820 protein-coding genes, 13 tRNA genes, 2 other RNA genes, 8 pseudogenes and 2 riboswitches (2 of these 845 running past the window's edge) are annotated in these 922,746 nt (G+C 62.4%); of the genes and pseudogenes, 503 read left to right on the top strand and 340 right to left on the bottom strand.

Annotated features, from left to right (window positions below; genetic code table 11):
• A protein-coding gene (locus art_RS07965) for a DUF6541 family protein (RefSeq protein ID WP_038463819.1) crosses the window boundary here: on the top strand, nt 1-455 show its 3' portion. Its footprint begins 1,519 nt before the window's first position; only the last 455 of its 1,974 coding nucleotides appear in the window; its start codon lies off the left edge, out of view; its stop codon occupies nt 453-455.
• 210 nt (nt 456-665) lie between these two features.
• Here art_RS07965 and rfbA read toward each other — a convergent pair whose 3' ends face one another.
• Nucleotides 666-1,529, bottom strand: a complete 864-nt coding sequence (gene rfbA, locus art_RS07960; protein ID WP_038463816.1) for a glucose-1-phosphate thymidylyltransferase RfbA — start codon at nt 1,527-1,529, stop codon at nt 666-668.
• Between the two features lie 182 nt (nt 1,530-1,711).
• On the opposite strand from rfbA, the gene art_RS07955 reads away from it, so the two are divergent.
• Both art_RS07955 and art_RS07950 read left to right on the top strand, forming a co-directional pair.
• On the top strand, nt 1,712-2,809 hold the full coding sequence (locus tag art_RS07955; RefSeq protein WP_052136126.1) for an acyltransferase: 1,098 nt from the start codon (nt 1,712-1,714) through the stop codon (nt 2,807-2,809).
• Between the two features lie 102 nt (nt 2,810-2,911).
• A complete protein-coding gene (locus art_RS07950; protein ID WP_082000182.1) occupies nt 2,912-4,999 on the top strand; it encodes an acyltransferase family protein in 2,088 nt (695 codons plus the stop codon).
• A 111-nt stretch (nt 5,000-5,110) separates the two neighbouring features.
• Here art_RS07950 and art_RS07945 read toward each other — a convergent pair whose 3' ends face one another.
• From art_RS07945 to art_RS07915, 7 genes are all read right to left on the bottom strand, one after another.
• The gene (locus art_RS07945) at nt 5,111-6,199 is read right to left on the bottom strand and encodes an NAD(P)-dependent oxidoreductase (RefSeq protein ID WP_038463813.1); all 1,089 of its coding nucleotides are present in this window, start codon (nt 6,197-6,199) and stop codon (nt 5,111-5,113) included.
• Between the two features lie 48 nt (nt 6,200-6,247).
• Complete coding sequence (locus art_RS07940) at nt 6,248-7,135, bottom strand: glycosyltransferase (RefSeq protein ID WP_038463810.1); 888 nt, start codon at nt 7,133-7,135, stop codon at nt 6,248-6,250.
• 49 nt (nt 7,136-7,184) lie between these two features.
• Complete coding sequence (locus art_RS07935; protein WP_038463807.1) at nt 7,185-7,589, bottom strand: DUF2304 domain-containing protein; 405 nt, start codon at nt 7,587-7,589, stop codon at nt 7,185-7,187.
• 8 nt (nt 7,590-7,597) lie between these two features.
• Complete coding sequence (locus art_RS07930) at nt 7,598-8,341, bottom strand: glycosyltransferase family 2 protein (RefSeq protein WP_038463804.1); 744 nt, start codon at nt 8,339-8,341, stop codon at nt 7,598-7,600.
• A 77-nt stretch (nt 8,342-8,418) separates the two neighbouring features.
• Nucleotides 8,419-9,414, bottom strand: coding sequence for a glycosyltransferase family 2 protein (locus art_RS20955; protein WP_052136124.1), 996 nt, complete (start codon nt 9,412-9,414; stop codon nt 8,419-8,421).
• Nucleotides 9,407-10,684, bottom strand: coding sequence for a hypothetical protein (locus art_RS07920; protein WP_157875210.1), 1,278 nt, complete (start codon nt 10,682-10,684; stop codon nt 9,407-9,409). Before art_RS07920 ends, art_RS20955 begins: the two co-directional genes overlap by 8 nt.
• Before the next feature lie 2 nt (nt 10,685-10,686).
• Nucleotides 10,687-11,172 carry a hypothetical protein gene (locus art_RS07915; RefSeq protein ID WP_038463798.1) on the bottom strand — a complete coding sequence of 162 codons (486 nt, stop codon included), beginning with the start codon at nt 11,170-11,172 and terminating at the stop codon, nt 10,687-10,689.
• A 135-nt stretch (nt 11,173-11,307) separates the two neighbouring features.
• Between art_RS07915 and rfbB the strand changes: the two genes are divergently transcribed.
• The 12 genes from rfbB (at nt 11,308) to art_RS07855 (ending at nt 26,044) form a co-directional block, all read left to right on the top strand.
• Nucleotides 11,308-12,306 (top strand): dTDP-glucose 4,6-dehydratase, encoded by a 999-nt coding sequence (gene rfbB, locus art_RS07910; RefSeq protein ID WP_038463795.1) that lies wholly within the window; start codon nt 11,308-11,310, stop codon nt 12,304-12,306.
• Nucleotides 12,307-12,309: 3 nt separating this feature from the next.
• Nucleotides 12,310-13,719 (top strand): bifunctional dTDP-4-dehydrorhamnose 3,5-epimerase family protein/NAD(P)-dependent oxidoreductase, encoded by a 1,410-nt coding sequence (locus tag art_RS07905; protein ID WP_038463791.1) that lies wholly within the window; start codon nt 12,310-12,312, stop codon nt 13,717-13,719.
• Nucleotides 13,720-13,730: 11 nt separating this feature from the next.
• Nucleotides 13,731-14,747: a UDP-glucose 4-epimerase GalE gene (galE, locus tag art_RS07900; RefSeq protein WP_038469248.1), complete on the top strand. Its 1,017-nt coding sequence runs from the start codon at nt 13,731-13,733 to the stop codon at nt 14,745-14,747.
• A 30-nt stretch (nt 14,748-14,777) separates the two neighbouring features.
• Nucleotides 14,778-16,805: a DUF6541 family protein gene (locus tag art_RS07895; RefSeq protein ID WP_038463788.1), complete on the top strand. Its 2,028-nt coding sequence runs from the start codon at nt 14,778-14,780 to the stop codon at nt 16,803-16,805.
• Between the two features lie 147 nt (nt 16,806-16,952).
• On the top strand, nt 16,953-18,242 hold the full coding sequence (locus art_RS07890) for a nucleotide sugar dehydrogenase (protein WP_038463785.1): 1,290 nt from the start codon (nt 16,953-16,955) through the stop codon (nt 18,240-18,242).
• A 36-nt stretch (nt 18,243-18,278) separates the two neighbouring features.
• A complete protein-coding gene (locus art_RS07885; RefSeq protein ID WP_038463782.1) occupies nt 18,279-18,890 on the top strand; it encodes an acyltransferase in 612 nt (203 codons plus the stop codon).
• Entirely contained in the window at nt 18,887-19,978 is a 1,092-nt protein-coding gene (locus tag art_RS07880) for a DegT/DnrJ/EryC1/StrS aminotransferase family protein (protein WP_038463780.1), read from the top strand. Before art_RS07885 ends, art_RS07880 begins: the two co-directional genes overlap by 4 nt.
• A gap of 3 nt (nt 19,979-19,981) precedes the next feature.
• Entirely contained in the window at nt 19,982-20,974 is a 993-nt protein-coding gene (locus art_RS07875; RefSeq protein ID WP_038463777.1) for a Gfo/Idh/MocA family protein, read from the top strand.
• A complete protein-coding gene (locus art_RS07870; protein ID WP_038463774.1) occupies nt 20,974-22,134 on the top strand; it encodes a glycosyltransferase family 4 protein in 1,161 nt (386 codons plus the stop codon). Before art_RS07875 ends, art_RS07870 begins: the two co-directional genes overlap by 1 nt.
• A 197-nt stretch (nt 22,135-22,331) precedes the next feature.
• The gene (locus art_RS07865) at nt 22,332-23,174 is read left to right on the top strand and encodes a D-glucuronyl C5-epimerase family protein (protein WP_157875209.1); all 843 of its coding nucleotides are present in this window, start codon (nt 22,332-22,334) and stop codon (nt 23,172-23,174) included.
• A 150-nt stretch (nt 23,175-23,324) separates the two neighbouring features.
• On the top strand, nt 23,325-23,762 hold the full coding sequence (locus art_RS07860) for a hypothetical protein (RefSeq protein ID WP_038463768.1): 438 nt from the start codon (nt 23,325-23,327) through the stop codon (nt 23,760-23,762).
• A gap of 5 nt (nt 23,763-23,767) precedes the next feature.
• Nucleotides 23,768-26,044: a hypothetical protein gene (locus tag art_RS07855; RefSeq protein WP_038463765.1), complete on the top strand. Its 2,277-nt coding sequence runs from the start codon at nt 23,768-23,770 to the stop codon at nt 26,042-26,044.
• 81 nt (nt 26,045-26,125) lie between these two features.
• On the opposite strand, the gene wecB (art_RS07850) is transcribed toward art_RS07855, so the two are convergent.
• The gene (gene wecB, locus art_RS07850; protein ID WP_038463762.1) at nt 26,126-27,205 is read right to left on the bottom strand and encodes a non-hydrolyzing UDP-N-acetylglucosamine 2-epimerase; all 1,080 of its coding nucleotides are present in this window, start codon (nt 27,203-27,205) and stop codon (nt 26,126-26,128) included.
• 102 nt (nt 27,206-27,307) lie between these two features.
• Between wecB (art_RS07850) and art_RS20950 the strand changes: the two genes are divergently transcribed.
• From art_RS20950 to art_RS07835, 3 genes are read left to right on the top strand one after another with little or no spacing between them, the layout of a single operon-like run.
• Nucleotides 27,308-28,423, top strand: coding sequence for a glycosyltransferase family 2 protein (locus art_RS20950; RefSeq protein ID WP_082000178.1), 1,116 nt, complete (start codon nt 27,308-27,310; stop codon nt 28,421-28,423).
• Between the two features lie 32 nt (nt 28,424-28,455).
• Nucleotides 28,456-29,577: a glycosyltransferase gene (locus art_RS07840; protein WP_052136122.1), complete on the top strand. Its 1,122-nt coding sequence runs from the start codon at nt 28,456-28,458 to the stop codon at nt 29,575-29,577.
• Nucleotides 29,578-29,623: 46 nt separating this feature from the next.
• On the top strand, nt 29,624-30,622 hold the full coding sequence (locus tag art_RS07835) for a hypothetical protein (protein WP_038463759.1): 999 nt from the start codon (nt 29,624-29,626) through the stop codon (nt 30,620-30,622).
• Here the strand turns inward: art_RS07835 and art_RS07830 are convergent, their stop codons facing one another.
• Nucleotides 30,623-32,266: an ABC transporter ATP-binding protein gene (locus art_RS07830; RefSeq protein WP_253901517.1), complete on the bottom strand. Its 1,644-nt coding sequence runs from the start codon at nt 32,264-32,266 to the stop codon at nt 30,623-30,625. It abuts the gene before it with no gap.
• A gap of 362 nt (nt 32,267-32,628) precedes the next feature.
• Between art_RS07830 and art_RS20945 the strand changes: the two genes are divergently transcribed.
• From art_RS20945 to art_RS07790, 8 genes are all read left to right on the top strand, one after another.
• Complete coding sequence (locus art_RS20945) at nt 32,629-33,591, top strand: glycosyltransferase (protein WP_052136121.1); 963 nt, start codon at nt 32,629-32,631, stop codon at nt 33,589-33,591.
• Nucleotides 33,591-34,937 carry a glycosyltransferase gene (locus tag art_RS07820; RefSeq protein ID WP_052136120.1) on the top strand — a complete coding sequence of 449 codons (1,347 nt, stop codon included), beginning with the start codon at nt 33,591-33,593 and terminating at the stop codon, nt 34,935-34,937. The genes art_RS20945 and art_RS07820 overlap by 1 nt, the downstream gene beginning before the upstream one ends.
• Entirely contained in the window at nt 34,934-35,425 is a 492-nt protein-coding gene (locus tag art_RS07815; RefSeq protein ID WP_038463754.1) for a hypothetical protein, read from the top strand. The genes art_RS07820 and art_RS07815 overlap by 4 nt, the downstream gene beginning before the upstream one ends.
• A 12-nt stretch (nt 35,426-35,437) precedes the next feature.
• Nucleotides 35,438-36,559 carry a glycosyltransferase gene (locus tag art_RS07810; protein ID WP_038463751.1) on the top strand — a complete coding sequence of 374 codons (1,122 nt, stop codon included), beginning with the start codon at nt 35,438-35,440 and terminating at the stop codon, nt 36,557-36,559.
• A 77-nt stretch (nt 36,560-36,636) separates the two neighbouring features.
• Nucleotides 36,637-37,302 (top strand): glycosyltransferase family 2 protein, encoded by a 666-nt coding sequence (locus tag art_RS07805; RefSeq protein WP_253901516.1) that lies wholly within the window; start codon nt 36,637-36,639, stop codon nt 37,300-37,302.
• A 4-nt stretch (nt 37,303-37,306) separates the two neighbouring features.
• Nucleotides 37,307-37,744, top strand: a complete 438-nt coding sequence (locus art_RS07800) for a DUF2304 domain-containing protein (protein ID WP_082000176.1) — start codon at nt 37,307-37,309, stop codon at nt 37,742-37,744.
• Between the two features lie 2 nt (nt 37,745-37,746).
• A complete protein-coding gene (locus art_RS07795) occupies nt 37,747-38,835 on the top strand; it encodes an acyltransferase (protein ID WP_038463745.1) in 1,089 nt (362 codons plus the stop codon).
• Nucleotides 38,836-38,865: 30 nt separating this feature from the next.
• Nucleotides 38,866-39,993, top strand: a complete 1,128-nt coding sequence (locus art_RS07790) for a glycosyltransferase (RefSeq protein WP_052136119.1) — start codon at nt 38,866-38,868, stop codon at nt 39,991-39,993.
• Nucleotides 39,994-40,414: 421 nt separating this feature from the next.
• On the opposite strand, the gene art_RS07785 is transcribed toward art_RS07790, so the two are convergent.
• Nucleotides 40,415-41,053, bottom strand: a complete 639-nt coding sequence (locus art_RS07785; protein WP_157875207.1) for a hypothetical protein — start codon at nt 41,051-41,053, stop codon at nt 40,415-40,417.
• Between the two features lie 64 nt (nt 41,054-41,117).
• Nucleotides 41,118-43,346 (bottom strand): cell wall-binding repeat-containing protein, encoded by a 2,229-nt coding sequence (locus art_RS20940; protein WP_052136118.1) that lies wholly within the window; start codon nt 43,344-43,346, stop codon nt 41,118-41,120.
• Nucleotides 43,347-43,655: 309 nt separating this feature from the next.
• Between art_RS20940 and art_RS07775 the strand changes: the two genes are divergently transcribed.
• The 12 genes from art_RS07775 (at nt 43,656) to smpB (ending at nt 54,230) form a co-directional block, all read left to right on the top strand.
• Nucleotides 43,656-44,879 (top strand): CpaF family protein, encoded by a 1,224-nt coding sequence (locus tag art_RS07775; RefSeq protein ID WP_038463739.1) that lies wholly within the window; start codon nt 43,656-43,658, stop codon nt 44,877-44,879.
• A complete protein-coding gene (locus art_RS07770) occupies nt 44,879-45,733 on the top strand; it encodes a type II secretion system F family protein (RefSeq protein ID WP_038463735.1) in 855 nt (284 codons plus the stop codon). The genes art_RS07775 and art_RS07770 overlap by 1 nt, the downstream gene beginning before the upstream one ends.
• On the top strand, nt 45,730-46,668 hold the full coding sequence (locus tag art_RS07765; protein ID WP_367643770.1) for a type II secretion system F family protein: 939 nt from the start codon (nt 45,730-45,732) through the stop codon (nt 46,666-46,668). The genes art_RS07770 and art_RS07765 overlap by 4 nt, the downstream gene beginning before the upstream one ends.
• A 157-nt stretch (nt 46,669-46,825) precedes the next feature.
• Entirely contained in the window at nt 46,826-47,014 is a 189-nt protein-coding gene (locus art_RS22205; protein ID WP_038469223.1) for a hypothetical protein, read from the top strand.
• 35 nt (nt 47,015-47,049) lie between these two features.
• Nucleotides 47,050-47,409: a TadE family protein gene (locus tag art_RS22200; RefSeq protein ID WP_038463733.1), complete on the top strand. Its 360-nt coding sequence runs from the start codon at nt 47,050-47,052 to the stop codon at nt 47,407-47,409.
• On the top strand, nt 47,390-47,857 hold the full coding sequence (locus tag art_RS07750; RefSeq protein ID WP_038463731.1) for a hypothetical protein: 468 nt from the start codon (nt 47,390-47,392) through the stop codon (nt 47,855-47,857). Before art_RS22200 ends, art_RS07750 begins: the two co-directional genes overlap by 20 nt.
• Nucleotides 47,854-48,303 carry a pilus assembly protein TadG-related protein gene (locus art_RS07745; RefSeq protein WP_038463728.1) on the top strand — a complete coding sequence of 150 codons (450 nt, stop codon included), beginning with the start codon at nt 47,854-47,856 and terminating at the stop codon, nt 48,301-48,303. Before art_RS07750 ends, art_RS07745 begins: the two co-directional genes overlap by 4 nt.
• Nucleotides 48,304-48,314: 11 nt before the next feature.
• A complete protein-coding gene (gene prfB / locus art_RS07740; RefSeq protein WP_038463725.1) occupies nt 48,315-49,433 on the top strand; it encodes a peptide chain release factor 2 in 1,119 nt (372 codons plus the stop codon).
• 673 nt (nt 49,434-50,106) lie between these two features.
• On the top strand, nt 50,107-51,045 hold the full coding sequence (gene ftsE / locus art_RS07735; RefSeq protein WP_082000172.1) for a cell division ATP-binding protein FtsE: 939 nt from the start codon (nt 50,107-50,109) through the stop codon (nt 51,043-51,045).
• Entirely contained in the window at nt 51,042-51,956 is a 915-nt protein-coding gene (gene ftsX / locus art_RS07730) for a permease-like cell division protein FtsX (RefSeq protein ID WP_038463722.1), read from the top strand. The genes ftsE and ftsX overlap by 4 nt, the downstream gene beginning before the upstream one ends.
• A gap of 180 nt (nt 51,957-52,136) precedes the next feature.
• On the top strand, nt 52,137-53,624 hold the full coding sequence (locus art_RS07725) for a M23 family metallopeptidase (protein ID WP_253901582.1): 1,488 nt from the start codon (nt 52,137-52,139) through the stop codon (nt 53,622-53,624).
• Between the two features lie 129 nt (nt 53,625-53,753).
• Nucleotides 53,754-54,230: an SsrA-binding protein SmpB gene (gene smpB / locus art_RS07720; RefSeq protein ID WP_038463716.1), complete on the top strand. Its 477-nt coding sequence runs from the start codon at nt 53,754-53,756 to the stop codon at nt 54,228-54,230.
• Nucleotides 54,231-54,410: 180 nt separating this feature from the next.
• Here the strand turns inward: smpB and art_RS22920 are convergent, their stop codons facing one another.
• Nucleotides 54,411-54,626 carry a hypothetical protein gene (locus tag art_RS22920; protein ID WP_038463713.1) on the bottom strand — a complete coding sequence of 72 codons (216 nt, stop codon included), beginning with the start codon at nt 54,624-54,626 and terminating at the stop codon, nt 54,411-54,413.
• Between art_RS22920 and art_RS07710 the strand changes: the two genes are divergently transcribed.
• From art_RS07710 to art_RS07705, 3 genes are all read left to right on the top strand, one after another.
• Nucleotides 54,625-55,644, top strand: a complete 1,020-nt coding sequence (locus art_RS07710; RefSeq protein ID WP_253901514.1) for a glycoside hydrolase family 3 N-terminal domain-containing protein — start codon at nt 54,625-54,627, stop codon at nt 55,642-55,644. The genes art_RS22920 and art_RS07710 overlap by 2 nt on opposite strands.
• A gap of 141 nt (nt 55,645-55,785) precedes the next feature.
• Nucleotides 55,786-56,151, top strand: a transfer-messenger RNA (tmRNA) gene (gene ssrA / locus art_RS21590).
• A 91-nt stretch (nt 56,152-56,242) separates the two neighbouring features.
• The gene (locus art_RS07705) at nt 56,243-57,373 is read left to right on the top strand and encodes a site-specific integrase (RefSeq protein WP_038463710.1); all 1,131 of its coding nucleotides are present in this window, start codon (nt 56,243-56,245) and stop codon (nt 57,371-57,373) included.
• A 315-nt stretch (nt 57,374-57,688) separates the two neighbouring features.
• Here art_RS07705 and art_RS07700 read toward each other — a convergent pair whose 3' ends face one another.
• The 8 genes from art_RS07700 to art_RS22195 all read right to left on the bottom strand — a co-directional run bounded on the left by art_RS07700 (nt 57,689) and on the right by art_RS22195 (nt 62,165).
• Nucleotides 57,689-57,988 carry a hypothetical protein gene (locus art_RS07700; RefSeq protein WP_157875205.1) on the bottom strand — a complete coding sequence of 100 codons (300 nt, stop codon included), beginning with the start codon at nt 57,986-57,988 and terminating at the stop codon, nt 57,689-57,691.
• An 11-nt stretch (nt 57,989-57,999) separates the two neighbouring features.
• Nucleotides 58,000-58,731, bottom strand: a complete 732-nt coding sequence (locus art_RS07695; protein ID WP_038463703.1) for a hypothetical protein — start codon at nt 58,729-58,731, stop codon at nt 58,000-58,002.
• Between the two features lie 39 nt (nt 58,732-58,770).
• Nucleotides 58,771-59,064: a hypothetical protein gene (locus art_RS07690; RefSeq protein WP_038463700.1), complete on the bottom strand. Its 294-nt coding sequence runs from the start codon at nt 59,062-59,064 to the stop codon at nt 58,771-58,773.
• 6 nt (nt 59,065-59,070) lie between these two features.
• On the bottom strand, nt 59,071-59,493 hold the full coding sequence (locus art_RS07685; RefSeq protein ID WP_038463697.1) for a hypothetical protein: 423 nt from the start codon (nt 59,491-59,493) through the stop codon (nt 59,071-59,073).
• A 10-nt stretch (nt 59,494-59,503) separates the two neighbouring features.
• Nucleotides 59,504-60,127 carry a hypothetical protein gene (locus art_RS07680; protein WP_038463694.1) on the bottom strand — a complete coding sequence of 208 codons (624 nt, stop codon included), beginning with the start codon at nt 60,125-60,127 and terminating at the stop codon, nt 59,504-59,506.
• A 10-nt stretch (nt 60,128-60,137) separates the two neighbouring features.
• The gene (locus art_RS07675) at nt 60,138-61,430 is read right to left on the bottom strand and encodes a hypothetical protein (protein ID WP_157875204.1); all 1,293 of its coding nucleotides are present in this window, start codon (nt 61,428-61,430) and stop codon (nt 60,138-60,140) included.
• 4 nt (nt 61,431-61,434) lie between these two features.
• Nucleotides 61,435-61,926, bottom strand: a complete 492-nt coding sequence (locus art_RS07670; RefSeq protein ID WP_038463689.1) for a hypothetical protein — start codon at nt 61,924-61,926, stop codon at nt 61,435-61,437.
• Nucleotides 61,927-61,994: 68 nt separating this feature from the next.
• On the bottom strand, nt 61,995-62,165 hold the full coding sequence (locus art_RS22195; protein WP_157875203.1) for a hypothetical protein: 171 nt from the start codon (nt 62,163-62,165) through the stop codon (nt 61,995-61,997).
• 43 nt (nt 62,166-62,208) lie between these two features.
• Between art_RS22195 and art_RS07665 the strand changes: the two genes are divergently transcribed.
• Nucleotides 62,209-62,481: a hypothetical protein gene (locus tag art_RS07665; protein WP_157875202.1), complete on the top strand. Its 273-nt coding sequence runs from the start codon at nt 62,209-62,211 to the stop codon at nt 62,479-62,481.
• 1 nt (nt 62,482) lies between these two features.
• On the opposite strand, the gene art_RS20935 is transcribed toward art_RS07665, so the two are convergent.
• The 19 genes from art_RS20935 to art_RS23300 form a co-directional block, all read right to left on the bottom strand.
• Nucleotides 62,483-63,319, bottom strand: coding sequence for a hypothetical protein (locus tag art_RS20935; RefSeq protein WP_052136117.1), 837 nt, complete (start codon nt 63,317-63,319; stop codon nt 62,483-62,485).
• Between the two features lies 1 nt (nt 63,320).
• A complete protein-coding gene (locus art_RS07655; protein ID WP_038463683.1) occupies nt 63,321-64,436 on the bottom strand; it encodes a hypothetical protein in 1,116 nt (371 codons plus the stop codon).
• A gap of 8 nt (nt 64,437-64,444) precedes the next feature.
• Nucleotides 64,445-65,227 (bottom strand): hypothetical protein, encoded by a 783-nt coding sequence (locus tag art_RS07650; RefSeq protein ID WP_038463680.1) that lies wholly within the window; start codon nt 65,225-65,227, stop codon nt 64,445-64,447.
• Nucleotides 65,228-65,241: 14 nt separating this feature from the next.
• Nucleotides 65,242-68,037, bottom strand: a complete 2,796-nt coding sequence (locus art_RS07645) for a tape measure protein (protein ID WP_038463678.1) — start codon at nt 68,035-68,037, stop codon at nt 65,242-65,244.
• 514 nt (nt 68,038-68,551) lie between these two features.
• Nucleotides 68,552-68,863 (bottom strand): hypothetical protein, encoded by a 312-nt coding sequence (locus art_RS07635; RefSeq protein WP_038463672.1) that lies wholly within the window; start codon nt 68,861-68,863, stop codon nt 68,552-68,554.
• Nucleotides 68,864-68,954: 91 nt separating this feature from the next.
• Nucleotides 68,955-69,491 carry a hypothetical protein gene (locus art_RS07630; protein ID WP_052136116.1) on the bottom strand — a complete coding sequence of 179 codons (537 nt, stop codon included), beginning with the start codon at nt 69,489-69,491 and terminating at the stop codon, nt 68,955-68,957.
• Nucleotides 69,492-69,561: 70 nt separating this feature from the next.
• Complete coding sequence (locus tag art_RS22190; protein ID WP_157875201.1) at nt 69,562-69,969, bottom strand: hypothetical protein; 408 nt, start codon at nt 69,967-69,969, stop codon at nt 69,562-69,564.
• A gap of 277 nt (nt 69,970-70,246) precedes the next feature.
• Complete coding sequence (locus tag art_RS07620) at nt 70,247-70,585, bottom strand: hypothetical protein (protein ID WP_038463667.1); 339 nt, start codon at nt 70,583-70,585, stop codon at nt 70,247-70,249.
• Nucleotides 70,582-70,965: a Gp19/Gp15/Gp42 family protein gene (locus art_RS07615; RefSeq protein ID WP_038463664.1), complete on the bottom strand. Its 384-nt coding sequence runs from the start codon at nt 70,963-70,965 to the stop codon at nt 70,582-70,584. The genes art_RS07620 and art_RS07615 overlap by 4 nt, the downstream gene beginning before the upstream one ends.
• 9 nt (nt 70,966-70,974) lie before the next feature.
• Nucleotides 70,975-71,136, bottom strand: coding sequence for a hypothetical protein (locus tag art_RS22185; protein WP_157875200.1), 162 nt, complete (start codon nt 71,134-71,136; stop codon nt 70,975-70,977).
• Nucleotides 71,137-71,146: 10 nt separating this feature from the next.
• Complete coding sequence (locus art_RS07610) at nt 71,147-72,049, bottom strand: phage major capsid protein (protein ID WP_038463661.1); 903 nt, start codon at nt 72,047-72,049, stop codon at nt 71,147-71,149.
• 35 nt (nt 72,050-72,084) lie between these two features.
• Nucleotides 72,085-72,564 carry a hypothetical protein gene (locus art_RS07605; RefSeq protein WP_038463658.1) on the bottom strand — a complete coding sequence of 160 codons (480 nt, stop codon included), beginning with the start codon at nt 72,562-72,564 and terminating at the stop codon, nt 72,085-72,087.
• A 99-nt stretch (nt 72,565-72,663) separates the two neighbouring features.
• The gene (locus art_RS23305; protein WP_052136115.1) at nt 72,664-72,873 is read right to left on the bottom strand and encodes an HNH endonuclease; all 210 of its coding nucleotides are present in this window, start codon (nt 72,871-72,873) and stop codon (nt 72,664-72,666) included.
• Nucleotides 72,874-73,314: 441 nt separating this feature from the next.
• Complete coding sequence (locus tag art_RS07595) at nt 73,315-74,211, bottom strand: hypothetical protein (RefSeq protein WP_038463655.1); 897 nt, start codon at nt 74,209-74,211, stop codon at nt 73,315-73,317.
• Nucleotides 74,208-75,611 carry a phage portal protein gene (locus tag art_RS07590; protein WP_157875198.1) on the bottom strand — a complete coding sequence of 468 codons (1,404 nt, stop codon included), beginning with the start codon at nt 75,609-75,611 and terminating at the stop codon, nt 74,208-74,210. Before art_RS07590 ends, art_RS07595 begins: the two co-directional genes overlap by 4 nt.
• Nucleotides 75,605-77,110, bottom strand: a complete 1,506-nt coding sequence (locus art_RS07585; protein WP_038463649.1) for a hypothetical protein — start codon at nt 77,108-77,110, stop codon at nt 75,605-75,607. The genes art_RS07590 and art_RS07585 overlap by 7 nt, the downstream gene beginning before the upstream one ends.
• 10 nt (nt 77,111-77,120) lie before the next feature.
• Complete coding sequence (locus art_RS07580) at nt 77,121-77,513, bottom strand: hypothetical protein (protein WP_052136114.1); 393 nt, start codon at nt 77,511-77,513, stop codon at nt 77,121-77,123.
• A gap of 11 nt (nt 77,514-77,524) precedes the next feature.
• Nucleotides 77,525-77,866 (bottom strand): hypothetical protein, encoded by a 342-nt coding sequence (locus tag art_RS07575; RefSeq protein WP_038463646.1) that lies wholly within the window; start codon nt 77,864-77,866, stop codon nt 77,525-77,527.
• 115 nt (nt 77,867-77,981) lie between these two features.
• Nucleotides 77,982-78,275 (bottom strand): HNH endonuclease signature motif containing protein, encoded by a 294-nt coding sequence (locus tag art_RS23300; RefSeq protein ID WP_038463642.1) that lies wholly within the window; start codon nt 78,273-78,275, stop codon nt 77,982-77,984.
• A gap of 44 nt (nt 78,276-78,319) precedes the next feature.
• Here art_RS23300 and art_RS07565 point away from each other — a divergent pair, with 44 nt between their 5' ends.
• Nucleotides 78,320-78,673, top strand: coding sequence for a hypothetical protein (locus tag art_RS07565; RefSeq protein WP_157875197.1), 354 nt, complete (start codon nt 78,320-78,322; stop codon nt 78,671-78,673).
• A gap of 341 nt (nt 78,674-79,014) precedes the next feature.
• On the opposite strand, the gene art_RS07560 is transcribed toward art_RS07565, so the two are convergent.
• The 28 genes from art_RS07560 to art_RS22660 all read right to left on the bottom strand — a co-directional run bounded on the left by art_RS07560 (nt 79,015) and on the right by art_RS22660 (nt 91,858).
• On the bottom strand, nt 79,015-79,602 hold the full coding sequence (locus art_RS07560; protein WP_038463639.1) for a hypothetical protein: 588 nt from the start codon (nt 79,600-79,602) through the stop codon (nt 79,015-79,017).
• A gap of 8 nt (nt 79,603-79,610) precedes the next feature.
• Nucleotides 79,611-79,991 (bottom strand): hypothetical protein, encoded by a 381-nt coding sequence (locus art_RS07555; protein ID WP_038463636.1) that lies wholly within the window; start codon nt 79,989-79,991, stop codon nt 79,611-79,613.
• Nucleotides 79,992-80,130: 139 nt separating this feature from the next.
• Nucleotides 80,131-80,487, bottom strand: coding sequence for a hypothetical protein (locus tag art_RS07550; RefSeq protein WP_157875196.1), 357 nt, complete (start codon nt 80,485-80,487; stop codon nt 80,131-80,133).
• Nucleotides 80,484-80,690: a hypothetical protein gene (locus tag art_RS07545; protein WP_038463630.1), complete on the bottom strand. Its 207-nt coding sequence runs from the start codon at nt 80,688-80,690 to the stop codon at nt 80,484-80,486. The genes art_RS07550 and art_RS07545 overlap by 4 nt, the downstream gene beginning before the upstream one ends.
• Nucleotides 80,691-80,904: 214 nt before the next feature.
• The gene (locus art_RS07540) at nt 80,905-81,117 is read right to left on the bottom strand and encodes a hypothetical protein (RefSeq protein ID WP_038463627.1); all 213 of its coding nucleotides are present in this window, start codon (nt 81,115-81,117) and stop codon (nt 80,905-80,907) included.
• A 130-nt stretch (nt 81,118-81,247) separates the two neighbouring features.
• A complete protein-coding gene (locus art_RS07535) occupies nt 81,248-81,460 on the bottom strand; it encodes a hypothetical protein (RefSeq protein WP_038463624.1) in 213 nt (70 codons plus the stop codon).
• Nucleotides 81,457-81,717, bottom strand: a complete 261-nt coding sequence (locus tag art_RS22500) for a hypothetical protein (RefSeq protein WP_038463621.1) — start codon at nt 81,715-81,717, stop codon at nt 81,457-81,459. The genes art_RS07535 and art_RS22500 overlap by 4 nt, the downstream gene beginning before the upstream one ends.
• Complete coding sequence (locus tag art_RS21580; RefSeq protein ID WP_038463618.1) at nt 81,714-81,908, bottom strand: hypothetical protein; 195 nt, start codon at nt 81,906-81,908, stop codon at nt 81,714-81,716. Before art_RS21580 ends, art_RS22500 begins: the two co-directional genes overlap by 4 nt.
• On the bottom strand, nt 81,905-82,201 hold the full coding sequence (locus tag art_RS07520; RefSeq protein ID WP_038463615.1) for a hypothetical protein: 297 nt from the start codon (nt 82,199-82,201) through the stop codon (nt 81,905-81,907). The genes art_RS21580 and art_RS07520 overlap by 4 nt, the downstream gene beginning before the upstream one ends.
• Nucleotides 82,198-82,398, bottom strand: a complete 201-nt coding sequence (locus tag art_RS07515; RefSeq protein ID WP_038463612.1) for a hypothetical protein — start codon at nt 82,396-82,398, stop codon at nt 82,198-82,200. The genes art_RS07520 and art_RS07515 overlap by 4 nt, the downstream gene beginning before the upstream one ends.
• Nucleotides 82,395-82,757 (bottom strand): hypothetical protein, encoded by a 363-nt coding sequence (locus tag art_RS07510; protein ID WP_038463609.1) that lies wholly within the window; start codon nt 82,755-82,757, stop codon nt 82,395-82,397. The genes art_RS07515 and art_RS07510 overlap by 4 nt, the downstream gene beginning before the upstream one ends.
• On the bottom strand, nt 82,754-83,143 hold the full coding sequence (locus tag art_RS07505) for a RusA family crossover junction endodeoxyribonuclease (protein WP_052136112.1): 390 nt from the start codon (nt 83,141-83,143) through the stop codon (nt 82,754-82,756). The genes art_RS07510 and art_RS07505 overlap by 4 nt, the downstream gene beginning before the upstream one ends.
• 98 nt (nt 83,144-83,241) lie before the next feature.
• Complete coding sequence (locus art_RS22665) at nt 83,242-83,874, bottom strand: DUF3310 domain-containing protein (protein WP_216699588.1); 633 nt, start codon at nt 83,872-83,874, stop codon at nt 83,242-83,244.
• Nucleotides 83,871-84,113, bottom strand: coding sequence for a glutaredoxin domain-containing protein (locus tag art_RS07495; protein ID WP_038463607.1), 243 nt, complete (start codon nt 84,111-84,113; stop codon nt 83,871-83,873). Before art_RS07495 ends, art_RS22665 begins: the two co-directional genes overlap by 4 nt.
• A gap of 20 nt (nt 84,114-84,133) precedes the next feature.
• Nucleotides 84,134-84,457 (bottom strand): hypothetical protein, encoded by a 324-nt coding sequence (locus art_RS07490; RefSeq protein WP_038463604.1) that lies wholly within the window; start codon nt 84,455-84,457, stop codon nt 84,134-84,136.
• 64 nt (nt 84,458-84,521) lie between these two features.
• Nucleotides 84,522-84,956 (bottom strand): hypothetical protein, encoded by a 435-nt coding sequence (locus art_RS07485; protein WP_038463601.1) that lies wholly within the window; start codon nt 84,954-84,956, stop codon nt 84,522-84,524.
• Nucleotides 84,953-85,912 carry a hypothetical protein gene (locus art_RS07480; RefSeq protein WP_038463598.1) on the bottom strand — a complete coding sequence of 320 codons (960 nt, stop codon included), beginning with the start codon at nt 85,910-85,912 and terminating at the stop codon, nt 84,953-84,955. The genes art_RS07485 and art_RS07480 overlap by 4 nt, the downstream gene beginning before the upstream one ends.
• Before the next feature lie 460 nt (nt 85,913-86,372).
• Nucleotides 86,373-86,798, bottom strand: a complete 426-nt coding sequence (locus art_RS07470) for a hypothetical protein (protein WP_038463592.1) — start codon at nt 86,796-86,798, stop codon at nt 86,373-86,375.
• A 75-nt stretch (nt 86,799-86,873) separates the two neighbouring features.
• Nucleotides 86,874-87,083 carry a hypothetical protein gene (locus art_RS07465; RefSeq protein ID WP_038463588.1) on the bottom strand — a complete coding sequence of 70 codons (210 nt, stop codon included), beginning with the start codon at nt 87,081-87,083 and terminating at the stop codon, nt 86,874-86,876.
• A gap of 71 nt (nt 87,084-87,154) precedes the next feature.
• The gene (locus art_RS07460; RefSeq protein WP_038463585.1) at nt 87,155-87,694 is read right to left on the bottom strand and encodes a single-stranded DNA-binding protein; all 540 of its coding nucleotides are present in this window, start codon (nt 87,692-87,694) and stop codon (nt 87,155-87,157) included.
• Nucleotides 87,695-88,219 carry a hypothetical protein gene (locus art_RS07455; RefSeq protein ID WP_052136111.1) on the bottom strand — a complete coding sequence of 175 codons (525 nt, stop codon included), beginning with the start codon at nt 88,217-88,219 and terminating at the stop codon, nt 87,695-87,697. It abuts the gene before it with no gap.
• Complete coding sequence (locus tag art_RS07450; RefSeq protein ID WP_038463584.1) at nt 88,219-89,040, bottom strand: YqaJ viral recombinase family protein; 822 nt, start codon at nt 89,038-89,040, stop codon at nt 88,219-88,221. Before art_RS07450 ends, art_RS07455 begins: the two co-directional genes overlap by 1 nt.
• A complete protein-coding gene (locus tag art_RS07445; RefSeq protein WP_038463581.1) occupies nt 89,037-89,462 on the bottom strand; it encodes a hypothetical protein in 426 nt (141 codons plus the stop codon). Before art_RS07445 ends, art_RS07450 begins: the two co-directional genes overlap by 4 nt.
• Entirely contained in the window at nt 89,459-89,599 is a 141-nt protein-coding gene (locus art_RS22495) for a hypothetical protein (protein ID WP_162182043.1), read from the bottom strand. Before art_RS22495 ends, art_RS07445 begins: the two co-directional genes overlap by 4 nt.
• Nucleotides 89,596-89,736 (bottom strand): hypothetical protein, encoded by a 141-nt coding sequence (locus tag art_RS22175; RefSeq protein WP_157875195.1) that lies wholly within the window; start codon nt 89,734-89,736, stop codon nt 89,596-89,598. The genes art_RS22495 and art_RS22175 overlap by 4 nt, the downstream gene beginning before the upstream one ends.
• A gap of 376 nt (nt 89,737-90,112) precedes the next feature.
• On the bottom strand, nt 90,113-90,763 hold the full coding sequence (locus art_RS07435) for a site-specific DNA-methyltransferase (RefSeq protein WP_038463578.1): 651 nt from the start codon (nt 90,761-90,763) through the stop codon (nt 90,113-90,115).
• A gap of 106 nt (nt 90,764-90,869) precedes the next feature.
• Complete coding sequence (locus art_RS07430; protein WP_038463576.1) at nt 90,870-91,064, bottom strand: hypothetical protein; 195 nt, start codon at nt 91,062-91,064, stop codon at nt 90,870-90,872.
• On the bottom strand, nt 91,061-91,858 hold the full coding sequence (locus tag art_RS22660) for a Rha family transcriptional regulator (protein WP_052136110.1): 798 nt from the start codon (nt 91,856-91,858) through the stop codon (nt 91,061-91,063). The genes art_RS07430 and art_RS22660 overlap by 4 nt, the downstream gene beginning before the upstream one ends.
• Before the next feature lie 71 nt (nt 91,859-91,929).
• Here art_RS22660 and art_RS07420 point away from each other — a divergent pair, with 71 nt between their 5' ends.
• Nucleotides 91,930-92,469, top strand: a complete 540-nt coding sequence (locus tag art_RS07420) for a hypothetical protein (protein WP_157875194.1) — start codon at nt 91,930-91,932, stop codon at nt 92,467-92,469.
• Nucleotides 92,470-92,544: 75 nt separating this feature from the next.
• Here the strand turns inward: art_RS07420 and art_RS07415 are convergent, their stop codons facing one another.
• The 5 genes from art_RS07415 to art_RS07395 form a co-directional block, all read right to left on the bottom strand.
• A complete protein-coding gene (locus art_RS07415) occupies nt 92,545-92,766 on the bottom strand; it encodes a hypothetical protein (protein ID WP_038463570.1) in 222 nt (73 codons plus the stop codon).
• 118 nt (nt 92,767-92,884) lie between these two features.
• On the bottom strand, nt 92,885-93,148 hold the full coding sequence (locus art_RS07410) for a hypothetical protein (RefSeq protein ID WP_038463568.1): 264 nt from the start codon (nt 93,146-93,148) through the stop codon (nt 92,885-92,887).
• Nucleotides 93,145-93,399 carry a hypothetical protein gene (locus art_RS07405; RefSeq protein ID WP_038463565.1) on the bottom strand — a complete coding sequence of 85 codons (255 nt, stop codon included), beginning with the start codon at nt 93,397-93,399 and terminating at the stop codon, nt 93,145-93,147. The genes art_RS07410 and art_RS07405 overlap by 4 nt, the downstream gene beginning before the upstream one ends.
• Nucleotides 93,400-93,420: 21 nt before the next feature.
• Nucleotides 93,421-93,816 (bottom strand): Rha family transcriptional regulator, encoded by a 396-nt coding sequence (locus art_RS07400; RefSeq protein WP_052136109.1) that lies wholly within the window; start codon nt 93,814-93,816, stop codon nt 93,421-93,423.
• A 73-nt stretch (nt 93,817-93,889) separates the two neighbouring features.
• Nucleotides 93,890-94,138: a hypothetical protein gene (locus art_RS07395; protein WP_038463561.1), complete on the bottom strand. Its 249-nt coding sequence runs from the start codon at nt 94,136-94,138 to the stop codon at nt 93,890-93,892.
• 115 nt (nt 94,139-94,253) lie between these two features.
• Between art_RS07395 and art_RS07390 the strand changes: the two genes are divergently transcribed.
• Together art_RS07390 and art_RS07385 are read left to right on the top strand one after the other, a co-directional pair.
• A complete protein-coding gene (locus art_RS07390) occupies nt 94,254-94,511 on the top strand; it encodes a helix-turn-helix domain-containing protein (protein ID WP_038463558.1) in 258 nt (85 codons plus the stop codon).
• 308 nt (nt 94,512-94,819) lie between these two features.
• Nucleotides 94,820-95,524 (top strand): hypothetical protein, encoded by a 705-nt coding sequence (locus tag art_RS07385; RefSeq protein ID WP_038463555.1) that lies wholly within the window; start codon nt 94,820-94,822, stop codon nt 95,522-95,524.
• Between the two features lie 423 nt (nt 95,525-95,947).
• On the opposite strand, the pseudogene art_RS23295 reads toward art_RS07385, so the two are convergent.
• Nucleotides 95,948-97,355: pseudogene (locus art_RS23295) on the bottom strand (L-serine ammonia-lyase).
• A 344-nt stretch (nt 97,356-97,699) separates the two neighbouring features.
• Between art_RS23295 and art_RS07375 the strand changes: the two are divergent.
• Nucleotides 97,700-101,791, top strand: coding sequence for an SdrD B-like domain-containing protein (locus tag art_RS07375; RefSeq protein ID WP_162182042.1), 4,092 nt, complete (start codon nt 97,700-97,702; stop codon nt 101,789-101,791).
• An 86-nt stretch (nt 101,792-101,877) separates the two neighbouring features.
• Here the strand turns inward: art_RS07375 and art_RS22915 are convergent, their stop codons facing one another.
• The 4 genes from art_RS22915 to art_RS07355 all read right to left on the bottom strand — a co-directional run bounded on the left by art_RS22915 (nt 101,878) and on the right by art_RS07355 (nt 106,916).
• Nucleotides 101,878-104,316, bottom strand: a complete 2,439-nt coding sequence (locus art_RS22915; protein WP_038463550.1) for a LuxR C-terminal-related transcriptional regulator — start codon at nt 104,314-104,316, stop codon at nt 101,878-101,880.
• A 705-nt stretch (nt 104,317-105,021) separates the two neighbouring features.
• A complete protein-coding gene (locus art_RS07365) occupies nt 105,022-105,618 on the bottom strand; it encodes a hypothetical protein (RefSeq protein ID WP_157875191.1) in 597 nt (198 codons plus the stop codon).
• Nucleotides 105,619-105,725: 107 nt separating this feature from the next.
• On the bottom strand, nt 105,726-106,460 hold the full coding sequence (locus tag art_RS07360; protein ID WP_038463544.1) for a hypothetical protein: 735 nt from the start codon (nt 106,458-106,460) through the stop codon (nt 105,726-105,728).
• A gap of 63 nt (nt 106,461-106,523) precedes the next feature.
• Nucleotides 106,524-106,916, bottom strand: a complete 393-nt coding sequence (locus art_RS07355; RefSeq protein WP_038463541.1) for a hypothetical protein — start codon at nt 106,914-106,916, stop codon at nt 106,524-106,526.
• 291 nt (nt 106,917-107,207) lie between these two features.
• Between art_RS07355 and art_RS07350 the strand changes: the two genes are divergently transcribed.
• Both art_RS07350 and art_RS07345 read left to right on the top strand, forming a co-directional pair.
• A complete protein-coding gene (locus tag art_RS07350) occupies nt 107,208-107,507 on the top strand; it encodes a DUF4193 domain-containing protein (RefSeq protein ID WP_038463539.1) in 300 nt (99 codons plus the stop codon).
• A 15-nt stretch (nt 107,508-107,522) separates the two neighbouring features.
• Nucleotides 107,523-109,244: an AMP-binding protein gene (locus art_RS07345; protein ID WP_052136108.1), complete on the top strand. Its 1,722-nt coding sequence runs from the start codon at nt 107,523-107,525 to the stop codon at nt 109,242-109,244.
• On the opposite strand, the gene art_RS07340 is transcribed toward art_RS07345, so the two are convergent.
• From art_RS07340 to art_RS07300, 9 genes are all read right to left on the bottom strand, one after another.
• The gene (locus tag art_RS07340; RefSeq protein WP_038463537.1) at nt 109,189-109,533 is read right to left on the bottom strand and encodes a hypothetical protein; all 345 of its coding nucleotides are present in this window, start codon (nt 109,531-109,533) and stop codon (nt 109,189-109,191) included. The genes art_RS07345 and art_RS07340 overlap by 56 nt on opposite strands.
• Before the next feature lie 112 nt (nt 109,534-109,645).
• Nucleotides 109,646-110,410, bottom strand: a complete 765-nt coding sequence (locus art_RS07335) for a metal-dependent transcriptional regulator (RefSeq protein ID WP_038463535.1) — start codon at nt 110,408-110,410, stop codon at nt 109,646-109,648.
• 17 nt (nt 110,411-110,427) lie between these two features.
• Complete coding sequence (locus art_RS07330; RefSeq protein WP_253901513.1) at nt 110,428-111,678, bottom strand: Nramp family divalent metal transporter; 1,251 nt, start codon at nt 111,676-111,678, stop codon at nt 110,428-110,430.
• Nucleotides 111,679-111,776: 98 nt separating this feature from the next.
• A complete protein-coding gene (locus art_RS07325; protein ID WP_038463533.1) occupies nt 111,777-112,559 on the bottom strand; it encodes a class I SAM-dependent methyltransferase in 783 nt (260 codons plus the stop codon).
• 291 nt (nt 112,560-112,850) lie between these two features.
• The gene (locus tag art_RS07320) at nt 112,851-114,281 is read right to left on the bottom strand and encodes an aminotransferase class V-fold PLP-dependent enzyme (protein ID WP_038463531.1); all 1,431 of its coding nucleotides are present in this window, start codon (nt 114,279-114,281) and stop codon (nt 112,851-112,853) included.
• A gap of 39 nt (nt 114,282-114,320) precedes the next feature.
• Nucleotides 114,321-114,434: riboswitch (SAM riboswitch) on the bottom strand.
• Between the two features lie 173 nt (nt 114,435-114,607).
• A complete protein-coding gene (hisN, locus tag art_RS07315; protein ID WP_038463529.1) occupies nt 114,608-115,423 on the bottom strand; it encodes a histidinol-phosphatase in 816 nt (271 codons plus the stop codon).
• 379 nt (nt 115,424-115,802) lie between these two features.
• The gene (rsgA, locus tag art_RS07310; protein WP_038463527.1) at nt 115,803-116,921 is read right to left on the bottom strand and encodes a ribosome small subunit-dependent GTPase A; all 1,119 of its coding nucleotides are present in this window, start codon (nt 116,919-116,921) and stop codon (nt 115,803-115,805) included.
• Between the two features lie 4 nt (nt 116,922-116,925).
• Nucleotides 116,926-118,275, bottom strand: coding sequence for a 3-phosphoshikimate 1-carboxyvinyltransferase (gene aroA, locus art_RS07305; protein WP_038463525.1), 1,350 nt, complete (start codon nt 118,273-118,275; stop codon nt 116,926-116,928).
• 6 nt (nt 118,276-118,281) lie between these two features.
• The gene (locus tag art_RS07300; RefSeq protein WP_038463523.1) at nt 118,282-118,797 is read right to left on the bottom strand and encodes a DoxX family protein; all 516 of its coding nucleotides are present in this window, start codon (nt 118,795-118,797) and stop codon (nt 118,282-118,284) included.
• A gap of 194 nt (nt 118,798-118,991) precedes the next feature.
• On the opposite strand from art_RS07300, the gene art_RS07295 reads away from it, so the two are divergent.
• Together art_RS07295 and rsrA are read left to right on the top strand one after the other, a co-directional pair.
• Nucleotides 118,992-119,741 (top strand): sigma-70 family RNA polymerase sigma factor, encoded by a 750-nt coding sequence (locus tag art_RS07295; protein WP_052136107.1) that lies wholly within the window; start codon nt 118,992-118,994, stop codon nt 119,739-119,741.
• 2 nt (nt 119,742-119,743) lie between these two features.
• Nucleotides 119,744-120,004 carry a mycothiol system anti-sigma-R factor gene (gene rsrA, locus art_RS07290; RefSeq protein ID WP_038463519.1) on the top strand — a complete coding sequence of 87 codons (261 nt, stop codon included), beginning with the start codon at nt 119,744-119,746 and terminating at the stop codon, nt 120,002-120,004.
• Between the two features lie 23 nt (nt 120,005-120,027).
• Here the strand turns inward: rsrA and art_RS07285 are convergent, their stop codons facing one another.
• The 6 genes from art_RS07285 to art_RS07260 all read right to left on the bottom strand — a co-directional run bounded on the left by art_RS07285 (nt 120,028) and on the right by art_RS07260 (nt 127,900).
• The gene (locus art_RS07285; protein WP_216699587.1) at nt 120,028-120,624 is read right to left on the bottom strand and encodes a group III truncated hemoglobin; all 597 of its coding nucleotides are present in this window, start codon (nt 120,622-120,624) and stop codon (nt 120,028-120,030) included.
• Between the two features lie 4 nt (nt 120,625-120,628).
• Entirely contained in the window at nt 120,629-121,096 is a 468-nt protein-coding gene (locus art_RS07280; RefSeq protein ID WP_038463517.1) for a hypothetical protein, read from the bottom strand.
• A gap of 629 nt (nt 121,097-121,725) precedes the next feature.
• Entirely contained in the window at nt 121,726-122,334 is a 609-nt protein-coding gene (locus tag art_RS07275) for a PadR family transcriptional regulator (RefSeq protein WP_038463515.1), read from the bottom strand.
• Complete coding sequence (locus art_RS07270; protein ID WP_052136106.1) at nt 122,334-123,158, bottom strand: DUF4097 family beta strand repeat-containing protein; 825 nt, start codon at nt 123,156-123,158, stop codon at nt 122,334-122,336. Before art_RS07270 ends, art_RS07275 begins: the two co-directional genes overlap by 1 nt.
• 265 nt (nt 123,159-123,423) lie before the next feature.
• Entirely contained in the window at nt 123,424-124,023 is a 600-nt protein-coding gene (locus tag art_RS07265; RefSeq protein WP_038463513.1) for a GDSL-type esterase/lipase family protein, read from the bottom strand.
• Nucleotides 124,024-124,105: 82 nt separating this feature from the next.
• The gene (locus tag art_RS07260; protein WP_038463511.1) at nt 124,106-127,900 is read right to left on the bottom strand and encodes a multifunctional oxoglutarate decarboxylase/oxoglutarate dehydrogenase thiamine pyrophosphate-binding subunit/dihydrolipoyllysine-residue succinyltransferase subunit; all 3,795 of its coding nucleotides are present in this window, start codon (nt 127,898-127,900) and stop codon (nt 124,106-124,108) included.
• 313 nt (nt 127,901-128,213) lie between these two features.
• Here art_RS07260 and art_RS07255 point away from each other — a divergent pair, with 313 nt between their 5' ends.
• The gene (locus art_RS07255; RefSeq protein ID WP_038463509.1) at nt 128,214-129,713 is read left to right on the top strand and encodes a GuaB1 family IMP dehydrogenase-related protein; all 1,500 of its coding nucleotides are present in this window, start codon (nt 128,214-128,216) and stop codon (nt 129,711-129,713) included.
• Between the two features lie 485 nt (nt 129,714-130,198).
• On the opposite strand, the gene art_RS07250 is transcribed toward art_RS07255, so the two are convergent.
• From art_RS07250 to art_RS07240, 3 genes are all read right to left on the bottom strand, one after another.
• Nucleotides 130,199-131,032 carry a carbohydrate ABC transporter permease gene (locus art_RS07250; protein WP_253901581.1) on the bottom strand — a complete coding sequence of 278 codons (834 nt, stop codon included), beginning with the start codon at nt 131,030-131,032 and terminating at the stop codon, nt 130,199-130,201.
• An 80-nt stretch (nt 131,033-131,112) separates the two neighbouring features.
• On the bottom strand, nt 131,113-132,090 hold the full coding sequence (locus art_RS07245) for a carbohydrate ABC transporter permease (protein WP_038463505.1): 978 nt from the start codon (nt 132,088-132,090) through the stop codon (nt 131,113-131,115).
• A 22-nt stretch (nt 132,091-132,112) separates the two neighbouring features.
• Nucleotides 132,113-133,477 (bottom strand): ABC transporter substrate-binding protein, encoded by a 1,365-nt coding sequence (locus tag art_RS07240; protein WP_157875190.1) that lies wholly within the window; start codon nt 133,475-133,477, stop codon nt 132,113-132,115.
• Nucleotides 133,478-133,652: 175 nt separating this feature from the next.
• Between art_RS07240 and art_RS07235 the strand changes: the two genes are divergently transcribed.
• Nucleotides 133,653-134,672: a LacI family DNA-binding transcriptional regulator gene (locus art_RS07235; protein WP_038463503.1), complete on the top strand. Its 1,020-nt coding sequence runs from the start codon at nt 133,653-133,655 to the stop codon at nt 134,670-134,672.
• 68 nt (nt 134,673-134,740) lie between these two features.
• Here the strand turns inward: art_RS07235 and art_RS07230 are convergent, their stop codons facing one another.
• Nucleotides 134,741-135,787, bottom strand: a complete 1,047-nt coding sequence (locus tag art_RS07230; RefSeq protein WP_038463501.1) for a LacI family DNA-binding transcriptional regulator — start codon at nt 135,785-135,787, stop codon at nt 134,741-134,743.
• 262 nt (nt 135,788-136,049) lie between these two features.
• On the opposite strand from art_RS07230, the gene art_RS07225 reads away from it, so the two are divergent.
• The 9 genes from art_RS07225 to art_RS07185 all read left to right on the top strand — a co-directional run bounded on the left by art_RS07225 (nt 136,050) and on the right by art_RS07185 (nt 146,121).
• Nucleotides 136,050-136,898, top strand: coding sequence for a sugar phosphate isomerase/epimerase (locus tag art_RS07225; RefSeq protein ID WP_038463499.1), 849 nt, complete (start codon nt 136,050-136,052; stop codon nt 136,896-136,898).
• Between the two features lie 48 nt (nt 136,899-136,946).
• Complete coding sequence (locus tag art_RS07220) at nt 136,947-137,954, top strand: Gfo/Idh/MocA family protein (protein ID WP_038463497.1); 1,008 nt, start codon at nt 136,947-136,949, stop codon at nt 137,952-137,954.
• Nucleotides 137,955-137,983: 29 nt separating this feature from the next.
• Nucleotides 137,984-138,901 (top strand): sugar phosphate isomerase/epimerase, encoded by a 918-nt coding sequence (locus art_RS07215; protein ID WP_253901511.1) that lies wholly within the window; start codon nt 137,984-137,986, stop codon nt 138,899-138,901.
• Nucleotides 138,902-138,960: 59 nt separating this feature from the next.
• The gene (locus art_RS07210; RefSeq protein WP_038463495.1) at nt 138,961-140,127 is read left to right on the top strand and encodes a Gfo/Idh/MocA family protein; all 1,167 of its coding nucleotides are present in this window, start codon (nt 138,961-138,963) and stop codon (nt 140,125-140,127) included.
• A 140-nt stretch (nt 140,128-140,267) separates the two neighbouring features.
• Nucleotides 140,268-141,311 carry a LacI family DNA-binding transcriptional regulator gene (locus art_RS07205; protein ID WP_082000533.1) on the top strand — a complete coding sequence of 348 codons (1,044 nt, stop codon included), beginning with the start codon at nt 140,268-140,270 and terminating at the stop codon, nt 141,309-141,311.
• Between the two features lie 63 nt (nt 141,312-141,374).
• Entirely contained in the window at nt 141,375-142,832 is a 1,458-nt protein-coding gene (uxaC, locus tag art_RS07200; protein WP_052136104.1) for a glucuronate isomerase, read from the top strand.
• On the top strand, nt 142,829-144,262 hold the full coding sequence (locus art_RS07195) for a mannitol dehydrogenase family protein (protein WP_253901509.1): 1,434 nt from the start codon (nt 142,829-142,831) through the stop codon (nt 144,260-144,262). Before uxaC ends, art_RS07195 begins: the two co-directional genes overlap by 4 nt.
• Nucleotides 144,263-144,373: 111 nt before the next feature.
• On the top strand, nt 144,374-145,603 hold the full coding sequence (manD, locus tag art_RS07190; protein ID WP_038463491.1) for a D-mannonate dehydratase ManD: 1,230 nt from the start codon (nt 144,374-144,376) through the stop codon (nt 145,601-145,603).
• Nucleotides 145,600-146,121 (top strand): gluconokinase, encoded by a 522-nt coding sequence (locus art_RS07185; protein WP_253901508.1) that lies wholly within the window; start codon nt 145,600-145,602, stop codon nt 146,119-146,121. The genes manD (art_RS07190) and art_RS07185 overlap by 4 nt, the downstream gene beginning before the upstream one ends.
• Before the next feature lie 72 nt (nt 146,122-146,193).
• Here art_RS07185 and manD (art_RS07180) read toward each other — a convergent pair whose 3' ends face one another.
• The 5 genes from manD (art_RS07180) to art_RS07160 form a co-directional block, all read right to left on the bottom strand.
• A complete protein-coding gene (gene manD / locus art_RS07180) occupies nt 146,194-147,420 on the bottom strand; it encodes a D-mannonate dehydratase ManD (RefSeq protein WP_038463489.1) in 1,227 nt (408 codons plus the stop codon).
• A gap of 89 nt (nt 147,421-147,509) precedes the next feature.
• On the bottom strand, nt 147,510-148,331 hold the full coding sequence (locus tag art_RS07175) for a carbohydrate ABC transporter permease (protein ID WP_052136103.1): 822 nt from the start codon (nt 148,329-148,331) through the stop codon (nt 147,510-147,512).
• Entirely contained in the window at nt 148,331-149,185 is an 855-nt protein-coding gene (locus tag art_RS07170) for a carbohydrate ABC transporter permease (protein WP_052136102.1), read from the bottom strand. The genes art_RS07175 and art_RS07170 overlap by 1 nt, the downstream gene beginning before the upstream one ends.
• Nucleotides 149,186-149,282: 97 nt before the next feature.
• Nucleotides 149,283-150,656, bottom strand: a complete 1,374-nt coding sequence (locus art_RS07165; protein WP_038463487.1) for an ABC transporter substrate-binding protein — start codon at nt 150,654-150,656, stop codon at nt 149,283-149,285.
• Nucleotides 150,657-150,695: 39 nt separating this feature from the next.
• The gene (locus art_RS07160) at nt 150,696-151,742 is read right to left on the bottom strand and encodes a zinc-binding dehydrogenase (protein WP_052136101.1); all 1,047 of its coding nucleotides are present in this window, start codon (nt 151,740-151,742) and stop codon (nt 150,696-150,698) included.
• Between the two features lie 138 nt (nt 151,743-151,880).
• Between art_RS07160 and art_RS07155 the strand changes: the two genes are divergently transcribed.
• From art_RS07155 to art_RS07110, 10 genes are all read left to right on the top strand, one after another.
• Complete coding sequence (locus art_RS07155) at nt 151,881-152,612, top strand: FadR/GntR family transcriptional regulator (protein WP_157875189.1); 732 nt, start codon at nt 151,881-151,883, stop codon at nt 152,610-152,612.
• Between the two features lie 59 nt (nt 152,613-152,671).
• Complete coding sequence (locus art_RS07150) at nt 152,672-153,199, top strand: gluconokinase (protein WP_253901507.1); 528 nt, start codon at nt 152,672-152,674, stop codon at nt 153,197-153,199.
• Nucleotides 153,189-153,677, top strand: a complete 489-nt coding sequence (soxR, locus tag art_RS07145; RefSeq protein ID WP_301537955.1) for a redox-sensitive transcriptional activator SoxR — start codon at nt 153,189-153,191, stop codon at nt 153,675-153,677. The genes art_RS07150 and soxR overlap by 11 nt, the downstream gene beginning before the upstream one ends.
• Before the next feature lie 270 nt (nt 153,678-153,947).
• Nucleotides 153,948-154,604: a flavin reductase family protein gene (locus art_RS07140; RefSeq protein WP_082000163.1), complete on the top strand. Its 657-nt coding sequence runs from the start codon at nt 153,948-153,950 to the stop codon at nt 154,602-154,604.
• A gap of 317 nt (nt 154,605-154,921) precedes the next feature.
• Nucleotides 154,922-156,268 carry a hemolysin family protein gene (locus tag art_RS07135; RefSeq protein ID WP_038463482.1) on the top strand — a complete coding sequence of 449 codons (1,347 nt, stop codon included), beginning with the start codon at nt 154,922-154,924 and terminating at the stop codon, nt 156,266-156,268.
• The gene (locus tag art_RS07130) at nt 156,265-157,323 is read left to right on the top strand and encodes a hemolysin family protein (RefSeq protein ID WP_038463480.1); all 1,059 of its coding nucleotides are present in this window, start codon (nt 156,265-156,267) and stop codon (nt 157,321-157,323) included. The genes art_RS07135 and art_RS07130 overlap by 4 nt, the downstream gene beginning before the upstream one ends.
• Before the next feature lie 128 nt (nt 157,324-157,451).
• A complete protein-coding gene (locus art_RS07125) occupies nt 157,452-158,357 on the top strand; it encodes a zinc ABC transporter substrate-binding protein (protein ID WP_038463478.1) in 906 nt (301 codons plus the stop codon).
• On the top strand, nt 158,354-159,163 hold the full coding sequence (locus art_RS07120) for a metal ABC transporter ATP-binding protein (RefSeq protein ID WP_253901506.1): 810 nt from the start codon (nt 158,354-158,356) through the stop codon (nt 159,161-159,163). Before art_RS07125 ends, art_RS07120 begins: the two co-directional genes overlap by 4 nt.
• Nucleotides 159,160-160,035, top strand: coding sequence for a metal ABC transporter permease (locus tag art_RS07115; RefSeq protein ID WP_038463476.1), 876 nt, complete (start codon nt 159,160-159,162; stop codon nt 160,033-160,035). The genes art_RS07120 and art_RS07115 overlap by 4 nt, the downstream gene beginning before the upstream one ends.
• Before the next feature lie 191 nt (nt 160,036-160,226).
• Complete coding sequence (locus art_RS07110) at nt 160,227-161,723, top strand: lipase maturation factor family protein (RefSeq protein WP_052136099.1); 1,497 nt, start codon at nt 160,227-160,229, stop codon at nt 161,721-161,723.
• Here art_RS07110 and art_RS07105 read toward each other — a convergent pair.
• Complete coding sequence (locus art_RS07105; protein ID WP_038463475.1) at nt 161,712-162,119, bottom strand: Fur family transcriptional regulator; 408 nt, start codon at nt 162,117-162,119, stop codon at nt 161,712-161,714. The two genes, art_RS07110 and art_RS07105, sit on opposite strands and share 12 nt — an antisense overlap.
• A 122-nt stretch (nt 162,120-162,241) precedes the next feature.
• Here art_RS07105 and art_RS07100 point away from each other — a divergent pair, with 122 nt between their 5' ends.
• Nucleotides 162,242-162,898 carry an MBL fold metallo-hydrolase gene (locus art_RS07100; RefSeq protein ID WP_038463473.1) on the top strand — a complete coding sequence of 219 codons (657 nt, stop codon included), beginning with the start codon at nt 162,242-162,244 and terminating at the stop codon, nt 162,896-162,898.
• 54 nt (nt 162,899-162,952) lie between these two features.
• On the opposite strand, the gene art_RS07095 is transcribed toward art_RS07100, so the two are convergent.
• On the bottom strand, nt 162,953-164,062 hold the full coding sequence (locus tag art_RS07095) for a PLP-dependent cysteine synthase family protein (RefSeq protein WP_038463472.1): 1,110 nt from the start codon (nt 164,060-164,062) through the stop codon (nt 162,953-162,955).
• Nucleotides 164,063-164,127: 65 nt separating this feature from the next.
• Between art_RS07095 and art_RS07090 the strand changes: the two genes are divergently transcribed.
• From art_RS07090 to art_RS07060, 8 genes are all read left to right on the top strand, one after another.
• Nucleotides 164,128-164,988, top strand: coding sequence for a sulfurtransferase (locus art_RS07090; protein ID WP_038463470.1), 861 nt, complete (start codon nt 164,128-164,130; stop codon nt 164,986-164,988).
• Entirely contained in the window at nt 164,985-166,034 is a 1,050-nt protein-coding gene (locus tag art_RS07085) for an NAD(P)-dependent alcohol dehydrogenase (RefSeq protein WP_038463468.1), read from the top strand. Before art_RS07090 ends, art_RS07085 begins: the two co-directional genes overlap by 4 nt.
• Before the next feature lie 53 nt (nt 166,035-166,087).
• A complete protein-coding gene (locus tag art_RS07080; protein WP_038463466.1) occupies nt 166,088-166,516 on the top strand; it encodes an HIT family protein in 429 nt (142 codons plus the stop codon).
• A gap of 373 nt (nt 166,517-166,889) precedes the next feature.
• On the top strand, nt 166,890-167,225 hold the full coding sequence (locus art_RS23290) for a helix-turn-helix domain-containing protein (protein WP_082000162.1): 336 nt from the start codon (nt 166,890-166,892) through the stop codon (nt 167,223-167,225).
• Nucleotides 167,201-167,590, top strand: coding sequence for an SDR family oxidoreductase (locus art_RS07075; protein WP_367643769.1), 390 nt, complete (start codon nt 167,201-167,203; stop codon nt 167,588-167,590). Before art_RS23290 ends, art_RS07075 begins: the two co-directional genes overlap by 25 nt.
• A 410-nt stretch (nt 167,591-168,000) precedes the next feature.
• Nucleotides 168,001-168,180, top strand: a complete 180-nt coding sequence (locus art_RS07070) for a hypothetical protein (RefSeq protein WP_038463464.1) — start codon at nt 168,001-168,003, stop codon at nt 168,178-168,180.
• A 190-nt stretch (nt 168,181-168,370) separates the two neighbouring features.
• Nucleotides 168,371-168,931: a helix-turn-helix domain-containing protein gene (locus art_RS07065; RefSeq protein WP_052136098.1), complete on the top strand. Its 561-nt coding sequence runs from the start codon at nt 168,371-168,373 to the stop codon at nt 168,929-168,931.
• A complete protein-coding gene (locus tag art_RS07060; protein WP_038463462.1) occupies nt 168,928-170,184 on the top strand; it encodes an MFS transporter in 1,257 nt (418 codons plus the stop codon). The genes art_RS07065 and art_RS07060 overlap by 4 nt, the downstream gene beginning before the upstream one ends.
• Here the strand turns inward: art_RS07060 and art_RS07055 are convergent.
• From art_RS07055 to art_RS07035, 5 genes are all read right to left on the bottom strand, one after another.
• Nucleotides 170,135-170,392: a Txe/YoeB family addiction module toxin gene (locus art_RS07055; protein WP_038463460.1), complete on the bottom strand. Its 258-nt coding sequence runs from the start codon at nt 170,390-170,392 to the stop codon at nt 170,135-170,137. The genes art_RS07060 and art_RS07055 overlap by 50 nt on opposite strands.
• Nucleotides 170,389-170,640 (bottom strand): type II toxin-antitoxin system Phd/YefM family antitoxin, encoded by a 252-nt coding sequence (locus art_RS07050; protein WP_038463458.1) that lies wholly within the window; start codon nt 170,638-170,640, stop codon nt 170,389-170,391. Before art_RS07050 ends, art_RS07055 begins: the two co-directional genes overlap by 4 nt.
• Before the next feature lie 138 nt (nt 170,641-170,778).
• Entirely contained in the window at nt 170,779-174,837 is a 4,059-nt protein-coding gene (gene hrpA / locus art_RS07045; protein WP_038463456.1) for an ATP-dependent RNA helicase HrpA, read from the bottom strand.
• Nucleotides 174,838-174,850: 13 nt separating this feature from the next.
• Nucleotides 174,851-175,711: a hypothetical protein gene (locus tag art_RS07040; RefSeq protein WP_038463454.1), complete on the bottom strand. Its 861-nt coding sequence runs from the start codon at nt 175,709-175,711 to the stop codon at nt 174,851-174,853.
• A 107-nt stretch (nt 175,712-175,818) separates the two neighbouring features.
• Nucleotides 175,819-176,304, bottom strand: coding sequence for a MarR family winged helix-turn-helix transcriptional regulator (locus tag art_RS07035; protein ID WP_038463452.1), 486 nt, complete (start codon nt 176,302-176,304; stop codon nt 175,819-175,821).
• A gap of 63 nt (nt 176,305-176,367) precedes the next feature.
• On the opposite strand from art_RS07035, the gene art_RS07030 reads away from it, so the two are divergent.
• Together art_RS07030 and art_RS07025 are read left to right on the top strand one after the other, a co-directional pair.
• Nucleotides 176,368-177,342 carry an EamA family transporter gene (locus art_RS07030; protein WP_216699586.1) on the top strand — a complete coding sequence of 325 codons (975 nt, stop codon included), beginning with the start codon at nt 176,368-176,370 and terminating at the stop codon, nt 177,340-177,342.
• Nucleotides 177,266-177,751 (top strand): GNAT family N-acetyltransferase, encoded by a 486-nt coding sequence (locus tag art_RS07025; protein ID WP_253901505.1) that lies wholly within the window; start codon nt 177,266-177,268, stop codon nt 177,749-177,751. The genes art_RS07030 and art_RS07025 overlap by 77 nt, the downstream gene beginning before the upstream one ends.
• A 106-nt stretch (nt 177,752-177,857) precedes the next feature.
• On the opposite strand, the gene purU is transcribed toward art_RS07025, so the two are convergent.
• Genes purU through glyA form a run of 7 tightly spaced genes read right to left on the bottom strand, consistent with a single transcriptional unit; the run spans nt 177,858 to nt 186,660 of the window.
• Nucleotides 177,858-178,769, bottom strand: coding sequence for a formyltetrahydrofolate deformylase (gene purU, locus art_RS07020; RefSeq protein WP_038463448.1), 912 nt, complete (start codon nt 178,767-178,769; stop codon nt 177,858-177,860).
• A 1-nt stretch (nt 178,770) separates the two neighbouring features.
• Nucleotides 178,771-180,144 carry an L-serine ammonia-lyase gene (locus art_RS07015; RefSeq protein WP_038463446.1) on the bottom strand — a complete coding sequence of 458 codons (1,374 nt, stop codon included), beginning with the start codon at nt 180,142-180,144 and terminating at the stop codon, nt 178,771-178,773.
• Nucleotides 180,135-180,782: a sarcosine oxidase subunit gamma gene (locus art_RS07010; RefSeq protein ID WP_038463444.1), complete on the bottom strand. Its 648-nt coding sequence runs from the start codon at nt 180,780-180,782 to the stop codon at nt 180,135-180,137. Before art_RS07010 ends, art_RS07015 begins: the two co-directional genes overlap by 10 nt.
• Nucleotides 180,775-183,723 carry a 2Fe-2S iron-sulfur cluster-binding protein gene (locus art_RS07005; RefSeq protein ID WP_038463442.1) on the bottom strand — a complete coding sequence of 983 codons (2,949 nt, stop codon included), beginning with the start codon at nt 183,721-183,723 and terminating at the stop codon, nt 180,775-180,777. Before art_RS07005 ends, art_RS07010 begins: the two co-directional genes overlap by 8 nt.
• Before the next feature lie 2 nt (nt 183,724-183,725).
• Nucleotides 183,726-184,085: a sarcosine oxidase subunit delta gene (locus art_RS07000; protein WP_082000159.1), complete on the bottom strand. Its 360-nt coding sequence runs from the start codon at nt 184,083-184,085 to the stop codon at nt 183,726-183,728.
• A gap of 32 nt (nt 184,086-184,117) precedes the next feature.
• Complete coding sequence (locus tag art_RS06995; RefSeq protein ID WP_038463440.1) at nt 184,118-185,338, bottom strand: sarcosine oxidase subunit beta family protein; 1,221 nt, start codon at nt 185,336-185,338, stop codon at nt 184,118-184,120.
• A complete protein-coding gene (glyA, locus tag art_RS06990) occupies nt 185,335-186,660 on the bottom strand; it encodes a serine hydroxymethyltransferase (RefSeq protein ID WP_038463438.1) in 1,326 nt (441 codons plus the stop codon). The genes art_RS06995 and glyA overlap by 4 nt, the downstream gene beginning before the upstream one ends.
• A 272-nt stretch (nt 186,661-186,932) precedes the next feature.
• Between glyA and art_RS06985 the strand changes: the two genes are divergently transcribed.
• From art_RS06985 to art_RS06975, 3 genes are all read left to right on the top strand, one after another.
• A complete protein-coding gene (locus art_RS06985; RefSeq protein ID WP_253901580.1) occupies nt 186,933-188,267 on the top strand; it encodes an MFS transporter in 1,335 nt (444 codons plus the stop codon).
• 64 nt (nt 188,268-188,331) lie between these two features.
• A complete protein-coding gene (locus art_RS06980) occupies nt 188,332-189,588 on the top strand; it encodes an aminopeptidase P family protein (protein WP_038463434.1) in 1,257 nt (418 codons plus the stop codon).
• 78 nt (nt 189,589-189,666) lie between these two features.
• Nucleotides 189,667-190,467: an IclR family transcriptional regulator gene (locus art_RS06975; RefSeq protein WP_157875188.1), complete on the top strand. Its 801-nt coding sequence runs from the start codon at nt 189,667-189,669 to the stop codon at nt 190,465-190,467.
• A 239-nt stretch (nt 190,468-190,706) separates the two neighbouring features.
• Here the strand turns inward: art_RS06975 and art_RS06970 are convergent, their stop codons facing one another.
• Nucleotides 190,707-191,363 carry a bifunctional 2-polyprenyl-6-hydroxyphenol methylase/3-demethylubiquinol 3-O-methyltransferase UbiG gene (locus art_RS06970; RefSeq protein ID WP_038463430.1) on the bottom strand — a complete coding sequence of 219 codons (657 nt, stop codon included), beginning with the start codon at nt 191,361-191,363 and terminating at the stop codon, nt 190,707-190,709.
• A gap of 269 nt (nt 191,364-191,632) precedes the next feature.
• Between art_RS06970 and art_RS06965 the strand changes: the two genes are divergently transcribed.
• Nucleotides 191,633-194,968, top strand: coding sequence for an AAA family ATPase (locus art_RS06965; protein ID WP_038463428.1), 3,336 nt, complete (start codon nt 191,633-191,635; stop codon nt 194,966-194,968).
• Nucleotides 194,969-195,025: 57 nt separating this feature from the next.
• Here the strand turns inward: art_RS06965 and art_RS06960 are convergent, their stop codons facing one another.
• Together art_RS06960 and art_RS06955 are read right to left on the bottom strand one after the other, a co-directional pair.
• Nucleotides 195,026-196,495 carry a carboxylesterase/lipase family protein gene (locus art_RS06960; protein ID WP_038463426.1) on the bottom strand — a complete coding sequence of 490 codons (1,470 nt, stop codon included), beginning with the start codon at nt 196,493-196,495 and terminating at the stop codon, nt 195,026-195,028.
• A gap of 58 nt (nt 196,496-196,553) precedes the next feature.
• Nucleotides 196,554-197,015 carry a carboxymuconolactone decarboxylase family protein gene (locus art_RS06955; protein WP_038463424.1) on the bottom strand — a complete coding sequence of 154 codons (462 nt, stop codon included), beginning with the start codon at nt 197,013-197,015 and terminating at the stop codon, nt 196,554-196,556.
• A gap of 187 nt (nt 197,016-197,202) precedes the next feature.
• Here art_RS06955 and art_RS06950 point away from each other — a divergent pair, with 187 nt between their 5' ends.
• Together art_RS06950 and art_RS06945 are read left to right on the top strand one after the other, a co-directional pair.
• Nucleotides 197,203-198,477 carry an MFS transporter gene (locus tag art_RS06950; protein WP_052136095.1) on the top strand — a complete coding sequence of 425 codons (1,275 nt, stop codon included), beginning with the start codon at nt 197,203-197,205 and terminating at the stop codon, nt 198,475-198,477.
• Between the two features lie 95 nt (nt 198,478-198,572).
• On the top strand, nt 198,573-200,372 hold the full coding sequence (locus art_RS06945) for a sulfatase (protein ID WP_038463422.1): 1,800 nt from the start codon (nt 198,573-198,575) through the stop codon (nt 200,370-200,372).
• A gap of 3 nt (nt 200,373-200,375) precedes the next feature.
• On the opposite strand, the gene art_RS06940 is transcribed toward art_RS06945, so the two are convergent.
• The 4 genes from art_RS06940 to art_RS06925 all read right to left on the bottom strand — a co-directional run bounded on the left by art_RS06940 (nt 200,376) and on the right by art_RS06925 (nt 205,184).
• On the bottom strand, nt 200,376-201,752 hold the full coding sequence (locus tag art_RS06940; protein ID WP_038463420.1) for a GH1 family beta-glucosidase: 1,377 nt from the start codon (nt 201,750-201,752) through the stop codon (nt 200,376-200,378).
• A gap of 120 nt (nt 201,753-201,872) precedes the next feature.
• On the bottom strand, nt 201,873-202,835 hold the full coding sequence (locus art_RS06935; RefSeq protein ID WP_052136094.1) for an endonuclease/exonuclease/phosphatase family protein: 963 nt from the start codon (nt 202,833-202,835) through the stop codon (nt 201,873-201,875).
• A gap of 61 nt (nt 202,836-202,896) precedes the next feature.
• On the bottom strand, nt 202,897-203,742 hold the full coding sequence (locus art_RS06930) for a nitrilase family protein (protein WP_038463418.1): 846 nt from the start codon (nt 203,740-203,742) through the stop codon (nt 202,897-202,899).
• Complete coding sequence (locus art_RS06925; RefSeq protein ID WP_052136093.1) at nt 203,742-205,184, bottom strand: cytosine permease; 1,443 nt, start codon at nt 205,182-205,184, stop codon at nt 203,742-203,744. Before art_RS06925 ends, art_RS06930 begins: the two co-directional genes overlap by 1 nt.
• 357 nt (nt 205,185-205,541) lie before the next feature.
• Here art_RS06925 and art_RS06920 point away from each other — a divergent pair, with 357 nt between their 5' ends.
• From art_RS06920 to art_RS06910, 3 genes are read left to right on the top strand one after another with little or no spacing between them, the layout of a single operon-like run.
• The gene (locus art_RS06920; RefSeq protein WP_038463416.1) at nt 205,542-206,153 is read left to right on the top strand and encodes a PadR family transcriptional regulator; all 612 of its coding nucleotides are present in this window, start codon (nt 205,542-205,544) and stop codon (nt 206,151-206,153) included.
• On the top strand, nt 206,150-206,881 hold the full coding sequence (locus art_RS06915) for an ABC transporter ATP-binding protein (protein ID WP_038463413.1): 732 nt from the start codon (nt 206,150-206,152) through the stop codon (nt 206,879-206,881). Before art_RS06920 ends, art_RS06915 begins: the two co-directional genes overlap by 4 nt.
• On the top strand, nt 206,878-209,829 hold the full coding sequence (locus art_RS06910) for an FtsX-like permease family protein (RefSeq protein ID WP_052136092.1): 2,952 nt from the start codon (nt 206,878-206,880) through the stop codon (nt 209,827-209,829). The genes art_RS06915 and art_RS06910 overlap by 4 nt, the downstream gene beginning before the upstream one ends.
• 45 nt (nt 209,830-209,874) lie before the next feature.
• Here the strand turns inward: art_RS06910 and art_RS06905 are convergent, their stop codons facing one another.
• Nucleotides 209,875-210,129: a hypothetical protein gene (locus tag art_RS06905; RefSeq protein ID WP_038463411.1), complete on the bottom strand. Its 255-nt coding sequence runs from the start codon at nt 210,127-210,129 to the stop codon at nt 209,875-209,877.
• Between the two features lie 364 nt (nt 210,130-210,493).
• A tRNA-Arg gene (locus art_RS06895) sits at nt 210,494-210,566 on the bottom strand.
• A gap of 180 nt (nt 210,567-210,746) precedes the next feature.
• Between art_RS06895 and art_RS06890 the strand changes: the two genes are divergently transcribed.
• From art_RS06890 to art_RS22910, 10 genes and pseudogenes are all read left to right on the top strand, one after another.
• Nucleotides 210,747-212,030: a CynX/NimT family MFS transporter gene (locus art_RS06890; RefSeq protein ID WP_162182041.1), complete on the top strand. Its 1,284-nt coding sequence runs from the start codon at nt 210,747-210,749 to the stop codon at nt 212,028-212,030.
• 346 nt (nt 212,031-212,376) lie between these two features.
• On the top strand, nt 212,377-214,029 hold the full coding sequence (gene argS, locus art_RS06885; protein WP_038463409.1) for an arginine--tRNA ligase: 1,653 nt from the start codon (nt 212,377-212,379) through the stop codon (nt 214,027-214,029).
• A gap of 2 nt (nt 214,030-214,031) precedes the next feature.
• A complete protein-coding gene (gene lysA / locus art_RS06880) occupies nt 214,032-215,495 on the top strand; it encodes a diaminopimelate decarboxylase (RefSeq protein ID WP_253901504.1) in 1,464 nt (487 codons plus the stop codon).
• Nucleotides 215,496-215,543: 48 nt separating this feature from the next.
• On the top strand, nt 215,544-216,869 hold the full coding sequence (locus art_RS06875) for a homoserine dehydrogenase (RefSeq protein ID WP_038469113.1): 1,326 nt from the start codon (nt 215,544-215,546) through the stop codon (nt 216,867-216,869).
• Entirely contained in the window at nt 216,869-217,972 is a 1,104-nt protein-coding gene (thrC, locus tag art_RS06870; RefSeq protein ID WP_038463408.1) for a threonine synthase, read from the top strand. Before art_RS06875 ends, thrC begins: the two co-directional genes overlap by 1 nt.
• Nucleotides 217,973-217,999: 27 nt before the next feature.
• Nucleotides 218,000-218,968, top strand: a complete 969-nt coding sequence (gene thrB, locus art_RS06865) for a homoserine kinase (RefSeq protein ID WP_038469110.1) — start codon at nt 218,000-218,002, stop codon at nt 218,966-218,968.
• A 355-nt stretch (nt 218,969-219,323) separates the two neighbouring features.
• Nucleotides 219,324-221,558 carry a transcription termination factor Rho gene (rho, locus tag art_RS06860; RefSeq protein ID WP_253901503.1) on the top strand — a complete coding sequence of 745 codons (2,235 nt, stop codon included), beginning with the start codon at nt 219,324-219,326 and terminating at the stop codon, nt 221,556-221,558.
• 191 nt (nt 221,559-221,749) lie between these two features.
• Entirely contained in the window at nt 221,750-222,823 is a 1,074-nt protein-coding gene (prfA, locus tag art_RS06855; protein ID WP_038463405.1) for a peptide chain release factor 1, read from the top strand.
• Entirely contained in the window at nt 222,789-223,820 is a 1,032-nt protein-coding gene (gene prmC, locus art_RS06850; protein WP_082000157.1) for a peptide chain release factor N(5)-glutamine methyltransferase, read from the top strand. Before prfA ends, prmC begins: the two co-directional genes overlap by 35 nt.
• 73 nt (nt 223,821-223,893) lie before the next feature.
• A pseudogene (locus art_RS22910) lies at nt 223,894-224,547 on the top strand (L-threonylcarbamoyladenylate synthase); the annotation flags it as partial.
• A gap of 661 nt (nt 224,548-225,208) precedes the next feature.
• Here the strand turns inward: art_RS22910 and art_RS06840 are convergent.
• From art_RS06840 to art_RS06830, 3 genes are read right to left on the bottom strand one after another with little or no spacing between them, the layout of a single operon-like run.
• Nucleotides 225,209-226,177 carry an NAD(P)-dependent oxidoreductase gene (locus art_RS06840; RefSeq protein WP_038463403.1) on the bottom strand — a complete coding sequence of 323 codons (969 nt, stop codon included), beginning with the start codon at nt 226,175-226,177 and terminating at the stop codon, nt 225,209-225,211.
• A gap of 1 nt (nt 226,178) precedes the next feature.
• Complete coding sequence (locus tag art_RS06835; protein ID WP_038463401.1) at nt 226,179-227,150, bottom strand: glycosyltransferase; 972 nt, start codon at nt 227,148-227,150, stop codon at nt 226,179-226,181.
• Nucleotides 227,147-228,046 (bottom strand): glycosyltransferase family 2 protein, encoded by a 900-nt coding sequence (locus tag art_RS06830; RefSeq protein ID WP_038463399.1) that lies wholly within the window; start codon nt 228,044-228,046, stop codon nt 227,147-227,149. Before art_RS06830 ends, art_RS06835 begins: the two co-directional genes overlap by 4 nt.
• A 197-nt stretch (nt 228,047-228,243) precedes the next feature.
• Here art_RS06830 and art_RS06825 point away from each other — a divergent pair, with 197 nt between their 5' ends.
• The 15 genes from art_RS06825 (at nt 228,244) to art_RS06755 (ending at nt 243,660) form a co-directional block, all read left to right on the top strand.
• On the top strand, nt 228,244-230,127 hold the full coding sequence (locus tag art_RS06825; RefSeq protein WP_253901502.1) for a nucleoside-diphosphate sugar epimerase/dehydratase: 1,884 nt from the start codon (nt 228,244-228,246) through the stop codon (nt 230,125-230,127).
• Complete coding sequence (locus art_RS06820; protein ID WP_082000153.1) at nt 230,127-231,221, top strand: glycosyltransferase family 4 protein; 1,095 nt, start codon at nt 230,127-230,129, stop codon at nt 231,219-231,221. The genes art_RS06825 and art_RS06820 overlap by 1 nt, the downstream gene beginning before the upstream one ends.
• Nucleotides 231,222-231,353: 132 nt before the next feature.
• A complete protein-coding gene (locus tag art_RS06815) occupies nt 231,354-231,854 on the top strand; it encodes a hypothetical protein (RefSeq protein WP_038463397.1) in 501 nt (166 codons plus the stop codon).
• Between the two features lie 2 nt (nt 231,855-231,856).
• Nucleotides 231,857-232,111 (top strand): hypothetical protein, encoded by a 255-nt coding sequence (locus art_RS06810; RefSeq protein WP_157875186.1) that lies wholly within the window; start codon nt 231,857-231,859, stop codon nt 232,109-232,111.
• Between the two features lie 91 nt (nt 232,112-232,202).
• On the top strand, nt 232,203-233,015 hold the full coding sequence (gene atpB / locus art_RS06805) for a F0F1 ATP synthase subunit A (protein WP_038463393.1): 813 nt from the start codon (nt 232,203-232,205) through the stop codon (nt 233,013-233,015).
• A gap of 89 nt (nt 233,016-233,104) precedes the next feature.
• Nucleotides 233,105-233,320, top strand: a complete 216-nt coding sequence (locus art_RS06800; RefSeq protein ID WP_038463392.1) for an ATP synthase F0 subunit C — start codon at nt 233,105-233,107, stop codon at nt 233,318-233,320.
• A 78-nt stretch (nt 233,321-233,398) separates the two neighbouring features.
• Complete coding sequence (locus art_RS06795) at nt 233,399-233,950, top strand: F0F1 ATP synthase subunit B (protein WP_157875415.1); 552 nt, start codon at nt 233,399-233,401, stop codon at nt 233,948-233,950.
• A complete protein-coding gene (locus tag art_RS06790; protein WP_038463386.1) occupies nt 233,950-234,765 on the top strand; it encodes a F0F1 ATP synthase subunit delta in 816 nt (271 codons plus the stop codon). Before art_RS06795 ends, art_RS06790 begins: the two co-directional genes overlap by 1 nt.
• A 113-nt stretch (nt 234,766-234,878) precedes the next feature.
• The gene (atpA, locus tag art_RS06785; protein ID WP_038463384.1) at nt 234,879-236,516 is read left to right on the top strand and encodes a F0F1 ATP synthase subunit alpha; all 1,638 of its coding nucleotides are present in this window, start codon (nt 234,879-234,881) and stop codon (nt 236,514-236,516) included.
• 71 nt (nt 236,517-236,587) lie between these two features.
• Entirely contained in the window at nt 236,588-237,481 is an 894-nt protein-coding gene (locus art_RS06780) for a F0F1 ATP synthase subunit gamma (protein WP_038463382.1), read from the top strand.
• A gap of 51 nt (nt 237,482-237,532) precedes the next feature.
• Nucleotides 237,533-238,990: a F0F1 ATP synthase subunit beta gene (gene atpD / locus art_RS06775; RefSeq protein WP_038463380.1), complete on the top strand. Its 1,458-nt coding sequence runs from the start codon at nt 237,533-237,535 to the stop codon at nt 238,988-238,990.
• Nucleotides 238,991-238,992: 2 nt separating this feature from the next.
• Nucleotides 238,993-239,283 carry a F0F1 ATP synthase subunit epsilon gene (locus art_RS06770; RefSeq protein ID WP_038463379.1) on the top strand — a complete coding sequence of 97 codons (291 nt, stop codon included), beginning with the start codon at nt 238,993-238,995 and terminating at the stop codon, nt 239,281-239,283.
• 10 nt (nt 239,284-239,293) lie between these two features.
• Nucleotides 239,294-239,725 carry a DUF2550 domain-containing protein gene (locus tag art_RS06765; protein ID WP_038463377.1) on the top strand — a complete coding sequence of 144 codons (432 nt, stop codon included), beginning with the start codon at nt 239,294-239,296 and terminating at the stop codon, nt 239,723-239,725.
• A gap of 108 nt (nt 239,726-239,833) precedes the next feature.
• Complete coding sequence (locus tag art_RS06760; RefSeq protein ID WP_038463375.1) at nt 239,834-241,213, top strand: alpha/beta hydrolase family protein; 1,380 nt, start codon at nt 239,834-239,836, stop codon at nt 241,211-241,213.
• Nucleotides 241,210-243,660, top strand: a complete 2,451-nt coding sequence (locus tag art_RS06755; protein WP_038463373.1) for a DUF2156 domain-containing protein — start codon at nt 241,210-241,212, stop codon at nt 243,658-243,660. The genes art_RS06760 and art_RS06755 overlap by 4 nt, the downstream gene beginning before the upstream one ends.
• Before the next feature lie 441 nt (nt 243,661-244,101).
• Here art_RS06755 and art_RS06750 read toward each other — a convergent pair whose 3' ends face one another.
• Both art_RS06750 and nucS read right to left on the bottom strand, forming a co-directional pair.
• Nucleotides 244,102-245,346: an N-acetylglucosamine-6-phosphate deacetylase gene (locus art_RS06750; protein ID WP_038463371.1), complete on the bottom strand. Its 1,245-nt coding sequence runs from the start codon at nt 245,344-245,346 to the stop codon at nt 244,102-244,104.
• A 34-nt stretch (nt 245,347-245,380) separates the two neighbouring features.
• Nucleotides 245,381-246,076 (bottom strand): endonuclease NucS, encoded by a 696-nt coding sequence (gene nucS / locus art_RS06745; protein WP_038463369.1) that lies wholly within the window; start codon nt 246,074-246,076, stop codon nt 245,381-245,383.
• A gap of 281 nt (nt 246,077-246,357) precedes the next feature.
• Here nucS and art_RS06740 point away from each other — a divergent pair, with 281 nt between their 5' ends.
• Both art_RS06740 and art_RS06735 read left to right on the top strand, forming a co-directional pair.
• A complete protein-coding gene (locus art_RS06740; protein WP_038463367.1) occupies nt 246,358-246,693 on the top strand; it encodes a hypothetical protein in 336 nt (111 codons plus the stop codon).
• 52 nt (nt 246,694-246,745) lie between these two features.
• Nucleotides 246,746-247,537 carry an alpha/beta hydrolase gene (locus tag art_RS06735; RefSeq protein ID WP_038463365.1) on the top strand — a complete coding sequence of 264 codons (792 nt, stop codon included), beginning with the start codon at nt 246,746-246,748 and terminating at the stop codon, nt 247,535-247,537.
• 102 nt (nt 247,538-247,639) lie between these two features.
• Here the strand turns inward: art_RS06735 and art_RS06730 are convergent, their stop codons facing one another.
• Nucleotides 247,640-248,800, bottom strand: coding sequence for an AI-2E family transporter (locus art_RS06730; RefSeq protein WP_253901579.1), 1,161 nt, complete (start codon nt 248,798-248,800; stop codon nt 247,640-247,642).
• Nucleotides 248,801-249,254: 454 nt separating this feature from the next.
• On the opposite strand from art_RS06730, the gene art_RS20925 reads away from it, so the two are divergent.
• The 7 genes from art_RS20925 to art_RS06690 all read left to right on the top strand — a co-directional run bounded on the left by art_RS20925 (nt 249,255) and on the right by art_RS06690 (nt 258,411).
• Nucleotides 249,255-251,498 (top strand): hypothetical protein, encoded by a 2,244-nt coding sequence (locus art_RS20925; protein WP_157875184.1) that lies wholly within the window; start codon nt 249,255-249,257, stop codon nt 251,496-251,498.
• 105 nt (nt 251,499-251,603) lie between these two features.
• A complete protein-coding gene (locus tag art_RS06715) occupies nt 251,604-252,554 on the top strand; it encodes a tetratricopeptide repeat protein (protein ID WP_038463363.1) in 951 nt (316 codons plus the stop codon).
• Between the two features lie 180 nt (nt 252,555-252,734).
• On the top strand, nt 252,735-253,526 hold the full coding sequence (locus tag art_RS06710; RefSeq protein WP_052136087.1) for an ABC transporter ATP-binding protein: 792 nt from the start codon (nt 252,735-252,737) through the stop codon (nt 253,524-253,526).
• A gap of 17 nt (nt 253,527-253,543) precedes the next feature.
• Entirely contained in the window at nt 253,544-255,091 is a 1,548-nt protein-coding gene (locus art_RS06705; RefSeq protein ID WP_367643768.1) for a transporter, read from the top strand.
• A 178-nt stretch (nt 255,092-255,269) separates the two neighbouring features.
• Complete coding sequence (nagB, locus tag art_RS06700) at nt 255,270-256,049, top strand: glucosamine-6-phosphate deaminase (RefSeq protein WP_038463359.1); 780 nt, start codon at nt 255,270-255,272, stop codon at nt 256,047-256,049.
• Between the two features lie 166 nt (nt 256,050-256,215).
• Entirely contained in the window at nt 256,216-256,539 is a 324-nt protein-coding gene (locus tag art_RS06695; RefSeq protein ID WP_038463357.1) for a DUF3039 domain-containing protein, read from the top strand.
• A 105-nt stretch (nt 256,540-256,644) separates the two neighbouring features.
• On the top strand, nt 256,645-258,411 hold the full coding sequence (locus art_RS06690) for a DEAD/DEAH box helicase (protein WP_038463355.1): 1,767 nt from the start codon (nt 256,645-256,647) through the stop codon (nt 258,409-258,411).
• 153 nt (nt 258,412-258,564) lie between these two features.
• Here the strand turns inward: art_RS06690 and art_RS06685 are convergent, their stop codons facing one another.
• Entirely contained in the window at nt 258,565-259,182 is a 618-nt protein-coding gene (locus tag art_RS06685; protein WP_038463353.1) for an isochorismatase family protein, read from the bottom strand.
• Nucleotides 259,183-259,193: 11 nt separating this feature from the next.
• On the bottom strand, nt 259,194-260,537 hold the full coding sequence (locus art_RS06680) for a nicotinate phosphoribosyltransferase (RefSeq protein ID WP_038469089.1): 1,344 nt from the start codon (nt 260,535-260,537) through the stop codon (nt 259,194-259,196).
• 37 nt (nt 260,538-260,574) lie between these two features.
• Here art_RS06680 and clpS point away from each other — a divergent pair, with 37 nt between their 5' ends.
• The 7 genes from clpS to rdgB all read left to right on the top strand — a co-directional run bounded on the left by clpS (nt 260,575) and on the right by rdgB (nt 265,651).
• Nucleotides 260,575-260,880, top strand: coding sequence for an ATP-dependent Clp protease adapter ClpS (gene clpS / locus art_RS06675; RefSeq protein ID WP_038463351.1), 306 nt, complete (start codon nt 260,575-260,577; stop codon nt 260,878-260,880).
• Nucleotides 260,873-261,439, top strand: coding sequence for a DUF2017 domain-containing protein (locus tag art_RS06670; protein WP_038463349.1), 567 nt, complete (start codon nt 260,873-260,875; stop codon nt 261,437-261,439). The genes clpS and art_RS06670 overlap by 8 nt, the downstream gene beginning before the upstream one ends.
• An 84-nt stretch (nt 261,440-261,523) precedes the next feature.
• Nucleotides 261,524-262,543: a glutamate racemase gene (gene murI, locus art_RS06665; protein ID WP_157875414.1), complete on the top strand. Its 1,020-nt coding sequence runs from the start codon at nt 261,524-261,526 to the stop codon at nt 262,541-262,543.
• Entirely contained in the window at nt 262,540-263,337 is a 798-nt protein-coding gene (locus art_RS06660) for an MBL fold metallo-hydrolase (RefSeq protein ID WP_038463344.1), read from the top strand. The genes murI and art_RS06660 overlap by 4 nt, the downstream gene beginning before the upstream one ends.
• A 79-nt stretch (nt 263,338-263,416) precedes the next feature.
• Complete coding sequence (locus art_RS06655; protein ID WP_038463342.1) at nt 263,417-263,965, top strand: hypothetical protein; 549 nt, start codon at nt 263,417-263,419, stop codon at nt 263,963-263,965.
• 325 nt (nt 263,966-264,290) lie between these two features.
• The gene (gene rph / locus art_RS06650; RefSeq protein ID WP_038463340.1) at nt 264,291-265,031 is read left to right on the top strand and encodes a ribonuclease PH; all 741 of its coding nucleotides are present in this window, start codon (nt 264,291-264,293) and stop codon (nt 265,029-265,031) included.
• Nucleotides 265,031-265,651, top strand: a complete 621-nt coding sequence (rdgB, locus tag art_RS06645; RefSeq protein ID WP_038463338.1) for an RdgB/HAM1 family non-canonical purine NTP pyrophosphatase — start codon at nt 265,031-265,033, stop codon at nt 265,649-265,651. Before rph ends, rdgB begins: the two co-directional genes overlap by 1 nt.
• A 198-nt stretch (nt 265,652-265,849) precedes the next feature.
• On the opposite strand, the gene art_RS06640 is transcribed toward rdgB, so the two are convergent.
• Nucleotides 265,850-266,575, bottom strand: a complete 726-nt coding sequence (locus art_RS06640; protein ID WP_052136085.1) for a DedA family protein — start codon at nt 266,573-266,575, stop codon at nt 265,850-265,852.
• A 199-nt stretch (nt 266,576-266,774) separates the two neighbouring features.
• Here art_RS06640 and art_RS06635 point away from each other — a divergent pair, with 199 nt between their 5' ends.
• The 6 genes from art_RS06635 to art_RS06610 all read left to right on the top strand — a co-directional run bounded on the left by art_RS06635 (nt 266,775) and on the right by art_RS06610 (nt 271,435).
• A complete protein-coding gene (locus tag art_RS06635; RefSeq protein WP_052136084.1) occupies nt 266,775-267,191 on the top strand; it encodes a GntR family transcriptional regulator in 417 nt (138 codons plus the stop codon).
• An 8-nt stretch (nt 267,192-267,199) separates the two neighbouring features.
• Nucleotides 267,200-268,168, top strand: a complete 969-nt coding sequence (locus art_RS06630) for an ABC transporter ATP-binding protein (RefSeq protein ID WP_082000152.1) — start codon at nt 267,200-267,202, stop codon at nt 268,166-268,168.
• Nucleotides 268,165-268,905 (top strand): hypothetical protein, encoded by a 741-nt coding sequence (locus art_RS06625; RefSeq protein WP_253901501.1) that lies wholly within the window; start codon nt 268,165-268,167, stop codon nt 268,903-268,905. The genes art_RS06630 and art_RS06625 overlap by 4 nt, the downstream gene beginning before the upstream one ends.
• Nucleotides 268,906-269,145: 240 nt before the next feature.
• On the top strand, nt 269,146-270,144 hold the full coding sequence (locus tag art_RS06620; protein WP_038463336.1) for an exonuclease domain-containing protein: 999 nt from the start codon (nt 269,146-269,148) through the stop codon (nt 270,142-270,144).
• A gap of 127 nt (nt 270,145-270,271) precedes the next feature.
• Nucleotides 270,272-270,679: an MmcQ/YjbR family DNA-binding protein gene (locus tag art_RS06615; protein WP_038463335.1), complete on the top strand. Its 408-nt coding sequence runs from the start codon at nt 270,272-270,274 to the stop codon at nt 270,677-270,679.
• A gap of 138 nt (nt 270,680-270,817) precedes the next feature.
• Nucleotides 270,818-271,435 carry a DUF4395 domain-containing protein gene (locus art_RS06610; RefSeq protein ID WP_367643767.1) on the top strand — a complete coding sequence of 206 codons (618 nt, stop codon included), beginning with the start codon at nt 270,818-270,820 and terminating at the stop codon, nt 271,433-271,435.
• A 420-nt stretch (nt 271,436-271,855) separates the two neighbouring features.
• On the opposite strand, the gene art_RS06605 is transcribed toward art_RS06610, so the two are convergent.
• Nucleotides 271,856-272,941 (bottom strand): ADP-ribosylglycohydrolase family protein, encoded by a 1,086-nt coding sequence (locus art_RS06605; RefSeq protein WP_038463333.1) that lies wholly within the window; start codon nt 272,939-272,941, stop codon nt 271,856-271,858.
• A gap of 128 nt (nt 272,942-273,069) precedes the next feature.
• Here art_RS06605 and art_RS06600 point away from each other — a divergent pair, with 128 nt between their 5' ends.
• The 7 genes from art_RS06600 (at nt 273,070) to art_RS06570 (ending at nt 281,214) form a co-directional block, all read left to right on the top strand.
• Complete coding sequence (locus art_RS06600; protein ID WP_052136083.1) at nt 273,070-273,426, top strand: YidH family protein; 357 nt, start codon at nt 273,070-273,072, stop codon at nt 273,424-273,426.
• A gap of 1 nt (nt 273,427) precedes the next feature.
• Nucleotides 273,428-273,859, top strand: a complete 432-nt coding sequence (locus tag art_RS06595; protein ID WP_038463330.1) for a DUF202 domain-containing protein — start codon at nt 273,428-273,430, stop codon at nt 273,857-273,859.
• A gap of 103 nt (nt 273,860-273,962) precedes the next feature.
• On the top strand, nt 273,963-274,931 hold the full coding sequence (locus tag art_RS06590; RefSeq protein WP_052136082.1) for an aquaporin: 969 nt from the start codon (nt 273,963-273,965) through the stop codon (nt 274,929-274,931).
• A gap of 122 nt (nt 274,932-275,053) precedes the next feature.
• On the top strand, nt 275,054-275,416 hold the full coding sequence (locus tag art_RS06585) for an SdpI family protein (RefSeq protein WP_038463328.1): 363 nt from the start codon (nt 275,054-275,056) through the stop codon (nt 275,414-275,416).
• A gap of 133 nt (nt 275,417-275,549) precedes the next feature.
• On the top strand, nt 275,550-276,716 hold the full coding sequence (locus tag art_RS06580) for an exonuclease SbcCD subunit D C-terminal domain-containing protein (RefSeq protein ID WP_038463326.1): 1,167 nt from the start codon (nt 275,550-275,552) through the stop codon (nt 276,714-276,716).
• Entirely contained in the window at nt 276,713-279,811 is a 3,099-nt protein-coding gene (locus tag art_RS06575; protein ID WP_038463324.1) for an AAA family ATPase, read from the top strand. The genes art_RS06580 and art_RS06575 overlap by 4 nt, the downstream gene beginning before the upstream one ends.
• A 101-nt stretch (nt 279,812-279,912) precedes the next feature.
• A complete protein-coding gene (locus art_RS06570; RefSeq protein ID WP_038463322.1) occupies nt 279,913-281,214 on the top strand; it encodes an MFS transporter in 1,302 nt (433 codons plus the stop codon).
• Here the strand turns inward: art_RS06570 and art_RS06565 are convergent.
• Both art_RS06565 and art_RS06560 read right to left on the bottom strand, forming a co-directional pair.
• Nucleotides 281,198-282,016: an alpha/beta fold hydrolase gene (locus art_RS06565; RefSeq protein WP_038463321.1), complete on the bottom strand. Its 819-nt coding sequence runs from the start codon at nt 282,014-282,016 to the stop codon at nt 281,198-281,200. The genes art_RS06570 and art_RS06565 overlap by 17 nt on opposite strands.
• Nucleotides 282,017-282,088: 72 nt before the next feature.
• The gene (locus art_RS06560) at nt 282,089-283,501 is read right to left on the bottom strand and encodes an amino acid permease (RefSeq protein ID WP_038463320.1); all 1,413 of its coding nucleotides are present in this window, start codon (nt 283,499-283,501) and stop codon (nt 282,089-282,091) included.
• A gap of 737 nt (nt 283,502-284,238) precedes the next feature.
• Between art_RS06560 and art_RS06555 the strand changes: the two genes are divergently transcribed.
• The 5 genes from art_RS06555 to art_RS06535 all read left to right on the top strand — a co-directional run bounded on the left by art_RS06555 (nt 284,239) and on the right by art_RS06535 (nt 290,448).
• Complete coding sequence (locus art_RS06555; protein WP_052136914.1) at nt 284,239-285,000, top strand: NUDIX domain-containing protein; 762 nt, start codon at nt 284,239-284,241, stop codon at nt 284,998-285,000.
• A gap of 135 nt (nt 285,001-285,135) precedes the next feature.
• Nucleotides 285,136-286,497 carry a quinolinate synthase NadA gene (gene nadA, locus art_RS06550; protein ID WP_038463319.1) on the top strand — a complete coding sequence of 454 codons (1,362 nt, stop codon included), beginning with the start codon at nt 285,136-285,138 and terminating at the stop codon, nt 286,495-286,497.
• Complete coding sequence (gene nadB, locus art_RS06545) at nt 286,494-288,341, top strand: L-aspartate oxidase (protein ID WP_082000151.1); 1,848 nt, start codon at nt 286,494-286,496, stop codon at nt 288,339-288,341. The genes nadA and nadB overlap by 4 nt, the downstream gene beginning before the upstream one ends.
• A gap of 5 nt (nt 288,342-288,346) precedes the next feature.
• A complete protein-coding gene (nadC, locus tag art_RS06540; RefSeq protein WP_253901500.1) occupies nt 288,347-289,270 on the top strand; it encodes a carboxylating nicotinate-nucleotide diphosphorylase in 924 nt (307 codons plus the stop codon).
• Nucleotides 289,267-290,448 carry a cysteine desulfurase family protein gene (locus tag art_RS06535; RefSeq protein ID WP_038463317.1) on the top strand — a complete coding sequence of 394 codons (1,182 nt, stop codon included), beginning with the start codon at nt 289,267-289,269 and terminating at the stop codon, nt 290,446-290,448. The genes nadC and art_RS06535 overlap by 4 nt, the downstream gene beginning before the upstream one ends.
• Nucleotides 290,449-290,485: 37 nt before the next feature.
• Here the strand turns inward: art_RS06535 and art_RS06530 are convergent, their stop codons facing one another.
• The 5 genes from art_RS06530 to art_RS06510 form a co-directional block, all read right to left on the bottom strand.
• Nucleotides 290,486-291,331 carry a polyphosphate polymerase domain-containing protein gene (locus tag art_RS06530; protein ID WP_038463315.1) on the bottom strand — a complete coding sequence of 282 codons (846 nt, stop codon included), beginning with the start codon at nt 291,329-291,331 and terminating at the stop codon, nt 290,486-290,488.
• Nucleotides 291,328-292,035, bottom strand: a complete 708-nt coding sequence (locus art_RS06525; RefSeq protein ID WP_082000150.1) for a DUF4956 domain-containing protein — start codon at nt 292,033-292,035, stop codon at nt 291,328-291,330. Before art_RS06525 ends, art_RS06530 begins: the two co-directional genes overlap by 4 nt.
• 167 nt (nt 292,036-292,202) lie before the next feature.
• A complete protein-coding gene (locus tag art_RS06520) occupies nt 292,203-292,865 on the bottom strand; it encodes a response regulator transcription factor (RefSeq protein ID WP_038463314.1) in 663 nt (220 codons plus the stop codon).
• Complete coding sequence (locus art_RS06515; protein ID WP_082000149.1) at nt 292,862-294,340, bottom strand: sensor histidine kinase; 1,479 nt, start codon at nt 294,338-294,340, stop codon at nt 292,862-292,864. The genes art_RS06520 and art_RS06515 overlap by 4 nt, the downstream gene beginning before the upstream one ends.
• Nucleotides 294,330-294,674 carry a hypothetical protein gene (locus art_RS06510; RefSeq protein ID WP_038463313.1) on the bottom strand — a complete coding sequence of 115 codons (345 nt, stop codon included), beginning with the start codon at nt 294,672-294,674 and terminating at the stop codon, nt 294,330-294,332. Before art_RS06510 ends, art_RS06515 begins: the two co-directional genes overlap by 11 nt.
• A 179-nt stretch (nt 294,675-294,853) precedes the next feature.
• Here art_RS06510 and art_RS06505 point away from each other — a divergent pair, with 179 nt between their 5' ends.
• Nucleotides 294,854-295,147: a DUF1540 domain-containing protein gene (locus art_RS06505; RefSeq protein WP_038463312.1), complete on the top strand. Its 294-nt coding sequence runs from the start codon at nt 294,854-294,856 to the stop codon at nt 295,145-295,147.
• Nucleotides 295,148-295,174: 27 nt separating this feature from the next.
• On the opposite strand, the gene art_RS06500 is transcribed toward art_RS06505, so the two are convergent.
• Nucleotides 295,175-295,699, bottom strand: a complete 525-nt coding sequence (locus tag art_RS06500) for a GtrA family protein (RefSeq protein ID WP_052136080.1) — start codon at nt 295,697-295,699, stop codon at nt 295,175-295,177.
• 170 nt (nt 295,700-295,869) lie between these two features.
• Nucleotides 295,870-296,715, bottom strand: coding sequence for a fumarylacetoacetate hydrolase family protein (locus art_RS06495; RefSeq protein WP_038463311.1), 846 nt, complete (start codon nt 296,713-296,715; stop codon nt 295,870-295,872).
• Nucleotides 296,716-296,777: 62 nt separating this feature from the next.
• Here art_RS06495 and art_RS06490 point away from each other — a divergent pair, with 62 nt between their 5' ends.
• Nucleotides 296,778-298,277 carry a M20/M25/M40 family metallo-hydrolase gene (locus tag art_RS06490; protein WP_082000148.1) on the top strand — a complete coding sequence of 500 codons (1,500 nt, stop codon included), beginning with the start codon at nt 296,778-296,780 and terminating at the stop codon, nt 298,275-298,277.
• Between the two features lie 83 nt (nt 298,278-298,360).
• Here the strand turns inward: art_RS06490 and art_RS06485 are convergent, their stop codons facing one another.
• Nucleotides 298,361-299,005: a hypothetical protein gene (locus tag art_RS06485; RefSeq protein ID WP_253901499.1), complete on the bottom strand. Its 645-nt coding sequence runs from the start codon at nt 299,003-299,005 to the stop codon at nt 298,361-298,363.
• Between the two features lie 287 nt (nt 299,006-299,292).
• A complete protein-coding gene (locus tag art_RS20920; protein WP_052136078.1) occupies nt 299,293-299,928 on the bottom strand; it encodes a DUF6318 family protein in 636 nt (211 codons plus the stop codon).
• 397 nt (nt 299,929-300,325) lie between these two features.
• Between art_RS20920 and art_RS06475 the strand changes: the two genes are divergently transcribed.
• The gene (locus art_RS06475; protein WP_157875182.1) at nt 300,326-301,114 is read left to right on the top strand and encodes a hypothetical protein; all 789 of its coding nucleotides are present in this window, start codon (nt 300,326-300,328) and stop codon (nt 301,112-301,114) included.
• Nucleotides 301,115-301,125: 11 nt separating this feature from the next.
• Here the strand turns inward: art_RS06475 and art_RS06470 are convergent, their stop codons facing one another.
• Both art_RS06470 and art_RS06465 read right to left on the bottom strand, forming a co-directional pair.
• Nucleotides 301,126-301,578, bottom strand: a complete 453-nt coding sequence (locus tag art_RS06470) for a MarR family winged helix-turn-helix transcriptional regulator (RefSeq protein ID WP_038463309.1) — start codon at nt 301,576-301,578, stop codon at nt 301,126-301,128.
• Nucleotide 301,579: 1 nt separating this feature from the next.
• Complete coding sequence (locus tag art_RS06465) at nt 301,580-302,701, bottom strand: LLM class flavin-dependent oxidoreductase (protein ID WP_038463307.1); 1,122 nt, start codon at nt 302,699-302,701, stop codon at nt 301,580-301,582.
• 238 nt (nt 302,702-302,939) lie between these two features.
• Here art_RS06465 and art_RS06460 point away from each other — a divergent pair, with 238 nt between their 5' ends.
• Nucleotides 302,940-304,376: an MFS transporter gene (locus art_RS06460; protein WP_038469037.1), complete on the top strand. Its 1,437-nt coding sequence runs from the start codon at nt 302,940-302,942 to the stop codon at nt 304,374-304,376.
• Between the two features lie 132 nt (nt 304,377-304,508).
• On the opposite strand, the gene art_RS22905 is transcribed toward art_RS06460, so the two are convergent.
• From art_RS22905 to art_RS06440, 4 genes are all read right to left on the bottom strand, one after another.
• Entirely contained in the window at nt 304,509-305,027 is a 519-nt protein-coding gene (locus art_RS22905; protein WP_253901498.1) for a hypothetical protein, read from the bottom strand.
• Between the two features lie 625 nt (nt 305,028-305,652).
• On the bottom strand, nt 305,653-309,069 hold the full coding sequence (locus tag art_RS06450; RefSeq protein ID WP_038463303.1) for an efflux RND transporter permease subunit: 3,417 nt from the start codon (nt 309,067-309,069) through the stop codon (nt 305,653-305,655).
• A gap of 51 nt (nt 309,070-309,120) precedes the next feature.
• The gene (locus art_RS06445; protein WP_038469035.1) at nt 309,121-310,620 is read right to left on the bottom strand and encodes a malate:quinone oxidoreductase; all 1,500 of its coding nucleotides are present in this window, start codon (nt 310,618-310,620) and stop codon (nt 309,121-309,123) included.
• A gap of 167 nt (nt 310,621-310,787) precedes the next feature.
• Nucleotides 310,788-312,467: an ABC transporter substrate-binding protein gene (locus tag art_RS06440; RefSeq protein WP_367643766.1), complete on the bottom strand. Its 1,680-nt coding sequence runs from the start codon at nt 312,465-312,467 to the stop codon at nt 310,788-310,790.
• A 140-nt stretch (nt 312,468-312,607) separates the two neighbouring features.
• Here art_RS06440 and art_RS06435 point away from each other — a divergent pair.
• Together art_RS06435 and art_RS22165 are read left to right on the top strand one after the other, a co-directional pair.
• Nucleotides 312,608-312,689 (top strand) — tRNA-Leu (locus tag art_RS06435).
• Nucleotides 312,690-312,734: 45 nt separating this feature from the next.
• Nucleotides 312,735-312,872 (top strand): hypothetical protein, encoded by a 138-nt coding sequence (locus art_RS22165; RefSeq protein ID WP_157875181.1) that lies wholly within the window; start codon nt 312,735-312,737, stop codon nt 312,870-312,872.
• On the opposite strand, the gene bcp is transcribed toward art_RS22165, so the two are convergent.
• The 4 genes from bcp to art_RS06410 all read right to left on the bottom strand — a co-directional run bounded on the left by bcp (nt 312,869) and on the right by art_RS06410 (nt 314,846).
• Nucleotides 312,869-313,345, bottom strand: a complete 477-nt coding sequence (gene bcp / locus art_RS06430) for a thioredoxin-dependent thiol peroxidase (RefSeq protein WP_038463301.1) — start codon at nt 313,343-313,345, stop codon at nt 312,869-312,871. The two genes, art_RS22165 and bcp, sit on opposite strands and share 4 nt — an antisense overlap.
• Before the next feature lie 324 nt (nt 313,346-313,669).
• Nucleotides 313,670-314,416 carry a potassium channel family protein gene (locus art_RS06420; RefSeq protein ID WP_052136076.1) on the bottom strand — a complete coding sequence of 249 codons (747 nt, stop codon included), beginning with the start codon at nt 314,414-314,416 and terminating at the stop codon, nt 313,670-313,672.
• A gap of 215 nt (nt 314,417-314,631) precedes the next feature.
• Nucleotides 314,632-314,704: transfer RNA gene (locus art_RS06415), tRNA-Lys, on the bottom strand.
• A 69-nt stretch (nt 314,705-314,773) separates the two neighbouring features.
• Nucleotides 314,774-314,846 (bottom strand) — tRNA-Lys (locus tag art_RS06410).
• A gap of 283 nt (nt 314,847-315,129) precedes the next feature.
• Here art_RS06410 and ilvD point away from each other — a divergent pair.
• The 5 genes from ilvD (at nt 315,130) to art_RS23285 (ending at nt 321,646) form a co-directional block, all read left to right on the top strand.
• On the top strand, nt 315,130-316,872 hold the full coding sequence (gene ilvD, locus art_RS06405; RefSeq protein ID WP_052136075.1) for a dihydroxy-acid dehydratase: 1,743 nt from the start codon (nt 315,130-315,132) through the stop codon (nt 316,870-316,872).
• A 353-nt stretch (nt 316,873-317,225) separates the two neighbouring features.
• A complete protein-coding gene (locus art_RS06400) occupies nt 317,226-319,115 on the top strand; it encodes an acetolactate synthase large subunit (RefSeq protein WP_038463297.1) in 1,890 nt (629 codons plus the stop codon).
• 2 nt (nt 319,116-319,117) lie between these two features.
• On the top strand, nt 319,118-319,630 hold the full coding sequence (gene ilvN / locus art_RS06395) for an acetolactate synthase small subunit (RefSeq protein ID WP_038463295.1): 513 nt from the start codon (nt 319,118-319,120) through the stop codon (nt 319,628-319,630).
• A 177-nt stretch (nt 319,631-319,807) separates the two neighbouring features.
• The gene (gene ilvC, locus art_RS06390) at nt 319,808-320,833 is read left to right on the top strand and encodes a ketol-acid reductoisomerase (protein WP_038463293.1); all 1,026 of its coding nucleotides are present in this window, start codon (nt 319,808-319,810) and stop codon (nt 320,831-320,833) included.
• Nucleotides 320,834-321,292: 459 nt separating this feature from the next.
• Nucleotides 321,293-321,646, top strand: a complete 354-nt coding sequence (locus art_RS23285) for an amidohydrolase family protein (protein WP_162182040.1) — start codon at nt 321,293-321,295, stop codon at nt 321,644-321,646.
• Nucleotides 321,647-321,822: 176 nt separating this feature from the next.
• On the opposite strand, the gene art_RS22160 is transcribed toward art_RS23285, so the two are convergent.
• Entirely contained in the window at nt 321,823-321,963 is a 141-nt protein-coding gene (locus art_RS22160; protein ID WP_157875179.1) for a hypothetical protein, read from the bottom strand.
• A gap of 155 nt (nt 321,964-322,118) precedes the next feature.
• Here art_RS22160 and art_RS20910 point away from each other — a divergent pair, with 155 nt between their 5' ends.
• Nucleotides 322,119-322,736, top strand: coding sequence for an alpha-L-fucosidase (locus art_RS20910; RefSeq protein ID WP_052136073.1), 618 nt, complete (start codon nt 322,119-322,121; stop codon nt 322,734-322,736).
• A gap of 207 nt (nt 322,737-322,943) precedes the next feature.
• Here art_RS20910 and art_RS06380 read toward each other — a convergent pair whose 3' ends face one another.
• The gene (locus art_RS06380; protein WP_301537963.1) at nt 322,944-324,086 is read right to left on the bottom strand and encodes an ROK family transcriptional regulator; all 1,143 of its coding nucleotides are present in this window, start codon (nt 324,084-324,086) and stop codon (nt 322,944-322,946) included.
• Nucleotides 324,087-324,282: 196 nt separating this feature from the next.
• Here art_RS06380 and art_RS20905 point away from each other — a divergent pair, with 196 nt between their 5' ends.
• The 9 genes from art_RS20905 to serA all read left to right on the top strand — a co-directional run bounded on the left by art_RS20905 (nt 324,283) and on the right by serA (nt 335,592).
• Nucleotides 324,283-325,572, top strand: coding sequence for an ABC transporter substrate-binding protein (locus art_RS20905; RefSeq protein WP_052136072.1), 1,290 nt, complete (start codon nt 324,283-324,285; stop codon nt 325,570-325,572).
• Between the two features lie 49 nt (nt 325,573-325,621).
• Entirely contained in the window at nt 325,622-326,554 is a 933-nt protein-coding gene (locus tag art_RS06370; protein ID WP_157875178.1) for a carbohydrate ABC transporter permease, read from the top strand.
• Entirely contained in the window at nt 326,547-327,437 is an 891-nt protein-coding gene (locus art_RS06365) for a carbohydrate ABC transporter permease (protein WP_038463289.1), read from the top strand. The genes art_RS06370 and art_RS06365 overlap by 8 nt, the downstream gene beginning before the upstream one ends.
• Nucleotides 327,438-327,470: 33 nt before the next feature.
• Nucleotides 327,471-328,814: an alpha-L-fucosidase gene (locus art_RS06360; protein WP_038463287.1), complete on the top strand. Its 1,344-nt coding sequence runs from the start codon at nt 327,471-327,473 to the stop codon at nt 328,812-328,814.
• Nucleotides 328,811-329,689 (top strand): ROK family protein, encoded by an 879-nt coding sequence (locus art_RS06355; RefSeq protein ID WP_052136071.1) that lies wholly within the window; start codon nt 328,811-328,813, stop codon nt 329,687-329,689. The genes art_RS06360 and art_RS06355 overlap by 4 nt, the downstream gene beginning before the upstream one ends.
• 21 nt (nt 329,690-329,710) lie before the next feature.
• Entirely contained in the window at nt 329,711-331,150 is a 1,440-nt protein-coding gene (locus tag art_RS06350; protein WP_082000143.1) for an arylsulfatase, read from the top strand.
• Nucleotides 331,147-332,721, top strand: coding sequence for a M81 family metallopeptidase (locus art_RS06345; protein WP_038463285.1), 1,575 nt, complete (start codon nt 331,147-331,149; stop codon nt 332,719-332,721). The genes art_RS06350 and art_RS06345 overlap by 4 nt, the downstream gene beginning before the upstream one ends.
• An 18-nt stretch (nt 332,722-332,739) precedes the next feature.
• Nucleotides 332,740-333,540 carry a copper homeostasis protein CutC gene (locus art_RS06340; protein WP_082000142.1) on the top strand — a complete coding sequence of 267 codons (801 nt, stop codon included), beginning with the start codon at nt 332,740-332,742 and terminating at the stop codon, nt 333,538-333,540.
• Nucleotides 333,541-333,996: 456 nt separating this feature from the next.
• Nucleotides 333,997-335,592 carry a phosphoglycerate dehydrogenase gene (gene serA / locus art_RS06335; RefSeq protein WP_038463283.1) on the top strand — a complete coding sequence of 532 codons (1,596 nt, stop codon included), beginning with the start codon at nt 333,997-333,999 and terminating at the stop codon, nt 335,590-335,592.
• Between the two features lie 704 nt (nt 335,593-336,296).
• Here the strand turns inward: serA and art_RS06330 are convergent.
• On the bottom strand, nt 336,297-337,010 hold the full coding sequence (locus art_RS06330) for a FadR/GntR family transcriptional regulator (RefSeq protein ID WP_038463281.1): 714 nt from the start codon (nt 337,008-337,010) through the stop codon (nt 336,297-336,299).
• Nucleotides 337,011-337,230: 220 nt separating this feature from the next.
• On the opposite strand from art_RS06330, the gene art_RS06325 reads away from it, so the two are divergent.
• The 7 genes from art_RS06325 to metG all read left to right on the top strand — a co-directional run bounded on the left by art_RS06325 (nt 337,231) and on the right by metG (nt 345,210).
• Nucleotides 337,231-338,235, top strand: a complete 1,005-nt coding sequence (locus art_RS06325) for a TRAP transporter substrate-binding protein (protein WP_038463279.1) — start codon at nt 337,231-337,233, stop codon at nt 338,233-338,235.
• Complete coding sequence (locus tag art_RS06320) at nt 338,232-338,879, top strand: TRAP transporter small permease (protein WP_052136069.1); 648 nt, start codon at nt 338,232-338,234, stop codon at nt 338,877-338,879. The genes art_RS06325 and art_RS06320 overlap by 4 nt, the downstream gene beginning before the upstream one ends.
• Nucleotides 338,876-340,159, top strand: a complete 1,284-nt coding sequence (locus art_RS06315; RefSeq protein ID WP_157875177.1) for a TRAP transporter large permease — start codon at nt 338,876-338,878, stop codon at nt 340,157-340,159. The genes art_RS06320 and art_RS06315 overlap by 4 nt, the downstream gene beginning before the upstream one ends.
• 38 nt (nt 340,160-340,197) lie before the next feature.
• The gene (locus art_RS06310) at nt 340,198-340,992 is read left to right on the top strand and encodes a 5-deoxy-glucuronate isomerase (protein ID WP_038463277.1); all 795 of its coding nucleotides are present in this window, start codon (nt 340,198-340,200) and stop codon (nt 340,990-340,992) included.
• A gap of 2 nt (nt 340,993-340,994) precedes the next feature.
• Nucleotides 340,995-341,972 (top strand): C-terminal binding protein, encoded by a 978-nt coding sequence (locus tag art_RS06305; protein WP_038463276.1) that lies wholly within the window; start codon nt 340,995-340,997, stop codon nt 341,970-341,972.
• A gap of 8 nt (nt 341,973-341,980) precedes the next feature.
• Entirely contained in the window at nt 341,981-342,760 is a 780-nt protein-coding gene (locus art_RS06300) for an SDR family oxidoreductase (RefSeq protein ID WP_216699585.1), read from the top strand.
• Nucleotides 342,761-343,629: 869 nt separating this feature from the next.
• Nucleotides 343,630-345,210: a methionine--tRNA ligase gene (metG, locus tag art_RS06295; protein ID WP_038463273.1), complete on the top strand. Its 1,581-nt coding sequence runs from the start codon at nt 343,630-343,632 to the stop codon at nt 345,208-345,210.
• Between the two features lie 107 nt (nt 345,211-345,317).
• Here the strand turns inward: metG and art_RS06290 are convergent, their stop codons facing one another.
• The 3 genes from art_RS06290 to art_RS06280 all read right to left on the bottom strand — a co-directional run bounded on the left by art_RS06290 (nt 345,318) and on the right by art_RS06280 (nt 349,819).
• Nucleotides 345,318-346,322 (bottom strand): type IV toxin-antitoxin system AbiEi family antitoxin domain-containing protein, encoded by a 1,005-nt coding sequence (locus tag art_RS06290; protein ID WP_038463271.1) that lies wholly within the window; start codon nt 346,320-346,322, stop codon nt 345,318-345,320.
• Nucleotides 346,323-346,543: 221 nt separating this feature from the next.
• The gene (locus art_RS06285) at nt 346,544-349,063 is read right to left on the bottom strand and encodes an ABC transporter permease (protein WP_038463268.1); all 2,520 of its coding nucleotides are present in this window, start codon (nt 349,061-349,063) and stop codon (nt 346,544-346,546) included.
• A 3-nt stretch (nt 349,064-349,066) separates the two neighbouring features.
• Nucleotides 349,067-349,819: an ABC transporter ATP-binding protein gene (locus art_RS06280; RefSeq protein ID WP_038463266.1), complete on the bottom strand. Its 753-nt coding sequence runs from the start codon at nt 349,817-349,819 to the stop codon at nt 349,067-349,069.
• 181 nt (nt 349,820-350,000) lie between these two features.
• Between art_RS06280 and art_RS06275 the strand changes: the two genes are divergently transcribed.
• Entirely contained in the window at nt 350,001-351,173 is a 1,173-nt protein-coding gene (locus art_RS06275) for a trans-aconitate 2-methyltransferase (protein ID WP_038463264.1), read from the top strand.
• Nucleotides 351,174-351,408: 235 nt separating this feature from the next.
• On the opposite strand, the gene art_RS06270 is transcribed toward art_RS06275, so the two are convergent.
• Nucleotides 351,409-351,591, bottom strand: a complete 183-nt coding sequence (locus art_RS06270; RefSeq protein WP_038463263.1) for a hypothetical protein — start codon at nt 351,589-351,591, stop codon at nt 351,409-351,411.
• Nucleotides 351,592-351,689: 98 nt separating this feature from the next.
• Between art_RS06270 and art_RS06265 the strand changes: the two genes are divergently transcribed.
• Nucleotides 351,690-351,947 carry a metal-sensitive transcriptional regulator gene (locus art_RS06265; RefSeq protein ID WP_038463261.1) on the top strand — a complete coding sequence of 86 codons (258 nt, stop codon included), beginning with the start codon at nt 351,690-351,692 and terminating at the stop codon, nt 351,945-351,947.
• 65 nt (nt 351,948-352,012) lie between these two features.
• Here the strand turns inward: art_RS06265 and art_RS06260 are convergent, their stop codons facing one another.
• Nucleotides 352,013-352,732, bottom strand: a complete 720-nt coding sequence (locus art_RS06260) for a FadR/GntR family transcriptional regulator (RefSeq protein WP_038463259.1) — start codon at nt 352,730-352,732, stop codon at nt 352,013-352,015.
• A 293-nt stretch (nt 352,733-353,025) separates the two neighbouring features.
• Between art_RS06260 and art_RS06255 the strand changes: the two genes are divergently transcribed.
• The 4 genes from art_RS06255 to art_RS06240 all read left to right on the top strand — a co-directional run bounded on the left by art_RS06255 (nt 353,026) and on the right by art_RS06240 (nt 357,350).
• On the top strand, nt 353,026-354,174 hold the full coding sequence (locus tag art_RS06255) for an aminotransferase class V-fold PLP-dependent enzyme (protein WP_253901497.1): 1,149 nt from the start codon (nt 353,026-353,028) through the stop codon (nt 354,172-354,174).
• A 63-nt stretch (nt 354,175-354,237) separates the two neighbouring features.
• Nucleotides 354,238-355,539 carry a sugar ABC transporter substrate-binding protein gene (locus art_RS06250; protein WP_038463257.1) on the top strand — a complete coding sequence of 434 codons (1,302 nt, stop codon included), beginning with the start codon at nt 354,238-354,240 and terminating at the stop codon, nt 355,537-355,539.
• A 6-nt stretch (nt 355,540-355,545) separates the two neighbouring features.
• Complete coding sequence (locus tag art_RS06245) at nt 355,546-356,517, top strand: carbohydrate ABC transporter permease (RefSeq protein WP_253901496.1); 972 nt, start codon at nt 355,546-355,548, stop codon at nt 356,515-356,517.
• Nucleotides 356,514-357,350 carry a carbohydrate ABC transporter permease gene (locus art_RS06240; RefSeq protein WP_038463255.1) on the top strand — a complete coding sequence of 279 codons (837 nt, stop codon included), beginning with the start codon at nt 356,514-356,516 and terminating at the stop codon, nt 357,348-357,350. The genes art_RS06245 and art_RS06240 overlap by 4 nt, the downstream gene beginning before the upstream one ends.
• A gap of 272 nt (nt 357,351-357,622) precedes the next feature.
• Here the strand turns inward: art_RS06240 and art_RS06235 are convergent, their stop codons facing one another.
• Both art_RS06235 and art_RS06230 read right to left on the bottom strand, forming a co-directional pair.
• Nucleotides 357,623-358,330 (bottom strand): response regulator transcription factor, encoded by a 708-nt coding sequence (locus art_RS06235; protein ID WP_038463253.1) that lies wholly within the window; start codon nt 358,328-358,330, stop codon nt 357,623-357,625.
• Between the two features lie 3 nt (nt 358,331-358,333).
• Complete coding sequence (locus tag art_RS06230) at nt 358,334-359,731, bottom strand: sensor histidine kinase (protein ID WP_253901495.1); 1,398 nt, start codon at nt 359,729-359,731, stop codon at nt 358,334-358,336.
• 598 nt (nt 359,732-360,329) lie between these two features.
• On the opposite strand from art_RS06230, the gene art_RS06225 reads away from it, so the two are divergent.
• Nucleotides 360,330-361,397 carry a 3-isopropylmalate dehydrogenase gene (locus tag art_RS06225; protein ID WP_038463251.1) on the top strand — a complete coding sequence of 356 codons (1,068 nt, stop codon included), beginning with the start codon at nt 360,330-360,332 and terminating at the stop codon, nt 361,395-361,397.
• 77 nt (nt 361,398-361,474) lie between these two features.
• On the opposite strand, the gene art_RS06220 is transcribed toward art_RS06225, so the two are convergent.
• Nucleotides 361,475-362,902, bottom strand: coding sequence for an MFS transporter (locus tag art_RS06220; RefSeq protein WP_082000139.1), 1,428 nt, complete (start codon nt 362,900-362,902; stop codon nt 361,475-361,477).
• Between the two features lie 65 nt (nt 362,903-362,967).
• On the opposite strand from art_RS06220, the gene art_RS06215 reads away from it, so the two are divergent.
• Together art_RS06215 and art_RS06210 are read left to right on the top strand one after the other, a co-directional pair.
• Entirely contained in the window at nt 362,968-363,579 is a 612-nt protein-coding gene (locus art_RS06215; protein ID WP_038463248.1) for a TetR-like C-terminal domain-containing protein, read from the top strand.
• A 169-nt stretch (nt 363,580-363,748) separates the two neighbouring features.
• Nucleotides 363,749-364,861 (top strand): branched-chain amino acid aminotransferase, encoded by a 1,113-nt coding sequence (locus art_RS06210; protein WP_038463246.1) that lies wholly within the window; start codon nt 363,749-363,751, stop codon nt 364,859-364,861.
• Nucleotides 364,862-365,078: 217 nt separating this feature from the next.
• Here art_RS06210 and art_RS06205 read toward each other — a convergent pair whose 3' ends face one another.
• Nucleotides 365,079-366,161 (bottom strand): mechanosensitive ion channel family protein, encoded by a 1,083-nt coding sequence (locus art_RS06205; RefSeq protein WP_052136911.1) that lies wholly within the window; start codon nt 366,159-366,161, stop codon nt 365,079-365,081.
• Nucleotides 366,162-366,325: 164 nt separating this feature from the next.
• Between art_RS06205 and art_RS06200 the strand changes: the two genes are divergently transcribed.
• The 5 genes from art_RS06200 to art_RS06180 all read left to right on the top strand — a co-directional run bounded on the left by art_RS06200 (nt 366,326) and on the right by art_RS06180 (nt 370,404).
• The gene (locus tag art_RS06200; RefSeq protein ID WP_038463244.1) at nt 366,326-367,159 is read left to right on the top strand and encodes a formate/nitrite transporter family protein; all 834 of its coding nucleotides are present in this window, start codon (nt 366,326-366,328) and stop codon (nt 367,157-367,159) included.
• 86 nt (nt 367,160-367,245) lie between these two features.
• The gene (locus art_RS06195; protein ID WP_038463242.1) at nt 367,246-368,022 is read left to right on the top strand and encodes a fumarylacetoacetate hydrolase family protein; all 777 of its coding nucleotides are present in this window, start codon (nt 367,246-367,248) and stop codon (nt 368,020-368,022) included.
• A 48-nt stretch (nt 368,023-368,070) separates the two neighbouring features.
• A complete protein-coding gene (locus tag art_RS06190; RefSeq protein ID WP_038463239.1) occupies nt 368,071-368,337 on the top strand; it encodes a hypothetical protein in 267 nt (88 codons plus the stop codon).
• A 100-nt stretch (nt 368,338-368,437) separates the two neighbouring features.
• The gene (locus tag art_RS06185; protein WP_082000138.1) at nt 368,438-369,751 is read left to right on the top strand and encodes a sensor histidine kinase; all 1,314 of its coding nucleotides are present in this window, start codon (nt 368,438-368,440) and stop codon (nt 369,749-369,751) included.
• Entirely contained in the window at nt 369,748-370,404 is a 657-nt protein-coding gene (locus art_RS06180; protein WP_038463236.1) for a response regulator transcription factor, read from the top strand. Before art_RS06185 ends, art_RS06180 begins: the two co-directional genes overlap by 4 nt.
• 101 nt (nt 370,405-370,505) lie before the next feature.
• Here art_RS06180 and art_RS06175 read toward each other — a convergent pair whose 3' ends face one another.
• Nucleotides 370,506-371,924, bottom strand: a complete 1,419-nt coding sequence (locus art_RS06175; RefSeq protein WP_038463233.1) for an MFS transporter — start codon at nt 371,922-371,924, stop codon at nt 370,506-370,508.
• Nucleotides 371,925-372,002: 78 nt separating this feature from the next.
• Between art_RS06175 and art_RS20900 the strand changes: the two genes are divergently transcribed.
• The gene (locus art_RS20900) at nt 372,003-372,650 is read left to right on the top strand and encodes a helix-turn-helix domain-containing protein (RefSeq protein ID WP_082000137.1); all 648 of its coding nucleotides are present in this window, start codon (nt 372,003-372,005) and stop codon (nt 372,648-372,650) included.
• A gap of 267 nt (nt 372,651-372,917) precedes the next feature.
• Nucleotides 372,918-374,303, top strand: coding sequence for an amino acid permease (locus art_RS06165; protein ID WP_038468986.1), 1,386 nt, complete (start codon nt 372,918-372,920; stop codon nt 374,301-374,303).
• 113 nt (nt 374,304-374,416) lie between these two features.
• On the opposite strand, the gene art_RS06160 is transcribed toward art_RS06165, so the two are convergent.
• From art_RS06160 to art_RS06145, 4 genes and pseudogenes are all read right to left on the bottom strand, one after another.
• Nucleotides 374,417-376,576, bottom strand: a complete 2,160-nt coding sequence (locus tag art_RS06160; protein WP_038463230.1) for a hypothetical protein — start codon at nt 376,574-376,576, stop codon at nt 374,417-374,419.
• Between the two features lie 231 nt (nt 376,577-376,807).
• Nucleotides 376,808-377,257 (bottom strand): annotated as a pseudogene (locus art_RS06155) (serine hydrolase); the annotation flags it as partial.
• Nucleotides 377,258-377,688: 431 nt separating this feature from the next.
• Nucleotides 377,689-378,174, bottom strand: coding sequence for an SRPBCC domain-containing protein (locus tag art_RS06150; RefSeq protein ID WP_038463223.1), 486 nt, complete (start codon nt 378,172-378,174; stop codon nt 377,689-377,691).
• Complete coding sequence (locus art_RS06145) at nt 378,171-378,530, bottom strand: helix-turn-helix domain-containing protein (protein WP_038468984.1); 360 nt, start codon at nt 378,528-378,530, stop codon at nt 378,171-378,173. The genes art_RS06150 and art_RS06145 overlap by 4 nt, the downstream gene beginning before the upstream one ends.
• A 169-nt stretch (nt 378,531-378,699) precedes the next feature.
• On the opposite strand from art_RS06145, the gene gltX reads away from it, so the two are divergent.
• The 10 genes from gltX to art_RS06100 all read left to right on the top strand — a co-directional run bounded on the left by gltX (nt 378,700) and on the right by art_RS06100 (nt 387,569).
• Nucleotides 378,700-380,199 (top strand): glutamate--tRNA ligase, encoded by a 1,500-nt coding sequence (gene gltX / locus art_RS06140; protein WP_038463220.1) that lies wholly within the window; start codon nt 378,700-378,702, stop codon nt 380,197-380,199.
• A gap of 5 nt (nt 380,200-380,204) precedes the next feature.
• Nucleotides 380,205-380,993, top strand: coding sequence for an HAD family hydrolase (locus tag art_RS06135; RefSeq protein WP_052136063.1), 789 nt, complete (start codon nt 380,205-380,207; stop codon nt 380,991-380,993).
• 129 nt (nt 380,994-381,122) lie between these two features.
• Nucleotides 381,123-381,194 (top strand) — tRNA-Gln (locus art_RS06130).
• Between the two features lie 90 nt (nt 381,195-381,284).
• Nucleotides 381,285-381,357, top strand: a tRNA-Glu gene (locus art_RS06125).
• A 190-nt stretch (nt 381,358-381,547) separates the two neighbouring features.
• Entirely contained in the window at nt 381,548-382,012 is a 465-nt protein-coding gene (locus art_RS21555; RefSeq protein WP_038463217.1) for an Ltp family lipoprotein, read from the top strand.
• A 1,081-nt stretch (nt 382,013-383,093) separates the two neighbouring features.
• Nucleotides 383,094-383,339, top strand: a complete 246-nt coding sequence (locus tag art_RS06115; RefSeq protein WP_038463214.1) for a hypothetical protein — start codon at nt 383,094-383,096, stop codon at nt 383,337-383,339.
• Nucleotides 383,340-383,413: 74 nt separating this feature from the next.
• Nucleotides 383,414-383,563: a hypothetical protein gene (locus art_RS22150; RefSeq protein WP_157875175.1), complete on the top strand. Its 150-nt coding sequence runs from the start codon at nt 383,414-383,416 to the stop codon at nt 383,561-383,563.
• A 75-nt stretch (nt 383,564-383,638) separates the two neighbouring features.
• On the top strand, nt 383,639-383,824 hold the full coding sequence (locus tag art_RS06110; RefSeq protein ID WP_038463211.1) for a CsbD family protein: 186 nt from the start codon (nt 383,639-383,641) through the stop codon (nt 383,822-383,824).
• Nucleotides 383,825-384,165: 341 nt separating this feature from the next.
• The gene (locus art_RS06105) at nt 384,166-385,962 is read left to right on the top strand and encodes a dynamin family protein (RefSeq protein ID WP_082000135.1); all 1,797 of its coding nucleotides are present in this window, start codon (nt 384,166-384,168) and stop codon (nt 385,960-385,962) included.
• Complete coding sequence (locus art_RS06100; RefSeq protein WP_038463207.1) at nt 385,959-387,569, top strand: GTPase; 1,611 nt, start codon at nt 385,959-385,961, stop codon at nt 387,567-387,569. The genes art_RS06105 and art_RS06100 overlap by 4 nt, the downstream gene beginning before the upstream one ends.
• A gap of 198 nt (nt 387,570-387,767) precedes the next feature.
• On the opposite strand, the gene art_RS06095 is transcribed toward art_RS06100, so the two are convergent.
• A complete protein-coding gene (locus art_RS06095; RefSeq protein WP_038463204.1) occupies nt 387,768-388,307 on the bottom strand; it encodes a DUF1697 domain-containing protein in 540 nt (179 codons plus the stop codon).
• A 61-nt stretch (nt 388,308-388,368) separates the two neighbouring features.
• Between art_RS06095 and art_RS20895 the strand changes: the two genes are divergently transcribed.
• The gene (locus tag art_RS20895) at nt 388,369-389,679 is read left to right on the top strand and encodes a CAP domain-containing protein (protein ID WP_052136060.1); all 1,311 of its coding nucleotides are present in this window, start codon (nt 388,369-388,371) and stop codon (nt 389,677-389,679) included.
• A gap of 109 nt (nt 389,680-389,788) precedes the next feature.
• Here art_RS20895 and art_RS06085 read toward each other — a convergent pair whose 3' ends face one another.
• Entirely contained in the window at nt 389,789-390,505 is a 717-nt protein-coding gene (locus art_RS06085) for an IclR family transcriptional regulator (protein ID WP_038463201.1), read from the bottom strand.
• 204 nt (nt 390,506-390,709) lie between these two features.
• Between art_RS06085 and leuC the strand changes: the two genes are divergently transcribed.
• From leuC to art_RS06030, 11 genes are all read left to right on the top strand, one after another.
• Nucleotides 390,710-392,179, top strand: coding sequence for a 3-isopropylmalate dehydratase large subunit (gene leuC, locus art_RS06080; protein WP_038468974.1), 1,470 nt, complete (start codon nt 390,710-390,712; stop codon nt 392,177-392,179).
• A 10-nt stretch (nt 392,180-392,189) separates the two neighbouring features.
• Entirely contained in the window at nt 392,190-392,789 is a 600-nt protein-coding gene (gene leuD, locus art_RS06075) for a 3-isopropylmalate dehydratase small subunit (protein ID WP_038463199.1), read from the top strand.
• A gap of 528 nt (nt 392,790-393,317) precedes the next feature.
• Nucleotides 393,318-396,290 (top strand): CshA/CshB family fibrillar adhesin-related protein, encoded by a 2,973-nt coding sequence (locus art_RS06070; protein WP_157875174.1) that lies wholly within the window; start codon nt 393,318-393,320, stop codon nt 396,288-396,290.
• Between the two features lie 81 nt (nt 396,291-396,371).
• The gene (locus art_RS06065) at nt 396,372-397,778 is read left to right on the top strand and encodes a SpaH/EbpB family LPXTG-anchored major pilin (protein ID WP_038463193.1); all 1,407 of its coding nucleotides are present in this window, start codon (nt 396,372-396,374) and stop codon (nt 397,776-397,778) included.
• Between the two features lie 53 nt (nt 397,779-397,831).
• Nucleotides 397,832-398,704 (top strand): class C sortase, encoded by an 873-nt coding sequence (locus tag art_RS06060; RefSeq protein ID WP_052136059.1) that lies wholly within the window; start codon nt 397,832-397,834, stop codon nt 398,702-398,704.
• A 453-nt stretch (nt 398,705-399,157) separates the two neighbouring features.
• Nucleotides 399,158-399,529 (top strand): helix-turn-helix domain-containing protein, encoded by a 372-nt coding sequence (locus tag art_RS06055; RefSeq protein ID WP_038463190.1) that lies wholly within the window; start codon nt 399,158-399,160, stop codon nt 399,527-399,529.
• Between the two features lie 533 nt (nt 399,530-400,062).
• Complete coding sequence (gene murA / locus art_RS06050) at nt 400,063-401,388, top strand: UDP-N-acetylglucosamine 1-carboxyvinyltransferase (protein ID WP_038463187.1); 1,326 nt, start codon at nt 400,063-400,065, stop codon at nt 401,386-401,388.
• Between the two features lie 65 nt (nt 401,389-401,453).
• Nucleotides 401,454-402,257 carry a 1-acyl-sn-glycerol-3-phosphate acyltransferase gene (locus art_RS06045; RefSeq protein ID WP_082000527.1) on the top strand — a complete coding sequence of 268 codons (804 nt, stop codon included), beginning with the start codon at nt 401,454-401,456 and terminating at the stop codon, nt 402,255-402,257.
• A complete protein-coding gene (locus tag art_RS06040; protein ID WP_052136058.1) occupies nt 402,254-403,291 on the top strand; it encodes an NAD(P)H-dependent glycerol-3-phosphate dehydrogenase in 1,038 nt (345 codons plus the stop codon). The genes art_RS06045 and art_RS06040 overlap by 4 nt, the downstream gene beginning before the upstream one ends.
• Before the next feature lie 3 nt (nt 403,292-403,294).
• Nucleotides 403,295-404,431 carry a D-alanine--D-alanine ligase family protein gene (locus art_RS06035; protein WP_038463184.1) on the top strand — a complete coding sequence of 379 codons (1,137 nt, stop codon included), beginning with the start codon at nt 403,295-403,297 and terminating at the stop codon, nt 404,429-404,431.
• A gap of 167 nt (nt 404,432-404,598) precedes the next feature.
• Nucleotides 404,599-406,437 carry a hypothetical protein gene (locus art_RS06030; RefSeq protein WP_162182038.1) on the top strand — a complete coding sequence of 613 codons (1,839 nt, stop codon included), beginning with the start codon at nt 404,599-404,601 and terminating at the stop codon, nt 406,435-406,437.
• A gap of 383 nt (nt 406,438-406,820) precedes the next feature.
• Here art_RS06030 and art_RS22145 read toward each other — a convergent pair.
• A pseudogene (locus art_RS22145) lies at nt 406,821-407,458 on the bottom strand (transposase); the annotation flags it as partial.
• Nucleotides 407,459-407,591: 133 nt separating this feature from the next.
• On the opposite strand from art_RS22145, the gene art_RS23280 reads away from it, so the two are divergent.
• The 3 genes from art_RS23280 (at nt 407,592) to art_RS06015 (ending at nt 409,634) form a co-directional block, all read left to right on the top strand.
• On the top strand, nt 407,592-407,810 hold the full coding sequence (locus art_RS23280) for a type II toxin-antitoxin system HicA family toxin (RefSeq protein ID WP_367643765.1): 219 nt from the start codon (nt 407,592-407,594) through the stop codon (nt 407,808-407,810).
• The gene (locus tag art_RS06020; protein WP_038463179.1) at nt 407,807-408,208 is read left to right on the top strand and encodes a hypothetical protein; all 402 of its coding nucleotides are present in this window, start codon (nt 407,807-407,809) and stop codon (nt 408,206-408,208) included. The genes art_RS23280 and art_RS06020 overlap by 4 nt, the downstream gene beginning before the upstream one ends.
• A gap of 280 nt (nt 408,209-408,488) precedes the next feature.
• Nucleotides 408,489-409,634 (top strand): class I SAM-dependent methyltransferase, encoded by a 1,146-nt coding sequence (locus art_RS06015; RefSeq protein ID WP_038463176.1) that lies wholly within the window; start codon nt 408,489-408,491, stop codon nt 409,632-409,634.
• A gap of 68 nt (nt 409,635-409,702) precedes the next feature.
• Here art_RS06015 and art_RS06010 read toward each other — a convergent pair whose 3' ends face one another.
• The gene (locus art_RS06010) at nt 409,703-410,884 is read right to left on the bottom strand and encodes a hypothetical protein (protein WP_157875172.1); all 1,182 of its coding nucleotides are present in this window, start codon (nt 410,882-410,884) and stop codon (nt 409,703-409,705) included.
• Nucleotides 410,885-410,981: 97 nt separating this feature from the next.
• The gene (wecB, locus tag art_RS06005) at nt 410,982-412,124 is read right to left on the bottom strand and encodes a non-hydrolyzing UDP-N-acetylglucosamine 2-epimerase (protein ID WP_038463171.1); all 1,143 of its coding nucleotides are present in this window, start codon (nt 412,122-412,124) and stop codon (nt 410,982-410,984) included.
• A gap of 290 nt (nt 412,125-412,414) precedes the next feature.
• Between wecB (art_RS06005) and art_RS06000 the strand changes: the two genes are divergently transcribed.
• From art_RS06000 to art_RS05940, 13 genes are all read left to right on the top strand, one after another.
• Nucleotides 412,415-414,364, top strand: a complete 1,950-nt coding sequence (locus art_RS06000) for a glycosyltransferase (protein WP_052136056.1) — start codon at nt 412,415-412,417, stop codon at nt 414,362-414,364.
• Between the two features lie 12 nt (nt 414,365-414,376).
• Nucleotides 414,377-415,630, top strand: a complete 1,254-nt coding sequence (gene wecC, locus art_RS05995) for a UDP-N-acetyl-D-mannosamine dehydrogenase (RefSeq protein ID WP_038463169.1) — start codon at nt 414,377-414,379, stop codon at nt 415,628-415,630.
• Nucleotides 415,627-416,394, top strand: a complete 768-nt coding sequence (locus tag art_RS05990) for a hypothetical protein (RefSeq protein ID WP_038463167.1) — start codon at nt 415,627-415,629, stop codon at nt 416,392-416,394. Before wecC (art_RS05995) ends, art_RS05990 begins: the two co-directional genes overlap by 4 nt.
• Before the next feature lie 20 nt (nt 416,395-416,414).
• Nucleotides 416,415-418,649: a glycosyltransferase gene (locus tag art_RS20890; protein WP_052136055.1), complete on the top strand. Its 2,235-nt coding sequence runs from the start codon at nt 416,415-416,417 to the stop codon at nt 418,647-418,649.
• Nucleotides 418,650-419,798 carry a hypothetical protein gene (locus art_RS05980; protein WP_157875171.1) on the top strand — a complete coding sequence of 383 codons (1,149 nt, stop codon included), beginning with the start codon at nt 418,650-418,652 and terminating at the stop codon, nt 419,796-419,798. It begins immediately after the preceding gene.
• Between the two features lie 175 nt (nt 419,799-419,973).
• Complete coding sequence (locus art_RS05975; RefSeq protein ID WP_162182037.1) at nt 419,974-420,432, top strand: hypothetical protein; 459 nt, start codon at nt 419,974-419,976, stop codon at nt 420,430-420,432.
• Nucleotides 420,433-421,000: 568 nt separating this feature from the next.
• Nucleotides 421,001-422,563, top strand: a complete 1,563-nt coding sequence (locus art_RS05970) for a sodium:solute symporter family protein (RefSeq protein WP_038463160.1) — start codon at nt 421,001-421,003, stop codon at nt 422,561-422,563.
• A complete protein-coding gene (locus art_RS21540) occupies nt 422,560-423,867 on the top strand; it encodes an AGE family epimerase/isomerase (protein WP_082000130.1) in 1,308 nt (435 codons plus the stop codon). Before art_RS05970 ends, art_RS21540 begins: the two co-directional genes overlap by 4 nt.
• The gene (locus art_RS05960; protein WP_038463158.1) at nt 423,867-424,616 is read left to right on the top strand and encodes a 6-phosphogluconolactonase; all 750 of its coding nucleotides are present in this window, start codon (nt 423,867-423,869) and stop codon (nt 424,614-424,616) included. The genes art_RS21540 and art_RS05960 overlap by 1 nt, the downstream gene beginning before the upstream one ends.
• Entirely contained in the window at nt 424,613-425,377 is a 765-nt protein-coding gene (locus tag art_RS05955; RefSeq protein ID WP_052136052.1) for a sugar isomerase domain-containing protein, read from the top strand. Before art_RS05960 ends, art_RS05955 begins: the two co-directional genes overlap by 4 nt.
• Nucleotides 425,378-425,418: 41 nt before the next feature.
• Entirely contained in the window at nt 425,419-426,522 is a 1,104-nt protein-coding gene (locus art_RS05950; protein ID WP_157875169.1) for an N-acetylglucosamine-6-phosphate deacetylase, read from the top strand.
• 3 nt (nt 426,523-426,525) lie between these two features.
• Nucleotides 426,526-427,800 (top strand): alkaline ceramidase, encoded by a 1,275-nt coding sequence (locus art_RS22140; RefSeq protein WP_157875168.1) that lies wholly within the window; start codon nt 426,526-426,528, stop codon nt 427,798-427,800.
• On the top strand, nt 427,797-428,771 hold the full coding sequence (locus tag art_RS05940; protein WP_038463155.1) for a LacI family DNA-binding transcriptional regulator: 975 nt from the start codon (nt 427,797-427,799) through the stop codon (nt 428,769-428,771). Before art_RS22140 ends, art_RS05940 begins: the two co-directional genes overlap by 4 nt.
• Nucleotides 428,772-429,280: 509 nt before the next feature.
• Here art_RS05940 and art_RS05935 read toward each other — a convergent pair.
• Nucleotides 429,281-429,736, bottom strand: a complete 456-nt coding sequence (locus tag art_RS05935) for a DUF3515 family protein (RefSeq protein WP_038463153.1) — start codon at nt 429,734-429,736, stop codon at nt 429,281-429,283.
• 98 nt (nt 429,737-429,834) lie between these two features.
• Here art_RS05935 and art_RS05930 point away from each other — a divergent pair, with 98 nt between their 5' ends.
• The 11 genes from art_RS05930 to art_RS22130 all read left to right on the top strand — a co-directional run bounded on the left by art_RS05930 (nt 429,835) and on the right by art_RS22130 (nt 444,919).
• Nucleotides 429,835-430,863, top strand: a complete 1,029-nt coding sequence (locus art_RS05930; protein WP_038468948.1) for an LCP family protein — start codon at nt 429,835-429,837, stop codon at nt 430,861-430,863.
• Nucleotides 430,864-430,945: 82 nt separating this feature from the next.
• The gene (locus art_RS05925) at nt 430,946-431,644 is read left to right on the top strand and encodes a hypothetical protein (RefSeq protein WP_157875167.1); all 699 of its coding nucleotides are present in this window, start codon (nt 430,946-430,948) and stop codon (nt 431,642-431,644) included.
• A complete protein-coding gene (locus art_RS05920; RefSeq protein ID WP_253901493.1) occupies nt 431,619-432,920 on the top strand; it encodes a glycosyltransferase family 4 protein in 1,302 nt (433 codons plus the stop codon). Before art_RS05925 ends, art_RS05920 begins: the two co-directional genes overlap by 26 nt.
• Complete coding sequence (locus tag art_RS05915) at nt 432,920-434,680, top strand: glycosyltransferase family 4 protein (protein WP_253901492.1); 1,761 nt, start codon at nt 432,920-432,922, stop codon at nt 434,678-434,680. The genes art_RS05920 and art_RS05915 overlap by 1 nt, the downstream gene beginning before the upstream one ends.
• Entirely contained in the window at nt 434,673-435,560 is an 888-nt protein-coding gene (locus tag art_RS05910; protein ID WP_038468943.1) for an ABC transporter permease, read from the top strand. The genes art_RS05915 and art_RS05910 overlap by 8 nt, the downstream gene beginning before the upstream one ends.
• A 34-nt stretch (nt 435,561-435,594) precedes the next feature.
• Nucleotides 435,595-436,443 carry an ABC transporter ATP-binding protein gene (locus art_RS05905; RefSeq protein ID WP_253901491.1) on the top strand — a complete coding sequence of 283 codons (849 nt, stop codon included), beginning with the start codon at nt 435,595-435,597 and terminating at the stop codon, nt 436,441-436,443.
• Nucleotides 436,443-438,344: a glycosyltransferase gene (locus art_RS05900; protein ID WP_038463147.1), complete on the top strand. Its 1,902-nt coding sequence runs from the start codon at nt 436,443-436,445 to the stop codon at nt 438,342-438,344. The genes art_RS05905 and art_RS05900 overlap by 1 nt, the downstream gene beginning before the upstream one ends.
• Nucleotides 438,325-439,626, top strand: a complete 1,302-nt coding sequence (gene wecC, locus art_RS05895) for a UDP-N-acetyl-D-mannosamine dehydrogenase (protein WP_052136049.1) — start codon at nt 438,325-438,327, stop codon at nt 439,624-439,626. Before art_RS05900 ends, wecC (art_RS05895) begins: the two co-directional genes overlap by 20 nt.
• Nucleotides 439,627-439,634: 8 nt before the next feature.
• Nucleotides 439,635-442,790 carry a CDP-glycerol glycerophosphotransferase family protein gene (locus tag art_RS05890; RefSeq protein WP_038463145.1) on the top strand — a complete coding sequence of 1,052 codons (3,156 nt, stop codon included), beginning with the start codon at nt 439,635-439,637 and terminating at the stop codon, nt 442,788-442,790.
• A gap of 451 nt (nt 442,791-443,241) precedes the next feature.
• Nucleotides 443,242-444,306: an XcbB/CpsF family capsular polysaccharide biosynthesis protein gene (locus art_RS22135; protein ID WP_157875165.1), complete on the top strand. Its 1,065-nt coding sequence runs from the start codon at nt 443,242-443,244 to the stop codon at nt 444,304-444,306.
• 445 nt (nt 444,307-444,751) lie between these two features.
• Nucleotides 444,752-444,919, top strand: a complete 168-nt coding sequence (locus art_RS22130) for a hypothetical protein (protein WP_157875164.1) — start codon at nt 444,752-444,754, stop codon at nt 444,917-444,919.
• 1,289 nt (nt 444,920-446,208) lie between these two features.
• Here art_RS22130 and art_RS21535 read toward each other — a convergent pair.
• Nucleotides 446,209-450,009 carry a CDP-glycerol glycerophosphotransferase family protein gene (locus tag art_RS21535; RefSeq protein WP_082000128.1) on the bottom strand — a complete coding sequence of 1,267 codons (3,801 nt, stop codon included), beginning with the start codon at nt 450,007-450,009 and terminating at the stop codon, nt 446,209-446,211.
• A 464-nt stretch (nt 450,010-450,473) separates the two neighbouring features.
• Entirely contained in the window at nt 450,474-451,172 is a 699-nt protein-coding gene (locus art_RS05870; protein WP_038463136.1) for an NTP transferase domain-containing protein, read from the bottom strand.
• Between the two features lie 602 nt (nt 451,173-451,774).
• On the opposite strand from art_RS05870, the gene art_RS22490 reads away from it, so the two are divergent.
• On the top strand, nt 451,775-451,999 hold the full coding sequence (locus tag art_RS22490; protein ID WP_038463133.1) for a hypothetical protein: 225 nt from the start codon (nt 451,775-451,777) through the stop codon (nt 451,997-451,999).
• A 49-nt stretch (nt 452,000-452,048) separates the two neighbouring features.
• Here the strand turns inward: art_RS22490 and wecB (art_RS05860) are convergent, their stop codons facing one another.
• The 8 genes from wecB (art_RS05860) to art_RS05825 all read right to left on the bottom strand — a co-directional run bounded on the left by wecB (art_RS05860) (nt 452,049) and on the right by art_RS05825 (nt 464,423).
• Nucleotides 452,049-453,191 carry a non-hydrolyzing UDP-N-acetylglucosamine 2-epimerase gene (gene wecB / locus art_RS05860; protein ID WP_038463130.1) on the bottom strand — a complete coding sequence of 381 codons (1,143 nt, stop codon included), beginning with the start codon at nt 453,189-453,191 and terminating at the stop codon, nt 452,049-452,051.
• A gap of 97 nt (nt 453,192-453,288) precedes the next feature.
• Nucleotides 453,289-453,963, bottom strand: coding sequence for an acyltransferase (locus art_RS05855; RefSeq protein ID WP_052136048.1), 675 nt, complete (start codon nt 453,961-453,963; stop codon nt 453,289-453,291).
• Between the two features lie 157 nt (nt 453,964-454,120).
• The gene (locus art_RS05850; RefSeq protein WP_052136047.1) at nt 454,121-454,711 is read right to left on the bottom strand and encodes a YdcF family protein; all 591 of its coding nucleotides are present in this window, start codon (nt 454,709-454,711) and stop codon (nt 454,121-454,123) included.
• Nucleotides 454,712-454,842: 131 nt separating this feature from the next.
• Nucleotides 454,843-455,139 (bottom strand): hypothetical protein, encoded by a 297-nt coding sequence (locus art_RS05845; protein ID WP_157875163.1) that lies wholly within the window; start codon nt 455,137-455,139, stop codon nt 454,843-454,845.
• Nucleotides 455,140-455,269: 130 nt separating this feature from the next.
• The gene (locus art_RS05840) at nt 455,270-457,117 is read right to left on the bottom strand and encodes a glycosyltransferase (RefSeq protein WP_038463125.1); all 1,848 of its coding nucleotides are present in this window, start codon (nt 457,115-457,117) and stop codon (nt 455,270-455,272) included.
• Nucleotides 457,118-460,747, bottom strand: a complete 3,630-nt coding sequence (locus art_RS05835; protein WP_157875162.1) for a CDP-glycerol glycerophosphotransferase family protein — start codon at nt 460,745-460,747, stop codon at nt 457,118-457,120.
• A gap of 118 nt (nt 460,748-460,865) precedes the next feature.
• Nucleotides 460,866-461,564, bottom strand: coding sequence for an NTP transferase domain-containing protein (locus art_RS05830; RefSeq protein ID WP_038463121.1), 699 nt, complete (start codon nt 461,562-461,564; stop codon nt 460,866-460,868).
• Between the two features lie 1,098 nt (nt 461,565-462,662).
• A complete protein-coding gene (locus tag art_RS05825; protein WP_038463119.1) occupies nt 462,663-464,423 on the bottom strand; it encodes a hypothetical protein in 1,761 nt (586 codons plus the stop codon).
• 1,413 nt (nt 464,424-465,836) lie between these two features.
• Between art_RS05825 and art_RS05820 the strand changes: the two genes are divergently transcribed.
• Nucleotides 465,837-468,095 (top strand): hypothetical protein, encoded by a 2,259-nt coding sequence (locus art_RS05820; RefSeq protein ID WP_038463117.1) that lies wholly within the window; start codon nt 465,837-465,839, stop codon nt 468,093-468,095.
• Nucleotides 468,096-468,178: 83 nt separating this feature from the next.
• On the top strand, nt 468,179-470,908 hold the full coding sequence (locus art_RS05815; RefSeq protein WP_038463114.1) for a CDP-glycerol glycerophosphotransferase family protein: 2,730 nt from the start codon (nt 468,179-468,181) through the stop codon (nt 470,906-470,908).
• 295 nt (nt 470,909-471,203) lie between these two features.
• Here the strand turns inward: art_RS05815 and art_RS05810 are convergent, their stop codons facing one another.
• Nucleotides 471,204-472,955 (bottom strand): IS1634 family transposase, encoded by a 1,752-nt coding sequence (locus art_RS05810; protein ID WP_052136046.1) that lies wholly within the window; start codon nt 472,953-472,955, stop codon nt 471,204-471,206.
• Between the two features lie 300 nt (nt 472,956-473,255).
• On the opposite strand from art_RS05810, the gene art_RS21530 reads away from it, so the two are divergent.
• Complete coding sequence (locus tag art_RS21530; protein ID WP_082000127.1) at nt 473,256-474,752, top strand: glycosyltransferase; 1,497 nt, start codon at nt 473,256-473,258, stop codon at nt 474,750-474,752.
• Nucleotides 474,753-474,893: 141 nt separating this feature from the next.
• Here art_RS21530 and art_RS23135 read toward each other — a convergent pair whose 3' ends face one another.
• From art_RS23135 to art_RS20865, 7 genes and pseudogenes are all read right to left on the bottom strand, one after another.
• Nucleotides 474,894-475,025, bottom strand: coding sequence for a hypothetical protein (locus art_RS23135; RefSeq protein ID WP_301537954.1), 132 nt, complete (start codon nt 475,023-475,025; stop codon nt 474,894-474,896).
• A gap of 163 nt (nt 475,026-475,188) precedes the next feature.
• Nucleotides 475,189-475,755, bottom strand: a pseudogene (locus art_RS22900) (transposase).
• A gap of 32 nt (nt 475,756-475,787) precedes the next feature.
• Nucleotides 475,788-476,489 carry a transposase family protein gene (locus art_RS22895; RefSeq protein WP_253901490.1) on the bottom strand — a complete coding sequence of 234 codons (702 nt, stop codon included), beginning with the start codon at nt 476,487-476,489 and terminating at the stop codon, nt 475,788-475,790.
• Nucleotides 476,490-477,176: 687 nt separating this feature from the next.
• Nucleotides 477,177-478,799 carry an accessory Sec system protein Asp2 gene (locus tag art_RS22125; protein WP_157875161.1) on the bottom strand — a complete coding sequence of 541 codons (1,623 nt, stop codon included), beginning with the start codon at nt 478,797-478,799 and terminating at the stop codon, nt 477,177-477,179.
• 285 nt (nt 478,800-479,084) lie between these two features.
• On the bottom strand, nt 479,085-479,216 hold the full coding sequence (locus art_RS23130) for a hypothetical protein (RefSeq protein WP_301537954.1): 132 nt from the start codon (nt 479,214-479,216) through the stop codon (nt 479,085-479,087).
• 110 nt (nt 479,217-479,326) lie between these two features.
• The gene (locus tag art_RS22485) at nt 479,327-479,680 is read right to left on the bottom strand and encodes a hypothetical protein (protein ID WP_162182035.1); all 354 of its coding nucleotides are present in this window, start codon (nt 479,678-479,680) and stop codon (nt 479,327-479,329) included.
• Between the two features lie 29 nt (nt 479,681-479,709).
• Entirely contained in the window at nt 479,710-480,225 is a 516-nt protein-coding gene (locus art_RS20865) for a transposase family protein (RefSeq protein WP_082000126.1), read from the bottom strand.
• A gap of 853 nt (nt 480,226-481,078) precedes the next feature.
• Between art_RS20865 and art_RS05790 the strand changes: the two genes are divergently transcribed.
• Together art_RS05790 and art_RS05785 are read left to right on the top strand one after the other, a co-directional pair.
• Nucleotides 481,079-481,615, top strand: coding sequence for a PadR family transcriptional regulator (locus art_RS05790; protein WP_038463112.1), 537 nt, complete (start codon nt 481,079-481,081; stop codon nt 481,613-481,615).
• Nucleotides 481,616-481,620: 5 nt separating this feature from the next.
• On the top strand, nt 481,621-483,330 hold the full coding sequence (locus art_RS05785; RefSeq protein WP_038463110.1) for an AarF/ABC1/UbiB kinase family protein: 1,710 nt from the start codon (nt 481,621-481,623) through the stop codon (nt 483,328-483,330).
• A gap of 39 nt (nt 483,331-483,369) precedes the next feature.
• Here art_RS05785 and art_RS05780 read toward each other — a convergent pair whose 3' ends face one another.
• Nucleotides 483,370-484,572 carry a CaiB/BaiF CoA-transferase family protein gene (locus art_RS05780; protein ID WP_052136043.1) on the bottom strand — a complete coding sequence of 401 codons (1,203 nt, stop codon included), beginning with the start codon at nt 484,570-484,572 and terminating at the stop codon, nt 483,370-483,372.
• A 142-nt stretch (nt 484,573-484,714) separates the two neighbouring features.
• Between art_RS05780 and art_RS05775 the strand changes: the two genes are divergently transcribed.
• Nucleotides 484,715-485,554, top strand: a complete 840-nt coding sequence (locus tag art_RS05775) for an IclR family transcriptional regulator (protein WP_157875160.1) — start codon at nt 484,715-484,717, stop codon at nt 485,552-485,554.
• Nucleotides 485,555-485,582: 28 nt separating this feature from the next.
• On the opposite strand, the gene art_RS05770 is transcribed toward art_RS05775, so the two are convergent.
• Both art_RS05770 and art_RS05765 read right to left on the bottom strand, forming a co-directional pair.
• Nucleotides 485,583-486,692: a histidinol-phosphate transaminase gene (locus art_RS05770; protein ID WP_052136042.1), complete on the bottom strand. Its 1,110-nt coding sequence runs from the start codon at nt 486,690-486,692 to the stop codon at nt 485,583-485,585.
• Nucleotides 486,689-488,167 (bottom strand): cytosine permease, encoded by a 1,479-nt coding sequence (locus art_RS05765; protein WP_052136041.1) that lies wholly within the window; start codon nt 488,165-488,167, stop codon nt 486,689-486,691. Before art_RS05765 ends, art_RS05770 begins: the two co-directional genes overlap by 4 nt.
• 280 nt (nt 488,168-488,447) lie before the next feature.
• On the opposite strand from art_RS05765, the gene art_RS05760 reads away from it, so the two are divergent.
• The gene (locus art_RS05760) at nt 488,448-489,668 is read left to right on the top strand and encodes an acyl-CoA dehydrogenase family protein (RefSeq protein ID WP_173425227.1); all 1,221 of its coding nucleotides are present in this window, start codon (nt 488,448-488,450) and stop codon (nt 489,666-489,668) included.
• Nucleotides 489,669-489,911: 243 nt separating this feature from the next.
• Here art_RS05760 and art_RS05755 read toward each other — a convergent pair whose 3' ends face one another.
• The gene (locus tag art_RS05755; RefSeq protein ID WP_038463107.1) at nt 489,912-490,235 is read right to left on the bottom strand and encodes a type II toxin-antitoxin system PemK/MazF family toxin; all 324 of its coding nucleotides are present in this window, start codon (nt 490,233-490,235) and stop codon (nt 489,912-489,914) included.
• A complete protein-coding gene (locus tag art_RS05750; protein ID WP_253901489.1) occupies nt 490,232-490,498 on the bottom strand; it encodes an antitoxin MazE family protein in 267 nt (88 codons plus the stop codon). The genes art_RS05755 and art_RS05750 overlap by 4 nt, the downstream gene beginning before the upstream one ends.
• A 205-nt stretch (nt 490,499-490,703) precedes the next feature.
• Between art_RS05750 and hutU the strand changes: the two genes are divergently transcribed.
• Nucleotides 490,704-492,383 (top strand): urocanate hydratase, encoded by a 1,680-nt coding sequence (hutU, locus tag art_RS05745; RefSeq protein ID WP_038463102.1) that lies wholly within the window; start codon nt 490,704-490,706, stop codon nt 492,381-492,383.
• Between the two features lie 1,090 nt (nt 492,384-493,473).
• Here hutU and art_RS23125 read toward each other — a convergent pair.
• The gene (locus art_RS23125) at nt 493,474-495,303 is read right to left on the bottom strand and encodes a DUF11 domain-containing protein (RefSeq protein ID WP_162182034.1); all 1,830 of its coding nucleotides are present in this window, start codon (nt 495,301-495,303) and stop codon (nt 493,474-493,476) included.
• 1,407 nt (nt 495,304-496,710) lie between these two features.
• Here art_RS23125 and art_RS20855 point away from each other — a divergent pair.
• Together art_RS20855 and art_RS05725 are read left to right on the top strand one after the other, a co-directional pair.
• Complete coding sequence (locus art_RS20855) at nt 496,711-497,661, top strand: SRPBCC domain-containing protein (RefSeq protein ID WP_157875159.1); 951 nt, start codon at nt 496,711-496,713, stop codon at nt 497,659-497,661.
• 333 nt (nt 497,662-497,994) lie between these two features.
• Nucleotides 497,995-498,396, top strand: a complete 402-nt coding sequence (locus art_RS05725) for a hypothetical protein (protein ID WP_038463100.1) — start codon at nt 497,995-497,997, stop codon at nt 498,394-498,396.
• On the opposite strand, the gene art_RS05720 is transcribed toward art_RS05725, so the two are convergent.
• Both art_RS05720 and art_RS05715 read right to left on the bottom strand, forming a co-directional pair.
• A complete protein-coding gene (locus art_RS05720; protein WP_038463096.1) occupies nt 498,393-498,824 on the bottom strand; it encodes a low molecular weight phosphatase family protein in 432 nt (143 codons plus the stop codon). The two genes, art_RS05725 and art_RS05720, sit on opposite strands and share 4 nt — an antisense overlap.
• 2 nt (nt 498,825-498,826) lie before the next feature.
• Complete coding sequence (locus art_RS05715) at nt 498,827-499,201, bottom strand: metalloregulator ArsR/SmtB family transcription factor (RefSeq protein ID WP_052136037.1); 375 nt, start codon at nt 499,199-499,201, stop codon at nt 498,827-498,829.
• 115 nt (nt 499,202-499,316) lie between these two features.
• On the opposite strand from art_RS05715, the gene arsB reads away from it, so the two are divergent.
• From arsB to art_RS05700, 3 genes are read left to right on the top strand one after another with little or no spacing between them, the layout of a single operon-like run.
• Complete coding sequence (arsB, locus tag art_RS05710) at nt 499,317-500,408, top strand: ACR3 family arsenite efflux transporter (protein ID WP_038463094.1); 1,092 nt, start codon at nt 499,317-499,319, stop codon at nt 500,406-500,408.
• Entirely contained in the window at nt 500,405-500,818 is a 414-nt protein-coding gene (locus tag art_RS05705; protein WP_038463092.1) for an arsenate reductase ArsC, read from the top strand. The genes arsB and art_RS05705 overlap by 4 nt, the downstream gene beginning before the upstream one ends.
• Before the next feature lie 30 nt (nt 500,819-500,848).
• The gene (locus tag art_RS05700) at nt 500,849-502,357 is read left to right on the top strand and encodes an FAD-dependent oxidoreductase (protein WP_038463090.1); all 1,509 of its coding nucleotides are present in this window, start codon (nt 500,849-500,851) and stop codon (nt 502,355-502,357) included.
• Nucleotides 502,358-502,453: 96 nt separating this feature from the next.
• Here art_RS05700 and art_RS05695 read toward each other — a convergent pair whose 3' ends face one another.
• The 3 genes from art_RS05695 to art_RS05685 form a co-directional block, all read right to left on the bottom strand.
• Nucleotides 502,454-502,822 carry a hypothetical protein gene (locus art_RS05695; RefSeq protein ID WP_038463087.1) on the bottom strand — a complete coding sequence of 123 codons (369 nt, stop codon included), beginning with the start codon at nt 502,820-502,822 and terminating at the stop codon, nt 502,454-502,456.
• Nucleotides 502,823-502,841: 19 nt separating this feature from the next.
• Complete coding sequence (locus tag art_RS05690; RefSeq protein WP_038463085.1) at nt 502,842-503,630, bottom strand: GNAT family N-acetyltransferase; 789 nt, start codon at nt 503,628-503,630, stop codon at nt 502,842-502,844.
• Between the two features lie 246 nt (nt 503,631-503,876).
• Entirely contained in the window at nt 503,877-504,290 is a 414-nt protein-coding gene (locus art_RS05685) for a phage holin family protein (protein WP_038463083.1), read from the bottom strand.
• 382 nt (nt 504,291-504,672) lie between these two features.
• Between art_RS05685 and thiL the strand changes: the two genes are divergently transcribed.
• The 6 genes from thiL to art_RS05655 all read left to right on the top strand — a co-directional run bounded on the left by thiL (nt 504,673) and on the right by art_RS05655 (nt 511,950).
• Nucleotides 504,673-505,689 (top strand): thiamine-phosphate kinase, encoded by a 1,017-nt coding sequence (gene thiL, locus art_RS05680; protein WP_038463081.1) that lies wholly within the window; start codon nt 504,673-504,675, stop codon nt 505,687-505,689.
• Nucleotides 505,690-505,729: 40 nt separating this feature from the next.
• Nucleotides 505,730-506,668: a DAK2 domain-containing protein gene (locus tag art_RS05675; protein WP_038468901.1), complete on the top strand. Its 939-nt coding sequence runs from the start codon at nt 505,730-505,732 to the stop codon at nt 506,666-506,668.
• A complete protein-coding gene (locus art_RS05670; protein WP_052136036.1) occupies nt 506,655-508,976 on the top strand; it encodes an ATP-dependent DNA helicase RecG in 2,322 nt (773 codons plus the stop codon). Before art_RS05675 ends, art_RS05670 begins: the two co-directional genes overlap by 14 nt.
• Before the next feature lie 33 nt (nt 508,977-509,009).
• Entirely contained in the window at nt 509,010-509,591 is a 582-nt protein-coding gene (gene rsmD, locus art_RS05665) for a 16S rRNA (guanine(966)-N(2))-methyltransferase RsmD (protein WP_038463079.1), read from the top strand.
• 103 nt (nt 509,592-509,694) lie between these two features.
• On the top strand, nt 509,695-510,939 hold the full coding sequence (locus art_RS05660) for a Gfo/Idh/MocA family protein (protein ID WP_162182033.1): 1,245 nt from the start codon (nt 509,695-509,697) through the stop codon (nt 510,937-510,939).
• Nucleotides 510,940-511,044: 105 nt separating this feature from the next.
• Nucleotides 511,045-511,950, top strand: a complete 906-nt coding sequence (locus tag art_RS05655) for a hypothetical protein (protein ID WP_038463073.1) — start codon at nt 511,045-511,047, stop codon at nt 511,948-511,950.
• Nucleotides 511,951-512,132: 182 nt separating this feature from the next.
• Here the strand turns inward: art_RS05655 and art_RS05650 are convergent, their stop codons facing one another.
• Both art_RS05650 and art_RS05645 read right to left on the bottom strand, forming a co-directional pair.
• Nucleotides 512,133-512,906, bottom strand: coding sequence for a spermidine synthase (locus tag art_RS05650; RefSeq protein WP_173425226.1), 774 nt, complete (start codon nt 512,904-512,906; stop codon nt 512,133-512,135).
• Entirely contained in the window at nt 512,906-514,102 is a 1,197-nt protein-coding gene (locus art_RS05645) for an aminotransferase class I/II-fold pyridoxal phosphate-dependent enzyme (RefSeq protein WP_038463071.1), read from the bottom strand. Before art_RS05645 ends, art_RS05650 begins: the two co-directional genes overlap by 1 nt.
• Nucleotides 514,103-514,252: 150 nt before the next feature.
• On the opposite strand from art_RS05645, the gene coaD reads away from it, so the two are divergent.
• On the top strand, nt 514,253-514,768 hold the full coding sequence (gene coaD / locus art_RS05640) for a pantetheine-phosphate adenylyltransferase (protein ID WP_038463069.1): 516 nt from the start codon (nt 514,253-514,255) through the stop codon (nt 514,766-514,768).
• 246 nt (nt 514,769-515,014) lie between these two features.
• Here coaD and art_RS05635 read toward each other — a convergent pair whose 3' ends face one another.
• Complete coding sequence (locus art_RS05635; protein WP_038463067.1) at nt 515,015-515,401, bottom strand: hypothetical protein; 387 nt, start codon at nt 515,399-515,401, stop codon at nt 515,015-515,017.
• Nucleotides 515,402-515,673: 272 nt separating this feature from the next.
• Here art_RS05635 and art_RS05630 point away from each other — a divergent pair, with 272 nt between their 5' ends.
• The 5 genes from art_RS05630 (at nt 515,674) to art_RS21515 (ending at nt 519,375) form a co-directional block, all read left to right on the top strand.
• Nucleotides 515,674-516,375 carry a DUF177 domain-containing protein gene (locus art_RS05630; RefSeq protein ID WP_367643764.1) on the top strand — a complete coding sequence of 234 codons (702 nt, stop codon included), beginning with the start codon at nt 515,674-515,676 and terminating at the stop codon, nt 516,373-516,375.
• A gap of 58 nt (nt 516,376-516,433) precedes the next feature.
• Nucleotides 516,434-516,637, top strand: a complete 204-nt coding sequence (gene rpmF / locus art_RS05625; RefSeq protein ID WP_038463062.1) for a 50S ribosomal protein L32 — start codon at nt 516,434-516,436, stop codon at nt 516,635-516,637.
• 67 nt (nt 516,638-516,704) lie between these two features.
• Entirely contained in the window at nt 516,705-517,523 is an 819-nt protein-coding gene (gene rnc / locus art_RS05620) for a ribonuclease III (protein WP_052136034.1), read from the top strand.
• Nucleotides 517,523-518,452 carry a bifunctional DNA-formamidopyrimidine glycosylase/DNA-(apurinic or apyrimidinic site) lyase gene (gene mutM, locus art_RS05615; RefSeq protein WP_038463060.1) on the top strand — a complete coding sequence of 310 codons (930 nt, stop codon included), beginning with the start codon at nt 517,523-517,525 and terminating at the stop codon, nt 518,450-518,452. Before rnc ends, mutM begins: the two co-directional genes overlap by 1 nt.
• A 452-nt stretch (nt 518,453-518,904) precedes the next feature.
• On the top strand, nt 518,905-519,375 hold the full coding sequence (locus art_RS21515) for a hypothetical protein (protein ID WP_157875157.1): 471 nt from the start codon (nt 518,905-518,907) through the stop codon (nt 519,373-519,375).
• A 77-nt stretch (nt 519,376-519,452) separates the two neighbouring features.
• Here the strand turns inward: art_RS21515 and art_RS05605 are convergent, their stop codons facing one another.
• From art_RS05605 to art_RS05575, 7 genes are all read right to left on the bottom strand, one after another.
• Entirely contained in the window at nt 519,453-521,318 is a 1,866-nt protein-coding gene (locus art_RS05605) for a glycerophosphoryl diester phosphodiesterase membrane domain-containing protein (RefSeq protein WP_162182032.1), read from the bottom strand.
• A complete protein-coding gene (locus art_RS05600) occupies nt 521,315-522,154 on the bottom strand; it encodes an oxygenase MpaB family protein (protein WP_038463058.1) in 840 nt (279 codons plus the stop codon). Before art_RS05600 ends, art_RS05605 begins: the two co-directional genes overlap by 4 nt.
• A 174-nt stretch (nt 522,155-522,328) precedes the next feature.
• The gene (locus art_RS22650; RefSeq protein WP_038463056.1) at nt 522,329-523,873 is read right to left on the bottom strand and encodes an LPXTG cell wall anchor domain-containing protein; all 1,545 of its coding nucleotides are present in this window, start codon (nt 523,871-523,873) and stop codon (nt 522,329-522,331) included.
• 185 nt (nt 523,874-524,058) lie between these two features.
• The gene (locus art_RS05590) at nt 524,059-526,662 is read right to left on the bottom strand and encodes a LuxR C-terminal-related transcriptional regulator (RefSeq protein WP_162182031.1); all 2,604 of its coding nucleotides are present in this window, start codon (nt 526,660-526,662) and stop codon (nt 524,059-524,061) included.
• Nucleotides 526,663-526,754: 92 nt separating this feature from the next.
• Nucleotides 526,755-527,780, bottom strand: a complete 1,026-nt coding sequence (locus art_RS05585) for an NAD(P)-dependent oxidoreductase (protein ID WP_301537953.1) — start codon at nt 527,778-527,780, stop codon at nt 526,755-526,757.
• A complete protein-coding gene (locus art_RS05580) occupies nt 527,777-530,455 on the bottom strand; it encodes an alpha/beta fold hydrolase (protein ID WP_253901488.1) in 2,679 nt (892 codons plus the stop codon). The genes art_RS05585 and art_RS05580 overlap by 4 nt, the downstream gene beginning before the upstream one ends.
• Nucleotides 530,449-531,474: a 3-oxoacyl-ACP synthase III gene (locus art_RS05575; RefSeq protein ID WP_038463052.1), complete on the bottom strand. Its 1,026-nt coding sequence runs from the start codon at nt 531,472-531,474 to the stop codon at nt 530,449-530,451. Before art_RS05575 ends, art_RS05580 begins: the two co-directional genes overlap by 7 nt.
• Nucleotides 531,475-531,724: 250 nt before the next feature.
• Here art_RS05575 and smc point away from each other — a divergent pair, with 250 nt between their 5' ends.
• Nucleotides 531,725-535,405: a chromosome segregation protein SMC gene (gene smc, locus art_RS05570; RefSeq protein ID WP_173425224.1), complete on the top strand. Its 3,681-nt coding sequence runs from the start codon at nt 531,725-531,727 to the stop codon at nt 535,403-535,405.
• A gap of 436 nt (nt 535,406-535,841) precedes the next feature.
• On the opposite strand, the gene art_RS05565 is transcribed toward smc, so the two are convergent.
• Nucleotides 535,842-537,218: a sugar porter family MFS transporter gene (locus tag art_RS05565; RefSeq protein WP_052136032.1), complete on the bottom strand. Its 1,377-nt coding sequence runs from the start codon at nt 537,216-537,218 to the stop codon at nt 535,842-535,844.
• Between the two features lie 434 nt (nt 537,219-537,652).
• The gene (locus tag art_RS05560; protein ID WP_157875155.1) at nt 537,653-538,966 is read right to left on the bottom strand and encodes an MFS transporter; all 1,314 of its coding nucleotides are present in this window, start codon (nt 538,964-538,966) and stop codon (nt 537,653-537,655) included.
• 14 nt (nt 538,967-538,980) lie between these two features.
• On the opposite strand from art_RS05560, the gene ftsY reads away from it, so the two are divergent.
• The 4 genes from ftsY (at nt 538,981) to art_RS05540 (ending at nt 543,266) form a co-directional block, all read left to right on the top strand.
• Entirely contained in the window at nt 538,981-540,168 is a 1,188-nt protein-coding gene (gene ftsY, locus art_RS05555; protein WP_038463046.1) for a signal recognition particle-docking protein FtsY, read from the top strand.
• A 507-nt stretch (nt 540,169-540,675) separates the two neighbouring features.
• The gene (locus art_RS20850) at nt 540,676-541,341 is read left to right on the top strand and encodes a response regulator transcription factor (protein WP_052136031.1); all 666 of its coding nucleotides are present in this window, start codon (nt 540,676-540,678) and stop codon (nt 541,339-541,341) included.
• 231 nt (nt 541,342-541,572) lie between these two features.
• A complete protein-coding gene (locus art_RS05545) occupies nt 541,573-542,931 on the top strand; it encodes an ammonium transporter (RefSeq protein WP_038463044.1) in 1,359 nt (452 codons plus the stop codon).
• Complete coding sequence (locus tag art_RS05540; RefSeq protein WP_038463042.1) at nt 542,928-543,266, top strand: P-II family nitrogen regulator; 339 nt, start codon at nt 542,928-542,930, stop codon at nt 543,264-543,266. The genes art_RS05545 and art_RS05540 overlap by 4 nt, the downstream gene beginning before the upstream one ends.
• A 237-nt stretch (nt 543,267-543,503) precedes the next feature.
• Here art_RS05540 and art_RS05535 read toward each other — a convergent pair whose 3' ends face one another.
• The gene (locus art_RS05535) at nt 543,504-544,961 is read right to left on the bottom strand and encodes a glucose-6-phosphate dehydrogenase (RefSeq protein WP_052136903.1); all 1,458 of its coding nucleotides are present in this window, start codon (nt 544,959-544,961) and stop codon (nt 543,504-543,506) included.
• A 366-nt stretch (nt 544,962-545,327) separates the two neighbouring features.
• On the opposite strand from art_RS05535, the gene ffh reads away from it, so the two are divergent.
• The 20 genes from ffh (at nt 545,328) to art_RS05435 (ending at nt 562,337) form a co-directional block, all read left to right on the top strand.
• Nucleotides 545,328-546,902, top strand: a complete 1,575-nt coding sequence (gene ffh, locus art_RS05530; RefSeq protein ID WP_038463038.1) for a signal recognition particle protein — start codon at nt 545,328-545,330, stop codon at nt 546,900-546,902.
• A 278-nt stretch (nt 546,903-547,180) separates the two neighbouring features.
• Nucleotides 547,181-547,900: an alpha/beta fold hydrolase gene (locus tag art_RS05525; protein ID WP_038463036.1), complete on the top strand. Its 720-nt coding sequence runs from the start codon at nt 547,181-547,183 to the stop codon at nt 547,898-547,900.
• A gap of 128 nt (nt 547,901-548,028) precedes the next feature.
• A complete protein-coding gene (locus art_RS05520) occupies nt 548,029-548,553 on the top strand; it encodes a GNAT family N-acetyltransferase (protein ID WP_038463033.1) in 525 nt (174 codons plus the stop codon).
• A gap of 104 nt (nt 548,554-548,657) precedes the next feature.
• Nucleotides 548,658-549,542, top strand: a complete 885-nt coding sequence (locus tag art_RS05515) for a VOC family protein (RefSeq protein ID WP_038463030.1) — start codon at nt 548,658-548,660, stop codon at nt 549,540-549,542.
• Nucleotides 549,543-549,599: 57 nt separating this feature from the next.
• Entirely contained in the window at nt 549,600-550,052 is a 453-nt protein-coding gene (locus art_RS05510; RefSeq protein WP_038463028.1) for a hypothetical protein, read from the top strand.
• A gap of 607 nt (nt 550,053-550,659) precedes the next feature.
• Nucleotides 550,660-551,067 (top strand): 30S ribosomal protein S16, encoded by a 408-nt coding sequence (gene rpsP / locus art_RS05505; RefSeq protein WP_038463027.1) that lies wholly within the window; start codon nt 550,660-550,662, stop codon nt 551,065-551,067.
• Between the two features lies 1 nt (nt 551,068).
• Nucleotides 551,069-551,311 carry an RNA-binding protein gene (locus tag art_RS05500; protein WP_038463025.1) on the top strand — a complete coding sequence of 81 codons (243 nt, stop codon included), beginning with the start codon at nt 551,069-551,071 and terminating at the stop codon, nt 551,309-551,311.
• A gap of 134 nt (nt 551,312-551,445) precedes the next feature.
• Nucleotides 551,446-552,048 carry a ribosome maturation factor RimM gene (gene rimM, locus art_RS05495; RefSeq protein ID WP_038463023.1) on the top strand — a complete coding sequence of 201 codons (603 nt, stop codon included), beginning with the start codon at nt 551,446-551,448 and terminating at the stop codon, nt 552,046-552,048.
• A complete protein-coding gene (gene trmD / locus art_RS05490) occupies nt 552,048-552,854 on the top strand; it encodes a tRNA (guanosine(37)-N1)-methyltransferase TrmD (RefSeq protein ID WP_038463021.1) in 807 nt (268 codons plus the stop codon). Before rimM ends, trmD begins: the two co-directional genes overlap by 1 nt.
• A gap of 211 nt (nt 552,855-553,065) precedes the next feature.
• Nucleotides 553,066-553,425 carry a 50S ribosomal protein L19 gene (gene rplS, locus art_RS05485; protein ID WP_038463019.1) on the top strand — a complete coding sequence of 120 codons (360 nt, stop codon included), beginning with the start codon at nt 553,066-553,068 and terminating at the stop codon, nt 553,423-553,425.
• A 13-nt stretch (nt 553,426-553,438) separates the two neighbouring features.
• Nucleotides 553,439-554,089: a signal peptidase I gene (gene lepB, locus art_RS05480; RefSeq protein WP_038463017.1), complete on the top strand. Its 651-nt coding sequence runs from the start codon at nt 553,439-553,441 to the stop codon at nt 554,087-554,089.
• A gap of 254 nt (nt 554,090-554,343) precedes the next feature.
• Nucleotides 554,344-555,051, top strand: coding sequence for a signal peptidase I (gene lepB / locus art_RS05475; RefSeq protein WP_038468869.1), 708 nt, complete (start codon nt 554,344-554,346; stop codon nt 555,049-555,051).
• Nucleotides 555,051-555,719 carry a ribonuclease HII gene (locus art_RS05470; protein WP_038463015.1) on the top strand — a complete coding sequence of 223 codons (669 nt, stop codon included), beginning with the start codon at nt 555,051-555,053 and terminating at the stop codon, nt 555,717-555,719. The genes lepB (art_RS05475) and art_RS05470 overlap by 1 nt, the downstream gene beginning before the upstream one ends.
• 56 nt (nt 555,720-555,775) lie before the next feature.
• Entirely contained in the window at nt 555,776-556,108 is a 333-nt protein-coding gene (locus art_RS05465) for a DUF2469 domain-containing protein (protein ID WP_038463012.1), read from the top strand.
• A gap of 243 nt (nt 556,109-556,351) precedes the next feature.
• On the top strand, nt 556,352-556,708 hold the full coding sequence (locus art_RS05460) for a YraN family protein (RefSeq protein ID WP_038468866.1): 357 nt from the start codon (nt 556,352-556,354) through the stop codon (nt 556,706-556,708).
• Nucleotides 556,708-558,261 (top strand): YifB family Mg chelatase-like AAA ATPase, encoded by a 1,554-nt coding sequence (locus art_RS05455; RefSeq protein WP_038463010.1) that lies wholly within the window; start codon nt 556,708-556,710, stop codon nt 558,259-558,261. The genes art_RS05460 and art_RS05455 overlap by 1 nt, the downstream gene beginning before the upstream one ends.
• Complete coding sequence (dprA, locus tag art_RS05450) at nt 558,258-559,448, top strand: DNA-processing protein DprA (RefSeq protein ID WP_038463008.1); 1,191 nt, start codon at nt 558,258-558,260, stop codon at nt 559,446-559,448. Before art_RS05455 ends, dprA begins: the two co-directional genes overlap by 4 nt.
• 101 nt (nt 559,449-559,549) lie before the next feature.
• A complete protein-coding gene (locus art_RS05445; RefSeq protein WP_038463005.1) occupies nt 559,550-560,584 on the top strand; it encodes an LCP family protein in 1,035 nt (344 codons plus the stop codon).
• A gap of 99 nt (nt 560,585-560,683) precedes the next feature.
• A complete protein-coding gene (locus art_RS05440) occupies nt 560,684-561,619 on the top strand; it encodes a tyrosine recombinase XerC (RefSeq protein WP_038463003.1) in 936 nt (311 codons plus the stop codon).
• A gap of 214 nt (nt 561,620-561,833) precedes the next feature.
• Complete coding sequence (locus art_RS05435; RefSeq protein ID WP_038463001.1) at nt 561,834-562,337, top strand: DUF3145 domain-containing protein; 504 nt, start codon at nt 561,834-561,836, stop codon at nt 562,335-562,337.
• Between the two features lie 291 nt (nt 562,338-562,628).
• On the opposite strand, the gene fabF is transcribed toward art_RS05435, so the two are convergent.
• From fabF to aceE, 6 genes are all read right to left on the bottom strand, one after another.
• Nucleotides 562,629-563,888: a beta-ketoacyl-ACP synthase II gene (fabF, locus tag art_RS05430; RefSeq protein WP_038462999.1), complete on the bottom strand. Its 1,260-nt coding sequence runs from the start codon at nt 563,886-563,888 to the stop codon at nt 562,629-562,631.
• 151 nt (nt 563,889-564,039) lie between these two features.
• Entirely contained in the window at nt 564,040-564,285 is a 246-nt protein-coding gene (locus tag art_RS05425; RefSeq protein WP_038462997.1) for an acyl carrier protein, read from the bottom strand.
• Between the two features lie 91 nt (nt 564,286-564,376).
• The gene (locus art_RS05420) at nt 564,377-565,438 is read right to left on the bottom strand and encodes a beta-ketoacyl-ACP synthase III (protein WP_038462995.1); all 1,062 of its coding nucleotides are present in this window, start codon (nt 565,436-565,438) and stop codon (nt 564,377-564,379) included.
• On the bottom strand, nt 565,435-566,379 hold the full coding sequence (locus tag art_RS05415; RefSeq protein WP_038462992.1) for an ACP S-malonyltransferase: 945 nt from the start codon (nt 566,377-566,379) through the stop codon (nt 565,435-565,437). Before art_RS05415 ends, art_RS05420 begins: the two co-directional genes overlap by 4 nt.
• A gap of 143 nt (nt 566,380-566,522) precedes the next feature.
• A complete protein-coding gene (locus art_RS05410; RefSeq protein WP_052136030.1) occupies nt 566,523-567,776 on the bottom strand; it encodes a CdaR family transcriptional regulator in 1,254 nt (417 codons plus the stop codon).
• A gap of 185 nt (nt 567,777-567,961) precedes the next feature.
• Nucleotides 567,962-570,703 carry a pyruvate dehydrogenase (acetyl-transferring), homodimeric type gene (gene aceE, locus art_RS05405; RefSeq protein ID WP_038468861.1) on the bottom strand — a complete coding sequence of 914 codons (2,742 nt, stop codon included), beginning with the start codon at nt 570,701-570,703 and terminating at the stop codon, nt 567,962-567,964.
• A 297-nt stretch (nt 570,704-571,000) separates the two neighbouring features.
• On the opposite strand from aceE, the gene art_RS05400 reads away from it, so the two are divergent.
• The 8 genes from art_RS05400 to art_RS05365 all read left to right on the top strand — a co-directional run bounded on the left by art_RS05400 (nt 571,001) and on the right by art_RS05365 (nt 577,278).
• Nucleotides 571,001-571,420 carry a DUF3052 domain-containing protein gene (locus art_RS05400; protein WP_038462990.1) on the top strand — a complete coding sequence of 140 codons (420 nt, stop codon included), beginning with the start codon at nt 571,001-571,003 and terminating at the stop codon, nt 571,418-571,420.
• Between the two features lie 16 nt (nt 571,421-571,436).
• Complete coding sequence (locus art_RS05395) at nt 571,437-571,913, top strand: peroxiredoxin (protein ID WP_038462987.1); 477 nt, start codon at nt 571,437-571,439, stop codon at nt 571,911-571,913.
• A gap of 77 nt (nt 571,914-571,990) precedes the next feature.
• On the top strand, nt 571,991-572,890 hold the full coding sequence (locus art_RS05390) for an NAD-dependent protein deacetylase (protein ID WP_038468858.1): 900 nt from the start codon (nt 571,991-571,993) through the stop codon (nt 572,888-572,890).
• Between the two features lie 70 nt (nt 572,891-572,960).
• A tRNA-Val gene (locus art_RS05385) sits at nt 572,961-573,036 on the top strand.
• A gap of 105 nt (nt 573,037-573,141) precedes the next feature.
• Complete coding sequence (locus art_RS05380) at nt 573,142-574,038, top strand: exonuclease domain-containing protein (RefSeq protein ID WP_038462985.1); 897 nt, start codon at nt 573,142-573,144, stop codon at nt 574,036-574,038.
• Between the two features lie 160 nt (nt 574,039-574,198).
• Entirely contained in the window at nt 574,199-574,486 is a 288-nt protein-coding gene (locus art_RS05375) for a hypothetical protein (RefSeq protein ID WP_253901487.1), read from the top strand.
• A 515-nt stretch (nt 574,487-575,001) separates the two neighbouring features.
• Nucleotides 575,002-575,787, top strand: coding sequence for an IclR family transcriptional regulator (locus art_RS05370; protein ID WP_038468851.1), 786 nt, complete (start codon nt 575,002-575,004; stop codon nt 575,785-575,787).
• 132 nt (nt 575,788-575,919) lie between these two features.
• Nucleotides 575,920-577,278, top strand: coding sequence for an MFS transporter (locus art_RS05365; protein ID WP_052136029.1), 1,359 nt, complete (start codon nt 575,920-575,922; stop codon nt 577,276-577,278).
• A 311-nt stretch (nt 577,279-577,589) separates the two neighbouring features.
• Here the strand turns inward: art_RS05365 and art_RS05360 are convergent, their stop codons facing one another.
• Complete coding sequence (locus art_RS05360; RefSeq protein ID WP_038462983.1) at nt 577,590-578,654, bottom strand: D-2-hydroxyacid dehydrogenase; 1,065 nt, start codon at nt 578,652-578,654, stop codon at nt 577,590-577,592.
• 85 nt (nt 578,655-578,739) lie between these two features.
• Here art_RS05360 and art_RS05355 point away from each other — a divergent pair, with 85 nt between their 5' ends.
• The 5 genes from art_RS05355 to art_RS22115 all read left to right on the top strand — a co-directional run bounded on the left by art_RS05355 (nt 578,740) and on the right by art_RS22115 (nt 584,563).
• Nucleotides 578,740-579,663 carry an NAD(P)-dependent oxidoreductase gene (locus tag art_RS05355; RefSeq protein WP_052136028.1) on the top strand — a complete coding sequence of 308 codons (924 nt, stop codon included), beginning with the start codon at nt 578,740-578,742 and terminating at the stop codon, nt 579,661-579,663.
• Between the two features lie 72 nt (nt 579,664-579,735).
• Nucleotides 579,736-580,506 carry an SDR family oxidoreductase gene (locus art_RS05350; RefSeq protein ID WP_038462980.1) on the top strand — a complete coding sequence of 257 codons (771 nt, stop codon included), beginning with the start codon at nt 579,736-579,738 and terminating at the stop codon, nt 580,504-580,506.
• Between the two features lie 4 nt (nt 580,507-580,510).
• Nucleotides 580,511-581,584, top strand: a complete 1,074-nt coding sequence (locus tag art_RS05345) for an L-idonate 5-dehydrogenase (protein WP_038462978.1) — start codon at nt 580,511-580,513, stop codon at nt 581,582-581,584.
• A gap of 138 nt (nt 581,585-581,722) precedes the next feature.
• The gene (gene gndA, locus art_RS05340) at nt 581,723-583,174 is read left to right on the top strand and encodes an NADP-dependent phosphogluconate dehydrogenase (RefSeq protein WP_038462976.1); all 1,452 of its coding nucleotides are present in this window, start codon (nt 581,723-581,725) and stop codon (nt 583,172-583,174) included.
• A 654-nt stretch (nt 583,175-583,828) separates the two neighbouring features.
• Nucleotides 583,829-584,563 carry a hypothetical protein gene (locus art_RS22115; protein ID WP_157875154.1) on the top strand — a complete coding sequence of 245 codons (735 nt, stop codon included), beginning with the start codon at nt 583,829-583,831 and terminating at the stop codon, nt 584,561-584,563.
• Nucleotides 584,564-585,024: 461 nt separating this feature from the next.
• Here art_RS22115 and art_RS22110 read toward each other — a convergent pair whose 3' ends face one another.
• The 4 genes from art_RS22110 to msrA form a co-directional block, all read right to left on the bottom strand.
• Nucleotides 585,025-585,306 carry a hypothetical protein gene (locus art_RS22110; RefSeq protein WP_162182030.1) on the bottom strand — a complete coding sequence of 94 codons (282 nt, stop codon included), beginning with the start codon at nt 585,304-585,306 and terminating at the stop codon, nt 585,025-585,027.
• A 246-nt stretch (nt 585,307-585,552) separates the two neighbouring features.
• The gene (gene epsC, locus art_RS05330) at nt 585,553-586,140 is read right to left on the bottom strand and encodes a serine O-acetyltransferase EpsC (protein ID WP_038462972.1); all 588 of its coding nucleotides are present in this window, start codon (nt 586,138-586,140) and stop codon (nt 585,553-585,555) included.
• A 170-nt stretch (nt 586,141-586,310) separates the two neighbouring features.
• Entirely contained in the window at nt 586,311-587,246 is a 936-nt protein-coding gene (gene cysK, locus art_RS05325; protein WP_038462970.1) for a cysteine synthase A, read from the bottom strand.
• Between the two features lie 113 nt (nt 587,247-587,359).
• A complete protein-coding gene (msrA, locus tag art_RS05320) occupies nt 587,360-587,884 on the bottom strand; it encodes a peptide-methionine (S)-S-oxide reductase MsrA (protein WP_038462968.1) in 525 nt (174 codons plus the stop codon).
• A 278-nt stretch (nt 587,885-588,162) separates the two neighbouring features.
• Here msrA and art_RS05315 point away from each other — a divergent pair, with 278 nt between their 5' ends.
• From art_RS05315 to art_RS05305, 3 genes are all read left to right on the top strand, one after another.
• Nucleotides 588,163-589,083 (top strand): Nif3-like dinuclear metal center hexameric protein, encoded by a 921-nt coding sequence (locus tag art_RS05315; protein WP_038468843.1) that lies wholly within the window; start codon nt 588,163-588,165, stop codon nt 589,081-589,083.
• A gap of 211 nt (nt 589,084-589,294) precedes the next feature.
• Nucleotides 589,295-590,032 carry a zinc ribbon domain-containing protein gene (locus tag art_RS05310; protein ID WP_038462966.1) on the top strand — a complete coding sequence of 246 codons (738 nt, stop codon included), beginning with the start codon at nt 589,295-589,297 and terminating at the stop codon, nt 590,030-590,032.
• A gap of 2 nt (nt 590,033-590,034) precedes the next feature.
• Nucleotides 590,035-590,463 carry a VOC family protein gene (locus art_RS05305; RefSeq protein ID WP_038462964.1) on the top strand — a complete coding sequence of 143 codons (429 nt, stop codon included), beginning with the start codon at nt 590,035-590,037 and terminating at the stop codon, nt 590,461-590,463.
• 121 nt (nt 590,464-590,584) lie between these two features.
• Here the strand turns inward: art_RS05305 and yaaA are convergent, their stop codons facing one another.
• Entirely contained in the window at nt 590,585-591,349 is a 765-nt protein-coding gene (gene yaaA / locus art_RS05300) for a YaaA family protein (protein ID WP_038462962.1), read from the bottom strand.
• 302 nt (nt 591,350-591,651) lie between these two features.
• On the opposite strand from yaaA, the gene art_RS05295 reads away from it, so the two are divergent.
• Together art_RS05295 and rnpB are read left to right on the top strand one after the other, a co-directional pair.
• Complete coding sequence (locus art_RS05295; protein WP_082000523.1) at nt 591,652-593,118, top strand: glyceraldehyde-3-phosphate dehydrogenase; 1,467 nt, start codon at nt 591,652-591,654, stop codon at nt 593,116-593,118.
• 178 nt (nt 593,119-593,296) lie between these two features.
• An RNA gene (gene rnpB, locus art_RS21385) (RNase P RNA component class A) lies at nt 593,297-593,678 on the top strand.
• Between the two features lie 545 nt (nt 593,679-594,223).
• On the opposite strand, the gene art_RS20845 is transcribed toward rnpB, so the two are convergent.
• Nucleotides 594,224-594,973 (bottom strand): hypothetical protein, encoded by a 750-nt coding sequence (locus art_RS20845; protein ID WP_052136027.1) that lies wholly within the window; start codon nt 594,971-594,973, stop codon nt 594,224-594,226.
• 371 nt (nt 594,974-595,344) lie between these two features.
• Between art_RS20845 and art_RS05280 the strand changes: the two genes are divergently transcribed.
• Complete coding sequence (locus tag art_RS05280) at nt 595,345-596,148, top strand: HNH endonuclease family protein (RefSeq protein WP_052136026.1); 804 nt, start codon at nt 595,345-595,347, stop codon at nt 596,146-596,148.
• A 25-nt stretch (nt 596,149-596,173) separates the two neighbouring features.
• Here the strand turns inward: art_RS05280 and art_RS05275 are convergent, their stop codons facing one another.
• The 8 genes from art_RS05275 to art_RS05240 form a co-directional block, all read right to left on the bottom strand.
• Entirely contained in the window at nt 596,174-596,905 is a 732-nt protein-coding gene (locus art_RS05275) for an alpha/beta fold hydrolase (RefSeq protein WP_038462958.1), read from the bottom strand.
• 51 nt (nt 596,906-596,956) lie between these two features.
• The gene (locus art_RS05270; protein WP_038462956.1) at nt 596,957-598,567 is read right to left on the bottom strand and encodes a peptide chain release factor 3; all 1,611 of its coding nucleotides are present in this window, start codon (nt 598,565-598,567) and stop codon (nt 596,957-596,959) included.
• Between the two features lie 176 nt (nt 598,568-598,743).
• The gene (locus art_RS05265; RefSeq protein ID WP_038462954.1) at nt 598,744-599,604 is read right to left on the bottom strand and encodes an acyltransferase domain-containing protein; all 861 of its coding nucleotides are present in this window, start codon (nt 599,602-599,604) and stop codon (nt 598,744-598,746) included.
• Nucleotides 599,605-600,138: 534 nt separating this feature from the next.
• Nucleotides 600,139-601,590 carry a sugar porter family MFS transporter gene (locus art_RS05260; protein ID WP_038462952.1) on the bottom strand — a complete coding sequence of 484 codons (1,452 nt, stop codon included), beginning with the start codon at nt 601,588-601,590 and terminating at the stop codon, nt 600,139-600,141.
• Nucleotides 601,591-601,857: 267 nt separating this feature from the next.
• The gene (gene def, locus art_RS05255; RefSeq protein WP_038462950.1) at nt 601,858-602,430 is read right to left on the bottom strand and encodes a peptide deformylase; all 573 of its coding nucleotides are present in this window, start codon (nt 602,428-602,430) and stop codon (nt 601,858-601,860) included.
• 104 nt (nt 602,431-602,534) lie between these two features.
• Nucleotides 602,535-602,610: transfer RNA gene (locus art_RS05250), tRNA-His, on the bottom strand.
• Between the two features lie 165 nt (nt 602,611-602,775).
• On the bottom strand, nt 602,776-603,378 hold the full coding sequence (gene orn / locus art_RS05245) for an oligoribonuclease (RefSeq protein ID WP_082000115.1): 603 nt from the start codon (nt 603,376-603,378) through the stop codon (nt 602,776-602,778).
• A 150-nt stretch (nt 603,379-603,528) separates the two neighbouring features.
• Nucleotides 603,529-604,863, bottom strand: a complete 1,335-nt coding sequence (locus art_RS05240; protein ID WP_038468829.1) for a glycosyltransferase family 87 protein — start codon at nt 604,861-604,863, stop codon at nt 603,529-603,531.
• Nucleotides 604,864-605,103: 240 nt separating this feature from the next.
• Here art_RS05240 and mptB point away from each other — a divergent pair, with 240 nt between their 5' ends.
• Entirely contained in the window at nt 605,104-606,699 is a 1,596-nt protein-coding gene (gene mptB, locus art_RS05235; RefSeq protein WP_052136025.1) for a polyprenol phosphomannose-dependent alpha 1,6 mannosyltransferase MptB, read from the top strand.
• Nucleotides 606,700-606,960: 261 nt separating this feature from the next.
• Here the strand turns inward: mptB and art_RS05230 are convergent, their stop codons facing one another.
• A complete protein-coding gene (locus tag art_RS05230; RefSeq protein WP_052136024.1) occupies nt 606,961-607,665 on the bottom strand; it encodes a DNA alkylation repair protein in 705 nt (234 codons plus the stop codon).
• Between the two features lie 37 nt (nt 607,666-607,702).
• Here art_RS05230 and art_RS05225 point away from each other — a divergent pair, with 37 nt between their 5' ends.
• From art_RS05225 to art_RS05215, 3 genes are all read left to right on the top strand, one after another.
• The gene (locus art_RS05225) at nt 607,703-608,587 is read left to right on the top strand and encodes a putative protein N(5)-glutamine methyltransferase (protein WP_038462945.1); all 885 of its coding nucleotides are present in this window, start codon (nt 607,703-607,705) and stop codon (nt 608,585-608,587) included.
• Nucleotides 608,588-608,697: 110 nt separating this feature from the next.
• Nucleotides 608,698-610,065: a glutamate decarboxylase gene (locus tag art_RS05220; RefSeq protein ID WP_038462942.1), complete on the top strand. Its 1,368-nt coding sequence runs from the start codon at nt 608,698-608,700 to the stop codon at nt 610,063-610,065.
• A gap of 160 nt (nt 610,066-610,225) precedes the next feature.
• Nucleotides 610,226-610,726, top strand: coding sequence for a universal stress protein (locus tag art_RS05215; RefSeq protein WP_038462940.1), 501 nt, complete (start codon nt 610,226-610,228; stop codon nt 610,724-610,726).
• A 129-nt stretch (nt 610,727-610,855) separates the two neighbouring features.
• On the opposite strand, the gene art_RS05210 is transcribed toward art_RS05215, so the two are convergent.
• A complete protein-coding gene (locus tag art_RS05210) occupies nt 610,856-611,491 on the bottom strand; it encodes a TetR/AcrR family transcriptional regulator (RefSeq protein WP_038462937.1) in 636 nt (211 codons plus the stop codon).
• 77 nt (nt 611,492-611,568) lie between these two features.
• Here art_RS05210 and art_RS05205 point away from each other — a divergent pair, with 77 nt between their 5' ends.
• Entirely contained in the window at nt 611,569-612,717 is a 1,149-nt protein-coding gene (locus tag art_RS05205) for an NAD(P)/FAD-dependent oxidoreductase (protein WP_038462934.1), read from the top strand.
• Here the strand turns inward: art_RS05205 and art_RS05200 are convergent.
• The 3 genes from art_RS05200 to art_RS05190 all read right to left on the bottom strand — a co-directional run bounded on the left by art_RS05200 (nt 612,684) and on the right by art_RS05190 (nt 614,269).
• Nucleotides 612,684-613,148: an SRPBCC family protein gene (locus art_RS05200; protein WP_038462932.1), complete on the bottom strand. Its 465-nt coding sequence runs from the start codon at nt 613,146-613,148 to the stop codon at nt 612,684-612,686. The two genes, art_RS05205 and art_RS05200, sit on opposite strands and share 34 nt — an antisense overlap.
• A 127-nt stretch (nt 613,149-613,275) precedes the next feature.
• Complete coding sequence (locus tag art_RS05195) at nt 613,276-613,500, bottom strand: hypothetical protein (protein WP_038462930.1); 225 nt, start codon at nt 613,498-613,500, stop codon at nt 613,276-613,278.
• 34 nt (nt 613,501-613,534) lie between these two features.
• Entirely contained in the window at nt 613,535-614,269 is a 735-nt protein-coding gene (locus art_RS05190; protein WP_038462928.1) for a hypothetical protein, read from the bottom strand.
• A 152-nt stretch (nt 614,270-614,421) separates the two neighbouring features.
• On the opposite strand from art_RS05190, the gene art_RS20840 reads away from it, so the two are divergent.
• From art_RS20840 to art_RS05170, 4 genes are read left to right on the top strand one after another with little or no spacing between them, the layout of a single operon-like run.
• Nucleotides 614,422-616,413: a sensor histidine kinase gene (locus tag art_RS20840; RefSeq protein WP_052136022.1), complete on the top strand. Its 1,992-nt coding sequence runs from the start codon at nt 614,422-614,424 to the stop codon at nt 616,411-616,413.
• The gene (locus art_RS05180; RefSeq protein WP_038462926.1) at nt 616,404-617,060 is read left to right on the top strand and encodes a response regulator transcription factor; all 657 of its coding nucleotides are present in this window, start codon (nt 616,404-616,406) and stop codon (nt 617,058-617,060) included. The genes art_RS20840 and art_RS05180 overlap by 10 nt, the downstream gene beginning before the upstream one ends.
• A gap of 18 nt (nt 617,061-617,078) precedes the next feature.
• A complete protein-coding gene (locus art_RS05175) occupies nt 617,079-618,002 on the top strand; it encodes an oxygenase MpaB family protein (RefSeq protein WP_038462924.1) in 924 nt (307 codons plus the stop codon).
• Nucleotides 618,003-618,060: 58 nt separating this feature from the next.
• Nucleotides 618,061-618,522: a DUF3817 domain-containing protein gene (locus tag art_RS05170; protein WP_038462922.1), complete on the top strand. Its 462-nt coding sequence runs from the start codon at nt 618,061-618,063 to the stop codon at nt 618,520-618,522.
• A gap of 102 nt (nt 618,523-618,624) precedes the next feature.
• Here the strand turns inward: art_RS05170 and art_RS05165 are convergent, their stop codons facing one another.
• Together art_RS05165 and art_RS05160 are read right to left on the bottom strand one after the other, a co-directional pair.
• Complete coding sequence (locus art_RS05165; protein ID WP_038462920.1) at nt 618,625-619,410, bottom strand: isocitrate lyase/phosphoenolpyruvate mutase family protein; 786 nt, start codon at nt 619,408-619,410, stop codon at nt 618,625-618,627.
• 132 nt (nt 619,411-619,542) lie between these two features.
• Nucleotides 619,543-620,517: a hypothetical protein gene (locus art_RS05160; RefSeq protein ID WP_038462918.1), complete on the bottom strand. Its 975-nt coding sequence runs from the start codon at nt 620,515-620,517 to the stop codon at nt 619,543-619,545.
• A gap of 130 nt (nt 620,518-620,647) precedes the next feature.
• On the opposite strand from art_RS05160, the gene art_RS05155 reads away from it, so the two are divergent.
• Nucleotides 620,648-621,766 carry an FAD-dependent monooxygenase gene (locus tag art_RS05155; protein ID WP_038468820.1) on the top strand — a complete coding sequence of 373 codons (1,119 nt, stop codon included), beginning with the start codon at nt 620,648-620,650 and terminating at the stop codon, nt 621,764-621,766.
• A gap of 12 nt (nt 621,767-621,778) precedes the next feature.
• Here art_RS05155 and art_RS05150 read toward each other — a convergent pair whose 3' ends face one another.
• Nucleotides 621,779-622,774, bottom strand: coding sequence for an alpha/beta fold hydrolase (locus art_RS05150; RefSeq protein ID WP_038462915.1), 996 nt, complete (start codon nt 622,772-622,774; stop codon nt 621,779-621,781).
• Between the two features lie 88 nt (nt 622,775-622,862).
• On the opposite strand from art_RS05150, the gene art_RS05145 reads away from it, so the two are divergent.
• The 3 genes from art_RS05145 (at nt 622,863) to art_RS05135 (ending at nt 625,295) form a co-directional block, all read left to right on the top strand.
• Nucleotides 622,863-623,408, top strand: coding sequence for a GNAT family N-acetyltransferase (locus tag art_RS05145; protein WP_052136021.1), 546 nt, complete (start codon nt 622,863-622,865; stop codon nt 623,406-623,408).
• Nucleotides 623,409-623,466: 58 nt separating this feature from the next.
• On the top strand, nt 623,467-623,994 hold the full coding sequence (locus art_RS05140) for a hypothetical protein (protein WP_038462913.1): 528 nt from the start codon (nt 623,467-623,469) through the stop codon (nt 623,992-623,994).
• A 557-nt stretch (nt 623,995-624,551) separates the two neighbouring features.
• Nucleotides 624,552-625,295 (top strand): SDR family NAD(P)-dependent oxidoreductase, encoded by a 744-nt coding sequence (locus art_RS05135; protein WP_038462911.1) that lies wholly within the window; start codon nt 624,552-624,554, stop codon nt 625,293-625,295.
• A gap of 580 nt (nt 625,296-625,875) precedes the next feature.
• On the opposite strand, the gene art_RS05130 is transcribed toward art_RS05135, so the two are convergent.
• The 3 genes from art_RS05130 to art_RS05120 all read right to left on the bottom strand — a co-directional run bounded on the left by art_RS05130 (nt 625,876) and on the right by art_RS05120 (nt 628,961).
• Nucleotides 625,876-626,577 carry a type 1 glutamine amidotransferase domain-containing protein gene (locus art_RS05130; RefSeq protein ID WP_038462909.1) on the bottom strand — a complete coding sequence of 234 codons (702 nt, stop codon included), beginning with the start codon at nt 626,575-626,577 and terminating at the stop codon, nt 625,876-625,878.
• Nucleotides 626,578-626,874: 297 nt separating this feature from the next.
• Nucleotides 626,875-627,915, bottom strand: coding sequence for an NAD(P)-dependent alcohol dehydrogenase (locus art_RS05125; RefSeq protein ID WP_038462907.1), 1,041 nt, complete (start codon nt 627,913-627,915; stop codon nt 626,875-626,877).
• A gap of 140 nt (nt 627,916-628,055) precedes the next feature.
• Nucleotides 628,056-628,961, bottom strand: a complete 906-nt coding sequence (locus art_RS05120) for a helix-turn-helix domain-containing protein (protein ID WP_038468815.1) — start codon at nt 628,959-628,961, stop codon at nt 628,056-628,058.
• 255 nt (nt 628,962-629,216) lie between these two features.
• Between art_RS05120 and art_RS05115 the strand changes: the two genes are divergently transcribed.
• The 4 genes from art_RS05115 to art_RS05100 all read left to right on the top strand — a co-directional run bounded on the left by art_RS05115 (nt 629,217) and on the right by art_RS05100 (nt 632,312).
• The gene (locus art_RS05115; RefSeq protein ID WP_253901485.1) at nt 629,217-629,711 is read left to right on the top strand and encodes a MarR family winged helix-turn-helix transcriptional regulator; all 495 of its coding nucleotides are present in this window, start codon (nt 629,217-629,219) and stop codon (nt 629,709-629,711) included.
• The gene (locus tag art_RS05110; RefSeq protein ID WP_038462905.1) at nt 629,708-630,130 is read left to right on the top strand and encodes an organic hydroperoxide resistance protein; all 423 of its coding nucleotides are present in this window, start codon (nt 629,708-629,710) and stop codon (nt 630,128-630,130) included. Before art_RS05115 ends, art_RS05110 begins: the two co-directional genes overlap by 4 nt.
• Before the next feature lie 71 nt (nt 630,131-630,201).
• Complete coding sequence (locus art_RS05105; protein ID WP_253901484.1) at nt 630,202-630,603, top strand: hypothetical protein; 402 nt, start codon at nt 630,202-630,204, stop codon at nt 630,601-630,603.
• Between the two features lie 1,187 nt (nt 630,604-631,790).
• Entirely contained in the window at nt 631,791-632,312 is a 522-nt protein-coding gene (locus art_RS05100) for a hypothetical protein (protein ID WP_157875151.1), read from the top strand.
• Between the two features lie 592 nt (nt 632,313-632,904).
• Here the strand turns inward: art_RS05100 and art_RS05095 are convergent.
• The 3 genes from art_RS05095 to art_RS05085 all read right to left on the bottom strand — a co-directional run bounded on the left by art_RS05095 (nt 632,905) and on the right by art_RS05085 (nt 634,716).
• The gene (locus art_RS05095) at nt 632,905-633,186 is read right to left on the bottom strand and encodes a transcriptional regulator (protein WP_253901483.1); all 282 of its coding nucleotides are present in this window, start codon (nt 633,184-633,186) and stop codon (nt 632,905-632,907) included.
• Nucleotides 633,187-633,214: 28 nt separating this feature from the next.
• On the bottom strand, nt 633,215-634,099 hold the full coding sequence (locus art_RS05090) for a hypothetical protein (protein ID WP_038462899.1): 885 nt from the start codon (nt 634,097-634,099) through the stop codon (nt 633,215-633,217).
• Nucleotides 634,100-634,643: 544 nt separating this feature from the next.
• Nucleotides 634,644-634,716 (bottom strand) — tRNA-Arg (locus art_RS05085).
• Between the two features lie 185 nt (nt 634,717-634,901).
• Between art_RS05085 and art_RS20835 the strand changes: the two genes are divergently transcribed.
• From art_RS20835 to art_RS05065, 4 genes are all read left to right on the top strand, one after another.
• Nucleotides 634,902-635,546, top strand: coding sequence for a single-stranded DNA-binding protein (locus tag art_RS20835; RefSeq protein WP_052136019.1), 645 nt, complete (start codon nt 634,902-634,904; stop codon nt 635,544-635,546).
• Nucleotides 635,547-635,599: 53 nt separating this feature from the next.
• Nucleotides 635,600-636,106: a hypothetical protein gene (locus art_RS22880; RefSeq protein ID WP_253901482.1), complete on the top strand. Its 507-nt coding sequence runs from the start codon at nt 635,600-635,602 to the stop codon at nt 636,104-636,106.
• An 82-nt stretch (nt 636,107-636,188) separates the two neighbouring features.
• Entirely contained in the window at nt 636,189-637,871 is a 1,683-nt protein-coding gene (gene ettA / locus art_RS05070) for an energy-dependent translational throttle protein EttA (protein WP_038462896.1), read from the top strand.
• Nucleotides 637,872-637,934: 63 nt separating this feature from the next.
• Nucleotides 637,935-639,746 (top strand): BCCT family transporter, encoded by a 1,812-nt coding sequence (locus art_RS05065; protein WP_052136018.1) that lies wholly within the window; start codon nt 637,935-637,937, stop codon nt 639,744-639,746.
• Between the two features lie 30 nt (nt 639,747-639,776).
• Here art_RS05065 and art_RS05060 read toward each other — a convergent pair whose 3' ends face one another.
• Nucleotides 639,777-640,682 carry an acyl-CoA thioesterase II gene (locus art_RS05060; protein ID WP_038462894.1) on the bottom strand — a complete coding sequence of 302 codons (906 nt, stop codon included), beginning with the start codon at nt 640,680-640,682 and terminating at the stop codon, nt 639,777-639,779.
• Nucleotides 640,683-640,808: 126 nt separating this feature from the next.
• Here art_RS05060 and art_RS05055 point away from each other — a divergent pair, with 126 nt between their 5' ends.
• Complete coding sequence (locus art_RS05055; RefSeq protein ID WP_038462891.1) at nt 640,809-641,291, top strand: thioesterase family protein; 483 nt, start codon at nt 640,809-640,811, stop codon at nt 641,289-641,291.
• Nucleotides 641,291-641,959: a hypothetical protein gene (locus art_RS05050; protein ID WP_052136017.1), complete on the top strand. Its 669-nt coding sequence runs from the start codon at nt 641,291-641,293 to the stop codon at nt 641,957-641,959. The genes art_RS05055 and art_RS05050 overlap by 1 nt, the downstream gene beginning before the upstream one ends.
• 268 nt (nt 641,960-642,227) lie before the next feature.
• Here art_RS05050 and art_RS05045 read toward each other — a convergent pair whose 3' ends face one another.
• The 4 genes from art_RS05045 to pepN all read right to left on the bottom strand — a co-directional run bounded on the left by art_RS05045 (nt 642,228) and on the right by pepN (nt 646,775).
• Entirely contained in the window at nt 642,228-642,812 is a 585-nt protein-coding gene (locus art_RS05045) for a globin (protein WP_082000113.1), read from the bottom strand.
• Nucleotides 642,813-642,854: 42 nt separating this feature from the next.
• On the bottom strand, nt 642,855-643,559 hold the full coding sequence (locus tag art_RS05040) for a mechanosensitive ion channel family protein (RefSeq protein ID WP_253901481.1): 705 nt from the start codon (nt 643,557-643,559) through the stop codon (nt 642,855-642,857).
• A 124-nt stretch (nt 643,560-643,683) separates the two neighbouring features.
• Nucleotides 643,684-644,166 carry an OsmC family protein gene (locus tag art_RS05035; RefSeq protein ID WP_038462890.1) on the bottom strand — a complete coding sequence of 161 codons (483 nt, stop codon included), beginning with the start codon at nt 644,164-644,166 and terminating at the stop codon, nt 643,684-643,686.
• 59 nt (nt 644,167-644,225) lie between these two features.
• Complete coding sequence (gene pepN / locus art_RS05030; protein ID WP_038462888.1) at nt 644,226-646,775, bottom strand: aminopeptidase N; 2,550 nt, start codon at nt 646,773-646,775, stop codon at nt 644,226-644,228.
• Between the two features lie 311 nt (nt 646,776-647,086).
• Between pepN and art_RS05025 the strand changes: the two genes are divergently transcribed.
• From art_RS05025 to art_RS04975, 11 genes are all read left to right on the top strand, one after another.
• On the top strand, nt 647,087-648,112 hold the full coding sequence (locus art_RS05025; RefSeq protein WP_157875150.1) for a DUF1648 domain-containing protein: 1,026 nt from the start codon (nt 647,087-647,089) through the stop codon (nt 648,110-648,112).
• Between the two features lie 4 nt (nt 648,113-648,116).
• Nucleotides 648,117-649,112 carry a hypothetical protein gene (locus art_RS05020; protein WP_052136015.1) on the top strand — a complete coding sequence of 332 codons (996 nt, stop codon included), beginning with the start codon at nt 648,117-648,119 and terminating at the stop codon, nt 649,110-649,112.
• 73 nt (nt 649,113-649,185) lie between these two features.
• Nucleotides 649,186-649,659 carry a ribose-5-phosphate isomerase gene (locus tag art_RS05015; RefSeq protein ID WP_038462883.1) on the top strand — a complete coding sequence of 158 codons (474 nt, stop codon included), beginning with the start codon at nt 649,186-649,188 and terminating at the stop codon, nt 649,657-649,659.
• Between the two features lie 12 nt (nt 649,660-649,671).
• Nucleotides 649,672-650,658: an Fpg/Nei family DNA glycosylase gene (locus art_RS05010; protein WP_038462881.1), complete on the top strand. Its 987-nt coding sequence runs from the start codon at nt 649,672-649,674 to the stop codon at nt 650,656-650,658.
• A 170-nt stretch (nt 650,659-650,828) separates the two neighbouring features.
• Nucleotides 650,829-650,902: transfer RNA gene (locus art_RS05005), tRNA-Gly, on the top strand.
• A gap of 263 nt (nt 650,903-651,165) precedes the next feature.
• Nucleotides 651,166-651,238: transfer RNA gene (locus tag art_RS05000), tRNA-Pro, on the top strand.
• An 89-nt stretch (nt 651,239-651,327) separates the two neighbouring features.
• Nucleotides 651,328-652,692: a trigger factor gene (gene tig / locus art_RS04995; RefSeq protein ID WP_038462880.1), complete on the top strand. Its 1,365-nt coding sequence runs from the start codon at nt 651,328-651,330 to the stop codon at nt 652,690-652,692.
• Nucleotides 652,693-652,978: 286 nt separating this feature from the next.
• Nucleotides 652,979-653,599, top strand: a complete 621-nt coding sequence (locus tag art_RS04990) for an ATP-dependent Clp protease proteolytic subunit (protein WP_082000111.1) — start codon at nt 652,979-652,981, stop codon at nt 653,597-653,599.
• Between the two features lie 36 nt (nt 653,600-653,635).
• Complete coding sequence (locus art_RS04985) at nt 653,636-654,310, top strand: ATP-dependent Clp protease proteolytic subunit (RefSeq protein WP_038462878.1); 675 nt, start codon at nt 653,636-653,638, stop codon at nt 654,308-654,310.
• Between the two features lie 186 nt (nt 654,311-654,496).
• On the top strand, nt 654,497-655,783 hold the full coding sequence (clpX, locus tag art_RS04980) for an ATP-dependent Clp protease ATP-binding subunit ClpX (protein WP_038462877.1): 1,287 nt from the start codon (nt 654,497-654,499) through the stop codon (nt 655,781-655,783).
• Nucleotides 655,784-655,920: 137 nt separating this feature from the next.
• Nucleotides 655,921-656,547 carry a DsbA family protein gene (locus art_RS04975; RefSeq protein ID WP_038462875.1) on the top strand — a complete coding sequence of 209 codons (627 nt, stop codon included), beginning with the start codon at nt 655,921-655,923 and terminating at the stop codon, nt 656,545-656,547.
• A gap of 388 nt (nt 656,548-656,935) precedes the next feature.
• On the opposite strand, the gene art_RS04970 is transcribed toward art_RS04975, so the two are convergent.
• Together art_RS04970 and art_RS04965 are read right to left on the bottom strand one after the other, a co-directional pair.
• On the bottom strand, nt 656,936-657,298 hold the full coding sequence (locus tag art_RS04970; RefSeq protein ID WP_173425223.1) for a DoxX family protein: 363 nt from the start codon (nt 657,296-657,298) through the stop codon (nt 656,936-656,938).
• A gap of 1 nt (nt 657,299) precedes the next feature.
• Complete coding sequence (locus tag art_RS04965) at nt 657,300-657,908, bottom strand: TetR/AcrR family transcriptional regulator (protein WP_038468780.1); 609 nt, start codon at nt 657,906-657,908, stop codon at nt 657,300-657,302.
• 113 nt (nt 657,909-658,021) lie between these two features.
• On the opposite strand from art_RS04965, the gene art_RS04960 reads away from it, so the two are divergent.
• From art_RS04960 to art_RS04950, 3 genes are read left to right on the top strand one after another with little or no spacing between them, the layout of a single operon-like run.
• Nucleotides 658,022-659,182 (top strand): glycosyltransferase family 1 protein, encoded by a 1,161-nt coding sequence (locus art_RS04960; protein WP_038462874.1) that lies wholly within the window; start codon nt 658,022-658,024, stop codon nt 659,180-659,182.
• On the top strand, nt 659,179-660,549 hold the full coding sequence (locus art_RS04955) for a UDP-glucose/GDP-mannose dehydrogenase family protein (RefSeq protein WP_367643763.1): 1,371 nt from the start codon (nt 659,179-659,181) through the stop codon (nt 660,547-660,549). Before art_RS04960 ends, art_RS04955 begins: the two co-directional genes overlap by 4 nt.
• Nucleotides 660,550-660,572: 23 nt before the next feature.
• Nucleotides 660,573-661,409 (top strand): SGNH/GDSL hydrolase family protein, encoded by an 837-nt coding sequence (locus tag art_RS04950; protein ID WP_253901480.1) that lies wholly within the window; start codon nt 660,573-660,575, stop codon nt 661,407-661,409.
• Between the two features lie 184 nt (nt 661,410-661,593).
• Here art_RS04950 and valS read toward each other — a convergent pair whose 3' ends face one another.
• The gene (gene valS / locus art_RS04945; RefSeq protein ID WP_038468775.1) at nt 661,594-664,215 is read right to left on the bottom strand and encodes a valine--tRNA ligase; all 2,622 of its coding nucleotides are present in this window, start codon (nt 664,213-664,215) and stop codon (nt 661,594-661,596) included.
• Between the two features lie 53 nt (nt 664,216-664,268).
• On the opposite strand from valS, the gene art_RS04940 reads away from it, so the two are divergent.
• The 7 genes from art_RS04940 to ndk all read left to right on the top strand — a co-directional run bounded on the left by art_RS04940 (nt 664,269) and on the right by ndk (nt 672,079).
• A complete protein-coding gene (locus tag art_RS04940) occupies nt 664,269-664,739 on the top strand; it encodes a MepB family protein (RefSeq protein WP_038462871.1) in 471 nt (156 codons plus the stop codon).
• 360 nt (nt 664,740-665,099) lie between these two features.
• Complete coding sequence (locus art_RS04935; RefSeq protein WP_038462868.1) at nt 665,100-665,444, top strand: DUF488 domain-containing protein; 345 nt, start codon at nt 665,100-665,102, stop codon at nt 665,442-665,444.
• 16 nt (nt 665,445-665,460) lie between these two features.
• Nucleotides 665,461-666,228, top strand: a complete 768-nt coding sequence (locus art_RS04930; protein ID WP_038462867.1) for an SDR family oxidoreductase — start codon at nt 665,461-665,463, stop codon at nt 666,226-666,228.
• 264 nt (nt 666,229-666,492) lie between these two features.
• Entirely contained in the window at nt 666,493-669,783 is a 3,291-nt protein-coding gene (gene ileS, locus art_RS04925; protein ID WP_038462865.1) for an isoleucine--tRNA ligase, read from the top strand.
• Nucleotide 669,784: 1 nt separating this feature from the next.
• Nucleotides 669,785-671,167 (top strand): folylpolyglutamate synthase/dihydrofolate synthase family protein, encoded by a 1,383-nt coding sequence (locus art_RS04920; protein ID WP_038462862.1) that lies wholly within the window; start codon nt 669,785-669,787, stop codon nt 671,165-671,167.
• Nucleotide 671,168: 1 nt separating this feature from the next.
• Nucleotides 671,169-671,624 carry a DUF4233 domain-containing protein gene (locus tag art_RS04915; protein ID WP_038462860.1) on the top strand — a complete coding sequence of 152 codons (456 nt, stop codon included), beginning with the start codon at nt 671,169-671,171 and terminating at the stop codon, nt 671,622-671,624.
• Nucleotides 671,625-671,662: 38 nt separating this feature from the next.
• Entirely contained in the window at nt 671,663-672,079 is a 417-nt protein-coding gene (gene ndk, locus art_RS04910) for a nucleoside-diphosphate kinase (protein WP_038462858.1), read from the top strand.
• 215 nt (nt 672,080-672,294) lie between these two features.
• On the opposite strand, the gene art_RS04905 is transcribed toward ndk, so the two are convergent.
• The gene (locus tag art_RS04905; RefSeq protein ID WP_038462854.1) at nt 672,295-672,930 is read right to left on the bottom strand and encodes a vitamin K epoxide reductase family protein; all 636 of its coding nucleotides are present in this window, start codon (nt 672,928-672,930) and stop codon (nt 672,295-672,297) included.
• A 371-nt stretch (nt 672,931-673,301) separates the two neighbouring features.
• On the opposite strand from art_RS04905, the gene art_RS04900 reads away from it, so the two are divergent.
• From art_RS04900 to proB, 6 genes are all read left to right on the top strand, one after another.
• Nucleotides 673,302-676,772: an Rne/Rng family ribonuclease gene (locus art_RS04900; RefSeq protein ID WP_082000110.1), complete on the top strand. Its 3,471-nt coding sequence runs from the start codon at nt 673,302-673,304 to the stop codon at nt 676,770-676,772.
• 119 nt (nt 676,773-676,891) lie between these two features.
• Nucleotides 676,892-676,990: riboswitch (TPP riboswitch) on the top strand.
• On the top strand, nt 676,980-678,569 hold the full coding sequence (thiD, locus tag art_RS04895; RefSeq protein WP_052136012.1) for a bifunctional hydroxymethylpyrimidine kinase/phosphomethylpyrimidine kinase: 1,590 nt from the start codon (nt 676,980-676,982) through the stop codon (nt 678,567-678,569). Its footprint overlaps the riboswitch before it by 11 nt.
• A 398-nt stretch (nt 678,570-678,967) precedes the next feature.
• The gene (gene rplU / locus art_RS04890) at nt 678,968-679,276 is read left to right on the top strand and encodes a 50S ribosomal protein L21 (protein ID WP_038462852.1); all 309 of its coding nucleotides are present in this window, start codon (nt 678,968-678,970) and stop codon (nt 679,274-679,276) included.
• A 59-nt stretch (nt 679,277-679,335) separates the two neighbouring features.
• Nucleotides 679,336-679,593: a 50S ribosomal protein L27 gene (gene rpmA / locus art_RS04885; protein WP_038462850.1), complete on the top strand. Its 258-nt coding sequence runs from the start codon at nt 679,336-679,338 to the stop codon at nt 679,591-679,593.
• 135 nt (nt 679,594-679,728) lie between these two features.
• Nucleotides 679,729-681,345, top strand: coding sequence for a GTPase ObgE (gene obgE, locus art_RS04880; RefSeq protein WP_038462848.1), 1,617 nt, complete (start codon nt 679,729-679,731; stop codon nt 681,343-681,345).
• Nucleotides 681,345-682,496 (top strand): glutamate 5-kinase, encoded by a 1,152-nt coding sequence (gene proB / locus art_RS04875; protein WP_038462845.1) that lies wholly within the window; start codon nt 681,345-681,347, stop codon nt 682,494-682,496. The genes obgE and proB overlap by 1 nt, the downstream gene beginning before the upstream one ends.
• A gap of 309 nt (nt 682,497-682,805) precedes the next feature.
• On the opposite strand, the gene art_RS04870 is transcribed toward proB, so the two are convergent.
• On the bottom strand, nt 682,806-683,621 hold the full coding sequence (locus art_RS04870) for a hypothetical protein (protein WP_162182029.1): 816 nt from the start codon (nt 683,619-683,621) through the stop codon (nt 682,806-682,808).
• Between the two features lie 45 nt (nt 683,622-683,666).
• Between art_RS04870 and art_RS04865 the strand changes: the two genes are divergently transcribed.
• Complete coding sequence (locus art_RS04865) at nt 683,667-684,071, top strand: hypothetical protein (RefSeq protein ID WP_052136010.1); 405 nt, start codon at nt 683,667-683,669, stop codon at nt 684,069-684,071.
• Here art_RS04865 and art_RS21505 read toward each other — a convergent pair.
• On the bottom strand, nt 684,056-684,310 hold the full coding sequence (locus art_RS21505; RefSeq protein ID WP_157875147.1) for a hypothetical protein: 255 nt from the start codon (nt 684,308-684,310) through the stop codon (nt 684,056-684,058). The genes art_RS04865 and art_RS21505 overlap by 16 nt on opposite strands.
• Here art_RS21505 and art_RS04860 point away from each other — a divergent pair.
• Nucleotides 684,302-685,099, top strand: coding sequence for a DDE-type integrase/transposase/recombinase (locus art_RS04860; protein ID WP_082000108.1), 798 nt, complete (start codon nt 684,302-684,304; stop codon nt 685,097-685,099). The genes art_RS21505 and art_RS04860 overlap by 9 nt on opposite strands.
• Here art_RS04860 and art_RS23275 read toward each other — a convergent pair.
• Nucleotides 685,059-685,295 carry a type IV toxin-antitoxin system AbiEi family antitoxin domain-containing protein gene (locus art_RS23275; RefSeq protein ID WP_367643762.1) on the bottom strand — a complete coding sequence of 79 codons (237 nt, stop codon included), beginning with the start codon at nt 685,293-685,295 and terminating at the stop codon, nt 685,059-685,061. The two genes, art_RS04860 and art_RS23275, sit on opposite strands and share 41 nt — an antisense overlap.
• Before the next feature lie 523 nt (nt 685,296-685,818).
• Between art_RS23275 and art_RS04855 the strand changes: the two genes are divergently transcribed.
• From art_RS04855 to art_RS04805, 11 genes are all read left to right on the top strand, one after another.
• Complete coding sequence (locus tag art_RS04855) at nt 685,819-687,099, top strand: glutamate-5-semialdehyde dehydrogenase (RefSeq protein ID WP_038462837.1); 1,281 nt, start codon at nt 685,819-685,821, stop codon at nt 687,097-687,099.
• A gap of 133 nt (nt 687,100-687,232) precedes the next feature.
• Nucleotides 687,233-687,478 carry a hypothetical protein gene (locus tag art_RS04850; RefSeq protein WP_038462835.1) on the top strand — a complete coding sequence of 82 codons (246 nt, stop codon included), beginning with the start codon at nt 687,233-687,235 and terminating at the stop codon, nt 687,476-687,478.
• 49 nt (nt 687,479-687,527) lie between these two features.
• On the top strand, nt 687,528-688,145 hold the full coding sequence (gene nadD / locus art_RS04845; protein WP_301537962.1) for a nicotinate-nucleotide adenylyltransferase: 618 nt from the start codon (nt 687,528-687,530) through the stop codon (nt 688,143-688,145).
• Nucleotides 688,146-688,152: 7 nt separating this feature from the next.
• Entirely contained in the window at nt 688,153-689,892 is a 1,740-nt protein-coding gene (locus tag art_RS04840; RefSeq protein ID WP_038462830.1) for a hypothetical protein, read from the top strand.
• 27 nt (nt 689,893-689,919) lie between these two features.
• Nucleotides 689,920-690,339 (top strand): ribosome silencing factor, encoded by a 420-nt coding sequence (rsfS, locus tag art_RS04835; protein ID WP_038462828.1) that lies wholly within the window; start codon nt 689,920-689,922, stop codon nt 690,337-690,339.
• 38 nt (nt 690,340-690,377) lie between these two features.
• A complete protein-coding gene (locus art_RS04830; protein WP_052136009.1) occupies nt 690,378-691,127 on the top strand; it encodes a histidine phosphatase family protein in 750 nt (249 codons plus the stop codon).
• A 103-nt stretch (nt 691,128-691,230) separates the two neighbouring features.
• Nucleotides 691,231-691,306, top strand: a tRNA-Ala gene (locus art_RS04825).
• Nucleotides 691,307-691,348: 42 nt separating this feature from the next.
• Nucleotides 691,349-691,424, top strand: a tRNA-Ala gene (locus art_RS04820).
• Nucleotides 691,425-691,988: 564 nt separating this feature from the next.
• Complete coding sequence (locus tag art_RS04815) at nt 691,989-692,336, top strand: hypothetical protein (RefSeq protein WP_157875146.1); 348 nt, start codon at nt 691,989-691,991, stop codon at nt 692,334-692,336.
• Between the two features lie 255 nt (nt 692,337-692,591).
• A complete protein-coding gene (locus tag art_RS04810) occupies nt 692,592-693,392 on the top strand; it encodes a FadR/GntR family transcriptional regulator (protein WP_253901479.1) in 801 nt (266 codons plus the stop codon).
• Nucleotides 693,393-693,402: 10 nt separating this feature from the next.
• Nucleotides 693,403-693,804: a YchJ family protein gene (locus art_RS04805; protein WP_038462824.1), complete on the top strand. Its 402-nt coding sequence runs from the start codon at nt 693,403-693,405 to the stop codon at nt 693,802-693,804.
• Nucleotides 693,805-693,904: 100 nt separating this feature from the next.
• On the opposite strand, the gene art_RS04800 is transcribed toward art_RS04805, so the two are convergent.
• Nucleotides 693,905-694,903 (bottom strand): MIP/aquaporin family protein, encoded by a 999-nt coding sequence (locus art_RS04800; RefSeq protein ID WP_082000105.1) that lies wholly within the window; start codon nt 694,901-694,903, stop codon nt 693,905-693,907.
• Between the two features lie 141 nt (nt 694,904-695,044).
• Between art_RS04800 and art_RS04795 the strand changes: the two genes are divergently transcribed.
• Complete coding sequence (locus art_RS04795) at nt 695,045-696,199, top strand: methyltransferase (protein ID WP_253901478.1); 1,155 nt, start codon at nt 695,045-695,047, stop codon at nt 696,197-696,199.
• 174 nt (nt 696,200-696,373) lie between these two features.
• Complete coding sequence (locus tag art_RS04790) at nt 696,374-697,579, top strand: ROK family protein (protein WP_038468753.1); 1,206 nt, start codon at nt 696,374-696,376, stop codon at nt 697,577-697,579.
• A gap of 97 nt (nt 697,580-697,676) precedes the next feature.
• Here art_RS04790 and art_RS04785 read toward each other — a convergent pair whose 3' ends face one another.
• Nucleotides 697,677-697,874, bottom strand: coding sequence for a hypothetical protein (locus art_RS04785; protein ID WP_038462823.1), 198 nt, complete (start codon nt 697,872-697,874; stop codon nt 697,677-697,679).
• A 458-nt stretch (nt 697,875-698,332) separates the two neighbouring features.
• Here art_RS04785 and art_RS04780 point away from each other — a divergent pair, with 458 nt between their 5' ends.
• From art_RS04780 to art_RS04770, 3 genes are all read left to right on the top strand, one after another.
• Complete coding sequence (locus tag art_RS04780; RefSeq protein WP_038462821.1) at nt 698,333-699,301, top strand: methylenetetrahydrofolate reductase; 969 nt, start codon at nt 698,333-698,335, stop codon at nt 699,299-699,301.
• Nucleotides 699,302-699,352: 51 nt separating this feature from the next.
• Nucleotides 699,353-701,668 (top strand): 5-methyltetrahydropteroyltriglutamate--homocysteine S-methyltransferase, encoded by a 2,316-nt coding sequence (gene metE, locus art_RS04775; RefSeq protein ID WP_038462818.1) that lies wholly within the window; start codon nt 699,353-699,355, stop codon nt 701,666-701,668.
• Nucleotides 701,669-701,886: 218 nt separating this feature from the next.
• Nucleotides 701,887-703,320, top strand: a complete 1,434-nt coding sequence (locus tag art_RS04770; RefSeq protein WP_052136008.1) for an aldehyde dehydrogenase family protein — start codon at nt 701,887-701,889, stop codon at nt 703,318-703,320.
• 27 nt (nt 703,321-703,347) lie between these two features.
• Here art_RS04770 and art_RS04765 read toward each other — a convergent pair whose 3' ends face one another.
• The gene (locus art_RS04765; RefSeq protein ID WP_038462816.1) at nt 703,348-704,280 is read right to left on the bottom strand and encodes a LysR family transcriptional regulator; all 933 of its coding nucleotides are present in this window, start codon (nt 704,278-704,280) and stop codon (nt 703,348-703,350) included.
• A 244-nt stretch (nt 704,281-704,524) separates the two neighbouring features.
• Between art_RS04765 and art_RS04760 the strand changes: the two genes are divergently transcribed.
• From art_RS04760 to art_RS04720, 9 genes are all read left to right on the top strand, one after another.
• Complete coding sequence (locus tag art_RS04760) at nt 704,525-705,106, top strand: sugar O-acetyltransferase (RefSeq protein WP_038462813.1); 582 nt, start codon at nt 704,525-704,527, stop codon at nt 705,104-705,106.
• Nucleotides 705,107-705,108: 2 nt separating this feature from the next.
• Nucleotides 705,109-705,693 (top strand): TetR/AcrR family transcriptional regulator, encoded by a 585-nt coding sequence (locus tag art_RS04755; RefSeq protein ID WP_052136007.1) that lies wholly within the window; start codon nt 705,109-705,111, stop codon nt 705,691-705,693.
• Complete coding sequence (locus art_RS04750) at nt 705,693-706,916, top strand: MFS transporter (RefSeq protein ID WP_038468746.1); 1,224 nt, start codon at nt 705,693-705,695, stop codon at nt 706,914-706,916. The genes art_RS04755 and art_RS04750 overlap by 1 nt, the downstream gene beginning before the upstream one ends.
• Nucleotides 706,917-707,630: 714 nt before the next feature.
• Nucleotides 707,631-707,879, top strand: coding sequence for a glutaredoxin-like protein NrdH (nrdH, locus tag art_RS04745; protein WP_038462811.1), 249 nt, complete (start codon nt 707,631-707,633; stop codon nt 707,877-707,879).
• 123 nt (nt 707,880-708,002) lie between these two features.
• Entirely contained in the window at nt 708,003-708,479 is a 477-nt protein-coding gene (gene nrdI / locus art_RS04740) for a class Ib ribonucleoside-diphosphate reductase assembly flavoprotein NrdI (protein WP_038462808.1), read from the top strand.
• A 14-nt stretch (nt 708,480-708,493) separates the two neighbouring features.
• Nucleotides 708,494-710,614, top strand: coding sequence for a class 1b ribonucleoside-diphosphate reductase subunit alpha (nrdE, locus tag art_RS04735; protein ID WP_038468744.1), 2,121 nt, complete (start codon nt 708,494-708,496; stop codon nt 710,612-710,614).
• 150 nt (nt 710,615-710,764) lie between these two features.
• Nucleotides 710,765-711,742 (top strand): class 1b ribonucleoside-diphosphate reductase subunit beta, encoded by a 978-nt coding sequence (gene nrdF / locus art_RS04730; protein WP_038462806.1) that lies wholly within the window; start codon nt 710,765-710,767, stop codon nt 711,740-711,742.
• 149 nt (nt 711,743-711,891) lie between these two features.
• Complete coding sequence (yiaA, locus tag art_RS04725) at nt 711,892-712,356, top strand: inner membrane protein YiaA (protein ID WP_038468742.1); 465 nt, start codon at nt 711,892-711,894, stop codon at nt 712,354-712,356.
• 171 nt (nt 712,357-712,527) lie between these two features.
• Entirely contained in the window at nt 712,528-712,977 is a 450-nt protein-coding gene (locus art_RS04720; protein WP_052136895.1) for an NUDIX domain-containing protein, read from the top strand.
• A 163-nt stretch (nt 712,978-713,140) separates the two neighbouring features.
• Here art_RS04720 and art_RS04715 read toward each other — a convergent pair whose 3' ends face one another.
• Nucleotides 713,141-714,772 (bottom strand): AMP-binding protein, encoded by a 1,632-nt coding sequence (locus art_RS04715; RefSeq protein ID WP_038462804.1) that lies wholly within the window; start codon nt 714,770-714,772, stop codon nt 713,141-713,143.
• A 62-nt stretch (nt 714,773-714,834) separates the two neighbouring features.
• On the opposite strand from art_RS04715, the gene art_RS04710 reads away from it, so the two are divergent.
• The 4 genes from art_RS04710 (at nt 714,835) to art_RS04695 (ending at nt 717,802) form a co-directional block, all read left to right on the top strand.
• Nucleotides 714,835-715,512 (top strand): DUF6226 family protein, encoded by a 678-nt coding sequence (locus art_RS04710; protein WP_038462801.1) that lies wholly within the window; start codon nt 714,835-714,837, stop codon nt 715,510-715,512.
• Between the two features lie 95 nt (nt 715,513-715,607).
• Complete coding sequence (locus art_RS04705) at nt 715,608-716,150, top strand: DedA family protein (RefSeq protein ID WP_253901477.1); 543 nt, start codon at nt 715,608-715,610, stop codon at nt 716,148-716,150.
• A gap of 126 nt (nt 716,151-716,276) precedes the next feature.
• Nucleotides 716,277-717,098 (top strand): thioesterase family protein, encoded by an 822-nt coding sequence (locus art_RS04700; RefSeq protein WP_038462799.1) that lies wholly within the window; start codon nt 716,277-716,279, stop codon nt 717,096-717,098.
• A 5-nt stretch (nt 717,099-717,103) separates the two neighbouring features.
• On the top strand, nt 717,104-717,802 hold the full coding sequence (locus art_RS04695; RefSeq protein ID WP_038462797.1) for a lipoate--protein ligase: 699 nt from the start codon (nt 717,104-717,106) through the stop codon (nt 717,800-717,802).
• Nucleotides 717,803-717,945: 143 nt separating this feature from the next.
• Here art_RS04695 and art_RS04690 read toward each other — a convergent pair whose 3' ends face one another.
• The 3 genes from art_RS04690 to art_RS04680 all read right to left on the bottom strand — a co-directional run bounded on the left by art_RS04690 (nt 717,946) and on the right by art_RS04680 (nt 720,059).
• Nucleotides 717,946-718,566, bottom strand: a complete 621-nt coding sequence (locus tag art_RS04690) for an MBL fold metallo-hydrolase (protein ID WP_038462795.1) — start codon at nt 718,564-718,566, stop codon at nt 717,946-717,948.
• Nucleotides 718,563-719,663 carry an S-(hydroxymethyl)mycothiol dehydrogenase gene (locus art_RS04685; RefSeq protein WP_038462794.1) on the bottom strand — a complete coding sequence of 367 codons (1,101 nt, stop codon included), beginning with the start codon at nt 719,661-719,663 and terminating at the stop codon, nt 718,563-718,565. The genes art_RS04690 and art_RS04685 overlap by 4 nt, the downstream gene beginning before the upstream one ends.
• A 138-nt stretch (nt 719,664-719,801) precedes the next feature.
• Nucleotides 719,802-720,059, bottom strand: coding sequence for a mycoredoxin (locus art_RS04680; RefSeq protein WP_038462792.1), 258 nt, complete (start codon nt 720,057-720,059; stop codon nt 719,802-719,804).
• A 371-nt stretch (nt 720,060-720,430) separates the two neighbouring features.
• Between art_RS04680 and trpS the strand changes: the two genes are divergently transcribed.
• Nucleotides 720,431-721,483, top strand: coding sequence for a tryptophan--tRNA ligase (gene trpS, locus art_RS04675; RefSeq protein WP_052136894.1), 1,053 nt, complete (start codon nt 720,431-720,433; stop codon nt 721,481-721,483).
• Between the two features lie 45 nt (nt 721,484-721,528).
• Complete coding sequence (locus tag art_RS04670) at nt 721,529-722,254, top strand: SOS response-associated peptidase (protein WP_082000104.1); 726 nt, start codon at nt 721,529-721,531, stop codon at nt 722,252-722,254.
• A gap of 42 nt (nt 722,255-722,296) precedes the next feature.
• Here the strand turns inward: art_RS04670 and art_RS04665 are convergent, their stop codons facing one another.
• On the bottom strand, nt 722,297-722,719 hold the full coding sequence (locus tag art_RS04665) for a VOC family protein (protein WP_038462780.1): 423 nt from the start codon (nt 722,717-722,719) through the stop codon (nt 722,297-722,299).
• Between the two features lie 25 nt (nt 722,720-722,744).
• On the bottom strand, nt 722,745-723,251 hold the full coding sequence (locus art_RS04660) for a GNAT family N-acetyltransferase (RefSeq protein ID WP_038462778.1): 507 nt from the start codon (nt 723,249-723,251) through the stop codon (nt 722,745-722,747).
• Between the two features lie 281 nt (nt 723,252-723,532).
• Here art_RS04660 and art_RS20825 point away from each other — a divergent pair, with 281 nt between their 5' ends.
• The 7 genes from art_RS20825 (at nt 723,533) to art_RS20820 (ending at nt 732,846) form a co-directional block, all read left to right on the top strand.
• The gene (locus tag art_RS20825) at nt 723,533-723,925 is read left to right on the top strand and encodes a hypothetical protein (RefSeq protein ID WP_253901476.1); all 393 of its coding nucleotides are present in this window, start codon (nt 723,533-723,535) and stop codon (nt 723,923-723,925) included.
• Nucleotides 723,918-727,403: a DNA polymerase III subunit alpha gene (locus art_RS04650; protein ID WP_253901475.1), complete on the top strand. Its 3,486-nt coding sequence runs from the start codon at nt 723,918-723,920 to the stop codon at nt 727,401-727,403. Before art_RS20825 ends, art_RS04650 begins: the two co-directional genes overlap by 8 nt.
• Nucleotides 727,404-727,528: 125 nt before the next feature.
• Nucleotides 727,529-729,535 (top strand): threonine--tRNA ligase, encoded by a 2,007-nt coding sequence (gene thrS / locus art_RS04645; protein ID WP_038462776.1) that lies wholly within the window; start codon nt 727,529-727,531, stop codon nt 729,533-729,535.
• Nucleotides 729,532-730,134 carry an HIT domain-containing protein gene (locus art_RS04640; protein WP_052136003.1) on the top strand — a complete coding sequence of 201 codons (603 nt, stop codon included), beginning with the start codon at nt 729,532-729,534 and terminating at the stop codon, nt 730,132-730,134. The genes thrS and art_RS04640 overlap by 4 nt, the downstream gene beginning before the upstream one ends.
• Nucleotides 730,127-730,756, top strand: a complete 630-nt coding sequence (gene pgsA / locus art_RS04635; protein WP_038462774.1) for a phosphatidylinositol phosphate synthase — start codon at nt 730,127-730,129, stop codon at nt 730,754-730,756. The genes art_RS04640 and pgsA overlap by 8 nt, the downstream gene beginning before the upstream one ends.
• Before the next feature lie 115 nt (nt 730,757-730,871).
• On the top strand, nt 730,872-731,774 hold the full coding sequence (pdxS, locus tag art_RS04630) for a pyridoxal 5'-phosphate synthase lyase subunit PdxS (protein WP_038462771.1): 903 nt from the start codon (nt 730,872-730,874) through the stop codon (nt 731,772-731,774).
• A 166-nt stretch (nt 731,775-731,940) separates the two neighbouring features.
• On the top strand, nt 731,941-732,846 hold the full coding sequence (locus art_RS20820; RefSeq protein ID WP_052136002.1) for a dihydrodipicolinate synthase family protein: 906 nt from the start codon (nt 731,941-731,943) through the stop codon (nt 732,844-732,846).
• Between the two features lie 106 nt (nt 732,847-732,952).
• On the opposite strand, the gene art_RS20815 is transcribed toward art_RS20820, so the two are convergent.
• Complete coding sequence (locus tag art_RS20815; RefSeq protein ID WP_052136001.1) at nt 732,953-733,636, bottom strand: N-acetyltransferase; 684 nt, start codon at nt 733,634-733,636, stop codon at nt 732,953-732,955.
• Between the two features lie 89 nt (nt 733,637-733,725).
• Nucleotides 733,726-736,410: an asparagine synthase (glutamine-hydrolyzing) gene (gene asnB / locus art_RS04615; protein ID WP_038462768.1), complete on the bottom strand. Its 2,685-nt coding sequence runs from the start codon at nt 736,408-736,410 to the stop codon at nt 733,726-733,728.
• A gap of 131 nt (nt 736,411-736,541) precedes the next feature.
• On the opposite strand from asnB, the gene pdxT reads away from it, so the two are divergent.
• The 9 genes from pdxT (at nt 736,542) to art_RS04570 (ending at nt 746,591) form a co-directional block, all read left to right on the top strand.
• Entirely contained in the window at nt 736,542-737,252 is a 711-nt protein-coding gene (pdxT, locus tag art_RS04610; RefSeq protein WP_038462766.1) for a pyridoxal 5'-phosphate synthase glutaminase subunit PdxT, read from the top strand.
• A gap of 2 nt (nt 737,253-737,254) precedes the next feature.
• On the top strand, nt 737,255-738,010 hold the full coding sequence (locus art_RS04605; protein ID WP_038462764.1) for a YebC/PmpR family DNA-binding transcriptional regulator: 756 nt from the start codon (nt 737,255-737,257) through the stop codon (nt 738,008-738,010).
• A gap of 3 nt (nt 738,011-738,013) precedes the next feature.
• Nucleotides 738,014-738,601, top strand: coding sequence for a crossover junction endodeoxyribonuclease RuvC (gene ruvC / locus art_RS04600; protein ID WP_038462762.1), 588 nt, complete (start codon nt 738,014-738,016; stop codon nt 738,599-738,601).
• 77 nt (nt 738,602-738,678) lie between these two features.
• Entirely contained in the window at nt 738,679-739,311 is a 633-nt protein-coding gene (ruvA, locus tag art_RS04595; RefSeq protein WP_038462760.1) for a Holliday junction branch migration protein RuvA, read from the top strand.
• An 11-nt stretch (nt 739,312-739,322) separates the two neighbouring features.
• On the top strand, nt 739,323-740,474 hold the full coding sequence (ruvB, locus tag art_RS04590) for a Holliday junction branch migration DNA helicase RuvB (protein ID WP_253901474.1): 1,152 nt from the start codon (nt 739,323-739,325) through the stop codon (nt 740,472-740,474).
• A 282-nt stretch (nt 740,475-740,756) separates the two neighbouring features.
• Nucleotides 740,757-741,200: a preprotein translocase subunit YajC gene (gene yajC, locus art_RS04585; RefSeq protein WP_367643761.1), complete on the top strand. Its 444-nt coding sequence runs from the start codon at nt 740,757-740,759 to the stop codon at nt 741,198-741,200.
• A gap of 92 nt (nt 741,201-741,292) precedes the next feature.
• A complete protein-coding gene (gene secD, locus art_RS04580; protein WP_038462757.1) occupies nt 741,293-743,068 on the top strand; it encodes a protein translocase subunit SecD in 1,776 nt (591 codons plus the stop codon).
• A complete protein-coding gene (gene secF / locus art_RS04575) occupies nt 743,068-744,063 on the top strand; it encodes a protein translocase subunit SecF (protein ID WP_038462755.1) in 996 nt (331 codons plus the stop codon). Before secD ends, secF begins: the two co-directional genes overlap by 1 nt.
• A 215-nt stretch (nt 744,064-744,278) precedes the next feature.
• The gene (locus art_RS04570; RefSeq protein ID WP_038462752.1) at nt 744,279-746,591 is read left to right on the top strand and encodes a bifunctional (p)ppGpp synthetase/guanosine-3',5'-bis(diphosphate) 3'-pyrophosphohydrolase; all 2,313 of its coding nucleotides are present in this window, start codon (nt 744,279-744,281) and stop codon (nt 746,589-746,591) included.
• An 88-nt stretch (nt 746,592-746,679) separates the two neighbouring features.
• On the opposite strand, the gene art_RS20810 is transcribed toward art_RS04570, so the two are convergent.
• From art_RS20810 to art_RS04555, 3 genes are all read right to left on the bottom strand, one after another.
• The gene (locus art_RS20810) at nt 746,680-747,273 is read right to left on the bottom strand and encodes a hypothetical protein (RefSeq protein WP_052136000.1); all 594 of its coding nucleotides are present in this window, start codon (nt 747,271-747,273) and stop codon (nt 746,680-746,682) included.
• A gap of 228 nt (nt 747,274-747,501) precedes the next feature.
• Nucleotides 747,502-749,031, bottom strand: coding sequence for a DUF349 domain-containing protein (locus art_RS04560; RefSeq protein ID WP_038462750.1), 1,530 nt, complete (start codon nt 749,029-749,031; stop codon nt 747,502-747,504).
• Between the two features lie 120 nt (nt 749,032-749,151).
• Nucleotides 749,152-749,931, bottom strand: coding sequence for a peptidylprolyl isomerase (locus tag art_RS04555; RefSeq protein WP_038462747.1), 780 nt, complete (start codon nt 749,929-749,931; stop codon nt 749,152-749,154).
• A gap of 230 nt (nt 749,932-750,161) precedes the next feature.
• Between art_RS04555 and hisS the strand changes: the two genes are divergently transcribed.
• On the top strand, nt 750,162-751,508 hold the full coding sequence (hisS, locus tag art_RS04550) for a histidine--tRNA ligase (RefSeq protein ID WP_038462745.1): 1,347 nt from the start codon (nt 750,162-750,164) through the stop codon (nt 751,506-751,508).
• Nucleotides 751,509-751,622: 114 nt separating this feature from the next.
• Nucleotides 751,623-753,404, top strand: a complete 1,782-nt coding sequence (gene aspS, locus art_RS04545) for an aspartate--tRNA ligase (RefSeq protein WP_038462742.1) — start codon at nt 751,623-751,625, stop codon at nt 753,402-753,404.
• A gap of 94 nt (nt 753,405-753,498) precedes the next feature.
• Here aspS and art_RS04540 read toward each other — a convergent pair whose 3' ends face one another.
• Nucleotides 753,499-754,800, bottom strand: coding sequence for a hypothetical protein (locus tag art_RS04540; RefSeq protein WP_052135999.1), 1,302 nt, complete (start codon nt 754,798-754,800; stop codon nt 753,499-753,501).
• 149 nt (nt 754,801-754,949) lie between these two features.
• Here art_RS04540 and art_RS04535 point away from each other — a divergent pair, with 149 nt between their 5' ends.
• On the top strand, nt 754,950-755,759 hold the full coding sequence (locus art_RS04535; protein WP_082000101.1) for an N-acetyltransferase: 810 nt from the start codon (nt 754,950-754,952) through the stop codon (nt 755,757-755,759).
• A 126-nt stretch (nt 755,760-755,885) separates the two neighbouring features.
• Here art_RS04535 and art_RS04530 read toward each other — a convergent pair whose 3' ends face one another.
• Nucleotides 755,886-756,485, bottom strand: a complete 600-nt coding sequence (locus art_RS04530; RefSeq protein WP_038462740.1) for an acVLRF1 family peptidyl-tRNA hydrolase — start codon at nt 756,483-756,485, stop codon at nt 755,886-755,888.
• Nucleotides 756,486-756,537: 52 nt separating this feature from the next.
• Here art_RS04530 and art_RS04525 point away from each other — a divergent pair, with 52 nt between their 5' ends.
• From art_RS04525 to nusB, 14 genes are all read left to right on the top strand, one after another.
• The gene (locus art_RS04525) at nt 756,538-757,968 is read left to right on the top strand and encodes a replication-associated recombination protein A (protein WP_038462738.1); all 1,431 of its coding nucleotides are present in this window, start codon (nt 756,538-756,540) and stop codon (nt 757,966-757,968) included.
• Between the two features lie 707 nt (nt 757,969-758,675).
• On the top strand, nt 758,676-759,302 hold the full coding sequence (gene rpsD / locus art_RS04520; RefSeq protein ID WP_038462736.1) for a 30S ribosomal protein S4: 627 nt from the start codon (nt 758,676-758,678) through the stop codon (nt 759,300-759,302).
• Between the two features lie 170 nt (nt 759,303-759,472).
• Complete coding sequence (locus tag art_RS04515; protein WP_038462734.1) at nt 759,473-759,847, top strand: DUF948 domain-containing protein; 375 nt, start codon at nt 759,473-759,475, stop codon at nt 759,845-759,847.
• A 26-nt stretch (nt 759,848-759,873) separates the two neighbouring features.
• A complete protein-coding gene (locus art_RS04510; protein WP_038462732.1) occupies nt 759,874-760,107 on the top strand; it encodes a hypothetical protein in 234 nt (77 codons plus the stop codon).
• A gap of 68 nt (nt 760,108-760,175) precedes the next feature.
• Nucleotides 760,176-762,857, top strand: coding sequence for an alanine--tRNA ligase (gene alaS / locus art_RS04505; protein ID WP_038462730.1), 2,682 nt, complete (start codon nt 760,176-760,178; stop codon nt 762,855-762,857).
• 7 nt (nt 762,858-762,864) lie between these two features.
• Entirely contained in the window at nt 762,865-763,455 is a 591-nt protein-coding gene (gene ruvX / locus art_RS04500) for a Holliday junction resolvase RuvX (protein WP_052135998.1), read from the top strand.
• Nucleotides 763,452-764,876, top strand: a complete 1,425-nt coding sequence (mltG, locus tag art_RS04495; protein ID WP_082000100.1) for an endolytic transglycosylase MltG — start codon at nt 763,452-763,454, stop codon at nt 764,874-764,876. The genes ruvX and mltG overlap by 4 nt, the downstream gene beginning before the upstream one ends.
• A complete protein-coding gene (locus art_RS04490) occupies nt 764,877-765,788 on the top strand; it encodes a shikimate dehydrogenase (RefSeq protein WP_038462728.1) in 912 nt (303 codons plus the stop codon).
• Between the two features lie 5 nt (nt 765,789-765,793).
• Nucleotides 765,794-766,993, top strand: coding sequence for a chorismate synthase (aroC, locus tag art_RS04485; RefSeq protein ID WP_038462726.1), 1,200 nt, complete (start codon nt 765,794-765,796; stop codon nt 766,991-766,993).
• Nucleotides 766,993-767,571, top strand: a complete 579-nt coding sequence (locus art_RS04480; protein WP_052135997.1) for a shikimate kinase — start codon at nt 766,993-766,995, stop codon at nt 767,569-767,571. The genes aroC and art_RS04480 overlap by 1 nt, the downstream gene beginning before the upstream one ends.
• Nucleotides 767,568-768,668 (top strand): 3-dehydroquinate synthase, encoded by a 1,101-nt coding sequence (gene aroB, locus art_RS04475; RefSeq protein ID WP_038462724.1) that lies wholly within the window; start codon nt 767,568-767,570, stop codon nt 768,666-768,668. The genes art_RS04480 and aroB overlap by 4 nt, the downstream gene beginning before the upstream one ends.
• Nucleotide 768,669: 1 nt before the next feature.
• The gene (locus tag art_RS04470; protein ID WP_038462722.1) at nt 768,670-769,170 is read left to right on the top strand and encodes a lipopolysaccharide assembly protein LapB; all 501 of its coding nucleotides are present in this window, start codon (nt 768,670-768,672) and stop codon (nt 769,168-769,170) included.
• Nucleotides 769,171-769,479: 309 nt separating this feature from the next.
• On the top strand, nt 769,480-770,043 hold the full coding sequence (gene efp, locus art_RS04465; RefSeq protein ID WP_038462720.1) for an elongation factor P: 564 nt from the start codon (nt 769,480-769,482) through the stop codon (nt 770,041-770,043).
• Nucleotides 770,044-770,057: 14 nt separating this feature from the next.
• Nucleotides 770,058-770,489 (top strand): transcription antitermination factor NusB, encoded by a 432-nt coding sequence (nusB, locus tag art_RS04460; RefSeq protein WP_038468700.1) that lies wholly within the window; start codon nt 770,058-770,060, stop codon nt 770,487-770,489.
• 125 nt (nt 770,490-770,614) lie between these two features.
• Here the strand turns inward: nusB and art_RS04455 are convergent, their stop codons facing one another.
• Nucleotides 770,615-771,904 carry a PrsW family intramembrane metalloprotease gene (locus tag art_RS04455; protein WP_038462718.1) on the bottom strand — a complete coding sequence of 430 codons (1,290 nt, stop codon included), beginning with the start codon at nt 771,902-771,904 and terminating at the stop codon, nt 770,615-770,617.
• Nucleotides 771,905-772,110: 206 nt separating this feature from the next.
• Between art_RS04455 and pyrR the strand changes: the two genes are divergently transcribed.
• The 14 genes from pyrR to art_RS04385 all read left to right on the top strand — a co-directional run bounded on the left by pyrR (nt 772,111) and on the right by art_RS04385 (nt 790,512).
• Nucleotides 772,111-772,722: a bifunctional pyr operon transcriptional regulator/uracil phosphoribosyltransferase PyrR gene (gene pyrR / locus art_RS04450; RefSeq protein ID WP_052135996.1), complete on the top strand. Its 612-nt coding sequence runs from the start codon at nt 772,111-772,113 to the stop codon at nt 772,720-772,722.
• Nucleotides 772,719-773,777 carry an aspartate carbamoyltransferase catalytic subunit gene (locus art_RS04445; RefSeq protein ID WP_052135995.1) on the top strand — a complete coding sequence of 353 codons (1,059 nt, stop codon included), beginning with the start codon at nt 772,719-772,721 and terminating at the stop codon, nt 773,775-773,777. Before pyrR ends, art_RS04445 begins: the two co-directional genes overlap by 4 nt.
• Nucleotides 773,774-775,102 (top strand): dihydroorotase, encoded by a 1,329-nt coding sequence (locus tag art_RS04440; RefSeq protein ID WP_038462715.1) that lies wholly within the window; start codon nt 773,774-773,776, stop codon nt 775,100-775,102. Before art_RS04445 ends, art_RS04440 begins: the two co-directional genes overlap by 4 nt.
• Nucleotides 775,099-775,623, top strand: a complete 525-nt coding sequence (locus tag art_RS04435) for a hypothetical protein (RefSeq protein ID WP_038462713.1) — start codon at nt 775,099-775,101, stop codon at nt 775,621-775,623. The genes art_RS04440 and art_RS04435 overlap by 4 nt, the downstream gene beginning before the upstream one ends.
• A gap of 2 nt (nt 775,624-775,625) precedes the next feature.
• On the top strand, nt 775,626-776,837 hold the full coding sequence (carA, locus tag art_RS04430) for a glutamine-hydrolyzing carbamoyl-phosphate synthase small subunit (protein WP_052135994.1): 1,212 nt from the start codon (nt 775,626-775,628) through the stop codon (nt 776,835-776,837).
• Nucleotides 776,837-780,145, top strand: a complete 3,309-nt coding sequence (gene carB, locus art_RS04425) for a carbamoyl-phosphate synthase large subunit (RefSeq protein ID WP_038462708.1) — start codon at nt 776,837-776,839, stop codon at nt 780,143-780,145. Before carA ends, carB begins: the two co-directional genes overlap by 1 nt.
• Complete coding sequence (pyrF, locus tag art_RS04420; RefSeq protein WP_038462706.1) at nt 780,138-781,016, top strand: orotidine-5'-phosphate decarboxylase; 879 nt, start codon at nt 780,138-780,140, stop codon at nt 781,014-781,016. The genes carB and pyrF overlap by 8 nt, the downstream gene beginning before the upstream one ends.
• Nucleotides 780,982-781,461 (top strand): integration host factor, actinobacterial type, encoded by a 480-nt coding sequence (gene mihF, locus art_RS04415; protein ID WP_367643760.1) that lies wholly within the window; start codon nt 780,982-780,984, stop codon nt 781,459-781,461. The genes pyrF and mihF overlap by 35 nt, the downstream gene beginning before the upstream one ends.
• Nucleotides 781,458-782,072, top strand: coding sequence for a guanylate kinase (gene gmk, locus art_RS04410; RefSeq protein ID WP_253901473.1), 615 nt, complete (start codon nt 781,458-781,460; stop codon nt 782,070-782,072). The genes mihF and gmk overlap by 4 nt, the downstream gene beginning before the upstream one ends.
• Nucleotides 782,073-782,107: 35 nt before the next feature.
• The gene (gene rpoZ / locus art_RS04405; RefSeq protein WP_038462701.1) at nt 782,108-782,365 is read left to right on the top strand and encodes a DNA-directed RNA polymerase subunit omega; all 258 of its coding nucleotides are present in this window, start codon (nt 782,108-782,110) and stop codon (nt 782,363-782,365) included.
• 31 nt (nt 782,366-782,396) lie between these two features.
• Nucleotides 782,397-783,848 carry a phosphopantothenate--cysteine ligase family flavoprotein gene (locus art_RS04400; protein WP_038468688.1) on the top strand — a complete coding sequence of 484 codons (1,452 nt, stop codon included), beginning with the start codon at nt 782,397-782,399 and terminating at the stop codon, nt 783,846-783,848.
• Nucleotides 783,849-783,934: 86 nt separating this feature from the next.
• Nucleotides 783,935-785,137, top strand: a complete 1,203-nt coding sequence (gene metK / locus art_RS04395; RefSeq protein WP_038462699.1) for a methionine adenosyltransferase — start codon at nt 783,935-783,937, stop codon at nt 785,135-785,137.
• A gap of 140 nt (nt 785,138-785,277) precedes the next feature.
• Nucleotides 785,278-787,629: a primosomal protein N' gene (locus art_RS04390; protein ID WP_253901472.1), complete on the top strand. Its 2,352-nt coding sequence runs from the start codon at nt 785,278-785,280 to the stop codon at nt 787,627-787,629.
• Nucleotides 787,630-787,848: 219 nt separating this feature from the next.
• Nucleotides 787,849-790,512, top strand: coding sequence for an HNH endonuclease signature motif containing protein (locus tag art_RS04385; RefSeq protein ID WP_157875145.1), 2,664 nt, complete (start codon nt 787,849-787,851; stop codon nt 790,510-790,512).
• Nucleotides 790,513-790,662: 150 nt separating this feature from the next.
• On the opposite strand, the gene art_RS04380 is transcribed toward art_RS04385, so the two are convergent.
• The 5 genes from art_RS04380 to art_RS04360 all read right to left on the bottom strand — a co-directional run bounded on the left by art_RS04380 (nt 790,663) and on the right by art_RS04360 (nt 797,024).
• Complete coding sequence (locus tag art_RS04380; RefSeq protein WP_038462695.1) at nt 790,663-793,167, bottom strand: DUF5129 domain-containing protein; 2,505 nt, start codon at nt 793,165-793,167, stop codon at nt 790,663-790,665.
• Nucleotides 793,164-794,222: a glycosyltransferase family 1 protein gene (locus art_RS04375; protein WP_038468682.1), complete on the bottom strand. Its 1,059-nt coding sequence runs from the start codon at nt 794,220-794,222 to the stop codon at nt 793,164-793,166. The genes art_RS04380 and art_RS04375 overlap by 4 nt, the downstream gene beginning before the upstream one ends.
• 65 nt (nt 794,223-794,287) lie before the next feature.
• Nucleotides 794,288-795,166, bottom strand: a complete 879-nt coding sequence (locus tag art_RS04370) for an alpha/beta fold hydrolase (protein WP_253901573.1) — start codon at nt 795,164-795,166, stop codon at nt 794,288-794,290.
• A gap of 68 nt (nt 795,167-795,234) precedes the next feature.
• Entirely contained in the window at nt 795,235-796,068 is an 834-nt protein-coding gene (locus art_RS04365; RefSeq protein WP_038462693.1) for an aldo/keto reductase, read from the bottom strand.
• A 17-nt stretch (nt 796,069-796,085) separates the two neighbouring features.
• Nucleotides 796,086-797,024 (bottom strand): sugar-binding domain-containing protein, encoded by a 939-nt coding sequence (locus art_RS04360; protein WP_253901471.1) that lies wholly within the window; start codon nt 797,022-797,024, stop codon nt 796,086-796,088.
• 236 nt (nt 797,025-797,260) lie between these two features.
• Between art_RS04360 and art_RS04355 the strand changes: the two genes are divergently transcribed.
• From art_RS04355 to art_RS23120, 10 genes and pseudogenes are all read left to right on the top strand, one after another.
• Nucleotides 797,261-798,991, top strand: a complete 1,731-nt coding sequence (locus art_RS04355; RefSeq protein ID WP_038468675.1) for a glycerol-3-phosphate dehydrogenase/oxidase — start codon at nt 797,261-797,263, stop codon at nt 798,989-798,991.
• An 84-nt stretch (nt 798,992-799,075) separates the two neighbouring features.
• Complete coding sequence (locus art_RS04350; RefSeq protein WP_038462691.1) at nt 799,076-799,816, top strand: MIP/aquaporin family protein; 741 nt, start codon at nt 799,076-799,078, stop codon at nt 799,814-799,816.
• Nucleotides 799,817-799,866: 50 nt separating this feature from the next.
• A complete protein-coding gene (glpK, locus tag art_RS04345) occupies nt 799,867-801,381 on the top strand; it encodes a glycerol kinase GlpK (RefSeq protein WP_038462689.1) in 1,515 nt (504 codons plus the stop codon).
• Between the two features lie 205 nt (nt 801,382-801,586).
• Nucleotides 801,587-804,112 carry a leucine--tRNA ligase gene (gene leuS, locus art_RS04340; protein ID WP_052136888.1) on the top strand — a complete coding sequence of 842 codons (2,526 nt, stop codon included), beginning with the start codon at nt 801,587-801,589 and terminating at the stop codon, nt 804,110-804,112.
• Between the two features lie 112 nt (nt 804,113-804,224).
• On the top strand, nt 804,225-805,229 hold the full coding sequence (locus art_RS04335) for a DegV family protein (RefSeq protein ID WP_038468669.1): 1,005 nt from the start codon (nt 804,225-804,227) through the stop codon (nt 805,227-805,229).
• A gap of 57 nt (nt 805,230-805,286) precedes the next feature.
• On the top strand, nt 805,287-806,135 hold the full coding sequence (locus art_RS20805) for a helix-hairpin-helix domain-containing protein (RefSeq protein ID WP_082000098.1): 849 nt from the start codon (nt 805,287-805,289) through the stop codon (nt 806,133-806,135).
• 10 nt (nt 806,136-806,145) lie between these two features.
• Nucleotides 806,146-807,993, top strand: a complete 1,848-nt coding sequence (locus art_RS04325) for a ComEC/Rec2 family competence protein (RefSeq protein WP_157875144.1) — start codon at nt 806,146-806,148, stop codon at nt 807,991-807,993.
• Between the two features lie 68 nt (nt 807,994-808,061).
• Nucleotides 808,062-809,087 carry a DNA polymerase III subunit delta gene (holA, locus tag art_RS04320; RefSeq protein WP_082000097.1) on the top strand — a complete coding sequence of 342 codons (1,026 nt, stop codon included), beginning with the start codon at nt 808,062-808,064 and terminating at the stop codon, nt 809,085-809,087.
• 745 nt (nt 809,088-809,832) lie between these two features.
• Nucleotides 809,833-810,009, top strand: coding sequence for a CsbD family protein (locus art_RS21500; RefSeq protein ID WP_082000096.1), 177 nt, complete (start codon nt 809,833-809,835; stop codon nt 810,007-810,009).
• 906 nt (nt 810,010-810,915) lie between these two features.
• Nucleotides 810,916-811,116, top strand: a pseudogene (locus art_RS23120) (cold shock domain-containing protein).
• A gap of 72 nt (nt 811,117-811,188) precedes the next feature.
• Here art_RS23120 and art_RS04310 read toward each other — a convergent pair.
• The 3 genes and pseudogenes from art_RS04310 to art_RS23270 form a co-directional block, all read right to left on the bottom strand.
• Nucleotides 811,189-812,037, bottom strand: coding sequence for a DUF1206 domain-containing protein (locus tag art_RS04310; protein WP_038462685.1), 849 nt, complete (start codon nt 812,035-812,037; stop codon nt 811,189-811,191).
• Nucleotides 812,038-812,440: 403 nt separating this feature from the next.
• A complete protein-coding gene (locus art_RS22875) occupies nt 812,441-812,638 on the bottom strand; it encodes a hypothetical protein (protein WP_052135990.1) in 198 nt (65 codons plus the stop codon).
• A gap of 35 nt (nt 812,639-812,673) precedes the next feature.
• A pseudogene (locus art_RS23270) lies at nt 812,674-812,904 on the bottom strand (DUF4232 domain-containing protein); the annotation flags it as partial.
• Nucleotides 812,905-813,171: 267 nt separating this feature from the next.
• On the opposite strand from art_RS23270, the gene art_RS22645 reads away from it, so the two are divergent.
• Nucleotides 813,172-813,600 carry a hypothetical protein gene (locus art_RS22645; protein ID WP_216699584.1) on the top strand — a complete coding sequence of 143 codons (429 nt, stop codon included), beginning with the start codon at nt 813,172-813,174 and terminating at the stop codon, nt 813,598-813,600.
• An 850-nt stretch (nt 813,601-814,450) separates the two neighbouring features.
• Here the strand turns inward: art_RS22645 and art_RS04290 are convergent.
• From art_RS04290 to art_RS04255, 7 genes are all read right to left on the bottom strand, one after another.
• On the bottom strand, nt 814,451-815,101 hold the full coding sequence (locus art_RS04290; RefSeq protein WP_038462681.1) for a DUF1345 domain-containing protein: 651 nt from the start codon (nt 815,099-815,101) through the stop codon (nt 814,451-814,453).
• Nucleotides 815,102-815,203: 102 nt separating this feature from the next.
• Nucleotides 815,204-815,467 (bottom strand): hypothetical protein, encoded by a 264-nt coding sequence (locus art_RS04285; RefSeq protein WP_038462678.1) that lies wholly within the window; start codon nt 815,465-815,467, stop codon nt 815,204-815,206.
• 568 nt (nt 815,468-816,035) lie between these two features.
• Complete coding sequence (locus tag art_RS04275) at nt 816,036-817,139, bottom strand: enolase C-terminal domain-like protein (protein WP_052135988.1); 1,104 nt, start codon at nt 817,137-817,139, stop codon at nt 816,036-816,038.
• Between the two features lie 2 nt (nt 817,140-817,141).
• The gene (locus art_RS04270) at nt 817,142-818,935 is read right to left on the bottom strand and encodes a thiamine pyrophosphate-requiring protein (protein ID WP_038468657.1); all 1,794 of its coding nucleotides are present in this window, start codon (nt 818,933-818,935) and stop codon (nt 817,142-817,144) included.
• A gap of 76 nt (nt 818,936-819,011) precedes the next feature.
• Nucleotides 819,012-820,646, bottom strand: coding sequence for a GMC family oxidoreductase (locus art_RS04265; protein WP_038462674.1), 1,635 nt, complete (start codon nt 820,644-820,646; stop codon nt 819,012-819,014).
• The gene (locus art_RS04260; RefSeq protein WP_038462671.1) at nt 820,643-821,290 is read right to left on the bottom strand and encodes a gluconate 2-dehydrogenase subunit 3 family protein; all 648 of its coding nucleotides are present in this window, start codon (nt 821,288-821,290) and stop codon (nt 820,643-820,645) included. Before art_RS04260 ends, art_RS04265 begins: the two co-directional genes overlap by 4 nt.
• Nucleotides 821,287-821,772, bottom strand: coding sequence for a hypothetical protein (locus art_RS04255; protein ID WP_052135987.1), 486 nt, complete (start codon nt 821,770-821,772; stop codon nt 821,287-821,289). The genes art_RS04260 and art_RS04255 overlap by 4 nt, the downstream gene beginning before the upstream one ends.
• Nucleotides 821,773-821,916: 144 nt before the next feature.
• Between art_RS04255 and art_RS04250 the strand changes: the two genes are divergently transcribed.
• Complete coding sequence (locus art_RS04250) at nt 821,917-822,474, top strand: MarR family winged helix-turn-helix transcriptional regulator (RefSeq protein WP_253901470.1); 558 nt, start codon at nt 821,917-821,919, stop codon at nt 822,472-822,474.
• Nucleotide 822,475: 1 nt separating this feature from the next.
• Here art_RS04250 and art_RS04245 read toward each other — a convergent pair whose 3' ends face one another.
• From art_RS04245 to art_RS04235, 3 genes are read right to left on the bottom strand one after another with little or no spacing between them, the layout of a single operon-like run.
• Nucleotides 822,476-822,811: a hypothetical protein gene (locus art_RS04245; RefSeq protein WP_052135986.1), complete on the bottom strand. Its 336-nt coding sequence runs from the start codon at nt 822,809-822,811 to the stop codon at nt 822,476-822,478.
• Nucleotides 822,808-823,830: an SDR family oxidoreductase gene (locus tag art_RS04240; RefSeq protein WP_038462670.1), complete on the bottom strand. Its 1,023-nt coding sequence runs from the start codon at nt 823,828-823,830 to the stop codon at nt 822,808-822,810. The genes art_RS04245 and art_RS04240 overlap by 4 nt, the downstream gene beginning before the upstream one ends.
• A 9-nt stretch (nt 823,831-823,839) precedes the next feature.
• Nucleotides 823,840-825,609: a glycoside hydrolase family 15 protein gene (locus tag art_RS04235; RefSeq protein ID WP_038462668.1), complete on the bottom strand. Its 1,770-nt coding sequence runs from the start codon at nt 825,607-825,609 to the stop codon at nt 823,840-823,842.
• 334 nt (nt 825,610-825,943) lie between these two features.
• Between art_RS04235 and art_RS04230 the strand changes: the two genes are divergently transcribed.
• Complete coding sequence (locus tag art_RS04230; RefSeq protein ID WP_038462666.1) at nt 825,944-826,165, top strand: hypothetical protein; 222 nt, start codon at nt 825,944-825,946, stop codon at nt 826,163-826,165.
• Between the two features lie 245 nt (nt 826,166-826,410).
• On the opposite strand, the gene rpsT is transcribed toward art_RS04230, so the two are convergent.
• Together rpsT and art_RS04220 are read right to left on the bottom strand one after the other, a co-directional pair.
• Nucleotides 826,411-826,671 (bottom strand): 30S ribosomal protein S20, encoded by a 261-nt coding sequence (rpsT, locus tag art_RS04225; RefSeq protein ID WP_038462664.1) that lies wholly within the window; start codon nt 826,669-826,671, stop codon nt 826,411-826,413.
• 187 nt (nt 826,672-826,858) lie between these two features.
• The gene (locus art_RS04220; protein WP_082000095.1) at nt 826,859-827,461 is read right to left on the bottom strand and encodes a type II toxin-antitoxin system PemK/MazF family toxin; all 603 of its coding nucleotides are present in this window, start codon (nt 827,459-827,461) and stop codon (nt 826,859-826,861) included.
• 160 nt (nt 827,462-827,621) lie between these two features.
• Here art_RS04220 and lepA point away from each other — a divergent pair, with 160 nt between their 5' ends.
• Nucleotides 827,622-829,478 carry a translation elongation factor 4 gene (gene lepA, locus art_RS04215; RefSeq protein WP_173425221.1) on the top strand — a complete coding sequence of 619 codons (1,857 nt, stop codon included), beginning with the start codon at nt 827,622-827,624 and terminating at the stop codon, nt 829,476-829,478.
• A complete protein-coding gene (gene hemW, locus art_RS04210; protein WP_038462659.1) occupies nt 829,475-830,707 on the top strand; it encodes a radical SAM family heme chaperone HemW in 1,233 nt (410 codons plus the stop codon). The genes lepA and hemW overlap by 4 nt, the downstream gene beginning before the upstream one ends.
• Before the next feature lie 105 nt (nt 830,708-830,812).
• Here hemW and art_RS04205 read toward each other — a convergent pair whose 3' ends face one another.
• Together art_RS04205 and art_RS04200 are read right to left on the bottom strand one after the other, a co-directional pair.
• Nucleotides 830,813-831,205 (bottom strand): DUF4870 domain-containing protein, encoded by a 393-nt coding sequence (locus art_RS04205; protein WP_253901469.1) that lies wholly within the window; start codon nt 831,203-831,205, stop codon nt 830,813-830,815.
• 66 nt (nt 831,206-831,271) lie between these two features.
• A complete protein-coding gene (locus art_RS04200) occupies nt 831,272-832,120 on the bottom strand; it encodes a DUF3097 domain-containing protein (protein ID WP_038462657.1) in 849 nt (282 codons plus the stop codon).
• Between the two features lie 204 nt (nt 832,121-832,324).
• On the opposite strand from art_RS04200, the gene hrcA reads away from it, so the two are divergent.
• The 3 genes from hrcA to art_RS04185 are packed head-to-tail and all read left to right on the top strand — an operon-like array spanning nt 832,325 to nt 835,298.
• Nucleotides 832,325-833,338, top strand: a complete 1,014-nt coding sequence (gene hrcA, locus art_RS04195) for a heat-inducible transcriptional repressor HrcA (protein ID WP_038462655.1) — start codon at nt 832,325-832,327, stop codon at nt 833,336-833,338.
• Nucleotides 833,339-833,375: 37 nt separating this feature from the next.
• Complete coding sequence (gene dnaJ / locus art_RS04190) at nt 833,376-834,521, top strand: molecular chaperone DnaJ (protein WP_038462652.1); 1,146 nt, start codon at nt 833,376-833,378, stop codon at nt 834,519-834,521.
• A gap of 6 nt (nt 834,522-834,527) precedes the next feature.
• Nucleotides 834,528-835,298 carry a 16S rRNA (uracil(1498)-N(3))-methyltransferase gene (locus art_RS04185; protein WP_038462650.1) on the top strand — a complete coding sequence of 257 codons (771 nt, stop codon included), beginning with the start codon at nt 834,528-834,530 and terminating at the stop codon, nt 835,296-835,298.
• Nucleotides 835,299-835,325: 27 nt separating this feature from the next.
• Here art_RS04185 and art_RS04180 read toward each other — a convergent pair whose 3' ends face one another.
• The gene (locus tag art_RS04180; protein WP_082000094.1) at nt 835,326-836,333 is read right to left on the bottom strand and encodes a GerMN domain-containing protein; all 1,008 of its coding nucleotides are present in this window, start codon (nt 836,331-836,333) and stop codon (nt 835,326-835,328) included.
• A gap of 349 nt (nt 836,334-836,682) precedes the next feature.
• On the opposite strand from art_RS04180, the gene art_RS04175 reads away from it, so the two are divergent.
• From art_RS04175 to art_RS04155, 5 genes are all read left to right on the top strand, one after another.
• A complete protein-coding gene (locus art_RS04175; RefSeq protein ID WP_052135984.1) occupies nt 836,683-837,756 on the top strand; it encodes a PhoH family protein in 1,074 nt (357 codons plus the stop codon).
• Nucleotides 837,753-838,226 (top strand): rRNA maturation RNase YbeY, encoded by a 474-nt coding sequence (gene ybeY, locus art_RS04170; RefSeq protein WP_038462645.1) that lies wholly within the window; start codon nt 837,753-837,755, stop codon nt 838,224-838,226. Before art_RS04175 ends, ybeY begins: the two co-directional genes overlap by 4 nt.
• Nucleotides 838,223-839,542, top strand: coding sequence for a hemolysin family protein (locus art_RS04165; protein WP_082000093.1), 1,320 nt, complete (start codon nt 838,223-838,225; stop codon nt 839,540-839,542). The genes ybeY and art_RS04165 overlap by 4 nt, the downstream gene beginning before the upstream one ends.
• Nucleotides 839,535-840,500, top strand: a complete 966-nt coding sequence (era, locus tag art_RS04160) for a GTPase Era (protein WP_052135982.1) — start codon at nt 839,535-839,537, stop codon at nt 840,498-840,500. Before art_RS04165 ends, era begins: the two co-directional genes overlap by 8 nt.
• A gap of 95 nt (nt 840,501-840,595) precedes the next feature.
• Nucleotides 840,596-842,173, top strand: coding sequence for an LCP family protein (locus art_RS04155; protein WP_038462643.1), 1,578 nt, complete (start codon nt 840,596-840,598; stop codon nt 842,171-842,173).
• 86 nt (nt 842,174-842,259) lie between these two features.
• Here the strand turns inward: art_RS04155 and art_RS04150 are convergent, their stop codons facing one another.
• The gene (locus art_RS04150; RefSeq protein WP_038462640.1) at nt 842,260-844,221 is read right to left on the bottom strand and encodes a M13 family metallopeptidase; all 1,962 of its coding nucleotides are present in this window, start codon (nt 844,219-844,221) and stop codon (nt 842,260-842,262) included.
• A gap of 256 nt (nt 844,222-844,477) precedes the next feature.
• Here art_RS04150 and leuA point away from each other — a divergent pair, with 256 nt between their 5' ends.
• The 3 genes from leuA (at nt 844,478) to art_RS04135 (ending at nt 847,965) form a co-directional block, all read left to right on the top strand.
• Nucleotides 844,478-846,220: a 2-isopropylmalate synthase gene (gene leuA / locus art_RS04145; RefSeq protein WP_038462638.1), complete on the top strand. Its 1,743-nt coding sequence runs from the start codon at nt 844,478-844,480 to the stop codon at nt 846,218-846,220.
• A gap of 170 nt (nt 846,221-846,390) precedes the next feature.
• Nucleotides 846,391-847,143 carry a DNA repair protein RecO gene (recO, locus tag art_RS04140; protein WP_038462636.1) on the top strand — a complete coding sequence of 251 codons (753 nt, stop codon included), beginning with the start codon at nt 846,391-846,393 and terminating at the stop codon, nt 847,141-847,143.
• Nucleotides 847,144-847,149: 6 nt separating this feature from the next.
• Nucleotides 847,150-847,965, top strand: a complete 816-nt coding sequence (locus tag art_RS04135; protein ID WP_038462634.1) for an isoprenyl transferase — start codon at nt 847,150-847,152, stop codon at nt 847,963-847,965.
• A gap of 59 nt (nt 847,966-848,024) precedes the next feature.
• Here art_RS04135 and art_RS04130 read toward each other — a convergent pair whose 3' ends face one another.
• The gene (locus tag art_RS04130; RefSeq protein WP_038462631.1) at nt 848,025-849,080 is read right to left on the bottom strand and encodes an alpha/beta hydrolase; all 1,056 of its coding nucleotides are present in this window, start codon (nt 849,078-849,080) and stop codon (nt 848,025-848,027) included.
• A complete protein-coding gene (locus tag art_RS04125; protein WP_038462629.1) occupies nt 849,077-850,750 on the bottom strand; it encodes an FAD-binding dehydrogenase in 1,674 nt (557 codons plus the stop codon). The genes art_RS04130 and art_RS04125 overlap by 4 nt, the downstream gene beginning before the upstream one ends.
• Nucleotides 850,751-850,845: 95 nt before the next feature.
• Here art_RS04125 and art_RS04120 point away from each other — a divergent pair, with 95 nt between their 5' ends.
• The gene (locus art_RS04120) at nt 850,846-851,913 is read left to right on the top strand and encodes a quinone-dependent dihydroorotate dehydrogenase (protein ID WP_038462627.1); all 1,068 of its coding nucleotides are present in this window, start codon (nt 850,846-850,848) and stop codon (nt 851,911-851,913) included.
• A 127-nt stretch (nt 851,914-852,040) separates the two neighbouring features.
• On the opposite strand, the gene art_RS04115 is transcribed toward art_RS04120, so the two are convergent.
• Both art_RS04115 and art_RS04110 read right to left on the bottom strand, forming a co-directional pair.
• On the bottom strand, nt 852,041-853,045 hold the full coding sequence (locus art_RS04115; protein WP_038462625.1) for an aldo/keto reductase family protein: 1,005 nt from the start codon (nt 853,043-853,045) through the stop codon (nt 852,041-852,043).
• 93 nt (nt 853,046-853,138) lie between these two features.
• Entirely contained in the window at nt 853,139-853,759 is a 621-nt protein-coding gene (locus art_RS04110) for a DUF3043 domain-containing protein (RefSeq protein ID WP_038468635.1), read from the bottom strand.
• A 70-nt stretch (nt 853,760-853,829) separates the two neighbouring features.
• Here art_RS04110 and art_RS04105 point away from each other — a divergent pair, with 70 nt between their 5' ends.
• From art_RS04105 to art_RS04085, 5 genes are all read left to right on the top strand, one after another.
• The gene (locus art_RS04105) at nt 853,830-855,272 is read left to right on the top strand and encodes a dipeptidase (RefSeq protein WP_052135981.1); all 1,443 of its coding nucleotides are present in this window, start codon (nt 853,830-853,832) and stop codon (nt 855,270-855,272) included.
• A 77-nt stretch (nt 855,273-855,349) separates the two neighbouring features.
• Nucleotides 855,350-855,736, top strand: a complete 387-nt coding sequence (locus art_RS04100) for an iron-sulfur cluster assembly accessory protein (protein ID WP_038462623.1) — start codon at nt 855,350-855,352, stop codon at nt 855,734-855,736.
• A gap of 301 nt (nt 855,737-856,037) precedes the next feature.
• Nucleotides 856,038-856,802 (top strand): cytochrome c oxidase subunit II, encoded by a 765-nt coding sequence (coxB, locus tag art_RS04095; RefSeq protein ID WP_253901468.1) that lies wholly within the window; start codon nt 856,038-856,040, stop codon nt 856,800-856,802.
• 14 nt (nt 856,803-856,816) lie between these two features.
• Nucleotides 856,817-858,523, top strand: coding sequence for a cytochrome c oxidase subunit I (gene ctaD, locus art_RS04090; RefSeq protein ID WP_052135980.1), 1,707 nt, complete (start codon nt 856,817-856,819; stop codon nt 858,521-858,523).
• The gene (locus art_RS04085; RefSeq protein WP_038462617.1) at nt 858,520-858,921 is read left to right on the top strand and encodes a cytochrome c oxidase subunit 4; all 402 of its coding nucleotides are present in this window, start codon (nt 858,520-858,522) and stop codon (nt 858,919-858,921) included. Before ctaD ends, art_RS04085 begins: the two co-directional genes overlap by 4 nt.
• A gap of 803 nt (nt 858,922-859,724) precedes the next feature.
• Here the strand turns inward: art_RS04085 and art_RS04080 are convergent.
• Nucleotides 859,725-860,012, bottom strand: coding sequence for an HPr family phosphocarrier protein (locus art_RS04080; RefSeq protein ID WP_038462615.1), 288 nt, complete (start codon nt 860,010-860,012; stop codon nt 859,725-859,727).
• Nucleotides 860,013-860,099: 87 nt separating this feature from the next.
• On the opposite strand from art_RS04080, the gene art_RS04075 reads away from it, so the two are divergent.
• On the top strand, nt 860,100-860,879 hold the full coding sequence (locus art_RS04075; RefSeq protein ID WP_173425220.1) for a GntR family transcriptional regulator: 780 nt from the start codon (nt 860,100-860,102) through the stop codon (nt 860,877-860,879).
• A gap of 200 nt (nt 860,880-861,079) precedes the next feature.
• Here art_RS04075 and art_RS04070 read toward each other — a convergent pair whose 3' ends face one another.
• The 4 genes from art_RS04070 to art_RS04055 form a co-directional block, all read right to left on the bottom strand.
• A complete protein-coding gene (locus art_RS04070; RefSeq protein ID WP_038462612.1) occupies nt 861,080-862,750 on the bottom strand; it encodes a ubiquinol-cytochrome c reductase cytochrome b subunit in 1,671 nt (556 codons plus the stop codon).
• Between the two features lie 2 nt (nt 862,751-862,752).
• Nucleotides 862,753-863,781: a ubiquinol-cytochrome c reductase iron-sulfur subunit gene (locus art_RS04065; protein WP_038462610.1), complete on the bottom strand. Its 1,029-nt coding sequence runs from the start codon at nt 863,779-863,781 to the stop codon at nt 862,753-862,755.
• A 101-nt stretch (nt 863,782-863,882) separates the two neighbouring features.
• Nucleotides 863,883-864,671 (bottom strand): cytochrome c, encoded by a 789-nt coding sequence (locus art_RS04060; protein WP_038462608.1) that lies wholly within the window; start codon nt 864,669-864,671, stop codon nt 863,883-863,885.
• Between the two features lie 91 nt (nt 864,672-864,762).
• On the bottom strand, nt 864,763-865,401 hold the full coding sequence (locus art_RS04055) for a heme-copper oxidase subunit III (protein WP_173425219.1): 639 nt from the start codon (nt 865,399-865,401) through the stop codon (nt 864,763-864,765).
• Between the two features lie 187 nt (nt 865,402-865,588).
• Between art_RS04055 and trpD the strand changes: the two genes are divergently transcribed.
• The 20 genes from trpD to art_RS03955 all read left to right on the top strand — a co-directional run bounded on the left by trpD (nt 865,589) and on the right by art_RS03955 (nt 894,678).
• Nucleotides 865,589-866,653, top strand: a complete 1,065-nt coding sequence (gene trpD / locus art_RS04050) for an anthranilate phosphoribosyltransferase (protein WP_052135979.1) — start codon at nt 865,589-865,591, stop codon at nt 866,651-866,653.
• A 929-nt stretch (nt 866,654-867,582) separates the two neighbouring features.
• The gene (locus art_RS04045) at nt 867,583-869,880 is read left to right on the top strand and encodes a PQQ-binding-like beta-propeller repeat protein (RefSeq protein ID WP_082000091.1); all 2,298 of its coding nucleotides are present in this window, start codon (nt 867,583-867,585) and stop codon (nt 869,878-869,880) included.
• 404 nt (nt 869,881-870,284) lie between these two features.
• Complete coding sequence (locus art_RS04040; RefSeq protein WP_216699583.1) at nt 870,285-872,585, top strand: PQQ-binding-like beta-propeller repeat protein; 2,301 nt, start codon at nt 870,285-870,287, stop codon at nt 872,583-872,585.
• A 395-nt stretch (nt 872,586-872,980) separates the two neighbouring features.
• Nucleotides 872,981-875,281: a PQQ-binding-like beta-propeller repeat protein gene (locus tag art_RS04035; RefSeq protein ID WP_082000090.1), complete on the top strand. Its 2,301-nt coding sequence runs from the start codon at nt 872,981-872,983 to the stop codon at nt 875,279-875,281.
• A 29-nt stretch (nt 875,282-875,310) separates the two neighbouring features.
• The gene (locus tag art_RS04030; RefSeq protein WP_038462604.1) at nt 875,311-875,937 is read left to right on the top strand and encodes a hypothetical protein; all 627 of its coding nucleotides are present in this window, start codon (nt 875,311-875,313) and stop codon (nt 875,935-875,937) included.
• A 10-nt stretch (nt 875,938-875,947) separates the two neighbouring features.
• Nucleotides 875,948-878,248, top strand: coding sequence for a PQQ-binding-like beta-propeller repeat protein (locus tag art_RS04025; RefSeq protein ID WP_082000089.1), 2,301 nt, complete (start codon nt 875,948-875,950; stop codon nt 878,246-878,248).
• Nucleotides 878,249-878,349: 101 nt separating this feature from the next.
• The gene (locus art_RS04020; protein ID WP_038462601.1) at nt 878,350-880,611 is read left to right on the top strand and encodes a PQQ-binding-like beta-propeller repeat protein; all 2,262 of its coding nucleotides are present in this window, start codon (nt 878,350-878,352) and stop codon (nt 880,609-880,611) included.
• Between the two features lie 49 nt (nt 880,612-880,660).
• On the top strand, nt 880,661-881,734 hold the full coding sequence (locus art_RS04015) for a hypothetical protein (protein WP_038462598.1): 1,074 nt from the start codon (nt 880,661-880,663) through the stop codon (nt 881,732-881,734).
• Between the two features lie 118 nt (nt 881,735-881,852).
• Nucleotides 881,853-883,025 (top strand): substrate-binding domain-containing protein, encoded by a 1,173-nt coding sequence (locus tag art_RS04010; protein ID WP_038462596.1) that lies wholly within the window; start codon nt 881,853-881,855, stop codon nt 883,023-883,025.
• Nucleotides 883,026-883,204: 179 nt separating this feature from the next.
• A complete protein-coding gene (locus art_RS04005; protein ID WP_038462593.1) occupies nt 883,205-884,530 on the top strand; it encodes a sugar ABC transporter substrate-binding protein in 1,326 nt (441 codons plus the stop codon).
• 79 nt (nt 884,531-884,609) lie between these two features.
• Complete coding sequence (locus art_RS04000; RefSeq protein ID WP_038462591.1) at nt 884,610-885,539, top strand: carbohydrate ABC transporter permease; 930 nt, start codon at nt 884,610-884,612, stop codon at nt 885,537-885,539.
• On the top strand, nt 885,536-886,465 hold the full coding sequence (locus art_RS03995; protein ID WP_082000087.1) for a carbohydrate ABC transporter permease: 930 nt from the start codon (nt 885,536-885,538) through the stop codon (nt 886,463-886,465). The genes art_RS04000 and art_RS03995 overlap by 4 nt, the downstream gene beginning before the upstream one ends.
• Nucleotides 886,462-887,481 (top strand): hydroxyacid dehydrogenase, encoded by a 1,020-nt coding sequence (locus tag art_RS03990; protein ID WP_253901467.1) that lies wholly within the window; start codon nt 886,462-886,464, stop codon nt 887,479-887,481. Before art_RS03995 ends, art_RS03990 begins: the two co-directional genes overlap by 4 nt.
• A 65-nt stretch (nt 887,482-887,546) precedes the next feature.
• The gene (locus tag art_RS03985; RefSeq protein ID WP_038462587.1) at nt 887,547-888,977 is read left to right on the top strand and encodes a sulfatase; all 1,431 of its coding nucleotides are present in this window, start codon (nt 887,547-887,549) and stop codon (nt 888,975-888,977) included.
• An 81-nt stretch (nt 888,978-889,058) separates the two neighbouring features.
• Nucleotides 889,059-890,591 carry a DUF3604 domain-containing protein gene (locus tag art_RS03980; protein ID WP_052135977.1) on the top strand — a complete coding sequence of 511 codons (1,533 nt, stop codon included), beginning with the start codon at nt 889,059-889,061 and terminating at the stop codon, nt 890,589-890,591.
• 194 nt (nt 890,592-890,785) lie between these two features.
• Nucleotides 890,786-891,493 (top strand): DedA family protein, encoded by a 708-nt coding sequence (locus tag art_RS03975; protein WP_082000086.1) that lies wholly within the window; start codon nt 890,786-890,788, stop codon nt 891,491-891,493.
• A 132-nt stretch (nt 891,494-891,625) separates the two neighbouring features.
• A complete protein-coding gene (locus art_RS03970; protein ID WP_038462586.1) occupies nt 891,626-892,585 on the top strand; it encodes a metal ABC transporter substrate-binding protein in 960 nt (319 codons plus the stop codon).
• Nucleotides 892,582-893,379: a metal ABC transporter ATP-binding protein gene (locus art_RS03965; RefSeq protein WP_082000085.1), complete on the top strand. Its 798-nt coding sequence runs from the start codon at nt 892,582-892,584 to the stop codon at nt 893,377-893,379. The genes art_RS03970 and art_RS03965 overlap by 4 nt, the downstream gene beginning before the upstream one ends.
• Nucleotides 893,376-894,245, top strand: coding sequence for a metal ABC transporter permease (locus art_RS03960; protein WP_038462584.1), 870 nt, complete (start codon nt 893,376-893,378; stop codon nt 894,243-894,245). Before art_RS03965 ends, art_RS03960 begins: the two co-directional genes overlap by 4 nt.
• Nucleotides 894,246-894,279: 34 nt before the next feature.
• Nucleotides 894,280-894,678 (top strand): MauE/DoxX family redox-associated membrane protein, encoded by a 399-nt coding sequence (locus art_RS03955; protein WP_038462583.1) that lies wholly within the window; start codon nt 894,280-894,282, stop codon nt 894,676-894,678.
• A 368-nt stretch (nt 894,679-895,046) separates the two neighbouring features.
• Here art_RS03955 and art_RS03950 read toward each other — a convergent pair whose 3' ends face one another.
• The 9 genes from art_RS03950 to art_RS03910 all read right to left on the bottom strand — a co-directional run bounded on the left by art_RS03950 (nt 895,047) and on the right by art_RS03910 (nt 906,350).
• Nucleotides 895,047-896,525, bottom strand: coding sequence for an MDR family MFS transporter (locus tag art_RS03950; RefSeq protein ID WP_038462581.1), 1,479 nt, complete (start codon nt 896,523-896,525; stop codon nt 895,047-895,049).
• A 196-nt stretch (nt 896,526-896,721) separates the two neighbouring features.
• On the bottom strand, nt 896,722-898,419 hold the full coding sequence (locus art_RS03945) for a sodium:proton antiporter (RefSeq protein ID WP_038462580.1): 1,698 nt from the start codon (nt 898,417-898,419) through the stop codon (nt 896,722-896,724).
• Between the two features lie 200 nt (nt 898,420-898,619).
• The gene (locus art_RS03940) at nt 898,620-899,612 is read right to left on the bottom strand and encodes a DUF559 domain-containing protein (protein WP_157875142.1); all 993 of its coding nucleotides are present in this window, start codon (nt 899,610-899,612) and stop codon (nt 898,620-898,622) included.
• Nucleotides 899,613-899,923: 311 nt separating this feature from the next.
• Nucleotides 899,924-901,438, bottom strand: a complete 1,515-nt coding sequence (locus art_RS03935; protein WP_253901466.1) for a sulfatase-like hydrolase/transferase — start codon at nt 901,436-901,438, stop codon at nt 899,924-899,926.
• Between the two features lie 6 nt (nt 901,439-901,444).
• Nucleotides 901,445-902,467: an aliphatic sulfonate ABC transporter substrate-binding protein gene (locus art_RS03930; protein ID WP_038462577.1), complete on the bottom strand. Its 1,023-nt coding sequence runs from the start codon at nt 902,465-902,467 to the stop codon at nt 901,445-901,447.
• Nucleotides 902,468-902,538: 71 nt separating this feature from the next.
• Entirely contained in the window at nt 902,539-903,336 is a 798-nt protein-coding gene (locus art_RS03925; protein WP_038462576.1) for an ABC transporter ATP-binding protein, read from the bottom strand.
• A 10-nt stretch (nt 903,337-903,346) separates the two neighbouring features.
• Nucleotides 903,347-904,237: an ABC transporter permease gene (locus art_RS03920; protein WP_082000084.1), complete on the bottom strand. Its 891-nt coding sequence runs from the start codon at nt 904,235-904,237 to the stop codon at nt 903,347-903,349.
• Nucleotides 904,238-904,344: 107 nt separating this feature from the next.
• On the bottom strand, nt 904,345-905,511 hold the full coding sequence (locus art_RS03915; protein WP_052135974.1) for an ROK family protein: 1,167 nt from the start codon (nt 905,509-905,511) through the stop codon (nt 904,345-904,347).
• A 224-nt stretch (nt 905,512-905,735) separates the two neighbouring features.
• The gene (locus art_RS03910; protein ID WP_038462574.1) at nt 905,736-906,350 is read right to left on the bottom strand and encodes a phosphoribosylanthranilate isomerase; all 615 of its coding nucleotides are present in this window, start codon (nt 906,348-906,350) and stop codon (nt 905,736-905,738) included.
• Nucleotides 906,351-906,560: 210 nt separating this feature from the next.
• Between art_RS03910 and art_RS03905 the strand changes: the two genes are divergently transcribed.
• The gene (locus art_RS03905) at nt 906,561-909,161 is read left to right on the top strand and encodes an AAA family ATPase (RefSeq protein ID WP_216699582.1); all 2,601 of its coding nucleotides are present in this window, start codon (nt 906,561-906,563) and stop codon (nt 909,159-909,161) included.
• Between the two features lie 116 nt (nt 909,162-909,277).
• Here art_RS03905 and art_RS03900 read toward each other — a convergent pair whose 3' ends face one another.
• Nucleotides 909,278-910,087, bottom strand: a complete 810-nt coding sequence (locus art_RS03900; protein ID WP_038462573.1) for a metal-dependent hydrolase — start codon at nt 910,085-910,087, stop codon at nt 909,278-909,280.
• Between the two features lie 166 nt (nt 910,088-910,253).
• Between art_RS03900 and art_RS03895 the strand changes: the two genes are divergently transcribed.
• Complete coding sequence (locus tag art_RS03895) at nt 910,254-910,469, top strand: hypothetical protein (protein ID WP_038462572.1); 216 nt, start codon at nt 910,254-910,256, stop codon at nt 910,467-910,469.
• A gap of 35 nt (nt 910,470-910,504) precedes the next feature.
• Here art_RS03895 and art_RS03890 read toward each other — a convergent pair whose 3' ends face one another.
• Nucleotides 910,505-911,197, bottom strand: a complete 693-nt coding sequence (locus art_RS03890) for a YceI family protein (RefSeq protein WP_038462571.1) — start codon at nt 911,195-911,197, stop codon at nt 910,505-910,507.
• 160 nt (nt 911,198-911,357) lie between these two features.
• On the opposite strand from art_RS03890, the gene art_RS22100 reads away from it, so the two are divergent.
• Nucleotides 911,358-911,522, top strand: a complete 165-nt coding sequence (locus art_RS22100) for a hypothetical protein (protein WP_157875141.1) — start codon at nt 911,358-911,360, stop codon at nt 911,520-911,522.
• 302 nt (nt 911,523-911,824) lie between these two features.
• On the opposite strand, the gene art_RS03885 is transcribed toward art_RS22100, so the two are convergent.
• The gene (locus art_RS03885) at nt 911,825-912,265 is read right to left on the bottom strand and encodes an SRPBCC domain-containing protein (protein WP_038462569.1); all 441 of its coding nucleotides are present in this window, start codon (nt 912,263-912,265) and stop codon (nt 911,825-911,827) included.
• A gap of 417 nt (nt 912,266-912,682) precedes the next feature.
• On the opposite strand from art_RS03885, the gene art_RS03880 reads away from it, so the two are divergent.
• The 3 genes from art_RS03880 (at nt 912,683) to art_RS23115 (ending at nt 915,502) form a co-directional block, all read left to right on the top strand.
• Entirely contained in the window at nt 912,683-913,447 is a 765-nt protein-coding gene (locus art_RS03880) for a hypothetical protein (RefSeq protein ID WP_216699581.1), read from the top strand.
• A gap of 226 nt (nt 913,448-913,673) precedes the next feature.
• A complete protein-coding gene (locus art_RS22870; protein ID WP_253901464.1) occupies nt 913,674-913,814 on the top strand; it encodes a hypothetical protein in 141 nt (46 codons plus the stop codon).
• 59 nt (nt 913,815-913,873) lie between these two features.
• Nucleotides 913,874-915,502: an HD domain-containing phosphohydrolase gene (locus art_RS23115; protein WP_301537952.1), complete on the top strand. Its 1,629-nt coding sequence runs from the start codon at nt 913,874-913,876 to the stop codon at nt 915,500-915,502.
• Here art_RS23115 and art_RS03865 read toward each other — a convergent pair.
• The 10 genes and pseudogenes from art_RS03865 to art_RS03815 all read right to left on the bottom strand — a co-directional run.
• Nucleotides 915,444-915,803: a hypothetical protein gene (locus art_RS03865; RefSeq protein ID WP_052135973.1), complete on the bottom strand. Its 360-nt coding sequence runs from the start codon at nt 915,801-915,803 to the stop codon at nt 915,444-915,446. The two genes, art_RS23115 and art_RS03865, sit on opposite strands and share 59 nt — an antisense overlap.
• 57 nt (nt 915,804-915,860) lie before the next feature.
• Nucleotides 915,861-916,625: a DUF427 domain-containing protein gene (locus art_RS03860; RefSeq protein ID WP_038462568.1), complete on the bottom strand. Its 765-nt coding sequence runs from the start codon at nt 916,623-916,625 to the stop codon at nt 915,861-915,863.
• A gap of 111 nt (nt 916,626-916,736) precedes the next feature.
• Complete coding sequence (locus tag art_RS03855; RefSeq protein ID WP_157875140.1) at nt 916,737-918,866, bottom strand: UvrD-helicase domain-containing protein; 2,130 nt, start codon at nt 918,864-918,866, stop codon at nt 916,737-916,739.
• 111 nt (nt 918,867-918,977) lie between these two features.
• Nucleotides 918,978-919,271 (bottom strand): multicopper oxidase domain-containing protein, encoded by a 294-nt coding sequence (locus art_RS03850; RefSeq protein WP_038462567.1) that lies wholly within the window; start codon nt 919,269-919,271, stop codon nt 918,978-918,980.
• A gap of 215 nt (nt 919,272-919,486) precedes the next feature.
• A complete protein-coding gene (locus art_RS23265; protein ID WP_082000083.1) occupies nt 919,487-919,693 on the bottom strand; it encodes a multicopper oxidase domain-containing protein in 207 nt (68 codons plus the stop codon).
• The gene (locus tag art_RS23260) at nt 919,693-919,899 is read right to left on the bottom strand and encodes a hypothetical protein (RefSeq protein ID WP_082000082.1); all 207 of its coding nucleotides are present in this window, start codon (nt 919,897-919,899) and stop codon (nt 919,693-919,695) included. The genes art_RS23265 and art_RS23260 overlap by 1 nt, the downstream gene beginning before the upstream one ends.
• A gap of 210 nt (nt 919,900-920,109) precedes the next feature.
• Nucleotides 920,110-920,580 (bottom strand): hypothetical protein, encoded by a 471-nt coding sequence (locus art_RS03840; protein WP_157875138.1) that lies wholly within the window; start codon nt 920,578-920,580, stop codon nt 920,110-920,112.
• 153 nt (nt 920,581-920,733) lie between these two features.
• Nucleotides 920,734-921,295, bottom strand: a pseudogene (locus art_RS21480) (HAD family hydrolase); the annotation flags it as partial.
• Nucleotides 921,296-921,775: 480 nt separating this feature from the next.
• On the bottom strand, nt 921,776-922,513 hold the full coding sequence (locus tag art_RS03820) for an ABC transporter permease (protein ID WP_162182027.1): 738 nt from the start codon (nt 922,511-922,513) through the stop codon (nt 921,776-921,778).
• A protein-coding gene (locus tag art_RS03815) for an ABC transporter permease (protein WP_038462559.1) crosses the window boundary here: on the bottom strand, nt 922,506-922,746 show its 3' portion. 557 nt of this gene lie beyond the right edge of the window; only the last 241 of its 798 coding nucleotides appear in the window; its start codon lies beyond the right edge, outside the window; it ends in the stop codon at nt 922,506-922,508. The genes art_RS03820 and art_RS03815 overlap by 8 nt, the downstream gene beginning before the upstream one ends.

The following is a 922,746-nucleotide window of genomic DNA, read 5'->3' as shown; positions in this document are numbered from 1 at the left end:
TCGGTGTCATGACCTGGGCCGTGAACCAGGCGCACTTCGCCTATGTTGCATCGCCGGTGTCCGGACTGTTAAGCCCGGATGAGCGGGCCCTGCTCGACCGCCTGGACACGCATGTGGAGCCCGGCGCCGTCATTGCCGGCCTGCCCAGCAGCGGTGCAGCCCTGGCCTACGCCATTTCCGGCCGGGAGGTCATGCAGCCGCACATCCTGACCACGCACGGGGACAATGTCGACATCGTCAACGCCGGGCTCAAGAGCGCCGGGCAGTTCCCGTGGGTGTGCGACGCGGTGAAGGAGCTGGACGTGAAGTACGCGCTGGACTTCGGCACCAGGACCGTCACCGGAACCATGACCGGATTCGGCGGCCTCATGGACCTGGGCTCATCCACGTCACTGGAGCTCATCGACCAGCAGGGCTCCGAGGCAAAGCTGTACAAGGTCACCGCCTGCTGGTAGCCCCTCCCGTCGAGGTCTGAGTTCACGCCCTGTCCCTCCCGTCGAGATATGAGATGACGCCCTGTCCGAAGAGTTCGGGAGGGCGTCATCTCACATCTCGCGGAGTTTTGAGGCCAAAGTGCGACGGCGGGACCGCTGCGGCGTTTTGCCCAGCATGTGTGAAGCCCCCGGTCTTGGACCGGGGGCTTCAGCCGTGCATAAACAGTGTGCTTAGAACTCCAACAGCGACAACAGGTATGCGCCGTAGCCGCTCTTCATGAGTGGTTCTGCGCGTTGGCGCAGCTCGTCATCGCTGAGGAAGCCCTGGCGCCAGGCAATTTCCTCCGGCGCACCAATCTTCAGGCCCTGGCGGCTTTCCACCGTCCGGATGAAGTTGGAGGCGTTGTTCAGGTCCTCGAAGGTGCCGGTGTCCAACCAGGCAGTGCCGCGCGGCAGGATCTCCACTTGCAGCTTGCCGCGCTCCAGGTAGGTCCGGTTGACGTCGGTGATTTCCAGTTCGCCGCGGGGAGACGGTTTGAGTGCCTTGGAGATCTCCACGACGTCGTTGTCATAAAAGTACAGTCCAGGAACGGCGTAGTGACTCTTGGGAATCTCCGGTTTTTCCTCCAGGGAGATGGCGGTTCCGGCGTCGTCAAACTCAACGACACCGTAGGATTTCGCATCCTTGACCCAGTAGCCAAACACCGCGCCGCCGTCGATGTCGGCGTGCCGGCGCAGCTGAGTTCCCATACCCGGGCCGTAAAAGATATTGTCGCCGAGGACCAGTGCAACAGTTTCGGAGCCAATATGATCTTCGCCGAGGATAAATGCCTGGGCCAAGCCGTCCGGGGATTCCTGTTTCACGTACGTGATGGAGACACCAAATTGGGAGCCGTCACCTAAAAGGCGCTTAAACTGCTCCGCATCGTGGGGTGTGGTGACAACTAAAATATCCCGGATTCCAGCCAGAATCAGCGTGGACAACGGGTAATAAATCATGGGTTTGTCATAGACGGGCACCAGCTGCTTGCTGATACCATGGGTGATTGGATGCAGTCTCGAGCCAGTTCCGCCCGCAAGGATAATTCCGCGCATACAGTAATCATGGCCGCAAGCGTTGGAATAACGCAAACGGAGGCTCGAGTTTCCTTTCGCAATATCAGCGGCAAGGCTGGCGACAGGAGCAGTGACGAATACCTGACTGTCATCCACATTACAAGGTAGAAGACTAGGTAATCTTGAGTCGTGCAAAATTGGCAAGCAATGGTGCTCCAAGTATGTGGTTCGGTTCTGCTCTGGACGTACGCAACAACAGCCTGAACCTGATCCGACTGATTTTGGCGTTTGCCGTGCTTGTCCATCACAGCTGGCCCCTGGCAGGCCAGGGTGAAACCAAATTTGCCGGTTACTCATTGGGTGGCTGGGCTGTCGCCGGGTTCTTCGGCATCAGCGGATACCTGATCACTTCCAGCCGCTGGTCCAATGCCCTGGGGCACTACCTGGTCAATCGCATTGCACGCATCATGCCGGCGTTTTGGGTCTGCCTGCTCATGATGGCACTCGTGTTTGCGCCGATTGGTTATCGAGTTGCCAATGGCAGCCTGGAGGACTATTTTACGGCTGTGCACTCTCCCTTGAACTACGTGTTTTCCAATGCCCTGTTGGACATGCAGTTCCATGACATCTCGGCAACGCCTGCCAACGTGCCCTACCCGGGGGCCTGGAACGGGTCTTTGTGGAGCCTGTACTATGAATTCCTCTGTTACCTGTTCATCGCCGCACTTGGCTGCTTTGCCCTTGTGAGGCGTTCACGGTGGCCCATGACCATCGCCTTCGTCCTCTCTGTTGTGGCCCAAGCCAACATCGAAACCATCAGCAGGCTAAGCAACGACAACTTCGACGTCGTCCTGATGCTCCAGCTGCTCCCGTTCTTCCTCGCCGGATCTGTGCTCTTCATGTGGAGAGACATGATCGGCTTCCACTGGCTGCCCGGATCCCTGTCATTGATAGTGGCCTTCACTATTTCCTCCACCGTCCCGGGCTGGGGTGTGCAGGCGTCGGCACTCTTTGTCGCCTACAGCCTCATCTGGCTCTCGACCGTGGTGCGGCAGCCGAAACTTATCGCCAAGAACGACATTTCCTACGGGGTCTACATCTACGCTTTTGCCGTCCAGCAGCTGCTGGCAGTCTTCGGCATTCACGAATTGGGCTTGTTCTGGTTTAGTGTCATCGCCGCCATCATCACAGTGCCGCTGGCCGCCGGAAGCTGGGTGTTCGTGGAACGGCCCGTGATGCGCAAGGTCCGTGGAGCAAGGGGCAAATCGCAGCCCAAGAGTGCACCTGCGGCTGCTGTGCAGCTTGTGCCCGGAGTGTGACATGCAACTCATTGTGCAGCCGCCAGGCGGCGAAACGGTAGACTGACGGTTGGGGATCCGTGCCGTACAAGCGGTCGCGTCATCATCTAGAGGTACCACTTTATGACTCACGGCATCACACTGCCGCCACAAGCCGGGCAACGAGCCGCCGATGGGCCGCCGCCGGTGCCACAAAACACAGAACGCAAATACCTTCCGGAAGTACAGGGCCTGAGAGCCCTTGCCGTACTCATGGTTGTGGCTTACCACGTCTGGTTTGGCCGCATTTCCGGCGGCGTGGACATTTTCCTGCTCATTTCTGCCTTCCTGCTGACAGGCCAGTTCACCCGAAAATTGGAGGCTGGACGCGCACTTGAGTTGTTGAAGTACTGGGTGCACCTGTTCAAGCGCCTGCTGCCCATGATCACGGTGACGTTGCTCGCCACGCTCGGGGCAACCCGGCTGTTCCTACCGGAATTGCGGTGGGAGGGCATCTTTAGCCAAAGTTGGGCCTCGCTCTTTTACTACCAGAACTGGTTCCTTGCCGGCGAATCGGTGGACTACTACGCTGCGCAGCACAGCGTGGCCAGTCCCTTGCAGCACTTCTGGTCACTGTCCATCCAGGGCCAGATCTTCATTTTGTGGCCGCTCCTCTTTGCCTTCGCCGCCCTGGTCGCCCGAGTGGCCCGGTTGCGAATCCGTACCGTGCTGATCGCCTTGTTTGGCTCGTTGTTTGCCGTGTCCTTCACGTTCTCTGTCATCACCACTGCGAACAACCAGGCATTTGCCTACTTTGACACCCGCACACGCCTGTGGGAGTTTGCGCTGGGCTCCCTCCTTGCCTTGCTGCTGCCCTACCTGAAGTTTGGTCGTGGCCTCCGCATCGTCCTGGGCTGGCTGGGGCTTGTTGCGATGCTCGCCTGCGGCATCGTACTCCAAGTGGACCAGCAATTTCCCGGCTACATGGCCTTGTGGCCCACGCTGGCCGCAGCCGCGATCATAGTTGCAGGCTTTACCGGCAGCCGCATTGGCGCGGACCGGTTGCTGAGCTGGCAGCCGCTGGTCAAGCTTGGCGACAGTTCCTACGCCCTGTACCTGTTCCACTGGCCCGTTCTGGTTGTCTATCTTGTGGCATCCGGCAACGAGCAGGCGGGGCTTGTCCCCGGGCTGCTGATTGTGTTGGGCTCCGTCGCCGCTGCCGCGATTGCCACGAAATACATCGACACGCCGATCCGGCGCAGCCCTTGGATTGAAGTGAAGCGGCGCAGGGCCCTGGGCGTGATTCTTGTGTGCGTCACGCTCGTCGCCGTGCCCCTGGCAGGCTGGCAGACCCAGGTCAAGAACGCGAATGAGGCTGCCATGACGCTGGCAGCTCAGAACAGCCCGGGGGCGGCTTCACTGCTGCCGGGGTATGTGGACGGCGCCGATCCCAGGGCGCCCCTGATGCCCACCCAGGCGTCCCTGCCTGATGACTGGCCGGTGTTCGTTGGCGGGAAGTGCCGCTCGGACGGCAAGGAACTGCTGAACATTTGCCGCAACAGCATCGAGGACGGCGACAAGCATGTGGTGGTCCTGGGCAGCTCCCACGCCCATGTACTGAACACGCCCATTCTTGACATGGCGGAGCGCAACCATTGGAGCGTCACGTCCATCACGAAGGGTTACTGCCCGCTTGGTGACGACCTTGAAACGGGCATCTCTGAGAGCTGCGCGGACTTCAACCGGGACACCATGGCCGAGGTCCTGGCGATGGCGCCAGACCTTGTGGTGACGACCAGCACCCGCACCAACGTGTTGTGGGAGGAGCCCGAGCTGCTTGACGATTCATGGCTCAATGCCATGGTTACACTTAACTCGGCCGGGATTGATGTAGTCGCCGTGCGGGACACCCCGAGGATTCCACAAAAGGTGCCCGAGTGCCTGGTGGAAACCCCAGGCAATTACCTTGCCTGTGGTGCCAAGCGCATCGACTTGTACAGTGAAGTCCCACCCACGGATGAGATCGCCTGGATGTTGCCCCGCACCACGTTCCTGGACTTCACCGACTACTTTTGCGATGACACCAACTGCCCGGCGGTCATCGGCAACGTCATTGTGTACAAGGATGACAACCACGTGACCCGCAGCTACATGAACACCCTCACACCCATGTTTGAACGCGAGTTTCAGGACGCCACCGGCTGGGACATGTTGCTGGCTCCCATGCGGTGACGGCCCGCCTCGACAATCTGCCGTGACGGCCCTTCCCGACAGCTCATGACAACAGCGAAGGGCCCGTTCACCAGGATAGGTGAACGGGCCCTTCGCTGTGCAGGATGGCGCCTATGCGGGCTTTACGTCGGGCTGGACATCAATCCAGTCAGCCAGCAGTGCGATTCCCTGTGCGAGGTTGTAGCGCGGCTCCCAGCCCAGAACATCGCGTGCTGCCGAGATGTCGGCCCAGGCGTGGCGGACATCGCCTTGGCGGTACTGTCCGGTGACATGCGGGGCAGGGGCACCGTATCGGGCGGCAATGGTCTGCGCTGCCGTGCCGATGGTTTGGAATTCCCCTGAGCCGATGTCAAGGGGGGTGGAGGGTGTCTTTTCCGAGGTGGCTGCCGCCACCACGGCCGATGCGATGTCGTCGATCAAGATGAAGTCGCGGCGAACCTGGCCGTCTTCGTACAGTGGGATGGAGCGTCCGCCCATGGCCATGCGGCAGAACAGGCTCATGATGCCCGTGTACGGGTTGATGAGGGACTGGCCGGGGCCATATACGTTCTGCAGGCGCAGGATGGCGCTCTCGACGCCGTAGGACTTTGCCCACGCCAGCAGAATGTTCTCCTGAGCCAATTTCGTTGCGCCGTAGACGCTCACCGGCGCCGGGAACACCTCGGCAGCGTTCATGGCTGTCGGTTCGGCGCCGGGAAAGTCCCACTCGGAGCGGTCAAGGGTTTCACTGGTCCGCTGGCCTGGGTAGAACAGCGCGCCGTCCGTGGTGCGCCACGCGCCCTCACCATACACCGCACGGCTCGAGGTCAAGACAATGCGCCGGGGGAGGGCCTTGTTGCGGATGAAGCCGTCAAGAAGCTGCGAAGTGCCCACAACATTGACGTGCGTATGGCGGGTTGCTTCCTCCAGGGACTGGCCGGTACCCGTTTCGGCGGCCAGGTGGATCACCACATCCGGCTTGACCTCCGGGAGGACGCGGTCCCAGGTTGCGGCGTCAGTGATGTCGCCGACGATTAATTCAACGCCTTCTGCCAGAGCGGCCGGCCGTTCACCAGATTCGTGAATCTGCGGGTGCAGATTGTCAACCACCACAACCCTCTTGAAGGATTCGAGCAGGGACTCAGATATGGCGCATCCGATGAATCCTGCACCGCCGGTGATGAGGACCGTTTCGGTCCGTGATTCGGGGGAGTTCTGCATGGTGGGTTACTTTCTTGAATGGATGATGAAGCCAGTGGGGTTTCGGGGCTAGGACCCGAAGACGTGGCGGGTCAGGGTCTTGGCTGCCTTGCCGTCACGAGCCAGGAGCGCCTTGGGCACCAGTGCCAGGGCGTGGGCACGCGAGGTGATGCGCAGCTTCGCGGCACGTTCGGCCTTGGTCCATCCCAGCTCACGTGCCTGGGCAGCGGCGACGGCGAAATAGTCACGTTCGCCAACAAAGCGTGAGCCGTCGATCAACTTCGACGACGAGGCGCTTTCAGAATGACGGCGGTAGGAGAAGCACACGGTCGGCTCAATCAGGAGCTGGTCGCCGGCATAAATCATGTCCATGATCAGTGCCAGGTCCTGGATGATGGGGAAGCCGTCACGGAAGTCCACCGCCTGCATGCGGTCGGTGCGGAAAGCCAAGGCAGGCCAGTACAACCAGTCGCCATGCATCAGGTTGGCGGCAATCGACTCCCCGGACACCAGCTGCGCGCCGTTGCCGTGAGGACGCACGACCTTCTGCTTGACCACGTCAACAAACGTCTTGACCACGGTGCTGTTCTCATCGATGACCTGGACGCCAGGCTGGATGATGGCCGCTGAAGGGAAACGATTATGCGCTGCCGAAATCGTCTCAACATAGTTGGGCAGCAGGACATCGTCACAGCCCAGAATAACCATGACTTCTTCGGTGGCCAGTGAGACGCACGTGCGGTAGTTCGCGGTAATACCGCCGTTGGTCTCCTTTCGAATGTACTTGATGCGCTCATCGTCGAGGCCTGCAATGAAGCGTTGAATCTCTAGATCATGGTAGGCGTCATCCACGACCGTCAGGCGCCAGTCGTCGCTGGTCTGTGCCAGAACGCTGTTGACGGTTTCCTTCATATAACCGGGATCTCCCCAGTATGGAATGAAAATGTCCAAGGGCATTGTGAAGGTGTCACTTTCTCCCCTGAATCAGGGGCTGGGCCGGTGGGGCCTATTCGTCGTTGGGTGGCGTTTGCTCGGCCCGTGAGGGGCGGGGTTCACTGGTCAGGGCATCAAGTCTAGTTTCAAGCGTGGCAAGCTGTGCCCGTAAGATGGCGGATTCCTCAGCCAGAATCCGGGTTTCATCCTCAACGACTGAGATTTCCCAGGACAGGTGAAGGCAAACACCCAAGGCCAGGACAATGCTGAGCGCGAACAGGAGGTTTGAAGGCACTTGCACGTTGAGCGTGTGGGCGATTATTTCCAGCAGGCGCGGGAATGCAGCCAGCACCAGCATGGAAACGCCGACAAGCAGCCACAAGGCGGCGTACTTCTCCCGAATTTTCTTCCGGCGAAGCATATCGAAGACAAGGAACAGGATTACGAGGGAAAGGATAAACGCAGCAAGAACCGACATGTCCTAGTTCACCCCACTTCAGTTTCGGCATGGACCAAGGTGGATGGTTTCCTTGTCAGTGCAAAGAGGAAGGCGAAGATGCTCCTGCCCAAGTACAGGGCAGCCTTTGCAGGATTGTGGCTGGGTGTGCCAGCCTGGCGGACACGCATTTCAACGGGGACCTGGGTCACCGTGCAGCCGGAACGGATGGCCACCACGAGGGAGTCGATGGTGTCGCCAAGGTACTCGGCGGGGTAATGGTCAAGGTATTGGGCGATGCCGCGGGTGTTGGCGGCACGAAATCCCGAGGTCACGTCGGTCAGACGGGTGCCGGCAAGCCTTGAGATGGTCTTCGCCAGGAAAACCATGGCCCACTTTCGGGGGCCGCTGACGGTGTAATTTCCCTTGTCGGCGAAGCGGGCGCCGATGGAGATGTCCGCATCGGCAAGCCCGCCCAAAACAACCGCAATGTCCTTAGGATCATGCTGGCCGTCCGCATCAACCTGAATGGCGGCGTCGTAGTTGTGGCGGCTGGCATATTTGAACCCGGCGCGCATGGCGCCGCCAACACCTAGATTGAATGGCAGGTGCAAAACGGTTGCGCCGGCATCAGCAGCGACGGTGGCGGTGTTGTCGGAGGAGCCGTCGTTGACGACCAAAATGTCGTATCCTTCAGGCCGGGCCAGGACTTCCCGCACGGTATTGCCGACAGCTAGACCCTCGTTCCACGCCGGCATGATGACGAGAACGCGTTGTGGGAGTGGTGGGGTCATGGTCTCTAATCTATACCAATCATGCTCAGGGGGATGGGTTATTGGGTGCGCCGTAGCTCACGTGCGCAAGGCGCCGCCTACTCCAAACCGTAGCTTGCGGCTGAGTACTTCAGGTAAACCTTGGCGAAGGTGGCCGGAGCAGCTTTCAGCAATAGTGCGGCGGCGGCAAACTTTGGCTTGACGAAGGTGGCAGCAAATATCCAGGAGAACTTCAAGGACTTTCGGCAATCATCGACTGTTGCTTGGGCCGCGGGCTGGTTCTTGAGCTTCATGATGGCGCTCTGGGCAACGATCAGGGTGATCAGCAGCCGCATGGTGGCATATGGCTTCGCAAACTTTCCCGCACGAAGCCCCTCCGGCAGGTGTTCATGAAGGTCGGCCAGGGCCAGATCTGAGTCGCTGCGGGAAGGAATTCTCCCCCACGTCAAGGAACCGGAAGAAATATAGTAGCGGTTCAGCGGGGTGGGGGAGCTTGTCACCAGGCGTGCCCTGGAGTCCAACAAAATGTTGATGGTCATGTCTTCGAAGCGGGTGGAACCTTCGGGGAAGCTGATGTCTTCAAACAAGGTCCGCCGGTAAACCTTGTCCCATGCAAAAGGCAGGATGTTGTCCAGCATGGCCTCACGCATGGCCTCCAGCCCTGTGGACTGGCCGATGAACTGGCTGTGCCTGGTGGTTTCGCTGCCGTCGGGGCGAATGACAAAGTGGCCCGCCATCGAGATATCGAATCCATCGGGCAAAGCGGAGACATGGTGGTGCAGGAACTCGGGCAGGAACTCGTCATCTGAGTCGAGGAACGCAACAAATGTTCCCAAGGCGCCGCGCAGCGCCTCGTTGCGGACGCCGGACGGCCCAAGGTTTTCCTGCAGGTCAATGAGCTTCAGCCGGGCATCGCCGGTGCCGGCCATAAGAGCGGTGATGATCTCCACCGTGTTGTCGGTGGAGGCGTCGTTGACGATGATCAGCTCAAAGTCGGTGAATGTCTGGGCCAGGACACTGTTGATGGCCCGTTCCACGGTGGCGGCGGCATTGAAGCACGGCATGATGATCGAGACGCGGGGGGCGTTAGCCATCGAGGGAGTCCTTTGACGTTGACGGTGCAGGGGCGGCAAGGCGGTTGCTGCGGAGCACTCCCGCAGCATGTACCAGGGCACCAATGATGGGGCCGGCGAAAAGGCTGGTGACGACTGTTTGTACCAGCGGGCCCGGAACAAACAGCAGTGAGACTGAAACGACGGTCGCCACGACCCAGCCGGCCAGGTAGAGGCGGTGCCGGCCAAGGGCCATTGCGGCCGTGCCGGTCAGTGTCAGGATGGCCAGGAAGGCGGCTGCGAGTGTCAGGGCGCCCAACAGCCAGCCGTCAACTGAGTAGTCCGGGCCGAAGATGAGCATGATCCAGGGCCCCACAAGTGCGGCGGCAACTGCTCCCACTACACCCAGGGCGACAATGGCGGCAAACGGTTTTGCCAGGACGCGGTGGGAGGGCTGGTCGGAGTGGATCAGCGCTGTCATGACAACGCCCTGGAACGCCTGAAGGGGGATCATGATGGGTGCCCGCGTGAGCGAAACAGCCAGCAGAAGGGGGGCTGCCAGGGCAAAGTCCGCCGGGTCGGCGGCAATCTTGATGACAGCTGGCAGGCCGGTGACCAGGATGGCTGTTGCAGCGGCGGTTGCCATGGCCAGGCCGCAGCGAACCAGGTACGGGAGCACGCCTACGTCTGCCCGTGCCCGCATACCGGCCCGGCCGCCCGCGGAAAAGATGGCAAAGTACAGCCACACGAGTGTGCCGCTTAAGGCGCCAAATTCAAGACCTGCCAGGCTGCCGCCCACGAACGCGGCCAGCGCCATGAGGAGCAGCCGGAAGATCGCCTCCGTAGCGGCCAAACCGGAATAGCTGCCCCAGCGTTCCAGCCCGGCGGTTGCCCCTGCGAGCCCAATATGGCCGGCGTATAGCAGGACGGACAGGGCGATGCCCAGCCACAGTAGGGGAGGCGCGTTGGGAATCAGCGTCGGCATCCAGAACGGACTGCTGGCAGCAACCAGAAGTGCTGTCGCGGCGCCAATCAACAGGGAAACGGGAAGTACGGGGGCGCCGTGGTGCGGCTCCATATTTTTCATCATGCGCCGCGACTTCACAGCCCGGGTGCCCTCGGTCATCAGCCCTGTCAGCACACCAAACAAGCCGAGCAGGACACCCCAGAAAGCCAGGAAATTGGCGTTATCGGCCGGGGTCAGGCTGCGTGAGGCGACAATGAGGACAAGGTAGCCGCACGCTGCAGCAACCAGGGACGACAACCCGACCGAAGAGAGGGTCTTACCCTTGCCTGGGGTGGGGGATGACACCGTTAGCCGAGTCCAATGAGGGGTGACACGGCGTCCCAGACCTTGGTATTGCACAAGTTATTCCGCTGGAATGACACACGGATGTGCTTGCCCTTGGACTCACCAAAGACATCGGCCACTACCTGGTTTCCGGTGTCGGTGCACTTCTTGCTATCCGTGGGCACCGGCTCTTTGCTGAACAGCTTGTCCGAGCCCGCAATGAGGGCGCATGCCGCGTCGGCATCGACAATGGTGGTGGGGACAACGGCCTGGGTCCCGACACAGTTCAATTCGCGAGTGCTGACGCCCAGGCTGTTGCCCTGCAGCAAGGTAATAACAAGTTTGGTGTCCACGGTGCCGGTGGCGGTTGGATAGTCCGTGACCAGCGGTGGGGCAGTGGCTTCCGGCGGTGACATCGGCGCGGGGGCCGGTTCGTCGACAATGGTACATCCGGAAACCGTGGTCACCAATGCTGCTGCCAGGGCAAATGCGGCCCAGAGTTTCTTCAAGATGCTCCTCCATAAGTTGCGTAGCAAGCCTACCTTACGGGTGCAGGGCAAAAATATTGTCAACTAGTGGGCTGCGCAACTGCCAAGCCGCAGCCGTTCCGATGGATGCACGGGGCGTTCCCGTATGCTGGCCTAATGCGAAATCTCCTTGTAACCGGTGGTGCCGGGTTCATTGGTTCCAACTTTGTTCATTATGTTCTGGAAAATACTGACATGCATGTCACGGTGTTGGACAAGCTCACCTATGCCGGTAATTTGGCGTCGTTGGAGGGTTTGCCTGCGGATCGCTACACCTTTGTGAAGGGTGATATTTGCGACGCCGGACTCGTGGACGGGCTCGTTGCGGCAACGGATGCTGTGGTCCATTACGCGGCTGAATCGCACAATGACAATTCTTTGCATGATCCGCGCCCGTTCCTGGATACGAACATCATTGGCACGTACACGTTGATTGAGGCGGCGCGGAAGCACGATACGCGGTTCCACCACATCTCCACGGATGAGGTGTACGGGGACCTGGAACTGGATGATCCGCAGCGGTTCACCGCGGAGACCCCCTACGCACCCTCAAGCCCCTACTCGGCGACGAAGGCCGGTTCGGACATGCTGGTCCGTGCCTGGGTGCGATCGTTCGGCCTGCGGGCCACGATCAGCAACTGCTCGAACAACTATGGCCCGTACCAGCATGTGGAGAAGTTCATCCCGCGCCAGATCACGAACGTGATCGACGGGATCCGGCCCAAGCTCTATGGCAAGGGCGAGAATGTGCGGGACTGGATCCACGCCAATGATCATTCCTCGGCCGTGCTGGCGATCCTGGACAAGGGCCGCATGGGTGAGACGTACCTGATCGGCGCTGATGGTGAGAAGAACAACAAGGACGTTGTAGAGCACATCCTCTCCCTCATGGGCCAGGCCCCGGACGCCTATGACCACGTCATTGACCGTCCCGGCCATGACCTGCGCTACGCGATCGAATCGGAGAAGCTGCGCACGGAGCTGGGCTGGGCTCCGTCGTTCGCGAACTTCGATGCCGGCCTGGCAGACACCATCGCCTGGTACCAGGAACACCAGGACTGGTGGCGTCCGCAGAAGGCCGCGACCGAGGCGAAGTACAAGGAACAGGGCCAGTAATCCATGAGCATTGAATTTTCCAAGCAACTTTCGGCAACCCAAACACCCATTCCCGGTGTCATCCTGTATGAGCTGCCGGTCCATGGTGACAACCGGGGCTGGTTCAAGGAGAACTGGCAGCGGGAGAAGATGCTGGCGATGGGCCTGCCGGACTTCGCCCCGGTGCAGAACAATATTTCGTTCAATGAAAAGGCTGGCACCACCCGCGGGATCCATGCCGAGCCGTGGGACAAGTTCATCTCCGTGGCCACGGGCAAGATCTTCGGTGCCTGGGTGGACCTGCGCGAGGGGCCGTCCTTCGGCGCCGTGTTCACTACCGTGATGGACCCCTCCCAGGCGATCTTCATCCCGCGCGGTGTGGGCAACGCCTTTCAAACCTTGGAGGACACCACCGCGTACACCTACCTCGTCAACGACCACTGGTCCGCGGACGCGCAGGGACAGTACACCTTCTTGAACCTGGCCGATGAGACCGCCGCCATTCCCTGGCCCATCCCGCTGGAGCAGGCCGAACTGTCCGAGAAGGACAAGGGCCACCCGCGCCTGGCCGATGTCACCCCGATGGCGGGCAAGAAGACCCTGGTGCTCGGTGCCGACGGCCAGCTCGGGACGGCGTTGCGGAAAATGTACGACGGCGTTCCAAGCGTTGAGTTTGCCACGAGGGACGGCTTTGACCTCACCGATCCGGTCTCGTACACGGGGCGGAACTGGAGGAATTACTCCACCATCATCAACGCCGCCGCGTACACGGCCGTGGACACGGCCGAAACCCCCGAAGGGCGCACCACAGCGTGGGCGATCAACGCCACCGCCGTCGCCAACCTGGCAAAGGTCGCCACGGCGCACGGCATCACCCTGGTCCATGTCTCCAGTGACTACGTCTTCGACGGCACGGCGGAACTCCACGGCGAGGACGAGGCCTTGTCCCCGCTGGGCGTGTACGGCCAATCCAAGGCCGCCGGCGACACCGTCGCCGCGACAGTCCCGCGGCACTACATCATCCGCACCAGCTGGGTCATCGGCGAGGGCAGCAACTTCGTCGCCACCATGGCCAACCTGGCCGCCCGCGGCATCAAACCTGCAGTGGTCAATGACCAGGTGGGCCGGCTGAGCTTCACCACAGACATCGCCGCCGCCATCAAACACCTTCTGGACACCAGCCCCGGGTACGGCACCTACAACCTCAGCAACGACGGCGAACCCCAGACCTGGGCCGAGATCGCCGCCGACGTGTACGGACTCACCGGCCACAACCGCGACGCCGTCACCGGCATCAGCACCGAGGAATATTTCAAGGGCAAGGCCGCCGCCCCCCGTCCCCTGACCAGCACCCTAAACCTGGACAAGATCAAGGCCACAGGCTTCACACCCACCAACGCCCAGCAGCGCCTGCGCGAATACTTGGCTCAATAGAAATGGAAACCATGAAAGTTTTGGTCACAGGCGGTGCCGGATACATCGGTTCACATATGGTCCTTTGCCTGCTCGAAGCCGGGCATGACGTCGTCGTGCTCGACAACCTGGCGAACTCCTCGGCTGAGTCCCTGCGCCGGGTTGAGGAACTCACCGGGCGGCACCCGGAGTTTGTGGAGCTTGACCTGCTCGACGCCGCAGGAGTGGACGCACTGTTTGCCTCCTCAGGCTTTGACTCGGTCATACACTTTGCCGGCCTGAAGGCTGTGGGGGAGTCCGTGGCCGAGCCACTGCGGTACTACCAAAACAACATTGTGGGCACCCTGAACCTGCTGGCCTCCATGGACAAGCACGGCGTGCGCTCACTCGTGTTCAGCTCCTCCGCAACCGTCTACGGTGCCAGCGAGGAAGTGCCGCTGATCGAGAAAATGCCCCTGGACGCCACCAACCCCTACGGCCGCACCAAGGAACAGATCGAGGACATCCTCACCGACCTTGGCGCCGCCGACCCCACCTGGCGGGTGGCCCTGCTGCGCTACTTCAACCCCGTGGGCGCACACGAATCCGGCCGCATCGGCGAAGACCCCACAGGCATCCCCAACAACCTGCTGCCCTTCGTGGCGCAGGTTGCCGTGGGCCGCCGCGAAAAGGTCATGGTGTTCGGCAACGACTACCCCACGCCGGACGGCACCGGTGTGCGCGACTACATCCACGTCATGGACCTCGCCGCCGGCCACCTTGCCGCCTTGTCGTACCTGACCAGCCACGAGGGCGTCTTCACCTGGAACCTGGGCACCGGCAACGGCTCCTCGGTCCTGGAAGTCATCGCCGCCTTTGGTGATGCGGCAGGGGCGCCCATTCCCTTTGAATTTGCCGCGCGCCGTCCCGGCGATGCCGCCGTCAGCTATGCTGATCCTTCAGCCGCCCTGGCCGATTTGGGCTGGTCCGCGCACCGCAACCTGGCCCAAATGTGTGCCGACCACTGGCGCTGGCAGAAGCACAACCCGAACGGCTACGCGCAGCCATAGCCTTGTGGCCTGCAGAATTACGGTACATACATGACTTGGCTTGAGACGGTTCCAACCATTGCGGTTGCCGCTTTGGTCGTGATCATGCCCGGCGCCATCCTCGGACGGGCGCTGGGCGCGCGAGGCCTGGCTTGGCTGGCCGCAGCAGCGCCTCTCACGGTCAGCCTGGTGGCCGTGGGCACCATTGCTGCCGGTGCCATCGGGCTGAGATGGAACCCCGTGGTGCTGGGCATTTTCACGCTCGCTTCTGCCGGCATCGTTTGGGGTGTGCGCAAGCTCGTTGCCACCCGCATGGCCATGGTCAACAGGGCAACACAGCGTCCGGCTACCAAGCCAGCAGGGCGCCCGTCGGAGCTGCACCGGGCTGAACTGCGTCCCGCGGCGCAGCAGCGGACAACGCCCGCCATGGTCCTGGCAGGGATTGGCGGGCTCGCCTTTGGTGTGGCCGCCATCTGGTCCAACCTGACGAGAACATTCATCGCGCCGGAGAACATCTCCCAGACGTATGACAACGTTCACCATCTCAGCGCCATCCGCGCCATTGTCGAATCCGGGAACGGTTCCGCGTTTTCGGTGGGCGCCATGATCCACAACGGGCCCTCGGGCGTGTATCCCTTTGCCTGGCACAACCTGGTGGCACTGACGGTCGAGCTGAGTAATGTGCCCTTGCCCGTTGCCGTGAATAGCGTGAACATTGTCATCGGCGCCCTGGTGTGGACTCTTGCCTGCATGTATTTGGCCACCTGTGTGGCGGGCAACCGTCCGGCTGTGTTGCTCCTTTCTGGCGCCTTGGCCGGCAGCTTCGGCGCGTTCCCCTTTCTGGCGCTCGGCTGGGGCGTGCTGTATCCAAACTTCCTGGCGATCGCACTGCTGCCGGTGTTTATCGGCCTGGTTGCCGACCTGCTCAAACTCTCCGTAAAACCCAGGAACGGCCCCGTCGTGAGCCTGGCCTTTCTGGTCATTGGCGCTCCCGGTCTGGCGCTGGCACATCCCAACGTTGTCATGGCGCTGGCCGCCTTCACGATCCCACTGCTGCTCTTTTGGCTGGGCCGGCTCATTGGTGCCCGCAAGTTCCCATTGGGTGCCATGGGTGCCGCAACGCTGGGTGTGGCGCTGTATCTGGTGGTGTTTGTTGCCGCCTGGGACAGGATCCGGCCCAGTGCGGCAGGTTCGCACTGGCCGCCAACGCTCACCCTCCCGGTGGCCGCGGGCGAAGCCTTGGCAACGTCACCGCTGCAGGTGTTGTTCTCCTGGCCGGTGTTCCTGCTGACGCTGCTGGGAATCGCGGCAGTTTGCGCCCAGTGGCGACGCCTCTGGGTGCTGGGCCCCTTCCTCGTGGGCGTCATGTTCTTCGTGGTGGTATCCGGTTTCCCCGACAATGAGCTGCGGCACTCCATCACGGGCGTCTTTTTCAACGACAGCAACAGGTTGGCGGCACTGCTGCCCGTCATGGCATTGCCGGTCATGGTCATGGGTGCCTTCTGGTGCTTTGACCTCGCGGTCAAGGCGATCCCCGCCAACGTGCTGGCGGCAGCACCCCGCGCCGCAGCCGTGGCGGGCGTAGGCGTCGTGGCCGCACTGGTGCTGGGCCTGTCAACACAGAACAATTCGGTGGCCACCACGGTGGTGGAAACCAGCGACTACTACGCCTCGACACCGGACTCGTGGCTGCTCTCCAGTGACGAGGCAGCCCTGATCAAGCGGGCGCCGGAACACATCCCGGCCGACGCCACCGTGATCGGTCACCCGGCCAACGGCGGCTCACTCATCTATGCCCTGGACGGCTACAAGACGATCATGCCGTCCCTCGCGTCCGTGCAGAGCCCCGAGATCCAAACGATTTGGTCCCACCTTCCTGAGCTCAACGAGAACCCTGCCGTCTGCGAGGCAATCCGCACGCTGGATGCCTACTATTACCTGGACTTTGGCAGCGGACGCCAGGTCAGCGACATGCGCATGACCATCCCCAGTTCGGAGGACCTGGCGCTTACACCGGGCCTGACCCTTCTGGATGAGCAGGGCGCGGCACGGCTCTACCGGATCGACGCCTGCCAGTAGCGCGCTGCTGCGCGGAACGCAGAAAACTGTGGGCTGGCTCTCAGCTGACACCGCAGGGCCGCAAAGCTCGATATTCTAATAGTCAAGGCAACGGCCCGGACAGCATTGTCCGAGGCCCGCCAACACGAGAGATAAGGTTACTCCAACGTGAAGATTGCAGTTATTGCACTCGGCAAGATCGGCCTGCCGCTGGCTGTCCAGTTTGCCTCCAAGGGCCACGATGTGGTGGGCGTTGACGTCAACCAGACCGTTGTGAACCTGATCAATGCCGGCACCGAGCCCTTCCCCGGCGAAGCCCACCTGCAGGAAATGCTCTCCGAACTGGTCCCCGCAGGAAAATTGCGTGCGACGACGAACTACGCCGACGCTGTCCCCGGCGCCGACGCCGTGGTGCTGGTGGTGCCGTTGTTTGTTGACGCCGAGGCCAAGCCCGACTTTGGTTGGATGGACACGGCCACCGCCGAACTGGCCCGCCACCTGACCCCCAACACCCTGGTCGCCTACGAGACAACACTGCCCGTTGGCACCACCCGCACCCGCTGGAAGCCGGCCCTCGAAGCAGGCTCCGGCCTGGTTGAGGGCAAAGACTTCCACCTCGTGTTCTCACCCGAGCGCGTCCTGACCGGGCGTGTCTTTGAAGACCTGCGCAAATACCCGAAGCTGGTGGGCGGGCTCTCCGACGCCGGCGCCGCCAAGGCCATCGAATTTTACGAGGCAGTGCTCGACTTTGACGAGCGCCCCGACCTGAACCGGGCCAACGGCGTCTGGGACCTTGGCTCCGCCGAGGCCTCGGAGCTGGCCAAGCTGGCCGAGACCACCTACCGCGACGTCAACATCGGCCTGGCCAACCAGTTCGCCCGCTTCGCTGCCAAGACCGGCATTGACATCTACCAGGTCATCGCCGCCTCCAACTCGCAGCCGTTCAGCCACATCCACCAGCCCGGCATCGCCGTGGGCGGGCACTGCATCCCGGTCTACCCGCGCCTCTACCTGTGGAACGATCCGGACGCCACTGTCGTCCGCGCCGCCCGTGCCGCCAACGCCGAGATGCCCGATTACACCATCGGCCTCCTGGAAGGTGCCTTTGGGGACCTGACCGGGGCACGCGTCGTCGTCCTTGGTGCGGCCTACCGTGGCGGGGTGAAGGAGACGGCATTTTCGGGCGTGTTCGACGCCGTTGAGGCCATCACCCGCCGTGGCGGCACCGCCCTGGTCCACGACCCCCTGTATACGGATGCGGAACTGGCCAAGCTTGGCTTTGCCGCTTACCATCTTGGCGAGCCGGTGGATGCGGCAGTGGTCCAGGCCGACCATGCCGAATATCGTGAGCTTTCCCCGGCCGAGCTGCCCGGCGTGAAGGCCTTCATTGACGGGCGCCGGGTAAGCTCGGCAGAGAAGTGGCCGGGCGTCACCTACCGCGTCATTGGCAAGGCCTAAGGGAATCCCCAGCCGGATCCGATCAGGAGAATCAGCATGACTTACATTGCCCCCAGCGCAGATGTTGCGGACCAGGCCATTCTTGGCGAAGGCACCAAGGTTTGGCACCTTGCCCAGGTCCGTGAGGACGCAGTCCTTGGCGAAAACTGCATTGTAGGCCGCGGCGCCTATGTTGGCACCGGTGTAAAAATCGGAGCCAATTCCAAGATCCAAAACTACGCGCTGGTGTATGAACCGGCTGTGCTGGGCCACGGGGTCTTCATCGGACCGGCCGTGGTGCTCACCAACGACACCTACCCGCGCGCAGTCAGCCCCGACGGCTCGCTCAAGAGCGCCCATGACTGGACGCCGGTCGGGGTCACGATTGAGGACGGCGCCTCCATTGGCGCCCGTGCCGTGTGCATCGCACCGCTGACGATCGGGCGCTGGGCCACGATCGCCGCCGGTTCCGTGGTGACCAAGGATGTGCCCGCGTTTGCCCTCATGGCAGGCGTCCCCGCCCGCCGCCTGGGCTGGGTCGGCAAGGCTGGCTTTCCCCTCGCCGAGGACGGCGGTTTTTGGGTGTGTCCGGAAACCGGGGCAAAATACATTGAAGATGGAAATCTCCTGAACGAGGTCTCCCCGAATCCCGTAGAGGACAACGCATGAGCCAGGACTTCATTCCCGCAGCAAAACCGATCATCGGCGAGGAGGAGCGGGCAGCGGTCGACGCCGTCATGTTGACAGGAATGTTGGCGCAGGGTCCGGAGGTGGCAGCCTTCGAGACGGAGTTCTCCGATGTCCTGCTTGACGGCCGGGCCAGCGTCGCCGTGAACTCCGGCACCTCCGGCCTGCACCTGGGCCTGCTGGCTTCCGGCGTTGGCCCGGGCGATGAGGTCATCGTCCCGTCCTTCACCTTTGCCGCGACCGGCAACTCGGTGGCGCTGACGGGTGCAACCCCTGTCTTTGCCGATATTGAGCTGGACTACTACACCCTTGACGTCTCGCATGTTGAATCGCTCATCACGGACAAAACCAAGGGCATCATGCCGGTGCACCTGTACGGGCACCCCTTCGCCGCCGATGCTTTCACCGCCTTGGCGGAGAAGCACGGGCTCGACCTGTACGAGGACGCAGCCCAAGCCCACGGCGCCGCAGTCAACGGCAAAAAGGTCGGCACGTTCGGTAAGTTCGGCATGTTCAGCCTGTACCCCACGAAGAACATGACCTCCGGCGAGGGCGGCATGGTCTCCACCTCGGATGCCACAGTTGAGCGCAACCTGCGCTTGCTGCGCAACCAAGGCATGGAAACCCAGTACGAAAACGAGCTGGTGGGCTTCAACAACCGCATGACCGACCTGCACGCAGCCATCGGCCGCGTCCAGCTGACTAAGGTCATGGGTTGGACGAAGCAGCGCCAGGACAATGCTGCGTTCCTCACCGCCAACCTCAAAGGCGTGGGCACCCCCAAGGTGGCCCCCGGCGCAGAGCATGTGTACCACCAGTACACGATCCGTGTTTCCGAAGGACGCGACGAGCTGCACGCCCGCCTGCGCTCCGAGTTCAACATTGGCTCCGGCGTGTACTACCCGGTGCCCAACCACCGACTGCCGTCCTTCAACCGCACGGAAGACCTGCCCAACACGGAAATCGCGGCCAAGGAAGTTCTCTCTTTGCCCGTGCACCCGTCGCTGACGGCGAACGACCTCGAACGCATCGTGGCCGCCGTGAACACCATCGTCAAGGCAGGTGCCTAGACCATGGCAAATCTGCGCGTTGGCCTGATTGGCCTTGGCATGATGGGGCGCCACCACGCACGGGTCATCCGCGAGGTTGAGGGCATCGACCTGGTGGCCGTGGCCGACGCCTACGGCGACCCGCACGGCGTCGCAAAGGACCTGCCGGTCCTGCACAGCGTTGAGGAACTCATCGCCGCCGGCATCGATATGGCCGTTGCCGCCGTGCCCACCGGCATGCACGAGGAAGTGGGGCTGGCCCTCGCAGCGGCCGGGGTCCACACTCTCGTGGAGAAGCCCATCGCGGCCAGCACCGCTGCCGGCAAACGCCTCATGGACGCCTTCACAGCGAAAGGCTTGGTGGGCGCCGTCGGACACATTGAGAGGTTCAACCCGGCACTGCAGTCGCTGCGCAAGCGCATTGCCGACGGTGAACTCGGTGCCGTGTACCAGATCGCCACGCGCCGGCAGGGTCCGTTCCCGTCCCGGATTGCTGACGTCGGAGTGGTCAAGGACCTGGGGACGCACGACATCGACCTGACGGCGTGGCTGGCCCAGAGCCACTACGAGTCGATCTTTGCCCAGACCACCACCCGCAGCGGCCGCCCCCACGAGGACATGGTTTCCGCCACCGGCAAGCTGGAAAACGGCATCATCACCAACCACCTGGTGAACTGGCTCTCTCCCATGAAGGAACGCCTCACGGTTGTCACCGGTGAAAAGGGCGCATTTTTGGCCGACACCGTCACGGCGGACCTGACGTTTTACGAAAACGGCACGGTGGCCACCGAGTGGGACTCCATCGGCGCGTTCCGGGGCGTGTCCGAGGGCAACGTCACCCGGCTGGCCATCCCCAAGCCGGAACCGCTGCGCACCGAACACGAGGCGTTCCGGGATGCCGTCCTGGGACTCTACAGCGACGTGGTGACCATGGCCGAAGGCCTTGAAACGTTAGTTGTTGCAGAAGCCGTACTGGAATCAGCCCGCACCGGCCAAAGCGTGAGGATCACGATTTAGTGACTGAGCAAAAACCGTTGAAGGTCGTCGTCGCCACCAGGCTGTATGTGCCTGAAGTGGGGGCGGCGGCCTTCCGCTTGAAAGCACTTGTCGACGGTCTCGTGGAGCAGGGCGCCGAGGTGACGGTCCTGACCACCAAGCTGCCGGCCGGCAGCCCCGTGTTCAAACCGTCCTACAAGCTCAAGCGCTGGCCCGTGCTGCGCGACGCCGGCGGGTACGTGCGCGGCTACGTCCAGTACCTGAGCTTCGACATCCCCGCCTTCTTCCGTCTGCTGGGCACCCCGGCCGATGTGGTGGTCTCCGAACCGCCGCCCACCACAGGCGTTGTCGTGGCACTGTCGTCACTGATCCGCCGTCGTCCGTATGTTTACTATGCGGCCGACATCTGGAGCGAGGCACTGTCCGCCATGGACGTCTCACCCATCGTGAAAAAGGTGCTCGGCGCGGTGGAAGGGTTTGTGCTGCGCCGCGCCGCCCAGGTGATCGCGGTGTCCGAACCCGTGGCCGAGCAGGTGGCGAAGTTTGGTGTGCCGGCTTCGCGTATTGCGGTGGCCGGCAACGGTGTGGACACCAACATCTTCACCCCGATCGGTGAACGCGCCGCCGCCGCGGCACCGTATTTCATTTACACCGGAACCATGAGCGAGTGGCAGGGCGCCGACATCTTCATCAAGGCCCTGGTGCTTGTTCGCAAGCAGTTCCCGGATGTTGACATTAGGTTCTTTGGCCAAGGCACGGACGAGGACCACCTGAAGGACACAGCCAATGAGCTGGTTCCCGGCGGAGTGCACTTTGGCGGGGTCGTGGCGCCTGCCGAGGCCGCCCAGTGGATCCGCGGTGCTGCCGGTGCACTTGTCAGCATCAAGCCCGGACAGGGTTACGACTTTGCCAAGCCCACCAAGATCTACGCCGCCGCCGGCTGCGGTGTGCCGGTGGTTTTTGCTGGGCAGGGCGCCGGAGCCGAGATTGTTGAAGAGGGCGGCCTCGGCATTGCCGCCGGTTACGATCCGCAGGGTGTTGCCGCGGCCATGATTGAGCTGCTGTCATCGACGTCATCTGCTCTGGACCAGCAGCGCCGCGTGGACTGGGTCATGGAGAATGCCTCATTGGCCGCCGCAGGGCGCAAGGCCGCGGCTGTTGTGATTGGGACGGACGTTTGAGCCTCATTGAGGTGGGGGAGCAGCCTGCTGCCACTGAAGTGCCGATACCCAGACGCATGGCACGCCGGCGGCAGATCATGAGGCGCCGCCGGTTACTTGTGGCCGTTGCTATTCTCGCGATCGTGGCCATCTGCGGTGGGCTGTTTGTTTTTCGTGATGCCATTTGGGGGCCCAAGTTCATTCACTCAGGTTACGAAGTGTCCAGGGAGGGTCACTCGCCATACATCGGTGACTACGCAGTCCCGTTGGAGGATGAAACGTGGGGCGTGACAGGGCCGGACAATGTCCTGGTCACCAGGCTCCATGACGAAGTTGTTTACCACCCTGTGAATTCTTCCTGGTACATCAGCCAGATGGTCTCCTCGTACCGGCACTCGCACGTCCAGGAATACCTGGATAGGGCCCTTGCCACCGCCCAGTATCTGGTCGACGGTGCGGAAATCGATGGGCAGGGTGCGCTGTGGTTCCCCTACCACTTTGGCCACGATGTAGGGACGCTTCGCATGGGCGCTCCGTGGTATTCAGGCATGGCCCAGGGAATGATGGGTTCGGTCTTCGTGAACCTGTATGAAACCACGGGGGATGCGAAATGGAAGGATTTGGCGGCAAAAACAATCAAGTCATTTGACCAGCCCAAAACTGACGAGGGGCCGTGGTTCCACAACGTCAAGGTGCTGGACAACAAAAAGTTTACGTATTACGAGGAATACCCGGCACTGGCGGATGAACAAAACGCACATGTGGTCAACGGCGATATTTACGCCTTGTACGGGCTGTACGACTATTACCGGATAACGGGCGACGAGCACGTGCTCTGGTTGTTCGACGTCGGAGCCACAAGTGTCCGGGATTCTTTTGGTTCCTACCGGAACCCAGGGAAGGCCAGCTGGTACGCCATGACGTACTACGGGCGTTCCGTGTGGGAAAACCCCGAGAGCTACCACAAGGGCGTCACGAAACAGCTGAGGATGCTGGCGGAGATGACAGGCGATGCCGAATTCACCCGCCAGGCGGATCTGCTGTACACAGACTTCCACTGAACCGTCGGCTGCTGAAAGGCAACTGTCGCGATATTTCGGTCGCGCACAACTTAACATTTTTGCTTTTTCAAAATTGGCTCCATCGAATGGAACACTGCCTGCTACGCTCATCTCACTCCACTTGGGGGGTGAGTAGCGATTGGGACGCTCATGAAAAGACAGTTTCTGGCCATCTTGCTGGGGACGGGGCTGGCCTTGACAGCCTGCACCGGCGTGCCTGACAGTGGGGTGGAATCCTCGAACCCGCCGCCAGCCACCAGCGAACAGCCCCAGCCGGGTGATAAACCAACAGCGGCCGAACCAACTCTTTCACCCGCCCCGGGCCGCGAAATGCTGCTGCGCGACGTAAAGTGCACGGCGGATGAATCCGGTTCATGGTCCTTTGACGGCTACCTCGTCAACGACCAGGAACAACAACGAACTTTCACCATCGCCATCGCCGTGACAGTCGGCATGGAAGTCAAAGGCCATGACATGGTCATTCAGGAAGTCCCCGGCAAGGGTGAATTCCATGTCACCCGCAACTATTTCGCACAGGCAGCAGACGAAGGCGCCGTCTGCGAACCAGTCGTTTCGGTTGAAGGATGAGTAACATGCGTAGAAACATTGTTGCCGGCGGTATTTTGACAGCCCTTATCGGGGCGATGCTCTCAGTTTCGCCCGCCATGGCTGAAGAGTCGCCGACGCCGCCTGCCGAACTCGCCTACGTGACGATGACAGATGACCCTACGGGGAAGGATCTTGAGTTCGTCACAGCGGACCCCTCGGCCCCGTCAAACGTCCCGACACAGAATCCACCAGTTCCAGACCCTGTTGCCGACGAGATTCCGGCCGCCGAGGAAACGACAGACCAGCTACCTCCGGCCGAAGACGAACCAGTCGAACCGGAGGTTCCTGCCGAAAAGCCTGTTCCGGATCCCACATCGGCGCCTGCTGAAACGCCGGCACCCGCTCCGGCAACACCGGTTGAGAAGCCGGCTCCGGTCGTTCCGGTCCCGGCTCCAGTCGTACCAGTCCCTGTGCCAGCGCCCAAGGCCCCTGCAAAGACTACTCCCAAGTCCACAACCCCGCCGGCCAAGCCAGCCCCGGCGCCGCCGACGAAGGCAGCCAAGCCCGCGATCGCCGTCACGGGTGCCATTGCCACCCACTGGAAGTCGTTGAAGGGTGTGGCCGGGGCACTGGGTGCCCCCACCTCAGCCCAGAAAACTACGGGCAGCTACGTTTCCCAGCAGTTTGTCGGGGGCACTATTTTTGCCACTACGAAAAACGGTGTCCAGCACATCTTGAAGTCCAGCCCGATCGGCAAGATCTGGTTCGCTAAGGGCGAGTCCGTGTACGGCTTCCCTGTTTCAGGGGAAACCGCCACGGCCCAGGGAACCTATCAAAAGTTCTCAACGAACCACTGGATCTTCACCAACGGTAACGTCCTGCTCACCACCAATGGGATCGGCAGCAGATGGGTCGCAAATGGTGGGCTGAAGGTCTTGGGTGCGCCGACGTCCATGGAAAGCTGCGGCCTGCGAAACAACGGCTGCTCCCAGTCATTCGCCAAGGCCGTGGTCTACTGGTCGAAAGCGACGGGCGCACAGGCTGTTTGGGGAGGAATCCTCGGCAGGTACAAGGCGAATGGTGCAACAGCGAACTACATCGGCTACCCGACGTCCAAGGAGTCCTGCACTCTCATCAACAACGGCTGCTACCAGAACTTTGAACGCGGGCTCATTATGTGGAGCGCGCCAACAGGGGCCTACGCAGTTCCGTCGGGGGCGATCCGCAACCATTATGGCAGCACAGGTACCGCCTACGGATTCCTCGGCTATCCCAATGCAAATGAAACTTGTGACAAACTCGGTTGCACGCAGCGCTTCCAAGGCGGCACCGTCTATTGGTCGGGTCTTACGGGTGCGCAGTCCGTCAAGAATGGCAAGCTCCACAACGCCTATAAGGACCGCAACTCCTACAAAGGGGTTCTTGGCTTCCCCCGGGCAGGAGAAGTTTGTGGCCAGCTGCCAAAGAGCGGCTGCTACCAGGATTTTAGCAACGGCCGTCTGTGGTCCAACACAGGCCAGACATATCCTTTTAGGACAAATGGAGGCATTGGAGCCGCCTACTACGCAAAGGGAGGCCCGAACAGCAATCTGGGCTACCCGTTGTCCGATGAAAAATGTTCAGGCGGTCAGTGCGCACAGACCTTCCAAGGCGGCGCCATAGGCTGGGGTGTTGGTGCCAGTGGCACCTATGGCCTGTCCGAATGTCAGAATCTCAATGATGGCCGCAGCCGGTATTCGGGACAAGGTTCGAAGCACGTCCTGCTGACCTTCACCGAGACCTACCGCCAGGCGTACGCAACCAACGTGTACTGCAAGAGTATTGCCGGCGTGTACGTCACCGAATGGCGCACCGACGGATACGTTGGTGCGTCCGGCTTCAAGGGCCCGGGTGAGGCATCAGGGCCCACCCGCAACCTATACTCACCCACCGGTTCATTCACCGTAACTGAAGCATTTGGACTCGGGAATCCCGGCACGGCGCTGTCATACCGCACACTGAACCCCAACTCCCGGTGGGGCGGAAACCCTTGGACACCCACGTACAACAAGTACCACGAGTCCAGCAAGTGGGAAGGGTGGGATGAGAACATGTGGTACTTCGCCAAGCGCTCCACCCGCGATTATGAACAAGGCGCTGTCATCAACTACAACCGTCCCAATATTACTCAGGATGCAGGCTTTGCCATCTTCCTGCATCAGAACAAGGTGCCCACGGCAGGCTGTATCTCCATAGATAACTGGGCGATGGTGGACTATCTCCGGAAATCAGTACCCGGTGACCGAATCATCATGGGCGTTCGGTCGGCCATCTTCAAATAGGCACCCGCAGACGCTATGCACTGAAAATAAGATAGCCAGTCTTCACCTGAAGACTGGCTATTTTATTGAGTTGTCTTGTTCTTATTGAATCGGTTGGACAGAGGCGAACGTGTCCAGCAGCGCATCAATGGTGCGCACCGCGGCATGCCCGTCACCGTACGGCGCAGCGTCCGTGGGGCCCGGGGCCGGACGCTCAACAGCACCCGCAAGCCGGCCAAGATCGTCGTTGACGAGCACGTTCCAGCCCAGCTGGACGGTTTCCACCCATTCGGTTTCCGGGCGGATCGTGGTGCAGGGTACGCGAAGCAGGAACGCTTCCTTCTGCAGGCCGCCGGAGTCGGTCACGACGCCGGCACTGTTGGCCACGGCGTTGACGAGCTGCGGATAGGCCAGCGGCTCACTGAGCACCAGCGAACCTGCCGCCAGGTTGATCCCGTGGCTTTCCGCCAGTGCCTTCAACCGCGGATGTGCCAGCAGCAGCACCGGTTTGTTGAGCGCGGCGAGCGAGTCCACAATGGCCTTGAGCCGGGCGGGGTCATCCGTGTTGTCCGGGCGGTGGATCGTGCAGACATAGTAACCGCCGGCGTCCAGGCCGGACGGGAGTGGCTCATTGGCGGCCGACAGCTGTTCGCGGACGCGGAACAGGACATCGGTCATGACGTCGCCCACCAAGAGCGCGCGCTCAGCCAGGCCCTCATTGGCAAGATGGTCCATGCCCACCTGCGTGGGGGAGAGCAGCAGATCCGCGGCGTGATCGGTCAGGACCCGGTTGTGTTCCTCCGGCATGCGCCGGTTGAAGGAGCGCAAGCCCGCCTCAAGGTGTGCCACGGGAATGTGCATTTTCACGGCAGCCAGGGCCGCTGCCAGTGTTGAGTTCGTGTCGCCATAGACCAGGACCACGTCGGGCTTGGCCCGCTCGAAAACACCCTCCAGGCCGGCCAGCATGGTCCCGGTCTGCTCGCCGTGCTTGCCGGAACCCACCCCCAGGTTGTAATCGGGCGCGGGAATGTCAAGGTCCTGAAAAAACACGTCTGACATCAGCTCGTCGTAGTGCTGGCCCGTGTGCACAATGATGTGCTCCGCCCGGCCCTCCATGGCCCGCGCAATCGGGGCAAGCTTTACAAACTGGGGGCGCGCGCCCACGACACTCAAGATTCGCATGCGTCAAGCCTAACGGAGGCAGAAGGTTGAAGAATCTGCGGTGGTCCAGCGGTGGGCTTCCGGGCACAGCCCCGGCTCAAGGATCCGCGATAACCTTACTAGGTGGACAATAATTCTCAAGGCTCTGTGCTGGTCGACGTGATCATTGCCGTACATACACCGGAGCGGCCCATTGAACGGGCGGTGGCATCCCTTGTCGCCGGAGGCCTGCCCACGCAGCCGGACCTCCCGGACAGGCTGCGCATCAATGTTGTCTGCCACAACACCGATGTGGAACCGGTCCGTCAACGAGTGCTGCCGCAACACCGTAGTCTGGTTCGTTTCCTGCACTGCACGGACGGGATTATGAGCCCGGCAGGGCCCTTCAACCTCGGCATCGCCGAAGCGACGGGCACCTGGGTCGCCATCATGGGCAGCGACGACTCGGTTGAGCCCGGCGCGTTGGCTGCCTGGCTGGGGGCTGCCACTTCAGGTGCTGTTGCGGCTGACGTGCTGCTGGCACCCATGGCCCATGCCCGCGGGGGCAGCATCCATACCCCTGTGGTTCGCCGGACCCGACGGACAAATCTTGATCCAGTGGCAGATCGGCTCACCTATCGCACCGCACCGCTGGGACTGATGCGCCTGTCCCTCGTGCGCACGTTGGGACTGATTTTCCCAACCCGCTATGCCACGGGCGAAGACCAATCCTTTTCTGCAAAGCTGTGGTTTTCCGGCGCACGTATCAGCTATGGACGGGGGTTGCCGCGCTACTTGGTGCACGACGACGCCGTGTCCCGGGTGACCGCCACACGGCGTAGCGTTACCGAGGACTTGGCCTTTGCCACGGACCTGGTTGAATCAGACTGGTTTGCCGGGCTTGGCGCGGCACAGCGATCAGCCATTGTTACCAAAATTATCCGGGTCCATGTGTTTGCCCATGTAATGGTGCGCGCTGAATCGGGCGATTGGGCTGATTCGGAGGCTGCAGAAATGGCCGGGGCTGTGCGCAGGCTGCTTTTCGCCGCCCCCAGGGCTGCCAGGCCGCTCTCTATCGCGGACCGGGCCTTGTTGGACGCGGTGTCCCGCAAGGAAGCCAACCCCGCCACCATGAAGAAACTAACTGCGCTTCGACGCACATTTTCCAATCCACGAACGTGGTTCCCACGCGACCTTTCCCAGATATTGCATCCAGAGGCGCCGTTGCGCTTCATGAGCGCCTCAGCACTTGTCAGCTAAACACAATTCCACTCACGCAATCCAAGGAACGCATGAAAATTTTGGTCATAGCCACGTGGTATCCGCACGACGAGAACCCGGCAGAGGCCCCGTTCAATGCTGAACATGTTGAAGCCATCCGCGGCCAGGGCCACGAAGTCCGGGTGCTGCATGTGCGTCTCGGCACCGACCAGGCCATGCCACAGACCGGGAGCGACACCTGGGACGGGGTTCCTGTGCGGCGGGTCGCGGCCGATCCAAAGCGTCCCGCAACCCTGCTCAAATCCCAGCGGACGATCGCACGCGAACTGGCCTGGGCCGACGTCGTACATACAATGGCATTCTCTTCCATCCTGGCCACACTGCCCGCGTGGGCGCTTGGAAAACTGAGCGGCCGGGGCCGGCCCTGGGTCCATACGGAGCATTGGAATGGTGTGGTCAACCCGGCCAGCGTTTCCCCGGCATGGCAAAAGCTGGCTTGGCTGCGCCGTGTCTTGGTCTTTCCACACGTGGTGACGGGTGTGACCGGCCAGCTGGCAGCACAAATGCAGCTTTTTGCCCGCCCGGGTGCAGCCAGAGTGGTGCCGTGTGTCGTGAAGGGACCCGGCACGGTGACTGATTCCGACTTCAGCGGCCCGCTCAGGCTCGTTGCCGTTGGCGGGCTCATCGCCAGAAAACGGCCATTGCCGGCGATTGAAACAATTGCCTGGCTCAAGGAGCAGGGAGTTCAAGCAAGGTTGACCTGGGTGGGCGACGGCCCGCAACGCCACAAATGTGAAGAACTGATAGCCAAACTTGGTTTGGCCGACAGGGTCACCCTGGTGGGGGCTGTACGTCCCGATGAAGTCTCGGGATACCTGAGTGAGGCAAACTTGTTCTTCCTGCCCACTGAGCAAGAAAACTTCTTCACCTCCGCCGCAGAAGCACTGGCCGCCGGGCGTGCAGTCGTTGCCACGAGGGTGGGCGGTTTTAGCGACTACGCGGACAATACCAACAGTCGGCTGGTGGAGGATGTCACGCCGGAGTGCTTGGGCCTGGCCGTGATTGAAGCGGCAGAGGCGTTCCGGCATGTGCCTGCCGCCGAGCTGGCCACCCCCATTCGCAACCGGTTCTCCCCAGCTGCAGTGGGGGCGCTCATGGATGACGCTTACGCCGCGGCCCTGTCCCGGGCCTAAGAACACTGTCCGAAACCACAAAAACCGTTAACCCAAGGAGCTGTTCATGTCGCCGGAGCCCAAAGTCCTGCAATTCAACGACTGTGCCTTCGTTGCCAGGTCCATGGTGAGCGCTGCACAGCGGGCAGGACTTGACTGGGACTATTTGCCGCCCGAACTGGTACGGCCCATGACGGCCGCCCCGCACAATGCCCTTCTGGCCAAGGCCCGCTTTGTCCCTTTTGTTGCGCGCAGGATGCTCCGGCTCCGTCATGCAGAAATTGTCCATGTCCACTACGGGACAAGCGTCCGGCTCATCAAGGAGCGTGCCATGCCGCAGCGGCCTTATGTCTTGACCCTGCATGGGACTGACATCCGGAAGCAGTGGAAGGATCCCCAATTTCACGGCGAAATCCAGCGTGCCATCGACGGTGCAGCCCATGTCTTTTACGCCAACACCGACAACCAGGGTGACGCGACCTCGGCCAGGCCGGACGCGGAATTCCTGCCTTCCCTGGTCGACACAGCCAGGCTTCCGAGGTGGCAGCCAGCCGGGCGTCCCCAAGTCATGTTCATCTCCCGCTGGGACGACGACAAGGGAGTGGGGCGACAATTGACGTTGGCAGGCGAGCTGGCCAAGGCCTTGGTCGGGAAGGCGGACTTGGTGGGACTGAATTGGGGGCCCGGGGCGGCTCAGGCAGAAACCCTGGGGATTCGCCTCCTGGAAAAGATGCCCCAAGACGCCTACCACCAACAGCTGAGCCGCTCTGTTGTGGGCATTGGACAGGCATCCAACTACTTTTCCACGAGTGAGTTTGAGGCACTTTGCATGGGGCTGCCTGTTGCCGCCTTGGGCACCCGGCTACCGCGCCCTGACGACGGGACCACCCCGCCCGTTATGGAAGGGGATATTTCTGAAGTGGTGCAGCAGGTTGTTGACGCAGTTTCAGATCCCTTGGCGGCGAGTTCGCGTCTGGCCGGACAGAACTGGGCCATCCCGCGATACAGTGCAGACAACTACGTTCCCCGGTTACAGGAACTTTACCGTCGCGTGGCCCTCGGCTAATCAGCCCTGAATTGAAATGGGGTCGGTGCCCCTGTCATGGAGGCCTGCCAAGGCGGCCTGCTCCGCAAAATCGGAGTTTGCGGCAACGACCTCGTCAAAGGTTCCGCGGGACATGATGGTCCCATGCTTCATGAAGCACACCTGATCGTTGTTGCGGATGGTCGAGAGCCTGTGGGCCACAGAGATGACTGTCATTTCGCCGTGGAGGCTGTTGATTGCAAAAGCCACTGCTGCTTCCGTTGCTGTATCCAGGGCGCTCGTTGCTTCATCCATGACAAGGATCAAGGGGTCTGAATATAGTGCCCGGGCAATGCCCAGGCGTTGGCGCTGGCCACCCGACAAGGCAAGGCCGCGCTCTCCCACACGGCCGTGGATGCCATCGTTGCGGGCCTCAATGGTCTCCAGAAGTTGGGCACGTTCCAAGGCGGCACGCACACGTACTTCATCGACTTCATCGCCCCAGGATAAGGCAACATTCTGGGCCACCGTGCCATCAAAAATGGCAACATCCTGGGGGACATAACCAACGTTTTTTCGCCAGTCATAAAGTACATCTTCAAGCGGTACACCATCGAGTGTCATGCTGCCCTCGGACGGGGTGAGTAGTCCCAGGAAGATGTCGATCAAGGTGGACTTCCCTGCACCGGACTGGCCCACGACACCGAGCGAGGAACCCAAAGGGACGGACAAATTGATGCCTTGAATCGCTGGTTGTGCGGAGCCGGGATATGTGAAGGCAACATTTGTCAGCTCCAAGACCTTGGGCGTTCCAACAATGGGCTGCCTGCCCAATTTCTCGGCATTTTCACGGAAGGATTGTGCATCGCGAATATCGCGGATGACTGTCTCCGTGTAAGCCAGTGTGGACTGGACGGTGGTCAAGGAGGACTGCATGGCAGTCAACGCCGGAACCATCTTGAAACCGGCCATGCCAAAGATGGCCACGGATGAAAGGGCGCCCGTCATCCCACCTACCAGGTAGCCGGCGGTGCCGATCAGCAGGAACCCCCCGATGAGGGCCATGTCAATGACGAACTTGGGTACAGCGCCCATGAATCGAATGTTGGATCGAGACCTTGCCGTTCTTTCGCGGCTGATCATCACAACGTCTGCAACTTCGTCGGCCTTGTCCCGTAGCGTGATTTCCTTCAGCGCTGCGAGCATCTCCGTTACGAGCTTTGCCATTTTGCTGCTGGCATCACGGTTGACTCGGCCGGCGACGTAGGATTTTTTCGTGAGCCACAGGTACAAGAAGGCTGCAATGAGGCCCAAGTAGATGAGGGTGACCAGGGCTGTTTGCCAGGAAGCAGCCACAAGGACCAGGAGGACCGAGAAGAAGGTAAGCACTTGTGCGGGCAGTGCAACCGCAGGAAAGAGAACACCCGAGACTGTGTTGGCAATACCTACATCGATCATGCGAACGAGTTCAGATGATGACCGCTTCATGCGTTCCGTCCACGGAGCCCGAATATAGCTCTGGAACAGAACAGTGCCGATCTCGAGCTCGTAATCTGCAAACTTGCGGGTGGAAACCCACTGGAGCCAAATATTGAGGAATGATTTTAGGATCATGACCAACGCTGATGCCACCAAAACGTACACCCCCATCTGCTGGGAGAAGGTTCCCAGAACGGGCAGCGTCATGTCCCCACCGGATGTTGTTTGGAGAATTTGATTCAGGACTAGTGCGAACACTCCAAGTGCGGCCGAGTCCAGAAGTGCGAGTCCGGAGGAAGCAACAGCAAAAATCATCAGAAAACGCCGCGCATTGGAAGGCAACAGCGGCAGCAACTCACGCATGGTACGTCTCAGGTGATTCAAAAAATGCTCCAGTACAGGCAAGAGGGGGACTTCCACATTCTACGTGGTGCAGGCTCCGCGCCACGAACCTGCCGCGGACCGGTGCCCGCTGACGGAGGAAACGGGCCGCTGCGGCAGTGCGGGCTGACAGCTGAAACGTCAGCCTGGTCCTCGCCCCTGCTCCGTAAAATGAGAGGATATGAGTCATGACTGAGAATATTCGCGCAACCCAGCTCTTCGACTGTGCCGATGTTGGCAAGGCACTTGTCGCAGCGGGTCGCGAGCAAGGTGAACCATGGAAACAGATCCAAGGTCCATGGACACGGGGCGGAACCAAACTCGCCTACTACCGCTTCAGGTTGGAACAGGCAGCCGTGTTCCCTTGGACGCAGCTCTGGCACGTAAACATGGGTGGACGGGCCAAGTGGGCCAGGGGGGCGTTCAGTCGGCCCTACGCGTTGTCACTGCACGGGACAGACATTCGCGAGAACTATTGGGAGGCCTCGAATCATGCAGCCATCAAGGCTGACATCGACGGCGCCGGGCATGTTTGGTACATGACACCCGATCTTCGGCAGAAGGCTCAGGAGGTGAGGCCCGATGCCGAGTATTTGCCGATTCCCCTGAATATGGCTGAACTCCCGGCTTGGGCCCCTGCGGCCAGGCCGCGGGTGTTCTTCTCATCCCGGTGGGACAAGTCCAAGGGAGGTGACGCCTGGCTGGAAGCGGCTGCCGATGTGGTTGCCGCATTGGCCGGCAAGGACATTGACATAGTTGGCTTGGACTGGGGAGACCGGGCGCCGGAAGCGGCCGCGCTGGGTGTTCAGCTGATGCCGCGAATGCCCAAAATGCAGTTCCTCCAGGAACTGGCGTCGGCCCACGTTGTCGTCGGACAGGTCTCCGGTATTCTCGCCACGAGCGAGTTGGAATCAATCGCCATTGGCGTGCCCACCATTTTTGCCGACCAGGTCCCGGGCTATCCGGATGACCTTGCAACAGTCAGCGTCGGCCGCGCAGATGTGGGGCAGGCTGTCCGGGACTCATTGTCAGACCCTGTGGCCCTGTCCCGCACCCTCGATGGGCCGAGCTACATCGCCAGAAACCATGCAGCAGCCGTACTCCTTCCAAAATTGCGGGCCGGGTATGCCAAGGTATTGGCGGCGGGCTGATGGCCAAACCGCATCTGTTGTACATTGCTTTTTCCTTCCCGCCCAGCACGGCCTCATCGGTCTACCGGTGCATGGCGGTTGCAAACGGGTTTGTGGAACAAGGCTGGGACGTCACCGTTGTGACGTTGTCTGACGATATTTGGTCGGAAATATCCGGTACGGACTCGGGGCTGGTCCAGTCCATTGACCCGCGCGTCAAGGTGGTTCATGTGGACGACGGCGGTGCGGAGGAACCGAACAGACGTGACCTCAGGCGCTACTCACGTCTGAGGATCGAGGCACCGTACCTGTGGAAGGAACTGTTCCGCCGCCGCCATCGCAACGATTTCCCGGAAGACATCCACCACCTTTGGTTTGAACCGGCAATGGCAGCTGCGCGTGCCATCCATACCCAACGTCCGGCGGACCTGGTCATGGCCTCGGCCAGCCCCTATATTTCCTTCAAGGTGGCCAGGAGCTTGGGGGAGGTCCCCTACATCCTCGACTATCGAGATGCCTGGGCGTTCAACACGTTTACCGGGGCCCAGAATTATGCCGTCGATTCTCCGCATGGCCTTCTGGAAGCCGATTATCTGCGGAATGCGCATCAAATTTGGTATGTCAATGAACCCATCAGGGCAGAATACGCGCGCAGGCACCCGGACGCCGCAGCGTTGATGCGGGTAGTTCCCAATGGTTATGACCAGAGAAATGGTGGCCCGAAGATGCCTCTCGGGGAGCCCTCCACTGGGCTTCGCTTCGGCTACCTTGGCACGTTGCAGTACACGGTGGTGCCACTTGACGAGTTCCTTGGCGGCTGGGACTTGGCGACAGGGATGTGGGATGGTGCCGCGCCGGAAGCCGTCTTTCGCGGAAAACTGAGCCCCACGGGTCTGGTGCCCGCCGAAGTGCTGGAAATGTTCAATTCAGGCCGACACCAGGGCCTGCGATATGACGGCCCGATCTCCAAGAGAGAGGTGGGAACTTTTTACGATTCCGTTGATGCCCTGCTTCTGATTCTTCCGCCTGGAAAGTACGTGACCGGTGGAAAAACTGCCGAGTACCTCGCCACGGGTCTGCCGATCATCTCCATCCACGACCTAGGCAGTGCGGCAACCGAGATGCTCAAAGATTATCCGTTGTGGTTCCCGGCCAAGGACCTCACCGCGGAGGGCGTTGCAGAAGCCATTCGCAGATGTGCAGAGACCATTGGGCGCGCTGATGCCGACCTTTGGAGGGCCGCATGGGATTACGGACAGGACTTTGCCCGCAACACGGTGCTCATCCCGGTGATCAACGAATTGGGAGCCCAATTTGCCGTCGAGAAACTTCCCCAGGACCATAAAACGGGAGAGGCAACAGCATGATCGATGAGACAGATGTGAAGTTGGGCATGATGCTAGGCACGGCATCCCACCCCCAAACGGTCATTGATGACCTGTGGACCCACGCTCAAACTGCCCTTGGCGGGACGGCTGGCCGATTGAGCGCCGTCGTGGTGTATGTCGACGATGGGACACACCATGTGGTGCCGAGGGGCATGCCAATGGAGATGGTCGGCTTGCGACCAAAAACGCAGGGGGCGCTTGCCTCAATGGCGCAAAAGCTCAGCACCAAGGCTTCGGTTGCAGGAATAATCGGACGGCTGCTCAGGGACAATCTCCACTCCAGGAGGGTTGCAAATGCATTGTCTGTCCACCCTGAAGGACGTGCTCTTTTGTGCGGCTCGGACGTCGTGGTGTCTGCTGACCCCGCCGCGGACCGGGCTGTATGGCAACTGCGGAATCTTACCTCGGCACAACTCATGCACGGACCCTTTGCCATGATGAACGCGCTGCGGAAAACCATCAAATAAGGACCCAAACCAGTGAATTTCATTTCCGAACCACATGATGTGGACATCGTTATTGCCGTCCACCAACTAACCAGGCCCATTGAACGCGCTGTTCTGTCGGCACTGGCTGCGGGAAGCCCCGGACAGGTCCGGGTCATAGTGGTTGGCCACGGCCTGGAGAGCGATGACCTCTGGAGTGTTCTTGGCGGATGCCCCTCAGACCATGTTCACGTGGTGAAGCACGTGGACGGCATTCGTTCCGCAGCGGGACCGTTCAACGCCGGACTCCAGGCCGCAACCGCTGAGTTCGTTGGCGTTATGGGTTCCGACGACTTGTTGGAGCCTGGCTCCATCAGTTCCTGGGTTGCCCAAGCCCGCCAGGATTCTGCTGATGCCATAGTGGCACCGTTGCGTTTTCAAAGCGGCCCGATGGTGCGAACCCCGCGGTTGCGGGCATTGCGCAGGAGCAAGCTGGATCCCGTGCGTGACCGGCTTGCCTATCGGACAGCGCCGTTGGGCATTATCCGAATGGCTGTAGTACAGACCCAAACGTTGGCCTTCACTGAGGGCATGGCCACAGGCGAGGACGTCTCGTTCTCCTTGCGTCTGTGGTTCGGCGGGGCACGGATCGCCATGGGATACCCGGGAAAGAGCTACATCATTGGTGAGGATGCGCAGGACCGCGTCACACAGCGGCGCCTGCCCCTGGATGAAGAGTTCGCCGCCTTCTCTGCTGTCCTCGAGGAGCGCTGGTTCCACGAGCTCTCAGCATCTGGAAGGCGCTCGATTGCCGTGAAGATTGCGCGGATCCACGTCATCCCCGCAGTAAGCGGCCGGGGTGCGGAGTGGGACTGGACCGGGTCGGACGGAATGGCGGTGCATCATTTGTTGGCGGAGCTGGATGCTGCCGCCGCAGGATATGCAGCACCGTTGAGCAGGGCCGATCGCGCCCTGCTGGAGGCCGCGGCAAAATTGCCGGCGAACGCTCGGAGCATGGGCGAAGCACTCAACAACTATGGCCGGGCAAGCAGGAGTGACCGATTGCTGACACAAAAACTTGCCGGAAACTTCCTGGTCGAAAGCAATGCCCGCTATTTCTTCGACCTAAAATTGGCGCATGGTCTTGCGCGGTGGACGCCAAGGTGGGCAGCGTAGGCAGTGCGTGCGGGATTCGGCGATGCTGCACCGACGGCGATGGCACTGCCTTGGCAGGCATATGGGAGACTTGTTTAGTGAGTCGAACTTGGATAGTCATCCCCATGTATAACGAGGCGTCGGTTGTTGGCACCGTTATTTCGGGGCTGCGAGAGGTTTTCCCCTTCGTGGTGTGCGTCGACGACGGCAGCACCGACGGCTCCCAGCAAGCGGCACGTGAGGCGGGCGCCGTCGTCATTCAACACCCAGTGAACTTGGGCCAGGGAGCATCCCTGCAGACCGGCATCGAGTATGCCCTGAACGATCCTGAACTGGACTGCATCGTCACCTTTGACGCTGACGGCCAGCACAGGGTGGTGGATGCCCAGGCGATGGCCGAGCGCATCAAGTCGGGAGAAGCTGAGGTGGTTCTCGGCTCGCGCTTCCTGGACAAGCGGACCAAGATGTCCCTGGCCAAGCGAACGGTGCTGCGCACTGCTGCGATCCAATCCCGGATGGCCACCGGTATGGCGTTGACCGATGCACACAACGGGCTCCGCGCGTTTAGCCCGCAGGTGGCCCGTAGCATCCACCTGACCCAGAACCGGATGGCCCATGCATCAGAACTCGTCCACCAGCTGTCCGAAATAAAACCCAACTGGGTGGAGCACCCGGTTGAAATCATTTACACCGATTATTCAAAGGCCAAAGGACAGTCATTGCTGAATTCCGTCAACATTCTTGCAGATCTGCTGTTCCGGTAAATCCATGCAAATAGTCGTTCAAATTGCCCTGGTGCTCGCCGTCGTCCTAGTGTCACTGACGCTCATGCGCGGCGGATCCAACGCTCGTCACTTGGCGATCCGGCGCATCATGTTGGTGCTCTTCGCATGCATCGCGGCACTATCCATTTTCTTCCCGGGCATGCTGAGCCACGTGGCCCGCTTCTTTGGCATCGGCCGCGGCACGGACCTTGTCCTTTACGGTCTCATCGTCAGTTTCCTGGTGTACATGGCCACGACCTACCAACGCTTCAGACAGATGGAAACCACTCTCACAAAACTCTCTCGACGAATAGCAATCGACGATGTTAACCGAGCCCAGTCACCGACTGCGGTAGCCCTTGCGATTGCGGAGAACCACCAAGCTGATGGTGGCTCTCCTGAAGAAACCGATTCGGTGCAGGACCGTCGGGACAGCGACTGATTGTGGAGCCGGTGAAGGCGGAGTGCGTCAAAGAAGCACTTCCCAAGCAACGCAACCATGGCCTGGATCTGTTACGGATTCTGAGTATCAGTGGCGTTGTGGCTATTCACGTATTTGGCCTTCGCGTTGGTGCGGAGCCGAAGGGTGACAGATCTTGGTGGATTGCCACGATCATCGATATTGGTTTTATCTGGGTGGTGCCCGTATTCATTATGATCTCGGGTGCCCTCCTGCTCGGCTCATCTCAGCTGCATTCGAATCCTGCCGGGTTTTACAAGAAGCGTGCGCTGCGAATTGTTCCGGCGCTCATCGCATGGAATTTCGTGTATTTGGTCGGTGTGCGCATCTGGCTGCGTGATGAGGTCCTGTCCACCGGCAGAATCCTGCAACTCTTGTACGACAGCTCAGTATTCACACAGCTGTATTTTTTGTGGATCGTTGTTGGCCTCTACGCCGTAGCGCCACTGATCGCCACATTCCTGCGCCAGGGTGGGCACAGTCGTGCCGCAATCACTGCCGCTGTCCTTCTAGGTACGTCGTTGGTGGCCTACATGCTCCCTGGAATCTTGGCGCACTTCAACGTAATACGCCCCATCAGCCTGAACTTCCTGACCATGTGGGTCCCGTACGTTGGTTACTTTGTTGCCGGGTACGCGCTTCGAAACGTCCGCCTCAAGGGCTTTTCGTTGGTGGCCGCGGTGCCGGTTGTAGCAGCCATGATGGCTTTCACGATTTGGCATTATGGCAATCGGGGAGTTCTACCGCGTGTGGATATTTTCATCAATGAATCATATTTTGGGGTCCTGGTTGCAGCCGTCTCCCTGGGTGTTTTTGTGGTGGGGCTGTCCCTGGCTGATGGTTTGAAACTGCCAAAGAAGGTGGCCGCTGCAACCGTGGCCTTGTCGAATGCTTCCTTCGGGGTGTTTTTGGTCCACTTCGTGATCTTTGAATTGATCCGGCTGAATGTGGCGGCTGTGTCCACTCAACACTCGTTGTGGGCCCTGGCCGTGACTTACGTGGTGACTCTGGCAGGCAGCTTCGCTGTCTCACTCATCGGACTGAGGGTGCCGGGGCTGCGGCGCATTTTCTGACAATTCACCGCGTCGAGCATAATGGAGTCCATGCCTTCCCTTCCTTCACTGCTCATCCTCACGTTTTCGCCGATCCGTTCCGATCCCCGTGTGTTGAAGCAGGTGGAGCTTTTCAAAGGCAAATATCGGGTGAGCACCTGCGCCTACGGTGATGCCCCTGATGGCGTCGAGGAGCATTACCCGCTGCCGTCCGATGCTAGGGGATGGTCGTCGGACAAGCTTGGACTCATCACCCGGCAATACGAGCGTGTGTACGGCGGAATGACGGCGGTTCAGGAAGCCCGGAAAATTCTTCCGCGCGGCCAGTTCGACATCATCTTGGCCAATGATTTGAACACGCTGCCACTTGCCCTGGAGCTGCAGCCACGGTTGGGGGTCCATGCCGACCTGCACGAGTACGCGCCCAGTGAAAAGGAATCAGACGCGAAGTGGCGTGTCTTTGTGGCACCGTTCATGCGGTGGATGTGTCGGAAGTACCTACCATTGGCAGCTTCTGTGACGACTGTTTCCCAAGGCATCGCCGACGAGTACCGCAACAGGTTCGGCGTGCAGGTTGGTGTTGTCACCAACGCTGCCCCGTTCCTTGAAGCGGAACCTACGCCGACCGCTGGGCCGCTGAAAGTCATCTACAGCGGTGCGGGGCAGCGGTACCGAAAGATCGAGTTGATCATTGACGCCATGAAAGGTGTCGACGACAAAGTCCAGCTGGACTTTGTCGTCATGCCGAACGAGCCCGACTACGTCGATGAATTGAAGCGATCGGCAGTGGACCTGCCCAACGTCCGCTTTATTGACCCGGTGCCGTATGAAGAACTGGTCTCTCTCATTCGCAACTATGACGTTGCCATGTGTTTCCTGCCGAACTCAACTTTCAACCTCCAAAATGCCTTGCCCAACAAGTTCTTTGAGGCCGTGCAGGCAAGAATTGGTGTAATTACCGGACCGTCACCGGCAATGGTTGCTTTGGTTGAAAGTTATGGCCTGGGTGCGGTCACGACAGATTTCTCGGTTGAAGCATTGCGCGCCGCACTGAATGGGTTGACTGAAAATGAAACCGCCCAATGGAAATCGGCGGCTAACGATGCCGCATGGACACTGTCCGCCGAGTCACAGGTTGCCTTGTGGGAATCGGCAATTGCAGAAATTGCCGCCCCATAGCGGCAGAGATCTCGTCGGCGTCTCGAGTCGCACGTGGTGAGAAACAGGTGCAGGGGCTGCTACACATCATAGGTGCCTGACCACCGTGCCCCGTCGCATTCTGCGGGTAAAGGCCACATTTAAATCCGCAATCAAGCCCAACCTCGGACCCAAACTCAATACGTTTACCGGATTCGCCGACCACGGCCCTGCCATCGTCAGAAAGTTTCGTTCCGGCAGGCCAGCGCGCTTTTACTTTGTCTCGGCCCGTAATAATCGAGGCGTGGGCGGCCCCTTGCAGCTTCTCGGCTTGCTGCGTAGGGTGCTGCATGTTTGCGGCCCGTAAGTATCTGAATGGTTATGAAGCCCCTGCAACATAACGGCTTCGTCACCGGAATATCGGGCGGCTACTTAGCATAGCCAGCCCTGATGAGCATTGACCTCACTCGGCCAGGAAAGAAATGGAGAACAAGTCGTTTATCCCGCCAGCCGTCAGGGAAGGTTTGACCACAACGTCATTCCCCAGCAGCTTCCGGGCCAGTTCGGCCTTTGCCTCCGTGTAATCACCGAGAGATATCCAGACGGTGTTGTGGACTTCATCGGGGCCCCACTCCATGAGAACGAGACCCTGCTTCGCGAGGCTGTCAATCTGTGCCGATATTGAGTCTCGCCGCGCCACGAGATCCTTATAGGAGTGCTTGACCTCGACCACCACGACTTCACCTTTGAAACGTTCGCCCAAATGTCCCTCGATTTCATCGGAGTACCCCTGTTGCACGGCGAGGTGGACCAAACTGTTGTCGTCCACCCAGCACCCCGCAAACCCATCCAACCCTGACATGATTTCCCCAATTTCCCCCGAAACCTTGTTGGCCTTGGCTTCATCAGGACTGAAAGGGTTAGGCGCGTCAACCTGGGGTTCGCGCGGCAATTTTGTTTCCCGACTTGGAAGTACATCAGAACTGGTCGCTTGAGTGGCTACTGTCATCGATGAAGCAACAGAGGAAACCCCCGATGAAGCAGGCGGCACGAAAGACACGCTGAGCACCACAGCAGCAACCAAGCTTCGACTGATGTCCATGCCACCAACGTACTACTCCGTGCGGGAATGGTACATAGTACTTAGCAGCTCCTTGAGCTTGGTGTCAGCGCGCGTAGTTCTGCAGCTCACGCAGCACTTCGTCGCTGACGGTGCCGGTGCCGCCAAGGATGACAATCCGTTGCGGCTTCAAACGCTGGAGTTCCGCCTTGACCGAGTCGGGCAGGACGTTGGGGGCCGTCAGCAAAACCGGACTGCCATTGTGCGCGGCCACAGCAGAGCCGGACAACGCATCGGAATACACCGCGCCGCTGGCAATGTAGGCGGTGATTGTGCCAACCCAATAGGTGGATCTGGATATGGACGCGGAGACCTCGTACCGGTCAGCTCCGCTAATCCGGTTGACTGAGGGGCTGTACCGCTTCAATAAGTTCATGACACTGTCACTGACGCTTCCGGAGCCGCCAAGAATCACGATCCGTTTCGGCTTGAGCCGGGTCAGCTCTGCCCGAATGGGATCGGGAAGGACATGGGGTGCGGTAAGCAACACGGGACCTCCCTGGTGGCCGGCCAATGCCGAGCCTGACAGGGCATCCGTATAGATTGCGCCGCTGGCGATGTAGGCTGTGTCCGTCCCTGACTGGAACGTAGATTTGGAAACACCGGCAGACACGACATAGCGGTCCTTGCCGCTGATCCGGCTAACTGAAGGACTGTATTTCTTCAGCAGTCCCATGACGCTGTTGCTGACGGTTCCGGAACCGCCGAGGATAACGATCCGTTTCGGCTTGAGCCGGGTGAGCTCGGCCCGGATGACGTCCGGCAGCACGCCCGTCCCGGTCAACAGCACTGGGCTATCGTTGTATCCCGCCGCAGCTGAGCCGGAGAGAGCATCGGTGTAAACAGCACCGCTGGCAATGTAGGCGGTCTTGACGCCTGGCCGGAATGCGGTCTTGGAAGCGGCGGCCGAGACTTCATAGCGGTCCTTGCCGTTGATTCTCGTCACTGTCGTGCCCGTGGCAAACTTTTTCAGGCTGGCCTCTGTCCCATTCCAGACGTTGGAATCACCCTCGTTGGGCTTAAGGGGGGTCGTGCCATAGGGGCCGGTGGAGCTGAACTGCCACATGCTGTAGGTCGGCCATCCGCCGGGGATTTCTAGAGCTGCGCCCCCGGTGTAGGCGGCGATGTGCAGGGGCTGGTTTGTGAAGGCCTTTGAGTTGCCCGTGCAAGAAACCCACCAACCCTTGTTGGTGTAGATCATGGGCAGTCGTCCGGTCTTCGACTGCACCCGGGCGGAGAATGTCTTGATCCAGCTGACCATGGCACTTTGCCCCAAGCCATAGCAGTTGGCGCCGTAGGGGTTGTTTTCAATATCGAGCAGAGGGGGAAGCGTTTTTCCATCCGCTTTCCACGCACCGCCATTGCGAACGAAATGGTCTGCCTGCGCTGTGGCGGTGGACTGTCCGGGTAATGCAAAGTGGTACGCGCCGTGGAGCATGCCTACCTTCGATGAGCCGGCCAGATGCGAGGCGCGGGACTGATCGATGAAGCCGCTTCCCTCGGTGGCTTTGACGTAGACAAAGCGCGCACCCAATGACCACTCGCCGGCCCAATTGATTCTGCTATTGGTGTGCCCCTGGTCTGCCTGCCAGCCGCTGACATCCATGCCGCGAACACCGGTTGGAATCCACGGAGCACTTGCAGCCTGCGGCATGGCCCGTGCCATCATTGGGACGTTGGCTGCTGACTCGTCCATGGCCAAGCCCTGGCCCATGTGTGCGCCAGGCGTCTCCTCGGGTGTGGTCGCTTCCGGTTCTGAGGCTGCCGGGGCGTCTGGAGTGGGTGTCGGCGCCGGTGCTTCCGTTGTTGTTTCTGGGGCTGTGGCCGGTTGTGCAGAAGGTGACTCGGAGGCCACAGTGGCACTGGGCGAGGACGACGGGGAAAGACTGTCTGGCGCCGGGTCCACCGTCAGGGAGGGAGCGGGGACTGGCGATTTCTGGGGTGTTGGTTTCGCGTCGGAGTTGGCGTCTGCGGCTTGCTCGGCCGTTGGCTCCGGTGTGCCGGCCGGTTGTTCAACGGCAGGCTCAGCCGTTGAGGCCGTCTCCTGTTCTGTAACCAGGTCCGGAGACGTCCCGTCCACGAGTAATTGTTCACTTGCGGGCAGGACGGCCTGTTCCGTGGCTGCTGGTGCGTCAGATTCTTGGGCATTGACCGGAACGGCACCGACAGTAAATACGAGTGCGAATCCCAGTGCACCGGCAAGAACCGTTCGCGGAACCGTGGACAGGAATCGTCCGGTGGATTGTGAACGTGTAGCGGGCACTGAAAAACGCATTGTTCTATACTCCGAAGTCATCTGCGGCCGGGCGCCGCGCGTGAGGTCCTGCCAGCTTATATGGCGGGCGGGAAACCTGCAGAGGCTCCGGGGGAAAGTCGCAATTTATTCAATGATTCCCATAGGGGGGGCGACTGCTTGTGGCGTTCAGGCGAAGGCACGGACGCAATGTCAATTATTTGTCCAAGCCGCGGTCTTAGGGGAAGTTATCCACAGAAGCCACCATCGCTCTGGCGCGTCCGCCTCCATCAGGTCTAGGCTCCTGAACTACACAGTGATAGGTCTCCGCACCGGGCGGAAGTGATCTGATTGGATGCATTTGCGTTGCTGGAGGATGAGGTTAGGGAGCTCATCCGCCGCAAGGGCCTTGACCCGCTACGTCAAGGCACAGAGGTACGTGCCTTGGTTGACGCCGCCGTCAACGATTATGGCGAGCGGGCACTGCTCGGCGCAGTCCCGGCCCTCACCCAAGGCGACGACATCAATCGGCACGTGTACAACGCCGTCGCCGGTTTCGGTGCATTGCAGCCCTTCCTCGACGACCCGGACATAGAGGAAATCTGGCTTAACGCACCGGATCAGGTATTTGTTGCCCGGTACGGCGAATCGGAACTCACGGGGGTGGTGTTTACCGCCCAGCAGGTTCGGGACCTGGTGGAGCGGATGCTCAAGAGTTCGGGGCGCCGGCTGGATCTGAGCAGCCCGTTCGTGGATGCTGCGCTGCCCGACGGCAGCCGCCTGCATGTGGTTATCCCGGACATCACGCAGAACCACTGGGCCGTGAACATCCGCAAATTCACGGCCAGGGCAAGCCGCCTGGACCATCTGGTGGAACTGGGCTCGCTCACCCCGCAGGCGGCCCGCTTCTTGGGCGCCGCCGTCAGCAGCGGGCTGAACATTCTTGTCTCAGGGGCCACACAGGCAGGCAAGACCACCATGCTGAACTGCCTGGCCGCTGGCATTGGCTCCCGTGAGCGGGTCGTGACGGTGGAGGAAATCTTTGAGCTCAGGCTGCCGCTGCGCGATGTGGTGGGGCTGCAATGCCGCCAGCCGAACCTTGAGGGCAAGGGAGAAATTCCGTTGCGCCGTCTCGTCAAGGAGGCCCTGCGCATGCGACCCGACAGGCTCATTGTGGGTGAGGTGCGCGAGGCCGAAAGCCTTGACATGTTGATCGCCCTGAATAGTGGACTTCCAGGGATGGCTTCAGTTCATGCGAATTCGGCACACGACGCTGTTGTCAAGATCTGCACGCTGCCCCTTCTCGCGGGCGAAAACATCAGTGCAGCCTTCGTGGTGCCAACAGTGGCTGCCTGCATCGACCTCGTGGTCCATTGCGTCAGGGCAACCAACGGCAAACGCAGCGTGGGCGAAATCCTGGCACTGGGCCGCCGGGTCGAGAACGGCATCATTGAATCGGGGCTCGTCTTCAGCACAGTCAACGGGCGCCTCACAGCCTCGGAAACAGCCATGCCGGCCCCCGAAAAATTTGCCGTCGCCGGCTACAACGTTGCCGCCCTAATGGGGGATGACTGATGTCAGCCGTTGTGGGGTTGCTTGCCGGCATGGGCCTGTTCCTGATCTGGAACGCCTGCTGGAACACGCCCGCACGCACACCGCATCCCGGCCACCGCAGCAAACTCGAGACCCTCCTACAACAGGCCGGCGTTGCCCAGGTGACACCAACCTCCCTCGTGCTCAGCTCCGTGGGCCTGGCCATGCTCATGGCGCTGATCGTCTTCGTGCTCACCGGCGCCCCCGCGATCGCCCTGTGCATCGCCTTGTTCACCGGATACCTGCCCTTCGCACTGCTCAAAATGCGGGCACGACGCCGGGCGGCAGTCATGCGCGAACTCTGGCCCGACGTCGTGGACAACTTGCGCTCAGCCATTCGAGCCGGCTTGTCCTTGCCCGAAGCCCTGGTGCAGCTGGGGCAAAAGGGGCCCGTCCAGCTCCGGGATGATTTCCGAAATTTCGGTGCCGACTACAGGGCCACGGGCCACTTTGAAGGTGCACTGCAAAAGCTCAAGGCCACCCTGGCCGACCCCGTCTCCGACAGGATCATCGAGGCGCTGCGCCTGACCAGGGATGTGGGCGGCTCGGATCTGGGCAAATTGTTGGGCACACTCTCCGAGTTTCTCCGTGACCACGCCCGCACCCGCAGCGAGCTGGAAGCCAGACAGTCCTGGACCGTCAACGCTGCCAGGCTTGCCGTGGCAGCGCCGTGGATTGTTCTGATGCTCATGTCCACAAGGGCAGAGGCGGTTGCCGCCTACAACACCACGGCCGGCTGGGCTGTGCTGGGCGGCGGCCTGGCGATCTCGGTTATCTGCTATCGGATCATGCTGCGCATCGGTGCCCTGCCTGAGGAACAACGGGTGTTAAAGTGAGCCCGCACCTGGCCGCCATGATCGCCGTCGGACTTCTTCTGGGGACGGGACTGTGGCTGTGTTTCGTCAGGCTCCCCATCATGCGCCAGCCAAGCTTTACCCAGCGGGTGGAACCACAGCTGAGATCGCTGGACAGCCGCTCACGGTTGCTGGACGGCGACGGTCCCGGCACGCTGTTTGGGCCGCTTGAGCGGATCTTCCGGCTGGTCCTCTCTGACTCGGTGCAGAGGCTGGGCAGGTTCAACATCAGTGTGCACGGCCTGGGCGCGCGGCTGGAACAAGCCGGCAGGAGTGAAAGTGCCTTGGAATTCCGGGCTGTCCAGTTCCTATGTGCGGCGGGCGGGCTCGCGGTGGGCGCGCTGGTGTCGGTGCTGTTGCTCTGGCAGGGGAGCATCAACTTCATGGGAGCGGTGACACTGACCCTGGGGCCCATGGTGGCTGGCTACCTGCTGTATGACTATCTGCTGGGAGCCCGGATCAAGCGGCGGCAGGGCCGGATGCTCACCGAGTTTCCGGCGCTCGCCGAACTTATGGCGTTGGCGGTTGGTGCGGGAGAGAGCGCGGGCAGTGCGCTGGACAGGGTGGCCCGGTCCTCACAGGGGGTGCTGTCGGAGGAGTTCGGCAAGGTGCTGGCACAGACCCGCACCGGCATGCCGCTGGTTGAGGCGTTGAACCAGTTTTCCGCCCGCGTCAACGTCCCGGCGCTGTCCCGGTTTGTTGACGGCATCGGCGTGGCAGTCAACCGGGGGACGCCGCTGGCCGAGGTGCTCCGCGCCCAAGCCCAGGACGTGCGTGACGTGGCAAAACGGGAGCTCATGGAATCCGCGGGGCGGAAAGAAATTGGCATGATGGTGCCGCTGATATTCGGAGTCCTGCCGCTCACCGTCGTCTTCGCCGTGTTCCCCGGACTTGCCCTGCTGCAGTTTGGTTTCTAAATGGCAGCTACCCAGGACAACCACGGCACAGCATCACAGCAAGCAGGAAATTATCAGGTGGAGGGAAAACAACATGGATGTCAGGAACAAATTACTGGGCATGGGGGTGGCCTTGCTGATCCTTGCGAGGCACTGCGCGGGGCGGATCATGCAGGGGATGGACTGGCTCCTTCAGACGTTGCACCTGCCGGCCCTTCGTCCGGCAATGGACAAGAGCCGCGGCGACGTGCCCGGCTGGGTTCTCATCACATTGATGAGTGCCGTGCTGGTGGCAGGGCTGCTGGCCATCGCCGGGCCCGCCCTGGAAAAACTGTTCAACCAGGCCATGGAGCAAGTCACGCCGTAAAGGCGCGAACCGGACACGTCCGGGCAGACCATCAGGTGGGGGCCGCCGTCGTTGATTTTGTGCTCGTCGGCGCCCTCGTCACGGTGATCTTCGTGGCCCTGCTGCAGCTGACCTTGGCCCTGCACGTGCGCAACACCGTGGCCGACGCCGCATCCACAGCCGCACGCTACGGGGCACTGGGGGACAGGACACCGGATGACGCCAGGGACAGGGCAACCACGCTGGTGGCCGGTGCGCTAGGGGAGGGTTATCTGCAAGAGGTGAGCGTCGGGGTGGAATCGCTCAACGGCCTCGAAGTCCTTCACGTGACCATCAGCGCCCCGCTGCCGGTCCTCGGGCTGATTGGGCCCTCGCGCTCTCTGGAGGTGAGCGGCCATGCCGTCATCACCCGGTGACAGCGTGCGGCCGGACCCGCCTGGTGCCTGCGGGAACGGTACGGAAACAGGCAGCGCCATTGTGGAATTCATCTTCCTGGCGGTCCTGCTCATGGTGCCGGTGGTGTACCTGATCCTGACGGTGGGCCAGGTGCAGGGCGGAGCGTACGCCGTCGTGGGAGCAGCCGACCAGGCGGCAAAGGTGTTCGTGCTGCACGATGACCTGCCCACCGCCCAAGCCTCGGCGGAACAAGCCATGCACATGGCTGTCACGGACCTGGGCTTCGACCCGGCCGACGCTCAATTGACCATAGCGTGCGACGGCGGCTGCCTCACCCCCGGCACCATAGTCACCGCCTACGTGCAGTTGCGGATTGAACTGCCCGTGGTCGGCTCTCTGCCGGGAGTCACCGCCAATGCCGCAACGGTGGATTCCCGGGCCACCCAAAAAGTGGGGCGCTTCAAATGACTCCGCAGCCGCTCGAAGCCGAGGAAGACGGGCACGTCATGGTCCTGTTGATTGGCTACGTCCTGCTCGTGTTGCTGCTGATCACGGTTGTTGCCGCGGCCGGCAGCCTCTACGTGGGCCACAAGAAACTGTTCTCCCTCGCCGATGGCGCCGCGCTCGCAGCCGCCGACACCTTTGAACTCAGCGGCGGCAGCACCGACAGCGATCCCGGCACCTTGCTGACCAACCAAGGCGTACTTGCCGCGGCACAGGACTACCTGGCAGGGAACGAAGTCCCCGAGGGACTGGGCGGCATTGTCCTTGACTCGGCCACCGGGGCCGGGGACGGGAGAACAGCGCAAGTGAGCCTGAGCGCCGTCGTGCATCCAATGTTCATCAACTTTTTGGTGCCCGGCGGCATCGGCATTACCGTCACGAGTACGGCGCGCGCCAATCTGCTGCTGTAGGCTTGAATATCATGGCAGAGATCGACTTTCCCGCAGAACTCCGCGCCCTTCGCGCTACGTACACCTCTATTGAACAGGTTTCCGAGGTGGAGAAGCTTTTGGAGGACATCGAGGATTTGTCCGACCAGGCCGGCTCACCCAATCTTTGGGACGACCCCGCCGCCGCGCAAAAGGTGACATCCAAGCTCAGCCATGCCCAGTCAAAGCTGGAGAAGCTGCGCAGGCTGGAAGCTCGGATCGATGATCTTGAGGTGCTGGTGGAGCTTGCGCAGGAAGAGGGCGACGCCGATTCCCTCGCCGAGGCCGCCAAGGACCTGCCGGGGTTGCAAAAGTCCCTGAGCGATCTGGAAATCGTGACGCTGCTGGCCGGCGAGTACGACGAACGCGAAGCCGTCATCACCATTCGCTCCGGCGCCGGTGGCGTGGATGCCGCCGACTTTGCCCAGATGCTGCTGCGCATGTACCTGCGCTGGGCCGAACGCCACGGCTACCCCACGGCGGTGCTGGACACGTCCTATGCGGAAGAAGCCGGGCTGAAGTCGGCCACGTTCGAGGTCAAGGCGCCGTACGCGTTTGGCACGCTGAGTGTCGAGGCCGGCACGCACCGTCTGGTGCGCATCAGCCCCTTCGACAACCAGGGCCGCCGCCAGACCTCCTTCGCCGCTGTCGAGGTCATCCCGCTGATCGAGTCCACGGACAGCATCGAGATCCCGGAGAACGAAATCCGTGTTGACGTGTTCCGTTCCTCGGGCCCCGGCGGACAGTCCGTGAATACCACCGACTCAGCCGTGCGCATGACGCACATTCCTACCGGCACCGTGGTGTCGATGCAGAATGAGAAGTCGCAGATCCAGAACCGTGCGGCTGCCCTGCGCGTGCTGCAGTCGCGCCTGCTGCTGCTGAAGAAGGCCGAAGAGGACGCCACAAAGAAGGCCATGGCCGGTGATGTCAAGGCTTCGTGGGGCGACCAAATGCGCTCCTACGTGCTGAACCCGTACCAAATGGTCAAGGACCTGCGCACCGAACACGAAGTGGGCAACGCCGCCTCCGTGCTGGACGGGGAGATTGACGACTTCATCGACGCCGGAATCCGGTGGCGTGCGGACCAGAGGAACGCTGCGAAGGACTAAAGGCTTTCCCCGCGGTGTCTGGGCCGTGATCGGAATCGGTCGGAACTTTCTCTGCGGTGCTGGGTGATTCCTGGTGGGTTTGGCCCATTCTCGGGGATTCGTTCCTCGAGAATGAACAGGGCCCGCGACATGCCGCCAAGGTTGCGCCCTCTTCGCGAGGCGGAGTCATTTTCGCGAAAGACTGCTTGGAAACCAGCCGTTTTGGCCCATTTTCGCAGCTGGTGGGGCGTTGGCACGCAAGTTTCGCCTCGCCGCCTGGCCGCGTTGGTAATCAGCAGCGCGGTCTGCAAATGAATGAATAGCGCCCTTCCAAGGCTAGCGTCACAAGACGTCCTGAATTAGGAGGGGGCAGTTTTCTGGGCCGCAGCAGCGCTCAGCCGGAAACATGGACCGCCCCACCTCACTGAAACGATGCCCGCCCCGCATTGGCCCACCGCCCGCGCCAGCCCGCCCGTGGCAACGCCCACCGCCCGCGCCAGCCCGCCCGCAGTGGCCCACCGCCCGCGCCAGCCCGCCCCGCATTCACAGCAACGCCACGCCTCGACACACCGCCGTGGAACCGGTAAACACGTAGACGCCCGCCTACAGTAGTAAGGCTGGCGGTTTCTTCCCCCAAACCATGCCCGGCCGTCAGCATGCCAGCACATCCGGCTGGACGGGCAATGAAAAAGTCATGATTCGTTTTGAAAATGTGAGCATTGCTTACGACCGCAAATCCAAGCCGGCGCTCGATGATGTTTCACTTGATATCCAGCGCGGCGAGTTTGTGTTCCTTGTCGGCTCCTCAGGTTCCGGCAAGTCGACGCTGCTGCGCCTGGTGCTGCGCGAGCACAGGACTCCGCACGGGCAGATCTATGTGGCCGGCCAGAATGTGGCCAACGTGCCCAGCTGGCGCGTGCCCAAGTTCCGCCGCGGCATTGGCGTGGTGTTCCAGGACTTCCGCCTCATCCAGACGAAGACGGTTTTCGCCAACGTTGCCTACGCCATGCAGGTGCTGGGCAAATCCCGCGCCGCCATCCGTGCCGAAGTTCCGCGCGTGCTGGAACTCGTTGGCCTGGAGGACAAGGGGCGCCGCTTGCCCACCGAACTTTCCGGCGGTGAGCAGCAGCGCGTGGCCATCGCCCGTGCCATCGTGAACCAGCCCGGCATCCTCTTGGCCGATGAGCCCACCGGAAACCTTGACCCCACCACGAGCGCGGGCATCATGGAAGTCCTGGACAAGATCAACCAGAACGGCACCACAGTGGTCATGGCCACGCACGACGACGACATCGTCAACTCCATGCGTAAGCGCGTCATCGAGCTCAAGCACGGCAAGGTGGTCCGCGACGAGAACGCCGCCCAATACACGTCCATGATTCCCATTGTGCCGGCGGCCGGGCTTGGCTCCGATCCCGCCATGAAGCACGACGCCGAACCCCAGACCCGCCGTCAGCGGATAGTGAGTGCCGCAGCAGTACGGGACGCCGCCGACGACTCCCTGCCACCACGGCTGGAGCGCAGGCGAGGACCTGACGCCGCCGAGGGGAACGCGGCTGAGGGGCCCGCTGATGGGAACACCGCCGGCGAGAAGACTGCCGGCGCGAAGAACACGAATGAGGACCAAAAGTGAGACTTGCTTTCATCATGAGCGAGTTGGGCAGCGGCCTGCGCCGCAACCTGACAATGGTCATCTCGGTGATCCTGGTGACCTTTGTGTCGCTGACCTTTGTTGGTGCGGCAGGGGTGCTGCAGATGCAGATCGGCCAACTCAAGGGGTTCTGGTATGACAAGGTTCAGGTGACCATCTACCTGTGCAACGACGTGCCTGCCAACACCAACTGCCTTGCCGGTCCGGTCTCCGACGAACAAAAGAAGACCATCGAGGGCATGCTGGAATCGGCTGCCGTGAAGCCCTACATCGAGACGTGGAGCTTTGAATCCCAAGACGAGGCACTGCTCCACTTCCAGGAACAGTTCGCCAACTCTCCCATGGTCGATTCGGTGGAGGCCGCCAACCTGCCATCGTCGTTCCGCATCAAGCTGACCGACCCGGAAAAGTACCAGATCATCAACGAGACGTTCTCCGCCACCCCCGGCGTGGATTCGGTGGTGGACCAGCGCAAGGTCCTTGAAAAACTGTTCTCGTGGATGAACATCGCCACGTACGTGGCCATTGGCGTGGCGGTGCTCATGATTGTGTGCGCGGCCCTTCTGATCGCCACCACCATCAGACTTTCCGCGCAGTCGCGCACCAGGGAGATTGAGATCATGCGCTTGGTGGGCGCCTCCCGAACCGTCATCCAGTTGCCCTTTGTGTTGGAAGGGGTGATCGCGGCAACTATCGGGGCGCTGCTGGCTTCCGGCGCTGTTTGGGCGATCGTGCACTTCTTCATGGGCGGCTACCTGGCTGAGTCAAACTCGGGAACGCCGTTCATTTCCGCTACGGATGCCTTCGTGATCTACCCCGTGCTGATCCTGCTAGGAGTGGTGTTGGCCGGTGTTGCCTCGGCTGTTTCCTTGCGGAAAAACCTGAAAGTGTAAGGTTAGTGGGGGTAGTGTTACTGAAGGTACTAGTGTGACTGAAGTTATGCGAGTGTTTAATTGCAACTTATGAAGGAGCCAGCAGGCATGAATTTTGAATCAAGCGGGGGAATAGGGCGCGTGAAATCCCCCCGACTTGGGCGAACCATGCCCAGCGCTCGGCCGGCAATGCGCCGTGCCATGGTTGGCGTGACTGCGCTTCTTGCCCTGGGAATGCTGGGACTGGTGCCTGTGGCCCAGGCCGACAACGCGAGCGACAAAGCCGCCGCGCTTCAACAGCAGGCTGCACTTGAACAGCAGGCCAACGAAGTGCAGTCGTCCCTGGAGTTCGTCGACGCCGGCATTGCCAAGTCCGCTGCCGACCTCGTCACCTTCCAGGGACAGCTTCCCGGAGCCCAGACCGCACTGTCGCAGGCTGAAGGGCGGGTCAGTGTAGCCACCGGCGAGGTCAATTCTCTGACTGCCCGGATTGACCTTGCCCAGCAGAGCAAGGACAAGATCACGGCCCAGATTGCCACCGATGCAACGAAGACAACGGAGACGAAGGCCATGATTGGCCAGATCGCCGCCCAGTCGTACAAGGCCGGGGGACTGCCCGTGAACCTGACCTTAATCCTGGGTGCAGATTCCCCGAACGACCTGGCAAATTCCATCGACCTGGCCGAGCAGGCAATGCGCAGCCAAACAGCAGCACTTGAAGCATTGACTGCGCAAAAGGCCACGAATGAGAATGCCCAGGTCCGCCTTGCCGCCGTGGAGGCGGAGATCAAGGACCTGAAGCTGCAGGCCGAAGTCGCGCTTGCCGCGGAGCAGAGCGCCCGCGATGCCGCCGCCACACAAAAAGCCAAGGTGGACAAGCTGATCAGCGACTCCGCAGTCTTGAACGCCCAGCTGGAAGCCGAGAAGCCGCGGATCCAGACCAAGCTCAAGGAAGTGCAGGGCGAGAAAGACGCGGTGGCGTTCCAGATCTCCGAGATCCAGCGCAAGGAACGTGAAGCTGCCGAGGCTGCCGCACGCGCCGAGGCCGCACGGCTAGCTAAGATTGAGGAAGATCGCCGCGTAGAGGCAGCCCGCGTTGCCTACGATCAGGAACAGCAGCGCCTTGCCCGTGAGAAGGCCGCCGCCGATGCTCAGGCAAACCTTGGCGGAGGCGCCAGCACCCCCTATGAACCGGAACCGTTCGTCCCGCCCGTCTACGTCCCGCCGGCCTACGTTCCGCCCGCACCCGGCAACCCTTCGGCCTTTGGGCTGCAGCACCCGTTTGCCGGCAACATCCCGATCACCTCGGGATTCGGCTGGCGCCAGACCCCGGCCGGGACCATCGACTTTAACGGCACTGGTTCCTACCTGCACTCCGGCATTGACTTTGGTGCCACGTGCGGTACGCCCGTCTATGCTCCGGCAGATGGTGTCGTGCAGATCGCCGGCCAGACAAACGTGGTCTATGGTGGCGGCAACGTCCTGTACATCAGCCACGGCGTGGTGCAGGGCAACGCGTTGATGACCGTTTTCTACCATAACTCCTCCGTCATCGTCTCGGCCGGACAGTCCGTCACGCAGGGCCAGCTCGTGGCCTATTCGGGCAACACCGGCAACTCCACGGGCTGCCACGCGCACTTTGAAACGTGGCTCAACGGCAGCCCGGTTGATCCGATGGGCCTGCTCTAGGATCGACAGGTCCGCTGATGAGCCCGCGGTCCCAGGCCGTTGGCCGCGCGGCATGGCGTGAGTTGCTAAACTAAGGTTCCGGCCGCATTGGCGCACCGGAAGTCATGATGAACATAAAAGGAGTCAGCTGTGCCTAAGGAAAGTGGCCTGAAGGTAGTGGCCACCAATCGCAAGGCCCGGCATGATTACCTCATCATGGACACCTTCGAGGCCGGCCTGGTCTTGATGGGGACCGAGGTCAAGTCGCTGCGTGAAGGCCGGGCCTCCCTGGTGGACGGTTTTGCCACGTTCTACAACGACGAGCTGTGGCTTGAGGGCGTCTACATCCCCGAATACCTCAACGGCAGCTGGACCAACCACACGGCCCGCCGCCGCCGCAAGCTCCTGCTGCACCGCGAAGAGCTCGAGAAGATCGACCGCAAGACCCGCGAATCCGGCTTCACCATTGTGCCGCTGCAGCTGTATTTCAAGGACAGCCGCGCCAAGGTTGAGATCGCCATTGCACGCGGCAAGAAGGACTACGATAAACGCCACGCGCTGCGCGAGCAGCAGGACAACCGCGAGGCATTGCGTGCCATGCGTGAGAAGAACCGCGGCAGCGCGTAACTCCCGCACGGCAGGGGTCCCTTTCGAACTGACGGCGCTTTGTGCGGCCCCGTGATCTAGGCTGGCTGGTACGGCATCTGTGATTGAGAGGCAGGCTGTGGTGGTGAGTGGCTCCAAACGCTGGTTGATGCTCGGCGCCGGCATCGTTGTTGTGGCCCTGGTAGTGGTCTTTGGCATGCTCTATGCAAGCGGCAATGCACCATCGCCCGGCCCGGCAAGCTCAACGCCGCCACCATCGCCAAGTGCGACGGCGGCACCGTCCTCAAGCGCGAAACCATCCCCAAGTGCCCCGTCCCCTTCGCCAAGCACGACGGCGGCACCGCCTCCCAGCGCAAGCCAGGCTCCGCCGTCGTCCGCGCCGGCATCGAGCAAGGCCGCCACGGCATTGGCCGCCATGACGCTGGAGCAAAAGGTGGGGCAAATCCTCATGGTGTCCTCGCCGGTGACAGGTGCCGATGCGGACTCACTGTACGCGCTGGACACCCTCTTCGTGGGCAATGTTTTCATGAAGGGGCGCAGCACTGCGGGGCAGGCCGGGATAGCGGATGAGGTTTCCGCCATCACGGCGCACGTTTCCGGCGACCGGACGCAGGGGGTGCGGGCGTTTGTCGCCACCGACCAGGAAGGCGGGTTTGTGCAGATCATGCAGGGGCCCGGCTTCGCTGTGATGCCGCAGGCGATCGTGCAAGGGGAGCTTTCGGTGGGAGAGCTGCTCGCCGAGGCTACGGCCTGGGGCGAACAGCTGGCCGCGGTGGGCGTCAATGTGAATCTGGCGCCCGTCATGGACACCGTGCCGAGCGCCGAATTTGCGCCGCAGAATGCCCCGATCGGCGCCTTTGGCCGCGAATACGGTTACACACCGGAGACGGTGTCCAGCCATGGCATTGCCTTCGCCCAAGGCATGCGCGCGGCGGCCATTGACGCGACCGTGAAGCATTTCCCAGGACTGGGCCGCGTCACCGCGAACACCGACGTCAGCGCGAATGTGGTGGACGACATTACGGTGCGCAACGACCCGTATGTGCAGCCGTTCAAGGATGCTGTGGCGGCAGGTGTGCCGTGGCTGATGATGTCCAACGCGTCGTACCCGAAGATTGACCCGACGGCCATGGCGCCTTTTTCCAGGGTGCTGGTGCACGACATGGTGCGCGGGGACCTGGGCTTTACGGGCATCATTGTCAGCGATGACATTTGCGACGCCGTCCAGGTCTCGGCCGTGCCGGTGGGGCAGCGCGGGGTTGAGTTCATCCGGGCCGGCGGCACCCTGGCCCTGTGCACGAACCAATCGCTGCTGCCCGCCATGTACGAAGGCATGCTGGCCACGGCGCAGTCCGATCCGGCGTTTGCAACCCAGGTGGATGCGGCGGCGCTGCTGGTGCTGCAGGCGAAGGCCGACAGAGGACTGATTGGGTAGCGTGCGCGGTCTTCGGTCCGGCGGCGGTACCGGTTGGGCAGGTGGCGGGACGTGCGCGGAATATTTTCCCCGCTGAATGCGCTAGCATGGATAGACCACAACGGTTCCTTGCGGACCCTGCGTGGTTTTGAAAAAACAATAGGGGATGATCGGTTTCGACGGTGTTAGTCGAGACAGGTGAAGCGGGTCGAGGATACAGGGTTATCTCGTAAACGATCTCTGTAAAACACAAGTGCTGACTCAAATCGCACTGACTTCGCTCTTGCTGCCTAAGCAGTAAGACAGTCCGTCAGCCCGGGAATGCTCTCGTCCCGGATCCTGGCGTCATTTAGAGGGCCACTGCTCTAAGTTCTTGTTGTAGGCACTTAGGGGACTCTTATACAACTGGGCCTGGCAGCTGCTTGTTTGCGAGACAGCTGGGGCCGAGAAAAACCGCCGCAAACTACACCCGTAGAAGCCCTGACAACACAACATCGGACGGGAGTTCAATTCTCCCCATCTCCACTAGACTGGCCCCTATTGACGGGGCCAGTTCTAGTTAAGTTGCGCTAGACCCCCATTTTGTTGCTTTAGAACAGATAAGGACGGGTTAGCGAACATGGCATCGATTCAGCATAACGTCAGCGCGAAAGGCGTTGAGTCTTGGCGCGTAGTCTGGCGGGAGCCAGGCGGGAAGATCGACGGCCGAACCTTCGATGATGAAGAAAAAGCCGAAATGACCAAGAAGTTCCTGGACGCCAATGGCAACACCTTCAAGCTGGCCAACGAAGCCAAGCGCATCCATGACCAGAAGGTGAAGAAGGTCCACGAGGTTTTGGAGACCCACATTGCTCAGCTGACCAAGCCGCAGCCGGGGACCATCAGGCGCTACCGCAATCTGGCGCGGGACCACATCGCCAGCAGCCCACTCGGGAATATGGGCATCGACATGGTGGAGAAGAAGCACGTCATCAAGTGGATGGATAACCTTGTGAGCGCGCCGGGGTCCAATGTTGCGCCAGGCTCCGAGCTGAACCCGCGCACCAAGAAGAACATCCAAGCGTTGCTATCGTCAGCGTTCGCGACGGCCATAGATATGGATCTCATGTCAAGGAACCCAGCCAAAGGTATTGGTGACCCAGACTTGGGTGAATCCCGCGAGCCGGTCTACTTGAGCCCGGAGGACTTGGAATTGCTGGAAGAGAGCATGCCGGAGCGGTACAAGCTTTTCATCCGGACGCTGAGTAAGACGGGGCTGCGCTACAACGAGGCCACAGCGCTGCGTAAGCGTGATGTGCGCGTAGAGGGGGAGCGGTGCATCATCAGGGTCACGAGGGCATGGAAGGACACAGGTGACGGCGAAGAGATCGGCCCGCCCAAGACGCCCATGGCCAAGCGCAACGTCACATGCAACTTGGAGCTGTCCGCCAAGCTGATTGATCGCATGAAGGACTTGAAGCCGGGGGACTTACTGTTCACCCGCCCCAACGGCCTCTACCTGAGGAACGCCTACTTCCACAAGGTGGCATGGCAGCCTGTCGTGAAGGAGCTCGTCAAGGAAGGCCACTTGGATGACCATCCGTGGATTCACGAGATTCGGAAGGCGCACACCACCCACCTGCTTCAGAAGGGTGTGCCGGTCAACGTGGTGCAGGCGAGGCTTGGTCACGAGGACCCGCAAACTACGCTCAAGATTTACGCCACGCTGACCAACGGCGACGACTTGAAGGCGGCTGACTTGCTCGACTAAGTAGCTCCCCCATCGCCCCGTCCGCACAAGCGGGCGGGGCTTTGTGCTGCCCGTAGCGAGTTGGTTCAGGACTCAGCGTTTTGTCGCGGATCGTTTGTGCCGTGAACTTTTCTGCGGCGTAACATTCTGACTTTTACTAGGTCTACCATGCGTGTCAAGCCTTATACTTCCTCTCGCACGGGTTTGGCCACCGTTCACGGCGCACGACATTTTGTAACATCCCCGTGTTTCCGGCGCTCGCAGGCCGGGTGTGAGCGCAACGAGTTTTGGGCACAAAAAAGGGGCGGCACCCGGTTAGGGGTGCCGCCGTCGTGCTTAGGGTGTTGCGTGGTTGCGGGTTGCCTCGTGGTATTCATCAGTGAGGGCAGGGTCCGCGGGTTCCGGCAGTGGCTTGGGTGCTTTGCGGAGGCGTTGCAGGTAGCTGGCAAACGCGACCAGCACGGACTTGATGATGAGCACGCCGAACGCGCCCCAGAACACGGGGCTCAGCACGTCGCCGCCGTCGAGCAGCAGCAACAGGCCAGCACCGATAGCCGCCACAGCATCGAAGCCGAACCCCTGCCAGAGCGTGCGCAGGGCCCGCTGAACCGCGTCAGCCTTGTCAACGGTCGCCACACGCTGCCCCGTCACTTGAGCTTGTCCGTCTTGGTCTTGATGGCGCGAACGTCCGGGCCAAGGTTCGCCAGGATGTCCACGACGCGTGCTTTGGTCTTGCCGTCGAACGAGGTCAACACCTCGGTGCGCTTGATCGTGTCGCCAAACAGGTTGACCAGATGCGTTTCCAAGCTGGCCTTCGTGCCGTCGCGCAGGGTAAGCGGGTGCCCCATGAGCGCGGTTACTACTTCGGATGGTGTTGCCATGTCGATATCCATTTCTGTGAATGAAGGGATGGGTGTGATGGTGTTGGCTTGTGGCGTGGCGCCTGCGATGCCCCAGCTGGACGTGTCGTTGTAGATGTGGGCCGGGAGTGAGCAGTAGCCGCCCCAGTAGCCGTCCCACACGCTCAGGTGTGGGTGGTCCCAGTGCTCCCAGCCAGACCCAGCGAACTCGTATCCGGTGGATGGTGAGGCGATCTGCCCGGCGTAGATCACGTAGGCGACGCGGGGGTCTCCCGCCCGGCCTCGTGCCGCCAAATGGTCGGCTGCCCAACGGTTCTGCGCTTGGGTCATGAAGATGTCCACGCCGTGCGTGATGCCATCGGAATCCGGGTTGTGGCCGGACACATTGCCAGCATCTTTCCAGCCCGTCACAAACTCATACGGCCGGGCAGGATAACCGAACCGGGCCGTGAGTTCATTCGTCACGCTGCGAGTAGCGCCGTCCGGACCAACGTAGGCAACACTTGGGTTGTAAGCCATGCGGCCTCCTTAAAGTAGAGAGCCACCCGGTGGGGTGGCTTAGGGTTTGGGTGGGGCGGTTGGCCAGGGGCCGAGGGTTTCCTCGGGTACGCCATGCTCGATGGCGATGCGTCGCCATTTCGCTGCTTTCTCCATGACCAGGCGCCGGTATTCGTCGGACCAGTCCCGCAGGGCCACGGCCCGGTCGGCAATGGTTTTGAGGTCGTTGTTTTCGAGGCGTTCTTCTTCAGCGGCACCGGTGCGCCACTTGCGGAACTCCTGCACGCTTACGGTGAGGAATCCGCCAGCACCACAGACGATGCCGATAACAGGCCAGATTTGAGACCAATCCAAGGTCGCCTACTTTCCGGGCTGGTAAGAGAACGGCCTGATGCGGGCGTACCGGGACGTGAGGTAGAGCAGTGTCATGACGACGAAGCAGAGTTGAGGGATACGGTTCCCTGTTTCTTGGATGTGCAGGGTCAGGATGATCCCGGCGTAGATCAGGGTGGCGGTGGCGCACAGGATGATCGCGGGTTTCTCGATCAGCCATTTACCGAACGGGCACGCGATGGCCCCGGCCACCCCGCCAAGGATCGCAAACCAGCCCCACACGAGCGTGACCGTCAGACCGAATTGCCCCTCAATGGAAGACGGTGGGGCGAGGACCGTGGCAATCCCCGCCCAGGCGCACAACCCGTAGATGAGGGTCTGCATGATCGTGATGAAACGCGGCTCCTGGATGCGGAGCCAGACCGCGATGGTCCAGTGATTTTTAGTCATGGCCGCGTCCTTAGTAGATTTCGATGGCCATGGTGTCCAGTGCGAACCCTGCGGTAGCGCTGCCAGCGGCTATGCGAGCGAACCCGTTCGGAGTAACCGCGCTGGTGACTGCTTCTGCCACCGCAACACCGTTCACAAAAGCGCTAAGCAACCCTCCAACCCAGCGAACACCGACGCGATCTCCCGCAGAAAACGCAAAGTTCCCACTAAGAGGTGTGCCAACGCCGGATACTCGCTGGTTCAAACTTGCGGACCCAGTGCCAAGAGCGATTCGGTAAACGTCAGGAGAGCCGTTAACTGTTGAAGCGAAAAGGTCCAAGTACAATGGTGCGGCTTGCGGAAGCGACACAACGTCCCAAGACATCATCGCGCCAGCACCAAGCAAGGGCAGGCCAACACTGATAGCCCCGGACACACTGCCGCGGACTACGGTTGAGTTTTGAACCGAGAAATGGTTTGTGTCGCCCTGCCACGTTCCAGTAACGAGGCCAACATCAGTTGCGGTCAACTCGCCCGCGAGGCTGGCCTTGTTTCCGTCGTTGAAGTTTGCCCGGTACAGCTGCCGGCCAGGCGCGTACTTAGCCACCATGGGCGGGATCGTCATGAGCTGGTCAGATCGGATAATTGTTGACATGCGGGGCTCCTTAGTACCAGCCGAGGGCTGAAAGCTTTTTGCGGATGAGTGCCGAAACTGCTGTGTAACCGGCAGCGTTCAGGTGCCCACTGTCGTGGGAGATACTGTCCGGCTTGATGCCGTTGCCCTGCTGGACCAGGTCGTTACTGGTCGGTGTGATTCCGGTGTCTGTCCAGAGTTGCGGGGACGAAAGGTAGGCGTCAACGTCAAGGAACAGATCGCCGTAGCGTGCAGCGAGTGCGGCGTTGACCGTGCGAACGTTTGTCCATTGTGTTGAACCTGACGATTGGGCGGTGTCCACGAAATGGCCTAGAACGAGCACCCGTTTGACCATGGGCGAAAGATAGTCGAAAGCCTTGTTGGTCTGCTCGATGACTAATGGTGCAGAGCCTGAACCGGAAAGGTTGTTTTTGCCCATCCACAGGAACGTCACATGCTGGCGTGACGCGGTCCCAATGGTAGGGATGAACGCGGTTCCTGCAACAACCGAGGTAGTCTCGCCAGGGGTGGACCGGGTGAATGTGAACACCGTAGAAGTGCTGGTCAGCTGCCCCTTGACGCCGTTCAGTGCCCCAACAAAAGGCTTCATTTCAGCACTGTTGCCCATGTTTGATGCGGTGACGGTGACCGGGCCGCTAGCGGGGATTGACCCGCCAGCAACAGTGAGCAAGGCCGGAACAGACCCTAACCGTGCACTAATGTGCTGGGACGTTTCGGCGCCCTTGCCTTCGTTGTGGAACGTTGCGCCCGTGCTTGCTAGTGCTGATGACAGTGCAGCGCCGATCCTCTCAGCACTCGACGAACCCCAGATAGTAATGTTCTTCACGTCAGGGAATACCGGGGACAGTGAGCCGTCAGAAGTAATGTACCGGTCCCCAGTCGCCAGCCCGCTACCCGTCGCAGCACCCATGCGGGAAGCCCAGCGCTGAAGGACCGCATCGGGCACGTTTCCCTCATTGTCCAGGCGCATCTCCGTGTACCGCCATGCAGCATCCGTGACAGCCCAGCTAACGGACGCGTCCGGGTGCTGATGGACGCCAAGCCGGTTCTGCATGTGCCATAGCGCAGTGTCAGTAGGCCCGCCATCCTCGCCACGAGCACCAAGCCACGTCTCTTTCGAGTTCCGGTCAGTGGCAACAAAGATGGGACCCTTGCCCCCGATGATGGGTGCGCGCTTATCCCAGCCCGTCAGGAAATCAAAGTTTTTCACCATGAAGTCCGCGCCGGCCTGATTCAGCGGGTCGCCAGGAACACCTTGGTGTCCGCGAGGGCCGCGCACGTTACCAATAGTTACCCAAGGCATCGGGTTACCTCCATTCTCGGACGTCGCCCGTGTTCGCCGGGTCGTCGGTGTTGTCAGGGTTGGTGTGGAGCCAGAGGAAGGAGCGGTTGGGTGGTGCGCTCAAACCGACCCACCAAACCTTTCGATTCGGGATACTGCCACCGCCGCCGCCGCCGTAGGCTGGGCCGAAGGAGATCATGTCCACGATGGAGCCAGGCCCGGTGACACGCACCTGCCAGTCCGGGAAATCGGCCAGCGCCGCACCCGCACCAACGTCCTGCCAGCGAATCCGAATCGTGTACCACATGTCATTTAGGAACGTTGAGGTGTCCGCCAAGTCCGCACTGAAATCACCATTGGGCTCAATCGTCGCCGCACCCTCGGAAGTCGGCATGATCTGCCCCGGATTCCCTGTGTATCGGATGCCCGGCCCGCTAGGGATGAAGTGAATCTCTCCTTGGCGGGATGCGTAGTTGCGTCCTAGCAGGTCTTTGAGGTTGCCAGTTACAAGCGCCATGCCTGCCCCCTTTCAGGGAGTAGAAAGCCACCACGTGAACCGTGATGGCTAGAAAGAAATGGGGTGGACTATTCGCCCGGGTCAGTCGCGGTTTCGAGCAGTGCGGTCAGCTCGGAAATCCGGGCGTCCTTGACCGTGCCGCGTGCCTGCTCCTGCAGTAGCTCCCACCGCAGCGAGTCAACGTCACTGCGGTTGGCGGCGTGGATGTGCTCGTGGAAAATCTGTTCGTCAGCGTCCAAGGCGGGCTCCTATCGTGTGGGTGGTGTCCGGTAGACTCCGGGCATGAGAAAACTTGGGGGAATACTCGCCATTGGGTTGCTGGCACTCACGGCATGCGGGTCTCCCGCAGATGAGCAAGCCCAGTTCAGGGAGGCCATCAAGCAGTCCGCAACGACATATGCGAACATGCCTGACGCAGACCTTGATGAGATGGCAAAGCAGATCTGTGAACACTACGCGGACGGGTTCACCACCCAAGACCTGCGTGACGCCAACGGTGAGCGGCTTGCGGTGGCCGGGGAAGCGGCATTGTCCACGGTCTGCAAAACGCCTTAGCCTAAGACTTGACGTAAATTCGCCCGCTCGCGTCCATGTAGAGATTCGCGGCTTGAGTAGTTGTCGGAATGCCGTTCATGAATACCCCCGAGCCGGTCGCTATCACTTCGCCGCCGCCCGCTATGCCAACACTTGCTGATGAGCTACCGGCAACGACAGCGCCGCCGCCAGATGTGGCTATCTGGATCCCGTTCGGAGTTGCCGACAGGGACGTGCCGTTGGTGAAACGAACAGAACCCGACAGGTAGCTAGGGTCAATTGACACGGCACCCGCGGTGATCTTTCCGCCCGTGGTCACGTTGAGGTCGGCTTTGAGCGTGGTTACGCCTTCCACGGACAGCGTGCCTTTGGTGGCCATGGCGCCGGTGACGTCCAGCTTTCCGGACACTGTGGTGTTGCCGCCAAGCTTGGTGTCATTGGTGACGTTCAGCTTGCCCGTGATATCCGTGTCGCCGCCGAGCTTCGTTACCCCCGTGACGGTGAACGCGCCGCCAACATCAGTCACACCGTTGAGCTGGGTCGGCCCAGTGACTGTGAACGGTCCAGTAACGTCCGTAGAGCCTTGCACCGTGAGCGAGCCCGTGACGCCTGTAGGCCCGGCCAGGGTTGTTGAGCCACTGAACGTGGTGTTTCCGGCTTGGCTAAATGATCCCTGCCAGCTGAACGTACCAGCGCCAATGATGTTGCCGTTACTCACGTTGATCGTGCCCTGGTCATACACCTCGAACCCTGACCGGCCGACGCCAGCGTTGTTCATTGGGGCGCCGGACTCAACTTGGCTCACCCGCCGCTCCAGCTTCGGAACACTCGGTGTGTTCAGGTTGTTGATATTCGCCATCTCACGCCCCTGTCGGCTGGAATTGAAGAGTCACCATCGGGTCACCCATGGAACCTGAGAACTCGATGATCTGGTGGCTTGTTGCGCCGGTCGGCAGGAATTCGTCCGTGTCGTTGAGCGTCAAAATGGTGTCGCCAAGCCGCAGCTGGTCCACCGTCGGCAACCCGATGACCTGCTCCCCATTCGGGCCCGGTTCGCCGTCCTTGCGGATTGACGCCTCAAACTGCTCGGTAGGAACAGCCTGGGTGCGGATACGCTCCTGCGCCAAAGCATCCAATTGGGTGGCAACGGAGATGTCCTTATGCGATTCGGTCTTCTCAATGGCAGGCAACGAGCCGGACAAGTCAGGGTGGGACCGGACCAGCATGTTCTTCTCGCTACCCTCACCCAAGCTGTAAGCGTTGGTCGTGATCGACTCCGCATCCTCAGTCGCAGCGACGTCGTAAATGCCAGGGTCCGGGGCGTCTAGGTTGTACTCCCACACGTTCCCGCCCAAGGATCCCGTGCGCAGTGTCAGGCGTAGAAACTCACCAGACCACGACGGCACAAAATCAACGTTCGGACCACCACTCGTCGCCATAAGATCACTGATAGCGTCCGCAATAGTCGCGAAGTTGTACCCGTAATACTTCCGCGAATGAACACCAGAAACATCGGCAGGGAAAACAATGGGCAGCGCATACCAAGGACGCGCCGGCCACACAGCCTCCTGAATCAGCTTCTTGATGATCGTCCCCAGCGACAGGCCGGACCATGTGAGGATCGTTTCCGCAGCAGCGTTCGTCCCATGCTCAACGGCCATACGCTTACCAAGAATCCACCACACATCTTTCAGCTCAAGAGCAAGTTCACCCGTAGCCTTCACGTACTTTCGGCGCGTGATAATCCCCGCATACACCGGCTTGAAGTTCGCCTCATACACGAGCATGTACCGCAACGGCTTCGTGTAGAAGCGGACGTTCAAGCCATGGTTCCGCGAGTCACCCCTACGCACCGTTGCGGACCCAGGGCCCATGCCGTTGATGACCCGCTTGTACGAGAAGTCCGTGACCGCAAGCTCAGCCATCTTCTGCCCCGTGATCGTATCCACCACATAGACGCGCTCATTTTGAAGCAAAGCGCCTCCTAAATGTAGGTGTCAAAAGTGGAGACAGTCATGACCGGTGAACCCGTCGTGAGCGGCTGGATGCGCACGGAAATTGACCGACCCTGCCACACCCTGAAAATCCCGGAATAGGTCACCTGCCCGGCCACAAACTGATTCCCAACCATCAGCCGGCCAGTGCGCATATCAATGGTGTGCGGCGTACCAGACACCAGCGGGCGCGTCACTTGGTACGTCGTCCCCCCAGGAGTACGCATCGTGTAACCACCGGGCGCACTGCCAGAGACAACCACCACCGGATACGCCACCGTGTTCCCACGATGGAAAATATCCGTGTACGACGTCGATGCCGGGATGACAACTTTCTGCACATCCCCAAACTTCTGAGGACGCGGAGACTTCAACGGGATCGTGAAGTTCAGCCGCATATCGTCGCCCTGGCCCGCATAGTCATCCTGCAACTCGCCGTCCCATTTCACCGGGGCCCAGCGCGTGGAATGATGCCAGCCAACCTGCAACCGACCACCCGCCAACTGGTCACCCGCCACCGTCCCATCGCCCTGCAGCAGCCCGCCAAGACGATCCAAGAACTCCTGCAACTGCGCCGGTTGCGATGGAATAAGAGTCCCAGAAATAGTGACGTTCCGTGCCGCGTTATGCGCCGGCAGATCAACGTCACCGTCACTGTTGGGTGCGGACACGTCCTGGCTTTTCACACCAGGACGCCCCCGCCACCCAACAAGATCCGTGACAATGCACTCGCCGTACCGGTTCATGCCGTTCAGCTCAAGGCCGTCAAGCATCACGCTTCCATGACTCAAGCCGTCACCCCCGCATTCCGTAGCCTGTGCAGCACCCTGTCCTCAACCTTCCGCGCAAGCCCTTCCGGATCGAGCGCAGAGAACGTAGCCCCAGAGAAATTGAGGCCACCACCCGCACCAGCACCAGAACTTGAACCGGCAGCAGACCCGGCAAACTCGGGCGCTGCTGGCACATTCACGCCGGACTGGATTGTTGCCGACACATCACCCAACGTGGACTTGATCGACGGAATACCCGCCTGCAAACCCTTATCCAAACCGGTCATGATCCAACCACCAGCAGGCACAAGGAGCGCGAGGTCATACGGCTTCGGACCCTTGTTGTCAGCGATCCATTTACCGATGCCACCAACGAAACCCTTGACCTTTTCGAACCCAGCCGTGAGGCCGGAAAGGAAGCCGGTCAGGATGTTTTTACCAGCATCGACAAGAAGCGCCCCAGTGTTGCCGAGGGCGGACACGATCTGGCCCGGCAAGGTGATAACCCAAACGACGAGTTCAGTGAACTTGCCGATCGCCGCGTCCTTCATCTCACCAATCCACTGCCCGAACTGGACGTAGAGAGTAGCCAAACTGATGATGGCGTTGACGATCCGGCCCGGGATGGACTGGAAGAATCCGATGATGGACTCCCATACGGTGGTTGCCGTCGTTGTGATCGACGTCCAAGCGCCTGACAAGAGATCCACGATGCCTGTTACAGCGCCAAAGAAAAGGCCCTTGATGCTCTCCCAAGCGCCTGCCACGATCACGCCAATGGCAGTGAACGCGCCAGAAAACAGCCCCGTGATTTTCAGCCACGCAGACGCGAGCAGAACAACGATCTGATCAAAGTTGCCAGTAAAAACGGCGATGATGATCGACAGGGCCGTAGCGATGATCGTCTTGATTACTTCCCACGCGGTGGAGAAAACGACCTTTATCGTTTCCCACACTGCCTGAATGACTGTCAGGACGATGTTGATGTACGTCGTCACGACGGTCACGATCACAGCCCATGCCACCTGAAAGATACTCACGATGCGATCCCAGATCGGGGTAACGAATCCTAGGAACCCATCCCAGACGCCGCCCCACCAGCCAAGGAAACCGTCCATGATGCCGGTGAACCAGCCCACGAAACCATCCCAAGCACCCTTGAAGAAGCCGATGACCGTGTCCCAGTTCATGACCAGCAGAACGATTCCAGCCACGAGTAAAGCAATGGCGGCGATGATCAGGAATATAGGGTTGATCGCCATGACAGCGTTCAAGATGCCCTGAGCAATAGCCCATCCCTTGGTCACGGCAGCAATGGTCCCCATGACCAGTTTGTAGGCGACGATGCCGCCCACAAGCACACCAATACCCGTTGCCAATGCAGTGGCCCCAGCCTCCGTGCTAGTCAGGTTTGACAGGAACACGGCCAAGCCGCCAAGGACAGTTTCGATAATGGGGGCCAAGAACTCCATGGCGCCAGCCAGCATGTCACCGACCACGACAGCCAGGGAGCCCAAAGCAAGGGACAGCCCAGGCAGGACCGGCAATAGCGCGTCGAGGATGATCAGCAACGGTGAGAACGACGTGGCAAGAGTAAGTAGCTTGGGCCCAAGGTTGGTCACAGTGGGTCCGATTGCGTCCCAGAGGTTACCGAAGACAAGGCCCAAAGTTTCCAGCACCCCAGCAAAGCCACTCGAAGTGATGTCGGTGCCACCATCCTTGAATGCTGCGCCGAATGCTGTTAAACCGCCCTTCACCTCGTCAGCGGCACCCCGCAACTTCCAGCCGACGCCCTCAAGGACGCCATTGAAGCCAGATGAGGTAATCCCATCGGCGCCAGACTCGAACCCGAACACCAGGGCGCTGATTGAACTAGCAGCCTCCTTCGATCCGGATGCGAGCTTGCCCGCGAATCCGTCAATGATCGGGCCGGCCTTAGCTTGGAACGCTTCACCGAACGCCGTGGAGAATGGTTTCAGGATGCTAGTCAGCGCATCCATCCCCTTGTTGACAGCGCCAAACACGTTCTTCATGAGCGGCATAAACCAGCCAGTCAAGACCATGCCGAAGTTAGAGAAGCTTGCCTTCATGTTGGCAAATGCACCGCGTGTGGTGTCGCCAGACTTGAGCGCCGCCCCGCCAAGACCCTTCTCCATTGCATTTGCGAACGTCTCAAAATCAACCTTGCCAGCGGAGGCCATCTTTGATGCCTCGCCAGCCGTTACACCCATCTCCTTGGCGACGAACTGAAGCACCGGCACGCCAGCATCCTGCAGCTGCGCGATCACATCGCCCTGCAACTTGCCCGATGCGGCGACCTTGTTGAAGATGGATCCCATGGAGCCCATGTCAGTTCCCGCAATGGTCGCTGCGTCAGCCGTCAGCTTCAGGACGCGGGTAAGTTCCTTGCCGGGCGCAATGCCAGCAGCAACAGCACCAGCAGACACGCCAGCAGCCTCGCCAAGCCCAAAGGCAGTACCCTTCACGGAGGCAAGTGCATTGTCCATGATGGTTTGCACGTTCTCAGTAGAGTGCCCCAAGCCCGTTAGCTTCGCTTGTGCATCCTCGATAGCCAAGGCCTTAGAGATGCCGCCCTTGACCGCGAGCCCACCAATGATCCCGCCAATGACGCCAACAGCCCCAGCAGCGATACCAACTGTTTTGCCTACAAGGCCGACCGTATTGGACAGGAACCCGCGCTGTGCCGCAGCCCCACCAGCGGAACCTGCTTGGCCCATCTGGTTACTGATCTGCTGCGAGATGCCACGAGCGGAAACGCTCAAGGTCGCGTACAGTGTCCCGACTTCCGCCATTCGGACCCCCTAAGGTGTGTAGTGCGCCGCGCAGAGGTCGCTATGAAATTTGTGTGCTGCACCCACCGCATGGGTGGGTGCAGCATTTAGGCAGGGCGCTTAGCGAACCGCCCATCGGGCCCGCGATATGGGCCCGCCTTACGCAGTGGGCTAATCGACTGCAGAAGTTTTATAGCGTCCGCCGTTGCCAGCTGCGTCTTGCCAACCCGTTTAGTTGGCGCCTTCTTCGACTTCGGGCGCGGGTAAGGCTTCGGATTACGCTTCGCCTTCGACATGTGCTGCAGGTCGTACAAGTCCGCGAGGATCAACCACTCAGCGGACTTTGGCCCATCCCAGCCCGCCATTGCCGCACCAATCTGCGACGACGGATCACTGGCCAGGATCCCCACCAAATTCCACGCTTCCCGAAACGACATGAGCCCCGTGAGAACGTCCGAGAATGACCGATGGAAACGAACCCGCCAGTCATACTCGAACGCCTCCAAGTGCTCATTAGCCGCGTCGAGAAGCGCGATTATTTGGGGAGTTCAGCACCGGTCGCTTCCTGCCAGTCCCGCGTGACTTCGCCAAAGCGCTCCACGCTAAGAGCATCCAACGACTCCAGTTGGGCATCATCAGCCAAAGCCTCAATGATGATGTATAGAAGCTCAAGCTCGTTGTTGCGGTTCTTCCGCAAGTCGCCAGAGGTCAGGCCTGCAGCGGTAGGTGAGAAGAACGGGAGAGTCTTAGTCTCACCATCTGCTCCAACATATTCGAACGGGGCCTTGAGCGCGTCTGCCTCAGCGGCTTTGAGTTTGCGGTCTTGGGGTTGCTTGGGCGCAGCCATGTCAATCTCCTAAAAAGTTTTTGGGTGTTATGCGCAGTTGGTGGTGCCCCTTGCCCGGTAGCCTGCGCGCCACCGGGCAAGGGATTCTTGATTACTCGATCAGCGAGGTGTAGTACTTCGTGACCTTGCCGATAACGTTCACGGTCACGCCGTAGCCGATCAGCTCACCGGATGCGTAGGTGATCGCCTCGGTCTCGCCAACCTCGCCAGTGAACACGGCACGGATAACGTCCGTGCCGTCAATGACGTCGATAACAAACGGGAGCGGGCCGGACGTGGCGCCGGGGTCGATAACAACCTTGCCCGTCGCAGTGTCAACAGTGGTCGAGTAGAACAGGCCAACCGTGTCAGCCGTTTCCTCGATCATGATGAACTTGTACGACAGGGCGGCCTCGGTCACAACAGTGCGGACAACAGCCGCGTTCTGCCACGCCTTGAGCTTGTCAACGGAACGGTCAAGGGTTTCCTCAACACCGTCCTCGTTGATGTACCCAAGGCCCTTATGCCCGGTGACAGCGGCTGTTGCGGATGTGGGGGCGGTTGCTCCGGACTCGCCAACATAGACGGCGCCGGTAACGCCAACACGAGTGTTCTGCGCGTCCAGTTCGGGCGCAATGGGGTCAGCCATGATGTGATTCCTATCTGCCCGCAGGCAATAAAAAAGAGCCCATAGGCTCGGAAGGTTTAGTGCGCAGGGGTTACAGGTTTCGACCCTTGACGATCAGCTCAAAAGTCGCGTAGAAGAACGGTTGCGCATCCTCGACAAACACGGGCCGCAGAGTGCATTTGATCTTCTTGATAGGCCCCGTGCCAGCCATGGAATTGAATAACGCTCGCCCAAGCTCGGCAAGGTCCTTCGCGTCCTCACGAGTCGGCCCCCAAAACTGGACACCCACCCGGACAAGGTCACGCACAACATCGAGCTGGTTGCCTGAATCATCACGGATAATCACCATGCGATCCTTGCGAATCGGCGTACCATTCGGCAGTGTCGGCATCTTGTTGGAGACGTGAACACCAGCCGCATAAGGCTCAGTCCGGGCCGCAAACAGTGGCTTAGCAGCAGAGATAAGCAAAGCCTCAATATCAGGCCACACAACCGCCATCAGTCACCACCAGCCGCAAGAGCCCGCGCCAACGTCCCACGCTTAGCCTCATCACGCAAAGCCTTAGGCGATGGCACACTCTCCGGATAACCAACACGCACACGAGCACGCGCCGGAACAGCACCGCCGCCAGAACTGACCCCAGCCTCAGCCACCAACTTTCCACCGCCCGCAGCAACCACACGGTCAGCCTTCGACTGCAATGCCGCAGCCACCGGGGCAGACGTCAAAAACTCGCCCAACCCCGCACGATTCAACTCAAAACGAGCCCTTGCCATCAACCCACCTCAGCCTTCACGTAGACGGTTGCGCCCGGCTGCCAGTTAGTGAACAGCCCTTGCCACTCAAAATGCGGCTTCACGACTTTGCAGGACTGCCCGCGAACGGTCAGGAGATCCGCGGGTAGGACCGTTTGGTCAGGCTCCAAATACAGGGCATAGTCGAAATCCATTTCCATCCGACCGGGCGAAAACTGGATCTCGGTAGCCTTATCCGAAACGCCGGCGCGGATCGGTGCTGCGTCGATCCACGAACTGACAGGATCGCCATAACGGTCAACCTCGCCAGTCTCCGCATAACGGCTAACCGGGATGACCTCAGCGTTCGGGAAACTCACGAGTCTCCCATAAGATCAACCGTGAAAGCCTGCGCCGCACCAATGCCCAGAATCCGCTTGTCGAGCTTCGACAGGTACAGATTGCCGTCCGGGTTGGTGTAGGTGAATGACTGGCTGAACGGGCCCGCCGTCTGCTGCTGAGTGCCAATACCCTCACCAGCATCAGGTGTTTTCAGTGCACGCTTCACCATCCCGCAGACAACCATTTTCGGCAGGTCCGGGTCCATGAGCTCAACGAGGATCAGCGCATCAATATCAGGTTTCAGGGCCCTAATGATCAGCGATGCTTCAACAAGCTTCTGCGGGGCATCCTCACGCTGAGATTCATTGATCGCTGGCCAAGACACTTCAAGGTCCTGCAGGGTTGCGAACGGTTCCACAGATCCCCCTTAGGACTTCTTGGTTCGTCCGCGCTTAACGGGCTGAGGCTTTTCCGGTGCCGCCTCGACATGCTGGGTATCAGCGTCAGCATCAACCCAGCCCTGGGACTGGTAGCGCGCCGCGAGGTCGTCCCCGCAGTGCACCACCAGTCCCGATGCCGGATGCTTCAAGCGAGGCACCTTAGGCGACGGCGTCCGTCAGCTTCACGAAGCTTTCGACGTCGTCAACCATCCAGCCGTATTCAGCCTCGGCGCGGACCGCGACCAGGTTGTTCTCCCACAGCGACACCAGCTCACCGTTGAGAGTGACCGTTGCCTGCGTCGAAACGTCGTAGGAGATGCCGCCGACAGCACCCCAGACGGCCTTGGACCAGTCGCCGCCATAGCCGACGATGCCAGCCGCGGTGCCGACGTCCTGAGCGTAGAACGACGGGCGGCGCAGCAAGCGACCACCGGACAGTGCGGAGTCCTCATAGACGGCGTCCACGAACAACGGGCGCCCCTGCAAGTCAACCGCGGCGTTCAAGGTCGGCTCAGCCACGTCATCGAACGCCCAGCCGGTCAGCTTCTTCTTGTCATCGACAAGCAGCTTGAGGGCGCCGTTCAGGTCGGCGTACGTTCCGCCAGCGGCGGGCAGTGCGGTGCCCAGCTCGATTGCCTTGGTCGTGGCGTCAATGAAGTTGCCGGCGCCGAACGGGGTGTTCGTGCCGTGCAAGGTCGCGGCGTCGAACGCGATGGCGAATGCCTCCGCGATCTGGTCACGAAACATATTCACGTAGTTGCCCGGATTGGCTCGAACCACTTCGGCCGAAACCACGGTGATAGCCGCGATCTTCTTCGGCGAGATGGTCTTGAGCGCGATGCCTCCGGACGTGGACGGCTTCTGGCCAGCCTCAGCAACCCAGCCCGCGGTGGGCTTGGAGGTAACGTAAGGGATCTCCTGGCCATTGATGCCCAGCGGGATGCGGCGAGTCAGGGACTGGACAACAGACTGACGTGCAGCCTGCTTGAAGTAGTCCTCAGCCAGTTCGGGCTTGAGAAAGCCAGCAAACTCACTGGTCTTTGTTGCGGCGGTCTGCGCCATGTGATGCTCCTAAAAGAGTAGGTAGGACCAGCTAGTTAGCTGATACCCAAAGCGTTTTTCAGTGCCAGCTCGATGCCGTCACCGTTCAGGGCCAGGGTTTCCGAACCGTCGCCGTCAAGGTTCACGTATGACACCTTGTTGCCCGGTCGCTCCTGTGCGGAACCGATGAGCTCCTTCACTGCCGCCGCGGACTCTGCCAGCGCCTCGGGAGTGCTGCCATGAACGAGCCCGTGGTACTTCTTCGGGATACCCTCGTCCGCGATCACCTTGAGCCGCGCATTCTCACGCTGCGTCTCGGTCGATGTTGCTGTAGCTGCGTCAAGCTGGGACTGCAGTCGCTGCGTTTCCGTCAGCTTCTCCGCTTCCAACTCATTCAGTCGCCGTGCGGCTTCCTCGTTGGACTTGGCGGATACAAGGTTGTCCTTCGCTCGCGTTTCCCACTTCCGCGCCTGAGCCTTCCAGTCAACGTCAGTCTCGTTCGCGGCAACTTCGATTGCGGCAGTTTCGTCACTCATTGGTTCTCCCATGCGGGTTGCCCTAGCCATGCGGCATCGGTATTTTGATAAAAGAGCCCATGCGGGCATACCCCGCCATCTAGTGGCGGGAAGAATTATTTAGGCGAGCATCTCGGGGCTATATGTGCCTAGAATCTCGAGGGCCCATTTGACTTTGTCCTCTACGCGCTGCCCGGCAGGTTGCGACTTCGACCAGAGCTCAAGGTTGCCGATCTGATTATCAAGCCGGTCACCATTCACATGATGGACATTCTCATGGTCAAGGAGCGGTCGCCCGATGTGCCCTGACATGACCAGCCGGTGCTCCATTACGGCGCCAGCACTATTGGCCATCGGATTGTCCGGAAGATACACGACTCGGTAACCGTATTGGGTTACCCACGTAGTAGGCTCTGACGGCTCTTTTTCTGGCAGGTCAAGAGTGCCGTATTTTCGAAGCCGCCAATAGTGGGATGCGCACACGCCTTTGGCAAGCCTTGGTTTCGGGCAACCATCCGCGGTACAGGCGCCGGGAGGAAGGACGTTGACGATTGGAACATCCGCACGAACATCACCGTGCTTTATCAGCCTCTGGTAATGGGCTCCGCAAAGAGTTTTCTTCTCAATTTTTCGGTGGCAATTAGTAACTTCACAGGACGACAAGGCAACCCTAAATAATTAGAATGCCCGTGTCGTCTCGGACTAGATTACCGACGTGAAACCCACCTTGCGGAGTACTCCCATTCTACCAGAATTTGGCGCATTCGGACGTTATTTGACGCCGAGATCCTGCCGCATAGCAGCGAGGATCATCTTCGTTTGCTGCTTGGATGACTTCGGCGCACCAGACGCCGAATCAACCCACGCATACTGGTTCTTCTGCGTGCCATCTTTGAGCGTCGTCGTGGTCGATTCCAGAACGAGCCCATCATTGACCTTGTCGGCAGAGTCGCGGTACGAGTCGTAGTACTTGTCAGCGTCCTCTTGCATCTGCACGTAATTGCTCTCAAATACAGGCACCGATGAGCACTTGCAGAAGTCATGAAAGTCTTGGCCGATAGCGCGAGTGCCACGGGGGCGAATACCCTTGCCTTGCCCGCCACGCTTGCCCCGCGTCTGCTCCACAGGAACGCCGCGGCCCATGACCTGCAGCCCGCCGCCGCCGGATACTCCGCGGGACGCCAGAAGGCCACAGAACGCACAGCAGCCAGGCGAAGGTACCCGCTGATAACCAACAAGCACGTCCTCCTGCTGCGCGTTGCCAACAATCGTGTCCGCCGACATCTCAGTGAGGATCTTCGTTAGACCACCAGAGAGGACTTGAAACATGAGCGCACCCGCGGACTGCTCAAACGATGCCGGCGCCGTGCCGAAACCAACAAGAGCATTCCAGCGCTTCGGCGGAACGGTCTTGATCGTCTGCGCGTCGAACGTTGCCTTAACGCCCGACAGCGCCCGGATCTCTTCGTAGAACGTCGCGGACACATCCGACACCGTTGCGGCGTAGGGGTCGAAGATGTCCGGGAACGCCTCGAACAGGATCCTCTTGGACTTCTCCGGCTCCATCCCCTCAACAGCAGCAACAAGCGCCTGCAGGTCAGCCAACGCCGCACCAGACAACGCGCCCAGCGTCGTTGACAAGCCCTGCACCGTAGCCAGCGGGATCACTGGACATTCCCAGCGCCCCGAGCCGCCTGCGTGTCAGCCAACGCCTGAGCATCCAACCTGCCAGCAATACCAGCAACCAAATCAGACACGCTCGACCGGCGCCGCTCAGCCTGGAACCGCACAATCTGCTCACGAGACAACCCGCCATACTCAAGCCCAACCTCAGACTCGGCAAAACCAGGAACCGAAGCCGACAACTTGCTAAACGCATCGGCACGCGAACCAGGCGAAACCGTCTCGGGACTCGTGAAGTTCGCAGACAACGTTTTCATGGCATCCGGCAAAACACCGTCACGCCACTCAACCGCCATGCGCATGGCGGTCTCAGCTCCAGCACCCCACGAGTCATTGGCGTTCTTCGTGTTCGTGATCAGATCTTCCTTGGCCGCATAAATAGCCTCGGCCGACGACGGATTATCCTGCACAACGCCAAGGCTCGAAACGGACAGGCCCTGATCGCCAGCAAACAATGTTGCCCACATGCGCAAGTGGGAGATATGCGCCTCGGGAGACGCACCCTCGAACCGCTTCACATCCGGAAGCCTGTCGTCATCCTCGCCCTGCTCCAAGCCGAACACACGACCCATGACAGCCTTGAACCGGTTGTTACCCGCGAACGCTTCCGCATCCGAGCCAAGCAACCAGTACTGCGGGCCAGCGAACGCCTCGCCCTGCACCTCAGAGCGCACAATGGTACGCAGGCCCGAGTCAGTGAATGAGATCGCCGCACGCGAGATCCTAGAGTGCCCAAATGGACGCTTCAACGACGGCTTGAGCGGCAACGGGGCAACAGACACGCGGCCCAATGGATTGCGGAACCGGTCGATCGTGATCTTGCCAGTCGTCGCCGAAACCTCAATGCGCACAACGGCCTCGTGCAGGTGCATCATCATCTCAACCGGGATGCCATCGCGCAGCTTCGTGATCGCCAAGTAGGCGCCCACCTCGTGCCGTTCAAAGTCCCAAATCGCCGCCGACATATCAGCAGAACGGGCCCGGACGCGCAGCTCCCCAATGGAATCATCCACCGTCAGGAACGCGCACGAATGAATTGCAGACGACAATGTGGCCTGAGGGAAAATGCGCATGAATGAATTCTGATAAATCAGATCATTCACGCCGAACGGATCATCGTCCTTTGAATCAGCAGAAACGAACCCCTCAAGCTTCGACCGGTCAGTCAATGCCCGAACGCCCGTTTCGACCCATCCGAGGACCGGGTCAATCTTGTTCAAGATCTGGGGCGGGATCGCAACACCGAAGTCCTTGAATGCTTGCTTGCCCTCGAAGTAGATATCCCGCATGACATTGCGGGGAACCTTCGCCCGCCACACGTTCATTAACTTCGTCAGAACAAACAGTTCCTCAGCGGTCAGTGCCGTGCTGGACTGAATCAACAAATCGACACCTTCGCTTTCCTGCGTTCCCCAGGCTCACGCCTCTTGCCAAACTTCACGGCACCAAAGTGGGCACACGTAGCCGCCATTGTCGGCGTCAGATCAACTTCCAAGTTCTTGCGGTTCCACTTCCATGCGCCGCCGTCGCCAAACTTCTGCTTCACGGCACCATCCAATGACTTATCTAGCGCCTCTTGGGCAAAGTGAGTAACCGAACCGTCACGCATCGCAGCGTCATGGAGACCGCCGCACGCCTGAGACAGCTCAGAGGCAGACAGGACACGCACAAGGCACTTCCGCTTGCGCAGCTCGGGCTCAATCGAGCGGATCGGGCTAAACGCATCCAGCACCACCGGGATACGTCGGCCGGCGCGCTTCACAATCCACTCCACAAGCGCGTCAGTTCCGTTCTCTGTGAAAGGCGCGTCCTCCGCAAGCTCAAGGTGAATACCATCCGGCGCAAACGCAGCAACACCAATCGTCACCCGCGTACGCTCGTGATTCATGTCGAGGCCGATAGCAGCGAGCGGCCAATCCTCAGGTGGATTCTCGATTGCAAGATCCGACCACGTCGCGGAGTCAATCGCAGACTTGCCGGCAGCGGAAGGTGTTGGCCACATGTTCAAGCGCTCACGGGCAAAGGACCGCGGCGAATACCTGAACTGTTCACCCTCGACCGTGCGCACCTTGATACGCCCACCGAGCGCCGGATTACCAGCCGCCCAATTCTGACGATCAGCAGTGAACACCCGAAGCGCCGCATCATCCATCTTGTCCACGTCACCAGAGGCCGAATGCTCAACCCATGCCGAACGCTTATCAGCACCCGTGATCGCAGCATTGCGGACACGCACAAACGGTTCGCCACGCTCCGAAATGTCAGCAGGCGGGGTGCCCATGTAAATTACCACCGGGTCACCACCAGGCGCCGCAGAAGTTGTTGGCTCGAGCGCTTCCTGCTCGTCTTCCTCAAACTCCTGCGCCTCGTCCACCACAAGGATGTCGAACGAGGAACCACGGCCAGCGCCAGACGTTCGAGCGCCAAGCTCAATCAAGCCGCCATTACGCAGCTCGATAGCCTCCTGCCCGTTCGTCTTGCGGATCTCAATCACCAGAGCATTGAGCTCCGGAAACTTTGCGTGCGGGTCATCAACCTTCGTGCCAAAGAAATGCATCAGACGCTTGAACGCCTTGCGCGCCGAACCAAGCAAGTGCGAGGTGTGCAGGATCTTTAGGCCCAACGCCACCATGCAATACAGCTCGACAATCTCAAGCGCACCATTCTTGCCATTCTGACGAGCAACAGACACGCCCCACGTAGAAGCGCACCACGAACCATCGCGGCTCTGACGCATCCACGCCTGAACAACCGCAGCCTGCCAAGGATCCGCGTTGAAGTTGTAACCAGCCGCGAACTCAAGTGCCTGCTCAGCATGAGCCAAGCTGTAGCCGCGAGGGGAAGGTGCCGTGTTGAAGCGTGCAATCTGAGAACCGACCAGCACGCCACATCACCTACCCGTTCAGCTTGCTTTGCAACTTCTGCAGAGGGGAAACATTCGAAGGAAGATCAGCCGGCACCGATTGCCGGACTGGCTTGGCCGATGCCTCAGCCGGTGCGAGCTTCGTCAAGATCCCAGCCAACGCCGTAGCCTGCTGACGAGCCTCAGCAAGCGGGGAGGCAAACGATACGGTTACTGACATCTCTTGTGAGTCATAGTCAATGTCATCCAGACGGAACTGCATCAGATTCAAAACGCCCTTGCCCTGAATGATGCTGTCCAATTCGTCCAGTCGATCAGCCAGCCGCGAAGCCTCAAGAACCAAGGCATTCCGCGGCACATCAGCAGTAGCCATCGAGGACCAAAGAGCCGATCCGCGCACACCAAGACCAGCGGGGACATCCATTAGGTGGCCTCCTATAGGTAACCGATGAACATTGGATTCTGCGACGTCGCAAGGCACGCCTCAATTTCAAGCGCCACATCCTCGTCTGCCAACGCCGCCGGAACATACACGCGGTCTAATGCCATCCCGCGGCCTCCTTTGGATCTGATACTCAGGAAATGTATCGAACCACCAGCGCGAGTCCTGATTGACTCATTGCCATTCGTTCTCCGGATCTCGCAACCATCCGGAGCTAACGCATCAGCAGCCTTGAACGCTGCGCGGGCATCGTCATGTGTGGCGCCAAAGAACGCCACATGAGACCCTTCAAGCGCTGCCGCCATGGCGGTAATTGAGTGCTCTTTAATGCTCACGTGGGCTCCTGACTGCTCGGGGGGATATTTTTCGCTAAGCCAGGGGTGCTCCCGTACGTGGGGCAAGGGGGTGTCCCGGCCTATCCTCTGCGCGCTTCATCCAGCGCCGGGGTGGTTACCATCGTCGCGAGGTTTTTACGGGCTTGTATGCCGTCTTTGGGGCTTGATTGTCGCCTTTTGATTGATTGCAGCGACGGCAAATTGTGATCAGGTTTTCGAGTACGTCTTGTCCGCCGAGTGAGTGCGCGAGGATGTGGTCAGGTTCGGCACTGTTGGGTCTGAGCCCTACCTTGTAGTCGAGCTGACACCAGCAGTATCGGCATTGTGTTACGCCGTTGTGCTCGTCGCGTCTTAGTGCTTGTGCGCGAACTTTCTTCCATGCTGTTGTTCCTGTGCGGGAGGATGCCATTGTTCACCGCCCGGTTGTCTTGCCGTTCAAGTAGAGTCGCCTCCATGGGACTAAAGGAGTGGGCCGCTAAGGCCCCTGTGGCAATGTATGGGGACTTCATTTTGAGGAAGGGGGGCATTGAGAAGGTAGGGGGTGGGCTCAGGAAGGACGCTCGGGGTCTTGCTGGGGTGACTGCCGTTGTGGATTCGGGGGAGGCTTTGTCTCAGCGTGTGACTTTGACTCGCCTTGTTGCGGTCGGCATCTTCGCGTTCGCCATTCCGAAGAAGTCTGGCGGCGGGTCGTTCTTGCTGATTGAGGGGCCGGACTTCGCTTGGCAGGTTGAGGTTGATCGTGGAGGCCAGGCTAAGGCGCGTGACTTCGCGATGAAGGTCAACACTCAGGCCCGCATAGCAAGTTAGTGCCAGCCTGGTCAGCGTTGTGACGGTCTTGACCAGCCGTCACGCTGGGTAGCTAAGCCCCGCGCTCGGCCGCTGCATTGCTGCGCAATAGTGTGTCGGCGGCGCGGGAAGTGTGCATCATCTGTGAGTGCCGGATGATGAGCGGCATTGCGCACTGGGGGTTGCGCCACTCGTGGGATGCTCCGGTCGTGATCCGGTGGAGACATACTCGGCACCCCTGCCTGCCCAGTCTGTGGAGTTTTGGGCATAAAAATAAGGACCAGCTTTGTGAGCCGATCCTTGGGTTGTGAGACTTCTGCCGCACAAGTGTCAGGATATTCTATTTTGGAAGCACGTGCAAGTTAATTACTTGCCCCGTGCCGGAGGTGTGCGAGTACGGCGGCAGGTGAGTAGGTTGCGTGGCCTTTCTCGTTGGTGCGGGTGATGTGTCCGCGTTCTGCCCATTTCCAGATGCGTGCTGGGTGGAGTTTGATTCCGTGGGTGACGGTGAGCCAGTGGAGCAGCTTTGGCACGGTGAGGCTGTCGGGTACTTCCCGGATCATTCGTTGTCTGATCTCGGCCGTGTCCCGTGGTGTTTCTGCTTCGGGTCCACTAATCAGCACCTCGGCTTTCTTGCACCATTCACCTAAGAGCCATGCCATGCCTGCGACTCGGGGGTCGTGGGCGTACTCAGCTGCGGTTTGGGTGACGGCTTCCATGTTGAGTTTCAACTGCAGTGCGTCCATGTTCGCCGGTGCCGCGGATCCGGCGACGTTGGTGGTCCGTGTTTCTGGGTTCCCGGGCCGTGTGACATCGAGCCTGGCAATGGTCACGTCAAGGTCAGGCAGGAGCCGGTGCGCGTACTCAATGGATGCTTGCAGGTCGGACACGCATTGGTTGCACAGGTAGAGGTCCGTGGGCTGGTTGCAGTCGCTCGTGGTGCAGGTCAAGCTTCCTCCTAGTGTGCGTCAGGGTGTTTTTGGAATGAGTGGAGCCATAGCGCTGATGTGTCTACGCTGACGGTGGCTATTTGCGCGCCGGGTTCGCCCGTGATTTCCACGTCGCCGTAGATGGGCATTTTGTCGCCGCAGTAGCATTCGATGTGGCCGATGGGTTCGGGGCTTTTGCGGGTGGTCTTGGCGGTCCGCTGCCCGCTTTTGTTGGCCCGCATGTTTCGGATTGTTTGGCAGGCTCCGGAGATTCCGGACAGGACGAATGCCATGCTCATGAATCCATATGCGGCGGGGTAGGCGTCATGTCTTCCGGCGAGCCCGGCCATAATGACGGCGGGCAGCGCCAAGGTTGCAGCGATTAGCGCGATGATTTGGAGGGCTCTCAAAACTTCTCCTTGTACTTTGCGCCTATTCGCGGGCCGCAGATGGGGCAGCTGTTCATGTGTTCGCTGGTGAGGATGTCGTATTTGTCGGTGGGTAGTGGGCATCCTTTGCCGGTCCATTCGGTTCCTGCTGGCACAGTACTCAAAACTTCTCCTTGTATCGGTTGTTCCGTCCACGCACCCGCAGCGACTCCACGGCGGGTCCGTTGCCGCGCTGTTCCTTGGCCCAGAGTGCACGGGCGCGTGGGTCGGTGGGCGGGTTGGGTTTGGTATCCCAGTCGCCGCCGATGGACATGTGCACGTGGCCAACGTCCGGGCAGTCTTTGACGAAGCGCATAAGCAGATCTGCCGCGTACTGGTAGGGCCAGCCGGAAACCTTGGCAACGTCGGTTACGGCCCTATTGAATGCGTGATGGTCAAACGGAATTAGGGCATCCTTGGGCTTGGCTGGCATCGGTATCCGCCCCTCCAGCAGGTCCCGGAATAGCTGGTTCGTCATTTGGCGCCGGCCCAGTCGCAGGAGAGTCCGCCCGCATATCCGGATTTGTAGCGGAGGCAGGTGATTTCCCGTCCGTCATTGAGCGTGACGTGGCGTTCTTCGATGTTTGTTTTGGCGCCGGTTGTCTCGTCTGGCTTTCCGACGTCGCATCCGGTGAGCGCAAGCACAGCGATGATGGCGAGTGTGGCGAGGGTCTTCTTCATGTCGTCTCCTTGGTTTCGGGCAAAAGAAAAGCCCCTGCGTGTTCGCAGTGAGCTGAGTGTTTTTCGAATCCGCCGTATTGGCCGGGTCTGCCGCGGGTGAGCTTCACGGTGGCGCCGCAACATGGCAGGTAGGCGAGTGGCACGGGTGGGTCTGGTCGTGCGGCACGGATCTGCTGACAGCGACCGCAGGGGCACAACGGAAAATGTTGGTCGCTCATTCTGCTGCCGGTTCCCACGTGCCGGATGTGCACTCGATCCGGTATTCATTCGGCAGTTGGTTGTATCGCTCGGCCTCGTTGCGCAGCCTCGTCCTCTTGGCTTTGGCTGCCCCGATTGTGGCGTAGGGGCCGTGGTAGGTGGGCCGGAATTTCCCGGTCACTACCAATCGGTAGGCGTGCGCGTGGTCGTTGTCTGATTCTCGGCTCATGTTCGTTTCCTTCTCCTGGTTCGTTTTCTGCGTGGCGTGACGGGCACCCATCCAAGCTGCACGTCACCGGGCCCGGGTAGTGGCGGGAGTTGGGCTGGTGGGGGCGGGTTCGTCACCATCACAGTCGCGGTCATCCCAGCGCCTCCAATTCTCTGTTGACCAACCACTCTCGGTACTCGGCCACGTCTGCTGAGTAGTTGGCATGTGCGCTATCGGCTACGGCAGTCCGCTCACGAAGCCGGGAGGCCTGTGCGGCCCATTCGTCCCGCTCGCGCCTTGCTGTGTCGATGTACCGACGGATGGTTTCCGTCGGCATGTTGTCGGGCGCTTTATCGCGGCTCATCCCAGCGCCTCCCGGATCGTAGTGATCGTCGGGCAGGGCCAGTCGTGGTCACCTTCGCAGTACAGGCAGTTGTCGCGGCACCCTGAGCAGTCACCGTCACTGTTCGGCACATGCACCGCCTCCACAGCCTTCACTGCGGCCAGTAGTTTGGCGCGGTCTTTGTGCATTTCGGATGGTCTGCGGCAAGCGTCCCCAGAAAGCCACGCATCCTCCTGCCGATGCCGTGCCTGGATCTCGTCAAGCGGGTTCGTGGTCATGGCTTCTCTTTCGGTTCGTATTCGACTTCCCATGTGGGGTGGCATCGTGAGGTGATCTTTTCGCCGTCGAAGCGGACGCCGATGTACTGGCCGGGGAATGAGACGATCACCCCGGGGCGCCCTTCAACGGTTACGCGCATCCCTCGCTTGGCTGATACGCCGTAGCAGCGGCGCACATACTCCGCGCTCATTCGACACGCTCCCACGGGAGGGTTACACGCGTTATGACATGCGAGCATGTTTCCTGGGCCTCTTCCTCAGCCCCACGCCGAGAGCCGTGATGGTTTTCCATGAAGCTGTCACTGAGCTGCACGCCCCATTCGACCGCCCCGGCTTCACCCAGCGCGGCCAGCACAGCACGGGCCATCTCGTCGGGCGTAAGTGTGGATGCTGTCAGTTCGCCGTACTCGGGATGCTCGTGGATCACGACACTGTTGTCAGCAATCGCCGCCGCGATGATGCTCACCATGTCCGGGGCCGTCACGGGGTCACCTCGGGTATCAGCTTGAGGAAGTCCGTCCGAACGGTCAGGATCTCGCCGTCTTGGAATGGCAACCTTGCTCCCGGTTTGGCTGAGAGTAGGTTCTGATCGCCCTTGAGTTGGATCTGTGTCCAGATCGCGTCCTCGGCGACGATCTCGCCTTCGATCAAGCCCTTGCGTGAGTGCAGCCACTTGCTCATTCGCTTTTCCATTCGATGGTTGCGGCACGGGCACGGAGCCATTCGATGGGCACACCTACGCAATCAATGTTGTTGCCCACTTCTTTGTCCATTCCGTCGGCGGTGAAGTCCCATGCGGCGTAGTCGAATGCGTCCGCAGCGTCACGCAATGCTTGTGCGGCGATGAGCGGGATGGCTGTTACGAATGCCGTGAGTCGCGCCAGATCGTCGGCGTAGAGGCCGTTCGACTGGTTCACGTTCACTGAGTCAACAAATCCGGCAGCGCAACCATACTTCGCAGCAAAGTCAGCGAGATAGGCGTTCACTCGCGCTGCGGCTTGGATAGCTCCGATTGCTTCGGGGGTTGGGGTGTGGGTCATGTCGCTCTCATTTCTGTGATGGTGATGGTTGCGCCTGCTGGGCCCCATACTTTGGCGGCGTCCCAGTGGACTATGCGGCTGTCATTGGTGAGTAATCCGGCTTGCTCTAGCGCATCACCGGTGGATCTCAGGAGCTTGTCGAGGTCCGCTGGTCCTGCTGGGTAGTCCCGGAATTTGGTGGTGGGCGGCTTGTTGATGCGGAAGGTGACTTGCACGCTCACGGGGGCGTCAAGTGCTGGACGGTTCCATGTGCGCATTGCCGCGTCTTTGACTGCTTTGCGCCAGGCTGGGAGGTTCTTTGACATCTCGACTAGGACGCCTTTGCCAACATGTTTCTTGGAACCTTGGGGTGCTGCGGTTCCGTTGACGTGGAAGGTGAAGTCCACAGGAGGCGATTTAACGGGCTGGTTTGTATCGGGGCTAACATCTCCCCACTCAGCCTCTCCGGACGCGCTGGTGACGTCACCGGGCTTTAATGGCGGGGTCACTGTGCGGCCTCGGCTCGGTCAATTTCCCATTGCAGGTATTGGGCCGCCTTTTTCAGGTCCTCGATCTCGCTGCCCTTGTACGGTGCGCGCAACACGTACTTCAACACGTTGCCGCGCAAGAATGACTCATGCTTCGTGATGGTGATTGTCTCGATGCCGGACGGGTGGCTTCGGTAATGGCTCGGCGCGCTCACCGGGTCAGGTTCCAGATCGTTGTCGAACGGAGCGGAGGGCATGTGAGGGCTGGTCAGCTCTTCCCCCGAGAATGGCATCGTGACCGGATTTCCATCAAGCCGAACGAGCCATTGGGTCGTGCTGTCAACCTCTCGTCCATGAATCATGCCGAACCGTCCGCCGTAACTTCCAACGTGACCGCGAACCATGACTCGCTCGCCAACCTTGAACGCAGCGGGCGCACTTTCCGCGTCCATCTGGTCCAGGACCGTGTGCACATCAGGATCAGCGAGGGTGAGCGTCGACTCAACGCATCCCCACAACGCGCCATTGAAATCTACGATCCACCGGGAATGATCCCCACTGTGCAGGCGGCAGATCACACCAACCTGATCGGACACGTAGGACTTGGGATCAGTCACCCGTACGTGGTCGCCTACTTTGAACTTGCTCATGCTGGGATCTCCTTGGGGAAGTGTTTGTCCAGTTCGATCGGGTTGAATCCTGACCAGTGCGTGTCTGCGTCGATCCACATCACGGGCGCTTGTTGGTAGCCGAGGCTGAGCGCGAACTCCAACGCGGCAGGATCGGCTTCCATGTCCACGACTGGCAGGCTCACGCCGCGCTTGCCAAGCCACCGGTCAGTCGCATTGCACTGCACACAGGCAGGTTTGGCGTTGGGCTTGCTGAACATCGTGGGCTGAGTCGGGGCGGTCACTTGGCGGCTCCTTCGATGGGTTGGGTGCGGTCGTTTGGTTCGTACGGGACGGTGTGGCCAAGTGAATGGGCGAGTTGGCGGCGAGCCTCCATGTGCCCCTGCCAGCGGGCGTAGTCGTAGCTGCCCACGCCTCCCTGTCGGGCTGCGTGCACATATCCAGATCGCTCGTTGATGAAGTCCAGAACTTTGGCCGCCGCATCGACGGGTGACGGGCTTGGGCTGGTGTCTGGATTTTCAAACAAGATCGCCCGGATCTCCTTTTTGGTAATTGCTCCGGGCCTGTCGATGGCGGCTTGTAGGCCTGCGCGTAATTGGCTCATGTTTCCTCCGTGGAAATAGTGGAGGCCCCAGCAAGTGCTAGGGCCTCGGGTGGTTCGGTTGGGTCTAGTTGGGCATGGAAAAGGCCGACCGTTGCGGGTCGGCCCGATGGCTGGGGCAAGTTTCGTTGTGGGGCGTGATGCCGCGTGCCCGGAGTTTCTGCCGGTGTTCCTCGGCGCCTTGACTGACGAGCATTTCCCACCGGTCCGGGTCCGACTGCTTGAAACCATTCGGGTTCACCACCGTGGGACCGGCCGTGAGTGCGGACTGTTTCGCAGCGGCCCGGTCCCGGATCTCATAAGCAATCTTCCGAATCGCGTTTGGTGAGGGCTTCTTGTCATCACTGATCCGGTAAAACTCCAACGCAGCATCCTTGACGTTCTGCGTCGGGATGACGGATAGCGTGTATTGCCAGATCTCCACCTCAGCATCCGTGACTTGGATGCGTGCGTCATGCTGGGAAAGCCAGGTCAGAAACGCGACAGTGTCGGGCAGGTTCATGGTCCTCCTTCGAGGGCGAGTTGGTTTTGTTCTTCGATGGCCGAGTACTTGGCATGCATGGCGGCGCCCGCGTCAAGCTTCCGTTCCGCTGCGGTCTTGAATTGCTGCGGGCGGGTTTCGGCGCGCTCTTGATCACCGAGCAGCCATGACTGCCATGCAGATTCCCAATCAGTTTTGAATTGGGCTGGACCGGCAGCACTGTTGTAGTGGGCTTTGAATTTCTTGGTAGAAGATTGCCAATTGATATTGGGGGTATTTTCCAAAGCCCAGGCGATCATCTGCGCGGTCGCTGCGAATCCTTTGGGGATGCGTGTCCCGGTCCTGCCAGCTTCACGCTCAACCTCGCCAGAAGCGGATACCCCCGTAAGGGGGTATGTAGCTGTAGTAGTAGCTGTAGTAGTAGGCAGGGCCTGGGCTTGACTCAGCTTTGGGGTAAAGGCAGGGGTAACGTCAAGGGTAAAGCTAGGGGTAAACCCTTGGGTAAAGTCCTCCATCGGGCGGGCCGGATGCTTCAATAGAGCAAGCACCTTAGGATTCTCAAAAGCTTTAGTTTCCGGCGCCTCTTTATGCAACCGGGCGAGCTCATAAACAATCACTTCGCGGATATTATTTGAAGCCACCGCGGCGTAAGCGTTCACCATTGATACGGTCAATTTCGGCTGCTTCAAGATCCCGTCATGGCGCAGGAAGGACCGGATCAGAACTTCTTCCGTGTCCTCATCAATGAGGATGAACCGCTCAGCCTGTAGCTCAGCGCCGATTCGCTCGATCTCCTGCCGTGACGTGCCAGCAGAGAACTGCATGAGACGACCAGGGCGCCAATCGGACACTCCGGCATAGGACAGCTCCGGGTGAGTCAGGATCAGCTTGTACAGCCACTGCTGATCACGTGTTAGTTGTCGCCAGTGCGTGTCCGTCCAGATATTCGTGTTGATGTTCGCTCTGTCGCGTGCCAAGAGTCAGCCTCCTTTCTTGGGTTTTCCGTATCGTTCTTGCATGAGTGTTTGGTACAGGCTTGGGTCAGCCTTAGCCCGATCAGGCGCAAGTGAGGCTGCATACTCCCGTGCACTGTTTTCGATGCGGTTGGCGTGGTTATGTGCACGTCGGATGATTGCGGCTGCTTGGTGTTCGGATTGGGTGATGATGCCTGCCGCTTCGACTCGGGAGTTCGACACGATCACTTCGGCAGCACGGGCACGCGACTCGCCATGCGCGTACCCGCTCACCGCCGCCTCCCACGAGTCCTACGGCGGCGGGTCACGTTGTTGATGGCTTGGCGGCTGGTCGGGTCATGGTAGAGGCGCAGGCTGCGGTCATCACGGTCTTCTGTGGCCTGCTTCTTGATGTGATGGGCACAGTCACGCTTGACACACAGGCCGAGCGGACCGCGGCAGGAGTGGCAACACAAATCGCGGGTCACTGGGCAGGCTCGTACAGGACGGTGAGGACCGCGCCCCAGTTGGCCATGCCGAGCCAATGCCGCTTGTCAGCGAGGCCGTAGCCACGGGAACTTGCCCCGCCCTCAGCGCACCTCATCATCGTGTAGTCCGGTTGCGACCCGTCCACCCAATGCGCCAGGACAACGGATCGCACCGGCAGCACGTCAAGCTCGTACACGGTGGTGATGGTGCGAGGCTTGGTTGCTTCGGCGTCAACGCAGCATTGATGGACGATGCTGTTCGTGTATCCGAGCGAGTGCAGGCCACGGGCGATGTAGCGGGCGTAACCTCGGTCTGCGGCAAGTGCGTTGTCCCATTCCTTCTCCGGGTCCGCGGCGTTGCTGTTGTCACTGATAAAAACGTCCTTCGCGATCTGCTCAATCGCTGCGTCGTTGTCGCTCATGTAAGTCTCCTTAGAAGTGGTGGGCCCTGCGCAGCTGGTCGGCTGCGCAGGGCTGGGGTTGGTGTCACTTGGGGGCTAGCTGACGGTGACGTACTTGGTTGCGACTCGCAGCAGGTTGTTGTAGTCGCCGTCCATTGATTCGATTCGGTACTCAGCCACGTCAGCGCCGTGTCCCGCCTCCCTGAGTGCGCGGGAAACTCGGCCCATGATCGCGAATGCGTTTCCGTCATTGCCGGTCAACCGGACGTGAACCTCTGGATACTTGGGGGCAGTGGTGTCGCTCATGCTTGCTCCTGTTTTTGGGTACAAAAAAGGCCCGCGGGTGACGGGCCTAGGTGGATGGGTGGTGGTGCTGGCTAGAAGGGCGGGTCAGACGGCCCATTGCCCCAGCCGCCGTTATTCGCGGGCGGCTGGTTGTCCCAGTTGCCGCCGTTGCCCTGTGGTGCGGGCTGCTGGGCGTGTTGCTGGCCTTGCTGGTTGCTGTACGTACCCTGCTCGTGCTGGCCCGACTGCGGCCCGCCCTGGCCGCTGCGTTGGGTGCGGTTGACCTTGGCGTTTGCGTACCGGAGCGAGGGACCGATCTCGTCCACTTCCAATTCCATGACGGTGCGAGTCTGCCCGTCCTTTTCATAGGACCGCTGAGTCAGTCGCCCGGTGACGATGACGCGCATTCCCTTCTGGTCCATCGTTTCGGCAATGTTCTCTGCCATGTCGCGCCAAGCTGAGCAGCGCATGAAAAGCGTTGTCCCGTCCTTCCATTCGTTGCTGTTCTTGTCGAACGTCCGCGGAGTACTCGCGATGGTGAAGTTCGCAACCGCCGAACCAGACGGGGTGAATCGCAATTCTGGATCCCCAGTCAGATTGCCAATTACCGTGATGGTAGTTTCGCCAGCCATTTACTGCGCCTCTTTCAGTTGTGCTGCTCGGGCTTTCATTGCGTCTTGATACTGCGCGGGCGCTTCGGTCCACAACCGGTTCAGCGTGTCCGTGTCAGGGGCCATGCTGATCTCCTGCTGCCAGTCGCGCTGTGTGGGCATTGCGAGGGGCTGGACGGTGAACACTGCCTTTTGTCCACGCTTGGACGTCAGGGGCAGGCTCAGCGGCTTGTCAATGTGGGACATGGCCGCGATCTCAATACCGCCAACAGCTTTCCCGCCATAGCTGACCTTCGAGTTGCCAAACAAGGTGAGTCCGCGGCCAACCCATACGCCAGACTCCGGGCCCCATGCTTTCGCAAGTACGCGGCGCATGCTCTTGTTGGGCTTGTATGGTCGGCCCGGGTACTCGGCCAGCTCGATATGCACCGGCTGGTCACCGCCAGGAACGTGCACCGCCGTGATTGTCACGGTGCGCGGGCCGAGCAGGTAATCGTCGTAGTTCTGCTGGTCCGACTTAGCGGCCAACGTCTCTGAAATGTCCATCAGAAAATGTCCTGCTCTTCCCAGTGATCTATGCGTTCCGTTGGCGGGTTGCCCTCGGTCGCGGCCAGGTAGCGGTCAAGAATGTTCGTGGCATTGGTTTCGAGGGTGGCTGCGGCATCTTGGATCACGTCGAACCATTCCGGGTCCGGGTAGACGCGATCGACGTACAGTGGCATGCCACCCGTGTAGCTGACGTAATCCAGCCACTCACGCCCAGACACCAACAGTCCTGTTTGGATCTGCGCCATGTTCTCAGCAGGAACCACGCCATCCAGGAACGTGTTGAGCTGGATGCGCTGTTTCCGTGACTTGATCTCGATCAGGCCAGCATCACCAACTAGCCCGTCCGGTGAGTAGCCGATCTTGTACGCGCCAAAGTCACGCACCATGAACCCAAGCTCAGTAGCGGACGCGTGACGCCTGCTGTACTCATCACGGGCGTACGGCTCATCCAACGTGCCGCGCTCCATATCGCGGGACATGGGCATCGGCTCCACAAAGCTCGTGATCCGCTCAGCCGAAAGGGACATGGTGAGGCCTTGTGAGCCGAGGTTGTCAGCCACTCGGTACACGGGCGGCAGGTCAGCAGCAGTGGCCGAGCGCTCACCATGAATGGTCTTGATCGGTGCTGGAACCTTCCGCGCCAGACTCATGCACGGATCACCAGCAAGCGAGCCACAGTTAGGGCAATCGATCGTCATCGCATCAGGTGAGCCCGCCGTAATCAAGTGGTGCATGACTGATGCCGTAACGATGCCGGCACGAGCCGCGAACCACTCCGGCGTGCCCTGGTCGATGCCTTCGTAAACGTGCAGGCTCATGATTCGTCCTCTTCTGGGCTATCGAATTCGTTGGAGTGCCAGCGCGCCAGTTCTGCCTTGATGTAGTCAGGCTGGCCAAACTCTTCTTCGTACTGGTCAAATGCCATGGATGATCCGCTCGTCCAGCATTTGCCACCCCAGACGTGCGCGCAGTATCCGGGGTTCTGCTTCTGATTTGCATATAGCGGCTTGGGTGAATGGATCTCAACGCCACCCATGTGGCCGGTGCTGCTCCACGAGAGTCCGCCAGTCTCAGGTCGTCGCCAAAGTTCAACAGCGCCGTCTGGTGTGGAGTAGATGTAGGACTCGCGCTCAACGACGCCTTCAAGTTCGCGGGTGATGTGCCGAAACTTTGGGGCCCGGTTGTATGCCGTGAACTTCGCTTCGTGCTCAGCCTTCGCAGCTTCTTCTTCTACGGTCATGATTCGCCCTTTCTTTCTTGGTCTGCGCGGTCTATGAGGCGGTCCTCTGCCTCGGCCGCGATGGTGTCGTAGTCGCGCTCATCATCGAAAGCGCGGTCTACGAGTTGTTCGAACGCTGCGGAATGTCGGCGGCTCATGACAGCCCCAGAGTCGCCTTAAGTAGTTCGGCGTCGGGTTCCTGTTCAACGCGGCGGGCAACTACTTCCCGGTCCTCATCGTTGGTTGGTATTGGCCCCATGAGGCGTTGGGACCTCGCGCTGATAAACGTGTTCATGGCTTCTCTTTCTTCGCGGCTTCCCATTCGCGGGCTTCGTCGCGGTTAGCTTTCTTGCATGGGGCGCAGGGTTCCTCGTTGTGGTAGAGGTGGCGCGCATAGGCGGCTTTCGTGCCGCATGGTTTCAGTGGCGTCTGTTTTTGACGCGGCTTGTAGCTGGCACGTTTCGTGGCCGCTGCTGCGTCACGGCACTCTTGGCAGGTGGGGTCACCTTGGCGGAGGTGATGCCGGTACGCTCGCAACGTGCCGCACACGTAAGGCTGAACAGTGCGCGTCTCCTTGGGCCTCGGCGCCTGGATAGGTGCGTGTGGCGGGGCTGGTTTCTCAGGCTCCTTCCCAACCACCAGCGGCCGGTCACCCCGATAGACGTACGCCATCAGATCGCCCCGAAGTCGAACACGTCTTGGGCGCATCGTTTGGCGATGATCTCGCAGTAGTGTTCTTCCAGTTCCACGCCAATCACCTTGCGGCCCAAGTTCTTTGCGGCTACCAAAGTCGAGCCACTGCCCGCGAAAGGGTCGGCAATCACACCGGGCGGGCACTTGGCTATCAGGTCACGCATGAGCGGAATAGGCTTTTGATGCGGGTGCTCGCGGCCATTCCGACTCATGGACTGAACCGGCGCATAGGTCAGGACGTCCGTGGTCCGCTTACCGGTGAATCCGGAGCCGATCACGTAAACCTCTTGGTGCGCGGGCTTCCACGGCAGATCCATGGCCCCCATTCCAAGCGCCCCCTTGGTGTCCCAAACGAGGACCTGTCGAGTGCCCAATGGTCGAGGGATGCGCCAAGTCCCAAAGATCAGCGCAGGCTTTCCGGCAAACGCAGACAGGGCATCGTCGCGAGCGCCAGTGTCCTTGTCGCCTGCGATGGACCGGGCCAGCGTGTCCCTCCGTGCGCCGCTGTTGTAATCGACGCCATACGGAACGTCTGACACCATCACGTCAGCAGCTAACCATTCGCGACTATCCTTCAAGCAGTCGCCGTGGTACAGCGTCACGTGATCATCTTGGTAGTAGAGGCTCATGAGTCTTCACCGCCGAACAGCCAGGCATCCATGCCGCGCAACACGTCCACGAACGCCCAGCCGACAGCCACGATTGCGAGCAGGATCAGCGGCCCACCCAACGCGGTCACTTGGACACCGCGTACTTGGTGAGTTCCGCCGCCCACTGAGCCGCCTCAGCCGGTGACAGGAACACTGTCAACGGCTCAAACGACGAACCCACCGACCGCACCGTGAACTGGGCCTTATCCGACGGGGTAGACGTCAACCGACGCTCCAGCACACCACCAGTCAAGGATGCGAAAAACACTGTGGCGCTCATGCCGCGCCGTCCATGTCCGTGCGGGCAACAAGCCGTGCAATAGCTTCTGCACCGGCCGGGGTTACCTTCAACGTGTGCATCACATCGCCGCCACGGAACCGGGGAGCGTCATGGACAAGCACGTTCTGGAAGTAGGCCTTCTTATCGGAGTACGCGGAGTAGCGTGTACGGCGCACAAGTTCCTGCCGCTTCTCAGACCAGCGTTCTTCCTGCTCGGCGTAGATCCAGCCCTTGCGCACCAGCAACGCCCGCAACTCCTGCTCCGGCGTGCCAAGATTCCCCGCCAGCGTACGAATCGTAATCCGGTCATCAGCGGCGACAAACGTCTGCACGTACGCAACCTTCGGCGCATCCTCAGAGATCCTGGCAGTCAGCTCGTTGTTCTTGCGCTCCATCTCCATGGACAGCTGCTCAGCATCCAACGCCATCTGCAGGATCTGCATGCGCGACAACTCAGCCGGCGCGGCCTGCAGTTCCTTCGCCATCTGGAAGAACGTGCGGACCAAGGCCATCTTGAAGAGGCGAACCTGTGCGGTGTTCTGCTGGTAAGTCATGACCAGGGTGGACTGCTGCTCGTTCAACAGGGCCACTCGGCGAGTTTGTGTGCCGCCCGCAGTTTCAAAGGGTCGCATTTCAAATGCGACCCCTCCGAACTCTTCGAGGTCATCGATGTTGTTGTTCACAAGCTGCAAGACGGCGCGGTGCTCAACACCCGCGCCCTCCGCGATGGTCAGTGAGGAAACGATCAGTGCGCCATCCTCGGCGCGTTCAATTGGTACAATCTGGGTATTCAACTTGTTTCCTTTCAGGGAACAGAAAAGGCACCCATGGCAGTGGGTGCCTTACTTTTATGTGGGGGTTTGTTGTGTTCTTTGAGTTGGTAGATGCCACGACGGCACCTGTAGAAGGGGCAGTGAATCAAGGGCTCAGCACTGAAACATGGATCAATCTCGCATTCACAGCAGCCGCACTGATCTTTGCTATCTGGTCCTGGTGGTCATCGAACCGATCAAAAACGGCAAGGGTCGCAGCTGAGAAGGCCGAGCGGAACGCAGACCGCCGAGTTGAAGCGGCAGAGACAAGTGCCAGCGAGCTACGAAAACTAGTGGAGAACCTCAAACTACCGCCACTAGTAGCCACATCAAACAAGATCAATAGCGGCAGAGTCATCATGCTTCAAAACACGACAAGTGAACCTATCGAGCTGCTGGAGATCCTGAACAACGAACAGTTCTACCAAATAAGAGTTGACCAGGACATGCCGTTCATGATTCATGATCACGCTCAGGCAAGGATTCACGTTTACTACGCGGGCGGGATGGTAGCCGGTCAGAATCTTCACCTTCTGATTCGCGAATCCGGCGTAGAGCGTCGCGTGCACGTTCCGATTCCGTACGCGAGTTGAGTGCAGAGTTCGCCGCAACAACCATGAACACGAATGACGCCACCAAGCAGAGACTGGTAAACGCCTCATCCGGAGTCACGCCGTCACCGTCTCCAAGTTGCGGACAGCATCACGGGCTGTTGTGTCACTGACAAGCCCTAGAATGCGTAGTGACTCGTAGAAGTCGAACTCTTCCTGCATACGATCAGCGCGCCGCTTGATGCGGTTGGCGCAACGTGCAGCGAAGTTGTGGTTGACTCCGGGTACAGCTTCGATGATGCGGTTCTTGAATCCAGTTGCCGTGTCGTTTTCGGGCATGACAATATCCTTCGTTTCTGCGTCGGGACCGAGGTCCACGAACGGATGTGATGCGGGGGTGTGGTGCCCGAGGTGGGCGAAGGTGGCCGGCTGGTAGCTGCGGCGGGTGGTGCGAGTGTTACTTGAAGTAGTCGATTTCGCCGGCGTCGTTCATGACGGGCTCAGCGTTCTTGGCTTTGACCCAGGCGATGATGTCTCTCGCGTTGCCTTGGTCGAGCATGATCTTTTGGCGTGTGATGCGGGTGTGGAATCCGGATTCGATGCAGTAGCGGCGCAGTTCTTTTTCCTTGAATCCGGTGAGTGGCGCGACTTGTGCGGGCGTGTACAGCGCATCGGGATCAAGGTCCGACAGCTTCATGGGCTGGGGGAGCGTGATGGTCATGATGTGATCTCCTTTGCGGTGTGGCGGATGTAGAGGGTGTTGTCTCGGATGGCGGTGTCGTACTGGCCTCGGGGGAAACTGGTGCGTTTGCCGTAGCGGATTCCGTAGCCGAGCTGTACGTGCTGCTTGTCGGTGAACCCGTCGATGGTGACGGGCACCCATGCGCCGTTCGCCGCTTTCACGATGGCGGCTAGGCGGTCGTTGCGTTCCTGGCTGGGGTTGACCCAGTGACGGCCATTCTTGGTGGGCATGGCGGGGAGCTGGTGGACTGGCTATCCGAGCATGAACCCGTCGTGGTCCATTCCGAAGAGTGCTTCCTGAACGATGGGCGATTCAATGAGGTTGCGCATCTGGTAGAACGCTGTGACGAGTGCGAGCTTGAACGCGACAACCTGCGCCGTGTTCCGCATGAACATCATCAGGAGGCTGGACTGCGGTTCATTCAGGAGAGCGGTGCGAACTGGACGCCCGGTACCACCCTGATTGCGGATCTCACCAGAGCGCATTTCAAATGCGGTCTGGCCAAGCGTGTCGATTTCATCCCTGTACTTGTCTACCAGCTGCAAGACTGCGCGGTGCTCAACTCCTGCACCCTGTGCGATGGTCTCACTGGTGACGATCAGGCCGTTGGTGTGGTTCTCGATGGTTGGTACGATTGCGGTAGTCATGATGACCTTCATTTCTGTTTGGTTTGGTTGTTGTGACTGGCCCTCAGCTACTCGATATAGTTGGGGGCTTTTCTTATGCGGCGAAGGAGTGAACTTCCGCCGCGTCCTCTGGCATGAGCGCGAGGGGGCTAGTTCGAAGAATCCCGGCGATAGCCCAAAGCTCTTCGACACTGAATGGGATTTCGCTACTCATGCGCTTGCGGAACCGTTCGTAGCCCATATTGAGGCCGTCCTTGAGTTCCTTGCGAGTGATTCCTTTGGCAGCCATGTGGTTCTCAATCTTCTGGACCACTGCGGCCTGCACTATCTTTGTGTTGTTCATATGGATACCGTAGTACACCTTTTGAGCACCTGTCAACACGCAAGTTGCCCACTTGGATAATGTTTTATGCTCTGCGGTGTTGCAAATATCCGTATTGGATACTAAAGTTACCAGTATGGAAGATGAAGCGAACCCTTTAGAAGTTGCACTGTCCAAGCAGATCCGCGTGGAGCTGGCTGAACGCGAGTGGAGTCAAGACCACCTGGCCGGGAAGATAGGCATAACAAAAGCGGCACTGAACCGGTACCTGAAAGGTCACCGCTCAATGCCGCTTCCGACGCTATATGAAGTAGCCAAGGCGTTCGGTATGTCACTTCGAGACATAGTAGCCAAGGCCGAAGATAGGATTAGTCCAGAAGATCGCTGGTTCTAATTCCAAGCAATGCACAAAGCGCCCCCACCTCTCGCAAGGTAAGGGGGCGCTTTCCTGCTTTCCTGGCTCGTGTTGCGGCAGGGCTGGTTCCCCATGCGGCGCGCAGTTCAGAGTCGGGGGTCTCGCGTACCAGCGCGTTGAGACGGTTGTTTGTCAAAAGGCAGTCCTCCAAAGTTAGAACAAGTGTTCTAGAAATTTTAGGATACACCGAGGGTAAGACAATCAAGCAGCGGGTTGGTAACGATTCACTCATTGCCTCAACTGCTGGCTAGAATCAGCGCATCATCACCGCGCCATTTAGGGGAATCATGGAAACCACAGTCAAGAAGAAAATGCCGAAGCTGGCCAAGGTAGCGATCTGGATTGGCTCGGTGATCGTCGGGCTTTTCGTCATCTTCATTGTCGCCGCCATAATTACCGCCATCGTGTCGCCGCCAGTCAACAAGGACAAGGTGTCAGCAGTGGATGAAACCACGGTCCAAGCTGTGGATACTGCAAAGGCGGATGCCGAGAAGGCAGAACAGACAAGAGCGGATGAGGCCTCCAAGTTGGCGGAAGAGGCCAAGGTGAAGGCCGAAGCCGAGAAGGCCGTAGCCGAAAAGGCGGCAGCTGATGAGGCGTCGGCTAAAGCTGCGGAAGATGCCAAGGCAAAAGAAGCTGAGGCGGCGGCGGCTGAGAAAGCTGCCGAGGTTGACTATGGACAGCAGGTCTATGACGCATGGCTGGAATCGCGAGGCGTAACTAGTAGTACAGAACTTCTTATGGCCAACCCCGAGAACATCCAGGGCTACTTGGTTAGCGCTGAATCCCCGTCGCCCGGCACGGTTGTGTTTACTGCGCAAGTTACCAAGGGTGAGGTTACCAAGGCGGAGTTGGAGCAGGGCGCTATGGCTGTTTTGCAGCTCGTTGGGTTTGACGACGAGACTCTGGACCGTGTTGAGATCAAGACGGCCGACAGCTTGGTTCGCGGAGTCGCCAACCGCCATGACTCATTGCTGCTGAACCTCGGGTAAGAATACCCCGCCCGCGTATAATTCATACCCCCTCCCCGTATAGCTCATACGGGGAGGGGGTATGCCTGTTTTTGGGGTCATTTGGGGGTAAAATTGTGTTGCGGAGCGCAACAACCATAGGGGAGGATGCGCTTAGGTCGGGTCAACTTCCGCTTGTTTTAGCGCCCCAGTGGCACATGAGGTGATACAGATTAGGGCCTTAGGGGTTTTCAATTCTCCCCATCTCCACATCCCTATTGGGGCCTGTTCCTTGCCATTGCGGCAGGGAACGGGCCCTTTTTTGTGCCCTTTTTGTTCGGTTCCGCCGAGATGTGCGATGACGCCCTCTCCGAGCGGGCGTGATCTCACATCTCCCGACCGAATTGAGTGGCTGGTTGCTGGACGTTTTTCATTGACAAGCCACTCTTGGGTGGATTCAGCGGCTCAGCACTCCACCACGTTCACGGCGAGCCGCCCATGGCTGATTCCTTGTATTTGGAGGACATGTCGCGCCCGGTCTCGCGCATGGTGATGATCACTTCATCGAGTGTGACATGGTGGTGGCCGTCGCCCCACAACGCCATCTTCGCCGCATTGATCGCCTTGGCTGTGGCGATGGCATTGCGTTCGATGCAGGGGATAAGCACCAGCCCGCCAATGGGATCGCAGGGCAGGCCCAGGTTGTGTTCCATGGCGATTTCCGCCGCATTTTCCACCTGTTCAGGTGTGCCTCCCATGACCTCGGCCAGTCCCGCCGCCGCCATGGACGATGCCGCCATGGACGATGCCGATCCCACCTCCCCCTGGTAGACCACCTCCGCGCCGGAAATGGAGGCCTGCCCCTTGTGGAGGACCTCCACCGCGCTTGCCGCGAGCCGGAATTAAACCACGACGTCGTCAATCGCCTCCTGCGGTGCGTTGCGGACCGCATCGATGTAGTGGGTGGCGTAAAACATGACGGCAGGAATGATGCCGGCAGCACCGTTGGTAGGGGCCGTGACGACGCGCCCGCCGGAAGCGTTCTCTTCGTTCACCGCCAGAGCCACCGGATTCACCCATTCCTGCCATAACTTGGGATCCTGTCGGGGTCTTCCTGCCGCAGCCGGGCAAGCCAGTCTGGTGCCCGGCGTCGAACTTTCAGTCCGCCAGGCAACAAGCCTTCGCGGGCCAGACTGGAATTTTTGCAGCCGTCCATGACGTCGCGCAGGTGCAGGAGGCCGCTGCGGATCTCGTCCTCTCTGCGGGTGACGAGTTCGTTGGAGAGCATGACGCCGCTGAAGTTTTCTCAGGAGGTGCGGCAGTGGGCCAGCAGCGCGGCCGCGGTTCTGAAGGGGTGGGGGAGGGCGGACTTGGAGCTTTCCAGTTCCTCCGCGGCGGACTCGATTTCACCCTCGCGGATAATGAAGCCGCCACCCACGGAGAAGTAGGTGGCCTCATGGGCGGTGCTTCCCGCGGCGTCGCTGACCATGAGTTTCAAGCCGTTGCTGTGCCTGGCCAAGATGGTCAGCGGATGCAGGATGATGCCGTCCGGACCGTACTGCAGTTTGCTGCGGCCGGCAAGATTAAGGGATTCGTCCGACGCAGAGGCGGCCAGGCGGGCTTCGACTTCCTCCGGGAGGATGAGCTCGGGCTCGCGGCCTTCCAGTCCCAGCGGTACGGCCGTCATGGTGCCGTGCCCGCGGCCGGTGGCAGCCAGGGAACCGTATAGGTCAACCCGGACGGATGCGATCTGCGGAAGGGCGGCCTCGTTCAGTTCGCGCACAAAGGCTGCGGCTGCCCGCATGGGGCCAAACGTGTGGGAACTGGACGGGCGAGTCCCCACTGTTAATAGATCAAAGACACCGACGCTCATGGCTGGGGCTTTCTTGACGGAGGGCACGCGCTCGGGGTGGGAGCTCCTGCATCTCAATGTTGCCGCTCAGCCGAATGGGCAATGTGACGCGGGCCGCATTCTTGCGGATTCATGCTGTTTTTCCGTCTCTGGGTTGCCCAAAGGGTTAAGTGCAAGGGTGAAATCCTGACCTTTCGGACAATCGTCAAAGGCATGCTGGAACTATGAGAATTGGATATTTGTATGTTGCGGTGGGGGACTCTTGTCTGTCTCAAAACTCTAGTTACGGAGTTCACCGCGGTTTCCATTTTTAAGTCGACAACAGAGGAACGAAAATGCACGGAAGACGACCAGAGGCGGTGCCATTGACTCTTGAAGGAAATGGCGCAAGCAGGCTTGCTAGGGGGTGGCAGGCCGCACTGGCGAGCGCGATTGCAATCGCGCTGACTTTCGCGGCCCTCATAGGTGTTGGGGCCGGTGTGGCAGATGCTGCAACAGATGGCATCACCACGACTGTTACAGTGGGCGGTGAAATATACGACGGCAACAAGGTGGTAACCGAGGGTCAAGAGATCACCATGAAGGTCCAGTACGGCAAGGCTGTTGGTGCCGGAACCTCGGTCAAGATCAAGCTGGGTGCTCACGTCACGCTGGGGCCGGTGCCAGCTGCCAACGATGCGATTGAGTCAATCAAACCTGATCCCACGGATCCGAACAGTGTCATTCTCACCTTCAAGGACCCGTGGCCAAGCGGCACAGACCAAGGCGTCGTTGATCTAAAGTTCACAGTCAATAAGGTTGAGCGCAGCGCTCACGAAACCATCAAGTGGAACGTTGATGGAGAAGAGAGCAGCCTCGACGTTATCGTCAAGAACGATGGCGACGACTTCGCCAGCGTCAATGACGGTTCCTCCAAGTGGATATCGAATAACGGAAATCTTGGTCATTTTGTTAGCTACGATGCAGCGACCGGAAAAGTCACTCTCGCCGCAGGCGCAATTGGCGCCCCGATCAAGTACTCGCTGGCGGTTGACACCAGGGAAGCCAAACCGGGATATTCGATTGCGGATCAGCTTCCGGAAGGAATGGTCTACGATGCAGATTCATTTACCGCAACGCAAACTTCTTGGGACCCGAAGGGGCTGAACAAGGAGACAAAACCGGTCACCTTTGTACCGCCCATCTCGGGTAACACCTTCAATGGTTCGCTGGATCTGCCTGCAACGTCGAAGACGGTCATCGAGTACAAGGCCGTCCTTGCCGATGAGGCAGCCCGGGCGGCCCTTGAAGCGCAACTGCAGACCGCAGCAGACATGGTTGAAAAGACCACCGGCGGAAACTTTTCAATTTCATTGACGAACATCGCGACATTCGGTGACACGGACACCCGCGATGCGGCGGTTTCCTTCGGCGGCAAGGTCCCCGCGGATCCCGCGGCTGCGGGACCCAATACTGGCAAAGCCTTTTGGAAGAATGCTGACTGGGAAACCAAGGCCGTCAGCCCGAACGAAAACGGAGCTCTTGTTCCGCCACTGGATATCACGTACACGCTGAATACAGATCTGTCCCAATGGGACGGCAACAACGTACTGAAGACCCTGAAAAGCAATGTGGTTATCTCAGACCCGCTGCCGCCCCAAGCTCGCTGGAACACCGCGGATGCTGCATTCGTGACGGCAACTGGCATTGTTCTGGAAAAGGTTGAGCCGGTATCACCGGAGGAGTTTGCCAATGACAAATACGTAGGTAAGTACTTCGTTGATGGTCAGACGTTGTACATCAACGTTGGCAAGGACGCCTCGTTGAAGGCCTCCATTGCGGTCAAGGCCATCATCAACTCGATTGACAAGCTGAATACCGAGTGGACCAATGTTCCAGGTGAAACAAAGTATAAGTTCACCAACCGGGCCAATTGGAACTACGTGAATGGAACTGACAAGGTCAGCAACATCGGGTACGACCGGAATGCGTGGCTCACGTCCTTCACGGACAGCGACGAAGGCTTCAAAGATGACGCCTACTTCAAGAAGGAATCCACCGACAATCAGGTGGTGGTGAAACAGGATGAATCAGCCACGATTGAATACAAGTTCAGCGTGGGTGAGGGCAAGGGCGTCGATCTGACCAAGAGCAAGATCGTTGACTATGTTGACTCCAATGTCTTTGACCTGAGCGACTTGGCTGCTATCAAGGCAGGCATCACCGCCCAATATGACTGGTGGCATGAGATGGGCGGCGAGCTCTTCGACGTCTCGTTGGATGCTGACGGGAATCTCGTCATTGCATTGAATGCTGCGGGCATCGCCCTGGTCAACGATTTGGGACTGGACAAGCACTTTGAGCTGATCCTGAAGTTGGAAACCAAGCCGGTGACGGGCAAGCAGACGTTGCAGGTGAAGAACAAGGCAACCCTTTTCGGCGAAGATGACAAGGCCCTCTACTGGTCCGAGACGTCTACAACAGCAACTTCGTTTGGTGACGAGGCAGAAGTTCGCAAGGAAGTCCGGGACACGCCCAACGCTAAGTGGACGCAGAACCTGCGTGCCGAAATCGATGCCGACGGCAATCTGGTCCAGAGAAATTTTGTCTACAATGTTGCCTTGATTCCCCACGGTACGTACGACGGAGTCAAAATCTTCGACGTCGTCGATGTGTTGCCTGCAGGTGTTGAGTTCGTTGGCTTCGTTGCAGATGCAAACGTCGATGACGGTGCCAATCCGCTGACTGGCACTCAAGACTTGAACGGTAACGTCCAGGCACGCTTCGATGCACCTACGGTTGATGCGCCTTCAGGCAAGGTCGTTCTGTTCCAGAAGGAAGGGACAGTCCTTGATGCTAAGCAAGGTGAAGCTTCTGTAAACATCCTGGTTCGGATCACAGATTTCAAGGCCGATGAGGCCATCGTGAACGTCATTGGAAGCAACAAGGCCACGATCACTCCCTCTGACGGTTACCCGTTGGGAATTGCCAAGCTCAACTCGACCGATCAGACGACCGTCATTTCGGATGAGAAGGCCCATTTCCAGATCATTGATGCCGCGGGTGAAATTGTCGTTGACAATGTCTTCGTTCAGGACAATGCGCTGCGTGTTCGTGTTGATGGTGAAGTCAAGAACGTAACCGTGCGCACGCCTGGCACCTACACGGTCAAGGAAATCAAGGCACCTTCCGGCTATGCCAAGTCGGATGAAACCATTGAGATTGTTGTTGGAGCGGACGGGTCCTCGCAGGCTGCCACCTTCTACAACACGCCTGTCGACAAGTCCTATGCTGTGGGTGACTACGTGTGGGTTGATGCGGACAAGAATGGTTTGCAGGGTGATTCTGAGGTTCTTGAAGGTGTGAAGGTTACGCTTTTGAATGGTGCCGGTGAAGAAGTCGCTACGACGCATACTGATGCTGCTGGTTGGTACATGTTTGATGAGTTGCCTGCTGGTGAGTACCAGGTCAAGTTTGAGCTGACTGATGATCAGAAGAAGTTGTATAACTTCACGGTTCAGGATGCTTTGGATGCTGATGGCAATGCCAATGACGCCAAGGATTCTGATGTTGATCCGTCGACTGGTTTGACGGCGAAGTTCACCCTTGATGGGGAGAACAAGGCGTTGACGAAGGACTACGACCACGAGTTCAAGGCCTCTGAGGGTATTGACCCGACGTGGGATGCCGGCGTGGTTCTGAAGTGGACTCCGATCGAGCCGGGTATTCCTGCTCCGAAGGTTTCTGTTGGTGACTTTGTCTGGGTTGATTCCAATGGTGACGGTCGTCAGGATGAGGGTGAGCCTGGTATTGAGGGTGTTGTTCTGGATCTCTTTGGTCCGGATGGCACGACCAAGATCGGGACGACCACCACGGACAAGGATGGCAAGTACACCTTTGAGAACCTGCCGGTTCTGAAGGATGGCGAGTCCTACACGGTGACCATTGATCAGGAGAAGTCGGCTGAAGCTCTGAAGGGCTATGTTCCGACGAAGTCGGGTGCGGGTGACCGTGAGGGTGATTCCTCTGAGTGGACTGCTAAGTCTGAGGGGCTGACCAACGATGGTGACCGGGATCCGTCGCTGGACTTCGGCTTCGTGCTGAAGGCCACCCCGATCGAGCCGACCACTCCGGTCGAGCCTCCGGTGATCGAACCCACCACCCCGGTGGTTCCCCCGGTCACGGAACCCACCGAACCGACCGAACCGACCACTCCGGTGGAGCCACCGGTCACGGAGCCTGGTGTAACCACGCCGAGCGAGCCTGCCCCGAGCGAGACACCGGGTGCTGTCGCACCTAGCGAAACGCCCGTAGCAAGCGCACCCGCACCCACCACGGCACCCGCCACCGATGTCCTGTCCAACACAGGCTTCGACGGCGCGTTCCTGATGGGAATGGGTCTGCTGCTGACCCTGTTGGGAGGTGGCGCCGTGGCACTGACTGCCCGCCGCCGTCGTACATCCCCAGCACAGCACTAGGCTGAGCGCCCGCTAAACAACTGTGGCCCTGCGCCTTCCGAAAGGAGGGAGCAGGGCCACGGCTGGTTAAGAGAAGGGGCCAACATTCAGGGCTTGAGGAGGTGCTCCTGGTGCGCGATCAGGAGAGCTTCCTCCCGCGAGGCGACCCCCAGCTTCTTGTAGAGCGAGCGCAACTGGGACTTGACGGTGTTGACACTGACAAAGTGCAGGCGGGCAATCTCAGCACGGTCGCCGGTCTCGACGAGGGTGCCCAGAATCGAGCGCTCACGGGGAGTCAGGGTGATCATCGAGAGGGCATGCGGCAGCAGCCCCCGCGGCAGCACGTCCGCATGGGGCCACGGCACACCCAGTTCCTGGGCGCTCATGAGCAACAGGTGCAAATCCGGCTCCGACAGCATGACAAGGGGCCACTGGTTTTCCAGAACCGAGATGCTGCTGGAAATCCTCTCAATGTCCGCCCGGACCAATGCTGCCGGCTGCAGGTGAAGGCGTGCCACTGTGAGCAGGATCTGCGCCTCCAACGCCTGCCGCAGGGAAGTGAAGCGCAGGGGTCCGCCCAGCAGCTCCACAACCTCCCCTGGCCGGCCCATGCCGAGCCTCACACGGGCCTGCGCCACCGTCCTGGCCACACTCTTGGCGGGCAGCTTGCTCAGGGCGGACTGGGCCCCTGTGGCATTGCCACCGGCCATCAACAGCTCCGCGCGCACCACAGCGACTTCGTTCGCATCCACAGGGTTCAGCGCGGGTAGCTCCTTCTTGTTCAGGAGTGCCAGCTCCAGACGCCCGGCGGCCATCCCAGCATGCCCGCGCAACAGCTCAATGCGCGATTCGATGACACGCAGCTGCCCCCAGAACTCACTTGTGGAGGTCTCCGAAATAACCTTGTCCAAGTGCGTCGCGGCGGCGTCAGGATTCAGCTTGCCCAACTCGATCAGAGCCAGTGCCATGTTTAGCGGCGTCTGTTGGTAAAGCTCGACGGCGGGCATGTCCGGTTGGGTGGCCTGGGCAACCTCTGCGTATTTTGCCGCTGTCTGCAAATCCCCATCCACGGCGTAGCGATAGGCGAGAAGAGCTGTGGCAAAGAACGTCGCTTGCCGCGAGCCGAAGCGTTCACCAGTTGACACGGCAAGATGCAGCGCCCGGGTGGCTGCGCTGAAATCGCCAACAAAGAGCAATGACAAGCCCCAGTGGCCTAGCGCGATTGATTCGAAGATGCCAAGCTGGTCACGATCCGTAAGCGGCAGTTCTGCCAGATCTTTCAGGCCGCTGCGTGCGGACGCCGCAGCCAGCTTGAACTGCCCTGTCAGCCGTAAGGACACGGCCTGGGCTAGATTCACCGCGAGTTTTTCCTCCGGTGGCAGTGATTTACCTTGCAGCTTGGATGAAGTGAGCGCAAGGGCGAAATACTCCAAGCCCTTGAAGCGGGTGCGTTTATCCGCGATGTAAATCACACCGAGTGTCAGGGCCAAAAGCGGGTACTTCACGATTTGGGTGTTGGGAATCTTTTTTAGGGCCGCTGAAAATTCTTGGGTGGGGTCAAACAGCAGGTCCAGCCCGGACCGGACCAGCACGCTTGAGCCCAGCCGGAAGTCATTGTTGTCCAGGGCGTAGACAAAGGCCGGAAGATAGGATTCCCTGTCGAATTCGTGGGCAGCTGCCGCTGCCAACGTTGCGCTGCGACAGGCCGAGATTCCCGTGGACAGGAGCGTACTGAGAATGTCCTTGAATACGGTCGGGTATTCATAAAGGGTGGTGCCCGAACTGTCCCTTGACTCCAAGAAGCCGATTTCTTCCATTAACAGGATGTATGCGGCCACATCGCCGTCAGGGGCGACAACGCGGACCAGGTCCAGATCAAAGTGCATAAGGTTCAAGGTGGCGGCCATGAAGGCACCAACTTCCTCATCCATCCATTGGTCCAGGGATGCGACGATTTCTCGATGCATGACGGCGCTGACCTTGTGGATGACGTCGTCGGCGAAATCAACTGTGGGCTGCCGGGGTTCCTCGGATGCCCGGCGGGCGGCCTTGTGCAGGGTGGGCTTGCCCAGCAACCGCTCGTTCAGTTGGTTGCTGATGGGTTCCAACACGGTTCCAGCATGGAATTCCAGAGCCTCTTCCGGGCTGAATTGCAGCTGGGTGGGCCCCACGGCGCGAAGATCCAGGTAGCCGGAAATCTGTGCCTGTTCAATCGCCAGAGCGGACCGGGCAGTGATGACATTGCTCAGCTCCGGGGCACTTTTGAGGAGTCTCAGCAATCCGTGTGCCACCCCGGTGCCCTGGACCCAGTGGAAATCTTCAAGGATCAAGGTGAATGGTGTGGCATCCTTGAGCAATGCTGTCAGGTGGCTGATCGGGGAGACGGAAAAATCCGGATCGTCGGGTGGCATGTTTGGAAGGCCCAGATGGCTACTCAAAGCATCATGCAGCTGGAGCCAGAATTGTTCGGCTGTGGCGATGTGCTGTGCCACGTGCAGCCACAGGAGGTCCTTGTTGGTGTCGGCAGCCCATTGCCGCAACGCCACGGACTTGCCGCTCCTGTAAGACGCGCGCACTATGCACAGGGGATCTGACGTCGCCGCGTTCAGAAGTGCCATGACTCGTGGCCGCGCCATGGTCGAATGGCTGTTGAGCCCTCGCGGCGTGTAGATGCTCGCCGTGCTGCCGTAAGTATGGTCCGCCACGTTCATTCGACGACTTGTTTCCTTCCCCAGTGTAAAACCAATTCGATCGACCAGTCCCGCGCCGCACTCTCATTGCATTGCCGAGGGCTTTACTGCATAGTGATCGGAAGCTTGCAGAATTTTCTCGTGAAGCTCAGACAAAGGTGAGGATGCTCGGGAATCACCCTTGGATCGAGCCTACTTTAGCTTGGAATTGCAGTGTTAGCCAGATGGCTAACTGTAAGCGGACGAGAGGCCGACTGAGCGCTCTGACGTCACTCGACAATGACTGGAATGCCGCTTTTGGCGCCGGGGCCCGACATCTACGGGCAGAATCGGCGTGACGGGCGGAGTGTAAATAATGCGGACACACGCCTTGCATGGTCAGACTGCCAAGCAGGCTGTTAAATAAACTGAGTGGTGGACCGGCTCTTACGCCGAACCACCACTCACCCCCAAAGGATTGCGTTTTTCGTTTTGGCAAACGTTGTTCACACATTCATTATTATGACAGAACTAATGGAAAAGTGCACATTCCAATTTTTGCGGAACCCGCCGGGCAGTTTTCTACTGTACGGCTTTGGGGCGCATGGGTCTGCGGATGAACGAGAGCCACACCAAGGACAAGCCAGCGGCGATACAAAGAATTGCGCTGAATGAGACCAGCTTCAGGACCGCGTAGTTGGTGTTGGGGGCTAGCTGGAGGGGCACAGTGGCCAGGACCAGAACGAAGCCAATGCACATGAGCAATGCTGAGGCCCTGTCAAGGACCGGGCGCCGCGAGCAGACGGCCCTGGCTGTGGGGATCACCACGCAAGCCGCTGCGTAGGCCATGTACGCCATGCCAAACCACATGTAGGCGGCGAGTGCGGGCTCGTGCTCCAGCTCTGACAGCCCGGTGCTTGACGAGGCCTTTTGGGACACGAAGAAGCTGATACAGATGCCCAGCGAGCAGAATGCCAAAACGGCTATTCCCACCGGGCCCCGGACAAGTTTTCGGGCCAACGGCGAGTTGTAGGCGGCAGCAACCTTGGCAGCCAGAAGGAAGAATGCGGCAAACAAGCTCAGGCGTAAGATGACATTTGCCAGGTTGATGCCGCCCAGCAACGCATCGACGGGTAGGTAAATGGCGGGGATGCTCAGGCCGACGCACAGCGACGTCATGGCGAAAATCCAAAAAAGGCCGCGATTTCGGCCTTTCAGCATGGCTGGAATCCGCCAAGCCGTGCACGCCAGGCACGCAATGAGTGCTGCCCATTGCACAGTTGATGTCATCCCAGGTTCTCCCAAATACTCCGCACAGCAGCGGTGTCGTCTTCTGACCGGCGCATGGCACGGCCCAATATTTCAAGTCGGTGTGACACCGTCAGGACCAGCACACTGTTAGGGGTGTCCCGCAAAGCTCGTTCCCTGGACTGTGGTTCCCAACCGGCTTCAACCGGCGAGAGGAAACCTGTGGCTACCAACCCGTTGGTCAGGCCGACTCCGGCAATTCGGGCGCTTTCTATGGCCAGCTCCGCGGTGAGCCTGTTGGCCGTGATTTGTGCCGATAAATTCTGCGGTGCAATGTCAGCCTGCCGGGCGACCTTCTGGCGCAGCTCTGTGGTGTCAACGGCATCCAGCCACGTGCGTACCGAGGAGGTGTGATGAGACGGGGAAAGTGTCAACTGAGGTGACGTGGTTGACGATTCCGCAGCAGCATGGCGGTTCAGGATTTCTTGCAGCAAATCGGTATCGGCGATTTGGCTCAGTGCTTCCGCTTGGGTTGGCGCCTTGATTCCAGTGGCAAGGTCCTCAAACTGCGGGAATTCAGTTAAGGTGGTGACCACCTGCAGACCCAGCGAACGGCTCACCGCGGCAACTGTGGCCAACGAGACCCGCCCGCGCACCAGCTGTTGGGCCAGCGTCGAACGTTTAATGCCGGCCGCGCGGCACAAAGCCGCCTGGCTCGTGGAGCCGGCCACGGAAGTGAGCCAGTGCTGGAAATTTTTTGCTGAAACGCTCACGCCGTGAAGCCTACTCGATGGAAGGCCCCCACGCTAAGTGCCACCGGGTGGGGCGTTGCGGCCTTAGCCATCCTGGGAGTCGACGATGCCAATGAATCGGCTCCCCACGCCGTCGTACTGGCTGCGACGCAGACCTGCCTCAGGGTCAGGCAGCTCACTGTCGTCATGGAAGTCGCAGATGACATAGGTGAATTCCGGCCACCACTTCTTGGGCCGGGCAACTTCCAGGAAATCGCACAGGTAGCAGCGCAAATCCACCCACACGGGGCGCTTGCCCGTGGAATTGGCCCGCGACTGCGCCAGCCATGCCGGGGGGTTGGTATCCAGGTCGGCAACCTCGGCGGCGCTCATGCGGGAGGGGATGCCGTTGCGGGCGGCCATTTCCGGGGGAATGTTCAGGGCCTGGGCCATCTGGCGGCGATTCAGTGATGTGCGGGGGGAAGAGTTGTTAGCCATGTTCTTCTAAGGATAGATCCCAGCATGATGGCTGGCGATTCGCCGCAGCCTCCAGGGCTGCTGGGTGGCACCGGACGGGTGGTTTGGCGGGGTGAGAATGGCCACAGCCCGAGACTTTCCTCCTTGGATTTGAGCCATTTTTGCCGAGTTTGCAGCAAAAATGAAAGTCATACCCTATGCTGTGGGAAAACAACAGGGAATTCAGGGCGCATTTTCAGCTTTCAGGGGCTAGTATGGGGCGCTGAAAGACCACACCCCATATCACGAGCAGTTCAGGAGTTTGAAAACCGCATGGCAACGGATTACGACGCACCCCGCAACAAGGATGAAGACCACGAGACAGAGTCGCTGCAGGCGCTCCAGGTTCAGCGTGGCGGTGCACAGACGGCACACATTGACGTCGAAGACTCGGACACGGCCGAAGGCACGGACCTTCCCGGTGCCGATCTCTCCAACGAAGAGCTCATCATCCAGGTCATCCCGGCCCAGGACGACGAGTTCACCTGCTCTTCCTGCTTCCTCGTCCGCCACCGCAGCCAGGTGGCCCGCGAGAAGAACGGCTTGCTGTACTGCAAGGACTGTGAAGGCTAAATAGCAGTGGGGATCATGGGCGCACGCGTGCAGGAGCTATTGGATACCTTCGCGGCGCCCGGTGCCAATGCGGCTGAACTGTTGTGTGATCGGCATCCCGCCGAGGCCACGGCGTTCACCGTCATTGATGCCGAACTGAACTTCGTTGATATTAGCTACGGCGAGCTGCGGGAGAAGTCCACGCAGTTCGCCGCTGCTTTAACCGCCCTGGGCGTGCGGCGCGGCGATCATGTTGCCACGCTGATGGGCAAGTCCGCCGAGCTGGTCATCGCGCTGCTCGGCATCTGGCGCCTGGGCGCCGTGGATGTTCCCCTTTTTACGGCCTTCGCCCACGACGCCATCGCCTTCCGGCTGCAGTCCAGCGGTGCGCAGCTGGTGATTTGCGACGCCGACCAGCGTCGCAAGCTCGTCCCTCCCGGCGAGATTCCCACCGACGCGTCGCTGCCGGTCATTGTGGCCCGTGGTGAGGCCTTTGGCTACGACCACTCCTTTGCCGAGCTGCTGGCAGGGACCTCCGCTCTGTTTTCCTCGGATTCTCCGGATTCCTCCGGTTCTTCAGGGGAGTCCGACGGCGGATTGCCCACCATTGCCGGTTTGTCGAACGACGGCGGTTCCGTCGCCGTGGGCGGCGATGGCGCCCTGGTGCAGTTGTTCACCTCCGGGACCACCGGCACACCCAAGGGCGTTCCGATTCCGTTGCGCGCCGTGGCCTCCTTTGTTGGCTATCACCGATTTGGCCTTGATGTTCGCGCTGACGACGTCTTTTGGAACATGGCCGATCCCGGCTGGGCCTACGGACTGTACTTCGCGCTGCTGGCACCCATGGCTGCCGGCGACCGGTCGCTGCTCCTGTCCGCCGGGTTCAGTGCGGACCTGACCTGGGCCGTCATGGAGAAGTTCGCCGTCACAAACTTTGCCGCCGCGCCCACCGTGTACCGTTCGCTGCGCGCCGGATCGGCGCCCGGCGCCGGCCATGCATTGCGGCGGGCCTCAAGTGCCGGAGAGCCGCTGACCCCTGACGTCATTTCCTGGGGCCGTGACGCCTTCGGCCTAGAAGTGCACGACCACTACGGCCAAACAGAACTTGGCATGGTCGCCGGAAACGCCTGGGCGGACGGACTCCAAGAGGATCTACGGCCCGGTTCCATGGGGGAGCCGTTGCCGGGATGGAGCGTGGACGTACTTTCTGAGGACTCCGACGCTTCCGCTCCCGACGGTGAATCCGGACGCATCGCCGTCAACGTGCTCAAGAGCCCCTTCATGTGGTTTGACGCTTATGTGGCTGCGCCGGAGAAAACGGCCGAGCGCTTCAGCGAAGGTGGCGAGTGGTACCTCACCGGCGATTCCGGGCGCCGCGACGCCGACGGCTACATTTACTTCTCCTCACGCGACGACGACGTCATCATTATGGCCGGTTACCGCATCGGGCCCTTCGACGTTGAGTCTGTCTTGGTGACACATCCACGCGTCGCTGAGGCGGCCGTGATCGGCACCCCGGACGAGATCCGCGGCGAAGTCCTTGAAGCGTATGTTGTGCTGCGTGATGCCTCGGAGGGTTCCGAAGAGCTCGTTGCCGAGCTGCAACGGCTGGTGAAGGACAAGTTTGCTGCCCACGCCTACCCGCGCCGGGTTCATTTTGTCCCGGAACTGCCTAAAACGCCCAGCGGCAAGGTGCAGCGTTTCATCCTGCGTGCCCAACGCGCAGAAACCCCAACCCATAGTCGCCCCGCGCCTTAGCCGCGCCATCGAGCCGGAACCGGGTGCAGTCATTGGGGTCCAAAGCCACGCTCACAGGGTTGCCCGGCCGCAGCGGAATCGTGTGGGCCAACGAGCGGCCCCGGCAGAACACGCCGTCAGGGCTGCGCCACTCAAACTCGGTGGCCCTGAAGCCGGACGGAATCGCCACGCCCTGCACGAGCGGCCACTTGCTGCTCCCCGGCTTGTGAATGACGATTCCCACGGTCAGGAAAACAATACCCAGGATCAGCGGGGTGGCTGCAAAAACGGCATCGTTGCGGGCATTCACGCAGGCTACCAATATTTTAGGAGCTGCCCGAGCTGCCCGAGCTGCCGGAGCGGCCGGAGCCGCCGGGCTGCCGAGCCTCAGCGCTGCAAGGGGCGCAGGCCTGCGGTGGTCGCTAATTGTCTGCGTAGTGTTCGCTCATCAGGGAGCCGCCGGTGACGTCCTGCACGGTGCACTCCGGGTGTGTTCCCACGGAAGACAGCCACAGCGAGGCGGCAACCTCATCACCCAAGGTGAGGGGTCCGGCGTCGTGCTTAGAATCCGGAACATCAGCCAGGCGGACCTGGCAGCCGGCACCGAAAGGGGGCCTGTCAAGGACGGTGAGCTGCGTGTCGAGGCCGATGCCCAGTGTTTCCAGATGGCGCAAAAGCTCGGGGTCATGGTCGCTGATGCGCGAAATGCGGCCGGTGTGGCCGGCATCGAGCTCGTCGAGGCGGTGCGAGCGGACCATGGTGATGCGGCCGGTGGCATCCGGGATCGGGTCGCCGTGAGGGTCGCGGGTGGGGTGGCCGAGCTTGGTGCTCATCCGCTCGATAAAGTGCTCTGAAACGGCGTGTTCCAGCTGTTCCGCCTCTTCGTGGACCTCGTCCCAGGTGTAGCCGAGCTCGCGGACCAGGTAGGTCTCGAGGAGCCGGTGCCGCCGGACCATGGCCAGCGCGAGGGTCAGGCCCTGCGGGGTCAGGTGGATGGGGCTGTAGGGCTGGTGGTCCACGAGGCCCTGGTCCTTGAGCTTGCGAACCATCTCGGAGACCGAGGAATTCGCGACGCCGAGCCGGGTAGCCAGAACGCTCGAGGTGATCGGCTTGTCCTGCCACTCCGTATAGGCGTAGATGACCTTCACGTAGTCTTCGATGCTGGAGGATGTGGCAGTTTGTTTCACATCCCCAACCCTACCCGCTAGGCCTGCCCCGTGAAGGTCAGCCACAGCAGCAGTGCGTTCAGTGCCACGATCAGGACCACGCTGATGAGTGCGGCCAGGCGCAGGGGGAGGCCGTCGTGGTGTTCACCCATGACCTTTTTGCTGGCGGTCAGGCGCAGCAGCGGGATCAGGGCGAAGGGGATGCCGAAGCTGAGCACGATCTGGCTCACGATTAGCGCCCAGGTGGGGTCCACGCCCACCGAAAGCAGGATGATGGCCGGGATGAGGCTGACCATGCGCCTCATTTGCAGCGGAATGCGCACGTGCAGGAGGCCGTTCATGATGGTGGCCCCGGCGTAGGCTCCCACCGAAGTTGACGCGAGCCCCGATGCCAGCAGGCCCACGGCAAAGACAACGCCGATCACCGGCCCCAGGCTGTCCACGATGGCCGTGTGGGCGCCTTCAATGGAGTCGGTTCCCGAAACCCCGCCCAGTGTTGAGGCGGCCAGCAGCAGCATGCCGATGTTGACGGCGCCGGCCAGGATCAAGGCCAGCACGACGTCGAGCCTGGTCGCCTTCAGAATCTTCCGCAGGCGCGCCGGGGTGCTGCGGGCGTCCGGGTGCCGGTCCTTGGACAGCTGGGAATGCAGGTAAATGGCGTGTGGCATGACCGTTGCCCCGAGCATGCCCGCGGCGAGCATGACGGAGTTGCTGCCTTCGAAGCGGGGGATGAGGCCGCCGGCGACGCCTGCCGGATCGGGCGGGCTGAGGACCAAGCCGGTGAGGAATCCGATGGTGATGATGACGAGCAGGAAGATGATGATTGATTCGAAGTGCCGCTGCCCGTGGCGGTTTTGGACGGTCAGCAGGGCCATGGAGGCGATGCCCACAATCAAGCCACCCACGGGGAGTGGGATCTGGAACAGCAGGTGCAGGGCGATGGCGCCGCCCACCACTTCGGCCAGGTCGGTGGCCATGGCGACCACTTCGGCCTGCAACCAGTACAGTCGCCGGCTTCTTGTTTTGAAGCGTTGGCCCAGGTGCTCCGGCAGGGATTTTCCTGTCACGACTCCGAGCTTGGCTGACTGGTACTGGACCAGCATGGCCATGACGTTGGCGGCAACCAGCACCCAGACCAGCAGGTAGCCATACGTTGCTCCGGAGGTGAGGTTGGCGGCCACATTGCCCGGGTCAACGTAGGCAATGGCGGCAACGAAGGCCGGGCCAAGCAGCAGAAACAGTCCGCCACGATTCTTCCGCAGCGGTTTTTTCTTGACAGTGTCGAGCACAATGCCACCCTCGTGTTGCCTAATACCATAATTTCGGTATACCGAAATCATAGGCGCAACGACGTTCCGCTGTCGAGGCGGGTGCTGCGGGGTGCTGCTTACAACTTCCGGGTGCGCCAGGTCTGTGTCAGATATGGCAATTTCAGCTGTTCGCCGGGCACATGACCCAAATGGTCGAAGAGGTACCACCTCAAGTTGTCCATGACCTTGGCTCGGATGGGTTCCGCGGCCTTAAGGTAGTAACTGCGTGACTTGGCCAGCTCCATGATGTCCTCCGGCGTCAGCACCTGCACCCAGCCGGTGAGGTGCGGCTCGGCTGGGCTGAACTCCGGCCCGATGGTGGGGCGGAAATCCGGCTTGTGTACATCGCCGGCATGCATGATCCGGGCCAAGCGGTGGACCCAGGGGAGTTCGACGTCGAGCTGATTCCACACCAGCCCCAACGTTCCCTGCGGGCGCAGCACCCGCGCAATCTCGGTGCTGGCCGCGATGGGATCGCACCAATGCCAGGCCTGGGCCACGACCGCTAAGTCGGCGGATTCACCAGGCAGCTCGAGGTGCTCGGCGGTGCCTTCGAGGGTGGTGGCCTGGGGGAGGTCCGCTGAAAGTTGGGCGAGCATGTCCGCGGAGGGGTCGACTGCGGTGATGTTCCAGCCGTGCCGCGCCAGCAACTGCGTGTATTTGCCGGTGCCAGCACCAATGTCCAGGGCATCGCGGACCGGCAGGGCCTGACTGTCGCCGGCAGATTGCAGCAGCCAGTCAAGGGAGTCTTGGGGATACCCGGGGCGGACCTTGTGATAGTGGTCCCCGCCCTCAAGGAATGCGGCAGCCATGTGCCTGCGCCGTTCCGCGTCGAAGACCGGTCCGCCAATGCCCGCCATGTGTGCTCCTGAAAAGTTGTGCCGCTTGCTGCCGGTTGCTGCCGCTCAACTTTACCGTCTACCTAACCCTCGCTCACATATGGGGCGGTTTCCAAGGACCCTCGCTCACATAAGGGGCTTTTTCGCCCGACGCTCGCTCATTCAACTGCAGCTTTGCTCGGGTTCTTGAGAGCGCGGTATCACCTGGTGATACCGCGTCGGGAAGAAACGGGAGGAAACGCCCCGTAGGTGAGCGAGCGTTGGGGAAAAGTGCCCCGTATGTGAGCGAGCGTCTGAAGGGGAGGGGGTGGGTCAGTCGCTGGTGGTGCAGGGGGCGGCGCCGGCCGTGCCCGGCGTGTTCGGCGCCCAGTGGGGGTAGCTACGGTTGTCGTTGGCGGGAACCCAGCGGCCGGCGTCAACCACATAGTCCCAGCCGAGTCCGCCACCCAACAGTGCCGCGATGCCGTCGATCAGGCGCTGGGCGTCCTCGAGCCGGGATCCCACGCCGAAGCTGGCGCGCAGCGAACCGGCGGGCAGGCCCAGGCGGTTTAGCAGCGGGTGGGCACAGAATTTTCCGTCGCGCACGCCCACGCCGTGTTCGGCGGAGAGGTATGCGGCGGCCAATCCGGCGTCGTACCCGGTGACCGAGAAATTCACGACGCCGATGCTGCCGCAACCCGGGTAGACTGACGCATCGCTGAACAGCGAGTGGACGGTGACGCCGTCGAGCTTGTTGAGCCCGTCGACGAGGTGGGCGCGCAGGAGCTGTTCGTGGTTGTGCCAGTCGTCGGCGTCCAGCGCGGCCAGCACGGAGGCGGCCCTGGCCAGGGTTGCGGCGCCCAGAACGTTGGGGGAGCCGGCCTCGTGGCGGGCAGGGCCATCGGTCCAGCTGGTGGATTCGAGGCGGACTTCCTTCACGGCGCCGCCGCCGGCCAGGTGTGGGGCGCCGGCGTCGAGCCAGTCTGCGCGGCCCACGAGGACGCCCGCGCCGAAGGGTGCGTAGAGCTTGTGTCCGGAGAACGCCAGGTAGTCGATGCCGCTGGCGGCCAAATCGATGCGGCGGTGCGGGGCCAGCTGGGCGGCGTCCACCACAATGCGGGCGCCGAACTGGTGGGCCAGGGCGGCAAGCTCGGCCACGGGCAGCACCTCGCCTGTGACATTTGAGGCGCCGGTGACGGCCAGCAGCACGATGTTTCCGGCGCGCAGCTGGGTCTCCACGCGGGACAATGTGGCGGCGATGGAGTCCGCCGCAACCACCGAACGGTGCGGCAGCGCCTGCCACGGCAGCAGGTTGGCGTGGTGTTCGATGTCCAGGTACAGCACCTCGCCGTGGGCGTTGGAGCGGCCCTCGGTGAAGCCGCGCTGCTTCAGGATGGACTCGACGCAGCCGGCCAGCAGATTCAGGGAGTCGGTGGTGTTGCGCGTGAAGATGACGGTGTCGTCGGCGCGGGCGCCCACAAAATCGGCCACAATCCGGCGGGCATTCTCATACACCGAGGTGCTGACCTGCGAGGCGTATCCGGCCCCGCGGTGCACGCTGGCGTAGTAGGGCAGGACCTCGTTCAGATGTGCCGCAACCTCTGCAACGGCCGGGGCAGATGCCGCATAATCAAGGTTGGCGTACCGCACATGCCCACCCTGAATCAGCGGCGCAGCCAGATCCTGGCCCACCACGGGCAGCAGCGGTTTGGCGATCAGGGAAAGGGTTTCAAGGGGTGCAGATTCCAGCAGGGCATGGCTCATGAGAAATTCCTTCGACGAAGGACCCTTTGGCTGCCAAGGAGTCCGCGCTTGCCAAGACCGAACAGGTCTGGCCAGGTCGTCACCCGGGGCACCCCGCCGCGAAAGGAGGGTTGCCGGCCAGCAAACCGGGGTTTAGCGCTGGCACTCGTGACCTATGCACAAGAGATTAGCCCAAGTTCCCCGCTTTCGCATTTGTTACGAAGCGTTTCGTCACCCTTCCGGGCCCCAGCGCAAGGCAACGAAAAAGAACGACGGCGGGAGGCCGCCGTCGTTCTTAACCCACCTGTGCTTCTGGGTCGCCACAGGCACTTCGTCAGGCGTGGTGATCAGCCCAGCAGATCATCCCAGGTGGGGTTCAGGCGCTGCAAAACCTCGGTGTGCAGGATGGAGTTGGTGGCCAGGGCGTTGCCGCCATACGGGCCGTCGGCGCCCTCGAGTGAGGTGAAGCGCCCGCCGGCTTCCTGCACGATCGGGACCAGGGCGGCCATGTCGTAGAGGTTGAGTTCGGGCTCGCAGGCGATGTCCACGCTGCCCTCGGCGACCATGCAGTACGACCAGAAGTCGCCGTACGCGCGGGTGCGCCAGACGTCGTCCGTGAGCGAGATGAACTCGTCGCGGTTGCCGCGTTCCTTCCAGCCGGTCAGCGAGGAGTAAGACAGTGAGGCGTCCTTGAGCTCGGCCACGTTGGAGACGCGGATGCGGGTGGCAGCGGCGAGCGACTTGCCCATGTACGCGCCGGTGCCGGTTGCGGCCCACCAACGTTTGCCCAGTGCGGGGGCGCTGACCAGTCCGACGACCGGAACGCCGTCGTCAACGAGGGAGATGAGGGTGGCCCAGACGGGGACGCCGCGGACAAAGTTCTTCGTGCCGTCGATGGGGTCGATGACCCAGCGCCGTGAACCGTGCCCGCTGCTGCCGAACTCCTCGCCCAGCACTGCATCGCGCGGGCGGACCCGGGCGAGCTGGCTGCGGATGGACTCCTCGGCGGCCTTGTCGGCATCCGTGACAGGTGTCAGGTCGGGCTTGGTTTCAACTGCCAGGTCAAGGGCCTTGAAGCGGGACATGGTCAGGGAGTCCACGCTGTCAGCCAGGACATGGGCCAGGCGGAGATCGTCGTTGTACGTCTGGGGTTGGATCGTCATATGCCTCACGCTATCGTGATTTCGCGCAAACACTGGCCAGGGCACAGCCCGTGATCTTAGGCGCACGACTGGGGTGCAGTGGCGCGTATGCGTTCACACGTCAAAACTCATCCGCACAACTCGGTGTGAGTGGTGCGGATGAGTGCCTATACGCACAACCGGAGTTGAGTGGTGCGTATACGTTCACGGGCAGAGGCCCTGGCACCTTTGACTGCAAATGGTGGGCAGAAGCCAAGTGCGCCGCGGGCGGGTGGGCCAAGCGTTCCAAGCTGCGCAGAACTCACGGTGAGTGTGCCGCAGAACACTGTTGTGCGGCACACCGGGCGTGGGTCCTGGGCAGCTTGGGACAGCTGGAGGCCTGTGTGTGGGAACGCGGCTCTCAGGACGTTGCGCCGAGTTCCTTCTCCGCGGCGCGTCCTTCCGTCCGGTCGCTGGTACCGAGGAGGCGGCGCAACGACGCAAGGCGGGCGGGTCCGGCGTCGCCCGCGTTCCCGGCGGCAACGTAAGGGTCCAGGCCGCAGTTGACGGCGGCACTGTCATGCTTGCAGCCGCGTTCGCAGTTCTCGGTGCCGGGCTGCAGATCGGGGAAGGCCTGCAAAATCCGGTCCGCATCCACATGGGCCAGGCCGAAGGAACGGATGCCGGGGGTGTCGATGATCCACGAGCCGGGCGCCCCATCCTGCAATTGCAGCGCCAGCGCCGAGGAGGAGGTGTGGCGGCCGCGGCCGGTGACGGCATTGACGCCGCCGGTGGCGCGCTGCGAGCCGGTCAAGGCGTTTACCATGGTGGACTTGCCCACGCCGGAGTGGCCCACCAGGACGGAGACCTTGCCGTCGAGGTAGCCGTGCAACTGCTCGACGGCGCCACCGGCCAGCAGGGCGGAATCTCCGTCGTCGCTGCGGGCGTCGATGCCTGATGCGCCGTCGGCGGCCGTGCGGCTGATGATGACGGTCATGTCCAGGTGCTCATAGTTGGCGAGCAGCTCGGCCGGGTCCTTGATGTCGGTTTTCGTGATGAGCAGCAGCGGCTCAATGCCTGAATCGTAGGCGGCCACGAGGGCGCGGTCGATGAAGCCGGTGCGCGGTTCGGGGTTGGCTGCGGCCACCACAATGACCAGCTGGTCCGCGTTGGCCACCACCACCCGCTCTACCGGATCGGTGTCATCTGCGCTGCGGCGCAGCAACGTGCGGCGCTCCTCCACCCGGACCAGCCTGGCCAGGGTGTCGGGATTGCCGGAGGTGTCGCCCACGAGCGCCACGAAGTCCCCGGCCACCACAGGGTTGCGCCGCAGCTCCCTGGCCCGTGCCGCGATCAGGGTGCGCTGCGTGGGCAGGTCCTCATCCACGATGGCTGTGTAGCGTCCGCGGTCAACAGTGATGATCCGGCCAATGACCGCGTCCTCATAGGCTGGCCGGTCCTTGGTGCGCGGACGGCTGCCCTTCTTGTTGGCCCGCACGCGGACATCGGATTCGTCCCAGTTGCTGTAATCCCGTGCCATGCGCCTACGCCCCGGCTTCAACCGCCGCAGCGTTGTCCGCCCATAATGACGGTTCTGCAGTCTGGGCCACCATGGCCGCCCACATGGCGGGGAAGCCGGGCATGGTCTTGGCGGTGGTGCCAATGTTTTCTACTTCAATGCCGGGCACGGCCAGGCCGATGATGGCACCCGCCGTTGCCATGCGATGGTCGTGGTAGCTGTGGAACACGCCGGCGTGCAGGGGGGCTGGGTTGATGATCAGCCCGTCCTCCGTTTCCTCGGCGTGGCCGCCCAGGGCGTTGATCTCGGCAACCAGCGCGGCGAGACGGTCGGTCTCGTGTCCGCGCAGGTGCGAGATCCCCCGCAGGCGCGACGGCGTGGAGGCCAGTGCGCAGATGGCAGCCGTTGACGGGGCCAACTCCGAGGTGTCGGAAATGTCCACGCCAAGGATGTCAGCACCGCCGGTGACGGTTAGGACGCCGTCCTCCAGGGTCACGGTGGCGCCGAACTGCGGCAGGATTTCACGCCATTTGTCGCCCACCTGGGTGGTGTTGGTCGGCCAATTCGGGATGCGGACGGTGCCGCCGGTGGCCAGTGCTGCTGCCAGGAACGGGCCCGCGTTGGAGAGGTCTTGTTCCAGGGAAATGTCAAAGGCGGCGATGGGGCCCGGCTGCACAATCCAGTGCTTCGGGGTGGAGTCATCAACCACCACGCCCAGGGAGCGGAGCACCTCGACCGTCATGGAAATATGGTCCACACTGGGCACGGATTCGCCGATGTGTTCCAGGTGCAGTCCGTTGGCAAAGCGCGCGGCGACCAGCAGGATTGCAGAAATGAACTGCGAGGAACCGCCGGCGTCCACCTGCACATGGCCGCCCTCAACCGTGCCCGTGCCGTGGACCGTGAACGGCAGGAAGCCGTCCTCCGCGCCCTCGACCCGCACGCGCAGCCCTTCCAACGCGGCCACAATGGGAGCCATGGGGCGCACCAAAGCCGCTGGGTCGCCGTCGAACGTCACCGGACCGGACACCAGGGCGGCCAGCGGCGGGACAAAGCGCATGACCGTGCCGGCCAGGCCGCAGTCGATGAGGAGACCGGCGTCGGGCGCGGAAAAACCGCCCGGAATGGGGGTGACCACCAGGTCCGGGACGTCCCCGCTGCCGGGAACTTCATTGATGCCGGCGCCCATGGTGCGCAGCGCGGCGATCATGAGGTCGGAATCGCGGGACTGCAGCGGGGCGCGCAGGCGGGACTCGCCGTCGGCGATGGCTGCAAGGACAAGGTACCTGTTGGTCAGCGATTTGGAGGCCGGAATGGTGACGGTGGCGTCCAGGGGTGTTGCCGAAAAGGGTGCGGGCCAATGGGCGGTGGTCATCTGTGGTTACTGTCCTGTCACGTCGTGGGCTAGCGCGCGGACTTGCTTGTCCGCATTCTGCAACTGCTTTTTGGTGGTCTTTTTGCCGGACTCGATGAGCTTCTCCGCACGCCAGGCCAGGCCAGGACGGCCCACGGTGTCAACGCTGGCCAGCAGCGCCCCGCCAATCAGGCCAATATTCTTGGTCAGCTGGTTGCGGCGGTGGGCGCGGTTTTCCTTGGTGGTGGTGTCCGCGTTGCGATACTCAACCACGGTGCCCAGTCCTGCCGTCAACGCCAGCACGACGGCGGCCGGGCGGGCAAACTTTCCGGCGGCCAGCAACACGCCGGCCCCAACCTGGGTCCCGGCGAGGACACGGGCCAGGGTTTTCTCGCTCGCCTGAACGGGCAGGACTGCGCTGAGTGGGCTCAAAAGCGGCGCCAGTTGCTGCGCCGTTTGCTCCGCATGGCGCAGCCGGTCAATGCCGGAAAGGATGAATGAGGACGCCAGCATGGGGCGGGCAAATATGCGGATAATGGACAAGGAAGCCTCCTAAGTGGTGCTTTCAGCCCCCGTTGGCGGCGCAGGCCAGCCCCCGGAAGGCTCTCGCTGTGTACAAGTCTCCCACCTCGGGGCGGGGTTTGCGGAATATACGACGCCGTTCCCGGGTTTATATGGTTAGCGGCGCCTTCTGAAGGGGCCGGGTAGGTGACATTCCACGCGAAGGAAAGGCGGCAATGCAGACACTAACCAAGGCTGCGCAGCCAGCGGCAGCGCGACAGCTGAGTCTGAGCATAGACTCAACAGTGATGAACATTTCCGAGCCTGAGCAAACCGTCAGCACCGAGGCCGCCGTGGTGAGCACGGACGTTGCCGATGTAGATGTTGCCAACGAGACCACTGACGCAAGGCGTGCCCGTTTTGAGCGCGACGCCATGGTGTACGTCGACCAGCTGTATTCGGCTGCGATGCGCATGGCCCGCAACCCCAGCGATGCCGAAGACCTGGTTCAAGAGGCCTACACCAAGGCGTTTTCAGCGTTTCACCAGTACAAACCAGGCACAAACCTGAAGGCCTGGCTGTACCGGATCCTGACCAACACGTACATCAACCTGTATCGCAAGCGCCAGCGCGAACCACTACAGTCCAACTCGGACAGCATCGAGGACTGGCAGCTGGCACGGGCGGAATCGCACACCTCCAAGGGGCTGCGTTCCGCCGAGGCCGATGCCTTGGATCACCTGCCCGATTCCGATGTTAAGAATGCTTTGCAGGCCATCCCGGAGGAATTCCGGCTGGCCGTGTACTTTGCCGATGTTGAGGGATTTGCCTACAAGGAAATCTCAGAAATCATGAACACCCCCATTGGCACCGTGATGTCACGGCTGCACCGGGGACGAAAACTTTTGCGGGAAATGTTGGCTGACTACGCCGTCGAACGCGGCTACCTCAAGGACGCCAAACAACCAACTGATACGGAGAACTGACCATGGGCGACTGCCAAAGCCTGGGCGATTGCGACGATAAACGCATCGTTCGAATTTACGAATACCTTGACGGTGCCCTGTCCCGTGAAGACCTCGGCGAGATCAAGGCACACCTTGACGGCTGCGCCGACTGCTCGGACGAGTATGACCTTGAATGCGTCATCCGCTCAGTGGTGAAACGTTCCTGCAAGGAAGCCGCCCCTGAAACGCTGAAGGCCGCCATTTTGGCACGCCTCCACGAGGGCAAGCCCGCCGCCGTTTAGTTCTCGCCGGGTGCGGCTGATTGTCAGCCGGCTTCCGGTGCCTGGCCCGGCTGATCCTGCCGTGTTTGCTGCGGGCGCATGGAGATGGTGCTGTATTGGCTTGCCGGCCGGCCCGTCACGCGGCGGTGCAGTGATCCCGCAATCAGGTGTGCCTGCACCTTCGCCATCTCGGCTTTCTCGCCGGCAAATAGCTCATCGACCGTATTGGTCCACAGCTGCAGCCACCGGTTGAAATGCTCCAGCGTCAGCGCTTCCTTGGCATGGATGTCAAAGTGGATCTTCAGCGCATTGCGGCTGTAGAGGCCCGCCTTGAACAGCACTGTCTGCCAGAAGTCGGCCATGATGGGCATGTGCCGGGGCAGATCCATGTGCGCCACCTCGGTGAAGATGAGTCCAATCGTTTCGTCCGCAAACGCCTTGGTGTAAAACGTCTCCACCAGGGTCAGGATGTCCCCCCGGGTGGCGATGTCGCGGCGGTCCGTCGGGGCCGTGGTGGGCGTTTGGTGCGGTTCATAGGCGTTCAGGTTCGACGCCGTTCTACCGGAGTTGAGTGCTGTGCGTGCCACGGGTTCGGCGACGTCCACGCGTTTTGTGAATTCGGAATCCTTTGTGCGTTCCACGGCGTCAGGTTGCCACGGCAACGATAAGCAGGATGCCGGCAATGGGCAGGGCAATGGCCTTCAGCAGCTCGGATCCGATGTAGGCAATGTGGGTCACTGTTGCCACCTTGGCCTTCACCGCCGTGTTACCGCTGTGTGTGAGCGCCGTGTGCGAGAGTGCCTTCGTGCGGTGGGCCATGGCCGGGCGCAGCACCACCATTTGAAGTGCCAGCGCGAGGATCGGGATTGCCAGGAAGATGCCGATGGGCAGCGTCACCAGCTCCTGTTGCTGTGTCCACGCGCCGACGATGAGCACTGCCAGCACCGCTTCCACCAGGTTCAGCACCTTGAACACGAGCCGTCCAATGCCAACACCCAAAGCGTGCGTCATGCCCGGCGCCTTGAACTTCAGTGGGGTTTCGATGAAGGAGATGGCGGCGATCATGCCAAACCAGATAAACGGCAACATGGTGAGCAGAACGATGGCGAACATTTTCGGCTTTCTCTCAAGGCGGGGTGGATCTGTCCCTCCAGCCTATCTTTGGAACAGTATTCTTCTTGTTAATAACGTGCCTGCTTGCTCACGCCCGGACACAGCTGCGAAGCCGCGAGGACGGGATGCCCCGCGCGGAAGCGGCACCGCTGCCCTGGCGCAGTAAATATCTGCGCGGGAGCAGCCACTGCGATCCGCGCCGTATGGACCGGCCGCGAATCATGCAAGCTGCCCCCGCGGGTGCTTTTTCGGGTTGACCGGTCGCCCAACACGCCGAGCCGTGAGGTAAGGCGGTTGTGAGGCCGCTAAGTCGCCATATCTCACGTCTCGCCGATTGGATGATGGGTGGCTGGGTGGCTGGGTGGCTGGCGGGGGGGATCCGGGGATGACAAAGGCCCGCCCCACCAGGTGGTGGAACAGGCCTTTGCTTTGATTCATCAAGACTGGCTTGATGCGTCAAGTCTTAAGTGTTGGGACGCTTACCGTGGTTAGCGCCGCCCTTCTTACGATCTTTACGCTTGCGTGAACGCTTGGACATAGCTGCCTCCAATCATATTAAAGATCTTCAAAAACGATCCGTACCTAGTTTCGCATAAATCGCACAGGTGCACCTAACCGGAGGGCCCAATTTAGCTGTTGAGTGCAGCCTTGATGCTTGCTGTGGCCTGCTCCAGCACCGTACTGATCGTTGCCACGGCGGCTGCGTCCAACGTGTTCTTGGCGGACTGCACCCGAAGTTCAACGCGCAGCTCATCGCGGAACTGCTGCAGCAGGAAGTCGGCTTCCTTGAGTGGGCCTCCGGAGCCGGCGGGTTCACTGCGGGTGGGCTTGGTGCCTTGGCGGGCCGAGGTGCGGGCCGACTCGGCGCTGGCGGCCAGTTCTGCACGCAGTGTGCGCATGTTCTGCTGCACCTCATCGCGGATTTCATCGGCCAGCCGGCGCACGGAGGACGTGATGTTTGCCTGTACCTCGCTGAGCTCGTGCTGGCGCTGTTCCAACTCAACCCGTCCGGCGTCTGTCAATGAATAGATGGTGCGCCGGCCATCCATGGTTGTCTCCAGCAGGCCCTCCTCCTGAAGTTTTGCCAGCCGCGGGTAGACGGTTCCGGCGCTGGGGGAGTAGGTGCCGCCAAAGCGGTCCGTGAGTGCACGGATGATCTCATAGCCGTGCTGCGGCCCTTGTTCCAGGACGGCGAGCAGGTACAGTCGCAGGGCCCCATGGGCAAAGACGGGAGGCATTAGAAGCCCTCCTTTTCCAGTGTGGGTGTGGCGGCGCGTTCCACGGGAGCATGGACGATGGAGACCGCACCGGACACCGTTGAGGTGTGCGCGGTCAGGCGTGGCGATTCCGGTCCGGATGAGGCCGTGGTGTTTTGGCCGATGACGGTGAAACGTTGCTGGTCCAGCAGCAGGGTGCCTGAGGCGCTGGTAGCGCGGACGTCGACGCCAACTGTGCCCGGCAGCCGGACGGTGATCTCGCCGGAGACGGATTTGGCGTTCAAGGTGCGGGTAGCGCCGTGCAGGTCGAGGCTGACGTTGCCTGAGACCGTGCTGGCACGCACATCCGTGAGGTCGCCGGAGGCCATGACGTCCCCGGATACGCTCTTGATGACCAGGGCGCCCCGGTGGTCGCGGGCGATGACCTCGCCGTTGACCGTGTCGATGCTCAGCATGCCCTCGGTGGCATCGGCCATGAGCGAGCCGGTGACGGTGCGCAGCGTGGTTTTGGCGCTGCCGCTGACCATGCCGTCGCCGTTGACAGTGCTCGCCGTCACCAGGGTCCCGGCCGGTACGGCAATGCTGATGACGGCGGTGGCGGCCTGCTGGAAGTTCATCAGCCGCTGCAGCCAGTTCGATGAGTTGAAGTGCTCAACCTTCAGAGTGCCGTTATTGAAGCGAACCTCCAGCGGTTGGCCGTCAACCTCAGAGATTTCCAAGGTTGTACTGTTGCCCTCGGTGACGACGATGTCGAAACGGCCCTTGACCAGGGCAACTTTCACTTCGGCCACACCGCTGAGTTCCAGTGTCTGTGGCTCGGTGACGGACCACGATTCCTCGTTCATTGCAGCTCCCTTGTTTCGCGTTATATCGCGTTGATAGATACACGCTATAACGCGAAGCGCCGAATTTCAAGATATATCGCGAAATTGGGAAGCGCGACGGCGCGTCCCGGCTCCTGCTCTTCGCCCACCCAAGGCGCCGCTCAGCACAGAATCGAGTTTCGCCGTCGTTCCTCACAAAAAGCATCTGGCCCGCAGAAAACGCCGAAAAACACCCCAAAATCGGGAATTTTCGCTATTTTCTGCGGGCCAGATGGAAAAGCGCAGACTACATGGCTTCTGGGATCTCCAGCCACTGGTACCAGCCGCGGTGCAGCACGAGCCAGGCCATCAGGCCATAGCCGGCCTGGCCGGGGGCGCCGGCGTTGGCGGCAACGTCATTGCGCCACTGCTCATGGTTCTGCAGGGGCGAGAACGTGTCAACGTAGTGGTGCTTGCGGCGTGTGGTGACATCGGCGAAGGCCGTGTTCAGTTCAGCCAGTTTGCGGTTCAGCGCAGGATCCAGCGACGGCGGCGGGCCCACCACGAACACGGGGATGTTCAGTTGGGTTGCGCCGTCGAGAATGTTCGCCAGGTTCAGCCGGCTGCGTGCCGTGGACAGGCCATAGTCGATGTCTCGCCCGGACAGCCCAATGATCAGGCGGTTTTCATGGAAGTCATCAAAGCGGCGCCCGGCCTCCTGCAGCCACCGGCCGGCCAGCGCCTCGGTGCCCTCGCGCGGTGTCGCCAACACGTAGGGCTCGATCGTGACGGCATCGTTGGGGGTCCTGGCCAGGACCCGACCAAGCCAGCCCAAGGCGCGGGGATCGCCCACGCCTGCCACCAATTCATCCCCGACAGCAACTATTCGCAGTTCCCGCTTCTCCACGGCGCCTCTTCCTTGTGCACATGCTTGAAAATCAAATAAAAGATGCCCGGCCTGATATTGCAGACCGGGCACCAGTGTTGCGTTAGCTACGCTCGAACGCCTGCTTGACCAGCAAAGTCTGCTCGACAGCGTGGTTCTTGGAGGAACCTGTAGCGGTCGCGGCAGACGCCGGGCGTGAGACACGGACCAGCTTCTTCTCAAGCTCAGGGGCCAGGTTCAGACCCATGAACGGCCACGGTCCCTGGTTGGCCGGCTCATCCTGTGCCCACACGATTTCGGCGTTGGGATACTTGGCAAGCTCAGCCTTGATCTCCTCCAGCGGCAGCGGGTACAGCTGCTCCACGCGGATGATGGCAACCTTGTTGTCTCCGGCCTTGTCCCGCGCAGCGAGCAGATCGTAGTACAGGCGCCCCGAGACCAAAAGGACACGGTCGACGGCGTTGGGCTCCACCGCTGCATGCTCACCGATCACGGGGCGGAAGCCGCCCTTCGTGAAGTCCTCGACAGAGGAGGCCGCAGCCTTCAGGCGCAGCAGCTGCTTCGGGGTGAAGATGATCAGCGGCTTGCGCGGACGGCTGTATGCCTGACGGCGCAGCAGGTGGAAGTGCGACGCCGGTGTGGTGGGGTTGGCAACAATCATGTTCTCTTCCGCACACATTTGCATGAAGCGCTCGATGCGGGCTGAGGAGTGGTCCGGGCCCTGGCCCTCGTAGCCGTGCGGCAGCATCAACACGAGGGACGAGTGCTGGCCCCACTTCTGCTCAGCGGAGGAGACGAACTCGTCAATGACGGTCTGGGCGCCGTTGACGAAGTCACCAAACTGGGCTTCCCAAACGACCAACGCATCAGGGCGCTCGACGGAATAGCCGTACTCGAAGGCCATGGCAGCGTATTCGCTGAGCAGGGAATCGTAGATCCACAGCTTGGCCTGGTCTTCACTGAGGTCGCGCAGCGGGGTCCAGACTTCGCCGTTGGCGCGGTCGTGGAACACTGCGTGGCGTGAGACGAAGGTGCCGCGGCGGGAGTCCTGGCCGGCCATGCGGACCGGGACGCCTTCCATCAGCAGGGAACCGAAGGCGGCCAATTCACCGAAGCCCCAGTCAATGCTGCCTTCGCGGGACATTGCCTCTCGCTTTTCCAGCAGCGGCTTGAGCTTGTGGTGGATCTCGAAGCCTTCAGGAACTGCCAGGTGGACTGCGCCGATACGGGCCAGGGTGTCGGCGCTGATGGCCGTGGTCTGGGGATCGTTCACACCGGTGTCGCCCTGCTGCGCGATGGGGCGCTCCAGGTCGGAAATGGGGTTTGAATCCTTGGTGATGATCGGGATCGGCGAGGTCTGTGCGGCATGCGTTTCGGCGAAAACGCGCTCGAGGCGCTCCTGGTAGTCGCGCAGCAGCTGCGTGGCTTCCTCTTCGGTGATGTCGCCGCGGCCGATCAGGGCCTCGGTGTACAGGCGGCGCACCGAACGCTTGGCCTCGATCAGGTTGTACATCAGCGGCTGGGTCATCGAGGGGTCATCACCCTCGTTGTGGCCGCGGCGGCGGTAGCACACCAGGTCAATGACAACGTCCTTGCGGAAGCGCTGCTGGAACTGGTAGGCCAGCTGGGCTGCACGCACGACGGCTTCGGGGTCATCACCGTTGACGTGGAATACCGGCGCCTGGATCATCTTGGCAACATCGGTGGAATACACCGAGGAACGTGATGAGGACGGGGCTGTGGTGAAGCCAACCTGGTTGTTGACAACAATATGGATGGTGCCACCCGTGCGGTAGCCGCGCAGCTGGGAGAGGTTGAGCGTCTCGGCAACAACGCCCTGGCCTGCGAAGGCCGCGTCGCCGTGGACCATGATGGGCAGGACGGGGAAGTTCTCGCCCTGGTCCAAACGGTCCTGCTTGGCGCGGACGATCCCCTCAAGGACGCCGTCAACGGCTTCCAGGTGGGAGGGGTTGGCGGCGAGGTAAACCTTGGTCTCGTTGCCGGCGTCGGAGGTGAAGGTGCCCTCGGTGCCCAAGTGGTACTTGACGTCGCCGGAGCCCTGGACGCTGCGTGAATCCTGGGTGCCCTCAAACTCGCGGAAGACCTGTGCGTAGGTCTTGCCGGCGATGTTCGTGAGCACGTTCAAGCGGCCTCGGTGGGCCATCCCGATGGCAACCTCGTCGAGGCCGTCGTCGGCCGCGTCGGAGATGATGGAGTCAAGCAGCGGAATCAGGGATTCGCCGCCCTCGAGGGAGAAGCGCTTCTGGCCCACAAACTTGGTCTGCAGGAACGTCTCAAACGCCTCTGCCGAGTTCAGCTTGGACACGATGCGCAGCTGCTCTTCGCGGCTCGGCTTGGAGTATGGATGCTCCAGCTCGTTCTGGAACCATTCGCGCTGCTCGGGTTCCTGAATGTGCATGTATTCCACGCCCGTGGTGCGGCAGTAGGCGTCGCGGAGCACACCGAGAATGTCGCGCAGCAGCAGCTTCTGGGCGCCGCCGAAACCGCCGGTGGGCCATTCGCGGTCCAGGTCCCAGAGGGTCAAACCGTAGGTGAGCACGTCCAGGTCGGGGTGCTTGCGCTGGACGTATTCCAGCGGATCGGTGTCAGCCATCAAGTGGCCGCGCACACGGTAGGAGTGGATCAGCTGCTGGATGCGGGCAACCTTGTTGATCTCGTCGGCCGGATCAACTTGCAGGTCAAGGCTCCAGCGCACGGGCTCGTACGGGATGCGCAGGGATTCAAAGATGTCGTCGTAGAAGTTCTCGGCACCCAGCAGCAGCTGGTTGACCTTCTTCAGGAACTCGCCGGAGCCGGCACCCTGGATGACGCGGTGGTCATAGGTGCTGGTCAGGGTCAGGATCTTGGAGACGGCGTTCTGCGCAATGATCTTGGGGCTGGCACCCTGGTACTCAGCCGGGTAGTCAAGGGAGCCGACGCCGATGATGGCGGCCTGGCCCTTGGACAGGCGGGGCACCGAGTGGACGGTGCCGATGCCGCCGGGGTTGGTCAGGGAAACCGTGGTGCCCGAGTGGTCGTCCGCCGTGAGCTTGCCGGCGCGGGCACGCTTGATCAGGTCCTCATAGGTGCGCCAGAACTCGGCAAAGTTCATGGTCTCGGCACGCTTGATGTTCGGCACCATGAGCAGGCGTGTGCCGTCGGGCTTGGGCATGTCGATCGCGATGCCGAAGTTCACGTGCGGAGGCTGGACGGCAACGGGCTTGCCGTCGATCTCGTCATAGAAGACGTTCATCGACGGGAACTGGCTCAGGGCCTTGATGACGGCGAAGCCGATCAAGTGCGTGAAGGAAACCTTGCCGCCGCGGGCACGGGCCAGGTTTGAGTTGATGACCACACGGTTGTCAATGAGCAGCTTTGCGGGGATGGCACGCACGCTGGTGGCCGTGGGAACTTCCAGGCTGGAGACCATGTTGGCCGCGATGGCCTTGGCCGGGCCGCGCAGAACAGTCTTCACTGACTCTTCGGGTACGGACTTGTCCTTGGCAGTCTTGGGCAGCTGTGCCGGGATGGGGGTGGCTCCGGTGCGGGCGGCATCCTTGGCCGGCGCGGGCGGGCGCGGGGCAGCCGGCGCCTTGGGGGCCACGGCGGGAGCTGCCGGAACAGCGGCAGCAGGGGCCGCCGTCGTGCTTGGGGCAGCTGCAGCCGGGACGGAAACTGCCGGAATGGGAGCCGCGACTACCGGGATCTGGGCAGTGACGGGGGCTGCGGCGTGACGGCCGTTGCCGGCTGCATCATCGGCTGCGAAGCCTTCAAAGAGTGGCCACCACTTCGTGTCCACGGAATTCTTGTCGCCCTTGTAGCGCTCATACAGTTCATCGACGAGCCACTCGTTGCCGCCAAATTCTTCGGGTAGACGGTGGATGGATTGCTCTGGCACGTGTATTACGCCTCTTCCATGAGTTCTTGTTGCCCGCTGTCACAAGGTTGCGCAAGGCGGCGGCACCCGAAACCGATGGATGCTGTCGGCACAAACCTGCGAAGCCTATTCGATAGTTGTCCGTGGTTCAACAAACCCCGGTCCCCAACAAGTCTAGTAAGCAGGGTGGCCTCTAGGCCAATCTACGCCCCGGCGCGCCATGGGTTTGAGAAAAAAGTGCAGCATTTTGCGGTGAAAGGGATCACACGATGGCTAGACTCATACCCGGGCGGCAGCTTGGCGCCGTCGCGAGGGCCTCTAAGCAGGGAGTGTTATGCGTTTTCTGAACCAACCCGCCACCGATCTGACCTACTCCGACGTTTTCCTGATTCCCTCGCGCTCCACAGTCACCTCACGGCTGGATGTTGACCTGTCCAGCGGCGACGGCACCGGGACTACGATCCCGCTGGTGGTTTCCAACATGACCGCGGTGTCCGGCAAGCGCATGGCTGAGACTGTGGCCCGGCGTGGCGGCATGGCGATTTTGCCGCAAGATGTTCCCCTCGACGTGCTGCGCTCCGTCACCGAATGGGTTAAGCAGCGTGACACCCTCTATGAGACGCCGCTGCTGATGACTGCCGGTGACATCGTGATCGACGCCGTCCACCTGATGAGCAAACGGTCCCACAATGCGGTAGTTGTTGTGGACGGCAGCGACTTTGTCGGTGTGGTGCGCGGCGTGGACTGTGAGGGCGTGGACCGTTTCTCCTCCCTGGCCTCGGTCATGCGTTCCAATGTGCTGACCCTGGATGCCGTGCCGTTCGATGACATCCGGAAGCAGGCCGACGCCGGCGACCTCGACTTTGCCGCCGCCAAGGACCAGACCGACGCTGCACTGCGTTCGGCGTTTGCCGTGCTGGATGCGGCCGGGACCGATTATGCCCCGGTGCTGCGGGACGGCGAGGTGGTGGGTGTGCTGACCCGCACCGGCGCGCTGCGTTCCACCATCTACCAGCCCGCCCTGGATGCTGCCGGCCGCCTGCGCCTTGGTGTGGCCGTGGGCATCAACGGCGATGTTGCCGCGAAGGCTTCTGCGTTGTTGGACTTTGGCGTGGACGCGCTGGTTGTGGACACTGCGCACGGCCATCAGGAAAAGATGTTCGACGCCCTGCGTGCCGTGCGCTCCCTTTCGCCGTCCGTTCCGGTGGCGGCGGGCAACGTTGTCAGCGCCGCCGGTGTGCGGGACCTGGTGGAGGCGGGCGCGGACATCGTCAAGGTGGGGGTTGGTCCGGGCGCCATGTGCACCACGCGCATGATGACGGCCGTTGGCAGGCCCCAGTTCTCTGCCGTGCTGGAATGTTCGACGGCGGCCGCCGGGTTGGGTGCCCACGTGTGGGCCGACGGGGGAGTGCGCTACCCGCGGGATGTTGCCCTGGCGCTTGCGGCCGGCGCGAGCCAGGTGATGATTGGCTCGTGGTTTGCCGGCACCTATGAGAGTCCGGGAGATTTGCAGGTTGATGCCACCGGGCGTCAGTACAAGGAGAGCTTTGGCATGGCCTCCGCCCGGGCCGTCCAGAACCGCGCGTCTGCTGAGGGAGCCTTCGAACGGGCGCGCAAGGGGTTGTTTGAGGAAGGCATTTCAACGTCCAAGATGTACCTTGACCCTGCCCGGCCGGGAGTCGAGGATCTGCTGGACATGATTACGGCCGGGCTGCGCAGCTCCTTCACCTACGCCGGTGCTTCGTCACTGGCCGAATTCCGGGAGCGGGCCATTGTTGGTGTGCAGTCGGCCGCCGGTTATGAGGAAGGCCGGCCGCTGCCGCAGAGCTGGTGACGGCGTTGGAACCGTTCGGCACATGGTTTGGCCTGAACGTGGCGCGGGATGGCACCCGGCGGAAAGTTGGCACTCGCGTGGGCGCGTTGGCGGGCAACCGTGCGCATTGCTGGTTCCCGTGCGGGCATATATGCCACGTCGCCCTGCGTGTGCGTCTCGCCCATAGCGCCGGATGCGCATGGCCCAAGATCATTTTCATTCTGCGCATAGTTCGAGTGCCAACTTGGCGCCCACGTGGGCGCATAATTTGATGTCGGAGGCCTGGAACCAGGGTTTCTGCACTAGAACGGGCGCCGGGCCGGTGCAGCTGCGGATGGTCAGGTGAGTGGGAAGAATGCTTTGGTTGCGCGTCTGCGCACCCACTGCCGCGAAGCATGTAAATAGACAAGCCGGTGTTTCCCGGCGGGCACCGGACCGTCGGCATTAGAAGGCCATACGGAGACTTGTGTGCCGCTGGGATACACCGGCATTGCCGGCTCGAGTTGTTACTTGACGCCGCCAGCTGTGAGGCCTCCGACGAGATAGCGCTGGAAGACGAAATAGAGGATGACAACAGGAGCAGCACAGACCAGTGCCGCAGCCATCATCTGGCTGTACACGGGTATGGCGCCACCTTCTTGGCTGGCGCTGAATGTCTGCAGCACAATCGCAGCTGTGGCTGTGTCCGGCTTGGTGAAAATAGAAGCAAACAGGACGTCATTCCAGCCAAGCAGGAACGCGAAGATACCCGAGACCACGATACCGGGCCAGCTTAGCGGGACGATGATCCGGAACAGGATGCCAAGGTTTGAGGCTCCGTCAATGCGGGCAGCTTCTTCCAGTTCACGTGGCAGTCCCCGCAAGTAAGTGACCATAACCCAAGTGGAGAATGGCAGGGCGAATGTCAGATAGGCAATAAACAAACCCCATAGGGTGCCAATGATAGTGATACCAACCCATGAACCGATGGAAGCAAACAGCACGAACACGGGAAGCAGCATGAGCGTGCCGGGGATGCTTTGGAGGCCCAAGAGTCCGCGCAGCATGGTCAGTCTGCCCACGAACGAGAACCGCACCAGTACGTATGCGGTACCGATGGCAATGATGGCAGAGACTACGGCTACGGACCCGGAAACGATCAGGCTGTTGATGATGCCCTTGCCCAGGCCGACACTTCCCCAGATTTTGGTGTAGCTCTCCAGGGAGAACTCGCTGGGCCAAAACTCTCCTCGAGCAACACCAATGTCGGAGTTCAGTGAAGCGAGGAAGATGTATGCGATGGGGACCAGCACAAGAATGCAGAGAAGGGTGGTCAGTACAGCAATGAGCCACGTTGGCATCAGCCGGGTCACTTCTGAGTTGCGACTCTTTCGGCTCTTGCTACGAGCCGGGTTAGCGGGGTGAGTCAGGGTGTGAGAGCTCATTTCTTTCCTCCATCGTCGGAAACGTCGAGCTTGACCGCCCTCAGGTAGATGAAGAGGGGGATGGCGATGAGGATCAGTGAGACAACGGCCATTGCGGCACTCAAGCCGAAGCGGAAGCTCTGGAAGCTGGTCACGTAGACCAGAATGGGCAGGACGTTGACGTCTGCAGGTGCCGGGGCGCCAAAGAGGACGTATGGCAAGGTGAAGTTGTTTATGTGGTTCAAGGTTGCCAACAAGAATGCAAGAGAGACTGGCCCCTTTAGGTAGGGGAAAACCACTTCACGCAATTTGCGCCACCACAACGCACCATCAATGGCTGCAGCTTCATGGACTTCTGAATCGACAGATTGCAGGCCAGCCAGGGCCAGCAGATAAATGAACGGCCAGGCTGCCCAGATCTCCACGAGAACCAAAGTCCAGTAGGACATTGGCCCGTTGAGCCACAGGGTGGGGTCGATGCCTACATTGTTTAGGACGCCGTTGACAATTCCATCAGGCTGCAGCATTGTGCGCCACACGGTGGCAACCACGAATGAGGGCAGGATATAGGGGATGAGGAAGACCGCTCGCACAATGGCCCGGCCGCGGTACGGATTTTGAGTAACGACGGCGGCAGCCACACCCAGCGGAACAGTCACCACTGTGGCAATCACTGAAAAAGATACGCTAATCCAGATGGACCGCAGAAGATCGGTCTTAGTGATGGCCTCAACAAAATTGTCTATCCCGATGAAGGGCGTCGTGAGCCATTTGCGAAGCGTGTACTGATCGAGATCAATGACTGACATGTACAGGGCCAACACCAATGGGATGAGAATGATGACCGTGATGAGGAGGCCACCCGGTGCAAGCAACCATAAAGGCCTGTTGCGTTCAGTGACACCCTTGTACTTCCTACTTTTGAGTGGGGGAGGACCCCCTGCAGAACGAGCTGACTCGTCCTGCAGGGTGTTCCCGGCGTTTTTGCGAGGCATTGAAATAATCTTTCAGCAGCTGCTACTTGGCCCGGTCAAGTGCGGCCTGGGCCTTGGATTGTGCATCCTTGAGGCGTGCCGTGAGGCTGGCATCGCTGACGGATCCGGCAGACAGGTCGGGGATGGTCTGGACGGCAACGTTGGTCAGGGCAAGCTGGACGTCTCCCCATGCACCGCTGAACGGTGTGGCTACCGACTTGGAGGCTGCATCCAATGCCGGAGCAACAAGCGGATCCGATTCGAGAGCCTTGGCGGCCTCAACGTTCGTGGGGACCTCGCCGAAGATCTTGTAGTAGTTCGACTGGGCGTCGGCATCGGTGATCATCTTTACGAATGCGAAAGCCAGGTCCTTGTTAGGCGAGTAGTCAGCAATGACCAGGTTGTCACCGGAGAGAATGCTGGCGGCCTCCACGCCGTCGGCTGGACGTGACGTCTCGCCTGGAGGGACCATCGGCATGAGTGCGTACTGGTATTTGCCTTTGACCTCTGACTTGTCGAGGGTGGGAATGCTCAGCGGCGAGGTCATGGGCAAGTATCCTGCCTTGCCGGCGGCGAAGGCCGCCACGGCCTGGGCGTTGCCCCAGCCGACCGCAGCAGGATCCACGCACTTGTCCGTTGTCATCCAGCCAAAGTAGGCCTCGAAGGCCTTGGCGACTGTGGGATCGTCCAAACGGGCTTTCTTGCCATCGATGATTGGGTTGCCGGCTTGGATTGACATGGCCCAGATGAACTTCCACGGATCGAAGTTGTCCTTGTATGCAACGGCAAGACCGTACTCATCTCCGGTGGTCATCTTCTTGCCGTGCTCGGCAAACTCATCCCACGTGGTGGCGGGCTTGTCGATGCCTGCCTTGGCGAGCAACTCCGTGTTGTAGGCCATGACGAACGGGCGGCTGACGAACGGAATGCCAATCAGGTTGTCCTTGTCGGGTCCGGAGATGCCGAGTGTGGCGGGGACAAATTTGTCCTTGCCGCCAATCTGATTCCACTCGTTGTCACCCAGTTTGACGAAGGCGCCCGTCGAGAAAGCGGTGGGTGTGAAAGTGGTTCCCAAGCCGTAGACGTCTGGGCCGGTGCCCGATACCACTGACGTCTGAATCCTGGTCATTTCGTCATTCGCAGTGGGAAAGGTTTCCCACTGCACGGTGGCGCCAGTCAGGGTTTTGAAGTCTTCGGCGGTCTTGGCGAACCACGCCTTCTGCTCTTCGGGGTATTGAGGCTTGGTGCTGAAGAGGACTGTGAGTGTCTTTCCCTTGCCGTCAATGGCGCCTCCGGTACCTCCTCCGGTGTTCGGGGAGCTTTCAGGGGAGCTCCCGCATGCAGCCAGCGCCAGCGAAAGGGCTCCCAAGCCACCCCCGATGATAAAGTTCTTCCGTGTGATTTCCATGTGGTTCCTCCTTGAACAATGAAAAACTGAACGTGACCTAAGTCATGGTCCTTGGCTAGTGCTTCAGACTCTATCGGCATGGCAATGTGTCTGCAATCAGTTGCCAAGAAATTGCCAAACTGTTTAGAATTCCTATATCAACATCAACCATGGGCAATGTCAGGAGTCACTACGGATGGAGTCAGGGTCGGGTCTGGGTACTGGAAGGGTGACTCTGCAGGACGTGGCCAAAGTTGCTGGAGTGGCAACTTCCACGGTCTCTAGGGTCTTGTCGGATCCCGGCCGCATTAGTCCAAAAACGACGGCGGCAGTCATGCTTGCCGTGCGGCAACTTGGGTATGGGGTCGACAAAGGCAAGCCCGCAGGTTTGGCAACAAAGCCGCGGGCCGTTGCGCTGCTTGTTCCAGATATCACGAACCCCTTCTATTTTGGCATCATCCATGGCACCCAGGAGCAGCTTAAGGCTGCCGGATATATCCAGCTTCTTGTTAACACGGAAGAGTCAGCTGACTTGGAGCAGTCCGCGCTTAACAGCATGATCTCTTCATCCCGGGGAGTCATCTTGGCGGCGTCCAGGCTGTCAACAGATGCGCTGGCCAAGGCTGCGACACAGATTCCTCTCGTGGCGCTGAACAGGAACGATGCGGATGTTCCCGCTGTTTTGATCGATCCGAGCTACGGCATTCATCAAGCTATCCAGCACTTAGTGTCCATGGACCATCGGCGGATTGCTTATATCTCCGGACCTGCCCATTCCTGGTCGAGCCAATGGCGTTGGCAGGTGTTTGAGGATGCTGCCCGTGAGTATGGCGTGGAAGCTGTCCGGCTGGGACCCTATTCGCCGAAACAGACGTCAGGTGCAGCCGCCGCGGACACTCTGATCACCAGCAAAGCCTCTGCCTGCGTTGCGTTCAACGACTTGCTCGCCATAGGCATGCTGCGGCGGTTGCTGACCAGAGGCGTCAAAGTGCCCGACGACGTCAGTATCGTGGGGTGCGACGATATTTTTGGGGCAGATTTCTGCAACCCTCCTCTAACCACCATCACCGCTCCCATTGAGCAGGCTGCCCGTGTCGCCACGAGCATGTTGCTAAGCCGGTTGGGTAGCGATCCGTTGGCTGTGCGCCAAGTTTCCCAGCTCCCAACGTATTTGACTGTGCGTGAATCCACAGGCCCGGCACCTAGCCGTCGCTAAGCCGATTTGCGCCTCGCAAGTTGCCTATCGAAACGGCTGGCTGGCGAAGAGGAAGCAAACTTGGAGGGCTACTGTCGGGGCTTGTCTGCGGATGCAGGTGGGCGAGAGCCTGTGGATCCTCGAATTGTCAGGTAGGTGGGCAGGAGCGAGTGGCTTCGGGGGAGTGCGCCACGCTCCGGGTCGAGTTGGCTCAGCAGCATCGTCACTGCCACGCGACCGGCCTGTTCCACGGGTGCGGTGACTGTTGTCAGGGGTGGGCTGCAAAAGTCGGCGCCAAATATGTCGTCGCAACCTACAATGCTGATGTCTTGAGGGACCCGAAGTCCGCGTTCCCGCAGTCGGGTCAGCATCCCGATTGCGATGAGGTCATTGAAGGCGATGCCGGCCGTGGCGCCAGAGTAAACCAATGCATCCGCCGCTGCGGCGCCTGAATGTGTACGCGGTGCAAAGGGGCCCAGTTGGACTACGTCTACAGATTGTTCGCTCGCGGCGGCGGAGAGGGCCGCCCAGCGGCGTGCGTTGGAACTGGAGGTTTCAGGTCCGGACAGGTAGGCGATGCGGGAATGGCCCAGTGAAATCAAATGATCCAAGGCCTGGTTGGTGGCTGCCGGCGTATCGAGGATAACTGAGGGAACCCCGGGCACGTCGCGGTTGATGGTGACGAGCGGCATCTTGCTGCTCGCATTGGCAATGAGTTCATCTGGTAGGCGGGAGGCTGTCAGGATCACGCCGTCAGCTGTTTGGCGCATTTGTTCAAGTGTATTGATCTCAACTTCATCGGACTCTTCTGTGTCCACCAGTAGCTGTGTGTAACCGGCAGCCTTGAGCTGATGTTGGGTGCCTCGGATGATGTCGAAATAGAACGGATTGGTAATGTCGGCGACCAGCAAGGCAACGGCCCGTGTGCGCCCCGAGCTCAGCGCCTTTGCCTGTGCATTGGGGACATAGTTGAGTCGCGCGGCAGCAGCTTCGATTCGGGCACGGGTGCGAAAATTCACCCTTCCCGGTGTAGACAGTGCGCGTGAGACAGTGGAGGCCGTTACTCCGGATAAGGCTGCAACATCTCGGATGGTGGCCGGGCGTCGCGGAGTGATGCCATCGGGGATAACACTCATGGGGAGGCCTTCCTTGCTGGTGCCGGTTGACGCTGGGGATTCATGACCGGAACTGTTGTCTGAGGCTGCCGTCGGGGATGTGGCAGCGAGCAGCGCCTCTGTCAGAGTCCTTAGAGTACGCCGGTGCATGAATGATGGCAATCGGTTGTCAGGTCGCTGCTTCGGGGATATGCTGCTTCATACGAGACTTATGACGTGAGTCACCGGAATCGGACCAACGTTTAGGGTGCCGGTTACACGAAAACTAAAAGTGGAGGCCCTGATGTCCATTGCCCAAAACCCCACCTGGACTCTTTCCGGGTTTGGCGACGAGGTAGACCCAGACCCCAAGGTGCAGGCCGCCGTGCTATTGGCGCTTGGGGCATCCCACATTGAGGTCCGTAGCGCCTGGGGCACCAACGTTGTTGAGCTCACCGACGAGCAGATTGCCGAGCTTAAGACAATTCTGGATGAATCGGGACTGAAGGTTTCCGCCGTCGCAAGTCCCATCGGCAAGGTGGACATTTCCCTCCCAGTCGAGCACGAGACCGAGCGTTTGCGCCGTATCATCGTAGTGGCCAAGGCACTCGAAGCCAAATACATTCGCATGTTTTCCTTCTTCCGTGCTGAGGACCAGAGCCCGGAAGGTATCCGCGGAGCAGTCATGGAGCGCATGGTCGCATTGGCCCGTTTGGCCGAGGAATCCGATGTGATGCTCATTCACGAGAACGAGAAGGACATTTACGGTGACACCCCGGAGCGGGTCTTGGACATCATGGAAACTGTGAACTCGCCAGCACTGCGTGCAGCGTGGGACAACGCCAACTTCGTCCAGGTGGGTGTCAAACCCTTTACCGATGCCTACGCAATGCTTCGTCCGCACCTGGAGTACCTGCAAGTCAAGGACGCTAGGGCCACCACAGGTGAAGTGGTGCCGACAGGTCAGGGCGACGGCCAGCTTATGGAGACTCTGACAGCCTTAAGTCAGGACGGTTACGTAGGATTCGCGTCGCTGGAGCCGCACCTGGCCACCCAGAATGAGCTCGGTGGCTTCTCTGGGCCGGCCGAATTTGGTGTCGCAGCCCGAGCTTTCCGCACCGCCACTGACGCCATCGGGATTACGCTCGCCTAGACTAAAGCGCCAATATACGTGACCGCAACACCAGACAAGGAAGTCAGAATGACGAGAGTAGCCATCATCGGATGCGGCGACGTCTCCACCGTCCACTTCGAAGCCGTCAAGGCCATTGACGGGGCGGAGCTGGTGGCCGTGTGTGATACCGATCCCGGCCGGCTGGCCGCAGTATCGCAAACACACGCCGTACCCGGCTACAGCGATGTCGCGGCACTCCTCGACGAGGTGCGCCCCGACGTCGTGCATGTCTGCACTCCCCATAACCAGCACGCCGACCCCGCCATCGCGGCCTTGGAACGCGGCATCAATGTCATCAGCGAGAAACCGCTTGCCAGCACCATGGCCGACGGCGAACGGCTGGCTGCCGCTGCGGCTGTCAGCTCGGCGCGGATCGGCGTCTGCTTCCAAAACCGCTACAACCAGTCGGTTAGGGCCATGGCGGAGCGGCTCGCCTCGGGTGAGTTTGGCGAAGTTCTTGGCGGTTCGGGCACCGTCATGTGGAACCGCTCGGCCGACTACTACCTGAACCGGCCGTGGCGCGGATGCTGGGAAGGTGGTGGTGGCGGGCTCCTGATGAACCAAGCCATCCACACCCTTGACCTGTTGCAGTGGATGCTGGGAGATGTCACCTCGGTGTCCGGCCATGCCGCAACCCATGCACTCGGCGACACCATCGACGTGGAGGACACGGCTGAACTGGTCCTGACCCATGCAAACGGTGCCCGCAGCGTCTTCTACGCCACCCTTGCCAACCCGGTCAACGCACCCATCACGGTTGACATCGTTGCCGAGAAGGCAACCTTGAGCCTACGCGGGGACCTGACCATCACGCACGACGACGGGCGGGTGGAAGTTGTGGAAGAGCGCCGTGCGGAGTCCGGCGGGCGCGATTACTGGGGCGTTTCACACCAGCTCTACATTGCGGATTTCTACTCCCAGTTGGGCCAAGATGGAGCGTTCTGGATCGATCCGGCGGAAGCGCTCAAGACGCTGCGCATCATCAAGGCCGTCTACGCCCAGAGCTATCCGGGCCTGCTGGACGAGGTCTCATGAAACTTCCAAGCACTCACTAACAACCTGGAATGACAACACATTCACTTGACGCGGCCGGATTCGGCCATCGCTACGAAAGGAAAACCATGGCAAAAATTGGTGTGCAAGCAATGATGCTCAAAGAGAGCTTTGCAGACGTGGGTGCATTCGAGACTCTCCGAAAAGTTAGCGGGCTTGGCTACAATGCGGTTGAAATCTCCCAGATACCCATGGATGCAGGAAACGTCTCCGAGTTGGACCGGGCCCAGACTGAATTGGGCATGGATGTAGCCTCCTTGTCAGTCATGATGGAAAAACCTGTGGGACGCCCTGGAGAGTCCCTCAAGGAAGACTTTGACAAGATTATTGACGACGCCAAACGGCTGGACACCAAACTGCTTCGGATCGGAATGATGCCGTTCTCGGCCATGAAATCCATCAACGCTGTGATCGAATTTGCCAAAGAAACGAACGGCTATGCCGAACGACTCCAAGAGGAGGGCATCAACCTTTATTATCACAACCACCACATCGAGTTTGCCAAGTACGGAGGCAAATACCTGTTGGACATCATCAACGAGAATTCCCCCGCCATGGGGCTGGAACTTGACGTTCACTGGGTGCAACGTGGCGGGTTGGATCCGGTACGAACACTGGACAAATACGCGGGACGCACCTCCATGGTGCACCTGAAGGACTATCGGATCGCGATGATGCCGGAGGACGCCTTTAAGATGATGGAATCCGGAGACATGGCGGGCTTCATGAGTGCATTTAGGAACATCGTCCAGTTTGCCGAAGTCGGCGAAGGCAACCTTGACTTTCCATCGATCATTGAACATTCTCTCGCCGCGGGAGCGCAGTACCTGCTGGTGGAGCAAGACGAACTTTATGGTCGCACCGTATGGGAAGCCCTGGAAACCTCCCAGCGCAACCTGGTCGCCATGGGATACCAGGAATTGTTCTAGACACAAGAGCCGGTCACCATATCTGCACGCACCTCCCACTATGCAAAGGATTGAATTCAGTGAGCAAGAAAGTACGTCTCGGCATTATCGGACTGGGACAACAAGGCAGCGCTTACGCCAAGTTCATCAACGAAGGCCTGGTCCCGAACATGGAAATCGGCGCCATCACTGACGAAGATCCGGCAAAGCGGGACCTCGCGGCGACAAACTATCCCGGCGTCAAGGTCTACGACGACTACATCGCCATGATGGAAAGCGGGGACGTTGACGCCGTGGTCACATGCATCCCGCACTACCAGCACCCGGAAGTGGGTATGGCGGCATTGTCGCGGGGCATCCACGCACTTGTGGAAAAGCCGGCCGGTGTCTACACCAAACAGGTTAAGGAGCTCAATGATTTTGCTGCATCGAAGCCGGAGCTCTCTTTCGCGATCATGTTCAACCAGCGCAACAACCCCCTGTACCAGCGGTTGAAGGAAATCGTCGACAACGGCGAGATCGGTACCATCCTGCGCAGCAACTGGATTATCACCAACTGGTGGCGTCCGCAGGGCTACTACGACTCTAGCGCGTGGCGAGCAACATGGGGTGGCGAGGGTGGCGGAGTTCTCGTCAACCAGGCGCCGCATCAGTTGGACCTATGGCAATGGATCTGTGGCGTTCCCAAATCTGTCTTCGCCAAAGTCTCCTACGGCTTTCGCCGTGACATTGCGGTTGAGGATGAAGTCACTGCCTTGGCCGATTTCGGAAACGGCGTCACCGGCACCTTCGTAACCGCCACCCACGACATGGTCGGCACCGACCGCTTCGAGATTCTGGGAGATCAGGGCAAGATCGTGGTCGAGGGTTCCAAAACCGCCACTGTCACACGCCTAAAGTCTAAGGAGCGTGAAATCAGCCAAAACATGGGCATGGATGACGTGCGCAAGCTGTTCATGGGCCAGCTGAACATGGACGACTACCTGACCACCGAAATCGTTGAATTCGAGTCCATCTGGGGCGGCCAGCACGCAGGTGTCTTGCAGAACTTCGCCGCCAATATCCTTGACGGCACGCCGCTGCTGGCCCCGGGTTCCGACGGCATCAGTGGCGTCCGACTTGCCAACGCCATCCATCTCTCCAGCTGGAAGGGACAGGAAGTCGGCCTCGATTTTGATGAGGACGAATTCCTGGGCCTGCTAAATGAACGCATCCGTGAAGAAGGCAAGTACGCTGAGCGCTCATAGGCGGCAGCAAAGCTGAACACCCAAGAGCGGCCAGCCCCGAATATCTGCAGAACTGGCCGCTTCTTGCTTTGAATTATCGTACGATTTGTAAGTTAGCATGACAGTTGGCAACCAATTGCGGAGGATTCCTCTTGACCGACATGAGCACGTCAACTAGCGGCGCTGGCAAGCGTGTACCCCGAGTGAAGACGGCAAAAACTGCTGCCACCATTTATGACATTGCTGAGCTTGCGGGGGTCAATCCTTCAACCGTCTCTCGGGCACTCAGTAAGCCTGGACGGGTCAGCGCCAAGACACAGCAAAAAATCCTCGACGCCGCTGAAGAACTCAACTACCAGGTCAACATCTTTGCCAGGGCGTTGCCCACCGGTAAAACCCAGACAGTTGGCTTGATCGTCGCTGACATCACCAACCCGGCGTTCTTCGACATCATCCGCGGTGCTGAAACATCAGCCTCGGCCAGAGGTTACACCCTGATGCTTGCGGAATCCGCTGAATCTGCAGAGCACGAGTTGACGGCCGCTAGACGGATGCTGGCAACAGTGGATGCGCTTATTCTCGCCAGCCCCCGGCTGGCCGATGAAGAAATTCAGCAGCTGGCACTCAAGAAGCCAGTTGTTGTGACAAACCGCAGGGTTGCAGGAGTGGGGTCCGTTGTGGCTGACACCGAAGCAGGTGTCGCCGCCGCTGTTCGGCACCTGGCAGACTTGGGTCACACCTCCATTGCCTATGTAGCGGGACCCAAACGGTCATGGATGTCCAAGCGGCGATGGGAGACCATCAAAGCCCGGTGCGACTGGCACGGAATTGCCGTGTCAACGGTCGCCTCAGGTGCCCCAACGGTCGACGGCGGCCGGCACGCAGCAGCCGCCGTCCGCGGTGGCGAAGCAACTGCCGTTTTTTGCTACAACGACCTGATGGCCATCGGACTCATGCGCGAACTCCAGGCGGCAGGTATGCGCATTCCTGGCGAGTTGAGCATCTTGGGCTTCGACAACATCTTTGGCTCAGATTTCACCACGCCGCCTTTGTCCACCATCAAGTCGCCGCTGCACGAACTGGGTGTCGCGGCGTTGGCCATGGTGCTGGCGTCAACCGTGGGGGTCAAAGTGGACCGTGCTGATTCCACGCTGAGCACGGAGTTGGTGTTGCGGGGCTCAACAGGGCCGGCCAAGGTCGCCTGACCGCCCGATGGCAATATTTGGCAACCGGTTGACAAAAGGATTCTATCGGTAGACGATTGATCTATGTCACAGTCCCCCGCGCCCACTATTTCCAGTGCGCAGACCGAAGGTCTTGCGCAGAAGTCCCTTGCCGCAGATTCGGACCGTCTGCTTCCCGCCGACCCCGGCACGCGCGCCATCGCCCGTGACTTGCTGGCCCGCGTGGAAGACCTCCCCATCATTTCCCCCCACGGCCACGTTGAAGCATCGATGCTTGAGCTGGACACCCCGTTCCCGGACCCTGCAACGCTGCTGGTCACCCCGGACCACTACGTCACCCGCCTGATCCACGCCAGCGGCGTGCCGCTGGAACGCCTGCGCATGGGCGGCACCACCGTAGTCGAACCGAGGGAGACGTGGCGCGAATTCGCGAAGGCCTGGCCGCTTTTTGACGGCACAGCCTCGGGCTACTGGATGCGCGACTCCTTTGAACACGTTTTCGGACTGACGAAGGAAGTCAACGCTGAGAACGCCGATGCGCTCTTCGACGAGCTCGATGCCAAGCTCAAAAGTCCCGCCTTCCGTCCCCGCCAGCTGTTCAAGGACTTCAACATTGAAGTCCTTGCCACCACCGATGATCCCCTGGACGACCTGGCCGCCCACGTAGCCATCGCGAAGGACCCCACCTTTACCGGCCGTGTGCTGCCCACCTTCCGCCCCGACGCATACATCAAGTTCGCCGCAGCAGGCTGGGCCGAGCACGTGCAAAAACTGATCGACGTTGCCGGCGACGGACTCGCCGGTTACGCCGGTTACCTCCGCGCCATGGAAAACCGCCGCCAGTACTTTGTGGAGCACGGTGCCGTCTCCTCCGACCATGGCGCCCGCACCGCCATGACCCTGCGCCTGGACGAATCCGCCGCAACAGCCCTGTTCGAGAAGGCCCGCCGCGGTGAGGCAACCGCCGAGGATGCTGACGTCTTTGAGGCGCACATGATGTACCAGATGGCCCGCATGGCGGTGGCCGACGGATTGGTCATGACCATCCACCCCGGGGTGTTCCGCAACCATCACACGGCATCGTTCAACAAGTTCGGCGCCGACACCGGCCACGACATCCCGTTCTCCGTCAGCTACACCGAAGCCCTGCGCCCCATGCTGGAGGACTTCGGCACGGCTCCCGGCTTCCACTTCATCCCGTTCACGATCGATGAAACCGTGTTCTCCCGCGAAATCGCCCCGCTGGCAGGCTTCTACCCGTCAGTGTTCATCGGTGCCCCGTGGTGGTTCCTTGACGCCCCGGACGCGATGTTGCGCTTCCGCTCGGCAGTCACCGAAACTGCCGGCTTCTCGCGTTCCTCCGGATTCATCGACGACACCCGCGCGTTCTGCTCCATCCCCGCGCGCCACAACACCTCGCGCCGCATCGAGGCCAGCTTCCTGGCCCGGCTCGTGGCCGAGCACCGCGTCAGCGAGGCCCGGGCACACGAGATCATCGTTGACATCGTCGACGCCGCACCCCGAAGGGCCTTCAAGCTGTGACCAACACCCGGATTCCGCAGGCACTGAACCGGGACACCGCCAGGACGGCACCGGCTGCCCCCGTGCGCATCGTCCACTTGGGACTTGGCGCCTTCCATCGCGCCCACCAGGCCTGGTACACCCAGCGCGCCAGCGATGGCAACCAATGGGGGATCGCAGCTTTTACCGGTCGCCGTCCCGATGTCGCACTCGCCCTTGACGCGCAGGACGGGCTGTATACGCTCATCGAACGCGGCGGTGAAGGCGACACCTTCGAGCTCATGACGAGCATTGTCGAGGCCCACGACGGCGCGGATGTCGCCGCCCTGGAACGACTCGTGGCCGCACCCTCCACAGCCATCGTCACCCTCACCATCACCGAGGCGGCCTACAACTTGGCCGCCGACGGCACACTTGATGTCAGCAACCCGCTCGTCCAAGCGGACATCGATATTTTGCGTTCCCTGACCTCCCAAGATGGGAAGAACGACGGCGGGAACGCACCTGCCGCCGTCACGGCAGCCGGGCGGCTGGTGCAGGCGCTGGCTGCGCGGCGCCACGTCGGAGCCGGGCCCATCGCCGTCGTGTCTTGTGACAACCTGTCAAACAACGCCATTGCGTCCCGTGCCGCGATTGGCGGGCTGGCCGACGTCGTCGACCCCGGGCTTGGCGCTTGGATCGACGCCAACGTCAGCTACGTGGGCACGTCGATCGACAGGATCACGCCTCGCACCACCGGCGCCGAAATTGCGCTGGTCGCTGCTGAATGCGGCTATAGGGACTCCTCGCCTGTGGTCACGGAGCCCTTCAGTGACTGGGTGCTCAGTGGGGAATTCCCCGCCGGACGACCCGACTGGTCCAGCGCGGGCGCCGTGTTCGTAGACGAGATTGAGCACTTTGAGAACCGCAAGCTTTGGCTGCTCAATGGGGCACATTCGCTCATGGCCTACGCGGGCCAGCTGCGTGGGCACGACACCGTTGCCCAGGCCCTTGCGGATCCTGTTTGTGCGGGCTGGGTTGAACAGTTCTGGAATGAAGCTGAAAGCAACTTGCCCGCCGAAGGCCTGAACATTCCGGCGTACCGGGCTGCCCTGTTGGAGCGTTTCGGCAATGCCCGCATTGCCCACCACTTGGCGCAGATTGCCATGGATGGCAGCAACAAGCTGCGCATGAGGGCTGTTCCCGTGTACAAGGCTGAAAAGGCTGCCGGCCGCTCCGGTGCCGGGGCCTTGCGCATGGTTGCCGCCTGGGTGGCTTTTCTGCGCGTGGCCAACTCGACGGGTGCCTCAATTGTCGATGCCGCGGCATCCGAGATTGGGGCCGCTTTGGCACTCGCTCATGATGATGATGCGAAGGCACTCGTGGGCATCCTGGATGCACGGCTGGCTGACGACGAGGCGGCAATGGCTGCGTTGGTCGGGCTGCTGGACGGGTTTGCTCCCTCGACCTGAGCCAGCGCCGGTCCACGAGTGACGATGAGGAACGTTTCCATCCGCCCAAAGAAACCAAGAACAAATCATCTGTTCAAATCTCCCAGTCAATTCCCGGAAGGAATCCCCGAAGTGAAAATTGTTTCCGCAGAAGTATTTGTCACCAGTCCGAGCCGCAACTTTGTGACCTTGAAGGTGACCACAGATGAGGGCGTTGTGGGTATCGGTGACGCCACCCTGAACGGCCGCGAATTGGCCGTCGCCGCGTACCTGAAGGAGCATGTGGCCCAGCTGCTCATCGGGCGCGACCCCAACCGCATCGAGGACACCTGGCAGTTCATCTACCGCAGCTCCTACTGGCGCCGCGGCCCGGTCACCATGGCCGCCATTGCTGCCGTCGACATGGCCCTGTGGGACATCAAGGGCAAGCTGGCCGGCATGCCCGTGTACCAGCTGCTGGGCGGCGCCTCACGCAACGGGTTGCGCGCCTACGGCCACGCCTCGGGATCCGACATTCCCCAGCTGTTTGACTCCGTCCGCGAGCATCTGGAGCTGGGCTACAAGTCCATCCGCATCCAGACCGCCGTCCCCGGCATCAAAGCCGTCTACGGTGTTGCCGCCCAAGCGCAGGCCTCGGGGGAGCGCTACGACTACGAGCCCGCCGGCCGCGGCAACTACCCGCAGGAAGAGGATTGGGACACCCGCGCCTACCTGCGCCACCTCCCCACCGTCTTCGAGGCCGTCCGCAACGAATTCGGCCCGGAAATTCCGCTGCTGCACGACGGCCACCACCGCATGACCCCGATCCAGGCAGCCAAGCTGGGCAAGTCCCTGGAACCGTACGACCTGTACTGGCTTGAAGACTGCACCCCGGCCGAAAACCAGGAGGGCCTACGTCTGGTCCGCCAGCACACCACCACCCCGCTGGCCATTGGCGAGGTCTTCAATACGGTCTTTGATTTCCAGACTCTCATCAAGGAACAGCTGATCGACTACGTACGCGCAGCCTCTACTCACTTCGGCGGCATCTCACCGCTGAAGAAGGTCATGGACTACGCCGCCCAGTACCAGATCAAGTCCGGTTTCCACGGCCCCACCGACATTTCCCCCATCGGTTTCGCCGCCCAGCTGCACGTCGGCCTGGCCATCCACAACTACGGCATCCAGGAATACATGCAGCACTCGGACGCCACGAACGAGGTCTTCGAGCAGTCCATGACGTTCAAGGACGGCTACCTGCACCCCGGAGATGCTCCCGGCATCGGCGTGGAATTCAACGAGGAAGCCGCGGCAGCGTACCCGTACCAGCAGGCCTACCTGCCGTACAACCGCCTGGTAGACGGAACGGTCCACGACTGGTGATCGACGCAACAAATGCTGCACCCGCGGCGCGCATTGTGGTGATGGGAGTCTCCGGCTGCGGCAAGACGACGATCGGCGCCCTCGTGGCGCACGAGCTCGGCCTGCCGTTTACGGACGGGGACTCCCTCCACCCGGTGGCAAACATTGCCAAGATGGCGGCCGGAATCCCCTTGGATGACGGCGACCGCGCACCTTGGCTGGAGATCGTCGGCAGGGAGTTGGCCGGTTCGGCCAACGGCCTCGTGGTGGCCTGCTCGGCCCTGAAACGTTCCTACCGGGACATGATCCGGGCACAGGCACCCGATGCGGTGTTCCTGCACCTTGACGGCAGCCGCGAAGTCCTGGGGTCCCGGCTCGAGGGCCGCTCGGGACACTTCATGCCCACCACGCTGCTCGATTCGCAGCTGGCCACGCTGGAACCGCTCGATGCAGATGAGCGTTGCGCGGTGATTGACATTTCGGCGCCGGTTCCCGCATTGGTGGGTGCCGCCGTCGTACGTCTGCAGCGCACTGCCTGACTGCTGCTGCCCAACATAAAAGGCCGCCGACCATCCCTGTCTGGATGGCCGGCGACCTTATTTGCTGTGGATTTACCAGTCGTGGACGGTTCCGTCGAGCAGGCGGTTCACCGGCAGGTACGCGGTGGTGTATTCGTAGCTGTTGGCAAGATCGTCGTTGTAGTCAACGCCGAGGCCCGGGTTGTTGCCTGGGTGGAGCAGGCCGTTCTCAAAGGTGTAGCTGGTCTGGAAAACGTCCAGGGTTTCGAGTGAGTGTTTCATATACTCCTGGATGCCGAAGTTGTGGATCGCCATGCCGAGGTGGAGCTGCGCCGCCTGGCCAACTGGGGAGATGTCCGTGGGGCCGTGGAAGCCGGACTTGATCTGGTAGACGGCCGCGAAATCCATGAGCTTCTTCAGCGCCGTGATGCCGCCCGTGTGCGTCACCGCCGATCGGACGTAGTCGATGAGCTGTTCGGTGATGAGAGTCTGGTAGTCAAAGACCGAGTTGAACACTTCGCCAATGGCCAGCGGCGTGGTGGTCTGGGACCGGACCCGGCGCAGCCCTTCCTGGTTCTCCCCGGGTGTGCAGTCCTCAAGCCAGAACAGGTCGTACGGTTCAAGCGACTTGCCCAGGGACGCCGCCTGGTTCGGCGTCATGCGGTGGTGGCCGTCATGGAGCAGGATCAGTTCCGGACCGAATTCCTTCCGCACAGCGGCGAACACCGAGGGAATGTGGCGCAGGTAGGCGCGGGTGTCCCAGGTTTCCTCCGCTGGCAGGGGCAGGCGCTTGGCCGGTTCGTAGTCGTAGCGTTCCCCGGGGCGCTGGTCGGTGGCCACACCGTAGATTTGACCCAGGCCGGGCACACCCGTCTGGACACGGATGGCCTTGAAGCCCTGGTCCACGTGGTTGCGGATGGAACTGAACAGGGCCTCGTTGTCTGAACCCGAGGCGTGGCCGTAGGCCAGCGCACCAACCCGGGAGGCTCCGCCGAGCAGCTGGTACAGCGGCAGATTGGCGATTTTCGCCTTGATGTCCCACAAGGCAACGTCGACGGCGGCGATGGCCGCCATGGTGATGGGCCCGCGGCGCCAGTAGGCGCCTCGGTAGAGGAACTGCCACATGTCCTCGATGTTGTGCTCGTCCTTGCCGATCAGCAGCGGCACCACGTGCTCGCTCAGGTAGGCTGCCGTGGCAAGTTCGCGCCCGTTGACTGTGGCGTCACCCAGGCCAACGACGCCGTCGTCGGTGGTGATGCGAAGCGTGACAAAATTGCGCCCGGGGCTGGTGATCAGCACCTCGGCATTGCGAATGGTCAAGAGAAACTCCTTGGGTTGGCTGCAAATGGTTGGTTGGGATGCAACGAGGGGCCGGCTGTTGCTGCCGGCCCCTCGTGGCGGTGTTGGGACTAGCCCTTGAACGCGCCTTCCGCAGCGCCCTGCACAACCCAGCGCTGGGAAATGTAGTAGACAATCAGGACCGGGATGGCTGAGAGCACAGCACCTGCCATGATGGGCCCGTACTGCTGGACGTCGCCGGTGCTCATGTGCTGCAGTGCCACTGGCGCCGTCATGACACTCTGCCCCTTGACGAAGGTCAGGGCCAGGAACAACTCGCCCCACGCCATCATGAAGGCGAGGGAGGCCGCCGTCGCCAGTGCCGGTGCGGAGACCGGCAGCAGGACGCTGAGGAGGGTGCGCATCTTTGACGCGCCGTCCAGTGAGGCGGCTTCCTCAAGGTCCACCGGGAACTCCCGGAAGTGGCCCAGGATCAGCCATGTGCACAGCGGCACGGCGAACGTCAGGTACACCAGGATCAGGCCCGGCAGGGTGTCGGCCAGCCCCAGGTTTCCGACCACGACGCTCAGTGGGATGAAGAGCAGCACCATGGGCGTCAGGTAGCTCATGAGGATGAGCTGGCTGGCCACGTTGCGGCCGGGGAACTTGAACCGGGCGATGGCGTAGGCCGCCAAGACACCCAGGATCATGGCGAGCAGGGTGGTCATAAGTGCAACGATGAGGCTGTTGCCGATGTTCACCATGAACTTGTCGTTGAACAGGACCTTGACGTAGTTGTCCAGGCTGGAGCGTTCCGGCAGCCACGACGGTGTCCGATAGATGGCTGACCGCGGCTTCAGCGAGGCAATGATCATGTAGTAGACAGGCGGCACCACAAGGATGGAGAGAAACGTCATGCCCAGGATGGTGGTCAGGCGGCCACGTTTCTGCATCAGATCTCCTTCTTTCGCCGGCTGAGCAACATGATGAATAGTGCCATGACGGGCAGGATGACCACCGCGTAGGCGGCGGCCTGGCCCAGTTGGCGGCTTTGCAGGCTCAGGAAGGACAAGACGGGGAAGGTCATGGTTGTCGTTGACGGCCCGCCCTGGGTCATGAGCCAGATGTTTTCAAAGCCGTTGGCGGTCCAGATCGCCGAGATGACGGCAACCACGGCCACGGTGGAGCGGATCTGCGGCACCGTGATGTTCACGAACTGCTGCCACGCCGACGCGCCGTCCATGCGGGCGGCCTCATACAGTTCCTTCGGGATGGTCTGCAGCGCGGCAAGGATGGAGATGGCCCAGAACGGGAACCCCCGCCACACAGTTGCCAGGACCACGGAGATGCGGGCCCAGGTGGGGTCGCTCAGGAACGGGACAGGGCTGGTGAATGTTTCCAGCGCCACGTTGATGGCGCCGTAGGGTGACTCAAACATGAGGCGCAGGCCCATGAAGGCGACGAAGCCTGGCATGGCCCACGGCAGCATGACCAGCAGGCGCCACAGGTTCCGTCCGGGCATGGGCCGGTTGAGGATGACGGCAACAATGGTGCCCAAGATCAGCTTGAGCAGCAGTGAAATGCCGACGATGAGGACCAGGTTTGCCGCCGCGGAGAGGAATCCGGAGTCGGTCGCGAGCCGGGTGTAGTTGTCGAGGCCGATGAAACGGCCGGGGGAGCCGACCATCCTGTCCGTGAAGCTGTACCAAATGGAGGAGATGGTGGGATATCCAATAAGGATGACGATGACGGCCACTGCCGGCAGCACCAGCAGCAGGCCCAGCCGGGCTTCCTTGCTGGCAGCCAATGGTTTCCTGCTTGGCTTCCGGCCAAGACTCCGTCGTGACGTGCCCGCAGGCACTGCCGGAGCGGTTGCTCCGGCAGTGGCCGCTGCTTGGTCTGATTTAGCCTGCATGCTGGCTGTAAATCGTCTGGCATGAGGCCTGGGCTTCCGCCATGGCCTTGTCGATGGAGATATTGTCAACGACTACGCGCTGCACCATGCGGGGAGTTGAGAAGGCGTTCTGGTAGTCGGAGTAAGCTGCGTTGGCGGTGTCGGGGAAGGCCGGCGCCGTGCCTTTGTCCGCCTGCTCGAGCAGACCGGCGTGGACTGGGCTGTCGGTGAAGACCGGGTACTCGAGCTGCGACTTCAGGACCGGGCCGTACGTTGCGTTCTCCATGAAACTGGCCATGTAGGTGTCGTCGGCCAGGGACTCGAAGAGGTCCTGGGCCAGGATCTTTCCGGCGTCGGAGGTGCTTGTGGGAACCACGCGGTAGCGCGGGTCAACCGGGGCGACCTGTGCGGCGGGGCCGGCGGGCAGGGCTGAGTAGGCGCTGGCCGCTGCCAAGTCTGGATCGTCCGTCTTCATTGACTGGTACACGCTGCCGGTGTTGACGATGAAGATCGACTGGCCGGAGGTGTAGGAGTTGTTGTCACCCGCACCGTCCCAGGTCACAGCGGAAGGCGGGAATTGTCCGTCGTCGAACGCGCCCTTGATCCAGGTGAGGAAGGAGGCGGTCTCGGGGCTGTTGATGGTACATTGCTTGCCAGCGTCGTCGGCGACGCGGCCGCCGAAGGACTGCATCATCGAGGTGGTCAGGTTGCCGTCAAGGACGTTGGACAGGGCAAAACCCATGCCATACGTAGTGGGCGGGTCCTGGGTGGCCTTGGACTGGGCCAGCAGCTCATCCCAGGTCTTGGGCGGGGAATCGAAGCCCTTTTCCTTCAGCAGGTCCGCGCGGCTGAACAGCACGTTGCCGAAGAAGCCGAAGGGAACGCCGTAGATCTTGTCGCCGAAGCTCTTGGCCTTCGTGGCGGCATCGATGGAATCCAACCAGCCGCCATGGGCCTCGCCCACCGCCGTGTAGGCGTCCGGGACAGGTGAGAGCTGGCCGCCGGTGGCCATGGTCGACATGAGGTCGTAGGGGACCGTCATGGCGGTGGGCAGCGACTTGGCCTCGATGGCGCCCGAGGCCTGCTGGACAACTTCGTTCTGGTTGACTTTGATGACCTCGGTCTTGATGCCTAGGTTGTCGCCCCACGCCTTGATGCGGGCGGCCTCGAGGTCGTTGCTGGATTCGGGGAAGGTCAGCCCAATCCAGTAGGTGAAGGTGCCCTGGAAGTCCTTGGCGGCCTGGGCCACCTCGGTGGATGCGGTGCCCAGCCCCTCGGCCGCAACCTCATCGGTTTTGTCCGGGGTGCTGGAGCAGCCGGTGGCCAGCAGTGCAAGTGCCGCCAGGACGCCAAGTCCCTTGAATATCTTAGAGTGACGCATCATTGTGTCCTTTTGTTGATTGTGTTCTAAAGATTGGTTGGCCTAGGAAAGCTGGATGTGGACCTTCAGGGGTGAGTCGTCCGCTGCGGGTGCTTCAAACACCTCCACAATTTTGTGGAAGGGAACTGTTTGCTCCACCAGCCAAGAGATGTCCAGTTTGTGCTCGTTGAGGAAGTCAAGGGCCGGTGCCAGACCCCCGGCGAATCGCAGCGTGGAGGTCACCCAGGATTCGGCCCGGGAAATGTACTTCACCGGTAGGCCCGCGCCCGCCGGAAGGTTGCCGACCAGCACCACACGGCCTGTGCCGGGCCGGGCCGCCATGAGCGCCGTTTCTACGCCGGCCGGGTGCCCGGAGGCGTCGAAGACAACGTCGAAACGGGTGCCCTTGGACAGTTGGTCCTTGAGCTCGGTGGTTGTCAGCGCAGTGTCCGCGCCGTGTTCGACGGCGGTGCGGGCGCGGCGCTCGCTGACGTCGCTCACGGTCACTGTGGCGGCTCCCAGGGTTTTGGCGGCCAGCGCCGTGAGCTGGCCAATGGCGCCTCCGCCGACCACCAACACCGACGTGCCGGCAACGTTGGTCTTGCGGGCTGCATGCAGGGCGACGGCCATGGGTTCCAGCAGGGCGCCTTCGGCCAGGGTGAAACCGTTGGGCAGCGCCAGGACATGGCTGGCCGGAACGGGGAGGTACTCCTGCAGGGCACCGTCGCGGTGCGGGTTGACGGCAGCGGAACCGAGGTATCGGGTGTGGGGGCAAAGGTTGTCGAAGCCGCCGCTGCACTGCTCGCACGTCCCGCAGGACAGGCTGGGGATCAGTGCAACTGCCGTATCCAACGCCAGGCCGGAGACGCCGTCGCCCAATGCGGCAATCGTGCCGCTGGCCTCGTGCCCCATGACGAACGGTGCATTGATGGCGTAGGCAGCGGTGCCGTGAAAGTAGGCGGTGTCTGATCCGCAAATGCCCACGGTGCTGATTTTTACCAGGACCTCGCCGGCTGCCGGCGTGGGACAGATGCGGCTTGTGAGCTGCAGGTCCCCGGGCCCGGCGAGCACCGCAGCGGTCTGGGTCTCGAATGAAGAGGTAAGTGGCATGAGTCACAACTTATACGAGACCTATAAGCCTGTCAACCTATCTGATAGCTTCAATTTGGACGACTATGATTGGCTAGTGAAAGCTTTTCATGTACTAACCAGCGCCGCCGCCCTCGGGTGGATCCAAAAGGGGGACGCGTGCAGACGCCATTGACTCGCACCAAGCTGAGCCTGCAGATTTTTGATGCCATGATGTCGCACATTGTGGACAACGACCTGCAGCCGGGCAGTGCGCTGCCCTCAACGGCGGCCCTGTGCGAACAGTTTGCCACGAGCAGGCCCGTGGTGCGCGAGGCGCTCAGCGCACTTGAAGCCGTCGGCATCGTTGAGGTTCACAACGGCCGAAATGCGGTCGTGAAGGAACTTGACAGCCACCTGATCAAGCTGTTCCTGTCCAGGGTCCTGCATAACAACCAGCGACCGCTCACCGACATGATGGACGTGCGCATTCCCCTGGAAATTCAGGCCGCGCGGCTTGCTGCCGAGCGTGCCAGTGGCGAAGACTTCCTGATTCTCGACGAACTGATGGCCAGGATGGATGCTGCTCTGCTGGACACGGTGGGTTACCCGGTCCTGGACATCGCCTTCCACCTGGCCATTGCCCGGGCCACGGGCAATGGCGCCCTTGAGTGGTTCAGCGAGGCCCTGCGCATTGAACTGACAACCGCGATGGTCGAGGTTCGCCGTTTCCGCGAAGTCAACGACCTTGTTGGGGACGAGCAGCACCAGCACCGCAGGATTCTCGCTGCCATCCGTGCCGGTGATGCGGCGGGCGCAGAAGAGGCCATGAGAGAACATATGAGATCGTCCGAGCAGTATGTCAGGATGATCGAGGAATCCCATGTTGCGGGCGCCGTCCAGTCCACATAGAGCCCCCGGATCTGTGATCTGCATCAACCTTTGATATACAAGAGAGTATGGACCTGCCCTTGAACAACACAAACCCCGTCACGCCCGCCACCCGCGTTGTGGTCATGGGAGTCTCCGGCGCCGGAAAAAGCACCATTGGGGCTCTGGTGGCCGATGCCTTGGACTTCCCGTTCCTGGACGCCGATTCCCTGCACCCGCTGGAGAATATCCGCAAGATGGCCGACGGCACCCCGCTCACTGATGAGGACCGTTGGCCGTGGCTTGACCTGGTGGGCCATGAGCTTGCCACCACCCAGGCGGCCGGCATCGTCGTTGCCTGCTCGGCCCTGAAACGCCGGTACCGCGACGCCATCCGGGCCAAGGCGCCCGACACCATTTTCCTGCACCTTGACGGTTCCCTTGAGGTGCTCAGCGCCAGGCTCGAGGGCCGCTCCGGCCACTTCATGCCGCCCAATTTGCTGGCCTCCCAGCTGGCGGCGCTTGAGCCCATGGAAGGTGACGAGACCGCCGTCGTTATTAATATTGCCGGCACCATGAACGAGATCCTTGACGAGGCAGTGGCCGGCATTCGCCAGCTTGGCCGGTAATTTTATGCCCGACGCCGGAACGGCCCACCCAGCGCAGGAACTGTTGAGCGTGGGGCAGGTTGCGCAGCGCGGGGGAGTGAGCATCTCTGCGCTGCACTTCTATGAACGTCAGGGCCTGATCTTCAGCAGTAGGACGTCGGGGAACCAGCGCCGCTACGCGCGCTCCGTGCTGCGCCGCGTGGCCGTCATTCGGGCCGCCCAACGAGCGGGCATTCCGCTGGCGCTAGTGGCCGACGTCTTTGGCGAACTGCCCGAGCAGGGCGTTCCCAGCCAGGCCGACTGGCAGAGCTTGTCCGAGCATTGGCAGACCGAATTGGATGCCCGCATTGCCGCCCTGGAGAAGCTGCGTGGCAGTTTGGGCGGCTGCATTGGCTGCGGTTGCCTGTCGCTGGCTGAATGCGGCTTCGTTAATCCCAACGACCAGGTGGCCGGCAAGGGTCCCGGTGCACGCGCCTTCGACGGTATCGATCTGACGTAGGGCCTTTCCGAAAAATGCTGCCGCCTACCCTCGAGATGTGCGATGACGCCCTGTGCGATGCTGCCGCCTACCCTCGAGATGTGACTTAACGCCCTCCCCGAAGGCGCGCCCACCCGGGGAGAGGGCGTCATCGCACATCTCGGCGGGGCGGGAGGGGTGCTGCGGTTTGTGACCGCCATCATGGCCGACCGGTTTGACCTCAACTAAGGTTGAGGTTCTAGAGTCACTTGAGGATCCAGCCGTCGGGCAGGACCTGGTGAGAGGATTTTCATGACAGTTCAGGCAGCGCGATTCCTCGCAGGTGCCATCGGCAATGATGTGCCGACCGCAGAGCCTGCAAAGTCCGCAGTACCGCTGGCACCCGAGCAGGCTGATGTGCCGCCCGCACTCGCAGCAAAGTCCGCACTAGAGGTGCAGTCGGCACCCTCGCCCCGGCTGACAGCCGACTTCAAGGCCGCCTTTGGCGGGCACCCTGCCGGAGTCGCAATCATTACAGCCAATTCCGCCACGGGCCCGGTGGGCATCACGGCATCATCCGTCGCCTCCGTTTCGGCCGAGCCGCCGCTGTTGGCTTTCTCACTCGCCGCACAAAGCGGATCGGCGGCAGCACTCGCCGTTGCCGATACCGTGGTGGTCCATCTCCTGAGCACGGACGACCTTGACCTGGCACGGATCTTTGCCGATTCCCGTTCCGAACGCTTCACTGAATCAATGCCATGGACCCGTCTGGAAAGTGGCGAACCGCTCCTGATGCATGGCGGATTCGCCCTGCATTGCAAGATCTTGAGCCGCACTCCGGCAGGCGGCTCCCTGCTGCTTGCTGCCGAAGTACTGAACATCATTGCCCCTGCATCCACGGGTGCGCCCTTGGTCTACCACAGCCGGACTTTCCATGTACTGGGTGAGGACAGCATTCTGCGCGGTTAGCCTGTCCGTGCGCGTTCCCGGTTAGTTCTCAGCAGTTGTTCACCTTGACGCCACCCGTTATCCGTCCCAGTCATGGCGCCCTGAGGTACACTAAAAATCCTATGGAAAGTAAATCTAGGGGCCGGCGCAACAGCCTGCAGAGCACGCAAGTGCCAAACTGCAGCCACGTTGCACAAGCCGGCAAATCCCACACAAGTGACCACAGTTCTTCAACCCCCGCAGTGGCCGGCCCCGGCGCCGACCACCCTCCGCCGGCGGTTTACCCCCACTGCAGTGCAGCCACAGCGCAGCGAAGCAGCGAACGGGGGGTGTTTTAAATGGAGTGGTTGCTCCTGGCAGCAGGCTTGCTGCTCATCCTGGGAACAGGGTTCTTTGTCGCTGTTGAATTTGCCCTCGTCGCCCTGGACCAGTCAAGCGTTCAGCGTGCAGTCAACGAGGGGGACAAAGGGGCTGTGCCCCTCCTGCGCTGCCTCAAAAGCCTCTCAACGCAGCTCTCAAGCTGTCAGCTGGGCATCACCTTGACCACACTGTTGACCGGATTCCTCATGGAACCGTCACTGGGCGCGCTGCTGGCCGGCCCGCTCGGTGCGGCCGGAATCCCCGAACCCGCAGTGGCCGGGATTGCCCTGGCCCTGGCCATGCTGCTCGCAACACTGCTGTCCATGCTCATTGGTGAACTGGTGCCCAAGAACATGGCCATCGCCAAGTCCTTTGACATTGGCAAGGCCCTGGCCCGTCCCCAACTCGTTTTCACCGCAGTGTTCAAGCCCGCCATCGTGGTGCTCAACGGCTTTTCCAACAAGGTCCTGCACCTGTTCGGCATGGAAGCCAAGGAAGAAATCTCCGGCGCCCGGTCGCCGTCGGAATTGGCCTCACTAGTGCGCCGCTCGGCCGCCATGGGCACCCTGGATGAGGGAACTGCCACCTTCGTGGCCCGCACCCTGAGCTTCTCCAAGCGCACCGCCGCCGACGTCATGACCCCGCGCATGCGGGTTGAGACCATTGAAAGCACCAGGTCCGTTGTGGAAATCATCGACGCGGCCCGGCGCACCGGATACTCGCGCTTTCCCGTCATCGGTGAATCCGCGGACCAGATTCTCGGCGTGGTCCACCTGAAGAAAGCAGTCTCCATCCCCTTCCACAAGCGCCCCGACATCGAGGTGGGCGCCATCATGACCGACGTTCTCCGCGTGCCTGAGACGGTCCACCTTGATGCGCTGATCCTTGAACTGCGTGAGGGAAACCTGCAAATGGCCGTGGTCCAGGACGAATACGGCGGCACCGCCGGCGTTGCAACACTTGAGGACCTTGTGGAGGAAATTGTCGGCGAAGTCTCGGATGAACACGACCGCGCCAAGCCCGGCATCCTGCTGGCCGCCGACGGCACCTGGTTCTTCCCCGGCCTCATGCGCCCCGACGAAGTTTCCGAACGCATCGGCCCGCTGAACGTCCCGGATGAGGCTGGCTATGAAACCGTTGGCGGCTTCATGATGGCCGAGCTGGGCCGCATCGCCGTCATGGGGGACACCGTCGACGTCGAAGGCGGCACCCTCGTTGTTGACAGGGTCGAACGACGCCGGATAGACCGGATCCGCTTCATCGCGGCACCTTCGGCCGATGCTGATGGAGCAGACGCGCACGGCGCAGGCGGTGGTTCTCGATGAGCCCCTGGGCAGGAATAGCCTGGCTGGTGGTACTTCTGTTGGGCAACGCCTTCTTTGTCGCCGCCGAGTTTGCCGTCATGACGGCCCGCCGCAGCCAGATTGAACCGCTGGCCGACGCCGGTTCCAAGCGCGCCAAGATCACCCTGGGCGCCATGGAGAATGTCTCCCTGATGCTGGCCTGTTCGCAGCTGGGCATCACGGTATGTTCCCTGTTGATCCTGAACGTCTCAGAGCCTGCAATCCACCATTTGCTGGTGGGCCCGCTGCATGCGATCGGCGTGCAGGACAACGTGGCAGCCCCCATCGCCTTTGTCGTCACTCTCGCCCTGGTCACGTTCCTGCACGTGACTTTTGGTGAGATGGTGCCCAAGAACATGAGTGTTTCGGCAGCGGACAAGGCGGCGCTGTTGCTGGCTCCGCCGCTGGTCCTGGTCTCCAAAGTGGTGCGTCCGCTGATCGTCGCCTTGAACTGGACCGCCAACCACATCGTGCGACTGTTTGGCATCCAGCCAACAGATGAAGTTAATTCGTCGTTCACCTTGGAAGAGGTGCAGTCCATTGTGGAGGAGTCAACGCGCAGCGGCCTGGTGGATGACCAGACGGGTTTGATCACAGGCGCCCTGGAGTTCTCCTCCCAAACCGCCCAAGGGATCATGGTGCCGTTGGCCGACCTGGTGACGCTGTCGCCTGTTGCCACACCCGTGGACTTTGAGCACAAGGTGGGAAAAACAGGCTTTTCCCGGTTCGTCTTCTCGGATGACGAGGGTACGCTGCTGGGCTATCTGCACCTGAAGGACGTACTGCGGATCCCGCTGGAGCGCTACCAGATGCCCATTGGTGAGGGCCGCGTGCGCTCCATGGTCAACCTGCACGCCGACGAGGAAATAGAGGACGTGCTGGCAACCATGCAGGGCACGGGCACCCATATGGCACGCGTCATTGACAGCAATGAGCAAACCATCGGTGTCATCTTCCTCGAGGACGTCATCGAACAACTGGTGGGCGAGATTCGCGACGCCACCCAGACAAATGTGCACGAACGCAGAAAGGCCTGATGCAGAAAGGCCTGCCCGCACACGCCTCGCACAGCCTGACGGACAGGCTTGATGCGAACGATTCCCAATATGGGTTATGCTAGTTCTTATTGGTAACTGTTCTCATTAGCATCTGAAGAAGGAAACACATGTCACAATCCCGCCGCTCATTGCTCTTTATGGGTGCAACCCTGGCCGCCTCCCTGACCTTGGCGGCCTGCGGTGGCGGCGGGACGGCGGCACCTTCTGGCGATGCCGGCACGGTGAATGTGGTTGCCTCCACCAACGTCTACGGCGACATTGCCCAGGAGATTGGGGGAGCGCATGTCAGCGTCCACTCCATCATCTCCAAGGCTGGCGCAGATCCGCACGGCTATGAGGCCAACGCGCAGGACAAGCTGGCCGTGTCCAAGGCACAGATCGGCATTGAAAACGGCGGCGGCTATGACGACTTCTTCAGCCAGCTGAACAAGGGCCTGCTGACCGGCGAAGAAATTGTCAATGTCAGCGAACTTTCCGGCCTGGACACCGGCGCGGATTTCAACGAGCACGTCTGGTATTCGCTGCCCACCATGTCCCAGCTGGCAGACGAGCTCGCCGTCCGATTCAGCGCAGCGCTGCCTGCCGAGAAGGCTTCCTTCACTGCTGCGGCCGAGGCGTTCAAGGCCAAGCTGGCGGATCTGGACGGCCGCCTCGCCGAGCTGAAAAAGACCCCCCGCACCGTGGCCATCACCGAGCCCGCCCCGCAGTACCTGTTGGAGCAGGCCGGCTTTGCAAACCAGACCCCGGAAAAGTTCACCCACGCCGTGGAAAATGGCAGTGACGCCCCGGCCGCCGTCGTCACCGAGCTGAAAGCACTGCTGGCCTCGGGGCAGGTGGACCTGCTCGCCTACAACGAACAGACCGAGAGCCCCCAGACGGAACAGGTCAAGGCTGCTGCCCAGGCCGCGGGGGTGCCCGTGGTCGACTTCTCCGAAACCCTGCCTCCCGGATCCTCCTACCTTGCCTGGATGGACGCCAACGTGGCCGCGCTTGAACAACGTGCCTCCCAGTGAGCACCCCAGCCATCATCAGCCTTAAGCGGGCCACCTTGAAGTACGGTCCCCGCACCCTCTGGGAGGATCTGAACCTTGAGGTCCAACCGGGCGAATTCCTCGCCGTGCTCGGCGCCAACGGCAGCGGCAAGACGAGCTTCCTGAAGATCCTGCTTGGCCAGGCACCGCTGAGTTCAGGGCAGGTGATGCTCGACGGCGCACCCGCCAAACGCGGCAGCCGCGCCATTGGTTACGTCCCCCAGCAAAAAAACTTCCCCCCTGACACCGCGCTGCGGGCCCGCGATCTCGTGGGCCTGGGCGTGGACGGGGACAAATGGGGCTTCCGTATCCGTGGTGGCGCCTACCGCCGGCGCGTGGACGAGCTCCTGGAACAGGTGGGCGCCACCAGCTACGGCAGGATTCCGGTGGGCATGCTCTCCGGCGGTGAGCAGCAACGGCTGCGGATCGCCCAAGCCATTGCCGCCCGTCCCAAGGTCCTGCTGTGCGACGAACCCCTGCTCTCACTGGACCTGAACCACCAAAAGGAAGTCAGCGCCCTGGTGGGCCAACAGGCCAAAGGCAACGGGACCGCCGTCGTATTTGTGACGCATGAAATCAACCCCATCCTGGACCACGTGGACAGGGTGCTGTACCTGGCGGGCGGGCGTTTCATGCTCGGCACGCCGGAGGAGGTTATGCGCACGGAAGTCCTCTCCTCCCTGTACGGGACTCGGGTTGAGGTGCTGGACATCGACGGGCGGCTGGTGGTTGTGGGCACGCCTGACGTGCTGCATGACGGACATGAAGCTGGAACGGTGACCGCATGAACTGGACAGATTTCAGTGACGCGGTATTCAACTTTTCGAACTACGGCGAACTGCTGCCGCTCTTCCGTGACACGTTGCTGGCCGGAGCCATCCTGGGTGTTGTGGGCGGGCTCATCGGCACTTTTGTCATGATGCGGGACCTTGCCTTCGCCGTCCACGGCATCGCCGAACTGTCCTTCGCCGGCGCCGCCTTTGCGCTGCTAATCGGCGCCGACGTCATCTTCGGCTCGCTCGTGGGCTCCATCCTGGCCGCACTGCTGCTGGGCGTCATGGGGGTGCGGGCGCGGGAGAAAAACTCGGTCATTGGCGTCATCATGCCGTTCGGCCTGGGCCTTGGCATCCTGTTCCTCTCACTGTACGAGGGGCGTTCAGCGAACAAATTTGGGCTGTTGACGGGGCAGATCGTCTCGGTGGATTCCACCCAACTGTCGGTGCTTGCCGGCACCGCCCTGGTGGTGGTGGCCGGGCTGGCGCTGATCTGGCGGCCGCTGACCTTTGCCAGCGCCGACCCAGACATTGCCACGGCCCGCGGGGTGCCGGTGCGCACGCTCTCACTCGCGTTCATGTTCCTGCTGGGCATTGCCGTGGCACTGTCCATCCAGGTGGTTGGGGCACTCCTGGTGCTGGCCCTGCTCATCACCCCGGCGGCTGCGGCGCTGCAGGTCACCGCGGCGCCGCGCATGGTGGTGCTGCTCAGCGTGGCCTTCGCCATGGTCTCCACTGTTGGGGGCATCATGTTGGCCCTCGGCGGCAGCATTCCCATCAGCCCGTACGTGACGACATTGTCGTTCCTCATCTATCTGCTGTGCCGCGTGGCGGGGTCGCTGCGGCGCCGGCGAGGCTGGTCCGCGAGACCGGTGCTGGCGGCGTAGCGCACCGAAGCTCCGCCGAAGCTCCGCACGCATGCGCACCCCTTGCGGTGACTTCTGCGTAGAAGTGTTCATGCGCACCACTGGCCGCGTGTCGTGCGCATGTCTTCAAGCCACGGGCCCCGCTCGCCAGGTACCCGGGAAACCGCGCCAGCGGGTTATCGGGGGCGGCGAAGGGGGACTAGCGTTGAGCCATGGACTGGTTGGGTGCCGGCTGGCCGAACACCGGCCTGCTGGACACACTGTGGCTCGGCAGCGCCAATTACGACGCCGCCCGCTTCATCCTGCAGCGCGGCATCGCAGCCATCTTCGTACTCGCCTTCATCTCCTCGGCCCTGCAATTCCCGGCCCTGCTGGGCGAACGCGGCCTGCTGCCCACGCCCCGCCGCCCCGAACGCGGCACCTTCCCGCCCGGGCCCTCACTCTTCCACTGGCGCTACTCGGACCGGCTCCTGCGCGCCGTGGCCTGGGGCGGCGCGGCACTGGCGCTCTCGGTGGTGCTTGGTCTGCCGCAGCTTGGCCCGCCCTGGGTGCCGATGATCGCCTTCCTGGCCCTGTGGCTGGGCTATTTGTCGATCGTCAACGTTGGCCGGGTCTTCTACGGCTTCGGCTGGGAGATCCTGTTGCTGGAGGCCGGCTTTCTGGCCGCCTTCCTTGGCTCCAACCAAAGCACGACGCCGGTCATCACCATCTGGCTGTTCCGCTGGCTCGTGTTCCGGCTGGAGTTTGGCGCCGGCATGATCAAGATGCGCGGCGACAGGGTGTGGCGGGACCTCACCGCCTTGTATTACCACCATGAAACCCAGCCCATGCCGAACCCGCTGAGCTGGTTCTTTCACCATTTGCCCAAGCCCTTGCACAAGGCGGAGGTGTTGGGCAACCATTTCGCCCAGCTGGTGGTGCCGTTTCTGCTGTTCGCTCCGCAGCCTGTGGCCGCGTGGGCCGCTGCTGTGGTGGTGGTGACGCAGCTGTGGCTGGTGCTCTCCGGAAACTTTGCCTGGCTCAATGCCCTGACGCTCGTCCTGGCCTGCAGCGCTGTGGGGGACGGTGCGCTGGGGGTAAGTGTGCTCGCCGGAATCGTGCCCGCGGCGGGAGTCGCGGCCGCGGCCGTCCTCTTCCCTGGTGGCACCCAGGTGCCGGGAATGCCGGGCTGGTTTTCCGGCGTCGTGCTTCTCATGGGTGGGCTCATGGCGTTGCTGGCCTGGCGGCCGCTGCGCAATCTGTTCTCGCCTAACCAGCTCATGAATGCCAGCTTCAACCGGTGGCGGCTGGGCAATGCGTACGGCGCGTTTGGCAGCATCACGCGGGTGCGGCGCGAGGTGGTGGTGGAGGGCTGGGACGGGTCGCAATGGCGGGAATACGGCTTTCGCGGCAAGCCAGGCGAGGTGGGGCGGCTGCCGCGGCAGTTCGCGCCCTACCACCTGCGGCTCGACTGGATGATGTGGTTTCTGGCGCTGGGACAGCCGGGGATGGGCTGGTTCCTGCCGTTCCTGGACAAGCTGCTCGGGGCCGATCCAGCAACGCTGAAGCTGCTGCGCAGCGACCCTTTTGGCGGTGCGGCACCGCTCATGGTGCGGGCCCGGGTGGAAATTTACCGGTTCACGAGCTGGCGCGAATGGCGGTCCACGGGGGAATGGTGGGTGCGGGAGCCGCTGGGGATGCTGGTGCCGCCGAGGAGGCTAGGCGGCTGAGCACTCCGGGCACAGGCCGTAAATTTCCACGGTGTGCTGGACCTGGGTGAAGCCGTTGGCCTTGGCGATCATGGCGGCCCAGCTTTCGACTTCCGGCGCCTCAATCTCCACCGTCTTCCCGCAGTTGCGGCACAGCAGGTGGTGGTGGTGGCTTGTGGCGGAACAGCGGCGGTACACGGCCTCGCCTTCACCGTTGCGCAGCGTGTCCACAAGGCCTTCCTCGGCCATGGACGCGAGGATCCGGTATGTGGTGGCGAGCGAGACCCGGGTGCCCTGTTCGTGCAGCAGGCGGTGCAGTTCCTGCGTGCTGACAAAGTCGTCGAGCGTGTCCAATGCGGCGCTGATGGCAACGCGCTGCTTTGTGACGCGCTGCTCCTTCACCGGTGCATCTGACATTGCGCCAACCCACTTTCATTCCTGCGTAGTTTTCAATCAACCAGCCTATCGCACCCAGCTCCGGAAGCGCCGTGGGGGCCAACACTCTGGCCCGCCCCGCCTTCCGGGCATAGGCTGGGCGCATGTTGCTGACAAAGTTCACCCACGCCTGCGTCCGGCTCGAGCAGGACGGGCGCCTGCTGGTCCTCGACCCCGGCATCTTCTCCGAGACCGCCACGGCCCTCGACGGGGCCAACGCCATTCTCATCACGCACGAACACGCCGACCACATCGATGCCCCGCCCGTGCTGTCCGCCCTGGCCGCCAACCCGGCGCTCACGGTGCACGCGCCCGCCGGCGTGGCTGCCTCCCTGCGCGATGCCGCCCCGGAGCAGGCCGGGCAGGTCCTGGACGCGGCACCGGGGGATCGGTTCACGGCCGCCGGATTTGCGGTGCAGTGCTTTGGCGGCCAGCACGCGCTCATCCACCCAACCATGCCCATTGTGGCCAACCTTGGCTACCTGATTGACGACGACGTCTATCACCCCGGCGACTCCTTGATAGTTCCCGACGGGGTCAGTGTGGGGACATTGCTGGTGCCGGTCCATGCGCCCTGGTCCAAGGTGTCCGAGGTGGTGGACTTTGTAGTCTCGGTGCGTGCCCCGCGTGCCTTCCAAATCCATGACGCGCTGCTCAATGAACGGGGCTTGGGCTTCACCGAATCCCACATCGCCCGGATCGGCGAGGCGCACGGCGTGAAATTTCGGCACCTGAATCCCGGCGAGTCGGTGGACATCTAGGCTGCCCCGGCCAGGTTGGCATGGCTCCGCTGGCGGGGTTGCTCCCCGTCCTGATCAGCCGTGCCAGACGCCTGTGGCGAAGAAGTCCTCAATTGTTGCAAGGTGCGGCGCCGGGTCCAGGCCCTTTTCTGCCAGCCACGCAGGGTTGTTGTAGCTGCCCGCATAGCGCTCACCGCCGTCGCACATCAGGGTCACAATGCTGCCCTTCTCGCCGGCGGCGACCAGCTGCGCCACCAGCTGCCACACACCCCACAGATTGGTGCCGGTGGACGGGCCGGCGTGCAGCCCCGTCAACTGCTCAAAGTGCATCATGGCCGCGACGGAGGCGGCGTCGGGGATCTGGATCATGGAGTCGATGACGCCGGGGACAAAGCTCGGCTCCACGCGGGGGCGGCCGATCCCCTCAATGCGGGAGGAATTGCCCGTCACTACTGCAGGGTCATTGTTCTTCCAGGCCGGGTAAAACGCGGAGCCCTCGGGATCCACCACGGCCAGCTGCGTGGAGTGTCCGTGGTAGCGGATGTAGCGCCCGATCGTGGCCGAGGTGCCGCCGGTGCCTGCACCCACCACCACCCAGGCGGGTTCGGGATGGCGTTCGTGGGAGAGCTGGCTGAAGATGGATTCGGCGATGTTGTTGTTCCCGCGCCAATCGGTGGCCCGTTCGGCGTAGGTGAACTGGTCCATGTAGTGGCCGTTGTTTTCGCGCGCAATCTCCGACGCCGCCGAGTACACCTCGTCCGCGTTGTCCACCAGGTGGCAGCGCCCGCCGAACTGCTCGATTAGGGCGATCTTTTCCGGGCTTGTGGTCCGTGTCATGACGGCGACGAAATCTAGTCCGAGCAGTTGCGCAAAGTACGCCTCTGAGACCGCCGTGCTGCCGGAGCTGGCCTCAACCACGGTGGTGCCCTCATTGATCCAGCCGTTGACCAGGGCAAAGAGGAACAGCGAACGGGCCAGCCGGTGCTTCAGGCTGCCGGTCCGGTGGCAGGACTCATCCTTCACATACAAATCCACGCCCCACTGTTCGGGGAGTTCAATCTTGTACAGGTGGGTGTCGGCCGAGCGGTTGCTTTCGGCCTGGACCTTGCCAATGGCCTGGTGGGTCCACGCCCAGTTGGTGGCAGGGGCATTCAGGGCAGCAGGAAAATTAGCAGCGGGGTTCATAAGCCCAGTGTATGCACTGGAGTAGATTTGAAGGCGTTGCCCGTGAATAGCAAGAAGGAGCCATTATGAGTGTCCTCATCAGTGTTGCCGAACTGAATGCACGCCTGTCTGCCGGCCTGAGCACCGTGTTGCTGGATGTCCGCTGGGCGCTGGGCGATCCCCACGGCCGCGACCACTACCTGGCCGGCCACATTCCGGGCGCCGTTTTCGTGGACATGGACACCGAGCTGGCCTCCCACGGACAGCCATCCGACGGCCGCCACCCGCTGCCCGCCGAGAGCGATTTTGCCGCCACCGTGCGCCACTGGGGCATCAACACCGGAGACACCGTGGTGGTGTATGACGACGCCGGAGCTGCCGCCGCCGCCCGCGCCTGGTGGCTGCTGGGTTACGCGGGGGTTCCCAATGTTTACCTGCTCGACGGCGGATTAGCGGCATGGCGTGCCGCCCACCTTCCGCTCGCCGAAGGTGGGGAGACCGCGGAGCCGGGGGACGCCGTCGTGCATTTTGGGGCGAAGACGACCATCGACGCCGACGCTGCCGCGGCATGGGACGGGATTTTGCTCGACGCGCGGGCGGGGGAGCGGTACCGGGGCGAGGCGGAGCCGATCGATCCGCGGGCCGGGCACATTCCTGGTGCCGTGAGCGCGCCGACCAGTGAGAATTTGCGGGAGGGCAGTTTCCTTCCGGCGGCGCAGTTGCGGGAGCGGTTTGCGGCGCTGGGTGTTTCCGAGGACGTGCCGGTGGCCGTGTATTGCGGTTCGGGCGTGACGGCGGCGCACCAGATTGCGGCGCTGGAAATTGCCGGGTTCACGGCGGCGTTGTATCCGTGGTCGTGGTCTGCGTGGTCCAACCAGCCGGAGCGGGCCGTGGCGACGGGGGCTGCTGGTGCGGGCGGCGGCAACGGCGATAGGGTTGAAGCATGACCCAAGTAAAGGCTTATGCCGCTGAATCAGCCACGTCCGGACTGCGTCCCAGCACCATCGAACGCCGCGAACCGGGCGCCCACGACGTTGAAATAGCCATCGAGTTCTGCGGACTGTGCCACTCCGACGTGCACACCATCCGCTCCGAATGGGGACCGGCCAAATACCCGCTGGTGCCCGGGCACGAGATCGTGGGCGTGGTCTCCCGCGTGGGCGGGTCCGTGGAAGGATTCACGGTGGGCGAGCGTGTTGGTGTTGGCTGCATGGTGGATTCCTGCCGCGAATGCGACTCGTGCCTGGAAGGCTTTGAACAGTACTGCGAAGCCGGAAATGTCGGCACCTACAACGTGGTGGACCGGCGCAACGGCGATGTCATCACCCAGGGCGGCTACTCGCAGGCCATCGTGGTCGATGAAAATTACGTGGTCCATATCCCGGAGGGCATGGACCCGGCGGCTGCTGCACCGTTGCTGTGTGCCGGCGTGACCACCTACTCGCCGCTGCGCTACCTGGATGTGCAGGACGGTGACAAGGTGGGCGTGATCGGCCTCGGCGGGCTGGGCCACATGGCCGTGAAGATCGCCAAGGCGCTCGGTGCCACCGTCACGGTGTTCACCACCTCCCCGGCCAAGACCAGCGATGCTGTTTCCCTGGGGGCCGACGCCGTTGTCATCTCCACCGATGCCGAGGCGATGGCCGGGGCCAAGCACACCCTGAACGCCATCATCGACACGGTTGCTGCCGTGCACGACCTCAACCCCTACCTGCGCACGCTGGCCCGCGACGGCGCGCTGATCCAGCTGGGCCTGCCGTCGGAGAAGATGCCGCCGGTGGATCCTGGTCTGCTGATCCGCAAGCGCCTCGCCTATGGTGGCTCCATCATCGGCGGCATTGCCGAGACCCAGGAAATGCTGGATTTCTGTGCCGAGCACGGCATTGTTTCCGACATTGAAATAGTTTCCGCCACGGAGCTGGATGTTGCGTATGACCGCATGGTGGCCGGTGACGTCAAATACCGTTTTGTGCTGGACGTTTCCACACTCTAGTTTTCGAGTTCTTGTTCTTTGAGTTTTAGTTCTCTTTATTTTAGGAGCATTTCTTGAGCACCCTGTTTAGTAAGATCATTGCCGGCGAGATTCCCGGGCGCTTCATTTGGAAGGACGAGGACTGTGTCTCCTTCCTGACTATCGGCCCGCTGACCGACGGGCACGTGCTGGTGGTGCCGCGTCTGGAAGTGGATAAATGGACGGACGCCTCCCCTGAACTTGTCACGAAACTGATGGCAGTTTCACAGACCATTGGCCAGGCGCAGGTCGCTGCGTTCGGGGCTCCTCGGGCCGGGGTGATCATCGCCGGCTTCGAGGTGGAACACCTGCACGTGCACGTGTTCCCGGCCTACGGGTTGGACAACTTCAGTTTTGCTGCCGTTGACAACAACCCGGACCCGGCAGTGTTGGACGCCAACGCCGAGAAACTGCGGGTGGCCCTGCGTGCGGCCGGACACGGCGACTTCGTCCCCGCCACCTAGACGCTCCTGCAGCTATGGGGGTGTTTTCCCCAACGCTCCTGCAGCTACGGGGGTGTTTTCCCCAACGCTCCTGCAGCTATGGGGGTGTTTTCCCCAACGCTCCTGCAGCAATGGGGGGTGTTTTTGGAGACGCCATGGCACCTGCATACCTTTGGCCTCGGGGACTGTTGCGCGATTACCTGCATGGCTGTGAGCCTTGCCTGAAGTTGGTCCCGAACCAGCTACTGACTGGCGAGAGTGCTCCGTCCTTTAAGGCGGGGGCGAATCGTTTCCAGCGTGCAGGCCTGTTCTGGTTTTCGATGTATTTCTTCACAGTTTCCAGGGGTGCGCCGCCGACGACCGGTCTGTTTTCGTCGGATGATGTCAGACCCTGGTGATTGACTGGAGGCATGCTTCGTTATCGTTACCGGGGTACCCGAATACAGACCAACAGGCGGCAATTGCCCGTCTTTTTGGTTGTGTGCGGGTGGCGTTCAATGATGCACTGACCCTGCGCAAGGCGCATTACGCGGCGACTGGGACGTACCTGTCCAACAGGGTCGCCAGCGCAGCCCTGACGACAGCCTCCAAGAGGACGCCCGAGCGTGAATGGTTGACCGATGGTTCCTGTGTCCCGTTGCAGCAGGCTCTGCGGGACCTCGATACCGCCTACAAGAACTTTTTCTTGACGAAACACAGAAGCTCATGCGCGCGGTCATTCCCGCCATGATGGCGCAGGCGCAGGGGTCCATTGTTAACACCGCCTCCGAGGTCGCCCTGCGCGGATCCGCCGCCGGCGTAGCCTACACGGCGTCCAAGCACGCGGTGGTGGGCCTGACCAAGAGCAGCACGTTCAAGTACGTCCCCAGCGGCATCCGCGTCAATGCCGTGGCGCCCGGGGCCACCATCACGAACATCCAGGCCCCGTTCGATTCCGCGCTGGGCGCCGACCGCGTCCGCCTCGCCATGGCCATCCTGCCCGGCGCCGTGGAAGCCGATGCGCTTGCCGCCTCCATCACCTTCCTCCTGAGTGACGACGGCGTGAACGTCAACGGTGTGATCTTGCCGTCCGACGGCGGCTGGTCGGCTGCGTAGGATCCGCGGCCTCGGATGGAGGGTGCAGTTAATCGGCGCGTCTGATTCTGAGCACCCGTAGCGTGTGTCTGGTGATTCCGGGCATTTCACGTAAAAATGCGCCTATCCGGGGCGTGTGCCAGATGAAGCCGCGGGCCCGCAAATAGCGCGACATTCCTTGGAGTTGATCAGTATTCCATGGAGTGTCGCGTTGTTTTGCTCTGGAATGGTTCAGAAAGCAACAGCCTCATGCCGGGGAAAGGTCAGAGGCAGAATCCAAGCCTCCGGTCCATCGCAGGGTCTCCTGGTCAGCAGTCTCGATCGTTGCAGTTTCGCGGTGTTCGCCATGGTTGCACCGGGCACTGCCGAGACCCTGTCCTCCAGTATCCAAAGGGACCATTGCGGGCTACTTCAGCTGGTGCTGTAGTACTGTGTGCTCCGGCGGCCTGGAGGCCCTGAAAACCGCGGCGACTATCATCGACCAGCCCGTCAGTGTGGTGCAGATCCTGATCTGCTGGTCCACCTACCCGGCGTTCTCCCGGGAGTCCCGTGCCTACGACAAAGCCAAACGTTCGGCATTCGTTGAGCATATTGGGGACTTCCACGGCTGAAAGAGAAAGGGCCGAACCAGGGTTCTCCGCTGCTTAACCTGCATGCGCTTATCGCCCGGATATGTGGCCGGCTTACGGCAAAACAGCGCACGCACATCGACTCTTTTGACCACCCTAGACAGGAAACCGCTCATGATTGATTCGCAAAGAACTCTTTGCAAAACAATCTTTGCGGTCTATTCTGGATGGCATGGAGATCTCGGAAAAGGTCGTCGATGACCTGGACACGCTCAAAGCAATCGCCAGCCCCTTACGCATGAAGCTGCTGGGCGCCCTGCGCGAACACGGCCCCGCCACGGCCTCGGAGCTGGGCCGTCGGCTCGGGGAGTCCAGCGGCTCCACCTCCTACCACCTGCGCCAACTGGAACGCTACGGCTTTGTGGCCGACGACGACGTTCAGCAGTCCCGGCGGGAACGGCGCTGGAAGGCGCTGCACGCCCAAACCAACATCCAGTCGGCACGGTTCATCGACGACGAGGCCGGGCGCGCCTTGATGCACGCCACCATCGGCTACAACGTTGACTACCTTCTGGAGAACGTGTCCGAATACCTCCGGGGCGACTTCGGCCCGGAGTGGCGGGCCACACTGGGAGTCAATGACTACCTGCTCAGGCTGACGCCACAAGACGCCGCCGAACTTCTCGCCGGAATCCAGGGACTTCTGGAAGACTTCCGCTCCCGGGAATCCAACGATGACCAGGCCATGCCGGTCGCCTGGCATGTACTGGCCCTTCCCAAAAAGCCGTCATGACTCTCAGACGGAGATTCTGGCTCATGACGGGTCTGCGCTGGTTTCCCACGGGCCTGCTGATTCCCGTCTACGCGTTGTTGCCACTCCACCGCGGCCTGAGCATCGCCGAATTCGGCGCCGTTGTCGCCGTCCAAGGCTTCGTGGTGCTTTTTCTCGAACTGCCCACGGGAGGCTTGGCGGATTCTCTGGGCCGCAGGCCGCTCATGGTCACCTCCGCTCTGGTTGCCCTGGCGTCCTATGCAACGTTTGCCTTCGCCGGGACCTTTGCCTGGTTCCTGGCGGCCTCGGCGTTGTCCGGCGTTTTCCGGGCCCTGGACAGCGGTCCACTCAACGCGTGGTTCGTCGATCAGACCCTGGCGTCGGGGGAGGGGGGATCGGTGGCCAAGGGCATCTCCGGTGCGGGGGCTGTGGTCGGCACCTCGATGGCCCTCGGCGCGGTGGCGGCAGGTGGCCTGGTTGCTTGGCACCCCTTCGCAGCCATTGATGCGCTTGCGACGCCGTTTTTGGTGGCAGCCGCGCTGACCCTGGTCCAGATCGGGACAACACTGGTCTTGATGAGGGAAAGCCGTCCGGCACATTCCCTGACGTTCCGGTCATCCATCCGGGCGATCCCGCGAACCATTGTCGCAGGGGCCCAACTGGCCGTCGGCAACCGGGTGCTGCGTGCCCTTCTCGCGGCCAGCGTGTTCCTGGGCTTTGGCGTGGTGGGTCTAGAGCAGTTCATGCCCATCCGGTTGTCGGAGCTGTTGGGCAACCCGGATATGGCCGGCGTCGTGATGGGTCCAGTATCTGCTGCCGCGTGGGGTATTTCGGCCATCGGCGCGGCGGCCGTGCCACTATTGCTGCGCCGGTGGTCCATGCCTGCAGTGTCCATCGCGCTGGTGATCGGTGAGGGCGCCATGGTGGTTGTCATGGGATTGGCGGCCGGTCCGGCCGGGCTCATCCTCGCGTTCTTTTGCACCTATGCCGTGCATACCGCCTTCGGGGCCATCTACGAGACCATGCTTCACGGGCAGGTCAGTTCCAGCCACCGGGCCACGGTGCTGTCCCTTTCGTCCATGGTCTTCCAGCCTGCGGGATCACTGGGTGCCCTGGTCCTGGGTTTGATTGCCACTGGGGTCTCCAGCGGAATGGCACTGGTTGTCGCCGGTGTAGTTTTTGGCTGCGCGGCACCGCTGTTCCTGGTCAAAACCGCGCCGCACCCTATTCGTAGTGGTACCGGCACTGGGCGATGCGGATTTCATCCCCGGTAGCTTTGTACACGAGCCTGTGCTCGTCGGTGATCCTGCGTGACCAATAGCCGCTGAAACCGTGCTTGAGCGGCTCGGGCTTGCCGATGCCGTCGTTCCCGTTGCGGGCAATATCCTTCAGGAGTTCATTGATGCGCTTGAGGACTCTTTTGTCGTCACGTTGCCAATCAACGTATTCCGCCCAAGCCTGCTCATCCCACACCAACTTCATGGGAGCAGGTCATGTTCGACGCCGGACCCGTTCTCCAAGCGGTCAATGGCGCCCAACAGGCGGCGTGCGTTGGCAGGGCTGCGCAACAGATACGCAGTTTCCTTCAATGACTGGTACTCCACCAGGGAGACAATCACCACCGGCTCTTTCCCGGATCGGGTGATCACGACTTCCTCGCTGTCGTTCACTACCGCATCAAGTGTGGCCGCGTAGTTTGCCCGCGACTCTGAATAGCTCATGGTTTTCATAGCAACTCCTCACGTACAACTAATTGTACGTGAGGAGTTGCCAATCCAACAGCGTCGGGGAAAACGCCCCGTATGTGAGCGAGGGTCGGGCCAAACACCCCCGTATGTGCGCGAGCGTTTGTTTGTGGGGGCGGGCGGTCAGGCCAGGGACTTCGCCAGGGCCACCCGGATCCGCTTCTCCGAGACCGAATACGCCGTTCCCAGCTCCACGGCAAACAGGCTGACCCGCAGCTCCTCGATCATCCAGCGCACATGCTCCAGCCCCGCCGTCGACCGCTGCCCGGGCAGCAGAGCCGCCGTGGCGTCGTCGTACTCGTCCTCGAGGTGCTGCACGGCCGCCATCGATTGCCCGTCGCGGTTCACGTTCGACGGCAGCTTCTCCAACCGCCGCTCAATCGCTGTAAGGTAGCGCGGCAGCTGGCTGAGCTGGGCAAATCCGGTCTTGGCCACGAATCCCGGGTACACCAGCAGTTCCAACTGTTGCTTGATGTCGTTCAGCGCGCTGATGAGCGGCAGGCTCGTGGTGCCCCGCAACGCCTTCTGGATGCGCAGATTCGACGCCAAAACACGTTCCACCACAGCCGTCACAGTGAACACCGTGTCGATCAATTCAGCGCGCACCGTCTCATACAGCGCGTTAAACTCGACCTCACTCCACGGCAGCGCGGCCGGCGTCAGCTTGTCGATCGTGGCCAGGGTGCAGTCGGCAATCAGCTCGGTCACGGAGCCGTGCGGGTTCTGGCTGAACGTGAGCTTCTCGGTGTTGCTCAGGTGGTCCAGCACGTAGCGGTCAGGCGACGGCACGCGCAGCGCCAGCAGCCGGATGACGCCGCCGCGCATGGCCGATTCCTGCACATCCTGGCGCTGGAACACGCGGATGCCGGCGGTGGCGCCCTCGTCCACGAGCGCCGGGTAGCCGGTGACGGTGTGCCCTGCCACGAGGCGCTTGACCTCGCGCGGCAGGGTGCCCATGTCCCAGCTTGTGATGCCTGAACGTTCCGCGATGCCTGAGCCATCGGAACCTTTCTGACTCCCCGTGGTGGTTGAGGTTGGGCCCACGGCCCCGAGGGACCCGGAACCAGCTTGCGAGTTCTGGGAGGGGCTGGGGACCTGACCGCCCTTGCCGTTGCGGGCATTCTTCCCTGTGGCGGGCGCCGCCCGCGGCGCCCCCCCGGCCTGCGTCGTCTTGGGCGTCGCCCCGAGCGACTCCGCGATGGCTCGGCGTGTGGCTCCGGCCAGCTTCGATTGCAGATCGGAGAGGTCCTGGCCCTCCTCCAAAATACGGCCGTTCTTGTCCACCACTGAGAATGTCATGCGCAAATGGGAAGGAATGGCATCCCTGTTCCAGGAGCCCGGCGGAATCACATGGCCCTTGAGCCGGCGCAAAGCCAATTCAAGGGACGGCTCGAGCTGGTCCGTGGCGGGATCAAAATCAGACGCCAATGCGGCAGCGGCCTGGCGACCCACATCGGGCGCCGGGATGAAGTTCTTCCGGACAGCCTTGGGCAGCGACTTGATCAGCGCCGTGACCAGCTCGGCGCGCAGTCCCGGAATCTGCCAGCGGAACTGGGACTCGTGCAACTGGTTCAGGAACAACAGCGGAACCTGAACCGTCACGCCGTCGGACGGGTTGGGAGCAGAACCCGGCGCGGTGGGATGGAACTCGTAGGACAGCGGCAGCACAAACTCGCCCTGCACCCACGTCTTGGGGAAGGCCGCCTCATCCAGCTCCGGCTCCTCGGCCATGACCACCTGCGTGTCAAAGTCCAGCAGCGCCGCGTTCTCGTGCCGGGCATCCTTCCACCACTTGTCGAAGTGCCGCTCGGAAACAACGTCGCCGCCCACGCGCTCGTCATAGAAGTCGAACAGCGTCTCGTCATCCACGCGCAGGTCGCGGCGCCGCATGCGGGTTTCCAGCTCCTCCACCTCGGCCAGCAGCGCCTGGTTGCGGTGAAAGAACTTGTGGTTGGTATGCCAGTCGCCCTCGACCAGGGCATGGCGGATGAACATCTCCCGGCTCAGTTCCGGATCGATCTTCCCGTAGTGGATCCGGCGGTCAGGCACAATCGGGACACCGTAGAGCGTGACCTTCTCGTGCGCCATGACGGAGCCCATTTTCTTGGACCAGTGTGGCTCGCTGTACGTGCGCTTCACCAGATCCGGGGCCACCTGTTCGGCCCACAGCGGGTCAAACTTGGCCGCCACGCGGGCCCACAACCGGGAGGTTTCCACGAGTTCGGCGGCCATGACCCAATCGGGCGACTTCTTGAACAGGGCCGAGCCCGGGAACACCATGAACTTCGTGCCGCGCGCGCCGGCGTACTCGCGCTTGCGCTGATCGTACAGCCCAATGTGGCTCAGCAGCCCGGTCAGCAGCGACATGTGGATGGCGTCGTGGTTGCCCACGGGGTCGATGTCGTTGCCGGAGACCTTGATGTCCAGCGACTTCGCCATCGCCTTGAGCTGGCTGAACAGGTCTTGCCACTCACGCACGCGCAGGTAGTTGATGAACTCGGCCTTGCACAGGCGCCGGAACGCGCTCGAGGACAGCTCGTTCTGCTTCTCCTTGATATACCGCCACAAATTCAGGAAGCCGGTGAAGTCCGAATGCTCGTCAACAAAGCGCTTGTGCTTTTCCTGCGCCAGCTGCTGCTTGTCCGTGGGGCGCTCGCGCGGGTCCTGGATGGTGAGCGCCGCGGCGAGCACCATGACCTCGGCCGCCACACCGCGCTTGGCAGCTTCCACGATCATGCGTCCCAGCCTCGGGTCCACCGGGAGCTGTGAGAGTTGACGCCCGACGGCGGTAATCCCACCTTGGGTGTTCACCGCGCCCAGCTCGCGCAGCAGGGTCACGCCGTCGGTGATGGCCCGCGAGTCCGGCGGCTGGACGAACGGGAACTTCTCCACGTCCTTGGGCCCCTTGGCCACACCCATGGCCGTCATTTGCAGGATGACGGCGGCCAAGTTGGTGCGCAGGATTTCCGGGTCCGTGAACTCGCTCCGGGCGTTGTAATCCTCCTCGGAATACAGCCGGATGCAGATGCCGTCGGAGACACGCCCGCAACGGCCCGAACGCTGGTTGGCGGAGGCCTGTGAGACGCGTTCAATGGGCAGGCGCTGGACCTTGGTGCGGTGCGAATACCGCGAGATGCGGGCCGTGCCGGTGTCGATCACGTATTTGATGCCCGGCACCGTCAGCGAGGTTTCGGCAACGTTCGTGGCCAGCACGATGCGCTTGCGGCTGCCCGTGGTGAACACGGCGTGCTGCTCGGCCAGCGACAGCCGGGCGAAGAGCGGCAGGATTTGCACGTCGCGCAGCCGCGGATTTGTTTTGGCACGGCCGTGCAGTGCATCGGCGGCGTCGCGGATTTCCCGCTCGCCGGAGAAGAAGATGAGGATGTCCCCGGGCGCTTCCTTGGCGAGTTCGTCCACGGCGTCGCATACGGCATCGAGGGGGTCCCGGTCCTCTTCACTGTTGCCGCCGTCTTCCCGGTCTCCCACGAACTTGTCCCGAGCGGATCCGCGACGGTCCGCGCCCGAGCCGGGTTCGTCGTCGTCCATCCCATCGGAATTTTCGCCATTGGCAGGGCCGGAAAGCGGGCGGTAGCGGATGTCCACGGGGAAGGTGCGTCCGGAGACCTCGATGATCGGGGCCGGGCCCTCGGAGGCGGCGAAGTGCGTGGCGAAACGCTCGGGATCGATCGTGGCCGAGGTGATGACGATTTTCAGGTCCGGGCGCTGGGGCAGGATCTGGCGCAGATAACCGAGAATGAAGTCGATGTTCAGCGAGCGTTCGTGGGCCTCGTCGATGATGATGACGGAGTATTTGCGCAGCAGGCGGTCGCGCTGGATTTCCGCGAGCAGGATGCCGTCGGTCATCAGTTTGATCTTGGTTTTCGGGCCCACATGGCCGGTGAAACGGACCTGGAAGCCCACCTCTTCACCGATTTCCACGCCCAGTTCGCTGGCGATGCGCTCGGCCACGGTGCGGGCGGCGAGGCGGCGCGGCTGCGTGTGGCCGATCAGGCCCTTCTCAGCCAGACCCAGTTCCACACACATTTTCGGGATCTGGGTGGTCTTTCCGGAACCGGTTTCACCGGCGATGATGGTGACCTGGTTGGCGGCGATGGCAGCCATGATGTCCTCGCGGCGTTCCGAGACGGGCAGCGCGGCGGGGTAGGAGATAGTGAAAGTCATGGTGCCACCCAGTTTATGCCGTTACTGGCGCAAGGGCCCCTTCGCGGGCGCGCGTGCGGATTGTGAGCGCTCCCTTTGCGGCCAATGCCAGAAGCACGACGCCGGCCAGGGCCACTGCCACACCTCCGCCGGCGCAGGCGGTGGCCCAGTGGGGGGACGGCGCTGCCGCGGCGCCTGCCGGCACGGCGTTCAGGGCCAGGGCTGCCAGGATGGCCGCCGTCCCCAGACCGGCCAGGAGTGCGCCGCTGGCGAAGTTCAGCACGTTCCGGGCCGAGATTTCACGCCATCGAAGGTCCAGCGCAGCCATGCGGGGATCCGCGAGCATGGCCGTGGTGGCCAGTCGGTGCAGGACAAGAAGGGCCGAACCGGCGAAGGCCACAGCCACGAGGAGGAGGGGCACGCCGTCGGTCTTCACTGCGGTGAAGTCCGGGGCCAGTTCAGTGGCAATGACGAAGGCGGTGAAGATTGCAAGGGTTGCCGCCGGGAGGATGAACGCGCGCCGTGGCAGCAGCGGGGTCTTGGCGGCTGGATTGGCGTTGGTGAGCTGCGCGGCGGGCAGGGCCGAGAACAGGAGCAGGCCGCCACTGGCGGAGAGGCCGGTGGTCATGGCGATCGGCAGACCTGCTTGGCCGGACAGGCCGATGGAGATCCTGAACAGGGCAGCGAACATGATGGCGGCAAAGACGATGGCTGCCACGGTGCGCCATTGGGCCCGCAGCATGGACTTGTCCTGCTCGGCGGCCGTGGCATGGCTTGAGCCCTTGCCTGCGGCGAGCGCCAGCGGTGCCTTCTTTTTGGCAATCCATGACGCTGCGGCCGTGACGGCCCAGGCCAGGGCCGCAAGAATGGCAAGCGCGGCAATCAATTTGGTCATGGGTGAAAGTCTTTCATGGATCCAGATGGCGCCAGCCCGCACGGCGGAGTCCAAACCCTCCGTCCCGGGCAGGGCCCTGCTGCGCTGCGGAGTGGAGCGCAGCAGGGTTAGAGCGCCGCGTCGGTGAGTTTTTGCAGCAGGGCCGCCAGCTGGGATTGCTCCGCCTGGGTCAGGGTGCTGGTGATGGCGTGTTCGGTGCCGAGGTGGTCCGGCAAGGCGGCCTCGATGAGGTCCAGACCGGAGGGGGTCAGGGAGACCAGGGTGCCGCGTCCGTCGTCGGGGTTGGCGCTTCGGGCCACCAGGTCGCGGCGCTCCAGCTTGTTCAGGCGCTGGGCCACGGCGCTGGTGGAGATCATGGCGTCGCGCGCCAGTGCCGCGGGAGTGAGGCTGTACGGGCGGCCGCTGCGCAGGAGGGTGGCCAGGACGTCAAAAGTGGACGCATCCAGCCCGTGCCGTGCGAAGGTAGCGGCGAGCCGGGTGTCCACGGCTGATGCGGCGCGGCTGAGGCGGCCGATCACGGCCATGGGTGACACATCCAGCCCGGGCTTTTCGGCGTGCCACTGGGCAAGGATGCGATCTAGTTGTTCGACCATTGGATCACTGTAGCAATTTGCTAAGCACTAAGCTATATTAGCTAAGTGCTTAGTAAAAAATTGATGCTTGTAATTGTGACGGCCCTGGCCCCGGTCCTGTGGGGATCCACCTACCTGACCACCACCATGTTCCTGCCCGAAGGCCGGCCGCTTTTGGCCGCCGTTCTGCGTGCCCTGCCAGCAGGTCTGCTGCTCCTGGTGCTGTCCAGGCGACTGCCGCAGGGGTCCTGGTGGTGGAAGTCGTGGGTTCTGGGAATGCTGAACATTGGCGTGTTCTTCGCCCTGCTGTTTGTCGCTGCATACCGCCTGCCCGGGGGAGTCGCAGCAATAGTCGGCGGCGCCCAGCCGCTGCTGGTTGCACTGCTGGCAAGCCGGGTGCTCCACGAAAAGCTGACGATGGCGCGGCTGCTGGCCGGTTCCGCGGGGGTGCTGGGAGTGGCGCTCATCGTCCTGCAGTCACAGGCGCGACTGGATCCCATCGGGATTGCGGCAGCGGCCGGCGGCACCCTGTCCATGGCCGTTGGCACGGTGCTGGCCAAGAAGTGGGGCCAGCCTCTTGGAACTTCCGGCCAGCCGGTCTCGGCCTTGGCAACCACCGCGTGGCAGTTGATTGCCGGCGGGGCGTCGCTGGTCATTGTGCTGCTGCTCGTTGAGGGTCTGCCGACCTCCCCGCTGACCGGTTCCAACATTCTTGGGTACCTGTATCTGTCCATCGCAGGAACAGCATTTGCCTACTATTGCTGGTTTCGGGGGCTGGCCCGCCTGCCGGCGGGCGCCGCCGCATTCCTGGGATTGCTGAGCCCGGTCGTGGCCATTGTCCTCGGCTGGGTGGTGATGGGCCAGGCGCTGGGACCGTGGCAGCTGGCGGGCGTGGCCGTGGTCCTGGCATCAGTCGTTACCGGGGTGGGCATGAAAGGCTGGGGCAATGACACAGGCAAACAAGCTCCCAAGCTCGACGGCGTTGGCGTCCCTTGCGCTCGCAGACCGGAACTTTGCGCTGCGCAGGGCGGAGGAGTCCGACGTCGGGCGCCTCGTTGAGCTGATTGCGCGCGACCAGCTGCGTTCGTCCGTCGAGTCCGCAGCCCTTCAGGACCGGGCTCCCTACCTCGCCGCATTCCACGCCATCGATGCCGACCCGGCTCACCTGCTGTGCGTGGTTGACTCTCCTGATGGTGCGGTGGTGGCGACCATGCAGCTGACGTTTCTGCCGGGACTGGCCCGCCGGGGAGCCCAGCGGATGCAGCTCGAGGCTGTTCGGGTGGATGAGGCGCTGCGGGGCAACGGGCTTGGCTCAGCCATGATCCGCTGGGCTGTTGCCGAGGCTGGCCGGAGGGGCGCGGTGCTGGTGCAGCTCACCAGCGACAACACCCGGCTCGATGCCCACCGATTTTATGAGCGGCTGGGGTTTGCGCAGTCGCATGCAGGGTTCAAGCTGACACTGCCTTGACCTGGCAGACCCGCGCCCTCGGCCCACTCGGCCGCATGGCCCGTCTCGGAGCACCTCAGTGCGCCGTTCCCGTCACGGCGCCCGGCGCCGTGACGGGAACGTGAGGTCAACGCAGCACGATGGTCCGGTTCCCCTGGAGGATCACGCGCCCTTCGCAATGCCAGCGCACGGCGTTGCTCAAGGCCTTGCACTCGGTGTCCCGGCCCGCAGCGACCAGGTCCTCCGGGCCAAAGGTGTGGTCCACCTCGACAACCTGTTGGGAGATGATGGGCCCCTCGTCCAGTTCGCTGTTGACGTAGTGGGCCGTGGCCCCGACCGTCTTCACCCCGCGCGCATACGCCTGGTGGTACGGCTTGGCACCCTTGAAGGAGGGCAGGAATGAATGGTGGATGTTGATGGCCCGCCCGTCCAGCCGGCGGGTGAGGCTATCGCTGAGCACCTGCATGTAGCGTGCCAACACCACCAGTTCGACGTCGAACTCCTCCACCAGCTCCAGCAGCCTGGCCTCCGCTGCAGGTTTTGTGGCAGCGGTGACGGGGACATGGAAGAACGGAATGCCGTGCCATTGTGCCAACCGCTGGTGGTCCGGATGGTTGGAGACCACCGCAACCACCTCCACGGGCAGCTCGCCGGTCCGTGTCCTGAACAACAAGTCGTTCAGGCAGTGCTCAAACTTGGACACCATGATCAGCACGCGGCGCTTTTCGCCGTGCGGGCGCAACTCCCACCGCATGGCGTGCCGGGCAGCCAACGGCTCAAAGTCTGCCCGCAGGCGGGCCAAGGATTCCTCCCCGGCCGGGGCGCTGAAGTGCAGGCGCATGAAGAACCGCCCGTCCGGTTCGTCCCGCCCGAGGGCCCCCTGGAGGTGCAGGCGGTCGCTGAACTGGCGGTTGTCGATGATGTCGGCGCCGTGCTTGAGCAGGACTCCCGAGACCTGGTGGACCAGCCCCGGACTGTCGGGACAGTCCAGGGTCAGCACGTATTGGGCGGTCCCGGCCGGTGCGGAAAGGGTGCTCATCTCAGCACTCGATCACATTCACGGCGAGGCCTCCGCGGGAGGTTTCCTTATACTTGCTCATCATGTCGGCACCCGTTTCCCTCATGGTCTTGATGGCTTTGTCCAGCGACACCTTCTGGCTGCCGTCCCCGTGCAGGGCCAGCCGTGCGGCGTTGATCGCCTTGACGCTGGCGATCGCGTTGCGTTCGATGCAGGGAATCTGCACCAGGCCGCCCACGGGATCACAGGTCAGGCCAAGGTTGTGTTCTATGCCAATTTCTGCGGCATTCTCAGCCTGGACGGGCGTGCCGCCCAGCAGCTCGCACAAGGCGCCTGCGGCCATGGAACACGCCGATCCGACCTCGCCCTGGCAGCCAACCTCGGCACCGGAGATGGAGGCGTTGAGCTTGAACAGCATGCCGATCGCCGCAGCCGTCAGCAGGAACCGCACAACACCGTCGTCGTTGGCTCCGGGGACAAACTTCATGTAGTAGTGCAGCACGGCCGGGATGATGCCGGCCGCCCCGTTGGTGGGGGCTGTGACAATGCGCCCGCCCGCGGCGTTCTCCTCGTTCACGGCCAGTGCGAAGAGGTTCACCCATTCCATGGCCCGCAGCGGGTCGGCGGCATCCTCCGGCGCCTGCAGGGTTCGGAACAGCCCCGGCGCCCGGCGCGTGACCTTCAGCCCGCCGGGCAGGATCCCCTCGGCGGCGCAGCCATTGTCCACGCACTCCTGCATGACGGACCAAATGTTCAGCAGCTTGGCCCTCAGGTGCTCCTCCGTGTGCCACACCAGTTCGTTGGCGAGCATGACCTCGGAGATGTTCAGGCGCTCCCTTGCACAGATGGCCAGCAGCTCGTCGGCGGTGCTGAACGGGTGGGGCAGGACAGTTTCGTCCATGACCACCCGGTCCGCCCCGACGGCCTGCTCATCCACCACAAAGCCGCCGCCCACGGAGTAGTAGGTGCGCTCGCGCACCACCTCCCCAGCATGGTCCATGGCCCGGAACGTCATGCCGTTGGGGTGGGCCGGCAGCGACTTGCGCCGGTGCAGCACCACGTCCTTTTCATAGTTGAAGTCGACGCGGTGCAGCCCGGCGAGCAGCAGCTCGGCATCCAGGGCGGCCGCGGCCACCTGGTCGTCGGCCGTGGCGGTGTCCACTGTCTCCGGGTCCTGCCCCTGCAGCCCCAGCACCACAGCCTTGTCCGATCCGTGGCCGCGGCCCGTGGCGCCGAGGGAGCCGAACAGCTCGGCCTCAACGCGGACGACGGCGGACAGCTCGCCGTCGCGCTCAAGGCCTTCGGAAAAGCGCTTGGCCGCACGCATCGGGCCCACAGTATGGGAGGACGAGGGCCCGATGCCCACGGAAAACAGGTCCAGGACACTTAGTGCCACGGTGCGCTCCCGGACGCGAATTCCCGCATGCCGTCCAGGAACCAGCGGCCCAGGTAGTCGGCAAAGGACGCTCTGGGGAAGATCTGGAATGACTCGTCCCCGGCCTTCCACAAGATGGTGGGGATCTTGGTGATTTCCGTGGTGATGGCGGTTCCGGTTGCGAAGGATCGTGGGTGCAGGTCCGCCGCGCAGCTCTTTTCCAGCACGGCCCGGGCGCTTGGCCCGGCCAGTTCAAAGGTGGTGCGGTTGCTGGAGAGGTCGATGGCCTGCCCTGCCCCGTCGCCCAGGGCGGCCACCAGGGCGGCGGCCAGGGTCCCCGCGGCGGATTCTTCCGGACCAACCACCAGGAACTCGTCCGGTCCCAGCCAGAGCGTTGTTGTTGTGGCAGCCGCTGTTGCGACCTTCCCGTACGTGACCTGGCCGGCCGTGGAGGGCAGCCCGCCGGTGAGGGAACCTATCCGCCGGCCGGCCTCGGAAAGCGGATCGACACGGATTCCGACCATGCTCTGGAAGGGGACCTCGCGCAGGGAAACCCCGCGCTCCCCGGCAACGGTCCCCACCTCGAAATCGGTCCAGAGGTGTTCCGCGGGGCTGTGGCGGCGTGCCATTACCTTGGTGTTGTCGATTGTGTTACCCATCTCGGCGCTTCCCTTCTGCATCAAAAAGTACTGTTTCCCCTACGACGACGTCCACCAGTTGGGAGCCGACACTTGCCACAAGCCGTTCACCGATCCGGTTGCGGCCGTTCTTGATCAGGGCCAGGCCGAAGGACCGGCCCAGGGCGGCGCTGTGGTAGCTGGAACTGACGAAGCCCTGCATGGGCACGGGCCCGTATGCGGGGTTGACGGTGATCCCGGCCTCCACCAGCTGGGTGCCTTCCGGCAGCCGGATGGAACCGTCCACGGGCAGCACGGTGACCATGTGCTTGCGGCTTTCACTGTTGGCATCGGGGCGTTGATAGGAGCGTTTGCCGATGAAGTCCTTGGCCTTGGATACCACCCATTCCATGCCGGCGTCGTGCGGTGTAACCGTGCCGTCGGTGTCCTGGCCCACAATCGGGTAGCCCTTTTCGGCACGCAGCACGTGCATGGTTTCGGTGCCGTACGGGGTGATGTTGAATTCCTCCCCGGCAGCGGTCACGTCCTCCCACGTGTCCAGCCCGTACCAGGACGGGACGTTGATCTCGTAGGCGAGCTCGCCGGAGAAGGAGATCCGGCAGATCCGGGCCGGCACGCCCGAGGCGAGCGTTGTTTCGCGGAACGCCATGAACCCGAACGCCTCGGCGGACAGGTCCAGCTCCGGTGCCAGCTTCGCCAGCACAGCCCGTGACTTGGGGCCGACGACGGCAATGGTGCTCCACTGCTCCGTCACCGAGGTGCAGGTGACGTCCAACTCGGGCCACTCGGTCTGCAGCCATTCCTCCAGCCAGTCCAGCACCTTGGCCGCGCCGCCGGTGGTGGTGGTCATGAAGAAGCGGTCCTCATCCAGGCGCAGGGTCACGCCATCGTCAAAGATCATTCCGTCCTGGGTGCACATGACACCGTAGCGGGCCAGACCGGGGGCAAGCTTCTTGAAAGCGTTGGTGTAGATCCGGTTCAGGAACTCCCCGGCGTCCTTGCCGCGGATTTCAATCTTGCCCAGCGTGCTGGCATCCATGTAGCCGACGGAGTCGCGGGTTGCGGCGCACTCGCGCAGCACGGCAGCATCCATGTCTTCGCCCGGCCGCGGGTAGAACCAGGGGCGCTTCCACTGACCGACGTCCTCAAAAAGTGCTCCGCGGTCTTCGTGCCACGGGTGGATGGAGGTGCGTCGTGCCGCGTCAAAGAGATCCCCGCGCTGCCGTCCGGCCAGGGCAACGAAGGACACGGGGGTGAACGGGGCGCGGTAGGTGGTGGTGCCGATGGCGCCGATGTCCGGGTCCACGACGGTGCCCTGCTGGCGGAACGCGGCCGCAATGACTCCGATCGCATTCACCCCGGAGGTCTTGCCTTGGTCGTTGGCGGTGCTGATGGAGGTATAGCGCTTGATGTGCTCCACGCTGCGCAGCCCTGCCCCGGTGGAGCGCCAAACGTCGGCCACGCTCTGGTCCCGCTGGAAGTCCACAAAGTGGTGATGCCAGTCCGACGCCGTTCCTTCCGTACCGCCGACCAGCCACAAGGCGCGGGTCGGGGCCGTGGGCTGGGCCGGGCGGGCCGGGCGCGCTGCAGCTGCGGTGGCGGCAGCAACGGCGTCGGCCGTGGCAAACCCGGCGCTGACGGCCGCAACCGCACCGGCCGAGGCGCCCTCGGCAACACAGCCTGACAGGGTATAGCTGCCCCGGGCGGCGCCCACCACCTGCTGGTTCTTGACCACGCTGGAGGGGACAAAACCAACCAGATCCGCATCCCAGCGCACCTTGCCCTGGGCCTGGCTATGCAGGTGCACCACGGGGCTCCAGCCGCCGGAGACGGCGAGCAGATCCGCGGAAATTTCCTCGACCTCACCGGTGGGGGAGCCGTCGGCGTCGATCCCGGAAACCAGGACCGACTCCAGCGATGAATCACCGGTGGTGTTGACCACGGCGCTGCCGTTGATGACACGCACATCCTCGCTGGTGGCGGCGGCCGCGGCGAGCGGGGACAGCTGCGGGCGGGCGTCAACGACGGCGGCGACCTCGATGCCTGCGGCGAGCAGGTCCGCGGCCAGCTGGTAGGCGCTGTCGTTGGTGGTGGCGATGACCACGCGGGAGCCGGCGGCCACGCCGTAGCGGTTCAGGTAGCTGCGGACCGCCGAGGCGAGCATGATGCCGGGGCGGTCGTTGTTTTCAAACACGAGTGGGCGTTCGTGGGCGCCGGTGGCCACGAGCACCTGGTTGGCACGGATGTGCCAAACCCGCTGGCGGGAGATGCCGGGGGCCGGGGCCTCGGCGAGGTGGTCGGTGCGGTTTTCCACAGCGAGCAGGAAGTTGCTGTCGTAGGAGCCGAAAGCGGTGGTGCGGTGCAGCACGGTGCATTCCGGGGCGGCGGCCAGTTCGGCGGCAATGCCGGCGACCCAGTCCAGGGCCGGGGTGCCGGCCACGTGCTCGTCGCGGCCCGAGAGCAGGGCCCCGCCGAGTTCGGGCTGGTCGTCGATGAGGATGGTGCGGGCGCCGGTGCGGGCGGCGTCGCGGGCCGCGGCGAGCCCGGCGGGGCCGCCGCCGACAATCAGGACGTCCGTGTGGACGTACTTCTTGTCGTAGATGGCCTCGTCCTCGGTGGGGTCCAGCTTGCCCAGCCCGGAGAGGAGCTCGACGTCGAGACCCTCCACCAGGGAGACGGTCGTGGCCGGCAGCATGGATTCGGCGGCGTGGCCGGGGAAGCGGCCGGCGACCTTGATGAGCGCGTTAGACTCCTCAACGCCGGCGGAAAGGATGCCGCGGGGGCGGTCCTCGTACAGGGAGTTGCCGGCGGCCAGGCGGCCGTTGGCAATCAGCGCCGAGGCCACCGTGTCGCCGGGGTGGCCCGCCAGGGCGGCGCCGTCCACGGTGAAGTGCAAGGTGGTGTTGCGGTCGATTCGTCCGCCGTGGGTGAGCCTGTTCGGCTGGTTGTTCTGCCCGGTCATCTCTACACGCCTTCCGATGCTGTGGTGGTGCCGGCCTCGGCGGGTGCCAGGGGCTGGGACTTGGCCTGTGCGGCCGGCGGGGCGGTCAGGCCTTCAGGTGCCTGTTCGCCCATCCCGTAGACGGCTTGGATTTCATAGCTGACAGTGTCGCGGACCATGTTGAACCACTTGCGGCAGCCGGCGGCGTGCACCCAGCGTTCGGCAAACAGGCCTTTCGTGTTCTCGCGGTAGAAGAGGTATTCCGCCCATTCCCGGTTGGAGAGCTGGTCGGGGCTCTCGGGGTAGGCCACGTGGGCCTGCCCGCCGTAGTGGAATTCGGTTTCGTTGCGTGGCCCGCAGTTGGGGCATGAAAACAACAACATTGTGTGTTCCTGGTCTTCCTGTGAGGGGCCGGTTAGTGAGCCACGGCTGCGGCGCCGTGTTCGTCGATGAGGGCGCCGGTTTCGAAACGCTCCAGCGAGAACGGCTTGTTCAGGGTGTGCGGGGTTCCGGTGGCGATCGTGTGGGCGAACGTCAGCCCGGCTGCGGGGGTTCCCTTGAAACCGCCGGTACCCCAGCCACAGTTCACGAACATGTTCTCCACCGGGGTGGCCCCCACAATGGGCGAAGCGTCCATGGTGGTGTCCACAATCCCGCCCCAGGTGCGTAGCACATGGGCCCTGCCAAAGATGGGGAACAGCTCGACGGCGGCCGCCATCTGTTCCTCGATGACGTGGAAGGAGCCGCGCTGGCCGTAGCCGTTGTAGGAGTCGACGCCGGCACCCATGACCAGTTCGCCCTTGTGGGCCTGGGAGACGTACACATGCACATGGTTGGACATGACCACCGTGGGGTGCACCGGTTCATGCAGTTCGGAGACGAGAGCCTGCAGCGGGTGGGACTGGATGGGGAGGCGGAACCCTGCCATCTCGGCCAGCACCGAGCTGTGCCCGGCCGCGCACAGCCCCACCTTTTCGGTGTTGATGGTGCCGCGGGTGGTCTTGACACCCGTGACCTTGTTGCCGTCCTTGATGAATCCGGTGACCTCGCAGTTTTGGATGATGTCCACACCGAGCTCGTCGCACTTGCGGGCAAACGCCCAGGCCACGTGGTCGTGCTTGGCGATGCCGGCACGCGGCTGGTAGGTGGCGCCCATGACGGGGTAGCGGATGTTGTCGTTGATGTTCAGGATCGGGCAGAGTTCCTTCACCTGCTTGGGGTCCAGCCACTCGGCGTCGACTCCGTTGAGCTGGTTGGCCCCGACCCGGCGCATGCTTTCACGCACGTCGCCAAGCGTGTGGGCCAGGTTCATGACCCCGCGCTGGCTGAACAGGAAGTCGTACTCAAGTTCCTCGGGCAGGATCTCCCACAGCTTGAGGGAGTGCTCGTAAATGGCCGCACTTTCATCCCACAGGTAGTTGGAACGGATGATGGTGGTGTTGCGGGCCATGTTGCCGCCGGCCAGCCAGCCCTTTTCCAGGATGGCAATGTTGGTCATGCCATGGTTCTTGGCCAGGAAGTAGGCTGTCGCCAATCCGTGGCCACCACCGCCAACAATCACGGCGTCGTATGATTTCTTGGGGTCCGGGTTGCGCCACAGGAATTCTGGGTGCTCCGGAAGGTGGTCGGCGCTCACTGTGCGACTCCGTTCGGGGTGGTTCCGGCGGTATTGGTAAGGACCGCGCCGGAGAGGTGCGGGTACAGCGGAAATTTTTCGGCCAGGATGGTGACGCGGTCGCGAAGCAACACGGCGGACTCTTCACTGAGCTCGCCCTTGATGGCTTCGGCGATGATGTCGGCAACCTCGGTGAATTCGGCCGGGCCGAAGCCGCGGGTGGCCAGGGCCGGGGTGCCGATGCGCAGCCCGGAGGAGACCATGGGCGGGCGGGGGTCAAAGGGGACCGCGTTGCGGTTGACGGTGATGCCGATCCGGTGCAGCCTGTCCTCACCCTGCTGCCCATCCAGTGCGGAGTTGCGCAGGTCCACCAGGACCAGGTGGACGTCGGTGCCGCCGCCCACCACGGAGATCCCGTATTCGGCAACATCCGGGGCGAGCAGGCGATCGGCCAGGATCTTGGCGCCCTCCAGGGTGCGTTCCTGGCGGTTCTTGAAGGTCTCGGAGGCGGCGATCTTGAAGGACACGGCCTTCGCAGCGATCACATGTTCCAGCGGCCCGCCCTGCTGGCCCGGGAACACGGCGGAGTTGATCTTCCGTGCCAGCGATTCCTTGCTGAGGATGACACCCCCACGCGGTCCGCCCAGGGTCTTGTGCGTTGTGGTGGTGACGACGTCGGCGTGCGGCACCGGGTTCGGGTGCAGGCCGGCGGCCACGAGCCCGGCAAAGTGGGCCATGTCCACCATCAGGTAGGCGCCCACCAGATCCGCGATGCGGCGGAACTCGGCAAAGTCGAGTTGGCGTGTGTAGGCTGACCAGCCGGCCACGATCAACTTGGGCTGATGCTCCAGCGCCAGCGCCTCAACTTCGGCCATGTCCACCGTCATGTCGGATTCGCGAACATGGTACGGGACCACGTTGTACAGCTTGCCGGAGAAGTTGATGCGCATCCCGTGGGTCAGGTGCCCGCCATGGGCCAGGTCCAGTCCCATAATGGTGTCGCCCGGGTCCAACAGGGCGAACATGGCGGCGGCGTTGGCCTGAGCGCCGGAGTGTGGCTGGACGTTGGCGGCCTCGGCGCCAAACAGGGCCTTGACCCTGTCGATGGCCAGCTGCTCAATCACGTCAACATGTTCGCAGCCGCCGTAGTACCGCTTGCCCGGGAGGCCCTCAGCATATTTGTTGGTCAGCACCGAGCCCTGGGCTTCCATGACTGCGATGGGTGCAAAGTTCTCGGAGGCGATCATCTCAAGCGTCGATTGCTGGCGCAGAAGTTCGGCCGTGATGGCAGCAGCAACTTCGGCGTCGGCGCCTGCCAGGGTGTCGTCAAGGGTGAACGTCATCGTTATTCCTTCATAATGTCGCTTTGGATGCAACTGAGTTGCGGTGAATGCAACATTAGGGATGGATGTGACGTACGTCAATAGCTGGTAGGAAAAACTTGATAATTTTCCTGACGAGGGAAAAATCTTTGGAATTATTGCCGAAAAGGTCTTGACGGTGATGCGCGCCACACATAATCTGGTGCAACAGTGTTGCGTTGAACGCAACCCCAAACTCTTTGGTGGATCAAATGACAAATCAGCAACCCACAAGCTCCGGCAGGGCGGCAACGATGCCGCAACGTCCCGAGCCGACGAGCCTGAGTGGACAGCCCTACCCCGAGAATTGCAATCAGGTATCCAAAAGCACCTTGCGCCGCGTAGTTGGCGCCAGCTTCATCGGCAATTTTGTTGAGTGGTTCGACTACGCCGTGTACGGCTATCTGGCAGTCACCATTTCCCACGTGTTCTTCCCCGAAGCAGACAAGCAGACCGCGCTGCTGTTGACGTTCGGCCTGTTCGCCATCTCCTTCTTTGTCCGTCCCATCGGCGGCTTCATCTGGGGGCACATCGGGGACAGGGTGGGGCGCAAGAACGCCCTGTCCCTCTCGATCCTGATCATGTCCGCGGCAACCTTCGCAATAGCATTGATACCCGGCTACAACACCATTGGCATTTGGGCGCCGATCCTGCTGCTGATTATCCGGGTTGTTCAGGGCTTCTCGGCAGCCGGTGAATACGCCGGCGCCTCAGCCTTCCTGGTCGAGTACGCCCCCGCGAACCGGCGAGGACTCTACGCTGCCGTGGTGCCGGCCAGCACCGCCACCGGGCTGCTCCTGGGTTCCTTGATCGCGTTGCTGCTATCAGTGTCACTGGCCCCGGACCAGCTGAACTCCTGGGGCTGGCGCCTGCCGTTCCTGCTTGCAGCCCCGATGGGCCTGATTGGCCGCTACATCCGGGTGAAGCTTGAGGACACCCCGGCATTCCTGGCCCTGGAAAAGGAAGACGAAGCCATCAAGGCGCCCGTCATGGCCATGTTCCGCGAACAATGGCGCCCACTGTTGATCGCCGTCGGTGCCGTGGTCCTGAACGCAGTGGGCTTCTATGTGGTGCTCAGCTACATGCCCACCTACCTCAGCGAGGTTGTTGGACTGGATGCCTCCCTGTCATTCATCGCCACCACCGTGGCCCTCGCCACCTATATTGGCTTCATCTTCCTGACGGGCATGGCCTCGGACAGGTTTGGCCGCAAACGGGTCCTCATTACAGCCTCGATCCTGTTCGTGGTGCTGACCGTGCCTGCGTTCATGCTCCTGGGCACAGGAAATTTCGTGGTGATCATCCTGGTCCAGATCCTGCTGGGCGCCATGTTGACCCTCAACGACGGAACGCTGCCCAGCTTCCTCGCCGAACTGTTCCCCACCAAGGTCCGGTACAGCGGATTTGCCGTGAGCTTCAATCTCACCAATGCCCTCTTTGGTGGCACCGCACTATTCGTCTCGACACTGCTGATCAACGTCAGCGGCTCCAACCTGGCCCCTGGCTGGTACTTGATGGCAGCCGCCGTCGTATCACTGGTTGCCGTGTCCCTCGCCAAGGAAACGTCCAAGGCCCCCCTGAAACACTGAGCGGCTCAGGCGAACCCCAATCCTTCCCCCATATCAAGACAAGCACTATCAACAAGGAGTCACCATGACCATCACCACCCCCGAAACCGCCACCTCCGTCGCCGAGCTGGAGCGCTTGAAGGTCCTGCATAACGGCCAAAAGGTGCAGTTGACGTTCTCCGACGCAGAAATGGAACGCCGCCTGGCCGGCCTGCGCACGATCATGGCAGCCAAGGACCTGGACGCCGTCGTCCTGACCAGCTACCACGGCATCAAGTACTACTCCGACTTCCTGTTCACCTCCTTTGGCCGTTCCTACGCCATGGTGGTGACGAAGGACGACACCGTCACCGTCACCGCGAACATCGACGCCGGCATGCCGTGGCGCCGCGGGTACGGCGACAACATCGTCTACACGGACTGGCGCCGGGACAACTACATCTTCGCCATCCAGGAATCCCTGCGCACCCGCGGGGTCAAGGTCCGCCGCCTCGGCGTGGAGGACGACTCCCTGCCGCTGGACAACCGCAACAAGATCCAGGCAGCTTTCGACGGCGTGACCTTAGTTGACGTGGCGCAGGACGCCATGCGCCAGCGCATGATCAAGTCGGCGGAGGAAATCGCTGTCATCAAGCACGGCGCCCGCATCGGCGACCTCGGCGGCGAAGCCATCCGCAACGCGATTCGTCCCGGCATCACCGAATACGAGGTGGCCCTGATCGGCACCGAGGCGATGGTGCACGAGATTGCCCGCACCTTCCCCAACTCGGAAATCCGCGATACCTGGGTGTGGTTCCAGTCCGGCATCAACACCGACGGCGCCCACAACTGGGCCACCACGCGCAAGCTGCAGGAACACGATATTCTGTCGCTGAACTGCTTCCCCATGACCAGCGGCTACTACACGGCACTGGAACGCACCTTGTTCCTGGGCGAGCCCGATGCCCGCTCGCTGGAATTGTGGAACGTCAACGTTGAGGTCCACCGCCGCGGGCTGGAACTGATCAAACCCGGCGCCGTCTGCAAGGATATCGCCGCCGAGCTCAATGAGATCTACGTGGACCGCGGGCTGCTCGCGAACCGCACCTTCGGCTACGGACACTCCTTCGGCGTCCTTTCGCACTACTACGGCCGCGAAGCCGGGCTGGAACTGCGTGAGGACATCGACACCGTGCTGGAACCGGGCATGGTCGTCTCGATGGAGCCGATGATCACCGTTCTGGATGGCCAGCCGGGCGCGGGCGGCTACCGCGAGCACGACATCCTGGTGGTCGGTGAAGACGGTGCTGAGAACATCACGAAGTTCCCGTTCGGCCCGGAACACAACATCATCGGCGCGTAAGCCCACAGGCTGCGGCGGCCCGTGCCGCCGCAGCCGCCTTTGTCCACAACGTGAGCGCAATAGGGAAAGATGGTGATCATGACGACTACAGCGAACACGCCCGACGGCGCCAACACAGCCCCTGACGCCCGCGGCACCTCGGTGATCGTGAATGCCATCGCCGTCCTACGCTGTTTTTCCGCCGAAGAGCCGTTGTTGGGAGTCACGGAGATCGCCCTGCGCGTGGGCATGCACAAAAGCACAGTGTCGCGGATCCTGGCCACCCTGGAACAAGAAGACCTCGTGGCGCGTGATTCAAGCTCTCGCCGTTACAAGCTGGGGCTGGGCCTGATCGCAGTGGCCGGACCCCTGCTGGCCGAATTGGAGGAGCGGCGGGTGGCCTACCCCTTGCTGTGCCAGCTGACGGAGCGGACGGCCGAGACCAGTGCCCTGATGGTGTGGAACGGCAGCGAAGCCATGTGTGTGGAACAAATTGCCAGCCCCCAGCAGGTCAAGCACACCACACCCCTCGGTGCCCTGTACCGCGACGCCATGAGTGCCTCTGTGCAGGTTTTTCTGGGCCTGGAACCGGAAGCGCGGGTGCGTGAGCTCATCCTCAGTGGCACCATCGCCTTTGCCGGTATCGACGAGGCAGGGCTTGAAGCGTACCTGCTGCGGCTCGCCGACTCTGCCAAGCGCGGCTATGCCACGAACTACGGAGAATCATCGCTGGATGAGGTGGGTGTGGCCGCACCCGTGTACGACCACCGCGGCAACCCGGTGGCTGCCGTACTGATCCCGGCACCACGGTTCCGGGTGTCCCCGGAACGCTTGCAGACCCTGGGTGAGGCGTGTGCGCAAACGGCACGATTGATCACCAAGCGGCTGGGTGGCGCCTGACTCAGCAGCCCCGGCCTTGACGTTTGGGCAGGGCATCGCGGCAACGGTGCATTGCACTGCCAGGAGCACCGGGGCTGTAAACGCAACGCCGTCACTCAACAAGCCGACCTGAACCGACACGTTCCCCAACTGCACGATCACAATCAAATGGATGCGAAGGCGGCAAAGCCGCCATTGTTGTCGCATCACGGGGCTTCGCGGGGAGCGGAGCGAAAAGTGGCGCCGAGCCGACAAAAGCGCTAACGCAGGGCCAACCGCACGGCCCGCAGAACCTCGTCGTGGATGGTGATCGAATGGCCGTCGGAATCCTCAGCGGATCGCGGCCTGGATTCTGAGGCCTCGATCCGCCACATATTCTCGTCCAGGGCACCGGCAATGTCGGCAGCTGTGAAGAAAAGATCTGGCACGTCTGGCCTGCGGGCACCTGCATGAATGTCCGACGCCGCATGCCCCACAATGAGCAGCGAGCCTCCGGTGGCGACTGCCGCGGCAAGCCGGGCGTACAAGGGGTCCCGGTCAACCTTCGGCAAGTGCATGAACTGGGCGGTGACCAGGTCGAAGGAAGCGGCTGGGGGAGTCCACGCGAGCAGGTCGTGGTGATCCCAGGCAATAGTGCCGGACAATGCCGGTACGGCCGTGCCGGATGCGGCCTTCGCGGAAGCATGGTGGGCTGCTTTTTGCAATGCCACGTTTGAAATGTCAACGGCACTCACCTGCCAGCCGCGTTCTGCCAACCAGAGCGAATCGGCGCCTTCACCGCATCCAACGTCCAACGCCCGGCCGGGGGCGAGCCCGGCAGCCTCGGCCACCAATTGCGGGTTCGGGTTGCCACTCCATACGGCGCCGCTGCCGCTGTACCGCTCATCCCAGAAGGTCTCATCAAACAAGGTCGCCATGTGAACAGGCTATACCGGCCCCCTGTTCATAGTCCGTCGGAACGCGCGCGGCGAAGGCCGCCTTCATAGGCCAAGACCACGGCCTGCGCCCCGGGGGTGAACAGCCATTCCTGATCCCCAGGGAACGACAAGAAGCATAAAGTATTATTTTCGTTATCGACAAAAAATGATACATTCTGGAATTGACGCTTTTTCACGGACCATTGGCTATCATGAGGCCATGGTGGGAAGTTGCATAATTCAATGGGTCTCGGTGAAAGACTATTTCCATGGGTGATGCGTTAAATTCATTTGTCGGGCGCGAAAAAGAAATGTTGTTTTTCGAAAATCTCCTGGCGGCAACCCCTGGGGCCGGGACTGCGCTCGTGGTGGTCAGCGGCGGCAGCGGGGTTGGCAAGACGCGGCTGCTGCAGGAAATTGCCCAGACTGCAGGCCGCAACAAAGCCGTCGGTGTGTATGGCTCGGCCATCCGCGCAGTGCAGGGGCGGGCTTATGGCATGTGGGAGCAGATCATTGATGAACTGGCCTCCGAACCATTGACAGGGCTCGAATTTGGTGATCTGGATTCGTCGTTGATGACGGAATCACATTCCGTGGACCGGGCCGAATTCTTTGCCGAAGCCGCAGCACACCTTCGCGACTGCGCCCGCAAGATTCCACTGGTGGTGCTCCTTGATGACTTGGAGCACGCCGACGCCGAATCCGTGCTCATGCTGCGCTACCTTGCGGCCGAGCTGGCCGACGAGCATTGCATCTTTGTTGGTGCCACTGGCAGCAGCTCGGAAAATTCCACTGGCCAGGCCTCGGAGCAATTGCAAAAACTTCTCCTCGCATCCCATCGGATCGAACTGATGGGGCTGAGTTACGAGGAAGTCGACGAACTGGTGAGCCGGACCCAGGCTGTGAGCTTTTTTCACGACATCAGCGACGGGAATCCGCTCCTCATCGGCGAATTATTGGCACTGGGTGGCGCCCTGCAAGAGGGCATGTCGATCGAGGCGCAGGGTGACCTGCTGGCCCTGACCCAGGTCCGCATCGAATCGCAAGAGCCCGACGTCGGGTGGCTGCTCGTCACGTTGGCAGTGTTTGAACGCCCGCCCGCGCTGTCGGAACTTGCTGACATCTCCGACATGTCCACTGCTGACATGACGGAGCTTGTGGAAAAAGCCCTCGCAGGAGGCGTGGCAACACGCATTGCCCGGGGGCCCTTCGCCGGCCACTTCGAAATGGCACATGGCTTGATGCGGACGGTTGTTCTGGCGTCGGCGTCACCAGCGCAGGTTCAGGCGGTGCGGCAGCGGCGCGTGGCCGACCTTTCTGCCAACCCCGTGGAACGGGCGCGCCACCTGTTGTTGTTGGAGGGACCGGCTTCGGAACGGCTGAGCGCGGTTCTTGCGGCAGCCCAGGAATCACTGGAGACTTTCGCCTTTGAGGAGGCAGTGGAACTGGGGGAGTTGGGCCTGGGCACGATCCCTTCCCTCGATCAATGTGAAGGCACGACGGCGGTCAGGCTCGCCCTGGTGGTGGGGCAGGCGCACTGGCGTGTCGGCAACCACGCCTTGGCGGAGGCGAGCTATCTGAGGGCCGGGCAGTTGCTGGGCCAGACAGACTGCCCCGAGGTGACGGCACAGCTTGCCTTGGGCCCTCATCTTGACTTCGACCTTGCCGATGGGGTGGCCCGGCGCCGGATCAAGGCTTGCCAGGAAGCGCTGGACAACAGCCACGCCTTCACGGGGCTGGAACGGGTCAAGGTCCTTGCTACGCTTGCGCTGGCGCAATACCCGAGACATCCGGACGCGGCCGTTGCCGCCGCCGAGGGTGCCCTGCGGATCGCCGCTGAATTGGCCTGCCCGGTAGCCGAGGCCTATGCCCTGGCGGCTAGCGCCATGTCAGATCTGTCGCCCGGCACCGTGGCGGCCCGCCACGGTGCCGCCCGGCGGATTCTGGCAGTGGTGGAGCAGCACAACGAGTTCCGGCTGGCCTCGGTCGGTTACTTTCTGCTGTTGATTGCGCTGCTGGAAAAGGGTGACATTCAGGAATTGGACTTGCAGCTGACCCACCGCAGCGACATTGTGAGTCAATTTCCGGAGCTCCATCAAAGCAGGCAGGCGCATTGGTTCCGCTGCCTGCGTGCAATTCTTGACGGGGACACCGTGCTGGCGGAGCGGCTGGTTCTGGAAGCCCACGCTGCGGCAATGGCCGCCGATGAATCCAGCGCCGATGCTGTATTCACCGGCCAGATGGGTGTCATCCGTTGGATGCAGGGCAAGATTGATGACGCGGAGTCCAGTTTTCTGCATGCCCGGCGCGAGCGCCCGGAGGAACGAATCTGGGCGGCATCACTTGTGTGGCTTTGGCACAAGCAGGGCCGCACGGATGCTGCGGAACAGCTTCTGGACACACTGCAGGATGTGTCCGCCATTCCCCGGAACCGCATGTGGCTCTCCACCATGACCGCGCTGGCCGAGATTGCCAGTGAGCTGGGCACGGAGGAATTTGGTGCCGAAATCCGCTATGCGTTGCTGCCCTATGCCCGCCAAGTGATCCCGCTGGGTGTTGGCATGGCCTTCTGGGGCACTGTGGCCAGGAGCCTTGGCCTGCTCACGGAACGGCTTGGCTTCGTGGACGAGGCGCAGGAGCATCTCCGGGCCGCGGTCGATGTCAGTGCCCGGTCCGGTGCACAGGCATGGTTGGCGGAGGCCCAGATTGAGCTGGCCGAGTTCATGCTGCGCCATTTGGACCGCTCTGGGTCTTCCCTGGCCGAGGCGGCGCGATTGCTGGAGCAAGCGGCGGCGTCGGCACGCAGACGGGACTTTCCCCTGCTTGCTGCCCGGGCAAAGGCTGCACAGAATCTCGTGCCGGCTGCAGAGCCGCCCACCACTGGCCCCACGGCTGGAACGTCCTTGCAGAACTGTGGGCAGGACGGCCGCGTCCGGGTGCGGGTCATGGGGGCGTTCGACGTCGTTTCCCACCACGGGCAGCGCGCCCGCTGGACCTCCAGGAAAGCCCGGGAACTGCTGAAGCTGTTGGTGAGCACGCGGGGGGTTCCCACCTCGAGGGAGGTGTTCATGGATGTTCTGTGGCCGGGGTTGCATCCAGAGCGGCTGGCCAACCGTTTTGCTGTTGCCATCAACACCATCAGGCGCGCCATGGACCCGAACCGGAACTTTCCGCCCCAGTATTTTGTCATGGTGGATGCGGAGTCGGTGCGGCTGCAGCTGGAGCATGTGTCCATTGATGTTGAGGAGTTCTTCAGGCTCGCCCGAGGCACCACACTCCAGGACCTTCGCTCAGCAGCAAACCTGTACTTGGGGGATGTCTTCGCGGAAGAGCCCTATGCCGATTGGGCCACCACCCTGCGCCACGAGGCACAGCTGACGTACTGCCAGCTGGCAGTGACGCTGGCAGAACAGGATGCAGCCGCTGGCAAGCCGCTGTCCGCGAGCCAGCTGTACCGTTCGGTGCTGGACATGGAGCCGGGCAACCAGGAAGCGGGCCGCGGGTTGGTTGTAGCCTTGACCGCCATGGGCGCGCACGGGCAGGCGCAGGCGGTGGCAAGTGGGCTGGGCCGCTGGGAGCAGGAAGCCAGAGCCTTCCGGAACTGAGTTGCTGCCGCCCGCCCACCCGACTGCGCCGCCCACCCAACTGCGCCGCCCAACCAACTACGGCGTGAGCGTGACCCGCTCCTCGTCCCGGGGAGCGTAAATCACAGGGTTGGTGCCGCCGTCGAAAGTCTTGACCGGGCGCTGTGAGTTCCAGGCCTCCCACCCCGGGCTGCCCGACACAGCAAAATCCACCCAGGCCCGGTGCATTTCGGTCGCCAGCGGCTGCGGGGCGGTGCTGCCGGCCAGTCCAAGCGAATCAGGGGAGAGCAGGTCGTCAAAGACAAAGCCAAGTTCGACGGCGTGCGCGGCCCGCAAGTGCTCCACCGGGCTCTCCCACGCGAATTCGTAAACATAGGTGGGGGCGGGACCCGCCAGACGGGCATCCGCCAGCTGGTTCATGGGTACGCGCAGCAGCTTGTCGGTGGCCAGCGCACCAAGGATTTCGCCCATGACCGAATACGGCCTGTTGCGCTGGAACAGCTTGACAGCGGCAGCAGAAATGCCCACCTTGCGGCGGGCAACGGCCAAATGCAGGGCCTTGAGTTTCATCACAAGGCCGGACGGTACCAGCCAGAGCCGGGCCTCGTCCGTGGTGGTGCCGATGAGCAGCGGGGTGCCGGATCCGGCACCTGAGGCAAACGCCGCGGCCGGGCTCACCGGGACAAAGACCGGGTCAACGGCGAGGGCAAAACTCAGCCCGCCCGTGATGGGCGTTGACCCGGCGGTGACACGTGCCTGCGACGCCAACAGTTCATCAGGGGAGAATCGTGAAAAGGCGTCACGGGTGGCTGGAATCTTTAAGTCCTTGGCCATCCGTTGGGTGATCTTCCCGGCCTGCTTTGCCGGGTCAGCAGTCAACGGCCCGCTTTGGATGATGGCTCGACTGAACAGCGTCGAAGCGTCCGGATGTGCCAGCAAGGCGGCAACCGTGTTGCCGCCGGCCGACTGCCCAAACACCGTTACACGCTGGGGGTCCCCGCCAAAGGAGGCGATCTCCTGCTGCACCCAGCGAAGCGCGGCCATCTGGTCGGCCAGGCCAAGGTTGCGCGGAGCGCCATCCAGAACGGAGAAGCCCTCTGCGCCCAAACGGTAGTTGACCGCAACATACACAATGCCGTCACGGGCAAAGGAGCGGCCCCGGTACCCAACCAGCGCATTGGAGCCATGCTGCAGGGAACCGCCGTGGAACCACACCATGACCGGCAGCAGCTCCGGCCCCCGGACCGCCGGTGCCGCAATGTTCAGGTTCAGGAAGCCGTCGCCGGCAATGATCACGGTGGGAAGGATCCGGGCAATGGCGCCGGTGTACGGATTCTGTGGTGCGGTGGGGCCTGGTTCGGTTGAATCACGCACACCCTCCCACGCCGGGGCAGGGTGTGGGAGGGCAAAACGCAACTCTCCAACCGGAGCGGCGGCGTAGGGGATGCCCCAATAATGTTCGACGCCGTCACGCACCTCTCCCCGAACCTCGCCGCAGGAGGTGGTGGCGGTTGCGCCCAGGGAGGGACCGGCGTCGTGCTGGGACATGGAGAGCTCCGTTGGCTGGTTGCGGCGTAATTCCCACAGCTTACGGGAGCCGTGGAAGCTACACCGCAGCTGGCATGTTCGGCAGTGTCTGATGGGTGGTGACGGCCAAACGGTTCCAGACGTTGATGGCTGAAATCGCCATGAGCAGTAAGGGCATTTCCGTGCCGGGGAACTGGGCGGCGGCATCGTTCCACACGTCGTCGGGGACGCCGCCGGCACTGATCATGGTTACTGCTTCGGTGAGCGCCAAGGCAGCCAGCTCACGGGGGCTGAATAGTGCGGTGGCCTCCCGCCAGCCGGCCAACACGTCGAGGCGGCGGTTGTCCACGCCGGCCTCGCGGGCTTCCCTGCCGTGCATGTCCAGGCAGTAGGCGCAGCCGTTGATTTGGGATGCACGGATCTTTACCAGCGCCAGTAGATCTTCGCCCAGCGTACCGCCGTGGATGTACTTTTCCATGGCGTACATGGGTTGGAAGGCTTGCGGGTCGATCTCGTTGATGTTCAGACGTTCGGCAGCCATGCTGGATGCTTCTTTCCTTGTGAAAGATTTCCTGAGGGACATTTTCAGCTAACTCCTCGATAGCCCACTTGGCAAGGGCAGATGCGGGTGCGATGCGCCGTCGGCGAGACAGTCGCGGGCATGGTGCGGCGAGCGGTGGAGCCGGCACCCATTGACCAAGTGATCCGCGCCACGCATACTTCAAGGCATGGCCACACTTGAACCGGCCAATGCCAGATCGGGGATGGCTCCAGCCGATTCCGCTGCCGCATTGGCCGAGAACTCCCAGCCGTCACCCGTAAGCCCCTCATGGTTGTGGCATTTTTCCCTGGCCTGGTTTGGTTTTTGGCTTCTGGTCATGCTGCCTGGCCAGTTCATGATCGCCAAGATCAGCGCCACCGTGGCCCCTGCCGACAAAGTCAGCGTGACCTCGTTTCTCATAGCGGAGACGGCCATCGTGATCCTGTTATCCGTCCCGGTCATCGGTGTGCTGTGCGATAGGACCACCTCCCGCTTTGGCCGGCGCCGTACCTGGGCGCTGCTGGGCTTTGCCGTAGCGGCCGTCCCGTTCTCCATCATCGGCCTGCAGAGCAACTGGGTGGTCATTGCCTTGCTGGTTGCGGTCGTCGCCCTGGGTGAGGCCGCCATTTTGGTGGCGCTCTCGGCCATGATCGCCGATCAGGTCCCGATCAACCAGCGGGGCCGCGCCTCCGCAGCCATGGGTGTTCCCCAAGTTTTGGCCCTGGCCATCGGGATGGTGCTGGTGACGATGCTGGTCACTTCCGTGCCGGGCAGCTGGGCACTCATCGGGGCGCTGGGTCTGCTGTGTTCCTTGCCGTTTCTGCTGCGTTTCACCGAACCCGCCGCGCCCGAAAGGGTGGCTGGCAGGGCCACTCTGCGCCACGCCATTACGCTGCCACGGCCCAAGGCCTACCCTGGGTATTACTGGGCCATGGCCTCACGTGTACTGATTTACTCAGGCAATCTGGTGGGCACCACTTACCTGCTGTTCTTCCTTGCCGATGTCCTTGAGGTCAAGAGCCCCGACGATTCCCTGCTGGTGCTGATCCTGATATACCTCGTGGCCTGTGGGTTCACCAGCTGGCTGGGCGGGGTACTCTCCGACAAATGGGGCAAACGCCGGATCTTCATCGGCATGGCCGCAGGATTGCAGGGCACCGCGGCACTGTTGCTGGCGATCCTGCCCACCTGGGAAGCGTCCATGGTGGCCGCTGTACTGCTGGGGCTTGGCTTTGGCATGTTCCTGTCGGTGGACCAGGCGCTCGTAACCGACCTGCTGCCCAACGCAGAAACCCGGGGCCGTGACCTGGGCCTGATCAACACCGCCCAGCACATCCCCATCGCACCAATCGTGGGTTGGATGGTGTTGAGCTTTGCCGGCTACCGCAGCCTGTACGTAGTGGCTGCGCTCATCATGATTGCCGGCGGATTTGCCGTGTACCGCATCCGGAATGTGCGGTAGCGGCCTACCCACCTGCCGCACCCGAAGGCGGACGTTCCCAAACCACCCGCAGACCGCACCCGAACGCCGTCGTACTTTAAGGAGAAAAGCCGCCCATGAAAGCCATCGTGGTCCTGTTTGACACACTCAACCGCCGTTTCCTGCCGCCCTATGGCAATGACTGGGTGAAGGCGCCAAACTTTGAGCGGCTGGCCGGGCGCACAGCTACCTTCGACAATTGTTATGGCGGCAGCATGCCGTGCATGCCGGCGCGGCGGGAGCTGCACACCGGCCGGCACAACTTTCTGCACCGCGGCTGGGGGCCGCTGGAACCCTTCGATGATTCCGCCCCCGAGATGCTCAAGCAGGCGGGTGTTTACACGCATCTGGCCACCGATCACCAGCACTACTGGCTCGACGGCGGAGCAACGTACCATCCGCGGTTCAACACCTTCGAGCTGATTCGCGGCCAGGAAGGGGACGAGTGGAAGGGGCGTGTGGGGGATCCGGATTTATCGGATGTGCTGCCGTTTTCCAGCAACCAGGTGTTGCGTCGGCAGGACCGGATCAACCGCGAATACCTGCGGGACGAGGCCGACCATCCGCAGACGGGCACCTTTGACGCGGGGCTGCACTTCATTGAGAGCAACCACGGGGCAGACAATTGGATGGTGCAGATCGAGACCTTTGACCCGCATGAACCCTTTTTCAGCTATGAACAGTACAAGGCGCTGTACCCGCACAACTATGACGGGCCGGAGTTTGACTGGCCCGACTACAAGCAGGTCACGGAATCCGCCGAGGAATTGGAGCATCTCCGGTACGAGTATGCGGCACTGCTGTCCATGTGCGACAACTCGCTGGGCCGCGTGCTGGACGCCATGGATGAACATGACTTGTGGGACGACACCATGCTGATTGTCTGCACCGACCATGGCCTGCTGTTGGGTGAACATGACTGGCTGGGCAAAAATGCGCCGCCGTTCTACGACGAAACCATCCACACTCCACTGTTCATTTGGGATCCGCGCGCCGGGGTCCGCGGGGAACGCCGGGACTCCCTGGTGCAGACCATTGATTTGGGGCCAACCCTGTTGGACTTCTTCGGTGTCGAAGCAACTCCGGACATGCAAGGCCGCTCGCTGCAGGACACGGTGGCCCGGGACACCCCCGTGAGGGAAGCGGGCTTGTTTGGCATCCACGGCGGGCATGTCAGCGTCACCGACGGACGTTACGTCTACATGCGGGCCTGTGCCCGCGCCGGCAACCAGCCGCTGGTTGATTACACACTGATGCCGACGAATATGCGTGGCCGCTTCCCCTCGGAAATCCTGAGCCAGGCCGTGTTGGTTGACCCGCTGCCGTTCACCAAGGACATGCCGGTGCTGCGCGTGCCGGCCTACAGCTACACGGACCCGCACAGTTTCGGCACGCTGCTCTTTGACCTGAACAGCGACCCGGACCAGCAACAGCCGCTGCAGGACGATGAGTTGGAGCTGCGCATGGCCACGATGCTCGTTGAGTTGATGCGCCAGAACGCGGCGCCGCCGGAACAATATGAACGCCTGGGGCTGCCCGAATCAGGGGCCGTGACGGAGGCGCACTTGCTGGTGCGTGAGCAATGGGAGCAGGTGCTGTCCTCGCGCAGCGGGCCGGTTGAAGCGCGGGAGTTTTCCGGCGGGCGGATTAGCGTCAACCGCACGTTACGGGAATTGTTGGCTGACCCGGCCGCGCTCGCGGTCCTGCGAATGCGACTGGGTGCACTCGTGGACAGTCCGCTGCCGGATGAGGCGATGGGCATGACACTGGTGGAGATCACCAACCTGGCGTTCGGCATCATCCCGCACGAGGCACTGCGGGCCATTGACGGCGACTTTGCGGCACTGTCGGCACACCAACAGGACCCGGTGCGGTAGGGGTTACACGCCGCCCTTGTTCCGGCGGATCAGCTCCTGGTACCAGTAGTAGGAGTCCTTCGGCGTGCGCTTCTGGGTTTCATAGTCAATGTGGATGAGCCCAAAACGCTGGGAGAAACCCACCGCCCATTCAAAGTTGTCCATGAGGGACCAATGGAAGTAGCCGCGGACGTCCACCCCGGCGTCCATGGCAGCTTTCAAGGCGTGCAGGTGGGCAGCTGTGTACTCAATCCTGCGCGCATCCCGCACCCGGCCTTCGCTGTCCGGTCCGTCATTGATCGCGGCACCGTTCTCGGTGATGTAGATGGGTGGCAGCTTCTCGCCATAACGTTCCTTGAATCCCACCAGCAATTCGGTGAACGCCTCGGGGACCACCGGCCAGTCGAAGTCCGTGCGGGGATATCCTTCAAGCTCCCGCAGTGAGAACGGCAGCGAATCGTCAAGCTCATGCCCGTCAACCAATGCTGCCTCCCCCGCGGTGGGGGCACCGACCAGTGTGGGGTTGTAGCTGTTGATGCCGTACCAGTCGATCGGTGTGGAGATGATGTCCAGGTCGCCGTCGGGGATGGGCGGCAGGAACGGGGCCAACTCCTCCGGGTAGGCTCCGGTGAGGATTGGATCGGCAAAGATCCAGTTCGCAACGTTGTCGTACAGTCCGGCCGCCTGCAGATCCTCCTCGTGCTCGCTGGCGGGCCAGGTGACGGCGTGGTTGTTGGCGATGCCAATGTTGGAGGCCCCGGCAGCGCGCAGCGCCTGGACGCCAAGGCCGTGGGCCAGCAGCAGATGGTGCGCGGCGGGCAGCGCGTCAAAGCCGAGGGTCAGTCCGGGGGCCTGGATGCCGGCGCCGTAGCCGAGCATGGTCAGCACGACTGGTTCGTTGATGGTGATCCAGCGCGGAATCCTGTCCGCAAAATGGTCGCCTACAATCTGGGCGTAATCGGCAAAGCGTGTCGCCGTGTCACGGTTGAGCCAGCCACCAGCCTGTTCCAGTTCCAGCGGAGTGTCCCAGTGGAACAGAGTGGGGCTGGGGGTGATGCCCGCCTCGAGCAGCCCGTCAACCAGCTTGTCGTAAAAACCAAGGCCCGCGGGGTTCACCGCACCCTTGCCTCCCGGTTGGATGCGCGACCACGAGAAACTGAAACGGTAGGCGTCAAGGCCCAATTCCTTCATCAGCGCGATGTCTTCGGGGTAGCGGTGGTAATGGTCGCAGGCGATATTTCCGGTGTCGCCGTTGACGATCCGTCCGGGCTGGGCCACAAAGTCATCCCAGCTGGAAGCGCCACGGCCGTCTTCGTTGACGGCGCCCTCAATTTGGTAGGAGGCGGTGGAAACTCCCCAGACAAAGTCGGCGGGAAACGCGGGAAATTCTGGCTTGTCCATGAAGACCTTTCATCGCAGCACTGCGCTGACCTATGTGGCCTGAGCCTTTCGGATGCCGCTGGAGAAGTCAAGGGATCAGGCCAATATGTCAGGGCCTCTGCCTACAGGCTCAAGCCCTGCCTACAGGTTCAGGCTGGTGCGGATGGCCAGGTGGTCGCTGGCTCCAGCCTCCATTACGGCATTGGAGGTGACGGTCATGCCGCGCTGCAGGAGATGGTCCACCCGGGCCACAGGAAAAGGCGAGGCAGGCCAGGTAAAGCCGGCCAATCCGCCGTCGTTCTTGGGCTTACGCAGGAGGGCAGTCAGCTGCGAAAAATGCCTGTCGCTCGAGGCCGCGTTAAAGTCACCCACGGCGATGATCCGTTCGCTGGCATCGGCGGCGATGGTCTCGGCAAGATTCGCCAGCATCGTGTCCCGCTCGGCGTGCTCTGTTGGGCGCGCCGAGGCTGCATGGACCACATAGATGCGGACCGGGCCGGCGGGGGTGTCCAAATCTGCCGAGAGCGCCCGGTTCCAGCCCAGGCCCAGATCCTGGGGCTGGGCGTTGCTGATCGGATAAGTGCTCCACAGGCCAACCGTGCCGATGCGGTAGGAATACTCGTAGTGCGCGTCGAACTCGGCATCGACCGAGGTCTGGGACGCACCGTCGATCTCCTGCAGCGCAACCACCTGCGCGCCGGTGGCGGCCAGGGCGCCCGCCGACTCTGCCGCCGTTCCGGATTCGGCCTGCAAGTTTTGGCTGACCACCGTCAGGGAATCTGGCGACTGTGCCGGTGCCGACCAGGCCAGCGGAATCATGCCCGGGACGAACAGCAGGGACCAGACGACGGCCGGCACCATGACCGCCGCGGCCAGATACTTTCGCCGGGCTGCGATGGCGGCCAGGCCCACAAGGGGGATCAGGGCGCCCAGCCAGATGAGCCCGGAGTCAAGGAGGAGTCCCAAACCCGCAATGTCGGGGAGCCATGAGTGTGCCAGCAGGATGAAGGTGATGGCAAGGGAACTGACGACAACGAACATCCCCGCCCGGGTGCGGGCCCTGGGCGCCGGGAGTGTGGTGTGTTGTTCCTCGAGCAATGCCATCGGAACTACGCTGTCACGGAAGATTGGGTGAATGCTGGCAGGGTCCGGGGAGGGGGCTGGATTAGTGCTGTCCCGGATACTCCAACCGGTACAGGTCCGTGCGGCGGTCCCGGTGCACATCATTACGTTCGCTGATGGACTTGGACTGGGCCTGGGAGAGATCCAATGAAGCCAGGGCAATGCCGTCCCGGCCCACTGGTGCCGAGGCCTGCGGGAAGCCATCTGCATCAACAATAACGCTGCCGCCCAGCCAGTCCTGGCCGCGCTCCATGCCCACCCGGTCGCAGGCGGCAATGAACATGCGGTTGACGCTGGCGCTCGCCTGCACCCGGAACACTTCCGAGGAGCGCTCGCCAGCCGGACGCGGATACAGCGGCCAATTGACGGGGGCGCACAGAATATCGGCACCCCTGAGGGCCACCGACCGCACCCATTCGGGGAATTCCAGGTCGTAGCAAATCATGACGCCGATGCGGCCCGCTGTTGTCTCAACAACCGGCGGCAGGCCTGAGCCGGGGGTGAACAGGCCGTCCTTTTCATGGTTCCAGAGGTGGGCCTTGCGGTAGCTGGCGCGCAAGCCGGAAGGGTCAACCAGGGCCGCCGAGTTGTAGACGAGCCCGTCGACCCCGGCCTCCGCAAATCCGCCAACAATGATGACATTGTGTTCGGCCGCAAGTCTGCTCCAGCCCTGGATGGTGGGGCCGTCCAACGGTTCGGCCGCGGCCTGAAGTTCTTCAAGGCTGTTGAACATGTACCCGCTGTTGGCAAGTTCCGGCAGCACAATGACCTGTGCACCCTGGCCCGCGGCGCTGACGATTGCCTCGGTGAGGCGGGTGTGGTTGCCATGGAGGTTGTCCACTGACAGTGAAACCTGGCAGCAGGCCACGATTGTTGAAGGGGAGTACATCAGTCGTCGGTCCCTTCGAGGAGAAGCTGGCTGGCCGTGCGGGCCTTGGCTTCCGCAGACTGGTCAAAACTGCGTGAGAACAGCAGGTACATGCCGCCGGCCACTAGCAATCCCACCACGAAGGAGAAATCGGCGCCGTCGAGTGCGATTGCCACGGGACCGGAGAAGAAGGTGGTTGAGAAGAAGGGAATCATGGCGGCAAAACCGATGAGGTAGGCCGCGATGCCCCGCCAGGCCCAGCGGCCGTAGATTCCTTCGGGCTTGAAAATTTCTGCAATGGCGTACTTGCCGCGGCGGACAAAATAGAAATCAACCAGGTTGACCGCCGTCCACGGAACCAGGAAGTACAGCATCATGATGACGAAGTCGTTGAAGCTGCCCAGGTAGTCGTCGGGGATGAGCAGCGCGATCACCAAGGTGGCAAGCCCCACGAGGGTCAGGCCCACGATGCGCAGCCGCACGGTGGCCTTGACCTTTCGGAAGCCATCTACGGCGCTTGTTCCGGTCAGCATGGCGCCGTAGGCGTTGACGCCCATGATGGAAATCAAGGCCACGGTGGAGATGAGGACGGCGAAAGTGCCAAAGCCGGGGAACACCATGTCGCCGACGTGGTGGATGGCGCCGATCGCATCGGCGTTGGGGATGTTGCTGGCGATCAGTGCGCCAAGGGACATGAGCCAGACCGCTGAACCGGCGGCGCCGGCGTAGACCCAGGAGATGAGCTTCTTCGAGGAAACATGGTCCGGCAGGTAGCGGGTGTAGTCGGAGACGTACACGGAATAGCTGATGTTGTAGCCGGCGGCGAGGGACAGCTGGACGATGAAAGCCGTGAAGTTCCAGCCTGCTGCGGACTCCACGGCAGCCTCGGTGCCGCCGCCAAAGTTGATGATGGCCGTGACGGTGATGATGGCAAAGACCAGCACCAGGATGTAGGTCAGCCAGCGTTGGATGAAGTGCAACAGGTCGTGTCCCACCACCGCAATGACAATGGAGACGGCGATGATGATGGGGAACCAGACGAGCTTTCCGCCGGGCAAAAGAATTTGCAAACCCTGTGTGGCAAGAATCGTGTCAAAGACCATGAAGCCGATGTATACGAAAACCGTGGCGGTAAACGGAACGATGACGCCCCGGCTGCCGAACTGGGCGCGGGACTGGATCATCTGCGGCAGCCCCATGCGGGGTCCTTGGTTGGCGTGGAAAGCCATGAAGAAGGTGCCGAAACAGGCTCCCAGGACAACCGCCAGGATGCTCCAGCCAACGCTGAGTCCCATGACCGGACCAATGAATCCCGTCACCATCGTGGGAAGCACAAAGTTTCCCGAGAACCAGAACGGTCCCTGATGCCAGACCTTGCCGTGCCGCTCCGACCGAGGCACGTAGTCGATGGACCGCTGTTCTATGACGCTTTCGCGCTTTGTTGCCACTTCCTCAACAGACATCGCTGTCCTTTCAATTGCCACGCCGACATGGGGCCAGCAGGGAAACGAGCTGCCTGGGCCTTTGGTTCATCCACTAACGGAAGAAAAGCATGCCCTCTTGGATACCAATAGTAAACAATTGATTTCTCCCGGGCACCTAAACCACTTCACGAGCCTAGGGTGAGCGCCGTCACCTGTCAATACCTTGGGTGCTGACCTCTGGTTGATTGATGTCTGCCCGGCGTGACGGGGCGGGTTGGGTTCCGTGCTGCGCGCGGGGCAGCCTTGCGAGCAGGCTAAATAATAGTTACCCTGTAACCATTACCGAGTAACTATTGGTTGCGGCTTCGCGAAGCCGGCCCGTTGAGGAGAATTGCCATGTCCGTAAAGCATGCCCTGCTTGCACTGCTCTCGTGGAAGCCATCCACCATGTACCAGCTGCGGAAGGATTTTGACGCCTCAACGGGGGAAACCTGGCCGCTAAACATCGGGCAGGTTTCCACCACCTTGCAGCGCCTTGAGCGCGACGGGCTGGTGGTGCAGGATGCTGCGGAGGCGGGGGAGCCGGAGCCGTGGCGGCTGACGGCCAGCGGGCTGGCGGAGGTGGAAAGCTGGTGGCACAGCCCCGTTCCGCGAGAAACGCCGGGGCGGGACGAACTGGTCATCAAGCTGGCGCTCGCCGTCACAGTGCCCGGTGTGGATGTTGCCGCACTGGTCCAGCGCCAACGCTCAGCCACACTGCGGGTGCTCCATGACATCACGAAGGCGCGGCGCACCGTGGAGCAGGGCGACATCGCTGTTCGGCTGGTCCTGGACAATCACATCTTCACCACGGAAGCCGAGCTGCGCTGGCTCGACGACGTGGAAGAAACCCTGGTGCGGGCGCAGGCCGCGGCGCTGGCATCAGCCCAAGTTGGGGCAAAAGCCTCGGCCACCCAGGTGCCAGTCGCAGCCAACGCCAGGCCCGCCAAGATCCGGAGCAAGCGATGACCGCCAACACCAGCCCCGTCCTGGAAATCCGCAACGCCTGCCGCGTTCATGGTGAGCGGGAGCTGGCTGTCCAGGCCCTCGCCGATGCCACCATTGCGATCCAGCCGGGCGAATTTGTAGCCGTCATGGGCCCTTCCGGTTCCGGCAAGTCAACGCTGCTGCACCTGGCAGGCGGGCTGGACGTGCCGACCGCGGGGCAGGTTCTGGTGGAGGGTACTGACCTGGCCACGCTCAGCATCGCCCAGCGTGCCGTGATCCGACGACGGTCCGCGGGTTACGTCTTTCAGGACTTCAACCTGCTCCCGGCGCTGACTGCCGCGGAGAACGTGGCGTTTCCGTTGGAGCTCGACGGCTGGTCCAAGAAGAAAGCCCGGCAGGCGGCCCTTGCGAGCCTGGACGACACGGGGGTGGCCGAGCTGGCGGACCGGCGCCCCGAGGACATGTCCGGCGGACAAGCACAGCGGGTTGCCATCGCCCGCGCATTAGTGGGGCCGCGGCGCCTGCTGCTCGCTGACGAGCCCACCGGAGCCCTGGACTCCACCAACGGCACAGCCGTTCTGCGCCTGCTGCGGGAGAAGGCAGACAACGGCGCCGCCGTGCTGATGGTCACCCATGAGGCGCGTTATGCGGCCTGGACCGACAGGACATTGTTCCTGCGGGACGGGCGGATCATCGACCAGTCGGGCCCGTCGGACGCGTCCGAACTCTTGAGCCAGGGGACCGCATGAGCGCGGCGGACACCATGGAACGGACCGCCGCGGCTCCCGTGCCGCACCCTGCCGCGGGCATGGTTGAGCGGTGGTGGCGCCCATGGCTTGCCGTGTTGCGACTTGCCGCACACGACGCCGTCCGTCACCGCGCGCGGACCGTCCTCGCCACGCTGCTGGTCGCCCTGCCCATCGCGGCACTGGTTGGCGGGACGGTGCTGACCCAGTCTGCCGTGCCCAGCCGGGATCTGGCCTTGGCTGGAATTCCCGACGGTGTGCACGCCACGGTGACAGCCACGGCGGTCACCCCAACAAGCGTCCCCTTTCCTCAAATTCCCGAGGGCGCGCCGGGGCCGTGGATTGACGATGTCAGCCAGGTCCCCGCCGGCTTCAAGGAACTATCCGGCATCCTCCCCGCCGGAAACTCACTGCGACAGTACTGGAATTCACCGCAGCTGCTGGCCACCACCGGGCTTGACCTGAAACCCGGCGAACAGGCAGTTGCCGGCGCCGGTGTCATTGAATCCGTGGACCGCAGGAAGATCAGTGTTTCCACGCTGCAGGAAGCGGACGCGGAAACGCTCGGACTGTTGCTGCCCCGGCTGTCGTCGGGGTCGTTCCCGGCGGACAGCTCCGGCACGGTCCTCACCTCCGCCCTGGCCAGCCAGCTGGGTGTGGCAGCAGGTGACTCACTGGTGCTGGTGGCCCCGCCGTTCAACGGCATGATGGGCACCAGCGGCCGCATCGGCGACGCCGTGCAGGACTCCCAGCGCGGCTACCGTGTCGCAGGCATTGTCGACAGCGAGGAATCGCAGGCTTGGGCCCTTGACGGCTGGATTTCCACCATGGCCGCCGCGAGCCCCGCCGGCGTGGACGGCCATTGGCTCGTGGTGGGCGACGAGTCCGTGACGTGGGAGCAGGCCAAGGAACTCAACAGGCTGCAGTCGTTCGCGGTCTCCCGGCACGTTCTGGAGAACTACCCGGCCGCCGGCGAGCTGTATCCCGTCCCGGTGGACCCGGTGGCGCTCCTCGGCCGTATTGCGGCGGTGGCCGTGACCGGTCTGGTGGGCGGCCTGCTCGTCCTGTTCCTGGTCACCCCCGCCTTCGCCGTGTCCACGGAACAGTCCCGGCGCATGCTCGGCCTGGCAGCGGCGACGGGGGCCACGCCGTCGGACTTGAAACGGATCGTCACGGCCCAGGGCCTGGTGGTCGGCCTGGCTGGCGGCATCCTGGGTGCGGCGCTCGGTTCCATCGCGGGGATTATTGCCAGGGATGCGGGCCCATCGGGTCCCACCCAGTTCCCATGGTGGATCCTGCCCGTGGGGGTGGTTGTTGCCGGTGTCCTGGGGATGATCGCAACATGGCTCCCGGCGCGGACGGCCGCACGCCTGGCGCCGGTGGATGCCCTCAAGGACCGGCCCACCGAACCCCCGCAGCCCAATGCCAATGTTCGACGCCGGATGGCCGGCCTGGCCGGGCCGCTGCTGTTACTCGCGGGGCTGGCTTGTGCGGCGCTGTCGCTGACCCTGCCGCTGCCTGACGTTTCCGGGCAGGCCATGGCGTCAGGCGGATCCGGGGCGCCGGGACTGCTGGCACTGTTCATGGTCCTGGGGCTGCTGCTGGTGGTCGCGGGCCTGGTCCAGAGCTTAAAATCGCTGGTGGGGCTCGGTGCCAGGCTGTCAGGGCGGCTGCCCATGCTGCCACGCCTGGCGCTGCGCGATGCGGCAGACCACAGCTCCCGGTTCCTGCCGGCCGCAGCCGGCATCCTGGTGTCGGTGCTGGCCGCGTCCTTCCTGGCCGTGGCCATGGGTTCCATGGTGGCCAACGCAAAGGACATGAACGGATCCATGACCGCCAACCACGTGTTTGTGGTGGGGCCAAACGTTCCTGTCTCCGCCACCTTTGACCGCCTGGTCATTGACGATGCCATCGAGAAACTGCGCGCGGATTTCCCGGTGGCCGGGCACCACCCCATCTTCACGACGCCCGGCACCGGCCCGCTGCACCTTGCCGCAGTGATGCCGGAGAACCGAACATGTCCAGACGATCAATGGCCGGACGCCGCATCATCCGTCGAGGTCGGCGCCCCGTTGCACTGCGTTGCTTGGGAGGGGTCATACCATCCGGGCATGAGTTTGGCCTGGTGGGGCGGCACCAGCACCTACATCATGAACGCCGGTGCGCTGCGTTCCTCAGGCCGGCCCGGCGCGGAGGCCGCCGCTGCCGTGCTCGAGGCAGGGGGCGCCGTCGTCAATAATGCAGCGATGCTCTCGCCGGAAGGCACGGTGCGGGTCGCCAGATCAACAGATCCCTTGCCTGATGACTCGAATGCGAAGGACACCGTGGTGGTTCCCGGCGCCTTCATGAAGGGCTTCGCGTCCTACCTGACCGTTTCGCCGGAAACGGCGGCACGGCTGGGCATAGAAAGCCCCGAATATGTGGGGGAGTACGTCGTTGCTGCCGAGGGAACCGGGCCGGCCGAACTGGCCCGGGCCCGGGAGCTGATGATGGCGGACAACAACCTGCTCATGGTGGGGCTGCCGCAGCTCCCCTATCCCTGGGGCGAACAGGCCATGCTGCTGCCCATCGCACTGTTGGCGGCCTTGGCCGTTGCTGCTGCTGCCATATCGATCCTGCTGGCCCGCACCCAGACAGTCCGGGATGCCGCGACCATGCACGCGGTCGGAGCCACTCCAAAGTTCCTGCGCCGCTTCACCCTGGTCCAGGCCTGTGTGGTGCTCGGCGCAGGTGTGCCGCTCGGGGCGCTGGCTGGGCTGGGGCTGGGCTGGTACCTCATCGCCTGGCAGCGCCGCGCCGCCAGGGGGATGGGTAATAGCCCATGGCTTGAGACGGTGCCGCTGTGGCAGGTGCAGGGCGTCCTAATTGTTTCAGTCATTGCTACCGGACTGCTGACGGCGTTCATCATTGGCGGCCCACCGAGGAAGTTCGTGCGCAGGACCATCGACTAGTACCGGATGCCCGCCTTTTTGTGCGGTACAGACGCGGGGCGGGCACTATTCCTTCTTGACCATGACGGTGTAGAGCAACATGTCCCCGTCGAGGCCACCGGCGGACGGGACACCTGCCTGGTATCTATTGGTCTCAAACCTGCCGGAGACCAATCTGCCGGATTCCGCCCACGTGGTTTCGGTCAGCCCGGCATCGGCCATGGTCTGGCGAACGTCTTGCATGGCAGCTGTGGCATCGTCCGTGCGGATGGGCAGGCTCCAGCACGCGGTGGCCGCATCGTCCTTGCCTGGCACCGTCATGACGCTACTGAGACGCTACCGAGACGTTACTGAGACGCTACCGAGACGCTACTGAGAGGCCCATCGTGCAGCGGGATTTCGGCAGGAAAGTCGGCTGGCAGCTCAACTTCAGGCAGCGGTTCGCGGTCCTTCTTCTGGGCGACTGGTTTATCCTTCGTCTTCTCAGGCGCGTCTGGGTTCGTGTCCGGTTGCTTCTCGGCAGCCAGCGGGCCCTGTGTCGCGATGCCGGGGCTGTGAGGAACAGCCGCTGATCGTGAACGCCAGCAACAAGGGGGTTAGGGGTTAGCGGGTTAGCGGCCAGGACCCTAAACAAAAAGTGGCCGGTTGTGCGAACTAATTCGCACAACCGGCCACCGTCATAATGTGCCCTCGGAGGGATTCGAACCCCCGACCTACGGTACCGGAAACCGACGCTCTATCCCCTGAGCTACGAAGGCGTGGCAACCGTGGCTGCCAAAGGGAACGAGAAAGAGCTTAGCAGGTGCGGGGCGCGAGTTGTAAAACCGGTGACCGGCGGGGGCTGCCGGCGTGGCAGGAATCATCAAACTCGCCATCGATTCATGCCCCGCCGCCCTGCACCGCCCGGGTAATGTTGGGGCAATGGTGAACACATGGGCATGAAAATGCATCAAAAGGCGTGGCTTTTCGCCGCCGCCATCATTCTGACAGCGTTGACCCTGCGCGCCGCCGTGACGGTGGTTCCGCCGTTGATCTCAACCATCAACCACGACCTCCCGCTCACGCCCGCCACCATCGGCATACTCGGCATGCTTCCCACCGCGGCCTTCGGACTGTTCGGCTTTTTGACGCCCTACGTCATCCGTTGGGCCTCCCTTGAACGGCTCATTGTCATTGCCATCATTGTGGGCATTGTGGGCCAGGTCGCCCGGGTCTTGGTGCCCAACACGCCCCTGTTCCTGATCTTTTCGGTGATTGCCTTTGGCGGTCTCGGCGCAGGAAACGTGCTCCTGCCGCCGTTGGTGAAGAAATATTTTCCCACCAAAATCGGCCTCATGACGGCCCTGTACGTCACCGCCATTTCGGTCGGCACCGCCCTTCCCGCGCAGCTCTCGGTGCCCGTCGCCGACGCCACCAGCTGGCAATTCTCCCTCGCGTCCTGGGCTGGAATCAGCACCATCGCGCTCATTCCGTGGCTTGTGGCCCTCTTTTCGCAACGGACCTCTTCCCCGCGCACGGCGGCGGCCGCCACCGACGCTGCCGCCCCGCCCGCCGCCGTCGTACCCCAGGATCAACTGACGGTGCATGCGGCGCCCGCGGAAACGGCCGCGCCGCCGAAGATGAACCTGTGGAAGTCGCCGACCGCCTGGGGACTGACCTTCATGTTTGGCTGCACCTCGCTGAACACCTACGCACTTTTTGCGTGGTTGCCGGAAATCCTGACCCAGGCCGGACTCGACCGGGCCCATGCCGGGTCAATGTTGGCCCTGTTTGCCGCGTTCGGCCTGCCCCTGAGCCTGCTCATTCCCTTGATCGCCGCCAAGATGCGCAACCCGTTCCCTGCCGTGCTGGTCATGCTTGGCTGCTTTGTTGTCGGCTATCTGGGCCTGCTGTTGTCCCCGGCCAACGGCACCTGGTTGTGGGTTGCGTTTGCCGGGCTTGGCCCGGGCACCTTCCCGCTGTCGCTGCTGTTGATCAACCACCGCACCCGGACCCAGCTGGGTGCCGGGGCGCTGTCCGGCTTCAGCCAGGGGATGGGCTACACGTTCGCCTGCACCGGCCCGCTGTTCTTTGGCCTGCTGCGACAGTGGACGGGATCGTGGACGGTGCCGTTTGTATTCCTGTTCGCCACGTTGGTGCTGCTGGGCGTCGGGGCATGGATCATCTGCCGGCCCAAAATGCTCGAAGACGACTTCGCACCAGCCCCGGTCCCGGCCACCTGACCGGTCCGTCCCGCCGAGATGTGCGATGACGCCCTCCCCGCCACGCGCGCCCCGCCGAGATGTGCGATGACGCCCTCCCCGCCCCGCCGAGATGTGCGATGACGCCCTCCCCGTCCTCACTAAGCAGCTGTGTGGCTGATATTGGACTTGATAGGGCTTTTCCCGGCGTAATCCGTCCATCAGCTGCTACATAGAAATTCGAGTACGCACTTATTGGACCGGATAGCGCATTCCTCAGCGTTATCGGTCCATTATCTGCGTACTCGATCCGGGAGGGGTACTGGGACGAGTCCAGATTCATGCGCGGATTGGGGGAGGGTGCGGCCGGAACCGTACACTTAGAAGCGTGACTCCTGAAGAACTTTCTGCCGCCATTACCTCCTGCCTAAAAGAAGCCGTCGACGCCGGTGATATCACCGTTCCCGCCGAGGCGCTGCCCACGGAAGTCAAGGTGGACCGGCCCAAGAGCCGCGACCACGGCGACTGGGCCACCAACATCGCACTGCAGCTGGCCAAGCCGGCCGGCGTGCCGCCGCGCAAGATCGCCGAGATCCTGCAGAGCCGCCTCGGCGATATTCCCGGTGTTTCCAAGGTGGACATTGCCGGCCCCGGCTTCTTGAACATCACTGTTGACGCGGCAGCCGCAGGCGAGCTGGCGAAGGCCATCGTCGAAGCAGGCGAAGCCTACGGCAGCAACACCCAGATGGCCGGCACCAAGATCAACCTGGAGTTCGTCTCTGCCAACCCCACGGGCCCCATCCACCTCGGCGGCACCCGCTGGGCAGCCGTGGGTGATTCCCTGGCCCGCATCTTCTTGTCCCAGGGCGCGGACGTGACCCGCGAATATTACTTCAACGACCACGGCAACCAGATCGACAAGTTTGCCCGCTCCCTCCTGGCCAGCGCCAAGGGCGAGCCTGCACCGGAAGACGGCTACGGCGGAGCGTACATCGAGGACATCGCCAAGGAAGTCATGGCGAACAACCCGGACATCCTCAGCAAAGAAGACCCGCAGGAAGAGTTCCGCGCCCAGGGCGTCGAGCTCATGTTCGCGGCGATCCGGAAGTCACTGCACGAGTTCGGCGTCGACTTTGACGTCTACTTCCACGAGAACTCCCTCTTTGAGGACGGCGCCGTGGAGAAGCTGCTCGAACAGCTCAAGGGCTCCGGGAACATGTACCTCAAGGACGGTGCCTGGTGGCTGAACTCCACCGACTACGGCGACGACAAGGACCGCGTTGTCATCAAGAGTGACGGCAACGCCGCCTACATCGCCGGGGACATCGCCTACTTCAAGAACAAGCGTGACCGCGGCTTTGACCTGTGCATCTACATGCTCGGCGCCGACCACCACGGCTATGTGGCCCGCCTGAAGGCCGCCGCGGCAGCCATGGGCGACGACGCCAACCGCGTCGAGGTCCTCATCGGCCAAATGGTGAACCTGGTTCAGGACGGGACGCCCGTGCGCATGTCCAAGCGCGCCGGCACGGTGGTCACCATGGAAGACCTCGTGGAGATTGTCGGCACCGACGCCGCCCGCTACCAGCTGGCCCGTTTCTCTTCCGACTCCAACATCGACATCGATTTGGACGTTTTGACGAAGAAGTCCAACGAGAATCCCGTGTTCTACGTGCAGTACGCCCACGCCCGCACCTGCGCAGTGGGCCGCAACGCCGCCGCCGCCAACGTGGAGCGCACGGTCTTTGATGCTGCACTGCTGCGCCACGCCACCGAATCCGAGCTCCTCGCAGTCCTCGGCCAGTACCCCGGTGTGCTCTCCCACGCTGCCGGATTCCGTGAACCGCACCGCGTGGCCCGCCACCTGGAAGTCATCGCCGGCGCCTACCACCGCTGGTACGACGCCTGCCGCGTCACCCCCATGGGCGAGGAGCCCGTCACGGACACGAACCGCACCCGCTTGTGGCTCAACGACGCCGTGGGCCAGGTCCTCGCCAACGGCCTGTCGCTGCTGGGCGTCTCCGCCCCGGAGCGGATGTAACCATGACCGAAGAAACCATGGCCAACACGATTGCCGGCGCACAGCTGGCTCCCGAATGGCTGCCCGCCGCCGGAAACCTCAATGAGCTGGTGCCCGCCATGTGGGCGCACGACGTCGAACGCGGCCACAGCGGCGAGCTCACCATCAGCGGCATCCCGGTTAGCGAATTAAAGGCACAGTTCGGCACGCCGCTGTTTGTCATGAGCGAGGACGACTTCCGCGCCCGTGCCCGCACCTTCAAGGACGCCTTCGATGCGGCGTTTGCGGACATTTGCGGTGGCGTGGACGTCTACTACGCCGGCAAGGCGTTCCTGTCCGTGGAGGTGGCCCGCTGGGTTGATTCGGAGGGGCTGCGCCTGGATACCTGCTCCGGCGGCGAATTGGCCGTGGCCAAACGTGCCGGCCTGAAGGGTGAAAACCTGGGCCTGCACGGCAACAACAAGTCCACCGCCGAGATTAACCGTGCACTGGACATGGGGCTGGGCCGCATTGTGGTGGACAGCCTGCACGAGCTGGCCCGCGTGGCGGACATCGCCGCAGCCCGCGGGGAAAAGGCCAACGTCATGCTGCGCCTGACCCCCGGCGTGCACGCCCACACCCACGAGTCCATCGCCACGGCCCACGAGGACCAGAAGTTCGGGCTCTCGATGCTTGCCGAGGACCCGCAGGCCCCCGGCATGAGCGCCGCCGAGGCCGCCTCAAAGCTGGCCGTGGAGTCGGAAAGCATCAACTTCCTGGGCTTCCACGCCCACATCGGCTCGCAGATCTTTGAGGCCGAAGGCTTCGAAATCGCCGCCCGCAAGCTGCTGCGATTCACCCATGAAATCCAGAACAAGTACGGCATCACCTTGCCGGAACTTGACCTGGGCGGCGGCTACGGTATTGCCTACACCGCGGTGGACACCCCGCGCCCGGCGGCCGAAGTCGCACAGGCGATGGCCGCCGTCGTCCGCGAAACCTGCAAGGAACTGGACATGGCCGTCCCGCGGATCTCCATTGAGCCGGGCCGTGCCATCGTCGGCAGCACCACATTCACGCTGTACGAGACCGGCACACTGAAAACGGTGCAGGTCGAGGTGGACGGCCAGGAAGATGTGACGGCGCCGCGCCGTTATGTGTCGGTGGACGGCGGCATGAGCGACAATGCCCGTCCCGTGCTCTACGAGGCGGATTATTCGGCGGTTCTGGCCAGCCGCAACGCCACCGCGGCTCCCGCATTGTCCCGAGTGGTGGGCAAACATTGCGAGAGTGGTGACATTGTTGTTAGAGATGTATATCTGCCCAATGACGTGGCGGCCGGGGACTTGCTTGCAGTTCCCGGAACGGGCGCGTACTGCTGGGCATTGGCCAGCAACTACAACTATGTGCCCCGCCCGCCCGTTGTCGCCGTGAAGAACGGCGCCGCACGCTTGATTGTGCGGGGCGAAACAGAAGACGATTTGCTGGCACGCGATTTAGGGGCCTAGAGACCTTTGACAGAGCGCAACACCGTGGACACCGATGTGTCCGCCACCATCAAGACCCTGAAAGTGGCGCTCCTTGGCGCCGGAAATGTGGGCTCGCAGGTTGCCCGTATTTTGCTGGACGACGCCGACGCGCTGGCCGCCCGCACGGGTGCCCGGCTGGAGCTTGTTGGCATTGCCGTGCGCAATGTTGACGCCCCGCGTGAAGTGGCGCTGCCCCGTGAGCTGTTCACCACCGACGCCTCGGCGCTGGTGCGCGGTGCCGACATTGTGATTGAGCTGATAGGCGGGCTGGAGCCGGCCAAGACGCTGATCCTGGAGGCCATCGAGCATGGCGCCACGGTCGTCACCGGCAACAAGGCGCTGCTGGCAGTTGACGGTCCGGCGCTCTATGAGAAGGCCGATGCCGCCGGCGTCCAGCTCTCCTACGAGGCCGCCGTGGCCGGTGCCATCCCCATCCTGCGCCCCATCACGGATTCGCTGGCAGGGGACAAGATCACCCGCGTCATGGGCATCGTCAACGGCACCACGAACTTCATCCTTGACGCCATGGATTCCACCGGCGCCGATTTCGCCGACGCGCTGGCCGAGGCCACCCGCCTGGGCTATGCCGAGGCCGATCCCACCGCGGACATCGAGGGCCACGACGCCGCAGCCAAGGGCGCCATCCTCGCCTCGCTCGCCTTCCACACGCGCTTTGCGCTGGAGGACGTCCACTGCGAGGGCATTACAAAGGTCACCGCCACGGACATCGCCTCCGCCAAGGAGGCCGGCTACGTCATCAAGCTGCTGGCGATTGCCGAAAAGATTCAAGACAAGGACGACGGCGGACACCTCACCTCAGGCGTGAGCGTGCGCGTGCATCCCACCCTGATTCCCCGCGAACACCCGCTGGGTGCCGTGCGCGGTGCGTTCAACGCCGTGTTTGTTGAGGCGGAATCGGCCGGCGAGCTCATGTTCTATGGCCGTGGTGCCGGTGGTTCACCCACCGCATCAGCCGTCATGGGCGATGTTGTCTCGGCGGCCCGCCGCCTGGTCCTGGGCGGCCCCGGCCGCACCGATTCCACCATTGAGGTACTGCCGGTGCTGCCCATCGAGGCTGTGGCAACGCGCTACTACATTGGCATGGATGCGGCAGACCAACCCGGGGTGCTGTCCAAGATTGCAGCGCTCTTTGCGGAGAACGGCGTCTCGATTGAGACGATGCGCCAGACGGTGTACCGCGAACCGGGCGAGACGGACGGACCAGGTTCCGCCGAGCTGCGCATTGTCACGCACCGTGCCGGCGAGGCTGCGCTGGCTGCAACGGTTAAGGCCATCAACGGCCTTGACAGCATTAATTCAATTACAAGTGTCTTGAGGGTGGAGGGAGTCTGATGGCTCACCAGTGGCGCGGGGTTGTCCGCGAATATGCAGAGCGTTTGCCGGTAACGGCTGACACAAAAATCATCACCCTGGGTGAAGGCGGCACACCGTTGGTGTACGCACAGCAGCTCTCGGCCCTGACCGGCTCAAAGGTGTACCTGAAGGTGGAGGGCATGAACCCCACCGGATCCTTCAAGGACCGTGGCATGACCATGGCCATGACGGCTGCCGTTGCGTCGGGCGCCAAGGCCGTAGTGTGCGCCTCCACCGGCAACACCTCGGCGTCGGCAGCCGCCTACGCCAAGGCCGCCGGCCTGACGTGCGCCGTGTTGGTGCCGGAAGGCAAGATCTCCATGGGCAAGCTGAGCCAGGCCGTGGCCCACGGCGCAACAATCCTGCAGGTTGACGGCAACTTTGACAACTGCCTGGACGTGGCCCGCAAGCTGGCCGACTCCTACCCGGTGTTCTTAGTGAACTCGGTCAACCCAGCCCGCATCGAGGGCCAGAAGACCGGCGCCTTCGAAGTCGTTGACGCCCTGGGCGATGCCCCCGATTACCATGTGCTGCCCGTGGGCAACGCAGGCAACATCAGTGCCTATTGGCGCGGGTACAAGGAATACTGCGCACCGTATGAATCCGCTGAAAACGGCACGCTTGCGGCCGTGTCCACCCACACGCCCATCATGTGGGGCTTCCAGGCCGCCGGTGCGGCACCGTTCGTGGCAGGGCACCCCATCACGGAGCCCGACACGATTGCCACGGCCATCCGCATCGGCAACCCGGCGTCCTGGGACCTGGCCATTGCCGCCCGCGACGAGTCCGGCGGGCTCATCGAAGCTGTCACGGATGAGGAAATCCTGGCCGCGCACCGCTGGCTCTCAGCCAAGGAAGGCGTGTTCGTTGAACCGGGTTCCGCAGCAGGCGTTGCCGGCCTGATCAAGAAGCACGCCGCCGGCGAGGTTCCCTCCGGCAAGACGTTCGTCATCACCGTCACCGGCCACGGCCTGAAGGATCCCGACTGGGCCCTGAAGAATGCAGACGGCAGTGCAGCACAGCCCAAGTCAGTGCCTTTTGACGTGGTGACAGTTGCCAATGCACTGGGTCTGACGGACTAGCGCCACACGTTCATGACAGGGGCAACCATGGTGACACCGCTTTTGAAAACACCGCTCAGCGGGATAACTGCCACCGTGCAGGTGCCCGGCACCAGCGCCAACCTGGGCCCCGGCTTCGACTCGCTGGGGCTGGCAGTTTCGCTCTACGACACACTGAGCGTCACAGCGCTGGCCGTGCCGGAGCTGGAGTTTGAGCTCAGCGGTGAAGGGGTGGCGGAGCTTCCCCGGGACGGCCGCCACCTGGTGGTCAAGACCATGGACACAGCCTGGGCACGCCTGGGCTACAGCCGTGTGGGATTGCGGATCACCGCAGCCAATGTGCTCCCACACGGCCGTGGCCTGGGATCCTCGGCATCGGCCATCGTGGCGGCCGTCATGGCCGCCAACGCCCTGGTGGCACCCGAGGACCAGCAAGACAAGGCCTGGATTTTGCAGCTCGCATCCGAGCTGGAAGGCCATCCCGACAACGTTGCCCCGGCCATTTACGGTGCCGTTGCCATCTCGTGGCAGGAAGGGCCGGACTACGCCAGTGCCAGGCTCACACCGGCGGCCATGGTCATTCCCGTTGTTGCCATTCCCGACGTCGAGCTTAAGACCGAGCGGGCCCGCGGCATGTTGCCTGCAACGGTCCCGCATGCCGACGCAGCAGCCAATTCCGGCCGCGCGGCGCTGCTCATGCACGCCCTGACGGCGCAGCCCGAGTTGCTGCTGGCCGGCACGCGCGACTACCTGCACCAGAACTACCGCGCCGCGGCCATGCCCGGCAGTGCCGGACTCGTGGCGCAATTGCGGGCCGAGGGATTCGCCGCCTTCATTTCAGGTGCCGGACCCACGGTCATGACCCTGGCCAATGGCCCGGCACAGGCCGACTCGGCTGTGGCCCGCATCACCGAAATTGGCGCCATTGCCCGCAGCGAGCACAAACACGGCGTGTCTTGGCGCGTTTTACGGCTTCAGGTTGACCTTGAAGGTGCTAAAGTGGAAGTGCATCCATAGCTTGTAAACACTTTCCCGAACTTTGATTTCACTGGTCTCGTTCTTCTTGGCCCGTGTGGAGTCGGTCGTTGTTTATGGAACTCATGATGCCGCTCTTACGGCCTGTGCTTTTCTTGTGCAAGGACCGGCGGATCAACACAGGGCAGCCGCCAGTGTGATTCACAGAATCGCTCCCATTTGAGATTTGATTCAAAGAGTGAACTACACCATTGTTTGGACCCGCCGCTTGCGGGATAAACAATGGAACCTCAGAAACATCCCCTTGCAGGCCAGTGCGGCAGCAAAGGGGAGTCTCCGACACTAATTCATCGCGGCCCCAATAACTGGGCCCGCCATCGAGGGGGAAGGATCCTTCGTGACCGAAACCATAACTTCTGCCGCTGCTCCCAAGTCTGCAGGTCTGGCCGGATTGAAATTGGCTCAACTGCAGGTACTTGCAGGCCAGTTGGGCATCACCGGCGGCTCCAGGATGCGCAAGGGCGATCTTGTTGACGCCATCTCGGCACACCAGCGCGGATCCTCTGTAGCCGACCGCCCGGCACGCTCGGCTGCAAAGACCGAGGAAGCTGCCCCGGCAGCCGCCAAGGCCCCCGCTGCCAAGGCAACGGCCGCCAAGGCAACTGCCGCCAAGGGCGCCGCCGCCACGAAGGTCGCCGAGCCTGCCGCCAAAACCACTGAGGCAGCTGTCGCCGCAGAGCCGAAGGCAGCAGCAGAGCGGCCCACCCGAGGCCGCACCCGCCGTGCCGCCAGCAGTGATGGCATCATCACCACCGGCGCCCCCGCCGTCAGTGAGGAAGCCGCCGCACAGGCGCCGGCAGCCGCTCCGGAGACGGCCGCCGTCGAACCGTCAGAAGGTGCCAGCGGCGAGAACGACGGCGACAACCGCCGCCAGCCCCGCACCCGCAACCGCCGTGCACAAGGTGGCGGACGGACGCAGTCGGCCGACGCCGACGAAACCACCGAGGCGCCCGCCGCTGTTGTCGGCGAATCCGCAAGCGGCCATGAGCCTGCCGGCTCAACCGATGCAGCCTCCTCCGAGGCCGGTAACGGTGAGCACGGCGAAGGCTCCGATCGCAACAACCGGAACCAGCGCAACAACCGCAACCAGCGCAACAACAATGACCGGTCCGCCAACGACCGCAGCAGCCAGGGCAACCACTCGGGCAGCACCGCCGGCAACAACTCGAACAACAACTCGAGCAGCACCGACGACGAAGACGGCTCCCGGAACAACCGCAACCGCCGCAACCGCCGCGACCGGAATTCCAACGATTCCAACGATCGCAATGACCGCAGCGGCAACACCAGCAACAACAACCGCAACGATCGCAACGATCGAAACGACCGTTTCCGTGACCGCAATGAACGCCGCCGCGGCCGCAACGCCGGTCCCGACTTCGATGACACCGAGCTGACAGAGGACGATGTCCTGCTGCCCGTGGCCGGCATCCTGGACATCCTGGAGAACTACGCCTTCGTGCGCACCTCCGGCTACCTGCCCGGTGCCAACGATGTTTACGTATCCCTGCAGCAGGTCAAGAAGTTCAACCTGCGCAAGGGCGACGCCGTCGTCGGCGCCATCCGCGCCCCGCGTGAAGGCGAAGACCGCAGCAACGCCCAGAGCGCCCGCCAGAAGTTCAACGCACTGGTGCGCGTCACCAGTGTCAACGGCAAGACTCCTGAAGAGCTCAAGGACCGTGTTGAGTTCTCCAAGCTGGTTCCGCTGTACCCCTCCGAGCGCCTGCGCCTGGAAACCGACCCCAAGAAGGTTGGGCCCCGTGTCATCGACCTCGTGGCACCCATCGGCAAGGGTCAGCGCGGCTTGATCGTGTCCCCGCCGAAGGCTGGCAAGACGCTGATCCTGCAGTCGATCGCCAACGCCATCACCATCAACAACCCTGAGGTCCACCTCATGATGGTCCTTGTTGATGAACGCCCTGAAGAAGTCACCGACATGCAGCGCACCGTCAAGGGTGAGGTCATTGCCTCAACCTTCGACCGCCCCGCCGATGACCACACGCAGGTTGCCGAGCTCTCCATCGAGCGCGCCAAGCGCCTTGTGGAAATGGGCATGGACGTTGTTGTGCTGCTTGACTCCATGACCCGTTTGGGCCGTGCCTACAACAACTCCGCACCGTCTTCCGGACGCATCCTCTCCGGTGGTGTGGACTCCGCAGCCCTGTACCCGCCCAAGCGATTCTTCGGTGCAGCCCGCAACATTGAAAACGGCGGCTCACTGACCATTCTGGCCACGGCACTGGTGGAAACCGGTTCCAAGGCTGACGAGGTCATCTTCGAAGAGTTCAAGGGCACCGGCAACATGGAACTGCGCCTCTCACGCCAGCTGGCTGACAAGCGCATCTTCCCCGCCGTCGACGTCAACGGCTCCGGCACACGCCGCGAAGAAAACCTGCTTTCCCCCGAGGAAGTCAAGATCATGTGGCGCCTGCGCCGCGTGCTCTCCGGCCTGGAAATGCAGCAGTCGCTTGAACTGCTCACCTCCAAGATCCGTGAAACGCAGTCCAACGTTGAGTTCCTCATGCAGATCCAGAAGACAACCCTGGGTTCCAAGGCCGAACAAGACAAGTAGCTACACAAACTAATCCGCCTTCGTAGTGAAGGGGGCCCCACCGCGGCAGTCAATGCCGCGACGGCCCCTTTCACTGCCTGGCGGATTAGTGCGTTAAACGTGGGGCCGCTGCCGGACTTGTAGAAACCCGGGTAAGCCCCCTGGAGCTGAATTCGTTATTAGACTTGACGTACGTCGAGAGAGGTTTTGAAATGTTTGAATCCATCCATGGCTTGCTTGATGAGCACGCCGAGCTGCAGATGCGGTTGAGCGAGCCCGAGGTGCACGCCGACCAGGCACTGGCGCGCAAGCTGGGCCGCCGGTATGCGGAACTGAGCAACGTGGTTGAGGGCTACCACCAGGTTGAAACGATCGGCGACGATCTGGAAGCGGCCCGTGAAATGGCGGCCGAGGATGCTGACTTTGCGGCCGAAGTGCCCGTCCTGGAAGAGCAGCTGGCAGCGGCCCAGGAGAAGCTGCGCCGTCTGCTGATCCCGCGCGATCCTGACGACGCACGCGATGTGATCCTGGAAGTCAAGGCTGGTGAAGGCGGCGACGAGGCGGCCCTCTTTGCCGCGGACCTGGTGCGCATGTACACCCGATACGCGGATTCACGAGGCTGGAAGACCGAGATCATCTCCGCCACGGAATCGGACCTGGGCGGGTACAAGGACATCTCCATCGCCGTCAAGGGCCGTTCCAACGATCCGGCCGAAGGTGTGTTTGCCCGTCTGAAGTTTGAAGGCGGCGTGCACCGTGTACAGCGCGTGCCCGCCACGGAAAGCCAGGGACGCATCCACACGTCCGCCGCCGGCGTGCTGGTACTGCCGGAAGTGGATGAGCCCGAAGAAGTCGACATCCACCAGAACGAACTCAAGATCGACGTCTACCGGTCATCCGGTCCGGGCGGCCAGTCAGTTAACACCACCGACTCCGCCGTGCGCATCACGCACCTTCCCACAGGCATCGTCGTCGCGATGCAGAACGAGAAGTCGCAGCTGCAGAACCGTGAAGCCGGCATGCGCGTGCTCCGGGCACGCATCCTGGCGCACCGGCAGGCCATCATCGACGCTGAAAACTCGGCCACGCGCAAGTCGCAGATCCGCACCATGGACCGCTCGGAGCGCATCCGCACGTACAACTATCCCGAGAACCGCATCGCCGACCACCGCACCGGATACAAGGCCTACAACCTTGATGCTGTTATGAACGGCGATCTGGAGCCCGTAGTGCAATCAGCCATTGAGATGGATGAGCAGGCACGATTGGACGCCATTGGCGACTAGTCCCCACTCGCCGGCCGAAGAAACCGCTGGCGCGATTTCCCCGGAACCTGGTGAGCGTGGCCCCACCCACTCGCCGGCCGAAGAAACCGCTGGCGCGATTTCCCCGGAACCTGGTGAGCGTGGCCCCACCCACTCGCCGGCCGAGAGCTTGCTGGCTGACGCAGTTGAAAGTGCGACGGCGGTCCTTGCGACCGCTGGCGTGCCCTCACCGGCGGTTGATGCGCAGCTTTTGGCCGCCCATCTGATGGGTGTGAACCGCGGCGAATTGGCAGCCATGCTATTTGGCACAGCTGTGGCACCTGCGGGCTATGGTGCCTTAATCGAGCGGCGTGCCGCACGCGAACCGCTGCAGCACATTACCGGGACTGCCTACTTTAGGTACCTGGAACTGGCAGTTGGCAAGGGTGTCTTTGTGCCGCGGCCGGAGACGGAATCCGTCGTCCAGCTGGCTATTGATGTATTAACACAGATGCGTCAGGAAGACGGTGGTGAGCTGCTCGCCGTCGACCTTGGTACGGGATCAGGCGCCATAGCCGCTGCCCTGGCCACCGAAGTTGCCGGTTCCCGTGTGTATGCCGTGGAGCTTAGCGATGATGCGTATCCCTGGGCGCAGCGGAACCTGGCGGGCACCGGTGCCACGCTTGTCCACGGCGACATGCGCGATGCCTTTCTCGAACTGGATGGAACGGTGGACGTGGTGGTTTCAAACCCGCCGTACATTCCGGCCGATGCCATCCCGCGTGACCTTGAAGTACGCCTGCACGATCCCCACATGGCGCTGTACGGCGGGGGAGCGGACGGCATGGAAATGCCAACAGCTGCCGCGGCGACCGCGGCCAGGCTGCTGCGCCCGGGCGGATACTTTGTCATGGAGCATGCCGAAGTGCAGGCAGCACAAATGGCAGCGCTCCTTGAGGGTAGCGGCGCATGGGAGAATGTTCGCAGCCACGTGGACCTGACCGGACGAGACAGGGCCACCAGCGGCTGGCGCCGCTAAAGAAGTCGCATGGAGACGGTGTTTGGCCAGGCGCATTCAACTGTGGAGGCGCCATGATGAAAGAATGTAAAACGTGAGTACCACTTCTTATAACTGCACCAATGATGACCAGCGCGTTGCAGGCTTGGCCCACGCCCAGAAGGCCATCACGGCCAAACAACTGATCGTCATGCCCACCGACACCGTCTACGGCCTTGCCGCAGACGCCTTCTCACCGCAGGCCGTCGCCATCCTGCTTGCCGCCAAGGGACGTGGCCGCAACATGCCGCCGCCCGTGTTGATCCCACGCATTGGCACCATGGAGGGGCTGGCCGTCGAGATTCCCGACGACGCCCGCAAGCTGGCCGAGAAGTACTGGCCCGGCCCGTTGACCCTGATCTTCCATGCGCAGCCGTCCCTGAGCTGGGACCTTGGCGACACCGTGGGCACTGTTGCCCTGCGCGTGCCCGATGACCAGCTGGCCCTGGACCTGCTTACTGCCACCGGCCCGCTGGCAGTCTCCAGCGCTAACCGCACCGGAGCGCCCGCCGCCCAGACGGCGTCGGACGCCCGGTCGCAATTGGCGGAATCCGTTGAGGTGTACCTGGAGGGCGGATTCCGACCCTTGGAAGGGACCGACCCCACGCCGTCAACTATCGTCGATGCCACCGGCCTGCGCCTTCGCGTAGTGCGTGAAGGCGCCATTTCCCTGGCCGAGATCAAGGCCATCATTCCCAGCGCACTCGGTCCCGAAGCCGAGCCTGCAATGTGGGAACCGGCAAATCTGACAAAACACGACCCCGCAACTGATGCTGCTTCGGACGCTGCGGTTGTAGCGCCGGTGCTCAATCTGGCGAAGGCCGAAGTGCCTGTAGAAACTGACGCTGCCGCATCCGAGTCTGCCGCTGAAGTGGCTGCAGACGCCGCACATGACACCGGTTTGGTCAATGATTCGTCTGTCGAGGCTGATGCCGTGCCGGAAGCAGAAACAGCCGATTCCACAGAGTCGGATACAGCCGTGGACGCAGCGACTCCTGCCAAAGATGCACCTGCTGAAGGCGTGTCCGTCGATGAAACGGTCGAGCCAGCTTCTCCGGCCAAGGAAGATTCACCCACTACAGGTTCTTAGCCCGCACCCTGCACCGTGAACTCGCAGTTAATGCCCTCAAAATTCAAATTGAGGGCATTAACTGCGAGTTCGTGAGAAACACGCCGGTTCGGCCGGTGGTTGCTGGGCGGGACCGCCGTATCTGCAGTTTGGAATTCAGGATCGCGCCGTCCAAGCCCAGTTTGGCACGCAGGATCGGGGTCCGGGGCATGTAATGTGATTCGCCGCTTGTCCACAGGCAGCGAATCACAACTACTGCCGCCAAAACTGCGTGCGGAAGCACCTGCAGCGTTTGACAGAATTAGGGGCGTTGGCCGCGTGCGGCTTGCAGCACTGACGTCACGGCAGGCTCGGGGAGCAGCCCTGCAGTTTGCGCCCAGCCGGGAGTTTGCTCCTGGCCAAACCACATGAGCTCCACCCTGCGGATGGGCCCGTGCAGGCGTTCGCCCAGAAGTCTGGACACAACATAGCCGCTCTTCAGGACCGTGCGGCACAGCCATTGCGGAAGGCTGCGCGGCTTGCGCCCACCGGCCGCGCTGAGCACGTCACTGACGCTCAGGCCCTCCCATGGCTGCAGTACCAGAGAGGGCACGGCGGTGGGGCAAGACCCTGTTTCAACAACAAACCACGCCAGTGCATTGATGGAACTGACGGGTGTGGGCGCCGTCCCGGGGGAGGCAACAGAAGCCAACGGGGAGCGTGCCACCTTCACGAACGAGGTGGTGGTGGGTCGACTGGGACCTTGCACCGAGGTGGCCCGGACCGTGACAATGCTGGCAGAGGCAGAGGCAGCATCGCCTGAATCGAGTGCAAGAAGCTCAAGGACTTCCTCGCCCAGTGCCTTGGACCGCGAGTAGGCGGAGAAAGGTGCGCGGTCGCTGGATTCATCAATGACCCTGCGGTGTCCCTGCACCGAGGCGCTGCTCAGGTGCACAAACCGTGTGACACCGGCCTCGCGTGCGGCCAGGCTGATGACGGCGGGCAGCAGCGCGTTGGCTCCGGTCAGCGCCGGTGATTCGCCATCGCCCGGTGTGGCCAGCCCGGCCGCATTCACCACAATGTCAACGCCGGCAAAGGCGGACGTTAAGGTGGCAATGGCCCCGGACGCACGTGCCTCGGCCACCAGCTCAGGGGCGGACACTGCTGCGGACGCCAGCCGCGGTGCAGCAAGGGCAATGACGGACAGGCCGCGCCCGCGCAGCTCTGCAACCACTGCGGAACCAACAAATCCTGTAGCGCCAAGGACCAACCAGCGGAGGGGTGAAGTCATGTCAGTGGGAGCTTTCCAGTGGTTGCATGGGCACAAAGTCGTCGGCTGCCATTATCTGGCGGGAATCCCGCCAGCCGGCAAACAGCCTGCTGGTGCCGCGGAGCGTCTTTTCAACTCCGACCAGGCGCAACAGCTCTTTGGACATGGTCAGTGCCGTGCCCAGGGCAAAGCCGAAGCGGTTGTACCGGTTGTGCACGCGCAGGTACTGGGCAACCAGGCCCCGGTTGCGCATGACGTAGTAGCGGCTCAGGTCTGAGGCGTCGTTCAGGTGGCGGATGCCCAGGTTCAGGCTGCGCTGGGGGCGCACCTTGTGCAGGACAAACTCGTTGACATACACAACCGGACGCTGCAGGGAGATGAGCCAGCCGTAAATGGTGTCATCCCAGGTCAGGAAGAACCGGGAGTCCGGAAGGCCAACGCCCTCGACGGCGTCAACGTGCAGGAGCATGCCCTCGAAGCAGCCAACGTTGGTGGGAAATTCGTTGGTCTGCTCAAAGATGTCCCCACGCACGGGCAGTGGCAGGCCCAGGAAGGTGTTGAAGCTGTTTTGCCAAAAGAACGGTTCGCCGGCGGCATCGTAACGGCGTCCCACGAGTGCATCGTATTTATCCATCCACGGACCAAAGGCGCCGACGGCCCCGGGAACCACGGTGACGTCGTCGTCCATCAGCCACATCCACTGGGCGCCTTCGGCCAGGGCACGCTCCACGCCGGCCGAGAAGCCGCCGGCACCGCCGGAATTGACGGCCAGCTCATGGTGAATCACGGGGATGGGGGTGGGGAGCTGCGCAAACGTCTCGCGCACCGATTCAATGGCAGCCACGGTTGAATCCGTGCTGGCGTTGTTGACCACAATCACCCCGTCCGGGGCCGGATCCAGCGCAGCTACGGAGGAAAGAAGCTCGGACAGGTAATCAGCACGGTTGAACGTGGTGATGACAATGAAGAATTGGCTGCGCCGCTGCGAACTCAAAACTTTTGGTCCTTCATGGGGCCAAATTTAGCCCCTCGCATGCCGGCAGAGTAGGTGGAGACCCATTTGGCCAGGCCCCTGATGTCGCCCTTCTTCAGGAAGAACAAGGGGTAGCCCACGGCGTCCGCCACGAAAGAGCGCACGCGGCGGTGTTTGCGGGTCAAAAAGCCGCGGTTGCGGTAGTAGTAAAAACGCTTGAAGGCGGTTTCCGGGACCAACACGTGCAGGCGGTCACCCAGCACTTCCTGCACCTCGCCCCAGCCGGCGGGGTGGGTCAGGGCAACGGAGGTGACGGTGCCGAATTTCACCTTGGCCTGGCGCAGGCGGAGCATGAAGTCGGTCTCATCGCCGCGGATGAACAAGCGCAGGTCCGGCAGGCCCACCTTGAAGAACACGTCCGTGCGGATGAGTGCCCCGTTGAAGAACTGGCCCACATTCTCAATGAAACCCAGAGGTTCAACCACGGAACGCTCATGGGTCAGGTGGCCGTCAATACGGAACGGGAACGACAGCTTGGTGGGTTCCCCGGGTGCCACAATGAGCGGCACAACAACGTCAAGCTGGCGGGCCTTGGCAGCTGCCAGCAGCGTGGCCAGGCAGGCAGGGTCTTCCGGGTGGGCGTCGTCGTCCATGATCCAGACCCACTCGGCACCGGAGGCGATGGCGTTGAGGATGGCCAGGGAGAAACCGCCGGCACCGCCCAGGTTCGCCAGCGAACGGACGTAGGTGACCTCGGCAGGCGCCTCGGCGGCAATGGCCTCAACGGATTGCGTGCCGGAATCAACCAAGGCAATGGCGTGCGGCGTGTGGCTTTGCTGCGAAAGGGCTCCCAACAAGGTGCGTACGTCGTCGGGCCTGTCAAAGGTCACGGCGGCAACGGCAACGGAATCGGTCAAGGAGGTTCCTCTCGGGTGGTGCCTGCGGTGTTCCGCGGCATCCGGCACGGCTAAACAGTGAGTAACCACGTAAAGGGATTACTATTCATGTGTAGCCTCCAGTTTAGTACAGCCATCCATGGGTGCGTTGTTGCGCCATGGCTCAGGCGGCTCAGAGAAGCAATAACCCCGGACGAATACGGAAAATACGAATTACGTTGAATATCTCCAGTGCACAGGCAGGCGGGAATCCCGCAATTTCTTCCGGGGACGGCGATCGTAAACCACGACTGTGGCTTTGGTCACAGGCCGCCCTCGATTCACTGGCCTGGGCGGTGGCGTTGTGTCTGGCGGTGCTGCTGCGTTACGAGCTCGATGTCCATCTCATCAATTTTCCCGGCCTCATCATCCTCATCACCCTGGCGGTGGCCACCCAGCTGATCGTGGGCTGGTACATGGCCCTGTACAGGGGCCGGTACACGTTCGGCAGCATCAGCGAAGCCCGCGTGCTCATCGCCGTCACGCTGATTGTGGGTGTGGTTGTCAGCATTGTGCTCTCGATCTTCATCAACGAACTTCACATCGCCCGCTCGGTGGCCGTCATCGCCTTCCCGTTCGCGGCGCTGTCCATGGCCGCGGTGCGGTACGCCAAGCGCCTCTATGTTGAGGGCAAACCGACCTTTGGTGAGGAGGCCCAGCGCACCTTGATTTACGGTGCCGGATTCCTGGGTAATTCGCTGGTCACCCGCATGGTCCAGGACCCCGAGTCGCCTTACGTTCCCGTGGGCCTGATCGACGACGACAGTTCCAAAAAGCACCTGCGCCTGAGCTCGGTGGGCGTCCTTGGTGGCGGCCACGAGCTGCCGGAAATCATCAAGCGCACCAAGTCAACGGTGATCGTGCTTGCCATGGCCCACCTCAGTGCCCGCCAGATTCGTGAAATTTCCGACGGCGTCTCCGGACTGGGAGTGAAGGTGCTGGTGCTGCCGCCCCTGCAAGACATGCTCAGCCCCGACACCAACACGGACAAGCGCGGCGGGCTCACCGACTTCCGCGAGATTGACGTTGCGGACCTCATCGGCCGCACCCCGGTGGAAACCCAGGTGGAACAAATCGCCGGTTATATCAAGGGCAAGCGTGTCCTCGTGACGGGTGCGGGCGGTTCCATCGGTTCCGAACTGTGCCGCCAGCTCAGCGGTTTTGAGCCCGCCGAGCTCATGATGCTGGACCGTGACGAATCCGGGCTGCAGCACACCCAGCTCTCCATCGAGGGCCACGGCCTGCTCGATAACAAGAACATCTTGCTGGCCGACATCCGCGATGCCGACGCGCTGAACCTGATCTTCGCCAAGCGCCGCCCCGAAGTTGTCTTCCACGCCGCCGCGCTCAAGCACGCACCGCTGCTGCAGATGTACCCGGAAGAGGGCTGGAAGACCAACGTCATCGGCTCCCTCAACGTGCTCCAAGCAGCCCGCAGCGTCGATGTTGAAACGTATGTGAACGTCTCCACCGACAAGGCGGCCAGCCCCACCACCGCCCTGGGCCACTCCAAGCGGGCAGCCGAAAAGCTCACGTCCTGGATGGCGGGGGAGACCGGCATGCGCTACGTCTCGGTCCGCTTCGGCAACGTCATCGGCAGCCGCGGCTCCATGCTCCCGCTGTTCACCGACCAGATCAACAAGGGCGGGCCAGTCACCGTCACCCACCCCGACGTGACCCGGTTCTTCATGACCATCCCGGAGGCCTGCCAGCTCGTCATCCAGGCCGGCGCCATCGGCCACGGCGGCGACGTGCTGATCCTGGACATGGGCGAACCCGTGCGCATCATGGACGTGGCCGAACGCATGATCGCCATGTCCGGCCGCGACATCAAGATCAAGATCACCGGCCTGCGGCCCTCGGAAAAGCTGCACGAACAACTCACCGGCGACGACGAAATCCAAGACCCCGACGGCCATGCCAAGATTTCCCACACGCACGCGCGCCCGCTCAGCCCCGCCGAGCTGGACCTTGAGCTGTGGCTGCAACGCTGCAGGGACGAGGCCGGGCCGGAGGGTCCCAGCATTGACGAGTCCGACGGCGACGTCGCGGCAGGTGCCTGATGGAACTTTGGGCACAAATCACCACAGGCGCCATTGCGTTGGGCCTGGCCTTGATCCTTCCGCTGTTCGTGCGCCCGCTGCTGGCCCGCGCCGGAGTGCTTGACGTCCCCAACGCGCGCTCCTCCCACAGCACACCCACCATTCGCGGCATGGGAATTACGACGGCGGCCGCCCTGGCTGCCGCTATCCTGGCCTCCGTGTTCCTGCCCCAGACGGGGTACGCGCTCAAAAGTTCGCTGACCCTGGTGGTGATTCTCGGCGTCGTGCTGGCCGCGGCCACCATCGGCTGGCTGGAAGACATCCGCGGGCTTTCCGTGAAGCTGCGGGCAAGCCTGCAACTGGGTGTTGGCGCCGTTGCCACGGCCATCGTTGCCCTGATTGATCCGGGCCAGCAGCAGCTCTGGCTCATTCCCGTCGGCGCCCTGGCCGTGGCCGCCTACATTAATGTCGCCAACTTTATGGACGGCATCAACGGCATTTCCGGCACCCATGGCCTGCTGGTGGGCGGCTTTTATGCTTACGCCGGTGTCCTGAGCGGGCATTCCTGGCTGGTCTATGCTGGCATCGCGATCGCCCTGGCCTTCGCCGGGTTCCTGCCCTGGAACCTGAGCCGCAACAAGGTGTTCCTTGGTGATGTTGGCAGCTACCTGCTGGGGGCTTCGATTGCCGTGACCGCCATGTGCGCGTTCCTGGCCGGGGTGCCGGTGGAGTACATTTTCTCGCCCGTGCTCATTTACCTGGTTGACACGTTCGTGACGTTCCTGCGCCGGCTGCTTGCGGGGGAGCGCTGGTATGTGGCGCACCGCCAGCACGTGTACCAGCGCTTGAACATCGTTGGGCTGAGCCACCTCCAGGCCACCGCCGTTGTCTGTGCTGCCACCATCATCGTGAGCGTCTTGGGTGTCATCGCCGCCCAAGGCAGCGAAGTGGTGCAGGTTGTGGCAACAGCCGCCGGATTCGCCGTGGTGCTCGGCTACCTGCGCACCCCCACGCTGTTCCAAAGCTACTTCCGACGGCGTGCGCTGCGTGCCGGTGACGGGGTGGCGGGCGGTGCGCCGGACGGGACCGCGGACAAAAACGGGGCGGGGCTATAGAGGCGTGACAATGGGTCAGCAACAAGTTCTATCTCGTGTAGAATTTACTGCGGTGACATTCACCGCAGCTTTGCCCGCACCGTACTTCACGGACCTCGTTGGCTGGCAACCCTCCCCAACGATGGAGCTCCCATGAAGGACAACAGCGCTGCGCGCGGCCCTTTGGCGGCCTCGGGTCCCACTGAGAGCCCCAGCTGGAACATTCTGAAAAAATGTGTGGCGGTTGACGGCCTGGCCGTCATTGTCATGGTGGTGCTGGCCTTCATCTTCACCGACATGGACGGGGTGCTCAGCGTACTCTTTGGCTCCCTTTTGGTGATCGCCTTCTTTGGCTTGAGCTTGCTGGTGGGCCACCTGTTCTCCAAGAAAATGCCGGAAGCCGTCATGGGCATCTTTGTCATGACGTACTTCGTCAAGGTCGTGGGCTTTGCCGCGGTGCTTTTTGCGATGGGCACCCCTGGGTGGTTGAACAAGCCCTGGTTTGCCGGCGCGGCCGTTGCCTGTGTCTTGATTTGGCAGGCCACGGAAGTGGTTATCTTCTCCAAACAACGCTTCTTGTTCTTTGACGAAGCGGCGGCACCTGCCAAGGCGGCCGGCGATTCCACACCCGAACCTGATGCTGAGGGATCCTGACCATGAGCAAAAAGAACCCCGGACCAAATGAGCCTGACCACGTGGTGGTGCCGCCAAAGTCGAAAGACAACAAGCTGGACTATACGTACATTATTGGCGGAATCCTGCTCTGGGGTTTGATAGGGTGGGGACTGGACTTTTTATTCGACACTGCTTGGATTGTGTTCGCTGCCCTCCCCGTAGGGGCGGTCTGTGGATATTATCTGGCCAGGCATCATCAAAGCATGGCCGCTAATGATGATGGACAATCGCAATGAATCCCACCATCAGACTTTTTCACGGTGCTGACCATCTTGCGATGGGCCACCACATTTGCCCTATGACCGAAACTGCAGAGAGGACAGCGCGTTGACCGCGTTTGCGCTTCCGATGGCCTCGAATGACGGTGGCTTTGTACCACCGACGATTAGTGACACCCACCTCCCAGACATCCTTCCCTGGATGACCGAATACGGCACCGGTCTGGGCAAGCAAATGATCATGATCATCCTCTCGGTGATCTTGATTATTTGGTTCTTCAAAGCTGCGATCCGAAACCCGAAACTGGTTCCGGGCAAGGCCCAATTCTTCGCCGAAGGCTTCTACAGCTTCGCGCGCAACACTGTTGGCCGCGACATCATGGGTGAGAAGAACTTCCGCCCCTGGGTTCCGCTGCTGTTCTCAGTGTTCTTGTTTGTGCTGCTGAACAATATCTTTGGAGCTATTCCGTTCCTGCAGCTGCCCTCCTTCTCCCACGCAGGCAGTGCTTATGCAATTGCCTTGATCATCTACTTCACGTGGATTGGGGTTGGCGTTCAGAAGCACGGCATCAAGTACTTCAAGCTGGCAGTTGTTCCCACCGGTGTTCCCGGCTGGATCCTGCCGCTGCTGGTGCCGTTGGAAATCATCTCAAACTTCATTGTCCGCCCGCTGACGCACTCGCTGCGTTTGATGGCAACAATGCTGGCCGGCCACATGATTGTGGTTTTGGCAGGTAGTGGTGCGCAGTACCTGATCATGGAACAGGACAACATCCTGCTCAACGCCACTGGTGTTGCAGTAATTGCCGGTTCCGTGGCCATGTACTTCCTGGAATTGCTGATCATGATTCTGCAGGCGTTTGTTTTCACGCTGCTGACCGCGATCTACATCCAGGGCAGCCTTGACGCTGACGCGCACTAGCAACACCTAAGCATCACCACAATTTTTCTCGAATAAAAGAATCACCTCACAACCTGCCGGCACAACGCCGGTATCTTGAAAGGAACGAAATGGAACTCCACGGCTCGCTCAACATGATTGGCTACGGCCTGGCCGCTATCGGCTCGGCAATTGGTGTGGGCATGATCTTCGCCGCATACATCAACGGTGTAGCACGCCAGCCTGAAGCTCAGCGCATCCTGCAGCCCATCGCCCTGCTTGGCTTCGCCCTTGCAGAAGCATTGGCTATCCTTGGCCTGGTCTTCGCCTTCGTCGTTGGCGTCTAGTCCAAAGACGTCTCGTCCCGAGTAATCGGGGTACGAAATGTTCACGGACAAATATCAGATAAGGATAAGTGAGAAATGATTACCGCAGAAGTAATCCTCGCTGCTAGTGAGGGTGCCAACCCGCTCCTGCCAAACTGGTGGGAAATTCTAGTAACCGCTGTAGCTTTCGCTGTCCTGCTCTTCGTGGTGACAAAGTTCATCGCACCCATCTTTGAGAAGTCATACACGGATCGTGTAGAAGCCATCGAGGGTGGGATTGAGAAGGCGGAAGAGGCCCAGGCCGAAGCTAACGCCCTCTTGGAGCAGTACAAGGCCCAGCTTATGGACGCTCGCACGGAAGCCAATGGCATCCGTGAGACCGCCCGTGCAGAAGGCGCCCAGATCCTGGCAGACCTGAAGGCGAAGGCTGCAGAGGAATCTGCACGCATCACCGCTCAGGCACAGGTTCAGATCGAATCCGAGCGTGTTGCCGCAGTGAACTCCCTCCGTACCGAGGTTGGCACGTTGGCTACATCGCTGGCAAGCAAAATCGTTGGCGAAGCCCTCGATGACGATGCGCGTTCCAACCGCGTGGTTGAGCGCTTCCTGGCCGATCTGGAAAACCAGTCGAACGCGGGTGTATCGAAATAATGGCAGGTGTATCGAGCAAGTCATTGGCAGCGGCTCTGGAGTCGTTGGAACCCAAGCTCGCCACTGCGTCGATCGCATTGGCGCAGGACCTCTTTGCCATCTTGGGGCTGCTTGACAGCAACGCCGGCCTGCGCCGCGCCTTGACCGATCCCACTCGCGAGAGTGCGGCCAAGGTTGCCCTGGCCACCAAGCTTGTTTCCGGAAAGGTCAGCGCCCCGGCGCAGGAGCTTTTCCTGGAATTGGTTGCCGCACGATGGAGCTCGGCACGTGACCTGGGCGATGCACTGGAAGTCTCGGCAGCAACATCGGCGATCGCAGTTGCTGAAGGTCAAGGCGACGGTTCTGCCAACCTGGACAAGCTTGAAGAGGAACTCTTCGCGTTCATCCGAGTTGTTGGGTCCAGTCATGAACTGCAGCGCGCATTGGACGATCCACAGGCCTCGGCGTCAGCCAAGGGCGCTTTGGCGCTCAAGGTTGTTCCCCAGGCAGGTGAGGTCGCTGCGCTGTTGATCCGCCAGGCCGTGGCAGCCCCTCGCGGGCTCAAGCCTACGGCCTTGGTGCAACGTTTCGTGGAATTGGTTGCCAAACGCCAGCAGCGTTGGATTGCCTACGTCAGTGTCACCCGTGACCTGAGCGCAGAGCAGACCACTCGTCTGGCGGCCGGCTTGAACAATCTCTATGGTCGCGATTTGAAGATCAATGTCAACATCGACCCGACATTAGTCGGCGGGATCAAGGTTGTCGTGGGGGATGAGGTTGTTGACGCAACCGCAGCCACACGATTGAACGATCTTCGCCGCCGGTTGGCAGTGTAGGAAACGCTTCGTTTCCTTGACAGCCAGTCCACAACAGACTGAATCAAACATTTAGGTTGCCGCCACACACTGATTTAGGCGGCAACCACAACTTAGGAGAGCAGGGACTGCAGATGGCCGACTTGACCATCAATGCCGACGACGTCCGCAATGCCTTGAATGAGTTCGCAGCGTCCTATGAACCGGGCAACGCAGAGCGCGTCGAGGTTGGCCGCGTCACCACGGCAAGTGACGGCATTGCCAAGGTAGAGGGTCTTCCCTCTGTCATGGCCAACGAGCTTCTTCGTTTCGAAGACGGCACACTGGGCTTGGCCCAGAACCTGGATACACGCGAGATCGGTGTGGTTGTCCTTGGCGACTTCACCGGCATTGCCGAAGGCCAGCAAGTCCACCGCACCGGGGAGATCCTCTCCGTGCCGGTTGGCGACAACTTCCTTGGCCGTGTCGTTGACCCCTTGGGTCAGCCGATTGACGACCTGGGCGAGATTGAACCCGAAACCCGCCGTGCCCTGGAACTCCAGGCCCCCGGTGTTACCGAGCGCAAGTCGGTTCACGAACCGCTGCAGACCGGTATGAAGGCAATCGACGCGATGATCCCGATCGGCCGTGGCCAGCGCCAGCTGATCATTGGTGACCGCCAGACAGGCAAGACGGCCCTGGCCGTTGACGCCATCATCAACCAGAAGGCCAACTGGGCTTCGAACGATGTCAAGAAGCAGGTTCGCTGCGTTTACGTGGCAATCGGCCAGAAGGCATCGACCATTGCTGCTGTTCGCCAGACCCTGGCTGACAACGGTGCCCTGGAGTACACCACCATCGTGGCGTCTCCGGCATCTGACCCGGCCGGTTTCAAGTACTTGGCACCTTACGCCGGTTCGGCCATTGGCCAGCACTGGATGTACGGCGGCAAGCACGTTCTGATCGTGTTTGATGACCTGTCCAAGCAGGCTGAAGCCTACCGCGCCGTGTCACTGCTGCTGCGCCGCCCGCCGGGCCGCGAAGCATACCCCGGTGACGTCTTCTACCTGCACTCCCGTCTGCTCGAACGTTGTGCCAAGCTCTCTGACGAGCTCGGTGCAGGTTCCATGACCGGCTTGCCGATCATTGAGACCAAGGCAAACGACGTTTCGGCGTACATCCCGACCAACGTCATCTCCATCACCGATGGTCAGATCTTCTTGCAGTCGGATCTCTTCAACGCCAACCAGCGTCCCGCAGTGGATGTAGGTGTCTCTGTCTCCCGCGTTGGTGGTGCAGCACAGGTCAAGGCCATGAAGAAGGTTGCCGGTACGTTGAAGCTGGAACTGGCTCAGTACCGCGACATGCAGGCGTTCGCCATGTTCGCATCGGACTTGGATGCTGCCACCAAGCAGCAGCTGACCCGTGGTGCGCGTTTGATGGAACTGCTCAAGCAGGGCCAGTACGCACCGTTCCCGGTTGAGAACCAGGTTGTTTCAATCTGGATGGGCACCAACGGCTACCTGGACAACGTCCCGGTCGAGGATGTTCTCCGCTTTGAGACCGAGTTCCTCGAGCACCTGCGTCACAACACGTCGATCCTGACCACGCTGGCTGAAACCAACCTGCTGGAGCCTTCGACGGTAGACGCGCTCAAGTCCAATATTGACTCCTTCAAGAAGGGCTTCTTCGCGGAGGGCGACAACCAGTTGGTTGGCGCCGGCCACGAAGAGTTCGATGCGCTTGCCGCAGAAGACGTCGACCAGGAAAAGATCGTCAAGCAGAAACGCTGACACCATCTCCTACTTAGCTTGCCGGTCCGCGAGGACCGGCAAGCTAAGTAAAGGATAAGGAAAGGACAAACATGGGAGCCCAGATACGGGTTTACCGCCAGAAGATCTCATCGACCACGTCGATGCAAAAGATCTTCAAGGCGATGGAACTTATCGCCGCGTCCCGCATTGGAAAGGCACGCGTGCGTGTCACGGCGTCATTGCCGTATTCCAATGCGATCACCCGTGCCGTTTCTGCCGTAGCGTCCCAGTCCGAGGTCGACCACCCGCTGACCACCGAGCCCGAACAGATCCGCCGGGCTGCAGTATTGGTCATGACTTCAGACCGTGGTCTTGCCGGTTCCTACTCCGCCAGCGTGTTGAAGCAGGCAGAGCACCTCATCGAATTGCTGCACGGGGAAGGCAAGGACGTCTCGACCTATTTGGTCGGCCGCAAGGCTCAGGCGTACTTCGACTTCCGCGGCCGCGATTACGCCAAGGTGTGGACCGGTGGAACTGACGCACCGGAATTTGAAACTGCACGTGAACTGCGCGAGGTCCTGCTGAAGGATTTCGCAACTGACTTTGAAGAGGGCGGCGTGGATGAAATTCACGTTGTTTACACCCAGTTCAAGTCGATGGTTGTTCAGGAGCCGACAGTAATTCGTCTGCTGCCGCTGGAAGTGGTGGAAGAAGAAGTTGAATCCTCAGCCGATCTGCTGCCGCTGTACGAATTCGAACCGCAGGCTGAAGACGTCCTGGACGCACTGCTGCCGCGGTACATCGAGTCACGCATCTTCGCCGCCCTGTTGCAGGCCGCAGCTTCCGAGCTCGCAGCACGCCAGCGGGCCATGAAGACCGCAGGCGACAACGCCAGCGATCTGATCAAGAAGTACACGCGTCTTCGTAACAACGCCCGGCAGGCCGAGATTACGCAGGAGCTCTCCGAGATTGTTGCGGGCGCTGATGCGCTCAACGCCTCTTAGCAGCCCCATTCATACTTATTCAATGCCATCTACACAAGTGAAGTGAGAGAGATGACTGCCCAACTTAACGAGCAGGGAACCGCTGCGAAGGCCGGTGCCACAGGCCGCATCGCGCGCGTCATCGGCCCGGTTGTCGACGTCGAATTCCCGGCTGACGGCATTCCCGCCATTTACAATGCACTCACCACCGAGATCACTCTCAACGGTGAGACCAAGACCATCACGTTCGAGACCAGCCAGCACCTTGGCGACGGTCTCATCCGCGCCATCTCCTTGCAGGCCACCGACGGACTCGTCCGCGGCACCAGCGTGCAGGACAAGGGTGCACCGATCACCGTGCCCGTGGGCGACGGCGTCAAGGGCCACATCTTCAACGTCTTGGGCGAACCCCTGGACGTGAAGGAATCGGAGCTGAACATCTCCGAGCGCTGGCCCATCCACCGCAAGCCCCCGGCATTTGCCAGCCTCGAAGGCTCCACGGAGATGCTCGAGACCGGTATTAAGTCGATTGACCTTCTGACCCCCTACATCAAGGGTGGAAAGATTGGTCTGTTCGGTGGTGCCGGTGTCGGCAAGACCGTTTTGATCCAGGAAATGATCACCCGTGTTGCCCGCAACTTCGGTGGTACTTCGGTATTCGCCGGTGTTGGCGAGCGCACCCGTGAAGGTAACGACCTTTGGGTTGAAATGGAAGAAGCCGGTGTTCTGAAGGACACCGCGCTAGTCTTTGGCCAGATGGATGAGCCGCCGGGAACGCGTCTGCGCGTTGCCCTGTCGGCACTGACCATGGCTGAGTACTTCCGCGACGTGCAGAACCAGGACGTGTTGCTCTTCATCGACAACATCTTCCGTTTCACGCAGGCCGGTTCGGAAGTTTCCACGCTGCTGGGCCGCATGCCTTCCGCCGTGGGTTACCAGCCCAACCTGGCCGATGAGATGGGTCTCCTCCAGGAGCGCATCACCTCGACCAAGGGTCACTCGATCACGTCCATGCAGGCCGTTTATGTGCCTGCTGATGACTACACCGACCCGGCCCCGGCCGCGACCTTCGCCCACTTGGATGCGACCACGGAACTTTCCCGTGAAATCGCTTCACGTGGCCTGTACCCGGCCATCGATCCGCTGACTTCCACCTCACGCATCCTTGACCCGCAGTACGTCGGCCAGGCGCACTACGACACTGCTGTTCGTGTCAAGCAGATTCTGCAGAAGAACAAGGAACTCCAGGACATCATCGCGATCCTCGGTATCGACGAGCTCGGTGAAGAGGACAAGATCGTTGTATCGCGTGCTCGCCGTATCCAGCAGTTCCTGTCGCAGAACACCTACACGGCCAAGCAGTTCACGGGCGTCGAGGGTTCCACGGTTTCCATTGCCGACACCATTGAGGGCTTCACGGCCATCTGTGACGGCGACGTTGACCACATTGCCGAGCAGGCGTTCTTCAACATCGGTGGCATGGACGATGTAGAGCGTCAGTGGGCTGCAATCCAGGAATCGACTAAGTAAGCATGGCTAACCTCGAAGTTGAAATCGTAGCTGCGGACCACTTTGTGTGGTCCGGTGCAGCGACCCTCGTCAAGGGGTTCACCAGCGAGGGCGAGATCGGCATTCTGCCAGGTCACACCCCGTTGCTCGCGGTTTTGGCGCCGGGCTTGCTGGAAATCGCTCCTGTTGACGGTCCCCGCTTCTTTGCTGAAGTGGACGGCGGCTTCTTCTCGGTTGACAGCAACCGGGTTGTCATCGTTGCTGACAATGCGCAGTTGAAAGACAGCGCAACGTCTGGCGCAGGGATTCGCTAGCAATCTATTGATGAACGATCTCGGTTTTCCGTTCATCGCACTAGCCGGAGTGTTCGTGCTAGTTGTTATTACACTGTGCCTGTTCGGGGTGCGCCGCATGATGTTGCGGCGCGCCCTGGGCACAGTGGACGCCTCCATTTGCACAGTGAACAATCGCTGGGCAATGGGGGTTTGTCGTTATCAGGAGTCGGCCCTTGAGTGGGTGCGGCTCCTTTCGTTAAGCCCCCTGCCGTCCCGCACCATGAAGCGCAGCAAGATTGTGTTGGTGGGCCGCCGCGATCCCAGTGAGCTTGAACTGACGCGTGTGCCGCAGGGAACCATCATCGTGGTGCTCTCCTACGAAGGCGACGAGTTCCTGCTGGCCATGAAGTTTGGTGCCTATGCAGGGCTTTCCTCCTGGCTGGAGGCCGGCCCCCACACCGGGGTTGGCACGTGGCGCTGACAGCGGCTCGCAGTCATCCGGGACCCAGAAACTTACCAGCTAGCGGCGCTATTATCGCTTAGCTCCCGCTCCACAGGGTGAGAGTCCCTCCAAGAGTGTGGCGGACGCGTGAACGCAATAACCGAGCTGAGCCTGGTTGATGGCCCCGTTCCCATCGTTCTTTGGGCACTTTGCGCCGCAGGCCTGGGCGCCCTTCTGGTCCGCCGTTCCTGGCGCTGGTGGCTCTTCGGCGCCGCCGCAGCAGTGGCCGCCGCACTGCTCAGCATGGTGGCCGGATGGGCCGTCATCCACCTGTTTTATTGGTGGGCCGAAGACCTGCCCTCCGCCGTCATCCTCAACTTGGCCATCGCCCTGTGGGCACTCACCATGGGATGCACGACGGCGTTTGCCGGCTTGCGCCGTCGGCCCGGCCGCCGCCTGGCTCACCGGAGCAGCCGCGAGGTTCGGAGCAGCAGCCGCGCGGCTCTCCGCACTTCCCCGGCTCGGCGAATTCTGGCGGTCGTCGCGACGGTTGTGGTGCTGGCCGTCTCGGGCCTGCAGGTCAATGCCTACTTTGGCGAATACCCCACCGTGGGCAGCCTGCTGGGCCAGCAGCCCGCCGTGAGCACAATGCCGCTGCCGGTGCCGCACCACAGCAGTGACTCGCGATTCATGACCACGGCCGTTGCCAGCGGCTGGCAGCAACCAGCCGGGCTGCCTCGCACGGGAACAGTGCTCGCCGCGAAGATACCAGGGACCGTCTCCGGTTTCCACGGACGCGACGCCCTGGTGTACCTGCCGCCGGCCTACTTTGCCGCCCAACGCCCGGTGCTGCCCGTGGTGGTCCTTGTCAGCGGGCAGCCGGGCTCACCGGAATCGTGGCTGCGCTCCACCAACCTTGTTTACGACCTCGACGCCTACGCAGCCTCCCATGGTGGACTTGCCCCACTGGTGGTCCTTCCCGACCCCAATGGCAGCGACGAGAAGAACACCATGTGCATGGATTCCGCCCTGGCCAGGGCGGGAAAATACATGTCAACGGACGTGCCGAACTGGATCAAGTCCCATCTTGACGCCGACACCAACCCCGCCCACTGGGCCATTGGCGGGTTCTCCTATGGCGCCACCTGCAGCCTGCAGATGGCCACCCGCCATCCTGATGTCTTCCAGACGTTCATGGCCGTTGCGCCGGAGCGCGAGCCCGCCCTTGCCTCGAAACGCTCCGTCACGATCGGCAGGGCCTTCCACGGGGACGCTGCCGCCTTCGATTCCCAGCTCCCCCTGACCCTGATGGCCAGGAACAACTATCCGAATACTCACGGCTGGTTTGCCTCGGGCAGCTCGGATGTCACGTATTCTGCCAATGTGAAGGTATTGCAGAAGGCGGCACGGCGGGCCGGCATGACCACGGAAAGTGCCACCTTTCCCGGAGGGCATTCCTGGTCCGTGGCCAATGAGGCGCTCAAGCCCGGACTGGCGTTTGTCTACACCAGAATTGGCCTGCCATGACGACGGCGGTCCTCGCCTGGTTGCGCAGGACGCCTTTCGCCACGGCGATGATGGCTGCCACCATCATCGTCCATCTTGTGGCCGTTGGCTGGTTTGACCGGCTGCCCCGGCATTTAGCGGGGGAGTGGGGGTTCCAGGCGTCCGACCTGGCCGGCGGCCATTGGTGGAACATGCTCACCACCCTGTTCCTGAGCACCAGCACAGCCTCAATGCTGCTGGGCGTGGCGGTGCTGGGCGTGGCGCTGGGACTGGCCGAGTTCACGGTGGGGACCCGCCGCGCGGCGGGACTTTTTCTCGCAACGCAAGTGGCCGCCGTCGTGCTTTATTCAGGAATGCTGGTACTGGGGAACCTGACCGGGATCGACCTGCCGGCGGGCTCCGCGCAGGCCACACTGCTGGGACCGTTTGCCGCGTCGGCGGGCACGCTGCTGGCGGCCAGCCCTGCTATCAGCGTGCTGTGGCGGCGGCGCGTGCGGGTTCTGGTGCTGGCCACCTCGCTCATGCTCAGCGTGTATGTGGGGCATGCGCAGCACACGTTCATCCTTCTCGCCTCGGTTGCCGGGCTGCTGCTCGGCATGGTGCTGGTGAAGGCCGTGGGGCATGGCCTGGTGGGCCATTCCACCAGCCGTGAAGTGCGCACGAACTTGGCCATGGTGGTGGCGGTTTTTGCCGTGGGCCCGCTGGCCGCCGCGATGGCGCATGTGCCGGTGGGGCCGTTGGCCGTGCTGCGCACGTGGATCACCAGCCAGGACACGGCCATGATGCCGGGGACCGGGACGTGCGTGGAGGCGCTGGCGGCCTGCCACGGCACGGTGCACAACCTGGGACTGCTCGGTTCCGGCAGCCACCTGCTGGCCCTGATGCCCATGGTGCTGCTGCTTGTCTGCGCCGAGGGGCTGCGACGCGGGAACCGGCTGGCGTTGTGGGCGGCTGTGTATGCGCACCTTGTCATTGGCCTGGTGTCGGCGTTTTACTTTCAGGTGTTCGCCGGTGTCGGCCTGTCGCTGCGCCGCGGGCACCGCAGCCTGGGCATCAGTGAATCCGTGTGGGAGCTGCTGCCCGTGGTGCTGGTGCCGGTATTGATCGCCGTGCTGCTGGTGGTGTTCCGGCGGCACTTTCGGGTGGACCCGGACCCGGTCCTGCGCCGCCGCTCGATCGTGTACCTGCCGCTGATCCTGCTGGCGTTCATTGCCCTTTACACGATTGCCTGGCTGGCGGAGGGGAACCTGGCGAGCAGCAAGCTTGGCCTGGTGGCCCTCGTGGCGAGCCTTCCACGGATCGTGCTGCCTTACCCGTTTCCATTCAGCTACTCAGCCAGCGTGTATCCGCACGGCTTCTTCTCGGAAATGCTGTTCAGCTTTGGCGGACCGGCACTGTGGTTGATCAGCGCCATCGGCATTCTGGGCGTCTTCCTCAGCCGGCACCTGCGCCTTGGCACCGGTGAACGGGAGCGGGTCCGCACGTTGGTCAGGATGGGAGGGGACTCGCTGTCGGCGATGGTGCTGTGGCCCAATAATCAGTACTGGTTTAATGCTGAGCGCACCGTGGGCGTGGCCTACCAGCTGCACAATGGTGTGGCCGTCACGGTGGGCGGGCCCTTCGGCAACCCGACGCACTATGAACAGGCGATCGATGAGTTCCTTGACTACTGTGCCGATGAGTCGCTGACGGCCTGTTTTTATTCGGTCAACAGCACCCCCACGGAAATACTGGAGCGCCGGGGCTTCAAAGGCATCGCAGTGGCGGCGGAAACCCTGCTGGATATACGCACCATGGACTTCAAGGGCAAGGACTGGCAAAATGTGCGCACCGCCCTGAACAAGGCGGAAAAGCTTGGCGTCACAGCCCTATGGGTGCCCTACAGCGAACTGACCACGGGCCAGCGCACCCAGGTCAAGGAGATCTCCGAGGACTGGGTCTCAGGTCAGGCGCTGCCGGAACTGGGCTTCACCCTGGGCGGGCTGGAGGAGCTGCAGGATGAGAACGTCCAACTATGCCTGGCCATTGATGCCGAGGGGAAGATCCACGCCGTCACGAGCTGGCTGCCGGTGTATTCCGAAGGCACCGTGGTCAGCTGGACCCTTGACTTCATGCGCCGCAATTCAGGGTCCTTCAACGGTGTCATGGAGTACCTGGTGGCCCAGGCCGTGAAACACTTTTCCCCGACGGTGGAGTACATCTCACTTTCGGGTTCACCGCTGGCGGGCAGTGAGGACCTGGAAGGCAGCCTGGGGCGGATACTTGCCCTGCTGGCCCGCACACTGGAACCCGTGTACGGGTTTGCCTCGCTGGCCAACTTCAAGCAGCGCTTCAAACCGCGACACCGCTCCCTGTACTTGATGTACCAGGACCCGTTGTCGCTGCCCGCCATCGGCCGGGCCGTGGGCGAGGCCTATATGCCCAACATGTCCGTTCGCTCCCTGGCAAGGGCGCTGCGTAAGCCATAGGCGGGCCGTCGAGAGGGGGGCCAAGTCGATGCTTCTGGCGGCCCCATTCATCGAAAATGGGCCAGCCCCGCGAAGAGGGCGCGACTTTGGCGGCATCTCACGAGGCGGGGCCATTTTCGGCAAAGCGGGCGCTCAACGGCGCGGGTTGTGCCCATTCTCGGCGAGGTGGGCGTGGTGGGCAATGCGGGTGAGACCCCTTCTCAGCGAAGCGTCCGGGGCAAATGAGCCCACTGCGCACATTTTCCGGAGTCGTCAACATTCGCCGGGCCGTCGCCGGGACCGTCATGAGACCCACCGGACACGGCCCGGCGGGGACATGTCCGGTTGTTGCCGGCAGAGGCACGGCGTCGAAGGTACAGAAGATGCCGAAGCATCGGCTCACAAGGGCGGTGTCAGTACTTTACAGCCCAAGAATGCTGACGGGCGGCAACGGTGGTGCGGCTACTTCAGCCAGGCGCCGGCACGCATCACGCGCTGCAGGGCCAGGTCGGCGTCGACGATGACCACGTCGGCGCGCAGTCCCCGGCGCAGTGCGCCCACTTCATCCGTCAGCCCCAGCACGGCCGCCGGGACGCTCGTGGCCGACATCAGGGCGTCGGTGAACTTCACGCCGGCAGCCGTGGTCAGGCGCACCACGTCCAGCAGGGTGGCGGTGCCGCCGGCAATGGAACCGGTGGCATCCAGTGTGGCGACCCCGTTCGTGACGGTGACGGGGGACGGCCCCAGCATGTATTGGCCGTCGGCCAGCCCGGCCGCCGCCATGGAGTCTGTCACGAGCAGGATGTTGGCGGCGCCCACAACGTCAAAGACCGTCAGGACCGTCTGCGGGTCGAGGTGGGTGCCATCTGCCACAAGCTCGACGGCGGCCGCCCCGGCACTGGCGGCGCGCAGGCACGCTGCGACGGGGCCGGGGGCGCGGTGGTGCATGGGAGGCATGCCGTTGAAAAGGTGTGTCACGGTGGGGCGTCCGGAGACGCCGTCGAACCCGGTGGAATCCAGGCCGTCACGGGCCTGCGCCAGCGATTCGGCGGCCGTGGCGGTATCGCAGTCCGTGTGGCCCACGGACGGGGTGATGCCATGGCTGGTGAGCAGGTCAACGAGCTCGTCGGCACCGGGCAGCTCGGGGGCGTACGTCATGGTGGTGACGGTGCCGCGGCCAGTCTCGATGAGCGAGGACATCAGCTCCAGGTCGGGTTCCAGCAGGAAGGCCGGGTTCTGTGCGCCGCAGCGGGCGTGGGACAGGAACGGGCCCTCGAGGTGGATGCCTGCCAGCAGGCCCTCCTCGGTCATGTTGGCATAGATGGAGATGCCCTTGCGCAGGTCATCAGGGGAGGCGGTGACCATGCTGGCGAGCAGGGTGGTTGTCCCGGCCTTGTGCAGGAAGTCGACGGCGGTGCGGGCCGAGGCCTCGTCGCCGCTGGGGAAGTCCCCGCCGTTGCCGCCGTGGTTGTGGACATCGATCAGTCCGGGAACGATCAGGTGTCCGCCCGGCAGCGAGATGATGTTGGCCGCGTCCACTTCCGCCTCACCAAAACCCGGCTCATCAAAGTGGTCGGCACGCCCTGCATACATGATCCTGTCGCCGGCGATGGCGAGCAGGCCGCCCTCAATGATGCCGTGGTCCGTGACAACGGCGCCTTGTAACAGGTATTTGGTGGGCTGGGGCGTGGAAATGGGATCAGTCATGCCCCAAGTCTAGTCAGGATGGGGGTGCTGCCTGCTAGAAAAGACGCGACGCGCTGTCATCGACGCCGCGCATGGCATCGTAATCAAGGGTCTTGCACTCGATGCCGCGGTCGGTGGCGAGCGTCTTTGCCTGCGGTTTGATCTGCTGGGCGGCAAAGACGCCCCGGACGGGAGCCAGCAGCGGGTCGCGGTTGAGCAGCTCAAGATAGCGGGTGAGCTGTTCGACGCCGTCAATGTCACCACGGCGCTTGAGCTCGATCGCCACGGTGGCCCCGGCCGCGTCCCGGGCCAGGATGTCCACCGGGCCGATGGCCGTGAAATATTCGCGCCGGATCAAGGTGAAACCGGATCCGAGCAGTTCAATCTGCTCGGCCAGCAGGCGCTGCAGATCCGCCTCGACACCGTCCTTGATCAGGCCGGGGTCGATCCCCAGGTCGTGGCTGGAGTCGCTGATGTGCTCATAGATGTTGATGATCAGGCGGTCATCGGTTTTGCTGGACTGCACTATCCACTGGTCGATGACACCGTCTTCAAGCTCCGTGTCGGCGGGGCCCACCGTGCGCAGCGTGGCAGGGGGGCTCATCCAGTTCAACGGCTTGTAGGAACCGCCGTCGGAATGGACCAGAACGGAACCGTCGGCCTTGACCAACAGCAGCCGGACGGCCAGGGGAAGATGGGCTTTGAGGCGTCCGACGTAATCGACGGAGCACTTGGCAATCACTAAACGCACGCCCTCCACTCTAGTCCCCACGCCCTCCCAAGCCTAAGCCGCTGGCGCGTCTTTGCCTTGGGCCCCTCGGGCGCGTGGGCCCAGGTGCCCTCCCAAGCCTAAGCCGCTGGCGCGTCTTTGCCTTGGGCCCCTCGGGCGCGTGGGCCCAGGTGCCCTCCCAAGCCTAAGCCGCTGTCGCGTCTATTGTCTCGGGCCCTCGGGCGTGTGGGGCCAGGTGCCCGCCTGGCGCAACCTGAAGCAGCCGCTTCGCGCGCGCCCGAGCCGTGCGGCACAATGGAGGCATGCCCCGCTCCAACCAGCCCCGCCGCCGTCGACCATCACCAGCCCGCGGCAGCCAGAGTACACACGATGACGGGGAACTGGACCTCTCACGCCTGAGAATGGGCATCCCCTCCACCGAATCCGCGCCCGACGGCGTGTGGGCAGTGCGGCGCATCAGCGTCGGGAACGCCCAAAAGGTGTACACCTGCCCCGGCTGCCACCACCAGGTGTTGCCAGGGGTGGCCCACCTGGTGGTGTGGCGCGAGGACGCCATGTTCGGCGCCGAAGCCGGATTGTCTGAGCGCCGGCACTGGCACAACAACTGCTGGCGGGGCCGGCACTACCAGTACAGGTAGGCCAGTGTGGGCAGGCCGCTACGGGCAGGCCACTACCGGTAGGCTGGAAGGCATGGTTTTCGATCCCGCCTCCCTTGCCTTTGTTGACGCCGACACCCCAACAGCCATCCGTGCCGCCACGATTTTGCCGGCCAGCCGGGAAAACATTGAATTGCGCACCGCCGACGGGCTCACCCTTGTCGGTGAATTGGCCCTGCCGGCCGACGGCGTCGTGCGGGCCACGCTGATCACCCTGCACCCGCTGCCCACCCACGGCGGCTTCATGGACTCGCACGTATACAAGAAGGCGTCGTACCGGCTGCCCGCGCTGGCCGGCATTGCCGTGTTGCGCTTCAACACCCGCGGGACCACATCTCCGCGCGGGACCAGCGACGGCAGCTTTGAAGAGGGCCTGGGCGAGCGCCTTGACGTTGCGGCGGCCGTGCAGTTTGCCGTGGACCGCGGGCTGCCCAACCGCTGGCTGGTGGGCTGGTCGTTCGGCACCGAACTGGTCCTGAAATACGGCGCGGTGCCGCCGGTTTCCGAACAGGTGGAGGGTGCCGTGCTGCTCTCACCGCCGCTGCACCGCGCCGTGGATGCCGATCTGGCCGCGTGGGCCGCCCGCGGTACGCCTCTGACTGTGCTCGTGCCGGAGTTTGACGACTACCTGCAGCCCGCTGCCGCCGCCGAACGCTTTGCCTTGGTGCCGCAGGCCCGCCTGGTCGCGGTCGACGGGGCCAAACACCTCTGGGTGGGGGAGAAGTACGCAGCCCGGGCGCTCAACGAGATTTCCTCGGCAGTACTGGGCACGCCGGTGGAGCTGCCGGGTGACTGGCACGGCCCGGTGGCGGCCGTTCCCGCCTGACCCCGAACCTCCCCGGCAGGGCCCTGCCGTATGAAGCACGACGGCGGGAGCCCACCTTTTACCGCCAAAGGGCGCCAACCGACGTCGTACTTTAAGAAAAGGTCAGTTCTTGTCCTGGCGGGCGATGAACACTTCCTTGACCAGCAGCATGATGGCGGCTGCCGTGGGGATGGCGATCAGGGCGCCCAGCACCCCGAGCAGGCTGCCACCGGCGATCACCGAAATCACGGCCACGGCGCCGGGCACGGCAACGGCCTTCTGCATGATGCGGGGGGAGACGAAGTACGCCTCAAACTGCAGGTAGGCAAAGTAGGCGATCGCGTAGATCACGGCCGTCTGCCAGCCGGCTGTCAGGCTGACGGCGATGACCACGAAGGCTGCGATCATTCCGCCCACCAGCGGGATGAAGGCCAGCAGCGCCACCACAAAGGCCAGCAGAACGCTGAACGGAACGTTGAAGATGCTCATGACGATGAAAGCGTAGGTGGCGTTCAGGACCGCAACGCAGACCTGTCCGATCACGTAGTTGCCCACGCCGCGCGTGATTTCCTCGCTCAGGTCCTCGACCCGCTCGCGGCGTGAACGCGGTGCCAGACGGTAGGCCCACTTCTTGATGGATGGCAGTGAGGCCAGGAAGTACAGGCTCAGCACCAGCACGATCAAGGTGCCAAAGAGGCCGTTGGCGATGGTGCTGCCCACTCCCAGCACACCGCCAAAGATGCCGCCCACAGCCTGTGCGTCCTGGAAGAACTTCGCCACTTGTTCGTTGACGGTGTCAAGGACGTGGTACTGCACATCCAACTGCTTGAAGAAGTCGGAATTCAAAAAGTCCTGGATCCAGCCCGGAGCTTTTTGCACCAATTGAGTTGTTTGCTCAACGATGGTGGGGATGAGTGTGGCAAAGAAGACCGCCACTACCCCGAGGAGCGCAGCCAGCACCAGCACAATGCCCAGCGGCCGGGGCACTTTCCGCTTCTCCAGCCAGCGCACCACCGGGTCAAGTCCCAGTGCGATGAACAGGGCCGTGACGATCCACAACAGCAAGGATTGGGTGTTGGTCAGCATGTAGCTCAGGGCCAGTGCAATGCCAACGCCCACGGTGCCCATGAAGCCAAAGTAGATGGGGTGCCGGAACAGGCTGCTGGTTCCTGCCTCCGCCGCGCTTGCAGGGGCAGCTGGGTCGAGCGTTTGTTGTGGCACCACCGGCAGGTCAAAGCGCACCCTCGGCTGGGCCCCGGGAACGGGCTGGCGCACCTTGTTGATGACCCACGCCCGCCAACCAGACTGCTTGGGCGCAGCCTCGTGCCGTTCGGAGGCCGCGGCAGCCGCCACAGGGGCCGCTGCGGCCTCCGGTTCACCGCGGGTGGCGTGCACGGCACCAGCGGCAGGGGAGGGTTGGCCGCCGTCGTGCTGGGCATCATGCGCCGGCACGGCAGCAGCGTCGGGGGCGGGTGACGGCTGATCCGTGGATTCGGGACCGGACCCGCGGGTGTCAGGGGAGGAACTCACTGTCTTTGCCTTTGGATCAGGGCCGGAATGAAGAGATTCCGGCCAGTGCTCGATGGTGACTAGAGAGTACCAGCGCGGGGTGGCTGTGCTCACGAGCCACGGCCCACGGGAACGTGAGAAATATCAAAAGGACATGCCCTATTGATAACGGTTCGGTTACTCTTGAAATAACGATCACTGCAGTGTTCATTCGATGTTAGGTGTTTTCTTGCGTTTTAAAATTGCAATCGCACTGGCCGTTTTGGGTCTTTTGCTGCTGGGCGCCGGTATTGGCCAGCGCACCATCTGGCTGCCCCCGGCCCAGCTCACGGCAAGCGTTCCGGCGGGTGTGGCCCCCGCGCCGCTGACCGTCATCAGCCCCGATCTGCTCAAAACACGTGATGGCCAGTTCTCCATGACCGTCAAGAGCAGCGGCCCCATCCAGCTGGCGGTGGCGCGCGAGCGGGACATTGCGGGCTGGATCGGCGATGCGGCGCACACCACCATCGGTGCCGCCAACGAGGAATTCACCGCACTGAGCTCCAAGAGCACCGAGGGTGCCGCAGAGGTGCCCAACCCGGCCGGCTCCGACATGTGGGTGGCCGAGGAAAAAGCCACCGGCGAACTGAGCTACACCTGGCAGGCTCCCGGCCACGGTGATTGGGCGCTGCTCCTCTCCTCCGACGGCAAGGCCGCTGCGCCGACCGATATTTCCGTCACCGTAGACAACGATGAGGGAACCCCGTGGGCTGTTCCGCTGATGATCGTCGGCTCGGCCTTGTTGGCCCTGGCCGCGCTGCTGTTTGTGCTGCTGCCGCGCAAGTCGAAGGCGGCTGAGGTGGTACCCGGCCGCCGTGCTGCCGGCCGCGTCCCTGCCGATCCGGCCACCGGAGCCCTCGAAGTTGCCAAGATTGTTGCCGCCCGAGAAAGTGCCAAGGCTGCTGCCGCCGCGCCTGCGCCGGCCACGATAGCCGAGGCCAGGAAGGCCGATGCGCCTTCCGCTGATCTGAAGTCCGACGACGGATCGGCGCCAGCGCCTGCCGCTGCCGCGGTTTCCGACGCCACCTCTGCGCTGCCGCGCACCCTGCATGATCCGCAGGATGCGCTCGCGGGGGATGCTGCCGCTTCGAAGGCTGACGCTGGGAAGGCTGACGCTGCCGGGGTTGCTGACGCTGGGAAGCCTGACGACGGCAAGAAGCCGCAGGACGCCAAGAAGGATTCAGACGCCCCTGACGATGACTCAAAGCCCGGATCCGGCGGTTCGGACGCCAGCGGATCGGACACCAGCGGCAACGACGGCACGCCGTTCAAACGGAAGCCCCGCCAACGGAACTCCGGCGGACCGAAGCGTGTTGCGCCGGCCGAAGGTCTCGGCACCCCTGAAAGCCCCGCAGCCCCCGAAGGCAAGGGGCAGCCAAAGGACAAGGACGGCGGGAAAAACATGAGCGTTAAGGCACGCTGGGGTGCGGCGCTTGCCGCCGTTCTGCTCGCCGGAAGCGTCAGCCCGGCCATGGCCGAAACCACACCCGCTGCTGAAACGCCCGCCGCCGAAACGCCTGCGGCAACAGCGGAGGCCTCGGCGACTGAGACTGCAACGGTGGGCTTCCCCAATCTGCTGACAAGCCAAGTGCAGCGCATTGCCACCTCCGTGGCCACGATTGTTGCCTCCGGGGACAATGCAAAGAATGCCAAGGAGCTCGAGCCTCGGGTTGCCGGCATGGCCTTGACGATGCGCACGGCGAACTACCAGATCAGGGCCACCGTTGAAAGCGAAGCTGCTGCTGAACCTGTCAATGCCACGAAGCTGCTGGCCAACGTTGTCTCCACGACAGCCGCCTGGCCCCGCTCGGCCATGATCGTCACCCAGGGTGAGAACAACGCCCTGCCGCAACTGCTGACGCTGGTCCAGGCCAGCGCACGTGAAAACTACAAGCTGATCCAGGCAACGCCCCTGCTGCCGGGACAGACCTTCCCCAAGGTGGACAAGGAAGGCACCAAGGAAGTGGCGCTGGACTCGGCCGACGGCCTGGCCATGAGTCCCGAAGCTGCCATCTCCGCCTTGAGTGACCGTCTGACCAACGAGCACAGCAAGTTCGCGGCCACCTTCAAGGACAGCCTCTACGTGACGAGCGTCCTGGACTTGCAGAGGCAGGTTGCTGCCGATGCCAAGGACGCAGAGTACGTCTTCAGCCACAAGGGTGAGCTGGAATCGGCGGTCTCCTTGCGCACCGCCGACGGCGGTGCCATGGTGGTGGTGGGTTACAACTTCGGCATTGACGCCACGAGCAAGCAGGACGCCACCTTGACCGTGGGCGACGACGCGGCCGTGTTTACCGGTGGCACGGAAACCACCAAGGGGTTCAGCCTGAACTACGCGGAGCCTGTCGTCATGTACATCCCGCCTGCAGGCGGCGCAACCGAAGTCACCATCATTTCTGCCAACCGGGCCCTGGTTGGCGGATCCTTTAAGTAACTGGGGGCATGGGGCGCCGGAGGCGCTCCATGCTTCCTGTCATGCCTAGTTTCACCCGTGGCGAGAACTGGAAAAGCCCCGGGTCAACACAGTTAGAGTGAGTCCATGAGCCAAAATAGTCCACTGCCGTCCAACGGAACGCCCGGGATCAACCTGCGTGGCGCCGTCGACCTTTCAGCCCTGAAGAACCGGGCCACAGCCGCCGCAGCCGGTGCACCCGCCGGGGGATCGCCCTACGCCGTCGAGGTGAACGAACAAAGTTTCCAGGAATTTGTCCAGTTGTCCCAGAAGGTCCCCGTCGTGGTGTCGCTCGGATCGGGGCGCTCCCACCAGTCGGCGCAGGTCAACGCGGTGCTGGAAAAGCTCATGAACGACAACGGCGGTAAAATCGCGCTGGGCCGGGTGGATGTGGATTCCAGTCCGCAGATTGCCCAGGCCTTCGGGGTCACCGCAGTGCCCACCGTCATTGCCCTGATCAACGGCCAGCCCGTGCCCATGTTTGAAGGGGAGCTGCCCGAAGCCCAGATCCAGGAGTTCCTGGCCGAACTACTCAAGGTCGCCGCCAGCAATGGTGTCACGGGCACCCTGGGCGGCGCCGCCACCGATCCCGAAACAGCCCCGGAGGAACCGCCGCTGCCGCCGTTGCACCAGGCCGCTCGTGACGCGATCGATGCCGGCGACCTGGCTCTCGCACAGGCCAGCTATGAGAAGGCGCTGGCCGAAATGCCCACCGATGCGCCAGCCAAAACCGGTCTGGCACAGGTACAGCTGATGCGCCGCGCGGCCGAAATCAACGTGCTCCAGGCAGAGGAGTTCCGTGCCAGGGCGGCCGCGGACCCGGACGATCTTGAGGCTGCACTTGCCGTAGCTGACCTGGACGTCACCGGCGGTCATGTTGAGGATTCGCTGGGCCGGCTGGTGAACTACATTGGCACGCACTTTGGCCCCGAGCGTGAGGACGTCAGGGTCCGCCTGCTGGAGCTCTACGACGTCGTCGGTGTGGGCGATCCGCGCGTCTCGGCCTCCCGCCAGGCCCTGGCCCGGGCATTGTTCTAAACCCTCCGAGTCTTCATTTGGGATCTGACACCTCTCCCGCTTTTCGACCCCGGGATCCCGGGGTCGAAAAGCGGGAACGGTGTCATTTTTCGTCCCTGGGATGACGGGCAGGCGACGCGGCGGCCAATGTCATCCTTTTGGATAACTCACAGCAACCCTTCAGATTGTTAGTGTGAGGGCATGAATAACTCTATTGCGCCCACACCAGATGGAGCACGGCCACCAGCTCTGTCAATCCGTGGATTGGCTAAGCGGTTTGGCGAAAAGATTGCCGTGGACAACATCAACCTGGATGTTCCTGCGGGCTCCTTTTACGGCTTGGTGGGGCCCAATGGGGCCGGCAAGACCACCTCCCTGTCCATGGCCACGGGCCTGTTGCGTCCAGATTTTGGGCAGGTGAGAGTCCACGGTGTGGACGTTTGGGCGCAGCCGCTGGAAGCCAAGAAACTCATGGGACTGCTGCCCGATGGTGTTCGCCTCTTTGACCGGCTCAGCGGTGAACAGCTGGTGACGTACGCCGGCCTGCTGCGTGGCATGGACAAGGACACGGTGGCCGAGCGGGTCAAGGACCTGCTGGCAGCCCTGGATCTGACCAAGGACGCCGGGACACTGGTGGTCGACTACTCGGCGGGCATGACAAAAAAGATCGCCCTGGCCGCGGCCTTGATCCACGCGCCGCGGCTCCTGGTCCTCGATGAGCCCTTTGAATCGGTTGACCCGGTCTCTGCGGCCAACATCCGCGACATCCTCCACGACTACGTGAATTCCGGCGGCACCGTGATTGTCTCCAGCCACGTCATGGACCTGGTCCAGCGCATGTGTGACCATGTGGCCGTCATTGCCTCCGGCCGCGTTCTCGCCGCCGGCACCGTCGACGACGTGCGTGGGGACATGAGCCTGGAAGACAAGTTTGTTGAGCTAGTTGGCGGCCGGAACCAGACTGCGGGGTTGCAATGGTTGCGCACCTCCTAAGGCTCAAAATCGCGCTGTTGCGCAACTCCATGAAGCGCACGCCCTGGCAGTTGGTGGGGCTCATTATCGGAGGCCTCTACGGGCTCGGCATGCTGGTTCTGGTCCTGGTGGGACTGGCCGCCTTGGGTGCTACCGATGCCGGCTTGATCGGAACCGTCCTGGTTCTGGCCGGTTCCGCAGTCTTCCTTGGCTGGCTGGTCATTCCGGTGGTTGCTGCGGGACTGGACATGACACTCGATCCTGCCCGCTTCACCACCTACGCCATTCCCATGAAGTCGATGCTGACGGGCCTGGCCCTCTCCGGGTTCATCGGGATCCCCGGGGCCATCACCTTGATAGCCGCCATGGGCACGGCTGTTGCCTGGTGGCGCCACCCGGTGGCCGCCGTGGCCGCGCTCATCTGCGGCGCTATCGCGGCGCTGACCTGCATTGTCGCCTCACGCGCCATCACGGCAGCCAGCACCAGCCTGGCATCCTCCCGTCGCTTCAAGGACATGAGCGGCATTGTGGTGCTGATCCCGCTCATGCTCATGGGCCCCATCATTGCCGGGGTTTCCAGCGGCATCACCGACTTTGCCGAGTACCTGCCGCAGCTTGCCAACACCATTTCCTGGACGCCGCTGGGCGCCATCTGGGCGGTCCCCGCCGCAATCGCTGCCGGCGCCTGGGGCGCCGCAGCAGTAAAATTCCTGATTGCCGTGGCAACCCTTGCGGCCCTGGCCTGGGTGTGGAAGGTGTGCCTGGCCAAGGCACTGGTCACCCCCGCATTCTCCGGTGGCGGACGGCGCAGCCCCGGCAAGCTGGGCTTCTTTGCCAAGTTCCCGCAAACGCCCACGGGGGCGGTTGCGGCACGCTGCCTGACCTACTGGTTCCGGGATCCGCGCTACAGCGCCGGGCTCATCGTCGCCCCGCTCATCCCGCTGGTCATGGTGTTTGGCGGGTCGCAGGCCGGCGGGCTGGACGCCGTCGGGCCCATCCTCAGCTACGCCGGTGCCTTTGCGGCGTTCATGGTCACCTGGAGCATTTGTGCCGACATCTCCTACGACAACACCGCCTTCGCCCTGCACCTGGCCACCGGCATTTCGGGCAAGGAGGACAGGACCGGACGCGTCGTGGCAGCGGCAGTACTGGCATTGCCGCTGGGCCTGCTGTTTGCCATTGCCGGGTCCATTGTCTCCGGCAACTGGTCGGGCTTCCCTGCAGCTGTGGGGCTCATGGTCGGAGCATCCGGGGCGGGGCTGGGACTCTCCAGCGTGTTCTCATCCCGCTTCACCATGAATGCACCTTTGCCCGGTGAGAGCCCCATGAAGTCCAAGCCGGGCAACAATTTCTCCACCGTACTTATCCAGCTTGCTGGTTTTGCCGGAGCCTTTGTGCTCGCTGCACCCGTGGCGGTGTTGATCATCGTCGGCGCCGTCACGGATCAGCCCATGTTTGGCTGGTTGGCGCTGTTCGCCGGCATCGTCCTTGGCGCCATCTACGTTGTGGTTGGCATTCGCCTGGGCGGGGCCCAGTATGATCGCCGCGGACCTGAATTGTTGCTGGCCGTTTCTGTAGACCGCTGAGACTGGATAAGGTGGGAACTACATAACTGATGCAAGGCAACAGCGCCCTGTCAGCCACCGCTTGCGGAATGAGTTGACGGGGCGTTGTGCGCACTTGCGGCCGTCTGCCACAAACCATTGGCCGCCTCCTCGAGATGGCCCTGAACACCCACGGCAGCAATGAAAGGAAGCGTGTTTCATGGAGGTCATCATCCTCCCGAGCAGCAAGGAAATTGGGGCGCTTGCCGCCGACTCGATCGAGGCACTGGTGCGCAACAAGCCCAACGCCGTCATCGGCTTGGCCACAGGCTCCTCCCCGCTGCCCATCTACGACGAGCTGGCACGCCGCCACGACGGCGGCCTGAGCTTCGACGGCGTCAGCGGCTTCGCCCTGGATGAGTACGTGGGTCTGCCGGCCGGCCACTTCGAGTCCTACCGTGAGGTCATCCGCCGCGAATTCACCAACCGCGTGGATGTGGCACCCGAAAACGTGCACGGCCCGGACGGCTCCAGCGACGATGTTGTGGGCGCCTGCCAGGCCTACGAGGATGCGATTGCAGCCGCCGGCGGCATCGACCTGCAGATCCTGGGCGTTGGCACCAACGGCCACATCGGCTTCAACGAGCCCGGCTCCTCGCTGGCCTCGCGCACACGCATCAAGACCTTGGCCGAGCAGACGCGCCAGGACAACGCACGCTTCTTCGATCACATTGACCAGGTCCCGCACCACGTGGTGACACAGGGGCTGGGCACCATCATGGATGCCCGCCACCTGGTCCTCGTGGCCTACGGCGCAGGCAAGGCCGACGCCGTCCGCGACTTCGTTGAAGGCGCCGTCTCGGCGTCCTGCCCGGCCTCCATCCTGCAGTTCCACCCGCGCGCCACCGTCATCATTGACGAGGCAGCGGCCAGCAAGCTCACAGGCACTGCAAGCTACCGCAACGCCTACGACAACAAGCCCGCCTGGCAGGGCGTCTAAGCGCACCGTTCTCAGTCAGATGTGAGATGACGCCCTGTGCTCGTGCCTCGCACAGGGCGTCATCTCACATCTGACTGAGTGGGGGCGGCAGAGAGGGCGTGATGTCACATCGACGGGTGGAGGCCGCCTCGGTGAGTCGCGGACGCGAAGACGGTAGACTGGTTTTATGAGTTTGCCTCCAGATCCCTTTGAAAACGATCCGCTGCACGGCCCCGGCCAAACCGGCGGTTCCACAGCCGTGATTGAGCGCGAGGAGCTTCGCCAGGAAGTCGAGCCGGGCGACAGCGAACGGTTCTCGCACTATGTCCGCAAGGAAAAGATCATGGAATCGGCCATGACCGGCGAGCCCGTGGTGGCCCTGTGCGGCAAGGTGTGGACGCCCGGGCGCGATCCCCAGAAGTTCCCCGTCTGCCCCGAGTGCAAAGAGGTCTACGAGGGCCTGCGCCCCGAGGGTGGCAAGGGCAAGGGCCCGAAGAAGCCCAAGAAGTAGCTTGGGACAGTAAATATTGTTGTACACGGCGACACGCCGTTGCTTAGCCGCGCCCGGATTTGGCCGCGGAAGCTTCAAAGTTGTGACAAGGATGGCAGGTAATTCGTGACGGAGACATTGTTTGGTGGCCCGTCGCTGCCTCCGGCCTACCCTGAGCGCGCGGCGTGGGGAACGGCCCAGAAGCTGCGTGCGTGGCAGACCGAAGCGATGGAGAAGTATTTCAGCGACAGTCCCAGAGACTTCCTCGCCGTGGCAACGCCGGGCGCCGGAAAGACCACCTTTGCCCTGCACATCGCGACACAGCTGATCAGCCGGGGCGTGATCAACCGGGTCACAATCGTCACCCCCACCGACCACCTGAAACGCCAGTGGGCGGATGCTGCTGCCAGGGTGGGGATCGCCATCGACCCCAACTTCAAGAACGCCGACGGCCGGCACGGCAAGGGCTTCATCGGCGTGGCCGTCACATACGCCCAGGTGGCCAGCAAGCCGCTGCTGCACCGGGCCAAGACCGAGGCCGCCAAGACGCTTGTCATCATGGACGAGATCCACCACGGCGGAGACGCACTGTCCTGGGGTGACGGCATCCGGGAGGCCTTCGACCCGGCATCCCGGCGCCTGGCACTGACGGGTACACCGTTTCGTTCGGACACGGCCGCCATCCCGTTCGTTGAGTATGCCGAAGACCGCGACGGCATCCGCCGTTCCAAGGCCGACTACACCTACGGATACGGTGAGGCGCTCAAGGACCATGTGGTCCGCCCCGTCATGTTCATGGCCTACTCCGGCCAGATGCGCTGGCGCACCAGCGCCGGTGAGGAAATGGCTGCAACGCTCGGCGAGGCAGTGACCAAGGACGTCACCTCCCAGGCCTGGCGCACAGCCCTCACACCGGAAGGGGAATGGATCCCCGCCGTCCTGGCCGCCGCCGACAAGCGCCTGACCGAGGTGCGCCGGGCAGTGCCCGACGCCGGTGCCATGGTCATTGCCACGGACCATGAGGATGCGCGGGCGTATGCGGCGCAGCTGAAGAAGATCACCGGCGAATCACCCACCGTCATCCTCTCCGATGACTCCAAGGCCTCCGACAAGATTGATGCATTCTCCGCCGGCGACAAGCGGTGGATGGTTGCCGTGCGCATGGTGTCCGAAGGCGTCGACGTGCCCCGGCTGGCAGTTGGCGTCTACGCGACGTCCACAGCCACACCGCTGTTCTTTGCCCAGGCCGTGGGGCGCTTTGTGCGTGCCCGCAAAAGGGGAGAGACGGCGTCGATCTTCCTGCCCTCGGTGCCGAACCTGATGGAACTCGCCAACCAGCTGGAACTTGAACGCGACCATGCACTTGACCGTCCCGACAAGGACGCCGACGGGTTCATGGAGGAAGACTCCGAGATGGAGGAGGCCAACCGTGAGGAGAAAGCCTCCGATACCCTGGAGAAGTTTAAGTTTGAGGCGCTCGAGTCGCAGGCTTCCTTCGACCGGGTGCTGTTCGACGGCGGCGAATTCGGTACCGGCGGCGCCATCGGCAGTGACGATGAAATGGACTTCCTGGGGATTCCCGGACTACTGGACGCCGACCAGATGGGCACGCTGCTGCGTCAACGGCAGGCCGACCAGCAAACCCGCAAGCGCAAGAAGGCCCCGGCCGAGCCTGAGGCACCGCCGCTGGTTGACCACCGCATGCTGATGGACCTGCGCGGGGAACTGGCGAAGAATGTTTCGGCATGGAGCGCCCGTTCCGGCATGCCCCACGGCATGGTGCACAGCGAGTTGCGGCGCATGTGCGGCGGCCCGGCCGTGGCACAGGCCAACGAAGAGCAGCTGCAGACGCGGTTGAAGAAGCTGCAGGACTGGTTTATCGGCCGCAAATAGCGCTGGCGCCGGTGGGGCTGGGCCCGGCCGCCCACTTCATTTCGCCCGCTTAATTTCGTCGAGATGTGAGATCGCGCCCTCCGGGGAGGGCGCGATCTCACATCTCGACGAAATTGGTTGTGAAGTCGCCCCTGCGGCTTCCTGTGCCCGGGACTATTTGACCTCCACGCCTGCGTCTTCGAGTTCCTCAAGGGCCTCGTCGACGGCATCCTCGTCAATGCCCGTGATGTAATCGCGCAGCACTGTGGTGTTGTAGCCGGCGTTGACGGCATCCAATGCTGTTGCGCGGACACAGTGCTCGGTGGCAATGCCCACGATCACGACGTCGTCGACGTCGTTCTGGCGCAGCCAGTCATCCAGCGAGACCGGAGCCACGCCATCTTCCTGGGCGGCCTCATGCGCCTCACGTTCACCAACCGCTACCTCGTCCTCGGGGGCAAGCAGGCCGTCGAAGCCGGAGTATGCGGCATCGAACTTTCCCTTGCGGAAGTAGGCGTCGATGTCCTCCGTGTCGAGATTGCGGTGCAGTGCTGCACCCTTGGAACCGGCCACGCAGTGCACGGGCCAGCTGGTGCGGTAGTTCGGGGTGTCCGAGAAATGCGAACCCGGGTCCACATGCCAGTCCTGCGTGGCAACCACGAAATCCAGGTCCTGGGCATTTTCCAATAGTTCGCTGATCTCGCTGGCGAGCTCGGCGCCGCCCGTAGCGGGAAGTGAACCGCCCTCGCAGAAATCGTTCTGTACGTCAACAATGATCAGGGCCTTAGCCATGGGGACTCCTCTTAGTTCTTTGCAGGTATTGCTTGTTCGTATTCGGTGGGAATCACGGGTTCCCCGCGTTGCAGCCGGCGTGCGGCCCCGGGCATCTCCGCCATCGAGGCCTTGTGCCGGGCGGTGGCACGAATAACGCCCTCGGATCCTGTCCAGCCAGGGAGCAGCTCTCCGCCGGAAACGAACTGTGTCAACAAGTCCCTGTCGTTCTCATCACCGGCCGGACGGTGCCCGATGCCAACAATCTCGCTCGTGGCAGTACCGCGGTCGTTGAGCCGGCGCAGCGCGTACTTCTTGCCGCCCACACTGGCCTTGTTCTTGGCGGCCTTGGCGACGGCAACAAATTCACCGTCGTCGCCCTCCCGGGACACCAGCTTGTACACCATGGAGGCCGTGGGGGCGCCGGAGCCGGTCACCAGCGAGGTGCCCACGCCGTAGGAGTCCACGGGGGCCGCCGCCAGGGCCGCGATGGCGTACTCGTCAAGGTCCGAGGTGACGGTGATGCGCGTATTCGTGTTCCCGAGCGAGTCGAGCAGGGCCCGCACGTCCCTCGCCTGGGCGAGCAGATCACCAGAGTCCAGCCGCACTCCTCCCAAGGCGGGCCCCGCAAGGGCGACGGCCTTGCGGACGGCGGATTCGACGTCGTACGTGTCAACCAACAGCGTGGTGTCCGCGCCCAGCGAACCGACCTGGGCGCGAAAGGCGTCGTCCTCGGAGTCGTGCAGGAGGGTGAAGGAATGCGCGGCAGTACCTTGGGTCAGGACCCCGTAGCGGATGCCGCATTCCAGGTTGGAGGTGCTGTGGAAACCGGCGATTACCGCGGCGCGCGAGGCAGCCACTGCCGATTCCTCGTGCGTGCGCCGCGATCCCATCTCGATGACGGGGCGGTTCCCGGCGGCGCCAATCATGCGGGAGGCGGCGGAGGCAATCGCGGAGTCGTGGTTGAGCGCGGAAAGCACGTACGTTTCGAGGATGCAGGCCTCGGCAAAGGTGGATTCAATGGTCAAAATGGGTGAATTGGGGAAATAAAGTTCGCCCTCTGCATAACCGTAGACGTCGCCGGAGAACTTAAAATCAGCCAGCCAGGCCAGGGTTTCGTCATTAACGACGTTGTTATTGGCCAGGAAATTCAATTCTTCGGGGCCGAAACGGAAGTGCTCCAGCCCCTCTAAAATCCTGCCAGTTCCGCCCACAACCCCATAACGGCGCCCATCCGGGAGGCGTCGGGCAAAGGCCTCGAACACGCTGCGGCGGTGCGCGGCACCCGAATGCAGGGCTGCCTGGAGCATGGTCAGCTCGTAGTGATCCGTAAACAAAGATGTGCGGGGGTGGCCCCAGCTTGATGGCGTAGTCACGGAATTCACTTTAGTGCGACAACACTAGAATGGGTACATGAGTGTCAGCACAGCCCCGGAACTTGACCGGGAAGTTTCCACCAGCGAACTCATCTCCCCAGACATCCCCTGGGAATTAATCGTGTGGAACGACCCGGTTAATTTGATGAGCTACGTCAGTTTCGTGTTCCAAAGCTACTTCGGCTATTCGGAGGCAAAGGCGGCAAAACTAATGCTCCAAGTCCACACCGAGGGCAAATCCGCCGTGGCCCACGGTGCGAAGGAAAAAATGGAGGCACACGCCGTTGCCATGCACGGCTTCGGCCTGTGGGCAACAGTGGCGAAGGGCGGCAACCGTGGCTAAGGCCTTCTCCGCCGGCCGCCGCGGCATCACCGGCTTCCTCGAGCCCGCCGAACGCGACCTCCTCCGCAAGCTTTTCGCCGACATCATCACCATGCTCGAGCCCGCCACGGCCGCCCACACCGACCCGTTGGCTGCCCTGATCGGCTTGGACATGGACGTCACGGTGCCCACCGATCCGGCCTTGTTGCGGCTTTTGCCCGATGCCGTGAGGGACGACGCCGACGCAGCACTTGAGTTCCGACAGCTCACCGAGCGCTCGCTGCGGGAGGGCAAGATTGGTGCTCTACGGGCGGCCTCCTTGGGGTTGGAATCCGAGAAGCTGGTCTTGGATGATGAGTCCGCCACCCTGTGGGCCAAAGCCCTGAATGACGTGCGTCTGGTCCTGGCCGAGCGCCTCGAAATTCGTGACGAAGAGGACGCCGAGAAGGTGCACCAGGTCCAGGACTGGGGTGAGGCGGACGACGTCGAAAGTTACCTTTCACTGGTCTACAACTTTGTCTCGTGGCTGCAGGAAAGCCTCGTCCAAGCCATGCTGGTGGCCCTCGCCCGCGTCAAATAAGGGCTGTGGGGGAACAGGAATGTCACATGTTTTCACGCAGAACGCACTATTGTTGAAACGATCATGAGCACACACCCAGCACACATGTCCGACTCGTCGGAGACTGGTGACCCACAGCAACTGAATCTGGTGGCGGACCGGCCCATTGGAATTTTTGATTCCGGTGTGGGCGGGCTGACGGTGGCGCGTGCCGTCATTGACCAGCTGCCCAATGAATCCATCCTGTATGTGGGGGACACCGCCAACGGCCCCTATGGTCCGCTGCCCATTGCCGAGGTCCGTGCCAATGCGCTCGGCGTCATGGACGAGCTGGTGAGTTCAGGGGTCAAGCTCCTGGTCATCGCCTGCAATTCAGCCTCGGCCGCGGTGCTGCGTGACGCCAGGGAGCGGTACACGGCACGCTTTGGGATTCCCGTTGTTGAGGTGATCCAGCCCGCAGTGCGGCGCGCCGTGGCGGCAACCCGCACCGGCAATGTTGGTGTGATTGGCACGGTTGCCACGGTGGGCTCGCGCGCCTATGAGGACACGTTCGCCGCAGCCCCGGACCTGCGCATCACCTCGGTGGCCTGCCCCGACTTTGTGCGATTTGTGGAATCCGGTGTCACGGCAGGGCCCGAGCTGCTTTCCACAGCTGAAGTGTATTTGGCGCCGCTGAAGGCCGCGGCCGTCGACACCCTGGTGCTGGGCTGCACCCACTACCCGCTGCTGACCGGCGTCATCTCCTACGTTATGGGCGATGCAGTCACGCTCGTGTCCAGCGCCGAGGAAACCGCCAAGGATGTGTACCGCGCCTTGGTGAGCCACGATCTGGAACGAGTGTCCACCGACGCGCCCACCCACCAATTCCTCTCCACCGGCGACGCCGCCAGTTTTGGCCACCTGGCCCGCCGCTTCCTGGGCCCCGAGGTTCGCGGCGTGGAACAAGTCAGCCATGTTGCGGCGCACTATCCCACTGGTTCCCTGGCCCGAATCACCGAGGACATGCTGGCCGCGGCCCGTGAATCAACTGCCGGTGGCGTTGCGTCACGCGTCTCCAATTTTGTTTTGACCGATTCGGTGGGCAGACTGGCTGTTCCGGGATTGGGAGCGGGGAGTAACGAATGAAGTTGACGATTGTGGGTTGCAGCGGGTCTTTCCCTGGTCCGTCGTCGCCCGCGTCCTGCTACCTTTTAACAGCGCACGACGGCGTTCGGCCGTGGCGGGTGCTCATTGACCTCGGTAGCGGCGCCCTCGGGGCTGTGCAAAAGTACATGGACCTTGAGGACATCGACGCGATCTTCCTCAGCCACCTGCACCCCGACCACTGCATGGACCTGTGCGGCCTGCACGTGGCCGTCCGGTGGAACCCTGACGGCTGGCAGCGGGGCAAGATTCCCGTGTGGGGACCTGCCGAAACCGCTGATCGGCTGGCCACGGCGTACGGCCTCGAGCTTGATCCGGGCATGCGCGAAGAGTTTGATTTCATCAACTGGCAGGAGCGCGAGCCCGTCACGGTGGGCCCGTTCAAGGTCACCCCGTACTCGGTTAACCACCCCACGCCAGAGGCGTACGCGCTGCGAGTCGAGGTCACCGAGTACGACGGGACCGGCATGGACCGGACCGTTGTGCTCACCTACTCGGGCGACACCGACGCCTGCCAGGGCCTGGAAGACGCCGCGCAGGATGCACACCTCTTCCTGTGTGAGGCTGCGTTTGAAGAAGGTCGCGACGACCATATCAAGGACGTCCACCTGACCGGCAAACGGGCCGGCGAAGCGGCGGCCCGGGCCAATGTGAAGCGCCTGTTGCTGACCCACATTCCCGTCTGGACCGACACGAACAAGGTGGTGGCCGAGGCCCGTGGAGTATTTGACCGCGACGTGGCAGCTGCCGTTGCCGGTGTGCACTACACGATTTAGCCTTTCCCGGGACGCATGGTGCAGCCACTGACCCCGGCCACAAGCACTGCAATGAGCAGTGCACGACTGAGGATTTTCCATGGCCAACACGCCGCCGAGCTACAACCCGTCTCCTGAGTCTTCATCCGGAGCTGGCGCCCGCGTCGCCCCTGTGGCGCCTGTCGCGCCACGGCAGATTGGCTGGGTCGTCAAGCTGCTGCTGGCCGCAGCAGCATTGCAGGTTGTGGTGACAATCTTGAGCGTCATCAACATCTCCTCCGAGGCGTTCCGCACCCGGCTCCGGGCGGACATTCTTGCCCTGGGTGCTGGCGTCGACGTCGAGCAGCTTGCCGACGGGTCCGTCATGTTTTCAATGGTGACGGCCGTCGCGGTCGGCGTCCTCTCGATCCTGATGTACCTCACCATTGCCAGGTTCCTTGCCAAGGGTGCCATGTGGGCCCGGCTGCTTGGTGGCATCTTGGCCATCTGCTCCGTGTACCAAGCCTCGACGGTTGCCCTGCCCAGCGGACTGGTCGCTATGGTCCAGGTGCTGCTGGGGTTGGTCGCCATCGTGCTGTGCTACATCAAGCCCGGATCCACGTACTTCCGTGAAACGCAGATCCACAAGCTGCTGCTCAAGCGCAAGTAGCTCGGGGCAGTTTTTCAGACCGCGAGTTCTCACGTTGGGCGCCCATGGCTGATTTCGAGGCCGGCTCTGAGGAATCGCAGACATGTTGGCACCGCGTTGGCCACACAGTGATTTGAAACTGCAGCTGATGCGATTTTCACCCAAACGATAATTCGAAACAGCAGCTGATGTTTCAACTTGCGGTGTTGGGGTGCGACCGCATCAGCTGCTGTTTCGAATGCTGAATAGCGCTGCGCTCGGCTCGGGTCCCTCGGCCGGTAGCGCCCACCGCCCTCCCCAGCCTCGCTGCGCTCGGCCGTGGCCCCTCGGCCGGTAGGCTTACTTCATGACTTCCACGCAAACACTTCGCGCCGACGGGCGCACCAACGACCAGCTCCGCGACATCACCATCACCCGCGGCTGGTCCAAGCAGGCCGAAGGCTCGGCCCTGATCGAATTCGGCAACACCCGCGTGCTCTGCACCGCCTCCCTGACCCCCGGCGTCCCGCGCTGGCTCAAGGGCGAAGGCACCGGCTGGGTCACGGCCGAATATGCCATGCTCCCTCGCGCCACGAACACCCGCAACTCCCGCGAGTCCGTCAAGGGCAAGATTGGCGGCCGCACGCACGAGATCTCCCGCCTGATTGGCCGTTCACTGCGCGCCATCATCGACACCAAGGCGCTCGGCGAGAACACCATTGTGCTGGACTGCGACGTCCTGCAGGCCGACGGCGGCACCCGCACCGCCGCGATCACCGGCGCCTACGTGGCCCTCGCCGACGCGATTGCCTACGCCAAGGAAAACAAGCTGATCGCCAAGAACGCCCAACCCCTGATCGACACCATCTCGGCCATCTCCGTGGGCATCATCGACGGCGTCCCCATGCTGGATCTGCCCTACGTTGAGGACGTGCGCGCCGAGACCGACATGAACGTCGTCGTCACAGGCTCCGGCAAGTTCGTCGAGGTTCAGGGCACCGCAGAGGGCGCACCGTTCGACCGCGACGAGCTCAACCAGCTCCTGGACCTGGCCCTGATCGGCACCACCGAACTGTCCCGCATCCAGCGCGAAACCCTCGCCGGCTGATGGCCCCCAAGCTGATTCTTGCCAGCCACAACCAGGGCAAGCTGCGGGAGCTGCGTGAGCTGCTCCGCGGCCAGGTGCCGGGCTTGGATGTTGACACTGACGTGCTCGACGCCGGAGCGATCCAGGCGCCGGATGTCGCCGAAACAGGGGTCACCTTCGCGGAAAACGCGCGACTGAAGGCCCATGCCGTGGCGCAGTTCAGCGGTGCCCTGGCCATCGCAGATGATTCAGGCCTGGCCGTGGACGTCCTTGGGGGAGCGCCGGGAATCTTTTCCGCCCGCTGGGCAGGCGCCCACGGCGACGATGAAGCGAACCTTAACCTGTTGCTGGCCCAGCTCTCCGACATTGCGGAGGAACACCGAGGCGCACGCTTTGTGTGCGCCGCAGCCCTGGCCAGCCCTGACGGTGAAGTGGACATCGTGGAGGAAGGAACCCTGGAGGGAACCCTGCTGCACGAACCCCGCGGCGACGGCGGCTTCGGCTACGACCCCATTCTGCTGCCCGCAGGCATGGACCGCTCGTGCGCGGAGCTCAGCAGCGCGGAAAAGAACGCCATCAGCCACCGCGGCAACGCGTTCCGGGCGCTGCTGCCGCACATCGTGAAGGCCCTCGCGGGCTGACAGCACACCGGCTGAGATCTGATTCCGGGCTCGCTGAGATCTATTACGCAGTTATTGGACTGGAAGGCGCTTTCCGGAGCCGATTTGGTCCAACAACTGCGTAATAGATTTCTTGGGTGAGTAAAAACAAAGGCGACCCCCGGCACTATGCCGGGGGTCGCCGTCGTACTTTAAGAATTGTGCCTGCGCAGACGAGGCCTAGGCCTGCTCGGACTTCGCTTCTGCCTGCAAGGCCTTCTTCTTGCGGTGGCTGCTCACGGCCTTGAGGAACTCGATGCCGATCGGGATGATCGAGACGGCGACGATGGCGATGAAGAGGATATCGAGGTTGTCGCGCACCCAGGGGACCCTGTTGCCCAGGACGTAGCCGAGGTAGGTGACGCCGCCGGCCCAGGCAACCGCGCCGATGGCGTTGAAGATCAGGAATTTGCGCATGTCCATCTTGGCCACGCCGACAATGACGGGGACAAAGGTCCGCACGATCGGGACGAAGCGGGCCAGGATCAGGGCCTTGCCGCCGTGCTTTTCAAAGAATGCGTGGGCGGAATCGACATGCTGCTTTTTGAAGAGCCTGGATTCCGGCTTGTTGAAGATTGCCGGGCCGGCCTTGTATCCGATGTAGTAGCCGAGCTGGTTTCCGATGAAGCCCGAGACGATCAACAGTCCCATGAGCGCCCAGATGTTCACGGGCATGGCGCCTGTGCTCACCAACAGGCCGGCGGTGAAGAGCAGGGAATCTCCGGGCAGGAAGAATCCGACCAATAGGCCGGTCTCGGCGAAGATGATGGCGCAGGCAATCACAACCACCCAAAAACCAAGGGCGGAGTTGTCCAGAATCGTCATCGGATCCAGCCAGTCGGGCAGGATCGCCAGGGACGGCACGGCGCCGTGGCCCATGAGCGCGGGCAGGGCGGATTGGCTCAAAGCAGAAAGTATCACGGTTCAAGATTACGGTACTTCCCTGAACGTGGGCTCCACCCATAGGAGGATCTTTGGGGGAATTCCTTGGCTGCAGGATATTGGCGGTTGACATCTCGTTACATGGTTGTACGGTTAGTTACATGAGGAACGAACCAATGAGGCTGGCTGGGAGTCTCGGGCACTGTGCGGAGGAAGGCTGATCATGATCGATGACAGCAAGCCGATCTTTGTGCAGATCGCCGAAATGATCGAGAACGACATCGTGGACGGCCTGCTGGCCGAAGAGGCGCAGGTTCCGTCCACCAATGAGTTCGCGGCCTTCCATAGAATCAATCCCGCCACCGCGGCCAGGGGCGTCAACCGGCTCGTCGATGACGGACTCCTTTACAAGAAACGGGGAATTGGCATGTTTGTTGCCACCGGAGCCCGGGCCGTCCTTGTGGGCAGGCGCCGGGAGGACTTTTACGAACAATTCATTGCGCCGCTGGCTCGTGAGGCAAACAAGTTGGGGATCGACGGCGCCCAGCTGGCGGACATGCTGGCACGGGAAGCGGCCGCTGTTGCATCCGGGGCCGGCTTAGGCAGCAGCAGCGACGCCACAGCAACAAGAGCAAAGTAGGGTGCGCTGTGAGCACACCGGTAGTCACAGTGGAAAGCCTGAGTCGCAACTACCGCGACGTCAAGGCACTCGACAATGTCAGCCTCAGCCTGGAACAGGGCAAGATCTACGGCCTGTTGGGCCGCAACGGCGCGGGCAAGACCACATTGATGTCGATCCTGACGGCACAGGGCTTTGCCAGCTCGGGCGAGGTCCGGGTGTTCGGCGAACACCCCTATGAAAACGAGAAGGTCCTGAGCCGGATTTGCTTCATCAGGGAATCACAGAAGTATCCCGACGACTTCAAACCCGTCCATGCCTTCAAGGCCGCCGCCCTGTTCTACAAGGACTGGGACCAGGCGATGGCCCTGCAACTGGCCGAGGAGTTCCAGTTGCCCATGAAGAGGCGCATCAAGAAGCTCTCGCGCGGCCAGCTTTCGGCGGTGGGTGTCATCATCGGACTGGCATCCCGCGCCGAGCTGACGTTCTTCGACGAGCCCTACCTGGGCTTGGACGCCGTGGCGCGGCAGCTGTTCTACGACCGCCTGTTGGCCGACTACGCCGAGTTCCCGCGCACCATCGTCCTGTCCTCGCACCTGATCGACGAGGTGGCGAACCTGCTCGAACACGTCATCATCATCGACAAGGGCCACGTCATCATTGACGACGACGCCGAGAACATCCGCGGATCCGCCGTCAACGTCGCCGGCACCGCCGCCCGGGTGGAATCCTTCGCCGCCGGCCGCAAGGTCCTGCACCGCGAGGGTGTCGGTGCCCTCGTTTCCCTGACACTCGACGGCGCACTCAGCGCGGCCGAGCGCCGTGAGGCGCAGGAACTGGGGTTGGAATTGAGCCCGGTGTCCCTGCAGCAATTTGTCATCAGAAAGACGCTCGACGCCGGATCCCCCCTGGGTGCCGATCCGTCGGCGGACGGTGTGGCCGGGCAGGGCAACGGCGCGTCCTCGAGGAAGCATGCCCGGACAGGAGCAATACGATGAGCACCACAATGGACACCACGCTGAACGGCCCGTTGCACCGACGTGCCGGACACCGCGCTTTTGGAGTTGTCAGGATGCAGCTCATCAACAAATGGACATTCCTGGGCATACCGGCTGTCATCATTGCCGGCTCGTTCCTGCTCAGCGCCGTCATCTGGGCGCTGATTCCGGACTCCGTGGGGGTGAAGTACTCCGGCGCCGGCCAGGCCGTCATGTGGTATTTCTTCGGCCTGGGCATCCAGTCGCTGACGTTGAGCTTTCCGTTCTCGCAGGGGCTGAGCGTGAGCCGGCGCAACTTCTTCCTCGGCACGGTGGGACTGTTCACGGTGCTCGCCGCCGCCATCTCCGCACTCTACGTGGTCCTTGGCATTATCGAGAAGGCTACGAACGGCTGGGGTTTGCAGGGCCAGATGTTTGCCCTCGAATGGGTCGCCGAGAAGTCCTGGTTCATCCAATGGTTCTTCTACTTCGTCCTCATGATGTTCTTGTTCCTGCTCGGATTTTGGGCGGCCACCGTTTACAAGCGCTGGCAGACCACGGGGGTGCTGGTCATGACCCTCTCGGCGGCCGTGCTGCTGGTCGCGGCCGTTGCCCTCATCACCCTGCAGGGCTGGTGGCCGGCCGTCGGCGCCTGGCTCATCGCGCTGACACCGCTCTCCCTTGGTGCCATGGCGCTGGTCCTCGTGCTCGTGCTGGGCGGCGCCGCCTACCTGACCCTGCGCCGCGCCACACCCTAGCCCGCCATCCCGCACCAAAAGCAGCTCAATCCACCGGCAAGGCTCGACGCCGGACCCAGCCGTCCGGCGTCGACCATGAAAAGCCGTCCATAGTGCTCCACGCCGCCGATATGTCCGCAGCGTGGAGCACTATGGACGGCTTCTTCGCCTGGGGCGGGCAGGATCGGGCGCATTTTGCAGCCCGTGTGACCTCCGGCTCGGAGGGCGCGGGTTGTCACAGCTCGGGGGTAACCTTGGGGTGTGGCTCTGGACTTTACTGCAATCGATTTTGAAACCGCCAACGGATTTAGGGGATCGCCCTGCTCCGTGGGCCTCACAAGGGTACGCGGCGGGGTGATTGTTGAGGAGGGCTACTGGCTCATGCGCCCGCCGGAGGGGCACGACCACTTTGATTCACGCAACATCACCATCCACGGGATCACCCCAGACGATGTGGCCGCGGCCCCACGCTTTCGCGAGGTTTTCCCCGAGGTTGACGCGTTCATTGGCGGCGATCCGCTCGTTGCACACAACGCGGCCTTTGACCTGGGCGTGATCCGCTCCGCCGCGGAGGTTTCGGGCATCCCCGCACCCGCGTTCGACTACGCCTGCACCGTGGTGCTCTCTCGGAAGAACTATTCGCTGCCCTCATACTCGCTGCCGTTTGTGGCCGAGGCTGCCGGGGTTCCGCTGCGCAATCACCACGACGCCACCGAGGATGCCCGGGCCTGCGCCGGGATCATGGTGGACATCGCGGCCAAGCACGGCGTTGAGTCGGTGCGCGGCGTGTTTGCGGCGTTGAAGCTGGCCATGCCCCACGTGGACGCCTACGACCCCGCCAGCGACGGAATGTCCAAGGCCACCCGTTCGGCCCTGGAGAAGATTGCCGAGATGAAGGCCGGGATCGCCAACGGCACTGCCCGTGGCGGCCGGTCCAGCTGGTCAACGGAAGGGCCAAACCCCGTGCCGAATGACAGGGCCGACATGGCGCACCCTTTGTTTGGACAGACGGTCGTGTTCACGGGGGACCTCAGCCTGGGACGTCCGGAAGCCAAGACCATGGCAGCTGCCCACGGCGCCCAGTGCGCCAGCAACGTCACCCTGAAAACCACGGTCCTGGTGGTGGGCAGCGGCTTCACGGCCTCGGACCTGCGCAGCGGACGGCTCACCTCCAAGGCGCAGCGCGTCCTGGAACTGCAGCGTCGCGGCCAGGGCATCGAGGTGCTCTCCGAGGGCGAATTCATGCAGATGGTGGGGTAGGTCCGCCGAGCGGGCTGGACTCGCTGGGGCAGGGCGAGCGGGCTAAGCCCGCCGACCAGGCTGGGCCCGGACGAGCCGGCTGAATCAGCGCGTGACCAGAGCGCCGGGGACGACTACGCTTTTTGGCATGGCCCACCCCCGGATGTATGACGACGCCGACCCGCTCCTGAAACACCTGCGCGCGTTGTGCCTGGCGTTCCCTGAGGCCTTGGAAAAGGAAACCTTTGGCCGTCCCACGTTCCGCTGCGGGAAGATCTTTGCCTACTTCGGCCAGGGACAGAAAGACCACCCACGGGAGGCATCCATCCAGGTCCTGCCTGAAGCGGACGAACGTGAAGCACTGCTCGCGGATGCGCGTTTCTATGTTCCCTCCTACATCGGCCCGTACGGTTGGGTGGGATTGGACCTCAGCGTCGGGCGCCCAGACTGGCAGGAAATCGCCGAACTGCTCGACAGCTCCTACCGGCACATCGCCCCTGCCCGGTGTTTGGCACTGTTGGACCGGGACGGCTCCCCGGCGGACCGGAATCCTTGAATGCCTGCCCCTCCGCGGCCGGGTCGCCCTTCCGCGGCCGGGTCGCCAGACCTCGCAGCCCACATGATGCGCGGCCCATTTCGTCACGCTGCTCAACAATCCTAGGGAACCCGCGGTGCGCGGTTCTACTCTGGGCCTATGAGCCAGCTCGCCGACCTCCCCGCCGCCACCGAATTCTTACAGCCGTCGGCATCAGGCATGCCCGGTGCGCTCGGTGCGAACGGCGTGCCGGCCGTGCCCGGAAGCGGGAAGCCGGCGCAGTCCGCGCCCGGCGCCCTGAAGCGGTTCTTCGCGTTCCCCAACCCCGTCAATGAGTATGTGGCCCGTTGCACGGCGGGCATTGTGGTGGTGCTGGCGCTCGTAGCAGTCCTGGCCCAGTGGAAGTGGCTGGTGGCCGTCATCGCGGCCGGGTTTGTTCCGCGCCTGGCGTTCGGCCCGCGTGTTTCCCCCGCCGCGCTATTGTCCGTCAAGGTTTTGGCGCCGCGTATCGGCGAGGCAAAATTGGTGCCGGGGCCGCCCAAGCGTTTCGCCCAGGGCATCGGCACGGTCCTGTCGCTCGCTGCCTTCGCACTGCTGATGGCTGGCGTTCCGCTGGCAGGCTGGACGTTGATCGCCTTCCTCATTGTCGCCGCCTCACTTGAGGCTTTCATCGGCCTGTGCCTCGGATGCAAAATCTTCGGAGTCCTGCAGCGCCGCGGGCTCATCCCGGAAGGCATCTGCGCGGACTGCACCAATGTCGGGCGGCGCAAGAACTAACCAGTTGTCCATGTCGCCGTCGTGGTTGCCCGTCGGTGGCGCGGCAGGTGATTCCGTTGAACTTCGCTGGGCGCTAACACCGGGGTGGTTCCGGTCGGGGGTCGTTGTGGCCTTTCGCCGCCGGTTCGGACACCTCGTCACAGCTAGGGGGTAGTCGTTGCCATCCGATGCCGGTGCACCGGGGGCGATTGGCAACGACTACCCCCTGAGCCAAAATACATTGGAGATCTGGCGAGGAATCACCGCTTCCAGCGACCGACCCGAGGCCAAATGATTCCAGGGCATCCTTCGCACCCGGCAGCGGTGTTCACTTCGCACCCGGCAGCGGTGTTCACTTCGCACCCGGCAGCGGTGTTCACGGGATTGCCCCGAAATATCCGCCAGAGATGCGAACAGCCGCACTGAATTAGCCGCGCTGAATTACTCGCCGGTGGTCAGCTTGATGAATTCAGCCCCCAAATGCCGGATCATTGCAGGCGCCTCCGCCATGGTCAACCACGACGGCGGCAGGGCGGCTTCACCGTGCAGCGCACCCAGAATGTTCCCGGCGATCGATGCCGTGGAATCGCTGTCGCCGCTGTGGTTTGCCGCCAGCCGGACCGCAGCCAAGAAATGGTCAACGGGGGAAACCGCAGCAGCCTCGGTGGCCAATACGGAGTAAAGCGCAACCGCCAAAGCCTCCTCGGCAACCCAGCCCAGCCCCAGCGCGTCGGTGAGGGCATCGCCGGACAGGGGTTCGCCGTCGTGCGTGGAAAGGGTGAGCGCGGCAGCCAGCCGGGACAGCAGTTCGGGATCGGCGGAAGGCTCGACGGCGGCACGGGCCTGGGCGGATTGCGCCGCCTCGCCCAGCGGCAGGGCGCCGATGACGAGCTCGTGGATGAGCCAGCTGAAGACGCCGGAGGACTGGCGGGCGGCGGGATGGCCGTGGGTCAGGGATGCGGCGTCGGAGCTCATTTTGTAGATGGTCTCGGCGTCAACATGGGGCAGCAGGCCGTAGGGGGCGGAACGCATGACGGTGCCGCAGCCCTTCGAATCGAGATTGACGGGGCGGAACACGGTGCCCATCTCGCCCGTGGCCAGGCCGGTGATGCAGGCGTTGCCCGGGTGGCGCTGGTGGTGGAGCACGCTTTGCGCATCAATCCAGCGGGGGGACTGCTCGGGGGCGTGCTCAGCCGTGGGGATGCCCTGGGTTTTCAGCCAGCGCAGGTAGGCGAGCCACTGGCAGGCGTTGACGTCGGCGCTGATGCCGCCGTTGGCCCACTCAAGGACATCGAGCAGGCCGTCGAGGGTGTAGAGGGTCATCTGGGTGTCGTCGGAGAAATGCGGCGGGGCCCCGGACTGGGACAAATCCACCAGTAGGGACGGGCCGTACTTGGCCTGGATCTCGGCGAGCGAATCAAACTCCACGAGGTAGCCGAAGGCGTCGCCCAGTGCACCGGCCATGAGCGTGCCCTGGACGCGGCTGGCGAAGTCGGCGGGGGGAGGGGTCTGCGCGGGAAGTGTCATACCCCCAATTTACCGTTACCAGGAGGTTCCGCGTACGGGGCGCGGACGGTTCCCCAGGGTGTTCGGGGCGTTCGGGAGGCGAAGTAGACTCGTGGTTGACTAATCACCCCATTGTGTTGAGGAGACCCATGCGCGAGCCCGCCTGGCGACGGACCGGAAAGACGCCCGACTACCGCTTTTCATTGGCCAATGAGCGCACGTTCCTGGCCTGGGTGCGGACGGCGCTGGCACTCCTGGCCGGCGCCGTGGCGATTGACCAGCTGGCGCCGGAAATTGCGCCGCCGCTGATTCGCATCATCTTGTGCATGACGCTTGCCGTGATTGGCGCCGTCCTGGCCGTTGTCAGCTACCGGCGCTGGGCGCACCAGGAACAGGCCATGCGCAACGATGCCGAGCTGCCGCACTCGTGGCTGATGCTGGGCATGACCGTCATTGTCTCGCTCGCCGCCATCATTTTTGCCGTGCTGATCCTGGTCAAGCCGTAACATGGCCCCGTTTGTGGTTCCTGTCCGGGATCCTGGCCTGCAGCCGGAACGCACCGCATTGTCGTGGCGCCGGACCATCATGAGCGCGGTGGTCGCCGACGTTCTCATCTGGCGCGGCTGGTTCCAGGCGCTCACGGGCGCTTCCGGGGACGGGTTCGCCGGGGCCGGGCTCGCCGGCTCGCTCGATAGCGCTGCTGCCGGCGGCCACGGGGCTCAAGTGGTGGGGCTGGGCATCTGCGCCGCCGTGGCATGCCTGACGACCATCATTTTGGTGTTCTGCGCCGTCAGCCGGGTCCGGCTGCTCCACGCAGGCATCGGACCACTGGAGTCCGAGGCCCACATCGCTGCTCCGGCTCTTATATTACGTACAGCTTCGGCCGCTATAGTTGCTCTGGCTGCAGCCACCGTGTGTGCGCTGGCGCTGGGGATGTAGTGGTGCGGCACCTCGTCCGGTTCGCCCCGGGGACCCGCCGCCATAGCATCCGCGCCGCAGGCAGCCTTTCACTTTGTTGTATCAACCGAAGGATCTTCACGCCATGACTTCATCCGGAACGGCCACGGCCCCGGTGCAGGCCCATCCGATCAGCACCCGCGTCGCCATTGAGGGGCTGGGCAGCTTTTTCATCGTCTTCGCCGGCCTGGGCACAGCACTTTTCAGCTCAGGCGGTACCGGCTCCACGGTGGGATTCGCCTACGGCCTGGCCATGGTCGCCGCCATCATCGCCTTCGGCCACGTCTCCAACGGCTACTTCAACCCGGCGTTCTCGCTGGGCATGGCGGTGGCCGGCCGGCTGAAGTTCTCCGCAGCAGGCCTGTACATCGTGGCGCAGACCATCGGCGCCATCCTGGCCGCAGCCGTGTGGCTGGCCCTGATGAAGGTCATGCCGGCCGGTGCCACCCCTGACATGCCCAAGCTCTTCGGCGCCCTGGCCAATGGCTTCGATTCCCATTCGCCCTCGCAGGTGCCCATGATCGGCGTCCTCATTGTGGAGCTCGTCGCCGTTGGCATGCTCACGGCGCTGCTTTTGGGCGTCACCTCCGCCCGCAACAAGACCACCATGGGCCCGATCGCCATCGGCCTGGCCTTCGCCGTGTCCGTTGCCATCACCATGCCCCTGAGCAACGGTTCGCTGAACCCCGCCCGCGCCACCTCGGTGGTGTTCCTGGCCGAGTCGTGGGCCGCCGGCCAGCTCTGGCTGTTCTGGCTGGCGCCGCTGTTTGGTGCGGCCCTGGCTGCTGCCATCTACCGCTCCTTCGCCCCGGCCAAGCTGGTTGCCGAGCCCCTGATGGACGACGCCGTTGCCCCCGCTGGCGCCCCCGCCACCCCTGCTGCTGCCGACGCTGAGGTGACGGGCGCGGCTGCCGACGCTGCCGAAGCTGCCGACGCTGCCGACGCTGCCGAGCCTGCGTCGGTCGTCGCAGTGGTGCCTGCCCCGGTTCCGGCTGCTGACCTGAAAAAGCCCGTCGACGACGCACAAGCCTTCTTCGACAACCCTAAAAAGTAGCTCCCACGCTCGAGGGCACAGCACCCCCAGCTAGCCCGCAGAAAACGACGAGAAATGCCGCGAAATCGCGAATTTTCGCCGTTTTCTGCGGGCTACTTTTTATGTCCGGTTAGGGTTGAAACATGCTGATCTTCTCCCTCCTGTTTCTTGCCGCCTGCTCACTGGGCGTTGCAGCGCTCAACCATGCGTGTGCCGCCGGAAAGCTCAGGAAGAATCCGTTGGTGGGAATCCGCACCGCCAAGACCATGGTGAACGAGGAGACCTGGCAGGCCGGCCACGCCGCCGCCGTCCAGCCCATGTGGGTCAGCGGCATTGCCGCGGCCGCCATCTCCCTGGCTGGTCTGCTGTTCCTGGATTCGCCCGAAACCCAGATGATCATGGTGTTCCTGGCCTGCGCACTGCTGTTCGTGGCCGTGATCTACGGAGCAAAGTTGGCCAATGTCGCCGCCGTCGAAGCACTGACCGTGGAAAAACCCCGCCGCTAAACACGACCGGCCGGATAATGCCCGCTAAACCTGCCAGCAGCCCAGCGCCGGCCGGCCGGAAGACGCATAGCGTGAACCCGCCCACGGCGCCGCGTGGTCATTGAATGTCGGTGCCCTCAGATACCTTGGAAGCATGAAGCTTCTGCACACCTCAGACTGGCATTTGGGCAGGTCGTTCCACGGCGTTGGAACCCTGGCGGCGCAACGGCGCTTTGCCGACCAGCTCCTGGACACCGTTGCGGCGGAGAACGTCGACGTGGTCCTGGTCGCCGGTGATGTCTACGATCGCGCCTTGCCCAGTGTCGACGTCGTCAATCTTTTTGACGACATCCTGGCCCGGCTGAACAAGGCGGGCGTCCAGGTGGTGGTGACCAGCGGCAACCATGATTCGGCCACCCGGCTCGGATTTGGCGGGCGCTTGCTGGAGAGCGCCGGCGTCCACCTGCGCACCCGCATCGCGGACCTCGCCACACCCGTGCTGCTGCCGTTGGATGGCAGTGCAGGCGGCCCGGTACTGGCCATTTACGGCATCCCCTATCTTGAACCACGCCTGGTGGCCGAGGAACTGGGTGTGGAAAATGGTACACACTTCAGCGTCACGGAGGCGGCACTAAAGCTGATCTCCGAGGACTTGCAGAGCCGTGCGCCGGGCACGCCGTCCATCGTCTTGGCGCACACCTTCGCCAGCGGCGGCATCACCTCGGCCAGTGAGCGCGAGCTGTCCATCGGGGGAGTTGGGGCAGTGCCCCTGGACCTCTTCGAGCCCTTCAGCTACACCGCACTGGGCCATCTGCACGGGCGCCAGCGGCTCAGCGAGACCGTACGTTATTCAGGTTCCCCGCTGCCCTACTCCTTCTCCGAGGCAGCACACATCAAGGGCGCTTGGCTGCTGGAAATCACCGGCGCCGGCCTGGGCGAGGTCACCAAGGTCAACTGGGCTCCCGAGCGGGCCCTGAGCATCCTGCAGGGAAAGCTGGAGGGACTGCTCGTTGACGATCGGTGGGCCGGGGCCGAAGAGCATTACTGCCAAATCACGCTGACGGACAACGACCGCCCGGAACTGGCCATGGAGCGACTGCGCACCCGCTTCCGGCACACCCTCGTGCTCATGTTTGAGCCGGAAACAGCCCGCGACTCCACCACCCAAAGCTACGGGGCCCGCATTGCCCAGGCGACGGATGAACTGGAACTGTGCTGCGGATTCCTGGACCACGTGCGCCACCGCCCCGCCAACGACGACGAACAACAACTTTTGCGCGCAGCCCTGGCTTCCGTGCGGGAAGCCGAGGTGTCCCGATGAGGATCCATCGTTTGGAGATCCAGGCCTTCGGCCCCTTTGCCGGCCGGGAAATTATTGACTTTGACCTGCTGGGTGCCCAAGGGATCTTTCTGCTCAACGGATCCACCGGGGCGGGGAAAACCAGTGTCCTGGACGCCATCGCCTATGCGCTGTACGGGGCGGTTCCCGGCGCCCGCTCGGTCAGCATGGGCCAGCTTCGCAGCCACCATGCCGCCGAGGGTGTTGGCCCGGAGGTGCTGTGCGAATTCAGTGCAGGCGGCCGCAGGCTGGAAGTGAGCCGCAGCCCCGAATGGATGCGGCCCGTCAAGCGAGGATCGGGCACCACCCGTGAGCAGGCCAGCACCCAGCTGCGGGAAAAGACCTCTGACGGCTGGGAAGTGAAGTCGACCCGCAACGACGAGGCCGCCGCCGAAATTCAGGAGCTGTTGGGCATGAACATGGCCCAGTTCACCAAGGTGGTGCTCCTGGCCCAAGGTGACTTTGCGGCGTTCCTGCGGGCCAGTGCCGTAGATCGCCAGGCGTTGTTGCAACGGCTCTTCGGCACGGATGTCTACGAAGGCGTGCAGGAACGGCTGGCTGCCGATTCGAGGACGGCCCAGGCCGCCGTCGCTGCCGGGCTGGCAGAGTTGGCAAGTGCCGAGCAACTGGCACGCAGCCAAAGCGCACAAGTTCTTACGGCGGAAGAGCAAGCGGCCGCGGCAGACGGGAAGCAGGCCGACGCGACTGAAGAAGCAGCGGAGAAACAAGCACCCCCGAGTGAACTCAGCGGCCTGGAGCTCTTCGAGGCCTTGCGGGAGGGACTCGCGGCGGCTGTTGAGCGCACTGGGGCGAACGCCGGGGCGGGCCGGTTCAAGGCCGAATCGTTGGCCAGCGCCGTCACGAAGGCTGAAGGACAACGCAGCTGGCATCTGGCGCTGGCCGCAGCGCTCAGCGAACAAGCCCGGCTTGCTGAGCTGGCAGGGGAAGAGTCACAGTGGCGGCACTGTTTGGACCGCCACCATCAAGCCCAGGTCCTGGCCGCAGTGGTGGACACGGCGGCAAAAACTGCCACGGCCAGTGCGCGGGCACAGTCCCAGACGGCGGCGTCGGCAGCCAGTTTCGACGCCAATGAACTGGCGGCGGGCCAGCTCGGCAAGGCGTCCGCGACAGCCACCGCGGCGGAGTTGGAAAGTCTCGATCGGGAACTGACCAAGCTGCTGGCAACAGTTGATGCTGCCCTGCCCGAGGAAACACGGCACCGCCAGAAAGCTGCAGAACTGGCGGAGAACAAGGGTGCCCAGGCGCTGGTTCTCAAGCAGCAGGACGAACACAGCGCAGCCGTCACCGCAGCCAAGGCCCGCCTGGTGGAGGTCCAGGCGCGTCAGGAGGAACTGCGGAACGGAGCGCACAATGTAGAGCAAAGCGCACACGGCGCCACGGCCGCCGCTCAGCTGGTTGCCACCATCGAGGAATACCTCGAGCACAGCACCCTCGTGGAACTGCTGGGCCAGGCCGAAAACGCGGCGCGCGAACAAGCCCTGACTGCCAAGGAAAATTGGCTGCACGCCTTGGATCTAAGACTTAGCCAGGCTGCCGGAGAATTGGCGGCGGCCCTGGTGGACGGGGAACCCTGCCAAGTGTGCGGCAGCACCGTTCATCCGGCACCCTCACCGCTGGCCGGAAAAGGTGCGGACCTGGTTAAGGCGGAAAAGGCTGCCAAGAAACTCTTCGACGCGGCGGAGGCTGCAGCGAACACGGCACGCAGCAAACTGGCCGAGGCCAAGAACACCCTTGCCGTGCTGGCCGAACGCGGAGGCGGGGGCGAGTTGCAAAAGGCGAGGGACGCCGTCGTGCTTAAACAGCAGGAACACCGGCAGGCCGTGGCGGCTGTGGCAGAGCTTGAGGCCCTGGGTACGGAGTCGGCGGCGCTGCAACAGGGCATGGAAAACGCCCAGGCGTCGGTCCTCGAGGCGTCGGGGAAGGCGGCGTCACTGGCGGCCGGACACTCAGCACTGGTATCGGAAATCGAGGTTCTGGCGGACCATCTCACGCTCGTCCGTGATGGGCATGCCACGTTGGGGCAACGGCGGGAATCATTGACCCGGGCGCAGGAGCCGGGGGCAGCCCTGCTCCTTGCCATGCGGGGCCAGGCCACGGCTGGTGCCGCCGCCGACGATGCCGCCGAGGCGCTGATGCAGTCGTTGGACGAATCTGTCTTTGCCGATGCGGACGAGGTGAGGGCGGCCCTGCTGGGTCCGGCGGATGCGGCCGCCATCGACCAGGCGATCAAGGACCATGCCCGGGCCATTGCCGTGAACACCGACAGATTGGCGGCCCCGGAGGTGGTGGCGGCCCAGCAGGAGGCCGCGGCCGGGGTGCCTGTGCCTAGCGATGACACGGTCGCCGAATTAGTGCGGTCCGCCGCAGCGGCACGGGCCGAGGCGGAGACGGGGGTGCTCGCAGCGGGCATGGCGCGCAATGCGGCTGCGCAGCTGGCGGCCACCGAGGCTGCCTTCATTTCGCTGGAGGAAAAGGTTGCCCCGTTGCGGGAGCGGGCGCAGTTGTTGGCGGGTTTGGCCGAAACTGTGCGCGGGGGCGGGGACAACAGATACAAGATGACGCTGAGCAGCTACGTCCTGGCCGCCCGGCTGGAACAGGTGGCGCAGGCTGCCTCGCTGCGCCTGGCCACCATGAGCGATGCCCGCTACACCCTGCGCCACAGTGATGCCAAGAAGGGCAACCACAAGGCTGGCCTGGGACTCGTTGTGGTGGATGAGTGGACGGGGCTCAGCCGGGACACGGCCACGCTGTCGGGCGGGGAATCGTTCATGGCCTCGTTGTCGCTGGCGCTCGGGCTCTCCGATGTGGTGCAGCAGGAATCCGGCGGACTGGACATTGAGACCTTGTTTGTCGATGAAGGCTTTGGCAGCCTCGACGAGCAGTCCCTGGAGCAGGTCATGGATGCGCTGGAGGGATTGCGCGACGGCGGACGCATGGTTGGTCTGGTCAGCCACGTTGCGGAGATGAAACAGCGCATACCCCTGCACCTGCATGTGCACAAGGGTCGTAATGGCTCAACGGTTGAGCTGAAAATGGCGGGTGCCGAATCGTCCTGAACAGGTAGACTTGAGCGGTCTTGCCTGAAGAAACCGGTGGCTGGAACCGGCACGGGCCAAGACCCGAAACATTGTGAAAGCAGCTGACCATCTCACCGTCCATGGACACCTCCTCCGACACCACCGCCCTTGACCTGAAGGGCGGACGCTATGCCGTGCTGCCCAGACTGGCCGGCAGAAGCTACATCCCGCTGGGTCTTTTCGCCCGGGTGCCGCTGGCCATGCTCACGATCGGTGTGTTGACCATGGTCACCCAGGTCAGCGGCTCCTACGCCATCGGCGGTTTTGCCGCCGGCAGCATCGGCTTGGGTGCAGCCGTTGGGGCGCCGGTTGTGGGTTACCTGGCCGACAGGCTGGGTCAGAAACCCGTGCTGCTTGTTGCTGCCATCGTCAACGCAGTGCTCGTGTCCGCCGTCGTCTTCTTGGCGTATTCATTGATCCCGGACAGCGGCGCGAAACTGGGCGACGCCGGCACGCTGGCCGTACTGGTGACGGCGTTCGTGGCCGGCGGCACCTCGCCCCAGGTGGGCCCGCTCTCGCGTGTGCGGTGGATGGCACTGAGCAAGAAGCTGCCCGCCAAGGAACAGGGCACCGCCGTGGACACGGCGCTTTCCCTGGAAGGCACCGCCGACGAGATCACCTTTGTGCTGGGGCCCGCGCTCGTGGGATTGCTGGCATCGCTTGTGGCGCCCTGGCTGCCGCTGGCCCTTGCCGCGCTCATGACGGCGGTCCTGGTCACCCTCTTTGCCATCCACCCAACGGTGGAAACCGTGGTGGCCCGCCCCTCCCTCAGCAGCACGGTGGGCAACGCCGGCTACGTTGCCAAGGCAAAACCCAACTGGTTCCTTGTCGCCGTACCCGTGGCCGGCATGCTGTTCATGGGTACCTTCTTTGGTTCATCCCAGACCGCGCTGACAGCATTCACCGGCGTTCACGGTTCGGTGGACCAGGCCGGGCTCATGTACGCCATCATGGGCTCCAGCTCCGCCCTGACAGCCTTGTCCGTGGCGTATTGGCCGGTGAAATTCAGCTATGCGTGGCGCTGGGTGCTGGCCGCCGGGTTCATGGCTGCCGCATCGGCGGCGTTCCTCCTGCCCTCCACACTGGGGCAGATGGTGTGGGTGCTGCTGCTGGTGGGCCTTGCCGTGGGTCCCGTCATGGTCACCATTTTCAGCGTGGGCAGCGTCGTTGCCCCGCAGCAGTGGATGGGCACCGTCATGACGGCACTGTCCAGTGGCATCGTTGCGGGGACGGCGTTGGGCTCGTCAGTGGCAGGTTCACTGGCGCAAAGTGTGGGATATTCGGCGGCGTTCCTGGTGCCCATTGCGGCTGCCACCGCCTTGTTCCTGTTGGGTGTCTTGGCCGCGGTGGTGCTGCGCCGCCAACTCAGCTCAGGAAGCTGATTGCCGCGTCCTTGAACTCCCGCGAGGTCACCGTGTTGTTGTGGGTGCGCCCGGGAATTACCAATTGCTGCGCACCCGGGCTGAGCTCGGCGAGCCGGTTCATGCTGCGTGCGCGTTCGTCGAGGCTGCCCGCCACGAGCAGGACCGGCATGTGCGGCACCGCGTCGGAGGGGTCAAAGGGCTCCATTTTTACGGCCTGAATCAGGGCCAGGAGCGCGAAGATGTCGTTGGAGGGGATCAGCTGCGCCATGTTCAACAGCCACCGAGTCGACTCGTCCTCGATGGGCGTGCCGTCGTTGAGGAAGTCCTGGGCGGCACGGAGGTCAAAGTCGGCCAGGGGGTCCTGGGGGTTGGGCCCGCCCAGCACCATTTTGCGCACCAACTCGGATTGGGTGGCACCAAACTCCCATGCCAGCCGGGACCCCAGTGAATAGCCGATCAGGTCCACGCCGCTGGTAGGGTCACCCTCCACGAGTGGGCGGACTCCCTCGTCGATGAGGATCTGCAGCAGGTCGGCCCTGATTTTTCCGGGCGTGTAGGAGTCAAGGTCGTAGGGGGTGTTGCTGCCGCCGTGCCCGGGCAGGTCAACGCTGAGCACCGTGCGCCCGGCACGGTTGAGCGCCTGCACCCAGCCTGTCTTGACCCAGTTCAGCGCCACGGAGGAGGCGAAGCCGTGAATGAGAAAAACCGGGGGCAGGGGTGCCGGATCAGCCGCAGCGAAAACCACCACGCTGAGCCCGGCCTGGGCGCCCTCAATGCTGTGCGGGGACGCCGTTTCCGCGTGTTTGCCAAGGGAAGACATAACTGGACCTTTCCCGCGGTGGCTAGTGCCGCCGTCGTACGTCAACAATAGCGAAAACCGGGCACGGGCGCCCTACGTGACCGGCGCGGCGCGTCTTTGCTGGACCCGGTGGCCGAGCCAGCTCAGGAGGGCGATCACGGCCACGAGGCTGAAGGTGCTCAGCAGCTGGCTGCGACTAACGGGGTCGCTGAAGCCCACCACGAAGATCGCGGCCAGCAGCACCAGGCCGGCGATGGTCAGCCACGGGAAGCCGCGCATGCGCAAGGGCAGCGTGGTGCCGTCGCGGTCGGCGCGGCGGCGCAGGATCAGTTGTGAGAGCAGGGCCGAGCCCCAAACGACCAGGCAGGTGGAACCTACCAGGTTCAGCAGGATGCGCAGCACGGTGTCGGGGTAGAGGAACTCCCAAAGCACCGTGACGAAGCCAAAGGCCACGGAAATGATGACGGCGGGAACAGGTACCTGCCACTGGCTGATGCCCTTGAACATCCGGGGTGCCTCACGGCGTTCGGACAGTGAGTAGATCATGCGTGAGGCGCCATAAAGGTTGGCGTTCAGGGCCGAGAGCAGTGCAGCCACAGCCACCAGGGTGATCACGGTTCCGGCCCATTCCAGACCTGCCGTGTTTAGGACGCCGGCGAAGGGCGAGAGCAGGGCCTGGGACGTCCAGGGGAGAACGGCGGCGATGATGAAGATGGAGCCCACGTAAAACACCAGGATGCGCCACACGACAGTGCGCACGGCAACGGCGACGCTGCGTGAGGGGTTGGTCGTTTCAGCGGCGGCAACGGCGACAATTTCGGTGCCGCCAAAGGCGAACGCCACCACGAACAAGGCCGCGGCGATGCCTGCCATGCCGGTGGGTGCAAAGCCGTCGTTGTTCACGAAGTTTCCGAGGCCGGGGGAGGTTGTTCCGGGGATGAAGCCCAGCAGCAGTGCTGCGCCAAAGGCGAGGAACAGCACAATGGCGGTGACCTTCAATAAGGCAAACCAGAACTCAAACTCGCCGTAATTTTTCACGCTGGTCAGGTTCACCGCGGTGAAGATCACCATGAAGATCAAGGTCAGCGCCCACGCCGGCAGGACCGGCCACACCGTCACCAGCAGCTGCGAGGCACCCAGCGCCTCGGCGGCGATCACCACCACCAGTTGCAGCCACCACAGCCAGCCAACAGTTGCCCCGGCAACCTTGCCCATGGCTTTTTCGGCGTACACGGAGAAGGCTCCCGAGTTGGGATTGGCGGCCGCCATTTCGCCCAGCGCCCACATGACAAGGATGATCAGCGTGCCGGCGACCAGGTAGGAAACCAGGACGGCCGGGCCTGCCAGCATGATCCCTTCGCCCGAGCCGAGGAAGAGCCCGGCCCCAATGGCGGAGCCCAGGCCCATCATGGTTAACTGGCGCTGCTTGAGCGAGGTGCCCAACCCTGTGCTGGCGGGCGCCGTTGTGGCAGGCGCTGGTGTTCCAGCGGCGGGGTGGTGGTTCATGAAAGGGATGGCCTTCTGTGGTGGAACCGGCCGATTGTGGCCGTGGAATGGGGGGGGAAGTATGATCCCTGTCAAGAATTATCCATCATGTGGGCACGGGGCCAAATTCGGTGGTGGTGTGGCTGGGTACTCCCGCTCCGCCCTGCCCCCACCCGCCCCACCCGCCCCACCCTTCCCACCCTTCGCCGAGATGTCAGATGACGCCCTCTGCCCTCCTCGTGCCTCTTCCTCCGCTCCGTGAACTGGCAGTAGATGCCCTCGATTCACAGATTGAGGGCATCTACTGCCAGTTCGGCGCTCCGGGCGTCCGCACCGGTGCCACAGGGGAGTCCAAACAGCAGATAAAGCGGGTGAGGTGCGACGTGGCCAATCGAAACTGCAGATAAACGGGGTCCCGCCCCGGATCCCGCCCCGGATTACCCGCTTTACCTGCAGTTTCGAATCGGCCGGATGGCTGGCACCCGCTTTATCTGCTGTTTGGAATCGAGAATGGTGCTTCATGGGCCAAGTTCGGTTCGCCCGCCCTGCGATCCGGCAGCGAGAACGGGGCCAACCCGTCGGCGCGACTGAATGGAGGCAGGCGAGGCCGGCGACAATGGGGTCAAGCCCCTGGAATTTAACTCCATCGGCGCAACATGCACGGCCGGATTTGTTTCAGCACCCGACGGCGCCGTAGAATTAGTTCTAGTCAAACTGACTATAACTCGAGTCGAGGATAGTGGAAGCGGGTGCAGGGCATGGAACGGACGGCATTTGTCAGTGCGGCAAATATCAGCGAACGGCTCGCGCAGCCGCCGTCGCTGGCCATTTCCACTGTCATCTTCGCCCTGCGCCCCAGCGAAAAGACAGGCCGGCCCACACTCTGGCTACCACTGGTTAAGCGCATCCGTGAACCATTTAAGGACATGTGGGCGTTGCCCGGAGGCCCGCTCACCCAGGCCGATTCCCTCCAGGATGCTGCCGCTCGAAACTTGCAGGACACCACCGGCCTGGCCCCCAGCTACCTGGAACAGCTGTACGCATTTGGCGGCCTGCACCGTTCCCCGAGCCAGAGAGTCGTCTCGATTGTGTACTGGGCACTGGTCCAGTCCGCCGAGGCCGAGCAGGCCCAGGAGTCCGAGAACGTGCAGTGGTTCCGGGCTGATGGATTGCAGGAGCTGGCCTTCGACCACAACGAGATCGTCAATTACGCCCTGTGGCGGCTGCGCAACAAGATGGAATACGGCTCCATCGCCTACCACCTGCTCGGCGAAAAATTCACGCTGGCCCAGGTCCGCGAGGTCTACGAAGCTGTCCTGAACCGCACCCTTGACCCCGCCAATTTCCGCCGCCAACTTACGCAAACCGCGCACATCGAGCCTACCGATGAGTTCCTCCAGGGCGGCAAGCACCGTCCGCCCCGCCTGTACCGCTACACGGGGGCAGGCGGTGATGCAGAGTCAGGCGGTTCGCTGACTGACGACGACGCCCCTCCCGGACATCCGCCGTCCCGCCTCTAGCCCCTCCCGCCCACAAACCCTCCTCACCTTCCAGGGTGTTTCGCCCAACCCTCCCTCAGTAAATGGGCATTTTTCACAAACGCTTTCGCACTCTCGCCACTCACGTCCCACTGCCTCAACCCTTTGGAGCAAGCCATGTCATCCGTGAACACCACCATCCAGCTCATCACCCGCGACCAGGCCGAAGCCGCGCAGCAGGCCGCGGGCAAGCCCGGCCGCGCGCAGGAGAGTTGCGACGACGACCTTGCCAAGGGCCCCTGGGAATTTGACCTGGCAGAGGCGCTCGCGGCCACCCCCGGCTACGGACCCGGTGCCTCCAACGAGGACACCGCCCCAGCCGCCACCCCCGTCCAGGGGCAGCTGCCGCAGGCGTACAAGGATGCCTCCGACGCCGAACTGGAGTCCCGCATTCTCGCCGCCAAGGCTGAACTGGGGGAACGCGTCGTCGTGCTGGGGCATTTCTACCAGCGCGACGAGGTGGTGCAATTTGCTGACTTCGTGGGTGATTCCTTCCAGCTCGCCAACGCGGCCAAGACCCGCAGTGAGGCGGAGGCGATCGTGTTCTGCGGCGTGCACTTCATGGCGGAGACTGCAGACATGCTGTCCGGCAGCCACCAAAGCGTCATCCTGCCGAACCTGGCCGCGGGCTGCTCCATGGCAGACATGGCCGACCTGCCCTCGGTCGAGGCATGCTGGGCCGAACTCGAGGAGCTGTACGGCACCGAGCCCGACGCCGACGGCCGGGTTCCGGTCATCCCCGTCACCTACATGAACTCCTCGGCGGCGCTGAAGGCGTTCTGCGGGGAGCACGGCGGCATTGTGTGCACGTCCTCCAACGCCTCGACCGTGCTGGAATGGGCGTTTGAGCGGGGCCAGCGGGTGCTGTTCTTCCCCGACCAGCACCTGGGCCGCAACACCGCCAAGGCCATGGGCGTCCCGCTGGAGCAGATGCCGCTGTGGAATCCGCGCATGCCGTTGGGCGGGAACAGCCAAGACGTCATGGATGAGGCCAAGGTGGTGCTGTGGCAGGGATTCTGCTCGGTGCACAAGCGCTTCACGGTGAGCCAGATCGAACAGGCCCGGGTGGACTTCCCGGGTGTGCGCGTGATTGTGCACCCGGAGTGCCCCATGGAGGTGGTGGACGCGGCCGACGAGGCAGGCTCCACCGACTACATCCTGAAAGCCATCCAGGCCGCCCCGGACGGTACCACCTTCGCCATCGGCACCGAGATCAACATGGTGAACCGCCTTGCCGCACAATACCCGCAGCACACCATCTTCTGCCTCGACCCGGTCATCTGCCCCTGCTCCACCATGTACCGGATACACCCCGGCTACCTTGCCTGGGTCCTTGAAGGTCTGGTGGCAGGCGAGGTGCGCAACCAGATCACCGTCCCGGAGGCCACCGCCGTCAACGCCCGCATTGCGCTGGAACGGATGCTCGCCGCCAAGCCGGCACCCAAGACTGCGCAGCCCATGAGCGCCGCACGCGCATGAGCAATTCGCACCTGGTGGTGGTGGGCAGCGGCATTGCCGGACTCTATGGTGCCCTGCTCGCCGCCGAGGCCGGAGTTCGGGTCACGCTGTTGACCAAGGGGACCCTCGCGCAGAGCAACACGCACCAGGCCCAGGGCGGGATTTGCGCCGTTCTGACCGAGGGCGAGGCTGCTCCCGGCGATTCGGTGGAGGCGCACATTGCCGACACCCTCAAGGCTGGAGCCAACCAGTGCGATCCCGCTGCCGTGCGTATCCTCTGCTCCGAAGCGGCTGGAGACATCGCGGCACTGGAGCGCTTCGGCGTGCTTTTTGACCGCGACGACACAGGCAGGAGAGCCCTGGGCCTGGAGGGTGCCCACTCAGCTGCCAGGATCCTGCACGCCGGCGGGGATGCCACCGGCGCGGCCATCGCCAACGGGCTCATCGCGGCCGTTCGCGATGCCGCCGAGCTGGGTCTGATCACGCTGCTGGAGGGCTGCTTCGCCACGGAGCTGCTGGCCCACACGGAAAAACACCCCGCGCTTGCTGCCGGGGATGCTGATGAAGCGCACGACGCCGGGACCCCGCCCCGCGCTGCCATCGCCGGCATTGCGTACCTCGACCCCCGCAACGAACGGCAGGTGCTGGACACCGATGCCGTTCTGCTCGCAACAGGCGGCGCCGGGCAGCTTTTCGAATTCACCACCAACCCTCAGGTGGCCACGGGCGACGGTGTGGCCCTCGCGTGGCGCGCAGGTGCCGTGCTGGCGGACCTTGAGTACTTCCAGTTCCACCCCACGGCGCTCGCAGTGGGCCGGAACTTCCTGATATCCGAGGCGGTCCGCGGAGCCGGAGCGGTGCTGCGAGATGCCAACGGCGAGGCGTTCATGTCCCGCTACCACCCGGAGGGCGACCTCGCCCCGCGCGACGTCGTCGCCCGCAGCATCGCCGCCCATCTGGCAACTCTCGCTAGGGAATCCGCCGCGGAAGCCACTGGTGACGCCCCTGCCAAGGAGGCCAACGCCGCCGGCCAGGGCGAAGGCCCCCACCATGTCTTCCTGGACGCCACCGGCGTCGAGGCGGCCAACGGCCCCGGCTACCTCGCACGGCGCTTCCCCACGATCGACGCCACCACCACCGCCCTCGGCTTCAACTGGCGCCGCGACTGGCTCCCCGTGGCCCCCGCCGCGCACTACTGGATGGGCGGAATTGCCACCGACCTCCACGGGCGCACCTCCGTCCCTGGCCTGTTCGCCGCCGGCGAGGCGGCCTGCACCGGCGTCCACGGCGCCAACCGGCTCGCCTCCAACTCGCTGCTCGAGGGCCTCGTCTTCAGCCGCCGCGCCGTCACGGCCTTCACGGCGGCTGCCACCGGGAAGCACACCTGGCCGGTGAAGCACGACGGCGCCACCCGGCTTCCCTTGCTCCCGTCACCCTTGGCGGGGTCAGTGCAGGAGACGGCTGCAGCAGCGCTGTCCCGTGCCGAGCTGCGCCACCTGATGGCTTCGCACGCGGGAGTGGTCCGCGATGCCGATGGCCTGAAGCTGGTGGCGGCTGCGCTCGCCACCGTGAATCCTGCTCGCAACAATGCAGCAGCTAAGCGCCCCGAGGCCAACATTGCTGCGGGAACCGAGCTCCGCCGCGAGCACGAGGACAGCAATCTGCACCTTGTCGCGCAACTGCTGGTGCACGCCGCACTGACCCGGGAAAACTCCGTGGGTGCGCACTTCCGCGCAGACTTCCCACAAGGGCCGGGTGTCATCCTGGAACCCGCCCTAAGCATGACCCGGAAATCCAACTTCTGGGTCAATCCCGTCCCCACCTTGACCACCGCCGAACCCCAGCGTGAAAGCGAAACAGTATGAACGCCGTGAACACCACCACCCCAACCCTGCCGCAGCTGCCGCGCACCGCCATCGAGGACATCCTGCAGCGGGCCTTTGTCGAGGACGCGCCGTACGGGGACATCACCTCGGCCACGCTGCTGCCGGCCGACGCCCGGGCCACGGCCTGGCTGGTGGCGCGCGAACCCGGCATCTTCTCCGGCGGGGACGTATTCCGGGCCGCGATGGCGATGCAGGACCCGGACGCGCAGGTGGAGCAGCTGGTGGCCGACGGTGTGCGGTTTGAAAAGGGGGAGCGCCTCATGTCCGTGACCGGCCTGGCGCGCGGCGTGCTGACGGGGGAACGGATCGCGCTGAACCTGACGCAGCGCATGAGCGCCATCGCCACCCAGACCGCTGAATACGCCGCGCTCATTACGGGCACGGGTGCACGCGTGACCGACACGCGCAAAACCACGCCGGGCCTGCGCATCCTGGAACGCTACGCGGTGCGCTGCGGTGGCGGGCACAACCACCGCTTCTCGCTCTCGGACGCGGTGCTGGCCAAGGACAACCACCTCGCCGTGCTGACCGGCGGAGACCACGGCAGGCTGACCGCCGCGCTCGCAGGCGTCCGCGCCCAGCTGCCGCACACCGTGCACTTTGAGGTTGAGGTGGATTCGCTGGAGCAGATCGAGCCCGTGCTGGCGGCCGGTGTGGACACCATCATGCTCGACAACTTCAGCAACGACGAGCTCGTGCAGGGCGTGGCGCTCGTCAACGGCCGGGCCTTGGTGGAGGCCAGCGGCAACGTAAACTTGTCCACGATCGCCGGCATCGCACGCACCGGTGTTGACATCATTTCCGTCGGCGCCCTGACCCACAGCGTGCGCGCCCTGGACTTAGGCCTGGACATCGCCGTGGAGTTGCCGGGCACCCCGGATGTGCAGGGAGCCGTGGAACTGCCGTGATCTTCCTTGATGCGGCTGCCACCACACCCGTCCGCCGCGAGGTCATCGAGGCCATGTTCCCGTTCCTGACCAACCAATTCGGCAACCCCTCCAGCCACCATGAACTGGGGGAGATTGCTGCCGCGGCATTGGCCGGTGCCCGGGAAAAATGTGCGACGGCGTTGGGCTGCTTCGCGGAGGAGCTCACCTTCACCTCCGGCGGCACCGAGGCCGACAACCTGGCGCTGAAGGGCATCGCCCTGGCCCGACGCGCCGCAGACCCGCGGCTGAACCGGGTGCTCATCAGCGCCGTGGAGCACCCGGCGATTATGGAATCGGCCGACTACCTGCACCGCATCCACGGCTTCGCGGTGGAGCTCGTTCCGGTTGATTCCAGCGGGTTGGTGGACCCTGAGGTGTTTGCTGCGATGCTGGCTGGTTCTGATTCTGCCGGCGGTGCGGCGGGCGGCGGTGTGGCTGTCGCCTCCCTCATGTACGCCAACAACGAGGTGGGGACCGTCCAGGACCTGGACGCCCTGTCCGCCATGGCAATGACTGCCGGTGTGCCACTGCACAGCGACGCCGTTCAAGCCGCGGGCTGGCTGCCGCTGGATGTCCGGACTTTGGGCGTGACGGCGCTGAGCATTTCAGGACACAAGATTGGCGCACCCAAGGGCGTCGGCCTGCTCTACGTCAAGGGCGGCACCCTGTACGAGCCGCTGATCCACGGCGGCGGGCAGGAGCGCGGCACCCGCTCCGGCACCGAAAATGTGGCGTTCGCTGTTGCCCTGGCCACAGCGTTGGAGATGGCTGAAGCGTCACGGCCGGCCGCCGTCGCACGCGTTGCGAAACTGCGAGACGAATTTATTGAGCGGATCCTCCGCGAGCTTCCGGCGGCCGTGCTCACGGGGCACAGGACGCGGCGGCTGCCGAACGCGGCCTCATTTTGCTTCCCGGGCACCAGCGGCGAATCGGTGCTGCTGGAGCTGGAGCGGCGCGGGATTGTGTGCTCGTCCGGCTCGGCGTGTGCGGCGGGATCGGATGAGCCGTCGGCGGTGCTGAGCGCCCTGGGCATTGAGCGCACGGTGGCGCAGACGGCGTTGCGGTTCAGCTTTGGCTCCGATGTGAGCGCCGATGCACTGGAAACGGCGGCCACCGAGCTGGTGGCCGCCGTCGAACGGATGCTGCGGCTGGGCTGACTGGAGGCACTCGAGACTGGCCAGCTGAGGTGAAAAGTCAGGCAACCAGGCCCGCCAGCCCGGCCCGTGACGGCGCCCGGTCCCAAGCGAAGCGTTCGCGCAACACCCGGTTCCAGCGGTTGGCCGGCAGGTGCGGGTGCAACAGGGCGATGCCCACGCAGTACTTGCTCATGCTCAGCTCCCTGATGCCCATCTCCGCCAGGACCCGATCGGCCACACCGCGCCCATCCGCCGACTTCGTCTCGACAACTACCAGGTCCGGCCCGGCCACCTCCTGGACCCCTGTCAGGCAGGTTTCCCCGGCGCCGTTACCGCCGGCGCCGTCCCGGCACAGTAGCCCAACATCGCAGGTGAGCCGTTCCTTGCTGTGGGGATTGACCAGGGTGCCGCGGCGGTAGTCCACCGTCATGACCGGTGTGAGTTCGGGCAGCGGGAGCCTATACTCGGCGTCGAGCAGCTCGGCCAGGAACTCCTGCGCCTCCCCGTTCATGATGGCGCTGTCCGCCAGAGGGTAGGGGATCCGGTGCTTGTCGGTTTCACCCCGGGAACCCTTCAGCTTCGCCTCAAACATGCACAACCCGGAATCAAGGTAGGTGCGGGTGCGGACCTTGAAGCGGCGGCGCCGGCCCTGCCGGTGGACCCGGAACTGTTCGAGGCCCGGGGTGTCAAAGTAGGTGGAGCTGTAGCCAAAGATGCGCCGGCCGGCAATCTCCATGACGGCGAAATCGTCGTCCAGGCGCTCCAGCAATTCCGCCAGCTGGCCGCGGCTTAGCAGGAACTTCTTGTCCACGCGGCGCTGCAGGGCCGCCTCCTCGTTGACCTCCGCCAGGCTGATCGGGTCACGGCGCGCCAGGGCTGTTTGAAGGACCTGTGCGCACGTCATGATCTGGCTCCGACTCGGCTGGGCTGGGCCATTCCAGGCTCCAGACCCGGGTACTGCGGGTGCGCCAGTCCGGAAGGTCCGGGTGTCCCGGCCAAGGCATGCTGATCGGCGGCACCGCCGGCAGCCGCTTCATGGCTGCAGGGCACCACCGGCGCAGTGGTGGCCGCCTTGTACCGGACGTCGGCGATGGTCAGGTCACGAACGATGTCCAGCTCCATGAGCTCAATTCGGGTGACGGGCCCGCCCAGCAGCGTCTCCAACGCCATCCGGAGTTCGCCCTCATTGGCGTAGGCCCGGTCAAGGGTGATGGTCTGGCGGCGGGTGCGCGGGGCGATCCGTGGGTGGTCGGCCACAAACAGCACGGCAACGAGTGCGGCCGAGAGCACGGGGGAGAGCCAGGCCGGGTCCGGGTGCAGCCCGTTCATCAGGCCCAGCACCAGGGCGGCGAAGTAGTAGCCGATCTCGCCCTGCGTCAGCGTGTCCGACCGCAGCCGGATGATGGACAGCACCCCGAACAGCCCCAGCCCCAGGCCCATGCCGGCGCCGCTGCCGGAGAGCAGCATCGTCACGAGCATGATGCCCACGTTCAGGCACACATAGGCGATGGCCAGGTCGCGGCGCTGGTACCGGGGGAAGTAGACGGCGTACACCAAAACACTGATGCAGATCATGTTGGCGGCGAGTGCAATCCAAAGGTTGAACATGATGTCTCCTAAACGAGTGGTTGTTGTCTAACCACTACTGTTGCGCACCCGCATGAGAGTAAAAGGAGACCCAGATGAGAGCGTTCTCATGAAGTTCGGATGAAGTCCGACGGCGCCCGGCTCGCCCAGGTGCCTCGCCGCCCATCTCACCGAAGTGCCCCGCCGGCTCAGTCCAGCTTGAGCCGGTACCCCATGCCGCGGACCGTCTCAATCCGTTCCGCACCAAACTTCTTGCGCAGGTAGCGGATATACACGTCAACAATGTTTGAGCCCGGGTCAAAGTCGAAGCCCCACACCTGGGAGAGCAGCTGTTCGCGCGAGAGGACCTGGTCGCGGTGCCGGAACAAGGTCTCGGCTAGCGCGAACTCCCGGGCGCTGAGGTCCTTGTTGACACCGTCAACCAGCGCTCGCCGGGTGCGCAGGTCAAGGCTGATCGGGCCAGCCGTCAGGATGGTCGCCTCCTCCAGGACGTGCCCGCGCAGCCGTAGCCGGACCCTGGCCAGGAGTTCCTCGAAGGCGAAGGGCTTGGGGAGGTAATCGTCGGCCCCGCCCACCAGCCCGGCCACTTTCTCCTCAACACTGCTGCGCGCCGAAAGAATTAACACAGGGATGTCAACACGCTCCTCACGCAGCCTGTGGAGCACCGTGAGCCCGTCCATGACGGGCAGCCCGATGTCCAGGATCAACAGGTCGTGCGCATAGGAGCGGGCCTCCTCGTAAGCAGACTGGCCATCGCCCACGACTTTGGTGACATAGCCTTCGGCGCTGAGGCCCTTTTGTACAAAAGTGGCAATGCGTGCCTCATCTTCGGCAATCAGAATCCGCTTCATGCAATGCCTTTCCAAGAGCTGTCGGCATCCAGGCCCACAGCAGAGTGTTCGTCATCCGGGCGCAGCGCCACCGGCAAGTTCAAGGTAAATGTCGCTCCGGCACCCAGCGAACTTGAGACCGTAACGGTGCCGCCGTGGGCCTCGGCAATGGACTTCACAATGGCCAGCCCCAAGCCGGCGCCGGCCGCTTGCGGCACACCGGCGCCGCGGCGGAAGCGGGAAAAGATGCCTTCCTGGTCCTCTTGGGCGATTCCAGCGCCAGTGTCACGCACCCACAAAAGCAGCCGTCCGCCGTCGTCCATGGAATCGGGGAGCAGTCGGGAGCCAAGGGCGATGATGCCCCGCGGCGGCGTGTGGGCGACGGCGTTGGAGGCGAGTTGCATGAGTGCCTGGGTGAGGCGCTGGCCGTCGGCAATGATGCGGCCCTCGGCGAGCTCGTCGACGGACCAGTTTTGCGGGCCGAGCATGCTGGCCTTGCTCAGCGCATCCACCAGCAGGTCCATGAGTTCGACCTCCTGCGGCATCACGAAGTCGGGTTGCTGGGATTTGGCGAGCAGCAGCAGGTCGTTGACGATGCGGCTCATGCGGTCGAGCTCGTCGGTGACGAGGGCGATGGTGTCGGCGCGTTCGGCGGGGTCTTCGCCCATCATTTCCAGCTGGCCCCGGATCACGGTGATGGGGGTGCGCAACTCGTGTCCGGCGTCGTCAACGAACTGCTGTTGCGTGGCGAATGCCGTCTCGAGCCGGTCGAGCATGCGGTTGAAGGTGCGGGCCAGGGCGGCAACATCGTCGCGGCCCTTGACCTCGATCCGGCCGCGCAAATCGCTTTCGCTGATGGTCTCGGCCGTCTCACGGACCAGCCGCAGCGGGGCCAGTACACGTCCGGCGATGAGCCAGCAGGCAATGCCCGCGCCGATCACGGCCAGCCCGCCGGCCAACGCGAAAATGCCCAACGAGCTGAAGAGCGGTGCGGAAACTTCCTTGCGGAACTGCACGCTGACCAGTGCTCCTGGCACGGGATCGCCCACCACCTGCACCGGCAGGACCGCGTAGGAGACCTCGCCCGCCGTCGTCTTGTAGCGGCCGTGGGCAGGGTCCTCATAGTCGGAGATGAGCGCCAGAAAGTCCGGATCCTTGTCCAACCGCACGGGCGGATCGCCAGCCATGCGCCGGTGCGGGGCGCCGTCCAGCAGGCTGAAGGCGGTCTCGGCCCGGTTCGACACTGTGTCCTGCAAATACCGGGTCAGCAGGTCATCCGCCGTGAACTGTGTGCGGCCCGAGGGTGACATGGCGAAGGTGCGGAAACTCGTGGCGGCATGCGTGAGCCTGTCATCGACCATGGCATCCGTGCGCGCGTTCAGGATCTGGGCCGAGAGCACAATGGAGCCGGCAAAGGCCACGGCGAGCAGCAGCACCATGGCGCCGATGATGCGGGCCCGGGCGGTGAGGTGCCGGCGCGGGGAGTCAGTCGTCATCAATATCGTCCCAGTCGTCCCAGTCGTCCCAATCGTCACAGTCGTCGTCGCCGGTCAGGGGTGCGCATCCGGGGACCTCGATGGCTCCCTCCGGTGCCGTTGGGTTGGACGACGGCGGAGGGGGAGTCGGGCTGTTTGTCGCCGGTGGGGCGGTGGTGGGGCTGGGGGACGGTGTGGGCGGGGCGGTTGTTGAGGGGGGTGTGCCCTGCGGGGTGACAACGATGGTGTCGCCCAGGCGGGGCTCTGAATTGGAGGCGAGCAGGCCCGTGGCCACCATTGTTCCGCCCACAACCAGGGCGATGAAGGTGATGAGGATGAACCGTGGGATGTGCATGGTTCGATCCTTTCGCACAAGCTTGCCAATCAGATGAGCCCTGAATGAGAATTCTCTCATCTATCCCGTGAACGTGCGGAATTAGCGCACAAAATTGGCACTAATTAGTTCGCCGCGTTTGGGCGTACGGTGGAGGAAATCAGGCCGCACGGACCGGATTTCGCAGCAAGGAGAAGATTATGACCGTCACCGTCCCCGTCACCGAATGCGCTGTGTCGAACTGTTCATTCAACGATCACACCCATTGCGGTGCGTCCGGCATTACGATCGGCGGGAATGCCGACCACGCCCAGTGTGCAACGTTCATCGACACCGGTGTTCATGGCGGGCTGCCCAAGGTGTTGGCTTCCGTTGGTGCCTGCCAGCGCACGGAGTGCATCCACAACGACCACTTGATGTGCGGTGCCGATTCCGTCCGGGTGGGCCCCGGCGCAGACAACGCCGACTGCCTGACCTACGAGCACACAGTTTAAGGCTCCAGTTAGGGCTCCAGCCGCGGCTTAGAACGTTGACTTCGGCGCCACCGGAGCGCCGTTCTTCGCGCGCCGGAATATCCAGTAGCGCAGCAGGAGGAAGCGGGTCACGGCCGAGGCCACATTGCCCAAGACAATGACGGCGAGTTCAACCACAATTGAGGCGTTCGGGGATATCTGGTGGAGTACCCAGAGGCTGCCGCTGGTCATGACCAGCGCCAGCAGCATGACCCACAACCCGCGCCGCTGATCCCGCCACCAGAGATGGCGCCCGTTGATGCCGAAGCTCATGCGCCGATTCAGCTCGGTGTTGAGAATGGAACACAACACGAGCGAGATGACGTTGGCCCATTGGGTGCCGGTCAGGGGGCGCAGGCTGGCAAAAATGGTCATGGAGATGACCGTGCAAACGATGGCGACCAGGACAAAGCCGCGCAATTGCGAGGCCAATACCGGGTTGGCCTGCCACCAGTTTTTGAGCGCACCGAAAACCCCGCGGCCCGTGGTGAGGGGCTCAACGGGGAGTGGATCCGGAGTTGCTGTTGTTGCCATGGTTAACTAAATCCTGCCAGCTGAACGTGTTAACACCCAATCAGCCGCAAGAGCATTGCCTGTGAATCGCTGGCTACCAGACGCTCCTGCTCCCGACGCTCCTGCAGCAAAGGGGGTGTTTTCCCTGACGCTCGCTCACATCCGGGGCGTTTTCCCCCCGAGGGGCTCCCTCAGTTCCCGGCCACCACCGGGTTGCGCAGCTTGCCGATGCCTTCAATGCGGCAGATGACCTCGTCGCCGGGGGTGATTTGGCGGCACTCGGCGGGGAATCCGGTCATGATGACATCACCAGGCTGGAGCGTCATGAAGCCGCTCAGGTACACCAGGATCTCTTCCACGCCCCAGCCCAGATCGTTGCTTGTGGCGGGGGACAGCTCGGTGCCGTTGTGAACAATACTGATGGCCACGCCGTCGTCCTTCATACCCACAACAATCCACGGGCCAAGCGGGGTGAAGGTGTCGGGGCTCTTGGCGCTGAGCCAGAGTTCGTCCGACTTTTGGGCGTCGCGGGCGGAGACGTCGTTGCCGATGGTGAAGCCGAGAATGGCGCTGCGGGCCGTCTCGAGCGTCAGGTTTTTCGCGGGGCGCCCGACGATGATGGTCAGCTCGGCCTCTGGGTCGACGTAACCCACAGTGGGGCTCAATTCGATGGCGTCGCCGGGGCCCACGACGGAGCTGGCGGCCTTGTGGAATGCCTGCGGGGGCAGGGCGCGGCCGGGGGCGCCGGTGTTGTGCGCCATGCCGAAGACGTTGACGGGTGCGCAGGGGGCCAGAAAGATGAACTGGTCCTCGGTGACAGTGGCGCCGATGGACCAGCCGGCGCGGGGCGCGCTGTTCTGGTTGGCGGGGGAGGCTGGGAACGGTGTTTCAATGATGTGCCAGATGCGGCCTTCGGGACCGGTGAAGTCGACGGCGTCATTGCGGACAAAGAACTGCTCGGGCAGGGCCTGCGCACTGCCTGCCTGCGCTGCATCGAGGGGGCGGACACGGGCAAGTCGGTACGGCGCATTTGTCATGAGGACATCCTACCTCTTCGGTATTGGGTGCGTTCACAGTCACGTGGCATAGAATCCCTGTCATGCCTAAAGGATCAGCGAAATCGATCAATCGTGCTGTCACGGCAGCCCTGTCTGTGGGAGCCGCGGGTGCCGCAGCCGTTATGAGTGCAAGGGCCTTGCGGGCGGGCCCGGGCACGCCGGCCGGGGACTTTGGCGCTGCCTTGAATGCGGCTGAAATCGGCGTGGAATTCGCGCAGCCGGCGGCCGACATTCTGAGCGAACTGATTCGTTTCCGCACTGTTTACTCTCCGTTGCGGGACAGGATAGAACTGGACCAGTTCACCGGCTTCATTGAGGCGCTCGAGCGGCTGTATCCAGGCGTGCACACGGCTCTGTCGCGGGAATTTGTCAACGGGCACGGGCTGCTGTTCAAGTGGTCCGGTGTTCGGGCCGACGCCGGTGCGCGGCCAACAGTGCTGATGGCTCACTACGACGTCGTGCCTGTGGATGTGCGCGATATCTGGACGCATCCTGGCTTCTCCGGGCACCAGGAAGACGGCTATGTCTGGGGTCGCGGCGCCCTGGACGACAAGGGCGCATTGGTCGTCATCATGGGCGCCATTGAAGCGTTGCTGGAGGAGGGGTTCACACCGGGCCATGACGTGTACCTGTCCTTCGGAAACAATGAGGAAACTGCCGGCGACAGTGCCGAGGCGGCCGTTGCGCTGCTTGCCTCACGCGGGGTCGAGCCGTGGCTGGTGCTTGATGAGGGCGGCGCCGTGGCGCTTGAGGCCTTCCCTGGACTGAAGGTGCCGGCTGCCGTGATCGGTGTTGCTGAGAAGGGCATTTTGGATTTGGAGTTGCTGGTGCGGGGTGCTGGCGGGCACGCCTCAACCCCGCCTCGGATGGGTGCCACAGCTCGGCTGGCGCAGGCCATCGTGGCGCTGGAAGAAAACCCGTTCCCTGCCTCCATGCCCGACCCCATCGCTGAAATGATGCGGCGGATCGGGGCCCACAGCGGCTTTGCCCTGCGGTTGGTGACGGAGAATTTGTGGGCCTTCAAGGCTCTGCTGACGCAGGTTTTTGGTGTGGTGGGCGATGAAACTCGCGCCCTGACCCGCACAAGTGTGGCGGTGACGATGCTCGAAGGCAGCAAGGCTTCCAATGTGCTGGCCTCAACAGCGCGTGCCAACGCCAACATCCGGATTGCCGTGGGGGAGAGCGTCGAGTCCGTCGTTGCGCGGGTCCGGTCCATTATTGATGATCCCGAGGTGGAGCTCAGGGTGGTTTCCGGGCATGACCCGTCGCCCATTTCTTCCTTCACCAATGAGCAGTTTGGGCTGCTCAGCCGTGCCGTCGCAGCTTCCTATCCGGATGCTGTGGTCACCCCGTACATACAGACCGGAGCCACCGATTCTCGGCACTTCACGTCCATCTCGCCGGCGGTCTACCGTTTCTCGCCGCTGCTGATGGACGCCGCCGATCGGGGTACGCTCCACGCCGTCAACGAGCGGGTGCGGGTCAGTTCGCTGGGCGCGGGTGTGGTGTTTTATCGGGAGTTGCTGCAGGGCCTGGGCTAGTTCTTCCCTCTCATGAAGTTCGACGGCGGGAGGTCACCTTTGTTGCGAAGGTGGCCTCCCGTTGTCCTACTTTCGTGCGCGACTCAGCAGCCGATGCCCTGGGGGTTTTGGAAGCAGTTGTCGGCGTAGAGGTGTGTTTCTGCGCGCCAAACAGTCAGGGGCAGGGCAGATGAGGGGATGTTTCCCTGTCCAGGTATGGGCAGTTCCGGGCCGCCGTTGACGGTGTATGTGCCGTTGAAATGGGTGGTGAGGTTGATGGCGAGACGGCCGGTTTCGGCGTAGATGTGGCTTGTTTGGGTTTGTTCGCCGATGCGGTCCTGATGCAGGGGTGCGCCATGGGTCGGGGTGGGTCCCCAGATGGTGCCGTCGCCGTAATTCCACGTGTAGGCGGCGGGTGTGGCGGTGATGGTGACGTTTTGGCCAATCAGGGTCAGGTTGAAGGTCTGGGTTGCTGCTTCAGCCCAGACGTTGGTTTCCTCGCCGCGCAGGGTATGGGGTCCCGGTTGGGAGCCGAAGTCGGCGGCTGCGATGGGTGTTTGTTGGAATTCGTGGGCGATCATGCCTGCGATCTCGGCCAGGATGTCCCGAGGCTTCTCGCCGTAGACGCACTCAGGGCCGGAGGAGAATATCCACTTCGGCGGGCTGTCGCTTGTGTCTGCGAAGTACCAGTAGATGGCTGTTCCTGCTTCACCATCTGCGCTTCCCGCTCCTGCGGCGCAAGCCGGCATAACTGCGGCGCATTCTGGGAAAAGGACGATGTCACCATCGGTGCAGGCAAGGCGGGCTTCGTACGCTATCGCATCTGGTGATTCGGAAACAGGTGATTGTATGACTTTCCCGTCAGTTCCCGGAACTACAACTTGGGCAGTCGTGTTGACTCCTCCTTGGACCCAAAGTGGACGTATCGGGTCGGGATCAGCTCCTAGGGCTGCAGTCATGCTCGTCGTCACGAGCAGTATGGCAACTACCAGTATTTCGGCTGCACGAGTGAGGAACGATGTCTCAGGAAGCATTTCTAACCCCCGTTAATACGAAGGACGCTGATGGCTTTCCACTGGTTCGAGTCATAAGCAGCATTCAATTGATCCGCAGCTGATGGGCCTTGTCCGGGGTCATCTGCGAGTGACTTGTCACCCCGATAGAACTGGACATGATTTTGTCTGATCAGCGCAGTGACTTCGTAGGAACCATCTTCAACGGGAACAAATGACGCGTTAGTAGAGAGCACCATCATTTGGCCACCAACGATCCACCGCCCCTCCGAATGCCAGGGCAGTATGGTCTCCGACATGTTGTTACAGGCGATGCAATTTGGCCCGCTGATGTCCATCATTGGCTTCGGGTCGCCGGTTTCGAAGGCGTAGCCGAGGGCCGAGTACCAATACTCGGTGAACGCGATGAGGCCTTCCTTGCTGAATTCCTTGGCTTTGTCGGGCAGGACCGGGATGGGGACGTTTTCCGCCGGGCCCTGATCCGTGGCGGGCTTATAGACCGGGGCTTCGGTGGTCGGCGGAGGCGCTGCGGTAGTGACTTCGACGGCCGGTGTGGTGCTCGAACCGGAGGTGCTCGGAGACGGGGATATCTGTGGAGAGCTGCAGCCGGTAAGTACCAACACTGCCGTGATGGCCGCTGCCAAACTGCTGAGCAGCAAGTGGCCGCGACTCCGTCGAAATCGTCGAGGCGGGCTATGAGATGTTGTGGCCTGGCTGTGGTGCTGGGTCATAGCGTTCCCCCATAAAGTGTTATGAGTGGCAAGCATCGTCGTTGATGGCTGTCGCTAGGTGGTTCCATTCCAAAATACACTCAGTCGCCAGAACGCGCCAGCAAGTTATCCACAGGCAGCCAAACTCTCGCCGTGCAATGTCCCAGCGCATGTCTGGCCATCGAGGGTGTGAGGCGGACTGAGAAGTTGAAGCGGTGGCGGGCCCAAACGTAACAACAGCCCCAAGCCCGGCGTGTCCCGCGGCAACCCCAAGTACAAGCCAAGAGCAGGGCTAACATGGCAGCATCGCACGCAACGATGGAACGCAGCTTTGGAGGGAATCCCCATGAAGATGCCAGCAAAAGCAGCGGCAGTCAGCCTTCTCGCGCTGTCATTGGCGCTCACCGGCTGTGATGTCACGCTGACAAGGGTGGAAAGCAGCCCCTCGGTTACGCCGCCCGCAACCACCGAACAAAGCCCGGCACCAACGGCGAGCCAACCGCCGTCGAACATCAGTAAAGACAGCAACACAGAAAAGCCCACGGAAGCCCCCGCAGAAAAGCCCGGCCCGGTGGCAGAGAAGTGGAAAAACTTCACGGACGCCGGCAAGACCATCAGCTTCGAGCTCCCGGACGACTGGACTGTCAAAGTCCTCCCGCCCCCGAAAACAGGAGCCGTGCAGTTGGAAGTGCGCAACAACGAGGGGCACGTGATGGCCACGCTCGGCACACAAATTTCGGGGCTGGGCGGCGCGTGCCAACCGGAATCACAGAGCCCCTACATCGTGCTGGCCAGCATCCCCATGGAGCTTCCGTCCGACAATGAATCCCGCGAAGCCGTAGAACCCCGCTTCGTCTATCGCGTCATTCAGGGCGCCACGCACTACTTCGCCTCGTACGGCATCACCGACCATTCGGCGGGCCTGGACGGCAAGGCCTGCCTGGTTTACAACACCGTCACGTCCCAACAATTGGGCATCTACATGTTCGGCGACGTGCTCCAATTCTCCAGCGACCCCATGGGATCACCGGGCCTGCGCGCCTTCCCCACCATTGCCGACGCGCAGACTTACATGCTCTCCAGCGAGTACCAGAACATCCAAAAGATGCTCACCTCGCTGACGGCAACCCGCTAAATCGCCCTCGCCTAGTGGCCCTGCACTGACGCGCTGAGCTTGCTTGTGATCTCCAAAAGGGTCCGCATCTCATCGTCGCTCAGCGCCACCTCCATCAGCTCCATGATGTTTTGCACATGTGCCCGGCCCACCTTCTTTTGCAGAGCGGAACCTTCCTCGGTGAGACCAATCAGCACACCGCGCCGGTCGTTCTCGGCCGTCTTGCGCTGAATCAGTCCGCGCGCCTCGAGCCTGTCCACCATGCGCGAAATGCTCGGCTGCGTCAGCAGCACGTGGTCATTGAGGTCGTTGAGCCGCAGCCAGCCGCTGGGGCAGCGCGAGAGGTTGTACAAAATGTCGTACTCCCGGCTGCCCAGCTCCTTGAAACTCGGCTCCTTGTGCAGCTCGCGCATCATCGCCACCTGCGTTCTCAACAGCGACTCCCACGATTCGGTCGTCAGCCTGCGATGTGCCGCTATGGACATGTCAGTTCGCCTCCGTTGACTGAGTCGTTGAATGTGCGACGGCGGAACTCGCCTGGGCTGCCTTGCGGCGAGCCTCGAAGGTGGGTGCGTCCGGGACGGACGCGGGCCGGTTGGCGGCGAATTCCTTGCGCAGGGTTGGCAGGACGTCGGAGCCAAAGAGGTCAAGCTGCTCCAATACGGTCTTCAAGGGCAGGCCCGCGTGGTCGACCAGGAACAGCTGACGCTGGTAGTCGCCGAAGTAGTCGCGGAAGGCCAGCGTCTTGTCGATCATTTCCGCCGGGCTGCCAACAGTCAGCGGGGTCTGCGATGTGAAGTCCTCCATTGACGGACCATGGCCGTAGACCGGTGCATTGTCGAAGTAGGGTCGGAATTCATTGACGGCATCCTGGGAGTTCTTGCGGATGAAGAACTGTCCGCCCAGGCCCACGATTGCCTGTTCCGGGGTGCCGTGGCCGTAGTGTGCGTAGCGCTCCCGGTAGAGGTTGATCAGCTGGATGTAGTGTTCCTTGGGCCAGAAGATGTTGTTGGCGAAGAAGCCATCGCCGTAGTACGCGGCAATCTCGGCAACCTGGGGCGTCCGGATGGCGCCGTGCCACACAAAGGGGGCAACGCCGTCGAGCGGGCGGGGCGTGGACGTGAAGCCGCGCAGGGGAGTGCGGAACTTGCCCTCCCAGTTCACCACTTCCTCGTCCCAGAGACGGCGCAGCAGCGCATAGTTCTCCACGGTCAGCTCCACGGAATCCTGGTTGTTCTTGCCGAACCAGGGGTAGACGGCGCCCATGTTGCCGCGGCCCAGCACAATGTCCGTGCGACCGTCGGAAAGATGCTGCAGCGTGGCAAAGTCCTCGGCGATTTTCACCGGATCGTTGGTGGTGATCAGCGTCGTCGACGTGGACAGGATGATCTTTTCGGTCTGTGCGGCGATGTAGCCCAGAATGGTGGTGGGGGAGCTGGGGTAGAACGGTGGGTTGTGATGCTCGCCCGTGGCAAACACGTCCATGCCAATGTCCTCGGCGTGCTTGGCGATCGTGGTGATGGCCTTTAGGCGTTCATGTTCGGTGGGCGTGCGGCCCGTGGTGGGGTCCATGGTGATGTCGCCAACACTGAAAATTCCGAACTGCATTCTGTACTCCTCTGGCTCCCGGCATTCCCGAGATATATGCGTTTGTATCTATTGTACGGCTCAACCCGCACGGACGCGAATATGTTCCCGGAGCAAAACTGGCATTAGTATGCTCAACAGGGGCATGTAATTCATGTCACAGCATCCATGGAGGTTTCCCTTGGCTTCAGTGCAACGTGGCAGTGACGGCCGAAGTGCCGGCCGAACCGCCGGCGCAGGCCCATCAGTCGGCACAAGTCTGAGACTGGCGCCCACCGCCACCGCCATCGTCGGATTCCTGGTCCTCGTCGAACTGACCAGCGGCATCCTGCAGGGCTACTACACGCCCCTGCTCACCGACATCGCCCGCCACCTGGGCATCCACGACGCCGACGTCAACTGGTTCGAGGCCGCCCAGCTCATGGTCAGCGCCCTCGTGGTCCCCGTCCTGGCGAAACTGGGCGACATGATCGGCCACCGAAAAGTCCTCCTCATCTCCACCGCACTGACGGCCGCGGCATCCTGGGGCGTGGCCTTCGCTCCCAATTTCTGGTTCTTCGTCGCCGCCTGGGCGCTGCAAGGCTTCTACGTCGTCTGGCTGCCGCTGGAAATTGCCCTCATCTACAGCCGCTCCCACCATCGCCCCGACGGCGCCGCCCTCACCCGCAAGTCCGCCGGCATCCTCGTTGCCGGCCTGGAATTCGGTGTGATTGTTGGCGCCCTCGCCGGCGGGTTCATCGGCGGCCTCATCCCGGACAAACTGTGGTTGACCCTCATGATCCCCGCCATCGCCGTCACACTGTGCTTCTTCGTGATCCTGTTCGGCGTGCCCGAATCCGAAAACCGCACCGGCGGCAAGCTCGACCTCATGGGCCTGACCCTCCTCTCCACCGGACTGCTGCTCATCACCGCCGGCCTGACCTTCATGCGCATCAACGGCCCCGGTACCTGGTGGGCGTGGGCCGCCGTCGTGCTTGGCATTGGCGCGCTCATCCCGTTCACCCGCCACCAACTGGGCCACAAAGATCCGCTGATCGACATCCGCCTGCTCCGCCAACCCAGCATGTGGCCCGTGCAACTGACGGCGTTCCTGTTCGGCGTCTCGGTCCTCGGCGCACAGGCCCCGCTATCCACGTTCGCGCGCACCGACCCCGCCGAGGTCGGTTACGGCCTCGGCGCCAGCGCGTCAGTGGTCTCGATCCTGATCGGCGTGTATGTGCTCGGCATGCTGGGCGGCGCACTCCTCTATCCTCTCGTCACCAGATGGACGACGCCGAGAATCACCCTGATGGGCGCGGCCTTCCTCGTTGCTTTGGGTTACCTCATGTTCCTGCCGTTCCACGATTCGACGGCGCAGGTGCTCATCAACATGGGCATCGCAGGCATCGGCAGCGGTGCGCTGGTGGCAGCGCTCCCGTCGGCGGCCGCAGCTGCCGCGCCGCTGACTCAAACGGGCATGGCGACCGGCCTGACAAATGCCACCAAGACTGTTGGCGGGGCGTTTGCCTCGTGTGTGTTCGGCATTGCGCTGGCCGGGCAGGCGCTGGGGTCGCTGACGGCGGACACGGGATCCACCGCGGCACCGCTTGAGGGCTACATGCTGGTGTGGACGATTTGCGGCATCACGGCACTGGTGGCGGCGATCGCCCTGTACTTCGTTCCGAAGCTGGCCTTCAGCCCCACCCTGCCGGGGTAATTTCCCCGTCCAGTACCTGATCCGTTCCACCATTTCTGACCCGCAAGACGTTTCTCGCCTTCCAAAGAAATCCATTACGCAGTTGTTGGACCAAAAAGTCCACTTTTTGGCAAAATCGGTCCAACGAGTGCGTTAAGGATTTTGGGAGGGGCGCCAGCCGCGGGCCCAAAGTGCGTCGCGCACCTTGCGCACCGCGTCCTTGGCCCCGTTGCGCATGTGGCGCTTCATGATCCGCACTTCAATCCAGCCTGCCCGTTGATATTCTTCTGCACGCTTTACGTCGCGTTCAACCTGATCAGGGTCGTTGTGGGTGTCGCCGTCGTATTCAGTGGCCACCTTGAATTCGGGGTACGACTGGTCTGGAGTCCGTTCAGCCCCATCTGACAGGGGCGTTTTGACGTTGAGTAACGGTGCGGGCAACCCGGCATATCCGCACGCCAGCCGGAGCTTGGTTTCCTGCGGCGAGTCGGAACCAACCCGCGCCAGGCTAAGTGCTTCTCGCGCCTTGACGATGCCCGGAGTGCCCGAGTGCCGGGCAAGAAGCACCTCAAGTTCATGGATGGTGGTGTACGGCTCGGAGCGGCCTTCAAATTCTAGTCGGGGAATCCGGAGGAGATGATCGGCAACCACCACAAGTTCCTCGACGGACATTCCATTGGCACAGTCCAACCATGTTCTGATCCTGTTGGTGATCCACAAGCCGTTCAAGCAATGGACTTCGTCATTCAGCAGTGCTGTACGGTGTCCCACAACTCCGTTTCGGCGCGGAGCCGTATGCGGATACTGACGTGAAATGTGGATGGTTTCATCGTGTGATCCCGGCAAGAATCCCGGGAAATCCCAAATCCTAAAAGCTGTCGCGTGAGACGCTGCAGAGTATCCGGTAACCACGGTATAGGGGCGCGTCAAAAGCGCGAGGGGGACATCGGAATCATGCTTCACGATCTTGATGCCGCGGCTGAGTGTGACTACTTCACGGTGGCAGAGCTCGCCATAGCTGGCGCCGTGGTTGAGCGCCTCAGACACCGTGAAGGGTGACCAATGGAACGGCTCTGGCAGATGAACAAGGGAAGTCATGCCTCAATCATGGCAATTTCCACAGGCGCCCGCAGAAGTTATCCACAGGGCGCCTCCTCCAGAATTCCATTACGCACTCGTTAGACCAAAAACGGCGGAAATTGATGAAATCGGTCTAACAAGTGCGTAATCGAATGTGGGGGTCTAACAACTGCGTAATGGAATGGGGAAAAGTACGGGTAGGTGCAGGGGCCGTGGGTCAGTCCGTGGCGGCGCGGCGGCCGCGCACCTTCGGGATGGCTCCCGTGGTCCAGTCCTGGAACTCGGGGGCGGGCTGCGGCGGTGAGCCGGCCGAGGAGCCGGCCTTTGTGTCGGAGCCGGAGCCGGCCTTTGCCTCGGAACCGGCCTTGCTGCCCTTCGCGCCCGAATCGCCCGCACCGCCCTTCGCGCCCGAACTGCCCTTCGCGCCCGAACCGCCCGCACCACCGGACGGCGTGTGCACCACCTTCAGCGCCTTCATGAGATCGTGGCGTTCCTTGCGACCCTCAACGAGGCGGTACAGCACGGGAACCAGGATCAACGTCAAAGCCGTGGAGGAGATGAGCCCGCCCACCACCACAACGGCCAGCGGCTGGGAAATGAAGCCGCCGCTGCCCGTCACGCCCAGCGCCATGGGTGTCAGGGCAAAGATGGTGGCCAGGGCCGTCATCAAAATGGGTCGCAAACGCTGGCGGGCGCCATGTTCAATGGCGTCGGCCACGTTCATGGCAGGCCGGTCGCCGGAAGGCTCCCTGTACTGGTTGATCAGGTCAATGAGCACAATGGCGTTCGTGACCACGATGCCCACCAGCATCAGCAGGCCAATCAAGGACGGCAGGCCCAGCGGGATGCCGGTGATCAGCAACAGCGCGATGGCGCCGGTGGCTGCAAAGGGGATGGACACCAGCAGGATCAGCGGCTGGATGAGCGACTTGAACGTCGCCACCATGATCACGTAGACAATGGCGATTGCGGCGAGCATGGCCAGGCCCAGCTGCTGGAACGACTCAGCCTGCTGCGTGGCCGCACCGCCGATCGTGGCGATCGTACCCGCCGGCAGTGTGGTGGCGTCCAGCTTGTTCGCCACCTCGGAACTGAGGGAGCCCAGCGCATCACCTTCGGGCGTCACCGAGACAGTGGCCGTGCGCTGGCCGTTGGAGGATGTCACCGTCAACGGCGTCTGCACCTCGGCCACGGTGGCCACATCGGAGAGTGGAACCATGCCTGCGGCAGTGGGGATCTGCGCCGCAGCCAGTGCGGCGACGGAATCAAACTGCGTGCCCAGGCCAATCTGCACCCGGTAGTCGGTGGTGTCGATGCGCACGGTGCCGCCCGGAATCGGGCTGACGGTGGCGGCCAGCAGTCCGGTGATCTGCTGCTCATCGAGCCCGGCGGCAACCGCCTTGGCCCGGTCAACGCTCACCTGGACAACAGGCTGTGAACCGCCGAGGTTGCTCGTCACCGACTGGGCGCCGGGCAGCCCCGTCATGGCCTTGACCAGGGTGTCGGACGCCTGCTGCAGTTCCTCGCCGGTGGTCGCCTTGACGGTGATGTCGACGGAGGATGACATGCCGAAGCCGCCACCCTGGGCGCCCAGGCTGATCTTGCCCGCATCCTTGACACCCTCAACAGTTGACCGCACGGTGTCCTGCAGGGCGACCTGGTCGGCGTCGGGGTCGGTGATGACCTGGAACGAGGCGCTGGACGCACCGGAGGACAGGAGCGCGGCGAAACCGCCGGAGGCGTTGCCGATCGTCACCTGCACATCGGTGATGCCGTCGATGCCGTCCAGGGCGGTTTCCACCTTCTTGGCGGCCTCGTTTGTCACCTCAAGGCTGGTGCCGGCGGGCAGGTCCTGCTGGATGCTCAGGCTGTTCTGGCCGGTGTCACCCAGCAGATTGGTGGGCAGCAGCGGGGTCATGGCGAGCGTCGCCGCCAGCACAATGCCGCCAGCAATCAGCGTCACCACGGGGTGCTTTTGGGTCTTGGCGAGGATGGGCAGGTAGCCGCGCTGCAGCCAGGAGGATCGTTCCTTCTCTTCCACAGCGCGCAGCAGCGCCTTGCCGCCCAAGGGGGCTCCGGCGTCGTCCAGCAACATGGCGGAATCGGCCGGCGCGGGGGACTTCAGGAACCAGTACGCCAGCACCGGCACAATGGTGAGCGAGACGAGCAGGGAGGCGAGCAGCGCAAACGTGACGGTGAGCGCGAACGGGCGGAACAGCTCCCCGGCCAGGCTGCCCACAAACGCGATGGGCAGAAACACGGCCACCGTGGTCAGCGTCGAGGCGGTGATGGCCGCGGCAACCTCGCGAATCGCGGCCAGGATGGCGGTTTTCTTGTCCTCGCCGTAACTGAGGTGCCGCTTGATGTTCTCGATCACCACAATGGAGTCGTCCACCACCCGCCCAATGGCAATGGTGAGCGCGCCCAGGGTCAGGATGTTCAACGAATATCCCGTGGCCCACAGCCCGATGAACGTCACCAGCAGCGAGAGCGGGATGGAGATGGCGGTGACCAGCGTGGAGCGCACCGACATGAGGAAAATCAGGATAACCACGACGGCGAACCCGAGTCCCAGCAGACCCTCCACCGTCAGGTCGTGGATGGATTTTTCAATGAAGGGGGCCTGGTCAAGGACGGTGACAAACTTCGTGTTGTTGCCCATGGACGCCGTCAGTTCCGGCATGGCCGCGGCGATTTCCTGGGACAGCGTAACGGTGTCGGCGTCCGGCTTCTTCGTGATGGACAGGGCCAGCGTGGCCTCGCCGTTGGTGCGCGTGATGGAGGTGGTGGGGTCATCCGCCAGGGCCACGGTGGCGACGGATTCGATGGTGGGTGCGGCGCCGGATCCCTCGGCGGGGCCGGCCGGTGCGGCGCCGGGCCCTGTGGCGGGACCGGTGACAGCCAGCGGCAGGGCCTTGACGGCGTCGATGGAGTCAACGGGGCTGCCGGCCTGGATGGACAGGGTGGTGCCGTCGGTGGTCAGCGAACCGACGGGGATCAGGGTGCCGTTGTTCTTTAGGGCGTCGGCAATGGAGCCCACGGTGACCCCGGCGGCCGTCATCTTGGCAGGGTTCGGCAGGATCTGGATGTGCTGGGAGTTGGCGCCGGTCACATCGGCGCTGCGGACGCCGTCGATCTTCATGAGCTTGGGAACGGCGATGCGCGCAAGGTCTGTGTTGAGCGCGGCCAGGTCCTGGTCGGAGGAGACGGCCATGAACACGATGGGGAAATCGGCGATGCTGCCGGCGATGGGCTGCGGTTGGACACCGTCGGGCAGGCGGGAGGCGACGTTGGAGATGGCCCGGTCAATCTGGTTCCGGGCACGGTCCAGGTTGGTGCCGTACGTGAACGCCAGGTTGATGGTGGAGAAGCCGCTGCGGGAGGTGGAGGTGCTGGATTCCAGCCCCTCCACCGCGTTCAGCGCAGCCTCAAGCGGCTCGCTGACCTGTTTGTCCACGACGGCGGGGGAGGCTCCCGGCATGGCCGAGACCACCGTGATTTGCGGGAACTCGATGCTGGGGATGAGTTCCTGCTTGAGTGAACCGAGCGTGATCACCCCGAACACCATGGCGAAGATGGTGATGAGGGCGATCAATGCCCGGTTCCCCAAGGACATTTTGGCCAGCTTGAACATCAAGTTTCTCCCACTGCTAAGTGCCGGTCCCCTCCAGCGATGCGGGGAGCGTTAGGCTTTGTCCGTCTTCAACTGCAAAGAAGCGGCCGTTGCGGCCAGGGTCTTCTCAAATAGTTCCGCGTCATCGTTTAGCGTGCTGCCGTAGGTGGGCATCATGGTGCGCAGGGAATCCTGCCACTCCAGCTTGAACTTGCGCGGGAAGCAACGCTGCAACAGCTCCAGCATAATCGGCACGGCCGTTGAGGCGCCGGGGGAGGCACCCAACAATGCGGAGAGCGATCCGTCGGCGGCCGTGATGACCTCGGTGCCGAACTGCAGCAGGCCGCCCTTCTTGGCGTCCTTCTTGATGATCTGCACCCGCTGGCCTGCCGTGATCAGCTCCCAGTCCTTGCCGTCGGCCTCGGGGAAGTACTCGTGGAGCGCCTCCACCTTGCCGGCGTGCGTCTTGGTGACCTCGGTGACCAGATACTTGACCAGGTCCAGGTTGTCCTTGCCAACAGCCAGCATCGGGATGATGTTGTTGGGGCGGATGGAGCCGGGCAGGTCCATGTAGCTGCCGGTCTTGAGGTACTTGGTGGAGAATCCGCCGTACGGGCCGAACAGCAGTGAACGCTTGCCGTCAACGTAGCGGGTGTCCAGGTGCGGGACCGACATGGGCGGGGCGCCCACTGACGCCTGGCCGTACACCTTGGCGCTGTGCTGCTTGGCAAGTTTTTCATCGGTGCAGCGGAAGAACTGGCCGGAGACGGGGAAGCCGCCAAAGCCCTTGCCCTCGGGGATGCCCGACTTCTGCAACAGGTGCAGGGCACCGCCGCCGGAGCCGATGAACACAAACTTGGCCTTGATCTTGCCGTGCTCCCCGGAGGCGGGGTGCTTCAGCGCAACGTCCCAGCCGCCGTCGGTGGCCCGGGCAACGTCGGTGACGGTGGTGCCGTAGTTGATCTCGACGCCGTTCTCGCCCATGTAGCCGATGAGCTCACGGGTCAGGGCGCCAAAGTCGACGTCGGTGCCTTCGGCGGCGCGGGTGGCGGTGACGATTTCCTGCGGGTCGCGGCCCTTCATGACCAGCGGCGCCCACTTGGCGATCTGCGCCGGGTCCTCGGAGTATTCCATGGAGGCAAAGACGGGGTTGGCCTGCAGCGCCTCGTGCCGGGCCTTCAGGAACGCCCGGTGCGCTTCGCCGATGACAAAGCTCATGTGCGGGACCGTGTTGATGAAGCCCTTGGGGGAGCCGATCAGCGATTCATCCACCAGGTGCGCCCAGAACTGGCGGGACAGCTGGAACTGTTCGTTGATGTGGATGGCCTTGGCCGGGTTCACCGTGCCGTCTTTGGCCGCGGGTGAGTAGTTGAGTTCGCAGAGCGCGGAGTGTCCCGTGCCGGCATTGTTCCAGGGGCTGGAGGATTCCAAGCCTGGCGTGTCGAGCTGTTCGAACAGCACGATCTTCCAGTTTGGTTCCAGTTGCTTGAGCATCGTGCCCAGCGTTGCGCTCATGACGCCGCCCCCGATAAGGACAACATCAGCGTCTTTGGTGTTCGAAATGAAGGTCACAGTCAACTCCGGTAGAGGCTCTTCCTAGCGGTAGAAGCGTATCGCGGTAGGCACTGGATGCGTAAATCGCGGGCATTTCACCCCGTTAAGCACGACGCCGGACCCTCTCACCCAAGGTGCCCTGCCGGGCTGCTCCGCGGGGCTCAGCGTGCCGGCGGCGCGGGCCGCTAACCGGCCGCCGGGGCCAGCTGGACCTGGTTGAAGACCTCGTTGAGCACCGGGCTGAGCGGATAGGACAACACCTTGTCGGATAGGGCGAGGGCCGAGATGGGGAAGGCAATCGGCACGGCCGGCACGGTTTCCGCCAGCTGCTTGCTGATCGATTCATACGCGGCCACCCGGTCGGGCCCGTTGGGCATGCTCCGGGCGCGGGTGATCTTGGAGACCAGCTGTGGATCATCCAGGCCCAGTTCCGCGCTGGGGGAACCGAAGAGTGGGCCCACGAAGTTGTCCGGGTCGGCGTAGCTGCCGTTCCAACCCATCAAACTCAAGGCATGGTCGCCGTCGTTCGTCACGGCCGTGACATAGCCGTCGCTCCACGGGATCGGGACGGGCTTGATGTTCAAGCCGATGGCCGTCAGCTCGGCTGCGATCTGGGCGTACACCTTTTCGGGCAGGGGCAGGTACGTCCGGGCCGAGTTGGTGGGGTAGTAGAACTTGAGCTCTTCGCCGTTGTAGCCCGACTCGCCCAGCAACGTCTTGGCCTTGGCTGGATCGTACGGGATGCCTTCAACGGCCTTGTTGAAACCGCTGAGTTTGGGCGGGATGAACTGCGCGGTGGGTGCCGTGCCGGCGATGAAATAGTTGCTGGCGAGGGTGGCCTTGTCCACGGCCGCGGCAATGGCCTCACGGACCTTCAGTTCCTTGAGGACTGGAATCTTTTGGTTGATCCCGACGTACATGACGGAGAACGGATCGCGCTGGAGCACCTGCTTGCCGCTCTTGATGAGCTTGTCGTAGTTGCCGGGCGTGACCGGATCGAAGCCGTCAAGGGTGCCGTCCTCCAACGCAGCGAACCGCGTCTCGGGCTGTTCGAACGTCTTGAAATTCAGCGTGCTGATGGCGCTCTTGGTGCCCCAGTAGTTGGCATTGGCGTTTAGGGTGACGCCGCCGGCCGCAGCCGAGGTGAAGGTGAACGGCCCGGTTCCCACGGGGTGCAGTCCATAGTTGGAGACCTTGTTGGCGGAAAAGGTCTTGTCCAGGACGTCGGCGGTTCCGGCCGCCAGGGCTGCGGGGGAAGAGATCGCAAAGGCCGGCAGGGTCAGCGCCTGCAGGAATCCCGTGAGCCGCATCTTCAGCCCGAGCGTGACTTCCAACGGCCCAGTAACCGTGCAGCCGTCGTACAGGGAATTCTTGGCGTCGTCCTTGAAAGCGCGAAAAATCTGCTTGAACATCGTCGAGGAGCCGTCGCCGCGTGTTGCGGGCGTGAAGGAGTACCAGCGCTCAAAGTTGGCGCACACAGCTGCGGCGTTGAAGTCCGTGCCGTCCTGGAATTTCACGTCGGGGCGCAGCTCGAAGCGGTACGACAGTCCGCCGTCGAGCTCTTCCCACGTGGTGGCCAGGCTGGGGGCAGGGGCGCCGGTGACGGGGTCGATCGTCATCAGCCCCTCCAGCACCTGCCGCGTCACACGGTAGGACTCGTTGTCTGAGACGAGCGCCGGATCAAATCCCAGCGGGTCCGAACCGGTGCCGAAATTGAAGACGGTTTCCGGCGCCGCGGTGCTTGGTGCCGTGGTGGGCGACGGTTCGGGAGCGGCCGTGCAGGCTGTCACCGCAAGAAGCACGACGGCGGACATCGCCACCGCGCGCCGGAGCACCAAGCGCCGTGGGCCGGCAGGGCGTGTCACGTGGAGTTCTCCTTGTTGCATGGGTTTTTGGCTCAGCCACTCATCTTAGTAGGAGAATCTGACTGATCCCCTGTGAGCGCTGCGCCGTGGTCAAAGTTGCGGGGCCGAGCCGGTAGTATTGTTCATGCTTCAATGCACCCGCGCGAGTGGTGGAATTGGTAGACACGCAGGTTTTAGGTACCTGTGCCTTCGGGCGTAGGGGTTCAAGTCCCCTCTTGCGCACAGTGAAAAAGCCTCCGTCGAAATGAATCGACGGAGGCTTTTTGTGTGCCGTGCGCCAGTCAGGGCATCCGCCACTATGAACGCCGCAGCACCTTCTGGGGTGTTTTCCCCAACGCCGCAGCACTTATGGCGCGTTATTTGGGAACGCCGCAGCACCTCGGCAAGGCCGGGACTGGCAGCTAAGCGTCGTCGATCTTCAAATCGCGGCGCAGCTTGGCCACGTGGCCGGTGGCGCGCACGTTGTACTGGGCCACGGCAACCCTGCCGTCGCCGTCAACCACGATGGTTGAGCGGATCAGGCCCTCATACGTCTTGCCGTAATTCTTCTTCTCGCCCCACGCTGCATAGGCGTCGGCCACGGCATGGTCTTCGTCGCTGAGCAGCGGGTAGGTCAGGGAGTCGCGGGCGGCAAACTTTTCCAGCTTGGCCACTGGGTCGGGGGAGATGCCCAGCACCTTGTACCCGTGTGATTGCAGGGAGCCCAGATTGTCGCGGAAGTCGCAGGCTTGCTTGGTGCAGCCGGGCGTCATGGCTGCCGGGTAAAAGAACAGGATGACGTTCTGGCCGGCAAAATCGGTGAGTGAGGTGGTGCCGCCGTCGGCGTTGGAGAGGGTGAAGGACGGTGCGACATCGCCGGCAACAAGGCGTTCAGACATGGAAGGCTCCTGGTTCGTGGAAGTGTTTGGGCTGGTTTTCAGCCTAGGTGAGTTGCGCCGGGTGGCTAAATTGGGCCCCACCCTTCGAGCCCGCCAGTCGGCCTGCCAGCCGCAAATGCAGGGACGGCTGGCAATAATGACACCGATGCCACTTTCGGAGCCCGGGATCCCGGTGTCGTAAGGCGGGATCGATGTCACTTTTTCAACGGGCGGCGGATCGTAGCCGCAGCCCGCCGGGTGGAAGTTCGCCGACGCCGTTGAAAAACAGCAAATAAGCGAAAAGCTGGAGTAATAAACGGGGATTATTGGGGGAAGTGAGGAATATTAGGGGAGTGCGTGTGCGCCGCTCGTGGATTCCTCTGGGACAGCCGAGGGAATGGCCTCTCGCTGAAGGCGGAGTGCCCGAATTTCTTCCCGGAGCAGTTCCAAATGATCGACGGTCACTGCCTGAGAATTAGAATCCTCGGCCGAGACTTTCTCCACCAACCACGACGCTAACGTTGCAGTTACGATACCGAGCAATGCTATGCCGCCAATCATTAGGCCAACAGCAATTACCCTGCCCGTGCCTGTCGATGGAGACAGATCCCCGTAGCCCACGGTAGTGATCGTCACAATCGCCCACCAGGCGGCGTCACCAAAGGACTTGATGGAAGCCTCAGGAGACGCCTTCTCGGCGTCGTACATGGCAAGTGCGCCGATATACACCAGCAATCCCGAAGCAGCGACTACATAGGTCGCCACCCGACCGCGCAGCGCATTGCCTGCCACCCGTTGCAGAACGCCAATCAATGTCACCAGCCTCAACAGCCGGAGCGGGCGGAGCATTGGCAGCACCACGATGGCCAACTCATGCAAGTGCCGGAAGAACCAGGAGAGCCGCCGCGGAGCCAGCCAGAGCGAAACCACATAATCAACCAGGAACAACCCCCACGTGACCGCCATGAACCAGCCGGCGACCTTGACCGCCGTTCCTGACGCCAGAACTTGGACAGAGTAAGCCGCCAAGAACAGCACCGATATTACGATCAAGGGCCACTCTGCAGCCCGCTCCCAGCGCTCTAATGTCATCCCGCGAGCATACCGGGCCAATGGTGGGACAAATTGGCTGCGGACGCGAGCTCAACGCTGGATCAGTGGGTCACGAAACGGCCCGCCAAAGCATGATTTCACAGCCAGAGCCACGGAATAGACGGGGGAACAAGCGATGAGTAGGGGCATTAAACAGGCAATAAAAAAACCGCTCCAACCCCGGCGCTTGCCGGTGTTGGAGCGGTTTTACCATGTGCACCCCTCCGGACTTGAACCGGAAACCCATTGATTAAGAGTCAATTGCTCTGCCAATTGAGCTAGGGGTGCGACTTTTTACTTCAGTAAAAAGCCGTTCCAACGCCGGTTGTTACCAGTATTGGAACGGCCCTTACTCTGTGCACCCCTCCGGACTTGAACCGGAAACCCATTGATTAAGAGTCAATTGCTCTGCCAATTGAGCTAGGGGTGCGACTATTCGCTGCTATGGCGCACAACAGTTTGTGTCCGTCGTGTTCCTTGCAACGACATGAAACTATACGGCTTTTTCCAGTCCATGTGAAATCGAAAAAGGCACTTCGGGGTGTTTTGCGGTGGGGATCACATTTTGGGGCGGTGGAACCCGCGGAATCACGGGGAAGTTCCCGGCAGAAAGCCGGTCAAATATTTTCCCGGCGGCACCCGCCAATCACGCGAACAGCCCGCCAATCCGCGCCTGGTGGCCCTGATCACCTTTGCGTCATAGACTGGCGCACATGAGCCCGGAGAAGAATTCAGCTGAAGATCCCGTCGTTCTCGCAGCAGATGGCAAACCCGACATCAAGCCCCGCAGCCGTGTGGTCACCGACGGCATCCACGCCGCCCCGGCCCGCGGCATGTTCCGGGCCATCGGCATGGGTGACGACGACTTCCGCAAGCCCCAGATCGGCGTGGCCAGTTCCTGGAACGAGATCACCCCGTGCAACCTTTCGCTGAACCGCCTGGCCCAGGGCGCCAAGGAAGGCGTCTTCGCCGCTGACGGATTCCCCATGCAATTCGGCACCATCTCCGTCTCGGACGGCATCTCCATGGGCCACGAAGGCATGCACTTCTCCCTCGTCTCCCGTGAAGTCATTGCAGACTCGGTGGAAACGGTCATGATGGCCGAACGCCTTGACGGGTCCGTCCTGTTGGCTGGCTGCGACAAGTCCCTGCCCGGCATGCTCATGGCCGCCGCCCGCCTGAACCTCGCCAGCGTCTTCTTGTACGCCGGCTCCATCATGCCGGGCTTCGCCAAAATGGAGGACGGCACGGAGAAGGAAGTCACGCTCATCGACGCCTTCGAAGCCGTCGGTGCCTGTGCGGCCGGCACCATGAGCATGAAGGACCTCGACTCCATCGAACGAGCCATCTGCCCCGGCGAAGGCGCGTGCGGCGGCATGTACACCGCCAACACCATGGCTTGCATCGGCGAGGCACTCGGCATGTCCCTGCCCGGTTCCGCCGCCCCTCCCAGTGCCGACCGCCGTCGCGACATGTACGCCCGCAAATCCGGTGAGGCGGTGGTGCACCTCCTCGAAAAAGGCATCCGCGCCCGCGACATCATGACCAAAAAGGCCTTCGAAAACGCCATCGCCGTCACCATGGCCTTCGGCGGCTCCACCAACGCCGTGCTGCACCTGCTCGCCATCGCCCGCGAGGCACACGTGGACCTCACCCTCGCCGACTTCAACCGCATTGGCGACAAGATCCCGCATCTGGGTGACCTGAAACCCTTCGGCCGCTACGTCATGTTCGACGTCGACAAGATCGGCGGCGTGCCCGTCATCATGAAGGCACTGCTCGACGCCGGACTCCTCCACGGCGACGCCCTCACCGTCACGGGCAAAACAGTTGCGGAGAACCTGGCTGAGATCAACCCGCCGGATCCCGACGGCAAGGTCCTGCGCGCGCTGGACAACCCGATCCACAAGACCGGCGGCATCACCATCCTGCACGGGTCCCTCGCTCCTGACGGCGCCGTGGTCAAGAGCGCGGGCTTCGACCTGGACGTCTTTGAGGGAACCGCCCGGGTGTTTGAGCGTGAGCAGGGTGCCCTGGCGGCCCTCGAGCGGGGCGAAATTCACGCCGGCGACGTCGTCGTTATCCGCTATGAAGGCCCCAAGGGCGGCCCCGGCATGCGCGAGATGCTTGCCATCACAGGCGCCATCAAGGGGGCAGGCCTCGGCAAGGATGTCCTGCTGCTCACTGACGGGCGCTTCTCCGGCGGCACCACTGGGCTATGCATTGGCCACGTTGCCCCTGAAGCGGTCGACGGCGGACCCATCGCCTTTGTGTGCGACGGCGACAAAATCCGGGTGGACATTGCGGCGCGGTCCTTCGACCTGCTCGTGGATGAAGAGGAGCTTGAGTCCCGCAAGATTGGCTGGAAACCGCTCCCGGCCAAGTTCACCTCGGGCGTACTGGCCAAGTATGCCAAGCTCGTCAACAGTGCTTCAACGGGCGCCTATTGCGGCTGAAACAAGGGCATGCCCATAGGGTGGACATCACGTCCAGATAGTGAGACGGGGTTGTGGGCTGTTTGACACTCGCGAGCGAAAAACGGGAGACTACAGGTATGCAACCAAAGCTTCTAGTCGTCATTAGCTAGCGCGTGACGCGAAATGACCACACCCATGGTCATTGGCTCCGTGGCTTTCTGATGAGAGAAAGCCACACCACGTGCATACCCCTCGATGAAAGCCTTATGGGCTGAGGGGTTTTTTTGTTTCCACACACCAGCGGCAACTCGAATCACTGCGTGATCCACCAAGATTTGAACGCAACCACAGTAGATGTACCCGAGAGTATGAGTTTCCCAAAGGAAGAACCGATGAGTAAAGGAACGCCCGCCAGCCCAGCGCTGATGGCAGCCAAGTCCTCCGCGCACGGTGCCCAAGGTGGCACCGCATCTGGTGCCGTGAGCACCATTAACGCAACCTCCGACGTCGTAGGTCCCAACAATGTTGTGGCGCCTATTCAGATGACCGGTTCAGAGGCTCTGGTGCGCTCGCTTGAAGAGCTTGGTGTCAAGGACATTTTCGGCCTTCCCGGCGGGGCAATCCTGCCGACGTACGACCCACTCATGGCGTCGTCCCTCAACCACATTCTGGTGCGCCATGAGCAGGGTGCGGGCCACGCAGCCCAGGGTTACGCCATGGTCACCGGCAACGTTGGTGTGTGCATTGCGACGTCGGGTCCCGGCGCCACCAACCTCGTCACGGCCATTATGGATGCGCACATGGACTCGGTGCCGCTGGTTGCCATCACCGGCCAGGTGGCCAGTTCCGTGATTGGCACGGATGCCTTCCAGGAGGCTGACATCGTGGGCATCACCATGCCCATCACCAAGCACTCGTACCTGGTGACGGACCCCAACGACATTCCCCGTGTCCTGGCTGAGGCCTTCCACCTCGCCTCCACCGGACGCCCCGGTCCCGTTTTGGTGGACTTTGCCAAGGACGCGCAGCAGGCCCAGATGACGTTCTCCTGGCCCCCGGTCATCGACCTGCCCGGCTACCGTCCCGTATTCCGCGGCCACTCCAAGCAGCTGCGTGAGGCGGCCCGCCTGATCCGTGAAGCCCAGAAGCCCGTGCTGTACGTGGGTGGCGGCGTGATCAAGGCCAACGCTGCAGAAGAACTGATGGTTCTGGCCGAGCTGACCGGCGCACCCGTTGTCACCACGCTGATGGCACGCGGCGCGTTTCCCGATTCGCACCACCTGCACGTGGGCATGCCTGGCATGCACGGTTCGGTTTCGGCCGTCACGGCGCTGCAGCAGTCAGACCTGCTCATCACCCTGGGCGCCCGCTTCGATGACCGCGTCACCGGCGTGCTCAGCAGCTTCGCTCCGCACGCAAAGGTCATCCACGCAGACATCGACCCTGCCGAGATTTCCAAGAACCGCACGGCAGATGTCCCGATCGTGGGCTCCGTCAAGGAGATTATCCCGGACCTGACCGCCGCAGTGAAGGCCGAGTTTGAGGCCAATGGCCCCTCGGACCTCGGCGACTGGTGGGCGTTCCTGGGTAACCTGCGCGACACCTACCCGCTGGGGTGGACCGAACCCGAAGACGGTCTCATGTCACCGCAGCACGTCATCTCACGCATTGGCGCCCTGACCGGACCTGAAGCGATCTACACGGCCGGCGTTGGCCAGCACCAGATGTGGGCTGCGCAGTTCATCAAGTACGAGCGCCCGCGTTCCTGGCTCAACTCCGGCGGCGCAGGCACCATGGGCTACTCGGTTCCGGCAGCCATGGGCGCCAAAGTTGGCAACCCCGACCGCGTCGTGTGGGCCATTGACGGTGACGGCTGCTTCCAGATGACCAACCAGGAACTGGCCACCTGCCGGATCAACAACATCCCGATCAAGGTTGCCATCATCAACAACTCCTCGCTGGGCATGGTGCGCCAGTGGCAGACGCTGTTCTACAACAGCCGCTACTCAAACACCGACCTGAACACGGGCCACGACACCATCCGCGTGCCCGACTTTGTGAAGCTGGCAGACGCCTACGATTGTGTTGGCCTGCGCTGTGAACGCGTTGAGGACATTGACGCAACCATTGAAGCGGCACTTGCCATCAACGACCGCCCCGTCATCATCGACTTCGTGGTCAGCCCGGACTCCATGGTCTGGCCGATGGTGCCATCAGGCGTGAGTAATGACCAAATTCAAGTTGCCAGGAACATGACCCCGGTGTGGGACGAGGAGGACTAGACATGAGCCGACATACTCTCTCCGTACTGGTTGAAGACAAGCCCGGTGTTTTGACGCGCGTTGCCAGCATGTTTGCCCGCCGCGCCTTCAACATCAACTCCCTCGCCGTGGGCCCCACCGAGATTACGGGGATATCCCGCATGACGGTAGTGGTCGACGCCGACGGTGACCTCATCGAACAGGTCACCAAACAGCTGAACAAACTGGTCAACGTCATCAAGATCGTTGAACTTGTTTCAGAGAATTCCGTGCAACGGGACCACATCCTGGTCAAGGTTCGTGCGGACGCTGCCACGAGGCTGCAGGTCACCCAGGCTGCAGATCTCTTCAGGGCCTCAGTGGTGGATGTGTCCACAGACTCATTGACCATTGAAGCCACCGGCTATGCAGACAAGCTTGCAGCATTGCTGAACGTCTTGGAGCCATTCGGCATCCGGGAAATTGTGCAATCAGGAACCTTGGCCATTGGGCGGGGATCCCGTTCCATGGGCGACCGGGCACTGCGCGCCTCCTAGCGCGGTGCGCCAGGGCCGGCAAGGGCCGGCCTCTCGCCGGATCAGCGCCTTATCGGGCCTGCGCCTTACCGGGCCACGGTCCGCGAGAGCCACGGCGTGGATGTGTTCCGGCACACTGCGCCAGCATGAAATACTTTTCACCATTAGCAACACACCATTTATTCAAGGAGTTTCACAGTGACTGAGATGTTCTACGACGACGATGCAGACCTGTCCATCATCCAGGGTCGCAAGGTCGCCGTTATCGGCTACGGCAGCCAGGGCCACGCACACGCACTGAACCTGCGCGATTCAGGCATTGACGTTCGCGTCGGCCTGAAGGCGGGCTCCAAGTCCATCGCCAAGGCAGAGGCTGAGGGCCTGCGCGTCCTCAGCGTTGCCGAGGCAACGGCAGAAGCCGACGTGATCATGATCCTCACCCCGGACCAGGTCCAGCGCTTCGTTTACGCAGAAGACATTGCCCCGAACCTGAAGGCCGGCGACGCCCTGTTCTTCGGCCACGGCTTCAACATCCGCTTCGGCTACATCACGCCTCCGGCAGATGTTGACGTTGCCCTGGTTGCTCCGAAGGCTCCCGGCCACACCGTGCGCCGCGAATTCGAAGCAGGCCGCGGCATCCCCGACCTGATCGCTGTTGAGCAGGACTTCACCGGTGGCGCCACGGCGCTGGCACTGTCCTACGCCAAGGGCATCGGCGGAACCCGTGCAGGCGTCATTGAGACCACCTTCACCGAAGAGACCGAAACCGACCTGTTCGGCGAGCAGGCAGTTCTCTGCGGTGGCGCTTCACAGCTCGTCCAGTACGGCTTCGAAGTTCTGACCGAAGCCGGCTACAAGCCGGAAATCGCCTACTTCGAGGTGCTGCACGAGCTCAAGCTCATCGTTGACCTCATGTGGGAAGGCGGCATTGCCAAGCAGCGCTGGAGCGTTTCCGACACCGCAGAGTACGGCGACTACGTCTCCGGCCCGCGCGTCATCACCCCCGAGGTGAAGGAAAACATGAAGGCTGTCCTCGCGGACGTCCAGAGCGGTGCTTTCGCCAAGCGCTTCATCGAGGACCAGGATGCCGGCGCACCGGAATTCCTGGCACTGCGCAAGAAGGGCGAAGAGCACCCCATCGAGTCCACCGGCCGCGAACTGCGCAAGCTGTTCTCCTGGGTCGGCAGCAATGACGACTACACCGACGGCTCCGTCTCCCGCTAACGCTGGTTGACACTTAGTCTCTCCAAGCACGACGGCGCCTGCCGGACCCTAGTGGGTCGGCAGGCGCCGTCGTGCTTTGCATAATCTCCGCAAGCCGCGCCACCCCGACGCCGTCCCGCCACCCCGACGCTCGCTCACCAACGGGGTGTTTTGGCGAACGCTCACTCACCAACGGGGTGTTTCTGGACGACCCGCCCACCCTTCTTGGTTTTCGACACCGATCCCGCTTTCGGAGCCCGAGATCCCGGCCTCCGAAAGCGGGATCGGTGTCATTTTTTGGCGGAAGCAGTGGGGGAGCGGGCTGCCTGGAGTCAGCGGCGGGTGCCGATGTCGCTGAGGACCCGGTTGAGCACCAGGTGGGCCGCGCCGGACGAACCCAGACACCAGCTTTCTCCTTGACCCCTTGGGCAAGCCGCCCATTGCCAGCGGAGGCCTGGCCGCGATGGCCCCCTGCTGAACGTGGTGGCCCAGCTTTCCGGCCTGACGACTGAGGTGGGCTGGGAGGCGAGGACAACAGCCGAACTGGGGGACGTCGTCGAACATGCGCTTGAGGTGTTTGGTTCGAAATGGCCCATGTTCGGGACTGACTGTCCGGTGGCCGTGCTGGCTGGCGCGGAGGCGATTTGGCCGCGGGTTCTTACTTTAGTGTTGGATGGGCCTGGTTCCGACGTGGCGGACGCCATCTTCGGCGGCAATACCCGGAGGGTGTACCGGCTTGACCATGGCCGTATACGATCCTGGCAATCGAATGGAATGGGGAACAGCCTTGAGCAGTGCAATCGATTGGACCGATCAAAAGGTTCACGACCCTAAAACGGAGGCCCCCTTGGGGCCGAACGCCGGCGCGCATACGGAGCACTGGTTTAAATCGGCCGGCCTGGGCAGGTTCATTCACTACTACCATGCGAGCCAGCAGGGCCTGGAGGCATCATGGCCGCTGCTTGGTGCGGTGGGACTGGGCTACAATCCACCACCCTAGTTACGGACTATCACAGCACCGCTGAGAGCTTCGATCCGGAACATTGGGACCCGGTGGCGTTGGCTGGCAAGGCGGCCGCCGCAGGGATGAAGTAGGCAGCGTTCACGGCTCGGCACCACAGCGGATAGTCGTCGTGGCCCTCGAGAGCCATCGGGCGGACCCTTGCGTCGTCCCCGTATGGCCTGCGTGGGCGAAGACCTGGTCAGGGAGTACACGGAGGCCTTCCGTGCCGCGGGAATCAGAGTAGGGCTTTACTACTCTCTCTCTGATTGGCGGCATGCACAGTAGCCGGCATTTACTGACGAGATGCGGCCAGACCCACACGGCAAATACCTCCGTCCAAGTGCCAATGACTGGGGCGCCTACCAGCAGTATGTCAAGGACCAGCTGACGGAATTGCTGACCTGGTACGGGCTCATTGGCTTGCTGTGGTTCGACGACGAATGGGAGCCCACGCGCGAGGAATGGGAATCGGTAGGGCTTGAATCCCACATCCGCTCCCTGGCGCCGGACATTGTGATCAATGACAGGCTGGTCGGCAGTGGCGACTATCGAACTCCGGAGCAGTTCATTCCAACGCGGCCCTTGGATGAGCCGTGGGAATGCTGCATGACCAGGTGCGACACCTGGAGCTACGTGCCCGAGGACCAGAACTACAAGCCACTGTACGAGATCATCCGGACCGCAGTTGAAGTAGTCGCCAAGGGCGGAAATCTGCTGCTTAATGTGGGCCTACGGCCAATGGCAGCCTCGCGCCCGAGCAGTTCGCCCTGCTGGACGGGCTGGCGGGGTGGATGGACCGCAACAAGGACGCCGTGCACGGGGTTCGGCCGGGCCTTGAGCCGTGGCAGTACTACGGACTCAGCACAGCCGCTGGCAACAAAACCTACCTGTTCGCACTGGCAGAGCCGGTGGAAACCGTGACCGTCCGCAGTGTTCGGGGGAATCGCGTCTCGGCGGTCCGGCACTTGGGTTCAGGCACAGAACTGCCGTTTATATTCCTGACAACACTGGATGACCAGGTCCTCAGCGACCCGCTCGGCGAACTCAACATCGATGTCAAGCAACTTGACATGAAAGGGTTGGTGCCGGTCTACGTGTCGGAGATGGACCCACAGTCACAGGTCCACCCTACTCCGTGGCCGTCTGGGGAAGGCGGCCACGGGCATGAAGTGGAACATTGAGACTGATGGCATTGTGCAAAGCCAACCCGGCCGCTCCCACCGCGTCTTCTGATTCAGTCCACGTCTTGACCGTGACTTCCACCGGGTGCAAAAACTTGAGTACCGTTCCATGCAAGCCGCGGTTGAAACCCTCACTCATGGCGGGCCACAGACAGGTGGTTTCGCCCGCTATGATAATCGTCCCAATACCCAAAAGATTCACAATTCCGCCAACGGAACGCCCAAGGCGGTGCCCAATCTCCTGCATGAACTCAACAAGTTCGCGGTCAGGGTCGACTTCGAGCCGGGCCTGGAGCTGCGCCAGGTTGCCGGCAGCAGGATGCCCTGGTGCCTGCTGCAGAAGCTCCGCCAGGCCTGCGTAAACCTGAAGGCAGCCGTAGTTACCGCAAACACACAGCGGCCCGTTGATGTCCACGGACATGTGGCCAAACTCAGTTGATGAGCCCCCCGAGCCACTGAACACCCGCCGCCGGTTGACGATGCCCAGGCCGACGCCGTAGCCAAGGCCCAGCAGAAGAAAATCATCCCTGTCGTGACCGAACCCAAAACTGACCTCGCGGGTAGACAAAGCAAACAAGTCATTTGAGACGAAGACGGGAAGACCGACGGCCCGCTGCAGCTGGGGGCCAAGATCAAAGTCCTGCCAATTCAACGTCGTGGAGATTCGAACCGTCGACAGTGCCTGGTCAACGGCACCCGAGATGGAGATCCCCACGGCAATCACACGCTCCGGGTGATCCAATGCCGCCCGCTGGTCATTCACTACACCACTGAATTGCTCCACCACGTGTTGTGAAGGGTCAAAAACGTGGGACCGGGCATTGAGGATGGTGCCGTCGATCAGCATGGTCACGGTGATCAAGCTCGTCGGGGTCACACTGACACCGATGACCAGGGCGGCGTCCGGAATTAGCTCCACCGGGATCCGGGGCCGTCCTGCTCCGGATCGCGCGTCCACGGCCAGCTCACGGACGTATCCATCTGAGATGAGTTTCCGGACTTGCGCGGTGACGGTTGCCGGCCCCAGACTCAGCAGCTTGGCGATTTCACTGCGGCTCAATTTGCCTGTCTGCCCCAAAAGCCCGAGTATCTCGGCGCGGCTGACGGCGTCGCGTGTAGGGGTCGTGTGGGGGCGGACCCGCGTCTTCGAAATTTTTTCCCCCTTGATGAGCCCGTGTTGACTATCACCGGCTCTTGTGATTATCCTAACATCACGCCATTAATTCGGCGCCGAATTAATTATAAGCACAAGGCCAACGAGCCTACGGTACTGACGAAGGATTGACATGAAATTAGCAACGAAGCTAACTGCAATTGCGCTGGGTGGCGCGCTTGCACTGGGCGCCAGCGCGTGCGGTTCCGCGGCTCCCTCAGACGGTGGCAAGGCCGGCGGCGAAGTTTCCTTGGACTGGTCCTTCTGGTCCCAGGGCGATGAAGGCAACCAGACGTGGAAAGACCTGGCCGCCCAGGTCACCGACAAGTACCCGAATATCAAGGTGAACCTGACCACGGCGCCCTTCTCCGACTATTTCACCAAGATGCAGTCGCAGCTGGCCTCGGGTACCGCTCCTTGCATCGTCAGCATGCAGAGCCTGCGACTTCCCGCCTTCGCCAAGGCTATGACCCCCCTCGAGGGCGACCTGGCCAAGGCTGCCGGTTTCGATGAGTCGGAATGGCAGGCCGGTGCCCTGAAGGCGCTGCAAAACGGTGACAAGCAGTACGCCCTGCCCTATGGCCTCTCCACCATGGTCATGTACTACAACAAGGATGCATTCAAGGCCGCCGGCGTTGACGAGCCCAAGGATGGCTGGACCACCGACGAATTCGTCGCTGCGGCCGAGAAGATCACGGCTGCAACCGGCAAGCCCGCCTTCGGCCAGACGTTCTCCGACCTGCACATGTCGGCACAGCTTCTCGCCTACAACGGCGCCAAGCCAGTCTCCGCCGAGGGCGAGCTGCAGATGACGGACCCTGCGTTTGAATCCGCCTTCTCCTGGTACACCGGACTCGCGACTGAGAAGAAGATCAGCAGCATCCCCGCAAGCTCCTCCGACGTGCCGTGGGGCGAGCAGCAGTTCGTTGCAGGCAACGTGGCAATGGCTGTTGACGGCTCATGGAACATGAAGAGCAACGTCACTGACGCAGCCGGATTCCAGGTTGGCGTTGTGACCCTGCCCCAGGGCACCGACGGCGGTGGAACGTTCTCAGCCAACTCAGGATTCGGCATCTCCTCCACGTGCAAGAACAAGACCGAAGCCGCCCAGGCAATCGGTGTGCTCACCGACGCCCAGTCTCAGATGGCATCAGCCAATGCCGGCAACCTGCCAGCCCGCACCGCGGCCGTCCCTGCCTTTATCGAAGGCTTGAAGAAGGACGTCGACCCGACGAACCCCGGCTACTCCGATCAGGTATCGGTTGTGACTGAGGCTGCCTCGGAATCGGCAACACCGTTCATCAGCACCAGCAACTGGGACAAGGTCACCAAGTTGATGGCGCAGCAGTTCCAGCAGGCCTTCGGCGGCAAGAGCACGCCCGCTGAGGCGCTGCAGAACGTCCAGCAAAGTGGAGCGAAGTAACCCTTGCAAACGATTCCGCTAAAACCGGCAGCAGCAGAAAGGTGCCACCGTGACGGCAATAACAACTAAAACCGCGCCACGTAGGATCCCCGATCCTGTTGCGCCAAAGAAGCGGAAGGACTCTGATTCCCGTTCGGCGCTGGGGTTCCTAACCCCCAGCGCCATCGGGATGACGGTATTCATCCTCTTCCCCACCATCTTGGCCATCGCCACGAGCTTCTTCAACTGGCCCACATTTGGGGAAGTGACATTTGCCGGACTGGACAACTACCGCAATCTTTTTGCGCCCGGAAGCCAGTTCACTGCCGCCCTGATCAACACCTTCGTGTTCACCATCGTGGTTGTCCCGGTAAATCTCGTTCTGACGCTGTCAACGGCGTTCTGGGTCGCCACCAGCCGCTTCAGCCGGCTGTATAGGGTCTTGTTTTTCCTGCCGGTGGTTACACCAACAGTGGCCACAGCCGTCATCTGGAAATTGATCTACCAGCCCAACGGCTTGATTGATTCGACCTTGCAGTCATGGTTTGGCATCCACATGCCCAACGTCCTTGGTGACAGCAGCACTGCCCTTCTCGCCGTTGTGGTTGTCATCGTGTGGCAGGGCTTTGGCTACAACATGCTGATTTTCTCGGCAGCCATTGACCAGCTGCCCCAAGACATCATTGATGCGTCTATGTTGGACGGTGCCCACGGGCTGGGCCAGCTGCTCCGGATCAAGATTCCGCTGCTGACACCGGCCATCTTCTTTGCCTCAACCGTCACGATGATTTCGGCGTTCCAAATATTCTCCGAACCATTTGTGATGACCGCAGGAGGCCCTGGAACCTCCACCGTGACCGTGGTCATGAACGTCTACCAAACAGCTTTCCAAGGTGGCGAACTCGGTGCCGCAGCCGCCCCCGCCATCATTCTCTTTGCCTTGATCCTAATCGTCACGATGGTTCAGTGGCTGGGACAGAAGAAATGGGTTCACTATGACTAATATTCAAGTCCAGGCCAAGGCCTCGCGCTCGAACAAAGACACTGGAAGAACGGGGCCGCGCTTCCGCCCGTTCAAGTTTGGCAGTGAAATCCTGCTGGCCATCGTGGCCATCCTGTTTCTGTTCCCCATCATCTTCACCTTCTTCTCAGCCCTGAAGCCGAACGGTGAAATATTCTCCCAGCCACCTACCCTGATAGGTTCTGAGATCCGGTGGCAGAACTTCATTGAAGTCTTCAACTACACACCATTTTTCCGCTTCATCGTTAACGGGCTGATCGTGTCGGTTGCCGGCACACTGATTGTCTTGGCTGTTTCATCACTCGCCGCCTACAGCTTTGGAATTCTCAAGTGGCGCAATCGTGACAAGTACATGCTGCTTTACCTGGCCACCATGATGATTCCCCAAGAAGTGCTGGTCATTCCCATGTTCTTGTTGATGCAGAAACTGGGCTGGATCAACACCTGGCAGGCACTGATTCTCCCATGGGCCTTCGGCGCCTTCGGGGTGTTCCTCCTGCGGCAGTTCTTCCTCGGCATCCCCTATGAACTGGTGGAAGCATCCAGGATGGATGGCTGCAGCCAATGGCGGACCTTTACCCGGATCATCCTGCCACTGGCCAAGCCATCACTGGCCGTGCTGGGCGTCTGGACGTTCATCACATTCTGGAACAGTTTCCTGTGGCCGCTGATTGTGGTCAACGACGTCAATGAACTCGGCAACGTGTCCCTGGGCCTGCAGACGTTCTTCGGGGAACACGGAAACTCCTGGAACCTCGTGATGGCGGCATCCGTCATAGCCATTCTTCCCACCCTGATCATGGTGATAGCCCTGCAAAAGCACCTGGTCAAGGGCATCGCGACTGTTGGTCTGGCCGGCCGCTAGCCGCCATCCGCTTCTTCATACAAAGGTATTAAAGTGATTAATTTTGAGGACCGTGTTGGGCCTGACTTTGGCGAACACAACCCCACCTATCCCGAGTGGAATTTTCCCACGTGGCTCGCCGACGCAAAATTCGGCATCTTCGTCCACTGGGGGCTGTACTCCGTTCCGGCCTGGGCTGAGGTGGGCGACTTGCCGACCGCGGTTGAGGACGCCTACCGGGACCACCAGTATGCGGAATGGTATGGCAACACGGTGCGTGTTGAAGGCAGCAGTGCGCAGGCCTACCAGCGCGCCACCTTCGGCGAGGGAACCAGTTATGAAGACCTGGCTGATGTGTGGACGGCAGAGAAGTTCGACGCCGATGACTGCGTTGCGCTTTTCCGGCAGGCAGGCGCCAGGTACGTTGTGCCGACGGCCAAACATCATGATGGATTCTGCCTGTGGGCAACCGACACTACGCCCTTCAACAGTGCGGTTCGTGGCCCCCGGCGTGATCTCATGCAGGAGTTTGCCGATTCATCCCGCTCCGCCGGGCTCAAGTTTGGCAGCTACTTTTCAGGTGCACTCGACTGGCATGTGAGCGATTTCAGGGCTATTGATTCAGATGCCGACATCTTCCGGCTGCGCCGCAACGATGAAGATTTCGCTCGCTACTCCCACGCCCAGGCGGTGGAACTCATCCAGCGCTTTTCCCCCGACATCCTGTGGAATGACATTGAATGGCCGGACGGGGGAAAGTCAGACTCCGAGTTCGGTGTGGCGGCACTGTTCCGCGAATACCAAAGGTCAGTGCCGGAAGGCATCGTCAATGACCGCTGGGGTGTTCCCTCCCATGGCTACCTGACACGGGAATACAGTGACATCGGCGGGCTCTCGGACAAAAACTGGGAGAGCTGCCGAGGACTGGGCAAGTCCTTCGGCGTCAACCAGCAGGAGACGGCAGCCGACGTCCTCAGCGTGGCTGAACTGGTGCAGCACCTCGTTTCCGTTGTTTCGCGCAACGGCAACTTCCTGCTGAACATCGGTCTTGCAGCCGATGGCTCCGTTCCCGCGATCTACCGCGACCGGTTGTTGGGCCTCGGCGCCTGGTTGGATGTCAACGGCCAGGCCATCTACAACACCCGGACATGGACGGGAACGCTCAATGAGCAGCAGCAACGGCACTATGCCGTCACAGTCGGACCGGAGGCAACATACCTGTGTGTCCTGGCTCCTGACGCTGAGCTTGCACCGGCACCGCTGGACGTTGCCGGAGGAAGCTGGCTTGGTGCCGGGGATGGTGCCGTGGACGGTGTGGTTGTTCCGGCTGCGCTCCGCGGGGAACCCATCGCCGTTCTGAGCATCCCGCACCGATCATCGGATGTTGAGCTGCCGTGAGCCCCGAGTGGATAGGTGTTGATATCGGCGGTACAAAAATTGCCGCCGGACTGGTCGATGCCAATGGGCAGGTCCTGGCACGGGTTCAAAAGGCAACACCTGAAGGTGAACAGGCCATCGCCAACACCGTCGTGGAGGCCATTCTGGAGCTGCAACCGGAGGTGAGCGGGACCCTGGTGGGTATTGCGGTGCCGGGCTACGTCTCCACGGACCACCGGTCCGTTCTGTATGCAGCGAACCTGGAACTGGAAAACACGAAACTGGCCGACCTGATTGAAGCGAAGCTGGACATCACCTGTCTGGTCATTAATGATGCCAACGCCGCGTTATGGGCTGAGTTCAGGTTCGGAGCAGCCCGAACGGCACAGAATGTGGCCATGGTGACCATTGGGACGGGAATCGGCGGTGGACTGCTGATCAACGGGCAGCTGGTTGCTGGCGCCCACGGCTGGGCCGGAGAGATCGGGCACATGGTCGTGGATCCCGGAGGACGTGCCTGCGGGTGCGGCAGCCGTGGCTGCCTGGACAGGTACGCCAGCGGAAGCACCCTGACCAAGCATGCCCAGACCTCTGAGGACTTCGCGGAGATTGCTCGATGGCTCGGGTTTGGTCTCAGCCAGGTCTCCATGCTGCTGGACCCTGACTTGATACTGCTCGGTGGAGGGGTCAGTGCCGCCGGTGCGGCGCTAGTGAAGCCAACACAAGAGAAATTGGCGGAACTCCTCGCCGAACACGGCCGCGATTTGGCCCCGCAGGTCCGCTCAGCCGAGCTGGGCCCTGATGCTGGATTCATTGGGGCGGCCGCTTACGCCGCAGACAATGCGAGGGTCTCTCCCGACCGCTCGCTGCCCCTTGCACATGGATTGTTGAACTAGGAATAGAAAGGTAGTGCCGTCGTGGCCCAACCGAATGTAGTGGTGGTCTTGGCCGATGATCTGGGCTGGGGCGACCTCTCCTGCTATGGGGCGGAAAGAATCAACACCCCGAATTTGGACAGCCTGGCCCAGTGCGGAGTGCGGTTTACGGACTCGCACGCCTCATCGGCCGTCTGCACCCCCAGCCGGTACAGCTTGATGACCGGCTCCTATCCCTGGCGCAGCCCCCTGAAGAGCGGGGTTCTTGGTGGGCTGGATCCTGCCATCATCGGAGCGGAGGAAGCTACGTTGGCCAAGGACTTCCAAGAAGCCGGTTATGCCACCGGTGCATTCGGAAAGTGGCATATGGGGCTCGACTGGACAGCATTGGACGGGTCCAAACGGGACGCATTTGCGACTAATTTTACGGCGCAAATGCAGGGGCACGGGCGAGACATCAATTATGAGGTGCCTTTTACCGGCGGTCCCACGGATTTGGGGTTTGAACACTACTTTGGGATTGCCGGATCCCTCGACATGCCACCGTACTGTTTCCTCGACCATGACCGGGCTGTTGGGCTGCCGCTGGAAGAGAAAACAGACTTGGTTACATCCCAGCGCCCCGGACTGCAGAGCCCGGGCTGGCGGGATGACGCCGTCGACACCACCGTTGTTGCCAAAGCTGCCGAATGGATCACGCAACAGCGCCAAGTCGGACAGCCGTTCTTTGCCTACGTGGCCACAGCGGCTCCGCACAGGCCCTGTGTGCCCCCGGAATTCATCCAGGGAAGCTCCAACGCCGGCGTGCGCGGCGACGGAGTCGTCCTGGTGGACTGGATGGTGGGGCAATTGCTGGAGGCATTGGGAGAAGACCGCGAGAACACAATCTTCATCTTCACCTCCGACAACGGCGCTCCCACCATGTTCCCGGAAGACGGTGATGTGGAAGTGCACCGTCCCAACGGACCCTGGCGCGGTCAAAAGGCTGATGCCTGGGAAGCCGGACACCGGGTGCCCCTGATCGTGGCCGGACCCGGACTCAAAGCTGGCGAAGTCTGCACAGACCTGGTCAGTCTCATGGATGTGCGCGCAACCCTCGCTGACTTGCTGTCCGGTCCGGAAGCTGGCGTTGAGGCGGAGAAACCCCAATTCACCAGAATGGCCGACGGGGTCTCCTTTGCCCGCGCACTTGCCGCGGATTCAAGCAGCATGGCTGACAGCCGAATACTGGGGCATCAGGCTTTCGATGGAACCCTGGTACTTCGCAGCGGCCCGGGCAAGGCCATCTTTGGCACAGGATCGGGAGGGTTCTCCGAACCTGTGGGCGCGCCCGATGACACGGGCCGTGGTGCGGGACAGTTCTATAACTTGGACACGGATCCCACAGAGACCACCAACCTTTGGGCCGAGAAGAATAACAAGGCACTGGACATGATTGAAACCTTTGAGCGCTCCACCGGATTCATACGAGGAACACGATGACTGCACCACTAGATGCCACAGACCTGCCTGAACAATCAGAGGTCTGGTGCCCGCCGTTGGCACCGCTGCAAGACGGCGGATTGTCCCGCCCACGGATCGGCATTGCCGGGATCTCCATCGAATCCAGCACCTTTTCCCCTCACATCAGTGGAACGGAAGCCTTCACCGTCCGCCGAGGCGATGACCTGATTGACTACTATTCCTTCCTCGACGAGGGCCGGGAGCTGCGAGAGGCGGCGGAGTGGGTGCCGCTCATGCATGCCCGATCGCTCCCCGGCGGTGCGGTGGACGCCGACCTGTATGTTGCGTTCCGGGAAGAAATTGTTGAACGGATCAAAAACGCAGGCCACCTGGACGCCCTGTTCTTCGACATCCACGGAGCCATGAGCGTCATTGGCCGACAAGATGCCGAAGGGGACCTTGCCCAACATGTGCGTGCAGCCCTCGGGGACAGCGTCCTTGTTTCAACCTCCATGGACTTGCACGGAAACGTGTCGTGGGAGCTGTTGGAAAGCGTCGACCTCATCACGTGCTACCGCATGGCCCCGCATGAGGATGAGATGAACACCAAGGAGCGAGCTGTCCACAACCTGTTGACGCGCCTGCGCTCCGGAAATGGCGCCGATGTCCGGAAGCGGCGCCCGATAAAGGCCTGGGTGCCAGTTCCCGTGCTGCTGCCCGGGGAAAAGACCAGCACCCGGATCGAGCCGGCCAAGGGCATTTATGATCAGGTCCCGCCCGTAGCCGCGCTGGATGGTGTCGTTGACGCCGCCATCTGGGTCGGCTACGCCTGGGCCGATGAGCCACGGTGCCAGGCCTACGTCGTCGTTACCGGCGATGACGAGGCAGTCATTCGGCGAGAAGCGGAACGGCTGGCCGCCCTGTACTGGGATGCCCGGGATGACTTTGCTTTCGTGGCAGAGACCGCCACCTTGGCAGGGGGCATAGAGGCAGCCATCGCAGCGGGTGCGCCACGGCCGTATTTCCTGTCCGACACCGGTGACAACCCGACAGCAGGGGGAGCAGGGGACGTGACCTGGACGCTGGCCCAATTGATCGGCAGCGAAACCCTTGCGGAGGCTGATGTCCGGCTGGTCCATGCGTCGATTTTCGACGCCGGAGCGGTCGCGCAAGCCGTTGCCGCAGGTGTCGGCGGGTCTGTGGATTTGGAAGCCGGCGCGCGGGTGGACCACAACGCCCACGGTCCCGTGCGCCTCGCAGGAACCGTCTACTCCATCACCGAAGGTGACCCCACGGCTGGCACACAGGCCGTGATTCAGGTGGGCAACGTGTTCGCGATTGTGACCGAACACCGCAAGCCTTTCCATCACATCGCGGATTTCGCCCAGCTTGGACTGGATCCGGCCGAGTTCGATGTCATCGTGGTCAAGATTGGTTATCTGGAGCCGGAACTGTTCGAGGCCGCTGCAGGCTGGAAGCTCGCTCTCACCCCTGGCGGGGTGGACCAGGATTTGTTGCGTCTGGGTCATACCCACCTGTCCGACGGCGTGTTCCCCTTTGCCGCCGACAACGCATCACCGGCGCTCACCGCCCACATCCACCGCCGCTAGCAAGCAGAAAGCCGAACAATGACTGATTTGGAAATTGCCGTCCAAGGTGCCGCGGGTGGCGGGTCCTCAAGCGTGGTCCCCGGCACTCATCACTGGCGGCCCGCACTGGAGATTGCTGTGCAAGATCCGGTGGGGGCCCACATGGCGGCACTGGCCGGGGCGGACCGGTTGGAATTGTGCACCGGCCTGTCCACCGGCGGGCTGACCCCTTCGCCGGGCCTCGTTCGCGCGGTCGTTGACGCGGCCGGTCCCGGGCGGGTGCATGTATTGGTGCGGCCCCGCGAGGGCGGCTTTGTATACGGTCCCGCCGAAGTGGACCTCATGGTGCAGGACGTGCGGATGTTGACAGCCACCGACGGTGTTGCCGGTGTCGTGGTGGGCGCCCTCGTCTCCGGCGGTGCGCTGGATGTTAACGCCACGGCCCGCATGGTCGAGGCCGCCGGGGCACTGGAGGTCACGTTCCACCGGGCCATCGACGTCTGCCCTGACCCCCTGGCTCTGCTCGATGGACTGTTGGAACTCGGCGTTGCCCGCGTCCTGACATCCGGCTGTGCCGCCCGCAGCATCGACGGCATCGAAACCATTGCGGCGTTGGCGCAGAGGGCGGGCAACCGTCTGCAAATCCAGGCCGGCGGGGGAGTGCGGATCGAGGACTTCCCCGCCCTCCTGGCAGCCGGTGCAGCGGCGGTCCACTTATCCGCACGCCGGCAGGAAACCTCGGCCGGGCCCAGTGGCCCCGGCGGCGGCAGTCAGGCCTTTGACGTGACCGATCCGCTGATTGTTACCCAGGCCGTGGCCGCGGTTGCCGCACTGCGGTGACCAGCCGCTCCCTGGCTTCTGACACCGCTCCCGCCCTCGGAGCCCGGAATCCCGGGCTCCGAAGGCGGGAGCGCAGCATTCTTCGGGTGGGCACCAGAACGGCGGGTGGTTGCGGTTAAAGCCGGTGGTGGAACACTCGCTTTAACCGCAACCACCCGCATTTTTGTGGGTTCCAGGCGCTTGTCGCGTCGTTGTTGCCGGTCCCACATGGTCCGGCAGACGCCGTCGTGCGTCCTTCGGAAAGTGGCCCGCCAAGCCAGTGTGACCGAGGGCTGGACAAAAGGGTGCGCAGGCGTGTGATTTATATCGCTTACGTCGCGGATTCCGCCGATTGTTACGGCGCCCAAGCCGGTCTCCCATAAACTGGGGAGCGGTTTATGCTGGCGAAATTGCAGCATAGAAACCATTCACCAAAATCCCCACCAGAACACAACCGAGAACTAAAGAGGTCACCAGGTGAGCGCCACCAAACCCGTAGTACTCCTCGCTGAGGAACTTTCGCCCGCTACGATCGAGGCCTTGGGCCCCGATTTTGAGATCCGTCACACCGACGGCGCGGACCGATCCCAGCTGCTTTCCGCCATTGTTGACGTTGACGCGATCCTGGTTCGCTCCGCAACTCTCGTGGACGCCGAGGCTATCGCCGCGGCCAAGAACTTGAAGGTCATCGCTCGTGCCGGCGTGGGGCTGGACAATGTTGACATCAAGGCCGCAACCCAGGCCGGCGTCATGGTTGTGAACGCGCCGACCTCCAACATCGTCTCCGCCGCCGAGCTGACCATCGGACACATCCTGTCCCTGGCCCGCCACATTCCGGCCGCCAGCACCGCCCTGAAGAACGGCGAATGGAAGCGCTCCAAGTACACCGGCACCGAGCTGCTGGAAAAGAAGCTGGGCATCATCGGCCTGGGCCGCATCGGCGCCCTGATCACCGAGCGCGCCAAGGCCTTCGGCATGGAGGTCGTTGCGTACGACCCCTACGTCACCTCGGCCCGCGCCGCCAGCCTCGGCGTCCAGCTGCTCTCCCTGGATGAGCTGCTGGAGCAGTCCGACTTCATCACGATCCACATGCCGCGCACCCCCGAGACCCTGGGCATGATCGGCACCGAAGCGTTCAAGAAGATGAAGAAGAGCGCCTACGTCATCAACGTGGCCCGCGGCGGCCTCATCGACGAAGCAGCCCTGAACATCGCCCTGCGCAACGGCGAAATCGCCGGCGCCGGCATCGACGTGTTCGTCAAGGAGCCGGCCACCGACGTCGACTTCCTGGAACTCGACAACGTCATTGCCACCCCGCACCTGGGTGCCTCCACCGACGAGGCCCAGGAAAAGGCTGGCGTCTCCGTCGCCAAGTCCGTGCGCCTGGCACTGGCCGGCGAGCTCGTTCCCGACGCCGTGAACGTCGCCGGCGGCGTCATTGCCGCAGAAGTCCGTCCCGGCATCCCGCTGATCGAGAAGCTGGGCCGCATCTTCACCGCGCTGACCCACGCCTCCGTCACGCAGATCGACGTTGAAATTGCCGGCGAAATTGCCGCCCTCGACGTCAAGGCGCTGGAACTCTCCGCACTCAAGGGCGTCTTCAAGGACGTCGTCTCCGAACAGGTTTCCTACGTCAACGCACCGGTTTTGGCCGAGCAGCGCGGCATCAAGACGAACCTGATCACCACACTGGAATCGGCCGATTACCGCAACGTGCTGACCATCCGCGGCGCCCTGTCCGACGATTCACAGATCTCCGTCTCCGGCACCCTGACCGGCCCGAAGCAGATCCAGAAGATCGTCGCCGTCAACGGCTACGAGCTGGAAATCCCCATGAGCGATCACCTCCTGGTCATCTCCTACGCGGACCGCCCCGGCGTCGTCGGCACCCTCGGCCGCCTCCTCGGCGAGAACGGCGTCAACATCGCCGGCATGCAGGTCGCCCGCCACACCGAAGGCGGCCAGGCCCTGGCCCTCATCACGGTGGACAGCTCCGTCCCGCAGGCACTGCTGGAATCCCTCAAGACCGAGATCGGCGCCTCCATGGCCCGCGAGGTCGACCTGGAGGACTAACCTTTTCCAATCTGACCCGCAGACAACGGCGAGAATTCGCGATTTTTTCGTGATTGTCGCCGTCTTCTGCGGGTCAGTGTTTCGTTAAGGAGGTTCCGGTGAAGCACGACGGCGGCACTCGTCCCGCTCTTGCGGCCCACCTTTGGTGCCGGTGCCGGACATACCCGGGTGCCGCCGTCGTGCTTTCACAGGGTGGGTAAGTGACGCTACTCAACCTCTGGCATGCGCCGTGGTGCGACCCTGCCAATCGCATAAACGAAGGCACTTTGCCACAGCGACTCATGCTGATGCCTTGGGTGGGGCGGTCAACTTTCAGTACTCGTTGGAGGGCTGGGGTTCGGCGACACGGCCGTTGCTGGACTGCGCGACGAACGGGTGAGCGCGCTCATCGGTGAATGATGAGGGTCGAGCGTGAACTGAGCCTGGCCGAAACGCCACATCCGGTCAAAAACGAAAAAAGCCCAGCTGTGCTCGCCGGGGGCATGCCAGATACCAAGAACCCACTGGATTGGCCGACCGCGCCCCTCGATGACGAGCGTCGGCCGGATCCGGCATAGAGGACGAATCAGGGTTGGTGGAGCGTGAGCTCGATGCGCCGAGCCGTGTCGGCCACGCCCATCAATATCTGGATTCCCGGACATTAGCGCATCCGAAGCTATGTTTTCAGACGGCCATTCGGGATCTCGCTCGTGTCGGCAGAGCAGTCATTCCGTAGAGCCGATGGCGCCGCGGACTTCCTGGATAACCCGCTCCATGGCCAGGCCCGCACCAATTACATTTCCTTGGAAGATCTCTTGCGCGACATCCTCGTGGGCAGCAATGGAGATCTCCGCTGGCCGGTCTGGCATCAGCCCGGCCTCGGTGCGGCCCCGCAGTACAGCAGCCACTAGATCGGCCAGCGCGGCGAAGAGCTCGTTGCCTGAAGAACGTAAAATCAGTCGGTGGAATTCGATGTCGTGCTCGAGATATTCCTCAAGGTTGCCGCTCTCACCGGTGCGGCGCATTTCAGCAGCGATGGGGAGGAGGCCGGCGCGTACATGGACCGACTCATTCTTCGCCATCCCCAGCGCGGCTGCTGGTTCTACGACCATTCGTAGTTGGGTGAGGGAATCGAGCTGCTCACCTGCGCGATTTGATTTAAGTCGCCAATTGATGAGGTTGACGTCGAGTACCTTCCACGCGTCAATCGGCTGGGGGCTTATGCCGATGCTTCGTCGAGAGGTGATGAGGCCCATCGATTCGAGCGTACGGGTGACTTCGCGGGCCACAGTGCGCGATACCTCGAACCTGTGCTGGATTTCTTCGAGTGTTGCTACACGATCGGTGTCCCAGACGCCCTCGATGATTTCGATGCCGAGCTCCTGCGAGATGCTGTGGTGCAGTGGACCCTCGCTGGGCCCCTGTCCGGAGCTCTTCATTGCCCTCCCCTTATCCGAGATGAAACTTCAACCTAAGTCTGCCATGTTCACACGTTGAACGTACTTCGTAATCTTAAGTACTTGCTTCGGATGACTAAACGTGTCTAAGATCATCTGAAGGCACTCTCGGTGCCGGTGACACTATAGATCCCCCCGACATATCGGGGTGAAGGGCAGCGGCGCCCCGGGGCCGCCCGCTGATTCCCAGGAAGGTTCAAAGATGAACAAGAAAGTCCTTGCGGCGCTCGTAGCCGTTATGGTGCCGTTCTCCTTGGCGGCTTGCTCTGCAAACGGTGGAGACGGATCCTCCGATGACGTCATCAAGTTCCAGCTCTCGATGACAGACAACAAGAGCTCGAACTACTACCAGGGCGCGGCCACGATCGCGGAAGAAGTTGAAAAGGCCACAGACGGGCGCATCCAGATCAACGTGGTCGCAGGCGGCGGGCTGGGCGATGAGCGTGGAACGCTCGAAATGGCCATGAACGGCGATCTTGACATCGCCACCGCGGCCAACCCAATCTTCACAAACTGGATCCCAGAGATGTCTGCGCTCGACCAGCCGTTCCTCTTCGACAATGCCGAGCAGGCGCACGCCGCTGTTGACGGCGAAGTCGGAGAACTGATCGAGACCGCGGCCAGCGAGAAGGGTCTCCACATTCTCGGATACATGGAATCAGGCTTCCGCAACGTGTTCTCCACGAAGCCGATCACCGAGATCTCTGACTTCAACGGTGTCACGATCCGCACCATGCAGAACAAGTACCACATGGCCGCCTTCGATGCCTTCGGGGCACAGCCCGAGGCGTTGCCTGCCGGTGACCAGTTCACGGCACTGCAGCAGGGCACAATCGATGCCGCAGAGAACGCCACCGCCAACATGCTGGCGAGCCGCCTATTCGAGGTGACCAGACACCACACCACCACCGAACACGCCTTCGTCTACATCCTCATCGCGATGTCAGATAAAGCCTGGAACAAGATCCCCACAGATCTGCAGCCGGTGTTCCAAGACGCCGTTCGTCGTGGTGCGGAGGCACAGCGCGGATATCTCGCTGAAGCCAACGAGACCGCGGCCGTTAGCCTCCAAGCCGAAGGTGTTGAGTTCCATGAGACTGACCGCACTTCACTCGTCGCAGCTTACGAAGCGACCTCCGAAGAACGAGGCTTCACCTTCGATCCCAAGTGGACCGCAGCGATTGACAAGGCTCGTACAAACAAATGATCAAGAATCCACTCCAGCCAGAAAGGCCTGACGTGTTGAGTGCTACACGCAAGGTGCTCCAGCGCGGAGAGAACTTCATCATGATCGCAACGTTCGCGATCATGGTGGCCGCGCTCTTCCTGGGGATCCTCAACCGAAACTTTATCCACTCATCCATGCCGTGGCTCGGCGAGATCGCCACGTTCAGCATGATCTACATGGTTCTCCTCGGCACCGAAGCTGGGCTCCGCGACGGTAGCCAGGTTGCGATCTCCGGCGTCGTTGACAAATTCAGTGGCCGGGCCCGTCTGGGCCTTAAAGTCATCGCGAAATTGGTCGTCGTGCTTTTCTCTGCAGTGATGCTGTACGCATCCGCAAGTATGGTCGTGCGCCAGATCCAGACCGGGCAGACTTCGCCCGCCCTCGGCGCTCCCATGTGGCTGCCCTACGTCGCCTTCCTGCTGTCATTCCTCATCATCGTCGTTGTCCAAATCGCTTATCTGATCATCCTCGTAAAGGCTTTCGTTACCAACGATGCTGCTCTCGCAAAGACCGTCGAGGCAGAGCGGGACGAAGTCCAGGAGTTGCTTGCGGAAGAGACCGCCAAGACGGTAGCCACCCCGATCGTTGACGGCGACGCACCCACCCAGAAGGAGTCCCGATGACTATCACCGCGCTCATTATGCTGTCGGTTTTCTTGGTGCTGCTTTTCCTCAGCGTGCCGATTTCATTTGCCCTCGCGGGTGCCGTCGTGGCAGTGCTGATATTCGACCCCACGATCGAACTCGGCTTCGAGGTGATTGCACAACGCATGTACGGCGGGCTCGAAAGCTCCGCCATCATGGCTATTCCGTTCTTCATCCTGGCGGGAAACATCATGACCAAGGGTGGGATCTCGAGCAGACTGGTTGAGTTCGCTAACTCACTCATCGGTGGCGTTCGAGGCGGCATGGGCTATGCGCTTGTGCTTGCCAGCGGTTTCTTCGCGGCGCTGTCCGGCTCTGCTCCCGCTACTGTCATCGCCATCGGCATGATGCTGTACCCGGACATGGTCAAACTCGGCTACCCGAAAGGGCGCGTCGCATCCCTGCTGGTCGTCTCCGGTGGTCTCGGCCCGATTCTCCCGCCGAGCATCATCATGATCGTGTACGCAACGATGACCGGTGCTTCGGTCGGCAACATGTTCAAGTCGGGTATGGTCATCGGCCTGATGATCCTGGTCGTTCTGATGATCCTGGTTGCGTTGTACGCCAAAAAGGAAAAGTGGCCCAAGAGCGACCAGAAGTTTTCCGCAGCTAAGTTCCGCAAGTCGTTCCTCACTGCCATCCCCGCACTTCTTCTACCCGTTATCATCTTGGGTGGTATTTACTCCGGTCTTGTGACACCAACGGAATCCGCCGTCCTCGCTGTGGTGTGGTCGCTGATTGTGAGCCTGTTCGTTTACCGTCAGGTCAGCTTCAAGGAACTTGGCCCGATCTTCATCAGCTCTGCAAAGAGCAGTGCCATGATCCTGTTCATCCTGGCTGCGTCGACCGCGTTCTCCTGGCTCTTCGCCTACTCAGGTACATCGGCCTCGCTGGTCAATGGCATCATTTCGATGAATCTCAGCCCGATGATGTTCCTGATCATCGTTGCGATTCTGCTGCTCGTCATGGGCATCTTCATCGAGGGCATTGCGACCGCGGTTCTTATGGTTCCGATCCTGTGGCCGATCGCCAGCGCCCTGGGCATCGACGTCATCCACTTCGGAATGGTCGTCTCGATCGCCAACGTCGTCGGGACAATGACGCCGCCTGTGGCTGTAAGTATCTTCGCAGCGCAGTCGGTCACGAACCTCAAACCCGGTGTGATCGTCAAGAATCAGATGCCGTTCTTCCTGGGCTATCTCGCAATCTTCGTTCTCGTGGTGCTTGTCCCCAGCGTCAGCACCTTCCTCATCCGCTAAGCCCACCCTCTTCACATTCTCGAAAGGACATCTCGATCATGACGTCGACGAAGAATCCCAGCCGCAAGGTGCAATCCCCGGAGACACCCGGCTGGCATATAGTTATCGCACCGGATCGCTCCGAGTGCACCGCAGCCCATGTGTTCCGGCTCAACCTGCCCGCTGGCGAGTCGCACACCATCACCACCGGTGAACTGGAGATGCACCCCGTGCTCATCCACGGTCGGGTGACCCTGTCTGGGCATCCGACTCTGAGCGGCGAACTGAACCGTTTCGACGGCTTCTACCTGCCCGCCGATCAGACAATCACCGTCACCGCAGATGAAGACGCTGTCTTCTACGTTGCTGGAGCGCAGTACGAAGGGATCGGCGAGCCGGTCCTCACACCGTGGAACGCCGAGACCCCCATCGGGGACGTCCACCAAATTCACGGTCAGGGCACCTCGCGTCGCGAGGTGATGTTCACGCTACCTTCGAAGGTGCCGGCATCGCGCCTGATTTGTGGACTTACGTGGAGTGGCCAGGGCACCTGGACGAGCTGGCCCCCTCACCAGCACGAGAAGGACCTCGAAGAGGTCTACTGCTACTTCGACATGCCGACCCCTCACTTCGGTCTGCACCTGGGTTACGCAGCAAGTGGCGAGACGGACGAGATCGTCGCGCACCCCGTGCGCAGCGGTAGCTTCGTCGAGGTGCCGGATGGGTACCACCCGACTGTCGCGACGCCTGGAACGGTCAACGCCTACCTGTGGGTTCTCGCCGCGCACCGTACGTCGAGCCGCAGCTACGACCTCGCTATTGAGGACCCGATCCTCGAGAATCTGCGGGGCTGAGCGTGCGTATTGTCATCACAGACACAGATCACGACTCGGTAGACGTTGAGACTCAGGTTGCAGCCAGCCGGGGCATCGACCTGGTCGTTGCACAGTGCCAGACCGAGGAAGAGGTCATCCAGGCTGCGGCCGGAGCCGACGGACTCATCGTGCAGTACGCACCGATCACGCGTCGCGTGTTTGAGGCTCTGCCCGGCCTCGCCGCCGTCGGACGCTACGGCGTCGGGGTGGACACAATCGACCTCGAAGCTGCGACCGAGCACGGTGTCGCCATCACCAACGTCCCGGATTACGGAACCGAAGAGGTCAGCGACCATGCGATCTCGTTGGCGCTCAGTGCGTCTCGCGGAGTTGCCCGTCTGGACCGCGGTATCCGTCGGGGCGACTACTCTCTGGAGGTTGCAAAACCGCTGTTCCGTCTCCGCGGTCGCGTCTTTGGCGTCGTCGGATTGGGAAACATCGGCGCAGCGACGGCGCGCAAGGCGAAGGGCGTTGGCTTCACCGCGATCGGCTCAGATCCTGCCTTTGAACCCGGCACGATCACAGCCGATGGCATCGAGGTTGTCACCTTCGAAGACCTCCTTGAACGCACCGACATCCTGTCGGTGCACGCCCCGCTCACAGCGAGGACGCACCACCTCATCGGCACTGACGCTATCTCCCGCATGAAGCCGGGCACGATCGTCGTCAACACGAGTCGTGGGCCTCTGATCGACACCGCAGCACTGGTCAGCGCTCTGCAGGAGGGGCGACTGGGCGGTGCGGCGCTGGACGTATTCGAGGAGGAGCCGCTGCCCATAGACTCCGACTTGATGAGTCTGGATAACGTCACACTGACCCCGCATGCCGCGTGGTACAGCGAGGAGTCCTATCAGGAGCTCAAGCGTCGCGTAATTGAGAACGTGGCCGACATCTGCGCAGGCATTCCGGTGCCCAACGTTGTCAATCCGGCCTTCTTCGATCAGATGGTGAAAGGATGAGTAACGCCATGACAACACCAGAATTGAACAGTATTCCCAACCCCTTCGACTTCAGAGGCCGTACGGCTGCGGTCACGGGGGCCTCCAGAGGTATCGGCGAAGCCATCGCGACGGGTTTCATCCGGGGCGGGGCAAACGTGATTGCCCTGCAGCGCAAGCCCGTTCAGGCCGAGTTGCTCGCGCTCGCGGAGGAAAACGGTGTCAGCGTCACGCATGTCCCCGTAGACCTGGGTGATGAGGATTCGGTTTCGGCGGCGATCGAGGCGTCTCTCGCTCTCGGTGCGGTAGACATTCTCGTCAACAACGCAGGCACGCAGATCCGTCACGACACCGTCGACTTCCCGCTTACGGATTTCGACGAGGTGTGGGCCATCAACGGTCGTGCCGTGTTCCAGCTGTGCCAGGGCTTCGCCCGGCCGATGCTAGAGCGTGGCGACGGCAAGATCGTCAACGTTGCTTCGTTGCTGTCCTTTCAGGGCGGGTTGCGCGTTCCGGCATATGCGGCCGCGAAGGGTGCAGTCGCGCAGTTCACGAAGTCAATGTGCAACGAGTGGGCCGCTCGCGGTGTCAACGTCAATGCCATCGCACCCGGCTATGTCTCCACCGACATGAACGAGGCTCTGCTCGGCGATGCCGAGCGCTCCGAACAGATCTCTGTGCGCATTCCAGCCGGACGCTGGGCTAACGGCGAAGACATCGCCGGTGCCGTGCACTTCCTGAGCTCTTCTGCCGCTGATTACATCCACGGGGTTGTTCTGCCCGTGGACGGAGGTTGGTTGGCGCGCTGAGCGCCAGTAACTGCTCACGAGCCGCGTGAGGGTGCCTGTCCCGACTTGGGGAGGGGCATTCTCATGTGGCTCGTAGTGTTTTGTTGGGGTGTGCTGAGACGCATACAACGATTGTGGGAATGAAGGCAAAAGGACTAGGCGCATTCTGGCTGTCGGTTGGGCAACGTTGTCCCAGGTTCTTTGTCTCTGTCCACACCGGCCCCGGTCCAACCAGCCTCGATCGGGGTCATATTCAACCGGATCTGAGACAAACATATGGTCCGCAGCGCTTAACTTCAGCCGAGTTCCCCTCGCGGAGCGCAATAGTTCCTGCTTGGCCAAATGCTTTGCGTGGAGTTCTTCAATGACGGCACGGCACGTGGCTAATTCATCGTTCCCGGACGGGTGCAGGAGCACCAGACGGCACTTGCCAGGCTTTGCGTCGTAGATCCACAGCACCCGCCGCTAAGATCACAGGCGTTCACGAGGATCGCTTCCCCGTTTCGCTATCGCAAGAATTCAGCCTCAACACAACAACTCCTCCCGGCAGCCACCGTGGCACACCGGAATCCCGATGGCCGGCAGCAGCCAGCAGCGACCAACACCAACACGCACTTATCGGCATAGTGCGCCTTGCTGGCTCTGAGTATTGCGCCAGTGTCCGGGCTGCGCAGCGAAATGAACCCGCTTGGCGCATAAGTCCGGGCCATTTTGGGCCGGCGCCGGGCCAGCGGACACCGCAGCGCATAACCTGCAGTGAGTTTGGGCATGCGCATGGTTGGAATTTTGCCAAGCTCATAGTCCAGGGCCGGTGTCGAACTTTGGTGGTCCGGGGCCCGCCGAAGGGTCACGAATCGGTGTTTCAGGTGGGTTCACGGTAAATTCATAGAGTGAGCACTACTGACTCGGCCAAGACGCCTTACTACCTGACCACCGCCATCACGTACCCCAACGGCGATCCGCACATTGGGCACGCCTACGAATACATCGCCACCGACGCCATGGCACGCTTCAAGCGCCTCGACGGCTTCGATGTCATGTTCCTGACGGGCACGGATGAGCATGGCATGAAGATCGCGCAGACAGCCGAGAAGGAAGGCCTCACGCCCAAGGAACTCGTGGACCGCAACGTCACGATTTTCAAGGACACACACAAGGCTCTCGGCATCACCTATGACCGGTTTATCCGCACCACCGACGCCGACCATTACGCCGCGTCGCAGGCCATCTGGGCGAAGATGGAAGAGGCCGGTGACATTTACCTGGGCAAGTACGAGGGCTGGTACTCGGTTCGCGACGAGGCCTACTACGGCGAGGATGAGACGGAACTGCGCGAGGACGGCAAGCGCTACTCCAAGGTCACCGACACCGAACTGACCTGGACCGAGGAGGAAAGCTACTTCTTCCGCCTGTCGAACTACCAGGACAAGCTGCTGGCGCTGTACGAGGCCCAGCCCGAATTCGGTGCCCCGCGCACCCGCTTCAACGAGGTCATCAGCTTCGTCAAGGGCGGCCTCGAGGACCTGTCCGTCAGCCGCACCACCTTCGACTGGGGCGTTCCCGTCCCCGGCAACGAGAAGCACGTCATGTACGTGTGGGTCGATGCGCTCACTAACTACCTGACCGCCGTGGGCTACCCGGATGTTGATTCCGAGGCGTTCAAGAAGTACTGGCCGGCCGACGTGCACATCATCGGCAAGGACATCTCCCGCTTCCACGCCGTCTACTGGCCCGCGTTCCTCATGTCCGCCGGCCTCGAGCTGCCCAAGCGCGTCATGATCCACGGCTTCCTGCACAACAACGGCGTGAAGATGTCCAAGTCCTTGGGCAACGTGGTGGCGCCTGCCGACTGGATGGCGCAGTACGGCCTGGACCAGGTGCGTTTCTTCCTGCTGCGCGAGGTCCCGTTCGGTGCCGACGGTTCCTACAACCACGACGCCGTGGTGGGCCGGATGAACTCCGATCTGGCCAACAACCTCGGCAACCTGGCACAGCGGTCGTTGTCCATGGTGGCGAAGAACTGCTCCGGCGTTGTTCCGACCCCGGGCGAGTTCACGCCTGCGGACGAGGCGATTTTGGGTGCCGCCCGTGAACTGTTGGAGCACTCCCGCCACGCCTACCAGTCACAGGACTTCCACGGTTCGCTGGAGAAGATCTGGCACGTTTTGGGCGACACCAACGCCTACTTTGCCGACCAGGCCCCCTGGATTCTGCGCAAGACCGACGTGCCCCGCATGGAAACCGTGCTGTACGTGACGATGGAAATCCTGCGCATCGTCTCCATCCTGGCGCAGCCGGTCATGCCGGATGCGGCCGCCAAGCTGCTGACAGTTTTGGGCCAGGGTACTTCCGAGAACGACGCCGTCCGCCAGTTCGCTGCCATTGCGGCACCTTTGGTTCCCGGTACAGTGCTGCCCGCCCCGGCACCGATCTTCCCGAAGTACGAGGAGCCGGCCGCCGTCGAGGCGTAGGTTCTGCCTCTTCGGCGTCATTTCTTGGAAAAAGCCGGTGTTGGCGGGATCGGACGGTGGTATACCACCGTCCGATCCCGCCAACACCGGCTTTTCTGCGTCCGGGACTACTTTTGGCGCAGCCCGGCCTGCCTCAGAAGGCGGATAAAGCGTTCTTTGTCCAACATTTCTGCCCACGTCCACCGCACAAATCCCACGCCTTGTGCCCGGATCTGGTTTTCCCGGTCCTTCTCCTTCATGACCCGTTCCTGAATGGAGACACCGCCAGCCCAGTCCACACGCAGATACTTCTCCTTGCCGTCGAATTCGCCGGCCAGGTTCAGCTCTTCAAACCAGAAATCTACGAGTGCCGTGGATGAGTCGCGGAGTATGTATTTCTTTTGCAGGACGGGTGTGGGGAAGCCAAACATGTGCATCTTGGCCCGGCTTATGGATTCCCCGGCCGATCCGGATAGTGCTGAGGCGAAGTTGATGACCGTTTGTGCCCTCAATGCTGCCGCCTTGGACGGCAGCATTTCAGCGGCAGCCTGCAACTCTTCCTGTCGCAACGGGAGCCCCTGCGTGTAGGTGGTCTGCCATATCGGGACGGAGATGCCGGGAGCGGCTCCAATTGGTCCAAAGCTGTTGTAGGCACGCTGGCGGTCAAAGACCTTCAAACTCGAGTCGCAGACGGCCACTGCGCGGGGAAAGTCGAGGCTCACTATGAGCTGCATGACTGTTGTTAACTTGTCGGTGAGCCGGAACGGCCCGCATTGGACAACGCCGTCCGTTAATGAACCCCGGTGCTGCCTGACGTCGTTGCTGTTGTGCCCGCCGGTGGTCACCTCGGTCATGACATGGATCAGCTTGGGCGTACCTACAATCCACAGCCCCCAAATCGCTGCGGCAGTGGCGTGAGCCAGCACTGGTTGGTGGTGGGCAGCCAGCTGCACGGCGGTTGCCTGCAACTCGTATTGCTGCATGGCGCGTAGTTTTTCCCAGTCCACCCGGCGAACGTAAGCGCCGCGCCGCACCCTGTACAGATCGCCCTTGTTGCACAGGTCCACAAGGGAACGGCGGTCTCTCCCAATACCTGCAAAGTCGGACGGAAGAATCAATCGCGGGGTTTCCATGCGCCCTACACTGCCACTGGCGCAGAGACCTGCGGAAGGCCGGTGTCATCAAATGTGCACAACACGCGGGCCAAACCGTGTGTGGAGGAATCAACGGAGAAGGTTCACGCACCCCGTCGCCGTCTGGCATGCAAGAGGGACGGGGTTTGCGGCAAGGGACGGGGCTATACCACCGTCCCTTTCCGCAAACCCCGTCCCTTATGCCCAGAGAGCCGGAAGCGTCAGTCCATGGCGAGGCCCTCAACGGGGGAGAGCCTGGCCGCGCGGCGGGCCGGCACCACGGAGGCGAGGAGCCCCGCCACGGCAGCAACGCCCACCACCGCCAGGATCTGGCCCCACGGGATCACTGCCGTCACGTCCGCGAAGGTGCCCAGTGCCGATTGCGCCCCGGCCCAGCCGTAGACGGCGCCCAGAACGGAGCCGATGATCGCGGCAACGCCGGCAATCAGCAGAGCCTCGAGCGCGAGCATGCCGCGCAATTGTCCACGCGTCAGTCCCAGGGCCCGCAGCAGCGAGTTCTCCCGCGTCCGCTCCAGGACTGACAGCGAGAGTGTGTTGGCCACGCCGATCAGCGCAATGAACACGGCCACGGCGAGCAGCCCGGTGACCACCAGCAGGAGCATATCGATAACCTGGTTGAACATGACCTTCTCCAGCACGGCGCCGGAGATGAAGCTCTCGTCAATGCCCAGCGTGGTGGCCAGCGAGGTGCGCAGGTCCATCAGCGCGTTCACGTCCAGGGACGGGTCCACGGAGATCCACAGCGGTGCAGAAGACTGTCCACGCAGCGGGTCGTCGACTGCCAGCGCAGGGAACGCGTCCAGGGACACCAGCGCCGTCAAGCCGTAGTTGGTGGCAACGGTCGCCGAGAGGTTGGTGGTCTGCGAGCCGGCCTGCAGGCTGGCGGCAGTGGCGTCCGCACCGTCGGGGAGCACACCCTTGGGAAGCACCGCCGAGGTCCGGGTGGGTCGGTTGACCGGGTTCGCCAGGACCGCTGCCGCGTCGGCGTCGGTGATTCCGTACGCAGCCAGCTGTGTGTCACCGGCACTCACCATGCCCACCAGTTCGAGCCTGGCAATGTGCCTGACGCCGGGGAGCGCCCTGGCAGCGGCAATCTTCTCGTCGGGGACATCGGAACCCCCGGCGAACGCCTGGGCGCTGATGTCCACGGGGTAGCTGCTGTCGAGTTGGGTGTCGAAGGCATGCCGGGCCGTCGCGGCACCGGTCATCATCATGGTCACGAGCGTGACGCCGATGAGCAGGGCAGACGCCGTCGCGGTGGTCCGGCGCGGATTGCGCACAGCATTGGCCGCGGCCATCTTCCCGGGGACGCCGGCGGGTGCCGCTAGGGTTCCAGCCAGCGACACGAGCTTCGGCACGAACATCGTCGCCGCCATGAGGAAACCGACAAAGGACGCGGCACCGGAGGGGAGAGCGATGAGCAGGTTTGCGGAGATTCCGCCGTAAACCAGCCCAACACCGCCCGCCAGCAGCAGCAGCACGCCGATGGTCAGGCGCAGCCGTCCGCCTGAATTGTGCACCGAGACGTCGTCGGCCGGTCGCAGCGCAGCCAGCGGTGCCACGGCCGTCGCGGCGCGGGCGGGAACGAGTGCGGCAAGGACTGTCAACAGGGTGCCCACCAGGATGCCGGCAATGATGGCCGACGGCGGCACCGCCAGCGTGGCAAAGGCAAAGTCGGGGTTTTGGCTCAGCAGCGTTAACACCAGGGCCATGGTTCCGACGGCGGCCAGCACACCGAGCACCGAGGCAATGAACCCCACCACGAGGGCCTCGAGAATCACGGAGTTGCGCACCTGCTTGCGGCTGGCGCCAACGCAGCGCAGCAGGGCAAGCTCGCGGGTGCGCTGCGCCACCAGGACGGAGAAGGTGTTGGAGACAACCAGGGCGGAAACCAGCAGGGCCACCCCGGCAAACGCCAGCAGGACAATGGTCAGCTGGTCCTGTCCGCCGGTGAAGCTGGCAACGTCCCGCGTGGTCCTTTCATCCGGTGTCAGGATGGTATCAATCGGCTGGTCCAAGACGGAGGCCAGGGTGGACTTTGCCTCGGCCAGAGAAGTGCCGGGCTTGAGCTTCAGGGAAATGGTACGGAAGAAGCCCGTGTTCGGGCCGCTGAGCGTGTCCACGGCGGCGGGAGTGCCAACAAATTGGGCCATGCCGGAGGACATGGGGTCGGTTGAGGCTGCCATGATGCCCGAGACCGTGGCGGTCAGTTCCGGCGCGGAGGTCTGGCCGGTGGTGCTGCTCTCGGAGGCGACCGAATCGCCGGTCAGCTCCACGGTGCTGCCCACGGACAGCGAGTTTCGATCGGCGGTGACAGCATCAACGGTGACTTCACCATCAGTGGCGGGCCAGGCGCCGGAAATCAGTTTCACCGGTTCCAGCGAGGCGGCTGACGGCATGTTGCGGACCAAGGCGCCAACGGAGCTGGTTCCCAGCTTGCCTTCTACATACAGCGAACGCTGTGCATAGGATTCCGCAACGAACGGCGAGGAGGCCACGGTGTCCGCGGCCGCCGTCGTCAATGGAACTTCGCCGGGAGACGAGACGACGAGGTCGGCAGAAGCGTACGACTGTCCGATGCTCGCCTTCAGCGACGCCTTCGTGGAGGCGTTGACCATGAGCGTGGCGGAGAGGAAGGCGACCGCCAGCAGCACGGCGAGCGTGATGGCGATGAAGCGGCGCGAGTGCGTCCGCAATTGGCTCAGGGCTACTTGCAGCATGGCCTACGCCCCCAGCTGCGCCAGCGAAGCCAGCACCGATTCGGCGGTGGGATTCTCCAGCTCGCCCACGAGTTCGCCGTCGTTCATGAGGACCACGCGGTCGGCGTATGAGGCGGCGACGGGATCGTGCGTGACCATGATGATGCTCTGGCCCATTTCGCGGGAGGAGCGGCGCAGCATGCCCAGGACCTCGGCGCCGGAACGCGAATCCAGGTTGCCGGTGGGCTCATCGCCGAAGATGACGTCGGGGCGGGTGAGCAGCGCCCGGGCCACGGCGACGCGCTGCTGCTGGCCGCCGGAAAGTTCGTGCGGCTTGTGCGCCAGGCGGTCGGTCAGGCCCAGCGTGGAGGTGATGAACGTGAACCATTCCTTGTCCACGGTGCCGCCGGCCAGTGCCACGGGCAGCGTGATGTTGGCTTCCGCGGTCAGCGTGGGAACCAGGTTGAAGGCCTGGAATACAAAGCCGATCCGGTCGCGGCGCAGCTGTGTTAAATCCTTGTCGTTCAGGGCGGTCAGTTCGGTGTCGCCCAGGTGGATGGTGCCCGAGGTGACGGTGTCGAGCCCCGCCAGGCAGTGCATCAGCGTGGATTTTCCCGAGCCCGACGGCCCCATGATCGCGGTGAATTGCCCGGCCGGGAACTCCAGATCAACGCCCTTGAGCGCCGTCACCTCGGTCTCGCCCTTGCCGTACGTCTTGCGCAAGCCGCGGGCCTGAACCGCCAGCGTGCGTTGATTGTGCTCAGATGTGATGGTCATGGCACCAGCCTATTTCCGGCTTCCGCGCAGGGGATCGGCTCGCGGGTGGATATCGCCCTGATGTTCGACGCCGGACCCTCCTACCGTGGGATGAGTCACCGTGCGCTTCGGTGGTGGCGGGTGCGCTCCGCAAGTGAATTTCTGCTTTTCACGCCGCACAGGGAGGAGGACAATTATTCGCATGGTCCAGGAGAGGGATGACGGAGTTGAGGCGTACTCGGACAAGGTGGTCACTGCCCTGTTGGGCTACGCGGAACTGTCAAGCATCGTGCTCGGTGACGGACTGGGATGGTATGCCGCGCTGGCCGAAGCCGGTGGTGCAGGGTTGACGCCGGCCGAGTTGGCCGCGGGCACCGGCACGCAGGAACGCTACGCGCGGGAATGGCTGGAACAGCAAAGCGTGGCGGGCTTCGTCGGCGTGGTGCAGGATGCGGCGGCTCCGGGCAGGCCGGTTCGGGACGGACCGCCAGGTGGCCCGCAGTCCCGGGGCGGCCCGGCTCCGGACAAAGTGAATGACCAGCCCTACAGCCCCCGCTTCACGCTGCCGCCCGGTGCCGCCGAGGTGCTGCTCCAACCGGACTCCCTCACGGCGCTTATGCCCATGGTGCGCATGCTCCGGGCAGGGGTGGCCCAGCTGCCGGAACTGCTGGCGGCATACCGTCACGGCGGCGGCGTTGGCTGGGCACAGATCGGCAGCGAGGCACGCGAGTCGCAGGCAACCGGCAACAAGCCGTGGTTTGACCAGCGGCTGGGGCCAGCACTGGCGTCGGTCCGGGAAATCCACGAGGTGCTGTCCCGACAGGGGGCGCACATCACCGACCTAGGTGCCGGCTGCGGCTGGTCCACACTGGCGCTGGCGAACGCCTACCCGGGGGCCGCCGTCGTCGGCATCGACCTTGATGGGCCCTCCATCGAACAGGCGCGGCAGAACGCGCGCCGCAGCGGTCTGGAGGGCCGGGCAACGTTCCGCCACGCCAACGCCGCGGACGCCGAGGCGCCCGACAGCCAGGACGCCGTCTTCATCTTTGAGGCGCTGCATGACATGCCGTTTCCCGTGCAGGTGCTGACCGCGGTCCGTGACATGGTGAAGCCCGACGGGGTGGTGGTGGTCATGGACGAAGCCGTCGCCGATGCGTTTGGCCCGGACGGGGACGGCCTGGAGCGGCTCATGTATGCCTACAGCCTGTTCATCTGCCTGCCCGACAGCCTGTCGACCCCGGAATCGGCGGGGACTGGGACGGTGATGCGGCAATCGGTGCTGGAGGGGTACGCGGCCGGGGCCGGCTATTCCGCAGTGGAGCGCCTGCCGATCGAGGGCTTCTCCGCCTTCCGCTTTTACCGCCTGCACCTATAAGGCCCCCGCTACGCCTTCCCGAGTACCTCGGCGGCGCTCGCAGGCGGTGGCGACCATAAACCGTGGTTGTGCATGCGGGCCGAAACACCGTCCATGCGGATCAATGTGGCTCTCACGGTCCAAGCTGAGCCACCGGGTGCCCGTTAGCCTTTCCGACGTTCCTGGCGTTCCTGGCGTTCCGGGCGTTCCTGGCGTTCCTGGCGTTCCCGGCGATCCCGGCGTTGACGCGGTGGCGCTAGTTGCGGCCGAACAGGCGTGAGAACCAGTTGCCGGTGGATGCGCTGGGTGCCTTGGCGGCGTTGCGGTCGCAGGCGCAGCGGTTGGACTTGGGTACGTGGGCCATGACGGCGTCCACATGGTTTCCGCAACCGGCCCATGTGGTCTTGTTGCAGGACTTGCAGTTTACGGCTCGGCACATGGGAACTCCTCATTATTGGATACCCTAGGGGGTATTGAACACCCTCTATTGTACATACCCCATGGGGTATTATGGGCAGGAGTCAAGCAGGAGGAATTATGCAGCTTTCCGAGGAAACCACCAAGCCCGTGATCAACCGGCTGCGCCGTGCGCACGGCCAGCTCGCCGGCGTCATCCGCCTGCTGGAAGAGGGGCAGGACTGCGAAAAAGTGGTGATGCAGCTGGCAGCCGTCAGCAAGGCGCTGGACAAGGCGGGATTCGGCATGATCGCCGGAGGCTTGAAGGAGTGCTTGGACGGAGACGACGCCGAGCTCGACTCGGCCAAGCTGGAGAAGATGTTCCTCTCCCTGGCCTGAACTGCCGGGTTTAATTGGGAACCGGAACCGGAGCCGCAACCCGAGACCGCAGCCGCAACCCGGGATTAGGCCTCAGTGGCTCCGGATGCACCGGGCGCGGCCAGCTGGGGTGCGGGGCGGAATTTCCGTAGCCAGAATTCGCTTTGGGCAACGTGGCTGGCGGTGGCCGTCGCCGCCATGGCGGGGTCGTGATTGCGGATGGCATTCACAATGTTGCGGTGGCCCTTGTTGCTCAGATCGCGCACGGTGGCACCCTCGCTGCTGTCAAAGATGTTGAAGTGGCGTCCGCGTGAGCGGAACAGGCCCATGAGTCCGGTGAGTGTGGCGTTGCCGCCCGCCTCGCAGATGGCCTCATGGAAGCGGGCGTCGAGATCGGAAATGTCGGCCGAATTGTCGGTCGCCTCCATCGCCTCCATCAGGGAATCTAGTTCCGCAATGAGTTCCGGCAGCGGCCGGGCGGCAGCTGATGCTGCCGCATGGGACTCAAGGACCCGTCGAATCTCAAATAGCTCTAAGACGCTGTCGAAGGGAAATAGGTCGACCAGCAGGGCGAAGCCCTTCAGGATCTCCGCCGGTTCAAGCGAAGAGATATAGGTGCCGGAGCCGTGCCTAGCCTCCATGACGCCCAAGGCGGACAGGGCCCTGATGGCCTCACGCAAGGAACTCCGTGAGACTCCGAGCTGCGCGGCCAGTTCGCCTTCGGGCGGGCATTTCTGGCCGGGCTGCAGCTCGCCGGAGGCGATCTTGGCCCGCAGGCCCTGCATGGCTGTTTCCACTGCACTCACGGGGGTTCCTTTGGCTGGCTGGGCATCTTTGCTGTCCGACAACTCATCATACGTGTTCGAAAAGTCATCGGATGTATTCCATGAATCTGCGGGACATGACTGCCCTAAGGTCGTACTTTTCAACAAGTCATAGGATGAATTATTATAAAGATGCCTTGTCTTTGGTTTTATTGTGAGATAACTTACAGGTACTTGTATCGCCCAACAGAAAGCGCGCCGTGCCCATCTCAGCACCAACTGCACCGTCTGCCATGCTCACCCCGGAGGGGGCGCCGGCAATCTCGGATTGGTCAATGACCGCAGGAAAAACCCACTTGAACCACGGCTCCTACGGCGCAGTTCCTGTTCCGGCCCAGCAGCACCAGCTGCGTCTGAAGCGGCAGATGGACGCCAACCCCTGTACTTGGTTCATGGGGCAGGCTGCAACCCTGGCCGGCACGCGCAGTGGCATCGCGGACTTCCTGCGAGTCCCCGCATCCGACATGGCCCTGGTCATCAACGCCAGCGCCGGGGTCACTGCCGTCTATAACTCCCTGCCGTTCAGGGACGGTGCGGAAATCGTCACAACCAACCACGCCTACGGCGCAGTGCTTGAGGGCGCCAAGCGCATTGCCCGCAAACACAACGGCCAGGTCCGCATCGCCGAGGTGCCGTTGGACGCGGACGCAAGCCTCGTCACCGAACTTGTCATGGCGCAGGTCAACGGCCGCACCGCGCTCATTGTGATCGACCAGATCACCTCGGCCACGGCGCGCAGCTTCCCTGTGGTTGAGATTGCGGCTGCAGCGGCGTTGCACGGAGTGCCGGTCCTTGTTGATGGCGCCCATGCGCCCGGTGTGCTGGAAGATCCCGTGCCCGACTTTGAAGGGTTTTGGGTCGGCAATCTGCACAAGTTCGCCTGCGCCCCCCGCGGCACGGCGGCGCTTGTTGCTCGCGGCCCGTTCCGCCGGCACCTCACGCCGCTGATCGATTCCTGGGGCTTCCCCCACGAGTTCCCAGAGAGTTTTGACCATGTCGGCACCCAGGACATTACGTCCTGGATGGCCGCCTCCACATCGTTTGCGACTATTGAAAGCCGCTACGGCTGGGACAACTACCGCAGCTACGCCAGGGCCCTGGGCGGCTACGGGCAGCACATCATCCAGGACGCCTTCACGGCACTGACCGGTGAGAACGCAGCGGCGGATGTGGGCATGCCGGTTGACCCGCTCCGGCTGATCCAGCTGCCCCGCGGCCTGGCCACCACGCACGAGGATTCCCACGCGGTCCGTGCCCTAATCTCGGACCGCTTCGACTTTGAAACGGCCATCACCACGTTCGACGGCGCAGGCTACCTGAGACTTTCGACCCACCTTTACAACACTGCGGCTGATTACGAAGCTTTTGCCGAGCGTGCCGTCCCGGAGCTGGTCAAGCTGGCCCGGGCCGCTGACACCATCTAAGACATCCCCGCAACACCTAAATATTTGAACGATGACGTTCCACATCACACTGAAAGGCCTTCCATGAAATCGAAATTCACAACCATTGCTGCGCTTGGTCTTGCAGCAGTCCTCGCACTTTCCGGATGCGGGGGAGGTGGCAACAAGGACTCGGCGGACGGCAAGGTCACCCTGAAAATGGTGGAAAGCCTCACCAACCCCACCCGTACGGACACCATCAAGAAGCTGCTGGCTGGCTTCGAGAAGGACAACCCCAACATCAAGGTTGATCTGGTCTCGCCTCCCACAGATTCGGCTGACCAGAAGATCCAGCAGATGCTGCAGTCTGGCAAGGGTGTTGACGTGGTGGAGGCCCGCGATATCACCGTCGGCTCCTTCGGTGCCAACAAGTGGCTCTACGACATGACCGCCGACCTCGACGGCTGGGACGGCTGGGGAGACCTGACCGACAACGCCGTCAATTACTCCAAGCAGGACGGCAAGACCTACTACATTCCCTACGGGTTCTATGGACTGTCCTTGTTCTACCGCACCGACCTGGTCAAGGACGCCGGCTTCGACGGTCCGCCGAAGAGCTGGGAAGACCTGATCACCCAGTCTGAGAAGCTCAACGATCCGGCCACGAACAAGTTTGGCTACGCCTTCCGTGGAGGCCCCAATGCCAACTCCAACGCCGTCGCCGTGATCGAGGCCTACACTGCCGATCAAATCGACAAGGAAAATGCGTTCCTGCTGACCAACGGCAAGACCATCTTCTCCGCCCCTGAGGCGCAGACCGCCATGGACGATTATCTTGAACTGTTCAAGAAGGGCTCCCCGCCGTCCTCCGTTGCCTGGGGCTACCCGGAAATGGTGCAGGGCTTCAGCAACGGATCCACCGCGTTCCTGCTGCAGGACCCTGAAGTGATCGCAACCATCAAGGAATCCACCTCCGTCAAGGAAAACCAGTGGAACGTTGCACCGCTGTTGGTGGGCCCCACCGGCAAGGCCATCCAGCCTGTTGCCTCCGCCGGCTGGGGCATTGCTGAAAGCTCCGAGCATAAGCCCGAAGCCATCAAGCTCATCAAGTACCTGGCGCAGGGCGAGCCCGCCACAACGTTCAGCAAGGAAAACAGCCTGGTGCCGATCCTGAAGTCGGCAGCAGACGACCCGTTCTACAGCACCGGCCCCTGGGCTGCCTACGTCACCATGACCGAAAATCCGGACACGTACATCTCGGCCGTCCAGCCCCGCGGCGTCTCCTGGTGGACCGAATGGATCAAGAAGTCCGACGGCGAACTCCAGCGGGTCCTCACGGACAAGATGACCACCAAGGAGCTCCTGACCAGCTGGGACACTTACTGGGTCGAAAAGATGGCGGGATAGTCCACCGTGGCTTCTGATTCACAGCGGACAGTGGCACGCCGGCCGGCAACGGCCGGCGTGCCACCCGAGCCGCCAGCATTTGTCCAGCGCAAGAAGAAGTTCAGTTCCCGAACAGGCTGGACCATGCTGGCGTTCATGGCACCGGCGGCCATCTTCGTGGCGATCTTTACGTACTACCCCATGATCTCCGGATCCCAGATGGCGTTCCGCAACTGGAACCTGAACGACCTCTCCGACACCTCATGGATCGGCCTGGGCAACTTCCAGATGCTCTTTGAGAACCCTGAATTTGGCACGATTGTCCGCAACACCGTGGTGTGGGTGGTTGGGTCGCTGGTTCCGCAGGTGGTCATAGGCTTCGCCCTGGCACTGTTCCTGAAGCGAAAGTTTAAGTTCCGCAGCGGCTACCAGGCCTTCATTTTCTTTCCATGGGCAGTGTCCGGCTTCCTCATCGGCATGCTCTTCCGCTGGATGTTCAACGCGGAGTTTGGCGTGGTCAACGATCTGCTCATGAAAACAGGGCTCATTGACGGGCCCATTCCGTGGCTGGCCGAACCCGGCTTCGCCATGACCGCCATCATCATCGCCAACATTTGGTACGGCGTCACGTTCTTCGCCATCATGATCCTGGCTGCCCTGCAGTCGGTCAACGATGACATGTACGAGGCCGCCGCGCTCGACGGCGCCGGCAAGGTGCGGACCTTCTTCAACATCACCCTGCCGGCCATCTCGGTGACGCTGGGCCTGACTATCTTGCTGCGCGTGATCTGGATCTTCAACTTCCCGGACATCATCTGGGCCATGACCGGCGGCGGTCCTGCCGACCAAACCCACATCATCACCACGTACATGATCTCGATTACGCAGGAGGGCGATTACGGCCAGGCCTCGGCCCTGGGCCTGATTGTGGTCTTCACCTTGATGCTGTTTGCTGTCTTCTACTTGATGGCCATGCGCCCCCGAAAGGCCCAGAGATGATTGACAAACAGAGCCCACTGGGGCGGAGCCTCAAGATTATTTTTCTGGCCATCTGCCTGATCGTCACGGTTTTCCCGCTGTACTGGATCGTCGTCACGTCGTTGAAGGCGCCCGGCTCCATCTACGAGCTGCCGCTGAAGTACCTGCCCAGCGAGATCTCTTTCGACAATTACATCGGCCTGTTCACCAAAAGCGACTTCGGTCGGTACATGATCAACAGCCTCATTGTCGCCACGGTTGCCTCAACGGTCGCAACGCTGATCTCTCTGCTCTCCGCGTACGTGCTGGCCCGTTTCCAGTTTGCCGGCCGCGGCGCCGTCATGGCGGCGTTCCTGCTGACCCAGATGATCCCCGGGTTCATCGCTCTGGGCCCGCTGTACATGATGATGAGCAACTTCGACCTGGTCGATTCCAAGACGGGCCTGATCCTGGTCTACATCGCGATCTGCATCCCGTTCTGCACCATCATGCTGCGCGGCTTCTTCGAAAACGTGCCGGACGCGCTTGAGGAGGCGGCCATGATCGACGGCTGCTCCCGCCTGTCCGCGCTCTTCCGGGTGCTGGTTCCGGTCATGATGCCGGGCATCGCCGCCAGCTTCATCTTCAACTTCGTCAACTGCTGGAACGAGCTGTTCCTGTCGGTGACCCTGATGAACAGCGACGAAAACAAAACCATCCCTACGGCGCTGGCCGGATTCATCTCCAGCTTCAACATCGACTGGGGCGCCATGTCCGCCGCGGCCGTCCTGACAGTGGTCCCCACCCTGGCGATCTTCGCGTTCGCCAGCAAGTTCATTGTGCAGGGCCTCACGGCAGGCTCCGTCAAGGGCTGATCCGATCAAAGGTTCGGTAAGAGAGCTGCCGGGGGACCCGCTGCGAGCCTGCGGGCAGTGGGAGGCAGCGAACGGGGAGGTGACCTTTCGAGGAAACGGTCAACTCCCCACGTCGTCCCCTTGAGACCTTCCGGCAGCACGTGGGCACTTTTTTAGGAATGCTCCATCACCACCCAAAGGTGCTGCGGCGTTCGTAGAAACACCCCGGAAGGTGCTGCGGCGTTCGCAGAAACACCCCGGACGGTGCTGCGGCGTCTGAAGGGAGCGGAGGCTTAGCGTGGGGTGACGATCCCCGTCTCGTACGCGATGAGCACCACCTGGACGCGGTCGCGGGCGTTGAGCTTGGCCAGGATGTGCCCCACGTGTGTCTTCACGGTCGCCTCGGAAACAAACAGCTGCACCGCAATTTCCGGGTTGGAGAGCCCATTGGCAATCAGCACAAACACCTCATGCTCACGCGCCGTCAAGCTCGCAACGGCCGCAGCATTCGCATCATTCGCCGGGCTCGGGGCCGAGAGCATCGGGGCCACATGGTCCAGCAGCCGCCGCGTGGTCGACGGCGCAATGACGGCATCCCCGGCAAAAACAGTCCGGATCGCACCCAGCAGCTCCTCCGGCGGCGCGTCCTTGAGCAGGAAGCCACTGGCCCCGGCCTGGATCGCCGCAAGGGCATACTCGTCCAGGTCAAACGTCGTCAGCACCACGATCTTCAGCTCCGCCAGCCACGACCCCGCAGGCGCCGCCTTGGTCCGTTCCATGAGCCGCCGCGTGGTTTCCAGGCCGTCCATGCCGGGCATGCGCACGTCCATGAGCACCACGTCGGCCGCCGTCGCCGCGAGTCCCTGCAGCGCCTCGATCCCGTTGCCGGCCTGCAGTACAACCTCAAGGTCCGGCTGGGAGTTAATCAACATGCCAAAGCCGGAACGCACCAGCTGCTGGTCGTCCACGAGGGCAACGCGAATGGGGGAGGTGGGGGTCATTGATCAGTTCTCCGAGTAGGGGATGAAGGCGGTGATGCCGAAGCCGCCGCCGGGCAAGGGCCCCGCGGCCAGCTCGCCGTCGTACAGTTTCACGCGCTCGGCCATCCCGCGCAAGCCGTTGCCGCCTGCCGCCGCACCGGAGGGTGCCTGGACAGGGGGGAGCGGCGCATGGGTGAGCGGCGCAGTGGTGGGCTGGTTGCTGTGGTGATGGCCGACGTCGGACGCTGACTTGGCGGTAAGCGGCACCGACATGGCAGGAATTTGGGGGACGGGCGCCGTCGGGTGGGATCTGTTCGGGTGGGATCCGGGGGCGGGCTGCCGGGGGATCGGCGCGGTGGAGAGAGAAGCAGTGGCGCCGCGGCCATCGTCGTGCACCGTGACTTCGAGGCCGCGAGCATTCCAACTGAGGGCGACCGAGGCCTGAACCTTGGGCCCGGCGTGCTTCATGACGTTGGTCAGGCCCTCCTGGACCACGCGGTAGGCGGTCAGCTCGGCTCCGGGGGGCAGCTGGCGGCGGGCCTCGTTCACCACGCTGAAGTCCACAGGCAGACCAGCGGCGCGGATGCCCAGGAGCAGTTCGTCCAGGTCAATGAGGCCGGGCAGCGGGCGGGTGGATGCCTCGTCGCCGCCGCGCAGCACGCCCAGGAGCCGGCGCATTTCCTGCAGAGAGGAACGGCCCGTGGCGGCGATGGTGGCGAGGGTTTCCGGGGCGATTTCCGGGTTGGCCACGGAGGCGTAACGGGCGCCGTCGGCCTGGGTGATGATGACGGAGAGGGAGTGTGCCACGATGTCGTGCATCTCGCGGGCTATGTGGGCACGCTCGTCGCTGGCGGCCAGCTCGCGTTCATGCTGGGCCTCAATTTCCAGCCGGTGGGCACGGTCGGAGAGTGACTGTTCGCGCAGCCGCTTGGTGCGGGTGAGGTCGCCGGAGGTCCAGCTGAACAGGATCAGCACCCACACCATGAGGATGATGACCAAGGCTTGGGGTAGCTGGGAGACGGGGTTGAAGGTGAGGTCGTAGAAGTAGCGGGTGACCAGCATGATGGAGCCCAGCATGGCCAGGGCGAGGCCGCTCAAGCTGGCCCAGCGCGGGCCGAACGCGGCCAGGGCGTACACGATGAGGGGGACGGCGACGTCGGCCGCCATCGGCTGCACGTTCATCGCCCACTGCAGCAGGGCCGCCGTGGCGATGAGGCAGCCGGCCATGACGGTGCGGGTGCGGCGCCATGCGAGGGGGACCACCAGTGCGGTGGCGAAAAAGACCGAGGCAACGATGTCCAACAGGCCTGTGTCGTATCCCGATGCCATGCTGAAGGGCAGCACCGAGAGCCAGAGCACGGCCATGAGGACGAAGTCGACGGCAAAGCGGTGCTGCCGAAACCAGTCGTAGATGGAATGCATGATCACACCTTCAACCTTAGGGTGTGCGGCGTGCGGCGGCATCCTGCCGCGGGTGGAGATTGGCCGGGCTGGGCGGGCAGCGCTGGCTTCCTCCGCGGGTGGAGATTCTGTGGGCAGGGCCGGCCACGTTGGCCGGGCCTGCGCCTGCTGGGTAGGGCGGGCCGCACTGGTTGCCGGCTTTCACCCACTTGCTCTATCCACGCCCTCTGTTGGGTCACTCCGCCACGTCCTCAGCGCCTCTGCAGCGTTCACTTTCGGTTCCACACTGCAGATAGGGCGATGTGCTGATGGTTCGCAGGTTCCACACTGCAGATAGGGCGATGAATTCGGCGGAATCGTCGCCGTATCTGCAGTTTCGAATTTGGCGAGGCCAAGAAACCGCCGTATCTGCAGTTTCGATTCCCCGGTGGCACAGGCGCTGACGCCTATGCCGCCTTGTCGGCGTTTCGGGCTGCCGAATCCCAGCGTTGTGGCCAGGAGGGAGAGGAGCCCAAGGCTTGCGGCTGACGCCAGGCAACAGGACGTCGGCGCCATCAGCCCAGTCTCGCATTGTGAGATACTTTGCCCATCATGTGGATGGTTTGGCTAGGCTGAAACCATGAGCGCATCGATTGACACCGCAGTAATTGACATTGCCGTAATTGCCGGCGACGGCATCGGCCCCGAGGTTACGGCCGAGGCGGTAAAGGTCCTGAAAAAGGCCACCGCTTCCGAGGGCCTGGAACTCAAGCTCACCGACTACAAGCTCGGTGCCGAGCACTGGCTGGCCACCGGCGAAACGCTCCCCGACTCCACCATCGAGGCCCTGCGCGGACATGACGCGATCCTGTTCGGCGCGGTCGGTGCAGCCCCCGGCGACACGTCCATCCCCTCCGGGTTGATCGAGCGCGAGATGCTGCTGAAGCTGCGTTTCAGTCTCGACCATTACGTCAACCTGCGCCCTTCCTTCTTGTACGACGGCGTGGCCTCACCCTTGGCGAACCCCGGCACCATCGACTTCGTTGTGGTCCGCGAAGGCACCGAGGGTCCCTATGTTGGCAATGGCGGCGTGCTGCGCAAGGGCACCCCCCACGAGATTGCCACGGAAGTTTCCGTCAACACCGCTTTCGGCGTCGAGCGCCTGGTCCGCGATGGTTTCCGCCGCGCCAACGAGCGTCCCCGCAAGAAATTGACCTACGTCCACAAACATAATGTGCTGGTCTACGCCGGGCACCTGTGGAAACGGACGGTTGAGGCCGTGGCCAAGGAATTCCCCGAGGTCACCGTCGACTACCTGCACGTTGACGCGGCCATGATTTTCCTGGTCACCGACCCATCCCGCTTTGACGTGATCGTCACCGACAACCTGTTTGGCGACATTGTCACCGACCTGGCCGCAGCCGTCACCGGCGGAATTGGCCTGGCGGCGTCGGGCAACATCAACATGGACCGCACCGCGCCATCCATGTTTGAACCAGTCCACGGCTCCGCACCCGACATTGCGGGCCAGCAAAAAGCAGACCCCACGGCAGCCATCCTGTCCGCGGCACTGCTGCTGCACCACCTGGGCCACCACGGTGCCGCGACGAAGATCGAGGCGGCCGTCACGGCCGACATTGCCGGGCGCAACCCGTCGTCCCCCAAGACGACCGGCGCCATTGGCGACGCCATCGCGGCAGCCCTCTGACGCCGTCGTCCATTCCGGTGAAAGACCGGTAAAAGGCTGCGGACAGGTTCATTGAGAGCCCTTCCGCAGCCTTTCGCTTATGTGGCTGGCGAAGGTTGAATGCGCCGGCCCAGGAGCAGCCCGACAATGCCCAGCAACGCCGTGATGGAGAAGATGGTCAGGAATCCGGTGGTTCCTGCTCCGACGCCTGCGATCACTGCGCCGCCAATTCCGGCGATCAATGCCGTCGCGAGAGTTTGGGACAGTTGCAGGCTGGCGCTGATGCTGCCCGTGCGTTCCGGATTGGACGCCGCCATTGTCGCGGAAGTGGCCGCGTTGAAGGCAATGCCCATGCCCACGCCGCCTATGGCCCAGCCCACCACGGCCCAGCCGCCCCACATTGCGGGCAAGGACACCGCTATTCCCATCAGCAACTCCCCGGCGACCAGGATGGCAATGCCGGTTGTTACTGCTTGGTGACGCCTGCCCGGATGTCGCGAGTCAAGGCGGGCCTGAAGGAATGATCCTGCCGACCAGGCCAGCGCACCCGCGGCGAGTCCTGCACCCGCCAAAGTGACCGGCCAGCCGTGGATGCCCATGAGACCCAGGGGCAGGAACGCCTCAGAGCCAAAGTAGACGGCACACAGGAGGAAGCGAATGACGATTCCGGCCGGGGCGCCCCGCGCCGCCTTGAAGGTTCCGGCGGGTGTCAGATGTCGCAGCGCCACGACGGCTGCGCCAGTGCCAAGAATCACCGCCGCGGCAGCCAGCGCCACGCTGGGCAGTTCGAGACCGGCGAGCAGGACCGCCGCACCGGCAACGAGCATCACTGCATACAGGGTGGTTCGGCCCATCTTCGCCGCGGAAGCTGTGCCAGCGACCTTGACCTGAGGAGAACGTGCGAGGCCCTTTACCGTCGGCAGAATCAGGGGCAACAGCAGCAACATTGCGGGGGAGAGGGCCCAAAAGACCACTCTCCAATCAAGCCAGGCCGTGAGCAGTCCGGCCAAGACGGGGCCCAGCAGCGAGGGAATGGTCCAGGCCGAGGACAGGCAGGCAAACATGACCGCATGGAGGCGTCGAGGGTAGGCCAGCACCACCACGCTGTAGGCGTAGGCCATGACGGCGCCAACGCCCAAACCCTGCAGCGCCCGGGCCGCAATGAACAGTTCCCAAGAGGCGGCTGCTCCCGCCAGGGCACACCCTGCGGCAAAGATGATGCTCCCGGCGATCACTGTCCGGAGCGGGCCGCGTCGGTCGATACTTGCCCCTGCCACAACGGTGCCGATGATGTTGGCCAGCATCAAAGCGGCCAGGCCCCAGCCATAGGAGCCCATTCCACCGAGCTCTGTGGCAATGGTGGGAAGGACGGTGGCAACTCCCAGGGATTCAAAGGCGACCACGCCGATGCCCAAGAGGATTCCCACGGTGGAGCCGCGAAGCTCACGTGAGAATATCCCGCCAGTTCCCCGTTCGTCGGATTGTTGCCTGCCCGTGTTGCTGGCCAGGGTTGGGCTCGGGTCCATGCTGCCTCCTATGCGTAATTACGTTCCGTTGCGGAACGTAATTAAAACTACGTTACAGTGGTGCCATGACGCAACAGGGATCGGCTCAGGGGCGGCCACGGGACACTGGCATTGACGAGCGGGCCACGGCGGCCGTGCTTTTCCTCCTCGCCAAGGCGCCATATAACCAGCTGACCTTGGAAGCGATTGCTGCCCAGGCGCAGACCAGCAAGCCCGCGTTGCGCCGTCGCTGGCAGTCGATGCCCGGCGTCGTCATTCATGCCCTGATTGCCACCCTGGGCAGCTCGCCCACGCCGGACACCGGATGCGTGCATTGTGATCTCACCGAGGGCATCTCAAGCCTGGCCAGATCCTTTGCCGATTCGCCGCTGGCACGTGCCCTGCCAGGGCTCATGTCAGATGTGGCCAACGAGCCCGAACTGCACGAAACGTTCATGAACGACTACTTCGAACCCCGGCGGGCCAGTACGCGAAGAGTCTTGGAATCCGCAATTCTCCGTGGTGAACTGCGCCAAACCCTGGATATGGAGCTGGCCCTGGACATGCTGGCGGCGCCGCTTTATCACCGGGTGTTCTTTGGCCACCAGCCAATCACCACCGACGTGGCCGAGGCGACTGTCATGGCCGTGCTTCGTGGCATTGCGACGGACACGTGGCCCGGGCACCGCGAAATCTGAGCACTTCGTGTGGCAGTTGACTGCAAGGCGCGTCACAGGGAGTCGGACAGGTACTACAGTTGAGATAGCGCCAAAACGCGGACTCCGGGCGAACCGGATCTGCAAGACAGAAATGAACTCCGCCTCAAGCTGGAACTACCAATGACGGGCACTACCATGTGGAGGAAGCATGACCCAGATCGCCAATGAGCTGACCTTTTCCCAGCAGCTCAATGAAAACCCGAAGAGCAGCGTGGAGCGTGAGGCCATCTTGGCCAACCCCGGCTTTGGCGATTACTTCACGGACCACACGGCTGTCGTGGACTTCAAGGTTGACGCCGAGGGGCAAGGCGGCTGGTCCAACGCGCGCATCGAACCGTACGGCCCCATTCTCATGGATCCGGCAGCCGCGGTCCTGCACTACGGCCAGGAAATCTTTGAGGGCATGAAGGCGTATCGCCACGCCGACGGGTCCATTTGGACGTTCCGCGCCGATGCCAACGCGGCCCGCCTGAACGCCTCGGCACGTCGCCTGGCACTGCCGGAACTGCCCACCGAGACGTTTGTGGAATCGCTGCGCCAGCTCGTGGCGATTGACCAGGACTGGGTTCCGTCCCGCGACGGCGACGCACTGTACCTGCGCCCGTTCATGATCGCCACCGAGGCTTTCCTGGGGGTGCGCCCGGCCCGCGAAGTGTCCTACCGCGTGATCGCCTCCCCGGCCGGGAACTACTTCGGCGGTGAGCTCAAGCCCGTGTCGATCTGGCTCACCACCACCTATGCCCGCGCCGGCGAGGGCGGCACTGGCGAGGCAAAATGCGGCGGCAACTACGCTGCATCGCTGGCCGCGCAGATGGAAGCCGAGGCCAACGGCTGCAAGCAGGTGCTGTTCCTTGACCCGCACAATGACAACGCCGTTGAAGAGCTCGGCGGCATGAACGTCTTCTTCGTGTTCCAGGACGGCACGCTCGTCACCCCCGAACTCAATGGTCACATCCTGCATGGCATCACCCGTTCCTCCGTGATGCAGCTTGCCGCCGACCGCGGTTTGAAGGTCGAAGAACGCAAGATCACGATCGACGAATGGCGCTCCGGCGTGGCCTCGGGCGAGATCACCGAGGTGTTTGCCTGTGGCACGGCCGCTGTCATCACCCCGATCGGCGAGCTGAAGACGGCCGAGGGCACCATCGCCTCGCCCGCCACCGGCATTGGCGAGGTTACGGCCGCCATTCGCGAGCAGCTCGTGGGCATCCAGACCGGCGTGATCGAGGACCTGCACGGCTGGCTGACCCGCCTGGCGTAACGCTTCCGGCGGCCCGGCTCTGCCGGTGCCATGACGCTGCGGCAGTTTTCGCGCCCGTCCCCCATAAATGTGCCCCGTACACCGGGCGCATTTACGGCGGACGGGCGCATTTTTTGTTCAAGCACGACGGCGGTTGGCCTCTTGGGTGTGGGCCCGCCCCGCCCGCGCGGGGTGAGCTGTGCCCTTGTCCGCCCGCATTCAGTCCTGCTCCCGGAGGCTAAACGGAGGTTGCCCCGGTCTCGGCCGAATCCGTAGCCAGGTCGGTGGCAGCAGGCATGATTTCCCAGCGCTGGCGGGGCAAGGACGACCGGCGGTGCTGTTGAATGAACTCCACCATTGATTCCCGCACCAGGCAGCGCAAGTCCCAAAGGTCGTCACTGTCGGCAGAACTGACAACAATCCTGATCCGGACCAAGCTGTCGACGGCGTTGGTCACTGCCAAGTCACCGGTGCGCCCGTCCCACAAAGGAGTGGACGCCAGAAGCCGGTCCAGGTGGGTGCGCAACTCCGCTACGGGGGTGTCCCAGTCAAGGTCGAGCTCAACGCTGCCCTTGATTTTGGGGTTGTTGCGGGTCCAGTTCTCAAAAGGAGTGGTGGTGAAGTAGGTGGACGGCAGGATCAGCATCCGTTCATCCCACACCCGTACCACAACGTAGGTCATGGTGATCTCGTCCACCTGTCCCCACAGATCTTCCACCACCACCACATCATCAATCCTGAGGGCGTCGGTGAAGGCCAGCTGTACGCCGGCAAAAACATTGGCCAGGGAGCTCTGTACGGCGAGGCCGGCGACAATGGAGATCAGTCCGGCCGAGGCCAAGATCCCGGTACCCAGCGCCCTGACCTCGGGTATGGTCAGCAGCAGACCCGCCACGGCCAAGGTGATCACCAGGGCGCTGATGACTCGGCGGCCCAAGGTCACCTGGGTGGTGAGCCTGCGTCGACGCCGGCTGTCGGTGACGCGTCCGCTGAATTGCCGCAGCAGCAGGCGCTCAGCGACGGATAGTGCTGCCAAGAACAACCAGCACAGGGCCGCTATGAAGGCCGCCACAAGAATGAAATCCACGGCACCAAACCAGGGCTGCCCGGACACGGTGGAGGCGAGCGCTATGCGTAATCCCACCGTGAGCAGGACGACGAAAACCGGCGCCTTCGCCGGTGCGGAGCGGCGCTTGAAGTCTGGAATCTTGCGAAAAACATGATCGGCGGTCAACCTGAGCAACCACGTTGCCAGCAGTGCCAGCGCTATGGCGGCCAGGATCGCCAGGATGGGTTTGATGGCCAGTTCGAGTTCTTCCATCATTTGATCGTGACAGAGGACCCTGGGGGTTTGTCCAACGGGCCGGTACAGGGAAAGTTGCAACCAGGCCGTGCCGCGCAGCAGGCTGCGGGTTTAGCATACATAAAGAGGCGTTGATCACACCGGGCCTGCCGCTCCGTGGCCGGCCACTGCGAGGAGGAACCATGGATGATGAGCAACGACGCCGTGAGCTCGGTGACAATGACGCCCCTGTGGAAGAAGAACTGGAAACGGCCTTTGAGCGCATCGTGGAGGAAGGCGCGCAGCGGTTGCACAGGAGCTGGTCCTCCCTTCTGGTCACCGGGGTGTTTGGGGGAATGGAGGTGGGCCTGGGCGTGATGGCCTACTTGGCGGTGGACCATGCCACCGGCAACAAGCTGTTGGCTGGTCTTGCTTTCAGCATCGGCTTCATCGCCCTTCTGTTGGCAAAGAGTGAATTGTTCACGGAAGGCTTCCTGGTTCCAATTGCCGCCGTCGCTGCCAAGGAAGCCCGCGTGGGGCAACTGCTGAAGTTGTGGACCGGAACGTTGCTGGCCAATCTGGCCGGTGGGTGGATCATCATGTGGCTGGTCATGCAGGGGTTCCCGGAATGGCGTGAGACGGTGGTGGAATCGGCCACCCACTATGCCTTGGCGCCGCTGTCTGTGCAGACTGCGGCCTTGGCCGTGCTCGGTGGCAGCACTATTACGCTCATGACGCGCATGCAGCATGGCACTGATTGCATGCCTGCCAAGATCGTGGCAGCCGTGGGCGGGGCGTTTCTGCTGGCAGGTCTGCCGCTGTTCCACTCCGTGCTGGATTCGCTGCTGATCTTCGGTGCCATCCACGCCGGTGCGCCGTTCGGCTACCTGCAATGGCTGAACTGGTTTTGGTACACGGTGCTGTTCAATGTTGCCGGGGGAGTGGTGTTGGTGACTGCCCTGCGCCTGGTGCGCACCAGGGAGCTTGTCAGTGAAAAACGCAAGGAGGCTGAAGCTGAAGGCCATCCTGCAGGATAGTGGCATTGCCCGGCGCGGGCCGCAGACGGCGCGGACCCGGACGGCTATTGGCCGGTCCGGAAGGATTTCCGGCTAGACTGAAACACATGCGCATAGCCCGATTTGTAGTAGACAATGACCCCATGTACGGCATCGTGGAAGGGGAGTCCGGCAGTGAAATCGTCACCGTCATCAAGGGCGATCCCTTCTTTAACGGTGTGGAACGGACCGCCGAGCAGCACCCGTTGATCGACGTGCGCCTGGTCGCCCCGATCATCCCGCGTTCCAAGGTCATCGGCATTGGCCGCAACTTCGCCGAGCACGCCCGCGAACTCGGCAACGAGGTCCCCGAGAACCCGCTGATGTTCCTCAAGCCCAACACCTCCGTGATCGGCCCGAACGAACCGATCGTGCTGCCGGAATTCTCCGAGGAGGTCTCCTACGAGGCCGAACTCTGCGTCGTCATCGGCCGCATCTGCAAGGATGTCCCGGAAGAGCGCGTCGAGGAGGTCATTTTCGGCTACACCTGCGGCAACGACCTCACCGCCCGCGACGTCCAGGCCGGCGACGGCCAGTGGGCCCGCGCCAAGGGTTTCGACACCTCCGCCCCGCTCGGGCCCTGGATCGAGACCGAACTGGACCCTGACGACGTCTACATCAAGGGTTGGCTCAACGGTGAACTCCGCCAGGACGGCAGCTCCAACCAGATGGTGCGCAGCGTCCGCGAACTCGTCTCGATCGTCTCGCACGCGTTCACCCTGCTCCCCGGCGACGTCATCATGACCGGCACCCCCGCCGGCGTCGACCTCCTTACTGCAGGCGATCGCTACGACGTCGAAATTGAGGGCATCGGCCGCCTCTCCAACCCGGTGGTCCGCCGCTAACGTGAGCTCTTGCTGCGTTGTTTTTAACGCACGACGCCGGGACCTTCCGTGAGGGGGCAGCGCACCTTTGGGCGCGGCCTCACCCAGGCCATGAACGAGGCGGCGCAACGACGCCTGAGAAACCCGCCGCCGAAGCCGTATGCGGGATGGACGTTTGCGGCAGCGGCAGTGGTTGGCGTGGTGGCCCGCGTCATTTTCCTGACCGACGGGCCGCTGCCCCTGGCCCAGGTTCTCATGGTGATCGCCGTGGCGCTGGCGGCCGTCAGTTTCTGGTTGCGGCTGCGGCGGTGGTGGAAGTCCCGGGCTCGCAAATAACCGGCCGGCACCCCTTCGCGACGGAGGGAAGGGCTGCTTGCTGGCAGCTCACAACTTTAGTTGGATGTGGCGGCGCTGGCATGAATTCTAGGCTTGAAGCATGAAGATAAAAATGATGCCCGTTGGAAGTCCCTGGCGCACAGTCCTGCTGGTCCTTGTTGTGGCCGCGGCCGACGTCGTATTTTCGATGGCCCTGCTCGGCTTCGGGCTGGAAAACGGAACGGTCCCGGACCCGGCGGATGCCGGACTGGAATGGGCCCGCTATGGAATTGCGCCTGTGCTTGCCCCCTTGGGCGCCGTTGCGCTGATTTGGCGGCACCGCTTCCCGAAAACCGTGGCCGCCGCCGCGGCCGTGCTGGGTGCGCTCTCGTTCGGTGGAATCGCATTCTTCGTTGCCCTGTTCATGCTGGCCAGGCGCCGCCTCGACTGGTGGGTGGCAGCCATCATTGCCTTGGCCGTCGCAGCGGAAATGCTGTTTGGCAGTGAGCCGATGGCCTGGGACGTGGCCCTGTTTGGCGCTCTGGGATGGAGCGCCATTGCGGTCTGGGGTGCCTACCGCGGCCAGCGGGCCAGGCTCCGGGAAAACCAGGTGGCATCGCTGAAGGAACGTGCCGAGCAGGCCGAAGCCCGGCACGCCGCAGATGTCGAACGCAGCCGCCTGGCCGAACGGCACCGCATCGCCCGGGAAATGCACGACACCCTGGCCCACAGGATGTCGCTGGTGGCTGTTCAGGCAGCGGCGTTGCAGGTGGCTGCCCCGGACGCCGAAACTGCCGGCTCGGCCCGGCTGATCCGGGAGACTGCCCACGCCGCCCTGGGAGAACTCCGCGATGTGCTCGGCGTGCTGCACGAAGATGGTACAGCCGGCCCCGCCGGCACGGCCCGGTGGCAGGCTGTTGATCCGGGCACGGCAACTGGTGCGCCATCAGGGGGAACTACGGAGGCGGCGTCAAACAGGACTGCGCCATCCGGGATCGAACAAATTGCGGGCCTGCTGGAGGAATGGCGGCTGGCCGGGATCAACGTTGACTATTCACCGAATGCTGAACTCGACGGCGTGCTGCCGGACGCGGTCAGCCGAGGGGCATTCCGGGTGGTCCAGGAGGGCATCACCAACGTGGCCCGCCATGCGCCCGGTGCAGTGTCGGCCGTGAGGCTTGAACTCCACCCGTTCGAACCGCAGGAACCACGACCACAAGAGCTGCAGATCACGGTGTCGAACGGCCCCGGAGCACAGAGCGAACCGGCCCCGGGGGCCGGACTCGGCTTGGTTGGCTTGGCCGAGCGCGTCCAGCTCCTCGGCGGCACGCTGGACCATGGCCCCACGGGAAGCGGCTTTCAACTGGTAGCCCGCATCCCGTTCACCAAGCAGCCGCAAAACCAGCGCGACATCCAGGAAGGAGCCATCTTGTGAGTGAGAAGATCCGCGTCATCGTCGCCGACGACGAGGCACTCGTCCGTGCCGCGCTGGTGACGATGGTGACCTCCCGCCCCGACATGACAGTGGTGGGTGAGGCTGCCAGCGGACCGCAGGCGGTGAGGTGCGCGCAGACGCAACGGTCCGACGTCGTACTCATGGATGTGCGGATGCCCGGCGGCGACGGCATCACGGCAACCGCCCAGCTGCGAGCCCTGCCGGTGCCGCCGCAGGTCCTCGTGCTGACCACCTTTGACCTTGACGACTATGTCTTTGCCGCGCTGGAGGCGGGCGCCGCCGGATTCCTGCTCAAGGACACGGATCCGGAGCGGCTGTTCCACGCGATCCGGGCGGTGGCTGCGGGGGAGGGAATGCTCGCGCCGACGGTGACGAAGCGGCTGATCGACAGGACGCGGGAACGGGCTGCGGCGGCACGGTCGAACGCTGCGGTGGCACGGCTGGAAGAACTGACGGCGCGCGAGGCGGAGGTGCTGGACGCGATTGCGCAGGGGATGAGCAACGACGGGATTGCGCGGGCGCTGTTCGTGAGTGAGGGGACAGTCAAGACCCATGTGTCGCGCATTCTGGCCAAACTGGAGCTGGAGAACCGGGTGCAGGCGGCGCTGCTGTTTCGCGACTCACGGCATTGACCCGCCACTGACCCGCACGACGGCGGAGCCTGGCTTCGATGCGGCCCGCCACCAGGGTGCGGGCTGGTTGGGTGACGCCCGCCAACTTCCGGGAGGGTGCGTTATTGGCCGGCTGCGGCGATTGCGGCGGCGTGGTCGGCCCAATGGTCGGAGGATGGCAGGGCCCGCAGCCGCGAATTGAGCAGGGCCAGGAATGCTGCCACAGCGCAGAGTCCCGCGCATGCCAGCAGGATCCCGGTCCAGCCCAGCAGCGCGTATCCGAAACCCGCCACCAGTGGGGACAGGGGAGTGGCGCCCAGGGTCATAAGGTCCAGAGCGCTGCCGGCCCTCCCCAGCATGTCCGAAGGCACCGCCACCATGAAGTAGCCCAGCAGTGCGGCGTTGATGGCTGGCCCGCCCAGGATGGCCACGGCCTGCACCACCATGACGGCGGGGACGGCGTGGACGAACGGCAGCACGGCCAGCGCCGCCGTCATCAGCAGCAGCCCGGCAATGACGATCCAGCCGGCCCCAACACGCTTGACCAGGGGAGCGGCAATGAACGATCCCAGCAGCATGCCGATGCCGATTCCGGCCGAGACCATGCCGATCACCGCCGGGGTTTCCCCTCGCTGCTGGAGCCCAAAAACCACCGCCGTGATAGCCGAGTTGAGGCCCAGGTTGATGATGGTTGCCAGGATCACGATTCCGCGCAGTTCCGGCCGTTGGAACAGCCACGTGATTCCGGCGGACGCCTCGCCGGCGAAGTCCCGCAGGATGCGACGCGCCGCCGGCGGCGAAAAATTGCGTGGCGAAGCTGCGGGTGCCGACGCGGGTGCCGACTCCGGCGCTGAAACCGCCGCCGCCGACTCCGGCGCTGAAACCGCAACGCCCCTGCCAGTGTCTCCGCCCGCCGCGGACGATCCTGCAATCGGCCGCAAGTCCGTGCGGATCATGAGCGCGGCAATGATGGCGAGTAGGTGCGCCGCAGCCGTCGCGGCAAAGGGCAGCGCCCTGCCAAGGCCCATCAGCACGCCGCCCACGGGGCCGCCGGAGAGCGCAACAACCGAATCCCGGGCCTCATTGGCGGCCATGGCAGGACCGATCTGCCGCGGCTGGACCACAGATTTCAGTGCGGCATTCGACGTCGAGCTGAAGAAACCGTTGCGCATGCTCATGAGCAGATTCAAAACGGTAAGCAGCCAAAAACTCAGCAGCCCGGTGAGCTGCAGCAAAGTGAGCGCTGCGGCAAGTGCCAGTCCCATCACGCCGCCGGTCACCATGAGTGTGCGCCGGTTGTGGCGGTCGGCCACCACGCCGCCGGGGAGTGTGGCGAGGATGCGCCCCACCTGCCCGATCCCGGCGACGATGCCTGCCTGCGCCGGGCTGCCGGTCATGTAGAGGGTCAGCAGCGGAACGGCAAAGCTGTGCAGTGCCGATCCGAACGCGGTGGACGTGTCCGTCGCCAGCCACCACCGGTAGTTCGGATTGGCGAGGAGGCGGACCGGGTTGGCACCTGTTTCCTGTTGTGTGGTCGACATGTCCCGAGCTTATATCCGCAAATAAAGTTGCGCAATATAAATTGTGCAAATAATCCTGCCTGTTTGTACACTGGTGCCATGGCAACGAAAACACGTGGCGGGTCCACGGGAGAGCAGGGTAGCGCCTCCGGGAAGCAGGCCGGGAAGCAGGCCGCGATGACCCCGCGCACCATGACCTCGCCCATGCTCAAGGCCATGTCGAGCCCGCTGCGGCGGCGCGTCATGTCCGTGCTGGCGGCCCAGGATTATGCCCGGGCCACGGACCTGGCGGACCAGCTCGGCGTGGCGGCGAACAAACTCAGTTACCACCTGCGGATCCTGGCCGAGGCCGGCATGATCCAAGAGGCCCCGCAGTTCGCGCGCGACAACCGGGACCGCGTCTGGCAGGCCGTCGATGAGACCTACCGGCTCGGTTCGCCGGAGGATCCCCTCGGCGAGTCCGACGAATACTCCCTCGGCGCCTACCTTTCCCAGATGGAACTCGACCAGCACGCCGCCCTCTCACGCGTGCTCGCCTGGGCCCCAGACTTCGCCACCGGCCGCGACTCCGACCCCAAGGCGGAGCTCGCCATCGGCACGCTGCGGCTGAATGCCAGCGACGCGCAGGACCTCTTTCAGGAGATCGAACGCGTGGTCAAAGCCGCCCGGAAACTGCACCGCGAGCCCGGCGAACCCGATGTGAAAACCTGGGACTACACCTTCATGGCCGTCCGGGAGGACCTCTAACTTTCCACGTTCGACGGCGGCCCAACAGTAACGCTGCCAGCCGGCCGCCTGCTGTTGGGGCCACAGATGCCCCAAGGTTGGCGGAGTAGAATCGTCAAGTCCTTTGCCAGCCGACTCGTGAAATTCCGCGAGAACTCGTGGTTGTGCACATGGGGACAGCCGCCAACGTAAGGATTTTGCGTGTCACACGACGTCATCGACACCGCGCCAACACCGCCCGGCCCCGGAAAAGGCACGGGCCCTGGAAAACGCACAGACAACGTTTCGGTGGAGGGATACCAGCAGACGCTGTCCCGTCGGCACGTGACCATGATCGCCATGGGTGGGGCGATCGGCGTCGGACTTTTCATGGGAGCAGGCGGGCGGCTGGCCAGCACCGGCCCGGCCCTGATCTTCTCCTACGCCATTGCCGGCGTCATCGCGTACCTGCTGATGCGGGCGCTCGGCGAGCTGATCATGTACCGGCAGACGTCGGGCTCCTTTGTGTCCTACGCGGGGGAGCTGTTCGGCAAGAAGGGCGCGTATCTGTCCGGCTGGATGTACTTCATCAACTGGGCCATGACGGGCATCGCCGAGCTCATTGCCATCGGACTGTACTTCCAATACTTCTTTCCGGGAGTGCCGGTTGAGCTCAGTGCGCTGTGTGCCCTGGTGCTGCTCGTTGCGGTCAACCTGATGAGCGTCAAGGCGTTCGGCGAATTTGAATTCTGGGCTGCCTGCCTTAAGGTCGGTGCCATTGTGATCTTCCTGGTGGTCGGCACGGTGATGGTGGTCATGAACGCGCAGGTGGGGGAGTCGCACGCCACCGTGAACAACTTGTTCCATGGCGGCAGCATGTTCCCCAAGGGCGGGCTCGTCATGATCCTGGCCCTGAACGCCGTCATTTTTGCCTACAACGCGATTGAACTTGTGGGGATTACGGCCGGTGAGATGAAGAATCCGGAACGGGAGGTCCCCAAGGCGATTCGCGCCGTCGTGCTTCGCATTGTGGTGTTCTATGTTGGCTCGGTGTCGCTGCTGGCCATGCTGATGCCGTCGGACCAGTACAAGTCGGGGGAGAGCCCGTTCGTCACGGTGTTTGCCACGATGGGCCTGGACTGGGTGGGCTCCGTCATGAACTTTGTGGTGATTACCGCGGCGCTGTCGTCCTGCAATTCGGGGCTGTATTCCATTGGTCGGATCTTCCGCACCATGGCCAACAACGGGCACGCACCAGCCTGGCTGACCCGCATGTCCTCACGCTATGTCCCATACGCGGCCATCCTGAGCATCGCCGCCGTGTATCTGGTGGGTGTGCTGGCGAACATTTGGCTCGGCGGCTCCTACGCGTTTGACCTGGCACTGAACACCGCGTCGATCGGCGTGATTTTCACGTGGGCATCCATCTTTGCCTGCCAGATCATGCTGCGGCACAGACGCGGCAAGGTCTCCACGCTGCCCATGCCCGGATCACCATGGACCAGCTGGATCGGGCTCATTGCGCTCCTGGTGATCACGGTGCTCATCGGGTTTGACACCCTGACCAAGCCCGACGGCAGCCAGTACCTGCTGGGCTTGTGGACGCTGTGCACGGTTCCGGTGCTGGCCCTGGTTTTGTGGTTCGGCTGGCAGTTTGTGAAGAAGAACGAGCCGAAGAACGCACTGTTCAGCTGACGCTTCCCTGACCGGGAGACGGCCGCTGAAAAGTCGCCGCTGCTTCCCACAGTCCCGCTGGTGCGGGGCCGGTGGGCAGGAGCGGCGACTTTTTCAAGGCCGTCAGTTGCCTGTCATGCCTTGCGTGCTGCACCCCGGCGGCGGAGCATGACAGTCAGTGCGATCGCCACCAGGATCACGCCGAGGATTGCCAGGATGGGTGCCGGTGCAGCGGCGGCGCCGGCGGGGGTGACGGCTGAAACTCCGGAGTACAGTTCCGAGGTGCCGTCGGCCACTTGGCTGTTGCCCGCTGCCAGTGTTTGGGCTCCGTCAACCATGAGGCTGGCCCCCTGGGCAAGCTCGGAGGAGCCGGCGGCGAGTTTGGAGTTGCCATCCGCCAACGCCGTGTTGCCCGCGGCGAGTTTCTCAGCGCCTTCGGCCAGCGTCTTGCTGCCGGCCAGAAGGCCGGATCCGGCGCTTTCCGGGGTCCCCGCCACGCCCTCGCTGAGTGCCTGGGTGCCAACGGAGAGCTTCTGCGAACCCGACTCCAGATTGCCGGCAGCATAAAGCAGTCCGGGCCGCTCGGGATCTCCGGGGGTGCCATCCATGCCAAAGACCAATTGCTGGGTGCCGGCTGAGAGCTTTTGCGTGCCGGCGGACAACGTCTCGCTGCCGGTTGCAAGCGCGGCAGTGCCGTCAATGAGCCCGGGCTGCTCCGGCGTGCCTGTCAGGCCTGCCGCGATTTGTCCGGTGCCGTTGGACAGCTTGCCCGTGCCAACTGACAAGGCGGTTGAGCCGTCAGCCAGGGATTTCACGGCGTTGAGCAGGCCGGGCTGGGCGGGGTCGTCAGGCTGGCCGTTGACGCCCAGCATCAGTTTCTGTGTCCCTGCATGCAATGCCGTGGTGCCTTCGGCCAGCTGCTTGGTTCCATTGGAAACCTCCAGCGCACCATCGGAGAGCTGCTGGTTGCCGGCGACAAGTCCCGGCTGGGCGGGATCGTCGGGCACGCCGTTGAGCCCAGCTGACAGTAGTGCTGTGCCGCCGGCGAGCTGTTGGGCTCCCGCTGACAGTTGGCTGGCGCCGGCGACGAGGCCGGGGCTGGCGGGGTCCGTGCTGTTGAGTTTCGCACCCAACACGCCAAAGCCGCCCTGGAGCTGCCGGCTTCCGGCGGCGAGGGCAGCGCTGCCCTGGGCCGCCTGCTGGCCGCCCGCCTCCAACGCCGCCAGCTTGTCCAGCAGTGCGCCCACAGGCGTGGCCGGATTGGCCGTGGAATAGGCAAGCAGCTGTGAAAGTCCCTCATTCAGAGCAGCGACGCCCTCAGCAGGGGCGCCCGCAGTGGACCCCTGACCTGCCAATTGAGCTGCCCCTGCCGCCACTTGGTTCACGCCGTCGGCCAGGTTTTGCGGATCCGCACCGGAGGAAGTGGGTGTGAGCCCTGCAGAGAGCTGCTCGAGACCGGCTGCCACACCCTGCGCCCCTGCGCTAACTTGCTGCGCGCCGGTATCGGCTTGCGCGGCGCCGGCACCAAGTGCGGCTGCGCCGGTTGATGCGGCGGCTGCGCCGGCGCTCAATTGTTGCGCGCCGGCATTGAGTTTGCCGACTCCGGATGCCACATCGCCCGCACCCTTGTCCACCGCCCCGATGCCGGGAGCCAGCTGGTTCCTGACACCGTCGGCCAGGGTGGCAGCACCAGTCTCGAGCTGCTTGGAGCCGGCGAACAGTTCCTGGGCGCCGGTGTTGGCCGCGAATACGCCCGGGGCGAGCTGGTTTCTAACGGCGTCGGCGATGGCCGCTGCGCCGGCGCTCAGTGCGGTTCCTCCGGCTGCAAGCTGACCGGCGCCGTCATCCACCGAATAGACCCCGGGGGCCAACTTGGTGCGGACGTCTGCGGCAGTCTTGGCTGCTCCGGCGGACAAGGCGAGGGCGCCGTCGTTGGCGCTCACGAGCCCGGGAGCCAGCTTGTCCGCGATTCCCTGGTTGAGCGTCATTGCCCCGCCGGATAGTTTCGTGGCGCCTTCGCTGGCGGCCGTGGCTCCGTCCGCCGCTGTGGCTGCGCCCTTGGACAGTGCCGCGGCGCCTTCGTCCAAGTCGGTGGCTCCCTGGTGGAGTTTATTGGCGCCGGCGGCGGTGAGCTTGGTGCCATCGTTGAGCTGTGACGCCCCGGTGGCAATTTTAGTTGTTGTCAGGGCGAAGAACAGGATGAGCCCGAGCACCAGCAGGCCAAGAACGGCGTGGGCTATGTAGTGGTTTCTGGCGGACCTGTGCAAGGGCGGGCCTGTAGTGCTGCGGGGCATATGCAGTTCCTCACTAAAATTGGTAAGTGTGATGTAGCTAACAACTTAAGCTACTGACGAGTAACTTACATGAGCGTGTTGTGCTTAAGTCAACCGTTATGTAATTGTGACCAAAACCTGCCGTGCGTCCCGTGCCGTTTTTGCGACGATTCGACGTCCAGGTGAGGTTGCTGGCAGCTCTTTTGTTTCCCCTGCCGGGGTTCGAGCCGGCTCGTCAGGCACCCGCCGGGGTCACTCCTTCGGGTTGTCCTGCGGTGTCTTGGATTCCGTGCGAGCGCCGGTGGGGACGTCGCTGTTGACCAGAACCACCACCGTGGTGTCGGTTCCCGTGTCATAAAATACCGATGTGTTGTAGCCGGGAAGCTCGCCGGTGTGGCCAAACCAGCCGACGACGCAGCCGACTGCCACGCCGTACCCGGTCGGTTCCGGCATCGAGGTCAGCCGGTCAATCTGGTTTTCGGCTTTCAACAACCCCTGTCTGGTGCCGAGGGCCCGGCCATAGACCAGTAAGGCTTGGGCTGTCGACACCAGCTGCCCCGCGGGCCATCCCCAGGAAGGGGTCCAGTGGGTGGCGTTGATCTGCGTCAAGTCCTCGTCCGCCATGCCCTGAAGCGTGAAGCCCTGGGCATGCGGGCTTGGGTGCGGATCAGTCGTCCCCGGCATGGATGTGTGTCCGAGCTGGGCGGGTCCAGGATCTGCTGCGCCAGCAACTCATCGGGAGTTCAGGTCTTCTCCGGGGTGCCGAACGGCTGGTCCGAGAATGTGCTGTCAAGTGTGTAACTGGCAAGGCCGCTGGTCATGTCAGCCAGCATGCGCAGGGTGATGTTCCCGTCCTTGGGAACTTCCGGCTCGTACTTGCTGATGGGTCATCGAGCGTCAGTTTGCCCTTTCGGCGAGCTGCAGCAACAGTGTCCCCGTGACCGTTTTTGTCACTGAGCCAATGCGCTGGTAGACAGCAGCGGCCATGGGCTCATCCGGGGCGCACCACCACATGCAGTGAGGTCAAGCAGCAGCGCGGCGGCTGCACCTGCAAGCTTGGCGGTGGACATTGCGGGCACCTGATTTCGGATCAGCCCGCGATGGAACGGCGTGAATCCAGCTTTTTCGTTCCGCTATTCCGCCAGAATGGCGTCGATCTGGCCCATGGCCTCGCGCATGCCTTCTTCCATGCCCATGGCCACCATTTTTTCCATCTGTTCCGTGCTTTCGAACGTTGTGGTGATGGTCATGAGGGTGCGCCCGTCCACGTCTGCCAGGGAGACAGCCATGTGCGCGGTGCCGATGTCGGCCACGGGCTCGCCATTGTCGTCGGCAAAACCGTCGTCGAGCTCCAGTCGTGCAGGTGCCGCAATGGCGGTGAACTTCCACCAGCCGTGTCCCTTGCTGCCGTCAGGACCCGTCATGTAATAGGCAGCCTTTCCGCCGGGCTGGAAGTCGTAGGTTTCAAAGGTGGCCGGCCAGGTCGGCGGACCCCACCAGCGTTCCAGCTGACGCGGATCCTCCCAGGTCTGCCAGACGCGCTCGACGCCGGCCGTGAACTCCGCCGTGATGGCGAGGGTGAGCGCCTCGGGGGTTTTGATGGAACTGGTGACAGTCATGATGGTTCCTTTGTTTGTTTGCGTGGTTCTTCGGCCAGAATGTCCGTGATCCGTGCGGTGCGCTGCCGCCAGACCTCCTCATATTCATCGAGCAGCCGGCGGGCCAGTGCCAGGCCTTTCGGGTGTACCGTCACCAGCTGCTCACGTCCGCGCTTTTCCTTCGTGATGAGGGAGGCGCGTTCCAGTACGGCCACATGTTTTTGGACCGCGGCGAAACTCATGGCATAGAACGCGGCGAGGCTGGACACTGAAAGCGGCGAGCCGGAAACCCTTCGGACTATGTCGCGTCGGGTGGCATCCGAGAGGGCCTGGAACAGGCGGTCGGCGGCGTCTTCGCTGAGCTGATCTACAACCATTTGGTTGCAGAATACTCCCGTGAGAAAACTTTCGTCAAGGGTTTTGCCGGGTACGGCACCCAAGCCGGGCGGCGCCAGGGCACCCAAGGTGAGAAGGTCCGGCGTCGTACTCAAAACGGGGGAGCCAATGCGGGCAAGAATCCACAGGAAGGCTAAACTGGATTCCATCATGACTAACGCTGCCTTAATCCCCCTTGTCACCGCCGAAACTCCTGTCCGGGTGCGCTTTTGCCCGTCGCCCACGGGAACGCCCCACGTGGGCCTGATCCGCACCGCCCTGTTTAACTGGGCGTATGCGCGGCACACCGGCGGGAAGATGATTTTCCGCATTGAGGACACCGACGCCAAGCGCGACAGTGAGGAAAGCTACCTTCAGCTGCTTGACGGCCTGAAGTGGCTGGGCATCACCTGGGACGAGGGTGTCGAGGTGGGCGGCCCGCACGAGCCGTACCGCCAGTCGCAGCGCGGGGACATTTACACGGGCATCATCGAGAAGCTGGTCGCGGGCGGGCACGCATATGAGTCCTATTCCACACCCGAAGAGGTGGAAAATCGTCACAAGGCGGCCGGGCGAGACGTTAAACTTGGATACGACAACTTTGACCGTGACCTCACGCCCGAGCAGATTGCTGCTTTCAAGGCCGAGGGCCGCGCACCTGCGCTGCGACTGCGCATGCCGGATGCCGACATCACGTTCACCGATTTGGTCCGGGGCGAGATCACCTTTAAGGCAGGATCAGTCCCGGACTACGCCATTGTCCGCCCCAACGGTGCGCCGTTGTACACGCTGGTCAACCCCGTGGATGACGCCTTGATGGGCGTCACCCACGTGTTGCGCGGCGAAGATTTGCTCTCCTCCACACCCCGTCAGGTCGCCCTGTACCAGGCGCTGTACGCGGTGGGCGTGGCCGAGTACATGCCGCTGTTCGGCCATCTGCCCTACGTCATGGGTGCCGGGAACAAGAAGCTCTCCAAGCGTGATCCCGAGGCAAGCCTGTTCCTGCACCGCGACAACGGCTTCATCCCCGAGGGCCTGCTGAACTACTTGTCGCTGCTGGGCTGGTCGCTCTCCGCCGACGAGGATATCTTCACCGTGGCGCAGCTCGTGGAGCACTTCGATGTTCACGACGTCGTGGCCAATCCGGCCCGCTTCGACATTAAAAAGGCGGAGGCCATCAACGGCACCCATGTGCGCATGTTGGAAGCCACTGACTTCCGCAACCGCCTGGTTCCTTACATGCAGGCAGCCGGGCTGGTGGGCGCCGAGCTGAGCGAGCGCGAGAACGTCATCCTGGACGAGGCCGCCCCGCTGGTCCAGGAACGCATCACCCTGCTGGGCGAGGCGCCTGAGATGATCGCCTTCCTGTTCAAGAAGGACGACGGCGTTGACGTCGCCGAGGATGCACTCAAGGGCATGCCGGAGAACCTGACCGAGGTCCTGGATGCTGCGTTGGCCGCGCTGGAGCCCTTGGAATCCTGGGATGCGGAATCGATCCAGGCTGCACTGAAGTCCGCGCTCGTTGAAGGTCTGGGCATCAAGCCGCGCTTCGCGTTTGGTCCGGTCCGCACGGCCATGTCGGGCCGCAAGGTGTCACCGCCGCTCTTTGAGTCCATGGTGATCCTGGGCAAGGAATCCTCACTGACCCGCCTGCGCGCGTTCAGGGGCTAAGTTCCTTGACTGAATTTGCTTCGCAAAACACCCTTGAGTCCGCTGCTTTTGCAGGGCGGATCAAGGGTGTTTTGTTAGACATCGATGAGACTATTGTTGACCTGTACCGGGCTATGGCGGACGCCATGATCGTTGCGTCCTCCCATCTGCTGCCGTCGTACGGTGCCGCGGACTGGTCCCGGTTCGCTGCGCTGTACATGGCCGATGCCGAGGACTTTTACGACCGCTACGTGGCCGGCGAGTTCACCTTCCATGAGCAACGGGGTCTGCGGGCGCGGGCCGTCTTTGCCCGCCTAGGTGTGTCCGGGTTCGACGCCGCCACCGAGGCGCAGTGGATTGCCGACTTCGAGAAGGCCCAGCCGCTGTCCATCCACGCTTTTTCCGATGTCGGTCCGTTGCTGGACCGGTTGGACGCCTCCGGGATTGTTTTTGGCGCGGTCAGCAACAATGTCCACGACTACCAGCGGGCCAAGCTGGACCAGGCCGGGCTGTCCCGGATCGAGGTGCTGGTGGGGATCGACACCGTGGGTGTTGCGAAGCCCTCCCCGGAGATCTTCCTGGAGGGCTGCCGGCTCATTGGCACCCTGCCGTCGGAGACTTTGTATGTGGGGGACAACTTCATGGTCGACGGCGTTGGTTCCGTCAGTGCCGGCCTGCACGGTGTCTGGTTGAACCGGGATGGGAAGGAAGTGCCTGCATCTGATTCCGCTGCTGCCGCCCTGGTGGCTGAGGTTGCGTCGCTGGCTGAAATTCCCGTACTTTTGGGCTTGTCGGAGGCTGCGAGCCGGGTGTGATGCACGGCTCAGTGAAAACCCGCTTTTCCGTTTTGGACTTCAGCAAAGTGTCAGGTATAGTTTTATCCCGGCGCGAGAGCCGCTGAAGGGCCGGGGAAACCCGCGGAATTCAGGGCAACGCGCAGCCATTGGGATATGGTGTAATTGGCAACACATCGGTTTCTGGTACCGACATTCTAGGTTCGAGTCCTGGTATCCCAGCGCTTGCAAAAGCCGCCTTTCATTTGGCGAACGAGGCAAATATTGAGTATTATTCTTGATGTTCGTTGAGTAATAAATGAATGTAACTAGGGCCCCATCGTATAGCGGCCTAGTACGCTGCCCTCTCACGGCGGTAACGCGGGTTCGAATCCCGCTGGGGTCACAAGCAAGGCCGGAAACCTACGGGTTTCCGGCCTTTTGCGTTAACGACTCGCCTCCTTTGCCGAGATATGAGATCACGCCCTCCGCGGGTTAGCGGCAACATTCAGCGCCCAAAGGGCTCCCAAATCCTCCAATGTCGCACCCTGTTGCTACGCTGTCGAAGACCATCACAACCACCATTTGGGGGAACCTTGAAGAAACTATCAGCACTCGCACTCATCGCCGTACTGGGGCTTGGCCTAGCCTCTTGCTCTGATGCCGATGTGACACCCACAGGCGGAGCAGCCTCTTCGCCAGCAGCAGCCGATGCAGTTGCTGCTCCTGCCGAGGAAAAGCCCAAGGCGGAAGACGTGCCTAGCGATCACAAGTCAGCTTTGAAGAGTGCCGAGAACTACGACAAGATCATACCCATGAGCAAGGACGGCCTCTTTGCTCAGCTGTCAAGCGATGCTGGGGATAAGTTCTCTGAGGAGGCCGCACAGTACGCCGTTGACAACATCAAGGCCGACTGGAATGCGAACGCTCTCAAATCTGCGAAGAACTACCAGGACATGATGGCAATGTCTCCCGAAGGCATCCGGGAGCAGCTGACCAGTGAGCATGGCGACAAGTACACGGCCGAGCAGGCTGATTACGCCGTGGCGAACCTGCCGTAACCCCACCCCGCGAGCCCCGCCCGCAACGTTGTGGGCGGGGCTTTGTCCTGCTGTCACGTGGTGCTGTGCCATTCGGGCAGTGCAGCCTCGAGGGCTTCTAGCCGCCTGCGGGGGAGGCGGTCTTCTGCCCGAGCCTGGTGCTCAGTTTGGAGCCAGACGCCAAGGTTGCGTTCCTGCTCGGTCTTGCGGTGGCGGTACCGCGGCCAGTGCCCGTGCGTGGCGACATATTCCGCCGGCTGTGATAATCGTTCCCACCAGTGCTCGTCAGTCGCCCGCTGGCGCTGTGGCACATCCCAGCCGACTAATGACTCCCATGAGCGCTCTCTTAGGGACGGAGAGTGAGCCGTGGCGATGGTCCCTGCACTGGTCCGCCAGCCATGCTGCGAGTAGCCGCTCTGCCGGGGCACCGTCGCGCCGGGGGTGTCGGCCGTGCGCTCTGATGAAGTCCTGCAGCTCTACGTAGCGCCGCCGCCACGGTGTGCTCGGCCAGGCCAGGCCGGGCCGCGTGCCGCCCGACTGATCTCATGCACAGGCCGTAGTGCGCCGTCGTACTGCTCACGGACTTGCAGGTGCCGGTGCGCCGTCGACCGCGACCGCCCGGCCACCCCGCCATCTCGCGCTCGGTCATGCCGGCGGCATACGTGCGATCCCATGCGGGCTGTACCGACATGGACCAATCGGCAGGCATGGTCTCGGGATATGCGGCGCTGCCCCGTTTGTCAGCGCCAGCCCATATCGTGCACGGCATGGAAAGTATCGAAGAAGCAATGGTGGGAGGCACTCCGGCGTCGTTCATCCTGATGGCAGGACATGGCACGTGGGTGCCGAACCCGTGCGGTGGCTGGAACGGCTGCCCTGGTGGGAGTCACCACAGCGCGCACCAAGGGCGTCATGCTCGGGATCGATATTGAGGTGTGGCAGTACAGGGCGGGATCGGCTACAACTCTAGGACACTTCTTGTCACCTTTGAGCTGGTGCTTGGCCGGGCCAGTAAGTCTTCCGGCGAGAAGCGGGCCGCCCTACAATGAGGTCACCTAGTCTTGGACCCATCCCACTTTGGATACGAATCAGGTGACCCAGCATGGACGGAGCATCGAAACAGAGAATCTGGTGCGAAGTCTGCGACACAGACGAATACATCTTGATTGAGCACGCCCACAAACGAAGGCACCACAAGGCCAGCACCTGGGACGTTGAATACTCGTGTACGGAATGTGAGACCTTCTACGCGCACGACATCTTCTCGGAAACCCTGACAACTCCCATGGCATACGCCATCATTGCCATCGTCCAACGTTCAGGGCAAGGTGACGTCTTCGACCATTGAAATTATGCCGACCCATATGCGGCCCTGAGCCGGCCGCGGCAATCGTGTCAGTGCCCCAAGCTATGGTGATGAGCATGATCATCAAAGCAATGCTGCAGCCCATTGAGGGCGGCGAAGTTGAGGAAACCACTGTCGACTGCAAGGACTACACGGCAGGTTTCGAACAGCTGAAGCGGACAGTTCCTGCGGGCATACGGATACTGTCGGTACGTCCGGAACGGTAGGCATTCAGGAAACACACAGACTTGTTCCTTAGGCTCGAAAGCGTTCTAGTTGGATTCGAATTGAAGGAGGTCCCCATGGGACTCGGAGATAAGATCAGCAACAAAGCTCAGGAAGCAACCGGCAAAGCCAAGGAAGCCCTGGGCGACGTGACCAACAATGAGAAGCTCCAAGCCGAGGGCGTCGAAGATCAGGCCGCTGCGAAGGCCAAACAGGCCGGCGAGCATGTCAAGGACGCTGCCAAGGACGTATTCGGCAAGTAAGCACCACCAGACTTAAATAACAAGTAGGCTCCCACCCAGTGACTGGATGGGGGCCTACTTTTCTGGTTGTGCCACCGCTGGAGTTTTCGTCGAGATATGAGATCAGGCCCTGCTCACCCGGAGGCACAGGGCGTGATCTTACATCTCGGCAGGAACGGGGAGGCGTGGTGGCAGCCGACGAGGAGCTCGGCAGGGCGTGATCTTACATCTCGGCAGGCCCAACCAGCGCCGCCCTCGTTTCGACGCACCCGCACACTCCCAGACGCAGGCACTACAACTCCCACCACAACAATTTGGCACCAGCGCACCGGCAATAGCCCGAAACCCGCCCCGCAACTGGCATGATGAAACTTGTGAACCCCACCGATTCGAGTCAAACAGGCGTCAACGCCGCAGCGGCGCAGCAGGAAGCCGCCGTCGAGCTTCTTGAACAGGTCCGTGCAGAGCTCGCCGGGTTGGAACTTCCCCTTGAACTGCCCGCCGCGGACGAGGCCAGGCAAACAACGGCCAACGCCCTTGGCCAGCTGGATGATTACATCCTGCCGCGCTGGCGCAGCCTTGACGCCCCGCTGCTGGCCGTCGTCGGCGGTTCCACCGGCGCCGGCAAGTCAACGCTCGTCAACGCGCTCGTGGGCCACCCGGTCACACGGTCCGGCGCCATCCGGCCCACCACCCGCCAGCCCATCCTGCTCCACCACCCGCAGGACGCCGACTGGTTCGAATCAACCAGGGTGCTGCCCACTCTGAGCAGAGTCCAAGGCGAGCTCGTCAAGGACAACATTCCCGCGTCCAAAGCCGGAGTGGCCCCCGAGACCGGCGCCATCACGTCCCTCGTCCTCGTCGCCGACCCCGCCGTCCCGCAAGGCATCGCCATCCTCGACGCCCCGGACGTGGACTCCATCTCCGACGACAACCGCCAAATGGCCGGCCAGCTCCTCGCCGCCGCAGACCTCTGGCTGTTCGTCACCACGGCCAACCGCTACGCCGACGCCGTCCCGTGGAAGCTCCTCCTCGACGCCGCCTCGCGTGACATCACCGTCGCCGTCATCCTCGACCGCGTCCCCGCCGGCGCCGAGCAGGAAGTCGCCGCCGACCTCCACGCCATGCTCAACCGCGAAGGTCTCGCCAACGCGCAGCTCTTCGTCGTCCCAGAAGCCACTCTCAACGAGCTCGGCATGCTCCCGCCGGACACGGTCGCGTCCATCAACGAGTGGCTCGCCAACATCAGCGACGACGCCGCCGGCCGGGCCGAAATCGTCCGGCGCACCCTCAACGGCACCGTCCGCTCCCTCTCCGAGAGGCTCACTACACTGGCCCAGGCTGTCCAGGACCAGCACGACGCCGGAGAGCAGCTGGGCGATGACGTCCGGTCTGCCTTCGCGGACGCAGCGACGAAAATCAGCCAGGCCACCAGCGACGGCACCCTCCTGCGGGGCGAGGTTCTGGCCCGCTGGCAGGACTTCGTGGGAACGGGCGAATTCTTCCGAGCAGTGGAAAGCAACATCGGCCGGCTCCGCGACAGGATCGGCGCGTTCTTCAAGGGCCAGCCGCCGCCCGCCATCAAGGTTGAAACAGCCATTGAAACAGGGTTGCAGGCAGTCATCGTCGACCAGGCCGCCCGTGCAGCCGAAGACGCAGACCAGCGTTGGCGTGCGGATCCGGCCGGGCGCCAACTGCTCGGACTTGACGACCTCTCCGGCGTCACCGCCGATTTTCCGGCGGAGGTCGCCGCCGATATCAGGGCCTGGCAGGGCGAAGTGCTGGCACTCATCCGCACCGAAGGCGCCGCCAAACGCTCCCAGGCCCGCTGGCTCTCGTTCGGCGTGAACGGCCTCGGCGTGGCCCTCATGGTCGTCGTCTTTTCCTTCACCGGGGGACTGACGGGAGCCGAGGTCGGCATCGCAGGAGGCACCGCCGTCGTGGGCCAGAAACTGTTGGAGGCCATCTTCGGCGAGGATGCCGTGCGCCGCCTGGCCAAGGAAGCGAGGAACGCACTGGAGAAACGTTCCGCCAGCCTGCTGGAGGGCCAGCAACGGCGGTTCTTCGACCGGCTCGCCCCCGCACAGGCCGACGCCAAGCGCCTGGAGGCCCTCGCCGCCGACCTTGCCGAACTCGGCACGCAAGGGGGGACGGCATGAGCCGGCACCGCCAAACCCGCGCCGAATCCACGCTGGACCGCCAGCTTGCCGCGCTCAATGATGCCCGCGAATTGGGCGAAGGCCGCCTCGACGACGCCTCGCTCGCGGACGTTTACCGCGTCTTGGAGCGCGCCACCTCACGCCGCTCGCTGAGCGCGGACCACACCGTCGTGGGCTTCTTCGGCGCCACGGGCAGCGGTAAATCCTCGCTCTTCAACGCCGTGGCTGGCACCTTCGCGGCCAAGGTCGCCGTCCGCCGCCCCACCACCAGCGAGCCGCTGGCCATGATCTGGGGTCTGGAGGGCAGCGCGCCGCTCCTGGACTGGTTGGAGATCGCCGATCGCCGTGAGGGTGAGCCCGTTCCTGGCCTGATGGACGACGCCGGAGGGCTGGTTTTGCTTGACCTGCCGGATTTCGATTCGGTGCAGTTGGCCAACAGGGCGATTGTGGAACGGTTGGCCGGGCAGGTGGATGTTTTGGTGTGGGTCATGGATCCGCAAAAGTACGCCGACGCGGCCATCCACAACGACTTCATCAGGGCGTTTTCATCCCACGCGGATGTGACGCTCGTGGTGCTGAACCAGATCGACAAGCTGGACCCGGCAGAGGTCAAGCCGGTATTGGAATCGCTCTCGGCGATCCTGGACCGGGACGGCCTGTCGAACGTGAAAATCTCGGGCGTTTCGGCGACCACGGGACAGGGCGTGCCGGAGCTGCGCCAGCGGATTGCCGCCGTCGTGAAGGCCAAAGCGGCGAAGTCCGCACGGCTGGCGGCCGATGTTGCCGTGGCCGCGCAACGCCTCGCCGACGCATCGGGCGAAGGCGAAGCGGTGGGCGTGCATCAGCAGGACCGCAAGGCGCTGTCCGCCGGACTCACCGAAGCAACCCACATCGATTCAGTCGTGTCAGCCGTGAAAACGTCCTACCGGCTGGAGGCCACACGGCAGACGGGCTGGCCGGTGACTCGCTGGATGTCACGTTTCCGCAAGGATCCGCTGCGCCGCCTGAGCCTGCGCAGTGAAGGGACCTCCGAGGTTAACCGGACGTCGCTGCCGCCCGCGGGCGCCGCCGAACAGGCCCAGATTGACACATCCGTCCGCGACTTTGCCGATGCCGCCAGTGCCGGGGCATCGGGTCCGTGGCGTGCCTCGATCCGGTCCGCCGCGCGCAGCAACCGTGAACAGCTCCCGGACGCGCTCGACCAGGCCGTGGCCGGCACCGACTTGAAAGCCAATACGCGCGCCTGGTGGTGGCCCGTCTTCGCCGTCATCCAGTGGCTCGCGCTGTTGGTGGCCGTGGGCGGGCTCGTCTGGCTGGGCGTCCTTGCGGTGCTCGGCTACCTGCAGATGCCTGTCCCGGAAACGCCGCAGGTCGAGGGCTGGCCGGTGCCCACGCTGATGCTGCTTGGGGGAGCGGTGCTGGGCATATTCCTGGCCATCACCAGCAAGTTCCTCGCCCTGGCAGGTGCCAGTGGCCGCGCTGCACAAGCCCGACGGCGGTTGCGCGAGAATGTTGCTGCCACCGCGGAAGCACTTGTGGTTGACCCCACCGAAGCCGAAGTGGCCGTGTCGCGCGCCTTTGCGGAAGCCCTAAAAGCCGCCCGCTAACCCCGCCACCCTCCAAACGCCGCAGCACCTTCCGGGGTGTTTTTCTCGACCCCGCAGCACCTTCCGGGGTGTTTTGGTGAACGCTCCAGCACCCAGTACTGGAGCGTTCACCAAAACACCGCATAAATGAGCCCGCGTCTGAAAGCGGTGCGGCGGTTGGTCTCGACACGTTCGACCGGCGCAACGCGATTGGTGGGACTAGATGAAGGCTGCCAGGGCGTCGCGGCACTTGAGGAGCGTGCGCAGGTTGCGGGTTGTCGTCGTGCTTTTATAGCGGGGGCGTGCGGTGAGCTTGCTGAAGGGGCTGTCCAGTGTGCCGCCCGCCGCTGCCGGCCACGCGATCGCTTCGGGGCTGAGCCTGGCAAGTTCGACGCCGGGAATCTCACCTCCGTGCCTGGCCAGTTCGTCCAGGACCGCCGGATCGGAGGAGAGCGTGACGTAGCTGTGGGTGTTGGCGTCGTCGGCCGGCCAGGGGCACGCCTCGATGATGTGGTCCAGTTGGGCGGCGTCGGTAATGACCACCCAGGCGTCGTAGCCGAAGCGTTCGCGCAGCAGGGTCTCCACCATCGACTTGAGCTCGGGTGCTGTCCCGTCGTAGGCGCAAACCACGTTGCCAGAGGCCAGCAGCGTCTTGACGTAGCCCAGTGGCAGGGTGGCTAGGGCGGTGCGGAGGTTGGCCATTTTCAGATTGATGCCGCCTACGTTGATGCCGCGCAGGAACACCGCATAGTTGGTCATGGGAAAACAATACTCGTCGATAAGGTATACGTAACCATATTCCGCTTCTACAGGAGACTACATGCGCGCGTCGCTGTCGAAACGAGTTCTGCTTCTTCCCGTCATCATGGCACTGATGATTGGGTTCCTGGGCATGACGCCCGCTGTGGCTGCGGGGTCGTTGGTGGCGCCGGTGCCCGCGGTTTCCGGTATCGCTGTGGTGGGGAAGAAGCTGACGGCGGTGCCCGGTAAATGGACGTCGGGGACGGTGTTGAAGTATCAGTGGCAGCGCTCCGGTGTGGCGATTTCAGGGGCGACGGCGTCGTCGTTGACGTTGGGTTCGGCGGATTTGGGCAAGAAGATGTCGGTGCGGGTGACCGGCTCCAAGGCCGGGTACAAGTCAGTGGTGAAGGCCAGCAAAGCAACAGGGGCTGTGGCTGCGGGGTCGTTGGTGGCGCCGGTGCCCACGGTTTCCGGTATCGCTGTGGTGGGGAAGAAGTTATCGGCGACGCCCGGGACCTGGACGTCAGGGACGGTGTTGAAGTATCAGTGGCTGCGCTCCGGCGTGGTTGTCAAGGGCGCGACGGCGTCGTCGTTGACGTTGGGTTCGGCGGATATGGGCAAGCAGATGTCGGTGCGGGTGACCGGCTCCAAGGCCGGGTACAAGTCAGTGGCGAAGACCAGCAAGGTGACTGCTGCTGTTGCCGCGGGTGCGTTGGTGGCGCCGGTGCCCACGGTTTCCGGTTCTGCTGTGGTGGGGAAGAAATTATCGGCGACGCCCGGGACCTGGACGTCAGGAACGGTGTTGAAGTATCAGTGGCTGCGCTCCGGCGTGGTTGTCAAGGGTGCGACGGCGTCGTCGTTGACGTTGGGTTCTGCGGATCGTGGCAAAACCATGTCGGTGCGGGTGACCGGGTCCAAGGCCGGGTACAAATCGGTGGCGAAGACCAGTAAAGCAACGGCGGTGGTGGCTGCACCCCCAAGCAAGGTTCCCTCACTATCAGACCCGATGGTCGCGGAATCGTTCAAGCTGATCAATGATTACCGTGCGAAGAACAAGCTCAAAGCCTTGAAATGGAACCCGAACTTGGCTATCTGGTCGCAAAAATGGGCCGACCACCTCCTGGTCGATTGTTCCTCCCCGAGCTGGGCCGGAAACTGGCACAACCAGACGTTCTACAACAACTACCCGGCAGGATGGACTGGGGCCGGGGAAAATGTTGCCCTCAACACCAGTGTCAAGACCATGTTTGATTCATGGGTCAACTCGTCCGGGCATAAGGCGAATATGCTCAACCCCAACTTCACGGATTTTGGGTTTGGCTACGCGTCCTACACCAAAGGGTCATATGCGGGTCTGTCCATGGGCGTGCAGAACTTCGCACGCTACTAAGGACCAACCCGGCCCACAATAAATCGGTGCCGCAGTTGCTGCATGCGAATCAATCAGATTAGGTTGATCGAGATGCAACAACTGCGACACAGATCCAAGGAGGGGAGGGCTAGGAGCTCTTGCGCAGCGCCTCGGTCAAGATGCGGGAAGCGTTGCACACGATCTCGGCGTGCAGGCGTCCGGGCTGGCGGGTCAGGCGCTCGATGGGTCCGGAAATGGACACCGCCGCGATGACCCGGCCGGAGGGGCCGCGCACCGGAGCGGAGACCGAGGCGACCCCGGGCTCACGTTCGCCGAGGGACTGACCCCAGCCACGCCGTCGAACACCAGCAAGAACGGTGGGTGTGAAGCGTGCGTTGTGCAGGCCCTCCAAAAGCCGCTCGTGATCTTCCCATGCCAGCAGGACCTGTGCGGCGGAGCCGGCCTTCATGGTCAGCTGCGTGCCGACGGGAATGGTGTCGCGCAGGCCGATCGGGCGCTCGGCGGAGGCGACGCAAACACGTGAATCGCCTTGGCGGCGGAAAATTTGTGCACTCTCGCCCGTGGAGTCGCGCAATTGCAGCAAAACAGGTCCCGCGGCGGCAATCAGCCTGTCTTCGCCGGCGGCCGAGGCCAGTTCGACGAGTCTGGTGCCGAGCACAAAACGGCCCTGCATGTCGCGGCTAACCAACCGGTGATGTACCAGGGCTAGTGCCAACCTGTGCACGGTGGGCCGGGCCAAACCGGTTGCTGCAACAAGCTGAGCCAGGGTGGTGGGGCCGGCTTCCAGTGCATCAAGCACAAGAGCCGCTTTATCAATGACGCCAACGCCACTAGAGTTGTCCATGTAATGATATTGCCGTCTCAGCATGTGAGATGCAAATCGGCTGGCTGGCTTCCGCGCTGAACGGGCTGGGACAGTAGGACCATACAAACGAACGAACCCGTCGGGCGGACCCTTCCAATTCTATGTGAAGAGCGCCACGGCAAAGAGGGTTCACCTATGAAGGGAGCTGCTGTGAGCGAGTCATCCACACCCGACGCAGTAGCGGTGGCACCGTCTGCCCCGCGCAAAGAAGCGAAGACGCTGGCTGAAAAAGTATGGCGTGACCACGTCGTCCGCCAGGGCGAAGGCGTGGGCGACGCCGCCCAGCCCGACCTTCTCTACATCGACCTTCACCTGATCCACGAAGTCACCTCACCGCAGGCCTTCGAGGGCCTGCGCCTGGCTGGCCGCCCGCTGCGCCGCCCAGATCTGACGATCGCCACGGAGGACCACAACACCCCCACGCTGGCCATCGACAAGCCGATCGCCGATCTCACCAGCCGCACCCAGATCCAGACGCTGCGTAACAACTGCGCCGAGTTTGGCGTGCGCCTGCACTCGCTGGGCGACGCCGAGCAGGGTATCGTCCACGTGGTGGGCCCGCAGCTGGGCCTGACCCAGCCGGGCATGACGGTTGTGTGCGGCGATTCCCACACCTCAACCCACGGCGCCGTCGGTGCCCTCGCATTCGGCATCGGCACCTCCGAGGTGGAGCACGTCATGGCCACCCAGACGCTGCCGTTGAAGCCGTTCAAGACCATGGCCATCAACGTCGAAGGCACGCTGCGCCCGGGCGTTACGTCCAAGGACATCATCCTGGCCATCATCGCCAAGATTGGCACCGGCGGCGGGCAGGGCTACGTCCTGGAATACCGCGGCTCGGCCATCAGGGCCCTGTCCATGGATGCCCGCATGACCGTGTGCAACATGTCCATCGAGGCCGGCGCCCGTGCAGGCATGATCGCCCCCGATGAGATCACCTTCGAGTACCTCAAGGGCCGCGCCCATGCTCCGGAAGGCGCAGACTGGGACGGCGCCGTTGAGTACTGGAAGTCCCTCACAACAGAGGACGACGCCGAATTCGACGCCGAGGTCTTCCTTGACGCCAACACGTTGGAACCGTTCGTCACCTGGGGCACCAACCCGGGCCAGGGCGTGTCCCTGAGCGACACCGTGCCGTTCCCCGAAGACTTTGGCGATGAAAACGCCAAGGCTGCAGCCGAGCGCGCACTGACCTACATGGATCTGGAAGCCGGCACCCCCATGAAGGACATCCGTGTCGACACGGTGTTCCTGGGTTCCTGCACCAACTCCCGCATCGAGGACCTGCGCGCCGCAGCGGACATCATCCGCGGCCGCGAAAAGGACCCGAACATCCGCATGCTGGTCGTCCCCGGCTCAGCGCGCGTCCGCCTGGAAGCCGAGGCCGAGGGCCTGGACAAGGTGTTCCTGGACTTCGGTGCAGAGTGGCGCTTCGCCGGCTGCTCCATGTGCCTGGGTATGAACCCGGACCAGCTGGAACCGGGCGAGCGCTGCGCATCCACCTCCAACCGCAACTTCGAGGGCCGCCAGGGCAAGGGTGGACGCACGCACCTCGTCTCTCCTGTTGTGGCAGCCGCGACCGCCATCCGCGGAACTCTCAGTTCGCCGTCGGACCTCGAAACCGCCGGCGCCGCAGCCAGCAACGTAGCGTAAGGAGCTCACCATGGAAAAGTTTTCCACCCACACCGGCATTGGTGTCCCGCTGCGCCAGAGCAACGTTGACACGGACCAGATCATCCCCGCCGTCTACCTCAAGCGGATCACGCGCACCGGCTTTGAGGACGCGCTGTTCTCGAGCTGGCGCAAGGACCCGGAATTCATCCTGAACCAGGAGCCGTACACGGCCGGTTCGGTGCTGGTTGCCGGCGCCGATTTCGGCACGGGCTCCTCGCGCGAACACGCCGTCTGGGCGCTGAAGGACTACGGATTCAAGGCCGTCCTCTCCAGCCGGTTCGCCGACATCTTCCGCGGCAACTCAGGCAAGCAGGGACTTATCGCCGCCGAGCTGGCGCAGGACGACATTGAGCTGATCTGGAAGGTCCTGGAAAATGCTCCGGGCACCGACGTCACGGTCGACCTGGTCGCGAAAATGGTCACGGCCGGCACCGTCGTCGCCCCTTTCCAAATCGATGACTACACCCGCTGGCGCCTGCTCGAGGGCCTGGACGACATCGGCCTGACGCTGCGCAACGAACCGGACATCACCGCGTTCGAGGCCACCCGCCCGTCGATCAAACCCACCACGCTGCCGGTGAAGGTCTAACTATTCGCCGCATCGCTGAGCCGGTCCATCCCTTCGGGGGTGGGCCGGCTTTTGCGTGTCCGCACCTATCGCCTGCGCTGTTAATGTACGACGGCGGGACCCCGCCTCCCAGCGCCGCCCCGCCTTGGGCGGCCCCTCGCCTTCCGCTGGCGCGTCGTTGCCATATTCAGTTGGATGCTGATCCGTGCTCGACGCATTTCTGACACCGACCCCACTCCCTATCCCGGCTTCCCAGGCTCTGAAAAGGTATTGGTGGAGCCATGGCCAACCGTGCAATGCCCGGCGGAGGCCAGTCGTCTGCTGCATGGCTCACCGTGTGAGTACGAACGCAGTCAGAAATGAGCATATGGCCATTTTTGCCTGCGTTGCCATGACTATACTTATGGCTAGTTGCCCATAGTCCTTTTGGCTAGTCTTCATGGGCGGATTTCATTACATACAACCCGCAACACTGGTCGGCTGGATTTCTGGGGAACAGACTCTCAACGCTTGCACCGTGTCACCGCACCATAGAAACAGGCTTCACGCATGCATTACAAAGAACCGTCCTGGGGGAAGGTTCGCAGTCACGTACTGCACAAGAATTCCCTTGCTAGAAAATTTCTCTTTGCGCTCTGTATGGCAGCAGCCCTGATGATCGCGATTCCGCCATTGGCCCTCACAAGTGCCGCACCCGCACAGGCAGCATTTGCGCCCGGTGGAAGCGGCCTCTACAAGGGCGCCATCGACTGGATCACATGGGGGACGGACGGCGCCGGTGTCGTGAACAAGCAAAGGGCAAGCAGTACCCGCATTATTGACGGCCAGCGCCTGACGACCACGTGCGAGATTGACAAGATTAGCAAGCCTATCTTGGCGTACCGTTCCGGATCCTGGAAAGGTGACTCCCTTGATAACTTGTACAACACGGGGGGATCAGGCGACAAGAACCAGATGGTCTACGCGCTGAGGAACGCTCAGGATGGTGCTCTGGTCAGCTTTGAAGTCACATGTTCAGCGTCCCTGCAAATTGGCGAGCTCATGCCGGTTGCCGTTCCGCTTGGCGGACTAGTTGTTGCAGACGCGGAATCAAGTGGGGACAAAGAATATATCCAAGCCACACCAATACCAGCCAATGCACCATCGACGTGGCGCATCATCGAACGTCTCCGGGCCCCTGGCTGCTCCACGGCCCTGATCGCAAAGCGCACGGGCTCGACACTTGAAATGCGTCCGAAGGGAAACGAGTGCTCACCCAGCCCTGAGAATGTCGGCGGTCCGATGGCTATCGGCTATTTGGACGGCGCCACGAGTGCCAAGATCACGATGAAGGGGGGCGGTAATAGTGCGGTGGCTCTGGGGACGGTGTTGGAGTCTGACTTTGGTGACGCACCCGAGAGCTATGGCTCGGCCGGGGCCTTGTTCGCACGTGACTGGACTGGAGGAGATAATCTCCCGGAGGGCATCACCGGAACGAACGTGTCCGACAACACGTTTGTTCTGGGCACGCCAAAACAGCCACGAACCAGACTGGGTGCGCTCACCGACTCGGACATTGATCACCAACCCAGTATCAGTGCTGATGCTGATGACCGCTCTGGCGTTGATGATGAGGACGCCATTGCCCCGTTGGGCAGGGTCTCGGTTGTCCCGAGGCAAAACTACACGCTGGACACTGTTGCTTGCACCGGACCGGGCTATGTCGCTGGCTGGATCGACTGGAACGTCAACGGCAAATTTGACGCCAATGAGCGCTCGGCTCCCGTCCAATGCACAGGAGCCTCCGTCACCCTTTCATGGACCGTGCCGGCGGACGTCAAGACCACTCCGGGCCAGGACAAAAGCTTCCTACGCCTGCGGATCGCCGCCAATCAGGCCGGGGTGGACTCGCCCACTGGCATGACGACAACGGGCGAAGTTGAAGATCATCCGTTGCAGATCAGCACGCCAACGCTGACCATCCAAAAAAGTGTTTCCACCCGTGTTGCAGCCGCTGACCAGTTCACCTTGACCCTGCTGAGCAGCGGACAGTCCGTGGGAACAGCAACGACCAGCGGCGCTGAAGTAGGCGTTCAAGTGGCGGCAGTCGGACCAATGACAGTGGCTCCTGGTCAGGTGTACTTCTTCAGCGAGGCGATGGCAGCGGGTTCAGCGTCTGTCATGGGTGAATATGTCAGTAGCTATCAATGCACAGCCAGCTATCCCAATGGCAGCCAACAGGCCCTTGGAGCCTTGACGCAAGGCACAGCGGGCAGCGTCACCATTCCGGCCATCGTGGCTGGACAAGGCACGCCCGCCATCAACTGCATTTTCAGCAATGATCCGGCTGCGGCCAGCCTCGTCGTCGAGAAGCAGTGGATCGTCAATGGCACCGAATACCAACACGGTGAACAACCGAAGGGCCTCGAAGCCCAACTCACGCTGGCACACAATGGTCCGGCGGCGAGCCATGAATGGGGCAAGGAAAAAGTGGGCCATGCGGCTGGCCAGGTAATTGACATTGCCGAAACCATGACGATTGCCTCGTCGATGCCAGGATGCACCGTGGACAGTCAGACATTGATGCCCGCAGGCGGTGTCGAATCGAGCCTGCCCGGCAGCATGGTGCTCAAAGCAGGCCAGAACATTGCCACTGTCACTAACACGATTCAATGCTCCACGGAGCTGACGCTGGCCAAAAATGTTCACGGCGGCGCCGCATCCGCGTCAGATTGGATGCTGACAGCCATTGCGGATTCCGGCGACGGGATATTTTCGGGGACCACCGGTGTCAAGCACAACGTTACCGCCGGAGTTAAACTCCATCTGGCAGAGTCTGGCGGGTCTCCGCTGTACGTTCAGGATGATTCCCGTTCACCGGAGGACAGACTTGTTTCCACACGCTCTACCGGATCTTGGAGCTGCGTAGCCATGGACGGCGAGGGGAACCCGGTCACAGGCGTAGTCGGTGCACGCGAAGGGATCAATGGCACGCTGATCCCGCCTCTCGGCTCCAAAATCACCTGTACCGCAACGAACCGTACCGCGCAGCTGTCCATCCTGAAATTCGTCGAAAACACGAACGGCACCGGCACCGGCGTCCCCGAGGACTGGAACCTGACCGCCACACCGCACGACGGCGTTCCCGGCCTTAGCGTTGGAACTGTGGAGGGTTCCAGCGCGGTTACCGAGCGCAACACCATCCAAGTGCGCCCCGGCCATAGCTACGAACTGAGTGAAAGTGGCACGGTTGGCGGGTACACCCAGCTGGCACTGCAGCGCTTTACCGGAAGTGACCCTGCGGTTGAAAGCCAGTTGGCTGATCCCGCGAACTGGGAAGACTCGAAAGCTGCTGTGTCCGTTGCCGCTGACGGCAGTGAGGTCTACCGGTTCGTGAACCGCGACGCTGTCCGTTATGAATTGCCGCTGACCGGTGGATCCGGATCATGGCCTTATCTGGCCGGTGGCGGGATCATCATCGCCGTGGCCGTGGGCGGGGCCACGCTGGCAGTTCGCCGCCGTCGGACACCCGGCAACGACTAACCAAATCTATCTGTACGGCGGCATCTTTGCCGTCGGGCCCAAAAAATCGATCATCATGAACCAGAACAAGAAAGTTTCGTCATGTCTTTGAACAACCCCCGCACCCTGCGAGGCCGTCTGGGCCGTCTGGCCTCGACCCTCGGCGTAGTCGCCGTTGGTGCCGCGCTGGCCTTTGGCAGTGCTGCACCGGCTTCTGCCGCGCAGAACATCGACCCGGAAGCCAAGGGCTCCATCACTGTGCACAAGTTCCAGGAGCCCAACACTCCCACGGGCTTGGTGCATGACGGCACGGCAGTGGACACCACCGGCTTGACGGCGATCCCTGGAGTCACCTTCAGCGTCCAGCAGGTAGGCATTGACCTCGCGGACTCCGCCAACTGGCAGCAGCTGGAGGGCTACACAGTTGCCCAGGCTCAAAAAAACCTCACAGGTGCAGCGAAGCCGCTGATCACGGACGGCGAAGGTGTCGCAGCGTTCACGGACCTGCCAGTTGGCCTGTACCTGGTGACGGAAACCAACACAGGCACCAACAATATCGCCTTCCACGGCGAGCCGTTCCTGGTGACCATCCCGCTGGCCCTGGACAACGACTGGAACTATGACGTTCACGTCTACCCCAAGAACACTGTCACCGGCCTGATCAAGGAAATGGATGACTCCAAGGCGCATGTCATCGGCGACGCTGTGACTTACACTCTCAAGGCACAGGTCCCGGCCCTCCCCGCAGCCACTGAGCTGACAGCCTTCGGCATCACCGATTCACTGGACGGGCGCCTGGCGTATGCCTCGGCAACCGTAACCGTTGACAGCTTGGCTCTTGAAGCAGGGGACTACACCCTCGGTGCCACGGGCCAGGAGTTTGCCCTGACCTTCACGCCGGACGGCTTGGCCAAGCTGCACGAAGTCCAGGGCAAGGACGTCACCGTTACGCTGACCACCTCCGTTGTCTCTCTCGGTGACGGTGCCATCAAAAACCAGGCCCAGGTGTTCATCAACGATCCCGCCAACTCGTTCAACTCAAATGAAGTCACCACTTCATGGGGTGCGCTGACCGTGTTCAAGCATGCAGCCGAGGACGAAGGAAAGTTCCTGGCCGGCGCCGAATTTGAACTGTATGCCCTCGACAGCGCGGGCGGCCGCGTTGCCGGTCCGCTGAAGGACGTCGTCGACGGAGACAACATCTTCACTACTGCTTCCGGTGATGGCACTTTCACCGTCAACGGGCTCAAGGCCGGGGACTACGAACTCGTGGAAACCAAGGCACCCCTGGGCTACAAGCTTGATTCCACGCCCATCAAGGCCGTCGTCGCTGAGGGAGACCTTGGCGCTGCAGTGGTCGTGAAGATCTCCAACACCCAGGTTCCAGCCTTCATGCTGCCTCTGACAGGCAGCACCGGAACCGCAGTGTTCCTCGGCGGTGGGCTGGTTCTAGTGGCCGGTGGTGTTCTGCTGGCTGTGGCTCGCAAGCGCCGCACCAGCCAGGCATAGGCGGCACTTCGGCCTAGAACAGGGAACAAATTGACCGCGCCAAGGCCTCTCCCGTGAGCAACAATGAACGACGCCGGGCAGCCCACCAAGCTCCCCGGCGTCGCATTGCGCTGCTCTCCTTGGGAACGGCGCTGCTGGTGTTCCTTGGCGCCTGCATCATGCTCTACCCGTCGGCGGCGAGCTGGTTTTCCGCTATGGGACAGGGGCAAGAATCCGGGCGCTACGTGGAAACGGTCGAGGCACTGCATCCCCAGGAACGCGCGGCCGCTCTGCAGGCAGCCGTGAACTACAACGCCTCACTGGCGGACGGCAGTCGAATCGTTGATCCATTTGCGGCGATTCAGGACGAGACGGTCAAAACGGATGACCCGTATTGGGACCTTTTAGAACCGTCAGGCGACGGCATCATGGCCCGACTGCGCATCCCCAAGTTGGACCTCACCTTGCCGGTTTACCATGGCACGGGTGCGGATATCCTGCGTCAAGGCGCGGGACACCTCCAAGGTACAGCGCTGCCGGTGGGTGGTACAGGCACGCATGCGGTCATGACTGGCCACCGTGGACTGCCGCAGGCCACCTTGTTCACCCACCTGGACAAATTGCAGGTGGGCGACACCATCGAAGTTGACGTCTATGGCCGCACCACCATCTACCAAGTGCAGAATTCTTCGGTGGTGCTGCCTTCGGAGACGGAAACCCTGAGACCAGAAGTCGGCCGCGACTTGCTAACTCTCGTCACTTGCACCCCGCTCGGCATCAATTCACACCGCATCCTTGTCACAGCCGAACGCGTGGATGCCACACTACCAACTGCAAACACTCCAGCGACTGTCGTGGGCTTCCCCTGGTGGGCGCTGGTCCTGCTCGGAGTTCTCTCCGCCGGTACTGTGTATGTTCTCCGGACCCGCAGGGTCCCTGCGAACTGAAGATAAGGACCTCCTGCGCACCAAAGAACGCCGCACCAAGGCCGGTCCATCCCTTCGGGGGTGGGCCGGTTTTTGCGTGTCCGCCGTTAATGTACGACGCCGGGACCCCGCCTCCCAGCGCCGGCCCGCCTTGGGCAGCCCCTCGCCATACGCAGTTTTCGCATCCTCGTCGACAATGCTCAAAGTGCAGCTTCCGGAGTGGTGTCTAGTCAGCTCTTGTCAGTCACGTCTAGAGGTCTCTAGACTGAAATTGTGATGATGAAACGACGTGATCTCCTGAACAGACTCAAGTGCATCGCGAAGGAGCTCGGAGTCGAGTACACCGCCACGGAGGGCAGTCGTCATACTCGCGTTGATGTGAGGGGAGAACACCGCGCAAGTTCCACGCCATAACGAGATCGGCGAGATGCTCGCCAAGCAGATCATCAAGCAGGCTGAAGGAAAGGACACGCAGTGACACTACATGTGACGGCTGTCAGGGACGGACGATTCTGGTTCGTAACGTCCGATGACATTGAAAACTTCTACACACAAGCCCGCAACCTGGCTGAGATCCCAGTCATGGCCAGGGACTTGGCTTCGCAGCTCACTGGACGCCCCGAGTCTGACTTCAACGTAGAAGTCAGCATTGACACCCCGGAAGTGACTGCCCATTTACTCGAGGCCGCCGCCCTGGCCGCGAAGGCTGAAGAGCTCAAGGCCGAGTCTGCCCGGGAACGACGGGCCGCAGCTCTTGTCCTCCGGCGTCAAGGTGTAACAGTCCGCGACATCGGCACGGTTCTTGGCGTCTCCCATCAGCGGGCCCAGCAGTTGGTCAGCCGATAAGCCCTGTCGCCAAAAGCCACCGTGCCGTGGGTTGTGGTGCAACGCGACGCACGGCAGAGCGTGAAACGTGTTTTGCCGTGGTTGTGGGTCTACAAGGAGCACCAGCCGCGGCGGGATAACTCGAGAAGTTCCGGCAGGCAATTTCTGACACCGATCCCGCTTTCTGATCACGGGATGGCGGGATCAGAAAGCGGGATCGGTGTCATTTTGCAGGGGCGGCCCGTTCCAGTGCCCGCGGCCGGCGAAGCAACTGCCCGAAGCGCGGTCATGCGCAACGCCGAGGACCGTGGATGCGCATGATGGCGCAGGTGGCCAGGGAAGAGCCTGCAGCCCATTCCCAGCGAGGCATCCACCACAACGACCGCGGCGCATTTACGCATCCAGATGGGGAGAAACTATGCTTGAGACGAAGCCCCGGACCATACCGGGGGAGCCCCGGCATGAACTGGCATGTACCGGGAGGCGCCGGCGGGCCCCGGGACAACCCCGGACGGCAACGGGTGCACAGCATGTAGCAGAGGATTTAGATGACGATGAGCAGAATTCTGACAGTCCGTGGTGGTGTTCCACTTAGGGGACGTGTGCAGGTACGCGGTGCCAAAAACCTCGTTCCCAAGGCGATGGTGGCTGCACTGTTGGGCAACTCGCCGTCAACACTGCGCAATGTGCCGGAGATCAAGGACGTCGAGGTTGTCACCTCGCTGCTCCAGATTCACGGCATCACTGTGGACAAGGACCCTGTCACGGGTGACCTGACCATGGACCCGGCCAACGCCAAAAAGGCCACCTCCGCCGAGATCAACACGCATGCCGGTGACTCACGCATCCCCATCCTGTTGTGCGGGCCCTTGATCCACTCGATCGGGCACGCCTTCATCCCGGACCTGGGCGGCTGCAAGATCGGCGACCGTCCCATCGACTACCACCTGGAAGTCCTGCGCCAATTCGGTGCAGTTGTGGACAAAACCGACAGCGGCATCTCCATCTCAGCACCCATGGGCCTCAAGGGCACCAAGATCAACCTGCCGTACCCCAGCGTCGGCGCCACGGAACAGGTCCTCCTGTCCGCAACGCGGGCCGAGGGCATCACCGAACTGACAGGTGCCGCCACCGAGCCGGAGATCATCGACCTCATAGCGATCCTGCAAAAGATGGGCGCCATCATCTCCGTCCAGACGGACCGGACCATCCGCATCGAGGGCGTCACCGAGCTCACCGGCTACGACCACACCGCCCTGCCGGACCGCAACGAGTCAGCCTCCTGGGCCTCGGCCGCACTCGTCACGGGCGGTGACATCTACGTCGAGGGTGCCAGTCAGCGCGACATGATGACGTTCGTCAACACGTTCCGCAAGATCGGCGGTGGCATGGACATCCAAGACGACGGCATCCGCTTCTTCCACAAGGGCGGCGCCCTGAAGCCGCTGGTCCTGGAAACAGACGTCCACCCCGGCTTCATGACGGACTGGCAGCAGCCCCTCGTCGTGGCACTGACCCAGGCCGAGGGCGTCTCCATCGTCCACGAAACCGTGTACGAAAACCGCTTCGGCTTCACGGAAGCACTGACAAGGATGGGCGCCAGCATTCAGCTCCATCGCGAATGCCTCGGCAGCATCCCGTGCCGTTTCGGCCAGCGCAATTTCATCCACTCGGCCGTGATTTCCGGATCAACCCCGCTCAAGGGCGCCAACATCCACGTCCCGGACCTCCGCGGCGGCTTCAGCCACATGATCGCGGCCCTCGCCGCCGAGGGTACCTCCACCGTCACCGGCATCGATGTGATCAGCCGCGGCTACGAGCACTTCACCGCCAAGCTTGACTCCCTCGGCGCCGACTTCGACGTCCAGGAAAGCAAGTAGGCGGGAAACCAGTGGAGCACCAGAAGCGCCCCTACAAGCCCAAGGGCATGACCATCGGCACCCGCATGTTCTTCGGCCTCCTGGCCGGTGTGGCCAGGCCCATCATGAACGTCCTCATCGGCAAGGAGTGGCACGGCCTGGAACGCCTGCCCCGCGACGAGGGCTTCATCGTGGTCCCCAACCACTGCACCGAAATCGATCCGATCGTCGTTGGCCACATGCTCTACAACCAGAACATCATGCCGCACTTCCTCGCCAAGGACGGGCTCTTCAAGACCCCCGTGCTCGGTGCGGCCCTGCGTGGTGCCCACCAGATCCCGGTGGAGCGCAGCGGTGCCGGTGCCGGCAAGTCCCTGACGGTTGCGCAGGAAGTGCTCGACGGCGGAGGTGCAGTCGTGATTTACCCGGAAGGCACGCTCACCCGGGACCCAGAGCTGTGGCCCATGAAGGGGCGCACCGGTGCCGCCAGGCTCGCCTTGGGCACCGGCGCGAAGGTGGTTCCCGTGGTCCACTGGGGTGCCCAGGAGGTGTTCCCCCGCTACGCCAAGGGATTCAAGATCTTCCCGCGCAAGCGGGTCAAGGTGGTGGTTGGCAACCCCGTGGACCTCAGCGCCTTCGAAGGCCGCACCGCGGACAAGGCCACGCTCGAGGCCATGACCGAAGTCATCATGGCGGCCATCACCGAGATGCTCGAGGGATTGCGCGGAGAGAAGGCCCCGGCACAGCGCTGGGACCCTTCCGCGCACCACCAGGCAAGCCACGGCCGCTTCGTCGAACGCGGCGCCGATGCCAAGCCGGCCACGAAGTCGGACGCCAAGAACAAAACCAAGCACGACGCCGGAACAACAGAAAATGGGGACCTCCAGTGAGCTATGTGGATGGCAATGCGCCGGTCAAGACAGCGGTATTGGGTGCCGGCAGCTGGGGGACCACGTTCGCGAAGATCCTCGGTGACGCCGCCGAAGGCACGGAGCGCAAGATCGTCCTGTGGGGCCGCCGCGATGAGGTCGTCGACCAGATCAACAACCACCACCGCAACCCCCGCTACCTCTCCACCACAGAACTGCCGAAGAACATCTCCGCGTCCACGGATGTCGTAGAAGTTCTCAAGGACGCCGAGCTCGTGGTCCTGGCCGTCCCCGCCCAGACCCTGCGTGAGCAGCTGCGTGGGTGGGCCGGACACATAGCCAAGGACTCCGTCGTCGTCAGCTTGATGAAGGGGCTGGAGCTGGGCACAGACCAGCGCATGTCCCAGGTCATCCAGGAGGAACTCGGCCTGACCGCGGACCGCGTCGTCGTCGTCTCCGGGCCCAACCTGGCCATGGAAATTGCGCGCCAGGAACCCACCGCCTCGGTGGTGGCCTGCACGGATGAGAACACGGCCAAGTGGGTTGCGAACGTCTGCAAGCCAACATATTTCCGCCCCTACACCATCAACGATGTGGTGGGTGTGGAGATCGGCGGGATCGTGAAGAACGTGATCGCACTCTGCGTGGGCATTTGCGAGGGCCAAAAGGTTGGCGACAACACCAAGGCCTCCGTCATCACGCGTGGCCTGGCCGAGACCACGCGGCTGGCGCTGGCGCTGGGCGGGCGCGCCGAGACCATGGCCGGGCTCGCCGGGCTGGGCGACCTCGTGGCCACGTGCTCATCGTCGCTGAGCCGCAACCACACCGCCGGGCGCATGCTGGGCGAGGGCCTCACACTGGATGAGGTCAACAACCGCATGACGCAGACCGCCGAGGGCATCAAGTCGGGCCGTGCCGTCTCGGACCTGGCCGCCAAGATGGGCGTCGATATGCCCATCACGAACGCCGTGGTTGCCGTCCTTGAGGGTAAACTGACTGTCGATGATCTGGGCCCGCTCCTTCTGGCCCGCCAATTGAAATCCGAAGGCGACTAACGCGTGACTACTGATTCTCCCGCCACAACTGCGCCCATTCGCGTCGCCATCCTCTTCGGCGGGCGCTCCAGCGAACACGCGGTCAGCTGTGTGACGGCCGCCGGCGTGCTGGGTGCCATTGACCGTGAGAAGTACGACGTCGTTCCCATCGGTATTGCGAAAAACGGCCAGTGGGTTTTGGCTGGCGAGGAGATCGAGGGCTGGTCCCTCAAGAATGGTGCCCTGCCGGAGGTTGCGGCGGGGGGGCAGTCTGTTTCCCTGGCCCACCTGGGCGGCGGGCACCAGCTGGTGGTCTCCGAAGCTGCCCAGGTGCCGCAGGAACTGGGCGCCGTGGACGTGGTGTTCCCGCTGCTGCACGGTCCGTGGGGCGAGGACGGCACCATTCAGGGGCTGCTCGAGCTGAGCGACACCAGGTATGTGGGTGCGGGCGTTTTGGCGTCGGCCATTGGCATGGACAAGCACTTCATGAAGGTCGTCTTTGAGGCTGCGGGATTGGCCGTTGGCCCGTACATTTCCGTGACGGACCGCGAATGGACGGTTGATCCGGCCAAGGTGCGCGGACGTGTGGAGGCCCTCGGCTTCCCCGTCTTCGTGAAGCCCGCCCGGGCGGGCTCGTCCATGGGCATTTCCAAGGTCGACTCCCTCGACGAGTTGGATGCCGCCATTGCAGAGGCACGCGAGCACGACCTCAAGCTCGTCATCGAGGCCGGCATCGTCGGCCGCGAAATTGAGATCGCCGTCCTCGAAGGCCGGGGGAGCGACGCCCCGCGCGTGTCCCTGCCCGGAGAGATCGCCATGGTGGACGGCGCACACCACGCCTTCTACGACTTCGAGGCCAAGTACGTCCAAGGCAACGCAGTACACCTGAGCTGCCCGGCCGACATGCCTGAGGCTGATGTCGCACGCATCCAGGAGCAGGCCGCCTTGGCGTTCGACGCCGTCGGTGCCGAGGGCCTCTCCCGCGTGGACTTCTTCTACACGGCAGCGGGTGAACTGATCATCAACGAGATCAACACGATGCCTGGCTTCACGCCAAGCTCCATGTACCCGCAGATGTGGGCCGCGACCGGACTGAGCTACCCGGAGCTCATTGACGAGCTGCTGCAGCTGGCACTGACCCGCAAGGTCGGCCTGCGCTAAGCCTGGCAGGAAGAAACAGGGCTGCAACAAACTGTTGTGGCCTCAACAAGTCATTTCATGCAGTATTACAGACCGCATGCCAAATAGGGGGAACCATCCATCTGCCGTCGCAGGACTTAAAAACGTCCATTCACGCGCTGTTTAAAGCAACGGTGATCCTTGTGGTTGTGGCACTTTCGGTGACCGGGTGCACTCCCGCGGGCAAGAGTGAGCCGGGTATAGCACGGGTTTCCACGGACTCCGGTGGCGAGGTTAAAGTCAGTTTTCCGGGGCACCCTGAGCTTTTGCCTACGGTGGAGAAGCGCAAGGCCGAAAACGCCAAGGTGGCGGGGTTCTCAGAGGCTGTCGAGGTCCATGACCAGGTGGAACTCGGGCTACCAAATGGCAACTTTCCGGAGTCGGGTGCCGTGGTCTCCTTCGAAAGAGAGCAGGGACTGCCAGAAGGGGTTCTCGGCACCGTTGCCTACTTTGACGAAGCTGACAAGGTTTGGGTGCCGGTCAAGACAGAATTGTCTCCGGACCGCAAGACGCTGACCGCACACGTCGACCACTTCTCGTTGTGGGGCTTTCTTGAAACGGTCATCCATGGAGTCGGCCTTCTCACGGGCACGTTTACAGAGAAGCCAACGTGTGACGGGACGGTGCCGGAGTGGGCAGACATGACCTTCTTCGACAACAAGCTGGATGTTCTTCAGTGGTGCGTGGGCGGGACCGGGGACCCAGAAGAACTCGTGGTCAAGGCGACCATGAACCGGAACTACCCGGCGATGGTCTATTCTGCAGCCAGGACCGTAGGGCCCCCCGAGAGAACCTCTGACCCTGCTGGGGGCGTTGACTGGCAGGGTTTTGTGACCAACGAGATGAAATGGACGGAAAAAGAGCTTCGCGGACCGGACGTTTTCAGCATGCAGTCGAGCGTAATCCTACCCTTTGAGACTGTCACTTTCCGCTATGCCAAAAAAGATCTGATGCGGGCCTGGGGAGACATCGGCAGTCACGGTGGCCAGCTGTTGACCGTTGGCTCCCATTGGATGTTGGGAGCGGCAGCCAGCGTCTACAACCTGATCGAAATCGGGGCGGCTTCCTACGGCGGCGACAAGGAATCGTTGCAGTGGCTGGCTGTTCTCCTGAAAATCAATGATTGTGCGGCCACCTCCAGTGATAAGGATCCCTCGTCAAAAACTGACTTGGTGGCATTGGCCAATTGCTTAACATTTGGTCTCGACATCGATGACCAAATCGGCAAATACCTAACTCGAAAAGCTACCACCGAGGCGTCCTTGGCCGTCCTTAATGCTGCGGTGAAGAGGGCGTTCATCGCCATTGCCGTAGCGGAGGGCACACTCAACACCATCGTGTTCAGCTTTGACTTTGGTGACAAGGCGGTCCGCCCACAAATGACATTTGGGCCCACCGATGGGTACCTACGGGAATTTGTGGTCGGACCATGGACCACGACAGTCACCGATGACCGTGCGATGGAATTTGAGCATCATCCAGAGTGGACAGTCCATCCGCTGGAATCACAAGCCAATGATCCCACCACGCCAGCCGGTGTCAGCCTTGAGATCCGAAATTCTGATGGCGTTGTCATGGGCACCTTATATACAGGAGTAATCTTCGGCGCCCCGGTAATGCCTGAGACGAACCCATACGTACTGCTGGAACGTCTTCCCACGCCCGGTCTGGAAAGCAAACAAACAGCTCGAGGGAGCAACAACTACGCCTTCCAAGCAGTGCAGGATGTCAAGGGTTGGGGTGCCACCATGGGCATCACAAATTATCCCGAAGAACAACAGGACCTTGTAAGCATGGCGAAAACGGGTTTCTCCTTTACCGAACGCAGCGGGGGATTCTTCAACCGTTTCATTGCGCCTGATTTGGCCCTGCCGGGCGTGGATGCTACCTCGACCGGACAAGCCCGTCTCACTGCCTACATGGGAACAGACGAGTACAAGGACATTCGGCGCATGATCATGTCCCTGCACTTCGTCGCTCAAAACTAAGAAACCACGACAGGGCATTCGTCGCCGGAGTGGCCAGGTTGTTGGTTTGCCGGACATTGACTGGCGGAAGTTTGGCGCCCTCGCGGCAGCCTCCTTGCCGGGGATTGTTCCAGAGTGTCGCTTGCCTGCGGGTGGGAGCCCTGCGTTGCCACGAGTACAGGACCACTCTTTATTGTTATTTAGCATTGCCTGTCGCCTTGTTTTCATCAAGAGTGGGGCGCCGGTTTCCTGTGGTGCGTTGGCGCCAGGAGGGCCCTTGGATGACGAGGACGAGGGTGTGGGCGCCATGGGTGAGCCGGTCTATCACTGACTGGGCCAGCAGGGTGTCGGCGGTCATGGCCATCCATTCGGCGTGTTGGGTGGGTGTCCCAGCGGGAGGTGTTTTGGATCGGGGCAGGCACACCCTTGGTCGCGATGTGACCTTCGCAGCCAAGGTCCTCGAGGAGGTCCCTAGTTTTGTTTGAGTCGTACCCTGCCTCCAGGTGCACCCGGATATCCTCGGGCAGGAAGAATCCGAATCGGGAGAGCTTCTCCAAGGTGGGCCGCAGCAGGGGCGAGTCGTGGCGGTTTGCCCCGGCGATCTCAACTCCGCGCGGGATACCCCAGGCCTCGACCAGCACCGAACGCTTGGTGCCCTGCTTGCCGCGGTCCGCAGGGGACCGATCTGATGCTTCACCACCGCAGGGAGACTTCACCAGGCATCCGTCCACGGACAGCTCCTCCATCTCAAGTCGGACGATGCGGTCGTAGGACTCCAATGCGATCTGCTCCAGCGGTGTGAAGATGCCGGCGATGATCCACGCATCGCGCCGTCGTCGGATGGTCGTGGCCGAGCAGCTGCTGTCGGATATTCTCTCGTAGGCGGCTCCCCGGGCGAGGACCTGAACGAGTTTGTCGAACACGACCTGCTTAGGTATCCGGGGCCGGTGGCAGCCCAGCGGATGCTCTCCAACACTGGTGGGATCAGTGCCTCGAATTGGCTCCAGAGTGCCGCGCCTACTGGTGCAACATGTAAGGCCAACTTTCCCCGACACCACACCACGTATCGCCGTGTTTTTTTAGTACCTCCAGTGCTCCGGGGTGGTGGATTCCGTCGAGACTGAACCTCATGACAAGCGAATTAGGGCTCCTATTCAAAACACTTTAGGGGGACTATGATCAGTGGTATGACCAAGTCGATGACATACCGGGAGTTGGTCAAACTCCTGGTTGCGGCAGGATTTACGGTGTCCGAGGGCAAGGGAGAGCACGAGAAGCGGACGCATCCGGCGCCCTCCCGACCAGTAGTCATCACGCAATCTCGGGAAGTGTCTCCAGGCGTCACTCGGAATGCTCTTCAGGCAATTGCAGAAGTGGAAGGACAAGGATCGTGAACAGCATCACCGTCACCTGTACCCGTTGGGATGGAGGCTGGGAACTGGAAATTGATGAGGACAACATCACCCGGGTGCGCACGCTCGCCAATGCGCCTGCCCAAGTGCGTGATTACCTTGACACCGTCAACCCTGATGTGGACCATGCGAACTGGAGGATAAACCTCGAGCTTTCTGATGAGGAACTTGCAGCCAGGATTCGCGGCTCTCGCCAAGCCAAACTGGCCGCACAGAAGTCTCAGGAAGAAGCTGCCAAGGATGCCCGGGAAGTGGTGGAGCTGCTCCTCGTCAACCACATCACCGCGAACGACGCAGCTGCCCTCCTTGGTATTTCCAGCGGGAGGGTCAGTCAACTCAGGAAAGATGTTCGCCGACGAGAAGCTGCACAGCCGGCGTAGTGCCGCCACGCCAGTTCGCTTCATCATGATGATCCGGACTTGGCCTACGTCCTGTCACTGTATGGTGCTGCTGGTCGTTGACGACGGCGCGGCAGCGTGGCAAGAAGGCGGACCGGCTCGATGGCAGGAAGGACCACAGCCACAACCCATCCTGGACCAGGCTCACAAACATCTGCTACACCTCCTCGCCAGCCCCACCAGCTAAACTGGAGCGTCAGTCAAACCGCCTGCGCCCATGCAACACTAGCCCCCGCAGGCAATCCCAAGGAGCCCTCCACCCATGAGCACCGAGCCGTCCAGCACACAGCCCACCCCCACCGTGAGCTGGACCCACGACGGCGCCGAACACACCGCCCGCTGGTTCTCCGCCAGCGGTGCCGCCGCTCCCAAGAAGCTCGCCGCCGTGGATGATTCGCTCACCGCCGACGACGCCTATCGCCTCGCCGCCCAGGGCACAGCCATGCTGTGGCAGGGCGACTACCACAATGCCCGCCAGCTGCTCTCGGCCATGGCCCGCCGCCTGCCCACCTTTTCCAAGTCCGACGGCGAGGATGTCGCCAAAGCGTTCTACCGCTACCGCCAGGGGCGGACACAGCGGGCCAGGATGCTCGGGCTGTTGTTGGTCCCGTTGGAACCGGGCCCGGCAGTTGCGTTGAGAAGGGCCCCGGATGTCAGCGAGGCGTGGAGCGCTGCCGCTGGGGATGTCGACGAGCCAACGGTCGCGCCATTGCAGGACGTACTCGGCGCGGTGGGCGCGTTCGAGTGGCGCCGCAACGGCGTGTTCGTGCAGGAACTCGACGCCATCATCTATCCGCACTACGGTACGTTCGCACCCATCCGCAGCGAGTACCTGGCCTTGGTGGATGAGGCGGAGCTGCCGTCCACGGAGTTGGCATTCGACATCGGCACCGGCACCGGCGTGCTGGCCGCAATCTTGGCCAAGCGGGGCGTCAAAAAAGTGATTGCCACGGACACCGAGCCCCGGGCCATCGCCTGCGCGCAGGAAAATCTGGCGAACCTCGGCCTGGCCACCATCGTCGAGCCGACCCTGGTCAGCATGTTCCCGGCAGGCAAGGCACCGCTGATCGTGTGCAACCCGCCGTGGCTGCCGGGCACCGCCAACACCTTGTTGGACAACGCCGTGTACGACCCCAAAAGCCGCATGCTCAAGGCCTTCATTACGGGCCTGCCACAGCATCTGGACACGGGAGGAGAGGGCTGGCTGATCATCTCGGACCTCGCCGAACACCTCGGCCTGCGCTCACGTGAAGAGCTGCTCCAATGGATCGACAAGGACGGGCTGGAAGTCAAAGACAGGCTGGATACCGAGCCACGCCACCCGCGCTCCATGGACCGCAGCGACCCCTTCTTCGACGCACGGTCACGGGAGATCACCTCACTGTGGAAGCTGGTCGTCAAGGCTTAGCGTCGAGGTCCTTGCTTGCATCCTTGTGCCCTTGCATATATGCAAGGGCACAAGAGGGCAACCATTTGCTAAACCAAGACCGCCGGGTAATATTTCCCCAGTGTCTCGCGTATGAGTGAGAACTCAATCCAGTCCCGTTCAACGTAGAACGGCATCTTGGCGCCGGCCAGCTTGTCTGCCAGCCCGCCCATGAGGCGGGTGGGAAACTTTTCGTACAACGTGCTGTTGGCGCGTTCATAGAAGGTCAGGTCGAGCCTGGACCCGAGATTGAGAATCTCATCCGGGATGTCCCGGAGCATGTCGTTGGCAACGTTGTGGCCGGCATGCTTGGCCACGTAGATCGACAGGAAGTCCGAGGCGAAGTTCTGGCCAAACTCAAAGTGCGGACGAGGCGGCTTGGGCACGGACGGGATATTCAGCTCCACTCCCAGCCGGTCTTCGGCAATCTTGGCGAGCACGTATTTTCGGTAGAGCTTTTCCTCACCCGGACTGGCCAGGGACAACAATGAGTTTCCAATGTGTTCGCGCTGGTAGCGCGCCAAGACAAAAAGGGTTCCGATCTCCGTCAAGCCGAGCACATACGGCGCATTCTCGAACCCAGCCGCCTTGAAGGGCGGAAATGTTGCACCGGAGGCGGCCACGGGGCTGCGCCGCAAGTTGTCCGAACCGGCTTCCAGGATGCTGCCAAAGGTGTGGAACGCACGCCTTTGGTGTGCACTGGCCAGGATGGCTCCGGAACCCATGAATGACCACGAGTTCTTCTTCAGCGGCGTATCGAGGAGGTTGGTCGAGACGATGGTGGTGTCAAAGTTCTCAAAGAAGGTGCGCTCCCGGCCAAATCGGCCACCAAAATCCATGGACACCAGGTCTGTGCCTTCCGGCATCAAGGAAAGCGCCGCCAAGGAATCAAAGCCGCCGCTGAAACTCAACACATGACCTTCACGGCGCACACCCACAGCCGTGCCAGTTCCTACAGTGGACACCGTGGCAGAGATGAAAGCCTCCACCTGCCGAAGGATGCCCTCAGATGGTGCCAGCTCCATATGGATGCTTTGGTAGGCCTTGCCACACAATGTGGACAGGGCCACCGCCAACGCATCATCGTCCGTCAGGACTGGCCTGTTGAATGCAAACCACAGGGCGTGATCCTCCGTTGTCCCATCGGCTGCAACGAGCTGGCAATCGATGTCAACCCGCAATCCGTCGGTCCGGCGTATGTTGCGAAATGATGCTTGGCGTGGAGCGTTCACGTGCGCTCTCTCTCTCTCTCTCTCTGGTTGTGGGGAGTGACTGCGGCTACCTGACTGCTGTGCGCCCAACGCGCCGAACATGCCCAACCCGCCGCGTCTATCCGGCGAAGTCTTCGGCACGGGCGCCGCTACCCAGAAGGTGATGGATGGCGGCAACGGTGCGGCCGGCGGCGAGACCGTCGCCGTAGGGGTTCGTGGCGTTGGCCATCGCATTGTAGGCGGACGGATCAGTGAGAAGGGAAGTAACCGACTCGACGATGGTGGCCGGGTCGGTGCCGATGAGCTTGACGGTGCCGGCGGTGACGGCCTCGGGCCGCTCTGTGTTGGAACGCATCACGAGGACGGGCTTGCCGAGGGAGGGGGCTTCCTCCTGGACGCCGCCGGAGTCGGTGAGAACCACGGTGGCGAGCGAGATGAGCCGGGTGAACTCACCGTAAGGCAACGGTTCGGTGATCAGGACGTTCAGTTTTCCGACGAGGGCGGGCAGGACCGCCTCGCGGACAAGGGGGTTCTTGTGTGCGGGCAGGACAATCACCACGTCGGGATGGGCGTCGGCCAGCGTGGCGAGGGCTTGGCCGACCCCGCGCATGGTGTCGCCCTGGTTTTCGCGGCGGTGCGTGGTGACCAGGAGGATGCGTTGGCCGGTGACCGCAAGTTCTTCCAACAAAGGATCCGTGAACGGAATGTTCTTGTTGACCGTGGTCAGGAGCGCGTCGATGACGGTGTTGCCGGTGACAGCGATGTCCGCGGCGTTGACGCCCTCGGCCAGGAGGTTGGCCTTGGACGTGCTCGTGGGGGCCAGATGCAGGGAGGCGATCTGCGTGGTGATCTTGCGGTTCGCTTCTTCGGGGAAAGGTGAGAACAGGTTGTGGGAGCGCAGGCCGGCTTCGGCGTGGACCACGGGAATGCCGGCGTAGAACGCGGCGATGGCCCCGGCGGTGGAGGTGGTCGTGTCGCCTTGGACGATGACCACATCGGGGCGGACAGCCGCGAATAGCGAGTCGAGGCCGTTGATGGTGCGGGTCAGGATGCCGGAGAGGGATTGGCCGGGCTGGTGGATGTTCAGGTCATGGTCGGGGGTGATGCCGAAGAGCTCGTTGACCTGGTCAAGCATTTCTCGGTGCTGGCCGGTGACGGTGACCACGCACTCAAAGGAGGGGTCTGCCTTCAGGGCCGCGACGATCGGGGCCATCTTGATGGCTTCCGGACGGGTGCCGTAAATCGGCATAACAACGGTCATGGTTCCCCTTAGTGGTGTGCAGGGAGCTCGTCGGCTCCAGTCTCAAAACTGCGCAGGGGCCCTGTCGATGGGCGCACCAGTGCAATGGCTCAACCTTCACGGTACGGGGTAAACAACGCGTGAACGCGCAAAATCAAGTGGCCGGCACCAGTGTTCACCTAAGTTCTTTTCAATGGCCCCGGTGCGTTTCCGGGGGTTCATGTGCCGTTAACAATTGCCTGACTAACTGGTTTTCAGCGATGAACGGCAACCGCCGTCCACCTGATGAATATTCGAATGAAGGGCGCCAGATGGTAAATCTCCCAGCCGCCGGGAATGCCGCCGTCGCGGCAGGCACCCGCGAGGATGTGGCCACCACCGTCCGCACCGCGCTGTGGCACCTGCGCAAGGGAGGGCTTCCCCAGGTGAGGTCGTGGGCGCAGTCCAAGACCACACCCAAGGAAGCTGCCATCGCCGAACCGGGCTTCGGGGCAACCGGCACGTGGGTTGGGACGGGGCAGCAGTGCCGCCTGCAATTTGCTCCCACCCAAAACGGCCCCGGGCTCGCTCCACGGAACCCGGAGGTCCGCGCCGCCGTCATCCTGGACGACTTTTCCGCGCTGGCCCTTGGCAGTGAATGGGACTGCACCCAACTGTCCCGGAAATCGTGGCGCGAGCAGGTCCAGTCACAGGACTTCAACATCTTGTTTGTTGAATCTGCCTGGTCCGGCTTCAAGAAGCAATGGTCAGGGAAGCTCGACGGCGCCTCTCACCAAAATTCGGACCTTGCGGACATTGTTGCCCACTTCCGCGAAAATGGCATCCCCACGGTTTTTTGGAACAAGGAAGACCCCGTCCACTACGGCGACTTCCTGGCCGCAGCGCAGCTCTTTGACCAGGTCTTCACCACGGATGCGGACCGCATCCCCAACTACCAGCGGGACCTGGGCCATGACCGCGTGGGCCTGCTGCCCTTTGCCGCCCAGCCGCGGCTGCACAACCCCATCCGGCCCGCAGCCGGCTGGCACGAACGCGACATTGCCTTTGGCGGCATGTACTTCAGCGAGAAATACGATTCACGGCGTGGGCAGATGGACCTGCTGTTGGGAACAGCCGCGCGGCTGTCCAACACCATGGAGCACGGCCTGGAGATCTTCTCCCGCCAGCTCGGCGGGGCCGCGAAGTACCAGTTCCCGGCCGGCCTGGCCCAGCACGTGGTGGGCAGCCTGGATTACCCGCAGATGCTCACCGCCTACAAGGCCTACAAGGCCATGCTCAACGTGAATACGGTGACGGAATCCTCCAGCATGTGTGCAAGGAGGGTCTTTGAAATCCTGGCCAGCGGCACCAACGTCATCTCCACGCCGAGCAAGGCACTGACGGAATTGTTTGGCCCGGGGGAGATCCACATCTGCGCCACGGAACAGGAGACCGCGGAGGCCGTCGCAACCCTGGTGCGGGACCCCTTCGCCGCCGAACGCGGCCTCCATTTGGCCCAGCGCCGTATCTGGCAGCAGCACACGTACCGGCACCGCTGCGAGACCGTCCTTTCCGCAGCTGCCCCACACCTGGGGCGCGGGACGAAGCGGCCCCGCGTGACCGCCGTCGTGGTGGTGGAGAACGAACGCGAGGTGGAACGCATCTTCCAAACCATCGGCAGCCAGGTTGATGTGGACACGGAACTGGTTCTGGTGGTGCGCGGATTCGAGATGGCTGGCACCGTGGTGCTGGAGCTGCAGGAAGAACATGACATCCCAGCGGCGGCCTGGAGCTACGCGGACTCGGCGGAGACCCGCGGGGCCTGCCTGAACCGGGGGATCGAGGCAGCATCCGGGGAAGTGCTGGCCATCATGAACCCCGTCGACCACTACGGACCCAACTATCTCAGCGACCAACTGCATGCGCTGGAGTATTCCGAGGCAGATGTGGTTGGCAAGCAGGCCTACTATTCCCTGCGTCTGGACACCGGGAAGGCTTATCTGAAGGCCCGCCAAAACGAACACCACTGGACCACCGCCGTCCAGGCTGCAACCTTGACGGCCGGTGCGGGCGTCTTCCGCAGCCAGCCGTTTGCGGACCTCGAGCAGGAAGCCGAATCAGGGTTCCTTGCACACCTCCACCAGGGCGGAGGGAGTATCTACTCCGCGGACAGGTTCAACTACCTGCGCATGGTCCAGGGCGGCGCGGCCCAACTCGCGGCCGCATCTGCCGGTGGACACGACGCGTCCCTGGCCACACACAAACACGAAGTTTCCCTTTAGGAGCATTGACAGATGAACACCATCGAGCATGTGGCCGTCATTGGCCTGGGCTACATTGGGCTGCCCACGGCGGCCATCCTCGCCAGCAAGGGGCTTCGGGTCAGCGGGGTGGATACCAACGAAAGCACGGTCACGGCCGTCAACGCCGGGGAGGTCCCCTTTGTGGAGCCCGGCCTGGGCGCATTTGTGCAGGAAGCCGTCAGGGACGGGTACCTCACAGCCGGCACGCTGACTCCCTCCGCCGGCGCCTACATCGTCGCAGTTCCCACCCCGTTCCTTGCAGACCGTTCGGTGGATGAGCGGTTCATCCGTGCCGCCGCTGAAACCATTGCCCCTCAGCTGGTTGGCGGGGAGCTGGTCATCCTCGAATCAACCTCCCCTCCCGGCACCTCCGCCCACATGGGTGAATACCTGGTGGAACTGCGCCCCGACCTGGCGCTGCGCCGGGACGAAGGGAAACCGGTCATCCATGTGGCTCACTGCCCGGAACGTGTCCTGCCGGGAAAAATCATGGAGGAAATGGTCAGCAATGACCGGATCATCGGCGGATTGACCACGGAAGCCGCCGAACTGGCCCGGGACCTGTACCAGGTCTTCTGCGAGGGTCAACTGCTCGTCACCGACGCCGCGACGGCGGAGCTGGCCAAGCTGGTGGAAAACTCCTTCCGGGACGTCAACATTGCCTTTGCCAACGAGCTCTCGGTCATTGCGGAGAAGTTCGGCATCAACGTCTGGGAACTCATTGACCTGGCCAACCACCACCCCAGGGTGAACATCCTGCAACCGGGCCCCGGAGTGGGCGGGCACTGCATTGCCGTGGACCCGTGGTTCATCGTGGCCGGGGCCCCGGAGGAAGCCAGACTGATCCGAACAGCCCGGGAGGTCAACGACGCCAAGCCGCGCTGGGTAGTGGAAAAGGTCCTCGCCGAGTTGGAGGCCTTGCCCGGGGACGCAGAAATTGCGTTGCTGGGACTGGCCTTCAAGGCCAACATCGACGACCTCCGCCAGTCGCCGGCCCTGAACATTGCCGTGGAACTCTCCCGCAAGCTGGACAGCCGGCGCATCAACATTGTGGAGCCCAACATCGCGTTGCTGCCGAAGGACTTTGCCGGCATGGGCCATGTGCGGCTTCTGGACACCACAGAGGCAGTCACCCGTTCGCAGCTCCTGGTGGTGCTGGTGGACCACCAAGAGGTCAGAGACATCCCTCAGGAAAGCCTGGCCGGGAAAGTGCTCATCGACACGAAGGGCATCTTCCAGGCATGAGCATTCAACAGCGGGAGCGCACCCTGGAAGTTTGGGACGGGGCAGAAACCCTAAACAATGCCCGCATCCATGAAGCCGTGCTGTGCATTGCCCCGGGTGAATTGACCCGCCAGGAACTCCACCTGGTGGCGGGAGATGCCCAGATCATTAAGTCCATGGATGAGGCACCGAGCATGGCCGAGGCCAGCTACACCTCTGTGGTGGTCTTCGCCGCCGGCCTGGAACTGGCACGCGAACTCCTGCAGATCAATGCACTCGACGGCACCGGCAGGATCCACTGGCACCTTGGCATGGACCTGATGGAAACACTGGAAATCCTGTCGCGGCTGGAGCTGCCGTTTGGGGTGCGTGTTGAGAGCACCAACCATGCAGCGCCGGGAACGGTTGTCACCACCGGGCTCACCACCGGCGGGATGCTGGACACGCTCAGCTTTCATCGCGGAGTGCAGGCCGGAAGCCTGCACCGCACCGGACAAACGGCAACCGGGCAGGCAACCGCACCGGACACCGAACGGCTATTGCAGCAAAAGCTGCTGCACACGCTGCAAACCATTGAACCACTCATTGACGCGGCACCGTCCTGCACCGGGCTACACGACGGCGATGCGGAAACGCAGCTCATCGTGCTCAAGCGCAAGTACGACGCACTGGAGCGCAAGTACACTTCCCTGGCCGCCTCACAGATGGGGAAGCTGACGCTGCGCCTGTGGGCACGCAAGCGACGCAGCCGCAGCCGCTTTGCCGCCGCCACGAAGGCCCCGTAGACACCATGAAGGACACCGCAATGAAGAGCCACACGCCCCAACAAACAGATGCTGATTTTGGTGCCCGCATGCTGATGGACAACGATGCCAGGCATGAGGAGATGGCCAGACTGAAGGAAAGCCTTGCCGGCAGCGGGATCCCGACTGAGCTGGGGGAGTACCTGCCCGGGGTGTCCGTTATTGTCCCGTCCTACCAGGGCGCGAACCGCCTGCCCGCCTGCCTGGACTCCCTGGCGGCCCAGACACTGCCACCACACCTCTTCGAGGTCATCGTCGTGGTCAACGGTGAGCAGGACGGTTCCCTGGAAGTCCTGAAAAAATGGCAGGCACGGCACGCCAACCACGCGCTGCGCATCATCTACCAGGCCACCCCCAGTGCAGGGGCCGCCCGCAACCTCGGCATCGCACTGGCTGCGCACGCCTTCACCACCTTCGTGGACGACGACGACTACGTCGGCCCCGAATTCCTGGAACGCATGCTGGCTGTGGCAGGGCCGGACACCATCGGAGTCAGCCCCATCATCAACGTGGAAGCCGACGGCACCAGGGTGGAGCAGAACCCCCTGAACCTGCACATCACCGCCAAGGCCGGCAAAGAATTCACGCTCACCACGGTGCCCCCGCTGCTCGGCTTCAACGCCTGCAAGCTCATCCCCACGGCAGCCCTGTCCCAGATCCGCTACTCCAGCGGACTCCGCAGCGGCGAAGACATCGCCTTCATGGCAGCAGTGGCCGTCTCCCAAGAGTTCAAGGCCCACCTCGGAACCACAGAAACAGCCGGCGCCTACTTCCGGGTCCTGCGGGATGAGTCCATTTCCCGCCAAGACCTTACCTTCGACTTCGCCGTGACCCAGCGCCTGGACGTCATGGTTGAGCTGGAGAAGGGCCGATCCTGGGACCTGTCCGCCAATGACCAGCTCCTGCTAGGGCTCATGCGCTCGCAGGCAGGCTTCATCGGCCGGTACCTAGACGCCCATCCGCACCAGCTGGACGCCATCCACGCAGCCGTTGAGTCCTCGGCAGTCCGGGATTTCCCCTGGCAGCAAATCAACAAGGGCAAGGCCCGGGACCTGGTGGTCAGCTACTGTTTCGCCCCGTTCTCGGACACCAGCGCCGTCGTTGCAGCCAAGGCCATCGTGGAACGCGGCAACATCGTGGACGTCATCTCCAACAACATGGCCGGCGTGCGCCGCAAGGATTCCAGCCTCACCACGATCGCCGGACGCTACGTAGAAAACTCTGTCACCATCGATGCGCCCCCGTCGTTTGCCGGTTGGGAGCACATCTCCGAATTCGTCACCAAGGGAACCGCGGTGGCCAACCGCCAGGACGCACGTGTGGGCGGCTACCGCACCCTGTACAGCCGCGTGCTGTGGCCCGGTTCTCACTTCCTGGCCGCCAGGTTCAAGCTCAGCCACCCGCAGGTAGTGTGGACAGCGGAGTTCTCGGACCCCGTCAGCGCGGATGCGAAGGGCCGCCCGCGCAAGGGCAGCCTCACAAGGGACGCGCTGTTTGAGGAGTACGCCCGCGGCGTCCGTGCCGCAGGATTCCCTGTCCTAAAAACGGACAACCTCTTTGAATGGTGTGAATTCCTCACGTATGTCCTCGCTGACGAGATCACCTTCACCAACCACAACCAGCGCGACTACATGGTGGCGCGGATCGCCAACAAGAAACTGCGCCGCCGCGTCCTGGACAAGGCCACGGTCCGGTTTCACCCCGTACCGCCCCAGCGCAGCTACACCGTGCTCCCGTCGGACTACCAGCTCTCGCCGCATGTGGTGAACATCGGCTACTTCGGTGCCTTCTATGACAACCGCGGCCTCGACGATGTCCTGACGGCGCTGGTCAACGCCCCCATGGATGTCCGCCGGCAGGTGCGGCTGCATGTTTTCACGGACCGGCCCAAGGATTTTGGTGCCAAGGTAAAGTCGCTGGGTCTGGCCGGCAACGTGCTGTTCCAGCGGTACCTGCCGTACCTGGAGTTCCTGAACGTCTCCACCCGCTTCGACGTGTTGGTCGTCAATGACGTTGAGCGCGGCGGCGAGCTGCCCATCAACCCGTTCCTGCCGTCGAAGTACTCGGATTATGTGGGTTCCGGCTCCCAGATTTGGGGGCTCGTGGATGAGGGCAGCCCGCTGAGCCAACGCGACATTGCCTACAAGTCGCCTGTTGGCAACGGTGCGGCAGCGCTGCGGGCTGTCCGCAGCATCCACGGGGACTGGGTCGCGGCCCGAGACCAGGTTTCGGCATAAATGAGCGCGGCATCCCCTGTGGTTTCTGTTGGTGAACCGGGCTTCTCCGACGACGGCCGGCTGAGCCTGGACATCGTCACCGCCCACGGCGTGAAGCACCTGTTCTTTGACATGCACGACGCCGGGATGCCCAGTTTCGATTCCATCGCCTCCACTGTTGGGCTGCTGCTGGGACGAGGCAACGCGGGAATCAACTTTGGCTTCCCCGTCTCTGCCCGGACGCTGGAGGCAGTGGCGGCGCACTGCCGCTGCGAGGTGCGCTCAGCCAAGGTGGCGACGGCCGTCCGGCACCCGGCCTCGTCACGGGTGGGGCTGGCGTTTTCCGGTGGATTCGACTCGCTTATGGCCCGGGACCTGCTGCCGGCGGGAACGGCGCTGCTTTCCTTGGACTTCGGCGGTCGGTTCGCCCGTGAGCGGGCCATGTTCAGTGCCTTTGATTCGCACGTGGTGGGCACCAACCTGGTGGACATTGGCCTGAACCGAAATTCCTGGAGCTTCATGGCCGCGGCGAACGTGCTGCTGCGGGATTCCCTCGGGCTGGCCACCTTGTCCTTTGGCACCGTGACGGAGGCCCGGCCCAAATACTTTCGTTTCGGCGGGCAGACGCAACCCGTTGGCTCCACCATGGATGCCGTTACGGAGATGCCCATTTTCAACCCGGTGTTGGGCCTGACAGAGGTGGCCACGGCCCGCTATGCCCTCACCCACTACCCGGCGCGGGTCGATGACATCCTGAAGTCCGTGGCGAACCCGGGCGAGGAAAAGGCCTACCGCAAGCAGCTGCTGCTTCTGGCGGCCAACGCGCACGCAGGAAACGCAGTGGCGCCTCCTGCCGACGCCTTGCCGGCACAGCCGATTCTCACCTGGGGCTCCAGCCTTGCTGCGGACTTCCTGTCGCTGTACCTCATGAAGCACCTCGGTGCCGGCGTCGTGCAGAAGCTGTACAAGCAACCCGTCCCGGACGCAGCAAAACTGCTGGTGGACAAGCTGGAGCTGAACTTCTTCGGCAGGGTGAATGCCAATTTCTATCAAGGGCATGACCGCAGCCTGCAATCCGGCATGTACCGGAAGCTGCTGTTGGCAGGAGTCGAGCCGTACGGCTCACAGGACTTCCACGAGTTTGCCCAGGTGGCGGCCCTGCTGGGCTGAGCTCAAGAGGGCCGTGCCCACTAATTCCAAGCACGACGGCGAGGAGGTCACCAATGCCTTTTGCCGCTACAGCCAGGGGGAAGACACAGCGGGCCAGGAGGCTCGGGCGATTGTGGGTTCCACTGGAACAGGGCACGGTAGTTGAGAAGCGCAGGGTTTCTTATGCAGCATGGGCATGGAGCGCTGTACTGGGGACCTCGACGAGAGAACTATCAAGTCTTTGGTGGCCCATTTCGCTGTTTTAGGCGAGTTTGTGCCGGAGCTCGACGCCGTCATCTACCGGGACTACTGTACTTTCGCATCGATCCGCAGGAAGTCTTTGGCACGGATGGACCAGACCGTCTGTAGTCCACTGAGCTGGCGTTCGACATCGGCACCGGCGGTCTGGCAGCGATCCTCGCCCCTCGTGGGCGTCAAGCGAGTGGTCCCCTCGGACATCGAACTGCGGCCCATCGCCTGTGCACATGAGAACCTGGCCGCCAATGCGCCCCCGCGTGCCTCGTCTAAAGTGCTCGCGAAAGCGTCACGCTTCGTGGGGTGCTTGGTAGTCGGACTTTGCGGCGGCCAGCCGGATCAGTCGTTGCTGGATCTCGTTGATCCGGTCAGTCAGGCCGGACAGACCAGTCTGGCGTAGAGCTCGCGCAGGTGAAAGTGTTGCGGTTCGAGTATGGTGCCGGTGCCCTGATCCTCTCGGCCGGAGTACGTGGGTCGTGGTATCCGCGCACTCAAATCACAGGAAATATGCAAGCTTTGTGCCGTGCAAATTTGGAGATTCTCCAGACTGAGACTTCCGCCGAACTCACTGGGATTCATCCAGACTCCCGCGTACTGGAGACTGTTTGAAGGACGGAACATCTAGCGAGGGTCTGGTCTGTTGTCATCTCTGTCGCTGTCGTTTCACAATTCAGGAATCAAAGCGTTTGCAAGTGACCTTGGAACGGCAATATTGCGGTGATTCAGGTTTTTACTCAGTCGACCATGTTCAACAAAATAGTGCTGAGCAGAGGCTAATGGCCCTTGACATGCCGACTCTCGAGACCGCCCGTTCACCAGTCATGGGACGGGGAAATGGATACGTCAGCCGCGCCCAGTTTAAAGATTCTGCTTGAGACTTGGAGAAGCCCATTGCAATGCAAACGTTTGCATGAAAATCTACTTACCGCATGACCTAGATCACTCGCAGAGTACTAAGGAGAGAAAATATGCATTCGCTTGACTGGATTGTTCTATCTGGTTATTTCCTCGTCATGGTCGGGATCGGCTGGTGGGCAAAACGCAGAGTTCACAACGCGGCCGACTTCTTCACTGCCGGCGGCAAGATGCCTTGGTGGCTAGCCGGTATTTCTCATCACATGTCTGGTTACTCGGCGGCCGTCTTTGTCGGCTACGCGGCTCTGGCTTACACGATAGGATTCGCGGTTTATGTTTGGTGGGCTATAAGTATCACTATTGCCTGCATCGTCGGATCGATCTTCTTTGCGCCTCGTTGGCCCCGCCTGAGGCAACGGCTGGGGATCATTTCCCCCCTCGAATTTCTAACGACAAGGTACAACCTCCCAGCCCAGCAGGTTCTTGCTTGGTCTGGCACAGCATTAAAGGTGTTCGACGTTGCGGCAAAGTGGGCCGCAAGCGCTATCTTGCTTAACGTTTTCGCTGGTGTGTCCTTGATGCTAGGTATTTTGCTCGTAGGTGGAGTAACGATGATTTACTCGACCATCGGGGGCCTGTGGGCAGACGTCCTAACTGATTTCGGTCAGTTCCTCATTCAGCTTGTCGCTGCAATCGCACTGCTTGTTGCAACGATGGCCAATCTGGGCGGGATCTCATCCATTTTCGGGATTTGGGAGCAGCTGCCGCCGTCGCACTCTGAACCATTCGCAGGAAGCCTTACACTTGGCTTCTTCTTGGCCTACTGCCTCATCAGCACAGTCTCATACAATGGAGGTACTTGGAACCTAGCCCAGCGCTTCATAGCTGCTCCCACGGGTTCATCTGCACGAAAATCAATCTTGCTTTCCGGCGGCCTTTACCTGATTTGGCCCCTGGTACTGTTCTTCCCGATGTGGGCTGCTCCTTTGATTCTCCCCGGGCTGGCGCAACCAGATCAGTCGTACGCATTGATAGCTCAAGAGCTACTCCCTGCAGGTCTCATTGGTCTTGTCCTGGCAGGCATGTTCTCCCATACGATGGCCATGACTTCTTCGGATGCCAACGCTATTTCGGCAGTCATCACGCGCGATATTATCCCTGCCTTGCGCCGAGCTAAGGCACCGCTCACTTCGAAAACTGAACTCTATGTGGGGCGCCTGTCAACCTTTCTTTTTATCGGTCTCTCAATGGCCATTGCCCTCTCGGCGGACTCTTTCGGTGGAGTCTTGGGCCTGCTAATCCTCTGGTTTGGTGCGCTAGTCGGGCCCATCGCCATCCCGATGCTTCTTGGAATGCTGCGCCCCTTCCGCAGATGCGGGCCATCTGCTGCCCTGTTTTCCTGGGCCGCGGGACTGATCGTCTTTGCTGTGATGAAGTATGTACTCGCTGATCAGGTCGCATCATTTGGTGACAACGCGTCTGCGGTTTCAGTGGCAGCACCAATCTTGGCTTCCATCGTTGTTTTCTGTCTGATGGGGGTCATTCGACCGTGGAGGAACGAGGAATCGGACGCGCTCATTGAAGCTATCAATGTCGACTTGGAAGAAGTCCACTCGACGCTAGATGCTGATGATGCAGGTGCCAGCGAAGGTAAACCCACTGGTGTGCGAGCATGATGGCACTTCGATCAAATTCCGCAGTTCCGCGACCGGGGCGCGCTGTCCCTCGACAATTGCTGGAGAACGAGATACTCCCTTGGTGGGAGCAATATGGAGCTGACGACAGAGTTGGAGGAGTTCTTACATGCTTCTCCAACAGCGGTGAGCTGCAAAGTACGGATAAATACACGTGGTCACAGGGCCGCTGGGCATGGCTATGTGCTGAGGTTGCTCAGGACTGTTCATTGGGCCTAATCGATGGCGACAGCGAATTATGGTCACGCCGGGCCATCCAAACCGCTCAATTTCTCCTAAGTCATGCAGTCCTCGACGATGGCCATACGGCGTTTCGACTCACTAGAGATGGAGCAGTATTACCGTCAGGAACTGACGGTGAACTATCAGTCAGCGTCTTTGCTGATCTGTTCGCCGCCTTGGGGCTGGCAGGGGCAGCACGCCTCTCAACCTGTCCGCCGGATCTACGGCAACTTTGTGAGGACGCTGCAGATACAATTCTGGAAAGTGCCGCGCGACGCATCAGCGATGGTAGCGCCCTTTCTGAGCCCTATCCTGTTCCAAGCGGTTTTACGGACATGGCGAGCCCGATGACCCTACTTCACGTCGGCTCCGAAGCGTCACGACTGCGTGGTTCAGAGGTCAGCGTACGGGTCTTCACCCAAGCGCTCACCAGCCTAACGCAGAGAGATACAACGTTGTCCATGTGGTCGAGAGACCGCTGGTGGGAGTTCAGGCCCGATAATGAGGCCGACGCCGATACCTTACTCGCACGCCATAAGACACCAGGACACCTTTTGGAATGCTTATGGATGGCCATCCATGCAGCAGATGCCGCGGAACATCTGATTACGCTTCCCCGGTGGATTCCCGACCTCGCCATTCGCGCCCTTGAAATAGGTTGGGACTCGCGCAACGGTGGCCTATTTCGCTATGTGGATCAAGATGGTGGTGAGCCAAAGGGGCGGCTGTTGAGCGGTGACCGCTACGAGTCGTTGGTCCAATCCACATGGGACACCAAATTGTGGTGGGTGCACGTCGAAGCTATGTATGCGACAGCACTGCTTGCTGAGCGCTTTGACCGCGCTGACCTTGCCATGTGGAATCGCAAGATCACTGAATACACGCTCTCTACATTTCCCGACTCCACAGGGAAGGAATGGATCCATGTCCGGGATCGAGAGGGCCAACCGCTTGACCGCGTGGTGGCCCTACCTGTGAAAGATCCTTTCCACATTGCACGCTCGCTCTTGTTTCTCAACCGCCTGGAGAATAAAGTCTCCCCCTTCTCAGATGGAATCCTCTAATGAATGAAACAGCCAAACAAGCCCTTGTTATCAAGACGTACTCCGATCGGGTTGCACTTGGAAGCGCCGCTGGGGCGCATGCCGCTGACATGATCGTCAGCGCCCTCAAAAACAAACCGGTGGTGCGTGTAATGTTTGCCGCAGCACCGAGTCAAGAAGCGACGCTGACTACTTTGATATCCACTCGCGGCATTGATTGGTCGAGAGTGGACTGCTTCCACATGGACGACTACCTGGGACTTCCCGCTGAGGCCCCACAAGGCTTCGGGAATTGGTTGAACCGTGTGGTTTTCGCAAGTGTCACTCCGCGCAATTTTTATCGCATTGATCCGGCAAATGATCCTTATGCGGAAGCAGGACGATATGGTTTGCAAATGGGTAGCGAACCATTCGACCTAGTATTGTGTGGTCTAGGCGTCAACGGTCACCTGGCATTTAATGACCCACCGGCCGATTTTTCAGATCTCCAAGCAGCACGCATGATCGAGCTGGACGCCGTGTCTCGCCAACAACAAGTATCTGAAGGGCACTTCCCTAGCATTGAGGACGTCCCAACCTATGCGATCACGGCTACTATCCCCCGTCTGCTGAATTCCGAGTGCATGATCGCTTCTGTTCCTGGCCAAGCCAAACGATCAGCCGTTGCGGACACGCTTGACCAACCGATCAGTGGAGCACACCCGGGAACTGCACTTCGACTGCACGGCAACAGCTACATCTACCTAGATACGGAGTCTGATCCGCGATGAACCGAACCGAAATTCTAGGGGCAACTTACCTAGCCGAGGTCATCACACTTCTTCGGAGCATCCATGAGGAAGAAGCCGGAGGTGTCTTGGAAGCATCCATCATTCTGGCAGACCAGATCGGCGACGATCGGCTCGTTCATGTCTATGGGCCTGGCGGACATTCCAATCTAGCTAGTCAGGAGGTGTTCTTCCGTGCAGGTGGGCTAATGCACGTCTCAGCGATCCTGGACGAGGGAACCATGCTTGCCGGGGGAGCGCTGCGTTCGATGGCTATGGAACGCACTCCGGGGTATGGCCGCATCGTCATAGAGAATGCTGGGATTGGGTCTGATGATGTGCTGATACTCGTTAATGCTTACGGAATTAACGCCGCACTCATCGACGCTGCACTCATCGCTCGCGAACGAGGCGCGAAGACGATTGGCTTCTCGTCGCGGCGCCACGCGAATGGTACCTCCGCCAACCATCCTGCCCGGCATCCGACAAAAGCCAACTTGCATGACCTCGTCGACGTGCACATTGACACGAAGGTCCCAATCGGTGATGCGGTGATCGAAGTGCCGGATGTTGCCGAAAAAGTCGGTGCCGTGTCGACGTTCACCAACGCGTTCGCCCTTAACTGGCTTATGCAATGCACCATTGTCGAACTCGCAGCGCGTGGGATTGATCCGCCGCTCTGGCGTTCGGGTAACGCCCCTGGTGGCGATGAAGCCAATAATCGCTTTATCTCGCGATTCAAGGGGCGGGTGCACTCACTATGACGGCTGGGTCAATCCAAGGGCGACACGCGGGGAGCGGGGACGTGCTCACAATTACCTATGACACTGAAAGAATCCTTGCCATCAATCGCAGCCGCGATCCAGCGAATGACGTCCCGATTTTGTCGGCTGGGTTGATTGATGCGCAGGTAAATGGATTTCGAGGCCACGACGTCAACGCTGCCGATGGAACTAGTGGGACTATCCAGGAGATTACTGCCGAACTCGCCAAAGTTGGTGTGACTACTTGGGTTCCGACAATCATCACCGCGAGCGAAAATTCCATCTTGGCAGCACTTGGTCGCATTGAACAGGCCCGGAAGGCTGACGTCGTTGTTGCGAATGCCATCCCAAGCGTTCACATTGAGGGCCCGTTCATCTCTGACCAGGACGGACCGAGAGGCGTGCATGACGCCGACCAGATTCGTCCGATAGACAGTGTGGAAGTGAGCCGATGGCAGTCCGTGGGAGCAAGAATCGGTGTGGTCACTGTTTCTCCACACGCTGCAGACGCTGTTGATCAGATTGCGAAACTCTGCTCGCTCGGAATTACGGTTGCCATCGGCCACACCCATGCCACCCCGGAACAAATTATTGCTGCCGTGGATGCGGGAGCCACACTATCCACACACCTCGGAAATGGTATCGAATCATATATTCGACGACATCCGAACCCGATCTGGACTCAACTTGCTGACGACCGTTTGACTTGCGGGCTCATCGCTGACGGACATCACTTACCTGGCGATACTCTCGAAGTCATGTTGAGGGCGAAAGGCCCCGATAAGGCATTTCTCGTGTCTGACGCCACAGCGTTGGCCGGACATCCGCCGGGACTTTACGAAACAGCAGTCGGTGGGGTTGTTGACCTGAACGCCGAGGGGCGGCTCTCTTACGTAGGGACAGACTTTTTGGCAGGTGCTGCGGCAAGTCTTGCCGACGGATTACGTAACGTGCTTCAGGTCACAACAGCAGGCCTGCCGCAAGCGCTGCGACTTGTGACCGAGAATCCAGCCCGAATTATCCCCGGTGCACGACCAGGACTCGGCCGACTTCGGGTGGGGGCCCCATCCGACTTTGTTCTGCTAACTGAAAACGGTGAAGTTCTCAAGGTCGTTCAATCTGGGAAAAATGTGAGCAGGGCATAGCGTATGAAAACAGTAAACGACGCTCATTGGATTCTAGTTGGCGCATCTGTGGAGGAGGTTTCCGTACCGTCAGGAACGCCCATGGCTGGATATGCTGCGCGCGTTGGCCCCAGCAGTGGTGTCCACGACCCATTAACGGTGCGAGCTATCGTGATTGAGGGTGTTTGCTGGATCACCATGGACGTATGCGGGTTGGATGAAAAGACGTGTTCTGACATCCGTGAGGCGGTTCCACTTCCCGCTGATCACGTGGTTGTCAGTGCAACCCATACGCATTCCGGTCCGTGCTCGATGCCGGACCGGCTCGGGAATGCTGATAGTCGATTTCTCGCTGCCCTCTGCAGGGCTGCGCTCAAGGCATTTGCAGCAGCTCTGAGCGATCGCACATTATGCACTGTTTCGTATGAATCGTTTAGGGGCCTCCGAATTGCACAAAATCGGCGTCATCCACAGGACGATATCGATCCGGAGTTACAAGTCGTAGTCTTCACCTCTCGAAGCGGTTCTGTTGTGGCGTGGTTGATGCAATTTCCCTGTCACCCCGTCGTCCTTGGCGCCGATAACCACCTCATCAGTGGTGATTATCCGGCATACACCCGCATTGCCCTCGAACAGGCGGAGCCAGGCTCAATAGCGCTGTTTCTCACCGGGGCTGCTGGCGATGTTAACACCGGGCACACCGCCGAAAGCTCCTATACGCAGAACAGCTCACCCACTCGCACATTCCACGAGGCCGAGAGGATAGGACGGACCCTCGCCGCTACTGGCATGGCTGCACGGGAGTCTCCACGGCTGGCGAGGTCGGGCCTACGTGTGCTTACAGCTGAGGTACACCTTGAGCTCGAGGTGCTTGACGTTAAGACTCCTGTCGAACTCGCTGGCCAGTGGGAACAGCAAACACATAACCAACCACCTGGCGAACGTGCGCTCCTGCGAATCTGGTCCGACTGGGCTCACGCACAGAATACTAGTGCGGAGATGACCTGGACCGGCACGATAACTGTGATGGCATTGGCAGGTATCCTGCTTGTTGCTTTGCCTGGAGAGCCCTTTCTGGCAGGCGCAGAGAAAATTAAGGGTGCCTTCGAGATACCTGTGATCGTGGCGGGTTACAGTAATGGCTGTCCTGGATATTTCCCCACCGACACAGAATACGAATTTGGAGGGTACGAGGTTATGGATGCACATCGCTACTATGGCATGCCCGCCCCATTCAAACGAGGGAGCCTTGAGATTCTCGTAGAGTCCGCCATCCGAATTGGACAGCTAGTTCTATGAGAAATGTCCCGACAATTGTTCAATTGGCGAAACGTCTCGGTGTAGCCCCATCCACAGTCTCGCGTGCTTACACGAACCCCGGACTGCTTCGAACGGAGACTGTTCAGCGGGTAATGGCTGCGGCTGCAGAACTTGGGTATGTTCCAAATAACCATGCACGCGCACTGATTACCGGGAAATCTGGCGTTATCGGACTTATCGTGCCAGACATCGCGAATCCATTCTTCCCGCCGATCATACGACACGCACAACTTGCTGCTGAAGAATTAGGACTGTCTGTCTTCATCGCCGATACAGATGGCGACGCAGATCGCGAAGTCACCATGATCGGCAGGCTGTCGCCTCAAGTGGACGGCCTTATCATCGCGGCTTCTCGCCTACCGGAAAAAAGCCTAACAACGATCGCGCAACGAATGCCAACCGTCTTGATCAATCGGGATGTTGACAAGATTTCTCGTGTGCTTGTAAGCGCCACTGAGGCACTAGCGGAGGGAATCAATCACTTTGTGCGCGGAGGCCACACCAGGATCGCATACGTCGAGGGTCCACCGAAGTCGTGGTCTAACATGCAGCGGCTTACCAGCGTCACTCAAGCCATGAATAGTCATGGGCTTGACGGCATTTTTTTGCAGGCTCCCGCTGGAACCTTCACTGACGGCGTTGACGCCAGCGCCATGGTCGTTGAGTCTGGGGCAACTGCAGTCATTGCATTCGACGACGTGATTGCACATGGACTGATGTCCGGCTTCCGGGAACGGGGACTGCGAATTCCTGACGACATTTGCATCCTCGGATGTGATGACACCTTAGCCATTACAACCTTTCCTTCTTTGTCCAGCATTACGCTCGACTTGGCGAAAGCAGGAAGAATAGCTGTCGAGGCCTTGCGTAATACCCAGCCAAAGAGGGGCGTCATCGAAAAGCGTATTGAGCTTGAGGGCAATCTCGTGCTCAGAGGGACGACCGGTTGACTACCTGGAAATCGTAACTTTGTGCCTCAAGTGCCTCGTCAGAACGGCGTTGGCCCGGCTCGAGACTCAGGTGCGGCCATGGCAAAGGAAAGATTGTCTTGCAACGAAAGTCCGAGCGGTTGAACCTGGCTCGCGAGGTTATGCCGCCGGCGTCGAGTATCGTTGTCGGGAATCGGGACCAGGTAGCAACCTCGAGCTGCACCACTAACTTGCAGCAGCTGAGCACGGCTTAAACCTGAATTCCGTAGCCGGCCGCGGCCGGGACCCATTCTTGTTGTGCCCTGTCAATGCTGGGCCACACACGGCACCGGTAGTCTTGAATGACATTGGTACACATAAAGTCGCTGTCCTGTTTTTATGACTTTCCGAGTTACTCATAAGAATCACGCGATTTCTTATGAGTAACCAATCAGTCAGGAGGCTTGCTGTTGAGCGGCGCCGCCTTCAATTCGGAGGAAGGCCCTACTTTTCAGCGTCAACATGCTCTTCACACCGCGGCTGAGGCCAGATCACAAGCATGCCCTGGAGGCCGGAATCTTCGACGCAGCGGCTGAGATCTCAGTCAGGGCGGTATCGGAAGGGATCTTGTTCGTGGACAGGATCAGCTCGGTGGCCGGGTCGCGCCCGTAGGTGGTGAACGTCCACGAGTCGTCGTTTTCCTTCGTGACCCAGTCAACGCCGTTGATCGTCACGCACTTGTCAGTCGTAGGCGGGGGAACGGTTACACCGCAGCGCAGGACCGCGACGGACGGATCGCCCCAGGCTGCGGTGGCCTGGCTCGAGGTGGTGCGGCGCTTGGCGTCGGCCAAGGAATCGGGCAGGGCGACCATCATGGGCGCGCAGGCCGGGTTGTTGGCATCGGCGGCTGCATCAATTGACACCGACGGGGCGCAAGCGGTCAAAACGAGGAGGGCGGAGGCCGCAAAAGGCACAGCAATCCGCCAGGAACGAGAAATCAAAGGCATGTGTAGAAGCCTATCCGGTGAAGCTGGGAACCACCGCGCCGGACGGTGCTCAGCTCAACGCCAGCAACCACCCAGAAAACCGTGAAACCATGGAGCCCATGACTGATCTCCTTGATGCAGCCCCGCCCGAGCCTGAAACGAAACCCAAAAAGAAGAAGACAACCAGAAACGTCCTCTTCTTTTTCCTCGGCATCGTCGTCATCGCAGCCCTCGTCGGCACGGCTTTCGTGGCAAAGCTCGCCAATGACTTCAACAGCCAGACGCAGAAGATCACCAACGTCTTCCCCAAGGAAGAATCCCGCCCGGCCCCAGCAGTAAACGGCGCCAAGAACATCCTGCTCCTCGGCAGCGACAGCCGCGGCGACGCTGTGGACATGGCCGAACAAGGCGCGGCCTCGGATCAGCGCTCCGACACCATGATGTGGGTCCACATTCCCGCCGACCGCAAGAACATCACCATGATGTCCATCATGCGCGACACTTGGGTGGACATCCCCGGCCATGGTGAGGCCAAGATCAACGCCGCCATGGCATTCGGCGGAGTGCCCCTCGTCGTCGAGACGCTGGAGGGCCTGTTCAAGAACCGAATCGACCACGTCGCCATCGTCGACTTTGAGGGATTCAAGGCCATCACCGATTCCCTGGGCGGCGTCACGGTCCCCGTCACCGTGCCGTTCACCACAAGTACGCACACCTTTAACGCCGGCCCGCAACTCATGAACGGTGACGAAGCTCTCGCCTTTGTGCGTGAGCGCTACGCCTTCACCGACGGCGACTACCAACGGGTGCGCAATCAGCAACTCTTCCTTAAGGCAGTCATGGGCACCGTCCTGACCCCTGCAACACTCACCAACCCCGCCAAGATCAGCGATCTTGTCGGCAACGTTTCCCCCTACATTTCGGTGGACAAGAGCCTCGACGCCGGCACCTTAGGTGCGCTGGCGCTGAGCCTGCGCGACGTTCGCTCCTCCAATGTGATCTCTTTCACCCTGCCCAATCTTGGTACCGGGACAAGCGCTGACGGTCAGTCAATTGTTGTCAAGGACGACGCCGCGGTGCTGGGTATTTCCGAGGCCCTCACCAACGATTCGCTCGTGTCATACCTCGCCGCGAACGGGCTTGGCTGACGCCAGCTTCCCGGGGGCGGCTCCGGAAATATGCGATAATGACGTGTTTGGACTTATCGGTTTGCTTGTAGCAGACCCGTGATTGTCCAGCACTCGTGCTTCCCGCGGCTTCTTCGTGGCCGGGGTGATTGTGAATGAAGGGGAAAACTTGGGGCTTATGCTCACCCGCAGGTGGCCTGCCGCTGCCTTGGCCGCTGTCCTTTTGGCTGCCATATGGGGACTGCTTCTCGCCGGACCCGTCTTGGCCGACGATCTTCCCGTGGACCAGGACGTCGTCCAGACCGAAGCACCCGTTGATCCGCTGCCCGCTCCCGAACCCGAAGCGCCCCCAGCGGACGTGCCGCCCGCTCCCGAAGTGGCCCCCGAGCCTATCTACGTGGAGCCAGCCCCCGTGATTGAGGCCCCCATTGTTGAAGCGCCTCCGGTTCCCGAAGTGGCCCCTGAACCTGTCTACGTGGAGCCAGCCCCTGTGATTGAGGCCCCGGTTGAAGAAGTGGTTCCTGAGGTCGTGCCGGAACCCGTGCCCGAAACACCTGCACCTGAAGTAACCGAGGCGCCAGCACCCAGTCCCACCACGGTCGTTCCCGAGGTTGAGGCGGACCTGACAAAGACAGCAGGCACCACCGGCGTCCCAGAAGGCAGCCCGTTCTACATGCAACTCATCATGATCGTGGTGCTGCTGGTCCTGGGTGTCGGATACTTCAAACTCATGAGCCATTCCAGCCGCCGCACCCCCACGGCAAAGCCTGCAACCGATGAGAATCAGCCTTCAGATGCGTAGGAAACCCAGCGCCCAAAAAGGCGCCAGATCCGGGGCGCCTGCCCAGGAGGGCGATTCGTCAGTCAAACCTCTGCGGATCATGCTCATGATCCACTCGTACTGGCCTGAGAGCAGCCCGCCGCAGCGACGCTGGACCACCCTGATCCGAGAATTCCGCAAGTCCGGCTGGGATGTTGACGTTGTCACCCCTGTCGCGCATTTCCCTGTCGGCAAACGCACCCTGCCGGCAAACCTCGCGGGCCGGCCGTTCCGCGGCCAAAATGGTCCGCTGGGGGAGCGCATCAAACGCGTCCCCTACATTCCTCACAGCGGCCACTCCCATGCGGCGCGGCTCATGGACCAGCTGCTCTCGGCCGCCATGTCCGTCCCCGCCGGTTTGATGTGGCGCAAAGCCGACGTCGTCATTGTCACGGCGCCGAGCCTGCCGATCATGGTCGCTGGCTATATCGTGGCCAAGCTGCGCCACGTACCGCTGATCGTCGAGATGCGCGACGCCTGGCCTGATTTGGCACGCGATGCCCGCATCGTGAAGGGCAGCGTCAAAAGCCTCGTGGAGCGTGTGGTCGAGGCCATCCAGCTGCGAGCCGACATGGTTGTCTCCGTCACGGAAGGCTTCGCCGAAACCCTCCGCGCCCGCGGCGTGGAACACGTTGTGACGGTCAGCAACGGCCTGGACCTGGACTCTGTGCCCGTTTTCGAACCTCCGGCTCTTCAACGCGACATCTTTGAAGCCCTGTACTTGGGCAACCATGGCGAAAGTCAGCGCCTGGATGTTGTCATCCGTGCAAGTGCACTCGTCGGCGATTCTATGCTGCTGCACATGGTGGGCCACGGAACTCAACGCCCGGGCCTGATGGAATTGGCGCATGAGCTTAACGCACCCGTCGTCTTCCATGACTCTCTGCACGGCAAAGACGTCCTGGACCGCTACGAGAAGGCCGATACGTGCATTGTTTCCCTGCGCGATGACTGGAAGTCCTTCGACGCCACCGTCCCGTCCAAGACCTACGAGGTCATGTCCATTGGCCGGCACGTGACTGCGGTCGTACGTGGCGAGGCTGCACGCATCGTCAAGGAAGCCGACTGTGGCGACGTCGTGTCCTGGAATGCAGAGGCCATTGCTGAGCTGTGGCGTGAGCTGGCCGCGGACAGGTCGCGCCTCCACGCCGGGACAACCGGCCGCGACTGGGTGCGCAAGAACGCCAATTACCCCATGCTGGCCACGCAATACATGGACTCCATTGCGGCAATTGTCCATGAAAGGAGTGCTCTCTAGTGGGGTTGTTGAAAAACCTCTCGCTGGCGGCGTCAACTGCACTCAGGCACGTTTCCGATGATCCCGTCGTCCTCGTCCTGCAGCTTTCCAGGCGCTTGCCGGCCAAGATCGTCCAGCCTGTCGCTAAAACTGTCTGCAAGGCGCTACCCACTTCGGTTGCCCCGGCGGCCCTCATCGCGGCCTTTGTGGCCGGTGACAGCATCGGTCTGGAGCGCCGCTTTGAAAAGGCCCGTATTGACGGGCTTGCCGGCAACCGTGCCCGCCTCGCAGCAGACATCGCCCTCGCTGCCGGCCAGCCCGAGTGGGCTGACAAGTTCCTGCCCGCAGCTGTTGGCAGCACCCGCCTGCCTGCCACGGTGGCCCGCCGTAGATGGTACGACGGCGACATGGCCGGTGCCGTTGCTTCCCTCGCGTCCCAGAAGGGCAGCATGGGCAAGCACCACGACCGGCTTGCGGGAGAGACGCGGACATTCTCCGGCTGGAACCCCTCGCTGCCCACGATTCACATGGTGCCAGTGCCTGGGCGTGTATTGCACTTTCTGACTAATTCGCTTCCCCACACGGCCAGTGGCTACGCCCAGCGCAGCCACTCCATCATGACGGCACAGCGCGACGCTGGTTGGGATGTTCTGGCCGTGACCCGCCTGGGATACCCGGTTCAGGTGGGCAAGGTCTTTGCTGCTGAGCAGGACGTTGTGGATGGAATTACTTATCAGCGGCTCTTGCTCTCACGCATGGCGGCCACGGCCGATGCCAGGATGCAGCAGGAAGCCAAGGAATTGCTGCGCGTGGCGTTGGAATTTCGCCCTGAGGTGTTGCACACCACCACTCACTTTGCCAACGGCCTCGTCGTCGGTGCTGTCGCAAAGGCGCTTGGCATCCCGTGGGTGTATGAAGTCCGCGGCCAGTTGGCCGACACTTGGGCATCAACACGGAGTGATGGGGCAAAGGAGAGCCAGCGCTACGTTCAGTTCCAGGCACGCGAAGCCGCCGTCATGGACGCAGCAGATGCTGTGTTTACGCTGGGTTACACCATGAAGGACAGCATCATTGCCGCTGGAATTCCCGCAGAGAAGATCCTGCTGGCGCCCAATGCGGTAGGCGGGGAGTTCTTGGGAACGCCCAGAAGCCATGCCGAGGCCCGGACAGCACTCGGGCTGGACCCGGCGCTGAACTACATTGGCACCGTTAGCTCCTTGGTGGATTACGAAGGCATGGACCACTTGGTGGAAGCCTTCGCCATTTTGTCGCCGCAATTCCCCAAATTGCGGCTGTTGATTGTGGGAAGCGGCACATCGGCTCCGTCACTGCAGGACCAGGCAAAGCGTTTGGGGCTTGGGAGTAAGGCTATTTTTACCGGCCGCGTTCCCCGCGAATCCACCCCGATTTACCATGCGGCACTTGATATTTTTGTGGTCCCCCGCAAAGATCTGGCCGTCACGCGGGCTGTGACACCACTCAAACCCGTGGAGGCTTTGGCCAGCGCCCGCCCGGTCGTGGCAAGCAACTTGCCCGCGCTCCGTGAGATCATTGAGGGCAACGTTAACGGCAGGCTGAGTGCGGCGGATGATCCGGCGGACTTGGCCAGGGTTTTGTCTGAGCTGTTATCGGATCAGGATTTGAGAGAAAACCTGGGTACGGCCGGTCGTAGCCGTGTTTTGGAAACCCGTACCTGGGCGGCAAATGCTGCCATCTACAGCGCGGCGTACAAGAAAGTGGTTGAGTTGTCGTTGGAAAGCCCGAGTGGAACGCATGACTGAAGCTGCAACGCAGCTGCCCCAGCCTGCTGCGGTCCATGACGTCCCTGTTGACCTGACAAAGCTGAAAAGGGTCGGGGCCCGCCCCAAGTTTCTGGACTACCTTGTCCAGCTTTGGGACTTCCGCCAGTTCATCTACTACGACGCCCGCGCCCGCGTCCAAAGTGGCACCCGCCGCGACAAGCTCGGCAGCGCCTGGCTAATTCTGAACCCCATATTCAACGGCCTTACCTACTTCCTCGTGTTCGGTCTGCTGCTCAACACCAGCAAGGGGATTCCCAACTTTATCGGCTACCTGGTCATCGGCGTCTTCATGTTCCAAATCAGCTCAGGCGCCATCATGAGCGGCGCCCGCTCCATGCAGCAAAACAAGTCACTCGTTCAAGGTTTCAGTTTCCCTCGGGCAGCCCTGCCCATCGGGGTGAATTTGCGCGAATTCCTTTCGCATATTCCCATGATCATTGCCATGCTGCTCATTGTCCTGGTCATCCCGCCGGCGGAACCGATCACCTGGCGCTGGCTGCTGCTGCTGCCCGTTCTAGTCCTGCAGTTTGCGTTCAACCTTGGGGTGGGATTGATCCTGGCCCGTATCATTTCCCGCGTCAACGATGTTACTCACCTGCTGCCGTTCATGCTGAGACTGCTCATGTACTTGTCCGCCATCTTTTATTCTGTGGACCGTTTTGCGAGCCAGCCAATGATTCTGAAACTGATGCAGATGAACCCCATGTTCATCATCATCGACATCACCCATGACGCTGTGCTGTACGGGGTTACTCCTGCCTTGAGTTCCTGGGCCATGCTCACAGCCTGGGCAACAGTCACACTCGTCTTCGGCATCATCTTCTTCTGGAAGGCGGAGGAGTCTTATGTCCGGGGTTAATTATCTGTATGGAATACCGGAAGAACCTTGTATCGTGGCCGAAAAGGTCGCCATGAGGTACCGGGTCATTTCCACAGAAGTCCAAGCCAAGCGTCCCAACATCGGCGGGAAGGTCCTGCAGCGTTTCAAACCCAGGCCGAATACCGTCACCGTCAATGCCCTCAACGAATTGTCTCTGGTGGTCCGTCGAGGTGAATCCGTTGGCGTCATTGGCCGCAATGGATCCGGTAAGAGCACGTTGATGAAACTGGTCAGCGGCCAGGTTCGTCCCACCAGCGGAGCTATCCACGCCTCCAGCACGCCCATCATGCTTGGTGTCAATGCGGCCCTGGTTCCGGAGCTTTCCGGGGATCAGAACGTCATCCTCGGTGGGCTCGCTATGGGCCTGACACGGGATGAAATCGACGATCGATTCGATGAGATCGTGGAAGTCTCCGGGCTGGAAAAATCCATCCACTTGCCCATGAAGTCGTACTCTTCAGGCATGGGGGCGCGTCTGCGCTTTGCCATTGCCGCCTGCGGCAACCCGGAAATCCTTCTGGTTGACGAGGCACTGAATACCGGTGACGCTCAGTTTGCTGCCCGCAGCAAGCGTCGCATGGACGAATTGCGGGAATCGGCCGGCTGCGTCTTGCTTGTCAGTCACAGCCTGACGACCATCAAGGACATGACCGGCCGTGTTGTGTGGCTGGACAAAGGCGATCTCATCATGGATGGCGATCCAAAGGTGGTCACCAAAAAGTACATGGAGTTCACCAAGCTGCTGGCCAAGGGCAACAACAACTCGGCCTTTGCCCTGCTGGCGGAACTGCGCACCTCACTGGAAATGTCGAACATTGTCAGCCCGACTGCGTCGGGCCGTCGGGCTGCGGGGAAGCGCTGATGTACACAGTCGAAGAAGCAAAAACGGCGCTGTGGCATTTGCGCTCCGGTGGCCCTGACCAACTAAAGGAATGGCAAGCCCGACGCCGTGTGGACCTCGGCTTCGCCGCACCCACTAGTGTCCAGGGCGTTGAAGCTGGCTGGGTGGGACGTGGCAAGAAGCGGCACTTGTCGTTCACCCCTGCGGACCTGCCTGCAGGAGCAGCACGTCGCTCAGATCTGAAGGTCGGCGTCATCCTTGACGACTTCTCGGCCATGGCCTTCCGCTTCGAATGGAACGCCGTCGCACTGGACCCGGCCACCTGGTCAAAACAGCTTGACGGCTTGGACCTGGTCTTCATTGAATCCGCATGGGCTGGCAACGAGAGGCTGTGGCGCGGCAAAATCGCCAGCGACACCGGTCCGTCACAACAATTCAAGGCCCTTCTTGCAGCCTGCAAGGCGCAGGGAATTCCCAGCGTCTTTTGGAACAAGGAAGACCCGCCGCATTACGACGATTTCCTGCCGGCAGCCCGGCTCTTTGACGTGGTTTTCACTTCGGATGAAGGCCGGATCGAAAGCTACCGCGCCGATCTCGGCCATGACCGCATCGATGTGCTGCCCTTTGCAGCCCAGCCGGCGGTCCACAACCCCGTCCGCCCGGCTAAGGGCTGGCACAAGCGCGATGCTGCCTTTGGTGGCATGTACTTTGCCCACAAGTATCCCGAACGCCGCGAACAGATGGACATTCTGCTCAACGGTGTCATGGATGCTTCCAAGAAGATGGAGACCGGGCTGGAAATCTTTTCCCGGCAGCTCGGTGGCAGCCCTGACTACCAGTTCCCGGCTCCGCTTGATTCTCGCGTGGTCGGATCGCTGACGTACCCCCAAATGCTCTCAGCGTACAAGGCCTACAAGGTCTTCCTCAACGTGAATTCCGTCGTGGATTCCGCGAGCATGTGTGCCCGCCGGATCTTTGAGATCTCCGCAGCGGGTACACCTGTGATCACCACACCCAGCGCAGCAATCCGCAACTTCTTTACGGAGGATGAGGTTCCCATTGCGGAAACTCGGGAGTCCGCGGCCAACTTGAGCCGGGCACTGGTGAAAAATGCCGAGCTGAATGACAGGACTGCACACCTGGCCCAGCGCCGCATTTGGCAGGAACACACCTATGCCCACCGTGTGGAAACGGTTCTCGGACAGGCCTTGCCTGACCGCACCTCAGGAATGCAGCGTCCCACTGCCTCGGCCTTGGTCCCGACGATCCGCCCGCAGCAGATTGAGAACGTGTTCCGTACCGTGGCTGCACAGAACGGCATAAGCACCCAGCTGGTGCTGCTGACCCATGGCTTTGAACTCGAAATGGACCAGCTGCACCGTTTGCAGGAACGGTATGGTCTGACTGATGTTGCCTTGCTGACGGCCAGTCGCGATGTCTCGCTGGGGGAGTGCCTGAATCGCTGTGTAGCTGCGGCTGATGGTGACGTTCTCGCCAAGATGGATGACGATGACCATTACGGCAGAGAGTATCTCTCGGACCAGATCTTTGCCCTCGACTACTCCGGGGCGCAGGTTGTAGGAAAGCAAGCGCATTACATGAATCTTCAGTCCTCGAAGGCAACAATCCTGCGCTTTGGACATAAAGAGCATAGGTACACTGACTTCGTCATGGGGCCCACCATTGTGGCAGCCAAGGAGACTTTCATTGCCAACCCGTTCCCAGCCCTCGGACTAGGAGAAGACACAGGGTTCCTGCGCAATGCTGGACAATCCGGGATGCAGATTTACTCTGCGGACCGTTTCAATTTTTACCAGGTGCGTGCTGGCGACGGCCACACCTGGCAAGTGGAAGACGCCGAACTACTCGCATCCGGCGACCTAAAATTCTATGGGGATCCCAATGAACACACCGACATTTGAATCAGCAAAAGAAGCCGGCATCGAGACTGTTGCCGTCATCGGCCTTGGCTACATTGGCTTGCCCACTGCAGCCATCCTGGCCGGAAATGGCGTCAAGGTCATCGGCGTGGACGTCTCCTCGGCGACCGTCGATGCGGTCAACCGCGGAGAGGTGCCGTTCGTTGAACCCGATCTTGGGACGAACGTAGCGGGTGCTGTCGCTCAGGGATTCCTGCGCGCACAGAAGGAAACTCCTCAGGCTGACGCTTTTATCGTCGCTGTTCCTACACCGTTCCTGGCGGACAAGACTGCGGATCTCAGCTACATCGAGGATGCCGCCCGGGCTATTGCACCGCAGCTGCGCGGAGGCGAACTCATTATCCTTGAATCCACGTCGCCGCCCCAGACTACGGCGCACATGGCCCAGGTAGTCCTGGACGCACGCCCGGACCTGAGCCTTGACGGCTCAAAGGGCCGTCCGGTCATTCTGTTCGCCCACTGCCCCGAGCGCGTCCTCCCCGGTCGGGTCATGATCGAGCTCGTAACCAACGACAGAATAGTCGGTGGGTTGAACCCCGGTGCTGCCGCCGCCGCCACGGCACTCTACAAGGTGTTCTGCTTGGGTGAAATCCTCGAAACGGATGCAACCACGGCTGAGCTTTCCAAACTTGTCGAGAATGCCTACCGCGATGTCAATATCGCTTTCGCCAACGAACTTTCGGTCGTTAGCAAGAACCTTGGAGTTGACGTCTGGGAACTCATTGAGCTGGCCAATCACCATCCCCGTGTAAATATTCTCCAGCCCGGCCCCGGCGTCGGTGGACACTGCATCGCAGTTGATCCATGGTTCATTGTGGCCGCCGATCCCGAGAACGCCCGCCTCATCCGCACCGCGCGTGAGGTCAACGATTCGAAACCCCAGTGTGTGGTTGAGCAGATCCTCGAGCCTCTGAAGGGCAACACAGCGCCGACAATTGCCGCCCTAGGGTTGGCGTTCAAGCCGAACATTGATGACATGCGGGAATCGCCGGCTGTGGACATCGTACACAAGCTCGCCACTCAGCGTCCCGAAGCCAAGATCCTCGTCGTAACACCTCATTCAAAGGTTCTGCCGAAAAAACTGGAAGGCTTCACGAACATCGCGTTGGTGTCCGCGGAAGACGCCATTGCTTCAGCAGACGTTGTCGCTCTGCTGGTAGATCATGACAAATTCCGTGAAATCGATACAGCGACTCTGGCAGGCAAGCATGTGGTGGACACGCGTGGGTTCTGGCGTACAAACGTGGCAGGCCAAGCCCGCTAAGGCGAATCATGTCGACGCTACGCAATGTGGCAGCAAAAGTTCTGCCTCAAAAGTACAAGGACAAGCTGCGCCATGCGGTTCACCCTGCTCAACGTTTGGGCATAGCCAGGATGTTGGGCAAGGGGGAACCTAACGTAGGCCTGCTCAGCGTTGTCATCCCCGTCTACAACGTGGCTCAATACGTAGCCGAGTGCCTGACAAGTGTAATTTCACAAAGTTACTCGAATCTGCAAATCATCGTCGTTGACGACGGATCCACCGATGAATCCATGCAGATAGTGGCCGAATTTGCCAAGTACGACAAGCGAATTTCCATCATCAACCTGGAAAATGGTGGAAACGGCCGGGCCCGGAACATTGGCATTTCTGCGGCTAAGGGGGAGTACCTCACCTTCGCGGACTCCGATGACGTTGTTGCGCATGGTGCGTATTCCCTGATGATGGCCACCATTAGCCAGTCGCATTCAGACTTTGTTGTTGGTTCTTACGCACGGATCATTGGAAATAAGCTCCAGAAAACTAAAGCCTCATCCCATATGCATGCCGATAAACGGGTAGGCATCTGCATCGATGAGTTCCCTGACATTTTGGATGATGTCTTCTTTTGGAACAAGGTTTTCAGGAAGAGTTTTTGGGACACCAAAGTCGCTCCTATTCCTGAAGGCGTCCTTTATGAAGACCAAGAAACTACGGCCCGGGCCTTTATTCGCGCAACATCATTCGATGTCCTAGAGGAAGTTGTTTATTTCTGGCGACAGCGAAGTGACGGAAGCTCCATTACCCAGGGGAAAAGATCGCAAAAGGATCTAGACGACCGGATGTTGGTTGCCCACCACGTCAGCTCGTTGCTGGCATCGGAGTCCTCACAACGTGTCCTCCATACGTGGTTTGCCAGATTGCTTGGTAGTGATCTGGTTCCCTACTACGAGCAGGTTCCGTATACGAATGACTTATACTGGTCTGCACTACATCAAGGGACGAAATCCCTTTCAAAAGTAATTGCTGATAACTTCGATAGCGTTGAGCACCTAAACCTTAGAGTAGACCCACATGCCCGTGTATTGCTGCGGTTTGCAACAGCTGGAATGAAGGTTGAATTAGAGCAGGTCATCGTCGATCGGATGGAAAGCGGTAGAGGTTTCCAGATTGATGTTAGGGACGGGCTCTTCTATGCGACCCCCAGCTATGCGAGAGTCTTTCCCGAGTACGCCAACTCCAACTCGCTTCAATGTGACGCATCCCTTCTTCAAATCGATACAAAGCTGGCTGTCACAGGATGGGCAGACAATGGCGATCTGATGTTGTCTGGCTATGGATTCGTCAGAGGACTCTCCGATGAGTCCGTCGAGGTGGCTGTACGTGTTGGAATAGGAGCCGAAGACTGGCAAGAGTTGCGCCTGAAACGGACAACCGATGACCACTTGGACGCGAGAGTGAATGACGCATTTGCTTCACACCGCAGTTCGACATTTACGGTCAGGGTTCCAGCTGCAGTGCTGGCATCTGTTGATGATGGAATGCTTCGCGCGACAGTTTCATTGACTGTAGTTGGACATACGTCGGACTTAGCGCATGCGCTTCAGGTGCCCACCAGATCTCTGATGCGATATGGATCCACTCCGCAAGTCTGCGACTTCGCAGTGCTCAACGACTCAGAAGAGCTCTCAGTTGACATTGATTGGGGCGGAGGTCGTCCCGCATTTGAGCTTTACCTTGCCACCCAACAGCGTCGGCTTGTTCCGGTGCAAATCACGAACCTCGGCGAGAACACTGTTAGATACGTATTCCGCCTAGCTGAAGTGGTCTGGGGACGAACGGTTTACTCACCACCACCGGGCGCTTACACGCTGCGCTTCCACGCAAACGCTGGGTCTGCGGCAACGTCGAAAGGCAGGACCCTAGGGGTTGCAGAGGAGTTGTCGTGGAAGCTCCCCTTGGAGTTCCAGATGACTCACTGCCATGTACAGGCTTGGAGGACTCGGTCAGGAAACTTGGCTGTCACATTGGGGGCTCCACTTGGTATAGATGAAAGGGGAAAATTCTGGCAAAGGAGTCTGCAACACGTTTTTTCCTCCGAGCCCGCAGAACTACAGGAACACTTTGTGTTTGAAAGCTTCGGTGGCAAATCGTGCACAGACAGCCCTAAAGCGCTTTCTGATGAGCTGTATTCACGGAACCATGATGCAATTATCTACTGGTCGATCGATGACTTTTCTGTCAGTTACCCGGATTACGCAAGGCCACTCGTTCGAGGCACTAGAAAATGGTTTGAGAAGGTTTCAACTGCAAAGTACCTAATAAACAACAACAATTTTCCGTTCTATTTTAGAAAGTCGATCGGACAATTCTATCTTCAAACATGGCACGGGACTCCCATGAAGAAGATTGGATTAGACGCTCCAACACGCTATATCTCCCCGTCCTATCGACAATTGATGGAGCGCGAGGCTAGCTACTGGGACCTCTTGTTGGCGCAGAATGACTTCTCTCGGGAAGTTCTGCCCCAAGCTTTTGGATATTCAGGCCGAGTCTTAACTGCAGGATATCCTCGCAATGACACGTTGGCCAGCCAAGTGTCAAACGAGAAAGCACGGGAAGTGAGAGGGCTCCTCGGGATTAGAGAAGACCAGACCGCTATTCTATATGCCCCTACTTGGCGGGATACGGCCAAGAATTCTGGCGGAGTGCATCAATGGGTTGGCCACATTGATTTTGACCAAGCATTCAGATCACTTGGTGAAAAAACGGTATTCCTCATGCGTGGGCACCATAATGTATTGGGTGGAAGGGTGTCAAAATTTGGTGACAATGTAATTGACGTGAGCGGATATCCAGAGATTAATGATCTTATTCTGGCTTCTGATGCATTAGTGACAGATTACTCATCTATAGTGTTTGATTATTCGCTGACCGGAAGAAATATATATTTTCTTGTGACAGACATAAATGAGTATGAAAATGACATGCGAGGGCTGTACCTGTCACATGCTGATCTGGGTCTGGGCGGACTATTCAACAATGGGTCCGACTTAATTAAATTCCTGGCAAAAGTAGTCAAGTCCGCTCAACAGATAAATATTTCCGGCAAGAAATTCACGGCATATGATGACGGATCTGCTTCGGTTCGTGTATTAGAGTCAATTGCTGAAATAAACTCCGGATAAACCTCAGTCCACAAGTAGGGGTAACCAATAGCCAAGCATCGGTGGGAATCGGTTGGTTACATTAGCGGTTAGCATGAACGCATAACTAGATCAACAGATTTGGGAGGAGTCTCTGGTTGCTCAGATTCCCTAGCGAAGGCGGATATATCCAGCGTCTTTCCTTTGATGCAACGTTTGTTTCTTTGTGGTCCTGTGGGCGGCTAACAGCGAAAGGAACCGCTTTTGGCCTACTCTTGGCCGGCCAAAATTCGTCGACGCTGTATTGAGGTGAGAAGATGGCTTGCGGCTAAGTATTGCGTCCACACGGCGGCGCTCGTATGACTGTCCCAGTGTCTCGCAACGTCAGTCAGAACGCACATACTGTCTGAACCGGTACTGAATTTATTGGCGAACAGACTAGATGCAGCCATTAACAGAATATAATATCCCATTTACGAAAGAGGCACGCTGCATGTACAAAATTAATAGCACGGGCAAAGTGCTTTACATGTCACCATCTGACGGCCCGCAAGTGATGGATGCTTTTATCAGTTCGGCAATCTCTCCCGATTTTATTCATTTATCGCACGACGCCAAGTATGACAAGCGTTTGAATATAATCGAAATTAGCCGCATGGACTCGTCTGTTAGAGAGCTCCTGGCCGGCTTGGCTAACAGAGGCTTCTATGTTTACATGTTCTCAGACGGTGTCTCTAGGTTGGTGCAACACACACAGCTTGGGAATTTGTGGAATCCGGTTAAACACGGAACTTTTGAAATGGACAAGAATGGAGTTGTCTACACACTTCAGGCGCCACAAGTTGCTACGGATTCCCCAAAATTGCTTGTTGTATTTTCATCGATTCACGAAACCATGTATACGGCAAGTTTGATGAGATATTTTACGCAAAATTTTGCATCAATTCAAAAGTACGTAGCACCAGAAACTATTGTGCTACGGATTGCAGATGTTGGAGGAATAATTGGCAGTTTTTATTTGAATAATAAATATGATCCAAATAACGCCAATAGCATTCAGTCCCTAATATCCAGTATTGTTGCCAAGTATAGTATCAAGCATGAAAGTGTGGTCCTATACGGAGGATCGAAGGGTGCCACGGGGGCGCTCTATCACGGCCTAGTTGGCCAGTACGGGGTTGTGGCCGTCGAGCCTATTGTGAATGATGAGCACTATTATGCAACTTATGATGATTTGCATTTCACAAAAAACACATGCTTTGATCGCAAAAAGGAAACCGAGTTTCTTTCCGTTATTGACGCCTTTAGAAAACGGGTTGAACCTTGTGATAGAACGAGGATTGCTATTGTCTATTCCCAAAGGTCGCCTCAAAGGACCTACATTGAAAAGCATGCTATTGTCCCATTAGCCCAGTATATTAGGGTGTATAATTCTGAGCATCCGAACATAAAAGATCATCCTGACGTTGCTCGCAACGCTATCCCTATCACTTTGGCAAGCATTAACACTCTATTGTATAATTTGAGTTTAGATGTTGGTTCGCAGACTATCATATAGCGACGGGGTACCCAGTGAATGCTTTTCATTTTGGGGCCCACCGTATTGTCGATGAGGCAGCCGCGACGAAACGGGATGCTCGTACTTGACGGCAACCCTCAGGGTTGTCGGGAGCCACGATTTTGGCTCTTTCCAGTAGGTGAGTGATGGGCATCGGATTCTTTGGTGATGCACACCACTTTGGGTGACGATGGTGCCACCGTGATCGGGGTTCGTTGGCGGCGTCATCGTGACGCCCAAGTCTCTCATTCTGGTTGGCGCTTAATGCTTGCCGCGGCCATGTCGTCTAGGCGAATCTGTCCGGCCGTCCGGTGATGATATGACTTGTCCGTTGCGGGTGGTCAGAGTTCAAGACGAGGTGGCCCTTTCCCAAAGCGCGCATGCTAGACAAGAGCCACTGGAAAGAGTGTTTGGCAGACGAGCAGGACCGGGCACGATGATGATCGTGGGCAGTCCCGAGCGGGATGAGGCGGCGTTGCTGGGTGGGGAATTCCCAGCCCCGGCTGTTCGAGGCAGCTGCGCCCCCACGGGCACGCTCGCACCCGCAGCGTGTGAGGAATGGGCCATGCGTGAGCTGACGGTGCGGTCACGGCGTGCCGGCTGCACCGGTTGAGGGCGTACCCAGGTGTTGTTGCCGCCGGTGCTGACTGTCCGCCGAGCCGATACCCTCGAGGTAATCGGTACCGCACTGGCAGCCAAGGCCTCCGGCATCGGGTACCGCACGATCGCAGCCCACATGTGCCGGCCCCGTCTCGACTGTGCGCCGCTGGCTGCGACGCGTGCCGGAAACCCACAACCACTGGCTGTACAAGCGGGCAGTGGAGCACGTATTCCGCCTTGCCTCTGGCATCATGATCTGCCCTAAGTGTGTTTCGGCGGGTGTCAAGGACCGGCCATTTGAGTGTAAAGATTCTTACCAGTGTGGCAGCAAATCATGGCAAGTATTGGGGCTCGAAATCAAGCGCTCCAAAGAAGTCCGGCCGACGGGCACTGCGGGTGGTTGGACATGCGTGGGGCGCCTGGGCCCTGCCTCCCGTCTTGCCCCGCCAGCCAAGGAGTGCAGCAATTGTTCAAGGCCGTGCCTAAGAACATGGAACACGTGCCCCCTCCCCAATCTCATCGTCGGAACCATCGTCACGTCTGCCGGCCAAAGATGCTGCCGAACTGGCCTGAAAGTACTGCTGACGTAGCAGGAATCTTATCGCTGTCCCACCACCAAGCAGTGGCCGAGAATGTTCGGTTGGAGTCTGAACATCTTGTCGGAGCCGCACCGGTCTGGCAGAATCGCGTGGACCCCGAGCAGCCGCCTGGGCCGTGATCGGCCACAACATCACACGAGATATCCTGCTGACCCCTCCGCTGCTCACATGAAAATGTCATGAGGGTTCGCTCTGCTGTGCCCAGCAACCGGCGTCACCAGGACGACTAGGTAAAATGGCGGTTCACCTTACCGGCAGCCACGACGACCACCGCTTCACGATGGCGACCAAACCCATCAATCTGGTCGACAACAAAAGCGACGACGCCATCGTCAAATAACGTGACGGCTAACACTAATTAGGGACGGCACCTGCATAGATACCCTCACCACAGCTATGACGATTGGCAGGGTATCCCCACCCACATCAGCTCGGCCCGTGCCGTCTCCCAGGATGCCTACACGCTGATGCTTCGGGTCCATAACGAGAATAGAAATACGACATCAACACAGCCCAGCCCGGCACCTCGAGCAAGATACTCCGCGCCTCGCACACTAGCCGGAGTCGTGGCAGCAGTCGCTAGAATCCGTAACCGGACCGCTACCTCAACACCAAGTTAATCCTGCTCTGCAGAATCAAAACCTTGGCAAACATCCGACAACAAATACCCGAGTATCTCCGACGTCGTGAGGCATGCGGTCCTCTATCCCACGAGGCTTTCGAAAGAGCTCAACGCCTGTTGCTGGTAAGCCTGAGCATCGAAGCCATGATCCAGTGGGGTGTTGGTGGAGAAATTCTTCATTCCAGTGGCGAGACCCTCGATACTATTGTCAACTAGTACTCCAGACGTACCGTCAAGGATACTGGCCGCCCCGGGGATATCTACAGATATGATGGCCTTGTCCAAAACTAGTGCTTCAAGAAGAACCATAGGCTGGCCTTCATGGTCTGAGGATAGTAGAAAGAGATCTGACCGCTTTAGAACTGGGAATGGGTTTCTTCGAGATCCTGCGATTAAGATACTTTCTTGCATTTGGAGTGTTTTTACAAGTAATTCTAAATCGCTGCGCAAAGGGCCGTCTCCCACTACGACGAGTTTTGAATGCTGGTGGACACTCAATTCTCGAACGAAAGCTCCGATCAACTTACGATGATTCTTCTCAACAGACAATCGCCCGATAGTACAAAATACCCTCTCGGAATCTCCTATCCAAGTGGAAATATCTGAGTCGAGAGGTTCCGAACTTTGACTTAGAATCTTCGGAATATCCAACTGGTTGTTGCAGGCCACAAACGAATCACCTTCAATGCAGAAATCGTCGGCGAGGTTGTCACGATTAATCTTAGCGATAGTTTCCGAAACTGAGACAATGTGATCAAAGTATCTGTAAATATTAAATATGGCGGTCAAGTAGCCCGCCCGAGTTAGCCATTCCCGCTTCATGTCGCTGTGCTGGTAAATGAGACTCTTCGTGCCGTCAGCAGAGCCACCCGCAAGCAAAGATCCCCAGAAGAGGGAGTAGCCGTCAAATTCAATAACTGCGTCAAATTCTGCCCTACCGAATACTCTTTGATATTCGCGTGAACATGCGGCGAGATACCGGTTCCACTGTACAGGGGAAGTCAAATTGCCACATCGGGTCAACGTAGTGTCTAGCCAAGCCTCTTCAGGGCCAAAAACTTTATGGCCGATACGACCCAGAACGCGGACGTGGCCTGGCAGTTCATTTACTTTTTGAAGTCGGTCTGCATCAGAATTAAAGGCAGCAGGGTCCAGAACGATACTTACAATGTATCGATCGGGATCCAGTTGCGAAAGCAAGTTGAGGAACGAGGATGTTACACCATTAGGGATAAGACTAGCTCTGAATAGAAGCGACGTTCGGGAGTCGGTGCCGAAGCCCATCAGATGCTCGTCATTGTTTCCAAAGAAAAAATCTATTGCCCTCTTGGCGGCAAAACCGTCATCTTTTTGAGCATAAAGTTTTATGGCATCGGCGTAGACATTGCTAGGGACATTATGACCTTGAAATGACACTTCAACGTCACGACAGAGTTCGCCGATAGACCTGGAAACTCGCGCTGGAAGTTCATCGAGTTCCAGGTACAATCCGCGTTCAGCTTTGTAGTCATTCTCGTCATAGGCGTATAAACATATTGGACGTCCAGTGGGAAGGAAGTCAAATATGATACTGGAATAGTCTGTGATCAAAACATCGACAATTGACAATAGGGAATTGGAGTCAATGCCCTTGGGTGCGGATATATAATCGGCATTTAGCCCATCAAGGGCTTTTTCCATTAGCGGGTGACCCCTGAAGATGAAATGACAGTTCAGCGCATTCAGCGCAGCGAGATCAGAACACAACTTTTCTGTATCGAAATATTGGTTATTTGTGTCACCTCTCCAAGTGGGTGCATAAAGGACAATGGGAAGCTGACTGTCTACTGGGATGCGAAGAAGTTTTTTTATTGAATCCATCTTGAACTTGCTTGCGTTGACTGTGATGTCTGTCCGAGGATATCCCGTATACCCGACTTTTGCGGTGATAATATTATCGATATCGTGCTGCCTGACCAGTGTCTGGGCAGTATGGATATTGGAAGTCAAGATGTGACTTGCTTGCAAGAAGTTTCTGGCTACATTTGAGTGCTGGAGAAAACCAGAATTAATGTCTTTGCCCAATGTCTTTATCGGGGTTCCATGCCAAGTGTTTAGATACTTTTGCTCGGAACGGCGAATGAAGTAGTTTTGGAATGTGACATTATTAATCAGATATTCACACGTTGCAAGATAGCGTCTGTACAAATCGCTGTTCTTCTCAACAAGGATTACTTTTGCGTTGACTTTAACTTCGATTGGCACGATATCTATATCGCTAATCACCCAAACATGGGTAAGGTTAGAGTAGCTGCCATCTTGTTGGAGCTCGTTATATATCGCCAGCGGGTTGCAGTCGACTGATGCCCCCATGTGACTTTCGTAGAGAACGAAGTCATTGCGAATGTCTAGAGTCTCCCTATATGCCGTGTAGGCCTTCGCAGCTTTTAGATGGTGGGTCTTGCTCGACAGCGCATGCTCCATATCCCCAGCAGATTGATATGTTTCTGTTTGACGAAAGAATCCACAGGCCGACTCGTGATCGCCTGCGAGGGAATGGTAATAACCAGCTTCGTAGTACAGCGCCCTATTAAAGTCATTGCGACGCATGGTGGCGTTAAATATGAGTCGGGATGCCTCTCGCCAGTCTTCTCTTAGTGCTGCGTCCCGGGCATCCCTGAGATAATCAGTCCAGGACTGAACACTGTCGTTTGCTGTAGGATCAGTAGCCTTTGGTTGTTCTGATGCAAGATTGCGTATCTGATTTGTAAACGAGGCGGAGTCAGGCGCATGCAACAGGTGAGCTTCGACTGCATCTGCAAACCGCCCCATTCGTTCGAGGCAGTGGGCTAGTCGGTAGTGATAATGCTTGGGCGCAGATACTGCTGCCGCGATGGCGGCCTTATATGCAGTTATTGCTCGGTCTAGATTGTTTGTCTGCTCAAAGCAGTAGGCCAAACGGAAGTGAGTGTTCGCAGCATCCGGCTTGAGTAGTAGCGCCTGTTCATATTTCTCAACAGCTGCGTCCCAGTCGTAAGTTCGGTCATAGCTTAATCCTGCACTGTGGAGCAAGTTGGGTGTCGCTTCGGTGTTACTTAGCCTATCTTCATAAGCAGTTCTTGCGGCGGGCCAATTACCGATTTTTTGATGGAAAGCGCCTATGCCTAATTCCTGCGACATTAGTTGGGAATCCAAGAGGATTGCTTTTTGGAAGCATTCCGCGCTTTTGGCTTCTTCAGAAAGTCGCTGGAGACAGTAACCTTCGTAATAAAGCCACCAGGCATTGTCACTATTTCTGTTCGCAATTTTATAGAAAGGTGCGGCTGCTTCGAGCTGATGCATATCATCATATAAACGTGCAATACGGTATTGCAAATAGGGGTCTTCGCGAGGAGCTTCAGCCATTTTTAATAGGTAGGAAAGCGTCTCCCACTTGGCGCTTTTGATGTTGATGGCAGATAATAGGACGTCAATGAACTGTCTATTATTTGGGTCTAGATCTGATGCCAATCGAAGAGATTCAATGGCATCCATATTTTTATTCTGCGCCAGTTGAGTCTTGGCCAGACGGTAGTACCATTGGCTCTTATCTGAGCTGAGTTCAATCCCAGCTCTGTATAGAGCTTCGGCTTCCGTGTATTTATTTAGCCGTTCGTTGATGAAGCCGAGTCTGTAATTCCAGGTGGGAATCGAAGGTTTTAATGATACTGCCGTGCCTATATAAGACGCAGCCAGTTCATACTTTTTTCTAGAGAAGTATAAATGCCCAAGTCGATAGTTTACTGTCGCATTTGACTTCTCCGTAGTCGCCAGCATGCACTTGTACAAGCTTTCAGCTAAACCGAACTGATTGAGCTTCTCACATTGACGCCCAGCGGCGTACAGTATTTTCCAACCGAACATTATTGTGTCCCAACTTGTATCATGGCACCATAGACTGGTCTGCTGTTGATGGCAAACTCTGTCAATTCTAGTTTGTGACGACGAAAAATCTAAATATTAGACGCGATCGTCGGCATGGCACATCCGTTCTGTGATCTTATATTTGTAGCCTACGCGTGGTGCGAACCTTGACTGCTAGTCTGTGCCAGCTGGCCTGGTAAATGGCTGCGGGCTGGTTCTTGTAGCCAGTGCGATAGCTATCTTGCCGTGTCGTGTAAGGCGGATTGTGGCGAGCTGTACTGTTTCAAGTGAGGACTCGTTTGGGAATTACCCACGTGTGAGATCGATGTGATTGCCGGCAAACTCCAGACCTGCAGTCATGCGACGACGGCCGTTGAGGTTGCGGCTGCGATGCAGGCAAGGACTGACTTGAGCGTGACGCCATAGACGCATCTGTTTGGGTGGGGCCACAAGAATATTGCAGTTTAGATGCTAGCGTTCGCGCGTTCCAGATCTTCAGGGAAGTCGACTTCGACTGCGTAGTACTTGCTGATGTCCACGGGGAGCCATTGAACGCCATCTTCCTTGATAGTCAGTTCGATGCCGCCCTCAAAGTAGTCCTGCTCCTCAACTTGCTCGAGGCGCTTGATGAACTTTTTCTTGTCTTTTTTGGAGACGTAGTTAATTCCAACGGCTTCGCCGAGTGCGTCGTTGTGGGCTACTCGTTTGGAGAGTTGGTCGATGAATCCATCTGCATCGATGGTGTATTTGACTTCCTCATCGGAGACGGACGAGACGTCGACTGTGATGAAGGATTGTCCGGTTTTGATGTATTCACAGAGGGTTTCGAGGATTTGGGGGTCGAACACCACGTCGCCGTTCATCCAGAGGACGCCGCCTTTGGGAGAGTTCTTTAAAGCTTTGAGAAGGCTCTTGGACGTGTTGGTCTGGTCAAAGTTCTCGTTGTAGACGAAGGAGGCGTCTGGAACATGTTCCATGATTTGTTCCATCTTGAAACCGACAACTATGGAGAGACGAAGTTTCTTGCCAAAGGTCGACTGTAAGTTGTTCAGCTGCTGGTGCATGATTGTGCGGCCATCGTCGAGCTCAGTCATTGGCTTGGGGTGTGGGCGTGCTAGTCGCGTTCCCATGCCTGCAGCAAGAATTACAGCCTGAACAGTCATTATTTTCCGTCTTCCCATTGATGCGTTAGAGGGGTGGGAGCCAAGGTGCACAAAAGGTCTGTTTGGTTATAGCAGTGTGCACGTAGGTAAACCCCACATTGAGCTTAGCTGAACGCCGGGCAAACTTGCTACTTGACGTTCATGAATTCATGCATTTACGCGGTGTTTGTGCATTCCGTGATGTGCGAGAATCCTTTGACTTTTCAACAGTTGACCGGACCGGCATTTTCAATGCCGTGAGAGGTCGTACGCCAGCCGCTTCTTGTGTGCAGTGGCTTTGCAGCCACCGAAGGGGTCCACGGGGTAGCATGAGGCCCTGTTGTTTGGAAGGTCGTATTCGATGAGCACATTGGCCGTGTCACCAGTGTGTACCCGCTGTGATCACCAGATGCAGGAAACAGAGAGGGCTTGCTGCGCTCCAAAGTGGGGTGTCAGGCATCGGCCAAAGGACTGATGATGAGATACAAAGTCGGCCGAGTCATCCTGGAGGTGCGCGCGGAACTAAAACACCATCATCTACGTCCAGCAGCCCCGGACGCTTGAGTAGATCGCGTGCTAGACGATCTGGAGTTGGCTCTTTTGGGAGACACTATGGTCGATACGTGTCCACCGACGACGCTTTATTTGGGCCGGCGCTGGACCACTTGGAAACGCTTGAGGTCCAAGGTCAGCACATGCCTCTCGAGCTGCTGGTGGAAAACGATCGCTCTTGCGGTTTTGGCTTGGCGAACGTGCAAACAAAGGAACGAGTGTTGGCGCCGACCCACGGGCTGCTGGGCTTGGACGACTTGTTCACACGAGAGACCGGTACATTGTTCCGGAGCTGATGCGTCGGCAAAAACTGCTATGGCCCGGACCTGTCCGAGCCACAACAGTTTAGGAATCGAAGTCGGTGATGCGCGCTCCGATGCCAAGCAGCTGCGCGATGGCGGCCACGGTGCGAGCGGCGGCATGGCCGTCGCCATACGGATTGACGGCTGTGGCCATGGCTTCAAAGTGTGCGGGGTCGTGAAGGAGCTGGTTGACCTCGGTGACGATCCGTTCCTCATCGGTCCCAATCAGCTTTACGGTGCCGGCCACGAGGGCCTCGGGTCGCTCAGTATTCTCTCGCATGACCAATACGGGCTTGCCTAAGCTGGGCGCTTCCTCCTGGACTCCACCGGAGTCGGTGAGGACTACATACGCCAATGACAGCATGCGAGTGAACTCGCCGTATCCCAGTGGTTCCGTGACCATAACATTGTGCAGGCCTTCAAGAGCTGGCAGTACTGCATCCCGCACTACAGGATTCTTGTGGATCGGAAGGACAATCATCAGCTCAGGTTCCGTCTTGGCGATGCGGGCCAATGCCCGCCCAACCCCGCGCATGGCATCGCCCTGGTTTTCCCGCCGGTGCGTGGTGACGAGAAGGATCTTCTGGCCGCTGGCAGCGAGGTCTTCCAAAGCTGGATCAGTGAAGGGGATCTGTTTGTCCACGGTGGTTAGCAGTGCGTCGATGACGGTGTTGCCGGTGACGACGATGTCTGCAGCGTTCACTGATTCAGCGAGCAGATTAGCCTTGCTGGTGCTGGTTGGTGCGAGATGCAGGCTAGCAATCTGGGTGGTGATCTTCCTGTTTGCTTCTTCTGGGAACGGGGAAAACAGGTTGTGGCTACGCAGTCCGGCCTCGGCATGCACAACCGGGATGCCACGGTAGAACGCCGCGATGGCGCCAGCAGTGGAGGTGGTGGTGTCGCCCTGGACCACCACCGCATCCGGTTTGGATTCGGCAAAGAGCTTGTCCAAGCCATTTATGGTGCGGGTCAAAATATCTGACAGTGACTGTCCGTGCTGGAGGATGTCCAGATCATGGTCCGGGGTGATGCCGAACAGATCGTTGACCTGGTCAAGCATTTCGCGGTGCTGGCCCGTTACCGTTACGACGCAGTCGAAGTCCTCTGATGCATTCAGGGCTGCAACAATCGGAGCCATCTTGATGGCTTCTGGACGCGTGCCGTAGATCGGCATGATGACGGGCATTATTCCCCCAATGAAAGTGGACATGGACTTTGCCCAGTATAATCCACTTGGCTTGTCAGGAGTGCCCATTCGCAGGAGATGAGGGGCGTCTCACTGATCAGCGCGCAAGCAATCGCCGGCGGAGCCGCCAGGCTTTGGCGCGAAGGGAGCTGGCCTTGGAAGTGAGCCATCCTGATGACTTAGGCTTTGTAGGATTCAAGGCGGGAACATTCAGCAGATCACCGTCATCAGTGAGATCCCAGTACTCCGACTTCTCGATGGAGCTTGCGTCAGGCTTGTATAAAGGCTCGCGTAATGACAGGTGCGGTCGTTCCCATGCAACGTCTCGGCGAATAACTTTTGCTGGTGTACCCACAGCGATGCAGTTGTTGGGGATCTGGCCTGTGAGGATGCTCCCAAAGCCCAAAATGGAACCGTCTGCGACGGATGCTCCGCCGAGCACGGCAGAGCCGCGGGCCAGCCAGACGTGGTTGCCAATGCGCATCGATCGTGACGGATTGCTGCGCTTCTCGGTGCGTACGTCGAAGATAGGGTGGGCGTCGTCTGTTCGGATTTCCACCTGGGACGACAACATGCAGTCATTTCCGATGGTCACCTTGGTGCCCTCAACAGCGTTAATGGTCACCGTACTGGTGTTTGAGACGTTGTTGCCGATGATGACAGTGGAATCCTGGCCAACGCGAATGTGGGCCTTGAGGGGAGTGACGCCATGGTGGCTGCCGATTTCAATCCTACCGTTGTCGCAATCGAAGTTTGCATGCAGCGCGTGCAAGGAGACCTTCGCGTGAAGGGCGAAGGTGTTGTTGGATCCCCGGAAGTTGACCTTGATGTTTTCTCTATGACTCCCTCATAGAGAATTCTGTTGCCACGCTCGTCTTCGAATGCCTCAAGTGTCGTCAGAATGCTCATTGATTGATCCTAAGGCTCTACTAATCGGTGGACTTGGTCTCGCACTGGGGGTTCAGAGTGACGTCAATGAGGCCACCTGTCTCAATGATGAACCTGCGGAACCACTGCCAGGGGGTGAACTGCGGCGTTGTTGACACCATGGCGACGTCTGCGTCAACGCACTGGTTCATCAGCAGCCCGGCCCGCTGGATGTGGTAGCTAGACGTGACAATGGTCACGTTCTTCCACTGGTACTCCTTTGCTAATTCAGCCAGTGCCACGGACTCTCCGCGGGTGTCCATCGGCTTGGGGGTGAAGCAAATCACATCCGGGTAAATTTTTTTGTTGCTGTGGGTGTCGCAGTAGTCGTCTGCGCTGGCGTTGCCCGGAGTGTCGGTGTTTGAAAGCACTAGGTAGGGCGCCTTCAAGTCGAATCGAAGCATCATGGCCTCCAGCATTCGTTCCTTGCTGGCGCCACCCAGCATGACCACCGCATCAGCTTGCTTTGGTGCCGTTGTGTGGACGTTGTAGAACAGTTGAAAAGCGGCGATGAGCCAGCCCAAAAAAAGAGCCAACAAGATTGCGCCGGTGATTAAGACGGTCTTCTTGCGGGGCTTTCTGATGGCAGGCATTGGCCCATTCTAACGGCCAAACTCCAATGGTTGATGCGTGATATGCGCGGCACGGCGGTTCTAATAATGCGCCTGCGGGACCACCGCAAAAACGCAAACGGCGGCACCCGGGTGGGTGCCGCCGTCGTACGTCAATTGGTGAAGCTGTGGTGAGGTTGGAACGTGAAGTTCAGGATGGTTGCCGTACCGGAGCTCAGAGCGATGGTGAACGTCTGGTCGCCGGCCATGAAGCCGGGGATCTTGCCCCGGGTACCCAGGGGTTCGCCGTTGTTTTCCTGGCCGTCGATGCGGGTGGAGACCTCGGACTTCAAGCTCGCTCCGGCCATCAGGGTCATGGTGCCCGCCGCGGCCTGGGCCGGCAGTGTCAGCGTGATCTCGGCGCGTGCCTGTGCCGTGGGGTCGTTCTGGTTGACAACTATGCCGCTCATGGTGCCGAGCTCGCCTAACCCGATCCCAACAACATGGCGCATCTCAAACCTGATGTAACCAGAAGCTATCAATCGTTGGGGTGTCGTTTCCATTTCGGGCAAAGTGCACTCAGCGTTTTCTTGCCTGTATTCAGCGAAAGCTCAGGTTTCCGTATTTGGTGGAGTAAACCTGAAGGCGCCCGGAAACTGACTCGAATGGAACCCTGGTCTGGATCCGAGTATTCAGGGACCGGCTCTCAACGAACGCATCCATGATTTCTCCCTCGATGTTGGAAATGATCGCTGTTGAGAATGAAAACTCCATGTAGGTGGTGGTTGACCGTTCCTCGATCTTTGAAACAGGCACACGGTGCCAGGAGCCATCGTTTCTGTTGATAAGCACGGCAAAGTGAGAGATAGGGCTGTCTACGTTTGATATATGGTCCGCTTCCGCGTACAACACAGTGTCACCACCTGACCTGAAGATAACCCCACTATCAACGATGCTGAGTGAAAGAGAGGGACTCGGCAGGGCCTTTCGATCAGCAGCCGCGCGCATCTCGTCCACCCACAGTTCATAGATAGCTTCGTCAGTGAAGCGCGAAACACCTGTGATGCCGTTCAGCCGCAGGGTCCCCGCCTCCTGGGCCGACAAGTTCCGGGTGTCAATGATGGACTTTGCCAATGCTTCGACATCACCATCCTTGATCAAGAAACCGTCAACGCCATCAGTGACAATGAAGGAGGGGCCGTACTTGATGTCATACGTAATGGGGATGCACCCGTGGGCAAGGCTCTCCACGAGAACAAGACCAAATCCCTCGGCTGAGCTGGTCATTAGCGACATGGAGGTCCGGGCAAAGACACTGTCTATGGACTCCGTATGGCCGCGGAGTCTGACGAACTGCTCGGCGCCCAGTTCTGCAACCAGCTTATGCAGCCTGTCATGGTCGTCGCCTTCACCGTATATATCAAGGGTCAGTTGAAGTCCGGATTCGGATCGGGCCTGGACCACTGCACGAATGGCATGGTCGATCCTCTTGCCTCCAACCAAGCGAGCCACCAACACCACGGAATTTGGGTCTCGCGAGAAATCGATGCTGTTTGCATCAACAGAAGGCCGGCTGTTCGGGATGACGCAGAAGTTGTCCGCACCTTGAAATCTCTCAAGTGCGTCGTCGCATTGTTCTTGGGTCAAAAAAACTAGGGCGTCATACTGATCCAGCTTCGCAAGGGATCCGATACGGCCGCTGCTCAGGCGCGACTGCGGCCCGTCGATTGCCTTCGCCAGGTGGGAGCCGTGAACCAGATGCATGATGACCGCAGACGGCCTGCGATAGCTGCTCATGAACTTCGCGGAGAACTTGCTGTCAACAATGTAGTACGCCTGCTGCCTGCCCGACACTGCGTCGAGCCATGCATGATACATCTGTGCCGTCGTGTTCCAGCGACGGATGGGAATGCCGTTCATGTCGCAGAAGTAAATGCTCCGGGTGGGGTTCCCCTCCGCAGACAACCCATCGAGTCGGTCTGAGACGTAGAGGGTTCCATTGGAACGGTAGTAGTCAGTCTGAAGGGGTTTCCCTGTTTCAGCGTCCACTCTCATCCGCCGGGTCCGACCGTCTGCCGTCGCACTGCTTCTCTTGATTGGATAGGAATCGTCCAGAGGGGTGAAGGCGTCTGCGTTTAGAACCGTAGGACTGGGAAGATTTGGGATGCGATTGGAGTCAGCGAATTGCTCCCACATATTCAAGATTTTCAGACCCTTGACGAGATAGCCGTCCCGCTCAAGATTTTTGCGAATGGACGGATATGCTTCGTTATAGTCAAAGGTCAATATGTCAATAGGGTGACGCCCAAGTCTTGATATGGCCTGAGACCTCTGAAATAGGACATTGGTCATCCCGCCGAATTGACTGGAGATCGCCCAGGTGACGGCATAGTGTTGACCTGCGGGAAGAGTTGGGTGACTTGTTCGTGGTTTTTTCCACAGGCGCATCTATTTCTCCTTGTAGAACTTGCTGAAGAATTCAAGGAACTCGGACAGCTCTTGAACGGTGCGTTGCGTCGCTTGGCCATCACAATTTGGTGCAAACATGTCAACAAAATTGTTGTAGCGCTTCTTGTAACGATCCTGGACGGACTCGACGTTGACTATGGCCTCGATGACTTCTTCAGTGGTTGTCAGCAGAGGGCCCGGGGCCAGGGACTCGAGGTCAAAATAGAAGCCTCGTGTCGAGTCGCGGTACTGCACTATATCCGGAGTCAGATAGATGATCGGCTTTCTTGTGACACAAAAATCAAACATGACTGATGAATAGTCGTTGATGAGGATGTCTGCTGCCAGGTAGAGATCGTTAACCTCGGGGTACTCGGTTGCGTCGATGATGAAATTGTTTCCGGCCGTTTGACGCTGTCCTGAGACGTTGTGGTGGCCGCGGAGCAGAATAACGTAGTCGTCACCGAGGAGCTCCTGGACCCGTGCGAAGTCCAGGTATGTGACGAGTTGGTAGTCATTGTTGGTTCTCTTGTCGTCACGCCACGTGGGTGTGTAGAGAAGGACTTTTTTGCCGTGGGGGATGCCCAGATGTTGTCTGGTCCGTTCCCGGATTAGTGCCGCTTCAGGTGATCTGAGCGAGTCATTTCGCGGATATCCCTGCTTGACCACGCGTCCTTCGAAGCCAAAGCACGTGGCGAGCGTCTTGGCTGCGTAGTCGTTCTGTGCCAGCAAGGTGTCCCAGTAACCGGCTTCGCGCCACATGAGGTTCCAGTATGACAAGGAGAAGTTGGTTCGGGCGACATCGTTTCCCAAACGCTTCAACGGGGTGCCGTGCCACGTCTGGATGTAGGTCTGGCCTTTACGTTTCCGGAAATAGAACGGAAAGTTGTTGTTGTTCACCAGCAACTCAGACGTGGCCAGGGCCTCGAACCATTCCGCTGATCCAATCACCGTTTTGATGGCGCCGTCAGGGACCGGAACGGAGCCGTCCACAACAGCCCAACGGATAGTCGGAGCCGGTTCCATGTGATGCAGCGACTCAAAGATTCTGCGCGGACTATCAGTGGCCCGTTTTCCGCCGAAACACATGAAGAGGGCCGTGTTTGCCTTGAGGGAACTGTGGTTTTGGCCTGCCCGCAATTGTTGCTGGTTGTAGCGGCCGATTTCATCCGGTCTGAGTGCGGGGCGCATGTGAATCACCAGGGCCGCCGTGGAACTGGTGCGGGAAACGCCGATCTCCACATTTTGCCCGTGGATACGGCGCGGCATCGTTTGCTGGAGCGTAACTGTTGCTCCAATCCAGTTGCTTGACACGGAACCATCCTTGTCAGCGACAAGGCGGAGGCTGTACGCCCCGGACTCTTTGTACACCGTCCCGGTTGACCAGTCGTCGTGGGTTAGCGGGAATGACACCACAAAGGTCCCTGATGTGGAGGAAGTATGGACGATTTCCATGGATTCGGGACGAATGGTGCCTTTGCTGCTGTGCAGCACCAGCTGTGGCTCGGGGGAGGCACCCGACGACCATGTACCCGTGATCCTCAGAGCTTTTTCTGAATCAACCAAGCTGACGGAATCCGCCAGGATCAGACTCTTGGTTTCAGACATCTTCAGGAAGCCATGACCAGTTTGTTCGAAATGCAGTCTCGCTGACGGGTCGGACTCCCGGGCAATTTCGTAAGTGCCTGCGGCATACGCAATGGGAATGAGCTGGCCATCGTTGCGGCGCACCGCGAGATCCCACAACTGGGGGTCAAAGTCGCGAGTGGCCGCTGGCATGCTTGGCAACGTCAAATTGACCACCGCATGGCCCTGGGCATCAAATTCCAAGGTTTGGCGCAAACGTTTCCCTGCCCGTGTGCATTCGGCTACAAATACTGGCTTGAGCCTGAATAGCTCTGGACTCGTGGTTGTAATGTCAAGGGTGATGTTCCGGTCGTTGCCGGTCCGCAGCTGCTTGGCCACCAGATGGTGCTTGACTCTTACCAGGGTGAGCCCGCCAGCGGAGGTGTGTTCGAGCGCCAGACGCTCGTCCGCAACCATTGGTCCGATGGGCACGAGTCCACCGGCCCCGACGGTATCGCGCAATACGGTGAAATCTGTGAATTCTTGCCCATAGACAGTGAGCACGAGCTTCAGGGACCAGCGGGTGACATCGGCAAAGTCGAGATTGGCGAACAGCTCACGTGGTTGGACGGTGAATTGGAAACCAGATTCGGCGTAGCTGGTCCAATTGTCGTTGGCTGTCCAATCGATGGTTTCATCGCGGACAGCCGTGATTTGGATCGCCTGTTCTGAAATGCCGTCAGGAGCGACGGCAGACGCGCTGAGTTTACTGGACCCCAGAGCCGGGTCGAGTCCTTTCACATATGCGTAGCCGCTGATGTCCACAGAACCGTCATCGCGCCACGAAAAGCTCGTCAATTTGGCAACTACGCGGTGGTCTGCCGGGGAGAAGCGCAACAGTTCGTCGGACTGCGTGATCTGCAGCCGTTCGAGGTATTCCGGTTGGCAGAGGAGCTCTCCGGCAATTTCATTCACCGCAAAGCTAGATGAATAATCGCTGCGCGAGATGGAAATGGTTTCAACATCGTCGCGGTTATTGGTGATCATGCTCCATAGCAGGAGTCTTTGGTGAATCGGGAGCAGTGTCCATTGGATGTTGGTTGGGCCAGCCATGGATGCGACGGAATCCTGAAGGATTTCCCAGTATCCAGCGTCCACTCGAGGTACGACCTCAAAGAATGGAAACAAGCCCATTCCGATCTTACGGGTGAGCCATGCAGTGTATGTGGCGCCGGTCAATTTCTCAGACAGTGCCGTCGACAACTCGGCCGTCGAACCAACAACCCTCTGCATGAACTCTTGCTCACACAGCCACACCCTGCCAAGGCTGCGGATTCCCGTGGGGGCGGGAATCCGCAGCGCAGGGACGTCCAGTCGGTCAAATGAGTCCGCATGTGCGTAGGCAAGCTCAGACAACTCACGCATTTGCAGAAGGGTCTGCGGCGAAAGTGATGCCAGGAGCCTGGTCATGAAGTGGGTTGAGAACAGCTTGTTGCCCAGCTGAGTATCGGCCAGAAATTCCGGATTTTGGTCGATGGCGTCAGTATCGTACACACGACCGTTGGTGTCAGCGGGCCACAAAGACGCGACAAATTGATTGCCGCGTTTGACCGCGACGGTGCCTGCGATGAAGTCCCATCCCTCGGTTTTATGGCTCGCAATTGCGCGTTTGATGAATTGCTGGTTCAACTGTTCGCCGCCACGCAGAATCATGACGTAAGGGGTGGTTATAGTTGACAGCCAATCTCTTGACGTGGACAGCTCACCATCACTGGTGACCCGCAACCATGAAACCTGACGAGCAACCGGTTTGAGTTTCCCATTGGTCCATGCAGCCAGATCATCGCCTGCGGGTACCGCGACCGTGACGCTGAGCTCAAAGAACGTGGAGCGAAAAAGGCTGTCAATGGTCGAGATAGTAGCAGTTTGGTCGGTAGCCAAAAGAAGAATCGACACATGCGCTTGAAGACCTGGGATGCGTCCCTGGAAAAAACGTCGTGAGACGAGCAAAGGCGTTGCAGTGTGAAGGGCCCTGCGAAATTTTCGCTGTTGCTTTTGGGGCAAGCGACGCCAGGCTGGACGGAGCAGCGACTTCCATGTGTCCGAACTGATAGCTTTTCCCTGATCCAATGTGTTCCCCAAATCTAACGTGAAGCGTGGTTCGCGGAGCCGCTTGGTGCTCTCAGAGGTGTCGGTTGGCTTGCTCGAGGTCTTCGGGGAAGTCGACTTCGACGGCGTAGTACTTGCTGATGTCGACGGGGAGCCAGCGTACGCCGTCGTCCTTGATGGTGAGTTCGATGCCGCCTTCGAAGTAGTCTTGTTCATCGACTTGTTCCAGACGCTTGATGAACTTCTTCTTGTCCTTCTTGGAGACGTAGTTGATGCCGACGGCTTCGCCTAGGGCAGCATCGTGGGGGACGCGTTTGGAGAGCTGGTCGATGAAACCGTCCTCGTCGACGCTGTACTTCACTTCTTCGTCGGAGACTGAGGAAACGTCCACGGTGATGAAGGACTGGCCCGCCTTGATGTACTCGCGCAGGGATTCGAGGATCTGTGGGTCGAAGACCACATCACCGTTCATCCACAGGACGCCACCTTTGGGGGAGTTCTTCAATGCCTTGAGTAGGCTCTTGGAGGTATTGGTTTGGTCGAAGTTCTCGTTGTAAACGAAGGAAACGTCCGGGACGTGCTCCATGATTTGTTCCATCTTAAAACCAACCACAACCGTCAGGCGCAGTTTCTTGCCGAACGTGGACTGCAGATTGCTCAGTTGCTGGTGCATGATGGTGCGACCATCATTGAGCTCAGTCATGGGCTTCGGGTGGGGGCGAGCCAGTCGCGTGCCCATGCCAGCAGCAAGAATTACAGCCTGAAAAGTCATTGTGTGGTCCAACTTCCCTAAGTGAGTGTGTGGCGCTAGTCAGCCGCCTGACTATGGGATAGCGGCAGCAGACGTGGCGCGTGACGCCATTCAGGGGAGCTTAGTCGACATAGCTGGAAACACCTGATTAACAGCAGAATAATGCAGCTCACATCCGAGCCGTGCCACCACTCCACAAACGTTGACCCGGGCACCCAAGGCGGTGCCGTCGGCGGGCGTCAACGGACGATACTTTGGCGAGCCTGGAAAGTGACGTTCAAGATGGTTGTCGAGGACTCGACTGACACGAGAAGTAGGCTCACGTTCGGACGTTCGCGGGTCAATGACGCCGCCCTTCAGCGTCACTCACTTGGGGTCTGTCCAAACCTATTTGCTGACGGAGTGGTGACTGCTGGCACGACCCACAAATACGCCCCAACGCCGTGGTCACTGTGAAGGACCTCGAGGGGAACATCTTGGGGGCGGGGCAGAATAAGACCCGGAGCGGGACGTGTTCAGCCACTGTCCAATGACAGCGTCGCCAGCCCCCGACCCACCGACCATCATGACTGACTCTTACTTGGGCTACCGCATCATTGACCAGCTGTGGCGCAGCAATGAGGGCTCCAGTCGTTTGGGAATCTGACAGCAGTTCCCAAAGGCGAGGAGTAGCAGCCTGATCGACGGTTCCTGGACGTGGCAAGTGTTGCCTCGACGTTGCTCATATCAAGTATTCCAAGAGTTCAGGTCTCAAGTTCAGGGCTCAACGTCCGGAAAATCTATCCACCGCTTCGACCGTGACACTGGTACGACGGAAGCCTGTTCGACGATCCGACACTGAACGGTTCAGTGAAAGGGCGTGCATTCATCACCAGCTGGAATGTTGACACTCAATTACCACTTGTTTTCGTTGCAACCGGCCATTAAACTGCACCGTGGAATTTGGGCATGTCCGATATCCTCCTGAGTACAGAAACCGGTGCAGGCACTGTCTGCGAAGACGAGAGTAAGTAATGGCACACCGACGGATCCGCCGGGACACAACCACCGCATAAACAGCAACGGCGGCACCAGGGTGTGTGCCGCCGTTACGCATTAATTGGTGAAGCTTGAGTGGGGCTAGAACGTAAAGTTCAGGATGGTTGCCGTGCCGGAGTTCAATGCGATGGTGAATTTCTGGTCGCCAGCGTTGAAGCCGGGGATCTTGCCTTGGGTCTCCAAGGGTTCGCCGTTGGTTTCCAGACCATCGATGCGGGTGGTGTCCTCGGATTCGAAGCTGGCACCGGACATCTGGGTCATGGTGCCCGTTGCGGCCTGGGTGGGCAGTGTCAGCGTGATCTCGGCGGGTGCCTGTGCCATGGGGTCGTTCTGGTTGACGACCATAACGCTCATGGTGCCGTCGGCGTGCTTGACGGGGTAGGCGTAGATGTTTTCACTGCCTGCCGATTCGGCCCGTAGGAAGTCTCCGGAACCCAGCTTGTTGGTCATCATCATGCCGTAGAAGCCAGGACGCATGGCCATGTCCCCTGAGGGCTGGCGAACAGTGCCTGTATCGCACAATGGACCCATAGGCGCGCCACCCTTGCAAGCCTCGAGGCCGCCGTGGAAGTTCAGCAGGCTGACGCCGGCACTGGCCTGTGTCAGTGCATAGTTCAGCGTCCAAAGGCCGGAGGCATGATTCTTGGTGGTGGCGCTGGAGCCGCCGCAAGAGGAAGCGTTGGTTTCCGTGTTCCAGGTCTGCAGTCCTGCTGTGTCAGCAACGGCAACGGCGGCCTCAGCATATGCTCGCGATGCCTCGTTGGTGTGGCGAGACAACATGTTGGAGATCGAGCGCGACTGTGGATCGTCGGGCGTCTCGGGAGCACAGACAGACAACGGATAGTTGTGGAATGTCAGGGCCGCGAGGTTTGGGACGCCGGCGGCAACGTAGTCTTTCCACCAACCTTCGGTGTAGACGTCTGGTCCAACGATTTTGACATTGGGGACCGCGTCTACAACAGCTTGCGCCACCGGCATCGCCTCAGCAATGTAGTGTTCGAATGACCAAGAAGGATCTGAGCGCAATTCGTAATAGGGGTTGGGGGTGGGGCCCCAGCCATTGGGTTCGTTGCCGAAGCTCATGCCAACAAGGCGGTCTCCGAATATCTCGTCGGCATATTTGGCGTAGTCGGCCGTTCGAGCGGCATCAACATGGCCCATGTCGGCGGTCAAGAGGATACGGGCATCACCGGCTTCAAGTAGTCGGTTGACGTTCCTCAGCACGTCGGGGGTGACCTTGATAATAGGGCGAGTATCGGTCGGGTACGCCGGGGCCACAACCCAATTCGGAATTGGCTCGTCCGTTGATGTCCAGAAGAAACGGCGGTCCGCGGCCTGGCCGCCGAAGCGGAGCACCGGACTGCCAGCCATCTTCAATCGCTCAGCAAGGTTGGATAGATCCGGGTTCATCTGAACATCGACCATGTGGTCCGTGTCCAAAGACAGTCCGGACAAACCTTGCGGCATGATTTCGCCAGTGGTTTCAGCTCCAACCGTGACGGTGGTTGGTGCCACCTGCTCGGTTGCCGTTTCCGGAACCTCCGGTTGGACGTAGTCCTGGCGCTCAAAGGCCGGGAACGTCTCCGGGGCCGCTGGCGTAGTGACAACGATGGGGGGAGGCGTGGTCTTTACCACAACAGGGGTGCCGCCTGCATTGTTCAACAACGGAAAACCAGCCACCACCAGTGAAACTACGGCGATAGCAAGGACGCTTCCCGACACCCCGGCTGCAACCACGCGTTTGCGCCGCTTGATGTTGGGCCGTTTCCGCTTCAAACGACGGCCCTGGCCGGTGTCATTTGGATCATCTTCTGGTGTGGGCATGTTGCTGTCCGGTGTCATAAAGGCTCCGTTTATACAGGGAAAAGTTGCGTGCAAATAATACTTAGTTGGAACGAGTCTACCGGTGCCAACTGAGCCGTTCGTTCAGCTAAGTGGTGAGCCTGTCGAGGTTACAAGGTGCAATGGCCATATGACTGTCCGTAGAGATCAGGGCCCACAAGCGCTCAAGCATGGCTGTCGATCAGTCTCGAGTCTGAGGCCAGATGCCTTGCGGAAGACCGCCGAGAGTCCTGCAACCAGCGTTGGAGAATCCTGTGCCGTAAATTTGCCCCCCCCCTTGTAGCCAGGCCGTGCAAATGGAGCGGCCCTTGGTGAGAGTCGAATTTGCTGCACTCATCGTTGCTTCCACGGGTGAATATGTTGTGGATAGGGGTCGATTGTTGTGTAGGTCTCATTGAGTCAGTCGCCACGAAGAGCTATCCGACTGCATGACTTTGACCACCCATATTGTAGGGCGATCGATGGTGGGAGAGCGCAACTTGGAGGCGGTAGTGATACAAAAAACGTCTCACTCGTGCCCGGTTGGCATGTCAGCATCGTGCCGAGCAGGCAGTGTCCATGCTACTTTTAAGAGCAAACTCTCTGCTCGATACATGGTGCTCGTACAGATAGCTGTGGTAAACATTTCGAGGCGCAGCAGAATATGTGACCTAGGTTCCACTCGGTTGCTGCTGCTCCTGTCGGGGCGCACTCAGACGCAAATCCATCGCCAATGTTGACAGCTGTCGAGGTATTGGCGTCCGACTTACTAAATCTCTATTGGGGGGACTAACTAACGAACTAACATCTCAGCCTGAGATACAGATGATCATGCACGGGTTCGGCCCTTACCAGAAGGCTGAAGCTTGCCAACATAGCCGCAGTTGGAAGCAGCCAACTAGTCGGCCTTGCAGCACCGAAACGCCTGGACGAATCAACATGACATGAAACTTGGCATGGATGCAGCGACGGAGACTTGATGAGACCGAAGGGATCCATAGAAGAAAACTTCGGGTGTTTCGTATGATTGGCATCGACATGAGGGATGTCTGAGGGACCCATGGAGCAACGCAGACTTTGCCGCCGTATTTAGCACGGTGGGCCAATGCGCCAGAGTGTCGACACGTTGTATTCGAACTTCCCTGGAAACAACTGCACCGATCTCAAAAAACAACTTGAAGCAATAATTCTAAGCCCTGATTCAAGCGGTTCTCAAAAAACAATGTCACCGTGGACTAGATCGTTCGTTATGGAACACAACGCGATTGGAAGATGTAAGCATAAATTCCGATGTATTACATACGAACGAATATACGGTATCACCATCGTCTAGAAAATGACGATCGGAGCATCCGTATAAATACAATTTCTGATTGTCACGCTTCAAGTATATTACAAATATTTGTGCAATCGACGAACTAGATAGAGAAGACTTTGACTAACGAAAACGAATCTGACTCCAACCAAACCGGTTCGGAAGAGCAGAATTACCTGCAGGCCGAAGCACGGGTTCTACGTCGGATAGGAACCCGCGACTACGCTGATCCTCTCAGTAATCAGGATATAGTCGACTTTATTGACAACGTCGGTGCCCAACGCGACCCTGAATATGCCCTCCGGTTAGCGGACGCTGTGCTGGCTGATCTCAAGCTAACGGGTGATGACCCCAGTGAGTTTGGTATCCAGGTTTTGCTTTCAAGCGCCACCACCCACTGGTTAACGGGTGATGCGGATACAGCGGAACGAATCCTAAACACACTGGTCGACTCGGAGGCCCTAGATCCGGAACAGCTAGTGAGAGGGACTTCCCTCCTCGCAAGGATTGCAGGAGCTCAGGGGCGGTGTAATGAAGCAGCTGAATTCCTAATCTCAATAATTCCACGGCTCGTTCGGGGTACCGAGACCAAAACCAAGGCCGCACTCTGCGCCTCCCAGTACCTGAACTTGAATAGGAACTATAGTTCTGCACTGAAATTAATTGAGTCAATTCAGCGAGAAATAATTGATTCTGGCGCTGTTATCTCTGTCGAGACGGAACAGCTGTTGGGAATCGAGCTCGCATGGACCCACTTCAATTTGGGCGATACAATTAAAGCTATTGAGCTTCTCGAATCGCCTGCCATGGACGTAAACGGTGACGAGAACCCACGCCTTCAGAACTTTAAGGCCTACGTATATGCGTGGACCGACGCTGTACAAAGTAGCCGTCGATTGGGCGATGCGATCCGAGATGGAAAATATAAGTTCGTTTACAACCCGTTGATCACTGATTCGCAGCACATGATCGGCGGTGCATGGTCAATGGTCCAAGAAGGAAATATCCTTGGTGCGCACAATCTCTTCCGTGCAGCAGCAATGGAAAGGAAGCCAGACCACCCGGCCCATGTGGTCCTCAACTCTGTGGAGTCGGCACTTGAAGGAGTGGCTTTTACTGCCAAGGAATTGGATCGAGAAGAATTGGCACTTGAAGCATTGACAGAGCTGCAGGAATTGCAGTCTCTAGGAGGATTTTTCGTCTCTGTTTCAGGCATATTCCATGGAATGGACCTGGTGCTGAACAGTCAAGCTGAAGTTCACGCCCGTCTGGCAGTCATCAGATCGATTCGACGCCGGGGACAAGTTACTCAAGGCAACGCATCCTTGCTGGTACTGCGCTGCAGCCTTACTGAATGTGAGCTACTGCACGAGGCTGGACTCTTCCAGCAGGAACTGGAGCTGCGCACCTATTGCAGGAAATTGATGGCTTCAACGAGGCGGGTGAAAACGCGCCTTGGCTACGAAAATGAGGTTAGGATTGCGTCTCTGACAGCCAAGTTCGGAGATGTCGCCGGCGCTCAGGCCTTCATAGAGCAGGTATTGCCTGAGATTCTGTCGCTCTATGGAGCGGCCGATGAGTTGACTATCAACGCCCGGTTCGCCCGGGCAGCTATCTTGGAAGGTTCTGCGCCAGATGACACAATTCTGGACGAACTAAGATCACTTCAGCTCGATGTCGAACGAATATTTGGTGTCAACAGCATCATGAACCTGCGAGCTCAGTACCGCACGGCATGTTCACTGGATGCGGCTGGCGAGAGAGAAGAGGCGCTGTCCGTTCTCTTGGCAGTTGAGGGAAATCGGGGCTTCAACTCGGCAGGCCAAGAATTCGGCTCCACGGTCGTATCAAAAGTCGCCGATCTGTTCTTTGAAATAGGGAACTACTCGCGCGCAGTGAAATGGTACAAACTTATCGCAAGCCGGTCGTTCGATTCACCCGATGAACTGTCTCAGCATGATTACAGAATGCAAATTATGTATGGGTGCGCCTTGGCAAAGGCGGGAAAGTTCAAGGAAGCAAGATCTCATTTGGCAGTTATTTTGGATCAAAGCGTAAGCCAGGAGCCGGAAAACTTCGAAATATCTCTGATGGGTAAAATAGCGTCAGCAGCATGTGCAGAGAGTCTCGGTACCTATACGAAGGCTGCATTCGAATATCAGGAAATTGTAACGAGGATAAACGAGAAAAGTAATGAATCAGAGTTAATGCTCTGGGACTTGAACATTTCAGTTGCACGTAACTACGAGATGGCTGATGATCAGCCGAACGCCTTCTTGTACTACGAAGAGGCACTCCGATTAGCGAATATTTTGGGTGACATCGACGCCGTGCTGATCCAAGAGATAAGCTGGCGGCGGGATTGTTGCCGTCCATAATTTCATGTTATCGGCTTGCTGCAACGGAGAAATGCCATTGCTAATGATTGAATCTTGTAATAAAGTAGAAATTCTGAGGAACTGTGACTAAAGGTTTATTTTCCGTTGTAGTAGCGTTGTACGGTGTTGTCGACTATGTCGATACATTCCTGAATTCGCTTGTCCGGCAGTCTTTTCCTTTCGAGGATTTGGACATCATTATCATTGATGACGCGTCCGTTGACGGCTCCTATGACCGGGTCAAAGAGTGGGTTTCAAAGTACCCCAACGTCATTAGGCACACCACAAAACCTAATGGTGGTCCAGCATCTGCCAGGAATGTTGGCCTCGATATGGCTAAGAACAAGTGGGTGACGTTCTGCGACCCAGATGATGCCCTACAAGAGTCATACTTTGATAATGTTACGTCGTTTATTGAACGCGACCAGGACCGCCAGGCATCTATACTTACAACGAGGGTTATGATATGGCAGGAAAAGACTGGCAGGATTAGTGATAACCACCCACTAGCCAGAAAATACTTCTTTGGCGAACGGTTAGTGGATTTGGACAAAGACCCCCATAATATTCAACTTGGTGGTGCGTCCATATTCCTCCGGAAGAGTGTAATTGACGAACATGATCTGCGGTTTGACGAACGGATTAAACCTACATTTGAAGACGGCGAGTTCATTGGTCGTTTCATGAGCTATCTGGAAAAACCAATTGTTGGATTGGTTTCCAATGCGCGCTACCTCTATCGAAAGCGTGGAGACGGTTCGTCGCTAGTTCAATCGGGTTGGGGACAAGCCGAACGTTACGACCACGTGCTAAAGTACGGGTATATCGGCCTGCTTGACGGTTTGCGCGAAAAACTGGGCTATGTTCCTGTCTGGGCACAGAATATGGTCTTGTATGACATTCAATGGTATTTGTCAGAAGACAAGAAGATGAACAGCTCTACGGCATGGTTGAAAGAAGACCAGCGCCTATTGCTGATGGAACTTCTTCGCAAGACATTTACCTACATTGAGCGTGACACCATCGACTCCTATAACGTGACTGCTTGGTCTTGGCTTACGAGAGAGGCTATTCTTACTCACTTCAAGGGCCAAGGGTCTAAGGTTAAGCGTGCCTTTCTTTGGTCAGAAAGGGATAGCTCGCCAACGCGAATCGTTTATACCTACAGTGGTGTTCTTCCTGACGAGAAATTCATGGTCAATGGTGAGTCGGTAACTCCGATTCGTACAAAATCCGTTGAGCACTCATACTACGGAGAAACATTCGTGATAGAGCGTTCAATTTGGCTGCCGACAAGTAATACGCCCCAAGTTTGGATTAATCAAGAGTTTGTTCCGTTCGCGTCGCCCAAACGGCCTGGGTGGACAAAACCAGTCACAACTCGGGCGTTGAAGCTTGCACCCAAGCCCCCGGCTCGCTCTGGGCAATCCAAAAACATATTCACGCAGCGGATTATGACCAGCACTCGACCTATCGCCCGGCATTTTCAAAGAGCCGTGGCGATTCGGGCGAAACTGGGAAATCGGATTGCCATCGACCGACTCGTGTTTGGTGGCAGTTCAGTCGGAGCTGCGACGAATGTTGCCAAGCGTGTTGTTTCGCGAAAAACTGAGGCCGCATTCATGGCGAGGCAGCACAAAATGGACCGAGCGACTCTTGCCTGGGCCAAGTCAGATTCAGTTCAGAAAAAGTATGAACGTGCATGGGTAGTCATGGACCGTATCGATAAAGCTGATGACAATGGTGAGCACCTGTACCGCTTCATTGCACGAGAACATCCCGAGATAAATGCTTGGTTCTTGTTGAGTAAAGACTCGGCAGATTGGGAACGCCTCTATCGGGAGGGTTTCAAGCTCGTTGACTATGGTTCACGGGATGCAGTCGCTTTGACATTGGCTGCGGATTTCCAGATTTCATCAGATGCCACCCACGGCGTGCAATATCCCATTGACAAGAAGCGGTTCGGCACGTATTCTTCCAAGTTCGTATTCTTGCAGCATGGCGTGATCAAGGATGACCTGTCACGGTGGCTAAACTCGAAGGATTTGTCGATGTTTGTTACATCAACCAAACCAGAGTACGAGTCAATTGCAGGCTCCTTGTCGCCGTACAAATTCACTGCAGATGAGACTAAGCTGACGGGACTTCCCCGCTTTGATGCTTTAGTCTCTAAGCGTCAATTGGTTGATCCGTCAGATCGTCGAACCATCGTAGTCATGCCGACTTGGCGCCAGTCGCTACGTGATGAGCTGATTGACGCCGTGGACGATGCTGAACGCAAAGAAGTTCTAGAAAATTCGGAGTTCGGCAGGAACTGGTTTAAGTTTTTGAGAGATGAGAGAGTTTTGTCATTGGCGAACTTACATCAACTTGAGGTTGTTTTTATTCCCCACCCGGCTATGAATAGTCTGTCGAATCTGGTTGCTCTCCCCAGTTATATAGAAATATTTGATTCGAAATCGGGGAGCCTTCAGGATCTGTTAGCGAAATCAATTGTAACTATTACTGACTATTCGTCTATTGCCTTTGACGCAGCGATGGTTGGTTCCTCTATTGTCTATTTCCAATTCGACTCTGATTCCATATTCTCTGGCACGCACAGCTACCGCAAAGGCTATTACGAATACGAAGCCGATGGATTTGGTCCAGTATTTGAAAGCGTTGATCGTGTCTTTGAAGGGCTTGATGTAATGGCGGCCAATGGATTTGTGCCATTCGAGAAGTATGAGAAACGCGTTTCGGAGACTTTTGCATACATGGACACCAACAATTGTCAACGAGTGGTTGAGTCCATCAGGGCTCTCGGGCAATAGATGTTCGCGGAGAATTGCCAGAATAGTGACATGCTGACTTATGAAGTTATCCTGGTGACCGAAATATTGTCCCATTAGGCGGAAATGTTTTCTTGGCTACCTCATGCATCAATTCCAATTCTCGCGTGACCTTTGTTTTCATGTCAATAAAAAAGCACTGCCTTCTATTTGTTTCAATCAATCTGTAAACTACCTTCCTATTGCCAGAAGTATTTAGGCTGAAGTTACGCAGGTTAAGACAGGAAGATCCCCGGAAACCCGGGGATCTTCCTGTCTTAGTGTCTGGGGTGTCTGGCTACTTTCTGTAGGTTTTGGCGTGGTCTCGGATGAGGTTCAGGGCCTGGTGTTGGGTTGGTGTGGGGGTGGCGAGGAGCTCGAAGGTGCCGGTGGTTCCGGCCATGGTCATGGTGTTTCGGGTCCGTGTGGCGAGGTGGCGCAGCAGGCCCTGGTAGGTGTAAGCGGGGGTTCCGTCAGCGAGTTGCTGCGTGCTGGCCTTACGCTGCGCGGCGGCGGAGCGGTTTACGGCGGCGACGGGTTCCTCGGGCACGGGACGGTCCTCATCGGTGAACGTCAAGGGTTTCAGGGCGTCGCGGAGGTGCCAGGTCAGGTGCCCGGCGAGCATGCATAAAAACACGTGGGACCGGGTCCGTTCCTCGGTGTGGTGGTAGATCGGGCGCACATGCAGGTCCCGTGATTTCAGGGACTTGAAGATCTTCTCCACGTTCGCCAACGACTTGTAAACCCGCACCGCCTCGGCAGCATCCATGGACTCCTCGGTGACGTTGGTGCGGATGACGTAAATCCCGTCCAATTCAGCTTCCTTGGCGATGGATTCCGGGTCCCGTACCCAGGTGAAGGAGGTGTCTTCGATGGTCAGGGTGAAGTGCTTGGCCATGTTGTTTTTCCCCAGCGTTTTACCGACCCGCAGCCCGGTCTTCCCGGCGTCCTTGAGCCGGCCAGCGATCACTGCTTTCTGGATGGTTTTCAACCGCTCTTCCGTGACATCGAGCAGCTCGGCACGTTTGTGTTTGCGCATGGCGGCCAGGGCTGGGTTGTAGCACGCGATCAACCGTTCCCCGGGGTAGTCGGGGTGGGTGATCTCGGCCAGGTTCTGCTGATCGAACAGGCTCATCTGTAACGGGCCCTGGTCCTGGGCCAGTTCCTGAATCGCGGTGATCCGCAACGCACTGACCCACCCCAACGTGGTGTCCTTCAGTGCGGTAATGCGGGCGGAGGTGATCATGCCCCGGTCCCCAACCATGACCATGTCCTGGACCCCTGCGAGGTCCTGGATTTCGGCGGCAATACTGATGAACGCGGTCGGATCCGCCGTGTTGCCGGGGAAGACGCGCACAGCGATCGGAACCCCGGCCCGGTTGGCCAGCATCCCGTATTCAATCTGCTCCACACCCCGCTTTTTATCCCGCGAATACCCGAACGCGGCCAACGGGTTATGGGTGCCCGTCACCCAGGACGAGGAGAGATCGAACAATGCCAATTTATCCGGGTTGACCTCCGGGCGCAGGTACGCCCTCGCCAACGCTTTCTCAATCACTGCTTGGCGGTTTCCGAGCCAGTCCATGGCACGGTACAGGTCATCGGTACTCACCGGTCCCAGATCCCGGCCCAGGGTCGTATCTGCGAAGAAAGACAGCGTTGCCAGCTTCGAGGACGGGGCGCACATTCGGGCCGCCAATAACGCCATGACTAGATCACGTTCCCGACATGCCGGGCCGAGCATCGCCTCAAAACCAAGCCCGCGGGCCATCGCATACACGGCATCAACATGACCGTGGGGCAGGGAACGGAGGATTTGCAGGGCGGCGCCGGCCTCGACCATGGTCTTGCCCGCCAACGAGGCACGCAGCGTCTCCACAGCAGTGTCTGGCAGGGCTGAGAGGTTCGCCAAGGTCTCGTGCTTGACCTTCCCGTCCTCCCGGAACGAGGTGCGCAGCAGCACCGACCGGTACTCGACCTCGACCCCGGCTTTGTTCACCCGGCGGGACGTGTTCACGGCTACATGCATCGCAGGCACAGTCTTCGTCATACCCACAGAATATGCCCCACAGTGGCAAAAGTGAAGGGGTTTTACCAATATTTTAGTGGCTACAAATATTGGTACAAAAGTGGCCCTTCCCCCGGAATCTAGAAGGAAACCGGGGAAAGAGCCAACGTAACTTCAGTTTGGATGCTAGTGTCTGGCGCCTTAGTCCATATTGGTTTCGCATACGCTGTAGAGTAGAGACGCCAGGTCTGCCTTTTGTAGTGGTATCTGGTTTACTAAAGATGCAGAACCGATAATTTCAGGAAATGAGTTCAGTGTAAATATTATGGATGGATTAGCTCAATGAAAGAAACAACAGTGGTTTCAATCTTGACGGGTACATGGAGGCCCAAAGGGGGTATGACTAGTTCAGCGCTTTTGAGGTCAAGCAATTTTGTAGAATACGGTACAGCCTCCATCGTGTTTACGTTGGACTATCGGGCGGATCAAATTGAATACGTGGCGAACATGCGTAAAAATGGCAGCGTTGGACACGGTGTTGAGATTAGAAATTTTTACGAGCACTTTAGGGCTATTTCACTAAAGACTGGAAATGTCTCATTGCCAGACAAGGATCAATTATTCGAGCAAATTCAAGATCCAAATCTTTCTCGATTCTTTTCTGCGAATGGAAACCTCGTCTATAATGAAAGGAAGTCGAACGACGGTAGTTGCAAGCGCAGGTTCTTCAATGACCTGCGTCAAGTTATAAGAGTTGATGAATTTTCGCCACTTGGATCGCTTCATCGTCGTAACCTGAGAAATGCAGATCGAGGAAAATTTACACAAACCACCTATCTAAACCGATTGGGTGGAGCCTATGCCTTGAGTTGGTTGAATGACAAAGAAGATGAGACTGGATTCTTTGTCTACAACGGAGATTCCACGAACGTCATGTATTATAAACGAACACGTGAGGCCCAGATTGCATGGGTGCGCGACCAAATTGAGCAAATTGACGGGCCTGTCGTTGTAATAGTTGATAACACCGAGATGATGGACATTGTTAATTCTATCTCACGACCTGACGTGAAGAAGGTTGCGGTTTTTCATGAAAATCATCTTCTTGAACCTAACGACCCAAGTAGCGGCCTGCGTGATATCTATAAATCCGTCTTGAATAATGATGGCGGCTGGGATCGGTTGGTGTGTTCAACGCAACGGCAGGCTGAACATCTGCAGGCTGTCGTTGGAGACGGTGTTGAGGTTGACGTTATTCCGCAAGCTATAGACGATCTTCCACGAAGTCCGGTTGGCTCGAAATTAGAATCAAGTTTTGCATTTTTTGGCCGGTTGGTTGATTTGAAAAGACTCCCAGAAATTATCACTGCCTTTTCCAAGGTGCAGGCATTGAGACCTGAAGCGAGGCTGGATGTGTTCGGTGATGGACCAGCAAGAGAGCAATTAGTGCAGATTATCAGAGATTTGAAATTGGAGCAGTCTGTCAGTCTCAAAGGAGCGGTATCTGATGTTCGTTCGCATATGGTGAGGTATAGTGCGACGGTTTTGTGTTCGAAGCATGAGGGATTTGGTTTGGTTATTGGAGAATCGATGATCAGTTCAACTCCTGTGATTGCCGCGGATTGTAATTACGGGCCGAGTGAAATTATCACTCATGAGTCGGGATTTTTGGTCGATCATGACGATTTTGAGGCCATTGTAACAGCGATGATTTGGTGTATAGATAATCCCAGCGATCTAAAGCGTATGGGTGACCGAGCAAGAACACGTATATTGGAAAAGTTTTCTCGCAACTTTGTCTCAGAGTCGTGGTTAAAGCTATTGGAGAATATTTTCTGACTTCGGGCCGTTTAGAATATATCAGGAGTATGGGATATCCTGTCATTTGCGGTTCTTCGTAGCTCGTGGGGAATTGAGTTCATGATTTGGCTATACATAGCTCCCGTGTCCCTGATGGGACCGGGGCGGCTGCAATGTCGTTTAGCTGGTAGTGATGCCGCCTAGCTTGAGTGCCCGGTCGGGGTAGTTTCGGGCTGCGCGGGTGGCTTTGGCGAGGTTGGTTTCTTCTTGGAGTCGCAGGATCGTGATGGCGATGTTGCGGAGGGAGGCCATGACTCGTGGCCCTTCACCGTTTCTGACTTTGCTGTGATCTTCTCTCCAGGTCACGTCGCGCCGGTAGTGGAGGCCGTTTTCAATGGCCCAGTGACCGCGGATCCACGCCCCTATCTCGGCAGGTTTTCCGGCTCTCCGTGGTTCGTGGTGAATTCCATTGTTGTCATGGATGATTCACCGCTGTTTGGGCGGCGCTCCTGAGCATAATACGTGTTGTGTAGTTGGTGCTATTGACGAATCCGCGCCCTGTCCTCTTGATGTGTTTGATGCTGGTGTTGTTGGCTTCTACTTTTCCCGTGGTGGCACCGGTGACGATGAGGACCTCGCTCTCTTTCCACCATCGGCACATGGTCCGCCAGAGCCTGGTCGTCTCGGGCTGATTGGATTCTTTCACCAGCCGCTCGAGTTCTTCCTTGGCCAGCTAGGCGTCCTCCAAGGAGCCGGTGCGCAGCAGTGTTCGCACTTGTTCTTTCACGTCCCAGGCAGCCTTGAGTTTCCTCGTCGGGTCATCGGTCGCGAAGCCTTTCTCTAGCTTCGCCCGTGCCTGATCTGAGAGTGTGTCGCTGGCCCGCAGGAGCAGCATCCGGTGCGCCCAGGCAGGATCCCCGGCCCGGCCACGACGACCCCGCACCTGATGAGAAAGTTGTTGCCTGACTTCTGTCCGTGCCTGATTCGCTAGCTGGATCAGATGGAAATGATCCACCGAGACAGCGGTGCGGGGCAGCCACATCCGCAATGCTTTTGACGAATGCTGCCGAGGGATCAATGGCGACGTTCTTGAACGCCGAGCCGCCACTCCAAGGGCCGTTTGATCAGCCACGCACCGACCCCGGTGTGGTCTCGGCCGTCAACAACACCCAGGATCTGCCCGGTATCCAGGTCAACGATCGTTGTCATCCACGGCTCAATGCGCTTCCAGAGACTCGTTTCCGGGTCTTTGAAGAAGCGGACGGATCGGAAGCGGTGTTCATCGATGCCGAGCATGCGTGGCCGTAAGAGATCAATGTTGGGCAGTTTCGTTGCAGCCGCGGTCAGGGCCTTTTGCACCAGCCACCACGAGACCCCGTGCGCTGTGGCGGTTTCCGTTACGGCACGGCCAGAGTCAATGACAGCGCGCACGAGAGCGTTGCGGAGCCGGCTCGTACAGCGTGCCCTAGCTGGGACCTCGAGCGTGGCTTCAGAGAAGGTCTTGCGGGTGCACGATGATTCGTCGCAGAACAGCCGTCGCTTGGCCCACACGACTTCCACCGGGCCGGCAATGGGTATGTCTTTGACTCGTTGCTGCCGGCCAGAGTGGCGACGGGTGCCGATGACACCGCAGCCAGGGCACCCAGATTCAATGGTGCTTTCAATATGGATTCTGCGTTGGCCGAAACTCAACGTCTCGGCTCCCATGACGCGGTAATCGTGAAGATTGAAGATCGTTGTGGCAGCATCAGGGTACACCAAAGTAAGCTCGTTCAAGGCACGTAGTCCTGTCATCGATGAATGCGTCAGAACATCCATCACAACAGGGCTACGAGCCACCTCTGTTCAAGGACACGAAACCAGAATTCACAACGAACCACGGAGAGCCCGTTTTCCTTGTGCTGGTGTCAGCGACGTGACGATGTACACCCTCCCGGTGTGCCACTTGCGGGTACCCACCGGCTGTGACTTGCGGATGATTTGAGCGGTGAGTACTCGACGGTTTGGGGGCTCTCCGTGGTTCGTGGTGTTTAGGGACAAGTCAACGAGCGTGTCGGCCACCGACCAGGTGTTCTCTTCACCGTGTTCGTCTGTGTGGGAGACGGCTTGACACCGCCATACGCTAACCTGCCGAAACACACTCTGGCGTCCGTGGCTTCCAGACGCACACGGCCTTACGATCTGACGAGACGTCCTAGGCATGGCGAGATCTTGCCTCACACGGGCCTCTACGACTGAATCAGAATCAGTCTTGCCATTCCATTCAGCTGAACAGTCTGCACTCACGGTCCGGTAGCCGCGACGCTTCGTCGAATTCTTGTGGCGTTCTCGTCAAATGTTCGTCTGGTCCCGTTCGAGATCAGCACCAATCTGACGATCCGTCCGACCAGCCAGAGTACCTACTGCGATGTCCGCCCGATCCAAAAACGAAAACACACTATGCCCCACAGACAACTCTTCTACTCAAATAATTTGTTGCGTCGAGGATATGGCAACTCTCTTATGCCCACCGTTGTTACCTGTCGGCGTGATATAAACATCCGAATTATCCTCTATCAAAACTGATACGCAAAGAGGACGAGTATATATCTCTCCTCGGAAATTTGCGGTAATAGAGAGATTATACTCCCCAGCCGGAATATCTTTGAGACTTATACCCGAATGTTTGGGAGTTGAAAAATATGACTTTGAATAATCCCCCCACTCGTCGCCGATCAATGCAGAAATGTTCGATCGTCTATCCTTAGCAATTCTTTCGCTAGCAATTACAGCGTTGGTTCGCACATCGAGGAAGAGCAGATAAAAATTTACATCAGACCAGATCCGAGTCTGAGCACCTAAGACACCATAGTATCCCTCGACATGTAGCATGTCACTTTTGGCCCAGTAGGATTCCAAGCTAAAATAACCCGATCCAAGTTGTTTTGAATTAATCGGCCTGACTACCAATCTTCCCAAACCGTCTGATACCGTGATACGGATAAATCGATTCTTCCAAATACCTTCATATGGCTTATCAGAGACAAATAATTTCCAAATTGTCTTGTCATATGTTCCATGTCTTAGAGAAACGCCTATATCGTAGACCCCGTCCTCCAAAATGGAAAGATCAATCCCAGCGAATTTTGGTGATGCGAAACGGGTTTTCGAATAATTGCAATACTGATCTTCAAAATACCGCGCACTCATCCGATGGTCGTGCACACCGCCAAGGGGAAATGCGTGCCTTTTTTTATTTGATCTTAAAACTAGACTGCGAGACAATTGATTGTATTCACCTGCAGATTCGCCTTTAATGAAGGCGAATCCTTGGGGAAAGACTAGGCCATTAGAAATATAAATGTGCGACATTTCTGCTAATGCCTCATTGCGTGAGGCTACCCCGTTAATTGAAGGCTGAGGGTCGAGCGCTGACAGATTCGTGTCTCCGTTATAGACCTCGCCATACCTAGGATGCGTTCCTTCGCAAAGTGCTACAATAGTGGATATTATTATGGGTATATTGTACCAAGTTACATCAATATGCTCCTTCACCAAAGAGCTTGCGGTCTCAAAATAGTTGAAATTATCATAGGCTCGATACAGTGACAGAAACGGTAAAATTTCAGTTTTATATTGATAGTCGGAGGGAGAGGAAATGAGATATATGTTCCTTCTCTTATTTGGATCGTTTTCTAGTAGGTCTGGTATTATTTTGTCAAGCTCTCGAGCCTCCTCTTCGCTGCCATCGCTAGTCATATTGGCGAAAACATCAGGGTGCCGAACCCGAGTAGATGACCCGATGTTCATTCGTGGTGCAGCGGCAATTATATTCGGATAGTCGAAAGCGAGGCCGTGATAAAGTGAACCGCTTGCCCCTTTTGAGAAGCCGGCAATAGTGCACTGATTTTTGGTTAGCCCGCGTTCTTTGAGAATACTTTCAATTAGCGACTGAATGGCAATCGAGTTGTCAAATCCCGAAGCGGTCCTGATGTAATATGAATGATTATCGTCAAACCAGTCCTCAATCCACAGAATATCGCACTTTAAGTCTTTTACTGTGGAACCCTCAAAGTCAAAGGTTCCGCGTTTTCTATATCCTGACATAATTACGAGCAGATGTCGTCTGTCGCTGGTCGACTTTTTAAATCGATACCCAACATTGACGTTTCCATGACTGAATGTGTCTAGTGAATTGATGATTAGGATGTCTCCGGTGTTTGACAGTAATCTGAGCTCAGCAAGGATTTAGTCTACAACAAGAGCTCATACTGTCTAGTACGCTTGATGAGGTATTGGCAACCTCTTGAAATTGTCCATGCACAGCCGCGAAACTGCCCATCGATTTGGACTCGAAGAACCATAGCTTCCTCGGGGCGGCTGCAATGTCGTTTAGCTGGTAGTGATGCCGCCTAGCTTGAGTGCCCGGTCGGGGTAGTTTCGGGCTGCGCGGGTGGCTTTGGCGAGGTTGGTTTCTTCTTGGAGTCGCAGGATCGTGATGGCGATGTTGCGGAGGGAGGCCATGACTCGTGGCCCTTCACCGTTTCTGACTTTGCTGTGATCTTCTCTCCAGGTCACGTCGCGCCGGTAGTGGAGGCCGTTTTCAATGGCCCAGTGACTGCGGATCCACGCCCCTATCTCGGCAGGTTTCCTTGCGCTGGTGTCAGCGACGTGACGATGTACACCCTCCCGGTGTGCCACTTGCGGGTACCCACCGGCTGTGACTTGCGGATGATTTGAGCGGTTTGGGCCGCGTGGGGGAAGTTGATGCCCGCGGAAATACTGACGCACTTGATGGTTCTTTCAATGTCTCTGCCGTTGGCAGTTTCAACCATCTTGTTTCCAGCCCTGACGCGCTTCCATGGAAGATCGGCACATTGCTTATGCAGACCAGGTTGGTTCCCCTTAACTGTGAGTACATAGAAGGCTTCACGGTCGTGGAGATAGTCGGCGTGTTTACGCTGCGGATGAAGGGCGTCCGCAGACACGACAACCCCGGTAAGGTCCTTGATACCGTCTAAAGCGCCGAAAAGTAGGGGATCTCGTTAGATTTCTCGGCTACCGATACCTGACCCAACACGGCACCGGTTCCATGGTCAATGGCCGCCATCAAACGCACGCGCGTGCCGCCGCCGTTCTTGGCGCCACGGACTTCCTTGCCATCCAGAGCGATCGCAGACACGGTTGTTGCAGCCTGCTCCCACTCCCCGGACAACCGGTCCAGCAGGTCAACATCAAGGCGTTCGAAAACCCTACCGAGCGTGGTGGCGTGCGGGGCACCAATCCCCAAAGCAGCGAGCTGGTCCCGTGCCGTGTCCGAAGCCCATTCCGCCATCTCCACCAACGATTTTGCCCCCGCCAACACTGAGCACACCATGATGACGAACAAGTGCGGAAAACGGTGCCTGATCCCTCGTATCTTGCGTGGATCCGGCAACTCACACAGAGCCGCAAGGACCTTGCCCGGATCAACTTCCACCCCACCCAGCGCAGTGGATTCGTCAATGAACAAAGCAGAGTGAGAAGATGACATGCGAGAACTCCTGGCAATCCAGCGGCTTAGACACCAGCTGGCTTAACGGGAGTTCTCGCTTTTTAACAGCCACGACCCCATTCGTCTCACATGTTAAGACGCCGGTCACTCACAAAAGACTTTGCAGCCGCCCTGATAGCTTCCTGTTGCAGTTGGGGATCAGTGGGGCAAGAAGTGCTGTGGTTGGTGTCTTCCATCTGGGTACTCGTAGTGGGCGTGTCTTATGTTCTCCAGACTTAGCATTGTGATGATGATATTAGGCCGTAGCCCGGGTACGACTCAGCTCGCGACTGACACTCTGATGGGCTGTCTTTCCCATGAATCAGCCCATCAGGCGGGCGGCTAGCACTTACCGTGGTAGCAGGTCGGGCATGGCTTCAATAGGAGCTCGATCCGCAGAGTCCCATCACAGTCCTGTCTGACCGGATGGACGACACCAGTGACGTGTAATACCGATGCGAGACGCGTGCCACGAAACTTAGCCGCACCTTTAGACTGACCGTAGACGGCATTCCCGATACTCGTTCAGAAGTTGCATGGGGACTTGTGGGCATACCCTGATGATCTGTCGTTGCCGCTCCGGGGATGAATCAACACGATCTGCTGCGAGCGGGCGCTGCTGACTGAAGGATCAGTTGCTTCACGTTGGTGTCCTCCACCACGCTGCCCACTGCTGACAATGGAAGCGACGTCAGCACGGCGAGTGCGGCAATTCTCATTTGGTGGGTTTGCTCAGCTTCCCACCGTCGTGCCTGGTAGCTGTGAGACGCGACGGAACCATTGTCTTTGAGACCACCCGGGTATATCGTTAGCTATCGTTTAGTATCGTTCGCGATTGACTAAGGAGCTCAAAATGAACAATTCATTCCCCGCAGGCGGATTCATGGGCAACAACTTCGACGGCGTGTGGCAGGCCGTCGAAGACTTCCGGTCACGGTTTGAAAAGCGCTCGGGCACCCGTGCCGGGCGCGGCGGATTGCGGGCGGCGGTGCTGGCATTGCTGGCGGAGCGTCCCATGCACGGGTACCAGATCATCCGTGAAATAGAGGAGCGCAGCGGTGGGAGCTGGAAACCCAGCGCCGGCTCCGTCTATCCGACCTTGCAGTTGCTGGCCGATGAGGGTCTGGTCAGCGCCGAGGAGGACAACGGACGCAAGATCTATTCGCTGACTGAGGCGGGTCGGGAAGAGGCAGCGGGTGCCGAATCTGTCTCGCCCTGGGAGGCTTCCGGGCCGAACCCTGTGTTTACGGCATTGCCGAAGGCTGGCATGGAACTTGCCCAGGCAGCGGCTCAGGTGGGGCGCACGGGCAATAAGAAGCAGGTCGAAGACGCCGTGGCGGTGCTCGAAGAGGCACGTCGGAAACTGTACTCAATCCTCGCCGAGGGCTGACGTAGGTGGCCTTGGCTCGACGCGACGGCACGGAGACGGTGCCCGGCGCCGGGAACATCCGCGCGCGCTACCGCCGCATCCTGCGCTTCGCGGCGTGGAACCTGGCGGTGACGTGGTGGTACGAGTTGCTGCTTCCGCGGGTTGGGCTCTCCAGGATCGCCGAGCGCAGCAGGGCGGAGCGGATGCGGCGGTTCGCGCGGCGCTTCCATGTGCTGGCCGTGGATCTGGGCGGGCTGATGATCAAGGTGGGTCAGTTCATGTCCTCCCGGCTGGATGTGTTGCCGCCGGAAATCACCGCCGAGTTGGAGGGGCTCCAGGATGAGGTGCCGCCGGTGGCTTTTCCGTTGATCCGGGCTTTGGCGGAGGCGGAGCTGGGTGCACCGCTGGAGGCAGTGTTTGCCTCGGTGGATTCGACACCCGTTGCTGCCGCATCGCTTGGGCAGGTGCACCGGGCGCAGCTGCTGCCGGGCAATGCCGCAGATGCCGGGCTCGGCACAGTTGTGTTAAAGGTCCAGCGCCCCGGCATTGAATCGATTGTGGATGTGGACCTCGCAGCGTTGCGCAAGGTGGCTGGCTGGCTCAGCCATGTGCGGCTGGTGTCTTCCCGTGTTGACGCTCCCGCCCTGGTGGAGGAGTTTGCCAAGACCAGCCTCGAGGAGATCGACTACCTGAACGAGGCGGCGAATGCCGAGCGCTTCGCCGAGGAATTTGCCTCTGATGTGAAAGTGGCCGTGCCCGGCGTCGTGTGGGAGCGGACGACGCGGCGCGTGCTGACACTGGAGGATGTCACAGCCATCAAAGTCACGGATTCTGAAGCGCTGCGCGCGGCGGGGATCGATCCCAAGGAGGTGGCCCCGGTATTCGCATCGGTCATGTTCGACCAGCTGTTCACCAACGGCTTCTTCCACGCCGATCCGCACCCCGGCAACATTTTTGTGACCCCGGTTGCCTCACCGTCCGCTGGGCGCCCGTGGAAGCTGACGTTTATTGACTTCGGCATGATGGGCCATGTTTCGGATACGACGCGCAGCGGGCTGCGAAAGTTGCTAATCGCGGCGGCCGCGCGTGACGGCGCAGGGCTGGTGGAGGCGATGGGCGAGGTTGGTGTGCTGGTGCCGTCGGCGGACACGCACGAGCTGGAGCGGGCGATGACCCAACTCTTTGCCCGGTTTGGCGGGATGGGGTTCGCCCAGCTGCGCGACGTGGACCAGAAGGAATTCCGTGACTTTGCGGGGGAATTCGGCGAGGTGGTGCGCGCGCTGCCGTTTCAGCTGCCGGAGAACTTCCTGCTCATCATCCGCGCGATGTCGCTGACCTCCGGAGTGTGCAGCGCTCTGGATGCCGAGTTCAATCTTTGGGACTCGATTGAGCCTTATGCTGCGCAGCTGCTGCGCGACGAGCGCGGGAACCTGGTGCAGGACGTGGGCCGGCAGGCGCTTGAGATTGCAGGCATTGCTGTTCGTTTGCCGAAGCGGCTGGACACTTTTCTGGCTCATGCGGAGGAGGGTACGCTGACGGTGTCCAACCGGCGCCTGGAACGACAGACGGCACGGCTGGGCCGGCTGACTCAGCGGCTGACCTCGTTCGTTGTGTTCGGGGCGTTGCTGGTTGCCGGTGCGGTGGTGCGGGCGGGCGACCTGGTGTTCGGGAATGTGTTGATGATTGTGTCGGTACTGCCGCTGCTGCACGGGCTGTGGGTGGGGCGCCGACGGTGAGTCACCCGCTCACGGTGGTGGCCCGCCGTCGTCCATCCACTACAACCCGGTGCGCTCCCCACCCGCAATCCAGGTGTCGACCAGACTGTTGTGCTGGCCCAGGGCAGGAGCGGGCGACGGTGCCACGGACCCTGACAATCGCAGCGGGGACGCCAGCGTTTTGAAGCCGTCCGACTCGGTGGCGACGTTGCCGCGGTGGGCCGAGTGCTCACTGGTGAGCGCCTCATTGACGGAGTGCACCTTTGAGACGGGCACGTGGTGGGCGGAGAGCAGCTCGATCGCCTCGTCATCGGTGAAGGGGTGCAGCGCCTCCTCCAGTGCGGCCCGGAATTCGGCAGGGAATTCGTTGCGCCGTGTCTGCTCCTTGAAACGGTCGTCGCTGAGCCACTCCGAACGATTCAGCGCCTCGGTCAGCCGCGGTAACAAACGGTCCCCGGCAATGGCGATGGCGATGGCACCGCGCCCGGTCTGGTAGGTGCTGAACGGCGTGGACATGGCATGGTCATTGCCGCAGGCCACGGGCTCCTCGCCGTGAAGGGCACGCATGCCCACCGATTCCAGCACGGAGATCAGGCTGTCCAGCATGGCGACGTCAATATGCTGGCCCCTGCCCGTCAGGTGGCGCTCGTTGATGGCCGCCAGCGCGGCGATCGCCCCGTACAGGCCGGGAATGACATCACCAATGCTGATGCCGATCCGCGTCGCCTCCCCGCCCGGCCAGCCGGTGATCGACATCAGCCCGCTCATGGCCTGCGCAATGAGGTCGTAGGCCGGGGCGTTCTGCAGCGGCCCTGCCTGGCCAAAGCCTGAAATGCTGACAACGACCAGCCGCGGGTTCTCCTGCAGGAGCTTCTCTGCGGAGAGACCGAGGCGGTCCATGACCCCGGGCCGGAAGTTCTCAATCACGACGTCGGACCGCCTCACCAGGGCGAGCAGGCGCTCACGCTCCTCGGCAACCTTCAGGTCCATCGTGACGCCGTACTTGCTGCGGTTGAACAGGCGGTAGTAGGCGGATTCGCCGTTGAACCAGGGCCCGAAATGGCGGGAGTCGTCGCCGTCGGGACTCTCCACCTTGATGACCTCGGCGCCCAGGTCCGCCAGGATCATGGCACAGAAAGGGCCGGCCAGCACCCGGGACAGGTCCAGCACGCGCAGGCCCTCGAGGGAGCCGGGACGGTTAAGGGCTGCGGGATCGTGGGCAGCGGTTTTGTGGGTGGCCGCGACAGGTGGGGGAGTAGTCATGAAAAATCCAGCCTTTGTACGTGGGGATGGTCCGGCAATCCGGTCGTTGTTACTACCATCACAGCATTGAAATGCGCGAAGAACCCATTCCTTGGCCCTAACTCGTCTGTGATCACAGACGAGTTAGGGCTAGCATGTCTGCATGGGTACACAGAATTTGCCGCAGGTCCCGGCAGCCAGAAACGTGCTTTCGGTACTTCGCTACGTGGCGGCGCAGGCCGGACCGGTGGGGGCTGCCGCCATCGCCCGGGACGTGGACCTGCCCCGCTCCACCACCTATCACCTGCTCGCCGCCCTGGTGGACGACGGCTTTGTGGTGCACCTGCCGGAGGAGCGCAAGTATGCGCTGGGTGTCACCGCGCACGAGCTCGGGACGGGCTATTCCCGCCAGGCGCCGCTGCAGCGGCTGGCCCGTTTTCCGTTGGCGCAGCTCGTGGAGCGCACCAAGCGAACCGCCCACCTGGCCGTCATGCACGGGCGCGAGGTCATCTATGTCATCGAGGAGCGGGCCAAGCGGCAGTCCACCCTCGTGACGAATCCCGGTGTCCGGCTGCCGGCGCACCTCACGGCCAGCGGCCGCGCCATGCTGGCCGCGATGTCGGCCGAACAGCTGGACGCCTTGTTTCCGGGGCCCGAGGCATTCCCCACACGGTATGAAACGGGTGTGCACTCGGTGCCTGCGCTGAACGAACTGCTGGAGCGGATCAGGGAGCGGGGCTTCTCCTGGGAACAGGACGAGGTCACCGACGGGTTCTCCAGCATCGCGGTCCCGGTCCTTGACCACAGCGGGCTCGCCGTGGCCAGCGTGACGTTGACGGTGGCCAACCGCCCTGCCTTGAGTCCGGCCGCCGCGGCCCGCAATGCGGCCGAGGGAATCGTCCAGGAACGAACCATCAGGGTAGAGGACCTGGCACAGCAATGGCTGCCCGAGGTCACACGCTGCGCCACGGAAATCTCCCGACGGCTGCGGCCCAGCGGGTGAGCGTGGCTCTGGTACGGAGCTACGGGGACTAGTCGGCCAGCCACGCTTCCACGGCCCGCAACACGGCAGCCTCCGCGTCGCGGGAGCCAACCGTGACCCGCACGCCCTCACCGGCGAAGCTGCGGACGCTGACACTTTCAGCCAGGCAGGCGGCCTCCAGCGACGCGGCACCGTCGCCAACCGGCAGCCACAGGAAGTTTCCGCCGCTGTCCGGAAGGTGCAGGCCACAGGCTGTGAACGCTGCATGCAGGGCTGCGCGCCCCTCCCGGACAGTGGAAACAGTCGCATCCAGCGCCTTCGTGTCGGCCAGGGCGGCCACGGCGGCAGCCTCTGCCACCTTGTTCAGGCCAAAGGGTGGCGAGACGGCGCGCACGGCAGCGGCAATGTCCTCTCCGGCCACAAGGTAACCCGCCCGCAGCCCGGCCAGACCGTACGCCTTTGAAAAGGTGCGCAGCAGGACGAGATTGGGGTGAGCCGCGAGCAAGGCAAGGCTGTGCTGGGAGGAGGCGCCGGCGTCGTCCGTAAATTCCAGATACGCCTGGTCCAGGACCACCAGCACGTGCGAGGGGATGCGCACCAGGATGTCTTCCAGCGCCGCCGCAGCCAGGACCGTGCCCGTGGGATTGTTTGGACTGCACAGGATGACGGCCGCGGTGTCGGCGGTGACGGCGCTGGCCATGGCCGGGAGGTCGTGCGTGTGGGCGGCGGTGAGCGGCACCTGGATGTCGCGGGCTCCGGTGAGGCGGACCAGGATGGGGTAGGCCTCGTAGCTTCGCCAGGCGAAAACCACGTTCTTGCCGGGACCGGCGAATGCCGTCAGCAGCTGCTGGAGCACCGCGAGCGAGCCGGCGCCGGCCACAACCTGATCCTCGGCGACCCCCAGGCCGCGGCTCAGCGCCGCGACCAGTGGATCGCCCTGCAGCGTGGGGTACTGCTGACAATGCCGGGCCGCTGCATCAATGGCGGCCAGGACCGGGGGCGACGGCGGCAGGAAGGACTCGTTCGACGACGCCCGCCACCTGGGTGGGACCGTGCCGCCCGCCTTGGAATAGACGGGCAGCGTGGACACCAGCTGCCGCGGCCGGGGCACGGGTGAGGTCCCCGGTACGGTCTCTGGAATGGTCTGGACCGTGGTCATGGGGCGGGGGTTTCGAGGGGCTCCACCACTGCGGGATCGGGGGAGATTTCGTCGTCGGCCGGGTAGACCATCTCTGCCGGCGGGTGGTTGAAGCGCTTGGCCACGGGGTAGTAGACAAGGGCCGTGACCACCAGTCCGACGAGCCAGGAGATGTCCGCGCCGCCCAGCAGGGGAGTGATGGGGCCGGTGTACATGGACTGGGCCAGGAACGGGATCTGCACCACAACGCCGAGCAGGTAGGTCAGCAGTGCTGGAACATTCCAGGCGCCATAGCGGCTCTTGGGGTCGTAGAGCGCCGGGATATCCACCTTTTCCTTCGAGGAGAAGTAGAAGTCCACCAGGTTGATGGAGCTCCACGGGATGAAGACCATCAGCAGCAGAAGCACGAAGTTCTTGAAGTTGGAGATGAAGCCCTCGGAGGCCACGAGGGCGATGATGACGGAGACACCGATGAAGCCGATGACGTAGGCAAAGCGGACCCAGGGGGCAAAACGCAGCTGGCGGGTGAAGGCGCTGACGGAGGTCAGGATGGTCATATAGCCGCCATAGGCATTAAGCGTGTTAACGGTCAGCTTGCCCACCACAATCACGATGTACATCAGCACGGCAATGGCGCCGCCACCGGCCAGATCGCCCACAAACGCCACCTGGTTGTCAATGAACGCCTTCCCGGAAGGCATCGCGATGGCTGCGAACATTGCGCCGAGGGTCATGGACCACTGGGCGCCCAGAACGGAACCGGACATGCAGGCGAAGAACGTCTTGGTGGCATGTGTGTTGGCCGGCAGGTAGCGGGAGTAGTCCGCCACGTAGGGGCCGTACGTCAACTGCCAGCCTGCGCTGAGGGAAATGGCGAGCAGGAACGTGGGAATGGCGAAACCACCCACACCCATGACGGATCCGACGTCGTGCTTGAGGAAAAGCTGGATGGCAAGGTAAGTGAAGCCGATGATGCCCACGATCGTGGAGATCCGGCCCAACATGTGGATGTACTTGTAGCCCAGCGTGGCCACCAGCACGGTCAGTGCACCGAAGACCAGCACGCCCACAACGGGGCTGTCGGTGGGGAGGATCTGGTCCACGGCCTGCCCGGCAAGCACGGCCCCGGTGGCGGCGAAGCCCAGGTACATGACGATGACCAGGATCAGCGGGATGACGGCGCCAAACACGCCGAATTGGGCGCGGCTGGAGATCATCTGCGGCATGCCCAGCTTGGGACCCTGCGCTGCATGGAGGGCCATGACGGCGCCGCCGAGCAGGTTGCCGATGAACAAGCCGATGATGCCCCAAAATGCGGGGGCGCCGAAGATGACGGCCAGGGCACCGGTGACGATGGCAGTGATCTGCATGTTCGCCCCGAACCACAGGGTGAACTGGCCAAAGGGCTTGCCGTGGCGCTCGCGGTGCGGCACGAAGTCGATGGATCGGCGCTCAATGGCCGGCCCGCTCTTTCGCACAGTTTGTATTCTGGACATCTCATTCCTCCATTGGAACGTTGCGTTGTCGTGGTGAATTTCTTGAGTCCATCTGAGCATGAATGCGTGGACGGAACGTGATGCGGTTCACCAAACTCGTCTGTGATCCGAGACGAGCAGCCGATTTGCGTGATCGGGCTCATATTTTCCACCCCGGTCCGGGCTATGTTCGAAGGACACCGCAATCCACAACGGCGGCCCGGAGCGGGTGCCATGCGCCGCCTTCCGGCAGATCCCCCGGCCAACGGCCACCCTGCCCCATCCCCTGGAGGAGATTTCCATGACCGACACCGCTGTTTCCGCCGCCACTGTGGCTGGCCCGGCCGCCGCTTCCACCGCTCTGCCATACCCTGATGGCGATTTCTTCTTTTTTGAATCCCTGCTTCCGGCCAACGAGCTGGCCCGGATAAATGAAATTCGCGACTGGATGGAGGCCAACGTCCGGCCCGTCTCCCGCGACTTCTGGAACCGCAGCGAATTCCCCGTCCACCTGATCCCCGAGGTTGCCAAGCTGGACATGATCAGCCCGGTCCGCCGCCAAGGATATTCGCACCTGCTGGCCGGCATGGTCACCGCCGCCATCCACCGCGTGGACGCCTCCTTCGGCACGTTCTTCAGCGGCCACGACGGACTGTTCACCGGCTCCATCGAACTGCTCGCCTCCGAGGAGCAGAAGGCGGCGTGGCTGCCGGACATCTACGCGCTGCGCAAGACCGGCGTCTTTGCCATCACCGAGCCTTTGGCCGGATCCGACGTTGCCGGCGGCACCCAAACCACGGCCGAATGGAACGGTGATTCATGGGTCTTGAACGGAGAGAAGCGCTGGATTGGCAACTCCACGTTCTCCGACTATGTGATCGTGTGGGCCAAGGACGTGGCCGACGACCAGGTCAAGGGCTTCCTCGTGGACACCTCCACCCCGGGCTTCACCGCGACCCTGATTGAAAATCGCATTGCCCTGCGCGCGGTCCAGAATGCCGACATTGTCCTGCAGGACGTCGTCGTGCCGGCCTTCAACAAGCTGGCCAACGCCAACAGCTTCCGCGACACCAACAAGGTGCTCAAGACCACCCGCGCCACGGTGGGCTGGCAGGCCGTGGGCATCCAACTGGCGGCGTTCGATGTGGCCCGGAAGTATGCCGTGGAGCGCCACCAGTTTGGCAAGCCCATTGCCAGTTTCCAGCTCATCCAGGAACAACTGGTCACCATGCTCTCCAACGCGCAGGCGTCGATGGGCATGATGGTCCGGCTGGCGCAGATGGAGGACGCGGGCACCACCCGCAACGAACATTCCGCCATGGCCAAGGCCTTCGTGACCAAATGCATGCGCGAGACCGTGGCGCTGGGCCGGGGCATCCTGGGCGGCAACGGCGTCTCCGTGGACTACGAGATGGCGAAGATCTTCTGCGACGCCGAGGCCATCTACACCTACGAGGGCACCTACGAGATCAACACCCTGGTTGCCGGACGCGCCATCACGGGGATCGCCGCGTTCGTCTAGCACACCTGCTTGAAGTTCGACGGCGGCCGTCCCCCCTTGGTGGGGCGGCCGCCGCTTCTGGTCGTTGCATCCTTGAGCCGTTGGTGCCTGCTGGTCGTTGGAACTGGGACTCGCGTAGCGTGTGAGCCATATTCACGACTTACACGTATATTCACGAGACTAGATCGTGGACAATCCGTTCGTGCCCACCGCCGTGTCCACCCCGCCGGATCTGCTCCTGCGGGTGCCCCTGACGGGCATTTATCAAGCGATCCCGAGAAAGACGAGCAGGGCCCGCTCCACCTGATCCAGCTGGGTGGGTGTCAGTCTCCCGACGCGGGACTGCACGTTGGATCTGCGCACGGTCGTCAGTTTGTCCACCATGATGTAGCTGTCCCGGAGCGAGCCTGACAGCTCTGTCGGTTGAACGGCGATGCGCAGCAAAGGTGCGTCTACCAAGGTTGAAGTTAGCGGCAGCACGGTGATGGATTCTGTCGCTTCGAAGCGGCCATCTTGCATCATTAGTGCCGGGCGCGGCTTGCTGGAACAGACGCCTCCGGCAACCGTCCAGATTTCGTCCCTGATCACTCGTCTTCCCACGAAACAGATGCAGCCTCTACGAAGGTCTGGCAATCAGTCAAGGTATCTGCCGCGGCGATGGCGGATGCTTGCCGATGCGCTTCTTCACGAAAGCCCGCGGTGCGGGCGTCGTGCACCCACACTTGAAGCGGCCGGAAGCCCTGTTTCCGCATCCGTCGCCGGTACTCACTCACTCGATCCCTGGCAGCCATACCAAAATTGTTACCTGTAACACTGTCGTTCGGAAGGCTCAAAGGCTCGTAATCGCGCACTTGAGGCAGCGCATGGGCGGGTCAACCACGCAAGGTGACATCCCGCCGTCGTGCATCCCCTGAAGCTGCCTATTGTCTTGGATGACAGACGGTCTGCCTGCCGAGCCCCTAGGATTGCGCGTCGGGCCGGGGTTTGATTGAGACATAGAAGCACTCCGGGAATTTTCCGGGCACCGACCTTGAACCAACAGCTAAGGAAGCAATCATGGCAACGATGCATGACCCCTCCCGCACCATCCGCGCGGCACGTGGCACCGACCTTTCGGCAAAATCCTGGCAGACCGAGGCGCCGCTGCGCATGCTCATGAACAACCTGGACCCCGAGGTTGCCGAGCGACCCGAGGATCTCGTGGTCTACGGCGGCACCGGGCGGGCGGCCCGTTCCTGGGAGGCCTACGACGCAATTGTGGCCACGCTCAAGACGCTCGATGACGACGAGACCCTCCTGGTGCAGTCGGGCAAGCCGGTGGGAGTCTTCCGCACCAACGTGTGGGCGCCTCGTGTGCTGTTGGCCAACTCGAATCTGGTGGGGGACTGGGCTACCTGGCCCGAGTTCCGCAAGCTCGAGGCCGAGGGGCTCATGATGTACGGCCAGATGACGGCCGGTTCCTGGATTTACATCGGCACGCAGGGGATCCTGCAGGGCACCTTTGAAACCTTCGCGGCGATCGGGGAGAAGCGCTTCGGCGGCACCCTGGCCGGGACGCTGACCCTGACCGGCGGCTGTGGTGGCATGGGCGGCGCGCAGCCGCTGGCCGTCACGCTGAACGGCGGTGCCTGCTTGATCGTTGACGTGTCGGAGGAGCGGCTCAAGCGCCGCGTGGGCAAGCGGTACCTGGATGAGCTGGCACCTTCATTGGATGCTGCGCTGGAGCGCGTGCTCGCCGCCAAGGCTTCCAAGACTCCGCTGTCCGTGGGTGTCGTGGGCAATGCCGCGGAGATCTTCCCCGCCATTCTGGAGCGCCACAAGGCCGGGGAATTCACGGTCGACATTGTCACTGACCAGACGAGTGCGCACGATCCGCTCTCCTACCTGCCCACCGAATACTCCGTGGAGGAGTGGGCTGCCGAGTCCGAGGCCGATCCCGACGGCTTCACGAAGAAGTCCCAGAATGCGATGGCCCGCCACGTGCAGGCCATGGTGGAATTCCAGGACGCCGGCGCCGAGGTCTTCGACTACGGCAACTCCATCCGCGACGAGGCCCGCAAGGGTGGCTACTCGCGGGCGTTCGAGTTCCCGGGCTTCGTCCCGGCCTACATCCGTCCGTTGTTCTGCGAGGGGATGGGCCCGTTCCGCTGGGTTGCCCTGTCCGGGGATCCGGAAGATATTCGCGTCACCGACGAGGCGCTGAAGGAACTGTTCCCCGAGAACGCCCATCTGCACCGCTGGCTCGACGCCGCCCAGGAGCATGTTGAGTTCGAGGGCCTGCCGGCCCGCATCTGCTGGCTCGGCTACGGCGAACGTGCCAAGGCCGGTGTGCTGTTCAATGAGTTGGTGGCTTCCGGCAAGGTGTCCGCGCCGATTGTCATTGGGCGCGACCACCTCGACTCCGGCTCCGTGGCATCGCCGTACCGCGAGACCGAAGCCATGAAAGACGGCTCGGACGCCATTGCTGACTGGCCTCTTCTGAACGCCATGCTCAACACAGCATCCGGCGCCACCTGGGTTTCCATTCACCACGGCGGGGGAGTGGGCATCGGCCGCTCCATCCACGCCGGCCAGGTCTCCGTCGCCGACGGCACCCCGTTGGCTGCGGAAAAACTTGCCCGCTTGCTGACGAACGACCCCGGCATGGGTGTGATCCGCCACGCCGACGCCGGGTATGAGCGGGCTGTTGAGGTTGCGGCCGAGCGCGGGGTGCGGATCCCCATGCAGGAGCAATAGCTCCATCCATATTTGGGACGTCCCGCCGCGGATTTGGTCCCGCGGCGGGGTTCCCATCGACTCTGGGACGAGTTTCGCGGGGTGCCATGGCGTTGTGTCCAAGTCTCGGATTTGTTCCTCATGCTTGATCAGCGCGCCGGGGCGGCCGCCTCCTTGCCCGCTCGCCCACGGTGTGCAACCCGCATTAGCAGGCCACGCTCGCAAAACTTTCCGAATCTCAACCACGTCGACTTCCCTGAGGACCGTCCCTGTTGACCTCCATGCCGGAAACGATGACGGGATGATTAAACAAGGAAACGAAGGACGCCTCGGTGCAACACTCCTGACGGTTCAATGACTGGCTGAACAGCTGGTTCCATGAACGTGGCAAGAAACGGGCTACAGCGGTCCTATTCTCCTGGCAGGCGTCGGGCAAGGCCGGCCGCTGTGTGTGTCAAAAAGAGGACCCCCGGATTCCGGGGGTCCTCCTTTTTAGCTTGAACCTAAACGTGTGAAATGCCTGGAACGCGGCGCGGTCGCTTTGGAACGGTAACGTCAAAGATCACGCGCCTATGGGAGGACAGTCGCCCCCAGTACACACTGGACATTCGTGGACTCGGCGTCCAAGGTCGAGGCTATTGACCAATCCAGACTCTTCCCCGGCTCAGGATCTTTGAAGGTCTGACTGCCCTGGGCGAAAACAGAGGAATTCGTCGAGTCAATCCAGCTGACCGTAATCACGACTTTTCCGGGAGTGTTCGCTGGAGGAATGACGGTTCCTTCGGCAGTGACCGGCCCGGTGTCAGTGCTGCAGGAGTTCATCTTCGTGGCCGTGATTATTCCTTTCCCGGGGTTTGAAGCCACGGGCTTTTCCGTCGTAGCCTTCTGGGTGGTGATCGTCTGGGATACATTCGATTCGTTATTGGACGGCGGAGCATCCTCGGACGCGCAGCTCGAGAGAACGGCACCAAGCCCCAGAACCACAACAGTAGTGACGAGCTTCTTACGGAATGACAAACTGATTCTCATTTCTATGGTGAAAAAACTGGGTTCGCCGGACCTGAACGGAACCGGCGAACCCAGCAGAGCGAACTACATAATTACATTCTTCCTACATTCTCTTGGCCCGTCGACGGTTGGAGACCAAGACGATCATGCCTCCCACAAGCACAAACAGTCCGAGCGGCAGCAAGACCAGCCCTCCACCAGTGATGGCCAGCGGAGAGCCGCCGTTGCCCGCTGGAGATGTCGGACTTGCCGACGCTGTCGGCTTTGTAGGTACGACGGGTACTGCTGGCGCTGTCGGATCTGCAGGTACCGGCGGTTGTGTCGGCACCGGTGGATCAGTGGGATCTACAGGTGCCGGCGGGATCGGTGTGGTGGTCTCTCCCGGTGGGGGAGTGATCGGGTCGCCGGTCGGTGGTGTGCCGGTGGTTGTTGCTGTGTTCGCGACCTGGCCGGCATCGATATCGGCTTGGGTGATCGCGTAGGTGGCGGTTGCTGTCACGGTTTCACCCGGTGTCAGGGTTCCTGCGGTGCCGGGCCAGGTGTAGACGAGCTCGGACAGTCCTGCCAGGGCGTCGTTGATGACGACTCCGGTCAGGGTGACGTTTCCGGTGTTGTTGGCGGTGAAGTTATAGGTAATAACATCTCCGACCTGTGTGGGGTTCTGAACTGCTGAATCGTCAGCGGTCTTGGTAAACGTCATCGCAGGTGCCGGCGTAGAAGGTACTTGTACGTCATCTGCTGCGGTGACGGGTGGCCCGGTGGGTGGATTACCCGTGACATCGGCACTATTGGCCACAAATGCAGCATCGACGTCAGCCTGCGTGACAGCGTACGTAGCCGTGCACAGGAGGGTGTCGTTAACTGCCAAGTTGGCCGGCTGCCCCGGAACGCAGGTCAAGGGGGACATCTGGCCGGAGCCTGTGAAGCTGCTTTCGGAGATGACGACGTCCGTCAGCGGTTCGTTCCCTGTGTTCCGTGCGAGGAACGAATAGGTAATTGTCTCGCCCAGGACCAGCGTGTCCCTGTCGGAAGTCTTCTCCAACGAAATTGCGGGCATGCGGGGAATATTTGTGAACTGGCAGACGATGTCCGATCCCATGGCGCCTGTGCTGGGCATGGTGAAGGAACCGGTAGATCCCAAGCCTTCGGCTACAACGGCATCATCGTCCGACCTGTTGATGCATTGCCAACTCGACATGTAGCTGTCTGCGTTGGTTGTTCCTGCTGGCGATTCGGCAATGGCGTATGTCTGCCCCACCAGGCCGAGAAGCGGTCCTGCTGCTTCGCTCGCGACTTGGTTCTGAATCCCACTCTCATTACCTTCAGTGAGCCCACGGTTTCCGGTGGAGATTCCTCCGCCTGTAACAGCAACTTCAAACTGATCCGTGGCAGCCAGACGGTTGTCCGGCAGGTTCTTTTCGACAGTGATGGTGTTGGGCTGAGCACAGGAGGCAAAGTCGCCGATCAACCCTGCGCCAGTCAAGGGCGTGGTGCTGACGACAACGCCCGTGCTTGGATTTACTTTGACATTGTTTGTCACCGTTGCGCCTGCCACATTGATGCCCACATAAAGGTATCCGTCGCTGCCTATCGCCAGCGACCCCGTGGGCCCCGAATCGAGCGCAGCGATGGAAGATGCCGACAGCAAGGGTCCATTCGGAGTTCCCACGGTCGGCAGGGGAACATCAACTCTCAGCAGTGCGCCTGAATTGACCAAAAATAGGCGGCCTTGCCCGTCCAGAGCAAAATCACCATTATTCTCGATGCCCAAGGTAATCCGGGCGATGACTCCAGGAATGGCCGTGTTGGTTGTGGTGTCGAAACCATATACGTAGAGGGTTCCGGCTGATACAGCGCCAAAGTAGTAGATGCCAGTCGACGAGGAGTGCGCACCCATCACCAGGCCACCATTGGTCGCCGGGAGGGTTGTCAACTGCAGAGGAAAGTTTGTGACGGCGCCGGTCATTGAATCTATGCGGCTGACCGTAGTGGTAACTTGATTTGTAGCTTGTGACGCGACCCAAAAGCTGTTGGTAGCACTGTCGACGGCAAGGGCGTTGCTGGCTCCTGCCCCGGAAATACTTGCGATTGGTGTTTGCGTTCCCGCGTCTTGGTTAACAGCGATAATCCGGTGCGGATTTGCGGTGTGCTCAAGCGCGTAGATGGTGTTGACACAGCTTACAGGCTGGGGATTGATCGGGGCCGCCGATACTGCCGGGGCAAGGGCAACGACGCCTGCCATGGCAATTCCTGTAGCAGCCATTGCCGCTACGATCTTTCGTGACCCTCGCATACCGTGACTGACGGAGTTTCGAAGCCGCCGCAGTGAGCGGCTGATAGGTGGACTGCCCCGCACCGGTTCTGGCCGGACGGGTACGTTATTCAGTTCCATATGGTTCCCCCATTTTCTATTTTCTCTTCCTCTTCCAAGAAGTTATTTTGAATCAGTTTTGTGAGGTGCGTAAATAAAAACCCCGGCCTTCACGGAGACCAAAAGTGCAGGCCGAAAACGATAGAGGCACGGTGTCCGCTATTGTTCAATCTGAGAGTATGCCAAATCTCACTTAAAGGGTATATGTTACCGCGCCAATACCCCGCAGCCGTGGGGACCAAGCGACGGCATGCCACGCATTCCCGCGGGTCTCCTGGCTGCACAGGTCTATGCCGATGTTGCGGAACCCCACAACCGGGCGAGCCAAGAGTGCAAGGCGACATCCCGCCGTCGATCATGCCCTAGAGACAGCCGCATTGTCTTGGATCATAGACTGTCTGGACTATGAACCGGGAGGTTTGTGCGGTTTGCGCGGGTTGGATGAGAACGTAGATGAACTTATGCAGGACCCTTCCGGTCATTCGTGATGAACCACCAATGAACGAATGAATTACGGTGACGATGCATGACCCCTCCCGCATCAGTCGCGCGGCCCGCGGCACCGAGCTTTTGGCGAAGTCCTGGCGGACCGAGGACTTGGCGGTCTATGATGCGACCGGGCGCGCGCGTGCTCGTGGGAGGCCTGTGGCGCCATCGCCGGCTGGCCGCTATTGAGCGTCATGCTGAACTCGGCCTCCGGTGCCATCTCGGTTTCCATCCACCTAGGCGGCTGGGTGTCTGTTGCTTTCGGCACTCCGCTTGCGGCCGAGCGCGGGTGCGGATACCCGTGCAGGAACACGCGGGTGCGGATACCCATGCAGGAACAGTAGACACTTCCTTATTTGGGAAGTTTGGCCGCGGGCTTGGTCCCGCGGCGGGGTCTTCCTTCTCTCGGTGGCTGCGGGGCTTGGTGAGAATACTGGGGGAAAGTGACGTCCCGGCGCCGTCCTTCTACAGAAGGGGAGCGGCTTGCCTATACTCGGTTATTGGTTTCAGCCGATCAATACAGGAGCGCAGTTGGGATACGCCTCGTTCAGCAATTTTGCACATTTCAAGGGTGACCCGGAGGGTATCTGGGATGCCTTCACCAACCCGGCCGTGACGGGTAAATATGTGAAGCACACGACAGAGTTTGTCCCCGGGCCAGACTTTGCGCTGGAGGCGGGCAAGTCATGGGAGGAGCGCCACGGGGCCGAATGTGACTTTGATGTAGTCACATGGACCATCGCTGACCACGTGCCGGAATCGCGCATGGACGTCCAAGGCAAACAGGGCGGCATTCTCCAACGGGTGCGGATGAGGATGGAACCGGTGAACGACGGGTACCTGCTGACCGAAAGTATCCGCTTCTCACCGGCGGGTGCCGGCAAGATCGGCACCAGCGTGGTCGCATGGATCATGTGGGCCACAGGGCTGCTCCCCAAGTTCAGCAACGACAACGGGGAGTCGTTCGAACTGCTGCGGGACTATTTGGACGGCAAACGCGGCGGCGATGCGGATTCCGCCACCGCCCAGCTCGCGAAAACCATGACCGGCCACGCAGCCGACTTTGTCGCGGCAGCCGCGGGTTCTTTTGTCTCTATGGGCGAACTGGACGGCTCGCCGGAGTCTCTGGCCGCCGTCGACCGTTTGCTGGGTGAGTACGGCGAGCGGACCACGCCGCTGAGCCAGGACGACTACCTTCGCGCCGCCGCCTACGTGTTCGAGGTGGCCCGCGCCGATTTTGGTGGTCGCTACGTGGAGGATGACGGCGGCGATGCCTTTGTTTTGGTTGTTGGCGAGCCGGCGTGCAGTGTCACGGTGATGGCGATGGGCAAGGTCATGAAGCGTGTGCAGCACGGGTCGGCCGACAGCATTGAGTTCTTTTACGCCGGCATCGCGCCGTTGGTGGAGCGTGGGCAGTCAGCGGTGCTGCGCTGAGGGCGCGACAGCATCCGGCACAACAGACTATTGTGCTGCATAAGCTTTTGTAGGACAATTGGTTGATGGTAATCATGTTTGCAGCTTCTGCAGATAAGCATGGTGTTCCGCATGAGGATGCGTTACACGCCATGGTGAATGCCTATCACTTGGAAACTGAGTTCGACGATCCAAGAATTGCGGGCCGGGGTAGGCCCACCTTGTACATTGGTCCGCCACGGAAACGGGGAGGGCCGTTGCTTGAAGTAATGGCGGAGATTACACCGCCGCGGGACGTGCTCATTTTTCATGTAATGGAAGCCCGTTCGAGGATGCTGGGAAGGATGAGAAACGATGGCTGAGAAATCAACGCCGGAACTGACCGCGGAGCAGCAAGATTACTATCAGGCGATGGCTGACTGGGCAGAAAATGACATGGTCCCCTCAGCGAGTTATGAGGGTGTGTTGCATGGAGCTGATGCCGCTGCTCATGCGCGAGATATCCTTGCCGCGGCTGGAATGGACCCCGGAGAGCTAAATCGCCTCATAGGTGGGCGTCCGAATCTTGATCCCCAGGCGCCGCTGGGGAAGCATTCACCGCAGCTGAACCTGAGGGTCACTGCGGAAATGAAGCATCAGATTGTGGAGCTTGCGGCCGAGCGCGAGATTCCGGCCAGCGAATTGGTGCGGGAGATCTTGGCTGCAGGTGTTCGGCAACTTCGAGAGTCAAGGGTGAACCAACAACGCTCCGCCTAGCCGCCGGCGAGCAGACGCAGCCTGAGGTCCCTGACCCTGGCGTGGATGTCGTCACGGATGAGTTCCATGCGTTCCCTGCCCTCGATGTCGCGCGTGCTCGGTTCGTCCGTTTCCCAGACCTCCATGGTTACACCTTCGACGGCGGGAACGTGGGCCTCGGTGCCCAGTACGACGACGAGCCCGGCGGCGCGCATGTGCTCCTCCTTCAGCAGCTTGGGCTGTTCCGCGCTGATGTCGATCCCGAGATCCGCCAGGACTTCCGCCGAGAGCTGGTTGACGGCACTGCCGGGGTGGGTACCGGCCGAGCTGACCGCAATGCCGTTACCGGCTTCACTTTTCATGAGGCCGGCGGCCATCTGGGACTTGCCGCCGTTCTTAACGCAGACGAACAAGACGGCGGGCTTGGCGGCCTTGGTAGTGGTGTTCATGATCAATCCTTCGGGGTCAGGGTTGCGGCGAGGGATTCCAAGGCTCCGGGCACCAGGGAGTAGTACGCCCACACGCCCCGCTTGTCGCGGGTGAGCAGCCCCGCCTCCACCAGGATCTTCAGGTGGTGCGACACCGTGGGCTGCCCCAACTCCAATGGCTCGGTGATGTCGCAGACACAGGTCTCGGCCGCGGGGTCGGTGGAGATGATCGACAGGATGCGCAAACGGTTGGGGTCCGCCAACGCCTTGAACCGGGCAGCCAGGGCTACGGCATCCTCTGCCGACAATACGCCTTCAGCCGGTGCTGCGACGCAGCACTGCGGAGCGGCCTTGCTGTTGGAAACCGCAATAGTTTCGGTAACGAGCGGAGTCGGCATCGTTCTGGCCTCGCCTTCATTCTGCTCCCCGGTGGGAGATTGACAACTGTCGATATATTCAACCATACTCGAAACATCGAAAGCCGTCGATGTCTGAATTTGGAGAGTATCTGCCGTGACAACCACCGCCGCACCCGAGGACACGGGGCAACTGACGGCCAAACTTTCCACCCTGGACCGCTACCTGGCCCTCTGGATCCTCGCCGCCATGGCACTGGGACTCGGGATGGGACGCCTCATACCGCAATTGGGCGAGGCGATGGGAGCCCTCCAGGTGGCGGGAGTGTCACTCCCGATCGCCGTCGGACTTCTGGTCATGATGTATCCGGTCCTGGCCAAGGTCCGCTACAGCGAAACCGGGCGGGTGCTGGGCGACAAGCGGCTCATGGTGACCTCGCTGGCCATCAACTGGGTCCTGGCACCGGCCTTCATGTTCGTGTTGGCGTGGATATTTCTGGCGGACCTGCCCGAATACCGCACCGGGCTGATCATTGTGGGGCTGGCGCGCTGCATCGCCATGGTGTTCATTTGGAACGACCTTGCCTGCGGCGACCGCGAGGCTGCGGCCGTGCTGGTCGCCATCAACTCCGTTTTCCAGGTGTTTGCCTTTGGTGCGCTCGGCTGGTTCTACCTGCAATGGCTGCCTGCGCTGCTGGGGTTGCCCACCACGAGCGCCGACTTCTCGTTCTGGACCATCACGCTCTCGGTGCTGGTATTCCTGGGCATCCCGCTTGTGGCCGGCTACCTGAGCCGCACGTTGGGGGAGCGGGCGCGCGGCCGCGACTGGTACGAGTCTGTCTTCCTTCCACGGATCGGGCCGTGGGCGCTGTACGGCCTGCTGTTCACGATTGTGCTGCTTTTCGCGCTGCAGGGTGACGCCATCATCGCTCAGCCGCTGTCCGTTCTCCGGATCGCGCTGCCCCTGCTGGTCTACTTTGTGGTGGTCTTCTTTGCCTCGATGGCCATCGGCTGGGTGCTGCGGATGGGCTATGCACGCACCACCACCCTCGCGTTCACGGCAGCCAGCAACAACTTTGAACTCGCCATCGCCGTGGCCATCGCCACCTTCGGCGTCACCAGCGGCCAGGCGCTCGCCGGAGTGGTGGGCCCGCTGATCGAGGTGCCGCTGCTCGTGGCCCTGGTCTATGTGGCCCTCTGGTCCCGCAAATTCTTCACCGTCCGCTCTTCAGAAAAGGTCACCGCATGAACACCGCCAAGCCCTCCGTGCTCTTCGTCTGCGTGCACAATGCCGGACGATCCCAAATGGCCGCAGCCTTCCTCAGCAATCTTTCGGCTGGGCAGATCGACGTCCGATCCGCCGGGTCCGCCCCCGCAGATTCAGTGAACCCTGCCGCGGTGGCTGCCATGCGCGAGGTCGGCATTGACGTCTCTGCTGAAGTCCCTAAGGTCCTGACCACGGCGGCAGTTGAGATGTCCGACGTCGTCATCACCATGGGCTGTGGCGATACCTGCCCCGTGTTCCCCGGGAAGCGCTACGAGGATTGGCAGCTGGATGACCCGGCCGGACAGGATGTTGAGGCGGTTCGGCCCATTCGTGACGGGATCCGGGTGCGGGTTGAGGCACTCATCAACTCGTTGCTGCCCGGCCCGGCGTAGCCTTCACATTTCATTAGGAGCTGTCAGATCATGAATACATCGCACCCCGTTGTTGTCATTGGGGCCGGGCCCATTGGGCTGGCCGCCGCCGCGCAGCTGCTGGAACGCGGGCAGGACGTTGTTGTGCTCGAAGCCGGCGCGGCTGCCGGGGCCGGCATGCGCGAGTGGGGGCACATCAAGCTGTTCTCCACGTGGCGCTACAACATTGACGCGGCTGCCCGCCGGCTATTGGAAACGCGTATTGCGGGGTATCCGGGGGACTGGGTTGCGCCGCGGGAAACCCAGCTGCCCACTAGTGCGCAGATGGTGTCGGAATACTTGGCGCCGCTGGCTGCGCACCCGTCGATGGCTCCGTGCATCAAATACGGGCATCGGGTCATTGCTGTCACGCGGGTGCTTCCTTCCGGCGCCGGAGTGGACTTGGCCCGTTCTGCGGGCCGGGATTCTTCCCTGTTCCTGGTGCGTTCCCGCGTGGGGGACGAGACCGTGGATGTACTGGCGCGTGCCGTGATTGATGCGTCAGGGACATGGAGCAGTCCGAACCCTGTGGGGCGCTCCGGTATTGACGCTCTTGGTGAAGCTGCTGCGCGTGCGGCGGGTCTGATCACTTCGCCCCTGCCCGACGTCCTGGGCGCCTCGGCGAACCAGTTTGCGGGTCGTACCGTCCTTGTGCTCGGTGCAGGACACTCTGCTGCCAATACACTTCTTGCGCTTGGGCGGCTCCGCCAGCAGCATCCCACCACTACCATCTTGTGGGGGTTGCGCGGGCCTGCGAACCCGATTCGGCTCTATGGCGGCGGTTCTGCAGATGAGCTTCCTGCCCGCTGTCAGCTGGGCACCAGTCTGCGCCGGTTCGTGGAGAACGGCGACATTTCCATTGTGGAGAACGTCTCCGTGGCCTCCATTGCTGTCATCGCCTCTAATGGCACGGACCTTCACGTGGAGCTTGCGCTCGCAGACGGGCGCCGTCTCCTTGCCGATGTAGTTGTTCCGGCGACCGGCTTCCGCCCGGACCTCTCGATCTTGGCCGAACTGCGACTTGACCTGGATCCGATTGTGGAGGCGCCCCGCGAGCTGGGCCCGCTGATCGATCCCGAGTTTCACAGCTGTGGCACTGTTGCTGCCCACGGAGAGCGCGAGCTGGCACATCCGGAAAGCAACTTCTACATCGTGGGCATGAAGAGCTACGGCCGTGCCCCCACGTTCTTGATGGCCACGGGCTACGAACAGGTGCGGTCGATCGCGGCTGCCCTTGCCGGCGACCGTGCGGCGGCCGACGCCGTCGAGTTGGAGCTGCCCGAAACCGGTGTTTGTTCCACGGATCTGGCGGGGTCGTGCGATGCCCCGGCCGTGGTTGCCGCAGCTGAGGCTGGCGGCTGCTGCAGTCCGCCGGAAGATGCTGGGTCTGGCTGTGTTGGGCCTGCTGTTGCTGCCGAACCGGCTGGCGGGTGTTGCGGCGCACCCGAGCCCGTGACCATTGGTTTCGCCACCGGGACCCTGCACGGCTTCGCGGATTTGGTGGACGAGGACACGATCTAGTCCGTCAACTGGCAGTTGTTGTCGTCTCATTCCATTTGGAGCGCAACTACTGCGAGTTCCCGGTCAAGATTCCAGCGGACGTGCGGTCAGGCGGCGTCAAGACTCCAGAGGCAGTTCGGTCCACGTGACTTCCGCAGTGTCGAGCTGTTCGAGGACGCTGTCGTGGAACCCGTCAACGGCGTAGCCGAGCGAATCGGCGACGTCTTGGCCGCCTGACGCGAAGATGATGTCAGCGCTGCCCTGGCCCCGTGACTGAACCTCGACACTGAAGCCGCCTTGGTAGTAAGAACCGCTTTCTTCGTCATGGATGAGTTCTTCCAGCCAGCCATCCAGCAGTTCATTGAGCTGCGCCGGATCTGCCCCGCGGAGTTTCAGTGCGAGGCTGGCCTTCTTATCCAACTCCATATTGTTCGGCCCCCACACCCAGCCGAAGTTCATGGCGTAGCGCCGCGATGGGTTCGTCATTGTCGCTCCTTTGCGCTTCTCAGCGCTTCCAGTTGTAGGGCGTGGTGGTGGATACCTTGATCAGGCCCGACCGTTCGAGAATGGGGCGTGAGAATTCGGTGGAGTCACTGTGGACGAGCGTCTTGCCCATGGCCAGTGCGGAGCGTGCGCGGGCCGCAGTCAGTGCCCGGTAGAAGCCTCGGCCTCGAAACTCCTCGAGCGTGGCACCGCCCCAAATGCCTGCGAAGTCAGTGCCGGGGACCGGTTCGAGCCGGCCGGCGCTGACCATCCTGCCAGCAACTTCTGCCACCCACAGTTCCATGCCGTCGTTACGCGCCAGGCGTGACATCAGTGCATTGGCTTGGCGGGGACTGACGGGATCGCCGAATGCTTCATCGGCCATGGCGCTCATGGCACGCACGTCAGCGTCGGAAGTCACTTTCCGCAGAGTCACGCCGTCGGGCATGGGAGCATCATGGCACAGCGCCTCGAGGGGGCCGACCATGATGGATTCGGTGTCGTCGGGCGTGAATCCATTGGCCAGGAGTGCCTCATGCAGGCCGGGTGCGGTGTCGTGGCCGCGGGTCTTCCACTCGACGTCGGTAATTTCTGCGTTTCCCTTGAAGTGCTCCAGCGCGGCCCCCACCAGGGCCGGGATCTCCTGGGTGACCACACCGTCAAGGTTTTGGTACGTGATGAAGCCGCGGCCGCCGTCGAACGTCACAAGCCGCAGTGGACCCATGGGGGTGACGCTGATGGCACTGGGCGTCTCGGCGTCGGTGCGGAGTTGCTGGTCGTAGGCCTGAAGGTACTGTTCTTTATTGATCATCAAGGAACATCTTCACAGCCTGCGGGTGCGTGGCGCAAGCATGGGACCTGAATGATGCAGATCTTGCATCCGATGCATAAAACTTCTGACATCGGATGTAAGAAGTTCGCACTTTTTGGCTCTGTTGGGCCCGGTCACGCGCCAAGTCCTTGGTGATTTCAGAAAATCTCCACTCCGGGCTCCGCAACATACCTGGCCCGTGCCAAGGCGGATGGGGCCGGGAAGGTGGGTGACCGGCGTCGTGCTTCAGGGCTTCATGAGCTTCTGCTTGGACCTGGCGGCGCGGGTGGCGAGGCGTTTCTTGAGGAAGAGCAGGGGGAGGAGCCAGGCGCCGAGGGTCGTGATGACCCAGACGACCAGGGCGGCCAGAATCCAGGTGGTGACGCCGGAGATGTGCAGGCCGCCGGGTAATAGCTGGGCGACGAAGAGTGCGGCGAGTGTGGCAAGCAGGCCGATTCCGCCGAGCGCCATGGGGGCGTAACGGCTGGTCATGCGGAAGATGAACGGCGTCAGGATGGAGTTGGTCACGGCGAAGACGACGACGGCGACGAGGAAGCCGCTGAGCATGAGGTTGAAATCCGGCAGGATCCAGGAGGTGACAAGCAGGCCCAATGCTGCAGTTCCGACGTAAATGGCGGCGCGAATGAGAAAGATGATCATGGGCTGATTCTATGGACTGCTGCGGGGGATGGCCATGATGCGGGGTCCGTGTTGGTGGGGGCAATTGCCAGGACTGCGAGGGCGGCCGCGATGAGGCCCAGGCCGGACCAGCCCAGGGGCCCAGGCGTGCGCCGCCGGTTCCGAAGACGGAGCCCATGGCTGCTGAGCGGTGGATGCCGTTGTTCGTCAGGTGCCGGGCAATGGCGGAAACGTAGCGAGTGGCTCTGAAATATCATTGGGGGAGACATGGGCAAGAGTGCGGACTTGTGGCCTTGGCGAGGACAGTTCTGTTCACTGAGAATTCGCCTTTAACCCCCACCTGCAACATTGCCGATACGGAGCCGGCACCAACAATGTCATACCCCTCCGCTACGGTTAATCCATGATCCTCACCGTGGCGCAACTCTCCGAATCCGAGCTCCTGGAGCGCATTTTCCCGCGCCTGCACGCCGGCACCACCACGCTCCTTGGCCCCGGGGACGACGCCGCCATCATTGCCGCGCCTGACGCCCGCACCGTCATCTCCATCGACACCCAGGTCCAGGACAAGGACTTCCGCCTCCTCTGGCCCAACGGCGCCACCTCCACCGGCTTCGACGTCGGCTGGAAGGCCGCCGCCCAAAACCTCAGCGACATCAACGCCATGGGTGCCATCGCCACCGCCATGGTCGTCAGCCTCACCCTCCCAAGTACGACGCCGGTTGGCTGGGTTGAGGACTTCGCCGACGGCCTGAGTGCCGCCATAGTTGCGCTCGGTGCCCCCCAATGTTCGGTTGCAGGAGGGGACCTCTCCGGCGGCAGTGAACTGGTGGTCACCGTCGCCGTCACGGGATCCCTCGAAGGACGTGACCCGGTGCTGCGCAGCGGTGCCAACGCAGGAGACCAGGTGGCCGTGTGCGGAAACATGGGCTTCTCAGCCGCGGGATGGGCACTGCACGAAAGCAGTACTTTGCCGGCGGACTTCACCCCGGCCATGACCCGCGCCGCCGGCCTTTTCGCCCGGCCCGTGCCGCCCCTGGCCGCCGGACCCATTGCCGCAAAGTCCGGCGCCACGTCCATGATGGACATCTCCGATGGCCTGCTGCGCGACGCCGCCCGCATCGCCACGGCCAGCGGAGTCCGCCTCGATTTGGACTCCGCCGTTCTGGCGGCCCAGGCACGCAAACTGGAGGAAACCGCCGTCGTGCTTGGAAAAAATCCGTTGGACTGGGTGCTCACGGGAGGGGAAGACCACTCACTGTTATCCACATTTCCGGCAGGCCGGACCCTCCCTGCAGGATTCATTAGGCTAGGCTCGGTAGTGTCCTTGGGTGCGTCGGAATCGGCTGTGGCCATTGACGGACAGAATTTTAAAGGCGTCGTTGGAGGCGCCCTGGGATGGGATCATTTTGCAGTCTAAGATCACGGCCACTGCACCCGTAGTCCGCCGCTGGCTGGCCATGGCTGAGCAGACGCTGGCAAATCACAGCGACCGGCTCAACGCCATCAATATTTATCCGGTGGCCGACGCGGACACCGGAACCAACTTGTATTTGACGGTTCGGGCCGCGTCACAAGCCGTTGCAGAAGCGGAACCGGCGGACGTTGGCGCAACCCTGGCAATTGCCGGGCGCGCGGCCATGGAACAGGCACGGGGAAACTCAGGCACATTGTTGGCGGTGTCGCTCGCGGCCATGGCCGAACCGCTCCTTGGGGCGCAGCGTCTGAGCGGACCGTTGCTGGCCGCGGCCCTGCACCGTGCGCAACTGCGGGCCTGGAGCGCCCTGAGCGAACCCATGCCCGGCACCATCCTCTCCGTGCTCGAGGCAGCGGCCCGGGGAGCAATCTCCTCCGAGTCCGCTCTCAACGGGGATGAATCAAACCAGGCGCTGGCCGAAGCCGTTGACGGCGCCGTTTGTGCTGCCCGCGACGCCGTGGTGCTCACCGAATCGCAGCTGGACCCGCTGACCCGGGCCGGTGTCGTTGACGCTGGTGGAGTGGGGCTGCTGCTCATTCTTGACTGCCTCCGCGCCGTCATTCTCGGCGAAGTCCTACAGGAAGACCTGATGGAAGGGCTCTCCGGCTACAAGGTCCAGGACCCCAACATCGCCCTGTCCATGCCCGAGCAGGAAGGCGTCGAGGTCATGTGCACCATCTCGCTGACGCCCCTGGCAGCGGCAGGTCTCCGGCTTGAACTGGACGGCATGGGCGATTCCGTCATCATGAGCGCCGTGACCGAAGAACCAGACGCAATGGGCGCCTACCCGTGGCGCCTGCACGTCCACGTGCCCTCGGCCGCAGTGGCCCTCGAGGCCATTCACGCTGTGGGTGATCCAAACAATGTGAGCATCTCGGCGTTGACCGCCTCAGTCTCCGAAGATCTCCATGACGTCCTCTGACCCCGTCCCCCCATCACCGGTCCCTTATTCGGATCTGGCCCTGGAGCTGGGCCGGCTGGTAGGCACGCCCACGGCCAAAAGTGTCGCCAAAGCCCTCGAAATCACCACCGTGGGGGGAATGCTCCACCAATTCCCGCGGCGCTACATACCCCGCGGTGAGCTGACCGACCTTGACCAGTTGCAACTGGACGAAGACGTAACGATTTTGGCCCGCGTGGTCGGGGCCAACCAGCGGCGGATGCAAACCCGCAAGGGATTCATCACCGATGTCATCATCACCGACAACTCCGGCCGCCCGTCGAACCTGGTCATCAGCTTCTTCAACGGTTTCAAGGCCAACCAGGAATTGCAGCCGGGCGTGTTGGCCATGTTCTCCGGCAAGGTGTCCTCCTACAGGGAAAACCTGGTGCTCACCAATCCCGGCTACGCTCTGCTGCCCGACGACGAACTGGCCGAGCATGAGGTGGAACTCCACGCTGCAAGGCCCGTGCCCGTCTACCCGGCCACGGCCAAGTTCCCCAGCTGGAAAACCAAGGACGTCATTGAGGCGCTGCTGCCTGCCCTGGACCTGAGTAAGGTTCCCGATCCCGTGCCCGCCGGCATCGCTGCACGGGAGCGGCTCATGCCGCTGGCCCAAGCGTATGACGAAATCCACCAGCCGTCATCCATGGACGCTTGGCCCCGAGCCCGCAAACGCTTCCGCTACCAGGAGGCGCTGGCGCTGCAGACCTCCCTCGCCCAAAAACGGTATGAGGCCATGCAGCAGGATGCCACCAGCAGGCCGCAGCGACCCGGCGGTTTGCTGGACGCGTTCGACTCCCAGCTGCCCTACACCCTGACCGCCGGTCAGGAAGCGATCGGCTCCCTGGTTGCCACGGAAATTGCCGGCGCCCACCCCATGCACCGGCTGCTGCAGGGCGAGGTTGGTTCCGGCAAGACAGTCGTTGCCCTGCGTGCCATGATGCAGGTGATCGACGCCGGAGGGCAGGCCGCGTTTTTGGCCCCCACCGAGGTGCTCGCCGCCCAGCACCTCCACTCTGTGCAGGCGCTGCTGGGTTCCCTGGGTGCCGGCCCCCTGCTCGGCGGACCGCATGCCACCCAGGTGACGCTGCTGACCGGGTCCATGCCCACGGCCGCCCGGAAAAAGGCGTTGCTGGCCGCCGCCTCGGGCGAGGCCGGGATAGTTATTGGCACACATGCGCTACTTTCGGACAACGTGCAATTCGCCGACCTCGGCCTCATCGTCGTTGACGAACAGCACCGCTTTGGCGTGGAGCAGCGCGACGCCCTGCGGGCCAAGGCCCTCAAACCCCCGCACCTGCTCGTCATGACGGCCACCCCCATCCCGCGCACCGTGGCCATGACCGTGTTTGGCGACCTGGAGGTGTCCGAGCTGACCGAACTTCCGGCTGGCCGGGCACCCATCCTGACCCATGTAGCGCCGCTGGCCGAGCATCCCAGCTGGGTTAACCGGGTATGGGCCCGTTCACGAGAAGAGATCGACAAGGGTCACCAGATCTATGTGGTGTGCCCCAAGATCGGCGACGACGAGGGTGCGCAAGGCTCAACCAGCGATGACGCGCTGATCGGCCTGGATGCGCTAATCAACTTGGACTCGCTGGGTGAGCTCGGCGAAGCCAAGAACTCAACCAGCGGTGACCGTAACTCATCCACCGGCGAAGGCGAGATGCGCCCCATGGCCGGGGTACTCGACGTCGTACCTTATCTGCGTGACATGCCGGTGCTGGCGGGCAAACGGATTGAGCCGCTGCACGGGCGGCTGGACTCGGCCGACAAGCAGGGGACCATGGCGGCGTTCGCGGCGGGGGAGATCGATGTGCTGGTCTCGACCACCGTGATTGAGGTGGGTGTGGACGTGCACAATGCCACGCTGATGGTCATTCTGGACGCGGACAGGTTTGGCATGTCGCAACTGCATCAGCTGCGCGGACGGGTGGGGCGTGGCGGGCTTCCGGGCACGTGCCTGCTCGTGACCAACCTCGAGCCGGGGCATCCCAGCAGGAAACGACTCGAGGCAGTTGCCGCCACCACCGACGGTTTTGTGCTGGCGAAGGAGGACCTTGAAATGCGCCGCGAGGGCGACATTTTGGGGGCCAAGCAGTCGGGCGGCAGCAGCGGGTTGCGCATGCTCAGCGTGCTGCGGGACGAGGAGCTGATTGGCCGGGCGCGGGAGGATGCCACCGCGATTGTTGCGGCGGACCCGTTGCTTGAGCGCCATCCGGCGTTGAAACTTGAAATTGACATGTACGTGAACGAAAAGAATGAGGCATTCCTTGAACGTGGCTAGAAACACCGGTTGGTTCCTTGCGGCGGTCGGCGCGTGAGCCGGATTGTTGCCGGCGCGGCCGGTGGCAGCCCGCTGGTTTCCGTGCCCGGAGACGGCACCCGGCCCACCACGGACCGGGTCAAGGAGGCGTTGTTTTCACGGCTGGAGGCCATGAACATGCTGGCCGGCACGCGCGTGCTTGACCTGTATGCCGGGTCGGGGTCGCTGGGTGTTGAAAGTGCCAGCCGCGGGGCGAAGTCCGTTGAGCTCATCGAGTTCAACGACAAGGCCGCGGCGGTGTGCCAGCGCAATGCCGAGCTGGTCAACAAGGTTATCGGCTCCAAAGTTGTCACGGTGCAGCGTTCGCGGGTGGAGTCGTTCCTGGCCCGCGTGGCCGAGGCTGGGGTGGACCAGTGGGACCTGGTGTTCATCGACCCGCCGTACCCGCTGACCGAAATTGAGCTGTCGCTGGTGTTGGAACTGCTGGCGCCGCGGCTGAGCCCGTTCGCGGTGGTGGTGGTTGAGCGTTCGGCCCGGACGCCCGAGCCGACGTGGCCCGCCGGCTTGGGATTGTTGGCGGACAAGAAGTACGGCGAGACCCGCCTCTGGTTCGCAGAGCCCGGCACCGCTGACTGACCCCCAGCAAACGCGGCAGCACCTTCCGGGGTGTTTTCCCTGACGCCGCAGCAGCTATGACGCCAGCAATTGCTCAGACGACCGCACTGCCTACAGTCCGTCGGTGACATTCCAGTGCTCCTGCCAGCGCCAGTCAGTGGGCTCCTTCAGCCACGATACGCCCTCGGTGGCCGCCGCAGCGGTCATCCAACAGTTGCGGGTCAACGCTGTCCGGCAGAGGCACCGCTGGCAGGCTGACACGGCGCGGGCCCGAAGCGGCGCACAGTGCGAGCCTCGTCACAGTAGTGTTGAAGCCATCCAAGCGTCCCTTGATATGAAGGAAGTATTTGTGAAGCAGCTCCGGGTCGGCCTCATTGGTGCCGGCGGCATTGCAGGTGTCCACATCGCAGGCTGGCAGCATCTGGGCGCCCACATCACCATTTATTCGCGGTCGGGCGCCGCGGACCTGGTGCGCGAATACGGCATCGACGAGGTCCGCACCCTCGACGCCCTGCTTGCGGCCTCGGACATGGTCAGCATTCTGACGCCCACGCCGTCGCACCACCACTACGCCATGGCCGCCATCGCCGCAGGCAAAGACGTCATTTGCGAGAAGCCGCTGGCCGAGAACACCGCCCGATCCGTCGAGATCGCGAACGCCGCCCGGGCCGCCGACGTCCGGATCTTCCCCGCCCACGTGGTCCGCTTCTTCCCCGAGTATGTGGCGGCGAAGTCCGACGTCGAACAGGGCACCACCCATACTCCCGCCGTGCTCCGGCTGAGCAGGTCCAGCGCCGGCCCGGCAGACGGATCATGGTTCTACAACGAGGGGATCGGCGGCGGCATCATCCACGACCAGATGATCCACGACATCGACCAGGCACGCTGGCTCGCCGGTGAAGTCGCCAAGGTTCACGCCGTGCAGAATCCGCCCAGCGTTGACGGCATCCTTCCTCGCCCGGTGACCGCCGCCGTCACCCTCACGCACGAAAGCGGCGCCGTCAGCCACCTCCGCGGCGAATGGGGGCCCGACAGCCTGCCCTTCAGCACGAGCATCAGCATCGAGGCCACCGACGGCACGATCGTCTTTGCCCGGCCCGCCGGCAAGGACGGCCCGGCCGCCGAGAACGAGCCCGGCGATTACTTGCCGGTTCAGGCTGTGGCCACCAGCCCGTACACTCTGCAAAATGCCGAGTTTGCGGCGGCACATTCCTCGGGAGCGCCTGCGCGTGTCACCGCGTACGACGGCGTCATGGCCGTTGCGCTGGCAGAGGCCGCCTATGCCTCAATCGCGTTGGGCGCCCCGGTGGATTTCTCCGCGGCAGAGGTGAAGGCCCTCCTGGTTGGTGGCGAATTGCCGCAAGTCTGAGATTTCAACGAGCTGGTATCTGCGACGGAAATCCCATCGTTGACACGCAGCCGCCGCTGCCGTAGGTTCAGTGCAATTTACCCTTGCCAACCTGAGGCTGGAATCATGAGCTTGCGGACCGTGTTGCTTTCGTTGGCCAAAACCTCCCTGCTGCTGCCTGGCCTGGCGGCCTGCAGCCAGGCAGACCCGATGGTGCAGCCTGGCACCTCCGCCGCCGATGCCCCGAATGAGCTCTCCGATGCTCCTTCCACGCAGCCAGCCCCGGAGCGGCCTGCGGACATTCGCGCGGCGGACCTTGGCAGCCTGGAATGGCTGTATTCCTTCAATGGGATTGACCTTCCCGTCAGCGTGCAACTGATCGACGGTGCCGCTGCTGAAGGATCCGGCGCCGAGCTCACCAGTTACGCCTTGGACGAGGTGGTATACGGCGACGTTGACGGAGACGGTGACGAGGACGCAGTGGCACGCATCAACCGCAGCAACGACATGGCCTTTGAAGGCCTCTGGTATGTGTGGCTCGCCGAGGGGCCGGATGTGGTGCAGCTGAAGTACCCCATTGCCCAAACCGGCAGGTGCGCCACCTACGTGGAATCCGTAGTGATCGGCGACGGGGTGGTTGAACTGACCGAATACCTGCGGATTCCCGGCCTCGACGACATGATCCCGTGCTCCGATCCGGGCACGGGCCTGCAAAAACGAAGCGTTACCGTCCACGCCGAGGGTCCAGATGCGTGGCCGGTCCAGACCGCACCCGTTCCGGCCTGGGGCGGGCTCTGTCCTGGACCCCGCTGGCCCGATACGGCACCAGGCCTGGTCGATTTGTGGGCGGCGCCCTCTGCCGGCGCACCTGTTGCCGCAACTGCGGCGCCGGACGGCGGCGCAGTCTTTGAGCTACTTGACGCGCCGCTCATGCAGCACGACGGGTGGGCTCTCCTCGGATTCAGGCTTTTTGGCGTGGAAACGGACGCTGGTGGCGCAGACCTGGCATGCGCGTGGGGTGCTGCGGCCTGAAGCCAGCATTCCCGACGTCCCTTCCGATGCCTCTCATCGCGCCCGTGGAAGGGCGTGGAAGGAGAGACAGCGTTCGTGGAAATGGCCCGGAAGGGGAGCGAGCGTTGCAAGGGGCGGGCGCACGTCAAACCCTCGCTCACATATGGGTGGATTTGGGTGAGCCCTCGCTCACATACGGGCGGTTAGCCCGTCAATTCGTCCAGTTCCACTCCGGTCATGACGGTTGCCGGGTGCGGGCCTGCCGCCACCAGCTGCTGCGCCCAGCCCTCCGGCCAGGCACCGTTTTTGCCGAGCAGGATGATGTTGCCGGGGTAGCGGCGGCTGAACAGCATGCTGGTGCCATAGGCGGCCACGCTGTCCATGGCCTCCTGCAGCGCGTGCGTTTGGCTCGTGACGAGCGTAAAGCCGGGCTCGTCACCCACGTTGACTGCCAGGATTCCCTCCGGCGCCAGCACTGCCGCGGCTTCGCGGTAAAAGTCTGCGCAGGCGAGGTGGGCCGGCGCTTCAGGTCCGCTGAAAATGTCCAGAATAACGACGTCGAACGTCAGGTCCGCGGGCAGCGCCGCCAATTCTTCGCGAGCATCCCCCACGTGGCTGGTCAGATCCGTGCCAGCCGGCAGGGGCAACTGCTCCAAGACAAAGTCCAGCAGCTCGCGCTCCAGCTCCACGGCATGCTGGATTGAGCCTGGCCGGGTGGCCTGGATGTAGCGGGCCAAGGTCAGCGCCCCGGCGCCGAGGTGCAGGGCGGTGATGGGCTCACCGGCCGGCTTGACCAGGTCGATGGCATTGGCGATGCGGCGCAGGTACTCGTAGAAGACTTCTTGGGGCTGGGCCAGATTGACGTGTGACTGCTCGGCATTGTCAATGCTCAACACAAAGGCATTCGCATGCCACGGGTCCGGATCGATCACGGCATGCACGCCGCTGGTGCGCAGGAAACGGTTGGGCGAAGGCATCAGAGCTTGTCCTTCAGGGTAGCGAGTCGTTCGGCGGCCTGCTCGAGCAGCGGGACCTGCTTGCAGAACGCGAAACGCAGCAGGGAGCGGGTGCGATGGGCACCCTCAGGATGGCAGAAGACCGGGACGGGGATGGCGGCCACGCCGATGAGTTCCGGCAGCCTGCGGGCCAGGGCGGTGGCGTCGGTGATGCCGAGTTTTTGCGTGTCGGCGTTGATGAAATACGTGCCTTGGGGCAGGTAGACGTCAAGGCCCGCGGCGCGCAGGCCGTCGGCCAGGATGTCGCGTTTGTGCGCCAGGGTTGCTGCCGCGTCCGTGAAGAAACTGTTCTCCAGGCGCAGGCCGGCCGCGATGGCGCTCTGGAAAGGCGTGCCCGAGGAGTAGCTCAGGAACTGCTTGATGGTGCGGGCCGCGGCCACCAGTTCGGCCGGGCCGGACAGCCAGCCGATCTTCCACCCGGTGAAGGAGAACGTCTTCCCGGCGGAGGAAATGGTGAGCGTGCGTTCGGCCGCACCGGGCAGCGTGGCCACGGGTATGTGCCGGGGACCAAACGTGAGGTGCTCATAGACCTCATCGGTGAGGATGACGGCGTCGTACTTGATTGCGAGGCGGACCACCTCGGTGAGCACCTCCTTCGGGAACATGGCACCGGTGGGGTTGTGCGGGTTGTTCAGGATGACCATTTTGGTGCGTGGGCTGAAGCTGTTCTCCAGTGTGGCGAGGTCGGGCATGAAGTTCGGGGCCAGGAGCGCGGCGGTGGTGTGCTTGGCGCCGGAAAGGGCGATCATGGCGCCGTAGGAATCGTAGAACGGCTCGAAGGTGAGTACCTCGTCGCCTGGACCGGTCAGTGCGAGAACCGCGGCGGCGATGGCCTCCGTGGCGCCGGTGGTGATGATGACCTCGGTTTCCGGGTCCAGGGTGATGCCGTAGAAGCGGTCCTGGTGCTCGGCCACGGCGCGGCGCAAATCCAGGATTCCCTTGCCGGGCGCGTACTGGTTGTTGCCGTTCGCGATGGCCTCCTGGGCGAGGCGGCTCAGCTCGGCGGGGCCGTCCTCGTCGGGGAAGCCCTGGCCGAGGTTGATCGCCTGATGCTGGTTGGCCAGGGTGGTGATTTCCTCAAAAATGGTCACGCCGAGTGAGCCATCAGGGCCCATCAGGTTGGCGCCTTGCGCGGTCCGGTGCCAGGGCGTGCTCATGATTGCTCCTTGTGTAGTGCGGGTTCCTTGGCTAGGTTACCGGCGTTGGAGCCCAAGCCCTAGCCGCTACTGGCGGGTACATGGTGGAAGTTGACGGAAACGGGCCCAAACGGTGGCCACTGTGCGTGGAAGTCGGCTACATTCATGTGTATGCGACGCGCCGTATGCCCCGGATCCTTTGACCCCATCCACAAGGGCCACATTGAGGTGATCGCCCGTGCAGCCTCACTGTTTGACGAGGTCATCGTTGCGGTCTCCACCAACTACGCGAAGAACTACCGGTTCACGCTGAATGAGCGGCTGGAGATGGCCAAGACCACGTTCTCCGCGCTGTCGGGGATTGTCGTTGAACCCATGGGGGAGGGGCTGCTCTCCGACTACTGCCACGCCCGCGGCGTCTCCGCCATCGTGAAGGGGCTGCGGTCCTCCTCCGATTTCGACTACGAACTGCCCATGGCCACCATGAACCGGCAGCTCTCCGGCGTGGAGACCGTATTTCTGCCGGGCGACAGCCGCTACCTGCACCTGTCGTCCACGCTGATCAAGGAAGTCCACACGCTCGGCGGGGACGTGGCCGACTTTGTGCCACGCGCCGTGCTGCGCCGTTTGCAAGGCGACGTCGGCCCCGACACCCGCCCCGTGCCCGTGGTGCTGCCCAAGCTGTAGCCCTTGGGGCGCCGCCCCGGCTGAGCGACGGCTCGGCTGGGCGCCCCTGTTGAAATAGTGCCCGACGGCGCAGCTGTTCAGGTGCCGCTGGGGTGCTGACTTCGCACATGCGCGCAGCCGAGGCCGCGTGATGCGCATGCCCAAAATGGACTTTGCTGCTGCGCGGCACCAGGATCCAGCGTGGTGCATAAGAAAACAGCCGGGAGATGCGCACAGCCAGAGCCCAACGATGCACATCCTGCTGACTCAATATCCAACCTGAGACCCGGAACCGGGCGCTGAACCGGAACCGGACCCAAAAACAGTCCCCGGCAACGGAGCATAGGCAGACCAGCTCCCGCCGGGTGCCGTGTCGGAGCGAAGCCGCGCTTGCAGTTCCTCTTCCGCCCGGACAAGGCCCAGCAGCGCAGCCGCCGCGGCAGCATTCGTGGCCGGTGAGCCGGAACTGAACAGCGTTCGGGTGGCCCCGGGCTCGTAAGAGTGGAACTCAACGGCAAACCCACTCCCCAGCTCATCCGCCAGACGCTGAGCAAGCCGATCTCCAGTTACGGTGAATTCTGCCGCAAGCTGCGGGGACTGCCACTCCAGCCCGGCCGTCAACGATGCGTCGTAAAACGCCTCCCACGACGCCATGTCTGTGGCAAGTGAGGGAGAAAGACAAGCATCGGCGTAGGCAGCGGCCCAAAGAGCCACACAACTGTATGGGCATAATCAGGAAACATCCGAACCCGGATGGGTGGCCGCCCGGCACACGCAGAACCGCCCACAGCGACAAGTACACGCCGTCCCGGACCGGTGCACGACCCGGGCCGGCGAAACCAGGAAAACCCGGCCATCCGGCGTCGTGCTTCACGCGCGCAGGCGGCGGAATTAAAACAAGGGCACCTCTGAGAGTTACATCACGCATGGCGGGTCGTCGCAACGGCCGCAGCTGTCGTAGACTGGATAAGGCCAATTGGCCTCTGGTACGCCTCGTTTTGATGCCCGTGAGCTTTCGGGCTAAGATGGTGCGTCGGTCATATGTTTTTACAGGAGTTCTCATTAGCGAAACCACGTTGGGCAACAAGTCCAACCATGGCACGCCCCTCACCGTTGGTGTCAGGGAGCTTGGGCGAAGCCCGGGCAGCATGTGGACATTCAACGAACATGTGCCTGTGCCGGAAGATTTTGGCACCCCGCTCATCAAGGTGACGCCTGGATCCATTTTGGATCTGGAACTCCGTTTTGAGGCCGTCCATGAAGGAATTCTGGTGTCGGGCAATGTGCTTGTCGATGTGACAGGCCAATGCTCCCGCTGCCTGGAGAACTTCGAGGATGAACTTGAAGTTGATGTGCAGGAACTTTTCTTCTACGAGGAGCCGTCCGCGGATATCCTCGCTGAAGGTGAAGATGAGCAACGTTGGATCGAGCACGATTCTATCGATCTTGAACCGGTGTTGCGGGACGCAGTGGTAACCGCCCTGCCGTTCCAGCCGGTGTGCCGGGAAGACTGTGAGGGTCTGTGTTCCGAATGTGGAATACACCTTGCAGATGAGCCGGGGCACCATCACGAGGTCGTTGATCCTCGATGGGCTGCCCTTCAGGGCTTTACCGGCGAAGAAAACTAGCAAAAAAGTTTTACTTTCGGACATGAGTCCGTGAGTTATCGAGAGAAAAGAGTTTGCCGTGGCTGTTCCCAAGCGGAAGATGTCCCGTGCCAATACGCGCGCACGCCGTTCCCAGTGGAAGGCCACCGCGCCTGCTCTGGTCAAGTCCATCGAAAACGGCGAGGTTGTTTACAGCCTGCCGCACCAGGCAAAGGTCGTCACCGACTCAGCCGGTACCGCACTGTTCTTGGAATACAAGGGCCGTAAGGTTGCCGACGTCTAAAGACGTCTAAAGACGTCCGTGCGGCCATCCGGTCCGTTCGATTTGTTTAATATTTAGCAGGAGTGCCATGTCCGTAGAACTTCCATCACCGGAGCTCACGGACGGACACAAACTGCTGTTGAAGCGTCTCGGTGTCAGTATTGATGCCGGGACGCTTCGTCTTGCCCTGACGCACCGTTCTTATGCGTATGAAAACGGCGGCATCCCCACCAACGAGCGCCTCGAATTCCTGGGCGACTCCATCCTGGGCTTCTCCGTCACTGACGCCCTCTACCGCGACAACCCCTCCCTTCCCGAGGGCGAGCTGGCCAAGCGCCGTTCCTCCGTGGTCTCCACCCGCGCCCTTGCCTCGATCGCCCGCTCGCTGGGCGTAGGCGAATTCATTTATCTCGGACAGGGCGAGCGCCTGACTAAGGGCCGCAACAAAGACTCCATCCTGGCCGACACCATGGAATCCCTCTTCGGCGCCACCTACATCTCGCACGGCATCGAAGCCGCCCGCGAGCTCGTCATGCGCCTGGTTGGTCCGCTGCTCGCCGATGCCGCCGTGCTCGGCGCCGGAACCGACTGGAAAACAAACATCCAGGAAATCGCCGCCGCCCGCCACCTCGGCGCCATCGTCTACGACATCACCGGCACCGGCCCCGATCACGACCGCACCTTCGCTGCGCAGCTGCTGATCGGCGGCGTTGCGTATGGCGCCGGCACCGGCCCGTCCAAGAAGGAAGCCGAGCGTGCCGCCGCCGCCGAAGGCTGGATTGTGCTGGAGAAACGCTTTGCGCCTGGCTCTCCTGCTTTTGCGTCGTCCGCCTCCACTGCTTCTGCGTCCGACGGCGCACCCTCCACCGCGTCCGGGGCGCCTGCCGCTACTTCCGCGTCCGAATAATGCCGGAACTGCCTGAGGTTGAGGTGGTCCGCCGGGGACTGGAACGGTGGATCGGCGGACGTCGCATCACCTCCGTGTCCGTGCCGGATCCGCGGTCCATCCGCCGGCATTCCCTGGGCGTTGAGGATTTTCGCGGCAATCTCATCGGCGCGACCGTATTGGATGTTGTGCGGCGCGGGAAGTTCCTGTGGCTGCCGCTGACGGATGCCCCTGATTCTGCTGAGGAACCGCACACCGCCCTTGTGGCGCACCTTGGCATGAGCGGGCAACTGCTGGTGGAATCGCCGGAGCAGCCGCACGAGAAGCATCTGAAAGTTTTGCTCTCCTTTTCTCCGCGCGACGACGCGCCTGAGGAGCTGCGCTTCATTGACCAGCGCATATTTGGCGGCCTTTTCGTCACGTCGCTTGTGCCGACCACTGACCGGATGCCGGGCGGCGACGGCTCCGAATGGGCGCTGATCCCCGAGGAAGCCGCCCACATTGGCAGAGACCCGCTGGACCCCTACTTTGACATCGAGGCGCTCCATCAAAAGTTGCGCTCCCGCAAGACAGGCCTGAAGCGTGCACTGCTGGATCAAGGCCTCGTCTCCGGGATCGGCAACATCTACGCCGATGAGGCACTATGGGCGGCCAAGATGCATTATGCCCGGCCCACCCAGACCATGCGCCGCCCTGACACCGAGCGGATCATCCAAGCCGCCCGAGATGTCATGTCCCGCGCACTGGATGCCGGAGGCACCAGCTTCGATTCGCTCTACGTCAACGTCAACGGCGCCTCCGGCTACTTTGCCCGATCCTTGAATGCCTACGGCCGAGAGGGCGAACCGTGTTACCGGTGCGCTGACCTTGGGCTGTCCACGACGATCCGCCGCGACATGTTCATGAACCGCTCCTCGCATTATTGCCCGCGGTGCCAGCGCATGCGCTGACAACGATAGTGGCGCGCCAACGTAAGGCACATCCCAAAGATCTAAATGAGATGCTGGAATCGGCTTCGTTCAGCGAGCTGCAGGCCTGTTTGAGAAATGCGAGCCCGATGCACGAGGCAGTTACAACAAGGTGACCTCCATTGGCTTCCGGGACTGCCCTGATGAACTCATCGTATGGCTTGCGGCACCGGGTCTCGATGCCCCCAACAGCCATGGTCAGACCCCACGTCAGGCTGCCGGAGGCGGCCAAAGAGTCCAGGCCACGGAAGTGATGCTCGAGCGTGGGGCTTCAACCACCGTCGTGGACCGCGCAGGCAAGACTGTCCTGCTGCACGGGCTCGCCCGAACAGGCAACAGCTCCATTACTGAAACCACCCGGATCGCCCATGTGCTGCTGGCGCACGGCGAAGTAATCACCCCGGAAATGCGGAGCGAAGTCGAACGGAGTGGAAATGACTACGAGTTCCACAGGGAGTCGTTCAAGGGAGTCCTGCAACCCCGACTGCTTCGAAGAAATCGCGACCAGCCTCCGTGGGCTTTACCGACTCATGGGGGCTGCACCCGTCGGGCAGCGCGTGTTCCACGACGGCACATCTGCGATCAATGTGCCCGACGGATCGTGGCAGACACGCCGACAGGCTCTGTGGGACTTGCCCGTACCCTCGGTTGGGGCGGCACAGACGGTGCAGGGTGAGGCCATTCGGGTGACCGGCAGACTATCCAACAAGATTTTGGGCAATGGTGGCGTCAACTGGGACCGCGACTTCCGTTCCACGCTCGGTGCTGGTGGGAGCCACCTGGAACAGGGAGACTCGCTGGATGAGGGGGAGCTCGGCGAAGTTGCCTCACTTGAACGTGTGCTCCGCTCTGGCAGCGGCGAATCTGAGCAGCTATATCGCCTTGGCGAGCTGGCAGTGGACTGAGTTGCCACGAACGCCTCGCCCATCTCCCTGGGTTCCGTGAACTACAAGCGCTGATACTCGGGCTGCTGACATGGCAGCTAAAAAACCACCACGAACCGTTTCAGGGCGTCCAGCAGCACAGGCGCCAAACCACTCTCCCCGTGCATGGACGAGCGGGAAGACAGGGCCGTGTCGGGACGGTCGGTGATGATCCCGTCCACGTCGCGGCGCAAGTATTCCTGCTGCCGCTCTTCGTCGTTGGCGGTCCAGACCATGAACCCGAGACCGGCTCGGTTGGCGGCGTGCTGCATGGCAGGGGTTGCGGTCCACTCCTCGACAACGATGAAGTCCGCCACAGTATCCGGCACATCCACCGCAGCGAAAGCCATGATGTACCCCACCGACAAATCGGGACGAAGCCGCTTGAGTCGTTCGACGCTGGGCTTGTCCAAGGAATGGTAAATGTTGGTGTCAAGGGCGTCCAAGGCTTCCAGTGCCGCTACGAGCTGGTCCACATGGTTTGCCGGCTCTGCTCCGCTGAGCTTGATCTCAATCAGCAGCGGCATCTCCAGTTCCCGGGCACGGTTGATGTACTGCGACAAAGTCGGGATGCTGCCCTCATGGCCAGCCAAGTCGCGGACCTGCAACACGGTCAGTTCAGCGATGCTGAGATCCTTGACCTCCACGTTCTGCCCGGTCAGACGCTTGAGGTTCACGTCATGCATGACCACGTATTCGTTGTCCCGACTCTGCATCACATCAATTTCCACCAGGTCTGCGCCTGCCTTGGAAGCCGCCTCCAGCCCGCCAACCGTGTTTTCAGCCCCGCCGTCGGAGAAGCCGCGATGGGCCAGCACCAAGGTGTCCGGGTGTTTCGCCAGCTGGTCCATGGTGTCCAGTGCGGCCGTGCCCAACACCAGTGCGAGTCCTGCCGAGACCGCCGCCAGCAAAATCCGGGGCCCGCGCCGTCGCTGCCCCGAGTTTTCAGACCCTCCGGCCGCGGCAGGTCCGGGGTTGGAGATGGCATGCAGCTCCAGACCTGCGGGCAGCTTTCCCTGGCTTCGGCGCAATGCCACAACGAGCACCGCCGAGACCATGGCAGTCACCAGGCCGGTGAGCAGCAGCCCCACCAGCTGCGCCGCACCAAGGCTGTACGCGGCCACCACCGGTGACGCAGCCGGGGCAATGGCGTCACTGACCGCCGTCGGAATGAGTGCCATTCCCATCAGTAAGGCGCTGGCCACGCTGGCGCCCAATAGCACCGTGGCGACGGAAACCACCAGAACCAGTTCGCCCGGCCCCCGCACCAGACGCCAGCTCGCCCGGCCTGCCTGCCCACCCGTTGCATCAGTGAGGGCAAATACCGGAACCATGAGCGCCAGGCGGACGTTGATGAAGCCCAGCACCAGCAGGAACAGCACCAGGAGCACTCCCGAGGCAACGCTCTTGTACAGTTCCCCAGAGATGAAAGGCGGTATGGCGATGCCCTGAATCAGCACCGACGTGAAACCGAACCCGGTGATGGGCAAAACCCAAAAGAGATAGCAGAACAGCGGGAACGACGACGGTCGCAACAGTTTGCGGGCCACCTTGCCTACAGCGCCAAACATCTCCCGCGCGGTGGGCGGCCCCTGCCCATTCAACCGGCTGAGGAAGACCACCAGGATGGCGAACTGCAAACACAAGAGCCAGAAGGCAAGGGCGCACAACAACGCCACCAGTCCAAGTGTGAGCGGCAGGCCCGCCACAGTTGTCATGCCGCCCAGGTCCAGACCATGCATGCCGTTGGCGCGCAATGCTTCCTTGAACAACCATCGAAGAATCGGCAGAACCACGACCAGTACGACTAGTTGCATGGCCAAAACCAGTACCAAGAGATGGGCGCCGCCCTGGCGGATTAGGTCAAGGGCTCCTGAGAGATACTCGCGGATATAGGACCAAAACCGTGGCCGGGGTGTACTCAACGCTGGCGAACCTTGCGGTAGGGATGGTTGCTGACGCGTTCGGTGATTTCTGAGATGAGCTCGGCACGGGAAGTCTTCTTGCGGGCGCCGGCAACGAAGCGTCGTGTGGTGTTGGCAGCGCGCATCAGGTTCATGGGTCGGCCATGGATGCCGTAGAGGTCATGCGCCCAGTCGGGGAGCATCGACAGTACGCCGTCTTGAATAATGATGCCCGCCCACACCGTAACCGGATTGCCCTTGAGGTTGGGTTTACGCAAGCCACGGGAGATTTCCGCTGCAGGCAGGGTCAAAGCCATCCAGCTCTTTTGCTCGTCCATGTAGGCATCAAGCCCGGCCCGCGTAGTGGAGAGCACGCTCGGGTCAATTCCCACCAGTTCGGCAGCCTTGTGCTGTTCCCGGACGAACTGATCCTGTTGCGCCACCGACAGCTCCGGACCAAACTTGTCTGAGGCTCGCAGGACGCCCCAGACAACCGTGTTGTGGGTCCAGACGAGCCACTCATGATTGTCGGCACGCAGCTCAACACCCGTTGTAGGATCAGTCCAACGGGCGTGGGCATGCATGCGTCGCACGGACGTTCCTGCGGCGTCGGCATGCGCTTTGTCGCCAAAAATTGTGGTGTCAATGTAGCGGCCTGTGCGTTCGGCGCGCCCGTCCATGTCTGTTGCAAAACCGCTGGTTTGATCAAACAAGCGCATCATCATGGGATTGAGTGCCTGCAGGAGAATGGCAGCGACACCGCCCAGCTTTGAAGAGGGGTCCGAGAAAAGCGTCCAACTGATGCTGTCAGGGCCGAAATAGCCGTCGTCGGTGAGTGGGCCTGCTGTGTCCGCCATGTTTCCTCGCAATATTCTTTGTTTGTATGAGTACATCCAGTGAAGCAGGCCACCAAAGATTGGTGCGTGCGGCCCGCCGTATCCAACGCGCCTGCCCCGGGCCGCAGTATGGCGACCCGGGACAGAATTCGTCTGGCTGATCAATGAGCCACGACGACGCAGTTGGTGTTTCTGCTAGGACAGCTCAGTTGAGCGGTTACGGCGTCGGGCCAGGACCATTGCCAATGTGCCACCAGCAAAAAGAATTCCGGCACCACCAAGCAGGAACAATGAACCCTCTGCACCGGTCTGGGCAAGCGCCGTGCTCTTCATGGTGCTGCTCGCCGGAACCACCTTCACCGGCTTTACCTCGTCGGGCTTGGTCTCGTCCGGCTTGACTTCGTCGGGCTTTACCTCGTCGGGCTTGGTCTCGTCCGGCTTGACTTCGTCGGGCTTTACCTCGTCGGGCTTGGTCTCGTCAGGTTTGACTTCGTCGGGCTTCTCCTCGTCGGGCTTGGTCTCATCAGGCTTGACGGGCAACTCCACCTTCACCACCGCTTCCTGAATGGAGCCCACGTGGTTGAGCGTGTCGGGGACGTATTCCATGCGCAGGGTGACCGTGCCGGAAGCCTTCGGGGTCCACGTCATAATGGCGGAACCGAGGGGCTCGGCAGGCACTTCCCCGACGAGTTCCTCGTCTGCATAGAAGCGGAGCTGGCCGGAGATGTCTGCTGCCTGATAGATCTCTTCGGTCAGCGGGCGGACTGCCGCAAAGATCGTTGTGGTGCCAGTGACAGTGCCGGCCGAGCCTTCCACGTCCTCGCCCACATAGATCTCAACTTCGGTGGGGGCAGCCCCGCTGACAACTGTGTAGGGCTTATCCGTGGCTTCGGTAAAACCATTGCGGGGGTAGAAGTGGGCGCGGAGCTCAAAGCTGTCGGGCGAACCGAAAGCGAAGTCGGGATTCGTTACCTCCAACGGAATGATCTCCTGGACGTCCTTCGCGGTCAGGTCCTCGCCGGGTTCGGCGAAGCGGCGCTCCGGATCGTGGCTTCCCTTAACTTCGGCTCGGTCAACTTCAATACCGTCGCGGGTGAGCACGATGGTGCCGTCCGGGCTGCCGTGCACTGCCGAGTTATCGGATGTGACAGTGGCATCTATCCACAGGCGACTACCTGAGTACGAAGGCCGATCCGGCACGAGCAGGGCCAGGTTCGTCACTGCTGGGAGCACCTCGAGGGCGCCGAGCTCCAGCTCGCCTTGGTCATAGTTGTCGTCGCCCGAGTAGAGAATGGAGATCGCGGCACCATTGGCGTTGGCCAAGGGGCGAATGTCCAGGGTGACGGAACCGTCCACGAGTTCCCTGACCTGCAACGGTTCACCGTTAGCCATGATGAAGACGAAGCCGCCCGCCTTCGGGGATCCCAGCAAGCCGCCCCCGACGCTGACGCTGAACGAGGACGTCTCGCCCGAGGTTACCGGGTGGGATAGCCCGGTGGAGGTGATGATCGGGGCCAACACCTCCAGTGCCGCGGCCTCCGGGGCCAGGGGTGCAGCGTCAGCTGGCGCCTGCGGGGCAGTTGCCGGAGCGGAAACCTCGGTGAGGGGTCCTCCGTCATTCGCGCTGGCAGGGAGGGCTGCGGAAAATACAAACGCGGCGACCGTGAGGGAGACTGCAGCGGTCATGGCGCGCTTGCTTGAGGGTGAGACCTGGGAAGGGCGCCGCTTTGATGCCTGCATGGTAATCCTTTCGTGATGGGAAGAACCGGCAAGGGAAAGTAGTCACCCGAAAACGTACAAGAAATGCACTGGAAACCGCCGGTGTATTTCCAGCATGCCAGCAGAAAAGCGGGATTTTGAGGACTGGGTAGTCTTCTGCGCAACATCGAGTAGTGCCTAGGTCTGAATGGGTAAAAAAGACTCCGTCACACTACGGGAAGCAACTGCCGGCGGTCGACCACTCCCAATTTGGTGTAGGCCCGCTGCAGGTGCCCCTCAACCGTTCGGGGTGACAGGTACAGCTCATCGGCGATCGAGACATTGCTGTCCCCGCGGGCTGCACGGATGCACACCTCGCGCTCACGTTCGGTCAACAACGACAGCTGGATGCGGGTGCGCCCCAGCGAGGGGGTGTTCACGTTCGCCAGCGGCCGGGCCAAATCGGCGGACATGCCTTGCAGGGTGGAGGCGCGCGCACGGCGGCCGCCGTCGCGGGCCAGGTTTGCCGCCCGGTTGGCTAATTCCGCGGCAAAGAGTATGCGCCCTGCCCCGACGTGTTCGGCCACCACGTCCTCGACGTCCGCATGGTGTTCGCCCAAAACGTCGGCGTACCGGCGCAGGCTTGCCGCCAGAGCGCCCTGCACCCCGGCAGCTGTCTCGCTGACTGCCGTGGCATCCTCATGCAGGCCAAGCCGCCAGGCATCATGGAACAGCCTCATCACCAGGAGGTCGCGGCCGCGTGCCCGTGCAGTGTCCACGAGCCGCTCAAAGTACCGGCAGGCGGCGTCGCGGCCGTGCAGGTGAAACTCGACGCCCAGCATGGCGCGCTCCGATTCCGCTCGAAGGGAGTGGCCACCGGTCACCGGGGAAGAATGAAACAGCTCGTAGGCGGAGGCGGCTCCCTTCCGGTCATCCAGCATTGCTGACGCGGCGCCCTGGCAGGCTGCTATGAAACCCGTGAGTTGGTGCGGGTCCACCACATCGACAAGTGCCAGCGCTTGTCCGGCCAGGTCCGCGGCCAGGCTGGCATTCCCGGACTCAAGCGCAGACCAGGCCTGTGAGACCACAAAGGTGGCATGGTCAACGGCGAGATTGTCCCAGTCCAGCTGGGCGTAGATTGCTGAGAGCCGGGGTTCGCTAGTACTGTCCGAATGCGCCGCCAGGAGGATGGCCTGGAGTATCTCCCCGCGGGAGCTCGGTGAGGACAGCTGCCACAGCTCGCAGTCAAGCAGCCGCACGATCTGTTCCAGAGCCGTTGTGGGCAGGCCCCGATAGCTTGCCTCAACCAGTAGTTGGCTGCTGATGGACATCCGCAGGTTGGCAGAAACTGCAGGGTTTGTGGCATCGGCGGTCAATGCTTCAAAATCGCAGGGCTGGTTGCCGACTAAGGCCAGAAGCCGCGCGAACGCCCGAATTTCAATGCTGTCATCCTCGCGGACAGCCAAACGGGCGAGCGCAGCAGGCAGGTTGCCGCGGCCGCTGAACTCAATCCAGGCGGCAAGACTGCGGACCCGGTCAACCTCCTGTTCCGGGAACAATGACAGAACAAGGAGTGCTTCATCGGCTCGGCCTGTCTCCTGCAGGGCCTCGGCGCGAAGCAGGGCCAGCTCAATCCGCGAAGCCACATCCGCCCACTGGGCAAACCCTCCGTCGTGGACCAGCCGGGTTAACACCAAGACGGCCTCAAATTGGCGAGCCCGGCACGCCGCGCCTGCATCCTGCAGGAGCTCGGCCGGAATGGTCAGGACGTCGAGATTCTGGCTGTGCAGGGCCAGTGACAGCCTGGTCTGGGGATGCATTTTCTCGCGCGGCAGTGCGGCACGGATGAGGTTCGAATGCGCCCGAAGCGCGCTGCGCCCCAGTGTCGCCAGCACCGTTTCCGGTGTGAGCGCCGATCCCAAAGCCGCGGTGGGAATCTCGCCAGAGCTGCCCTGGATGTCAAGCAGCCCTGCATCGTGGGCCCGATCCAACACCTCCGGAGCAACAAGCGCCGTCGCGAAGCCCAAGGGCAACTCACCCGTCAGTGCCAGTATCTCCACAGCCTCACGGAGTTCTCCCGACTGTTCTGCCAGCCGGGTGGATATGAGTTCGGTGATGCGTTCCCCACGGGGATGCCATCCTTGGCCCAACGTCCAGTACCCCCTGCGCACCGTGAGGGCGTCATGGGCTTGCGCATCAAAAGCAAGTTCACGCAGGTGCAGCGGATTGCCGCCGGCATGGCCGAGTAAGACGGTGGCTGCACTGGCGTTCACGCGGCCGCCAAGAAATTCCTCCAGCAACACCACGGCGTCATCAAGACCAATAGCCTCCAGCTCCACCCGGTGAGCTGCCGACGACACGGCCAGCTGGCGGACGGGCTGCGGGAGTGTGGCAATTGACCGGGCGATGCAGACCAAAGAGAGTGCCCCGCTGCTTGCCAGTTGAGAAAACGCAGCAGCACTCTGGTCATCGATTGCGTCGGAATGGTCGATGAAGATGGTGGATCGCTGAGCCGCTGCACTGCGGGCCAGTGTCGCCATCAGATGTGCGGGGGAGTCGGTGCGAAACGCGGGGCCAGTCAGCTGTGCCACCACGGTGGCGAGGGCTGCAAACGGAATACCGCGCAGGGCATGGGCGCCGGACAATCGGTGCACAGCTTTTTCGGGCAGCGCCTGCGCTCCGAGAATCCGGTTCACGAAGGCGGTGCGGCCGCTTCCGCTCTTGCCCAGGACAATAAGCGGGGCGCCGGAACTGGTGGCAAGAAAGGCCCCGCTCTCAAGGTGCATTCGAGAAGGCAGCATCTTGGGAACGGGGGGGGCATTTGGGCTCATTGGACTTATTGTAGTGCCCATTGTTTGCAAAATGAGGTATGTGTCACGGCAATATCAGGTAGTGGACAATCCTCGCTAGGGTGCCGTCAATACTACTTGTTGTGGTAATGCTCCGAGAGCCGGGACAGGCCCTCGTCAAGTGACACGGAGGGTGTCCAGTCCAGGACTGCCTGCGTGTGGCGCTGGTCGAACCAGTGGGCGGTGGAAAGCTGTTCTGCCAGGAATCGGGTCATGGGCGGTTCGTCGTGCACCCAGCCACGCGATCCGGCTGCGGTCCACGCCCTTTCGATGATCGAGCCTGCTCCGCGGGCCAGCCAGCCCGGCACGGAATATCCAGGGGACTTAACTCCGGCAGCGGCACAAATACCGGCAATCAATTCGCCCACGGGCCGTGGTTCGCCGTTGGTCACAACGAGTGCCTGGCCGTGTGCTTGGTCCATGCGATCAAGACCACGGACAATGGCTTCGGCGGCATTGTCCACGTAGGTGGTGTCAATGAGTGCACGGCCGCCGTCCAACAGCGGCAGCCGGCCGGCGCGCGCCCGTTCCACCACGCGCTCCACGAGCTGGGTGTCGCCAGGCCCCCACACAATGTGCGGGCGGATGGAGGTCACCCGGAAGTTGGGGGAGTCCTCGGCCAGGGCGATTTCCTCGGCAGCAGCCTTGGACCTGGCGTAGTGTCCTCGGGCCAGTTCGGGATCAGCAGCCCCGGCCTGTGCCCCCACAATGGACGCGCCAAAATGTGCCACGGAGGGTGAGGAGACAAAAACGAAGTCGCGCAGGCCCTCGCGCTGGGCGGCGGAGATCAGTTGCCGGGTGCCCACGATGTTCGTCGACACAAAGTCGTTCCACTCGCCCGTGAAGGAAACCTTCGCGGCCAAGTGGATGACGGCGTCCATGCCAGCCACCGCACGTGCGGCAACATCGGGGTCCACCACAGAGCCCTGGATCGACTCCCACGGGGCCTCAACAGCGCCACGCTGCAGCGTCCGCACGGTGTATCCGCGGTCAAAGAGCAGTTGCGCGACGGCACGGCCCAGCATTCCGCTGGTCCCGGTCACGAGGACGCGGCGCGCTCCGGGAGAGGTGGCAGAACCGGAAGCAGACTCCTTGTTCACGGCCTTCCCGCCTTTTCCCCGGCCAGCATCCGGGCAGCCCACCGTGACAGCTTTGCACGGTCGATCTTGGAGTTGTGCCGCACATCAGTCGGCATGGCCTCGACGACAATGACGGCGGCCATCGGCAGGTCCACGGCGGCACGCACCTCGGCGGCCAGTGCAGACGGCGCCAGCCCCGCATGCTTGGCCGGCGGAACAGTCTCGATGATGGCCACGGCAGCCTGCGTGCCGGAGGGCCCAACGCCCACCACGGCAGCCCTCGCCACGACAGGGTGCAACTCGATGGCCTGCTCGGCGGCAACCGGAGTCCGCACACCGGCGGGAGTGGTCAGGATGTGTTCCATCCGCCCCTCAACCCATAGCCTGCCTTCATCATCCAGATGCCCAGCATCGCCCGTGCGGTGCCATCCGGGAATCGAGATGCTGTGTTGTTCCGTGATCCACAAACGGTCGTAGCGTTCCTTGACGTGAGGTGCGGAGACCAGAATCTCGCCCGTCACATCGGCCGCAAATGACGGATCGGGCACCACGGTGCCATCGGGGCGAACCGGGGCAATCGCCACGGTCGCACCGCTGACGGCCAGCCCGACGCACACGCCATTTCCGGTGCCGGCAGCCTGGATGCCCGGCAGGTCAATGTCCGTGACGGGCAGCGCCTCGGTCATCCCGTACGGGGTGTGCAGGGCGGCGTCCGGGGCAAGCGCCTGCACCTTTTCCAGCAGAGGCGTCCCCAGGGGGGCGCCCGCTGACAAGACAAGTCCGACGTCGGCCAGCGCCGTTCGCTGCGCAGTCGAAAGTTCCGCCGCGGTCGCCACCACGTTGACAAGTGCTGCGGGGGAGGCGAACACCACCGTGGCGTTGATCGCCGCTGCCGCCGAAGCCAGGGCGGCGGCGGTCAGGGTCCGCGGGGCGGTGACGTCCATGTCCGGGGTGACGGTGGTGGCTCCAAGGGCCGGGCCCAGCAGGGCGAACGGTGCAAAACCTGCAACCAGGGCGGTCCCGGCCTCCAGCTTGTACGTTGCCTTGAGCGTATCCCGCATCGCGGCAAGTTTGCGGTGCGTGTACACCACACCCTTGGCCGGGCCGGTCGAGCCGGAGGTGAACAGCACCGCTGCATCGTCGTCGGCGCCAGGCGTTACAAAGGTGGCCGGGTTGCCGGCCAGGCGCACGACCCGGCCGTTGGCCATCAGCTGCGGAACGGTCGCGGCAACTGCGAACATGGCCTTCTTGGCCGAAGCCGTCGACGGGGTGAAGTCCTCCGCGGCAATTTTCACACCGGGCCAGTTGTACAACCGGGCACCGGCCAATGCCCGATCAATGCCGACCAGGAAGTCGGGGCGGGCGCCCTTGATGGCGCGGCTGAGGCCCTTCGCTCCGAGCCCGGCGTCTGCCACAACAATGACGGCGCCCAAACGCAGGCAGGCATAAATCAAGGTGGTCAGGTTGATGCCCGGCGGCACTAAAAGATTCACCCTGTCGCCGGCCGAAACACCCAGGTCCGCCAAGCCGGCGGCGAGATCGTCAACGTCGTGGGCCAGCTGCACCCACGTGAGCGAACGTGTTCCGCCGCCGGGGAGCATGTCGACAACAGCCGTGGACGTGTCAGTGCGGCGGGCGTCGAGTTCGGCCAGCATGGGCACGTACGGTTCCACTGCTTCGGGGGCGGCAGCGGGGGCGGGCGTGGCAGTGGCCAGGACGTTCCGCGCCAGCCACGCGAACGTGGGCGTGGCAATGTCGCGGTCCTCCTGGACCAGGTGGCTGGCGCCCTCAAAACGGTGCACGTCGGCATGCGGCAGCCGCGTGATCAGATCCTGCAGGTACCGATCCGAAAACACCGGATCCTTGGGACCCCACATCATGAACGCGGGCACCTGAAGTGAACGGATCCCCTCGGAAACGCCGGAAAGCGCTGGATAGGAGGGATGCTCCGGGCTGGCCGGAATGTCGGCCACAAAGTTCCCCACGCCGGCGCGCCGCGCCACGGACCGGTACGGGGACAGGAACGCGGCCCGGACGCCGTCACCCAACGCGGGTTGCGCCAAACCGTGCGTCACGCGCAGGAATGCGGAAGACGTCGTCGTACCCCACTTGTGGACGGCGGGATGCAGGGCAAGCTTCAGTGCCGGTGGGAGGGAGAAGCCGGCCGGGTGGACCGCCGTGTTGGTCAGTACGACGGCGGCCAGCTGGCTTGGGTGCGCCAGGGCCCAGCCGAGGGAGATCAGGCCACCCCAGTCGTGCCCCACGCTGACAACCGGGCCGGCGAGGCCAAGTTCGGCGGTGAAGTCGGTGAGGTCGGTGATGCGGTCGGCGAGGCGGCGGAAGGTGCCGGTGCGTTCGGAGAAGCCCATGTCGAGCTGGTCGACGGCGATGACGCGCCACGGGCCGCCGGCGGCCAGCGTTGCGGGGGAGGTGGCGCCGGCGAGCAGGCTGCGCCACAGATACGACCACGTGGGGTTGCCGTGCACGCACAGCAAGGTGCCGACCGGCTCGATGCCGGTGGCCAAAACGTCGGCCTCGTTGTCGAGGTAATGCCAGTGCCGGCGTGTGCCTGCCGGGTCAACGGCTGCCGTGGAGGGGACGGACAGGGTGCGGCGCCAACTGGCCTGGACACCGGGCCACGGCTGGGGAAGACCGCCCGCCGGAGGGACAACTTCCAATGGGGCCACTGCTACCACGCAATTTCCATCATCGTCGTGTTCAGGCCGGAGCCCACACCCATGCACAGCACGCGGTCGCCGCTGTTGAGGGTTTGGGATTCCTGGGCCAACGTCATGGGCAGCGAGGCCGGGCCCACATTGCCCCATTTGGGGAACGTGACGGGCACCTTGGCGCGGGACAGATCAACGGCCTTGATGATGGCGTTGGTGTATGACTTGGAAACCTGATGGGTGACGTAGCGGTCCATGGTGCGCCAGTCCCAGCCGTCGGTGTGGGCCTCATGCCACGCATCGGTGACAAGTTCCAGGCCGTTGTCAAGCAACCCCTTGGTGTCGGTGAACATGCCGTCCTGCCCGCCAACACACAGTTCGTGGAACTGGGTTCCTGCGCGTGAGACGCCACCCAAAATGCGGTGGCCGCCGGGGTGTAAATCTGCCGGACCCATCACCGCTGCTGCCGCGCCGGAGCCCAGGGTCAGGGTGGCAAATTCGTTCAGGTAGTTTTCGCGGGTGGAATTTTCATCGTTCAGCCGCTTAAAGGTTGCTTCCTGGGTGCCTTGGGCGTCTTCGCCGGCCACGATCAAGGCGTATTTGATTTGGCCTGAGTCAATCATGTTGGCGGCCAGGGTCATGCCGTTGACAAAGCCCAGGCAGGCGTTGGCCACATCAAAGTTCATGGCCGAGGACGGCAGGCCCAGACCGTTGTGGACCCTCACAGCAACGGATGGTTCAAGGTTGCGGCGGGTGACGGAGGTGTTGATCAGCAAACCCACCTGGCCTGCCTCAATGCCTGCCTCGGCCAGGGCCTTGGCACCTGCTTCGATGGCGCCGTCGTCAAACTCGGTGCCTGGGGCCCACCAGCGGCGTTCTTCCACGCCTGAGACCCGCTCCAACAGCCGCTTCGAAAGCCGCAGCCGCTTGAGGCTCGGGGCCAGCCGGGTGTCAAAGTCGCTGGACTTTACGAGTACCGGAGCCTCAACGCTTGAGACAGCGAGCAAGGCGGTGTTGTGGTGACGAAACGTAGCGTTGCCGATCAAAATCCAGCCTTTTTCTTGTGGTGTTCGGTGTCAGATGCCACCGGAAATCAAGTGACTGTGCCTTGAGTCGTGCGGGGAGTGCCTTGGCCGGCCCCCCGTGCAAAACAAGACGCACCCTTAACTATGCACCTTGCAGGGTGGTTAGTGCACATGCGCCACACTGCATACACGATCAGCCGTGCAGCGTGCCCGGGGCAGATTCACGGTAGATTGGTGGGGGAACGGATCCGGCACGGGAGAAGAAAACAGTTTGCATCTAAAGAGTTTGTCCGTGCGCGGATTCAAGTCCTTCGCCTCGGCCACCACCTTCGACTTTGAACCTGGTGTGACGGCAGTTGTCGGCCCCAACGGTTCAGGCAAGTCAAATGTGGTTGATGCGCTGGCCTGGGTCATGGGCGAGCAGGGGGCCAAAACGCTCCGTGGCGGCAAGATGGAGGACGTCATCTTCGCCGGCACCACGGGCCGTCCGGCGCTGGGCCGGGCCCATGTTGCCCTGACCATTGACAATTCCGACGGCGCCCTGCCGATCGACTATGCCGAGGTCACCATCTCCCGCACCCTGTTCAGGGCTGGCGGGTCCGAATATGCCATCAACGGCACCTCCTGCCGGCTTCTTGACATCCAGGAACTCCTGTCAGATTCCGGGCTGGGCCGGGAAATGCACGTCATCGTCGGCCAGGGCCAGCTGGACAAGGTGCTGCATGCAACGCCCGAGGACCGCCGCGGCTTCATCGAGGAGGCGGCCGGCATCCTCAAGCACCGCCGCCGCAAGGAAAAGACACTCCGCAAGCTGGAAGCCATGGGTGCCAACCTGGCCCGGCTCAGCGATTTGACGGGGGAGATTCGCCGCCAGCTCGCCCCGCTGGGCAAGCAGGCCGCCGTGGCCAGGCGGGCCCAGAGCGTGCAGTTCGACGTCCGCGACGCACGGGCCCGCCTCCTCGCCGATGACATTGTGACGCTGACGACCGCCGTCGAACAGGACGCCGCAGCCGAACTGGCGCTCAAGAACCGCCGCGAACTGGTGGAGGCGCAGCTGCAGAGCGGCCGTGCCCGGCAGGCGGAACTGGAGCAGGCTGGCGCCGCGGCAACACCCGTGCTGAACGCAGCCCGCGACAACTGGTACCAGCTCAGCGCCACCCGCGAACAGCTCAAGGCCCTAGGTGTGCTGGCCGCCGAACGCCAACGCCACCTCGGCGCCACCGACGCCGTGCCGGACCCCAGCCGCGACCCCGACAAGCTGGCCCAGCAGGCCGTGCGCCTGCGCGCCGAGGAAGCCGAGCTGGACCTGGCCCTGGAGGAAAAGCGCTTCGGGCTGGAAACGGCCATGGAAATCAAGGAGGACGCCGAGGCTGCCGTGCGGGCCGAAGAACAGCGCGTCCGCGACCAGCTGCGCGCCACCGCCGACCGCCGTGAGGGCCTGGCCCGGCTGGCCGGAAAAGTCGCCTCGGCCCGCTCCCGGGTGGAATCGGCGGAGGCGGAAATTGGCCGCCTGCACCACAGCCGGGCCGCCGGCGCCGAACGCCACAGCACGGCCGCCGAGGAATTTGCCGCCCTGGAATCCCAGGTGGCCGGCGTCGAAGCCGGCGAGGAGCGCCTCGACTCCGACTACGAGGAGGCCGCCGCCGCGTTGGGTGAGGTCGACGCGCGGATCGATTCTGCCGCGGCGGAGCAGCTTGCCGCCGAACGTGAACGCGATTCGCTCACCGCCCGCCGCGACGCCCTCGCCACGGGCCTGCTCCGCCAGGACGCCGGCGCCGCGCTTCTCGAGGCTCGGCCCCACGGCGTCCTGGCGTCCATGGCACAGCTCATCCACGTGGTCCCCAGCCACGAAACCGCCATCGCCGCCGCCCTGAATGCCGCGGCCGAGGGCGTTGCCGTCACCGATTTTGGCGCCGCCCTGGCAGCGCTGGACCTGGTCAAGACCCACGACAGCGGACGGGTCACCCTGATCCTTGCCGACGGCGGGGCCGGTGCTGCGGACGGCGCTGGAGGTTCGGACCACGCTGGCGGTTCGCCCGCCCCGGCAACGGAACATGCCGCCGCGCAGGCCGCCCTGCAGCAGGCCGCGGCAGCTGCGGCGGGCAGTGTGGCGGGTGCCGCCGTCGGACGTTCACAGGTGAGCGGACCGGATTCGCTGGGGCACACGCTCGACGCGCTGCTGGCCGGCGTGGTGCTGGTGCCGGATGTGGCGGCAGCACAGGACATTTTGGCCATTGACGCGTCGTTGACGGCGGTGACGGCGGCCGGGGATGTGCTCACGAAGTGGTGGGTGCAGGGAGGCTCGGCCATGGCGCCGTCGCTGCTTGAACTGCAGGCGGCCGTGGATGAGACGGAGGCTGCGCTGGCGCAGGCGGTGGCCCGCGGGGAGCAGTCGCGCTTTGCGCTGGCCGGTTTGCAGGGGCGCCGGGGTGCGTTGGCTGCGGCCGAGACCGATGCGTTGGCGGCCCTGCACGAGTCCGATGCGCGGCTGGCCGCGGTGGCCGAACGGCTCGGAGCCTTGGGTGCAACGTTGCGTTCGGCGGCGGGGGAGTCGGAGCGGCATGCGCAGGCGGTGCAGGCGGCCACGGCGAACCTGGGGCGCGAGCAGCAGGCGCTCGAGGAGGTGGCGCGGAGGCTGGCCAAGGCACAGGAGGCGCCGGCCGACGTCGAACCTTCCATGGAGGAGCGCGACACCCTGGGCGCATCGGCGGCAGCGGCTCGGGCCGTGGAGCTGGAGACGCGGCTGTCCCTGCGCAGCACGGAGGAGGCGCTGAACACCGTGCGCACCAGGGCTGCGGCGTTGGAGCGGGCGGCGGCGACCGAGAAGTTGGCGCGGGAGCAGGCGGCGCAGCGGGCTCGGCGGAGGCTGTTCCAGGCGCGGAAGGCTGCCGCCGTGGCCATGGCTGCGGAGCGCATCGCGGCTTTCGTGGCGGACTCGATTGAGCTGGCCGAGCACGTTCGCGATGAGGCGGAGGAGCAGCGGGCGGCGCGCGAGGTAGATCTGATGGCGGTGCGCGGTTCGACGGCCGGGGCCGAGAAGGAACTGGCGTTGCTGACGGACACCGTGCACAAGGACGAGCTGGCCCGGGCCGCCCAACGGCTGCGCATTGAGACGCTCGAGAACAAGTCCATTGAGGAACTGGGGCTCAGCGTCGACCACCTTATTAGGGAGTATGGTCCGGACACGCTGGTGCCGCTGGGGCCCGGCGAGGTGACCGACAGGTGGGCGGCGCTGCGTGTTGAGGTTGACGAAACCGGAGCGGAGATCCGCGAGAGCACCCCGTTTGTGCGCGCCGAACAGGAGAAGCGGCTCAAGCGGGCCGAACGGGACCTGGCCGCCCTGGGCAAGGTCAATCCGCTCGCGCTGGAGGAATTTGCGGCGCTGGAGGAACGCCACCAATTCCTGTCCTCACAGCTGGAGGACCTCAAGGCCAGCCGCAAGGACCTGATGGACATCATCAAGGAGGTCGATGCCCGCGTGGAGGAAGTGTTCACGGCCGCCTACGAGGACACCGCCGCCCAATTTGAGCGCGTCTTTGCCCGGCTCTTTCCCGGCGGCGAGGGCAAGCTGGTGCTGACCGACCCGTCCGACATGCTCACCACCGGCATCGAGGTCGAGGCCCGGCCGGCCGGGAAGAAGATCAAGCGGCTCTCGCTGCTCTCCGGCGGGGAGCGCTCGTTGACGGCCGTGGCGCTGCTCGTGGCGATCTTCAAGGCCAGGCCGTCGCCGTTCTACGTCATGGACGAGGTGGAGGCCGCCCTCGATGACACGAACCTGGGCCGGCTCCTCACCATCTTCGAGGAACTGCGCGAGTCCAGCCAGCTGATCATCATCACGCACCAAAAGCGCACCATGGAGGTGGCCGACGCCCTGTACGGGGTCTCCATGAGGGGCGACGGCGTCTCAACAGTCATCAGCCAGCGCATGGACCGCGCCGACTCACCCGCCTGACGCAACGCCCCTGGTCGAGCCTGAAGGGAGCAAGCAGCGCCGGTTCGCCGGCCGTCAAGACCCAACGCGGCAGCACCTTCGGGGGTGTTTTTCCCAACGCGGCAGCACCTTCGGCCCTGCCGTCACTGCAGCAGTTCAGGTGGCGATGGTGGGATCGGGATTATGGTGCGGGGCAGATAGTTCCGGGCCGGGCCGGCGTGAGCGGCGGGTGTGCGGAACGGCAGCGGATCTCAACTTCTGCCCCGCGTCTCCGGCGCCCGTCTCGTCACCCACCCTCACCCGCCTGGGGCGCCGCGCGGCACGGAAGCCAAATGCCGCCGTCGGACATCATGAAACCCCCACATTAAAAAACTGACCCACAGAAAACGCCGAAAAATCACGTCAAAACCGTGAATTTTCGCCGTTTTCTGCGGGCCAGTTTGCGAGGGGGGGCGGGCTACTTCTGGCGTGCGGCTTCCCGGCTGCGCCAGTATTCCTCGATCTCCTCGAGGGACTTCCCTGAGGTCTCCGGCACGCGGCGGATCACGTAGACGAACGCCACCGCGGAGAGCACGGCGAACAGCAGGAACACGAGGGGGCCGAACCGCTCCATGGCGGACGGGAACGCCTGGGCAAAGATGGCGTTGAACAGGTACTGGGTGAACGTGATGACGCCCATGCCAATGGCGCGCATGCGCAGGGGGAGCGCTTCGGGCACGTACAGCCAGAACACGGGGCCCAGCCCGAAGCCGAAGGAGAACGTGTACATGAACACGGCGGCGATGGTGAGGTAGCCGGACTCCGGGAAAATCCACAGGGCCAGCATGGAAACGGCCTGACCGGCCATGCTGATGGCGAGCATCTTGACACGGCCCAGCTTGTCGATCAAGGGCAATGATGCCGCCGTGGAAATCACGAGCGCAATGCCCACGCCGTAGTTGGCGATCATGCCCGGGTTATCGCCCAGGGACGGCACATCGGCGAAGATGATGGGGGCGTAGTACACCACGGCGTTGATGCCGGTGAAGACCTGGAAGAACGTCAGGATGAACAGCACAGACATGGCCGGACGCGCCGACTTGAATAGGGCGGAGATCCCGGCTTCCTGCTGCTTGAGGCTGGCCTCGATGGCGAGGGTTTCCTCTTCGGCGATCTCGTGGGTGGCGCGCAGTTTCCGCAACACCTTCACGGCTTCATCGCGGCGCCCGCGCATGAGCAGCCAACGCGGGCTGGGCGGGCTGAGCAGCATGCCGACGAAGAAGATGACGGCGGGGATGACACCGGCGCCGAGGATCCAGTTCCAGGCACCGGCATCGTGCAGTGCATCGCCCACGATGTAGGCGCACAGGATGCCGATGTTGACTGAGAGTTGGTAGAGGGCCGTGAGAAGTCCCCGGATACGGGTGGGGGCAAGCTCGGAGAGGTAAATGAGTCCGAACATGTTGGCGATGCCCACAGCCAGGCCCAGGAAGAACCGGGCGAACATCAGCATGGGGATGTCGGTGGCGAACAGGCAAATCAGCGAGCCGACAATGAAGATGACGGCGGCGACCAGCAGCAGGTGCCGGCGGTCGTAGCGCTTCGAGGCAAGGGTCGCGCCAATGATGGCGGGCAGGGCGCCCCAGAGCAGGAGCGAGGTGATCAGGCCCTGGGTCCCGGCATCGATGCCGAAGTCGTTGATGAGCAGGGGCAGCGCACCGGAGATCGCCCCCGAATCGTAGCCATAGAGGAGTCCGGAGAACCCCGCCAGAACTGCGATGAGGATGACCACTTTGGGGATGGCTTCGGTGCTGTGGTCACGCGGCTTGGTGACTTCTGGGATGTCTTGCTTCATTACTTCCAATTTCTGTGGCAGTTCATGTTCAGCAAGCAGCAGGGCAGGGTGCCAGGCCCGGCGGATCCGGTTCCTGAAGGCGGCTTCTGTGCCACTTCGCGTGTGGGCCCTTGAACACTGCGGGCGGCGCGGTGTTCAAGCCATGGCGGTTCTTGGTGTGCCTGGTGGACAACTTCACCCAATTCCCGGCTGCGGCCGGCTTCGACCGGCAGCATGGACCTGGAAAGTGGGGGCAAAGGCCTCGAACCGGGCTTCGTTGCCACAACGTTCCATGCCTGCTGGCTGGAATACTTCGTTGAATCAGTCTAGACATCAGATGCTTTAAGTGCCAAACGACACATTCATCTGGTAGAGAGTGTATTTTAGCTCACTTACATCGGATGTTTGCGGGTCGGCCGCGGAGGCTGGGCACTGCAGTTACGGAGCAGGCAGCGTCAGGGGTGCGGGTCTTTCGCCGGCAGCCAAAACAGGAAACTGACAAGCGCGACGGCGGTCGCCATCAGGAATGCGGGCCCATAGGAAAACGCGTCGACGAGGAAGCCTGCGGCGATGGGACCGATGATGGCGCCAAGGTCGGAGCTCATCTGGAAGGTGGCCAAAACCTTGCCTCCGGAGCGCTCGTTGCCGATCACATCTGCCACGGTTGCCTGCTGGGCCGGACCCATGAGCCCGCTGCCCAGGCCGGCGATTGCGGAGACCAGGAAGAACCAGAACTCGTTGCCTGTGAAGCCGAGAACGCCCATGGCGATGCCGTTGACGGCCAGGCCGGACAGGATCATGGGTTTGCGGCCCCACGTGTCGGCGAGCTTGCCGGAGAACGTCAAGGCCACGCCGGTTCCGATGGCGAACACGGCCAGCGAGATGCCTGCCACCTCCGGACCGGCACCCAGGGCGGCAGTGGCAAAGAGCGGCACCAGGGCCATGCGGATGCCGAAGGCCGACCAGCCGTTGGCGAATCCCGACGTCAGGACTGCCCTGTAGGCGGGCAGGCCCAACGCTTCGCGCAACGGCAGAACAGTCTTCTTCGCGGCGCCCGAACCGCCCGAACCAGCCCCGGCGGCGGCGCCGCCTGCCCGCGCAACGGAGCGGCCGCCGTCGGACTTAATTGCCGGCAGCTGTGTGGCCACGAGCAACGCAACCAAAGCCAGCGCTGCGGCGTAAACCAAGAAAGGCAGCTGCATGCCGAAGCCGGCAAGCAGCCCACCCACGGCCGGGCCGGCAATGTTGCCCAGCAGGAAGGAGCCGGAGTACAGGCTGGAGACGCGCCCCCGTGCCGTCGGCGGGGCGAGCCTGATGAGAAGCCCCATGGCCGCCACCGTGAACATGGTGGAGCCGATGCCGCCGAGGCCGCGGTAAATCAGCAGCTGCCAATAGTCCTGGGCAAAGGCGCAGGCTGCAGAGGAGGCGCCCACGATCAGGATGCCCAAGATGTAGGTGCGGCGTTCACCCATGCGCTCCACGAGCCAGCCGCTCAGCGGGGCAAAGACCAGCCGGGTGAGCGCAAACACGCTGACCACCACGGCGGCCGCCGTCACGCTGACGTCGAAGCTCTGCGCAAATTGCGGCAAAATGGGCGCGACGATGCCAAAGCCGATCGCGATCAGGAACGCGGCCGCAACGAGCACCTTGATCTCACGGGGCAGTGTCGCGGCCGCCGGAGCAAGCGTCTTTTTGGAGGGGAAAGTAGGCATTGACATCACTGAAGAGTGTGTCACATGCCGCGAAAACTGGCCCCACCCGCCCCACATGAGAGACTGGGAGGGTGAACGAACTTCTCCCCATCATCCTGTCCATTGTTGTTGGGCTCGCCGTCATTGGCGGCCTCATTCCCGTCTTTATCAAGGCCCGGCGCAACAGCCAGAACTACACCGGCCCGCGCGATGCCAACGACCCGGCACCGCTGGATCCCGCAAGCCAGGGGGAGGCCCAGGGCGGCGGCACCCTGGTGGAGGAGCGCCCGGAAACCCAGGCTCCGGCGTCGGACCTGGAAATTGTTGAACCGGTTGCGCCGTCGATCGAGACCCCGCTGCCCGTCGAGGGACGGCTGGTACGCCTGCGCGCGCGCCTGTCCAAGTCCAACAACGCACTGGGCAAGGGCCTGCTGGCGTTGCTCTCCCGCGACACGATCGATGAGGACGTGTGGGAAGAGGTCGAGGAGACGCTGCTGCTGGCCGATATCGGCACCGACGCCACCATGAGCCTGGTCGACACGCTGCGCGAGCGCGTGAAGGTGCTGGGTGTCCGCAGCCCCGAGCACGTCCAGGCCATGCTGCGCGAGGAGCTCATCACGCTGGTGGATCCCACCATGGACCGCAGCCTGAACATCGCCCGCCACGATGACCGCCCGGCCGTGCTCATGGTGGTTGGCGTCAACGGCGTCGGCAAGACCACCACGGTTGGCAAGCTGGCGCGTGTGCTCGTCGCCGAGGAAAAGGACGTGCTGCTCGGTGCGGCCGACACCTTCCGCGCCGCCGCCGCCGAGCAGTTGGCCACCTGGGGTGCGCGGGTGGGTGTTCCCACCGTGAAGTCCGACGTCGATGGGGCGGACCCAGCCTCCGTCGCCTTTGAGGCGGTGAAGGCAGGCATCGAGCAGGAAGTCGATGTTGTCATGATCGACACCGCTGGGCGCCTGCAAAACAAGGTAGGCCTCATGGACGAGCTGGGCAAGGTCAAGCGTGTCATTGAAAAGCAGGCAACTGTGGACGAGGTGTTGTTGGTCTTGGACGCAACCACCGGTCAGAACGGCCTGACCCAGGCAAAGGTTTTCGCCGAGGTTGTGAACATTACCGGCATCGTGCTGACCAAGCTGGATGGCACGGCCAAGGGCGGCATTGTGGTGGCCATCCAGAACACACTGGGAGTCCCCGTAAAGCTCGTGGGTCTTGGCGAAGGCGCCGACGATCTGGCCCCGTTTGATGCTGAAAGCTTTGTTGATGCCCTGCTGAACTAGCTTTTAGCGTGGTGCCGGAGACTCGGTGCCAGCATAAAGACAAGGAAAGCCCGCTTCGGCGGGCATTTCTTGTTTAACGAGGCATTTGTAAAATTGCTGCCGCGGTTACTTTGTGGAGGCTGCCGCGGTTACTTTGTGGAATCGGGCACAAAATATAAATGGCATAAACTATGCAACATTGAATATGCCCGCATTCAATTGTCCGAACGGATGCCGTGTCCTACGAATTGCCGTGGTGGTGCGGAAATAGTCTACTGGCCAGTAGGTGTGACGTGGCGGACGACTAGTCGTAAGGAAAGTGCATTTAGCCACGTGTCCAAATTTACTGGGTTAGAATTGTCAAGGCCTGTGGGGTGAACTGCGGGGTGAACACCCCAGGCTGGTCTTATTGGAATCTGCAGTGCATTGAGCCTCAACCAAGACATTGTTGAGGGCCATCAGGCCTGCCGGTCCGGAAGTCCATTGACGGAAATAGAATTCTAGTAGGGAAGCACAGGGGAAAATTCATTGAATGCAGGAATCGCCGAAGAGACGGTGACGCTGCGCATGGCCGTGGTGGGATGTGATTACATCACCGGGTTGGGCTTGACACAGCTGCTTGTCCAGGCGGAGTTCATCGACGTCCGGGCCCGCGTTAGCAACTCAAGTGAGATGCTGGCTGTCATGTCCACCGAAGCAGTGGACCTGGTGCTGGTTGATGCAACAATCCAGGGCGAGAACCTGGCACTGACGTGCCGCTCCCTGATTGAGACGGACAATCCGCCGATTGTTGTTGTCATGGGTGAGGTCCCCTTCGACGTTGCCGAAGACCTGGTCTTTGCCGGGGTCACGGCCTTCCTGCATCCAGGCTTGATTGCCGAGGACCTGCCGGTGGCATTGCGCATGATCCAGCGCGGCGGGGCGATCCTGCTCAGTGACGTAGCCCGTGAGGCGCTCATGGCACGCGGTGCCTCCCTTGATGTCCACCGCCGCAGCAGCTACGACACCCTCAACACCCGGGAGCGCGTACTTGCCCAGGGTGTGGCCGAAGGAAAAACCAATATGCAGCTGGCTGCGGAGATGCACCTGAGCGAAGCAACGGTGAAGCTCTTGGTCTCCAATGTCATGGGCAAACTTGGCGTAGCCAACCGGGTCCAGATCGCCGTCATTGTGACCGAGATGCGCATCGCCTAGATCCGTTTCCGGAGTCCCTGGTGCCTGGCTCCGGAGTCCGACGCTTCGGCGTCCGACACAAGCCGGAAACATCCCCGTCGCCCCAAATTAACCTCAGGGCGGCAAATGTAACGCCGTGGAAACCTTCTCCGCGCTGTTGTGAAACAAGCGCAACACAGCATTGTAAGAGTCCAAAGTGCACAGCCCCAACGATGCGGCAGGCAACAACTCTTGCAATGAAAGGCCAGGCCAATGAACACTGGCGATACAGCATGGGTCCTTATCTCGGCAGCCCTGGTGCTGCTGATGACACCGGGCCTCGCATTCTTCTACGGCGGCATGACCCGTGCCAAGTCCGTCCTGAACATGATGATGATGAGCTTCGGCGCCATCGGCCTCGTCGCCGTCCTGTGGGTCCTCTTCGGCTACTCCGCAGCCTTCGGTGCGGACGCCGGCGGGGGGCTGCTCGGCAATCCACTGGAAAAACCGGGCCTGCAGGGCGTCCTTGACACCGGCGACGGCGCCCCGCTGGTCGGCACCATCCCGGAGATTGTCTTCGTGGGATTCCAGGCTGTCTTTGCCATCATCACGGTGGCACTGATCACCGGCGCCATTGCAGACCGCGCCAAGTTTGGCGCCTGGATGACCTTCGCCGCCATCTGGGTCACGGTGGTCTACTTCCCCGTGGCACACTGGGTGTTTTCCTTCACGGAGGACGCCAACGGCAACCCCACCGGCGGCTGGATTGGGCAGGGCCTGGGTGCGATCGACTTTGCCGGCGGCACTGCCGTGCACATCAACGCCGGCGCCGCCGCATTGGCGCTGGCCCTGATCCTGGGCAAGCGCAAGGGCTTCGGCAAGGACCCCAGCCACCGCCCCCACAACCTTCCGTTCGTGATGCTCGGAGCGGGCCTGCTGTGGTTCGGCTGGTTTGGCTTCAACGCCGGTTCGGCCCTGGGGGCCAATGCTGTTGCAGGCTACGCATGGATCAATACACTGGCCGCACCGGCTGCGGCTATCCTCGGATGGCTCGTGGTGGAAAAGCTCCGCGACGGCCACGCAACCTCTCTCGGTGCCGCATCGGGCGCCGTCGCCGGGCTGGTGGCCATCACCCCGGCCTGCTCAGCCCTGACACCCATGTGGTCGATCGTTCTGGGCCTGTTGGCTGGAGCCGTGTGCGCCATGGCTGTTGGCCTGAAGTACCGCCTGGGCATCGATGACTCGCTCGACGTCGTCGGCGTTCACCTGGTGGGTGGCCTGCTGGGAACCTTGTTCATCGGCCTCGCCGCCGATCCCAACTCACCCGCCGGCGGTGTCGGCCTGTTCTACGGCGGAGGCCTGGAACTGCTCGGCAAGCAGGCCATCGCCGCCGGTGCCGTCATGGTGTACTCCTTCGTCGTGGCGTACGCCATCGGCTGGATCATCAACAAGACCATGGGCTTCCGTATCTCCAAAGAACACGAAACCGCCGGGATCGATGTGTCTATCCATGCCGAATCCGCCTACGACATTGGCGGGCGCAGCTCCGGCAGCTTCCAGCCAGTGCGCGAATCTTCCGCTAAGTCCGCCGCCACAACCGCCAACCACAGTGACACAAAGGTCGACGCATGAAACTCATCACCGCCATCATCCGGCCCGAACAGCTCGACGACGTCCGCAGTGCACTGGAAAGCTACGGCGTCCAGGGGCTGACCGTCAGCAGCGCCCACGGCTACGGCCGCCAGCGCGGCCACACCGAAATTTACCGCGGTGCCGAATATACGGTTGACCTGCACGCCAAGGTCCGCATTGAGGTCCTGGCCTCCGATGAGCAGGCCTACGACCTCATGGACATCATCGTCGCCAGCTCCAACACCGGCAATGCCGGCGACGGAAAAGCCTGGATGGTTGAGGTGTACGAGGCGGTCCGGGTTCGCACCGGCGAACGCGGAGTCGCCGCCATCTGATCTCTTCCGTCCCGGCTCTTCCCTCCGTCGAGATGTGCGATCACGCCCCCTCCGTTCCGTCGAGATGTGCGATGACGCCCCCTCCGTTCCGTCGAGATGTGCGATAACGCCCCCTCGCTACGCTGATGCGTCAGCTGGCAGGGCGTGATCGCACATCTCGGCATGTGGGGGCAGGGCGTCATCGCACATCTCGGCAGAGTGTGGTGGGGTGGGGACGTGGCGCACCAGGGCGTTATCTCACACCTCGGCGGTGGTGGGCCAGTCCTCCGGGCCGGGCGAGCCTGCCGCGTACTCTTCCATGGGGACCTCTCCGGACTTCCAGGCGGCAAACGCCGGTTCCACGATCCGCCAGCATTCTTCGGCAGTGTCCCCGCGCACCGACAACAGCGGGTCCGCGCTGAGCACGCCGTCGAGCACTTCACCATAGGGCAGGAGCGGATCGCTGCCCAGATCAGCCTCCAGTTGGACACGGTCAAGGGTGAAGAGGTCGCCGGGGCCGTTGACATCAAGGTCAAGGGTCAGGGTTTCGGGGCCAAAACCGATGTGCAATCGGGTGGGCGAATCGGTGCCTTTGAAGCCAATAGGCAGGTGGGGGACTGGCTTGAACGTCACCACGGCTTCCTTGCGGCTGCGGCCCAGCGCCTTCCCGGAGCGCAGAATGAACGGCACGCCCGCCCAACGCCAATTATTGACGTAGACCTCAACTTCGGCGAGCGTCTCGGTGTCGTTGGCAGGATCCACGCCGTCCTCGGCGAGGTAGTCGGGCACCTGGCGGTCCCCAATCGCCCCGGACGTGTAGCGGGCCCGGCGGGTGTTCGCCGCGAAGTCCGTGCTGCCCTGGGGGCCGATGGTGCTGGCCCGCAGCACGGCGGCAATGTTCGAGCGGACGTCGTTCTCTTCCAGGGTGGCCGGTGGCTCCATGGCCATGATCGCCATGATCTGCAGCAGGTGGCTTTGGATCATGTCGCGGCCGGCGCCGGCATGGTCGTAGTAGCGGGCCCTGTTTTCCAGGGTCAGGGACTCGTCAAAAACGATCTCCACCTTCTCCACGTGTTCGCCGTTCCACGAGTGCTCCAGCAAACGGTTGGCAAAGCGCAGCCCCATGATGTTCAGGACGGTGGACTTGCCCAGGAAATGGTCCACCCGGTGAATGTGGTCCTCGGGCACCAGCCCGGCGAGGGTGGCATTGAGCTCCCGGGCCGATTCGGTGCTGGAGCCAAAGGGCTTCTCCATGACAAGGCGGGTGCCCGCCGGAAGTTCCTTCTTGCGAAGCACCTCGCACGCCTTTTGGCTCACCGCCGGCGGCAGGGCGAAGTACAGGGCCACGGGTCCCTCCACGCTTTTCAGGAAGTCGCCCAATGCGCCCTTGGCCGTGACGTCGAGCTGGTGGTAGCTGCTGCCCTTTTGCACGCGGGCCAGTTCCGCCCGTCCGGCGCCCGTGGAAGAGCCATCGGAGGTGCCGGAGAGAGCCTCGGCAAAGCTCTTAGTCAGGCGACCCTGCCACGTTTGTGCGGTCCAGTCATCGCTGCCGGCACCCACAAGGGACAGCCCCGGTGCCCGGCCCGAGGCAATGAGACGGGCGACGCCCGGCAGCAGGAGCCGCCCGGTCAAATCACCCGAGGCCCCCAAAATCACCAAAGTCTTGATCCGCCCGCCGGGGCCGGCCGCGGAAGCCGGGGACCCGCCGTCGTGCATGGCGTGCGACGCAGTGGCGGAGGCGGAATAAACGGGACTCGAGGCGGAAGTGGTTTTCATCACGTCCCCAGCATGCCACCTTATGGACGTCATTTGGTGGACAGTGGCCCCTGCGGACTGTATGTTTTGGGTCAGGATAAACTATGGGCCGTGCATCAGGCAGAGCTGGGTGCCGTGTGCAGCGAAGGGGCCGCGCAGTTGGTACCCTTGATAGTTGAGTCCCTCAGGAAAGGGAGTGGGTCGGCCCAAAAGCCGTCCTGCCGGTCTCATCCTGAATAACGTAAATTGCCGCGTCCAGTGCGCGGCCAGGCCGCTGGTCTGGCCGCGCCGGCGTTGGTGAATCCTGACGAAAGAAGTGCGCGGCGCGTGTTCAACTCCCTATCTGATCGCCTGACAGCAACTTTTAAGAACCTGCGGGGCAAGGGTCGGCTGAGCGAGGCCGACGTCGATGCCACAGTCCGCGAGATCCGCCGGGCCCTCTTGGATGCCGACGTTGCCGTGCCCGTGGTGCGCGAGTTCACCGCCAAGGTCCGCGAACGCGCCCTGGGTTCCGAGGTCAACGAGGCGCTGAACCCGGCGCAGCACATCGTCAAGATCGTCAACGAGGAGCTCGTCGCCATTTTGGGTGGGGAAACCCGCCGCATCAACCTGGCCAAGAACCCACCCACCGTCATCATGCTGGCCGGTTTGCAGGGTGCGGGCAAGACGACCCTGGCCGGAAAGCTCTCCAAGTGGCTCAAGGGCCAGGGACACAGTCCGCTCCTGGTTGCCGCCGACCTCCAACGCCCCAACGCCGTCAAGCAGCTGCAGGTCAACGGTGAGCGCGCCGGGGTCCCGGTCTTCGCCCCACACCCCGGCGTCAGCAGCGAATTTGAAAACGCCACCGGCGATCCCGTGGCCGTTGCCCTGGCCGGTCTGGCCGAGGCCAAGACCAAGCTGTACGACGTCGTCATCGTTGACACCGCCGGCCGCCTCGGCATCGACGCCGAACTGATGAAGCAGGCCGCGGACATCCGCTCCGCCATCAACCCCGACGAGGTCCTCTTCGTCATCGACGCCATGATCGGCCAGGACGCCGTCAACACGGCCCAGGCGTTCAACGAAGGCGTCAACTTCACCGGCGTCGTCCTCACCAAGCTCGACGGCGACGCCCGCGGTGGCGCGGCCCTCTCTGTGGCGTCCATCACCGGCAAGCCCGTCATGTTCGCCTCCACGGGCGAATCCCTGGACGACTTCGAGCTGTTCCACCCGGACCGCATGGCCAGCCGCATCCTGGACATGGGCGATGTGCTCACGCTCATCGAACAGGCCGAGAAGAACTGGGACAAGGGCGAAGCCGAACGGATGGCGCAGAAGTTCGCCGACCAGGAAGACTTCACCCTGGACGACTTCCTCGCCCAGATGCAGCAGATCCGCAAAATGGGCTCCATGAAGAAGATGCTCATGATGATGCCAGGCGCCGCCGGAATGCGTCAGCAGCTGGAGAACTTTGACGAGCGCGAGATCGACCGCGTCGAGGCGATCGTGCGCTCCATGACCCCGCACGAACGCGTCGCCCCCAAGATTATCAACGGCTCACGCCGGGCCCGCATCGCCAAGGGTTCGGGTGTCCACGTTTCCGAGGTCAACGGCTTGCTGGAGCGTTTTGGCCAGGCCCAGAAGATGATGAAGAAGATGGCGCAGGGTGGCGGCATCCCCGGCATGCCCGGTGTTGCCGGCCCCGGCGGTTTCAACAGTGCCCGCAAGGGCAAGCAGGGTCCCAAGAAGAAGGCCAAGTCCGGCAATCCGGCCAAGGCCGCGGCCGAGCTGAAGGCCGCGCAGGAGAAGGCCAACGCGCCCAAGTCGCTGCCCACGGGTGCCGCATTCGGTGCCGGCGCCGAGGACTTTGACCCGTCCAGCCTGAACCTGCCCAAGGGTTTTGAGAAGTTCCTGGGCAAGTAGTTTTTGTTTCGAAGGGCCCCGTCTCGCGTTGTTGATTACGACGCCGGACGGGGCCTTTTGCTTTGAGCGGCGCCTTCCGCCGTGGTGGTGTGCCGGACGCGGCCGTGTTCCTGGTGTGGCGGATTCCTCATGGCCCCGGGCAAAAGTGCGGCAATGGCCGGATTGGACACGAGAATGGCCGATCCAGACAGTCCTTGAGGACAGTCATCGGCGCCCACGCAGCATCCGGTCCCGGGGGCACACAAGGCAATGTCAGGGGCAACCGGTAGCCTGTTTCAATGAGTAAAACCCGGATTGTGTTTGTTCACGGCATGGATGGCTACGGCGCTGCCGCCTGGCCGGCCCAGCACCGCCTGGCCGGGAACTACGACGCTCTTTTTTTGAAGCGGACCGGATTTGACGCCGTCGAGCCTCCCCTGGCGACCGACTTTGCCGCCGACGCTGACATCGTCGTCGATGCACTTGGCAACGGTGGGCATGTGGTGGCCCACGCCCAGGGAGCCGTCGCTGCCATGATGGCGGCCGTGCAGCGCCCGGACCTGGTCCGCACCCTGACACTCGTTGAGCCGCTGCTGCCCTCACTGACCGTGGATCTGCCTGCCACGGCTGCCTATTCCAGTCGTGTTGAGGAACTGTTTGCCCGAGCCCCGGAGCTTGGCGATGCCGAATTCCTGCTGGAATTCAACACGCTGCTGGCCGTCACTTCGTCCGGACCCCACGAATCCACCTCCCGCAGGGCCGCGCGGGCGCGGCTGCAGTTGCCGTCAACAGCCGCCCCGCTGCACATCATTCCGGGGGTGCCCACCATGGTGCTGACGGGTGGGTGGGAGCCGTTGTATGAAGAGGCGGCAACCTATTTGGAGAGCACGGGCGCGCAGCACATTGTGCTCCGCAGCGGGCACAGGCCGCACGACACCACGGACGGGGCCGCGCATATTGAGCGGTTCATCGACGCCGCGGAGCATGGCGCCCAGTCAGCAGCCGACACTGACATCTGAGGCCACCTGGCCTATTGACAATGACCGACGGCGCCTGCGCCGACTCGCGGCTACTCGCGCCTGACTGACGGCGGCGTGATTCGGCGCCGGAGGCTGTGAATGTCACACCCGGCCGCTAGGCTTTTCCCATGTTGGAAATCCGGCCGGCGGCCTTGAGTGAATTCGCGTTGCTTCCCTCGATTGAGGCGGAAGCGGACGAAGTCTTTGAGACGCTTACCCCTGCCATCAGCCTTGCCGACTTCCCTCCGCCCGGCACGGCAGCAGAGTTTGGTGCAGCCTTTCACATCATGGTTGCCGGGCGTCCGCCCACGGGCTTTGTACGGCTTGAAATCGTCGACGGGCAGGCACACCTGGAACAGCTTGCCGTCGGCACCGGCTACGGCCGGCAGGGGATCGGCCGCGCGCTGGTACAGGCTGCGAAGGCCTGGGCCCTTGAGGCAGGGTTCCACACCATGACCCTGTGCACATTCCGGGACGTCCCCTTCAATGCCCCGTTCTACGCCAGCTGCGGTTTCGTTGAACTCGACAAACAGGACACGGGGGAGGAGCTCAGGGAAGTGCGAAATCACGAGCAGAAGCTGGGACTGGATGCACTCGGGCCAAGGATTGCGATGAGGGTGCGGCTGGGCCCTGCCCCTTTCGTCGAGGTGTGAGATCACGCCCGTTCCTTTCGTCGAGGTGGAAGATCACGCCCGGGAATAACTTGAAGCTTCAAGTAGTTTGCTATTATATGACTACAACGAACCTTGGAGAGAACATGACCGCCACACAGGACCTGCTGTCCGCCGACCTCACCATGGGCACCGTGATGCTCAAGGTGGGCGACATGACGCTGATGAGCAACTATTACCAGAAGGCCCTCGGCTTGGACATCGTCGCGGAAGCCGATGGCGGCCAGTATCTGGGACGCGGCGCCACGCCGCTGGTCCATCTCCAGCCTGCCGGCGGCCTGCACATTCCCGGCCGCGGCGAGGCCGGCCTGTTCCACACGGCCCTGCTCTTCACTGACCAGTCCTCCCTTGCCGCCACCGTCGCCACCGCCGCCCAGTACAGCCCTCAGGCCTTCGCTGGCAGCGCCGACCACTTGGTATCCGAAGCGTTCTACTTCACCGATCCGGAAGGCAATGGCATCGAGCTCTACTGGGATCGACCCCGCGACGCCTGGAGCTGGAAGAACGGAGAGGTTGAGATGGCTTCCCTGGCGCTCTCGCCCCAGCACTACCTCGAGCAGCACCTGACCGAGGCATCCGTCACCGGCCAGCGCCAGTCCGTCGCCGACATTGGGCACGTCCACCTGCAGGTTGGCGACGTCAAGACTGCGGAGCAGTTCTACGTCGACACGCTTGGTTTTGAAAAGACGTCCGGCTTCCACGGGCAGGCACTGTTTGTTTCGGCCGGCGGCTACCACCACCACATGGCCATGAACGTATGGAACAGCCGCGGCGCCGGCCCCCGCAAGGATACGCTGGGCCTGGGTGAGGTGCTTATTCAGCTGCCCAAGGCGGACGACGTCGGGGCCCTCCATGCGCGTTTGACCCACCATGGCATTGCCGTCGCCAACACCGGTGCCGAGCTCCTCTTTGACGATCCGTGGAAAAATCGGATTCGCGTTAGTGTTGATCCCGTACAGCCCGTCATGTAAAGCGGCGGGCGCCCCGGGGCGCTACTGGCCCGGACCATCAACTTGAAAGGCTTATGCGTGGCCAATTACTCAGAGTTCTTCATCGCCGACCACCACCAGGCTGTCGCCCGGGCCAAGGCCAGGACGGCCGGAAAATCTCCCTCCATCGACGTGCCGGTCCTGCCGACGCCCGGCCTGAGCGATTTTGAGATTGAAGTGCTGGGCGAACTTGCCGTCAAGAAGGTCCATGCAACGGGCGTCGCAGCCGAGCTGAGCCTCGTCGACATCGAGCTCGACACCCTGTATGCCGTTCCCGATGCGCTCCTTGAGGTGTTTGCCGAACTGAACGCCCCTGAAGATCCCGAGGATGTGGCCGAGCTGGCCGCCGAATGGGCCGCCGCCGAGGAAATGGAATCCACGCCCGAAGTGACCGAACCACTGCTGCGGGCGCTGACCGCCATGTCTGCCGCAGCCCTGGCCGCTGCCGAGGACAACGCGAAGATGGGCTTGTTCTACTACTCGGCCGAGTAAAGTAGCTCTCTGACTTGCCAGAAATGCCGGTGTTTGACGCAATTGCCTTGGTTTGACCTGTGGCAAATGGGTCAAGCGCCGGCATTTTCATTCGCACTGTGTAGTCTCCGGCATTCCTGCCGTGACACACGCAGCCCTCTACGTCAGGCTGGTTGTGAATCGTTCACTTCTTGTTGATTGAACGAGACAACCATGGACGCATCACTCATGACGAGTGGTGCGCATGAGTTCACACTTCCGGCTCCACCAGCGAAAATGACACCGATCCCGCAAAGCGATCCCGGGATCCCGGGCGCCGAAAGTAGGATCGGTGTCATTTCCCAGCTGTGCCACCGGCCCGGGCGCACCACGGCGAAACCGGCGGCCGGGCGCCGTCGAACATCAGGTGAACAGTGATGTGAAAGTGGACGTGGTGGAGAACACTGGGAATGGAAGTCGTCACACGTCGCGGGGAACAACGTTTCTCTGGCATAATGGACAGGTACTCGATCCGCATGGCCCCTCTCTCCGTGTGATGATCCTGTCCTTAGAAGTCCGCCGCACGGCCCGCCCCACGGGAGCGTAAAACGGATTTCGCCCCTTTTTCGAACCAGGAGTAACCACAAAAGTGGCCGTAAAGATTCGCCTTAAGCGCTTTGGTAAAATGCGCGCACCGTACTACCGCATCGTCGTCATGGACTCACGCGCCAAGCGTGACGGCCGTGCCATCGAGGAGATCGGCAAGTACCACCCGACCGAACAGCCTTCATTCATTGAGGTCAAGTCCGATCGTGCACAGTACTGGCTCGGCGTCGGCGCACAGCCGTCCGAGCAGGTTTTCAAGCTCTTGAAGATCACCGGTGACTGGCAGAAGTTCAAGGGCATCAAGGGCGCCGAAGGCACCTTGAGGGTCAAGGCTCCGAAGGTTGCATTCGTTGCTCCCGAAGCCAAGAACGTTGTTGTCAAGGAAGCCATCACCAAGAAGGCCAAGAAGGCTGACGAGGCAGAGGCAGCCGAGAGCACCGAGGCCGAGTAGCTTGTTGGCTGAAGCGCTGGAGCACCTTGTTCGCGGGATAGTTGACTCTCCCGAGGACGTCAAGGTGAGCGTCAAGAACAACCGCCGCGGGGAATCCCTCGAGGTGCGAGTTCACCAGGACGATCTGGGCCGGGTTATTGGCCGCCAGGGCCGCACCGCCCGTGCCTTGCGCACAGTGGTTGCCGCTCTGGCCCACGGCGAGCCGGTGCGTGTTGATGTTGTTGACACGGACCGCCGCCGCTAACCTGCCCGGAGCTTGCGCAGCTAAGGCTGCACCAAGTTTTCAGCAGTAAAGCCAAACGTTTGGCCCCGGCACCATAATGGTGACGGGGCCAAATTTTTTCCCCATAATTTTGACAAAAGTACTTAGGAGTACTCATGCAGGTTCAGGTTGCCCGGATTGGCAAGCCCCACGGCATCAAGGGAGAAGTGACCGTTCTGGTCCTCACCGACGCCCCCGATTCCCGGTTCGCCGTCGGCGCCGAGTTCGTGGTGGAGCCGGCGAAGATCGGCACCCTGACCGTGAAGAGCTCGCGCTGGAACAAGGACATTCTCCTGCTCGGTTTCGAGGGCACCACCACCCGCAACGAGGCGGAGCTGCTTCGTGGCGCCACCATGTTCTTAGAGGCCGATGAGGACGAGGACGACGACGCCTGGTACGAACACGAGCTGCTGAACCTTCAGGTGCGGGTTGGCAACGCTGTGGTTGGCAAGGTGACCGGGCTGCGGACCCTGGCCGTGCAGGATCTGCTCATCGTCGAAGACAATGAGGGCGATGAGGTCCTGGTTCCCTTCGTCGACGAGATCGTCCCGGAAGTGAACATCGAGGACGGCTATGTGCTGCTGACCCCTCCCGCCGGCCTGTTCACCGTGAACAAGGAGGCCACCGCGAGCGACGAATCGGGCGAAGCCGCGGACCTCGACGGCAGCCCGGCTGACGGCACTGACGGCGCTGACGGCACGGAAGGCTCCGGAAAGTAATGCGTTTTGATGTTGTCAGCATCTTCCCCGAATACCTGGCGCCCCTTGACCTGAGCCTCATTGGCAAGGCCCGCACCGAGGGGATCTTGGAGCTGGCCGTCCACGATCTGCGCAGTTACACGCAGGACCGCCACCGCACCGTCGACGACACCCCGTACGGCGGCGGCGCTGGCATGGTCATGAAGCCCGAGCCGTGGGCGCAGGCCCTCACCGACATTGCGGCTGCTTCCCCCGTGCCCGACGGCGCACGGCCCACCTTGATCGTTCCCTCACCTGCGGGGGAGGTGTTCAACCAGAAACTGGCCTACGAGCTGGCCGAGGAAGACCACCTGGTCTTCGCCTGCGGACGCTACGAAGGCATTGACGAGCGCGTGCTGGAATGGGCTGCGGATCAGTACACGGTCCGCCCCGTCAGCCTCGGCGACTACGTCCTCAACGGCGGCGAAGTGGCCGTGCTGGCCATGGTTGAGGCCATCGGCCGGCTGATCCCCGGCGTGGTGGGCAACCCCGAATCGCTCGTTGAGGAATCGCACTCCGACGGGCTTCTGGAATACCCGGTCTACACGAAGCCGTCCAACTGGCGCGACCGGGAGATCCCCGAGGTGCTGCTCAGCGGCAACCACGCCAAAATCGCCAAGTTCCGCAGGGAACTGCAGCTGCGCCGCACGGCGGACCGCCGGCCCGACCTGATCGAGGCCCTGGACGCCACCAACTTGAGCAAAACGGAACGCAACGTGCTCTGGGAACTGGGGTACGCCGTCGACCAGGGGAATGCAGTAAAACGGCCGGAAACTGACGCCAATTAGCGCCAGCGCCGTGCATATGGCAAAATAAATAGATGTGCCTACTGGGCGCGTTCCTGCCACAGGGGGAGCGTTCGTCAACAGAGCGGCACACCGGTGATCCATTCACGGTATCCGGTCCAATTTCTTTCGCATTCCATGACTGGCCCTGAGCCGTCCGTGGATTGCGTGACACAAAGTAAATGACCTGTGGCGTTTACCTGGAGTGAGAAAAATGCATCTTCTCGATTCTGTTGACGCAGCCAGCCTGCGCAGCGACATCCCCGAGTTCCGCGCCGGCGACACCCTCAACGTTCACGTGAACATCATTGAAGGTTCACGCGCACGTGTTCAGGTTTTCAAGGGCTTCGTCCTTGGCCGCCACGGCGATGGCCTCCGCGAGACCTTCACGGTCCGCAAGATCTCCTTCGGCGTCGGTGTAGAGCGTACCTTCCCGGTACACTCCCCGGTCCTGGACAAGATCGAAGTTGTCACCAAGGGTGATGTTCGCCGCGCCAAGCTGTACTACATGCGCAACCTGCGCGGCAAGGCTGCAAAGATCAAGGAAAAGCGCGACGCCGTTCCTGCCAAGTAACGGGAATCGCACTTTGACTCAAGCGAAACGCCAGTCCAGGAAACTGGGCTGGCGTTTTGTTGTTTTAGCAGTGGCACTGATCTTCTTGTTCCTGGCCCTGGTCCGCAATGTGTGGATGGATGTCTACTACATCCCCTCGGAATCTATGGAACCGCTGTTGCTCACGGGCGACCGCGTGCTGGTCTCCCGGTTGGCCTTCACCAATGAACCCATCCAGCGCGGGGATGTGGTGGTGTTTGACGGGCGCGGTTCCTTCGCACCTTGGAAATCCGGCGCCGGGCCGGTTGCCGACGGTCTGGTGGGTGCCGGCCAGTGGCTTGGTGTACTGCCCAACGACAACATTTACGTCAAGCGCGTCCTGGGCGTCGCCGGCGACACCGTCAAGTGCTGCACGCCTGCGGGCCTGCTGGAAATCAACGGCGTCCCCGTCACCGAGACTTACCTGTATCCGGGGGATGCGCCCAGCGAGTTGCCCTTCGAGGTCATCGTTCCACAGGGTAAGTTGTGGCTTATGGGCGATCACCGCAGCGTGTCCCTGGACTCCCGGTCGCTGCTGGGTGCTCCCGGCGGCGGACTGATCTCCTCCTCGATGGTCATTGGCTCACCGGTGGCCAATGTGTGGCCGCTGGGCCGGATCCATGCGATTTACAGCGACAAATACTGACTTTGCTAAGGAACTAAACGTTGAACCACGATAGTGAGCCGCAGGAACCTGAGCGCACCGGGCCCGTCGAGCCGACTGTGCCCTCTGCCAGCGGGTCCGCCGAGCCGACTGTGCCCTCTGCCGACCGTGTCCGCCAGGACCTGCGTGCCCGGCACCTGAACCAGGAACCAGGGGATGCCCCGGCCGCTTCTGCCTCTCCTTTGGCTCCTTCCGGTTCTTCCGGGACGGACGACGGCGGCACTTCCGGCCAGCGTTTGGCTCGCCAGGCGCTGGCGTGGGGCAAGGAAATTCTCACCATCATCGCCATTGCCGTGGTGCTGTCCTTCCTTATTAAGACGTTCCTGTTCCGGGCCTTCTACATTCCCTCGGGTTCCATGGAGAACACCCTGCAGGTTGACGACAGGATCTTCGTCAACCTCCTGGTGCCCAAACCCATCGCCATTGAGCGCGGCGACGTGGTTGTTTTCAAGGACAGCCAGGGCTGGCTGGCCCCGGTTGACGAGGCGCCCCAGAACTGGCTGACACAGGCCGGCACGTTCATCGGCCTGATTCCTGACAGCTCCCAGCAACACCTCGTCAAGCGCGTCATCGGCCTGCCCGGCGACAAGGTCAAGTGCTGCGATGCCGACGGCAAGCTGAGCATCAATGGCCAGGCCATCACCGAGCCCTACCTCTATCCGGGGGCATCGCCGTCGGACATGACCTTTGAGGTGACCGTGCCCGAAGGACACCTGTGGGTCATGGGGGACCACCGGAACAACTCCCAAGACTCCCGCTTCCATCAAGCCACCAACAGCACCGGTTTCGTGCCGATCGATGACGTCGAGGGCAGGGCGCTGGTCATCGCCTGGCCGCTGTCCCACTGGGGCATCCTAGGTAACTACCCGGATGTCTTCACGGAGGTTCCGGCACCCCAGAGTGCCGGCGTCTCCTCCCCGCAGCCTGTTTCGGCAGGCCAGTAGTGGCGGCCTCACCCACCCTTGAATGGGAACGCGAGCTGGCAGCCCAAGGCTATAAGTTTGTGGCTGGATGCGATGAAGTGGGCCGCGGCTCGCTGGCCGGCCCCGTCAGCGTCGGGGTGGTCATCATCGACGCTGCCACGGCTACCGAACTGCCGGGCGTGAAGGACAGCAAGCTGCTGCGTGTCCCAGTCCGGCAGGCCCTCGTGCCGGCCATCATCGACTGGGCGGCGGCAAGCGCCGTCGGGCATTCCACGCCTGCGGAAATTGATGCTTTTGGCCTGGTTGCCGCGTTGCGCCTGGCCGGATCCCGCGCGTTGGCGCAGGCCGCCGCAACACTGATCCCAGACTTTGTTATTTTGGACGGTAACCAGGATTGGCTCTCCGAACCCGAGGTGGATTTGTTCACGGCCGCCATGGCAGGTGGCGCGGCGGAGCCTGCACCCTGGGCGATCCAGACCCGCATCAAGGCCGACCTGACGTGCCTGTCGGTCGCCGCCGCCAGTGTGCTCGCCAAGGTTGAGCGCGATGCCATGATGACGGAATTGTCCGGGGCGTTTCCGGTGTTTGGCTGGGATTCCAACATGGGGTACGGCACCGCCGCCCACCGTGCCGCCATTGTCGAACACGGCCCCACCGACCACCACCGCAAGAGCTGGCGGCTCGTCTAAACACCCTGCAAACCGCCCGTTGCGTAACTGGGCCCGAAGTGATGGATGATGGAAGCATGAGCGCTGAGGATCTGGAAAACTACGAAACCGACATGGAGCTGCAGCTTTACCGGGAATACCGTGACGTGGTGAACCTGTTTAGCTACGTGGTCGAAACCGAACGCCGTTTTTACCTGGCCAACCACGTGGATCTGCAGGCACGGTCGGCCGACGGTGAGGTCTACTTCGACCTCACACTGCAGGACGCGTGGGTGTGGGATGTGTACAGGACGGCCCGCTTCGTGAAAAACGTCCGGGTCATCACCTTCAAGGACGTCAACGTTGAGGAACTGGTCAAGACCGACGACCTGCAGGTCCCAAAGGACGGCCAGCTCGGCCCCCTGGGCTGACGCAACCAAGCCTTCGCCCGCCCGCGTAACCATCTTCACACGCGGCAGCATCTTCTGGGGTGTTTTCCCCGACGCGGCAGCACTTGACGTGTGCCTGTCGGCAACATGCAGTGGCTCGCCCTCACGCTGCCAGTCCAGCATTGATTCCTCCACAGGCAGGCATCCTCGGACAGCTGTCCACATTTTCGTTGAGAGGGCTTTTTTGCGCCGGTAAACGCGGCAATGCTGGCTGTGGAGGCAGTCATGAAAGCAAAAGATGTGTTGGGTCAGACAGGTGAATGGGCCGCCGCGGACTTCCTGGAGGACCGCGGCATCCGGGTCATTGACAGCAACTGGCGGTGTCCCAACGGTGAAATTGACCTGGTGGCCCTCGACGGGGACGAACTTGTCATCGTTGAGGTGAAAACGCGCAGGTCCCGGCGGTACGGCGACCCTCTGGAAGCGTTGACGCGGGCCAAGCTCCTGCGCCTGAGGACCCTGGCGGTGCTGTGGGCGCGGTCGCATGACCAGGTTTACGGCACCATCCGGATCGACGCGGTGGGGATCATCATGGACGGGGACAACCCGCCCAGCATCGATCACCTCAAGGGTGTGGCGTGATGAGTGTTGGACGGGCCCTGGCGGTGGCGCTCGTGGGGCTGAATGGGCACGTGATCGAGGTCGAGGCCGACATTGGCCAGACGCTGCCAAATTTCATCCTGCTTGGCCTTCCCGACGCTTCCTTGTCAGAGGCGCGCGAACGAATCCGCTCAGCAGCCCAAAATTCCGGCATCCCCCTGAGCCGCCGAAAAATCACCGTCAACCTCATCCCGGCATCCCTGCCAAAACGCGGCTCGGGATTTGACTTGGCCATCGTGATGGCGGCCCTGGAAGCTGCAGGGGATGTGCGCGGGACCGGTAGGACGGTGTTCATTGCTGAATTGGGACTGGACGGGAGGCTCAGACCAGTGCGCGGGGTGCTGCCGGCCGTGCTGGCAGCCCTCGCAGCGGGACACAAGGACGTCGTTGTTGCCCCAGCCAATGTGGCTGAGGGGAAGCTGGTCAAGGGTGTCAGGGTGCGGGCCTTCGAGTGTTTGGCCGACGTGGCCATGGACTTCAACGCCGACCCTAATAACCTGGTGCGGCTGGCCGGAGACTGGAAAGCAGCCGCCGTCCATGACGCGGCCGAGGCGGATGGGGGTGCCGTTGAGCGCGCCGTGGACCTCTCTGAGGTGGCCGGGCAGCCAGTGGCACGGCTGGCCCTGGAAATTGCGGCCGCAGGCGGGCACCACCTGATGATGGTTGGCCCGCCCGGATCCGGCAAAACCATGCTGGCCGAGCGGCTGCCTGGCCTGTTGCCCGACCTCAGTGACGGCGACGCCATGGAGGTAACGGCCATCCAATCACTGGAGCACAGGGGTTCGGGCCTTCTTGATCTGGTGCGCCGGCCGCCGTACGAGCATCCTCATCATTCAGCCAGCACCGCCGCGATCATTGGCGGGGGCAGCGGCATCCCCCGTCCGGGTGCGGCGTCGCGGGCACACCGGGGTGTTCTATTTTTGGACGAAGCGCCTGAGTTCGACAAACGGGTGCTGGATGCCCTGCGCCAGCCGTTGGAGAGCGGCGAACTGGTGCTGCACCGCTCCGCCGGCGCAGCCGCCTACCCTGCCCGGTTTCAGTTGGTGCTGGCCGCGAACCCCTGTCCTTGTGGGAAGGCCACGGGCAAGGGCATCAACTGTGAATGCACGCCCATGGCGCGCCGGCGCTACTTCGGCAGGCTCTCAGGACCGCTGTTGGACAGGGTTGACATTCAGTTGCAGGTCAACAAGGTGCAACTGTCCCAATTGGCAGACTCCGGTCCGCGGGAATCAAGCGCTGACGTGGCGAAACGGGTGCAGTTGGCGCGGAACATGGCCAAGGAACGGCTGCGGCGCTGGGGCTTGGTGCACAATGCGGAAATGACGGGGCGGATTCTGCGCGGGCCGCTGAAGATGGACGGCAAATGCACGGCATTGCTGGACCGGGCCATGGGCACCGGCGTGCTCAGCGCAAGGGGATACGACCGTGTGCTGCGGCTTGCCTGGACCGTGGCAGATCTACAGGGCAGGGAACGTCCGGACAGCGACGACGTTGGCTTGGCACTGACATTGCGGCAGCGAGGAGAAGGACTATGAACAACAACAGCGGCGTGCAGATCGCCCGTGCGGCACTGACACGGTTGATGGAGCCCTCGGACATGCCCGGGCTGGCCCTGATCCGGGTACTGGGGCCCGAGGATGCCGTGGCGTTCATCCGAGGCAGCGACTCCACCCACCCCAAGGTGGAACAGGAGATGACCGAGGCGCTGCAGGACGCCGGAACGGAAAGCTGGAGCGGACTGGCCGACGTGCTGGGCAGGTGGCGCCCGCGACTTGCCGACGTGTCACCCGAGCGCGACCTTGCCACCCTGGCGAGGCTGGGCGGGAGCCTGCTGGTGCCGGAGGACCCGCACTGGCCGCGGGCGCTGGACGACCTGGAGCTGGGTGCGCCCATTGCCTTGTGGTGCCGGGGAAACGTCCGGGACATTCCGGCCCAGGAACGGTGCATCGCCGTGGTTGGCTCCCGGGACAGCACCAGCTACGGAGCCAACGTCACGGGCGAGATCACCCATTCGCTGGTGCAGCGCCATTACACGGTGATCAGCGGCGGGGCCTATGGCATTGACGCCAATGCACACAGGGGGGCGCTCAGTGCCTCCGCTGAACCCGGGGTCCCGGTCACGATCGCCGTCATGGCAGGGGGAGTGGACAGGTTCTATCCATCAGGGAATGACGAGCTGCTGCGCACCATTGCCGAACGCGGCCTGGTTGTTGCAGAGGTGCCACCGGGCACCAACCCCACCCGCTACAGGTTCCTGCAGCGCAACCGCCTCATAGCTGCCCTGTGCCAGGTGACAGTTGTGGTGGAGGCACGCTGGCGTTCAGGGGCGCTGAACACCGCCCGCCATGCTGAGATGCTCAGCAGGACGGTGGGAGCCGTTCCGGGTTCGGTCTACTCAGCAAATTCCGCAGGCTGCCACAGACTGTTGCGCGAAGGTGCGGCAGTTTGTGTCACCGACGCCGCGGACATCGCCGAGCTGGCAGGGGCGGCGGGGGAGAACCTGCGCCCCGACCAGCCGGTGGAGGCAGCCATTTACGACGGCTTGGGCACCTCGGACCTGCTGCTGCTCGACGCACTGCCCCTGCGTACTGCCACAACGCTGGATAAGTTGTGCGTGGTGGCCGGGTTGAGTCCGGCTACGGTCCTGTCGGGTCTGGGCCGGCTTGAATCGCTGGGACTGGCTGAACGGGTGGGAGGCGGCTGGAAGCGGCGCAGCCAATAGCCGGACTCCGCCCTGCACCTGACCGGCCCCGGCCAGCACTTGTCAGGGTGGGGTCAAACAAACCGCAGACAAACGACGTCGTGCAGTGGCAAGATAAGCACATGGGCATCGAAGAGCACCCGGACGTTCCGCTGCGGCGGCGCCGCAACCGTAGACGTACCGTGCTGTTCGTCGTGCTGGGGCTGTTCTTGGTGGCAGCTCTGGTGAGTGTCGGGTTCATTGCCAACCTGGGCCGCAGCTTCGACACCCAGACGGTGAAAATTCCCACCGCCTTCCCCGCGGAAACACTGCGCCCGGAAAAACCTGTGCAGGGTCCGGCTGCAAACGCCGTGAACATCCTGCTGCTGGGCAGTGACAGCCGCGGCGACGGGCTGAACCTTGCCGAGCAGGGAACAGCCTCCGACCAGCGCTCGGACACCATGTTGTGGGTTCACATCCCGGCCGATCGCAAGAACATCTTCCTGATGTCCGTCATGCGCGACACCTGGGTGAACATCCCCGGATATGGGGAGGCAAAAATCAACGCCGCCATGGCGTTTGGCGGGGTGCCGCTCGTGGTGGAAACGCTCGAGGGGATGTTTGGCAGCCGCATTGACCACGTGGCCATAGTGGACTTTGAGGGCTTCAAGGCCATCACCAACGCCCTGGGCGGAGTTGAGGTCGATGTCCCCCTGGCCTTTACCACCATGGACGGGAACTTCACCTTTTCTGCGGGTCCGCAAAAACTCGACGGCGACCAGGCGTTGGCCTTTGTCCGTGAACGTTATGCCTTTAGCGACGGGGACTACCAGCGTGTGAAGGACCAACAGATCTTCCTCAAAGCCGTGCTCAGCGGGATACTGTCTCCGGCCACCCTGAGCAACCCGCTCAAGGTCAATGACCTCGTGAACCAGGTGTCCCCCTACATCAGCGTTGATACGGGACTCACCTCGGCGACTGTTGGCGCGCTCGCAGTCAGCCTAAAAAGTGTCAGCGGCTCCGACGTGCACTCCTTCACCCTGCCCACCCTGGGGACAGGAACCAGTGCAGACGGGCAGTCAATTGTGATCAAGGATGACGCTGCCATCGCTGCCATCTCGCAGGCGCTGAAGGATGACACGCTGGCGACGTACCTGGCGGGGGCCGGGCTCGGATAGTGCACAGGCGGAGCACTTTGCAACGCCCGTCACACAAAAATACTGGGAATCCCGGCGGGGGGGCTTGCCCGCAGCACCCGCAGAACGCACAGTTGAAGGGTGGATCACGAAGAACGCAGCGCCCTGCCTCCGGCACTGGCCCAGGCCGCCGAGGCTTTTGAACGCTACCTGCGTGCCGAGAGGGGCCGCTCGGAGCACACCATCCGTGCCTATCGCGGCGACCTCGACACCCTGCTCATCCACGCGGTCACCGAGGGCAACACCGAGTTGGGACAATTGGACCTGGGGTCGCTAAGGCGCTGGCTGGGTGAGCAAAACGCTGCCGGGCTGGCACGCTCCACGTTGGCCAGACGGGCAGCCACGGCACGCAGCTTCACGGCATGGGCCGTGCGGGAGGAACTTATTCCCCTGGACCCGGCGTTGCGGCTCAAGGCTCCGCAGCGAGAAAAAACCCTCCCGGCAGTCCTGCAGCAGCAACAGCTCGGCCGGCTCCTGGACGACATGGGGGAAGCCGCACAGGCCCTGGAGCCCATCGCCCTGCGAGACCTGGCCGTTGTCGAACTTCTTTACGCCACAGGCATCCGCGTCGGTGAACTGAGCGGCCTGGACGTTGATGATGTGAACCGGGAACGCCGCACAGTCACCGTCCTGGGCAAGGGTGACAAGGAACGCACGGTGCCCTTTGGTGTGCCAGCGGACACGGCACTTGGTCAGTGGCTGCGCCTGGGCCGGAACAAGCTGCACCAGCCACACAGTGGTGCGGCACTATTTTTGGGCCAGCGCGGCGGGCGCATCGACCCGCGCACGGTGCGGACGGTAGTGGACAAGGGCCTGGCCTCCTTGGGCGACACCTCCGCCACGGGCCCGCACACGCTGCGCCATTCCGCCGCAACACATCTGCTGGACGGCGGAGCCGACCTGCGAGCTGTTCAGGAAATTCTGGGCCACAGCTCACTCGCAACCACGCAGTTGTATACGCATGTCTCGGTGGAGCGGTTGCGGGAGAGCTACCGCACGGCTCATCCACGGGCCTGAAGGGCTACAGGGTGTACACGCGCAAGTCATCTCAGGTAGCGCGGTGGCGTAATTTGCTTCGCTACGGCACAATGAGAGGGAGCTGACGCTCAAAAGCTAAAGGCCGGACGCTTTGTCCGGGCAACAAGGGCCGGTTTGCAAGGCTCCGTGCACACATATTTTCATCCTGGAGAAGGTCGTTGGGGAAGACGCACCTACTGCAATGGAGGATGGAATGAAAGTGGAAACCACGCGCGGTGTCCTGTTTGTACACTCAGCCCCGGCTGTCATGTGCCCACATATTGAGTCATCCATTGCCGGGGTGATGGATCAGCGCACGGACTTGCAGTGGACTGCACAGCCCGCTGCGCCCAATGTGCTGCGCACCGAACTTAACTGGCGCGGACCAGCCGGAACCGGTGCCCGCCTTGCCTCGGCGCTTCGCGGCTGGGCCAATGTGCGCTACGAGGTGACGGAAGAGCCCAGTGCGGGCGTCGACGGCTCACGCTGGTCACACACCCCCGAACTGGGCATCTTCCATGCAGTGACGGATGTGCACGGCAACATCATGGTCTCGGAGGATAGGATCCGCTACGCCTACGAAATGGGCAAGGGTGAACCGTCGGCCGTCTATCATGAGCTTTCACTGGCACTGGGTGAGGCCTGGGATGAGGAGCTTGAACCCTTCCGCCACGCAGCAGCCGGAGCCCCCGTCCGGTGGCTCCACCACGTCGGCTGACCCCGCCCAAACACCTTCGTGAGATCGCACTTGTGGTCCCAAATCACGTATTTGGGGCCACAAGTGCGATCTCGCGGTCGTTGGCGGCTGGAAGGCTGGACATCCGAACAGGCCAGTCCCGGCGTCGCCCATCAAATCTGCGCACATTAAAAACTGACCCACCCCACCGGCACCCTAACCTCGAACCTCGGCCAAGGAACCCCGCCGGCACGGGCCCAAGCAAACGGCGAAAATCACGTAAAAATCGTGTATACACGCCGTTTGCTGAGGGTCAGTTGAAAAGGTCGGAAGCTACGGAAGCTCCACCTTGGGGCCGGTGCTGCGGATGGCAACAACGGCGTTGTGCCCGCCGAAGCCGAAGGAGTTGTTCAGCGCCATGATCTCGCCCTCGGGGAGTTCACGCGGGGTTCCGGTGACAACGTCCAGCGGGATGTCCGGATCCTGGTTCTCCAGGTTGATGGTGACGGGGGCCAGCCGGTGGTAAACGGCGAGGACGGTCAGCACCGACTCGACGGCCCCGGAGGCGCCCAGCAGGTGCCCCATCTGCGACTTCGTGGCCGAGACGCACACGTTGTCCACGTGCTCGCCCAAGGCCGCTTTGAGCGCGGTGTACTCCGGCTTGTCGCCGACCGGGGTTGAGGTGGCATGGGCGTTGACATGCACCACGTCCTCGGGCAGGGCCCGGGCGTCGAACAAGGCCGCCTTGAGGGCGCGGGTGGCACCCAGTCCCTGGGGATCCGGAGCCGTGATGTGGTACGCGTCGGCCGTGACCGCGGTACCGGCAAGCTCACCGTAAATGCGGGCGCCGCGGGCCAGGGCGTGCTCCTCGGCTTCCAGCACGAGCGCGCCGGCGCCTTCGCCCATGACGAAGCCGTCACGGCTGATGTCGTAGGGCCGTGATGCCGTCTCCGGGGAGTCATTGCGCTTGGACAGGGCCTGCATGGCGGCGAAGGAAGCCAGCGGCATGGGGTGGATGGCGGCTTCGGCGCCACCGGCCATGACGACGTCGGCCTTGCCTGAGCGGATGAGCTCAAGGCCGATGTGCAGGGCCTCGGTACCTGATGCGCAGGCGGAGACAGGAGTGTGGGCGCCGGCGCGGGCGCCCAGATCCAGGCTGACGGCTGCTGCGGGGCCATTCGGCATCAGCATGGGAACTGTCATGGGCAGGACGCGGCGGGGGCCCTTTTCACGCAGGGTGTCCCACGCGTCGAGAAGGGTCCAGACGCCGCCGATTCCGGTGGCAAAGGCGACGGCGAGGCGGTCGTGGTCGACGTCTTCGAGGCCGGAATCCTTCCAGGCCTCACGGGCGGCAACAACAGCGAACTGTGTTGAGGGGTCCATGCGCTTGGCCTCTACACGGCTGAGCACCTCAGTGGCAGGAGTTGATGCCTTGGCGGCGAAATGCACGGGAAGATCGTACTTTTCCACCCAGTCGTCAGTGAGCGTGTGGGCGCCGGAGACTCCTTTGAGGGCGTTCATCCACATGGTCGGGACGTCGCCGCCAATGGGCGTGGTGGCGCCCAGTCCGGTGATGACTACTTTGCGGGCCATGGTTCAACTCTCTGCAAAAAAATTAGGGGGCAAGGACATTGGGAAAATAAGTGGTTGGCCGGTGTCCTGCAGGTCCGGCCAACCACAAGCCCCGTTCCGCTGGTGCGGAGGTTCCGCTAGTGCGGAGTCGGGGCAAACACAGGGAGCAGGCTTATGCCTGCGCGCCTGCGATGAAGCTGACGGCGTCGCCAACGGTCTTGAGGTTCTTGACTTCCTCGTCCGGGATCTTCACATCGAACTTCTCTTCGGCGTTGACAACAATGGTCATCATGGAGATGGAATCGATGTCCAGGTCATCCGTGAAGGACTTGTCCAGCTCTACTGCCTCAGGGGCCAGGCCGGTCTCTTCGTTGACGATTTCGGCCAATCCAGCCAGGATTTCTTCGTTGCTAGCCATTGACGGCTCCTTTTCTACTGTTTGCGCAAGATCAAGGACTTGATCTGTTCAGGCATGTTGATCAAACCACGGTTGTGGCCAGATACGTCTATTAGGGCAGGCGCACCACTTGGGCGCCAAACACCAGTCCGGCACCAAAGCCGATCTGAAGCGAAAGTTTACCGGAGAGCTCCGGGTTCTCTGCGAGCAGGCGGTGTGTTGCCAAAGGAATGGAGGCTGCGGAGGTGTTGCCGGCGTCGGCAATGTCGCGGCCAATGATGACGTGCTCGGGAAGTTTCAGCTGCTTGGCGAGTTCATCGATGATGCGCATGTTGGCCTGGTGCGGCACGAAGGCGCCGAGGTCGCCGGCGGTGATGCCGGCCTCTTCCAAGGCCTTCTTCGCCATCTTCGCCATCTCCCACACAGCCCAGCGGAACACGGTCTGCCCGTCCTGGCGCAGGGTGGGCCACAACGTGGAGTGAGCCTCGTCGGCAGCGGCGAGGGCAACGCCGTCGCCCTTCATGGCCTGCTCACTGAAGTCGCGAATGTCCAGCTGGGAGTGCGTCATGCCGATGGTCTCCCACTTGCTGCCGTCCGAACCCCACACCGAGGGGCTGATGCCCGGCTCGTCGGAGGGGCCGATGACAACGGCGCCGGCGCCGTCGCCCAACAGGAAGGAAATGGTGCGTTCGTGGTTGTCGATCACGTCCGAGAGTTTCTCAACGCCGATCACCAGGACGTAGTCGGCGGTGCCGGAGCGCACCAGGGCATCGGCCTGGGCCACGCCGTAGCAGTAACCGGCGCAGGCGGCGGAGATGTCGAAGGCGGGTGCCGGGGTGGCGCCGAGCCGGTCGGCGATCAAGGCGGCGGCCGACGGCGTGGCGTACGGGTGGGTCACCGTTGAGACCAGCACGGCCCCAATTTGGGACGGCTCAATGCCGGCGCCCTTGATGGCCTCGGCGCCGGCCGAGACAGCCATGTCCACAACCGAAACGTCCTTCGGGGCGCGGTGGCGGGTGATGATGCCGGTGCGCTGCTGGATCCACTCGTCGGAGGAGTCGATCCACTGGCATACGTCCTCATTCGTGACGATGACGGAGGGGCGGTACGCGCCAATGCCCAGGATGGTTGATCCTGCGCGTGTGGCGTTCTGCTTCAGGGTGGGGGTGCTCACGGTTTTCCTGCTTCCGGCGAAGAGTGCGCTGCCAGCAATTCCCGGGCAGCTTGAAGGTCATCGGGTGTCTTCACCGCAAGGGTGGACACCCCGGTCATGCCGCGCTTGGCAAGGCCGGTCAGGGTGCCTGCGGGCGCCAGTTCAATCAGCCCGCCCACCCCCATGGCGGTCATGGTTTCCATGCACAGGTCCCAGCGGACGGGCCGCGACACCTGGGCGATCAGAGACTCAAGTGCTGCTTCCCCTGAACGTACGACGGCGCCGTCGTAGTTTGAGAGCAGCGGCACCTTGGGTGCCTGTGGGGTAAGGGACGGGGCGAGCGCCTGGAGTGCGGAGACGGCTGGGGCCATGTGGTGGGTGTGGAAGGCGCCGGCCACCTGGAGCGGGATGACACGGGCCTTGGCGGGCGGGGCGGCCACGAGGGCGGCGATCTGCTCCGACGTGCCGGCGGCGACCGTCTGGCCCTTGGAGTTCATGTTGGCCGGGGTCAGGCCGGCGGCGGTGATGGCAGCAATGACCTCGTCGGGATCCCCGCCAACAACAGCCGCCATGCCGGTGGGAGTGGCCGCAGCGGCCTCGGCCATCCGGTTGGCACGCTCACGCACAAAGGCCATGGCATCGGCGTTGGACAAGGTGCCCGTTAATGCGGCAGCCGTGATCTCGCCCACGGAGTGGCCGGCAACAACAGTGGACTCGGAAACCAGTGCGGCACCGCCCAGAAGGGCCTGGGCGGTGACAAGGCCCGCAGCCACAATGAGGGGCTGGGCAACGGCCGTGTCCTTGATGGTTTCAGCATCGGAAGTGGTGCCGTGGGTGATCAAATCAATCCCGGCAGCCTCGCTCAGGGAGGACAGTTGTTCTTCAACACCGGGCAGTTCGAGCCATGGTGAAAGGAATCCTGAGGATTGGGAGCCCTGACCCGGGCAGACTATTGCAAGCACATTAACCAGCTTTCCAAACTTATCGGCATATTCACGGTGTTTTCATGCACCAAGCTCTCGAGCACAATTTGTAGGAAGTCTACAATAGTGCCACCGTGTGGGCCCTATCGGGGACCTCTTTTAGGTGAAAAAGCACTAACGCTTCAACTATTTCCATTGGGTGCGGCGGCAGACGGCTTGCCGGGCAGTGACTTTGCTGGGACTTGTTTTGCCGGGGTGGCGAGTCTGCCCACGATCAAGGCCGTCTGCAGTACGAACGCCTCACGGGGGATCAGTGGATCCCAGCCCGTGACGTCGCAGACCCGGCGCAACCGGTAACGGACAGTGTTGGAGTGGACAAACAGTTCCCGGGCGGCCGCTTCCAGGGAATGTCCGCCCTGAAGATAGCTGCTGAGCGTGTCAATGAGACCGTTGGAGGCCGCAACCAAGGGGCGATAGATGCTGACGATCAGGGTTCGCCGCGCCGATTCATCGCCGCCGATGACCCGTTCGGGCAGCAGGTCCTCAGCTGACACCGGCCGTGGCGCGCCCGACCAGCCCTTGGCAACCGAGACGCCTGTAAAGGCAGCCTTGGCCGAAGCGGTGGCGTCAGCCAGTGGTACCGCCAGGGGCCCGTACACAACGGGGCCGGGTGCGAACAGTTCGCTGAGCCGGACGTAGGCGGAATCGGGATTGCGCACATTGCCCAGGACCAGGATCAGCTTGTCGCCCTGGATGCCCACCATGACGTCGTCGGCAAAACGTGCGGCGGAGCGGCGCAGGTTTCCCAGGAAGGAGGCGTTGGCCTCCGCCGGTGCCGGGCCAACCATGATGGTGAAGTGGCTGCGGGAGGTCCAGCCGAGCGCGGAGATGCGCGATTGCCGGGCGTCGGTATTTTCACCGCGCAGGATCCCGTCAACGGCCAAGGCTTCCAATCGCGTGTCCCAGGCGCCGCGGTTTTCGGCTGCACGGGCGTAGACGTCGGCGGCGGCAAAGGCGACTTCACGGGAGTACCGCAGCACGGCCTCGCGCAACGCGGTCTGTTCGCCGGGGGCGGCAAGCTCCGGAACCCGGTCCTCAACGACCTGGACCACTGTGCGGATCAATTGCAGGGCCCGCTGCAGGCTGATGGACCGGGTCAGTTCGGTGGGTGCGGTGCCGAACACGTCGGATAGTACCCAGCTGGGTGAGGAGGGCTGCTCGTACCAGGAGACAAAGGCATTGATGCCGTTCTGGGCCACCAGTCCAAGCGCTGAGCGCTCGTCCGCGCTGAGCCGCCGGTACCAGGGAAGAGTCTCCTCCAGCTCGTTGCGCATCATGGTGGAGAGCGTGCCAATATTGGCCCGCAGCCGCAACAATGTTTCAGGAGATCGGATGGGTCCGGCGCTTTTGCCCAGGGGTGTGTTCGTTACTGCCATCTCTTGAGGATATGTCCATATGGGGCTGAGAGGGTATTTGTGTGAACCCAACAAGTCCGGCGCATACCCGGAAGCGGTGTTCATAAGGAATTCGCGGGTGAAAGCAGAATGGGCGCCTGGTGTTGCTGTGGAAGTTCCACAGCAACACCAGGCGCCCATCAGGCAAGCGCTTGTTCGCTACACGCTCAGCCTTCGCCGCCGGCGTTGCCGGTGGTGCCTGCGTTCACGTTCAGCAGATCGTACTTGGCGATCGCCTGGCGTGGTGCGTCGGCATCAACTTCGCCGCGCTTGGCCAGCATCTGCAAGGTGCGCACAACCACTGAGTGGGAGTCGATCTTGAAGAAGCGGCGTGCTGCAGCGCGGGTGTCGGAGAAGCCGAAGCCGTCGGCACCCAAGGTTGCGAAGTCATTGGGCAGGAACTGGCGAACCTGGTCAGGCACTGCCTTCATGTAGTCGGTGACTGCTACGACGGGTCCGTGGGCATCTGCCATCTTGGCCGTGATGTACGGAACCCGCGGCTCGGCCTCGGGGTGCAGGAAGGCGTCTTCCTCCGCAGCCAGTGCATCGCGGCGCAGTTCGGTCCATGAGGTGACGGACCAAACGTCTGCGGCCACGCCCCACTCATCGGCAAGAATCTGCTGGGCTTCCAGTGCCCACGGCACGGAGACGCCGGAGGCGAGCAGCTGGGTGCGCGGTCCCTGGGTCTCGGCAGCCTTGAGCAGGTAGATGCCCTTCGTGATGCCCTCAACGTCCATGTTCTCCGGAGCCTTGGGCTGGATGATGGGCTCGTTGTACACGGTGATGTAGTACATGACGTTCGGATCCTTGGAATCCGGTCCGTACATGCGCTCAAGGCCGGCGTGCATGATGGCGCCGATCTCATAACCGTAGGCGGGATCGTAGGTGATCACGGCCGGGTTGGTGGAGGCCAGGATGGGGGAGTGGCCGTCAGCGTGCTGCAGCCCCTCACCCGTCAAGGTGGTGCGTCCGGCGGTGGCACCGATGATGAAGCCGCGCGTCATCTGGTCCCCGGCTGCCCAGAAGCTGTCGCCGGTGCGCTGGAAACCAAACATGGAGTAGAACACGTAGATCGGGATCAACGGTTCGCCGTGGGTGGCGTAGGCGGTGCCGGCAGCGGTGAAGGCAGCAACCGAACCGGCCTCGTTGATGCCTGCGTGCACGATCTGCCCGGAGATGGACTCCTTGTAAGCCAGGACGAGGTCGCGGTCCACGGAAAGGTAGTTCTGCCCGTTGGGGTTGTAAATCTTTGCCGTGGGGAAGAACGCGTCGATGCCGAAGGTGCGCGCCTCATCCGGGATGATCGGCACAATGCGCTGGCCGATCTTCGGATCACGCATGAGGTCCTTGAGCAGCCGGACGAAGGCCATGGTGGTGGCTGCGTGCTGCTTGCCAGAACCGCGGTTGGCAACCTCGTACGTCTTATCTCCCGGGAGTTCAAGTTCGGTGTGCTTGCTGCGACGCTCGGGGACGAAGCCGCCCAATTGGTTGCGGCGCTCCATCATGTACTGGATCTCCGGTGTGTCCATTCCCGGGTGGTAGTACGGAGGACGGTACGGATCCGCTTCCAGCACCTCATCGGTGATGGGCAGCCGCAGGTGCGTGCGGAAGTCCTTCAAGTCCTGCAGGGTGAGCTTCTTCATCTGGTGCGTGGAGTTGCGCGCCTCGAAGTGGGTGCCCAGGCCGTAACCCTTGACGGTGTGCGCCAAGATCACGGTGGGCTTGCCCTTGAAGTCCATGGCGGCCTTGTACGCTGCGTAAACCTTGTGGTAATCGTGGCCGCCGCGCTTGAGGTTCCAGACCTCATCATCGCTCAGGTGGGCAGCCAATTCCTTGGTCTGCGGGGTCTGGCCGAAGAAGTGCTCGCGCACGAACCCGCCGGACTCGGCCTTGTACGTCTGGTAATCGCCGTCGACCGTGGTGTTCATGACGTCAACGAGCGAGCCGTCCTCGTCACGGGCCAGCAGTTCATCCCATTCGCGGCCCCAAAGGACCTTGATGACGTTCCAGCCAGCGCCGCGGAAGAAGGCTTCCAGTTCCTGGACGATCTTGCCGTTGCCGCGCACCGGGCCGTCAAGGCGCTGCAAGTTGCAGTTGATGACAAAGGTCAGGTTGTCGAGCTTGTCGTTGGCGGCAAGCTGGAGCAGGCCGCGTGATTCCGGCTCGTCCATTTCGCCGTCGCCAAGGAAGGCCCAGACGTGCTGGTCGGAGGTGTCCTTGATGCCGCGGTTGTGCAGGTACCGGTTGGACTGCGCCTGGTAGATGGCGTTCATGGGGCCAATGCCCATGGACACGGTGGGGAATTCCCAGAACTCCGGCATCAGGCGCGGGTGCGGGTAGGAAGACAGTGCGTGGCCCTCGTGGGACTTTTCCTGGCGGAAGCCGTCAAGGTCTTCCTCGCTCAGGCGTCCCTCAAGGAAGGCACGGGCGTACATGCCGGGGGAGGCGTGGCCCTGGAAGAAGACCTGGTCACCGCCGCCAGCGTGGTTCTTCCCGCGGAAGAAGTGGTTGAAACCAACCTCATACAACGTTGCGGCGCCGGCATAGGTGGAGATGTGGCCACCAACGCCGATGTCGGGGCGCTGCGCGCGGTGCACCAGAACTGCTGCGTTCCAGCGCAACCAGGCGCGGTACTTGCGTTCAATTTCTTCGTTGCCGGGGAACTCGGGTTCCTGGTCGGCGGGAATGGTGTTCACGTAGTCGGTGGTCGTGACCATGGGCACGCCGACACTTTGTGCGCCGGCCCGCTGGAGCAGGCTACGCATAATGAACTGGGCACGCTCAGTGCCACGTTCCTGAATCAATGTATCCAAGGACTCGAGCCATTCGGCGGTCTCTTCGGGATCACGATCAGGTAGCTGGTTTGTCAACCCGCTGAGGATATGGGAGTTTTCGTCTCCGGCAGCCACGTCCAACCTCTCTTAAAAGCAGTGTGGGGTGCCCAATGCTGTGGCCTTGGGCGTATAAACACTCTAGACCGACGCAAGCGCTAGTGCGTAGCTGTGCACGCATCATGAACACGCCCGGCCGTCAGCAATAAGGGGCGTCAACCCCTGTTGGTAAGATAAATCACACAATAACGGAGATCCTTGCCGGGATGTTTATTGCTAAGAGCCAATAAGTAGAGGCAATCTGGCCTCACCCCCTAGACTGGGGTTACTGACCAACAAACCAGCGCTCAAGCGCTGACCGCAGGAGGAAATAACGTGAGTGAGGCCGACGCCGGCACTGTTGCCAAGGTGGCAGGCAATTTGGGGTTCAAGGATGAGGATCTCGTCCAGGAACTCGGATACGACGACGACGTTGATTTTGGGCTGCGCGACAGCATTGAGGACCTGATTGGGTCCGAAATGTTTGATGAGGATGATCATGACGTTGTAGACGCCGTCATCTTCTGGTGGCGCACGGATGACGGTGACCTGGTGGATTCCTTGATGGATTCGCTGACAACCCTCGACGAGGGTGGAGTGGTGTGGATACTCACCCCCAAGCAGGGACGCGAAGGTTACGTCCCGCCGTCGGACATTCAGGAAGCGGCACCCACCGCCGGCCTGCATGTGACAACCACAGCGGGAGTATCCACCGACTGGGCAGCAACCCGCCTGGTCCCGCGCAAGCGCCAATAGCGCAGGTGCGCCAGTGATGGACGACGGCGGCACGCACCCCGGGCTGCAGGTTGGGGACATTGCCCCAGACTTTTGCCTCCCCAATCAGTTTGGTGAGCCCATTTCGCTGGCCGGACTGCGTGGCGCACCTGTCGCCCTGGTGTTTTACCCCTTCGCGTTCTCCGGCATTTGCACCGGTGAGCTGTGCGAGCTGCGGGACAACCTGGGTGACTTTGAGGACGCCGGAGTGCGCCTGCTGGCCATCTCCGTCGACACGAAATACACGCTCCGGGCCTATGCAGAGTCGGAGGCGTACGCCTTTGACTTGTTGGCCGATTTTTGGCCGCATGGCGGGGTGGCCCAGGAGTACGGGGTGTTCGATCCGGTGCGCGGCATGGCAGGGCGGGGAACCTTCCTTATTAACGCGGACGGGCGCATTGTCGACATGTTCAGCACCCCCACCGGGCAGGCGCGGCCGCTTGAGCGGTACCGGCAAGCGTTGGAGCGGCTGTAGCCGTGGACAAGGTGCGCCCCGGCATTGGTGAAACGGGTTTCGTGCAGGACAGTGCTGGCGGTGCTTCCGCCGCCGGGCTGGCTTTCGCTCGTTCCGCCGCGTCTGCTGCCGGGCTGGCCCCCGGCGAATCGATTGCCCTGGAGCGGATCGCTGACATCCTTCGCGGGGTGCCGTTTGCCCTGTTGACCGGTGCCGGGCTGAGCACCGACTCCGGCATCCCCGACTACCGTGGTCCCAACGCGGCACCCCGGCAGCCCCTGACCTATCAGGAATTCATGGGCGATCCCTTGCTGCGCCAGCGGTATTGGGCCCGAAACCACATTGGCTGGGCACATATGCTCGGCGCCAAACCCAATGCCGGCCACTATGCGGCCGCAGCCCTGGAACATGGTGGGGCCTTGACGGGCATTATTACGCAAAATGTTGACCGCCTCCACGAGGATGCCGGTGCAACAAACGTAGTGGACCTGCACGGCCGCTTTGACCAGGTTGTCTGCATGGGCTGCACAAACACGTATTCGCGGGACTTCCTGGCCCTGGTGCTGACGGAGCTGAATCCCGGATTTCTTGACGCTGTCGAAGAGGCTGGTGGCGTTTCTATCGCGCCGGACGCCGATGCTGACCTTGAGAGTGAACAGCTCATCGCCGCGTTCAACGTGGCGAAATGCCCGCTCTGCGGCGGCCTGCTGAAGCCAGACTTTGTCTTTTTTGGTGAGAACGTGCCAAAGGCCAGGGTGGAGCGGTCCTTTGAAATGGTGGACGCTGCCGGCGCGCTGCTGGTTGCCGGGTCCTCCCTGACCGTCATGAGTGGGCTCCGTTTTGTGAAGAAGGCCGCCAAGGACAACAAGCCCGTCATCATCATCAACCGCGGTGAAACGCGCGGGGACCCGCAGTCCACGGTGAAACTGGAGGCCGGTGTGGGGGAGTCATTGGGACGTCTCGTGCAGCTTTTGGGACTCGATTGGCGCAAAACCTAAAACATCATGTACAGTAGTTTCTCGTTGGTCAGGCCGACAAGCGCAAAGCTTGAAAGCCTGGACAGTGAATGGGTCTTTAGCTCAGCTGGTAGAGCGCCACGTTTACACCGTGGATGTCATCGGTTCGATCCCGGTAGGACCCACCACAGAAGAACCCCGCCATTGCGCACCGTTACGGTGAAGCATGGCGGGGTTCTTTGCTTTGGCAGACACCAGGGTTGCCTGGACCACACGCGTCATAGGGGGAGTGCATGCAGGACATCTCGTTCACCGCAATCGACTTTGAAACCGCCAACAACTTCCGCGCCTCAGCCTGTGCCGTCGGCATGACAAAGGTGCGCGCAGGTGTCGTGGTTGAGCAGGTCTCCTGGCTCATGAAGCCGCTTCCAGGCTTCGACGACTTCCACCCTGTCAACGTTGGCATCCATGGCATCACCGCCGCCCAGGTGCGCAGCATGCCCGACTGGAGCCGCATTCACGGACCGATGATGGACTTCATTGGCCGTGATGCGCTGGTTGGCCACAACGTCAGTTTTGAGAAATCCGTGATTTCCAAGGCCAACGAGGCCTGCGGACTCCCTGCCCCGGCCGTGGACTTTCATTGCACCCTGCAGCTGGCCAGGAAGCACCTTGAGTTGGACCATTACACATTGTCGGACGTGGTGGGTGCCCTGGAACTTCCCGCCTTCAATCACCATGACGCCGGAGACGACGCGCGTGCCAGTGCGCTCATTGCGATTGAACTCGCCAAACGCGACGGTGCCTCAAGCCTTGCCGCCCTATGGCCGGCTTCCGCGAAGACGCGGGTGCCCCACTATTATTCGGCCGGCTACACACGCAAACTGGCAGACCTGCCACAGGCCAACATGAGTGCCAACCCCTACGGGCCGCTTTATGGACAGACCATCGTATTTAGTGGCGACCTGTCCGCCATGCCACGCACGGAGGCCCAGGATGCTGCCGCAGCCAAGGGTGCAACCATTGCCAACGGCACCACGAAAAAGGTCACCCTGGTGGTCAGCGCCGACGGGGCTGCTGCTGCCCGCCCCAGCGCCAAGATTAAGAGGGCACAGGAGCTTGCTGCCGCCGGACAGGACATTACGGTCATCAACGAAGCGCAGTTCCTGCGCCTCATGGCCTTCAGGTAATCCGGCTCCACGGCGGCAGCCGATAAGTGTGCGCTGGGCGTTGCCAGCGATGACATCCACGGTGTAAACGTAGCGCTCATGCCCTGGTGCCGCCGTCGTGCTTGGCGTTCCGGCACATCTGGCGGCCAGAATGTCAGACCCTGCCCGTAACGTTCTTCCCATGATGGTACTTGCGGAAGAAGTGTTGGTGGAAACCACAAGGGAGGGGGTGCCTGTGACGGTGCGGCGCAATGGCAGGGTGTGGACGGTGGGTGCCGAACCCCTGCGCTGGTATGAACGCACTCCCTGGTGGAACCATGTGCAGCGGATGCCCAAGGGCCAGGGACGTGTGGATGTCCAGGTTTGGCGGGTGCAAGCGAGGTTGGGGCGCAATCAGCGCAGCGAACTTGTCACTATGGACCTTGAGTGTGACCATCAGGGCGGGACGTGGCGCATGCGCGATGGTTAACGTGAAAGGTTCCCCGCCACAGCTATTGGGGGACGCTGTGGTGGGGAACCCATAAGAAAAATATAACGTGCCTGTCGGCAAGATGCAAACTGACACGCCAAGTTTCCAGATTGATTCTTGTTGCAGGGCCCGGCCTGGTTGTCTGACTGGTCAGGCCGGCGCACTGACTTTCCTTGGGGTGCGCTCCGGCCCCAGGTGTGACCCGCTTGCGGTGGCGAGGGTGCGGCCAGCTGGTGCCGCGGTGGCATGCTGCCCGGAGCGTGCTCTGACGGGCGGGCTTTAAAGTGGAGGACCTTCCACTGTGGCTATTGGGGGACGCCACAGTGGAAGGTCTGAGAAAAAATATACCGCACTCGACCCCGAAAGCACAACACCGGACGTTCTACCTCTGCTGATGAACAGTATGATGAAAGATGTCCACTGCAATGAACCGCGAGTTGCTTGCAGGACACCGGCCCGGGGCATTCCCGGGAACCTTTAGCGTCGAGGAAGTTTACGTGAGCGAAATCCAGGCCATGCCCAGCAAAAGCAGTGAAGTGCGGGGCAATGCAACTCCGGCTCCCGCGGTGACCCGCGCCGCGGCCGTCCTGGACGTCTTGGCGGAGTCGGCCAGTGGCAGGCTGACGCTCAGCGATCTTGCCCGGGAGCTGGGCATTCCCAAGTCCTCCACCTCCAATCTGCTGCAGGCGCTGGAGGATGCCGAGCTTATTACCCGCCTTGGATCCGACTATGCCCTGGGTGTGAAGCTCGTGGAACTCGGCGCCGCCTACCTGAGTCGCCGGGATGAGGTGCGGGAATTCTACCGTTTCTGCGAAGAGGCGCCCGTGCTCAAGGGTGAGACGGTGCGGATCGCGATGCTTGACGGTGAGAATGTCATCTACCTTGCCCGCTATGAGGGGCATCCTGCAGTCCGGCTGACTTCGAACATCGGCGACAAGATGCCCGTCTCGCTGTCGGCCGTGGGCAAGGCGCTGATCGCCCGGCTTCATGACCATGACCTGGAGCAGCTCTTCCCTGACGACGCCGAGTTGCCCACCCTGACACCTAAATCGCTGCGGACCGGACGCGAGCTCAGGGCCGAGGTGACTGGCATTCGTAGCCAGGGCTACGCCTTCGAGGACGAGGAGTCCACGCTGGGCGTGGTGAGCCTGGGAGTGGCAGTACCCACCCATGGATCCCATGGCCCCAGTCTTGGCGTGTCGGTGACGGCGCTAAAGGCGACCTTCTCCGATGGGCAGCGTGAAGCTATGGTGCAGGAGCTGGTGGGACTGTCCAAGATGCTGGGAAATCCCATGGGTTAGTGACGCAACCAACATTTCCCCCTTGGCCTTATGTTCATCATGTTGTACGCTGTTCAACATAGTGACCGGCCTTCAAGGTCGTTGTCGCCTGCCTGAACCAATGGTGGTTCGGTACGTTTCAAGGGAGATTCAGTGACTGCACAACCGCTACGCCCCGCCCCGGCGGCCGCCTCTCACGTAGATGAGAAGGTCGATCCGGACCAGCTTCGCCGGGCCACTCTCGCCAGCTCCGTGGGTTCGGCACTTGAGTACTATGACTTCTACATTTACGGCCTTGCCTCAGCCTTGATCTTCGGTCCGCTTTTCTTCGCCCCGCTGGGCGACACGGGCGCCTTGATCGCATCTTTCGCCACGTACGGAGTTGGCTTCGCGGCCCGCCCCTTCGGCGGCCTTGTGTTTGGCTACATTGGCGATCGCTTCGGCCGCAAGCAGGTCCTGCTGCTGACCATCGCGCTCATGGGTGGCGCATCGTTCGCCATCGGCCTGCTGCCCACCTATGAGCAGGCAGGAATGGTCGGCGCCGTCCTTCTGGTTCTCATGCGCATCCTGCAGGGCTTGGGTGCCGGCGCAGAGCAGGCTGGAGCCACAACCCTCATCTCCGAAGTTGCTCCGCGCAAGCGCCGCGGCTTCTTCGCTGCGCTGCCCTTCGTTGGTATTCAGGTCGGTACGCTGCTGGGTGCAGGAACCTTCGCAATGCTGGGCATGGCGAATCCGGAGGTACTCGAAGGCTGGCTGTGGCGTGTGCCGTTCCTGGCCAGCATCCTGCTCATCGGCGTTGCCGTGTACATCCGCCTCCAGCTCAAGGAGACCCCTGTCTTCCAGGAGCTGGAGAAGCACAAGAATGTCACGAAGAACCCGCTCGGCACGCTGTGGCGCACCTCCAAAAAGAACGTCCTGATCGGCATTGGCCTGCGCATGGGGGAAAACGGCAACTCCAGCATTTACTCCACGCTCCTGGTCGGCTTCATGGCCGCCAAGGGTGGCGTGTTTGAGGGGGACAAGTTCATCGGCCCCGTGGGCTTGCTGATCGCTGCAGGTTTCGCCGCCATCATGGTTATCTCGTTCGGTGCGATCTCCGACCGCGTTGGCCGCGTCAAGGTGTACCGCTATGGCGCCCTGTTCCAGCTGCTCTTTGCCTTCCCGGCGTTCTACTTGATTACCCTGGGCCACGTCTGGCTTGTCTGGGCGGTCATGGTTGTGGGCATTTCCATCGGCGTGCAGTCCATGCTTGGCCCGCAGTGCGCCATGCTTCCCGAGCTCTTCGGTGCCACCCACCGCTTCACCGGTGTTGCCATGAGCCGTGAAATCTCGGCTGTGTTTGCCGGCGGCATTGCACCGATTGTTGGTGTTGCCTTGTTGGCCGTGACGAACCACTCGTGGCTGGTGTTGGCTGTGTACTCCGCGGTCCTGGCCGGCATCTCCTTCGTCACCACGTTCTTCACCCCGGAAACCGTGGGGCGCGACCTGAACCTCGTGGAGGACGCCTCCTAGTTTCTTCCCCCTTCGCGGCGCCTGTTTCGACAGGCGCCGCTTGGCGTTTAACCACTCCATCTGCTCCGGGCAGAAATCAGCCGGCCTGCCCGCCGCTTATGGTTTCTGACACCAATCCCGCTTTCGGATGCCGTGATCCTGGGGTCCGAAAGCGGGAGCGGTGTCATTGTTGCCGTGCCGGCGTTCGCCAGCTGGTCCAAGCGCGACGCCGGAGCGCGCCGGGCGCTGGGACCCGGCCATCCGCCGTCGTGCTTCATGCGGGCATGCAAAAGGGGAGCCTCCGCGATCGGAAGCTCCCCTTTGGTGGGCGTTTAGTAGAAGTGGATGGGGTCCACGGTGTGCAGCAGCGGGGTGCCGGCCTGGAAGCGCTGCAGGTTCTCCATGAAGCGCTCGGCGATGAGGCGGTTCTCGGCCAGGCTGAGGGCGGAGGTGTGCGGGGAAACCATGACGCGCGGATGCTCCCACAGCGGGCTGTTTTCCGGCAGCGGCTCAACTGCGAACACGTCGAGGCAGGCGTAGGAAACCTGGCCGTTGTTGAGTGCCTCAAGGAGCGCGTCCTCGTCGATGACCGTGCCGCGGCCCACGTTGACCACGATGGTGCCCGGCTTCATGGCGGCGAAGATCTCGGCATTGATCATCTTCTCGGTGTACGGGGTGCCGGGGAGGGTGTTGATGAGGATGTCGGCCGTGGCGACAAGGCCGGGCAGCCCGGCGGTGTCGGTGACCCGGTCGATCCCCTTGAGGGGCTCAACGTTGCGCTTGGTGCCACTGACATTCATGCCCAGGGCGCGTGCCAGGCGGGCGGTTTCCAGGCCGATCTCACCGAGACCGGTGATGACCACATTGGAGCCGCGGGCCAGGCGGGTGGGGGTGCGCAGTTCGGGCCAGTGTTTGGCGGCCTGGTCTGCTGCCAGTTCGGCGCTGCGCTTGAGGCCGTTGAGGACGCCCATCATGGCGAACTCGGCCAGCGGCAGGCCATGCACGCCTGCGGAGCTGGTGACCTTGATGCGGGCCAGATCATTGTCTGACAGCTTGGCTGCCTTGACGGCCCCGCCGGCGCCTGCGGCCATGGCCTGGATCCACTGGAGCTTCTCGCTGGAGGCAATTTTGGCCAGTCCGGCCGGGCTCTCGTTCGGGAAGCCGTACAGCACGTCGGCGCGCCGGAGCATGTCCCAGTAGCGGGCTTCCTGCTCCTTCGTGCGCTTGAATGCGGGATCGCCGGCATGATCGGCCGGGAATCGTTCCTGGGGCAGCAACTCGGGTTCGTAAAGAACGGTGGCGGTGGGGTTGGCGGACCTGATGGCCTCCACGTGCTCGGCTTCGAGCGGAACGGCAATCGCAACGGTGAGATTATTAAAGGTCATAATGTCCATCATACTGAATTGTGGATAGAATACTGAACAATCGTGGCGATAAGTCGCTTTAATAACCAAACCACAAAGTTGTGAGGACTGGTGTTCAATGACGCAAACCATTGCTTCCGCCCGGCATGCCCCGCTTGAGGTCGGCTTCATCGGCCTGGGTCACATGGGTGCGCCCATGGCCGCCAATCTGCTGCGCGCGGATTGGCCCGTGACGGTGTGGAACCGTTCCCCCGGGGCTGCGCAAACCCTGGCCGGGCAAGGTGCCCGGATCGCTGCCGGCGTGGCCGAACTGCGGGACGCCGATGTCATCATCTTCATGCTGCCCGACCTCGCTTTCATTGAAGAGGCCGCCATGCCGCTGCTGGCTGCCTGGCGGGAATCGCCCCCTGAGCCGGGAACCGCCGTCCTGGTCATGAGCAGCGTGTCGCCCCAGGCGGTGCAGGCGTTTGGTGCCGCGGTGTCCCAGTCCAGTGGCGGCCACGCTTCAGTGCTTGACGCGCCGGTCAGCGGCGGCACCGTCGGAGCGGAAAACGGCACACTCGCCATCATGGTGGGCGGCACGTCAGCAGATTTTGAACGGGCACGCCCCGTCCTGGAAAGCATGGGAACCACGGTGCGGCTGCTGGGTCAGCTCGGCAGCGGATCCCTGGCCAAGGCCTGCAACCAGCTGTTGGTGGGAACCACGACGGCGGCCCTCGCCGAGGCGGCCGAGCTCGCTGAACGCTCCGGCATGGATGTTGCGGCGCTCTTTGAGGTCCTGTCCGGCGGTCTCGCGGGCAGCGCCGTCCTTTCCATCGTGGGGCCCCGGATTACGTCCAAGGACTACACGCCCACAGGGCCGGCCAAGTTCATGCACAAGGACCTCGGGTTTGTGCTTGACAGTGCCGCGGCTGCCGGCTCGGCGGTGCCCATGGCCACGGCCGGACATGCCCTGTACGGCACCCTGACGGACCAGGGGCTGGGGGAGCAGGACCTGGCCGTGGTACGGGAATCCATTGCCCGGCTGGGCGACGTTCTTTAGCGGGACCGGGAGGCTGGTCCGCCCGCAACTTTTGAAAAATCGCACGAAACCTCTATGTATAAGGACAGATTCATGAGTGGATTGTTTGACTTGACCGGCCGGGTGGCCCTGGTGACGGGGTCCAGCCGCGGCATTGGCAACTCCCTGGCACGAGGATTGGCGGAGGCCGGCGCCACGGTGGTCCTGAACGGACTAAACGAGGAGCGTTTGGCGGCCGCCGAGACAGCGATGGCCGTGAACTTCGCGCCCGGGCAGATCCGCTCGCTGGCCTTCGACGTCACGAGTGACGTCGCCGCCGCGGAAGGCATTGCCTGGATCGAGGCCAACGTTGGCCCGCTGGAAATTCTCATCAACAATGCCGGCATCCAGCACCGCGTGCCGCTACTGGACCTGGATGTCAAGGACTGGGACCGGGTCATCAGCACGGACCTGACCAGCGCCTTCCTCGTGGGCCGCGAAGCCGCCCGGGGCATGCTGTCTCGCGGGCGCGGGAAGATCATCAACATCTGCTCCGTCCAGACCGACCTGGCCCGCCCCACCATCGCCGCCTACACTGCGGCAAAGGGCGGCCTGCGCAACCTCACACGTGCCATGACGGCGGAGTGGGCCTCCGGCGGGCTGCAGATCAACGGCATCGCTCCCGGATATATCCACACCGAAATGACCCAAAATCTGGTGGACGACGAGAAATTCAACTCCTGGATTCTGGGCCGCACCCCCGCAAACCGGTGGGGCACCGTCGCGGACCTGGTGGGGCCGGCCGTGTGGCTGTCCGCGGACGCCGCCAACTTTGTCAACGGCCAGACCATCTTCATCGATGGCGGCATGACGGTGGTGGTCTAGCATCATGGGCGAAAACATTGACCGGCCCGACGGCCTTAACTTTCCAGTCAGCGCCCCCGCCGTGGTGGCCCATGGCAAGGGTGACCTGCGCATCGAGGACGTTGCGCTGGTGCAACCCGGCGCCGATCAGGCGGTCGTTGAAATCGCCTACGGCGGCATCTGCGGATCCGATCTTCACTATTGGCTGCACGGCGCCGCGGGGGAGTCCATCCTGAAGGACCCCATGGTTCTTGGACACGAGGTGGTGGGAACCGTGATCCGCGCCGCTGCGGACGGCACCGGGCCCGGCGTCGGAACGCCCGTGGCCGTGCACCCCGCCACCCCGGCGCCCGGTGCCGCCAGATATCCGCTGGACCGGCCCAACCTGTCCCCGGGGTGCACCTATCTCGGCAGCGCCGCCCGGCACCCGCACACCGACGGGGCTTTCCTGCGCTACGCCAATCTGCCCACCCGCATGCTGCGCCCACTTCCGGAGGCGCTGCCGCTGCGCCGTGCGGCACTCGTCGAGCCGGCCAGCGTGGCCTGGCACGCCGTGGCGCGGGCTGGCGAGGTGCGCGGAAAGACGGCCCTAGTGGTGGGCTGCGGCCCTATCGGCGCACTGGCCGTCGCCGTGCTCAAGCGCGCCGGAGCCGCACACATCACCGCCGTGGACATGCACGCCAGGCCGCTGGAAATCGCCGCAGCTGTGGGGGCCGACGTGCTTCTTGAAGCAGGGGACACGGAGGCAATTGCCGCCGTGGAGGCCGACATCGTCATCGAGTCGTCGGGTAACCATTTTGGCCTGGCCTCGGCCATCAGCGGTGCCACGCGTGGCGGCCGGGTCGTCATGGTCGGCTTGCTTCCTTCCGGAGCGCAACCGGTTGCCATCTCGTTGGCGATCGTTCGTGAGCTGGAACTCGTGGGCTCCTTCCGCTTCAATGACGAAATAGATGAAGTCATTGCCGCATTGGCTGACGGCTCGCTATTTGTTGATCCGGTCGTGACGCACGAATACGCGCTCCGCGACGGCCTGGAGGCGTTTGAGATGGCCAAAAATTCGGCCGTTTCAGGAAAAGTGCTCCTCAACTTCACGACCTAGGCGATCCATTTGGCATCCGATTGCCACCCTTCGCGTCATTTATGACGTCCGCTGCCATCCAAATCATGGAATCGGCTGGGGAACCGTCGCCATCACCGATAAGCTGTAGGAAACTGTTCATTTCACTCTGGAGGTACTATGTCTGCACAAACTGGATCCGCACAGATCGGCGTGACAGGACTCGCCGTCATGGGCGCCAACCTGGCACGCAACCTTGCACGCAACGGATACACCGTGGCCCTGCACAACCGCTCCGTTGAAAAGACCGACGCGCTCCTGGAGGCGCACGGCAGCGAAGGCAATTTCGTCCGCACAGAAACTCTTGCCGAGCTCGTCGAGTCCTTGGAGAAGCCGCGCCGCGTGCTCATCATGGTCAAGGCCGGCGGCCCCGTTGACTCCGTGATCGATCAGCTCGTTCCACTCATGGAAGCCGGCGACATCATCATCGATGGCGGTAACTCCCACTACCAAGACACTCGCCGCCGCGAAGCTGCCCTGGCCGAGAAAGACCTGCACTTCGTAGGCGTTGGCGTTTCCGGTGGTGAAGAAGGCGCACTACTTGGCCCGTCCATCATGCCCGGCGGTTCCAAGGAGTCCTACGACGCCCTCGGCCCGTTGTTGGAAAAGATTTCCGCCAAGGTCGACGGCCAGCCCTGCTGTGCATGGATCGGCACCGACGGCGCCGGCCACTTCGTCAAGATGGTTCACAACGGCATCGAATATGCCGATATGCAGGTTATCGGTGAAGCATTCGATCTGTTGCGTAGCGCCGCTGGCATCGAGCCGGCCGAGCAGGCAGAGATCTTCGGCAAGTGGAACGAAGGCCAGCTGGCCTCCTTCCTGATCGAAATCACCGCTGAAGTCCTGGGCCACGTCGATGCCAAGACCGGCAAGCCGCTGGTTGACGTCATTGTTGACTCCGCAGGCCAGAAGGGCACGGGCCGCTGGACGGTCCAGTCCGGCCTGGATCTGGGTTCGCCCATCTCCGCCATCGCCGAGTCTGTTTTTGCTCGCGGCCTCTCCTCACAGCGCGATCAGCGCGCCATCGGCCAGGAAGTCCTGGCCGGTCACGAGGTTGCTGTTGAACTGGGCGCCGACTTCGTTGAAGACGTTCGCCAGGCACTCTACGCCTCCAAGCTCATCAGCTACGCTCAGGGCATCGACATGCTCACCAGCGCAGCTACCGAGTACAACTGGGACCTGAAGCTGGATGAGATCGCTTCGCTGTGGCGTGGTGGTTGCATCATCCGTGCCGAGCTCCTCAAGGACATCACCAAGGCCTACGCCGCTGAAGACAAGCCGGCGAACCTGCTGTTCGCCCCGGCCTTCGCCGCCGAAATCGCCGATGTTCTCCCGGCCTGGCGCCGCGTGGTTTCCACCGCCGTCCAGCTGGGCATCCCGGTTCCGGTCTTCTCCTCCACACTGGCCTACTACGACGGCCTGCGCCGCCCGCGCCTACCCGCCGCACTGACCCAGGGCCTGCGCGACCTCTTCGGCGCCCACACGTACAACCGTGTCGACGAAGAAGGCACCTTCCACACGCAATGGAGCGGCGACAAGTCCGAGATCAGCGCTGTGGACACCCACTAATCCCCAACTTTGTTGCAGTTGTTGGACTAAAATTATTTGAATTGAGCCTGTTGCTTTTTTGAGCCGTTCCAGAGCAAATGGCGGGACACGCCTTGGAATCACCATTGATTCCATGGCCTGTCGCGTCAATTCCAGACCCTGGGCGTCGTTTAGCAGCAGCCTCAATTCAGCGATTTTCGTCCAACAGCTGCAACACACCTGTTTAAAGCGTAAGTTCTTTAGTTGCCTCCGATCCAAAATTGATTGAATCAAATAACCCGGGATGCTCACTTCGGCGACACTGTGGAAACCCATTGCCGTAGGCCCGGTAGGGATACCAAAGGTTTCGTGTCATTGACGGGAATCTACCTCTCCTAGAACGCCCCCACCGCAGCGTTTAGAGCTGCTGACATGTAGGACATCACTGCGTTGTTCGCCAATTTCTGATCGGAACACTTGTTTTCTGTGAACAATGGGACCTTTGCTCCGTCTTACCGAACAGTTGCGGTAGCCGTTCGGCTCAAAATTATCCTGTAATCCGGCCCAGCCAGTGGCTCGTTTTGAGTGGCGGAATTGAAAGTGGGTTCCTTGATGTTGACGGGTGTGTCGAAAATTCCTGAAATGTCAGTGCATTGTAATAGTCTCAGAGTTCAAATATAAAAGCAGGGGGAAACAATGTCAGATAAGGCGAGTCAGCGTCAAGAAAGCGGCAACGGCAACAACAGCATGCAGTTTCAGGCAGGTGGAGACACTGATGGAGTGGTGGTTGGCCCAGGAGGTCGATTCGATGGGGTTCAAGTTGCTGGAGACGTTTCCGGGTCCATCACAGTCAATACGGTAAATGCCGCTGGAAAGCCGACACAGGAAATTTCAATCAAAAGCCAGCGGCGATTCCCTGCTCCGGCGAGTGTGATTGGAATTGTCTCGGGTCTCATCACGATCGGTGGAGCCCTCACTGGGTATTTCTCTGTCAAGGACTTTTTGGCTGGGCGGCAGGTAGCCAACGTCGACAAGCTTGTCGGAGCCGTGCCTGTCGCTTATTGGTGGATGTTCGGGGCCATGCTGCTGATTGGTGTCGGAATATGCGGCTTTGTATTTCTTTCGTTCCTTCTAAGGCACGTACTGTGGCTTCCGCGGTGGGAAGCGTTCCGGGCACGGGCTGGCATCCGAGGGGAAAATGGCCGTACGTACCCATTTTCAATCCGCCTTGCGGCTCGATGCGTTGTATGCCAAGTAAAGATGCGCTTTTTCAATATGCCTACCAAGTGGAACGACCACTACGAAGGGCGCAAGCGCACCGGACGTACCGTAACGGAGCGGCGACCAGTAGCGCAATGTAAGCGAAACGCAGAGCACTGGGTCGAGATTGATATAGCCCGCAATGACTTTGACCAGCCGCTTCCACGGTAGTCGATAGGCAGTTCCGGATTGATGGTATTGGTCAACAGGTTAATGCATTCTGGCAGGATCAACTCGAAGAGTCCGATTCGCTTCGGGAGTCCCGCCGGCAGCTGAGCCGTAATGGGATTAGAGGACCGAGGATCGCCATTTTTATTCAGCAGGATGGACCGTGCAGTGGAGTTGGCGCGGACTGGCTGTTATGCCGTCCCCACGCGCTGGCACGGCCGTTCACGGTGCCAGCGTGCCACTTTTACCAATCATCGTGACCGTTGCCGCCATCGGGGATACATTGATGAATACCATTTACGATCAGGAGCAGGCTTATTCATCACGGGAGTATCGAGATGGATCGGCTCGGACGTCGGCCCCGAGCTCATCGGTGCCGGCCACCGGATTCTCGGGCTTGCCGGAGCGACCCCTCGGCCGAGGCCATCACATCCTCGGCCGGTGAGGTGCTCCACGGCGTCCGCTCATCCGTGGTGCGCCTGCCCCGATCGGTCCACGGAGACGGGGGTAAACACGGCTTCATTCCTCGCCTGGTTGGCCTTACCTGAGAAAAGGGGGTCTCCGGCTATGTGGGGGACAGGTCCAGCCGTTGGCCCGCGGTGCATGTCCTCGTTGCGGCGGTGCTGTTCCGGCTCGCCGTCGAACAGGCCCCTGCGGACTCGGTGTTGAATGCGGTGGGGGATGAAGGTGTGCCAGTCCGGGATTTTGCCCAAGTCATCGCCCGACACTTGGGAGTGCCAACTCATTCCTGCCCAGCCGAGGACTTCGACTCTCTTGGGGGAGCTGTCGGGAGTCGACAATTCGGCATCCAGCACCTTGACTTAGGAACTGCTGGGCTGGGCGCCCTTGCCGTCCGGTCTCAACCAGGACAAGGAGCAGGACCACTACTTCAGCTGAGCGCGGAAGCCAAGCGAAGTCACCGTCGTTCCCCACGGGCCCCAATGCTCGCAAGCTCGAAGCGGGTCACTTGCCGGTGTGGGCCCGCTAAGAAGTTAGATCCACATTGCGGGGTCGATGTACTCGGCGGGATCCACGGCCGGGGCCATCTCGCGCTTGGCATCGCGGTGGCGCCAGGTGGCGGGGATGCCCGTGAGAATCGAGCTTTCGGGTGCGTCCTTGACCACGACGGCGTTGGCACCAACTGCTGAATCGTCGCCGATGTGGATGGGGCCAAGCACCTTGGCGCCGGCGCCGATGGTGACCCGGTTGCCGATGGTGGGGTGGCGCTTGGTTTTGGCCAGGGAGCGGCCGCCGAGGGTCACGCCGTGGTAGATCATGACGTCGTCGCCAATCTCGGAGGTCTCCCCGATCACCACGCCCATGCCGTGGTCGATGAAGAAACGCCGGCCGATGGTGGCTCCGGGGTGGATTTCGATGCCCGTGGCAAAACGCGTCAACTGTGACAGGACGCGGGCGGGGAAGCGCAGTGCCGGCACGGCCCACATCCTGTGCGTTAGGCGGTGGACCCAAATGGCGTGCAGCCCGGAGTACACAAAAAAGTTCTCCATGGAGCCGCGCGCCGCGGGGTCGTGCGAGCGGGCGGACTCCAGGTCCTCACGTATTCTGCCGAAGAATCCCACAGACTTCTTTCAGTTGGGCGCCGCAATAGTTGCACGGCGGTGTTCACAAAGCGATGCTCTCAAACGGGTGGGCCCAGATACCAGAAGACCCGCACCACTGACACAGCGTCAGTGGTGCGGGAATTATTCCGGTCGTCCAGGCCCTGGAATGACGGGAAAGCTGGTGGGGGTTAGCCGCGGATGTCGTCGTACAGCACGGTGGAAATGTAGCGTTCGCCGAAGTCGGGGACCACGGCAACGATCAGCTTACCGGCGTTCTCCGGGCGCTTGGCCAGTTCCAGTGCGCCCCACACGGCCGCGCCGGCGGAGATGCCGCCGAGGATGCCTTCCTGGTTGCCCAGTGCACGGGCAACGGCCACGGAATCTTCCAGCGTGGCGTCCAGCACCTCGTCGTAGATGGTCTGGTCCAAAACCTCGGGGATGAAGTTCGCGCCCAGACCCTGGATCTTGTGCGGGCCGGGGGCGCCGCCATTGAGGATGGCCGAGTCGATCGGCTCAACGGCAACAACCTGCACGCCCGGCTTGCGCTGCTTCAGCAGCTGGCCGGCGCCGGTGATGGTGCCGCCGGTGCCGATGCCGGCAACGAGGATGTCCACGGCGCCGTCGGTGTCGTTCCAGATTTCTTCACCCGTGGTGGTGCGGTGGATGTCGGCGTTGGCCGGGTTGGAGAACTGCTTGGCCCAGATGGCATTCTCCGTGTTGGCAACGATTTCCTGGGCCTTCTCAACAGCGCCGCGCATGCCCTCGGAACCGGGTGTCAGTACAATTTCGGCGCCGTAGGCGCGCAGCATGACACGGCGTTCGGTGGACATGGTCTCCGGCATGGTCAGGATGACCTTGTAGCCGCGGGCAGCGCCCACCATGGCCAGGGCGATGCCGGTGTTGCCGGAGGTGCCCTCTACAATAGTGCCGCCGGGCTGCAGTTCACCCGAGGCCTCGGCGGCGTCAACAATGGCGACGCCGATCCGGTCCTTGACGCTGTTGGCGGGGTTGTAGAACTCCAGCTTCACGGCAACCGTGGCAGCCAGGCCTTCGGTCAGGCGGTTCAGCCGGACCAGGGGGGTGCCGCCGACCAGCTGGGTGACATTGTCATAAATACGTGCCATGAATGGTCCTTAGTTCTTTCGTGCAGGGGCGAATCGTGCAACGGATGGGTGCGCCAGCCAACGGAACCGTGCGCAAATGTTGTCGAAAGCGTATCGAGTACTGCCGCGGGGTTCTAGGCGGTAAGCCACGCTGCGTAATGTTTTCGCACTTTCGCGATTTTGGGGTTGATAATGACCTGACAGTAGCCCACCTCTGGCCGTTGGGCATAGAAGTCCTGGTGGTAGCCCTCGGCCTCGTAAATGACCTCCAACGGCGACACCTCCGTCACGATCGGGTCCGGCCACAGCGGCTGGTTCCGTGCAATCGCAGCCCGGAAGAGTGCTTCTTCCTGAGCATCGCGGTAGTACATGACCGAGCGGTACTGGGTTCCGGCGTCGTACCCCTGGCGGTTCAGGGTGGTGGGATCGTGCTGGACAAAGAACATGTCCAAAATAGTGTCCGCCGGAATGATGTCCTCGTCAAACGTCACCGACACCACCTCGGCATGGCCCGTCATCCCGGAGCAAATCTGATCATAACTGGGGTTGGGCAGCGCGCCTCCGGTATAGCCGGACACCACCGATTCCACGCCACGGGTCATCTGATACACGGCATCCAGGCACCAAAAACAGCCGCCGCCCAATACAAAAGTCTTCATGTTTATATGTAAGTCATTTGGGCCCGCCAAGATTCCCGCGCCATGTTGAGGTCAGTCGCGGGGCCGCCCACAAGTAAGCTAGGAGGATGAGCAAGGATCCAACTTTTCCCAGGCCCGACGCCGGAGCTGACGAAGGCGCCCCCGCCACCGACATTCCGGCCGGGCCCGCGGACGTCCCCGACACGGCTGGCGCAGAACGTTCCGGCCTGGCAGCTGAGCCGGCTGGCGCCGTCGTGCTTTCCAGTGTTGGGGCACTCCCGCAGGACACGGACGACGACATGGGCGATGACACCGACGACACCGACGACGCGAGCGGCGCCGCCGGCGACGCCGATGACGAGGCCGCCGGCGACAGCCTGGAAACGCCCGTCCTGGCGGATGTTCTGGTGGCGGTTGAGGAACTGTGGCCGGAATCGTTGGCTGAAACGTGGGACCAGGTGGGCCTGGTGGTGGGGCGTCCCGATGCCGAGGTGGACAGGATCATGTTCGCCGTCGACCCCACACTGGAGGTCATTGACGAAGCCCTTGAATGGGGCGCGCAGCTGCTCATCACCCACCACCCGTTGCTGATGAAGGGCGTGAACTCCGTGGCGGCGACGTCCGGCAAGGGGCGGGCTGTGCACCGGTTGATCGAGGGTGGCTGCGCTTTGCTGACGGTCCACACCAACGGGGACAGTGCCGTGGGCGGTGTCTCCGATGTGCTGGCCGACGCCATCGGTCTGGGTGATGTCAAGCCGCTCGTGCGTGCACCGCTCGGGCTGGTTGAAGAGGGCATCGGCCGGGTCGGCCTGCTGGCCGGGCCCGAAAAGCTTGGCGACCTGGCGGCCAGGGTGTTTCTGCAGCTTCCTGCCGTGGCCGGCGGTGTGCGCGTGTCGGGGGACAAGGATGCACTGGTGCGCAAGGTGGCCGTCTGCGGTGGCGCTGGAGACAGTTTGTTTGACGCGGTGCGAGCCAGCGACGCCGACGTATTTGTGACAGCAGACCTGCGCCACCATCCGGCGTCGGAAGCCAGGGAAGTTCGGGCTGACGGCAAGCCCTACCTGATCGACCTCTCCCACTTTGCCAGCGAATGGTTGTGGCTCCCCGCCGCCGCCGAAGCCCTGGGCAACGTGCTGGCGGACCAGGGGTTTGCCGCTGAATTGGTGGTCAGCCAAACCAACACGGACCCCTGGGACTTCATACTCACCCCCGGGAACTAGCGCCTATCTGTCCTCCCACGGCTCGCAAGCTCGCGGCGGGCCCCTCGGCCGCTAGCGCCTAACTGTCCTCCCACGGCTTGCAAGCTCGCGGCGGGCCCCTCGGCCGCTAGCGCCTAACTGTCCTCCCACGGCTCGCAAGCTCGCGGCGGGCCCCTCGGCCGCTAGGCTGGGGGCAGGACCAATCACGTACTTGAAAAGCAGGAGGACTTACATGGCCAAGGCAGCACCGGGCGAGCAAATGCGTTTGTTGGACGTTCAGGCACTTGACGGGAAATTACGGGGGCTCGACGTCCAGGCAAAGGCGTTGAAGGAAGATCCCAGGCTTCCGGACCTGCACGCGGGCGTGACAACGGCAAAGAGCGACCAAGTGGTTCTCGACACCGCCGTCGGCGATGCCCAGCGGGCCCTGACGAAGGCCGAAGACGATGTGGCCTCAGTGGTGGCGCGGATTGAGCGCGACGAGGCGAAACTCAATAGCGGCACCGGCCTGTCCAAGGACCTGATGGCGCTGCAGAGTGAGATTGAATCCTTGACTAAACGCCGCAGCGACCTTGAAGACACCGAGCTTGAGGCCATGGAGGCCTTCGAGGAAGCAACAGCCAAACAGGGTGCCCAGCGCGATCTTGTGGCCCAGATGCAGTCGGTGCTGGATGAGGTTCTTGATGAGGTGCGCAGCAAGCTTGGCGGGCTGAAGATGGAACGCGACGCCACCCTCGCCGAACGTGCCGAACTGGCCGCAACCTTTGATCCGGCGCTGCTGGCCATCTATGACCGAGCCCTGGCCAAATACGGTGTGGGCGCTGCCCGGCTCTTCCACGGGAAGTCAGAGGGCTCAGGCATGCAGCTCAGTGCCGGCGACCTCGTGGAAATCAAGAAGGCCCCCGCTGACACAATCGTGTTCTGCCCCGACTCCGGCGCCATCCTGGTCCGCTCGGAGGACTGGGGCTGAGCGTGCCGGATACTCCCGTGGGGCGGCTTCACCATGTGGAGATCTGGGTTGTTGACTACCCGCGGGCAAAGTCGACCATTGGCTGGGTCCTGGAACGGCTGGGCTACCACCTTGCATCCGAATGGGGCCACGGCGGCAGCTGGCAGGGCGCTGGCGAGTACATCGTCCTGGAATCCGGACCCGATGTTTCCGGTCCTCATGAGCGGCGCCGGGCGGGACTGAACCATCTCGCCTTTGTCGCCGGTCCGGCGTCGAACGTTGATGCCCTTGCCGACGCCGCCCTGGGACAAGGCTGGGTGTTGATGTTTCCGGACAGGCACCCCTACGCTGGCGGTGCGGGCCACTATGCGGCCTATCTGGAAAACGCGGACGGCTTCGAGATTGAACTCGTGGCCGGTCCGGCGCCGCAGCCCTTGGAATCGGCCGGCTGACGAACGGGTTAAGTGGTGCGGTGCAAAAATGCCGCAGTTTGCCGTAAATGCCATGGTTTGAGCTATGGCATTTACGGCAAACTGCGGCACTTTGTCCAAAGTGAGACAGCCGGGTCGGGAATCAGTCCGCCAGAATGATGTTCAGGGCATGCGCCTTGCGCCCGGTTCCGGGAACCAACTCCACAGACCATTTTTCAGCGGCGGCCTTCGCCAGCTGGGCGGGGGTTTCCGGGGCCTTGCCTCGACGGGTCAGTAAATGCCGGGCCAGTTCGCCGCGGGTGTGCTTGGCGAAGTGCGAGACCACCTTGCGGGTACCGTCGCGCTCGGTGAAAACATTGACAGCCACGGTGCGATCCGGATCCGGAACCCAGGCCGCCGCATAGCTGCTCGATCGGCAGTCCACCAGCAGGTGCCCCTCCGCGCGTGCCGCAACGGCCTCGGCCAGGCGCGGCTTCCAGTAACTGGCCAGCTTGCCCAAACCAGGCAGCCCCACCGACATTGACAGCCTGTAGGCGGGAATGCTGTCGGCAAACCCCACAGCACCCCACAATCCCGAGACAACCACGACGGCGGCATCAGCCTTGCGCTTTTGCGTGGCCGTCATGCTCTGGTAGCCGAGGGCGTCGAAAAGGACGCCCGTGTAAATGCTGTGGGCTGGCGCTGCTGGCTCGTGGGCCAGGCGCGTGTTGCGGCTGACCTCGTGGACCAGCGAGGCACCCACGCCTAGCTGGGTGAGCGCATCCTTCTGTCCGGACACTTCAGCCAGGGCTATGGCCACATTTTGCCGTGCATCGGTGAGGGACGGGAAACTGAGCGTGGCCAGATCGACCGGCGATCCGGCGTCGGCGGGGGTCTTGCCTTCAGAGGGCGGCAGCAGAATCAACACCGTTCGAGCCTACAGTGCCCGTCGGCTTGCTCCCATCCTGCCGAGATATCACATGACGCCCTCCTCGTCCCCGCGAGATGCGAGATGGCGCCCTCCCGAAGCGGGGATTCGGCCAAGGGATTGGGCGTCATCCCACATCTCGGCAGAAGCAGGGAGGGAGGGTCGGGAAGGATGGTGGACCGGTCTAGTGAAGCCGCTCACGGAACTCGCCGGTAACAAGTGTGCGCTGACACACTGGTGAGTAGCTTGAACCAAGGGTGTTTTGAGCTGGAAGAGGATAAATTTTCGTGGTGCAGCAACTCGTGGACAACAACTCAGACGCCGTCCTGGATTCCTGGATCCAGCGCGAAGCCATGGCGGAGGCAATGATCCCGCTCATCGGCAGGCTTTACCGGGACAACAACGTCCTGACCAGCATTCATGGCCGCTCGCTGATCAACCAGTCGGTCATCGCCATCATGAAGGCACACCGCTTTGCACGCCAGGTGGACGATGTGGAACTGCCCGTCGAGGACACCCTGCCGCTCCTACAGGCACTGACAACATTGCAGCTCGGCGCCGCATCACTGGACCTGGCCCGGCTCAACGCAGGATTCAAGGCAGCCACGGAAAACAGCCTGGAGGCCTATCTGCGCACGGAACTGGCCGACATCGTTGACCGCTACGGCGCCGACGAGCGCAACAGCACCGACGTGGTGCTCTACGGCTTCGGGCGGATCGGACGCCTGCTGGCGAGGATCCTCATCGAACACTCCGGCGGCGGCCACGGCCTGCGCCTGCGCGCCGTCGTGGTCCGCAACGGCGGGGGCAAGGACCTGGCCAAGCGTGCCAGCCTGCTGCGCCGCGACTCGGTCCACGGGCCCTTCAACGGCACCATCACGGTGGATGAAGAACGCAACATCATCCAGGCCAACGGCACCGCCATCCAGGTCATCTACTCAGACAGTCCGGCAACGATCGACTACGAAAGCTACGGCATCAACAACGCCCTGGTTGTGGACAACACCGGCCGCTGGCGCGACGAGGAAGGCCTGTCGCAGCACTTGAAAAGCAGCGGTGTTGCCAAGGTCTTGCTGACGGCTCCCGGCAAGGGTGCGTTGAAGAACGTGGTGCACGGCATCAACCACGCCACGATCGCACCCGAAGATAAAATCATCACGGCCGCATCCTGCACCACCAACGCCATTACCCCGGTGTTGAAGGTTCTCAACGACAAATTTGGGATTGTGCACGGCCACGTCGAGACGGTCCACTCGTTCACGAACGACCAGAACCTCACCGACAACTTCCACACGGGCGAACGCCGCGGCCGCTCCGCCGCGCTGAACATGGTTCTGACTGAAACCGGTGCCGCCAAGGCCGTGGCGAAGGCCCTGCCGGAGCTCGAAGGCAAGCTGACAGGGAACTCCATCCGCGTCCCCACCCCAAATGTGTCCATGGCGATCCTGAACCTGACGCTGGAAAACGGCACCACCAAGGACGAGGTCAATACGTTCCTGCGTGAGGTGTCGCTGCATTCTGGATTGCGCAAGCAGATTGACTTCATCGATTCCCCCGAGGTGGTCTCCAGCGACTTCGTCGGTTCGCGCCGGGCAGGCATCGTGGACGGCCTCGCCACCATCAGCAACGACAAGCATCTGGTCCTCTACGTCTGGTACGACAACGAGTTCGGCTACAGCTGCCAGGTGGTGCGCGTCATGGAGGAAATGGCCGGCGTCCACCCGCGCCAGTTCCCTGCCGTGGAGACCACAGCGGCACTGCAGGCCTAGGCACCCAAGGTGAGTCTCCGGCGTCGAACATTGAAGCGCGACGCCGGATACTCACTTTTTGCGCCCGGCCTGCCTGGGGCCTGTCCCCGGGAGGGCGCACAAGCGGCTTGCATGCCCAGGGCCTCCCAAACTCGTTGCGCTCGTTTGTGGCCCTCGCCCTGTACACTTGGTAGCTGGATAGGGCAGCTAGGCAACCGCGCGTCACGCAAGTGGCTCGAGGAACGTCCGGGCTCCACAGAACAGGGTGGTGGGTAACGCCCACTCGGGGTGACCCGCAGGAAAGTGCCACAGAAAGTAGACCGCCGGCACGGCCGCAAGGCTGGCGCAGGTAAGGGTGAAACGGTGGTGTAAGAGACCACCAGTTCCCCAGGTGACTGGGGAAGCTAGGTAAACCCCACCCGGAGCAAGGCCAGACAGGGCATGATTGAGGGCTGTTCGCCCGAGTGCCTGGGTAGGCTGCTAGAGGGCGTCGGCAACGGCGTTCGTAGATGGATGGTTGCCTCTCCGCCGCGGGTAACTTCGGCGGATGACAAAACCCGGCGTATCGGCTGCCCTATCCACATTTAAGGCCAGGATTCCGCGTGCTGCCGCGGGGTTTGGTTTTTCGTTGTCGAATTGCGGCTTCCCGGCACCGGATTCCGACTAGCTGCCAAGCGGCGATGCAGTGTCATCAAGGGCGTTGTTGGCTCTGTCGGAGGGTGGAACTCCCTGAAAACTCCTTGGCTTCAGACAGGCGGATAACTACTGAGGGCTTGCGCCTCCTGTTCATCCATCCGCCGATTTGTGCCCAGGGCGTGGTGTTGTGCGCTGAACTTACACCAAAGGTGGCCTCGGAATCGATACTCCAAGACCACCCTGAGACGTTGCGTTGGCTAGTTGTGGGCCAATTCGATGGCTCGGCCAGTGAAGTATCGTGAGTGCGTGCGGTGCACGGTATCCAACGAATCGCTGTTCAACGAAACGACTTCCCAATCCTCGCTTGGTCGATTCCGCTCGCGCTCCAGCCGAAACTTGAGCGCTGCACGGTGGCCGTCAAGTCCAAGGAATTCAGTTACCTGACGGTCTCCAGTTACCCTGTTGTACTCAATGACAAATCCAGGCATGTCTATTTCCTCCCGTTGTTTCGCATGTTATCAAAAGTTCCTGTGTGCTTCGCTATCGTCGCTCTCAAATCAGCCTCGAGATCTCTCAAAGCCGTGCGTAAGTTTGTGTGTACTCGCTCCGCCTCTCGGTATTCAGCGAGATGGTCGACCTGCTGATCACGAGGCAGAGCATGGAACCAGTCTTTGACAACACGAAACTGTTCATCTGACTTGGGCAGACTATTAGGTAATCGTTCCAGATTGGTGATGGTCTGAGTTGACAGCTCTTGGAGCGCTCTTACAGCTTTTCTCTCGCCGGGGCCCGCAGGCAAGACATCGTAGCGAATATCCCGACCCAACACATCAGCGAGTGATTCATACATATTTGCCCACTCACCTTGTAAATGCGTGCGAACTTGCACTTCGACGCGGACCGGCAGCCGGAGCCAAATATGTACGGCCCGGTACCCGCTATGGGGATCCAAACGTAGATCTTTGACACGAGTCTCAGAAACATGTCCGAACAGTCCTACGATGGCCGTAACCACGGCATCCTGCTCATCCAGGGACATCTCGGCCTCAAAGCGGACTCCGGCAATGTCTTGAATGTTGGGCAACGGCGTGGATATCCCCCGCTGAAGTTTCTGTCGAAGCGTGTCAATAGTTTTGGGCCGCGAGGTGACTTCGAACGTCTTGCCACCCAAGAGAGATTCCCAGTCAAGACCCCTAATCCTTTCTTGGGTATCGGCCGCTACGTCGTTGTAGAACATCATGACATCGTCATAGGAGGGAAGGTTTGGTGGCGGAACTTCCCCATGTTGGATGCATTTGCCCAGCTTTTTCAACTGATTCAGGGACCACGGCAACTCGTTCAGGGCTGATCCTTGTACTTGATGGGACTGATCCTGCAGCGTACGAGAAAATCACCAAGCTCTCGTCCGAAGAACCATGATCGTTGCAGTACGGGCCGGTTGCCCGGTTCCTCCACGGTACCAAGCCATTCCAGTAAAAGGGCCTCGGCAGCCCTATGCCTGTGGATAACCGGAAGCAGCTTTCCTCCCGGACTCCTAGACTTAAGCCATAGCGATTCACCGCCCACGCAGGGCCACCTGCCCGGCCGGGCGGGTCAGGGGCGGGGTGGTCAATGGCACGGCATGCACGTGAGCCTTCCCCGCCGCGCCCGCGGCAGCCTCGCCGGGCGCCCGTCGTCAGCGCTGCCCTGGTGCTGCTCTTGGTCCTGTTGGTGACGGCGGGCTGGCTGCACACCTCCGGCCGCTGGCCCTTTACGCCCGACGCCGGACCCGCACCTGCCCTGCGCACCTCACCTCCGGTCCTGGGTGGCCCCGTCATTGTGGTGGGGCCCGCCACCGCCCTGGCCGTTTTGGCGACGCTGCCGGTCAAAGGCCGGGCGCCGAGTAACAACTACCAGCGCAGCGCCTTTGGGGAGGCGTGGCTGGATGCCGACGCCAATGGCTGCGATACCCGCAACGACATCCTGCGCCGCGACCTCACCGACCTCACCTTCACCGACGGGTCCCTGTGCACGGTGGCCGCCGGGACCATGATGGAGCCCTACACGGGGCGGCAGATTTCATTCCAACGCGGCAAGGACAGCAGCGGTGCCATTCAGATCGACCATGTTGTGGCATTGGGAAACGCATGGCAAACCGGTGCGGCTGCCCTGACCGCGCAACAACGCCAAAGCCTGGCCAATGACCCACTGAACCTCTTGGCCGTTGATGGCCCCGCCAACCAGGAAAAGTCCGACGGCGATGCGGCCACCTGGCTGCCTCCGGAGAAGAAGATCCGCTGCCTGTACGTGGCGCGGCAAATATCCGTCAAGGCTGCCTATCAGCTGTGGGTCACCCCCGCGGAGAAGGTGGCCATGGAACGCATCCTGGGACTGTGTCCGAAACAGCAAAGCCTGCCCTCCGGATACCTGCCATGAGTGCGGGGCCGGTATCCGTGGGGAGTCACACAGCGAGTTGTTGGCGAATCACATCAGCGAGCAACTCTGGATGGGTGAACGGGACATCGTGTGCGGCGTTGGGCACGACCACGAGCCGGCTGCCATCGAGTGCTTCGTGGATGAGCCGGGCAGAGTCGCGCATGAGGGGGCGTTCCTTGGCCCCGACCATGACGGTTGTGCCGCCGTGAAACGCGCTCCAAGCGCCGGGCAAGGTGAACCGGATGTTCTCGCCGACGCTCGACAGCAGGGTGACGCGGCTGATGCCCTGGCTGTCGCGCACATACTCGCCCAGCAGGTCATCCGGCACGGAAAGCTGTTTCGCCTGCAAACGGGCGAACCACTCCCGCCGCGCCAGGGGAGCAGCCCACTTCAACAGCGCCATGGTTGTGCTCTGCAGCGGGGCCGGCCGGGCCTCTCCGCTGACGATGACGGCTCCACGAACGAGTTCGGGATGTTCGCTGGCGAGTCGCATCGCCAACTGTGCGCCAAGCGAAAATCCAATAAGCCCCACTCCCGAGGGAGCCACCTCGCGGATCAGCCCGGCCAACTGGGCAACGGTCTCATCGTGGGAGACATAGTCCATGCCACGGCTTTGCCCGTGGCCAGGGAGATCGGGAACGATGGCACGGAACGCGCCAGCCAGGTGCCTGAGAACGGGGCGCCACATCCAGCCGGAAACGCCGCCGCCATGGAGGAAGAGAATAGGTTGCCCGCTGCCTGTGATGTCAACGTGCATGTGGAAATTCCCCTCCATGGATGGCTTTGGGTTGCGTGGTGGGTTTGCCGGCTACTTCTGCATCGAGGTGCCGATTTCGGTCAGCGGCAGGTCGGGGTTGTTCTTTTCCACGCGACGCATGGCCCAAATGTCATTGAACAGCGCCAGGAACTCACCGTCGGAGCGCTCAAGCACCTCAGCACCATGGAGGTTGGCCAGTACGGCTGTTGCGTCCGCCGTCGTCAATCTGGCGAGGGAGTAGGGGAGGCGCTCCAGTCGCATGGGTGCGTTGAAGTCGTGGTGCATGCGGTCCTCGACCACCTCGAACTGCATGGGGCCGACGGCGGCCAGGACGGGGGCCTGATCGCCGCGCAGGTCAGAGCGGAGCACCTGGATGACGCCCTCGTGCTCGAGCTGTTCGATGCCGCGGCGGAACTGCTTGTACTTGCTGGGGTCCTTGGAGCGTGCCACCTGGAAGTGTTCGGGTGCGAACAGTGGGATGGCCGGGTACTCCACCGACTCCTCGACGAACAGGCTGTCGCCCACGCGCAGGGCTGAGGCGTTAACAAGTCCGACGACGTCACCCGGGAAGGCGGTGTCGATGACCTCGCGGTCACGGCCAAAGACCTGCTGGGCGTACTTGGTGGCAAAAGACTTGCCGGTACGCGTCTGGGTGACGACCATGCCGCGCTCAAACATGCCGGAGCAGACCCGGACGAAGGCGACGTGGTCGCGGTGCGCCTGGTTCATGCCGGCCTGGACCTTGAACACAAAGCCGGAGAACGGGGCATCAACGGGGCGGTCGTTGCCTTCGATGTCGGCGCGGGGTGCTGCCGGCGGGGCGAAATCGACCAGGGTGTCCAGAATCTGCTTGACACCAAAGTTCAGGGCGGCGGAGGAGAACAACAAAGGGGTGGCCTTGCCGGCGTAGAACGCGTCCAGGTCCAGCGGGTTGGCCTCGTCCACCACCAGGGAGGCCTCGTCGGTGGAGTCCGTCCAGGCGTCGCCCTCGGACTCGGCAGCCTGCTCGGGCGTGAGGTATTCGGTCAGCGCGATCTGGGCGCCTGAGCTGTTGCGGGCAAACTTGGCGAACTCGTTGCGTCGGACGTCCCACACGCCGCGAAAATCGCCGGCAATGCCGATCGCCCAAGTCAACGGCATGGGCGTCAGGCCCGTGCGTTCGGTGATCTCGTCCATGAGTTCCAGCGGGTCAAGGCCCGGGCGGTCCCACTTGTTGATCACCGTGATGATCGGCAGGTTGCGCTGGCGGCAGACCTCGAACAGTTTCATGGTCTGCGTTTCCAGGCCCTTGCCCGCGTCGATGAGCATGACGGCGCAGTCGACGGCGGCCAGCACACGGTAGGTGTCTTCCGAGAAGTCGGCGTGGCCGGGGGTGTCAAGCAGGTTGATGACGGTGTCTCGGTAGGAGAACTGCAGCGCCGCCGAGCTGATCGAGATGCCGCGGTCCTTCTCCATCTGCTGCCAGTCCGAGATCGTGTCCTTGCGGTTCGACTTGCCGTTCGTGGCGCCAGCCGTGCCAATCACCTTCGCGTGCAGGGCAAGGGCCTCGGTCAGCGTGGATTTGCCAGCATCGGGGTGGGAGATGACGGCGAACGTTCTGCGACGCTCCGCCTGGCCGGAAATTTCGGTGGCGCGGGCGGGGGACTGGGCCGGAGAGGACACAAGACTACTTTCTAGCGGTGAAGAATTTGTTCAAGGCATTTGGCGAAGGCGCAACTATCAAGTTTACCGCAGCGGGCAGGGCGGCACTTTCGCCCGGAAGTCCGGACTTGCACTCGCGTGGGAGGCCGGGCTTGCGTGCAGGTCGGCGCGCCAGCGGCCACGCGGACGGGCACGGCTCAGCGGGGGAGTCGGAGAAATCCAAACCCCAGCTGCCAAGCACCTCCGGCATCGATGCGGTTCAGGACAACCTGTTGCAACGCCGTCGTGCGCGGCAGCTCGGAAAGGTGCTCCATGCTGCGGGTGCGGAACGTGAAGTAGACGGCGTCGGTGGGCTCGTCGCGGGGTGTGCCGTACGGGGTGAAGAGCGCGGCAAATTGGGCAATGTTGGAGGCCGAGTCGAGGTGCTCGGAGAGGTAGGGGTCCAGCAGCCAGGACTCGCAATTGGCGGTCCGGACAGGCTTTTCCGGGAAGTGTTCGGCGAAGAAGCCGGTGGCCAGCGCCAGGCTCCCGTTGACGGCATCCGCGCCGAGGCCGCCGCCTTCGGGAATGTGCACGCCCAGGATCCATTCGCCTGCGCCGACACCGGGAATCTCGGCGGAGGGCTGGTGGATCAGGTACTGCAGGCGGCCCAGCTGGTAGATGCGGCCGGAGAAGACATGGTTGAGCCACTTGTAGGTGTCCATGCCAAAGCGGTTGTGGACGCGGCGATTGATGGCCATGTTGCGGCCAAGGTCGGCCACGGTGGCGTGCGAGATGTCCGCGGGAATGCCGCGGTCGGCGTGCCACGCCAGGACCTCGGGCGCAAACCGGAGCATGGCGGAGATCCAGTCCATCTCGGTGACGGGGATTTCGGGGGTTCCGAGCTCCGGGTTGGAGTCATCCGCGCTGCCCAAACGGGCCGTCAAATGAGCCAGCACGATCTCGACCGCCGGTGCGGCCTGACCCTCCAGGAGTGAGAGGCAGTCGGTGCGGTCTTCCGGGGCGATGCCCAAAATGTCCAGGGTCAGCTCGGGGCTCAAGGCGGTGCGCGGGGTCATGCGACCAGTTTAGCCATTCCGGCGGAGGTTCCTGTGCCGGCCCGCTTCAGCGGGCGCAGCGGATTTGGCGCCGGCATCCCAGGGAGCCACAGGCAACGTGTGGTGGGTTGTGCGCCTGACCGGGCCTTTGACGTGCGCATGTGCATGCCGGGTTTTGTTATGCGCCGTCGCAAGTACCACCGTGGCGCTGCTCTTCGTGTGGCGCCATTGACGAGTGCTCGGTTGCGCATTATGCAAAGCCGCGATCGGACCTACGCGATGCTGGCGGGTCCGATCGCGCATATACCCACACCGGTAGGTTATGCGCCTGGAGCGTTCCGGATGTGGCGCATATGAAAACAGAACGCAGGGTCCCGTCGTGGCAGGTGCCCCAGGGACGGACATTCGGCACGGCCGGCGTGGCGCTGGAGTTCTCGTCAGCAGTTCATGAACATGTGCGCGCAACTCATTGTTGCTGGTGGGTACAAACACGCATGCGCACCACTCGCGGTGAGTGGTGCGCATGTATTCACGCGGCGCGGTGGCAGCAGCCCGTTAGGGCTGTGTGCCGAGCTTGGGCTTCTTCACGAACAGCGTTTCTGCCTGTTCCAGCGACATGCCGTTTGTCTCAGGGATCTTGAACATGACGAAGAAGAACGACGCCGCCGCAAACACCGCATAGATGCCGTAGGTCAGCGGCAGGGAGGCGGCAGCCATGGCCGGGAACGTCAAGGTGATCAGGAAGTTGGCGATCCACTGTGCTGCAGCGGCCAAGCCGAGGGCGCGAGCGCGGATGCGGGAGGGGAAGATCTCACCCAGCAGCACCCACACCAGCGGGCCCCACGAGGCGCCGAAGCTGACAACAAACACGTTCGCGGCAACCAGAGCGACAGGGCCCCATGCGCCGGGCAGGCTGATGTCGGTCCCGGAACCGTCAGCCGCGGAGAAGGCCAGAGCCATGGTGCCCAGCGACACGGCCATGCCGATGGAGCCGGTCAGCAGGATGGGGCGTCGGCCGATTCTGTCGACGAGCGCGATGGCCACAAGGGTCACCAGAATGTTGACGACGGCGGTGACCACCGAAATGGTCAGCGAATCCTTCTCCTGGAAGCCGACCGCCTGCCATAAGGTCGTGGAGTAGTAGAAGATGACGTTGATGCCCACGAACTGCTGCAGCATGGACAACACGATGCCGATCCACACCACCGGCAACAGGCCAAAACGCTTCCCGCGCAAGGAGCCCTTCCCTGCAGAGAGGGAATCTTCCTTGACGGCGTCCTTGATTTCGCGGATGCTGCGTTCGGTGTCGTCATCCGGGGCAATGGTTTTGAAGACCCGGGCCGCTTCCTCATCCCGACCCTTGATGACCAGGAAACGCGGTGATTCCGGCAGCACCATGGCGATCGCAAAGTACACAACGGCAGGAACCGCGGCGGCCAGGAACATCCAGCGCCAGGCCGGCAGTCCAAACCACAGCTCCTGGGCCGCACCGCCTGCCCCGTTGGCGAAGAGGGCGTTGGAGAGGAGCGCTGCAAAAATACCGATCGTGATGGCCAATTGCTGCAGGGAGGCGAGCCGGCCGCGGTGCTTGCGCGGGGAAATTTCGGAGATATACGCCGGGGCGATGACCGAGGCGAGGCCAATTCCCAGCCCGCCTACGAACCGCCAGAAGATCAGGTCGGCAACACCGAACGCCAGGCCGGTGCCTAGTGCACTGACGAGGAACAGGATGCCGCCCAGTTTCATGGTGGGGATCCGGCCCTTGGCGTCGGCGATCCGCCCTGCCAGGTAGGCGCCCACCGCGCAACCAAGAAGTGCGACGGCGACGGCGAACCCCGTGAGCGCATCGCCCAGTTTGAATTCGCCCTGGAGGGCATCGACGGCACCGTTGACAACGGAGGAATCGAAGCCGAAAAGGAAGCCTCCCACCGCCCCGGCCACAGCAAGTCCGATGACTTTGCGGGGGATGGTGGATGATGCCGGTTTCGGCGTGGCGTTGCTGGACATGGTTCCCCTTTGTAGCCGCCGTCCTTGTGGGAACCGGCAGGGCAGACAAAAAATAGCTTCAGTTTTCTCTATGCCAAGCTACTTCATGATGGGAAGCGAACCGCCCCGCTTAGTGCCGAAGGGCCGGTGACAAATGCCTCATGTGAGGAACCTCCCAGCGGCTCGGCCAATGGGTGGGAGGGTGCGGTCCCATGCACCCACAAGCCGTTGGGCCCACGCACCCGAGGGGCCCGCTGCGAGATAGCGAGCAGTGGGAGGGCGTGGGGACTAGTGGCCGAACGGATCCGGATCCACACCCGGCATCCAGGTCAGGCCCGCAACGCCCCAGCCGTTGGACTTGGCCGCCCGCCTGGCCTTTTTTCCGAAGCGGGCATTAAGCCGATCGACGTAGAGCTTGCCGTCGAGGTGGTCGTATTCGTGCTGCATGCAGCGGGCAAACCAGCCGGTCGCCTCAAAGTCGAGGGGGTTGCCGTCAACGTCAAAGCCGCGCACGCGCACCCATTCGGCCCGCTTCAGGGGGAAGTCGATGCCGGGCACGGACAGGCAGCCCTCAACCTCGTCGTCAGGGTCGGGGGCGTTGCCGGAGATCTTGCCAACCGTGAGCGTTGGGTTCACCACAACGCCCCGGGCGGGGACGTCGTCGTCGTTCTCCATCTTGTAGGTGAAAATCCGCAGGCCAACACCAATCTGCGGGGCTGCCAGGCCAACGCCATTGGCGGCCTCCATGGTCTCGTACATGTCAGCCACGAGGGATTTAAGTTCCTCGTCAAAGGCCTTGACCTCATCTGCGCGGCGGTGGAGCACAGGCTCACCCAAGATGGTCACGGGGCGGATGGTCATGACGGCTTCCTCTTCACGCTGGGCAACAATGAACGGTACTAACGGGCAATGAAAAACACCCCGATCAAAATGACCGGGGTGTTTAGCGATTCCAGGGAATCACATGGGGTGAGTTACGGGGGTTGAACCCGCGACCTCCTGGACCACAACCAGGCGCTCTGCCAACTGAGCTAAACCCACCATGTCCGCCGCGCCGAGGTCATCTTCCGATGTCCTCCGTGCTTGTGGCAACGTCGACTAGTCTACCCGATCTAAAAGGGGGTCATGACCAAATGCACCACTTTTGTCGTATTTGTGAGCTAGATCGCTGTGCGGCGGCGGAGGTTTCGCGAAAACTCGCGGAATTTAGGCCGTGTACTTTGCTGAGATCTTCTTTGCGGTGGGTGTGTCCGGGCCCGGTGCCGGCACAAAGACAGCTTCACGGTAGTACTTGAGTTCGTTGATGCTGTCCTTGATGTCGCCAAGTGCGCGGTGGTTGCCTGTCTTGGCCGGTGAGTGGAAGTAGGCGCGTGCATACCAGCGGCGGGAGAGTTCCTTGATGGTGGAGACGTCGATGACGCGGTAGTGCAGGTGTTCCACAAGTTCGGGCATGTCGCGGGAGAGGAAGACCTTGTCCGTGCCGATCGAGTTGCCAGCCAGGGGGGCCTTGTTGGCCACTGGCACGTACTTGCGGATGTACGCCAGCACCTGGGCCTGCGCATCCTCCATGGTGGTGCCGCCGGCCAACTCGTCAAGCAGTTTCGAGGAGGTGTGCATGTTGCGCACAAAGTCGCCCATCTGCGCCAATGCCTCGTCGCTGGGCTTGATGACAACGTCAATGCCCTCACCCAAAATGTTTAATTCGGAGTCGGTGACAAGCGCTGCCACCTCGATCAGGGCGTCGTTAACCTCATCCAGACCGGTCATTTCACAGTCAATCCATACAATGCGTTCATTAGTAATAGCCACGGCTCCAATGTACCGTGACCGTGCGGCGCCGGGGTAGCCGGGCCGGAACGCAGGGGCAGCCGGCCCCCAAAGGTCGGAACGTCGGGCAGGAACCCCGGACCGCAGTGCCGGACCGGAACCGGCTGCGGCAGAAATTCACCCCGGGGCGCATCAAACAGCGGAGGAGGGTTCCTCGTCGTCGAGCATGGCAGGGGAATGGCGCGGAATCAGGGAGGGATTGCGGCCCATCAGGACCAGCTGGCGGATGCTCCAGATGAACAGGACCACCAGCAGCCCGTTGCGCATGGTCAGCACCAGCGCCATGAGCGGATTGTTGTGGGAGAGCGCATCGTAAAACAGCGGGTAGATGAAGAACGTCAGGATGCCCACGCCGATCAGCATGGTGGCCGGGACCCGCCAGGCCTTCCACTGGTACGACAGCCCCACGGCCACGGCCGGCGCCAGCCACACCATGAACTGCGGGGAGCCCACCTTGTTGAACACGACGAACGCCGTGGTCAGCGCCAGTGAGCCAAAAAGCAGCAGCGCCGTCCGGTCCGCACCGCCATTGCCCTTGCCGGTGTGCAGCGCCCAGAAAATGAGCCCGGCCACGAGCAGGGCGGCACCGATCAGCAGCGGCTGCATGAGCACACTCATCAGCGCCGAGCCCGGACCGTCAACCTGCATGGAGTTGATGTCATGGTTCATGTACATCTGGGATCCGTCAATGCCCAGGACGCTCATCCAGAGCCACGGCGTGGTGAACGTCGCCTCCAGCTGCATGCCGCGGTCGCCCTGTTCCAGCAGGAAATTCAGCAGCTTGGGCACCGCACCGACACCGAGCGCCAGGGCCACGACGGCCGCCGTGACGAGCATTCCTGCCAGCACCACCTGGACACGCTGCTTCACCACGGTGAAAAGCGCCAGCACGACGGCGGCCGGCCAGACTTTCGTCCATGTCGCGATGCTGAGGATGGCAGAGCTGAGGAACGGGCGTCCCACGCCGAAGGAGAGGGCGATCAGCACCACCGGTGCCGTGATCCCGTCGACGCGGGCAAAGCCCAGCCAGGCCAGCAGGGTGGTGAAGCCAATCCACCACAGTGCAGCCGGGATGGCCTCGGTTTTCCGGCCCCAGTTGGTGAGCTTGCCCACGGCTAGGGTGTTCAGTGCAGCGATCATGAGTACCCAGATAAAGAGGAAGGGTGCCTCTCCGAAGAGATGCGCGATGGCCATGGGGATCAACGCGAGGATGGGGTACACCCAGGGGCTGGGGCCCAGGACCCGGTCCCCGTCAAAGCCGACGGACGCCCACACCCGGTAGATCTCGGTGTCGCTGAACGCCTGCCCGAACAGGGAAAGAATGCCGGCGAGCAGCAGGAACACTGCATGCACGGCGGCAAAGACGGTCCACATGCCGCGCGGGGTTTTCAGCCAGGTCTGGAGGCGTGCGGACAACACCTTGTTGCGGGCCCGGGTGAGTGCGGCAAAAAACGATTCCGTGGAAATGGTCCAGTCCTTATGCGATCGGTGCGGCCGCCCCACAGTGCGGCGCGGCCAAGGCAGCGCATGACGGCAGATTGGATTTCGGTGACCGTCCGGCTGAAGTGGGTAGAATGCCAAGATACGGAGTCCTCGGCAGTTTCCATGTTAGCGCAGCGCCTTGACAGCTCCTCAGGTCTCCCCGGCGCGAACGCACACCACCAGGTGGTGCACTGCCGGACGAGAAGACATTCAGGAGACAAGTTTTTGACCAGCACGCATGTTGCCCCGCCGGAGGTGAAGTCCAAGGTGTTAGCCAAGCTGCCGTTCAGCATCGGCACCGCGACGTCGGCCGTTTGGCAAGGATTTGCCGGATCCCTCCTGTTGTTTCTGGGATCCCTGGGTGTCGGCTGGCTGGCCAGCAGCTCAGTGTTGATCCGGACACCGCTGATCATTTTTGCCCGGACCACACCTGCGGCCGTGATTGTCACCACCCTCATGCTGTGTGTGGGCGCGGCACTCATGCTGCGCGCCTGGTTGCGGCTGCGCCAACACCTGCGGGATTGGGACGACGCCTCGGGGCCCGTGCTGAAAAAGGCGCTGATGTTGTGGGTGGCGCCCATGATGTTCGCCCTGCCGCTCTTCAGCCGCGATTCCTATGCCTACATTGGCCAGGGCCGGCTCATGCAGCAGGGCCTGAACCCGTACACGAACGGCATCTCGGCGCTGAACAACTACTTCCTGCTGGGCCCCGACACGCTGTGGACTGAGGCCCCCACGCCGTATGGGCCGCTCTGGCTGTGGCTGGAACACCTTGCGGTGCTGCTGCCTGCTGGCAGCCCGGAAATCGCCTTGATCCCGTTCCGCCTGGCGAGCCTGGCCGGCGTTATTTTGCTGGCCATCTATGTGCCCAAACTGGCCGCCCGGCACGGCTTCAACCCGCACCGCGTGACCTGGCTGGTGGTGCTGAACCCGATACTCCTGATCAACTTCATCGCCAGCGTCCACAACGACTCACTCATGCTGGGCCTGGTCGTTGCCGGCATCTACCACGCCTCCGCCAAGCGGCCCATTGTTGGCATCTTGTTTGTCACCGCCTCCATTGCGATCAAGCCCATCACCTTGATCGCACTGCCCTTCGTAGCCCTGTTGTGGGCCGGGTCGCAGGCCGGCTGGGTCCGCAAGTTCGGCATGTGGGCCGCCACCTTGGGAATTTCGACGGCGGTCATGGCCGCCATGGGTGCCGTCAACGGCCTCGGCTTTGGCTGGCTGGCCGCCTTGCAAACACCAGGCACCGTCTGGATTTGGTATGCCCCGGTGGGACTGTTCTCCAACACGGTTGGCTTTGTTGTGGGGCTGTTCGGCAGTGCCGGGGCAGCCGTCACGGATGTCATCCAATCCATGGGCCAGGTTGTTTCAATTCTGGCCGTCATGGCCCTGGCGTTCCTGAAGATCAGCCTGCCGCCGGCCCGTGGTTCCCAGCAGTCCGGGGGCCCCGGTGCCCTCGGCGACGATCAGCGCTACAGCCAGCTGGTGCTGCGCCGCATGGCCTGGGCGTTTGCTGCCGTCGTGGTGCTCTCGCCCATGATCCAGCCCTGGTACATGTTGTGGCTGCTGGCATTCTTTGCCGTGACCGGCATTGAGGAAGGCTGGCAACTGCGCACTGTCCTGTACCTGACGGCGTTCTTCACCGCGATCGCCCTGACCGACCAGCTCAGCATTTTCCCGTGGATTCCGGTGGTGCTGATCCGCTCGGTGGCGATCACGGCCACCCTCATCTGCATCCTGTACGTGATGTTTTGGGACAGGAAAACCCGGGGCTCATTCCTGCCCAAGCATGACTCCCTGGCACACTCCCGCTGACCCGCTGACCCGCTGACCCGCTGACCGCTGACCGCTGACCTAGCGAGATGTGAGATGACGCCCGCTTGCCCCGAGGCTACTTTTGCCGAGATGTGGGATGACGCCCGCTTGCCCCGAGGCTACTTTTGCCGAGATGTGAGATGACGCCCGCTTGCCCCGAGGCTACTTTTGCCGAGATGTGGGATGACGCCCGCTTGCCCCGAGGCTACTTTTGCCGAGATGTGGGATGACGCCCTGTGCGTCCCGCAGGCCACGCCGTTCTTACAGGTGCTTGAGCGCCTCGCGCCGTGACAGCGGGCTGAGTTCGTGTTCCGCGACAAAACGGAGCACCCAGCCGGGATCGGTCCTGGCATGTTGGCGCAGCGCCCAGCCGATCGCCTTGCGGATAAAGAATTCCCTGTCGGCCAGGTTTGGTTCAATCACGTCGCGCAGCAGCTGCACATCCGTGGCGCCCTTGGCCGGAAGCTGGGCAATGATCGCGGCACGCCGGAACCAAAAGTTCGGATGCACACTCCACTCCCGCAGCAGCGACTCCATCATCCCGCGCTCAACTTGCAGCAGTTCACACAGGCGCGGCGCAACCGCATCAACAAAATCCCACCATTGCCCTGTCTCAATAACGACGGCGTACAAGGGCAGGAGCCGCGCCTCACCCCTGCCCAGGCGTGAGTCGGTGAGCATGATGGCGGCATAGCGTTCTTCACGGTGTTGGGCGGTGGCCCACAACTCCATGGCGGTCGCGAGCAGCTGGTCGGCCCCGGAAAACGGGTGGGTGCGGGCCAGCGAGCGCACCGTCCGGCGCACAGCGGGCGAGGGGACCCCGAGGAACGGCATGGCGGATTTCATGTAGGCAGCCATGCCCTCAGCCTTTTCCGGGATGGCAACCTCGTTCAGTGCCTGTCCCAACGCCTGGAGAAAAGCCGCGTTGGCGGGGCCCGGGATGCCGGCCGGTTCAGGGGAAGTCATTCCACAACATTAGCTGCGGCAGTAGCATGTGGAATATATGGAGCAAAGCACTGCATTGACAGCCGGGCAACTGATTGTTGCCCTGCGCCTGGCCGGATGCGTCCATGCGGAGGAAGAAGCAGCGATCCTGCTGGAAGCAGCCCGGCCGACGGCAGGTTCGGCGGAGGACGCTGTGGCCTGCCCGGGAACCGCCGCGGCAGCTGGCCCGGGGGACAGGCTGGCCCAGATGCTGGAACAGCGCAGGCAGGGAATCCCGCTGGAACACATTGTGGGGTGGGCGGAGTTTTGCGGGCGGCGCGTCGCCGTGGTCCCGGGCGTGTTTGTGCCGCGCAAGCGCAGCGAGTTCCTTGTGGAACAGGCCCTCGCGGTGCTCGCCCATTCAGTCCGGGCTGACACCGACACTGACGCCGTCGCCGCACCGCTGCGGCCGGTGATTGTGGACCTCTGCTGCGGCACCGGGGCGCTCGGTGCCGCCATCGCCTGCGCGCTGCCGGAGTGTGAGCTGCATGCGGCCGACATTGACGCCACAGCCGTTGCCTGTGCCGCGGGCAACATTGCACCCTTTGGCGGGCGCGCCCATTGTGGCGACCTCTTTGCCGCGCTGCCGAAACACCTGCGGGGGCGCATCGACGTGATCGTGGCCAACGCCCCGTACGTTCCCGCAGCCGCCATTGCCTTCATGCCACAAGAGGCGCGGCTGCATGAGCCCGACATCGCGCTCAACGGCGGGGCTGACGGGCTTGCGCTGCACCGCAGGATCGCCGAACAGGCCGGTGCCTGGCTGCGTCCCGGTGGAACAGTGCTCCTTGAATGCAGCGAAAAGCAGGCCTCGCGTAGTGCCGCCATCCTGGCTGGTCATGGATTTGTGACGGGCACGGCAGTCAGCGAGGCTCTGGACGGCGTCGTAGTCACGGCCCACTGAAAGACCGGTGACAGCGGGCAGGGTCTTCTATTCGACGGCGGAACTGGCTAGCCTCGGTATACCCGCCCCGGTTCGGGGTCCGTACCCTAACTCCTTCGAAGGAGAACTGCATGAGTTTGCACAGCCAGCACAGCGACCGTGATGTAACGATTGCCGGGAGCGCCTTTGATTCGGGCCTCGATGCGATCCCCAGGCACACACTGCCGCAGGGCACGCAGGATGCGGATGCGGCCATGCGCTTCGTCCGGGACGAGCTCATGCTTGATGGCAATGCACGGCAAAACCTGGCCACCTTTGTCACCACCTGGATGGAGCCGCAGGCGTCGGCCTTGATTCAGGCGTCCCTGGAAAAGAACATCATCGACAAGGACGAATACCCGCAGTCGGCCGAGATTGAGCGGCGCTGCGTGAATATTCTGGCAAACCTGTGGCATGCCCCTGAACCCACAGGCGAGGCGGACGCCGTCGGATGTTCCACGACCGGGTCATCGGAGGCGGCGATGCTCGCGGGGATGGCGCTGAAATGGCGGTGGCGTGCGCGCCGGGAGACCGCCGGGCTCGATGCCAGCAGGCCCAACCTGGTCATGGGTGCCAACGTCCAGGTGTGCTGGGAAAAGTTCGCCCGCTACTGGGATGTGGAGGCCCGGCTGATCCCGCTCGACGGCGCAACCCACCTGACCGCCGACCAAGCCGCTGCCGCGTGCGATGAAAACACCATCGGCGTGGTCGCGGTGCTGGGCTCCACCTTTGACGGGTCCTACGAACCCGTGGCCGAGATTGCCGCCGCCCTCGATGCGCTCGCAGCAGCCACCGGACTGGACGTGCCACTGCACGTGGACGCTGCCTCAGGCGGGTTCATTGCTCCGTTCCTGGATCCGGACCTGCTGTGGGATTTCAGGCTCGACCGGGTGAAATCCATCAACTCCTCCGGACACAAGTACGGGCTCGTCTATCCCGGTGTTGGCTGGGTCGTGTGGCGCAGTTCCGAGGACCTGCCAGCGGAGCTGATCTTTAGCGTCGACTACCTGGGCGGCTCCATGCCCACCTTTGCGCTGAATTTTTCGCGCCCGGCTGCCCAAGTCATCGCCCAGTATTACACGCTGGTGCGCTACGGGTTCGACGGCTACCGGCGCATCCAGCAGCGCTCCCGCGACATTGCGGGCGTCCTTGCCAGCGGAGTGGAGGCGGTGGGCCCGTTCACGCTGCTCAGCCGCGGCGATGAGCTTCCGGTCCTCGCCTTTAAACTCACGACGCCGGACGGCTGGTCGGTCTATGACCTCTCGCATGAGCTGCGCAGCTTTGGCTGGATAGTGCCTGCGTACCCCATGCCTGAAGGGATGGCTGATGTTGATGTGCTGCGCGTGGTGGTGCGCAACGGCTTCACCTTTGATTTGGCCGGAATGTTTCTGGCGGACCTGGCCAAGTCGGTGCAGCGTTTGGCGGGGCGTCAACCGGACCGGGTGGCGTTCCACCACTGACGTACCCCGCCGCCACTGACGCGTCCTCCGGCAGTGACGTGCCCCGCCGCGGAGCGGTGCTGGAGTGGCGGAAAAGCGGGCCTTTCCCAATGGCGCCGGATGCGCGAAAATTGAGTGAAAGCCGGCCAGTCGCTGCGGGCTCCAACGAATAGGGCACGCCATGAAACCCCGATTTGGCCAAGGAGCAGTGGTAGTGGGCGTGTTGCCCGAGCAGGATCCGGCGGTGCAGAACGAGGCAGGCGCCTTGGCAGCGGCCTTGGGGGTCGAACTGGTTGCTGCCTACGTTGATCCAGGCAGCTACCTGATTGAGTGGGATCCCAGCGGAAATGTCTTGGGCAAGTCCCTGAACAGGGCTCTGGACCCTGATGATGAGGCGGCCTCTGCCGTGCTTGAGCTGGGACCGTTGCTGGAGGAACTGGCACAGCAGTATGGGCTGCAGCACAGCTTTCGTGTCCTGGGTGGGGACCCTGCCATGGCGCTTGGCCGGCTGGCGGAAGCCTGCCATGCGGCGGTCATCGTGGTCGGGGCCCGCCGCTCGGGCCTGCTTGCCGGTGTCAACGAAGTGCTCACCGGCTCGGTGATCCGCAAGTTACTGGCTACCCAGTCGATCCCGGTCCTGGCCATCCCCCGTGTCGATGCGCACCCGCCACTGCACGGCTGAGAAAGTTGCTCGGCATCGCGCCTTCCCCGCTCTGTCGAGATGTGCGATCGCGCCCTCTGTCAGCGACCCATCCGTGTTGCGAGAGGGCGTCATCTGACATCTCGACGGAGGGGGAGGGTGGGCTTGGGGCTAAGACAGGGTGGCCAGCAGTGCCGTGTGGATCCAGTCGCGGTAGCGGGGCACGCTCCAGCCGAGATGCGCCACGAGCGTGGCGTAACTGTCGGGGTGTCCCAGTGCGAAGATGGCCGCAGCGGCGTCGTCGTCGCTCATACCATTGCCGAGCCCGCCGCGTGCACGGAGGGCTGCTGCGGCCAGGCGGTAATTGGCGAGTCGTTGCCCGGCGCGCCTGTCTCGCAACGTTGCCACGGCGGGGTCGACGGCGGCGGCCTGGCTGATGATGGTGAAGACGGCCTGGCTGCGGGGCATCCCTTCGGCAAACCAGTCGGCCAGGACGCCGACGACGCCCTCCACCCCCTCCGCCTGAGCCACCCGTTCCTGCATGAATTCCGGCACGGTAGCCGGGGCGTTCGGCCCGGCCACGGCGGCGTCAAGGACGGCTGACAGCAAGGCCGGCTTGTTGCCCACGGAGTTGTAAATGGTTTGAATGGCAACACCTGCCCGGGTGGCTATCGCCTCGATGGAGGTGGACATGTAGCCGTTGGCCAAAAATAGCTCCCCGGCGGAGGCCACAATTAGCTCCCGTGTCTGCAGCGACTGGACCTGGCGGCGGCCCGGGCGTGCTGGTGTGTCTGCGGTTTGAACCATAAAAAAAGAATAGCATTCCAGTCAGTGGAAGCGTATTCTAATGGAATGGTTTTACGGCTGCTTCGTGGAGGCGCATCATGACTGGACATCAGTTGGGCGACACCGTCATTGTTGGCGCGGGACAGGCCGGCCTGTCAACAGCGTTTGCGCTCCGGGCCAGGGGCCTGGACTGCCGCCTACTGGAAGCCGCCGACTCCCTGGGGGACAGCTGGCGGCAGCGCTGGGACTCGCTGCGGCTCTTCACCCCGGCACAATATTGCTCACTTCCGGGCAGGGTGTTTCCGGCAGACAAGGGGAGTTTTCCCACGAAGGACCAGGTCGCCGACTATCTGGGTGCCTACGCGGAAGAGCTGAATGTCACCACCGGGGTTTCCGTGACTGGCATTTCCTCAACGGGGGTCTCCGCGGCCGGGGCCCACCGGGACGGTGCCGCCTTCACGCTGGACACCTCCGCCGGGGAGCTCACTGCACGCCACGTCGTCGTCGCCACGGGGGCAACCTCCACAGCCTGCACCCCCGACCTGGCGGGCAAGCTTTCCCCCGCCGTCCACCAGCTGCACAGCAGTGAGTACAGGAATGCCGCCCAGCTGCCCGACGGCGGCGTGCTCGTAGTGGGCGCCGGAACGTCCGGCATGGAAATCGCCATCGAACTGGCCCAGGACCATGAGGTGTGGCTGGCGGGCCGGGCGCCATTCCACATTCCCGATGCCGTGCTGGAACATGCCGGCGGGGCGTACTGGCAATTCATCAACAGGGTGCTGACGCGCCGGACACCGCTGGGGCGCAAGATTGCCCGGGACTTCACGGCGCAGGGAGGTCCGCTCATTTCGGTGTCCATTGCCGACGCCGAGCGGGCCGGCGTCAGGTGCCTGCCGCGGCTTGAAGACCTTGACGACGGCGGACGGCCGGTTTTCGCGGACCGGCCCGCCTTGGACATCGCGACGGTCATGTGGGCCACCGGTTACAAGCCGGACTATGGCTGGATTGACGGGCAGCCCGGTGGGGAGCTGCCCGGCGTCGGTCTTCCTGTGGACGGCAGGGGCTGGCCCGTGACGCAAAGGGGCGAAGTCCCTGAGATTCCGGGACTGTACTTTGTGGGCCTGCCGTTTCAGTACGGACTGACGTCTACCCTGCTGGGTGGGGTGGGCCGGGATGCCGCCCATGTTGCGGCCCGCATTGCCCGGCGGGAAAGTCAGCGCCCTGCGGCCACAGCGGCAGCCAATTGAGCCAGGCCCTTTTCAAAGTCGGCACCCACCAGCTTGTCCATGTTCACAAATAAGGCAAACACCCGTCCCACCCCCTTGTTTTCCCCTGTCATCATCCATGTGACGCGTGTTCCGGTGCCTTCCGGGACAAACGTGAAGGTGGTGGGGTTGACCGCCTTCATTGGCTTGGTGAACGCAAGGCGGATGTGAATCCTGGAGGGCTCGGAGGCCTCCAGGATTTCCATGGTGCCGGCACCAGCCTTGCCGTTGCCCCGCCACGCGTACTTGGCGCCAACGCCCTCAGCCGGACCAGAGTACGACCGTTGCATTGACGGGTCAATGCCTTCCCACGGGGACCAGCTCAGCCAGCCCCGGAAGCCGATGACGTGCGGGTAGATTTCCTCTGCAGGGGCGGGTAGGAAGGCGCTGCGGGAGATACTGAAGGTGGACATGGGGACAGCCTATGCCTTTGCCTGCATCATGTCCGCAGCGCACGCAGCATTGTTCAAGGCCCTGTGGATCGGCAGGGTCAGCACTGGTTGTGCGCCGGTCCACAGGGCGACCACAAGACGGGATCAGCTAATCGTCGTCGGGCCCCTCTGCGGCTGCCTGCGAGTGCATGCGGATCTCAGGCATGTCGAGTCCGTCATTTCCTTCGACGGCGGTTTCGCTGTGTTCACGTGGACTGCCCGCCTCACCTTCAGCGGCTGTCGTGTGCGGTGAACCCGAAGCTGTTAAGTTGCCCATGATGATGCCTTCCTTCCTGCCGGGCGGCAATTGGGTGCCGCGGGGCCCTACCTTCATTGTGGTCCTTTGCCGGAGGATTGTCATGAGGTGATCACAACGCACGGCGGGTCAGCGGCGCAAGATCCCATTCGTCGTCGGACAGTTTCACAAGGGCGGTTGAGACCATCACCGTGCACAGGGTGGTCAGACCCCAGCCGAGGGTCAGGTCCAGCAGCCGGCTGGGAATGACGACGGCCGCAATGAAGTGCACGGGTTGCGAGGCGATGAGCGCAATCCAGACCCAGGGCTGCACCACTTTTGCCCTGCCCAGGGCCACCGCCAGGACGATCATGCCGGCCAGGTGGCCGAACAACCAGAAGATTCCGGCCACCGCGTTAACGGGGTCATCAACGATCAAGGCGTTGATCTGGACAAGCTGCGCTGCGTCAAAGCCGTTGTTGCCCAGCAGATTTGTCAGATAGTCGGTGCTGGCGGTGTTGGTGCTGCCAACCCACGACACGAACAACAGGCCCGCACCAATAGTTGCCAGCACGGGGGCCCCGCGCCGGGCCACAAATCCCATGGCCAAGGCGCCCAGCAGCAGTGCCGGCATCAGGGGCAGCCCCATCCAGTTCAGCACGGTGATGGAGCCGGGGTTGGCCAGGACGTTGTCCACGATGGTGTCGGGGTTCTGGTCCGTCCAGTACGGCATGATGCCCCTGCCGATCGTGACGCCCAGGGGACCCAGCGGGATGAGCACCGCGGCGCCGATGCGCCAGAAACGGCGGAGATCCCGCACCGGCCGCGCTGCGGTATCAGTGGTGGTCAATGCTTGTGTGCGGCTCATGGCCGGCTCCTGTCAATTGTGTGTGCCGGCCGCTTCGGCCGGTGGTTTAAGCGTGGCCCGGCGGGTCGCGGTGCGGCAGGTGGCCGGCACCGGGAATTGTCTGCGTGCCAGTACGGAGGACTACCGGAGGGGTGCGGGAATACACTGGAAACATGCGGCGGTTGCGGGCTGAACCAGTTGGCATTGTGGCAGTGTCCCTTGGGGTTGCGGCCATGGGATTTCTGCTGCCGGCGGTGGTCTCGGGGGAGCCGCCCGAACTGTGGCCGGTGCTGTCTGCGGCGGCCGGCCTGCCGTCCCTGGCGCTGGGCGTGGCCCTGCTGTGGCTGCGCCCGCACAACCGGACCGGACTGCTTTTGGCACTCGCCGGGTTTGTCGCCCTCCTCCTGGCCGGCGTTGACAATTACCTGCAGGTGGCCCAGCTCCTGCAGGAAACCGGAACGGGCAGCATTCCCGTCAATGGTGCCTCCGTGGCTGCGGCGCAGGGAAGCTGGATGCTGTATTACCTGCCCTGGGCCTGGCTTTTGCTGGTGTTTCCCAGCGGCGCCCCCGCCAACCGGCTTGACCGGATAGTGGCGGCCGCCCTGCCCTCAATTGTGGTTTTGTTCAATCTACTTGCGGCGCTGGGACCCGTGGCTTCACCCCTGCCCGAGGCAAACCGGGACGTGGCACTCGTGCCGGGGGCGGATGTAGTGGCCGTGCTGTTGCTGCCGCTCTTTTTCGGGGCACTGTTGGTCTGCGTGGTTCGTTTTGCCGTCCGGTTCAGCCACGCACCCGCGGCTGAGCGGGTGCAGATGCGGTGGCTGGCCGCCGCCGGTGCTCTGGTCCCCGCCACCTTGCTGTTGTGCTGGGCAGGCTACCTGCTGGGCGGTTCCTCGGATGTTGTGGTTGTCGGGCTGTTGCTGATCTACCTGCTCCTTCCCGCGCTGGTGGCTGTTGCCGTGCTGCGTGCCGAGCTTTTCGACGTTGACCGGGTTCTTGCTGCAGGGCTTGTTGGGACTGGACTTGGTGCCGTTGCACTGGCAGTGCTGGCAGCCATTGGAGGTTGGGCGGGTGCGGCACTGGGGCAGGAGTCGACGGCGGCCACGGCGGCCGCCACGGCAGTCATGGTGCTCCTGCTGTTGCCGGTGCACAAGATGCTGGTGCGATGGGTGGACAGGCGGCTTTTCCCACAGCGGTGGCTGATCATGCAGTCTGTTGCTGCCCTGGAACATGACGTGTACGCCGGAAGGGCCCTGCCCGAAGACCTGGATATACGGCTAAGGGCCGCCCTGTCGGTGCCGAGCCTGGAGGTCGGCTATGTGCTGCCTGGCACGGGGGAAGTAGTCGATGCGAGGGGCGGGGCAATACTGCCGGACACCTCAGCCATTGCTGTTGTGGTGGCCGGCGAGGCCGTGGGATTCCTGGACCATGTCCCCGAACTGGGGCACACGGGAACGCCTGACCGGGTCCTCATGGCCGCGCTCGCCAGGCCCATGGAACTGGTGCGGCTGCGTCTGGAGCTGTCCATGGCGCTGGCAGAGGTCGAAGCTAGCCGGGCCCGTATCCTGGCAGCGGGCTATGTGGAGCGCCAACGGCTGGAGCGGGACCTGCATGACGGTGCCCAGCAGCGGCTGGTGGCACTGGGCATGTCGCTGCGCCTGGCCCAGCGACACCTGGGGATCGAGCAACATGAGCTGCACGGGGTCATGGATGCGGCCGTGGCGGAATTGGGGACGGTGGTGGCGGAGATCCGCCAGCTGGCTCACGGGATCCGCCCCAGCAGCCTGGAAGCAGGCCTGCCAGCGGCCTTGGAGCAGCTGTGCCACACGGCACCATTCCAGGTGGACCTGGAGCTTCGCCCCGCCGGGAACCCGGAGGCCGCCATCCCGGAAATGGTGGGCACCACCGCGTACTTTGTTGCCAGCGAAGCCGTGGCCAATGCCGCAAAATACGCCCAGGCCAGCAGGATCGCCGTCTGCCTTGAGCACGGTGGGGGCGTGATCCGCATCGGTGTGCGCGACAACGGCGGCGGCGGGGCAGTGCTCCGGCGAGGCGGGGGCCTGGCGGGACTGATGGATAGGGTGGCGGCACAGGGCGGCACCCTGCAGGTGCTCAGCCCGGCAGGCCACGGCACGCTCGTGGAGGCGGAACTGCCATGCGCCTAGTCATTGGTGAGGATTCGGCGCTCTTCCGGGACGGCCTCGCCCGCCTGCTGGCGGATGCGGGCCACGAGATCCTCGCAGCCGTGCCCGACGCCGTCACCGCCCTGGCAGCCATCCGTGCCCTTGCCCCGGACCTGGCCATCCTCGACATCCGGATGCCGCCGGACTGCTCCGACGACGGCGCCCGCGTGGCGGTCACGGCCCGGGGCGAGTTCCCCCACATGGGCCTTGTGCTCCTGTCCCAACACGTGCAGGCACGCCTGTCCGCAGACCTGGTGGGGGCGGGCAGCTTCGCCTACCTGCTCAAGGACAGGGTGCTGGACATTGACGAGTTCCTTGACGTCCTGGAACGTGTCCGCGACGGCGGCACCGCCCTCGATCCCGAAGTGGTTGCCCGGCTGCTGGGCGCCCGCAGGGCCGACAACAGGCTGGCCCAGCTCACGCCCAGGGAACACCAGGTGATTGCCCTCATGGCGGAAGGTCTCACCAACACGGGGATAGCGCACAGGCTGTGGCTGACCCCGCGGACCGTCGAAACGCATGTCAGCAACATTCTGAACAAGCTTCAACTGCCGCTGGGCTCCGACGACCACCGCCGCGTCCTGGCCGTCATCGCCTATCTTGGCACCCAAGGTGCGGTTCCGGCCTGAAAGCGACAGACTGGGGACATGGAAAACATGGTGGCCCGCTGGCGCAGGGAGCTGCGCGGCACATTCAGCAACAACTCGCCCACCGTTCCGCAATGGGAGCTTGACCTGGAAAAGGGCGACGACGGAGGGTACTTTGGGCCGGAATCGGCGGCCTGGGCTGTGCACGGCTCAATGACGACGCTCGTGGCCGGCATCCAGTCACTGCTCATCCAGGCGCTGCACCCGGGAGCGCTCGCAGGCGTCCACGACCACTCCAGCTACCGCACCGACCCGCTGGGCAGGCTGGCCGGCACCATCCGCTGGATCTTCACCGTCAGTTACGGCGACACCGCGGCAGCCCGGGCGGCGTCGGAGAAGGTGCTGCGCATTCACGAGTACATCCGCGGGCGCTACACCGCCAACACCGGTGAACAGCGTCCCTACACCGCCAACGATCCGGACCTGCTGCGCTGGATCCACCTCGCGTTCACCCAGGCCTTCCTCGGCACCCACCAGGCCTACGGCGCCGCCATCCCGGGAGGGCCCGACGCCTACATTTCAGACTGGGCTGTGGCCGGGGCGCTGATGCGCGTGGACAACCCGCCCACCACCGTGGCCGAACTGCAGGCCCAGCTGGCGGCCTTCCGCCCCGAGCTGCGCTACGACGACCGCGTGGCCGAAACGCTCGCGTTCATCAAGCACCCGCCGCTGCCGCAGTCGCAGCAGGGCGGCTACCAGGTGCTCTTCGCCGCGGCCGTGGCCTCCCTTCCGAAGGAATACCGGGACCTGCTGCGGCTGGAAGTGCCGAAACTTGGCCGGGTGCCGCTGCCGGTGACGGTGCCCGCGAAGGCCGTGCTCGCCGTCGTGCATTGGAGTTTGGGCGCCCAAGGACCCAGCGAGGCGTCAGCCCTTGCCCGCCGGAAGCGGCTGGGTTTGGAGGGGACTCCCAGCAAACGCCGGTAGGCTGTTCACGGCACTTTGCCGACCTTTTCGCTTTCGAACCAAGGACTGTACCCAGCCCATGTCGCCACGCACTTTCTACCGCGCACTGTCCATCGCCGAGGCCGTCACCTGGACGCTGCTGATCGCCGGAATGATCATGAAATACGCCCTGAAGATGGGGGACTGGCCTGTTACTGTGGGCGGATTTGCGCACGGTCTCGTGTTCATCGCCTACGTGACCACGGCCGTCCTGGTGGGGCTGAACCAACGCTGGCGCCCGCGGATGATCGTGGGGGCCGCGTTGACCGCCTTCGTACCGTACTTGACCATTCCCTTCGACAGACGGCTTGAAAAGCAGGGCAAGCTCGACGGCGAATGGCGCACCTCCGCGACCAGCCACCCGGGCGACGGGCACTGGGTGCAGATTGTGCTGCGCTGGATGCTCAACCGCCCGGTGCTGCTCAGCGTGCTGTTCGTGGTGTTTGTCGGCGGCATCATGGGGACCATGATGTTTGTTGGCCCTCCCGGCGGCCGCGCGTAACTTTTCCCGGAGCGGGGTGGAATAGCTTTGGCCGATCTATGCCCGGCAGGGTCGCTGCTCCGACGGTCCCTTGCCCGGCGAGGCCTTACACGGCCACGTGCCTTACTCGGTGAGGCCTGTGCGGAAGGCCGTGAGCTGCCGCTGCATGTCCCAGTAGGGGGTGGCGGTGGGCAGCTGGCGGCCGTCGCGCAGGGCATTGACCGCGTCAACTGCCGCGTCCACGGCGCGGCGGTACGGCAACGAGCCGGAACTGACACGCCGGACACCCAATTCCCCGAGCTGGGCCACGGCCAGTGTTGGATGCGCCAAGACGTTGACCGGCAGGGTGATCCCGGCAGTAATGGCTTGGATGTCCTCCGGCCGGGCCAGGCCGGGAACAAAAATCCCATCCGCGCCAGCCTCTTCGTAGCGGCGGGCGCGGGCCAGGACGGCATCCACGGTGGCCTGTTCAGACACCCAGAAATTGTCCACGCGCGCATTGATGAACACCCCGGGACTGCGCTGTTTGACCGCAGCGATCTTGGCGGCGGAAGCAGCCGGATCCACCAGCTGCCCGTCGGTGCTGTCCTCCAGGTTGACCCCGGCCACGCCCCATGCTGACAGTTCGGCAACAAGGTCAGCGACGTCGCCGGGGACATCGGCATAGCCGTCCTCGATGTCTGTGCTGAGGTGAACCTTGAGAGGGCGCAATTGGGTGGCCAGGGCGATGGTGGCCAGCCTGCTGGAGCGGCCGCCGTCGGGCATTCCCGCGCTGGCGGCAATGCCGAAACTCGTGGTGCCCACCGCCGGGTAGCCCGCCGCCACGAAAGCCAGGGCCGAGCCGACATCCCACGCATTGGGCAGCACCAGTGGGGCATTGCCTTGATGAAGTTCCCGAAACGTGGCCATTCTCATTCCCAACTGCAGCAGCCGACTGATGGAATTCCCTCCAGTCTACAAGCGCCGCGCTGTCAGCAACCCCGGACGCAGTTCCGTCAGCAACCCCGGCAGCAGCCGCGCAACAGCCTCGTCAGACGCGGCCTATTGGTCGGCGGCGTAGGGGTTGACCGTCTTGTCGGCGAAGGGGACGAACCAGTCCGAGATGTCCAGGTTCGCCATGCCGAGGGACGCGAGTGCGGGATCGCTGCCCACCCCGTCCAGCGCCGGATCGTAGAGCAGTTCGTGGTCCAGGTCTTCAAAGAGGGAGTCTTCCAGGGAACCGCGCCAGTCCTCGGGCAGCTCCAGGGATGGGAACAGGTCCGGCAGGATTTCCACCCCGTCCAGGACCAGCCGGAGCGCAAGCTCCTGCGCCACACAGCTCGGTGCTGTGAAGGACGATGCGAAGGCGGTGCCCAAATCGAGTGCCACGGCCAGGAACCTCTGCGCGAACAACGGCCCATAACTGGCGCTGTGCAAGGGAGGTAGGCTACTCAGCGCCAATGCCTCATCGATGGCGTCGGGAGCCTCGCGGAGCATGGAAATGTCGTCAAAGAGTTCGTCGATGAGCGATTCGTAGGCCCAGTGGACGGCGCCGCGCAGCATCGTGGCCCCATGCAACGATTCGGCACGGGCATCGGGATCGCCCTCTTCCGCGTAGTAACCCAGCCGTTCCAGGTCCAGGCCCGGCAGCTTGTCTGCATCGACAAAAATCTTCGCCAGCCAGTCTTCCTCACTGTTCAGTCCCTCACCGGACTCCAGGGCAGCCGTCCCGGCTTCCTCCTCGCCTGCCGCGAAATCGTCCGCAGCAAGATCGGCGCCGTCCGCCATGTCCACCCACATGGTGGCACCCACCGCCACGACACCCGGAATGCCGCCGACCACCTCGGACGGTTCCACCAGCATCATGAGTGCGGCATCGGGCCCTTCGCCGGCCTGCTCCAGCATGCCGGCCAGAGTTTCCGGATCGCTCCCGGCATTGTTCTGCGCCCACGAGCGGGCGTGCGCCTGCACCGCTCCGGCGTCGGTGAATTCCAGGTCCAGTTCAAGGTGCAGCCGTGCGGTGCGGGTCGTCTCCATGCACGAAATCCTATCCCGCAACCGGGCTGTTGCCACCTTGCCTGCCACGCCGGGCCGGACGGTGCTACCCGCGTTCCATAGGATGGAGGGGGTCAAGTACCCCGCTGTCGACCACGAAGGGACCCACAGCATGAAGATCGGCATCATCGGGGCCGGCATTGGCGGTCTGGTCGCTGCCCTGTGGCTGCAACGCGACGGGCACCAGGTTGACCTGTTCGAACAACAGGCCCGGCCGGCTGCCATCGGTGCGGGCCTGTCACTTTTTGGAAACTCCTTTGACGCGCTCGACGCCGTTGGGCTGGGATCGCTCGTCCGCCGGGTGACCAGCGGGGAAGCCGCCGCGTTCAAGGCCGGCCAGCGTTCGCCGTCGGGCGCGTGGATGGTGGTGCTGCCGCCCAAAGCCACCGCCTCCCTGCGCGCCGTGCACCGGGCGGCCCTCCACAACGCGCTGACAGAAGCGCTCACGCCGGGCACGCTCCACCTTGGTGCTGACGCCGCCGTTTCCCCGGAGGGCGCCCCGGAGATCACGGTCAATGGCGGCACCGGGCACTTTGACCTGGTCATCGCCGCCGACGGCATCAACAGCGCCGCCCGCCAGGCACTTGGCCTCGATCCCGGCCTGCGCTACGCCGGCTACACGGCCTGGCGCGGCGTCACCGACGGGCCCTTCGACCTGGGCAGGGAAGCGGGGGAGACGTGGGGGCGTGGCGAGCGCTTTGGCATGGTGCCGCTGCCCGACGGGCGGGTTTATTGGTTTGCCACGGCAAATTTGCCCCCGGAAACACGCCTTGCGGATGACCGCGCCGAGCTGCTGTGCCGCTTTGGCAGCTGGCATCAACCCATTGCCGCACTGCTGGAAAACACCGCCCCGGACGCCGTCCTTAAACACGACATCAGGGACCTTGCCACGCCGCTGCCGTCCTATGGCCGCGGGCGCACCCTCCTGCTGGGTGATGCCGCACATGCCATGACCCCTGACCTGGGCCAGGGTGCCGGGCAGGCCATCGAGGACGCCGCCGCGATCGTCCTGCTGGCCCGCGAGGGACGGCTGGGGCTGCCGTCCTATGACAAGGCACGACGGCGGCGCAGCCAGTTGATTGCCTCCCGGTCCCGTGTGATGGGAAGGGTGGGGCAGCTGTCCTCACCGTTTGCGGCCGGCTTGCGGGATGCTGCGCTGCGGCTGGTGCCGGGGTCAGTGGTTGGCGCGGCTGCCGTCAAGTTCCAGGCGTGGGCGCCGCCGGGCCGCTGATGCTGCCGACGGCTACGTGTCCAGGGGCTGCGTGCCCAGGATCCGGCGGATCCAGGACAGGATCGTCTGCAGACTTTCCGGATCGAGCCGCGTGCCGGCTTCGTTGTAGCCGTTGCCGGGCGTCGCGGCCACCTCTGCCGGGGTCCGCGCGTCGTGCTTGAACACGTGGTTGGCGTCCGGCGGGAAGGCGAAGGCCACGTTGGGCATCCCGCCGGCAGCTTCCTGGAGGGGCCCGCCGTCGAGCTTCTGGTCAATCTGCACATCCCGGCCGCCGATCAACACCAAGGTGGGGATCTCCACCCGGCGCAGCGAGTCGATCGCAGACTCCGTCCACAGCTCACGGGCCAGGGGGAGGTTTGCGGGTGTTTCAAAACTGGCCAGCACCAGCTTGACGCTGTCTGGCAGGGCCGGATCCGGATTCATCGGCTCGCCGGCGGCGTAGCGGTCAGCGGCCTCCGCAACCTTGGCCATCATCTCGGCGCCGCCGGGATCCTGGGCGGACTGCAAGGTCAGCTGTGAGAGCAGGATATCTTGGATCGGACGGCCCGGCGGCGCGGCCAGGACGATCCCGGCGAAGGGGACGGGCTGGTCACTGGTGGCGTAATGGAGCACATGCAGGGTCCCCTCGCTGTTGCCCAGGCCGATGATTTTCGCGCGATCCACCCAGTCCAACGCCGTGAGCGCGGTGACCGCGGCGGCCAACTCGTCCAGGTGGGACTGCATGCTCAGCTTCCCGATGAGCTGGGGAATATTATCCATAACGTGCGGACCGGAAGCCTGCTTGTCGTAGCGGATGGAGCCAATTCCCGCGCGGGCGAACTCTTCGGCAAACAGCCGCCCGCTGCCGTTACGCCCGGGCAGCATAGGGGAGCACCAGTCCCTGTCCGTTGGCCCGCTGCCGGCAACAAGCACCACGGCGGGGAAGGGTCCGTCGCCGTCTGGCCGGAGCGCTGTGCCTTCCATGGTGATCCCGCCAAGCTGCCAGGACACGTCCCTTGAAGTTGCCATGCCGCAAGTCTCACAGCGAACTTTCTGCCGGGCAACCCCTGGCGGCCAGTTAGGCTGGTGGATCGGAACTCAACTGGACGGGCGGACCATGGATTATTTGGCAGCACACGAGCGTGGGACCGGCCTGGGATTTCGGGCCTTTAAGCCGGCCGACATTCCGGCCGTCCACGAGTACGCCTCGGACCCGGAAGTCTGCCGCTGGTCCACGTGGGGCCCCAACACCTTGGACCAGACCGCTTCCTTTGTCGAGGAGGCCGTGCGGGGGAGCCTCGTGGGAAGCCCGACGGCGTTCGCCCTCGCCGCCGTCGTGGCCGGGCGGGCCATCGGGTCGGTATCCGTCTGGACCACCGATGGGCACGACCGCAACGGCGAGCTGGGCTACACCTTCCACCGTGGGCACTGGGGCAAAGGCTACGCGACGGAGGCTGTCGGCCACCTGCTGCACCTGGGGTTCGATGCCTTGGGCCTGGAGCGGATCAGCGCCACCTGCCATCCGGGAAACTTTGGGTCGATTCGCGTCCTGGAAAAGTGCGGCTTCAGTTATGAAGGATTGCTGCGCTCCCACCGCCTGGTCGACGGCGTGCGCCGTGACTCGCTGCTCTTTTCGAAGCTGCGCGGGGAGCATATGCAGTAGCGGCACCGCGTTTTGGGGGTGCGGGGTTCTGTTGGCAGCCGGACGGTAACCTGATTTTATGCAAATCGTACTGATGGACCAGGTCGTGGACACCGACTATGGACAGTTCGATGTCATGTGGGTATTGGGCGGTGGGTTCGATGGCAACTTCGATCGCAACTTTGCCGGCCAGGTCAATGGGCTGGTTGGTGCAGCAGCCCCGGAATGTGTGTACCTCAAACTTGCCCGGCGTTCCGGCGGTTCCAGTGTGCGGATCGTCCTGTTGGATTCCGCTCCCGGCATCGACGACCTGCAGTGGGAGGACGTCGTCGAGGTATCCATGGTTGTCCCCGCCGGGCAGGGGATGTGGTGGTTCGGCTGGGCCGGCCAAACCGGCGGGACCCTGGAAGGCGTGCAACCGGGCAGCTATCGTTTGCGGGTCAGCGCCAGAGGCCGGGATGCGGGCTTGGAGGGTGAGTTCTCAGACCAGCTCCTCGACTTCTATCTGCTGGAACTATGGCCTGCAACGTGGCAGCCGGATGCGATTTTGCGTGTGGGCAGCGAAGACGCAAAGTATTGGCACCGTGAGGTGGGCGGCCGCAGGTAGCTGATCCCGGCCGACCCGCGCAGGGCAGGCCTGGGGGTGTTAGGCGGATCACACCGCTCAAAGGACACGAACGGCTTCATCCACGTCCACGCCGTCGCGCTTGCTGGCTGTGGCCAGTTCCATGGCCGCAGCCAGGACGTCGCGGGGAATGGCCGAGGCCTCTGCACTGTGCCACCGAGATCGAAAAGGCGTCGGTGGCAGTCGAGGCTGGCTTTCGCCCGCTGTCTGTGTTTAGCAGGACGGCGGATTGAGTAAAGCCGGGCACAATGGATTTGATGGTGCACATGGGGTAGGGGCAGTGCTGCAAATGGTGGACCAGTAGGCACTCCTGCCGTGGCTGTGGCCTGCGCGGCCATGGCAATCGTGGAAAATTTGAGTTCCGAGCATTCCAAGCGCTGGGAAATTCGTCTCAGAACCGGTAGTAGGGACAACTTGGCACATCGCACTGCCCGACACAGGCCAGCTTTCAGCCAATACACAAGATCTTGTGATTTTGTTTATGGGCTGTCCACAGCCAGGGATCGACCGATTCCACCAACGGAAACCAAGGAGTCAATATGCAGCTCGAGAACAAGGTAGTCGTCGTTACCGGGGGTGCTTCAGGAATTGGGGGTGCGATTTCCAGGGTGTTAGTGGCCCGCGGGGCCAAAGTCGTCGCGGTTGATGTCAACGGAGAGGCGGGAGAATCCCTTAAGCAGGAACTTGGGGTGAACGTCCGGTTCGTCTTGGGCGATGTCAGCGAGAAGGCGGTTGCAGCGGCCGCCGTCGAACTGGCCGGCGCAACCTTTGGCGGGTTGGATGGCTTGGTTAACAACGCCCATGCTTCGCGACAGGCCATGTTCAACGACCTGACCGAGGAACAGTGGGATCTGTCCTTCAATACGGGTTTCCGTGCCACCCGCCAGTTCATGGTGGCTGCCTATCCGCTGCTGGCCGTCAACGGCGGCTCCGTCGTGAACTTCGGTTCGGGCTCCGCCATAGTCGGACAGCAGACCCAGGCTGCCTATGCTTCGGCCAAGGAAGCTATCCGCGGGCTGTCCCGTGTCACTGCCAACGAATGGGCCAAGGACAACATCCGCGTCAACGTTGTCTCGCCCATGGCGCTCACCGCAGGGGTGAAGGCGTGGAGCGAGGCCTTCCCGGAAATGTACAAGGATTCCCTCGCCAAGGTGCCGCTGGGGCGCTTCGGGGATCCCGAAGCAGATGTTGCACCGATCGTCGCATTCCTGCTCTCTGACGATTCACGGTATATGACCGGTCAAACCCTCATGGCGGACGGTGGAGCCAACAAGCTCTACTGAGCTTTCCCACCATCGACTTCCACGTCGGCCGCGGCAGGCCTCCCGAAGGTGCGTAGTTCGGGCCTGAGCCGTAGGGCTTTCCGTTAAATTAAATCCGGTCGGTGGCCGGCCTTGCTACCGGTGCGCGCCTTGGTGAACTCGCCGGCAGCGAGGACCCCGGCGGTGTGGGTGAAAGTGTAAATCCTGTTGTTGTGGGTTGGGTAGTTTGGTGATTGAGGCGTCAGCAGGGGTGGCCTTCGGGCTTCTTCCCTGGAAGCCGTCGCCAGCACGGCGTCCGGCCCTCCGCCACCACGCGCCAGGCCGTCGTTGAGCCGCGCTTCGGAGCCTGAATGGCATCAGCGGCTGGCATCAAGAAGCCCCCCGGGCGTTGGTGACAGCTCTCGCAAGCACCACTTCACCCAGAGGCCCTCTTGTTGTCATGCAGCCACGCCGTGTGTAGCAAGCATCCGTGGGAAGTGCATCCAGACGACGGATGGTTGCCACCATCGATCAATGAGCTCCCTCGTTGCCGCTGAGCCGGCTTGATCAGTCCTTGGGTGGAGAAGTTAGTTGCCTATGGTGTGAGTCCCGGGAAGCTGGACTACTCAGCCAGCGCTGCGATGACTTCCTTAGCCACGTCCTCGCTGGACTGGGGGTTCTGGCCGGTAATGAGGTTGCGGTCGCGGACCACGTGGCTGTTCCATGCTGGCCCGGATTCCACGATGGCTCCCTTATCCCGTAAGACCGTTTCCACGAACCAGGGTGTGTTGGGGCCGGTGCCGCCGGTCAAGTCCTCCTCGTCCGTAAAGACCGTGAGGCGGCGGCCGGTGAAAAGGAATGTGCCGTTGTCATCGGTGGCGCTGAGCAGGCCGGCGGGAGCGTGGCAGAACGGTGCAATGATGCGACCGGCCTGGTCTGCTTCGATCAGGATCTTGCCCAGGTCCGCATCCGTGGCGAGATCCGCCATGGGGCCGTGGCCGCCTGGCATGACGAAGGCTTCGTAATCGGCGGTACGGACGTCGGCCAACACCAGTGGGTGGGAGAGTTCGGCATCGATGGCTGCTATATAGGCGCGGAAATCGTCCGCTTTTTCAAGGCTGCCGGCCGCCTCGGCAGTCAGGCTGACCTGGTCCACGGTGGGCTTCACCCCGCCCGGAGTTGCGAAGTCCACAGTATGTCCGGCGTCACGCAGGGTGTGGTGGGAGGCCACCAACTCTTCAGCCCAGTAGCCGGTGGGATGCACACTACCGTCACGCATAGTAAGTGAATCGGCGGCCGAAACGACCATGAGGATCTTTGCCATCGTGTTCTCCTGTCAGCCGTCGCTTCCGACGGTCTGCTGTGTTGGGGTAATTGTTTGGTGGAAGCACTCCGCGGTACGTGAATACCGGGAACCTTTGGGTGATGCGCTGGGAGGGGTTGGCCGGCAACCGCGAGCTCCTCGCAGCTGGCGTTGTCCAGAGCGCCCCGGCGGCTGAAATGCAGGCTTGGGGAATGAATCCGATACCGTTCTTGGGGCCGAATTCCGGCGCAGCCTGCCGAAACAACCGGGCGGGGACGAGTGCATGTCTCGTGTGGCCCCTGCCCCGTTCATCGTGCCTTAGAGCGTGGCTGTGTCTATGACGAAGCGGTAGCGGACGTCGGAGGCCAGGACTCGTTCGTAGGCCTCGTTGATCTTGCTGGCCGGGATGACCTCGATCTCGGAGCCGATGCCGTGCTCGGCGCAAAAATTGAGCATTTCCTGCGTTTCCTTGATGCCGCCGATCGCGGAGCCGGCGAAGGTGCGCCGTGCCCCGATCAAGGAGAACGCCTGCACGGGCAGAGGCTCGGCAGGGGCACCCACGCTGACCAGTGCGCCGTCGAGCTTGAGCAGCTGGAGGAAGGCGTTGATGTCGATGACGGCGCTGACGGTGTTGATGATCAGGTCGAAGCTGCCGGCGAGATCCGAGAACGTGTTCTCATCACTGGTGGCATAGTAATGGTCCGCGCCCAAACGGAGGCCGTCTTCCTGCTTCTTCAGCGACTGGGAGAGCACGGTGACAGTGGCTCCCATGGCGTGGGCGATCTTCACGGCCATGTGGCCGAGCCCGCCCAGGCCCACGACGGCGACGTTCTTTCCAGGCCCGGCACCCCAGTGGCGCAGGGGTGAGAACGTGGTGATGCCGGCGCACAGCAGCGGGGCGGCGACGTCCAGCTCCAGGGCGTCCGGGATGCTCACCACGAAGTTTTCTGTTACCACGACGTGGCTTGAGTAGCCGCCCTGGGTGATGGTGCCGTCGCGGTCCATGGCGCCGTAGGTGCCGGTGTTGCCGTTGAGGCAATACTGTTCCTCGCCAGCCTGGCAGTTGGCGCATTCGCCGCAGGAGTTGACCATGCAGCCAACCCCGACTCGGTCGCCGACTTTATGCAAGGTGACGTCCGAGCCGACCTCGCTGACGATCCCAGCGATCTCGTGGCCCGGGGCCAACGGGTACTGCTGAGGGCCCCAGTCGCCGCGGACAGTGTGGATGTCGGAGTGGCAGATGCCGGCAAACTTGATGTCGATCAACACGTCGTGCGGGCCGACGTCCCGGCGCCAGATGGTGGTGGGAATGAGCTCGCCGGTGGCCGAGGGCGCGGCGTAAGCCTTGACTGTAGACATTATTTACTCCTGTTGTTGATGTGAAGGAAAGATTTTTTGGGGATGGGGGAATGGGTGAGGCTGAACGCGAAGGCAACGGCACGCCGTCGTCCCTGGCAAGCCCTCTGCCGGTGCAGGGGCAGCAGCCCTGGATCTAGGGGTCAGCGGCGCAGTGCATTCCAGGTGGTGCGGTGCCCCTCGATGTCGGGGTCTGGTTGGGTGGCCTTGTTGGTGGCAGCCCAGCTGGAGAGCAGTCGCAGGCCGTCTTCTGAGGAGGATCCCGGCTCGGCGCTGTAGGCGAACATCGTCAGGCCGGGGGTGGCACTCAGCTCCAAGGCGTTGAAATGCAGTTCGAGATCGCCCACGGCCGGGTGGCGGATGGTCTTGACTCCACTGCGGTGGTGGCGAACGTCGTGCTGGGCCCAGCGCTGGCGGAATTCCTCGCTTCGGGTGGACAGTTCCCCCACTAAATCGGTCAGGCACCGATCATAGGGGTCGCGTCCGGCTTCTGCGTGGAGCATGGCCACTACGGTGTCTGCGGCCAGGTTCCAGTCTGTGTACAGGGAATGTGAGCGCGGGTTGAAGAAGACGAACCGCGCGTAGTTGAGCTGCTGTGCCTGGTCCTGGTATGCCTCCGAGTAGAGGGCGCGCCCCAGTTCATTGGCTGCGACAACGTCCAGATGCCCGTTCTGCACGAAGGCCGGGATCCCCGTCATGCCGTCCAGGATGTACTGGATGCTCGCGTCGATTGCCTTGGCGGGCTGACGCCGTGTCCGGGGCGCCGGGCCTGCAGCCCGGGCCAGGTTGAACAGGTGCTGGTGTTCGGCCTCGGTGAGCCGCAGGGCGCGGGAGATGGACTCCAGGACGGAATCCGAGGCTCCTGCCAGGCTGCCGCGTTCCATGCGGGTGTAGTACTCAACGCTCACCCCGGCCAACAGGGACACCTCTTCACGGCGGAGCCCGGGCACTCGGCGAATGCCGCCAAAAGTGGGCAGCCCCACCTGGGCCGGCGTGAGCTTGGCCCGCCGGGAGGCAAGGAACTCACGGATCTCGCTGCGGTTGTTCATGACAACCACGTTACGCCCGCCGCCCGGGTCCGTGGGAGGCCCTGAGAGTGCCTGTGAGCGACACCATAGCCAGCAAGGGGGTCCCCGGAAACCCCGGGTGTCCGCACACCGAAAGCCGGGGTGCGGTCGGGGAACTGCCGCCAGCCCGGGTGTTGAAGCGGATGGAAGCTCTGTCTCCGGCGCCCCGTCAGCTTGTTTGGGTGCAGCCCGCCAATTTAGCTTGTGCACAAATTACTTGTGTGCAATGCTTCAACTATGGATGCCAGCCAAAGTTTCACTGAGGAAGATTCTGATCCTCTGGACCAGATGGTTTGTTTTGCCCTGTATGCCGCGGCGCGGGCAACAAACCGCCGTTACGTTGCCCTTCTGAAGCCATGGGGATTGACGTATCCGCAGTATTTGGTTTTGGTTTTGTTATGGTCACGGCGATCCTTGGCCGTCAAAGACGTCGCCGGGCACTTGAAGCTGGATTCTGGCACCACCTCACCGCTGATCCGACGATTGGAGGCCAGGGGTTTCCTCGAACGGCAGCGTTCCATGGACGATGAGCGCGCTGTGATCGTCTCCTTGACCGAAGCCGGCGCGGCCTTGAAGGAAGAGCTGGCCCACATTCCAGGATGCGTTGCAGCGGCAACCCAGCTCACCGTGGCTGATGGGAAATCGGCGCTCTCTTTGCTTCATGACGTAGCTTTCAACCTCTCCAGCGCAACTGCGCAGGGAGTCCACTTTCAGGAAAGGCACAACGAATGACACCCCTTTACACCGCAGAGGCACTCTCCACCGGAGCTGGCCGGAATGGTCGCGTCGCCACCACCTCGGGCACGGTCGACCTCGGACTGGCGATGCCCAAGGAAATGGGTGGATCGGGGAATGGTGCGAACCCGGAAGAACTATTCGCAGCAGGTTACGCCGCCTGCTTCCACTCCGCACTGCAGTTGGTTGCGCGCAACCAGAAAGTAGCCATCTCAGACACGTCCGTGGGCAGTCGCGTGCACCTCCTGCCCAATGGCAATGGTGGCTTTGTTCTCGCTGTCACCCTCGAGGTGGTTATCCCCGGGATGGAGCACGACCAGGCGCAGGCCTTGGCAGATGCAGCTCACCTGGTTTGCCCATATTCCAATGCCACCCGCGGCAATATCGACGTCATCGTCAACGTCACTGACGACTGATCCCGTCAGTTGGAACAGGCTTCCTTTCCAGGCCGCCCAAAGCTTCCATGCCGCCCCAAGCAAGGAGCGACATGCGCAGCCTCACCACCATGACCCGGACCGTCGGCCGGCTGGTACTCTGCGGCTTCCTGATAAGGGCAGGGACCGGCCATCTCGGCAAGCATCGGAAAGATTTCCAGGAGCAAGTTCCGGAGTGGCTGCCCACGTCGAAAGACACCGTTGTTCAAGCCGCCTGCGGGATCGAGATTGCACTTGATGCTGCTCTTCTGACCGCAACCCAGCATAAAGCTCGAGTGGGGCGGGCCACGGCGTTGTTCTTCGCCTTGATCTTTCCCGGCAACATCAACCAGTTCGTCACCAAGACGCCGGCCTTTGGGCTCGACACAAACCGGAAGCGTGCCATCCGCCGTCTCTTCCAACCTGTTTTGTTTGTTTTGGCGCTGTGGTCAACACGTAGCGTCCCCAAGGCGTAGAGCCTCCCACTTGCATCGAAAACGCCTTTCCAATGACAGCAGCTTCCAGAGAGACGTCGAATCACTATGCCATTGATGGGCATGAATCGTGCCCGGCCCGGCCCTCCCCGGCCCGCGGAGGGCAACGGAAAGCTGCGTCCGGAGGGCGTCAGGGGAATAGTGCGGTGCCATATCGTCTAAAAAGACCGACGTGAGGTGGCTCCCGGTGGAATGCGCGTAGCGCAGATGGGCAACGTGGGCGTTCCCCTTTCCACGTTGAAAAGCGCTGGAACCACATGACTGCCGTTGCTAGGTCGGAAGAACGACGGCGGTCACCCCGCCTGACGCAGGTCAGAGGTGCTTTTTTGTGCCCCGGGCGGGAATTGAACCCACGACCAAGAGAAACTCAGGACTCTCATGCCAACAGACTCCGTTGACGGTCAAAAACCCCGTGTTCCCGGGTGAATCTGGCGCGACGGGGCCCCTTTGGCATGCCAATAATTGTTGCGGGTTGTCGTTGAAGAACGTGAGTAAAACGTGACGAGCACCTGCAGCAAAGTGCCGGAGCTGCAGTTTGATGGCTGTTCGCAGGTTCATCGACACGGTGGACGGTATGTCACCAGTTGTGAAAGGACAGCCGTCGTGTGTCACTGATTCGCGTTGTTCAGGGCGTGGTTTCGGTCCCGCCCGATGTACGGCCAAGATCGGCGTTTAAGATGCTTTTTGGTGACTTCTTGTCGGCGGAGTAGAGCGTCATTTGCCATGATTTGGGGACCGTTTGCCTCCAACAGGCCAACCCTGTCAGCCCAAATTGGGATCAATTCTGAAAGCCAAATTGCGAACAGTTAGTAGGTCGCGGAATACCCGCGGGGGATTGCCAAGGGGAGAGTGGGCGACGAGATCGCCGGGATCATTGGTGACAGGTGTTAAAAGCTGAGGGCCCCGCAGCTCCTGGCTACGGGACCCTCAGTAATCCATAACAGGGAACCTGCCCCTGTCTTCAACTACAGTTTACTACTGTGAACAGGCGCGAACAAATAAGTGTTGAGGCGGTCCTGCTGCGGCGGCTGAGTCCGCCGAGGTTGGCGCCGTACCTCGACACGGCCGGGAGCCTGCAGGGTGCTGTGCGGCTCTATCGGTGGAACGTTGAACTTTCTGGGGCTGTATACGAGGCTCTGCACATTTTTGAGGTCGTCTTGCGTAACGCTATGGACGAGCAATTATGCCTTTGGAATGCCGGTCAGGTTGACCCGACTACGCGGGAGTCGCATTCCAGCGATTGGCTCCTGGATCCTTCCATCTTGCTGGAGCGCGTCGTTGGCCGGGACCTGCCAGAAGCGAAGAATCGCGCCGGTCATTCAACCAGGGCCCGGCCCAAGGATCAGCGTGATCCGTTGCACGCGGACATTCTTGCCGCTTTGTCCATGGGGACCTGGCGATTCCTTCTCCCAGGACGCAAGGACCTGGGCAAGCAACTGCTCTGGGATGAAGCACTGCACTATGCCTTCCCGCATCTTCGGCGACCGGTCCACGAGCTTGAACGGGCGGTCGACGGTGTCTACCGCCTAAGAAACAGGGTGGCGCATTTAGAACCACTCATCAATAGCAGCATCGCTGCACAGCTGGCCAACATGAGGACAGTCATCGGCGCTATCGACCAGGACCTACTCTCCTGGTTCGCATCCGTGGAGAAAATCGGCGCCACCCTGAAGGCACGTCCGAAACCTTGACGGCAGAGCCACCGTGGCTGAATGAACGTCCACCACCTCCGGTTTTCAGCCCGGTCATGTGCGTCAACGACAACAAGCAAGATGGTCTGGCCTGTCGCGGACATGTCAGGACCTCGTGGAACTTGAATTTATTGGTAGATGCTCTTGGGCAGCGACGGAGTCAACGCTGATTGAAGATGTGGAGGGAGGCACAGGATGGCAACATCTACCGAAGAGATGTTGGCGAAGCACCCCTTTGGCCAGATTGCCGTGGAGGAGCATAAGAAGCGCATGTTCGTTGAGGTTCGGGGCTGCCTTCTGCGAGAACAGAAACATCACCTCGGACACGAAGGAATGACTTTCTCGAGACGGTGACGATAGCAGAACACTGTAGATCGGGACCAGTTCGCACCGCCACCCACTCCCCTGAAATCGAAGTTGAGATGTGTCCCGTATACCCTCCCATCACCGGGCTTAATCTCGGGCGGGGTATACGGGACACCCATCGAGCGGCAATATCAAAAGGGCAGGTCAGCAGGCGGTTGTCTCACTGAGGGACCGGCTTGCGGGACGAAAATTCACTAGCCCGAATCTTCGAAGACACAGGTGTGGTCTAGTCGAGATAGCCTTCGCTGATCGCACGAAGTGAGAGCAGGTGATTCTGGTATGCGCGATGTCCTTTCATTGTCGACTCGACCCAAGTTCGCGGACGGTTGCCGACATAGCCCTTGGTGACTTTCACGTAACCGACCTTCTCCAAGTGGCTGATGGCCTTGCTCAGCACGGAGTCATTGGCTTCGAGGACATCTCGCAGGGTACGGAAATCAACTTCAGTACGGTGTCCCAGCGCGGCCATCAGGGAGAACCGGATCGGTGTCTGAAAGGCGTCGTCCAATCCGTGTCGTGGGTGAGCCATGACCGACCTATCTGTGTCGCGCCCGGGTGGGCAGGAAGGATGCGATGAGCATAACGAGGAAGACGAGGATGCCTACGGACACACTATTCGGGGTTGTAATCCAGCTTGTATGCGAAAGTAGCACGGACAGCAGGAACAGCACACTGACCACGATTCCGAACGCCATCCAATGGATTGGTCCCCACTCGTAGCCCGTCCGGGGAAGCCCCCACCGTGCCTGCCAACCGATCAGCACGACAACGAGCGACATCATGACCACGGCCGACACGAGTGGAAACCACGCCTGGGTGATTGTCGCCGCGAGCAGTCCTGCGGCGACACCGATCAATGTCGTAGACAGCCGCGCAAGTCGATCCAGAGGCTCATTCCCCCAACGGTCGGAGTCGGACGCCGGCGAACGGCGGAGCTGCCGAATCGGACCGGTCGCCATCGTGACAAATATTGCCACCACCACGAGCAAATTTAGACCCCAGGGATAGTTCACTCCGGCAATACTGAGTCCGGCGAGCGTCATGAATCCGACGATGATCAGCCCATAGGCGATCCAATGCCCTGGCGCCGGTTTCGTCCGGATGCCGAATCGCTCCCGTGCGCCTCTCACCAGCGAACTAAAGAGCAGCACGGGGAAGACAAGGATTCCGCTGCTGGAGTAGCCGCCCGCACTCACCACCTCGTTGACGGTCCGACCACCGAAGGAGAACAAGAACACGGCTACATAGACGGCCACGATGATCGCACTCCAGAGTGTGAACAGTGCGAACGCGCGTGACGGGCCCTGAAGACTGGTCCTGCTGCGCAGGGCTTCGTAGTTCCGCAGTTGTCTTGCAGCACTGTCCTGAGAAGGGTAAGCCTGTTCGTTTTCCATATGGAAAGTATAGTCGTCATGGAACATGAAAGCTACCGTTCGTTCAGGTGAGGCCAGCAGGGGCAGTTGCTTCGCTAAGGGACATGCGTTCTAGGTATTGTCCTTGTCCCGGTAAAGGTTCCCCTTACGGGACTGTGAAAGTTGGGATTTTGGCTGACCGGAAGAAAGTCGGACTGGTGCGGCATGTCGATGTGGTTCGTTGGGCCGTTGGTGCGAGGAATAATTGCCGAATTGCGTGGGGTGGAGGGTTAACGCTTCCGCACGCGTTCTTCTTGCTGTTTTGTGGGCAGGATTCCTGCTCACTGGCGGTCGTCAGTGCCGCGAGTACGGTGAACGGAGGGCCAAAACTTTGCAGCCGCCGGCCAAAGCAAGGTTGGTCAGGAGAATCTCCGGAATCACGCGGATTTTACGCCCACCGGTTGAAAAACGGGACGATAAACGGAGGCTTAATTGGACCCGAACAAGCCAAAAACGTGATCAACTTTTCGATCAAAAACGTGAGTAGAACGTGATTTGGCGCCCCAGTGCGCACGTCAGAAACAGTAAAACCGCAGGTCAGAGCGACATTTTGTGCCCCGGGCCGGACTCGAACCGGCGGCCAAGAGATTAGAAGGCTCCTGCTCTATCCGCTGAGCTACCGAGGCGTTGGCCCAATCAAGGGCCGCATCTAAATTATCAGGTTTATCGCGGGATCTCTTCCTCCACAGGTGGGGCCAGGTGCCGACATGTCCACATTTGGTCATTGCACCCTAGTCAGTGCTGTTGTAGGGGAGTTTGCTGGAGACCAAGGAAACACCGCCGCAACTGCGGCCCATCGAAAGGCAGTGCAATGGCAAATCAGATCACCCTCAGGGGCTTTCTCAGTTCCAGCGTTGAATCCCACACCCTGGACAACGGCCTGATCGTCGGCAACTTTCGGATGGGTTCCGCCATCCGCAAGCTAGATTCCATTACGAATCAGTGGGTCGACGGCCCGACGAGCTGGTTCCGGGTCAACATGTTCAGGTCTCTCGCCACGAACACCATGCTCAGCATTGGCAAGGGCGACCGTGTCTTGGTCATTGGCAAACTCAAAGTAGTCTCGTTCCTGCGCAAGGACGGCACTCCCGGAACCGGTGTGGAAATCGACGCCGACAGCATTGGTCCGGACCTCCAGTTCGGCACGGCCACGTACCACCGGGGTGGCGGTTTGCGCACCGTCGGTCAGGACAATTCCCAGAACGACGCCGGAGCCTCCTATGGGGGAGGGCTCTCGCTGGTGGGGGCTGAGGGTCGCCCCGCCGCAGGCAGCGAGCCCGCAGATCCGGAAGGCGAGGACGATGACGACATGGCCGATGACGGCCAGACTGCGGCCAGGGAAAGCTCTGTCTCTGAAGACAGCTCTGAAGGCACTGAAGACAATGGTGGGCTGGAGGAAGGCGAGCACGCCGACTCACAGACGGGTGAAATCACATCAGTCGGGTCTCCGTTCTAGCCGGGCCCAATACCCGTCACGAATACGGCCGGTGAACATGGCAGAATGGCGGGGTGAACTTGGATCATATGACATTCCGCCGCCAGCCCATGCCGGCGTCGACGAAATTCCGTACCAGGGTCGTTGTGCTGCTGGTGGCTGGTTCCGTGGCTCTGAGTGGATGTTCACTGCTGCCATTCGGAAACGAGGGGTCGAGCCCAGCCCCGTCGACCTCCCCGGCTGCACCGGCACCAGGGGAAAACGCGCAGCCTGAGGCCCCCAAAACTCCGGCACAGGAATTCTCGACGAAACTCGCCGCCTCGCTCGGCAGCCTTGCCACAACCACCAAATCGCCCAATCGCGATCAAATACGGGCGGCCATGGTTGAAGCAGGGGCCAATAACGACACTCTTGAAATCTCTGTTGACATCACTCCGACAGGGCTGGCCGTGGACGCCATCGAGGCTGCCGACGTGGTTGACGGGGAATGCGTTGTGGGCCAGGTCCGCGAGGGCCAGGTAGCTGTTTCACTGCTTCCAGTGCTAAACAGCGGCCGCTGTTTCGTAGGCGACATCCACTAACACCGGCGCCGCCGTCGACGCTTTGCTCACATAGACGGTCGCAAATGTGGGATATATGCCCGCACCCACTAACCTTGGTGGTATGGCGGAATTTATTTATACGATGTCCAATGCCCGCAAGGCTGTTGGCGAAAAACTCATTCTTGACAACGTAAGCATGTCTTTCTACCCGGGCGCCAAGATTGGTGTCGTCGGACCCAATGGTTCCGGAAAGTCCACCATCTTGAAAATCATGGCTGGCTTGGACATCCCTTCCAACGGCGAGGCTCGCTTGAGCCCCGGTTACACTGTCGGCATCTTGCTCCAGGAGCCGCCGCTGAACGAGGAAAAGACAGTTCTGGGCAATGTCCAGGAAGGCGTTGGCGAGATCTACGCAAAGATCACTCGTTATAACGAGATCTCCGAGGAAATGGCCAGCCCCGATGCTGACTTTGACACTCTCCTTGAAGAGATGGGCAAGCTGCAGGAAGCAATCGATGCTGCGGACGCCTGGGACATTGATTCCCAGCTCGAGCAGGCCATGGATGCTCTTCAGTGCCCGCCGGGAGACTCCGACGTCACTGTCCTCTCCGGTGGTGAGCGCCGCCGTGTTGCCTTGTGCAAGCTCCTTCTGCAGAAGCCCGACCTGCTGCTCCTCGATGAGCCCACCAACCACTTGGACGCCGAGTCCGTGAACTGGCTGGAACAACACCTCAAGAACTACGCCGGCGCCGTCTTGGCCGTAACGCACGACCGTTACTTCCTGGATCACGTTGCCGAGTGGATTGCAGAAGTTGACCGAGGCCACCTGTACCCCTACGAGGGCAACTACTCCACGTACCTGGAGAAGAAGCGTGCCCGCCTTGAAGTCCAGGGCAAAAAGGACGCCAAGCAGGCAAAGCGCCTCACCGAAGAACTCGAGTGGGTCCGCTCCAATGCCAAGGGGCGCCAGACCAAGTCCAAGGCCCGGTTGGGTCGCTACGAGGAAATGGCTGCCGAAGCCGATCGCACTCGCAAGCTTGACTTCGAAGAAATTCAGATTCCCCCGGGCCCGCGCCTGGGTGGCATTGTGCTTGAAGCCGAGAGCCTGAAGAAGGGCTTCGGCGACCGCGTCCTGATCGACGGACTAACCTTCACGCTGCCCCGCAACGGCATCGTCGGCGTCATTGGCCCGAACGGCGTCGGCAAGTCAACGCTGTTCAAGACCATTGTTGGACTTGAAGAGCTCGACGGCGGCAAGCTCAAGGTTGGCGAGTCGGTCAAGATCTCCTATGCGGACCAGGACCGCGGCGGCATCGACCCGGACAAGACCCTGTGGGAAGTTGTCTCCGACGGACTGGACTTCATCCAGGTCGGCAACGTTGAAATGCCTTCACGTGCCTATGTTGCAGCCTTTGGATTCAAAGGACCAGACCAGCAGAAGAAGGCAGGTGTGCTCTCCGGTGGTGAGCGCAACCGTCTGAACCTCGCTCTGACCCTCAAACAGGGTGGCAACCTGTTGCTTTTGGATGAGCCCACTAACGACCTGGACGTGGAAACCCTCAGCAGCCTTGAAAATGCGCTGCTGGAATTCCCCGGCTGTGCCGTCGTGGTCTCTCACGACCGCTGGTTCCTTGACCGTGTGGCCACCCATATCCTCGCCTACGAAGGCACCAACGAGAATCCGGCCAACTGGCATTGGTTCGAGGGCAACTTCGATGCATACGAGGACAACAAGGTTGAGCGTCTCGGCGCCGACGCTGCACGTCCGCACCGCGTAACGCACCGTCGCCTCACGCGAGACTAGAAGTACACAAGAAATGGCCGGTTCCTCATGGGGGCCGGCCATTTTTGCGCCTATGCTGGAAAAATGTCAGCGACTAAAACTAAGCATCCGGTCCACCGCTGGGTCTTCTGGCCAGCAGCCTCGATCGTCATTGTCTTCGCATCATTTGCCATGATTGCACCGGACACTGCCGAATCCCTGTTCTCCAGCATCCAGAACGCAATTGTCGGCTACTTCAACTGGTACTACGTGCTTTTGGCCACCGCCCTGGTGATCTTCAGCCTGTGGGTCGGATTTAGTAGATTCGGCGACATCAAGCTGGGCAAGGACGACGACCAACCCGAGTTTTCTCTCGGTTCCTGGTTTTCCCTGCTGTTCGCCGCGGGCATGGGCATCGGCCTGGTGTTCTACGGGGTCAGCGAACCACTAAGTCACTACGCCTCACCGAAGCCAGGCGTCACCGGCAGCCAAGCCGATATCGCCCAGAGCGCACTCTCACAGACATTCCTGCACTGGGGCGTCCATGCCTGGTCCATCTACGTGGTGATCGGCCTGGCCCTGGCCTATGCCATCCACCGGCGCGGCCGGCCGGTGTCAATCCGCTGGGCGCTGGAACCCCTGCTTGGGCAGAAACGGGTGCGCGGCGGGCTTGGCAACGTCATTGACGTCGTGGCCCTGGTTGGCACGATCTTCGGCGTTGCCACGTCGCTGGGACTCGGGGTGCTGCAGATCAGCGCGGGACTGGAGCATGCCGGGCTGATCACCTCCTCGATGTTCATCGACTTGGTCATCATTGCCGTCATCACCTGCTTCGTGCTGTTCTCGGTGCTCTCCGGCGTCGGCAAGGGCATGAAATGGCTCTCCAACACCAACCTCATCATCGCCGGCATTTTCGTGGTCTTCCTGCTGGTGGTGGGCCCCACCCAGTTCCTGCTGCGCAACTTTGTCCAGTCCACCGGCAACTACCTGCAGGATTTTGTGGGCATGGCGTTCAACGTCAGTGCCTTCGCCGGTGCGGAGGGTGAAGCCTGGCAGTCAACGTGGACCACGTTCTACTGGGGCTGGTGGATCTCCTGGGCCCCGTTCGTGGGCATCTTCATCGCCCGTATTTCCAAGGGACGCACCGTGCGCCAGTTCGTCGCCGGGGTCATCCTCGTGCCCACCACCGTCACTTTGCTGTGGTTCAGCGTACTGGGCGGCACCGCACTGTACTCCGAACTTTCCGGGAAGGGCGGGCTGGTGGGGCCGGACGGAACGGTCGACACCGCCGGCGCGCTCTTTGCAACATTGGCCCAAGTTCCAGCCGGAGCCGTTCTCACCATCGGCGCGATTATCATGATCGTGATCTTCTTCGTGACATCCGCCGATTCCGGCGCGCTGGTCATGGGCATGATCGCCAGCGGCGGAGACGTGGAACCCAAAAACTGGATCCGCATCTTCTTCACCCTGACCACGTCACTGCTGGCCAGTGCATTACTGCTGTCCGGAGGCCTGGAGGCCCTAAAAACCGCGGCGATCATCATTGCTTTACCCTTCAGCCTCGTGCTCATCCTGATCAGCTGGTCCACCTACCTCGCCTTCTCCCGCGAGTCCCGGGCATACGAGAGGGCCAAACGTGTGGCGTTTGTTGACCACATTGGGGACTTCTATGGGCTGGAGGTTGACGGCCCGAACGAGATTTCCCCGCTGACGAGCCTGCGGCAGCTCACGGCCCGCCTGCGCGGACAGATCCCGGCAGTGCGGCGCAACCGCATCGATCCGTTCGGGCACCACCCGCATGACAAGGTGTCCGCCACAGTGTCGGAACCGGCCATCGGCCAGGATGGCCCCTCGGTCTCAGCTGCGGAGGCGCCATCCGAACCGGCGCAGGCACCAGACACAGAACCGGAAACGTAACCAGGGCCGCGGACTGGCGCCCGCAGAACGCTAGTCCGCGACGGTGCCTTCCGGAATGCGCATCATGCCTTCCTGTGCAACGGTGGCGACAAGTACACCGTCGCGGTTGAAGAACCGGCCAAGGTTGAGCCCGCGCGCTTCGGAGGCGCTCGGGGACTGCGCCACATAGAGCAGCCAGTCATCCACCTGCAGGGGCCGGTGCCACCACATGGCGTGATCAAGGCTGGCGACGCTGATGCCCGGCGTCGACCAGCTGATGCCGTGACGGCGCAGAGACGGCTCCAGCAACGTGTAGTCGCTGGCGTAGGCAAGCGCTGCCCGGTGTAGGTTCTGGTCCGTGGGCATGGGCCCCAACGTCTTGAGCCAGACGGCCTGGTGGGCCACATGCTCGCCCTTGACATCAAAGTAAATGTTGGCGCCAACGTGGCGGATGTCGAAGGGGCGCTCGTAAGCCCAGGCCTTCGCCACCGGATGGTCGATCGCACCCAACAGTTGGGCCGATGTCGGGAGTGTCTCCGGGGCGGGAATGCCCTCAGGCATGGTGTCCTGGTGCTCAATGCCCGAATCGGGGCGTTGGAATGAGGCGATCATGGACAGGATCGGCACGGCGCCTTGATAGGCGTGGGTGCGGCGGGCGGAGAAGGAGCGCCCGTCACGCAGCCGCTGAACGCCAAACGTCAAGGGTGAGGCGGCATCGCCGGGGCGCAGGAAGTAGCCGTGCATGGAGTGGACAAGGTGGTCTTCGTCCACGGTGCGGGCCGCGGCAACGATCGACTGCGCCAGCACCTGGCCGCCAAAAAGCCTGGGCCGCGGGGCATTTGCATCACCAAGTCCCACAAAAATGTCTTCATCGGTCTGGGCACCGCCGGCATCGGAAAGCTCCAGGATGCGCAGGAGGGTTTCCATGGGGTCGGTGTTGGGTGGCGTTGCATTCATAAACGTGACTCTATGTGTCAGCGGGGCGTTGCGACAAATGGGCAATCAGGCATGAACACGGTGCTTTGACTGTGATCTTGCAGACAACGATTGGTGGGGCACCCGCGCCTTTGACATGATGAAAGCATGGCTTCCGGAATTCAGATCATGCAGCAAATCCGTTTTGGCGACATTGACTCGTACGACCATGTCAATAACGTGGTTTTTCTGCAGTATCTTGAGGATGCACGCGTTCAGCTGACCTACACCGAACTGCCCGGCGGCGGCACTTTCCAGGACCTCGTGGGCACCGAGCTGTTCACGCTGGTCGGCCGCAATGAGATTGAGTATCTGGCACCCATCAGCTTCCGCCCAACACCCGTCTTCGTCAACATTTGGGTCACTAGTATCGGCGGCTCCAGCTTCGACTTCGGCTACACCGTCACCGAGGCCGACACTACGGTGGTTTACGCCCAGGCCGCCACATCCATGGTGCTCGTCTCACGCAGCACCGGCCGCCCGGTCCGCCTCACAACGGCCCAACGCGAGGCACTTGAGGCCTGGCGCGGCGAGCCCGTCCCATTCAGGCGCGGGCCCTCCCGTGCCACCTCCACCGAAGGAGCACGCTGATGCCCACCGCAACCCACACCGACGAACTGGTTCTCGAGGATGCTGGCACCGTTGCCGATTTGCGCACCTTTGTGAGCCGTGCCCGTACCGCGGACGACGGCGCCATCCGCCTTCAGGGGGCCGGTCACGTGCTCGCGGCGTATGTGTGCGTCATGCGCGGCAAGCTTTTGGGGGAGGGGACCCCCACGATTCTGGGGCTGCGCACCATGGCCCTGGGGACGCCGTCGACCATTGACGTGACAGTGTCACTGTCCTCGGTGGCCGACCGGCTGGCCCGCATGGGCGAGGGCGAGCACCGCCTGCCTGTGCCGCCCATGACGGTGCACGAGTCTTGGGCCGGCATCGCCGCCCCGCGTGGTGCCTGGTCGGAAATGGGCACGCTGACCACTGATGCGCTGATCGATGTAGCCAAGGTGGGTGTGCAAGAGATCGGCCAGATCATCCCCGTGAACCCGGGCGCCCTGCTGGTCAATAACATCCGCGCGTCGGTGTGGGGCCGGCCCATGGAAGGCGCACCCGCCGCGCTCCCCGGAGGTGCGGCCTTCGCCGCCTACGCGCTGGGGTTCCTCACTCCGGGTGAGAGTGCCTCGATTTACAGCTCCCACAAATGGCTGCGCCTGAGCACCGGCCGAGGACACATCCTGGTCAAGCCGGCGTCGCTGCTGTAGCGCAGAGCCGGGGCGGCCCCCGGCACAACGACGCCGGGGCTGAAATGCCAGCCCCACACCGGCCGTTGCGGCCGTGGACTGCTTCGAGTCCTGACCTGCGAAATAGAGTTCTGACTGTCACGTGGAGATGCACACGTGGAGATACACGCTATATCCACGCATCTCGACGCCAGGGGCAGTCGATCTGTTATCTCGCATACCTTATTGGACAGTCAGAACTCGATCTTTAACGTCAGAACTCGATTGCGGGGCGGGAATTCGTCGAACCCTACAGCGCCTGCGACGGGTCCGACGGTGCGTTGACCAGCGAATGCGCGGCACGCTCCATGTAGTCCCACAGGGTTGCGTCGTGCATGGGGGAGAGCTCTGCGGCGTCAATGCCCTGGCGCATGGCGGCGAGCCAGCGGTCGCGTGCCTCCGGCGTCACGGCGAACGGCACGTGGCGCATGCGCAGGCGCGGGTGGCCGCGCTCTTCCAGATACGTGCGCGGACCGCCCCAATACTGCTCCGTGAACATCAACATGCGGTGCTCGGCCGGGCCCAAGTCCTCTTCCGCGTACATGGCGCGCAGCAGCGGATCGGCGGCAATGCCCTGGTAGAAGACGTGGATGATCTTTTTAAAGACCTCATGCCCGCCCACCTGACCGTAAAACGTGTCCGAGTAGTCCACTTCTTCCGCCGCGGCCGGGCCGGACGTGGACGGCAGCGGCCGGCCCAGCTGTGTCGGGATCGGCAGCAACGTGGCCAGCGGCTCGCCAAAGCGTGAGGGGATCGGTGTGCCCTCGGCGCCCTTTTGAGCGGCATCGTTCGCGGCGGGGCCGTTGGCCGAGGTGGGGGTGTATTCGGAACTCATGGTGTGATCGTTGCTTTCTGCAGTGCCGGTTCGGTGGTGTGCTTATTCGGTGGTCTCGTGGGGGGCGTCCGACGCCGGAACCGGTCCGGGTGCCGGGGCGGGCGCGCCCGCCGGGGTGCTGGTGGTGACGGCCGGCGTGTCGTCGGCGGGGGGCTGGTAGTTGCCCTTGGAGCGGTTGCCCAGCCGCAGGATTTCGCCGTTGCGCAGGTACCAGAGTGTGCCGTCCTCGCCGACGACCCGGGTGATGCGCAGGCCCACGTATTCGACGGTGCCGATGACCTCGCTGGTTTGGATGACATCGCCAATGCCGTACTGGTCTTCAATGGCGATGAAGACACCGGCGAGGAAGTCGCGGATGAGCTGCTGGCAGCCGAAGCCGATCGCGATGCCGAGCACGCCGACGCTGGCCAGCAAGGGGGCAATGTCGATCTGGAACGCCATCAGGACGTAGAGGCCGGTCACCACGGCCACCATGATTGTCACGGTCGAGTTCAGCAGAGAGCCGATGGTGCGTGCCCGCTGTACGCGGCGTTCATTGTCGAGGGCGCGAGCCACAGGATCGATGGTGCGCAGGACGGGGGCCGCCCAGCGCAGTGTCCGGAGTTCCAGCGGGGCACGGTCGGCCATGGCCCGCTTGACCACGATGCGGATCAGGTAGTGCAGCACCAGCCACACCAGCAGCCCGACCGCCACGGTGATGCCGGCCAGGGCCAGGTGGTCGAGGATGCTGTCATTGGGTTCAGCCAAGAGGTTTGTTGCCTGCACGCGAAATGTACCCGTGTCCGTTCTGGTTGTGGAAGAGTCTCCATCAACCCTAACGCGGAGCCGCCCCGCATTTAGTCCCGGCCCAGTCCTGCCCCGGTCCACGGTTTTAGTCCACGGTGGCCGTGAGCAGTCCCGGTTCATGGTGCACGGGGAAGTTGACGCTGCGGGCGATGAAGCATTTGGACGCGGCCTCGGCATGCAGGGAGAGCGCCACTTCCGCCATGGCGGGGTCGGCCAGGTAGACCTTGGGGTGCAAGGTGGCGGATTCAAACTGGCCGCTGCCGTCAGCGTTCAGCACCAGCGTGCCGGTGGCCGTATCCTCATATTTCGTCACGACCACCCCGTGCATCACCGCCACGTGCAGGTACGACAACATGTGGCACTGCGCCAGGGCCGTCAGCAGCAGCTGCTCCGGGTTCCACCGGTCCCTGTCGCCGTGAAAGGTCTTGTCGGCCGAGCCGAGCAATACGGGCAGGCCCTCAGCGGTCACGCTGTGGTCGCGCCCGTACGCTTTGTAGGCGGACGTGCCGGTTCCCCGGTTGCCCGTCCAATGGACGCTGACTTCATAGTGATGCTGGTTCAAGGCCATGCTCCCACCGTAATTGATGTGGCGGGGGGACGCATCCCCCCGCCACGGCGTGGAACGGGCTACACGTCCGCGGCCTGGGCGCGCAGCGCACGCACCACGGTGTCGCGGCTTTCCACGAGCAGGCGGCGCAACGCCGGAACCTCGGTGCCGAGCTCCGCCAGGAACGCATCCGTGGCATCGAGAGTGGCCTGGGAAACCAGCTGCACCGGGTACAGGCCGGTGATGATCGTCGACGCCGTCTCGTACGACTTCGTCTCCCACACCTCCCGGATCGCGCCGAAGTACTTGGCCACGTAGGGCTGCAGCAGCGCCGTGTCCCACACCTTCGTGAAGCCGTCGATTGCCGCGCGCTGGACCGCGTTGGCCCCATCCCCTCGGACGACGACGGACTCCCACGTCCCAGCCTTCCCCTCGGCCGTGGGGATGGCCGCGTGGGCGGTGGCTGCCGCGAGCTGGCCGTTCTGGGTGTTGTCCAATGCCAATGCGGCGTCGATGACGGTCTCATCGGCCCGGCCGCCGGCGGCCAGGGAGATGATGAACTCCCACCGCATGTCGGTGTCCAGGGCCAGGGAGTCCAGTTCCCGCGTGCCGTCAAGCAGCGCCTGCACCAAATCCAGCTGGGTGGCAGACTGTGCGTGCCCGGCGAACGCCTTTACGAACTGCAGCTGCGCATCCGAACCTGCCGCGGCGCCCTGGGCCAGTTCCCACAGGGAATCGGCGGCGGCGACGGCCGTGGCCAACTGGCGCTCGGGGGCAACATAGAAGTGCAGGGCGGTCGCCAGCTGGCGCAGCAGCACCATGATGACGGTGGAGTCAGTTTCGTAGCGAATCGTGGCCAGCACAAAGTCAACGTATTCGCGGGCGGGGGTTTCGCCGTCGCGCGCGGCATCCCAGGCAGAGGCCGAAACAAGGGTGCGCGGCAGCGAATCCTTAAAGTCCTTCAGATGCGTCTTGGCCGTGGCCAGTGACTGCGCGTCGAGGCGGATCTTGGCGTAGGCCAGATCGTCGTCATTGAGCAGGATCAGGGCAGGGCGCGCCATGCCCACGAGCTCCGGCACGGGAGTCTCGGCGCCATCAACATCGAGCTCCACCCGGTGCGTACGCACCAACTTGCCCGCATCCTCCCCGGAATCGGCGAGGGAGTAGAAACCCACGGCCGCACGGTGCGGGCGCAGCGTCGGGTGCTCGGCCACAGCGGACTGGAGAATCGAGAATGAGGTGATCACGCCGTCGTCCGTCACCTCAATGGCGGGCTTGAACGTGTTCACCCCGGCCGTCTCCAGCCACTTTTCCGTCCAAACGGACAGGTCGCGGCCGCTGGCAGCCTCCAACTCCACCATCAGGTCGGGCAGCTCGGTGTTGGACCAGGCATGCTTGCTGAAGTAGGCGCGCACACCGGCCATGAACTCCTCCTGCCCCACCCAGGCGACGAGCTGGCGCAAAACCGAGGCCCCCTTGGCGTAGGTGATGCCGTCAAAGTTGACCAGCACGTCTTCGAGGTCGTTGATCTCGGCCTTGATGGGGTGGGTGGAGGGCAGCTGGTCCTGACGGTACGCCCATGACTTCTCGAGGGAGGAGAACGTCGTCCAGGAGTCCACATACTTCGTATTTTCGGCGGCGGCCAGCGTGGACATGAACTCGGCGAACGACTCGTTGAGCCACAGGTCGTTCCACCAGCGCATGGTCACGAGGTCCCCGAACCACATGTGGGCGAGCTCGTGCAGGATGGTGATGGCGCGGCGCTCCACCATGGCGTCGGTGACCTTGGAACGGAACACGTAGCTTTCCAGGAACGTCACGGCGCCGGCATTTTCCATGGCGCCGGCGTTGAACTCGGGCACGAAAAGCTGGTCGTACTTCGGGAACGGGTACGGCACACCGAACTGCTGCTCAAAGAACTCAAAGCCCTGGCGGGTCAGCTCAAAAATGTTCTCCGCGTCGAGGAACTCCATGAGAGATTTCCGGGCAAACACGCCCAGCGGCACAATCCGCCCGTTGGAGCTGGTCAGCTCGCCGCGCACGCACTCGTACGGGCCCGCGATGAGCGCCGTGATGTAGCTGGACATCGTCAGTGTCGGTTCAAAATGCCACACGGCCTTGCCCTCGCCCGCAGCTTCCGGGGCGGGTGTGGGGGCGTTGGAAATGACGTCCCAGTGCGCCGGTGCCGTCACATGGAAGGTGAACGTTGCCTTCTGGTCCGGCTGCTCAAACACGGCAAACATGCGGCGGGAATCCGGCACCTCAAACTGGCTGTACAGGTACACCTCGCCGTCCACCGGGTCCACGAAGCGGTGCAGCCCTTCGCCCGTGTTCATGTAGAGGCCGTCGGCCTTGACGGTGAGCACATTCTGGGCGGCGAGGTCCGGCAACTGGATGCGGACGCCGTCGGACACCTCCGCCGGGTCAAGCTCAACCCCGTTCAGGGTCACCTGGTGCACCTTGTCCGTCACCGCATCAATGAACGACGACGAACCCTCCTTCGCGCTGAAGCTCACCACGGTGGTGGATGCGAAAGTTCTCTCCGAGGTGGTCAGGTCAAGAGTGACGTCATAGCTGGTGACTGTCAGGGAAGCTGTGCGCTCAATGGCTTCGGCGCGGGTGAGGTTCATACCAGGCAAGGTGATGCCTTCCGTTCGGGTTCGGATGTATTGGGCAGCCCGCAGGATTTGCCGCGGGCTGCAGCCGCCGGAGCGTAGTCCGGCAACCGTTGAAATGATTCTGTCACCAATTCTTCCAGGATGTGTCCCGGATCTCTCCCGTTGCCTCCGATACGGCCGATGCGCCGGACCCGTCCGGACCCGTCCGACGGGCTGGTGGCCGGGGCTGGCTGGCGGAGTTGTCCGCGCTCGTGCCGTGGGGCAGGGTTAAGGCAGACGAGCTGATGCAGGGCTGACGACGGGAATTTTCGGTGGGGGAACAAGTGCGAAGTGTTGAGGCGGAGAAGGCGTACAACAAGAGGTGGCTGGTTGGGCTGATTGTGGGCCCGCTGCTGATGGGGGTTCTGGCCGCCGTGTGGATCCTCACCGTGGAGGGCAGGCTGCCTGCAGAGTTGGCCTCGCACTGGAACTCGAAAAATGAGGTGGACGGCTGGATCTCAGTCGCCGGCGCGGCCGCGATGGCCGTGGCGATGGGCGCCCTGGGCGCCGTCATTGCGCCGCTGGGGGTACTGTTACGGGCGTCGTCGTCGCTGACAGCCCGCATTGGGGTGGGTTTTGGGCTGGCGTTCGGTGTGGGCATGGTTGCCCTGACCGTGGCAATGGTGGCCGGCCAGCTCGACCTGGCGGACACTTCACAAGCTGAGCTGTCCGGGCCCGTCATGGCTGGCGGTGTCGCACTAGCCTTCGTTGCCGGCGTGCTGGGGATGCTGCTGTACAAGCCCGGCGAGGTCGACCGGACGCAAGGTCCGGAGGTGCTGCGGATGAACCAGGCCGCAACCTCGGGCCGTGACCCCGTGGCGCAGGCCGGTGCTTCGCGGGCGGCCCGCGGGGACACAATGCGGATCAAGGTGTCCATGGGTAAATGGAGCTGGCTCTTGAGCCTCGGCCTGGGCGCCATCGTTGCCGCCAGTACATATTTCATCTTCCCGATCCTGGCGCTGCTGGGCCTGGTGGCTGCCGTCATCACCTGGGTTTTCTGCAACGGCACGGTGGTCATCGGTCCGGAGGGACACAAGGTGCTGGCCGGCGGTTTCTGGAAGGTCATGCCGCTGGAGTGGAGGGAAGTCCGGGCCGCCTCGGTGGAAGACATCAAGGCCATGGATTACGGCGGTTGGGGTTACCGCATGAACGGCGGGTCCATCGGCTTCATCATGGGCAGCGGCCCGGCTCTGGTCATGGAGGCGGGATTCCACCAGAAGTTCGTCGTGTCCATGCCGGATGTGGCAACAGCGGGCGAAGCTGCGGCACTGGTCAACGCTTACGTCCACGCAGGGAAGGTGCCAAACTAACAGCATGGCACCCGACAGAAGCCACGATTCCAGTACCGAGCGGCACCTCGACGCCCGGGCACTGCGCTTTGCCCTGATCTTCCCCGCACTGCTGTCCGTGGCCCTCGTGGCCGGCGGGCTCATGGTGGGTTCCCAACTCCCGCACGGGGTCATCCCGCCCCTGGGCGGAAACTCTGTCCCACTGACCGTCTTCCTTGCCGTCGGCGTGGCCTCCATTCTTGTTCTTGGCGCCGGCATCGGAGTCTTTGGGGCGCGGACCTCGCTGCCCCGCACCCTGCGCCGCATCCTTCTGGGTGTAGCGATGGCCCTGCAGCTGGGTGCCTGCACCCTTTTCGCTGCCACCCTTTTGGGCCAGGCCGGCGGAGGCCAGCTGCCGGCCGCGCGAATAGATGGTTATGTCCTGCTCATGGGCTCGGGCCTGGCCGCGGCGATGGGTGTGGTCCTCGCGTTGACGTTCAAGCCGGATGAGCAGTGGACCCAGGTGGATGACCAGGCCCTGGCCCGGCTGCTTGACGAGGAGGAGGACCCCACCGCCGCCAACGACCAGCTCGCCTATTTTCTGCGTCCTCGCGGCTCGGTGATCATGATGGTCCTGCTGGTTGCTGTTCTCCCGGGCGCCTTGCTGGCCCTGCTTTCACCGTGGATCCTGCTCGGACTGGTGGTTGCGGCGCTGCTGGCCATCACCATGCTGTGCGCCACGGTGCAGGTGGACCGCCGGGCGCTGACGGTGAAGATCCTTGGCATCGTCCCCGTGCTGATCGCCCCGTGCGAAGGGGTGGATGCGGCGGTGTCCCTGGACGTTGTGGCGAAGGATTACGGCGGGGGGGGCCTGCGCAAGCACAGCGGATCCGCAAGCTTCCTTGCCCGCTCGGGTGCCGCCGTCGTGCTGCGAGAAAGTGACGGCGGGAAGGTTGTGGTGGGTGCGCCCAACTTGGACCTGGCGGACGAACTGTCCGAGATTCTCAATCGCCGGGCCGGGAAAATGCCGCGACAGCCCTGACACGGCCAAAACCTTGCGCGGCGGTGGGTAGGCTTGTTGGAGCACAAACCACCTCGAACCATAAGGAATCCTCATGCGCGTTCACATCGCAACCGACCACGCCGGCATGGAGCTCAGCGCCCACCTCATCACGGCACTGGCCGCCAAAGGCTACGAGATGGTCGACCACGGACCCCAGGCCTACGACGCTGAGGATGACTACCCCTCCTTCTGCATCAACGCAGCACTTGCCGTCGTGGCGGATCAGGCGGCGGGCGTGGACGCGCTGGGCATCGTGCTGGGCGGCTCCGGCAACGGCGAACAGATCGCAGCCAACAAGGTCAAGGGCGTACGCGCCGCATTGGCCTGGAATCTCTCCACCGCGCAGCTGGCCCGCGAGCACAACGACGCCAACGTCGTCGCCGTGGGCGGCCGCCAGCACAGCGTTGAGGAGGCCACGGAAATCATTGAAGCGTTCCTGGCCGAGCCCTTCAGCGACGCCGAACGCCACGTGCGCCGCATCGGCAAGATCGCCACGTACGAGACCACGGGCGAAGTCGTCGAGTAGAAGGAAGCGCGAATGCCTGAGGGGCACTCGGTCCACCGCCTGGCCAGGCAGTTCAACGACGTCTTTAGCGGCGCTGCGCTGGCCGTGTCCAGTCCGCAGGGCAAGTTCGCCGCTGGCGCCGCCCTGATCGACGGGCATGTGCTGGAACGGGCCGAGGCGCACGGCAAGCAAATGTTCCTCTACTTCGCGCACGACCTCGTGATGCGTATTCATCTGGGGTTGTACGGCGCCTGGGACTTTGGCGGCGACTCCACCTTTGCGGGTGCCTCCAGCATTGGGGCCCCGCGGCGTATCGGTGAGCAGGAAGTTGCCGGTGGCGCTGGCGATGGGGGAGGGTACGGGGAGTACGAAGGCCCGCCCGAACCCAAGGGTGCCGTGCGTGTGCGACTCGTTTCCGAGCATGGTTGGGCCGATCTGCGCGGGCCCACGGCCTGTGAGGTCATCACGCCCGCCGAGTCAGTTGGCGTCCGCCGCAAGCTGGGGCCCGATCCACTGAACAACCTGCCCGGAGACGCCGACGAATTTTCACGCAGGCTCCGCAAGAGTGCAACCTCGATCGCACTGCAGCTGATGAAACAAGATGTGCTGGCCGGTGTGGGCAATGTGTACCGCGCCGAGGTGCTGTTCCGGTTGGGCCTTGACCCGATGCTGTCCGGCAAGGCGATGCAGACCGAGGAGGCTGCGGCGATGTGGGACGACATTGCCCGCATCATGGCCGACGGCGTCCGGGACGGCCGCATCATCACCACCGAACTGGCGGACAGGCCCTCGGGTGTTGGTGCGGAGGTGGGCCACGGGCTCGAACGCATGGACCGGCCGGGAGATGCAGCCAGTGCCCTGGCCGGGGCACGGCAGGCAAACAAGGACGTGCCCGTGGAAGATGCCCACTATGTCTACAAACGTGAGGGCCTGCCGTGCCGACATTGCGGCACCGACGTGGCGATGAAAGAACTCGGCGGGCGGAAACTGTATTGGTGCCCGTCCTGCCAGGGCGGCTGATCGCGTTTGCCGTCAAGCTTAACCGGCGAACGCATCGCGCTTCCCCGTGTGCACGGAAACCGGGGAGGGCGCGCAGGCGGTGTGAAAAGCCGTCGATTTGCAGGACCGGCAAAGTCGTTGATAGGGTTACGGAGTTGTTCCGGCGAAAGCCCGCAACAGCCCCGAAATTCGGGGGCGTAGCTTAGTGGTAAAGCCTCAGTCTTCCAAACTGATTATGCGGGTTCGATTCCCGTCGCCCCCTCCAAAATACAAGTGATCCCCGGTCAATGCGACCGGGGATTTTCTTTGTTCGGGCCTTCTTTAAATGTGTCTGGCAGTTGTTGCAGTAAATCCGCAGCAGCAAGCTGCTCCACAGATCCACCGCGGTGGGGCCAGGCGGCGGAAGGCGAGGTGGCCGCCGTCGGGCGTGGAAATACGCAGAAACTAAGGCCGCACGGCACGAATCTTCCCGGGTGCAGTGCCGATTGTGCATCTGGAACTTTTGCCCGTAGACTGTTGCGGGCACTACGGGGCGTAGCGTAGTGGCTAGCGCGCCTGCTTTGGGAGCAGGAGACCGCAGGTTCGAGTCCTGTCGCCCCGACTTCAGCATTATTCGGTTCACGTTTGGTCAGTGGCTGCCCATGTGCTGGGCCTAAATATCCATCAACAGACCATCAGGAGTACCACGCTGTGAAGAGCGCTGTCGAAAACCTCACACCCACTCGGGTAAAGCTCGATGTTGAGGTTTCCTTTGAGGAATTGAAGCCCAGCATCACTGAGGCATACAAGACACTTGCCACACAGGTCCAGGTGCCTGGCTTCCGTAAGGGCAAGGTCCCCAACAAGCTGATCGATCAGCGCGTTGGCCGTGGCCACGTCCTGGAGACGGCCATCAACTCCGGCCTCAACGGCTGGTACCAGGAAGCTGTCATCGAGAACAAGCTCATCCCGTTGAGCCGTCCCGAGGTTGAAATCACCGAGGTTCCCGACCCGACCGCCACCGACGGTGTTGTGAAGTTCCAGGTTGAACTGGACATCCGCCCCGAGATCGAGCTGCCCGACTACGAGGGCCTCGAGGTTGAGGTTGCCACTGTTGAGGCTTCCGACGATGACACCCAGAAGGCTCTCGACGAGCTGCGTGGCCGTTTCGGCACGCTGAAGGTCGAAGACCGTCCGGCTGCCGACGGTGACTTCCTCACCATCAACATCGATGCCAAGATCGACGGCGAAGAGGTTGACTCCGCCGCCGACCTCTCCTACCAGGTGGGTGCAGGCAACATGCTTGACGGCCTGGACGAGGCAGCGACCGGCCTGTCCGCCGGCGAAGAAGCCATCTTCAACACCAAGCTGGCCGGTGGCGAGCATGCAGGTGAAGAAGCACAGGTCACCGTCAAGGTCACCTCCGTCAAGGTTCGCGAACTGCCCGAGGCAAACGACGACTTTGCACAGCTCGCTTCCGAGTTTGACACCATCGCCGAACTGCAGGAAGACCTGGCCAAGCAGGCCGCCGAGTCCAAGACTGTCGAGCAGGGTGTAGAAGCCCGCGACAAGGTCCTGGCCAAGCTCGTTGAGCTCGTTGAGGTTCCGGTTCCGGACTCCGTCGTCGAAGAGCAGCTCGAGCAGCACTTCCGCCCCGAGAACGCACACGGCGAAGACCACGACAACGACGAGCACCGCGCCGAGGTCAAGACCAACACCGAGAACGCGTTCCGCAACGAGATCATCCTCGACGCCATTGCCGAGAAGGAAGAAGTCAGCGTCAGCCAGGCTGAACTGATCGACTACATCGTCTCCTCCGCCAGCCAGTACGGCATGGACCCGAACCAGTTCGCCCAGATGCTGGATTCCTCCGGCCAGGTCAACATGATTGTTGGCGAAGTCCGCCGCCGCAAGGCACTTGCCGCTGTTTTGGGCAAGGCTGTTGTCAAGGATTCCGAAGGTGTCGTTATTGACCTGAGCGATTTCGTCAACGCTGCCGAGGAAGAAGAAGTAGTTTCCGAGGACGAGGTCATCGAGCCCTCAGCAGTGACCGATCCGGGCGAAGTCCGCATCTAATTGCACTCCCGCTAATTGCGTTTGACGCAAGGGAAACATGATTTGAAAGCCGTTGCCGGTTCCCCTGGGAGCCGGCAACGGCTTTTTGCGCCCCAATTCCAAGGACGCCAAGGGGCATATTTATTCCCCTACGCGCAGGGCGAACGGGGATCGTGCGCCTACAGCGAACAGCACCCGCATGGACGCCAAACGGGTGCCGAAAAGGGCTACTGTCCAAGTAGTGAACATTAGTGATGGTCCCGCCGGGCACGCCCGGGCGACCGCACGAAGGAGAGGTAAACCCACCATGGCACAGCAAACCACCCCCACGATGGCCAGCGCGGACCCGTCCGGCTCGGACCAGTACATCTACAACCTCCTGCTGAAGGAACGCATCATTTGGTTGGGCTCGGAAGTGCGAGACGACAACGCGAACCTGATCTGCTCGCAGCTGCTGTTGCTCTCGGCAGAGGATCCTGAAAAGGACATCTACCTGTACATCAACTCACCCGGTGGTTCGGTCACCGCCGGCATGGCCATCTATGACACCATGCAGTACATCCCGAACGACGTCGTCACCGTCGCCACCGGGCTGGCCGCGTCGATGGGTCAGTTCCTGCTCTCCTCAGGCACCAAGGGTAAGCGCTACGCGACGCCCAACGCACGCATCCTCATGCACCAGCCCTCGGGTGGAATCGGTGGAACGGCGTCGGACATTAAAATTCAGGCCGAACTGATCCTGCACATGAAGAAGGTCATGGCGGAACTGACGGCCGAACAGACCGGGCAGACCATTGAGAAGATCCTGGTCGATAACGACCGCGACAAGTGGTTCACAGCCACTGAAGCTCTGGAATACGGCTTCTTCGACAAGATCGCCCGCCACGCCGGAACCGTTGCCGGTGGCGGCGGAACCAACGCCAAATAAAGCAAGCCAAAGAGACAACTTCAGGAGTAACCAGACATGACTTACAACTTTGGCGGCACAGCTTTTGGCCACACTGCCGGTAACCTGCCCTCCAGCCGCTATGTGCTTCCGCAGTTCGAGGAGCGCACCCCTTACGGCTTCAAGCGCCAGGACCCGTACACCAAGCTCTTCGAGGACCGCATCATCTTCCTCGGCGTGCAGGTGGATGATGCCTCGGCCGACGACGTCATGGCCCAGCTGCTCGTGCTGGAAGCTGATGACACGGACCGCGACATCACGCTGTACATCAACTCTCCCGGCGGATCGTTCACGGCCATGACAGCCATCTACGACACCATGCAGTTCATCCGCCCCGAGATCCAGACCGTGTGCCTGGGGCAGGCCGCATCGGCTGCTGCCGTGTTGCTCGCGGCCGGTGCACCCGGCAAGCGTTTGGCACTGCCCAACGCCCGCGTGCTGATCCACCAGCCGGCACTCTCCGGCGGCCAGGGCGGCCAGGCCTCAGACCTGGAGATCCAGGCCAACGAGGTCATGCGCATGCGTGAATGGCTTGAGAACACACTGGCCGACCTCTCCGGCCGCACCCCGGAGCAGGTCAGCAACGACATTGAGCGCGATAACATCCTCACCGCTGCCCAGGCCAAGGAATACGGCCTGATCGACGAGGTGCTCGCACCGCGCAAGATGAAGCCTGCAGCCATCACGCGCTAAAGGCAGTTGAGGCAGACGCCGGAACAAGAAATGGCTTGTTCCGGCGTTTGCTTTCCACTCAATGTCAGTACCGTGGCTTAGAGTGGAAGATGATTTGTACGGCCGTTCCCAGCGCCTGCTGCGGAACGTATAAAAGTTTCAGAGGTAACCGCGCCGCTGGTGGGTTATTCGCGGAAGGACACAGCCATGGCCAGGATGGGCGAAAGCACCGATCTGCTGAAGTGTTCCTTCTGTGGGAAAAGCCAAAAGCAGGTCCGCAAGCTGATTGCCGGGCCCGGTGTCTACATCTGTGACGAGTGCATTGAACTGTGCAACGAGATCATTGATGAGGAACTGGCCGAGGTCGCCGACCTCGACACTTTTGAACTGCCCAAGCCGCGCGAAATTTTCGACTTTCTCCAGGAATATGTCATCGGCCAGGAGCCAGCCAAGCGTTCGCTCGCCGTTGCCGTGTACAACCACTACAAACGCATCCAGTCCGGCCATGCTGTCAAGAGCACCACCATTTCCGGAGGTGTCCACGACGAGGTGGAGATCGCCAAGTCGAACATCCTGCTCGTGGGTCCCACCGGCTGCGGCAAAACGTACCTCGCGCAGACCCTGGCCCGCCGGCTCAACGTTCCGTTCGCCGTCGCCGATGCCACGGCACTGACCGAAGCCGGCTATGTGGGTGAGGATGTGGAGAACATCCTGCTCAAGCTCATCCAGGCCGCCGACTTCGATGTGAAGAAGGCCGAACAGGGCATCATCTACATCGACGAAATCGACAAGATTTCCCGCAAGTCAGAGAACCCCTCCATCACGCGTGACGTTTCCGGTGAAGGTGTGCAGCAGGCGCTGCTGAAGATCCTCGAAGGCACTGTTGCCTCCGTCCCGCCGCAGGGCGGACGCAAGCACCCGCACCAGGAATTCATCCAGATTGACACCACCAATGTGCTCTTCATCGTGGCCGGCGCCTTTGCCGGGCTGGAGGAGATCATCGGATCCCGTGCCGGCAAGAAGGGCATCGGCTTCGGTGCCCCACTCAGTGCGCTCAAGCAGACGGAGGCCAGCTACGCCGACGTCATGCCGGAAGATCTGCTGAAGTTTGGGCTGATCCCTGAATTCATCGGCCGGCTACCCGTCATCACCACCGTGACCCAGTTGGATCAGAGTGCCTTGATCCAGATTCTGACCGAACCCAAGAACGCCTTGGTCAAGCAGTACCAAAAGATGTTCATGCTCGACGGCGTTGACCTCGAGTTTGATGACGATGCGCTGACGGCCATCGCGGATCTCGCCCTGATTCGGGGGACCGGTGCACGTGGATTGCGCGCCATCCTTGAGGAAGTCCTGCAGCCTGTCATGTTTGACCTGCCCAGCCGCGAAGACATTGCCACCGTTGTGGTCACCGCTGAGGTCGTGGCCAAGACCGCTGAACCCACATTGATCCCGCACGAGGTTGTTGCCAAACGCCGGAACAAGTCGGCGTAGCTGTCCGCATCCGGTCCGGGCCTGTTCGGTCGGGACCGGCATCGCGGAATAGTTCCTGAATCCCCGCCGTTACATGAGTGAGGGGAGCAGGGCGTTGCTGTCCTTCCCAATTCCAAGTCCTACCAAGGAGTTTTGACGTGTCTGAGAATGTTGTGGAAACCACCGAAACAGCCGATTTTTGGTTTGACCCCACGTGTCCTTTCGCCTGGGTGACGTCCCGGTGGATCGGCGAAGTGGCAGAAGTCCGCAATATCAAGGTCGACTGGCATGTCATGAGCCTGTCCGTGCTGAACGAGCACAATCAGGACCTGTCACCCGAATACCGGGCACACATGGACAAGGCTTGGGGCCCGGTCCGTGTCATCATGGCCGCCGTCGCCGCGCACGGCAACGACGTTATTAAGCCGCTGTACGACGCCATGGGCACCCAAATTCACAACAACGGCAACAGGGACGTGGCTGACGTCATCGCCAAGTCACTTGCCGAGGTGGGCCTGCCCGCCGAACTGGCTGCAGCAGCCACCTCCGATGCCAACGATGTTGCCCTGCGTGCCAGCCATGCAGAGGGCATCAGCAAGGTGGGCCAAGATGTTGGCACTCCGATCGTTGCCTTCAACGGCACGGCATTCTTTGGCCCGGTCATCACCCGCATTCCCCGCGGCGAAGAAGCCGGCAAGCTGTGGGATGCCACGGTCACGCTGGCCAGTTTCCCGTACTTTTTTGAGATCAAGCGCAGCCGCACGGAGGATCCGCAGTTCGACTAGTCTGCCGGAGACGGCCGGGGTAAAAATGTCAAAGATTTTTGACCCCGGCCATTGTCTTGGGCAGCTGGCAGGAGCATACTAATGAGTACCCAATCCGCCAAGGAAAGGGCTGGCAGGGATCATAAAATTCAGTGACTGAACCGTTCTGATAATTGAGCACCGTTTCGACGGGACGCTCGCAAAGGTTCGTTAACACCGGTGATGCGGTGACTTGTCCTGAAAAGCCATGACACCCACTAGACCGTCACATCACAGGCGGCATGAAAGTCGAAGCCCCACCGACGGCAACAAGCCGATGGGGCTTCCCCTTTGCGCTGCTCTGGGCGGTGGCTGTGGGGCGGTGCAAAGTGCAACTACCTCTGACTGCCACGTCAGATGGCACCTACGCTCACCAGGGAACGTAGGACAAAACCAGTGTGGCGACGGCCAGTGTCAGCATGCCAAGACAGTTTAGCCAGAATTCTTGTTTCAGGAAGCGTGCCCTGATGTGTGCATATATTGCCGTCAAGAAGTAGGCCACTACCCCGATGTTGGCAGCAATTCCCACACCCGGTACGGCAAGCCCAGCGAGCAGCCCGATGGCCGCCATCAGCTTGATGACAATCAGGGCCCACCACCACTCACGCGGGAAGCCGACTCCGTTCAGGCAGTCGCGAATGAATCGTGGCGCCCGCATGGACAAGACGGCATCGGCGAACAGCGCCAGGGCCAGCACGGTGCTTGGCCACCAAAGTTCCGGCAGAAGCAGCATGCTATTTCCCTTCCGCGCCCATCAGGGCGCCAACGGTTTCCTTGAGCTGATGGAGGGCGGATTGCTGGTCGTACGCACCCCCGGCCCATGCCAGAAGAATGCCCAGGTAGGACAGATGGGCAGTGGTTGCGGCCCTGTGGGCAGCCTCCCGGGGCAGACCGAACAGCTTGAAGGCCTGTTCAAACTCAGCTGTCAGTTGGAATGCCAAGGCGCCGAACACCGCTGAATTGTGCCGGCCCTTAATGAGGATGGCACCATATTCCCGGGCCAGGTCCAGGTCTTCGGCAAAGAGCGCCAGGAAAGGGTGGGCCAGGGCGGCAACCATTTCCGGGGCATTGTTTCCCGCCTTCATGGCCAGAAACCCGGTTTCCGGCAACATGCGTGCCTGATGCATGAGCTCGATGCGTTGATCCATGACCGAAACCAACAGGCGGTCCTTGTCGCCGGCGGCCATGACGGTGCCGATGCTCACCCCCGCCCTTGACGCAATCTGGCGCACCGTGGTCGCCTTAAAGCCTTGGGCATGGAACAGCGCCTCCGCGGCATCAAGCACCACGCGCTGGGTTGCCTGCCGTTGCGCCTGCCTTGAATGAACACGTTCACTGAACATGTTCGCCAGCTTATCACCAGGGATGATGGCCGACAACGGCAATTCACCCACCATTCACCGTGACGTTGCCACGGCCATCCGCTGCGGCAACCTTGGCCGGTCAGGCTGAAGGCGTGAGGATCGCAATAGTTGCTGAATCGTTCCTGCCCGAGATGAACGGGGTCACCCATTCCCTGTTGAAAATACTGCAACACCTTGATCGCCGGGGTGATGACGTGCTCGTGATTGCACCGTCAACCCTGGAAAACGCTCCCAGCATTGTGGAGGGAGCCGACGTCAGGCGGCTGCCGGCGGTTCCCCTTGCCGGCTATCGAAACATCCGAGTTGCTATAGGCGGTGTCGCGAGGGTGAAGTCGCTGCTTGCCGAGTTCCATCCGGACGTTGTCCACCTGGCCTCACCCTTTGTGCTGGGCTGGCGTGCCGTCAGGGCGGCCAATGACCTCGGCATACCCACAGTGGGCGTCTACCAAACCGATGTCCCCGCGTACGCGGCCAAGTATGGACTGTCCTATCTGGAAAACTGGGCGTGGCAACGTGTGGAGAGAATCCACACCGCCGCCACCAAAACGCTCGCTCCGTCCACGGATTCGCTGCAGAAACTGCGAAAGCACGGTATTCCGCGCGTCGAGCTGTGGCGCAGGGGAGTGGACACCGCACGGTTCCACCCCACCAGGCGCAGTGAGGCATTCCGCCGCAAAGTGGCCCCACAGGGCCAACGAATCATCGGATACGTGGGGCGGCTGGCCCTGGAGAAGCAGGTGGAGGACCTGGCCGCCGTGCTGTCCATTCCAAACACCCGGCTGGCAATTGTCGGTGATGGTCCACAGCGCGCACACCTTGAAGCCGCCCTGCCCGGGGCGCACTTCACCGGCTTTCTCGGCGGCGACGAGCTGGCCGCCGCCATGGCCTCCTTCGACTTGTTCGTGCATCCGGGCGAGCTGGAAACGTTCTGCCAAACCATTCAGGAAGCCATGGCATCTGGTGTGCCCGTGGTGGCCACCGGACGAGGCGGCCCAGTTGACCTGGTGGACTCCTCCCGCACCGGCTGGCTCTACGCCCCGGGCAATCTCAACCAGTTGCGGACGTACGCCGAAGACCTGATCGGCGACGATGCCAAACGTGCTGCCTTCGGTGAGGCTGCGGTGGAGCAGGTGCAGGGCCGCAGCTGGCACACGGTCTGCGAACAATTGATGGGCCACTACACCCAAGCCATAGCCGAACACCTGCGGCTGCCATCCGTTATGAAGGGAATTCAAATGAGGGGCATCAAATGAAAATCTCAGTGATTGGGGCTGGCTACCTCGGCACGGTGCACGCGGCCACGCTGGCTCACTTCGGCCACCAAGTCGTCGGCCTCGACACAGACCCGGCCCGGGTTGAACTGCTGGCGGCGGGCACGGCGCCCTTCCATGAGCCGGGGCTGGCGGAACTGCTGCAGGAAGGGCACGACGGCGGCCGGCTCACCTTCACCACGGACCCTGCACGGCTGGCCGATGCTGAGGTGCACTTCCTCTGTGTCGGCACGCCGCAGTCCAAGACGGCCAACGACACCGACCTCTCTTTCCTGGACGCCGCCGTTACGGCGCTGGCGCCCCAGCTACGCCCCGATGCCCTGGTGGTGGGCAAGTCAACGGTTCCGGTGGGGACCGCAGCGGACATCGCGCGCAGGCTCGCTCCGAGCGGAGCCACCGTCGCATGGAACCCGGAATTCCTGCGCCAGGGCACGGCCGTGCAAGACTCCCTGCACCCGGACCGGCTTGTTTACGGCGTAACCGACGGTGCCGCAGGCATTGGCGCCGCTGCCATGCTCGACGCCGTCTACGCGCCGCTGCTGGTGCGCGAAACGCCGCGCCTGATCACCAACTTGGCGACGGCGGAGCTGGCGAAGGTATCCGCTAACGCATTCCTGGCGATGAAGCTCTCCTACATCAACGCGGTCGGTGAGTTGTGCGATCAGGTGGGGGCCGACGTCGTACAACTTGCCGAAGCGCTGGGTCACGACGGCCGCATCGGTGGCAGCTACCTGCAGGCGGGTGCCGGGTTTGGGGGTGGCTGCCTGCCCAAGGACCTGCGCGCATTCCGGGCTCAGGCGCAAAAATGCGGCATGGATGCCCTGGATGAGCTGCTCTCGGTGGTGGACGGCATCAACGCCGACGCGCGGTTCAGGCTGGCCGAGGCGGCGCTGCGCCTGTGTGGTGGTTCAGTGAAGGGCCGGCGCATCACGGTGCTCGGGGCTGCCTTCAAGCCGCACACCGACGACATTCGCGACTCTCCGGCACTGGATGTGGCCACCCAACTCGCGGCGCAGGGGGCCCTTGTGACGGTCACCGATCCGCAGGCTGTTGGCAATGCATGGCTGCAGCATCCGCAGTTGAACTTTGACGCAGACGTTGACGCCGCTCTCGGTGGTGCCGAGCTGGTGCTGTTGTTGACGCACTGGCCGCAGTATGTTGCTTTGGACCCGGTACGGGCCGCGGCCATTGTCCGGCGGCCCGTCATGCTGGACGGCCGCAACGTGCTGGATCCGAAGCGTGGCGCGCAGCCGGATGGGAGTTCCATGGGACCGGGCGCGGCAATACCGGAGGGGCAACAGACCGGACTCGGGTTGCCGAGCTGCGGCCGGTGGTCTGAATCCCGGTGAACTTTGCCGGACCCGGACGGTACGTGGCTCTCGGGGATTCATTCACCGAGGGTGTGGGTGATGCCAACACGCACCTGCCGAACGGCGTCCGGGGCTGGGCGGACCGCGTGGCCGAAGGGCTGGCACGTGCCCAGCCCGGATGGGAGTACGCCAACCTGGCCATCCGCAGCAAACGGCTCCGGCACATCATCGCCGAACAACTCGAAGTCGGCATCGCCATGGAGCCAACACTAATTTCGCTGTATGCAGGCGGCAACGACGTCATGGATCTGGGAACTAGAGTCGCCGACATCCTGGAGGAGTATGAACACATCGTGGCACGGCTGGCGCAGACCGGAGCGACATTGCTGCTCTTCACCGGCTATGACGTGGAAGTCTCGCCCCTGCTGGCCCCGCTGCGGCGGAAAAACCACGCATATAACGACGGCGTGCGGACCATCGCCGAAAAGTATGGGGCCGTCTTGGTGGACTATGCCACCTTTGGCGTCTACGCCCATCCTCGGCTGTGGGCTTCTGACAGGCTGCACATGTCCAAAGCCGGGCACAAATACCTGGCGGCGCGGGTCTTGGAACAGCTGGGCGTTCCGCACGGGATAGCGCTCAAGCACAAGCCGGAGCCGGCCGCCCGGGGAACAGTGGAGTGGGTTCGGGACCAGTATCTATGGATGAACGACTGGGTGCTGCCCATGTTTGGCCGCAAGCTGCGCGGCACCACCCTCGGTGATGAGTTGGCACCCCGCTGGCCGGAGCCTGTGCGCGTGCCGCGGAAAAAGGGCTTGAAGAAGCTCGCCCGCGCATCCCAGCAAAAACAGCAACTCCGCACAAAACCACTCCGCCCCAACAATTCCGCCGAGGTGTGAGATAAACCCCAACCGACGGTTGGGGTTTATCTCACACCTCGGCGGTGGCGGTGCGGGAGCGAGGGCGTCATCGCACATCTCGGCGGAGAGAGACGGCTGTGGCCGCCACCCGGATCGGGCAGCGGCCACAGCCGGAGGGCGTCATCGCACATCTCGGCGAGGCGGTGCGGGGCCGTTGGACGTGCTAGGCCTGGATTGGCTCCTGCGCCGGCGCCAGCTCGACGTCGGACACGGTGAGTTCGCCTTCGCCCACGGCAAGCGTGATCTCCACGGCGTTCGCGGCGGCCCTCAGGTCGCCCAAACCGGCGGCCAGCTGGGCTGCCTCAACATCGCTGGCGGTCACCGTCGCGGTGAGCACCTGGGTGCGCTGCTTGACCTTGGCCTCGGACTTGGCCTTGCGGATGCCCGAAAGCGCGTCCCCGACCGTCGCGAGCAAGGTGGTGTCGCCGTCGTCGACGCCAACAGCGGTGGGCCACTCGGCGCGGTGCACCGAACCGGCACGCCACCAGCTCCACACTTCCTCCGTGGCAAACGGCAGGAAAGGTGCGAACAGGCGCAGCAGCGAATCCAGCGTGGTGGCGAGTGCGGCCAGTACTGATGCCTGGCCTTCCTCGCCGCTGGCACCGTAGGCGCGGTCCTTGATAAGTTCCACGTAGTCATCGGTGAAGTGCCAGAAGAAGCTCTCGGTCAGCTGCAGGGCACGGGCGTAGTCATACTTCTCAAACGCGGCCGTCGATGCAGCAACAACCTCCGAGAGCTGGGCCAGCAGGCCGCGGTCCAGCGGGTTGGTCAGCACGGCGGTGTCCTTGGAAAGCACATTCGCCTCGGTGGCGCCCAGGTTCAACACGAACTTGGAGGCGTTGAGCAGCTTGATGGCCAGGCGGCGGCCAATCTTCATCTGCGCAATTTCGTACGCCGTGTCGGCGCCGAGCTTGGCGGAGGCTGCCCAGTAGCGGACGGCGTCGGCACCAAAGTCGTTGAGCACGTCGGTGGGGACCACCACGTTGCCCTTGGACTTGGACATCTTCTTGCGGTCCGGGTCAAGGATCCAGCCGGAGATCGCTGCATGCTTCCACGGTGCACTGCCCTGGAGGGCGTCGGCGCGCACGGCGGAGGAGAACAGCCAGGTGCGGATGATGTCATGGCCCTGGGGACGCAGATCAAAGGGGTAGACGGTGGAGAAGAGCTCCTCGTCAACGCCCCAGCCGCCAACAATCTGCGGTGTCAGGGATGAGGTGGCCCAGGTGTCGAGCACATCGGCGTCGCCCACGAAGCCGCCGGCAACGTTGCGTTGTTCCTCGGTGTAGCCCGGGGCCGCATCCGCTGCGGGGTCAACCGGCAGCATTTCGGTGGTGGGCTGGATCGGGTGGTCATAGTCCGGGTTGCCGTCGGCATCCAAGGGGTACCAAACGGGAACCGGTACGCCGAAGAAGCGCTGACGTGAGACGAGCCAGTCGCCGTTCAAACCTGAGATCCAGTTGTCGTAGCGCGAGCGCATGAACGCCGGGTGGAACTCGATTTCCTTGCCGCGGTTGATGAGGCGTTCGCGGCGTTCTTCGTCGCGTCCGCCATTGCGGATGTACCACTGGCGGGAGGAGACGATCTCGAGGGGCTTGTCGCCCTTTTCAAAGAAGTTCACGGGGTGCATGATCTTCTTGACTTCCCCGTCCAGCAGTTCCGCATCGGTCAGCATGGCAACCACGCCTTCCTTGGCGCTGAAGACGGTTTTGCCGGCGATGGCGGCGTAGTTGGCGCGGCCTTCCTCGGTGCTGATCCATTCGGGGGTGTCACTGATGATGCGGCCGTCGCGGCCAACAATGGCACGCGTGGGCAGCTGCAATTCACGCCACCATGTCACGTCGGTCAGGTCGCCGAAGGTGCAGACCATGGCGATGCCGGAGCCCTTGTCGGGCTTGGCCAGCGCATGGGCGCGAACCTCAACCTCAACCCCGAACAGCGGCGAGGTGACCTTCTTGCCAAACAGCGGCTTGTAGCGCTCATCGTCCGGGTTCGCCACCAGGGCGGAGCAGGCCGCGAGCAATTCCGGGCGCGTGGTCTCAATGTAAATCTTCGTGCCGTCTTCGGCGACGAACGGGAAGCGGTAGTACGCGCCCGGCATTTCGCGGTCCTCCAGCTCGGCCTGGGCCACGGCGGTGCGGAACGTGACATCCCACAAGGTGGGGGCCTCCGACATGTAGGCGTCGCCAGCGGCCAGGTTGGCCAGGAAACCGCGCTGTGAGACGGCACGGGAGTGCTGGTCGATGGTCCGGTACGTCAGATCCCAGTCAACCGACAGGCCCAAGGTCTGGAAAAGGTGCTGGAAAACCTTCTCGTCCTCAACGGCGAGCTCCTCGCACAACTCGATGAAATTCCTGCGCGAGACGGCATCGAAATCACGCTGGTTCTTGGCCGGGGTTGCGGGAGGGCGGTAGTCGGCGTCGTAGGAAATCTTCGGATCGCAGCGCACACCGTAGTAGTTTTGGACGCGGCGCTCGGTAGGCAGGCCGTTGTCGTCCCAGCCCATCGGGTAGAACACGTTCTTGCCGGTCATGCGCTGGAATCGCGCCAGCACATCGGTCTGCGTGTAGGAGAACATGTGCCCCACGTGCAGCGATCCGGACGCCGTGGGCGGGGGAGTGTCGATGGAGTACACCTGCTCCCGGGTGGTTTCACGGTTAAACTTGTAGGTGCCCTCCGCCAGCCAGCGCTTGGTCAGGGACTCTTCAAGGCCCTCCAAAACGGGCTTGTCGGGGACGTTGCTTGAGGTGGGTGCGGGCGTGTCTGTGCCCGGAATGATGTCAGCCATGGTCACGATTCTTTCATGAGTTGGCCAGAACCTAAGATTCAGGAGATTTAAGCATGCAGCAGTCGATGGAAATGTGGGCGGCCGCGGGGCTGGCCTGGGACGATGTCGCGCCCGAGCCCGAGGGTGCCGACTACCGTGCCCACTCCCTTTTGCTGGGCGGCCGGCCCGCTGTGTTCCGCAGGGCCAAGACCACGCCCACCAAATTGGGGCAGTTTGTGACGCTGTGGCAGCGGTCCGCGGACGGTCCCATCCGGCCCTTTGACACGCACGACGGCGTTGCACTGTTTGTCATCCAGGCCGGCCAGGGTGCGGGGCTGGGACAGTTCGTGTTCCCCGAAGCAGCGTTGGCCCGCCACGGCGTGGTGTCCATTGACGGGAAGGGAGGCAAACGGGCCATGCGCGTCTACACGCCCGACGTTGAAACCACCAGTGCCCAGGCCCGGCGCAGCCAGACGTGGCAGTGCGACTACTTTCTGCCGATGGATGCGCCCGCGGCCCGGGTGCTGGAGCTGTACTCGGCCTAAATGGACGTGCGAGCCTAAACGACGCCGCACCTACGCACCACTCGTTATTACTGATGCATCTAGGCGCCCCTACGCACCAGTAACAAGGAGTTGCGCGTATGTCTTCAGGGAACTTTAGGCATGCGCAGAACTCGCAGTGACTGCTGCGCATGAGTTCAGGATGCGGCACAGACGGCGCGCGTGCCACTGGAGCTGCGCACCGTTTGCCCTCAACGGTGCCCCACTGCCGAACCGGCGCACCATTACGCCGCAAGCATGCGCTGGAGCATCGGGCACCGAGTGGACGGTGTCCACTTCGGCGCAGAACAGGACATCCGAGGCCGCTGACCCAAGTATCTGCGCCAGGGCTATGATGCAAATATGGGCACTCTAAGAATCTTGCGTGTTTATGAGGAACCTGAACCGGGGGAGTACCGGGTCCTGGTCGACAGGCTGTGGCCGCGCGGGGTCACGAAGGACAAAATTGACCTCTGGCTCAAGGAGGCGGGCCCCAGCACGGAGGTCCGCCACGCCTTCGGCCACAAGGAAGAGAACTTTAAGGCCTTTGTTCGCGATTACACGGCTGAACTGCAGGACAACCCCGCCGTGGCACAGCTGCGTGAGACTATTGCCGCCCATGACCATGTGGTGCTGCTCTACGGGGCCAAGGACCACCACGAAAACCAGGCGGCCGTGCTGCTGGATTTTCTGAACGCAGCCCAATAGCAGCTACATTTGAGCCATGGCTGAAAACACTTCCAAAAATGCAGTAGTCACAGGCGCCAGCTCAGGCATCGGCGCCGCCACGGTCCGCCAGCTTCGCAACGACGGCTGGAACGTCATCGCCGTGGCCCGGCGCACGGACCGCCTCGAGGCGCTCGCCCAGGAAACCGGTGCCATCGCCTGCGCCGCCGATGTCACCAAGGACGACGACGTCGCCCGCCTCCGTGAGTTCGCCACCGACACCTTTGGCCCGGCGGGCGGGACGGACACCCTCATCAATATTGCCGGCGGTGCCCGCGGCGTGGACAGTGTGGCCAACGCCCATGAGGACGATTGGGAGTGGATGTACCAGGTCAACGTCCTGGGCACACTCCGGGTCATCAAGGCGTTCCTGCCCGAGCTGCGCAGCCACGGCAACGCCACCATCTTGAACCTGACCTCCACGGCCGGACACACCGCCTACGAAGGCGGATCCGGTTACAACGCCGCAAAATTTGGCCAGCATGCACTCAATGACGCCCTGCGCCTGGAAGAAGCCGAACACAACATCCGCGTCATCGAGGTGGCCCCTGGCATGGTGCACACGGAAGAGTTCACCCTCAACCGCCTGGCCGGCAACCAGGAAGCCGCCGACAACGTCTACAAGGGCGTGGCGAAACCCCTGACGGGGGAGGACGTGGCAGGCGTGGTGGGTTACGCCGTCGGGCTTGCCCATCATGTGAACCTGGATACGATCGTCATGCGCCCGGTGGCCCAGGCCGCCGCCCACAAGGTGATCCGCCGCTAGGCACACGGCGCCGCAAGGGGGCGTCCCCGCCGGCCCGCAACATCCCGTAGAATAAGGGGCAAAGCGTTGACCCGGCCATCACCGGTGAGCTTCCGGAAGAACGCCGAGCAATAGCAAAGCCAGTAGAACCGGACGGGTAAGCCCGTCACAGCAGTCAACAAGCGGCCGCGTTTGGCGTAAAAACCAAATGCGGCAAGCGAGGTGGTACCGCGGCGCAAGCCGTCCTTGCATCCTGAAACGAACGCCCCCAACCAGGATGATGTGATGACCCACTTCCCCAAGGCAACCGCGGCCCACGGCCTGCACGCCGAATCCAACCATGTGCCAGCTTCCGTGCGTTTCCCCGAAGTGGAGGAACTCGTCCTCAAGTACTGGGAACAGGACGGCACCTTCCAGGCCAGCATCGACGCCCGCGACGCCGGCGAGGACGGCTCCAACGAATTCGTCTTCTACGACGGCCCGCCCTTCGCCAACGGCCTGCCGCACTACGGCCACCTGCTCACCGGCTACGCCAAGGACCTCGTGGCCCGCTACCAGACCCAGCGCGGGCGCCGGGTTGAGCGCCGCTTCGGCTGGGACACGCACGGGCTGCCCGCCGAACTGGAAGCCATGAAGCAGCTGGGCATGACCGACAAGGCCCAGATCGAGGCCATGGGCATCGACAAGTTCAACGACGCCTGCCGCTCCTCCGTCATGAAGTACGCCGGCGAATGGCAGGAATACGTCACCCGCCAGGCCCGCTGGGTCGACTTCGAGAACGACTACAAAACGCTCAACGTCGAGTACATGGAGTCCGTGCTCTGGGCGTTCAAACAGCTCCACTCCAAGGGCCTGACGTACAACGGCTACCGCGTGCTGCCCTACTGCTGGAAGGACGAGACCCCTCTCTCCAACCATGAGTTGCGCATGGATGACGACGTCTACAAGGACCGCCAGGATTCGACCGTCACCGTCACCTTCCCGATCCTCGCCGGCGAATCCGCGCTTTCGCAGGAGCTGGCCGGGGTTGCCGCCATCGCCTGGACCACCACCCCCTGGACGCTGCCCACCAACCAGGCTCTCGCGGTCGGGCCGAAGGTGAGCTACGCCGTCGTTCCTGTGGGTCCCAACGGTTCCGCAACAGGCGCCTCTGCCGGAAAGTTCCTGCTCGCCGCCGACCTCGTTGCTGCCCACGCCAAGGATTTGGGGTACGACGACGGTGCTGCCGCGACTGCCGCCGTCACCGCCAGCTACGCGGGTGCCGAACTTGAGGGCCTGAAGTACGAGCCGCTGTGGGACTACTTTGCTGACGACGAAAAGTACGGCACCGCCAAGTCCTGGCAGTTCCTGCTCGCCGACTATGTGACCACCACCGACGGTACCGGCATCGTCCATCAGGCCCCCGCCTACGGTGAAGAGGACCAGAAGGTCTGCGAGACGTACGGCATCCCCGTGGTCCTCTCCGTCGACGAGGGAGCCAACTTCCTGCCGCTGTTTGCCGGCGGGCCACTGGGCGACATCGCCGGCGTGCAGGTCTTTGACGCCAACAAGACCATCACCCGCGTTGTCCGCGACGCCGGCCGTTTGGTCCGCCAGGCCAGCTACGTGCACAGCTACCCGCACTGCTGGCGCTGCCGCACACCCCTGATCTACCGCGCCGTCTCCTCCTGGTACGTGGAAGTCACGGCGTTCAAGGACCGCATGGTCGAACTGAACCAGGACATCAACTGGATCCCCGGCAACGTCAAGGACGGCCAGTTCGGCAAGTGGCTGGCCAACGCCCGCGACTGGTCCATCTCCCGCAACCGCTACTGGGGTTCCCCCATCCCGGTGTGGCAGTCCGACGACCCCGAATACCCGCGCACCGACGTCTACGGTTCCCTCGCGGAAATGCAGGCCGACTTCGGCCGCCTCCCCGTGAACAACGAGGGCGAGGTGGACCTGCACCGCCCGTTCATCGACGAGCTCACCCGCCCCAACCCGGACGACCCCCGCACCCCCGAGCACGGACAGTCCACCATGCGCCGCGTCGAAGACGTCCTGGACGTCTGGTTTGACTCCGGCTCCATGCCCTACGGACAGGTGCACTACCCGTTCGAGAACGAAGACTGGTTCAACACCCACAACCCGGCCGACTTCATCGTCGAGTACATCGGACAGACCCGCGGCTGGTTCTACATGCTGCACATCCTCTCCACCGCGCTCTTTGACCGCCCGGCGTTCCGCAACGTCATCAGCCACGGCATCGTGCTCGGCTCGGACGGGCAAAAAATGTCCAAGTCGCTGCGCAACTACCCGGACGTCTCCGAGGTCCTGGACCGTGACGGCTCCGACGCCATGCGCTGGTTCCTCATGTCCAGCCCGATCCTGCGCGGGGGCAACCTGGTGGTCACCGAACAAGGCATCCGCGACGGCGTCCGCCAGGTCATCCTGCCACTGTGGAACGTGTACAGCTTCTTCACCTTGTACGCGAACACGGCCAACGGCGGCAACGGCTACGATGCGACGCTGCGCTTTGACGGCTACTCGGATCCCATGGACCAATACCTGCTGGCCAACACCGGCGATCTGGTGCGTGAACTGACAGCCAAGCTTGACGACTACGACGTCTCCGGCGCCTGCGATTCACTGCGCAGCTACCTGGACATGCTCACCAACTGGTACGTGCGCCGCAGCCGCAACCGCTTCTTCGACGAGAACACGGACGCCTTCGACGCGCTCTACACGGCACTGGAAACTGTGTGCCGCGTGGCCGCCCCGCTGTTGCCGCTGCTCACCGAGGAGATCTGGCGCGGGCTCACCGGCGGCCGTTCCGTGCACCTGACCGACTGGCCCAACGCCGACCTCTTCGTCCCCAACCCCGCGCTGGTGGAACAGATGGATAAGATCCAGCAGATCTGCTCCACCGGTTCCAGCCTGCGCAAGGCCGCCAAGCTGCGCGTGCGCCTGCCCCTGGCGGAACTCACCGTCGTGGCCCCCAACGCCGCGGCCCTGAACGACGGCGCCGCGATCATCGCCGACGAACTGAACATCCGCACCATCCGCTTTGTCGACGCCGCCGAGGCCTCCCCGGAGGAATTCGGCATCTCCCAAAAGCTCGTGGTCAACGCCCGCGCCGCCGGGCCCCGCCTCGGCAAGGACGTCCAGCTGGCCATCAAGGGTGCCAAGTCCGGCGACTGGTCCGTCACCGACGGGGTTGTTACCGCAGGCTCCCTCGCCCTGGAACCGTCCGAGTACACCCTCGAGACGGTGGTTGCGGACGCGCACGACGGCGGCAAGAGTGCCGTTGCGATGCTGCCGCACGGGGGCTTCGTGGTGCTCAACACCGAGCTGACGCCCGAGCTTGAGGCCGAGGGAACGGCGCGTGACATGATCCGTGCCGTTCAGCAGGCACGCAAGGAAACAGGCTTGCACGTCAGCGACCGGATCCGCACCATCATCAGCGCACCGCAGGACGTGGTTGACGCGCTGCATGCCAACGCCGAACTGCTCAAGGGTGAGACCCTGACGGTGAAGCTGGAACTCATCCCCGGTGACGTTGAAACCACCATCACAGTTGAACGGAGCATCGTCTAACATGACTGCCCAGCATGATGAATTCTCGGTGGAGAGCGTGTACGCCGAACTTTTGGGACGCGCGCCCGAAAACAAGATGGAGCCGCGCCTGGCTCCGCTGTTCCGGGCCATGGATGTTTTGGCGGAGCCGAACAAGGCCTTCCCCATCATCCACATCACCGGCACCAACGGGAAAACCTCCACGGCCCGCATGATCGAGGCCGGCCTGCTGGCCCATGATCTGCGCACCGGGCGGTACACGAGCCCGCACCTGACAAAGGTCACCGAACGCATCAGCATTGACGGGGCCCCCGTCAGCGATGAGACGTTTGTGCGAATCTGGGACGAAATCCGCCCCTACCTGGACATTGTCGACTCCGAGCTCACAGCAGCGGGTCAGGTGCGCCTGACGTACTTTGAGTGCCTGACCGTCCTGGCCTTCGCCATCTTCGCCGACGAACCCGTTGACGTGGCTGTCATGGAGGTGGGCCTGGGCGGCATCACGGACGCCACCAATGTGGGTGACGGCCAGGTCGCCGTCATCACCCCCATCTCCCTGGACCACACCGAACTCCTCGGGGACACCACCGGGCTGATCGCGCAGGAGAAGGCCGGCATCATCAAGGAGGGTGCCTTTGTCATCAGCGCCGCCCAGCCCACCGACGCGGCCCAGGTCATCCTGGATGCGGCCCGCGACAAGCACGCCGACTTCCGCTTTGAAGGTGTTGAATTTGGTGTCGAGGCCCGCACGGTTGCCGTGGGCGGGCAGATGCTCGACCTGCAGGGACTGGCCGGGCGTTACCCAGGCATCCTGCTCCCACTGCACGGCGAACACCAGGCCCAGAATGCCGCCGTCGCACTTGCGGCCCTGGAGGCATTCCTGGGCGGGGGAGAGAAGGAACTGAACCACGACCTCGTGCAGGAAGGATTCGCCGCCGTCACCTCACCCGGGCGCCTGGAGGTCATGCGCACCTCGCCCACCATCGTGGTGGACGCCGCACACAACCCGGCAGGCATCGCCGCCAGCGCCGCCGCCCTCCAGGAGTCCTTCGCGTTCAGCAAGCTCGTGGTGGTGCTCGGTGTCCTGGCCGAAAAGGACGCCGAGGAAATCCTGAACTCACTCAAGGAAGCGTACGGGGATGAGGCACAGGAACTCTGCCTGACCCAGTCCAACTCTCCGCGCGCCATTCCGGCAGCGGAACTGGCCGAGCTCGCCGTCGACCTTGGTTGGCAGGAAGAAGACGTCCACATTGCCGAGAAGCTTGACGACGCCATCGAATGGGCCGTGGAACGCGCCGAAGCGAACAACGACCTCGCCGGGGGCGTGCTGATCACCGGCTCCATCACCCTGGTAGGCGAAGCCCGCATCCTGCTGGGACGGCCCGGCGAAAAGGAAGGTGCCTGACATGGCGAAATTGACCAAGGCGCAGCGCGACTGGCAGCCCAACACGCCCAAGAAGCCACGCTCAACCAGGCTCATGTTCGCCTCGGTCGTGCTGGTCCTTGAAGCATTTGTGGCGCTTTTCCTTGGCCTGGGCCTGTTTGGCGTCCACGGCAAGAACCCCGCCTATCTGATCGCGGCCGGCGTGCTGGCCCTTTTGATGATCCTTGCCTGCGGGGTCATCCGCAGGCCCTGGGGCCCCGCCTTTGGCTGGATCCTGCAAATCGCCCTGATCGCGAGCGGCATCTGGGAATCGTCCATGTTCGTCGTCGGCGTGCTGTTCGCCGTGGCCTGGTGGTACGCCCTGTACGCCGGCGCCAGGATTGACCGGGAGAACGCTGCCCGTGCCAAGGCCCAGGCCGAGTGGGATGCAACCCACCCCGAGACCTCCGCGCCCGGCGAGACCGGCGAAGTAAACTAAACCTGATTGTCCTTTTTTACCAAGTTATTGGAGTTACTGTGAGCATTGAGCGCACCCTAGTCCTGGTCAAGCCCGACGGCGTGGCCCGCAACCTGTCCGGCGCCGTCCTGGCCCGCATCGAAGCGAAGGGCTACACCCTCGCCGAGCTGAAGAAGGTCGCCGCCACGCGCGAGCAGCTTGAGGCGCATTACGCCGAGCACGCCGGCAAGCCGTTCTACGAGCCGCTCGTTGAATTCATGCTCTCCGGCCCGGTTGTCGCCGCCATCTTCGAGGGCCACCGCGTCATCGAGGGCTTCCGTGCCCTGGCCGGCACCACGGATCCCACCACGGCCGCTCCCGGCACCATCCGCGGCGACTTTGGCCGCGACTGGGGGCTGAAGGTCCAGCAGAACCTCGTCCACGGCTCCGACTCGGTCGAATCCGCCGAGCGCGAGATCGGTATCTGGTTCGCCTAAGCATTGCCCCCAAAGCACGACGGCGGGGGGGCACCTTTTTGTGAAAAGGTGACCTCCCGCCGTCGTACTTCCTGCTACAAACGCTCGCTCACTTGCGGGGCATTTCCTCCCGACGCTCGCTCACATCCGGGGCACTAAACACAAACGCTCCTGCAGCAGGTGCAGGAGCGTTGGCCAAAATTGCCCCGCAACTGCAGGAGCGTCTGAAGGTGGGGTTAGGCGTTGGAGGGGATGATCAGGTACATGAACTTGAAGAAGATGGAGGCCAGGGCGGCCAGGTAGAACAGGCCGACAATGACCCAGGCCCAATCGTTGAGGAACTTGGTGAGCGCCGGCGGGGCCGGGATGAGCCCAGCGTTGATGTTGCGGATGGTGGTCCAAACGAAGAGCGGGATCATCATGGCCCACACCACCATGCAGTACGGGCAGAGGACGGCGAGGGTGTAGACGGCGGTGAACCAGAACCAGCCCACCAGAGCCATGCCGGCGGTGATGCCTACTTGCATGCCGATCCAGTACCAGCGGGCCAGCCGTGCTCCGGCGAGCAAGACCACGCCGGTGGTGATGACGACCGCAAACGCCACGACGCCGATGAACGGATTGGGGAAGCCGAGTAGGGCAGCTTCGGGCGTCTTCATGACATCGCTGCAGGAGATCCACGAGTTGAAGTCGCAGCTGGCCGTGGCATTCGGGTCCTTGTAAAGCTCTAGCCTTTCCAACACCAGAGTGAAGGACGCGATCCATGCAACGGCACCGGCAATGACCAGGAACCAGCCGAACGGTTTGGCACGCGCCAAGACGGGCGTCGCCAGTTCCGTTGAGTCGCTGGCGGAGGCTTTGGTGCTCGGCATAATGTCCTTATCGGATGAGAGAGGCAATTGTGTCCTGATTGTAGCGCGTGAATCATGGCGCGCCCTGCGCGAAACTGGCGTCACGCAGGGGTGCGTATGAGACAATGGTTTCGGCTGGTTGGTGATCCACATGCGCCTCCCGGTCCAATGGCACGCCAACGGGCTGCCGGTGACGGGACTGCCACGAGTGCAGCCATCCACCGGACCGGTTTTCGCGAACCATTGGCTTTCCAGAGCTTGCGCACCCAGAAGTTGGTGCCGCCTGTGAAGTAAATTAGACGACTTCCGTCAACGCCTGCGGGTGTTGGCACATCTGCCGGTCTCGGCATCCGATGTGGGGGTGTCGCCCCGGCGCGAAAGTAACGCCCACAATGGATAATGAACAGACCGCACCGGAAAACACCGAAGTTCCGGCAGTTCCTGCCAAGAAAGCTCCCGTGCGCCGCAGCCGCGCCAAGAAGGTCACGGCTCCCGTGACCGCCACGGAGGAGCCGACGCTGCTTGACGGCATTGCCGACTCTTCCCCCGTCGCTGAGTCCGCCGCCCCGGCTGCCGCCTCCGTGTCCGAACCCGCCTCTGCCGAGGCCGCCCCGGCTGAAGCTGCTGCGCCGGCCAAGCGGGCACCCCGCCGCCGGGCCACCTCCCCGGTAACTGCCCCTGCTTCGGCCACCGTTGCCGTTCAGGGAGAATTGCTCCTGAGCGCCGAGAGCTCCACAGTCAGCCCGGCCGCTGCCGAAGCGCCGAATGCCCCTGAAGCGCTGACTGCTGCCGAGGTGCCTGCCGAAACCGTGGCGAAGGCGCCTGCACGCCGCAGCCGTGCGGCCAAGGCCCCGGTCACCTCAACCGCCGCGAAGGCTGCCCCGGTCGCGAAGGCTGCAACCGCATCCGTCGCTGACGACGCCACCACCCTGGCTGACGCTGACAGTGCTGGGACAAGTGCCGCCGTCGTGCCTGCCGACAAACCGGCCAAGGCGCCTGCCCGCCGTGCCACGCGCAGGACCTCCTCGCCTGCCACGGCAGCACTCGTGCAGGCGGAAGGTGTACAGCAGGAAATTAGCCTTGACGGAGGCAACACCCCCGCCGTGGCGGACGCTCCGGTGGCCATCGAGTCTGCCGCCGCCGCTCCGGCAGCCACACGCAGCCGCCGCCGCACTGCAGCCAAGACGGCCCCGGCTGCAGCGGCCCCCGAGACAGCAACTCCTGGCGAGCAAGCCTCCGTTGCCGAAGCCACGGTTGCGCCAGCCCGCACCGAGCAGCCGCCGGCTCCGGAAGCCATGGACCAGGACAGCACGCCGGCCACGGATTCATTGTTCATGGAACCTGCCGCCGGCATGTCGGCACTGTTCCTGGCTCCGGATCTCAGCCTGGCTGTTCCGTCAGCAGCTGCCACTTCCGACGAGCAGGACACGGAAGGTCACGAGGATGACGGCGACCGCCGCGGCCGCGCACGCAACCGCAACCGCCGCCCCCGCTCCACCGAGGCCGAGGCCACCGACTTCGTGGAGTCCGGCGAGACTGACGAGGATGACGACGAGGGCTCAGACGACGGCGTGACCTCCCGCCGTCGCCGTCGCCGCCGCCGCGGTGACGCCGACCTGGAACTCACGGGTGGCAGCGATGAAGATCCGCCCAACACGGTGACCCGTGTGCGTGCCCCGAGGACCTCCGCAGATTCCACCTCCGTGAACCGGGTGACGAGCCTGCGCGGTTCCACCCGTCTGGAAGCCAAGAAGCAGCGCCGCCGCGACTCTCGCGACTCCGGCCGCCGCCGCACAGTCATCACGGAAGCCGAATTTCTGGCCCGCCGCGAATCCGTTGACCGTGTCATGGTGGTCCGCCAGGCCGACGACCGCATCCAGATCGGCGTCCTGGAAGACGGCATCCTGGCCGAGCACTTCGTCTCAAAGACGCAGCAGGACTCACTGATCGGCAACGTCTATGTGGGCAAGGTTCAGAACGTGCTGCCCAGCATGGAAGCAGCCTTCGTTGACATCGGCCGCGGCCGCAACGCCGTGCTGTACGCAGGGGAGGTTGACTGGGATGCAGCCAACCTCAACGGCCAGCCGCGCCGCATCGAGAACGCGCTGAAGTCCGGCGATTCTGTCCTGGTCCAGGTCTCCAAGGACCCCGTGGGCCACAAGGGTGCGCGCCTGACCAGCCAGATTTCCCTGCCAGGACGCTACCTGGTGTTTGTGCCCGGCGGCTCCATGACAGGCATTTCACGCAAGCTGCCCGACGTCGAACGCAACCGGCTCAAGCGCGTCCTGAAGGACCACCTGCCCGAAAACGCCGGCGTCATTGTGCGCACGGCGGCTGAGGGTGCCAGCGAGGAAGAGCTCACCAACGACATCAACCGGTTGCGCGCCCAGTGGGAGGGCATCAGCAACCGTGCCTCCTCCACCAAGACGCTCGCCCCGGAAATGCTGTACGCCGAACCCGACCTGACCATCAAGGTGGTTCGCGACGTCTTCAACGAGGACTTCACCAAGCTCATCGTCTCCGGAGAGGACGCCTGGGACACCATCGAGGCGTACGTGACGTACGTGGCCCCGGACCTGCTGGACCGCCTGGAAAAGTGGACCCAGCCCGAGGACATCTTCGCCGCACACCGCATCGACGAGCAGATCAACAAGGCCCTGGAGCGCAAGGTCTTCCTGCCCTCCGGCGGCTCCCTGGTCATCGACCGCACCGAGGCCATGACCGTGGTCGACGTGAACACCGGCAAGTTCACCGGCTCCGGCGGCAACCTTGAGGAAACCGTCACGAAGAACAACCTGGAAGCCGCCGAGGAAGTGGTGCGCCAGCTGCGCCTGCGCGACATCGGCGGCATCATCGTCATCGACTTCATCGACATGGTCCTGGAATCCAACCGCGACCTCGTGCTGCGCCGTCTCGTCGAGTGCTTGGGCCGTGATCGGACCAAGCACCAGGTCGCCGAAGTCACCTCCCTGGGCCTGGTCCAGATGACGCGCAAGCGCATGGGCACCGGCCTGCTCGAGGTCTTTGGTGAGCAGTGCGCCACATGTGCCGGTCGCGGCATGGTCACCCACGAAATTCCCGTGGAGCACCGCCGCACGCATTCGCCCGCCGTCGAGGCTGCCGCCGCGCACGCCCCCCGGCACGAGACCCGTGAGGGGGATCGCACCGCCAACCGCTCCACCCGCAGTGAGCGCAAGCGCAACCGGAACCGGGGCCAGCAGCACGATTCTGAGCAGCACGAGGACACGGCGGCTCCGCTGTCCGATGAGGCCGGCGAGGCTGCCCGGGCGCAGAAGGCGCACGAGGTGCGGGCCGCCCTGGCCAACATTGCCGCGGCTTCCCACCACGAGCACGACGGCGGAGAGCACGGCGCCGCTGTCTCGCCGGCTGGCGCTGTGGACGCCACGGAGACGGAAGAAAATCACGACTCCACAACGCTGAACCTGGGCGGGGAAGCCATCGAGCTGCCGCGCGGCCACCGCAGCGAAAGCAGCGACTTCACCCAGCCAAACAATGCTGAGCAGGTCGCTGCCCTGGCCGGACTGGCCGAGGCCTTGGATCAGCTCGTCGCGCCCGACCATGACGGCGCACAGCACGACGAACACGATTCCAGCGGTGGCAGCCGTTCACGCTCACGCCGCAGCCGACGCAACCGCAGCGCCCGCAGCGCACAGGGCGGTGCCGACATGGTGGTGGAAACTTCCGATGCACCTTCGGTGGGCCAGGGTTCGGCGCCGCACGTCAGCGTCGAGATTCCGGCCCCCGCGCAGGTCCAGCACATTCCGGCGGAGACGGTTCCGGCAGTGAAGAAGAGCAGCGAGCCCATCATCTTGGGTGTTGGGGTGCCAGCCTCTGAGCTGTAGCACCGAGCTAAACTGACCCGCAGAGGACGGAGAAAATTCACGGTTTTGACGTGTTTTTCGCCGTCCTCTGCGGGTCAGTTTGCGTTTGGGGCCGGATGGTTGCGTTTGTGGGTAGGGTGGAGCGTGACACGGGGTGCCAGGCCACAAGGGCCGGCTGAGACAATACCCGTTGAACCTGCCCGGCTAGCACCGGCGAAGGGATGTCCCATGAGCGCCACAACACTCTTTTCACCTGCCCACGAAGCAACTGGCACCGCACAATCACCGTGGAAACACCCGCGGGTATTGAGCATTGCCGGCTCCGACCCATCAGGGGGAGCCGGTATCCAGGCCGACATTAAATCCATTTCGGCCCACGGTGGCTACGCCATGGCAGCCATTACGGCCCTCACGGCGCAAAACACGCGGGGCGTGCAGGGCGTGCATGTCCCGCCGGCCGAATTTCTGCGTTCCCAACTGGACGCCCTCGCCTCAGACATCACCATTGACGCGGTAAAGATCGGCATGCTCGGAACTGCCGAGGTGATGAATACGGTGGGCGAGTGGCTGGCGCACACCCGGCCCTCCGCAGTCGTGCTTGATCCGGTCATGGTGGCAACCAGCGGTGACACACTCATGGCGCCCGAAGCACTCGAGGCTCTACTGGCGCTGCTGGCCAACACCCACCTGGTGACGCCGAACATTCCCGAGCTGGCGGCGCTGCTGGGTCAATCCGAAGTGGGCAGCTGGGCCGAGGCCGTGCAACAGGGCCGGGAACTGGCTGCCGCCCACAACGTCATGGTGCTCGTTAAAGGCGGCCATCTGCCCGGGGAGCAGTGCCTCGATGCGCTGGTGGGTGTGGACGGCGCCATCCAGGAATTCACTGCGCCGCGGATCCACACCGCAAACACGCACGGGACGGGCTGCTCACTATCGGCGGCCGTGGCAACACTGCAGGCGCGCACGGGGGACTGGGGGCAGGCGGTGGGCACGGCCAAGGCTTGGTTGGTGGGGGCATTGGAGGCCTCCGAAGTGCTGGACGTAGGCGCAGGCGCCGGTCCCATCCATCACCTGCATGCCCTGTGGGCGACTGCCGCACCCAGCCTTGACGCCTTCAGCCGGGTGCTCTGGCAGGATTGCGCACCGCAGCGTCAGGCGATCTTCGGTCTCGACTTCATCAAGGAACTGGCGGCGGGCACCCTGGCCCGTGACCGCTTTGCCTACTATCTCGCCCAGGATGCCCTCTACCTGGCCACTTACTCGCGTGTGCTGGCCAGGGCAAGTGCCCTGGCGCCGACCGAGGCCGAGCAGAAGTTTTGGGCCGGCGGCGCCCAAAACGCCCTGGATGTTGAATTGGCCCTGCACCGGGATTGGCTCAGTCATTACCCGCTCGATTCCCCGGAAGGACCGGAGCAGGAAGGACCCGAGCTGGGCCCGGTCACGAAACACTATGTTGACCACCTGCAGGGTGTGGCCTTCTCCGGCAGTTACGGTGAAGTCGTGGCGGCCGTGCTGCCCTGCTACTGGCTGTATGCGGAAGTGGGCCGGGTGCTGCACGCCGACTACCTGGCCCGTGCGGGCGGGCACCCCTACGGGACCTGGCTGCAAACTTATGCCGACGACGACTTTGCGCAGGCCACCGCCACAGCCGTGGGCATCATGGACGCGGCAGCCCGGAACGGCTCAGCCGCGGAACGCACCCGCATGCGCCGAGCCTTCGCCCACTCGGCCCAATATGAGGTGGATTTCTTTGCCGCACCGCACCAACAGTTCGCCGGCCCCGGTGGTGGTGTCACGCCGTCGAACGTGTCTTGGTGATTAAGACCACCCGTCTTCGGTGAAAAAGGCGGCGCGTCACGGGCAGAAATCGCACATCAGCGGCTCAGGCACGCTAAAGTTGTTCAGTACGGTTTGCTGAACTCCGCTGGAATGCCCTTGCAACACTGCGTTGCGCAGGGCGCCCTGAGGAACGCGAACCAGTGTCATTTGCTCCCGGAGCTAGAATTAGCGTATTCTTGATCTTCGGTGCTTACGCCAACACCTAGGGCAACCACTCCATGGCAGAACTCCATTGAGGTCCACGGCGTTGAGGCACATAGTATGCACCCCGCGTCTGTTCTATTTTGAACTGCGGCGCATGCGGTTGGCGGCGATCAAATCTGATCCAAGCCGGCATAAAAACTTTGTAATAAACGTCGAGAGAAGTGAGTTCCCCAGTGGTGTACGCGATTGTCCGCGCAGGCGGCCGTCAAGAAAAGGTTTCCGTTGGAGACCACGTGACCATGAACCGCGTCCCCGGTGGAGTTGGCAGCACGTTTGAGCTGCCCGCTTTGCTCCTGGTAGATGGTGACAAGCTCACCACCGCCGCGAAGGACCTGGCTAATGTAAAGGTTACGGCTGAGAAGTTGGAGGATCTTCGCGGGCCGAAGATCGTCATCCAGAAGTACAAGAACAAGACCGGTTACAAGAAGCGTCAGGGCCACCGTCAGGAACTGTCCAAGGTCAAGATCACTTCAATCGCTTAATAAGCGATCAAAAGTTCGATCAACTTAGAATCTTTTAGTAAAAAGGCAGGCATTTTCAAATGGCACATAAAAAGGGTGCGAGTTCCACTCGCAACGGCCGTGACTCCAACGCTCAGTACCTGGGTGTAAAGCGCTTCGGCGGTCAGGTTGTCAAGGCTGGCGAAATCATCGTTCGCCAGCGCGGCACACACTTCCACCCCGGCGTAAGCGTCGGCCGTGGCAAGGATGACACGTTGTTCGCATTGGACGCAGGCGCAGTCGAGTTCGGCACGCGTCGTGGACGTCGCGTTGTCAACATCGTTGCAGCTGCGGTCTAATACCAAAGCTTTTCTCAGTGGAGCGGACCGCCTGGTCCGCTCCACTGGCTTTTAACACACTGCCCGGCATCAGGGGCAGGTCCCTCGCGGACTAGAATTGGTGCACCAGCGTAAATTCAATTCAAGGAGATTTCATTGGCCAGCTTCGTTGACCGGGTTGTTCTGCACGTATCCGGCGGGACTGGCGGCCATGGCTGCGTCTCGGTTAAACGTGAAAAGTTTAAGCCTTTGGGCGGGCCCGACGGCGGTAAGGGCGGCGACGGCGGCAGTGTCACCTTCCGGGTCAGCGACCAAACCACCACCTTGCTTGACTTTCACCACGCCCCCCACCGCCGCGGTGGCAACGGCCAGCCCGGCATGGGCGACTGGCGTGACGGCAAAGACGGGGAATCCCTGCTCCTTGAGGTTCCCGATGGCACCGTCATCAAGGACCGTGACGGCAATGTCCTGGCCGACCTCGTTGGCATTGGCACCGAATACGTCGCCGCCGCCGGCGGACAGGGCGGGCTCGGCAATGCCGCCCTGTCCTCACAAAAACGCAGGGCACCGGGCTTTTTCCTGCTCGGCGTTGACGGCACCGAGCAGGACATTGTCCTTGAACTGAAGTCCATTGCAGACATTGCGCTGGTGGGCTTCCCCTCGGCCGGCAAGTCCAGCTTGATCGCAGCCATGTCTGCTGCCCGCCCCAAGATTGCCGACTACCCGTTCACCACGCTGATCCCCAACCTTGGCGTGGTCCAGGCGGGCGACGTCCGCTTCACCATGGCCGATGTCCCCGGACTCATCGAGGGTGCCAGCGAAGGCAAGGGCCTGGGCCACAACTTCCTGCGCCACGTTGAACGCTGCGCAGCCATTGTGCACGTCCTTGACTGTGCCGCACTTGAGGCGGACCGTGACCCCATTTCCGACCTGGCCATCATCGAACGCGAGCTTGACCGGTACGACGTCGACATGAGCTTTGCCGGCTCGGACGGCGATGTTGTTCCCTTGAACGCCCGCCCCCGCCTGATCGCCCTGAACAAGGTCGATTCCCCCGACGGACGGGATATGGCCGGGTTTGTGCGTGCAGACTTGGAAGCCCGCGGCTACCGCGTGTTTGACGTCTCGGCCGCCAGCCATGAAGGCTTGAAGGCTCTGGGCTTTGCCATGGCAGAAATCGTCAGCGCGGCCCGTCAGGCCGTCATTGACACGCCAGCAAAGGTTGTTCCTGTTGTGTTGCGTCCGCGTGCGGTCAACGCAGCTGCGTTCACCATTCACCGTGAGGAACGCAACCTTGAACCGCTGTTCCGGGTGCGCGGTGAAAAGCCTGAGCGCTGGGTGAAGCAGACGGACTTCCAGAACGAAGAAGCCATCGGCTACCTGGCCGACCGGCTTGCCAAGATCGGTGTTGAAACCGGGCTGTTCAAGGCCGGCGCAACCCCAGGTGACACGGTTGTCATTGGCGGGGACAACGGCGGCATGATCTTTGACTGGGAGCCCACCATGATGGGCGGTGCCGAGCACCTGGCCGCACCCCGCGGCACCGACCTGCGCTTGCTGGACCTGGGCGACCGGCCCACCCGCACGCAAAAGCGCCAGGAACAGCAGGACCGGCGCGACGCCAGGGCCGCCGGCCGCGCGGAGCTGGAAACCGAACGCAAGGCCGGCATTTGGACCGAATCAACGAACCGCAATGCTGTCAAGACCCACGTCATCGACGCAGATCTGGCCGCTGATGGCGATTCCGACGACACAGGTGCAGCGCAGAAGTAATGGGAACCAAGGGACAGGACCGGGCTGCCACGCTGAATTCGCGAGGCGAGATGGCCACTGCGGCCCGCATCGTGGTCAAGGTTGGTTCGTCATCACTGACCTCAGTTGCCGGCGGCATCTCGGAAGAGGCGCTGCGGAACCTGGTAGACGTGCTGGCGCAGCGCCGGCTGGCGGGAACCGAGATCATCTTGGTGTCTTCGGGCGCCATTTCGGCCGGCCTGCTGCCGCTGGGCCTGTCCCGGCGGCCCAAGGACCTGGCCACGCAACAAGCCGCGGCCAGTGTGGGGCAGGGCCTGCTGATGGCCCACTACAACCAGGCCTTCACCGCCCACGGGGTCACGGCGTCCCAGGTGCTGTTGACGGCGGAAGACCTCACCCGCCGCCACCAATACGTCAACGCGCACCGGGCCCTTGAGCGTCTGCTGCATTTGGGCGTGGTCCCGATCGTCAATGAGAATGACACCGTGGCCACTCACGAGATCCGCTTCGGCGACAACGACAGGCTCGCCGCCCTCGTGGCTCATCTGGTCAAGGCCGATGCACTCGTGCTGCTCTCCGACGTCGATGCCCTCTACGATGGCCCGCCGTCTGCAGGGGCAACCCGGATCAGCCAGGTGGATTCACCCGAGGACTTGGAAGGTATTGTCATTGGCAGTGCTGGCAAGGCAGGGGTTGGCACGGGCGGCATGGCCACGAAGGTGCAGGCGGCCATGATCGCCGCCGAGACCGGGATCCCGGCCCTTGTCACCTCCACCGGCCAGGCCGGGGCGGCGCTTGCCGGGCAAGATGTGGGTACCTGGTTCGGCATCAACGGCAACAAGCGCCCCGTGCGCATGCTGTGGCTGGCCCACCTGGCCGACCTTCGTGGCCGCCTGGTGTTGGACGACGGCGCTGTGCGGGCTGTGGGGGAGCGGCACAAGTCGCTGCTCCCGGCCGGGATAACGGGCGTCACGGGCGACTTTGATGCCGGCGACGCGGTGGAGATCAGCGACGCAAACGGTCACGTGTTCGCCCACGGCCTCGTTAACTACCGGCATTCGGACCTGCCGCAAATGCTCGGACGCTCCACCAAGGCGTTGGCCAAGGAACTGGGCCGTGAATTTGAGCGCGAAGTGGTGCACGTCGACGACCTGGTGCTACTGAACCGCTGACCACCCCGCGTTACCCCGCTGGCGTCGGTGAGCTCGCCTTCCACAGGGGGGCATGGCTGCGGCACCGGGGCCAATCCGCATCCAGGCTTGTGTCTCGTCCCGAAACCTGGTCCAACCCGCAGCCAGGCTTGTGTCTCGTCCCGAAACCGGGGCCAACCGGCGCCTTGACGTGAGTGTTTTGCTGAGGATGGGTCTTGCTCGCGACATGCCGTCAAGGTTGCGCCCTCTTCGCGAGCTAGAGTCATTTTCGCGAGATGATGGTCCTCGATCTTGCGTGTTTACCCCATTTTCGGCGTATCTGAGGAAGCTTCAGGCAGCCAAAGCCATGAACGGGGCGTTGTAAACAGTCAAAATTCGACGTTGTACCTCTCCGGGATGGGCGAGGTCTTTCCATTCGAGCCGGACAAACCGCCAGCCAGCTTCCATCAGGCGGCGTTCACGTTTCCGCTCCTCCAAAATGACTTCGGCAGTACGTCGATAGGAGAAGTATTTGATGTCACCGTCAAACTCGACGATCAATCGTTGTTTCTCCCAGACAAAATCCGGTCGATAGAGTTTGTCTCCGGCGAGCAGTTCCCTTTGCAGTTGTGGTTGGTCGATCTTCATGGTGGCAATGATCAGCCGTGTCCGTGATTCGCCCGGGGATTCCGAATGCCCGTCCAAGGATCTCAGTACCCGGCGGGCACGCCTCACTCCGCGGCGCCCTGTCGAGGAGTTGACCATGTCCCACATGACATCCAGCCGGGCACCGCTGGCGAGAGCGTGGTCGCCGATAATCACAGCCTCTGCAAAACCGCCAACCCTTGCGCAGTCCACCACCGTCCGCTCCAAGGTTGTGGCCAGTACGTTGCTGCCGTTTTGCAAGGTCAAAGGTTCAAGTTCGGCATCGTCCAGCACATCGTGGTGTGACTTCACATCCTTCGCGCTGCTAGCGCCTGAAGCCGGAGCTGGAGCTGTGATGTGCACCAGTGCGCTGCAGTTCCAAATGAATAATCCGTGCAGCCGGGCAGCGCTGAAGTGTGAATAGACCGGTTCGCCAGGCACCGTCAACACGTGTGCATAGAGTCGGAGCTTCTCGCGTTCCCACGGTTTCGATTGCCGCCAGAGAGCTGCCCTCTGCGTCAAGCTGGTTGTGAGTCACTCATTAACCGTTGATTGAAGGAGCCGACCGTGGCCGTTGATAACAAGGGATTTACCCGTGAAGAGATCCGTGAGTTCGTGCATGAGTACTATTTGCAGCCGCATGGGTCACGGAGGGAGTGGCTTGCCTCGCATTCGATTTCCGAATGGATCTTCCGCAGATGGCGCACGATGGTGGTCCAGGGAGATATCGACCGGGGCCTGATTCCGCGAGAGCATGGAGGTATGGTCCCAACAAATCGTGAACTCTCCGCGTTTGAAAAAGCACGCGCGAAAGAGATAGCCGCCCATCGTGTCGAAGTCGAAAAACTCCAGAAGCGTATTGCTGAGCTAGAAGGGTCAAATTCAGCACTGGGAAAAGCTATAGGGCTCTTGCACGAGTTGAACGTGCCAGAGCCCGATACGCCCCCGACGAGCGCTCAGAAGCGTTCATAGCCGCTGAGAACACTCTCGTCCTGGAGCTGAAAGAGGTCACCGGTTCCCAGCGGACGGCCCTGAAACTTGCGGGTGTATCGCGTGGGACCTGGCACTACAGGTTCAATCCCCGCCCAGGCGTCCAGAACCCCATCCACCAGGGGGACCGGGCCTATGAAAGCCGGATCAGCACCATCCATCAGGACTGGATTCTTGAGTTCATCCTGGCCGGCTGGGAGAAGAACAACTCCGTGGATCATTCCTTCGCCACGGCCTGGGACAACGGGGTAATGATCGCCTCCCGCCGCACCTGGTGGCGGATCGCGGCAGAGTACGAGGACCAGAACGCACGCCCCACAGTCCCGACCAAACGCGGCGGCAAACGCGGCACCGCTGAGAAGCCCGTTCTCAAGGCCACCGGCCCCTGCCAGGTCTGGTCCTGGGACATCACCGACGTCTATTCCAAGTGGCAGGGAACGGTTTTCAAGGTCTACTCCATCATGGATATCTACTCCCGGGAGATCGTCGGCTGGCGGATCGAGGAACGCGAGGCGGACCACCTCGCCGTCAAGATGTTCGAGGCCGCCATCGCCCGGTACGGCGCCCCGCAAGTGGTCCATGCGGATTCGGGCCCTGCCATGAAGTCACACCTGCTTCGTGACGCGCTCACCGCCCACGGCGTGGAACTCACCTTCAACCGGCCCTACGTCTCCAACGACAATCCCTTCAGTGAGTCTGGTTTCCGGACCATGAAATACCGGCCCAACTACCCGCGAATCTTCGAAAGCCTCGAGGCCGCCAGAGAGTACCTCACCGACTACGTGCATTGGTACAGCACCGACCATAAACACTCCGGCATCGCCTTGTTCTCACCAGCACAAGTCCACGACGGATCCTGGAAAGAGCTCTGGAACCAACGTGACAAAACCCATCAGGAATACTACGAACAAAACCCAGGAAGGTTCCGCCAACGACCCACCACACCAGCCCCAGCCCAACACGTAGGGATCAACCTCCCCAAACCCGAAGAACCCCAAAAAATAGCCTAGTGACTCCACACAGCTTGACAATTTTCGCTGCCCGCACATACGCGCCCCGGCGCAACCGAAATACCAGACCGTGATTGAGCGCGGACGCCAGTGCGCGGTCGCCAAAACCTGCGTTGGCAAGTTCTGTTGTCGTCGCCAGTGGAGCTGTCCACGGCCAAGCCTTGTTAAGCCTCTGTTCCAAATTGTTTGTGTCCATGGTTTGAGTCTGCGCATGGCAGGCCTCCGCTTCAATGGCGTTTCGCCGAATCGGGCAAATCTGTGGATAACAGGGCCGTCTGGCCGCATGAACTGACGTGATTTTTTCCTTGCGTTGTGGATGCCAGTAAGCTCAGGCGGGCATCTGGCCCATGCCATTTACTGTTTTCCCCGCCGATTGTGCAGCGTTGCCATCCAGTTTGGGGACTTTTCGAGGATAGTGGCTTGTGGAAGCTGACAGTTTTGGTCCATTCTCGGAGCGTTGTTCCTCGAGAGTGAACCGGGCCCGCGACATGTCGCCAAAGTTGCGCCCTGTTCGCGAGTTGGAGCCATTTTCACGATTGGGGGCGCAGGAAATGGTGGGCTGGGACCCCTCTCGGCGCGCTCAGAGCCGTCCATGGGGCGATTTGTGCCTCATCGTCCCGGAACGGGCTCCCCGAACGAGACTGCGCGTTGACGCCACGATTGCCGTGATGAGTCATGTGCCACTGCAGCGATGGGTGCCGGTGGCTTAGACTGGGGACATGACTGAGCAGATTGTTGAACAAAATGTTGCCGCCGAAGTTCAGGGCATCACGGACCGTGCCCGCAGGGCCGCCCGCCGCATGGCCGGAGCCAACCGGGCCTGGAAGGACAAGGGACTGCGCGCCATTGCCAAGGCGCTCCTGGAAAACCAGGAACGCATCCTTGCCGCCAACGCCAAGGATGTGGCAGCAGGCCGCGACAACGGCACCTCAACATCCATGCTCGACAGGCTCACACTGACCGCCCCGCGCATTCAGGGCCTTGCCGACGCGCTGGAAAACCTTGCCACCCTGCCCGATCCCGTTGGCAACGTGGTGCGCGGACAGACACTGCCCAACGGCTTGCGCATGCGTCAAATCAATGTGCCCATGGGTGTGGTGGCAGCCATCTATGAAGCCCGCCCCAATGTCACCGTCGACATTGCCGGACTGGCCCTGAAGAGCGGCAATGCTGTGATCCTGCGTGGCGGGACGGCGGCATCCAACACGAACAAGGCGCTGCTGGACATTCTGCGCGACGCCCTGGACCGTGTTGGTCTGCCCTCCGACGCGGTGCAGTCGGTGGACCAGTTTGGCCGTGCAGGGGCCAACCTGATCATGAAGGCACGCGGCGCTGTGGATGTCCTGATCCCCCGCGGCGGGCGCGAACTCATTCAAACCGTTGTCACCAACGCAGCCGTGCCCGTCATTGAGACGGGGGAAGGCAATGTGCACATCTTCATTGACGCCAGTGCGGCTGAGGAGATGAGCGTCGAGATTTTGTTGAACGCCAAAACCCAGCGCCCCAGCGTCTGCAACACCGTGGAGACGCTGCTGGTCCACAAGGACGCTAAAGTACTCCCCGCCGTTCTGAGCGCACTGGCAAAGGCGGGCGTCCGCCTCCATGTCGACGAGCGGGTCCAGGCAGTTCTGCCCGCCGGCATCACGGCGACGGCCGCAACGGATGAGGACTGGGCCACCGAATACATGGACCTCGATCTTGCCGTGAAGATGGTCGACACCATGGACGAGGCGATCACGCACATCCGCACCTGGAGCACAGGGCACACCGAGGCGATCCTGACCAACGATTTGGGTAACGCCGAGAAGTTTGTGGCCGTGGTGGACTCGGCAGCCGTCATTGTGAACGCCAGCACACGCTTTACCGACGGCGGGGAGCTTGGCTTGGGTGCCGAGGTGGGCATCTCCACGCAAAAACTGCATGCCCGCGGGCCGATGGGGCTGACCGAACTGACTACCACCAAGTGGATCGTGCAGGGCGAAGGCCAGGTTCGCAGCTAACGCTGTGGGGCAATCGCTGCGCGCCGGTGTGCCGGTGAGTGCAGATACCACGTACCATTAGAAGGAATTCACGCAACAATTGGCTCTGCGGCGGCAACTTTGCTGCCCGGCCACGTATCCAAGGGGAGAAATAATGCTGACCCAGCTTTCCGGCGTCGTTCTGGCTGCCGCAGAAGAACACGATCTTGCGCCGTTGATCGCGCCGCCGTTTGTTATTGGTGGTGCGATGCTGGCGGCCCTGCTGCTGCTGATGTTTGTGACGGTTTCGTTCATGAACCTGGGCAACCGCCATTCAATCGTTGATGCGAATGAAGACCCGCATCGCCAGCACACGAACAAGCACCTCCACGGCGACGATTCGGCGTCCTCCAATCACTAAGGAAACACCCCGGGTATCTGCGCTTGCAGGTGCCCGGGACCGTCTCCGTATTGGAGTCATGGGTGGCACGTTTGATCCGATCCACCATGGTCACCTTGTCGCAGCCAGCGAGGTTGCGAGCGTTTTTAAACTTGACGAAGTTATTTTTGTGCCCACAGGCCAGCCCTGGCAAAAGGCCAAGAATCAGGTCAGTGCCGCCGAGCACCGCTACCTCATGACGGTCATTGCCACAGCCGCGAACCCGCAGTTCACTGTGAGCCGGGTGGATATCGACCGTCCCGGACCCACCTTCACGATCGACACGCTGCGAGATCTGCGTGAAATGCGTCCCGAAGCAGAGCTGTTCTTCATCACGGGTGCTGACGCGCTGGCACAGATCATGTCGTGGAAAGACAATGAAGAGTTGTGGCAGCTGGCACATTTTGTGGGCGTGACCCGTCCCGGGCACGTGCTCACCGACATGGGCCGCAGCGATGTCAGCCTGCTGGAAGTTCCGGCCATGGCCATCTCCTCAACAGACTGCCGCCAGCGGGTGGCGGAGCACAACCCGGTTTGGTACCTGGTTCCCGACGGCGTGGTGCAGTACATCGCCAAGTACGGACTGTATGTGCAACCCGCAATAGATGACAGTGCAGGCATAGCGCCGCTGACTTCGAGAGCCGAATGAGTATTTGATGAGCAAGGAAACCGAGCCGATTCGCAGCCGCAGGCAATTGCGGGAACAGTCGGCACAAGCAGCCGGCGCGGCGGGGTCACCTGACGTGCCTGTGGACTCTGCCCCGGCCACTCCCGAGTCACCCCACACTCCACCGGCCGTTGCGCCCCGGGGTGAGCGGGAATCCCAGACGAGGGCACGGGACCGGGCCGCACTGCGCGCCTACAACGAACTTGTTGACCCGCCGGCGATGAACCCGCTGCCGTCCCGGCGCACCCTGCGGCAGGCCCAGCTCGACGCCGAACGGGCACCCATCACGTCCGTCAATCCTGTGATCTCGGTTCCGGCGGCGCAGCCAAACCTGCCTGCCCACCAGCCGTCAGCTGCCCCCGCACCCGCTGTGGACACCTCTGCGGCTGCCATTGAACAGCAGCTGGCATCGCCCGCTGCTGTCGAAACGGGCGTCGATGCTCCGGTAGCTGCACCCGCCGCTGCGCCTGCAGTGGTTGTGCCCGCCGCCGTGCGCACCCGCAGCGGACGCCGGGCAGCAGCAGTCAGCAACCCTGCCAGCCGCCAGCGCGAGCAGCTGGCTGCGAGGAAGTCGCCGGCATCCGGCACAGGCAAGGCAGCTGGCAGTAACTCAGCAACTGGCGCTGAGCCGGCTGTTTCCGCGGCGCCCGACGCGGCCCCGGTGGGTTCCATCAAACCCAGCGCTGAGCCCGCAGCCTCGGCAAAGCGCGACGCGGCCTCGGTGGCTTCCGCGGCGCCCGACTCAGAACCAGCCGCTTCCGCAAAGCCGTCGCTGGAGGTTGCTGGGGACCCGGCAACAGGGGCACTGCCCGTGGCCGAACCGGCAACCGAGACGTCAGCTCCACAGCCAGCGCCGACAGAGCCGGCGGAGGTCCCTAATGCCGGAGCGAGCGCCAACCATGCGGGAGCAAACCATCCAGCCATGCCCGGGCTCGTTCCCGGGGGCAGCTACTACCCGGTTACTGCCGGGCCGCCGCCCGCCGCGCCCAGTGACGACGAGCTCCAGGTGCTGGCGGCACAAAAGGCCGAAGCTGAACGCGCCGCCATTCTGAGCCAGCGTGCCCAGGCCCGGGATCGCCTGGCGCAGGAAAGCGCCAAGAGCAAACGCCAAGCAGCCGATCCGACGGCAACCGACAACCTGGCCATGGTCACGCCACTGGAGTTCATTGAGGTACCAGGCTCCAACCAGCCTGTGATGCGTCCGCCCACCACCACGCACGTGCCGATTGTGAGCCGGGCAACGCCGCGCCTGGTCCCTGCCCGCCCCAAACCGGCAGCAGTCAAGCCGGCAGCGGCCAACCCCGCGACAGACGGGCAACCTGGCGCACCAGTTTCCGCCCCTTCCTCCAGCGTGCCCAATGTCAGTGCCGAACGTTTCGACGCGGCCCTGGCTGCCCGTGCTGTGCACCGTCCGGGACCGGGAAACCGCCCCCTGACAGGTGGCCGCAGCAGCACGCTGAAGAAGGCCGAAGCGATGGCGACAGGGGGGCACCCAACGGTGCGTCCCGCCGTCGAACGTTCACCCGCCGTCGAACGTTTAGGGGTGCAACGCTCACAAATGCCGCCCATGCCGGCAGATTACGCGCACGGCCTCGAGCCGCTGGACGCCATGACGGCAGGGTTGGGCCGCACGCAGCGGAACCTGCTTATTCAATGGGGTTCCATCATTGTTGGCGGGGCGGCACTTGTTGTTGGCGCCATCATGTTCATCACCGCATTAGCACGCTAAATTTTAACCAACCAAAGGAATACAGTAGTGAGCGCAACAGAACAGTCCATCGAACTTGCCCGGGCAGCAGCACGGGCGGCATCGGACAAGCTGGCCCAGAATGTGACCGCCATCGACGTCAGTGAACGCTTGGCCATCACGGACATCTTCTTCATCGCCTCGGCAGCAACCGAACGCCAGGTTAACGCCGTTGCGGACGGCATCGAGGACGAGCTGCACAAGTTCAACCTGCGCCCGGTCCGCCGTGAAGGCCGCTCAAGCGGACGCTGGGTGCTGCTGGACTACGCCGACATCGTCTTCCACATCCAGCACGAAGAGGACAGGGTCTTCTACGCGCTCGAACGCCTCTACGGTGACTGCCCGGTCATCGACCTGCAGCTGGCCGAATCGGACCCTTCAGCCAAGGCAGCCGAGCCGCTCGTCGACGAATCGAACATCGAAAACTAATCCCTTACCGGGGCCTCAGGAATGGAACCTGTCACTTGATGACGTCAACTTCACCCGAGCGTTCAGTTTTGCAGCCCGCCGGCCCGCGCCGGCGGGTTATTTTTTGGCGCCACGGGCGCACCTCATGGAATGCTGCCCGGCGCTTTCAGGGCCAAAGCGATATTCCCCTCGACGAGGTGGGCACCTCCCAGGCGCTCCGTGCCGCTGCGTTGCTGGCAGGGAAGCTGGTGCCGCGTGACGGCGTCCGCGGGCACGTGAAGATCCTTTCCTCCGACCTGGCACGCGCCTACTCCACGGCGCAGGCCTTGGCGGCCATCACCGGCCATGAGGTAGGTGTGGATGCGCGGCTGCGCGAAACAAACGGCGGGGAATGGGAGGGGCTGACCTTCGACGAGATCATCGAGGGCTATCCCGTGCAGATTCAACGCTGGCAGGGGGATGAGCCAGGGGTGCGGGCCGGCGGGGGAGAAACCCGTGTTGAGGTGGCCGGGCGCATGGTCGCGGCCATCCTCGAGGGCGTCCGGGAACTGCCCGACGGCGGCACCCTGGTGGTTGCCACCCATGGCGGGGCAACGCGGGTGGCCCTGGCCAAGCTGTTGGGACTGCCGGAGGAGTTGTGGCGAACCCTGTCAGGGCTGTCCAACTGCCACTGGTCTGTTGTTGAAGCATCCGGGCCCGCATCCGACGGGGCCGGTGTGGGTGGCTGGCGGCTGCTTGAACATAACGTTGGCACGCTTCCGCAGCCCTACGAAACACCCGAAGATTTGGCCGAACCGGTTGAGGATTGACGGCCCGGAATGCGCCGATTTGGCAGCTGGCCAAAAGGTGTTCTAGGATAGACAGGTTGCTTCAGCCAAGACCGACAGGTCGAGGAAAAAGAAGCTACTGTTTGGGGCTGTGGCGCAGCTGGTAGCGCACCTGCATGGCATGCAGGGGGTCAGGGGTTCGAGTCCCCTCAGCTCCACCAAACACATCGGGCAACCGGTGGTTTACAACTAAATACCATTTTGGGGCTGTGGCGCAGCTGGTAGCGCACCTGCATGGCATGCAGGGGGTCAGGGGTTCGAGTCCCCTCAGCTCCACCAAAGTACAAAGTCCGGTCATCCTTCACAGGGTGGCCGGACTTTTTCGTGCGTTCGGGGAATCATTTTCTTGGCGCTTTCCGGAAAAGCCGGTGATTGCGGTTAAAGCCGGTGTTCTGCCGCCGGCTTTAACCGTAATCACCCGCCCTTCTACGAAATTACTGCCGGCCTCGGAGCCAATTCACGCATCGGGGCTGGCAGCTCCGTTCAGTGTTCGGGCTTTAAGGAAACTCACATCGCCATCCATAGGGTGAGGCTTTGAACGCTCCCCAGGGCGTTCGCATTATGACAAGGGGAATCATGATCGATGCAGTTGCGCTAACGCGTTCCAAACCGAGGTTTCAAGGCGGTGTCCTTGCCCTTGCGATAGCGCTCGGGGCGCTTGGCGGATGCGCGGCAGATCCTGGACAGGCAAGCCCCGGAGCGGAACCGGCAGTGCCGGGAAATTCTGTGCCGGGAAACTCTGCGGAGTCGGAGGAAACGGCGGACACGCCGCTGAATGCGCAGGGCCCCGCAAAGCAGCCGTCAGGATCCCCAGCCCCAGCCTCAGCTCCAGTCTCAGCGATCATGGCAATTGATGGACGAAACTTTGAGTTCACGCCCGCGCTCTGCGCCGTGGACTTCAACGACAGCATTCTCGTACACGGACCCGGCAAGGAAGTCGGAGCCGCCGAACCAAGCTACCTCGACGTCGACATCACTTTTCTTGACGGGGAGACCCACGGCGAGTTCCGGATTGACATCGGCGTCGACGGACAATTCCGGAGCTCTGAGGACATGCTTGCGGCCGGTGACCGCGGAAACGGCGCCCTGGCCATGGCGGAGTCCGGCAGCGTGGTGACCCTCACCGCGCCGGGCTGGAACAGCAGGGGAGACGACGTCGGCGAGGCTTCGCTGACTTTCGACTGCGGCTAAGTGCCCAGCCACGAAAAAGACACCGATCGTGCCTTCCGACCTCGCGATTCCGGGATCCGAAGGCGGGGCCGGTGTCAGCAGCCGTGCCGGGAGAGCCGAATCGGCATGGGGCCGGTGGTCGGGAGCGCACGGTGAGCCGGCCAACTGTTCGGGAAATCCGAACAGATGGCAACCTGTCGGAATTTTCGACACCTTGCCCTCCATGAAAGGCCGTCTGCACAGGGTGCCCCACAGAATGTCTGGGACAATAATGGCGTGCCCCTTCCAGAACCCGCCCCCCAGCCTGCAGGCAAGCGGCCTACAAGCAGCCAGCTTGCCAGTGCAAACAATGCCGCCCCAATCCCCGCCCCACTTCCTTCCGCCCGCAGCTACGACGCCGTCCTGCACAGCATCGAAGCCGACCTCCGGGACGGCAAAATCAAGGTCGGCGACCAGCTTCCCGGCGAACGGGTCCTCGCCGCACAGCATGGCATCTCCCGGGCGTCGGTCCGCGACGCCATCCGCGTCCTTGACGCGATGGGCGTGGTACGCACAGGCGTCGGCTCCGGCCCGCAATCGGGTGCCGTGGTCATCGCCAATCCCGCAGCTGGGCTGGCCTCAACGCTGCGCCTGCACATGGCCACCAACCACTTTCCCGTGGCGGACATTGTCCAAACCCGCATCATGATGGAAACGTGGGCAGCCGCGGAAGCCGCCCACCAGCCGCGCCAGACAAGCCAGGAGGAGCAGCTGCGCACCTTGCTGGCGCAGATGGCGAACCCCGCACTTGGCCGGGAGGAATTTCACGTCCTGGACGCCGCCTTCCACGTCCTACTCAGCTCGCTGGCCGGAAATGCCGTGATCACCGCCATGATGGAGTCCCTGCGCTCAGCCATTCAAAGCTATGTCAGCGCCGCGATCGACAGCGACGGCATGTGGGAGAACATCGTGCCCGAGCTGCGGGACCAGCACGACGGCATCCTCGCCGCAGTGTTGGCCAACGATGGAGGACTGGCCGCCGCGGCACTGCGGCACCACATCGAATGGTTCCACGCGCAAACCCACCCCATGCAATAAGGAAGCCGCCATGCACAACCCTGAAACACGCTGCCCCTGCCAGAGCGGCGAACAATTCCAAAACTGCTGCGCCCGTTACCTGGCGACGGAGACCCCTGCACCCACAGCAGAGGCGCTGATGCGGTCGCGCTTCAGCGCCTTCGCCACGGCCAACGAGGACTACCTCATGCGTACCTGGCACCCCACCACCAGGCCCGCCAGCCTTGAGCTGGACCCCGAGCAGCAGTGGTACCTGCTCGAGATCCTTGACGCGCACGACGGCGGTGCCTTTGCCACCACAGGCACCGTCACCTTTCGCGCCCACTACAGGAGCGCAACAGACCGCAAACAGAGGGATTCCTTCACGGAAACCAGCGCCTTCACCAAAGAGGGTGGGCAGTGGTTTTACGTCCAGGCCCTGGAGATCCGATAGCGCCGAAGACCCCCGGGCTGGAGGTCCGGCGGCCCCTGGCGGCCTGAAACATCGGTCGCCATGGAACTTCAGTAAGGCTGAAGGCCAAGGACCCCGACCGTCAGTAGTCCTCTTCCTCGGCAGGCCCGGGTTCCGGCGCCGGCTGGGCAACATGCGCCCCGCCACCTGCGGCCACAGATTCCTGCTCGGCCAAGGCACGGCGGGCATGCAGAATATCGCCAATGAACCAGTCATAGAGCAGCACGCCAATGACACCGCCAATCAGCGGGCCTATGATCGGCACCCAGAAGTACCAACTGAACGCGCCAGGCACCCCCGTAATGGTGCCCGGCATGGCAACATCACCCCAACCGGCCAGCCACGCAAACACCCGCGGACCAAAGTCACGGGCGGGGTTGATGGCATACCCGGCGTTGGCGCCGAAGGACATGCCGATCGCGGCCACGGCAAAACCAATCATCAGCGGACCAAGGTTGGCCTTGACCGCCATGTTGCGCATGTCAATGATGGCCACAATGAAGATCACCAGGAACGCCGTACCCACGATTTGGTCAACGAGCGGAATGGTCAGGTTCCCCTTGAAATATGGTGCGGGGAACGTGGCAAAGATCGAGAAGGTGGCCAAACCCCCGGCCTGGTCTCGCTGCGTCTTGGACGCGGCGTTGAAGGCGTCGATGGCGTTGAAATACACCACATACAGCAGTGCGGCGGCAGCAAAGGCTCCCACCACTTGGGCCACAACGTAGGGGATGACCTTGTTCCAGGGGAACTTGCGCCGCACGGCAAAAGCCAGGGTCACGGCCGGATTGATGTGGGCACCGCTCACACCGCCGGCAACATAAACGCCCAGTGCCACAGCCAGCGCCCAGCCCCACGTGATGAGCAGCCAGTCCCCGGAAGCCATGAAGATGGTGGTGTCAGTGGCGGCGCGGCCACTGCCGGGAAGGGCCGCAACGGCCGTGGCAACAACGCCATCGCCAAAGCAAATCAAAACAAAGGTGCCGAGAAATTCTGCAAGGACCTCGCCCCACAGCCCTCCAACACGTTTGAGTCCGCTGCCTTCACGAATAGTTCTCCGCAGCGGTGTAATTTCACTCATGTTCATCATCCTTTGAGTCGTCGATGACGGCGACGTATCTTGACTTCAGGTGACTGCCCCCAGTATACGGCGTGTGTGATATTTAGCACCCCCTCATGTAGCAGCTGCCCAGCGCAAAATCAACGGCGGTAGAGTGGCCCGGTGGATGAAATCAGCAGCATTGAGAACCTTGCCTTTGACTTTGAGGCGTTGCGCCGGTTCCCCGACATCGAAGCGCCCAACCTGTTTGCCCACGACGCCACCGATGAATTGATCCTCCGTGAGGCGGCCTCCACGCTGGGCGCGTCCGACGGCGGACACGTCGCCATTGTGGGGGACCGCTACGGTGCGCTGACCCTCGCCGCCGCAACGCTCCACGGCCTCACCGGCCTGAGAGTGCATCAGGACGGACTGTCCGGCGAACGCGCACTGGCCGCCAACGCCGGGCGCCTTGGTCTTTCCGGGACGTTTGCCTCCCTGCCGCTGGATGCCGCCCTGGTCAAGAACGCCACGGTGGTGCTGTGGCAATTGCCACGCAGCCTGGAAGAAGTGGCGGAGGTGGCCGGGCTGATCAGCACCCACACCAGCCCGGACGTGAAAATCTTTGCCGGCGGCCGCATAAAGCACATGACCTTGGCCATGAACACCGTGCTGGCCCAAAGCTTCAACAGTGTCGCGCCAGGACGGGCGTGGCACAAGTCCCGCCCGCTGCTGGTGACGGAACCACGTCAGGAGGCTCCGGCGTCGGGCTTCCCGAAGAAGGAATTCCATGACGAGCTGGGCTTGTGGCTGTGTGCACACGGGGCAACCTTTGGCGGCACCAAAATAGATGTTGGCACCCGCTTCCTGCTCGAATTCATGGGGCAGATGCGGCCGGACGCGACCAGCGCGATCGACCTGGGCACGGGCAACGGCACCATTGCGGCGGCGCTTGCCACGGCCCGCCCCGGGCTGCACGTCATTGCCACGGACCAGTCGGCGGCGGCGGTCGCGGCCGCTAGCGAAACGGCCTTGGTCAACGGCCTGTCGGCGCAGCTTGAGGTCATCCGTGATGATGCGCTGGAGAGTTTTGCTCCGGGCACGGCCGAGCTGGTCGTCCTGAACCCGCCCTTTCACGTGGGCGCCACGGTGCACGCCGGGATTGCGCACAAGCTTTTTGCCGCAGCAGCCCGGGTGCTGGCGCCGGGTGGGGAATTATGGTGCGTGTACAACCGCCACCTTGACTACCGGCCGGCGCTCGAGCGCACCGTGGGCCCCACACGCGTGGTGGGCAGGAACAGCAAGTTCACCGTCACCCTCTCAACAAAAACTTACTGACCGGCTCTTGTGCAAAACCGTGGCGTCCACGACGGAGCGGCTGCTGCAGGGTAATCTGACAGCTGGGCTTGGGGGAGGCCACCATCACAATCGCCATCATTTTTCAAGGAGAGAACTTTGACTGCTCCCGGACCTGGTTTTGCGCAGCGCCGCCGCGGCACGAATCTGCCCAAGATGGGAGACTTCAACCAGAGCGTCATCCTTGACTCCATCCGCCGTTCGGCAGAAGGCCTGAGCCGGGTGGAACTGGCGGCCTCGGCAGGGCTGGCCGCACAAACAGTGTCCAACATTTGCCGCAGGCTCCTTGACTCGGGGCTCATTGTTGAGGCGGGCAAGGAAACCTCCGGACCGGGCAAACCCCGCACCATCCTGCGGCTGAACCCCCGGGGCATGTACGCGATCGGCGTGCACATCGATCCCACCCTGACCAGCTACGCACTCCTTGACGCCGTGGGCACCGTGCTTTTTTCCGTGGACGAGCCCACCGACCTTGCTGTTGAGCCGGCCCTGGCCGTGGCCGCCATGGGCGCCCGCATCCGCACCATCATCACAGAGTCGGGTGTCGCCGAGAGCCGGATTGCAGGAGTTGGCGTGGCCACGCCCGGCCCTGTCGACACCGCCAGTGGCACCGTCGTTGACCCGCCCCACATGCCGGGCTGGACCCGGGTGCCGCTGCAAGACATCCTGCAGGAAACCACGGGCCTGCCGGTGGTGGTGGAGAAGGACGTGACGGCGTCGGCCGTGGCGGAGCTGTGGGCCGGGGCTGCCAGCGCAGACGCCAACTTTATCTTCGTCTACATTGGCACCGGCATCGGAGCGGGCCTGGTCCTGAACGACGAAGTGGTCCGGGGATCCTCAGGCAACGTGGGCGAAATTGGCCACATCATCACCGATCCCGACGGACCCCTGTGCGATTGCGGGCGCCGTGGCTGCGTCAAGGTGACATGCATGCCCGAAACCATTGTCGCCGCAGCCAGGGCGGCCGGCATCTTGCCGTCCGCCGACCCGCAGCCGGCCGAAACGCTACTGGATGAGCTGGCCGCCGTGGCGCGGGCGGCAGCGGCCGGGGAGCCGGCCGCCGTCGAACTGTTGGAAAAATCAGCACGCCGCATGGCAGGGGCAGTCTCGGTGCTGACCAATCTTCTTGACGTGGAACGCGTCGTGTTTGGCGGACCCTTTTGGCCGGCACTGGCGCCGGTCTACCTGGCCCGGATGCCCGGGCTGCTGGCGCAGCTCAGCGTGACCACCAGCGTCCACTCGGTGGAGGTGGCCGGGACCATGCTCGCAACAGGGGAAGAGGCGTTTGGTGCCGCCTGCCTGGTCATGGAAAAGTCATTCAGCCCCAACGCGGCACAGCTGTTGCTGGACGCGAAAGCCTGACCGTCCCGGCTTAAGTGCCAGCCTGACCGTCCCGGCTTGAGTGCCGGGCCCGCCGGGTTTGCCGGCCACGGCTGAGCGCCCGGCTGACCCCCGCGCCTTAGTCCACGGCCTCCACGATCTGCCCGAAGGGAATCGTCGGATCCGTGCGGGCCTGGAGCTCGTGGGGATTCATGGTGATGCGGACGCCGTGCGTTTTCTCGGCGACAGATTGCTTCAGGACCGGCAGGACAGTGTCGATGAAGTTCTCATCCCTGCCCTGCAAGTACTCTGTGTACGCGGCTGGCCATTGGTTCATGAACCATACTGTAGTCCCCGCCCGCGGCCGCCAACAGGGACCGCCGCAAAGTTTTGCCGTCCCCGACACCCCAAGCAGCATAGACGGACAAAGGGAGCTGCGGTTGCGTAAAGTTCGGTCGCTTCACGTGTTTTGACACGCTGGCCGAACTAAATGTGCCAAATGCTACGTTACGTCACGACATAATTCAGAAATAATTTGCACGGTGGGGAATTCTCCTCTTAGTATGGAGCTACGTTATTTCTTCAACGTGTGTCAGCGACCTTCGGATGATTCGAGGGTGTGGGTGCCCCCATGTGGGCCTGACATTTGCTGGCGGACCAGCGCCTTGGCACTGCAGTTTGCGCAGTGTGCCAGGGCTGTGGCCGCTAACCCTTTCTCGAAAAAGCAACTATTGCCGCCCTGTGTTCTAGACACACCGGCAGCAATGGTCGACCCATCCTCAAGGACCCAAGCAAATGTCTCCTCCGAGCCTTATCCAGGCGTCGGCGCCTGCCACGCAGACCGCGCCAATTGCCCTTTCCTACGAACTGTTCCCGCCGCGAAGCGCGGCCGCCGAGGCGGGTTTGTGGGACACCATCAGGGAATTGGAAACCACCAACCCCGACTACGTCTCCGTCACCTACGGCGCCAGCGGCAGCAACCGGGACACCGCAGTTGAGCTGCTGAACCGGCTGCTGACGGAAACCTCGTTGCGCCCCCTGGCCCATCTGACCTGCGTTGGCAACACCGCCGATGAGCTGGCCGAGATCATCTCCGAACTGCTGGACCACGGCGTCCGTGGCATCCTCGCCCTGCGTGGGGACCTGCCCAAGGATGCGCCGACGGAATCCCGGGCTGGCTCGTTGAGCTACGCCCAGGACCTGATCGAATTGATCCGGCGCGTGGAACAGCGGCGCTCCGCACTGCTCTGCGCCGGCAAGGTGGCCATTGGTGTGGCAGCCTACCCTGCACGGCACCCGGAATCGCCGTCCATCGAACACGATGTGGAGGTGCTGCTGGCCAAGCAGCGCTCAGGTGCAGACTTCGCCATCACCCAGGTCTTCTTCCACGCAGACCAGTACCGGGATCTTGTCACACGGGCCCGCCGCGCAGGGGTCAGCATCCCCATCATTCCGGGCGTCATGCCGCTGACCAGTCTGCGCCGGGTCCAACGCCTGGGCGATTTGACCGGCGTCGAGCCCTGCCCCGACCTGCTGGATGCGCTGGGCCGTGCCGACAACGCAGCCGAGAGCCGCCGAGTCGGCGTCCGGGCAACGGTTGACCTGGCTCGGGCGGCATTGGACGCCGGTGCCCCCGGTATTCACCTCTACACCTTTAACGAACACGCAGCCGCCCTCGAGGTCCTGGACAAGCTGGCACTGTTGCGCCCCGGACGCCCCGCCGTGGGAAACCGGACCTCCGGGCCTGCGCTCGTCACCGCCTAAGCCACACCACCACCGCCAAACTTTTTGATTCACAAGGATAAAGGAACTTCCATGTCAAACAACACCGCATTCCCCGCCGCTTCCCTGCTGGGGTACCCCCGCATCGGCCGCCGCCGCGAACTGAAGAAGGCCATCGAGGGCTTCTGGGCGAACAAGATCGACGCCGCCGAGCTGGACGCCGCAGCCAAGGAGATTCAGCTCGGCACCGCCCGCCGCCTGGCCGAATTGGGCCTGAATGAAGCTGCCGCCATCCCCGGCACATTCTCCTACTACGACCAGGTGCTGGACGCTGCAACCCACATCGGCGCCGTTCCGGCCCGATTCGGTGAGCTGCGCAACGCCGACGGCCAGCTGGACCTCAGCGCCTACTTCACTTTGGCCCGCGGCACGGTTGAGCAGCAACCGCTGGAAATGACCAAGTGGTTCGACACCAACTACCACTACCTGGTCCCGGAAGTCGGTCCCGAGACCGCCTTCTCTCTCACCTCCACCCGTGTGGTGGAGCAGTTTCAATACGCGCTGACCAACGGCTTTGAAACCCGCCCCTACCTGGTGGGCCCGGTCACGTTCCTGCTGTTGAGCAAGGCCTCCGACGAGGCTCCGGCCGGCTTCAACCCGCTCTCCCGCCTGGAAGAGGTGCTGCCCGTCTATGTTGAGCTGCTGTCGCGCCTCGGTGCCGCCGGTGCAAGCTGGGTCCAGCTGGACGAGCCCGCCCTGGTTGCCGACCAGGACGTACCGGTCGCCGAGATCCAGGCCGCCGTGGCCCGCTCCTACGCGGTCCTTGCAGCAGCCAGTGGCCGCCCGCAGATCCTGGTTTCCACCCCGTTCGGCGCCCTGGCCGAACTGCTCCCCACCCTGGCCGCCGCCCCCATCGAGGCCCTGCACATCGACGCGTTCAAGGGTGCCGTCCCGTCCGCCGAGGAGCTGGCCCTGCTGGCCGGCAAGACCGTTGTTGCCGGCGTGGTTGACGGCCACAACATCTGGCGCAACGACCTGGCCGAATCGGCCGCCCGCCTCGACACCCTCAAGGCCGCCGGCCTGAACGTCACGGTGTCCACCTCAACCTCCACCCAGCACGTCCCCCACGACGTCACCGAGGAAACCCAGCTCTCCGCGGAACTGCGCAGCTGGCTGGCGTTTGCAGACCAGAAGGTCGCCGAAGTGGTGACGCTTGCAGCGCACCTGGTGGACCCGGCGTCGTCCGCGGCAGCAATTGCTGAAGCTTCTGCCGTCATCGCCTCCCGCGCCGTTGCCGCCGGTGTCAAGCGCCCCGAGGTGCGCGCCCGCCTGGCCGCCCTGACCCCGGCCGACTTCAACCGCTCCGACTTCGCCGTCCGCGAAGCAGCCCAGGATGCAGCGCTGGCCCTGCCGCCGCTGCCCACCACCACCATCGGCTCCTTCCCGCAGACCAGCGAAATCCGCTCGGCCCGCGCCCGCGCCAACAAGGGCGCCATCACCGGCGAGCAGTACTCGACCCTGATGAAGGAAGAGATCAAGCGCGTCGTAGACCTGCAGGAGGAACTCGACTTTGACGTCCTGGTGCACGGAGAGCCCGAGCGCAACGACATGGTCCAGTACTTTGCCGAAAACCTCGAAGGCTTCGACGTCACCGTCCACGGCTGGGTCCAGTCGTACGGCAGCCGCTGCACCCGCCCATCCATCCTGTGGGGCGACGTCACCCGCGTCAAGGCCATCACGGTGGAATGGGCCGAGTATGCGCAGTCGTTGACCGCCAAGCCCATGAAGGGCATGCTCACCGGTCCCGTCACGATCCTGGCCTGGAGCTTTGTCCGCGACGACCAGCCCCTGGGCGACACCGCCAACCAGGTGGGCCTGGCCCTGCGCGACGAGATCGCCGACCTGGAAGCCGCCGGCATCAAGATCATCCAGGTGGACGAGCCCGCGCTGCGCGAACTGCTCCCGCTGCGCCGCGCCGACCAGGCAGCCTACCTGGACTGGTCGGTGAACTCCTTCCGCCTCTCCACCGCAGGGGCAGCGGACGGCACCCAGATCCATACGCACCTGTGCTACTCCGAATTTGGTGTCATCATCGACGCCATTGACGGCCTGGATGCCGACGTGACCTCCATCGAGGCCGCCCGCTCACGCATGGACGTTGTCAACGACCTCGAAGCACACGGCTTCGGTCGCGGCGTGGGCCCCGGCGTCTACGACATCCACAGCCCCCGCGTCCCCGGCCAGGCCGAGGTCTGCGAACTGTTGGGCACCGCCGTCAAGCACGTCCCGGCCCGCCAGCTCTGGGTCAACCCGGACTGCGGTCTGAAGACCCGCGGCTACGCGGAGACCGAAGAGTCCCTGCGTAACCTGGTCAACGCCACGAAGGAAGTTCGCGCCCAGCTCGTCTAGCGTCTTCTTCCCCAGGGCACCCGCCCCGGCCAAACGCCCCCAGCCATTCCGCAAGGAGTGTCCGGGGGTGTTTTGCGTCCCTCCTACATTTCGAGTACGCAGTTGTTAGACCAAAACGAGAATTGGAAGCGCTTTCCCGTCTAACAACTGCGTACTCGATAGGGATGGGTGATGGGCACGGGCGTGGGGCACGCTAAGGGCAGGGGTAGATTGAAGGCATGAGCGAACAAGAGAGCGTGGCCGGCATCCAAGGCACGGTAAGAGCGGCCCGGGCGGCCTTCAACAGCGGAACCACCAGGCCCCTTGCCTGGCGACTGGACCAGTTGAAGGCCATGAACCAGATGCTTCTGGACCACGGGGACGACTTCACGGCCGCACTGGCCGCCGACCTGGGCAAGCACCCGGCCGAGGCGTGGCTGACCGAAATCGGTTTCCTCACCTCGGAGATCGCCCACACCGTCAAGCACCTGGAGGGCTGGCTCAAGCCCCGCAAGGCGGCCGTGCCGCTGGCGCTGGCGCCGGCCCAGGCCACCACGGTACTGGAGCCACTCGGCGTCGTGCTGGTCATTGCGCCCTGGAACTACCCCATCCAGCTGCTCCTGGCCCCCATCATCGGGGCGCTGGCCGCCGGCAACACCGTGATTGGCAAGCCCAGTGAGATGACGCCGGCCAGTTCCGCGGCACTGGCCCGCTGGGTGCCGGCGTACCTCGCTGGCGCCGTCACGATTGTGGAGGGCGGGGTGCCGGAGACCACCGAACTGCTCGAACAGCGCTTCGACCACATCTTTTACACGGGCAACGGGCGGGTGGGTCGGATCGTCATGGCCGCCGCCGCCAAGAACCTCACCCCGGTCACGCTGGAGCTGGGCGGGAAGTCGCCCGTCTATGTTGATGAAACGGTGGACATGATCGCCGCGGCCCGCCGGATTGCGTGGGGGAAGTTCATGAACGCCGGGCAAACCTGCGTGGCCCCCGACTATGTGTTGGGCACCGACGCCGCCCTGGCGAAGCTGGCGAAGGAACTGCCGCTGGCCATTGAGGACCTTTATGGTACCGAGCCCGCGCACAGCCTCGCCTATGGGCGGATCGTCAACGACGGCGCGTTCGAACGGCTGGCGGGATTGCTCGCTGAGGATCTGGAGGACGACGCCGGATCCTCACTTGTTGCCGGCGGGCGCACCGACGCTGCCACCAGGTATGTGGAGCCCACGGTGCTGCACATTGACGCGCAGGCCCGGCTCATGGAGGCGGAGATCTTTGGCCCCGTGCTGCCCCTGGTCACGGTGGGCTCCGCAGCGGAGGCCATTGCGTTCATCAACGAACGGGATAAGCCGCTGTCCCTGTATGTCTTTAGCGAGGACCAAGGCGTGCGGCAGGACTTTACGGAACAGACGTCGTCGGGCGCCCTGAACTTCGGGGTCCCCGTGGCACATTTGTCCATCCCGGGCCTGCCGTTCGGTGGGGTGGGGGAGTCCGGCATGGGCAGCTACCATGGGCAGCACTCCATCGACACCTTCTCCCACCACAAGGCGGTGCTGAACAAGCCGCTGTCGCCGGACACGCTGTCGCTGATCTACCCGCCGTTTGGCAGGGTCAAGAAGCAGCTCATCAAGCGTTTCGTGGCGCCAGCGCGGAAATTTCGCAAAGACTAGACGGCGCGGCAGCGGCTGGGGCCGGCGTCACGGTGTGGGATCAACCGTGCTGGCACCCGTCAGTTCTTGGAGGATGCCGGCCAGCCTGTCCACAAACACCTTCACCCGTGCGCTCTGGTTGTCAGTGATCAGCAGGGCGAAGATGTTTCGGGCGAGCCGGATCTCGGGAACGTCCAGCACCACCACGTTCTCGGGCCGGCTGCGCAGCGCCAGCTCCGGCACCAGCGCGGCACCAAGCCCCACGCTGACCAATTGCAGACTCGCGTTGAAGTCGTCGCTATATGCCGCGACCCGGGGGTAAACCCTGCAGCTGGCGAAGAGCCGCTCAATGACGGCTGCGTCGGACGTGCCGGGGTGGTGCATGATCCAGGGCATGTCGGAGAGCTGTGCAGCCTCCATGACCGACCCGGGACGGATGCCCCAGGCGGCGGGGATCACCACCCGGAAATTGTCATCGCCAATCCACTGCCGGTTCAGGCTGTGCGGCCACGCCAGTCCCGACTGCCCCACCTGGTATACCAACGCCACATCCAGCTCGCCGCCGCTGCGCAGGCCGCCTATGGTCTGTTGCGGTTCACCCACCGAGACATGCAGGTTGATGCCCAGCTGCGGCCACCCGGGGCTGCGCAACAGCTGCGGCAGCACATAGGTGGCAAGGGAAGGGAAGATGCCCAGCCGCAGCTCCTGCCGCGTGCCCTCATCAGTCCGGGCGCTCGCAGCCAGCAGCGCGTCGATGTCCGTCAGGACCTTGCCTGCGTGCCGGGCCATGACCAGGGCGGCCTCGGTGGGCAGCACGCTGCGGGCGGAGCGTTGAAAGAGCAGCACCCCGCTGTCGCGTTCCAGTGCTGACATCTGTTGTGAAACGGCCGACGCCGTGTACCCCAGTTGGGTGGCTGCGGCGGCAAAGGAGCCGCTTCGGATAACTTCCAGCAGCGTCCGCAGGTGCAGCGGGTTGATCACGGGGCCCTCTTTCTCAGGACAGGGATGTTCCCTGCAAGCATAGACGGGCGCAGGGGTGGGACGGGCTCCGGTGGGCGGGGACATGGGCCGGGGTGGGTCGTGCCCCGGGCGCCTGTCGCTGGCGGCGCCTGCCACCTGGCAGCAACGCCCGCACGTGTGTGCGTAACCTGCGGCTGCAGAATGCGAAGGTTCCCGCCATCGTTATGTACATTTGTACACAACGATCGACAGGATGAGGAAAACGATGACGCACCCCTACTTCGCAGGCGACCCGCGCACCATGCGCGAACGCATGGAAAGCGGCGAACTCTACCTGGCCGAAGACGCCGAGCTGGCCCGGGAGTCACAGCGGGCCATCACCCTGGCGCACAGGTACGGGCAGCTGTGGCCCGAGGACCGCGACGGCGCCGAGGAAATCCTCGGCGAGCTCATCGGATCGCTGGGGGAGGACGTGGAAATCAGGCCGCCGCTGTTCGTTGACTACGGCCAGTACATCACCATTGGGCCCGGGACGTTCATCAACCACAATTTCACCGCCCTGGACGTGGCCGCCATAACCATAGGGGCCGACGTCATGATCGGCCCCGGCGTCCAGCTATTGACGCCCACGCATCCCCTTGAGCCCTGGCTGCGCCGGGACAAGCTGGAAGCGGCCAAACCCATCACCATTGCCGACAACGTGTGGCTTGGCGGCGGCGTCATCGTGCTGCCCGGGGTGAGCATCGGGGAGAACACGGTGGTGGGAGCTGGCTCCGTGGTGACGAAAGACCTGCCGGCCAACGTGGTGGCCGTGGGAAACCCGGCACGCATCACCAAATCACTGTAGCCATGGCAGCGGAAGCCAAGCTGCCGGCCCACGCCAAGCCCCGGCGCCGCCACGACCCTGACCGGCGCAGCAACATCAGCGACGCCGCCCTTGACGTCATCGCCGAGCATGGCGTCGCCGGCACCACGCACCGCAAGATCGCCGAAGCCGCCGGCGTCCCGCTGGGCTCCCTGACCTACCACTTCGCCACCCTCGACGACATCCTCGCGGAGGCATTCACCAAACTGGCCAACCAAACCGCGGATGGGTTTGAGGCAGCCATGGCACAGGTGGGCAACCAGGCGCAGGCGCGGGCCGCCGTCGTGCGCCTGATCACGGGGGAACTGCTCAACGACCCCCGGACCATGGTGCTCTCCTATGAGCTGTACGCGCTCGCCGTCCGACGCCCCGAACTACGGCGCATAACCGACGCGTGGATGGCGCGCAGCCGGGCGGCGATCGGGCGCTTCTTTGACCCGGACACCACCCTCATGCTCGACGCCCTGATCGAAGGCCTGTCCATGCACCGTGCGCTGTCCCTGGCGCCGATGCCCAGAAGTACAGTCGAAGCGGCTGTTGAACGAATTGTGAATATCCCATGCCCCTGATGACCACCCCGCCCGGCACCGTGCCTGCCCACGTGCGCAAGGCCCGGGTCGCCGTCGCCGCGCTGTTCCTGACGAATGGCGCGCTGTTTGCGAACCTGCTGCCCCGCTTTCCCGCCATCAAGGAATCCCTGAACCTTTCAAATGCCGAGTTTGGCGTGGCTGTGGCGGCCTTCCCACTCGGTGCGCTGCTGGCCGGGCTGGCCGCCGGGTTCCTGATCCGCCGCTTTAGTTCGGCCCGGGTGGCCGTTGCCGGAACCGTGTTGACGGCGCTGGGGCTGATGGCCGCGGGCCTGGCGCCGTCGGGCGCCTTGTTTGCCCTGGGCCTGGGCGCGGCCGGTGCCATGGACGCCATCACCGACGTGGCGCAAAACTCCCACGGGCTGCGCGTGCAGAAATTGTTCCGCCGCTCCATCCTGAACTCCTTCCACGCGGTGTGGAGCATGGGTGCCGTGCTGGGCGGGCTGATGGGTGCCGCCGCGGCCGGGCTGGGGGTTCCCGTACCCGTGCACCTGATGGTGTCGGGTGTGCTGTTCGCCACCGTCTCCCTGACCTGCCTGCGCTTCCTGCTGCCCGGGCCGGAGCCGCTGGAGGCTGCGCCCGCGGTTCCCGACGGGGCTGCGCGGTCCAATGCCAAGCACGACGGCGCCCGGGTGCGGCGGTCGGGTGGTTCCACGAAGTGGCTGGTGCTGCTGGCACTGGTGCTGATCGCCTCCGCCGGTTCGCTGGTGGAGGACGCCGGCAACACCTGGGCGGCCGTGTACCTCACGGGCGAATTTTCCGCTGTGGCGTCGGTGGCCGGGCTCGGCTTCGTGGCGTTGGTGGGGGCCCAGTTCATCGGGCGCATGGCGGGGGACTCGCTCGTTGACCGTTTCGGCCAGCGTCGCGTGGCCCAGGCCGGCGGGCTGATTGTGGCACTGGGCATGGGGCAGGCGCTGTTGTTCCCCAGCATTGGCGGAACCATCGCGGGCTTCGCTGCGGCCGGCTTCGGCATCTCCACCCTGGTGCCGGCCGCCATGCACGCGGCCGACAACCTGCCGGGCCTGCGCGCCGGCACCGGGCTGACCCTGGTGGGCTGGCTGATGCGCGTGAGTTTCCTGGTGTCCCCGCCCATCGTGGGTGCCGTTGCCGACGCCACATCACTGCGAACAGGGCTCTTGGTGGTGCCGCTGGCGGGCGTCCTGGTGCTGCTGCTTTCCCCGGTGCTGGCGAAGAAGGCCGGTTGAGCGGGCAGCCGAGATGCCCCGCACGGACACATGACACCGATCCCGTCCTTTTGTTCTGGCTGGCATGAAGCACGACGGCGGGCGGCGGCTCGGCAAGGGGTGCCGCCGCCCTCGTGCCTCAACCTTGGAGCCGAAATCTTGGATGCCGAGGACGGGGTCAAGCCTACAAAACGGTGCACATCGTGTGGGGCGGGTCGCGGGTTGCCCCTGGTCTCGCTGCATGCAGGGTGGAATGCCCCGTTCGCAACGCGCCAAGTGCCGGTTGCAGGCCGGACGCGGCGACTGATGCGCGGTTCCAGTCCGCCATGTCGCTTGAGTCACCCCAGCGCGCCACCATATGTAGTGTGGGCCACCCAAAGCAGCCGGACACGACACGCCGACGGCCTCCGACACGCGGATGATTAATTTGTGCTTAAGTACTCCACACCCTGTGGACAGCGGGATTTAAACGTTGAGTTCTAGCGCTTTTAATTTCCCCAGCCTGTGGACGAGCGGTGCATAAAATGACATACTTGTAATACATCATGTAGGGGTCATCCTCGAGAGTCTGCACTACATGTAGTATCTAATACAGAAATCCGGTGGATCCCGAAGGGGCCGCCGAAACAGCTCGAATAGCTGGCGAGACCGTGGCGTGAAGCATAAGGTCCCACCGACAGCGAGTGGGCCCCAGAGGCCGCCATAGGTAGTTTTAGACAAAAGGGGAACTTGATCATGACCGTCACGGTTTACACCAAACCTGCGTGCGTCCAGTGCAACGCCACGTACCGCGCGTTGGACAAAAAGGGCATCACCTACCAGAGCGTGGACATCTCCACCGATCCGGAAGCCCTGGAGCACGTACTGAGCTTGGGTTACCAGCAGGCGCCTGTTGTGATCACCGACGCCGACCACTGGTCAGGCTTCCGCCCGGACAAGATTGCCGAACTCGCAGCCGCCGTTGAAAGCGCCAGCGTAGCGTAGCGTTCTGGCGGCAACGCCTGTACGAACCATCAAAATTTCATGTGCGCAATGCACATTCGGTGGGGCTGACCTCTCAAACGGTCGGCCCCACAACCGCAAGTAAGCAGTTGGAAAGCGATTGTCATGAACGCAGTTGCAGCAGAACTCGCTGTAGGTGCAGTAACCACTCGATACACCAGCAGCCGGCTGATCTATTTTTCCTCAGCCTCCGACAACACCCACCGTTTCATGGTGAAGCTTGGGGTTGACGCGGCACGGCTGCCGATTTACACCTATGAAGACACTCTCCTGGCACAGCAGCCCTTCGTCTTGGTTCTTCCCACCTACGGCGGGGAGAACCGGCTGGGTGCAGTGCCGAAACAAGTCATCAAGTTTCTGAACATCAAAGAAAACCGAAGCCTGATCCGCGGCGTCATTGGCGCCGGGAACACGAACTTCGGTGAAACATATTGCCTCGCCGGGGACATTGTCGCCGAGAAGTGCAATGTAGCGCATTTATACCGTTTTGAACTCATGGGAACGTCCGATGACGTCGCCCGGGTTCGCGAAGGATTGGAAGAATTTTGGACACGATTGTCTCAGCCCCAGGCACAGAAGTGAAGTCCGCCAAGAGCATGCCCGCAGCGTGGGAAGGCATGAGCTACCACGAGCTCAACGCCATGTTGAACCTGTACAACGCCGACGGCGAGATCCAGTTCGACGCGGACAAGGCCGCCGCACGCCAGTACTTCCTCCAGCACGTGAACAATAACACCGTGTTCTTCCACGACCTGGAAGAAAAGCTGGAGTACCTGGTGAAGAACGAGTACTACGAGCGCGAGACGCTCGACCAGTACTCCATGAACTTCATCCGCGAGCTGTACCAGCACGCCTACAAGAAGAAGTTCCGCTTCGAAACCTTCCTGGGCGCGTTCAAGTTCTACACGTCCTACACGCTGAAGACGTTCGACGGCAACCGCTTCCTGGAGCGCTACGAGGACCGTGTGTGCATGGTTGCCCTGCACCTGGCCCGCGGCAACGAAGAGTTGGCCATGAAGATCGTTGACGAAATCGTCGACGGCCGCTTCCAGCCGGCCACCCCCACCTTCCTGAACGCCGGCAAGGCACAGCGCGGCGAGCTCGTCTCCTGCTTCCTGCTGCGCATCGAAGACAACATGGAGTCCATTGGCCGCTCCATCAACTCCGCACTGCAGCTCTCCAAGCGCGGTGGCGGCGTGGCCTTCGCACTGACCAACATCCGCGAGGTGGGCGCGCCCATCAAGCAGATCGAGAACCAGTCCTCAGGCGTCATCCCCGTGATGAAACTCCTCGAAGACAGCTTCTCCTACGCCAACCAGCTCGGTGCCCGCCAGGGTGCAGGTGCCGTCTACCTGCACGCCCACCACCCGGACATCAACCGCTTCCTGGACACCAAGCGCGAGAACGCCGACGAGAAGGTCCGCATCAAGACCCTGTCCCTGGGTGTTGTCATCCCCGACATCACCTTCGATTTGGCCAAGCGCGACGAGGACATGTACCTGTTCTCCCCGTACGACGTCGAAAAGGTTTACGGCATGCCGTTCTCCGACATCTCGGTCACCGAGAAGTACTACGAAATGGTCGACGATTCGCGGATCAAGAAGACCAAGATCAAGGCGCGCGAGTTCTTCCAGACCCTCGCCGAGATCCAGTTCGAGTCCGGCTACCCGTACATCATGTTTGAAGACACGGTGAACCGTGAGAACCCCATCGAGGGCAAGATCATCATGAGCAACCTGTGCTCGGAGATCCTGCAGGTTTCGGCGCCCACCACGTACAACGATGACCTCTCCTACGCCGAAACAGGCAAGGATATCTCCTGCAACCTGGGCTCACTGAACATTGCCAAGGCCATGGATTCCCCCGACCTCGGCGGCACCATTGAGACGGCCATCCGCACGCTGTCGGCAGTGTCCGACATGTCAAACATCACCAGCGTGCCGTCCATCGCGAAGGGCAACGACCAGTCGCATGCCATTGGCCTGGGCCAGATGAACCTGCACGGCTACCTTGCCCGTGAGCGCGTCCACTACGGCTCCGAAGAGGGCCTGGACTTCACCAACATCTACTTCTACACCGTGGTGTACCACTGCATCCGGGCCTCGAACCTGTTGGCCATCGAAACCGCCAGCACGTTCGCCGGCTTTGAGAACTCCACCTACGCCAGCGGCACGTTCTTCGACAAGTACACCGACGGCGAGTGGGTTCCGGCGACCGCCAAGGTTGTCGAGATGTTCGACGGCGTGCACATCCCCACCCAGGAGGACTGGCGCGCGTTGAAGGCCTCCGTCATGGAGCACGGCATCTACAACCAGAACCTGCAAGCCGTCCCGCCCACAGGCTCCATCAGCTACATCAACAACTCGACCTCCTCGATCCACCCGATCGCCTCCATGATCGAGATCCGCAAGGAAGGCAAGCTGGGGCGCGTGTACTACCCGGCCCCGTACCTGAGCAACGACAACATTGAGTACTACAAGGATGCGTACGAGATTGGCTTCGAGAAGGTCATCGACACCTACGCCGCTGCCACGCAGCACGTGGACCAGGGCCTGTCCCTGACACTGTTCTTCAAGGACACCGCCACCACGCGTGACATCAACAAGGCGCAGATCTACGCCTGGCGCAAGGGCATCAAGACCATCTACTACATCCGTCTCCGCCAGCTTGCGCTGGAAGGGACCGAGGTAGAGGGTTGCGTCAGCTGCGCGTTGTAGCAGATGTTGTATCAACCTAGCCTTTGTTTATTGGGTTGGTTTGACCAAAACTGAAGAGCACGACGGCGGGAACCTCCCGCCGTCGTGCCTTCGGCTTAAGATTGACTTGGCCCGTGCGGCCACCAAGATTTTTACAAGGAGAAAGCAGCCATGACACCGGACAAGCTGAAGCTGGCCCACCACGTAACGGCCATCAACTGGAACCGCATTGAGGATGAGAAGGACGTTGAGGTCTGGAACCGCCTGTGCAACAACTTCTGGCTGCCGGAGAAGGTGCCGCTGTCCAACGACATCCAGTCGTGGGCCACGCTGAGCCCCGAAGAGCAGCTGATGACCATGCGCGTCTTCACCGGCCTGACCCTGCTGGACACGCTGCAGGGCACGGTGGGCGCGGTCTCGCTGATCCCGGACGCCATCACCCCGCACGAGGAGGCCGTCTACACGAACATCGCGTTCATGGAGTCCGTGCACGCCAAGAGCTACTCCTCGATCTTCTCCACCCTGTGCTCCACGAAGGAAATCGACGAGGCCTTCCGCTGGTCGGTCGAGAACGTGAACCTGCAGAAGAAGGCTCAGATCATCGAGTCCTACTACTACGGCGACGATCCGCTCAAGCGCAAGATCGCCTCCACCCTGCTGGAGTCCTTCCTGTTCTACTCGGGCTTCTACCTGCCCATGTACTGGTCTTCACGTGCCAAGCTGACAAACACCGCAGACCTGATCCGCCTGATCATCCGGGATGAGGCCGTGCACGGCTACTACATCGGCTACAAGTACCAGAAGGGCCTGGAGAAGGTTTCCGAAGAGCGCCGCGAAGAGCTGAAGGCCTACACCTTCGAACTGCTCTTCGAGCTGTACGAGAACGAGGTGCAGTACACGCACGACCTTTACGACGCTGTTGGCCTGGCCGAGGACGTCAAGAAGTTCCTGCACTACAACGCCAACAAGGCGCTCATGAACCTGGGCTACGAGGCCATGTTCCCTTCGGCAGTGACCGATGTGAGCCCGGCCATCCTGTCGGCCCTGTCACCGAACTCGGACGAGAACCACGACTTCTTCTCCGGCTCGGGTTCCTCCTACGTCATCGGCAAGGCAGTGAACACCGAAGACGACGACTGGGACTTCTAACCCTTCGTTCTCAATGCGCGCAAGCAGATCCGCCAGGATCGGCTTGCGCGCATTTTTGTTTTAGGGATGACGGACATTGTGCGCAGCCTCACCTATGCTGTTAATCCAAAGGATGGACAAATTCGTTGACCAAAGACAGGGAGCACGCCATGAGCGAGGTAAATCAGCTGGGGAAACCAACAGGAGCGTTTATCGGGGCATCCTGGATTGCTTTGGGGCTGGGAATGGGCGTCTACTTCGTAGGCCTCTGGAACGCCAAAATGGAGCTCAATGAGAAGGGTTTCTATCTCACTGTGTTTTTGTTTGGGCTCTTCGCGGCCGTGTCGCTCCAAAAAGCAGTGCGTGACAAGGCTGAAGAAATTCCGGTGACACCCATCTACCTCGGCATCGCCTGGTTTGCGTTGCTGGCCTCCCTTTTGCTGCTTGCGATTGGCCTCTGGAACGCCGACTTGTTGTTGTCGGAGAAGGGCTTCTACGGCGTCGGATTCGCCATGAGCTTGTTCGCGGTCGTGGCGGTGCAGAAGAACATTAGGGATCTTGCTGCGCACAAGGCTGTCTACCCTGACCAGCATGTGCAGGCCAGGCCCGGATTCCTGGACAAGCCGGAACTGTAAAGAGGGTCAACTGATAGTCGGAAACGCTGCAGTAACACAGAAAACTTCGGTTGTGCCATTGATACGGTGAAGTCCATGGATGAGGAAAATAGCCACGCACATCAGAGTTCCGCCGCGACCCGGTTCATCCGGGATGCCGCGGCCGTTGTGCGTCCAGGACACCTGGGCGGCATGCGCGATCCGGGTGACGCCTGGGTTGAGGGTCCCGCCGGCAAGTTCTGGGGCACGTTTGGTTCGGCCGGGCTTCTGGTGCTCGACGCCGGACGGGGAGTCCTGCTGCAACACCGGGCGATCTGGTCCCACCATGGCGGCACGTGGGGCCTTCCCGGGGGAGCCCTCCACGAGGGCGAGGCGCCCGTGGACGGTGCCCTGCGGGAATCGTGGGAGGAGGCAGGGGTGCCGCGCGAGAACGTGGAGCTGCTGTTCACCTCCGTCTTTGACGTGGGGTACTGGAGCTACACCACCGTGGCGGTGACCGCCGTCGTGCCTTTTGAGGCGGTCATCAGGGATCCCGAAAGCCTGGCGCTGGAATGGGTGCCACCGGAGGCCGTTGACCAACGCCCCCTGCACCCGGGTTTCGGGAAGGCGTGGCCGGAGCTCCGCCGTCGTCTGCTGGAGTGAAGCAGGCCAAGCGTTGTCGAACCCACGCTAGGACGAGATAGGGGACAAGCGCCCTCGCGGTGGCCGGACGTAAATGCGATCCCATGAAACCCGCAGTTTTGCCATGTTCAGACGTGCGGAGGCCCCGGAATCCGGGCCCAGCCGTTCCATCGTAGGGGCCCCGCTACCCCAGGCCCAGGATCTCCATCGTGCGTTCGCGCATGTCCATCTTGCGCACCTTGCCCGTGACGGTCATGGGGAACTCGTCCACGACGAGCACATAGCGCGGCGCCTTATGGCGGGACAGGCGCCCCTCGCAGTACGCGGCCACCGCGGCGGCATCCAGCGGCGCGGTGCCCGGTTTCATGAGCAGCCACGCGCACAGCTCCTCCCCGTATCGCTCGTCCGGGACGCCAATGACCTGCACGTCGGCAATGTCGGGGTGCTGGTAGAGGAACTCCTCAATCTCGCGCGGGTACAGGTTTTCGCCGCCGCGGATCACCATGTCCTTGATGCGCCCCACAATGTTGACGTAGCCGTCGTCGTACATCACGGCCAGGTCCCCGGTGTGCATCCACTGCTCGGAATCAATCGCCGCCGCCGTCTTTTCCGGATCGTTCCAGTAGCCGAGCGTGACCGAGTAGCCGCGCGTGCAAAACTCCCCGGTGGTACCGCGCGGGACTGTGTCGCCGGTGTTCGGATTAACGATCTTGACCTCAAGGTGCGGGTGCACCCGGCCCACTGTCTCGGTGCGGTGCGCGACGTCGTCGTCCATCAGAGTCTGCATAGACACCGGGGAGGTCTCCGTCATACCGTAAGCGATTGACACGCCAGCCATGTTCATCTCCGTCATGGTCCGCTTCATGACCTCCACGGGGCAGGGCGAGCCGGCCATGATCCCGGTGCGCAGGCTGGAGAGGTCGTAGCTGGAAAATTCGGGCAGGTTCAGCTCGGCAATGAACATGGTGGGCACCCCGTACAGTGCAGTGCAACGCTCTTCCTGCACCGCCGCCAGTGTGGCCGCGGGATCGAAGGAGGCTGCCGGAATTACGATCGCGGCCCCGTGCGTAGTTGCGCCCAGATTGCCCATGACCATCCCGAAGCAGTGGTAGAACGGCACTGGCACGCACAATTTGTCCCGCTCCGTGAAGCGGATGGTTTCCGTGACGAAGTATCCGTTGTTCAGGATATTGCGGTGGCTCAGCGTGGCTCCCTTGGGGTAGCCGGTGGTGCCGGAGGTGTACTGGATATTGATGGGATCATTCGGGTCAAGTTTTGCCATGGCATGTTCGACGGCGTCCGCCGGCACCGCCTCCCCGCCCGCCACGAGTGCATCCCAGGAAGGCGTCCCGATGTAGACTGCCGCCGTCAGGTCCGGGCACTCGGGCGTCACCTGGCCGATCATGCCCTGGTAGTCGGAGCCCTTGAACTCCGGCAGGGCAACGATCATGGACATGCCCGATTGCACGATGGCGTACTTGAGCTCATGAACCCGGTAGGAGGGGTTGACGTTGACCAGGATGGCGCCGATCTTGGCTGTTGCGTATTGCAGCAGCACCCATTCGGGTACGTTGGGCGCCCAGATCCCCACCCGGTCTCCCTTGGCCACCCCGGCGGCGAGCAGGCCGCGGGCCAGGGCATCGACGTCGTGGTTCAGCTCTGCATAGCTCCAGCGGCGCCCGGACGGCTTGTCGATCAGCGCCTCACGGTCAGGGAAGCGCCGGGCCGTGGTGTGAAAATTGGCGCCGATAGTTTCTTCCAGTAAGGGTGTCGTGAAGGTGCCGGATGCGTAAGAGTCATGAACGTCAGTGGTCATGTGACGATGCTATTACGGCTTTGGGTTAATGTGGGCTAACTCACGGGGGTAGGGTGTGGCGTATGGAGAACATGTACGTGCGGCCGGTGTTTCCGCCAGCGGTGTTCCGGGACAGTGCCGGTTCAGTTGTTGAGTACGGTGCCCAGTGGCGGCAGCGTGATGTGCCGGAGGAGGCGTACAGCCGTGTGAGCCACCCCGAGCGGTTCGCCGGGATCCACCAGGTTGCCGATGCCCTGGTGGATCATGTACTGGCCACCTACGACTGCACCCGGCAGGATGGCCCGGATCTTGTTCCCCAACAGGGTGGTGTGGCGAATCCCAGGGTCCAGACAGTGCGGGTGGTGAAATTGGTCCCGGCGCACTCCGACGCGGCCGCACTCGTTATTGAATACCTGGACTTCCCCTCCGTTCGCGTCCATGTCGGCTTGCTGCACAGCTTTCCTGCACCCAACTGCGACTGTGACGCATGTGATGAAACGCTGGACAGCGCAGCCGGTGAGCTGGAGCAGGTGATTCTTGCCGTTGTGGCCGGGGGATTCCGGGAGAGCATCACAGAAGGGCGAACCCCCAACGTGCACATGAGTTTGGTCTTTCCCGGCGGGAGTAGCACCTCAGAGGGGCCGCTGCGCTTCAGCAGCCTGCCGCGGGAGCGGGTGGAGGAAGCCCAGGTCAGATTCGGGACGCTGCCTTACGGCTGGCAGCCGTGGCCGGTGCGTGCATCATCACCCGCGTCGAATTAGGGCAACCTTGCCTGTGTTCGCTACGATAAGGTAAGACTAATAGCGCAGCATTCTGTGGCTATATTATTTTCTTCCCCAGGGGGTCGTTCGCACTCATGATGGACAGCATTGTTTCACTTCCGTTTGTGTGGGCTTTCCTGATCCTGTTCGTGATCGTCATGCTGCGCTCCAACGGCACCTACTGGGCGGGCCGGGGCCTTGCCGCCGGCGGGCGCAAGACGAAGCTGCAAAAGCACCTGGACTCACCGGCAGTGCTGCGTGCAGAGAAGGTCATCGCCCGCTGGGGCGCCCCGGCCGTCAGTGTCAGTTTCTTGACCATTGGTGTCCAGACCGCGATCAACATGGCGGCCGGACTGGGCCGTATGCCACTGCGCCGCTATATCCCTGCCACCATTGTTGGTTCCATCGCCTGGGCCTGCATCTATGCAACGATCGGCCTCGCCACCTTCGACGCAGCCATCGCGGCCGCCGCAGGGTCGCCGCTGGCCCTTGTCCTACTCGTGCTGGCCGTTGGTGTCGTGCTCCTCGGAGTGCACCTCTTCCGTGTCTCACGCACCCGCAAGCTCGATGCGGCCGCCATGGAGGACTGCCCCGTAATGGGTGTGGAAGTTCCCGGCACCCCAACCGTCCAGGCCTAGCCGCCACGCAACACAGCTGAGTCACGGCAGGTCCCCACTCGCCCGGCGTGCATGCTGCTGTCCGGCGGACTTCACGGGCCGCGGTGATTTTCCGTGGATGCTGCGACTGGCGGTAGAGTCGTTGCCATGGACGACACCACAACACTCACAGCCGTCGAAGCCACTTCGTATTACCGCCATCTGGGCGGGAACCGCTACGAATCAACCGGCCACGCCCAGGGTGCCTGGAATCCGCATGAGCAGCACATGGCTCCCGTGGCCGGCATCATGGTCCATGCGCTGGAGCAATTCCAGTCGCGTGATGACATGCGCCTCGTCCGCATCAACTTTGACATTCTTGGGCTGATCCCCGCCGGTGAATTCACCATTGAAACCACGTTGCTGCGCCCGGGGCGGACCATTGAACTGGTTCAGGCAGAATTGCTGGCCCAGGGCCGTCCGGCGGTTCGTGCCACAGCCTGGCGCCTGCAAAAAAATGACACCACCGCCGTTGAAGCTTACGAGGATGAGCCCATGGGCAGCCTTGAGGAGTCGGCGCCGTGGGACGGCATGAGCACCTGGCCAGGTGGCTTCATCAAGACTCTTGAAGGCCGTTCCCTGCCCGAGCACCGCCCTGGCCGCGGCCGGGCCTGGCTGCACAGTCCCTTCACCATGCTCGACGGCGGAGAGCACGCCTCCGCTTTGGTGCGCCTGCTGGGGTTGGTCGACAGCGCCAACGGAGTGTCCGCCCGCATGGCACCGGAGCCTGGCGGCTGGATGTACCCCAACGTTGACCTCTCAATCCACCTGTACCGTGAGCCCGTGGGCGAATGGCTGGGCCTGGACACGAGGGTCACCATAGGGTCCGACGGAGTTGGCCTCACCTCCTCGGTGCTGCACGATGTGGAGGGTCCCTTTGGGCGGTCCGAGCAGATCCTGACGGTGCGTCCCCTCCCTCACGCCAGGTGAGCCCCTTGCTGGCGCCAGCGCTGGAAGTCCACCACCAACTAGTCAACCGCGGCGCCGAAGCCGACCTCAACCAAGCCCTTGAGCTGTTGGCCGAGGTCAAGACCGGCAGCCGCGAGGCGATGTTGCGCTTTTACCGGCCCGAACCGACAGTCGCCTTCGGGCAGCGCGACGCCAAGCTGCCCGGTTTTGCCGCAGCGCAGCAGGCGGCCCGGGACAACGGTTTTGTGCCTGCCGTGCGGCGTGCCGGCGGCAGGGCTGCCGCCTACCACCAAGGCACTTTGATCGTGGACCACATTCAGCCTGAGGATGACGCCATTGCCGGCGCCAAGGCCCGTTTTGCCTTCTTCGGCGAGCTGTTTACAGGGGCGTTACGTTCCCTGCGTGTTGACGCAGGCGTGGGAGAGATCCCGGGGGAATACTGCCCGGGTGAGTTCAGCGTCTATGGCAGGGGCGGCGCTTCCAGTATCAAGCTGGTGGGCACGGCGCAGCGCGTGGTCGCGGGTGCGTGGCTGTTCAGTTCAGTCATTGTCGTGGAGAACTCGGCACCCATCCGCAACGTGCTGGTTGACTCGTATAGGGCGCTGGGCCTGGACTGGGACCCTGCCACGGCGGGCGCGGTTGAGGACCTGCGACCGGGCGTCACCGTGGATGACGTGCAAGCTGCGGTCCTGGCGGCGTACGCGCACCACACGCGCTTGGCATGACCGTCAGCGGGTGTGATTGCAGTTCACTTGTGCACCGCGCTCGAGCATAAATCTGCGCCGTCAATGATTTGGCAGGCGAGGTGGGTATTCGGTCAGAATACCCGCCTCACCTGCCCACATAAACGGGCCAGTCCCTACCAGGCTTACAGCCCAGCCGCCGCAATCCCCGGTGCCTCGGCGGCAATGGTGGTGGAGTCGCCGTGGCCGGTATTGACAACGGTCTCCGGCGGCAGGGTCATGAGCCGCTCGGAAATCGACTTCACAATGGTCGGGAAGTCGCTGTACGAGCGCCCGGTGGCTCCCGGGCCGCCGTTGAACAGCGTGTCGCCGGTGAACACCGTGCCCAGGGATGCTGCGTAGAAACACGTTGACCCGGGGGAGTGCCCTGGGGTGTGCAGTGCCGTCAAACGTGTGCCTGCCACCTCAAAGACGTCGCCCTCAGCGATGGGGGCATCCGGGGTGGTGCCAGGGAAAATGTCCTCCCACAGCATCTGGTCGGCCGGGTTCATCAGCACGGGTGCGCCCACCAAGGCGGCAAAGTCGCGGGCGAAGCGAATGTGGTCGTCGTGGCCGTGCGTCAGCAGCACCGCCTTGACGGAGCGTTCCCCCACGGTCTCCCTGATGGCGGCCGGATTGTGGGCGGGGTCGATCACGTACACCTCGGCGTCGTCACCCACGATCCACACGTTGTTGTCCACGTCCCAGGTGCCGCCATCGAGCGAGAAAGTCCCTGAGGTGATCAGGCGTTCAATGCGTGCGCTCATGCGAACTCCACCACCGATCGCAGCACTGAGCCCTCGCCCATTTTGGTGAATGCGGCCTCAATGTCGTTGATGGTGATGCGTTCGCTGACAAAGGCGTCAAGGTCCAGTTTGCCCTGCTTGTACAGCTCCACGAGCATGGGGAAGTCGCGCGAAGGCAGGCAGTCGCCGTACCAGGACGACTTCAGCGAGCCTCCGCGGCCAAACACGTCCAGCAGCGGGAGTTCGAGAGTCATCTCAGGGGTGGGCACGCCCACCAGGACCACAGTGCCGGCCAGATCACGGGCATAGAAGGCCTGCTTGTAGGTTTCGGGACGTCCGACGGCGTCAATCACCACATCTGCCCCGAAACCACCGGTGTGGTTTTGGATGGCAACGACAGCGTCCTCCTGGGAGGCGTTGACCGTGTGGGTTGCCCCGAGTGCCACGGCTGCGGCCAGCTTCTTGGGATCCCGGTCCACGGCGATGACGGTGGTGGCTCCGGCGAGGGCGGCGCCGGCAATGGCTGCCGCACCAACACCGCCGCAGCCAATCACGGCCACGGTGTCCCCGCGCTTGACGCCGCCGGTGTTGATGGCGGCACCGAGGCCCGCCATGATGCCACAGCCAAGGAGGCCAACAGCGGCAGGGTCCACATCGGCGTCGACCTTGGTGCATTGCCCAGCGGCAACCAGGGTCTTCTCAATGAAAGCCCCGATGCCCAGTGCGGGGGAGAGGACCGTACCGTCCTCCAGGGTCATCTTCTGCGTGGCATTGGCTGTGTTGAAGCAGTACTGGGCCTGGCCCTTGGCACAGGCGCGGCAGTTGCCGCACACGGCACGCCAGTTCAGGATCACCCGGTCGCCCGGCACCACGTTGGTGACGCCGGCGCCCACCGTGTTGACCACGCCGGTGGCCTCGTGTCCCAGCAGGAACGGGAAGTCGTCGCTGATGCCTCCCTGTTTGTAGTGCAGGTCGGTGTGGCAGACGCCGCTGGTCAGGATGTCAACCAGCACCTCGCCGGGTCCGGGGTCCGGCACCAGGACAGTTTCCAACGTGACCGGTGCGTCCTTGGCCAGCACCACCGCGCCCTTGACCTTGTGAACGGTCTTGTTAACCATAAAGAGCTCCTTGAATCAGCCATGTTCCTTGTGCAAGGAACATTCAATGGGGGTCCTGACAGGCTACAGCCATTGGTGCCGAAGGAGCTCTTTATGGTGAGGCAACGCCGCGGCGTTTGCCGGCGGAGTGCCCGCAGGCTAGACGCCCAGCTTGGCCTTCACATCGTTCAGTGAGGGGTTGGTGGCTGCGGTGCCATCCGGGAACAGTACGGTGGGGACCGTCTGGTTGCCGCCGTTGAGGCTTTCAACGAGTTCGGCGGTGCCGGGAACGTCCTCGATGTTGATCTCCGTGTAGCCAATCCCTGCAGTGTCAAGCTGCTTCTTCAGGCGCTTGCAGTAGCCGCACCAGGTGGTGGAAAACATGGTGATTGATCCGGTCTCGGGGGTGAAATCCACGTCAAAGCTCCTAGGAAGATGAATTGTTGTTGCTACCAGGCACAACGCTACCGGCTGAGGTGCATATTCCTCATTTTTCGGAGGTGCCCCAGCGGCGTCCTGATGGGTCTTGACTGCTCATCATTGGCTCAATAAGCGCAAAGAAAGGACGGGTGGTCCTGGTATAGTCTCGTCTCATGCAATATTCACAGAGTTTGGCGTGGTGGCGTTCCTTGTAGGAACGGCCATGCCATGTGAAGGATCGCGGCCGTTCGCAAGGACGGCCTTTTTTGTGCCCTGCAGTGGGGACGCCGTCGCAACGGTGCCTAACAACTGACCAGGAGCCCAGCATGATGAAGCAACACGAACCCCAGCGAACAACCCCGGACACTATGCGGAACACGGATGGGACCCACTACGGAACAGGGACTCTGGAACAACGCGTTCTGGAAGACCCCGGCAAGTTTCGGGTGTTGACAGGTGACCGCCCAACTGGACGGCTGCACCTCGGACACTATTTTGGCACCCTGCAAAATCGGGTGCGGCTGCAAGAGCTGGGTGTTGAGACCTTCGTGCTCATCGCTGACTATCAGGTCCTGACCGATCGCGATGTGGCCCATCACCTGTCTGAAAATGTCGAGAACCTGGTTTTGGACTATCTGGCCGTCGGCCTGGATCCTGCCCGTTCCACCATCTTTGCCCACAGTGCAATACCTGCGTTGAACCAGCTGTTGCTCCCGTTTCTCAGCCTGGTCTCGGTCGCCGAGCTGGGCAGGAATCCCACAGTCAAGGATGAGATCGTCCACTCCCGGCAAGCTGCTGTCAGCGGCCTGATGTTCACCTATCCGGTTCATCAGGCGGCTGACATCCTCTTCTGCAAATCAAACCTGGTTCCTGCGGGACAGGACCAGCTGCCTCATGTGGAGCTGACTCGGACGATCGCGCGGCGCTTTAATACCAGATATGGCAGGGCCGGTGACGTGTTTCCTGAGCCTGAGGCACTGTTGTCCGCCGCCCCGCTGCTGTTGGGCACCGACGGGGGAAAAATGAGCAAGAGCCGAGGCAACGCCATCGCCTTGGCGGACGGAGTGGATGAGACAGCACGGCTGGTCCGTGGCGCCAAGACCGATTCGATTCGCTACATTTCCTACGATCCGGCTGCCCGCCCCGAGGTTTCCAGCTTGCTCCTGCTTGCTGCCTTGTGCCAAAACCGTGACCCGCATGAGGTGGCTGAGGAGATTGGCCAGGGCGGTTCAGGTGCGCTTAAGAAGGTGGTCACAGAGGCGGTCAACGAACACCTGGCGCCCATCCGTGCGCGTCGGGCTGACTATGCCAAGGATCGAGGATATCTCCGCAGCGTTTTGCAGAGGGGCAATGAACGCGCAAATACCATTGCTGAGGCGACCCTCAAAGAGGTGCGGGGCGCCATGGGCACCTCGTATTGAAAAAGCTGGGGTGCATAGTCCTTATTTTGTGCCACCATGGATGGCATGTGTGGACGCTATGTGATGGCAAGGGCTGTGGGGGATTTGGTGGCCGAGCTGGAGGCCGAGGCTGAGGCCTCCCTTGAGCTGCGGGCGTCGTGGAATGTTGCTCCCACCAGCGACGTGCCCATTGTGCTGGAACGGCTCATCGACGGCGCCGTGCACCGGCAAATCCATGTCGCCGCCTGGGGTCTGGTGCCCGGCTGGGCGAAGGATGCCGCAGTGGGTGTGCGCGCCTTCAACGCCCGCAGCGAAACAGTTGCCGAGAAGCCAACCTTTCGGGCAGCCTTCAAGGCAAGGCGCTGCGGCGTGCCCGTCCAGGGCTATTACGAATGGAAAAAGTCCCCCGACGGCAAGACCAAGCAGCCCTACTTTGTCCACACTCCCGACGGCGCACTCATCACCTTTGCTGGGCTGTATGAATGGTGGAAGGACCCGTCCAAAGCGGATGGGGATCCGGGGCAGTGGCTGCTGTCCTGCACCATCTTGACCATGGGTTCACCACCCGACGGCGAACTGGCCACCTTGCATGACCGGCTTCCTGTGCCCCTGGATCGGGAGGGGCTGGCCGAATGGCTTGACCCCGCCGCCAAGGATGCGGGGGCGTTGCTGGCGGCGGCCTTGGACGAGGCCTGGGGGCGGGCCGCCGCGTGGGAACTGGATCCGGTCAGCTCCGCTGTTGGCAATGTGCGCAACAATGGCCCCGAATTGATCGAGGCCATAGTGCTGTAACTGGCGTCCTGTAACCTGCGTCAGCCTGCGCTGCGGCAGGCGCTAGACCGTGACGTGGCCGGCGTCGCCCACGGTCCAGGTGGGATTGTAGGCGACCTCCCAGCGGAAGCCGTCGGGATCGGCAACGTACCCGCTGTACCCGCCCCACGCATGGTGCACGGCGGGATTCTCGACGGCGGCACCCGCCTCGAGCGCCTGCGCCAGGACCGCATCAACCTTAGCCACGCTGCCAACATTATGGCTCAGCGTAACGGGAGGGACGCCGTCGGACGGTGCAACCCCCAGCTCGGCAGCCATGGCCGCGCGGTCCCACAGGGACAGGATGAGCCCGTGGTTGAGCTGGAGGAAAATGACCTGGCCGGGAACCTCGTGGTGGGCCTGCCAGCCGAGCCGGTCAAGGTAAAACGCACGTGAGCGGCCAACATCCCTGACCCCAAGGGTGATGGACGTCAGCCGCTGTTCCATGCTTTCCTTGCGTCTTCGCCGGCGTCTAGTCTTCGCTGGAGTCGGGGGACCAACGGTGGAAATCAAGGGATAGGTAGAGGGCCAGTGCCGCGGAGTTCGTGGACTCCACGCGGAGGGCCACATCCTTCTGGCCATCGTTGAACAAGGTGTCCAAGGTGGCCATCACCAGATCTTCGGCCAGGCCGCGGCGGCGGTGCTGACGGTCCGTAATGAGCTCGATAATGAACGGGGAGTCCGGAGTGTCATCGCCCACGGCGCGCTCAACAACGAGCACTGCGGCGACAATCTTGCCGGTCTCATCCAAGGCAACGTGGGAGGCGTCGGGCAGGAACTGGCCGTACTTGCCGTCCATGGAGGCCTGGATGTCGGCGATGGCAACTTCAATGGAATCGCCTGCAACACCTGCGTCATAGGCGGTGAAGTAAAGCTCGCCTAGGCGTGGAAGATCAGTCGGCTGCACGGTGCGGGAAGCGATTTTAAGCTCCCGTTCCAACGGAGTGGTTTTGGCGATGAGTGTGACCATGTCTGTCATGGAGCGCTCCTTAAAATCGTTGTGGCGCTAATAGCACGCCTAACCAATAGCCATAAGGCCATGCTAGACGCCTGTTGCGTTGTCAGCTATCCAGATAACGCATTGGGTACCGAATTTGTGCCCGGACCGTGCGTTTCTTCCCAATTGAGCGGTTACTTCCGCATGGAAATGAGCGTACACTGAAATTCAATAGAACATATTTACTAATGAAATTTGTGGGCTTGGAATGCGGGTGGCTGTTTGCGCCGGCACGCACTGCCGGCTGGGAATGGAGCATCTGCATGGGCATCTTCAGCGAAGCCGTGGATGTTGTGTATTCGGCGCAGGGGGCGCTTGTGCAGCTTTCGTGGCGCGGGGTGCTGTACGACGTCGAGCCGGAGCCACTGTGCTGGTATGAACGGCGGCCCTGGTGGCAAAGTGATGAACGCCTCCCGCCGGGCGCCGGGGTGGGGACCGTGGACACCCAAATGTGGCGGCTGGTGCTCAGTGGCGGAGAAGGGCAGCGATTCACTCTTGACGTGGTGCATTACCGTCCCGCCGACCGGTGGCGGGCCATCAAGATTTATGACGCTGCCGACGACGGCGCTGCCGCTTCCGACGACGCCGACGCCGACGCCGCCGCTGCCGCTGCCGACGACGACGCCGATCCGTGGCAGGGGTTGGACGGTGCGTAACTTTGTCCATCTCCACAGTTCCTCCGCCTTCAGCGCCCACTACGGTGTGTCGTGGCCGCAGGAGCTGGCCCGGGCTGCCGCTGCGGACGGTGACGCCCTGGCCATTGCCGACAGGGATGGCCTTTATGGGGCCATCAAGCATGTCAAGGCCTGCATGGAGGCAGACATTGATCCCATTATTGGTGTTGACCTGGCTGTCCTTGAAGAAGGCCCGGAGGGGCTGCAATCGGTAGGGCGGGTGGTGGTGCTTGCCCATGGCGGGGCTTTCCTGCCGCCCGGAACCGGCTACGGCGCCCTCTGTCGGCTGATTTCTGTCGCCCACGACCAGCCCAAAAAACTGGTCGGGCTGACATTGGACCAACTGGCTGCCGGCGTGCTGGATGCGGACAGCGGCAAACCGGCGCTGACTGTGCTGCTGGGACCTGCCTCCCCCGTGGGGCGGGCCCTGAGCGGACGCAAATACTTGCTGCCCCGGACAAAGTTCCTGCAATGGCGCAACGCCATGCCGGCAGGGTCGCTGGTGGTTGAAATTGTGAGCCACCTCAGCACCCCCGGCGCACCCATGAGCACCTCCCATGCCGTGCGGATGCTGAAGCTGGCGCAGGAACTGGATGTGCCCGCCGTGCTGAGCAATGCCGTCCGCTACAGCCGGGAGGAGGATGCGCCCACAGCGGATGTCCTGGACGCGGCCCGCAACATTGCCCCGTTGGACTCACTGAACGAGCTGAACAACCTGCAGCCCACAGGGCAGGCCTGGCTTAAAGGCGCCGCCCAAATGTCCGCAGTGGCCCAGGAAATCATGTATCAGGGCGGTTACGGCAGTGCCGAACTGGGGCAGTTGTGGGCCAACACCGCCCAACTGGCTGATAAGTGCAGGCTCGATCCTGCCGCCGACCTCGGCTGGAAAACCCCCAAAACACCTGAGGCGCAGGTGCTGGGCCTGACCCGCCCTGCCGCAGTGGAATTGCGCCAGCGCACCGAGGCGGGACTGAACCAGCGCTTCTCCGGGCTTCACGGAAATGAACTCCAGGCGGTGCGCCACCGGCTGGAGACCGAGCTGACAACCATTTCCGGACTGGGCTTTGACTCCTACTTCCTCACCGTGGCGGAGGTCTCGGAAATGATTCGGGGCATGGGGGTGCGCCGGGCCGCACGAGGTTCCGGCGCGTCGTCGTTGGTCAACTATTTACTGGGCATCAGCGCGGTGGACCCCATTGCCAATGACCTCCTCTTTGAACGCTTCCTGTCCAGTGACAGGTCCACCCTGCCGGACATCGACCTCGATGTGGAAAGCGCACAACGGCACAACGTGTACAGGCGGATCTTTGAGCGGTTTGGTTCCGAGCGGGTCACCTTGATGAGCATGCAGAACAGTTACCGGGCCCGCGGAGCCGTCAGGGATGCCGGGCTGGCACTGGGCATGGACCGGGGGGAGATCGACCAGATCGCCAAGCAGCTGTGGCGGTTCTCCGCGCGGTCGTTCAGGGAGGCACTGGAGGAGAAGCCGGAGCTGCGGGACTTTGCCGCCCAAGTCCAGCAGTCACGCAACCATGCCGGCTCGGGTGATCCCGACACCGGGGGTGGGAGGGGCGGCGGCGCCCAGCTTGACCTCCTGGTTGATCTCACGGAGCGCCTCGACTCCCTGCCGCGGCACATCTCCATGCACCCGTGCGGGGTGATTCTGGGGGACTCCTCGCTGCTGAACCGCACACCCGTGCAACCCAGCGGCATGGGGCTGCCCATGAGCCAGTTCGACAAACATGACATGGACGCCATGGGCATGCTCAAGCTGGATGTGCTGGGGGTGCGCATGCAAAGCGCCATGGCATATGCAGTGCGGGAGGTCATCCGGCTGCACCCTTCACGGGAGGAGGTTGCCGTCCAGGGTGGGCACGCGCCGGACGCCCCGTTCATCGCCGCGGACGGGGCCATCGACCTGGACGCCGTCCCGCTCGACGACGAAGCCACCTTTGAGCTGATCCGCAGCACTCACACGCTGGGCTGCTTCCAGATCGAGTCGCCCGGCCAGCGCGAGCTGGTGGGCAAGATGGCGCCCACGGAGTTCAATGACCTGATCATCGATATTTCCTTGTTCCGGCCAGGCCCCATGCAGTCGAACATGGTCAAACCGTTCCTGGAGAGCAGGGCCGGCTTTGCCGTGCCGCACTACCCCCATCCCGATCTGGTCCCCGTCCTGGCCGAGACCCACGGGGTCACCGTGTTTCACGAACAGGTGCTGCGCACCTTCCACGTCATGACAGGGTGCACACTGTCCCGGGCCGACGAGTTCCGGCGCGGGCTGGGCAACCCCGCCGTGGAACCCGCGGTGGAGGCGCACTACCGTGAGAAGGCCGCAGCCCGGGGTTACGCACCGTCGGTCATTGACGAGGTGTGGGGGACGCTGGCGGCCTTTGGCAGCTTTGGTTTTTGCAAGGCCCATGGGGCGGCCTTTGCCGTACCCACCTATCAGTCGGCCTGGTTGAAGGCACACCACCCGGCCGAGTTTTTGACCGGACTGTGGGAACACGATCCCGGCATGTATCCGCGGCGCCTCCTGGTGGCGGAGGCCCGGCGCATGGGCATCCCCATCCTGCCCCTGGACATCAACGCCAGCGCCGGGGAGTACCGGGCCGAACGCACGCACGCAGAAGACGGAACGGAAGGGGCCACAGGAATCCGGCTGTCCCTGGCCGGGGTATACGGACTGTCGGGCACCGAGCTGAAACGGATACTGGCAGCCCAACCCTATGATTGCCTTGCGGACCTGCGGGACCGGGCCAGACTGAGCCGGCCCACCCTGAAACGGCTGGCCCAGCTGGGAGCCCTGGACTCCCTGCACAGCAAGGCAAAGAAACTGACGGGAAACACTGCCAACCGCGTCGACCTGGTGGCCCACATCAACAGCCTGCCGGCCGCCAAGGCCAGCAAACGCAGCGAACCCATCATCGGACAGCTCGCCCTGCCCATGGAGGACGTGGAGCTGGGCTCCCTGCCCGCCGAGCACCCGGCCCCCGGCCTGGCCGAGACGGTGCGCACCGAACTGGATCTGCTGTCCCTGGACGTCAGCGAGCACCTCATGGGCAGCTACACGCCGTTTTTGGACAGGCTGGGCGTACACCGGGCGGAGGAACTGCTGGGGCTGCGCAACAATACCGAGGTTCTGGTGGCGGGCGTGCGGATCGCCACCCAAACCCCGCCCATGCGCGGTGGTAAACGGGTTGTGTTCATCAGCGTCGACGACGGCACGGGCTGTGTTGACACCGTCTTCTTCACCGAAGCCCAGGAAAAGTCCGGGCCGCTGCTCTTTGGCACCCGCATGTTGTTGATCCGGGGGCTGACCCGGCGCACCGGCCCGCGCGGCATCACGGTACAGGCGTTGGAGGCCTGGGATCTGCAAAACACCGACTCGCTGCCCGTGCCAGCCGGTGCTGTGGGCGCCCGCGGCGCGGCAGCCGGTGCCGCACTCGCCAACAGCTGAAAATAATGCCAGCACCGCCCGTGTTGGTTGCGGCCCCGGCGAACCGATACCATCGAAGAGGCTCACAGCAACCCCCGTATGTTGCTTAAACATGGAGCCGCACATGACAAATCAAGGAGTTACCAGTGCCAGTGGATACACAGATCACCATTAATGTCGACGGCGAGACGACTGCGGTGGCCACAGGCACCACCGGCGCGGAGCTGTTCTTTGAACGCCGCGACGTTGTTGTCATGCGCGTTGACGGGGTTTTGAAGGACCTCGCCGCAGTCCTGGACGACGGCGCTTCCGTGGAAGCCGTCACCATCGATTCCCCCGACGGCCTGGATGTCCTGCGCCACTCCACCGCGCACGTCATGGCCCAGGCCGTGCAGGCGTTGCGCCCCGACGCCAAGTTGGGCATCGGCCCGTACATCACCGACGGCTTCTACTTTGACTTTGACGTCGCCGAGCCCTTCACCCCCGAAGACCTGAAGACGCTTGAGAAGATGATGCTCAAGATCGTCAACCAGAACCAAAAGTTTGCCCGCCGTGTCGTCTCCGAGGACGAGGCCCGCGAAGCCATGGCCAACGAGCCCTACAAGCTTGAACTGCTGGGCAAGAAGAACGACGGCGACTCCGCTGAGGGCGTGAACGTCGAGGTTGGTGCCGGTGACATCACCATCTACTCAAACATTGACCGCAAGAGCGGTGAAGAGCTCTGGTGCGATTTGTGCCGCGGCCCGCACCTGCAAAACACGAAGCTGATCTCCAACGCCTTCGCGCTGACCCGCACCTCCGCCGCTTATTGGTTGGGCAACCAGAATAACCAGCAGCTGCAGCGCATCTACGGAACGGCCTGGCCCTCCAAGGAAGCACTCAAGGCGTACCAGGAACGCATCGCAGAAGCCGAGCGGCGCGACCACCGCAAGCTCGGCGTCGAACTGGACCTGTTCTCCTTCCCCGACGAGCTGGGTTCGGGCCTGCCTGTGTTCCACCCCAAGGGCGGCATCATCCGCAAGGAGATGGAAGACTACTCGCGCAAGCGCCACGTCGAGGCCGGCTACGACTTTGTGTACACCCCGCACATCACCAAATCCAACCTGTACGAGGTCTCCGGCCACCTGGACTGGTACCGGGACGGCATGTTCCCTCCCATGCACGTTGATGCGGAGCTGAATGAGGACGGCACGGTGCGCAAGCCCGGCCAGGACTACTACCTCAAGCCGATGAACTGCCCCATGCACAACCTGATCTTCCGCTCCCGCGGGCGCTCCTACCGTGAACTGCCGCTGCGCCTGTTCGAATTCGGGTCCGTCTACCGCTACGAGAAGTCCGGCGTGGTCCACGGCCTGACCCGTGTGCGCGGCATGACACAGGACGACGCCCACATCTACTGCACCAAGGAGCAGATGAAGGACGAGCTCACCGAGACCCTGAACTTTGTCCTGTCCCTCCTGAAGGACTACGGCCTGGACGACTTCTACCTGGAGCTCTCCACGAAGGACCCGGAAAAGTTTGTTGGCGACGACGCCGTGTGGGAAGAAGCCACCCAGACGCTGGCCGACGTCGCACGCGAATCCGGGCTGGAGCTCGTAGCAGACCCCGGAGGCGCCGCATTCTATGGCCCCAAGATCTCCGTTCAGGCGAAGGACGCACTGGGCCGCACCTGGCAGATGTCCACCATCCAGCTGGACTTCAACCTGCCCGAGCGCTTCGAGCTGGAGTACCAGGCAGCTGACGGCACCCGCCAGCGCCCCGTCATGATCCACCGCGCCTTGTTTGGTTCGGTGGAGCGTTTCATGGGCGTGCTGACCGAGCACTACGCGGGCGCCTTCCCGGCCTGGCTTTCACCCGTGCAGGTCGTGGCGATCCCGGTTGCCGAGGCCTTCAATGACTACATGTTCGACGTCGTTGCCCAGCTTAAGCGCGCTGGCATCCGTGCCGAGGTGGACATCTCCAGCGACAGGTTCCCCAAGAAGATCCGCACCGCCAGCAAGGACAAGATCCCGTTCGTGCTGATCGCCGGCGGTGACGACGCCGACGCCAACGCCGTCTCCTTCCGCTTCCGTGATGGCAGCCAGGACAACGGCGTGCCGGTCGAAGAGGCTGTGCGCCGCATTGTTGACGCGGTTAGGAACCGCACGGCGTGAGCAACTTTGGTGGGGCGCCGGAGCCCGTTGTGGATGATTTTGAACTCCCCGGGGTTCCAGATGCGTTTCAACGACTCTGGACGCCCCACCGGCTTGCCTATGTCAAGGGCGGGCAGGAACAATTTGCGGCAAAGGACAGCTGCCCCTTTTGTGAGGCGCCGGGACGCAGCGATGAGCAATCCCTGATTGTCCACCGCGGCAAGCTGGCCTATGTGGTGCTGAACCTGTACCCGTACAACCCCGGCCACCTGCTCGTGTGCCCGTACCGCCACGTGCCGGACTACAGCGACCTGACGCTTGAGGAAACCGCCGAGTTTGCCGCCCTGTCGCAGCAGGCCATGAGGATTCTTCGCCAGGTGGCCAATCCGTCGGGCTTCAACCTTGGCATGAACCAGGGTGTTACAGGAGGTGCCGGCATTGCCGCGCACCTGCACCAGCACATTGTGCCGCGGTGGGGTGGCGACGGAAACTTTATGCCCATCATCGCCGGGACGAAGGCCATCACCCAGACCCTGGCTGATGTCCGCCAACAGGTGTCGGAAGCGTGGGCGGCCGTGCCGTCCACTGCTCCCGACGGGTCGGAGAAGAACGATGCTTAACAAATATGCGCGGGCACTTTTCGCCGCGATCTTCACCCCCGTCGCCGCCCTGTTGGTGCGCCTGAAGGTTTCACCCGATGCGGTGACCATCGTGGGCACCCTGGGTGTTGCCGCCGGCGCCCTGATCGGGTACCCGCTGGGTGAACTGTTCTGGGGCACCGTGGTCATCACCGTTTTTGTGTTCTCCGACATTGTTGACGGGCTCATGGCCAGGATGCTCGGCCGCTCCGGAAAGTGGGGCGCCTTCCTTGACTCCACCCTTGACCGGGTAGGGGACGGCGCCGTGTTTGCCGGCATTGTCATCTGGTTCTACACCGGCGGTGACAACCGTTTCATCGCGGCCATGGCACTGACATGCCTGGTGCTGGGCTCAATCGTCTCCTATGCCAAGGCACGGGCCGAGGGGCTTGGCATGACCGCCAACGTCGGCATTGCCGAACGCTCTGACAGGCTCGTGGTCGTCCTCGTGGCGACCGGGCTGGTAGGCCTCGGCATCCCCGAAGCCGTGCTCGCCGTCGTGCTTGTCCTGCTGGCCATCGCCAGCCTGGTCACGGTGTTCCAAAGGATCGGCACGGTGCGGCGCCAGGCGCTGGCGGAAAGCCTTCCCTCGGGAAAGCAATAACGGACAGTAACACTTGTTTTTATCCCCTCTGGGCCCCGGAATAGACTGAGGCTGCCGGTGTCACGGATCACGTGCGCAGGCTCTCATATACCGTTCCTTCCCAGAGGGGTTTTTTGTGTCTACACCCGAGGTAACACCCGTCACCGGCAGCAGCCGGGTCAAGCGCGGCATGGCCGACATGCTCAAGGGCGGCGTCATCATGGACGTTGTCAACGTTGAGCAGGCAAAGATTGCCGAAGACGCCGGCGCCGTGGCCGTCATGGCACTGGAACGCGTCCCCGCCGACATCCGTGCCCAGGGCGGCGTGTCCCGCGCCAGCGATCCGGACATGATCGACGCCATTATTGCCGCCGTGTCCATCCCCGTGATGGCCAAGGCCCGCATTGGCCACTTCGTTGAAGCCCAGGTGCTGGAATCCTTGGGCGTTGACTACGTGGATGAGTCCGAGGTGCTGACCCCGGCAGATTACGAGCACCACATCGACAAGTGGAACTTCAAGGTTCCCTTCGTCTGTGGCGCCACGAACCTCGGTGAGGCGCTGCGCCGCATCAACGAGGGCGCGGCCATGATCCGATCCAAGGGCGAGGCCGGCACGGGCGATGTTTCCAACGCCACGGGCCACATGCGCAAGATTCGCACGCAGATCGCCCAGCTGGCGGCACTGCCTGCGGATGAGCTGTACGTTGCGGCCAAGGAACTGCAGGCCCCGTACGAACTCGTCAAGGAAGTTGCCGCTTCCGGCAAGCTCCCCGTGGTCCTGTTCACCGCCGGCGGCATCGCCACCCCGGCCGACGCCGCCATGATGATGCAGCTCGGCGCCGACGGCGTGTTTGTCGGCTCCGGCATCTTCAAGTCCGGCAACCCGGCCCAGCGTGCCGCCGCCGTGGTCAAGGCCACCACGTTCTTCGACGACCCGTCCGTCATTGCGGACGTTTCGCGCGGGCTCGGCGAGGCCATGGTGGGCATCAACGTCGCCGACCTCCCCGAACCGCACCGGCTGTCCGAGCGCGGCTGGTAACACCAGGTGCGGTGCTGCAGGGGAAAGCCCCTGCAGCGCCGCCCCTTCCGGACGCTCGCTCACTTGTGGGCCATTTTTCCCCAACGCTCCTGCAGCTATGGGGCATTTTTGGCTGACACTCCTGCAACGGTGCCTGGACTCCCACTTTTCCCAAAGGATTGACAACGTGACACAGCCCTTCACCGGCCTCGTGGCTTATCCCATCACGTCACTGGCGCACGACGGAGAGCCCGACTTGATTTCCTTCGCCCACCTCGTGCGCAACACGGCCTTCGCGGGTTTACCGGGAGTCACCGTGCTGGCCACGTCCGGTGCAGGAGTGACCTTCGACCGTGCCGAGCGCCAGTCCGTGGTGCAAACAGCGGTGGAGTCAGCACTCATGGTTGGCACTTCGGAAGGTTCGCGGGAATCCATCTTGTCGGTGTACACGGCGGTGAGCGCGCCGTCCACGCGGGAAGTCGTCCGCCTGGCGGAAGATGCCGAACGCGCAGGTGCCGCCGGCCTGGTGCTGGCCCCGTTCTCCTACCTGCCGCTCTCCGATAGGGAAGTGCGGGTGCTGTTCATGGCTGTCGCCGAAGCAACGGCCCTGCCGATCTGCTTTTACAACAAGCCGGCCCAGACCCAATTTGATGTCAGCCCGGCAACCCTGGCGTTCCTGGCAGCCAATGCCCGCGTGATGGCCGTCAAGGACACTATGCGGCGCGACAATGTTGCCGGCCGGGTCCGGGAGTTGAGGGAAGCTGTGGGGCAGGCCTTCTCAATCGGGCTGAGCTCCGACGTCCAGTTGTTGGCGGAACTGCCCGAGGTTGATGCATGGCACACCGGTCTTGCCGGGTTGCTGCCGGGCGAGTACGCAAACGTATGGCGCCTGGCCCGTGCAGGTGGGCTGCAGGGTGCAAGCTTGGCGCGTTTGCAGACCATCGCGCAATCGTTGGCTGGCATGCCCCACGCCATTGGCGCCCTGCACGCCCTGTCCAATGTCATCGGCGTTCCGACGGCTGGGCCCCGGGGTCCCTTTGCCGCCGCCACCCAGGAAGAAACCTGGCAGCTGGGCAGCGCAATCCACGGTTAGACCTGAGTGCGCGAGCGTTGGGAAAGAATGCCCCGGATCTGCAGGAGCGTTGGGAAAGAATGCCCCGGATCTGCAGGAGCGTTTGGATTGGCGTGGGAGAGAGGAGCTAGGCTGCCTGGGACGGGTGGAACCACCACGTCTGGCCCTTGCCGATCAGCTCAAATCCGTGCTGCCGGTACAGCCGTTGGCCGTCGGGCGTGGCATTGAGCATCAGGTCCTCCGCGCCGGCGTTGAACGCGGCCTCGGACAGCCGGTTCAGCAACGCCGTGCCGATGCCCGTCCTCCGGTGTTCGGGGGCCACAACCATGTCAAAGATCCCCGCCACATGCTTCTTGCCCTGCTCCGGCGGCAGATAGGCGTAGGACCGCCCCGCCCATTCCTCGCCGTGGCGGGCAGTGGCCAGCCACACCTCGTCGGCCCGGACGGAGGTCAACGCCACCCGCCCGTCCGGATCCTCGCTCGCCGCAGCCACCGACTCCACGTCCAGCGCCCGGGTCATCCACCAGGGCTGCCAGCCACGCTCAAAACGGTACTGCGGCAAAATTCCCTCACGTGTGGCAGCATTCATCCACACGCCCACCGTCTTTGCCCCGCGCCGCTCGGCCTCGGCCAGTGCCGGCTCCAGCCCCGCCACGGTAATCGAGGTGGGAAACATGCACAGCATCTCCGCCGTCTCCGGCAGCCACACCCAGTCCATCTGGTGCGTGGAAAACGCCCTGCCACCGGTCGCCTGCGCCAACGCCCTGAACCAGGCGTGCTGCGTGCGTTGGCAGTCGGCAAGTGTAACCATGATGAATCTTCCAGTTGTATATGGCGGGAGCGGTTTAACCAGGCACGACGGCGGATCCTTGGTTCCGCCGTCGTGCCTGGTTTGGTGGACTACTTTTGCTTGAACACCAGTGACATGGGGGTCGTCTCGGTGGTCTGGCCCTGCGGGTTGTCACGGAAGATATCCTCGAGCACCGTCTTGGTCAGGGCGGTGTCGTGGCCCAGGGCCACCACGCCGAGGTCGTTGGCGTCCATGATGGCCGTGCCGGCAAAGGTTGCGGCGAATTCGGCCGGGACGGATGCCCGGACCAGGGCGCTCAGGCGCGCGGCCACACCATCGGGGTCGATGGGTGCGTACTTCACCGAGTGGGTGGAGGTGCCCACCTGGTAGCCGGCGGCGCCGTCGATCGCGTTGATGTTATTGCCCACCACCTCGTAGAACACGCCCGACTTGCCCTGGAGCTTACCGATCACGGAGCGTGCGGAGGCGTACATGATCTTGGGCAGGCCCACCTCGTCGATGGCCAACTGCATGGACCAGGGGCTGGCCAGGCCAATGCCGCCGGGGTTGCGGGTGACGAACTTGGAGAAGAAACGTGCCGAGTTGCTGACCTTGATGTCCCACACCGGGATGGAGCGGCCCTGGGTCATGGCGACGATCTTCTCCGACACGAAGAGGTACCAGGGCGTGTCGGCCGTGGCCGTGCCGTGGTCGCCGCCCGCGGAGGGAAGGCCGTCAAAGTAACGCTTGACGTACGTCATGGCGGTCGGGTCAAAGTCGGTTTCCTTGTAGAAAACCTCGGTGCGCAGCGGGTAGCGGCGGAACGTGCCGGCATCTCCGGGGACCGTGATGTCGAGCTGCTTGTCCGCATTGGGAATGTAGTCGCTCTTGTTTTCAATGCCGGCCTTGATTTCGGGCTCGTCAAAGAATTCGCGCAACCATAATTCGGTGTTGATCAAACGCCAGAACACCATGGTGGAACCGGAGCTCTTGCCGCTGAGGAGTTCCTCAAAGGCATAAATGACGGCGTCCTGGTTCCAATACGGCCGGGCGCCGAAAGAGCTGGAAAGGAAGATTTCGTAAATCTTTTCCTTCATGTGCCCAAACCATTCGGCCTCAGGGGTGGTGAAGCCAATCTTGTTGCGGCGGTTGCTGATCATCTCCGGCAGCAAATCGCGGGTGGCGTCGCGCAGGATCCGCTTGTTCCAGCCGCCTTTGATGATCGACTCATCGTCGAGGCTGAACAGGAACTTCACCACTTCCTTGTCCAGGAACGGCACGCGCCCCTCAAGGGAGAAACGCATGGTGTTCTTGTCCTCGTAGCGCAAAACAGCCGGCAGCGACTTGTGGAACAGGTCGTCAATGAGGCGCAGCTTCAGGTTGTCCGGAATGTTGGAGAATTTCTCGGACTTGTATTTCGCCGTAAACTTCTTGTCCAGCAGGGCGGAAATGCCCAATTCCTTCTTGAGCGTCAATTTCCCCTTAATGCGGAAACGCGCCAGGCGGAACAGGATATCGGAGCTGGAGGCCAGTTCCTTGGCCAGCTTCGCATTCTGGCCATTCTTTTTCAGCTGGCGCAGGTACGCGAAATAGTAAGGGATGTAGCCGGCCATCATTTCATCGGCACCCTGGCCGTCCAGCAGCACGGTGACGTGCTTGGAGGCCTCTCGCATCACCTGGTACTGCGCGTACGGGCCAGAGGAGATGATGGGCTCCTCCATGGTGCGCACAAAATCTTCCAGGTCATCCACAAACTCGCCCGGCTGGGGCAGGATCTTGTGGCTGATGACATTGCCCTCGCACCGTGCCAGGACGGCGTCGGCGTACTTCTCCTCATCGTTGATGGAGTTGGGGAAGATCGCCGAGAACGTCTGCTGCTTGGCACCAAGGGAGTCGGTGGCGGCGGCGTTCTCGGCCATCAGCTTGTTGATGGTCACCACGACGGCGGACGAGTCCAGACCGCCTGACAGGGCCGTGCCGACGGGAACTTCGGACTGCAGGCGCAGGCGCACACCCTCGGTGAAGCGTTCCCGGTATTCGTCAATGACGGCCTGGGAGTACGGGGTCTCAACCTTGGCCAGTTCGGCCAGCTCTTCCTTGAAACGGGTATAGGAGCTGATAGTCACGGTGCCGGCCGGCCCGGCCTCGGTGTCAACCGTGTTCAGGACCAGCTTTTCGCCTGGCATGAGCTTCTGCACGCCGGCGAAGAAGGTGGAGGACTCGTCGTCGTGAATCCGGAACTGCAGGTAGCGGAACAAAATGCGCTCATCGATGCCGCGCTCGATCTTGTTGGCGGCCAGCAGCGGCTTGATTTCCGAGCCGAACAACAGCGTGGGGGCCTCGGTGGTGCCGGCCGTGGCAAAGTACAGCGGCTTGATGCCGAAGTGGTCGCGGGCCAGGACCAGGCGGTTGTTCTTGCGGTCGTGGATGGCAAAGCCGAACATGCCATTGAACTTGTCAAAGGCGGCATCGCCCCACTCCTCGTACGACTGCAGAACAACTTCGGTGTCCGAGTTGGTGGTGAACTTCCGGCCCAGTGCCTCGAGTTCAGCACGCAGGTCAAGGTAGTTGTACACCTCGCCGTTGTAGACCAGCACCGTCTCGCCGTCGGCGCTGAACATGGGTTCCTGGCCGTGGGCCACATCAATGATGGAGAGACGGCGGTGTGCCAGCCCTACGTTGCCCTGCGTGTAGATGCCCTCGCCGTCGGGGCCTCGGTGCACCATGCACGCATTCATCTGCTGCAATAGGGATTCGTCGTCCCCATAACCGTAGTAACCGGCAATTCCGCACATACTGCTTACCTCATCTTTAGTACGTCAGTCCTGCCGACAATGGTACTTGCTTGCGCAGGACTTCCCGCCCACCAGTCACGGCGCGTAAGCGAATTTATCGGTGTGAGATAGCGCCCACCTATGATGGAAACGTGACTTTAGAACCCGCAGCATCCCGATCAAAGGGACCACTTATTGGCATTCTTGCACTGCAGGGCGACGTGCGCGAACACGCCAAGGCGTTGGAGGACTGCGGTGCCACTGCGGTGCCGGTTCGGCGCGCGGGCGAGCTGACCGCCGTCGAAGGTTTGATCATTCCCGGCGGCGAGTCAACCACCATCGACAAGCTCAGCCGCATCTTCGACATGCGCGGGCCGCTGATGGAGCGCATCGCGGAGGGTCTGCCGGTCTATGGCAGCTGTGCCGGGATGATCATGCTGGCCAACGAGATCGCCGACCCCGCCACGGACCGTGCAGGAAACCCGCAGCAAACCCTCGGCGGCCTGGACATCACCGTGCGCCGCAACGCCTTTGGCCGGCAGGTGGATTCCTTTGAAACCGAACTGCATTTCCAGGGCCTGGCCCCGGCCGGCGACCCCGAAACACCCTTGCATGCGGTGTTCATCCGGGCACCGTGGGTGGAGCGTGTGGGAGCGGGAGTTCAGGTGCTCGCCACCGTGAAACTGCCCCACGGCGGGCCAAACACCGGGCAGAGCGCCGACCAAACAGCTAGGATTGATCCAGAAGTTCGTGCTGTCGCCGTTCGTTCGCGGCATTTGCTGGCCACCTCCTTCCATCCGGAAGTGACGGGGGAGCGCCGCATCCACGAACTGTTTATTCGAATGATTAGAGGAGAAGCGTAACCATGGCAGGCCACTCCAAATGGGCAACCACCAAGCACAAGAAGGCAATTCTTGACAGCCGCCGGGCCAAATCGTTTGCCAAACTCATCAAGAACATTGAAGTTGCTGCCCGCGGCGGCGGAGCGGACCTGGCCGGCAACCCGGCACTTGAACTGGCCGTCACGAAGGCCAAGAAGACCTCGGTTCCTGCCGACAACATCGACCGCGCCATTAAGCGCGGCGCTGGCCTGCTGGGCGAGGCCGTCGACTACCAGACCATCATGTACGAAGGCTACGGCCCGCAGGGTTCGGCCATCCTGATCGAGTGCCTCACCGACAACAAGAACCGTGCAGCCTCCGAGGTGCGCCTGGCTGTGGGCCGCAACGGCGGCAACATGGGCGATCCCGGCTCGGTTGCCTACATGTTCACGCGCAAGGGCATTGTCGGCCTGCCCAAGAACGGGCTCACCGAGGATGACCTGCTCATGGCGGTCTTGGAAGCCGGTGCCGAAGAGGTCAAGGATGAGGGCGAGAGCTTTGAAATCATCTCCGACCCCCAGGACCTGCCCGCCATCCGTGCGGCCCTGACCGAGGCCGGCATCGAGTACGAGTCCGACGAGGCCGGGTTCGTCCCGTCCATGCAGGTGGAGCTCGATGTGGAGCACGCCCGCAAGTTCATGAAACTCTACGACGCCCTGGAGGACCTGGACGACGTGCAGAACATCTACTCCAACGCCGACATGAGCGCCGAGGTTCTTGCCGCGCTCGAAGAGGACTAGGCGCTGCGAGTCCTTGGAGTTGACCCGGGCCTGACCCGGTGTGGGATCGGCGTCGTCGACGTTGCGGCCAACCGCACGGCCACCCTCGTGGGGGTGGGCGTGATTGGCAGTTCCCACGAACTCAGCCTTGACGCCCGGCTGCTGGTCATCGCGGAAGCAACTGACCAGTGGCTGGACGCGTTTAAGCCCGATGTTTTGGCCATTGAACGCGTTTTCGCCCAGACCAACCTCAGCACCGTCATGGGTGTTGCCCAGGTGTCCGGGGTGGTCATGGTGGCCGCCGCCCGGCGCGGCATCCCCGTCACCATGCACACCCCGTCCGAGGTTAAGGCCGCGGTCACCGGCAACGGCCGGGCGGACAAGGCGAATGTCACGGCCATGGTGACCCGCCTGCTGCGCCTTGACGAGCCGCCGCGCCCGGCCGATGCCGCCGATGCCTTGGCGCTTGCCATCGCCCACGCCTGGCGCAGCGGCAGCGCCTTTTCCCAGGGCAATGAAAGTTCGACGGCGGCCCAGCAGCTTTGGCGTGCGGCTGAAAGTAAGGCGAAGACGAAGAAGAACAAGGAAAAACCGGGCACCACCTGGCACTAGTTGTTAGTAAGTATGTTCTATATGCTTGCTATTGTTGAGTGAACAGAAAAGTTCCACATCCCTCAGGAGCAATTGCAATGATCAGTTTTGTTCGCGGCCCCGTGGCCGCGTTGTCACTCGCCCAGGCCGTCATTGACGTCAACGGGGTGGGCATGCTGGTCCACGCAACACCAAAGACGCTTGGTGAACTGCGGCTGGGGGAGGAGGCCACGCTGACCACCGCCATGATTGTGCGCGAGGATTCCATGACGCTGTACGGTTTCGCCGACCAGGGTGAACGGGAGGTGTTCGACACGCTGCTCAGCGTCAGCGGCATCGGCCCCAGACTGGCCCTGGCCATCCTGTCCGTGCTGGAACCCGAAAGTATCAGGCTCGGTGTGGCCAACGGCGACGCCAAGGTGTTCACCAAGGTGCCCGGTGTGGGGCCCAAGGTTGGTGGCCGCATCGTCCTGGAACTCAAGGGCAAGCTCAAACCCACGGGCGCGGCCATCACGCAGGCACAGGCAACCCCGGCCATGGAATGGAAAGAGCAGGTGGTGGCCGCCATGACCAGCCTCGGTTGGAATGAAAGGGACGCGCTCAAGGCCATTGATGCCACAGTCGCCGCCGAACCCGAACTGGCGGAGGGCGCCAACGTCCCTGCCGTGCTCCGGGCAACGCTGCGCTGGCTCGGCCAGGACACTTCACGGCAAAAGAGCGGTGTGCGGTAGCCATGGCCGGAATGGATGACTCAATTCCCCTGCTGCCCGGGCAGCTCAGCATCGGCGGATCAAACGGCTCCGCGAGCGGTTCAACAGGCGGTGCCGGCACCAATGGCCGCAGGGACGCCAGCGAGTTGGCAGCGCCCGTTGCCGAGCCGGAGGAGCGGGAGCTCGAAGCTGCCCTGCGACCTAAGAACCTCGACGACTTTGTTGGGCAGGAGCGGGTCCGTAAACAATTGGCCCTGGTGCTGGCCGCCTCAAAGATCCGCGGCCGCAGCGCCGACCACGTGCTCATGTCGGGTCCGCCGGGGCTCGGCAAAACCACGCTGGCCATGATCGTGGCGGCAGAAATGAATGCGCCGCTGCGCATCAGCTCCGGGCCCGCCATCCAGCACGCGGGCGACCTCGCCGCCATCCTTTCCTCCCTTTCGGAGGGTGAGGTGCTGTTCCTGGATGAAATCCACCGCATGTCCAGGCCGGCCGAGGAAATGCTGTACATGGCCATGGAAGACTTCCGCGTGGACATCATCGTGGGCAAGGGCGCCGGTGCCACCGCCATTCCACTGGAACTGCCCTCCTTCACGCTAGTTGGTGCCACCACGCGTGCCGGCCTGCTGCCGGGACCGCTGCGCGACCGCTTCGGCTTCACCGGGCACCTGGAGTTCTACTCGGTGGCCGAACTGGAACTCGTGCTGCGGCGCTCCGCCGGAATGCTCGATTTGAAGCTGACCAGTGCCGGATTTGCCGAAATTGCCGGCCGCTCCCGGGGGACCCCGCGCATCGCCAACCGGCTGCTGCGCCGTGTCCGGGACTGGGCGCTGGTTCACGGGGTGGAAACCATCGATGCCCGCACGGCCTCCGCGGCCCTTGACATGTATGAGGTGGACGTCCGCGGCCTTGACCGGCTGGACCGGTCTGTGCTGGAAGCCCTCGTCAAGAAGTTCAATGGCGGCCCCGTCGGCCTGTCCACGCTGGCCATCGCCGTGGGCGAGGAACCGGAAACGGTGGAAACCGTGGCCGAGCCCTTCCTCGTCCGCGAAGGCCTGCTGGGACGGACCCCGCGCGGACGCATCGCGCTGCCCGCTGCATGGGCACACCTGGGCCTGAAGATGCCCGGAAATGCCGTTGCCGCGGCCATGCTGCCCATGGTCGGGGATGAGCTGGACAGCTAGCACCCACTGCCCTTCCGCCCAGATGTGAGTTCGCGCCCTCCCAGGGTGGGGATTCACCCCACCGGGAGGGCGCGAACTCACATCTGGGCGGAATTGGTGCAGGCTTGCCACCCGCTCGGGCGCAAATCACGGGAAAAAATGTACCGTTGAGGACCATTTTGGCTACTTCAGCGCCGATTCCCATCGCACGCCCAGCTTTACCCACTACACTGGTATGACGTCCAGCACGTCTGCTCGTGTGCCTGGTCGCCACCAATTACTCAAACGAATGGAACTCCAGCTGTGTCTTTCAGCAGTATTTTGGCCGCCGACGCCCCGCAGGCCGCAGGATTCATGAGCCCCATGAACCTCCTCCTGTTCGCCATGTTCGGCCTGCTCATCTTCATGATGCTTCGCAAGCAGAAGAAGGCCAAGGCTGCTCAGCAGGAACAGCGTTCCAAGCTGGCACCCGGCGTTGAGATGATGACGAACTTCGGCCTCTTCGGCAAGGTCCTCTCCATCGACGAGGACGAGAACAAGATCGTCCTGGAAATCTCCCCCGGCGTCACGGCAACCGTGCACCGCCAGACGGTGGCCAAGATCATTGAGCCCCAGGATGCCGAAGAAGCCATCGTGCCCGATGATGCTTCCTCGCTGACCATCGGCTTGGAAAAGCGCGGCCCGGAAGGGGAATCCGTTGAGGAATCCCTGGAGCGCCTGAAGAACGAAAACAACAAAGACAACTAGCCTTATCCGGGTTGGCAGCTGCTGTGCCGTTGGTTTGCTGGCGCAGCAGCATTGCCATGTTCACAACCTGTGATTAATAGAAGGATCCCTTGATGGCACGAACTGGTCCGACGTCAACAGCCCGCAGAACCCTGCTGTGGCTTGCGGCGATCATCATTGCATGCACCCTGGCGGTAGGTGGCGGTGTCCTTGCCGGTGCTGCGTCTTGGGCGCCAAAACTGGGCCTGGACCTTGAGGGCGGCACCCAGATGATTCTGGCGCCCAAGGTTGAAGGTGCCGGGTCCATCACGGCCGAACAGTTGGACCAGGCCGTGTCCATTATTCGCCAGCGTGTGGACGGCTCGGGTGTTTCCGAAGCGCAGATCTCCACGGAGGGCGGTAAGAACGTTGTTGTGAGCATGCCTGGCAAGCCCAGCGACGAAGAGCGCAACCTCATCAAGGCCTCGGCCAACATGAACTTCCGCCCCGTCATTGCGGCCACCCAGGTGCCGTCCGGCGCTGTGCCGGAAGCCGACCGCACGCCTGAGGACAAGCTGCCGGTTCCCACCGCTGCCCCCGTCAATGCCAGCGATCCGAACTGGGTTGATGCTGCAGTGATGAAGGAATTTGAGGCCACCAGCTGCATCAAGCCGCTGACGGAGCGTCCCACCACCTCGGATCCGGACAAGCCGCTGGTCAGCTGTGAACCTGATTTGGGCATCAAATACATCCTCGGCCCGGTGGAAATCCCCGGCAAGTGGATCAAGGACGCCTCCTACGGCCTGCAGTCCGGGGCGCAAGGCGCCACGACCAACGTATGGTCGGTGAACCTGACCCTGGAGAAGCCGGAAGGTGCGCAGGCATTCAAGGAAGTCACTCAGCGCCTGTACGCCAAATACCAGGTCAACCAGAACGACCCGCAGGCGCAGTTCGCCATCGTCCTTGACGACAGTGTGGTTTCAGCCCCCAGGTCACAGGCAGTCATCACCGACGGCCAGTCCTCCATCACAGGCAACTTCACAGAAGCCAGCGCGAAGGCGCTGGCCGACCAGCTGAAGTTTGGTTCCCTGCCCATCAGTTTTGAGATCCAGAGCGAAGTCCAAATTTCCGCAACACTCGGTTTACAGCAACTGGAAATGGGTATCCTGGCGGGCCTGATCGGTCTCGGCCTGGTGGTCATCTACTCGCTGTTCCAGTACCGCGCGTTGGGCTTTGTCACGATCCTGTCTCTCGTCATTGCCGGTGTACTGACCTACCTGGCCATCATCCTGCTGGGCTGGGCTGAAAACTACCGACTCTCCCTTGCCGGTGTGGCGGGCATCATTGTGGCCATCGGCCAAACCGCCGACTCGTTCATCGTCTACTTTGAACGTGTCAGGGATGAACTCCGTGATGGTCGCGGCCTCGTGGCCGCCGTGGAAAACGGCTGGGCCCGTGCCAAGCGCACCATCCTGGCATCCAAGGCAGTGAACATCCTGGCCTCCCTGGTGCTGTACTTTGTGTCCGTGGGCAGCGTCAAGGGCTTCGCGTTTACGCTTGGCCTGACCGCCGTGGCCGACCTCATCGTCGTCTTCATGTTCACCCACCCCACGCTGCAGGTGCTGGCACGCACCAAGTTCTTTGGCGAGGGCCACCACTTCTCCGGACTGGACCCGAAGCAGCTCGGTGCCATCCCGTTGTACCGCGGCGCGGGACGTTTCCGCACCCCGGAGGAAACCCTCCAGGTTGCCACGGGCAAGAACACCCGTGCCGCAGGGGAAGCCGAACGCCGCCAGACCATTGCCGAGCGCCGGCTGGCCGCGAAGGAAAAGGAAATGGCAGGCACCGGCGGCAGAAGCGCCGCAGCCGCCAAGTCCGAGTCCAGTGACGACTCCAAGGAGAGCAACTAATGAAGAGCTTCGCCACATTCGGCAACGAGCTGTACACCGGTGAACGGTCCTACGAGTTCATTGGCATGCGCAAGATCTGGTTCAGCATTGCCGGCGTCGCCGTGCTGCTGTCCATCCTGCTCCCCGTCCTCAGCGGCGGATTCAACTTCGGCATTGAGTTCCGCGGCGGCTCACAGTTCACCATCTCAGAGGTGTCCCACACGGATGTCGCCACGGGCCAAAAGGCTGTGGAGGAGGCTGCGCCCGGTACGGCGGCTGTTGTCACGAACATCGCCAGCAACACCATGCAGGTTCAGACCGACAAGCTCAGCGACGACCAGACATTGAAGGTCAAGGATGCGCTGAAGACCGCTTACGGCGTGACCGAGGACCACATTACCTCCACGTTCGTGGGGCCCACCTGGGGCCAGGACGTCTCGCGCCAGGCCGTCATCGGCTTCCTCGTGTTCGTCCTGCTCGCCACGGTGCTGATGGCGCTGTACTTCCGCACCTGGCGCATGTCGATCGCGGCCATCGTCGGCCTGCTCGTGGTCATGGTCGTGACGGCCGGCATCTACGGTGCGTCCGGATTTGAGGTCACCCCGTCGGCCATCATCGGCTTCCTGACCATCCTGAGTTATTCGCTCTATGACACGGTGGTGGTGTTCGACAAGATCCGCGAAAACACCACCGACATCGACAAATCCGTGCGAAGAACGTTCGCCGAGGAGGTGAACCTGGCCGTCAACCAGACCTTGGTCCGCTCCATCAACACCATGATGGTCGCCGTCCTCCCGGTGGGCTCCATCCTGTTCATCGGCGCGCTCCTGCTCGGTGCCGGCACCCTGCGTGACCTCTCCCTGGCCCTGTTCATCGGCATCATCGTGAGCACCTTCTCCACCATTTTCGTCGCCGCGCCGCTGTACGCCTGGCTGCGTGAGCACGAGCCGGAGCTGGTCAAGCAGGCCAAAAAGGTCGCCCAGCGCCGTGCCAATGAAATGGTCGACGCCGGATAGCAGCTTCACGTACTTGGCCCGCCACAGCGCGGGGCCCCACAGCAGTGGGGAGAAAGCCGGGGTTGGATGCCAAGCAGCCAACCCCGGCTTTCTTTTGGTCAAAAATGCTTCAAACGCACCTTAGACTGGATTAATGCCCCTCAGCGGGGGCGCATGGTGAGCAAGTGCGTGAGGGAGGTAATGCGTTGAACGATGAATCGCCCTCGCATGAAATTATGACCGGAAATGCCAGCCCGACGGCGGCTGGCAACAATGCGGCCCGCCCGGCGGAGCCGCGCCCAACGTTTCCCGGACGCCGAGAACGCACCCGTTCCCGTCTGGCCCGTCTGACCGGCTGGTCCACCGAAAGCTACTCACCCATTCTCGAACCACTGCTGCGGATCGTGCGGGCCAGAAACCCCAAAGAAGACTTCGAGCTGATTCAGCGAGCCTTCACGGTGGCCGAAAAGTACCATGAGGGCCAAAAGCGCAAGAGCGGCGACCCCTACATCACCCACCCGGTTGCCGTCGCCACGATCCTGGCCGAAATGGGCATGACCGGCAGCACCCTGGCCGCAGCACTGCTCCATGACACGGTGGAAGACACCCCGTACACCCTGGCCGAATTGGAACGGGACTTCGGCACTGAAATCACCATGCTCGTGGACGGCGTGACGAAGCTGGACAAGGTTGAATTCGGTGCCGCGGCCCAGGCCGAGACCGTGCGTAAAATGGTCATCGCCATGGCCAAGGACATCCGCGTCCTGGTGATCAAACTGGCCGACAGGCTGCACAACGCACGCACCTGGCGGTTTGTCTCGGCCGAGTCCTCAGGCAAGAAGGCCCGGGAAACCCTGGACATTTTTGCACCCCTGGCGCACCGGCTGGGCATGAATGCCATGAAGTGGGAGCTGGAAGAGCTCTCCTTCGCCGCGCTGTATCCCAAGGTGTACGAGGAAATTGTGCGCATGGTGCAGGACCGCTCCCCGGAACGGGAAAAGCAGCTGAGCATCATCCGGCGCGAGATTGTTGAGATGCTGCGCGTCTCCAAACTCAAGGCGGATGTCACCGGCCGGCCCAAGCACTACTACTCCATCTACCAAAAGATGGTGGTGCGCAACAAGGACTTTGACGACATCAACGACCTCATCGGCGTCCGCGTCCTCGTTGACACGGTGGGGGACTGCTATGCGGCGCTGGGGCAGATCCACGCCCTGTGGAGCCCGCTCGTTGGGCGCTTCAAGGACTACATTGCCCTGCCGAAGTTCAACATGTACCAGTCGCTGCACACCACGGTGGTGGGCCCCGGCGGCAAACTCGTCGAGATCCAGATCCGGACCCTGGAAATGCACCAGCGTGCCGAATACGGCGTGGCAGCGCACTGGAAATACAAGACAGGAAACAAGGCCCCGGTCAGTGTCGAGGAGGACATGAACTGGCTGCGCACGCTGGTGGACTGGCAGCAGGAGACCAGCGATCCCAACGAGTTCCTGGAATCCCTGCGCTATGAAATGAATTCCAAGGAAGTGTACGTCTACACTCCCATGGGGCAGGTCATCGCCCTGCCTGAAGGCTCAACACCCGTCGACTTTGCCTACTCTGTGCACACCGAGGTCGGCAACCGGACCATTGGCGCCCGGGTCAACGGCAAGCTGGTGCCACTCAACAGCGAACTGGCCCACGGCGACACCGTGGAGATTTTCACCAACAAGGCCGAAGGCGCCGGCCCCAGCCAGGACTGGCAGAACTTCGTCAAGAGCGCCAGGGCCCGGAACAAGATCCGCCAGTGGTTCACGAAGGAACGCCGGGACGAGTCCATCGACAAGGGCAAGGACCTGCTGACGAAGGCCATGCGCAAGCAAAACCTGCCGTTGCAGAAGATGATGACCCACGACGCGCTGCTGGCCGTCACCGAACACTTCCACTACGTCGACATTGCCGGTCTCTACGCCGCAGTGGGGGACGGGCACGCCTCAGCCCAGTCGGTGGTTGAACGCCTGCGGGACGTGCTGGGCCCGCACGATGACATTGAAGACGCCCCGACACCCATTGACACGCATGTCTCAAACACCCGCCCCAGGATTTCCGACTCCGGCGTCGTCGTCCACGGCGTGGGCGATGTGCTCGTCAAGCTCGCACGATGCTGCACCCCCGTGCCACCGGATCCCATCGCCGGCTTCGTCACCAAGGGATCGGGCATTTCGGTACACCGCCAGGACTGTCCCAACCTGGCACACCTGAAGAATGAGCCGGACAAGCTCGTTGACGTTGATTGGGCACCCACCCAGTCGGGCGTGTTCCTGGTGGAGATCCAGGTGGAGGCGCTGGACCGCAAAAACCTCCTCTCGGACGTCACCCGGGTGCTCTCTGAAAGCCACGTGAACATTCTGGCCGCCAGCGTCCACACGTCCCGGGACCGGGTTGCGGTGTCCAAATTCGCCTTTGAAATGGGCGACCCCCAGTACCTGGACCACGTGTTGAACTCGGTGCGGCGCATCGACGGCGTCTTTGACGTCTACCGCTCCACCGGCAGCCATCGCCGCGCCTAGCCCGGAAGGTCCAGGACCACCCAGGCCTGCCCCGTGCAAGCTAGCCCCACAAGGAGCGGGTCCGCACAGGCCGGCCTGGACCACTGAATCAGGAACGTAGCGCATCCGCGTCGATCATGCCCTGCACCAGGTCCAGTCCCCTGAGCTTGCCCGGAACATGGGTGGCGGCCTGCAGTGCCTGTCTGATGCGCCCCAGCGAACACCGAAAGGCTGACTCCCGGCTCAAGGCCTCCAAAACCGCCCGGGCCAAGGCCTCGGGTGCGGTTCTGGCCACGTCCAGTGCCGTACGCAGCGGACTCGTGACGAGCACCCCGCCAATGCTCAGAACTTCTTGCGGGGAAAGGTAAACCTGGCGCAGCGTGCACCCGCTAAAGGGCGGCAGCGAAGCACTCTTGCCCTCATGGTTCTGCAACAAGGCAATCACCGTGGGCGGGGGAGCGCAGCCATAAACCCAGGCGGCGCTGAGCTGGCCCAGAACAGCGCGCGGGGCCATTGCCGCAGGAATGTGGTGCACCAGTGCGGCTGCACGGTGGCCCGGCGTCTCCTCCTGGGTGGTGGAGCGGAAGGCCTCGCCAATCACGGCGGCGAGTACCCCGTCGAGCTTCATGGCATGCAATTCGGCGAGGATGAACTGCTCGCCGGGAACGAGTATGGCAGCGGGTGGAAAGGTTGCGTTGGTCATGCCTTCACTCTGACCCCAACCGGGGCAAAGCAAAAGGCCTCCAGGCCGGATTGTGGACAACCCGGCCCGGAGGCCTTATGAATACGTTAAATACTTGGGGCCCACGCGCCCGAGGGCCCCAATTTCCGGCTCGCCAGCGATCCCGAAATTGGGAGGGCGTGGGTGGGGCCACGCTTGCCAGGTGCCCGCCAAATCGCGTCAGCGATTTGGCGGGCCGGCGAGTGGGGACTAGGAGAAGTCAGCCGCAGCCTTCTGAATCTGCTCCAGCCACAGCTCGCGGGCAGCCAGTGCCTCGGTGGCCTTGGCAACCTTGCGGGCGTCCCCGGCCTTCTCGGCCTTGGCCAGGTCGTCCTTCAAGCCGGCGATGGTCGCTTCCAGCTGGTTCAGGGCGCTGCTGGTGCGTGCCTTGGCTTCGGGGTCGCTGCGGCGCCAGTTGTCCTCGTCGGCTGCGCGAACAGCTTCCTCAACCTTGCGCAGGCCCGCCTCAACACGCTGCATGTCGTTGCGGGGCACCTTGCCGGCTTCTTCCCACCGGTCCCGGATGGACTGCAACGCCTTCTTGGTGGCGTTGAGGTCCTTGATGGGCAGCAGCGCCTCGGCCTCGGTGATCAGGGCTTCCTTGACGAGCAAGTTGGCGCCGAACTCCTCATCCAGGGCGTCGTTGGCGAGCTGGCGGGCAGCAAAGAACTTGTCCTGGGCGCCGCGGAAACGGGCCCACAGGGCGTCGTCATCCTTGCGGCTGGCGCGCGGGGAGCTCTTCCACTGATCCATCAGGCGGCGGTATTCCCCGGCAGCCCAGCCCCACTCGGTGGAGGCAGCCAATTCTTCGGCAGCCTCGATCAAGGACTCCTTGGCAGTCTTGGCCACAGCGTTGTTGTTGTCCAGCTGGGAGAAGTATGCACGACGGTGACGGTCAAACACGGTGCGGGCGCTGCGGAAACGCTTCCACAGGCCTTCTTCCGTGGCGCGACCCAGGCGCATGCCCGACTTCTGGGCCTGCTTCCAGAACTCAAAGAGCTCGTTCATGCGGGCGCTGCTCACCTTCCACTGGATGGTGGTGGGATCGCCTGCGGCAATGGTCTCCGCTTCGGCAACGATTGCTTCACGCGCCGCCAGCTCAACGCTGCGCGCGGCGTCGTGCGAGGCACGCTCAGCGGCACCCAGTGCCTTGATGTTCTCCTCAAGGGCGGACAGGCGGGCAAGGGCGGCGTTGACATCGCCAACTGAGGTGCGCTCACCCAGCTGCTCACGCAGGTGCGCAACGGTCTTGTTCATGTCGGTCGTGGGGGCCTTGGCCTCAACGCGCTGCTCGAGCAGGGTCACCTGGGCGAGGATGTCATCAAACTTGCGCACAAAGTAGCTCAGCGCCTCATCCTTGCTGGCGCCCGGGTACTGTCCCACGGGGAACTCTTCGCCGTCCAGGAGCAGGAAGACATGGCCGTCCTCTTCGGCGCGGCCAAACTTGGCTGCCTCGGCGAGGTCGACGGCGGGAGCCACCGGTGCCGCGGGGGCAGCGACCGGTGCTGCCGCAGGGGCCTTGGGCCGGGCCGCAAACGCGGCCGGCGACGGTGCTGCCGGGGAAGGTGAGGGAGCTGGGACGGCTGATGGGCCCGGGACGGGAGTTGCCGCCGTCGTGCCTTCTGCCGGAGCCTCGCTCACCGTCTCGGGTGCGTTCTCTGCTGCAGTCGCGTTCTCAGGGGCAGGAGCTGCTGGCGTAGTTGAGGCAAGTGTTTCGTCGGATTCTTGACTGTGTGTCACCGCTAAAAGTCTTTCGCGTAGATGGAAATTGGTGGGTGCTGCAACAATCTGGCCAGGATCGCGATGGTGCACACCACGCTGCGGGCATGCTGCCCGCGGCGAAGTAGGCCGGGTGAAAAATTATTTGAGCTGCAACGAGTCTATCGTCACCTTGGTCTTGGGTGCACCGTCCGTGGTGCCGCCCTCGATCCCGCCCTTGGCAATGGCGCTCACCACGTCGAGGCCGCTGGTGACCTTTCCAACAATGCTGTATCCGCCGTCGCCCTGCGGCAGATTGGTGTCCTCATAGGTGATGAAGAACTGTGTGCCGTTGGCGTAGGTACTGTTGCCGCGGGCCACGGCGATGGTGCCGGCCGGGTACACCCCGTCGGCCGGAGTGTTCTCCACCGGGCCCCACTGGTACGTGGGATCGCCGTCGCCGTTGCCCTTGAGCGAGCCGCACTGCAGCACGCCAAAGTTGGGGGAGTTGGTCAGTCGGTGGCAGGTCTTGCCCGTCATGAAGCCCTCGTCAGCGAGGGACTTGAATACGGCGGCGGCCTGGGGCGCCTTGGTGCCATCCAGCTGCACGCCCAGGGGCTTGCCGTTGAGAGTCAGGGTTCCGGAGAACGTCTTGCCCTTGGCGGTGTCGGCATTTGGCACGGTGGGGCTGTTGGTGCCCTCGGGCGCAGGAGTTGCGGTGTCAGTTGCGGAGGGCTCCGGTGCGGCCGCGTTGTCGTCCTGGGGGGAGAACACTGTCAGTGCCAGCACCGTCGCGATGGCGACCGCGGCCAGAATGGCGATGAGGGAGAGCCGGTTGTCGCGCTTGCGGCGCTGCACCTGATCTTGGTGCATCGTCTGGTTGGCCTCCATGCGTGCGACGCGTGCCTTTGCTTCGCGGCTGGACTTGTTGCTGTTAGCCAACTGTGCCTCTCCTTCAATTGAGCGGTATGTACATCTGCCGCGGCGTTGCCGGGCGGGCGGGTTAGGGGTGCGCGGCCAAACCTTATAAAATGGCAGCCGGTGCCAGTTTACCCATGAGTTGCCCCCACAACGGGGATCATGAACCGTAATACCGTGCACCATTACGTTTACCCGCCCCGCCGCACCGGAGTCCCCTCACGGATCTGGTGCATGTTAGGAGAGCATCACCCATGGCACGCAACGCCTCCTTGTCCGGTTTTCCCGAGTGGCTTCCCGAGGAGCGGCTGGTGGAGCAGCATGTGCTGGATACGCTGCGGCGCACCTTTGAACTGCACGGCTTCAGCTCCATTGAGACCCGTGCGGTGGAAACCGTGGGCCACCTGCTCCGCAAGGGTGAGATTGACAAGGAAGTGTACGGTCTCTCCCGCCTGCAGGACGACGACGGAAACGCCGCCACCGCCGCCAAGGACGACCCCAATGCACTGGCCCTCCACTTTGACCTGACGGTGCCCTTTGCCCGCTATGTGGTGGAAAATGCCGGCTACCTTTCCTTCCCGTTTCGGCGCTACCAGATCCAGAAGGTGTGGCGCGGGGAGCGTCCCCAGGAGGGCCGTGCCCGCGAGTTCACCCAGGCTGACATTGATGTTGTGGGCGACGGCGTACTGCCGTTCCGCTACGACGTGGAACTTGCGCTGGTGATTGCCGAGGCGCTCTCCGCCCTGCCGATTCCGGCCTTCAAGTTGCGCATCAACAACCGCAAGCTCGCCGAGGGCTTCTACCGCGGCATCGGCCTCACTGACACGGCCGGGGTGCTGCGCAGCATCGACAAGCTGGAAAAGATCGGGGCCGAGAAGGTTGCGGAGCTGCTCAAGACTGAGCTTGGCGCCACCGACGAGCAGGCCGCCAAGGCCCTGGCCCTGGCCTCCATCCGCACCGAGGACACCTCCTTCGTGGAGCAGGTGCGCGCCCTGGGCGTCACCGATGAGCTCATGGAAGAAGGCCTGAACGAGCTTGAACAGGTCATCGCCGCAGCCGTGAAGAGCGCACCCGGCTCGGTAGTGGCCGATCTTTCGATCGCCCGCGGCCTGGACTACTACACGGGGACTGTTTACGAAACAGTCCTGGTAGGCCACGAGCAGCTGGGCTCCATCTGCTCCGGCGGGCGCTACGACGCACTTGCGTCCAAGGGCAACCGCAAGTTCCCCGGCGTCGGGCTGTCCATTGGTGTGACCCGCCTGGTGGCACGCATCCTGAGCCAGGAATTTGCCAAGGCCTCACGTGCCGTCCCCACCGCCGTGCTGGTGACGCTCGCCGACGAGGACAGCTGGTCCGAGGCCCAAGACGTGGCAGCAGCGCTGCGTGCCCGCGGCATTGCCACCGAGGTTGCCGCGAAGGCTGACAAGTTCGGCAAGCAGATCAAGTACGCCGACAAGCGCGGCATCCCCTACGTGTGGTTTACCGACGAGGACGGTGCCCACCAGGTCAAGGACATCCGCTCCGGAGACCAGGTCACGGCCGACCCTGCCACCTGGATGCCCCCGGTTGCAGACCTGAGCCCCCAAATCATGAAGGCGTAGGCTCGGGAATCGCCGCGCAAGCGGCGCGAGCGTCTGTACGAATCACCGGTAAACTTCTAGACAAACACTTTTTCGGCCCGGACCGGGCCGAACACCACCATTGAAAGGAATGCTGTGCTGCGCACACATGACCTGGGCTCCCTGCGGGCCGAACACATTGGCCAAACCGTCACCCTCTCGGGCTGGGTTGCCCGCCGCCGCGACCATGGCGGCGTTGCTTTCCTTGACCTGCGTGACGCCTCGGGCGTGTCGCAGATTGTGGTGCGCGAGGAAGAAATCTTCCACGCACTGCGTAACGAGTTCGTCCTGCAGATCACCGGAACGGTGTCCCGCCGCCCCGAAGGCAACGAAAACCCGGCCCTCGCCACAGGTGAGATCGAGGTCATGGCCGATGACGTCGTCGTGCTTAATGAAGCAGCGCCCCTGCCCTTCCAGGTGGATGAGCATGTGGAAGTCGGTGAGGAAGCGCGCCTGAAGCACCGCTACCTGGACCTGCGCCGCCCCGGCATGCAGCGCAACCTGCGCCTGCGCTCCGAGGCGAACCGTGTGGCCCGCAACCTGTTGCACGAGCAGGGCTACACCGAGATCGAGACGCCCACGCTGACGCGTTCCACCCCGGAAGGCGCCCGCGACTTTGTTGTCCCGGCACGCCTGGCCCCGGGTTCCTGGTACGCGCTGCCGCAGTCGCCGCAGCTGTTCAAGCAGCTCCTGCAGGTGGGTGGCTTTGAGAAGTACTACCAGATCGCGCGCTGCTACCGCGATGAGGACTTCCGTGCGGATCGCCAGCCGGAATTCACGCAGCTGGACATTGAGGCTTCCTTCGTTGACCAGGACGACATCATCGCCCTGGGCGAGAAGATTGTCTCGGAACTGTGGAAGCTGATCGATGTTGAGATCCCGCTGCCCATCCGTCGCATGACATACCGGGACGCCATGGCCCGCTTCGGCTCCGACAAGCCGGACCTGCGCTTCGGTTTGGAACTGACCGAGATGACGGAGTTCTTCAAGGACACCGAATTCGGCGTGTTCAAGGCACCTTACGTGGGTGCAGTGGTCATGCCCGGCGGTGCCTCACAGCCCCGCCGCCAGCTCGACGCCTGGCAGGAATGGGCCAAGCAGCGCGGCGCGAAGGGCCTTGCCTACGTGCTGGTTAAGGACGAAGGCGAGCTGACCGGTCCGGTTGCCAAGAACCTGACGGACGCCGAGCGTGCCGGCCTGGCCGACGCCGTGGGCGCCAAGCCCGGCGACGCCATCTTCTTCGCAGCCGGCGAGGTTGCGCCGTCGCGCGCCCTGCTGGGTGCAGCCCGTGTTGAGATCGGCCACCGCACCGGCCTGATCGACCCGGCCGACTGGGCTTTCGTGTGGATCGTTGACGCGCCCATGTTCGAGCCCGCCTCCGCTGCCGTTGCCTCCGGCGACGTGGCTGTTGGCGCCGGAGCGTGGACGGCCGTGCACCACGCGTTCACCTCGCCCAAGCCCGAGTTCATGGACACGTTCGACACCGACCCGGAAAGCGCCCTGGCCTACGCCTACGACATCGTGTGCAACGGCAACGAAATTGGTGGCGGCTCCATCCGTATCCATCGCAGCGACGTGCAGGAACGCGTCTTCGAGGTCATGGGCCTGTCCCGTGAGGAAGCCCAGGAGAAGTTCGGTTTCCTGCTCGAAGGCTTCAAGTATGGCGCCCCGCCGCACGGCGGAATCGCCATCGGCTGGGACCGTGCCGTGTCCCTGCTGGCAGGTGTTGACTCCATCCGCGACGTCATCGCCTTCCCGAAGTCCGGCGGCGGCTACGACCCGCTGACCCAGGCGCCCGCCCCGATCACCGCGCAGCAGCGCAAGGAAGCCGGCGTGGACTTCAAGCCCGAAGCCAAGCCTGAGGCTGACAGCAAGTAGCACCCGCTGAAAAGGCCGGTCTCCCGTCTGGGAGGCCGGCCTTTCGCATGCCCACACAGTTTCCGCGGGCCCGGCCGGTGGTGCGGCAGCCGCCTCAGCGGCCCTCGATGGTGAGTCCCGCCAAGACCGGGGCCAGGCCGGGATCGAAACGGACGACGTCGGACACCCCTCCCGCCGCCGTGACCACGCCGCCCACGGTGATGGCATCCAACGTGCCTTCCAGTTCCATGGCCGGCACGGCCGCGCCCTCAGTCCTCACATCCCCGCCAATGCTGGCGGTGCCGATGCGCCCGCCGGACTTGACGCTGAGCGCAATGGCGGAGAGCTGCACCAGCACACCCTTGACCAGGGACTCGCCGGTGCCGCCTTCCGTGCGGAGGTCGCCGCGGATGGTCAGTGCCGGCAGCTCCCGGCTGACCTGCACGCCCACCGAGCCGTCGCCGTGCGTGGTGATGGACTCGAACACCGCCTCCTGGAGCGAGCCGTCGTAGACGTTGAAGCCGCGTGCACCCAGGCCGAACGTCTCCACCGGTGCGTCCACGGTGAGCGTGCCGATGCTGCCGAAGTTCACGAAGCCGATGCCGCTGGGACCCCACGACGTGACCGCACCGTGGACATTCCAGGCGGTGACGGCGCCCCAGTTGTCCAGCACCATGTCGTTCTGCCCATACGTGGTGGTGGTGCCCAGGTTGCGCACCTCCGCCACATTCGCGCCGCTGATGACAAACACGCCGCCGCTGATCAAATCGGGGGTGCCCGGGGCGATGCCGCCGTTGGAGAACACATCCACCGTGCTGAGAAGTTCAACGTCGATGCTCCCGCCGTCCGCCATCCCGGCAGTGTCGCCGTGCCCGCCAACAAACACGCCGCCGCCGTGGACGGGCTCGGCGGCGCTTCCGGCGGAGATGTGTTCCAGCCGGGCGGTGAGCCTGACAGCCGGATCCACCTGGCGGTTCCATACGGTGAAGGCGCCCTGCAGGGCCTCAACGCCGAAGCCGGTGGGCCGGTGGAAACGGCCGCGGGTGTCGGCTGCGGTGACGTGGACGCCGTCGGCCTCTATCCGCCCGGAGCGCACGCTGCCGTCGGCGGTGAGGAAGATTTGGCCTGTGGCGGTGACATTGTGCAGGGACAGCGTGCCCAGTCCTGCCACGGTGGTGTCGTTCAAGATGGCGGCTTCGTGGGAGGCGGTGGTGACGGTGATGTTGGACAGCGAGTTGTCGCTGGTCAGGCGCAGGCCCTTGGCTCCGAAGCTGAGGGTGCCGCCGCGCAGTGCCGTGCCGGGTGGCAGCGTCAGCGAGGGCATGCCCCGCAGTGTCCCCACCACCTCGATGTGGCTCGTTCCGGATGCCACAGCCTCCATGAGGCCCTCAACACTTGACACGTTCAACCAGGTCATCAAAACCACCCTGCCTTCGGGTCATGCCGACAGCAGCCGGTGGCTGCATTTCCGGCTCCTGAGTGCCACTGTAGACCTGTCCGCCGACCGGGAACAGCATGGAATTCGCCCAGTGCACGGCCCGCAGGGCACCCGATTACGATTGGTGAATGCAGACGCCAGAGGCAGCTTCCCCTGGCCCCATCACGGCGCCTGTAGCCCGCAGCGCCGCCCTGGACAGCATTGAACTGCTCATGGACCGTGCCTGGCCCGCCTTGGAAAGTTCGACGGCGGATGGCTGGGTCCTGCGGTCGGCCAGCGGGGTCACCCAGCGGGCCAACTCGATCTGGCCCGTTTCTGAACGCAGCGACGCAGCCATGGCGTTGCGGGAGGCGGAAAATTGGTATGCAGCGCGGCGCCAGCCCGTCATCTTCCAGCTCACGCACCGGCCCGAGAATGCCTCACTGGAAGCCTTTCTGGACACCCGGGGCTACTCGGGGCAGTCCGAAACCATCATCATGACGGCCGCCGTTCCACCTGCCGAATGGGTGCCGCCGGCGGGAATTGCGGTCACCGTGGACACGGAACCCTCGGACGAGTGGCTGGATTTGTGGTGGCGCGTCGATGGCAGGGGAGGCGCGGAGGAGAAGGTTGTTGCCCGGCGCATCCTGTCCGGCGCGGATTCGCTTTACGCATCTGCCCGCAACGAGGCCGGGGACGTGGTGGGCACCGGCAGGCTCACAATTGTGGACGGCCGGGGCGGCCTGTACGCCATGGCCACCCATCCGGACTTCCGGCGTCAGGGTGTGGCGGCTGCCGTGCTGGCGGAACTGCAGCGGCAGGCGTCGGTGGCCGGTGTGTCAGGCCTGTGGCTCATGGTGACGGCCGCGAACACGGGGGCGCAGGCGCTGTATGCGGCCGCGGGTTTCACCGAGGCAGGCCGGTACCACTACCGGCAGGCCGCCGTGGGCGCCTGCTGACCGCCACCCACCACAAACGCGGCAGCACCTTCCGGGCTTAAACCCCCAACGCCGCAGCACATCAGTGCTGCGGCGTTGGCCAAAACACCCCAGAAGATGCTGCGGCGTCTGGAAGTGGGGTGAAGATCAGGCGTCTGTGATCTGCACACGCACGGCACAGAAGTCCGCGGCAGCCTTCTCGAGCACGGCCATTTTCGGATCCGTCACGGCTAGGGGTGCAAGACGCGGCCTGTTCGCGACTGTCCGCAGCGCCGGCGCCGCCAGCACTGATTCAATGAGCTGCCTGTCGCCACCGGTGGCAAGATATTCGAATGTGGTCCCGGAGAAAATGCGGGCAGCTTCAGCCGCAGCCCGCTCCACCACCGCCGCGCCCGAATCTCCGCCGCGGGACCGCGAAGACGCGGTCCCCACCTTGCTGGCCAGCAACTTTCCCGCCACCGCTACACCCACCCCGTAGCCGCCGCGGCGCACCAGCACAATGCCCAGGCGGCGTTCCTGCGCTGCGAGGGCCGCCAGCCGTTCCACCAGCCCGGCACCCCGGCCGGGCCTGCCGTCGGCGGGCCATGGCGGGGTGAGCAGCGCGGTGGCGCCGTCGCGCATGGCCAGCATCACGCCGTCGTCCGTGTCAGTGGTGGACGCCAGGCCGCGGTGGGAGGCGACGAAACGGTCCACCCAGCCTGTGAGGCGGGCGGCGGGGACAAGGGTGGTGCGGCTGGAGGGGTTCACGCTGCCAGCCTAGCGGGCGGAGGATGTCGGCAGGTGGCGATAGCCTAGGGGGGTGAGTGACCTTTTTAGCGCCCTTGACGGCGACGACGACGCGGACGACGGCGGCACCCTCTCCTTTGGTGGGTCGACGGCGGAGGGTTCGCGCCCGCGCAGCCCGCTCGCCGTGCGCATGCGCCCGCGCACGCTGGAGGAAGTGGTGGGCCAGCAACACCTGCTGGGGCCCGGTTCGCCGCTGCAGATGCTGGCCGCCGGTGGCAGTGCCGGGGGAGCAGCCGGGCCGGCCTCCGTCATGCTGTGGGGGCCTCCCGGCACCGGCAAGACCACCCTGGCACATGTGATTGCGCGCGGTCCGGGGCGGAAGTTTGTGGAGCTTTCGGCCATCACGGCAGGCGTGAAGGACGTGCGCCGGGTCATGGACCAGGCGCTGACCGACCGGGACCTGCACGGGCGCACCACGGTGCTGTTCCTCGATGAGATCCACCGCTTCAACAAGGCTCAACAGGATGCGCTGCTGCCGGGTGTGGAGAACCGCTGGGTGGTGCTGATTGCCGCGACCACCGAAAACCCGTCATTTTCCGTCGTGGCGCCGCTACTGTCGCGCTCCATACTGTTAACCCTGCAGCCGCTGACGAATGCCGACATCCAGGACCTGCTGGAACGTGCCGTCGAGGACCAGCGCGGCCTCGACGGGCTCGTCTCGCTGACAGACGAGGCCATGGACCACCTGGTCCGTCTTGCCGCTGGCGACGCCCGCCGTGGGCTGACCACCCTCGAGGCGGCTGCCGGTGTTGCCCTGTCGGAAGTCCCGGCAACGGACGTGGGTGCCGATGATCCGGTCGTCATCGACCTGGCCATAGCCGAACGCGCCATCGACGCCGCCGCCGTCCGCTACGACAGGGCGGGCGACCAGCACTACGACATCATCAGTGCGTTCATCAAGTCCGTGCGTGGCTCCGACGTTGACGCCGCCCTGCACTATCTGGCCCGCATGCTGGAGGCGGGGGAGGACCCGCGCTTCATCAGCCGGCGCATCATGATTTCCGCCGCCGAGGATGTCGGCATGGCCGACCCCACCGCCTTGCAAACAGCCGTTGCAGCAGCCCAGGCTGTTGCGTTGATCGGCATGCCCGAAGCCCGGATTATTCTGGCTGAGGCAGTGGTGCACGTGGCCACGGCGCCGAAATCAAACGCCGCCTACAACGGCATCAACGCCGCGATCGCCGATGTGCGGGCGGGCAAGGGGACCATGGTACCGGCGCCCCTGCGAGATGCCCACTATGCGGGTTCTGCCGGATTGGGCCATGGCAAGGGCTACATTTACGCCCACGACGCCCCGCACTCCATCGCCGTCCAGCAATATCCGCCGGATGACCTGGTGGGCAAAAATTACTACACCCCGACGGTGAACGGGCATGAACGCGACCTCGGGCCCAGGCTCACCCGGCTGCGGGAGATCATCCGCGGCACCGGTCCGGTGAAATAGCAGGCCTCCGGGTGCCGAAAACGGGGCCGACCCGCGAAACACGCCAAACATATGCGCCGTTATCGCGGATTCCCCGTTGTTACGTTTCCGCACGTTCGCCGTCCGGCCGGTTCCTGCATGTTTCGGCACGCAGGCATCCACTCCGGCCGTGACCCGTGAGATACGGCTGTTTGGGGGCCGGCCGGACGCCGCGACCCGTGAGATATGGCGGCTTCCGGGTGCCAGAGTCGCCATAGCTCACGGGTCGCGGATTCTCGGACGGTGCAGTCGCGGAGATCGGCACCCTGGGTGGGGCGACTGCGGCGGACGGGACGCGCCGTCGTTCCCCACGCCCCGCTGCTCGTTCTTGGCAGCGGGGCTCTCGGGTGCGTGGCCCGAGCCACTCGCAACCGACCGACATCTGTGACGCACTTGATGCGCCGGACAGCGCCTTCCTCGGTCAAGACAGTGCTCAAGACAGTGCTCAAGGCAGGGCAACAAGTGCGTCCCAGTGTGGGAGGGAGATGGTAGAGTTGATGGCGCACTGGCAAGCTCTGGCTCCATGCACAACATCCAAGTACGGTTCGCGCGGTTTGGCCGCGTGTTTCCCAGTGCTTTCAAGGATTTGTTGTCCATGCCCAGGTGCTGCAGCGATGGGTTGCAATAGCCCTAACTCTCCATAATGGAGGCCAGAGACCACATTTATTGCACATATTGGAAGGACACAAGTGGCTAACAACACACGTGCCCGCCGGCAGGCCCGCCTTTCGCGGTCCCTCGGCATTGCCCTGACTCCGAAGGCCGCCAAGTACCTGGAGCGCCGACCGTACGGCCCCGGTGAGCATGGCCGTGCCCGCAAGAAGCAGGACAGCGACTACGCGGTACGCTTGCGCGAAAAGCAGCGTCTGCGCGCCCAGTACGGCATCCGCGAAGCACAGATGACCCGTGCCTTCGAAGAAGCCAAGCACACCAAGGGCATGACCGGTGAGAACCTGGTTGAGATCCTTGAAACCCGTTTGGATGCCTTGGTTCTGCGTGCAGGCTTCGCCCGCACCACCGCCCAGGCCCGCCAGCTGGTTGTGCACCGCCACATCATGGTTGACGGCGCCCGCGTGGACCGCCCGTCGTTCCGCGTTGCCGAGGGTCAGCTGATCCACGTGCACACGCGCAGCCAGACCATGGCTCCGTTGCAGCTTGCTGCAGCCGGCGCCCACCGCGACGTGCTCCCCGCCGTCCCGGCTTACTTGGACGTGAAGCTGGAGAGCCTGCAGGCCCGCCTGGTTCGCCGTCCGAAGCGTGCCGAGGTTCCCGTAACCTGTGAAGAGCAGCTGGTTGTTGAATTCTACTCACGCTAATCCCTAAGGATCAGCGCGAAGTAGGGCCCTCAAACACGTAGAGCTCGAAACACAAAACAGCCCGCGGCACGCGCCGCGGGCTGTTTTGTAGCCAAAGCCGCCCCAGATTGTGGGTAAGGTACTTTGGGAGAAACGTACGGAATCGAGCAAGGAATTGAGGCGGCACACTCATGAGTGGTGGCGACATTGCAGGATTGATTGCGGCAGGAGTCTTTGCCATCCTGGTGGCATTGCTGGCCGTGCCGATCTTCAAACTTGGCAAGGTTTTTGACGAAATCCGCACCACCATCAAACAGATTGGTGACGGCACCACCCCGCTCATTGAGGAAGTCACCAACACCGTGGCCACGACCAATACGCAGCTGGGCAAGGTGGATGGCATTTCCAACAACGTCTCGGACGCCACCGCCAACATTTCAGCCCTGTCCTCGCTAATTGCCGCCACCATAGGCCAACCCCTGATCAAGGTGTCGGCCTTTTCCTATGGTGTACGCCAGGCCTTTGCCGGTCGCGGCAAGCCCGGCCGTTCCAGGCACAGCCGCTAAAAGAAGCCACTCAAAGGATAAAATTGATGAAGAAGATCTTTTGGCTCGGCGTGGGCATCACGATCGGCGTCCTGGCTGCCCGTAAAATTGCGGCGGCACAAGGCGCCATTGGCCCCGAAGGACTGAACCGTGCCGTAGGCAGGGTCACCGATGCCGTCCACGACTTTGCCGACGCGCTGCGTGAGAACATGAATGAGCGCGAAACAGATTTGCGGCTGGCCCTTGGTGTTGACCAGGGCACAACCACCCCACGCCGCTAAGGCGCACAAGCAGCAGGCAGGAACAAGGGTTCTTGCTGGCAGGAACTATTGAAGGAGCCACCAGGCTAATGAAATCTCACGACATCGCACGCCGCTGGGTAGAATTTTTCGCCAGTAAGCAACACACCCCCGTGCCTTCGGCCTCCCTGGTGTCCTCCGACCCGTCCCTGCTGTTCACGGTCGCCGGCATGGTCCCGTTCATCCCGTACCTGACCGCCCGTGAAGTCCCACCCTTCAAACGCGCCACCAGCGTGCAAAAATGCATTCGCACCGGCGATATCGACGAGGTCGGCAAGACCGTCCGCCACGGCACGTTCTTCCAGATGTGCGGCAACTTCTCCTTCGGCGACTACTTCAAGGAAACCGCCATCCCCTACGCTTGGGAACTGCTCACCAGTTCCATAGACGACGGCGGCTACGGGCTCCCAGCCGATCGGCTGTGGGTCACGGTGTACGAGGAAGACGACGAGGCCCTGGCCATCTGGCGCGATGAGGTGGGTGTCCCGGTGGAGCGCATCCAGCGCATCGGCAAGGAAGACAACTACTGGTCCACCGGCCAACCCGGCCCCGCCGGCCCCTGCTCGGAAATTTTCTACGACCGCGGCGCCGAATACGGCATTGACGGCGGCCCGATCGCCGATGAAACCCGCTACATTGAAATCTGGAACCTCGTGTTCATGCAGTACCAGATTGACAATGTGCGCTCCAAGGTTGATTTTGACGTTGTTGGTGAACTGCCCAACAAGAACATTGACACGGGCCTCGGACTGGAACGCCTGGCCATGATTCTCCAGGGTGTGGAGAACATGTACGAGACCGACCAGGTCCGCCCCGTCCTGGACAAGGCCGCCGAACTGTCAGGGAAGAAGTACACCTCCACCGAGGACCCTGCCGATCCGCACCACGTTGACGATGTGCGCATGCGTGTTGTCGCCGACCACATCCGCTCCTCGCTGATGTTGATTTCCGACGGCGTGTCCCCGTCCAACGAGGGCCGCGGCTACGTGCTGCGCCGCCTCATCCGACGCGCAGTGCGCGCCATGCGCCTGTTGGGCGTGGAAACCGCCGTGCTCCCGGACCTCCTGCCGGTGTCCCGTGACGCCATGAAGGGCGCCTACCCCGAGGTTGAGACCGACTTCGCCAGGATTTCCCGCATCGCCTACGCCGAAGAGAAGTCGTTCCTGCGCACCATTGCCAGCGGGACCGCCCGCCTGGAAGAGGCTGTGAAGGAATCCAAGGCAGCCAACACCTCACTGTCAGGTGAGGAAGCGTTCGCCCTGCATGACACCTACGGCTTCCCCATTGACCTGACGCTGGAAATGGCGGGCGAGGCGGGCCTTGCCGTTGACGAGGCGGGCTTCCGAGCCCTCATGCTTGAACAACGCCAACGCGCCCAGAAGGACGCCAAGGCCAAGAAGAGCGGCCACGCAGACCTCAGCGTTTTCCACGAGCTGCTGGCCCAGGGAGAAACCGTCTTCACCGGCTACACCGAGCTGGAGGGACAGGGCCGGGTGCGCTCCATCCTCTCTAACGGTGCCGCCGTGGCACACGCCTCCACCGGCGATGAAATTTCCCTCGTCCTTGATGCAACCCCGTTCTACGCCGAGGCAGGCGGCCAGGCAGCAGACACCGGTCTGATCACCGGCGACGGCTTCGTCGTCGAGGTCCTGGACGTGCAGCGGCCCATCAAGGGACTGAGCGTCCACAAGGCCATCGTGCGCGAAGGCGAACTGGCCGCGGACGCCGTGGTGCGCGCCGCCGTCGACCGTGAACGCCGCCACGCCGCCGAGCAGGCGCACACCGGCACACACATTGTGCATGCAGCCCTGCACCAGATCCTCGGCCCGGAAGCGCTCCAGCGTGGCTCCTATAACAAGGCCGGGTACCTGCGGTTCGACTTCGCCTGGGGTGAGGGCCTGAGCACCGCCACCCGTTCGGAAATTGAAGAGGTGGCCAACATCGCCATCCGCAACAACTACCGCGTGGACACGAAGGTCATGGACCTGGACGCCGCCAAGGCGCTCGGCGCCATGGCACTGTTCGGCGAAAACTACGGTGCCGAGGTCCGGGTTGTGGAGATCGACGGCGCCTGGTCGCGTGAGCTCTGCGGCGGCACCCACGTGGACAGCACCTCCCGCATCGGCTCCCTCACCCTGCTGGGTGAACAGTCCGTGGGGTCAGGAAACCGCCGCGTCGAGGCGTTCGTCGGAATGGACGCGTTCCGTCACCTGGCCGCCGAGCGTGCACTCGTCAGCTCGTTGACAGACATGCTCAAGGTGCCCTCGAACCTCTTGCAGGAGCGTGTGGCAGCCACCCTGGCCAAGCTCAAGAACGCCGAGAAGGAACTGGAGCGCCTGCGCAAGGAGCAGCTCAGCGCCGCTGCGGGCACCCTGGTTGGTACCGCCATCGACGCCAACGGGGTGCGTGTCATCGCCCACGACGCCGGCGAGGTCAGCAGTGCAGATGACCTGCGCGGGCTGGCGCTCGACCTGCGCGACCGGCTTGGCTCGGCGCCGTCGACCATTGCCGTTGCCGGTGTGAGCAACGCCCGCCCCATCATCCTGATTGTCACGAACGAGGCTGCACGCGCGGCTGGCATCAAGGCCGGAAACCTGGTCAAGCTGGCCTCGGGCATCCTGGGTGGCGGCGGCGGCGGCAAACCCGACATGGCCCAGGGCGGCGGCTCGGACGCCAACGCTGTCGGTGCGGCGCTGGCAGCCGTCAGTGACGCCGTAAAGAACCGGCCCTAGGGTTTTCGTGACGGAGCAAAGCTTCCCGCAAGGGGTCAAATTGGGTGTTGACGTTGGCATGGTCCGCGTCGGTTTGGCCTCTTGCGACCCCAACGGCATCCTGGCCACGCCGGTCAAGACGCTCAGCCGTGATACCAAGCGGAACAGCGACATCAAAGTCGTGGTCAAGGAAGCGGCCGCCCGGGAAGCCGTGCAGATTTTTGTCGGCCTGCCGCGGACCATGAAGGGTGAGGAAAAAGCATCCGCCCAAATGGCCCGCAGCTATGCCACGACACTCGTCGCGCTGTTGCAGGAGGCCGGGCTCGATGTTCCGGTGCGCCTGATCGACGAACGGCTCACCACCGTCAGCGCCCACCAGGCACTGCACAAAGCTGGCCTGGACAGCAGGGAACACCGTAAAGTAGTAGATCAAGTGGCAGCTGTTGAGATATTGCAGCACGCCATCGACATGCAAAAAGCGCGCAACGCCAATGCTGGCCAACTTGTGCGCCCACGTACGCCGGATGTTGTGGGGACTGACGGATTAGCGCAAAACGAAGAGGTTTCCACCATTTCTACGCAAATTGGCGTGCCTGAAGAAACGACTCCGGCATCATGAGCAAGCACGTTAACGGCCACGCGCCCGCCCCCGCGACCGACGACGTCCCTGGCACCGCCTGGGCCCACCCGGACGATGCGGCCCACCCTGCCCACCCGGACGATGCGCCCCACGGGCAGCCCTTCGACCAGGACAGCCACGCCAACGTGCCCCACTACGTGGCACCGGACTATGAGGCGCCCCTCTACGAGGAGCCCACTTATGAGGCACCACAGGATGAGCTGGCGGCTGCGGCACACGACGCGGACACGCACAACGGGGAGCACCAGTACGAGGAGATTCACCAGGAAGAACACGGCGACTATGAGGTCGATTACGCCGAACCCCTGCCCTCACGTCGCAACAGCCGCGTGTCAAAACGTGTGCGCAAACGCCGGCGCAGCCTGGTCTTCTTGGTCATCGTGCTGCTCTTTGCGGCGGTCGTATACTTTGCCTTCCAAGCGGTCAAGCCCATGCTCGGCGGCTTTGAGACCCCCGACTACCCGGGCCCCGGCACGGGAACAGTGGCCTTCGTTGTCCCTGACGGCGCCACCGGGCGCTCCATCGCCAGCGAGTTGAAATCTGAAGACATTGTTGCCAGCGAGCAAGCGTTCCTGAATGCCCTTAATGATGCTGAAGGCGCAGCGTCGCTGCAGCCGGGCACCTTTGAAATGCGGCACCAGATGAAGGCCTCCGATGTCGTGTCCGTACTGCTGGCAGTTGACGGCAACAAGGTCCATTACGCCGCCGTGGCACAAAACCTGCGCATCGGCGAAACCCTGCAGGTGCTGGCCAACAGCACGGGCCTGCCTGTTTCCCAATTTGAGGAATTGGCCAACCAGCCGGCCTTGTTTGACCTGCCTCCCCAGGCAAAGAACCTTGAAGGCTACCTGGCACCGGGGGAGTACCGCTTCTCCATCGACATCGATGCGAAGAGTGTTCTTGAGGAACTTGTCACGGCCACGAAGACTTCACTGATCAACACCGGTGTTACCGACCCGAGTGAGCAGTACCGGATCCTAACCGTTGCCAGCATCATCGAGTTTGAAGGCAACGAGGCCAACTACGCCATGATCTCCGGCGCCATCGAGAACCGCATCAACAAGCCGAATGCCGAAACCGGCGGCCGGCTGGAATCCGATGCCACCGTAGCGTATGGGCTCGGCATCAAGACCTACAACATCACGGCCGAGCAAAAGGCCGACAAGTCCAACCCCTACAACACCTTCGCCAACCCAGGCCTGCCCGTGGGCCCCATCGGCTCTCCCGGCAGCAAGGCGATTGAGGCGGCCGCACATCCCGAGGCCAACCCGTATTACTTCTGGGTGACCATCGACCTGGACACCGGCGAGACGCTCTACGCGGCCACCTTTGCCGAACACCAGGCCAACGTCGCCAAGTACGTTGCCTGGTGCGATGCGAACCAGGGGAAGTGCGAATAAGTGAAACAGCCTCTCCAGGGCGCGGTTTTGGGGCATCCCATCGGACACTCCAAATCACCCGCCATGCACAATGCCGCCTACGCCGTCCTCGGTGCCGAGCTGCCCTACCAAGCCATCGACGTCCAAATCCCAGCCCTGGCCGCCCTCGTGGCCCGGGTCCGCACGGACGGCAATTGGTACGGCCTGTCCGTCACCATGCCGCTGAAGAACGCCGCCGTTGACCTCGTCGACGAGCTCACCCCCGTGGCCGCCGCCCTGGGTGCCGTGAACACCATTGTGTGCACCACGGACGACGCCGGACGCACTCACCTTGTGGGGGACAACACTGACGTGCCGGGGATCGTGAACTCCCTGCGCCATGCCGGCGTGGGCGAGCGCCCGCGCGCAGCCATCCTCGGCGGCGGCGGCACGGCGGTCTCCGCTATTGCCGCACTGGCCCACCTGGACGCCGCCGCGATCGACCTGTATGTGCGCAACCCGCAGAAGGCCGCTGGGACCCTCGACGTGGCACAGAAACTGGGGACCGCCGTCGACCTTGAATCCTTTGACCAGGCGGCACAGAGACTGGCCGGCTACGACGTTGTCATCTCCACCCTGCCCCCGCACGGTGCGGACGGTTTGGCGAAGGAATTCCTGCGCACCGGGCCGGCGGTTGCCGGGGCGCTGCTGCTGGATGTGGCCTATGACCCGTGGCCGAGTGAGCTGGGTCTCGCGTGGGAGCAGGCCGGCGGCACGGTCGTGGCCGGGATTGAAATGCTTTTATACCAAGGTGTGGAACAAGTCAGGCTGTTCACGGCCGCCGCAGGATTCGGGCGCCTCGACACAGAGCAACTGGGAGACGTCATCAATGTGATGTGCGACGCAATTGGTGTTCCGCGGCGAAATCCCTACGAACAGAACATGGCAGGATAGAGAGTATGTTGCGTTGGTTGACCGCCGGAGAATCACATGGCCCGGCACTCGTTGGAATTATTGAAGGCGTCCCTGCCGGTGTGGAGCTCACAAGCGCCCACATCCAGGACGCCCTGGCACGCCGCCGCCTCGGCTACGGCCGTGGCGCCCGGATGAAGTTTGAACAGGACGTCGTCACGATCCTGGGCGGTGTCCGGCACGGGCTGACCCAGGGCGGGCCGGTGGCGATCCAGATTGCCAACTCCGAATGGCCCAAGTGGGAGCAGATCATGTCTGCCGACCCCGTCGACACCGAGGAGCTGGCGGGCCAGGCCCGCAACGCGCCGCTGACCCGCCCGCGCCCCGGCCACGCCGACTTCACGGGCATGCAGAAGTACGCCTTTGATGAGGCCCGCCCCGTCCTGGAGCGTGCCAGCGCCCGCGAAACCGCCACCCGTGTGGCACTCGGCGTGGTTGCAGCCCAGATGCTGGCTGCCGTCGGCGTCGAACTGGTCAGCCACACGGTGCAGATCGCCTCGATCGCCTCGCCCGAAGACGCCGCACTGCCGGTCCTTGCCGACGTGGCCGCGCTCGACGCCGACCCGCTGCGTTGCTTTGACGCAGCCACCTCCGCCGCCATGGTGGAAGAGGTCGACACCGCCCAGAAGCAGGGCGAAACCCTCGGCGGCGTTGTTGAGGTGCTCGCCTATAACTTGCCTCCCGGACTGGGCAGCTACGTCCACTGGGACCGCCGCCTCGACTCCCGCCTGGCCGGTGCGCTCATGGGCATCCAGGCCATCAAGGGTGTGGAAGTGGGTGACGGCTTCGCCACCGCCGCACGCCGCGGCTCCGCTGCGCACGATGAAATTGTGCGGGACGGCTCCGGGCGCATCATCCGCACCTCCAACCGCGCTGGCGGCATCGAAGGCGGCATGAGCATCGGCGACGTGCTGCGCGTGCGAGCCGCCATGAAGCCCATCGCCACCGTGCCCCGGGCACTGAAGACCATTGACGTGGCCACCGGGGAGCCCGCCAAGGCCCACCACCAGCGCTCCGACGTGTGTGCCGTACCCGCTGCCGGCGTTGTAGCCGAGGCTATGACCGCCCTGGTGCTGGCTGAGGCCCTCGTGGAGAAGTTCGGCGGGGACTCCATTGCTGAAACCCAGCGCAACATGGACAGCTACCTTGCGGCCATCCCGGCCAATCTGGACACGCAGGGACACTGATGACAACGGGCAAGGATTCGGCTGGGGCGCCGGATTTCACACCCCACCGGCCCATCGTCGTGATCGGCCCCATGGCAGTGGGCAAGTCTGTCATCGGCGCGGAACTTGCCCGCGTGCTGGGCATTGACTTCTTCGATTCGGACCAGAAGATCGTGGCCAAGCACGGGCCCGTGCCGGGCATTTTTGCCGCCAAGGGCGAGCACCACTTCCGGCAGTTGGAGGCCCGTGCCATTGCCGACGTGCTCGATGCGGCCAAGCCCAAAGCCGTGGTGCTGTCCCTGGGCGGCGGTGCCGTGCTCGACTCGGGCACCCAGCAGCTGCTGGCCCGCACCACAGTTGTCTTCCTGAGCGCCGAAGTTGATACCGTGAAGGAACGCATCACCCGAAACACCGGCCGCCCGCTCCTGGCGGCAGATCCCGTGGCGACGTGGCAGCGCCTGGCTGCAGCCCGCGGCCCCGTTTACGCCCGCCTCGCAGACATCACACTGGACGTCAGCAAGTCAAATGTTCCGCAGCTTGTAGAGCGGCTGATCCGCCTGCTGGCCGACGAATCAAGGAAAGAGAATTCCGCATCGTGAGTATCGAAGCCACCCCGAACACCGTCATCAGCGTCACCGGCGTGTTGCCGCAGGAAAATTACGACGTCGTCGTGGGCCGTGGTCTGCTGGCCCAGCTCCCAGCCCTGCTCGGTGAGCGGGTCAAGAAGGTTCTGGTAGTACACCCGCGCGCGCTGCGCCTGACCGGCGAGACCGTTCGGGACGAGCTGGAAGCTGCCGGCTTCACCACACTTACCGCCGAGATTCCCGATGCTGAAGAAGGCAAGCACATTCAGGTGGCCTCCTTCTGCTGGGAGGTCCTGGGCAAGAACGACTTCACCCGCTCCGACGCCATCGTGGCCGTTGGTGGGGGTGCCGTGACCGACCTTGGCGGCTTCGTGGCAGCCACCTGGCTGCGCGGTGTCAGGGTCGTCCACATGCCTACCTCGCTGCTGGGCATGGTTGATGCGGCCGTGGGCGGCAAGACAGGCATCAATACGGCGGAAGGCAAGAACCTCGTTGGCTCCTTCCACCCGCCCGCAGGTGTCTTGGTGGATCTGGACACGCTCGACACCCTGCCCCCGAACGAGCTCATCTCCGGCATGGCCGAGATCATCAAGTGCGGCTTCATCGCCGACCCCGTCATCCTTGACCTGCTCGAGGCCAACCCGGAGGACGCCAAGAACCCCCGCTCGGATGTGCTGCGCGAACTCATCGAGCGCGCCATCGCCGTGAAGGCGAAGGTTGTTTCGGAAGACCTGAAGGAATCGGGCCTGCGCGAAATCCTGAATTACGGGCACACCCTCGCCCACGCCATTGAGCTGACCGAACGCTACTCCTGGCGTCACGGTGCCGCCGTCTCCGTCGGCATGATGTTTGCCGCTGAACTTTCCCGCAGTGTTGGCCGGCTCAGCGACGCCGACGCCGACCGCCACCGCCGGATCCTCGAGCAGTTCGGCCTGCCGCTGAGCTACCGCCGCGACCGCTGGCAGGCGCTGCTGGACGCCATGAAGCGCGACAAGAAGACCCGCGGGGACTTGCTGCGCTTCGTCGTCCTGGACGGCATTGGCCGGCCCGGCATCCTCGACGTGCCCGACCAGTCTTTGCTCTTTGCCGCCTACCAGGAAATAGCTTCCTAGGATGGGGTTGAAGGACTGGCCCTCAGCAGGCTTCCCAGGCACGGCAGTCAACCCCGAAACGCTGTTGCCGGAGGTTGTTGACGCTGACGCCTGCACCGAGGCGCTGGCCCACTCCGGAGACGTTGGAGATGAAATCTTTGTCCTGCTAGCCCGCGGGTTGACGTCCGAGGCCGCCGACCTGGCCGCCGACGCCCGCCTGACCGACCCCGGCTCATTGCGCCTGCAGGTGCTCGATGCCGAGGTATTGCGCGCCAGCAAGCACTTCGACCGCGCCGAACGAATTCTCCGCGGACTCCTGCCGGAGGTTGCCGGCACCCCCATGGAGCCGTGGGTGTTCCAGCAACTGGGCAAGGTGCACTTCAGCAGCGGCCAATACGAGGCGGCGGCGAAGCAGTTCAGCCGGTCACTGGAACTTCGGGTGGCCTCCGGCTCGGACGCCACGGCCATCTACTCGGCCACCGTCTCACTCAAGCGCGCCCTGGACCTCGCCGAACGGGAATAGTCCCCACTTGCCGGCCCGATAAATCGCTGCCGCGATTTCCCGGGAACCTGGCAAGCGTGGCCCCACCCACGCCCTCCCGGCCCGGATTCTCCCATCCACGCGCACCCACTGGCCGGTCGTTCATTTGGACGTGTAACGCGGGTTGGTGGGGCGAAAGCGGACGGCGGCAGGCCGGCGTCGTGCTTCCATGGCGGGAAACAGTGGAACCGGACACCGGGGGAGGTGTGGCACATCATGCGGCGCAGCTCGGCGGTGTGCGGTAGTATGGTCAATGGATTTTTGATAACACTTATACGCTAAGAGGCTACTGTGGCAACGACTAACGATATTAAGAACGGCACCGTTCTCAAACTTGAAGGACAGCTCTGGAATGTGCTGGAATTCCAGCACGTCAAGCCGGGCAAGGGTGGCGCGTTCGTTCGTACCAAGATGCGCAACATCCTCTCCGGCAAGGTCGTGGACAAGACGTTCAACGCCGGTCTGAAGATTGAAACCGCCACGGTTGACCGCTCGGACTTCCAGTACCTGTACCAGGACGGCGAAGACTACGTGTTCATGGACCTGGACAACTACGACCAGATCACCGTGTCCGGCAAGACCGTTGGCGACGCCACGAACTACATGCTGGAAAACATCAACGTGACCATAGCGCTGCACGAAGGTTCGCCGCTGTACCTCGAGCTGCCCCCGTCCGTCCAGCTGCGTATCACCTACACCGAGCCGGGCCTGCAGGGCGATCGCTCCTCCGCCGGCACCAAGCCCGCCACGGTTGAGACCGGCCTGGAAATCCAGGTTCCCCTCTTCGTTGAGAACAACACCCTCGTCAAGGTCGACACCCGCGACGGCAGCTACTTGGGACGTGTCAGCGAGTAGTGGCAAGCACTCAAATCAGCCCGTCGGGCAAACCAAATTCGGCGCGAAGCAAGGCTCGGCGCCGTGCCTTGGACATCTTGTTCGAGGCGGAGCAGCGCGACGTCAGTGCCATGTCGGCCATGACGGCGCGGCGCGAAATCGCTGACCAAATCATCAACCTCTACACGGTGGACCTGGTCGAGGGCGTCACGGCCATGACCGAGAACATCGATGAGTTCCTGGCGACGTACTCGCAGGGCTGGACGCTGGAACGCATGCCCGCCGTCGACCGCATCATCCTGCGCATCGGCACCTGGGAGCTGCTCTACAACGACGACGTCCCCGACGCCGTCGCCGTGAGCGAAGCCGTGGAGCTGGCCAAGATGCTGTCAACGGATGAGTCCCCGCAGTTCATCAACGGACTGCTCGGCCGTCTGCAGCAGATCAAGCCGACCCTCTTGGCGTAGTCCCCACGGGCACCTCTTTTTGCACACTGACCCGCAGAAAACGGCGAAAAACACCGAATTTCACGTGTTTTCGTCGTTTTCTGCGGGTCATTTTCTTTTACGGCGTTGGCCGGCGCCGTCAGTTGTCAGCGTGTGAGGGCGGCACCGTGGCGGGCCAGGAGTTCGTGGCGCACCTGAACGAGTTCGCCCAGGAGTTCGGCTTCCTGTTCCTGGCCCGCTGCGAAGCGTGCCGCCGCGGACGGGCCCCGTGCGGCTTTCGCGTCAACGATCAGGCGCTGGCGCACAAAGGCCAGGCGGGTGGCCAGCCGGATGAACTCCTTCATGACGGGCCCTGCTGCGAAGGACTTTGACCAGGTCAAGGCACGACGGCGGCCGGCACCCGTTGCGAGCATCGGCACCTCCTGCGGTGTGAACCAGCCTGACGCCACATACTCACCGAGGCGTTGCCGGGTGAGCTTCGCCTCGGAACGGCGCAACAGGATGATGCCCACAATGAACAAGATGAACAGCGGCACCTGCAACACCACATACATGACAAAGAAGTTGGCACCGAGGAACGAGGTGGCGTTCCAGAGCCCGTGCAACAGCATGGCCGGGAGCAGTCCCACCACCCAGGCGCCAAGCACCAGTCGCGTGCCGCCGTAGCGGGCGGCCCAGCCGACGCAGATGCCGAGCATGGCGGTAAACATGACATGGGCGAACGGGGACATCATGCCCCTGACGATGAAGATTCCCACGAGCCCGCCAGCGGCACCGTCGGCTTCCTGCAGTGCCTGGCCAAAGTAAAGAATGTTCTCGGTGAAGGCGAACCCGGCAGCAATCAACCCCGCATAGACCAGCCCGTCGATGGGGCCGTCAAAGGTGCGTCGGCGCAGGAAAAACAGCAGGAGCAACCCCGCCCCCTTGCAGATCTCCTCCACCAGGGGTGCCTGGATGACGGCGCCCACCATATCGGCGTTGGCCGGGGAGTTCCCGTTCATGAGCAGCGGCTGCACCCAGCTGCCCAACACCAGTGTCGTCACGACGGCCATGCCGGCACCCCAGCAAAAGGCCACGATGAGGGCCGGCACCGGTTCAGGTTCCCACCGGTCGATCCACACCAGGCTGGCAACACAAATGCACAATGGAATGAGTGCCAGGGCACCACAAATCAAAAAAACGTTGACACCCAGTGAGCTGGCAAAGAAGGCCAGGGTGCCGACCATGACCAGCGCCAGCACGCACAGCAAAATGATGTTTGTCACCTTCAGTGACATGCCCCGGCGCCTGCCATGCGCGGCGGGGAGGGCCGCCTGGGACCAGCGGCCGGTGCCGTCGGGGTGGTCAAGGGCCGGTGCTGCTGGGCTGGAAAGAGGTGCCGGGGGAGCGCCGGGGGCGCCAGCAGCCGGGCTCTGCCAAGGTGTGGGTTCACTCATGGCTTCAACACTAGGGGCAGCCGCCGCACCCACAGAGCTGCCGCGCGGAACAATTTTCTGAGCTCTTGAGGCGCCGGTGCCGCCCGTGGCGACCGGTGTGGGGGCCCGTGGCAGACCTGGGCAGCAGCGGGCCCTGTGGTAGTTTAAAGTGTACGCATTCAACCTTTTAATTCCGTCCTGTGAGGCGGGGAAAGGGGACGCGAGAAATGAAGAATTCCTCTGAAGCTTTTGGGGACGTTCAGCAAACCTCGGCGCCGGTCACTGTGTCGCGTGTGGTTCTTGCCGCAGCAGACATTGAACGGGCGCTGACTCGTATCGCCTATGAGATTTTGGAAGCCAACAAGGGCGGCGCCAACCTGCTGCTCCTGGGCATCCCCCGCCGAGGATATCCCTTGGCCCAGCGCCTGGCCGCCAAGTTGGCCGCCAGCGATCCGGACATTGATCCCAGCGCCATTGTCGGCCAGCTTGACGTCACCATGTTCCGAGACGACCTGGCCCACCACCCCACCAGAGCACCCCAGCGCACCGAACTCCCGGCCTCCGGCATTGACGGAAAAACTGTGGTGCTCGTTGATGACGTGCTCTATTCGGGCCGCACCATCCGTGCAGCGCTGGACGCACTCGTGGATCTTGGCCGCCCCCGCGCCGTGCGCCTCGCCGTCCTCGTAGACCGCGGCCACCGCGAACTTCCCATCCGCGCAGACCACGTGGGCAAAAACCTGCCCACGTCCTCCAGTGAAAAAGTGCGGGTCAGGCTGTCGGAAATCGACGGCGGGGAACCCTCCAACGACGAAGTGGTCATTGAGGCCGGCGCATGAGGCATTTGCTGTCCACCGAACAACTCAAATACGAAAATGCCATCCAGATCCTCGACACGGCCCAGGAAATGGCTGCCGTGGGGGAGCGGGAGATCAAGAAGCTCCCGGCCCTGCGCGGACGCACCGTGGTGAACCTGTTCTTCGAGGACTCCACCCGCACCCGCATCTCCTTTGAGGCCGCCGCCAAGCGACTCTCCGCCGACGTCATCAACTTCGCCGCGAAGGGCTCCTCGGTGTCCAAGGGCGAATCGCTCAAGGACACGGCCCAGACCCTCGAAGCCATGAGCGCCGACGCAGTCGTCATCCGGCACTGGGCCTCCGGCGCCCCGGCGCAGCTGGCCAACTCCGGCTGGATCGACGCCGCCGTCATCAACGCCGGTGACGGCACGCACGCGCACCCCACCCAGGCTCTGCTGGACGCGTTCACCATGCGCGCCCACTGGGCCAAGCTCCAGGGCACGGCCTCGGTGGGAGCGGACCTTAAAGGCATGCGCGTGCTGATTGTCGGCGATGTGCTGCACTCCCGCGTAGCCCGCTCCAACGTGTGGCTGCTGCGCACACTCGGCGCCCACGTCACGTTGGTGGCGCCGCCCACCTTGCTGCCGGTCGGCGTCGAGCATTGGCCGTGCCAGGTCAGCTACGACCTCGACGCAGCGCTGGAAGCCGGCGTTGACGCGGTCATGATGCTGCGTGTGCAAGCCGAACGCATGAACGCCTCGTTCTTCCCCTCCACCCGCGAATATGCGCGGCGGTGGGGGTTCGACGACGCCCGCCTCGCCAAATTGGATGCCCTGAACCTCAAGGACACCATCATCATGCACCCCGGCCCCATGAACCGCGGCCTGGAAATTTCCTCCGCAGCCGCCGACTCCGCCCGCTCCACCGTGCTGGCCCAGGTCCGCAACGGTGTGTCGGTACGCATGGCCGCCCTGTACCTGCTGCTGTCCGGGGAAATGCGTGAAACCCCCGCCAAACTTGCAGTACCCGCCCAGCTCGCCCCGGCCACCATGCGCCAGACCGGCAACACCCTGCCGTCAGTAAAGGACCCTTCATGACTTCCCCGAGTTACTTGATTCGTTCAGCTTCCCTGTTGGGCAAGGACACCGCCGACATCCTGGTGCGTGACGGCGTCATCGCCGCAGTGGGGCCGGACCTGGCCGCCGCTGTGGTTGGCGATGCCACCGTGATCGACGCCAGCGCCCTGATTGCCCTGCCCGGCATGGTGGATCTGCACACCCACCTGCGCGAGCCCGGCCGAGAGGATGCCGAGACGGTGGAAACCGGCACCCGTGCCGCAGCCCTGGGCGGCTTCACCGCGGTCCATGCCATGGCCAACAGCTCGCCCGTCGCCGACACCGCCGGCGTGGTGGAGCAGGTTTACACACTGGGCCGCGAGTCCGGCTGGGTTGATGTGCGCCCCGTCGGCGCCGTGACCGTGGGCCTGGCCGGCAAGCAGCTGGCCGAGCTCGGTGCCATGGCCGATTCCCGTGCCCGCGTCCGCGTCTTCTCCGACGACGGCATCTGCGTCAGCGACCCCGTCATGATGCGCCGTGCCCTCGAGTACGTGAAAGCGTTCGACGGCGTGATCGCCCAGCACGCGCAGGAACCCCGACTCACGGAGGGCGCCCAGATGAACGAGGGCGTCGTCTCCGCCGACCTTGGCCTGGCCGGCTGGCCGGCCGTCGCCGAAGAGTCCATCATCGCCCGCGACGTCCTGCTGGCCCAGCACGTGGGCTCACGCCTGCACGTGTGCCACGTGTCGACGGCGGGCTCGGTGGAGATTATCCGCTGGGCCAAGGAACGCGGCATCTCCGTCACAGCAGAGGTCACCCCGCACCATCTGCTGCTGACCGAAGAACTGGTCCGCAGCTACAACCCCGTGTACAAGGTGAACCCGCCGCTGCGGGCAGACTCCGACGTGCACGCACTGCGTGCCGCCCTGGCCGACGGCACCATCGACATTGTCGGTACCGACCACGCCCCGCACCCCAGCGAGGCCAAGGAATGTGAATGGGCGTCCGCGGCCATGGGCATGACAGGCCTGGAAACCGCCTTGTCTGTGGTGCAGGAAACCATGATCGAGACCGGCCTGATGGGCTGGGCCGACTTTGCCCGCGTCACCTCCACCACGCCCGCACAGATCGGCCAGCTCGCCGACCAGGGCCGTCCGCTGGAAGTTGGCGAACCTGCCAACATCGTGCTGGTTGACCCTGCCGCCCGCTGGAACGTCGACCCGTCCGCCATGGCCACGAAAGGCCGCAACTCCCCGTTCGCCGGGCTGGAGCTGCCCGGCAAGGTCGTTGCCACGTTCTTCCACGGCCACCCCACGGTGCTCGGCGGCTTGCTGAACACCCCCTACAGGGCCGGCGCCGCCGCATGAGCAAGGAAGCACTGATAGTTATCTCCGCCGTGGTGCCCCTCGTGGCTATCGTGGCCCTGATGTGGCTGGGCTGGCGTGGGAAACTCAAGCGCCAGGCCGGGGTGGCCGGGTTGCCGGAGGTCCCGGACGGCCTCGGCACAGCCGTGATCAGCGTGCCGGGCCAATACGTGGTGACCACCTCCACAGGCGACTGGCTTGACCGGCTGGCTGTTCACGGACTTGGCATCCGCACTCCCGGCATCGCCAGCGTCCACCCGGACGGCGTCGTGATTGAGCGCCGGGGAGCACAGGACCTGTTCATCGCCAAGGACGCACTCACCAATGTGGGGACGCAGGCGGGAATGGCCGGTAAGTTTGTGGAGAAGGACGGCCTGATCGTCATCAGCTGGAATTTGGCGGACACCGAAGTTGACACCGGATTCCGCACTACCGAGGCCGGGGCAAAACGGCCCCTCATTGAAGCATTGCAGGCACTGCTGCCTGAAGACAGCGATACAAAGCGCAACGGAAAGAACAATTGAGAATGAGTGATGCAACTATGCCGGCACAGGCACTTTTGGTCTTGGAAGACGGTCGCACTTTCCGTGGCAGCAGCTACGGAGCACAGGGCACAGCCCTCGGCGAGGCAGTTTTTACCACCGGAATGACCGGTTACCAGGAAACACTGACGGACCCGTCCTACGCCCGCCAGTTGATCGTGCAGACGGCACCGCACATCGGCAACACCGGCGTGAACAAGGCGGACAATGAATCGGCGAAGATCTGGGCCGCCGGGTACATCGTGCGCGACGCCGCCCGCCGCGCCTCCAACTGGCGCAGTGAGGGAACGCTCGACGACGAACTCACCTCCCAGGGCGTCGTGGGCATCCAGGGAGTCGACACCCGCGCCATCACCCGCCACCTGCGTGAGCGCGGCACCATGAAGGCAGGCATCTTCTCCGGCGAGGGCGCAGCCCGCCCCGCCGCCGAGCTGGTCGCCGAGGTTGCCGCGCAGCCCTCCATGGCCGGCCTGCGCCTGGCCGAAGAGGTCAGCACCAAGAAGGCGTACGTCGTCGAACCGGCCGACCACGGCTGGACCGGTGAAACCCTGTTCACCATCGTCGCACTGGACCTGGGCATGAAGGCCATGACCCCGGCCCGTTTTGCCGAGCGCGGAGTGCGCCTGCACGTGCTGCCCGCCACCACCACCTTTGAAGAGGCGCAGGCGCTGAATCCCGACGGCGTGTTCATCTCCAACGGCCCCGGCGACCCCGCCACGGCCGACCGCCAGGTGGGCTTTGTCCGCAGCTTCCTCGAAGCAGGCGTGCCGTACTTCGGCATCTGCTTCGGCAACCAGATCCTGGGCCGCGCCCTGGGCTTTGGCACGTACAAGCTGCGCTACGGACACCGCGGCATGAACCAGCCCGTCCTTGACCGCAGCACCGGCAAGGTGGAAATCACCAGCCAAAACCACGGTTTCGCCGTCGACGCGCCGCTGGAAGGTGCCCCGCTGGCACCCGAGGACCGCTTCGGCCGGGTCGAGGTCAGCCACATCAGCCTCAACGACCAGGTTGTCGAGGGCCTGTCCTGCCTGGACATTCCCGCCTTCTCGGTGCAATACCACCCCGAAGCCGCGGCCGGCCCGCACGACGCCGCCTACCTGTTTGACCGGTTCATCAGCCTCATGGGTGATTACCAGAGCGCACAGAACAAGACCGCACAGAGCCAGACCACACAGAGCCAGGAAAACAAGTAATGCCAAAGAGGGAAGATCTTAAGTCAGTTTTGGTCATTGGCTCCGGCCCGATCGTGATTGGCCAGGCTGCCGAGTTTGACTACTCCGGCACCCAGGCGCTGCGTGTTTTGAAGGAGGAAGGCCTGCGGGTCATCCTCGTCAACTCCAACCCGGCCACCATCATGACGGACCCCGAGTTCGCCGATGCCACCTACGTTGAGCCCATCACCCCCGAGGTGATTGAGAAGATCATCGCCAAGGAGCGCCCGGACGCCATCCTGCCCACCCTCGGTGGCCAGACCGCGTTGAACGCCGCGATCGCACTGGATAAAAACGGGGTGCTGGCCAAGTACAACGTTGAGTTGATCGGTGCCAACATCGCCGCCATCGAGCTTGGCGAGGACCGCGAAAAGTTCAAGGGCGTCGTTGAGCGCTGCGGTGCCGAGTCGGCGCGCAGCCACATCATCCACACCATCGAGGAGGCCTTTACGGCCGCCGAAGACCTCGGCTACCCCATGGTCGTGCGCCCGTCCTTCACCATGGGCGGGCTGGGCTCCGGCCTGGCCTACACCCCGCAAGACCTCACCCGTATTGTGGGCCAGGGCCTGCAGTACAGCCCCACCACCGAGGTGTTGCTCGAAGAGAGCATCCTTGGCTGGAAGGAATACGAGCTGGAAATGATGCGCGACAAGAACGACAATGTCGTTGTTGTGTGCTCCATTGAAAACTTTGACCCGGTGGGCGTGCACACAGGCGACTCCATCACCGTGGCCCCTGCCATGACGCTGACGGACCGCGAATACCAGAACCTGCGCGACATCTCCATCGCCATCATCCGTGAGGTTGGCGTCGACACGGGCGGCTGCAACATCCAGTTCGCGATCGAACCCGACACGGGACGCGTCGTCGTCATTGAGATGAACCCGCGCGTCTCACGCTCCTCCGCACTGGCCTCCAAGGCCACCGGCTTTGCCATCGCCAAGATCGCCACGAAGCTCTCACTGGGCTACACCCTGGATGAGATCCCGAACGACATCACACAGAAAACCCCGGCCTCCTTCGAGCCCGCGCTCGACTACGTCGTTGTGAAGGTGCCCCGCTTCGCCTTCGAGAAGTTCCCCGCAGCGGATGACACCCTGACCACCACCATGAAGAGCGTCGGCGAAGCCATGGCCATGGGCCGCAACTTCACCGAGGCACTCCAGAAGGCGCTGCGCTCACTGGAGCAGAAGGGTGCCAGCCTCGACTTCAAGACCGTCAACGCACTGGATGTGCCGGAGCTGATTGAGCTCTCCAAGCGCCCCACCACCGAGCGCCTCGGCCAGGTCCAGCGGGCCCTCCTCGGCGGCGCCACCATCGAGGAACTCTACGAGGCAACAGGCATTGACCCCTGGTTCCTTGACCAGCTGGTGCTGCTGAACGAAATCTCCGCCACCATCCGCCAGTCCACCGCACTGACCCCGGAAATGCTGAAACTAGCCAAGCGCCACGGCTTCTCCGACGTCCAGATCGGCGAGCTGACGCACAACTCCGAGGCGGTGGTGCGCGGCGTCCGCCAGGCACTGAACATCCGCCCCGTGTACAAGACGGTGGACACCTGTGCCGCCGAATTCGCCGCGTACACCCCGTACCACTACTCCAGCTACGACGAGGAGGACGAGATTGCGCTGCACGAAAAGCCGTCCGTCATCATCCTCGGCTCGGGCCCCAACCGCATCGGCCAGGGCATCGAGTTTGACTACTCCTGCGTGCACGCCTCCATGGCGCTGCGCAAGGCCGGCTACGAGACCGTCATGGTCAACTGCAACCCGGAAACCGTCTCCACCGACTATGACGTCTCCACCCGCCTGTACTTTGAACCGCTGACCCTCGAGGACGTCCTTGAAATCATTGCGGCCGAAGAGCGCACCGGTGGCGTCATGGGCGTGTTCGTGCAGCTTGGCGGGCAGACCCCGTTGAAGCTGGCTCAGGAACTGGCCGACGCCGGTGTGCCCATCCTGGGCACGTCCCCGGAAGCCATCGACCTGGCCGAGCACCGCGGCATGTTCTCCCGCGTGCTCGACGAGGCGGGCCTGATCGCGCCGAAGAACGGCACTGCCGTGTCCTTCAACGACGCCAAGAAGATCGCGGATGAGATCGGTTACCCCGTCCTGGTTCGCCCGTCCTACGTTCTGGGCGGCCGTGGCATGGAGATCGTCTATGACGAGGCCAACCTGTCCCGTTACATCAAGAACGCCACCGAGATCACCGAGGCGCACCCGGTCCTCATCGACAGGTTCTTGGAAGACGCCATCGAGATTGACGTTGACGCGCTCTTTGACGGCAAGGACATGTACCTTGGCGGCATCATGGAGCACATCGAAGAGGCCGGCATCCACTCGGGCGACTCCGCCTGCGTGCTGCCCCCCATCACCCTGGGCAAGGACGTGCAGGAGCGTGTCCGCACGGCCACCCGCGCCATCGCCGAGGGCGTGGGCGTGCGCGGGTTGATCAACATCCAGTTCGCCCTGGCCGCCGACATCCTCTACGTGCTCGAGGCCAACCCGCGCGCCTCCCGCACCGTGCCGTTCGTCTCCAAGGCGACCGGCGTGCAGATGGCCAAGGCCGCAGCCCTGATCGGCGTCGGTGTGTCCATCGCGCACCTGCGCAGCGTCCACCACATCCTGCCCGAGGTGGGCGACGGCGGAAACCTGCCCGACAACGCCCCGGTCGCCGTGAAGGAAGCAGTCCTGCCCTTCAACCGCTTCCGCACCCCGGAAGGCCACGTTGTGGACTCCCTGCTCGGGCCCGAAATGCGTTCCACGGGTGAGGTCATGGGCATTGACAAGCACTTTGACACGGCCTTCGCCAAGAGCCAGGCCGCAGCCAACGGCGCTCTGCCCGTTGACGGCAAGGTCTTCGTCTCGGTGGCCAACCGCGACAAGCGCTCCATCATCATGGCCGTCAAGCGCCTCGTCGACCTGGGCTACGAGATTGTTGCCACCGGCGGTACGGCCGACGTCCTGCGCCGCAATGGCATCGCCTCCACGACTGTTCGCAAGATCAGCCAGGAAAGCGCCAACTCGGACGATCAGAGCATTGTGGACCTCATTAACAACGGTGAGATCGACATGATCTTCAACACCCCTTCAGGCGGCCAGGCCCGCGGAGACGGCTACGAGATCCGGGCAGCGGCAGTCTCCAACGGCCGTCCCTGCATCACCACGGTGGCCGAGTTCAACGTTGCCGTTCAGGCCATGGAGGCGTTGCGCTCCTACGAATGGGACGTCACGAGCCTGCAGGAGCACGCACTGGTCCTGGCGGCAGGGCTGGCAGCACAGAATGCCTAGCTCCTCCAAGCACGACGGCGGGTCCCCGGCTCCTGCTGCTGGCCGCGCACCTTTTGGTGTCCGGCTCGCCGCCGCCATGACGGCTCGCGGACCCCTGTGTGTGGGCATCGACCCGCACCCGGGCCTGCTGGCCGCCTGGGGGCTGGCGGACAACGTCCAGGGCCTGCGCAGCTTCTCCCTCACCGTGTTGGAGGCGGTGGCCCCCCTCGCCGCCGCCATCAAGCCGCAGGTGGCGCTCTATGAGCGCCACGGCTCGGCCGGCCTGGCCGTCCTGGAGGAGCTGCTGGCAGCGTCCACCGAGGCGGGCATGCTGAGCATCGCCGACGCCAAGCGTGGGGACATTGGCTCCACCATGGCCGGCTATGCCGACGCCTGGCTGCGCGACGGCTCGGCCCTGGCGGCGGACGCGGTCACACTGAGCCCGTACCTGGGCTTTGAGTCGCTGCGTCCAGCGCTGGACATGGCCGCGGCGAACGGCCGCGGCGTGTTCGTGCTGGCCCTGACGTCCAACCCGGAGGGCGCCTCGGTGCAGCACGTGGGCGGGCACGAATCGGTGGCCAAACGCATTGTCCAGGCGTCGGCGCAAGAGAACCAACGCTACGCGGAGCAGGCACTGGGCTCCGTTGGTTTGGTGGTCGGTGCAACCGTCGGGACGGCCCTGGCCGACCTCGGGATTGACCTGGCAGCAGTGCACGGGCCGATCCTGGCGCCCGGCCTGGGCGCACAAGGTGCCACCGGGGCCGAGATGCGGACCACCTTCGGCACCGCCTACCCGGCAGTGTTGGCAACCTCCAGCCGCGGCATTCTTGCCGCCGGCCCGGAGGTGGCAGCCCTGCGTGTGGCCACCGAGGCCACCTTGTCCGGGCTGTAACCGGCCTTGGCCCCTGGCTGATGTCCAGGGCCAATTGATTTGCATCCCCGGTGCGGATAGGTTCGATGCAATAACGTCGCAACCACCCGCACCGGGGACAGCCATTAAACAGGGAGCCTTTTTCGTGAAATTGCCGCAGTTGTCCCCGCAGGATCGCGCAGACGCACGGCTCAAGGCTTTGGCGGCAAGGGCATTGCGATCGCAAGTAAAACAAGAATTGAAAACTGGCCAGAGAACTGTGGCGACCGTCCTGGAGGCGGCAGCCGCGGAACCCGCCCTGGACAGACTTAAAGTGTGTGAATTATTGGAAGCCCTTCCGGGCATTGGAAAGGTACGTGCAACTGTGATCATGAGCGAGCTGGGGATAGCCCCAACCCGCAGGGTGCGTGGCCTGGGCGTGCACCAGCGCCGGGCCCTGGTGGACTACCTGGGAGACAAGCCGTGAGCGACGTCGCAGTGCCGGGTGAAAACACCACCCGCAGCAAGGCCCGCAGCGGCGTGACAGTCCTGGCCGGGCCCACCGCCGTCGGCAAGGGCACCGTGTCAACGTTCATCCGCGACAACTACCCGGACGTGTGGCTGTCCGTTTCGGCAACCACCCGCACGGCGCGCCCGGGCGAGGAAGAGGGAGTGCACTACTTCTTCAAGTCCGCCGACGAGTTTGACTCGCTCGTTGAGCAAGGCGACCTGCTCGAATGGGCTGTCGTGCACGGCGTCAACCGCTACGGCACCCTGCGCAGCACGGTTCAGGCCGCCGTTGACGACGGGAAATCGGTGCTCCTGGAGATCGATTTGCAGGGTGCCCGACAGGTTAAGGAGGCCATGCCGGAGGCAGATTTTGTGTTCCTGGCACCGCCCAACTGGGAAGAATTGGTCCGCCGATTGGTGGGACGCGGCACAGAAAGCGCCGAAGAACAGCACCGCCGCCTGGAAACGGCTAAACTGGAACTTGCTGCCGCGCCGGAATTTGATTATGTCATCGTCAACGATGATGTCAGCCGGGCTGCAGCGGCGCTGGTTGATCTGATGGGGCTCACCCCTCATCACCTTGCATAACTTGTACCACCCCTTTCAATTTTTTGGAGAAGTAATTGACTACACAACCCGAAGGCATCATCAATCCCTCGATCGATTCACTGCTTGAAGCAGCCGACTCGAAGTACGGACTGGTCATCTTTGGTGCAAAGCGCGCACGCCAGATCAACGCCTACTACGCACAGCTCCACGAGGGCCTGTTTGAGTACGTTGGCCCCCTCGTTGACACGAAGCTGAACGAGAAGTCCCTCTCAATCGCCTTCCGTGAAATCGACGAGGGCCTGTTGGTCTCCACACCCGTCGAGACCGTCTAAGCAGCGTTTACGAGCTGCCACGGTGTCCCAGTTGAATATCGTTCTCGGTGTAGGCGGCGGTATCGCCGCCTACAAGTCCGCCCTCCTGCTCAGGCTTTTCACTGAGGCGGGCCACCGCGTCACAGTCATCCCCACCGACGCGTCCACGAAGTTTGTGGGCGTTGCCACGTGGGAAGCCCTTAGCGGGCGGCCTGTCACGAACGATGTTTTTGACGCCGTGGACCAGGTCAACCATGTCCGTATTGGCCATGAAGCGGATTTGATCGTTGTGGCCCCGGCAACTGCAGACCTTTTGGCCAAGGCTGCCGGCGGCCACGCCAACGACCTCCTGACCACCACCTTGCTCATGGCCCGCGGGCCGGTGCTTTTTGCCCCGGCGATGCACACCGAAATGTGGCAGCACGCCTCAACGGTGGCGAATGTGGCCACGCTGCGTTCGCGCGGCGTGCACGTGCTGGATCCGGCCGTCGGGCGCCTCACCGGTCCCGACACCGGCCCCGGCCGCCTCCCTGAGCCGGAGGCGATCTTCGCCGCCGCGATGGCGCTGGTTAGGGAGCCTGCCGGTTCCCCCGTGAAGCACGACGACGGGTCCCCGGCATCCGCTGCGGACCCGGCTGCCGCCGTCGTTCCTGACGGGGTTGGTGTTCCCGACGAGGCTGGTGTTCTCGACGAGGCTGACAGTGCTGACCGGGCTGCCGTCCTCGTCCCGGACCAGGGCCGTGACGGTGCTCCGGCACCTGACGCAACCACCCAGGGCGACCTGGCTTCCGGGGCTGCCGCCATGACCGGCCCGCTGTCCGGGAAGCTGGTGCTCATTACCGCCGGCGGCACCCGCGAACCGCTCGATCCCGTACGGTACCTGGGCAATAAATCCTCCGGCAAGCAGGGCGTTGCCCTGGCCGAGGCCGCTCTGGCGGCGGGTGCCCGAGTCACCATGATCCACGCACCCATGGACGTGCCGGCACCTGCGGGAGCCGCGCTGCAGGCCATTGAAACGGCCCTGGAGCTGCGCTCGGCAACGCTCGCCGCGGCAGCAACCGCCGATGTGGTCATCATGGCCGCTGCGGTGGCGGACTTCCGTCCGGCCAACATTTCCACCGGCAAGATCAAGAAGCGCGACAACGTTGCCGACCCGGTCATCACACTGGTCCGCAATCCCGATATTTTGGCGGAAATCGTTGCCCACCGTTCAGCCCAAAACCAGCAGCAGCTCATCGTTGGATTTGCCGCGGAAACCGGGGATGCCGAGGCCGACGCCCGCACCTATGCGCAGGCCAAACTGCGACGCAAGGGCTGCGACCTCCTCGTGGTCAACGAAGTGGGGCCGGGCGAATCCGGCACCGAACGCGTTTTTGGCCAGGACACCAACCACGTCGAGATTTTGGCCTTGGACGGTGCCAGCCCCGTGCAAGCCGGCGGCACGAAGCGCCAGGTGGCTGACGCCGTCGTGCAGGTCATTGCACGGCGACTCGCGGCACAATAAGTACGTTTCCGCCAATTTTGTCGAATATGTGACCGCCCAAGTCCAGCGGCCGCCACCTGCACCATAAATCCAAGTAAAGTAGAACCGTGACTTCAGTAAATCCCTTGCGCCTGTTTACCTCCGAATCCGTGACGGCGGGCCACCCAGACAAGATCTGTGACCAGATCAGTGACGCCATCCTCGATGCCCTGCTGGCTGAGGACCCGGATTCCCGTGTGGCCGTTGAAACCATGGCCACCACCGGACTGGTCCATGTTGCGGGCGAGGTGACCACCAATGCCTATGTTGAAATTCCGCAGATCGTGCGCAACACCATTCTGGACATTGGCTATGACTCTTCAGCGAACGGCTTTGACGGTGCCCGGTGCGGTGTTTCGGTCTCCATCGGCCAGCAGTCGCAGGACATTTTCGACGGCGTTTTCAACTCCCTTGAGGTTCGTGAGGGCACGGCCGTGGACGAGGACGACGCCCAGGGCGCCGGCGACCAAGGGCTCATGTTTGGCTACGCCAGCAACGAGACCGCCTCCTACATGCCCACGCCGATCTACCTGGCGCACCGTCTCTCCGAACGCCTGACGGATGTGCGCAAGTCGGGCGAACTGGCCTACCTGCGCCCCGACGGCAAAACCCAGGTGACCATCGGCTATGACGGTGACGTGCCCGTTTCCGTGGACACCGTGGTGATTTCCAGCCAGCATGCAGAGGGCACCTCACTCGAGCAGCTGCGTGCCGATCTGGCCGAATATGTGATCAATCCTGTCATGGCCGCCTCGGGCCTTGACCTGTCAGCCATGAAGTCGCATCTGAACCCGGCAGGACCGTTCGTTGTGGGCGGCCCTGTGGGCGACGCGGGGTTGACCGGCCGCAAGATTATCGTCGACACATATGGCGGCATGGCCCGCCACGGTGGTGGCGCGTTCTCCGGCAAGGATCCGTCAAAGGTTGACCGTTCAGCCGCCTACGCCATGCGCTGGGTCGCCAAGAACGTGGTGGCCGCCGGCCTTGCCACACGTGCCGAGGTGCAGGTTGGCTACGCGATCGGTGTTGCCCGTCCGGTCGGCATCTACGTTGAGACGTTCGGCACCGAAACGGTGGACCCGCGCCGCATCGAAGCAGCCATCTCGGCCGTCTTTGATTTGCGACCGCGCCCCATCATCCGCGACCTTGACCTCAAGCGCCCCATTTACGCGAAGACTGCTGCGCACGGCCACTTCGGCCGCGACGATCCCGACTTCACGTGGGAAAATCTTGACCGGGTCGACGCGCTGAAGGCGTTCTTCAACGCCTGAGCACCCAGTTATCCACAGCTAAGCGCTGTCCACAGCCAAGCACAGTGCACCGACTCCTTTGTCAGTGGGCTGTGCTTAGCTTGTTTTAGCGGCAATTCCTTGAATGGCTGTTTTCGAGCTACACACTTTGGGAGGACTTCATGGACGATGCACTGAACCATGCGGATCCTGGCCATGGGGATCGACACCGTGATGCCCCCCTCCTTGGAGAGCCGGGGCATTCCGACTCCGGCCACTCCGACCTGGCTGAGGGTGTGCAACTGAGCCTGCTCAGCGGATTTGTCGCCAAGGAGCGCATGGCGGACCCCCACAGCGGAGTGGTTCTGGCGCACCACCTGCCCGTCGCCCAGGTCGTCATAGATTCGCCGCTGCCTCATTTGGACCGGCTCTTTGACTATTCCGTCCCCCTGGAGCTTGACGCCGAGGCGCAGCCGGGTGTGCGGGTGCGGGTCAAGTTCTCCGGCCAGGACCTCAACGGCTTCCTGGTGGCGCGCATTGCCGTTTCTGAAAGTGACCGGCTCGTGCCCCTGTCGCGGGTTTATTCGGCCGTTCCGGTGCTGGCGCCTCAGGTCCTGGAACTGGCGCACAGGGTTGCGGCCCGCTACTGCGGCATCGTGGCCGACGTGCTGCGGGTGGCCGTCCCGCCCCGTGTGGCCAGCCTGGACAAGGTCTACCTGAAGAAGGCGGCCGACGATGCCACGCAGGCCGATGTTTCTGCGGCCGGGGCAGGGTCTGGTGCAGCCTCAGCCTCAGCCGCTGGCGCTGGTGCTGGTGCTGGTGCTAGTGCTGGTGCTGGTGCTGGTGCTGGTGATGGTGTCCGCGCCGTTGCAGATGCCCATGCCGCGTCCGGGGCCGCGTCCGGTACCCCTCTGGAGCCGCCCGCGGCCGCCAAGCCCGGGCACTCGCTCTTTGCCGATTATCCCCATGCCGAGGATTTCCTGACGCAGCTGGCCATGGGTGCCAGCCCTAAGGGCGTCTTGGGTGCCTTGAGCGGCTTTGGCGCCCACTCATGGCAACACCAGATCGCCCAGGCTGTGGCCTATTGCCAGTTGTCCGGCCGCGGGGCCATCGTTGTCGTGCCGGACCTGCGTGACCTGGAACTTCTGGAGCGTGCCTTTGCCGACGTGCTGCCCGAGGGCAGCTTTGTGAAACTGACGGCGGACGACGGTCCCAGCCTGCGCTACGCCAATTTCCTGCGGGTGCTTTCCGGAGATGTGCGCATTGTTATTGGCACCCGCTCTGCTGCCTACGCCCCTGTGGCAGATCTGGGCCTTGTCTGCTGTTGGGACGACGGCGACGAGCTGCACGTCGAGCGGCGCGCCCCGTACCAACACAGTCGTGACGTGCTGCTGCTGCGCTCCGAGGTGGAGGGTGCCGCTGTCCTGATGGCCGGACACAGCCGCAGCAGTGAATCCCAGCGCTTGGTCGCCACGGGTTGGGCACAGGAAATTGTTGCCGCGCGCCCCTCCGTTCGAAAGGCCACCGCCCGGGTCATCAGCACCTCGGATTCGTTTGAGCAGGAACGGGACCCGGCCGCTGCCCTGGCGCGGCTGCCGCACAGGGCCTGGGCCACGGCGAAGGCGGCCCTGAAGTTCGGACCCGTATTGGTGCAGGTGGCGCGGACTGGGTACGCGCCGGGACTTGCCTGCCAGCGTTGCCGTGAGGTGGCCAGGTGCCGGCACTGCACGGGGCCGCTCATGCAGTCGCGGGCGCCGGGATCCACCTCGACCATGGTGACGTGCAAGTGGTGCGGACAGGCCGAGACGGCATTCAGCTGCAGCACCTGCGGCTTCCAGCAGCTGCGGGCCATCGCCGTCGGGGCTTTGCGCACTGCCGAAGAGCTGGGCCGAGCGTTCCCGTCGGTGCCCGTTGTTTCATCCTCTGGCGACCATATCAAGGCCACCGTGCCGGACCGGCCCGCCATTGTTGTGGCAACCATTGGTGCCGAACCTGTTGCGCCCCGTGGCTATGCGGCGGCCCTGCTGCTCGACGGAGATTCCATGCTCCGGCGCGAATCCCTGCGGGCGGGGGAGGAGACGCTGCGCCGCTGGATGAACGCCGCGGCTCTCGTTCGGCCGGCGCAGGATGGCGGGATTGTGGTGGTCACGGCGGAGGAATCGGTGGAAGTCTCGGCCCTGGTCCGCTGGGATCCGGCGGGCCATGCCGAGCGTGAGTTTGCCCTGCGTCACGAACTGGGACTGCCGCCGGCCATGCGTCTCGCCTCATTGACCGGACGCGAAGGCGATGTTGCTGCGTTCCAGGCCGCCTTGAAACTCCCCGGCGCCGTGCGCAGCATCGGCCCCGCTCCCGTGCCTTCCCCGGCGGTAGGCCCGGGTGCCGACGAGGTCCCCGACTACCGGACCATCCTGCTCTTTCCCTATTCCATGGCGGCCGCCGTCACCGCCGACATGCGGGCACTGAAGGTCTCCAATGCCGCCCGCCGCATCGGCTCGCCAGTTCAGGTCCGCTGCGACGGGCTCGACGTGTTGTAGCTTTTCTGTTCAGAGCCTCCGTTGTCCTGTGATGGACGACGGCGACTCCAGCGCTAAGCGTCCATCGCTTCTTCGGACACGGCACCATTTAGTGCCCTGTTTCTCCCGACGCCGCAGCACCGCCTATTGGCTGGTTTTGTCGTGGTTTCCATAACATGCTTCGAAATATTGTTCTAGGAACTATTGCGTTCTTGTTACGGTGAGCGTAGTGTTGTTTTTATGAGTAGTCGGGCGTTTGTCCCCGGGGACCGGGACGAGGAAGCAGCCGCACAGGGTGTGGCTGCACTGATTGCCGGGATTACGCTTCCTTCTATTGAACGCTTTGGGTCTGACAATGTTGCCCTGTCGGGGTTGCCTGATTGTGTGTTGTTTCCCTTTCCTGATCCGGAGCCGCCGAGTCGTGCGTCGGTGGCGCGGTGGGTGATTGCCGATGGGATGGCTTCGTTGGATGAGATTCGGGTGTTGGAGAATGCCGTGGCGGCGTCGAAGGCGGCGGTGGTGGATCGGATTCTCGGGGCGTTGGCGGTGGAATCGGAGGCGACCGGGTTGAGTCGATACCAGACCGGGATGGCTGAGACGGGTTGCGTGGCAGAGATCGCGGCAGCACTGGGCATCCCCGAACGCACCGCGGCCGCCCTGTCCGCCCACGCTGTGAACTTACAGGAGCATCCGAAGACCTGGGCGGCACTGGGGTTGGGCGTGTTGTCTTGGCGGCATGCGCTCACTATTTTGAATGAGTTGGGCACTCTGGGTGAGACTCCTCAGGTGTCGGTCGAGGACGCGGCCGTGTTTGAGGGACGGTTGTTATTGCTGGCTGAGGGGACCACGGCGTTGAGGTTCGCCAACAAGGCCCGGCAGGCGCGGGAGTCATTGTTCCCGGACTCGTTGGATGCCCGGGTGAAGGAAGCCTTCCGGGGCCGGAAGATCACCAATGATCCGGGCAGGGACGGGATGAATTGGGTGGAGTTGCATATTCCCACGATCGCGGCGAACGCGATCATGGTCCATTGCACCCGGGCGGCCCGGGCCGTCAAGGCCGACGCTCTGGAACGCCAGCGTGAGGCCGTCGCCTCTGGTTCCGGAGAAGACTGTACCGAGTACCGGACGCTGGACCAGCTCCGTGCCGACATCGCCTCCATCTTGCTGATGGGTCAGGAACTTCCGGCCAACGCCCGCCACACCACCCAGAACCAGAACACGAACCCTGACCGGGACCGCAACGGTTCCCCTGGTCGAAACGGTTCCCGCGGTCACAACGAGACCGGAGACGAAAGCTCTGACGGTGCCGGTTATCGTACGGGCTTCGGAGGCACCGCGAGCACCGGCGGCAGTGCCGGTTTCACCGACAGTCCCAACCATGGCGGCCGTGATGGCAATCCCAGACCGGAGGGTCATGAGGGCAGTGCCAGTGTGGGTGATGGGGTGGTTATCAGTGGTTTTGGCCGGGGCTCGAACGAGGCGAATCAGGGCGTGGGGTATGTTCCGTTTGGGGAGAAGTCTGCGTTTGGGGTGACCCTGGAGGATGAGGAGCCGCCCTGGGCTCATGGGTTGCCGGACCCGGTACACAGTGAGGTGCAGTTGCCGGAATTGACCGGCCCCACCCCGAAGAGCCAGCGAAGCAGCGATACCGGCCAGTCCGCCAGGGCGCAGCTCAGCATAGGCGACGCTGGGGTTGGGGGCGGGGGAGAGTCCGATGGCGAAGCTCTGCGGGAAACCCTGGAAACATCAGGCTACCCAGACGCTGACCCAGACGCCGACTCCGACGCCCATGCTGATGCCGTCGCTGACGAGGGGCCGCTCGAGGGAACAGTGGTGTCAACCGGCAGCGGTGATGATGACAGCGGCGGTCCTGCTGCCAGCCACACTGGCGCCCGCGCTGCTGGTCACCCCGCAGAATCTTCTGCTGAGCATGGTGGTGGTGCCTCGGGTAGCCACGGGGCAGGTCCCGCCGATGGCAGCGCCGGTCATGATGATGTGCCGGTGGAAGGGTTTTTGGTTGGTGACGGTTCCGGGTATGTGGATGGTCGGGTGGATGGGATTGCTGAGCAACCGCTGCGGGAGTCACAGGAGCAGGAGGCCTATCTGGAACAACTCACCCGTTTGGGTGGGTATCCGGTGTTGCTGGATCCGCCGATGCCCAAGGCGCTGGTGTTGGTGAAGGTTTCGTTCCTGGGGTTGCTGGGCATCACGGATGAACCGGCGGAACTTGATGACAGTACTGCCGGGCCGGTGCCGTTGGAGATCGCCAGGAAGCTGTTGTCCGGCTCGAACACGTTCTTGCGGGTGCTCACGGACCCGATCACGGGGGAGGCGTTGCCGTTGGAGCCGCAGCGGTACACGTTGAAAGATTCGGAGCGGTCCGTGCTACAGGCGTTGGCCGGTGGCTGCTATTTCCCGAATTGCACGAACCCGGTGATGGATACCGAGCTGGATCATGTACAAAGTTTCGACTCCGGTGGGAAGAGCACCATGGAGAACCTGTTCCCGGCGTGCCGGAAACATCATGCGCTGAAGCACTTCAAAGACGACAAGGACCGCAAGGGCAATCTGCGTCGGTGGGCGGAGCCGTGGCGGACCGGGCTCCGCCTGCACGGCTGGACACCCAGGCTCTGTGGTGACGGCCGGGTGGGGTGGGTGTCACCGTCCGGGACGTACCGGGCCCCTGAATGCATCAAACTCCAGCGCCCGGCCTACCCGAAATGGTTGAAGAAGCGCCTGGACAAGGCCCTCACCACCCCCGAGGGCAGTCAGCCCATGGACATGCCAGCCGCGAGCACGCAACCTGAGAATTCCCGTCCCGGTGGCAGGAGCCCGGACCATGCAGACCTTGCCAGCCCGCTGGAACGCAGCATCTTCAAATACCTCCGGACGCACGCGAAATAGCCGCGAAATAACACCGCAACGTTCGGAGCCTTGACATGACCGCCCACCGGCTTCAGCCACAGGGCAATGCTGGTCACGCCACGCACTCAGAGCCCACACCCCTCAGAGCCCACACCCCTCAGAGCTCACGTCCTCGGAGCCACGATCCAGCTACTTGTTCCCCAGGGTTGCATCCAGCAGCTTTCGGGTGCGTTTCTGGACATCGTGGTCACGCATGCCAAGCGTGAAGATCAGCCGCTCGAGCTTCGCAACTTGGGCCACGTATTCGGCGTCCAGTCGCTGGGACAAGGGACGTGCCGCTAAATCGTCCACCATCCGCCATGCCATGGCCAAGGCACTTTCAAAGATTCGTTGGTCCGACTCTGCCGGTGCAGCACCCTTCCCCCGGCCAAGCACGGCCACTGCATTGATCCTCGAATCGTCCAAGCCCAATGTGAGGGTGTCCAACTCTGTGCGAAGCTGTTTGAGCGTGCCCGCACTGCGCCCAAACCTCCCAAGTCTCATGGATATGACTCCGCCGTAGCTGATAACCATGGCCAGAGTGAGCAAGCCAAGACCGATAGTCAAGGCCAGCAGAACAAAAACCCAGAACCTGTTCATTTCGGGTTCGACGTAGTTGTTTGCCTGCAGTCCTCGTCCGAGGTCTTTCACGGCGCCGATCACACTGTAGTCTCCACTTTTGTAAAAGAAGTATCTCCCGTAGTTCCACGTGGCGTCGCCGATGCCGGGGTAGCCGCCCATTTGCACAACCCCGGCAATGGGATTGGGGACGGAGAAAGTCCCGTTGTCCAGCCTCCACACGGGCAGGATGGTGCGGTCCGGTTTGAGCTCGCCCGTCGCCTCGTCGAGGAGCTCGGGAAACTCTCCCTTGACTCGCCACATGGCATCAAGTCCGACTTGCGGGTCTTGCTTGTCTGCGAGCTGTCCCTCGATCGTGAGTGACTCCGGGTCGATGTGCAGATAGTCCACGGCGCTGCGCATGGCAACGATGATCTTTAGATCGGGCGGGAATATATCGGACAGTTGCGCTCGGATCAGCTCCTCATCGAGGCTGCTGGTGTCTCCGTCAAATTCCAATGACTGCAGTGCATGGGTGCCGGTGAGTTGCCATCCCGGGCGTTGCGGCACCTTGGCAACCACGATTCCACTGACAACCAACGAGATGATCACAACGGCAAAGCACCCGACAACCCACGGAGCATCCGTGGACGGTCTCGGAAGGAAGACTCTCCAGCTGAACTTCGGCAAAATGTCGATCCAGCTGAACTCGCGCAGCACCACAGGCGCGGCATCGTTGGTGCCGGGCAGCGGCCCAAACAACGCGTGCGCCGCTGCATTGGCCTCATCCAACGCCTGCAGGGTTCTCTGTGAACCGGCGGGGGACAGCCCCAATCCTGAGCGCAGAGCTGAGACGTCCTCCCGGGTCGTCTGGACGGCCCCGGCGCGTCCCTGCTGGGTCTGCCGCAGTGAACGGTTGATGGATGCGGCGCAGCGTCCCAGCTCAATTTCTGCCGTCCTCCACGCCTCGATGTGTCTATTGTCAGCGCGGTCACCGGTCAGCACGGCAAGCAATGCGTGCAATGCTCTCTCAAACCGTTTCACCCGTCTCACAGACACTAACCCGGCAGGCCGGTTGCCCAGCCGGGTCAGCAGTTCCCGGGCGGAAAATGTCATCGGGGCGGCCAGTCGGTCCAGGACCCCCTGGCTGCCGGCGAGCATTCCCAGCACCGAACCCGCCCCCATAAGCGCGTCCGCCATGGTTGCCAGGCGTTGGGCCTCGTGCTCAAACTTCTCCAGGAGATCCGCAGTTTCAGGGTTCAGTGCAGTGGACGAGGTGTAGACGGCCTCCATCGCCGCGTCTTCGGTGCGGGCCAATTCCAACGACACATTGCGGATTCTGACCCATGTGTAGATAAACCCTGGAGTGCGGTGCTCAGCAGGAGTGGCATGGTAGGTGACCTCGAGTGCCTCAAGCTCAAGGACAACACCGGCAAGCTTGCGCTGCGCAGCCGTCAGCCGGCGAAAAACCAATTCACGCCGTTTGCGCCTGGACAGGGAGAACGCTAACGAGATAATGGTGAGCGCCAGCCCGGTCACTGTTCCAGCCAGCCAGAAAAGCGGGCTGCGTAGGGGCCCCTTGTCAAGGACGTCGGCCGCCCGTTGCGCCGCTGCAACTATAGCCTTGGGTCCATGCCCAATGCCCACATTGTCCATGTAACCGTCATTGATCGCGGACCTGTTCTCGGAGTTCCTGTGCCTGTCCGGATCAGCAGGGTAGATCCCTGCCCCGATGTAGCGGTACTCGGATTTGTTGTCAACACTTGTGTCCTTGACGATGGCCGTCGTCAGGATGACATCGGCGTCCAGCTCCACACGTCCCTGCCGCTCGTCGGAACTTAACAGCCTGTCAACCACGCGCAGTCGCAGTGGCTTCCACGTCTTGATGGGTTCCGCCAAGACAGCATCGACGCTCGCTTGGGAGATGTTCAGCGAATGCCGGCCCTCCACAACAACCTCAAGCTGCGCCTCCGGCGAGGCGGTCACCGCCTTGACGCCCTGAAAAGCGAAGATCAGGGTGCTCAATCCCAACAGCATGGCGAGCCACGGCAGCCCGAAGTGTGGTTTCTTGCGGGCGCGAATCAATGGCAGGGTCATGGCTGGCCGCGCAGCTCCTCTGCAATGGCCAGCAACTCCCGCGCCGAAGCATCCCAACTGAACGTGCCCGCCTGGGCGACGGACGCCGTCGAGCTTTGCGCCCACGCGCCGGGTGTGGCCAAGGCGCGCACTGCGGCGGCAAAGTCCGACGGCGAATCGGCCGGCACATAGTGCGCTGCCGTGCCCCCAACTTCCCGGAAGATCTCGGTGTCTGCCACCACAACCGGGGTCCCGAGCGCCATGGCCTCGACCAGCGGCAGGCCGTATCCCTCGGCCTTCGACAAGGTGACCAGTGCGGTGGTGCGCAGCAGCAGATCATCGTATTCGGCATCGCTGACGCCGTTGTGGAACATGACGGATGCCCCGGCAGGCACCAGCGCCTCCAGTTCGGCGCGGCGAGCAGGGGTGATGCGGCTGAGCAGGTTGAGCGTAAAATCGGGCAGCTCGCCCATGCCGAGAATCAACGTCTCAACATTCTTGTAGGGCATGAACGAGCCCATGTACGCCAGCGACTTCTCCGGCGCAACGGCAGGATCCCTCGGCGTCCGGTCGCCTTGAGGGGCGTTGCCAATGATTCGCACGGGCCGCTTCGTGAGCTTGTGGCGCCGCATCAGCGCGAGCGTCGTATGGCTGATGGTGGCCACCACATTGGCGCGGTTCAGCAACACCCGCTGCGGCCAAAACGCCTTGTGGTACAGCCGCCACAGCACGCGCACCGGCGCCGGCAGGAAGCCGGGCGGGGCGGGGTGCTCGTAGTAAATGAGGTCGTGCAGCGTCAGCACCAGCGGATATTTCCGCCCCCAGCTGCCCATGGTCTGCATGGGGCAAAACACGAGGTCGGCGCCCAGCTTATTCACGTGCCGTGCCACCAACAGTTCCATCGGCGACAGCGGTGAGTTGATCTTCACCCACGGCAGCTCCGGCAGCAGGGCGAGCTGGCACTCATCATGAATCAGCATGGTCACATCGGCATAAGGTGCGACGGCGGTCATCAGACTTGCGCCGTAACGGCTGATGCCGTCGTGGTGGTCCATGCGGGTGAACCGGGCATCCATGACGATCTTTGGTTTTTCGGGGCTAACGGGGTGGCCGGAGTTTGCAGGCGGGGGGACGGCGTGGCTCACTGGGCGGGGTGCCTTTCGAGGAAGTCGGTGATGGCTGCGGCCGCGGGTTCGGGTGTTTCGTAGTGGATCAGGTGGCCCACCTTGTCGATGACCAGCAGTTCGCCATTAGGCAGGAGCTCAAGCAGGTCATGCTGCCTGGGCAGCGTGGCGATCTCGTCTTCCGCACCGGCGATCAGCAGGGTCGGCAGCGAAAGTTGGGCCGCCACCTCTCGCACCGTGCCGCTGACCGATGCCTGGAAGGATTCCAGGAGCATGTCCCGGTCGGCGAAGCCGCTGAAGTACGCATGGTGCTGGCCGTGAATGAAGGCGAGCAGGGATTTGTCGCGGGTTTTGGCCATGGTCACGCTCATGACGTGCACAATGAGCCTGCTGCGCAACAAGGCGTTGCCCAGTGCCGCGGGCAGCCTGGCGGAGGCCCAGTAGTAAAACACCGCAAGCTTCGTCATGATGCCCTTGGGCCCCTCCAATGCGGGGGAGGCGATCGGGTTGACGAGGATTAGCGGATAAACCCGCCCGGGATTGGCGGCAACAAAATGGCTGACAACGATCGAACCAAAGGAGTGGCCCAGCAGTACGGTGTCCTGGCCCAGGTCCAAGGCGTCCAGGAAGTCACCCAGAAAGTCGCCGTATCCGGGAACGTCGTGCCTGCCGTGCACGAAAGCGGGGGAGGCCCCAAACCCCGGCAGGTCGGCCATGATGATGCGGTGCCCCGGCAGCAGCTCCACCACCCTCTCGAGGCCGTGGTGGTCGCCGCGGAAGCCGTGCACCATCACGATGGTCCGGGCGGTTGGGGAACCGCCTACGGCGGCGTATTCCCAGTAGTGGACGTCATTGCCGGCAACGTCAACGATATGGGCATGTTCCCGGTTGGCCAGGTCAACAACAAGGGGTGAGCCGGGCGCCGTCGTGCTTCTTTTAGGGGACAGGAATTTCAGGACCAAGGCTAGTTGACCTCGTTGGGGTGTGAGCCGGAGCGCTGGCCCCGGTCCAGGCCGTCGATGGCGGCCATGTGAGCGGCGCTGAGTGTGAAATCAAACACGGCCAGGTTCTCTGCGATGCGGCGGGCCGAGCTGGCCTTGGGAATCACCAGGTGGCCGGACTGGACGTGCCAGCGCAGCACGATCTGCGCCACGGAACGGTCCAGCTCGGCGGCGAGGGACGCCAGTACGGGGTCGGTCAAAACGGCGCCGCGAGCCAGCGGACTCCAGGCCTGCGTGGCAATGCCCAGCGACGCGTGCAGTTTTCGCAACTCAGCCTGGGCAAGCCACGGGTGCAGCTCGATCTGGTTGACCGCCGGAACCACGTCCGTGGCGTCCAGTAGCTGGTGCAGGTGTGCCGGCTCAAAGTTGCTCACGCCGATGGCACGCACCCGGCCGGCATGGTAGAGCGATTCCAGGGCCTTGTAGGTGGGGATGAACAGTTCCCGGTCGGGGCAGGGCCAGTGGATGAGATACAAGTCGAGGTAGTCGAGCCCCAGCCGGGCCATGCTGGCGTCAAAGGCGGAGAGAGTGGCGTCGTAACCCTGGTCCGTGTTCCACACCTTTGAGGTGACAAACAGCTCCTCGCGGGGCAGTCCGGCGGCAACCGCACCGCGGACGGCCTCGCCCACGCCCTCCTCATTTGCGTAGAGGGCGGCTGTGTCCACCGTGCGATATCCGCTGTCCAGGGCCGTGGAAACGAGCGCGGAACATTCGTCGGCCGGGACCTTGTAGACACCGTAGCCTAGGGCGTCGATGGCCACACCGTTGTTCAAAATGTATTTCGGGGAGCGTTGCATACCCTTGACTTTACCCATTAGACGCCGTCCAGGCCGTCCAGGAAGCCGAAGATCGGGTCGCTGGCGGCACTGACCTGCTCCACGAGTTCGCGTGCCGTGGTCTCGTCCAGGATCAGGTCGGTGGCCAACCCGGCGGCCAGGGCCCCGCGCAGGCCCGTGATTTTCTTGCGTCCCGAGACCACGCAGATGCGACGGCGGACCTGGCGCAGGCTCTCCAGGCTCGGTCCGCTGGAGCGTTCGTTGAGCACAATGCCGTCGTCGCTGCCGTCCGAGCGGAAGAACACCGTGGCCACATCCCCTGCCACGCCGCTGGCCTCCAGGGAGTCCAGGTCGGTGGAATCCAGATAGCCGCCGGAGTAGACATGGCTGGTGATTTCGGCGTCCATGGAGCCGACGCCGAAGATGGCAATGGTCATGCGTTCCTGCAGGTCAAGGATGCGGCGAACACTGCGTTCCTGCCACATCATGGACTTTGTCTCCGCCCGGTCAAAGAACGCCGGCACGGGAAACTGTTCGACCTTTGCCCCGTAGGCGGTGCCGAAGCGCCTGATGATTTCAGAGGCGTAGGTGATGCCGGAGGTTTGCGTGTTGCCTGCGCCGTTGAGTTGGACGATGGTGGTGCCGTGGGTGGTTTTGCGGGTCAGGTGCCGGCTGACGGTGCTCAGGGTTGAACCCCAGGCGACACCCACCACGGCGTTTGAGTCCACGAGCGGTCCGATGGTGCGTGCAGCCTGCATGCTGACCCGCTCCAGCACCTCCACCTCATTGAGCATGTCGGAGACCGGAACCACGTGGACATCGACCTTGTAGCGCTTGCGGATGACCCGTTCCAGTTCAGGCGCCCTGTCGGCCGGGGTCTTGATCTGGATCTGGACAAGGCCGGTCTCCCGAGCCGTTGAAAGCAGCCGTGACACCGTGGAACGGGACGTGCGCAACTCACGAGCAATGGCGTCCATTGTCTGATCCTGCAAGTAGTACATTTGTGCAGCACGCAGCGCATCCTGCTGTTTAATCCGTTTGGATGGCATGAGAACCCAAGCCTTTCTGCACGTTTGTGCAATCCGGTTGACTATATTTTCCGTCTATTCAAACAATAATGGGAAGAGGCGCACAAGGCGCTACGGAACGTGACGCAAAAGAGGCAGATGTGGGTATCTTAGGCAAAGCTGACAAAAACCAGGACGCAACGGGTGTGCAGACGCTTGTACGCCCCCAGGTCGAGGCGCTTAAGGCTCGTCCCCACGCCAAGGTTTTAATCATCGGCGGCGGCATTAACGGCGTTGGAACGTTCCGCGACCTCGCCCTGCAGGGCATCGACGTGGCCCTGGTGGAGCGCGGTGACTACTGCCAGGGGGCCTCCGGCGCATCCTCGCACATGATCCACGGTGGCATCCGCTACCTGGAAAACGGTGAGTTCCGCCTTGTCAAGGAATCAGTGGTTGAGCGCAACGGCCTGTTGAAAATCGCGCCCCACTATGTCAAGCCGCTGCAGACCACCATCCCCATCTTCAGCACCTTCTCCGGCATTCTCAGCGCACCGGTGCGCTTCCTGTCGCACAAGCAGGGCAAGCCGCAGGAGCGTGGCGCGTTCCTGATCAAGGCCGGCCTGACCATGTACGACTTCTTCTCCCGCGACGGCGGCACGGTGCCCCGACACGACTTCAAGGGCCGCAACAAGGCCCTGGCCGAGATGCCCCAGCTACACCCCGGGATCAAGTACGCCGCCACCTACTACGACGCTTCCGTGCACAACCCCGAGCGCCTCACCCTCGACGTGCTCCAGGACGGTGAAAAGGCCGGCGCAGCCACCCCCGGCATCGAGCAGGCGCGTGCCACCAACTATGTTGCCCTCACCGCAGTAACGGACGACGGCGTCCAGCTCACGGACCAGCTCACGGGCGAATCGTTCACGTTCACCGCCGACGTCATCGTCAACACGACAGGCGCCTGGGTGGATATGACCAATGCCGACATGGGTGCGGCAACCCGCTTCATGGGCGGCACCAAGGGCTCACACATTGTCCTTGACCACCCCGAGCTGCTCGCCGCCTGCAAGGGCCGGGAGATCTTCTTCGAGCACACCGACGGGCGCATCGTACTGATCTACCCCATGGGGGATCGGGTCCTGGTGGGCACCACCGATATCGACGCCGACATGACCCAGGACGCGGTCTGCACCGACGCCGAGATCGACTACTTCTTTGATCTCGTGGGCCACGTCTTCCCGAACATCCTGGTGACCCGCGACGAGATTGTGTACAGCTTCTCAGGCGTGCGCCCGCTGCCACGCCATGACGAAACCGCTCCCGGCTTCGTCTCCCGCGACTACCGGATCGAACGCGCCGACCGCACCATCGCCGGCGCCTCCATTCCCGTGCTCAGCCTGGTGGGCGGAAAATGGACAACGTTCAGGGCCCTGGCCGAACACATGAGCAACGACGTCTTGGCCATCGTGGGCGGCACCCGCAAGACCTCCACCGCCAAGCTGCCCATCGGTGGCGGCGTGAACTTCCCCGCCACTAACGCGGCAGTGGAGGCATGGATATCCTCACACACCAGTGAATCAGTGGATGCTGCACGGGCCGGGGTGCTGCTGACCCGGTACGGCACCCGTGCCACCGACGTCATTGCGTTCCTGGCGCAGGGCAAGGACACCGTCTTCAACTCCACCAACGAGCTCAGCGACCGTGAAGTTGCCTTCATGGTGGAGAACGAGCAAATTGGTCACCTCATCGACGTCATGATCCGCCGCACCTCCCTGGCCTTCCGGGGCCTTGTCACCAGCGAACTGCTGGCCGAGACAGCCGCAGCGCTGGCCGGTCCGCTCGGTTGGAACCAGGAGAAGGTGGCCGAGGAAATCGGCCACGCCGTTGACATTCTGGCCCGTTTCCACGGTGTTCAGGTACAAAGCTTGATTGCCTAAGCCCCTGGGGGCAAAGGGGGCTCAAGAGGGCCGGCCAACAAGGGCCGGCCCTTTCATGTAATAACCAACTAATCGGAGTCAAAGATGTCTCTTGGAATAGTGTTCGCATCCGAAGTGATGGGAACAATGATGCTCACCCTGCTGGGTTGTGGTGTCGTGGCCAACGTTGCCTTGAAGGGAACCAAGGGTAACTCCGGCGGGTTCCTGCTCGTCAACTGGGGCTGGGGCCTGGCAGTCATGTCCGGTGTATTTGTAGCCGCCAAGTCGGGTGCACACCTCAACCCCGCCGTAACCATTGGCCTGCTGGCCAACGGCAAGGCAGAGTACGCGCCGGATGTGGCCGTCACCTTCGCCTCGACAATGACCTACTTTGGTGCAGAAATGCTTGGCGCCTTCATTGGTGCCGTTGTCTGCTGGCTTGCGTACAAGCAGCACTTTGACGGAGAGCCCGATGCCGCCACGAAACTGGGCGTCTTCTCCACCGGACCGGCAATCCGCAGCTACGGCTGGAATGTTGTCACGGAAATCATCGGCACCTTTGTTCTTGTCTTCGTCATCCTGCACTTCGGTGGCGGCGTAACAGGGCTCGGGCCGCTGCCTGTGGCCTTGTTGGTTGTGGCCATTGGTGCCTCACTGGGTGGACCCACGGGTTACGCCATCAACCCCGCCCGTGACCTGGGTCCGCGCATTGCCCACGCACTGCTGCCCATCAAGGGTAAGGGGTCAAGCGACTGGAGCTACGCTTGGGTCCCCATCGTGGGCCCCATGGTTGGTGGCACCCTGGCCGGCCTGGCAGCCCAGTGGCTGCCGCTGGTAGTGGCTTGATTTAGCCAACAATTTGTTCTTAATGTGAATCACGAGCAAAGGAAACAAAGATGTCTCAGTATGTAATTGCCATCGATCAAGGAACCACCAGCAGCCGCGCCATCGTGTTTGACCACGACGGCAACATCGTCTCCTCCGGCCAGCTCGAGCACGAGCAGATTTTTCCCAAGCCCGGCTGGGTGGAGCACAACGCTGCAGAAATTTGGAATAACACCCGCGAGGTCATCGGCACAGCGCTGGCGCAGGCAAACCTGACACGGCATGACATTGTCGGCGTGGGCATCACCAACCAGCGCGAGACGGCCGTCGTCTGGGACAAGAACACCGGCGTCCCCGTCTATAACGCCATCGTGTGGCAGGACACCCGCACGCAGGGCATTGTTGACGAGCTCGCAGCCGACGGCGGGGTGGAGCGTTTCAAGGCCAAGGTCGGCCTGCCGCTGGCCACCTACTTCTCCGGCACCAAAATCAAGTGGATCCTTGACAACGTCGAGGGTGCACGCGCCAAGGCGGAGGCCGGGGACCTGCTGTTCGGCAACACCGACAGCTGGGTCACCTGGAACCTGACAGGAGGCGCCGACGGCGGCGTGCACATCACCGATGTCACCAACGCCTCCCGCACCATGTTCATGGACCTGGAAACCCTGGCGTGGGATGACGAGATTTTGGCCGCCTTTGGTGTGCCGAAGTCCATGATGCCCGCCATCAAGTCCTCCTCCGAGGTCTACGGCCACGTGCACGGCAGCCAGCTGCTGCGCGAAGTCCCCGTCGCCGGCATTCTGGGCGACCAGCAGGCAGCCACCTTCGGGCAGGCCGCGTTCAAGACCGGCGAGGCGAAGAACACGTACGGCACCGGCTGCTTCCTGATCTTCAACACGGGCGAGGAGATTGTCCACTCGAAGAACGGGCTGCTCACCACGCTGGGCTACAAGCTCGGCGACGCCGCACCGCGCTACGCCTTGGAAGGCTCCATCGCCGTCACCGGATCCCTGATCCAGTGGTTGCGCGATAACATCGGCATGATCAGCTCCGCCCCCGAGGTGGAGGAGCTGGCTGCAGCGGTCGAGGACAACGGCGGCGTCTACATCGTCCCGGCGTTCTCGGGCTTGTTCGCCCCGTACTGGCGTCCCGACGCCCGCGGCGCCATCGTGGGCCTGACCCGCTTTGTGAACAAGAACCATATTGCCCGGGCCGCACTGGAGGCCACCGCCTTCCAGACCCGCGAAGTACTCGACGCCGTCAACGCCGACTCCGGTGTTGACCTGACCGAGCTGAAGGTCGACGGCGGGATGGTCGCCAATGACGCCCTCATGCAGTTCCAGGCCGACATCCTCGGGGTCCCGGTGATCCGTCCCAAGGTCACCGAAACCACGGCCCTTGGCGCAGCCTATGCCGCAGGCCTGGCCGTCGGCTTCTGGAAGGACCTGGGCGAGCTGTCCAGCAACTGGTCCGAGGACAAGCGCTGGGAGCCCAACATGGACCCGGCCGAGCGTGACCGCCAGATGCGCCTGTGGAAGAAGGCCGTCACCAAGTCCATGGACTGGGTTGACGAGGACGTAAGGTAACTGCGCCAGCGTCTCCTGTTGCACGACGGCGGGAGCCCCCCTTTTCGCAAAAGGCGGGCTCCCGCCGTCGTACTTTAAGTGCGCTAAAGTAGGAGGGTGCATACATTTCTCCTTCTTAGCTAGCCGCGAGCAACACCGCGGTAAGCCCCTTGCTGTGTCGAGGGGCTTTTGTGTGTAACGGGCCAGAAGGAACAAGAAGCCAATGATGAATGAAAAGGCAGGGTACGTGAGCGTGCAGTCCCAGACTGAAGAGAACAGCGAAGAGGGCGTCTACAGTTTCGCCTCGATGGAAGCCAAATGGCCTGCCGTCTGGGATGAGCTAAACGTGTTTGCCCCGCTTGACGACGGATCCAAGGAACGCCGCTACGTCCTTGACATGTTCCCGTACCCCTCGGGCGACCTTCACATGGGCCACGCCGAGGCGTTTGCCATGGGCGATGTCGTCTCGCGCTACTGGCGCCAGCTGGGCTACGACGTGCTGCACCCGATCGGCTGGGACTCCTTCGGCCTGCCCGCCGAGAATGCCGCCATCAAGCGCAACGCCCACCCGAGTGAGTGGACCTACGCCAATATCGACACCCAGGCGGAGTCGTTCAAGCGCTACGCCATCTCCGTTGACTGGTCCCGCCGCCTGCAGACCTCCGACCCCGAGTACTACCGGTGGACGCAGTGGCTGTTCAAGCGTTTTTATGAGCGGGGCCTGGCCTACCGCAAGAATTCACCCGTCAACTGGTGCCCCAAGGACCAGACGGTGCTCGCCAACGAGCAGGTCGTCAACGGCGCCTGTGAACGCTGCGGCACCGTGGTCACCAAGAAGTCCCTGAACCAGTGGTACTTCAAGATCACCGACTACGCAGACCGCCTGCTCGATGACATGGATGCGCTGAAGGGCCACTGGCCGGACCGCGTGCTGGCCATGCAGAAGAACTGGATCGGCCGCTCCGAAGGTGCCCACGTCACGTTCGTCATCGAGGCTGCCGGCGAAGAATTGCCCCAGCAGGAGCTGACAGTCTTCACCACCCGCCCGGACACCCTGTACGGGGCGACGTTCTTCGTTGTGGCCGCCGACGCGCCGCTGGCCCTGGATCTGGTTACGTCCGAGCATGCCGAGGCGCTGAGCGACTACCGCGAGCAGGTCAAGGCGCTCAGCGACATTGAGCGCCAGTCCACCGAACGCCCCAAGTCCGGCGTGTTCACGGGCCGCTACGCCATCAACCCGCTCACGGGCGAAAAGCTGCCCGTCTGGGCTGCCGACTACGTTCTGGCCGACTATGGCACCGGCGCCATCATGGCCGTCCCCGCCCACGACCAGCGCGACCTCGACTTCGCCAAGGCGTTCGACCTGCCCGTCCGCGCCGTCCTGGACACCGGCGCCGAAGACCCCGCTGAAACCTGGATCGCCAGCACCGGCGAGGGCACCCTGATCAACTCCGGCGAGCTGAACGGCCTCTCCAAGGCCGAGGGCATCCCGGCCGCGATCGAGATCCTGGAAAAGCTGGGCACGGGAGAGAAGTTCGTCAACTTCCGCCTGCGCGACTGGCTGCTGTCCCGCCAGCGTTTCTGGGGAACGCCCATCCCGATCATCCACTGTGCCGACTGCGGCGAGGTGCCCGTGCCGGATGATCAGCTGCCCGTGCGCCTGCCGGAGAACCTGCGCGGCGAGGACCTCTCGCCCAAGGGAACCTCACCGCTGGCTGCGGCCGCGGACTGGGTCAACGTCCCCTGTCCGGCGTGCGGCGGCGCGGCCAAGCGCGACACCGACACCATGGACACCTTCGTGGACTCCTCCTGGTACTTCCTGCGCTTTGTCTCACCCCAGTACACCGAGGGCCCCTTCGATCCGGCCAAGGTCAACGACTGGATGCCCGTGGGCCAGTACGTGGGCGGCGTTGAGCACGCCATCCTGCACCTGCTGTATGCCCGCTTCTTCACCAAGGTCATCCATGACCTTGGCCTGCTGGAAGCCACCGAACCCTTCAGCGCGCTGCTGAACCAGGGCCAGGTACTTAACGGCGGCAAGGCCATGAGCAAGTCCCTGGGCAACGGTGTTGACCTGGGTGAGCAGCTGGACAAGTACGGGGTGGACGCCGTCCGCCTCACCATGGTCTTCGCCGGCCCTCCCGAGGACGACGTCGACTGGGCGGATGTTTCCCCGTCTGGCTCCGCCAAATTCCTGGCCCGGGCCTGGCGCCTGGCCCGCGATGTGGACAGTGCGCCCGGCACCCCTGCGGTTGGCGGCGACGCTGCGCTGCGCTCACTGACCCACCGCACTGTGCATGAGGCCAAGGCTTTGTTGGAAGGCCACAAGTTCAATGTGGTAGTTGCCAAGCTGATGGAACTGGTCAACGCCACCCGCAAGGTCATTGATTCCGGTGCCGGCGCAGCCGATCCGGCCGTGCGTGAGGCAGCCGAAGCCGTTGCCATCGTGCTGAGCCTGTTTGCCCCCTACACCGCGGAGGACATGTGGAACACCTTGGGCCACCCTGCCTCGGTTGCCAACGCAGGTTTCCCCGCCGTTGACGAGGCCCTGCTGGTGGAGGCTAGCGTCACCGCCATTGTGCAGATCCAAGGCAAGGTACGTGACCGTTTGGAGGTGTCCCCGGACATCTCCGAGGATGAGCTGCGTGAATTGGCCCTGGCCTCCGCCGTTGTCCAAAAGGCGCTCGATGGCCGTGGCATCCGCACGGTGATCGTGCGTGCGCCTAAGCTGGTCAATATCGTTCCTGCCTAGTCAGCGAAGAGCCACCTTACAAAAGTGTCCTCGCCCGCACCGGGCCGGGGCACTTTTGTGTTGTGGCTGCGTTGTGGCCGGCAAGCGTGACTTCTTCGAAGGGGAGAATGCTGTGAGCGAAACATCAGCTGCACGCATCTGGCTGCGCCACCACGTGGGGCGGTTGCGGCCCAAGGCCGGGCCGTCGGCGCCGGAGGTTCCGGAGGACAGCGGCCCGCCCAGGCCCACGATCGCCGTCGTGACCGATTCCGCTGCGGCACTGCCGCCGGAATGGGTAGCAGATATTTCCTGTCGTGGAATGCTGACTGTGGTGCCCATGCCGGTGATCATTGGCGACAACGTCTATTCGGATGACGACGCCGAATTGGAAACCCACATTTCGCTGGCCTTGGCCACGGGAAAATCCGTCAAAACCTCACGTCCTTCACCTGGGCAATTTGAACGCGCCTACAAACAGGCGGCGGAAGCCGGATTTGCCGAAATCGTGTCCTTGCACATTTCAACAAAACTTTCCGGCACCTTCGAGGCTGCCACGCTGGCAGCGGAACGCTCACCCATACCTGTTCACGTGCTGAACTCGGGCACGGTCGGCATGGGGCTGGGCAGCGGAGTTCAGGCGGCCGTTGCAGCATCCCTGCAGGGACATGATGCGCAGACCGTCGTGGCTGCAGGGAACCGGGCGCTGGAAGCGACAGCCATCTATTTCTATGTGCCCAGCCTTGAACAACTGCGCCGTGGCGGGCGCATCAGCCTGGCCTCATCGTGGCTGGGCACGGTCTTGGACATCAAGCCGCTGCTGGGCATCAGGGACGGGGCCGTTGTGCCGCTGGAAAAGGTGCGTTCTGCCGCCAGGGCCATCGCCCGGCTGCAGGCGCTGGCCGTGGTCGACATCAATACCCGGGGACCGGCCGCCACCCAGATTAGTGTCCACCACTTCGGCAATGAGGAACAGGCCCGCGCATTCGGCGAGTCGCTGGAGGCTGCCGCGCCCGGCCTTGCTGCCGCAACCCTGACCCGTTTGCCGGCTGTGCTGGCCGCCCATGCGGGGCTGGGCGTGTTGGTTGTGGTGGTTGCCGACGCACTCGTTCCCCCACAGGGGATGTTGGGCGTTCAGTAATCCCCATTCGGCAGCGCACCTCTGGTGGGTGGCATCCTCCGCGCCTACTGTGGCTCCATGACTGGTGCAGATGAAGAGTTTACGTGGCCGCCGCCCGGGGTGGAAACGACCCAGCGCCGTGGCGTGGGGCCGCCTGGTTTTGCTCAGCGTGGCTTTGGCCAGCGGCTGCAGGGACCGCGCTGGATAGTCTCCATCCGGGCTCTCGTCGTGGTGCTGGCCATGCTTGCGGCAGCCTTGGGGATGCTGTGGCTTGAGGCGGCAAGTGTTCAAGGGGTGTCGGCGGACTTGTCCAACAAGTCCGGCGGCCATGTCACGGTGCCTCCGCTGGCGGAGGATGCTGCAGCCCCGGGTGTGCCGGCCGCACCCGTGGTCGCAGGGGCCGAGGGGGAGGGCGGCACCGATGGTGCCACCGGTGGCGCCGCCGGCCCGGGTGCCGGAAAATCTGGAACTGTGGGCATGCTGGTTCACGTGGTGGGGGCGGTCAACAACCCCGGCGTGTTCGTCTTGGGGGAGGGCAGCCGCATCTATCAAGCGGTGGAAGCCGCCGGGGGAGCGTTGCCGACGGCACAGCTGGCAGCTCTGAACCTGGCCGCGCCAGTCAGTGACGGAATGCAAATAGTGGTTCTCACCCAGGAACAGGCTGCCTCGCCGCAAGACGTTCCGGGTGTGGGTGCACCAGCCAATGGAGCGGCTGCCCAGAAGGCGCCGGCGGGACCCATCAACGTCAATGCCGCCACTGCCGCCGACCTTGATGCCTTGCCGGGAATTGGCCCGGTGCTGGCCGAGCGGATTGTGGCGTGGCGAACGGATCACGGACCTTTCCCGTCCGTTGACGCCTTGGACGCCGTTTCCGGGATTGGCGCCAAGCTATTGGAAAATATTCGAAGCTTGGTGAGTGTCTCATGACGTGGCGAACGTGAGACTTCATGAACCGCGGTGGTCCCGCTACGTCAAGGCTGCGGTGGGTGATCCCAACCCGGGCCCCCCTGAGCCACGGAGGGCGAAGTTGCGGCGGCAGGCTGCGGACCTCCATCGGCGACTTGCGGCAGCCCACCAGGAACAGGCTGATGCGCAGGAGCTGCGGCGACCAGACATCCGCATTCTGCCCACAGTCATTGCAGTGTGGGCCACGGCGGGGCTGGCCACCGCCATGCCCCCAACCATGATTCCCCGGCTGGCCATGGCACTTGTTCTGGTGCTTTTACTCGGGCTGCTGCCGGGTCTGCTGCTGGCGTTGTTGCGTCCGGCCCAGCGCCGTGGCAGCAGTGAACGGCGAAGAGCCCGGCGGGGAGGTGTCCGGGGTGCCACCTTTGTGCTGGCAGCAGCCTGCGCACTGGCAGTAGTTGCGGTGGTCGGTGTGAAAGTGCAGGCCGGGGCATCATCACCGCTGGCGCAAACCGTGGCGCAGGGCGAGGAGCTGATGCTGACCTTGGAAGTGGGAGCCACTCCGCGAAGGCTCGACAGCGGGAACGGTCCGCCACGATTCATCCTTGACGCGGTCATTGTCCAGGCGAGCGCAGGTGGTCGATCGTCCTCAGGGAGGCTGCCTGTGCAGGTCATTGCCGGCCCCGCGTGGGAAGCGGTTCGGCAGGGACAGAAAGTTGGCACCGCCGGCAAGGTCGATGGCGGTCCAGGCACGGCAGGGGTCGCCGGTGTGGGGCGGGCAGGGATTCTGCGCCCCGCAACGGTTCCCCTTGCCGTTCCCGGAGCGGCTGCCGGCAAGGAGTCATTGGTGACCGCCATCCGTCGTGGTTGGATTGCCGCAGTGCAGGGGACGTGGGCGAAGCGTTCACCAGAAGCCGCTGCCCTGTTGCCGGGCATGGTGATGGGTGACCGCAGTGCCATGGACAGTGCCTTGAATGAGTCCATGAAAACTGCTGGCCTCACACATTTGACGGCAGTCAGCGGGGCCAACTGCACGCTGATACTGGCCTCGCTCATGATCGGGCTGCGTTCCCTGCACACACCCCGCCGGGCCGCCTTCGGGTTCTCACTGGCAGCACTGCTGGGGTTTGTCCTTGTGGTGGGTCCAGATCCCAGTGTCCTGCGTGCCGCCGTCATGGGTGCCCTCGGTCTCATGGCGCTGCTGAGCGGGCGGCCCAAAAGGGTCGGTGCGCTGTTGGCGTTGAGCATTGTGTTGCTTCTGCTGGCTGATCCGTGGCTTGCCGGTGACTACGCGTTTATCCTGTCGGTTTTGGCGACCCTGGGGCTGTTCCTGGTCGGGCAGCGCTGTGTGAGGTGGCTGTCGGTGCTGATGCCCTTGTGGCTGGCCCAGACGATTGCAATTCCGCTGGCGGCCCAGCTTTTCTGCGCCCCCGTCATCGTGTTGCTGCAGGCGCGCCTGACACCCTATACGGTGCCGGCGAACATGCTGGCGGCACCCGTCATTGCCCTCGTGACAACTGTGGGCACATTGGGCATGGCGTGTGCGCTCCTGCTGCCTCCCTTGGCAGGACTCTGCGCCGCCATCAGCGGGGTGGGCGCGTGGTGGGTTGCCGCGGTGGCACGCTGGATGGCCGCCCTTCCCGCCGCCAGCCTGCCGTGGCCCGGTGGTCCCGAGGGTGTGTTGCTTATGGCTGTCTTGAATGCCGGGGTGCTTCTGAGCTTGATTGTCTTAGTGGAAAAGCAGCGGTTGCGCGCCGCCATTGCCGGCATCATGGCGCATCTGCCCGTGTGGTGGCGCGAACGCTTTGGCTTTGCCTCAGTAGTTGCTCTGGCCGCACTGTTGGCACTGTGGTGGGTGGCCGCCGTCGTACGTGTTTAGCGGCCAGGGGAGGGGACCGGGTTGGGAATAGTCGATCTGGGTGGCACAGTAGATGCTGTGAATAATGCATGGACAGGAAAACAGCTGTGAGCCCGGCTGCCAGGACACCGGCCCGGTCTGCTGCGGGTGCTGATTGGCGGGATGTGCCGCTGGCCCCCGTCGTGCTGTTGTTTGGCCCGGAAGACTTCATTGCCAGCCGAGCCGTTGACGATGTGCGCAGGAAACTGCGGGCACAGAACGCCGAGCTGGAGCTGACCTCACTGGATGCCGGGCACTATAGCCCCGGCCAGTTGGGCCTGGTTGCGAGCCCGTCCCTGTTCAGCGAGCCCAAGCTGATTGAAGTGGCTGGCCTGGCCGCCATGAACGATGATTTCCTGCAGGATGCCCTCGCATACATCAAGGATCCCGCACCCGATGTGAGCCTCATATTGATTCATGGCGGCGGTGTGCGCGGCAAGAAACTCCTCGATGCCCTGAAGGCTTTGGGGGCGCCGCGCATTGAATGCCAGCCGTTGAAGAAGGATCCGGAGAAGGCACAGTTCGTCAGTGCCGAATTCTCACTTGCCAAGCGCCGCATTGATGCCCCGGCCGTGCGGGCGCTGGTCGCCGCAGTCGGCGCAAACTTGTCGGAGCTGGCAGCTGCCTGCTCACAGCTGGTGGCCGACACCACGGGCATGGTGAGCGCCGACGACGTTGACAAGTACTACGGCGGCCGGGTGGAAGCCACAGCATTCCGTGTGGCCGATGCCGCGCTGGCAGGCAACGCACCGGTGGCCTTATCGACCCTGCGGCACGCCCTGGCCACCGGTGTTGATCCTGTGCCGCTGGTTGCGGCCCTGGCCATGAAGGTTCGCCAGCTGGCCAAGGTGTTCGGGGTCCGGGGCAGCTCGGCGCAGTTGGCCCGTGATCTGGGCATGGCCCCGTGGCAGGTCGATATTGCGCGGCGCGATGCCGGACACTGGAACGGACCTGCCCTGGTTACGGCCATCAAGGTTCTGGCGGAAGCCGACGCCCAGGTCAAGGGCGCAGCCAAGGACCCCGTCTATGCGGTTGAGCGTGCCGTAACGGTCATCGCCACGGCAGCTCGCCGCTAGCTCCGCTCCCGCCCCGACCCATACCACGCTTCTTTGGAGTATTCAGGGGTGTTGTGAACTTGGGCGGGGGCGCCATGGAACCACGGGGGAAAATCCAGATTATGCTTTCAGATCGGCTCGCCAGCGCGTGAGCCTTTCAGGCTTGATTTTCTCCTTCCTGAGTTTCTCCTGGCGTACGTTGATCGCCGGCTCGAGTGTTGTGCCGAGAGCCTTCCAACTTTCGGCGCGTTCTTGCGTACGCGGTTGAAGCCCGGCGGCCGACAAATCTTTTTGTACCTGTTGCCGGCTGGCGAATCATCGGGCAGCTCGCGCGCTGCATACATTGGTACTTTTGCGATCCGTTTCCGGTCCCGTCGCTGAATCGTCGTTTTGCGCGTCACCGTGTCGATGATCCCCGTCGCCACCTGGGGGCCTATTGCTTTCATCCAAACGCGGACGAACCCACTTTATGGCGGCATCCAGCACAGCTGTGGGGTACTCCAAGATCTGCCCGCCCCGGCCGCTCCAAGAATCCTTGACTGAGGATCATCGTCTTGCCACCGGAATGTGAAACCACGCGGTAGTTCGTCCGGGGCGGGGAGGAATACGCTTTCAGGCTTCGCCGCGTTGGCCGTTCGCATCCCTTGATTGCCTCGTAGCAATACCTTCGGGAAGCTGTCCCTGTTGGCCCGGTGACTGCGGGTCTATGCTGAAGGTATCCTGCCGACAAGGACCGGCAGATCTAGCATGGGAAGAGGGCAGCGTCATGGGTTTGGGTGACAAGTTCAAGCACTCCGCGGAGAAGGCCGCCGGCAAGGGCAAGGAAGCCGCAGGAGAAGCGACCGACAATGACCGGTTGAAAGCTGAAGGCAAAACAGATCAGGTCAAGGCTGAACTGAAGCAGGCCGCGGACAAGATCAAGGACACCTTCAAGAAGCATTGATGTGAAGTCAGGGTTCAGCGCTGACCATCAGACCTGGCACCACCGCCGTGGACGCTGTCCCGCTACGCTTGTGCAGAAATATGGTCGCAGGACGGCTCCGCGCCCGGGGAGCGGGCAGCCGGGCAAAGTTATTCAACATGATCATGGCGTGCGGGGTGGCCATCGGACAGGCAAGAGCTCCGGGGGCTTCAATCCGCCCACATTGACGCCGATACAGCAGGAACCGCCGCCTGACCGCCACACGGAATCCAAACCAGCCTCCTGACCCGACAGAACCCATGCCACCGGCGCCCTACCCGCCCGATCCATTCATGCCGCCAGATCCCCCGCTCCGCTAAAACATTGGGTGAAAATAGCAATCCAAGGAGGCGGCATCGGGTGCAAACAGATCGCCTTGAAACGGCTGTGACCCATCCGGTTGACCGCCCTGAAGACCAGCTGCCGGATACGGTGATTGGGCTGCTGTGAGGATTTCAGGCAGCAGCCCAATGTTTCGAACGCGGCGCGTGAAACATGGCGCCCGATCCGGTCGTACCCATGACACCGAGAATCCCTCAGATCTGGGGAAGACCGGCAGTTCCCCACACGAAAGCAGCAAGTCTGCTGGCTGTCTGCGGCTCGCTGGACGTGTTCGGTGCTGCCTGCGACGTTCGACGCCGAAAATGAGCAGGCCCACCGCGTGGATTCTTGCGCCGCAAGCAGCCCGTAGCAAATCGGTATTGACGTGGTGGAAAACTGAGCACTTTTCTGGCTCGTCGCCACAAGTGTCGGGGCGGCATGCAGACCGGTGATTTCACCATCCGCGACGTTGTTCCCACAAATGGCACCCGAACCACCTAACACGTGATGATCGGCTCGTAGAAGGACGAATTCCCAAAGCCCACGCAGGATACCCAGGAGATACCAATGGCCACAGGTACGGTCAAGTGCTCCAACGCCGAAAAGGGGTCCGGCCTAATCGCTCCTAACGAGGTGTTGGCGGACGTTTTTGCCAACTACACGGCCAGCAGCAGAGGATACCGAGCCCTGGAAGTGGTTCCATAAAGTCCAGTTTGACATTGTCCAAGGCTGCAGGAACCGCAGGCTGAAAACTGCCGCCCTGCATGATGGGGCAGAAGACCGCCGCTGAGTACCAGTTCGACAGCGCGACCCGACAGCCCCTTGTGCACGCACTGCCTGCTACATGCGGGCGAATCTGGCCTTGGTTATTTGGTACAGGCCATAGCAAACCAGCCCCACGCCGATGAGGATCAGCAAGTAGATGCCAAAGGGCTGCTCGCGCACCGCCTTGAGTGCACCATCGAGTCCTGTAGATTCCTTGGGTCGGGATTCGACGGTGGCAATGACAAACAACAGTCCAACCAGGAGCAGCACAATACCCTTCGCGAGGTAGCCGACCACCCCCAAAAAAGTGACTATGGACCGGGCCGTTCCCGAGGCCGGCAACAGCAGCTGCTTCTTGAAGGATCTATTGATCCCTCGTACGCCAAAGACTATTCCGACTATGGCGAAGGCAACTCCAATGGCGATCAGCAACAGCGGACCCGCTGGTGCTTTGATGATCTGTGCGGTCGCGTCGCTGGTGGATTGTCCGCTGTTCTTTCCGCTTCCGAGCGCGAATGAGGCGAAGGCGGCAGCAATAACCAGAAACACAACAGCCTGTCCAGCTGCGGAAATTTTCTTCCCAAACTTCGCTTTGGATTCCAACTGGCTATATCCGAAAATGGCCTCACTGAGCTGCCACAGGGCCAGCGCCCCACACGCCGTGACAGCAATCCACAGCAGGAGTGCTCCCGCCGGTTGTCTTGCCAGTTGGGCCATGGCACCGCCCTGGTCGGCCTGTCCGCCCCTACCGAACGCCAGCTGGATGGCGATGGCACCGATGAGTATGTGCAGTAGGCCGCTGACGGCGAAACCGGTGCGGGCGGCAATGACAAAGACCCGTGAATTCGACGCGTCCTCGGCCGCAGCCGCGGCGTCTTTCAATTCCTTTTTGATGGTCTTGCCCTTCGAACACCGTTGAGCCACGCACAGTTGGACGTGGTTTCATCACTATTTTGCCACCGGGTATCGCCCAGAGATAGAGGGGCTGGAGATCTGGTCGGCCCAGCATTCACCTAAATTGGGATTTCCGTTTAGATGCCGTAGTTCTTCAAGCCGGATGCGGCAGCCGCCAGGGAACTAGCGATTGACCCAGGTCCAGGCTGGACTGGGAGGAGTGAAGCCTGTCTACCAGCAGTCGGTTCGGTCTGGTCCTCCGACGAGTTGGTGGGGCCCTGCCTTTGCTCACGACGGCGGCCCTCGCGGTCACCTCGAATCGACTGCCGGCGCGCAAGCACGGCCGCCACCAGGGCCGGGGCGCCTATCCGGCGTTCGTGGGTCGTTTCTGGGAAGTCGATGCCTCAGGGCGCCTGCTTGGCGTTAGGCGCCGTTAGGGATGGAACGCGCCGATGGTTAGCAGTTTGGTGTCCGTGTTGCTGCACGCCGTGGTCGGCCGGTGGATGCATGGCGAATCAGCGGCGCTGGGCGGGTAGACGCGGAACCCGTGGCCGTCACCTGTGCAGTCCGGGTGGGTCCCGGCCTGGGTGTAGCACAGCCGGGCTTCCGCGGCGCCTTCCCGGGCCAGCATGATGGGTCTCCCCAGGACGGCAGGTTCGCAACCCGGTCCGCCGGGGCGCGAAGCCGGTCGCCGGTGGGACCCAGGACCATGGACACGCCCGCGTAACCGTCCAGGATGCAGGTCGTCGCGGACGTGTTCCGCACGATCACCCTGCGGTAGATTCGGCTGGCCGCGCCGCCGTGAACAGCGCCTCCGCGGCAGTACCCGTCGCGGTGCCTGTGGGTTGTACCTGCGCGGCGGTGGTTTCCGCCGGCGTGGTCGACGACGGCGCACACCCGGCCGGCCCAGCGTTCACGCAACAGGGGATTTCGGACCGGTCAGTAAAATGCCCTGCATTGGCTGACAAGTGAAAACGCCCGCAGAGGGTCGCCGTTATGCCCAGATATCCACGATAGTTACTGAAGGACCCGTCAGGCTGCCGCCGTGTAGCAACCACCGGGAATAGTGGCTGCCGTTTTGCTTGCCTTGTTCACCTTTCAGGGTCCGAGGAGTAGAACTAGAACAAGAGCAAATTGAGGTAAGACGTGGGCAGGGAGACAGCGATGACGGAGATGGAATCAGAACCGGTGGAAATTTCCACTGTTCTTGGCCCTGGTGAGTGGACCGAGGAGACCTTGCCGCAAAGGATCCAGTCCTATCGAGACAGACTCATTGACATGGGCGCCGGAGCAGATATCCTCGTAACGACCCTTGATAGGGGCGGCAATGGATCCATCAAGGTCAGTGTCAGCTGGGACAGGCGCAGTATTGTCCCTGAGATTATTGAAGATGCAGGTCTGCCCGGGCCCGAGGGTTCACATGGGCTGGATGGGATTCCGCTTGGCCATGTTGGAAGCCCGCTTGTCAATGAACCCTCCGGAGACGGATCTACACAACAATCGACTCGAGGGCTGGCCGACGAAAAAATCATCATGTACACCGATGAAGTCGGGACAACATGGGTCGAGGGACGCGGCGATTCCGAACGATGACATGCCGTTCGTATACCCGTGTCGTCGCCTGCACACGGCAGTGCTTGTCACAGCCCCAGCTGACGCAGTGCCGGCGTCGACTCTCAACTGCAACTTAGAACTGACAGTCGGCTGGGCAGGTGTCGTTGCCAAGGCTTTGAGGCTTCGGTTGGCAAGGTTTCGTATTGAAAAATCAGGCTGTCATGGACCTCCGGGTGCGCCGATGTCCTCGTAATAGGGTGGGGCCGTACTGGCAGGGCAACATCCCAGAGTGGCAATGACGGGTGGATGGACTCTTGGCGTCACTAAAGGCGTCAATGATCTCTTGCCCGGCGGCGAAAGGTGACTCTTTTGCGACTTTCCGTAATCAAGGTGGCGGGCGAAATTGTCACTGTTGTTCCCGCCGAGAGAGGCTTACCCTGAAAACATGATTTCTCTCATAGTAGTTCTTCTTCTGATCTGGATAATTCTCGCCGTCGTCGGGTTCGCTTTTAAAGGATTGCTTTGGCTTGCAGTCATTGCGATAGTGCTTTTTGTGGTGACAGGGGTCCTTGGCTGGATTCGACGCAAGGCAGTGAACAAGTAATACCTTGAATCGGCCATGGAAGCCCTCTTGGCAGCAGCTGAGATTTCATGAGCTGCTGTCAGGGTGGGGTTGTGCTCAGATAGTGGCCAGAACTCAAATGTGACACGATTCCCGGGTGCCGCGCTGCAGCCACCCGTCGAGCTGGCCCGTTCGGCTCCAAAGTCCATGCCGAGCGCCACGGCAGTGTTGCCAATGGAGTGTAGAAACTATGTCCTGGCGAGGACAAACGTTGTCCACCGTGGCATGGTGGGGGTGGGCTGTGCTCCCGCGTCGGGGCGCGGCTCATTAGTGGATGAGGCCGGCGACGAGATTGATGGTGGTGGCCAATATGATGGCTCCCAACAGGTAGGAGAGCAAGGCGTGGCGCAAGGCAGTTGAACGGATGGCATCGGTTGTCAGGTCGGTATCGGAGACCTGAAACGTCATGCCCACGGTGAACGCCAGGTAGGCAAAGTCACGGTAGTGAGGCAGGGTGTCTTCATTGAAGTCGACCCCTTTCCGGTCGCGGTAGAAGAGCCGGGCGTAGCGGAGCGTGAATAAGGTGTGGACGAGAAACCAGGACAGGGCAACGCTGCCTAGGGCCAGACCGAGGATTGCGGCTTTCATTCCCCCTTGGGCGGAACCTGCGGTCATCAAAATGAGGACGACCCCACCGAAACTGGCCAACGTGGCGGCCAAGACGAGTACATCGGAGCTGGCCTGGCCGGGGTCTTCACGGCTGGCGTGGACGGCGGTTTCGGCAGGATCAAGCCGGCCGATAATCGCCCAGACCCACCACAGGAATGTTATGGACGCTGCACCCCATCCGACGGCAGGGGCATAGTCCCAGGAGCCGGAAAATCCCACCAATAAGGCGGTGAGGATGCCAACAGCGACCATGACGGCCAGCCGAAATCGTGAACGGTGGACACGTGTGCCAAAGCGTGGATTGCTCATGGCTCATTCTGACATGAACGTCCTCGGAATCACCTGCAATATTCTTAGGAGCCTGCACTGATACACCAACTGCAGACCTACCTCACAGGACTGACCCGCGCGTCAGGTGCCCTGATCATCGACTAGGGGCTTTGTTCGCCCCGTGGCCTCTGATTCGTCAGGGCTCCAGCGGAGCGTAACTTGGACCCCCGGGTCGGCTTCTGTAATTGTCAGGTGCAGATCAGTCCCGTAGAGGTTGTCGTGTTCAATATCGTGGCCGTCCGCCCGGGCCTGGGCAACGACGCGGGTCAAAGCCATCGCCATGGCCCTGCCCCAATCGGCAGGGTGCTTGCTGGAGGAGCTCTCGATGGCTGAATAGTTTCTCATGGTGGTCCTGGGAGAGTGGTCAACGGGTGGTGGGTATGTCCAAACTTACCGGGAGTATTTGGCTCCGCGCTCGAGGGGGACCATCATTTGAAAGCCGCACCGGCAGCGCACTGCCTGCATCGGGGAATGATCAGGAGGTCGCCACGAGTCATGGTGGGGGCCCAGTCGCGCATGGAGCATCGGCATGCGCTCCCCGGTGGGGGTCATGACGTGGCCACAGTGGAGGTAACCCTCCGCCGTGGTGATCATGTAGGGGATGCCGCACTCCCTCAAAATGCTCTTGTCCATTTTTGTCTTGGGAACCAGGTGACCATAAAAGCTCTCACACTTCGTGCAGACATAGTCGACGTCCACCACATCGAATGTGTGTGGGACAGCAGTAATGGATTCAAAACACAGATATTCATTGGTTCCGCAGCGGCAACACCAGGGGCGGTCGTCGTCGCCCACCGGGTGTAACTCTGGTGGGGGTTCTTTAGTTTGAGGGACCATGAGATGACTCCTTGGTGCGTGGCCTGGGACGGGCCGTTCTGCATTGTGTGGGTGGTGGGATGGTGTGTCGTTTTTCTTATCCGATCCGATAGGGGGCCATGTCTGCGCTGCGCAGGCTGAGTCCGTTGCCGGGTGCTGTAGAGGGTGTGAGAGTTCCGCCAGCTGGGTCTAGGCAGCCGTCGAAGAAATTGGTTTCGATGCGGACGTGGTCGTGGAACCATTCCAGGTGCCGGAAGTTCGGGGTGGCTGCGGCGACATGGACGCTCAGGTGCGGGGCGCAGTGTCCGGAGATCTCCAGCCCGTACGCCTCGGCCAGGGATGCTATGCGCAGCCATTGGGTGATGCCGCCGCACCGTGAAACGTCCGTCTGCACGCAATCGAGGGCGTTGGCTGCGCACAGTCTCTGGTAGTAGAGAAGGTCGGTCCCGTATTCGCCGGCGGCAACGTCCGCATCGACCCGGTCGCGGACCTCCCGCAGCCCCGTGAGGTTGTCCGAGGAGACGGGTTCTTCCAGCCAGTGGATGTTCAGGTCCCGTGCCTCGGTCATGACTCGGATGGCTTGTTTGGCAGTGTAGCCGCCGTTGGCGTCGACGAAGAGTTCGACGTCGGGCCCGATCACCGTCCGTGCCTGCCGCATTCGTGCCAGGTCCCTGGCCGTTCGGGTGCCGGCGGATTCGCCGATCTTGATCTTCACCCGCGGTATTCCCTGCTCCAGCGCCCAGCCGGTGAGTTGATCGGTCAGCTGTCGGTCGTCATAGCTGGTGAATCCGCCGCTGCCATAGACGGGCACCTTGTCCAGGATGGTGCCCAGAAGTCGGTGCAGGGGCAGCTCCAGCAGCCTGGCCTTGAGGTCCCAGAGGGCGCAATCGACGGCGGAGATGGCGTAGCCGACAGTGCCCGGGCGGCTGGCATTGCGCACGGCCTGGAGCATCGAGGCGGAAGCCCGTCCGACGTCGAGTACGGGCAGGCCGATAACGGCGGGTTGCAGAAGCTCGGTGATCAGAGATGCGCAGGCAGCGGGTGCGTAGCTCCAGCCCAGTCCGGTGGCACCGCCGGCGTGGGCCTGGACCAGGACCATGGTGGTGGAGTCCCACGCGCAGGTGCCATCTGCTTCAGGTGCGTCCGTGGGTACCCGGTACACCGATACCTCCAGCCGTTCGATGGTCGGGTCGGAGTCCATGGCTAGCTGTCCTTGTGGGGCAGGAATTCTTGGAGTTTGGTCTTGACGCCTTCCCTGATGAAACCCCACGCGTTCTGATCGCCCTTGAGCACGGCCTTGGCACTGTCGAGGGCCTGTTCGAAGGTCGCGTGCGGGGGGATCGGCGGAACATCGGGGTCGACCCGGACGTCCAGGACGGTGGGGCGGTCCGCTGCCAGCGCCCGTTCCCACACCGGGCCGAGCTCATCCGGGTTCTCCACGGCAAATCCCTGCAGGCCCAGAAGTTCCGCGAACGCAGCGTAGGGGACGTCCGGGAGTGTTTGCGACTGGGTAAAGGACGGTGCCCCTTCCATGGCACGCATCTCCCAGGTGACCTGGTTCAGGTCGTTATTGTGCAGGACGGCGATGATCAGCCGGGGGTCGGCCCATTCCTGCCAGTAGTGCTTGATGGTGATCAGTTCCGCCAGGCCGTTCATTTGCATGGCGCCGTCGCCGGCAAAAACAATCACCGGCTTATCCGGGCAGCCGAACTTGGCACCAATGCCGTAGGGCACGCCGGGACCCATCGTGGCAAGGTTGCCCGAGAGGGAGCCGCGCATGCTGCCACGGAATTTCAGCTGCCGGGCATACCAGTTGGCCGATGACCCGGAATCTGCTGTGATGATGGCGTTTTCCGGCAGCCGACGTGAAAGTTCAGAGAACAGGCGCATGGGGTTGATGGGGTTGGCTTCCACTGCGGCTTCCATCTCCATGGTCTCCCACCACCGGGCGACGTTCGCTTCGATGGTTTCCCGCCAGGACCGCTCTTCCTTGCGTTCCAGCAGGGGGATCAGTGCCTTGAGCGTGGTTTTTGCGTCGCCAACGATGTTGGTCTCGTACGCGTAGCGCATGCCGATCATTTTGGCGTCGATGTCGATCTGGACGCCGCGGGCCTGGCCGGGTTCGGGCATGAACTGGGTGTACGGGAAGCTTGAGCCGACGGTGAGCAGTGTGTCGCAATCCATCATGAGTTCGTAGCTGGGACGGGTGCCCAGCAATCCGATGGAGCCTGTCACGTAGGGCAGCTCGTCGGAGAGGACATCCTTGCCCAGCAGCGCCTTGGCCACCCCGGCGCCGAGGATCTCGGCGACCTGCTGCACTTCTTCGCGGGCGTCCCGTGCCCCGGAGCCGATGAGCATGGCCACCTTGGTGCCGGCGTTGAGCAGGGCCGCCGCTGCGCGGATCCCTTCCATGCCGGGGGTGGTGGTGGGCCAGTGCACGCCGAGGCTGGAGGGCACCATTTTGAAGGCGTGGGTGGGTGGGGAGTATTCCAGGTCCTGCACGTCCGAGGGGATGATGATGGCGGTGGGCGCCCGTTCGGCCAAGGCGATGCGGATGGCCCGGTCCAAAACGTTGGGGAGTTGTTCGGGGACCGTCACCAGTTGTACGTAGTCGCCGGCGACATCCTTGAACAATGTCACCAGGTCCACTTCTTGCTGGTAAGCCCCGCCGATGGCTGATTGGGCGGTCTGTCCAACGATGGCCACCACCGGGACATGGTCAAGTTTCGCATCATAGAGGCCGTTGAGGAGGTGGATGGCCCCCGGTCCCGAGGTTGCCATGCAGACACCGAGTCGCCCGGAGAATTTGGCGTAGCCCACGGCCTCGAACGCGGACATTTCCTCGTGCCGTGATTGGATGAATTTCGGGTGGTTGTCCGCACGCCCGAACGCTGTCAGGATGCCGTTGATCCCGTCGCCGGGGAATGCGAAGACGTGATCGACACCCCACTCACGCAGCCGTGCCAGCAGATAGTCTGAAACTTTGTCCTTTGCCATGTTTCCGTCCTCCAAGGTGGATGTGTTCACGAGCTGCGGTCGCGGCTGCGGTGCTGTGGTTTGATGTTTTGATGTTTTAGTGGCGCCGGCCCCCGTTGAGGAGCAGCCGGTCGGCGGCCCGGGCCGCGACGGCCATGATGGTCAGGGCCGGGTTGGCGCTGCCCTGAGTGGGCAGGACACTGCCATCGGTGATGAGCAGGTTCGCCACGGCGAAGCTGCGGCAGTCCGCGTCGACCACGCCGTCCTCCTGCGTTCCGGCCATGCGGGCCCCACCCACCAGGTGGGCGTAGCGGTTGATGGTGATGACGTCATCGGCGCCGGCCGCGGTGAGGATGAGTTCCATCTTTTCCTGGGCTGCTGTCATCAAGGCACGGTCGTTTTCACCTTGGGAATAGCTGAAACGGGCCACGGGCAGCCCATGCCGGTCCCTCTCATTCGCGAGGGTAACCCGGTTCCCGGCCTGGGGGAGGAATTCACACAAAGCTCCCAGACACGCCCAGTGGACGTAGTCGCTCATGTAGTTGCGCAGCGCGGGGCCCCAGTGGCCTTGGGCCATGACATGTTCGGCCCAGGTGATCGGCAGCGGCGAGACGGTTTGGATGGAGAAGCCGCGCTTATAGGGTTTCGTCGGGTCAGTTTCGTAGAATTCCTCGCTGCTGACTTCTGGTGGCGGACCCTTCCACATCCGCACCTCGGCGTCGAAGCGACCGGCGGTCTGGGGCGCGCCCTGGACCATGAGGTAGCGGCCCACCTGGTCGAAGTCGTTGCACAGCCCGTCGGGAAACCGTGGGGAGGCGGAGTTGAGCAACAGGCGGGGGGTCTCGATCGAGTAGCCGGCAACGGCGACCATGCGGGCACGCTGAAAACGGGCCACGCCCCCGCGCATGTAGTGCACGCCCGTGGCCAGTCCGGTTCGAGCATCGACGTCGACACGGGTCACCATGGAATCGGGGCGCACCTCGGCGCCGTGGGCCAGGGCATCGGGAATATGGGTGATCAGCGGTGAGGCTTTCGCGTTGACCTTGCACCCTTGCAGGCAGAAGCCGCGGTAGATGCAGTGGGGCCGGTTGCCGAAGCGGCCGTTGGTGATCGCCACCGGACCCACTTTCGCGGTAATGCCACAGGCCAGGGCGCCGCGCTGAAAGATTTCGCCGTTGCCGGAGACGGGATGGGGGCTGTGGGGGTAGCCGTGCGGGTCACCCCAGGGCCAGTGTTCCCCGGCCACCGGCAGTTCCTCCTCAATGTCCTGGTAGTAGTGCCTGAGATCCTGGTATTGCAGGGGCCAGTCGGCACCCACCCCGTCCAGGGTCCGGGTGCGGAAGTCGCTGGGATGGAACCTGGGCACGTACCCGGCGTAGTGGACCATCGACCCGCCCACGCCCCGGCCCGAGTTGTTCGAGCCCAGGGGCACCGGATCGTTCCCTGCGATGACCCGGGGTTCGGTCCAGTAAAGGTGGTGTGAACCGGCCTCGTCACTGACCCAGTCGCGTTCCGGATCCCAGAACGGGCCGGCGTCCATGGCCACCGCCCGCCAGCCCGCCCGCGCCAGGCGCTGAAGCAGGGTGGACCCGCCGGCACCGCAACCGACGATGACGATATCGACCTCGTCCCCGTCCGCGAAGTGGCGCATCTGCTCACGCAGGCCGTGGTTGGTGCCCGGCCCGGCAGGGAGCAGCCACGCCGATTCGTTGCGCTGGCGCACAGTGCTCATGGGGATGCCAACTTTGGCCGTGTCGGGTCCGCGGCTGGACGGACATCACGAACCTCAAAGGGCTCCAAAGCGTCCACACCCATGTTTTTGTAGCCTCGCGGGTAGGCCGGCCCCGCGAAACCGATTTCATCCCACGCCCACGGATGGGCGTAAAACGCTGTGCACGCGTAGCGGGTCCACAGACTCCAGACTTGTTGCGCGGGGAAGCCGTGCCACAATGCCGTGCCAAGGTTTTGGATGCTCTGCAACAGCCGTGTCTGCTCGTTCCACGTGGCTGTGGCAAACCGTGTGCTGCAGCGAAGCCGGGCATCATCATCCAGGCCGGCCAACGTCCCCCGCCATGCTTGTGCATCCGTGGGCATGTCCTCGTAGTGCCAGCCGTCCGTTTCCTGGGCAGCCAACCGGGCATCCACCATGGCCACGACGGGCACGCGCGGCTCCTCGCGTTGGTCCAGGAGCTGGTTGAACAGGGCGCCTGCGGCGGCTTCTTCGTCCGGGGTGAAAAAGTGGATATCCGGTGGCCGGCCCAGCCGGCCCATGACGACGGACGCCGTTGCGGTATCCCAATGTTTGACCTGGCTGGCGGCGCTAAAACCCGGAAACCGGGCGCCGCCATCGCTGGTGGGAAGAGGCAGCGTGCTCATTTTTCCCGCCTCAGCACAGCCGCGAGCAGGCCCATGCCACCGACCATGGTCACCAGCAGCGGGGCCAACAGGGGAGGACCCATTTCCATGTTGTAGCGCAGGTTTTTGAAGCCGCCGGGCTTCTGGGCAATACCGCGCGCATGGAAGTACGTTCCCTGGAGGCCGTTGGCGACAATGACGGCCGAGGCCAGCGGGAGCGCTGTTTTTGCCATACGTTTGCTGCAAACCCCTGCCACCCCCGCCACGGCCCCGAGGGGTCCCAGGATTACCGGCACCCACATCCATTTGTTTCCGAAGCTGGCCTTGTCGTGTTCAAAGTAGATTTCCGCCGCGGTGACCAGCGCTCCGGCGGCCGTGAGCGCTGCGAGTGAACGCTCAAAGCGGCCTGTTTCAATGTTGCGCACCATCCTGTCGATGCCGTGCACGACGTCGCCAGGCTCGACTCCCTGCGCCCGGATATGTTGATGGAACGGATTCTTCATGTTCGGTCCTTCCCTCGCCCGAGGGCCTGAGCTTTCCGTGTAGGGATCATAGGGCGGTCCATGCTCAGATGGTCCTGGCTCGGCCAATAGATGAATGCACGCAAAGATTGCGTGTTCGCAACTAAAAGATGGATACTCGTAGGCGTGAACACCTTAATTACCCACGGCCTTGCAGGTGACGACCCGAAGGCCGCCGAAAGCTCGGCTGACGGGGTCGATGACATTGATGCGGCCATGCGTGCCGCACGCGTGTTCTTGGCCGTCATCGCCCAATCGGTGGCAGAGGTTGAGTATCGCGTCACCTCCCCGCAGCTGCGCGTACTGGTCCTCATAGCTACGCATGGCCCGCAAAATCTCGGCGCGGTGGCCGCTGATCTGGGCGTGCATCCCTCCAATGCCACCAGGACCTGCGACCGGCTGGTCGCGGCGGGCCTGCTGGATCGCAGGGACAACCCGGCGGACCGGCGGTATCTACTCCTTGCCCTCAGTGCACACGGCAAGGAACTGGTGGATACGGTGATGGAACACCGCCGTACGGCCATCGCGGCCGTCATGAACCGGATGCCCGCCACACTACGCGCAACCTTGGGGCCGGCGTTGGAGGCCTTCGCACAGGCGGCTGGGGAAATCCGTGACGATGAACGCTTCGCCCTGACCTTGAAGGATGGGCCACACCGTGACCGGCCGGGGACTGGTAGCTGATTCATCGTGACTCCAGCACGGCGAAGGTCGAGGCCAGGGCCGCATCAATGCCGGCTGGTTTGCGCCAACGCCCATTTCCACAGGCCAAGGCGACCATCGTTGCCGCATGGGCAAGGTCGACGAGCGCACCGCAACGATGCCAGGTCTTCCCACCCTGCGCCGTCGATCCGGCCCGCGTCAGCAACAGCGCCTGGACTACGTGCCGGGCACCGAGAACCCGCACGACCACTGCCGCGCCGGGGGACGGGGCGGTGCCGGTGGCGGCTCGGTACAGCAGCTGGGGCCTGATCAGTTGGCACAGTCCCAGCAAGCCCCGGCAGAACTCAAGCGTCTTCATTGCCGCACCCAGCGCCCGAGCAGGACCCCTGCAACTGCGGCCAGTCCCAACACACTGCCAGCTGCCCCCACCGCCAACATCCCGTGATGTTGAGACGCCCACACTTGGTGGCTCCGTGCTGTGGAGCGGTGGTCAAAGACGCCATGCGTGCCGAAGTCGGTATCGGCATCCGCTGGTTCCCACAAGTTGACCGGCTGGTCCGCGGGCCGCTGTTCGCTGGTCTGCTGCGAGGCGAAACCGGTGCGGGCCAGATAGACATCCAGCAGTCCCGGGGCCACGGCGTTGGCTAACAGGGTTGCGGCGGTGCTGCCACCGACCCAATATTCGCGGCGCTGAGGATGGTCAGCGGCATAGACGACGGCGCGGGCCGCCACTTCGGGCTGATAAATGGGTGGTACCGGCTGGGCTTTTTTGGGCAGCCGGGAAAGAACCCAGGAGAACTGTGGGGTGTTCACGGCAGGCATTTGCACCATGGTGTTGTGGATACCGCTATGTTCGTGGAGCAGCTCACACCGCAACGATTCATTGAACCCCTGGATGGCATGTTTGGCACCGCAATAGGCGCTCTGGAGCGGTATGCCGCGATAGGCCAAGGCAGAGCCGACCTGGACAATCGTGCCCCGGTTCCGGGTGCGCATCCGGGTCAAGGCGGCCATGGTTCCATAGACGTACCCCAGGTAGGACACGGCGGTGACCCGGGCGAACTCCTCCGGTTTGATCTGGGAGAAAGGGGCGAAGACGGAGGTGAAGGCCACGTTGACCCATATATCAATGGGGCCCAGTTCGTTTTCAACCCGCTCCGCAGCCGCGTCGACGGCAGCAGAATCTGACGTGTCCACCGGTACGATCAATGCCGTGCCCCCGGCGGCCTCCACTTCCGCGGCGGCGCCGTCGAGCCCCGCCTGGCCCCGGGCCAACAGAGCAACCGTGGCGCCGCGGCGTCCGAAGGCGATGGCGGTGGCCCGGCCAATCCCACCGCTGGCTCCTGTCACTACAACGACCTGGCGAACTGTTTTCATCGTTGCTCCCTAGGGGTAATCTCGCTCAAGCGCCGGCGGCGTGGCGAGGCGTTTGCCGGCCTCGAGCATGGCGGCGTGGACGAATGCCTGCGGGAAATTACCGCGCAGCTGGCGCTGTTCGACGTCGTATTCCTCGGTGAACAAACCTGTGGTGGCGCAGGCGGCACGGTTGCGTTCAAACCAGTGCATCGCCTCGACCTTGTGGCCTTGCTGGTGAAGGGCCATGGCCATGTCAAAGCCGCACAGCAGGAAGGCCCCCTCCGCCTGCGCCAATGGGCGCGTGTCTTGGCGGAAACGGTAGAGATACCCTTCGCGGCCCAGATCAGCCCGGATGGCCGCTACGGTTGCCAGACTCCGCGGGTCGTGCACCGGGACTGCGCCACGCAAAATGGGCAGCAGCAAGGCTGCATCCACCCGGTCATCGCCGGGGCTGCGCTGCCACCGGCCGCTGGGGTGCAGAGAATCCTTGGCCGTGTCGGCAACTATTGTGTCAGCCAGCGACGTCCATCCCGCGCCTTGGGCAGCCGGGGCGTGGACGGCTATGCTGCGCAATCCGGCCGCGCAGGTCAGCCGTGAATGCGCCCACCTGTCGTTGTTGAGCTCCCAAATTCCGGCGTCTGGTTCCTGCCAGCGCTCCGTGATGGCTTGTACCGCTGTCTCCGCAGCCCGCCAGTTTTCCAGGTCCAAACGATCATGGGTGGCGGCAGCGGCGAAGAGCAGCAGCGTCTCGCCGAAGGCATCCAGTTGGAATTGTTCATTGACCCAGTTCCCCACTTTCGCGGAACCGCCCGGGTACCCGGCCAGGCCAAGATCAGTTTCGTCCGGAACCCGTCCGCCCGTTACCGTATAGGCGGGTTTCAGGCCCGGCCCGTCCGCCAAAAGCCTGCTGGTCACGAACCTGACAGCGTCATCGAGCAACGGGTGCGCCCCGCACGCTGCTACGGCCTGACCGGCATAGCACTGGTCGCGGATCCAGGCATAGCGGTAGTCGTAATTACGTTTTTCCTGGGCGCGCTCGGGCAGGCCCAGTGTTGCTGCGGCGACCATGGCGCCACCGCCACCGGTCATGCCGCGCAACACGGCATAGGACTGGCGGGCATCATCGGGGGCGATGGTGTCCAACAGGGCCGGGACGGCGTCTTTCCAGCTGTGTTCCGTTTCCGCCCACGCCGCGGCCGCAGCCACGGGGCCTGAGGTGAACGGCTGGTCGGAAAGTTCCAGGACCAGGTCATGCTCCCCGCCAGTGGAAACCTCCAGGCTCAGCTGCAGTTCGCCATCGTGCACCGTGGCCTTCTCGGCCCCGGACAGGCGCAGGTGCAGGGAACCGCTGCGGCCTGTCCAGACACCGTCAGCACATTTGAGCCGATTCATGCCATATTTGCCGAAGCCAGCGCCCGCTTTAAGAACCACACGCAGGGCGGCAGGGCTGGCGACTGCACGCAACCGGCGCAACAGCACTGCCGTATGTGGCTCCGCCGGCTGCGCCAGCGCCTCCCGGCATTCGATGATTCCCCCGCTGGTGACCCAGCGGCTCGTCCAGATCAGTGTCCCATCCTGGTAGCTGCCACCCCAGACGTACCGGTCGCTGAGGGGGGTCACCGCAAAAGTACCGCCACCACCAATCAGGGAGGAAAAGACTGCCTCACTGTCCCAGCGCGGCACACACATCCACGCCACATCCCCGCGGGGTCCGATCAAGGCCGAACGTTCCCCGTCGGCAATTATGGCGTACTCACGCAACACGTGAGGCGATTCAGGGACCTGAATGACAGCCGACATAACTTGACGTTAGACGCAATGATTGCGTTAACGCAAGAGTTTGCGGAGACGCAATTGTTGCGAGATTAGTGCCACCATGGTCGACGAGCCATTTGGTCAACAGTTAACGCGAGCCAGAGGCCCTTTGCGTACCATGGTCGCGCCCGCCCACACCAGGCCCCAAGCTCACGACAACGCCGATTGGACACCTGCCCTTCTGCGAGCGGACGAAACCCCAATCGCCCAGTGGGACACCAGGACCCGCCTCGAAGGCAGGCCGCAAGATCTCATTGCTACGGGCCCCCACGGCACAAAGTGGTTCCCTTAAACGCGCCGAGGGTGCACAATGGCGTCCATGACAGAACTGTTTACGTCCTCACGGCCGGTGGCGTCCGATGTCCCCGAAGCTGCAACCGCCGCCGTTCGGGAGGCCACGGAAGAACTCCACCACACCTTGAACGCGCGCGGAATCGACGTCTCATTCCAAGACATCGCACTGCTGGGCCACACAGAGTCATGGGACAGCGAGGGGCAGCGGTGGGTTCATGTCATCTGGCGCACTGAAGAAGAGGGATAGCCAGAACGGTCGGAGACGCTGGCGGACTCACCGGCAGCTTCCGGACCTCGGGCATCGTGAGATAACCGAGCCAAGGTGGTCTTCCCCATGTAGCCATCCGTTAAATCGCTTGAGATTGATTGTTTGGCAGACCTGATCCAAGGATTATTTGGCAAGGACAGCTACAACAGGGCGGCTTAAACATGTTGGACCCCCACCATCAGGCGGGGGTCCAACATTTGAGTTGCGAAGCAGATCAGCTTCCCTTAGAGGGCGTTAACCTTCTTGGAGATGGCTGACTTGCGGTTGGCAGCGTTGTTGGCGTGCAGGACGCCCTTGCTGACAGCCTTGTCCAGCTTGCGGCCGGCATTCACCAGTGCGGCAGCAGCTGCATCCTTGTCGCCCGCGGCCACTGCCGTGTTTACTGCACGGATAGCGGTCTTGACGCCTGAACGAACGGCGAGGTTGCGCACGCGCGACTTCTCGTTCGTAAGGATGCGCTTCTTCTGAGACTTGATATTAGCCACGATGTATAACTCTCTTTTGATACGTAAATTCGGTCGTAGAGGGCGTAGCTTGACCGTTGACAGCGGCGTGGGGATGCTCGAATTATGGTGAACGTCAGGTCAAGCTGTTGTATCCGCCGACCTGCACGGATACACACAATCCCAAAGTTTATCAGAGTTGCGCCCCGCGCGGGACTCGGCCGCCTGGCTACTTCCAGCCGTGCCGTTGCCGCAGGCCGGCAGCAACGGAGGAAAACCGTGCCTTGTCGAGGATGGCCCCTTCGCGTCGCATGTCGTGGGGGGAGATCTGTAGAATCCGGTCCAGCTTCACTTCGCTGTCCCGCCCCTGGCTGTCCCACGAACCCGGCCCAATGTCGATGTAGTCATTGTCGCCGCGGCGGTCACTGCTGTGATCCTTGGTGGTCATCATCAACGCCAACAGGTATTTCCCTGCCTTGCCCACCACCAGGACCGGACGGTCCTTGCCCTGGCTGTAGTCCTCCTCATACGGCACCCACGTCCACACCACTTCACCCGGGTCCGCGTCACCGTCGAGCTGCGGGGAGTAGGTGACCGTGGCGCGGCCGTGGAAGTCGCCGGGATAGGGTGCGCTGAGGCCCTCGGCAGGAATGTTCGACACCGGACGCGGAGCCGGGTGGGACCGGTCCCTTGCGCTGGTCTTGGGACCGGGACGGGTGGCGGGCCTGCGCTGGGGCGGAGCCGTCGCTGTTCCGGTCGATTTTCCGGGGTTAAACAGGGCTCCGGCAATGGAGCGGACAAGCTTGAAGATGCGTTGGGATGTTGAGGCCATGTTTCCAAGCGTATCCAATGCCTGTCGGTTCTCTACCGGGCGCTTATTCGTGGGAGACTTGATGGCAATGAGTGTCCGGCGTGCAACGCGCGGCCACAACCCTGCACGGTTCGGTGACTCAACCGCTATCCCTGCGTCCATGCAACAGTAAGGAACCCTAGTGTCACCCATGGCCCGCACTGCCCCGGTGCCCGCCCAGACCGATCCGGCGATCATCAGGAACTTCTGCATCATCGCGCACATCGACCACGGTAAATCCACCTTGGCCGATAGGATGCTCCAGCTCACCGGAGTGGTTCAGCAGCGTGACATGAAGGCGCAGTACCTTGACCGCATGGACATCGAGCGCGAACGCGGCATCACCATCAAGTCCCAGGCCGTGCGCATTCCCTGGGAGGTGGACGGCACCTCATACTGCCTGAACATGATCGACACCCCGGGCCACGTTGACTTCACCTACGAGGTTTCCCGCTCCCTGGCGGCCTGTGAGGGTGCCATCCTGCTGGTCGACGCCGCACAGGGCATCGAGGCGCAGACCCTGGCCAACCTGTACCTGGCCATGGAGAACAACCTCACCATCATTCCGGTCTTGAACAAGATCGACCTGCCGGCCGCGCAGCCGGAAAAGTATGCTGCCGAACTTGCCAACCTCATTGGCGGCAGGCCCGAAGACGTCTTGATGGTGTCGGGCAAGACAGGCGTGGGTGTTGAAGAGCTGCTGGATTTGATCGTCCGCGATCTGCCGGCCCCCGTGGGCGACCCGAACGCTCCTGCCCGCGCCATGATCTTTGACTCCGTCTACGACACCTACCGAGGCGTGGTCACCTACGTCCGTGTCATCGACGGCAGCCTGAGCCCGCGCGAGAAGATTCAGATGATGTCCACCCGCGCCACGCACGAGCTTCTGGAAATTGGTGTCAGCTCCCCGGAGCCCAAGCCGTCCAAGGGCCTCGGCGTTGGTGAGGTGGGCTACCTGATCACGGGTGTGAAGGACGTGCGCCTGTCCAAGGTGGGCGACACCGTCACCACGTTCCACAAGCCGGCTGCCGAGGCGCTGGCCGGCTACCACGAAGCCAAACCCATGGTTTTCTCCGGCCTGTATCCGCTGGACGGCACGGATTACCCGGTGCTGCGTGATGCGCTGGAAAAGCTCATGCTCAACGACGCCGCACTGGTCTACGAACCCGAGACCTCCGCCGCCTTGGGCTTTGGTTTCCGTGTCGGTTTCCTTGGCCTGCTGCACCTGGAGATCACCCGCGAACGCCTCGAGCGCGAGCACAACCTTGACCTGATCTCCACAGCCCCCAACGTGGAATACGAGGTGACGCTGGAAGACAAAAAGGTCGTCCACGTCACCAACCCCAGCGAATACCCCACGGGCAAAATCGCCGAGGTTCGCGAGCCCATGGTTGCCGCCACGATCCTTGCGCCCACCGAGTTTGTCGGCGCCATCATGGAGCTGTGCCAGACCCGACGCGGCATCCTTGGCGGCATGGACTACCTTTCAGAGGACCGGGTGGAGATCCGCTACCGCCTGCCCTTGGCCGAGATCGTGTTCGACTTCTTCGACATCCTCAAGTCCAAGACCCGCGGCTACGGCTCCCTCGATTGGAAGGCCGACGGCGATCAGGTCGCCGACCTTGTCAAGGTCGACATCATGCTCCAGGGCGAGCAGGTTGATGCGTTCAGCGCCATCACACACCGCGACAAGGCCTACGCCTACGGTGTCATGATGACGGGCAAGCTGCGCGAGCTCATTCCGCGCCAGCAGTTCGAGGTGCCCATCCAGGCGGCCATTGGTGCCCGGATCATCGCCCGCGAGAACATCCGTGCCATCCGCAAGGACGTCCTGGCCAAGTGCTACGGCGGTGACATCTCCCGTAAGCGCAAGCTGCTGGAGAAGCAGAAGGAAGGCAAGAAGCGTATGAAGATGGTGGGCCGCGTGGAGGTCCCCCAGGAAGCCTTCATCGCTGCACTGTCCTCTGAAGAGCCGGCAAAGGACAAGTCAAAGAAGTGACCCCCAGCGTTTTGCCCCTCGGGGACCCGGCTCCGGCCGACGGTGTCCTGCCCGCGCAGGCCGCCGTCGGCGCTGCCGAACGCAAGTTCAGCCTGTACGCGCACATCCCGTTTTGTGCCGTGCGCTGCGGCTACTGCGACTTCAACACCTACACGGCCACCGAACTGGGTGGCGGCGCCTCCCAGGCCGCCTACGCCGAAACGGCTGTGCGAGAGGTGGAATTTGCCGCCCGCGCCATGGTTGCCTCCGGACTCCCGGAGCGCAAGCTGAGCACAGTGTTCTTTGGCGGAGGCACCCCAACCCTTTTGCCTGCCAGTGACCTCACCCGCATCCTGGGATCCGCCGTCGAACAGTGGGGCCTTGAACCAGGCGCAGAAGTCACCACAGAGGCCAACCCCGACTCCGTCACCAAGGAGTCGCTGCAGGAGCTGTTCGACGGCGGTTTCACCCGTGTGTCCTTTGGCATGCAGTCGGCCGTGCCGCACGTCCTGAAGGTGCTGGACCGCACCCACAACCCCGAAAAGGTGCCGCAGGCGGTTGCCTGGGCGCGTGAGGTCGGCCTGAAGGTGAGCGTCGATCTGATTTACGGCACGCCGGGGGAGAGCTTTGCCGACTGGGAAACATCGGTGCGCACGGCCCTGAGCTACGAACCCGACCACATTTCCGCATACTCGCTGATTGTTGAAGAGGGCACCAAACTGGCGGCGCAAATCCGTCGCGGGCAGGTGCCCAACATTGACGACGACGACCATGCCGCCAAATACGAGCTCGCCGACGCACTCTTCCAAGCGGCGGGACTGTCCTGGTACGAGGTCAGCAACTGGGCACGCACCCCCGAGGACGCCTGCCAGCACAACCTTGCGTACTGGCGCGGGGACGATTGGTGGGGGATCGGACCCGGGGCACACTCGCACATGGGCGGCGTGCGCTGGTGGAACGTCAAGCACCCAACTGCCTACGCCAACCGACTGGACAAGGGCGAATCGCCTGCCGCGGGCCGCGAAACCCTCGATGCCGACACGCGGGAACTTGAACGCATCATGCTCACGTCCCGACTCTCAGAAGGCCTGGCGACCAGCACCCTGTCACCTGCGGCACGAAAAGCCGTTGCCGGGCTCATCGCCCAAGAACTCGTTGACCCGGTCAAGGCCTTTGCCGGCACCTTGGTGCTGACCCTGAAGGGCCGGCTCCTGGGCGACGCGGTAACCCGCGCCCTCCTGGTGGACTGATCCTCACCTGAACGAACAACTGACCCTCCCCGCCGGCACCCTAACCTCGTACCTCGGCCAGGGAACCCCACCGGCGGGGAGGGTCAGTTGTTTAGAGCGCGGGCGTTACTTGAGCCAGCGCAGGTTCAGGGCGTAGCGAAACGGCTGGCCCTTGTTGACCTGCACGGCGCCGATGACCGAGAAAACTGTCAGGAAGATCCACACCAGCAGGGCCAGCATCGAAAAAATAGTGGCGATTTGCGGGTTGAAGAACACGAACACCAGTGCCAGCACGTTCAGTGCCGCGGCCAGCAGCGTGGGTGGCAGGGTGAAGTTCAGTGCCTCGAGTGATTCCTGAGCGGTAAACCGGCCGCGCGGTGCCACATATTTACGGATGAAGTATGACGGAACGCAGCCCAGAATACCGCCGCAGTGGGACAGGAATGCCCATTGCTTGTCTTCTGACGGGGTGAGCGGCGGTTGGGGCGCTCCATCGGTCTGGGTTGCCGGGTGACTCACAATGATGGGCCTTTCAACGTGCTCCACAAGAAAAAGATTGGCCCGAAATTGCTCCGGCCACTCTCCCTAGGATACTGGTGCCGTGAGGAAATCTATGACTTCCTCAACCCGCCCCAGCAGGGACGGCTCCAGATCGGCATAGGAATCGACCCGGGACAACAGCCGCTGCCAGCCGAGCCCCACATCCTCGGGGGTCGTGTGGGGCCAACCGAAGGCCTTGAGGATTCCCAGCTTCCACTCCATTGTTCGCGGGATAACGGGCCAGGCCGGGATGCCCAGGGTGGACGGCTTGATGGCCTGCCACACATCAACATAGGGGTGCCCCACCACCAGCACATTCCGGCTCAACCCGGGCGTCGCCATGAGCTTGCTCACAATGCGTGATTCCTTGGAGCCCGGCACCAGGTGGTCCACCAGGATGCCCAGCCGCCGTGTGGGTCCGGGGGAGAACGCGGCCACGGCGGCGGACAGGTCGTCGATCCCGCGCAGCGGCTCCACCACGATCCCTTCCACCCGCAGGTCATCACCCCAGACCTTCTCCACGAGCTCGGCGTCGTGCTTTCCCTCTACCCAGATGCGGCTCGCCTTGGCCACTTTGGCGCGGGTGTCGGCTACTTTCACCGAGCCGGAGGCGGTGCGCAGTGTTTGCGCTGCGGCAACCTTCACCGGAGCAATCAGCTCCACCGGCTCGCCCTCGAGCAGAAAGCCGAAGCCGAGCGGGAAGGCACGGATTTTCTCCCGCCGGTCCGCCAGCTCCACTATGTGCATGCCACCGGTTTTTTCCAGCCGCACGACGGCGCCAACCCACCCGGTTGCGACGTCCTCCACCACGAGGCCGGCACGCGCCTCCACCTTGGGCAGCACCCGGGCTGCCGGTGCGCTGAGATCCTGGGGGCCCCACTGGTTGAATTGCACTAAAAACCTGACTCTTGCTCGTCGGCGCAACGCTCTTGGCGAACGCTGCAGGGTGAAAATCCATGCTAACCGGTGAAGTGGCATCGGGCCGTGCATCCCGCGCCATGGGCCGCTCAGGAGGGTCGGCGCAAAAAGTATTAGACTTAGCAGTTGATTGGGTAGAGTGCCAATATAGCGCTGCGTCATTGATAGGAGGTGTCAGGCATGAGTGAACCACGGAAATTGGAAGTCCTTCGGGCCATAGTTGAAGATTACGTCCACACGCGTGAACCTGTCGGCTCCAAAGCTCTGGTGGAACGGCACCACCTGGGCGTCTCCAGCGCCACGATCCGCAACGACATGGCCGCGCTGGAAGAAGAAGGGCTCATCACCGCCCCGCACACCAGTTCCGGGCGCATCCCCACTGACAAGGGCTACCGTCTCTTCGTTGACCAGCTCTCCAGTGTCAAGCCGCTCTCGGCCGCTGAGAGACGTGCCATCTCGGTGCTGCTGGAAGGCTCCACGGACTTGGACGATGTCCTGGAACGCACGGTGCGCGCCTTGGCCCAACTGACCCACCAGGTGGCCGTTGTGCAATACCCCCGCTCCGGCGACGCCGTGGTGCGGCACATAGAATTTGTCTCCCTGGCAGCCCGACAGGTGCTTGTGGTGCTGATTCTTGCCTCCGGCAAGGTTGAACAAAATGTGATTGACGTCGGGGTCAACCTTGACGACGCCGAACTGGCAACACTGCGCCAAGTCTTCCTCTCCGCCCTTCACGGCATGGCTGTGGTCAGCCTGGCCGACGCCGTGGCCCGCATTCCAGCGTCCGTGCCGCCGGCCGAGCAGGCTCCGGCAGCGAGGCTCGCCCAAGGCTTGGCGCTGCTGGCCCGCAACGCCCGTGAAGACCGCATCGTCATGGCCGGTACCGCAAATCTTGCCCGCTCCAATAACGATTTCCCGCTGAGCATCGGGCCCGTCCTCGACGCGCTGGAGGAGCAGGTGGTGCTGCTGCGCCTCCTGGAGGCCATGGCACAGGATTCCCTGGGTATGGCAGTGGTCATCGGCAGGGAGAATCCGCACGATTCATTGGCCGAGGCATCGGTCGTGGCCAGCAGCTACGGACCCGGCGAGGGGGCCAAGCTGGGCATTGTGGGACCCACCCGTATGGACTACCCCAACACCATGTCAAGCGTGCGCGCAGTGGCACAATACCTATCACGAATCTTGGCCGGCTAAACGGCCGCCGTTTCACTATTTACAAGAGAGCAACATTTTGAGCAACCATTACGACGCCCTGGGCGTTTCACGCGACGCCACTCCCGAGGAAATCAAGAAGGCTTACCGCAAGCTTGCCCGGAAGCTGCACCCGGACGTCAACGACGCCGCGGACGCACAGGACCGCTTCAAGGCCGTTACACACGCCTATGAGGTGCTATCCGACCCGCAGAAGCGCCGCGTCTACGACACCACCGGCAATGAAAACGGCAACGACAACGGTGCCGGCGCCAGCAACTTCGGTGGCGACGGCTTTGCGTTCCAGGACATCTTTGAGACGTTCTTCGGCGGGGGTGGCGGCGGTGGCGGGGGCGGCGGCCGCGGCCCGGCCTCACGCACCCGGCGCGGCCAGGACGCACTGATCACGGTTCGCGTGGAATTGCGTGAAGCCGTGTTCGGAGTCAACAAGAAGCTTGAAATCGACACGGCCATCACGTGCCCCACCTGCGACGGCAGCTGCTGCCGCCCCGGCACGCACCCCACCACGTGTGACGTTTGCCATGGCAGCGGCCAGATCCAGCGCCCCATGCGCTCCATCCTGGGCAACGTCATGACCCTGGCCACCTGCAACTCCTGCCAAGGCTTCGGCACCATGATCATCGACCCCTGCAACGAATGCATGGGCGAGGGGCGCATCCGCCACCGCCGCACACTGACCATCAAGGTCCCGGCCGGCGTGAGCACAGGCACCCGCATCCAACTGTCCGGGCAGGGCGAAGCGGGTCCCGCCGGCGGCCCCTCCGGTGACCTCTACGTGGAGATGAAGGTCAACAACGACCCCGCCTTCCTGCGCGAGGGCGACGACCTGCACGCCACCCTGAGCGTGCCCATGACGGCGGCCGCACTCGGCACCGAACTCACCTTTGAAACGTTCGACGGCGAACAGCCCGTCAGCATCAAGCCCGGCACCCAGGCCGGTGAGGTCATCAACCTGCGCGGCCTGGGTGTGACGCACCTGCGCGGATTCGGCCGTGGCGACATGAAGGTGCACATCCACGTGGAAACGCCCACCAAGCCCGACGCCGCCCAGGAGGAACTGCTCAAGCAGCTCGCCGCACTGCGTGGGGAAACCTTCTCGGAAGGCAAACTTGTCAGCAGCGGCGGCATGTTCGCCAAGCTCCGTGACAAGCTCGGCAACTTCTAGGCCCGCATGAGCAACCCAGTCTTTTACGCCGGCTCCGCGGCGCTGGCCGGACTCGTCCCCGGTGCCGTCTTTACCCTCGACGGGGCCGAAGGGCGCCATGCCACCACCGTCAAGCGGCTCGCCGCGGGTGAGCCGGTTGACGTGTGCGACGGCGGAGGGCTGCGTTTGGTCTGCACCGTCAGCCACGCTGAAAAGGGTTCGCTGACGGTGGCCGTCCAGACGGTGCTCCAGGAGCCTGCACCGGCCATCACCTTCACCTTGATCCAGGCACTGGCCAAGGGGGACAGGGACGAGCTGGCCATTGAGACAGCCACCGAACTGGGCATTGACGCGGTGCTGCCGTGGCAGGCTGAACGCTCCATTGTGCGCTGGAAGCTGGACAAGACCGTGAAGGGCCCCGAAAAGTGGCGCCAGGTGGTGACTGCCGCCGCCAAACAGGCGCGCCGGGCAACGGTTCCCACGGTCGGGGCCCTCGTGGGGACGGCAGGGGTGTGCGAGCAGATAGCCGCAGCCGGGCTGGCCTTGATTTTGCATGAAGATGCCACCGACCCGGTGGCCGAGGTGGCACGCCACTGGCAGGACTCCCGGGCGGCGGATGCTGCGCCCGGCACGGTGCTGTTGATCGTGGGTCCGGAAGGCGGCATGAGCGCAGCGGAAGTTGCCGCGTTCACGGCAGCCGGCGCCAAGACCGCCCTGCTGGGCCACCATGTCCTGCGCTCATCGACCGCCGGACCGGCCGCCGTCGTACTTCTCAGCCAACAGCTGGGCCGCTGGTAAGCACGTTAAACAGTCCCGGCAGCCGGACTATTTAACGTTCTGTCCGGCAATCCTGACCATTTTGGTGTCCACGCCCAACCTCTTGCCGGGTGCCTGGGGATCGTCAAGGAACACCGAGAGCTGATAGGCACCAGGCGGCGGGATCAGCGAAAAACTAAAGTTGCCCAACTCATTGGGACCCTCCGGAATGGCCACAGTTCCATTCAGGTATTCCTCACCGACCGTGTCATTGCTGACCTTGGCCAGCGACCAGCTCAGATTTCCGGTGGGGGAGATGCCCTGCCCCTCAACCTTCAACGGCAGAGTTTTGTATGTGGCGTCGTTGGAGGGATCGATGATCCACACGGGGGCCACGAGAGAAGCGTCGCGGGTCAAAGGCTTGTCCAAGGATACGTGGCCAAAGGCGTCGTAGCCTGTGTGCCCGTCCACCAGCACCGAAACCTGGATGGAGGAGCTGGTGTCGACGAGACCGGCCATGGCAGCTGCCGCCGTCGCCGTATACACCAGTTGGGCGATGGACCGCTTGGCAATACCCTCATCCACCTTCTGGCCGAACGCGTCCGCTGAAACATCAACCGTGATCACATTTTTGGCGGAAATTGAGGCACCCAGGCGTGAGGGGCTGTTCCACAATGAGAAGTAGTCAGGATCGTTGGGCTTGCTGCTCATCATGGTGCGCAGGGCAGCCACCATGGGATCGTCGGTCGACTTCGACGGAAAAAATTCGCGGTACAGGAACACATCGTCATTGCTGCGTCCCAGCCAGTACACGGGCAACGTCTGTGAGGCGGTGGCAGTCTCGAGCGGGGCATCGGTAACCAAGGCAGAAGAGGATGTGGTGGAACTGGCTGGCATGGTCGCATCGCCCTCGCCTGTGCCGTCCGAGGTGCAGCCGGCAAGTGCCAGCGACAGGGAAAGGCCAAGGATCGCGAAACGGTCAACCATGCGCAGGCGTTCCACGGTGCGGCGCTCCCGACGGCTCACATCAGCGCAGACGGCGTGCCGTCTTGACGGTGCGGGGGAGAAAGCAGGCATGGGGTGGGGCTCTCGCTCATCTGGTCTTCGTTCAGCCGGCCGCAGCTCTCTGCGTTTGCCGATGGTCAGGTGGCGTTCATCAGTATCCCCACAAGACTTTCGAACACCTCTAGCTTGGCACAGCCACAGGCCCGAATGCTGCGAAAATGTGCTGTTGGCAATGAACTGAAACCGTATCGAAACACTTGTGTCACAGGATGGGCCAAAGATGCGCTGACGGCTTAACCGGTATATGGGTCCCGCCGGTGAAGGAGTGCACTAGAATTTATGGAACACAGCATTACTGGAATTCCGGAAATATATTCCGGTGGCGTCAAGGAGAGATTTCAGGCCGGTCCAGGCCGAACTTATGGCAGAGACAACAGCACACCGCCCTGATGCATACCCCGATGAGGGGCCCGGGCGGCACTTCCCGCATTCCGTGGACGGCACGCGTACAGAAGTGGTGCACTTTCTCTCCACCGAGCAAATGGTCGCTACCCTTGGTGCCGAAGACGAAGGTTTACGGATTGTTGAAAACCTTTATCCCGATGTCAGCTTTCTGGCACGCGGCAATGTCTTGACCATGACCGGTCCTTCCTCCGTGGTTCCGCGCATCATGCACCTTATGGAAGAAGCGCGCGGCATGGTGGCCCGCAACAACACCATGAATGCGGCCGTGTGGGAACAATTGGTGGCGATGCTCAAGAGCCGCCCGGATTCCCCTGCCGTGGACATACTCAGCTATGACATTCTCTCCAGCAGGGGACGGACCATCAGGCCCAAGACGGCCAACCAAAAAGAGTATGTTGACGCCATCGACCGCAACACCGTGGTTTTTGGCATAGGACCGGCCGGCACCGGAAAAACGTACCTGGCCATGGCCAAGGCCGTCCAGGCGCTGCAGCACAAGGAAGTCAGCCGGATCATCCTGACCCGTCCGGCCGTTGAGGCAGGGGAACGCCTCGGCTTCCTGCCCGGAACCCTCAACGACAAGATTGACCCGTATCTGCGCCCGCTGTACGACGCCCTGCACGACATGATGGATCCCGAAACCATCCCCAGGCTCATGGCGGCAGGCACCATAGAAGTTGCTCCACTGGCGTATATGCGCGGGCGGACACTCAACGATGCCTTCATAATTTTGGATGAAGCACAGAACACCACGCCGGAACAGATGAAAATGTTCCTGACACGTCTTGGCTTTGGTTCCAAGATCGTCGTCACCGGCGACATCACCCAGGTCGACCTGCCCTCCGGCACCAAGTCGGGGCTGCGGGTGGTCAGGGAAATCCTGCACGACGTCGACGACATCAATTTTTCAATCCTGGACGCTAGCGACGTTGTCCGCCACCGCCTGGTGGGGGCCATTGTCAGCGCCTACAACTCCTGGGACGACGCACATCCCAGCCCCACGACACCTAAGGACAGCACCTCACGATGAGCATCGAAATTAACAATGAATCCGGCGTGGAGGTGCCGCAGGAAGATCTCGTCAGGCTGATCAAGCACATCCTGGGCGCCATGTTTGTGCACCCCCAAACGGAAGTTTCGGTGATCCTCGCGGACGTGCCCACCATGGAAAAACTGCACATCGAATGGATGGACGAGCCGGGCCCCACCGACGTGCTGTCCTTCCCCATGGATGAGCTGCGCCCCGGAACGGCAACCAACCCGACAGCGCCCGGCCTGCTTGGCGACATTGTGCTGTGCCCTGTGGTTGCCGCCGAACAAGGCGAGGCGGCCGGCCACAGCATGGAAGAGGAGCTCCTGCTCCTCACCACGCACGGCATGCTGCACCTTATGGGCTACGACCATGCCGAGCCGGAAGAAAAAGAAGAGATGTTTGGCCTCCAGCGTGAACTGCTCTCCAGCTTCCTGGGCAAGGAAGCACCGCGGGAGACAATGAAGTGACGCTTGTTGCTTTACCGGTCATGGGAGTGATCTTCACTGTCATCGCCGCCTTCATGGCCGCCCTCGAGTCAGCTTTGAGTTTCTTTCCCCGCCATGATGCCGAGGCAGTGGCTGCCCATGGCCGCCACGCATCCCTGGAAAAAGTGCTGGCAGAACCCGCCGTCCACCTCAACGCACTGCGATTTTGGCGCGTGTGGTCCGAAATGGCTGCCGCAGTTGCTGTTGCCATCTTCCTTGTTGGTTTGTTGGGCAATGAATGGATTGCCGGTCTCATCGCCACAGTCGTGATGGCTGTCCTGGGATTCATGCTGGTCGGTGTTTCCCCACGCAGACTGGGCAGGATGCATGCAAGTGCACTGATCGGGCGTTCCGCCTGGTTGGTGCACCTGCTGCGGCGGATCCTGGGCCCCATCCCCGAATGGCTCATCCGGCTTGGTTCGTTGCTGGCCAAGGACACCACGGGCAGTGACGACGCCTTTGTCAGCGAAGAGGAATTCCGCGAATTCGTTGACCGTGCCAGTGAAGCGGACATGATCGAAGACGATGAAGCAGAACTGATTCACAGTGTCTTTGACCTGGGCGAAACCATGGTGCGCGCCGTCATGGTGCCGCGCACGGAAATCATCAGCGTTGACCAGGGCGGCGCCCTTGAGGATGCACTGGAAATTTTCCTGCGCTCAGGGTACTCCCGCATCCCCGTCATAGGCGAGAGCACCGACCATATTCTTGGCGTGCTGTACCTGAAGGATGTTGTTGCCACGCTGCACAGGCTTGGGGACCACGAGGAAGCGCCCAAGGTGGAGCAGCTGGCAAGAAGCGTCCGCTACGTGCCGGAATCCAAAACTGTCGCCGACCTCCTGAAGGAACTGCAACGCGAATCCACCCATTTCGCCATCGTTGTGGACGAGTACGGCGGTACCGCCGGGCTTGTGACACTGGAAGATTTGATCGAGGAAATTGTCGGCGAAATCGCCGACGAGTACGACCAGGTTTCACCAGAGGTACAAAAACTGCCCGACGGCAGATATCTCGTCAAGGCCCGCATGGCCATCGATGAGCTGGGGGAACTCTTCGGCAAAGACATTGACGACGACGAAGTGGACACGGCAGGCGGCTTGCTCGCCAAACACCTGGGCAGGATTCCCTCCGTCGGCAACAGTGTGGAGGTCAACGGCATCTTGCTGGTGGCCCAGAGAATTGAAGGTTCACCCAACCGGGTCAGCCACCTCATTGCCAGCGCCATTGAACCAGCCGAGAATGACAGTACGGCCATTAAGACCCCCACCGAGCAGCAACACAGGAGCGATCATGAGTAAGAACAAGGGCAAGTCCGGCCTGATTGAAAGCAAGGGCGATGACTTCCGCGCAGGTTTTGCCGTTCTTGCAGGCCGCCCCAATGCGGGCAAGTCAACATTGACCAATGCGCTCGTGGGGCAGAAGGTGGCCATCACCTCCGCGAAGCCGCAAACCACCCGGCACACGATTCGCGGAATCGTCCACAGGGACAACTTCCAGCTGGTCCTGGTGGACACCCCCGGACTGCACAGGCCCCGGACATTGCTGGGTAAGCGCCTGAACGACCTCGTTGCGGACACGCTGTCGGAAGTGGATGTCATCGGCTTCTGCCTGCCCGCCAACGAAAAGATCGGCCCCGGTGACCGCTACATCGCAGCACAGCTGGGCAACGTGGGCAACAAGCCGGTCATTGCCATTGTGACCAAAACTGACACGGTCGACCGGCAGGCGGTGACGGACCAGCTCATAGCTGTTGAGAAGCTGGGCCGGGAGGTCATCGGCGAAAGGGGATTTGCCGCCGTCGTGCCTGTCTCCGCCGTGGAGGATTTCCAGGTTGAAACGCTGGCGAAGGTATTTGCCGACTACCTGCCGCTGTCACCAGCGCTCTATCCCGACGGCGAACTCACGGATGAGCCCGAAGCCGTCATGGTTGCGGAGCTGATCCGTGAGGCAGCCCTGGAAGGTGTGCGGGATGAACTGCCACACTCCCTGGCGGTTGTGGTGGAGGAGATCATCCCCCGAGAGGGGCGTAGCGAGGACAATCCGCTGCTGGATGTGCGGGTGAACCTTTACGTTGAACGGCCTTCCCAGAAGGCCATCATCATCGGCAAGGGAGGCGCCAGGCTGCGCGAGGTGGGCACCAATGCACGCAAGGGCATTGAGGCGCTGCTGGGCACTAAGATTTACCTGGACCTGCACGTGAAGGTCGCCAAGGACTGGCAGCGTGATCCCAAGCAGCTGGTCAAGCTGGGCTTCTAAGCCACAACTGTCGGGGTAGCGCGCGGCGTTGGGGATGTTCCCAGTTTTGCTCGCTAAACTCGTCAAAGTCATTATTGTCTGTGAAAGGTTCATCCATGGGGCGTCGCCGTGCCGAAACGGGGCAAGCGAAAGCTGCCAGCACCCCACGCAGTGGACCCCGCAGCTCAGCAGGGCCGGTCGGCAGGCACTTCAAGCCGGCGAAGAAGCCCTCACTGTGGCTGCGGATCACGGCACTGACGCTCTCGGCCGTCGTGGTGCTCGGTCTGGGAACCGCAGGCCTGCTGTTTTACAAGCTGCAGACCAACGTGACCACGGCAGAACTAAACGTGGGGATCGGCAACAAGTCCTCCAACCAGCCGCAGGCCGAGCAGACAGGCTCGTTGCAGATCCTGATCATGGGCACCGACACCCGAGCCGGAGCCAACAGCGAGTACGGTACGGCCGATGACTCCACCGGCGAGGGCAACGCCGATGTCATGCTGCTGATGGACATTTCAGCCGACAACAGCCGCGTCTCCGTCACCAGTTTTCCACGCGATTTGATGGTCCCCATCCCGGACTGCAAGAGTGCCGACGGCAACGGCGTCATCGCAGGGTCGTTGGCGGGCCAGCTCAACGCCTCCCTTCAGGCGGGGCCGGGATGCACCGTTGCGGCGATCAATGACATCACCGGGCTGACCATCGACCACTTCATGCTGGCCGACTTCACCGCCGTGAAGGAACTCTCAACAGCCCTAGGTGGCGTGGAAGTATGCATCGACCACGCTCTGAATGACAACCCAGGGTCAGGGCTGGTGCTGCCAGCAGGCAACAGTTGGATTTCGGGGGAACAAGCCTTGCAGTTCCTGCGCACCCGCCATTCATTCGGTGATGCCAGTGACCTTTCCCGCATCCAGGCCCAGCAGTATTTCCTCGGCTCCATGATCCGCAAGGTCAAGAGCGAAGGCACCCTGACCAACCTGCCCAAACTGTATAACCTGGCCGACGTGGTCACAAGGAACCTGACCATCGACCAGGGCCTGGCCAACATTCCCTCCATGGTGGGCATTGCCACGCGCCTGGCAAAGATTGATCTTGCCCAGGTGGCGTTTGTCACAGTTCCCACTGCGGCGTACGTGGGCGACAACAACAAGGTCCAGCTTTTGGAGCCAGACGCCGCACAATTCTTTGCCGCCCTGCGCAATGGCACCTCGCTCACGCCGGAGCCCGCGGCCCCGGAGGAAACCCCCGGCACGGAAACGCCCGGTGCAGAAACTGATCCGGCCACGGACCCGGCCACCGAAGTCCCGGCCTACGATAAGGCACTCCAGCCGATATCCATCGCCAACGCCTCATCCCTGGTGGGCCGGAGCATGGAACTCATCCAGCTGCTGGCCGCTGACGGCTTCACCAACACCTTCAGCGTGGGTGACGTGCCGGCGGAGGCGCAAACCCGGGTGCTTTACGGTGCCGACATGGCCGATGTTGCCGCCGATGTTGCGGCCCTGTTCAAGCTGCCCGAAACGGCCGTGGTCTCCGACCCGACCATTGTTGGCGTGCGCCTGCTGGTGGGCAGCGACTGGGTGTCCGGCACCGAATACGGCACCACGGTGGTCCCGGAGAAAATTGTCTCCAGTACGGCCGATCAACCCGGCCAGTGCCTGACCGTCAACCCGGACATGTACCCGCGCTGACCTTGTGGTTGGACAGTGATGGCAATGGCGGCCCGGGGATCCGGGTCGCCATTGCCATTTGTTTTAGTTGTTCGCCACCGTCACTGCTACCAGATGCTGACGCGTTCGGCAGGTTCGCGCCACATCTTGTCGCTGGGTGTGGTCTCGAAGGCCTCGTGGAAGGCGTCAAGATTGCTGACCACGGCATTGCAGCGCAGCTCGGCGGGGGAGTGCGGGTCAATGGTCAGCCGGCGCAGTGCCTCTTCCGGGCGGATCTTGGTGCGCCAGCACTCAGCCCATGAATAAAAGAAGCGCTGTGCCCCGGTCAGCCCGTCAATGATTGCCGGTTCCGCGCCGTCCAGGCTCAGTTGGTACGCCTTGAATCCGATGGCCAGGCCGCCAAGGTCGCCAATGTTCTCGCCCAAGGTCAGCTCGCCGTTGACCTTCTCACCGGGGGCGGCCGCGGGTGACAGGTCGTTGTATTGCTCCACGAGCTTTGCTGTGAGCTTCTCAAACGCTGCCCGGTCCTCATCGCTCCACCAGTTGCGCAGGGCACCCGTGCCATCAAATTGTGAGCCCTGGTCGTCAAAGCCGTGCCCGATCTCGTGACCGATGACGGCACCGATGCCACCATAGTTGGCGGCGTCGTCGGCCTCGGCATCGAAGAACGGAGGCTGCAGGATGGCGGCCGGGAACACCACTTCGTTCATGGTGGGGTTGTAGTAGGCGTTGACGGTCTGGGGTGTCATGAGCCACTCTTCCCTGTCGATCGGTGCGCCGATCTTGGCCAGCTGGCGGGCCAGTTCAAAGGCGTTGCTGCGCTCAATGTTGCCCAGCAGGTCACCGGCCACAATCTCCAGGGTGGAGTAGTCACGCCACTTGGCCGGGTAACCGATCTTGGGTGTGAAGGCAGCCAGCTTCTCAAGTGCCTTTTCCTTGGTGCCGCTGCTCATCCAGTCCAGCTCGTTGATGCTGGAACGGTAGGCCTCGATCAGGTTGGCGACGAGCTTTTCCATGTGCGCCTTGTGGGACTCGGGGAAGTGCTCCGCGACGTAGAGTTCGCCCACCGCCTCGCCCAGGACACCCTCGACCAGGGCGACCCCGCGCTTCCAGCGGTCCCGGATGGCGGGGGTGCCGCTCAGGGTGGTGCCGTAGAAGGCGAAATTCGCGTCAACAAAGTCCTGCGACAGGTAACCAGCCAGGCTGGAGATGGTGCGCATGGACAGCCAGGCCTGCCAGTCAGGGCAGCGCTCCGCCACCAGCAGTGCCTGCTGGCCGGTGAAGAATCCGGGTGTTGCAACAACCAGCTCGGCGCTCTGCTCCGCAGTGATGCCCAAGGCTTCCAGCCAGGGTTCCAACTCCGGCAGCAACGCCAGCGTTGCGGCACGGTCCATCAGGTTGTAGGTCTTCTGCGGATCGCGCAATGACACCTTGTCGAGGTGGGTGGCCGCGATCTCGGTCTCCAACGCCATGACACGCGGTGCCTTGGCGGCGGCATCGGACACGCCGGCAAGCTCCAGCATGGTCTGCACGTGTGTCACATACGCGGTGCGCACCGACTCAAATTTTTCCTCGCGGTAGTACGACTCGTCGGGGAGCCCCAGCCCGGCCTGGAAAAGGTGCAGCAGCGCGCGGTCCGGATTTCCGGCGTCGTTATTTACATAGGCGCCAAACAAGGTGCTGCCGCCCGTGCGGTCAAACTCGCCCATGAGCCGTGCCAGCGCGTCGATGGAGTCCGCCGCGTCAATGGCGGCAAGCTTCTGTGCCAGCGGGGTCGCGCCGGCAGCGTCGATGGCGGCCTCGTCCATGAACCCGGCGTAGAGTGCACCGATCTTGGCAGCCAGGGGGTTGGCCGCCCCTGCGCTGTCCGCTTCTGCTCCGGCGTGTTCAATGATGGCCTTGACAGCGGCCTCGGAGTCATCGCGCAAGGTGATGAAGGAACCTGTCAGGGCACGGTCCGCCGGAATCACCTCCGCTTCCAGCCAGGCACCGTTGACATGGTCAAACAAATCATCCTGAGGCCGGGTGTTTGGGTCAATGTGGGCGAGGTTGATACCGGAATGGGTCAAGAGAATCGGTTCCCCTTCATGGGTCAGCAGTTTTTACGTACCGGGCATAAACCCGCAACGTGAGTTCGTTCACCATCATCCTACGTGCCGTGCTAGGGTAAAAATGTGCGCACTGGAATGCTTCTCCTTAGCTGCCGCGGCGAGGCCTAGAACCTGTTGAATTTTGTCGATTCGGACCATGGCCACCCTCGCTGCGGTGTTTGTGTTGCCCGGCCGGCCTCCCAATTCGTTGAACAACAGTAAAGGGTCATCTTCCATGCGAAATGCGCAAAAAACCTCCGGAATGCCCGTAGAGCGTTACCTCCCGTTTCAGGACCAGATCACGGTCAATCTGCCCGATCGCACCTGGCCTGACAAGGTCATCACCAAGGCCCCGCGCTGGTGTGCAGTGGATTTGCGCGACGGCAATCAGGCGCTGATCGACCCCATGAGCCCCGGCCGCAAGATGAAAATGTTTGCGCTGCTGGTCAAGATGGGCTTCAAGGAAATTGAGGTCGGTTTCCCTTCGGCCTCACAAACGGACTTTGACTTTGTCCGCCAGCTCATCGACGGTGGCCACATCCCCGACGACGTCACCATCCAGGTCCTGACCCAGGCCCGTGAACACCTGATCGAGCGGACGTACGAGTCCTTGATCGGTGCCAAGCAGGCGATCGTGCACCTGTACAACTCCACGTCCGTGCTGCAACGTCGCGTCGTGTTCAAGCAGGACGAGGACGGCATCCTGGACATCGCCCTGCAGGGTGCCCGCCTGTGTAAGAAGTATGAAGAGACACTCGCCGACACGCAGATCACCTACGAGTACTCGCCGGAGTCCTTCACCGGAACCGAACCCGAGTATGCACTGCGCGTCTGCAATGCCATCGCCGACATCTTTGAGGCATCGGCCGACAACCAGGTCATCATCAACCTGCCCGCCACGGTCGAAATGGCCACCCCCAATGTTTACGCGGACTCCATCGAATGGATGAGCCGCAACCTGCACCCGCGTGAGGGCATCGTGTTGTCCCTGCACCCGCACAACGACCGCGGCACCGGCGTGGCCGCAGCCGAGCTCGGATACCTGGCAGGTGCCGACAGGATCGAAGGCTGCCTGTTTGGCAACGGTGAACGCACCGGCAACGTCGACCTCGTCACCCTCGGCCTGAACATGTTCACCCAGGGCGTGGACCCCATGATCGACTTCTCCGACATCGACGAAGTGCGCCGCACAGTTGAGTACTGCAACCAGCTGCCCGTGCCCGAGCGATCCCCCTATGGCGGTGACCTGGTGTTCACAGCATTCTCAGGATCGCACCAGGACGCCATCAAGAAGGGCCTGGAGGCCATGGAAGCGGACGCGGCCGCCGCCGGCGTCGACGTCGACGCCCAGACCTGGGCTGTCCCGTACCTGCCCATCGACCCGAAGGATCTGGGCCGCAGCTACGAGGCAGTCATCCGGGTGAATTCCCAGTCCGGCAAGGGCGGTGTGGCCTATTTGTTGAAGAACGAGCACAGCCTGGACCTGCCGCGCCGTGCCCAGATCGAGTTCTCCGGCGTCATCCAGCAGCGCACCGACACTGTTGGCGGCGAGGTCAGTGCCGCCCAGCTGTGGACCATCTTCAAGGACGAGTACCTGCCGGCCGAGGATGCAGGCCAACAGTGGGGCCGGTACCGCATTGGCCCGTTCACCACCTCAACGGACGACGACGGTGAGGTCACCCTGGGTGCCAAACTGATCATCGACGGCGTGGCACACCAACGCACGGGAACCGGCAACGGCCCCATCGCCGCCCTGTTGGCCATCCTCTCCGAGGACGGCATGGACGTGCGCGTCCTTGACTACTCCGAACATGCCCTGTCCGAAGGTGGCGACGCCCGCGCAGCAGCCTTCGTGGAATGTGCTGTGGGCGAGCGCGTGCTGTGGGGCGTAGGCATTGACGCCAACACCTCCACGTCGTCATTGAAGGCAGTCATCTCCGCCGTCAACCGGGCCATCCGGGACTCCCGCGCCGCCTGACGCAGACCGGGCACGCTGAAAGCCTGACACACCCGCACACCCGCACACCCGCACACCCGCACCCCGGCAGCGAACCAACCATGGTTTGCTGCCGGGGTGTTTTGTGTCCCAGCCGCAAACGGCCGGTGTGCCAGTGCCGGCAAGCGGGGCAATGATGGGACAATGGAGGGGTGTCCAATCGATCTTTTGCCTCCCGCACCTATAGGGACGATGCTGTGGTGCTGCGCACCCACAAGCTGGGCGAGGCAGACAGGATCATCACGCTGCTGACGCACCACCACGGGCAGCTGCGCGCCGTGGCCAAGGGTGTGCGCCGCACGAGCAGCAAATTCGGCGCCCGGCTGGAACCCTTCATGGTGGCCGACCTGCAACTGGTCAAGGGCCGCTCCCTGGACATCGTCACACAGGCCGTGGCCAGGGCCAGTTATGGGGACGCCATCGCCGCCAACTATGACCGCTACGTGGTGGCCGCCGCCATGGCGGAAACGGCCGAACGGCTGACAGATGTTGACGGGGAGACCTCAACCTCGCATTACCTGCTGCTGGTGGGGGCTCTGGGCTCCCTGAGCCGGGGCGCGCACGCAGCGGAACTGATCCTGGACTCCTACCTTTTGCGGGCCGTGTCAATCGCGGGCTGGGCACCAAGCTTTTCCGAGTGCGCCCGCTGCGGTGAGCCCGGCCCCCACGGGGCGTTCAATGCGTCCCTGGGCGGTGCAGTCTGCCACAACTGCCGCCCGCCAGGATCGCCGGCACCGGCGCCTGAAACCATGATGTTGCTTGGCAGCCTGCTCAGCGGTGACTGGGCGGGCGCCGATTCCTCCGCGCCCATTCATCGGCGTGAGGCTGCAGGTTTGGTGGCAGGATATGTGCAATGGCATTTGGAACGCACGGTGCGTTCCCTGAAACTTGTGGAGCGTGTGTAAACAACAATGGCCGTCAAACGTAGCAGCCGCAGTAAATCCAAACCGCCGGTGGTGGCGCCCTGGCCGCACCCCTCAGGGGTCACAGTTCCCGCCATTCAGAGCGAGCTTGTGCCAGCCCATGTTGCTATTGTCATGGACGGCAACGGCCGGTGGGCCAACCAGCGTGGCCTGCCCCGGGTGGAAGGTCACAAAGCCGGTGAGCCGGCACTGCTGGACGTCATGGCGGGTGCCATTGAAATGGGCATCAAGTACGTCAGCGTCTACGCCTTCTCCACCGAGAACTGGAAGCGTTCACCCGAAGAGGTGCGCTTCCTCATGGGATTTAACAAGGATGTATTAAGACGCCAGCGTGACCAACTCGACGCGTGGGGTGTACGTATTCGATGGGCCGGGCGCCGACCCAAGCTGTGGGGCTCGGTGATCAGGGAGCTGGAGGAAGCTCAGGAGCACACCAAGGACAATGACGTTATTACCTTGACCATGTGTGTTAATTACGGCGGCCGTGCCGAAATTGCCGACGCCGTTGCGGCCCTCGCCGCCGATGTTGCGGCCGGACGGCTGAACCCGAAGTCGGTCACCGAGAAGACCGTGCAGAAGTACCTGTACGTGCCCGAGGCGCCCGATGTTGATCTGTTCCTGCGCTCCAGCGGAGAGCAGCGCCTTTCAAACTTCATGCTGTGGCAGTCCGCCTACGCGGAGTTCATCTTCATGGACACCATGTGGCCCGATGTCGACCGTCGCACGCTCTGGGCTGCCGTCGACGAGTATGCGCGCCGGGACAGGCGCTATGGCGGGGCCGTGGACGCGGCCGCGCAAGCCTAGACACAGCGGTAAGCCCGGGCGCGGTGGGATGTGGCACGGGCGTACTTAATGCGGTTGTGTTATAAAATTACTGGTTCTGCCGACTCAACATAGCCGCGAAGCCAGCGTGCCAGCCGTGAGTAGCCCTCGGCCCGCACAGGTTCCTTCGACAGGAACACCTCGTGCAGGGCGCCTTCGATCCGCTCTAGGCTCACGCTGTCGCCCAGTGAGAGTGTCCGAAGGGCCAGCGAGCGGACATCCAGGACCACGTCCGCGCGCAGCATGGCATCGCTCCATACAGGCCCCAGCATGCTCTTGGCAGAGAGCAGCACGAGGACCGGCATGGGCAGTTTCAGTCCTCTGGCCACCTCTTGCTGGGCGGCCAGGATCGCCTTCATCCAGCCGGCCCGGACGGGAAAGGCCTGCGGCGGGCGCAGCGCCTTGTCCACCGGCCATTCGCCGTAGGCGTCGTTGCTGATGCCGCGCCAGTAGAAGGACCGCTCGGGCACTCGCATGCGCATCAGCGGGCGCAGGTCAGCCAATTGCACGAGGGGAGTGGCTGCGCGCCGGATGGCAGCGCCGCCCTGGATTTCCAGCCAAGGGCTGTTTAGGATGAGGTGGCTGACATATCCCGGGTTGTGGTGGGCCCAAAGCGTGGCTATCAGCCCGCCCGTGGAATGGCCCATCAGGATGATCGGGGCAGTGCCGGGCACCGCCGCTGGGTCGCCCGCCGGGCACGGGTGTTCACTGGCTATCAGCTCGTGGGCCGCCAGAATTTCAGCGTCGTAGTCGGCCAGGTCCGCCACGTAGCCGCCCAGTTCAGGGGAGGCCAGACTGCGGCCGTGGTTGTGCAGGTCAAGGGCATAAAAGGGGTAGCCGCGGGCCGTGAAGAACTCGGCCAGCTTCGTGTTGTAGAAGTAGTCGCTCCAGCCGTGGATGAACAGCACGGGCGCCCGCGGAGCCGGGGCTTCCCGTGGCGCCGGGTGTACCGGCCGGTGCCGGACCAGCGTGGCTCGGTAGCTGCCGCTGGGGTGGCCGTCCTGAACCCCCTGCTCCCTGATGGGCACCACCAATGAGGTGGCTTGGTAGTCGGGGCCCAGGATGTCCGGGGACCAACGCGGCTCGCGGCGGCTCATGCCCCGGTTGCGCCTGCGGCGTGGCGCCCGGCAATCCTGCCGGAGAACAGGCAGCCACCCAGGAACGTTCCCTCCAGCGACCTGTAGCCGTGCATGCCGCCGCCGCCAAAGCCTGCAGCCTCACCAGCGGCATAGAGCCCGCTTATGGGTGTGCCGTCCGCATCCAGCACACGGGAGGACAGGTCCGTGGCCAACCCGCCCAAACTTTTCCGGGTCAGCGTCGTCAGGCGGACCGCAAAGAGCGGGCCGTGCTCGGGTGCCAGCATGGGATGGGGAGGAACCACCCGCATCAACTTGTCCGTGGCAAAGCGCCGGGCCTCACGGATGGCATTGAGTTGGGTGTCCTTGCCGAGTCCGCTTTCCACCTGGCTGTCCCTGGCGACCAAGGTCTCCTGCAGGGCGGCCGGGTCGATGAGCTCGCTGCCCACCAGGGCGTTCATCTTCGCAGCCAGTTCAGGTGCCGTGCCGGCCTGCAGGAAGTCGACGCCGTGGTCGATGAAATTCTGCACGGGACCCGGCGCGCCCGGCAGGGCCCGCTTGGCGAGCAGCTTCACGTCCTTGCCCGTCAGATCGGGGTTTTGCTCGGAGCCTGAGAGGGCAAACTCCTTGCTTATGATGGTTTTGTTCAAGATGAACCACGAATGGTCGTGCCCGGTCGTCTCCAGGTGCCGCAGCGTGCCGATGGAATCAAAGCCGGGAAAGAGCGGCACTGGCAGCCGCTTCCCTGTGGCGTCGAGCCAGAGCGGCGACGGGCCGGAGAGGATGCGGATGCCGTGGTTGGGCCAGACGGGGTCGGGGTTGTGGATGCCCTCGGGGTAGTGCCACATGCGGTCGGTGTTGATCAGGTTGCCGCCCGCCCGTGCCACCGCCTGCTGAAACTCGCCATCCACGGAGGCCGGCACACCCGTCAACATGTAGCCCGGGCCGTCGCCGTTGGGCCACTGGTCCCGAACCATGGGATGGTTTCCGCCAATGCCGCCGGTGGTCACAATCACGGCTCCGGCACTCACACTGAAGTCGCCCGAGACGGTGCGGCTGCTGGCAACACCGCGTCCGACGCCGGATTCCTCCAGCAGCTGCCCACGCACCCCGGTGACGTTTCCGCCGTCGAACATCAACTCTGTGGCACGGTGGCGGAAGGCCAGCTGCACCTTCCCGGCAGCCACGCCTTCCTCCACCTTGGCGAGGAAGGGGGCTACAATGCCGGGTCCGGTGCCCCAGACGACGTGGAAGCGCGGGACGGAATTGCCGTGCCCCTGGGCATCGTAGCCGCCGCGCTCGGCCCACTGCACGAGCGGGAAGAGCCGCACGCCGAGGGAGTGCAGCCAGGCGCGCTTCTCACCCGCGGCAAAGTTAACATAGGCCTCGGCCCACGCGCGGGGCCAGGCGTCCTCGGGGCGGTCAAAGTCGGCAGAGCCCAGCCAGTCTGCCAGGGCCAGCTCGGCGGAATCCTTCACGCCCAGGCGGCGCTGCTCGGGAGAGTCCACCAGGAACAGCCCGCCAAAGGACCAGTGCGCCTGGCCGCCCAGGGACGCCTCGGGCTCCTGGTCAAGGATGAGTACCGTCCGGCCGGCGTTGTAGGCCTCCGCCGCACTCACGAGCCCAGAGAGCCCGGCCCCCACCACAACAACGTCGGCCTGCGTCCATGTCCCTGCTCCGTTGCTGTCCATGAGGCCATGCTAACGCCTCGGGCGGGAGGTGTGTGGTGTCACGGATCGGGGGCAGGCGTTTTGCAGTTGTGCCGCAGAACCGGAAAACTAGGGGTATGCGAATTTATCCCACAGTTTTCCGGCTCTGTTTTTCCTGGATGGACGCCGAAAAGGCACACAAGATCGGCTTCTCCATGATCAAGGCGATCCATGCTGTGGGTGCCGGCGCCGTTTTGCGCCGCATGTTCACACCGCCAGAGTCACTGGCGACGCAGGCTCTTGGCCTGACCTTTCCCACCCCGTTCGGCCTGGCCGCAGGGTTCGACAAGGAAGGCAAGGGCATCAACGCCCTCGCGAACCTGGGTTTTGGCCATGTTGAGGTCGGCACCATCACGGGCCAGCCGCAGGACGGCAACCCGCAACCACGACTGTTCCGCCTGGTGGAGGACCGTGCCGTCATCAACCGCATGGGCTTCAATAACGACGGCGCAGCCGCCGTTGCGCCGCGCCTCGAGCAGGCGTTGGCCGGGCTGGGTAAAACCTACCCGGGTGTGCGCCCCGTCATCGGTGTGAACATTGGCAAGACCAAGGTGGTGGAACTGGAGGACGCGCTCGATGACTACCTCATCAGCGCCCGCACCCTGGCACCGTCCGCGGACTACATGGTGGTCAACGTCAGTTCCCCCAACACCCCCGGCCTGCGCCTCCTGCAGGACGTGGCCACGCTGCGCCCACTGCTGACGGGGGTCCGTGAAGCCGCCGATGCCGCCGCCGGCCGCCACGTGCCGCTGCTGGTGAAGATCGCCCCCGACCTTGCCGACGAGGATGTGGCCGACGTGGCTGCTCTCGCCCTTGAACTGAAGCTCGACGGGATCATTTGCACGAACACCACCATCAGCCGTGACGGACTGGCCAGCCCTGCCGCCATGGTTCAGGAAAAGGGTGCCGGCGGGCTCTCTGGTGCACCGCTGAAGGCCCGCTCACTGGCCGTGTTGCGCCAGCTTAAGTCCATCACGGGCGAGCACCTGACGTTGATCTCGGTGGGCGGCGTGGAAACCGGCGCCGACGTCCAGGAACGCCTCGACGCCGGGGCAACCCTCGTCCAGGGTTACACGGGCTTCCTCTATGAGGGACCGTTCTGGGCGGCCCGCATCAACAAGGAATTGGCAGCCCTGCGCAAATAACTACACACAAAAAACCGGCCCTTCCGTCGGGGTCCCTCGCGAGCAGTAAGATTTCCTCGGTCGCTGAGCGACCTTGAAAATCCATCCTCGCTCCGGGACCCCGACTGCAGGGCCGGTTTTGTGTCCGTTACGCCACGCGGGTCGGTGGGCTGACCGTCTTGGCGGGGTCATTCACGATGGACGGGGCCAGGGCGGTGTCGATCGCGGCCATGAGTTCGGCCGGGATCGTCACTCCGGACGCCTTCACGTTTTCGGCGACCTGTTCCGGGCGTGAGGCACCGACCAGGGCTGTGGCGACGTTCTCGTTTTGCAACACCCAGGCGATCGCCAGTTGGGGCATGCTCAGGCCGAGTTCGTTGGCGATGGGCTGCAGTTTCTGCACGTTCGTGAGGATGTCGTCGTCGAGGAACGCCTTGATGGTGTTGGCTCCGCCGTGTTCGTCCGTGGCACGGGAGCCTGTCGGGAGGGGGGCTCCTGGGCGGTATTTGCCGGACAGCACGCCCTGGGCCATGGGCGACCAGACTACCTGGGACATGCCCAGCTCCTTGGCGGCCGGGATAACCTCGGGTTCAATGACCCGCCACAGCGCCGAGTACTGCGGCTGGTTGGAGACAAGCGCGAATCCGGCCTCGCGGGCCAGGCGCTGGCCGTCGCGCAGCTGCTGCGCATTCCATTCCGAGACGCCGATGTAGAGCGCCTTGCCCGCACGGACCACGTCGGCGAAGGCTGTGATGGTCTCTTCGAGAGGGGTTTCATGGTCATAGCGGTGCGCCTGGTACAGGTCAACGTAGTCCATGTTGAGGCGGCGCAGCGAGTTGTTGATGCCCTCCATGATGTGCTTGCGGGAGAGGCCCGTGTCGTTAGGCCCCTTGGGCCCCACAGGCCAGTAGACCTTTGTGAAAACCTCCAGTGATTCGCGGCGTTCCGTGGCCAGGGCGGCGCCGAGGACTTCCTCAGCGGCACCATTGGCGTAGGCGTCTGCCGTGTCAAAGGTGGTGATTCCGGCGTCGAGTGCGGCACGTACGCACGCCGTTGCGACGTCGTTCTCCACCTGGGAGCCGTGGGTCAGCCAGTTGCCGTACGTGATTTCAGTGATTTTCAGGCCCGAACGGCCAAGGTAGCGATATTCCATGGCTCTAGTTAACACCGTTAAAGTGCGACGCCGGCCACTTCCGTTTGGAAGCGGCCGGCGTGTTGTGCTGGGGGTGCGTTGACTGACGGGAGGCTACGAGGGCCATTCCCCGCGGCGCACCATGGGCTTGGGCAGGCGCAGGCGGCGGAACTGCATGGATCGCATGCACGCATACCAGATAACGCCGGAGTCGATCGTGTGGAACTTGGCGATCAATGCCTTCTTGAGCTTGCGGGACATGAGCCACACGTCGATTGCCACAAACGCGACCATGACCCAGAACAGGCCGAAGATGATCAGCTGGGAATCGTTGGAGGTGCCGTCGGCGTTGCGCACCGGGATGATCACCGTCAACAACACGATGGCCAGGGCGGCGAACATGACAAACTCGCCCAGGCTGAAGCGCGCATCGATGTAATCGCGGGCGTAACGCTTTTGCGGACCCTTGTCACGGGCCGGCAGGAAACGCTCCTCACCGGTGTCGAGGGCACGGCGCATGCGAGCCTGCTCTTCACGGCGGGCGTCGCGGGCGGCAACCTTGGCGGCAGCCCGGTCGTTGGGCACGAGGGGGCGCTTGCGTGCCTCTTCCTGCGCCTTCCGGGAAGGGGTGGGCACGCCCTTGGCTGACTGCGGGTCCTTGAACCGGGCAGACTGCTCGTCGGAAACAGGCGTTACCTGCAGGTCGGGGGCTTGATCTTTCTTACGTCCAAACACCCATAAAGGATACCCCGAACAGCGGCCCGGCTTTGCCGCCGGGAATTCGTGGCGCGGTAGTCTGGCAAACATGACCCTTCATGAACCAGCAGGCCCGCAGCTCTCACCGGAATTGACCGGCGCGCTGCCCATCGCCGAGCTGCGCAGCAGTGTTGCCGCCAGCTTCCCCGCAACCGTCTCCGAGCTCATCGACCTGGTGGCCATCCCCGGCATCGCCTGGGACGCCTTCGACGCGGCGCAACTTGAACGCAGCGCCGAAGCTGTCGCCGCCCTGATCCGCACCACAGGCATTGCCGACGTGCAGATCCTGCGTGTCCCCAAAGAGGATGGCACCCCCGGTGGGCCGGCCGTCGTCGCCCGAAAACCCGCAGCCCCCGGCCAGCCCACCATCGTGCTCTACGCGCACCATGACGTGCAGCCTCCCGGCGATGAAGCACTCTGGGACAGCACTCCCTTCACCGCCGAAGAACGCAACGGCCGGCTCTATGGCCGCGGCGCCGCCGACGACAAGGCGGGCATCATGGCCCACATTGCTGCGTTCCGTGCCATCACCGCAACACTCGGTGAGGAGTTCGGCGTCGGCGTTACCTTCTTCATTGAAGGGGAGGAGGAAGCCGGCTCACCCACCTTCGCCGACTTCCTGAAGGAACACCAGGAACTACTTTCCGGCGACGTGATCGTGGTCGCCGACTCCGCCAACTGGCAGATTGGCATCCCAGCCCTGACCACCAGCCTGCGTGGCCTGGTTGACGGCACCGTGGAGGTGCGGGTCACCGGGCACGCCGTCCACTCGGGCATGTTTGGTGGCCCCCTGCTGGATGCCCCCACCCTGCTGGCGCGCCTCATCGCCACCTTCCACGACGAGAAGGGTTCCGTGGCCATCAAGGGGCTGGCGAGCTCCGACACCGCGGCCCTTGACTACCCTGAGGAGCTTTTCCGCTCTGATGCTGCCGTGCTCGACGGCGTGTCCCTGGCTGGCACCGGCAGCCTCGCCTCACGCTTGTGGACCCAGCCGGCTCTGTCCGTCATTGGCATGGACATTCCCAGTGTGGATATGAGTTCCAACACACTCTTGCCTGCCGCCCGGGCCAAGATCAGCCTTCGCATTGCGCCGGGCCAGGATCCGGCCGAAGCCATGGCCGCCCTTGAGGCGCATGTGACTGCCCATGCCCCCTTTGGTGCCCAGGCCACCTTCCTTCCCGGCGAGGCGGGCCAGCCGTTCGCGACTGACACGAACGCCCCGGCAGCCCAGGCAGCCTTGTGGGCCATGGGGGAGTCGTGGGGAGTAAAGGCGGTTGAGACGGGAATGGGAGGTTCCATACCGTTCATTGCCGACCTCAAGGTCAGCTTCCCGGACGCCCAAATACTCGTGACCGGCGTCGAAGATCCCGATTCCAGGGCGCACAGTGCCAACGAATCCCTGCACCTGGGTGACTTTGAAAAGGCGATTGTTTCGCAGGCACTGCTGCTGGCCGCCATCAACGCCGGTGCGCTCGGGGAACACGGGGCCTGACTTTCTTGTTGATACAAGTTAGCGACCCTGCCGGGCTCGACGTAGCATGTAGTAGTACCCTCACGTAAGGAAAAGCCATGACCGCAAATGTCCAAGAAGATTCTTCACCTGTTGTTGCCGCAGAAACCGAATTGGCCACCCACGGTGTGCTCATCAGCGATGTAGCCGCTGGCAAGGTACGCAGCCTGCTTGAACAGGAAGGCCGCACGGACCTGCGCTTGCGCGTAGCCGTTCAGCCCGGTGGTTGTTCAGGCTTGATCTACCAGCTGTACTTCGATGAGCGCATGCTCGACGGGGATGCAGTCCGGAATTTTGACGGCGTCGAAGTTGTCATTGACAAGATGAGCGTGCCGTACCTTGACGGGGCGAGCATTGACTTTGAAGACACCATCTCAAAGCAGGGGTTCACCATCGACAACCCCAATGCCGGTGGCTCATGTGCCTGTGGCGATTCCTTCCACTAAGTAAAGACTTTTACTCGATGTAGGGTGTTCGGAAAAAGTTTCTTCGTGGACATCCGACGCACGGAGGGTTTGGTGCGCTTTTTGTGCGCCATAGCGGTAAGCTCTACATCGAGTAGTAAAACCCATTTAGCTCCGGCGGACTGAAAACCGCTGCAGAGCACAGTAACAAGAGGAAGGGCCGTCTGTGAGTTCGCAGGACCGAACCGGCAGCCGACGCGCAAAAGTCATCCCCATCACGGGCTTGGCCATTGCCGGAGCGTTAGCTTTGTCTGGATGTACGGCAGAGAATAAGAATGGCTGGATGCCAGGCGAGCGTGATACCACCAATCACACGGCTGGGATCATCGATCTGTGGGTTAACACCTGGATCACAATCTTGATCATTGGTTTGATCACGTGGGGCCTGATCATCTGGTGCATCATCGCTTACCGTCGTCGCAAGGGTGCCACTGGTTTCCCGCGTCAGACGAGTTACAACCTCCCGTTGGAGGTTTTCTATGTGTTGGTGCCGTTGTTCATGGTGCTGGTCTTCTTCCACTTCACCGATGTGGAGCAGCAGTCCATCAACGCACGCGTTGACAACCCGGACGTGACTGTTGACGTCCGCGCCAAGCAGTGGTCTTTTGACTTCAACTACTTGGCTGGCAACGACGTCCAGGAGTCCGTGTACTCCGTAGGTGTTCAGGCTGAGCTGGACGGCAAGCCGTTCGACAAGTCGACGCTGCCCACACTGTACTTGCCCGTGAACCGCTCGGTAGAGCTTCAGCTGAACTCCCGTGAAGTGATCCACTCCTTCTGGGTGCCTGCGTTCCTGGACAAGAAGGACATGCTCCCCGGCAAGACCAACTACATGACCCTGACGCCCACGGCGCTCGGTGAATATGATGGCAAGTGTGCCGAACTCTGCGGCGAGTACCACTCGGAAATGCTGTTCAACGTTCACGTTGTCACACAGGACGAGTTTGATGCACGCATGGCCGAGTTGAAGGCCAAGGGCCAGACCGGCGAGCTGACCGAGAAGTACGACCGCAATCCCGGTCCAATTAATTCTGTGAATCAGAAGTAGGGGGGAAGAGGAAAGTGTCTACGCTCGAGTACTCGGCAACCGAAGTGAATTCGGCTGCTCCTAGGGTCGTTCCGGTTTCCAAGGGACGCATTGTCGTCAACTGGATCACCTCAACGGACCACAAAACAATCGGGTACATGTACCTGATCGCATCATTCATCTTCTTCTGCCTCGGCGGCGTCATGGCGCTGGTCATCAGGGCGGAATTGTTTGAACCTGGCATGCAGATCCTGCAGACCAAGGACCAGTACAACCAGTTGTTCACCATGCACGGCACGATCATGCTGCTCATGTTTGCAACACCCCTCTTTGCCGGCTTTGCCAACGTCATCATGCCCTTGCAAATTGGTGCACCTGACGTTGCCTTCCCGCGTTTGAATGCCCTGGCGTTCTGGTTCTTCCTCTTCGGCAGCAGCATCGCCGTCGCCGGCTTCATCACCCCCCAGGGTGCTGCTGCCTTTGGCTGGTTCGCTTACGCGCCGCTGTCGAACACCACGTTCAGCCCCGGTGTTGGTGGTGACTTGTGGGTCTTCGGCCTCGCACTGTCAGGTTTCGGTACCATTCTTGGTTCCGTCAACTTCATCACCACCATCATCACCTTGCGTGCCCCCGGCATGACGATGTGGCGCATGCCGATCTTCACCTGGAACACCTTGATCACCGGTATTTTGGTGCTCATGGCGTTCCCGCCGCTGGCAGCAGCACTGTTCGCACTGGGTGCCGACCGCCGCTTCGGAGCACATATCTTCGATGCTGAATATGGGGGGGCCATGCTATGGCAGCACCTGTTCTGGTTCTTCGGCCACCCCGAGGTGTACATCATTGCCCTGCCGTTCTTCGGCATCGTCTCTGAAATTTTCCCGGTCTTCAGCCGCAAGCCGATCTTTGGTTACAAGGGCCTGGTCTTTGCCACCATCTCCATTGCTGCATTGTCCGTGACCGTGTGGGCTCACCACATGTACGTCACCGGTCAGGTCATGCTGCCGTTCTTCTCCTTCATGACAATGCTTATTGCAGTGCCAACGGGTGTGAAGTTCTTCAACTGGATCGGCACCATGTGGCGTGGTTCCCTGACGTTTGAAACGCCCATGCTGTGGAGCCTCGGCTTCATCGTCACTTTCCTCTTCGGTGGTTTGACGGGCATCATCTTGGCCTCACCGCCGCTTGACTTCCACGTCTCGGACACTTACTTCGTGGTTGCACACTTCCACTACGTCGTATTCGGCACGGTCGTGTTCGCCATGTTCGCAGGCTTCTACTTCTGGTGGCCCAAGTTCACCGGCAAGATGCTGAACGAGCGTCTCGGCAAGATTCACTTCTGGCTCTTGTTCCTGGGCTTCCATGGCACGTTCCTCATCCAGCACTGGCTGGGTGTCCTGGGCATGCCGCGCCGCTACGCCGATTACATGATTGAAGACAACTTCACGTGGATGAACCAGTTCTCCACTATTTCTTCCTTTGTTCTGGGTGCCTCGATGATTCCGTGGTTCTGGAATGTGTACATCACCTGGCGCAGTGGCAAGAAGGTTGAAGTTGACGATCCTTGGGGCTTTGGTGCTTCCTTGGAGTGGGCGACTTCCTGCCCGCCGCCGCGTCACAACTTCACGTCCCTGCCGCGCATCCGCTCGGAGCGTCCGGCACTGGATCTGCACCACCCGGAACTCGCACCGCACTACCAGCCTGAACCGGCTGTAGCAGGCTCGAAGGGAGCACAAAAGTGAAGGTAGAAGCTTGGCTCTTTCTGCTCCTAGGTGTCTTCTTCATCCCCGTTGCCGTTGTTTACGGCTTCATGGTCGACTGGAATGAACACGTCGGGTACCTGGCACTGTTCCTGCTGGCAGGCTTGTGTCTGATGATTGGCGCTTACGTCTACGTCACAGGTAAGCGCGTCGGGCCCCGGCCTGAAGACCGCCTGGATGCTGAAGTTCACGAAGGTTCCGGCGAGCAGGGGCACTTCAGCCCCTGGAGCTGGTGGCCGCTGGTGCTCGGTTTGGCCTGTGCAGCAGGCTTCCTCGGACTGGCCGTTGGCTGGTGGGTCTTCCTCTTCGGTGCCGGCCTGGCCGTTATTGCACTGGTTGGCTGGGTCTACGAATACAGCCGCGGAGACCACGCACACTAAGCTTGACCCGTCTCACCTCCGCTCAGCAGCGTAGGACGAGCAGAACACAAAAGGGATTGCCCCGCACCACTGGTGCGGGGCAATCCCTTTTCTCGTTAACGATTGAGGTGACCCCGGCGCAGTGACCCCAGCGCAGTCCATCCCAACGCTCCCTCATCTAACGGGCCTCAGAGAGGAACGCTCCGTCAGTTTTCGGGCTGCACCACATCCTGCCGCGGCTCAAAAACATCGCCACGTCCGCGCCAGGTCTCTCAAGTACGACGACGGCAGCCCACCTTGGTGTGGAAGGGGCCCTGCCGACGTCGTGCTTTGGGCAAAAAGCGTACGCGGGGCAGCCAATGCTGTGCACGGCCGGTTCACGGGTGAGGGAGCTTGCGCTTCCGCCCCTCCCGCTGGCCAGGCGCGTCGAGAATGGGCCTGAGGTACACAAATACGGTGACCATTTCGCGAAAATGGACCCAGCCCGCGAAGAGGGCGCCACTTTGACGCCATGTCACGGGTTGGCCCCATTCTCGACGCGATGAACGGTGGACACGGGAGCGTGCCCCACTCTCGCGCCACCGCACCAGGCAGCGGCCCCACAACATCGGCACGTCTGGGGGCGGATTCTACGACTCGTCCTTTGCCGGTGCTGAGAATCGCCCTCAACCCCGCACGTATCGGCTTGCAGACGGCAAACGCTCCCACACTTAGTGCGGGAGCGTTTGCATGCGGCCTGCCGGAAAGTGGCCACGCGGCCAGGCGGGCATGCAGCCCGGAGGAAGGCAGCGGGGTGAGGAGCCACGGAGGCGCCGGAGCGTCCGCTATGAGGCGTCGGTGAGGTCCGTCAGGAGCAGGAGGGCCAGTTCGTCCACCGCCGTCTGGATGGCGGCCGTATCAGCATCGCAGGGACTGACGCCGATCTCCACCTCGACGCCGTGTTCGAAGTCGGCGCTCATGACGGCAAGCAGCGAACGGCCGTCCACGGCAGCCATGCCGTCCCTGGCCAGGGTGATGGGCAGGCCTGTTCGATTGACTGCGCGCACAAAGACGGCCGCGGGGCGGGCATGCAGTCCGACACTGGCCGCCACTGTGGCTTTCCGGGTGTACATGGGTGACTCCTTGAACGTGTTGAACGGGGTTGTTTCTGTATTGAGAGTAGTCGTGTTTTAGGCTGGTGGTGTCAACAGAGGAGTTTCATGGGCTATTTGGTGCCGCCGGCAAAAGAGATTCCGGGGGAGTTGGACCGGGGTTCCGGGGTGTCCGTCCACATTCAGCTGCGGGAACTGCTGCGCAGCTACATCCTGAACCACAGCAAGGCCGGGCGGCAGCTGCCGTCCGAGCGCGACATGGCCGCACACTTTCAAGTTGCCCGGATGACGCTGCGCCATGCCGTTGAGGCCCTGGTGGAGGAGGAACTGCTGGAGCGGGTGGTGGGTGTGGGCACGTTCGTGGCCCGGACCAAGTTGGATGTCACCCTGAAGCTGACGTCCTACTCTGAGGAAATGGCCCGGCGCGGCATGCGCCCGTCCGCCAGGACCCTCGCCTTTGAACAGATCCCGGCCACGGCGCGCCTGGCGAAGGAACTGCAACTTGAGGAGGGGCAGGCTGTGATCCGCCTGCGCCGGCTCCTGCTCGCCGATGAGCAGCCCATGAGCGTTGACGAGAACTTCATCCCCGCCTGGCGCGTGCCGGGCATCCTGGACGCCGGTCCGCCGTCGTCCCTGTACAACATTTTGGGGGAGCGGTACGGGTTGATCATCGAATGGGGTGAGGACACCATTGAGGCCAACGCCGCCACCCCTTCCATCGCCCGCCTGCTGCAGGTGGATATTGGTGCCCCGGTGCTGCGGACCGAGCGCCACGCCTTTGTCTCCCGCTCCACCGTCGACTACTCGGTATCCTTCTACCGCGCCGACCGCTACAAGCTGCGGGTGCCCCTGCAACGTCCTGGCGTTCGGGCACGGCGCATGTACTAGTCGACGCCGTTTGGAGGCGTTGGGGCGTCGCCTGTGCCCTGAGGGTGATGGCCGACGGCGGAGCTCACCTCCGCATGCTGGCGGCAGCTGCGCTGTTCCTGGCCAGGCAACGCAAAAGCTCGGCCAGGCAAGGCAAAAGCCAGAAGGCGGCTCCCGGGGGAACCGCCTTCTGGCTTGTGTACTAACGAACTCTCACACGGTTAGTGTGTGATTGCCTTGTCGTCTTCACCGGCTTCGATAGCCTCGTGATGGTGACCGGCTTCCAGTTCCGAAGGTGCTGCCGGGGCAACACGATCCTCGAAGAAGAAGCTGCTGAGCCTGCTGCGCGTCTTCTCCGCCTTGGTGACGATCCCGTTTTCGTTCGGGATGCCCTCTTCGGCAACGGGGGACTCGTAGCCAACCAGCTTGTAGCGCTTGTAGTCGTCGAGCTGTGCGTGGATCTCCTGGAACTCGCCGTGCGGCAGGCGCACAATGCGGCCTGTCTCGCGGCCGTGCAGGGCGATCTCGCGGTCCTTGCGCTGCAGCGCCAGGGCCACCCGCTTGGTAATGATGAACCCGAGGATCGGGCCGATGAAGAACAGTGCACGCAACCAGTACGTCACGTCATTGAGGGAGACCTCAAAATGCGTGGCGATCAGGTCAGAGCTTGCAGCTGCCCACATGACGCAGTAGAAGACGAAGCCTGCAACACCAATGGCGGTGCGGGTCGGTGCGTTGCGCGGGCGGTCAAGCACGTGGTGCTCGCGGTTGTCGCGGGTAACCCAGCGCTCAATCCACGGGTAGGCGAACATGACCATGAACAGCAGGCCTGCAGGGAGCAAGGCCGGTCCAAGCACGTTGAACGATATGGTGTTCACGCCCCACGGGAACGGGATGTTCCATTCCATCGGGATGTTGAACAGCCAGCCCGGCATCAAGCGCAAGGCACCGTCAACAAATCCGATGTACCAGTCAGGCTGGGTGCCTGCTGAAACGGGGGAGGGGTCGTAGGGGCCATAGTTCCAGACCGGGTTGATCTGGAAGAACGCGGAGATGAAGGCGATGATGCCGAACACGATGAAGAAGAAGCCGCCAGCCTTGGCTGCATAGACCGGGCCAAGCGGGTAGCCGACGACGTTACGGTCGTTGCGGCCCGGGCCAGGGTACTGCGTGTGCTTGTGGATGACAACCATGAACAGGTGGATGGCGACCATGAGCAGGATCAAGGCGGGCACCAACATGATGTGCATCATGTATAGGCGGCCAACAATGACTGTGCCGGGGAACTCTCCGCCGAACAGGAAGAAGGAGATGTAGGTGCCAACAACCGGGACGGATTTGACCACGCCGTCGATGATGCGCAGGCCGTTGCCGGAGAGCAGGTCATCGGGGAGTGAGTAGCCGGTGAAGCCTGCAGCCATCGAGAGGATGAGCAGGACACCGCCAACAAGCCAGTTCAGTTCACGGGGCTTGCGGAACGCGCCGGTGAAGAATACGCGCAGCATGTGCACGGAGACGGCGGCAACAAACAGCAGTGCGGACCAGTGGTGTACCTGGCGCATGAACAAGCCGCCGCGCACCTCAAAGGAAATCTGCAGGGTGGAGTTGTAGGCCACAGACATTTCCACGCCCTTGAGCGGGACGTAGGGGCCGTTGTAGTGGGTTTCTGCCATTGACGGATCAAAGAAGAACGTCAGGAAGGTGCCCGAGAGGAGCAGGATGACGAAGGAGTACAACGCCACTTCGCCGAACATGAATGACCAGTGGTCGGGGAAGACCTTCCGGCCGAATTCACGCAGGATGCCGGAGCCGCCCACGCGCTCATCAACAAAGTTGGTGATGCGCCCGGTGCTGGTCTTGGGCTCAAACGGTGCTTGAGTTGCAGTAGACATATTTAGCCACGCTCCCAGTAGCTCGGTCCAACAGGTTCGTGGAAGTCGCTCTGCGCAACCAGGTAGCCTTCAGCATCAACTGAAATGGGCAGCTGGGGCAGCGGGCGAACGGCAGGGCCAAAGATGACCTTGCATTCCTGCGTCAGATCGAAGGTGGACTGGTGGCAGGGGCACAGCAGGTGGTGCGTCTGCTGCTCGTAGAGAGCAACGGGGCAGCCAACGTGGGTGCAAATCTTGGAGTAGGCAACGATGCCGTTGTAGCCCCAGTCCTCGCGTCCCGCGGACGGGTTGAGGTCCTCGGGGTTCAAGCGCATCAGCAAGACAACAGCCTTGGCCTTTGCGGCGATCTTGCCCTCATGCAGATCGTTCAGTGATTCGGGAATCACGTGGAACGCGCTGCCGATGGTCACATCAGAGGCCTTGATGGGTGTTCCGTCGGGATCGCGAGCCAACCGCTCGCCTTCCTTCCAGAGAGTGTGCCGCAGGCTGTCGCCCGGCAGCGGGCCAAGGTCGCGGAAGATCGCGATGGCAGGAAGCGGCGCCAGGGCCACAGCACCGATGAGGGTGTTGCGGATCAGCGGGCGGCGCTTGATGCCGGTCTCGTCAACAATGTCGTCAATGATCTTGACGGCGGCCAGGCGGTCTTCTTCGGTCCGCAGTTCATGACGCTCTTCAGCTACTTCATGATCAGGCATGAGGGCCCGGGCCCAGTGCACGATACCCGTTCCAATGCCGAGCATGGCAAATGCCACGCCCAAGCCAAGGAGGGTGTTCTGGATGCGCAAGGTGGCGATGGTGTCATCGAGGCGCACGCCGAAGTACCCAACAAAGAACACCAAGGTGCCAATGATGGAAATGATAAATAGCCATGCCACATGGCGCTCGGCGCGCTTTGCTGCCTTGGGGTCTGTGTCGGCCAGTCGCAAACGATGCGGAGGTAGTCCCGGGTCTTGGAACACATCCACCTCTTGGTGACCAGCCTTAGCTACGGCGTCCGCGCCTGTCGGCGTGCCGTCACTATGGTTGCCCATAATCCCCTCATCCTTCTCTTATCCCGGTACGTGCCCGGGGTCGTCATGTATGTTTCCTGCGGCTGCCACAGCAGCCAAAAATTCGTGTGGCTTCTTGTTGCTTATGAAGTGCGTGAGGTGAGCCAGATGGTGAAGCCGATGATGACACCCAGAACAGCAGTCCAGAGGAACAAGCCCTCGGATACCGGTCCCAGAGAGCCGAGCTTCGCGCCACCAGGTGAACCCTGGTTTTCAATGGTGTTCAAGAAGGTAATGATGTCGCGCTTGCCGTCGGGGCTGATGTTCGCATCGCTGAAGACCGGCATGTTCTGCGGTCCCGTAACCATGGCGCTGTAGATGTGGCTGTTCTCGACGCCGGCCAGCGGCGGGGCGAACTTGCCTCGGGTCAACGCGCCACCAGCTGCTGCTGCGTTGTGGCACATGGCGCAGTTGATGCGGAAGAGCTCGCCACCAACAGCTGCGTCGCCGCCGCCGTCGAGGTACTGCTCTTCAGGCAGCGCCGGGCCGTCACCCAAAGTGGCAACATATGCTGACATTTCGCGGGTCTGCTCGGTGTTGAACTGCTTCGGCTTCTGTTTGGCCTGGGGGCCCTGCATCTGCATGGGCATGCGGCCCGTGCCGACCTGGAAGTCGACTGCTGCAGCACCAACACCGGCAAGGGACGGTCCTGCGTCCGTGCCATTGGCGCCGAGGCCGTGACAGGTGGCGCAGTTGGCGACAAAGAGCTTCTCGCCCTCGTCCACCTGATGCGCCGTAAAGGTGGTGGTATCGGCCTTGGCCTCATTCACGGTTGTGACAACGGCGTATAGCCCACCTGTCAGCATGAGCCCCAGCACTAGCAGCGCTAGTGCAGCCAGCGGATGACGTCGCTTCTGCGAGAGTGCCTTCACTTGGTGGTTCCTTTGATCTATATTCGGCAGCCCCGATGTAGGGCTGCAAATGCTTGTTCTTACCTTGGGTGGCAGAAAGCTGGTTGTCAGCTTACTTCAGGACGTAGATGACCAAGAAGAGGCCAATCCACACGACGTCCACGAAGTGCCAGTAGTAAGAAGTCACGATCGCGCTGGTGGCTTCGAAGTGTCCAAACTTCTTGGCTGCGTAGGCGCGTCCAATGATGAGGAGGAATGCAATAAGTCCGCCAATCACGTGCAGGCCGTGGAAACCTGTCGTGATGTAGAAGGCGGAGCCATAAGGGTTGGAATTCAGGGTCACGTACTCGGACGTCAGCATGGCGTATTCGGTCGTCTGACCGGCAACGAATACTGCACCGAGAACGAAGGTCAACAGGAACCACTCCGTCATTCCCCACTTGGAGAACTGGAAGAGGCGTCCGGTGCGGCGAGGCCGAAGGTTCTCCGCGGTGAAGACACCCATCTGGCAGCTAAAGGAGCTAGATACCAGGATGAGGGTGTTCACCAAGGCGAACGGGAAGTTCAGCTTGGCCGTTTCTTCAGCCCACATTCCACCAGTGGTGGAACGCAGCGTGAAGTACATGGCAAAAAGGCCGGCAAAGAACATCAGCTCACTGGCCAACCAAACGACGGTTCCTACAGAAACCATGTTCGGGCGGTTCAGCGTCGGATGCGCCGGGGTACTGGGGGCATGGGTCGCAGTTGTCACATAGACATTATGTCCATAAAACCCCAATAGAACCCAATGCAAAATGCCGATTGCGCGATCTTTTTCTACAAACCTGCGAAATTCCGGTGTATTCCCAGCTTAAACCCAGATCTGTATGCACAACACATGCTCTGTGTCAATGGTCACAAAGCATCCGGTTGGCCTGATTTCGTCTAATATCTGGAGAGTGAATCCTCTGCAAAACGCTTCCGCCGACGCCCGCACCTGGCCAAATCTTGTCGCCGCATTGATCTCCGGGGAGAACCTGGACCAGGACGCCACCCAGTGGGCGATGAACCAGATTATGGCCGGAAATGCCACGGATGTGCAGATTGCCGGGTTCCTGGTTGCCTTGCGTGCCAAGGGTGAAACCGTGGCGGAAGTGACCGGCCTGGTGGAGGCCATGCTCTCCAACGCCCGCCCCATGCAGGTGGAGGGGGACGCCCTGGATATTGTGGGCACGGGAGGGGACCGCCTGAACACCGTCAACATCTCCACCATGGCCGCACTTGTGTGCGCCGGCGCCGGTGCCACCGTGGTCAAGCACGGCAACAGGGCCTCCTCCTCGGCGGCCGGGTCCGCCGACGTACTGGAAAAGCTCGGAGTGCGCCTGGACCTGCCGGTTGAGGCTGTCACCAGGGCCGCCTCCGAGGTTGGCATCACGTTTTGTTTTGCCAACCTGTTCCACCCCTCCATGCGGTACGCGGCCGTTGCGCGCCGTGAAATTGGTGTGCCCACCGCCTTCAACTTCCTCGGCCCGCTGACCAACCCGGCCCGCGTGGTTGCCTCCGCCATTGGTGTTGCCGATGCGCGCATGGCCCCGCTCATGGCAGGAGTCCTGGCCGCCCGCAACATTCGCGCCCTGGTGTTCCGCGGCAGCGATGGCCTGGATGAATTGACGACGACGGGCACCTCCACCATCTGGGAGGTGCGGGACAATAAAATTACGGAGAGCAGCTTTGACCCGCTGGACCTGGGCATTCCCCGGGCCACGATTGAGCAGCTGCGCGGCGAAAACGCCGAATTCAACGCCGCTGTTGTGCGCCGCATCCTCGACGGGGAACGCTCGCCCGTCCGTGACGCCGTGGTTTTGAATGCGGCGGCAGGCCTGGTGGCTTATGACAGGACAAGCTCGGGCACGCTGTTGGAGCGGATGAAGTTTGCCATGGCGCGTGCCGAGGCCGCTATCGACGGCGGGGCTGCCGCTCATGTGCTCACCAGTTGGGTGGCACTGAGCAGCAACGTGGACTAGCGGGGGCTTTCCGAAACATCCGGTGCCGTGGCCGATTGCCTCGTATTTGTGGCTCTTGTGGCTCTATCGTGGATGCTTCAGCCTGGGGCCCACCAAGCCGGCTGTCTGTGTTCAAGCCGTTTTCGCCCTCGCTGTCTTCGCCCTGGCTGTCTTCGCCCTCGCCGTTTTCGCCCTGGCCGTCTTCGCGTTGGCTGTTTTCGGCAGGGGCGCAGAGCACCCCGTCCAGGTCTCCCCGACGGTGTGTGACAGGCCAGATCATTCGATCCCAGCGGCTCCGCCGAGGGTTGGCTGGAGACTACGCGCCGAGAAGGGGTCAAACTCGCAGCATCCTGAGCGTGTTTCGCCGAAAATGGTTCAGGCTCGCGAGAAGGGCGCAACCTTGGTGGCATTTCGCGGCTCCGGGCCATTCTCGGCGAAACAAGAAGCCACACGCTACGACCCAGGGTCATTCTCGACGAAGCACACACCCTCCCGTACGAGTTTCCCGCACCCTGCACCAGGAAACAGGGCCGGTGTCCGGTATCTGAGCGATGAATCGCCACAACAGCCCTCCAGCTGAGCGAAAGGGTTTCAAGACGTGACGGTCCGACGGCGTGAAGACGTGACGGTGCAACGGCGAACCCACCCACGGAAAAGTCACAAGAGCCGTAAAACTGGGCATTTTCAAAAAGCCAGTGAACCCCGGCGGGAGGGCCGTCGTGGCAGTGCATCGAGCCGACGGGGTGCCTCTTCTGTTCAGTTGCTGTTCACTTTTTTGAGAGGGCTGGACAGGGCAGGGGTGGAGTGGACCATACTGCTGGGGAGCGCTTTCCCGACCGGGAATCCATGAACGACAGAGTCTGCACGTTGGGCTGTGTGCCCAGTCCGCACCCCATTTTCGTGCCGTTTCATGCGCGAGCACAGCCACGCCCTCAAGCAAAGGAATTTCCATGCAGAGTTCATTTTTGTCACGTCGGACAGCCATGAAAGCGGGAGGCGCAGCCGGATTGACAGCCGTCCTTGCAGCCGCGGCGGCAGTCAATCCGGCTGCAGCCCAATCTTTGCTGGGAAGCAGCCCTGCCCAAGGCGAACCAATCATCACCGACCTGGGTCCCGCCGTCGTGCAGTTCTCCTTGATGAGTGCCCAGTTGGTTGGCACGACGCTGTTCATCGGCTCGCGCAACATTGCACCGGTACGGATCGTGGCGTTGGATGTGCCCACTGGGCGGGTCGTTGGCCAGACTGCGATCGGCACGGGCGACACCATCCAGGCCATGTCTGTTGATGCTGCCGGGACAACTCTTTACGCGGGTGTTCTGCAAAAGAGCACCGGGCCGCAGCCGAACCTGTACCGTTGGGATCTTGCCGACCTGGCCAGGCCCGCGGAGCCCCTCGGCACCATCGGTGACCGCGACGTGCGCGATCTCAGTGTGGCCCCGGACGGACACGTATTTGCCGTTGGCGGCGGATCCAACACCGCCCCGGCCCTGTGGGAATACGACCCCACCACCGGTACTGTTATCAGCCGTGGCATCCCGGAACCGAGCGCAACACTGGCACGGGCCGTCGCCGCAACGGACGATACCGTGTTCTTTGGTGCCGGCAGCACCCTTGGCGGTGGGGGAGGCACGAGCCGAGCATGCCTCTTCGCCTACGATCGGGCGAGCGGGACGCACACACCGATCACACCAGCCGAAATGGAAGTTGACCCCAGCATTCGGGATCTTGCGATCTTTGGCAGCCAGCTGATCGTGGGAACAGCAGCATCTACCGAGCCGGCCAAGATTGCGGTGGTGGACACTGGCAACCTGGCGTCCTACCAAATCGCTACGTCGATAGGAACCACGGCAAAGAACTTTGCGCGCGTTGGAGACATTCTCTATTTCGCCAACGAGGTGGGACTGAACCAGTACGACCTTGCTACCCATGAAATTTCCGAAGTCACGTTCGACGGTCCGGACCTTGGCGAGATTTGGGGTGTGGATGTGATGGGCGGCAACGTATTGGTCACCTCGGCCTATGGCTTCATCGCCAACATCGACCCCGTTTCCGGCAATTGTTTGACGACGGACCTGGCGGAAGCTGGTGCTTCGGCGGATGCGCAAACAGCCATGGGCATGGCGGCTGGCGGCGGCTACATCTACGTGGGCGGCAACGGTGTTATTGCCCGTCACTCCATGCACGGCGACCCCACCATCCACCTCCAGTCTCCGGGCGAAGCCAAAGATGCGATCGTACTGGGAGCCACGCTGTACACCGGCCAATACAGCGGCCAAGGCATCTGGAAATACGACCCCAATGACGGCCAGCCGATCCGCCAGGCCGCTGCGTTCCCCAAGGCGCAGAACCGGCCCCTTGACGTCAGCTGGGATAACCATCACCAATTGATCCTTGTCGCTGCCCAGTCGGATACGGAAGCGGGCGGTTCCTTGTGGACCTACGACCCCGTGACGGAGGCGTCCGGCCATTTCATCAACCCCATTGACGATGTCCAGCTTTTGCGTGCCGTTGTGGCCCGGGAAGGTGTGGCCTACTGCGGTGGCGGCGGTCCGGGAACGATCGACGGCGGGACCATCATGGCTATTGACCCGACCACCGGGGCGGAGCTGTGGCGGATGGATCCGCAGGACTCCGGGACAGCTGCGCTGGCCCTTCAGGGGCACAACCTATACGCACTTTCCCGCCGGGGCACGTTGCTGGTCATTGATGTGCGCAACCGCCAGGTGATGCACCAGAAGAGCATCCGCCCTCTGGCTGAGGGTTTTGGTGCCCTGCTGACTAATGCTGGTGTTGTTTACGGTGTCTCTGGAACCACTGTGTTCTGCTTTGACCCTGTCACCTTCGAGGTGTCCACCGTACTGGGTGATACCCAGGGAGGTTGGTTCAGCGGGCGGCATCTGGCCAATGACGAGGACGGGAACATTTACTCTTTGCGCGGACGAAACCTGGTACGCATCGAGGTTCCGACGTATCCGCAGACAGACATTGGGGTCACCTGCCGTTCCATTGGCCGCAACGTCACGCTTCAGGTGACGGCCCAAAACGTGGAGCAGATACCGGTGGACGTTTTCATCTCAACGCCGTACGGGGAGAAGCAGTTCAAGAACGTACAACCAGGCAGGAACGCTTTCCATTCGTTTACCGCCCGCCTGCCGGAACTCCCTGCAGGGGAAGTTGTCGTGCGGACCAGCATTTTGGCAGGCGGAGAAGCCATCGTCAGTAGCAAGACCGTCAGCTACGGCGATTAAAGCCAAACCAGCACAGGTGACCCGCAGCAGTGGTTGAAAATGGGCAAGAATATCCTGTTTCAGCCGCTGCTGCGTCAGTTTGCAAGTTGGCGGTGTTGTTGCACAGGTGTCGTGGCGTGGCCGAATGAGCTCCAGACGAAAGTGGGGCCGGGCTGCATGTCCAACGACTTTGTGAAGTTGATCCAAAAGGACAGTCGCGTGTTCAGGTTATGTTCACTTGTGCGGAAACACTGGAAGCATGTGGGTGAGCTGGGTCATACTGCTGGAGAACGCTTTCCATGGGTGGAGGACCACCAGTGGCAGTCGCTGACGACAGGAGTCGCGGCTGATCAGCCCGGGCGCTTGACTCGATCAGCGCAGGCACAGGCGTCGTGCAGATCCAGCCTTCAAGCAAAGGAAATTCCATGCAGAATTCATTCTTGTCACGTCGGACAGTCCTCAAGGCAGGCGGGACGGCTGGATTGACGGCCGTTCTCGCTGCCGCAGGCGCCGGCGCTGCCTCGGCGTATTCCCCCCTGGGAAGCAGCCCGGCGCAAGGCGAGCACCAAGTCTTCGACTTGGGTCCTGCCGTTGTACAGTTCTCGCTGATGAGCGCCAAGCGGGTGGGAAATATCCTCTACATCGGGTCCCGAAACCTGGAACCGGCCAGGGTTGTTGCTCTTGACTTGACGAGCGGGCAAGTGGTTGCCCAGACCACGCTGAGCAACGGCGACACCGTGCAGGCCATGGGGGTGAGCCCTGATGAAGGCACGCTTTACCTGGGCATCAACCAAAAGAAGAAGGGCCCGCAGCCCAACCTCTTCAGCTGGGACCTCGCCGATCTGAGCAACCCGGCAACCCCCATCGGCACCATGGGCGACCGGGACGTGCGTGACATGAGCGTGTCACCCGACGGGCATGTTTTTGCCGTGGGCAATGCGGCGGGCAATCCGCCCTCGTTGTGGGAATACGATCCCGCACTGGGAACCGTTGTCAGCCGCGGAATTCCAGAACCAACGGCAACCCAGGCCCGCGCCGTGGCTGCCACCAACACAACTGTATTCTTCGGTGCAGGCAGCTCACTGGCCGGCAACAGTGAATCCAGCCGGGCCTGCCTGTTCGCCTACGACCGGGCCAGCGGGGAGTTCACCTTGGTCACGCCTCCGGAAATGGAGAATGATCCCAGCATCCGGGGCCTGGCCATCCATGGCGAACGCCTCCTGGTAGGTACGTCGTCGACGCTGGAGCCGGCCAAGGTGGCCGCCATGGATTTGTCCAATTTGGCGTCCTACCAGTTGGCCGTATCGCTGGGCGTGACTGCCAAGAAGTTCACCAATATTGGCGATGATGTGTATTTTGGCAACGACGACGGCCTGTGCCACTACGACCTGGCCACGAATACGGTCAGCCAGGTTGATCTCGGCAGTGAAGACCTGGGGGAGATTTGGGGCGTTGACGCCCACGGCAGCCAGGTTCTGCTGACCTCGTCATTCGGCATTGTTGTCACGGTGGAGCCAGCGGCACGCACCTACACCGTGGTGGACCTGGGGGAGGCCGGTGCCGAAGCCGACCCACAGAAGGTCATGGGCATTGCGGCGGGCGGTGGATACATCTATGCCGGTGGCAACGGCACGATCGCCCGCCACTCCATGTCGGGGGCGCCCACCACCAACCTGAGGGCGCCCGGCGAAGCGAAGGACGCCGTCATGGTCGGCAGCACCATGTACACAGGGCAATACAGCGGCCAGGGCATCTTGATGTATGACCCCAACGACGGCTTGCCCATCCGTCAGGTCGCGGCATTTCCGAAGTCCCAAAACAGGCCCCTGGACGTTCTTTGGGATGAGACCAATCAGCTGGTGCTGGTGGGAAGCCAGTCGGACACCGAGGGTGGAGGGTCACTGTGGACCTACGATCCGGCTACAGGGGAATCGCAGTGCTTCATCAACCCCATCGATGATGCCCAATTGATCCGGGGCGTTGCCACCCGTGACGGCATTGCCTACCTGGGCGGCGGCGGTCCCGAGTTGCTCGACGGGGGAACCATCACCGCATACGACCCTGTCAAGGGGCAGGAGCTGTGGCGCATCGAAGCCCAGGGATCCGGCACCGCGGCCATGGTGGTGGAGGGGCAAAATCTCTACGCACTCTCGCGGAACGGATTCATCACCGTGATCGACGTGGTGACGCGCAACGTCATTCACCAGGCTGATATCAGCGTCCTGTCCCATGGATTCGGGGCACTGATCAACAACGGCGGTGTGGTCTACGGGGCGTCTAAGACCAACGTCTTCCGCTTCGATCCGGTTTCCTTTGCCGTTGCAGCCGTTCTCGCCGAAACCGACGCCGGCTGGTACAGCGGCTCACACCTGGCCAATGACGAGTCGGGGAACATCTACACCCTGCGCGAGCGCAACCTGGTGCGCATAGAGGTGCCCGTGCTGTCCAAGGTTGGCATCGACGTGTCGGCACGGTCGGTCGGGCGGAACAGCATGCTGCAGGTCACCGTCAGCAACGCTGAAAACGTGCCTGTGGATGCTGTCATCGCCACGGCCTACGGTGAGAGGCGATTTAGCAATGTCCAGCCCGGCAAGAACGCCTTCCATGCCTTCACCGTCCGTTCGGCCTCCCTGCCCGCTGGTGAGGTAGGTGTTCAGGTCCTCGCCGTTGTCGGTGGCGAGACCGTGAACAGTACCCGGAGCGTCAGTTACGGCGCGTTCGGCTAATCCACCGGTCAGACCCATTTTCGGTATGCAGGGGTGGCTGTGGAGCGGATGAATCCTTCCAATGTCACAACCACCTCTGCGGGTCAGCTGGCATTCGTGCTGGCCCTGGCAGATGAAGGACTTCACGTTCGTTTGCCATCTTTTACTGGGAAAGTAAGCCGAATGGACAGTCATATGTTCACTAACTGTTCATTTGTGCGAAATAACTGGACACCACCCAGGTGAGGTAGGTCATACTATTGGAGAACGCTTTCCGAACTATTGGTCGATCAAGATCGAACATTCGAAGGCGCCGTGGGATGACAGTGCAGAACCGCTGATTGCGCCAGCATGGGACCACAGCAGCGCAGAAACAAGCGTCAGTCACAGTTCTTGCCTTCAGCAAAGGAAATTCAATGCAGAATTCATTTTTGTCACGTCGGACAGTTGTCAAGGCGGGAAGCGCTGCAGGATTGACCGCCATCCTTGCCGCAGCCGGTGCCAGCGCCGCCTCAGCCGCTTCTCCGCTGGGAAGCAGCCCGGCGTCAGGGGAACACCACGTTATCGACCTGGGACCCGCCGTCGTACAGTTCTCTCTCATGAGCGCCAAGCGCGTTGGCAATATTCTCTACATCGGTTCACGCAACCTGGAACCGGCCCGCATTGTTGCCCTCGACCTGGGCAGCGGCCTGATAGTAGGTGAAACCGAGCTGAGCAACGGCGATACCGTCCAGGCCCTCGATGTCAACGACGCCGGTACCATTCTTTATGCCGGCATCAACCAGAAGGCGAAGGGCCCGCAGCCCAACCTGTTCAAGTGGGAGCTGGCAGACCTGGGCCAGGCCGCCAGCCCCATTGGAACCATGGGCGACAGGGATGTGCGTGACATGAGCGTGGCACCCGATGGCCACGTGTTTGCCGTGGGCGGCGGCTCGGGCACCCCGCCTGCATTGTGGGAATACGACCCGGAGCTGGGCACAGTAGTGAGCAGGGGAATTCCTGACACGGGCGCAACCCAGGCCCGCGCCGTGGCCGCAACCGACTCAACCGTTTATTTCGGCGCCGGCAGCTCACTTGCCGGCAGCGCTGACACCAGCCGCGCCTGCCTCTACGCATACGACCGAGCCACCGGCGAACACACGCTGATAACGCCGTCGGAAATGGAAGCAGACCCCAGCATCCGCGACCTGGAAGTCTTCGGCAACCAGCTCCTGATCGGCTCCTCCTCCTCACTGGAACCGGCCAAGGTTGCGGCCATGGACCTGGGCGATCCGGGGAGCTACCAGATCGCCGTTTCCCTCGGCACCACCGCCAAGAAGTTCGCGCGCATCGGCGACGTGGTCTACTTCGCCAACGACGATGGCCTGTGCCAGTACAACCTGTCCTCGAACACCGTCAGCAGGTTGGAGTTCGAAGGGGCGGAGCTCGGTGGAATCTGGGGTGTTGACGCCCACAACAACTCCATCCTGGCCACCTCGGCCTTCGGCTTCGTGGCCACCATCGATCCCGTCGCAGGCACCAACTCCACCACGGATCTGGGGGAGGCAGGTGCCAGGGCAGACGCGCAAAAAGTTATGGGTCTGGCAGCTGGCGGCGGCTACATTTACGCGGGCGGCAACGGCACCATCGCCCGCCACTCCGTGCACGGCGCGCCCACCGCCTACCTCCGTGCACCCGGCGAGGCGAAGGATGCGCTCATGGTGGGCAGCACCCTCTACACCGGCCAGTACAGCGGTGAGGGCATCTGGATGTACAACCCCGATGACGGCCAGCCGATCCGCCAGGCCGCGGCGTTCCCAAAGGAACAAAACCGGCCGCTGGACGTTGACTGGGACCTCACCAACCAGCTTGTCCTGGTAGGCAGCCAGTCGGACACCGAGGGTGGCGGGTCGCTGTGGACCTATGACCCCGCCACTGGCGAAGCGAGGTGGTTCAGCAACCCCATCGATGCCGTCCAGCTGATCCGCGGTGTCGCCTCCCGCGACGGCATTGCCTACCTCGGAGGCGGTGGTCCTGCCCTGCCAGACGGTGGCACCATCGTCGCCTTCGACCCCCTCAAAGGCGAAGAGCTCTGGCGGATCGACCCGCAGGGCTCCGGCACGGCCGCCATGGCCATGGAGGGACGCAACCTCTACGCGCTCTCCCGCCAGGGCCTGATCACCGTGGTGGACGTCGTCACCCGCAAGGTCATCCACCAGGCCGATGTCAGTGCCCTGTCCCACGGCTTCGGTGCCATGATCAACAACAACGGTGTGGTTTACGGAGCCTCCTACACCAACGTGTTCCGCTTCGACCCGGCCACCTTTGCCGTGGAAACCGTCCTCGCAGATACCGAGGGCGGCTGGTACAGCGGTTCCCACCTCACCAGCGATGAGTCCGGCAACATCTACACCCTCCAGGGGCGGAACCTGGTCCGTCTCGAAGTTCCCGCACGTCCTCAGGTGGCGGTTGAGGTTTCAGCCCGCTCCATCGGCGGGAGCATAATGCTGCAGGTCAGGGCCGTCAATGCGGAGAGCGTCCCGGTGGAGGTTTCCCTCTCCACCCCCTACGGAAAAAAGCACTTCAACAATGTCCAGCCCGGCAAAAACGCCTTCCATGCCTTCTCCGTCCGTTCGGCCACCCTGCCCGCCGGTGAAATCACGATCCAATCCAGCGCCGTCATCGGCGGCCTGCCCGTGAGCAGCACCCGCACCGTTCGCTACATCTCATTCAAGTAACACCACACTGTCAAGACAAGGAATCAACCATGAAGAAATCAACCACCACCCGCGTTGCCATGACCGCCGTCGGAACTCTCCTGCTAGCCGGGGTGGCCGGTGCCGCCATCGCAGAAGATGCGCAGCTGGGCGACAACAACGTCGGCGTCAGCGTCGAGATTGCGCCGCTGACCACCCCGGGCATCCTCGCCATGACGGTGGACGGCAGCTCAACGGCGCTGCTCGAGAACAACTCCACCGCGCTGGGCCGCACCTTCACCGGCACCCTGCCCACCGTCACCGTCACTGACACCCGCACCGCCGACGAGATCCCCGAGGGTGCCGCCTGGTATGTCCTGGGATCCTCCTCCGTGTTTACTGGCGACGCCGGCCAGCCGGAGATTGGTGCCGAGCATTTGGGTTGGGCGCCGCGATTGACTGTAGAGGACGACGCCGGACTGGTCGCCCCGGGCGACACCGTCGACACCGTGCTGGATGGGGGAGTCAACGGGGTGGGCCTGGCCGGGCAGGAATTGTTCGCCATTGCCGCAGGATCCGGGGAAGCAGCCGAGGGAAACAGCCAGTGGTCGGCAACAGCCGACCTCACCTTAAAGACCGGGGTCGATGTTCCGGCCGGGAACTACAACGCAACCTTGACGCTGTCACTCTTCGAGTAAAGGAACTCCAATGCAGAACTCTTTCCTCACGCGCAGGACAGTTATCAAGGCCGGGGGTGCAGCTGGGTTGACGGCAATTCTTGCAGCGGCCGGCGCAGGCTCGGCCTCCGCCTTTTCACCGCTGGGCAGCAGCCCGGCGGAAGGGGAGATCGGCGTCTTCGATCTGGGACCCGCCGTCGTACAGTTTTCCCTGATGAGCGCACAACTGGTGGGCGACACCTTGTTCATCGGCTCACGTAACGTGGAACCGGTCCGCATCGTGGCCCTGGATATGCCCAGTGGCCGCGTGGTTGGCCAGACCGAGCTGACGACCGGCCACACCATCCAGACCATGGCGGTCAATGCGTCCGGAACTCAGCTGTATGCCGGCGTGCTCCAGAAGAGCACGGGGCCGCAAGCCAACCTGTTCCGTTGGGACCTTGGCGACTTGGGCACGCCGGCCGTGGCCATCGGCACCATGGGCGACCGGGATGTCCGCGATATGAGTGTGGCCCCTGACGGGCACGTGTTCGCCGTGGGCGGCGGGTCTGACACGCCGCCGGCCTTGTGGGAGTACGATCCAGCGGCAGGCACGGTGGTCAGCCGCGGCATCCCCGAACCAGGTGCAACACTGGCCCGTGCAGTTGCCGCGACGGACACCACGGTGTTCTTCGGGGCCGGCAGCACCCTCGCCGGCGGCGGAAACGCTGCAGGTGCCTGCCTCTACGCCTATGACCGGGCCACCGGCGAGCACACCCTGGTGACACCTCAGGAAATGACAGCAGATCCGAGCATCCGCGACCTGGCCATCTTTGGGAACCAGCTGATCATCGGTACGGCAGAACCGTCCGGATCCTCCAAGATTGCCGCCATGGACGTTGACAACCCCGGCTCCTATCAGGTGTTCACGGCCGGGGGCGTCACGGTGAAGACCTTCGCCCGTATCGGGGAGGCCGTCTACTATTCGAGCGATGCCGGTGTCAACCGTTACGACCTGGCCACCAACCAGACCTCGCCGGTAGACTCCGACGGACCTGAGTTGGGTGAGATCTGGGGCATTGATGCGTTGAACGGCAAGGTGCTGGTGACGTCCGGCTTCGGTTTCGTTGCGGAGATTGACCCCGCCACCGGCCGCTGCGTCTTCACCGATCTCGTGGAGGCCGGCACGGAAGCCTCTGCCCAGACCACCATGGGCATGGCAGCCGGCGGCGGCTACATCTATGTGGGCGGCAACGGAGCTATCGCCCGCCACTCCATGGACGGCGAACCTACCACCTACCTGCGGGCCCCGGGTGAGGCGAAGGACGCCATCATGCTCGGCAGTGCTCTCTACACCGGCCAGTACAGCAGCCAGGGAATCTGGAAATACGATCCCCAGGACGGCCAGCCGATCCGCCAGATCGCCAGCTACCCGAAGGAGCAAAACCGCCCCCTCAACGTCAGCTGGGACGAGTCCAACGGGCTCATTCTGGTGGCAGCCCAGTCCGACACGGCAGGAGGCGGATCCCTCTGGACCTACGATCCGGCAAGTGGGGCGGCAAATCATTTCATCAACCCCCTTGATGACACGCAGCTGCTACGTGCCGTGGTGGCGCAGGACGGGGTGGCCTATGTCGGCGGTGGCGGACCGGCAACCGACGACGGCGGCACCATCGCCGCCATGAACCCGGTGACAGGCGCTGTGCTGTGGAGCCTGCCACCAGCGGACAGCGGCGTTTCTGCCCTGGCGATCCACGGCAACAACCTCTACTCGCTGTCCCGAAGGGGCACCATCACCGTGATCGATGTGGGCACCCGCACAGTTGTTCACCAGAGCAGCATCAGGGAGCTGTCCTACGGCTTTGGCGCCATGGTGACCAACCAGGGGGTCGTGTACGGTGCGTCGAAAACAAACGTGTTCCGTTTTGACCCCGTGACGTTTGCTGTTGAGACCGTGCTGGCCGACACCGCCGGCGGCTGGTACAGCGGCTCCCACCTGACCCAAGACGAAGCCGGAAACATGTACACCCTCCAGGGGCGCAACCTGGTCCGCATCGAGGTTCCCTCGCTGCCTAAGGTATCGGTGGAGGTCTCCGCCCGGACTGTGGGGCGCAATACGATGTTCCAGGTCCGAGCCGTCAATTCCGAGGCCGTGCCCGTCGATGTTGCCCTCACCACGGCTTACGGAGACAAACGTTTCAACAACGTCCAGGCGGGGAAGAACGCCTTCCACTCCTTTACCGTCCGCTCGGCGTCACTGCCTGCCGGAGTCCTCACCGTCCAATCCCGTGCCGTCATGGACGGGGAATCGGTGACCAGCACCAAGACTGTGCGCTACAGCGCCTTTCACTAGTACAGCCCGTCGACGGCGGTCCGCCCCGGTGCACCCGGGTGCGGACCGCCGTCGGACCTATCCAACTGCTTCGCATGATCATTTCCGGGACGGAGAATTGCATGGACAACGACTTATCGCTCAACCGGCGCCGCCTGCTGCAACTGGGAGTTGCAGGGGGAGCCGGCCTTTTCCTGGCAGGAACGGGGACTGCGCTGGCCGCCGAAGCCGAGGGGGCTTCGCCCCTGCACATCACTGACATGGGTTCCGGCATTGAAATCTTCACCATGATGTCAAGTGTCATGGTGGGCGACACCGTGTACCTGGCCACCCGCAATATTGAACCCATGCAGGTGGTTGGTTTCCACCTGCCCAGCCGCACCGTCACCAGCGTCACGGACGTATTCGGGGAAAGCACCCAAGCCCTGGCAGTGGACCCGACCGGACAGTACATCTACGGCTGTGTGCGCGTGGGTGGCGGAATTGGTGCCCGGCTGTTCCGGATAGACCTGCAGGCGCCGGGCCTGCCCATGGAAGCTTTGGTTGACGTCGCCGACCTTGAACCCTTCACCATGGCCATCTCGCCGGACGGCGTGGTGTTCCTGGGTGGACGTGAAACCGGACCGAAAGTTCGCCAGTATGATCCCCGTACGGGGGTCCTGAGCACGCTGGCCATGCCGGATCCATCAGGACAATACGGCAGATCCCTGCTGGCCACCAGAGAGACCGTCTACTTCGGATTGCGGGCGCGGCACCCTGAAACGGGCGCCGCCGCCGCCGGCCTGTACAGCATCGACCGCAGCACCGGCGTCTCCACCTCGATCCTTCCCCCGGAGTTGGCAAAAACCAGCGAAATTCGCGATATCACGCTCGTGGAGGACCAGCTGGTGCTGGTCAACGGATCCATTGGCGCCATCATGGAGGTGGCGGACCCAGCCGCATACCAGGTCCTGCGTTCACCCATCAACATGGGCAAGCTGCCCAGGGAGATGAACGGTCTGATCTACTTTGCCGGTGCGGCAGGCGTCGTCGAGTACAACCCTGGCACTGAAAAGTTCCGCACGGTGAACGATCCCAGCGTAGTGCTTGGGGCCGTGTGGGGGCTCTTCCCTTATGAGGGTAAACTGCTCGTCATTTCTGCCTTCGGCCTGGTGGTGGAAATCGAGCCGGAAACGTCCGTTACGGTGGTCCATGACCTGATCCAGCTCGGGGCGCCTGTCGGACCCCAACTGGCCATGTCCATCGCGGTGGGTGGCGGCAGCGCCTATGTGGGCGGCACGAATGCCATTGCCCGCCATGACCTGTCCAGCGGCGAGGTCCGCAACATCATCGGCACGGATGAGGCGAAGGACATGCTGATGGCGGGTGGCGTTCTCTACACCGCGCAGTACAGCGGCAAGGGCATCATGGCCTTTGACCCGGCCCAGCCGGAGAAGGGACTGCACCTGCTGTCCGCATTGCCGCAGGGACAGAACCGCCCCCACGATGTGCTCTGGGATCCGCAGCGCGCCCGGCTCTACTTTGGCAGCGGCTCGGACGCCAATGTGTACGGCGCACTCACGGTATTTGACCCGGCCAAGGCCGTCATCGAGTCCTTCCACGCCGATCCGTTCGGGGACAAGCAGCAGGTGCGAACCATTGCCCAGCAAGGTTCCACATTGTTTCTGGGAGGCGAAGCCGTGGGCCGCAGCCAGGTCCTCGCATGGGATCTGAACACGCAGAGTGAACTGTGGCGGTTGTCTTTCGATTCCGCCCCCGACGCAGTGTGCGGCCTCGTGGTCGACGGCGGACGACTGTACGTTTTGGGATATAAGGGCAAGTTGCACGTCGTGGATATTGCCGCACGCGCCGTGGTGCATTCCGCGGCGTTCCCTCAGCTCATGCGGAACTGGGGATCGTTGTCAGTCATCAACGGTGAAGTTTACGGTGTCACCAGCGACGCATTCTTCCGCCTTGACAAGTCCACCCTGGTCCCTGAGGTGCTCGTGGCTGAGCTGGCCGCGGATTGGTTTGGTGTTCCCCGGGTTGCCGTGGATGAGGCCAACCAGGTTTATGCGATCAAGGGGCGGAACCTGATCCGCATCAGCGGCCTGGACACTCCGCGGGTTGCTGTCACTGTTAATCCGCGCTGTGTCGCCGGAAAAGTGGTGCTGCAGGTCGTAGTCGTGAATCAGGAATCCGAGCCCGTGAATGTGCAGATTACAACGGAGTTTGGCAACAAGACTTTTACCGGCGTACAGCCTGGCAAGAACGCCTTCCATGCGTTCACCACCCGCAGCAAGGCCATCAGTGCCGGCGAGGTGCAGGTGGAGGCCAGCCGCGGAGCCGGAACCATGGTGTCCGGTACATCGTCGGTGCGCTACGCCATCAGCGAGTGCGGCTAAATTGCCGGCAAGCAGCACGGGGCAGACAGTACAAAACTAAGGAAGAACCATGAAAACCCATCCGGCAACAACACCGACCCGAATCGTGGCACCCTTGGCCGCGGCGATGCTGTTGTGCACCTTGCTATTCTGGCCGGGAACGTCCCCTGCCCATGGCGATGACGAGCCGCCACCCGTGACCTGGTCCGTTGTACCTGCTACGGCAGATGGTCCTGACGGTCGCAGTTGGATTGATCGTGCGGTGGAACCAGGCACTACCGCACAGGAGCATCTAGCGATCCGGAACTTGGGCACGGTGGACGCTTTGTTCCGGATCACCGCCAAGGATGGCTACTACACCGCTGCCGGCCGGTTCAACATGCTCGAATCCGGCCAGGAGTCTCTCGGCGCCGGGACATGGGTCCGGGTGGTTGACCAGGTTGCTGTTGCGGCCGGCAGAACCGTGGTGGTGCCCTATACCATCACTGTTCCGGAGAACGCCACCCCCGGCGACAACGCCGCCGGCATCGCTGCCTCCATCGTCAGCACGGGCGCCTCTGCCAGCGGCGACCAACTGCAGGTGGAGAGCAGGATGGGTTTCAAGATGCTGCTGCGCATCAGCGGTGAACTGGCTCCGGCTGCCGTGGTTGAGAACGTCCGGGCAGCCTATCGGATGTCCTGGAATCCCCTTGCCCCAGGCTCGGTGGATGTCTCGTACTCGGTCCGAAATACCGGGAACACCCGGCTGGTTCTCAACGATGAAGTGACCGCCGCCGGGGCCCAGGCGCCCCCACGGGATGAGGACACTACCGTGGAAATGTTGCCCGGGGAAGAACGGGATTTCGCGGCCACGGTTGCGGGCGCCTGGCCGGTGGGGCTGGCAACGGTCACAGTTCGGCTGATGGGGCACGTCCCTGACGCGGAACAACAGGCAGCCGCAGGCGCCCCTGCCCTTGCTGACGTCCGGGCCGAAAGCAGGGTCATTGCCATGCCGTGGCCCCAGCTGCTGGTTCTGGCAGGATTGCTGCTTTTGTTCTTCGGCCTCCTTCGGGGACACAGGAAGCGACGAGCTGCTGTGGAAGAACTCATCGCGCAAGCCCGCCGCGAGGGCGCGCAAATGGAACGCACACGGCAGTATCTGTGACAAGGACGGCGGCCACCGCACTCAATGTTTTCCGTAACAACTGTTGACTTCATCTGAAAAGTACGCTGTAGTTCATACATGTGCAAATGCACATTACTAAACAGGCTGGGGCAGAGGAATGTTGACAGGTGAACGCCGGGGGTGGATCCTCCGTGAAATCAGGCGTAGCGGCTCCGTAAATGTCACAGAGTTCGCCCAGCAGGTCGGCGCCTCCGGAATGACCATCCGGAGGGACCTGGCAGCACTGGAGGCCGAGGGGGCGCTCCAACGGGTCCACGGGGGAGCGATCAGCGTCCCGGTGCCGGCAGCGCCCATCTTCCGCCCTGGCCGCACGGACACCGGGCCGGGTACGCGAGCAGGCCAGACCACTGGCGCACGCCTGGCAGGCCGGGCAACCGCTGGCGCCCGCGGTGTTGTTTCACGACCGCCCATGCCCACCATTGGACTGGTCATGCCCAGTGCCAGGTACTACTTCTCGACCGTTGTCAGTGGCGCCGAGTCCGCAGCCCGGGACCTGGGCGCACGGCTGGTGTTGGCCGTGTCCAACTATTCTCCCATTGAAGAAGAGCGACAGATTCAGCGTTTGCTAGCCAGCGGCGTTGACGGGCTCATCGTCACCTTCAGCCAGGATTCCCTGGCCAACACCCCCACCTTGGGCTTGCTGGCATCCGCCGAGATCCCGATAGTTGTCGCGGAACGCCCCATCGACGACGTCCAGGACGACCTGCAGCTGGAATCCGTGCGAAGCGACCACCAGCGTGGGGCGGAAATTGCCACTAATCACCTTCTTGGGTTGGGGCACCACCGGATAGCACTCTGCGCTCGAAGGAACAGCCCTACAACCGTCGGCGTACGCAAGGGTTACCGCGTGGCTCTTGAGCGGGCGGGACTTGAATGGTCCGAGGACATGGTGCACTCATTTGGCGCCAAGCACGAGGAACCGGAAGAGCTGCGGGAGGAGATTGACGCCATGCTCGACTCGATTCTCATCTCCGAATTCACCGCTGTGCTGCTGCTCAACGACCAGGATGCCCTGACTTTTGTGGACAGCTGCCAGGCCCGGAACATCCGCATCCCCCAAGACCTGGCCATCGTCGCTTACGACGACGAAGTCGCCTCCATGGGCGCAGTGCCCCTGAGTGCAATCGCTCCACCAAAGTACGACGTGGGCTACCAGGCCGTGCAGATGTGCCTGGACCGCATTGACGCGCCCACGGGCAAAACAACAGCCCTGCGGCAGGTGAGCCTGTCGCCGACACTGGTGATCCGGGAGTCCTCCGAAATGCCCTGATCGGCCAGGTCTACGTCGGTCAGGTCCACGACTTCCCCTGCATTCCATCGCCGCCCCGGCTGTTCAAGTTTGTTCACTTGCCTGACAATGTTCACTATTGAGTGTTTTATGGAGGTAGCTCATGTGGCTTAGCGCACATGAACAACACCCTTCGTTTTGGATTTCAAAGGAGAACACTCATGAAGCGTCGCCAGTTTATTATCGGGGCAGCCGGCCTGTTTGGCACCGGTCTGCTCATGACCGCCTGTGGTACCAGCGAGACCCCGGGGGCGGCGGAGCAGCCCGCCGGCAAGCCAACAGGCACACCTAAGGGTGAGATCATGTTCTGGTCCTCGTTGGCCGGCATGGAAGATGTGACAAAAGCCTTCAACGCAAGCCAGAGCAATATCACGGTCACCTTTGAAACCATCCCCAACGGTGTCCAAGGCGGTTATGCCAAGCTTGCCACCGCCATCACCGCCGGCGACGGACCCGATGTGTCCACTGTTGAGTACCCGCAGCTGCCGCAGTTCGTCAGCAACGGCCACTTGGTTCCCCTGAATGAGCTGATCGACAAGGCAGCTACGGTCGACAAGCTCTCGGCACAGATCCGCGGCCAGGTTGAATTCGGTGACAGTATTTACGGCCTGCCCTATGATGCGGCCCCGCAGATCTTCTGGGTCCGCAAGGACCTGCTGGACGAAGCCGGAGCTGATGTACCCAAGACCTGGGCAGAATTTGAAGAAGTGGGCAAGAAGCTCAAGGCGGTCAACCCGGACCGCTACCTGGCCAGCTTCAACCCGAACGAAGTCCCGATCACCGCTGCCCTCGCCTGGCAGGGCGGCGGCAAGTGGTTCACCACCGAAGATGACAAGTGGAAGATCGGCATCAATGACGCCGCGACCATGAAGGTCGCCGACTTCTGGCAGAAGATGATCGACGAAAAGATCGTCAAGGTGCAGCAGGCAGCCAGCGATGAGTGGGGTATGGACCTGGCTCAGGGCAATGTGGCCGGTGTCATGGGTGCCAGCTGGAGCGCCCGCAGCCTGCAAAAGCGTGTTGAGAATGCTGACCAGAAGGGTGCCTGGATTGCCGCGGAAATGCCCACCTGGGGCGAAGCTGCCGGTGCCTTCTACGGTGGTTCCAGCTTCAACGTCACCAAGGGAAGCAAGAATCCCGAGGCAGCCGCTGCCTTCATCACCTACCTCACCACGGATCCCCAGGCCATTGAAGCCCGCGGCAACGGCGGTGCTGCCGTTATCGCCTTCCCTGGCCTGACTGCAGTTGCACAAAAGGCCTTTGACTCCAGCTTCTTCGGAAACGACATCTACGAGGTCTTCGACGCAGCGTACAAGACCATCACGCCAGGCTGGCAGTGGGGCCCGAACTGGGAAATTTCCAAGACGGCCATAGGTGATGCCTACGGCAAGCTCACCAACGGCGGCACCGTCGGCGAAGCCATCACGTCGGCGCAGAAAGCCACCGTTGAAGGCTTGAAGCAGACTGGCCTGTCCGTAACTGAATAGCAGTAATTTGGTGGGCCGCCCGGACCCTGGTTCGAAGCAACAGCAGAGGCCGGGCGGCCCACTATTCTAGGAGAACAGCATGGCCACACAGGCACCCGCAGCACCCGTGCGCTCCAAGCGCACAGCCACAGGAAACAGCGGTCGGACCGCAGCATTGTTCCTCACCCCCTTCTTCACCGTATTTACCGTGGCCATGGTCGCCCCGGTGTTTTACTCGCTGTATCTGAGTTTCTTCACCGAGCGGAAGTCAGGACTGGGATTCGGTGATCCAGTCACCACCTTTGTGGGACTTGAAAATTACGTCCAAGTCCTCCAGTCCGAGACCTTCATCAGCGGCTTGCTTCGCCTGGTCGGATACTGCCTCATGTACATCCCGCTCATGGTGGGCGGCGCCGTCGTCTTCGCCCTGCTCCTGGATGCAGGCGTGGCCCGGGCACGGAAAATGTTCCAGTTGCTCGTCTTCCTGCCGCACGCGGTCCCCGGGGTCATCGCAGCACTCATCTGGGCCTACCTTTACACCCCGGGCATCAGCCCCCTGGTCCAGGCCCTGGAAGCCGGCGGCATCCAGATCAACTTCCTGGACGCCACCATGGTCCTGCCCTCCATTGTGAACATTGCCGTCTGGGAGTGGACCGGTTACAACGTCATCATTTTGTTCACCGCACTGCAGGCGGTGCCCCGCGAAATCCTTGAGGCTGCACGCGTGGACGGCGCCAGCGAGCTGCGGCTCTCCCTGAGCATCAAGTTCCCGCTGATCACCTCAGCCTTGAGCGTCATCATGCTCTTCACCATGATTGGCACCCTGCAACTGTTCAGCGAACCCATGATTCTCTCGAAGGCAACATCGGCGATCACTAGTACCTGGGTACCGAACATGTGGGCCTACGATGCTGCCTTCAACCGGCAAAACCTCAACCAGGCAGCGGCAGCATCCATCATCATTGCCTTGCTGGCAGCTCTCCTGTCCTTCTTTGTCACACGATTTAGCAACAAGGCCAACAAATCATGAGCACTCAAATACTTAATCGCCCCGAAAAGAAGCGGTCCGAGAAGAACCGCACCCCCGATGTGCCCTCGAAACAGAAGGGTTCCAAGCGTGAGGGCGGCTTCGCCAGCAAGTTTACGGTCAATGGCCTGTTGGCCCTCGGTTGCGCCTACATGGTCATTCCAGTGCTGTGGCTGCTATTTGCCTCCACCAAGGACACTGCGGACCTATACGGCACAGACGCGTTCAGCTTCGGCAAATTCTCGCTTTTCGCAAACATCGCCAATGTGGCCGAGCAGGACGGCGGAGTCTTCCTCCGCTGGATGCTCAACTCCATCACCTACGCAGGCTTCGGCGCCGTTGTTGGCGGCCTGATCGCTGTCATGGCCGGCTACGCCTTCGACAAGTTCAACTTCCGCTGGAAGGAGTCCTTCTTCGGCGTCGTCCTTGTGGGCGTACTGGTTCCCAACACGGCCACCGTGCTGCCCATGTACCTGCTGGCGTCACAGGTTGGCCTGACCAACACCATGTGGGCCGTGTTGATCCCGGTCCTGTGCAACCCCTTCGGCGTGTACCTGGCCCGCGTGTACAGCTCCGGCTACATTCCGATGGAAACCCTCGAAGCGGCACGCGTTGACGGTGCCGGACCCGTCCGCTCGTTCTTCTCCATCGGCCTGCCCATGATGATGCCCGGCTTCGTCACCATCGGCTTGTTCCAGTTTGTTGGTGTGTGGAACAACTTCATGTTGCCCCTCGTCATGTTGCAGAGCCAACACCTGCTGCCCGTCAGCGTGGGCATTTCCCTCTGGCAGGGACACTCAGTCGCCATGCCAGACTACGCACCCATGGTTATCACCGGATCCTTCCTCTCCATCATTCCGCTGCTGATAGCGTTCATCATGTTGCAGCGCTTCTGGAAGTCAGGACTCACCGCAGGAAGTGTCAAGTGAGCAACAACGAGGAAAACCTCAAGGTGGCACTGGCCATGTCCCAGGCCGTGTCCCACAGAATCTTCCCGGCCAGGGTGCTGGACTATCTTGAATCCGGTGCCACCCTGCTCAACCGTGAACCAATGACTGAGTTCTCCAGCGAGCGTTCCCTTGCCCTGCTGGCTGAAGCGCAGGCCCTGGTCACAGGCTGGGGATGCGCCATGATCAACGACGAAGTGCTCCATGCCGCGCCGAATTTGCGCTACATCCTGCATGCCGGCGGCACCGTGAAAAACCATGTGGACAAGGTATGTTGGGAGCGCGGCGTCGAGATCAGCACGGCCGCCGATGCCAACGCCATCCCCGTAGCTGAGTACACGGTAGCCATGGTGATCCTGGCGAATAAGCGTGTGCTGCAGGTGGGACGTAAAGTCCACACGCTCCGCACAATCGTCCATGCCGAGGAGGAATATCCCGACCTTGGCAACTACAACAAGCGGGTCGGCGTCATTGGCGCCTCTAAAATCGGCCGGCACGTGATCCGGATGCTGGGGCAGTACGAGCTTGAAGTGGTGGTGGCAGACCCCTTCCTGTCCGACGCCGAAGCAACAGCCCTCGGGGCGGCGAAGGTGACGCTGGCGGAACTTGCCGCCACATCCGACGTCGTGAGCTTGCATGCACCGTCCCTGCCTTCCACCTTGAACATGATCAATGCCGAACTGATTGCCAGCTTCAAGCCGGGTGCCACGTTTATCAACACGGCCCGAGGAGAGCTCGTCGACCAGGCCGCACTTTTGGAGCGAATTCAACAGGATGACCTGTTTGCGGTGCTGGACGTGACGACTCCCTGGGACCTGCCCTCGGATTCCGGCCTCTTCACCCATCCCAACGTGCTCGTCACCCCACACATGGCCGGATCCCTCGGAACCGAACTCGAGCGCTTGGCCATGAGCACCGTGGGAGAGGCGCACCGCCTGGCGCGCGGGGAAGCCTTGAAATTCAGGCTTCCGCCGGAGCAGCTGGACCTGACCGCCTGACCCGTCGTCTACGGCCGTACACCTCATTCATCCCTGACCCGGGACTCAACAAGGAAGACCTCATCATGCCCCTACAGACTGCTCGCCGGCCGAATGTTGTTTTGATTTTGACTGATGATCATGCTGCGCATGCTGTGGGTGCGTATGGGTCGTTGGTGAATGAGACGCCGCGGATTGATGAGATCGCGGGGAATGGGTGGGTGTTGGCGAATTGTTTTGCCACGAATGCGTTGTGTTCTCCGAGTCGGGCCTCGATTTTGACGGGTACGTATAGCCATGTGAATGGGGTGAGGACGTTGTCGACGCCGTTGGATAACAGCCAGCCGACGTTTATTTCCTTGTTGAAGGAGGCTGGTTACCGTACGGCGGTGGTGGGGAAGTGGCATTTGGGTGAGGGGGAGGGGCATGATCCGCAGGGTTTTGATTACTGGGATGTGTTGATTGATCAGGGGGAGTATTTTGATCCGACGTTTCTCTCGCCTGCAGGGCGCCGGACCGTGCCGGGGTATGCCACGGATGTCATCACGGATTTAGCGTTGGAGTGGGTGCAGGGGTTGGAGGGGGAGGAGCCGTGGGTGGTGTTGATCAACCACAAGGCCCCGCATCGTCCGTGGCAGCCGGATGCGAAGCACGCGAACATGTATAAGGATCCGATTCCGGTGCCGAGGACGTTCACGGATGATTTAGCCACACGTTCGGTGGCGACGCGGCGGGCCACGATGGGTGTGGCGGAGTTCTTGAACATGGCCGATTTGAAGGAACTACCGCCGGAAGGGCTCAGTTTTGAGGAGTTGGCGGTGTGGAAGTATCAGCGTTACATGGAGGATTATTTGGCGTGTGTGGCCTCGGTCGATGACAATGTGGGGCGGGTGACGGACTGGTTGCGGGCCAGTGGGCAGTTCGAGGACACCTTGTTGATGTATACCTCGGACCAGGGCTTTTTCCTGGGTGATCATGGCTGGTTCGACAAGCGCTTCATGTATGAGGAAGCGTTGCGGATGCCGTTCGTGCTCAGCTACCCGGCGGCCCTGGCGCCCGGGAAGACGTTCCACGGGATCACCACGAACGTTGATGTCGCGCAGCTGATCCTGGATGCTGCCGGGGTGGCTCATCATGAACGGATGCAGGGCCGGAGCATTTGGCCGGAATTGCGCCAGGCGCCGGTGGCCGGGCCCGTGGAGGGCATGTATTACCGCTATTTTGAGAACGATGATGCCCAGCACCGGGCCCCGGCCCATTACGGGTACCGGAGCGAGCGGTACAAGATCATCTACTTCTACAACGACGGGTTGGGGTTGCCGGGCACCGGCAGAGCCGTGTTCCATCCCGAGTGGGAACTCTATGACCTGGTGGCGGATCCGGAAGAGATACGCAACGTGTTCCACGACCCCGCCTATGCTTCGGTGCGGGCGCAGATGCAGGTGAAGTTGTGGCGGCGCCAGCACGAGGTCGGTGATGAACCGCACCACTCCCAGGCCCGCCCCGTCGGCGCCTAAGAATCGGGCACCCCCGGAACGGGCTGTGCGCCCGCCCCCCTTTTTCAATGCTTCATGTCATTAGTTTGGAGACTTTTTACCATGGCTCTTATCCGTCCCCAGTCCGGCCTTGGCGCGTATGCCGGCATGGCCGCCTATGCCGGAGACCTGCATAACCACTGCGCGATCAGCTACGGCCACGGCACCCTGGCCGACGCCTACCGCAACGCCCGGTTGCAGTTGGACTTCGCGACCGTGACCGGCCATGCTGCCTGGCATGACATGCCCAGCGAGCCGGCGCATGTCAGTGACTACCACAGTGCCGGGTTTGCCCGGCTGCGCGGGCACTGGCCCGAGGTGCAGCGGCTGACTGAGGAGGTCAACGTGGACGGGTCCTTCGTTTCGTTGCTGTCCTTTGAGTGGCATTCGATGACGTACGGGGACCACTGCGTGTACTACAAGTCGGGCACGGGGCCGCTGGAACCGGCCCAGGCACAGTCCCTGGAGGAACTACGAGAGGTGCTGCGCGGTCTGGGCAAGGCAGGGCTGGAAGCGTTCGTGATCCCGCACCACATCGGCTACCGTGCGGATCGGCGCGGGATCAACTGGAACACCTATGACCCCGAGCTCTCACCGGTGGTGGAGCTGGTCTCGATGCATGGCTGCGGGGAAAGCGCCGACGCGCCCCGGAACTACCTGCATACCATGGGCCCGCGCGATGCCGGCTCGATGGCCGACAGGGGCCTGGAACTGGGCAACACCTTCGGGTTCATCGGCTCCACCGACCACCACAGCGCGCACCCCGGCTCCCACGGCCACGGCCGCGCCATGGTCTGGGCCGAGGAACTCACCCGCGACGGGATCTGGGACGCGATCAAGAACCGCCGCACCTACGCCGCCACCGGGGACCGGATCATGCTCGCTACCAGCATCGACGGGCACCCCATGGGCGCCGAATATACGAACCCCGGGATGCGGGAAATCACTGTCGAGGTCCTGGGCGGAGACACCGTGGACTACGTGGAAATCATGCGTAATAACGAGGTCATCGCTAAAAGCGGCCCCACCGCCGTGGATGCCTTCGAGTTCGACGGCATGCTCGCCGTCAGCGTCGGCTGGGGCGAAGTCGGTGTCCTGAACCGGTGGAACGTCCAGATCGAGATCCGCGGCGGCCGCATCCAGGGCGTGGAACCGCGCTTCCACGGCTACGACATCGTTGAACCCAGCGCCGCGGAACCCGACAGCTTCAGCTTCTCCCACTGGGACCAACAAGACGCCCAACACCTCTCCTTCACCACCGAAACCCACGGCAACCCCAACGTGCTCACCGACGCCACCCAACAAATGGCCCTGCACGTCACCGGTAACAAAAACACCGTCCTGTCCGTGACGTTCAACGGCAAGCAAGTCCACCGCACCATCGGTGAACTCCTACGCGGGCCACAGTCCGAGTACCTCGGCGGCTTCCTCACCGGCGCGATGCTCCTGCACCGCGCCGTCCCCCACACCGCCCGCCACCTCACCATCGAGCACACCGACACCGGAACCCAGGCCCCCCGCGACCAGTACTACGCCCGCGTCCGCCAACACAACGACCACTACGCCTGGAGCTCACCAACCTTCATCAACAACTAACCCACCCCAGCTGCCCGACAGCGGCTGCCACGACGGTGTTTCGCCCCGCTCCCACGGCGTCGAGGCCCTTGGACACTCAGGGAAACCCCCGGGGCAAAACCGGGGGTTTCCCCCATGGTGGTGCATCCGTTGCATGCGTAGCGTTGGAGCCATGGACATCCACGCACTGACCCGGCCGGCTGCGAGCCGCCACCATGATTGAGTTCCTGCTGTCCGTGTCCGGCCACCCGTGGAGCTATGTGGTGGTGGCACTCTGCTGTCTCGTGGATGGGTTCTTCCCGCCGATTCCCAGCGAAGCGCTCGTGGTTGGCATGGCGTCTCTGGCTGCCTCCCAAGGCGGGCCGGGACTGTGGCCACTGTTGTTGGCGGCAGTCGTCGGAGCCTTTCTAGGCGACACCCTCGCCTACGTCCTCGGGCGGAGGATGGGTGTCAGCCGTTTCGCCTGGATGCGGCGCCCGGTGATGCAAAGGGCGTTTGCCAAGGCCGGCAGAGAACTTGAAAGCAGGGGAGTCTCCATGATTCTAGTGGCCAGGTTCGTCCCCGTGGCCCGGGTGGCCGTCAATCTCACCGCCGGTGCCAGCAACTACCGGTCACGGAAATTCGTCGCCGTGACAGCGCTCTCCGCAACGTTGTGGGGAATCTACTCTGTGGGAATCGGTGCGCTGGCGGGAGTCTGGATGCGCGAGCACCCCCTGTTGGCGTTGCTGGCGGCGATTGCGGTGGCAGGATTGTTTGGCCTTGCCCTGGAGAAGGCAGCCGGCGCCTTGCGCACCCGTCGTGCGGCAGCCCGGAGCACGGTGTCCCGGAGCGCTGCGGCTCATTGTTCGGCAGGGGAAGAAGTGCCGGGTTCGGCAGGGGAAGAAGTGCCGGCGAGGCCTCTGGCGGCGGCTTCCCGCGAGTAGAGTCGTGCGCCGTCGCAGACCGGAAATAATCGAGGGCCGGTGTCATGGGAGAACTCACCACCCACCCGCGACACCATAGGTTTCGGCCGTCCGGCTTTTGTTTTTTCGGCATACCTAAATTACTGTTGTGGCATGTCAACTCATCCCTACCGTTACCCTCGTCCCCTCCGCCGCGCCCTGGCAGCCGGCATGGCCACACTTGCCCTGGCCGGCTGCACCACTGCGGCCTCCACCTCCGTGGAAGGCGCTGGCAAGGACCGCCCGGTCGTCCTCACAACGTTTACGGTCCTTGCCGACATAGCCCAGAACGTGGCGGGGGACAGGCTCACCGTCGAATCCATCACGAAGGCCGGCGCCGAGATCCACGGCTACGAGCCGACACCCGGCGATATCCGCAAGGCTGGCAAGGCCGATCTAATCCTGGATAACGGCTTGGGCCTTGAAGCCTGGTTCGAGCAATTCGTGCAGGACGTCAAGGCACCCCACGCCGTTGTGACGGAAGGCGTGGAAACCATCAACATCGCCGAAGACGCCTACAAGGATCTCCCCAACCCGCACGCCTGGATGTCGCCCAAAAACGTACAAATATACGTCAACAACATGGTGGACGCCTTCCAAAAATTGGATCCCGCAAACGCCGCGTTCTACGAAAGCAACGGGGCCGCCTATAACGCAACCCTGCAGCAAGTCCAGGACGGCCTTGTCAAGGACCTTGCCGTGCTGCCCTCGAACCAGCGCGCCCTGGTGAGCTGTGAAGGCGCCTTCTCCTACTTGGCCCGCGATGCCGGACTCACTGAGAAGTACATTTGGGCCGTCAACGCAGAACAGCAGGCCACGCCCCAGCAAATCGCCGGCACCATCGAATTTGTCCGGACCAACAAGGTACCTGCAGTATTTTGCGAATCCACTGTCTCCGCTGCCCCCATGGAGCGGGTGGTGGAGGCTACCGACGCAGTCTTTGGCGGTACGCTCTACGTCGACTCGCTGTCCGAGGCCGATGGCCCCGTACCCACGTATTTGGACTTGATCCGGCACGATGCGAACGTCATCGTCGAGGCGCTCACCGGCGCCCCACAGGGAGCCACGCGATGACCGCCGCCATAGACGTCAACGCCGTGACGGTGCATTACGGGGACGTGTTGGCCTTGGAACAAGCCACGCTGAAACTGGAAAGGGGCCGGATCTGCGGCCTGGTGGGGATGAACGGCTCGGGCAAGTCCACGCTGTTCAAAGCCATCATGGGCCTGGTGAGGCCCGACGCCGGATCCGTCACCATCGCGGGCGGCACACCAGCCAAGGCGAGGAAGTCCGGCGTCGTCAGTTACGTTCCGCAAAGTGAGGACGTGGATTGGCAGTTCCCGCTCTCGGTCCACGACGTGGTCATGATGGGCCGCTACGGCCACATGGGCATGGGCCGCCGTCCCAAGAAGGCTGACAGGCTGGCAGTTGCTGACGCTCTCGAGCGGGTGGAGTTGAACGATTACGCCCAGCGCCAGATCGGCCAGCTCTCCGGCGGGCAGAAGAAGCGCACCTTCGTGGCCCGGGGAATCGCGCAAGGTGCCACCACGCTGCTGCTGGATGAACCATTCGCGGGCGTGGACAAGCGGTCGGAGGCAACGATCAGCACGCTGCTCAAGGAACTGGCCGGCGAAGGCGCCACCATCCTGGTCTCCACCCACGACCTGCACGCCCTGCCGGACCTTGCCGACGAGGCGGTCCTGCTCATGCGCCGTGTGCTGCTGCACGGTCCGCCCCGAGAGGTGCTGCGGCCCGAAAACCTTGCCCTGGCCTTTGGCTTGGACGGTAGCGAGTGCCTCGACGGCTTCGACGGCCTCGGCCGCAAGAGCGGCCTGGCCGCCATGGACCGCAGCGGGGCCGTACTGTGAGCATCTTGGAGTTCCTGCTGGAACCTTTCGACTACGTTTTCATGCAGCGCGCCCTGGCCGTCACGGTGGTTGCCGCCGTCGTGTGCGCCGTTTTGTCCTGCTGGCTGGTCCTCATCGGGTGGTCGCTGATGGGAGACGCCGTCTCTCACGCCGTGCTGCCGGGCGTTGCCCTGGCTTACATTGTGGGTGCGCCCTTCGCCGTCGGGGCGGTCCTCTTCGGCTTCCTGGCCGTGGCGCTGATCGGTGCGGTGCGCGACACCAGCCGGGTCAAGGAGGACGCCGCGATAGGCATCGTCTTCACCACGCTCTTTGCCCTGGGCCTGGTGCTGATATCCGTCACCCCAAGCCAGACCGACCTGACCCACATCATCTTCGGCAACCTGCTGGGGCTCAGCCGCGGCGACCTCGTCCAGGTCCTGGTCCTCGGTGCCATCACCCTGGCAGTCCTGCTTTTCAAGCGGCGGGACTTCACCCTCTACGCCTTCGACCCCACCCACGCCCACGCCATCGGCCTGAACCCGCGCATGCTGGGTGCGTTCCTGCTGGGGCTGCTGGCACTGACCTCAGTGGTGGCATTGCAGGCGGTGGGGGTGGTGCTGGTGGTGGCCATGCTCATCATCCCAGGCGCCACGGCCTACCTGCTCACCGACCGTTTCGGCCGGATGCTGGTGCTGGCGCCAACCATCTCGGCCGCTTGCGCCGTCGTCGGGCTCTACGCCAGCTACTACCTGGACGCGGCATCCGGGGGAATGGTGGTCCTCACCCAGGGCGCGGCGTTCACTCTCGTGTATTTGTTCAGCCCCCGCCACGGGCTTATTGTCACCCGGGTCACTGCGGCACGACGGCGGAAGCTGGCTACCGCCTGAGGCCCGGCTCGGTGCCGCATGCGATCATGGACCTATGAAAGTAAAGACGCTCAATGCCTGGTCCCTGGCCGTGTTGCTGGGGGCCAGCGCAGTTAACCACCTCCGCAACCCCGAGTTCTACTATCCAGTAGTGCCGCCGTCCCTCTGTAATGACAAGGGAGGGAGGTTTGGCCTGATGACGCGCCACCAATGGGTGCTCGCCTCGGCGGCTCCGGAGGCGTTGGCGGCGGTCGGGCTGCTGGTCCCACGAACCCGCAGGGCTGCGGCCACCGCCACCACGGTGATGTTTGCCGGATTCACCGCGGGGCACCTGTCGGCATTGCGGCGGGCATGGGGGCCGGATGGCACGCCGTCTGCCCGGCGCATCCATGCGCTGCGGCTTCCCCTGCAGGTGCCCCTGGTGGCTTGGGCGTGGAGCGCACGCCGGTCTTAATCGACAGGCCGCTGCTGGTGGTTCCACAGCAACCGCAGCAGCGGAAAATAGGCACTGGCTCGACCGCGCGGACCTCATCGGGGAGGGCCGCCGTCCACCATCGCCTTCCCGACGCGTTCCACCCTGACTCCAAGACGTGCCCGTTGCCGTTACTGCGCAATCCGCTACGCCCCGGCAGGGCTCATCTGCCCCAGCGGACGCACAGGCCACCGCGGCCATGGTGGGCCTTCAGCATCACCATGCTGTGGCAGTTGCCAGGTGCGGGTGGATGCCTTGGCACTTCCTGGTTCCCGAGTTGTGGCCCGCAGCAGAAAGCGGCGCAAGTCAGGGATTTGTCCGTTTTCTGCAGTCAAGTTGTGAAAGGTGGGCTAGTGGGTCTCTTTGACGAGCTCCACTGTGGCGGCCTCGGTCGCGGAGGAGGGTGCGGCGTCGGACTTCCCCATGAAGGCGGCGATGACCACGATACCCAGTGAGACAAAAGCGGCAACCAGGAAGCCGGCACTGAAACCACTGGTCTCGGCTGCAAGCTCATCCTTGCCGGCAGCGGCTGCTGCGATGGTTCCGGCGGACATGACGCCAACCAGAAGGGCGGTTCCGGCGGCGCCGCCAAGCTGCTGGAGCGTGGCCAGCAGTGCCGATCCGTGCGAGTGCAGTGAGTGTGGCAGCGGGTTCAAACCGGCAGTGAAGGCCGGCGTGAAAATGAGTGCCAGCCCCAGGGACATGATCAAGTGCAGGCCGATGATCATGACCAGAGGCGTGGCCTCGTTCAGTTGGGTGTAGCTGAACAGGACGGCCGCCAAGAGCAGTCCGCCGGGGATCAGCAGCGGTCGGGCGCCCACCTTGTCGAAAAGTTTGCCAACGAAGGGCGCCAGCAGACCCATGAGGACACCGCCGGGAAGCATGACCAAGCCGGTGGTCAGCACGTCGAGGCCGCGCACGTTCTGGAGGTACATGGGAAGGAGGATGATGACGCCGAACATGGCCAGCATCGCCATGACCATCAGCGCCAGGGCGAGCGTGAACTGGCGGTACTTGAAGGGGCGCATGTCCAGGTGGGCGGAGTCGGTGCGCTGCAAACGCAGCTGCAGGAGCACGAACGCGACGAGGAACACGAGGGAGACGCCCAGCGAGATGAGTGCGATCACGTGGGTGTTGCCTTCGGGGGAGCCGATGCCGCTGAGGCCGTACACCAGGCCGCCGAAGGCGGGAATGGAGATCAGCAGTGAGGGGACGGAGAGTTTCGCCTTGCTGCGTTCGCCTCCGGGCTGGAGGAGCCGGGCGCCCAAAATCAGGGCGAGGATGGCGATTGGCAGCACCAGCAGGAACATGAAACGCCACGACAGCGAATGCAGGATCAGCCCCGACAGCGTGGGCCCGATTGCGGGGGCCACCGAGATGACGATCGACACGTTGCCCATCACGGCGCCGCGGCGGTGCGTCGGCACCAGGTCCAGGATGGTGGTCATCAGCAGCGGCATCATGATGGCCGTGCCCGAGGCCTGGATGACACGCGCGCCCAGCAGCACCTCAAAGCCTGGGGCGAGCCCGGCCAGCAGCGTTCCGGCAGAGAACAGTCCCATCGCCAACAGGAAGACGGTGCGGATCGGCAGGCGCGTGAGCAGGTAGCCCGTGGTGGGAATGACGACGGTCATGGTCAGCATGAACGCCGCGGCCAGCCACTGAATGGCCGACGGCGACACCTGGAACTCGACCATCAACTTTGGCAGCGCCACGTTCATGATGGTTTCGTTCAGGATCACCACAAACGCCGAGACAAGGAGCACGCCGATGGTGGTACGGTCCCGGGCGGAGAGCCTGTCGAGGGCTTGAACGGGGGAGGTTGACATGGAGAGGTCCTGATCTGGAAAGCAAAAAATTAGGGCTGCCGGCTCGCTTTGAGTCTGTGGATGATGACGCCTGCGGGACAGTTCACATGTGCCAGCGCTGGGACGTCCCGAAGTATTCCCTCTGCAGAAGAAATAGTTTATCTGGGTTTCCTGATGCTTGTTCCATTGCGGGCTGGCGGCAACACAGTCCTGTCCGTCAGCCGGCGTGGGTGCCGCGCATCTCAAGGGCGATTTGTGCGGCGTCGAGGTTGGCAAGGGCATTCGCCAGGATGTCCGCGTCGAAGATGCCATGGTCGCGCGCATCCAGCAGTGCCTCCCGCTGCGCCGCGATGACATCCAGCTGTCGCTGCTTTGCCACCCTGAAGTCCTCCTGGGACGGTGGGCCAGCGGGCCGTGGCGGTTCCTGTTCCTCCTCTGTCCCCGGCACCGCGACTGCCCCGGCGCTCGATGCCATGAGTTCCATGACCCGGTTCCACTCGGTGCTGGACTGCTCCTGGACCAGGGCCTGATCGGTTTCAGGTGTGATGCGGCGCAGCAGTGGGCCAATGGTGCCGCCCTGCAGGAGCAGGGACATGACCGCCACGGAGAAGGCAATGAGCACAAGAACGGACCGCTGCGGGGTGTCCTCGGGGAGTGTCTGCGCCGCGGCCACGGTGACGGCGCCGCGCATGCCCGCCCAGACGACCGCGGTTCCCTCCCGCCAGCCCAGTGGTTCCCGGAGGAAATAGTCGATGTCGGCAAGGGTTTGCGTGACACGGTGCGTGAACATGTTGATCCGGCGTTCCGAGGCCTGCCGTCCACGGGGATTGGTGACACCTTTGAAGACCTCCTGCTTCCCTTGCGGCGTGGCCAGTTTCTGCTGCATGTCCTGCAGTCGCGGTTGCCAGGTGGCGTTGCGGGTGGCCCGTCGCGAGAGAGACCCGAGCAATGGGGCAACGTACGCTGCGCGGACCAGGATTGTCAGGATCAGGGCGCCGGCGGCGATGAGGACAGCGACCCCAACCCCGGCATGGTCTTGCTGAACGTGCGTCACGATTGACTTGATCTGCAGGCCCATAGTTAGGAAGACCGCACCCTCGAGGACCAGCTCCACGGTGCGCCAATTTTGCGAATCCGACAGCCGGTTCTGGGGTGAGAACTCGCGTGGCGCACGGATCCCGGTCACGAGCCCTGCGACGACGGCGGCAACCAGTCCGGACGCACCAAAGAGCTCGGCAGGGACTGCGGCAATAAACGGCACGGTGAAAGAAATGACGGTGTTGACGGTTGGTGCGCTCATGCGCTTTCGCACCGCGAGGTTGAGCCACCCCACTACCAGGCCAACGATGAGGGCGATCACCACCGAGTAGGCAAACGTGCCGACCGCGCCCCAGAACGAGAACGAGGCGGCGGTTGCGACGATCGCGGTGCGCAGAATCACGAGGGCCGTGGCGTCGTTGAGGAGACTCTCGCCGTCGAGTATTGCCACAACCCTCTTGGAAACAGAGGTTCGTTTGATGATCGAGGTTGCCACTGCATCCGTGGGGCTGACGATCGCACCCAGGGCCACACCCCAGGCGAACCCGAGTCCGGGGAGGACCAGCATGAAGAACAAGCCCAGCAGAAGCGCGCTGCCAACGACGAGGACCACGGACAGGCCGCTGATGGCACCGAATTCACGGCGGAAGTTCATGGCCGGCATCGACACTGCGGCCGAATAGAGCAGTGGTGGCAGGACGCCCTCAAGGATCCACGCGGGTTCGATGTAGACGGAGCCGAACATCGGCAGGAAGCTCGCTGCAACACCAACCGCCACGAGCACAAGCGGCGAGGCAATCCCCAGGCGCGGACCCAACAGGGTTGCGGCGGCGATGACCAGCAGGGCGGACACGATGACAACCAGCAGTTCGACCATGGGTAAACATTTGCAGCATATTGGGTCAGATTCCCAGTGTTACCCCAGCTTTTTCTCCTGCGGTCGCGATTTGTGGGTCGGTTCCTTTTTGCCCTCCGCCAACTCGCAGTAGTTGTCGCCCTTTTCGCTTGGGACAGCAACAACTGTGAGTTGGTGGAACCGCCATGGCAAATAGAGCGGTTTTCAACCATTTTCGGGGCCTACTCATAGTCCTTACGGGTGTTCAACCGGTCTTTGAGTGACCGCCGTGCTAGTTTGCGAGTGTCCGCCCAGCCACCAGCCACGAGCATGCGGGCGATTTTCGTTATGACCACCTGCTCACCGGCTTTCATGTCGTTGTTGTTGATGAGCACCTGGTGCCAGCCGAGATCCTGCGTGATGTAATCACGGTCGTGGTCCTTGGATTGTTGCTCCGGTGTGAAGTGGTGCCCGCCGTCGTACTCGGCGCACGTCTGATAATCTACGCAAGCCAGATCTGGCGAAACCAGTCCCTTGCCCGACGCGTCCCTAATCTCGAAATTAGTGACAAAGGTGGGCAGGTGCGACCTTTCTATCATCAGACGCAACTGAGTTTCCCGTGGAGAGTCGGAACCTACACGGGTCAGCTTCAAGGCTTCGCGGAGCCGCTTCATGCCACGTGCGCCAGTGTGGGCAGCCATGTAGCGTGTCAGCGCAGGCAAGGCCAACATTGGGAACTTTTCCCGCCGCGACGACAAATGGTGCTCACAAACAATCTGGTCAGCAATGACTAGCAGTTCATCAACTCCCAACAGAGGAGCGAGGTCCAATAGCGTGCGCTGCACGGATGTAACCGGGACGCCGCCAATAAGAGCAATGTCCTTCGGCCCAAGTAGCAACAGGTGGCCGCGTACACCATCACGCCGGGGGATCGGCTCGTGCAAGGGGCGCGCCAAGTCTGTCCCTTCCCTGAGATCCAAGCGTGAGGGTAGAAACAGTCCATGGAGCCTGGCTGCCGATACGTGGCTGACGACACTGTTAGGGACAGTGTGCGTCAGGGCGCGGCATTTTTCCAGCAAGTTGAAGGGCGCCGCTTTGGGCATGCGCAGCCCGCGGCCAAGCGAGGCGAGGTCTTTGCCACGCATGCGTGCTGGTGAAAGGCCTGCCTCAAGTGCCTCGCCCACGGTAAAGGCACGCCAGCGGAGGTCTTCTGGTAAGGGTTCTGAAGTCGTCATCCATTAATTAAGGCCGGATACACGTCGATCTGGGGTCATGAAAGGGCCGAATGTGGACAACGAGGCTGTGCCGTCCCGTTGTGGAGGAATGACTGCGGTATTTCACGCGTCCAGTCCCGACTGCTGCCTTCATCAACTCGCAGTTGTTGCGCTCAAAAAGCTCAAGCACAGCAACAACTGCGAGCTCGCGGCAAGGCGAGGACCGTGGCGGAGTGGATTGGGCTGCCCGCGAAGGCCGGGCACGCTCGGCATGGTGCCCGGCCTTCTTTAGCGGTCGTACTTCTCGTGGCTGGCCTACGGGGCCACAGAGCCTATTGCGTGATGAAACGTTCGACGGCGGTATCCGGCCTGACTCGCTCGTGGACCGGAATGTCGCCTGCAAAAGCCAGCCACTGGGCGAACTTGTCGCCGCGCTCCACCAGCTGGCGGTACATGGCCCGGCGCATGGTGCTGACCTGTTCGCGGTACACGGGCACGTTGATGACGTTGTTCAGTTCGTCTGGATCGGCAATCATGTCGTAGAACTCGTCAATGCCCTCCGGGTTGGCAATGTATTTCACTTCCTTGTTGCGGATCATGCGCTGGGCGTAAGGGAAGTGGTGACCGTGGAACTCGCACAGGATGTCCTCGCGCCAGCCCTCAACCTCGTGTCCGTGAGCCAGGGGCAACAGGCTGCGGCCGTGGACACCTGAGGCATCCGCCCCGGCAATTTCGTGGAAGGTGGCCGTGAAGTCCAGGAGGCTGATGAAGCGGTCCTCGCGGCGCTCCACCTCACCGGGCAGGGCAAGGATGGCCGGTATGCGGTAGATGTCCTCATACATGGCCGGGCCCTTGTCATTGAGCCGGTGTGCACCAGTGAACTCGCCATGGTCTGCTGTGAACATGACTGCGGTGCTCTCCGTCAGCCCCAGTTCGTCGAGCACGTCCAGGATGCGGCCAATCTCGTGGTCGATCATGGAGACGTAGCCCCAGTACACGGCCGTGAGCTTCTTCCATTCATCCACCGTGAAGCAGTCGGTTGACCAGTATTCGGCGTAGGCCTGCTGCACCATGGGCTTGCCGTGGAACGTCTCGGCGAACGATCCAGGCAGTTCGATGGTGGACGGATCCACCATGTCGTACCACTGTTGCGGGATGAGGTATGGCAGGTGCGGGCCGAAGATGTGGCAGGAGAGGAAGAACGGCTGGCCGTCCTCCTGCACCAGCGCGCCGGCGGCAAACTCCCGCAGCTTGGCAATGGTCTGGTCCGCCAGGAACGCCTCGAACGTGGCTTCCGTGGGCTGGTCCGTCACGCCGGCAATCAGGTGGCCCTGGCTGCCGTCCGCCCGTGTCGTGTAGACCGGGCTGGAGATGCGGAAGTCCGGGAAGTCATTGGCCTTGAGCCAGTCTTCGTAGCCTGGATCGTCGAAGACGTTGAGGGCGCCGGGGAGGTGGATTCCCTCGAAGCCGTAGTGTTCCGGGCCGCGGTCCTTGCCAACATGCCATTTGCCGACATGGCCCAGCCGGTAGCCCTGCCCAATCAATGCTTCGGAGAAGGTGGGCAGGCCGTCGGGAAGTTCCTCCCGGTGGCCGGAGTTCCATTCGTAGTTGGCCAGCAGTCCGTGTTCAAAGGGCTGCAGACCGGTGAGGAGGCTGGCGCGCGCTGGAGTGCAAATGGCCGTGGGCGTGTACGCCCGGTCAAAAGTTGTTCCGCGCGCAGCCAGCCGGTCAAGGTTGGGCGTGTGCTGTGAGGTGTTGCCGTAGCATCCTAGTGTGTCGATGCGCTGCTGGTCCGTCATGAGGAACAGCATATTTTGGCGTGGGGCGCTGGTAGTTGGGGAAGTCACTGAAACCTAGACCGCCGGCGCGTTGACGAAAAGTTCAGAGTTGTAGAACTTCTTGGGGTCGGTGATTTCGGTGATCTTCTCGTCCTTCTTGAATTGCTCCTGAAGTCCGTTCAGCCACGTCTCGACGGTGCCTTCCGAGGAGAGGGTTTCCAGTTCCTTTGAGGTGAAAAGCTTGGCTACGCTTGCCTGTGCCGCCATATCCTCGTCCTTGAGCTTGAGGAACTTGGCGGTCAAGGCAATGGTGCTGTCCTGGTTGTCGTGGCGGTAGTCGTTGGCGCTCTTGACCACGGAGATGAAACCGGTGGCCAGGTCCTTGTCCTTGGCGGCGCGCCCCGGGGCAGCAACAAACGTTGACGGGAAGGTCAAGGTGTCGATGAAGTCCTCGTTGGTGTACAGCTCCACCAAGTCCGGCTGACCCTTCTTGGCGCTGTCGATCAGCGGGTACCAGAGGGCTGCGCCATCGATTTGATTGGAGGCGAATGCGGCAACGATGGCGGGCGGCTCCATGGCGGTGACCTCGAAGTCGTCACGGCTCAGGCCTTCCTTGGCCAGGGCCAGGCTGAACAGCTGGTCGCCGGAGGTGCCCGTGGGGACGGCAACCTTTTTGCCCTTCAAATCAGCCAGGGTCTTGATGCCGGGCTGGGCGATGATGCGGTCTGCATTGGAGACAGAGTTCACGGCCCAGATCTCCGCCTTGCCCGAGGCGGGCAGCCACAGGGCGCCGGACCCGATGTAGACAACGTCAACGTTGTTGGTGCCCAGCGCCTGGATGGCCAGCGGGCCATTGGTGAAGGGCAGGTACTTGGGTTTGAGACCCGCCGCGGCCCAGTACCCTTCCTGGTCGGCAACGGCCATCAGTGCGGCGCCGTTGTAGTCGGCAATGTAGCCAACCTTGATCTCAATTGTTTCCTTCGCGGCGTCGCCGGGGCCGGCGTCCTCCGACTTTGCCCCGCAGGCGGACAGCAGCGAGATGGCTGCGGCGCCCATGGAAAGCTGGAGCACATTGCGGCGTGAGACGTTAATTGACATGAGTTCTCCTGAAGTGTCTTTTGCCCGACATTGGGCAGGGGTACGAAGGGAATGATGCAAAAGAGAGAGATCTACTGGTGGGCTTCGGCGACGCCGGGCTGGTGGTAGACCGCTTCCCAGACCTGGGCGCGAAGGCGAGCGAACTCGTCGGAGAGCCGCATTTCCTCGGTGCGCGGGTACGGTAGGTCGATCTTGATTTCCTTGTAGATGCGTCCGGGCCGGGCAGCCATGACGATCACCCGGGAGGCCAGGAACACCGATTCGTCGACGTCGTGGGTGACGAACATGACGGTGCGCCGTTCCTTGGTCCAGGTTTCCAGGAGCTGTTCCTGCATGTGGACGCGGGTCAGGGCATCGAGTGCCCCGAAGGGCTCGTCCATTAACAGAATCTCGGGGTTGACGGCGTAAGCGCGGGCGATGGCGCAACGCTGCTTCATGCCGCCTGAGAGTTCCTTGGGCAGGGCTTCGGCGAAGCGGCTCAGGCCCACCAGCTCAAGATAGTGATCCACGATCACGCGGCGTTCCTTGGCGGGAACCTTTTTTAGTTCCAGCCCAAACTCCACATTTTTTCTGACAGTGAGCCAGGGGAAGAGTGCGTATTGCTGGAAGATGACGCCGGTGCGGGTGCTGGGTCCGTCGACCTCCCGGTCGTCGACCATGACACGGCCGCTGGTGGGGTCCAGCAGTCCTGCGGCAGCGTTGAGCATGGTGGACTTGCCACAGCCGGAGGGGCCCACGACGGTGACGAATTCGCCGTCGGCGATATCTAGGTTGACGCCATTCAAGGCGGTGAAGGTCTGCCCTGTCAGGGTGAACTCCTGGCGGAGGTCCTCGAAACGGATCATGGCTTTTTGTGTTGCAGTTGTCATGGTGTGTTCCTTAGCGGCGTTCTTGCCAGCGGGTCAGGTGGGCCTCAATCATCAGCAGCAGACGGTCCATGAGCAGGCCCAGGATGCCTATGACAATCACGTTCACGAGAATGGTGGGCATGTCATAGAACTGCTGTGCCTGTTGCATGCGCATGCCCAGGCCGTTGGGTGCGGCAAGGAGTTCCGCGGCGACCACGGTGGCCCAGCCGGCGCCGAGGCCGATGCGCATGCCCACCAGGATGAAGGGTGAGGATGCGGGGACAACCACACGGCGAAAGATGACCATGCTGTTGGCGCCCAGCACCCGGGCCGCGTTGATGAGTGTCTTGTCAACGCTGACAACACCTTGGTAGGTGGAGATGACGCAGGAGAGGAAGGCGGCCAGGAAGATGACGAAGATTTTAGGTGTTTCGCCGATGCCCATGGTGACCATGACCAGCGGCAGCAGGGCCAGCGGAGGAATGGTGCGAAAGAACTGCACCCATGGCTCAATGATGGCGCGGCCAATCTGGTACCAACCCATGAGGAATCCAACAGGGATGGCCAGCAGGCTGCCAATGAGGAAGCCGCTCAGGACGCGGGCCAGGGAGGCCCCGGTGTCTTCTCCGAGTGTTCCGTCGGCAAGCAGTTCGCCGCCGCGGACCACCACTTCAACAGGTCCGGGCAGTCCGACAAGTCCGGCAGCGGAGAAGGCGGTCCAGGCTGCCAAGCCGGCGGCGACTGAGCCGAAGTTGATGGCCAGCAGGGCCTTGCGGCTGAGCTTGCCTTTCACTACTGGAGGATTCTTTTTCGCTTCGGTATTGGCAGGGGTGCCTGTTTTGTGGGACGCAGCATTGCGTCCCGTTGAGCTGCCAGGCGCAGCCGTAGCGGTGGGTGAACTAATGGTGTCTTTTGGAGCCATGCGCCTAATCTATGGCACCCGTCACATCATGTCAAGAGTCTTTACGTAAATAGACTTGGCGTTACTTTATGGCGCGACGCTCGACGTTCTCGAGGCGTGGCCGGGAGCTAGTTGGCAGCCGTGAGGCCCCAGTGCTTCAAAGCCATCTGGGCGGCCCCGTCGCTTCCTGCGGTAGGTGCGAAGGGTGCTGCGCTGATGTCGGTTGACCGAGGGGCCAGCTCAAGGTTCTGCTCGGCCAGGGCGCGGCGGACCGGCTCCAGAAGCGGTTCACCGAACTGGGAAAGGTCACCTGCTATGACAACGCGTGTTGGGTCGATCAGCACACAGGCGGCAACCAGTGCGCGGGCGAGCAGTTCACCGGCCCAGGCCACCACGTTGATGGCGATGCCGTCGCCTGCCGCGGCGGCCTCCGCCATGGCTTGTATCGTGGCGAATGCCTGACCTCGGCGGGCGGACTCGGCGAGCACATTGGCTTCGTTGATGAAACTCTCGAGACAGCCGTGGCGTCCGCACCAGCAGGCCGGTCCGGTGAAGTCGACGCTGATGTGGCCAAGTTCGCCGGCGATTCCATGTCCGCCACGCAGCAGGGTTCCATTGGAAATGATGGCAGAGCTAATGCCTGCGGAGAGGACTACGTAGAGCAGGTTTTCCTTGCTTTTGCAGTACGACATGGCGGCCAGGCGGATGTTGTTGTCCCACATCAGGGGAGCGGGCAGCAGTTTCCGGATGGGGTCCAGCGAGGCGCCCTGCGGATCTTCCTGGCGTTCCGGTCCGTCCCACAACGACGCTGGATTTGCGTGCCGGCTGGCAATGCCAATCCCCGTGCCAACCACTGTGGCGGGACTGATCCGCCCACTGTCGATGAGCTCCTCGAGCAGTTCGGCAGCCAAACCCACCTTGGGTGCCAGCTTGAGCGTGCTGGAAACCTCTCGGTGTTCATGGGTCACTGTCGATCCATCAAAGCCCGTGACCGAGATGCTGATGCGCCGCCGCCCAAGCTCCATGCCCACCGCGGCGCCCGCGTTCGGATTCAGGGAGAGCACCTTGGTTGGTCGGCCATTGCGTCCGACGGCGTGCAGCAGTTGGTCTTTTTCCGTCAGCACCCCCCTCTGCCGCAGGTCCCCGACGATCGCGGAAAGGGTGGTGCGGGAAAGCTTTGTGTCGCCCTCCAAGTCGCGGCGGGTCCGGTGTCCATGGGTTACCAGAGCTTCAAGAACGCGCAGTTCATGTCGGCGCCGCACTGCCTGCAACGCGTTATCGTCGGGTGTAAGCACCGGTCCTTCTTTCAAAATAATCGCCGGTTATCCAGCGCTGCTGTCGTGCGTCCTAGACTCCATTATGGCGCTGCACAGGGCATTTATGTAAAGCCTATTGTTTTTAGTCTATTTCCGGGCAACCGCCACGGATCGGACAAGAGCAGCGGGCCATGAAATGGGTCGCCGCACAATTTGCAGCACCTGAGCCGATCCCGGTCGCCGGAAGACGGCGCCGCAGGAACTCAGTGGTTGTTGCGGGCCGCGCCGATGAACGCCCGGATCAGCTCGACATCTTTCACGCCGCGGCTGGATTCAACACCGCTGGAAACATCAACGCCGGCCGGCTTCATCGACTCCGCGAGTGAGGCGACGTTGGCGGGGTTCAGGCCGCCGGCTAGCAGCCAGAAGCCGTGCGGGGCGCCATTGACCAGCACGGCGGCATCAAAAGTCTCACCCGCGCCAGGTTCGACGGCGTCCAGCAGCAACCGCTCTGAATCCCAGGCGGCCCGCTCATCACCTGGGAGGGCGTTGTAGGCGTTGGCTGAGAAGGCGCGCAGGGTGCGGAAGCCTTCGGCGTGCAGCCGGGCCATGTCGGCCAGGCTCTCATCCCCATGCAGCTGCACCGTTGTGACGCCGGCACGGCGGGCCGTGTCCACGACCTCATCGATGGGCTGGTTGCGGAACACACCCACGGTTTCAACACCCTCAGGGACGGTGCGCCCAAGCTCTGCGGCCCATTCGGCGGTGACGGTCCGGGGGCTGCCGGGGGAAAAGACAAAACCAACAGCGTCGGCCCCGGCGTCCACGGCGGCGGCAACAGTTTGCGCAGTCCGCAAACCGCAAATCTTTATGTACATACCCAGCCTCACAACTAACTTTCGCCTAACAGCGCGAAGGGGGGATCCGCCGTCGTGCGTCCCAAGAACCAGCTTAACAGCCCTGCCGCGCCGGACACGGACTGTTGGAGGAAGATGAAAATTCGGTGGCAGAGTGTGGCGGCAGCGAATCCTGGCAGGTCAGACCCGGCTGTCATGATGGGGGTTACGACTTTATGGGGGAGCGCGGGCATGATGCTTGAAGGTACCAACAATATTGTGCTGACTGACGAGTTCAGGAAGGCACTGACCTTGCTCGACGGCGGCAACAGCCTGTTCCTGACGGGGAAGGCTGGTACGGGAAAGTCCACTTTGGTGCGGCACTTCCTGGCCTCGACCCGGCGAAATGTCATTGTGGCTGCCCCCACGGGCATTGCCGCGCTGAATGTCGAGGGATACACCATCCACAGGTTGTTCTCCTTCAGTCCGCGGACAACCGTGGAGCAGGTAAGGTCGCCCGACTATTACCCGCGGAGTTTTGCCAAAACCATCAAGAGCCTGGACACGCTGATCATTGATGAAGCTTCGATGATCCGTGCAGATTTGTTTGACTGCATTGCAGCTGCCCTTGAACGGTTTGGCCCGAAACCAGGCACACGGTTTGGTGGCGTGCAAATTGTGTTGGTGGGTGACCTGTATCAGCTCCCGCCCGTGGTGACCGAGGCAGAGTCCGAGTACTTCAGCACACGCTACAGCTCACCCTATTTCTTCGCAGCGGACAGCTATGACCGCGCACATTTCCCGCTGGTCGAACTCACCACAATCTTTCGCCAGGTCGGTGACTCGCAGCTGGTGGACGTCCTGAACTCCGTGCGGGAAGGCGCACTGCTGGAGGTGGAGCGTGCGGTGCTCAACGCCAGGACGGATGCGACCTTCCTGCCGCCTTTAGGTGAATTCTGGTTGACGCTGGCGACAACAAACCGGATCACCGGTGCCAGGAATCGGCAGATGCTTGAACAGCTGCCTGTGCCAGGGCTGCGACATGTTGCGAGCGTCTCGGGGGACGTGGATGGGTTCGACAAGCCGACAGAGGATGTCCTGGAATATCAAGTGGGGGCTCAGATCATGCTGCTCTCCAATGATGCCGAAAGGCGCTGGGCCAACGGCACCATTGGCCGAATCGCAGGCCACCGCACTGTTGATGGTGGCGTCCTGGTGGAGGTCGAGCTCCCTGGCGGCACACGTGCAGAGGTGGGTCCGTACACGTGGGCGATCAACCGGCCGGTGGTTGAGGCGGGCCGACTGCGCCATGAGGTGGTCGGCACCTACACGCAGCTTCCGTTCCGCCTTGCCTGGGCCATCACCATTCACAAGAGCCAGGGCCAGACACTGGACCGCATGGTTGTCGACCTGGCCGGAGGGACTTTCGCCTACGGCCAGTTGTATGTGGCTCTGAGCCGCTGCACCAGCATGGACGGATTGGTGTTGCGGCGCGACATTCAGCCCAAGGATTTGAAGGTGGCCCAGCGCATCCGCCGATTCTTGCGTTCGGGAGGAGCTGAGGTGGCACCGCGGGGCAACGTCTATCTTGGGGTCAGCACGGTGGGCGATGAAGGAAGGGCCTGGCGTCCCCGCCCGATCGAGATTGCTCTGGTGACCGATGACGGGCTCGAGGTCACCACCTTGGTCAATCCCGAGCGTGACCTTGGGGATGCCCGCGCTGCCTACGGCATCTCAGCCAGCGACATCCAGTTGGCGCCGCTCCTGACCGAGGCGTGGGTGGCGTTGGCCCCGTATCTGGCGGGCAGGACTCCTGTGGGCGTGGACATTGACCAGTCGCTCGGCTACTTCGATTACGAACTCAAACGCAATGGATACGTCGTTCCCATGCCTCTTGGCGTGGAGATTGACAGCACCAAAATCACGCCCCGTGAGGCGGAACGATTGCGGGCCCCGGATGCGCTCGCCCGGGCTCGGGCTGTGCGTGACATGGCCGGCGCAGGTACGGCCTACAACGCCTTTGCCGACGTTTTTCCCGATCCGGAACAGCGAACCGGCTACCTCTTGGCTCGAGGTCAGGACGCCTCCAACTTCAGCCTGGGTGGCAGCGTTACAACCGGGGATTCCGCCGACGCTGTGCTGGCCGGTCATTTGCGCACCACCGCGGAACGCACAAGCCTGAACGTCCAAACCAGGGACCTCCTGCGCGCCGTTGAAGCTAGGATCGGGCACCCGATCCTAGCTCCGGACGATGGCGGATCCAGCGAACAAAGCATCACGGCCGTGCTTGTCGCCGGAGCGCGGGTGTGCTTCACCGGAACCGTCATCGACGAGGTCGGCAATATGTACTCGCGTGCTGAAATGGAGGCCATTGCCGTTTCGATGGGTCTGGAGCCGGTGGCCAACGTGACCAAGTCCAAGTGCGAGGCACTCGTGACGGCGGAAGTCGGCTCACAATCCGGCAAGGCTAGGAACGCGGCCAAATACAACAAGCCAACGTTCGACGCCGGACATTTCCTTGAGTGGTCCAAGAACCCAAACGCTGAACCGGCTGCCGGCGAGGAGCCGCCGGCCATGACCGTCCAGGAATCTCAGGCGGCATCCTCCGTAGTGGTGTCCGAGACGGGGAATGTGGCCGTGCGGGTGCCTGTGGCGGTGCCCGGGCCGGCCCCTGACCAGGAACTGAAGGAGTCCCTCGAAGAACCGATGACGGCAACAGGGTGGCCAATGGCACCAGCGGTTCCGCCAAGGCAGGCATCCCCGCCGCAAGTTCCTCTGAGTTCCGGCGGTGGCCAGCATCAAAATAATCTCTCGAAATTGCAACGGCTCGTGGCGGGAATCTTCCGTCGGTAGCTGTCTCATCGTGCACAGCCGCCCGCGTGGTCAGGCGTGAAAAGCGTCGTCACCCTGTGGCGAACGAGCCGCAGCTTTGGTATGTGGAAGGGAAAGCCTGAAGGTGCCCGGAACGTTTAGGAGAAGACGGCGTCGGCCATGGCCCAAATGACGTAACCGCTGACGGGGACCAGCAGCAGCCATTCACGCACCGAGCCGGCGTTGCCTAAAATCGGAAGCGCGAGGTTGCCGTTGGGGCGCCAGAACCTTTTGACCAGCGGCATCCTGCGCAGCCAGCGCGGCGGCCGGATGCGCAGCGGCCAGAGCAGGTTGCAGCCGCCTGTGGTCAGCATGTCGCCGAGGATGTGCGCGGCCACCCCGAGCCCCATGGCCAGCGGGAACCAGTATTCTTCCTGCGGTGCGAAGAAGGTCACGAACGCGCCGACGGCGATGCCCGCAACCCATGGGAACTTCTGCATGGTGTCAGGAATGAACTTCAGCGCCTTGGCGGCGAACGATGCCAGCAGCACGGCCAGGATCCCGGCGCCGGGGAAAATGGTGCCCCATCGGGGCAGTTCCATGGTCCACAGGCCGGCCAGCGCCGCAATCGCCACAAACACGGCCAGTCCCAGAACCGAGTGCGTGCCGTGGCGGTGACCGCCGGACAGCCTGCCCACGTGGATGCACATGATGTTGGACAGCGGCGGCAGCGAGTGGGCGATCGTGGCGTTGCGGTGGTCGGCGTCGGGCACCAGTGCAGCCCCGGCAGTCACCATGGCGCCGGCCACCACGGCTGTGGGTGTCAGGTCCAGCAGGCCCATGCCAACGGTCAGTGTCTCGGGCACGGCCGGGATCACCTGGTGCACGGCACCCAGCCCCACCTCGAACTGGGTGGTCAGGGCCAGCCAAACGGCGGCACCGCTGGCGGCGTGATGGGCTCCCATCATGAGGGCACGTCCTTGCATTCTCGGGGTCGTTGTTTCGATCCCGCAATACGTGGACAAAACCTGCTCCCTCAAGGGTATGTGCAGGCACTGACAAAGTTCGACGGCGTGCGGCCCACCTCACATTCCTGCCGGAGTGCGCCACGGGCAGCCATGCAACAATGAGGCCATGACCGATCCAAGCGTCGCAGCACTGACCGATTTTCCGCACTCCATCGGCAAGCCCGCCACCAGGGCGCTCGTCGGCGCGGGCATTACGCGCGTAGAAGAGCTCACCACCCGCAGCGACACGGAACTTCTGGCCCTGCACGGCGTGGGTCCGAAGGCGATCAGAATCCTGGGCGAGGAGCTGGCCAGCCGCGGCCGGGCCTTCGCCGACGGCTGACCGCCGCCACGCCCGGATTTTCAGCGCCACGCCCACTATTTGCTGAGCGTCAGCAACATCTCGATGGTCCCCGAATTCTCTACCTTAACGAAGCCCAGGTTGGGTGCATCAACGCCAAAGTCGGTGAAGATAATGGGAATCGAGCCCTGCACCTCCACACCCGCGGATGTTGCCTGCGCCTGAAGGCTGACGGTGACGTCCCGCGTGACACCGGCAATAGTCAGTTCGCCGGCCGCCGTGACGGATGCGGTCCCGCCGGCCACCGCGCCAATATCAACGGCCTGCGTCAGCGTGAAGGTGGACGTCGGGAAGTCCTGGGTTTTCACGATACTTTGAAATTGCCGGTCGCGGCTGTCGCTGTCTGTGACCAGGCCGTTCATGTCCACAACGACCATCGCCGCGGTGAGGCTGGTACCGTCGATGCTCGCCTCACCCTTAACCGCGCTTGTCCGACCCACCACCGTGGCGTTCTGCCCGTTGAGCACTTCAGCGACACGGTAGCCGGCCTGCGACCCCTCCGCGATGTTCCATGTTCCGGACAGTCCCTGCGCATCAAGGCTGCCGGCCGCGCCCGCACTGGGCGCGTTGCTGCCGGGCGATTGCGGGGACAAGGTGAATTCCCCGCTGGCCCGGCTGTTCTGCACGTTGGCGTAGATGACGCTGCCTCCCCATATTGCGGCGACGGCCAGCACCAGCAGGATCCCGGCAACGATCAGTTTTTTGCGCATGCAGTCCTCCGTGGAACAACGTTATGGAGCTATGTACTATGCCAGTGCGGGCTGCGTTTTGTCTGTGATTTCCCGCTGGAATCCTTGACGTTGATGCCCGACGGCGGCCTGCCGCCAGAATGGTCTTCCCTCACCGAACAGCCCGGCGTAGCGTTGGAGCATGAACCAGCACCCAGTCGAAGAGATCCCGGAACCGGAAAACCGTGCGGCCGGGAAGCATTCAGCGGTGGAGGACTTCATCAAGCTGATAGTGCCCGAACCCGAGTTGCTGGAGGAAGAGGCCAACGGCGACCCTGACATTGAACCGCGCAAAACCGGCGCCTGACTGTCCCATGAAAGCGAGTCCGCCATGAAACCCAGCGAGGGACGGCCGGCAGCTGCCAGCATCCCCAATCCTGACATCCCCAATCCTGACAGGCCCGGCCACCCGGATCCAACCCAACCTCCGTACCCGCCGGCTCCCCCCGATCCGACCCAACCTCCCGATCCATACCACCCTCCGGATCCGAACGAACCCTATCCGCATCCACACCCGCCGGAACCCGTATTCCCGCCCGACCCCATGTCACCGCCGGTACCTCCACGCGGTCACTGAGCGCGGAGACTCCGGCGGTGGACTGGTGGCAGCTACTCCGCCAGCACCGTGTTCAGTGCGTCGAAGGCGATCAGCCAACCAGCCGCTGTCCCTTCGTATTGCTCGGGACTGAGGTGGCCGCCGGTCTGGGCGAAGCGCAACTCGGTGCCGCCGTCGACGGCGGTGAGGACTACGGTGAGCAGCTCACGTTCATCGCCGGGTTCGTTGGTCATGGTCACGACGAGCCTGTTTGGACGGTCGACTTCCAGATATTCGCCGCGCCAGTGGAAGCCGGGCATGCCGTTGCCCAGGATCATGGTGGCGTTCCAGAGCCCGCCCGGACGGACATCCAGGGCTAGGGAATCGAGGGGGACCTGAATGTCGGGCCCGCCCCACCAGGTGGCCAAGGATGCCGGGGTGACCCAGGCGTCGAAGACGGCCCCGGATGGTGCAGCGAACACGCGCGTGACGGTGGATCCTGTTGTTTCAATCATTGTTCTCACCCTTCTTCTCTTGTGTCAGTTGCTGCTCCAAAGCGTTGAAGTTTTAGTCCCAGAAACGGCGACAGCTCTCGATCCAGTCCGCCGCAGGGGCGAGCACAACGGCATTCAACTTCGCCGGCCGCCACTGGCATTGTGTGCGCGGGAAATCAGTGCGGCCTTCTCTCCACGCGAGAGCATCGCGAGGATCGCACGCCGGGGTGGCTCAGCGAGTGCCAAGAAGGTCCTGCTGAGGCCGTCGGTTTTCATAACCCCATAATCAATCTGCTGGCTAATTAACCGCAAGGTTACCTACGGACGTTTTTGAGACATTTTCCAATCCCAGTCCACCCGCAAAGATGGGCCATCCGCCCCATGCCCGCGCCTGCACGCAGAGCTACGCTTTTTACACACAACGTGAAGGAGCACATCATGAGCCTCAAGTCACCCCGGGCCTGCGCGGAACTGGCAGAGAGCACCGCCGCCCTGCCGCCCGGAAACGACGAACGGTTTGCCGGCTACGCACTCATGGGCATGCCGTTCAGTTCAGGAAACTACCTGGCCTTCAGGCGTTTCCCGGCCAGCTCGATCGGGCCCGGATACACAGCACTGTGGCTCCACCGCCCCAACCGCGGCTGGACCATCTACGCCGACGCCCCGCCCGAGCAAAGCTGTGCCAGGTACTTTGGCGCCGGCATCAGTGAGACCCTCCTGGTCAAGGTCGAAAGCCACTGGGGAGGCCCCTTCGAGCTCACGGTGGGCGTGTCCGGCGTCGTGCGCTGGGACCTTGAGTTCCAGGAAACAAGAACGACGACGGCCCTCACCACCGTGGCGCGCCGCCTGCCCGAAGGGTGGTGGCAGCGGCCTCGGGTGCTGTCGGGAATGGGCGGATTCATGGGCCCTGCGCTGCATGCCGGGAAGATGAGGCTTGCCGGGACGGTGCCCAACGGACAGTCGTTTCAGGCGCGGCCGCTGCGTGTCTGGGCGGTCAAGACCAGCCATGCCACGATCGATGGTGTCACTGCCGGGTGGCCGCACATGCTGCCCAAACAGCTCCATCTGGCGGACTTTTGGCTGCCCCAGGAGGGCCTCTTTGTGGCAGAGATGAGCCTTCATTTCCCCTCAACAGCTCCGGAAACCGCCGCAGACAGGGCCTCCACTCCCATTACGGCACACACCAGAAGGAGTTCGTCATGAACAAGGCCATGATCAGCCTGGCCAGCGGTCTGGAAGATCCCGAACGCGTCACCGTGGCATTCCTTGTCGCCGTCGGTGCCGCCGAACAGTGCAGGGAGAAACTCATGTTCCTGACCAAGGAGGCAGTCCGGATTGCCCTCACCGGCTTCGCCAATGTGGCGGCCTGCGACGGCTGCCCGCCCCTCACCGGCCTCCTTGACCGGTACGAAGCCGCCGGTGATTCCTCGTGCGCCCCATCTGCCTTGACGCCCGCAAGGTGGATCGGGCAGGCTTTGCCGCCAACGCCAACGCCAACGCCGAGGCTGTCGGCACCGTGCAGCTGTGGGCGTGGATCGGTGAGGACTCCGTTGTCACGTTTAGCTATTAGCGCCAGCGTCGCGGCAACCCGCACGTGCCGTGAACGCCGCACAGATCTAGAATTGACTGGTGGCTGAACACGGTTCGGACAGCGTCAACACACCGCCCCCGGGCCAGGTTCCAGGGGGTCCGCCAGCAGCGCCACCGGATGCGGCAACCACCAGCCGTCCCGAATTGCTGGCGGCACTCTCACTGGCCATCGATCTGGGATTGGGCCAGCCCATGGAGCACATGCTGCGGTCCACCTTGTTGGGGTTGCGGCTCGCGGACCGGCTCGGCATCGGCCCGGCGGGCCGGGGGCGCATTTATTACGCAAACCTGCTCGCCTGGATCGGCTGCCACGCCGATTCCCACGAACTCGCCGCCTTGTTCGGGGACGACATCGCCTTCCGCGCCGACTACTATTTCATCGACGCCCACGGCCTGCCCATGCTGTCCCTGATGCTGCGCCACACCGGCACGGACCTGCCCCGGGTGCAGCGGACCCTCCGGAAGTCGCAATTCGCGGCCACGGCAACCACCGTGGTGCGGGCGTTGATCCTCTCCCACTGCACGTCCGCAGGGAGGCTGGCCAACAGGGTGGGGCTTGATCCGGGCCTGCCGGGCATCCTGGGCCACACTTTTGAACGCTGGGACGGGAAGGGACTGCCTGCCGGGAGGTCCGGCGTCGAAATTCCCCTGGAGATGCGCATCGCCCAACTGGCCGACACGGCAGAAGTCTTCCTGCGCACAGCGGGGCTGTCCGCGGCGGTGAGGACAGTCGGTGAGCGCCGCGGCACCCAATTCGATCCGGAGCTGGCGGACATGTTTTGTGCCCACGCCGCCGAGCTCACGGACGGGCTGCTGGAACTGGACCCGTGGCCTGCTGCGCTGGCGGCGGCCCCCGAGGAGGCTGCCCTGGCCGGTGCGGAACTGGATGGGGTCCTTGCCGCGATGGGCGATTTCGCCGACCTGAAGTCGCCCTGGACGGCGGGCCATTCGCGCCAGGTTGCGGCCCTGGCGGCAGGCGCCGCGCAGCATCGCGGATTCGCCGAAGCCCAGGTGTTGGAGTTGCGCCGTGCCGGGTGGGTCCATGACCTGGGCAGGATGGGCGTGTCCAACGGCGTGTGGGACAAGGCCGGGCCGCTGTCGGCCATGGACCGCGAGCGCCTGCAGCTCTACCCCTTCCTGAGTGCGCGCATCCTTGGCCGGGTCCCCGGGATGTGGCATGTGGCCGAGATTGCCGGCGCCCACCGCGAGCGGCTCGACGGCTCCGGCTATCCGCATGGGCTGGGTGCCGCCGAGCTTGACCCTGGTGCGCGCATTCTTGCCGCGGCCGACGCCTTCCAAAGCTGGCTTGAGCCGCGGCCGCACAGGGCGGCGATGCCTTCGTCCGGCGCTGCTGCCCGGCTGCGCGAGGAGGTGGGTGCCGGGCGGTTGGAGGGGTCCGCCGTCGACTCCGTCCTGGTGGCGGCCGGTCAGAAGGAGGCACGACGGCGGATCCTGCCTTCCGGACTCACCGCCAGGGAGCTTGAGGTCCTCAGGCTGTTGTGCCGGGGGATGGACAACAAGACCATTGCGCGGGAGTTGTTCATCGCAGCCAAGACGGCGCGCAACCATGTGGAGCACATTTACGAAAAGACGGGTGCGAGCAATCGGGTCACCGCCACGTTGTTTGCCCTCGATGCGGGGTTGTGGGAGCGGAGTGCCAGGCCCTGACCGCGTCCCGGATGGCGCTGCGCAGGGCGGCGAGTTCGGGCTGGCCGCGTAATCCCGCGGGCGTGGGGTAGACGCGGCAGGTGAGGGCAGGCTCGGTGGGGGACGGGAACAGGTCGGTGCCGTTGATGGTGAACGTGGGTGAACCGTGGAAATTCAGCTCAGCTGCCTCGGCGTCGCTGAGGACTTCCCTGACGGCGAGCGCGACAGGGTCGAGGCCTTCCAGTTCCAGTGCCTGGCTGAAGAGTGACTTGGCGGGCGCTTCGTTGGGGCAGTCGGTGATGGTGCGCAGTTCAAAGCCCATGGCACCATTGTCTCCTCCGTCAGGCGTGTCCGGGTAGCGTATCCGCGCCAAGGCCTGTCATTCGCCGGGCCGGTTTTTAGTCTTGGAAAAGATGGAGCGCGGCCGGGGGACAGCCGCCCCATCGACGGTGATGTCCACGGATTCGTTGTAAAACGCGATCCTGTCCTTGATGCGCCACACGGCCGGGTACGGGTCGGGATAGGACCAGGCCACCGAGGGTGAGCCCGGGGCATCCCAATAGTTCTCAGCGTACCCCTTGTAGGGGCAGTGGCTGCGATTGCTGCCGGCGCTCAATCGGTCAAGGTGCACGTCCGTACGGGGAAAATAGTAGCGGGTAGGCAGGTAGGTCTCAAACAGCAGAACCGGCTCGATGCTGTCCGCCAGCAGCACGCCGTCGAGCGAGACGGTGATGTGGCGGGAGCTGGGCAGGACCTCGACGCGTTTGTGGGGATCGCGCGGATGGCTGTGGACTTCCTCCTCTTCCTCGAGCCAGCGGTCGAAGGCATCCGGGGCCCAGGTGAAGGTGATGCGCCCCTCGAGTTCCGGGGCGTCCCTGCGCCATGCGGCGTTCGGCAGCTCCCTGCCTCCGGCCTGCACATCAAACCATTGGGCCACGGGACCCTTGGGACCGAAGAATGTGGGCTCTCCTGTCGGTGGGGTGCCCGCCGGCAGCAGCAGGTCCATGCGGACATCCTCCGGGGTGAAGGCATAGGCGGGAATGGGGAACTTCTGCTCCCAGAACAGCAGGGGTGCCCTGCTGTCCACAACTGCCGTGCCGCCCACCATGGCGCGCACCCATTTTTCGCTGGCTTCGGTCCGCATGCGAACCACCTGGTTTCTGTTGGAATGGCTGCGTGGAAATTATACGCCGTGCGGTCCGGGCATCATATCGAAGTTATGTTCGATCGGCGGAGGGGATCCGACCGTGGGTGTTCATGCCACCAGCAGCTGTCCCAGTTCCTGGGTGCAGCGGGTCAGAGCCACATAGAGCCCGTTCCAGCCGCGGGGCTCGGCAGCGATCCCGGCGGCGTCAACCAGCAAGGTGGCATCCCATTCCAGCCCCTTTGTCTCAGTGGCGGACAGCACTGTCACCCCTGGAAGGGCGGCACGCAGCGCCGCCAGGCGGTCAACCGGCGCAACGACGCCCACCATCCCGCCGTGCCAGCGTTCCGAAAGATCCGCGACGGCCCGCACCGCCACTGCCACAAGCCCCTGCTCGTTCACGGTGCGCTCCCACGGCTCAATGCCCGAGGACCGCACGGCCACGGGCGGCTTGTTGTGGCTTCCTGCCTGCCGGAGCACGGGCCCGGTCAGGGCCATGACTTCCCCCGGGGTGCGGTAGCAGATGGTCAGCTGCGCCTTGCTCCACCTCCCGCCGAAGGCGGCGCCCACGGCTTCACCCCAGGTGGTGTGCCGGTGCGGCGCCTCCGCCTGGTCGATGTCGCCCACGGCAGTGATCGAACGGGAGGGGCAGCGGCGCATGATCATCTGCCATTGCATCTCCGAGAGTTCCTGCGCCTCATCGATGACCACATGGCCGTAAACCCAGTCCCGTTGCCCCGCCGCACGCCCAGCCAGGAACCCGCCCTGCTTCCCCTGCACCTCCCCGTCACCCAGTAGGGCCGCCAGTGCATCGAAGAGCGGAATGTCGCTGCTCGCCCACGCTGCGGGTTCGGCCGCGACCCAGGCCTGCTCGGCGTCGTTAAGTTCAGGAGCCCACTGGCGCAGCAGTGTCTCGTCGCCCAGCAGGCGGCGCAGCTCGACAGTGGGGTCAAGCGTTGGCCACCAGGCCTCAAGGGCGGCGGCCACACTGGTGTCGTCCGCGATGCGTTCACGCAGCCGCTCCAGCTCGTCATCCGCGAGCACTCCGTCCACGTCGCTGCCGCCGGCCCCGCCGGCCACACCGCGGGTGTCCTGCTTGCGCAGATCGGCATCGACGCCGCTGAGTAGGTCCTCAAGACCGTCCTCCACCTGTGAGAGCAACTCTTCGCCGCGTTCTGCCACTGCGTCGGCCAGCTGGCCGTGGATGTGCTCGATGCAGGCCGCCCGGGCGCCGTGATGGGAGCGTCCCGAACCAGCTGCGGCGACGATCCTGGCGATCCGCCGTTCATCCAGCGCGTGCAGCTCGCCTTCCCAGACCAGCCCGAGACCGGCGGGTTGAGGGAGGAAGGATGCGGCATAGCGGGTGAGTACGTCCTGCCACAGTGCCCGGCCCTTGATCTCGGCGACGTCGCGCGCCTCCACGCGTTCCACCTCGATTCCGGGCACCAGGGTGTCGCACGTTGCGGAGACCATGGCGCTCTCTCCGAGTGCCGGGAGCACTTGGGCAATGTAGTCAAGGAAACGTGGCGACGGCCCGATCACCAGGACCCCCTGATGCGCAAGTTGTTGATGTGTGAACAGCAGGTATGCCACCCTGTGCAGCGCAACCACTGTCTTGCCCGTGCCGGGTCCGCCCTGCACAACCAGCGGGCCCCGGGCGTCCGCCCGGACCACATCGTCCTGCTCACGCTGCAGGGTTGCCGCAGCCACACCCATCCGTCCGGTGCGCCGCTCGCCCAGTGCCGCGAGCAGGGCGCCCTCGCCAACCAGTGAACTGGCACGGGATCCGTCGAGCGGTTCGTCATCGAGGCCAACGACCTCCCGCCCGGACGTGCGGATGTGGCGGCGCCGTGCCTGGCCCTGCGGGTCCACGGGCGTGGCGGTGTAGAACGCACGTGCTGCGGGCGCGCGCCAGTCGATCACCAGGGGGTCGCTGTCCTCGTCGGGGCTGGGTATGCCCACGCGCCCCAGGTGGCGGACGGTGTCATCGAGGGAGTCGAGCCGGCCAAAGATCAGCCCCTGCCCTGCGTGTTCAAGTTCGGCCCGGCGGCGGCCCAACATGCGCATCCGCGCCTGCTCCACAGCATCACGCACGGGGGAGGCCAGAGCGGACTCGAGTTGCGCCAGCAAGCCGTCGCGGCGGCTGAATGCCTGGTCGAGCATTGCCTGCTCTTCCGCCGTGGCCGCCGCATGGGCGGCAGCTTCGTCCAGGGATGGTATGGCGATGTTGCTCAGGGTCACATGCACTCTTTCACTTCATGGTTGCGGCGGCAGGCCGCCGCAACCATCCTACGGCCGCTGCGCCGGGTCGGTGGCGCAGCGGCACACGTCACCGACCCGGAGCGGCACGCCCTACTTGATGAAGGAGGACACGCCCATCATGCCAGCCTCAAAGTACACAATGACGGTCTCGCCGGGCCGCACAACCATGGTGTGCCTGTGTGCGCCCGCCTCACCAATCTGGAACGCGTGACCATGGATGTGCCTGGGATGCCACATGTCCGCGTCCTTGATGAACGTGACCAGCACACGTTCCCCCACCCGCATATCGAAACTATGTTCTAACTGGTTCTCCATGTCGAAACGGCGCCCGTTGATGCCCCAGCCGTACTTCATCATCCCGCCTGTCAGCGGCAGCTCATGCACACGATCCGGCGCCTTGGCCGGCCGACCCCGGACGGATCGGCGGTGAGCTTCCCGCCGTCGAGCACGTCACCGGCAAGCTCCATGGGCAGCCCCTCGGCCAGCGCAGCCGGATGCGCTCGCCGGCCTTCGCGGCGAAAGTTTCCGGGGCATCCCCGGTTGCGCCGTTGAACAGGTGGAAGGGGATGGCGACATCACCCGCGTCCCCGCCCAGGTACTCACTGACAGCACCTATGAGCATATGGCCCATGGGCACTGGGCCACTGCCTGCGGTGCCGTGGCCACATGTACCCGTGATCCATGCCACCCATGCTTTCGGACGGTCCAGCCTTGACGTCTTCGCGGCTGCCGGGGACGCCGTCGTCGTTGTTGCGCAGGGCAAGCCCGTGCCAGTGGATGCTGGTGGCCTCGCTGAGAGCGTTCATCACGGTGACCTGCGCTGGTCGCCGGCGCTGGCCCGCCGTGTGGGGGTGTTGAGGGTGCCGTTGCAGCTCCAAGTGGGGACGGACCGCCCGTCCAGCGTGGCCGTGAGCGGCGCAGCGGTCAGGGCCTGGGTGACGGTTGTGCCCGACAATGTTCGGCGCGTCTCGTACTTGGCGACGAGCGGATCGGTGGGCAGAATCCGCTCCACAGCATCGGCGCCCGAAGTGTGAGAGCAGGCAGCCAGCGCGGCCGCAGCCGAAGCAGCGAGGGGCAGGCCAATGAACGCCCGGCGATGGGGACGGAAAATAAGTGACTGGTGGTGCGACGTGGTGATTCCTTCAGAAAGTTGGACAGCTTGGCACGGTGGGAGAGGGAGCGTCAGCCGGCACAGGGGCCGGGGGCCCACACAGTCGCTGTTCTACGCGCGGTTGACCTGAAGCTGCGTCAGCGACGGAGCGTCATCGGGCCTGTCAATGGAATCATGTCCGGGCACGGCGGGAAGGCTGGCTTCCACGGACACCCCGCCCACCCCTGATGGAATCGGCGACACCATCACGGGGGAGCCCGTCGTCGGCGTGCACCTGCCATGGGCTGCCATCGCATCACCATGGTCGGTTGAGGGGCAGTTCATGGCTGCGTTGTTCGACGCCGCGTGCACCATGTTCGACAAGACGTGTTGCACGCGGCCATTCGCGTCCCCAAGAACCGACGATGCGCTCGCAGAATGGGAGCTCGCGGGGCGCATGTCCATACGGTCCGCGCTCGCAGGCGTGTCAATACTGTGCGCCGCGTTCATGCCAGCACCGGACGGCAACGATGGAGCCGCCATGGCACCGCCTGCCAGGATGTGCATAGCGAGCAGTCCCGCCACGAGCCCCAGGAATATCATGAGGAGAATCATCTGGCGCCAGAACCGACCCCCGGCAGTGCGGGCACAATATGGGGCATGGCGGGTCCTTCCGGGTGGTTCGGGCTGGGGCTGCCGTGAACTGTATCAATGCAGTCTGGATGAATTTATCTGGATGAAACCCTGGAATGGGCGTTACCGCACGTCCTCCGGGTTCAGGTTGATGCGGCGCAGCAGTTGCGCGTTCAGCGCCAACACGATCGTTGACAGCGACATCAGCACGGCACCGGCCGCGGGGGAGAGGACCAATCCGGCGAACGCCAGGAGACCTGCGGCCAGCGGGACGGAGATGATGTTGTAGCCGGCGGCCCAGACCAAGTTCTGCCACATCTTCCTGTAGCTGGCGTGTGACAAATCGACCATGGACAGCACAGCCCGCGGGTCGTTGCCGGCCAGCACCACACCGGCCGATTCCATGGCCACATCGGTGCCCGCACGCCTGCAGTTCCATCACCTTTTGGACCTTGTCCTGCGGCAGCACCTCGGCGAAGACCTCAGCGATGTCCAGCTCGGCGGCCAGGGCGTTGGCGACCTGGCGGGCGTTGCCGGTGATGAGCGCAACCTTGATGCCGCGGTTCTTCAGCGCGGCGACCGCCTGGCGGGAATCCTCGCGCAGCTCATCCTCAAGCGCGACGGCGCCCATCACATTTCCATCCCGAAGCACGTGCAGGATGGAGGCACCCCGGGCGACCCAGTCCGGTGTCACCCCGGAAATGGAAGCCGGCGGCGCGGTCGGCGAGTGCCTGCACGCGACGGGTCGATTCACTGGCAACACAGCCAGCAGCCCCTGGGGCGGGGGTATGTGTCGCAACGGCAGTAGATGATTTCCCTTTGATGTTTTCGGCACATGCAGGATGCATGAATGCATGGATATTCATACGGATGAGCGGCTGCGACGGCACCTCGAAGCGTCTGCCGCGCCCAATGCGCAGGTTGTTCACGAAGATAAAGCGTGGGCGCCCTTCATGCCCACCGGACGTTTCCTCCGAAAACACGGACCTTGCGGATACTGTTGCCGATCTGAGCAACAACCTGCGGGATCATGCCGCCGAATGGCCGGACCAGCTGAACGCTGCCCCCGCAACCATCGCGGCAAAGAATTGGTGGTGGGTCTCGTCAGCCTGTCGACGGATGAACAACTGACAGCCTGGCTGCATAGCTAACCCGCTGACCCGATTCATGCGTCCCGGGTGATTAACCTGACGGTCGCTGCAATGCCGGTGACAAGTGTCCAGCCCAACAGGACAAGTGCGCCGGATCCCGCCGAAAGCACCGGGTCTGCATCAGGAATGTAGAGCAGGCTGCCGGCACGATCGGGCAGCCACCGGGCATGTTCGGTGGCCGCTGCCACCAGCGGCGAAGCAATCAACACCAACGCCAGCATCGTCACGAGCGCAGGAACAAGGTGCCGCACCAACAGCGCGACGGCATGCGCCAGCAGCCCAATCAGTGACAGATACAGCACTGCGCCGTAAAGTGCCCATGGGCCAACATCACCACCGCTCACAGAATTGCCCATTGCAGCCCGTGTGACGGTGGCAGCCAGCAGGCCCGCCGCCCCGGTGAGAACGGCAGTGGCAGTGGTGAACAGCAGTGCCGCAATGCTTTTCGCTGCCAAGAAGGCGCCTCTGTTCGGAACCGCCGTGAGCGAGGTACGGAATTGGGCACCCGCGTATTCATGCGCCGCAGGCAGGACGCCGAGCAGGATGATGCCCAGCTGGGCAAATGGCACGGATGCCAGTACGGCCTCATTCGCCCCCGCTGATGCCTCCAGCTCACTGGCGGCCAGAGCCACCGCGATGGCGGCCCCAAGCAGGACCGTGCCAACAGCTGCGAGGACCACCAAGGGCAAGGTTCGCAGCTTTGACAGCTCCGCCAGGACAAGATGGTGCCACGTCACAGTCATCTCAGGCATCCCGTCGATGAAACACGATGCCCGAGACAACAAGCAGCGCGATAGTCCAGCCGGCCATGACGATCGCCCCGGGGACGGGATCCAGTCCGCCCTGGACGACGAATTCGCTGGGGAACCCGAACAGGTTCCGGCCTGCCATGTCGGGAAGCCAGTGGGCCAGGGGAGTGACCTTCGTCAGCAGCAGCGAAAATGACACCACCGACCCATTGGCGATCAGTACGATCAGCGGGATG

The sequence above is a fragment of the Arthrobacter sp. PAMC 25486 genome (assembly GCF_000785535.1).
Taxonomy (GTDB): domain Bacteria; phylum Actinomycetota; class Actinomycetes; order Actinomycetales; family Micrococcaceae; genus Specibacter.
This window is presented reverse-complemented; position numbering and strand designations above follow the sequence as displayed.

Coding starts and splice junctions, on each gene's coding strand:
- rfbA (WP_038463816.1), bottom strand. CDS start 1,529: ATGCGCGGAATTATCCTTGCGGGCGGAACTGGCTCGAGACTGCATCCA.
- art_RS07955 (WP_052136126.1), top strand. CDS start 1,712: ATGTGGTTCGGTTCTGCTCTGGACGTACGCAACAACAGCCTGAACCTG.
- art_RS07950 (WP_082000182.1), top strand. CDS start 2,912: ATGACTCACGGCATCACACTGCCGCCACAAGCCGGGCAACGAGCCGCC.
- art_RS07945 (WP_038463813.1), bottom strand. CDS start 6,199: ATGCAGAACTCCCCCGAATCACGGACCGAAACGGTCCTCATCACCGGC.
- art_RS07940 (WP_038463810.1), bottom strand. CDS start 7,135: ATGCCCTTGGACATTTTCATTCCATACTGGGGAGATCCCGGTTATATG.
- art_RS07935 (WP_038463807.1), bottom strand. CDS start 7,589: ATGTCGGTTCTTGCTGCGTTTATCCTTTCCCTCGTAATCCTGTTCCTT.
- art_RS07930 (WP_038463804.1), bottom strand. CDS start 8,341: ATGACCCCACCACTCCCACAACGCGTTCTCGTCATCATGCCGGCGTGG.
- art_RS20955 (WP_052136124.1), bottom strand. CDS start 9,414: ATGGCTAACGCCCCCCGCGTCTCGATCATCATGCCGTGCTTCAATGCC.
- rfbB (WP_038463795.1), top strand. CDS start 11,308: ATGCGAAATCTCCTTGTAACCGGTGGTGCCGGGTTCATTGGTTCCAAC.
- art_RS07905 (WP_038463791.1), top strand. CDS start 12,310: ATGAGCATTGAATTTTCCAAGCAACTTTCGGCAACCCAAACACCCATT.
- galE (WP_038469248.1), top strand. CDS start 13,731: ATGAAAGTTTTGGTCACAGGCGGTGCCGGATACATCGGTTCACATATG.
- art_RS07895 (WP_038463788.1), top strand. CDS start 14,778: ATGACTTGGCTTGAGACGGTTCCAACCATTGCGGTTGCCGCTTTGGTC.
- art_RS07885 (WP_038463782.1), top strand. CDS start 18,279: ATGACTTACATTGCCCCCAGCGCAGATGTTGCGGACCAGGCCATTCTT.
- art_RS07880 (WP_038463780.1), top strand. CDS start 18,887: ATGAGCCAGGACTTCATTCCCGCAGCAAAACCGATCATCGGCGAGGAG.
- art_RS07875 (WP_038463777.1), top strand. CDS start 19,982: ATGGCAAATCTGCGCGTTGGCCTGATTGGCCTTGGCATGATGGGGCGC.
- art_RS07860 (WP_038463768.1), top strand. CDS start 23,325: ATGAAAAGACAGTTTCTGGCCATCTTGCTGGGGACGGGGCTGGCCTTG.
- art_RS07855 (WP_038463765.1), top strand. CDS start 23,768: ATGCGTAGAAACATTGTTGCCGGCGGTATTTTGACAGCCCTTATCGGG.
- wecB (WP_038463762.1), bottom strand. CDS start 27,205: ATGCGAATCTTGAGTGTCGTGGGCGCGCGCCCCCAGTTTGTAAAGCTT.
- art_RS07840 (WP_052136122.1), top strand. CDS start 28,456: ATGAAAATTTTGGTCATAGCCACGTGGTATCCGCACGACGAGAACCCG.
- art_RS07835 (WP_038463759.1), top strand. CDS start 29,624: ATGTCGCCGGAGCCCAAAGTCCTGCAATTCAACGACTGTGCCTTCGTT.
- art_RS07830 (WP_253901517.1), bottom strand. CDS start 32,266: ATGACGCTGCCCGTTCTGGGAACCTTCTCCCAGCAGATGGGGGTGTAC.
- art_RS20945 (WP_052136121.1), top strand. CDS start 32,629: ATGACTGAGAATATTCGCGCAACCCAGCTCTTCGACTGTGCCGATGTT.
- art_RS07820 (WP_052136120.1), top strand. CDS start 33,591: ATGGCCAAACCGCATCTGTTGTACATTGCTTTTTCCTTCCCGCCCAGC.
- art_RS07815 (WP_038463754.1), top strand. CDS start 34,934: ATGATCGATGAGACAGATGTGAAGTTGGGCATGATGCTAGGCACGGCA.
- art_RS07800 (WP_082000176.1), top strand. CDS start 37,307: ATGCAAATAGTCGTTCAAATTGCCCTGGTGCTCGCCGTCGTCCTAGTG.
- art_RS07790 (WP_052136119.1), top strand. CDS start 38,866: ATGCCTTCCCTTCCTTCACTGCTCATCCTCACGTTTTCGCCGATCCGT.
- art_RS07785 (WP_157875207.1), bottom strand. CDS start 41,053: ATGGACATCAGTCGAAGCTTGGTTGCTGCTGTGGTGCTCAGCGTGTCT.
- art_RS20940 (WP_052136118.1), bottom strand. CDS start 43,346: ATGCGTTTTTCAGTGCCCGCTACACGTTCACAATCCACCGGACGATTC.
- art_RS07770 (WP_038463735.1), top strand. CDS start 44,879: ATGTCAGCCGTTGTGGGGTTGCTTGCCGGCATGGGCCTGTTCCTGATC.
- art_RS22205 (WP_038469223.1), top strand. CDS start 46,826: ATGGACTGGCTCCTTCAGACGTTGCACCTGCCGGCCCTTCGTCCGGCA.
- art_RS07750 (WP_038463731.1), top strand. CDS start 47,390: ATGCCGTCATCACCCGGTGACAGCGTGCGGCCGGACCCGCCTGGTGCC.
- art_RS07745 (WP_038463728.1), top strand. CDS start 47,854: ATGACTCCGCAGCCGCTCGAAGCCGAGGAAGACGGGCACGTCATGGTC.
- prfB (WP_038463725.1), top strand. CDS start 48,315: ATGGCAGAGATCGACTTTCCCGCAGAACTCCGCGCCCTTCGCGCTACG.
- ftsE (WP_082000172.1), top strand. CDS start 50,107: ATGATTCGTTTTGAAAATGTGAGCATTGCTTACGACCGCAAATCCAAG.
- art_RS07725 (WP_253901582.1), top strand. CDS start 52,137: ATGGTTGGCGTGACTGCGCTTCTTGCCCTGGGAATGCTGGGACTGGTG.
- art_RS07710 (WP_253901514.1), top strand. CDS start 54,625: ATGACGCTGGAGCAAAAGGTGGGGCAAATCCTCATGGTGTCCTCGCCG.
- art_RS22920 (WP_038463713.1), bottom strand. CDS start 54,626: ATGGCGGCCAATGCCGTGGCGGCCTTGCTCGATGCCGGCGCGGACGAC.
- art_RS07705 (WP_038463710.1), top strand. CDS start 56,243: ATGGCATCGATTCAGCATAACGTCAGCGCGAAAGGCGTTGAGTCTTGG.
- art_RS07695 (WP_038463703.1), bottom strand. CDS start 58,731: ATGGCTTACAACCCAAGTGTTGCCTACGTTGGTCCGGACGGCGCTACT.
- art_RS07685 (WP_038463697.1), bottom strand. CDS start 59,493: ATGACTAAAAATCACTGGACCATCGCGGTCTGGCTCCGCATCCAGGAG.
- art_RS07680 (WP_038463694.1), bottom strand. CDS start 60,127: ATGTCAACAATTATCCGATCTGACCAGCTCATGACGATCCCGCCCATG.
- art_RS07675 (WP_157875204.1), bottom strand. CDS start 61,430: ATGCCTTGGGTAACTATTGGTAACGTGCGCGGCCCTCGCGGACACCAA.
- art_RS07670 (WP_038463689.1), bottom strand. CDS start 61,926: ATGGCGCTTGTAACTGGCAACCTCAAAGACCTGCTAGGACGCAACTAC.
- art_RS07665 (WP_157875202.1), top strand. CDS start 62,209: ATGAGAAAACTTGGGGGAATACTCGCCATTGGGTTGCTGGCACTCACG.
- art_RS20935 (WP_052136117.1), bottom strand. CDS start 63,319: ATGGCGAATATCAACAACCTGAACACACCGAGTGTTCCGAAGCTGGAG.
- art_RS07650 (WP_038463680.1), bottom strand. CDS start 65,227: ATGCTTGACGGCCTTGAGCTGAACGGCATGAACCGGTACGGCGAGTGC.
- art_RS07645 (WP_038463678.1), bottom strand. CDS start 68,037: ATGGCGGAAGTCGGGACACTGTACGCGACCTTGAGCGTTTCCGCTCGT.
- art_RS07635 (WP_038463672.1), bottom strand. CDS start 68,863: ATGGCTGCGCCCAAGCAACCCCAAGACCGCAAACTCAAAGCCGCTGAG.
- art_RS07630 (WP_052136116.1), bottom strand. CDS start 69,491: ATGGCTGACCCCATTGCGCCCGAACTGGACGCGCAGAACACTCGTGTT.
- art_RS22190 (WP_157875201.1), bottom strand. CDS start 69,969: ATGGCGGTTGTGTGGCCTGATATTGAGGCTTTGCTTATCTCTGCTGCT.
- art_RS07610 (WP_038463661.1), bottom strand. CDS start 72,049: ATGGCGCAGACCGCCGCAACAAAGACCAGTGAGTTTGCTGGCTTTCTC.
- art_RS07605 (WP_038463658.1), bottom strand. CDS start 72,564: ATGAGTGACGAAACTGCCGCAATCGAAGTTGCCGCGAACGAGACTGAC.
- art_RS23305 (WP_052136115.1), bottom strand. CDS start 72,873: ATGGAGCACCGGCTGGTCATGTCAGGGCACATCGGGCGACCGCTCCTT.
- art_RS07580 (WP_052136114.1), bottom strand. CDS start 77,513: ATGGATGTCCCCGCTGGTCTTGGTGTGCGCGGATCGGCTCTTTGGTCC.
- art_RS23300 (WP_038463642.1), bottom strand. CDS start 78,275: ATGGCATCCTCCCGCACAGGAACAACAGCATGGAAGAAAGTTCGCGCA.
- art_RS07565 (WP_157875197.1), top strand. CDS start 78,320: ATGGGACTAAAGGAGTGGGCCGCTAAGGCCCCTGTGGCAATGTATGGG.
- art_RS07550 (WP_157875196.1), bottom strand. CDS start 80,487: ATGACGAACCAGCTATTCCGGGACCTGCTGGAGGGGCGGATACCGATG.
- art_RS07545 (WP_038463630.1), bottom strand. CDS start 80,690: ATGAAGAAGACCCTCGCCACACTCGCCATCATCGCTGTGCTTGCGCTC.
- art_RS07540 (WP_038463627.1), bottom strand. CDS start 81,117: ATGAGCCGAGAATCAGACAACGACCACGCGCACGCCTACCGATTGGTA.
- art_RS07535 (WP_038463624.1), bottom strand. CDS start 81,460: ATGAGCCGCGATAAAGCGCCCGACAACATGCCGACGGAAACCATCCGT.
- art_RS22500 (WP_038463621.1), bottom strand. CDS start 81,717: ATGACCACGAACCCGCTTGACGAGATCCAGGCACGGCATCGGCAGGAG.
- art_RS21580 (WP_038463618.1), bottom strand. CDS start 81,908: ATGAGCGCGGAGTATGTGCGCCGCTGCTACGGCGTATCAGCCAAGCGA.
- art_RS07515 (WP_038463612.1), bottom strand. CDS start 82,398: ATGAGCAAGTGGCTGCACTCACGCAAGGGCTTGATCGAAGGCGAGATC.
- art_RS07510 (WP_038463609.1), bottom strand. CDS start 82,757: ATGACCCACACCCCAACCCCCGAAGCAATCGGAGCTATCCAAGCCGCA.
- art_RS22665 (WP_216699588.1), bottom strand. CDS start 83,874: ATGAGCAAGTTCAAAGTAGGCGACCACGTACGGGTGACTGATCCCAAG.
- art_RS07495 (WP_038463607.1), bottom strand. CDS start 84,113: ATGTTCAGCAAGCCCAACGCCAAACCTGCCTGTGTGCAGTGCAATGCG.
- art_RS07490 (WP_038463604.1), bottom strand. CDS start 84,457: ATGAGCCAATTACGCGCAGGCCTACAAGCCGCCATCGACAGGCCCGGA.
- art_RS07485 (WP_038463601.1), bottom strand. CDS start 84,956: ATGAACCTGCCCGACACTGTCGCGTTTCTGACCTGGCTTTCCCAGCAT.
- art_RS07470 (WP_038463592.1), bottom strand. CDS start 86,798: ATGAGCGACAACGACGCAGCGATTGAGCAGATCGCGAAGGACGTTTTT.
- art_RS07465 (WP_038463588.1), bottom strand. CDS start 87,083: ATGAGCGACACCACTGCCCCCAAGTATCCAGAGGTTCACGTCCGGTTG.
- art_RS07460 (WP_038463585.1), bottom strand. CDS start 87,694: ATGGCTGGCGAAACTACCATCACGGTAATTGGCAATCTGACTGGGGAT.
- art_RS07455 (WP_052136111.1), bottom strand. CDS start 88,219: ATGGACATTTCAGAGACGTTGGCCGCTAAGTCGGACCAGCAGAACTAC.
- art_RS07450 (WP_038463584.1), bottom strand. CDS start 89,040: ATGAGCCTGCACGTTTACGAAGGCATCGACCAGGGCACGCCGGAGTGG.
- art_RS07445 (WP_038463581.1), bottom strand. CDS start 89,462: ATGACCGTAGAAGAAGAAGCTGCGAAGGCTGAGCACGAAGCGAAGTTC.
- art_RS22495 (WP_162182043.1), bottom strand. CDS start 89,599: ATGAGCCGCCGACATTCCGCAGCGTTCGAACAACTCGTAGACCGCGCT.
- art_RS22175 (WP_157875195.1), bottom strand. CDS start 89,736: ATGAACACGTTTATCAGCGCGAGGTCCCAACGCCTCATGGGGCCAATA.
- art_RS07435 (WP_038463578.1), bottom strand. CDS start 90,763: ATGAGCCTCTACTACCAAGATGATCACGTGACGCTGTACCACGGCGAC.
- art_RS07430 (WP_038463576.1), bottom strand. CDS start 91,064: ATGAGCGCCACAGTGTTTTTCGCATCCTTGACTGGTGGTGTGCTGGAG.
- art_RS07415 (WP_038463570.1), bottom strand. CDS start 92,766: ATGCCCGAAAACGACACGGCAACTGGATTCAAGAACCGCATCATCGAA.
- art_RS07410 (WP_038463568.1), bottom strand. CDS start 93,148: ATGACCATCACGCTCCCCCAGCCCATGAAGCTGTCGGACCTTGATCCC.
- art_RS07405 (WP_038463565.1), bottom strand. CDS start 93,399: ATGCCCACCAAGAATGGCCGTCACTGGGTCAACCCCAGCCAGGAACGC.
- art_RS07400 (WP_052136109.1), bottom strand. CDS start 93,816: ATGACTACCGCAATCGTACCAACCATCGAGAACCACACCAACGGCCTG.
- art_RS07395 (WP_038463561.1), bottom strand. CDS start 94,138: ATGAACAACACAAAGATAGTGCAGGCCGCAGTGGTCCAGAAGATTGAG.
- art_RS07390 (WP_038463558.1), top strand. CDS start 94,254: ATGGAAGATGAAGCGAACCCTTTAGAAGTTGCACTGTCCAAGCAGATC.
- art_RS07385 (WP_038463555.1), top strand. CDS start 94,820: ATGGAAACCACAGTCAAGAAGAAAATGCCGAAGCTGGCCAAGGTAGCG.
- art_RS07365 (WP_157875191.1), bottom strand. CDS start 105,618: ATGACGTCGCTGTGCGTCGGCCTGAGCATCCCCGCCATTTACCTACCC.
- art_RS07355 (WP_038463541.1), bottom strand. CDS start 106,916: ATGGCTAACAACTCTTCCCCCCGCACATCACTGAATCGCCGCCAGATG.
- art_RS07350 (WP_038463539.1), top strand. CDS start 107,208: ATGGCAACGGATTACGACGCACCCCGCAACAAGGATGAAGACCACGAG.
- art_RS07345 (WP_052136108.1), top strand. CDS start 107,523: ATGGGCGCACGCGTGCAGGAGCTATTGGATACCTTCGCGGCGCCCGGT.
- art_RS07325 (WP_038463533.1), bottom strand. CDS start 112,559: ATGGCGGGCATTGGCGGACCGGTCTTCGACGCGGAACGGCGCAGGCAC.
- art_RS07320 (WP_038463531.1), bottom strand. CDS start 114,281: ATGAGCCATGCCCTGCTGGAATCTGCACCCCTTGAAACCCTTTCCCTG.
- hisN (WP_038463529.1), bottom strand. CDS start 115,423: ATGACGATCCAACCCCAGACGTACAACGACGATCTCCGCCTGGCCCAT.
- rsgA (WP_038463527.1), bottom strand. CDS start 116,921: ATGGCACGGGATTACAGCAACTGGGACGAATCCGATGTCCGCGTGCGG.
- aroA (WP_038463525.1), bottom strand. CDS start 118,275: ATGACCACCGCCCATTGGCCCGCACCCTTTTCGGCAACACCCCTGGAC.
- art_RS07295 (WP_052136107.1), top strand. CDS start 118,992: ATGCAGACACTAACCAAGGCTGCGCAGCCAGCGGCAGCGCGACAGCTG.
- rsrA (WP_038463519.1), top strand. CDS start 119,744: ATGGGCGACTGCCAAAGCCTGGGCGATTGCGACGATAAACGCATCGTT.
- art_RS07280 (WP_038463517.1), bottom strand. CDS start 121,096: ATGTTCGCCATCGTTCTGCTCACCATGTTGCCGTTTATCTGGTTTGGC.
- art_RS07275 (WP_038463515.1), bottom strand. CDS start 122,334: ATGCCTCCCGTCTTTGCCCATGGGGCCCTGCGACTGTACCTGCTCGCC.
- art_RS07270 (WP_052136106.1), bottom strand. CDS start 123,158: ATGAACGAGGAATCGTGGTCCGTCACCGAGCCACAGACACTGGAACTC.
- art_RS07255 (WP_038463509.1), top strand. CDS start 128,214: ATGCGTTTTCTGAACCAACCCGCCACCGATCTGACCTACTCCGACGTT.
- art_RS07250 (WP_253901581.1), bottom strand. CDS start 131,032: ATGCCAACGTGGCTCATTGCTGTACTGACCACCCTTCTCTGCATTCTT.
- art_RS07245 (WP_038463505.1), bottom strand. CDS start 132,090: ATGCCTCGCAAAAACGCCGGGAACACCCTGCAGGACGAGTCAGCTCGT.
- art_RS07240 (WP_157875190.1), bottom strand. CDS start 133,477: ATGGAAATCACACGGAAGAACTTTATCATCGGGGGTGGCTTGGGAGCC.
- art_RS07235 (WP_038463503.1), top strand. CDS start 133,653: ATGGAGTCAGGGTCGGGTCTGGGTACTGGAAGGGTGACTCTGCAGGAC.
- art_RS07230 (WP_038463501.1), bottom strand. CDS start 135,787: ATGAGTGTTATCCCCGATGGCATCACTCCGCGACGCCCGGCCACCATC.
- art_RS07225 (WP_038463499.1), top strand. CDS start 136,050: ATGTCCATTGCCCAAAACCCCACCTGGACTCTTTCCGGGTTTGGCGAC.
- art_RS07220 (WP_038463497.1), top strand. CDS start 136,947: ATGACGAGAGTAGCCATCATCGGATGCGGCGACGTCTCCACCGTCCAC.
- art_RS07215 (WP_253901511.1), top strand. CDS start 137,984: ATGACAACACATTCACTTGACGCGGCCGGATTCGGCCATCGCTACGAA.
- art_RS07205 (WP_082000533.1), top strand. CDS start 140,268: ATGAGCACGTCAACTAGCGGCGCTGGCAAGCGTGTACCCCGAGTGAAG.
- uxaC (WP_052136104.1), top strand. CDS start 141,375: ATGTCACAGTCCCCCGCGCCCACTATTTCCAGTGCGCAGACCGAAGGT.
- art_RS07175 (WP_052136103.1), bottom strand. CDS start 148,331: ATGCAGAAACGTGGCCGCCTGACCACCATCCTGGGCATGACGTTTCTC.
- art_RS07165 (WP_038463487.1), bottom strand. CDS start 150,656: ATGATGCGTCACTCTAAGATATTCAAGGGACTTGGCGTCCTGGCGGCA.
- art_RS07160 (WP_052136101.1), bottom strand. CDS start 151,742: ATGCCACTTACCTCTTCATTCGAGACCCAGACCGCTGCGGTGCTCGCC.
- art_RS07140 (WP_082000163.1), top strand. CDS start 153,948: ATGACAGTTCAGGCAGCGCGATTCCTCGCAGGTGCCATCGGCAATGAT.
- art_RS07135 (WP_038463482.1), top strand. CDS start 154,922: ATGGAGTGGTTGCTCCTGGCAGCAGGCTTGCTGCTCATCCTGGGAACA.
- art_RS07130 (WP_038463480.1), top strand. CDS start 156,265: ATGAGCCCCTGGGCAGGAATAGCCTGGCTGGTGGTACTTCTGTTGGGC.
- art_RS07125 (WP_038463478.1), top strand. CDS start 157,452: ATGTCACAATCCCGCCGCTCATTGCTCTTTATGGGTGCAACCCTGGCC.
- art_RS07115 (WP_038463476.1), top strand. CDS start 159,160: ATGAACTGGACAGATTTCAGTGACGCGGTATTCAACTTTTCGAACTAC.
- art_RS07110 (WP_052136099.1), top strand. CDS start 160,227: ATGGACTGGTTGGGTGCCGGCTGGCCGAACACCGGCCTGCTGGACACA.
- art_RS07105 (WP_038463475.1), bottom strand. CDS start 162,119: ATGTCAGATGCACCGGTGAAGGAGCAGCGCGTCACAAAGCAGCGCGTT.
- art_RS07100 (WP_038463473.1), top strand. CDS start 162,242: ATGTTGCTGACAAAGTTCACCCACGCCTGCGTCCGGCTCGAGCAGGAC.
- art_RS07095 (WP_038463472.1), bottom strand. CDS start 164,062: ATGAACCCCGCTGCTAATTTTCCTGCTGCCCTGAATGCCCCTGCCACC.
- art_RS07090 (WP_038463470.1), top strand. CDS start 164,128: ATGAGTGTCCTCATCAGTGTTGCCGAACTGAATGCACGCCTGTCTGCC.
- art_RS07085 (WP_038463468.1), top strand. CDS start 164,985: ATGACCCAAGTAAAGGCTTATGCCGCTGAATCAGCCACGTCCGGACTG.
- art_RS07075 (WP_367643769.1), top strand. CDS start 167,201: ATGCGCGCGGTCATTCCCGCCATGATGGCGCAGGCGCAGGGGTCCATT.
- art_RS07065 (WP_052136098.1), top strand. CDS start 168,371: ATGGAGATCTCGGAAAAGGTCGTCGATGACCTGGACACGCTCAAAGCA.
- art_RS07060 (WP_038463462.1), top strand. CDS start 168,928: ATGACTCTCAGACGGAGATTCTGGCTCATGACGGGTCTGCGCTGGTTT.
- art_RS07055 (WP_038463460.1), bottom strand. CDS start 170,392: ATGAAGTTGGTGTGGGATGAGCAGGCTTGGGCGGAATACGTTGATTGG.
- art_RS07050 (WP_038463458.1), bottom strand. CDS start 170,640: ATGAAAACCATGAGCTATTCAGAGTCGCGGGCAAACTACGCGGCCACA.
- hrpA (WP_038463456.1), bottom strand. CDS start 174,837: ATGACTTTCACTATCTCCTACCCCGCCGCGCTGCCCGTCTCGGAACGC.
- art_RS07040 (WP_038463454.1), bottom strand. CDS start 175,711: ATGACCAAATTGATTGCCGCGCTTGCCATTCTTGCGGCCCTGGCCTGG.
- art_RS07035 (WP_038463452.1), bottom strand. CDS start 176,304: ATGGTCGAACAACTAGATCGCATCCTTGCCCAGTGGCACGCCGAAAAG.
- art_RS07030 (WP_216699586.1), top strand. CDS start 176,368: ATGCTTGTAATTGTGACGGCCCTGGCCCCGGTCCTGTGGGGATCCACC.
- purU (WP_038463448.1), bottom strand. CDS start 178,769: ATGAGCACCCTTTCCGCACCGGCCGGGACCGCCCAATACGTGCTGACC.
- art_RS07010 (WP_038463444.1), bottom strand. CDS start 180,782: ATGGGTAACACAATCGACAACACCAAGGTAATGGCACGCCGCCACAGC.
- art_RS07005 (WP_038463442.1), bottom strand. CDS start 183,723: ATGACCGGGCAGAACAACCAGCCGAACAGGCTCACCCACGGCGGACGA.
- art_RS07000 (WP_082000159.1), bottom strand. CDS start 184,085: ATGTTGTTGTTTTCATGCCCCAACTGCGGGCCACGCAACGAAACCGAA.
- glyA (WP_038463438.1), bottom strand. CDS start 186,660: ATGACGTTCACCCTTGACGACACCCTGGCAGGCGCCGACGCCGAAGTT.
- art_RS06985 (WP_253901580.1), top strand. CDS start 186,933: ATGCCGCAACGTCCCGAGCCGACGAGCCTGAGTGGACAGCCCTACCCC.
- art_RS06980 (WP_038463434.1), top strand. CDS start 188,332: ATGACCATCACCACCCCCGAAACCGCCACCTCCGTCGCCGAGCTGGAG.
- art_RS06975 (WP_157875188.1), top strand. CDS start 189,667: ATGACGACTACAGCGAACACGCCCGACGGCGCCAACACAGCCCCTGAC.
- art_RS06970 (WP_038463430.1), bottom strand. CDS start 191,363: ATGGCGACCTTGTTTGATGAGACCTTCTGGGATGAGCGGTACAGCGGC.
- art_RS06965 (WP_038463428.1), top strand. CDS start 191,633: ATGGGTGATGCGTTAAATTCATTTGTCGGGCGCGAAAAAGAAATGTTG.
- art_RS06960 (WP_038463426.1), bottom strand. CDS start 196,495: ATGTCCCAGCACGACGCCGGTCCCTCCCTGGGCGCAACCGCCACCACC.
- art_RS06955 (WP_038463424.1), bottom strand. CDS start 197,015: ATGGCTGCCGAACGTCTGAACATCAACGAGATCGACCCGCAAGCCTTC.
- art_RS06950 (WP_052136095.1), top strand. CDS start 197,203: ATGGCCACACTTGAACCGGCCAATGCCAGATCGGGGATGGCTCCAGCC.
- art_RS06945 (WP_038463422.1), top strand. CDS start 198,573: ATGAAAGCCATCGTGGTCCTGTTTGACACACTCAACCGCCGTTTCCTG.
- art_RS06940 (WP_038463420.1), bottom strand. CDS start 201,752: ATGGACAAGCCAGAATTTCCCGCGTTTCCCGCCGACTTTGTCTGGGGA.
- art_RS06935 (WP_052136094.1), bottom strand. CDS start 202,835: ATGGCATTGCTCGAGGAACAACACACCACACTCCCGGCGCCCAGGGCC.
- art_RS06930 (WP_038463418.1), bottom strand. CDS start 203,742: ATGTACTCCCCTTCAACAATCGTGGCCTGCTGCCAGGTTTCACTGTCA.
- art_RS06925 (WP_052136093.1), bottom strand. CDS start 205,184: ATGTCTGTTGAGGAAGTGGCAACAAAGCGCGAAAGCGTCATAGAACAG.
- art_RS06920 (WP_038463416.1), top strand. CDS start 205,542: ATGTCCGTAAAGCATGCCCTGCTTGCACTGCTCTCGTGGAAGCCATCC.
- art_RS06915 (WP_038463413.1), top strand. CDS start 206,150: ATGACCGCCAACACCAGCCCCGTCCTGGAAATCCGCAACGCCTGCCGC.
- art_RS06910 (WP_052136092.1), top strand. CDS start 206,878: ATGAGCGCGGCGGACACCATGGAACGGACCGCCGCGGCTCCCGTGCCG.
- art_RS06905 (WP_038463411.1), bottom strand. CDS start 210,129: ATGACGGTGCCAGGCAAGGACGATGCGGCCACCGCGTGCTGGAGCCTG.
- art_RS06890 (WP_162182041.1), top strand. CDS start 210,747: ATGAAAATGCATCAAAAGGCGTGGCTTTTCGCCGCCGCCATCATTCTG.
- lysA (WP_253901504.1), top strand. CDS start 214,032: ATGACCGAAGAAACCATGGCCAACACGATTGCCGGCGCACAGCTGGCT.
- thrC (WP_038463408.1), top strand. CDS start 216,869: ATGGCTCACCAGTGGCGCGGGGTTGTCCGCGAATATGCAGAGCGTTTG.
- thrB (WP_038469110.1), top strand. CDS start 218,000: ATGGTGACACCGCTTTTGAAAACACCGCTCAGCGGGATAACTGCCACC.
- prfA (WP_038463405.1), top strand. CDS start 221,750: ATGTTTGAATCCATCCATGGCTTGCTTGATGAGCACGCCGAGCTGCAG.
- prmC (WP_082000157.1), top strand. CDS start 222,789: ATGAGCAGGCACGATTGGACGCCATTGGCGACTAGTCCCCACTCGCCG.
- art_RS06840 (WP_038463403.1), bottom strand. CDS start 226,177: ATGACTTCACCCCTCCGCTGGTTGGTCCTTGGCGCTACAGGATTTGTT.
- art_RS06820 (WP_082000153.1), top strand. CDS start 230,127: ATGGAACTTTGGGCACAAATCACCACAGGCGCCATTGCGTTGGGCCTG.
- art_RS06815 (WP_038463397.1), top strand. CDS start 231,354: ATGAAGGACAACAGCGCTGCGCGCGGCCCTTTGGCGGCCTCGGGTCCC.
- art_RS06810 (WP_157875186.1), top strand. CDS start 231,857: ATGAGCAAAAAGAACCCCGGACCAAATGAGCCTGACCACGTGGTGGTG.
- art_RS06800 (WP_038463392.1), top strand. CDS start 233,105: ATGGAACTCCACGGCTCGCTCAACATGATTGGCTACGGCCTGGCCGCT.
- art_RS06790 (WP_038463386.1), top strand. CDS start 233,950: ATGGCAGGTGTATCGAGCAAGTCATTGGCAGCGGCTCTGGAGTCGTTG.
- atpA (WP_038463384.1), top strand. CDS start 234,879: ATGGCCGACTTGACCATCAATGCCGACGACGTCCGCAATGCCTTGAAT.
- art_RS06780 (WP_038463382.1), top strand. CDS start 236,588: ATGGGAGCCCAGATACGGGTTTACCGCCAGAAGATCTCATCGACCACG.
- atpD (WP_038463380.1), top strand. CDS start 237,533: ATGACTGCCCAACTTAACGAGCAGGGAACCGCTGCGAAGGCCGGTGCC.
- art_RS06770 (WP_038463379.1), top strand. CDS start 238,993: ATGGCTAACCTCGAAGTTGAAATCGTAGCTGCGGACCACTTTGTGTGG.
- art_RS06765 (WP_038463377.1), top strand. CDS start 239,294: ATGAACGATCTCGGTTTTCCGTTCATCGCACTAGCCGGAGTGTTCGTG.
- art_RS06755 (WP_038463373.1), top strand. CDS start 241,210: ATGACGACGGCGGTCCTCGCCTGGTTGCGCAGGACGCCTTTCGCCACG.
- art_RS06750 (WP_038463371.1), bottom strand. CDS start 245,346: ATGACTGATCCCATTTCCACGCCCCAGCCCACCAAATACCTGTTACAA.
- art_RS06740 (WP_038463367.1), top strand. CDS start 246,358: ATGCCCCGCTCCAACCAGCCCCGCCGCCGTCGACCATCACCAGCCCGC.
- art_RS06735 (WP_038463365.1), top strand. CDS start 246,746: ATGGTTTTCGATCCCGCCTCCCTTGCCTTTGTTGACGCCGACACCCCA.
- art_RS06715 (WP_038463363.1), top strand. CDS start 251,604: ATGAGCCAAAATAGTCCACTGCCGTCCAACGGAACGCCCGGGATCAAC.
- art_RS06710 (WP_052136087.1), top strand. CDS start 252,735: ATGAATAACTCTATTGCGCCCACACCAGATGGAGCACGGCCACCAGCT.
- nagB (WP_038463359.1), top strand. CDS start 255,270: ATGGAGGTCATCATCCTCCCGAGCAGCAAGGAAATTGGGGCGCTTGCC.
- art_RS06695 (WP_038463357.1), top strand. CDS start 256,216: ATGAGTTTGCCTCCAGATCCCTTTGAAAACGATCCGCTGCACGGCCCC.
- art_RS06685 (WP_038463353.1), bottom strand. CDS start 259,182: ATGGCTAAGGCCCTGATCATTGTTGACGTACAGAACGATTTCTGCGAG.
- clpS (WP_038463351.1), top strand. CDS start 260,575: ATGAGTGTCAGCACAGCCCCGGAACTTGACCGGGAAGTTTCCACCAGC.
- murI (WP_157875414.1), top strand. CDS start 261,524: ATGTCCGACTCGTCGGAGACTGGTGACCCACAGCAACTGAATCTGGTG.
- art_RS06660 (WP_038463344.1), top strand. CDS start 262,540: ATGAAGTTGACGATTGTGGGTTGCAGCGGGTCTTTCCCTGGTCCGTCG.
- art_RS06655 (WP_038463342.1), top strand. CDS start 263,417: ATGGCCAACACGCCGCCGAGCTACAACCCGTCTCCTGAGTCTTCATCC.
- rph (WP_038463340.1), top strand. CDS start 264,291: ATGACTTCCACGCAAACACTTCGCGCCGACGGGCGCACCAACGACCAG.
- rdgB (WP_038463338.1), top strand. CDS start 265,031: ATGGCCCCCAAGCTGATTCTTGCCAGCCACAACCAGGGCAAGCTGCGG.
- art_RS06635 (WP_052136084.1), top strand. CDS start 266,775: ATGATCGATGACAGCAAGCCGATCTTTGTGCAGATCGCCGAAATGATC.
- art_RS06625 (WP_253901501.1), top strand. CDS start 268,165: ATGAGCACCACAATGGACACCACGCTGAACGGCCCGTTGCACCGACGT.
- art_RS06615 (WP_038463335.1), top strand. CDS start 270,272: ATGGCCCACCCCCGGATGTATGACGACGCCGACCCGCTCCTGAAACAC.
- art_RS06610 (WP_367643767.1), top strand. CDS start 270,818: ATGAGCCAGCTCGCCGACCTCCCCGCCGCCACCGAATTCTTACAGCCG.
- art_RS06605 (WP_038463333.1), bottom strand. CDS start 272,941: ATGACACTTCCCGCGCAGACCCCTCCCCCCGCCGACTTCGCCAGCCGC.
- art_RS06600 (WP_052136083.1), top strand. CDS start 273,070: ATGCGCGAGCCCGCCTGGCGACGGACCGGAAAGACGCCCGACTACCGC.
- art_RS06595 (WP_038463330.1), top strand. CDS start 273,428: ATGGCCCCGTTTGTGGTTCCTGTCCGGGATCCTGGCCTGCAGCCGGAA.
- art_RS06590 (WP_052136082.1), top strand. CDS start 273,963: ATGACTTCATCCGGAACGGCCACGGCCCCGGTGCAGGCCCATCCGATC.
- art_RS06585 (WP_038463328.1), top strand. CDS start 275,054: ATGCTGATCTTCTCCCTCCTGTTTCTTGCCGCCTGCTCACTGGGCGTT.
- art_RS06580 (WP_038463326.1), top strand. CDS start 275,550: ATGAAGCTTCTGCACACCTCAGACTGGCATTTGGGCAGGTCGTTCCAC.
- art_RS06575 (WP_038463324.1), top strand. CDS start 276,713: ATGAGGATCCATCGTTTGGAGATCCAGGCCTTCGGCCCCTTTGCCGGC.
- art_RS06570 (WP_038463322.1), top strand. CDS start 279,913: ATGGACACCTCCTCCGACACCACCGCCCTTGACCTGAAGGGCGGACGC.
- art_RS06565 (WP_038463321.1), bottom strand. CDS start 282,016: ATGTCTTCCCTTGGCAAACACGCGGAAACGGCGTCCCCGCACAGCATT.
- art_RS06560 (WP_038463320.1), bottom strand. CDS start 283,501: ATGAACCACCACCCCGCCGCTGGAACACCAGCGCCTGCCACAACGGCG.
- art_RS06555 (WP_052136914.1), top strand. CDS start 284,239: ATGGAACGGACGGCATTTGTCAGTGCGGCAAATATCAGCGAACGGCTC.
- nadA (WP_038463319.1), top strand. CDS start 285,136: ATGTCATCCGTGAACACCACCATCCAGCTCATCACCCGCGACCAGGCC.
- nadB (WP_082000151.1), top strand. CDS start 286,494: ATGAGCAATTCGCACCTGGTGGTGGTGGGCAGCGGCATTGCCGGACTC.
- art_RS06530 (WP_038463315.1), bottom strand. CDS start 291,331: ATGACGTGCGCACAGGTCCTTCAAACAGCCCTGGCGCGCCGTGACCCG.
- art_RS06525 (WP_082000150.1), bottom strand. CDS start 292,035: ATGTTCAACCTTTGGATTGCACTCGCCGCCAACATGATCTGCATCAGT.
- art_RS06520 (WP_038463314.1), bottom strand. CDS start 292,865: ATGAAGCGGATTCTGATTGCCGAAGATGAGGCACGCATTGCCACTTTT.
- art_RS06515 (WP_082000149.1), bottom strand. CDS start 294,340: ATGACGACTGACTCCCCGCGCCGGCACCTCACCGCCCGGGCCCGCATC.
- art_RS06510 (WP_038463313.1), bottom strand. CDS start 294,674: ATGCACATCCCACGGTTCATCCTCATCACCTTCATCGCCCTGGTTGTG.
- art_RS06505 (WP_038463312.1), top strand. CDS start 294,854: ATGACCGTCACCGTCCCCGTCACCGAATGCGCTGTGTCGAACTGTTCA.
- art_RS06500 (WP_052136080.1), bottom strand. CDS start 295,699: ATGGCAACAACAGCAACTCCGGATCCACTCCCCGTTGAGCCCCTCACC.
- art_RS06495 (WP_038463311.1), bottom strand. CDS start 296,715: ATGACAAATGCGCCGTACCGACTTGCCCGTGTCCGCCCCCTCGATGCA.
- art_RS06490 (WP_082000148.1), top strand. CDS start 296,778: ATGCCTAAAGGATCAGCGAAATCGATCAATCGTGCTGTCACGGCAGCC.
- art_RS06485 (WP_253901499.1), bottom strand. CDS start 299,005: ATGCCGGCTTGCGCCGCAGGAGCGGGAAGCGCAGATGGTGAAGCAGGA.
- art_RS06475 (WP_157875182.1), top strand. CDS start 300,326: ATGAAGATGCCAGCAAAAGCAGCGGCAGTCAGCCTTCTCGCGCTGTCA.
- art_RS06470 (WP_038463309.1), bottom strand. CDS start 301,578: ATGTCCATAGCGGCACATCGCAGGCTGACGACCGAATCGTGGGAGTCG.
- art_RS06465 (WP_038463307.1), bottom strand. CDS start 302,701: ATGCAGTTCGGAATTTTCAGTGTTGGCGACATCACCATGGACCCCACC.
- art_RS22905 (WP_253901498.1), bottom strand. CDS start 305,027: ATGTCCGTCGAGGAACTTGTGGTGGTTGCCGATCATCTCCTCCGGATT.
- art_RS06450 (WP_038463303.1), bottom strand. CDS start 309,069: ATGTTCAAGCTGGCCAAAATGTCCTTGGGGAACCGGGCATTGATCGCC.
- bcp (WP_038463301.1), bottom strand. CDS start 313,345: ATGTCTGAACGCCTTGTTGCCGGCGATGTCGCACCGTCCTTCACCCTC.
- art_RS06420 (WP_052136076.1), bottom strand. CDS start 314,416: ATGACATTAGAGCGCTGGGAGCGGGCTGCAGAGTGGCCCTTGATCGTA.
- ilvD (WP_052136075.1), top strand. CDS start 315,130: ATGAGCCCGGAGAAGAATTCAGCTGAAGATCCCGTCGTTCTCGCAGCA.
- art_RS06400 (WP_038463297.1), top strand. CDS start 317,226: ATGAGTAAAGGAACGCCCGCCAGCCCAGCGCTGATGGCAGCCAAGTCC.
- ilvN (WP_038463295.1), top strand. CDS start 319,118: ATGAGCCGACATACTCTCTCCGTACTGGTTGAAGACAAGCCCGGTGTT.
- art_RS22160 (WP_157875179.1), bottom strand. CDS start 321,963: ATGGCTCTCGAGGGCCACGACGACTATCCGCTGTGGTGCCGAGCCGTG.
- art_RS20910 (WP_052136073.1), top strand. CDS start 322,119: ATGCGGCCAGACCCACACGGCAAATACCTCCGTCCAAGTGCCAATGAC.
- art_RS20905 (WP_052136072.1), top strand. CDS start 324,283: ATGAAATTAGCAACGAAGCTAACTGCAATTGCGCTGGGTGGCGCGCTT.
- art_RS06365 (WP_038463289.1), top strand. CDS start 326,547: ATGACTAATATTCAAGTCCAGGCCAAGGCCTCGCGCTCGAACAAAGAC.
- art_RS06345 (WP_038463285.1), top strand. CDS start 331,147: ATGACTGCACCACTAGATGCCACAGACCTGCCTGAACAATCAGAGGTC.
- art_RS06340 (WP_082000142.1), top strand. CDS start 332,740: ATGACTGATTTGGAAATTGCCGTCCAAGGTGCCGCGGGTGGCGGGTCC.
- art_RS06330 (WP_038463281.1), bottom strand. CDS start 337,010: ATGAAGAGCTCCGGACAGGGGCCCAGCGAGGGTCCACTGCACCACAGC.
- art_RS06325 (WP_038463279.1), top strand. CDS start 337,231: ATGAACAAGAAAGTCCTTGCGGCGCTCGTAGCCGTTATGGTGCCGTTC.
- art_RS06320 (WP_052136069.1), top strand. CDS start 338,232: ATGATCAAGAATCCACTCCAGCCAGAAAGGCCTGACGTGTTGAGTGCT.
- art_RS06315 (WP_157875177.1), top strand. CDS start 338,876: ATGACTATCACCGCGCTCATTATGCTGTCGGTTTTCTTGGTGCTGCTT.
- art_RS06310 (WP_038463277.1), top strand. CDS start 340,198: ATGACGTCGACGAAGAATCCCAGCCGCAAGGTGCAATCCCCGGAGACA.
- art_RS06300 (WP_216699585.1), top strand. CDS start 341,981: ATGACAACACCAGAATTGAACAGTATTCCCAACCCCTTCGACTTCAGA.
- art_RS06290 (WP_038463271.1), bottom strand. CDS start 346,322: ATGGAAACCCCGCGATTGATTCTTCCGTCCGACTTTGCAGGTATTGGG.
- art_RS06285 (WP_038463268.1), bottom strand. CDS start 349,063: ATGCTGCAAGTAGCCCTGAGCCAATTGCGGACGCACTCGCGCCGCTTC.
- art_RS06280 (WP_038463266.1), bottom strand. CDS start 349,819: ATGACCATCACATCTGAGCACAATCAACGCACGCTGGCGGTTCAGGCC.
- art_RS06275 (WP_038463264.1), top strand. CDS start 350,001: ATGGTCCAGGAGAGGGATGACGGAGTTGAGGCGTACTCGGACAAGGTG.
- art_RS06270 (WP_038463263.1), bottom strand. CDS start 351,591: ATGTGCCGAGCCGTAAACTGCAAGTCCTGCAACAAGACCACATGGGCC.
- art_RS06265 (WP_038463261.1), top strand. CDS start 351,690: ATGCAGCTTTCCGAGGAAACCACCAAGCCCGTGATCAACCGGCTGCGC.
- art_RS06255 (WP_253901497.1), top strand. CDS start 353,026: ATGACCGCAGGAAAAACCCACTTGAACCACGGCTCCTACGGCGCAGTT.
- art_RS06250 (WP_038463257.1), top strand. CDS start 354,238: ATGAAATCGAAATTCACAACCATTGCTGCGCTTGGTCTTGCAGCAGTC.
- art_RS06240 (WP_038463255.1), top strand. CDS start 356,514: ATGATTGACAAACAGAGCCCACTGGGGCGGAGCCTCAAGATTATTTTT.
- art_RS06235 (WP_038463253.1), bottom strand. CDS start 358,330: ATGACCCCCACCTCCCCCATTCGCGTTGCCCTCGTGGACGACCAGCAG.
- art_RS06230 (WP_253901495.1), bottom strand. CDS start 359,731: ATGCATTCCATCTACGACTGGTTTCGGCAGCACCGCTTTGCCGTCGAC.
- art_RS06225 (WP_038463251.1), top strand. CDS start 360,330: ATGAGCGCATCGATTGACACCGCAGTAATTGACATTGCCGTAATTGCC.
- art_RS06220 (WP_082000139.1), bottom strand. CDS start 362,902: ATGGACCCGAGCCCAACCCTGGCCAGCAACACGGGCAGGCAACAATCC.
- art_RS06215 (WP_038463248.1), top strand. CDS start 362,968: ATGACGCAACAGGGATCGGCTCAGGGGCGGCCACGGGACACTGGCATT.
- art_RS06210 (WP_038463246.1), top strand. CDS start 363,749: ATGACCCAGATCGCCAATGAGCTGACCTTTTCCCAGCAGCTCAATGAA.
- art_RS06205 (WP_052136911.1), bottom strand. CDS start 366,161: ATGGAAGAACTCGAACTGGCCATCAAACCCATCCTGGCGATCCTGGCC.
- art_RS06200 (WP_038463244.1), top strand. CDS start 366,326: ATGGATGATGAGCAACGACGCCGTGAGCTCGGTGACAATGACGCCCCT.
- art_RS06195 (WP_038463242.1), top strand. CDS start 367,246: ATGCGCATAGCCCGATTTGTAGTAGACAATGACCCCATGTACGGCATC.
- art_RS06185 (WP_082000138.1), top strand. CDS start 368,438: ATGAAGATAAAAATGATGCCCGTTGGAAGTCCCTGGCGCACAGTCCTG.
- art_RS06175 (WP_038463233.1), bottom strand. CDS start 371,924: ATGTCGACCACACAACAGGAAACAGGTGCCAACCCGGTCCGCCTCCTC.
- art_RS20900 (WP_082000137.1), top strand. CDS start 372,003: ATGGCAACGAAAACACGTGGCGGGTCCACGGGAGAGCAGGGTAGCGCC.
- art_RS06160 (WP_038463230.1), bottom strand. CDS start 376,576: ATGCCCCGCAGCACTACAGGCCCGCCCTTGCACAGGTCCGCCAGAAAC.
- art_RS06150 (WP_038463223.1), bottom strand. CDS start 378,174: ATGACTGTCACCAGTTCCATCAAAACCCCCGAGGCGCTCACCCTCGCC.
- art_RS06145 (WP_038468984.1), bottom strand. CDS start 378,530: ATGGTTGTAGATCAGCTCAGCGAAGACGCCGCCGACCGCCTGTTCCAG.
- gltX (WP_038463220.1), top strand. CDS start 378,700: ATGACTAACGCTGCCTTAATCCCCCTTGTCACCGCCGAAACTCCTGTC.
- art_RS06115 (WP_038463214.1), top strand. CDS start 383,094: ATGGACGGAGCATCGAAACAGAGAATCTGGTGCGAAGTCTGCGACACA.
- art_RS22150 (WP_157875175.1), top strand. CDS start 383,414: ATGATCATCAAAGCAATGCTGCAGCCCATTGAGGGCGGCGAAGTTGAG.
- art_RS06110 (WP_038463211.1), top strand. CDS start 383,639: ATGGGACTCGGAGATAAGATCAGCAACAAAGCTCAGGAAGCAACCGGC.
- art_RS06105 (WP_082000135.1), top strand. CDS start 384,166: ATGATGAAACTTGTGAACCCCACCGATTCGAGTCAAACAGGCGTCAAC.
- art_RS06100 (WP_038463207.1), top strand. CDS start 385,959: ATGAGCCGGCACCGCCAAACCCGCGCCGAATCCACGCTGGACCGCCAG.
- art_RS06095 (WP_038463204.1), bottom strand. CDS start 388,307: ATGACCAACTATGCGGTGTTCCTGCGCGGCATCAACGTAGGCGGCATC.
- art_RS20895 (WP_052136060.1), top strand. CDS start 388,369: ATGCGCGCGTCGCTGTCGAAACGAGTTCTGCTTCTTCCCGTCATCATG.
- art_RS06085 (WP_038463201.1), bottom strand. CDS start 390,505: ATGGACAACTCTAGTGGCGTTGGCGTCATTGATAAAGCGGCTCTTGTG.
- leuD (WP_038463199.1), top strand. CDS start 392,190: ATGGAAAAGTTTTCCACCCACACCGGCATTGGTGTCCCGCTGCGCCAG.
- art_RS06070 (WP_157875174.1), top strand. CDS start 393,318: ATGCATTACAAAGAACCGTCCTGGGGGAAGGTTCGCAGTCACGTACTG.
- art_RS06065 (WP_038463193.1), top strand. CDS start 396,372: ATGTCTTTGAACAACCCCCGCACCCTGCGAGGCCGTCTGGGCCGTCTG.
- murA (WP_038463187.1), top strand. CDS start 400,063: ATGAGCAGAATTCTGACAGTCCGTGGTGGTGTTCCACTTAGGGGACGT.
- art_RS06045 (WP_082000527.1), top strand. CDS start 401,454: ATGTTCTTCGGCCTCCTGGCCGGTGTGGCCAGGCCCATCATGAACGTC.
- art_RS23280 (WP_367643765.1), top strand. CDS start 407,592: ATGATCAGTGGTATGACCAAGTCGATGACATACCGGGAGTTGGTCAAA.
- art_RS06015 (WP_038463176.1), top strand. CDS start 408,489: ATGAGCACCGAGCCGTCCAGCACACAGCCCACCCCCACCGTGAGCTGG.
- wecB (WP_038463171.1), bottom strand. CDS start 412,124: ATGACCGTTGTTATGCCGATTTACGGCACCCGTCCGGAAGCCATCAAG.
- art_RS06000 (WP_052136056.1), top strand. CDS start 412,415: ATGGTAAATCTCCCAGCCGCCGGGAATGCCGCCGTCGCGGCAGGCACC.
- wecC (WP_038463169.1), top strand. CDS start 414,377: ATGAACACCATCGAGCATGTGGCCGTCATTGGCCTGGGCTACATTGGG.
- art_RS05990 (WP_038463167.1), top strand. CDS start 415,627: ATGAGCATTCAACAGCGGGAGCGCACCCTGGAAGTTTGGGACGGGGCA.
- art_RS20890 (WP_052136055.1), top strand. CDS start 416,415: ATGAAGAGCCACACGCCCCAACAAACAGATGCTGATTTTGGTGCCCGC.
- art_RS05980 (WP_157875171.1), top strand. CDS start 418,650: ATGAGCGCGGCATCCCCTGTGGTTTCTGTTGGTGAACCGGGCTTCTCC.
- art_RS05975 (WP_162182037.1), top strand. CDS start 419,974: ATGGAGCGCTGTACTGGGGACCTCGACGAGAGAACTATCAAGTCTTTG.
- art_RS05970 (WP_038463160.1), top strand. CDS start 421,001: ATGCATTCGCTTGACTGGATTGTTCTATCTGGTTATTTCCTCGTCATG.
- art_RS21540 (WP_082000130.1), top strand. CDS start 422,560: ATGATGGCACTTCGATCAAATTCCGCAGTTCCGCGACCGGGGCGCGCT.
- art_RS05960 (WP_038463158.1), top strand. CDS start 423,867: ATGAATGAAACAGCCAAACAAGCCCTTGTTATCAAGACGTACTCCGAT.
- art_RS05955 (WP_052136052.1), top strand. CDS start 424,613: ATGAACCGAACCGAAATTCTAGGGGCAACTTACCTAGCCGAGGTCATC.
- art_RS22140 (WP_157875168.1), top strand. CDS start 426,526: ATGAAAACAGTAAACGACGCTCATTGGATTCTAGTTGGCGCATCTGTG.
- art_RS05940 (WP_038463155.1), top strand. CDS start 427,797: ATGAGAAATGTCCCGACAATTGTTCAATTGGCGAAACGTCTCGGTGTA.
- art_RS05935 (WP_038463153.1), bottom strand. CDS start 429,736: ATGCCTTTGATTTCTCGTTCCTGGCGGATTGCTGTGCCTTTTGCGGCC.
- art_RS05930 (WP_038468948.1), top strand. CDS start 429,835: ATGACTGATCTCCTTGATGCAGCCCCGCCCGAGCCTGAAACGAAACCC.
- art_RS05920 (WP_253901493.1), top strand. CDS start 431,619: ATGAGAATCAGCCTTCAGATGCGTAGGAAACCCAGCGCCCAAAAAGGC.
- art_RS05910 (WP_038468943.1), top strand. CDS start 434,673: ATGACTGAAGCTGCAACGCAGCTGCCCCAGCCTGCTGCGGTCCATGAC.
- art_RS05900 (WP_038463147.1), top strand. CDS start 436,443: ATGTACACAGTCGAAGAAGCAAAAACGGCGCTGTGGCATTTGCGCTCC.
- wecC (WP_052136049.1), top strand. CDS start 438,325: ATGAACACACCGACATTTGAATCAGCAAAAGAAGCCGGCATCGAGACT.
- art_RS05890 (WP_038463145.1), top strand. CDS start 439,635: ATGTCGACGCTACGCAATGTGGCAGCAAAAGTTCTGCCTCAAAAGTAC.
- art_RS22135 (WP_157875165.1), top strand. CDS start 443,242: ATGTACAAAATTAATAGCACGGGCAAAGTGCTTTACATGTCACCATCT.
- art_RS21535 (WP_082000128.1), bottom strand. CDS start 450,009: ATGTTCGGTTGGAAAATACTGTACGCCGCTGGGCGTCAATGTGAGAAG.
- art_RS05870 (WP_038463136.1), bottom strand. CDS start 451,172: ATGACTGTTCAGGCTGTAATTCTTGCTGCAGGCATGGGAACGCGACTA.
- wecB (WP_038463130.1), bottom strand. CDS start 453,191: ATGCCCGTCATCATGCCGATCTACGGCACGCGTCCAGAAGCCATCAAG.
- art_RS05850 (WP_052136047.1), bottom strand. CDS start 454,711: ATGCCTGCCATCAGAAAGCCCCGCAAGAAGACCGTCTTAATCACCGGC.
- art_RS05845 (WP_157875163.1), bottom strand. CDS start 455,139: ATGAGCGGCATAGTTGTCAACCAGAACGACCCCACGGCACAGGCACGC.
- art_RS05840 (WP_038463125.1), bottom strand. CDS start 457,117: ATGCGCCTGTGGAAAAAACCACGAACAAGTCACCCAACTCTTCCCGCA.
- art_RS05830 (WP_038463121.1), bottom strand. CDS start 461,564: ATGACTTTTCAGGCTGTAATTCTTGCTGCTGGCATGGGCACGCGACTG.
- art_RS05825 (WP_038463119.1), bottom strand. CDS start 464,423: ATGACACCGGACAGCAACATGCCCACACCAGAAGATGATCCAAATGAC.
- art_RS05810 (WP_052136046.1), bottom strand. CDS start 472,955: ATGACGAAGACTGTGCCTGCGATGCATGTAGCCGTGAACACGTCCCGC.
- art_RS21530 (WP_082000127.1), top strand. CDS start 473,256: ATGAAAGAAACAACAGTGGTTTCAATCTTGACGGGTACATGGAGGCCC.
- art_RS23135 (WP_301537954.1), bottom strand. CDS start 475,025: ATGGCCTCCCTCCGCAACATCGCCATCACGATCCTGCGACTCCAAGAA.
- art_RS22125 (WP_157875161.1), bottom strand. CDS start 478,799: ATGTCAGGATATAGAAAACGCGGAACCTTTGACTTTGAGGGTTCCACA.
- art_RS23130 (WP_301537954.1), bottom strand. CDS start 479,216: ATGGCCTCCCTCCGCAACATCGCCATCACGATCCTGCGACTCCAAGAA.
- art_RS20865 (WP_082000126.1), bottom strand. CDS start 480,225: ATGTCATCTTCTCACTCTGCTTTGTTCATTGACGAATCCACTGCGCTG.
- art_RS05790 (WP_038463112.1), top strand. CDS start 481,079: ATGAACAATTCATTCCCCGCAGGCGGATTCATGGGCAACAACTTCGAC.
- art_RS05780 (WP_052136043.1), bottom strand. CDS start 484,572: ATGACTACTCCCCCACCTGTCGCGGCCACCCACAAAACCGCTGCCCAC.
- art_RS05775 (WP_157875160.1), top strand. CDS start 484,715: ATGGGTACACAGAATTTGCCGCAGGTCCCGGCAGCCAGAAACGTGCTT.
- art_RS05770 (WP_052136042.1), bottom strand. CDS start 486,692: ATGACCACGGTCCAGACCATTCCAGAGACCGTACCGGGGACCTCACCC.
- art_RS05765 (WP_052136041.1), bottom strand. CDS start 488,167: ATGTCCAGAATACAAACTGTGCGAAAGAGCGGGCCGGCCATTGAGCGC.
- art_RS05760 (WP_173425227.1), top strand. CDS start 488,448: ATGACCGACACCGCTGTTTCCGCCGCCACTGTGGCTGGCCCGGCCGCC.
- hutU (WP_038463102.1), top strand. CDS start 490,704: ATGGCAACGATGCATGACCCCTCCCGCACCATCCGCGCGGCACGTGGC.
- art_RS05725 (WP_038463100.1), top strand. CDS start 497,995: ATGGCTGAGAAATCAACGCCGGAACTGACCGCGGAGCAGCAAGATTAC.
- art_RS05720 (WP_038463096.1), bottom strand. CDS start 498,824: ATGAACACCACTACCAAGGCCGCCAAGCCCGCCGTCTTGTTCGTCTGC.
- art_RS05715 (WP_052136037.1), bottom strand. CDS start 499,201: ATGCCGACTCCGCTCGTTACCGAAACTATTGCGGTTTCCAACAGCAAG.
- art_RS05705 (WP_038463092.1), top strand. CDS start 500,405: ATGAACACCGCCAAGCCCTCCGTGCTCTTCGTCTGCGTGCACAATGCC.
- art_RS05700 (WP_038463090.1), top strand. CDS start 500,849: ATGAATACATCGCACCCCGTTGTTGTCATTGGGGCCGGGCCCATTGGG.
- art_RS05695 (WP_038463087.1), bottom strand. CDS start 502,822: ATGACGAACCCATCGCGGCGCTACGCCATGAACTTCGGCTGGGTGTGG.
- art_RS05690 (WP_038463085.1), bottom strand. CDS start 503,630: ATGATCAATAAAGAACAGTACCTTCAGGCCTACGACCAGCAACTCCGC.
- art_RS05685 (WP_038463083.1), bottom strand. CDS start 504,290: ATGATCATCTTTCTCATTCGCGCCGCCATTTACGTCGGAACTGCAGCA.
- thiL (WP_038463081.1), top strand. CDS start 504,673: ATGATCCTCACCGTGGCGCAACTCTCCGAATCCGAGCTCCTGGAGCGC.
- art_RS05675 (WP_038468901.1), top strand. CDS start 505,730: ATGGCTGAGCAGACGCTGGCAAATCACAGCGACCGGCTCAACGCCATC.
- art_RS05670 (WP_052136036.1), top strand. CDS start 506,655: ATGACGTCCTCTGACCCCGTCCCCCCATCACCGGTCCCTTATTCGGAT.
- art_RS05655 (WP_038463073.1), top strand. CDS start 511,045: ATGAGCTTGCGGACCGTGTTGCTTTCGTTGGCCAAAACCTCCCTGCTG.
- art_RS05650 (WP_173425226.1), bottom strand. CDS start 512,906: ATGCCTTCGCCCAACCGTTTCCTGCGCACCAGCGGCGTGCATGCCGTG.
- art_RS05645 (WP_038463071.1), bottom strand. CDS start 514,102: ATGAGCACGCCCTGGCACCGGACCGCGCAAGGCGCCAACCTGATGGGC.
- coaD (WP_038463069.1), top strand. CDS start 514,253: ATGCGACGCGCCGTATGCCCCGGATCCTTTGACCCCATCCACAAGGGC.
- art_RS05635 (WP_038463067.1), bottom strand. CDS start 515,401: ATGGCGTCGTGGGAGGCGTTTTACGACGCATCGTTGACGGCCGGGCTG.
- art_RS05630 (WP_367643764.1), top strand. CDS start 515,674: ATGGCGGGTCGTCGCAACGGCCGCAGCTGTCGTAGACTGGATAAGGCC.
- rnc (WP_052136034.1), top strand. CDS start 516,705: ATGTCCGTAGAACTTCCATCACCGGAGCTCACGGACGGACACAAACTG.
- mutM (WP_038463060.1), top strand. CDS start 517,523: ATGCCGGAACTGCCTGAGGTTGAGGTGGTCCGCCGGGGACTGGAACGG.
- art_RS21515 (WP_157875157.1), top strand. CDS start 518,905: ATGACTACGAGTTCCACAGGGAGTCGTTCAAGGGAGTCCTGCAACCCC.
- art_RS05600 (WP_038463058.1), bottom strand. CDS start 522,154: ATGGCGGACACAGCAGGCCCACTCACCGACGACGGCTATTTCGGCCCT.
- art_RS22650 (WP_038463056.1), bottom strand. CDS start 523,873: ATGCAGGCATCAAAGCGGCGCCCTTCCCAGGTCTCACCCTCAAGCAAG.
- art_RS05590 (WP_162182031.1), bottom strand. CDS start 526,662: ATGAGCCCAAATGCCCCCCCCGTTCCCAAGATGCTGCCTTCTCGAATG.
- art_RS05565 (WP_052136032.1), bottom strand. CDS start 537,218: ATGAAGCAAGACATCCCAGAAGTCACCAAGCCGCGTGACCACAGCACC.
- art_RS05560 (WP_157875155.1), bottom strand. CDS start 538,966: ATGTGGGGCGGGTGGGGCCAGTTTTCGCGGCATGTGACACACTCTTCA.
- art_RS05545 (WP_038463044.1), top strand. CDS start 541,573: ATGAACACTGGCGATACAGCATGGGTCCTTATCTCGGCAGCCCTGGTG.
- art_RS05540 (WP_038463042.1), top strand. CDS start 542,928: ATGAAACTCATCACCGCCATCATCCGGCCCGAACAGCTCGACGACGTC.
- art_RS05535 (WP_052136903.1), bottom strand. CDS start 544,961: ATGCACGACGGCGGGTCCCCGGCTTCCGCGGCCGGCCCCGGCGGGCGG.
- art_RS05525 (WP_038463036.1), top strand. CDS start 547,181: ATGAGTAAAACCCGGATTGTGTTTGTTCACGGCATGGATGGCTACGGC.
- art_RS05520 (WP_038463033.1), top strand. CDS start 548,029: ATGTTGGAAATCCGGCCGGCGGCCTTGAGTGAATTCGCGTTGCTTCCC.
- art_RS05515 (WP_038463030.1), top strand. CDS start 548,658: ATGACCGCCACACAGGACCTGCTGTCCGCCGACCTCACCATGGGCACC.
- rimM (WP_038463023.1), top strand. CDS start 551,446: ATGCAGGTTCAGGTTGCCCGGATTGGCAAGCCCCACGGCATCAAGGGA.
- trmD (WP_038463021.1), top strand. CDS start 552,048: ATGCGTTTTGATGTTGTCAGCATCTTCCCCGAATACCTGGCGCCCCTT.
- rplS (WP_038463019.1), top strand. CDS start 553,066: ATGCATCTTCTCGATTCTGTTGACGCAGCCAGCCTGCGCAGCGACATC.
- art_RS05465 (WP_038463012.1), top strand. CDS start 555,776: ATGAGCGCTGAGGATCTGGAAAACTACGAAACCGACATGGAGCTGCAG.
- art_RS05460 (WP_038468866.1), top strand. CDS start 556,352: ATGAAAGCAAAAGATGTGTTGGGTCAGACAGGTGAATGGGCCGCCGCG.
- art_RS05455 (WP_038463010.1), top strand. CDS start 556,708: ATGAGTGTTGGACGGGCCCTGGCGGTGGCGCTCGTGGGGCTGAATGGG.
- dprA (WP_038463008.1), top strand. CDS start 558,258: ATGAACAACAACAGCGGCGTGCAGATCGCCCGTGCGGCACTGACACGG.
- art_RS05445 (WP_038463005.1), top strand. CDS start 559,550: ATGGGCATCGAAGAGCACCCGGACGTTCCGCTGCGGCGGCGCCGCAAC.
- art_RS05435 (WP_038463001.1), top strand. CDS start 561,834: ATGAAAGTGGAAACCACGCGCGGTGTCCTGTTTGTACACTCAGCCCCG.
- fabF (WP_038462999.1), bottom strand. CDS start 563,888: ATGGCCCGCAAAGTAGTCATCACCGGACTGGGCGCCACCACGCCCATT.
- art_RS05425 (WP_038462997.1), bottom strand. CDS start 564,285: ATGGCTAGCAACGAAGAAATCCTGGCTGGATTGGCCGAAATCGTCAAC.
- art_RS05410 (WP_052136030.1), bottom strand. CDS start 567,776: ATGGCAGTAACGAACACACCCCTGGGCAAAAGCGCCGGACCCATCCGA.
- art_RS05395 (WP_038462987.1), top strand. CDS start 571,437: ATGGACGACGGCGGCACGCACCCCGGGCTGCAGGTTGGGGACATTGCC.
- art_RS05380 (WP_038462985.1), top strand. CDS start 573,142: ATGCAGGACATCTCGTTCACCGCAATCGACTTTGAAACCGCCAACAAC.
- art_RS05375 (WP_253901487.1), top strand. CDS start 574,199: ATGATGGTACTTGCGGAAGAAGTGTTGGTGGAAACCACAAGGGAGGGG.
- art_RS05370 (WP_038468851.1), top strand. CDS start 575,002: ATGCCCAGCAAAAGCAGTGAAGTGCGGGGCAATGCAACTCCGGCTCCC.
- art_RS05360 (WP_038462983.1), bottom strand. CDS start 578,654: ATGATGGACATTATGACCTTTAATAATCTCACCGTTGCGATTGCCGTT.
- art_RS05355 (WP_052136028.1), top strand. CDS start 578,740: ATGACGCAAACCATTGCTTCCGCCCGGCATGCCCCGCTTGAGGTCGGC.
- art_RS05350 (WP_038462980.1), top strand. CDS start 579,736: ATGAGTGGATTGTTTGACTTGACCGGCCGGGTGGCCCTGGTGACGGGG.
- art_RS05345 (WP_038462978.1), top strand. CDS start 580,511: ATGGGCGAAAACATTGACCGGCCCGACGGCCTTAACTTTCCAGTCAGC.
- gndA (WP_038462976.1), top strand. CDS start 581,723: ATGTCTGCACAAACTGGATCCGCACAGATCGGCGTGACAGGACTCGCC.
- art_RS22115 (WP_157875154.1), top strand. CDS start 583,829: ATGTCAGATAAGGCGAGTCAGCGTCAAGAAAGCGGCAACGGCAACAAC.
- art_RS22110 (WP_162182030.1), bottom strand. CDS start 585,306: ATGAGTTGGCACTCCCAAGTGTCGGGCGATGACTTGGGCAAAATCCCG.
- cysK (WP_038462970.1), bottom strand. CDS start 587,246: ATGGCACGTATTTATGACAATGTCACCCAGCTGGTCGGCGGCACCCCC.
- msrA (WP_038462968.1), bottom strand. CDS start 587,884: ATGAAGACTTTTGTATTGGGCGGCGGCTGTTTTTGGTGCCTGGATGCC.
- art_RS05315 (WP_038468843.1), top strand. CDS start 588,163: ATGGGCGATGACACCGACGACACCGACGACGCGAGCGGCGCCGCCGGC.
- art_RS05310 (WP_038462966.1), top strand. CDS start 589,295: ATGGCCAAGGCAGCACCGGGCGAGCAAATGCGTTTGTTGGACGTTCAG.
- art_RS20845 (WP_052136027.1), bottom strand. CDS start 594,973: ATGATGTTCTACAACGACGTAGCGGCCGATACCCAAGAAAGGATTAGG.
- art_RS05280 (WP_052136026.1), top strand. CDS start 595,345: ATGGCACGGCATGCACGTGAGCCTTCCCCGCCGCGCCCGCGGCAGCCT.
- art_RS05275 (WP_038462958.1), bottom strand. CDS start 596,905: ATGCACGTTGACATCACAGGCAGCGGGCAACCTATTCTCTTCCTCCAT.
- art_RS05265 (WP_038462954.1), bottom strand. CDS start 599,604: ATGACCCCGCGCACCGCCTTGAGCCCCGAGCTGACCCTGGACATTTTG.
- art_RS05260 (WP_038462952.1), bottom strand. CDS start 601,590: ATGTCCAGCAACGCCACGCCGAAACCGGCATCATCCACCATCCCCCGC.
- def (WP_038462950.1), bottom strand. CDS start 602,430: ATGACCATCCGCCCCGTGACCATCTTGGGTGAGCCTGTGCTCCACCGC.
- art_RS05230 (WP_052136024.1), bottom strand. CDS start 607,665: ATGACTTCCCCTGAACCGGCCGGCATCCCGGGCCCCGCCAACGCGGCT.
- art_RS05225 (WP_038462945.1), top strand. CDS start 607,703: ATGGAGCAAAGCACTGCATTGACAGCCGGGCAACTGATTGTTGCCCTG.
- art_RS05220 (WP_038462942.1), top strand. CDS start 608,698: ATGAGTTTGCACAGCCAGCACAGCGACCGTGATGTAACGATTGCCGGG.
- art_RS05215 (WP_038462940.1), top strand. CDS start 610,226: ATGAAACCCCGATTTGGCCAAGGAGCAGTGGTAGTGGGCGTGTTGCCC.
- art_RS05210 (WP_038462937.1), bottom strand. CDS start 611,491: ATGGTTCAAACCGCAGACACACCAGCACGCCCGGGCCGCCGCCAGGTC.
- art_RS05205 (WP_038462934.1), top strand. CDS start 611,569: ATGACTGGACATCAGTTGGGCGACACCGTCATTGTTGGCGCGGGACAG.
- art_RS05200 (WP_038462932.1), bottom strand. CDS start 613,148: ATGTCCACCTTCAGTATCTCCCGCAGCGCCTTCCTACCCGCCCCTGCA.
- art_RS05195 (WP_038462930.1), bottom strand. CDS start 613,500: ATGAAGGTAGGGCCCCGCGGCACCCAATTGCCGCCCGGCAGGAAGGAA.
- art_RS05190 (WP_038462928.1), bottom strand. CDS start 614,269: ATGAGCCGCACACAAGCATTGACCACCACTGATACCGCAGCGCGGCCG.
- art_RS20840 (WP_052136022.1), top strand. CDS start 614,422: ATGCGGCGGTTGCGGGCTGAACCAGTTGGCATTGTGGCAGTGTCCCTT.
- art_RS05180 (WP_038462926.1), top strand. CDS start 616,404: ATGCGCCTAGTCATTGGTGAGGATTCGGCGCTCTTCCGGGACGGCCTC.
- art_RS05175 (WP_038462924.1), top strand. CDS start 617,079: ATGGAAAACATGGTGGCCCGCTGGCGCAGGGAGCTGCGCGGCACATTC.
- art_RS05170 (WP_038462922.1), top strand. CDS start 618,061: ATGTCGCCACGCACTTTCTACCGCGCACTGTCCATCGCCGAGGCCGTC.
- art_RS05165 (WP_038462920.1), bottom strand. CDS start 619,410: ATGGCCACGTTTCGGGAACTTCATCAAGGCAATGCCCCACTGGTGCTG.
- art_RS05160 (WP_038462918.1), bottom strand. CDS start 620,517: ATGGAGACGACCCGCACCGCACGGCTGCACCTTGAACTGGACCTGGAA.
- art_RS05155 (WP_038468820.1), top strand. CDS start 620,648: ATGAAGATCGGCATCATCGGGGCCGGCATTGGCGGTCTGGTCGCTGCC.
- art_RS05150 (WP_038462915.1), bottom strand. CDS start 622,774: ATGGCAACTTCAAGGGACGTGTCCTGGCAGCTTGGCGGGATCACCATG.
- art_RS05145 (WP_052136021.1), top strand. CDS start 622,863: ATGGATTATTTGGCAGCACACGAGCGTGGGACCGGCCTGGGATTTCGG.
- art_RS05140 (WP_038462913.1), top strand. CDS start 623,467: ATGCAAATCGTACTGATGGACCAGGTCGTGGACACCGACTATGGACAG.
- art_RS05135 (WP_038462911.1), top strand. CDS start 624,552: ATGCAGCTCGAGAACAAGGTAGTCGTCGTTACCGGGGGTGCTTCAGGA.
- art_RS05130 (WP_038462909.1), bottom strand. CDS start 626,577: ATGGCAAAGATCCTCATGGTCGTTTCGGCCGCCGATTCACTTACTATG.
- art_RS05125 (WP_038462907.1), bottom strand. CDS start 627,915: ATGTCTACAGTCAAGGCTTACGCCGCGCCCTCGGCCACCGGCGAGCTC.
- art_RS05120 (WP_038468815.1), bottom strand. CDS start 628,961: ATGAACAACCGCAGCGAGATCCGTGAGTTCCTTGCCTCCCGGCGGGCC.
- art_RS05115 (WP_253901485.1), top strand. CDS start 629,217: ATGGATGCCAGCCAAAGTTTCACTGAGGAAGATTCTGATCCTCTGGAC.
- art_RS05110 (WP_038462905.1), top strand. CDS start 629,708: ATGACACCCCTTTACACCGCAGAGGCACTCTCCACCGGAGCTGGCCGG.
- art_RS05105 (WP_253901484.1), top strand. CDS start 630,202: ATGCGCAGCCTCACCACCATGACCCGGACCGTCGGCCGGCTGGTACTC.
- art_RS05100 (WP_157875151.1), top strand. CDS start 631,791: ATGGACGAGCAATTATGCCTTTGGAATGCCGGTCAGGTTGACCCGACT.
- art_RS05090 (WP_038462899.1), bottom strand. CDS start 634,099: ATGTTCCATGACGACTATACTTTCCATATGGAAAACGAACAGGCTTAC.
- art_RS20835 (WP_052136019.1), top strand. CDS start 634,902: ATGGCAAATCAGATCACCCTCAGGGGCTTTCTCAGTTCCAGCGTTGAA.
- ettA (WP_038462896.1), top strand. CDS start 636,189: ATGGCGGAATTTATTTATACGATGTCCAATGCCCGCAAGGCTGTTGGC.
- art_RS05065 (WP_052136018.1), top strand. CDS start 637,935: ATGTCAGCGACTAAAACTAAGCATCCGGTCCACCGCTGGGTCTTCTGG.
- art_RS05060 (WP_038462894.1), bottom strand. CDS start 640,682: ATGAATGCAACGCCACCCAACACCGACCCCATGGAAACCCTCCTGCGC.
- art_RS05055 (WP_038462891.1), top strand. CDS start 640,809: ATGGCTTCCGGAATTCAGATCATGCAGCAAATCCGTTTTGGCGACATT.
- art_RS05050 (WP_052136017.1), top strand. CDS start 641,291: ATGCCCACCGCAACCCACACCGACGAACTGGTTCTCGAGGATGCTGGC.
- art_RS05045 (WP_082000113.1), bottom strand. CDS start 642,812: ATGAGTTCCGAATACACCCCCACCTCGGCCAACGGCCCCGCCGCGAAC.
- art_RS05035 (WP_038462890.1), bottom strand. CDS start 644,166: ATGGCCTTGAACCAGCATCACTATGAAGTCAGCGTCCATTGGACGGGC.
- pepN (WP_038462888.1), bottom strand. CDS start 646,775: ATGAACCTCACCCGCGCCGAAGCCATTGAGCGCACAGCTTCCCTGACA.
- art_RS05020 (WP_052136015.1), top strand. CDS start 648,117: ATGGCACCCGACAGAAGCCACGATTCCAGTACCGAGCGGCACCTCGAC.
- art_RS05015 (WP_038462883.1), top strand. CDS start 649,186: ATGCGCGTTCACATCGCAACCGACCACGCCGGCATGGAGCTCAGCGCC.
- art_RS05010 (WP_038462881.1), top strand. CDS start 649,672: ATGCCTGAGGGGCACTCGGTCCACCGCCTGGCCAGGCAGTTCAACGAC.
- art_RS04990 (WP_082000111.1), top strand. CDS start 652,979: ATGGCACAGCAAACCACCCCCACGATGGCCAGCGCGGACCCGTCCGGC.
- art_RS04985 (WP_038462878.1), top strand. CDS start 653,636: ATGACTTACAACTTTGGCGGCACAGCTTTTGGCCACACTGCCGGTAAC.
- clpX (WP_038462877.1), top strand. CDS start 654,497: ATGGCCAGGATGGGCGAAAGCACCGATCTGCTGAAGTGTTCCTTCTGT.
- art_RS04970 (WP_173425223.1), bottom strand. CDS start 657,298: ATGCTGCTTCTGCCGGAACTTTGGTGGCCAAGCACCGTGCTGGCCCTG.
- art_RS04965 (WP_038468780.1), bottom strand. CDS start 657,908: ATGTTCAGTGAACGTGTTCATTCAAGGCAGGCGCAACGGCAGGCAACC.
- art_RS04955 (WP_367643763.1), top strand. CDS start 659,179: ATGAAAATCTCAGTGATTGGGGCTGGCTACCTCGGCACGGTGCACGCG.
- valS (WP_038468775.1), bottom strand. CDS start 664,215: ATGGCTGACATCATTCCGGGCACAGACACGCCCGCACCCACCTCAAGC.
- art_RS04940 (WP_038462871.1), top strand. CDS start 664,269: ATGCAGCAGTCGATGGAAATGTGGGCGGCCGCGGGGCTGGCCTGGGAC.
- art_RS04935 (WP_038462868.1), top strand. CDS start 665,100: ATGGGCACTCTAAGAATCTTGCGTGTTTATGAGGAACCTGAACCGGGG.
- art_RS04930 (WP_038462867.1), top strand. CDS start 665,461: ATGGCTGAAAACACTTCCAAAAATGCAGTAGTCACAGGCGCCAGCTCA.
- ileS (WP_038462865.1), top strand. CDS start 666,493: ATGACCCACTTCCCCAAGGCAACCGCGGCCCACGGCCTGCACGCCGAA.
- art_RS04920 (WP_038462862.1), top strand. CDS start 669,785: ATGACTGCCCAGCATGATGAATTCTCGGTGGAGAGCGTGTACGCCGAA.
- art_RS04915 (WP_038462860.1), top strand. CDS start 671,169: ATGGCGAAATTGACCAAGGCGCAGCGCGACTGGCAGCCCAACACGCCC.
- art_RS04905 (WP_038462854.1), bottom strand. CDS start 672,930: ATGCCGAGCACCAAAGCCTCCGCCAGCGACTCAACGGAACTGGCGACG.
- art_RS04900 (WP_082000110.1), top strand. CDS start 673,302: ATGGATAATGAACAGACCGCACCGGAAAACACCGAAGTTCCGGCAGTT.
- thiD (WP_052136012.1), top strand. CDS start 676,980: ATGAGCGCCACAACACTCTTTTCACCTGCCCACGAAGCAACTGGCACC.
- rpmA (WP_038462850.1), top strand. CDS start 679,336: ATGGCACATAAAAAGGGTGCGAGTTCCACTCGCAACGGCCGTGACTCC.
- proB (WP_038462845.1), top strand. CDS start 681,345: ATGGGAACCAAGGGACAGGACCGGGCTGCCACGCTGAATTCGCGAGGC.
- art_RS21505 (WP_157875147.1), bottom strand. CDS start 684,310: ATGATCCACGGAGTTGTTCTTCTCCCAGCCGGCCAGGATGAACTCAAG.
- art_RS23275 (WP_367643762.1), bottom strand. CDS start 685,295: ATGGACACAAACAATTTGGAACAGAGGCTTAACAAGGCTTGGCCGTGG.
- art_RS04855 (WP_038462837.1), top strand. CDS start 685,819: ATGACTGAGCAGATTGTTGAACAAAATGTTGCCGCCGAAGTTCAGGGC.
- art_RS04850 (WP_038462835.1), top strand. CDS start 687,233: ATGCTGACCCAGCTTTCCGGCGTCGTTCTGGCTGCCGCAGAAGAACAC.
- art_RS04840 (WP_038462830.1), top strand. CDS start 688,153: ATGAGCAAGGAAACCGAGCCGATTCGCAGCCGCAGGCAATTGCGGGAA.
- art_RS04830 (WP_052136009.1), top strand. CDS start 690,378: ATGACGTCAACTTCACCCGAGCGTTCAGTTTTGCAGCCCGCCGGCCCG.
- art_RS04815 (WP_157875146.1), top strand. CDS start 691,989: ATGGCAATTGATGGACGAAACTTTGAGTTCACGCCCGCGCTCTGCGCC.
- art_RS04805 (WP_038462824.1), top strand. CDS start 693,403: ATGCACAACCCTGAAACACGCTGCCCCTGCCAGAGCGGCGAACAATTC.
- art_RS04800 (WP_082000105.1), bottom strand. CDS start 694,903: ATGAGTGAAATTACACCGCTGCGGAGAACTATTCGTGAAGGCAGCGGA.
- art_RS04790 (WP_038468753.1), top strand. CDS start 696,374: ATGGGAGACTTCAACCAGAGCGTCATCCTTGACTCCATCCGCCGTTCG.
- art_RS04785 (WP_038462823.1), bottom strand. CDS start 697,874: ATGAACCAATGGCCAGCCGCGTACACAGAGTACTTGCAGGGCAGGGAT.
- art_RS04780 (WP_038462821.1), top strand. CDS start 698,333: ATGTCTCCTCCGAGCCTTATCCAGGCGTCGGCGCCTGCCACGCAGACC.
- metE (WP_038462818.1), top strand. CDS start 699,353: ATGTCAAACAACACCGCATTCCCCGCCGCTTCCCTGCTGGGGTACCCC.
- art_RS04770 (WP_052136008.1), top strand. CDS start 701,887: ATGAGCGAACAAGAGAGCGTGGCCGGCATCCAAGGCACGGTAAGAGCG.
- art_RS04760 (WP_038462813.1), top strand. CDS start 704,525: ATGACGCACCCCTACTTCGCAGGCGACCCGCGCACCATGCGCGAACGC.
- art_RS04755 (WP_052136007.1), top strand. CDS start 705,109: ATGGCAGCGGAAGCCAAGCTGCCGGCCCACGCCAAGCCCCGGCGCCGC.
- art_RS04750 (WP_038468746.1), top strand. CDS start 705,693: ATGACCACCCCGCCCGGCACCGTGCCTGCCCACGTGCGCAAGGCCCGG.
- nrdH (WP_038462811.1), top strand. CDS start 707,631: ATGACCGTCACGGTTTACACCAAACCTGCGTGCGTCCAGTGCAACGCC.
- nrdI (WP_038462808.1), top strand. CDS start 708,003: ATGAACGCAGTTGCAGCAGAACTCGCTGTAGGTGCAGTAACCACTCGA.
- nrdE (WP_038468744.1), top strand. CDS start 708,494: ATGCCCGCAGCGTGGGAAGGCATGAGCTACCACGAGCTCAACGCCATG.
- nrdF (WP_038462806.1), top strand. CDS start 710,765: ATGACACCGGACAAGCTGAAGCTGGCCCACCACGTAACGGCCATCAAC.
- yiaA (WP_038468742.1), top strand. CDS start 711,892: ATGAGCGAGGTAAATCAGCTGGGGAAACCAACAGGAGCGTTTATCGGG.
- art_RS04720 (WP_052136895.1), top strand. CDS start 712,528: ATGCGCGATCCGGGTGACGCCTGGGTTGAGGGTCCCGCCGGCAAGTTC.
- art_RS04715 (WP_038462804.1), bottom strand. CDS start 714,772: ATGACCACTGACGTTCATGACTCTTACGCATCCGGCACCTTCACGACA.
- art_RS04710 (WP_038462801.1), top strand. CDS start 714,835: ATGGAGAACATGTACGTGCGGCCGGTGTTTCCGCCAGCGGTGTTCCGG.
- art_RS04705 (WP_253901477.1), top strand. CDS start 715,608: ATGATGGACAGCATTGTTTCACTTCCGTTTGTGTGGGCTTTCCTGATC.
- art_RS04700 (WP_038462799.1), top strand. CDS start 716,277: ATGGACGACACCACAACACTCACAGCCGTCGAAGCCACTTCGTATTAC.
- art_RS04690 (WP_038462795.1), bottom strand. CDS start 718,566: ATGAGCGCACGCATTGAACGCCTGATCACCTCAGGGACTTTCTCGCTC.
- art_RS04685 (WP_038462794.1), bottom strand. CDS start 719,663: ATGGTTAACAAGACCGTTCACAAGGTCAAGGGCGCGGTGGTGCTGGCC.
- trpS (WP_052136894.1), top strand. CDS start 720,431: ATGCGGAACACGGATGGGACCCACTACGGAACAGGGACTCTGGAACAA.
- art_RS04670 (WP_082000104.1), top strand. CDS start 721,529: ATGTGTGGACGCTATGTGATGGCAAGGGCTGTGGGGGATTTGGTGGCC.
- art_RS04665 (WP_038462780.1), bottom strand. CDS start 722,719: ATGGAACAGCGGCTGACGTCCATCACCCTTGGGGTCAGGGATGTTGGC.
- art_RS04660 (WP_038462778.1), bottom strand. CDS start 723,251: ATGACAGACATGGTCACACTCATCGCCAAAACCACTCCGTTGGAACGG.
- art_RS20825 (WP_253901476.1), top strand. CDS start 723,533: ATGGGCATCTTCAGCGAAGCCGTGGATGTTGTGTATTCGGCGCAGGGG.
- pgsA (WP_038462774.1), top strand. CDS start 730,127: ATGCTTAACAAATATGCGCGGGCACTTTTCGCCGCGATCTTCACCCCC.
- art_RS20815 (WP_052136001.1), bottom strand. CDS start 733,636: ATGGTTACACTTGCCGACTGCCAACGCACGCAGCACGCCTGGTTCAGG.
- asnB (WP_038462768.1), bottom strand. CDS start 736,410: ATGTGCGGAATTGCCGGTTACTACGGTTATGGGGACGACGAATCCCTA.
- art_RS04605 (WP_038462764.1), top strand. CDS start 737,255: ATGGCAGGCCACTCCAAATGGGCAACCACCAAGCACAAGAAGGCAATT.
- ruvA (WP_038462760.1), top strand. CDS start 738,679: ATGATCAGTTTTGTTCGCGGCCCCGTGGCCGCGTTGTCACTCGCCCAG.
- ruvB (WP_253901474.1), top strand. CDS start 739,323: ATGGATGACTCAATTCCCCTGCTGCCCGGGCAGCTCAGCATCGGCGGA.
- secD (WP_038462757.1), top strand. CDS start 741,293: ATGGCACGAACTGGTCCGACGTCAACAGCCCGCAGAACCCTGCTGTGG.
- secF (WP_038462755.1), top strand. CDS start 743,068: ATGAAGAGCTTCGCCACATTCGGCAACGAGCTGTACACCGGTGAACGG.
- art_RS04570 (WP_038462752.1), top strand. CDS start 744,279: ATGACCGGAAATGCCAGCCCGACGGCGGCTGGCAACAATGCGGCCCGC.
- art_RS20810 (WP_052136000.1), bottom strand. CDS start 747,273: ATGACCAACGCAACCTTTCCACCCGCTGCCATACTCGTTCCCGGCGAG.
- hisS (WP_038462745.1), top strand. CDS start 750,162: ATGGCACGCAACGCCTCCTTGTCCGGTTTTCCCGAGTGGCTTCCCGAG.
- art_RS04540 (WP_052135999.1), bottom strand. CDS start 754,800: ATGACCTGGTTGAACGTGTCAAGTGTTGAGGGCCTCATGGAGGCTGTG.
- art_RS04535 (WP_082000101.1), top strand. CDS start 754,950: ATGCAGACGCCAGAGGCAGCTTCCCCTGGCCCCATCACGGCGCCTGTA.
- art_RS04515 (WP_038462734.1), top strand. CDS start 759,473: ATGAGTGGTGGCGACATTGCAGGATTGATTGCGGCAGGAGTCTTTGCC.
- art_RS04510 (WP_038462732.1), top strand. CDS start 759,874: ATGAAGAAGATCTTTTGGCTCGGCGTGGGCATCACGATCGGCGTCCTG.
- alaS (WP_038462730.1), top strand. CDS start 760,176: ATGAAATCTCACGACATCGCACGCCGCTGGGTAGAATTTTTCGCCAGT.
- mltG (WP_082000100.1), top strand. CDS start 763,452: ATGAGCAAGCACGTTAACGGCCACGCGCCCGCCCCCGCGACCGACGAC.
- aroC (WP_038462726.1), top strand. CDS start 765,794: ATGTTGCGTTGGTTGACCGCCGGAGAATCACATGGCCCGGCACTCGTT.
- art_RS04480 (WP_052135997.1), top strand. CDS start 766,993: ATGACAACGGGCAAGGATTCGGCTGGGGCGCCGGATTTCACACCCCAC.
- art_RS04470 (WP_038462722.1), top strand. CDS start 768,670: ATGGGGTTGAAGGACTGGCCCTCAGCAGGCTTCCCAGGCACGGCAGTC.
- art_RS04455 (WP_038462718.1), bottom strand. CDS start 771,904: ATGAGTGAACCCACACCTTGGCAGAGCCCGGCTGCTGGCGCCCCCGGC.
- pyrR (WP_052135996.1), top strand. CDS start 772,111: ATGAAGAATTCCTCTGAAGCTTTTGGGGACGTTCAGCAAACCTCGGCG.
- art_RS04445 (WP_052135995.1), top strand. CDS start 772,719: ATGAGGCATTTGCTGTCCACCGAACAACTCAAATACGAAAATGCCATC.
- art_RS04440 (WP_038462715.1), top strand. CDS start 773,774: ATGACTTCCCCGAGTTACTTGATTCGTTCAGCTTCCCTGTTGGGCAAG.
- art_RS04435 (WP_038462713.1), top strand. CDS start 775,099: ATGAGCAAGGAAGCACTGATAGTTATCTCCGCCGTGGTGCCCCTCGTG.
- carA (WP_052135994.1), top strand. CDS start 775,626: ATGAGTGATGCAACTATGCCGGCACAGGCACTTTTGGTCTTGGAAGAC.
- carB (WP_038462708.1), top strand. CDS start 776,837: ATGCCAAAGAGGGAAGATCTTAAGTCAGTTTTGGTCATTGGCTCCGGC.
- pyrF (WP_038462706.1), top strand. CDS start 780,138: ATGCCTAGCTCCTCCAAGCACGACGGCGGGTCCCCGGCTCCTGCTGCT.
- art_RS04390 (WP_253901472.1), top strand. CDS start 785,278: ATGGACGATGCACTGAACCATGCGGATCCTGGCCATGGGGATCGACAC.
- art_RS04385 (WP_157875145.1), top strand. CDS start 787,849: ATGAGTAGTCGGGCGTTTGTCCCCGGGGACCGGGACGAGGAAGCAGCC.
- art_RS04380 (WP_038462695.1), bottom strand. CDS start 793,167: ATGACCCTGCCATTGATTCGCGCCCGCAAGAAACCACACTTCGGGCTG.
- art_RS04375 (WP_038468682.1), bottom strand. CDS start 794,222: ATGGATGCCCGGTTCACCCGCATGGACCACCACGACGGCATCAGCCGT.
- art_RS04365 (WP_038462693.1), bottom strand. CDS start 796,068: ATGCAACGCTCCCCGAAATACATTTTGAACAACGGTGTGGCCATCGAC.
- art_RS04360 (WP_253901471.1), bottom strand. CDS start 797,024: ATGGACGCCATTGCTCGTGAGTTGCGCACGTCCCGTTCCACGGTGTCA.
- art_RS04350 (WP_038462691.1), top strand. CDS start 799,076: ATGTCTCTTGGAATAGTGTTCGCATCCGAAGTGATGGGAACAATGATG.
- glpK (WP_038462689.1), top strand. CDS start 799,867: ATGTCTCAGTATGTAATTGCCATCGATCAAGGAACCACCAGCAGCCGC.
- leuS (WP_052136888.1), top strand. CDS start 801,587: ATGAATGAAAAGGCAGGGTACGTGAGCGTGCAGTCCCAGACTGAAGAG.
- art_RS20805 (WP_082000098.1), top strand. CDS start 805,287: ATGACTGGTGCAGATGAAGAGTTTACGTGGCCGCCGCCCGGGGTGGAA.
- holA (WP_082000097.1), top strand. CDS start 808,062: ATGGACAGGAAAACAGCTGTGAGCCCGGCTGCCAGGACACCGGCCCGG.
- art_RS21500 (WP_082000096.1), top strand. CDS start 809,833: ATGGGTTTGGGTGACAAGTTCAAGCACTCCGCGGAGAAGGCCGCCGGC.
- art_RS22875 (WP_052135990.1), bottom strand. CDS start 812,638: ATGCTGGCCCGGGAAGGCGCCGCGGAAGCCCGGCTGTGCTACACCCAG.
- art_RS22645 (WP_216699584.1), top strand. CDS start 813,172: ATGACGGAGATGGAATCAGAACCGGTGGAAATTTCCACTGTTCTTGGC.
- art_RS04290 (WP_038462681.1), bottom strand. CDS start 815,101: ATGAGCAATCCACGCTTTGGCACACGTGTCCACCGTTCACGATTTCGG.
- art_RS04285 (WP_038462678.1), bottom strand. CDS start 815,467: ATGAGAAACTATTCAGCCATCGAGAGCTCCTCCAGCAAGCACCCTGCC.
- art_RS04275 (WP_052135988.1), bottom strand. CDS start 817,139: ATGGACTCCGACCCGACCATCGAACGGCTGGAGGTATCGGTGTACCGG.
- art_RS04270 (WP_038468657.1), bottom strand. CDS start 818,935: ATGGCAAAGGACAAAGTTTCAGACTATCTGCTGGCACGGCTGCGTGAG.
- art_RS04265 (WP_038462674.1), bottom strand. CDS start 820,646: ATGAGCACTGTGCGCCAGCGCAACGAATCGGCGTGGCTGCTCCCTGCC.
- art_RS04260 (WP_038462671.1), bottom strand. CDS start 821,290: ATGAGCACGCTGCCTCTTCCCACCAGCGATGGCGGCGCCCGGTTTCCG.
- art_RS04255 (WP_052135987.1), bottom strand. CDS start 821,772: ATGAAGAATCCGTTCCATCAACATATCCGGGCGCAGGGAGTCGAGCCT.
- art_RS04245 (WP_052135986.1), bottom strand. CDS start 822,811: ATGAAGACGCTTGAGTTCTGCCGGGGCTTGCTGGGACTGTGCCAACTG.
- art_RS04240 (WP_038462670.1), bottom strand. CDS start 823,830: ATGAAAACAGTTCGCCAGGTCGTTGTAGTGACAGGAGCCAGCGGTGGG.
- art_RS04235 (WP_038462668.1), bottom strand. CDS start 825,609: ATGTCGGCTGTCATTCAGGTCCCTGAATCGCCTCACGTGTTGCGTGAG.
- art_RS04230 (WP_038462666.1), top strand. CDS start 825,944: ATGACAGAACTGTTTACGTCCTCACGGCCGGTGGCGTCCGATGTCCCC.
- art_RS04220 (WP_082000095.1), bottom strand. CDS start 827,461: ATGGCCTCAACATCCCAACGCATCTTCAAGCTTGTCCGCTCCATTGCC.
- hrcA (WP_038462655.1), top strand. CDS start 832,325: ATGAGTGAACCACGGAAATTGGAAGTCCTTCGGGCCATAGTTGAAGAT.
- art_RS04185 (WP_038462650.1), top strand. CDS start 834,528: ATGAGCAACCCAGTCTTTTACGCCGGCTCCGCGGCGCTGGCCGGACTC.
- art_RS04180 (WP_082000094.1), bottom strand. CDS start 836,333: ATGCCTGCTTTCTCCCCCGCACCGTCAAGACGGCACGCCGTCTGCGCT.
- art_RS04175 (WP_052135984.1), top strand. CDS start 836,683: ATGGCAGAGACAACAGCACACCGCCCTGATGCATACCCCGATGAGGGG.
- ybeY (WP_038462645.1), top strand. CDS start 837,753: ATGAGCATCGAAATTAACAATGAATCCGGCGTGGAGGTGCCGCAGGAA.
- era (WP_052135982.1), top strand. CDS start 839,535: ATGAGTAAGAACAAGGGCAAGTCCGGCCTGATTGAAAGCAAGGGCGAT.
- art_RS04155 (WP_038462643.1), top strand. CDS start 840,596: ATGGGGCGTCGCCGTGCCGAAACGGGGCAAGCGAAAGCTGCCAGCACC.
- leuA (WP_038462638.1), top strand. CDS start 844,478: ATGCGAAATGCGCAAAAAACCTCCGGAATGCCCGTAGAGCGTTACCTC.
- art_RS04135 (WP_038462634.1), top strand. CDS start 847,150: ATGGCCGTCAAACGTAGCAGCCGCAGTAAATCCAAACCGCCGGTGGTG.
- art_RS04130 (WP_038462631.1), bottom strand. CDS start 849,080: ATGAGCCGCCGCGAGCCGCGTTGGTCCCCGGACATCCTGGGCCCCGAC.
- art_RS04125 (WP_038462629.1), bottom strand. CDS start 850,750: ATGGACAGCAACGGAGCAGGGACATGGACGCAGGCCGACGTTGTTGTG.
- art_RS04120 (WP_038462627.1), top strand. CDS start 850,846: ATGCGAATTTATCCCACAGTTTTCCGGCTCTGTTTTTCCTGGATGGAC.
- art_RS04115 (WP_038462625.1), bottom strand. CDS start 853,045: ATGGAATATCGCTACCTTGGCCGTTCGGGCCTGAAAATCACTGAAATC.
- art_RS04105 (WP_052135981.1), top strand. CDS start 853,830: ATGACCCTTCATGAACCAGCAGGCCCGCAGCTCTCACCGGAATTGACC.
- art_RS04100 (WP_038462623.1), top strand. CDS start 855,350: ATGACCGCAAATGTCCAAGAAGATTCTTCACCTGTTGTTGCCGCAGAA.
- coxB (WP_253901468.1), top strand. CDS start 856,038: ATGCCAGGCGAGCGTGATACCACCAATCACACGGCTGGGATCATCGAT.
- art_RS04080 (WP_038462615.1), bottom strand. CDS start 860,012: ATGTACACCCGGAAAGCCACAGTGGCGGCCAGTGTCGGACTGCATGCC.
- art_RS04075 (WP_173425220.1), top strand. CDS start 860,100: ATGGGCTATTTGGTGCCGCCGGCAAAAGAGATTCCGGGGGAGTTGGAC.
- art_RS04070 (WP_038462612.1), bottom strand. CDS start 862,750: ATGTCTACTGCAACTCAAGCACCGTTTGAGCCCAAGACCAGCACCGGG.
- art_RS04065 (WP_038462610.1), bottom strand. CDS start 863,781: ATGGGCAACCATAGTGACGGCACGCCGACAGGCGCGGACGCCGTAGCT.
- art_RS04045 (WP_082000091.1), top strand. CDS start 867,583: ATGCAGAGTTCATTTTTGTCACGTCGGACAGCCATGAAAGCGGGAGGC.
- art_RS04040 (WP_216699583.1), top strand. CDS start 870,285: ATGCAGAATTCATTCTTGTCACGTCGGACAGTCCTCAAGGCAGGCGGG.
- art_RS04035 (WP_082000090.1), top strand. CDS start 872,981: ATGCAGAATTCATTTTTGTCACGTCGGACAGTTGTCAAGGCGGGAAGC.
- art_RS04030 (WP_038462604.1), top strand. CDS start 875,311: ATGAAGAAATCAACCACCACCCGCGTTGCCATGACCGCCGTCGGAACT.
- art_RS04025 (WP_082000089.1), top strand. CDS start 875,948: ATGCAGAACTCTTTCCTCACGCGCAGGACAGTTATCAAGGCCGGGGGT.
- art_RS04020 (WP_038462601.1), top strand. CDS start 878,350: ATGGACAACGACTTATCGCTCAACCGGCGCCGCCTGCTGCAACTGGGA.
- art_RS04015 (WP_038462598.1), top strand. CDS start 880,661: ATGAAAACCCATCCGGCAACAACACCGACCCGAATCGTGGCACCCTTG.
- art_RS04010 (WP_038462596.1), top strand. CDS start 881,853: ATGTTGACAGGTGAACGCCGGGGGTGGATCCTCCGTGAAATCAGGCGT.
- art_RS04005 (WP_038462593.1), top strand. CDS start 883,205: ATGAAGCGTCGCCAGTTTATTATCGGGGCAGCCGGCCTGTTTGGCACC.
- art_RS04000 (WP_038462591.1), top strand. CDS start 884,610: ATGGCCACACAGGCACCCGCAGCACCCGTGCGCTCCAAGCGCACAGCC.
- art_RS03995 (WP_082000087.1), top strand. CDS start 885,536: ATGAGCACTCAAATACTTAATCGCCCCGAAAAGAAGCGGTCCGAGAAG.
- art_RS03985 (WP_038462587.1), top strand. CDS start 887,547: ATGCCCCTACAGACTGCTCGCCGGCCGAATGTTGTTTTGATTTTGACT.
- art_RS03980 (WP_052135977.1), top strand. CDS start 889,059: ATGGCTCTTATCCGTCCCCAGTCCGGCCTTGGCGCGTATGCCGGCATG.
- art_RS03975 (WP_082000086.1), top strand. CDS start 890,786: ATGATTGAGTTCCTGCTGTCCGTGTCCGGCCACCCGTGGAGCTATGTG.
- art_RS03970 (WP_038462586.1), top strand. CDS start 891,626: ATGTCAACTCATCCCTACCGTTACCCTCGTCCCCTCCGCCGCGCCCTG.
- art_RS03965 (WP_082000085.1), top strand. CDS start 892,582: ATGACCGCCGCCATAGACGTCAACGCCGTGACGGTGCATTACGGGGAC.
- art_RS03955 (WP_038462583.1), top strand. CDS start 894,280: ATGAAAGTAAAGACGCTCAATGCCTGGTCCCTGGCCGTGTTGCTGGGG.
- art_RS03950 (WP_038462581.1), bottom strand. CDS start 896,525: ATGTCAACCTCCCCCGTTCAAGCCCTCGACAGGCTCTCCGCCCGGGAC.
- art_RS03945 (WP_038462580.1), bottom strand. CDS start 898,419: ATGGTCGAACTGCTGGTTGTCATCGTGTCCGCCCTGCTGGTCATCGCC.
- art_RS03940 (WP_157875142.1), bottom strand. CDS start 899,612: ATGACGACTTCAGAACCCTTACCAGAAGACCTCCGCTGGCGTGCCTTT.
- art_RS03930 (WP_038462577.1), bottom strand. CDS start 902,467: ATGTCAATTAACGTCTCACGCCGCAATGTGCTCCAGCTTTCCATGGGC.
- art_RS03925 (WP_038462576.1), bottom strand. CDS start 903,336: ATGACAACTGCAACACAAAAAGCCATGATCCGTTTCGAGGACCTCCGC.
- art_RS03920 (WP_082000084.1), bottom strand. CDS start 904,237: ATGGCTCCAAAAGACACCATTAGTTCACCCACCGCTACGGCTGCGCCT.
- art_RS03910 (WP_038462574.1), bottom strand. CDS start 906,350: ATGTACATAAAGATTTGCGGTTTGCGGACTGCGCAAACTGTTGCCGCC.
- art_RS03905 (WP_216699582.1), top strand. CDS start 906,561: ATGATGCTTGAAGGTACCAACAATATTGTGCTGACTGACGAGTTCAGG.
- art_RS03900 (WP_038462573.1), bottom strand. CDS start 910,087: ATGATGGGAGCCCATCACGCCGCCAGCGGTGCCGCCGTTTGGCTGGCC.
- art_RS03895 (WP_038462572.1), top strand. CDS start 910,254: ATGACCGATCCAAGCGTCGCAGCACTGACCGATTTTCCGCACTCCATC.
- art_RS03890 (WP_038462571.1), bottom strand. CDS start 911,197: ATGCGCAAAAAACTGATCGTTGCCGGGATCCTGCTGGTGCTGGCCGTC.
- art_RS22100 (WP_157875141.1), top strand. CDS start 911,358: ATGAACCAGCACCCAGTCGAAGAGATCCCGGAACCGGAAAACCGTGCG.
- art_RS03885 (WP_038462569.1), bottom strand. CDS start 912,265: ATGATTGAAACAACAGGATCCACCGTCACGCGCGTGTTCGCTGCACCA.
- art_RS03880 (WP_216699581.1), top strand. CDS start 912,683: ATGAGCCTCAAGTCACCCCGGGCCTGCGCGGAACTGGCAGAGAGCACC.
- art_RS03865 (WP_052135973.1), bottom strand. CDS start 915,803: ATGGGCTTTGAACTGCGCACCATCACCGACTGCCCCAACGAAGCGCCC.
- art_RS03860 (WP_038462568.1), bottom strand. CDS start 916,625: ATGCGGACCGAAGCCAGCGAAAAATGGGTGCGCGCCATGGTGGGCGGC.
- art_RS23265 (WP_082000083.1), bottom strand. CDS start 919,693: ATGAACGCTCTCAGCGAGGCCACCAGCATCCACTGGCACGGGCTTGCC.
- art_RS03840 (WP_157875138.1), bottom strand. CDS start 920,580: ATGATATTCCTGGGGCTCGTGGCGGGACTGCTCGCTATGCACATCCTG.
- art_RS03820 (WP_162182027.1), bottom strand. CDS start 922,513: ATGCCTGAGATGACTGTGACGTGGCACCATCTTGTCCTGGCGGAGCTG.